We start from the raw sequence: 920,848 nt of genomic DNA, 5'->3' as shown, positions 1-920,848 counted from the left end.
CGATCGCGGGCCCGTGCCGATCGCCGCGCTCCGCGAGAGCATCGACGCGGCGAACGCCGAGATGAGCGGTCGCGGGCTGCGCGTGCTCGCGGTCGCCATCCGCGAGATCCCGGGTCTGGAGACCGAGGCCGCCGCCGATCCGATGTCGATCGCCGAGGACTTCACGTTCGTGGCGCTGATCGGCATCATCGATCCGCTGCGCCCCGAGGCGATCGAAGCCGTGCGCGTGGCGAGCGAGGCCGGCATCGAGGTCCGGATGATCACGGGCGACCACGCCGACACCGCCGCGGCGATCGGCCGGGATCTGGGTCTGAAGCCGGGCGCGATCAGCGGGGCCGAGCTGCGCGCGCTCGACGACGCCGAGCTCAGCGCGCGGCTTCCGGCGCTGCACGTGTTCGGGCGCGTCACGCCCGAGGACAAGCTGCGGGTGACGCGGCTGCTGCAGGAGCGGGGTGACGTGGTGGCGATGACGGGGGACGCCGTCAACGACGCCGCCGCGCTGAAGCAGGCCGACATCGGCGTCGCGATGGGCTCGGGCAGCGAGGTGACCAAGCAGGCCGGGCGCATGATCCTCACCGACGACGACTTCGGCACGCTGGTGGCCGCGGTCGACATCGGCCGCGCGGTCTACGACAAGATCGCCACGTTCCTGCGGTACCAGATGTCGACGATGCTGGCCCTGGTGCTGCTGTTTCTCGTCTCGAGCATCGTCGGGGTCAATGGCGGGGTGCCGCTGACACCCCTCATGGTGCTGTATGTGAGCATGTTCGTGCTCGCGTTCCCCACCGCGGCCCTCACTTTCGATCCGCCGCCCGAGGGGCTGATGTCGCAGCCGCCCCGCGACAAGTCGACGGGCCTGGCGCATCCCGGCGCCGTCATCCAGTGGGCCGTCTACGGCGTCGCGCTGTTCGCCGCGCCCTTCGCGGCGCTGCTGCTCGCTCCGGGCCAGGCCAGCTCGACCGAGCCGAGCGTGCCGATGACCATGACGTTCGCCGTGCTGAGCCTCGGCTCGATCGGCGCGGGCCTCGCGATGCGCCGTGACCCCGATTCGGGACTGTCGCGCCCGGTCGTGCCCGCTCTGAAGTGGCTGTGGGTGCCGGTCGTGGTGACGGTGCTGTCGGTCGAGGTGGACTTCCTCCAGGCGTTCCTCATGACGACGGCGCTGACGGGCCCGCAGTGGTGGGCCGTCCTGGGGCTCGCGCTCGTGCCCGGACTCGTCGTCGAACTCGACAAGCTCATCCGGCGGCGCGCGTCCGTCCGCTGAGTCCGGCGCGTCGGTCCGCTGGGCTCGGCGCCCGGTGCGTCTGCCCGCTGAGCCCGGTGCGTCCGCGCCCGCTGAGGCGCTCGTGCAGCGCGAGGCGGCGGGGCCCGGCCGGTGCCAGGCGGTGCAGCGCTGAACGTCGACCCCCGCAGCGCTGAACGTCGCCGCACCGTTCCGATCTTCGGACATCCGACGCGATCTCGGATGTGTGTGCCACTCGTGTCCGAAGAGGGTGCTTCGGTCCGAACGTCGGACTAACGCTGTTCCGAAACTCGGACCTGTTCGCTCCGAATGTCGGATCCGACCCCACCGACCTGGGAATCCGATTGCGTGCGGGCATCGGGCCTGGTCGCGATCGCACGTCTGATCAGCCGATCAGGTGCGCACCGGCGGCTACCGCGCGGGCAATTGTGCGCTCGACCTCGTCCCAGTGGTGCACCACATGGGCGTAGGTGAAGCGCAGCACCGTGTAGCCGCGCAGGGTGAGTTCGGCGTCGAACGCGACGTCCTTCGTGCGCTGCGCGGATGACGCGTGGAATTCGAATCCGTCGAGCTGCACCACAAGGCGCTCTCCGACGAGGAGGTCCACCGGGCGACCTGCGATCTCCACCTGCCGGCGCACCGGCAGCCCCAGCGATGTGAGCCGCAGGAACGCGATCGTCTCCAGACCCGAATCCGCAAGGTCAGTGGCTCGATGCGCGCAGGTGCGAGCCGGCGACGTGCGCCAGCGCACCCGCCGCAGAGCGCCGAGATCGAGCCTCTCGCGCTTGACCGCAGAGTCCCACACCGTCTGCGCGCCCTCGGCATCCAGGCAGGTCGCGATGTGAGCGAGGGTGTCCTCGATCGACTCCATCAGCCCGAAGCCCGGCGGCGGCGCGAGCCGATGGGTCCAGTGCGCCGTGACGCCGGCGGTCGCCGGAGACGCGCCGTGCGGCGCGATACGCACATGAATGTCGGCGGGAGCGTCATCGGGAACCCACCAGCCGCGGCGACGGGCGGCGGACACGCACGTGAGGCTGCCGCCGTTGAGCGCCGCCGTGCACAGGTCCTCGGGCGCATCGGCGGTGGCGATCCAGTCGCGCCGCAGCTTGCGGAGGGAGCCGCCGCGGACCGCCGCGCGCATCGTGGAAACCGTATGGCCGGCGCGGACCGCCGCGTTCCTGTGGGCGATCCCACCCGAGGCGGTGACCCACGCGACGAGGTCCTGCACTGCAGGCGGGTGAGTGAAGGTCGAGGCGAAGTGCGCTGTCATGCCCGGGAGCCTCCGACATGGAGGGCCCGGCGCGACGGGTGGCGCTGCGACCGGTGGAGAACGCCGCCCGGTGTCGCGCCTGGGAAGGAGACCGCGGAGCGCCGTGCGACTGCGGATCCGAGGTTCGGATCGCGCTGGGAACCGCGGATCCGCCTTTCGGGGGTTGCCGCGCGATTCGGAGAACCTGCGAGTCCGGCTCCGAAGTGCGGGGGTTACTCCGAAATCCGGATGCCGGCGGGCGCGGATGCGCGGGCCGCTGAGCCCGGCGGGCGACCAGGCGGGGCTACAGGCGGATCTCGGCGACGACCTCGCCGTACTCGGTCTCGCCGACGGGCGTGAAGCCGACGCGCTGGAAGAACGCCTCGGGGCCGCCCTCGCCGGCCTCGTAGATCACGCTGACGTGGTCCATGCCGCGCCCGCGGGCCTCGTCGATCAGCTTCTCGACGGCGAAGCGGCCGACGCCGCGGCCCTGCTCGCCGGCGTCGACGTTGATGCGCCACAGCACGGACTGGAAGTGCTCCTGCGGGAAGTCGGGGTCGAAGTTGGCGCTGACGAAGCCCACGACCTCCTCATCGTCGAGCACCACGCGCTGCCACGACGTCTGCGGGTTCACGACGGTCGCTGCGATGCCGTAGCTCACGGGGGAGAGGAACTCTTCCTGCCCGGGCTTGAGGGACATGTTGTTCACCGCCACGATGGTCCCGGCGGAGAGTTCCTCGAGTCGCAGTTCGCCCATACCGGACAGGCTAACGCGTCCGGCGGGTCCCAACACGCGCGCGCGGACATGTTTCACCTGCGCGCCATGCGGGAGATATCTCGACGTCAAGATAGTTGAGGTCCGTGCGATAGGCTGATCGCCGTCCCCGAACGAAAGACGCAGTGGTGACCGATTCGACCATCATCTACACCTACACCGATGAGGCTCCCGCGCTCGCGACGGCCTCATTCCTCCCCATCGTCCAGGCTGTGACGGGTCAGGCGGGCGTCGACATCGAGACGCGCGACATCTCGCTCGCCGGCCGCATCCTCGCGGCCTTCCCGCAGCGGCTGACGGACGACCAGCAGGTGCCCGACGCGCTCGCGCAGCTCGGGGGCCTGGCGACCCTGCCCGAGGCCAACATCATCAAGCTGCCCAACATCTCGGCGTCGATCCCGCAGCTCAAGGCCGCGATCGCCGAGCTGCAGGCGCAGGGCTACGACATCCCCGCGTACCCGGACGAGCCGGCGACCGTCGAGGAGAAGGACGTCCGCGCCCGGTACGACCGCATCAAGGGCTCCGCCGTGAACCCGGTGCTGCGCGAGGGCAACAGCGACCGCCGCGCCCCGCTGTCGGTGAAGAACTACGCGCGCAAGCACCCCCACCGCAACAAGGCCTTCGCCGACGGTTCGAAGACGCGCGTGGCCACCATGGGGCACGACGACTTCAAGAGCAACGAGAAGTCGTGGATCGCCGCTCACGACGACGTGCTGACGATCCAGCACGTCGCCGAGGACGGCACCGTCACGGTCCTCAAGGACAACCTCAAGGTGCTGCCGCGAGAGATCATCGACGCGACGTTCCTGTCGGCCGAGGCGCTCGACGCCTTCCTCGCCGAGACGCTCGAGACGGCCGCGGCCGACGACGTGCTGTACTCGGTGCACCTCAAGGCGACGATGATGAAGGTCAGCGACCCCATCATCTTCGGACACGTCGTCAAGACCTACTTCGCCGACGTCTTCGCGCAGTACGGTGACAAGCTCGCCGCCGCGGGTCTGACGCCGAACAACGGCCTCGGCTCGATTCTGTCGGGCCTGTCGTCGGTCGAGGGCGGCGACGAGATCGCCGCGGCCATCACGGCGAAGCTCGCCGACGGACCGCGTCTGGCGTACGTCAACTCCGACAAGGGCATCACCAACCTGCACGTCCCCTCGGACGTCATCGTGGATGCGTCGATGCCGGCGCTCATCCGCAACGGCGGCAAGATGTGGGGCGTCGACGGCGGCGAGGACGAGACCCTCGCCGTGATCCCCGACTCGTCGTACGCCGGCGTCTACCAGGCCGTCGTCGACGACGTGATCGCCAACGGCCCGCTCGACCCCGCGACGATCGGCACCGTGCCGAACGTCGGCCTCATGGCCCAGGCGGCCGAGGAGTACGGCAGCCACGACAAGACGTTCGAGATCGCCGCGCCCGGCCGCGTCCAGATCGTCGACGGCGAAGGCGACGTGCTCATCGAGCACACCGTCGGCGCCGGGGACATCTGGCGTGCGACGCAGACCAAGCACATCCCCGTCATCGACTGGGTGAAGCTCGCCGTCACCCGCGCCAAGGCGTCCGGGGCGCCGGCGGTGTTCTGGCTCGACGTGAACCGCGCGCACGACGCTCAGCTGATCGCCAAGGTCCACCAGGCCCTCGCGCTGCTGGACACCACCGGGGTCCAGATCACGATCCTCGCCCCGGCCGAGGCCACGCGCTACACGCTGGCGCGCATGCGCCACGGGCTGGACACGATCTCGGTGACCGGCAACGTGCTGCGCGACTACCTGACCGACCTGTTCCCGATCCTCGAGGTCGGCACGAGCGCCAAGATGCTCTCGATCGTGCCGCTGCTGGCCGGCGGCGGCCTGTTCGAGACCGGCGCCGGCGGCTCGGCGCCCAAGCACGTGCAGCAGCTCGTCGCCGAGGACTACCTGCGCTGGGACTCGCTGGGCGAGTTCTTCGCGCTCGCCGCCTCGCTCGAGCACTACGCGACCTTCACCGGCAACGCCAAGGCCCAGGTCCTGGCCGACACGCTCGACGCCGCGACGGGCACGTTCCTCGAGAACGACAAGTCGCCCGGTCGCGCCCTCGGCACGATCGACAACCGGGGCAGCCACTTCTACCTCGGGCTCTACTGGGCGCAGGAGCTGGCGAAGCAGACGGCGGATGCCGAGCTCGCGGCTGCGTTCGCCCCCGTCGCCGAGGCGCTCACGGCCAACGAGGAGAAGATCGTCGCCGAGCTGAACGCGGTGCAGGGCTCGTCGGTCGACATCGGCGGCTACTACCGTCCGGACGGCAAGCTCGTCGACGCGGTCATGCGCCCGTCGGCCACGCTGAACGGGATCATCGACGCCATCGGCGTCTGACGCTCTGAAGCGAGGGAGGGAGCGGATGCCTCACGCGAGGCGTCCGCTCCCTCCCTCGTTGTCGTCGGCCGGTCGCGACCCCCCGCGTCGGATCAGTAGTGGACGGAGACCTCGGTGCCGACCGGCGCCCAGTCGTAGACGAACTTGGCGATCGGGGTGGGCATGTTGACGCAGCCGTGGCTCATCTGGTTGCCGAAGTTGTTGTGCCAGTAGGTGCCGTGGAAGGCGATGTCCGGGGCGAACCACGTCAGCCACGGCACGTCTTCGGTGCAGTAGCTGTCGGTGCGGCTCGGGTCGTAGCAGAGGGCGCCGAGGTCCTGGATGGCGGTGTGGGCGAAGACGCGGAAGTTGCCGGTCGGGGTCGGCGTGGCCGGCAGGCCCGACGAGATCTTGTACGAGCGGTACACCTCGCCGTTCTGGAACAGCGTCGTCGTCTGCGTCGAGAGGTTGACGTCGATGCGGCGTTCGATCGCCGTGGTGGCGAACTCGTCGACCTTCACCGGCAGAGCGAACGCGGGCTCGCCCGCGGCCAGCTGCGCGGCGTAGTCCGCGGCGATGCCGTCGGTGCTGCCGAGCTCGCGGCCGTCGACGCCGGCGGTGACCGTCTGCAGCACGTCGCCGCCCGAGTCGGTGATCACCGTCGCGTCGACGGGGTCCCGGTTGATCTTCTCGGGCAGGCTGTCGACGACCTCCTGGATGGCGGCCTCGTCGGCGGTGATCTCGAACGCGCCGTCCGCCGTCTGCGAGACGGTCAGCCACGATGCGGCGGTGGCGGGGGAGACCTCGACGGCGCGCGAGTCGCCGACGTAGAACCCGGCCTTCTCGAGGATGCCGTTGAGGGTCGCCGCCGTGCCCTCGGCCGCGTCGCTCGTCACGGTCGGCGCGAGGGTGGCGGCGGTCGGCTCGAGCTCGACGCGCGGACTCCCGTCGGCGAGCGCGCCCTCGAGCGCCGCCTGCACGGCGGTCGTGTCGATGCCGGTGCCGTCCTCGGCGGCCGTCCACACGTACCTCACCGCGTCGGCGTCGTAGACGAGCGTCGCGTCGACGGGGTCGGTGTAGAGGTCCGGCACCGCCGCGCGCAGCGCCGCATCGGCGGTCGCCGGGTCGAGCGTGACGGCGGCGTCGGCAGGCTCGGAGTACCACTGCGTGGTGTTCCACATCGGGTGATCGGCGAAAGCCTCTTCGGCGAGTGCGCGCGAATCGACGCTCGCGCCGAGGTCCGCGCCGGTCAGCTCGACATCGCCGCCGTCGCCCGTGAGCACGACGACCGTCCCGGCGAGTCGCTGATCGATGGCGTCGGCGGCCGCTCCGGCGGTCATGCCGCCGATCGAGACGCCGGCCACGGTCGTGCCCGGCGCGATCAGGACCAGCGAGGATCCCACGAGCGCGAGCGCCGCCACTCCCGCCGCGATCGAGACCCACAGCGCGGTGCGTCGACGACGGGGGGCCGGCTCAGCGGGCGCCCAGGCGTACGTGGGAGCATCGGGACCGCCCCCTGCGGGGGTCTCCGCCGTGTGCTGCGCGTCGTCGGCCGCCCCGTCACCTGCTCCCGGCTTGGTCGCCAGATCCGTCACGCCACCACCCCCCGATGCGATACGCGTTGCGTCCATGGTAATGGACGCCCGTGTGCAGGAGGAGATGGGCCGCCTGCGATGGACCGGGATCGGACCGGGCGGCGACCGCACGGGCCGGGCGGCGCCCTGTGCTGACAGCGAGCCTGCGGCCGGAGGCAATGTAACGGTTTTGTAAACGAGCCGTGCAAATTCCCGTCAGGGGTTGCGCGGACTTTGTTCGTAAGGTCTACTAACAAACATGTCTGCATCGGAAGTGCAGCGCGGCTCTTCCACCGAAGTCGAGTCGCCGCACCCTCACCGCCCCAGCGCACCGCGTTCGTTCGGTCGCGTGAAGGCCGTGCGCCACGGCGCCAAGGTCCTTCCCGAGCACGCCCGGGCTCACAACCGCTCGCTCGTGCTGCAGACGCTGTTCCACGAGGGCGCCATGAGCCGCGCGGACCTGTCGCGCGAGACCGGCCTGACCCGCGTGACGATCTCCGACCTCGTCGCCGAGCTCATCGCCGACGGCTTCATCGCCGAGAAGGGCGTGCGCGAGGCATCCGGTCCCGGCAAGCCCGCCATCCTGGTCGACCTCGACCGCGCGGGGCACCGCATCGTCGGTCTGGATCTGTCGGGCAGCGACCGCTTCATCGGCGCTGTGCTCACCCTCGACGGCGACATCGTCGTGCGTCGCGAGGTCGCCGTGCCGGCCTCCGAGGACGTCGTGGCCACCGCCGTCGCCCTCGCCCGCGACCTCGTCGCCGAGTCGCACGCGCCGGTCCTCGGGATCGGCGTCGGCACCCCCGGCGTCGTCGACGACCGCGGCGTCATCCTCACCGCCCCCAACTTCGGCTGGGCCGGGTTCGATCTCGAGAGCGCGCTCGAAGGCGCTCTCGGCCTGCCCGTCCTGGTCGCCAACGACGCCAACGCCGCGGTCCTGGCCGAGTACACCTTCGGCGGCGCCGGCGACGACGTCATCCTGGTCAAGGTCGGCCGCGGTGTCGGCTCGGGCCTGCTCGCCGCCGGTCAGCCGCTTCGCGGCAGCCGCTTCGCGGCCGGCGAGATCGGGCACGTCACCGTCGGCACCGACGGCGGCCCCGTGTGCGTGTGCGGCAAGGTCGGATGCCTCGAGGCCTGGCTCTCGGTGCCCGCGCTCGAAGCCCGCCTCGCCGCCGTCGCCGACGATGCCGGGCGCGAGAGCATCCTGCGCGACGCGGGGGAGCGCCTCGGCATCGCCCTGGCCCCCGTCGTCGGCGCACTGGACCTGTCGGAGGTCGTCCTGTCGGGTCCCGAGGAGCTGCTCGACGGCCCGCTCGCCGAGCAGGCGGTCACGACTCTCCGGGCGCGCACCCTCGCGCAGTTCCACGACGGCGTGCGCGTTCGGATGACGGGGCAGGGGCAGGACATCGTCCTGCGCGGTGCCGCCGTCATGGTCCTGTCAGGACAACTCGGGGTGTCGTAGACGCCCCCTCATTCCCCCCCCGGATGGGTCACCCGGCCCTTCCTCACCAAGAGAAAACACGAAGGAACAACACGATGAACAAGAAGCTCGGCGCCTTCGCGCTCGTGGGTGCTTCGGCCGTCGTCCTCGCGGGCTGCGCTGCCTCTCCCGAGGCCGCACCCGAGCCCGAGACCGGCGACCTGACGGTGTGGCTGGTCGGTGCTGACACGCCTCAGACCGCTCGCGACTACCTGGTCGACACCTTCGAGGCCGAGAACGACGGCTGGACCCTCACGATCGAGGAGAAGACCTGGGCGGACGTCTCCGACACCTACACCGCGGCGCTGTCGTCGAACGACTCGCCCGACGTGGTCGAGGTCGGCAACACCCAGGCGCTCGGCTTCGCCGACGCGGGGCTGTTCCTCGACATCTCGGACATCCAGGAGGACCTCGGCGGCGATGAGCTGCTCGGCGGGCTCGTCGACGCCGGCACCTACGAGGGCTCGCTGTACGCCGCCCCGTACTACGCCGGCGGCCGCGTCGTCTTCTACAGCCCGATGCTCGTGGACGAGGTCCCCGAGACCCTCGACGAGTACGTCGCCCTCGGCAAGGAGCTGACCACCGACAGCGTCTCGGGCATCTACGCCCCGGGCAAGGACTGGTACAACGCCCTTCCCTACATCTGGGCGCACGGCGGCGAGATCGCCGTCCAGGACGGCGACAGCTGGGACGCGCAGTTCTCCAGCGCCGAGAGCCTCGCGGGTCTCGAGCAGCTGCAGGACGTCTACCTCAACGCCACGGTGGCCCCCGCCGACGGCAACGAGCTCATGGGCAACATCGCGTTCTGCGCCGGTGAGGCGGGCTTCCTCTCGAGCCCGGCCTGGGCCGCGGGCAACCTGACCGGTGCATGGCCGTGGGCCGACGAGGCCGCCGGCCAGAACTCCGAGGGCTGCCCCGACACCTACGCCAAGGACCTCGGCGCCATGGCGCTGCCGGGTGTCGACGCCGGCACGACCGCCCCGATCTTCGCGGGCGGCTCGAACATCGCCGTCGCGACCAAGAGCGACGCGCCGAACAAGGCCAAGGCCGCGCTGCAGATCATGCTCAGCGAGGACTACCAGGCGCTCCTGGCGGAGCAGGGCCTGACCCCCGGCATCGTCTCGGCCGCCTCGTACCTGCCCGACACTCCCGTCGCGCAGGCGCAGGCCGCGGCTCTGGCGAACTCGAAGGGCACTCCGGCCAGCCCGAACTGGGCCGAGGTCGAGGCCGCCCAGATCATCCCCGACGCTCTCGTGAAGATCGCCCAGGGCGGCGACGTCGCCGAGATCGCCGCGGAGCTCGACGAGCAGATCGAGGCCATCCTCAACTCCTGACCCGAACAGGACCCGAGCAGGGGGTCCCGTCCCGACGGGACCCCCTGCCCCAGGGCCGCCGCGGCCGCATCCGCGGACCGCTTTCTCGGACAGGCTCAGCCGCAGCGCTGCTGCGCCTGTCCCGGAGATCGGTCCCCCCAAACACCCCAACCCTTCCCCGTCGTGCGGGGCACCTGTCGTGCCCTGCCGCACCCCGGTACTTTCGCAACATCCAGAGAGGAGGCGACATGAGCGAGACCGCAGCCCTCATCACCCCGTCCGATGACAGCCGTTCGCGCCATCGGGCGCCCCTGAACCCGCGCGACAAGTCGCGCCGGCGCCGTGAGGCTCGCGGCGCCTGGACCCTGCTGGGCCCGTCGCTGATCATCCTCGGCGTCATGGTCGGCTATCCGGCCGTCCTCATGGTCATTCAGTCGTTCACCGACTACACCGTCAAGAACAAGGTCCAGGGCACGCTCCCGGCCTTCATCGGACTCGAGAACTACGTCGACCTGTTCACGCAGTCCGACTTCCCGGCCGTCCTCATGCGCAGCCTCGGGCTCATGGTCGTGCTCACCGTGCTGAACCTGACGTTCGGCATCCTCATCGCCGTCCTCATGACGCGGCTGAGCAAGCCGTGGCGCATCCTCGTCTCGGTCGGCCTGCTGCTGGCCTGGGCGATGCCGCCCCTGACCGCCACCGTCGTGTGGGGCTGGATCTTCGACACCCAGTACGGCGTCGTGAACTGGCTCATGAACACCCTCACCGGCACGAGCGACTGGACGAACCACTCGTGGCTGCTGAACCCCTGGTCGTTCTTCCTCGTGCTGACGATCATCATCGTGTGGCAGTCGGTGCCGTTCGTGGCCTTCACCACGTACGCGGGTCTGGGCCAGGTCCCCGGCGAGGTCCTCGAGGCAGCCTCCCTGGACGGCGCGACCGGCTGGCAGCGGTTCCGCCTCATCGTCTTCCCGTACCTGCGCAGCATCCTCACCGTCGTGCTGGTGCTCCAGATCATCTGGAACCTGCGCATCTTCACGCAGGTCTACGCGCTGCAGAGCCGCGGCGGCCTCGCGTCCGAGACGAACGTGCTCGGGACGTACCTGTTCCGTCAGGGCGTCGGCGAGTTCGGCGCGACCGCCGCGATCGGCGTGGTCATGGTCATCCTGCTGCTCGCCCTGTCGTGGGGATACGTGCGCACCACCCTGAAGGAGGAGGAGCTGTGAGCACCCAGGTCAGCGTCCCCACTCAGCTGTCGACCGTCGGCGTCGACGACGTCCTCGGCGAGGTCGGCCAGGCCAAGACGCCGAAGTACCGCTCGATCCGCGCGCGCCGCCCCTCGGCCAAGCGCACCGTGTACCGCACGCTGCTCAACATCGCCGCCGCGATCGTCTTCGGGATGAGCGTGTTCCCCGTCTACTGGATGGTGAACATGTCGCTGACCCCGAACAGCGAGATCGTCAGCCGCGAGCCGAGCTTCTTCCCGTTCCAGCTGACGCTCGACAACTACGTCACGGCGTGGACGCGCGAAGCCGCGCCCGGGCAGACGGACTTCCCGCACGCTCTCATGACGTCGATCACGGTGACGGCGGGCGTGCTCGTCGTGACCCTGCTGTTCGCGTTCCTCGCCTCGATCGCCGTCGCCCGCTTCCACTTCAAGGGACGCCGCGGCTTCATCATCTCGGTGCTGATCGTGCAGATGATCCCGGGCGAGGCGATGATGTTCACGATCTACGGCATGATCGACGACTGGCGCCTGATGAACACGCTGCTGGGCCTCGGCATCGTCTATGTCGCCTCGGTCATCCCCTTCACGATCTGGACCCTGCGCGGGTTCGTCGCCGGGGTCCCCGCCGACCTCGAGGAGGCGGCGATGATCGACGGCTGCACCAAGTCGCAGGCGTTCTGGAAGGTCACCTTCCCGCTGCTCGCGCCCGGTCTCATCTCGACCGGCATCTTCGCCTTCATCCAGTCGTGGAACGAGTTCACGATGGCCCTGCTGCTGATGAAGGGGTACAACCTGCCCCTCATGCCGTGGCTCAACGCCTTCCAGTCCTCCAGCGTCGGCGGCTCCGTCGACTGGGGGGCCGTGATGGCCGGCTCCACGCTCATCGCGATCCCCGTGGTGATCTTCTTCCTCATCGTCCAGGGACGCATGACCGGCGGCCTCGTCGCCGGGGCGGTCAAGGGCTGATGCGCGCGATCGTCGCGGCCGTCCTCCGAGGGGAGCACGGCCGATGAGAGTGGGACTGGACGTCGGAGGCACCAAGACCGATGCGGTCGCGGTGGCGCCCTCCGGCGACATCGTGGCGCGGCTGCGCCGTCCGACCGGGTGGGGTCCGGACGCCGTGTCCCGCACGATCGTCGAGGTCGTGGGCGCCCTCGCCGCCGAGCCCGGCATGGAGTCCGAGCGCATCACGTCCGTGGGCGTCGGCATCCCCGGACAGGTCGAGCCGGGCACGACGCGCGTCGTGCACGCCGTGAACCTCGGCGTCGACGAACTCGACCTCGCCGCCGCCGTCGGCCCGGTGCTCGGTGTGCCGGTGTTCGTCGAGAACGACGTGAAGGCCGCCGCGCTCGGCGCCGATGCGATCCACCGCGCTGCGGGGCGCGAAGTCGCCTCGATGGCGTATCTGAACCTCGGCACGGGCGTCGCGGCGGGCATCGTCGCCGACGGCCTGCTGTGGCGCGGCTCGCGCGGCACGGCGGGCGAGGTCGGGCACGTCCCGGTCGACCTGAACGGCCCCGTGTGCCGCTGCGGTCAGCGCGGATGCGTCGAGGCGTACGCCGGCGGCGGAGCCATCGCGTCCCGGTGGCGCGCCGCGCGCTACCCCGTGCTCGACGTTTTCGACGCCGCCGATGCCGGCGACCCGGCCGCGCGCGAGCTGCGCGGCGGGCTCGCCCGCGGCGTGGCCGCCGCCATCCGCGTGCTCGTGCTGACCGCCGATGTCGATGCGGTCGTGCTCGGCGGCGGGCTCACGGCCCTCGGCGACCGGCTGCTCGCCGACATCCGCGCCGAGCTCGACGCCGCCGCATCGGCGTCGGCGTTCATGCGCTCCCTCCGCCTCGACGAGCGCGTCGAGCTGCTGCCCGTCGGGTCGCCCGCGGCCGCCCTGGGGGCGGCCATCGTGGGAGCGACCCGTGACCCCGAGGAGGTCCTCGCCCATGGCTGAGATCGTGATCGTGAAGGATGCCGCTGCCGCCGGCGCCCTGGTGGCCGACGAGATCGTGCGCCTGATCCGCCGCGAGCCCGAGGCGGTGCTGGGGCTGGCGACCGGCTCGACACCGCTGCCGGTGTACGAGGCGCTGCGCGAGCGGATCGCCGGCGTCGACGTCTCGCGCGTGCGCGGCTTCGCCCTCGACGAGTACGTCGGCATCGACCCCGCCCACCCCGAGTCCTACCGCTCGGTCATCGCGCGCGAAGTCGTCGAGCCGCTGGGGCTGGACCCCGACCGCATCCGCGTGCCGAACGGCTCGCTGCAGGGCATCGAGCACGCAGGCGTCGACTACGAGGCCGCGATCGACGCCGCCGGCGGCGTCGAGCTGCAGATCCTCGGCATCGGCACCGACGGGCACATCGGCTTCAACGAGCCGGGCTCGTCGTTCGCCTCGGTGACCCGCGTCAAGACGCTCACCCGGCAGACCCGCGAGGACAACGCGCGGTTCTTCCCCTCGATCGAGGACGTCCCCCTGCACTGCATCACGCAGGGACTGGGCACGATCCTGCGGGCGCGTCATCTGGTGCTGCTGGCGTTCGGCGAGGGCAAGGCCGCCGCCGTCGCGGGCGCCGTCGAGGGCCCGCTCAGCGCGTCGCTGCCCGGTTCGGCGATCCAGCTGCATCCGCACGCCACCGTCGTGGTCGACGAGGCCGCCGCCTCCCGTCTCGCCCACGCGGACTACTACCGCTACACGTACGCCCACAAGCCCGCCTGGCAGGGCCTGTAGCCCGCGGCATCCGCGCAGCCCGAGCGCCGCGCGCACCGCTCGGCGTCGGTGCGGCGCCAGGAGAGAGGGGGGGTGGGAGCGGAGCATCCCTCCTGCTAGCATCGCGCTTGATCCGAGCAAGGGGTGCGGATGAGCCGACGGCGCTCCAGGGTGTTGCTTCGCGCCGCGATCATCGTCGTTGCGGTGCTGTGCGCGGCCGTGCTGGTGATGCTCGGCGTCGCCGCGCTCCAGCCGGAATCGGTGCCTCCGCCGCCGTGGTCGCAGTTCTGGGAACCCACGTCGTGGGCGGTGATCACCGTCGCCACGGCTCTCGCGTGCCTCCTGGGCTGGCTCGTGTCGCTGCCGGGCGCGCGCCGCTACGGCACGCGGCGGCTGGTCGCGATCGGGATCCTGGGCACCTCCGCCGTGGGGCTGGCGTTCGTGTCGTACGTCGAGTGCGCCGCCGACGCGGTGCCGTTCTGGAGTCCGCTGACGTGGGCGCTGGAGCTGTTCCTCGGCGTCGTGCCGGAGGTCTTCGGCGTCGTCGAGGGGTGCGCCGCCGAGCCGCCGCTGGCGCTGCTGGCCGCGCGCATGCTCGTCATCGCAACGGTGGGCATCGGCTTCGCCGCCGCCGTGGCGGTCCTCTTCCGCTCGCAGCTGGACGTGCTGCGCATGCGTCGCTCGGGCTCGCGCGTGGTGGTCGACGGCCCGCTCGACGTCACGCTGCCCGCCGCGGAGCGCGTGCGCACGCGGCTCGATGAGCGCACGATGGTCGTGGTGCGCGCCGACCCGAACGACCCGCCGCCGCCTCACCCGCGGCACCCGGGAATCGTCGTGCTGCGATGGTCGGAGACGCCCGACGTGGCGCTGCGCATCTTCTCCCTGCGCACGCGCGTGCTGCGGGGGGACCGCATCGCACTGCGCGGTCTGTTCCTGCTGGGCCCCGTCGCCGGCACGAACCTCAGCCGCTTCGAGCACCTGGACTCGCGGCTGCGCGCCGTGCGGGGCGGACGACCGCAGCACATCCGGGCCGTCGTCCGCATCGACGACGTGTGGGTGGCCGAGTTCTGGCGCCGTCGGCAGGTCGACAGGCCCGGCTGGGCGCTGGATGCCGTGGGCGTATACGAGGCGACCGCCGAAGCGCTCGTGTCGCGGTGGATGGACGACGGCTGCGACCGCGTCGCCGTCCACGGCGGATCCGACCTGGTGCTGGCCATCGCGGCCGAGGCGGCCCAGCGCGCCCGCGAGAGGGCCGCGCGGCGCCGGCCCGGCCCGCCGCCGCCGCGCGTCGTGATCGTCGGAGCGGATGCCTCGTCGCTGCTGCGACGGCACACGCTGCATCAGCGGGCATTCGGCAACGCGGGGGCGGATGTCGAGGCGCTGGACGACGCCGACGCCGAGCACGGGCTGGTCACCGCGCTCGCCGGAGCCGCGTCTCCCGCGGTGATGATCGCCCCCGCCGAGGACGCTCCCGTGCTCAGCCCGTCCGAGATCGCGGCCGCGCACCCCGGCTGGCCGGTCTACGCGCAGGTCGCCGAGGGCGGTCCGATCCCGGACGAGCCCGTCATGGAGCGGCTCTACCCGTTCGCCGCGGCGATCGGCGACCTCGGGCGCCCCGACCGCTGGGAGCGGGTGGCGCGCGTCGCACACGAGAACTTCCTGGACGACCACGGCGTCGACCCGGCGAACCCCGGCCGCCGGCCGTGGGATCAGCTGGACGAGTTCTACCGCGACAGCAACATCCGGCTCGTGCGCGAGACGCTGTCGTCCGCGGTCGCCGTCGGCCGCACCTGGGGCCCGGTGCCGCCGGGCGCCGATCCCGACGACACGGATCCGACGGAGGCCCAGCTCGACGAGATGGCGCGGCGTGAGCACGAATCCTGGCGGGCCCGGCACCTCGCGGCCGGATGGCGGCACGGCAGCCGGCGGGACGACGCGCGGCGCACGCATCCGCTGCTGGTGCCGTGGGAGGAGCTCGGCGAGACCGGCCGCGCGAAGACGCGTCGCGCCGTGCTCGACGCACTCGGGCTGCTGCGGGCCATGGGCTACGCATCGCGTCCGGCGATGGGCGACGAGCAGTCGGGGGGCCCGGAGTGGCGCACGTACCGCCGCCGCGGGGAGGTCAGGGCGGAGCGCGTCGACGAGTCGTGGACCTGGACGACGTCGACGGGGAGCGCGATGCAGGCGCTGCCCGGCGACTGGCGCGTGCGCGACGGGGAGCGGGAGTGGTCGGTGCGGCCGCCGGAGTTCGCCGACATGTACGAGAACTCGGGCGAGGGCCGCTTCCGCCGCCGCGGGGCGGTGCGTGCGACGCGCGTCGCCGAGCCGCAGACGGTGCAGACCCTGGAGGGCGCCGCGCACGCGGAGGACGGCGACTGGATCGTCGAGGGCGAGAACGGCGAGCGCTGGGTCGTGCCCGACGAGCACTTCCGCCGCGCGTACGAGTCCGGCTGACCGGCGGGGACAAGGCTCAGCGCCAGGCGAAGCGGATGAGGTGGTTTCGGCTGAGCGGAGCCAGCGGAGCGTCGTCGACGTCGGTCTCGGCCAGCCACCGCAGCTCCTCGATCTCGCCACCGGCGATCGCGGTCCCCGCGCCGACGCGGAGGCGGAACGCGTCGGCGACGACCCGGTGTCCGGGCTCGTTCGCCGCGGCGTCGCTGAAGCGTCCGAGCGGCTCGAACGAGCTCGGCTCGGCGACGATCCCGGTCTCCTCGGCGACTTCGCGCACGACGGCCGCGAGGGCGTCCTCGCCGGGGTCCGGCTTGCCGCCCGGCTGCTGGAACACCTGTGCGCCCCGCTTGCGGACCACGAGCGCCCGGCCGTCGTCGGCGACCACGACCGCCGCGCTGACGTGGACGACGCCGCTCACGGGGCGAACACCTTGCCCGGGTTGAGGATCCCCAGCGGATCGAACGCGCGGGTGATCCGGCGCTGCAGCTCCCACTGGTCGTCGCCGAGTTCGTCGGCCAGCCAGCGGCGCTTGAGCACCCCGATGCCGTGCTCGCCGGTGAGCGTGCCGCCCAGCCGCAGCGCGGCGCGGAAGAGGTCGTCGGCGGCGTCCCAGATGTGCGCCGGGACCGCGGCGATGCCGTCGTCGTCGTCCGCGGGCGGGTCGAAGACGAAGTTCGGATGCAGGTTGCCGTCGCCGGCATGCGCGACCGTCGGGATGACGAGGCCGTGCTCGCGCTCGACGCGGGCGATCTCGTCGAACATCGCCGGCAGCGCGCTGCGGGGCACCGAGACGTCCTCGATGAGCGTCGTGCCCAGACGCTCCATGGCCGCGTGCATCGAGCGCCGCACCGTGAGCAGGCGCTCGCCCTCGTCCGGATCGTGCGACACCGCGACGGTGCCGCCCGCCGCGCGCAGCACCGCGGCGATCGCGTCCGCTTCGCCGGCCGCGGACGGCCCGTCGGTCTGGATCGTGAGCTGCGCCGCACCGGCCGCCGGGGGATCCAGGTGGAGCAGGGCGTGGACGGCCGAGAGCGAGGCGGCGTCCATGAGCTCCATGATCGCCGGCTGCGCGCCCGAGGCCGTCACGGCCGCGGAGGCGACGGCGGCCGCACGCACGTCGGGGAAGGTCGCCGCGAGCGTGCACACCGTGCCCGGGACCCGGCGCCGCAGCTTCAGCGTGGCTCCGACGACGACCCCGAGCGTCCCCTCGGAGCCGATCACGAGCGATGTCAGGTCCAGCCCGGTCACGCCCTTGACGGTGCGGTGGCCGAAGTGCATGAGCCGGCCGTCGGCGAGCACGAGGTCGACGCCGAGGACGGCATCGCGCACGACGCCGTACTTGGCGCACAGCAGCCCTCCCGCGCCGGTGGCGATGTTGCCGCCGACGGTCGAGATGTCGCGGCTGGCGGGATCGGGAGCCCACCAGACGCCCTGCTCCGCGAGCGCGGCGTTCAGATCGGCGTTGACGATGCCCGGCTCGACCACCGCGATCAGGTCGTCGGGCCGCACCTCGAGGATGCGGTCCATGCGACGCACCGACAGCGCGATCTCGCCCGGCCCGGCGATGGCTCCGCCGGCGAGGCCGGTGCCGGCTCCGCGGGTCACGACGGGGGTGCGGGTGTCGGTGGCGATGCGCAGCGTCGCCTGGACGTCCTCGACGCCGGCGGCGTGCACGACGGCGAGCGGACGACCCGCCGCGGCGTGCCCCGACTTGTCGGCGCGCGCGGCGTCGAGCGCCTCGGGCGACGTGTCGACGCGGTCGCCGAGAAGGCGGCGGAGCCGCGCGACGACGTCGACGGTCATCAGGTGAACCGGCGCCGGCCCGCCAGCACGCCGATGACGACGGCGGCGACGCCGTAGCCGAGCCCGAGCCACGTCGCGCCCATGCTCCACCACGCCATGCTCGCGGCGGCGTACACCAGCAGCTCGATCACCGCGCGGACGAACGGGTGCACGGCCAGGACGGCACGGGGGGACACGAAGAGCGCCCACACCAGGACGGCCGCGACCGGCGCGAGGATGCCGACCACGATGTTCCACGGCAGCGGCCACGACGTGAAACCCCAGATGGCGAGCGTCACGAAGGCGAACAGCTCGCTGACGAAGGCGAGGATGTCGATGGCTGCCAGCGGAGCGCGCGTCCCGGCCGGCGGGGCCGCATCGGCCGGGGTGCGAGGGGTGTCGGACATGGCCTCCAGTCTACGGCGGCCGGCCCCGCCGCCTCCGCTCAGAGCAGGTCGGCGAGCTTCGCGCCCAGCGGCTGGCCCTGCAGGTCGCCGGCGACGTAGCGCAGCTCGATCCGCGTGCCCACGAGCAGCTCCCACGGCTCGGCCGAGAGGACGAGCTGCCCGTCCCCGGCGGCGTCGAGGCTCGATCGCGCGGTCTCCTCGCCGCGCGTGCGCGCGCGCACCGTCGCCCCCGGTTCGCCCTGCAGATCGACCGTGACGGTGACGGTGCCGTCGGGCGCGATCGTGGACGAGCTCGACACGATGGTCGGGACGCCGTCCGGCAGACCCACGTCGATCGCGACCTCGTCGGCCGGGCCCGGATCCGCTTCGTCTCCGGGGTGGGCGGGTGGGACGGGCGCCGGTGCGGGTGCCGGAGCGGGCGCAGCGCCGACCGTGTCCGTGGCATCCTCGGGTGCGCTCGGCTCCTGGGGAGCCGGCGGCGCCTCGGGGACGTCGTCCGCCTCGTCGACGATCTCGGGCGCCGTCTCCTCGGCGTCGGCGGGCGGTTCGACGGTCGCGTCGATCGAGAGCTGATCGGCGGGACCCGGCGCGGGAACGGGGGCGGCGTCGTGGGCGGGCCCCAGCATCGCGGCGCCCGCGAACACACCGCCCACGACGACGACCGTGGCGGCGACGAGGCTCACCATCGCGCCCATCCCCATCGAGCTCGACGAACCCGTCGCGGCAGCGGCCGCCGAGGTCTCGGCGCCCGGGGCGACCGGGGGCGCCGCCGCGCCTTCGGTCACGATCGGCGGCATCGCCGCCATGGCCATGGTGGGAACGGCGCCGCCCTGCAGCGACGCCAGATAGCCGGCGGTCCCCGCGATGCCGACGGTGAGCGGGAGCAGCACGAGGGCGAGCCGGTTCGAGACCTCCTCCGCCTCGCCGGCGACGATCGTGCAGCGGGCGCAGTCGGCGAGGTGCTCCTCGATCTTCCGTCGATCGCGCCGCGAGATGTTCGAGCGGGCGTAGGAGCCGAGGCGCTCGATCGTCCATTGGCAGGGCGATCCGTCCTCGACCGACCGCAGATGCGCCTGGACCCACGCCTCGCGCAGACCTTCGCGCGCCCGCAGAGCCAGCTGCGAGACGGCGGACGCCTTCATGCCCAGCAGCGGCGCCACCTCGGCGGGCTTCATCTGCTCGATCTCGGTGTACCAGAGGACCTCCTGCCAGCGCGTCGGGAGGCTCCGGAACGCCTGATTGGTGAGGCTGCGATCGAGGGCCTCGGCGGTGGCCTGGTCGGACGTGGACGGATCCTCCATCGCGTCGATGGCGTCGATCGCCGTCTCCTGGCGGGCGCGCCCCCACGTCGCGGCCGTGTTGCGGATGCTCGTGAACAGGTACGCGCGGAACGACCCGGTGGGGCCTCCGCCGCTCTGGAGCGACTGGTAGATGCGGGTGTAGGACTCCTGCACGAGATCGTCGGGGTCCAGCGACGACGTCACGGAGCGGGCCACGGCGATGCCCGATCGATAGTGTCGGCGCCACAGCTCGGCGAACGCGTCGGCGTCGCCGGAGCGCGTGCGCAGCACCAGGTCGGCGTCGCCGAGCGCGGCGGTGGGGCGCTCGGCGGCCAGTTCCTGGCTCATGGGGGTCTCCGGTCGGCTCGTGGCGGTCGGCGTCGTCGACACCGTCACCCGTGAGACGCGCGATGCGGGGGGATCATCACGCCGTCGGACCATTCTCACGGCTGACACTCAGTTTCGCCAGGCCGAAACAGCGTCGTCGGGCGTGTTGGAGCGCATTCGGCGACCGATTCCGAACAATCTTCCCGAAACCGCGTTGTGAATCGGCCGGTCGTGCATCTCATGGGGTGGAGGAACGTTCCGCCGGCCGGGCCGGGGGGCGCGGCGTCGGGCGGATGACGTCCTGGAGGTCCCGATCCAGGACGCGCGGGGTCGAAGAGGTGTCTCGGGGGAGAAGCCCTTCGGCCCCGCGTTCCTCGGGGGATGGGGGGACGCGGCCGTCGCATCGCGGGGAATGCGGCGGCCGCCTCGCAGCCGGTCACGGCACGGCGGCGCCGTCGACCCACACCGAGCGCACCGCGAGGTCCGCCGTCAGCAGGACCGCGTCGGCTCGCGCGCCGACGGCGAGGCGGCCGATGTCGTCGATCCCCAGCACGCGGGCGGGCGTCCGGGTGAGGGCGCCGACGGCCGTGGCCAGGTCGACGCCGGCGTCGACGACATGACGCAGGGCGACGTCCTGCGTCAGCGTGGATCCGGCGATCGCCCCGCCCTCGGTCAGGCGCGCGGTCCCGTCCTGGACCGTCACGGCCAGGCCGCCGAGCTCGTACGCGCCGTCGGGGGCTCCGGCTGCCGACATGGCGTCGGTGATCAGGGCGATCCGATCCCCGGCGACGCGGAACAGCACCGCGATCAGCCCCGGGTCGACGTGGATGCCGTCGGCGATGATCTCGAGCACGACGCGGTCATCGCCGAGTGCCGCCGCGACGGGGCCGGGTGCGCGGTGGTGGATGCCGTTCATGGCGTTGAAGGCGTGTGTGAGAAGAGTGGCCCCGGCATCGAACGCCGCGCGCGCGTCGGCGGCATCGGCGTCGGTGTGGCCGACGGCGACGACCGTGCCGGCCGCTCGGAAGCGCTCGATCGCCGCGTCTGCACCCGGGAGTTCGGGCGCGAGCGTGACCTGCCGGATGGTGCCGCGGCCCGCGTCCAGCAGGCGCGCGACGTCGGCGGGATGGGGCGAGCGCAGCAGCCCCTCGGTGTGGGCGCCCTTGTGGCCGGGGTCGAGGAACGGGCCCTCGAGATGCGAGCCGAGGATCTCGGGGTCGGATGCCGCGAGCTCGGCGATCATGGTGGTGCGCTCGGCGAGGTCGCCCATCGCGGCGGTCACCAGCGACAGAACCGCCCTCGTCGTGCCGTGGGCGCGGTGGACGGCGCGCGCCGTGCGCACGGCATCCGCGCCCTCGTCGTGATTGCACCCGCCGCCGCCGTGCCCGTGCAGGTCGACGAAGCCGGGGGTCAGCACCGCGTCGGGGCCTGCCGATCCCGAGCCGTCGACGACGGTGTCCGCGGGCTCCCACGTCGATCCGGTGCCGGTGGCGACCACGCGCCCGGCGTCGAAGCGCACCCAGGCGTCGGGCGTCACCGATCCCGCGTCGACGAGGCGCACCGAGTGGATGACGGTGGACATCACCGCACCCACGCGATCTCATCGCCGCCGTCGAAGCCGATGCCGAGGCCCTCCCACAGGCCCGCGAGTCCGGCGACCCGGTCGCGGAAGGACTCCCACGTGCGCAGATCGCTGTCGCCGGTGGCCGGCGACCAGGCGGCCTCGGCGGCGGCCGCGATGCGCGGGAAGGCCAGCGCGTCGATGTCGGCGGGCGTGCGCACCGTCTCGGTCCACAGCGGGGCCTCCACGCCGAGGATGTCGGCCTCGGAGATCCCGTAGATGAGGTCGCGCGGCTCCCACTCGTAGGCGCGGCGGACACTCGTCGCCCCGTTCGCCCACGTCAGGCCGAGCTCCGCGTCGGGCCTCGGCTTCATGTCGAGGTAGACCGCGTCGGCGGGGGAGAGGATCACCTGCCCGCCGCGGCGGACGAAGCCGCGCGTGGTCTCGTCCATGCCCTCGGTGGGTGTGACGTACCCCCAGTACTGGCCGACGGTGTCGGGATGCAGCCCGGCGGCGGCCCCGGCCTCGTGCCACGTCACGGGCGTCTTGCCGAGGTCGGCGACGATGGCGCTCGCCCGCGCGACGAACTCCGCGAACTCCGCCGGATCGGTCCCCAGGCACTCGTCGCCGCCGAGGTGCAGGTACGGGCCCGGCGTGAGGGATGCGAGTTCGCCGAAGACGTCGGCGACGAAGTCGTACGTCGCCTGGTCGCGGATGCGCAGAGACGAGAAGCCGACGGCCAGCCCGTCGTAGGGCACGCCGGGGGCGGGTGGCCGGCCGCCGTAGTCGCGCACGACCTCGAGGATGTGCTCGCTGAGCACCGGGTCCTCGGCCAGTTCGGGGTACGCCAGTCCGACCGCGTGCGTGTGACCGGGCATGTCGATCTCGGGGACGACGATCATGTGGCGCGAGGCCGCGTAGGCCACCAGCTCGCGGTAGTCGTCCTTCGTGTAGAAGCCGCCCGGGTCGCCGCCGACCGAGAGCCCCGCGGCGCGCTCGGTCAGAGCGGGCCGAGCGTCCAGGTGCAGGCGCCATCCCTGGTCGTCGGTGAGGTGCAGGTGCAGCGCGTTGAACTTCAGCGACGACGCCCGGTCGACGAACCCCTTGACGGTCGGCACGTCGAAGAAGTGGCGGGCGACGTCGAGCATGACCCCGCGATAGGCGAAGCGAGGGAGGTCGGCGATCTCGGCGGCCGGGACGATCCACCCCTCGGTGTCGGGCTCGATGAGCTGGGCGAGGGTCTGCACGCCGTAGAAGAGCCCGGCCGCGTCCGCTCCGACGATGCGCGCACCGTCCTCGGCGACGTGAAGACGGTAGCTCTCCGCCGGGCCGCCCGGCTCGACGGAGAGGTCGATCGCCCCGGCTGCGGTCGCCGCGTCGACGTCGTCGGGCTCGCCGAGGCGCAGACCGGTGCGCGCCTCGATCAGCCGGGACAGCTCGGCGGCGGCATCCGCGCCCCCCTCCAGGCGCGTACGCGCGGCGAGGCGGAAGGGGGTGCCGCCGGCTTCGAGCGACGACGGGGCGGGGACCAGCGAGAGGGGCGACACCGAGCCTCCAAGTAAAGAGTCCTAACAAAAGGGATGACGTCAGCCTACCGCCGCCGTCGGCCGGTCGCGAGCGGACCGCATCCGTTATGCTCGTCGTGTCGCGACTGGCGTTGAGGTGGGTGACCACCGGGGAGCGACCGACTACGGCATTCGACCGCACGCCTGGGCCGATACGTCCCCCGCCACGGACCCCCGCATAGCCGCAGTCAAGGAGATCGCCATGACCGATCCGCACTTCAACGCCCCGCTCGCCGAGGTCGACCCCGAGATCGCCGAGGTCCTCGAGCGCGAGCTGACGCGCCAGCGCTCGTTCCTCGAGATGATCGCGTCCGAGAATTTCGTCCCGGTCTCGGTGCTGCAGTCGCAGGGCTCGGTGCTGACGAACAAGTACGCCGAGGGCTATCCGGGTCGCCGCTACTACGGCGGATGCGAAGAGGTCGACGTCGCCGAGGAGCTCGCGATCGCGCGCGCGAAGGCGCTGTTCGGGGCCGAGTTCGCCAACGTCCAGCCCCACTCGGGCGCATCCGCCAACGCGGCCGTCCTGCACGCCATCGCGCGCCCCGGCGACACGATCCTCGGCCTCTCGCTCGATCACGGCGGACACCTCACGCACGGCATGAAGATCAACTTCTCGGGCCGCCTCTACAACGTCGTCGCATACGGCGTGAACCCCGAGACCAGCGTCGTCGACATGGACGAGGTGCGCCGTCTCGCGCTCGAGCACCAGCCGAAGGTGATCATCGCGGGCTGGTCGGCCTACCCTCGGCAGCTCGACTTCGCCGCGTTCCGCGCGATCGCCGATGAGGTGGGCGCGCTGCTGTGGGTCGACATGGCCCACTTCGCCGGGCTCGTGGCCGCGGGCGTCCACCCCTCGCCGGTGCCGCACGCGCACGTGGTGTCCTCGACGGTGCACAAGACCATCGGCGGCCCCCGCTCGGGCTTCATCCTGACCAACGACGCCGACATCGCCAAGAAGATCAACTCCGCGGTGTTCCCGGGCCAGCAGGGCGGGCCCCTCATGCACGTCATCGCGGCCAAGGCCACCGCCTTCAAGCTGGCGGCGACCCCGGAGTTCCGCGAGCGGCAGGAGCGCACCGTGCGCGGCGCGGCGATCCTCGCCGATCGGCTCGCGCAGCCGGACGTCGCGGGCGCCGGCGTCTCGGTGCGTTCCGGCGGCACCGACGTGCACCTGGTGCTGGTGGACCTGCGCGACGCCGAGATCGACGGCAAGCAGGCCGAGGACCTGCTGCACGAGATCCACATCACCGTGAACCGCAACGCCGTGCCCAACGACCCGCGGCCGCCGATGGTCACGTCGGGCCTGCGCATCGGCACACCGGCGCTGGCGACCCGCGGATTCGGCGACGTGGAGTTCACCGAGGTCGCCGACATCATCGCCCTCGCGCTGCAGCCCGGTGCCGACATCGCGGCCCTCCGCGCGCGGGTGGACGCCCTCGCGACGGCGTTCCCGCTGTACCCGGGGCTCACGCAGTAGGCGGGCATCGAGGCTGGCGATTCGCCGCGACCGACCGTAGAATACCTATGAGCATAGGTATTCAGGATGGCGGTTCGACGACGAACGCCGGGCATCGGCATCCGCTCATCGGAAGACGCGACGCCGCCGGCGCCGTGCGACGCCGATGATGGGGTGCGCGCTTCAGGGAGGAAGATCATGACGGCACAGGTTCTGGACGGCAAGGCGGCTTCGGCCGCGATCAGGGAAGAGCTCACGGCGCGCGTCGCGGCGCTGAAGGAGCGCGGCATCACGCCCGGCATCGCGACGGTCCTCGTCGGCGCCGACCCCGCATCGCAGCTGTACGTCGGAATGAAGCACCGTCAGTCCGAGGCCATCGGCATGAACTCCATCCAGAAGGAGCTTCCCGCCGACGCCACGCAGGCCGACGTCGAGGCGCTCATCGACGAGCTCAACGCCGACCCCGCATGCCACGGCTACATCGTGCAGCTTCCGCTGCCCAAGCACCTCGACACCGACGCGATCCTCGAGCGCATCGACCCCGACAAGGACGCAGACGGCCTGCACCCGACCAACCTCGGCCGGCTCGTGCTCAACGTCAACACGCCCATCACGTCGCCGCTGCCGTGCACGCCGCGCGGCGTCATCGAGCTGCTGGTGCGCAACGGCTACGACCTCGCGGGCAAGCACGTCGTCGTGGTCGGCCGCGGTGTCACGATCGGCCGCTCGATCGGACTGCTGCTGACCCGCCGCGAGTACAACGCCACCGTGACCCTCACCCACACCGGCACCGTGGACCTCGGCCACCACCTGCGCCAGGCCGACGTCATCGTGGGCGCGGCGGGCGTGAAGCACATCGTGCGCGCCGAGGACGTCAAGCCCGGCGCGGCCGTGCTGGACGTCGGCGTCACGCGCGAGGACGACCCCGAGACCGGCAAGAGCAAGGTCTACGGCGACATCCACCCCGACGTCGCGGAGGTCGCCGGCTGGCTCTCGCCCAATCCCGGGGGCGTCGGCCCGATGACGGTCGCGCTGCTGATGACGAACGTCGTGGAGGCCGCCGAGCGCGCCGCCGGCTGAGCCGTCCGCGCGACGGGCCGCGCGCAGCATCCGAATTTCGGGGAACACGCCCGGATTCGGAGCGTTCGCGTCGCATGTCCCGAATCTCGCCCGCGGATCCGAATCTCGGAGCCCGTACGGATGCTTCGCGCCACGAATCCGTGCGGCGCCTATGGCTTCGCCGTGAGGGGACTGACGTCCCTGGCGCCGCCGGCGAGCGCGCGTAGCGTGGGGATTAGACGTGGCGACGACGCGCACCACGCCTTCCGGCCTGAGAATCGGAGGACCTGCGCATGACGGACACCGAGCTCGCTCCCGACGACCTCGTACGAATCCCCCTCGGCGACCTGCCGGATCGGCTGGGTTCCGCCCCCGAGGGGCTCACCGCGGCCGAGGCCGCCGACCGGCTCGCCCGCAACGGCCCCAACGCCGTCGAAGAGACCGCCCGCAACCCCGTGCTGGTGTTCCTCGGCTACTTCTGGGCGCCCATCCCGTGGCTCATCGAGATCGCGCTGGTGCTGTCGCTCGTCCTGCGGCACTGGCCGGATGCTGCGATCATCGGGGCGCTGCTGGTCATGAACGGGCTCGTGGCGTTCTACGAGGAGCATCAGGCGGCCGACACGATCGCGGCGCTGAAGAAGACGCTGGCGACGTCGGCGCGCGTGCGCCGCGACGGCGCCTGGACCGACGTGCCCGTCGCCGAGCTCGTCGTCGGCGACGTCGTCCACGTCGCACTCGGCGACATCGTGCCGGCCGACCTTCGCATCCTCGACGGGGAGGACGTCTCGGTCGACCAGTCCGCACTGACCGGGGAATCCCTGCCGGTTGCCCGCGATGACAGCGACGAGCTGTACTCCGGGTCCGTGCTCGTGCACGGCCAGGCCGACGCCATGGTCATCGCGACCGGTGCCGCCAGCTACATCGGCCGCACGACGGCGCTCGTGGCGTCGGCGGGCACCACGAGCCACGTCCAGCGGATCGTGCTGCGCATCGGGCGGCTGCTGATCTACGCAGCGCTCGTGCTCGTCGTGCTCACTACCGCGGTGTCGCTGCTGCGGGGGAGCGGCTGGCTGTCGGCGATCGACTTCGGTCTCGTCGTCATCATCGCGTCGGTGCCGGTCGCCATGCCCGCCGTGCTGTCGGTCACGATGGCCGTCGGCGCGCGGCAGCTTGCGGCGCAGAGCGCCGTCGTGAGCCATCTGCCGGCGGTGGAGGAGCTCGGCAGCATCGACGTGCTGTGCTCTGACAAGACCGGCACGCTGACGCAGAACCGCATCACCGTCGGCGAGCCCTGGCTCGCGCCCGATGTCTCCGCCGAGCGGATCCTGGGCGCGGCGGCTCTCGCGACCCAGCCCGGCAGCAAGGACCCGATCGACGCCGCTGCCGTGGCGGCGGCGCCGGACGGGCTCGACGCGTACCGGCGCACCGCGTTCACGCCCTTCGACCCCGTCACCAAGCGCACCCAGGCCGAGTACGAGACGTCGGGCGGCTCGGTGCTGCGCGTGACGAAGGGCGCGCCGCAGGCGGTCATCTCGCTGTGCGAGACGACGGATGCCGACGTCCGGACGGCCGCCGAAGAGGCCGTGACCGGCTTCGCGGCGCACGGCGACCGGGCGCTGGCCGTCGCCGCGGCCGAAGGACCGGACGCCCCGTGGTCGCTGCTGGGCGTCCTCCCGCTGGCGGATCCGCCGCGCCCCGACTCGGCCGAGACCATCCGCGACGCGCGGGCGCTCGGGGTCGAGGTGAAGATGATCACCGGCGACGCCCTCGCGATCGGGCGCGAGGTCGCCGGACAGGTCGGCATCCCCGGCGACCTGCAGGACGCCCGGCGCCTGCCGGAGTCCGTCGACGCGAAGACCGCCGTGCCCGACGAAACGGCCGACCTCGTCGAGGAGGCCGGCGGCTTCGCCCAGGTGTTCCCCGAGCACAAGTACCTCATCGTGCGCGCCCTGCAGTCGCGGGACCACATCGTCGGCATGACCGGCGACGGCGTCAACGACGCCCCCGCCCTGAAGCAGGCCGACGCCGGCATCGCGGTGTCGGGGGCGACGGATGCGGCGCGGGCCGCCGCCGACGTCGTGCTGCTCAAGCCCGGCCTGTCGGTCATCGTCTCGGCGATCCGGCTGGCCCGCGAGATCTTCGGCCGCATGACCAGCTACACCGTGTACCGCATCGCCGAGACGATCCGCGTGCTCCTGCTCGTCTCGGTGTCGGTCATCGCCCTCGGGGTGCGGCCGGTGTCGGCGATCATGATCGTGATCCTCGCCCTGCTCAACGACGGCGCGCTGCTGTCGATCGCCTACGACCGGGCGAAGGGCGCCGACAAGCCGGTGCGCTGGGACATGCGCAGCGTCCTCACCGTGTCGGGCAGCCTCGGCACCGTCGGCGTCATCGAGACGCTCGGGCTGATGTGGCTCGCGTGGACGGTGTTCGGCCTGTCGGGCGCGGCCGGGCTCCTCGTGATCCAGACGATGGTGTTCCTGAAGCTGTCGGTGTCGGGCCACCTGACGGTCTTCGTCGCGCGCACGCGCGGCCGGTTCTGGACCAGCCCGGGGCCGTCGTGGCTCCTGCTGGGCGCCGTCGTGATCGCCCAGATCATCGCCACGATCATCGCGGCGACCGGATTCCTCATGGCGCCCCTGCCGTGGGCGCTCATCGGGGTGGTGTGGGGCTGGTCGCTGCTGTGGTTCCTCGTCGAGGACCAGGTGAAGCTCGCGGCCTACGCGTGGCTGGACCGTCGGCGTCCGCGGAGTCCGAATCTCGGAGAATCAGCCGCGATTCGGAGCGTCGGGCGCACCTGATCCGAGTTTTGCGTGCGGATCCGAGTTTCGGATGCCGTTCCAGGAGGCTCAGCCGTTGCCGAGGTCGTCGAGCATGCGGCGCTGCTCGTCGGTGAGGCCGTCCTTCAGCTCGCGGCGGCCGGCGGCGGCCTCGGGAGTGACGGATGCCGCGGCGGCGGCATCCGTCCCCTCGCGTCCGAGCGCTCGGTCGTACAGGTCGCCCGCGTGCCCCTCGATGCGGTCGTCGACGGCGTCGTAGATCGCCCAGCCGATGAGGAGGAGGACCGGCGGCAGGATCCAGCCCCAGAACCAGCCCCCGACGCTCACGCCAGACAGGAGCACGGTGGCCACCCACACCAGGAACGCCACCGCCACCGCGAGCATGAACTCGACGAGCTTCTCGCCGGCCTTCGTGCGCTGGTGGGCGGACTTGGCGGCCATCGAGGCGAACCAGCGATGCACGAGCGGCTTGATCCAGATCGCGATCACCGTCAGCACGATGCCCGCCCACAGCGCCGACCAGCCCACGCGGGCCGGCGTGAACCACCCGATGAGCAGCAGCACGACGACGTTGAACACCAGCAGCGACGCGAACCGGACCACCCATTTCCTCATGCGACCACTGTGCCACGTGGGCGGGAGACGGTCACGAGACCGACACGAGACGATCCAGGTCGTCGGTCGGCAGATCGTCGGCGACCGCCGTGACCGTCATGTCGACCAGTTCGGTGCGGCCGGAGAGGATCGTGAGGAACGCCGTGTCGGCGGCATCCCGCCCCGTCGCGATCCGCACCAGCGTCTGGCGGGGCGCGAGTGTCGTGGCATCGACCACGCACCACGCGCCGCCGATCCACGCCTCGGCGACGGCGTGGAAGTCCATGGGGTCCAGCCCGGGCGCGTAGACCGACACGAGCCGTGCAGGCACCCCTGTCGCGCGCAGCAGAGCGACGCACAGGTGCGCGAAGTCGCGGCACACGCCCTTGCGCGCGAGGAGGGTGCGCTGGGCGCCGTCGGTCGGCAGGCTCGAGCCCGGCACGTAGGCCAGGCGCGTGCCGACCCACGACGACACCGCGGTCAGCAGCGTCGCGTTGCCCTCGAGATCAGCGAACTCGGCGGCGGCGGTCGGCGCCAGCGCGTCCGACTCGGCGTATCTGCTCGGCCGACTGTAGACGACCCGATCGACGGGCTCGCCCCCCAGCGGAGCGGCGTGGCCGTCGAGGCGTGCCGCGTACTCGACGATCAGCTCGCCGACCCCCGGCGCGACGCGATGCAGTCGGGTGCCGTGGGCGTCCTCCCATTCCGAGACCTCGAGCGGCTCTCCGCCGAGCGTGACGACGAGCGACTCGTCGGCGGGCGCGTACTGGCGTGCGACGGCGACCGACAGCACCAGCTCGGCCGGTTCGGTGACATTCAGGACGATGCGGCTCGTGACGTCTCTCTGCATTCCGCCAGAGTGGCAGACGCATCCGCCGGCGCGGGGGCGCTTCCCCGGCGGGCGCGGGCGTGATACGACGCTCCCGCCGATGCCGTCACGAGTTCACGCGGATGATCTCCTGCTGGTATGGCGCGATCACGTCGCCCGAGATGCGGCAGTCCAGCACGAGGAAGCGCCGCCTCGCGACCGGCTCGGAGGTCCACGTCGCGAGGCGCTCGAGGTCCTCGATCGTGCTCACCGTGACGCCTTCGGCGCCCACGCCCGCCGCCAGCGCGGCGAAGTCGACCTGCGGGATCAGCATCGGCTCGCGCGCGAGCCCCTTCAGCCCGTAGAGGTTCACCTCGGCCCCGTAGGCGGCGTCGTTCCAGACGACGGCGACACCCCGGCCGCCCGCGACGCGCACCGCCGATTCGAGATCGGCGAGCGCCATGAGGCCGCCGCCGTCGCCGGTCGAGAGCACGATGGTCGCGTCCGGCTGCGCCAGCGCGGCCCCGGGGACCGAGGGCCACCCGAGTCCGATCGACTGGAACGCGGTGCCGACCATCATCATGCGGTCGGGCGACGCGACCGGCCAGTGCATGTTCGCCCAGCCGATGAAGTGCCCGCCGTCCGACACCACGACGCGGTCGTCGGGGAGCAGCTCGCCGATGCGCGTCGCGACGGACCGCGGGTCCAGGCGTCCGTCGGCGGCGACCCCGTCGCCCGGGTGGTAGGCCCGCAGGGGTGCGAGATCGACCGACTCGCGCCAGCCGCTGGGACGGGCGCCGATCCGGTGCAGCTCGTCGCCGATCAGGCGGGCGACGATCCCGGCGTCGCCGCGGACGAAGCCCCCGACGTGCGGGTGGGTCGCCGCGGGCGCCACATCGACCTGGAACACGCGCGTCCCGGGGGCGAACAGCTCGCCGAAGCGCATCGTGAACTGGTTCAGCGACGCCCCGAACACCACCGCGACGTCCGCTTCGCGCACGAGGGCCATCGCCCCCGCCGCGCCGAATCCGCCCGTGACGCCGAGGTCGTACTCGCCGCGTGGGAAGATCCCGCGCCCGAGTGCGGTCGAGGCGGTCACCGCGCCCGTGGCGTCCGCGATGCCGCCCAGCGCGTCGCCGGCGCCGGAGATCCAGGCCCCTCGTCCGGCCAGCAGCAGCGGCCGCTCGGCGGCCGCGAGCGCCTCCGCGATCTCGCGGATCGCGCCAGCGGCGAAGGCTCCGGCGGGGGCGACGGGAGGGGGAAGGCGGGGCTCGGGGACCTCGGGCACGTCGCCCGCGTCGAGGCGGGCCACGTCGTAGGGCACCGCGAGCACCGTGGGGACGCGGTAGGTCAGGGCGTGCTCGATCGCGATCATCGTCGTGGCCGCGGCATCCGTGCGCCCGACCGTGTACGTGCGCGCCCCGACGGCCGAGGCCATGGCGATCTGGTCGACGTCCCACGGACGCGGTCCCGACGTGGGCTCGTCGCCCACGACGAGGACGAGCGGCACGTGCGCCTGCACCGCCTCGGCGAGGGCGGTGAGCGTGTTGGTGAAGCCCGCGCCGTATGTCGCGGTCGCGCCGGCGAGACGCCCGGAGGCGCGGTGGTAGGCGTCGGCGGCCACGACGCCGCCGGCTTCGTGGCGGACGGCGGTGAAGCGCACGCGCGTGGCGCGCTCGAGCGCGTCGAGCACGTAGGCGTTGCCGTTGCCCATGACCCCGAAGACGTGGTCGATGTGGCGGGCGAGGGTCAGCGCGACGTGCGCGGAGACGGTGGGCATGCAGTAGTCCTCCGAGACAGGGACGGATATGAGGCCGTATGTGTCTCGCGCGCGCTGCGATGCGCGGCTGCGTGCCCATTTTTCGAGCACCGGCGCACCCCTGCGCCGGACATGTCGATCTTAGCCGAGCCCGCGCGGGGCAGGATGGGGGTATGAAGACGATCCAGCTGCGCCGTTACACCCTCGTCGACGGGGAGTATGACGCCTTCCTCGCGTGGTACGACAAGTGGATGCCCGATGCCCGGCCCGCGGCCGGCTTCGCGATCGAGTTCGCGTACGGCATCCGCGAGACGAACGAGTTCCTGTGGGCGGTCAGTGCCGAGTGCGACGCCGAGGCGTTCCAGGAGCTCGACGCGGCGTGGAGGGCCTCGGACGCGCGCGCCGCGGCCTTCGCAGGCGAGCCGCAGCGCATCGCCTCCACCGACATCCGCCTCGTCTCGGACATCAAGGACTGACCGATCGGGCGCCCCCGCGCCGTGCTGTCGTGGAGCGGCGTGCGGGCGTGATCTTCGGCGGGAACGGCGAGCGTTCCCGCGAAGTCAAGTGCTGTTCCTCGTAGGACAAGGGGCGGGAGCGCTCTGTTTCTAGCCTGGGCTCAGATCGATGCCGATTCGCCCCCGGGACGCTGCCGTCCCGCGCTCACCTGAGAGGCACACACATGCACATCCCACGGAAAATGCTCGCCGCGGCCGGAGCCGTCGCGGTCGCCGCACTCGCCCTCGCCGGCTGCTCGTCCAGTGACACGGGCGGTGGCTCGGATGCCGCGACCGGCGAGCCCATCACGGTCGCGGCTCTCAGCGGCCTGACGTTCTTCCCCGAGGCGCCGCAGGCGGTGCAGGCGGTCTTCGACGACTACAACGCCGCGGGGGGCCTGGACGGCCGCCCGATCCAGTACGACGTCTTCGACGACAAGACCGACCCGGCAGCCTCGGCGACCGCCGCGCAGGACGCGCTGTCGTCGGGTGCCGTCGCCCTCGTCGGCAGCTCGTCGCTGCTGGACTGCGCCGTCAACCACGCCACGTGGGAGGACAACGGCATCGTGTCCATCCAGGGCACCGGCGTCGACCCGTACTGCTTCGCCACGCCGAACATCGCGCCGACCAACACCGGTCCCTTCTTCGACGCCTTCGCCACACTCACCTACGGGTCCGAGGAGCTCGGCTTCGAGAACATCTGCGCCGTGATCGTCCCCGACGAGGCGGCCGCGAAGTCCGCCTACGAGCAGGCGTTCGCGTCGTGGAGCGCGGCCACCGGCAACGAGCTCGCCTACCTCGACGCATCGCTCGTGCGCGGCCAGGCGAGCTACGCCGGCAACGTCTCGAACCTCAAGGGGCAGACGTGCGACGCCGTCTTCATGAACGAGGTGGGCGACGCCGTGCTCGGGTTCCTGGGCGAGGCGGCCAACCAGGGCATCTCGCTGCCGTTCCTGGTACTGACGTCGGCGTACTCCGACCAGTTCGCAGCATCCGCCGCCTACGGGGGCGACATCTACCTGCCGGCCGAGTGGGCGCCCTACGGCGACATGAGCATCGAGGCCGTCGCCGACTGGTCCGAGACGATGGACGCCCACGGCGTCCCGAAGACCTCCTTCTCGCAGGGCGGCTACCTCGCGGCGAAGTACTTCATCGACATCCTCGAGTCCATCGACGGCGACATCACGCGTGAGAGCTTCACCGCCGCCGCCAAGGGCATGACCGAGCCGATCGACTCGCCGATGGCGCAGGCGCCGTACATCTTCGGCGACGCGGAGTTCCACCAGCCCAACAACGCCGCCTACCCGGTGGTGCTGCGCGCCGGCACCAACGAGTGGGAGTCGCTCGGCCCGCTCCTGGTCGGCGACGAGCTCGGCTGGGAGTACACCACCGTCCCGGCCGGCAGCTGACCGGTCGGCACCCGACCCGGTGCGCCGCGGCATCCCCGCGGCGCACCGGGTCATCCGACACCGCCACAACGAAGGAGTGACGTGGACATCCTCGGTTCTCTCGTCGTCGGCCTGAGCGCGGGCTCCCTCTTCGCCGTCTTCGGCGTGCTGCTCACGCTCATGGCCACGCTCACCCGCGTGATCAACTTCTCGCAGGTCGCCGTCGGCGTCTTCGGCGCCTACCTCTCGCTGCGCTTCGTGCCGCTGGGGCTGCCCGACTGGGCGATCGTGATCATCGCGATGCTCGCCAGCGCCGCGATCTCGTGCCTGCTCGGGTGGGTCATCTCGACGTGGCTCGGCGAGTCGAGCACGACGGCGCGGTCCGCGGTGACCGTCGCGACGCTCCTCGGCCTGATGTCGCTGTCGTTCATCGTCTTCGGCACCCGCCCCCAGGCGAATCCGCCGCTCGTGATCGGTCCGCTGTTCAACGTCGGCACGATCGCGGTCACGAAGGTCGGCGCGCTCATGCTGATGCTCGCCATCGCGGTGGCGGCCCTCGCGACGGTCGTGCTCAAGCTCACGCCGCTCGGGGTGCGCCTGCGCGCGATCTCGGACCGCCAGACCGCCGCGGAGCTGCTCGGCGTGAACGTCAAGGGCCTGCAGCTGATGGTGTGGGCCGCCGCCGGAGCGCTGTCGGGCCTGTTCATCTCGGTCGTCGGCAACGCCCAGGCCGCCAGCGCGACCTCGATGATCGTGCTGCTGATCCCCGCGGCCGCCGCGGCTCTGGTCGGAGCGTTCTCGAACCTCTGGCTCACCATCGTCGGCGGTCTGCTGGTCGGCGCCCTGCAGGGCGTCCTGACCTCGTTCCCCGAGATCACCCTGCTGCGGGACTGGGTGCCGCTGCTGGTGATCGTCCTGTTCCTGCTGTGGAACCAGCGCAAGGAGGTGTGGGATGTCGCCCGTTGAGGTGCACACCACGACAACGACCGCCGTCGGCCCGGGCGCAGTGCGCCCCGCGGAGGGGAGGACGTGGACGCCGTGGGCGATCGCACTCGGCTCCGTCGTCGTCGCGCTCGGACTCGGCTTCGCCCTGCCCGACTACTGGCTGCTGATCGCCACGTCGGTCCTCACCGCCATGGTCTCGCTCATGGGGCTGGGACTCGTGACCGGCACCGCCGGCATGATCGCGCTGTGCCAGCTCTCGTTCGCCGCCGTCGGCGGCTGGGTGCTGGACTTCCTGATGACCCAGACCGGCCTCCCCGACGCTCTCGGCGGGGTCGCCTTCATCGTCGCGATGATCGTCGGCGGCATCGCGGCGGCGGCACTCGGATTCGTCGTGGGGCTTCCGGCGCTGCGCCTGCGCGGCGTCAACCTCGCGGTGGTCACGCTCGGCGTCGCGGCGGCGATGGACATGACGCTCCAGAAGGTGTCGTTCCCCGACCAGTGGACGAACGTCCGCGTCCAGCGTCCGTTCGGCATCCCGGGGGCAGGGGACCTGACGGGCAACCGCGCGTACTTCTTCTTCGTCGTCGCGGTCGTCGTCATCCTCGCGATCGGCGTGTTCTACCTGCAGCGAAGCCGGTGGGGCGCCGCGTGGCGCTCGGTCGCGTTCTCCGAGCGCGGCACCGCCTCGGCGGGCATGAGCGTGACCATGGCCAAGCTCAGCGCGTTCACCGTGAGCGCGTTCCTGGGCGGCATCGCGGGCGGACTCATCGTCGGCCAGATCACGACCGCGAACTACATCACCTTCCAGACCCTGAACTCGCTCGGCCTCTACGTGCTGTCGATCGCAGTCGGGGCGCACCTGCTCGAGATGGCCCTGCTGGGCGGCATCCTGTTCGTGCTCATCCCCGAGATCTTCAAGCAGTTCAGCATCCCCCTGGAGTGGGCGAGCATCGCATATGCTGCGCTCGGCATCCAGGCGCTGACGACGAACTCCAACCTCGGCAACGACATCCGCAACGCCCTCATCCGGCGCCGCCGTCGCCGGGGCGGCGCGGACGGCGACTCGACGCTCGCATCGCTCGAACCCCTCGGGGCCGACCTGCCGCAGGCATCCGATCGCGTGCTGCTCGACGTCGAAGGGCTCACCGTGCGCTTCGGAGCCGTGACCGCGCTGTCGGACGTGCGCATGCAGCTGCACGAAGGCGAGATCCTGGGCCTCATCGGACCCAACGGAGCCGGGAAGTCGACGTTCATCGACGCGCTGACGGGATTCCTGCCCCACCACGAGGGCACCGTGCGGCTCGCCGGGCGCGAGCTCGACGTCCTCGCGCCGCATCAGATCGCCCGCGCGGGGCTGCGCCGCACGTTCCAGCAGGACCGTGTGCCGGCCACGATGACGGTCGGCGCCTACATGCGGTTCGTCGCCGGCGCGGGCGCCGACGCCGAACGCATCGACGAGGTGCTGCGCCTGTTCGGCTGCCCGCACCCGCGAACGCCGCTGCAGGTCGTCGACGTGGGGACACGCCGGCTCATCGAGGTCGCCGCGGGCGTCGCGGCAGGGCCCGAGCTGCTGCTGCTCGACGAGCCCGCCGCCGGACTGTCGCACGAGGAGCACGTGGCCTTCGCCGACCGTCTGCGGGCCGTCCCGAAGCTGTTCGGCGTGACGCTGCTCATCATCGAGCACGATCTCGACCTCGTGCGGAGCGTGTGCTCGAACCTCGTCGTGCTGAACTTCGGCGAAGTCCTCGCCGCGGGACCCCAGGAGGAGGTCCTGTCGGATCCGGAGGTCCTGAAGGCCTACATGGGAGAGACGGAGATGCTGTCATGAGCCTGGTTCTCGAAGGCGTCACGGTGCGCCGAGGCATCGGACCGGTCATCTCGGACGTGTCCGTCGAGGTCGCGCCCGGGGAGATCACCACGCTGGTCGGCCCGAACGGCGCCGGGAAGACGAGCCTGCTCGAGGCGGTCTCGGGAGTCGTGACCACCGTCAGCGGCGACATCACGATGGACGGCCGCGACGTGCGGAAGCTCTCGCGCCGCAAGCGCTCGCTCGCCGGCATCAAGCACGTCGAGCAGGGCCGCATGATCTTCCCCTCGCTCACGGTGCGCGAGAACCTCAAGCTCACGGCCCGCACGCGCGCCGACTTCGACGAGGCGCTGGCGCTGTTCCCCGAGCTGGAGAAGCGCATCGACAACGCCACGGTGCTGCTCTCGGGCGGCGAGCAGCAGATGGTGGTCCTCGCGAGGGCCTTCGCATCGAAGCCGAAGTACCTGCTGCTGGACGAGATGTCACTGGGGCTGGCGCCCGTGGTCTTCCTGCGCCTCATGCCGACGATCGAGCAGATCGCGGCATCCGGTGTCGGCGTCCTCCTGGTCGAGCAGTTCGCCCACCTCGCGCTCGGAGTGGCCAAGAGCGCGCTCGTGGTCACCGGAGGGCACGTGTCCTACCAGGGCTCGCCCGACGAGCTGCTGGCCGACGACGCCATGCTGCGCCAGGCGTACCTGGGCTGACCGGCCTCTGCCGATCGGGGCCCGTCCGCTGTCAGCCGGACGGGTCCCGACTTTTTTCTGGCCCACGGGCACTCGATCGTATATGATGTGGATCACCCGAGCTTGAGGTGATGACGCCCATGACTGCGACGATGACGTCCGAGACCGTTGCGACCAACGTCGCGAGGAACATCAGCGAGTTCCGCGCGGCCGTGAGCGATTCCTTCGTGCCGCTCCAGATCAGCAGCGACCATCCCGACCGCTTCCGCGGACTCATGCGCGCCGCCGGGGCCGACCAGGTGCACATCACCGACATCCGGGCGACCGATCACGTCGTCGAGCGCACTCCTGGCCTCATCGCCCGCGGGGATCAGCCCTACTTCAAGGTGAGCCTCATGCTCGCCGGTCAGTGCCTGCTGGTGCAGGACAAGCGTGAGGCGGCGCTGCGTCCTGGCGATCTCGCGGTCTACGACACGAGCCGTCCCTACACCCTCGCCTTCGAAGAGGACTTCCGCGCCGTCGTCGTGATGTTCCCGCGGCACTTCCTCACGCTTCCGCCCGAGCTCGTCGGCGAGATGACGGCGGTCCGGATCGCCGGTGACGCCGGGCTTGCGCCGGTCGTGACACCCTTCCTCAGCCAGCTGGCCGTCAACCTCGACCAGCTGGCAGGACCCACGGGCACGCGGCTCGTCCACAGCGCGCTCGACCTCGTCACGACCGTGTTCAGTCGCGAACTGGGGTTGGACCGCGCCGCGGCAGCCGATCCGCATCGCGAACTGCTCCACCGCATCCGCGGCTACATCGACCAGAACCTCGGCTCGACCGATCTCAGCCCAGCCTCGATCGCCGCCGCGCACTTCATCTCCACGCGGCACCTGCACGGACTGTTCCAGGAGCAGGGCAAGACCGTGTCGACCTGGATCCGCGAGCGACGCCTCGAGCAGACCCGCCGCGAACTGGTCGATCCGCTCTTCGCCGAGCGCTCGGTCGCCGAGATCGCCGCACGGGCCGGCTTCGTCGACGCCGCCCACTTCAGCCGCGCCTTCAAGACCGCGTTCTCGGTGTCGCCGAGCGTCTACCGCGCCGCCAACTGAGCGGTTGCATCCGGCGGGACACGGCCGGATGATGTCCGTACCTTCCGCGTGATTCCGCGCGATGGCGGGCCAGGCCTGCCCGTCGCGCACGCCTGACCACGGCCCGATCGTGCCGCCTGCGCAGCCGCCCTTGCCGGTGCGGGCAGAGGATTTGACTCTCCCTGCGCGAAGCCGTCGCGGCGATTGAGGGCGGGGCGCGCCTGCGAACAGCATGGATGAGCGCTCCGCATCACAGGCGGCGGATGCGCGTGAGGAGTCCCGCAGACGTGACCGAGTACATCGCACAGAGCAGACAGGTCGTCTTCCCCCGCATCGGGGAGATCACCCTGCAGAGCCAGCCGGTGCCCGCACCGGGCCCGGACGACGTCGTGATCCGCGTCGCCCTGGTGGGCATCTGCGCCACCGACCTCCACCTGCTCGCCGGCCACATCGGCGACCCGTTCCCGCTCGTCCCCGGCCATGAGTTCGTCGGAGAGGTCGCTGCGCTCGGAGACCGTGCGGCCGCGTCGCGCGGGCTGTCGATCGGCCACCACGTCGCCGTCGAGATGCTGCTGCCGTGCCGTGCCTGCGCGCGGTGCCGCGAGGGCCGCTACAACCTGTGCGAGCGCGACGACATGGCCACCGGGCTCGACCGCGGTCGCCAATACGGCGTCAACATCCCGCGCACCGAGGCCCCCGGCCTGTGGGGCGGCTACGCAGAGTACCTGTGGGCGCCCCAGGAGGCCGTCATTCACCGACTCCCGGCGGAGCTGCCGTGGGAGCGCGCGGTGCTGGTGGAGCCGCTGGCGGTCGCGCACCGCGCGATCGCGCGGGGACGGGTGGCCCCGGGCGAGGACGTCGTGGTGATCGGCCCCGGCCCGGTCGGCATCCTCACGGTCGCCGCGGCCCGCGCGGCCGGCGCCGGCCGCGTCGTCGCGATCGGCACCCGCGCCTCGCGCCTCGAGCTGTGCCGCGCGTTCGGCGCCGACGCCGTGGTCAACCTGCGCGAGACCGATGATCTGCTCGGAGCCGTCCGCGAGGCCTTCGCAGGCCGCCTGCCCGATGTCGCGATCGAGATCGCCGGCGTCGCCTCGGCTCAGCAGGACGCCGTCCGCCTCGTGCGTCGCGGCGGGCGCGCCGTGCTCGCCGGCGCCTGCGGGGCGCACGTCGAGATCGGCTTGTTCGCGGACGAGGACCTTCTCACGCGCGAGATCGACGTCCTGCCGAGCTTCCTGTCGGCGGGCGGCTTCGAGCCCGCGATCGCGCTCCTGGCCCGCGACGGGTTCCCGTTCGAGGACCTCGTCACCCACCGCTTCGGCCTCGACGAGGTCGCCACCGCGTTCGATCGCATCGAATCGCGCGCGGACGGCGTCCTCAAGGCCGTCCTGGATCCCCGAATGAACGATGGAGGAAACCGATGACCGACCTGGCAGCAGCCGACCCCGCACTCGACGAATGGCGCACGTACGACGAGTTCGCCGCGGGGATCGACACCTACCGCCTCCCGAACGTCCCGCTGGCGGGACGCGCGATCTCGGTCGCGCTCGAGGACGGGACCGAGATCGACCTGACCTTCGCCGACGACCATGTGACGTGGGAGGCCTCCGGTGCGATCGAGGCCGCAGAGGGCACCGTCGACCCGTATGACGCCGTCGCCGTCCGCGACGACGTCGTGTTCGTCAACCTGCCCCTGACCAGCCGCGAGCGCTCCGCGATCACGCTGATCTACTCCACGACGACCCACCGCGCGATGGTGATCCTCAGCCACATCTCCGACGAGGCCGTCGAGGGCACCCCGCAGGTGACGCAGCGCTTCTGGGCGGGCGTCACCAACGGCGGCGAGCCCACCGGTGAGGTGCCGGGCCCCAGCCGCGACCTGATCGGCAAGCGGAACGTCTACCGCTACAGCCCGCACCACCTGTACGAGCACGTGTACCTGTCGAGCCAGCGCTACAGCTGGCAGTGCATCGAGGGCGTCCAGCGCGGTCACGGCGACACGGACCTGTCGACGGTGTGGAAGTTCGCCGACGGGCTCTACCTGTTCTGCTTCCGCGAGTTCCGCATCGCCGTGGCGAGCGTGTGGCTCCACGACCTCGGCTACCAGCTGCGCACCACCGGCATCTTCCTCGGCCTCAACGGCGAGGGCGAATCCGAGCACTCGCGCGCGGGCGGTCACATCTACCCCCTGGGCGCGGTCGTCTACCCCGACGTCCAGCCCGTCTGACAGGAGAGACATGGGAAACGCAGACATCATCCGCGCGCACTACGCGGCATCCGACCGGGGAGACATCGAGGGGATGCTGGCGCCGCTGGCTTCCGACGTGCGCTGGACCGAGGCGGCGGGATTCCCCTACGCCGGCACGTACATCGGCCCGCAGGCGGTCGCCGAGAACGTCTTCGCCCGCATCCAGGCCGACTGGGAGGGCTTCACGCTCGCGATCGACGAGGTCATCGACGGCGGCTCGACCGTCGTGGGCCTGGGGACCTACTCCGGAACCAACCGCGTCACCGGGCGCCCCTTCACGGCACGCGTGACCCACATCTGGCGCCTCGAGGACGGCGCGGTCACGGGGTTCGAGCAGATCACCGACACCGTCCCGGTCGCCCGGGCACTCGAGGCCTAGGCGTGGGCGGGCGATTCGACGGCCGCGTCGCGGCCGTCACCGGGACGACCAGCGGCATCGGCCGCGGCATCGCGCAGGCCCTCCTCGACGAGGGCGCGCGCGTGTTCGGCCTCGACCTCGAAGCCGGCGGGCCGGGGGAGTTCGTCGAGTGCGACGTCGCGGATGCGCTGTCGGTGACGGCCGCCGCCGCCGAAGTGCTCGCCGCCACCGACGGGCGCATCGACCATGTCGTGGCGAACGCCGGCATCCGCGGCGCCGACGCGCCGGCCGAGACGGTCGCGATCGACGACTTCGATGCGGTGATCGCGGTGAACCTGCGCGGCGTGTTCCTGACGCTCCGGGCGTTCTCGGCGGCCATGCTCACGGCGCGCACGGGCAGCATGGTCGCGATCGCGTCCATGTCGGGCAATCGCGTCGTCAACGTGCCGCAGAAGACCGTCGCCTACAACACCGCCAAGGCGGGCGTGACCGCGATGGCGCGCTCGCTGGCGGTGGAGTGGGGCCCGCGCGGCGTGCGGGTGAACACCGTCTCGCCGGGGTACGTGTCGACCCCGTTCCTCGAGGCCGACACCGCGATGCATCCGCAGTGGCTGCCGGGCACGGTCCCGGGGCGGTTCGCCGCCATCGAGGAGATCGCCGCGGGAACGCTGTACCTGCTGTCGGATGAGGCCGGCTACTGCCACGGCACCGATCTGCTCATCGACGGCGGGTACTCGCTGCGCTGACGCGCACGCGAAGCAGGAGGGTCCGGGGTCGGGGGACGCCGGGCCCTCCTTCGATTTCTTCTCGGTGCGGGCAATCCCCGCAAGCGGCATGCCGCCTACGGGCTCTGGAGCGCATGAGCATCGTGTGATCGTCGACACTCCAGCCGGGGTCGGAGTCTTCGCCTCGACTGGTCGTTTGGACGGGATGCCGCTACGGGTGATCCTGCCTTGCCCGACGGACGAGACCGGTGAGGCGCTCGCCGCCCGCGACGAAGTTGTTCGCACTGCTTTCACCCGATGTGACGCCGACGACGTATGGGCCGTCCGACCAGAAGCCGAACACGGGGCTGCCGGACTGACCGGGCCAATTGTCGAACGTGTCGCTGAGGAGCACTCGCCCTCCGCTGTCGGAGTCGAAGTCGTCCTCGTCAAGCGCGAAGTCGCGCTGGTATGTCGCCAGCTCGCCGGTCCAGCTGAAGTCCTGGGGGTACCCGATGTTGCGCCAGGGGAGCACCTCGTCATCCCACGAGTCCGAGTACGTGCGCGCGCCGAACCACCCGTACGTGTCGCCCAGACGCTGATCGAGGACGATGACCGAGTAGTCGTCGTCCATGTTCGTGGAACTGTAGTTGGCGGCGGTCACCTTCTGGGCGTAGTAGGCGTGTGTTCCGTACGCGGCCGCCAGCGAGCTGCCGTTCGTGTAGAGGACGTCGACGCGGAGCCAGCCGGGCGTCCAGTCGACGCAGTGGCTCGCTGTCAGCACGTGCCGCGGCCCGATGAGCACGCCGCTGCCGCTCCACCCGGATGGACGCGTCATGCGGACCACGCAGCGCCAGGGATAGTGCTCGTCGTAGTAGACCCATCGCCCATCCGGGTTGAAGACGGTCGTCGGCCGGATGTCGCGGTCGTCTCTGAACGCCCGAACGCCCCGCAGCCCCTTCGGCAGCTTCGGAGTGATCGCGACATCGTCGCGGTCCGCGGGAATGGAGGGTGCGAGCTCGTCGGGGTTCATGCGTGACAGACCTGCCGTCAGCTTCCGCTTCGTGACCCGGACGAGTTCCGGCGCCGCGCGCTCGATCAGAGCCGTCCGAGCGCGAGCGACGGACACGTTCACGCGCCATCGACCGTCCGCGGTCTGTTCGACGGCGACCTTCGGCTTGCCGTGGGTATCGGTGGCGATGTCGAAGCTCGCCGTGATCGGCGTCGGAGGCGCGGCCTCGTGGCGCCGGATGCTCAGTTCTGCTTTGCGGAGTGCGCGTTCGGTGAGAGGCGGTTCGACACCGCCGGTGTTCTTGTCCATGCGGAGTAGAGGCGCGAGGAGCCGGCGCTGATACATCCGATCGCTTGGGCATTCGGCGCGGCGACACACGCCGAAGAAGTGCGAACGGCATGAGCACCGACCTCGGCGCGAACCACCGGAGGTCCGACTGGCATAGCGGTGGGTGGGGTGCAGGTGCAGGGCGCGCGAATGAGGTATCGCCACAAGGGCCGGGATCCTCAGGATCCCGGCCCTTGTCGGCGTGCGGCCTCAGGCGGTCGTCGCCGCCGCGGGCACGAGCGCGGCATCCTCGATGAGGAAGCGCGCGCCGAGCTCGCCGATGAGCACAGCCGGCGCGTTCGTGTTGCCCGTCGTCACCTGCGGCATGATCGACGCGTCGATGACGCGCAGCCCGTCGATGCCGCGCACGCGCAGACGCGGGTCGACCACGGCCTCGTCGTCGACGCCCATGCGGCACGTGCCGACCTGGTGGTGATAGGTCACCACGGTGCGGCGGACCCAGTCCTCCAGCTCGTCGTCCGAGACGTCGGTGCCGGGGTACACCTCGACGGCTCCCCATTCGTCGGCGAGCGCCGGCTGACGGCCGATCGAGCGGCACTTGGCCACCGACGCGACCATCGAGCGGACGTCCTCCGGGTCCTCCATCGTGGCGGGGTCGATGAGCAGCTCGTCGTCCAGCCCCGGGCCCGAGAGCGTCACGCTGCCGCGGCTCTTGGGGCTGACGATCCCCGCCATCAGCGAGAACCCGTCGTCGATGATCGGCTCGAGGTAGTCGTTGAACATCGGCACCGAGAAGTGGATCGGCTGGGTGTCGGGCACCTCGAGTTCGGGCAGGCTCTTCCAGAAGTGGTGGCTCTGGGTCACCGAGGTGCCCGGCGCGGGCGGTCCCACCTTCTTCGCGGTCGTGGTGAAGATGACCGGCGACAGGAAGTGGTCGTGCAGGTTCTTGCCGACCGCGGGCGCATCGAGGATCACCGGGATGCCGAGGGCCTCGAGCTCCGCCGCCGGACCGATGCCCGAGCGCAGCAGGATCGCGGGGGAGTCCAGGGCGCCGGCGGCGAGGACGACCTCATCGGCGCGCAGCTCGGTGTCCTCGCCCTGGGCGCGGTAGCGGACGCCGACGGCGGTGCCGTCCTCGACGATGACCGAGTGGACGTGCGCGCCGGTGACGATCGTCAGACGATCGCGGACGGGCTTGAGGTAGGTCGTCCAGGTGTTGGCGCGGACGCCGTCCTTCATGGTCACCTGCTGCTGCGACGCGCCGTCGATGCTCTCGCCGTTGTAGTCAGGGTTGCGTTCGAGGCCCTCCTCGACGCACGCATCGAGGATCGACGCCTGGATCGGCGCGAGCTCGTAGTCGTCGGTGACCGGAAGCGGGCCGCCGACGCCGTGGAGGTCGGACGCGCCGCCCGAAAAGTCCTCGATCGCCTTGTACACCGGTAGCACGTCGTCCCAGGCCCAGCCCTCATTGCCGAGCGCTGCCCAGTTGTCGTAGTCGGCCGGAGGGCACCGCACCCAGATCATGGCGTTGAGCGCGTGGGACCCGCCGAGCACCTTGCCGCGGGGCAGGTGCAGGCGGCGCCCGGCCGCGTGCTCCTGGGGGACCGTGTAGTAGTCCCAGTCATCCGCGCTGTGCCACAGCTCGCCCATGCGGGCGGGGTCGTGGATCGCCGGATTGGTGTCTTCGCCGCCTGCTTCCAGCAGCGTCACCTCGACGCCGGCGTCGATAAGCCTGCGGGCGACGACCGCACCCGCAGAGCCTGCGCCGACGACGATCGCTGTCTTGATGGACATCGTTGTTCCCTTCGTCCTGGAGTGTGTCAGCCGTTGATGATCTGCGGCACGGCCACCGCCTTGAGACCTTCGGCCCCGAACTCCAGGCCGTATCCCGACGACTTCACGCCGCCGAAGGGCACCTGGGGGTGCAGGCCGCCGTGCGAGTTGATCCACACGGTGCCCGACTGGATGCGGGTCGCCAGAGACAGCGCCTCCTCGCGCGTGCCGGCCCACACCGAGGCGCCGAGGCCCACGTCGAGCCGGTTCGCGCTGGCGATGGCGTCCTCGACGTCGGTGTAGCGGACCACGGGCAGGGCCGGACCGAACTGCTCCTCGTCCACGAGGGCGATGCCGTCGGCGACGTCGGCCACGATCGTGATCGGGTAGAAGAGGTCGCCGAGGTCGGCCGCCGGCGCGCCGCCCGTGACGATGCGGCCGCCGTTGGCCTTGGCATCCTCGACCAGGCGGCTGACGATGTCGAACTGCTGCGGATTCTGCAGCGGGCCGAGCACGTTGTCCTCGTCCAGCCCCGGGCCCATCGGCGTCTGCTCCGCGACGGCGGCGAGGGCGGCGATGACGTCCTCGTAGATCGAGTCGTGCACGTAGAGGCGCTTGAGGGCCGCGCACGTCTGGCCGGTGTTGATGAACGCGCCCCAGAAGAGATCCTGTGCGATCGCCTGCGGGTCCGCGCTGGGCAGCACGATGCCGGCGTCGTTGCCGCCGAGCTCGAGCGTGAGGCGGGCGAGGTTGCCGGCGGAGCCCTCGATGATCTTGCGGCCGGTCGCCGTCGAGCCGGTGAACATGACCTTGTCGATGTCGGGGTGCGCCGCCAGCCGCGCGCCGACGTCGCGCCCGCCCGACACGCCGATCAGGACATCCGCGGGGAGCACCTCGTTCATGATCGCGAGCATCGCCAGCACGCTCAGCGGCGTGTTCTCGCTCGGTTTGACCACGACGGTGTCACCCATGCGCAGCGCCGGGCCGATCTGCCAGATGCCGATCATGAGCGGCCAGTTCCACGGGCCGATCGCCGCGACGACGCCGATCGCCTTGTAGATGAGCGTCGCGTGGCCGGACTCGTCGTCGACGAGCACCTCGGGGTCGAGCGGCGTGTTCGCCGCCGAGCGCAGCCATGTCGAGCACGCGCCGACCTCGAAGCGGGCGCCCGGGCCGTTGAGGGGCTTGCCCTGCTCGCGCGAGAGGATGCGCGCGAGGGCCTCGGCGTTCGCGTCGATCGCGTCGGCCGCCTTCAGCAGCAGCTCCTGGCGGGCGGGGTGGCCGAGGGCCTCCCACGCCGGCTGGGCGGCCTTGGCGCGCGCGATGGCGTCGTCGAGGTCCTCCACGGTGTGCACGGGTGCACGCCCGATCACCTCGCGGGTGGCGGCGTCGAGGATCTCGCGGCCTTCTCCGGCGGGGGCCTGGACGCGATCGAGGACCTCGACCTCGTCGAGGACGGAAGGGGAATCGGACATCGGCGTCTCTTTCTGTTCGCAAGCTGTTCCCGGTGCTGCGGATCGTGCCGCAGCGCCGCAGGCGCTCTTATTCTTCGCCGCCGTCCCCGCTCGGGCTTGACGGTGAGCGCGCCGGTGATGACCCAGCGCGAACGACTGCGGCGAGGCGTGAGCATCCGCTCCACCGCCTCGCCGCAACGATCGTCCTGGCGCGTCAGTACCCCGCGCGCCGCGTGGTGTCGGCCTCGGGGATGAAGCGCGCCGCGAGAGCCTCGGAGCCGCGCGCGAGAAGCGCGACATCGGCGCCGACCAGGATGAACGAGACCCCGGCCTCGACGTAGGCGTCTGCGGTCGCCGGGTCGAAGGCGTTGACGCCGACGGGCTTGCCGGCGGCGCGGACGGCGTCGAACGTCGCCCGGACCGCGGCGACGACATCGGGATGCGTCTGCGCGCCGAGCAGCCCCATCGAGGCGGCCAGGTCGCTCGGGCCGACGAACACGCCGTCGACGCCGTCGACCGCCGCGATCTCCGCGGCGGCGGTCACGGCCGCGGCGGTCTCGACCTGCACGAACAGCGACACGTGCGCGTCGGCATCCGCGAGGTAGCCGTCGACACGGTTCCAGCGGGCCGAGCGGCCGAGCGCCGAGCCGACGCCGCGGCGCCCGCGCGGGGGATACCGCACGGCCTGGACGGCGGCCTCGGCATCCTCGGCGCTGTTCACCATCGGCACGAGGATGTTCTGCGCGCCGAGGTCCAGCACCTGCTTGATCAGCACCTGGTCGTTCGAGGGCACGCGGACCAGCGGCGTGATCGGGTACGCGGCGACGGCCTGCAGCTGCGCGAGCACCGATTCCAGGCCGTTGGGGGCGTGCTCCATGTCGATCAGCAGCCAGTCCAGACCCGAGCCGGCGGCGATCTCGGCGACGAGCGGCGAGCCCGTGCACACCCACATGCCCGCGAGGGCCCGGTCTGTGTTCGCGAGATCGTCGCGGAAGGTCGGGGTCAGACGAAGCGGCATGAGATGGTTCCCATCGGTCCGAAGTCGCAGTGCACGGTGTCACCGCGCGAGACCCACATCGGCCTCGTGAACGAGCCTGCCAGGATGATCTCCCCGGCCTCCAGACGCGCGCCGTGCTGGTGGAACTTGTTCGCCAGCCACGCGACCCCCGTCGCGGGGTGCCCGAGCACGCCGGCGGCGACGCCGGTCTCCTCGATCTCGCCGTTGCGCGCGAGCACGCCCGGCACCCACGGCAGGTCGACCTCGTCCGGGCTGCGGTGCACATCGCCGAGGACCATGGCGCCGTATGCGGCGTTGTCGCTGATGGTGTCGACGATCGTGCGACCCTCGAGCTCGATGTGGGAGTTCAGCACCTCGAGCGCGGGCACCGCGTAGTCGATCGCGGCGAGCGCGTCCTCGAGCGTGCAGTCGGGGCCCTCGAGCGGCGTCTTGAGGACGAACGCGAGCTCGACCTCGATGCGCACGTTCGAGAAGTGGTCGACGGGGATCTCGGCGCCCGTCGGGTACACGGTGTCGTCGAACATGACGCCGTAGTCGGGCTCGCTGATGCCTGTCGCCTGCTGCATCGCCTTCGAGGTCAGGCCGATCTTGCGACCCACCAGGCGGCGCCCCGCGGCCAGGTTCTTGTCGCGCCACACGCCCTGGATCGCGTAGGAGTCCTCGACCGTGGCCTCGGGGTACCGGGCGGTGATCCGCGGGATCACGCTGTGGTTCCGGTCCGCTTCGGCCAGCTCGTCGGCGATCTCGGCGATCTGCTCGGGTGTCAGCATCCGTCTTCCTCTTCTCCGGCGGAGCCCCGCCTCATATCTCGTTCCGTGTCCCACTTCTTGTCGCTCCGGCCGCCGCCAGGCGGCCAATAGTGGGACACGGCCCTTCGCCCCTCGGCATCGTGTCCCACTTTTCGCCGCGCGCCCAGGGCGCAGGCGGCGAAAAGTGGGACATGGATGCCGGGGATGCCGGCTACAGCTGGTGGCCGAGCTTGTACTCGCCGAGCTTCCAGTCGGGCATCGACTCGGTGTCGTCGGCGCGCGTGTACGAGAAGCCGTCGGCGCCGATGGTCACCGCCATCTCGGAGTCGTCGGTGCGGGCGACGACCGGCTGCGGGTTGCCGTCGAGGTCGAGCACCAGCGAGGCCTCGGTATACCAGGTCGGGACGACGGGGTTGCCCCACCAGTCGCGGCGCTGGTTGTCGTGGACGTCCCACGTGACGACCGGGTTGTCGGGGTCGCCGGTGTAGTAGTCCTGCGTGTAGATCTCGACGCGGTGGCCGTCGGGGTCGCGCAGGTAGAGGTAGAACGCGTTCGATACGCCGTGGCGGCCGGGGCCGCGCTCGATGCGGTCCGACATGCGGAGGGCACCCAGCTTGTCGCAGATGGCGAGGATGTTGTGCTTCTCGTGCGTGGCGAAAGCGACGTGGTGCATGCGCGGGCCGTCGCCGCCGGTCATCGCCGTGTCGTGCACGGTGGGCTTGCGGCGCATCCACGCGGCGTACACGGTGCCCGCCTCGTCCTGGATGTCCTCGGTGACGCGGAAGCCGAGGTCCTGCATGAACTTCGTCGCGCGCGGGACGTCGGGGGTCACCTGGTTGAAGTGGTCCAGGCGCACCAGCTCGCCGGGCGTGTGCAGGTCGTACCGCCACGACAGGCGCTCGACGTGGTCGGTGGCGTAGAAGAACTCGTACGGGAAGCCCAGCGGGTCGGTGACGCGCACCGAGTCGCCGATGCCCTTGGTGAAGCCGTCGGCCTTGCGCTCCACGCGGCAGCCGAGCTCGGTGTAGAACGCCACCGCCTTGTCGAGGTCTGCCTCGCTGCGCACGCGGTACGAGAACGCCGCGACCGCGGCGACGGGGCCCTGACGCAGCACCAGGTTGTGGTGGATGAACTCCTCGGTCGAGCGGAGGTAGACCGCGGTGTCGTCCTCTTCGGTGACGTAGAGGCCGAGGACGTCGACGTAGAAGTTCCGCGACACCGTCAGGTCGGTCACGACCAGCTCCATGTAGGCGCAGCGCAGGATGTCGGGCGCGGGGGAGGAGGGCGTCGGGATGGGATTGTCGGTGTGGATGGGCGCCTCCTGGCTCACGTAGAAGCCGGAGGAGGTCAGGGTCTTTTCAGTGCGGTCGGTCATGTCAGCGTCCTTGCTTGTCAGTGGTGGATGGTGCGGAGGCGGCGGCGGGATGAGGTCGCCGCCGCCTCCGGGTCAGCGGGGGTCCGGGTCGTCGAGGTCGGTGGCCTCGTGGTGCTCCTGCTTGCCGAAGGTCGGGTTGTGGACCTTGCCCAGCGTGATGTGCACCGACTGCTGGTCGGTGTAGAAGTCGATCGAGCGGTAGCCGCCCTCGTGGCCCAGGCCCGAGGCCTTGACTCCGCCGAACGGCGTGCGCAGGTCGCGCACGTTGTTCGAGTTCAGCCACACCATGCCCGCCTCGACCGACTGCGCGAAGTTGTGGGCGCGCTTGAGGTCGTTGGTCCAGATGTAGGCGGCGAGGCCGTACTTGGTTTTGTTGGCCAGGGCCAGTGCCTCTTCGTCGGTGTCGAACGGCGTGATCGCCACGACCGGGCCGAAGATCTCCTCCTGGAAGATGCGCGCATCCGGCGAGACGTCGGCGAACACCGTCGGGGCGACGAAGTTGCCCTCGTCGAAGCCGGCGGGGCGGCCGCCGCCGGCGACGAGGCGGCCCTCGGTCTTGCCGATCTCGACGTAGCTCATGACCTTCTCGTAGTGCTCGGGATGCACGAGTGCGCCGACCTCGGTGTTCGGGTCGTGCGGATAGCCGACCACGACGCGCTTCGCCTGCGCGGCGTAGCGCTCGACGAACTCGTCGTAGACGTCGCGGTGGACCAGGATGCGGCTGCCGGCGGTGCAGCGCTCGCCGTTCAGCGAGAACACGCCGAAGATGGTGGCATCGATCGCGGCGTCGAGGTCCGCGTCGGCGAACACGACGGCGGGGCTCTTGCCGCCGAGCTCCATCGACAGGCCCTTGAGGTACGGGGCGGCGTTGCCGAAGATGAGCTGGCCGGTGCTGCTCTCGCCCGTGAACGAGATGAGCGGGACGTCCGGGTGCTTCACCAGCGCGTCGCCGGCGTCTTCGCCGAGACCGTTCACGAGGTTGAACACGCCCTTCGGCAGACCCGCCTCTTCGAAGATGCCCGCCCACAGCGAAGCCGACAGCGGCGTGAACTCGGCGGGCTTGAGGACGACGGTGTTGCCGGTGGCCAGCGCCGGGCCCAGCTTCCACGACTCGAGCATGAAGGGCGTGTTCCACGGCGTGATGAGGCCGGCGACGCCGATCGGCTTGCGGTTGACGTAGTTGATCTGGCGGCCGGGCACCTTGTAGGTGTCGTCGGCCTGCGCCACGATCAGGTCCGCGAAGAAGCGGAAGTTCTCGGCGGCGCGGCGCGCCTGGCCGAGCGCCTGCGTGATCGGCAGGCCCGAGTCGAAGGATTCCAGCTCCGCCAGGCGCGCGTCGCGCGACTCGACGATGTCGGCGATGCGGTGGAGGATCCGGCTGCGCTCGCGGGGCAGCATCCGGGGCCACGGCCCCTCGGTGAAGGCGCGCGTGGCGGCGGCGACGGCGAGGTCGATGTCGGCCTTCTTACCGGCCGCGGCCTGCAGGTACGTCTCGTTCGAGACCGGGTCGAGCACGTCGAACGTGTCGCCGTCCACCGAGTCGACGAACTCTCCGTCGATGTAGTGCTGGATGCGGGTGGGCAGGTCGTCGGGGACGTGTCGCTGCGATGCGACCAGGGTGGTGTCGGTCATGGTGTTGCTCCTTCGGAGGATTCAGGCGTGGGTGTCGGGGTGGCGAGAGGCGAGGAAGGCGTCCATGGTGCGCCAGCGGTGGCGGCGGGCGGCCATCTCGATCTCGAGGGGGTCGGCGTGCGAGCGGATGAGGTCGACGATCTCGGCGTGCTCCTCGACCGAGTGGTGCGCGCGTCCGGGGACGAACGCGAACGTCGAGTCGCGGATGCCGGACAGCCGGTTCCAGCCGCGGTGGACGAGGTCGAGGATGTGCGGGTTGGGGCACGGCTCGTACAGCACGGAGTGGAACTGCTGGTTCAGCAGCGTGAAGGTGTGCGCGTCGAAGTCGTCGAGCAGCCGCTCCATGCGGCGATTCACCTCGAGCGCGCGGTCGAGGTCGGCGCCTGTGAGGTTCGGCGCCGACAGCGCCGTGGCCGCGCCCTCGACGACGCCGAGCGTCTGCATCGTGAAGACGTACTCGCTCTCGTCGATCACGGCGACGCGCGCGCCGACGTTGCGCTCGAAGGTCACCAGGCCCTCGGCCTCGAGGCGCCTGACCGCCTCGCGCACCGGGACGACGCTCATGTCGAGCGCGTCGGCGATGGTGCCGAGCACCAGACGGTAGCCCGGTCCGTACTCGCTGCGCCCGATCCGCTCACGGATCCAGGCATATGCGAGCTCGGACTTGCTCGACGCCGTGGTGCCCACGGTCTGCCCGCTCATCGTCCGGTCTCCTCGTCGTAGCGGCGGCGCCATTCGTCGTTCATCGGGAAGAGGCCGCCGACCGGATGCCCCTCCGCAACCTTGGCGGCGATCCAGGCGTCTTCGTCCTCCTGCGCGAGTGCAGCGTCCGCGACCTCCTCGGCGATGGCCGGCGGGATCACGATGACCCCGTCGGCGTCGCCGACGATGACGTCGCCGGGCTGCACGGTGGCGCCGCCGCACGCGATCGTCAGGTCGGTGTCCCACGGCACGTGCTTGCGGCCGAGCACCGCCGGGTGTGCTCCGGCGGAGTAGACGGGGATGCCGACCGCGGCGACGGCGTCGTGATCGCGCACGCCGCCGTCGGTGACGATGCCGGCGGCGCCGCGCGCGTGGGCGCGGATCGCCAGGACGTCGCCGAGCGTGCCCGAGCCGCGCTCGCCGCGGGCCTCGATGACGATGACCTCGCCGGCGTCGACGGCGTCGAACGCGCGCTTCTGCGCGTTGTAGCCGCCGCCGTGCGAGCGGAAGAGGTCCTCGCGGTTCGGCACGAACCGCAGCGTCTTGGCGGTGCCGACGAGCTTGGCGCCCGGATGCATGGGGCGGATGCCGTCGAGCGAGACGTTGTTCAGGCCCCGCTTGCGCAGCTGCTGCGACAGCCCCGCGACGGGGGCCTTCTCGAGCTTCTGACGCAGCTCGGGGGAGATCCCGCGGCGCACAGGGGGGAGCCCTGCGGCCTCGCGCGAACCCCACGCCTCGGCGCGCTGGGTGTCGTCGACGTCCGGGAGCGAGCCGATCTCGGGGTCGAACGAAGCCGGCGTCTCGGCGACGGTCGTGACGAGGCGCCCTGACGTGGGCGAACCGGGTGCCGTGGGCGCGTCGACCTCCACCTCGACGACGTCGCCGGGGACGACGACCGACGAGCCCGCCGGGGTTCCGGTGAGGATGACGTCGCCGGTCTCGAGTGTGAAGTGCTGCGCCAGGTCGGCGATGATCTGCGCGAACGGGAAGATGAGCTCCTCGGTGGTGTCGTCTTGCGCGATCTCGCCGTTGACCCACGTCCGCACGCGCAGCGCGGCGGGGTCGACGATGCTCGCGTCGATCAGGCCGGGGCCCACCGGGGTGTAGCCGTCGCGCCCCTTGGAGCGGACGTTCGAGCCGCGGTCGTTGGCACGCAGGTCGTACAGGCCGAAGTCGTTCGAGGCCGTGACCCACGCGACGTGGGACCAGGCGTCCTCGACGGTGACGTTCCGCGCCGGCTCGCCGATGACCAGGGCGACCTCGCCCTCGAACGCGAGCAGCTCGGTGCCGGCGGGGCGCTCGATGACCTCGCCCGATGCCGCGAGCGAGCTCGACGGCTTGAAGAAGTACGAGGGATCGGCGGGGCGGCGCCCGCGCTGCTCGGCGCGCGAGACGTAGCTGAGGTGCACCGCGATGATCTTGCCGGGGCGGGCGGGCAGTGCGGCGAATCGCTGATCCGAAGCGGTCGCCGGTGTCGTGTCGATGGTCATGAGCTCCCTCGCTCTTGCGTCGTATTCGAAATCGTATATGATCCCGAACATCGAGGCAAGCATCAAGAAACGATCGCTGCCGGACATCGCAGTCACACCCACGGACGAAGGAGTCAAGCGCATGAGCGCACCACAGCACGAGGGATTCACTCCCACCGGAACCATCGCGTCGACGACCGACCGTCGTCGCGTCGTCTTCGCCACGGTCGTCGGCACCACGGTCGAGTGGTACGACTTCTTCATCTACGCCTTCGCGGCCGGCCTGGTCTTCGCCCAGCTCTTCTTCGCCCCCGCGGGCGAGGGCTTCGCGCAGATCCTGTCGTTCATCACGGTGGGCATCAGCTTCCTCTTCCGGCCGCTCGGGGCCTTCCTCGCCGGCCACTACGGCGACAAGTACGGCCGCCGCGTCGTCCTGATGCTGACGCTGATCCTGATGGGCGCCGCCACGACCCTCGTCGGCGTGCTGCCGACGTACGCGGCCATCGGCATGGCCGCACCGATCCTCCTCGTGCTGCTGCGTGTCCTGCAGGGCATCTCGGCGGGCGGCGAGTGGGGCGGCGCCGTCCTCATGGCCGTGGAGCACGCGCCCAAGGCCAAGCGGGGCCTGTTCGGGGCGTCGCCGCAGATCGGTGTGCCGCTGGGTCTGCTGCTGGCCTCCGGGATCATGGGCCTCATGGCGCTCATCGCCCCCGGCGACGCCTTCCTCGAGTGGGGCTGGCGCGTGCCGTTCCTGCTGAGCTTCGTCCTGATCGTGGTGGGCTACTGGGTCCGCCGCCGCGTCGAGGAGAGCCCGGTGTTCGCCGAGATCGCCGAGCGCAAGGAGCAGACGAAGATGCCGATCGTGCAGCTGTTCAAGAAGCACGCGGTGCTCGTCATCGTGGCGGCCCTCGTGTTCGCCGGGAACAACGCCGTCGGCTACATGACGACCGGCGGCTACATCCAGCGCTACGCCACCGACCCCGAGGGCCCCGTCGCCATCACGCGCGATGACATCCTGTGGGCCGTCACGGGCTCCGCCGTCGTCTGGCTCGTCTCGACGTGGTTCGCCGGATTCATCAGCGACCGCATCGGCCGCCGCACGACGTACATCATCGGCTGGGTCCTGCAGCTGATCGGCGTCTTCGCGCTCTTCCCGCTCGTGAACACCGCCAACGTGGGACTGATCTTCCTCGCGCTCGGGTTCCTCGCCATCGGTCTCGGGTTCACCTACGGTCCTCAGGCGGCGCTCTACAGCGAGCTGTTCCCGGCATCCATCCGCTTCTCGGGCGTGTCGATCTCGTACGCGATCGGTGCGATCGTCGGCGGCGCGTTCGCCCCCACCATCGCGCAGGCGATCGTGCAGTCGACCGGCTCGACCACCGGCGTCACGTGGTACCTCGCCGGCGCCACGCTCGTCGGCCTGGTCGCGACGCTGCTGCTGCGCGACCGCACCGGCATCCCGCTCGGCCCCGACCACGAGCAGGAGCAGAGCGTGAGCCCGATCCGCGGTCTCGCGAAGGCCTGACGCGGGTCCTGCCACCGGCCGAGAGCCGTCCCGGGGGCGGGGGTCCACCCCGGGGCGGCTCTCTCTTGCGCGCGTCGGGGTTCAGCCGCCGAGCGCGGCGAGGATCGCGTCGGCGGATCGGCGAAGGCGCGCGGCGATCGCGCCCGGATCGTCGGGGCTCGCGACATGGATCGCGGCGATGGCGGCCGGACGCCGGCCGCGCAGCGGCAGCGGCACCGAGACGGCCTGCACCGTCGGGATCACCTCGTCGTGGCTGGTCGCGTAGCCGCGGGCTGCGGCCTCGGCGACCTCGGTGCGCAGCCGCTCGCCGACGTCGGCGGGCCACTCCTCGGGGGCGAGCAGGCTGAGGATCGCCTTGCCGGGGGCGCCGACGGTGACCGGATGCCGCGAGCCGGGGCGCTGGGCGACCGAGGCGACGGCGTGGCGCGGCTCGACGCTGGCGAGCGTGATGCACTCGTCGCGATCGAGCACGGCGAGGAAGCACGTCATGCCGAGCTCGTTCGCCGCCGCGGTGAGCTCGGGAAGCGCCTCGGCCTGCAGATCGTGCGCGACACCGGCCGCGAGCGCCGCCATGCGCGCGCCCAGCACGACGCGCCCGGCGCTGTCGCGCGTGACGAGGCCGTGGTCCTCGAGGGTGCGCAGCAGGCGGTACGCGACCGAGCGGTGAACGCCGAGCCGACGGGCGATCTCGTCGATCGCGAGGGGTTCGCGCGCCTCGGCGAGGACCTCGAGGATGCGGATGCCGCGGCTCAGCGTCTGCGAGGCGGGGGAGGAGGTCTCGGATGCGGGCACGGGTTCTCCTGCGGTCTGGCATCGTCGCATCGACGCCGGGGTCTTGTGCGAGGCGCTGCGCTTCGTATACGATCTGTTCAGTAGTAGAACGGTATGTTCGAATATAGAACATACCCTGACCGGCCGCAAGCAACGTCGCAGCGTGACCTCGACATCGGCGTCCGAGGAGGAGACAGACCCATGCAGTTCCACCACCACGGCTACGTGTCCGCCGATCCCCGTGTGCAGGACGCCGCGGGCACCGGCATCGACCGCCCCGTCGACCTTCCCGACGAGATGGACGTGCTCATCGTCGGCTCCGGCCCCGCGGGCATGCTCCTGGCGGCCCAGATGTCGCAATTCCCCGACGTGGTGACGCGGGTCATCGAGAAGCGCGACGGCCGGCTCGTCCTCGGCCAGGCGGACGGCATCCAGCCGCGCAGTGTGGAGACGTTCCAGGCGTTCGGCTTCGCCGAGCGCATCGTCGCCGAGGCCTACAACATCGCCTACATGAACTTCTGGGGTCCCGATCCCGAGAACCCGCAGAACATCATCCGCACGGCCCGCACCGAGGACTACGCGCTGAAGATCAGCGAGTTCCCGCACCTCATCGTCAACCAGGCGCGCGTGCTCGACTACTTCGCCGAGGCCGCCGCCAACGGCCCGGGCCGCATCCGCCCCGACTACGGCGTCGAGTTCCTGGGCCTCACCGTCCACGAGTCCGGCGAGCGCCCGGTCGAGGTGCGCGTGCGCCACACCACCGGTGAGCGCGCGGGCCAGGAGCGCACGATCCGCGCCACGTACGTCGTCGGGTCGGACGGCGCGCGCAGCGGCGTTCGCGAGGCGATCGGCCGCAAGCACATCGGCGGGATCTCCGCGCACGCGTGGGGTGTCATGGACGTCCTGGTCAACACCGACTTCCCCGACTGGCGCACGAAGTGCGCGATCAACGCCGAGGCGGGGAACATCCTGCACATCCCCCGCGAGGGCGGGTACCTCAGCCGCATCTACGTCGACCTGGGCGAGGTCGCGGCCGACGACAACCATGCCGTGCGCAAGACCTCGATCGAGCAGATCATCGGCAAGGCGAACGAGATCCTGCACCCCTACACGCTCGACGTGCGCGAGGTCGCGTGGCACAGCGTCTACGAGGTCGGGCACCGCGTCACCGACAAGTTCGACGACGTGCCCGAGGGCGAAGGTCGTGCACCGCACGTCTTCCTCACCGGCGATGCGTGCCACACCCACAGCGCCAAGGCGGGGCAGGGCATGAACGTCTCGATGCAGGACGGCTTCAATCTCGGCTGGAAGCTCGGGCACGTCCTCACCGGCCTCAGCCCGGCCTCCCTGCTGTCGACGTACTCGGCGGAGCGTCAGCCCGTCGCGCAGCAGCTCATCGACTTCGACCGCGAGTGGTCGACGCTCATGGCCCGCAAGCCCGAGGAGATCACGGATCCGAACGAGCTCGCGACGTTCTACCTGGGCACGGCCGAGTTCCCGTCCGGCTTCATGACGCAGTACGGCCCGTCGATGATCGAATCGGCCGGTGAGCACCAGGCCCTCGCCGACGGCTTCCCGATCGGCAAGCGCTTCAAGAGCGTCGAGGTCGTCCGCGTGTGCGACGGCAACGTCGTCCACCTCGGGCACCACGCCAAGGCCGACGGCCGGTGGCGGATCTACGCCTTCGCCGATGCGCCCGCCGCCGGCGAGGCATCGGCTCTCGCCGACTGGGCCGAGTGGCTGGCCTCGCCCGGGTCTCCGCTGGCGCGCTTCACGCCGGACGGCGCCGACGTCGACGCCGTCTTCGATGTGAAGGCGGTCTACCAGCAGCCCTTCGAGGATGTCGACATCACGCGGGTTCCCGCGGTGTTCCTGCCCCGGACCGGTCCGCTGGGGCTGACCGACTGGGAGAAGGTCTACGCGGGCGCGCCCAATGCGTGGACCGACGCCGACATCTTCGCCGAGCGCGGCATCGATCGACGGGGAGCGGTCGTGGTCGTGCGGCCCGACCAGTACGTCGCGACGGTGCTGCCGCTGTCGGCGACCGCCGAGCTCAGCGAGTTCTTCGACCGGTGCATGGTCGCTCAGCGCGCGGACGCGCTCACCGCCTGAGGCCGTACGGAACGTACAGTCGGATGTCCTCTTTCGCCACTCGGGCGAAGGTGTCGATGGCCGTCGCGAGAAACAATGGACCACGAGAGCACCAAATCGTATACGATCTAGGAAAGGATGCCGACGCATCCGATCTGTGACGAGGGAGTCCCCATGACCGACAACCGTGAGAGCGACCTGCTGGCGAGCGTGCCCGACGGGCTGTTCATCGGAGGCGAGTGGCTGGCCGCCGACGGCGGCCGCACGCTCACCGTGCAGGACCCGGCGACCGGCGAGGTCGTCAAGACGATCGCCGACGCGACGCCGGCGGACGGCATGGCCGCGCTGGACGCGGCGGTCGAGGCCTTCCCATCGTGGGCGGCGACCCCTGCGCGCGAGCGCGCCGAGATCCTGCGGCGTGCCTTCGACCTGCTGATGGAGCGCAAGGAGGACTTCGCGCTCCTCATGACGATCGAGATGGGCAAGCCCCTCGCCGAGGCGCGCGGCGAGGTCGCGTACGGCGCCGAGTTCGTCCGCTGGTTCAGCGAGGAGGCGGCCCGCGTCCAGGGCCGCTACGGCCCCAACCCCGAGGGCACCGGCCGCATGATCGTGTCGCAGCACCCCGTCGGACCCTGCTTCCTGGTGACGCCGTGGAACTTCCCACTCGCGATGGCGACCCGCAAGATCGCACCGGCCCTCGCCGCCGGCTGCACCGTCGTGATCAAGCCGGCAGAGCTCACGCCGCTGACGACGCTGTACTTCGCCAAGCTGCTCGAAGACGCCGGGCTCCCCAAGGGCGTCGTGAACGTCTTCACGACGTCGACGTCGGGGGCCGTGTCCGAGCCGATCATCCGCGACCCTCGTCTGCGCAAGCTCTCGTTCACCGGCTCCACCCCGGTCGGCCAGCGTCTGCTCGAGCAGGCCGCCCAGGGGGTGCTGCGCACGTCGATGGAGCTCGGCGGCAACGCGCCGTTCATCGTGTTCGACGACGCCGACCTCGACAAGGCGGTCGACGGCGCGATGGCGGCGAAGTTCCGCAACATCGGGCAGGCCTGCACTGCGGCCAACCGCTTCATCGTGCACCGCGACGTCGTCGACGAGTTCGCCCGCCGCGTCACCGACCGCGTCAAGGGGCTCAAGGTCGGCCGCGGCACCGAGGACGGCGTGACGATCGGCCCGCTCATCGACGACCGCGCGGTGGCGAAGGCCGCCGCCCTCGTCGGCGACGCGGTCGAGCGCGGCGCCCAGGTGACCACGGGCGGCGAGGCCATCGAGGGGGCGGGCACGTTCTACGCTCCGACCGTCGTCGCCGACGTGCGCGAGGGCAGCGACATCCTCCGCGAGGAGATCTTCGGCCCGGTCCTCGCGATCGTCCCGTTCGAGGACGAGGACGACGCGGTGCGGATCGCCAACGACACCGAGTACGGGCTCGTCTCATACGTGTTCACCGAGAACCTCGCACGCGGCCAGCGAATGATCGAGCGGCTCGAGACCGGGATGATGGGGCTCAACGCGGGCGTCGTCTCGAACGCCGCGGCGCCGTTCGGCGGCTGGAAGATGTCGGGCCTCGGCCGCGAAGGCGGCGCCGAGGGCATCCACGAGTACCTCCAGACGAAGTACACCCTCACGCCCAACCCGTTCTGAGCCTCGCTCGCCCGGGACCCCGCCACGGCATCTCCGTGTGGCGGGGTCCTCGCGCGTGCGGGCGGGTGTCGGCGGCGGCGGGCAGGATGGGTGCATGGCGTCCCGCTCCGTCCCCGACGCGCGACTGAGATCGCATCGGCTGACGGCACCCGCGCAGAGCGTGGCCGACGCCGCTCGTCACATGCTCGCCGTCCAGTCGCAGGAGTTCCGCGGGGGGCGGTGGGCGCTCGGCGTCCGCACGCGGGGAGCGCCCACCGTGCGCGATGTCGACGCGGCGTTCGACCGGGGCGAGATCGTCCGCTCGTGGACGATGCGCGGCACCATCCACATCGTGCCCGCGCGCGACCTCGGCTGGATGCTGCCGATCACGGGCGAGCGCCAGTTCCGCGGCCTGGCGTCGGCCCATCGCCGCGAGGGTCTCGCCGGGGACGACTTCGCCCGGGCCGAGAAGATCACGCGGGCGGCGCTGCGCGGCGGCGGCCGGCTCACGCGCGACGAGCTGTTCGCGGTGCTCGACGGCGGGAGAGTGGGGACCGCGGGTCAGCGCGGCTACCACCTGCTCGTGGCGCTGTCGTTGCGCGGCGTCGTGTGCCAGGGACCGGTCGCGCGCCGCGACGACGGCACCGCGCGGGAGCAGCACATCGTGCTCGCCGAGGAGTGGGTGCGGGATGCCGTGACGCCCGCCGACCCGCACGCCGAGCTCTTCGCCCGCTACATCGTCGGCCACGGGCCCGCGGGCGTCGGGGACTTCGCGTGGTGGAGCGGCCTGCCGCTGGGCACTGCGCGCCGGGCGGCCGAGGCCGCCGCGACGCGGCTGACGGTGACGGGCGACGGCGATGACGCTCGGTACACCGCGGCGCCGCCCCGTCCCCGCCGGTCGCCCCGCCCGCCCGGTGTCATCGCCCTCCCTCCGTTCGACGAGTACTACCTCTCGTACGCCGATCGCAGCGCCGTGTGCGCACCGGAACTGCTCGATCGCGTCGGCCCATCGAAGAACGGCATGGTCGCGGCCGTCCTCATCGCGAGCGGTCAGGTGGTCGGCCGCTGGACGCACGCGGTCGCCGTCAGACGCGAGGTCCCCGAGCTGTTCCGCCCGGAGGCGGCCCACGCCGACGACGTCACCGCGGCGCTCGAGCGCTATCGCACGTTCACAGGGGCGTGAGCGCCTGCGCCCTCAGGAATCGAGGTGCGCGATGAGCGCCCGCGTGGCGGGATCGGGGGCGATCGCCAACTCGTCGTCCAGCACGCGCACGCACCGGTCGTAGGCGCGCAGCGCGGCGCCGCGGTCGCCGCGGCCGAGCTCGGCGCGGATCAGCTCGCGGTGAGCCCGCTCGCGCAGCGCGTCCCGAGAGACCGCGTCGGCGGCGATGATCGCGGCGAGATCGTGATTGCCGCGGGCGTTCCATCCGGTCGCGAGGACGAGCAGGCAGCGCTGCAGCGCGTCGTCGTGCTGGGCGCGGCGCGCCTCGATCCAGTCGCCCGAGAGTCCCGGCAGCAGCGGGCGGCGCAGCACGGCCGAGGCGACGGTCGCGTCCGTGGTCGCCGACACCGCGTCGCCGCGGCGCAGCGCCCCTTCGGCGGCGTCGAGCCGGCGGCCCGCCTCTTCGACATCCACCCACGCATCGGCGGGCAGATGGATCGCGCACGTCCCGCCCGCCGAGGCGACCACGGCGCCTCCGTCGAGGCCGGTGCCCGTGACGAGCCGGCGGACCTTCGACAGGATCGAGGTGAGCGCGCCGTTCCACTGCGCCGGCAGGGCCTCGCCCCACACCAGATCGGCCAGAGCATCGCGCGTGAGGGGCCGCCGCTCGAGGACCAGGATGCCGAACGCCGCGCGTCCCTGCGCGCCGGGCAGGTCGGCATCCGCGAACGATCCGTCGGGACCCTCGCACCGCACGCCCCCGGTCACGAAGATGCGTGCCACGATTTCCCCAATGATCCGCCAACGCCTGTCGGACAGGATGCCACAAAGACGAGGAGAGCCCCATGGACGGCCAGACGATCGAATGCCCGTGCGGCGCGGTGCTGCGCGGGGCGGACCTGGCGGCGGTCGTCGCCACTGCCCGCGCGCACGCGAGTTCGGTGCACGACATGGACCTCTCCGAGGACGACGCGCGGTCGATGGCCCGGCCGGTGTCCTGACGACAGGAGCAGAACATGCGCACGTTCGAATGCGACACGGTGGTGCCCGGCTGCGAGGGCGTGGTCTCGGGGGCGACGGACGACGAGGTGCTCGCCGCGGCCGCGACCCACGCAGCCGAGGTGCACGGCATCACCGAGCCGACGCCCGAGCTCGTCGCGGCGATCCGCGGCGGCATCCACGACGCCTGACGCGCCGCCGCGCCTACGCGTGCCGCTCGAGGAACGCGTAGACGTCGTTGTCGTCGACGCCGGGGAACGCGCCGCGGGGGAGCGGCGAGAACATCTGCATGTGCACGCGGGCGCTGGGCCAGGCCTTGCCCTGCCAGCGCTCGATGCTCTGAGAGGGCGCGCGGCGGCAGCAGGCCTCGTCCGGGCACGTCGATACGGCGCGGTTCTGGGTCTCGCGGCCGCGGAACCACCGGGCGTCGTCGAAGGGGACGCCCACCGTGATCGAGAACTCGCCGTCGGCGGTGGTGCCCGTCTGCGTGGAGTCCCAGAACGTGCCGGCGGGGGTGTCGGTGTACTGGTAGTGCTCGGTCGTGCGGTTCTGCTCCGAGAAGGCCGCGCGCGCCGAGAACTTGCGGCACGCGATCTGGCCGTCGATCGCGCCGGTGACGTCCATCGGCAGGGGCAGGTCGTCGTTCTCGTAGACACGATTGATGCCGCCGTTGCCGCCGACACGCATGAAGTGAAGCCGGATGCCGAGATGGCGCGTCGCCAGATTCGTCAGCCGCATGCCGGCCGCCTCATGGGTGACGCCGAACGCATCGCGGAAGTCCTCCACCGCCAGGTCGCGGTCCTTCTTGGCCTGCTGCAGGAACGCCACCGAGGCCGTCTCGGGCATCAGCGCGCACGCGGCGTAGTAGTTGATCTCGAGGCGCTGCTGCAGGAAGTCGGCGTAGTCGGTGGGCCGCTCGTGCCCGAGCAGGCGGTGCGCCATCGCCTGAAGCGCCATCGAGCGCAGTCCGTGCCCGCCCGGAATCGAGGCGGGCGGCAGGTAGATGCGGCCGTGCTCGAGGTCGGTGATCGAGCGCGTCGACCGCGGCAGGTCGTTGACGTAGATGAGCTCGAAGCCCAGCTGCTCGGCCATGATGCTCACGGTGCGATGGGTCAGCGCGCCGGAGGTGTGCCCGGCGGCCTTGAGCTGCTTCTCCGCGAGTTTCTCGATGTCGGGGAGGTAGTTGTCGTGCGCGCGCATCTTCAGGCGCAGCTCGGTGTTGGCTCGCCGCGCCTCTTCGGGGGTCGCGATCGCCTCGCGCTCGCGACGCTGCAGCTCGCGGTGGAGGCCCAGGATCGACTCGATCGTCTCGTCGCTCATGCCCTTGGTGACCTTGACCGGCGCGATGCCGAGCTGCCGGAAGACCGAGCTGGACTGCGCCCGCTCCAGCTCGATCTCCAGCGCCGCACGCCGGTTGGGCGGCTCGGCCGACAGCAGGTCGGCGACGTCGACGCCGGTGGCCTGCGCGATGCTCTGCAGGAGCGACAGCTTCGGCTCGCGCTTGCCGTTCTCGATGAGGCTCAGCTGGGAGCCGGCGACGCCGACGAGCTCGCCCAGCTCGTCGAGCGTGAACCCGTGCGAGACGCGCTCATGACGGATGCGGTGGCCGAGGGTCGACAGTTCCAGCCGGGTGGGAGTCATTCTTTGATCATAGTGAAAGAATCACGACTCTTTACGCGGCTTTGGAGGTCAAGAGAGGGTGTTGCGGCGGGAAAGTTGGTTCAGAACTCGAATCTGAACGCCCCGCAGACAAAGGAGCAAAGCGATGGCCCTCGCCGACATCTTCACCCGGCCCATCCAGACCGCAACGTCCGAGGGAGTCCGTCGCACGTTCGGCGCGGTCCCCGCGGTCGAGGGGGAGGGCATGGCCGCCCTCCGCGAGTGGGTCGATGAGATCGCCGCGCTGACCAAGCCCGACAGCATCCACTGGGTCGACGGCTCGCGCGCCGAGAACGACGCGCTGCTGCGCCAGCAGGTCGACGAGGGCAAGCTCATCAAGCTCAACCCCGAGTGGCGCCCCGGCTCGTACCTCGCCCGCTCCCACCCGAGCGACGTCGCGCGCACCGAGTCGCGCACCTTCATCTCGTCCGAGCGCGAAGAGGACGCCGGCCCCACCAACAACTGGGTCGCCCCCGACGAGATCCGGCAGACGATCACGCCGCTGTTCGAGGGTTCGATGCGCGGCCGCACGATGTACGTCGTGCCGTTCTCGATGGGCGCCGTGGGCGGCCCGCTGTCGCACATCGGCGTCCAGGTCACCGACAGCGCATACGCCGTGACGTCGATCGAGGTCATGACGCGCGTCGGCACCGAGGTGCTGCAGGAGATCGCCGCCGGCGCCCCGTGGGTCAAGACCGTGCACTCGGTGGGCGCGCCGCTGGAGCCCGGCGAGGCCGACGTCGCGTGGCCGTGCAACGACGAGAAGTACATCGTCCACTTCCCCGACACCCTCGAGGTCTGGTCGTTCGGCTCGGGCTACGGCGGCAACGCGATCCTCGCCAAGAAGTGCTTCGCGCTGCGCATCGCGTCGGTCATCGGCCGCGACGAGGGCTGGCTCGCCGAGCACATGCTGCTGATCCGCGTCATCAGCCCCGAAGGCAAGGCATACCACGTCGCAGCGGCGTTCCCCTCGGCGTGCGGCAAGACCAACCTCGCGATGCTGCGCCCGACGATCCCCGGGTGGCGGGTGGAGACGCTTGGCGACGACATCGCCTGGCTGCGGCCCGGCGAGGACGGTCGCCTGTGGGCCATCAACCCCGAGGCCGGCTTCTTCGGCGTCGCTCCCGGCACCGGCGAGTCCACCAACATCACCGCCGTGGAGACCCTGTGGGGCAACACGATCTTCACCAACGTGGCGCTCCGCCCCGACGGGGACGTGTGGTGGGAGGGTCTGACCGACGAGCCGCCGGCAGAGCTCATCGACTGGGAGGGCAACCCCTGGACCCCGGCATCCGACCGGCCCGCAGCCCACCCGAACTCGCGCTTCACCGTCTCGGCCGGCCAGTGCCCGCAGATCGCCGACGACTGGGAGCGTCCCGAGGGCGTGCCGCTGGACGCGATCCTGTTCGGCGGGCGCCGAGCGACCAACGTCCCGCTCGTCGTGGAGGCCACCGACTGGACGCACGGCGTGTTCATGGGCTCGAACATCTCGTCCGAGCGCACCGCGGCCGCCGAGGGCACCGTGGGGGAGTTGCGCCGCGACCCGTTCGCGATGCTGCCGTTCTGCGGCTACAACATGGCCGACTACTTCGGCCACTGGCTCAAGGTCGGCCAGAACCTGCGCTTCGACCGGGCGCCCCGCATCTTCCAGGTCAACTGGTTCCGCAAGGGCGCCGACGGCCGCTTCCTGTGGCCCGGGTTCGGCGACAACGCCCGCGTCATCGACTGGATCATCCGCCGGGTCGAGGGGCAGGTCGACGCGCAGGACAGCCCGATCGGGCGTCTGCCGCAGACCCAGGACCTCAACCTCGACGGCGTCGAGGTGCCGCAGGCCGACCTCGACGAGCTGTTCTCGGTCGATGCTGCGTCGTGGCTGCGCGAGACCGACCTGACCGAGGAGTTCTACGCCACCTTCGACGGCAAGGTCCCTGCTGCTCTGACCGCCGAGCTGGAGTCCCTGCGCTACCGCCTCAAGCGCGCCTGACCCCTCTCGCCCAGCGCCGAACCGCCCCCTTCTCGCCGACCCGCCCCGTGCGGACGCGAGAGAAGGGGGCGGTTCGACGCGAAAGGGCCGGCTCCGCGCATGACCCGGCGATCACACCAGCAGCTGGTGCTTGGCGAGGTCGCGGTAGAGCGGGGTCGAGGCCACCAGGTCGGAGTGCGTGCCCTGGCCGACGACGCGGCCGTTCTCCATGACGACGATCAGGTCGCTGTCCACGACGGTCGAGAGCCGGTGCGCGATGACGATGAGCGTGCGCCCGGCGGCGACGGCGTCGATCGCCTCGCGCATGCGCTGCTCGTTCAGGCCGTCCAGCGACGACGTCGACTCGTCCAGCAGCAGGATCGGGGGCGCAGCCAGCAGTGCGCGCGCGATCGCCAGGCGCTGGCGCTCACCGCCCGAGAGCATGACGCCCGCCTCGCCGACCGGCGCCTGAAGACCGAGCTCGCTGCGGTCGAGGACGTCACCGAGGTTCACCGCCCGCAGCACGCGCTCGCAGTCGGCATCCGTCGCGTCGGGCGAGGCCAGTCGCAGGTTGTCGGCGATCGTGCCGGCGAGGGTCGGCGCATCCTGCTCGACATAGCCGAGCTGCGCGCGCAGCGCGGCGCGATCGAGCGTGCGCACGTCCTGCCCGTCGAGCAGGATGGTGCCGCCGGTGGGGTCGTAGAACCGCTCGATCAGCGCGAGCGTGGTGGACTTGCCGGCGCCCGACGGGCCGACGAGGGCGACGCGGGCGCCGCGCGGCACGTCGAACGAGACCCCGTGCAGCACCTCGCCGCGATCGGGTGCCGCGGCCGCCGCGCCCGGGCCGGCATCGTCCGCGTCCAGCGGCATCGACGACGTGTCGACGTGGGCGTTCTCGAGAACCGCACGCGCCTCCGTCTCGGCGGTGCGGCGCGCGGCGACGACGCTCTCGGGGTAGGCGAAGCGCACGTCGCGGAACGCGATCGCCGCCGGTGCCTCGCCGGCTGCGGCCTCCGGCGACTCGGGCTCGCGATCGACCGCGACGGATGCCGCGATCTCGGCGTCCTTCGACGTCTCGGTCGGCAGGTCGAGCACCTCCTGGATGCGCCCCAGCGCACCGAGGGCCTGGTTGACCGACGTGATCGCGCCGAAGAACGTCCCCAGCGGCGCGATGAGCATGAACAGGAACATCACGAACGTCACCAGGCTCGCGATCGTGATGGCGCCCGACGCCACGCGGAACCCGCCGAACCCGAGGACCACCAGCAGCGACACCTGCAGCGCGATGCCCGCGATCGGCACGACGAGCGCCGACACCTTGGCGATGCGCACGCCGATGCCGTACGCCTCGTGCGCGAGGCCTGTCACGGCGGCCTCCTCGCGCTCGCCGGCGCCCGCGGCGCGCACGGTGCGGATCGAGCCGATCGCCCGCTCGACGCCCGACGCGAGCTCGCCGACCTTCTCCTGCTGCTGCGCGGTGGCGCGGCGGATGCGGCCGCTGAGCAGCACGACGCCCACGACCGACACCCCGATGACGACGACGATCGCCACGAGAAGCACGGGGTCGATGATCGCCATGGCCACGAGCGCGCCGAGAAAGATGAGCGCGTTGCCGACGGCATCCGCCAGTCCCTGCGTCAGGACGGCGTAGAGCAGCGTCGTGTCGGTGCCCACGCGCGAGACGAGGTCGCCGGTGCGGCGCGCGTCGAACTCGCTGATCGGCAGGTGCAGGATGCGGGCGATGAGGCTGCGCCGGCTCGAGTAGACCACGGCGGTGCCGGTGCGCTGGAGCAGATAGTGCTGGAAGCCCGAGATGAGGGATGCCGTCACGACGAGCGCGACGAGCCCCCACACCAGCAGGCCCAGCGTGTCGCCGGCCTGCACGCGCGTGATGACCTGGCCGACGACGAGCGGCTGGGCGAGCGTCAGGACCGCTCCGATGACGCTGAGGACGGCGACGACGACGAGCACGCGGGAGTGCTCGAAGAGGAACGGGAGCAGCTGGCGGAAGCTCGCGCGCGGGCCGTCCGGGGTTCGACGTCCGCGGCGGCGTGCGGCGGTGGAGGTGGACATGGATCGCGTCCTCGATTCGGCTGAGGCGGGCGGTTCGCCCACGTCGATTCTCCCCGACGCGAGGCGCGCCGGCCGCCGCGCGGGGGCCGGTCGGGCGGATGCGGCGATGTCGTCGCCCGCGGATAGAGTGTTCCGGTGCCAGAACCAGTGATCCGAGCCGAGGGCCTCGTCAAGGCCTACACGGCCAAGGGCAAGCCGGACTTCCTCGCCGTCGACGGCCTGTCGTTCGAGGTCGCTCCGGGGGAGTCGTTCGGGCTGCTCGGCCCGAACGGGGCCGGCAAGTCGACGACGATGAAGATGATCGGCGCGGTGTCGAGCCGGACGGGCGGCGACCTGAGCATCCTGGGCCTGGACCCCGACCGTCACGGGCCCGAGATCCGCTCGCGACTGGGGGTCGTGCCGCAGCAGGACAACCTCGACGGCGAGCTCAACGCACGCGAGAACCTCTACATCTACGGTCGCTACTTCGGTCTTCCCGGCCGCGTGTGCGCGCAGAAGGCCGACGAGCTGCTGTCGTTCGCGCAGCTCGAGGACAAGGCGAAGTCCAAGGTCGACCAGCTCTCGGGCGGCATGAAGCGGCGCCTCACGATCGCCCGCGGCCTCATCAACGACCCTCGCATCCTGCTGCTGGACGAGCCGACCACGGGCCTGGACCCCCAGGCCCGTCACGTGCTGTGGGATCGGCTGTTCCGCCTCAAGGAGCGCGGCACGACGCTCGTGCTCACGACCCACTACATGGACGAGGCCGAGCAGCTGTGCGATCGCCTCATCGTGGTCGACAAGGGCCGCATCATGGCCGAGGGGACGCCCGCGTCGCTCATCCGCGAGCACTCCAGCCGCGAGGTGCTCGAGGTGCGGTTCGGCTCGGATCGCAACCAGCAGGTCGCCGCGCAGCTCACGGGCATCGGCGACCGCATCGAGGTGCTGCCCGACCGCATCCTCGTCTACGCGCACAACGGCGAGACGGCGCTCGAGGAGCTCACGGCGCGCGGCCTGCATCCGGTCACGAGCCTCGTGCGGCGATCGAGCCTCGAGGACGTCTTCCTGCGCCTGACCGGACGGTCGCTGATCGAATGAGCGCGAACGATCCTGCGGCACCCGGCGCGGCCGCCGCGACCGCGACCCCGACTCTCGACGAGCTGCGCGCCGAGGCCATGGAGTGGGGGCGCCGCCCGCGCGCCCGCGGCACGTGGTACGTCACCGAGCACATGGTGCGAGCCATGCGCGCGTACGGGTGGACGATCATCGTCGGGGCCTTCGGCCAGCCCGTGCTGTACCTGCTGGGGCTCGCCGTGGGTCTCGCCGCGCTCATCCAGCAGCCCGTCGACGACGGCGGCCAGAGCGTGCCCTACCTGGTGTTCGTCGCCCCCGCGCTGCTCATGACCTCGGCGATCTCGGTCGCCACCGAAGAGTTCACCTACCCGGTCATGGCGGGGTTCAAGTGGCGGCGGTACTTCTTCGGGTTCAGCGCTTCTGCGCTGTCGTCGCGGCAGATCGCCAACGGCGTCATGGTCGGCGCGATGGCCCGCATGGCCGTGACCGTCGTGCTGTACTTCGCCTTCATCATGCTGTTCTTCCTGTGGCTGCAGCCCGGCGCGACCACCCCGGCCACAGCGTGGCTGATGATCGTCATCGGTGTCCTCGGCGGACTCGCATTCGGCGTTCCGCTCATGGCCTACGCCGCCTCGATCGAGGACGACAAGGGGCAGTTCGCTCTCGTGCAGCGATTCGTGTTCATGCCCATGTTCCTGTTCTCGGGCACGTTCTACCCGCTGGCCGTGCTGCCGCTGTGGCTGCAGTGGATCGGCTGGATCTCGCCGCTGTGGCACGCCGCCGAGCTCGGACGCGTCGTCGCGTACGGCAAGGAGGTCGACCCGGCGATGATCGCTGTCCACATCGTCTACCTGCTGGTCCTCACAGCCGTCGGGCTCGTGCTGTCGTGGCGGCTCTTCGGAAAGCGGCTGGCGAAGTGAGCGCGGTCCAGGTTCAGGCGCCGCCCCGCGGCGGCGGCGTCCGCGCGCTGTGGGCGGGCAATCCGCAGGCGGTGATCCAGCGGGGCCTCATCGCCGCCCGCTCGTCGAGCTGGGTGGTCGTGCTGTCGGGCTTCTTCGAGCCTGTGTTCTACCTCGCGTCGATGGGCATCGGCCTGGGCTCCATGATCGGCGACGTCGAGACGTCGCAGGGGATCTCGGTGTCCTACGCCGCCTTCATCGCTCCGGCCCTGCTCGCCGTCGCCGCGATGAACGGCGCGATCTACGACTCGACGTGGAACGTCTTCTTCAAGCTCAACTACGGCAAGCTCTACGAGGGCATGCTGGCGACCTCGCTCGGCCCGCTCGACGTCGCCCTCGGCGAGATCCTGTACGCGCTGCTGCGCGGACTGCTGTACGCGACCGGCTTCATGGTCATCATGCAGGTGCTCGGGCTGAACCTCGCCTGGACCGCGGTGCTGGCGCTGCCGGCCGTGCTGCTCATCGCCTTCGGGTTCGCCAGCGTCGGCATGGCCGTCACGAGCTACATGAAGACGTTCCAGCACATGGACTGGATCAACATCGTGCTGCTGCCGATGTTCCTGTTCTCGGCCACGCTGTACCCCATCGCGATCTACCCCGAATGGGTCCAGAGCGTCATCATGGCCTTCCCGCTGTGGCACGGCGTCGAACTCGTCCGGGGCCTCACCACCGGCATCCTGTCGATCGACCTGCTGTGGCACGTGGCGTACTACCTCGTGATGATCGCCTTCGGCCTGGTGTTCACCACGCGACGCCTGCGTGCGCTGTTCCTGGACTGAGTGAGCCCTTGCGCGAAATGACGGATGCCGCGAGCCCCAGGGCTCGCGGCATCCGGTCGTTTCGGACGGAGGTCAGCGCCACAGCACCGCGATGGCGGCGTTGGCGAAGGTCAGCGTGCCCACCGACCAGAAGAGCACCGGCGGGAGCGCGTCGGTCTTGCGCTGGCGCGCCATGCCGATGCCCAGCAGCGCGCCGATCACCAGCAGGATGACGAGCTTCACCGTCAGCTTGACGTAGTTCAGCTCCCACTCGATGCCGAACGGGGCGGCGAGGATGATGCCGGCGACGCCGGCGATCAGCAGACCCCAGTTCATGAGGCGCGTGAAGCGGACGCGGCGGTGCACCGCCTCATTGACCCAGGCTCCGAACAGAACGGCGAAGCCGACGAGGTGGACCAGCACGACGACGTGGCGAAGGATCTCCATGCGTCGAGACTAGTGGGCCCGGCGCCCACGTCCTGTCGGCGGAAGGGGTGGCGCGGATCCGACAGGCCTCGCGATAATGGCGAGCGTCGGCCCCGTGGGAGTGGCCGACGGGTCGGGGGAGTCGACGATGGACGACGGTGAGCCGGCGGGTGCCTTCTCGGGCGTGTACGAGGGCGTGGTCTCGGGCGCCGCCGCCACCTTGACGCTCGAGCGTCAGGGCGACCGCGCGGAAGGCTCCCTGAACGTCGCCGGCTACGAGTACCGCGTGGTCGGGACCGTCAGCGGCGGGCGGTTCTCCGGCGAGCTCGTGGACCCGACCCTGGGCGGTGCGGTGCCGCTGCTGGGTGCCGCGATCCCCGACGGGGTGGCCCTCGACGCCGGGGGCGGTCCGATGGCCTTCCACCCGGCGGATGCCGACAAGCCGGTGCGCGAGGCGAGCGGAGAGCCGCCGACCGGCCGCATCCCCATCCCTCCTGCCGAGGAGGTCCCCGAGGGCCTCGATCCGGACCTGGTGGGCCAGTGGCGTCGCACCGAGACGATGGCATCGGGGGAATTCACGATGGCGTCGGACTACTTCCTCGCCGTGGCCGGCGACGGCACGTTCCAGTCCGCCAACGGAGGCAGCGCCGGCAGCATGGGCACCGTGTCCAGCGGCGTCGAGGTCACCGCGCGCGGCCGCTGGCGCGTGCGGGGCGACCTCATCCTGCTCGACGAGGGCTGGGGCTATCAGCCGTACGCCCACTATCAGGCGGCCGGGACCAAGCTGATGTTCGTCTTCGGCGACGGAAGCCGTCAGATCTGGGACCGCATCGGCTGAAGGCGACGCGCGCAAGCGAAGGCGCCCCGAAGGCGCTGCGATCGCCGATCCGGTCGCTGTCCACGCCGGCTCGCACTCACCGGCGGCGATGGTCGCCGGTGCTTCGGCTGCGAACGGACCGAGCAGGCTGTCAGGCTGCCGCGCGCAGCTCTCTCAGGATGATCGCCGTCCGCAGGGCGGCGTCGGCGGCCTCCTGTCCCTTGTCCTCCTTCGAGCCCGGAAGACCGGCGCGGTCCAGGCCCTGCTGCTCGTCGTCGAGGGTCAGCACGCCGAAGCCGACCGGCTTGCCGGTGTCCAGCGCGACGCGGGTGAGCCCCTCGGTCGCGGCCGACGACACGAACTCGAAGTGGGGTGTGCCGCCGCGGATGATGACGCCGAGGGCCACCACGGCGTCGGCGCCGGCCTCGAGAGCCGCCTTGCTGACGACCGGAAGCTCGAACGAACCCGGAACGCGCACGAGCCGCCACGACGCCCCGGCGGCCGCGAGCGTGCGCTCGGCGCCGGCGATGAGGCCGTCGGTGATCCCGTCGTGCCAGGTTCCGGCCACGATCACGACATCCAGGCCCGCTCCGTCGACGACCCCCGCGGTCTGCGGCGATCCCTTCCCGCTCATCGGGTCTCTCCTTCGGTGAGGTGGTTCTCGTGCATCTGGGCGATGGCGTCGGCGAAGTCGACGTCGTCGATCACGTGGCCCATGCGGTCGCGCTTGGTCGCGAGGTACTGGTGGTTGTTGGGGCCGACGCCCACCAGGAGCGGGACCTGCTCGACGATGTCGAGTCCGAGCTCGCGCAGCTGGTCCACCTTGTCCGTGTTGTTGGTGAGCAGCCGCACGGCCTCGACGCCGAGGTCGGCCAGGATGCCGGCGGCGGCGGCGTAGTCGCGCGCATCGGCGGGGAGCCCCAGCGCCAGGTTGGCGTCGACGGTGTCGAGCCCGCGCTCCTGCAGGCTGTAGGCGCGCAGCTTGTTGATGAGGCCGATGCCGCGGCCCTCGTGGCCGCGCATGTAGACGACGATCCCGCCGTCCCGGTCGATCGCGTCGAGGGCGGCTCCCAGTTGCGGGCCGCACTCGCACTTGAGCGAGCCGAACGCCTCGCCCGTCAGGCACTCCGAGTGCACGCGGACGAGGGGCGCGGCTTCGTCGAGGTCGCCGGAGACGATGGCGATGTGATCGGTGCCCGTCACCCGGTCCTTGTAGGCGAGGAGCCGGAAGCTGCCGTGCACCGTCGGCACCCGCGACTCGGCGCGCAGGCTCACGCGACGCCGGTGCGAGGCGGGGCGCTCCTCGCCGTCGAGCGGCTCCTGCGCATCGAGGTAGGCGACGAGCTGCTCGATCGTGATGACCGGCACGCCGTACTCGGCGCCCATCTGCTGCAGACCCGGCAGGCGCATCATGCTGCCGTCTTCGGCGACGACCTCGCCGATGACGCCGACGGGAGCGAGACCTGCCAGGCGGGTGAGCTCGACGGCCGCCTCGGTGTGGCCGGCGCGCTCGCGGACGCCGCCGTCGACGGCGCGCAGCGGCAGGACGTGCCCGGGGCGGATGACGCTCGACGGCGTGGATTCGGGATCGGCGAGCACGTTGAGGGTGTGCGCCCGGTCGGCCGCGCTGATGCCCGTCGAGACGCGGTCGGCGGCATCCACGCTCACGGTGTAGGCCGTGCCGCGCGTGTCCTGGTTGTTCTCGACCATCGGGGGCAGGTCGAGCCTGTCCGCCCAGTCCGCCGGCATCGGGGCACACAGGAAGCCGCTCGTCCAGCGGACCGTCCAGGCGACCCATTCCGCAGTGGCGAGCTGGGCCGAGAGGATGACGTCGCCCTCGTTCTCGCGGTTCTCATCGTCGGCGACGATGACGGGGCGCCCCGCGCGCAGCGCGTCGAGCGCCTCGGGGATGGTGGCAAGGCTCATCGCGAGCCTCCTTCGGTCGGGACGGCCGCTGCCGTCGGGCTGAACGCGAGCAGGCGCCGCACGTGGCGTGCCAGGATGTCGGTCTCGAGGTTGACGCGGTCGCCGGGCACGCGGGCGCCGAGCGTGGTGGCGGCGAGGGTCTCGGGGATCAGCGACACCTCGAACCACGCACCGGCGTCCTCCCCGGCGAACGCCTCGGGCGCGGGGGAGACAGCGCTCACGGTGAGCGACACGCCGTCGACGGCGATGGAGCCCTTGTCGACCACGAGCGGCGCGAGGTCGGCGGGAAGGCCCACCCGCACGACGCTCCACTGCTCGCCCGGGCGAACCTCGAGCACCTCGCCCGTCCCGTCGATGTGGCCCTGCACGATGTGGCCGCCCAGGCGGCCCCCGGTCGCGGTCGCCCGTTCGAGGTTGACCGGGCGTCCGGGCTCGACGCCGGCGAGCGTGGACATGTCGAGCGTCTGCCGCATGACGTCTGCGGTGAACCAGTCCTCGCCCTGGTCGACGACCGTGAGGCACACGCCGCTCACGGCGATCGAGTCGCCGTGGGCGGCGTCGGCGACCGCCTTCGGCGCACGCACGGTCACGCGCACCCCGTCGCCGGACTCCGTGACCGCGGTGATCTGTCCGATCTCTTCGACGATGCCGGTGAACATCAGCTGTCTCCTTCCGAGACGGGGCGGGCGACGATCAGCAGATCGTCGCCGAGGGTCTCGACGGCGGCCACGGTGAGCCGGCGCGCCTGGGCGATGGTGGCCACGCCGATGTCGTCGAGGGCGAGGCGGGATCCCCCCAGCAGCACGGGGGCGATGTAGGCGACGACCTCGTCGACGAGACCCTGTCGCAGGAAGGCGCTCGCGACGACGGGCCCGCCTTCGACGAAAACCGTCTGCACGCCGCGGGAGCGCAGGTCCTCGAGGGCGGCCGGCAGGTCGCCGGGGTAGTGGAGCAGGGGCTTCGGATGCCTCCGCACGGCGGCATCCGCGGGAACGTCGCGACGGCCGAGCACCACCGGGATCGGCTGCTCGTCCGCGAGGGCGCCGTCCGGCGTGCGGGCGGTGAGCGCCGGATCGTCCGCGAGGACCGTGCCGATGCCCGCCACGATCGCGTCCGCCGAGGCGCGCCGCCGATGCACGTCGGAGCGCGCGGCGGGGCCGGTGATCCACTGGCTCGTGCCGTCGGCCGCGGCAGCGCGGCCGTCGAGGCTCTGAGCCCACTTGACGGTGACGTGCGGACGCCCGAGGCGCTGCACGGTCAGCCACGAGCCGAGCAGCTCGGTGGCCGCTTCGAGTTCGACGCCCGCCTCCACCTCGACATCCGCCTCGCGCAGGCGTGCAGCGCCGCCCGACGAGTGCGCGCCGGGATCGGCGGTGGCGTACACCACGCGTGCGACGCCGGCGGCGATGAGGGCTTCGGAGCAGGGGCCGGTGAGCCCGGTGTGGTTGCACGGCTCGAGCGTCACCACGGCGGTCGCGCCCTCCGCGGCGCCCGGATCGAGCTTGGACAGGGCGTCGACCTCGGCGTGCGCCGTGCCGGCGCCGCGGTGCCACCCCTCCGCGACGACGTCGCCGGCGGGCGAGAGGATGACGGCGCCGACCTGCGGATTGAGGCCGCGCGGGCCGCGGCGCGCGATGTCGAGGGCGCGGCGCATCGCCTTGCGCTCGATGTGGCTGGCCGCCATGTCCGCTACCTCGTGTCTCCGGTCTGCTCGCGGGCACCGGGCAACGGGAAGCTGCGGCGCCTGGAGCGCCGCGTCGTGCTGCCTCCCATCCGGACTAGCGACGGATGACCGTCGCATCACCGTCGGTCCCGGACTTCCACCGGATCAGCCTCGGCGACGCCTTTCGGATGCGTCGCCTCGGTTCGCGGACTGTCACCGCCGGTTCGGATTCTCACCGACCCCGGAGCACGTTGATGGTCACATCCTACCAACGCTGGAGACGCCGATTCATTCCAGCGGATGCGAACCTGCGCGTTCGCCGTGCGTGTGGCCCGTCGGGGCGCGAGACGGGCCGCGACGTCGTCGGACCGCCGTAGCCTGGACGCGTCGAAGGGGGAGCATGACCGATCCTGCGCATCGACGAGACACGATCGCCGGCAGGCCCTACGCCGAGGTGCTGATCATCGGCGGGGGCATCAACGGCATCGCGACGTTCCGCGATCTCGCGCTGCAGGGCGTGGACGTGGCGCTGGTCGACCGGGGCGACTTCGTCTCGGGAGCCTCGGCCGCGTCGTCGCACATGATCCACGGCGGCATCCGCTACCTCGAGAACGGCGAGTTCCGGCTCGTGCACGAGGCGGTGACCGAGCGCAACGCGCTCCTGCGCACCGCGCCGCACTACGTGCGTCCGCTGCAGACGACCATCCCCATCTTCTCGACGTTCGCCGGGGTCCTCACCGCGCCGCTGCGCTTCCTCCGTCACGGCGGCGGGCGCCGGGTCGAGCGCGGTGCCGTGCTGATCAAGCTCGGGCTGGTGATCTACGACTCGTTCTCCCGCGGCGGCGGCCGCGTGCCGCGGCACTCCTTCCACGGCCGCCGCGCCTCCCTGCGCCTCCTGCCCCGGCTGAACCCGGCTGTGAAGTACACCGCCACCTACTGGGACGCGTCACTCCACGACCCCGAGCGTCTGGCGCTGGACCTGCTCCGCGACGGTCGCGAGGCCGGCGGCGAGCGTGCGCGCGCGGTGAACTACGTGCGGGCGGCGGGGGTCTCTCGCGGCCGGGTCGTCCTCGAGGACGCCGTGACGGGAGAGCGGTACGAGGTCGCGGCCTCGGTCGTGATCAACGCCACAGGTCCCTGGGTCGACGCCACCAACAGCGGGCTCGACGCCCCCACGCGCTACATGGGAGGGACGAAGGGCTCGCACATCGTGCTGAAGCATCCCGAGCTGCTGGCGGCCACCGGCGGACGCGAGCTGTTCTTCGAGCACAAGGACGGGCGCATCGTCCTGATCTACCCGCTGAAGGGCCGCGTACTCGTGGGCACGACCGACCTCGAGCACGATATGGCAGACCCCATCGTGTGCACCGAGGCCGAGGTCGACTACTTCATCGACCTCATCGGGCACGTGCTGCCCGGCATCCCGGTCGATCGCTCCCAGATCGTCCACCGGTTCGCGGGCGTCCGCCCGCTCCCCGGCCACGGCGAGACCGCGCCCGGGTTCGTCTCGCGCGACTACCGCATCGAGTCGGCGCCGCTGGCGGGCGCCGATTCGCGGGTCCTGAGCCTCATCGGCGGCAAGTGGACGACGTTCCGCGCCTCGGCGGAGAGCCTCGCCGACCGGGCTCTCGAGATCCTCGCCCGGCCCCGCCGCACATCGACGCGCGGCCTGCCCATCGGCGGGGGACGTGATCATCCCGCGACCGAGCGCCGTCGCCGCCGGTGGATCGACGCGCACGCGGGCGTCATCGGGACCGAGCGCACCGCGCTGCTGCTGGACCGCTACGGAACGTATGCGTCCGCCGTCATCGACGCCGTCGTCACCGACGACGCCGACGCGCCGCTGCGCACCCTTCCCGGGTACAGCACCGGCGAGCTGCGCCACCTCGCCCGAGCCGAGGACGTCGTCCACCTCGACGACATCCTGCTGCGTCGCACGTCGATCGCCTTCACCGGGTCGGCGAGCCGCGCGTGCGCCCACGAGATCGCCGACGCGATCGCGCCGGTCCTGGGGTGGGACGCCGCGGAGTGCGAGGCCGAGGTCGTCCGGGGACTGGCCCGCGTGCACGCCGCCGATCCGACGTGGGATCCGGCCTCGGTCGCGATAGCCTGACCGCAGCCGCCCGCCCAGCGGGCCACCGACGACGACGTGCGGGGCTCCCGCCGGGAAGGAGGCATCGTGCCCGGGCACGTGCTGGCCATCGATCAGGGGACCACCTCAACGCGCGCCATCGTGTTCGATGAGCACGGCGTGCCGCGCGCGGACGCGCAGCGCGAACACGAGCAGATCCTGCCCCGAGCCGGCTGGGTCGAGCACGATCCCGTGGAGATCTGGACGAACACCGAGTTCGTCGTCTCGGCGGCGCTGTCGCGGGCACATCTGACGGCATCCGACATCGCCGGCATCGGCGTCACCAACCAGCGTGAGACGGTGATCGTGTGGGACCGGCGCACCGGTCGCCCCATCCACAACGCGCTCGTATGGCAGGACACGCGCACGCAGGCCCGCGTCGACGAGATGGCGTCGGGGGAGCTGGGGACCTTCCGCTTCGCGGAGCAGACGGGTCTGCCGCTCGCGACCTACTTCTCGGCGTCGAAGATCGCGTGGCTGCTCGATCGCGTCCCCGGTGCCCGCGAGGCGGCCGAGCGCGGCGATGTGGTCTTCGGCACGCCCGACACGTGGGTCGTGTGGAACCTCACCGGCGGCACGCGCGGCGGCATCCACGTCACCGACGTCACGAACGCCAGCCGCACCCTTCTGATGGACCTCACGACGCTCGACTGGGCGGACGGACTGCTGGAGCTGTGGGGGATCCCGCGGGCGATGCTCCCCGAGATCCGGTCCTCGAGCGAGATCGTCGGCCGCACGCAGCTGCCGTCGGTCGCGAACGACGTCCCGATCGCCGGCATCCTCGGCGATCAGCAGGCGGCCACCTTCGGTCAGGCGCGCTTCGAGGCGGGGGAGTCGAAGAACACGTACGGAACCGGGAACTTCCTGCTGGTGGGAACCGGCGCCGACATCGTGCACTCCGAGCGGGGGCTGATCACCACGGTCGCCTACCGGTGCGGCGACGAGCCTGCCCGCTACGCGCTCGAGGGCTCGATCGCGGTCACCGGGTCGCTGGTGCAGTGGCTGCGGGACAACCTCGGCATCATTCACCGCTCCGAGGACGTCGAGAAGCTCGCCGGCAGCGTCGCCGACAACGGCGGAGCCTACTTCGTCCCGGCGTTCTCGGGGCTGTTCGCCCCGTACTGGCGGCCCGACGCCCGCGGCGCGCTGGTCGGGCTCACGCGCTACGTCAACAAGGCCCACATCGCGCGGGCGGCGCTGGAATCCACGGCGTTCCAGACCCGGGATGTCATCGAGGCCGTGGTCGCCGACACCGGTCGCGAGCTCGACGAGCTGCGCGTGGACGGCGGCATGACGCGCGACGACCTGCTGATGCAGTTCCAAGCCGACATTCTGGGGCTCCCGGTGGTGCGGCCGAAGGTGGTCGAGACGACGGCGCTCGGCGCGGCCTACGCCGCCGGCCTTGCGACGGGGGTGTGGGGCAGCCGCGACGAGCTGCGGGCCCACTGGCAGGAGGACGTGCGGTTCGAGCCGCGCATGGGCGAGGAGGAGCGCGAGCGCCGCTACCGCATGTGGAAGAAGGCGGTGTCGAAGTCGCTGGACTGGGTCGACGACGACGCCCGCGAGCTCATGGGCACGACCGGCCGCTGAGGCTCATTTCAGCAGCCGCGACAGGGGCCGGTCGGCGAGGATCCTGCCGCTGGGGCTCATTCGAGCAGCCGCGACAGGCGCCGGTCGGCGAGGATCCTGCCGCTGGGGCTCATTCGAGCAGCCGCGACAGGCGCCGGTCGGCGAGGATCCTGCCGCTGGGGCTCATTTGAGCAGCCGCGACAGGCGCCGGTCGGCGAGGATCCTGCCGCTGGGGCTCATTTGAGCAGCCGCGACAGGCGCCGGTCGGCGAGGATCTTGCCGCCCGTCTGGCACGTGGCGCAGTACTCGAGGGAGTTGTCGGCGAAGAAGACGCTGCGAACCTCGTCGCCGCACACCGGGCAGGCCTCGCCGCGTCGGCCGTGCACCTGCATCCCGCGCCGCTTGGCGTCCTTGAGGTCGGCGGGCGGCTTGCCCGAGGCGGTGGCGACGGCATCCGTCAGCGTCTCGATCATCGCGTGGAAGAGCCGGTCGATCTCGGCGTCGTCGAGGCTCGCCGCGAGGGCGTACGGCGACATCTTCGCGGCGTGCAGGATCTCGTCGGAGTAGGCGTTGCCGACGCCGGCGATGATCGACTGGTCGCGCAGCACGCCCTTGATCTGGGTGCGGCGGCCGGCGAGCAGCGCCGCGAAGGCGTCGCGCGAGAAGGCCGGATCGAGCGGATCGGGCCCGAGGCGGGCGATGCCGGGGACGTCGGCAACGGAGCGGGCCGCGTAGACAGCGAGCGACTTCTTGGTGCCGGCCTCGGTGAGGTCGAAGCCGGAGCCGTCGTCGAAGCCGACCCGCAGCGCGATCGGCGTGCGGCCCGGCTTGATGAGGGTCTGGGGGAGCTTGTCGTACCAGCGCAGCCAGCCCGCCTTGGCGAGATGGAACACGAGGTGGAGCTCGTCGCCGTCGGCATCCGCTCGCAGGTCGACGAACTTGCCATGGCGCTCCACGCCCGCGATCCGCGCGCCCTGCAGGGCGGTCAGCGGTGGTTCATATGTCTTCAGCGCCGCGATGTTCGCCACGGTCGCGCGGGTGACGACGAGCCCGGTGGCGCGCTCGCGCAGGAACTCGACGAGTCCCTGCACCTCCGGCATCTCGGGCATGCGCCCATCCTGGCACGGCGCGCCGACGCCCGGCGGGCCGTGCCGTCGCTAACGGAACGCCGAGAACATCTGCGGCCCGAGGAACGCGAGCCAGAACAGCGCCGGGAGCGCGGTGACGATCAGCGCCGTCCATGAGAGGCCGCCTCGTGGGCGCCGCGCGACCGCCCAGATCGACACGACGAGCGCCGCCGCCGACAGCGCGAGCGCGATCACCCCCGGGATCACCAGGGCCAGGAGCGCCTCGGCGCCGAACAGCCCGGGCAACACGAAGCCGAGTGCCGTGGTGAGCACGATGCCGCCGGTCAGTGCCAGGGCGGTCCACGGCAGCACGGACGGCTTGCGGGACCAGTCCTTGCGTCCGAGGAGCAACCCCAGCCCCGACCCCAGAGCGACGCCGACCAGAACGGATGTCACGTAGACCGTGGTCATGGTGCTCACCACCCCTGCCGGATCCTGCCCGGCACCATCACGCTATGGCGCAGCCCGCCGGAAGGCAGGTGCCGATGGTCCCGCGGTCCCGCGTGAGCCCGGTACACCGAAGAGACTCAGCCCTCGAGCACGGGCCAGGGCTGGGGCGTGCGGTCGTCGGTGCGCAGGAGTCCCGCGATCCAGCCGTCGTCGCGGCCGTGGCCGTTCACGAGCGACTGCCGCATGGTCCCCTCGTAGCGGAACCCGAGGCCGCGCGCGACGCGCGCCGAGCCGACGTTGCCCGCCACCGCGCGCCACGAGATCCGGACGAGGTCGAGGCCCTCCTTCGCGAAGCCCCAGTCGATCACGGCGGTGGCTGCTTCGCGCAGCCGTCCGCCGCCGCGGAACGACGGGGCCATCCAGTACCCGAGCTCGCCGATGCCGTCGGCGATCCGGTACATCCCGATCGTGCCGATCATCCGTCCGCTCTGGTGGATGCCCCATGTCAGGTTCTCGCCCGCGGCCCAGTCCTTCGGGATCTGCGCGACGTACCCCTCGGCGTGCCGCATCTCGTACGGGGACGGCACGGTCGTGTAGCGCTGGATGTCCTTGGCCTGGCACGCGGCGTAGATCGCGTCGACATCCGCCTCGGTGGGCACCGACAGCTCCAGTCGCGCGGTGCGGAGGATGACGGGATGCACCCCACCACCCTAGGTGCGGCGGATGCCTGATGCGCTCCTCGTCCGCGCGTACACGTTTGCAGGCAGAAACGCGCGACGCGCCGATGGGCTTCGGCGTGTCGGCCGCGTCCAGCCTGCGTTGCAGCACGGAACGATGCGCGTTCGGGTGACGGGCGTGGGTCTTCTCCACAGGACGAGTGTCACGGCCGGTCTTCCACAGGTCGCCCGGTGTGCCGTCGCTCGTCGGCCGCGGGCGCCCACAGTGGCGGCATGGGACAGACCCCGGCAGACGATCTCCTCCGGATCAGATCGCGGGCTGAGATGGAGGCAGAGCTCGGCAGACGCGGCCTCGCGCGGGCCGTAGCCGCCGGCGACGTGCTGCGGGTGCGGCGGGGTGCATACCTCGCCTCCGACGTTCCCGCCGCGTTCGTGCGGGCCGCCCGCATCGGCGGCCGCCTCACGTGCCTGACCCTGCTGCGTCACAACGGGGTCTTCGTGCAGTCCCCGGGCGGACTTCACGTCCACGTCGCGCACTCCATGAGCCGGATGCGGGACCCCGATGACCGCCGCAAGCCATTCCGGCGCCGGGGGGCAGGAGGGCCGGTCCTTCACTGGCGACGACTGATGCGCCCGTCTCATGCGGACGCGCTGTCGGTCGATCCGGTCGACGCCCTCGCGCACGCGGTGCTCTGCCAGAGTCCCCGCGAGGCCGTCGCGTCCATCGACAGCGCGCTGTTCACCGGCTTCATCGCGTCCGGCGACCTCGAGGAACTGTTCGCCGGCCTCCCGCGCAGGTACGGTGCACTGCGCCGACTCATCGACGGCCGAGCGGAGTCCGGCCCCGAGACGCTCATGCGCCTGATGCTCCGCTCCCTCGGCTGCGCCGTCCACCTGCAGGTCGGGATCGTGGGTGTGGGGACCGTGGACCTCGTCGCCGATGGCTGGTTGGTGATCGAGTGCGACAGCAAGGAGTTCCACTCGGACTGGCGCCAGCAGGCGCGCGATCGTGCCCGGGACGCCGAGCTCGTGGCTCAGGGCTTCGTTCCGCTCCGGTTCACCGCCGCGCAGATCATGCACCGACCGGACGAGGTTCTCGGAGTGCTGCGCGCAGCGCTCGCCGCCCACGGCCGGTGAGGCACCGGCCACCGAGTTTCATCCGGCTCGAGCCTTCGGTACGCGGCCGTGCAGCAACTCAGGCAGACTCCCGCGGCGCGCGATGCGTATCGGCGCGCCACCCGGTTCCGCCTGAGCTGTTGCACGCTTCGGTGCGCGGGTGCGCTGCGGCGCCAGCTCAGAGGCGGCGGAGCAGGCCGATCTTCTCGTACACGTCGGCGAGCGTGCGGTTCGCGACCTCGGAGGCCTTGGCCGCGTTGGCCGCCAGCACGCGGTCGAGCTCCGCGGGGTCGTCCAGCAGCGCCAGGGCCCGCTCGCGGACCGGTCCGAACTCCTCGACGACGACCTCGGCGAGCCCCTTCTTGAAGTCGCCATAGCCGCGGCCGGCGTACTCGTCCTCGATAGCGGGGATCTGCCGGCCGGTGAGAGCCGCGTAGATCACGAGCAGGTTCGACACACCGGGCTTGTTCTCGCGGTCGTAGCGCACCGACCCCTCGGAGTCGGTGACGGCGCGCATGATCTTCTTCGCCGACTTCGACGGCTCGTCCAGCAGCCACAGCACGCCCGCGTCCGACTCGGCGGACTTCGACATCTTGGCCGTCGGGTTCTGCAGGTCGTAGATGCGCGCGGTGTCCTGCTGGATCACCGGCATGGGCACGCGGAAGGTGTCGCCGTAGCGCGCGTTGAACCGCTCGGCGAGATCGCGCGTGAGCTCGACATGCTGCTTCTGGTCGTCGCCGACCGGCACGATGTCGGTCTGGTACAGCAGGATGTCGGCGGCCATGAGCACGGGGTAGGTGAACAGGCCCACGCTGGTCGCGTCGGCGCCGTAGCGCTGCGACTTGTCCTTGAACTGCGTCATGCGACCGGCCTCACCGAAGCCCGTGATGGTCGAGAGGATCCAGGCCAGCTCGGCGTGCGCGGGCACGTGCGACTGCACGTACAGCGTCGAGCGGGACGGCTCGATGCCCGCCGCGATGTACTGGGCGGCCGTCCGGCGCGTCTTCTCCCGCAGCTCGGCGGGGTCGTTCGGCTGTGTCAGGGCGTGGAGGTCGACGACCGAGAAGAACGCGTCATAGGAGTCCTGCAGGTCGCGCCACTGCATGAGCGCCCCGATGTAGTTGCCGATCTGGAGCGAGTCGGCCGAGGGCTGCATGCCGGAGTACAGGCGGGGTTTCTGCATCCCTCAATCCTGCCACGCCGGGTCGGGCCCGCCGCGCCGTGCGACGGGCGTCGCCGGGCCGAAGGTCCCTGGCGGATCGCGGTCGGGGGCGACATCCTGGAGGGGCGAGCATGTGCGGCGCCGCACGCGCGAGCGACGGCGGCGCAGATGCCGGATCTTCGCAGAGGGCAAGAACGTGAGAAGTTTCACTCGGATTTGGCCGGAAGGTCCCCGTGAAGGGTGCGTATGGTGAGTTCACCGCAGTTCTTGACTCGTCCCCAGAAGGGAGAGCCGGTGATCGATCCCAACGTCCCCATCGCGACAGGGGCCATCCCCACGGTGGCGGGAACCCGCGCCGCGTACTTCGTCTCCGACAGCACCGGGATCACCGCCGAGACGCTCGGCAGCGCTCTGCTGGTGAACTTCCCGGCGATCCACTTCGAGCACCGGACGATCCCGTTCATCGACACCGAGGCCGGCGCCCGCAACGTCGTCGCCGAGATCGACCGCGCGGCCGACGCCGGTCTCGCGCCGGTGGTCTTCACGACGGTCAAGCAGGCGCAGCTGCGCGCGATCCTCTCCGAGGCGCGCGCGGTCATGATCGATCTGCTGGCCGGCCACCTCACCGAGCTCGAAGAGGCGCTCGGAGCGGATGCCTCGGAGCAGATGGGGCAGTACCACGGCGTCGGCGACATGCAGCGCTACCAGGCGCGCATGCGCGCCGTCGAATACGCCATCGAGCACGACGACGGTCAGAGCATGCGCGCGCTCGACATCGCGGACATCATCATCGTGGCGCCCTCCCGCTGCGGCAAGACCCCGACCACGATGTACCTGGCGCTGCAGTACGGGCTGCTGGTGGCGAACTACCCGCTCACCGACGACGACTTCCCGACGGATTCGCTGCCGAAGATGGTGGCGCCGTACGCCGAGCGCTGCTTCGGCCTCACGACCACGCCGCTGCGGTTGAGCCAGGTGCGCCACGAACGCCGTCCCAGCTCGCGATACTCCAGCCTCGAGCAGTGCACGCTCGAACTGCGGCGTGCCGAAGACCTGTATCGGCGCAACCGCGTGCCGTTCCTGAACTCGTCGACGAAGAGCGTCGAGGAGATGTCCGCGGTCATCATGCAGACCATGAAGCTGCGTGCGTGACCCGAGTCCGAGAGAGGTTCGAACGAATGAGCAACATTCTGTGGTTCCAGGACATCGGCATGGCCGATCTTCCTCAGGTGGGCGGCAAGAACGCGTCGCTCGGCGAGATGGTCTCGCACCTGTCGGAGGCGGGCGTGAAGGTGCCCGGCGGATTCGCGACGACCGCTGACGCATATCGACGATTCCTGTCCCACGACGGCCTCATGCAGCGCATCAAGTCCGCCGTCGAGTCACTGGACATGGACGACGTCACCGAGCTCGCCCGTGTCGGCGCCGACGTGCGCGCGTGGATCGAGGAGCAGCCGTTCCCGCCGGACCTCGAGCAGGACCTGCGTGATGCCTACGCGAAGATCGTGGCGGACGACCCCGACCCCGAGGGCGTGACCTGGGCCGTGCGCTCCAGCGCGACGGCGGAGGACCTCCCCGACGCCTCTTTCGCCGGGCAGCAGGAGACGTTCCTCAACATCGGTGGCATCGACAACATCCTCCACGCCGTGCGGGCGGTGTTCGCGTCGCTCTACAACGACCGCGCGATCGACTACCGCGCCCACCACGGGTTCGAGCATCACGACGTCTTCCTCTCAGCGGGCGTGCAGCGCATGGTGCGCTCCGACGTCGGCGCGTCGGGTGTCATGTTCACCGTCGACACCGAGTCGGGCTTCGACCGGGCCGTCTTCGTGACCGGGTCGTACGGGCTCGGCGAGGCCGTCGTGCAGGGAGCGGTCAACCCGGACGAGTTCTACGTCTACAAGCCCGCGCTGCGCGCCGGGCGCCCGGCCATCCTGAAGCGTCAGGTCGGGGAGAAGGCGGTCGCGATGCGCTACACCGCGGGTGTCAACGTCGGCGGATCGACCGCGTTCGAGGACGTGCCCGAGGAGGATCGGCAGCACTTCTGCATCACCGACGCCGATGTCGAGGAGCTGGCGCGGCAGGCGCTCACCATCGAGGAGCACTACGGTCGCCCGATGGACATCGAGTGGGCCAAGGACGGCGTGACCGGCGAGCTGTTCGTGGTGCAGGCGCGCCCTGAGACGGTGGTCTCCCGCGCGGACGGCAACGTCATGCGTCGCTTCGTCCTGCGTGAGGGGGGCGACGTGCTGGTCGCCGGTCGCGCGATCGGTCAGAAGATCGGGGCCGGGAAGGTGCGCGTGCTGACGAGCCTCGATCAGATGACGCAGTTCCAGACGGGCGACGTGCTGGTGGCAGACATGACCGACCCCGACTGGGAGCCGATCATGAAGAAGGCGGCGGCGATCGTGACCGACCGCGGTGGGCGCACGTGCCACGCCGCGATCATCGCGCGCGAGCTCGGCATTCCCGCAGTGGTCGGCACGGGCAGCGCCACACGTGCCCTGCATGACGGCACCGCGGTCACGGTCTCGTGCGCAGAGGGCGACGACGGCCTGGTCTACGACGGGCTGCTCGACTTCGAGGAGGAGGAGACCCACCTCGACCAGATGCCCGAGATCCCGGTGAAGCTGATGATGAACGTGGGCACGCCCGACCAGGCGTTCTCGTTCTCGAAGCTTCCCAACCGCGGCGTGGGACTGGCGCGGCTGGAGTTCATCATCAACCGACAGATCGGCATCCACCCGCGTGCGCTGCTCGAGCACGACACACTGCCGGCGGACCTGCGCGCCGAGATCGACCAGCGCATCGCCTCCTACCCGTCGCCGCGCGAGTACTTCATCGACCGCGTCGCCGAAGGCGTGTCGATGATCGCGGCGGCCTTCGCCCCCGAGCCCGTGATCGTGCGGATGAGCGACTTCAAGTCGAACGAGTACGCCAACCTGATCGGCGGCAGCCGCTACGAGCCCGAAGAGGAGAACCCGATGCTCGGGTGGCGCGGCGCGTCGCGCTACGTCGCCCCGGACTTCCGGGAGTGCTTCGAGATGGAGTGCGCCGCCATGAAGCGCGTGCGTGACGACATGGGCCTGACGAACGTGAAGATCATGGTGCCGTTCGTGCGGACGGTGGCCGAGGGCGCCGGAGTTGTGGAGCTGCTCGCCGAGAACGGCCTGCGCCGCGGCGAGAACGGGCTCGAAGTCGTGATGATGTGCGAGCTGCCTTCGAACGCCCTGCTGGCGGACGAGTTCCTCGACCACTTCGACGGGTTCTCGATCGGCTCGAACGACATGACCCAGCTCGTGCTGGGGCTCGACCGGGATTCGTCGCTGGTGGCATCGACGTTCGACGAGCGCAATCCGGCGGTCCTGAAGGTCCTCGAGATGGCGATCAGCGCGTGCAAGCGTCGCGGCAAGTACATCGGGATCTGCGGCCAGGGGCCGTCGGATCACCCCGATCTCGCCGAGTGGCTGCTGGACCAGGGCATCGAGTCGATGTCGCTGAACCCCGACACCGTCGTGGAGACGTGGCTCGCGCTCGCCCGCAAGGCGGCGCTTCAGCCGACGGCGTAGTCCGCGACGACGGGGGCGTGATCGCTCCACCGGGTGTCCCACGCGTCCGCGCGGTGCACCCGGTAGTCGGTCACACGCTCGGCGAGCGCGGGCGCCGCGACGTGGTAGTCGATGCGCCAGCCGGTGTCGTTGTCGAACGCACGCCCGCGCATCGACCACCACGTGTACGGACCGTCGACGTCGCCGGCGATCCGGCGACCGACGTCCACCCAACCCAGGCCCGTCCCCGTGGTGCCGTCGACGCACGCGATGTCGGCGCCGGCGTCGCCGAAGAACCGGTCGAAGTAGGCGCGCTCGCGCGGCAGGAAGCCGGACTTCTTGCGGTTGCCCCGCCAGTTGCGGATGTCGAGTTCGCGGTGCCCGACATTGAGATCGCCCATCACGAGCGCGAGCGGCGCGTGCTGCTCGAGTCGGGGGAGTCGTGCCTCCATCGCGTCGAGGAAGGCCCACTTGGGATCCTGCTTGGGAGTGTCTGCCTCGCCGGTGTGGACGTAAGCGCTCACGACGGTGAGCCGTTCGCCCCCGACGGTGAAGTCGGCCTCGATCCAGCGTCCCGCCGTGTCGAGCGGTTCGAGGCCCGCGTCGTCCCCGCGCAGCGTCGTGCGCACGTCGCCCGCCGGCATCCGACTCGCGATCGCCACGCCAGCGCGGCCCTTCGCCGTCGCCTCATGGCTGACGATGTGCCAGCCCGGCAGAGCCTCGGCCAGCTGCTCCTGGGTGGCGCGGACCTCCTGCAGCGCCATGATGTCGAGGTCGGCGTCGTCGAGCCACTCGATCATGCCCTTGCGCACCGCGGCGCGGATGCCGTTGACATTGATGGAGGCGATGCGAAGTCGTGAAGGCACGACCGACAGCCTAACCGCGGCCGCCGACGTCCCCGCTCACTCGAACAGCGATGCCTTCTTCGGCTCCGGCGGCTTCGCCGCCTCGACCTGGTCGAGCTCGGTCTCGGCTTCGCGCACGGCCCTCTTGGCCTGCCAGCGGCGGTACCAGGGGGCGTGCTCAGCGGCCTCCTGCGCGGTGCGCAGGCGGACGCGGGCGGCCACGAGCAGCGCCCGGTGCTCGGTGATGAGGCGATCGGCCTCGGACTGCTTCAGGATGGGCATGTCGGCGTCGCCGGCGGACACCGCCATCCACGACGCCGCCACGAGCAGCACGATCCCGACCAGCCGGAACCACAGCAGCAGTCCGATGAAGACCGCGAACGTGGCCAACAGCACGTTCGTCGGCGTGTAGGCCAGCGCGATGCCCGCGCCGATCTGGAGGAGCGCGGTCGCGAAGCCCCCGAGCATCGCCCCCGGCCAGATCTGGCGCCACCGCAGCGCCGTCCCGGTGAGGAACTTCACGAGGCTCCCGATCACGGCCGTGTTCAGGGCGATCAGCAGCGCGAACGCGATGAGGGCGCCCGCCACGTTGTACCAGATCGAGCTCCTGCTCCAGTCGAACAGGCTGAAGACCCAGTTCAGCGCGAACGTGCCGGCCGAGGTGAGGCCCCAGCCGAGCAGCAGTGCGGTGCCGAACGCGCCCGCGGCGAGGAAGTCGGTCGACTTCAGGAGCAGGTAGTTGCGCCGGTCCGGCGGGATGCCGAAGATGTCGCGAACCGCGCGTCGCGCGAACGTGATCGATCCGATCGCGGTCCAGATCAGGGTGCCGAGGGCGATCACACCGGTGATCCCGAGCACGCCGGTGGTCGAGTCCGCGACCGCCTCCACCTGATCCGGGGTGAAGACGCCGCCCTCGGGGGCGATGAGCCCCGGGATGTAGCTGTTGATGAAGGCGATGAGCCCGTCGATGGCCTCATCGCTGCCGCCCAGCCAGATGCCCGCGATGGCGAAGGCGACGTAGATCGCAGCGAAGGCGGCGAACAGGGCCTGATAGCTCACGCCGGCCGCCAGGAGGAACCCGTTGTGCTGCAGGAAGTGCCGCCACACCCGGACGGGGAACCACCCGAGCGTGACCCGCGTGATCGCCGTGGCGCGCTCGATGGGCTGGTCGAAACGCTCCTTGAGGGACTCCTGCGTCAGCTCCCACCGATGGCGGAGCGTCTGCTCCTCGAGCGCCGCGGCGTCGGCGGCGCCGCGCGCCTGCTTGTGCCGCTCGCGTCCGCCCTTCGCTGCCACCGCGCCAGACTATCGAGGAGCGGATGCCGCGCGCACGGTGCTTTCCACAGCGGCGCGTCGGAAGCGGGGGAGCGAGACCAGCGCGATCAGCAGCACGGCCGCCGGGACCACGAAAGCCGGTCCCAGGCCCGTTCCTTCCGCGAGGACTCCCACGCCGACGGCGCCGAGGATCGCCCCGGCGTAGTTGAAGATGTTGACGCGTGCGATCACCTGGTCGGCGTGGAGCGGAGCGGCGTCCCCGGCCGCGCCGAACGCGACGGGCACGAGGATGCCGGTCGCCAGGCCTGCGAGCGCGAAGCCGGCCACGGCGACGGCGGCGGATGGGACGAGGGCGACCGCACTGCAGCCCACCGCCGACGCCGTCACGGCGACGGCCACCAGGCGAGCCCGTCCGAAGCGGGGAAGAAGCCGGTCGGTGACCAGGCGCGCGACCAGGACGAGCCCTTGATAGGCGGCGTAGCCGAGGGGGGCGAGCCAGGCCGCCGCGGCGAGGCCGTCCTGGAGGTAGACGGCGCTCCACGTGCTCACGGCCGAGTCCACGACGAACGCGGCGAGGATCACGAGGCCGAAGGTCCAGATGGCGCCGCGCGGCAGGATCCCGCGCTCGGCGCGCGGCAGGGCTTCGTCGACGGGCACGTCCCGCGCGAACCCCCGGATGCCGAATCCCGCGATCAGCAGGGCGATCGCGCCCGCGACGACGAGCGCGATGCCGGTGGCGGTGGCCGTGGCGGCCACGGCCGACACCAGGAGCGCGCCGGCGATGGCCGCGGCCGTGAGGGCGGCGAAGAACCCGCCCAGCAGCGGGCGGCCGGCGGCGCGTTGGACGGCGACGCCCTGCATCGCCGATGCGGCGTCGACGCAGCCCAGGCCCGTGCCGAACACGGCGAAGGCCGCGACGAAGACCGGGAACGGCGTGGGCACGGCGATCAGCGGCAGTGCCAGGCCCTGCAGCGCGAGGCCCAGCACGAGAGCGGTCCGGCTGCCGGACCGCACCGCGACGGCGTTGGCGATCACCGATCCAGCCGCGGCGAACAGCGCCACGCCCAGCACGATCGCGGTGACGACGATGTCGTCGACCGATTGGCGCTCCTTGAGCGCCGGCAGCGACGTCACGACCACGGCGTAGCCGAGGCCCTGGGCCGCGTAGGCGGCGGTGACCGCCGCCCGGTTCAGCGTCCGCCGCCCCGGATGACGGCCTGCTTCACCTCGGCGATGGCCTTGGTGACCTCGATGCCGCGGGGGCACGCCTCGGTGCAGTTGAAGGTCGTGCGGCAGCGCCACACGCCCTCCTTGTCATTGAGGATGTCCAGACGAACGTCGCCGGCGTCGTCGCGCGAGTCGAAGATGAACCGGTGGGCGTTGACGATCGCCGCGGGGCCGAAGTACTGCCCGTCGGTCCAGAACACCGGGCACGACGAGGTGCACGCGGCGCACAGGATGCACTTGGTGGTGTCGTCGAAGACCTCACGGTCGACGATCGACTGCACGCGCTCCTTGCCGGGCTCCGGCGTCGAACTCGCGATCAGGAACGGCTGCACCTCGCGGTAGGAGGCGAAGAACGGCTCCATGTCGACGATGAGGTCCTTCTCCAGCGGCAGACCCTTGATCGCCTCGACGTAGATCGGCTTGGAGATGTCGAGGTCCTTGATGAGCGTCTTGCAGGCCAGGCGGTTGCGGCCGTTGATGCGCATCGCGTCCGAGCCGCAGATGCCGTGGGCGCAGGACCGGCGGAAGCTCAGCGACCCGTCGACCTCCCACTTGATCTTGTGCAGCGCGTCGAGCACGCGGTCGGTGGAGTACAGCTCCACGTCGTAGTCGACCCAGCGCGGCTCCTCGTCGACCTCGGGGTCGAAGCGACGCACGATGAAGGTGACCAGGAACGACTGGATGCCGGTGTCGTTGACGGCCTCCGAGTCCGGAGTCTGTGCGGTGTCCGCTGTCTCGACGACGGTCGACATCAGTACTTCCTCTCCAGCGGCGGGTAGCGCAACTCGCCGGCCTCGTTCTTGGTGAAGACGACGGGCTTCCAGTCCAGACGGATGTGGTCGTCCGGGTGCGACGAGTGGGGGTCGCCGCTGAGGTACGCCATGGTGTGCTGCATGTAGTTCTCGTCGTCGCGCTTGGGGAAGTCGTCGCGCATGTGACCGCCGCGGCTCTCCTTGCGGTTGCGGGCGGTGACGACGACCACCTCGGCGATGTCGAGCAGGAAGCCGAGCTCGACGGCCTCGAGCAGGTCGGTGTTGTACCGCTTGCCCTTGTCGTCGACGTGGATGTTCCGGTACCGCGCGCGCAGCTCCTCGATGGTGTCGAGCACCTCGCCGAGCGACTCCTCGGTGCGGAACACCTGGGCCTTGAAGTCCATGTCCTCCTGCAGCTTCTTGCGCAGGACCGCGATGCGCTCGGTGCCCTGGTTCGACCGCAGGCCCTCGATCATGTCGCGGACCTCCTTGGCGGGGTCCTCGGGGAGGGGCATGAGCTCGGCGGTCTTGACGTACTCGACGGCGTTCTGGCCGGCGCGCTTGCCGAAGACGTTGATGTCCAGCAGCGAGTTGGTGCCCAGGCGGTTCGAGCCGTGGACCGAGACGCACGCGCACTCGCCGGCGGCGTAGAGGCCGGGGACGACCGTGTCGTTGTCGGCGAGCACCTCGGACTTGACGTTGGTGGGGATGCCGCCCATCGCGTAGTGCGCCGTCGGCATGACCGGGACGGGCTCGACCACCGGGTCAACGCCCAGGTAGGTGCGGGCGAATTCGGTGATGTCGGGGAGCTTCGTCTCGAGGACCTCGGCGCCCAGGTGCGTGCAGTCCAGCAGCACGTAGTCCTTGTGCGGGCCCGCGCCGCGGCCCTCGGCGACCTCCTGCACCATGCAGCGGCTGACGATGTCGCGAGGCGCGAGGTCCTTGATCGTGGGGGCGTACCGCTCCATGAAGCGCTCGCCCGAGACGTTGCGCAGGATCGCGCCCTCGCCGCGCGCGCCCTCGGTGAGGAGGATGCCCAGGCCCGCGAGACCGGTCGGGTGGAACTGGAAGAACTCCATGTCCTCCAGCGGCAGGCCCTTGCGCCACACGATGCCCACGCCGTCGCCGGTGAGGGTGTGCGCGTTCGAGGTCGTCTTGAAGATCTTGCCGAAGCCGCCGGTGGCGAACACGACCGCCTTGGAGTGGAAGACGTGCAGGTCGCCGGTGGCCAGCTCGTACGCGACGACGCCGGCGACACCGGTCTTGCCCGCCTCGTCCTTCACCGTGATCAGGTCGAGCACGTAGAACTCGTTGAAGAAGTTGATGCCGAGCTTGACGCAGTTCTGGAACAGCGTCTGCAGGATCATGTGGCCGGTGCGGTCGGCCGCGTAGCACGCGCGGCGCACGGGCGACTTGCCGTGGTCGGCGGTGTGGCCCCCGAAGCGGCGCTGGTCGATCTTGCCCTCCGGCGTGCGGTTGAACGGCAGGCCCATGTTCTCGAGGTCGATGACGGCGTCGATGGCCTCCTTGGCGAGGATCTCTGCGGCGTCCTGGTCGACGAGGTAGTCACCGCCCTTGACGGTGTCGAAGGTGTGCCACTCCCACGAGTCCTCCTCGACGTTGGCGAGGGCCGCGGCCATGCCGCCCTGCGCCGCGCCGGTGTGGGACCGCGTGGGGTAGAGCTTCGAGATGACGGCGGTCTTGGCGCCGGGGCCGGCTTCGATGGCCGCGCGCATCCCGGCGCCGCCGGCGCCGACGATCACGACGTCGAACTGGTGGTAGTGGACGCCGTCCTTGACGTAGCTGTCGGTGGTGTCAGTGCTCACTGAAGATGCTCTCCGCTGCGAGGTTCGGTCTGGCGCCTACGCGCACAGTTCGATGATGATGTCGGATGCCGTCGCCGGGTCGAAGCCCAGGCACGGGTCGAAGGTGAAGACGACGAGCGTGCCCAGGACGATGAGGAAGCCTGCGGCCACCCACACCGCGCCCACGAGGACCTTGCGGGTGCCGCTGTGGGTGACGTAGTCGTTCACGATCGTGCGCATGCCGTTGCCGCCGTGGATCAGCGCGAGCCACAGCATCAGCACGTCCCACCACTGCCAGAACGGCGAGGCGAGCTTGCCGGCGACGAAGCCGAAGTCGATGGCCTTGATGCCGTCGCCCACCATCAGGTTGACGAAGAGGTGCCCGAAGATGAGCACGACCAGCAGCACGCCGGACGCGCGCATGTAGATCCAGCCCCACTTCTCGAGGTTCGGGCCCTTGCGTCGCGCGGGGGAGTGAGGTGCGCGGGGTTCGGCGATGGCGGCCATCAGTGCCCCCCTCCGATCTCTGCGAAGACGTTGATGAGATGCCGCGGCGTGAAGCCGGCCATCGTCACGACCCACAGGCCCAGCACGCCCCACCACAGCTGGCGCTGGTGGCGGGTCGCCCACGACCACATGTCCACCAGGATGATGCGCAGCCCGTTGTAGGCGTGGTACGCGATCGCACCCACGAGCGCGACCTCGCCGACGCCCATGATCGGGTTCTTGTAGGTGCCGATCACCGCGTTGTAGGCCTCGGGGGAGACGCGGATGAGTGCCGTGTCGAGCACGTGGACCAGCAGGAAGAAGAAGATCGCGATGCCGGTGATGCGGTGCAGCACCCAGGACCACATGCCCTCGTGTCCGCGGTAGAGCGTTCCGCGCGGCGTCTTGGACGTGGTCTCGGATACCGCCGGTGTGACGCGTGCTGGTGCAGACACGGTCGTCCTCCCTGGGGTCGAACTGGTGGGCGACGCGACGCCTGGTGCGGGTCGTGGACCGAACCGCTCCGTTCGCCGGCGACGCGCGGGCGTTGCGGACATCCTATTCCCGTCCGGCGGCACCGCGCCGATTAGGTTCACCTAACTATCTCGACGTCGAGAGATCGGATGCCGAGACCGGCCCGCCTCGGCGCGTGTGCGGCATCCGGCTAGCCTGTCAGCATGGCCGACCCCATCGAAGACTTCTACGCGATCATCCCCGCCGGCGGGATCGGCAGCCGGCTGTGGCCGCTGTCGCGCGCGGACGCCCCCAAGTTCCTGCACGACCTGACCGGTTCGGGGCAGACGCTGCTGCGCGACACGTGGGATCGCCTGGAGCCCCTGGCCGGCCCCGAGCGCATCGCGGTCGTGACCGGGCGCGCCCACCGGGCCGCCGTCGAGAAGGAGCTGCCCGGCATCCCCGACCACAACGTCTTCCTCGAATCCGAGCCGCGGGACTCGACGGCCGCGATCGGGCTCGCCGCCGCGATCCTCTCCCGGCGCGAGCCGGACGTGATCATCGGCTCGTTCGCCGCCGACCACGTCATCCGCGTGCCCCACCTGTTCGAGTGGGCGGTGCGCCAGGCCGCGGCGGTCGCGCGCGAGGGGTACATCTGCACGATCGGCATCCAGCCGTCCGAGCCGTCGATCGGATTCGGCTACATCAAGAAGAGCGACGGCATGGTGATCGAGGGCGCGCCCGAGGCGGCGCTCGTGGACAGCTTCGTCGAGAAGCCCGACTTCGAGACCGCCAAGGAGTACTTCGCCGACCGGTCCTACCTGTGGAACGCAGGCATGTTCATCGCGCGGGCCGACGTGATCCTCGGCGAGATCGCCGAGCAGGAGCCCCACCTGTACGCAGGTCTGATGGACCTGGCCGAGGCGTGGGACGACCGCGAGGCGCGCGGTCCGGTGGTCGACCGGGTGTGGCCGACGCTGAAGAAGATCGCGATCGACTACTCGGTCGCCGAGCCGGCCGCCGCGAAGGGCCGGCTCGCGGTGATCCCCGGCCACTTCGACTGGGACGACGTGGGCGACTTCGCCAGCCTCGCCAAGCTCAACTCGCACGGGCGCAAGAACGACCTGGCGATCCTGGGCGAGAACGCGCGCATCCTCGCCGACGCCGCCAGCGGCATCGTGGTGAGCCAGACCAACCGCGTCATCAGCCTCGTCGGCGTCAAGGACATCGTCGTGGTCGACACCGCCGACGCGCTGCTGGTCACCACCAGCGAGCACGCGCAGCGTGTCAAGGGCGTCGTGGACGCCCTCAAGCTCACCGGACGCGGCGACGTGCTCTGATCGAGCCGATCGCGCATTCTGTGGCCGCCGTGTGTCGGTTGATTGCGGCTTTGTAACCATTCGCGCGCACAGCGGCTCCGCAACGACAAGCGCGGCGTCACGCGGGGTAACTTCGATGCGCACCCGCGAGGTCCGCGGGTCGCTTGCACGTGGAGGCACAGTGACCACCATTACGACCCGAAAGAGCCTGCTGGCCGGCCTCATCGCCGTGACCACGGCCGTCGCCCTCGCGGGCTGCGCGGCGCCGCCGGAGGAGACCACCGAGACCGAGGCCGCGGGCACCGCGGTCGAAGGCTTCCTGCCCTGCGTCGTCTCGGGCGCGAGCCCCGGCGGCTTCGAGGACAAGTCCTTCAACCAGCTCGCCTACGAGGGCCTCGAGCGCGCCGCCGGCGACCTCGGCGTCGACTTCATCGGCGTGCGCTCGACCACCTCGGCCGACTTCGCCCCGAACATCCAGAGCCTGCTCGACCAGAACTGCTCGCTCATCATCACGGTGGGCTTCGACCTCGCGTCGGCCGCGGCCGAGGCGGCCGCCGCCAACCCCGAGGTGCAGTTCGTCTCGGTCGACGACACGGTCGACCTCGACTTCGACGGCGAGACCGACGAGCCCAACATCAAGCCCGTCATCTTCAACACCGCCGAGGCGGCGTTCCTCGCGGGCTACGCGTCGGCGTCGTACAGCACCAGCGGTGTCGTCGGAACCTTCGGCGGCGGCAACTTCCCGACGGTGTCCATCTTCATGGACGGCTTCGCGCAGGGTGTCGAGTACTGGAACGACCAGATGGGCGACAGCGTGAGCGTCCTCGGCTGGGACCGCGAGGCGCAGGACGGCGTCTTCACGGGCGGCTTCGTCCCGAACCAGGACGCGGTCAACGCGGCCCAGGGTCTGGTCGACCAGCAGGCCGATGTGCTGCTCCCCGTCGGTGGCGAGATCTACCAGAGCGCCGCCGCCGTCATCCGCGACTCGGGCCAGGACATCGCCCTGCTCGGTGTCGACGCGGACGTCTACGAGACCGACCCCAGCGTCGCCGAGCTCCTGCTGACCTCGGTGCTCAAGGCGGTCGACGTCGGTGTCGAGGAGGCCGTGTACAACGCCGGAATGGGCGAGTTCGACACGACCCCGTTCATCGGCACCCTCGAGAACGGCGGCGTCGGCCTGGCGCCGTTCCACGACTTCGAGGACCTGGTCTCGGGCGACCTGCAGGGTGAGCTCGACGCGATCGCCGCCGGCATCATCGACGGCTCCATCACGGTCGAGTCCTACCTGGACTGATCCGACCCAGCAGCGCGATGGGGGGGCCGGCGTTCCGGCCTCCCCATCGCCGTCTCACCCGTGCGGAAGACACGGCGCACGCGCGCCTATCTTCCGCCCAGACCCCTCACTAGGATCGGGAACCATGAAGCTCGAGCTCCGCGGAATAACCAAGCGGTTCGGCAGCCTCGTCGCCAACGACAGCATCGATCTGGTCGTCCAGCCCGGCGAGATCCACTGCCTTCTCGGCGAGAACGGCGCAGGCAAGTCGACCCTCATGAACGTGCTGTACGGGCTGTACCAGGCCGACGAGGGGCAGATCCTGCTCGACGACCACGTGCAGCGCTTCGCGGGCCCCGGCGACGCGATGCGGGCCGGCATCGGCATGGTCCACCAGCACTTCATGCTCGTCCCCGTCTTCACCGTCGCCGAGAACGTCATGCTCGGCCACGAGGAGACGCGCGCCGGCGGTCTGCTCGACCTCGAGAAGGCCCGCGCCCATGTGCGCGAGACGGCGGCGCGGTTCGGCTTCGACATCGACCCCGACGCGCTCGTCGAGGACCTCCCGGTCGGCGTGCAGCAGCGGGTCGAGATCATCAAGGCGCTCTCCCGCGATGCGCGCGTGCTGGTCTTCGACGAGCCCACCGCCGTGCTCACGCCGCAGGAGACCGACGAGCTCATGGAGATCATGCGCCAGCTCAAAGAGACCGGCACCTCGATCGTCTTCATCACCCACAAGCTTCGCGAGGTCCGCGAGGTGGCGGACCGCATCACCGTGATCCGGCTCGGCAAGGTCGTCGGCGAGGCCTCGCCGGGCGCCACCAACGCCGAGCTCGCCGAGCTCATGGTCGGTCGCGCGGTCGAGCTGACCGTCGAGAAGGACGAGCCGAAGCTCGGCGACAAGGCGCTCGTCGTCGAGAACCTCACCGTCGTCGACGCGAACGACCACATCGTCGTCAACGACGTCAGCTTCGACGTGCGGGCGGGCGAGGTCGTCGCGATCGCCGGCGTGCAGGGCAACGGGCAGACCGAGCTCACCGACGCCCTCCTCGGACTCGAGCACCGCGTCACCGGATCGATCACGCTGAACGGGCACGAACTTCTCGGCTCGAGCGTGCGACGCATCCTCGACGCCGGCGTCGGGTTCGTCCCCGAGGACCGCACCGAGGACGGCCTCGTGGGCGCCCTGACGGTCGCCGAGAACCTCATCCTCGACCGCACCGTGGGACCGCCCTTCGCACGCGGCGGCAGCCTGCGTCTGGGGCTCATCCAGGAGTTCGCGCAGGAGAAGTTCGAGGAGTTCGACGTGCGCGCCCCGGGCATCGACGCGCCGGTGCGCACGCTGTCCGGCGGCAACCAGCAGAAGGTCGTGCTCGCGCGAGAGCTGAGCCGCGAGCTGTCGCTCCTGGTGGCTGCCCAGCCCACGCGCGGCGTGGACGTCGGGTCGATCGAGTTCATCCACAAGCGCATCATCGAGACCCGCGACGCCGGGGTGCCGGTCGTCGTGGTCTCCACCGAGCTCGACGAGGTCAGCGCCCTCGCCGACCGCATCATCGTCATGTACCGGGGTCGCATCGTCGGCATCGTTCCCGGCGACACTTCGCGCGCCGACCTCGGACTCATGATGGCGGGCGAGCGCCCGAGCGAAGGAGCGGCCGCGTGACCGACAAGCAGGCGACCGTCCCGACAGCGGACGGCCCCGGATTCGAGGAGTCGGGCGAGCCGTCGCGCTGGCACAAGGCCTTCCTGCAGATCACGCAGGGCAACGCGATCATCTCGGTGCTCGCGGTCGTCCTCGCCCTGCTGGTGGGCGGCATCCTCATCGCCGTCACCGACGAGGACGTCCAGGCGGCGGCCGGATACTTCTTCTCACGACCCGGCGACACCTTCGCGGCGATCTGGAGCTCGGTCGCCGGCGCCTACAGCGCGCTCTTCCAGGGCGCCGTCTACAACTTCGGAGCACCGAGCTTCGCACGCGGCATCCGCCCGCTCACCGAGACCCTGACGTTCGCCACGCCGCTGATCGCGGCGGGCCTCGGCGTCGCGCTGGCGTTCCGCATCGGAATGTTCAACATCGGTGGTCGCGGACAGATGCTCATGGCCTCGGCCGGTGCCGGCTGGGTCGCCTTCTCGTTCGACATGCCGTGGGGCATCCACATGCTGGTTGCCCTCGCCGTCGGCATGCTCGCGGGCGCCCTGTGGGCGGGCATCGCCGGCGCGCTCAAGGCGTGGACCGGGGCGCACGAGGTGATCGTCACGATCATGCTCAACTACGTGGCCTTCTACCTGATCTCGTGGATGCTGCGCACGCCCGGGCTGCTGCAGGCGCCGGGGTCGAACAATCCCAAGACGCCTCCCATGAAGGACACCGCGGTCTTCCCCGAGCTGCTGGGCAACCAGTACAACCTGCACTTCGGGTTCATCCTCGTCATCCTCGCGACGGTCTTCGTGTGGTGGCTGCTCGGCCGCTCGAGTCTCGGCTTCCGCTTCCGGGCGGTGGGGGCGAACCCCCAGGCGGCCCGCGTGGCCGGCATCAACGTGCCGAGGACGTACATCTACGGCATGCTCATCGCCGGCGCACTCGTCGGCCTCGCCGGCGTCGCACAGGTCCTGGGAACCGTCACGACCGGCTTCGGCGCCGACATCGACGCCGGCATCGGCTTCGACGGCATCACCGTCGCCCTCTTGGGACGGTCCACGCCGTGGGGGACCTTCGCCGCGGGCATCCTGTTCGGCGCGTTCAAGGCCGGCGGGTTCTCGATGCAGGCTGCGCAGCAGATCCCCATCGAGATCGTCACGGTGGTCCAGGCGCTGATCGTGCTGTTCATCGCCGCCCCGCCGCTGGTGCGCACGATCTTCTTCCTGCCGTCGCCCGAGCGCGACAAGAGGCGGCGTGAGAAGGCGCGGAAGAAGCAGCTCAAGGCCGAGGCGGAGGCGACGTCATGACCCTGACCCGAACCGACGGGGCTGTCGCCCCGGAGTCCCCCGAGACCTCGGTCGCGCGCTCGTGGAAGGCGCCCATCGCGCTGACCGTGTTCACCGCGCTGTACATCCTGCTGATCACAGCGGCGCCCCGCTCGGGATCGACCGGCTTCCGGCTCTCGTCCGGGTCGGACGCGATCCAGATCCCCACGATCGTCGTGCCCGTGGTGGGCACGACCGTCGTCGTGGCCATCCTGCTCGCCGTCATCACGGCGCTGTCGGCCGTGTGGGTGACGCGCCGCGACAGCACGCCGCTGTGGCTCATCATCGTCTACATCCTGGTCGCCATCATCGGATTCCTGACGTGGGCGGCAGCCGGAGCCGAGCTGCCGATCGTCGGCCTCGTCGCCGGTGCCGTCGGCCTGTCGATCCCGCTGATCTACGGCGCACTCGCCGGCGTCATCGGCGAGCGCGCCGGCGTGGTCAACATCGCCATCGAGGGCCAGCTGCTCTCGGGCGCCTTCAGCGCGGCCGTCGTCGCCAGCATCACCGGCTCGCCGTGGTTCGGTCTGATCGCGGCCATGGTCTCGGGCGCGCTCGTCGCCTTCATCCTGGCGGCATTCTCGATCAAGTACCTGTCCGAGCAGGTGATCGTCGGCGTCGTGCTGAACGTCCTCGTGATCGGCCTGACCAGCTTCCTGTACTCACAGGTGCTGCGGCCCAACGCCCAGCTGCTGAACACGCCGCCGCGCTTCGAGCGCATCAACATCCCGATCCTCAGCGAGATCCCGGTGATCGGGCCGGCGTTCTTCCGCCAGACGATCATCGTCTACCTCGTCTACATCGCCGTCGCCCTGGTGTACGTCGGCATGTTCCACACCAAGTGGGGCCTGCGGCTGCGCGCCGTCGGCGAGCACCCGCAGGCGGCCGACACCGTCGGCATCCGGGTCAATCCGACGCGGTTCTGGAACGTCATCCTCGCCGGCTCGATCGCGGGGCTCGGCGGCACCGTCTACACGATCGGCGCCGGCATCGCCTTCAACAAGGAGATGACCGCGGGCGCCGGCTTCATCGCCCTGGCTGCGGTGATCTTCGGGCAGTGGGATCCCATCCGCGCGACCCTGGCGGCGCTGCTGTTCGGCTTCGCGTCGAGCCTGCAGAACTCGCTCAGCGTCATCGGGTCGCCCGTGCCGAGCGAGTTCATGCTGATGCTGCCGTACCTCGTGACGATCTTCGTCGTGGCCGGTGTCGTCGGGAAGTCGCGGGCCCCCGCCGCCGACGGCAAACCGTACATCAAGGGATGACCATGGCGAAGAACAACAGGAGCGGCAGCGTCGGAACCAGCGACGACATCGACTGGGACGAGCTGCGCGCCGTCGCCGTCGAGTCGATGCACCGTGCTTACGCGCCGTACTCGCGCTACAAGGTCGGCGCGGCCGCGCTCGTCTCCGACGGCCGCATCGTGACCGGCTGCAACGTCGAGAACGCCTCGTACGGCGTGGGGCTGTGCGCGGAGTGCGGCCTGGTCAGCGACCTGCAGATGTCGGGGGGCGGCGAGCTCGTCGCCTTCGTGTGCGTCAACGGCCACGAAGAGACGATCATGCCGTGCGGCCGCTGCCGGCAGCTGCTGTACGAATTCGCGATGCCCGGCATGCTGCTCGAGACCGTGTCCGGCATCCGCACGATCGACGAAGTGCTCCCCGACGCGTTCGGGCCCAAGGACCTCGAGGACGCGGCCCGATGAGCGCGGTCGAGCCGTACGACGCGGTCGACGTCATCCGCACCAAGCGCGATGGGGGAGCGGTCGGCGAGGGGGCCCTGCGCTGGATGGTCGACGCGTACACGCGCGGCTACGTCGCCGACGCGCAGATGTCGGCGTTCGCCATGGCGGTGCTCCTCAACGGCATGGAGCGCGACGAGATCCGCGTGCTCACCGACGCCATGATCGCCTCGGGCGAGCGCATGAGCTTCGCAGGCCTCGGCAAGCCGACGGTCGACAAGCATTCCACCGGCGGCGTGGGGGACAAGATCACGCTGCCCCTCGCGCCGCTGGTCGCATCGTTCGGCGTCGCCGTGCCCCAGCTGTCGGGCCGGGGCCTCGGCCACACCGGCGGAACGCTGGACAAGCTGGAGTCCATACCCGGGTGGCGGGCGGCGCTGTCCAACGAGGAGCTGTTCGCGCAGCTGCGCGATGTCGGCGCCGTGGTGTGCGCGGCGGGGTCCGGCCTCGCCCCGGCCGACAAGAAGCTCTACGCGCTGCGGGACGTCACGGGCACGGTCGAGGCGATCCCGCTCATCGCCTCGAGCATCATGTCGAAGAAGATCGCCGAGGGAACCGACTCGCTCGTCCTCGACGTCAAGTTCGGCTCGGGCGCCTTCATGACGGACGTCGACCGCGCTCGCGAGCTGGCGCGGACGATGGTCGCGCTCGGCACCGATTCGGGCGTTGCGACCACCGCGCTGCTGACCGACATGAACACGCCGCTGGGCCTCGCGATCGGCAACGCCAACGAGGTGCGCGAGTCGGTCGAGGTCCTCGCCGGAGGCGGACCGGCGGACGTCGTCGAGCTCACCGTCGCGCTCGCGCGCGAGATGCTGACGCTCGCCGGTCACCCCGACGCCGACGTCGAGCAGGCCCTCTCGGACGGGCGTGCGATGGACACGTGGCGCGCGATGATCCGCGCCCAGGACGGCGACCCGGACGCGGCGCTGCCCGAGCCGAACGAGTCGCACACGGTCACGGCGGCCGCCGCCGGATATGTCACGCGCATGGAGGCGCTGCCCTTCGGCGTCGCCGCGTGGCGGCTGGGTGCGGGCCGCGCCCGCGCGGAGGATCCCGTGCTGCACGCTGCCGGCATCGACCTGCACGTCAAGCCCGGTGATGAGGTCGCCGCCGGACAGCCGCTGTTCACCCTGGTCGGCGAGGATGCCGCCCGGTTCGATCGTGCGCTCGATGCCCTCGAGGGCGCGTGGGAGGTGGGGGCCGCCGCCCCCGACGCCGCGCCGCTCGTGCTCGAGCGCATCACGGCCTGAGCCGTTCGACGCATCCCACCCGCATCCGCACCCGACCGAGGAGAACGCAACATGGCCATCGACCAGAACGGTGACGCCGTCCTGCAGGGGGTCTCCATCCGGAGCCTTCCCAAAGTCTCCCTCCACGACCACCTCGACGGCGCGGTGCGACCCGCGACGATCATCGACCTCGCCGATGACGCGGGTCTCGACGTCCCCGAGGACGACGCCGACGACCTCGCCGACTGGTTCGCCGAGAAGAGCGACTCGGGCTCGCTCGTGGAATACCTCAAGACGTTCGACCTCACCACGGGCGTCATGCAGACGCGCGAGGGACTCACGCGCATCGCGCGCGAGTTCGTCGAGGACCTCGCCGCCGACGGCGTCATCTACGGCGAGGTCCGCTGGGCTCCCGAGCAGCACCTGAGCGGCGGTCTCACGCTCGAGGAGGCCGTGGACGCCGTGCAGGAGGGGATCGAGGAGGGCGAGGACGCCGCCGCGGACGACGGCGTCGACATCCGCGTGGGTCAGCTGATCACCGCCATGCGCCACACCGACCGATCCCTGGAGATCGCCAAGCTCGCCGTCGACTGGCGGACGCGCGGTGCTGTCGGGTTCGACATCGCCGGGCCCGAGGACGGCTTCCCGCCCTCGCGGCACCGCAAGGCGTTCGACTACCTGGCAGCGCAGTTCTTCCCCGCGACGGTGCACGCCGGGGAGGCGGCCGGGCTCGACTCCATCCGCTCGGCGCTCATCGACGGCCGCGCGCTGCGCCTCGGACACGGGGTCCGGCTCGCGGAGGACCTCGAGATCGTCTCCCGGGAGGGCGAAGAGGTCTTCGTGCAGTTCGGCGACTTGGCCCGCTGGGTGCGCGACCGCGAGATCCCGCTCGAGCTGTCGCCGTCGTCGAACCTGCAGACCGGCGCGATCGCGCGGTGGGGTGAGAACATCGAGGACCATCCGTTCGACCTGCTGTATCAGCTCGGCTTCGCCGTGACCGTCAACGTCGACAATCGCACGATGAGCCGCACGTCGCTCACGCGCGAACTCGCGCTGCTCGCGTCGACCTTCGACTACGACCTCGACGACCTCGAGGTGTTCCAGCTGAACGCCGCCGCCGGAGCGTTCCTGCCGGTCGAGGAGCGCGAGGAGCTCATCGAGCTGATCGGCGAGGGCTTCGCCCGGTAGCCGCGTCTTCGCGCGCAGAACTCCACGGATCACGAGCCGGTAGCGGTCGGTGCCGACCGTGAGCGCCCCGGATCGCACGGATCCGTGGAGTTCCGCACGGCTGGGCGCCGGTGCGAGAGGATCAGCTTCAGGCTCGCCAGGACGGCCTCGCGCCGGTAGAGGATGTCTTCGGCGATCGGACGGATCGGGTGTAGCCGAGTTCGGCGGCGTGGATGTCGCGTCGGCGGTAGCGCTTGTGCGCGTCCCAGCCGTCGTGGTGGGCCTGGCTGTCGCATTCGATGATCAGCCAGCCATCGACGACGACGTCGACGCGGCCGACGCCGGGCACCACCACCTGCAGCTCGACCGAAGCGCCGAGCGACCTCAGCATCAGGCGCATGATCGACTCGGCGCCGGACTCGGAACGCCGGTCGAGCAGCGCGCGCAACGGGTGGTAGCGCCGGGGGAGGCGCGCGAACACCGAGGCGATGCCCGCCTCGTCGACGAGGCCGTGATGCCAGGCGCTGTCGAGTGTCGCAATGGCGTCGCGCGGCTCCTGGCACCGCACGGCTTGGGCGAGTGCCTCGACGAGGTCGGCCGCGAGGGCTGCCGGAGCGGCGCATGACTCGCGCCAGTGGACGACCGCGTCCGCCGGCCGCGCGGGCAGACGGGTCGTGCCCGGAGTGAGCTGCAGGTGCAGTCCGTGGCGGCGGCGCACGAACACCCCGATCGCGGCGAGCAGCGACACGCAGTCGAGCCTCCCGCCGAGCCGTCCGGCGTCGGACAGCGCAGGGTGGATGTCGGCGCGGGCGTACCGGCCCTTCCGCAGGCGCAGCAGCTCGCCGCAGTCGACGAGCCGCGCCGCCTGGCGCCTGTCGATCCCTTCCTCGGCGAGGTCGGACGGCCGCATCGTCGTCGCCGGAAGGATGAGCGGCGCCTGGGTGGAGGGGGCGAACATGTCCCCAGGAAACGTTGTTCTCCGGTGGCGCGGCGCGCGAGCCGCACGTCGGTGGACAGCGGGCCGAGGCGCCCGCCTGTGGAGGAACCGGCAGGATCCGGCCCGGGGTCGCAGAACTCCACGGATCTTCGCGCGCCACGGCCGATCCGGGCCGATCTCTGCGGTTCCGCAGCCGGATCCGTGGAGTTCTGCGCCGCCGACAGCGCGGCGCCGGTCGGCGGCTCAGACGCGGGCGACGCCGGGGTGGGTCTCCAGGTACGCCTCGAAGGCCTCGGCCGACGTCTTGGCGGGTGTGTACCCGAACTGCGACTTGAGCGCGTCGTTGGCGAGCACGGGGCGGTAGCGCAGGAACCCGACCTGCTCGGGTCCGTGCACGGTCAGGCGCAGCGCGCGACCGATGCGCAGCGCCGCGGCCAGCAGCGCCGGCGGCACCGTGATGGTGGGTTTGCCCAGCCGCTCCGACAGCTCGTGCACGGTGACGCGCCCGTCGCCGGCGACGTTGTACACGCCGGCGGGGCCGTCGGTGGCCGCACGGGCCATGGCGCCGGCGACGTCGTCGACCCACACGAACACGAACGGCGAGTCCGAGCCGCGGATGGCCAGGATGCGCGGACCGTCCCACAGCGCCGTGATCTGATTGCGCACGGTCGGGCCGAGGATCGTGCCGATGCGGAACACGACCTGCTCGAGCTCGGGGTGCGCCTCGCGGTAGCCGCCCAGCAGCTGCTCGACGAGCCGCTTGTGCTTGGAATACGGGAACTCGTCGTTGCCGCGCACCGGATCGGACTCCCGCAGCCACTCGGGATTGTCGGGGTGGTAGCCGTACGCGGCGCCGGACGAGGACACCACGATGCGCCGCACGCCGTGCTCGACGCACGCCTCGAGCACGTGGCGCGTGCCCTCGACGTCGACGAGGCGCTCCATATCGTGATCGCGGCCCGGGTTGACGATCGCGGCGAGGTGGACGACCACGTCGATGTCGTGGCGCTCGAGGACCGGGCCCACGCTCTCGGCGAGGGTGACGTCGCACTGGTCGTACACGACGTCCTCGACCGGATGCTCGGGCTCTCGCACGTCGCCGGCGACCACGAGGTCGACGTCGTCGCGCGCGGCCAGCGCGGCCGCGACGTGGCTGCCGAGGAATCCGGCGCCGCCGGTGATGAGGACGCGCGTCATGCTCCTGCCTCCGTGCTCCGACCGCCGCTCAGGGCGTGACGGCTGGCGTCGCCCTTGACCGACCCGGTGCGGCGACGCGTGTGACGCCCCCACAGCGTGGCGACGACGAGACCCGCGATGATGTCCCAGATGCCCCACCAGCCGGCGACGATCGCCATGCCGCCGAGTCCGCCGAAGAAGGCGAACACCAGGCCGAGCCCGAGGCCGGCGTTGCGGATGCCGACCTCGAACGTCATCGCCTTGCGCTCGCGCGTTCCGAGTCCGCCGACCACCGCGGTGCCGTAGCCGATCGCGAGGGCGACGGCGTCGTGGATCGTCACGACGAGCAGGATGATGCCGAGGAACGCGATGAAGTAGCTCCAGTTGCCGACGAGGGCGGCGACGATGAAGCCGAACAAGGCGAGCAGCGAGAACCAGCGGACGAAGGGCTGGGTCTTCTTCGAGAACGCGGGGAAGCGTGCGCGGATCGCCAGCCCCAGCAGGAACGGCAGCCCGATGATGAGGAAGATGTCCAGCAACATCTGCCAGGGGTTGAGCTCGACCGTCTCGAGCAGCGTGCGCGCGGTCGGATGCAGCGATCCCCAGAACGCGATGTTCAGCGGCAGCATCACGATGTACAGCAGGTTGCCCACGGCGGTCATCGACACCGACAGGGCGACGTTGCCGCCCGAGCGGTGGGTGAGCACCTGCGAGATGTTGCCCGGAGGGCAGCTGGCCACCAGGATCATGCCGAGCGCCATCGAGGGGGTGACCGGCAGGATGAGCGTCAGGCCGAAGGTGACCGCCGGCAGCACGACCAGCTGCGCGAGGATCGCGATGAGGAACGGCTTGGGCTTGCGCGCGACGACCTTGAAGTCCTCGATGGTGGTGTCCAGCGCGATGCCGAACATGATCAGCCCGAGGACGACGTTCAGCAGCAGCAACGACCCGGGGTTGAAGTTCAGCAGGACGTCATCGGGATTCATGCCCGTGCCTTCGTCTTCTCCTGCGGATTCACGCGCAGGGTGATCTCGAGGTCGCGGCGTCCGCGCCGCCACGATACGAAGCGACCGCCGTGCGTCGTGCCTGCCTCGGCGTCGCTGTCCCCGTCGCGGCGCAGCTCGTCGGTCGCGTGGCGGACCGCGCGGCGGTAGGCGTCCTTGTTGACGTAGTACGACATGCGCTCGAGCCCGAGGTACTTGTAGCCGCCGGTGAGGTCGGGCCAGTCGCCCTCGGCGACGCGGCGGCGGAATGCCGCCGCGCGCTCGGGGTGGTGCTCGAGGGCCGCGATGTATTCGGCGATGAGCTCGGCCTGCTCGTAGCGGCCCTGCCAGCCGATGCCGGACGCCTCGATCATGCCCATGACGTAGAGCCCGTTGAAGTCGGGCGTGAAGGCGTTGAGGTACAGGTTCGGGCTCATGCCGGTCCAGTTCAGGTGGGCCTTGTCCACGAACGGGTAGTCGAGCTTGTAGCCGGTGGCGAGCAGGATCATGTCGTACTCGCCGGAGGAGCCGTCGCGGAAGTGCACGGTGTTCCCGTCGAACCGGTCGATGTCGGAGCGGATGCCGAGATCGCCCTGTCCCAGGTGGTTCAGGATCAGCGTGTTCACGATCGGGTGGGACTCGTAGATCTTGTAGTCGGGCTTCGGGAACCCGAAGTGCACCGGGTCGCCGGTGAACGCCTGAAGCACGCGCTTGTCGATGAACTGCTTGATCGGGGCGGGCAGCGGCCGGCCCTGGTTGAGCGTGTCCGAGGGCTTGCCGAACAGGTAGCGCGGCACGAAGTAGTAGCCGCGGCGCACGCTCATGTCGACCGACTCGGCGTGGTGGACGGCGTCGACGGCGATGTCGCAGCCGGAGTTGCCCGCGCCGATGATCAGCACGCGCTTGCCGGTGAGCTGCGTGGCGCGCTTGTACCGGCTGGTGTGCATGAGCTCGCCGGCGAACTCGCCGCGGAAGCTCGGCACGTTCGGCTCGGCGAGCGTGCCGTTGGCGAGGATGACGCCGTCGTAGCGCTGCTCGAGCTCGCCGCCCGGGCCCGAGGCCCGCAGCGTCCACCCGCCGTCGGGGCCCGGATCGAGCGCGGTCACCTTCGTGTCGAAGCGGAACCGCCCGGTCAGCCCGAAGTGATCCGCGAAGTCGCGGAAGTACCGGATGAGCGTCCGGTGACTGGGGTAGTCGGCCGTGGTGTCCATGGGGAACTCGGCGAACTCGGTCGTGGTGCGCGACGAGATCAGGTGCGCGGACTCATACATCGTGGACCGCGGGTTGTCGATGTCCCACAGTCCGCCCACGCCCTGCGACGCCTCGAATCCGTCGAAGGCGATCCCGGCCTTCTGCAGCGCGCGCGCCGCAGACAGTCCCGACGGCCCCGCGCCGATGATGGCAAAACGGCTCTCCATACGTCCTCTCCGCACGTCGTCGTGCCGGCGTTCGGTGCCGACCCCAGGGAAGAACCCTAAGCGTTATACGGGATTAACTGAAATCCGTTTGTGGGGTCGCTACATCCACAGTGCCAGGATGCCCCGTACGAGCACCACGGTTGCGCCAGCCCACGCGATGGCGAGCATCGCAACGCGCGCGATGCGCGCGGGCACGAACCGCACCAGGAGCGTGCCGAGCAGGATGCCCAGCACGGTGGCTCCGACCAGCAGCAGGACGTCGGGAGCGGGCGTCACGGGAAGGCCACGCAGTGCGACCGAGATGGCGCTGAGCACCGCGAAGATCACCTGGGCGCTCGCGGCGAACCGCCGCTGATCCCATCTGTCGCCCACGGCGTAGGCGGCCAGCGGCGGACCGGAGAGCCCGCTCGCGACATGCATGAAGCCGGCCGAGGAGCCCGCCACGACCGCGCCCATCCGCCCCTGGAGCGACGCCGACAGCGCCGGGATCCATCCGGCGACGAGGGCGAAGTAGGCCATGGCCGAGATGAGCAGCAGCAAGGCGGCGTCGGGGAGGATGCTCACCAGCAGCGCGCCGAACGGCGCCGCGACCAGTCCGGGCCAGATCAGCCACCAGGCGCGCCGCCAGTCCACGGAACGCCACACCAGCGGAATCGCCGCGAGCGAGGCGACCAGGGCGAGCAGGACGCCGATCGTCACGCCCTCGAACGGGCCGTACAGCAACACGATCGGGCCGACGAGGACGAGCATGAAGCCGAGGCCGGTGATGCGCTGGATGAGCGCGGACACGAACGCGGCGACGGCGGCGAGAGCGAGGGTCACGAGCGTCCACCCTAAGCGACGCCCGTGACCCTCCCCGACTCAGCGGTCGAGCTGCTCCTGCCGTTCGGCGACGACCGCGGTGATGCGGTCGAACAGCGGATGCGACGGCTCGAGCCCGGTCACCTCCGCGGTCAGCGTCGCGGCGTCCTGCTCGCGGAGCATCCGCTGCAGGTCCACCGACTGCGCGTCCTCGGGGTCGTCGAAGGCCAGCGCGGCGCCGATCGCCTCGACCAGCGCGTCGACCCTCAGGCCCCGCTCGGCGGCCTCGGCGGCGGGGCCCACGAACCGCTCGTGGCGAGACAGCTTGCGCAGCGGCTGCCGGCCGACACGCCAGACGGTGTCGGGCAGCGCCGGATTGCGGAAGCGCCCGAGGATCGTCGACCGGTACTCGGCGAGCTCGTCCACGGCCAGGCCGTGTTTGGCGGCCAGCAGAGCCGAGGTCTCCTCGAGCGCCGCGGCGACGTGCGCGGCGATGGCGGGCGCGGCCAGGGCGTCCGAGATGCGGTCGATACCCGCGGCGGCCCCGAAGTACGCCGTCGTGGCGTGGCCGGTGTTGACGGTGAAGAGCTTGCGCTCGATGTACGGGGCGAGGTCGTCGACGAAGTGGGCGCCCGGGATGTGGGGCGGCGCGTCGCCGAAGGGCCCGGATTCGATGGCCCACTCGTAGAAGGGCTCGACGGTGACGTCGATGCCGGCCCCCGGCGGCTGGGCCGGGACGATGCGGTCGACCGCGGTGTTCGCGAACACCGCGCGCCCCGCCAGCGCATCCCACGTCTCGCCGGCCTGCGCCTGCATCTCGTCGCGCAGCGCATCGGTGGCATTGATCGCGTTCTCGCACGCCATCACCTGCAGGGGCGGCGCCGTGGGGGAGCGCAGCGCGAGACCGGCGACGATGTGCGGTGCGACGAACTTCAGGATCGTCGGGCCGACGGCCGTCGTCACCACGTTCGCGGTGGCGATCTCGTCGGCGACCGCCTGCGGGTCCTCGCCGCTGTCGACGGCGCGGAAGCCGGTGACCTCGCGGTCGCTCCCGCCCTCGCCGACCTCGTGCACGGTGTAGGACGATTCCGCGTTGATCGCCTTGACCAGCGGAGAGGCCACATCCGAGAACACCAGGTCGTATCCGCCGTCGTGCAGCAGCAGTCCGACGAAGCCGCGGCCGATGTTGCCGGCGCCGAAGTGGACGGCCTTCATCACACGCCCGCCGCCGAGACGATCTCGTACAGCTCCTCGGGAGTGCCCGCCGCCTTCAGCCGCGCGACGTCGTCCTCCTCCGAGAACAGGATCGCGATCTGCGACAGGATCTCGAGGTGCTCGTCGCCCTTGCCGGCGATGCCGACGACGAACGTGACGTGCTCGCCGTCCCAGTCGACGCCGCCGTCGTAGCGGACGATCGACAGGGCCGACTCGAGGATCTGGTCCTTGGTCTCGTTGGTGCCGTGGGGGATCGCCAGCTCGTTGCCCATGTAGGTCGAGACGGTCTCCTCGCGCTGCATCATCGCGTCGAGGTACGCGCTCGTCACGGCTCCCGCGGACTCGAGGATGCCGGCGGCCTCGGCCATCGCCTCCTCTTTCGACGCCCCGCCGGAGTGGATCCGGACCTGACCGAGCGTCAGAACATCACGTGCCATTTCTCTCGCCTTTCGTCGTTGGGTGGATGAGAGGGCTGCGGAGCCGGGGGCGTCGCGCCGTCCCGGCTCCGCAGCGGCTCGTGCGGCCTACGCGCCGCTGGCGTGCTGCTCGCGCACCAGCTCCACGACCTCGTCGTACTTCGGCGAGTTCATGAAGTTGTCGACCGACACGTGGATCGCGTCGGGCTGCTTCTGGCGTGCCCGGTCGGTGAGCTGGTTCTGCGTGATGATCAGGTCCTCGGACCCGTCGAGGTTCGCGACCGCCTTGTTGACGACGGTGACGTCGTCGATGCCGATCTTCTTGATCTTGTTGCGCAGGACGCTCGCACCCATGGCCGACGATCCCATGCCCGCGTCGCACGCGAACACGATGGACGACACCTTGTGGACCGTGACGGTGCCGCCGCTGAGCTGCCCGCCCGTCTCCGCCTCGGTCTCGAGCTTGGCGACGGCCTCCTCGGCCTCGCGCACCGCTTCGCGGTCCTTGCCGTCCGAGGCGCGGAGCGCGTCCAGGGCGGCCGAGGACTTGCCCTTGTTCGCCTCGGTCTGCGAGATCGCGGCCGAGAACTGATCGCCTTCGGCGAGCAGGTCCCGCTTGCGCGAGGCCCGCAGGATGACCGCCGTGATCAGGAACGTCACGGTCGCGGCGAGGATCACCGACAGGTACACCACCATCAGGTTTCCGACGCCTGGCCCGATGCCGGCGAAGGTCACCGCGATGATGCTTCCCGGTGCGGCCGGGAATGCCAGTCCGCCGCCGAGGAGCATGTTCGTGGTGACGCCGGTCGCGCCGCCCGCGATCAGGGCCAGCAGCGTGTACGGCTTGCTCAGCGCGTACGGGAAGTAGATCTCGTGGATGCCGCCGAAGAACTGGATGATGATCGCGCCGGGGGCCGAGGCCTTCGCAGCGCCGACACCGAAGAAGGTGAAGGCGAGGAGGAGGCCGACACCGGGGCCGGGGTTGGCCTCGATGAGGAACAGGATCGACTTGCCGGTCTCCGCAGCCTGCTCGATGCCCAGCGGTGTGAACACGCCGTGGTTGATCGCGTTGTTGAGGAACAGGACCTTCGCGGGCTCCACGATGACCGACAGCACGGGCAGCAGGTTGTAGTCGACCAGCCAGGCGACGATGACGCCGAGGAAGGCGCTGATGCCGAGCATGATGGGGCCGAACGCGAAGAACCCGACGATGGCGAGGATCATGCCGAGGATTCCGGCCGAGAAGTTGTTGACCAGCATCTCGAAGCCGGGCTTGATCTTGCCGTCCCACAGGCGGTCCATCCACTTGGTGACCAGAGCCGCGAACGGTCCCATGATCATCGCGCCGAGGAACATCGGGATGTCGGTGCCGACGATGACACCCATCACGGCGATCGTCGCCACGACGCCGCCTCGCTCGCCGTAGACCATGCGGCCGCCGGTGTTGGCGATGAGCAGCGGCAGGAGGTAGACGATCATCGGGCCGACGAGACCGACGTAGGCGAAGAAGTTGCCGTTGTCGCCCTCGGCGAGCGCCAGCATGGCGCCGTCCCAGCCGATCTGCGCCGCGTCGCCGCCGCTGCCGAGGATGTCCGACACCGGGTACCAGTGCCAGCCGAACGGGCTGTTCGGCCCGAGGAATCCGGACGGGATGAAGAGCATGGTGATGAAGCCCCATGCGATGAATGCCGCGATGTTCGGCATGATCATGCCCGAGAGGAAGGTACCGAAGCGCTGGATATGGACCTGCGCCTTCTTCCCCGCGGTTGCTGACGACGTTGTCATTGCTGTGTCTCCTTCACTCGGGTCGCGGCCTCTTGTGCCGCGGATCGGGCCGACGCCGCGCCATCGGCGGCGAGGGCTGCTTCGGCGATGCGCTGTGCATCGTCGAGGGTGTGCTCGAGCAGGGTCGCCCGAACGTCTGCGAGGGCCGTGGGGGCCATGGACAGGCTCGTCGCGCCGAGGCCGACGAGGACGACGGCCAGCAGCGGGTCGGCCGCGGCCTCGCCGCAGATGCCGACGGGCTTGCCGTTGAGGCGTCCGGCCGAGCCGGTCGCCTGCACCAGGCGCAGGACGGCGGGATGCCACGGGTCCTGGAACGACGCGACCGAGCCCAGGAGCCGGTCGGCGGCCATCGTGTACTGGGTGAGGTCGTTCGTGCCGATCGAGGCGAAGTCGGCGTGGGCCAGGATGCGGTCGGCCAGCAGCGCCGACGAGGGCACCTCGACCATGACGCCCGCGGTCTTGATGTCGTACTCGCGGGCGAGGGTGACGAAGTACTCCGTCTCCTCGACGGTGGCCACCATCGGCGCCATGACCCACAGGTCCGCCTCGGTGGCGGCATCCGCCTCGGCGAGCGCGGTGAGCTGCTCGCGCAGGATGTCTTCGCTGGCACGCAGCGCCCGCAGGCCCCGCAGGCCCAGGGCCGGGTTCTCCTCGTGGGCGTCGTTGAGGAACGCCAGCGGCTTGTCGGCGCCGGCGTCCAGCGCCCGCACGACGACCTTCTTGCCGGGGAACGCCTGCAGCAGCTTGGTGTACGCCTCGCGCTGCTGCGCGACGGTGGGCGCCTGGTTGGCGCTCAGGAAGAGGAACTCGGTGCGGAAGAGGCCGACGCCCTCGGCGCCCAGCGCCACCGCCTCCGCGGCCCCGTCGGCGTTACCGAGGTTGGCCAGCAGCGGCACGGACGTGCCGTCGGCCAGCGCCCCCGGGGTGAGGGGAGCGGATGCCGCGGCGGCGCGTGCCGCGGCGCGCGTCTGCGCCCGGTCGAGCTCGTCGGCGGTCGGCTCGGTCGTCACGACGCCGGCGGCGGCGTCGACGATCACGGTCTCGCCGTCGGCGAGGCCGGTCGCGGTCGTCGCGCCGACGACGGCGACGATCGCCTTCTCACGGGCGAGGATCGCGGTGTGCGACGTGGGGCCGCCCTCGGTGGTCACCAGCGCCAGGACCATGTCGAGGTCCAGCAGTGCCGTGTCGGCGGGGGCGAGGTCCTTCGCGACGAGCACGAACGGATGTCCGGGCTCCGGAACGCCGGGCGCCGGGACGCCCCGCAGGCGCGCGATCACGCGCTGGGCGACGTCGTCGAGGTCCGCGGCGCGCTCGCCGAGGTATCCGCCGAGCGCCGTGAGCTGGTCGCGGAACGACGCGAACGCGTCGAACACCGCGAACTCGCCGGTCTTGCCCGCGGCGATGCGCGTGCTCACCTCGTCGGCGAGCGTCGGGTCCTCGGCCATCATGGCCTGGGCCTCGAGCACGTCGCGCGCCGCGCCGCCGGCCTGCTCGCCGCGCTGCTCGAGCTCGCGTGCGACGGCGGCGACCGCCTCGGTCACGCGGGCCTTCTCCTCGTCGGCGCTGCGCGTGCTCGGCTCGTCGGCCGGCGCGGGCAGCGGCTCGGCCATGCGGGCGACCGGGCCCTGCGCGACGCCCAGTCCGATTCCGACTCCTCTGATCTCGGCCATGGTCACTCCTCGTCGTGGTCGGTGGACAGCAGTTCTGCGAGCGTGTCGAGCACCGACTCGGCAGCGTCGCCGTCGGCGGTGAGGGTGACGTAGTCGCCCTGCTCCGCGCCGATGGAGATCACGCCGAGGATGCTCGCGGCGTTGACGGGTGCACCGGAGCCCTTGGCCACCGTGACGGGGATGCCGGCATCCCTGGCGGCCTGGGCGAAGAGCTTCGCCGGGCGGGCGTGAAGTCCGTGGGACGATCCGATGCGTACGGTCCGCGAGGCGGGCATGGCATGACCTCTCTGTCTGGGGCGGTTCTGTTCTGTTATGGCCGGCGACGGTGCGCGTCGGGTCTAGGTCATCCCGAGCGCGGCCTGCACCAGCGCGAGGGTCCGGCTGCCGTCGAGATCCTGGAAGACGTCGTCGGGCAGCAGTACCACCGTCGTGCCCCGCTGGGCCGCGTCGTGCCGGATGCGCTCGAGCGCATGCGACATGTGCGGCCCCACGAGGACCACGTCCGCGGCGTCGAGGTCGATGGGAAGCGACTGCTCGGTGCCGGCGAACGCGGAGTAGGCGAGCCCGACGGCGTGCGCGGCATGCCGCACTCGCTGAGCGACGAATGTGCTGGACGCACCGGCGCCGCACACCACCAGGATCCTCATCGACCCGCCTCCTCTTGAACCTCATTCTTGTGAGTTACCTGGGAGGGGACAACCAGGTGTGTTTCCGCGGGGGCGGAAACAGACGCGGCCCCCGGAGACTTTCCGGGGGCCGCGTCGCGAGAGGTGCAGGTCAGCTGAAGAACGCGTTGGCCTTCTTCGTGTAGAGGATGATGAGCCCGATGAGCGGCAGCAGGCTCGCGCCGATCGTCGCCCACAGGCCGAAGCCGTCGACGCTGAACCACGCGACGATCGCGAGGATGATGTCGATCACGAACACGATCGCGAGGATCGTCCGCGAGGTGTTGCTGCCGCGGAAGAGTCCGAGGCTCACCGCGATCGTGATGACACCGAGGATGATGCTCGCCCACCCCGCCCACGAGAAGATGTGGAAGATGCCGCTGATGATCGTGAAGAGCCCATTGAGCCACGCGATGATCGCGACGAGGGTGACGCCGAACGGTCGTTGACCTGCCATGTGTGCTGTCCTCCGGGTGCCGGGAGCGGAATCGCCGGTCGGGACGCCGGCGAGGTTCACGCTAGCGCTCCGGGCATGGGAGTGGTACCGATCCACGCCGTGCGTGGTTGACTTGCCGGGGCGACCATTCGACCGCACCGCCGCGACACCGAGGAGCATCGTGACCCGAGCAAGACAGGACCGCCTGCTCGGCCTGCTCCTGCGCGACGGCGACTGGGTCACTGCCGGTTCGCTCGCCGACACCCTCGGGGTGACGCCGCGCAGCATCCGCTCCTACGTGACGGCGCTCAACGAGCGCGTGCCCGCCGGCGTCGCCGTCGAGTCGGGCCCCCACGGCTACCGCGCCGGAACGGATGCCGGAGCGGCGCTGCGCAGCGGGCAGAGTCCGTCGGGCACGCCGCGCGACCGGCTGCACACGCTCGTGCGCGCGCTCCTGGACGCTCCCGAGGGGATCGACGTCTTCGAGACCGCGGATGCCCTGTTCGTCAGCCCCGCCACCCTCGACGCCGATCTCGCGCGCGTGCGCGCGCTGCTGGGCGGCACCCGGCTCACGCTCGAGCGGTCGGCCTCGACCGCCCGGCTGCGCGGCACCGAGGCCGCGCAGCGGCGGCTGCTGTCCACGCTCGCGCACGACGAGATGGAGGCGGGCTCCTTCGACCTGGCGGCGCTGCGGCGCACCCTCGGCGCGGAGTCCGTCGGCGCCGCCGCGTTCGGCCCGTTCAAGGCGGACCTGGTCGCGCGACTGGGCGAGCTGGGGTACTTCGTCAATGAGTTCGGCATCGCGGACGTGCTGATGCACATCGCGATCGCGATCGACCGCGTCTCGCAGGACCGGCCGCTGGCCGCGACCGAGGAACCCGCATCCGATGCGCAGACCGAGGTCGTCGGCATCCTGGCCGAGCTCGTGACGCGCGACCTGGGCGTGGTCCTGGGCGCCGGCGACCTGCAGCACCTCGCGACGCTCGTGCTCACGCGCGTGGTCGCCCCCGGCGCCGGCGACACGGGCCGGCGCGACTCCACGCGTGCGGCGCTGGACGAGACCGTCGAGCGCGCGGTCCGCAAGACGGTGGAGCGCGCCGCTGCCGAGTTCCTCGTCGACATCGTCCACGAGGACTTCATCCTGCGGCTGGCGCTGCACGTGCAGAATCTGCGCCTGCGGGCGCGCGAGCAGGCGTGGTCGCGGAACCCTCTGACGCGCTCGCTGAAGTCGACGTATCCCATGATCTTCGAGGTGGCCGTCTACATCGCCAGCGAGCTGTCGGAGCGGCTCGACATTCCGCTCCTGGACGATGAGATCGCCTACATCGCGATGCACGTCGGCGGTCGGCTCGAGCGCAGCCGGCGCGGCGACCAGCTGCTGACCGCCACGATCGTGTGCCCCGGCTACTACGAGCTGCATGAGCTGCTGCGATCGAGCGTCGATCGGTCGCTCGGACAGGCGATCGAAGTGGTGGGCGTCGAGACGCGCGTCGACCCCGACTGGGACACGATCGGCACCGACCTGGTCCTGACCACGATCGACCCGGCCGTCTCGGGTGACAGATTCGTGCGGATCCAGCCGTTCCTCACCGACGGCGACGTCGAGCGCGTTCAGTCCGCGGCCGGGCGCATCCGCCGGGCGCGTCGCCTCGCCCGGCTGCGCACCGAGCTCGAGCGGTACTTCGACGCGTCGGCGTTCGTGACCGGACTCGACGCCTCCGGAGGTCCGGGGGCGGTGATCCGGCGCCTGGGCGACCTGCTGATCGCCCAAGGCGTGGTCGACGAGGCCTACGTCGAACGCGCGGTGCAGCGCGAGCAGCTGTCGTCGACCGCGTTCACGGATGCGCTGGCCGTCCCGCACGCGATCGGGATGACCGCCACCCGCACGGCCATCGCGATCGGCATCGCGGACGGGTCGCTCCCGTGGGGCGACGGGCGCGTGCAGGTGGTCGCGCTCGTGGCCTTCTCGGAGAGCGACCGCGAGGCCTTCCAGACGGTGTTCGAGCAGTTCGTCGAGGTCTTCAACGAGCGTGAGAGCGCGCAGCGGATCGTGCGTCGAGCGACGGACTTCCCGGGCTTCCTCGACGAGCTCGTCGCCGTCATCGACGGCTGATCGGCATCACCGTCGCGCGAGGCGCTCCGTGAGGCCCATCCGGACGGCGGGCCACTCGTGCGGGAGGATCGAGTACACGACCGTGTCGCGCAGCGTGCCGTCGGGCCCGAGCCGGTGATTGCGCAGCACGCCGTCCTGACGCGCGCCGAGCCGCTCGATCGCGGTCCGCGACTGGCGGTTGTGCCAGTGCGTGCGGAACTCCACGGCGATCGCATCGCAGCGCTCGAACGCGTGCCCGAGCAGCAGCAGCTTGGCGGCGGTGTTCACCGCCGTGCGCTGGGCGTCGACGCCGATCCAGGTGTGACCGATCTCGACGTGCCGGTTCTCCTGGTCGATGTTGCAGAAGGTGGTCATGCCGACGGCGCGCCCGGTGTCGAGGCGGCGCACCGCCCACGGATTCATGCCGCCGGAGGCATGCTGGCCGAGACGCCACGCGATCTCGTCGGGAACGGCTTCCGGACGGGGGACCGAGGTGTACCACGCGTGATCGAGACCCGCGGCGGCTGTGCCGAGATCCTCGCCGTGGTCGGCGGTGAGGGGCTCGAGCGCGACGACCTCGTTCGCGAGGGTGACCGGTTCGTTCAGCAGCACCCCTCGAGCGTACGGGGCGGGCGGCGCGCCGTCGCGCCGCCCGCGGGAGCGCCGTCAGCCGACGCGGGCCAGCAGCTCGCGGGTCTCCGCGACCAGCGCCTCGAGGCGGGCCCGCGCTTCGTCCGCGGTGTCGGCGCGGACATCGAGGTACGCCTTGAGCTTGGGCTCGGTTCCGCTGGGGCGCACGATGACGCGTGAGCCGTCGGTCAGCCAGTACCGCAGCACGTCACCGGGCGGCAGTCCGTCGACGCCGTCGCGAAGGTCGTCCGCGTGCTGGACCGGGACGTCGCCGATCGATTCGAGCGGCTTCTTGCGCAGCTTCTTCATCATGCGCCGGATCGTGTCGAGCTCCTCGACGCGGATCGAGATCTGGTCGCTGGCGAAGGCTCCGAACGTCGCCTCGAGCTCGTCCAGCAGGTCGCCGATCGACCGCCCGCGGCCGCGCGCCTCGGACGCGAGTCCCAGCATCGCCACCGCGGCGGAGATGCCGTCCTTGTCGCGCACGGTGTCGGGGTTCACGAGGTACCCCAGCGCCTCCTCGAACCCGAACACGATGCCGGGCGCCCGCGAGATCCACTTGAACCCGGTCAGTGTCGCGTAGAAGTCCAGCCCGTAGTGGCGGGCGATGACCTCGAGCCCCGGACTCGAAACGAGCGAACACGCCAGAGACGCCCCTTCGACGGGGCCCGCCTCGGCGGCCGTCCGCGCGGCGTGCCATCCCAGGAGAAGGCCGATCTGGTTGCCGGTGAGCCGCCTCCAACCTCCCTCGGCATCCGGGTCGGGCACCGCGACGGCGAGGCGGTCGGCGTCGGGGTCGTTGGCGATCACCAGCTCCGCCCCGACGTCGCTCGCCGTCTCGAACGCGAGGTCCATCGCGCCCGGCTCCTCGGGGTTGGGGAACGACACCGTCGGGAAGGTGGCGTCGGGCTGCGCCTGCGCTTCCACGAGCGTCGGCTGCGGATACCCGGCGGCCTCGAGCACCTTCGTGAAGGTCTCGAGCCCCACGCCGTGCATGGCGGTGTACACCCACGTCATGCCGGCAGCGCCCGTGGGGGCGGGGGCGACGGCGGCGGTGGCGGCGATGTACGCGTCGACGAGCTCTTCGGGCGCCTGTGAGAACGCGAGCGATCGCGGAAGCTTGGTGACATCGGCCTCGTCGGCCACGCGCTGGATGTGCGCGGCGATCTCGGCGTCGGCCGGCGGCACGATCTGGGCGCCCTCGTCCTCGCCGCCGAGGTAGACCTTGTAGCCGTTGTCGTCGGGCGGATTGTGACTGGCCGTGACCATGACGCCCGCGGCCGCGCCGAGATGACGCACGGCGAACGCCAGGACGGGCGTCGGCAGCAGGCGCGGCAGCAGCACGGCGCGCAGTCCGGCGCCGGCGAAGAGCTCCGCGGAATCCTTTGCGAACACGTCGGAGTTGCGCCGCCCGTCGTAGCCGACGACCACGAGCGGGCCCTCCGCGATCGCGGGTTCGCCGGCGGCGTGCGCCGGCTCCGGGGCGGCTTCGGCTCCGACCGCCGCCGCGGACGCATCGGGCCCCGCGCCGTCCTCGGGCGTCCAGTCCTCGCCGGCCGTGTCGTCGGTCGACCCGGCGTCCTCGGGCGCCGCATCCTCGGTCGCGTGATCCCCGGTCTCGGCGCCCGGCGGCTCGGCGTCCTCGTAGTCCACGTCCTCCGGGCCGGTGCCGGCCGGCGTCTCCTCGTCGGCATCCGCGTCGTCCTCGGGAGCGTCGGATGCCCCGGCGTCGCCGGCCTTCTCGAGCAGGTAGGCCGCCAGCCCCGCCGCGGCCTGAGCCACGAGCACGCGGTTCATGCGATTGCTGCCGGCCCCGAGGGCGCCGCGCAGTCCCGCGGTGCCGAAGGCCAGCCGCGTGCCGAACCGGTCGTCGAGGACCGCCGTCGCGTCGGCGTCGCCGCCCTCGGCGGCCTCGAGGATGGCGCGCAGCTCGGTGCGCGTCTCGCCATCGGGGTCCTGGGCGAGCCACGCCTGCGCACGGGCGATCATCTCGAACGCGTGGGTGCCGGCCTCGATGCTCGTCTGCCCGGTCCGCGGCTCGTCGCCGTCCCAGCCGTCCATCACAGCGCCTCGATCACGCGAGCCAGCAGCGACGAGATCACCGGCTCGGCCTCACGGCCGGCGTCGATGACCTCCTGATGACTCAGCGGGGTGGTCTGGATGCCGGCGGCCATGTTCGTGATGAGCGAGAAGCCCAGGATCTCCATGCCGGCCTGCCGTGCCGCGATCGCCTCCAGCGCGGTCGACATCCCCACGATGTCGCCGCCGATCGTCCCCGCCATCCGCACCTCGGCGGGTGTCTCGTACTGGGGCCCGCGGAACTGGCAGTAGACGCCCTCGTCGAGCGTCGGGTCGATCGTGCGCGCGAGGTCGCGCAGGCGCATCGCGTACAGATCCGTCAGATCGACGAACGTCGCGCCCTCGAGGGGCGAGTCGCCGGTGAGGTTGATGTGGTCGGCGATGAGCACCGGCTGACCCGGGCGCCACGATCGCTTGATGCCGCCGGCGCCGTTGGTGAGCACCATCGTCTTCGCGCCCGTCGCGGCCGCGGTGCGGACGCTGTGGACGACGCGACGGACGCCGTGGCCCTCGTAGTAGTGGGTGCGCGCGCCGATGACCAGCACGTGCTTGCCGCGTGGCGTGGCGATGCTGCGCAGGGTTCCGACGTGACCCTCGAGCGCCGGCTTGCTGAAGCCGGTGATCTCGGTCGCGGGGATCGTCGCGGTGACCTCGCCGAGCAGTTCGGCGGCCTTGCCCCAGCCGCTGCCGAGCGTGAGGGCGATGTCGTGGTGGGCGACGCCGGTGATCCGTGCGATGTCTGCGGCGGCGTCCGCCGCGATCTCGAACGGGTCGGCAGCGGGGTCGTCCAGCGGACTGTCGTGCGTGTCGGACATGCCACCACTCTAGGAATGCGGGCCTCCGATGGCCAGAGACGACACCCCGGGGAGCGCGCGGCGCGTCGAACAGGGAACAATGGGGAGCATGGCCCTGAGCTTCGAGCGCACGCAGTCGGTCGCGATCATCGGCGGCGGTCCCGGTGGATACGAGGCGGCGCTCGCCGCGGCGCAGCTGGGCGCCGAGGTGACCCTCGTCGAACGCGCCGGCGTCGGCGGCTCGGCCGTCATCACCGACGTCGTGCCGTCGAAGTCCCTCATCGCGACGGCGGACGCCGCCGTCGCGATCTCCGGCGCGAGCGACCTCGGGGTGCAGCTCTTCGCGCGCGGCGACACCGGCAGGCCTCTCAAGCCCGAGATCGCGATCAACCTGGGTGCCGTCAACAAGAGACTCCTCTCCCTGGCGCGCCAGCAGTCCGACGACATGCGCGCGTCGCTCGTGGAGGCGGGCGTGCGTCTCATCTCGGGTCAGGGGCGCCTCGACGGGCCGGGCGCCGTCGTCGTCTCGACCGGCCCGGGCGGCACCGACTTCGACCGCATCGAGGCCGACACGCTGGTGGTGTCGGTCGGCGCGTCGCCGCGCGAGCTGCCGAGCGCCAAGCCCGACGGCGAGCGGATCCTCACGTGGACCCAGCTGTACGACATGCCGGCCCTGCCCGAGCATCTCATCGTCGTCGGCTCGGGCGTCACCGGCGCCGAGTTCGCCGGCGCGTATATGAATCTCGGCGCGAAGGTGACGCTCGTCTCCAGCCGCGACCAGGTGCTCCCCGGCGAGGACAAGGACGCCGCAGCCGTGCTCGAGAAGGTCTTCAAGCGCGGCGGCATGACGCTGCTGTCGAAGTCGCGCGCCTCGACCGTCGAGCGCGACGGCGACGGCGTGAAGGTGACCCTCTCGGACGGCCGCGTCGTCGAGGGCAGCCACTGCCTCATGGCGGTCGGCTCGATCCCCAACACCGCAGGCATCGGGCTCGAGGAGGCGGGCGTCCAGATGACCGAGTCGGGCCACATCCAGGTGAACAAGGTCGCTCGCACGTCGGTGCCGAACATCTACGCCGCCGGCGACTGCACCACCTTCTTCCCGCTGGCGTCGGTGGCGTCGATGCAGGGCCGCACCGCGATCTTCCACGCCCTCGGCGACACCGTGATCCCGCTCGAGAAGCGACGCATCACGTCGAACATCTTCACGGCGCCCGAGATCGCCTCGGTCGGCTGGCAGGAGCACCACCTCGAGGCCGGGCACATCAACGGCGTCGTGCACAAGCTGCCGCTGGCCGCCAACGCCCGCGCGAAGATGATGGGCGTCAAGGACGGCTTCGTCAAGCTCATCGCGCGCGAGGGGTCGGGCACCATGATCGGCGGCGTCATCGTCGGTCCCCGTGCCTCGGAGCTCATCTATCCGGTCGCGATCGCCGTCGAGCGGCGCCTGACCGTCGACCAGCTCTCGCGCGTGTTCGCGGTGTACCCGTCGCTGACGGGCGGCATCACCGACGTCGCGCGCGCGATGCATCCGGTCGACCGCGACGAACCCGAGGACTGAACGCGGATGCCGGCGGCCCCGGCATCCGCTCCCGGAAGCGGGGTCAGCTGATCGTCAGCAGTAGGTGCCCGGCCGACACCGTGGTGCCCGCCGCTGCGCCGATCGCGCCGACGACGCCGTCCTTGTGGGCCTGGATGGGCTGCTCCATCTTCATCGCCTCGAGGACCACGACCAGGTCTCCCTTGACGACCTGCTGGCCTTCGTCGACGGCGATCTTGACCACCGTGGCCTGCATGGGGCTCTTGACCGCGTCGCCCGACGCGCCCGCGACGACGGTCGGCGCGTGGGTCCGGCGCGACGGCGGCACCGCCGCGGGGCGCCCCTTGACGCCGGGGGCCGCGACGACGCGGTCGGGAAGGCTCACCTCGAGCCGCTTGCCGGCGACCTCGACGACGACGGTGTGGCGCGCCTCGGCGGGCTTGGGCGCCTCGAGCTCGCCGTCCCACGGCGCGATGTCGTTGACGAACTCGGTCTCGATCCAGCGCGTGAACACGCCGAAGTCGCCGTCCGCCGCCACGTACGCGGGGTCGCGCACGACCTTGCGGTGGAAGGGCAGGACCGTGGGGAGCCCGGCGACCTCGAACTCGTCCAGCGCGCGGCGGGAGCGCTCGAGCGCCTCGGCGCGGTCGCGGCCGGTGACGATGATCTTGCCCAGCAGCGAGTCGAAGGCGCCCGAGACGGCGTCGCCGGCGGTGACGCCGGAGTCCAGACGGATGCCGGGGCCGCCGAACGTCTTGAACACGTGGATCGGGCCGGGCTGGGGGAGGAAGCCCCGCCCGGGGTCCTCGCCGTTGATGCGGAACTCGATCGAGTGCCCCTCGGGCTTCGGGTCCTCGTAGTCGAGGATGCCGCCCTCGGCGAGCCGGAACTGCTCGCGGACGAGGTCGATGCCGGTGACCTCCTCGGACACCGGGTGCTCCACCTGCAGACGCGTGTTGACCTCGAGGAACGAGATGGTGCCGTCGGCCCCGATGAGGAACTCGCACGTGCCCGCGCCGACGTAGCCGACCTCGCGCAGGATCGCCTTGGACGCGGTGTAGAGGATCTCGTTCTGCTCGTCGCTCAGGAACGGCGCGGGGGCCTCCTCGACGAGCTTCTGGTGGCGGCGCTGCAGCGAGCAGTCGCGCGTGGAGACCACGACGACGTTGCCCTCGACGTCGGCGAGGCACTGCGTCTCGACGTGGCGCGGCTTGTCGAGGTACTTCTCGACGAAGCACTCGCCGCGGCCGAAGGCCGTGATCGCCTCGCGCGTGGCCGACTCGAAGAGCTCGGCGACCTCGTCGAACTCGCGGGCCACCTTCAGTCCGCGTCCGCCCCCGCCGTAGGCGGCCTTGATCGCGATGGGGAGGCCGTGCTCCTCGGCGAACGCGACGACCTCGTCGGCGCCCGCGACCGGGCCGGGCGTTCCCGGGGCCAGCGGCGCGCCGACCTTCTCGGCGACGTGACGTGCCGTGACCTTGTCGCCCAGGGCCTCGATGGCCTCGGGGCTCGGGCCGATCCACACGAGCCCGGCGTTCAGAACCGCTCGCGCGAACTCGGCGTTCTCGGCCAGGAAGCCGTAGCCGGGGTGCACGGCATCCGCGCCCGAGCGGCGGGCGACCGAGAGGATCTTGTCGATCGAGAGGTACGTCTCGGCGCTCGTGTCGCCGTCGAGCGCATAGGCCTCGTCGGCGAGACGGGTGTGGAGGGCGTCGCGATCCTGATCGGCGTAGACGGCGACCGAGGCCTTGCCGGCGTCGCGCGCGGCTCGGATGACACGGACGGCGATCTCGCCGCGGTTGGCGATGAGCACCTTGGCGATCTGAGGCATGAATGTCAGCCTACCGACGGGATCGGTCGGTCCTTTGACTGGTTCGTACAAGAACCGGCCAGAAACGTGGGATTCCTACGACAAGGATTCCGGCGCGCTACCGGGACGTCTGGGGGACGGTCTCGTCTGCTTCGTGCGCGAGCGACGGGTCGAGCGAGTTCCACAGCGACGTCCAGTCGACGCCGAGCTCGCGCACGAGCGCGCGCAGCGTCGAGACCGACATGCCCACGACGGTGGAGGGGTCCCCCTCGACGCGCGTGATGAACGCGCCGCCCAGGCTGTCGACCGTGAACGCACCGGCGACGTGGAGCGGCTCGCCGCTGTCGACGTACCGATCGATCTCGGCGTCGGAGATGTCGTCGGCGAACGTCACCGAGGCGGCGGCGACCGCGTGCACCTCGTGCGGCGCGGCGCCGGGCGACACCCGGACGACCGCGTGGCCGGAGTGCAGGACGCCGGTGCGCCCGCGCATGGCGTGCCAGCGCGCGACGGCGTTGTCGGCGGTGAGCGGCTTGCCGAGGACCTGTCCGTCGATCTCGAACATCGAGTCCCCGCCGATGACGATGCCGTCGAAGTCGGGGATGTCGTCGGCGAGCCGCGCGGCGACGTCGGCGGCCTTGCGCCTGGCCAGCAGCAGGACGTGCTCGTCCGGCGCGAGGACGCGGGCCTCGGCCTCTTCGACGGCGGCGATGACGGCCTCCTCGTCGACCGCGGGGGCGACCGTGAGGGGGCGGATGCCGAACTGCCTCAGCAGCATGAGCCGGGCGGGCGACGTGGAGGCGAGGCAGACGCGCATGCATCCCACCGTAGGCTCAACATGTGACCGAATCGACCGCCGGCCCCGGCGACCTCATCGACCTCGACATCACCGATGTCGCCCACGGCGGCGTCTTCGTGGGCCGGCACGAGGGCCGCGTGGTCTTCGTCCCGGACGCGATCCCCGGCGAGCGGGTGCGCGTGCGGCTGACCGACACCGGCAAGAAGTCGTTCTGGCGGGGCGAGACCCTCGAGGTCCTCGATGCCTCGCCCCACCGCCGCCCGCACGTGTGGGCTCCCGCCGACGTGTCCGTGCCCCCCGCCGATCGCCCCGGCGGCGCGGACTTCGGCCACATCGATCTCGCCCATCAGCGAGAGCTGAAGCTCCACGTGCTGCGCGACGCGCTCGAGCGGATCGGTGGACTTCGGGACCTCGAGGCGTCGATCGAGGAGGCGAGCCCGATCCTCGGCGGAGCAGGCGAGGTGATCGCCGCTGAGAGCCCCGACGGCACCGGGTGGCGCACCCGGCTGAGCCTGCACGTCGACGACGACGGCCGCGTCGGTCCGTACGCCGCGCGCAGCCACCGCGTGATCGCCGTCGACGGCATGCCCCTCGCCACGCACGGGATCGAGTCCGCCATGACCGGATTGGGCGCCGGCCGGCCCGGGCGGATCGATCTCGTCCAGCCCGACGACGGCCGCGTCCGCGTCCTGCCCCGGCCACGGCATCTCGGGCGCGGCAGCGGTCCCCGCAGCAAGGCGGTCCGCGAGACGGTGATCGAGCGCGCCGGCGGCCGCGCCTTCCGCGTCGACGCCGGCGGGTTCTGGCAGGTCCACCGCCTCGCCGCCCACAACCTGGTGGAGCGGACCGGCCGGGCGCTGCGCGGCGCCGGCGTCCCCGCCGACCCGGACGCGTGGCACCTCGACCTGTACGGCGGCGTCGGGCTGCTCGCGACGGCGATCGGCGACTGGGCGGGGGAGTCCGTCCGGCTCACCAGCGTGGAGAGCGATGTGCGGGCCACCGAGCACGCGGGCGAGAACCTCGCCGAGTGGATCGGCGCCCGCGCCGAGACCGAGCGCGTCGATCGGTGGCTGGCGCGTCTGGAGCAGACGGCCTCGCCGCGCGACCGCGAGCGCGTGGCCCGCGGCGCTGTCGTACTGGATCCGCCGCGGTCGGGTGCCGGTCGGGATGTCGTGGAGAGCCTCGCGCGGCTGTCTCCCGCCGCGATCGTCTACGTCGCCTGCGATCCGGTCGCCCTCGCCCGGGACCTCGCGACGTTCCGGGACGCGGGGTACGAGACGGATGCCGTGCGCGCGGTGGACCTGTTCCCCCACTCGCACCACCTGGAGGCGATCGCCGTGATCACCCGCACCGGGACGCGAAGCTAGAGTGGCCGCTATGACGCGGGTCGCCCTGATCGACGACCACGAGTCCGTGCGCCTCGGACTCGAGGCCGCGTGCGTGCGCACGCGGGACCAGGAGGTGGTGTTCTCGGGGAGCACGGTGGTCGACTACCTGCGGTGGCGGGCCGACACCGGCGCCCCGCCCGCGGACGTCGTCGTGCTCGACCTGACGCTGGGTGACGGCACGACGGTGACGGGCAACGTCGGCCACCTCGTCCACGACGGATCGAGCGTCATCATCCACAGCGTCGCCGATCGTCCGGCAGCCGTGCGCGAGGCGCTGGCCGCCGGGGCCGCCGGCGTCGTGAGCAAGGCCTCGCCCATCGACGACGTGACTGCCGCCGTGCGCACCGTCGCGCGCGGCGACCTGCTGAACAACGTCGAGTGGGCCAGCGCCGTGGAGGGCGACCGCGAGTTCGCCGACGCCCAGCTGTCCGCGCGCGAGCGCGACGTGCTCCGCCTGTACGCCGCCGGGCTCCCGCTCAAGGTCGTCGCCGATCGGCTCGGGGTGGCGTATTCCACCGCCAAGGAGAACATCACCCGCATCCGCGTGAAGTACGTCGAGGTCGGCCGTCCCGCCCCGACCAAGGTCGACCTGCTGCGCCGCGCCATGGAGGACGGCCTGCTGTCGGAGTCCGGCGGCGATCCGGGGAGCTCACGCGGTGCCCGCTGACGGCTCCGCACCGCTGCTCGACCGCGCGTGGACGCAGATCCCGTCGGCCGGGCGAGACCCGCGCGTCCCCGCCGGCTCGTTCACCCGAGCGCGCGTCGAGCGCATCATCGACGTCGTCGCGGCGTTCGGCTCTGTGGTGCTGGGGACCCAATCGCTGCTGATCGCGATCGGCAGCTCGGTCGACGAGCCCTGGTTCAAGCAGCCGCTGCTGATGACCACGTTCGCGCTGCTGGCGATCATGATCGTGGCCTGCAGCGTGGGTCGCGCCGTCCGGGTGACGGCGGGCGCCTTCGCGGTCGGCTTCGTGCTCGCGCTGACCCTGTGGCCGCTGTCGCCGTCGGCGGCGCTGCCCGAGCCCGAACCGTGGATCTGGTACCTCGTGAACATCGCCACGCTCGCGGCGGTGCTGGCCTTCCCGTTCCCGCTGCAGATCGTCTGGACGGTGCTCACGCCGGTCCTGTACGGCGTCGTGCGGATCATCAGCAGCGACTTCGACGCCGAGCTCGGCTTCATCGTCGCGCTGGACGTGTCGTTCGCCCTCATCCTCGGCGGCGTGCTGCTGGCGCTGGGGTGGCTGTTCCGCGCGGTCGCGGCCAATGTGGATGCGACGCGCGCGCAGGCCGTCGACGTGTACGCGCGCGCGGCGGCGGGCGACGCCGCGGAGCAGGAGCGGGTCGCGATCGCCGCCCTGATGCACGACAGCGTCCTGGCCGCGCTGATCGCCGCCGAACGCGCCGACTCCGAGCGGGCGCGCACACTCGCGGTCGCGATGGCCCGCGAGGCGCTGTCGGGCCTCGCCACCACCGAGCAGACCTCCGGGGAAGGCAGGGACGAGCCGCAGGACGCCGCGCTGATCGCTGAGGACATCGAGGCCGCCGCCGCCGAGATGGGGGTGGATCTGCACGTGGCCCGCTCGGTCTCGTTCGCCACGATGATCCTGCCCGGACACGTCGCCGAGGCGATCACCCTCGCCGCCGCGCAGGCCGTGGCCAACGCCGTCGAGCATGCCGGCGCCGAGGGGCTCCAGGTCAGTCTCGACCCCGTCCGCTCCGGCATCCGGGTCGAGGTGCGCGATCGCGGCACCGGCTTCGACCTCGACACCGTGCCGGACGACCGGCTCGGCATCCGCGGCTCGATCATCGCGCGCATGGCGTCGATCGGCGGCGTCGCGCGCATCAGCAGCGACGCCGACGGGACTCTCGTGCGGCTGGTGTGGCGGGAAGGGGCGGCGTCGTGATCAGCGTCCGCACCATGCTCATCGGCCTCGGCTTCGCCTTCACCGCCTACCTCGCCGCGCGCGGGCTGTGGTGGAGCCGGCCCGTGCCCTACCCGCTGCTGGTCGTCGTGGCCCTCATCGGATACCTCGCCACGACGTGGCTGTGCCTGTTCTGGGAGCCTGTGCGCCGACCGCGCGCGGCCGCGGCGGCGCGCCAGGGCGACGATCTGCCCCTCACGTCGGGGTCTCGCGGACCGGTGATCCTGCCCCGCTCCGCCGCGATCCTGGCGGTGGTGACGGCGGCGCTGATCCCGTCGGCGATCTCGCTCGCCGTGGGCCCGTACGGCCGCGAGGAGTCCTTCGCGACGTGGTACCTCGGTGGGATCGGCGCGCTCATGACGATCGTCATGGTGCGCCGGCGGCCGTGGTTCGCGTGGTCCGGCATCGCGCTGCTGGCCGTGTCGTCGATGGTCCTGATGGGTCCGCTCGAGGCCCTGTCGCTCGGCCTCGTGGGCTCGGTGGTGTGGGTCGCGGCCGCGCAGCTGCTGGTGCGCTCGATGGACCGGGCGGCACGGGACACCGCGCGGCTGGCTCAGCTGCAGCGCGCCGCGTCGGCCTGGCAGGCCTCTCACGTGGTGCGGCAGCGCGAGCGGCGCGTGCAGGTGCAGCGTGCCCTCGCGGTGGCCGGTCCCATCCTCACGCGCGTGATCGCCGCGTCGGGGCGGCTCACCGACGACGAGCGGCTCGAGGCGCGGCTGGCCGAAGGGCGCCTGCGCGACGAGCTGCGCGGCCCCCGGCTGCTCGACGACGGCGTGCGCGCCGAGCTCGATCGCGCCCGCCGCCGGGGCGCCACGGTCACGGTCCTGGACGAGGGCGGCCTCGAGGCCCTGGACGAGGACGAGCTCGTCGACATCCGCGCGCGGCTGGCCGAGACGCTGCGCGCGGCCAGCTCGGACCGGCTGTACATCCGAACATCCCCGCACGCGGACGTCGCGGTCACCGTCGTCGGGCGCTCCGACTCCGAAGAGGGCATGAGCGACGAGGACGCCGTGGACCTGTGGCAGGAGATCCCCCGACCGCCTGCGGCCTGATCGCGCCGCAGCGGGAGGGAAATCGCTCCCCGTCCCGGTGGGGGAGGGGAACCAGGACGGGGAGCGGTGTCGGAAGAGGCGAGGGGCGGCGAAGCCGCCCGCCCCTCGCCTGGCGGAGCGGTTACCCGAAAACCGTCCGCAAAGGGCCGAACCTGTTGCTGTCCGTGCAGCGGAGAGCAGGTCAGCCGAACGCTGATGCGTTCCAGCAATAATCAGTAAACCCCACCGCAGGAGGTTCGTCTGTAGGTATTTCGGGGGACAAATATCCCCCTCCCGGCCCGTGAGCGGGGTTCAGCAGGTCCAGGGACCCCACCCGAGCTCGCGCCGCAGGGGCTCGCGGAGGCTGCGCTGCGACACCGACCACGCACTGCGGCGCGCGGGCTCGTCGGCGACGGCGGTCTCGGCCTCGGTGACGTACGCCTCGCTGACGACGGCCACGAGGGCGGCCAGCTCGTCGTCCGTGGGGCTGCCGCGCCGCACGTCGACGCGCACGCCCGCGCCCTGCTCGAGCTCGTCGGCGCTCACAGCGGGATGTTCCCGTGCTTCTTGGGCGGCAGGCTCGCGCGCTTGCCGCGCAGGGCCCGCAGCGACTTCGCGATCGACACGCGCGTGGCCGCCGGCTCGATGATGCCGTCGAGCTCGCCGCGCTCGGCGGCCAGGAACGGCGAGGCGACGTTGTAGGTGTACTCGTTGGCGAGGCGCGTGCGGACAGCGGCGACGTCCTCGCCGGCCTCCTCGGCGCGCTTGATCTCGCCTCGATAGAGGATGTTGACCGCTCCCTGGCCCCCCATGACGGCGATCTCGGCGGTCGGCCACGCGAGGTTGATGTCGGCGCCCAGCTGCTTCGAGCCCATCACGATGTAGGCGCCGCCGTAGGCCTTGCGCAGGATCACCGTCACCAGCGGCACCGTCGCCTCGGCATACGCGTACAGCAGCTTCGCGCCGCGGCGGATGACGCCGGTCCATTCCTGGTCGGTGCCGGGAAGATAGCCGGGAACGTCGACGAGGGTGACGATCGGCACCGAGAAGGCGTCGCAGAACCGCACGAACCGGCTCGCCTTCTCGCCGGCGTCGATGTTGAGCGTGCCGGCCATCTGCGAGGGCTGGTTGGCGATGATGCCGACCGTGCGGCCCTCGACGCGGCCGAAGCCGATGACGATGTTCGGGGCGAACAGCGGCTGCACCTCGAGGAAGTCCTCGGCGTCGACGACGTGGCGGATGACGTCGTGGATGTCGTAGGGCTGGTTCGGCGAGTCGGGGATGATCGTGTTCAGCACGCGATCGGCATCCGTCGTCTCGAACTCGAACTCCGTCTCGTAGACGGGCAGCTCCGACATGTTGTTGTCGGGGAGGAAGCCCAGCAGGGTGCGGACGTAGTCGATCGCGTCGTCCTCGTCCTCGGCGAGGTAGTGCGCGACGCCCGAGCGCGTGTTGTGCGTGTGCGCGCCGCCGAGCTCCTCCATGCCGACGTCCTCGCCGGTGACGGTCTTGATGACGTCGGGGCCGGTGACGAACATCTGGCTGGTCTTGTCGACCATCACGACGAAGTCGGTGAGCGCGGGCGAGTACACCGCGCCGCCGGCTGCGGGGCCCATGATGATGGAGATCTGCGGGATCACGCCCGAGGCGGCGGTGTTCAGGCGGAAGATCTCACCGTACTTGCCGAGCGCGACGACGCCCTCCTGGATGCGGGCGCCGCCGGAGTCGAGGATGCCGATGCACGGCATGCCGTCGCGCATCGCGAACTCCATGATCTTGATGATCTTCTCGCCGGCGACCTCGCCGAGGGAGCCGCCGAAGGTCGTGAAGTCCTGGGCGTACACCGCGACGGTGCGGCCGTGGATCGTGCCGACGCCCGTGACGACCGAGTCGCCGTAGGGGCGGGTGCGGTCCATGCCGAACGCCGTCGTCCGGTGACGCACGTACTCGTCGAACTCGACGAAGGATCCCTGGTCCACGAGCAGCTCGATGCGCTCGCGGGCGGTGAGCTTGCCCTTGGCGTGCTGCTTGTCCTGCGAGATCTTCTCGGCGTCGACGACGGCTTCCTCGTAACGCTTGCGGAGATCGGCGATCTTGCCGGCGGTCGAGGACAGATCGGGCTCATGGGTCACGCGTTCCACCCTAGCGAGCGCGCCCCCGCAACGGTTGGAGGGTTCGCACAAGGGCTGACGCCATCCGCTGTGGACCGCTGCCGTCCGGCGGTCGTGGTCGTAACGTGGGCGCATGGCCGTCTCCGCCGATTCCCTGCCCCTCACGCGCCGCGTGAGCCCCCGCGTCGAGGTCCTGGCGTCGACCGGCTCGACCAACGCCGACCTGGTCGCCCTCGTCGGCGCCGCCCCGGATGCCTGGCCCCACCTGTCGGTGCTCCTCACCGACGACCAGCGGGCGGGCCGCGGTCGCCTGGACCGGGTGTGGAAGGCTCCGGCCGGAACGGCCCTGGCCGTCTCTGTGCTGCTGCGCGTCGCCGAGCTGCCCGCCGCCGCGCGAGGCTGGCTCCCGCTCGCCGCCGGAGCGGCGATGACGCGCGCGGTCGCCGCGCAGTCGGCGACCGCGCCCGTGCGGGCGCGACTGAAGTGGCCCAACGACGTGCTGCTGTTCGATCATCGGCTCCCCGACGATCCGGGCCGAAAGCTGTGCGGCATCCTCGCGGAGGTCGTCGCCGTGGACCCGGATGCCGTCGTGATCGGTGCGGGCGTGAACACCGCGATGAGCGCCGACCAGCTGCCGGTCGACACCGCCGTGTCGCTCCAGGTGGTCGGCCTCGACGCCGACATCGACCGCCTGCTGGCGGACTACCTGCGCGATCTCGACGAGCAGCTGCGCGCGCTCGTGGCGGCGGGCGGCGATGCCCGCGAGGCCGGCGTGCACGCCGCCGTCACCCGCCTGTGCGTCACGATCGGCGAGCGGGTGAAGGCGAGCCTGCCGGACGGTGAGACGCTCGTCGGCACCGCCGTCGAGCTCGATCCCGACGGACGCCTCGTCGTCGCCGACGATGCCGGGAAGCGCACCGCGGTGGGGGCGGGGGACGTCGTCCACGTGCGGTGACACTCCGTCCGCCGGCGCCCAGTGTGTCGCGATGTGGCGCGTTCGTGGACAGGATGTCTCAACAGCGGACAACAATGGAGGCATGACCCAGCCGACGTCCTACGGCGGGCGCCCGCAGACGCCCGCTCCGGGCGTCGAGGCGCCCGAGAAGCGGGTCGCGCGGTTCCGGCCCCATGCGCGGCGCCTGGTGTGGTCTGCTCTCGTGCTGATCGCGGTCGCGGCCGCGTGCGGCTACCTGCTGGGAAACCTGTCCGAGCCGTACGAGGACTGGATGCTGCTGGCCGCGGCCGGGGCGGTGGTGCTGCTGCTGGTGGTGCTGCCGTATCTGTCCTGGCTCGCCCACGTCTACACGATCACGACGCAGCGCGTCATCGAGCGCCGCGGGCTGTTCGCGCCGCGCGTGCGCGAGCTCGCCCACGTCCGCGGCTACACGGTGCAGCTGCGCCGAAGCATCCTCCAGCGGATGTGGGGCGCGGGGACGCTGACGCTGTCGGGCGGCGTCGAGGAGCCGATGCGGCTCGCGGACGTCCCCAGCGCCGTCCTCGTCCAGGAGGTGCTGGTCGACCAGATCGAGGTCAACCAGATCCTCGCGCACCGCGACGCCCAGCCCCTGCCGACCGGCCCCACCGTCACCTGACGGCGACGGGCCCCCGGGTGGGCCCGTCGTGAGGAAAGATGGAGGGGACGGAAGGAGCGGCATGGCGCTGCGTGTCGGAGTCGTCGGCGGAGGGCAGCTGGCCCGGATGATGATCGCGCCGGCGGTCGAAATGGGGGTCGAGCTGAGCGTGCTCGCCGAGGCCGAAGGGATGTCGGCGGCCCTGGCGGCCACCGCGGTGGGCGACTATCGCGACGCCGCGACGGTGCTCGCGTTCGCCCGCGGCGTCGACGTGCTGACCTTCGACCACGAGCACGTGCCGCAGGACGTGCTCGCCGCCGTGGCCGAGGCCGGCATTCCGGTGCACCCGGGCGGTCCGGCGCTGCGGTTCGCACAGGACAAGATCGAGATGCGCGAGCGCCTCGAGGATCTCGGGATGCCCCAGCCGGAGTGGGCCGCGGTGTCGGGTCCGGCCGAGCTCCAGGACTTCCTGGACGCGCACGGCGGCCGTGCCGTCGTGAAGACCCCGCGCGGCGGATACGACGGCAAGGGCGTGCGCGTCGTGTCGGCGGCGACCGAGGCCGACGACTGGTTCGCAGCGCTCGCCGAGGACGCCCGCGGCGGCTCGCTCCTGGTCGAGGAGCTCGTCGACTTCACGCGCGAGCTCGCACAGCAGGTCGCGCGCCGCCCGTCCGGCGAGATGGCGGTGTACCCCGTCGTGCAGACGCTGCAGCGCGACGGCGTGTGCGCCGAGGTCGTCGCGCCCGCGCCCCACGCGGGCGGACGGCTCGCCGACGTCGCCGCGAAGGTCGGCACCGCGATCGCCGAGGGGCTCGGAGTCACCGGCATGCTGGCGGTGGAGCTGTTCGAGACCACCGACGACCGCATCCTGGTCAACGAGCTCGCGATGCGCCCGCACAACAGCGGGCACTGGACGCAGGACGGCGCCGTCACCGACCAGTTCGAGCAGCACCTGCGCGCGGTGCTCGACCTGCCGCTGGGCGACCCGTCGCCGCGGCATCCGTGGTCGGTCATGGTGAACATCCTCGGCGGCCCGCAGTCGGAGGGGCTGACCGACCGCTTCGGCGTCGCGATGGCCGAGCATCCGGCGGCCAAGATCCACACCTACGGCAAGGCGCCGCGCCCGGGCCGCAAGGTCGGTCACGTCAACTGCTCCGGCGAGGACCTCGATGACGTGGCCTACCAGGCCCGCGCCGCGGCCGCGTTCTTCGACGACTGACGCTTGTTCCCTCCGCTCTGTTCCCCCCGGCTCTCTTGACGTCACGGCGCGGTAGCAGCTTCTCCGCCCGCATGCCGGTGCGATGGCGCCGTGACGGTCATTCTGCAGGGGGAGCAGGGCGGGAATGGGGAGGGGCGGATGCGTGCCGCTGCGGGCAACTTGGCGCAGGGCGATCTAGCCTGGACAGGTGACCACGCCGCTGCATTCCTCCGAGGCGCCGCTGGTCGGCGTCGTCATGGGCTCCGACTCGGACTGGCGCGTCATGAGCGACGCGTCGCAGATCCTCACCGACCTCGGCGTCCCGCACGAGGTCGAGGTGGTGTCGGCCCACCGCACGCCCGACAAGCTCATGCGCTACGCCCGTGAGGCGCGGGGCCGCGGCCTGCGCGTCATCGTCGCCGGCGCGGGGGGCGCCGCGCACCTCCCCGGCATGCTGGCGTCGATGACGGCGCTGCCGGTGGTGGGGGTCCCGGTGCAGCTGGCGACGCTCGACGGCATGGACTCGCTGCTGAGCATCGTGCAGATGCCTGCCGGCATCCCCGTCGCGACGGTCTCGATCAACGGCGCCAAGAACGCCGGCCTCCTCGCCGCGCGGATCATCGGCGCCGCCGACGCCGTGCTCGGCGACCGCATCGAGGAGTACGCCCGCGACCTCGAGGCGCAGGTGGAGGAGAAGAACCGGCGGCTCAAGGAGTCGCTGTGAGCATCGCCCCGCCGCGTCGGCAGGCGCCGCCTGCGCCCGGGCCCGCCCGCAGCCTGGTCGAAGAGCGTCCGCTGCGCCATCCCGACACCGGCTCGCGCGCCATGATGACCCGCCGGGGCTGGTGGCTCGTGGCGCTGGGCTTCCTGATCCCGGGTTCGGCCCAGGCACTGGCCGGCAACCGCCGCCTCGGCCGCATCGGACTGGGCGCGACACTGGGCCTGTGGACGGCGGCCCTCCTCGCCGTGCTCGTGTACGCGCTGTGGCGCACCGTCGCGATCGCGATCGCGACGAACTGGTTCGTCCTCACCGCGGCGCAGATCGTGCTCATCGCCTACGCGGTGCTGTGGGTGGTGCTCGCCGTGGACACGCTGCGCCTGGTCCGCCTGGTGCGCACCGGCCCGGTCGCGCGGTTCGGCATCGCGCTGCTGGCCGTGGTGCTGATGGTCGTGTCGGGCGGTTCGGCGGCGTACGCGGCCCTCTACGCCGGCATCACGCGCGACACGCTGGGCGCGATCTTCGGCGCGAGCGGCCCGAGCGTTCCGCCGTCGGACGGCTACTACAACATCCTGCTGCTCGGCGCCGACAGCGGTGAGGGCCGCGACTCGATGCGCTTCGACAGCATCTCGGTGGTGTCGGTCAACGCCGACACCGGTGCGACGACGATCACCGGCATCCCGCGCGACATGCCCCACTTCCCGTTCGCGGACGGGCCCATGAAGGAGCTGTACCCCGACGTGCACCAGGGCGTCGCCGACCCGAACTGCGGCTGGACCAGCGGCATCAACCAGCTGCGCACCGAGGTCGAGGTCTGCCGCGACGGCGACGCGCTGTACCCCGACGCGCGCGCGAACGGATCAACGCCCGGCGTCGAGGCCACGAAGGATGCCGCCGAGGGGATCCTCGGCATCGAGATCCCCTACTACGTGTTCATCGACATGAACGGATTCGCATCGCTCATCGACGCCCTCGGCGGCGTCGACATCACCGTCGAGGAGCGCCTGCCCAAGGGCGGCGGGCCGACGTACGAGGGCCAGCCCGCTGAGGAGTGGGCCTTCGGCTGGATCGAGCCGGGGCCGCAGCACATGGACGGCGACACCGCGCAGTGGTACGCGCGCTCGAGGTACACCACGAGCGACTTCGACCGCATGAAGCGTCAGCGCCAGCTGCAGGAGGCGATCCTCGCGCAGTTCACGCCGCAGACGGTCCTGACCCGGTTCCAGGAGATCGCCGCCGCCGGCACCGACCTGGTCGAGACCGACCTGCCCCAGTCGCTCATCCCGGCGCTCGCCGACCTGGCGCTCCAGGCGAGGGAGCAGGAGGTCACGACGATCGAGCTCACTCCGGAGGGCGGCATCGACGAGGCCGAGCCCGATTACGCCTACATCCGCGAGCTGGTGCAGCAGACGCTGCATCCGCCGGCCCCGACCGAAGAGCCATGACGGCGATCCTGCGGGTCATGCTCGACCAGGTCACCGCGCCGACCGACGCCGACCTCGCCACCGGGGCGAGGGACCTCGCCCGGGCGCTCATCGCCACCGCGCCGGAGGGCTGCGCCGTCGAGGGCATCGCCCCCGCCGGAGGCGCCGGCGACAAGGCCGCGCTCCCGGGCCTCGTGGACCTCCGCCGCACGGCCCTGGCCCGTCGCGAGCTGGCCGCCGCTCTGCAGATGGGCGTGACCTCGGGCATCGGCGGCGGGATGATCCATGCTCCGACGCTGCTGGCGCCGCTGGTCCGCCACGATCGCGTCCACGACCACGACCAGACGGTCGTGACGGTGTGGGACATGCGCCCCTGGGAGACGCCCGCCGAGCTGCCGAAGTCCGTCGTGGCCTGGCATCGGGCGATGCTCAAGCGCGCGGCGCGGCACGCCGACGCGATCGTCGTCCCGACCCACGCGATCGGGGAGCGTCTGTCGGGCGTGGCCAGACTCGGCAGCCGCGTGCGCGTCATCGCGGGCGCCCCGGCGATCGACCTCGCGGTGCCGCGCGACGAGGTCGGACGGCGCCGCTCGCTGGGACTTCCCGAGGGGTTCGTGCTGCTGTCAGGCACCCCGGCGCCCTCGGATGCGCTGTCGGTAGGGTTCCGCGCGGTCGCCGCTTCCGGCGTGGACGTGCCCCTCGTGGTCGTCGACGTGCCCGAGGGGCTCGAGCCGGCGGTGGCGGAGATCGCCGCGGCGGCCGGCATCCCCGAGCGCCGACTGCACGTGCGCGGCGCGCTCGAGACCTTAGACCGCGGCGCCGTCTACGGCGCGGCGCTGGCGCTGCTGGCGCCCTCGCGGCGAGCCGCGTTCCCGTGGCGCGTGATCGACGCCCTCGCGCTCGGCGTCCCGGTGATCGCGTCGGCCTCGGCCGTCCACCGCGACGTCGTCGTCGACGGCGGCATGCTCGTCGACGCCGCGGACGACGCCGCGCTCGCCGAGGGCATGGGGGAGGGCCTCGCCCAGGCGCTTTCGACCACGCGGGCGGCCGAGCGCTGGGCCGTGCTCGCCGCCGACCGCGGGCGCGCCTTCTCGTGGCACGGCGCGGCGGAGCGGGTGTGGCAGCTGCACGCGGACCTGTGAGCGGGGCGCCGCGGAGCCGCGGCCGTGGGGAATTCGGTGCGCAAGAGTGGTGAACTTCCGTAACATCCGCCACACTGTTCACATGAATCTCGTCCGGACGGTGCTCTGAGGCGCGCATGCGTCGCGTTCTCCCGGTCATCACGAGCGCCCTCGCGCTCGTCGTCTCGCTTCTGGTCGCGTCGCCGGCCGGGGCGTTGACGGGCCCCTCCGGAGGCGGGATCACCGCCGCGAAGGCCGTCGTCAAGACCGCGGACCTGTCGGCGTTCTCTGCTGGGAACATCGTCAGCGACGCGGTCTTCTTCGACTCCGGCACGATGACCGAGGCGCAGATCCAGGCCTTCCTCGAAGAGAGGGTGCCGAACTGCGTGTCCGGCTACACGTGTCTGAAGGACTGGTACGACACTTCGCGCAGCACCACCGCCGACGCGATGTGCGGGGCGTACTCCGGCGGGGTGCGCGAGCGCGCCTCGCGCATCATCTACAAGGTCGCGCGGGCGTGCGGCATCAACCCGCAGGTGATCCTCGTCACGCTCCAGAAGGAGCAGGGTCTCGTCACGCACGTGTGGCCGAGCGACTGGCGCTACACGATCGCGATGGGGCAGGGCTGCCCCGACACCTCTGCCTGCGACGAGCGCTACTACGGATTCTTCAATCAGGTCTACGGCGCCGCGTGGCAGTTCAAGAGGTACGCGAACCCGCCGGGAACCAGCCAGTACTTCACGTGGTACGCGCCCGGCAACACGTGGAACATCCTCTACAACCCCGACCGCTCGTGCGGGTCGTCTCCCGTCGCGGTGAAGAACCAGGCGACGGCGAACCTGTACTACTACACGCCCTACCAGCCCAACAGCGCGGCGCTGCGGGCGGGCTACGGCACCGGCGACGGGTGCTCGGCGTACGGCAACCGCAACTTCTTCAACTACTTCACCGATTGGTTCGGGTCCACGCAGGTGGCGGTCAGCGGAGCGGTGGCGGCGGCGTGGGAAGCTGCCGGCGGCGCGAGCGGGGAGTTGGGGTATCCGACATCGGTGTTGCGGTGTGGCCTGGTCGATGGTGGGTGCTATCAGAACTTCCAGGGTGGGTCGATTCATCTGACGCCGTCGGGTCAGGCGTTTGCGACGTCGGGTGCGGTGCGTTCGGCGTGGCGTGAGCAGGGCTGGGAGAACGGGGAGCTTGGGTATCCGTCGGGGGTGTTGCGGTGTGGCCTGGTCGATGGTGGGTGCTATCAGAACTTCCAGGGTGGGTCGATTCATCTGACGCCGTCGGGTCAGGCGTTTGCGACGTCGGGTGCGGTGCGTTCGGCGTGGCGTGAGCAGGGCTGGGAGAACGGGGAGCTTGGGTATCCGTCGGGGGTGTTGCGGTGTGGCCTGGTCGATGGTGGGTGCTATCAGAACTTCCAGGGTGGGTCGATTCATCTGACGCCGTCGGGTCAGGCGTTTGCGACGTCGGGTGCGGTGCGTTCGGCGTGGCGTGAGCAGGGCTGGGAGAACGGGGAGCTTGGGTATCCGTCGGGGGTGTTGCGGTGTGGCCTGGTCGATGGTGGGTGCTATCAGAACTTCCAGGGTGGGTCGATTCATCTGACGCCGTCGGGTCAGGCGTTTGCGACGTCGGGTGCGGTGCGTTCGGCGTGGCGTGAGCAGGGCTGGGAGAACGGGGAGCTTGGGTATCCGTCGGGGGTGTTGCGGTGTGGCCTGGTCGATGGTGGGTGCTATCAGAACTTCCAGGGTGGGTCGATTCATCTGACGCCGTCGGGTCAGGCGTTTGCGACGTCGGGTGCGGTGCGTTCGGCGTGGCGTGAGCAGGGCTGGGAGAACGGGGAGCTTGGGTATCCGTCGGGGGTGTTGCGGTGTGGCCTGGTCGATGGTGGGTGCTATCAGAACTTCCAGGGTGGGTCGATCCACTGGACCGCGGCCACGGGTGCGTGGGCGACCTTCGGACCGATCCGCGAGTACTGGCGCGCGCAGGGCTGGGAGAACGGCGAGATGGGCTACCCCACGGGTCCGGTGACGTCCACGGACAGTGGTGCGTGGCAGGAGTTCGAGGGAGGGACGGCAACGTGGGACTCGTCGTCGGGAGGAGTGTCGTTCGCCCCGTGAGCCGCACGCCCGGCGTTGCGCCGATCCAGCCGCCGCGCCCGAAGTTTCGGTGTCGTCGCCCGTGGCCGAGGCGTCCGGCCCGCCGATGATGCAGGGCTGACGTCCTCCGGTGCCGGCGGCTGAAAGGCCCAGAGGCAGCAGGGGCTACCCGTTCAGCGGTCCCACGCTCTCGGCGTCACCGGCAGCTGCTTCCGGAGGCGTGACGTCGCGCGCACGTCGGCGCGCGGTGACGGCGATGGCCCATGCGAGGGGGAGAGCGGCGAAGAAGGGCAGCGCATAGCGCATGCTTCCCGAGACCGGGCCCGCGAGCACCGTGAGCAGGAGCATCGCCGGGGCGACGAACCAGACGAGTGTCCGGACATCCCGCTTTCGGATGACGCCGATCGCCGCCACGACCCACAGCCATGTCACCAGGCCGGGAGCGAGTGCGATGCCGAGGATCGGAGTCTGCCGCAGAGTTTCTCCGAGCAGCTCATGGCGTTCGATCGCGCCGCGCACCCCGACGTCGACGGGCCCATAGGGAATGTCGAGGTGGATGCCGCGAACGTCATTCCTGGATGCGATCGTGAGTCCGTGTCCGTACCACGGCTGAGCGCTGGGGGACCAGTAGCCGACGGTGTTGGCGAGAGTCGCGGTCACCGCGGACAGCGGGTACTCGCGCATCAGGCGCAGCCAGTTCGACAGCACATCCGTCGTGCTGTGGGCCTCCCACCATCGGCTCGCCTCGTCCTTGATCGGATCGGAGATCCCCGGCCGGTACTGCTCGCCGATGTCGGCAAGTGTCCAGTTCGGGAACAGCTCGCCGATGAACGCGCGGTCTTCGGCGCTGAGAGAATCGGGGTGATCTTGGGCGATCCGAGCGATCTGCTGAAGCGGGACGGACCACGTCTCGGTCGACCGCGTCGGCAGGGCGTCGACCGCCCACATGAGCGGTCCGGCGTACAGCCCGAAGGCGACTGCGCAGACGGCGACAGCGCCGAGCAGGTGCCTCCACTGGCGTCGGAGCACGATGGCGAGGGCGACGAACGACGCGACGAGGACGATGATCCCGTTGTTGCGCAGTGCGAACATCGCAACACCTGAGGCGGCGAGGCCGATCCACGGCCACAGGCGATTGCCTGCGTCGCGGGACCGGCCGAGGATCAGTTCCCCGAAGCAGGTCAGAAACACCACGAAGGCCGTGGTGAACGGGACGTCCTTGACGACGGTCACCGAGAAGACCCCGAACGTCGGGAGGAGGGCCACCCAGCCCGCCATCACCGCCCAGAGGCGCCCGGGAACGCCCCATGCCGCCACTCGCGTGAGCATGAAGGCGAACGCCGCAGAGTTCGTGGCGAGCTGCACGATCGCGCCGATCGCGACACCCCCGCTGTCCCCCCACCCGAGGCTGTTCGCGAGCCCGTTCGCGCCCACGATGAGGAATGAGTGCCCGATGGGGTCGAGCTGCTCCCAGACCCCCGTCTCTGCGTAGGAGAAAGGCCGGAGGGAATCGAACGGCATGATCCCCGGCCACCACAGGATGAGATATGGAACACGAGCGAGCACGATGGCGGCGAACACCCACGCGAAAGCCCCGATACGACCCTCGCGGAGCCGCAGGAAGAACCGATCGATCGACCCCTGCGTGGACGGCTCCGACGGGGAGTCGGGAGCAGGCGAGGCAGGCGCACGCTGCTCGATGAGCCGTAGTGCGAGCGCGATCAGCCACGTTGCTGCGGTCGCCGTGCCGATGAACTGTGCAGCGGACCACAGTAGCTCGGCAGGCGGCTGACTGGGGGAGAAGAGCGCCAAGTCGGCTTGCGACCGCATCAGCGAGATGCCTGCGACGTGGGAAAGCCCCAGCGTCATGCCCAGCGGAATCGCCCACGCCCATATTGCGCGTGGGGTGGACCACAGAGCGAGCTTGCCCAAGAGCGCGACGCCGACGAAAGCCGCACCCGCCACGACCGCAGATGAGTCGACGCGCTCGAAGATCGAACCGGGTGACGTGCCGGTCGCCAGAGCCAGGACGACGAACCATGCTCCCACCGCAGCGATGACCCACTGCGCGATTCCGGAGGTCCACGAGGTGCGCGCGTCGCCCTCGCCGGCGGTGTGGCCGGTCTGAGGGGAACGGTGCGTCTCGCGGTCCACCGAGTGCGGGCCGACGTGTTCTCCGGGGCTCGGCGAAGCAGCGCTCACCATCAGCTCGGCGCGCTGAGTGCGAGGTACATGAGCCGGCTCATCTCGCGGCGTGCGCGCAGCACGCCGTCGAGCACGAGCCCGATGACGATCGACAGGGCTCCGAACACGCCGATTCCTGTCGCGAGCACGGTGGTCGGCACGCGGGGGACGAGGCCCGTTTCGATGAACTCGGTCACGATGGGGATCCCGAAGAGCACCGCGATGACCAGCAGCAGCGATCCGATGAGTCCGTAGAACAGCAGCGGCCTCTCATGGCGCACGAGCTGCACGACGAGACCCAGGATGCGCAGGCCATCGTGATAGGTGCGCAGCTTGCTCTCGCTGCCCGCGGGTCGGTCCTTGAAGCCGACGGCGACCTCCGTCTGGGGAGCGCGAATGCTCATGACGTGGACCGTGAGCTCGGTCTCGACCTCGAAACCACGTGAGCCCGCCGGAAAGCTCTTGACGAAGCGCCGCGACATCACACGGTAGCCGCTGAGCATGTCGCTCACGGGCGCACCGAAGACGTTGCCCACGAGCCAGTTGAACCCGCGGTTGCCCAGTTCGTGCCCGGGGCGGTAAGCGGTGGAGGTCATCTGGCGACGCACGCCGAGCACATGGTCGTACGGGCCGTCCAGAAGCGTCTGGATCATCTCCGGCAGAGCGGCGGCGTCATATGTGTCATCGCCGTCGATCATGACGTAGATGTCGGCTTCGACGTCGGCGAATGCGCGCCGGATCACGTTCCCCTTGCCCCGTGCATCCTCCGTGCGCACTATTGCGCCTGCGGCCTCGGCGACATCCCGTGTCGCGTCGGTGCTGTTGTTGTCGTAGACGTAGACCACGATCTCCGGCACGGCGTTCTTCAGATCCGCCACCACGGAAGCCACGGAGGACTCTTCGTTGAAGCATGGCACGATCGCGGCGATGACGGGTGACAGAGACAAATGCAGGCCTTCTCGCGCTCAACAGATCCCGGGGCCCCGCGACAATCCGGGCGGCGGCCGCCGACTAAACTAGCACGGTACGTTCGGCGGGCCGGAAGGAGGGCGATGCCCCAGGAGTCGCTCGGTCGCCGCACCAAGGAGGTGGCGGCGTTCCTCGTTGTCGGTCTTGTCGCCTTCTTCGTGGACGCAGCGGTGTACAACATCCTCGTGTTCTGGGTCACGGGTCAAGGTGTCCTGTACGACTACCCATTGACCGCGAAGATCATCTCCATCGCTGTCGCGTCGGTGGCCACGTACATCGGGAACCGGTTCTGGACCTTCGGGTCGCGCCATCTGCCGCATCGCTGGTCTCGCTACGTCCTGTTCGTGGTGTTCAACGTGACCGCCATCCTCCTTCAGCTGGGATGTCTGGCGTTCTCGCGCTACGTGCTGGGTCTCGAGGGCCCTGTGCCCGACAACATCTCCGGGACCTTCATCGGCCAGATCGTCGCGACGGTGTTCCGGTTCGCGACCTACGACCGATTCGTCTTCCGCCCCGAACCCGAACCGGCGCAGGCTGAGCCCGCATAGCGCACGATCGGTGAAGCGGCCGGATCGCCGCCGCACCGCTCGCTCGCGGTGCGGGCTCGACTGCACGCGAGCCCGGTACCCCGCTGCTACGTGCGCTGCCAGAGCACTTCGACCCCTCCCGGGGTTGATCGGATGAATGTGCTCGGGGCATCGGCCAGCAGCGACGTCGTGGCCGCGAACGACCCGACCGATCCGATGACGACCGGGCACAGCGACATCAGGTACGAGTCCCAGATCGAGTCGTAGTTGCTGTTTCCCGCGACGAATACGACGTCTCCGCTGATCTTGTCGAGACCGAACTCCGAGGTGTTGTTTGCGACATGAGCCAGGTCGTCGGAGAACACGGCCACGTTCACGGATTCACTCGTCCCATCCTCATCGGCTTCACGGAGGATCGTGTCGATGGCTGTCGCGTAGTGGCCGGAGGTCCCGTGCCACCCGTCCACGTCGAAGTGGTCATGGAGGAAATCTCCGCGCCGGACGTGTAGCGCGATGTACCGGCTGCTCTGCAGTCGCTCCGCCATCGCCGCAACGCCGGCCGGTGGTGTCTCATGCTCGAGTAGTGTGTCGAAACGGAAGACCGATCGGATCTTGTCTGCGCTCGGCTCATCGATCGGCATGCGATCCTGCGTGGTGAAGATCGTGACCGCGCCTGGCGGCCGCTCGACGAGGTCGTGGAAAGACTCCAGGTCGGAGTAGACATGGAGCGCGAATTCGACAGGCTGTTCGCGCAGACGGCGGGAGTTCGGATCGTCGCGGGCGACGAAGACGGCGTCACGCAGACCGAGTGAGTGCCACGCTCGGGACTGGCTGTAGACCCACGGGAGGTAGGGACGACTGTCCACCTCCGCGCGGAACCGTTCGGTCAAGGACAGTGAGATCCGGCGCGTGATCCGTCGGTCGCCGACCTCCGGTGCGAGGCGATCCGCCTCGAAGCCGTTGTGCGCACGCCACCACGTGTACCGGAAGTCGTCGTAGTAAGCCTGCGCGCCGATGGGCGCGCAGGCTGTCTCGTAGAGGGCGACGTGCGTGATCTGATCCATCAGTCCGCCCCCGACGGTGCCGATGCGCGACTGGGGGTCGAAGAGGAAGCGAAGGTCGGTGCGGGCCGTGACATCCTGCACCCGGTCGGGTTCGGAGGCCGCGCGTCTTCCCACGGCGAACGTCACGTTCTCTTCCTGCAGGATCGTGCGCCATGGAAGCCAGGCGCAGCTGTCCGCCAGCTCAGCGGCACCCGAGACCTCGACGCACACCGCAGCGGTCACCCCACGTCGACCGCGCTCGAGGTAGTACGGCCAAGACCGCAGAACGCCCGGCAGCTCCCGCAGAGAAACGGGAGAATGCGATGCGGCGAGATCGCGCGCGTCCTGCTCGGTCGGCTCCTCTGAACGCAGCACGCGCACGGCACCGTCCGACAGCAGCCGGAGGGTGACTTCGGGGCGGCATGCCAGTGCAATCTGCGGGCGCAACGACCGAGGCCGCGGATCGGCTCCGCCCAGCTGCAGTCGCAAGGCGCCGGCGGATTCGCTCCACTGCGCGCGAGTGCGCTGCACAGCCGGAGACCTCGGGTCTCGGACAGCACGCCTGACGAGCCGCGCGAGCGTCCGGGGGGAGATTTCACCGGCTTGCGCGAGGTAGGCGAGGGCCACGGCATCGTGCGGCGTCGCAGGGTTCGTGCGCAGCCGTGTTCCGATGCGGCGGACCGGCATCGGAACACCGTCGCGTACGGCGTCGGCGATGAGATCGGCGGCGGAGGGTTCCGTTCGCGGTGGCGGGAGATCCCGGGCGGGCGCCTGACCGGCTGGATCCTCGATGATGCGGATGAGGTCGTCTTCGATCGGACGTCGCGCCGCCACGCCGAAGGACTGCCAGGCCGGCCCGGTCGGGAAGACGGTCGTGGCCGCGTCGGACACGCGGCAGCCGACGTGCGAGGCGAACAGATGGTCCAACTCGTCGAGCAGGCGCGCCTCTCTCCACCGGCCTGTCGCGAGACCGATCGTCCCGTCGTCCGCGACGGAGAACCGCGGCACATGGGAGCGCACCAGAACGATCCGGTCCTGGCCGAACTGCTCCACGCACGCGTCCGCAAATGCGAGGTATGCCGCCCGCAGCTCGGGATCGAGTCCCGTCTCGGTCACGCTCACCGAGCGAGTCCTGGCTTCGGCCTCATCGTCGTTCCACAGCATGTCCATCAGGTCGGTCTTCTCGCCCGGGATCAGCGTGTACAGCTGGTCGCCGTGGCGGCGCAACCGCAGGAGCGCCGGGGTGTTGTCGACGACCATGACGTCCGCTCCGCTGTCGGCCAGGGTCTGCGACAGCGACTTGCGCACGTCGAGAGCCGCCCGGGGGCTCGTGCGAGCCGAAGTCGCAAGCGGCGCGAGCGTGGGATCGGCCGCACCGAGCGCGGTGAACGGCGAGATGCCGTCGATGGGCCGCAGCCCCTTGTAGCCCTCGCGTGTGAGGAAGTCCGTCTTGCCCGCGAACTGTCTTCCGAAGGGGAGGATCACCGTTCCTCGCGTCATGAGTCCGTCTCCTTCAGATGCCGACCGAGGCGCTCGGTCATCGGCGTGGGCGTGAATCCGGCGGCGATGATCTTCGTCAGGTCGAGCGTGCTCCGCGCGGGCCGCGGGGCGACCGGCCCGATCGCCCCTGAGGCGTACTCCGCGGTGCTGATCCCGACCACGCGCGCGGGGTCGTGCCCGCTGAGGCGGAAGACCTCACGGGCGACCTGTGCCCACGTGAGCGGATCTCCCGTGCTCGTGAGGTTGTAGGTGCCGTACGGGGCGCCGGTCTCGAGGAGGTGGCGCACGCCGCGGGCGAGGTCATCCGTGAACGACAGGCGCCCGGTCTGGTCGTCGACGACCCGCGGACTCGCACCGCGATCCGCGAGCGCCGCCATCGTGCGCACGAAGTTCCGGCCGTCGCCGATCACCCACGAGGTGCGCACGATGTAGTGCCGCGGGACCGTCGCGACCACGGCGTCCCCGGCGGCCTTGGTCTGGCCGTAGGCCCCGAGCGGGCACACGGGGTCGCCTTCGAGATACGCGGTCGACTTCGTCCCGTCGAAGACGTAGTCGCTGGAGACGTGCACGAGGGTGATGCCGTGCTCGGCGGCGATGCGCGCGAGTGCGGTCACTGCGGTGACATTGACGGCCCATGCGGCCGCGCGGCCCTCGGGGGTCTCGGCGTCGTCGACGGCCGTGTGAGCGGCGGCGTTGATGATGGTGCCGTAGTCGCGCCACCGCCGGGCGCCGGCGAGGTCGCCCGCGGCGAGATCGATGCTCTCTCGCGACGCGTACTCGATCCCCGGACGGTCGCCGTACTCCGCCCGCAGGGCCCGACCCAGTTGGCCGCCCGCTCCCAGCACCAGGAGCTTGCGGGGGCGCATTGGGACGACGTCGGCGAGCCGCGGATGGGCGAGGTCCTTCGCCGAGATCTGGACCTGTTCGAGCGGGATCGGCCACGGGATCGCGGCCGTCTCGTCGGCCAGGTTCAGGAATGTGTACTCGGCATCCGCCGACCAGTGGTCGTTGACGAGATAGGTGTAGGCCGTGTCGGGCTCGAGCGTCTGGTACGCGTTCCCGACGCCGCGCGGCACGAAGATCGCGCGCGACGGGTCGAGTTCCGCCGTGAAGACCGCGCCGAAGGTGGGGCCCTCCCGCAGATCGACCCACGCGCCGAAGATGCGTCCTGTGGCCACGGACACCCACTTGTCCCAGGGCTCCGCGTGGATGCCGCGCGTGGTCCCCAAGGCGTCGTTGAACGAGATGTTGTTCTGCACCGGCCCGAAGTCGGGCAGGCCCGCCGCCGTCATCTTCTCGCGCTGCCAGTTCTCCTTGAACCAGCCGCGGGAATCGCCGTGCACGGGCAGGTCCCACAGGACGAGGCCCGGGATGGGCGTCGTGCGGGGCGCGAGGGATCTGCGGAACATCGCGTCGGCGTCGGACACGGTCACTGTCCCTTCGTGGCGTACCGCGCCTCGGTGGCGTCCTTGGAGGGCGCCCACCACGCCTCGTTCTCGCGATACCAGTCGATCGTCGCCTGCAGGCCCGCGGTGAAGTCGGCGTACTGCGGCCTCCACCCCAGTTCGGTGCGCAGCTTGGCGGAGTCGATCGCGTACCGCAGATCGTGCCCGGCCCGGTCTGCGACGTGGTCGTAGGCGTCGCGGGGGTGTCCCATGAGTTCGAGGATGAGTTCGACGACGTCCCTGTTGCTCTTCTCGCCGTCTGCTCCGATGAGGTACGTCTCGCCGATCTCGCCCCGGTCGAGGATGGTCAGCACCGCTGTGGAGTGATCGTCGGCGTGGATCCAGTCGCGGACGTTCTCGCCGGTGCCGTAGAGCCGGGGCCGGATGCCGCGGATGAGGTTCGTGATCTGGCGAGGGATGAACTTCTCGACGTGCTGGTACGGGCCGTAGTTGTTGGAGCAGTTCGAGATGGTCGCGCGCACGCCGAACGATCGGACCCATGCGCGCACCAGCAGATCCGACGAGGCCTTGGTGGACGAGTACGGGCTGGAGGGGTTGTAAGGCGTCGTCTCGGTGAAGCGGGCGGGATCGTCCAGTGCCAGATCCCCGTACACCTCGTCGGTGGAGATGTGATGGAATCGCGTGCCGTGCCGCCGGGCGGCCTCCAGCAGCGTGTACGTGCCGACGATGTTGGTGTCGAGGAAGGGCCGCGGCTCGTCCAGCGAGTTGTCGTTGTGGGACTCCGCCGCGTAGTGCACCACGGCGTCGGCCTCGGCGAAGAGGCCGTCCACGAGAGCCGCGTCGGCGATGTCGCCCCGGACGAAGCGGAATCGGCTCTCGGGCAGGCCCTGCAGCGAAGCCAGGTTGCCGGCGTATGTGAGCTTGTCGAGCACCGTGACGTGGTGATCCGTGGCGTCCAAGACGTGATGGACGAAGTTGGAGCCGATGAATCCGGCGCCCCCGGTGACCAGCAGCCGCATCACTTCCCCCGCTCGAGCAGCTCGAGGAGGTACCCGCCGTAGCCGGACTTGCGCAGACCCTCGGCGCGCCGACGCAGATCGTCGTCGCTCAGGAAGCCCATGCGCCACGCGACCTCCTCGGGCGCGCCGATCTTCATGCCGGTCCGGCGCTCCATCGTGCGCACGTAGTCCGCAGCATCCGTCATCTGGTCGAACGTCCCGGTGTCGAGCCACGCCGTGCCGCGGGGGAGCACGTCGACACGCAGCGCTCCGCGCTCGAGGTAGGCCCGGTTGACGTCCGTGATCTCGTACTCTCCGCGCGCGGACGGCTCGAGCCCGCGGGCGATCTCCACGACGTCGTTGTCGTAGAAGTACAGCCCGGGGACCGCGTAGTTCGATTTGGGATGACGCGGCTTCTCCTCGAGCGACACCACGCGGCCCTCGGCGTCGAACTCCACGACGCCGTAGGCCGACGGGTCGCCGACCCAGTAGGCGAAGATGGCGCCGCCGGTGAGGTCCGAGAAGCGGTTGAGCCGGCTGCCGAGCCCCGGTCCGTACAGCAGGTTGTCACCGAGCACGAGGGCGACGGAGTCCCCGCCGATGAAGTCGGCGCCGATCGTGAACGCCTGTGCCAGACCGTCGGGCGACGGCTGCTGGGCGAAGGTGAGGCGGATGCCGAACTGAGAGCCGTCGCCGAGGAGCCGCTCGAACGCGGGGGCGTCGTGCGGAGTCGTGATCACCAGGATGTCGCGGATGCCGGCGAGCATCAGCGTCGACAGCGGGTAGTACACCATGGGCTTGTCGTAGACCGGGACGAGCTGCTTGGACACGCCGAGCGTGATGGGGTGCAGCCGGCTTCCGGATCCGCCCGCCAGAACGATGCCCTTCATCGGCTCCTCCCTCCGGTGTCCGCGCCGAGCACCTCCCCATACTGGCATCTCACGCGTGGCATCTCGCACGCGGAGGCGGTATGCGTCCGGCCCCGCGGGCGCGCTCTCGGCGGCAACGGCTTCGCGGGGGACGCTCAGGGCCGCGCCGCTATCATCGTCGTGTGCCGAACGCTGTTGACACTCCCCGGTCCACCGTCCTGTCCGAAGCCGGATCCTCTTCGGTCGTCCGCAAGAACGAATGGAGGGACGTCTTCGACGGCACCGTTCCCGAGGGCTGGGAGCCGACGATGTCGGTGTCGGTCATCATCGCCGCCTACAACAGCAAGACGCTCCCGCTCACGCTGGCGTCGCTCGCCGCTCAGGACTATCCCGAAGACCTGCTCGAAGTCATCGTCGTCGACGACGGCACCGAGCCTCCCGTCGAGCTGGGGGAGCACTGCCACCCCAACACCACGCTCATCCGCGTCGACCCCGAGACCGGGTGGGGGCGCTCGAACGCGACGGCGATCGGCATCGAGGCGTCCACGGGCGACATCATCTACTGGGTCGACTCCGACATGGTGCTCTTCCGCGACAACGTCCGCGAGCACGCGAAGTGGGCGCACTTCATCCCCGAGGCCGCGACGATCGGGCAGAAGGGCTTCGTCGAGTCGTGGGACTTCACCCCGGAATCGGTGGTCGAGCAGGTCCGGGACGGATCCGTCGCAGATCTGTGGGACCCGGCGGCGCTGCACGAGCATTGGTCCGAGGCGATCTTCCGCGACACCGATGACCTCAACACCTCGGCCGGCCGCAACTACTCGACCCACATGGGTGCCTGCGCGTCGGTGACGCGCTCGGTGTACGAGCAGACGAACGGGCAGGACCGGCGTCTGCGCCTCGGCGAGGACACCGAGATCGCCTATCAGCTCTGGCAGGCGGGCGCCGTGTTCATCCCGGCGCGGTCCGCGCGCTCGTGGCACCTCGGCCGGGGCACGGTCCAGGACCACGCCGAGAAGGTCGCCCGCGTCAACAACGTCCACTTCGCGCAGCGGATGCCGATCCCGCGGTACCGGCGCACGAGTCAGAACCGCACGTGGGAGGTTCCCCTCGTGCGCGCCGTCGTCGAGTTCGACATGGACACGGTCGACTACGTGCGCCCGTGCGTCGACCGCATCCTCAATTCGACCGAGACCGACGTCCAGGTGGATCTGGTGGGCCCGTGGCACCTGCTGACCGCGGACCGTCGCAGGGTCCTGGCGGACCCTGCCAGTGAGCTCTACCTCGTGCGCGAGTGGTTCCGCACCGAGGCCCGCGTGCGATTCTGCGACGCCGTCCCCGAGACCGTCTTCCCGAGCCCGTACCGGCTGGATGTGCCGGTGACGGTCGGCATGACCTCCGACAGCGTGCGCGAGATGTACCGCTACGCGGACCAGCGGCGGCTGGGCATGGTGCGGTTCATGGCCCCGGGCCACGCGCCCGAGGAGGCCGTCACGATCTGGGACAACGCGGCTGTGCACCGCGCACGCCCGTACGTCGGCGAGGGCGACAGCATCGAGGACGTCATCGACCGCGTGTGGGGGCTGGAATGGGCGCCCGAGTCGGTGTCGCGCATCGAGGACCTGCGCACCGCCGACCTGAACGCACCGGTCAGGCGGATGGATGCTCGCATCGCTGAGCTGACCGGCAAGCTCGACCGGGCGGAATGGATGCTGGAGAAGGAGCGGCGTGAGAACCCGACGATCCGGCGCGGGATGCGACGCGTCTTCTATGGCGTGGCTCGTCGGACGGTGCCGACGCTGCGCGCGGTCAAGCACCGAGTGAGTCCGTCGACGAGCGCTGCGCGTCCCACCGACCAGCAGAACGGTTGAGGAGTGCTATTGGGTCTTTTCAGCATTCGACTCACCGTCGACGATGTCGCCGACGCGCGGAGCGCGCTCACCGCGCGAGGCGTCCGCGGACGCCCGCTCGAGATCACGGTCGCGGATCCTTCGCTGTTGCGCGCCCTGACGATCAACCGGCGCCCGCCGCGGCGCACCAGGGACCTGACGCTGGTGGTGCACGAGTGGCTGCCGCCAGTGACCGGATGGCGCGGCCAGGCCCGGCTCGCCGACGCGGATTCCTTCGAGATACGCTATGACCGTCCCGGCCGCACGGCGACCGCGCGGATCCGCTTCGACAAGGAGTTCGAGGTGGCCGACATCGTCCGCCGCCTCATCGGCGCGTTCACGCCGACGACCCGCCTGATGGGGGCGGGCTTCCCCCGCATCGCCTTCGACGAGGAGATCGGCGACGACGCGGTGCGCCTGCTCGGTCGGCATGCGGCTGAACACAGCGCAGCTCCCCCCAGAGTGCTGGCCGGTGTGGGGTTGGCCTCGGCAGACGTCGTCGTGGCCGACGGTCACCGGGAGACGGATCCCGACGAGATGCTGTCCGTGATCGGTGTCGCACGCGCGCTCACGCCCAGCCACGAGCGCGCCCGCTCGGTCGCGCGAGACGAGATTCCTCTTGTGGATCTGTCTGTCCACAACCCGATCGGCCGCATCCAGCAGTACGAACCCGAGACGAAGTCCGCGTCCCTCCAATCCGACGGCGGTGAGCTGGTCCTGCGGGTCACCGACGAGCCCGCCGAGCGCGAGGTCCGCATGGCTGTCGGCGCACCCGTGCCGCGCGCGGTGGTCCGCGAGCTGACGGACGTCGAGGCGATCTCGCTCGAGGACCTGGTGATCGATCAGGCCGTCGCCGCCCACATCGACGCCCGCCTCGCCGAGGTCGCCGCCACGGGGACGATCCTGCACGACCTGCCCGAGGTCGCCGCCGCCGAGCTCACGCAGCTGCACCCGCGGCTGGTGGAGCTGATGCGTCTTCCGTACGCCCGCGCCGTCGGACTCGCGCGCGAACAGCGCTCGGTCGCGCAGCGGCGCGTCGCCATGCGCTCCCACGCCGGATACCTGCACCTCGCCGAACAGGTGGCCGCCGGGACGGCCGGCCGATCGCTTCCCCGCGTGAGCGTCGTGCTGTCGACCGTGCGACCGCATCGCGTGAGCGACGTCCTCGCGCTGCTGCTCGCGCAGACGTACCCCGACTTCGAGATCGTGCTCGCGCTGCACGGCTGCGACCCGGAGGTGGCGCGCGACTTCGACCGGTTCGTCGACACCGGACTCGTGCGCGTGCTCGAGCGGCCCGCCTCCCAGCCCTTCGGCAGCGTGCTCGCGGACGCCGTGCGCGCCTCGTCCGGCGATCTCGTCATGAAGGTCGACGACGACGACTGGTACTCGCCGAACGTCCTGTGGGATCTCGTGCTTGCCTACCTCTACTCCGGCGCCGATCTGGTCGGCAAGACGACGGAGTACCTCTACTTCGAGCGGATCCACCAGACCGTGCACCGCACGTTCGCCACGGAGCGCTATCACCGACAGCTCGCGGGCGGGGCCATGATGCTGCCCCGCGCCGTGCTGGACTCGATGGGCGGCTGGCGGCCGACCCGGCACTCCACAGACCGTTCGGTGCTCCTGGACGCGTTCCGCTCCGGCGGAATCGGATACCGCACGCACGGGCTCGGCTACCTGTACATCCGTCACGACGACGGGCACACGTGGGTGCGCTCGGAATCGCTGCTGCTCGAGAACTCGTTCGAGCAGTGGCGCGGCCTCGTCCGGCCGGAGGTGCTCGGCGCCGAGACCGGCCACCGGCCTTGATCAGGAGTCATCGAGTTCGCCTGAATAGAATGGTCCGGTTCACCACCCTCCCGAGAAAGCAGTCCCCTTGTCCGTTGGATCCATGATCGACACGTCTGCATTCGACGTCCCCGGCCGCGGGCGCGGCATCCTCGACGTCGCGCGGTGGACGTATCTCCTGCGCCTGCTGGTGCGCAAGGGAACGGCCACGCGCTACCGCAACTCCGTCCTCGGGTGGGTGTGGTCCTACGTCAAGCCCGGCGCCCAGTTCCTCATCTACTACTTCGTGATGGGCATCGTCCTGCAGTTCCACCGGGACGTGCCGAACTTCGCGATCTACCTGTTCTCGGGCATCGTCATGGTGAATCTCTTCAACGAGGCGTTCGGGAACGCGACCAGCTCGATCGTCGGCAACAAGGCGCTCGTGAAGAAGATCTACCTCCCGCGGGAGCTCTTCCCGATCGCCGCGATCATCGTGGCGATGATCCACTTCCTGCCGCAGCTCGCGATCCTCCTCGTCGTGTGCCTCCTCGTGGGGTGGACGCCATCGCTGCTGGCGCTGCTGGGCGCTCTGGCGGGGATCCTCCTCGTCGTCACGTTCGCGCTCGGGCTCGGGCTGTTCTTCGCCGGTCTCAACGTGCGGTTCCGCGACGCGCAGAACTTCGTCGACCTCATCAAGATGTTCTCCACCTGGACCTCGCCCGTCCTGTACACGTGGGCGCTGATCGACGCCGCCCTGCAGAACCACCAGTGGCTGTTCTTCCTCTACATGAGCAACCCGATCACGGTCGCCGTCGAGCTGGCGCACGCCGGATTCTGGGCGGGCACAACCGGCGAGCCCTACGTCTTCGCCGACATCTTCCCGATGGCGGCCGCGGTCGCGGTGGCCGTCGCCCTGGTGATGCTGGTCATCGGCCAGATCACCTTCAGCCGATTCGAACGAACGTTTGCGCAGGATCTCTGATGTCCCAGGCACTCACCGAAACGGCCGCCAAGCCGTGCATCGTCATCGACCACGTGTCCAAGCGCTTCCTGCGCCGGAACACGCATTCGTTCAAAGAGGCCTTCGTCGGCTGGATCAAGGGCAAGAAGGTCCGCGCCGACGTCTTCAACGCCCTCGACGACGTGTCGTTCCAGGTCGGTGAGGGCGAGTCCGTCGCCGTCCTCGGCCTCAACGGCTCGGGCAAGTCGACCACGCTCAAGCTCATCGCCGGTGTGATGCGGCCCGACAGCGGGCAGGTCCTCACGCGTGGACGCGTCGCCGGTCTCATCGAGGTCGGGGCCGGATTCCACCCCGATCTGTCGGGGCGCGAGAACGTCTACCTCAACGCCGCGATCCTGGGGATGGGCAAGAAGCAGATCGACGAGCGCTTCGACGACATCGTCGCCTTCTCCGAGATCGGCGACTTCATCGACCAGGAGGTCAAGCACTACTCCTCGGGCATGTTCATGCGGCTCGCCTTCGCCGTGGCGATCCACGTCGACCTGGACATCCTGCTGGTGGACGAGGTGCTGTCGGTCGGTGACGCGCCCTTCCGTGCGAAGTGCAACGCGAAGATCAAGGAGCTCACCGCGCAGGGCAAGACCATGCTCGTCGTCAGCCACAACGCGGGCACTGTGCGTGAGCTGTGCTCCCGGGGGATCGTGATCAGCAAGGGCAAGAAGGTCTTCGACGGCGACATCGAGACGGCGGTCGGATACCTTGACAAGCGCTGAGCGCGCCGCCGTCGTCGCCGCGGACCTGTCGCCGGACGGGCCCGACGGCGGCGATCGCCCGCTGCTCTCCGTCGTCGTTCCGACGCACAACGTCGCGCCATGGCTCGATGAGACGCTCTTCTCGATCCTGCGGCAGGATGTCGAGCGGATGGAGATCATCGTCGTCGACGACCACTCCGACGACGGCACGGTCGACATCGTCGCGGCGGCGGCCGCGGCCGACGATCGCATCCGGCTCATCCGCGCGACTGCGCGCGGGGGAGGCAGCGCGCGCAACCTCGGAATCGAGCACGCGCGCGGACGCTATCTGGTCTTCAGCGACGGCGACGACCTGGTGCCCGACGGCGCGTACCGGGCGATGGTCGACAGCCTCGAGGCCAGCGGATCGGACATCGCGATCGGGGACTACTGGAAGTTCTCGTCCGCGCGGGCATGGCATCCGACGGCGAGCATGGCCGGGTTCTCGCGGCACGGCAGCCGCCTGCGCGTCCTCGACGAGCCCACGCTCCTGATGAGCCGGCCGTGCTGGAACAAGACCTTCCGGCGCGAGTTCTGGGACCGCGAGGGGATCACGTTCCCCGATGCGCCCCGCTCCAACGACATCGTGCCGATGGTGCGCTCCTACCTTCGCGCTCCGGCCGTCGACGTCATCCCGGATGTGGTCTACCTCTACCGCGAGCGTCCGGGCGGATCGTCGATGACGTCGCGCGCAGGATCGAGCACGTCGATCCTGAGCTACCTGACGCAGGAGCTCGAGTGCGCGCGCATGGTCGACGAAGCGGACGATCACGCCCTGCGTCGCGTGTACGCCGCACTCATCTACGACCGTGACGGATTCGCCGCGCTGTCGAAGTACCTCGCCGCCCGAGACCGCAGCGAGCCGGCGGACTCCGAGGTGCTCGGCGTGCTGGGCGAGCTCACCGGCCTGACCGGCGCGATGCCCCCGATCGAGTCCCTCAAGCGCATCACCTTCCTGCTGATCGCCCGCGGCGATGTCCGTGGTGCCCGCGGGGCGGCACTGCTCGCGATCGAGGCCGCCGGCTCCGCTCGTGAGGCGGCGGTGCTGTGGACCGACGTGATCGACGGGGTCCTCGACGCCTCGGCGGCGCATGAGCTGGACGACCGGACGCTTCGCGACGGCATCCGCCACGTGCTCGCGAGCCGGGATCCCGGAGACCCCGAGTGGTTCGACGCGTGGGACGCGCTGCGCGAATCGGCGCTGCGCCTGGATCCCCAGCTCGTCGCCGCGAGCGTGCCGGAGCTGATGAGGCACCCGCTCGCGACGCCGGACGCCGTCGAGTCCGGTCGCGACGACGACGCGGCCCGCATCACGCAGATGCGCGGCGGCCGCGTGCTGCACGTGCGGGGATCTTCGGCCGAGCCGTCCCCGGAGACGGCGCCCGTTCTGCTCGTCGCCGATCGTCACGGTCGTCCGCGCCTCGTGCGGCCCCGACGGCTGCGGTGGAACGCCGACGGCGCGGCGTGGCGATGGGAGGCGACGTTCGCCGCCCGGTCGGTGCCGCTGTACGGCCACGCCCATGTCGCCATGCGCCATACCGACGGGTCGACGATCGCGCTCGACTCCGATGCGCCCGTCGCCGATCAAGAGGGATACGACTCGGTCCTGGTGGATCGCTGGGGGGCGACGAGCTGGGCGACGCGTCGCCGGCACTGGCTGCTGCGCGGCGCCCGCATCGTGATCGAGCCCCGCGCCCGCCGCCTACTGGGTCGCCTGCGCGCTCAGTTCCGCAAGAAGCGCTGAATACGCCAGCGAGACCCGCCACGGCGAGATGTCGCCCAGGAACGGCTCGAAGCTCTCGGGGCCGACATCCGCGAACAGGTCGTCGTCCGACAGCAGCTCGGCGATCGATTCGGCCGGGCGCTCGGGATCGAAGAACGCCACCCACGGCTCGCCGCCGAACTGGGCCCGCAGGTGCGGCTCGTCGGGGACCACGACCGGGAGCCGGAACGTGGCGGCGAGGTGGACGCTGCCGGAGTTGAGCACGGCCCGGTAGGGCAGCACCGTGAGGTCGGCCGCGGTGTACCAGCGCGCGATGTCGGCATCCGGGATGAAGTCGAACAGCGTGCGTGCACGCACCGACGCCGGGACCAGCTCGCCGATGCCCTTCTCGCTCCCCTCCTTGGCGACGCCGCCGAGCATGAGCACGAGGTCGTCGCGGTCGCGTCCGGCACGATCCACGGCCTCGACGAGGCTCCCCACGCCCTTGTAGGGGCGGATCTGGCCGAGGAACAGCACGGCGCGATCACCGTCGTTCAGATCGAAGCTCTCGCGGGCCTCCGCGCGCGTGATCCCGGTGTCGTAGATGCCCGAATAGCTGGGGTGGGGGATGATCACGGTCCGCTCGGGGGGCAGCACGCACGTGTCGGCCAGCAGCTCGGGAGTGCTCGGGGCCATGATGTGCACGCGGTCGGCGCACTCGGCGAGCAGCCGATAGAGCGCGATCTCCTCGTCGCGGTACCGCAGCTCGTGGGGGAGCCGGTTGTGGATGGTCCAGATCAGGCTCACGCCGCGCGAGCGGAGGCGACGGAGCTGCGGGGCGAGGCGCGACAGCCGGCGCTTGGCCCGGTTGCGCGTCGGGGCGTTCTGGAGGATCGGGGACGTCCAGTGGATGTGCAGGATGTCCCCGGCGCCCAGCCGCCGCATGGTGCCCGTGAGGTCGTTGTACGACACGGACGGGAGCACCTCGTAGCCGGCGGCGCGCGGCGCGAGGCCCAGCATCACCAGGTACGGGTTGTCGCGCCACGAGGGGAAGATCTGCAGCCGGGGGCCATGTCGCACGGCCGTCTCCTAACGTCGGGCCGTGCCGCGGAGGGCACGGAATCTCAGCACCACGGCCCGTGCGGCCCGGTACAGCAGATGGCGGGATTCGAGGCGCGACACGATCGAGCGCTCGAGCTCGGCGAGGCGCCGCTCGAAGTACAGGGCCATGCCGGAGCCGTCGGCGTCGACCAGGCGCCGGAACGCCTCGTCGCGCAGCAGCGCGTCGAACCGGGCGTGGGCGTCGCTCTCGGCGATGACGCTGTTGCCCGCGGTGCCCTGGGCGGACGGGCGCTGATGCCAGAAGACGAGCGGCTCGTCGTCCAGATACTCGAGGGGCCCGCGCAGGAGCACCTTCGTGTTGAACTGCCAGTCCGCCACCACCGGGTGGCGGTCGTCGTACAGGCCGATCTCGTCATGGAGGCGTCGGCGGTACAGGAAGGCGATGGGGACGAAGTGGTTGAACCGCATCTGGTCCATCAGCAGCGGCGCGACCGACTCCGGGACGAACTGCTCGGTCGCGAACGTCTCGTATCCCTCGCCGGCCGGACGCTCCCAGATGATCGTGGTGCGGGCGACGACGCCGTCGCGCTCCGGATCGGCGTCGAGGTAGGCGACCGCGCGGGAGAGGAACGCCGGGCTCCACCGGTCGTCGTCGTCGTGGAGGATGAGGTACTCGCCGGTCGCCTCCCGCACGCCCTGGTTCGCGGCGGGCCAGCGGCCGGTCGGCGCCGGGTTGTCGAACTGCCGCACGCGGGCGCGCTGCTCGTCGGTGAGCGCGGCGACGCAGCGGGCGACGGCCGCCGGGTCGCCTCCGTCGTTGACGATCAGCACCTCCCAGTCGTCGAAGTCCTGCGCGGCGATGCTCTCGAGCGCTCTCGAGAGCAGCACGGGACGGTCCTTGGTTCGGGTGATGATGCTCACACGGGGCGGCATGGTGGTACTCCGTTCTCGTTCGCGCCGTCAGTCGCCCGTGCCCAGCGCGGCGGTGAGCCCGCCGGACAGCGCCGGCACGAGCGTGCGGCTGAAGGATGCGGTGATGTGGTGGGCGTCGCGATAGACCACGACACCGCCGACGACCATCGGACACGTCTGATCGCGACAGTACTCGGCAGTGAGGTCCACCAGCGCGGCGCCGCTCGCGGCCGCGGCCGCGCGGAGCGGGTCGGCGTCCATGGTCCGGCCGGACCGGACGAAGGCGCACGTGTCGAACGCGAACTCGTCGGTGGTGGCGAGGCATTCGGAGGACGTCGGCGGGACCTCGGGGTTGTCCGCGACGGCGGCGACCACCGTCCCGTTGCGCTGCGCCTGCGCCCACCGCTGGGCGAGGGCGGCGGCCTTGGCGTCCTGGTCCTGGCGGCTGTACTCCGCGGAGTTGCGGCCGGTCTCGATGAGCAGGTCGTAGTCGCCGCTGAGCACGCGCGCGTCGATCGCCTGCTGGCGCGCCGCGCAGTCGGCATCCGGCTCGTCCGCGTACCACCGGCAGCCGCGTCCGACGTACACGTCCACGCTCCAGTCGTCGCGCTCTCCGATCACCTCGAGAGCCGGAATCAGCATGGCGGCGTGGGAATCGCCCACGAGCGCCACGCGCACGGCGTCGGGGCCGGTCGAGCCGATCGTGCAGGTCGTCGGATCCGGCGAGGGCTTCTGGTCGTAGCAGCGGTATGCGCCCCCGGTGTCCTCGTACAGCGTCGCGAGGGCGGGCACGAGATCGGCGGCCGACGTGACCTCGCTCTGTGCGTCGTCGCAGCCGGCCGCGGCCATCGCGTTCGCGCCGAGGCAGTTCGCCGGGTCCGGCAGCGCGGCAACGGTCTGCTCGCTCTGCTGCGACCCCGTCGCCCATGCTGCGGCCAGGGGCATGGATGCGGCGACGACCACGAACGCCATCGCGGCGGCGACCATCGCGCCGACGTGGCGCGGGCGCCATCGACGCGCCGCTGCACCGAACCGCACGGGATCCTCGATCCACTTCTTGGTGGCGGCGGCCGCGACGAGGGACAGCGCGAGGATGGCGACGTTCGAGAGCAGGTCCGTGGGATGCCCGAGCACCCAGGGCGCCATGATCACGAAGGGCCAGTGCCACAGATAGATGCCGTACGAGTGATCGCCCAGCCACTGGACGGGCGGCAGCGCGACGACCCGGTCCAGGGCGGGCACCGGGCCGCGCGGGCCCAGTGCGATGAGCGCCGCGGTCGCAGCGGTCGGGAGCAGGGCGGACGGACCGGGGAACACGGTGTCGGGCCCGAACGCGAACAGTGACACGGCCAGCGCAACCCAGCCGCCGAACCACACGATCGCCCGCGCCGGAGCGCCCGCGCGCCATGCCGGCGCCAGCGAGACGAACGCCCCGAGGGCGAACTCCCACATGCGGCTGTAGGTCGCGAAGTAGCCGATGCCCGGTGTCGTGATGCTGGTCCACGTGCTGAGCGCGAACGAGACGCCCGCCACCGCGAACAGCACGGCGACGAGCACGCGCCGCGGGCGGAGTCCGAGGCGGGCGGCCAGCAGCACCGCCGCGATGATCAGGAGGGGCCAGAGGAGGTAGAACTGCTCCTCGACCGACAGCGACCAGTAGTGCTGGGCGATCGGCGGCTCGTTCTCCTGACCGAGGTAGTCGACCGCATCGAACGCGAGCTGCCAGTTCTCGATGTAGAGCGCGCTGCCGATGACGGACCGCAGGTACTGGCCCTGCAGCGTCGCCGGCGCGAGCGTGACGGTCATCACGACGGAGGCGAGGAGCACGGTCAGCGCCGCAGGGAGCAGCCGGCGCGCCCGCGCCGACCAGAAGCCCGCCAGCGAGATGCGACCCGTGCGCTCCTGACGTCGCATCAGGTGGTCGGTGATGAGGAACCCGCTGATGACGAAGAAGACGTCGACGCCGACGTACCCGCCCGGGAGCGCGCCCGGCCACAGGTGGTAGAGGACGACAGCCATGACCGCCACCGCGCGCAGCGCCTGGATGTCGGCGCGCATGCCGCCCGGGCGCCCGGACTCGCCGGCACGCGCGTCGCCGGGGGCGACCGGCGCGGGGCTCGGGTGCGGCGACCGGCTGGTCGCTGAGCCTGTCATACGGTTGTCTGCCCTCGTCGGTCGGTGGTGGTCGCGCCGACCACGGCAGGCGGGGCGACCAATCAATGTTACGACCCCCGTGCGGAGAGTCCGCATCGTGCCGTCCAGGCGCCTCGTGCCGGTCGCCTAGACTGCTGTGTCGGGCAGGCAGTCGGTGCCCGCGGACGGAGAGCGCATGCACCCTCGAGCCACAGGCCGTGCACGGGCCGCGGCGGGCCTGCTCGGGCGCCGATGAACGGCGCACAGTGGCTCTCGCTCATCCCGGCGACGCTCGTCGCCGTGGCGGCGGTACTCGCTCCGGGACTGATCGCGACGTCCGCTCTGCGCATCCCGGTGGTCGCCCGGACCGCCCTCTCGGGAGCGCTCGGGATCGCGCTCATCGGTGCCGCGGGCGTTCTCGCCTCCCTGGTCGGCATCGCGTTCTCATGGTGGCAGCCCGCTGTGCTCGGCGTCGTCATCGGCATCGCCGTGTGGGCGGCGGACCGGCGGCGGCCGGTCGCGCTCCCGCGCGAGCGCTTGCGCGCGTGGGCGCCCGTGCTGGCGATGGCGGTGTCGACGGCGGTGATCTCGTTCGTGGCCTTCGCGGGCGTGCCCGACCCCGAGAAGGTCAGCCAGACGTACGACAACGTGTTCCACATGTCGGCCATCGCGTCGATCCTCGGCAGCGGCGACGCCTCCAGCCTCACGCTGCGCACCATCATCGAGACCGACCGGACGTTCAGCTTCTACCCCGCGGCATGGCACGCGCTGGCGGCCACGGTTGTCCAGGTCACCGGGGCGAGCCTGCCCGCCGCGGTGAACGCGTCGTGGATCGCGGCAGCCGGCGGCATCTGGGTCCCCGGTGCCATGTGGCTGGCGCAGACGGCGCTGACGCGCTACCGGCCCGGCGTCGTCGGGATGGTCGCGGCGCCGCTCGCGGCGGTCTTCGGCGGGATGCCCTACGTTCTGCTGTCGTGGGGGACCCTCTATCCCAACTTCCTCGCCAACGCGCTGATCCCCGTGGCGGTCGCCGTTCCGTTGGCATGGTGGCGCGCTCGCTCGGCTCGACGGGGACGCGCACGGCGTGCCGCCGACGCCTGGGGCGCCGCGGGGGTCGTGGCGGTGCTCGCCGCCGTCGGCTTCGCTCAGCCGCGCGCGCTCGTGACTTGGGCGGTGATCCTGGCGCCCGTCGTGGTCGCCACGGCCGTCACGCTGTTCCGGCGGGCGCTGGACCGGGGCGGACGAAGTCGCCGGCGTGCGTGGACCGCCCTGTGGACCGTCGTCGGCGCGGTCGTGGTCGTCGCCGCCGTCGGCTTCGCCTACGTCGTGCTCGCCCTCGGGCTGTTCGAGCGTCCGCTCGACGAGCGGCTCGGCGGACCGCAGGCGGCGGCGACCCAGTCCGTCGCGGCCGGCATCGGGCAGGTGCTGACGCTGGCGTGGCCCACGGGCGTCGGGGACGTGGTGGTGTTCCCCTCCCTCGTGCTGGCGGCGTGCGTGGCGATCGGCGCCGTGGTCGCCGTGCGGACGCGCGGGCTGCGATGGGTCGTCGTGGCGTACGGCATCCTCGCGGTGCTGTTCGCGCTCGCCGCGGGATCCGACGACGTGCTCACCAAGCTCGCCACGGCGCTGTGGTACAAGGACCGATATCGGCTGCTGTCCGCGCTCCCGATCCTCGGGGTGGTCCTGGCCACGCTCGGGATCCTGGCCGTCGCCGCCCGGATCCGCGCGCGCCGCAGCCTGCCGCCGAGCAGACTGGCTCCGATCGTGAGCGCATGGGTCGTGGCCGCGGTCACGGCCGCCACACTGACGCTGGGCGGCGTCTCGTCGTCCATCGCCGCGGTGTTCCGCATGCCCGAGACCGCCGCGCAGGACGACCTCGTCTCGGCCGAGCAGGTGCGGTTCCTCGCGTCATTGGACGAACTGGTCCCCGCCGGCCAGCTCATTCTCGGCGACCCCTGGGACGGCTCCGCCTGGACGTGGGTCTTCGGCGAGCACGAGCCCGTGTTCCCACACCTCAACGGCCAGTGGGATGCGAACCGCCGGGCGCTGGCGTTCCGCCTGGATCAGATCGAGGAGAACCCGGAGATCTGCGGCGCTCTGGACGCCCTGCAGGTCCGGTACGTGCTCTACTCGCCGCACGACCTCGATCAGGGCGATCCCGCCGGCGACTTCTTCCCCGGTCCCCATGCCGCGGTCGAGGCGGGGCTGTTCGAGCTGGTGGCCGAAGCCGGCGACACGCAGCTGTACCGCATCGACCAGTGCGGTCCGCTGGACTGACGTCCCACCGGCCCGCGTGCGTGATGCACCGCGTCCCGCTCAGTCCGCGGCGTCGAACTCCCGCTGCCACGCGCCGGGCGAGGTCATCGCCGCGAGGGACCGGCGGTACTCCCGCGCGAGTGCGGGCCAGCGCCGGCTGAGCGCCCGGTGCAGCCGGACGCTCTCCACGAGCATGCTGCGGTAGCGCGCGCGATCACGGACGTACACGTTCTTGCCGGAGCCGTTCGCCGCACTCACGATCGCGCTGTCATAGCGGGGGAGACGCCACCACTGCGCGTCGGTCTTGGACACCTCGACCTCGGGCAGGCTCCCGTCCGCGTGGGCGGGATTGCGGACCCAGTGCCGCACGAGCGAGCTGAGCGTGAACCAGCGCAGCCGCCATCCGCCCGGAAGCGAGGACCGGCCGCGGCGCCCCTCGGAGACCTGACGGCCCAGGCGGGCACGCAGGGGGGTCCCCGCCTCGCGGTGCAGGACGGTCTCGGGGAACTCGGCGGCGAGAGAGCGCGCGTCGGGAAGGACGGTGCGCAGCGTGCGGTGCATGTGGGCGGGCCCGGTGAGGATGTCGCGGATCGCGCGATGACGCAGCGCGACCGGGTAGTACTGCATCGACAGCAGGTGCTTGAGATCCATGCGGCGGCTGTGGCGCAGCAGGGATCCGCCGCGCGGCGCCGACGAGTGCAGGAGGGCGGCGACGATCCGGTTGCGTGCGTGGAAGTACGCCTGCCAGTCGACGAAGTCGTCCTTGCCGAGCCACGAGATGTGCCACAGCGCGACGCCGGGCAGGGTCACCGTCGCAAAGCCCGCCTCGCGCGCCCGCAGACAGTACTCCGCATCGTCCCACTTGATGAAGGCGGGCATCGCGAGCCCCACCGCACGGATCGTCTCGGTGGGGATGAGGCACATCCACCAGCCGTTGTAGTCGGCGTCCATTCGCTGGTGCAGCAGGGGGGACTGGCGGAGGTTCGACACGCTGAAGTCATGGGGCATGCGGTCCTCGTGCACCGGTCGCCACGCGAACGGCAGTTCGTCCACGACCTCGGCGAACGCGTGCAGACGCGGCCGGTCGAGCAGGTCGAACATGTGGCCGCCGACGATCGCGGGCTTGGTCGTGTAGCGGGCGAAGACGATTCCCCGGCGCACCGACTCGGGCTCGATCTCGACGTCGTCGTCCAGCAGCTGGACGAACGCGGTCTCCTCTCGCTCGAGGGACTCGGCCATGGCCCGGGAGAAGCCGCCGGAGCCCCCGAGGTTCGCCTGCACGACCACCTGCAGCGTGTCGCCCAGATCCGCGGCGACGGCGTCGAAGCCCGGCTGCGAGGAGACCGGCCGGTCACCCTGATCGATGAGGAAGATGCGGTCGATCACGTCCCGCACGTCCTCGGACCGCGCCAGTGCCCGCAGCGTCTCGACGCAGTAGTCCGGCTTGTTGAACGTCGTGATGCCGATCGACGCCTTGCCGTCGCGCTCGGGGGCCTGATCGGTCTCCCAGCGGGCGCCCTCGAGGGTGGCCGGCTCCTCGCCCGCGACGACGTCGAACCAGATCCAGCCGCCGTCGCTGTAGCCGTCCAGCTCGAGGCGGAACGTCGAATGCGACTCGCCGCCGACATCGCGCGCTGCGATGCGCTGCGTCGTCCCGTCGCCGTTGGAGCGGTAGACCAGCACCGCGGCGGGGCCGGAGAGCGAGACGGTCAGCGTGACCTGGCGCACACCCGTCCAGTGCTGCCAGTACGACGCGGGGAAGGCGTTGAAGTAGGTGCCGAAGGACGCGCGCGTGCCCGCGGAGACCCGGACCCGCCGACGGTCGAGCACGACGGCCCGGCCCGCACGGTCGGCGACACGGACCTGTTCGTCGCCGATCTTCGACCACGCGTCGGGATCCACGTAGAGCGGAAGCAGGTCGGGGTCCCGCTCCTGGGGGAAGACGACGCTCTGCAGCAGGAAGGGCACGTGAGATCTCCGGGTTCTGGGTCGGTTCCGACGCGTCGGATGCCCGCTCGATCCTACCGCCCGACCCCGGCCGGCCATCTGCGCGCGGGCATCGGCTCGCCGGGATCCCAGACGCCATCCAGTAGGATCGTCGCGGCCACCGCGGGCGATTCGACACCGCCGGCGTCCCTCCGCCCCTCGAGCGCAAAGGCAGCACTGCATGGATCTTCTCATCGTCGGCTCCGGCTTCTTCGGCCTCACCATCGCGGAGCGGGCCGCCGAGGCAGGCCGCAAGGTCACGGTCATCGACCGTCGTCCGCACATCGGCGGCAACGCCTACAGCGAGGACGAGCCGGAGACCGGCATCGAGGTCCACCGCTACGGCGCGCACCTGTTCCACACGTCCAACCCGACGGTGTGGGAGTACGTCAACCGCTTCACGGCGTTCACGAGCTACGTGCACCGCGTGTACACCAACCACAAGGGCGTCGTGTATCCGCTGCCGATCAACCTGGGCACGATCAATCAGTTCTTCCAGTCCGCGTACACGCCCGACGAGGCGCGCGCCCTGGTGCACGACCAGGCCGGCGAGTTCGACGCGAAGACCGCGCAGAACCTCGAGGAGCGGGGGATCGGGCTCATCGGACGGCCGCTGTACGAGGCGTTCATCCGCGACTACACCGCCAAGCAGTGGCAGACGGATCCGAAGGACCTGCCCGCCGAGGTCATCTCGCGCCTGCCGGTGCGCTACACGTACGACAACCGTTACTTCAACGACACGTGGGAGGGGCTTCCGGTCGACGGCTACACGGCCTGGCTCGAGCGCATGGCCGATCACCCCAACATCGACGTGAAGCTGGACACCGACTTCTTCGACGCGTCGCAGCCGCTGAACAAGGCCGCGACGGTCGGTCAGCTGCCGATCGTGTACACCGGTCCGGTGGATCGGTACTTCGACTACGCAGAGGGGGCCCTCGGCTGGCGCACGATCGATCTCGAGCAGGAGGTCCTCCCGGTCGGAGACTTCCAGGGGACGAGCGTGATGAACTACGCCGACGCCGGTGTTCCGTACACGCGCATCCACGAGTTCCGCCACTTCCACCCCGAGCGTGCCGACCGGTACCCGACCGACAAGACGGTCATCATGCGCGAGTACTCGCGCTTCGCCTCGCGTGACGACGAGCCGTACTACCCGGTCAACACCCCCGAGGACCGAGCCGGGCTCCTGTCGTACCGCGAACTCGCCAAGGGCGAGGACGGCGTCCTGTTCGGCGGGCGCCTCGGGACGTACCAGTATCTCGACATGCACATGGCGATCGGCTCCGCCCTGTCCATGTGGAACAACCAGCTGGCCTGACTCCCGTGACCGGACGCCGGGAGAACGCGGGCACCGCCGTCGGGGCGCCGGGCTCGCTCCGCCACTATCTGCACTCCCTGTGGCTGCTGTCGTCGCGCGACCTGAGGGTCCGCTACTCGACGAGCGCCCTGGGCTATCTGTGGTCGGTGCTGGACCCACTGGTGATGGCGGGCATCTACTGGTTCGTCTTCACCCAGGTATTCCAGCGCGGCGGCGTCGGGGAGCAGCCGTACATCGTCTTCCTCATCGCCGGCCTGCTTCCCTGGGTGTGGTTCAACGCGTCCATCACCGACTTCACCCGCGCGTTCAACAAGGACGCGCGCCTGGTGCGTTCCACCGCGATTCCGCGATCGATCTGGGTGAACCGCATCGTGCTCAGCAAGGGCACGGAGTTCCTGTTCTCGCTCCCCGTGCTCGCGCTCTTCGTCATCGCCACCGGCGCACCGGTGGGCTGGGGGCTGCTGTGGCTTCCCGTCGCGATCATGATGCAGACGCTGCTGCTGGTCGGCCTGGGCCTGCTGCTGGCCCCGCTGTGCGTGCTCTGGACGGACCTGGAGCGCACGGCCCGGCTCATCCTCCGCGCGCTCTTCTATGCCTCGCCGGTCATCTACGATGTGTCGGACCTTCCGGGCGTTTTCGCCCAGCTCGCCGTCTTCAACCCGCTGGCCGGGATCTTCACGCTGTACCGGATGCCGTACTTCCCGCAGCAGTGGAACACTCTTTCGGTCGTCGTGGGCGCCGTCGTCACGGTCGCGGTCCTGCTGCTCGGCTGGTACACGTTCCGCGCGCTGGAGCGCGCCGTCCTGAAGGAGCTGTGATGACAAGCGCCGCGATCGACGTGCGCGACCTCGGAATCCTCTTCCGGCGCAACCGGAGGGGTCGACGGAGCGTGAAGGACCTGTTCGGCGGGACCTCGCGGCGTACGCCGCCGGGCGAGTTCTGGGCGCTCCGGGATGTGTCCTTCTCGGTGCAGCCGGGGGAGTCGATCGGGGTCGTCGGGCGCAACGGTCAGGGCAAGTCCACGCTGCTGAAGCTCGTCGCCGGTGTGCTGATCCCGGATGAGGGGTCGGTTACGATCGACGGCGGCGTCGCACCCCTCATCGAGATCACGGGCGGGTTCGTCGGCGATCTGACGGTGCGAGAGAACGTGCGGCTCGCGGCCGGTCTGCGCGGGATGCCCAAGGCCGAGATCGCCCGTCGATTCGACGGGATCATCGACTTCGCCGAACTCGCCGACTTCGTCGACACTCCGTACAAGCACCTCTCCAGCGGAATGAAGGTGCGCCTCGCGTTCGCGGTCGTGTCCCAACTCGACGAGCCGATCCTGCTCGTCGACGAGGTGCTCGCCGTCGGAGACAAGGCCTTCCGCGAGAAGTGCTACTCGCGCATCGATGAACTGCTGACCGAGGGGCGCACGCTGTTCTTCGTCAGCCACAACGAGCGCGACCTGCGTCGCTTCTGCAAGCGCGGGCTCTACCTCCGCGAGCATCGTCTCGTCATGGACGCGCCGCTGGGCGACGTGCTCGAGCGCTACAACGCCGACACCGGGGCGGCCCCGGCGAAGTGACCCGTCAGTTGTCGGTGATGGTGCCGGCGGCGACGGTGTGGTTGGTGGCTTCGTCGATGAGGACGAAGCTGCCGGTGGTGCGGTTGCGTGAGTAGGGGTCTGCGACGAGGGGTGTGGTGGTGCGGAGGGTGACGCGGCCGATCTCGTTCAGGCCCAGGGTGTGTTCGCCTTCTGCGCGGTGGAGGGTGTTGACGTCGAGCTGGTAGTGGATGTTCTTGACGATGGTGCGGGCTGCGCGGGTGGTGTGGAGGATGGAGAGTTTCTGTCCGACCCGGAGGGGGTGTTCGTCCATCCAGCAGATCATCGCGTCGATGTCCTGGGTGATCTCGGGTTTGTTCTGGGGCCGGCAGATCACGTCTCCGCGGGAGATGTCGATCTCGTCGGTGAGGCGGATGGTCACCGACATGGGTGGGAACGCTTCGTCGACGGGTCCGTCGGCGGTGTCGATCGACGCGATCGTGGAGGTGAGGCCGCTGGGGAGGACGAGGACGTCGTCGCCGGGCTTGAGGACCCCGGAGGCGACTTGTCCGGCGTAGCCGCGGTAGTCGCGATGCTTGGATTGCTGGGGGCGGATGACGTACTGCACGGGGAAGCGGACGTCCTGCAGGTTCCGGTCGCTGGCGATGTAGACGTTCTCGAGGTGGTGCAGCAGGTTCCCGCCGTCGTACCAGGGCATGTTCTCGGACCGGGTCACCACGTTGTCGCCCTTCAGCGCGCTGAGGGGGATCGCGGTCATGTCGGTGATGTTGAGTTTCGACGCGAACGCGAAGAACTCGTCCCGGATGTTCTCGAACACGTCCTGGGACCAGTCGACGAGGTCCATCTTGTTGACCGCGAGCACGATATGCGGCACGCGGAGGAGGCTGGCGATGGTCGCGTGCCGGCGGGACTGCTCCAGGATGCCTTTGCGGGCGTCGACGAGGACGATGGCGAGGTCGGCGGTGGACGCGCCGGTGACCATGTTGCGGGTGTACTGGGCGTGGCCGGGGGTGTCCGCGATGATGAACTTGCGGCGCGGGGTCGCGAAGTACCGGTAGGCGACATCGATCGTGATGCCCTGCTCCCGCTCCGCCCGCAGCCCGTCGGTGAGCAGGGCCAGGTCGACGTACTCGTCTCCCCGGTCCCGGCTGGTGGCCTCCACCGATTCGAGCTGGTCTTCGAAGATCGACTTCGAGTCATACAGCAGACGGCCGATGAGGGTGCTCTTGCCGTCGTCGACCGATCCCGCGGTCGCGAAACGCAACATATCCATGAGTGTTTAGAAGTATCCCTGCTTCTTGCGGTCTTCCATCGCCGCTTCGCTGACACGGTCGTCCCCGCGGGTCGCGCCGCGCTCGGTGATCCTGGTCGCCGCGATCTCCTCGATCACCAGCTCGATCGTCGTCGCCTCCGACGCGACCGCCGCGGTGAGGGTCGCATCCCCCACGGTCCGGTACCGGACCATCCGGGTGGTCACGACCTCACCCTCCTTCGGGGTGCAGAACTCGTTCGCGGCGAACAGCATCCCGGCCCGCTCGAACACATCCCGCTCATGCGCGATATAGATCGAGGGGACTTCGACGTCGTAGTTGTGGATGTACTGCCAGATGTCCAGCTCGGTCCAGTTCGACAACGGGAACACCCGGATCGACTCACCCGGGTGGACGCGGCCGTTGTAGAGGGACCACAGCTCGGGACGCTGGTTCTTCGGATCCCACTGCCCGAACTCGTCCCGGAACGAAAACACACGCTCCTTCGCGCGGGCCTTCTCCTCGTCACGGCGGGCGCCGCCCATCATCGCGTCGAACCCATGCCGCTCGACCGTGTCCAAAAGCACCGGCGTCTGGATCCGGTTCCGGGACCCGTTGGGCTCCTCCCGCACCAGCCCGGCATCGATCGCCTCCTGCACCGACCCGACCACCAGCCGCAGCCCATGCTTGTCGACGTGCGCGTCCCGGAACTCGATCACCTCGGGGAAGTTGTGGCCGGTGTCGATGTGCACGATCGGGAACGGCAGAGGCGCCGGGTAGAACGCCTTCATCGCCAGATGAAGCAGAACGATCGAGTCCTTCCCACCCGAGAACAACAGCCCCGGCTTCTCCATCTGCGCCACCACCTCACGGATGATGTGGATCGACTCCGCCTCCAACAACTCCAACTGCGACAAGGCGTACCTGTTCGGTGACGTCACAACACTCCCTCTCCGTCGGGCACGGCAACCCGCGCCCGGTCGATCGCACCCATCACATCTCCGGCCAGCTCGGGCCGGCACACCACCAGGTCCGGCAGGTACGGATCCGCCCGGTTGTACACGAGGTCCGATCCGTCCAGCCGCGACGTGTGAAGACCCGCGGCGCGGGCGACCGCGACCGGCGCGGCCGAATCCCACTCGAACTGTCCGCCGCCGTGGACGTACGCGTCCACCTCGCCGGTGACCACCGCGCAGATCTTGACTCCGGCGGATCCCATCGGCACGAGCTCCGCGCCCAGCTGCTCCGCCACGTGGGCGACGATCGCGGGCGGCCGCGACCGCGACACGGCGATCCGCAGCGGTCCGTCGCCGCGTGCCGGGGGAGGGGAGACGCTCGCACTGTCCAGCACGACGTCCGGACCGCCGAGCGCCACCGCGCCGACGGTCAGGTCGCCCGACTCCCACAGCGCGACGTGCACCGCCCAGTCATCGCGGCCCTCGGAGAACTCCCGTGTGCCGTCCAGAGGATCCACGATCCACACCCGCGAGGCCGAGAGCCGGGCGGGGGAGTCCTTCGCCTCTTCGCTCAGAACGGCATCGTCGGGGCGCTCCGCCGCCAGCCGGGACGCGATATGGGCCTGCGCCCCCGCGTCGCCGGCGGACTTCAGGCCTCGCGCGTCTTCGAGCCCGTGCTCGGCGCGGATGCCGAGCAGCACCGCCGCCGCGGAGCCCGCCACGGAAACCGCCACGCCGGCGTCATCCGGACCTGCGACACTCCCGGGCATGCGTCCTCCGCTGTTGTTCGGGTGGGTCGGCCGCGGGTGTCCGGGCCGACGAGCACCCATGATAGCGGTGGGCCTGCGCCGCGCCGCGCGCGTGCGTCACACAGCGAAAACGACACGTGTGGCTCCGGAGGCCGCCGCGCACGTGCGGGATAATCGCTGGCATGCGAATCTCCGCCCGTGCCGACTATGCGGTGCGGGCGGCCGTGGTGCTCGCCGACCGATTCGAGGCGGGGTTCCTGCCGTCCGAGGCGGTCGCCGCTGCGGAAGGCATCCCGGCGACGTTCCTGGAGGGGATTCTGGTCGATCTCCGCCGCGGGGGGATCGTCGAGAGCCGGCGCGGAGCGGGCGGCGGCTATCGCCTGGCGCGCCACCCGGATCTCGTCAGCGTCGCCGACGTCATCCGCGCCGTCGACGGACCTCTCGTGTACGTCCGTGACGCGCGACCCTCGGAGCTCGATGATCGCGAGCAGGCGCCGTCCCTCGTCCGGCTCTGGGTCGCGCTGCGCGCGAACGTCCGCAAGGTCCTGGACGAGACCTCCATCGCCGATGTCGCCACCGGGAAGCTGCCGCCCCACGTGGCCGAACTCGCCGCCGACGACAGCGCCTGGGCGAACCCGACGTAACGAAAGGTGACGGCCTCTGGCCTCGCCGGACCGCGCCGTGCATAATTGCTGACTAAATCGGTCGGGATTATCGGGAAGGCTCGCGTGGACTGGGGACTGACGATCGCCGCACTGGGCATCGGCGTCGTGGTGGGGCTCACGGGCATGGGCGGCGGTGCGCTGATGACACCCGTCCTGGTGCTCTTCTTCGGCATCCCGCCGCTGACCGCGGTCTCCAGCGACCTCATCACGAGCGCGGCGATGAAGCCGGTCGGCTCGATCGTCCACATGCGACGGGGCACGGTGCACTGGCGGATCGTGCTGTGGCTCGTCGTGGGCTCCGTGCCGGCGGCGTTCTCGGGGGCCCTCATCATCAGCGCGATCGGACCGATCGCCGGCGTGAACGCGTTCGTGAAGACCGCGCTCGGCGTCGTGCTGATCGTCGCCGCCGTCGGCCTGGTCGCGCGCGCGTATCTGCAGCTCGTCGAGCGGCAGCGCATCGCGCGCGGCGAGATCGCGCCGCGCGGCGAGGCGGAGTCCGACGTGCGCGTGCGGGTCGTGCCGACGGTGATCGTGGGAGTCGTCGGGGGACTCATGGTCGGGCTCACGTCGGTCGGCTCGGGGTCTCTCATCATCGTCGCGCTCATGGCGCTGTATCCGGTGCTCTCGGCGAACCGCCTCGTGGGCACGGATCTGGTCCAGGCGGTTCCGCTGGTGATCGCCGCCGCCGCGGGCCATCTCCTCTACGGCGACGTCGACTGGGCGGTCGTGTGGCCTCTCATCATCGGCAGCGTCCCCGGCGCCTTCCTCGGCGCGCAGCTGTCGTCGCGCATCTCCGGGGGGATCGTCCGCCGCGCCCTGGCGATCGTGCTGGTGGTCGCGGGGCTGAAGCTCCTCGGCGTGAGCAACACGTGGACTCTCGTCGCGGCGGTCGCCACGCTCGTCCTCGGCACGGTGGCGTGGGCGTTCGCACGCAGGCGTCACGGGCTCCGCGCGACGCACCGCGCCGAGCTGCGCATGCGCGCGTCGCAGTCCGCGGGGGACTGACAGCCTGCGGTCCCGCGCGCCGGTACCGTGGGTTGACGTGTCCGCGCTGGCAGCGCGCCACGCAGGACCGGCGGGAGACCGAGGCCCGCACCCACGAGTGGAGGATGCATGTCGAGGAGCGTCGTGCTGTCGACGTCCCAGCGCAACGAGTTGGAGCTCGTGCTCGCCGGCGCCTGGGGCGCGGGTCCCCGGTACGAGGGGCCGGACCGGCCGGCCGCCCGTCTGGTCCTCCCGGACGGAGAATCCGCGGAACCGGGGTCCACGATCGATCTCGTGGACGAGGAAGGGACCGCCGTCGCGAGTCTCGAGGTCGAGGGGACGGATGCCGTCGGTCACGCCATCGGAGCGGTGCGGCCGGGTCGGCCGTTCGGTCACCGTGATCAGCGTGAGCTTCGCGCCACGGTCGCGACCGCGCGGCGCGCCCGCGCGGTCGTCGTGACCGGCGAGGTCCCGCCCGTGGACGACGAGCGCTGGCATGACGCGGTCGCCGACGCCGCCGTGGTCGTGGTCGACCGGGGGGACACCGCGGCGCTCGCGCGCGCGGTCTCGTCGGCCCGTCAGACCGGGCGGGATGTCGTCGTGCTGCCCGCGCCCGACGAGACCGCGCGGACGGCGCACGAATGGGTCGATGCGCTGCGGCACGTGGCGCGAACGCTCGTCGCGGACGACGTGACGATCTGGACCACGCCGCGCGCGCAGGGCGACGGCCTGGTCCTGCTGCTGACGGGACTGTCCGGCTCGGGCAAGTCGACGATCGCGAAGCGCCTGTTCGAGCGGCTGCCGGGCGCCGACGCCCGCACGGCCACCCTGCTGGACGGCGACGAGGTGCGGCAGATCCTCTCGTCGGGTCTCGGGTTCTCGCGTGAGGACCGCGAGATGAACGTCCGACGCATCGGCTGGGTGGCGGCCCTCGTCGCCCGGCACGGGGGCATCGCGGTGTGCGCTCCGATCGCGCCGTACGTCGGCATGAGGGCCGAGATGAGGGAGCGCATCGAAGCCGTCGGCCGGTTCGTCCTCGTCCACATCTCCACGCCGCTCGAGGTGTGCGAGCAGCGGGACCGCAAGGGCCTGTATGCCAAGGCGCGCCGCGGCGAGATCCCGCAGTTCACCGGCATCAGCGACCCCTACGAGGAGCCCGAGGACGCGGACCTCACGATCGATGCGAGCGTGGTGCCGCCCGATGAGGCGGTGAACCGCATCCTCGAGGTCATCGCCTCGACGCCGTAGGGATCAGAACACCAGGCCCGGCTCGATGCGATCGAGTGCGGCGAGATCGTCGGCGAGGTAGTCCATGAGCCGACGGTACGCCTGGTCGTCGGGTGAGAGCCTCAGGTCGTCGGCCTTGATGTTCCAGAGGTTGAGACGGTACTCGACGCGCTTGCGGAACCGTGCGGGAACGGCATTGCGCCACACCCACTGCACCCCGGGGATCCCGAAGAGGAATCCCGGCGTGAGAACGCGGACCTTCGGGGCGCTGCCTCCTTCGCGATGGGTCTTGTCCGCGTCCGCCGGCACGAAGTCGTCGTCGACTCCGATGTGGGCGAAGACGGACTGGGAGACGGCGACGGGGTCATCGCGCAGCTGCTTCGTCGTGAGGATCAGAAGCGCTTCGCGCGGATAGTGCCTCAGGAACTCGCCGATGATCCTGCCGTACTCGCTGCCGAACACGTAGCGGTGCTCATCGGCTGCGGCGCCCTCGCGCGGCCCATCGCCCGCCGCGATCGCCTGGTCCACGACGTCGTCGAAGGAGCGCTGCTCGTACCCTCGCTGCACCCGCATCTTGTAGTGCGAGTACGCGCGGTCGACGGGGTTGCGGAGGATGACGACCAGCCGTGCCCCCGGAAGCTGCCGGCTCATGCGCAGCGCCGTCTGACGGACCGCGCCGTCCGAGGTGTCGAGCATGTACTGCGGCGTGACCGTTCCGATCGCCTGACCGTCGGGTACGTCCGAGAAGTACGTGCGCATGTAGGCGTCGAACCCTCGCCGGTACCAGCGGGGGTCGTTGAAGAACGGCACCTCCTTCTCGCTCGGGATGAACAGTCCCGGATGCTGCGAGATCGCGGCGTACAGGCTCGTCGTCCCGGATTTCGCCGCCCCGATCACGACGAAGTCGAGTTCATCTCTCGGCATCCGGTGCCCTCCTCGCGATCATCCCTGTCTAGTCCTTCCGATGGATCATCCTGGGCCCGAAGTATAGGCTCGGCAGGCCCGTCGCGACGATCGTCACGATGCGCATGAGGAGGGCGACCACCACGGTCGGTGCGATCGGCAGGCCCACGATGCCGGCCGAGATCATCATGATGCCCTCCCGCACGCCGATGCCCGCCGGTGTCAGCGACAGCACGACACCCCAGCCGGCGACGATCGCGACGAACACGATGCCGGCGATGTCCTGAGCCTGCCCGAGCGAGGCGTAGAGGCAGATGTAGACGACGCTGCTGGTCGTCACCGCGACGAGAATCCACAGCAGGGACGAGGTGAAGGTCCGCGGCTCTGCGCGTACGACGGCATAGCCGGTCAGCGCGTCGGCCAGCCGGTCCGCCACCCGCCGTCGCAGGCGGCCGCGCGGACGGCTCGCTGCCAGCCGCTCGCCGAGCCGCTTCGCCGGGAAGAACGCCATGACGACGGTGACGACGGCGACCGCGACTCCGGCGACGACGAAGCTCCCCAGCAGGCTGATGTCGCTGCCCATGAGCAGCAGGACGAGCACCGCCAGGACGCCGGTGACCACCAGCTGCAGGATGTTGCTCACCAGGAAGCTGGAGGAGAACTTGGCGTAGGTGACGTCATGGGCCCGCTTGAGGTAGGTGGCCCGGATGGTCGCCCCCACGTAGCTGGGCAGGAACTGATTCGTGAACCGCGTCAGGATCGCCAGGCCGAACAGCTCGCTGCGGGCGAGATCCACGCCGTGCGGCGCGATGGCCGCCTGGGTGACGGATCCGATCGCGTAGGCGTTTGCGAGCACGAACACTCCCGCAACGCCCAGCGCCCACGGCTGCGTCAGGCGGATCTCACTGAACTGGCTCCAGTTCTGCCACACGTACCACGCGATGGCGCCCAGAAGCACGGCGGCCACGACGGCGCTGACGGCGGTCCGGAGACGTCGACTGCGCATGTGGCTTCAGCAGGTCCTCACGGTGCGGAGGGAGCGGGACGGGGCGCAGCGGATAACGCGGCGGGTGGTCACAGTGTACCGACGCGTCCGCCTCGGCCGGTGCGGCAGACTGGGCGGTGGGAAGCGCCAGACGGAGGATGATCGCGATGCAGCCGCCACAGCACGAGGGAGATCCGCGCTGGCCGAACCTGTTCATCCTCGGAGCTCCACGATCCGGCACGACCTCGCTGCACACGTGGCTCCAGGACATGCGCCACCCGGATGTGTTCATGTCCGCCGTCAAGGAGCCGCACTTCTTCTCGGGGTTCGATCTGCCCGACCTCGAGCGCGCGATCCTGCAGACCACGACCGAGCCCGACGACTACCTCGCCCTGTTCACCGACGGTGCACGCGCGCGCTGGCGCGGGGAGGCCAGCTCGTACTATCTCGCCGACCCCGATGTCGCCCCGCGGATCGCCGCGCGGGCTCCGGAGGCGAAGCTGATCGCCATTCTGCGCGACCCGGTCGACCGGGCGTTCTCCCACTATCTGCTGTACGGCAGAAGGGGGGCGCAGAAGAGCTTCGCGGCGACGATCGACGACATCCGCTCCGACGACGTTCCGACCAACCCCGCGTACGACTTCATCGAGCACGGGATGTACGCGGAGCAGCTGTCCGCGTACCTCCGCCACTTCCGGCGGGACCAGATCCTCGTTCTGTACTTCGATGAGCTGCGTGAGCCGACGGCGGTGCTGCGGAAGGTGCTCGACTTCCTCGGCGCCGATCGAGCGCCCCTCGAAGGTTACGAGCCCGCGACCGCGCAGAACGCCTACTCCAAGCCACGCAATCGCCTGGCCGCCGCGGTCCTGTCGAACGATGCGCTGGCGCGCGCCGGGCTGCGGTTCGTGCCGCGCCCGCTCGTGCGGCGCATTCGCGGCGGGCTCTTGAGCGAGGGCGACAAGCCGCGGATCGACCTGCAGACCCGCGCCGAGCTCGAAGCCGTGTTCTCGCCGGGTCTGGCAGCCCTCGAGGAGCTTCTCGGCGAGGACGTCTCCCGCCTTCGCTGACCCGTCGGCGCGGCGCGTGCGTGCGTCGCGCCGTCAGGATCGATGGGGCGCCAGATCTCGGTACGCCGACGCGTAGCGCTCGGCGCATGCCGGCCAGCCGTAGATGCGGCGAAGGTGCGCGGCGTGCGCGGCGATGCGGGCGTCATCGGTGCCGCCGCGGAAGACCTTCGACACGGCGTCCGCCAGCGCCGACGCCGAGCGTTCCTCGACGACGTAGCCGGTCACGCCCTCCTCGATGAAGTCCCGAGCCCCGGTGCTGCGCGTCGTGACGACCGGGACTCCGCAGAAGATCGCCTCGAGGTAGACCACGCCCATGCCTTCTCGCCAGCCGTTGGCCAACGTGATGGACGGCGCCACGAAGACCGTTGCCGAGTGCAGGTGCCGCGCCATCGCATCGTGCGGCACCCAGCCCTCGAAGCTCACGCGGTCCGCGACTCCGGCCTCCGCCGCAAGCCGGACCAGCGCCGCCCGGCGCGGACCGTCCCCGAGGATGGTGAGCGAGGTCTCCGCGTCGAGCGCCCTCAGCGCCTCGATGAGGAACTCCACGCCCTTCTCCGGGCTGAGCCGACCCGCGAAGACGATGTTCCGCGATCGGTCGCCGGTTTGGGCGGGCGCCGAGGCGAAGTCGTCCATGTCGACGCCCATCGGCGCGAACAGATACTCCCGGTCGCACAGAGCGCGGCAGGCCGCCTCGGTGACCGTGCTGTTCACGGCGACGATGTCGGCCTTCGCCAGCACGAAGCGCGCGAGGCGCGCGCTCCACTTCCCGCGGGCGGTGAAGATGTCGCCCCCGTGGACCGTCACGAGAACCTTGCGGCGCAGGAGCCACCCGGCGACCACGGCGACCAGGCCCTGAGGCACGATCCAGTGGGCATGGATGATCCCGATGTCGCGATACCGGAGGATCTTCCACACCGCGCACGCGAACAGGGCGACGATGTACGACGCCGCGCCGATCAGGAAGAGTCCGCCTCGGGACTTGTTGGCCGCGCCTCCGTCGTAGAAGACGTTCTGAGCCGAGGCGGGCACCATGTACTGCACGCGGGTGATCGAGATGTCCCCGTCCTGCTCGGTCCGCGGGGCGCCGGCGCTGTGCGGGGCCAGGACGTACTGATGCCCGGGGTAGCCTCGCCGCTGCACCTGCTCGGTGAGCTCCTTGACGAACGGGCTGGTGGAGTCGCCGCGCCAACGCGGGTACGTCGACGTGAGCACGAGAACGGAGTCGCGCCTGCTCATCTGTCATCCGATCTGCCGGTCGGCGCCCGTCTCGCCATCACGGTCAGGCTACCGGAGTGAACATGGTCCGCGTCCCCGTCGTTGCCGAGGTCCCGGAGGACTGCGTAGCATGCCCTCAACGGCACCCGGGCACGTGAACCTGGCGCTCGGTGCCCGAGGAAGGTTGTGCGTCCGCGGTCCCGAGCGAGAGAGCCCATGCGCCTGTTCATCCAGATCCCCTGCCTGAACGAAGAGCTGACCCTGCCCTCGGTGCTGGCCACGATCCCGACCGAGATCCCCGGCGTCGACGAGATCCACATCCTGGTCGTCGACGACGGCTCATCCGACCGGACGGTCGAGGTCGCGCGGGCGCTCGGTGTGCGCCACTTCGTCTTCCACAATCGGAACATGGGTCTGGCCAGGTCTTTCCGTGACGGCGTCGACTATGCGATGGCCCACGGCGCCGACATCGTCGTCAACACCGACGGCGACAACCAGTACCCGCAGGAGCGCATCGGCGATCTCGTGAGCCCGATCCTGCGCGGCGATGCGGACATCGTCATCGGCGATCGGCAGACGCGCAGCGTCGAGCACTTCTCCCCGTTCAAGCGTCTGATGCAGCGCGTGGGGAGCGCGGTGGTCAACTTCGCCGCCGAGACCAGGCTCCCCGACGCCGCCAGCGGATTCCGCGCCTACTCGCGGGAATCGCTCATCCGCCTCAACATCGTCACGCAGTTCAGCTACTGCATGGAGACGATCATCCAGGCGGGCAACAAGCGTCTGCGCATCGCGAGCATCCCGATCAAGACGAACCCCAAGACGCGCGAGTCGCGGCTGTTCCGCAACATCTTCGAGCACATGGGCCGCTCGAGCCAGGCCATCATGCGCAGCTACATCATGTTCAAGCCGCACGTGGTGTTCCTGACGCTGGCCGCGCTGTTCTTCATCGGCGCCATGATCCCGTTCGGCCGCTTCCTCGTGCTCACGTGGGTGGGTGCGGCGGGGGACCACATCCAGTCCCTGATCCTCGGCAGCGCACTGCTCGTCGGGTCCCTCCTCAGCGTCGCGCTCCTGGTCCTGTCGGACATGCTGCACACGAACCGGACGCTGACCGAGGACGCGCTCGAGCGCCTCAAGCTGCTGCAGTACGCGCCGGAACGCGTCCGCGATCCGAAAGAGGTATCGGAAGCGGACGTCGCGCGGCATCCGTCGCTGTCGATCTCACGTGACGCGACCCCGGCCGCGGAGCTGGACCCCGCGACCGACGAGCCGCCGCACGTGCATCCGCGTTCGAGGTCCGAGGCCGTGTCCGTGCCGGGCGGCGCCCGCGCGCCGTCCTGACCGACCCGGGATCCGCTCGTCACGCACGGCAGGCCATGAGCGGTGCGGCGATGCCCTGTCGCGTGGTCGGCTCCGTCACCGCGGAGGCTACGCTCGAAAGGTGAAGCAGTTCCGGGTCGCCCCGAGCGACCGCACCGTCTCCGACACGCGCATCCCCACGACCCCCTCGCCATCTCACGGCCACGACATCCCCCTGGGCGTGATCGCCCTCACGTCGCGAGGTTCGGGTCCGGCGCGCCATGGCCTCTGAGATCGTGCCGGCCGCAGGCGAGATGCCCGCCGATCCCGCCGGTCCCCGGGTGTGCATCGTGGGACCGGTGCGACCGTACCGCGGCGGGATCGCGCAGCACACCGAGTCGTTGGCGACAGCCATGCGCGACTTCGCCTCGGTCAGAGTGTTCTCGTTCGCCAAGCAGTATCCGCAGAGCCTCTATCCCGGTGAGACGGACATCGATCCCGACCTCGATCCACTGCCCGATGTCGACTACAGCCTGAGCGCCACCCGCCCGCTCTCGTGGCGGAAGACCGTCGACCGCATGATCGCGCTTGCACCGGATGTCGTCGTGTTCGCGTGGTGGACTCTGTTCTGGCAGCCGTGGACGGCGTACATGGCGCGCCGGCTGCGCCGCGCAGGAGTGCGCACGGTCTTCCTCTGCCACAACCTCGGCGATCATGGCGCCGGTCGCGTCCGACGCCGTTTGAGTCGCCTCATGCTGTCCTCCGCGGACGGCTACATCGTCCATGCGGAGGCGCTCCGGAGCGAATTGACACGGATCGTGCCCGACCGCCCGGTGATGGCGCGAGCGCATCCGGTGTACGACCGGTTTCCGGCGCCGGCGCGGATGCGGGAGCCGCGCGGACGGCTGGAGATCCTGTTCTTCGGCTTCATCCGGCCGTACAAGGGGCTCGAGGTCCTGCTCGAGGCGATGGCACTCCTGGACGACGACGAGGTCCACCTCACCATCGTCGGCGAGTGCTGGGACCAACCGGATCGTTGGCGCGAGGGGGCGGCGGCGCTCCGGGCAGAGACGGTGCTCCGGTATGTCTCCGACGCCGAGGCTGCGGAGTACTTCGCTCGTGCCGACCTCGTCGTCCTGCCGTACCGCTCGGCCACGGGGAGCGGAGTCGTGTCGGCCGCGTTCCACTACGGAACACCCGTGCTGGCGACTCGGGTCGGCGGCCTGGTCGACGTGATCGACGAGTCGACGGGGATTCTCGTTCCTCCGGGAGACGCCCGCGCGCTCGCGGACGCGCTGCGGACCGCCACACGCGAGTCGTGTGCGGAACTGGGCCGGGGCGTCCGCGCGTTCGCCGGGCGGAACACCTGGGGCGCGTTCGCCGGAGCCGTCGTCTCGGAGTTCGCGGACCGCCGACCACGCGGAGACCGCGTGGCCTGATCGCGCCGGGCGATCTGCGCCCGGGACACCATCGCCCTACGGGCGTCCCATGCCGTGGTAGGTCCAGCCGGCGGCGCGCCACGCGGCGGGGTCGAGGCAGTTGCGGCCGTCGACGACGATGGTCCCGCTGACGAGGGTCGCGGCGTGGGCGGGGTCGAGCTCGCGGCGGTACTGGTCCCATTCGGTGACGACGATGACGGCGTCGGCTCCCGTGAGGGCTTCGTCGCGGTCCTCGACGTAGGTCAGCTGCGGGTGCACGCGGCGGGCGTTGTGGATCGCCTCGGGGTCGGTGACGGTGACCTTCGCGCCCAGGCCGTGCAGCCGCACGGCGACATCGAGGGCGGGGGAGTCGCGGATGTCGTCCGAGTGGGGCTTGAACGCCGCTCCCAGGACGGTGACGTTCCTGTCGTACACCGACCCGTCGAGGGCGTCGACGACCAGCTGCGCAGCGCGCTCGCGGCGGCGTAGGTTGATCTCGTCGACCTGGCGCAGGAACGCGACGGACTCGCCGCGGCCGAGCTCTTCGGCGCGGGCCGAGAACGCGCGGATGTCCTTGGGCAGGCATCCGCCGCCGAACCCGATCCCCGCGCCGAGGAAGCGGCGGCCGATGCGGGCGTCGTGGCCGATGGCGTCGGCGAGCTGCGTGACGTCGGCGCCGGTGGACTCGGCGATCTCGGCCATCGCGTTGATGAAGCTGATCTTCGTGGCCAGGAACGCGTTCGCGGCGACCTTCACCAGCTCGGCGGTGGCGTAGTCGGTGACGATGAACGGGGTGCCCTTCGCAACCGACGGGTGGTAGACCTCGCGCAGGATCTCGGTCGCGCGGTCGCCCGCTTCGCCTGCGGGGACGCCGGCGACCAGACGGTCGGGGTCGACGGTGTCCTGCACCGCGAAGCCCTCGCGCAGGAACTCCGGGTTCCACACCAGGACCGCCCCGGTCGGGGACACCTTCTCGGCAAGCATCGCCGCGGTGCCCACCGGCACGGTGGACTTGCCCGCGACGATCTCGCCCGCTCCCAGGTGCGGGACCAGGGCGTCCACGGCAGCGTTCACGTACGTCAGGTCGGCGGCGTATCCGTCCTTCTGCTGCGGCGTCCCCACTCCGACGAAATGCACCGCGGAGCCCGCGGCATCGGCGAAGTCCGTCGAGAACCGCAGCCGCCCGGACGCGATCCCCTCGCTCAGGATCTCCTGCAGTCCCGGCTCGAAGAACGGTGCGCGCCCGGCCTGCAGGGAGGCGATCTTGGCCGCGTCGACGTCGATGCCGACGACCTCGTGGCCGATCGAGGCCATCGCCGCCGCGTGCACGGCGCCGAGGTATCCACAGCCGATGACAGAAAGACGCACAGGGAACTCCAGGATGCTCGGTGAGAGGTGTTAGCCGACGGTCTCGGCGAGCGGCGCCATCGGCGCCCATGTCTTGTCGCGCGCGATCGTGTGCCCGGCACGCAGCCCGCGCCACAGGTTGCTCGTGCCGCGCACGGTGCGCTCGACGAACAGCAGGCGGATGAGCTCCTTGCCGAACGTCAGCGTCGTGCCGAGGCCGAACAGCACCGGGTTGTACACGCCCAGCTCACGGTAGTAGCGCTTGATGATCGCGCGATTGCGCATGATGTAGAAGCGGTAGGTGTTGCTGGACGCGTTCATGTGCCGCGTGCCCATGTCCCACTGCTTGATCTCGCGGGTGCGCCGCAGCACGAACTCGTCGACGATCACCGACTGCGTCTTGCGCGAGGCGAGCCACCCGTACAGCTGGTCGTCCCAGTAGATGAAGAACCGGGGGTCGGGAAGGCCGATCTGGGCCACGATGTCGCGGTGGATGAACATGCCCTCGAAGCATCCGGAGTTCATCGGGCGGTACCCCGAATCGTCGAAGTCCGCGGGGGCGAAGGGGATCGGGATCCCCATGCGCTCGGCGACCCGGTACTGCCAGTAGAACTCGCTGCCGTCGAAGTCGTACCGGCGCCCCTGGATGGACCGGAAGCGCGGCGCCCACCTGCCCATCTTCGCCAGACCGTCGGGGAGCACCTCGACGTCGTCGTCCATGAGCCAGATCCACTCCGAGCCGAGCTCGTACGCCACGCGCACGCCCTCGCTGAAGCCGCCCGAGCCGCCGGTGTTCGTCTCCATGCGGCGGTACACCAGCTCGGTGCCGATGCGCTCGCGGAAGGACTCCACGACATCGGTGGTGTCGTCCTGGGAGGCGTTGTCGACGATCACGACGTGACCCGGCTTGGGGTCCATCGTCACGATGCTCTCGAGGAGCCGGGCGAGCAGCCCCGACCTGTTGTAGGTCACGATGGCGATCGTCGCCGAAGAGGGGGCGAACACGGGGTCCGCGGGCAGCGATGGAGGATCGGATGCGACTGGCATGACGCGAGAATCCTACCCTGGTTGGAAGAACGCTCCGGTGCGCGGCATTCAGGAAGCGGACGACGCCGCCTGCTCGACGCGCACGGTCACGACCTGACCGGTCAGATCGCCGCCGGCGACGCGCAGAGTGACCCGGGCGACGTGGTCGGGATCCAGCAGGGAGGACTCGGGCTCGTCGCCGAATGCGGCGGTGCGCATGGGCGTGTGCGTCCGCTGCGGGTTGATGCAGTTGATCTTCACGCCGGTCGCGCCCCACTCCTCGGAGAGCGCCTGGGTCAGGTTCACCACGGCGGCCTTGCTCGCCGAGTACACGCCGTAGTTCGCACGTCCGCGCGTGTACGAGCTCGACGTGAACAGGATCATCTGGCCGCCGGTCTTCTTCAGGTACTTGTGCGCGGCGCGCGAGACGATGACGGGAGCGAGGAAGTTCGTCTCGATCGTCGTCTCGATCTGCCGGACCTTCGTCTTGGCCAGGGGCCCGATCTGGAGGATCCCGGCGGTGAGCACCACGACGTCGATGCGGCCCGTCGCCTCGAAGACCGACTTCAGCGCCCGCTTGACCAGCACGCGCGAGCGTACGTCGGTGCCCGTGGTGGTGCGGCTGAACTCGTGCACGTCCGCCCCGGCGCGGCGCGCGAGCTCGACCGTGCTCGCCCCGATGCCGTAGCTGCCGCCGAAGACGACGACGACCTTGCCGGTCATGTCGGGCAGCTCGTCGGCGTCTGCGGACAGGCTCTCGGACTGCAGCTGGAAGAGCTTGTCGGCGATGTGCACGTCGATCGGCTCGGTGACCTTCATGTTCTGCGCCGTGCCGTCGACGACGTAGATCGGGGTCTCGGGGAGGTACTGGAAGACCACGCCGCAGTCGTCGGTGGCCTGGAAGGACTTGTCCTGGTTCGCCAGCTCGTACGCGCGGCGGAGCGTTCCGAGCCGGAAGGCCTGCGGGGTCTGGCCGCGGCGGAGGCGCGAGCGATCCGGGATGTCGGTGATGTGCGAGGCGGCGTCGACCTGGATGATCGTGTCGGCGGAGGGGATCGCGGTGTCGACGGCGTCGTAGTCGTCGAGCGCGTCGACGCAGTCGCCGATGATGCGGTCGTCGACGAACGGGCGGACGGCGTCGTGGAAGAGCACCTTGACATCGGGGTCGTCGCCGAGGGCTGCCAGCGCCGCCTGGGTGGAGTCGTTCCTCGTCGCCCCGCCGGGGATGATGCGCGAGAGCTTGGGGAAGCGCTCGGGGTCGCGCAGTCCGTCCAGCTCGCGGATCGCGCCGGCGTTCATGACGATCATGATCTCGTCGACGAGGGGGCTGGCGTTGACGGTCTCGAGCGTGTGCTCGACGATCGCCTTGCCCGCGATCTTGATGAGCTGCTTCGGGATGCCGAGCCCGACGCGAACGCCCACCCCTCCGGCCAGAAGGACGACGACGGTTCGGGGCTGAGACATGGCTGCGGTGCTTTCGGTGGGGGAGGGGACGCCTTATCCTACGACGCTGAATTCCGGGTGAACGGCGGGTTAAGATGGCCAGCGGCATCGGCGGCCTACGGAAGGGAGCACCGGGTGAAGCGCGTGGAGCGGCTCGGCGAGTACTCGCGGCGCTGGGCGTGGGACGACCACGGCAGCTCGATCGGGGCCCTCCTGACGGTTCTGGCCTTCGCCGTCGGGTGGTGGCAGCTCGGGCTCGTCCTGATCGCCGTCGTCGCCGCGGTGATGTTCCGCTCGCAGGCACGGGTGCGGCGGTGGGCGGGGCGGTTCGTCGCGCCGCGGCTCATCCTCGTCGCCGCGCTCATCCCGGTGCTGGCGCAGGGAGTGTCGCCCGAGGCGGGCGCTGCGATCACGATCGTCGGATGCGCCGTCGTCGCCGAGCGCCTGCTTCGCGATCCGCTCCTGCGCCTCGGCGCGCGGCGGTTCCTGAACATCCCGGGCGCCGACCCGTCGGCGGACGGCGAGGTGGCCTCGCGCACGGCGTTCTCGGTGAACTCGATCGCGCTGCTGCTGGGCCTCGCGGCGGCGGCGTGGGCGCTGCCGGTGCTCGCCTTCGCGGCGGCGGTCGTCTCGGTGCTCGCCACGCTCGCTCTCGGCATCGCGATCGCGCGGGCCCGGCCCCGGCGGGCCGCATCGCTCGAGCGCGGATTCGCCGGACTGGCCGAGGCGAGGCCGGTCTTCCTGCTGCACTGGGACGGTCCGGCCTCGGCGGCGTACCAGCTGACGATGTGGCTGCCGTACCTCGACCGGCTCGGCCTGCCCTACGCGATCGTCGTGCGGAACCGTGCCGTCGTGGACGACCTGGCGGGCGTCACGGACGCCCCGGTCGTGCACTGCGTGGCGGAGGCGGACGTCGAGCGCGTCGTGGTCGACTCCGTCACGACGGTCTTCTACGTCAACACCGCGCTGAAGAACGCGCACCTGATCCGGTACAACCACCTCACCCACATCCAGCTCAACCACGGCGACAGCGACAAGCCCGCGTCGGCGAGCAAGGCCTTCCGGATGTTCGACGTCAACTTCGTCGCGGGACGGGCGGCGATCGACCGTTTCGCCCACTACGGGGTGCACGTCGAGCCTGGGCAGGCGCAGATCGTCGGGCGGCCGCAGGTGGAGGCCATCGAGAGGGCGGATGCGCGGGCCGAGGGCGCTCCGACCGTGCTGTACGCGCCGACGTGGGGCGGCTACTTCAGCGACTCGGACTTCTGCTCGCTGCCGGTGGGTGCCGCGCTGGTGCAGGATCTGCTCGACCGCGGATGCCGGGTCGTGTTCCGGCCGCACCCCCTCACCGCGCGCAACCCCGAGCACGGCGCGATCGTCGACCGCATCGACGCGATGCTGGCCGCGCACGCGTCCGCGCACGACGTCGACCACGCGTGGGGCGTCCGGGCGACGCAGGAGTGGTCGATCGTGGACTGCATGAACGCGTCCGACGCCATGATCGCGGACGTGTCGAGCACCGTCACGGACTATCTCTTCTCCGAGAAGCCGCTGGCGATGATGTCGCCGTCGACGAGCGCGGACGCGTTCGTCGAGAGCTACGCCGTCGCCGGATACACCTACGTGCTCGAGGGGGAGCCGGCGTCGTGGACCGCGGTGCTGGACGACATGTTCGGCGACGACTCGATGCGCGGGCGGCGACGTGCCGGCCGGGACTACTATCTCGGCGACTTCTCCGCCGCGGCGTACGCCGACGCCTTCGTCGAGGCGGCCCGCGACTGGCTGCGCCGCGCTGCGGAGCCGGCTGCGCGCTGAGCGCGCCGCGACCGCCGGCGCGCCCCGGCGGAGGCGGTCGGCGCGCGCGGTCGTCCGCGAGCCGGTGTCAGGCCGCCCGGTCGGCGGGGTCCGCCACGTCGGCGTACGAGACGACGGCGGCGGCGAGGCGCTCCGTGATCGAGGTCCTTGAGCCGTTCGGCGGAAGCTGGACGAATCGGTCGCGCATGCGGGCCATCGCTTCGGCCGTCGTCGTCCCGGCGGCCACGTGCGAGGCGAGCTCGTCCGCCGTCGCCGCGACGGTCAGGCCCAGCGCCTGCGGGTAGTCGACGTAGAAGTCCCGCGAGTTCGTGTAGCTGTCCAGATCGGGGGCGAGCAGGTAGGAGGGCACTCCCGCCACCGCCGCTTCGAAGACGGCCGACGAGTAGTCGGTGATGAAGACGTCGGCCACCAGCAGGAGCTCCTGCGTGGACATGCCGGGCGCGACCCGCAGATCGGGGCTTCGCAGCGGCCGCAGGATCGGATGCAGCTTGGTGATCGTCGCGTAGCCGATGTCCCTCATGCGGGCGGTGAGCTCGAGCGGATCGATCCCCTGCGACGTGCCGTCGGTGCGGAAGGTGGGTGCGAACAGCGCGATGGGCCGGCCGGACAGATCCGGGTACAGCGTGCGGAAGCGCTCGCGAGCCCGTCGTCTGACCTCGTCGTCCCGCAGGTAGTCGACGCGCGGCAGCGGCGCGATCATGACGCGTTCGGGGTCGACGCCGAACGCCTCGGCGTAGGGCTCTCGACAGATCTCGGCGCTGGCGACGACGACATCGTAGTTCCGGTGCATCCGCATGGCCCGGGCGATCCGCGGGTCTCGGCCTTCGGGCCGGCCGAGGATGCTGAGCCCGAACTTCTTGAGCGAGCCCAGCGCGTGCCACAGCTGGACGACGGTCAGGCCCGAGCCGTGCCTGGCGGCGCTCGCGACGACCGAGTAGCCGTCGATGATCAGCACGCGCGAGGTGGCGACGTGATAGAGCTCGGCCAGCAGATGGAATGCGTAGACGGCCTTGCCCACGATGCCCGGGGGGACCATGCGGGCGATCGTCGTGATCTCGACATCCGCGTCCTCGTGCCGGATGGCGCGCTCGAGAAGCACGAAGTCCAGCGGCGGTTCCTTGTGCTCGCGCGTGATCATCGTGATCTTGCGCCGGCGGGGCAGCACCCGCATCAGCCTGCTCGCCGTCCCGAGGGCGAACCTCGCGGCGTAGGCGGCCGCGAGATCGAGTCGCAGTGCCTGGATCCACGAGCGCTTCGGCGTCTCGGGAGCGCGGCCGTCGGCGATGTCGGCGGCGATCCGTTCGGACGAGTGGCCGTCGAGCATGCCGCAGAACTCGGCCAGGAATCGGTCCAGGGCCTCGTCGTCGACCGTGGCCGTGCCGATGGCCTCGGCGAGGCGGTCGGGGTCGCGCACGACCGGTCCGGTCGCATACGCCTCGAACGGCCGGTAGAAGGCGCGGGAGGACGTGTACTCCTCGAGATCGGGCGCGAACAGCACGATCGGCCGCCGCAGCAGTGCGAACTCGAACACGGCGGACGAGTAGTCGGTCACCAGCACGTCGGCCGCGGCGAGGACGTCGTTCATGTCGAGACCGTCCCCGGCATCGAGAAGGCCCTCGGGGAGCGGGCCGGCGGCCCGCTCGGTGAACGGATGCCGTCGGACGGCGACCCGCCAGCCGGGCCCCAGGTCGCGGGCCACGCCCGCCCAGTCGGCGCTCTCGTCGACGTAGGCGCTGAGCTGCCCGTTCCCGCGGAAGGTGGGCGCGAACACCGCCAGGCGCTCGTCGTCCCGCACCCCGAGCGCGTCGCGCACCCGTGCCCGGGCGGCGGCGAGCGCGTCGTCGTCGAAGAAGAAGTCGGTGCGCGGGACGCCGAGCGCGCGTACGCGAGCGCGGTCGATGCCGTACGCCTCGGCGTAGTCGGAGCGGATGCCCTCGGAACTGACGTACGCGTCGGTGTAGTTGCGGTGGATGCGGCTGCCGGGCGTCGGCCCGCCCGGCAGGCCCGCGCGGCTGTGGCCGACGCGCTTGAACGCGCCGGCCGCGTGCCAGAGCTGGACCAGGCGGGTGCCCCGCCGCAGGGGGAGCTCGTAGATGAGGGGGTAGAAGTCGTCGACGACGATGACGCCGCTCGTGGCCATCAGGTACGGCAGGCGCAGGACGTCACGCAGCGGGCGCCGCGCCCGCAGGCTCGGCTTGAACACCCCCGTGACGCGCGTTCCGGGGCGCTGGCGCGCAAGTTCGCGCCGCACCCATTCCATGTTGCCGGTGAACCCCGCGTGCGAGTCCGACAGGAACAGCACGCGGCTGCGCCGCGGTCGCGTGACGAGCCTCAGCAGCGTGTAGGGCACCGCGTAGGGCAGGAAGCGAAGGGTGCGCAGAGCCGACGATGCTCGCAGGCGTTCACGCAACATTCACTGTTCCTTTGTTGACGTGCGGGGACGCCCCATTGTAGGCAGGCGCGCGAGCGCCTCACGCACGTGTCCACAGGAAGCGGGCGGATCCGTCGCGCCGCCGAGTCAGTTCTCGGCCTCGAGCCCCGGGGGGTCGACCGGCGAGGAGTCGATCCGCCGACGCCACGAGCGCGACTGCCCCGCCCGCACGGCCAGGAGCACCAGCATGAGCCAGCCGAGTCCGGCGAGGGTGAACGACTCGAAGACCGAGTCGACGAGGAGTGCCACCATCATGAGGGGCGTCCATGCGTACAGCACCGACCTGCGGGCCGAGGCGTCCAGCCACGCGCGCACCAGTGCGGTGACGGCGAACGCGATGAAGATGAGCAGGCCGATCCACCCGGTCTGCAGCAGCACGTCGAACCACGCGTTGAGCCCCGTCGCGTGGTCGGCGTCGAGTCGGTAGTTGAGCAGATTGAAGGGGAGCTCCCGCGGGGCCCACGGGCCGTACCAGCCCCAGCCCTGGATGGGCCGCAGGCGGACGAGGTCGACCATGGCGTTCCACAGGTCGACCCGCATCGAGATGTCGCGTCCGGCGTTGATGAACGCGATGATGGCGTGCCTGGTGAGGTATCCGAGCAGGAGCGAGATCACCACGAGGCCGCCGAGCGCCGTCTGCACGGCGGAGCGGCGCCGCTCGGGGGTGTGGCGCACGAGCCACAGCGCCCCCAGCGCCGTGCCGACTCCCACCGCCACCACGAGGACGGTGGGGGAGTCGCTGAGCACGGCGAGGCTGCCGGCGAGCACGACCGACGCCAGCGAGACGCCGGTGCGCACCGACTGCATGCGGTACTCGATGAGGAACGTGATGATGGCCAGCACGGCGACGAACCCGAGCATGTTGCGGGTGCCGAAGATGCCCTGGATCGGGCCGAGGTCGGCGATGTCGCCGCGCACGCCGAGGAACAGCAGCGGCGTGTCCAGCAGGATCCCCGAGAGGATCTCGACGCCGAGCGACACCCCGAGCATCACGCGCAGGACGTCGCTGAGCGCGCGCACCGTCTGCAGCGTGTCCCGCACGTGCCCGATGACGACGGCGAGCAGGGCGATCGCGACGGTCGAGATCCAGCTCGCCGCGGAGAGCCTCGAGTCGGTGCTCCAGAAGATGCTCGCGAACGTCCAGGCGATGAAGATCGCCAGCGACGTCGGCACCAGGCGCAGCAGCGACACCTCGCGGCGCCGGCTGATCAGGACGCCGATGCCGAGCAGGCACAGGCCGGCGATGATCGTGGCGTACGTGACGCGGCTGGTCAGCCGTTCGATCAGATACGAGGCGAACACCGCTCCGAGCACGGTGTAGGTGTACGCGCGGGCGAACGACGGCGAGTCCAGCACCTGCGCCGCCCACGGGCGCGTGCGACCGGTGTCGCTCACGGGCGGTATCTCGACGGCTCGCCGCGCTCGATCGCCGCGCTCTGCTCGGCGGGGCCCACCCCGATCAGCGGCGACTGCTTGATCTTGGCTCCCAGCAGCACCAGCAGCATCCAGCCCCACAGGATGAGGGGCGACGACTCGGCGACGCCCTGCACCAGCAGGATGGCTCCCAGCAGGGTCGGCAGCAGCGTGAGTGGCGAGTAGGGTCGGTCGGCCCGCAGATCCCAGCGGGGTCGGTCGACGGCGAAGAACCACGCGCGCCAGACATACGCGATCATCAGCGCGCCGAACAGCACCAGCCCGACGACGCCCAGCTGCAGATACACGTCCGCCCACACGCTGTGGGCCTGCATGACGGTCTGGTCGTGATCGATGATCCAGCCGTCGAACGACGCCTCCCACGGCATCCAGGGTGAGGCGAACCCCCATCCGGCCACCGGCCGCTCGCCGGCCCGCTCGAGCACGGCGGCCCAGATGTCCTCGCGTCCGGTCAGGTCGGCGCTGCGTCCGAGCGTCGTGAACAGGTCGTCCCGCCAGATCCACAGCGCGGTCCCGCCGCCGAGCCCGATCAGCGCGTAGCCGATGTAGTAGCGCGTGCGTCCGCCCGGGCGCCGCACGGTGCGCATCAGCAGCACCGTGGTCAGCACGATCGCCACGGCCACGGCGGCGACGAAGGCGGTCGCCGAGGCCGCACGGAAGAAGAGGTACCCCGCCAGCGCGATCCAGACCAGCAGCAGGGTGCGGCGCGGCGGCGCAGCGGCGTAGCGGATGCCGAACACCACGATCGCCAGCAGCGCGACCGGCCCGAGCAGGTTCGCGTTGCCCATGATCCCCTGGATGCGGCCGCCGGCGAAGAGGTTGTCGCGCGACCAGTACACGATCGGATCGACCGGCCCGGTCGCGGTGGCGAACCCGGGGAGCACGGGGCCGTGGATGACGAGCGAGACGAACAGCTCGAACAGGATCGACAGCGCCAGGACCCACATCAGCGCGGAGGCGATCGATCGCACCACTTCGCTCCACGTGAGCGCGCTGCCGATGAAGACCGCCTGGAGCGTCGTGATGAGCAGCAGGAGCAGGGTCAGCGCCGTCGTCGCCGGCCACGCCGACCACGTCAGCGACAGCGTCGCCCACGCCACGTACGTGACGACGTACCAGGGCAGGCGTCGCCACGCGAGCGGCGGCCGCAGGCGCAGCCACACCGCGACCGACACGATGCCGCCGCCGATGGCGACGACCGCCGCGCCGTAGGGTCCGAAGGCGTTCACCCACGCGGGGCCCGCGAACGCGCTGAACAGCACGAACACGACCCAGGCCCGCAGCATCAGGTGGCCCGTCTTCTCGCGGGCCGGGGGCGTCGGCGGAAGCGACACCGGGTGCTTCGAGTACTGGGCCATCGTGAGGAAAGGGTACCGCGCGCGGTCCGCCCGGCCGGGGCTGCGCGGACCGTTATCCGCCTGCGACACGCCGTCGGCGCGTCGCGAACGTTAAACGGGGCCTTGAGGCTTTAGTATCCGCGACTTGACCGATGGGAATGACACGGGTGTAATTATCCGTACACGCGGACCGGCGTGGTGGGGGGAAATCCGAGGGGGAGGACGACATGGCGGCTGCACAATACCGTTCCGGCGTTCCCGATAACTGGTTCGTCGATCCCGTCCAGCTGGGCGTGCCGGGGGTACGCCGGCAGCCGCCGGGCGACGAGGAGAACGCCCTGGCGTGGCAGACCGATGCGCTGTGCGCCCAGACCGACCCCGAGGCGTTCTTCCCGGAGAAGGGCGGTTCCACGCGGGATGCCAAGCGCATCTGCGGCTCGTGCGACGTCCGCGGCGAATGCCTCGACTACGCGCTCGAGAACGACGAGCGGTTCGGCATCTGGGGCGGTCTCAGCGAGCGCGAGCGCCGCAAGCTCAAGCGCCACGCCAGCTGAGCGCAGGGTGCCCGGCGGATCCGCCGTGGGCGGCGCGTGCGACCGGCGCTGCCCGGTGTCGCGCCTAGGCTGACCTCGTCATGCCCGCCCGTGTCCATGCTCTTGTCGTCGTGCGCCCCGACGGCCGCACGCCCGCCGCGTTCCACCTGCGGCGGACGCTCGCGGCGCTGGGGACGCAGACCCGCGCCCCCGACGCGCTGACCATCGTGCTGTGCGGCGAGCACGATGGCGTGAGCGAGGTCGTCGCCGGGTCCGGCGCGGACGACGTGATCACCGCTCCCGCCGCCACGTCCTTCGCGGCCGCGACGGCGCAGGCCGCGGCGCGCGCCGAAGGTGCGGATGCCCTGTGGCTCCTCGCCCAGGACACCGCGCCCGAGCCGGAGGCCCTGTCTCATCTGGTCGCTGCCCTGGAGCGCGCGCCATCGGTCGCGTTCGTCGCGCCGAAGCTCGTGCGGTGGGACGACCGCAGTCTGATCGTGTCGCTGGGCGTGACCTTGAGCCGCTTCGGCCGAACGGTGGGGCTGGCCGACGGCGAGTTCGATCAAGGTCAGCACGACGGCCGCGACGACGTCCTCGGCGCCGATGTGCGAGGCCTCCTGGTGCGCGCCGACGCGTGGGAGCGACTGGGCGGACTGGACGCCGCGCTCGCCGGCGCCGACGAAGGGCTCGACCTGGGCGTGCGCGCGCGACTGGCCGGCGCGCGCGTCGTCCTCGTCCCCGCGGCGCTGGTCGCCACATCGGACGACGGGGTCGCGGGCCTGCCGTCGCCGCTGACCCCCGCGCGCCGGCGCCGTGCGGCCTACGCGCGCCGTGCGGCGTGGCTGCACCGGCACCTCGTCTACGTCCCCGCGGCGCTCGCCGTGCTGCTGTGGCTCGGGCTCCTGCCGCTGGCCGCGCTGCGCACGGTGCTGCATCTCGTGCGCAAGCAGCCGGGCCTCATCGCCCCCGAGTGGGCGGCGACGGCCGTCGTCTGGGTGCGCGTGGCGGCGGTTGTCCGTGCGCGTCGGCGCATCGCGGCGACGCGCCGCGCGGCGTGGCCCCAGATCGCGGCGCTGCGGGCCACGCGCGTCCAGGAGCGCGAGCGGGTCGAGGACGAGGACGACGACGACTCGGCCGGGGGCTACCGGCGCCCGGATCTGCGGTTCTTCGCCGGCGGGGGCGCGTGGCTCGTGCTCGCCGCGCTCGTGGTCTCGGTCATCGCCTTCCCCGCGCTGCTGGCCTGGCCGGTCCCCGGCGGCGGCGCGCTGGCGCCGCTGCGCGAGCAGGTCGCTCAGCTGTGGGTCGATGCGGCGTGGGGGCGCCGTGCGCTCGGGCTCGACACCCTCGGCCCGGCCGACCCCTTCGCCGCCGTCGTCGCCGTCCTGGGATCGCTGACGTGGTGGGATCCGTCCCGCGTGCTGTCGCTGCTGTGGGTGCTCGCCCTGCCGCTGGCGGCGCTGGGCGGATGGGTCGCGGCGACGCGCGTCACCGACCGCCCGTTCCTGCGCATCGTCGGCGGTGCGCTGTGGGCACTGGCCCCCGCGTTCCTCGTGGCCCTGGTCGACGGCCGCCCCACCGGGGTCATCGTGCACCTGCTGCTGCCGTGGCTGCTGTACGCCGGCTCCGTCGCGCACCGATCATGGTCGGCTGCGGGCGCCGCCTCGCTGCTGCTGGCCGCCGTGGTCGCCGCTTCGCCGTCGCTCGCGCCCGCCCTCCTGCTGGTGTGGGGTGGTGCCGTGGTGCTGGCCGTCGCCCTCCGTTCGGGGCGCGGCGTCACGCGCCTGCTGTGGACCGTGGTGCCGTCGATCGCGCTGGCCATCCCCCTGGTCTGGCGCGCCGTCGCGACCGGCGACGGGTGGGGACTGCTCGCCGATCCGGGGATGGTGTGGGCCGGTCCCCAGGTCGGCCCCGACCCCGTCGGCCGGTCGCTGCTGGTCGCCGGCATCCCCACGCCCGACGTCGCGGGGTGGCAGACCCTGCTTCCCGACGGCCCCACGTGGTGGGTGCCGCTGCTGTCGGCGCCGCTCGCGCTGCTGGCGCTCCTCGCGCCGCTCACGCAGCGGTGGGCGGTGGGCATCACGCTGCTCGTGATCGCCGCCTCCGGCGTCGCCACGGCGTTCGCCGGCGTGGGCGTCAGCGTTTCGTACACGCAGTCGCAGACCGTCGCCCTGTGGCCGGGCGCGGGGCTCAGCCTCGCGTGGCTCGGGGTCCTGGGGGCCGCGCTGGTCTCGCTGGACGCCGGATTCCCGCCGCGTCTGGCGCTCGCGCGCGCCGGCGCCGGCGTCGTCGTGGTCGCCGCGGTCGCGGTGCTCGCGGCTCCGTCGCTGTCGGCGATGAGCCGCGGGACGTCGGTGCTCACCGACGGACCCGTCAGCACGCTGCCCGCCTACGTCGCGGCCGAGGGGCGCAGCGATCCGGACCTCGGCACGATCGTCCTCACCCCGCAGAACGACGGCGGAGTGTCGGCGCGCGTGATCTGGGGCGGCAGCGAGACGATCGGCGCGCAGGCGACCATCGTGTCCGCGCGCACCGAGCCGACGCCCGAGGACGCTCAGGTCGCGGCGCTCGCGGCGGACCTCATGACGCCCGCAGCTCAGGACGTCGTCGCCGAGGTCGCCGATCGGGGCATCTCGTTCGTGCTCCTGGCGGCGGCCGCGCCGAACGAGTCCGACGCCGCGCGCTCCGCGACGCTGACCGCGCGCAACGCCCTCGATCAGCGCGACGGGCTCGACGCCGTCGGCGACACCGACAAGGGAGCGCTGTGGCGCGTCACCGAGGACGTCGCGCCGCGCGCGCCCGTGCCGCCGGGCACCGAACCGCTGGCCGAGCTCATCGCGGCGGTCCAGCTGGCGACGGTGGCGATCGCGGCGCTGCTGGCGATTCCGACCGCCGCCTCGCGCCGCGCGTCACGGCGGTCACCCCGCATCGTCGGGCCGCACTGGAGGGAATGGCGATGAGCGAACCGCGACGATTCCGCTGGGCCGCCACCAGTGCGCGCATGCTGGCCGGAACGCTCGTGTCGGCGGGAGCCGTCGTGGCGGCGGTCACGGCGGTCACGCTGCCCTGGCCCACTCACGATCGCGAGCCGCTCAGCGTGTCGGCCGTGCCCGCGCCCGAGGCCTCGGTGCTCGCGTGCACCGGTGGGCTCATGGCGATCGGGCGCGACGTGACCGACGTCGGCGCGATCGGCGCCGCCACGCGGCAGGCCGTGACGTGGGCGGTCGCCGAGGGGTCGCCGGAGCCCGAGGAGACGCGCCTCGCGCCGGTGTCGGTGACCGTCGGCGAAGGGCCGATCGCGCTTTTCGCCGCGCCGCAGGGCCGTGAGCGGACCGACATCGCAGCGGCGGGGGCCTCGACGGTGGACGACGAGGACATCGCCGGCTTCGCCGCATCGGCCTGTCGTCCGCCGCTGCTGGAATCCTGGCTGGTCGGCGGCGCCGCGACGACCGGAGCGGCGGACCTGCTCATGCTGGCCAATCCCGGCGTCGTCCCGTCGATCGTGCAGCTGACCGTCTACGGAGCCGCCGGCGCGACGATCCCCGCCGGCGGCGAGCGCATCGTCGTCGCCCCGGGCACGCAGCGCGTCGTGCCCCTCGCGGGGCTCGCCCTGGGCGAGGAGAGCCCGGTCGTGCGGGTGACCTCGTCGGGGGCTCCCGTGCAGGCATCCCTGCAGTCGAGCCTCACGCGCGTGCTCGATCCCGTCGGCGCGGACCAGGTGGGCCCCATCGCCGAGCCCGCCACCGAGCAGACGATCGTCGGCGTGCGCGTGCCCGAGTCGGCCGTCGACGCCCGTGCGGACATCCCGACGCTCGCGCGCCTGCTGTCGCCCTCCGCCGACGGGACCGCCACGATCACCGTCATGGCGCTGGGCGTGCGGGCACCGATCCGGACCCTCACCGACGTCCCGCTCGTGGCCGGCGTGCCCACCGAGGTGGGGCTCGATGAGCTGGATGCGGGCCTGTACACGGTCGACGTCCAGGCGGACGTGCCCGTCGTCGCCGGCCTGTGGCAGACGACCGGGTCCGACGCCGGCGATGATTTCGCGTGGCACGCCTCGTCGCCTCTCGTCGACGCCGCGAGCCTCGTCGCCGTTCCGGTCGGGCCGGCCGCGACGCTGGTCGTGGCCAATCCCGGCGACGAGGCCGTGGAGGTGACCGTGAACGCCGTGACCCGCTCCGGCGAGACGACGCTGTCGGTACCCGCCGGGGGGACGGCGTCGATGTCGCTGAGGTCCCGGACGGTCTACGAAGTGGACCCGGGGTCCGCGGCGGTGCGCGCCGGGATCTCGATGTCCGGCGACGGCGCGCTCGCGGGCTATCCGGTCTGGCCGGCGGACGCCGCGGCACCCGCCATCATCGTGTATCCGTGAGCCGGCCGCTCACAGGAACCGGAAGCGATCCGGGCCGAGGTCCCACGGATCGCGGTCGAGGTACTCGGCCGCCGCGCGGAAGACGCAGCTCTCGACCATCATCCGGCGGTGCAGGTCGTCGTTGCGATGCAGATGGCTCAGCCGCTCGATCGGCACGCGGTAGAGGATGATGCGGCGCGCATCGGCGAGCACCGTCCATCGAGGGATGCCGGTGTCGTCGGTCGCCGGCGGCATGTCGGCGATCTCGAAGCTGACGTCGCGCAGCTCGGGCCATGCGGAGCGCAGGAACTCCGCCGACGTCCCCACCGACAGGTCGAACCGGTCGATCCGCGTCTCCAGCGGCGGCAGCGGCGGGCGCACCACGGCGCTCCTGCCCTCGCGCCCGTGTCGTCCGTGGCGCTGAGGCCGGGCGGCGGAACCCGCGCGGTGGGAGTCCCGGGTGTGTCGCCAAGCCATGCGCCCATCCTAGGCGCCGAGCCTCCCCGGCGCGGCCTGCCGCTCGGGGGGCGGGAGGGCGATAGCGTGGTCCGCGATGCGCGAGAGACTCTGCTCCAAGGTCGGGTGCGCCCGCGAGGCGGTGTCGACCCTCACCTACGACTACGGCGACCAGATGGCGGCGCTCGGGCCGCTGGGAGCCGCCGGCGACCCGCACGCGCACGACCTGTGCGCGATCCACACCGATCGCCTCTCGGTGCCGCGTGGCTGGATCGTCGTGCGGCACGAGACCCTGCGCACCTGACCGACGCGCGCGGCACCCGGCGTGGGACAATGACGGGATGCCGACCGAAACGTCCGTCGCCGCCGTCGAGTACGTCGTCGCCGATCTGGAGCTGGCTGCCGCGGGCCGTCACCAGATCCGCCTCGCCGAGAACGAGATGCCGGGCCTGATGGCCCTGCGCGCGGAGTTCGCCGACGCGCAGCCGCTGGCGGGAGCCCGCATCGCGGGGTCGCTGCACATGACCGTGCAGACCGCGGTGCTCATCGAGACCCTGACGGCCCTGGGCGCCCGGGTGCGGTGGGCCAGCTGCAACATCTTCTCGACCCAGGACGAAGCGGCCGCGGCCGTCGTCGTGGGGCCGCACGGCACCGCGGAGCATCCGGCGGGCGTGCCCGTCTTCGCGTTCAAGGGCGAGACCCTCGAAGAGTACTGGCGGCTCGCGGACCGCATCTTCGACTGGAGCGGCGAGGGGTTCGACGGTCCGAACCTGATCCTCGACGACGGCGGCGACGCCACGCTGCTGGTGCACAAGGGCGTCGAGTTCGAGCGGGCCGGCGCCGTTCCGCCGGCAGCCGAGGACGACTCGGAGGAGTACCGCGTGGTGCTCGACACCCTCCGGGCGAGCCTGGCGCGCGATGCGCAGCGATTCACGCGGATCGCCTCGGGCCTGGTGGGCGTGACCGAGGAGACCACGACGGGGGTCCACCGGCTGTACGAGCTCGCGGCCGCCGGACGGCTGCTGTTTCCGGCGATCAACGTCAACGACTCGGTCACCAAGTCCAAGTTCGACAACAAGTACGGCATCCGCCACTCGCTGCCGGACGGCATCAACCGCGCCACCGACGTTCTGATGGGCGGCAAGGTCGCGTTCGTGTGCGGCTACGGCGACGTCGGCAAGGGAGCCGCCGAGGCGCTGCGCGGTCAGGGCGCCCGGGTCATCGTCAGCGAAGTGGACCCGATCTGCGCCCTCCAGGCGGCCATGGACGGCTACCAGGTCGCGCGGCTCGAGGACGTCGCCGGCGACGTGGACATCCTGATCACGGGCACCGGGAACAAGGACGTGGTGACCGTCGAGCACGTGCTCGCGCTGAAGCATCTGGCGATCGTCGGCAACATCGGCCACTTCGACAACGAGATCGACATGGCCGGGCTCGAGGCGCTGGCGGGGGCCGAGAAGATCGAGATCAAGCCCCAGGTCCACGAGTGGCGCCTGCCGACGGGGCGCAGCGTGCTGGTGCTCAGCGAGGGCCGTCTGCTCAACCTCGGCAACGCGACCGGGCACCCGTCGTTCGTCATGAGCGCGTCCTTCACCAACCAGGTGCTCGCCCAGATCGAGCTGTTCACGCGGACCGCGGACTACCCGACCGGCGTGTACGTGCTGCCCAAACACCTCGACGAGAAGGTCGCCCGGCTGCACCTGGGTGCGCTGGGTGTCGAGCTGACCACGCTCACACCGCAGCAGGCGGCCTACATCGGCGTTGCCGTCGAGGGGCCGTTCAAGCTGGACCACTACCGCTACTGATCCCGGCCGGGCACGCCCGCAGGGTGCACGCCCCGCGCATGCGTCAGCGTCTGGGCAGCCCGCGCCGCTCGTGCGCGCCGACGAGCCCGGCCACGCGCGCGCTCTCCAGTTCGAGGGCCCGGAACTCGCGATCGCGCCGGATCGCCACGACGCCGCGCACGAACGTCTCGGGATCGCTCGCGGGGACCGGGGACACGAACGCCTTCGCCTCGTCCGCGAGAGCCGCGGCGAGCCGGGCGCGTGCCGGCGGATCCAGGCGGTCCGCACCCGCGGTGAACCGCGCCAGCCGGCGGGCGAGCGGATCGGGCAGCCGGGCCACGTCGGCCACGCGCGCCCACGGCGCCAGCGACGGCGGGAGCTGCGACGAGACGTCCGGCAGCCGCGGCGTGCGGGTCCGCTCGGAGTAGGTGCCGGCGACGAGGTCGCCCAGTCGCTGCGCGCGCGGCGTGAAGGCGCCCACGAGCGCGGCCACGGCGCCGACGGTGAACCACAGCTCGAACACCCCGAGCACGGCGCGGATGAAGGCGTGCCGGAATCCCGCGGCGCCGCCGTCCAGGCGCACGATGCGCCCGCCGACGGCGAGCCGACCGAGGCTGCGTCCCCGCGTCGTCGTCTCGACGACCGTCGGCACCACGATCGTCACGATCACCACGACCGCGATCGACAGGATCGGGACGACGTTCGCGTCGAGGGCGCCCGCCGACACCAGCCAGCCGGCGGCGAACCCGAACAGCACGAGGGCCGCCACCCCCACGAGCATGTCGATGACCGTCCCCAGCGCGCGCAGGAAGTAGCCGAGGGGCTGCACGTCGAGCGCGACGGCCTCGCCGGTGAGCACCTCGTCCTGGTGGATCTCGACGACGACCGGCGCTGAGGCGGCCCCACGGTCCGCGGCAGGAGGCATGGGTACAGTAAAGCAAATGGACCTCGACGCCCTCGCGGCAGCCCGCCGCGCCGAGTGGGAACGGCTCGACGAGCTCAGCCGGTCGCGACGCCTGTCGGGCGCCGAGGTCGACGAGCTGGTCGAGCGGTACCGGTCCGCATCGGCGGACCTCGCCGACATCAAGACGTCGGCCGGGCGCAGCGTCCACTCCGACCACGTCTCGACGATGCTCGGTCGGGCGCGCCTGCGCCTGACCGGCGCCCCCGAGAACGCGCTGCGCCAGATCCCGCGGTTCTTCGCGCTGCAGCTGCCCGCAGCGCTGTATCGGCTGCGCTGGACCACACTGGTGATCGCCGCGGCGTTCACGGCGGTCGTGGCCGTCGTGGCGCTGTGGGTCAACTCGGATCCGGCGCTCGTGGCGAGTCTCGGGTCGCGCGCGCAGCTGGAGCAGTACGCGGAGAACGACTTCACGGGGTACTACAGCGAGAACCCGGCGGCGGTGTTCGCCGGGACGGTATGGACGAACAACGCGTGGATCGCGGCCCAGTGCGTCATGTTCGGCATCACCGGATTCTGGCCGCTCATGGTCCTGGTGCAGAACGCCGTCGGCGTGGGCGTCGCCGCCGCCGTCATGTTCGCGTTCGACCGGGGTGACGTGTTCGTTCTGTTCATCCTCCCGCACGGCCTGCTCGAGCTCACGAGTGTCTTCGTCGCCGCGGCGGCGGGGCTCCACATCTTCTGGGCGTGGGTCGCCCCGGGGCCGCGCCCACGGGGCGAGTCGCTCGCGGCCGCGGGGCGGTCGCTGGCGACCGTGGCCGTCGGACTCGTGTTCGCCCTGGCCGTCTCGGGTCTGATCGAGGGATTCGTCACGCGTCAGGCGTGGCCGTGGCCACTCAAGATCGGCATCGGCGCCCTTGCGCTCGCGGCCTTCCTGCTCTACATGCTGTGGGTGGGCGGTCGCGCCCACCGCCGCGGCGAGACCGGCGACCTGACGGAGTACGAGGCGGGCACGCCCACCGTGGTGGCCGGCTGAGCGGATGTCGCTCTTTTGGATGACTCAAAACAACGCTAGGCTGGAGTCGTGCGTCACGGACCTGCTCTGCCGCCCGACGCCTCGGGCCTGATCCGCGGCGCGGGACTGCGGTCGACCGAACCCCGCCGCGCCGTCCTCCAGGCGCTGACCGACCTCCCGCACGCGAGCGCCGACGACATCCATCGCCGCGTCGCGGCCGAGCTTCCCGCGACGAGTCTGCAGTCCGTCTACAACGCGCTGTCGGACTTCACCGCGGCCGGGCTCGTCCGACGCATCGAGCCCGCGGGCCTTCCCGGTCTGTTCGAGCTGCGCGTCGACGACAACCACCACCACCTCATCTGCTCGCGCTGCGGGGCCGTCGAGGACGTCGACTGCGTCGTGGGCGAGGCGCCCTGCCTCACGCCCGGCGACGCTCACGGCTACGCCCTGTCGGTCGCCGAGGTGACCTTCTGGGGCGTATGCCCCGCGTGTGCCGCGCTCGCCGCCACGTCGTGAGCATCCCGTTCGTCCACCGTTCATCCATCGAGGAAGGAAAACCATGACCGACACCAACGCCACCGGCGTGGGCGGAGCCACCGAGCCCGACCAGTCCGTCACCGTCACCGAGACCCCCGAGCAGCCCGGCGGCTGCCCTGTGGTCCACTCGGCGCAGCCGCACCCCACCGCGGGCTCGGCGAACCGCGTGTGGTGGCCCAACCAGCTGAACCTCAAGATCCTCGCCAAGAACCCCGCGGTGGCGAACCCGCTCGGCGACGGCTTCGACTACAAGGCCGCCTTCGAGGCCCTCGACCTCGACGCCGTCAAGGCCGACATCAACGTCGTGCTCACGACGAGCCAGGACTGGTGGCCCGCCGACTTCGGCAACTACGGCCCCCTCATGATCCGCATGGCCTGGCACTCGGCGGGCACCTACCGCATCACCGACGGTCGCGGCGGCGGCGGCGCCGGACAGCAGCGCTTCGCGCCGCTGAACAGCTGGCCGGACAACGTCGGCCTCGACAAGGCCCGACGTCTGCTGTGGCCGGTGAAGAAGAAGTACGGCCAGTCGATCTCGTGGGCCGACCTGATGATCCTCGCCGGCAACGTCGCGCTGGAGAACATGGGCTTCCCGACCTTCGGCTACGCCGGCGGCCGCCCCGACGTGTGGGAGCCGGACGACGACGTGTACTGGGGTCCCGAGACCACGTGGCTCGGCGACGAGCGCTACAAGGGCGACCGTGAGCTGCAGGGCCCGCTCGCCGCGGTGCAGATGGGGCTCATCTACGTCAACCCGGAGGGCCCGAACGGCACTCCCGACCCCGTGCTGGCCGCCCGTGACATCCGCGAGACGTTCGCCCGCATGGCCATGAACGACGAGGAGACCGTCGCCCTGATCGCCGGCGGCCACACCTTCGGCAAGACCCACGGTGCGGCGTCGGACTCGTACCTCGAGGACGACCCCGAGGCCGCGGGCCTGGAGCGCCAGGGACTGGGCTGGAAGAACAACTTCGGCTCGGGCAAGGGCGACGACCAGATCACGTCCGGGCTCGAGGTGACGTGGACCTACCACCCCACGCGCTGGGACAACGAGTTCTTCCACATCCTCTTCGCCTACGAGTGGGAGCTGATGGAGAGCCCGGCGGGCGCCCACCAGTGGCGCCCGAAGAACGGCGGCGGCAGCGACATGGTGCCGATGGCGCACTCCGAGGGCCGTCGCGAGCCGCGCATGCTCACCACCGACCTGTCGCTGCGCTTCGACCCCGAGTACGAGAAGATCTCGCGCCGGTTCGCCGAGGATCAGGAGGCCTTCACCGACGCGTTCGCACGCGCGTGGTACAAGCTCACCCACCGTGACATGGGCCCGATCGCGCGCTACCTGGGCTCCGAAGTGCCGGACGAGGTGCTGATCTGGCAGGACCCGGTGCCCGTCGTCGACCACGAGCTGATCGACGACGCCGACGCCGCTGCGCTCAAGGAGCAGATCCTCGCGACGGGACTGACCGTGTCCGAGCTGGTCTCGACGACATGGGCTGCGGCATCCACCTTCCGCGGCAGCGACAAGCGCGGCGGCGTCAACGGCGCTCGCATCCGCCTCGCCCCGCAGAAGGACTGGGACGTGAACAACCCGGCTCAGCTGGCGAAGGTCCTGGGCGCGCTCGAGGGCGTGCAGGCGGCGTTCAACGACGGCCGCACCGACGGCAAGAGGGTGTCGCTCGCCGACCTCATCGTGCTCGCCGGCAACGCGGCGGTCGAGAAGGCTGCGGCCGACGCCGGCGTCGAGGCCGCGGTGGTCTTCCACCCCGGGCGCACCGACGCCACCGACGAGCAGACCGATGCCGACTCGTTCCAGTACCTCGAGCCCATCGCCGACGGGTTCCGGAACTACTACGGGCCGCTCGCGGAGCTCCCGGCGGAGCACCACCTCGTCGACAAGGCGAACCTGCTCACGCTCAGTGCGCCCGAGATGACCGTCCTGGTCGGCGGCCTGCGTGTGCTCGGCGCCAACTACGACGGCTCCGACCACGGTGTCCTCACGGACCGCGTGGGCACGCTCACGAACGACTTCTTCGTGAACCTGCTCGACCTCGGCACGACGTGGAAGCCGCTGGACCCGGGCTCGCACGCCTTCGTCGGCACCAAGGACGGCTCGGGCGAGAAGGTGGGCGTGGGCACCCGCGCCGACCTGCTGTTCGGCTCGAACTCGGAGCTGCGGGCCGTCGCCGAGGTCTACGCCTCGGACGACGCCCACGAGAAGTTCGTCCGCGATTTCGTCGCCGCGTGGGGCAAGGTCACCGAGCTGGACCGCTTCGACCTCGCCTGATCGCCACCGCACGGCCGGACGGCCCGCTCCCGATTCGATCGGGGGCGGGCCGTCCGTCGTTCGCGCCGCGGGCGCTCAGCGCGTGCGGCCCTCCATCTGAGCGGGTGCGACGCCCTCGCGCTCGAACAGGCCGCGGTGCAGCAGGCCCCCGATGAGTCCGCCCACGAGTGGGAACACGATGAAGACCCAGAGCTGCCCCAGCGCCAGCCCGCCCCCGTAGACGGCCGTCGCGATCGACCGGGCCGGGTTCACGCTGGTGTTGTCGATCGGGATCGAGGCCAGGTGGATGAAGGTGAGCGTGAGCCCGATGGCGAGCCCTGCGAAGCCCGCCGTGCCCCGCTGCGGATGCGTGACGCCCAGGATCACCATCACGAAGATCCCGGTGAAGAGGATCTCGGCCGTGACGGCGGCGCCGAACCCGAATCCGCCCGGAGACAGCTCGCCCCAACCGTTGCTCGCGAAGCCGGCGTTCTGCGCGTCCGGGAGCCAGCCGCCCGGCCCGAACACGCCGATGAGGACGAGGAAGGTCGTGGCCACGAGGCCGCCGACGATCTGCGCGATGACGTAGCCGGTGACGTCCTTCCACGCGAACCGGCCCGCCGCGGCGAGCCCGAACGTCACGGCGGGGTTGAAGTGGCCGCCCGAGATCGGGCCCCACGTGTAGATACCCGCCAGCAGCGTCAGGCCGAACGCCAGGGCGACGCCGATGAATCCGACGCCGAGCGACGTGCCGTTGGCACCCGTTCCGAAGTCGCTGGCGAACAGGGCGGTGCCGATCGATCCGAAGACGAGCAGGAAGGTGCCGAGGGCCTCGGCGACGAGCTTGTTCGCGGTGGTGAATTCGGGGGTATCCGACATGGCGGACTCCTTTCCTCGCCGCGAGAGTACCGTCCCGCATCGCCTGGGCGCCGCAGCGGCGCGGCGGCGGCCCGCGTGTCAGAGCCGGCCGGCCGCCTTGAGGGCGAGGTAGCGGTCGGCGATCCGAGGCGGGAGCGCGTCGGGGCCGCCCGTGATCGACTCGCCGCCAGCGCGCGCGATCGCCCCCGCCACGAGCGCGGCGTCGTGCCCGGCGCGCGCCGATGCCGCGGCGCGGTACACGTCCAGCGCGTCAGGGCGCTCGGGTGCCTCGGGCTCATCCTCGGTCACCGCCCCCACCAGGACGTGCGTGCGCGCGGTCAGCGCCGGCAGCGAGCCGAGGAACCCCCGCGCGGCGTCGGGTGCGTCCTGCGCGGTGAGGATCACGACCAGGGACGGCCTCGAGGTCAGCGACCGTGTCGCGGCGAACGCCGCATCCCAGTCGGTGTCGATCAGCTGCGGCTCGACGGGCGCCATCGCCTCCACGAGCGCCGGCAGCAGCCCGGGGCCGTCCACGCGGGTCACGCGCGCCCGCACGACCCGGTCGAACATCAGCAGATGGACGTGATCCCCGGCCCGCGCGGCGAGGGCGGCCAGCAGCAGCGCCGCCTCCATCGCCGCATCCAGCCGCACGCCGTCGCCCACGCGGGCGGCCGCCGTCCGCCCGGTGTCGATGACGATGACGACATGCCGATCGCGTTCGGGCCGCCACGTGCGCAGCATCGTCGTGCCCGCACGGGCGGTGGCCCGCCAGTCGATGGAGCGCACGTCGTCGCCGCGCACGTACTCGCGCAGGCTGTCGAACTCCGTGCCGCGACCGCGCACCTGGACGCTGGTGTTGCCGTCGAGTTCGCGCAGCCGGGCCAGGCGCGACGGGAGGTGCCGGCGTGCGGTGAACGGCGGCAGCACGCGGATCGCACCGCGCGAGACGAGCGACGCCTGGCGCCCGGCCAGCCCGAGCGGCCCCGCCGAGCGCAGCGTGACGAACTCGCTGGCCAATTCGCCCCGGCGACGGGGGAGCAGCGGCACCTCGACCTCGCGCGACTCGCCCGGCGGCACGACGATGCGGGCCCGCGCGCCGGGGGCGCCCGCCGTCGGCTGCCACGCGTCGCGCACGCGCAGCCGCGCGGTGCGCGCGCCGATGTTGCGCACTCGCAGCGTCGTGCGCACGGGCTCCCCGCGACGGGCCCGGTGCGGGATGTCGCGCTCGAGTCGCACCAGGCGCGGGTCGGGTGCGGCCGCGGCATCCGCGAGCGTGGCGACGCCTGAGACGGCGACCCACCCCGCCATCGCGAGCCACGCGTCGACGCCTGCGACCGACAGCAGCACGACCGGCAGCGCGCCGAGCGCGACGAGCAGGGGGAGGCGGGCGGTGACGTACATCGTCAGATCGGCACGCGCGTCTGCTGCACGACCGAGCCGAGCACCGCGTCCACCGACACCCCTTCGAGCTCGGCGTCGGGCCGCAGCCGGATCCGGTGCCGCCATGTCGGCACGAGCATCGTCTGGACGTGATCCGGCGTGATGGCGGGATAGCCGCCGAGCCACGCCCAGGCTTTGGCCGCGGCCAGCAGGGCGGTCGACGCACGCGGGCTCACGCCCAGCTGCACCGAGGGGCTGCGCCGGGTCGCCTGCGCGAGGTCGACGACGTATCCGAGGACCGCGTCGGAGACCGAGACCGATGCCGCCGCCCGCTGGGCGGCCCGGATCTCGTCGGCCGTGATGACGCGGCCCACGCCGGCTGCGGCCAGGTCGTGCGGATCGAACCCGGCCGCGTGGCGGCGCAGCACCGTGAGCTCGGCGTCCCGCGCCGGCAGATTCACGACGAGCTTGATCAGGAAGCGGTCCAGCTGCGCCTCGGGCAGCGTGTAGGTGCCTTCGTGCTCGATGGGGTTCTGCGTCGCGGCCACCAGGAACGGGTCGGGGAGCGCGCGCGTCACGCCGTCCGTCGAGACCTGGCGCTCCTCCATCGCCTCCAGGAGCGCGGCCTGGGTCTTCGGCGGCGTCCGGTTGATCTCGTCGGCGAGCACGATGTGGGTGAAGACGGGTCCCTCGCGGAACTCGAACTCCCCGCTGCGCGCGTCGTACACGAGCGATCCCGACACATCGCCGGGCATGAGGTCGGGGGTGAACTGGATGCGTCGCGTGTCCAGCCCCAGGGCGCTGGACAGCGCGCGGACGAGCAGCGTCTTCGCGACGCCGGGCACGCCCTCCAGCAGCACGTGGCCGCGCGCGAGCAGCGCGATCAGCAGCCCGGTGACCGTCCCGTCCTGGCCGACGACGGCCTTGCCCACCTCGGTGCGCACACGGTTCATGGCCTCGCGGAGCGCGGCGTCGTCGAGGGCGGGGCCGGCGCTGGTGTCGGTCATTCGGCGTTCCTTTCGCGTGGGGCGTCGGCGCGCACGACGGCGCGCACGGCCTGCTCGAGATGGCGCAGCCGCTCGTCGAGGGCGACGAGCTCGGCGTCGCCGTCGGGGGTCTGCTCGATCAGGATGCCGCGCACCGTGCGCGGATCCCATCCGGACACGGCGGCCGCCGCATCGGCGATCTGGTCGGCGGATGCCGCGGGTCCCAGCCCCAGCATCCCGGCCAGGCGGTCGGCGGTGCCGCGCCGCAGCTGGTCGGCGGCGTGGGCGGCGTCGCCGGAGCGCTCGTACAGCCGCGCGCGCCCCTCGGTCGTCTCCGCCGCGCGCACGGTCACCGGCAGCCGCTCGGACACGAGCGGCCCGAAGCGGCGGCCGCGCCACAGTGCGGCCGCTGCGCCGGCCGCGAGCAGCAGCACGATCACGGGGCTCACCCACGGCGGCGTCAGGTCGCCGAGCGAGGGCGACGTGTCGACGAGGTCGGTGTCGGCGGGGTTCGGGACGTACCACACGACGGTGTCGTGGCGGGCGAGCAGGTTCACCGCCAGAGCGGCGTTGCCGTCCGCGGCCAGGACGTCGTTCGCCAGGATCGCACGGGCGTCGAGCGCGGCGATGCGTCGTCCGTCCTCCTCTGCGACGAGCAGGCCGTACCCGGGGCCGGACGGGTAGCAGGCCGTCGTGTCGGCGCGGGCGACGTAGACGGCGCCGGGGACGACGCCGCCGGCGCGGGAGGCCTCGGGCAGCGCGCATCCCGGCTCGGCGAGGGCGTCATCGCCTTCGCCGGCGAGCGCCGACCCCGTCGCCAGGAGAGCGAGCGTGCGGGCGCGCGGGTCCAGCAGCACGACGTCCGCGGCCGGCTCGGCCAGATCGTCCAGGGCCCGGTCCGACAGTGCCGGGGCGTCGGGCAGGGCGAGCGTCGCGGGGCCTGCGGCCAGTGCGTCGGCGGCCGCCTGCCGGTCGCGGGCGATGGTCACCTCGATGCCGTGATCGCGCAGCACCTCGACGATCGCGCGCGTGCCCGCCGGGCCGGCCGACTCCGGGTCCAGCGCGCCGCGCTGGCTCCACGCGTAGAGGCCCGACAGCCATGCGCCGACACCGCCGACGACCAGCAGGACGGCGCCGATCACGATCCAGGTCGCCACGGCGCGCCGCCGCGGCGGCCGGTGCACGGTCCGCGCGGCGGGTGCGCGCGTCGCGGCCGCGCTCATGCCGGCTCCTCGGCGAGCACGGCGAGCACGGCGGGCCCGGCCGCCACGACCGCGGCGTCGGCGTCTGCCACGACCCGGTAGAGCTGCTCGGTGCCCGGTCGGCGCAGATAGCGGACGTCGTCGAACGCCGTGGCCGCCTGCTCGAGCGCGTCGGCGTGCGCCGGGAAGACCCGACCGGCGGCGCGCGCGAAGGCGTGCACCGTGGCACCGGGCGGCGTGTGCACGACGCCGCGCTCCACGGTGCCACGCGCGAGGGCGCGGAAGCGCAGCACGATCGCCTCGTCCCATCGCGCGAGCCCCGCCGCGCCGGCTGCGTCGGCGCGCAGCCGCGCCGCGGAGCGCGCTTCGTCCTCGCCGAACAGCGGCATCACCGCGTGATGCGCCCGCGGGGTCGCGCGGGGGATCCCCCAGATGAGGAACGCCGCGACGATCACGACGATCACGACGCCGGCGGCGACCAGCGCCAGTGTCGCGCCCAGTTGACCGGGGACCTCCGCCGAGAAGAGATTCGCGAACCATTCGCCGACCGCCTGCGCGAAGCGGTCGAACGCGGTCGGGCGCGCCTGCTCGTACACCGGGTCGGCGAGTTCGCGGTGCGCCCACTCGCGGGCCTCGTCACCGTCGGGGATGAGGGGTGCCGCGGCTGCCGCGAGCGCCCGCAGGCCGGTCAGCGCCACGCGCCGCCCTCGTCGTCGCCCGGCGCCGCCCACCGTGTGGACTCCGGCGCGCTCTCGGCAGCGGGCGCGTCGGCGTCCGCGGACCCTCTCGTGGCGTCGTGTGCGCCGGGCGCGCCCTCCGAGGCAGGGGGCGGGGCGGCCGGCGCGGGCGGTGCCGCCGCGGCGGGGGCGGCCGACGCCCCAGGGTGCGGGTGCGCCGCGGCATGCGGATATGCGGCAGGGTAGGGCGGCGCCGCAGGGTACGGCGGCGCCGAGCCGTATGCCGGCGGCGCCGGGTACGGGACCTGCCCGGTCGGCGACGCGGGCGCGTACGGGCCGGGAGCGAAGGCGCCCGCACCGTACGGTCCCGGCATGGGACGCGCGAAGGCGCGCCCGATCCCCTGCCGGTACGGATCGGGCAGGTCGGCGGCGCCGGCGTCCCGCCGCTCCACGTAGGCCAGCAGGTCCAGATCCAGGCCCTCGCGCCGCATCCGGCAGTCGATGTAGATGATCGCGGTCGCGGTGGACTGCACCACCACGGCGACCGCCTGCACGAGCAGCGTCACCGCCTGCGACAGCAGCAGTGTCACGACCGTGGCGATCAGCGCGCTCGCATCGGCGGAGCCGGTGGGGGCGATGATCGCCGTGAGCCCCGTGGACAGCAGGGCGAAGGGGACGTTGACGACCTGGCCGATGGTGCCGAAGATCACCGCCAGGAGGACGATGATCCCCAGTGCCGGCCAGAAGCGGCCCCGGATCAGCGTCCAGGAGCGTCCGAGGGCCTCGCGGATCGTGGCCCGCTCGAGGATGATCGCGGCGGGGACGAGGAGCAGCTTCGTCGACAGCCACAGCGTCAGCGGGATCGCGGCGAGGCCCAGCAGCACTCCGAGGCCGATCCCGACGGCGGGTGCCGCCACGCCCACGGCGACCACGGCGCCGACGACGATCGCGATCATCACCAGCACGCCCAGACTCAGCAGCAGCGTGTAGCCGATCAGGCGCCACACCGACGGGCGCACCTGCCGCCACAGGCTCCGCAGCGAGAGCTTCTCGGCGACGGCGGCGTGCGCGACCTCGGTCACCACGACCCCCTGGACGATCACGCCGATCGCTCCGGCCGCCAGCCCCAGCACGAAGCCCGCCACGAGGACGAGCGCGATCGACCCCGCCATGATCTGATCGAAGTCCTCGCTGCCGGCCGGCACGGTGTCCAGCCTCGTGAAGGCCAGGACGCCGATGCCCCCCACGGCCGCGATGATCAGCAGATATGCCGCGGTCTGGACCACGAGGGCGAAGCCGAGCAGCACGCGCGGGTTCTGGCGCAGCGCCGCGAACGAGCGGCCGAGGATGGCCCCGAACGACAGCGGATGCAGCGGGATGATGCCGGGGCGGGATGCCGGGGTCCAGGCGGGATAGGCGGTCACGGTCGTCCCTTCCTGCGTCGCATCCGAGGCCACCGGACCCACAGATGCGCGATCGGCGTTCGCGGGCCGGATCCCTATCGTGTCACAGCGCCGACGGGCGCGCCCCGGGCCCACCTCCGGCCGGGGTCGACTACTCTGTGGGAAGCGCACGGGGACGGCGCTGGAGCCGCCGTGCCCTCACCCCACGCAAAGGACGACGCAGGCACATGACATCACGGATCCTGGTGGTCGACGACGACACCGCGCTGGCCGAGATGATCGGCATCGTGCTGCGCACGGAGGGGTTCGAGACGGTGTTCTGCGCCGACGGCGCCCGGGCGGTCGAGGCGTGGCGCACCGAGCGTCCGGATCTGATCCTGCTGGATCTCATGCTCCCCGGCATGGACGGCATCGAGGTCTGCACGCAGGTGCGCGCCGAGTCCGGCATCCCGATCATCATGCTCACCGCCCGCACCGACACCGCCGACGTCGTCAAGGGCCTCGAGTCGGGGGCCGACGACTACATGGTCAAGCCCTTCAACCCCAAGGAGCTCGTCGCCCGCATCCGCACGCGGCTGCGCCCCGTGGGCGCCACGGCGACCGAGGTGCTGCGCATCGGCGACCTCGCCGTGGACGTGTCGGCCCACGAGGTGCGGCGCGGCGACGAGCAGATCGCCCTCACTCCGCTCGAGTTCGACCTGCTCGTGGCCCTCGCGTCGAAGCCGCAGCAGGTCTTCACGCGCGAGATGCTGCTCGAGCAGGTGTGGGGCTACCACTACAAGGCCGACACGCGCCTGGTGAACGTCCATGTGCAGCGCCTGCGCGCCAAGGTCGAGCAGGACCCCGACAACCCCTCGATCGTGACGACGGTGCGCGGCGTCGGCTACCGCGCCGGGGCGATCGTCTGAGGCGGGCGTGACCACCGGCGCGACGGCGACCTCGGCGCCGCTGGACTCCTGGCGGGAGTGGCGCGCATGGCCGCGCCGCATCGCCGGGCTGTGGCGCCGCTCGCTGCGCTTCCGCACGCTCGCGGTGACGCTGGGGCTGACGTCGCTGGCGGTGACCGTCGCGTGCGTCTGGATGGCTCTGGCGATCCAGAACGACCTCTTCGACTCGCGCCTGCGGCAGGTGCTCGGCGATGCGATGCGGGCGCAGTCGGCGGCGCAGGCCACCCTCGACAGCGCCGCGACGCAGGGCGACCAGGTCCAGCTGCAGAACGTCATGACGGCGGTGCGCACCGCGATGCAGCAGCAGACCGCCGCCGACATGATGGCGGCATTCCGCATCGGGCCGGCGACCGGCAACGCCCCGCAGGACTGGGCGACCGCGACGTGGGCCGAGGACGTCATCACCGAGGGCATGCGGGATCGCGTGCAGCTCGGCGAGGGGCAGCAGTGGTGGCAGTCCGTGGCGATCCCGGTCGACGGCGGCGGCGAGTTGCCCGGGATCATGGTCGGCCAGCAGCTGGATGTCCCCGGGGTCGGCCCGTACGAGCTGTATCTCGCCTATGACCTCGCCAGCGCATCGCAGACGCTGGGCTTCGTCCACGCCACGCTGTGGTTCTCGGGCGTGGCGCTCGTCGTCCTCATCGGGGGCATCGCCTGGTTCGTGCTGCGGTCGGTGACGATCCCGATCTCCGAGGCCGCAGAGACGAGCGCCCAGCTGGCGGCCGGCGAACTGGGTGTGCGCCTGCCGGTGCGCGGCGAGGACGAGCTGGCGACCCTGGGCCGGTCGTTCAACGCGATGGCCGACAGCATCGAGTCGCAGATCAAGGAGCTCGCCGACCTCTCGCTCGTGCAGCAGCGGTTCGTCTCGGACGTCTCGCACGAGCTGCGCACGCCGCTGACGACGATCCGTCTCGCCGCCGACATGATCAACGACCACCGCGAGGAGTTCGACCCGGCGACCGCCCGGGCCGCCGAGCTGCTGAACGCCCAGGTGGAGCGGTTCGAGACGCTTCTGACGGACCTGCTCGAGATCAGCCGCTACGACGCCGGGTCGGTGCAGCTCGAACTCGAGCCGACCAGCCTCGCCCACCTCGCGGAGGATGTCATCGGCTCGATGCAGCAGCTCGCCGAGCAGCACGGGGTCGATGTGCGTCTGGTGGCGCCCGGCGGGTACACGCCGGTCGACATGGATCCGCGCCGGGTGCGGCGCATCGTCCGCAACCTGCTCGGCAACGCCATCGAGCACGGCGAGCATCGCCCCGTGGTCGTCACGGTCGACAGCAATCAGCACGCCGTCGCGATCGGCGTCCGCGACTACGGGCTCGGCATGCGTCCGCAGGATGCCGAGCGGGTCTTCGACCGCTTCTGGCGGGCGGATCCGTCGCGCAAGCGCACGATCGGGGGGACGGGCCTGGGCCTGTCGATCGCGCTCGGCGACGCGCGTCTGCACGGCGGCACGCTCGCGGTGTGGAGCGAGCCGGGGATCGGCTCGAACTTCGTCCTGACCATCCCGCGCGACCCCGGCTCCCCGCCCGGCCCTTCGCCGATCGGCGCGCAGCCGACGGAGGACACCGCGAGCGGCATCGACGCGCTCGGGCTCACCCAGCCGATCGACACGATCGGGCTCGACGGCGGCGTCGCACGCAGCGGCGCGGCCGGGGGAGGTGCATCGTGAGGGCGCGGCGGTGGGTGGCGGCCGCGGCGGCCGCAGCGCTGGCGCTGGCGCTGTCGGCGTGCGCGGGCCTGCCGACGAGCGGGCCGGTCTATCCGGGTCAGGAGGCGGACTCGTCGAGTGCGCCCGCGGACACGATCTTCCTCCCCGAGCGACCGCAGCCGGGGGCCACGCCGGACGAGATCGTCGACGGCTTCCTGCTGGCCGGCTCCGGCCCCACCGACGGCTGGTCCCGCGCCCGCGAGTACCTGGCGCCGGACTTCGCCGCCGAGTGGCGCCCGGACGTGGGCGTGACCGTGGTGCTCCCGGGCGATCGGGTCTACGACACCGCGGGCGCGGCCGTCGGCGAGGCGGATGACGAGATCGTGGGCGAGTCGACCGTGTCGGTCTCGGTCGTGGCGATCGCGGGCGTCGACGAGCGCGGGACGTACTCGCCGGTGGACGCGGGCACGACGACGCTGGCGTTCTCGCTCGAGGTGCAGGAGGACGGCGAGTGGCGCATCACGCAGGCGCCCGACGGCATCGTGCTGGATCGCGACGTGTTCCCCAGCGTGTACCGCCAGTACTCCGTGTTCTACTTCGACCCGGACTGGGAGTACCTCGTCCCCGACGTGCGCTGGTTCCCGGCGACGAACGCCCCGACGCGCATCGCCGACGCGCTGGTCAACAAGCCGATGGCCGACTGGCTCGCCGAGGCGGTCGTGACCAGCTTCCCCGAGGGGGTCACGGCGCGTGCCGCGGTCCCGGTGGATTCGGGTGTCGCCCAGGTCGAACTCGACGACACCGCCCTCGCGGTGGATCCGGCGACGCTGGACCGCATGCTCACGCAGCTGCAGGCGAGCCTGGCCACCGCAGGGGTCAGCCGTGTGGAGATGTCGGTCGCCCAGGCCCCGCTGCAGGCCGAGCGCGTCGAGACCCGGTCCACGCGCGTGTCGGGTCCGCCGCTGGTGCTCACCGCGGACGGCTTCGGGCTGCTGGCCGCCGACGAGCTGACCCCCCTCGAAGGACTGAGCGACGTCGTGCCCGGGCTCGAGCCGACGGCCGTCGAGGTCACCGCCGAGCGGGCGGTGGCTGCCGTGAAGGCGGGCGACGGCAGTGTGCACCGCGTCGGCGACACCGGCACGGACGAGGTCGTCGACCGGCGCAGCAGGCTCGTGGACCCCACCGTCGACCCGGCCGGGGCCGTGTGGAGCGTGCCCCGCACCGAACCGGGGGCGCTCGTCGCCGTGACCCGCGACGGCACGCGGATCGAGATCGCCAACGCCCTCACGGGAGCCGCGGGCGTGTCCGCGATCGCCGTCTCCCGCGACGGCACGCGCCTCGCCGCCGCCGTGCTGGTCGGCTCGCGCGTGGAGCTGTGGAGCGCCGGCGTGGTGCGCGACGCCGACGCGGTGCCGCGCTCCCTCGGTGATCCGATCGTGCTCGGCGTCCTGGACGGACCGGTGTCGGACATCGCGTGGCTGGACGACGTCACCGTCGGCGCCGTGACCGCGGGCGAGGACACCGCCGTGGTGTCCGATCAGATCGTCGGCGGGCCGACGTCCTCGGTCGCCGCGCCCGCGGAGGTCGTCGCGCTCGCGGGAGGGCCGACGCCGGCGACCGTGCGACTGCGCACCGAGGACGACACGCTGCTGGTGCGCCGCGGCGCGAACTGGCAGGAGTCCGCGACGGGCGTGCTCGTGCTGGCGACGCAGCAGGGCACTCCCGGGTAGTCCTCCCCAGCCCGCTCGAGCGGCGCATCCGCCCACGGATGCCGGCGCGCCGACGTCCCGGCGCGTCCTGCGCGGGAGGCTGTGCGCATGCGTGACGCGGGCGGGTGGGCGGGGTCGGTGGGCCGGGCCGTGACCGACGCCTTCGCGCTGCTGATCCCCGTCGAGTGCGCCGGCTGCGGCGTCGCCGATGCGGCGGTGTGCGAGGCGTGCCGGGCCCGGATGGTGCCGCGCGTGCGCGGGCTCACGACCCCCGGCGGACTCCGCGTCCGGTCGGGGCTGACCTTCGACGGCGCCGTCGCCCGGGCGATGCGCGTGCTCAAGAGCGACGGCCGCGTGGGGCTGGCGCACTCGTTCGCGCCGGCGCTGCGGGCAGCGGCGTCCGCTCTCGATGCGCCGCGTGACGCCGTGTTCGCCGCGGTCCCCACATCGGCCGAGGCCTATCGGCGGCGCGGCTACCGCGTGCCGGACCTCGTCGCCGCGCGCGCCGGCCTCCCCATGCGCCGCGTCCTGCGCCCCGCGCGCGCCACCGCCGACCAGCGCGGGCTCGACCGCGCGGGCCGTCTCGGCAACGTCCGGGGGAGCGTGCGGGCCCGCCCGGCGGCGGGTCTGCGGGTCGTGATCGTCGATGACGTCATGACGACGGGCGCGACGCTCGACGAGGCGGCGCGCGCGATCCGTGCCGCCGGAGGCGTCGTGCTGGGCGCCGCCGTGATCGCCGACACACCGCGCCGGGCCGCCGCGCGCGGCGCCGGCGGACAAGGGGACGAAGGTCCTGTCACACGGCCGATTCGTGCGTGACACGGCGGCCCCTCAGAGTTACGGTGGGGGGATCAAGGCGACTGAAGGTCCGCCCTTGACCGGGTGGACCGGAACAAGGAGGTCAGGGATGGAAACCAGCATCGTCGGCGTGGGAGTGGGGATTTCGGATCGCTTCCGCTCGGTCGTCGCAGAGAAGGCCACCCGCATCGAGCACCTCGCTCCCCGCGCTCAGCGCGTCGACATCAAGGTCACCCACCGCGCGTACCACAACGGTCGCATGGAGGACGAGACCGTCGAGCTGACCGTCAACGGCAAGGGTCCGATCGTCCGGGCGGAGGCCACGGACGGCGACAAGTTCACCGCGCTGGACCTCGCGGTCGACAAGCTGTGCGAGCAGCTGCGTCGCGCGAAGGACAAGCGCGTCGACGCGCGCAACCACCCGCGCGGGGCGAAGTACCACAAGGACACCGGGTCGCTTCAGGGCATCGACGTCCAGCCGGCGTCCGCGGACGTCCTCCGCGCCGTCTCGACGGGGGAGATCCCCGTCATGGAGGGCGACGAGAGCGAGGAGGAGTACACCCCCGTCGTCATCCGCACGAAGGAGTTCGACGCCGAGTGGATGACCGTCGAAGAGGCGGTCGACCGCATGGAGCTGGTCGGGCACGACTTCTTCCTCTTCGTCGACGCCCGCACCGATCACCCCAGCGTGGTCTACCGCCGCAAGGGGTGGGACTACGGTGTGATCTCGCTGACGACGCAGGCGCCGCCTGAGCAGGAGCTGGCTTCGTAGGCCCACAACCTCCGACGCCCCGGCCCGCAGAGCGGGCCGGGGCGTCGTCGTCAGTCGAAGATGCCGTCGAGGATGCTGCCGATCACGAGGCCGCCGAGGATGCCGCCCATCAGGTCGTTCCCGCCGCGCCGGCCGCCGCCCCACCCCGCCTGCGGTCCTCCCCACTGGTTCGGGTCCTGCGGGCGCGACCGGTCGATGTCGCGCTGAGCCAGCTGCAGCGCCTCGCTCGCGAGGAACGCCGCCCGCCGGGCCTTCTCGAAGGCCTGCTCGCGCAGATCCTCGTCGATCGCCGTCGCGGCGGCGGCCGAGGCGCCCAGGTGCCTGTCCAGATCCACGCGCACCCGTTCGGCCTCGGCCAGGCGCGTGCGAGCATCGGCCCCGATCCAGCCGCGGTGGCCGGCGATCACGTCGCGCGCGACCGCGAGCTGGCGGTCGGCGTCGTCGATGGCGTGCCGGACGTGCTCGAGCGGCGGCACCGGGCGCGCCGCGCGCTCGCGCGCGGCGGAGATGGCGCTGTCGAGGGCGGCGTTCGCCTCGCGCAGACGCGTCAGATGCTCGAACGGATCGGTGTTGACGCCGGCCGGGGGAAGCGCAGCCAGCGCGGCGTGGAGCGCGACGATCGCGTCGGTGACCGCGGGCGACGCGGGCTCCTTGATGGCCTCCGCGAGGTCCTCGCGGGAGTCCTCCACGATCGCGGTCAGGGTCGACTCGGCGCGGAGTGCCTCGATCTCGAAGGACTCGATGGCATCCAGCAGCGTCTCGGCACGGCGCGCCGACTCGGTGGCGGCCTCCAGCGCCGTGTTGGCGTGCTCGCGCGCTCCGGCGTCGCGGCGACGCTCGGCGACTCCCGCGCTGTGCTCCGCGAATCCGAGGAGCTGTTCGGCCTCGGCCGGGTTCGCGGCGATCTTGGCCATGGCGCCCTCGGAGTAGCGCGCCGACAGCCTCTGGACGGTCGCCCGTGCGGCCGGCAGCTGCGCCCGCAGCCGCTCGGCGTCACGGCGCACGCCGTCGATGATCGCGGGCGCGCGGCGAGCCCGTTCGATGGGCTCCTCCAGCGCCGCGGTGCGGTCGTCGAGCAGATCCTCGGCCCATTCGCACAGCTGCACGATGCGGGCGTTGCGGGTGCGCAGCTCCTCGGGGGTGTCGGGGATCTCGTCGTGATTGAGCTGGTGCAGGTGGAAGGCCTCGCCCAGATGCGTGCGGACGGCGTCGAGTGCCTCGCGCAGATCCTTCGTCGCGTTCGGGCCGAGCTCCGCTTCGGCGAAGGCGAGCTCGTCGGTGGTGAGGCGGATGCGCTCGTCCGCGGCGACCAGCACCTTTCCGGCGCGCCGGGCGAGATCGGCGTCCTGCGCCTGCAGCTGTTCGTCCTCGCGCTTGCGTCTGCCCCAGAATCCGGCCATGTCTTCGATCCTACGAAAGCGCGCGAAGCGCTCCGTCCGGGTTCGCTGTGAGCGCGCCGCGAGTCGTCCCGGCTCCGCGCGTCAGCGGTCGTCCCGACGGCGCGGCGGTCGCTCGCCGCGGTCGTACCGGTCGCCGCGCTCGCGACGGTCTCCCTTGTCCGCGTATCCGCGGGACCGCCCCGAGGGGCCGCCGGTATCCAGCCGCATCTCGATGAGGCGCCCGGAGATCCGCGTGTCGGTCAGACGGTCCAGAGTGTCGCGCGGCAGGTCCGCGGGCAGCTCGACCAACGAGAACTCCGGCCGGATCTGGATGCGGCCGAAGTCGTCGCGGCGCAGGCCGCCTTCGTTCGCGAGTGCGCCCACGATCTGGCGCGGCTCGACGCGATGGCGCTTGCCCACGGCGATCCGGTACGTCGCGTAACCCGCCTTCGGCTCGCGCTCGCGCCGCGGCTCGCGCGGGCCGCGGTCGCCGCGGTCGCCCCGGTCGTCGTGGTCGCGCTGCCGACGCGGGCGCTCGGCCGGCTCGGGGTCGGGCTCGAGCAGCAGCGGCGTCTCGCCCTGGGCGACGATCGCGAGTGCGGCCGCGACATCGACCTCGGGCACGTCGTGGTGGCTCACGTAGTGGGCGACGATGTCGCGGAACCGGTCGACGCGCTCGGACTCGGTCAGCGCGGCGCTGATGCGGTCGTCGAAGCGCGACAGGCGGGTCTCGTTCACCTCGTCGACGCTCGGCAGGTTCATCTCGGTGAGCTCCTGCCGCGTCGCCTTCTCGATCGCGCGCACGAGCCAGCGCTCCTTCGGCGTGACGAAGCTGATGGCGTCGCCCGAGCGGCCGGCGCGGCCCGTGCGGCCGATGCGGTGGACGTAGGACTCGGTGTCGGTCGGGATGTCGTAGTTGACCACGTGCGAGATGCGCTCGACATCCAGGCCCCGCGCGGCGACGTCCGTGGCGACCAGGATGTCGAGCTTGCCGGACTTCAGCTGGTTCACGGTCTTCTCGCGCTGGGCCTGCACGATGTCGCCGTTGATGGCGGCGGCGGAATAGCCGCGGGCGCGCAGCTTCTCGGCGATCTCCTCGGTGACGCTGCGGGTTCGTCCGAACACGATCATGCCGTCGAAGTTCTCGACCTCGAGGATGCGGGTGAGCGCGTCCATCTTCTGCTGCCAGGCCGTGATGAGGTACCGCTGCGTGATGCTCGCCGATGTCGTCGTCTTCGTCTTGACGGTGATCTCTTCGGGCTCGTTCAGGTACTGCTTCGACATGCGCCGGATCGTGGCCGGCATGGTCGCCGAGAACAGGGCCACCTGCTTGGTGTCGGGGGTCTCGGCGAGGATCGTCTCGACGTCCTCGGCGAAGCCCATCTTGAGCATCTCGTCGGCCTCGTCCAGCACGAGGTACTGCAGTTCGGAGAGGTCGAGCGTGCCCTTCTCGAGATGATCGATGATGCGGCCCGGCGTGCCGACGACGATGTGAACGCCGCGCCGCAGGGCCGACAGCTGGACGCCGTAGCCCTGTCCGCCGTAGACCGGGAGGACGTGCACGCCCTTGAGGTGCCCGGCGTACTTCTCGAACGCCTCGCACACCTGCAGCGCGAGCTCGCGCGTCGGGGCGAGCACCAGCGCCTGCGGGTTCTTCTGCGACACGTCGAGGCGGTCGACGATCGGAAGCGCGAACGCGGCCGTCTTGCCGGTGCCCGTCTGCGCCATGCCCACGACATCGCGCCCCTCGAGAAGCGTCGGGATCGTCGCGGCCTGGATGGCTGACGGCGTCTCGTACCCGATCCCGCGGAGGGCCTTGAGCACGGGCTCGCTCAGGCCGAGGTCTGCGAATGTCTTCTCGGCGGGCTCGGCGGGAGCCTCGGCCTCGATCGGGGCGTCGGTTTCAGTCACAGTTCAGGGTAGTGCGCCGCGCCTGTGAGGCGCCAGGACGCCCGGGGCCGCCGGCGCGTGCCGTGGACCGGTCGCGCGTGCCGTCAACCGGTCGCGCGTGCCGTCAGCGGACGACGGCGGCGTCATCCGCCTTCGCGGGTCGTCCGCGCCGCGGGCGCTCGGTCGACGGCGCCAGGGCCATCTCGCGCCTCGGGTGCGTCGCGAGGGCCCGCTCGGTGCGCTCCAGCCACCGCACCTCCGCCTCGGCGGCGAAGATCATCGCGTCCGCGACGATCGAGCGCGCCAGCTCCTCCGGGTCCTCGGAGGCGTCCGCACCCGACGTGCGCTGCAGGGCGCGGAGCCGGGCGACGGAGGCGTCGCGCTGCGTCCGGATCAGCTCGCCCACGTCGACGCCCGGCAGCGTCGCGGCGACGGCGAGCTTGATCGCCAGCTCGTCCCGCGTGCCCTGGCCGCGCGGGACGGGGGAGTCCAGCCACCGCCGGTTCTCGGCGCGACCGGCATCCGTGATGGCCCAGAAGACGTGCCCCTGGGCGTCGATCTCGCCCTTGGTGACCAGGCCGTCGCGCTCGAGGCGATCGAGGGTGTTGTAGATCTGCCCGACGTTCAGCGGCCACGTCGACCCGGTGCGGCGATCGAACTCCGCCCGCAGCTGGTACCCGTAGCACGGGCCCTGGTCCAGGATCGCCAGCAGGCTCTGCCGCACCGACATCGTCGTCTCCGTCTCGTCTCGGGTATCTGCTTGCCGAGTATATGCATACCGGGAAATGGGGGATGACCTCGCGCTCACCCGACGCTCAGATCACAGAGAGGTAACATGGGCGGGTATGCCCGTGGGGCGCCCGACGGCGTGCGCGGGATCGGCGGCTCCGTCCGCCCCCACAGCCCGACAGATGGAGAAACTCCGTGGCAAACCCTCTCGAGAAACTGCTCCGCGCCGGCGAGGGCCGCATCCTCCGGCGCCTCCACCACGTGGTGAAGGCCGTGAACGAGCTCGAAGAGGACTACTCGCAGCTCACGGATGAGGAGCTGCGCAACGAGACCGTCGAGCTGCGCGCCCGCTATGAGGCCGGCGAGACGCTCGACCGCCTGATGCCCGAGGCGTTCGCGGCCGTCCGCGAGGCGGGCAAGCGAACGCTCGGCCAGCGCGGCTACGACGTCCAGATCATGGGCGGCGCCGCCCTCCACCTCGGCAACATCGCCGAGATGAAGACCGGTGAGGGCAAGACCCTGACCGCCGCATTCCCGGTCTACCTCAACGCGATCGCGGGCCAGGGCGTGCACGTCGTCACCGTCAACGACTTCCTCGCGAGCTACCAGTCCGAGCTCATGGGCCGCATCTACCGCGCGCTCGGCATGACCACCGGGACGATCGTCGCCGGTCAGACCCCCGACGTGCGGCGCGAGCAGTACAACGCCGACATCACGTACGGCACGAACAACGAGTTCGGCTTCGACTACCTGCGCGACAACATGGCCTGGCGCCGGGAGGACCTCGTCCAGCGCGGTCACTTCTTCGCGATCGTCGACGAGGTCGACTCGATCCTGATCGACGAGGCCCGCACGCCGCTGATCATCTCGGGTCCGTCGTCGGGCGAGGCCAACCGCTGGTTCATGGAGTTCGCCAAGATCGCGCGCACCCTCGAGGCCGGCGTCGACTACGAGGTCGACGAGAAGAAGCGCACCATCGGCGTGCTCGAGCCCGGCATCGAGAAGGTCGAGGACTACCTCGGGATCGACAATCTGTACGAGTCGGCGAACACGCCGCTGATCTCGTTCCTGAACAACTCGATCAAGGCCATCGCGCTGTTCAAGCGAGACACCGACTACGTGGTGATGAACGACGAGGTCATGATCGTCGACGAGCACACCGGCCGCATCCTGGTCGGCCGCCGCTACAACGAGGGCATCCACCAGGCGATCGAGGCCAAGGAGGCCGTTCCGGTCAAGGCCGAGAACCAGACGCTGGCGACCGTGACGCTGCAGAACTACTTCCGTCTCTACGACAAGCTCGCCGGCATGACCGGAACCGCCGAGACCGAGGCGGCAGAGTTCATGTCGACCTACGACCTCGGCGTCGTGCCGATCCCGACGAACAAGCCGATGATCCGCAAGGACCAGGCCGACCTGGTGTACAAGAACGAGCAGGCCAAGTTCGCCCAGGTCGTCGAGGACATCGTCCTGCGCCACCAGGCCGGCCAGCCGGTCCTCGTGGGCACCGTCAGCGTCGAGAAGAGCGAGTACCTGTCGCGACTGCTGGCGAAGAAGGGCATCAAGCACGAGGTGCTCAACGCCAAGAACCACGCTCGCGAGGCCGAGATCGTCGCGCGAGCCGGACGCCTCGGGGCGGTCACGGTCGCGACGAACATGGCCGGTCGAGGCACCGACATCATGCTCGGCGGCAACGCGGAGTTCCTCGCCGTCCAGGAGATGCGGGCCAAGGGGCTGGACACCGTCGAGACCCCCGACGAGTACGAGGCCGCGTGGGACGACGTCTACAACGCCACGCGCGACGTGGTGGCCGCCGAAGCCGAGAAGGTCATCGAGGCGGGCGGCCTGTACGTGCTCGGCACGGAGCGCCACGAGTCGCGCCGCATCGACAACCAGCTGCGCGGTCGCTCGGGACGCCAGGGCGACCCGGGTGAGAGCCGCTTCTACCTCTCGCTGACCGACGACCTGATGCGCCTGTTCCAGTCGGGCGCCGCCGAGGCGATCCTGGCCCGCACGAACTTCCCCGACGACGTCGCGATCGAGTCCGGCATGGTCTCGCGCGCCATCAAGAGCGCACAGGCGCAGGTCGAGTCCCGCAACGCCGAGATCCGCAAGAACGTCCTGAAGTACGACGACGTCCTCAACCGGCAGCGCGAGGCGATCTACTCCGACCGCCGTCACATCCTGCACGGCGACGACATCGCCGACCGCGTGCAGCACTTCGTCGAGGACGCCGTGTACGCCGTCATCGACGACCACACCGGCGCCGGCCACAACGAGAGCTGGGACTTCGACGCGCTGTGGACCGAGCTGAAGACGCTGTATCCGGTCGGCGTCACGATCGACGAGGTCGTCTCGGAAGCGGGCACGAAGGGCCGCATCACCGCCCTCGGGCTCAAGCGCGAGCTGCTCTCGGACGCGCGGATCGCCTACGGCAAGCGCGAGGACACGCTCGGCGAGGAGGCCATGCGCGAGCTCGAGCGCCGCGTCGTGCTGCAGGTCCTCGACCGCCGCTGGCGCGACCACCTCTACGAGATGGACTACCTCAAGGACGGCATCGGCCTGCGGGCGATGGCCCAGCGCGACCCGCTCATCGAGTACCAGCGCGAGGGCTACCAGATGTTCCAGGCCATGATGGGCCAGATCAAGGAGGAGTCGGTCGGCTACCTGTTCAACCTCGAGGTCGAGGTGCGGCGCGAGGGCACCGGCGAGGGCGAGCAGGTCACGCAGGTCGAGGCGAAGGGCCTGACGGCCCCGGCGCCGGACGGTCAGCGGCTGCAGTACTCGGCGGCCAACGACGCCGGCGAGGTCGAGGTCCGCAACGACCGCGGGCAGGTGCAGCAGGCGGCCACGACGCGCATGCGCCAGGCCGCGGCCGCGGCGGCCCAGGCGCCGCAGCAGCAGGCGGCCGCCGAGCCGCAGGCGCGCGGGGCGTTCGGCCAGCGCACGGATGCCCCCGAGGGCGGCCAGGCGCAGCAGCCCCAGAACCGCGCGCAGCGTCGCGCGGCCGAGAAGCGGCGCTGACGCGGCGGCGCCGCGGGCCACGAACCGTCGATTGGCCCCGGCGCCGCGCCGATATCCTGGGGGCATGAGTCCGCTCCGCTCCCTCGACCAGTCCGGCAAGCTCAAGGACGTCCTGTACGAGATCCGCGGGCAGGCGCTCATCGAGGCCGACCGGCTCGAGGCCGAGGGACACACGATCCTGAAGCTCAACACCGGCAACCCCGCCGTGTTCGGCTTCGAGGCGCCGTACCAGATCGTGCGCGACATGATCGATGCCGTCCCGCACGCCCACGGTTACAGCGACAGCCGGGGGATCATGCCGGCCCGCCGCGCGATCGTGTCCCGCTATGAGGAGGAGCCGGGCTTCCCGGCGTTCGACGTCGACGACGTCTTCCTCGGCAATGGCGTGTCGGAGCTCATCACGATGACGATGCAGGCGCTGCTGGACGAGGGCGACGAAGTCCTCATCCCGGCGCCGGACTACCCGCTGTGGACGGCCATGACGAGCCTGGCCGGCGGCACCCCGGTGCACTACCGCTGCGACAACGATGCCGGCTGGCAGCCCGACCTCGACGACATCCGGGCCAAGGTCACGCCGCGCACGAAGGCGATCGTCGTCATCAACCCCAACAATCCCACCGGCGCCGTGTACACGCGCGAGACGCTCGAGGGCATCGTCGAGATCGCTCGCGAGCACTCGCTGCTGCTGCTGTCGGACGAGATCTACGACCGCATCCTGTTCGACGACGCTCAGCACATCCCGCTGGCCACGCTCGCGCCCGACCTGCTGTGCCTGACGTTCAACGGGCTGAGCAAGACCTATCGCGTCGCCGGCTACCGGTCGGGCTGGCTCGTGATCACCGGGCCCAAGAAGCACGCGTCGGGCTTCCTCGAGGGGATCCACCTGCTCGCCTCCACGCGCCTGTGCCCGAACGTCCCGGCGCAGCACGCCGTGCAGGCGGCGCTGTCGGGCGTGCAGTCGATCGACGCGCTCATCGCGCCGTCCGGGCGCCTGCACGAGCAGCGGGACGCCGCGTGGTCGACGCTGGAGAAGATCCCGGGTGTGACGTGCCTGAAGCCGCAGGGCGCGCTGTACGCCTTCCCTCGGCTGGATCCCGAGGTCTACGAGATCCGCGACGACGCCAAGCTCGTCTACGACTTCCTCGTCGCCGAGCACGTGCTGCTGGTGCAGGGGACGGGCTTCAACTGGCCCACGCCCGATCACCTGCGCATCGTCACGCTGCCCGAGGCGCGCGTGCTCACCGAGGCCGTCGAGCGGCTGGGCAACTTCCTCTCGTCGTACCGGCAGTGAGCGGGCGCGCCCGGTGACCGGACGGAAGGGCGACGCCGGGGCCGCCCACGTCGTCGGAGGCGGTCCGGCGCCGGTCTAGAGGAGTCCGAGGGACGTGGCCCGCCAGCGGCCGTCCATGCCCTCCAGTCGCAGGGCGACGGCGCGCGTGCGCGCGGGGCCGCGCACGATGACGACGCCTTCGACGACGCCGTCGGCGGGGGAGGAGTGGCGGATCGACAGGATGCTGTGGACGGGGCGCTTCGCCGGCAGGCCGCGGGCGCTCCGCGCGCGGGCCGACAGATTCGATCGCGTCACGAGCTTGCGGTACGGATCCTCGGTCAGCCAGCGGGCCAGCTGATCGACCTCCCGCACGCCGGCGAGCACCTCGAGCACGCCGACGGTCAGGTTCCGCAGCAGCGGCTCGGGATCGGGGAGCTCGTCCGATGAGGTCCGCTGCGGGGCGAACAGCTCGGCCAGAGCGGTCTGGTCCATCGACGGCCTGTACGCGCGGGGGTCACGTGCGGGCTTCGCTGCCATTGAGATTCCTCCATCGGCTCACGTCCTGCCGTCAGTAGAACACACAGCCAACTCCCAGACAGAGCCAGAATCGGCCTGTGGATAACTTGTAACGCAACCGTCATGTGGGCCCGTATTCTCGCCGGATGCGGTGGGAACGGTTCTTCGACGACCTCGAGGATCAGCTCGCGTCCGAACGGGAGGCCGAGCGCGCGGCGCTCGACACCGAGGCCGAGCGGCTGCGTCTGGCACGCATGCCGCTTCGCGAGAGACTGCTCGCCCTGAGCGACCGCGATGCGCGTGACCGTCCGCCCGTGTTCGAGTTCACCGACGGCGAGAAGGTGACCGCCGACGTCGTCGGCGTCGGCGCCGACTGGGCCGCGTTCCGGCCGCGGCACGGCCGCCGCGGCGTGGTCGTGGCGCGGCTGGCGGCCATCGCGACGATCGGCGTCGACGAGGCCGATCTGCTGCGCAGTGCCCGGCCGCAGGCGCCGGCCACGCGCCTGGGGGAGCGCATCACGTTCGGCTTCGCGCTGCGCGATCTGGTGCGCAGGCGCTCGGCCGTGACGGTGCACCTCGCCACCGGCCGCATGCTCAGCGGCACGCTGGACCGTGGCGGCGCCGATCACCTCGACATCGCGCTGCACGAGCCGGGAGCCGCGCGCCGGACGTCGGCGGTCACGGGGCACTGCATCGTCGGGTTCGGGGCCGTCGCCCGCATCCACGCCGACGGCGAGCCGCGGGTGCTGTGACCCGCGCCGAGTCCCGGGCCGGACGTCAGTCCGGATTGCGGACGACGCCGGTGCCCCACAGCTCGGGGAAGCTGGCCGCGTTCGACTGGCGCCACAGCGCCATGCGCCGCGCCTCCTCGGCCTGATCGTCGAGGTACTCCGAGACGCTCGACTCGTCCACCAGCCATCGCGCGGGCGACCCCACGCGGGCGCCGCGGAGGCGGCGCTCGTCGACCAGCGCCATGATCTCGTCCACGGACACGCCGAGCAGCTCGCCGACCTGGGCGGGCGTCAGCATGCGCGGGGCGCGCGGGCGTTCGGACATGACCCCATTATCGACGCGAACCGGGCACCCGGGGCGGTGACATCACGGCCTGTGGACAGCGCGCGGCCCGCGACGGCGTCCTGCGCCACCATGGGGCCATGACCGCCGCCCCTCCCGCCCGTGCTCCCTCCCGCCCCGCGTGGGCGGACGTCCGCCTCATCCTTGGGCTCGTCCTGATCGCGAGCTCGATCGCCGGGGTGTGGCTCGTGGTGTCGGCGTCGCGGCACACCGAGCCGATGTTCGCGGCGGCCCGCACCCTCGTCCCGGGCGATCCCATCACCCCCGCCGACGTGCGCGCGGTCGAGGTGGGACTCGGGCGCATCGCGGGCGCCTATCTCGGCGCCGACGAGCTGGACGACGGGCTCATCGCCACGCGCACGGTCGCGGAGGGAGAGCTCATCGCCCGCGCCGCGACCGGTGATTCATCGGCGACGCGGACGACGAACGTCGTCCTGCGCAGCGCCGTCGACGTCCCGGCGGCCGTCGGCGCGGGCTCGGTCGTCGAGGTGTGGTCCGCGCCGCTGGTCGAACCGGGGCGCTACGACGTGCCGCGCATCCTGCTCGCCGATGCGACCGTGGTCCGGGTCGAGCACGACGACGGCTCCCTCGGCGGAGGGGGTGCGGTGCTCGAGGTCGTGATCGCGCGATCGGACGTCGCCACGGCCCTCGCCGCCGTCACCGACGGGGCGGCGATCTCGGTCGTCCCCGCCGCGGGGGCGTCCCGATGAACGTCGTGGTGGCGGTCGACGCGCCCGACGGCGCGCGCCTGGCCGCGGGGCTCGAGCGCGAGGGCATCGCGGTGACCGCCGTCGTGGCGGCCGCGGCCGTCTCACTCACGGCGGAGGACCGCATGCCAGGCGACGAGGCGGATGCCGTCGTGCGCGCGCTCGCGGCAGCGGAGGCCGTGGTGATCGCGGCCTCGCGGGCGGCGATCACCGCCGCGGCCGTGGCGCTGTGCGATCGCGCCGGGGTCCGCATCCTCCCCTGGGGCGACGCGCCCGAGCAGCGGCGGCTGTGCGATACCTTCGGCGTGGAGCCGCCCGTCTCGGACCAGACCTCGCCCTGGCGGATCGCCGAGGTGCTGAGCGTCGCGCCGGCACCCGTCGAGCCGCGTGAGGAGACGACGTCCGCACCCCGCACCATCACCGTGTGGGGCGCCGGCGGTGCGCCGGGGCGGACGACGGTGGCCATCGAGCTGGCCGCCGAGCTCGCGCGCGGCGGTCGTCACGTGGGACTGGTCGACGCCGATACGCACGGGGCGTCCATCGCCCTGGCGCTCGGGCTGGCCGACGAGGGTCCCGGCTTCGCGGCGGCGTGCCGCCAGGCGCAGCTGGGCGGGCTCGACGCGCGCGAACTCGCGCGCATCAGCCAGCCGCTCGGGCGCTCGGGCGTCGATGTGCTCGCGGGCCTGAACCGGCCGTCCCGCTGGCCCGAGCTGAGCGCGGGCCGGGTGACGACGGCGCTGGCCGCGTGCCGGGACTGGGCCGACTACACCGTCGTCGACGTCGCGTCCTCGCTCGAGCGCGACGAGGAGATCGTCAGCGACCTCGAGGGCCCCCGCCGCAACGCGGCGACGCTGGCCGCGCTGGACGCTTCCGACCTCGTCGTCGCGGTCGTCGGCGCCGACCCCGTGGGGGTGTCGAGGTTCCTGCGCGCGCATCCGGATCTGCGCGCGGCTGCGGGCGGCGCGCGCATCGCGGTCCTGGCCAACCGCCTCCGCCCGGGTCCGCTGGGCGTGGACGCGCGAGGCCAAGTCCGGCGGACGCTCGAGCGGTTCGCCGGGATCGACGAGGTCTGGTTCGTGCCCGCCGACGCGCGCGCGGCCGATGCGGCGCTGCTGGCCGCGCGGCCGATCGCCGACGCGGCGCCGCGGTCGGGCCTGACCACGGCGATCCGGCGATTCGTCGGCGAGGCGGTCGTGCCGCCCCCGTCGGCCGCGGCCCGCCGCAGCCGACGTGCCCGCGGTGACCGCACGGCGGCGTGACGCGGGACGCGCCGCCGGCGACGCGCCGCCGGCGTCACGCCGCGCGTACCAGGCACCGCGCACCGCTAGCCTGTTGAGGTGTCGACGCTCAGCGATCTCGTCTACGCCCAGGGCCGCGCCACCGAGGACGACGTCGAGTGGCTCCATCGCCTCGCGGGCGACGGTCAGCTCCTCGCCGACCTCGCGTTCGCGGACATCGTGATCTGGGTTCCCACCGATGACGACTCCTTCATCGCGGTCGCGCACACGCGGCCGAGCGGCGCCGCGACGCTGTTCTACCGCGACATCGTCGCCGACCGCGTGCGTCCGCAGTGGCGCACGCAGGTGCGCGAGGCGTTCCACAGCGGGCGGATCATCGACTCGGCGTCGCCGGACTGGTTCGAGGAGACGCCGACGCGCGTGCGTGCCGTGCCGATCGCCCGCAGCCAGGGCCCCGGGGCGCCGGCGGTCATCGCCGTGCTCACGCGGCACACCAACCTCGGCGAGGCGCGCACGCCCTCACGGCAGCAGATCACGTTCAACGACTGTGCCGACGACCTGTTCGGCATGATGTCGACCGGCCACTTCCCGGATCTGTCGGCTCCGACCTCGCCGCGCCGCGGCGCGCCCCGCGCCTCGGACGGCCTCGTTCGCCTGGACGTGGACGGCATGGCCACGTTCGCCAGTCCCAACGCCTTGTCGGCGTTCAACCGCCTCGGATTCCAGGACGAGCTCGAAGGGGAGTCGCTGGTCGAGGTCGTCACCGGCATCCTCCCCGAGAAGCGGCAGTTCGACGAGTCGCTGCCCGTCGTCGTCACGGGACGCGCGCCGTGGCGCGCCGACATCGAGGCGCGAGGGGTGACGGTGTCGCTGCGGACGATCCCGCTGCGCGATCGCGGCACGCGGATCGGCGCCCTCGTGCTGTGCCGCGACGTGACCGAGATCCGCCACCAGGAGCAGGAGCTCATCACCAAGGACGCCACGATCCGCGAGATCCACCACCGCGTCAAGAACAACCTGCAGACGGTGGCGTCGCTGCTGCGCATCCAGGCCCGCCGCTCGCACACCGAGGAGGCGCGCGAGGCACTCACGCAGGCCATGCGCCGCGTGTCGGCGATCGCCGTCGTCCACGACACCCTCTCGGAGGGGCTGACGCAGAGCGTGGACTTCGACGACGTCTTCGCCCGCGTCCTCAAGCTCGTGGCCGAAGTCGCGTCCGCGCCCAGCACGCGTGCCCGGACGCACTCGATCGGGAAGTTCGGCACGCTGCCGAGCGAGTTCGCGACTCCTCTCGCGCTCGCGCTGACCGAGCTGGTGACCAACGCGGTCGAGCACGGCCTGGCCGGGCAGGAGGGCGACGTCGAGATCGTCGCGGATCGCTCGGGCGACAAGCTCGAGGTGCGCGTGCGCGACACCGGGTCGGGGCTCCCCGAGGGTCAGGTGGGCCGGGGCCTGGGCACCCAGATCATCCGCACCCTCATCCAGGGCGAGCTCGGCGGCACCATCGACTGGCACACGATCATGGGCAGCGGGACCGAGGTGACCATCGAGATCCCGCTGCGCTACATCGAGCGGCCGAAGGGCTGAGCGCCCGAGGACTCAGGAGATCAGGACGCGCGGCGGGCGCGCGCGGCGCGGCGCTTGAGCGCGCGGCGCTCGTCCTCCGACAGGCCGCCCCACACGCCCGAGTCCTGGCCGGTCTCGAGGGCGTACTGCAGGCAGACCTCCGTCACGGTGCAGGTGGCGCACACGGCCTTCGCCTTCTCGATCTGATCGACGGCCGGACCGGTGTTCCCGACGGGGAAGAACAGCTCGGGGTCGACAGTCAGGCAGGCGGCCTTGTCGCGCCAATCCATAGTGATGCTCCTTGTGACGATGCTTATCGAAGTGATGAGGGTCGGTTCGGGTCCGATACCCTGTGGGAAGTGCGAGCGTTGCTCGCCCCACGGCACTGTGGGAGCACACGGCTTCATCTATCGTCCCATAGCCGTTCACCCCGATCAAGAGTCAATCTTCACTTCTGTGTGCAGATTGCTGAGCATTCGCTCCGAGAGGTGGAGACATCGCACAAAGAAGCGGACGCTCCGGAAGGAATCAGGCGGTCATGTCCACATCAGTCGTCGATCGGATCGCGGGTGCGCTGCTGCTGGCCGAGGGGCTGGGGATCCTGTTCCTCGCCGGCTGGGAGCTGGTCGCGCTGGCCGGCGGCGACACGGTTTCGATCGACAGCTCGGTCGCGCTGCTGGTCCTCACCGCCGTGGGCGCCGCCGGGGTCATCGGGTTCGGCGTCGCCGTGTGGCGCGGACGCTCGTGGGGCCGCTCGGGGGGCATCGTCACCCAGCTGCTGATCGGCTCGATCGCGCTGGGGGCCGCGACGGGGGCGTTCGCCGACCCCGGCATCGCGATCGCCCTCGCCGTACCCGCGGTCGTGGTCTTCGCGCTGCTGGTGATCGGCGCTCGCGGCGCCGCGGTCGATGCGCGGCGAGACGCCGCGGGCGACGATTGAGCCGGATTCAGCCGGCGAGGCCGACGAGCGCCCGCACGCGCGCGACGTGGCCGGTGGCCTTGACGTTGTAGAGGGCGTGCTCGATGCGGCCCTCGGCGTCGATCACGAACGTCGAGCGGATGACGCCCTCGACGACCTTGCCGTAGTTCGTCTTCTCGCCCCATGCGCCGTACGCGGCGTGGACGGAGTGGTCGGGGTCGCTCAGCAGGTCATAGGTCAGCGCGTCCCGCTCGCGGAACCGGCGCAGCTTGTCGGTGGCGTCGCGGGAGATGCCGACGACCTCGAAGCCGGCCGCCTGCAGCGGGGCGAGGCTGTCGCGGAAGTCGCACGCCTCGGTCGTGCAGCCGGGGGTCATCGCGGCGGGGTAGAAGAACGCGATCACGCGGCGTCCGCGGAGGCCCGCGAGCGACACGGGCTGGTCGTCCTGGTTCACCAGGGAGAAGTCGGGTGCGGTGTCGCCGGGGCTGAGTCGATCCTGTGTCACGACCCCAGCCTAGGACGTCCGGTCACGAGGCGCGGTCGCCGAACGTCTCCAGAAGCCGCTGCAGCGAGTCCAGGCGCTCCGCGCCGCGGGGTCCCAGCCGTCCCTCGTCGAGCGCCTCGTTGAGGGCGCAGTCGGGCGCGTCCGGCAGGTGGGTGCAGCCCCGCGGGCACTCCTGGGCGACGTCGTCGAGATCCGTGAAGGCGCGCAGGATGTTCGCCGGATCCACGTGGCCGAGCCCGAACGAGCGCACTCCCGGCGTGTCGATGACCCATCCCGCCCCCTCCGGGCCGCGGTAGCGCAGCGACACCGTCGAGCTCGACGTGTGCCGTCCCCGCCCCGTCACGACGTTCACGTGACCCGTGGCGCGCTGCGCCGACGGCACGAGGGCGTTGACGAGAGTGGACTTGCCCACGCCGGAGTGACCGACGAACACCGTCGAGTGGCCCACGAGGGCGGCGCCGATCCGGTCGACGGGCATGTCGCCGCGCGCGCTCGTGAAGACCGTCAGGTCGATGCCCTCGAAGTGCCCGAGGAACGCCGTGGGGTCGGCGAGATCGGTCTTGGTGACGACCAGCAGCGGGCGGATGCCGGCGTCCAGCGCCGCGATGAGGTAGCGGTCGACGAGCCGCTCGCGGGGCTCGGGATCGGCCGCGGCCACGACGATGAGCATCTGGTCGGCATTCGCCACGACGATGCGCTCGACCTGGTCGGTGTCGTCGGCGCTGCGTCGCAGCAACGACGACCGCTCCTCGATGCCGACGATGCGCGCGAGCGTCCCCTCGTCTCCCGACGTGTCGCCGACGACGCGGGCGAGGTCGCCGGTGACGATGGGGGTCTTCCGCAGCTCCCGGGCGCGAGCGGCGAGCGTGGGGTGCTCATCGTCGGCGTCTTCGTCGATCAGCACCGTGTACCGACCGCGGTCGACGCCCAGCACCCGCGCGATGCGGGCGTCCGCATGGGCGGGGCGGCGTTTGGAGCGGGGGCGGTTGGCCTTGGGGTTGGGCCGGACGCGCACGTCGGCTTCGTCGAACTCCGGTTCGTCGTCGTCGTCGAAGTCGTCGAGCCAGCTCACGATGCCCGCGCGGCCTCCGCCCGGAGAGGATCGTCGACGTCGCCGTCGATCATCGCCTGCCACAGGTCGGGGAACTCCGGCATGGTCTTGGCGGTCGTGCCGATGTCATCGACCTCGACGCCCGGGACGGCGAGTCCGATGAGCGCTCCGGTCGTCGCCATGCGGTGGTCGTGGTAAGCGCGCCACAGGCCGCCGTGGAGGTCGCGGGGGATGATGCGGATGCCGTCGGGCAGCTCCTGCGCCTCACCGCCGAGCCGCCGCAGCTCGGTGGCGAGCGCGGCGATGCGGTCGGTCTCGTGCCCGCGGATGTGGCCGATGCCGTGCAGCGTCGAGGGGCCGTCGGCGAACGCCGCGAGCGCGAAGATCGTCGGCGTGAGCTCTCCGGCGGCCGACAGGTCGAGGTCGAGGCCGTGGATGCCGGCGCCGGCCGCCACCGTCAGCGCGCCGCCACGGCGGGACACGCGCGCTCCCATCGCCGAGAGGATCTCGGAGAGCATCGCGCCGGGCTGGGTCGATCGCGCGGGCCAGCCCGTGACGGTGACCGAGCCGCCGGTGATCATGGCGGCGGCCAGGAAGGGCGCCGCGTTGGACAGATCGGGCTCGATCGCGATGTCCTTGCCGCGCAGCGCGCCGGCCGGAACGATCCACTCGCCCAGCGACGGGCGCTCGACGTGCACGCCGCGATGCGCGAGCGCCTCGATCGTCATGTCGATGTGCGGCATGCTCGGCAGCCGCTCTCCTTGATGGATCAGGTGCAGTCCGACGTCGAAGTGGGGGGCGGCCAGGAGCAGCCCCGAAACGAACTGACTGGACGCGCTGGCGTCGATCGTGATCTCTCCGCCGCGGACGTGTCCCCGCCCGCGGATCGTGAACGGCAGCGCCCAGTGCCCGCCGTCGTCGATGTCGACGCCGACGTCGCGCAGCGCCGAGATCATGGCGCCCATCGGACGGTGCAGGGCGCTCTCGTGCGCCGTCAGGGTGACATCGCCCTCGGCGAAACCGCCGAGGGCTGCGACGAAGCGCATGACGGTGCCGGCCTGCCCGCAGTCGACGACGGAGTCGCCGCGCAGGGGGAGCTGGGGCGTGACGACGATGTCGTCGCCGAACGGACCCTCGCCCGGTTCGAAGGCGATGTCGACGCCCAGGGAGCGCAGCGCCTCGACCATGCGCGCGGCGTCGTCGGAGTGCAGCGGTGCGATCAGGCGGCTCGGCCCATCGGCGAGCGACGCGAGGATCAGCTCGCGATTGGTCAGGGACTTCGATCCGGGCACCGTCACGGTCGCGTGGACCGGGCGGGTCACAGTGGGCGCGCTCCACGCGGGGCGCGAGCCGGGTGCGTCGGCGGGGGAATACGCGTCGGGGGTCATCGGTTCCTACCCTACTGAACGCGATACGCCTCGCCGCGAAACGAAAGGCCGCATGATCCTCGCACTCGAGCGCACCGGACGACCGGAGCTGTCGGCCGCCTCCCAGGCGGATACCGACCCGGCCGCCGTAGACTGGCGCCTGATGTCCGATCCCACCGAGTCCGCGCCCGACCCTCGCGCCCAGTTCGAAGAGCAGGCGCTGCCGTTCATGGACCAGCTCTACGCTGCCGCGATGCGCATGACGCGCAATCCGGCCGATGCCGCCGACCTCGTCCAGGAGACGTACGTGAAGGCGTTTGCATCGTGGAGCTCGTTCACGCAGGGCACGAACCTGAAGGCGTGGCTGTACCGCATCCTCACCAACACGTACATCAACACGTATCGCAAGAAGCAGCGCGAGCCCTTCCAGGGCACCATCGACGAGCTCGAGGACTGGCAGCTCGGCGGCGCCGAGTCGACCACCGCGACCACGAGCCGCTCGGCCGAGGCCGAAGCGATCGACCACATGCCGGCCTCCGCCGTCAAGGAGGCGCTGCAGGCGATCCCCGAGGACTTCCGGCTGGCGGTCTACCTCGCGGACGTCGAGGGCTTCGCCTACCAGGAGATCGCCGACATCATGAAGACCCCCATCGGCACCGTGATGAGCCGTCTGCACCGCGGCAGGCGTCTGCTTCGCGACCTGCTGGCCGATTACGCACAGGAGCGCGGCATCACCGCCGCCGCAAGGAGCGCACGATGACCGATTGCGGATGCGACAAAGCACGTCGCGACCTCGAGGAGTACCTGCGCGACGAGGTCTGCAAGACCCGCCACTCCGACATCGCCGAGCACCTGGAGCACTGCCCAGGGTGCCGCGACGAGGCTCTCGTGGCCCGCACGCTGACCGACGTCGTGGCGCGGGCGTGCAAGGAGACGGCGCCCGAGGAGCTGCGCGCACGCGTGCTCGACAAGCTGCGCGCGGCCCACACCTCGCACTGAGACGACGACGGCGGGACCCGAAGGCCCCGCCGTCGACGTGATTCGCGCCGTCCTCAGACGGTGAGCGACTTCTTCAGGATCTCCGCCTGCTCGAACGCGTGCACCTTGGGGGACCCGGTGGCCGTCGAGGCGGCAGCGGCGCGCGAGACGCGGCGGATCGTCCGGCCGTGCAGATGCTTGACGACCTCCAGGGCGATGAACGGCCACGCGCCCTGGTTCTCGGGCTCGTCCTGCACCCACACCAGCTCGGCGTTGGGGTAGCGATCCAGGACCGTGTTCAGCTCGTCGACCGGCGTGGGGTAGAACTGCTCCATCCGCACGAGGGCGATCGCGTCGTTGGGCTTCTTGTCGAGCTCGGACTTGAGGTCCCAGTGGATCTTGCCCGAGTGCAGCAGCACGCGCTTGACGGACGGGCCGTCGAGCTGACGCGCGTCGTCGATCACGGGCTGGAAGCCGCCCGTGGTGAAGTCCTCGACCGCGCTGGTGGCGCCGCGCAGGCGCAGCATCGCCTTGGGGGTGAACACGATAAGCGGACGGCGCGGGCGCTGGTAGGCCTGGCGCCGCAGCAGGTGGAAGTACGAAGCCGGCGTCGACGGACGCGCGACGGTCATGTTGTCCTGCGCGCACATCTGCAGGTAGCGCTCGATCCGGGCCGACGAGTGGTCGGGGCCCTGCCCCTCGTAGCCGTGGGGGAGCAGCAGCGTGACGCCGGACTCCTGGCCCCACTTCTGCTCGGCGGACGAGATGAACTCGTCGACGACCGACTGCGCGCCGTTGGCGAAGTCGCCGAACTGCGCCTCCCACAGCACCAGCGCGTCGGGGCGCTCGACCGAGTAACCGTACTCGAACGCCATGGCGGCGTATTCGCTGAGCAGCGAGTCGTACACCCACAGGCGGCCCTGGTCCTCGCTGAGGTTGGCCAGCGGGATCCACTCCTGGCCGTTCGCACGGTCGTGGAAGACCGCGTGGCGCTGCACGAAGGTGCCTCGGCGCGAGTCCTGGCCGGCGAGCCGCACGTTGACCTTCTCGGCCAGCAGCGAGCCGAAGGCCATCAGCTCCGCGAACGCCCAGTCGATGTTGCCGTTGCGGCTCATGTCGAGACGCTTGTCGAGCAGCTGCTGGAGCTTGGCGTGCACCGTGAAGCCGTCCGGCTTGTTCACGAACGCCTCGCCGATGGCCTCCACCATCTCGCGCGAGACGGCGGTGACCGTGGGTACGACGGCCTCGGGCTCGGCGGGCTCATCGGGCTCGGCATCCGCCTCGACGGTCTGCGAAGCGCCGGTCTCTGCCGCATGCGTCTCGGCGAAGGCGACCTCGAGGCGATCCTGGAAGTCGCGCTTGGCCTGCTCGAACTCCTCCTGCGTGATGTCGCCGCGACCGACCAGGGCCTCGGTGTAGAGGCGGCGGACCGAGCGCTTGGCCTCGATCAGGTTGGTCATGAGCGGCTGCGTCATCGAGGGGTCGTCGCCCTCATTGTGACCGCGCCGGCGGTAGCACACGAGGTCGATGACGACGTCGCGGTGGAAGCGCTCGCGGTACGCGAAGGCGACCTGCGCGGCGCGGACGACCGCTTCGGGGTCGTCGCCGTTGACGTGGAAGATCGGCGCCTGAATGGTCTTGGCGACGTCGGTGGCGTACACCGACGACCGGCCGTCCTGCGGCAGCGTGGTGAAGCCGACCTGGTTGTTGACCACGACGTGGACCGTGCCGCCGGTGCGGAAGCCGCGCAGGCGCGACATCTGCAGCGTCTCGACCACGACGCCCTGACCGGCGAACGCCGCGTCGCCGTGCACGAGCACCGGGAGCCACGAGTAGCTGCCTGCGGGCTTGCGGTCCTGCTTGGCGCGGACGATCCCCTCGAGGACGCCGTCCACCGTCTCGAGGTGCGACGGGTTGGCGGCGAGGTAGACCGGCAGCTCGCTGGCGTCGTCGGCGACGAATGTGCCCTCGGTGCCGAGGTGGTACTTCACGTCGCCCGAGCCGCTCTTGGAGCCGACGGCGACCGCGCCCTCGAACTCGCGGAACACCTGGCCGTAGGTCTTGCCGGCGATGTTGGTCAGCACGTTGAGCCGGCCGCGGTGCGCCATGCCGATGGCGGCGCCGTCGAGGCCCGCCTGCGCCGCGCCCTGCAGCACCTCGTCCAGCAGCGGGATGAGCGACTCGCCGCCTTCGAGGCTGAACCGCTTCTGCCCGACGTACTTCGTCTGCAGGAACGTCTCGAACGCCTCGGCCTGGTTGAGCTTGTCGAGGATCCGCATCTGCTCGTCGTGACCGGGCTTCTCGTACTTCAGCTCGAGGTTCTCCTGGAACCAGCGGCGCTGCTCGGGATCCTGGATGTGCATGTACTCGATGCCGGTCGTGCGGCAGTACGAGTCGCGCAGGACGCCGAGGATGTCGCGCAGCTTCATGAGGCGCTTGCCGCCGAAGCCGCCGGTGACGAACTCGCGGTCGAGGTCCCAGAACGTCAGCCCGTGGTTCTCGATCTCGAGGTCGGGGTGCGTGCGCTGGACGTACTCGAGCGGGTCGATGTCGGCCATGAGGTGGCCGCGGACGCGGAAGGCGTTGATGAGCTCCTGCACGCGCGCGGTCTTGTCGACGCGCTCGGCGACGTCGACGTTGATGTCGTTGGCCCAGTGGATCGGGGCGTAGGGGATGCGAAGCGCAGCGAAGATGTCGTCGTAGAAGCCGCGCTGGCCGATGAGCAGCTCGTGCACGCGCTTGAGGAACTCGCCCGACCCGGCACCCTGGATGACGCGGTGGTCGTACGTGCTGGTCAGTGTGATCGTCTTGCCGATGCCCAGCTCGTTGAGCGTCTTGTCGCTCGAGCCCTGGAACTCGGCGGGGTACTCCAGCGCGCCGGCGCCGACGATGCACCCCTGCCCCTTCATCAGGCGCGGCACGGAGTGCACGGTCCCGATGCCGCCGGGGTTGGTGAGCGAGATCGTGGTGCCCTGGAAGTCGGCGGCGGTGAGCTTGCCGCCGCGGGCGCGTGTGACGAGGTCCTCGTACGTGGCGAGGTACTCGCCGAAGGTGAGGGTGTCGGCGCGCTTGATGCTCGGCACCATCAGGGCGCGCGTGCCGTCGGGCTTGGGCAGGTCGATCGCGATGCCGAGGTTGATGTGCGCGGGGGCCACGACCGACGGCTTGCCGTCCATCTCGGCGTAGAAGACGTTCTGGCTCGGGAACTCCTTCAGGGCGCGGATGATCGCCCAGCCGATCAGGTGCGTGAAGCTGACCTTGCCGCCGCGCGTGCGGGACATGTGGTTGTTGACCACGATCCGGTTGTCGATCATGAGCTTGGCCGGGACCGTGCGAACGCTCGTGGCGGTCGGGACGGTGAGCGACTCGTCCATGTTCGCCGCGAGCGCCTTGGTCATCCCCTTGAGGACCGTGACCTGGTCCTCGGCGCCCTCGTCGGCCGACGAGGGCGTGACGGTCGGGGCCTGGGCGGGGATCGGCTGCGCGGCGGCGGGCCGTGCGGTCGTGCGCGCCACGGGGTGCTGCGCCGAGCCGTTGGCGGGCGGAGCGGAGGGCTCCGGCGCGGGCGGCGCAGGAGGCGCGGTCTTCGCGGCGGGCTGCTCAGGGGCCGCAGGCTTCGCAGCGGGCTGCTCAGAGGCCGCAGGCTTGGCGGCGGGGGCGCCCGTTGCGGCGGGTGCCGGCTGCGTCGGCGCGGAGGGCACGCGGGCCCCCTCGGTGCCGGCGGGCTTGTAGGACTCGAGGATCGGCCACCAGGCCTTGTCGACGGAATTCGGATCCTTCGTGAACTGCTCGTACAGTTCCTCGACAAGCCACTCGTTGGCTCCGAACTCGCTCTCGTTCGTCACCCCGATGCCGGTCACCTGGCTCGACACGCTCGATCGCCTGCTTTCATCGGTGAAGTTCTGTGGGATTGCGGGGGATTCTCCCGCGGTCACGAGGCTTAAGCGTATCCCAGTCGGAACACACCCGAGCCGCGTCGGAGGAGCCCCGCGCGAACGATCGTGCATCGTTATGCCCGATGGCTCGGATCACTACTGTGGAGGGCGTGGAGTTCTACGGTGAGCGGCCGGCGGTCGACCTGACGTATTCGGATGTCTTCCTGGTCCCGCGGCGATCGGCCGTGGCCAGCCGGCTGGATGCGGACCTGGCTCCGCGGGACGGTACGACGGCGACCGTCCCGCTGGTCTCCGCGAACATGAACTCGGTCACCGGCGCACGCCTGGCGGCCACCCTGGCGCGCCGCGGGGGCCTCGGCGTGCTGCCGCAGGACATGCCGCTGCAGGAGCTCGACGCGGCGATCCGCTGGGTCAAGGCGCAGCCGGTGATGTTCGACACCGCGCTCGTGCTGCCGCCGGACGCGACGGTCGCGGACGCGGCGCGCCTGCTGCCCGCCACCGAAGGGCACGGGATCGTGGTGGCCGAGGCATCCGAGCACGGCATCGTCGCCTCGGACGACATCCTGGGCGTCGTGCCCGCGACGCGCCTGGGCACGGCTCTGCCGGATGCGCGCCTGGGCGATCTCGCCCGCGGCCGGGCGGCGTCCATCGACGCCGACGACGTCGAGAGCGCCCGGCACGCGTTCGACCTCATCACCGCCGCCGAGGCCGACACCGTGTGCGTGCTGCAGCACGGCCATCTCGTGGGGACGCTGTCCGCGCGCAGCGCGCTGCGCGCATCCCTGTATCCGCCCGCGGTCGACGCCTCGGGTCGCCTCATCGTCGCCGCGGCGGTCGGGATCAACGGTGACGTGGCGGCGAAGGCGAAGGCGCTCGCGGCCGCCGACGTCGACGTCCTCGTCATCGACACCGCCCACGGACACCAGGAGGGAATGCTCCGCTCGCTGCAGACCGTGGCCGACCTCGACCTCGGGATCCCGCTCGTCGCGGGCAACGTCGTCACGGCCGAGGGCGTCCACGACCTGGTGATGTCGGGGGCGAACATCGTCAAGGTCGGCGTCGGGCCGGGCGCGATGTGCACGACCCGGATGATGACGGCGGTGGGGCGGCCCCAGTTCTCGGCGGTGCTCGACGCCGCCGAGGCGGCGCGCATGATGGGCGCGCACGTGTGGGCGGACGGTGGCGTGCGCTACCCGCGCGACGTCGCGCTCGCCCTGGCCGCGGGCGCGTCGTCGGTCATGATCGGCTCGTGGTTCGCCGGCACCATCGAGGCACCCGGCGAGCTGCTGATCGACGCCGACGGCCGGGCGTACAAGGAGTCGTGGGGGATGGCCTCGACCAAGGCCGTGCACGCGCGCTTCGGCCGCCTGGATCCGTACGAGCTGGCCCGCAGGGAGCTGTTCGCCGAGGGCATCTCGTCCTCGCGCATCTACCTCGACCCGCTGCGTCCCAGCCTCGAAGACCTCGTCGACATGATCACCTCGGGCGTTCGGTCGTCGTTCACGTACGCCGGGGCGGCTACGGTGCGCGAGTTCCATGAGCGCGCGCGTGTCGGACTGCAGTCGGCCGCCGGCTACGAGGAGGGCAAGGCCCTCCCGGTCTCCTGGTGACGCGCCACACCGCGAGGTCCCTGAGAAAGCGTTATCCGACCTAGGGGATCGCTCGATTCCTGCCGTAGACTTCTGTGCACGATGGACGACCCTCCCAGTTGCAGACGATCGCCCCACCGACCCGCCTCCCGTGCGAACGGGGGTGATGCGTGATGGAGTACGTCATGTTGGGCGTGGGGCTCCTGCTGACCATCGGAACAGGCCTGTTCGTCGCGAGTGAGTTCGCGCTGGTGAACCTGGACCGCGCCGACCTCGAAGCGCGGCAGGCCGCGGGCGAGACGCGACTGTCGCTGACGATCAGCGCCCTGCGCATCACCTCGACGCATCTGTCGAGCGCGCAGCTGGGCATCACGCTCACCACGCTGCTGACCGGCTATGCGATGGAGCCCGCGATCTCGAGTCTGCTCGGGCCCGTCTTCATCGCGTGGGGGATGCCCGAGGGGCTCGTGACGCCGCTGGCGGCGTTCCTCGGAATCGCGATCGCCACGATCCTCTCGATGGTGCTGGGCGAGCTCGTTCCCAAGAACTTCGCGCTGGCGGTGCCGCGCCAGACCGCCAAGCTCGTCATCCCCTTCCAGGTCGCGTTCACGACCGTGTTCCGCCCGGCGATCGTCGCTCTCAACGGCAGCGCCAACGGCGTGCTGCGAGCCATGGGCGTCGAGCCCAAGGAGGAGCTGTCGGGCGCCCGCACCGCCGAGGAGCTGTCGAGTCTGGTGCGTCGCTCGGCGAGTGCCGGCGTGCTCGAGAAGGACACCGCCTCGCTGCTGGACCGCAGCCTGACGTTCTCGCGCCTGACAGCCGCCGACATCATGACGCCGCGCCCCAGCATCCACGCCATCTCGGCCGACGACACCGCGCAGGACGTCGTCCAGCTCGCGCGCCGGACCGGCCACAGCCGATTCCCCGTGTACGACGAGTCGATGGACGACATCACCGGCATCGTGCATCTCAAGGCCGCCGTCAGCGTGCCGCGCGACCGCCGCGACGACGTGCCCGCCGGTGCGCTGGCCACCGAGCCGCTGCGCTTCCCCGAGGCGGTCCACCTGGACGCGCTCATGGCCGAGCTGCGCTCACGCGGATACCAGATGGCGATCGTCGTCGACGAGTACGGCGGCACCGCCGGCGTCGTGACGCTCGAGGACCTGGTCGAGGAGATCGTCGGCGAGGTGCTCGACGAGCACGACCGTCGCCAGGCCGGCATCGTCCGCGCCCGCAACGGCGTCATCGTCCCCGGCGAGCTGCGTCCGGACGAGGTGCTCGACCGCACCGGCATCCGCATCCCCGAGAGCGAGGTCTACGACACGGTGGGCGGCTTCGTCATGAGCGTGCTCGAGCGCATTCCCGTCGTCGGCGACGTCGTCGAGATCGAGGACGGCACCCTCGAGGTCGTGCGGATGGAGGCGCGCCGGGTCGACCGCGTGCGCTTCGTCCCGGCGACGGTCCCGGCGGAGGCGGATGCCGACGCCCGCAGTGACGCCGAGGGGGGTGCGCGATGAGCGATTGGGCGGGCCTGGCCTGGCTGTTCGTGCTGCTGCTCGCGAACGCCTTCTTCGTGGGCGCCGAGTTCGCGGTGATCTCGGCGCGCCGATCGCAGATCGAGCCGCTGGCCGAGCGTGGATCGCGGGCGGCCAAGACCGCGCTGTACGCGATGGAGCACGCGACGCTCATGCTCGCGACCTCGCAGCTGGGCATCACGATCTGCTCGCTGCTGATCCTGAACGTCTCGGAGCCGGCGATCCACCACCTGCTCGCCGAGCCGCTGGGGCTGACCGGCATCCCCGAGGGCGTGGTGGACACCGTCGCGTTCATCATCGCGCTGCTCGTGGTGTCCTACCTCCACGTCGTGTTCGGCGAGATGGTGCCGAAGAACCTCGCGTTCTCGCTCCCCGACCGGGCCGTGCTGATGCTCGCGACGCCGCTGGTGTGGGTCTCCAAGGTCTTCCACCCGGTCATCGTCTCGCTCAACTGGATCGCGAACCACGTCGTGCGGCTGTTCCGCGTGGAGCCCAAGGACGAGGCGGCGTCGACGTTCACGCTGGACGAGGTCGCGACCATCGTGAACCAGTCGCGCATCGAGGGCGTGCTCGACGACTCGTCGGGCACGGTCGCGGCCGTGATGGAGTTCACCGACAAGAAGGCCGCCGATGTCGCGGTGCCGCTGGCCGATCTGGTGACGCTCCCCGAGAGCACGACGCCCGAGGCCATCGAGCGCGCGGTGGCCAAGCGCGGGTTCTCCCGCTACGTGATCGTCGACGACGCCGGTGCGCCCGTCGGCTATGTGCACCTGAAGGATGTGCTGCGCGGGGCCGAAGGACCGGATGCCGCCACGGACGTCGTGCGGCCGATCCCTGCCAAGCGCATCCATCACATGGTCCCCGTGCAGGAGACGACCGACCTCGAGGACGCGCTGGCGCTCATGCGCAACACCGGCCGTCACCTCGCGCAGGTGCGCGATCAGACCGGGGCCGTGACGTCGGTGCTGTTCCTCGAGGACATCCTGGAGGAGCTCGTGGGCGAGGTGCAGGACGCGACGCGACGCGGTCTGCGCTGAGCGCGGCTGCGCCGGATCGCCGCGCGGGACCCGTCAGGCGCTGAGGCGTCGGCGGGCCCGCGCGTACTGCGGGGGCCAATAGTCGATGTCCGCGCCGAGCTCCGACGCGGCGCGCAGGGCGTAGTGCGGGTCGCGCAGCCACTCGCGTCCGGCCATGACGGCGTCAGCCGAGCCCTCCGCGAGCACGCGCTCGGCGTGCTCGGCGTCGTCGATCATGCCGACGGCGCTGACGGGCAGCCCCGTGGCCCGGCGCACCAGTGCGGCGAGGTGCACCTGGTAGCCGGGTCCCACCGGGATCCGCTGGTGCGCGACCAGGCCGCCGCTCGAGATGTCGAAGAAGTCCGCACCGCGCTCCGCGGCCCATGTCGCGACGGTGGCGACGTCGTCCGCGTCGAGGCCGCCGTCGGCCCAGTCGGTCGCCGAGAAGCGCACGAAGACGGGGAGGTCGCCGGCCGCCGCCCGGACGGCCTCGACGACGCGCAACAGCAGCAGGGCCCGGCCGGCGAGCGTGCCGCCGTAGGCGTCGTCGCGTCGGTTGGACAGCGGCGAGAGGAACTCGTGGATGAGGTAGCCGTGGGCGGCGTGGATCTCGATCACCTCGAAGCCGGCCGCGACCGCCCGCCGCGTCGCGGCGCCGAAGGCGGCGACGACCTCGTCGATGCCCGCGGCGTCGAGCGCACGGGGTTGGTCGAGACCGTCGAAGGCGACGGCCGAGGGCGCCACGGTGGCCCACCCGCCGTCGGCGGGCGTGATCGTCCCCCGGTGCTGCGAGAACGGCGACCAGGTCGAGGCCTTGCGTCCGGCGTGGGCGAGCTGGATGCCGGTGCGTGCGCCGCGAGCACGGACGGCGTCGACGATCGGGCGCCACGCGTCGGCCTGTGCGTCGCTCCACAGCCCGGTGTCCTCGGGGCTGATGCGCCCCTCGGGGAGGACGGCCGTCGCTTCGGCGATCACGAGGCCCGCACCGCCGGACGCGAGTGATGCCAGATGCGTCAGATGCCACTGGCCGGGCATGCCCTCTGCGGCGCTGTACTGGCACATCGGCGCCACCCACAGGCGGTTGCGCATCGTGGTGCCGCGGACGGTGAGGGGCTCGAACAGGTGGGTCATGCGCGTGATCGCTCCGAGGGATAGTGTGGCGCCATGTCGACGACGTGGACGGCGGCGGACACCGCGCGGGTCCTTCGTGTGCCAACGGCGACGGACGACAAGTATTCCCGCGGCGTGCTCGGCGTGCGCACCGGATCGGAGCGGTACCCCGGCGCCGCGGTGCTCGGTGTCGAGGCGGCTCACCGCACGGGCATCGGCATGGTGCGCTATCTGGGCGACGAGCGGCCGACCGCTCTCGTCCTGGCCGCGCGGCCCGAGACGGTCACGAGCGCCGGTCGCGTGCAGGCGTGGCTGATCGGGTCCGGGACCGACCCCTCTGACCGGTCGCCCGGGGACGAGGAGGCGCTGCGCGACATCCTCGCCGAGGGCGTGCCGGTCGTCGCCGACGCCGGGGCGCTGGATCTGGCCGCCCACGGGCAGGCGCCGGTCATCGTCACGCCGCACCAGCGCGAGCATGCGGCGCTGCGCCGCATGCTCGGACTCGAGCCCGTCGACGACGGCTCCGGGGCCGATGACCGGGAAGACGCGGCGCGCCGTCACGCCGCGGCCGAGACGGCCCGGGCGCTCGACGGCATCGTCGTGCTGAAGGGGGCGCGCACGGTGGTCGCCACGCCCGACGGCTGGACGACCGTGATCGCGGCGGCGACGCCGTGGCTGGCGACGGCGGGCACCGGCGACGTCCTCGCCGGCGCCATCGGCGCGGTCGTCGCGACGACCGCCGAGCACGCCGTCGCCCCCGCGCTCGCCGCGGCCGCGGCGGTGTGGCTGCACGGCCGCGCAGCGACGCTCGCGGCCGCGGCCCTCGGTGGGCACGGCGGCCCTCTCACGGCGCTCGACGTCGCGGCACGCCTTCCCCACGCGGTCGGTGAGGCGCTGGAGGCGCGGGGCTGAGCGTGCGGGAGCGCCCGCGGGTGTTCCGTAGCATGGAGGGGTGTCGAGGCGGGCGGCGTTGTGGATCGGGTTCGCCCTCGTCCATGTCGCGATCGTCTCGATCGAGCTTCTGACGGGACGTTCGGCCGCGTGGGACGTCGATCAGCTGTATCGCTGGTGGGCCGACGGCGTCGCGGCGGGGGTCCGGGTGCCCGGCCTCACCGAGGCATGGGTGTATCCGGCTTTCGCGCTCGCTCCGATCATGCTCGCGCGCGGCCTCGCGGTCGTCATGGACTTCACGCTCGCGTGGGCGGTCCTCGTCACGGCCGCGGACGCCCTCGCCTTCGCGCTCCTGATCGGGAACGGAGCATCGCGGGGCCGGCGGACGGCGGGCTGGTTCTGGCTGCTCGCGATGGCGGCGCTCGGCGCGGTCGGAGTGTTCCGTCTCGACGCCCTGACCGTGCCGCTCGCGATCGCGGGCGGACTGTGGCTCATCGGCCGGCCGTGGCTCGGATCGGCGCTGCTGGCCACGGCGACGTGGCTGAAGGTGTGGCCCGCGGCGATGCTCGCCGCAGCCTTCCTCGCCGTGCGCCGCCGCTGGGCGGTCGTCGGCGGTGCCGCCGCGGTGTCGGCGGTGATCGTGCTGGCGGTGATCACCGCGGGCGGTGCGCCGTACCTGCTGAGCTTCGTGGGTGACCAGACCTCGCGGGGCCTGCAGATCGAGGCTCCCGTGAGCACGTTCTACCTGTGGCTCGCGGTCCTCGGCGACCCCGGTGCGTGGATCTACTACGACGCCGACATGATCACCTTCCAGATCACGGGCCCGAACGTCGACCCGGTCATCGCGGCGATGACGCCGCTCATGGCCATGGCGATGCTCGCCGTCGCCGCCGTCGGCGCCACCGCCGCGTGGCGCGGCGCCCGCTTCGCGGCGCTCTTCCCTTCGCTGGCGCTGGCGCTGGTGCTGGCCTTCATCGTCTTCAACAAGGTCGGGTCGCCCCAGTACATGACGTGGCTCATCCCGCCGCTGGTGGTCGGCCTCGTGCTCGACCGCCACCACTGGCGCCGCCCCGCGCTCGCGACCCTCGCCGCCCTCGCGCTCACGCAGCTGATCTTCCCGTGGTTCTACGACGCGCTGCTGGCGGTGTCGCCGATCATGGTCGTCGTGATCACCGTGCGCAATGCGCTGCTGGTGGGCCTGTTCGCCTGGACCGTCGTCCGCCTCGCGCGCGTCGCCGTGGCCGGCGCCGTCCGCCGCGACCGCGTGCCCTGACCCCACCCGCGACCTGCGATCCTCGACCTACGACCCACCCAAGCCTCCAGGAGGAACCCATGCTCGTCGCCTTCTCCGTCGCCCCCAGCGGAACCGGCCGTGCCGACGGCTCGGTCCACGATGCCGTCGCCGCGGCCGTCCGCATCGTCCGCGACAGCGGACTGCCGAACCGCACGACGTCGATGTTCACCGAGATCGAGGGCGAGTGGGACGAGGTGTTCGACGTCGTCCGCCGCGCGACCGAGGCCGTGCTGCCGTTCGGCTCGCGGGTCTCGCTCGTGCTCAAGGCCGACATCCGGCCCGGGTACACCGGCGAGCTCGACGCCAAGATCGACCGCCTCGAAGCCGCCGTCGACGAGGAGTGACGCCGCTGCGGATGCCGGCCGCCCACGGGTCGGCATCCGCGGTTCGTCATCCGCGGTTCGGGGCATGCGGCCGGGGACGGCACGAAGTGCCGCAGCCGGCGTCAGGACTCGAGCAGGCGGCGGATGTGGGCGCCGACGGCGGGCGTCTCGATGAGGAACCCGTCGTGTCCGAAGTCGCTGGTGAGCACGACCGCGCGGTCTCCGTCGAGCGATGTCCGGATGCCTCGCGCGATGCGGTGCTGGCCGTCGATGGGGAACAGCCGGTCGCTGTCGATGCCGAGGACGAGGGCGGTCGCCGTCACGCGTGCGAGAGCATCCTCGATACCGCCGCGGTCGCGTCCCACGTCGTGCGAGTTCATCGCCTCGACGAGCGTGACATAGCTGTTGGCGTCGAACCGGCGCGTGAACTTGTTGCCGTGGAAGTCCAGGTACGACTCCACCGCGAACCGTCCGCCGTGGCCGAGGGGGCTGCGGCCCGACTGCCACGAGCGCTGGAAGCGCTGGTTCAGCTCGGTGGGGGAGCGGTAGTTCAGCAGCGCCATGCGGCGCGCGAGGGCGAGTCCGCGGTTCGGACCGTCGCCGTCGCCGGAGTCGTAGTACTCGCCGCCGGCGAAGCGCGGGTCGATGCGGATCGCCTCGAGCTGCACCGAGTTCAGCGCGATCTGGTCGGCGGTGTTGGTGGGCGGCGACGACAGGACCCCCACGCGCGCGACGCGATCGGGCAGGCCCACGGCCCACTCGAGTGCGTGCATGCCGCCCATCGATCCTCCGAGCACCCCCGCCCACGTGTCGATGCCGAGGGCGTCGGCGAGCCGCACCTGCGCGGCGACCTGGTCGCGGATGGTCAGGTAGGGGAAGCGCGAAGCCCACTCGTAGCCGTCGGGGGCGATGCTCGCCGGCCCCGTCGAGCCCTGGCATCCGCCCAGCATGTTCGGCGCCACGACGAACCACCGGTCGGTGTCGATGGGGCCGCCGGGCCCGACGATGTCGTCCCACCAGCCCGACGTCGCGTGCCCGGGTCCGGCCGGTCCCCGCACGTGGCTGTCGCCGGTGAGCGCGTGGAGGACGAGCACGGCGTTGTCGCGGGCGGCGTTGAGCTCACCCCACGTCTCGTAGGCGAGGCGGTACGCGGGCAGCTCGCGGCCGCCCTCGGTGCGGAACGCCCCGAACGCCGCGAACCGGCGGTCGCCGACGGGATCGCCGTCGCGCCACGCGCCCGTGGCGGGCGGCCGGCCCAGCAGCAGGCGCGCGTCGGCCTCCGTCACCGGTGCCGACGGCACGGTGTCTTCGGAGGTCTGCCAGTCCATGTGTGGGCCTTTCTCGCGAGCTTCCAGAGTATGCGGTGGGATGGATCGCCCGCTGACTGTTACCGCGTGAAGCCGAGGTCGGCAGCCGCTGTCCGGCCGCGCCGGTCCCGGACGCGAAGACGCGGATGCCCCGACCGTGCGGCCGGGGCATCCGTCGTCTCAGGCGCTTCGCGTCAGGCGCGCGCGGCCTCGGCGACCTTGCGGGCTGCCGCGAGCGCCTGCTCGAGGTCGGCCTTGAGGTCGTCGATGTTCTCGATGCCGACCGACAGGCGCACCAGGCCCGGCGTGACGCCGGTGGTGAGCTGCTGCTCGGGGGTCAGCTGCGAGTGCGTCGTCGACGCGGGGTGGATGACGAGCGAGCGCACGTCGCCGATGTTGGCGAGGTGGCTGAAGAGGGTCAGCGAGTTGACGAACTCGCGGCCCGCCTCGACACCGCCCTTGAGCTCGAACGACAGCACGGCGCCGACGCCCTTGGGGGCGTACGTGTTGGCCGCCGCGTACCAGGGCGACGTGGGGAGGCCGGAGTAGTTGACCGACGCGACGTCATCCTGGTTCTCGAGCCACTCGGCGATCTCCTGCGCGTTCTGCACGTGCCGCTCGATGCGCAGCGACAGCGTCTCGATGCCCTGGATCAGCAGCCACGCGCTGTTGGGCGAGATGGCCGAGCCGAGGTCGCGCAGCAGCTGCACGCGGGCCTTGATGATGTAGGCGAGGGCGTCGCCGACCGCGGTCGTGTACGACGCGCCGTGGTACGAGGGGTCGGGCTCGGTGAGGCCGGGGAACTTGTCGACGTTCTTCGACCACTCGAACTTGCCGCCGTCGACGATGACGCCGCCGATGGTGGTGCCGTGGCCGCCGAGGAACTTCGTGGCCGAGTGGATGACGATGTCGGCGCCGTGCTCGAACGGCTTGATGAGGTACGGCGTCGCGATCGTGTTGTCGACGATCAGCGGCACGCGCGCCTCATGGGCGACGTCGGCGACGGAGCGGATGTCGAGCACGTTGATCTTCGGGTTGCCGATCGTCTCGGCGAAGAAGAGCTTGGTGTTCGGGCGGACGGCGGCGCGCCACTCCTCGGGGTCGTCCTGGTTCTCGACGAACGTCGTCTCGATGCCGAGCTTGGCGAGGGTGTACTTGAACAGGTTGTACGTTCCGCCGTAGATCGAGCTCGACGAGACGATGTGGTCGCCGGCCTCGGCGATGTTCAGCACCGCGAACGTCTCGGCCGCCTGGCCGCTGGAGACCAGGAGGGCGCCGGTGCCCCCCTCGAGCGCGGCGACGCGCTGCTCCACGACGTCCTGCGTCGGGTTCTGGATGCGGGTGTAGATGTTGCCGAACTCCGCCAGCGCGAACAGGTTCGCGGCGTGGTCGGTGTTGTCGAACACGTAGGACGTGGTCTGGTAGATGGGCGTGGCGCGAGCCTTCGTCACCGGGTCGGGCTGCGCGCCCGAGTGGATCTGCTTGGTCTCGAAACGCCAGTTCTCGAGTGCGGACATGGCTGCTCCTGCGGGTCTGGATGCCGGGGCAGACGCCGCCGACCGGATCCGACTGTACGGATGCCGCGGATGGCGCTCAACGATCCGGAAACGTTGCGTAACGTGCGGGCCTGCCGTGACGGCGCGACAGGCCCGCTTTGGTGTGCTTCCGGGTGGTGTTGAGTCGTGACGGCTCGACAGCACCGCCAGCAGGTGCTGCCGGGTGCTGTTGCGCCGTGACGGACCGGTAGTTTGGGGGCATGGTGAGCAGACGTGCAGTGGTGACCGGAGCAAGCTCGGGAATCGGCGAGGCGGCGGCCCGCGCCCTGCGGGCCGGCGGCTGGCATGTCGTCGCCGTCGCGCGCCGCGCCGAGCGCCTGGCCGAGCTCGAAGCCGACACCGGAGCTGTGGCGTTCGCCGCCGACCTCACCGTCGAAGCCGATGTCGACGCCCTCGCGGCGTGGCTGGCCGACTCCGGTCCCGTGCACGCGCTCGTCCACGTCGCCGGCGGCGCCCGCGGCACCGATCGCGTCGAGGACGGCGATCCGACGGACTGGCAGTGGATGTTCGACGTCAACGTGCTCTCGAGCCAGCGTCTCGTCGCGGCGCTGCTGCCCCAGCTGCGCCAGGCCGCGGCCTCCGACGGGCATGCCGACACGCTGTTCGTGACGTCGACCGCGGCGCGCACGCCCTACCAGGGCGGCGCCGGCTACAACGCGGCCAAGGCGGCGGAATCGATGATCCCGCAGGTGCTGCGGCTCGAGCTGAACGGCGAGCCGATCCGCGTGACCGAGATCGCCCCGGGCATGGTCCACACCGAGGAGTTCACCCTCAACCGCCTGGGCGGGGATGCGGATGCCGCGGCCCGCGTGTACGACGGCGTCGAGGCGCCGCTCGTCGCGGGCGACGTCGCCGACGTGATCGCATACGCGCTGAATGCGCCGGGCCACGTCAACCTCGACCTGGTGACGATGCGCCCCGTCGCGCAGTCGGCCCAGCACCTGCTGGCCCGCGGCCCGCTGCGCGTGCGCGAAGACCCGCGCTGACGCCGGGGCTTCTCGGCGTCGAGACGCCGATCCGCCGCTGCACGACCGGCTCCTACATCACCTGCGATTCGCCGGCGACGGCCTCGGTCTCTTCGGCCATGGTGTCGGCGAACGCGACCTTCGGGACGAGGAACAGCAGCGTCGCGGCGAGGAAGCCGCCGGCGGCGCAGATCGCCCACACCGCCATGTAGCCGCCCAGCGACGCCGCGGTCTCGCTGGCGATGGCGCCGACGCCGGCGGCGAGGACGACGCCGAACACCGCCGACGCGAACGTGCCGCCGATGGTCTTGGTGGTGTTGGTCAGCGCCGACGCGATGCCGGTCTGGCCGCGGGGCGCGGCCGCCGCCGCGGCGGCGGGCATCGCGCCGACGAGCGCACCGGATCCGATGCCGGCGATCGACAGGTTCAGCAGCACCTGCCACAGCTCCTGGTGGAAAGGCAGGAACAGCAGGTAGCCGATGCCGACGAGGGCCGCGGCGCCGATGAGGATCACACGAGGGCTGGCCCGGCGGGAGGTCACGGCGAAGAGGATCGCGCCGACGATGAGCGACACGAGGTAGATGCCGATGATGTTCGATCGCCCCGTGGCATCCAGTCCCAGACCGTAGCCGAGCGACGAGTCGGTGCCCGCGTACGTCGACAGCGGGCCCTGGGCGCCGAGCAGGCTGATGCCGATCAGGAAGGCCGTCGCCTGCACCGGCCACATCTCGGGGCGGCGCAGCACGCGGATGTCGATCGCCGGGTCGTCCTGGCGCAGCTCGAACTTCACGAACCACACGCCCACGCCGATGCCGGCGACGAGGAGCGCGGCGACCCAAACCCACGAGACGGCGGGCAGCGCATGCAGCCCGATCATGCGCATGTAGACGAGCGCGCCGGTGACCAGCAGCAGCGCGCCGGTGAGGATCGCGAACCCGCCGGAGTCCAGGCGCCTGCCCGGAAGCGGCTCGGATTCGGGCACGCCCAGCCAGATGACGAAAGCGATGAGCGTGACGACGATCGCGGGCATGATGAGCGTGATCGCGAGGTCGCCGCCGGTCGCCGCGAAGACGCGGCCGGCAGCCAGCGCGCCGATGATGGCGCCCGCCTCGAGGCCGACGACGAGCAGACCGGCCGCGCGGCGCGTCAGCGAGACGCCGTGGTCGCCGCGGCGCCCGCGCTCGAAGATCAGCGCGATCTCGAGCGGCAGCCACACGACGTAGAAGCCCTGCAGCGCCCACGCCAGCAGGAACGTCCAGAAGGTCCCGGTGAACGCCAGCCACCACGTCGCGCCCGCCGTGACGATCGTCGCGAACAGGAGCACCTTCTTGTGCCCGTACATGTCGCCGAGCTTGGCCATGATCGGCACGACGATCGACGACAGCAGCAGCTGCGCGGCCTCGAACCAGTTGACGTCGCCGTCGCGGATGCCGAGGTGGATGACGATGTCGCTGAAGAGGGGAACGTAGTACCCCTGCAGGATGCCGCTGGTGATCTCGACGAGGATCAGCCAGCTGATCAGGCCGGCGGTGATCCCGAGGGCGGAGCCGCGCAGGCGAGAGGCGGCAGTGGAGGCGCGTGACACCCAGTGACGATAACACCGCGACCGGCTCCCGCCGATGCCGGGCGGAACGCTGGGGTACAGCGGTCCCCTTCGCGCGGCGATCCCCTTTCGCCGGGCGGTCCCCTTCGCGTGCGCTGGGGACAGACGCGCCCGCCGTCAGGTGCGCCCGCTGTGAGGTGCGCCCGCCGTGAGGTGCGCCCGCCGTGAGGTGCGCCCGCTAGAAGGGCGCGGGGTCGCATTCCGGCTCGACGGAGAAGGCGACGCCGCTGCCCGGGTGGTCGGTGTACACCCGCCCCGTCGGGCTCGTCCACACCAGGACGCCGCCGGCTCTCTGCCTCACGCGCCACGGCGAGTGATGCTTGAGCGGCTGACGTCATGCGTCCAGCCTGGCATGACCTTCGGACATTGGTTCGAAGGGGGAACGGCCCCGATCGCCGTAGTGTTGAGGCACGCGAACGAGGAGGCATGCGGTGACGGAAGCGGCGGTGGAGCGCGAGACGCTCACGTGGGACGGATTCGGCGAGGCGTGCCGGGACATCGCCCGGGCGATCGTGGCGGACGGGTTCGTCCCCGAGGTGGTCGTGGCGATCGCACGCGGCGGCCTGCTGCCCGCCGGTGCCATCGCGTACGGCCTCGGCGTGAAGAACTGCGGCGCCATCAACGTCGAGTTCTACACCGGCATCGGCACCGTCCTCGACGCCCCCGAGGTGCTGCCGCCCGAGCTGGACATGACCTACCTCGACGGCAAGCGCGTTCTGCTGGTCGACGACGTCGCCGACAGCGGGCGCACCCTCGCCCTCGCCGTGCAGCTGCTGCGCGATCGGGGCGCGGACGTGCGCTCGGCGACGATCTACACCAAGCCGACCACGATCATCCAGCCCGACTACGCCTTCAAGGACACCGCGCTGTGGATCGATTTCCCCTGGTCGTACCAGGGGTCTGTCGTCGAGGAGGACGCCGACCTCGAGCGGAGCGCGTGACGTGGCGATGACGTTGCCCGAGCTCGCCGACGCGGGTCTGCTGGACTCCGGCTGGGCCGACGCGCTCACGCCGGTGGCCGGCGACATCGCGGCGCTCGGCGAACGGCTGCGCGGCGAGACCGCGGCGGGCCGCCACTACCTGCCCGCGGGCGACCGCGTGCTGCGCGCGTTCGGGCGGCCCCTCGACGACGTCAAGGTGCTCATCGTCGGCCAGGACCCGTACCCGACGCCGGGGCATCCGATCGGCCTGTCGTTCGCGGTCGACGCGCACGTGCGTCCGCTGCCGCGGAGCCTGGCGAACATCTACCGCGAGCTCGAGACCGACCTCGGGATCCCGGCCGCCCAGCACGGCGACCTTTCGGCGTGGAGCGACCAGGGGGTCATGCTGCTCAACCGCGTGCTGACCGTCGCCCCGGGCGCCCCCGCCTCGCACCGCGGCTGGGGCTGGGAGAAGGTCACCGAGCACGCGATCCGATCGCTCGTCGCCCGCGACCGGCCGCTCGTGGCGATCCTGTGGGGGCGGGATGCCGCCAATCTGCGGCCGCTGCTGGGCGACACCCCGATCATCGAGTCGCCGCATCCGTCACCGCTGTCGGCCAGCCGCGGGTTCTTCGGATCGCGGCCCTTCTCTCGCGCCAACGAACTGCTCGAGCGCCAGGGCGCCGCGCCCGTGGACTGGCGCATCCCCGACGCCGCACCCGCGACCGCTCAGTAGGCTGGGCGGATGCTGGAGGAGGAGTACAACAAGGACCGGCGCCGGCTGCCGCGCCATCTGCGGCGCGCGCCCGAGCCCGAGCGTCCCTTCTCGTACACGATCCGCACCGTGGAGGACGGCGACGTCCCCGAGATCCGCGAGATCTACAACTACTACGTCACCAACTCGGTCGTGACCTTCGACGAGAAGAAGTGGACGATCGCGCAGTGGCGCGACAAGATCGCGCACATCCGCAAGCTCGACCTGCCGTTCCTGGTGGCCGAGTCGCCGACCGGCCAGGTGCTCGGCTACGCGTACGTGTCGCCGTGGTCGGGGAAGTCCAGCTACCGGTACACCGTCGAGAACTCCGTCTACCTCGGTCACGCCGCGGCCGGCAAGGGCCTCGGCCGTGCCCTCATGGAGGCGCTCATCGACGCGTGCGAGGAGCAGGGCATCCGCGAGATGGTCGCCGTGATCAGCGACAAAGGGGCCGACGCCTCGATCGCCCTGCACAAGAAGCTCGGCTTCACCGAGGTCGGCCGCATGGGCAAGGTCGGGTTCAAGTTCGGCCGCTGGCTCGGAACCGTCTACCTGCAGAAGTCCCTCGAGCCCCGCAAGAGGCAGAAGCGCCGGCTGTTCAGCCGCTGACGCGCTCGCCGCTCACGCTTCGGCGCTCGGGTCGATCGTCGGGATCGCCGCGAGCAGGCGGCGCGTGTAGGCGACCTGCGGCTGGAGCAGCACCTTCTCGGTGGGCCCCTCCTCCACGATCCGGCCGTCCTTCATGACGACGACCTCGTCGCACAGGCTCTGCACGACGCCGATGTCGTGCGAGACCATGACGACCGCCATGGATTCGCTGCGGCGCAGCCGGACGAGCAGCTCCAGGATCTGCGCCCGCACGGTCACGTCGAGGGCCGACAGCGGCTCGTCGCCGACCAGCAGGCGCGGGCGGTGCACGATGGCGCGGGCGATGGCGATCCGCTGGCGCTGACCGCCCGAGAACTCGTGGGGGAAGCGCGCGGCCATGTCGGGATCGAGCCCGACGGCGGTGAGCACCTCGTGGACGCGAGCGGGGCGGTCGCCGTCGATCCCCAGGGCCCACAGCGGCTCGGCGATGATGCGCCCGACGCTCATGCGGGGATCGAGCGAGGAGTACGGGTCCTGGAAGACGATGCCGGTGGAGCGGCGCAGCCAGTGCAGCTTCCGCGCGGAGGCGCGCGCGTCCACGCGGCGGCCGTCGAATTCGACGGTGCCCGACGTGGGGGCGTCCAGCGCCAGCAGCAGACGCACGAGAGTGGACTTGCCCGAGCCGGACTCGCCGATGATCCCGAGGCTGCTGCCCTCGCGCACGTCGATGTCGGCGTCGTCGAGCGCCGTCGTGTAGGTGGTGCGCTCGAAGGGCACGCGCTTGGGGACGGGGAACCGGCGGGTCAGCCCGCGGCCGCTCAGGAGTGCGTCGGTCATTCCGCTCCTCCCGGTCGCCACAGGGTCGCGCACGCGTCGCGCAGCAGTCCCTGCGTGACGGCGGATGCGGGCTCGCGCAGCAGCGTCGACGTCGGCGCCTGCTCGACGACGCGGCCGTTCTCGAGAACGACGCCGTGCGTCGCGATCTGCGACAGCACCGCGAGGTCGTGCGTGATGAATACGAGCCCCATGCCTGTGTCCTCGGCAAGCGACAGCAGCAGCGAGAGGATCTCGGCCTGGATCGTCACGTCGAGCGCCGTGGTCGGCTCGTCGGCGATGAGCAGCCGCGGATCGCAGGCCAGCGCCATCGCGATCGCGACGCGCTGGCGCTGCCCGCCCGAGAGCTGGTGCGGGTACCGGTGCACGATGCCCTCGGGGTCGGGCAGGGCGACCCGCCGCGCCTCCTCGACCGCGCGGGCGGCGGCCCCGCGCCGCGACAGCCCGCGATGGATGCGGATCGACTCCGAGATCTGCCGGCCGACGGTCCGGATGGGGTTCAGTGCCGTGCGCGGCTCCTGGAAGACGATGCCGATCTCGTCGCCGCGCAGGCGGGCGAGCTCTCGGTCGGGCAGGCCGATCAGCTCGCGGTCGTCCCACCGGATCGAGCCGGCGGCCTCGGCGCCGTCGGGCAGCAGCCCCAGGATCGCCAGGGCCGTGAGCGACTTGCCCGAGCCGGACTCGCCGATCAGGCCGACGCGCGCGCCGTCGGGGACCGCGAACGACACCCCGTCGACGACGCGCCGCTCGCCGATCGTCACGACGAGGTCCTCCACGACCAGGCTCATGCCGTCACCTCCGGCACGTGCAGGCGCGCGGCGGGGTCGCGCCGGCTCAGCGTCGGGTCGGTCGCCTCGCGCAGCCCGTCGCCGAGCAGGTTCAGGCCCAGCACCGTCACGGTGATCGCGAGCCCCGGGGGCAGGACGGCGAGCGGGTAGACGGTGAGGTACTGCTGCAGCTGGGCCAGCAGCAGGCCCCACGACGGCTCGGTCACCGGCGCGCCGAACCCGAGATAGGACAGCCCGGCCTCGGCCAGCACGGCGATGGCCATGCCCCACGACAGCTGCACGATGAACACCGGCGCCACGTTGGGCAGAAGGTGCCGCAGCAGGTTCTGCGCCGGAGTGAGGCCGGCGGCGCGGCCGGCGAGCACGAAGTCGCTGTGCAGAACGCGGCGGAGCTCCGGCCGCGTGACGCGGGCGATGTTGACGCCGAAGCCGATCCCGACCGACCACACCACCACCCACAGCGAGCCGCCCCACACGGCCGAGATCATCATCGCGATGATCAGGACGGGGAAGGCGATGAGGATGTCGACGAGCACGGCCACCGATTCGCGCAGCCATCGCGCGGTCAGGGCGCCGAGCGCGGCCAGCGCGATCCCGAGCGCGGTCGCGACGGCGCCCGCGCCGGCGGCGACGACGACCGTGGTGCGCGAGCCGGCCATGATCAGGCTCAGGATGTCGCGGCCCGAGCTGTCGGTCCCGAGCACGTGCGGCCAGCCGGGCGGCATCCAGCGGTCGGAGATCTCGACCTGTTGCGGGTCGAACGGCGTCCACACCAGCGAGACCGCGGCGGTCGCACCGATCGCGAGCACGACGATGAGTCCGAAGCGCCCCGTCGGCACGCCCCACAGCCGAGCCAGCCACGCCCAGCGCCCGGTCATGCCGCCTCCCGCTGCCTCGGGTCGATCAGCCGATGGGCGAGGTCCACGACGAAGCCCACGATCAGGACGAAGCCGGTGAGCACGAGGAGCTCGCCCTGCACCTTCGGCAGGTCGCGCGCGCCGACGTCGGCCACCAGCATCCGTCCGATGCCGGGAAGGGAGAACAGCTGCTCGATGACGACGGCGCCGACGATGATGCCGGCCACCTGGAGCCCCAGGACGGTGATCACCGACAGCCCGACGTTCGGAAGACCGTGGCGGATGAGCGCCGTGGTGCGGGTCAGTCCCTTGGCTGCCGCGGCGCGGACGTAGTCCTGGCCCATGGCCTGCAGCGTCGCGGAGCGCACGAACCGCATCAGCATCGCGCCCTCGACGACGCCGATCGTGAGCGCCGGCAGGATCAGGGCGCGCAGGGCCGCCCCGGGGTCGGCCCACCCGTCGCGCGGGAAGCCCTGCGCCGGCAGCCAGCCGAGCCAGACGGCGAAGACGACGACGAGCATCATGCCCGCCCACACCACGGGTACCGCGGCGACGGTCTGCGCCGTGACGCTCATCGCGGTGCCGTCGGCGCGGCCGCGCCGCAGCGCCGACAGCACGCCGAGCGGAACGCTGAACGCGATCGCGATCAGCAGCGACAGGATCCCCAGCGGGAAGGTCACCTCGGCCTTCTGGGCGATCTCGTCGGCGACCGATGAGCCGGTGAGCAGGCTCGTCCCGAGGTCGCCGCGCAGGACGCCCCCGATCCACTCGAGGTACTGCTCCGGAAGCGACCGGTTCAGCCCCATGCTCTCGCGGATCGCCGCGACCTGGTCGGGCGAGCTGTTCACGCCCGCGACGAGCAGGGCCACGTCGCCGGGCAGCACGCGCAGCGTGAGGAAGATCAGCGCGCTGGCGACGACGAGACCCAGCACCAGCAGGGTCAGCCGTGTCAGCGCGTATCTGATCACCCGTCGCTCTTGGTCAGCTCAGCCAGATTCAGGCGCTCGTTGACGTTCACCGACGGCATGCCCGCGACGTCGAAGCCGACCGCGACGACGGATGCGCCGTTGAACAGCCAGTCCGCGGCGGCGTCCTCCGAGACGATGCGCGCGGCGCGCTCGAGCAGCGTCGAAGCCTGGCTCTCGCTGGTCGAGGCGACCGCCTGCGCGTACAGATCCTGGACCTCGGCGTTGTCGTAGGTGAAGTAGTAGTCCGGGTTCGCCCAGTTCTCGAAGTCGCGCGCCTCGGTGTGCAGGACGAAGCTCAGGTCGTAGTCGCGATTGGTGTAGACGTCGGTGAGCCACGTGGAGAAGTCGACCGACTCCACGGTCAGCGTGATCCCGACCTCGTTGAGATCGGACACGAGGATCGTCGGAATCGTCGTGGCGTAGAAGTTCGGGATCGTCAGCGTCAGCTCGAGATCCTCGGCCCCGGCCTCGGCGAGGAGTGTGCGGGCGGCATCCGGGTCGTACGGCGCGACCTCGGACAGGTCCTCGTAGCCGGGGTCCAGCGAGGGGATCGGACCGTACAGGGTCTGGCCCGACGCGAGCGCCTCGACGAAGCCCTGATGATCGATGGCCTGACGGATCGCCTGGCGCACGCGCTGGTCGGCGAGGGGGCTGCCCTCGGACTGGTTGAACGCCAATACGCCCTTGTCGGTGGATTCGCCGAGCACGAGCGCGAAGTCGCCGGTGGCCTCGATCTGCTCCTGGAGGTTCGCGTCGAATCCGGTGACGACGTCGACCTCGCCGGCCAGCGCGGCGTTGAGCGCCGCCTGGTTGTCCGGGATGTAGTCGAAGACGACCTCGGCGACCTGCGCGGCGTCACCCCAGTACTCCTCGTTGCGGACGAAGGTGATGCTGTCGCCCTGGCGCCAGCTGTCGAGGACGAACGGACCGGTGCCGTTCTCCGCGGTGTTGTAGTCGACGTCGTCGTCGCGCTTGAGAATGATCCCCGCCCGGCCGGTGAGGTTCCACAGGAGGGTCGAGTCGGGCTCGCTCAGCGTGAGGGTGATGGTCTGCCCGTCGGCGTCGATGGAGTCCACGTTGGCCAGGCGCGCCGCGTCCCGCCAGTCGTCGGAGTCGCGGCGGGTCTCGAGCGACCACACGACGTCGGCCGGAGTCAGCTCGCTGCCGTCGTGGAAGGTCACGCCCTCGCGCAGCGTGAAGGTGTACGTCAGCCCGTCCGGCGAGACCGAGAAGTCGCTGGCCAGCGCCGGCACGATGTCCTGCTCGGGCGTGCGCGAGACGAGCCCCTGGTAGATGTTGTCGACCAGGATCTGGTCGAGGGCCGCTCCCGCGGTCCTGCGGATGTCGAGGTTGCCGGGCTCGAGGACGAGCCGGATCGCCACAGACGCGTCGGGGTCGGGGGCGCCGGTGGCGGTGGGAGCGGGTGCGCTCTCGCCCGAGCAGGCGGTGAGCGCGAGCGCGGTCGCGGCGACCAGAGCGGTCGCGGCGAGGGCTGTGCGGCGGAGCATGGACGTCCTTTCGGGGGCCTCCCGCGCCCGATGCGCGGAGTGCCGGCTTTCGGGGAAGCGGCGTGGCCGGTGCGCAGACCACTCTAGAGAAGCGCGGGCCCTGGTGCAGAACCGGCGGCGGTGCGGCGCGTCAGTCCGGACGCGCGCGTGTGCGCACGAGGGCGCCGAGGGCGACCGGCTGCTCCTCCTGCACGTTGTGACCGGCGGCGAGGGCGACGACGGATGCGGCGGGGACGCGGCGCGAGAACTCGGCCTCGTCGGCATCCGTCACGTAGCCGCGCTCGCCCCGCACGAGGGTGATGGGAGCCCGCACGCCCGCGAGGTCCTCCCAGCCCGTCTCGCCCAGGACGGCCGCGATGGCGCCCTGGCGCGCGGACATGCGCGCGGCGGCGTCGGGGTCGGCGGCGGCAGCGGCCGCGAGGTGGGCGAAGTGGTGCTTCCACTCCACGCGCCCGTCGTCGCGGATGCGGGAGTTGAGGTAGACGCCGCGTTCGGCCGCGCTGCGCGCGCCGCCGAGCCCGAACGCGAGCGCCCGCTCGACGAGCTCGTCGCGCGTGGCCCAGTCGGTGGGTCCGGCGAAGAAGGCGCGCAGCTGGCTCGGACCCGCGCTCGGGTCTACGCCCGGCGTGATGTCGACGATGACGAGGTCGCGCACGAGGTCGGGCCGCGCCGCCGCCACCGCGGCGGCCGTCAGCCCGCCCAGCGACTGGCCGACGAGCACCTGCGGCGTCGAGGTCCAGGCGTCCAGGGCCGCGTGGACGTCGGGCGCGAGCACGCGGGCGACGTAGGCCGCGTCGTCGCGCCACGACGAGTCGCCGTGGCCGGGCAGATCGATCGACAGGGCGGGGAGCCCGAGGGCGAGGATCGTGGTGTCCCACGTGTGGGCGTTCAGCCCCGCACCGTGCAGGAAGGTCACGACGGGCGCGTCGTCGCCGTAGCGCAGTGCGCTGACGGTACGCCCGTCGGGCAGGGTGAGCGACACGCGCTCGCCACGGGGCACCGGGCCCGGGATGCCGGCGTCGGCGGCCTGCGCGGGCAGGAAGGAGAACTCGTCGAAGGGTTCGCTCACGCGCCCATTCTCACCCATGCGCGCGGGGCGAAGCCGGGTTCGACCTCGGCACCCGCCGCAGTGGGTACGCTGACACCCATGAGCGATCAGCCCCGCGTGCATCTGTCCCGGGCCGCGCGACCGGCCTACCAGGCGCTGTCGGAGTTCTCCCGCACGGTCGGGGGCATCGCCGCCGAGTCGGGCGTCGACGACCGTCTCAAGGAGCTGGTGCAGATCCACGCGTCCCAGCTGAACGGATGCTCCTACTGCGTGCGGCAGCATGTCACGCGCGCGGTCGCGCTGGGCGTCGACGCCGACACCATCGCGCAGATCGCGGCGTGGCGCGACTCGGGGGTCTTCACCGAACGCGAGCGGGCCGGACTGGAGCTGGCCGAGGCGTACACGTTCATCCACGTCGACGGCATCCCCGACGGCGTGTACGACCGTGTCGGCGCCGTGCTGACCGAGGCGGAGTACGTCGCGCTCAGCTGGATCATCGTGTCGATCAACGCCTTCAACCGACTCGCGATCGCGGGTCGCTACCTGGTTCCTCCCCAGCAGCCCAAGGCGCCGGAGGAGGGATGACCCTCGCCACGCTCGTCCCCGGCGCCGTGAACTTCCGCGACGTCGGGGGTCTCCCCGCGGCGAGCGGCATCACTCGCGAGGGCGTGCTGTTCCGGTCGGGCAATCTCGCCCGGCTCGAGGACGCCGGTGTGGCCGCACTGGGAGAGCTGGGCATCCGGCGCATCATCGACCTGCGCGCCGAGGACGAGGTGCAGCACGCGCCCAGTCGCGTCGCAGGCCTGCCGCTGGTGACCCAGCGCGTTCCGCTGTTCCTCGGATCCGTCGCGTCGTTCTTCTCCGCGGACGTCAGTCTCGACGAGATGTACCGGCGTCTGATCACCGACTCCGCCGCCGGCGTGGTCGACGTGGTGCGGGGCGTCGTCGCCGAGCAGCCGGTGCTGGTGCACTGCACGGTGGGCAAGGACCGCACGGGGGTGACGATCGCGATGGCCCTGGCGGCGTCCGGCGTCGAGCGCGAAGCGGTGATCGCCGACTATGCGCGCACCGAGGGGCTGCTGCCGGAGTGGCGCAATCGACGCGTCATCGAGCGGCTCCGTGCGCAGCACCCCGAGGCGCGGCATCTCGAGGACCTCGCGACGCGCTCGCCCGCGCCGGTGATGAGGGCGCTGCTGCAGACCGTCGCCGACGAGTACGGGTCGGCGGCCGACTACCTGCGGGCGCACGGCATGGCCGACGACGAGATCGTCGAACTGCGTCGCGTGCTGGTGGCCTGACGCGCGTCAGGCGGCGCGCGCTCGCTGCCGGGGCACGTAGTTGCCGTCTTCGAGTCCGGCCTCGATCTCGAACCGGTTGCGCAGCGGGTTCCGTCCGGCGGCGAAGTACAGCAGCGGCATCAGCAGCCCGAAGCGCCGCCACTGGCGCCGGTGCACCGTCTCGTGGCGCAGCAGCCGCTCGCCGACGGCCCCGTCCCCGGTGAGGAAGCACGAGCCGACGCACACGCCCCCGCGCGGGAAGGCCCACGCGGGCAGCCCGCGGAACACCCACAGCTCGCCCCGGCGCTCGATGCGTCCCGTGCTCCACAGCGTCCCCCAGATCCAGCCCACGGTGCATCCGTAGAGGTAGCCGACATAACTGACGGGGGAGTCCAGCAGCACGGCGGGGATGAAGCGGTCGATGCGACGACCGCGCTCCAGCGCGCGCTCGGCAGCTGCCTCCCAGCCGGCCGGCGGTCGGGCGATCACGCCAGCGCCCCCACGATGCGAAGGATCGCGCCCATGTCTTCGACGGCGGCGGCGGGGGAGGAGGGGGCGAAGCCGGCGATGCTCGACCCGGCGAGCCGGGTCGAGGCGCGCACCGCGCCGATGGCGGCGACGAGGTCGGCCACGGTCACGCCAAAGGGCTCGGCCGACGTGACGCCGGCCATCGCCGACGGGTCGAGCACGTCGAGGTCGACGTGGATGTGCACGGCCGAGGCGCCGGTCGCCGAGACCGCGTCGGCGAGTCGCGCGGGGTCGGCGAGGTCCGACACCGCGAGCATCGTCAATGCCAGCTCGCGGGCGGCGGCGTCCTCTGCGGCGTCGAACGACCGGGCGCCGGCGAGCACCACGCGCTCGGACGGCACCGTGCCGGCCTCGAGCGCGAGACCGGGCGCGCCCTCGCCGATCACGGCGCGCAGCGCCATCCCGGCGAACGCGCCGGACTCGCTGGTGGCGGGGGTGTGCAGATCGGGGTGCGCGTCCAGCCACACCACGGCGAGATCGGGATCGGCGGCCGCCGACCGCGCGACCGCGGAAACGGCGACTCCGCAGTCGCCGCCGACCACCATGGCCGGGCCACCCCCGGCCTGAACGGAGCTCGCGACGAGGTCGCGGATGCGATGGAGCGAGCTGTAGCGCTGCACGCCGGTGTCGACCGCCTCACCGGCCTCGAGGGGAACCTCGACACGCGTGCAGGACACGCGCGGCAGATCGCCCGCGATCGCCTCCGCTCCATCGATCAGCTGCATCGCGCGAGACGACGGCGAGCCCTGCCATTGGGGAACGACGATGAACCGGGTCATTCCTTCATCTTCCACCCTCGGACGCCGCGCGGCCCGCAGACCGGGCTGATCGCCTCGGGCTGCGGGCCGCGCGTGAGAGGGTCGCGGTCAGGAGCCGATCGCCCCGGCGCTGCCGCCGGCCTTGAGGGCGGCCAGGCGCGCCTCGACCTCGGTGAGTTCGCCCATGTCCTCGAGCTGGTTGAACTGCTGGTCCAGCGACGACGCGGCGAGCTCCTGCTTGCCCTGCGCGAGCGCCTCCTGGCGCCGCACCTTGTCCTCGAAGCGGCCGATCTCGCTCGTGGGATCGAGCACGTCGATCGACTTGACCGCGTCGGCGACCTTGTTCTGCGCCTCGGCGGTCTTCGAGCGCGCCAGCAGCTCGGCCCGCTTGGACTTCAGCTGGTCGAGCTTGACCTTCATGCCGTTGAGGCCGTCCTTGAGCTTGTCGACGACCTCGTTCTGCTGAGCGATGGTCGGCGCGATCGCCTTCGCCTCGTTCTCTTCACTGATCTGGCGCTGCAGCGCGATCTTCGCGAGGTTGTCGAACTTGTCGGCGTCGGCGGTGTTGCCGGCTGTGCGCAGCTCATCGGCCTTGCGGCTCGCCGCCAGCGCCTTGTTGCCCCACTCGGCGGCCGCCTGGACGTCCTCCTGGTGGTCGCGCTCGAGCAGGCGCAGGTTGCCGATCGTCTCGGCGATCGCCGCCTCCGCGTCGGCGATCGAGTTGGTGTAGTCGCGGACCAGCTGGTCCAGCATCTTCTGCGGGTCCTCGGCCGAATCGATCAAGGCGTTGACGTTCGCCTTGATCAGGGTGGAGATGCGGCCGAAGATGGACTGCTTCGCCATCGGTTTTCCTTTCCTTGAAGAACGGTCTTTCACGAGTCGAGTACGAAGATCGGATGCGGCGTGCCGCGGGTCAGAAGCGTCCTCCGCCGCGGCGGGCACGCGTGCCCCCGCCGCCGAAGGACCCGGAGCTCATGCGCGGGCGGCTGCGGCCGGCGCTCGACGCGCCCGGGAAGCCGCCGAAACCGCCGCGCGACGCCGACGAGCGTCCACCGCCCATCGCCGCGTTGATCACGATGCCGCCGAGGACCGCGCCCAGCATCCCGCCACCGGGCATTCCGGGCTGGGTGCCCGCGCCCATGCCACCGAAGCCCGACACGTCGCTCTGCGCCGACTGGATCGCCTGCGCGGCGAGCTGGTCGGCGCGCTGGGCCTGGGCGAGCGCCTGCGCCGGATCGCTGCTCTGCAGCTGCCGGGCGCGCACGAGCGACGCGCCCGCCTCGGCGAGCCGCGTGCGCGCCGGCGCCCCCACGGCGCCGCGGCGGGCCGTGATGTAGTCCTCGGCCGTCGACACGCGCGCCTGCGCCTGCGTCATGGTCTGCGCGAGCATCTGCTGGGCGCGCCGGGCGCGGGCCTGTTCGTCGCGGGCGCGGGCGATGACGGCGTCGATCTGGTCGTCGGCCGCCTCCAGACCCGCGATCGCGGCGAGCGGGTCCTTCGCACCGGCGAGCTCGGCGCGCGCGGCCTCGAGCTGCTGGCTGGCCGCGGTCACGGCGGCGGCCACGCGCCCGTCGGCATCGGGGAGGGCTCCGGCGGCGGCGACGTCCTGCTCGATGTCGGCGATGAGGGCGGCGGCGTTCTTCTCGGCCGCGCTCAGATCGTCGCCGAGCCTGCCGATCGCGTCGGCGAGCATCGTCGCCTGGCCGATGGCCTCCTCGGCGGCGCGGATGCTCACCGCCGCCTCGCCGCCGTCGCCGCGGGCGATCGCCTGCTGCGCCGCGGCGAGCTGCTCGTCGGCGAACTCCAGACGCGTCTCGGCCTGGGCCGGATTGTCGGCGATGGTCGCGAGCGCCTCGGGCGCATAGGAGGCGCGCAGCGCCGCCAGCCGGTCGGCCGCGGGGCGCGTGGCGGTCGTGGCGGCGATGCGCTCGGCCTGCAGGCGTGCGAGCGCTTCGGGGGCGTCCTGCTCGAGCTTGCGCAGCTCGTCGAACTCGGCGGCGCGCTCGTCCAGGCGCGTGCCCGCCTGGTCGCACAGCTCGATGATGCGCGCGTTCCACGCGCGGACCTGATCTTCGGTGTCGGGCTCGGCGTCGTCGAGCTTCTGCTGCAGCGAGAACGCCTCGGTCAGCTCGGCCCGGGCGGCTGCCAGTGCCTCGACGAACGGTCCGGTGGCCGCCTCGCCGAACTGCGCGGCGGCGAACCCCAGCTCCTGCTCGCTGGTCTTGATGGCGTCGTCGGTCTCGATGAGGGCGGATGCCGCCTGTGCGCGCAGCTCGGCGGTGCTGAGCCGATCGAGCGGGTCTCCGCCGTCGGCGGCGACCACCGACCGCTTCCTGCGTCGGGAGCGGATGACCAGCCACACGACCACGGCGATCGCCGCGGCCACGACCACGATGAGAATCACGGTGCCGAAGCCACCGCCCGAGGCGCCTCCGCCGAGCGCGCCCCGCATCGTGTCCGCCGCCGTGACCACCGCGCCGGCGTAGTCGCCGTCGCGCAGCTGCGGCAGGATGTCGGCCTCGACCTGAGCGATCTGCTCCTGTGACAGCGGCCCGGAGCTGTCGGCGGAGAGATAGTACTGGCGCGACTCCGTCGCGACAGCGAGCAGGTACTGGCTGGGGCCGAGCCCGTTCTGCGCCGCGACGGCGTTCGCCCAGGACTCGCTGTCGTCGGGGTTCGTGAAGGTGTCGACGAACGCCACGTAGAGGTCGGCTCCGGTGTCGGCGTACAGCTGCTCGAGACTCGACTGCACATTCCCGGCATCCCCCGGGGCGATGGCTCCGACATCGTCGAGCACGTATTCCGACCCCAGCTGCACCGGATCGGTCGCGGCGGCCGATGCCGCTCCGGCGAGCATGAGCGCCGTCATCCCGGCCGACAAGAGGGCCGTGGCCCAGCGCCGTCGCATCGGTTCCCCCTCCTCGGGACGCACCGCCCCTCCGCGAGTCTATTCAGGCGCGGGCGCGAGGCGGTAGATGCGGCGGGTCTGCACCGCGCCGCACACGGGAACCGGTACTGTTTCGCCCTCGGAGGAGGCACATGGACGATCGCTACGGAACCGACGTGCTCGCGACGGGCTGGCGCGACCGCATGGCCAAGGAGGTGCCGCGCGTCGCGGCCGCTCCCGACCTCGTCGTCGAGGTGGCCGACGACGGCTACTGCGGCGCCGTCGTCGGGCTCCAGTCCGGCCTGGTCGAACTCGAGGACCGCACCGGTCGCCGCCGGCTCTTCCCGCTGGGACCGGGGTTCCTCATCGACGGGCGGGACGTCGTGCTGACCGCCCCCGAGCGGCGCCCGGCCTCCGCGGGGCCGGCACGGACCGCATCCGGATCCTTCGCCGCCGCCGATGCTCGGGCGCGCGTCGCACGTGCGAGCCGGATCTTCGTCGAGGGCCGCCACGACGCCGAACTGGTCGAGAAGGTGTGGGGTGACGACCTGCGCGCCGAGGGTGTGGTCGTGGAGTATCTGCAGGGCATCGATCTGCTCGAGGCCGCGCTGGACGACGAGCCTCCGACGGCGCAGCGCCGGTACGGCGTGCTCGTGGACCATCTGGTCCCCGGATCCAAGGAGTCCCGCATCGCCGCCGGGATCCAGCGCGGCCGGCACGGCGCGCACGTGCTCATCGTCGGGCACCCGTGGGTGGACGTATGGCAGTGCGTCACGCCGCGCGCGATGGGCATACCGCGATGGCCGGACGTGCCGCGGGGCATCGAGTACAAGGTCGGCGTGTGCCGGGCGCTCGGCTGGCCCGCGCGCGATCAGGCCGACCTGGCCCGCGCGTGGCAGCGGATCCTCGGCCGGGTGCGCAGCTTCCGCGACCTCGAGCCGGCGTTCCTCGGTCGGGTCGAGGAGCTCATCGACTTCGTGACGGTCGACTGACAGAGCGTCGTCGCCTGCCCCGAGCCGCATCGTGCACGAATGCAGGAGACCCCCGCGTCGCGGGGCTCCCGCACGGCGCGTCGCGCGGTTCTTCCTGAGTTCGTGCACCGGACGAGGGCCGGAACGGACGCGGCGTCGAGGGCTGGGTAGCCTGGGGGAGTGACCGACGCCCCCGAAGCACCCCGCCGCTTCCGTGACCGGCCCGTGTCCTTCGTGCGCCGCAGCGGGCGCATGTCCGAGGCGCAGGAGCGCGCATGGAGCGAGCTGGCGCCGCGGTTCGTGATCGAGGTGGAGCGCGACGCCGCGTCCACCAGCATCCTGCCGGGGACGCAGATCGTCCCCGCCGAGGTCTGGGGGCGCGATGCGCCGCTCGTCGCGGAGATCGGCTCGGGGCAGGGGCACGCGATCGTCCACGCCGCCTCGACCGCTCCCGACACCGACTTCCTCGCGATCGAGGTGTTCCGCGCGGGACTGGCGCGCACGATGCTCGATGCCGACCGTGCCGGCGCGACGAACCTGCGCCTGGTCGAGGCCAACGCGCCCGAGGTGCTGCAGCACCTGCTGCCGCCGGCATCCCTCGCCGAGTTGTGGGTGTTCTTCCCCGATCCGTGGCACAAGAAGAAGCACACCAAGCGTCGGCTGGTCGCGCCGGAGTTCCCGCCGATCGCGGCCGCCGCGCTCCGCCCAGGCGGCGTGCTGCGCCTGGCGACGGACTGGGAGGACTACGCGCTGCAGATGCGGGAGGTCATGGACGCCGCGCCGGGCTTCGAGCGCGCGTTCTCCGGGGACTGGGCGCCGCGCTTCGACGGGCGCGTCCTGACCGCGTTCGAGCGCAAGGGCTCGCGGGCGGGGCGCGACATCCGCGATCTCACCTATCGGCGGACGGTCTGAGCCGCCGTGCCCGCGCATCCGGCCTCGGTCTCGGCGGCTCTCGAGCGTCCCGTGTGGACGTGGAGCCTCGTCCCGGCGCTCCTGGCGTGCTTGGCCGCGCCGGCGTTCTTCGTCCTGATGATCCCGTGGCTCGGATGGCTGCTGCTGGCGCTCGCGCTCGCCGGGGCATGGCTCGTCGAGCGTGTCCGCGGTCCCGTTCCCGCGGGCGACACCGCCGCCCGTGACGGCTCGGCGGGGCGTCCCGAGCGCGGGCCCTCGCTCGTGCGCGACCTGTCGCTCATCGCGGTCGGGATGCTGATCGTCAGCGCCATCCCGCTCAAGGCCGAGCTGGACGACCTCGCCATCCTGCGGTTCGCGCTCGCCCTCGGGGGTGCCGTCGTGGTGCCGTACGCGCTGTCGCGGTGGGTGTACCGCGATCGGGCCATCGGGTTCCCGTGGCGCGGAGGAGGGCGCTGGACGGCGTTCCAGTGGACATGGCTGGCGAGCGTGCTCGTCCTCGGGTGGCTGATCCTGCCGTTCTACTTCATCACGTCCGGCGTCTATGAGAACTGGCCGGTCGTGGACACCCCCGACCTCATCGCGCGGCTGTTCGTCGGCGTCGGCGCGGTCGGCATCTGGGACGAGCTGTTCTTCATCTGCACCGTCTTCGTGCTGCTGCGACGGCACTTCCGGATGTGGCAGGCGAACATCCTGCAGGCGATCGTCTTCGTCGCGTTCCTGTGGGAGCTCGGCTACCAGGCCTGGGGTCCGCTGCTGACGATCCCGTTCGCGCTGCTGCAGGGCTTCATCTTCGGGCGCACGCGGTCGCTGGCGTACGTCGTGACGGTGCACCTGCTCTTCGACGCCGTCGTCTTCCTCGTGCTCGTCCACGCCCACAATCCCGGTGCCCTCGACCGGGTGTTCCTGGTCTGACCCGGTCGGAGGCGGCCCCTGGCGACCCGCCGGGCGTCGTTCTACAGTGGCGGCAGAGCGAGGGAGCGGCATGGAGATCATCGACGAGGGCGACTTCGCGGGGGCGCCCGGCACCGAGGCGTGGCGCGTCCTCGACGGCATGGCCGCGGCGTACTTCGACTCGCGGGACTTCGCCGCCGGCGCCGCGCTCGTCGCGCGCATCGCCGAGCTCGCCGACGCGGCCGACCACCATCCCGACGTCGATCTGCGCTACCGGGGTGTGACGGTGCGGACGGTCACGCATTCCGCGGGGGGTCTCACCGCGCGCGACGCCGACCTCGCCCGGGCGATCTCGCAGGCGGCCGCCGAACTGGGCGTGGCCGCCGACCCGGACCGGCTGCGGCCGCGCGGCGAGGTCTGACACCGCGGTGGGGCGCGTCCGCTACGGCATGCTGCAGTCGCTCGACGGCTACGTCGCCGACGCCGACGGTGCGCTGGTGCTGCCGCCGCCCGGACCCGCCCTCCACCGGCACTTCAACGACGAGCTGCGCGAGACCTCGCTCCTGGTCTACGGACGGCGCATGTGGGAGGTCATGCGGTACTGGGCCGGCCTCGACGCCGATCGCGACGAGGCCGCCGCGGAGTTCGCCGCGCTGTGGCAGTCCGTCCCCAAGGTCGTGGTGTCGACGACGCTGGACGACGCCGGGGACGGTGTGCGGATCATCCGCGAGAACGTCGTCGAGGCGGTCGGCGACCTGCTCGCCGGCGTCCCGGGGGACGTCGAGGTCGCCGGTCCCACGCTCGCGGCCGCGCTCGGGGCCGCCGGCCTCATCGACGAATACCGGCTGTACCTGCAGCCGGTCGTCCTGGGCGGCGGGCTGCCGATGTTCGCCGACGGCTTCCGGCCGACGCTGGACTTCGCCGGCGCCGAGACGCTGCCGGACGGCGTGGTGATGCTGCGCTACGTCCGCTGAGGCGGGCTCAGCCGTCGCTCTCGGCGGAGGCCTCGTCCGCCGGTGCCGTGACCGGGATCACGATCGACGCGACGCCCCCATCGACGGCGGGCGGCAGGCCGAGGTCGACCGGCGGGGCGTCGTCGAGACGCTCGGCGGCGTTCTGGGGTCGGGCCGGCTCCGAGGGGAGACCGGCCCACTCGGTGGGCTCCTCCGGGCGCTGCATGAACATTCCCATGCACCCATTGTCACCCCGCGGGCTCGCGAGGATGCGCCGTCAGCCGGCGCAGCCCAGGCCTGCCTGCATGGACTGCATCGCGTCGATCTCGGCGGACTGCCCCGCGATCATGCTCTGGGCGACGACGATCACGCGGGGTTCGCTGCCGAGGTCGACGACGGCCTGCGCCATCGGGATCGCGCCCTCGTGGTGCCGGATCATCAGTTCGAGGAACAGGCAGTCGGCCGCGGTGCCCTCGGCCTCGCGCAGCGCGAGCAGCTCGGCACCCGTCGCCATGCCCATGGCGGCATTGGCCTCGTCGTTCGACATCGGCTCGTCGGGAACGCCATGGTCGTGCCCGGCGTCGCTCTCGGCCATCCACAGCATCATCGGACCGCCCGACTGCGGCAGGCCCCACTGCACGAGCCAGTCGTACATCTCGCCGCGCTGGCCGGCCTGCCCCGTCGCGATGTCGTAGGCGAGCGCCCGCAGCTCGTCGTCCTCGGTCTTGCGATGGATCTCCATCGCCATCTCGATCGCCTGCGCGTGATGGGCCTGCATGTCGCGCGAGAAGCCCGCCTCGGGAGACGTGTCGCTCGGCGGCAGCGCGTCGGCCGGTCCGAAGGTGGAGAACCGGCCGATCGCGAAGGCCAGCGCTGCGACGAGCAGCGCGGCCAGGGCGATGGCCCACCATCGCGGACCGGACCGGCCGCGCGTGACGGCGTCGTCGGTCACGGCCGGGTCACGAGACCTTGCCGGGCGCGTCGAACGCGCCGCTGCAGACCGCGTTCGGCTCGGGAGCGTTCTGGCTGCGCCAGAACTCCTCGAAGAACGCCGGGATGCGCTCGTCCTCGGCCGAGTCGAGCGTGAGCTGAGCGTCCCACGCGCTGAGGGTGATGGGGGACTCCAGGCCCTCGTACGGCGAGAGGATGACGTAGCTGGACGGCAGGTGGCTGCGCAGCGTGTCGAGCTCGTCACCGGTCACGGCGGCGGCGTCGTAGGTGACCCACACGGCGCCGTGCTCGAGCGAGTGCACGGCGTTCTCGTTCGGGACCGGCTGGCTGTACTCGCCGCAGTTGAGCCACATCGCGTTGTGCGGCCCTCCCGCCGGCGGCGACTGCGGATAGTCGACGACGCCCTCGACGTGGTCGGCGACGTTGTCGAACGTCTCGACTCCCGTGATCTCGGCGCCGGTGCTGTTGCCGGCGGTGTAGCTGGGGGCGGGCTCGGGCGCGAAGATGACGGATGCCGCCACGAGGGCGACCACGGCCACCGCGGCCGTCGCGCCCACCGTCCACCACACGATCTTGCTGCGGCGGCGCCGCGCCATCTGCCGGTGGTACTCGGCGAGCTTCTCCTGGCGCTTCTTCTCGCGCTGCTGCTTGACGGTCAGATTGATCTCGGCCTGCTTGGCGGGGTTTCCGCTCTGCCGCTTCTCGGTCGGGGTCACCCCTCGATTTTATGCGACTGAATGGGAGGCGGCTGAATGTGTGCCCGTGTTACCGCGGGTCGATCTCGGCCGGGCGATGCCCGTCGATCGTCCGGCTCTTCGCCTGATCCTTGAAATCGTTGGGGTACTGACGATATGATGTCCTCGCGCCGATGATGCGCGGATCGAGGGAGATCGGAATGCAGTTCTATCGAGACGGCTACCGTCCGGGCGACCCGGACGTCCGCCCGGCGTCGCCCGAGGCGCTCGCCCGCCCGGCGGGGGTCCCCGACGAGCTCGACGTCCTCATCGTCGGCACGGGACCGGCAGGAACCGTGCTCGCCGCCCAGTTGGCGGCGTTCCCCGGCATACGCACGGCCATCGTCGAGCGACGCGAGACGCCGCTCGAACTCGGCCATGCCGACGGCGTCGCGTGCCGCACCGTCGAGATGTTCCAGGCGTTCGGACTCGCCGACGCGCTGGTGCGCGAGGCGTACTGGGTGAACGAGGTGCGGTTCTGGGGCCCCTCCGAGCAGGACCGCTCGCAGATCGTGCGCACCGGGTGGGTGCAGGACACTCCCGACGGCCTGAGCGAGTTCCCCCACGTCATCGTCAACCAGGCCCGCATGCAGCAGTTCCTGCTCGACCACGCCGCCACCTCGGCGAGCCGGCTCACCGCCGACTACGGAATCGAGTTCGTCACGCTGACGGTGGGGGAAGGCGATCATCCCGTCGACGTGGTGCTGCGCCACGTCGCCGGCGATCGCGCGGGCGAGGAGTTCACGGTGCGCGCACGCTACGTCGTCGGGTGCGACGGCGCGCGCAGCGGGGTGCGGCGGGCCATCGGCCGCGAGCTGACCGGCGATGCGGCGAACCATGCGTGGGGCGTCATGGACGTGCTCGCCGTCACGGATTTCCCGGACTGGCGAACCAAGAACGTCGTCCAGTCGGCGGGCAAGGGGTCGCTGCTGATGATCCCGCGCGAGGGCGGATCGATGGTGCGGTGCTACGTCGACCTCGGCGAGGTGCTGGCCGGCGACACCTCGATCCGCGCGACGACGGCCGAGCAGCTCACGGAGGTCGCCAACCGGATCCTGCATCCGTACTCGATCGACGTGCGGTCGGTCGCGTGGTCGTCGGTGTACGAGGTCGGCCAGCGCGTCACCGACCGCTTCGACGACGTTCCGGACGACCTCGTGGGGATGCGGCATCCGCGGGTCTTCATCGCCGGCGACGCCTGCCACACCCACTCCGCGAAGGCGGGGCAGGGCATGAACGTGTCGATGCAGGACGCGTTCAACCTCGGATGGAAGCTGGCTGCCGTGCTCGAGGAGCGCTCGGAGGCCTCGCTGCTGGACACCTACTCGGTCGAACGGCAGTCGGTGGCGCAGGACCTCATCGACTTCGACCGCTTCTGGTCGGCGTTCATCGCGCAGCCCACGCTCGACCCAGACCACCCCGAGGCCGGGGGAGTGACCGCGGAGCAGATGCGGTCGGAGTTCGCACGCCAGGGCCGCTACACGGCGGGCCTGGCGACGCGGTATCGGCCGTCGGCTCTCACCGGCCCCGCCACGCACCAGGACCTCGCGAAGGGGTTCGAGATCGGCACCCGCTTCCACTCGGCGCCGGTCGTGCGGGTCGCCGATGCTCGCCGGATGCAGCTGGGTCACGCCCATGCGGCCGACGGGCGGTGGCGCGTCTACGGGTTCGGCGACCGCGACGGCAGGGCGCTGCGCGACCTCGCCGCGTGGCTGACCGATGCCCCGGAGTCGCCGGTGCAGCGCTCGCGCGCCGACGGCGAGGACATCGATGGCGTCATCGACGTGCACGCGGTGTTCCGCTCGGGGCACCACGACATCGACATCACGGGCCTTCCCGAGATCCTGCTGCCGCATTCGGGACCGCTCGGTCTCCAGGACTGGGAGAAGGTGTGGGCGGCCGATCCGGCGGACGACGTGTTCCTGGCGCGCGGCATCGGGGACGCCGGCGCGATCGTCGTCGTGCGTCCCGACCAGTACGTCGCCCACGTGCTGCCGCTGTCGGCGCGCGACGAGCTCGGCGACTTCTTCGCGGGGTTCCTGACCGAGCGCCGCGCCGCTGCTCTGCGATGATCGAGACGTGTCGGACCCCGAGCAGGAACCGCAGCGCCACACCGGCTACCTGATCCGGCGCGCGCAGCAGGCGCACGTCGCGACGTGGACGCGCATGGTGTCCACCGAGATCTCGAGCGTGCAGTACTCGATCCTCGTGGTGCTCGACCGCATGGGCGAGGCGAGCCAGCGGCAGCTGTGCGACGAGGTCGACCTCGACCGGTCGACGATCGCCGATCTCGTGCGGCGGATGGAGCGACGCGGCCTGGTCGCCCGCCGGCGCGACCCGCTCGATGCGCGCCGCAACACCGTCACGCTCACCGACGCCGGCCTCGCCGAGCGCCGCCGGCTGCGTCCGCTCGTCCACGCGGCCGACCGCGAGCTGACCGCCGCGCTGACGTCGGAGGAGCGGGATGCCGTGCGGGAGGGGCTGCGGACGCTTCTGGGCCGGGGGAACCCGAGCGGGAACGGGACCGTCTAGCGTCGCGGGCGCGACCGGGGCTGTTGCCGCCGCCTCGGGTCGCGGCGCGGTGAAACGCCCGGCGTCGTCTTCTGCGGGTACCTCGTCGCGATCCGTGCGTCAATCCCCTTGGCAGGGAGCCTGACGCGACCGAGGGTGAGTGCCTGAGCCCTTCCCTCGCACGCACCAGAGAGGAGTGGTCCATGCACGAGACCGCCCACACGCCTGCCGGCCTCGGATCGGGCGGGAGCGTCAGCGCGCCCCCGATCCGCCGGGGATGGATGCGGCTGTCCGCAGCCGCGCGCGAGATCCTGTCGACCCACCCCCACGCGCTCCTGGACGACGGCGTCCTGCGCCGAGAGCTCGCATGGATCGCGGATGCGGAGATACCGCGTGATGCGCGCCTGTGCGCCGAGGACATCGCGTTCATCGAGGCGATCGACCTCGCGGGAGGGCCCCACCGGGACGCGTATGCCGACGTCGCGCTCGAGCCGCTCGGGCCCTCGGCGTGGCGGGCATGCGACCGGCGTGTTGCGCGCGACGACGCAGCGTCGCTCCTCGGATACGTGGAGTACGCGGGACGGCGCTACCAGGTGATGTGGGTGAGGGGCAGGGTGCGCGCCGCCCGCTACGACTGTCTCGACGATGTCCTCTCCGACGCCGCGATCGTCCGGCTCGCCGGCGGCACGCGCGGCTCCCAGCGCCCGCATCGGATTCCCTCGCGACCGCCCCGCTCGACGCCCCGAGACATGTGAGCCCGGACCGCCTGCGCCCTCGCAGGGCGCACCGGCCGGGCGTCCCGGATGCCGTCAGCGGTCGCGGATCATGGCGATGAGCTCGGCCTTGCGGGCGTGCGAGTATCCGGAGAGATCGAGTTCTCTGGCGCGGTCGCGCAGCTCCTCGACGGTCCACTCCTCGTACGGCGCGGACCGGCCGCCTCGCCGGCCGACCGACGAGCGGCCCTCGCGTGCCGCGGCGTTCGCGATGCGCGCCGCCTTCTCCTTCGACGCGCCTTCGTCCCGGAGCGTCTCGTAGAGCTCGGGATCCTTCACCGAGGGTGCGGTGGTCCGGTTCGGCATGAGAGTCCTCCTTCGTCGTTCCGTCTCACCGGGTGGTGTCTCCGGCGGTGACGATAGACGGATGCGCAGTGCCTGTCGACGGGATTGACATCCGGCGAATCCGTGATCCGCCGGGGCCGCACCGTCGGCTCAGCCGCCCTTCGAGGCCCGCTGGTGCCGGACGGCCGCCCACTGGGCGACGAAGATGGTCGCGGCGATGGCAGCCGCGACGGCGACGGTGAGCAGGTCGGTCCGGACCTTGCTGATCGTGAAGGCGGCGAGGATGACGGCGTCGAGGAGGATCGTCGCGATCGGCAGCCAGCGGCGTGCGTCGATCTTGTCGCGGAGTCGGCGGAGCACGCCCCATTGCACGGCGATGTCCATGGTGAGGTTGAGGAAGACACCGAGCGCCGCGATGCGGCTGAGGTCGAAAAGTGCGGTCAGGACGATCGCGGCCGCCGCGGTGATCAGCAGGGGCTGGTGCGGAACTCGCGCGGGGAGCGACGGCGCCTGGCGCATGTCCTGCAGCATCGCGTACAGGCGCGAGACCGAGAACAGGCTCGCGAGCAGACCCGACAGCGTCGCGATCACCGCCACGGCCACCGTGATGCGGACGCCCCACGCGCCGAACAGCGGATCCGCGGCTTCGGCGAGGGCGTAGTCGCGGGCGTCGACGGCGCCGGACGCGCCGATGCTCGCGCCCACCGACAGGGTGATCAGCAGATACAGCACGGCGCAGATCACGATCGAGATCACGATCGATCGCGCGATGTTCCGCTCGGCGTCCTTGAGGTCCTCGCCCTGGTTGGTGATCGTCGTGAAGCCCTTGTACGCCAGGACGCACAGCGCGACCGCCGCGACGGCACCGAGCGTGTCGGTCCCGCCGTCCGAGGCGCGCGAGAAGAACCCGGCTCCGCTCGCCGCCGCGCCGATGAGGCCGGCGGCGGCGAGCACAGCGATGCCGACGATCTTCAGGACGGCGGTGACGAGGGCGGAGCGCTCGACCAGACGGTTCCCGACGAGGTTCACGACGGCTGCCGCCGCGATCGCCACGATGCCGAGCAGCGGCACCAGGACGAGCGAGTCCTGGAGCCCGAAAGGGCGAAGCAGGTAGGTGCCGAACGTGCGCGCGAGCAGACTCTCGGCCACGACCATCGACACGTACATGAAGAGCGAGAACGATCCTGCGACCAATCCCGGACCGTACGCGTCCTTGAGCAGCATCGCGATGCCGCCCGCCGAAGGGTTCACGCTCGAATAGCGGGCGTACCCGTACGAGCTGACGCCGGCGACCAGGGCTCCGGCGAGGAACGCCAGCGGGAACCAGTCGCCGGCGAGCCCCGCGACCTGACCGACGAGCGCGAAGATGCCCGCGCCGATCATGACGCCCGTGCCCAGGGCGACGGACCCCGCCAGGGTGATCTTCGTCTGCGTCACGCTCGGCCTCCCGCGTCGTGTTCGGGCCAACGGGGCGTGCGCGGGGCGCGGCAGGCTGCGGGATGAGGCGCACTCTGGTGAACCCGGGATTCTCGGTGCCCCCGACAGTAGCCCAACGAGCAGCCTGATCCTCGGCGGCATTCGGCCCCCAGCGTGAGGTCTGAGCGATCACGGCGACGGTCGCTGCGCCTGCGCAACGTCAGGCGGGCGAACGTCTCGCCGCTCGGCCCCCGCGCACGCGGCCCTCGATCGCGGCGGCGGCGGCGAGGGCGGCGAAGACGACCACCAGGATCCACGTGTGGGCGATGGCGGCGTCCTCGAGCCCGGCGAGCGGGTTGGCGAGGACCCCGGTGCGGTCGAGGATCCACAGCACGGCCGCGGTGAACGCCAGTGCGGAGATCCCGACGCGCACGGGTGTGTACCAGCGGGTGCGAGACAGCACGAACAGCGCAGGGAAGACGAGGGCGACGGCGGCGAGTTGGGCGAGCTCGACGCCGAGGTTGAACGCGAGCAGGGTGAGGACCGAGAGCGAGCCGTCGAGCCCGAGCGTGCCGAGGATCCCGGCGAAGGCCAGCCCGTGCACGAGGCCGAAGCCGCCGGCGATCACGAGCTCGCCGCGCGGGACGAGGGGGCGGACGGCGTGGACGGCCGCGACGGCCACGGAGGCGGCGACGAGCGTCTCGATCAGGGCGGTCGGCAGCGATATCCATCCGAGCGCCGATGCGATGAGGGTCAGCGAGTGCCCGACGGTGAACGCGGTGACGACCCCGATGACTCCGCGCACGGAGCGTCGGAGGTCCTCGCGCGGTCGCCATCGGCGGGCGGCCGCCGTGAGGGGCGCGACCAGCAGCAGACTGAGCAGGAACAGCAGGTGGTCGGCTCCGGCGAGCACGTGCTCGAAGCCGTATCCGATCATGTCCCACAGTCCCGTCTGCAGGGTGTCGCCGATCTGCAGCGTCGGGTTGGACGCGTCGATCACGCCCGCGGTGGAGATCTGGCCGTCGAGGTCCTTCAGCACGACCACCGCCTCGTGGCCGGCATCGGCCTCGATGATCGCGTCGTACTCGATCGTGAACGCGGTGGTGTCGGCCCCGTCGGCGTCGAGGGCGACGTCGACGGTGAACGAGGTGATGCCATCGACGACCTCGACGTCCGCGCCGGAGTAGGTTTCCGCCCATTCCTGCCCGTCGGCGCCGAGCACCGCGAAGTGGTCGGCGATGTACGCCGTGAGCGCAGCCGTATCCGCGTCGGAGAGTGTCACCGCGGTGGCGTAGTCCGTGCCGAGGGTGTCGTCCAGGGTCTCGAGCGCGATCGAGATCGTCGCGTCGAGTCCGTCCTCCTGTTCGACGACGTACACGGTGCTGCTTTCGAGGCTGTGCGCGGAGGCGGCCGGCGCCGCAAGCACCGTGAGGATCGCGCCGGTGACGGCGACGGATGCGGCCAGGCTGAGGCGTCGGAGTCTTCCCATGGCCAAGACGGTGGTGGCCGTGACTATGCGCCGGCTATGTGCGCGCTATGAAACCCGCGGATCCCCGCGCATCTCCAGCCACCCTTGGATTGCGGCATAGCAGACGCATAGGAATCATCCGAAGCATGAGGGACATCAACGCTGGACGGCTCGCTCCGGCCCCCACAGACAAGGGAACGAACCATGAAGAAGCGCTACACCCTCACCGCCCTCGCCATCGCCGCGGGACTCACCCTGACCGGCTGCGCGGCCGCGGCCACCACTGCTGCCGAAGACACAAGCAGCGGTACCACGACGTCGCAGACCGACACGTCGACGACCGACGGCACGACGGACGAGACGACCGAGACCACCGCCGACACGATGCCCGGGAACGGCGCAGGCCCCGGGATGAACGTGTCGGTCGCGGACGTGTCGACCGTGGCCGACCTCGAGGCGCTGATCGAGGAGGCCTACGGCGACGGCAGCCTGGGCCTGCACCGCGGGCATCAGCCCATCGAGGACATCCTCGACGAGGTCCTCGGCATCAGCCACGACGAGCTCCACGTCCGCATGGAGCAGGAGGGCCAGAACCTCGCCGCCGTCGCCGACGACCTCGGCGTCGGCTCCGAGACGCTCCTCCAGGCGCTCGTCGACGCCTGGAGCCCCGCCATCGACAACCTCGTGGAGTCGGGCGTGATCACCCAGGACGAGGCCGACGACTACGACGACCAGCTGGTCCAGGCGTTCACGTACCGCGTGTACTGGGACGGCACCGAGTAACCCTCGCCGAGGCCTCGCAGACGAACGGCCCCCGAGGACATCCGTCCTCGGGGGCCGTCGGTGCGCCGGAGCAGGGTGCGCTCACCGCGCGGACTGAGCCTTCCAGAACGAGATCGCGCGCTCGACCCAGCCGTCGGCTTCAAGACCGTTCGCCACACCGTAGCCGTGCCCGCCGGTCGCGACGCGGTCGTACTCGACCGGGACCCCCGCGCTGTCGACATCGGCGACGAGCTGGTCCGTCGTCGAGATCGCGAGGAGCTCGTCGTCCTCGGCCGCGGTGACGAACAGCGGCGGGTAGGACTCGGACGCGCCGGGCCAGCCCAGGACGGCGGGGTACGCCGTCACGATCGCTGACGGCTGCGGGAAGCCGTTGGCCGATGCGCCCAGCTCCGAGTCGGTGCCCCACAGCAGGGCGAGGGTCCCGCCCGCAGAGCTTCCCCACACCGAGTGGTCCTCCGGCGACAGACCCCATTCCGGGTTCTCCGCGATCGCGGTCATCGCCGCGAGCAGGTCTTCCTGGGCGCGTTCGGCGCGCACCGCCACATCGCCCTCGGCGTCGCCGTCCTGGACGCCGACACGGTAGTGCAGGACGACGACGTTGTAGCCCTGTTCGTGAAGCTTCTCGGCGTAGGGGAAGCCCTCGACGGTGGTCGCGAGGCTGAGGAAGGCGCCGCCGGGCATCACCACGGCGACAGGCGCCCCCGGGTCCCCGGGGAAGAAGAAGAGGCCGGCGGCGGCCTTCGACGGATCGGCGTCGATGGCCGCCTCGCCGTAGAGCGGCCGATAGACCTCGATGCCGGCGTTGACCTCGTCGATGACGAAGTTCGCCCCGTCCGCGTACGCCTGCGCATCGGAGCGGATGCTGTCGATCGCCATGGGGGCGGTGATCGTCCCCAGGAACGATGATGAGAACAGCCTCATGGTGTCGGTGAAGCCGTCGAACGCGGGATGCCCCACGACATGGCTGATCGACGACTCCGCCGTCACGTGCGTGAAATCGCCGTCGCCGTCGACGTAGTCCCCGCCGGTGCCGAGCTGTGCGGCGTAGTACACACCACCCGCCAGAACCGGGGTCAGCACGATCGCGCCGACGATGTACGGCCACCGTCTGCGACGCTTGCGGGGTGTCTCGGAGGTGACCTCGAGGGCGGGCTGCGGAGCGTGCGCGGTGGGGGAGGGGCTCATGGTTTCCTTTCGGAGCGGCGGCGGTCCTTGCAGGGGAGAGAGAAGGGGTGGTCGGCCGTCGCGACGGCCGACCACCCCTTCACATTGCGGGTCAGGAGATGTCGTGCGGGGGCGATGCCTGCTCCCCCGGAATCGCCGCCGTCGCCGTCAGCGGCACGGACGCGTCCTCCTCCTCGCGGGTGAGTGCGTCTGCGTCGGCCTGGGCCCGGCGTGCGTCGAGGTCGGCGTTCACCTGCGGCAGGATCTTCAGGTCGAAGTGCAGGTAGAAGAACATCAGGATGATGATGCCGAGGAACACGAAGGCCGGGACGCCTGCGAAGAGGCCGACGATGGCGCTGTTGGCGGTGTCGGTCTGCACGTCGACGGTGCCGTCGTAGCCCGAGGCGGTGAGGATCAGGCCGACGACCAGGCCGGCGACACCGATTCCGATGCGGCCGATGACACCGGTGACAGCGCCCATCGTGCTCTCGAGGCGACGCTTGCCCTTCCACTCGTTGAACGCGCAGACGTCCAGGATCATGACGCCGCCGAGGTAGGAGAGGGGGAGTGAGGCGAGTCCGCCGAGGATGCCGCCGACCATGAGCAGCGGGATGCTGCCATTGGCGAAGTAGTAGAAGCCGGTTCCGACGAGGCCGAGTGAGCAGCCCACGATGATGATCTGCGAGATGCCGAAGCGCTTCATCAGCTTCGGGAAGAACAGGATCAGCGGGAGGATCAGAACACCGGCGCCCGCGACGACTCCCTGGAGGGCGAGGTCGCCGACGACGTAGCGGAAGTAGTACGAGATCATGTTCGCGCCGTTGATCGCGCTGTTGAGGAAGAACAGGCCGGCGATGAGCCAGATCCACTTGCCGGCGGCGAGCGTCGCGAACAGGTCGCGCACCTTCACCGGCGGCGCGCCGGTGTCGGCCGTCTGGAACTCCTCCTTGACGAAGAGGAATCGGGTCATGCCGAGGATGGCGAGGGGGATCGAGACGGCGCCCATCACGATCGACCACTGCCCCGGGTCCTTGCCGGCCCAGGAGATGGCCACCGGCAGTCCGACGGTCATGATGATGCCCATGATCGTGGTGAAGATGCCTGCGCGGGTGTAGACCTTGGCGTACACGCGGCGGTTGCGGAATGCGCGCGCCATGTAGAGGGTGTCGTTCGAGCGGAGCAGCGGGTCGAACAGGACGTTGATCGCGAGGAACATCGCGAACACCCAGACCACGCGACCGACATCGCCGAGCCCTGCGGGCGTCGAGAACAGCATCCACGTGGCCAGCCACACGCCGATGACGGCGAATTCATACGGGCGGGCCTTGCCCCACTTGGTCTCGGGGCTGCGGTCCACGATCCACGAGGCGACCAGGCCGCCGACGACACTGGCGATGCTGCCGACCAGGATCATGACGCCGACCATCGCGGCGCTGATGCCGAGGGTGTCGGTCGCGTAGATCGAGAGGTAGCCGAGCACGATGAAGTTGGCGGCCGCGGACATCCCCGCACCCGCCCAGGCCAGCAGCTTCCCGGCTGGCAGCCGATCGGGATCCGTGCTCTTGGCGGCTCGGGTCTTCGCCATCATCCAACTCCTTCGTCAGTACGACATGCAAGCGGTCGTGCGTGCTGTCCTCGTTCGCGCAATCGGTGCGCAGAACCAGTAAACCTCGCGCGAGTGAAATTTGCAAGCGATTGCCAAATTCACTCGAACCACGTGGCTCGCGAACAGTGCAACCGATTGCGAGATCGCTATCGTGCCGGAGGAGATCGCCGCTACGGCACCAGCAGGAGCTTCCCGCTGGTGCGCCGCGCCTCGAGATCGGCGTGCGCGCGTGCGGCGTCCGCCAGGTCGTAGCGGCCGCCGATCCGGACCGTCAGCGACCCGTTCGCCGCCGACGCGAGCACCTCGGATCCGCGCTCGACGAGCTCCTGCCGTGTGCCGGCGTAGTGCGCCAGGGTCGGGCGGGTGATGAAGGCGGATGTCGCGGCCAGTCGCTGGAGGTCGAACGGAGGCACCGGACCGCTCGACGTGCCGAACAGCACCAGCGTTCCGCGTGGGGCGAGGCTCGCCAGACTCTGGTCGAAGGTGACACGCCCGACGCTGTCGTACACGACGTCCGCGCCGCGGTCGCGTGTCTCGCGGCGGACCACCGAGGAGAAGTCGTCGTATCCCGCGGTCGCGACGGCCCCCGCGGCGCGGGCGAGGTCGGACTTCTCCGGTGCCGACGTTGTGGCGATCACGACGCCGCCGCGGTTCGTGATCATCTGCGTGAGCAGCAGCCCGACGCCTCCTGCGGCGGCGTGGACGACGGCGACGTCGCCCGGCTTCACCGCATAGGCGCTCGCCGAGAGATACTGCGCCGTCGTGCCCTGCAGCAGGACCGCGGCCGCGGTCTCCAGCTCGAGGTCGGCGGGCACCGGCAGCGCTCGCGCCGCCGGAACGACGGCGGTCGTGGCGTAGCCGCCCAGGGCGCCCGTCCACGCCACGCGTTCGCCGGGGAGGAAGCCGGCGACGTCGGCGCTCACCTCCCGCACGATGCCCGCGCCCTCGTTGCCGGCGATGAACGGAAGCGGCGGCCGGAAGGGGCTCAGTCCCTGACGCTGGTACACGTCCATGTAGTTGACGCCGGCTGCGACGACGTCGACGGTGATCTCGCCCGGTCCGGGCGAGGGATCGGGGCGCTCGACGGCCGTCAGGACCTCGGTTCCGCCGTATCCGTGGACTTCGATCGCGTGCATGTGTCCTCCTCGGGTGCGGCTCGGTGGGGCGGCGGAGATCCGCCGCCCCACCGAGCGGGTATGGGTGCTGGAGCCTCGTCAGCGCACGCCGCGCACGCGCATCACGACGAATCCGCCGGCTACCACGATCACCGCGGCCACCGGGAAGAGCGGCGCGAACGAGCCGGTGATGATGACGATCACGCCCGCCATGGCGGGTGCCAGGATCTGGGGCGCGATGGCCGCGACGTTCGTCACGCCGAGGTCCTGTGCGAAAGACGTGGACCGCGGCAGGACCTGGGTCACCAGTGCCGTGTCCACCGCTTCGAACGTGCCGAAGGCGAGGGCGACGACGACCATCATCGTGAGATATCCGGTGATCGTGGGGACGGCGAGGGGGATGAGCAGTCCTGCCGCCATCACGAGGCTCGCGATGGTGACGAAGCTCTTCCGTCGACCGAGCCGATCGGAGAGCAGTCCGGCCGGCACGGCCGTGAGGCTGATGCACACGGCGGCGATCGCCGCCGCGATGCCGACGTAGTCGACGGCTTCGTCTCCGGCGCCGATGTAGTCGCTCAGGATGTAGAGCCCGTAGCCCTGGATGATGAAGAACCCGGTGTAGACGAGCGTGCGGCTGCCCACCGCCCACCAGAAGTCGGGGTGGACCTTCGGGTTGACGAAGAACGTGCGCCACCACCGCGCGGCCTCGGAGCGCGGCATCCGCTCGACCTCGCGGTTGTCGGCGTCTCTGGCCAGATACAGACGCGTCGCGGTGAACGCGAGCGGGAGCACACTGAGGACGAGATAGGCGATCATCAGGTCGTCGGCCAGCACGGAGCCGAGGATCGTCCCGCCGACGGAGCCGAGCATGATCCCGAGCCCCAGGCCGGCGCTGAACCGGCCGCGCCGGTTCTCGGGGACGCGATCGGGCAGGATGGCCGACAGGGGTCCCTGCGAGGCGCTGAGCACGAACTCGGAGGTGACGTAGAGGATCCCGAGGATGACGAGGGACTCGATGAAGCCCATCGCCGCCAGCACCGGCGCGACGAGGATCGTCCCGCCGAGCACATAGGGCGTGCGGCTGCCCCAGCGCGTCCGCGTGCGGTCGGAGAGCATGCCGGCCAGCGGCTGTGCGAGCAGCGCGGCGATGGCGCCGAGGAACGTGAAGATGCTGAGGACCGCGACCTTGTCGTCGCCGGCGAGATCCTCGATCTGCAGAGCCAGCAGGACACCGGGAACCGCGCCGTAGACCAGGGAGATGCCGAACTGCGCACTCCAGATCGAGACGAGCAGGGAGCCCGGGGCCGTGGTTTCCGAGGTCTCGGGTGATGTCTGCGGAGCGGACATGCTCATACCTCCTCCCGGGTCTCGGTGGTGGCTGTCGTCGTGGGACCGGTCCGCGGGGCATGGGATGGCATCGCAACTCCTTCGTCGCTGGAATTTCGGTTATTCCGTAGCCACTTCTACCATGAATATGGCTACAGTGTCTCTATAACGTTCGTCGCGATGAAGCGACCGGACGACACGGAATCCCGAGGTGGTCGATGATGACAAGCGATGAGGTCGACGTTCTGATCGTCGGCGCCGGCGCGACGGGGCTGACCCTCGCGTGCGATCTGCAGCGGCGAGGGGTGGCCTTCCGCTTGATCGACGCTGCGGCACACGGATTCGAGGGCTCGCGGGCGAAAGGCGTGCAGCCCCGGTCGGCCGAGGTGTTCGACGACCTGGGTGTGCTCGAGCGGCTCGAGTCGAGATCGTCGCTGTATCCCCCGCTGGGCATCCACCTCGGCCCGATCACCCTCAAGCGCACGATGATCGCGCTGCACGAGGCGACGCCGGACGTGCCGCACGCGAACACGCTGCTGGCGCCCCAGTACGCCACCGACACCAGCCTGCGGGAGCGGCTCGAGGAGCTGGGCGGCAGGGTCGAGTACTCGACGTCGCTGACCGGGGTCGAGCAGGACGATTCCGGTGTCTCCGCCACGATCGCCTCTCCCGCAGGCCCCGAGACGGTCCGTGCGCGATACCTGGTCGGCGCGGACGGCGGCGGCAGCGCGGTGCGACGCTCGCTCGGCATCGCGTTCCAGGGGACGACCGACGAGAGCGATCGCATGATCGTGGCCGACGTGTCCGTGTCGGGACTCACGCGCGACCGCTGGCACATCTGGCCGCGCGCCAAGGGTCGCTTCGTCGCGCTGTGCCCGCTGCCCGGCGACACGTTCCAGCTGATGCTGAAGCTCCGCCCCAAGGACCCCGCCGACCTGGACACCGCCGCCGTCGACAGCCTGGTGCGCGAGGTGGTCGGCTCGAAGGTGCGCGTCCACGACATCCATTGGTCGTCGGTGTGGCGGCCGAACATCCGGCTGGCCGAGCACTACCGCGCGGGTCGCGTCTTCCTCGCCGGCGATGCCGCGCACGTGCACCCGCCCACCGGTGCCCAAGGCCTGAACACCGGCGTCCAGGACGCCTACAACCTGGGATGGAAGCTGGGGCAGGTCCTCGCCGGAGCCCCCGATGCGCTGCTGGACACCTATGAGGCCGAACGTCAGCCGGTTGCGGCGCGCGTCCTCGGCCTGGCGAGCGGTCTGTACGCGCACCTGGCCGACCGCCCCCTCGCCGCGACCAGGCGCGGTGACGAGGAGCGCCAGCTGTCCCTGTCGTATCGCGAGGGTCCCCTCGCCGCAGCTCCGGCTTCCTCCGCGTCGGTCGAAGCGGGCGACCGGGCCCCGGATGCGCCGATCACCGTCTCCTCGGGCGAGCGGTCGACGCTCTTCGATCAGTTCCGCGGGCCCTGGTTCGGGCTGGTGGCGATCGGATCCCGCGCGGTCGAGGCGAGCGCGGCCATCGCGTGGCCCTCCGCCGGAGCCGGGGTGGCGGCGATCAACCTGGATGAGGCGGCCAACGCCGAGTTCCGGCGCATCTACGGCATCGACGGCGACGCCCTCGTCCTCGTCCGTCCCGACGGGTACATCGCCGCGATCGCGACGGACGCGTTCGGGGGCGTCGGAGCGTGGCCGCAACTGCCCGTCTTCCCGTCCGCCTGACTCCGAATCCACGATCGCGAACCGTCGAACACGAAGGTGTGAACTCCATGGTCTCTCCTGCATCCGCCCCGCCCGCGTCAGCCGACATCCGGGTGATCTCGTTCCAGGAGCGCGTGCCCGTCCCCGACCCGCGCGCCGACAGCATCGCGCCGGAGGCGCAGGCCGCCCTGCGCCAGTTCTCGGAGGACCGCCTCATCGGCTACGGAGTGGATCGCAGCGACGCGATCCAGCTCCATCAGCGCGTGCTCGGCGGGCAGCCCTGGCTCGACGCGGCGACCCAGCTCGCCGAGGGATGCCTCCAGGCGCTGGACGCGCAGCCGGATCGCGCGAGCGCGCTGACGAGGGTCTCGTACCTGCGGCGCGCGTCGGCGCTTCTGCGCATGAGTCAGGTCATGATGCTGACCGACACTACCGAGCGCAGCGCCATCTACGGGCGCGCGGCGCTGCTGTACCGCGAGGCGGCCGATGTCGCCGGCGACCGCTCGCGCGTCGCGCTCGAGACCCCCGACGGCACGGTGATCGGCTGGCACGTGCGAGCGACGGCGCCCGTGGTGGGGGCCGCGATCGTGATCGGCGGCATCGAGGGCTATGCGATGGACTTCGACTGCGTCGGCGAGGCTCTCGCCCAGCGCGGCGTCGAGACGCTGCTGCTCGACGCGCCCGGCCAGGGCGAGACCCGGTTCACGCACGGGAACTACCTCACCGCCACCTGGCGACAGGCCTTCGATGCGGCCATCGACCATCTCGAGACCGCCGCGCCGGGGCAGCCGATCGCGCTGATCGGCAACAGCATGGGAGGGAGCGTGGCCATGGCGGTCGCTGCCTCCGACAGCCGGGTGCGGGCGTGCGTCGACAACGGCGGCATCCCCGCCCCGTGGATGGTCCCGCCGAGCATCGGGACGTTCTTCACGAAGATGGTGGCGTACTGCGGCGTCGAGGACCCCGACGATGCGATCGACGTCTGGACCACGGTGACACCGCTCGTGCCCGGAGCGAACGCGGACTACGACCTGCTGGTGATCCACGGCGGCGCCGACCCGATGGTCTCCGAGGACATGGCCAAGACGGTCTTCGCGAAGGCCCCGGCGGGGGAGAGGGAGATGGTCGTCTTCTCGGACGGCGTGCACTGCATCTACAACCACAAGACGGACCGCGATGCGCTCATCGCGGACTGGGTGCGAGACCGTCTCGGCGCCGAGGCCGCAGGACGCTGAGAGAGGACGCGACATGCAGATCACCGACGCGCAGATCCACCTGTGGACCGTCCCCGCCGCACCGCCCCACCACCACCGGACTCCGTACCCGATCGAGCGCGCCCTCGCCGAGATGGACGAGGCCGGCGTCGACCGGGCGGTGAACTGCCCGGCGCTGTGGGATCCGGGCGCGAACGAGTACGGCGCACGGGCGGCCGCCGCCCACCCCGACCGCTTCGCGACGATGGTGTGGTTCCCCGTGGACGGCACCGTCGCGCCGGCGGCGATCGACGAGATGCTCGCCAGACCCGGTGTGCGCGGGCTGCGACTTGTCCTCTACGCGCCGCAGGCCGGGGGGCTCCTGGCGTCGGGCTCGCTGGACTGGCTGTGGAGGCGCGCCCAGAGGCGCGACACCCCCGTCGCGCTCATGGTCATGCCCGATCACCTCCCGCTGGTCGGCGGCATCGCCCAGAGGTTCCCGGGCCTGCGTCTGGCGCTGGACCACCTGGCGATCGGCCCGTTCGAGAAGCTGCCGGAGGCGGCCGCCCACCTCGATGCGCTCCTCTCGCTGTCTGCGCACCCCAACATCTCCGTCAAGGCGACGGGCATCGTGGGCGCCGCCGTCGACGAGTATCCCTTCCCGAGCACGCATGAGATCCTGCGCCGCACCTTCGATGCCTACGGACCCGCTCGGACGTTCTGGGGCACAGACATCACGCGGCAGTCGGCTTCGTGGAGCGAGCTCGTGACGATGTTCATCGACCATCTGCCGTGGCTGCGCGGCCAGGATCTCGAACTCGTGATGGGCCGGGGGATCTCGGACTGGATCGGGTGGGAGTAGACGTGTGCGCGCCGGGGTCGAAGGGCTGAGCCGGTACCGTGGGTGGGACCATGACCACTCCCTCGCCCGCCGATCCCCCGAGCGCCACGGCGAAGCGCGGACCCGGTCGCCCGCGGATCCCGCGAGAGCGGATCGTCGACACCGCGCTGCAGATCGTCGACGAGGAGGGCGCGGATGCGCTGAGCCTGCGCGCACTCGCGGAGAGGCTCTCGTCGGGCACGGCGACCCTCTACCGGCACGTGAGCGGCCGGGCCGAGCTGATCGGCCTGGTCATCGACCGGATGCTCGCCGACGTCGAGCTGCCGCCCGTCGAACAGGATGACGAAGAGCCCTGGGACGTCGTCTGCCATCGAACGGCCACCGCGATCTTCGAGACCATCGCACAGCACCGGAGCGTCGCGATCCTCCTCATCGAGCGGATCCCGACAGGCCCGCACGCGCTCGCCCTCCGCGAACGGATCACGCGGGCTCTGCTGCGCACGGGCATGCCGCCCGAGAAGGCCGCCACCGCGGTCGCGACGCTGGCGCGTTACACCCTCGGCTTCGCGATGCAGTCGGCCGGGCGGGACGATCCACCGCCGCCGTCGTACCCCATCGAGCCCGGCGTGTACCCTCACCTGACCCGGATCGCGCCGTACCTGCCCCGGCCGCTCGCCGAGGAGTTCGATTTCGGTCTGAGCCATCTGCTGCGCGGCATGAGGGCGGACCTGGGGGTCGCGGAAGAGGCGCCGGTCAGCCGTGCGCCAGCACCTGGATCCCGATGACGGCCGCGGCGACAGCCGCCAAGCCGACGGCCAGCACGGCACGACGGAGAGTCGTCGCCGTGATCCCGCGGACCGCCAGCCAGCCGACGGAACACAGCCCCACGGCCACGCTCAGGATCGCCAGGGTCAGCGCCGTCTGCTCCGACCAGACGCCGGCTTCGCTGATCAGCAGGACCGCGACGGGAACGACGATCAGCACAAGCGGTCCGAAGGAGGCGCGCGCGGCGTGGCGCCACTCCGCAGACGTCATGGCTCTGTCGTGCGCGACGATGTGCGATACGGCGTCGGCAGCGAACATCGTCACGGCAAGCGCGCCGCCGGTCAGGGCGAGCGTCCCCGCGACGGCGGCGGGATGCTCGGCGCCGTGCGACAGGTTCACCACAAGCACCGCCAGGAGCGTGAATGCGACGTAGATCGCTTCGCGGATCGAGTCGGCTCGCTCACCCGCCGACGCGCGGCCCGAGAACCGGGAGACGCGCCCTCGCCGACTGCGGCCGCTCATGCCGGCACCGGCACTGTCGTGTCACGGCTGGCGATCACGTCGCGGAACCAGCACGCGCTGTCCTTCGCCACCCGGCGCAGCGACTGCGGCTCGACACGGTACAGCCCGAAGCGCTTCGCGAAGCCGAGACTCCACTCGAAGTTGTCGATGAGCGTCCAGACGAGGAACGCGCGCACGTCCACTCCGGCTTCGATCGCCGTCACCGTCGCTTCGAGGTGACTGCGCAGATAGCCGATGCGGTCCGCGTCTCGAACCCGACCGTTCCCATCCACCGAGTCAGGGAACGCCGCTCCGTTCTCGGTGATCATCAGAGGCAGGCCCGGGGCCCGCTTGTGCAGCGACAGCAGGAGCTCCGTGAGCCCCGCGGGGTCGATGTTCCAGCCCATCTCGGTGAGCGGCGGAGCCTTCGAGAGGATCTCGATGCCTTCGGCACCGGGCCACTGGGCGCCCGGTGACACGGCCGCGCCGTCGGGACGCATCCGCACGGAGTTCGTGTAGTAGTAGTTGATCCCGAGCGCGTCCATCGGGGTGCTGATCACGCTCAGGTCCTCGTCCCGGACGAAGCCCCAGTCGGTGATGCGCTGCGTCAGTCCGACGAGGCGCTCGCTCAGCCGTCCGTCGAGAAGCGGCGCGAGGAATGCCTCGTTCGCGATCGCATCCAGCCGTCCCTGTGCCTCTTCGCCGGTCGGTCCCGACGGCCGGAAGGTGTGCAGGTTGAGGGTGGTGGAGAGGACGGCGTCAGGAGATACGACGTCGCGAAGCGCCTGAAGGCCGAGGCCGTGCGCGAGGTTGAGGTGGTGGACGGCGCGGAACGCTGCTGCGGCGTCTTCTCGGCCCGGCGCATGCGCACCCGAGGCGTAGCCCAGGTACGCCGATCCCCATGGCTCGTTGAACGTGGTCCACGTATCGACGCGATCCCCCAGGGCCGCGCCGACCACGCCCGCGTACTCGGCGAACGCGTCGGCCGTGGCGCGCTCGGGCCATCCGCCGCGGTCTTCCAAGGTCTGCGGGAGGTCCCAGTGGTACAGCGTCGCCATGGGGCGTATGCCGCGCGCGAGGAGACCGTCGACCAAGCGGGCGTAGAAGTCGATTCCGGCCGGGTTCACCGTCCCCGTGCCAGCGGGGATGATGCGGGGCCACGCGATGGAGAACCGGTAGGCCTCGAGGCCGAGGCCGGCGATGAGATCAAGGTCGTCCTCGAGTCGGTGGTAGTGATCGAGCGCGACATCTGCGTTCGTGGCGTCCTTGATGCGCCCGGGTGTGTGCGCATATGTGTCCCAGATGGACCTGCCGCGGCCATCCGCGTCGACGGCGCCCTCGATCTGGTAGGCGGCGGTGGCTGCACCCAGGATGAGGCGGTTGGGGAGGTGCATGGGTGTCCTTCCGGCAGTGGTGTGCGGCGTTGCATGCAACCGGTTGCCGGTTCAGCATAGCCTGGCACGCGCAGAGCCGCGGGCCGGCAGCGATACATCTATGGTTAGAGGCTCTAATTAGATACTCTAAGGAAATGGAGATGCGATCGACATCAGCAGCCCCCGCCTCCGGACTCGGATTCGACCTTCGGATGGCTGCATTCCGGCTCTCACGGCGCCTTCGCGCGGAGCGCGCGGTCGACACCATGAGCGACGCGCACTTCGCTGTGCTCTCGGCGATCAGCAGTCATGGTCCTCACACGCTCGGTGAACTGGCCGACCGCGAGCGGGTCACGGCTCCATCCATGAACTATGCGGTCAATGCCCTCGAGGCCGCCGGATACGTCGTGCGAACGACCGACGCCGTCGACCGGAGGAAGGTCCGGATCGGCCTGACCGAACTCGGCGCCGAGGTCGTTCGCGACACCATCCGGCGACGTGACTCATGGATGGACGAAGCGCTCTCCGAACTGCCCGAAGCGGACCGCGAGCTTCTGGCACGCGCGACGGCTCTCATGCACGCGATCGCCGACCGATGATCGGGGTCGTGCGATCCCTGCGCTCGCGCCGATTCCGGGTCTGGTTCATCGGGGGAGCCGTCTCCAACGTCGGCACCTGGATGCAGGCGACGGCGATGAACTGGGTCGTGCTCACGGTGCTGACGGACCACGACGCGACCGCCATGGGATTCACCATGGCTCTCCAGTTCGCTCCGCCCCTGCTCCTGGTGAGCGTGGCCGGCTGGGTCGCCGACGCTGTCGATCGTCGGCTGCTTCTGATGATGACCCAGGCGGCATCCATGATGCTCGCCGTCTCGATCGGCGCGATGATCCTGGCCGACGTGTTGACGCAGCCGATGATGTACGGGTTCGCGCTCGTGCTCGGCATCGTGATCGCGTTCGACGGCCCGGCGCGTCAGGCGTTCGTGTCCGACCTGGTGTCGTGGGAGGACGCTTCCAATGCGATCGCTCTGAATGCGGCCTCCTTCAACGGCGCGCGGATGATCGGTCCCGCCATCGCCGGCGTCCTGATCGTCGCGGTGGGCACCGGGTGGGTGTTCGTGATCAACGGAGTGACCTTCGTCGCCATGCTCACCGCACTCGGCGTGATGGGACCCGGAGGGCCTCAGAGAGCCGGATCCGCCCGCCCTCAGCAGGGGTTCACGGCCGGTGTACGGTATCTCGCGGTCCGCCGTGACTTCGTCGCGCTCACCGTCATGGCGGCGCTGATCGGCGCATTCGGGATGAACTTCGCGATCATGGCGTCGACCATGGCGCTCGAGTTCGAGCGCGACGCAGACGGCTTCGGCCTGCTGACCTCGTTCGTGGCGGTCGGCGCGTTCGTGGGTGCGCTGGTCGCCGCCCAGCGCACGAGCGCGCGATTCCACGCCGTCGTGACGGCGACCGGGGTGATGGCAGTCGTGGCGACCATCGGTGCGTTCATGCCGACGTACCTGGGCTATGCGCTCACGCTCGTCGTCTTCGGGCTCGCGCTCGAGACGATGATGACCACGGCGAACGGGTATGTGCAGACGAGGACGCCCCCCGAGCTGCGGGGACGGGTCCTCGCTCTGTATATGGCGATCCTGGTCGGCGCGACGCCGATCGGGGCGCCGATCGTGGGCTGGGTGGCGGCGAACCTCGGCGCGCGCACAGCGGTCCTGCTCAGCGCGTGCGCAGCGCTCGCCGCCTTCGCGGTGGGCGTCGCCTGGATGGTGGCGTCACAGAGCATCCGTCGGCACCCGTCGAGCCGAGTCCGATTCGTCATCCATGAGCCCGGCATCAACCAGCAGTTTGAGGGCCGAGACGCCGCCGCCTAGCATCGTGACCGTTCACGCTCCCGGCGTGGCCGCCCCGAAAGGAACGAGGATGATCTCCACGGCAGTGCGCATCGAGCAGCCGTCCGGCGACGGATTCGTGCCGACGCCCACCCCGCCGCTCACCTGGATCACGACGACGGAGCAGCGCGACTGGCTGCAAGCGTCGGCGGAGGTCGAACGCGACGGTACCACTCGCATCGCACTGGCGGGCGCGGACTCCGTCCTCGTGCCGTGGCCGTTCGCCCCTCTCGCTCCGCGCGAAGTCGCCACCGTACGCGTGCGCGTGACCGGTGCAGACGGCGATCGCGGCGAATGGAGCGAGCCGGTCGAGGTCATCGGCGGATTCCTCGCAGACGGCGACTGGCAGGCGAGCGCGATCGCGCTCCCCTCGCCGAGCGACATCGCGCAGCCCGGGCTCGCGCGTACCGAGTTCCATGTCGAGGGCCCGGTGCGCCGCGCCACTCTGTACGCCACGGCGCTCGGCGCCTATCAGGTCGCGATAAACGGGACCGACGTCGACGACCAGGTGCTCAAGCCAGGCTGGACGGCCTACCAGCACCGCGTGGTGCACGAGACCACCGATGTCACTCGACTGATCGAGCAGGGTGCCAACGCAATCGGCATCCGCTTCGCCGGCGGATGGGCGACCGAGTCCTACGGCCCCTCCAGTCGCCAGCGGCGCGTCTATCGTGACCAGCCGTGCGTCGCGGTCAACGTGGTGATCGAATTCGCAGACGGAACAGAGCTCACGGTCGTCACCGATCCCACCTGGCGCACAGCGACGGGCCCCGCCGGTGCGAGCGGGATCTACCAGGGCGAACAGCATGACGGGAGGCGGGCGCTTCCCGGGTTCTCACGTCCGGGATTCGATGACTCGCAGTGGGTGCCCGCGGCGGTCGTCGACGATCTGCCGACACCCGAGGCGCGCAGATCGCCGGCCGTTCGCCGGACTCAGGAGATCGCCGTTCAGGATGTCCTCCGGTCGGAAGAGGGGCGCACGATCGTCGACTTCGGACAGAACCTCGTCGGTCGCCTCCGCATTCGCGTCAGCGGCGCGCGGGGCACGACGGTGACTCTGCGGCACGCGGAGGTCCTCGAGGACGGCGAACTCGCGCTGCGCCCGTTGCGGAACGCGGCTGCGACCGACTCGTATGTCCTCCACGGCGGCGGTGAAGAGGTCTGGGAACCGGAGTTCACCTTCCATGGCTTCCGCTACGCCGAGATCTCGGGCTGGCCCGGCGAATTCGACCCCGATGCCGTGACCGCTGTTGTCATCCACAGTGACATGGAGCGAACCGGGTGGTTCGGATGCTCGGATCCCCTCGTCACGAGACTGCACGAGAACGTCGTGTGGAGCATGCGCGGCAACTTCCTGTCGATACCCACGGACTGCCCGCAGCGCGACGAGCGCCTGGGATGGACGGGCGACGCTCAGGTCTTCGCGCCGGCGGCCGCATTCCTCTACGACGTCCGCGGCTTTCTCTCCTCCTGGCTGCGCGACCTCGCTCTGGAGCAGCGGGAACTGGATGGTGTGGTGCCGTTCGTCGTGCCGAACGTCCTCGCCGCCCCCGTTCCCGCAGCCGCGTGGGGCGACGCCGCTGCTGTCGTGCCCTGGGTGCTGCACGAGCGGTACGGAGACCGCGACATCCTCGCGGATCAGTACGCGAGCGTCGTGGCCTGGCTCGACGTGATGGCCGACAGCGCCGGGGCGGACAGTCTGTGGTCAGGCGACTTCCAGTTCGGTGACTGGCTCGACCCGACCGCTCCGCCCGACAACGCGGGGGAGGGCGCCACCCAGCCCGACATCGTCGCGACGGCGTATCTGTTCCGTTCCGCGCAGATCGCGGCGCGGATGGCCGCGATCCTCGGCAGGAAAGAGGACGCCGGGCGTTTCGCCGCGATGGAGGAATCCGTGCGACGCGCGTTCGCGGAGGAATTCATCACGCCCTCCGGACGGATGATGTCCGACTCGCAGACGGCGTACGCCCTGGCGCTCGTGTTCGGATTGGCGCCCGAGGAAGCCCGAACGCGGATGGCCGCCCGACTCGCGGAGCTCGTCCGGGAACGTGGGTATCGAATCGGCACCGGGTTCGTGGGAACCCCGCTGATTCAGGATGCGCTCACACAGGCGGGGAAGCATCGCGAGGCGTCGCGCCTCTTGATGCAGACAGAGAACCCCTCCTGGCTCTACGCCGTCGCCATGGGAGCCACCACGATCTGGGAGCGGTGGGACTCCCTTCTGCCGGACGGCGCGGTGAACCCCGGCGGAATGACGTCCTTCAATCACTACGCGTTCGGGGCCGTCGCCGACTGGCTTCACCGCTCGGTCGCCGGCCTCGCCCCTGCAGAACCCGGGTACCGCGTGATGCGCATCGCGCCGGTCCCCCTCCCGGGCATCGACGACGCATACGCCGAGCACGTCACCCCGTACGGGCGCGCCCGCGTCGATTGGCGCCGGCAGGGCCACACGATCGTCGTGAATGCGGTCGTGCCTCCCAACACGACCGCGCTCGTCGAACTCCCCGACGGTCTGCGAGCGTCCGTGGGCTCCGGCATTCACCACTGGGAGGCGGAGATCGAGTCGCCGCCCGCGACTGCTCCCGTCTCGCTCGCGAGTTCGCTGGCCGAACTGATCGACGACCCCCGCGCCTATCGAGCGCTGCGCGAGTCGCTCGCCGAGGTCGATCCGGCGCTCGCCGACGATATCTGCGCACACACCCGGTGGCTGCCGGGGCGGACGGTGGCTGACCTCGTCGCCGACGGCCGACGGGCGTCGGCTCGTGAGAGCCTCGTGCGCCGTTTGGATGCCCTCGTTCGGGCACCGGTTGCATAGAGTGATCGGGTGAGCGAGGTTACGACGACGGGTCAGCCCGAGCGGGCGAGCATCCGCGATGTCGCGGTGAAGGCGGGCGTGTCTCGCCAGACCGTGGTTCGCGCCATGAACGACATGTCGGGCATCAGCGCTGCCACCAAGGCGCACGTGCTGAGCGTCGCGCGGGAGCTTCGGTATCGGCCGAGCCGGTTCGGTCGCGGTCTCGCCAAGCAGGACTCCATGACCGTCGGGCTCGTGGTGTCCGACCTCACGAACGCCTACTTCGCAGAGCTCGCGTCGGAGTTCATCGCCGTCGCAGGCGAGTCGGGCTGGACCGTTCTCGTTCAGGAGATCGAACGAGACAAGCAGCACGAGAAGCGCGTGCTGTCGAGCTTCGCCACGCAGGTCGAGGCGATCGTGGGTTACCTCCTCATCGAAGATTCCGAGCTCGACGTCCTCGTCGGCGACCTCCCCGTCGTGCGATTCGCCGACCTCGATCGCCGCGGCCATCGACCGATGATCGGGATCGACTACGAGCCCGGCATCGCGGCGGCGCTCGACCACCTCATCGACGGCGGAAGAAGTCACATCCTCATGGTGGACGTGCCGACCGAGACAGGTCCGTCCCCTCGCGCGAACGTTTTCCGCCGACTGTGCGAAGCGCGCGGGCTGGCCCCGACGATCGTTGAACTCCCCGACGAGCACCTGCCGCGAACAGGCGCCGTCATGCGCTTCGTCGCCGACGCGGTCGCGGACCATCCGGATACCGACGCCATCCTGGGCTTCAACGACATGATCGCCGTCGGGGCACTCAAGCAACTCGCCTCCGCCGGAGTGGCCGTGCCGGCCGAGTGCGCTGTGGTGGGCATCGATGGGCTTCCCGTCGGCGAACTCGTCACGCCGACGCTCACCACGCTCGAGTTCGACATGGCGATGGCTGCACGCAAGCTGTTCGACGCGATGCTCGTCGCGCTCAACGACGCGAGCCCGGCCAGCGTCGCGGGGCCCGTCGCCGTCGTCACTCATTCGCTGACCGTCCGCGAGTCGACCGCAACCGCCTGAGCGCCGCGCATTCCTCCGGCTGAGCCGGATCGCGAACCACAGGGTGCCGCCGCACCCCGAGATCTCGTTTGGATAAAGTTCGTGACCGGTCACGACTTTGTTGCTACCATCGGTTTTGGCATCCGATTGCCAAACGGAGATCTCCGCTACACAGCAGTGGGGGGAGGCTCGTCCGTCAGTCATTCAAAGGTGAGGACCATGCGAACAAACCAACTCTCAAACCGGGCAGCAACGGCGGGGCGCCGCGGCAAGCTCGTCGCGGCTGGATCGCTCTTCGCGGCGGCGGCACTCGTTCTCGCGGGCTGCTCGTCGTCCGGGGACTCGAGCAGCTCCGACTCGGCCGACGGGACCGTCGAGCTGACGATGATGAACCACTCCCGTGGCCAGGAAGCGGCTCTGGGCATGCTGGCCGAGCAGTACCAGGAGGAGACCGGTGTCGTCGTCACGGTCGACACTCCCGGACCCGCAGACTACGTCGCCAAGCTGCAGGCCGCCGCGCAGGCGAATGACATGCCCGATCTCTACACCGCTGTCGGTGCGACCGACATGGCGCCGTTCTACAAAGCCGGCTGGGCGCTCCAGCTGGATGACGAGCTGGCGGCCGGCTGGTCGGACAGCTTCACGCCCGCCGTGCTCGAGCTGACCGCCTTCCCCGAAGGCAACCCGCTCGAGGTGCCCGCCGGATCGTACGCGGCGTACTGGGAGCTCGCGACATTCGGTCTGCTGGTGCAGCCCGAGACCGCCGGCATCGACGCGGACAACCCACCGACGACCATCGGCGAGATGATCGACCAGTTCAACGACGGCACGTTCTCCGTCGCCGCCAGCCTGACTCCCGCGCTGCTCCAGTCGTACGCGTCGAACTACATGACGGACGATGAGATCAACGCGACGTTCACGGGCGACGCGCCCTGGACGACCGACGCGTGGGAGAAGACCTTCCAGCTCCTGGTCGACCTCACCGAGGGCGGGGTCGTCGCCAACAACGCGCTCCCCGGCGGCGCGGATGACAACCCGACCGTGGAGAAGTCGTTCTTCAACATCCAGGACACCGGCGCGATCTTCGACGGTTCGTGGGCGGTCGCGGTCGCCAAGACCACGGCGCCGGACTTCACCGACTACATCTCGATGGTGCTGCCCGCCGCCGATGACGGGGACCACGACCCCCGTTCTCCGGGCGTGACCGGGCGCGGTGCGGCGGTCAACGCCAAGGGTGAGCACGTCGAGGAGGCCCTCGCCTTCGTGAAGTGGCTGACCGAGCCCGAGCAGCAGAAGGTGTTCGTCGATGAGGCGGGCATGATCCCCACCAACCCCGAACTGCTCGAAACCCTCGCGGTGCCGGAGCAGATCGCGGGCATGGCCTCGGCGATCGGCAACATCCAGATCGTCCCGGTTCAGATCACGACGGACGTCAACGACGCGATCATCCGCGGCTCGCAGAGCCTCGTGCTCGGCGAGAAGACGGTCGAGCAGGTCCTCGAAGAGGTTCAGACCGCTCAGGACCAGTCAAGCTGATCGACATGGCCACCCCGACCGCAGTGGCCGCTGCGCGGCGCCAGGACCTGGCGCCGCGCACGCGGCGGCCCTATCGCAAGCACGTGGTGGGGCTGCTCTTCCTGCTCCCAGCCACGGCACTGATCTGCCTCTTCACCCTCGTCCCCTTCGCGCAGGCGATCCTCTTGAGCTTCCAGGAGTGGGACGGCATCAGCCCTGACACCCCGTGGGTGGGGCTGGAGAACTACGAGCGCGTGTTCGGTGACCAGGTCTTCTGGGAGTCGATGAAGAACGTTCTCGTCTTCGGGCTCATCGGATTCTTCATCGGCAACGCGATCTCGCTCGGAATGGCGATGGCCGTCCACAAGGCGCGACGCGCACGCTCCTTCTTCCGCACCGCGTACTACATCCCGGGCGTCTTCTCGGTCGTCGTGATCGGTCTGATGTGGGGATGGCTGTACGAGCCGAGCGTCGGAATCATCAACCGGCTGCTCGTGTCGATCGGGCTCGAGGGCCTCCAGCAGAACTGGCTCGGAGACCCCGCGCTCGCCCTCGGCTCGGTCGCCGTCACATTCGTCTGGTACCACTGGGGCTTCGGCTTCATCCTGTTCCTCGCCGGGCTGCAGGACATTCCGGCCGAACAGTACGAGGCCGCCAGTCTGGATGGCGCGCGGGCCTGGGCCAAGTTCCGCTATGTCACGTGGCCCCATTTGGTCCCGGTCACGACCATCGTCGGACTGCTCAGCCTCCTGGGCGCCCTCCAGATCTTCGGAACCGTCCAGGTGCTCACCAACGGTGGCCCCGGCTATCACACGATGGTGCCGACGCTCGTCATCTACACCGAGGCCTTCACGAGCCACCGCTACGGAGTCGCGGCCGCGATGTCCGTCATCTTCGGCGGCGCCCTCGTCCTGCTGGCACTGATCCAGCTGGGCCTGACACAGAGACGGTCGCGCTCGTGAGCGGCCGCAACAAGGAGGGCCGACATGGCGACCTCGACTGACTCGACGTCCACGCGCGTCGTCGTGACCGGGCGCTCGCGCCCCAATCGCCCGGAGCAGGCGGGACGCCGCCGGCGCAAGCTCAGCATCGAGCAGGTGCTCCTGTACGCCCTGCTCATCTTCGCAGCGCTGACCGCGCTGTTCCCGATCTTCTTCCTGCTCACCGGGTCGCTGATGTCCCTGCAGGAGCTGTATCGAGGCGCGAGCCTGCTGCCCACAGAACTGCTCTGGGGCAACTACGCGACCGCCTGGGTCGAAGGCAACCTCGCCGTCTACCTCACGAACAGCCTCATCTACACGCTCACATCCGTCGTCGGGATCCTCATCGTGTCGAGCCTCGCCGGCTATGCGCTCGCTCGGCTGGAGTTCTGGGGCAAGAACGTGTTCATGTTCGTGATCCTCGCGGTGCTGATCATTCCGGCCCCCGCGATGTTCATCGCCCAGTACAAGCTGCTCATCGCCTTCGGGCTCACCAACAACCCGGTCGGCTACGTGCTCGTGATGATCACCGCGGGCATCCCCGTGGGGACGCTGATCATGCGCAGCTTCTTCGTGAACCAGCCCAAGGATCTCGAGGAGGCGGCCGCCCTCGACGGTGCATCCTCATTCACGATCTTCGCCCGTGTCATCCTGCCGCTGGCGCGCCCAGGACTGGCCGCCGTCGCGGTGATCCAGGGACTCGGCGTGTGGAACGAGTACCTCATGGCTCTGGTGCTCTTCCGCGACGACAGCCTGATGCCCGTGCAGCGAGGTCTGACGAGCTTCGTGAACTCGGAGACCCCGCAGGAGCAGATCCTGCTCGCCGCCACGGCGATCTCGGTGATCCCGGTGATCATCCTGTATCTCCTGGCGCAGAAGCAGATCGTCCAGGGACTGGGTGCCGGAGCCCTCAAGTAGGTCAAGCCCGAGTCCACGTCGGAACGACGAAGAAGGCGCTCCCCGGGTCGGGGGGCGCCTTCTTCGTCGTTCGTCGCACGCTTCGTGCCGAAGCCGCGACAGCCTAGGAGGTCCGAGCGTCCGAGACGAACCCCGCGATGCGGGCGAGGGTCCGCTCGCCCGCCGGATCGCCGACCGTGTTGAGGAACCCGTGGATCGCACCGCGTTCGCACACGACCGACACGTCCACCCCCGAGCGGGCCAGGTCGGCCGCGAAGGCTTCGCCGGACGACCGCAGGCGATCGCGCTCCGCGTTGACGATCAGCGTGCGCGGCATTCCCCGCATGTCGTGTCCGCCGGGGAACGCGTACACCTCGTCCGGCGAGGCGCCGGCGAGGTAGGTGTCGGAGATCGCGGCGACGTGGTCGGGTGCGAAGTCGAGGCCGGGGCCGAGACCCTCGAGGAAGGCCGCGAGCTCGGGGTCGGGCTCGGGCAGGCGTGCGTGCAGGGTCGGATAGACGAGGATCAGCCCCCGGGGTGCCGCTCCGCCCGCGTCGCGCAGCCGGACCGCCGCTCCCGCCGAGAGATTGCCCCCGGCGCTCGCCCCGCCCAGGCAGATGCGGGCCGGGTCCGTGCCCCACTCGCGCGCCATGCGCCGGGTCCACGTGAACGCTTCGACCGTCTGCAGCGATGCTGTCGGATAGGGCGAGCGCGGGCGCCGCGATGCGATGGCGGCCGCGCGCATCTCGTCGGTCGCGTCCGGGCCGCCGTCCTGGGGCAGGGGAGGGCCGGCCAGCGGGTGCCGGAGAGACAGCGTGTACTCGACCGAGACCACGGTGGTCCCCAGCGCGCTGAGGCGTGCGCCGACCTGGTCGGCCTCCGGCATGTGCACCGTGCCGCCCATGAACGCGCCGCCGTGCAGCCACACCAGGGCGGCGCCGGTCGGCGACTCGGCAGGGTAGACCCGCACCGAGAAGTCGAATCCGTCCGCGTGGAGCGGATGATCCTCGGTGTGCGTCATCGATCTACTCCGCCCCGTCGGGCGTCGGCAGGAGCGTGAGCTGCCATCGCCACCGGTAGCGGGTCTGCGTCAGCCGGTGGGCGATGCCGGTGTCGGGGCCCAGCCGACCCGTGCCCATCCCGCGGTGGGCGACATCGACATGGACGACGGTGGTCTCGCGGTGCGGGAGCTCCCACCAGTGGTCGACGGATTCGAGATCCGCCACAGAGTGGCGCGACACGTTGACGTGAACGGGTCGGTCGCACGCGACGACCGCCCGACCCGCGGCGCCGGTCAGCTCGAGTCTGGTGACGCCGCTGCGCGTGCCGTTCTCCTGCGGTCGCAGGTAGGGCACGGCGAGGTCGTCGATCGGCAGGTCCCACCGGCCGAGCATGGCCGCGGTGCGGCGATCGGTGTAGTTCTCCCACGGCCCGTAGCCGACCCATGCGGCCCTTTCGAACCCGGCGGCCAGCTCGAACGCCATGCCGACCCGCAGGTGGTCGTTCGAATCCTCGGGCAGCGTGACCTCCTCGTCGAAGAGGTAGCCGCCGTCGGGAGCGATCGACAGGATTCGCGTGTGCTCGACGGTGTCGCCGAACGCGGCCCGGTAGAGCGTGCGGATCGTCCGTCCCGCATCGGAGTCCACCGTCTGGGTCTCGACGGGGGTGAGCTGGAAGAACCCCGATCGTACGAACCTCTGGTCCAGCGCCGCCGACATGTCGTTGTCGGTGAGCGCCCGCCACAGCTCGAGCCGCGGCGGCGCGACCAGCAGCGGATCGACGATCGTCCCGTCGCCGGCTCCGGCCGGCGCCGTTCCCGCAGGCAGGGGGGTGCGGAAGGTGTCGTCGAGCTCGACCTGCTCGAATGCGATGTCGGTCGCCGCCGGTGCCCAGACCGCATCCTCCGCCGTGCGCACGATCAATGTCAGCGCCAACGCGGTGTCGGCCCGCAGCTCGTCCACCACGCGGTCGGGGAGTGTCACGGCCACCTCGCGTCCGGGCGCCACGTCGGGCGCCGGGAGGGTCACCTCGAGCCCCGACCCCTCGACATGCTCGACGCGGAGATGAAGGGTGAGCCCGTCGAGGCCCGCGAAGGTCTGCCGGTTGCGCACGCGGATGCGGCCGGCATGCAGCTCTTCGGGCGTCGCCGCGACGCGGACCGGTGAGAACACGCCACGCACTTCGAGCATCGCCGGCTTCGGGGTCGCGTCGGCGAAGGCGATGCCGTTGAGCAGGGTCACACCGTTGTTCGGCTCATCGCCGAAGTCGCCGCCGAACCGGCCCCTGCCGCTGCGGTCGGGATCGAGGGCGTGGTCGAGGTACTCCCAGATGAATCCCCCTTGAAGCCCCGGGAGCGACTCGAACAGCTCCCAGTACTGGGCGAAGCCGCCCGTGGAGTTCCCCTGCGAATAGGCGTACTCGCACGTGATGAGCGGACGGTCCGCGCGGGGATCCGACGCGTAGGCGCGCAGGCTGGCGAACGACGGATACATCGGGCACACGATGTCGCTCGCCGCGTGGCCGGAATACCAGGCCGACGCGACGGCGCCCTCGTACTGCACCGGGCGGGTGGGATCCACGCGCCGCACCCACGCCGCTGCGGCGTCGTGTGGCGGGCCGTATCCCGACTCGTTCCCGAGCGACCACGTGATCACGCAGGGATGGTTGCGGTCCCGCAGCACCATGCGCGACACGCGCTCGACGATCTCGGGCAGATACAGCGGATCGTCGATCAGCGCCGAGGCGAAGGCGTGCGACTCGACATCGGCTTCGTCGACCACATAGAAGCCGATCTCGTCGCAGAGGTCGAGGAACTGCGGGTCGTTGGGGTAGTGGGAGGTGCGGATGGCGTTGACATTGCAGCGCTTGAGCAGTGACAGCTCGGCCAGCATCCGCTGGCGGGTGATCACACGGCCGCGGTGCGGGTCGGCGTCGTGGCGGTTGACGCCCTGGATCAGGATGCGGCGCCCGTTGACCAGCAGGTCCTTCCCGACGATGCGAACCCGTCGGAAGCCGACGCGGAGCTCGGTGCGATCGACCACGGCTCCCTGGTCGTCGAGGAGTTCGATCACCACCGTCTCGAGATGCGGCCTCTCGGCCGACCAGGGTGGGACATCGAGCTCGGCGAGCTCGAGCTCGGCGTCTCCGGGCGGGGCGGCGTCGGGCGCCAGCCACCACATCGCGTCGGGATTGGCGCGCCACTCCGGCGGGAGGGGGGCGTCAGCGGCCGCCATGCTGATCGCGTCCATGTAGTCGTCGGGCAGCAGCTGGGGAGGCCGCACGCTGCGGTCGCGCGAGGGCTTGGGCATCGTGGGGGAGGCGAAGCGGGGCGAGACGGGCACCACATGCTCCTCGTCGAGAAGCGTCACGCGCACGCGATGACTCCGCTCGTAGCTGCCGCGCAGTCCCGACGTCTGGGCCACCAGGCGCAGAGTCCCGAGTCCGGTGTCGGCATCGAAGTCGGCGTCCACCCGCACGTCGTGCAGGCGCACCGAGGGGACGGTGAACAGAGACACCGAGCGTGAGATGCCGGCGTGCCACCACTGATCCTGATCCTCGATGTAGGTCGCCGCCGACCACTTGGACACTGCGAGTTCGATCGTGTTCGCGCCGGGGGTCGCGAAGTCGGTGATGTCGAACTCCGCCGCCAGGTGCGAGTCGCCGCTGGTTCCCACCGGGTGGCCGTTGACGGCGACGCGGAGGTAGCCTTCCGCGGCGCCGACGTGGAGGATCAGCCTCCGATCGGACAGCGCATCGAGGTGGACGTCTCTGCGATAGACGCCGACCGGATTGCGAGACGGGATGTCGGGGAACGCCTCCGGGAACGGCATCGGCACGTTGGTGTAGTGCGGGATGTCGCCGCCGGCCGACCGCATCGTCCAGAGCTCGGGCAGATCCACGGTCTCCCACGGGGTGCCGTCGGTCGCCGTATCGGAGTCGCGGAACTGGAATCGCCACGGACCGTCGAGCGAGATCTCAGGATCTCGGCGCAGGGACGTCATCGGCAAGCGATTGACGGAATGCAGGCCCGATCGATCGAAAGGGCCGACAGGGTGTGGCGACATCGTTGGTGCTCCCGGTTTCGCTGCGACGAACTCCACGCGGCCTCAGTGACCAACGCGGTAGGTGATATCCTAGCCGTGACCGGTCACGATCACTCAATCCGCATTCTCAGCCGCGGCTTCCGACTGCGGATTCGCCGTGGTGTCGTGGCGCATGGCAATCGGATACCAAAGGCGGCTCACGATGGTGACTTCGACGGACTCCCCGCGCGCAGCCGGGCTCTCCGAGTGGACCGCGCGGATGATCGCGCCCGATCGCGACCGGGACACGGCGCCTCGTCTGCGCCGGTCGTTCCGCTGCGACGAGGGTCACGGCGCCGTGCAGTCGGCCGAGATCCTGGCCACGGCGGAAGGCGTATGCGAGGTCACGCTCGACGGCCGACCCGTCTCCGCCGACGTGCTGACCCCGGGGTGGTCCAGCTACGAGTGGCGGCTGCGGTATGCGCGGTGGGACGTGACGGCCCTCATCCGGCCGGAGTCGGTCATCGGCATCACGCTGGGCGCGGGGTGGTTCTCCGGCCGTCTGGGGTTCGCCGAGGAGCGCGCGCTGTACGGCCGGTCGCGGGCTGCGTTCCTCGAGCTGCGCATCCGGTTCGAGGACGGCCACACCCAGACGATCGCGACCGACGAATCGTGGGAGTCCGGTCCGAGCGAGGTCCTCGCCGACGACCTCTACGACGGTCAGACGATCGACGCGCGCCTGCGCGATGACCGGTGGCTGCGTCCGGGTCCCGCCCCGGACGGCTGGTCGGGCGTGGCGCTCGTCGAGTTCGACCGCGGACGCCTCACCCCCTACATCGGTCCGCCGATCCGGCGGCAGGAGGAGTTCGCCCCGCAGCGTGTGTGGCGCTCTCCGAGCGGCGCCACGCTGATCGACTTCGGTCAGAACATCGTCGGATGGACGCGTCTCGAGGTCGAGGGCCCGGCCGGGCACACGGTGACCCTGCGGCACGCGGAGGTGCTCGAGCACGGGGAGATCGGGTTGCGCCCGCTGCGCACGGCGAAAGTCACAGACCGCTACCTGCTCAGCGGTGGGCGCGACGTGTTCGAGCCGACGCTCACCTTCCACGGCTTCCGCTATGTCGAGGTGGACGGGTGGCCCGGCTCGGACGACGACCTGGCCGCGGCGATCCGGGCCGTGGTCATCGGCTCGGATCTGGCGCGGATCGGTCGCTTCGCCTGTTCCGACCCGATGCTGAACCAGCTGCATTCCAACATCGTGTGGGGAATGCGCGGGAACTTCGTCGATGTTCCGACCGACTGCCCGCAGCGCGATGAGCGCCTCGGCTGGACGGGAGATCTCTCCGCGTTCGTCAGCACGGCGGTCTTCCTCTACGACGTCCAGGCCTTCCTCCACGACTGGCTCCGCGACCTCGCGGTCGAACAGGAGCACGCGGGGGGCACCATTCCGCTGATCGTGCCGGACAGCTTCAAGCTCGAGCAGAGGCAGGGGATGTCGTGGCGTCTCGCGCGCGCCGACCACCCGGTGGTCGCTCTGTGGCACGACGCCGCGTGCTGGGTGCCGTGGGCGGCGTGGGAGGCCTACGGCGACATCGAGGTGCTCCGGGACGAGTACCCCTCGATGGCCGCCTACGCTCGGGAGATCGCGCTCGCCGTCTCTGCCGACGGCCTTCTCCGGGGCGAGCAGTTCGGAGATTGGCTCGATCCCGACGCGCCTCCCGGTGAGCCGGGGAACGGCAAGACCGATCCCGTGGTGGTGGCCACCGCGTGCGTGTACCGGTCGGCGCGCATGGCCGAGGGCGCCGCCATGGCGCTCGGCGAGGCCGAGGACGCCGCCGAGTTCGGTCGAACGGCGCAGTCGCTGCGCGATGCCTTCACCGCGGCTTTCGTCGCCGACGGTCGGGTGGTGAGCGACTCGCCGACGGCGTACGCGCTCGCCATCGTGTTCGGCCTGCTCGACGAGGAGGACCGACGGGCGGCGGGCGACCGTCTCGCCCACCTCGTTCGCGAGGCGGGCCATCTGGTGTCCACCGGATTCGCCGGCACTCCGTTCATCCTCCCCGCGCTCTCGGAGACCGGGCACATCGACACCGCCTACCGGCTGCTGATGCAGACCGACTGCCCGTCGTGGCTGTATCCGGTGACCATGGGCGCCACCACCGTGTGGGAGCGGTGGGACTCGATGCTGCCGGACGGATCGATCAACCCGGGAGAGATGACGAGCTTCAACCACTACGCGTTCGGCGCGGTCGGCGACTGGATGCATCGCGTCGTCGCCGGCATCGCACCCGCCGAGCCGGGGTACCGCGTGATCCGCATCGCGCCGCGCCCGGGTGGCGGCCTGACCTGGGCGCGAGCCGACCTCGACACCCCTCGAGGCCGAGCGTCGGTCGACTGGGCCGTCGACGACGCTCGGTTGACGGTCGCCGTGGTCATCCCCGACGGCAGCACGGGTGTGGTCTCGCTTCCCGGCATGCCCGAGTCGGCGGTGGGTCCGGGCCGGAGCGAGTTCGTCGTCGCCGTCGACGGCTGATGAGGGTCGCCGGCGGCGGGTGCCCCTCGCCGCGTGCTACGTCTCCGGCCGGAAGGCCGGCAGGCCCGAGAGGAAGGCGAAGGACACCAGCTGCGCGCGGTCCCGTGCGCCGACCTTCAGCATCGCCCGGCTGGCATGTGTCTTGACCGTGTAGGGAGAGACGAACATCTCCGCCGCGATCTCGTCGTTGCTCCGTCCGCGCGCGATCGCGGCGACGACATCGCGTTCCCGGGCCGTCAGCGCGTCGAACCGTGCAGCGAGTTCGACGACGACGCCTGGGGAGTGCTGATCGTTGACGTGCTCGATGAGGGCTCGTGCGGCTGCGGGAGAGAGCGCCCCGCCGCCTGCGACGACGTCTCGGACGGCGCCGAGCAACTCGGCCGGAGTCACCCCTTTGCTGAGGAAGCCGTTGGCGCCGGCGCGCAGGGCTGCCAGCACGTTCTCGTCCTGGTCGAAAGTTGTGAGGATGACGATCCGGACGCTCTCACCGACCGCCGACTCCCGGATTCGGCTGGTGGTCTGCACTCCGTCTATCCCGGGCATGCGCAGGTCCAAGAGGACGACGTCCACCTGCTCGGTCGACAGCAGGTCCAGTGCCCGGAGGCCGTCGGAGACATCCGCAACGACCTCCATGTCGGACTGGGACTCCAAGATCGTTCGCAGGCCGACCCGGATCATCTCCTGGTCGTCGACGATGAGGATCCGGATCATCGGACGGACCCCCCATCGGTCCTCAGCGTCGCCGTGACGCGAAAGATCTCTTCGTCGGAGTGGATGTCGAGGAGCCCGCCCGCGGCCTCCACCCGTTCACGCATGCCGATCAGACCGTAGCCACGACCACCGACCGCGCGGCGGGAATCGGCGGCGACTCTGTTCTCCACGTCGATGATCAGCTTCTTGCCGGAAACGTGGATGCCCACGTCCACGGGACCTGATCCGTGCCGATGCGCATTGGTCAGAGCCTCTTGCGTGATTCGGAACGCGGCGACGCTCACGGACGGATCGATCGACATCTCTTGATCGGGCATGGTGAGCCGGACCTCGCCGCCGGATGCTTCGAGATTCTTGACGAGCTCTGGAATTCGTTCGATCGTCGGCAGCATGAGCGTGCCGCCGCTCGTCTTGTCGCCGCGACGAAGAACACCGAGAATGCGCTGCGTCTCCTGCAGAACCCGCCGTACCCCGCTCTGCGCATTCGCCAGCGCTGCGCGCTCGGTTGATGCGCCTGGCGGGAGCTGCACGTCGATGACTCCGAGGTTCGTGCCGATGACGGCGATCTCGTGACCGACCACGTCGTGCAGGTCCTGCGCGATGCGCAGACGCTCCTCGGCCACTCGACGAGTCACCTCCAGATCTCTCGAAGAGATCACATCCTGGGCGCGCTGATGGAGCGTCAGCAGATAGATCTCGTGCGCCCGGATCGCGTACCCGGTCGCCGCGGCGGCGACTGTGGTGCTCAGCGCCACGTACGCCAGAGGATCGTCGAACCCGGATGCTTCGACGCCCACGGTGGCGAAATAGAGCGCCAGCCCGGCCAGGGTGCCGCCGATGAACACGGCCGGCCCGCGCAGCCCGGCGGAGAAGATGATCGACAGAACGACGATCCACCCAGCTGTGTAGCCGTCGGACAACGTGATCCCCAGAACTGCGCCCAGAACGGCCGGGATGAGTCCCCACACTCCGAACCAGCGGCTCAGCGCGAATCCAGCGATCAGCAATGCCAGTGCGCCATACCCTGCCGGTCCGGCGCCGGTCCAGATCAGGACGACGACCTGCGCAACGCATGCGATTGCTCCCCCGGCGACGGACACTCGGTCCAGCATTCGGCTGCTCAGGTACCACGGGGGAAGCTCGACGCGCTCGGGCTCCGGGATCGACATGACTCCCATTGTTGCGGTCCGGGCCACTCGGATGGGGCCGCGCGGGCACGTCGATCAACCGGCGATGCGGACAGATCAGGCAGACTTCGCGGCCCTACTTCACATGGAGTACATCGGTCGATCTCATCGGACGACGACAAGCAAGCGTCGCCGCGGAAGTCTTGAGGAACGGCGGTGCGCACCGTGCTGCCGACGGAAGAGGAGTTGAACGGCATGTCTGAACTGCTGCAGGGCAAGGTTGCGATCGTCACCGGATCGGGTCAGGGGATCGGGCGCGACGTCGCCCTGTGCCTCGCCGAGCACGGCGCGAAGGTCATCACGAACAACCGCAAGCCCGGCTCCTCCCTCGACGCGTTCGAGAAGACCGAGATTCCGTTCACCGATGAAGAGCGCGCCGCGCTCGAGAGCGTGAAGGGCGACGCGAAGACGACGGCGGACCGGATCGTGGCCGCAGGCGGAGGGGCCGTGCCGTTCTTCGGCGATGTCGGCGACTTCGCGACCGCCGGCCGGATGGTCCAGACCGCGATCGACAGCTTCGGCCGCATCGACATCATCGTCAACAACGCCTCGTCGAACTGGGTCGGGAACATCGCCGACATGGACGAGGACCTCTGGGACATCAGCGTCGTGTCGAAGCTGAAGGGCGCGTTCAACCTGATTCACCACGCCCTCCCGCACATGAAGGCGCAGGGCTACGGACGCATCCTGAACTCGTCATCCGACGCGTTCCTCGGGCTCCAGGGCTACGCGGCCTACGGTGCCGCGAACGCCGGCATTGTGGCCCTGACGAAGGCCGCCGCCGGCGACCTCCGCGGCACCGGCATCACCGTGAACGCATACACGCCGCTCGCGAAGACGCGTGCCTGGTACAACGCCGCCGCGACGTACCGGATGCAGGGTGTTCCCGCGGAGATGATCGAGGCGGGTGCTCCGGAAGCGATGAAGCGCACGGCGGAGGGCATGGTCCCGTTCCTGGCCTATCTCGCCTCGGAGGACGCCGCGGCGATCTCGGGCAACCTGTTCAAGCTCGCCGCGGACGGTGAGATCGGCCTGTGGTCGCAGCCCGAGGTCGTGCGCCAGATCACGACCGATGCCGACGCCTGGGCCATCGACGTCCTGCGGGAGCGCGTGCCGGGCGAACTCATGGCCGGCCTCTCCAACGACGAGGGCATCCTTCCGGTCCGCTGATCGCCGCGCACCGACAAGACAACACAGACAGGAAAAGAACATGGGAAAGCTCGACGGCAAGGTCGTCCTCATCACCGGCTGCTCCAGCGGCCTCGGCAAGCAGCAGGCGATCCGCATGGCCGCAGAGGGTGCCTCGCTGGCCATCTGCGCGCGCAACGCGGAGAAGCTCGCAGAGACCACGCGACTGTGCGAAGAGCAGGGCGCGGAGGTGCTCGCGATGACCGTGGACATCATGGAGTACGACAGCCTGGTCGCCTTCATCGATGCGACGGTCGACCGGTTCGGAACGATCGACGTCCTGGTGAACAACGCCCACACGATCACCATCCCAGCGCCGTTCCTCGAGAAGACGATCGACGACCTCGACCTCGAGATGCGCAGCTCCGTCTACGCGTACTGGCACCTGATGAAGCTGTGCTTCCCGCACCTGCGGGACAAGGAGGGCGCGGGCGCCTCGATCATCAACTTCGCCTCCGAGGCGGCCATCGCCGGCGACGAATTCTATGCCCCCTATGCCGCGTCGAAGGAAGCCGTGCGTGGACTCTCGCGGGTGGTCGCCCGTGAGTGGGGCCAGTACAACATCCGCGTCAACACGCTCTGCCCCAACGGCCTGACCGAGAACGCGTCGGGCGGCCTCACCTCGCTCAGCCCCGAAGCGCGCGCACACGTGCAGAAGGCGTTCGTGGCGAACCCATTCCGGCGCGCCGGCAACCCCTATGACGATGTCGCCCCCGTCGTCGTCTTCCTCGCCTCGGACGACAGCCACTGGATCACGGGCCAGAACATCCACGCCGACGGCGGCGCCCTGATCAACGCCTAGGAGAACTCATGCGGATCGCAGACAAGACCTTCGTCGTCACCGGCGGAGGCAACGGAATCGGCCGCGCACTCACGCTGGAGCTCCTCGCGCGCGGCGCGCGGGTCGCGGCGCTCGACCTCAATGAGGCGGGCCTGGAGGAGACCGCGCGGCGGGCTGATGTGGGGGAGCGGCTTTCGCTGCACCCGGTGAACATCACCGATCGAGCAGCAGTGGCAGCGCTTCCCGACGCCATCGCGGCGCTCCACCCGGCCATCGACGGACTGGTCAACGTCGCCGGCATCATCCAGCCGTTCGTGACGATCGATGAGCTCGGGTTCGATGTGATCGAGCGGGTGATGAACGTCAACTTCTGGGGCGTCGTCAACACCACCAAGACGTTCCTCCCCGTGATCCGGCAACGGCCCGAGGGCGCGATCGTCAACATCTCCAGCATGGGTGCGCTGACTCCGGTGCCCGGGCAGGCCGCCTACGGTGCGTCGAAAGCCGCGGTGAAGCTGTTCACCGAAGCGCTGTTCGCCGAATTGCAGGGCACGAACGTCACCGCCACCGTGGTGTTCCCGGGCGCGATCGCGACGGACATCACCGCCAACTCCGGCGTCACGATGCCGACGATGGGCAGTGCGGGACGCAAGGCACCCGAGCCGACACGTCCCGAGGAGGCGGCGCGCCAGATCGTCGCCGCGATCGAGAAGGGCAGCTACCGCGTGACGATCGGCAAGGACGTCACCATGCTCGACCGGCTCTCCCGACTGTCGCCGCGCCGCGCCACGCTGATCCTCGCCGGCCAGATGAAGGAGCTGCTCACCTCTGTGAGCTGACCGGCCGCGCCCTCGGCATCCGGCCGCGCTGTCGGGCCCATAGGCGTTGCATATGGGCCCGACAGTCGATTCGTCTTGGCGCGGGCTGCGCCCGGTGCGGTTGTATGAGTGCGAAGCAAGCCCTGGTCACCGCTGACGCAGGACTCGACAAGGCGTCACCGGCTCCTGTCGATCCGCGCCCGAGCACGGACGCGGTGACACAGGAGCAGGAGGGATGTTCCGGACGTGAGTGAGACAGTCGCAACCCGAGGCCGCGAAGCAGTGGCGCAGCGCATGGCGTCCGCGGCGGCCGAATGGCTGGCGTCGCTCAGCGCCGGGCAACGTGCTCTCGCCGTCGCCGATGGCCCCGGTGCAGCGTCACCCTCGGAGGACGATCGCCTCACATGGTTCTTCACGCCCACCGATCACGGGGGACTGACGCTGCATGAACAGTCTCCGCAGCAGCAGTCCCTCGCCATGCAGCTCGTGTCGTCGGGTCTCTCCATGGAGGGCTATGTCACCGCCTGCGTGATCATGGGCACCGAGAACATCCTCGATCGTCTCGAGTCGTGGCGGATCGACTGGGGCATGGAACGGGGACGCGACCCGCAGCGCTATTACCTGCGCGTGTTCGGCACGCCGGGCAGCGGAACATGGGCCTGGCGCTTCGGAGGGCACCACATCTCCATGAACAACCTCGTGGTCGACGGTCGCCTCGTCTCGGCGACGCCGAGCTTCTTCGGCAGCGACCCGGCTGAGGCCGGGTTCGTCGGCGGCGGTCACGTGCGGCCGCTCGGGGCGGGAGAAGACCACGCCCGCGCGCTCCTCCACGCGCTCGGCCCGGTTCAGCGCGATCTGGCGACGTTGCTCGACCGCGCTCCCGCGGACATCGTGGGAGGCAACAGGACGCTGATCGGCGACGACGCTCGGATGCCGCGGATGGATGACGTCTGGCGGGGCAGGTTCCGTGAGCCGCGCCTCGCCGACTACATCTCCACGATCCATGATCGCGAGGAGCAGAGATCGGGCTTCGACGATGCGGCCTACGCCGTGCTGAGCCTGACCCGCGAGCCCAAAGGGATCGCGGGGTCCGCGCTGAGCCCCGACCAGCGTGCCCTCCTGCTGCGGACGATCACCGCGTACACGGGTCGGGCACCCGACGAGATCGCGGCAGAGGAGTCGGCGTTCTACTCCGTCGCCGCGAACCTCGATCCCGTGCACTTCGCCTGGGCGGGAAGCGCTGACCGCGGGCGGCCGCACTACTACCGCATCCAGGGTCCGCGGATACTCATCGAGTACGACAACACCCAGCGGCTGGGGAACCACTGCCATGCGGCCTGGCGCGACCCTGTCGCGGACTTCGGACTCGACGTCCTCTACGAGCACCTCGACGTCTTCCATCGGGACGACGAGGTCATCCGCTGGCCGGCGGACGAGGCCGGCGGAAGAGCATGACGAGCGCGGTCGCGCGAGAAGGGCGGAGACGTGGATCTGGGCATTGACGGCAGGGTCGCATTGGTGATGGGAGCCGGCGGGGGCTTGGGCGGCGCGATCGCCGAGGCGCTTGCGGCCGAGGGCGTTCGTGTCGCGGCCGTCGGCCGTACGCTCGAGAACCTCGAGGCGACGACGGCGCGGATCGGTCGTGACGGTGGGACCGCGATCCCCGTCGCATGGGACCTGGCTGACGTCGCCGCGGCCGATTCCCGCGTGAGCCGCATCGAGGACGAGCTCGGTCCCGTCGACATCATCGTCAACAACACCGGCGGACCGCGACCGGGCGGCGCCCTGGGCGTGAGCTCCGACCAATGGCGCGCGTGGTTCGACTCGATGATCCTGTCGGTGTTCGCGACAGCCGACCGTGTGGTCCCGGGAATGCAGAGCCGCGGATGGGGGCGTGTGATCACGTGCACCAGTTCCGGCGTGATCGCACCGATCCCGAACCTCGCCGTGTCCAACTCGCTGCGCTCCGCCCTGGTGGGCTGGTCGAAGACGCTCGCGAAGGAGGTGGCCGCGTCTGGCGTCACGTGCAATGTCCTGGTGCCCGGCCGGATCGCCACCGCGCGCACCCGCGCGATCGACGAGGCGCGGGCAGCCCGCGAGGCGATGCCGATCGGCGAGGTCGAGCGGGAGAGCGCCGCGACGATCCCCGTGGGGCGATACGGCCGGCCCGACGAATTCGGAGCCGCCGCGGCGTTCTTGGCCAGCGAGCGCGCCTCGTTCATCACCGGCTCGGTCCTCCGGGTCGACGGCGGAATGATCGGGAGCGTCTGACATGGCGATCGACGCGGACTCGCGGGGCGTCTTCGCCATCGCTCCGACGCCGTTCCGCCCGGATGGGGCGGTCGACTCCGCTTCGCTGCACCGGCTCATCGACTTCTACGGCTCAGCGGGCGTCACCGGCCTGACCGTGCTCGGCCAGATGGGGGAAGCACCCAAGCTCACAGCGGAGGAGTCGCTCGCGATCGTCCGCACGGTGCTGGAGCGCACGGCCGTTCCGGTCGTGGTCGGGGTCACCGCTGCGGGGTTCGGCACGATGCGCACGCTGGCCCACGAGGCGATGGCCATGGGCGCGGCCGGGGTGATGATCGCGCCGCCGAACACGCTGCGCACCGACGACCAGATCATCGCGTACTACACCCAGGCTGCGGAGTCGCTCGGGTCCGATGTGCCGATCTGTCTGCAGGACTATCCGCTGTCGTTCTCCGTGCAGATCTCGCCCGGCGTCATCTCGCGGATCGTGGAGGCGGTCCCGTCGGTCGTCATGCTGAAGCACGAGGACTGGCCGGGCCTGGAGAAGATCTCCGCCATCCGGGCACGCGAACAGGCGGGGCAGCGGCGGCTCTCCATCCTGTGCGGGAACGGCGGCCTGTTCCTGGACTTCGAAGTGGAGCGGGGCGCCGACGGCGCCATGACCGGCTACTGCTTCCCCGAGCTGCTCGTCGATGTCGTGCGCCTGACCGGATCGGGCAGACGCGACGAGGCGCACGACCTGTTCGACGCGCACCTGCCGCTGATCAGGTACGAGCAGCAGCCCGGCACGGGGCTGGCCGTGCGCAAGTACGTCATGCAGCGCCGAGGCATCCTCGACTCGGCGGCGCAGCGACGGCCCGGACGCGAGCTGTCGACGGGGGAACGCGAGGAGGTCGACTTCCTTCTCGCGCGCCTCGCCCGGCACGACTCGCGCGCCCGCGTGCCGAACCCGTAACTGCGCGACTCCGGTCGGCGGGGGACGCGCTACAGCGTGAGCGAACCGAGCGGCAGCTCGGCGGATGCCGCGATCGGCAGATCCACCGATGTCATCGTCTCGATGAAGCTGCGGGCGGGAGCGGACGCCGCGCCACGCGTGTACGCCACCAGCTCCCGGTAGAGGCGCGGCTGGGCGGAGCGGACGTTCTCGCTCCAGCCGAGGGGAACGGCGTTGGCAGGAACGATCGTCAGCCCGACACCTTCGATGGCCAGCCCCAGAGCCGCCGCCACCTGACCCACACGCACGACGACACGGGGAGTGATGCCGAGCGACCACGCGGCCCAGTCGACCACATCGCCCATTCCCTGCTCCGCTTCGAAGTGGACCCAGTCGGCCGCCTCGAGAGTGCGCCCGTCGACGGCGTCGCGGTCGAAGGGTCCCTTGCCGACGACGACGAGCTCCTCGAATCCGAGTGAGACGACATCGCCGTCCCACTCGGCGGGTCGCGGGCCCACCGCCACATCGCCGCGGCCCCCGCGCATGGCTGCTTCGAGATCCCGCCGGTGGGTGAAATCATGCAGACGCAGGACGGTGCACGGTGACTGTTCGCGCCACCGGGCGAGGCCCGAAGGAAGGACGTTCGCAGCGACCGAGCCGACGGTCAGCACCGTGATCTCGCCGACCACGCCCTCGATGACGCGCGAGACCGCTCGCCGCCCCGCCTCGGCGGCCTCCACGGCGGCGCGAGCGTGCGGCAGGAACTCACGCCCCGCGGGTGTGAGCCAGACGCCATGGTGGCTTCGCTCGAGCAGCGGCGTGCCGAGCTCGCGCTCGAGCTCGCGGATCTGCTGCGACAGAGACGGCTGGGCGACGAACAGTGCCTGCGCCGCACCGGTGAACGATCCCTGGTCGCATATCGCCGCGAAGTACTCCAGCTGACGCAACCTCATCGGCACAGCCTATGCGACCGGGCAGAGCGCCGATCGAGAGGACATGCCAGGCAGGTTCGCGCGCATGCCGACGCGCCCATAGATGGCGACTATGGGCGGCGCACGATCTGCATCTTGGACGTCGGGATCGGCCTCGTGGTTCTGTGTACGGGTTCGCAAGGGTGCGCGTGACGGAGGATGCCTTGGCTTCGACGATGATGACGGCAGCGGTGCTGGGAGACCCCGGCGAGATCGAAGTGCGCGCGGTCCCGCGACCGGTGCCGGGTCCCGAAGAGGTCCTCGTCGAGGTCCGGCGGGCGTCCCTGTGCGGCACCGATGTGAAGATCCGAAGCCATGCGTTCTTCGAGGGTGGGCGACCTCCGAGCGCCGATTTCATTCCCGGGCACGAGTACGCCGGCGTCGTCGCCGAGGTCGGGAGCGCCGTCGACGAGTTCGCGCCCGGAGATCGAGTGGTCACCGAAGCGCATCGTGGCTGTATGCGGTGCGCGAACTGCCTGCGCGGCGCGTACACGGACTGCCTCAACTACGGCGCCCGATCCAAAGGGCACCGGGCTCAGGGGATGACGGTGAACGGTGGATTCGCCCAATACGCCCTCAACCATGTCTCCACGCTGACCCGGCTTCCCGACGCGGTGAGCTTCGACGAGGCGGTGCTGCTCACGACGGCCGGCACGGTGATGCACGCCTTCGACGTCCTGCCGCGCATGCTCGTCGGGGCGACCGTCGTGGTGATCGGGCCCGGGCCGGTCGGACTGATCGCCGTGAAGATCGCCCGGGAGCTCGGAGCCGCGAAGGTCGTCCTCGTCGGAACGCGCGAAGAGCGTCTGCTGATCGGGGCAGAGCTGGGGGCCGACATGGTCGTGGACGGTCGCCGTCCGGATGCGGTGGGGCAGGTGCGCGCGAGCCTGGACGGCATCGGGGCCGACGTCGTCCTCGAGTGCTCCGGGTCCGCCGCGGCGGTCGACCCCGCGCTGCTCATGTGCAAGCGCGGCGGCGACGTCGTCCTCGTCGGCTTCTTCGGCGTGCCGGTCACGGCTGATCTGAATCGCGCGGTCACCTCGGGGATCACGCTGCGCACGGTCCGAGGGGAAGGAAGCGGGTCGGTGGCTCGCGCCGTCGCCCTCGCGGGGCGGGGTCGGCTGCCGCTGGGCAGGCTGATCACCCATCGCTTCCCGCTGGAGCGGATCGATGAGGCCTTCGCGACGTTCATCGAACGGCGCGGCGGAGCGATCAAGGTGATGCTCGACCTGCCGGAGCCCTCGTCGGCGGATGGACGCCCCGCGTGACCGGTGCAGACGTCGTCGTGGTCGGCGGCGGCACCGCCGGCTGTCTCATCGCGCGACGCTTCATCGATGAGGGCGCGCGCGTGGTCCTCCTGGAAGCCGGGTCCTCGTTCGACCCTGATGCCGTGCCCGACGGCATCCGCGACATCTATCCGCGCTCGTCCTGCAACCCCGATCTTCCGGGTCGCCACACGGATGTCACGCGGTGCGACCGGGGAGCCCGAACCGCAGTCGGGGGGAGCGCCAGTCGAAGATCTCGCGCTGGATGCGGCTGCGCGGAACGCCGGCTGCACGAAGCCGGCGAGCCACCACCGACGTCAGCCCGCTGGGACCGCACATGAACCACTCGGTCCCCGCGGGCTGGCGCCGGATCGCGGCGTCGATCGTCGGCACGTCCAGGCGCATCCCGTCCGCACTGAACGCGGTGGTGAGCGTGACCCACGGCAGTCTCTGCGCAGCGGCTTCGACGTCGTCCCAGCACGGGACATCGGCGGCGTCCCGCGCCGCGACGATCATCTCGACGTGAGCGTGGTCCACGGCTGCGGGGTCCGAACCCTCCGCGGACGATTCGGATGCCGCGGTCCGCAGCGCAGAGGCGAACGGCGTCACTCCGGCGCCGGCGGCCAGCCACACCTGCGGGCCCGTGCGGCCGGGATCGGTGCTGGGGGCGAACGCTCCGAACGGTCCGTCCACCCGCACGCGGTCACCGACGGCGAGCCCATCCCGCACGCGTCCGGTCCAGTCGCCCAGAGCGCGGATCGCGAAGGAGAGCTCGCGGCCCCCGGCCGCGCTGCTGAGCGTGAACGGGTGCGTCTCGCGCGTTCCGCCTGGGCTGGCCGTGAGGAACGCGAACTGGCCGGCCGTCGGCGGCAGGATGGTCCGGCGTCCCGCGGGGGAGAGGGAGATCTCCACCTCGCGCGCCGTCCGTGTGGTCGCGATGACCTCGTACTCGACGCCGCCGCGCGCCTTGTCGACGAGTCTGACCGCCATGCTCAGGGTTCCGAGGGCGGCGAAGATCCCTGCCGAGATCGCGAACGCCGGGGTCGCCCCCAATCCCTTCGAGGCGAGAAGCGCATGCACGGTCAGCAGCGAGAACACCACCATGGTGACGATGTGCACCGGCTGCCAGCGGTGGTACGGGATCCTGACCACGAGCGCGAGGACGACCGAGATGACGAGGAGGATCGCCCCGGCCACACCCAGCGGTCGGAACGCCACCACCGTGCCGAGGTCGATCGCCTGCGAGACCTCGGGGTCGTTGCGCAGCAGGAGGTGGATGCCCAGTCCCGCCGCGGTGGCGGCGCCCAGCAGGCGATGCGCGCGATAGACGCGGTCGAGTGGCCCGAAGAGGCGCTCCAGCACGGGGCGGCGTATGGCGAGCAGCAGGGTGATCGCCATGAAGGCGTAGCTGAGCGTGCCGGCGAGGAGCCCGAAGCCTGCGCTCCACCCGCGAGCGGGGACCTCCATCGCCAGCGTGCTCGCGGCGAGAGCCAGCAGCACCGCCGCCGCTGCCCATGTGCCCGGCCGGATGCGACCCATGCCGCGTCCTCGTCGCGGGAGCGCGGGCGTCCCCGTGCTCCGTTCCGCCGTCGCGGACATGATCGCCTCCGGCCGTCGACGTCCGGCGGGACCGACCGGTCGCCGTCGGCGCGACTAAATATGGATACATAGTACCCGATATTGCGGAGCAGGCGCGGTCCTTCGTCGCCGTCCGCAGTGGGGGCGGGGACGCGCCCTTGCGGTCGTCCGGGGAGATCGGAGCGCGCGCTCGTCACACGTCGAAACGGAGTCCGATCAGCTCGAGGCCCTGGGGGCCACGTGCCCGGACCGTGATCTCATGGCGGCCCGGCGCGAGGTCGATCGGAGTCGAGGCCGCGCCCGCGTCGACCTCGGCGAGCGGCGTCCCGTCTGCGAGGACGAGCATCCGGCCCGCACCGCGCAGGTCGACGTGGACGGTGCGCATGGCGACCTCGCTCTCGACGTAGCGGAAGATCGCCGTGTCGCCGTCGGCGAACCCGACGACGGCTTCGCCCTCCGCGACGGGGGCGATCCGGGCGGTTCCCGTGACCGAGCACGCCGACGAGCCGGGGATCGTCTCGCCGGGTCCATAGGGGGCGCCGGCGCCCTGCGAGGTCATCGGGACCTCCGGGATGCTCCCATCGGGGAGGAACCGTATGGGCTCGATGCACACGCGTCGCATGCTCGAGGACCCGCGCGAGGAGCGGTGGTAGAAGACGTACCACTGGCCGTCGACGCACTCGATCGAGCCGTGGTTGTTCCAGCTCTCCGGATCGCAGTCGGCGTTGTCGATGATGACGCCGCGGTACTCGAACGGGCCGAGCGGGCTCGTGCTGGTGGCGTAGCCGAGACAGGTGGGTTTGCCGCGGGAGGTGTCGGCGAACACGAGGTAGTAGACGCCGTCGCGCTTGCGCATCGAGCAGCCCTCGTGGAAGTGGTGTTCGGCTTCGGTGATCAGACCATTGACGATCGAGGACTCATCGATCGACATCATGTCGCGGTTCAGGCGCGCAACGTTCGCCGAGAATTGTCCCCAGTACAGATAGGCATGGCCGTCGTCATCGACGAATACCGCCGGGTCGATCTGCGAGATCGGCAGGCGTGTGGCATCGGCGAACGGCCCAGCGGGGTCATCGGCGACCGCGACGCCCTCGCTGTCGTCCGACATGCAGAAGTACAGGTAGTACCGGCCGTCGCGCTCGATCGCGTCGGGCGCGTAGAGCAGGGGCTCGGTCGGCTGGCGCTGGGCCGTCGCCGCGCGCACACCCGCGGCGAACTCCTCGAACGGGACGTCCATCGCTCCGGGTGGGAGCATCGCGCGCGCGTACTCAGGAAGCTCGTCGTACGACGTCACCCCGTCGAGGAACGACCGGCCGGACGGCGGGACGACACCCGCCCACGGCACGTCGTCGGTGGTGAACGACGTGGGATGCATCGTCCACTCGCGCAGATCGGCGGTCGAGGCCACGCGGTACCGACCGCTGCAGTAGCGGTCCTCGCGCTCGTCGAGGCTGCCGTACAGGTACAGCCGTCCGTCCGGCATGACACGCGCCTCGGCGTCCGGGATGTGGACGTCCAGCGGGAGAACGGGATTGCGCCCGTGAGCCGAGCCGACGTGCGGTGCGAGGTCGACCATTCCTCGTTCTCCGATCAGACGAGGGCGCCGGGCAGCGAGCGGGCCCGGGCGTCCTGCAGGGCACGGTACACGTCCGCCTCGACGGTCGGGCCCGATCCGGGGATCTGGCTCAGCATGAATCGCAGCGACATCTGTCCCTCCGGCGTCCCCGCGGGCGGCGGCTCGGGCATGTAGTCCTTCAGGAACGGGTGGTGCTGCAGGATCGCGCCGAATGCCGCGTCCCAGGCGTCGGGGAACGCGACGATCTCGCTGATGGGGGTATCCAGGTCGAACTCCGGCATCTCGGCCACGGTGAGCTCGTAGGTCCACGTGTGGCTGCCGGCCGTCACCTCCTGGGTGAGCGCATCGGGGTGCAGCGGCGGCGAGACCAGGGCGGTGACGCCGTCGGGGATGGTCGCCGTGAGGGTCGCGGCCGTCCCGTCGATGCGCCACGCCGCCTCGATGCGCCCGAAGCGCGTGTCGTGCGAGACGGATGCCGAGGTGAGCCCGCCGCCCGGGAGGGGAGCGATCTCGACGCGCCGGTAGCCGGGCTCCAGAGCCGTGAGCCCGCCGATGCGGCGGCGCATCCAGTCGGCGACCGCGCCGAGGGCGTAGTGGTTGAGCGATGTCATGGCGGACGGGTGAAGGGTGCCGTCGGGGCGCACCGCGTCCCAGCGCTCCCAGATCGTGGTGGCGCCCATCGTGACCGGATACAGGAACGACGGGCTCTCCTGCTGCATGAGGAGCCGGTAGGCGACGTCGGCGTGCCCCGTCTCGACGAGGGCGTCGAGGACATGGGGCGTGCCGGCGAAGCCGGTCGAGATGCGGAAGCCGCTCTCGGCGATCTTGGCGGCGAGGCGCTCTCCTGCGCGGGCCTTGCGGTCGCCCTCCAGAAGGCCGAAGCGGATGGCCAGGGCGTAGGCGGTGGGGGACTCGTCGACGATGCGGCCCGAGGGCGCGACGTACTCGTGGAGGAACGCGTTCCGCACCCGACCGGCGAGACGGCGGTAGCGCTCGGCATCGCCCGTGCGGCCGAGGGCCCCGGCGATGTCGGCGATCTCGCGCGAGACCCGCGCGAAGTACGCCGTCGCGACCAGGAACCGGTCGGCCTTCGCCAGGTCGGGCCGCTCGCCGGGCGCGTCGGGGTCGAGCCAGTCGCCGAACTGGTAGCCGTTGGACCACAGGCCCTTCTCGTCGAGGAGCTCTTCGACCTGCTCCACGAATGCGACGGCCGACGGATAGCTCCGGGCGAGCAGCTCGACGTCGCCGTACTCCTGGTACATCGCCCAGGGCAGGCTGACGACGACGTCGCCCCACAGGGCCGTCGGCGCCTGCGTGCGACCGGTGATCTGCGGAACGTACCACGGGACGTACCCGAGCTCGGTCTGCTCGGCGGCGACGTCCGCGAGCCATGAGGAGAGAACCCCGCGCACGTCGTAGAGGAACGCGGCGGTCGGGCCGAAGGCGTTGACGTCGCCCGTCCAGCCCAGTCGCTCGTCGCGCTGCGGGCAGTCGGTGGGAAGGCCCACGAAGTTGCCGCGCATGCCCCAGACCGTGTTGGCGTGCAGCTTGTTCAGCAGCTCGTCGGAGGTCTCGAGCCACCCGGTGCGGGTCATGTCGGTGTGGATGACGACGGCCTCGAGGTCGTCGGCGGACAGCGTTCCCGGCCAGCCGTCGATCTCGGCGTACCGGAAGCCGTGGAAGGTGAAGCGCGGCTCCCACTGCTCGATGCCGGTTCCCGCGAGGATGTAGCGGTCGATGGCCTTGGCGCTGCGGAGGTTCACGGTCTCGAGCTCACCGTCGGGCGTCAGCAGCTCTCCGTGGCGCAGGGTGAGCTCGGTGCCGGCGGGACCGGAGACCCGCAGGCGCACCCATCCCGAGACGTTCTGCCCGAAGTCGACGATGTGCGCTCCGCTCCGGCTCGTCGTGATCTCGACGGGGCGCAGGAAGTCGGTCGCGCGGATCGGCTCGGCGATCCGAGGCTCGAGGGTCGCCGGATCCCAGTCCCGCGCCTCGGCGGCATGCCAGGCCGAGTCGTCGAACCCGGGCGCGCTCCAGCCCGTCGGCTCGAGCCGGGCGTCATAGGTCTCGCCGTCGTACAGGTCGTCGGCGAGGACGGCACCGGTGGCCACGCGGAACTCCTCGGAGCTGCCGATCGTGCGGCGCGAGCCGTCGGCGAACTCGAGGACGAGTTCGAGCCACGCGGCGGGGCGCTCCGTGTAGTACTGCGCGGCGCCGTCCCAGCCGAGTCGGCCGGCGGCCCAGCCGCGGCCGACGATGGCGCCCAGGACGTTCTCGCCCTCGCGCAGGGCGCCGGTGACGTCGTGGTCGGAGACGATCACCCGGTGGCGGTACGAGGTCCACCCGGGCGCGAGGACCTCATCGCCGACGCGGTCGCCGTTCAGCCATGGCTCGACGATTCCCAGAGCCGTGGCGCGCAGAGTGGCGGCGACGGGCAGCTCCTCCAGATCGAAGGAGAGGCGCAGGTACGGCGCGGCGTCGCCCAGGGCTGCGGGAGCGCCGATGAATCGAGCCGCTGTCGGCAGAGGGTGATCGGGGTGCGTCATCGTCGGGTCTCCATCCGCGCCATCGTGGGGGGGTTCTGTCACCGTCGCGTGCAGGCGAGCAGCGCGATTCCCGTCACCAGTGAAGCACCGAAGCGCGAATTTCGCAACTGGTTACGAATTTCAGGAACCGCTCAGGACGATTCGCCCTTCACGACCAGGTCGAAGAAGAGGTCCATGGAAGCGGCGACATCGACGCCGTCCTTGTCGAACAGCCACTGCTGCCGCAGGCCCTCGGCGAGGGCGAGGAGCATCGTCGCCAGCATGTCCGGGTCGCTCCCGGTGATGAGCAGGCGGTCCTGGTCGCTCAGCTGACCCAGAAGGCGTGCGTAGAAGTGGCGGATGCCTTCGTAGCGCTCCGCGATCGCGGCATGCGCCGGATGCTCGGCCACCGAGGCCTCTCCCGAGAGGACGGCATCCAGTTCGAGGTCGGCGACGGACGACGTCTCGGGCGCCGTCGCGCGGATCGAGCTGGCGAGGATCTCCCGGGGATCGCCCTCGGCGTCGGGTGCGTCGGCGCCCGCCAGCGTCGCCGCCACCTGGGCGTCGCGACGCTCGATGACAGCGAGGAGCAGGTCCTCCTTCGTCGGGAAGTGGTGGAGCAGCCCGTTGTGGCTGATGCCGGCCCGGCGTGCGACCTCGGCCATCGTCGTGGCCTGGAAGCCGGCGGCCGCGAACGCCTCCATGCACGCCTCGACGATCTTCCGCCGCACGTCCGCCGTCTTGGCGTACGGACCGCGCTCGGTGCCTCGCTTCATGAATGCCGCTCCTTTTGAAAACTGCAATGGATTGCGAAATTGGTGTTAGGCTCGTGCTCGTTCAGCACACGGATGGATCGACGATGACCAATTTCCCCGACGGCTTCCTCTGGGGAGCGTCCACTGCCCCGCACCAGACCGAGGGTAACAACACGGCCAGCGACTTCTGGGCGAACGAGGGTCGCATGCCCGGGATGGAATTCAGCGGTGATGCGTGCGACAGCTACCACCGCTACGCCGAGGATGTCGCCCTTCTCGCCGACGCCGGCTACACCGCGTACCGGTTCGGAATCGAGTGGGCGCGGATCGAGCCGCGGCCGGGAATGATCTCACGGGCCGAACTCGCCCACTACCGCCGCATGATCGAGACCGTCCAGCGTGCGGGCCTGACCCCTGTCGTCACCCTGCACCACTTCACGAGCCCTCAGTGGCTCGCGCAGGAGGGCGGCTGGCTCGTCGACTCCGCCGTGGACCGCTACCGCTCGTACGTCGAGGCCGTCGTCGACATCCTCGACGGCGTGGAATGGGTGGCGACGATCAACGAGCCCAACATGCTCGCCATGATGACGGGGATGGCCAGACTCGCGGCCGATCCCGAGGCGGCGAAGGAGTGGACGAGTCCCACGATCGAGGGCGACGCCGAGGCCGAGCGGCCGCGCCCGCAGCTCCCGCCGCCCGACCCCGAGATCGGGCGACGGTTCATCGCCGCGCATCACGCCGCGCGCGATGTGCTCCGCGCGCGCACCGACGTCAAGGTCGGGTGGACCGTCGCCAATCGTGCGTACGAAGTCCTTCCCGGCGGCGAGGACACCGCACGCGAACTGAGCCGGGTGTGGGAGGACATGTATCTGGAGGCGGCCCGCGGCGATGACTTCATCGGCGTGCAGTCGTACTCCACGATCGCCGTCGGCCCCGACGGCCCGGTTGCGCACACGCCGCGGCCGGACGACACCCTCGTCGGCACGCCGTATCGACCGGACGCGGTCGGGATCGCGGTGCGCCACACGTGGGAGGTCACGGGCGGCGTCCCGATCATCATCACCGAGAACGGCATCGCCACGAAGGACGACGACCAGCGCATCGCCTACACGCGCGGCGCGCTCGGCGCCGTCTCCGATGCGATCGGCGACGGCATCGACATCCGCGGCTACCTGCACTGGAGCCTGCTCGACAACTACGAGTGGGGTCACTGGGATCCCACCTTCGGACTGATCGCGGTGGATCGCGAGACGTTCGCCCGCACGCCCAAGCCGAGCTTCGCCTGGCTCGGCGACGTCGCCCGCACCGGCGGCGACAGCCTGAACGGAGGCGCCCGATGAAGCGCGAGACCATGCACGCCGTCCGTCGACCCGCGGACATCACGCTCGACGGCACGTGGGACTTCCAGCTGCTTCCGACGCCCGACGCGCCTCGTTCCGAGTCGTGGCAGACCGCCGAGGTGCCCTCGCTGTGGACGATGACCTCACCCGAGGACCGGCCGTTCTACACGAACGTGCCGATGCCGTTCGACGAGGTTCCTCCCGCGGTCCCGGCCGCCAACCCCACCGGCGTCTACCGTCGCCGCGTCGTGCTCCGGCCCGAGGACGGAAGCCGGCTCATCCTGCACGTCGGCGCGGCCGAGGGCGAGCTGACCGTCATCGTCAACGGCCGGGCCTTCGCCCCGAGCACCGACTCCCACCTCGAGGCCGAGTTCGACATCACCGACCTCGCCGTCGACGGTGACAACGACATCGAGCTCGTGGTCGCCAAGTGGTCGGCGGAGAGCTATCTCGAAGACCAGGACCAGTGGTGGCAGTCGGGCATCTCTCGGTCGGTGTGGATCTCGGTGGTCCCCGCGATCCGCATCGCCGACGTCGTCGCGCATGCGGACTGGGACGACGAGTCCTCGTCCGGCTCGCTCCGTCTGGAGGTGGAGACCGCCGGGCTCGGGCAGCGCCGCGAGGCCGGGTACCGCGTGCGCGTGGAGGCGGTCGGGCGCACAGTCGAGGCCGAGGTCGCCGCACGCGTCGCGGCCCCCACACTGCCGAAGCCCGCGAAGGAGCGCGACAGCCGTCCCGCGCCGATGCTGCCCGATGACGTGATGGACCTGCTCAGCATCAAGGCGGCGAGTGCGCCCATCCCGACCGAGTTCCGTGCGATCCCCAATCTCGGCTCCATGGCGATGCCCACCTTCGGCATCGCCGGGACGGCGACGGTGGAGGTGCCCGAGGTCGAGGTGCAGCCGTGGTCGCCGGAGCGGCCGCATCTCTACGACGTGCGTGTCACGCTCATCGATCCCGACGGCGCCGAGATCGACGTGGTGTCGGTGCGCACGGGGTTCCGCACCGTCCGCATCGTCGGCAGCGACCTCCTGGTCAATGGCCGACGCGTCCTCATCCAGGGCGTGAACCGCCACGACATCGACGAGCGCACGGGTCGCGTCGTGAGCCGGGAGCGGATGCTGAAGGAGCTGTCCCTCCTCAAGCGCTTCAACGTCAACGCGATCCGCACCGCGCACTACCCGAACGATCCCGAGTTCCTCGATCTGTGCGACGAGATCGGCTTCCTCGTGGTCGACGAGGCCGATGTCGAAGCGCATGCGTTCGCGTCGCGCATCCCCGACGACCCCGACTACCTGCTGCCGATCGTCGAGCGCGTGCAGCGCATGGTGCTCCGCGATCGTAACCACCCGAGCGTGATCGCCTGGTCGCTCGGCAACGAGTCGGGGCACGGTGCCGCTCAGGACGCCGCGGCCGCCTGGGTGCGACGCGTCGACCCCTCTCGGCCGGTGCACTACGAGGGCGCGATCGCCACGGATTGGCACGGCGGCCGCAGCGCGACCGACATCGTCGCGCCGATGTACCCGTCGTTCGCGGCGCTCGAGGGCTACGCGGCCGACGAGCGCACGGACCGCCCGTTGATCCTGTGCGAGTACGCGTATTCGCAGGGCAACGCCACCGGCGGCCTCGCCGAGTACTGGCGCCTGTTCGAGACCCTTCCCGCGCTCCAGGGCGGGTTCATCTGGGAGTTCACCGATCACGCGCTCGACATCCAGGGCGACGGCACCTTCCGCTACGGCGGCGACTTCGACGACGCCGCTCACGACGGCGCCACGATGCTCAACGGGATCGCCTTCTCGGACGCCACCCCCAAACCCGCGATGTACGAGATGCGCGGCATCTTCAGCCCGGTGCGGATCATCTCGGATGCCGACGAGGCGCTCGCCGGGACCGTCCGCGTCCGCAGCCGGCGCCACTTCGCGGGTCTCGAGGATCTGGCCTTCGAGATCCGCGTCGAGACGCGCGCGGGATCATCCGCCGCGGTGCCCGTATCGCTCAACCTCGAGCCGGGACAGGAGGCGGTGATCTCCCTGCCGGCCGAGATCGTGCAGCAGCTCACGGCGGACGACGCGCTCGCGCTGTCGCTGCGGGTTCTCACCGCGCACGACACCGTCTGGGCGCAGGCGGGCACGGAACTGGCGGTGGAGCAGGTGGCGCTGCCGCGCACGCCGCTCATCCTCCGCGGCGAAGGGTCGGGCGTCGAGGTGACGGGTGCCGGCGACATCGCGCATCCGCTGCTGGCGGCCGCTCCGCAGCTGTGCCTGTGGCGCGCGATGATCGACAACGACAACTCGTTCGCGCTCGACAAGCGCTTCGTGCGCTCCGGGTTCTTCTCGCTGACCCCGAGGTCCGTCGACGTCGCCCGGGCCGACGACGCCACGGTCGTCACCATCCGCTACGCCACGGCGTGGGATGACGAGGTCGTTCATCGACGCCGGATCTCGGGCGGCGACGGCGTGTACCGGATCGACGAAGAGGTTTCGCTTCCCGAGGGGACGCGGGACGGGCTCCGCGTCGGCATCCGGTTCGAGCTGGAGGGACGATTCGACGACGCGGAGTGGGTCGGGCTCGGCCCGTGGGAGAACTACCCGGACCGCAGTCGGTCCGCTCTGCTCGGACGCTGGAGCAGCTCGATCGACGCGCTCGCGACGCCGTACCTGATCCCCCAGGAGAACGGCACCCGAGGCGGCGTGGATGAGCTCCAGCTCTCGGGGCCGGCGGGGCGGGTCGGCGCGCGTTCGGCGACGCCCCTCCACGCCAGCGTGTCTCGCCACACCATCGACGAGCTCGAGGACGCGACCCACTGGTGGCGACTCCCCGAGAGCTCGCGAACGATCGTGCACCTCGACATCGCGCACCGCGGTGTCGGGACCGCGCTGCTCGGCCCCGACACCCTGAAGCAGCACCGGCTCATCGGCGATCAGTACGCGTGGAGCTGGGAGCTCACCCTCACGCCGCGCTTGTCATGACCGAGCAACCGGGGGAGCAGTCCGGCGGGCATCGCGCGCCGACGCCCGCCGCCGGCCCGGTCACGACGGCCGCCGCGGGGGCGTCGGCGGCGTCGTCGGCGCCCTCGCCCCCGGAACAGCCGCCGGTGCCGCGAGCGACGATCGCGCTGATCTTCGTCGGCGCCTTCGGCGCGGGTCTCGCGCTCGTGGTGCCCATGGCGTTCTCGCTGGCACTGCGACTGTCCGACCTGGCGCCCGGACGCGAGAGCACGCTGGGGTACATCCTGGGCATCGGCGCCGTCTGCTCGCTGGTCGCGGCGCCGTTGACGGGGATCATCAGCGATCGCACCCGTTCGCGCTGGGGGAGACGGCGTCCCTTCACAGTGCTCGGAGTCGTGATCGGGCTCGCGGCCGTGCCGGTGCTCGCCTTCGCTCCCGACATCCCGGTGCTCACGGCGGGCTGGCTGCTGACCTCGATCGGATGGGGCACCGCCGGCGGGTCCATCGGCAACCTGCTCGCGGACATCCTGCCCGAACGGCAGCGCGGCGGTGTTTCGGGGCTCGTGAATCTCGCCGGTCAGGTGTCGCCCGTGTTCGGCATCCTGCTCGCGGGCCTGGTCACCGAGGACTCGCTGCTGCTGTTCCTCGTGCCCGCCCTGGTCGGGGCGGTCCTCGTGCTCGCCTTCGCGCTGCTGGTCGACGAGGCGGACTCGCGTCACATGCGATTCGCCGATGCGCTGACCATCACCCGGTTCCTGAAGAGCCTCGCGTTCGACCCGAGGCGGCATCCCGCCTTCGCCTGGGCGTGGGTGGGACGATTCCTGTTCTTCTTCGGACTCTCCCTCACGATCGCCTACGGCACCTACTTCTATTCCCAACGGCTCGGGGTGCCCGTCGAAGACGTGGCCGCGGTCATGGCGGGGATCTCGGCGGTGGGCATCGCCGCCGCGTCGGCGGGTGCGCTGGGTGCCGGGTGGATCTCGGACCGATGGGGTTCGCGTCGCGCATGGGTGGCCGTGGCGGCGGCGCTGTTCGCCCTCGGATGCGTCGTCTCGGCGTTCGCGTGGACACTGCCCCTGCTGATCGCCGGGGCGCTGATCGCCAACATCGGAATCGCGGCGTTCGGGTCCGTCGGTCATGCCCTCGTGCTCGATGTCATGCCGCATCGAGAGACCCAGGCGGGGCGCTTCTCGGCGATCACCGGCTTCTCGCAGCGCATCCCGAGCGCCGTCGCCCCGCTCGCCGCACCGCTCCTGCTCGGATTGGCGGCGACGACGCACGCGCAGTACACCGTGCTCTACCTCGCGTCGGGGGCGTTGGCGCTGCTGGGCGGGCTCGTCACCGTCGTTCTGGTGCGTCCACGGACCGCCTAGGTGGCAATCGGGTGACAGATGTTGCCTCACACGGACCACGACGTCACGCGCATGCTGCACGCGGCGGGTGTCGAGCTCGATCACCTGTCCATCGTCGGTTTGGCTGACAGGGTCTCGGATCCGCTAGTCGCGCGGTCCTGCCGCGCGTGCATCCTGAGCAAGACATGCGGCACCGATGAGAGGTGCATCGCCGCCCAGGCCTGCCCGCAGCACCCGAACCTCGTGCCCGCGCGGAAGCACCGCCGCAGCGTGTGCGGCTGCTTCGACGAGCGCGACATAGTCGGGTGCGACGAATGAGAAGCCGCCGCCGATGACGAATCGCGGGATGTCGAGCAGAGCGAGCATGCCCGCGACGGCCTGTCCGACAGCCTCGGCAGACCGCTCGATGGCAGCCCGGGCGACAGGGTGCCCCGCAGCTGCGTCTCGGGCGAGGTCCTCGCCCGACGTCCCGGCCCAGCCCTGATCGCGGGCCCAGGCCACCGATGCCGGTCCCGACGCGATCTCCTCGAGCGTTCCGTCGCGGGCCCCGCCGCGCGGTGCGCGCGACGACAGGCGCAGCTGTCCGACATGACCTGCGTTTCCCGAGCCTCCCTGGACGGATCTGCCGTCCAGGATGATGCCACCCCCGACGCCCGTGGACACGACCATGGACACGCTGTCCGCGGTGTCCTTCGCCGCGCCGAAGCGAGCCTCGGCGAGTGCGATGCATGTGCCGTCGAGGGCCAGGCGCACGGGCACGTCGTCTCTCAGGGCTGCGCGCACGGAATCGACCAAGGGGAATCCGTCGAGGGGGAGATTCAGCGGCGAGACCGTGCCGGCGTGCCGGTCGATCGGGCCGGCGCTGCCGATGCCCACCGCCGCGATGCTCGCACCGGAGGCGGCCGCCGCGAGGGCCGCCTCGACGACCTCGCGCACGGCGGCATCGACGATGTCGGCGCCTGCCGACGGTCCCGTCGGAGCGCGATGGCGCGATTGCGCGACGATGGTGCCATCGTCGGCGACCAGCGCCGCCTCGACCTTGGTGCCGCCGAGGTCTACGGCGAGCGAGAGCGTCTCCATTGAGCTTCCTGCCTGCGTGAACCGGATCGATCCGGAACGCTAGTACATGTATGTTCCGGATGCTGCACCGGCGCAACGCGGCAACCGCGCTCCTGCGAGATTCATGTCTCGGCGCCGGACCCGCCGCTCGTCGTCCTCCATGTCGCCCGTCCCTGCTTCGGCGGCGGGTGTGGGTGCCGGCGTCGCGGAGCAGCGCCCGTCGGGGAGAGGTCGATCAAAAGCTCTGGGAACATCCCCGATCAGAAGGGATTCATACTTGTGCCCCCGACAGGAATCGAACCTGCGACCTTTGGTACCGGAAACCTCGTCCGGGCCCGGTTGGGGAGCGGGGGAGTCGAGGAACCCGCGGAATTCCGGTGTTTCTCGTTCCGCTGGTCGTGCCCCGATCTGGCTCATTCCGGCCCAGATGTTGCCATTTTGTTGCCACGCTCGAGCCGCCTCTCGTGCGGCTGCCCGTGGCGGCTGCCGTCACCATGTATTGTCCGAACTCGCCGGCGTCGGCGTCGGATGCCGGCGTTCATCGATGGAGGCCGACTCGAGAGCCAGGACCTACAGGTAGTCGACGACATTGGTGCTCGAGCGGACTCGCAGGTGACGTTCCTACTCACGAAGGTGGCGAAGCGACGGGTCCCATGCCGGCGCTCGGTGCGCGTGCAAAGGCGCGCGCGGGGAATGCAAGCCATGCAGGGTCGGCCTTCGTTGACGGTTCTGCGACGGACCTCAATCCGGCGCGACCCTATGGTGCTGTGGTTGTCATTCCGGTTGCTCGCGGGTCGGATGCCGACTGGCGGGCGTTCCCGCTCATGCGGACCCGAGGAGAACTGGAAGTTGTGTTTGCCGTCGTGCCGAGTCGATCGTCGCGACGAGCGTATGAGCTGCGATCCGCGGCGCGCACGACCAACCCCGAGCGTTCGCATCCACGCGCGGGTCAATCGACTCAAGTCCGCGGATAGCGAGGCGTGCTGACTCCAGCGAGTCGGGTCCGTCCGGTAGCCGACCCCGGTCCAACGCCTCCGCCGGATCGAGGTAGCCGCGGGAGTTGGGTGTGCCGCGCGCGTGGGGTTGGATTGGTTGGCGCGCTATCAGAAGGTGGGAATCCGGATGGCGGATTGGTTGATCATCGTCCTCGGGATTGTCGGGGGGATTGTTCTGCTCTGGGTCGCGCTGCTGGTCGTGCTGTGGATACAGCAACGACGGGCCGGCTCCGACGTCGACTGGCGATCGATCCTGCGACTGGTACCCGACGTCATCCGTCTGGTGAAGCGCCTGGCCAGCGACCCGACAGTTCCGCGCGCGACCCGTTGGTGGCTGATCGGTCTGCTTGGTTATCTGCTGATGCCGATCGATCTCGTGCCCGACTTCATTCCAGTGCTCGGCTACGCCGATGACGCGATCATCGTCGCGATCGTTCTGCGATTCGCGATCCGGCATGCCGGTATGGATGCCATCGAACGGCATTGGCCTGGCACACCCGCGGGACTCCGCAGCGTTCTCACTCTCGCTGGCTACGGTACAGATCGGGGTGAGTCGCACAGCGCTCGGGGCGGCCGTTAGGCGACCGGCTTCCGGACGATCAGCTCGCGCGAAGTCGATCGGCGAGCTTAGCTGGCTCGGTTTCCGTTGCTCCAACTTGCAGCGTCGCATCCAGCCAGTCGAGTTCGAGTCGGACTCCGGGCTGCAGCGCATCCTCTCCGAGAGGGCGAAAGGCCGTCGAATTGGCGTCGTACTCGGCCAGCCCGAAGGCGGAGTCGATCAGGCGGGACACCGACCACCATGCGTGCTCAAGCGAGCCGTTTAGCGCGCGTACGGCGTAGGCCGCGGCGGCAATGACGTTGTCATCGGCGTCGGGACGCCGCTCGAGATCGTCGGCGTGTGAGCGCAACTCCGAAACACTTGTGGTTCTGTTCCAGCCGGCCGCGAGTGCCGCAGTGACCATCCGATCGTATGTGTGCGTCGTGTTGGCCAGCCGCTGGGCGCACGCGAGGGCGACGATCGCTGCTCGCCCCGCTCCCAAGTCGAGCACGCGACCACGGATCGATTCGAGATAGGCGGGGGCATCCACGAGTGCATTATCTAGGCGTCCCTCGGTGCGCGTCCAACCACCCGGCTTCGGTCGGCCGTAGACCGGTCTTCAATTTCGTAATACGATGCCGCCATGGGTGGTGACGAGACGATCAACGGCGTTCCGGTGACGGAGGAGCAGATCGCGGCGTGGGCGGAGGAGGCCGAGGCCGGCATCGACGTAGCGACCCTCAAGCGGCGTGGACGGGGACGTCCCGGGCGCGGGGCTGAGCCCGCGCAGGTGGTCGCGCTCCGGCTCACGTCCGAGGAACTGGCCGCTCTCGACGCTCGCGCTGCGCGCGAGCACAAGACCCGCTCGGAGCTCATTCGCGAAGCGATCGCTGCGTACGCGGCGTGAAGGTCCACGACTCTGCGCTCAAGCACGGCATCGCGCCCGAAGACATCATCCAGGCTGCGTCATGGTCGCTGTGGGTCGACGATCTCGATGGCGACTCGCCAGCGCGCCAGCTTCGGCTCGGGTTCGACAGGCAAGGACGGCTGCTTGAGCTGGTGGTGCTGGTCTTCGACAGCGGCAACGAGCTGGTGATCCACGCCATGAAGGCCAGGCCGCAGATGCTCGACCTGCTGCCGTAGATCGGACTGAGCCAGGCGAACGCTCGCGGGATGCCATGCGCGCGGGCGGGTCTCGACGCCGCAGGATGACGCGAGTGCAGGCGAACGCACGCGGTTCCACTCCCTGATGCGTTCGCTCGCCGACCGGGCACCGGTCGCTCAAGCTCGGCGTCGCGCCGGCGTCGAGCCGCTGATCCAGTGCTCCCTGGCCGAGTCCGGGTCTGGCGTCGTACGGTGAAGTCGTCAAGGCAGAGGAACGGAGCCACCGGTGACCGAACGAACTCTCGCGCTGCCCGGGGTCGATCTCGTCTATGACGTGCATGGACCGTTGCCCACCGCGGACGGCCGACCGCCGCTGATGATGATCGGCCAGCCGATGGATGCCAGCGGATTCCAGGCCCAGGTGCCGCTGTTCGCGGATCGCACGGTCGTGACCTACGACCCGCGCGGCCTGGGCAGAAGCACGCGGAGAGACGGCGCGGTCACGAATGAGCCCGATGTTCAGGCTGAGGATGTCCACGCGATCATCCAGGCTCTGGGCGCCGGCCCCGTGGACATGCTCGCAAGTAGCGGCGGTGCGGTGACCGCCCTCGCCTTGGTCGTCGCCCACCCGCACGACGTGGCGACTCTCGTAGCGCACGAGCCGCCCATCGACTGCGTGCTGCCGGATGCGGCAGCGGTGCAGCGGGCCCGGGAGGCATACACCAGGGTCTACCAGGACAAGGGGTGGGGCGCGGGAATGGCGGGCTTCATCGCGTTGACCTCGTGGGAGGGAGAGATCACCGACGAGTACCTCGCCCAGCCGGCGCCCGACCCGGCTGCGTTCGGCCTGCCCGCGGAGGACGACGGTACGCGGGACGACCCGCTGTTGTCCGATCGGTCGTGGGCCGTCACCCACTACCGGCCCGACCTCGACGGCCTGCGGTCGGCGCCGACGCGGATCGTGGTCGCGGTCGGCGAGGAATCCGTGAAGGTCTACACAGGGAGAACCGCGATCGCCCTCGCTGAACAACTCGGCCAGGAAGCGACCATATTCCCCAGCCACCACGGTGGCTTCATGGGTGGCGAGTTCGGTTACGCGGGCAAACCCGAAGCCTTCGCCGCCCGACTCCGCGAGGTCCTGGACGACAATCCGAAGCCCCGCGCGTAGGGCGACCGTCCGTCGCGCAGTCAGCGGTGGACGATTCGCATGATCTGAGACGGTCGCACCGTGCGGCAATAATCGGATGCATGAACTGGATGGTGTTCGGCACGGTGCTCGCCGGAGTCGCCGCCCTAGCCACTGTAGCCATCACGATCACCAACCAGCTCAGCGCGTCGGTTCGCTACGACCTCTGGGTGAAGGTGCTCAACAACGCGCGCAACCAACATCAAGCGGAGACCGCCGCGGACCGGGTGGACCACTACTTCGTCGAACTGGCTGTCGCCGAGTTGACGCGAAGACGACGCGCTCAGCTCGCGATCATCGGATTCGGCATAGCCGCAGTCGGATTCGTCGCAGTCACAGTCGGTATGGCGGTGGCGCGAATCGGCGACGACGTGGCGCTCTGGATTGGCTGGATCGTGTCTGGCATCGGTGGCGTCGCGTACGTGGCAGGTCTCGCAGTTGCGGCGATTGGCCCCGATCGCGTTCGCGACCAGCAACGGAAGAAGACCACCGAGGCGTCCGCCGCTGCCGCTCTCAGGGAGCTCCGACCCGTTCCCTGGTGGCGCCCCCGGCGGAAGGTCAGCTAGTCGGGCCGACCAATGCTCGTCCAGGCGGGTCGGCTAACGACGCGCTACCGCGCGGGTCACGCCGATGCCGGACGACCTGGGCATCCGAGCCTGCGTGACCAATGGCCAACAGGCGCGCGTAGCACTAGATCTGCCTCTACGCCGACTCGATCGCGTCGCGGTAGGCCTCAACCATTGCCTCGAGTTGAGGCTCCTCGCTCGTGGCGGTGCGGTCGAGAATCGCGTTGATGACCCCTGACCTCGTTTCAGGGGCGAAGCTCACCGTGAGTCGCGTAGCGGGTCCTTCCGCCGCGGTCTCGAAGGTCCACGTCATGCCCGTCGATGCATGATCGACGATTCGGTTGTTCCGCTGGAACTCCCGACGCGTCCATCGGGCGTGCACAGGCATGCCCGCAACCCGGAAGGACGTCTCCCAGGTTGAGCCGCTGCCTTCGGCCTTCATCTCGACATTCTTCAGCTCAACGTTCGCCGGATCGGCGGCGACGAAGTTGCGAGGTTCAGAAATGTGATCAAACACCTCTGCCACAGGTGCGCTGACCAGGATGCTCCGTACATGTCGGTGCTCTGAAGCGCGCCCTGCTCCCATGTCCCCACTCTCGCACGCGGGCAATGTCGAGACCAGCACCGGGGTCGGCGCTGGCACCGAGTGCCCGAACACGCCCGCTTTGCGTGCGGCCACTCCAGCGTCAGCGCCGCCTCCCTTCCTGCGTCAGCGGGCGAAACCGTGCGACCGGATTGGCGAGGAGTCTCGGCGGTGTGCGCTTGACCACCCTCGTTCGCGCTCGCCCGACCACGCCTGACAGAGTGGTGCCATGGCAGAGCCGATCTCGGACAACCTGCGGGCCGGTTCGCGCGTGCGCCGCAGGCATGCCCGAGTCGGGTGGATCCTGCTGCTGACGGGCGCGTTCACCGCTGTTGGGATTGTTGCCCTGAGCATCGTGGCCAACCGGCTGGTCTGCCAGAACCCGCCCTATGCGTGGGGCGCCAACCGGACCGCGGTCTGCGCCGGCGATACCGGGGGCATGCTGCTGACGGTCGGGCAGGTGTCCGTCACGATTCTCGTCGTCGCGGCTGTGGTGGGCGGGGTCGTGTTCGGCGTGCTCGAGTCCCGCTCTACCGGGTTCAGAGCCTCGGTGTGGCTCCTGCTGTCGACATCGATCTATGGCTCGATGGTGCTCTGGGACGTGGCGCGGGCGTCGTCGATCCTGGATCTCGGAATCGTTCAGTCGATGGCGTTCGCGTCGCTCAGCTCAGCGGCGGTCCTCGCCGTGTGGCTGGTCCTCTCGGGTGTCGCCGTGGCACTGAGTCGAGTGCTTCGGCGACCCGCTCGCAGCTGACCGGTCTATCGGCGATCGGCTCGGCGACGTCGCACCGCGAGCACCGTTGTGAGCGTGACCGCACCTGACAGTGCCAGCCACAGCCATATCGACGTGTCGATGCCGAGGACCGATCGCTCGAAGGTGCCGCACACCGATGTTCCGCCGACGGGTGCGTCTGCGCACCAGCCGCCGGTGACCACCGGCGCGAACAACACCGTGACCGCGACCAGACCGGCCACACCTAGCCATACGACTGGGGCGACGCGTGCGCGACCGATGCCCATGGGCCCAGTGAAGCAGAAGTCTCGCGGCGGCCGGCTGGGATTCGCGAGCCGGAGCCCGTTTCGTACGCGCGCCGCCATGTACTCGAGGCACCGCATCCGCGCAGAGCCCGCCGCACGACCGGCTTGCGCGCGCAGCCGCCGGGGCAACACGTCGGACTGGACCGGCGGATACTCGCCGGACATTCCGCGCTCACGGCTCCGCGATACTTGCGCGGATGAGCTCACCCGGACCGACCGCGCTGCACAGACTAACTGGACGCGAGTTGCTCCCGGACCGCGCGGATCAAGCGTCGGAAGATCTGCCGCTCGTCACCTAGCCACGGCCAGTCCCACATCTCCCCCGCATATTGCACCGGGGAGAACATGCTCGCTGCGGGCGTGACCCCCTCCTGCGCGAATGGTGCATCCCACCCGTCGAACTGGTGCAGGGTCGCATCTATGGAGAAGATCACCTCACCGTCCTCATTGCGCCATTCGAGCCACGCGTGATTGACCTCGCCCGATAGGCCAGCAGACACGAAGGTCCAACGACCAAGACCGCGATCCTCTAGAACTGCCGCAATCGCTACTGTGGTGAACTCACAGCCACCGTGGGGCCAGTCGCCTCTTGGGAATCGCCCGACCCCGGGATCCGTAGCAAACATCGCCGCAATAACGTCATCGACGGTCGCGCGCACCGCATCAACGTCCACGCCCTTGACGCTACCGCTGAGACTGCCGGATCGACCCCCTTGGCCGGTGTGGGCAACGCGTCCCATGCCTGGGGCACTATGGGGAGGTGGACCTACTCAAAGGGATCGCCTTCGCGGGGTACCGAAGCTTCGCATCCAGCCAGCTCGCAGTGCTTGCACCGCTTTCGAAGGTCAACCTGATCGCGGGCCAAAACAACACCGGGAAGTCAAATGTGCTCCGGGTGATCGCCGACGCGGTCAATGGCTCCACGAAGGCAGCCACGTGGGATCGGCCCTTCAGCGATGCGGAGCACAGGCCCATCAGGCTTTTCGCTCACAACCTGGACGAAGTGGTCTCGTGGGTCACGGATCCAGGTCGAGTACAAGATTTTCGCCGCAAGCTGCGCGAGTTTGCCTCTGCTCTGTCAGAGCTGACTCTCGATAGCCAATCGGACTTCGTGTGGCTGGCGGCACCGTCTGACCCATCGGCTGCCTGGCTATACCCGGAATGGGCTCGGACTATCGGCGCAGACCACTTTGCACGCGAGCTCTCTAGCGGATTGACAAACACGTCGGGTGGGAGTCTCGGCGATGACGCGCTTCGTGTGATTGAGAGAATTGCCGGCAGCCAGCCAAAGCTGGCTGCCGCCTACCGTGTTGAAGGTGTCCGGGAGATCTCGACCGACAGCGATGACGAGCCAGATCTGAATGGTCGAAGCATCAAGCGGAGGTTGCTCGAGCTTCAGGCGCCCAGCTCCCAGAAGTTGGCCGACAAGGAGAAGTTCCAGCAGATTCAGGACTTCGTGCGAGCCGTGATGGATGACGACACCGTCACGATCGACGTTCCTCACGACCTCTCGACGATTCACGTGACCCAGGGCGGGCGGACATTGCCGATCGAGTACGTCGGCACCGGCGTGCACGAGGTCGTGATTCTTGCGGCGGCAGCGACAATCGTTCAAGACTCTGTGGTCTGTATTGAGGAGCCGGAGGTTCATCTCCACCCCGTTCTCCAGCGCAAGCTACTTCGCTATCTCGCCGAGAGCACATCGAATCAGTACTTCATCGCCACACATTCGGCTCACATGCTCGACTCGGAGCTTGGCTCGATATTCCATGTGACGCGGCGCGACGGACAGTCAACCGTTCGCTACGCTGGCTCGGCTCGGGAGAGAGCGGCGGTGTGCGCGGACCTGGGGTACCGCCCATCCGACCTCGTACAAACAAACGCAATTGTCTGGGTTGAGGGACCCTCCGACCGCACCTACCTGAAGCATCTGATCGACAAGCTGCAGCCCGGTGCCTTCATCGAAGGCACGCACTACTCGGTGATGTTCTACGGCGGGTCGCTTCTGAGCGAGCTGTCACCGTTGGATCGCGAGGAAGTCGATGAGTTCATCTCACTCCGTGCCCTCAATCGCTACATGGCGATCGTTATCGACTCTGACAAGAAGCGCGCCAGCGCGAAGCTGAATGCGAGCAAGACCCGAGTGATCGAGTCGCTCGGTGAGGGCGAGGAGTCGGGACTCGCGTGGGTCACCGCGGGATACACGATCGAGAACTACGTTCCCGAGCAGACTCTCTCCGAAGCCATCAAGCAAGCGCACCCCAGCACGGCAAACACCACATTTTCCGATCAAGCGCGGTGGCAGAACCCGCTCGACCCTGATCGGATCGGCATTCGACAACCGAGCAAGACCGCGATCGCGAGAGAGGCAGTTCGGCGATGGGGGGACGAGTGGCCTCTCGATCTCAAGAAGCGGGTTGGCGCGCTCATCGCCCTCATCGAGCGAGCGAATGCGAATGCATAGGGTCGGAGCCTAAGCCGAGTGCCCGGCGTTGCGGGTGGGCTGGTCTAGATTCCGGCGGCATCAGCTTCGGATCACGCTCGTCGTCCGTCATTCATTCGATAGAGCTGCTCAGCACGTCCGCCGGCACGACGCGCCATCCGCTCGCCATGAATCATTGCGATCAGGTGCAATGCCTCACCTTCGTGGGCAGCTGCCTCGATCATCGCCCGCACTTCGGAGAGATCACGGATCGGGCGCGGAGACTTCCGTCCATCGCTGGAGTCCCGCGTGCGTTGGGAACACGCACAGTTGCCTCAAGGTAGTGACTACCAGCAAGCGCCAACGGCAAACTTCTGCATCACGCCGTGGCGGAGCGGGGGTGGGGATGCCCGGGTCTCGCTGTCTCCAGACACCCCACCGGTCGACTAGCCAGGTGGCTAGTTGTTCATGTCGAGCCAGATCATGATGATGCGGACGACGACGCCCAGCGTGCGTCCGACGATGCGCAACCAGAAGCGCACCGGGACACGCTTGCGCGCGTGATGACCGTCACCTGTCATCGACTCCTCCTTCCGAGGGTCTCAAGAACCACCCGGAAGGACGCCGCGTCAGGCGAGAGGCGCGCTAGCCCGCGGGCCGCAATTCGCCTAGACTGTCTGGTAACCACACCGTGTCAGTCTCTGATGCGACACTCTTTCGAGTGGCGATCGGCCCGCCTTGTGCGGGCCTTTCTGCTGTGCTCCCAATTTTAGTGGAGGGGGACACCGGTTCACCGGCGATCTGCAGATCGGCCAACCCAGACACGAAGCCCAGGGTGCGATGGCCGCGGCATGAAACGCCAAGTCGATCCCCAGTCGCCAAGCCGCCCCTCGTGACCTCGCATGGACGTTGCACTCGAACTTCCAGGTATCTCGCATGACCTTTCATAGTCAGTCCTGAGTCGCCAACACGAATCTGCGTGTCATGGTTGCTGCACCCCTGCCGAGGAGACAGCATATGACTCATGAACTCAGCATCACGGGACTCATCGGAAGGCGGCGATCACGATGCCGGCTTGCCTGATCGACACGAGGTTCTGCAGACTTTGCTGTCTACAACTGCCCGCGGCGGGGTCCCAGTTCGTGGGGACTTCGTGCAGCTCAAGCAGCCCAATGCTGCCGGCTCGCGGATAGGTCCACTCGCGTCCCTGACCAGCGATGAGCCAGCGCTAGACGCCTACCTCCTGATCCACGCGCTCGCGAGTGCAAGCAGCCCCTACGAGTCGACCTACCCCGCCATGACGTGGGCTCATGCCGCCGACATGACCCGGTACGCGTCTCCGAAGTCGGCGCGTCAGCGCTGGTCGAAGGCTGTGCAGAAGCTGAAGAAGCTCAGCCTCATTCAGAGCGAACGAGACGGACAGCAGTCGAAGTACACGCTCCTCCACGAGTCCGGGAACCGCGCCCCCTACGAGCGTCCAAGGCAGATCAGTCAAGGCGGGTGGATCACCATTCCGCACGCGTACTGGCTGGACGGCTTCGACCGAGCGCTGCCCCTCGTGCAGAAACTCATGCTTCTCGTCGCGCTCGACCAGAAACCGAGTTTCGAACTGCCTGCGGCCCGAATCCCACAGTGGTACGGGATACCCGAGTCGACCGCGAAGCGGGGACTCCGTGGCCTCGAGGAACGCGGGATCCTGACGGTGGGGAAGAACTCAACACTCAACCTGAAGTCTCCCACCCTGCGGCGAACCGTGAATGTCTACTCCACCACCGGGATCTGGACCCACGCGGAGCGCAAGAAGGCCATGACAATCAAGCGCGGAGCGAGTGGAAGAGTCGCGTTCGCGGGACACGGTGGCAGCACCGAGTCTGTCGCCGAACGTAGGGAAGCCGCGACCGACGCCGTCTGACCTGTCCTGGAGCACCGCTCGGACTGGCCAGCCGAGGAGGACTGCTGAAGCGGTTTGTCACGCATGACGTGCGGTGCCCTTCGCGCGCCCGACCAAGGACACATTGCGATGGGATCTGAGCAGGGTCATGCGGCCATGCTCGTGAGGTGGTAGCCGTGGCAGGCGTCGCACTCGTAGGTGCGAACCTCGCGCCGCCGCGACGGAACCATGTCTTCTTCGGCGCGCTTGCGGAGGGTCGTGACGTTGTGGAGTGCGGAGACGGCCTCGCGGTGGTCGCGGAAGCGAACCTTGCCGCAGCTGTGGGACTTGTGCAGAGACATGTACATCACATCCTTCGAACTGGTTCTGGCTGATTGGTCGGCTTCGGGAGTTTGGCCAAGCTCCCGATGTGGCAGCGGGGCCGAGCCGCGGTATCGCGACTCGGCCCCCCAGCCGATGGATCACTCGATGACGAGCGTCCAGTTGCCATCGGCGGTCACGGTGACGACCGACGGTCCGGCCGAGAGTGGGACGGTGCCCGAGTAGGTGCCGATCTCGTTCACCAGGAGCCCCATGTTGAACGCTTCCGAGGTCTCTTCGAGGATCGCGAAGTTGCGCTCGCCGTCATGGGTGGCGGTCAGGGCCGCGGCGCCTCCGTCGTAGAGGAACACGGCGTCGCCGGTTCCCGACTCTGCGGCGGTCGGGGCCGACCCCATCGGGCTGATGGTGATCGTCCATGCCCCGTCGGCGGTCACCTGCAGGCGCGCGCCCTCGCCGAAGGCGTTGATGCCCCACGCGGTCGTGCCCGAGTAGGAGCCGATGGTGTTGACGAGGAGTTCGCCGGTCGTCTCGTTCGAGGCGTCGAGGACCGAGATCGCGAAGTTACGCTCGCCGTTGTGGGTCGCGGTCACGATCCCGCCGGTCGCTCCATCGGGGAGGGTGATGAGGGTGTCACCCGTGCCGGACTGCTCGACGGGCGCGAACTCGCCCCACTCCTCGTTCGCCCAGCTCGCCGCCGTGACCGCGGGTTCCTCGGCGGGTGCCTCCTCTGTCGGCTCAGCGGGCTGCTTCGATTCATCGGTGGTGGCGTCGCTCTGTTCCACGGCGGGTACGTCGGCGGCGTCGTTCCCACCGCTTCCGCCGCTGACTGCGCCCACCGCGATGCCGAGGATGATCACGACGCCGGTGACGATCCACGCGATGACGCGGTGCTTGTCGTAGCCCTCGAGGGGGCGGCCGAGCTTGTCGCGGGTGGCGCCGACGAGCACCATGATCAGGTCGACGAGGATCCAGATGCCGAGGCCGCCGAAGGTGACGAGCTTGAGGATGCCGGTGCCGACCTTGCCGAGGTAGAACCGGTCGACGCCGAAGACGCCGAGCAGCCAGGCGAACAGCCAGGTCGCGATGAACGACTTCGCGGGCGGCTGCGGGAACTGCGCGCCGGGCACGGGTGCTGCGGGCATGGCCGGCGGTGCCGGGGTTGAGGGATTGCTCACTGTGATTTCTCCTTTGTGATTGAGGTGACGTCGGGACGGGCTCAGTACGCCCACTCCCAGCCGTTGGCGGCGCCCATCGTGAGCACGACGACACCGTGGTCGGTGGGCAGGTCGAGGACGATCCATCCGGAAACGCTCTGGCCGGGGCCGATGTCAGATGGCAGCTGGTCGCCGGCGTCCATGCACCAGAGGGCGTTCCCGACGGGGTCGTTCACGCGCTTGTCGTCGGCGTCGAACGCCTGCCACGCCCACTGCGAGAACGACACAGTGCCGATCTCGTCCTGAGCGAGTTTCGGGGTGGTCTCGACGTTGAGATGGATGCCGACGAAGTGGCCGTTCTTCGACTCGTCCGCGTATTCGTCAGTGCAGTCGACGTCGGTCACGATGTCGGTGACGACGAACTGGGCAGCAGTGATGTCTGCGTCGTCGCCGATGGAGATCCCGGCGAGCTGCCCGACCTCCTTCACGAGGTTGCCGCGGTCGTTGATGACCCGCTCCCCGTAGGTGGCCGTCTTGCCGGGGTCATCGGTCGGCGTGGGCGTCGGTGTCGCGGTCGCGACCGGCGCCGTGTCGGGCACGTGATCCGCATCGGGCGCCGATGTCGACGTGCATCCGGCCAACAGCAGCGGCGCCGCAACCGCGAGAGTGAGAGTCAAAGTGAGCGAGCGTCGCATGGTCAGTCCCTTCGTGGCGGAAGCGAGCGGACGGGCCGGCCCCCCAGCAGGGCCCGTCCGCTCCGGCGGTACGTGTTGTCCGCCGTCACTGAAGCTACGAAGGCCACTCGGTGAATTGGCTCAGCGGCGTGATAATCCCCCTTATCAACAAGCGCAGGCCTCCAGAACTCCTAGTGCAGTACCGTTTGGCTCGTGACCACCGCGACTTCCGCCCAGCGAGCAGCCGAGGGCCCTGTGCCTCTTCGGCTCTCGCTGTCGGATGTGGCCGAGCTCGCGAGAGTGCGGCGCCCGGTCGCGTCGATGTGGCGTTCACGGTTTGCGACAGGGGATGATGCGTTTCCCGCGCCGATCGCGCGCAAGTCGGGGTCGCCACTCTTCGATGCCGGCGCGGTGGCCGAGTGGCTCGTGCGGACCGGCCATGGCAACAATCCCGAGGCGGTGGCGGATGCCGCGGCAGCCGCCGCGCCGGCCGATCTCGACTGGGCGAACGCCTCGCACGTCGCCGAGCTCAACGCGCTCATCGTCCTGGCCGCGCTCGTTGGCGGACTCACCGACGAGACGCCCGACGCTCTGCGTCAGGCTGCGGGCGAAGTGGACCCGTCTGACGCGTTCCTTCGCAGTGAGGTGTCCCGACACCTCGACCGCGGAGCAGACTGGGCGCCGTTCACCGATCAGCTCATCGATGCGGCCTACTCGCCTGCGCAGGCGCTTGAGGTCTCGCGCGCTCGTCACACAGCTACGACTGCAGCGGATGGCTCGGCCGCTCCGCTCGCCGGCACTGCGCTCGACCTCATCCTTGAAGTCACGACGGCGCTCGCCCAGCGGGATGGCGTCGATCGGGTGGTGATCGACCGCGGAATCGACGAACTGACCGCGCTCCGCACCGCGAGCGACATCAGCGATGACATCGCGCTCTCGGTCGCGGCATCTCCCCGCGAGCGGAGCGTCCGTCGGCACCTCCAGGTCGCCGACATCTGGATCGAGGACGATGTCGACAGCACGGCGACCGTCTACCTCGCGCGCGTGCCCGCGACGCCCGGCGACAACGTCGAGCGGATGCTGGCGGACGCCGACGATGTGGCGTTGTCGCTTCGCGACAAGGACGTCGCCGTCGTGGTGGGCCCAGCGCGCGCCCTCATTGACGCGCTGCCCGCGCCCGCCCGAGCGGCCCGCGACGACGTGCTGCGGTCCGGTCGCCTTCGTGCCGCGGTCCGCTTGCCGCACGGTCTCGTGGCCGCCGCCACGCGCGAACCGCTCGCACTGTGGGTGCTCGGCCCACCGACCGGTGACGTCCCTCGTGGTGAGAGGTTCACGGCTGTCGCCGATCTCATCGATGGCGAACTGACTCCCGCCACGCGTGCGGACATCGTCAGCGACGTCCTCGCCGGCATGGGAAGCCGCGCCGACGTATTGGCGCGAACCTTCCGGTTCGCGCGCCTCGTGCGCACGTCATCGTTCCTCGCACGCTCCGGCGCACTCCTCGCCCCACGCACCCCCCACACGACGTCGCCCTCGCACACCGCGGCACTCGCCGCGAACCTGGACGCCGCGGCGGTCACCGCCGCCATCGACCTCCCAGAGCGCATCAGGGCAATCGGTGACCCATCGACAGCGGTCCCGCCAGCCCCGCTCGGGGACCTCATCGGCAACGGACACGCACGGATCATCCCCGGCACGAGACTCGCCGTCGAGGACGCCGGAACGACCGGCCTCGGCGTCGTCACCGCCGAAGACCTCAGCACGCCGACCCGGATCGGCAACCGCCGCATCGACCCGATGACCTTCGCGCACCAGCATCCGTCCGCGCAGCTCACCCGCCCCGGCGACATCGTCTTCCGCACCAGCCCCACACCCGCCGCCTGGGTCGACCACGACGGATCCAAGATCGTCGCCTACCCCGCCCGTGTGCTGCGGATCACCGCGTCCGACCCCGGCGGACTCGTCCCCGAGCTGGTCGCCGCCGACATCCCGACCCAGTCCGCCGGGCCGGGCGCGTGGAAGCGGTGGATGATGCGCCGCGTCGCCCCGGCATCCATCGCCCCGCTCCGCCGCGCACTCGCTGACCTCGCCGCGGCTCGTGCCGAACTCGAGAGCCGCGTCGCGAATCTCGACCACTACATCGATACGCTGACAGCCGCTGTGGCCGCCGGCGCCGTCACTCTGACCGACATGGACGCCGCGCCCGCGGCATCCGACCCGCAGTAAGGAAGCTCCATGCCCCGCACACCGAAAGCCGCCCCGCAGGCGCCGTCGACCATGAAGGAGCTGAAGGACACGCTCTGGAAGGCCGCCGACAAGCTGCGCGGATCGATGGACGCCTCGCAGTACAAGGACGTCATCCTCGGGCTCGTCTTCCTCAAGTACGTGTCGGATGCCTTCGACGAGCGCCGCGCGGGCATCCGCGCCGAGCTCACCGCCGACGGGTACGACGACGACCAAATCGCCGACCTCATCGACGACACCGACGAGTACACCGGCCGCGGAGTGTTCTGGGTGCCCGCGAACGCGCGGTGGGGCTTTCTCGCCGAGAATGCGAAGGGCGCGCAGGTCGACGGCGTCGAGAAGTCGATCGGCCTGCTGATCGACGAGGCGATGGATGCCGTCATGCAGGCCAACCCGCAGCTCTCGGGCACGCTCCCGCGGATCTTCAACCGCGACAACGTCGACCAGCGGCGCCTTGGCGAACTCATGGACCTGCTCAACTCGGCACGGTTCGCCGCCCAGGGGCAGGGCGGATCGGACGGACGCCGCGCGCGGGATCTGCTCGGTGAGGTGTACGAGTACTTCCTCGAGAAGTTCGCCGCCGCCGAAGGCAAGCGGGGCGGCGAGTTCTACACGCCCGCCGGCGTCGTGCGGGTGCTCGTCGAACTGCTGCAGCCTACCCACGGGCGCGTCTACGACCCCTGCTGCGGATCGGGCGGAATGTTCGTCCAGGCCGAGAAGTTCATCGACGCCCACCACGGCGAGGGCAGCGACATCTCGGTGTACGGGCAGGAACTCAACGAGCGCACCTGGCGCATGGCAAAGATGAACCTCGCCATCCACGGACTCTCGGGCAACCTCGGACCGCGCTGGGGCGACACCTTCGCACGCGACCTTCACCCCGACCTGCAGGCCGACTTCGTCATGGCCAACCCGCCCTTCAACATCAAGGACTGGGCCCGCACCGAAGACGACCCGCGCTGGCGATTCGGCGTCCCGCCCACCGGCAACGCGAACTACGCCTGGATCCAGCACATCCTCTCCAAGCTCGCCCCCGGCGGGCAGGCCGGCGTCGTCATGGCCAACGGCTCGATGTCATCGAACTCCGGCGGGGAGGGGCAGATCCGCGCCGAGATCGTGGAAGCCGACCTCGTGTCGTGCATGGTCGCCCTGCCGACCCAGCTGTTCCGCTCGACCGGCATCCCGGTGTGCGTGTGGTTCTTCGCGAAGGACAAGGGGAAGCGTGCGGGCGAGGTGCTGTTCATCGACGCCCGCGGACTCGGGCACATGGTTGACCGCGCCGAGCGCGCGCTGAGCGATGAGGACATCGCGAAGATCGCGGGCACGTTCCACGCGTGGCGAGGAGTTGAGTCGGATGCTGCGTCCGACGGGTACGCCGATGTTCCGGGGTTCTGCTACTCGGCGATGCACGCCGAGATCAAGGCTGCGGACTACGCGCTGACGCCTGGGCGGTACGTCGGCGCCGCCGAAGCGGAGGACGACGGCGAGCCGATCGAAGAGAAGCTCGCGCGGTTGCGGGCCGACCTCGAGGCGCAGTTGTCCGAGTCGGCACGCCTAGCCGATGTCGTTCGCAACCAGCTCGCGAGAGTCTCATGATCCCGTGGAGCGCCAGCACACTTGGTGACATAGCGGCGGAGACCGCCACCGGCCCTTTTGGATCGGCCGTGTCATCAAAGCACTTCGTGAACGATGGGGTGCCGATGCTGCGCGGATCGAATCTCAGCGACGATATCGGCAAGCGGATCGACACTGCGGATCTCGTCTTTCTGCCTGAGTCGATCGTCGAGCAGTTTCCGCGTGCTGTTGCACGCGCGGGAGACCTCGTGTTCACCTGCTGGGGAACGATCGGTCAAATTGGCCTGCTCGACGGGCGCGAGGCCTATGATCGATTCCTCGTTTCCAACAAGCAGATGCGGCTACGTCCTGACCCGCAACAGGTCGATCCCACGTTCCTGTACTACTACCTCTCACAGCCGTGGATGGTTGATCTTGTTCGCGGCCAGGCGATCGGTAGCTCTGTTCCCGGCTTCAATCTCGGCCAGCTGCGTTCCTTGCCGATCCGATTCCCGGCACTTCCCGCGCAGCAGGCGATCGCCGAGGTGCTGGGCGCCCTCGACGACAAGATCGCCGCCAACACTGCCCTCGCTGCAACCATCGATTCGTACCTCGCGGGTCTCCTCGATGAACTGGCGAGCGGCAACGGGACAACGAAGCTCGGCTCGATCGCGGACGTCAATAAGCGCTCAGTCAAGCCAATCGCAGACGGGAGCCTGCGATACGTCGACATCGCGTCGGTCACGGTGGGCTCCTTTGACTATCCCGAGCGCAGTGAATGGGCGGATGCTCCGGGAAGGGCCCGGCGCGGACTGTCCCTGGGCGACACGATGTGGTCGACCGTCCGGCCCAACCGGCGGTCCCACGCCCTGAACCTTGAGGACGACCCAATGCTCGTTGCTTCGACCGGCCTCGCGATTCTGTCGCCACGCGACGTCGGATTTGCCTTCCTCTACGAGGCAACGAAGCGCCCTGAGTTCGCCGCCTACCTGGAGAACGTTGCCGAGGGAAGCGCCTACCCTGCGGTTCGCGCGGACCGGTTCCTCGACGCACCGGTTCCCGACATTCCGGCTGAGGGGCTCGCCTCCTTTGAGGCTCAGGCAGCCCCTCTCCGCGAGCTTGTCGCTTCGCAGGCCCGGGAGAACCGCGCCCTGGCCGCAACCCGGGATGCGCTCCTCCCGCAGCTGATGTCTGGCAGGATCCGCGTGCGCGAGGCGCATCGCATCGCGTCGGAGGTGAACAGTTGACCCAGCAGCACCAGTCAAACTCGAATCATGAGGCGCTGGAGGACCTCGGGGCGGGCTCGTCGTTCAGACGGAAGGACTCCAACGGACTTGGCCTCGCGGACCTCGAGGACATCCGATTCAGAGTTCGGGCAGCTCGGAGAGATGCGCTCGACTTGCGGCAGGCGATCCACGATTGGCGCCACCGCTCCGACGTCAAGGTGGAAGTCTCCCTGCGTAGCGGATCACCAGATATCGTCGACTTCACCCTTACTGCAGGCTCCGCCTTCCCCCATCAGGACTGGGCACTGCGCGTCGGCCGTATCCTTCACGACTGTCGAAGCGCCCTCGACAACTTGAACACGCTGATGATCGAGCGGTACTCCGTCGGAGAGCTTCCTCGACGCCCCTACTTCCCGATCACGGAGCCAGGAAGACAATGGCGAGAGTGGGCGAAGGTTCATGCCGGTCTTCCCTCTTGGGCAATTGCGCGCTACGAGGCCGTTCAACCGTGGGCGAGCCCGTACCACGGGCTGCATGGGCTCCAACAACTGAACAACGGCGACAAGCACCGGCAGATGATTCCTGTCCAGGTCGCACTCGTAGGGAAGATCGCGGCTTTCTCAACTGTGGTCGAGGGTCTTGTCCAAGACGGAGAGGAGCTTCTTGAGTCGGTCGAGACAGGCGCCCCAGTACTCTGCGCTGGCCAGCGAGCCGTTCGTGTCGCGTCGTTGGTGGTCAACCGTGAGGTGGTCTCGCTCGACCACGATGACGTCACTCCGGACTGTGAGATTGACCCCGACTTCCAATACACAGGAGGAAGCTATCGGCTCGCTGAAGTAGTCGAGCTTCCGCGCCGTGTCGGGCTCGCTGTGGACTACGTTGCGACCGGCGATCCCGCGACGTTGGATGAGTTCTCCGCGCGGCCGGCGTACGTGGCTGCGGACTCCGATGGTGATGTCGGAGGCGACCCGGCGGCAAGCGAATGACATGCACTTCTGCTTGAGACTCTAGATTTCATATACGAGTGCACTGCACCAACCACCTGGGGAGATTCGCCAAATGACCACGACAGCCACGCCTGCGCCGCCCACCACGTCCGCTCCCAAGCCGGTGAAGAAGACCCCGCTGTGGGCGAAGCTCCTGCTGTGGCTATTCGTCTTCGCGCTCATCGGCGGGGCTGCCTTCGCGGGGCTCACGGTGGGGAAGTTCCTCGGCGCCGCGGAGTCGCGTGACGTTCAGGTCATCCGGTCGCTCAAGGGCGAAGAGCAGGTGATCCTCGTCACCGCCGGCGTGACCGACGTGCAGGAGGAGCGCGGCGATGGCCTGAAGCTCGCGATCGGCGATTGGAGTCTCTTCACTCTGCCCGGCACCGAGCGGTCGTTGCTCGTTCGCTATGACTACGACGCGAAGTTCGGCATCGAGGGCAAGGACGTCGAAATCACCCAGACGGGTGACAACTCGTACCTCGTGACCATTCCGAAGTTCATCTACCTGGGTTATGAGAACCCCGACCTGAGCGTGGCCAGCGAGGATAACGGCATTCTCAGCTGGACGACCCCCGAGATCGACACGACGGCGGTGTTCGAGGAGCTACTGTCTGCGGCGGCCGTAGACGAGCACATCAAGGGATTCCGGCCGGTGCTCGAGGAGCAGGCGAAGGTATTCTACACCCGCATCGTGGAGGCGATCGACCCCACGATCACGCTTGAGTTCGAGTTCGCAGTATGAGTGCCGACGAGCAGCTGCAGGAGGACGAGTCCATGGTGTCAAACGAGGCCGAAGCTCGAGCCGAAGGCGAATCCGCGAAGGACATCCCCGAGTCCACCGCAGCCGCGCCGGAGTTCGACGAGCGCCCATTCCTCGAGGCGAGCTCCGAGGCCAAGTCCCGCTACGGCCGGTTCAACCTCGCAGTCATCGGTGGTTCGGGCGTGGGAAAGTCGTCCCTCGTCAACGCCGTGTTCGGGCGTGACTGGGCGAAGGTCGGCAAAGGCCTGCCAGTGACCCGCGGCGTCCAGTACTTCAACGACGACTCCCTTGGTATCTGGGACGTGGAGGGATTCGAGATCGGGTCGAAGCTTGCGCCGCGTGAGCAGCTGAGGGCTCACCTCAAGACGATCTCAGAACACCCCGCTGATCGACAGATCGCGGTCGTCTGGTATTGCGTGAAGTCCAACGACGACCGGCTCACCCCGGCGGACATCGAGATGATCCGCGAACTCGACGCCGAGGGTCTACCCGTCATCCTGGTCCTGACCAAGGTCGACACCGGAATCAGCGTCATCCCCGGCAAGCGCTCGATCCCGAAGGGGGTCCAGGAGTTCGTCGACTGGCTCGAGAACCCTGTCGACGAGACCGACCAGCCGATCGACATCCCGTACCAGCGAGTGATCCTGACGGCGGCCCGCGACAAGCACGGAAAGGACTCGGGATATGGGCTCGGTGAGCTCGTCACCGAGACTCTCTCGCTCGCGCCCGAAGACGAGAAGGATGCGTTTCGCATCGCCCAGCGACTCAACCTCCCCTGGAAGCGCGAAATGGCTCGCACGGTTGTCGGAGCAGCTTCGGCTGCAGCTGCCGGAGCAGCCGCGGTTCCCGTTCCCGTCGCAGATGCCGCAATTCTGGCGCCGATCCAACTCGGAATGATGGGTCGCATCGCGATCATCTACGACCTCGAGATCAAGAGCATGCTCTCGGCCGGCGCCCTCGCGCAGGTCGGCGTGCAACTCGCGGGCAGGGCGCTCGCCAGCAGTTTGCTCAAGCTGATTCCCGGCGCAGGGAGCGTCATCAACGCCGGCGTTGCGGCAGCGCTCACCGGCGCGACGGGTGAGGGTTGGACGCGCCTGTGCGAGCAGGTGCACACGGGCAAGCTCGACCTCGATGCAGTGAACGATTCGTGGGGTGACTTCGTCCCTGGGTTCCTCGACGTCATCCGCAAGATGGCAGAGCAGAAGATCGCGAAGGGTTGAGCTGACCCATGACAGGGCTGTCCGAGGCCGACTGGGAGCATGATGCTCTCGAAACGCTCGCCGAGCCGCTCGGCTGGCAGCCGTCCAGGGGCGAGGACATCGCACCCGGGAGTGGACAGCGCGACACGTGGGATGACCTGCTCATTCGTCCCCGGCTCCTTGACGCGCTGCGTCGCCTGAACCCTGGCGTCCCGGGCGAGTATCTGCAGCAGGTCGTCGCTCAGATCGCTTCGCCGACCTCGCAGGATGCGATCACCGAGAACCACCGCGTCCATCAGTACCTGGTCGGTGGGTATCCGCTGAGCTACATCGACTCCGACGGGGTTGAGCAGAACCCGCGGCTGCGCCTGCTCGGAACGCAGCCGCACGAGAACGATTGGCTCGCCGTTAACCAGCTGACGCTGCGCCAGGGCGACCTGCATCGCCGGTTCGACGTCGTGCTGTTCGTCAACGGGATGCCTCTGGTCGTCGTCGAGCTGAAGCGTGCCGGCTCGGCATCGGCCGGCGTTGCTGAAGCGCATCGGCAGTTGCAGACGTATCTGCGCGAGTTCCCGATGGTGTTCCGGTTCTGTGTGCTGACCCTCGCCAGCGATGGGATCGCAGCCAAGTACGGCACCCCATTCACCCCGCTGAATCACTTCGCGCCCTGGAACGTCGACGACGACGGTGCACCGCTGAATCAGCCGCGGCTCGAGAACGGGATGTCGGTCGAGCCGCTCGATGACGCGCTCAATGGCCTGTTCAACCAGGAGCGGTTCCTGCAGCTCGTGCGCAGCTTCACGGCGTTCGACGGGAACTCCGACGGGCTGACCAAGCGCATCGCGAAGCCGCACCAGTACTTCGCGGTGACGAAGGCGGTCGGCTCGACGGTGCAGGCGGTCGAGACGAACGGCAAGGCCGGCGTGGTGTGGCACACGCAAGGGTCGGGCAAGTCGATGGAGATGGAGCTGTACGCGAACCTCGTGTCGCGGCATCCGAAACTCAAGAATCCGACCGTGATTGTCGTCACCGACCGCACCGAGCTCGACGGGCAGCTGTTCCAGACGTTCGATCAGAGCCTGCTGCTGGCCGAGAGGCCGGTGCAGGTGCGCGAGCGCGCGCAGCTGCGTGACGAGCTGAGCAACCGGGTCACGGGCGGGATCTACTTCACGACGTTGCAGAAGTTCGGGCTGACGGATGCTGAGAAGCAGTCGGGCACGCAGCATCCGCTCCTCACCGACCGGCGCAACGTGATCGTCGTCGTCGACGAAGCGCACCGCAGCCACTACGACGACCTCGACGGGTACGCCCGGCACCTGCGGGACGCGTTGCCGAACGCGACGCTCATCGCGTTCACCGGCACCCCGATCTCGTTCGCCGAGCGCGACACCCGTGCGGTGTTCGGCGACTACATCGACATCTACGACCTCACCCGTGCTGTGGATGACGGGGCGACGGTCCCGGTGTACTTCGAGCCGCGGCTCATCAAGGTGTCGTTCGCCGACGGTGCGAGCGAAGAGGACATCGACCGCGCCGCCGACGAGTACACGCTCGGGCTCGATGACACCGAGCGGGCGAGGCTCGAGGCATCCGTTGCCGTCGTCAACGCCGTGTACGGGGCGCCGGAGCGCATTGAGACGCTCGCCGAGGACCTGGTGCGGCACTGGGAGGAGCGGCGTGAGCGGATGAAGCCGTTCCTCGAGTCGCCCGGCAAGGCGCTCATCGTGGGCGGCACGCGCGAGATCTGCGCACGGCTCTACACCGCGATCGTCGCGCTGCGACCGCACTGGCACTCGGATGCCCTGGACTCGGGTCGCATCAAGGTCGTGTACTCGGGGTCTGCGTCGGATCAGCCGCCGGTGAGCGACCACGTGCGGCGCGACTCCGAGAACAAGGCGATCAAGGCGCGCCTGAAGGATGCTTCGGACGAACTCGAACTGGTCATCGTGAAGGACATGATGCTCACGGGGTTCGACGCCCCGCCGCTGCATACTCTCTACCTCGACCGACCACTCAAGGGTGCGTTGCTGATGCAGACCCTCGCCCGCGTGAACCGCACGTTCCGCGGCAAGAAGGACGGCCTGCTCGTCGCATACGCCCCGCTGGCCGACAACCTCGCCAAGGCACTATCGGAGTACACGGTCTCGGATCAGGAGCACAAGCCGATCGGACGCGACGTCGACGAGGCGGTGGCGATCGCGACCGAGCTGGTGGCGCAGATCCGGGATCTGCTCGCCGAGTGCGACTGGCGTGCCGTCGCGCGCGAGGGCGGCTCGCGCGCATGGCGAACCGCGGCGACCATGGCGACGAACTACCTGCGCGACCCGCAGAACCCGCTCAACGCCGAGGACCTCGGCTCGGAGCGGCTGTCGGCCCAGTATCGACTCGCGACCGGGCAGCTGGCGCGTGCGTGGGCGCTCGCATCCGGACGCGAAGGGCTCGCCGAACTGCACGACGAGATCGCCTTCTACGAAGAGGTCCGCGTGTGGATGGCGAAGTTCGACGCCGCCGAGCGGCAGTCGCGCGACGAACCGATCCCGGAGGAGATCTCGCGCCTGCTCGGAACACTCGTGGCCGACTCGATCGCACCAGGAGACGTCGTCGACATCTACGACGCCGCCGGCCTGCCCCGACTCGCTCTCGACGACCTCGGGCCCGAGTTCCTCGCGAAGGCCCAGGCAGCGCCGAACGCTCACCTCGCGATCGAGGCGCTGCGCAAGTCACTGACGGATGCCGGCGCGGCCGCGACCCGCGGCAACCTCGTCCGCCAGCGCGCGTTCTCGGAACGGATCGCCGAGATCATGAACCGCTACACGAACCAGCAGCTCACCTCCGCCGAGGTCATCGCCGAGCTTGTGGAGTTGGCGAAGGATGTCGCGGCCGAGGCCAACCGAGGGGCGACGTTCACGCCCCCGCTCTCCAGCGACGAACTCGCGTTCTACGACGCCGTCGCCACCAACGAATCCGCGATCGACGTGCAGGGTGAGGACGTTCTCGCGCAGATCGCGCGGGAACTCGTCGCCGTCATGCGCCGCGACGTGCGCACCGACTGGACCGTGCGCGACGACGTCCGCGCGAAGCTGCGGTCATCGATCAAGCGACTCCTGGTGAAGTACAAGTACCCACCGGACAAGCAACTCGACGCGATCAAGCTCGTCATGGACCAGATGGAGTCGATGGCTCCGCGGTATGCGGACGATCGGAGAGTCTGACAGGCGACAGAAGCGATCTGTCCCTCGACTTGGCGAGCCACGATCAGGCCGATGAATCATTCGGCGTCCCCTCATCGCGCGCACTACAGCCCGTCCGCGACCAGCCTGCTTCGGGCATTGCACGTATGGGGATGGGTGCTGTGTGGCGCTCGACTCAACTCAACATCACGGCCACAGGCGGCCGTTCAAGCTCGCGCCTCGTTGTCACGGGCGTCCGTGCGCCCGGATACAGTGACCGCCATGAGAGTCCTGCAATCACTCACCATTGCCAGCACGTGCGCCGTGCTCGCGCTGACGGGCTGCACCGCATCCGCAACGTCCGAGGCCGTGCCGACGCTCGTCACTCCGAGTTCCGCGCCAAAACCGACCCCGACGATCCCTGTCGGCCCAGTCGAGCTTACGGATGACGAAGCAGCAGACCTGTATCTCGCGATCGTCTGCCAGCGCAACATCGCGATGGAAGCTCTCAGCGATGCGGTCTTCGCGAAGGAGGACGAGTTCCTCAATGGCGGAACACCAGCCATGACGGAGATCCAGGCGGCCGCCGCCGAGGGACTTCGCATCGCACGCGCTTCAGTCGAGCTCGCAGACGACGACTACTACACCTGGCCGAGTGACGTTGCCGAGCATCTCAAGGTAGTCCGCGATGCAAACCTCGCCGCAAGTAGCAACCTCAGCGAGATCGCCAACGCGGACCGATTCGAAGACGCCTACTACTCCACGTGGCCGAACCAGGACACGGCTGCGGCTGCGGCGCAGGAGATTCGCTACCAACTCGGTCTGGACGCCGATACAACTGCCTCCTGTGAGGGCCACGAGACGGCGACTGATGATGCTCACAAGGAGATGACCGAACGTCGTGAGTACCTGGCGTCCTTCGAGGACGAGGACGCTGACTGACTACGCTCGGGATTGCAGCAATAGCGCACACCACGGAAGCCCCAGCTCCATCTGACTCTGCGCTCACCGGCGCGGCTTCACTGCGACAATGACCTGCCGGAGCTGAACAAGCAGGAACGTCGAACGAACGCCGTCAGACCCGCTCGGACCGTTCCCGTTCCGTGCAATGCTCGTTTGTCGATCGTCAGAGTGTGATGATCGCTGCTACTCGGCTTGGCGTCCGACGAGGTAGCTCATGCCTTCGAGCCGGCCGGCGTCGCGGGCTTTCTTGATCCAGTCGGAGGCGGTGCGGTGGGGGACGTTGAGTTCGACCTGCACGGCTTTGACGGGTGGGAGGCCGGCGAGGGCGGCTGTGCCGTAGAGGATCTCGATGGCGTCCATGCGTTCGTGTTTGGCGGTGCGTTTGACGACGGCGGCGGCCATCCATTCGGGGATGATGCGGCCTTCGGTGGCGGTGAGGTCGGCGACGGTGATCCAGGCGGCGTCGGGGTCGTCTTCGAGTTGCAGGGCGATGCAGTGGGGGATCGCTGATTGCAGGATCGTCTGTGGTGCGGTGCGGCGGAGGGCTGCCTGGTCGAAGTCGTCTCGGGTTGCGCGGTTGATGATCGTGGTGACGATGTAGCGGCCTTCGTTGGCGCTGTAGCGGGCTTCGATGGTGGTTTCGATGCCGGTGTCGTCGTCGGTGGCGGTCGCGATGAACGCGGGCGCGATGCGCAGCGCGGAGCCCACGGGCTGGCTGGCGGCGTCGGCGGACATGGGGGAGCCGTCGGGGGTGGTCACGTCGAGCTTCACCTCCTCAGTTTGCCTTACGGGGCGAGGAATTCGCAGATCTCTCTTGACTAAGTGTACTGATAACCCGTCTACTAGTGTCAATTCCGATTTGGGATGCGCAAAGGAGAGGTGTTATGACGACCGTGACGAACCGGGCATCCTCCCGGTTGAGCCAAGATTTCCTGAGTCCTGACGAGGTGGTGGCGCTGCTGCCGGGGTTGAAGAAGAAGACCCTGGCGCAGTGGCGGTACGAGAAGAAGGGTCCGCCGTACTACAAGCTCGGTCGCGTCATCCTGTACGCGATCGACGAGCTGGAGGAGTGGATTCGTCACTCGTCCGGTGAGGGGGATCTCCGATGAGCGGCGCGATGAGGATCGTCGCGGTCGCGAATCAGAAGGGCGGGGTTGGGAAGACCACGGTCACGATGCAGCTGGCCGCGGCGTTGTCGCGCCGGTTCCGGGTGCTGGTGGTGGATGTGGATCCGCAGCAGTCGACGGTGTGGTGGGCCGACAATGCGGGCGGCAACCTCCCGTTCGACTTCGCCGGCAACCAGCAGCCGCAGGTGCTGTCGCGGCTGCGTGATCTGGGCGGCGACTACGACTTCGTGCTCGTCGACACTCCCGGGTCGCTGGAGGACACGCGGACGCTGGAGACGGTGCTGGATGCGGCCGGTGAGGTGATCGTGCCGCTGGTCCCGGAGCCGCTGGCGGTGGAGCCGACGATGCGGACGATCACGCGACTGATCGATCCGAGGGATGTGTCGTACCGGGTGCTATTGAACCGGATCGACGCGCGCATCCCGTTGCAGCTGCCGCAGTGGCGTCATCTGCTGGACACCACCCTGGGGGTGCCGAGGTTCGACGCGTACCTGCGGCAGTACAAGGCTCACGCGGATGCCCCGATCGCGGGGCAGCTCGTGACGGATCTGCGCGACACGCGCCGCACCGCGGGGTCGATCTTCGACGTCACCCAGGTCGGGTTCGAGATGAGCACGGCCGGGGTGCCGGTGCTCGCCGGGAGGTGGTGAGCATGGCGAAGATCGACCTCGCCGGCCGCCTCGGCGATGCCCGCAACAGGGTCGCCGCCGAGACGACGCCCGCGCCAGGCTCGGGGCCCGGGCCGATGTTCGCGCGGCTGACACGCAAGGACGCGCGCGTGCGGGAGGACCAGTACGCGGCCCTCGGCACGCTCGCACGAGCACTGATGCGCCGCCGGACCGTGAAGACGGAACGGATCACCGAGAACACCCTCATCCGCGTCGCGATCGACGTGCTGCTCGCGAACCAGCACCTGCTGGCCGGGTCCACCGAGACCGCACTCCGTGACTCCGTGACCACGGCACTCACCGCATCCGACACTCCCGGACGTCCTGACTCCCGAACACCGGAAGGCTCGCAGTCGCACAGCCCTGGACCCCCGGAGTCCCGGCCTGCGGAAGTCTCGACCTCACGCAGTGCGGGAGTCGCGGACTCAGGAACTCACTCAGTGGCGGAGCAGCCGACCACCGAACCCCGGCAGTCGGCGAGTCCCGGACTTCCGCACTCGCGGACTTCGGGAGTCGCGGACGTCGGGACGCCGGATGCCGCGGACTCCCGGACTTCGGATGTTGCCGACTCCGAAACACCGGGTGTCGCGAACTCCCCGAGGTCGGATGCCGCGGACTCCCGGACTTCGGATGCCACGGACTCCGGAACGCCCGGCGTCACGACCTCGCCGAGGTCGGATCCCGCAGACTCGGGCATCGCGGGAGTGGCGGGGTCTGGCAGGACGGATCTCCGCGACGGCGGGAGTACGGGTGTTCCGGAGTCGCGGAGTGTGGGAGTGCCGCAGTTCCGGAGTCCGGTTCCCGGGTCGTCCGCCGCGGCCCCCGCCCGGCAGCGCGTGGCGGGGGTGGGGCGGTGATCCCGGTGACGCTGTACACGACGGGTCCGGTGTGTGATCGGTGCCGGGCGACGCGGGCGCTGCTGGACGGGCTCGGCATCCCGTACCGCGAGGTCGATCTGAGCGATCCCGACAATCGGGCCCTGCGCGTGGTCGTCGTCGACGTGCTCGGCTACACCCGGGTGCCGGTCGTGGTCCCCACCGGCGACAGCACCCCGTGGGCGGGTTTCCGCCCCGACCTGCTGACGCAGCTGATCGGCCGCCTCCACGAGGAGGAGAGCCGGCCATGACCGAGGACACCACCCTCGCCGGCGCCTCGCAGCCCGTCGGAGGGAACGACACCGGGGGGACGCCGCGGGCCTCCAACGCGCGGTGGCGGGACGCGAATGCCGAGAAGCGGCGCGAGTACGGGCGGCGGTGGCGGGAGGCGAATCCGGAGAAGGTGGCCGCGTCGAAGGAGAAGTACCGCGCCGCGAACCGGGAGCGGATCAACCGCCGCGAGGTCGCTGCCTCCCGCCGCCGGAAAGACCGCGCCCGCAAGCACGCCGCGGCCCTCCAGAAGCGCCGCGAGTACGACCGCCGGTACGCGCGGGAACACGCCGAAGAGCACCGCCAGCGGTCGAGGGCATGGCTGGCGCGCCGGTACCGGGAAGACCCCGCCGGGTTCCGCCGGCACCGCAACCAGCTGCAGCGCGACTACTACGCCCGCAACCGCGACAGGCTGCAGCAGAAGGCCCGCGACCGGTACCGCGACGACCCGACGGCGGGGAAGGCGAAGGCGCGCCGCTACTACGACCGCCACAAGGACGAGATCACCGCCCGACGCCGCGAGCAGTACCGGCAGGACCCGGAGAAGCGCCTCGCGTACAACCGGGAATGGCGCGCCCGCGATCGCGCCCGCAAGAAGGCCGGTCTCCCGCCCTGGCGGATCCGCCGCACCACGACCGCGGCCAGGGGGGAGAACCAGACCGCCGCCGACGCGTTCTTCGCACGCCCCGCCACCCCCGAGCTGATCGCGCGGGTGATGGCAGAGGACGCCACCCCGCCGCACCTGCTGGAGGCGTTCCGCGAGGAGAGTGAACGCATCCGCAACGCCTCGTTCGCCGCCGACAACCCGGCGGTCGCAGAACGCTGCCGCCGCGAGGCCGCGCGCGCTGCCGCCCGGGAAGCCGAAGAGGAGCGGATGGATCAGATCGCGAAACAGATCAATCAGCGCCTGCGCACCCAGCCTCGCCGCGGCCCGCGCCCGGATCCGGCCGCGCCTCACGGGCCCGGCGCCGGTGCCGGCGCCGGGTTCTCCACCGGAGGCCTGTCCCGATGACCACCCGCCGTCCGGGTGGGGAAGACTCGTCCCGAAAGGACACCACCATGCTCGACCGCAACACCGCCGAAAACGTCCTGAACCGTGCCGCGATCGCCGCGCTCGGCTACCACCCCGACAAGTCCGCCGACCAGCCGGGCTACACCATCGACGAAGACATTGACTGGGTCCTCGAACCCCTCCGCGGCCTGCCCGACGCCTACCGGCAGTCCATGCGGCAGAGGATCCGCGAAGTCATCACCGACCCCACCGGCCACCGCCACGCCTTCACCCGCGACATCACCGCACTCATCACCACCCCCTGATCGGGCGCACTCGCGGATGGGAGCGCGGGAGCGGGTTCCTGGCGGGGGAGTGTAGCGCCCTGCGGGCTGCTCCGTTCCGGCGGGCGGGGCATGTGCTCCGTCGCTCCGCTCCGTCCGCGCACACCCCGCCCGTCGGCACTGCGCACCCCTCCGGTCGCAGGGTCCGCTGAGAGCAGGAACACCCGCAGACCAGTCACAGGGTGGGATGTCCGGACCCCGGAGCACACTGAGATCAGCCGACAGGACCACGGAAGGAGGAAGGCGATGGATGGCGTTGCCGCCGGCGCGATGATCGCCACCGGGGCGCTCGGCGTCGCGCTCGTCGTGTTCCTGCCGTTCCTCGTCCTGACGCTGTTTCGCCGCGGCCTTGCCGGCGTGGTCCGCGCAGCCGTCACCGTCACCATGCTCGTGGCGGCTCTGATCGTGACCGCGAGCATGCTCGCCGGCCGCATCCCGGGGGATCTGGGCGGGGTCCTGGGAGCCTAGCTAGCGTGACGTCGCGGGGCGGGTGAGCGCGCGCTGCACGGTGCTCGTACTGACCCCGAGCACCCGGGCGATCTGCGCCAGCGACAGATCCTGATCCCGCAGCTCACGGGCGACCGAGACCCGGTCGGCCGTCATCACCAGCGGGCGTCCCGCACGCCTGCCCGCCGACGCGGCGACCGTCATCCCGGCGCGGGTCCGCAACCCCACCAGCTCACGCCGCAACCCGTCCAACGCGGCCAACACGTCGCCTGCCGGCACCTTCACGCCCGTCGACAGCGCCGGCTGCGCTACGCACTGCACCGCGACGCCACGGGCGGTCAGGCCCGCGCACGTGGACAGGAAGTGCCCGATCGCGTGCGACAGCCGCGGTGCGCTGGTCACCACCAGCACGTCACCCGCCGACAGCGACGCCAGACACCGCACCAGCTCCGGACGACGCCGCGGATCCCCGGTGCCGGCATCGGCGAAGATCACCTCGGCACCCGCACTGCGCAGCGCGTCACTGTCCCCGGCGGGATCGGTGTCGGTGACCAACGTGCGGGTGTACCCGACGATGCGGGTCACCGCGACACGCCTCCACGCTCAGGACCGGCGACCGCCACCACCGGCGCGGCACGGTCCACGGCCTCGCGCGGTGCCAGCAGCCGCCGCAGCCCGACGACCTGCTCCGCGTGACGGCCGAGCTGCACTGTGGCGACGTCGGAGTCGCGGGGGAGCGGCAGTTCCGGAACGATCTCCCGGATCGCCGCCTGGTGCAGCTCGAGCAGAGACTCCATCACCTCGCGGGGCGGATTCCGCAGCCCGCGCGCGAACTCGGTCACCCGGCGCAGTTCCCCCAGCCACGCCGCCGACTGCAGCACCGTCAACGGTCGCTGCTCCGCCGCCACCAACCCCGCCCGCGCCCCGAGCCGGTCTCCCTCACCGTCGAACACCACCACGCCGGACCGGTCCAGCACGCTCACCCGCCCCACCCCGGTCGAGGTCTCCGCGTCACCCGCGAGAGCGAGCGTCGCCTCCCACGCCCGCTCATGCGCCCCACGGTCCACCGGCGTCGCAGGCACACCCTCGCGCACGTTCCGCAGGTACCCCGAGGTGAGGGTCAGCAGGCTCTCCGCCCGCCGCGCACCCACCAGCACCAGACGGGTGCGGAACCCCTCCTTCGCGAACCGGTCCGCCACCGCAAGAACCGTGCCCGGGTTCGGGAACGACCCCTCCAGCAGCATCGACCGGCGCTCCGCCCGCGCATGGCCCAGGCAGCCCTGCAACCACGCGGCGGATGCCGTCGAGACCGCCTCCTCACGCGCCCCGTCATACCGGCGAGGGTCTGCCGCGGGAGGGTAGAACGCGCGCAGGTCACCCGCCCGCACCACCGCCATCCCGCCCTCGTACTCCGAGGCGACCCGGCCGATCGCCCGCGCCTGCCCTGCCCCCGGCTGACCGGCGACCACCACCAGCGTGGGATGCTCCTCGGCGGCTCCCGGCGGGAACACCACGGGAAGCACCTGGGTCTCGAGCACCGCGCGCACCGCAGCCTCGTCGAGCACACCACCCGCACCCGCAACCGCGTCCGCCACCGGCGGGCCGGCAAAGGCTCGCGCGGCGGCCTCGACCTCACGACGATCGAACCCATCCACCGCCACCAGATCGCGATACGCCGACGCCACGTCGGCGGTCGCCGTAGCGAGGTCGGCGTCGTTCTCGCGGGCGCGTTCGATCAGGCGTGCCAACTCTGCGGCTGCCGCCTCCCGCATCGCGGTGTCCGCGCCGGCATCCCCCAGACGCCACGCAGAGCCAGAAACGCTCATTCCACCCCCGTCGCGTCACAGCATACCGAAAAGGGTCTCACCACCGTTATGGGTCACGCTCCCACCCGGTGGAACAGACGGATACTCGCGCCAGCAGCATGAACCACGCAATCCACGGCCTACCGGCACAGCGCCACACACCTCGCCCAGACGACATCCCGAGCCCCGGCGACCACCCAGTGATCATCGAACACCTCCCGGAGAAGGAAAGACCGGAATGCACGCAGGCACTTTCTGTGAATCACCACGCGGGTTAAGCAAAACAAGGGTAGTGTGTGGGTGTGCGCGGGGGTCTGCAGCGGTGGAAGCGAGGGGTCGAGTCCCAGGGGGTTCGGCAGGCGATGGCCTACGCGTTCCAGGGCTCGTGCGACTCCCACCTGCGCTCCAGCGCCACGACCGGGGTTGAGACCCTCGCCGGGTACAGCCAGGTCGACGAGGCCGGGGTCGCGAGGTTCACTGTCGCTGCGGGGGAGGTCGCGGTCGATCGCCTGGACGCCGACCAGTTGCGGGTGTGGGTGGACGGGCGTGACCCGGCGACGGACGAGCGGCGCGGGCGCGAGCTTCTGTCCGCTGATGCGGACCTGATCCTGGACGGCACGATCAACGCGCCCAAGTCGTACAGCATCGCCGCGCTCCTCAACCCCGAGCTCGCGGCCGAGTTCGAGGCCCTGCAGGACCGGTTGCGGGACCGGATCATCCGCACCTGGCAGGCCGAGCTCAACGCGCGCCGCGGCGCCGGCGGACGCCTGCGCGAACCCCTCCACCGCATCGAGGTCGTCGAGCTCCGGCACCGCCGGTCGCGGGCACTGGACCCGCACATCCACCGGCACCTGTGGCTGAGCGTGAAGGTCCAGGGCGAAGACGGCAGGTGGTCCAACGTGGACACCCGGGTCGCGATGAAGCTCCACACCCTCATCAACGCCGAAGGCGAACTCGCCGCCCGCACCGACCCCGAATGGATCACCGCCCTCGCCCGCCACGGCTACACCCTCGACGCCGACGGCGAGATCACCGAACTCGCGCACGCCGTCCGGCCGCTGTCGCGCCGGTCCACCCAGATCGAAGCGAACCGGGCGCTCCTGCTCGCCGACTGGCACACAGGCCACCCGGGCCAGACCGCCGGCCCGGACGTGCTAAAGCAAGTCGACCGGCTCGCCTGGGCGAAAGCCCGACCCGACAAGCCCGACGCGCTCGACGAGACCGCCTGGGAGACCCTGATCCGAGACGAACTGACAGACATCGACCCGGCCATCGTCGCGACCCGCCCGCCCACCGCAATGGCACCCGTGCCGGTGGGGGCGGTCGATCGGGACCTGCTCGCCGCACGGGCGATCGTCGACGCCGACCAGCGGGCGACCTCCACCGGGGCCCGTTTCAGCATGTTCGACATCCGCGCCGGCGCGACCCGGGCGGTCGCCGCCTCCGGTGTCGTCGCACCCCGGCAGGTCCTCCAAGAGCTGATCGACGACATCACCGCCCGCGCCGCCACCGACACCGTCGACCTCCTCGGCGACGAGCCCGACCGGCCAGGGCACGTGAAGGCGTTCATGGCTGCCGCGACCGCAGCGCTCAAGGTCGACCTCGCTGCCAGACTCGACGCCCTCACCACTCCCGGTGCCACCGTCGACCCCGACACCGTCGACCACGCCGCCCAGCAGGTGCTCCCCGCCGACGCGGCACCGGATCCTGGACAGCGCGACGCCGCCGCCGCGATCGCCGGCACGGACCGGCTCGTATCGGTCACCGGGCCCGCCGGTGCCGGCAAGACCACCATGCTCCGCATCACCCGCGTCCTGCTGGCACGGCAGGGCCGCCGCATGGTCGTCGTCGCCCCGACCCGGAAAGCGGCGACCGTCGCCGCCCGCGAGATCGGCGCGACCACGTCCAGCCTGCACGCCCTCCTCGCCGACCACGGCTGGCGGTGGGGCCACGACGACGCCGACGCACCCACCTGGACCCGCCTGAGCCCCGGAACCATCGACCCCACCACCGGTCACATCTACGACGGGCCCAGACGCTTCCCGCTGCAACCGGGGGACCGGGTCGTCGTCGACGAAGCCGGCATGGTCGACCTGCACACCGCCCACGCCCTCACCCTCGTCTGCGCCGACACCGGCGCGGGGATCGCGATGGTCGGCGACCACCTCCAAGCCATGCCCGTCGGCCACTCAGGCGCCATGACCGCCCTCACCCGCCGCGCCACCGCCGTCGTCGAACTCACCAACGTGCACCGCTTCCGCGACCCCGACTACGCCGCACTCACCCTGCAGCTGCGCGACCCCAACACCCGCGACACCGCCCTGGCTGTCGCCGCCGAACTGCAGGGCCGCGGCCTCGTCCGCCACGTCCCCGACGCCGGCGCCGCACGGCAAGCGATGGTCGACGCCTACTTCCGCGAAGCCACCGGCCACAGAAGGGTCGCCCTCGTCACCGGCACGAACGACGAAGCCGACGCGATCAACGAAGCCATCCAGCAACGACGCCTCGAGGGCGGCGACCTCCACCAACGCCGCATCGCCGTCGGCCAGGGCGAACAGCGACTCCTCGAAGGCGACACCGTCCAAACCCGCCGCAACGACACCCACGCAGCCGTCGAGAACCGCGCCGTCTGGACCATCCGGCACATCACACCCGACACCCTCGAACTCGCAAGCCCCACCGACCCCGCCGACACCCGCACCGTCACCCGCGACTACGCAACCGAGCACATCCACCTCGCCTACGCCTCCACCGTCCACGGCATCCAAGGCGAAACCACCGACGTGTCCGTCGTCGGCCCCGGCGTCGACGCAGCTGGCCTCTACGTCGGAATGACTCGAGGCCGGGAACGCAACGAAGCCATCACCATCGCCCGTACTCCGGCTGCCGCTCGCGACGCACTCGCCGACAGCATGATGCGCGGCACACCAGAAGTCAGCATCGACGACTCCATCCGCGCAGCCCGCACCGAACTGAACCGCGCCGCCCGCACCCCCGACACCGCACCCACCTGGAACGATCGCGCACGACGCCCCTACGGCCACATCGAGAACATCCACCGTCTCATCGCGACCACCGAAGCCGCCGCCGCCGACGCGCGCGCCGCCGTCCACCGATCCGCCGACTGGATCGACAACGCCCAGCGACTGCTCCACGCCATGAACGCAACCGCCTCGTCAGGGAACGCACGCTCCCACGCAACCCCGGACACGGTCGAACCAGACCCCCGCGCGCGCACGCTGTCCGCCCGACTGGCCGACCAACGCGACGCTCATGAAGACCTGCTCACCGTGCTCGACGACGCAACCTCACGCATGAACGCCGCACACCTCGAGCACGCCCTACGCCGAAACCTCAGCCCGGCACAGCACCTCGCCGAAACCCGAGCCCGACAGACCGCCACAGTCCAGCCGCACACCACATCCTCGGGGCCCAGCCTCGGACTGTAAACGGGCGTCGTCCGCGCGGGAGAAGCTCACCCGGGATCGCATCCTCATCCCCAGATCTCCGCACTGGGGCACGTTTTCCACACCCCCTCCGCGTGCGCCACCACGGCGATAGCGTGGCGCCATGGGGGACGAGGAAGCGGGCGCGCAGCCCCGATGCCTGGAATGCAGCACGGTCCTGCGAGACATACCCGGAGGCTACGAATGCCGCACCTGCGCCATGACATACCTCCGGAGCATCAGCGCTCACCACGCGTTCACGTGAGCCGACGCGAGCTCACACGGCCTCTCCGGACCGGCTCCCCGACTCGCGGAAAGCGACTCTAGTCACCGGGCCTGCCCCAGTTCGCGACCGCCCCGCCTTGCGGGCCGTGCGACCGGATGAACGCCATATGGACGCGTTCGCAGGCCTCCCGGAGCGTTGTCGCCCACCCGAGCACGTCACCGCGCCAGATGGCCTTGTACCGCACATCCGTGCCGTTCATCACGCGCCGAATCTCCACGCGCCCGTACTCGTGCCCCTGAGGGTCGACCATCCGCCACACTCCCGGCGGCCCCTCGACGGCTGCAAGGATCGGATGCCACTCACGCTTGCTCTCCACGACCAGGATCCCTCTCTCCGGCCGTAGTCACACCGTATCGGTCCTGGGGGGACTGCAATGCAACCTCGATCCCCGCAAGCGGGCACCGCCCGGGAGGCGGAGCGGGCGTGCGTTTGCTGGCGCGTTCGATTGCCCTTCGGAGAGCCCGCACGGGGAGGAACAGGCTGCTACGCGGCCACGTGCCAGGTCGACTGGACCTTCACCCGGTGCAGATGCGGTTGCTCCTCCAGCACCGTCGTAGAGTCGTCGTCGCTCCACTCCAGGTCTCCGTCGGCGTTCGTCGTCGGATCCTGACCGTACTCCTCGGAGTAGTACCTCTCGAGGGTTTCGGTGTACTCGGACCCGTAGGCGTACTCCTCGAGCGCATCCCTCGAACCGTCGGCCTGATCCACGTACGACATGAACGGGTCCTCTTCGAGCGGGTCGATGTCGTCGGGGGGTTCCGGGTAGCTCGCCTCTTCGCGGGCCTTCGACATCTCCTGCTGGAATTCCGACGGGTTGTCCGGATCGGTCTCGGCCAGATCGTCGATGGCTTCTTGTACCTGGTCAATCGTGTCCTGCAGGTCGCTCAGGTCATCCATGCCGTCGCACCCGGTGAGCAGCAGCGATCCCGCGATCAGCACGGCGCCCATCATCGGTCGACGCCGGCCAACGGTCGTCGCAGATCGTCCGGTCATTGCGTCCCCCTCGCTGGCCGATGCGGGCACGCTAGCAGTCGGCGGGAGCGTGGACAAGGCAACCGACACAGCCAGTGCCGCCCACCGAACCCCCGCGTCACACGAGGGCTCCACTCGATCCCGCACCGGTCAGTGCGCGAGCGCCGCGGTCTGTGCGAGCGTTCCTCGGACGCCTGGGGCGGGACGCGACGTCCGTCTTTGCGTCGCGTTTCGCGATCATCGCCGAGACGTGCGGTCGCGCGTACACTGGCGGCGCGCGGCACCCGAGCCCCCGGCGTCCCCCCTTGCCTGGGGCCCGTGCACCTGTACTTCTGGTGTGATGTTGCGCGGTGGTCCCCTCGCCGACCCGGGTCCTGTGACACGCGGGGCGAGGGGACCGCCTCACCCCGCCAACACCCTCGGGATGCGAACGCCGGACGGGTTCTCGCCGCGATCCGTATCCGTGCAATGCGCGAAGTAGGGACGAAGCGTACGGGCCTGAGACCGTTCGATTGAGGTTCCCTCGCGCTGAATAGATCGGCGTGCAGGATCTGATTTCTCGTTCGGCGTGGGAGCGGGTACCTCGAGTTGAACGCTCCGCTCCCGGGGCGCCGCGGTCAGAGCACGACGAGGAAGCCGAGCACCGCGCTGATGGCCGAGAGTGCGCCGAGCACGATGGAGGGCGTCGCGTTCTCCTTGCGGCGGACGTGCACGGTGATGGCGCCGATCATGACGGCGGTCAGTGCGGTGGCCGCGATCGGAGTGAGCACGGGGGCGATGCCCGTCAGCAGCGGGAGGATCAGGCCGATGCCGCCGATCAGTTCGGCCGCGCCGATGAGCTTGACGGTCGGGTCGGCGAAGTCGTCAGCCCAGGCGAGGCCGCTCGCGACGAGCGCGGGCTTGGGCCGCAGGACCTTCATGGTGCCGGCGGCGATGAAGGCGAGGGCGAGCAGGGCGTTGACGATCCACAGGGCGACGATCATGGGAACTCCAGGGAAGAAAGATGGGGCCTGTTACTGTTTGTAAGCAACCCCATCATGTGTGATCTTCGAAGGGCATGCAAAAGGCACATGGATGTAAGCAGGTGACATGCGATGACGATCGCGCTTCCCGGTGAGCCGGCGCCGACCGGCTACGAGCGCTCGTGCGCAGGCGGCCCCGCCGGCAGCGAGCATGGTCGCGCGATTCGTGACGTCCTGGACAGGGTCGGCGACAAGTGGTCGCTCCTGGTCATCGGCACGCTTGGGCAGGAGAGGCGCCGGTTCACTGAGCTGCAGCGGCACATTCCCGGAATCTCGCAGCGAATGCTGACCCTCACTCTCCGGCAGCTCGAACGGGATGGGCTGATCACTCGAACCGTCCACGCCGAGGTGCCTCCGCGGGTCGAATACGAACTCACGGCACTCGGCGGCACATTGATCGCGCTCGCGATGGAGCTCGCGGACTGGGCGATCCAGAACCACCCACGCATCGAGACAGCCCGCGCGGCCTACGACGAAGCTCACCCGCGCTGAGGCAACGCCCGAGCACCTGCTTCGCTCGAACCGGCCAACCGGACGCCGCGTCCGGACCGGACCATCCTCAAACGGGCGCTGCGCGAGAGCGGAAGGTTGCGGGCGGGCTGGGAGGCGCCCGGTTGAGGTGCCTGGCAGAGTCGGCCAAGTCCGTCGCGTGTCCCCCGACGTCGCGCTGACTTGGGCGCAGCCTCCAGCCATCGCGCCAAGAGGAGCATCTTCGGCTGGGCAGAATGCGCTCCGGATGGCCCAGTACATCGGTCACGCTGCGCGCTGACTATCGGCTCGCTACTGCGACGTGGGTGAGTGCGGCCCATCCGGATCCGGGGCCGCGGCCGCGGGCGAGGACTCGTTCGTTGCCGCCGTTCGCGAATGTCGCATCACCGGTTTGCCATCCCTCGTGTCGATACCAGACGAGTGACCCGTCGGGCTTCACGCCGTAGAGGACGCCGTCGCCGCCAGAGATAACGTGGGTGAGTGCGGCCCATCCGGATCCGGGGCCGCGGCCGCGGGCGAGGACTCGTTCGTTGCCGCCGTTCGCGAATGTCGCATCACCGGTTTGCCATCCCTCGTGTCGATACCAGACGAGTGACCCGTCGGGCTTCACGCCGTAGAGGACGCCGTCGCCGCCAGAGATAACGTGGGTGAGTGCGGCCCATCCGGATCCGGGGCCGCGGCCGCGGGCGAGGACTCGTTCGTTGCCGCCGTTCGCGAATGTCGCATCACCGGTTTGCCATCCCTCGTGTCGATACCAGACGAGTGACCCGTCGGGCTTCACGCCGTAGAGGACGCCGTCGCCGCCAGAGATAACGTGGGTGAGTGCGGCCCATCCGGATCCGGGGCCGTGGCCGCGGGCGAGGACTCGTTCGTTGCCGCCGTTCGCGAATGTCGCATCACCGGTTTGCCATCCCTCGTGTCGATACCAGACGAGTGACCCGTCGGGCTTCACGCCGTAGAGGACGCCGTCGCCGCCAGAGATAACGTGGGTGAGTTCGGCCCATCCGGATCCGGGGCCGTGGCCGCGGGCGAGGACTCGTTCGTTGCCGCCGTTCGCGAATGTCGCATCACCCGACAACCTGGCCAGGTGCCGGTACCACCCCAGACTCCCCGCGCTGTCGGCGGCGTAGAGGATCGCATCCTGGGCGCCAACGGACGTGTCAAGTCTCTGACCCGATACGGATTCTCGGCACTGCAGCAGCGCGAAGTCCTCCGCGAGCGTCAGTGGCGTGTTTCGTCGGTCGATGGCGACGCGAAGTGAGGGCGAGTCTGGTGCCACATCCTCGACCTGAATCTCGATGCCGACGTCGGTCTGGTCAATCCACCTGAGCCCGAACCGACCGTGCTCAGACCGCCATAGGCCGCTCGCTGTCCCAATCTCCCCGTTTGGGGACGCGTAGAGGTTGATCGGCGGTCCGCTCGCCGTCACGTTCGTTCCGAGCGGAGCGGTCTCGAGCACGCCATTCGGCCCCCAGTCGATGTGACGGCCGACTAGTCGGTCGTCGCCCGATGGAGGCTGGGGTTGGAAAGTGGCTCCCTGCGTTTGGGGAGCGGCGATGTAGCCCGGTCTGCGCGCCAAGCTCCCACCTGCAAGATTCCCGTGCCAGATCGCGACACCGTGCTGTGAGATCGTCTTGTCGAATCGGCCCGCGGCCGTCGGAATGGCGGGTGAGCGATACTCGAGCATGAAGAATTCGTCCCCACCTCGCGAGCTGTCGTACAGCAGGACCGGGTCCGGGGCGTCTTCGGAAGGGTCCACGGCACTTGGGGCCGTTAGGTTCACGCAGAGGTGATCAGCGGAGGAGATGTCGTAGCTCTTCGGGCGGCACCAGCCGTAGATGGTCTTGTAGACGGCGTCCAGGTGGGTCAGCCCGGCGATCTTCCCTGCGAGTGACTCTGGGGTGTTCCACGCCCCGTCCTGCCAGGGCCCGTAGAGGTCTGTCATCGACGCGATGACGTGGAGTACTTCGTGGCCGACGAGCGCGGTCATCTTCTCGCCCGCTGTCCCTGCGGCATCGAGGCTTTCGGAGACCGCGACGCTCTGCAGCTTGAGGTCTGGGTTGTCGGTCAGAACGATGCTTGCTGGATCGGAGGGTCGTACGATCGCTTTCGAATAGGCGCCGGCGGCCACGAGAACCACGACGAGTTCCCCGTTCGTCAAGAGCCCGGTCTGGTCGTCGTCGAAGATGGAGAAGTCGATGTCCTCGGCAGCGGCCGTCAGGAGTTCCGTGCGGATCTGTTCCGACGAGCGCGGTTTGCCGGCTGCATCGAACCGCTGCGCGGAATAGATTTTCGGCGCTACAAGCGGCCCTCTACGTGAGAACCGGACCGCACCGTGCGAGACGTGTTCAATGAATGCCGCGACGCTGTCCGCCCGTTCGAAGAAGAAGTCGCGAAAGTACGCCTCGTCGTGCTCTGGTCGAAACTGTGGCCCGTATCCGCCGGAGCCAGAAGGCGTGCCGATGTAGCGGATCACCAGCATGTGCTGGTTTTCCCACGACTTCCGTGTTGCTGACGCGTACAGGCGGTCCTCAGGTCCCGGCATTTCTCTACTCCCTAGTCGTCTTGCAGCGCTTGTTCCAAGCGACGAGCCGGATCCCGGCAACTCGACCGTGGTACCGAATCACCGTTAGCGGCGCGCTGATATCAAAGTGACCCCGAGCGGTATCCGTTCGATATCCGTGTCGCGGAATCCGCCCGATGTCGAAGCAGCGCGCCTCATCGCCGCGCGATGACATTCGCTCGGTGATCGAGCGTCATCCCGCTCGTTGCATGAGTCCGGGCCGGGCTGTCGGTACTTGAGGTTCGTCTCTCTAGCGACGGACCCGAGTGTTAGCGCCGCGGCCATAGCGGACAGCTAACGCAAAGTCCCAGCCCGCCGGCACAGGGAGCGTGGAGACGCCGGCCACGCAGTCTTTTGGCTCGCTACGCGCTATTGGAGCATGGGCAGATGATCGATTGGGTTCGAGAGTGGCTCGGCGGCGGAGGCCCCTTGCTGATCCACGATCTTGGAGACCTGGGCGTCGTCATGTTCTTCGGGACGGTGTTCGGGGTGTTGCTATGCGTTGGGAGCGTCCTGGGAACGCTCCGTAGCTTTCGCGAGGATGGCGATCTGACTCCGGCGGCGGCCGGTGTTGTCGGATCAGTGGTCGGGCTGCCGTGGCTTTTCCGCGTCTTCGGGGATGAAGGCGCTGCCCTCGGTGATTTCGGAGGCTTTGTGACTACCTATCTGCCGATCTTCCCGTTGGGCGTTGCTGCGTTCAAGAGGTTCTTCGGGCGCCCCGGTAGCCGGACGGACATCACGTTCCATTGGATACGGGTAGTCGTCTTCGCCTTCCTCTCTGTACTTGATCGATTTGGCTTGGTGGGCTGCGAACCCGGAACTGACCTGGCCGGTTCCGTTTGCCAGCGGGGCCGAACTGACGGCAACGATCGAGCTCGTCTACTTCGTTGCCGCTCTCCTCTCCCTCGTCGCCGCGTATGTGGTGCGACTAACAAGTCGCCCACATACTCCGAAGACCCCCGAGGAAGCTTGATCCGTCGGGCGGATCCTCAAACCGGCATCGCGCGTTGCGGCGACCCGCTCGGGCGGGCGATCGAGAGGTCTGTCAGTTCCCGCCAGTGTCCTTCTCAGGGAGCGCGAGCCGCGTTGGTCATTCCGCCTCGCTATGCGAGCTCCTGCGCTCGCGTGATACAGGCTTGGATCGGGAACCTCGCGGGGTGGGGCCGAGTACCACCATGATGAGGCGCTGTTCGTCTTCTGGAAGTGGTTGGTGTCGGCTCGGTTGAGGCGTATTGGATCAGCGACCCCCGCTTGCCACCCAGGCCGCCACGGCTGCTCGGTTCGGGAGGCCGAGCTTTCGGAGGATCGAGCGGACATGCTGCTCGACTGTCCGTTCCGAAAGGAACAGCTTCGAAGCGATGGTGCGGTTGGTTTCGCCTCGGGCGAGCAGAGTCGCGACCTCGGTCTCTCTCGGTGATAGTGACGCGGCTGGTGCGGTGAGGGCGGATGTGGCGGCTCGTGCCCGCTCGGCGTGCCATCGTGCTCCCATAGCGGTGGCGCGCCGTTCCGCGTCGGTGTACCAGTCGGCGGCCGCGGCTCGGTCGCCGAGATGGGCGGTGAGCATCCCGAGTAGGTGGGCGACCGGTCCACCGTATGGAGTTGTCGCGCCGGCGGACACGTGCAGGTGGCTGATCGGGGTGAGGGTGTCGCGCAGCTGTGCGATCGCGGCGTGGTCGTCGGCGAGGATGGCTAGGCGAGTGAAAGTGGCGCTTGCGATGAGCCACTCGACGGCGTGTTCGGGCAGTGCGTCCAATCGGGGCGCGATGGTCTTCCAGATGGCGACCGCCTCGTCTGTTCGCCCGGCTCGCGCGAGTAGGTCCGCTCGCCATGCCTGCATCGGGTGGGGTGCGCCGGTTAGTGCAACCGTGACGTCTCGTTCGAGCGCGGCCGTGTCGCGGCCTGTTCGCTCATCGAGCGGATCTCGGAAGAACAGGTAGATCTCGTCGGCGTCGCGAGCGCCCGCCTGCCGTCCCATCTCACGTGCCCGATGTGCGAGGGTCGCGGCGTCGTCGCGGCGGTCTTCGATGAGCGCGGTGTTCGCGGCGATAAGTTCCAGTCGCCATTGCCAGACGGGCGCATCGGTTCGTGCGATAACGGCGGTGAGCGCTGAGACGGCATGTGCGAACTCGACGCGGAGCCCGAGCTGTATGAGCGCGTCCGCCTTCCAAAGCAGCCCCCAGCTCAGGATCTCGTCGTCGGCAGCTGCATGGCCAAGTGTTGAGAGGTTCGCGGCGAGTTCGAGTCGCTGCGAAACGCCAGTTGGGCCGAGCGCCCTAGCGTGGGCGGCTTGCAGCTCGACGAACCGCAGCTCGGCCTGCTCTGGGGGAATGATCGACGCGGGTGGCAGATTGGGTTCAGACCACGCGGTCGTGATCGCCGCGAGTTGCGCGGTCACGAGCGCGCGTAAGTCAGACGGGTCGGGTCCAAGCATCCCGAGCGCTTCGAGGCAAAGTGCCTGACGCGCCGCGGTCACAGTGCGGGACGTCAGCTGTGGTCCGCGCAGCGCGGCCGCCGCGCGTCCGACGATCTCCGCGTCGCCGAGTTCACGACCGATCTGCGCGGCCTCCGTGCTCAGCACCCACGCTCGTGCCTCGGATCCTCGCTGCGACTGACTCCGTGCTTCTGAGAGGAGCTGTTCGGCGCGTCGCCTCGACTGCCCCGCCTCGGACGCTCCCTGACCAGTACGCATTCTCTGCCTTTGCGTGTTCTCACGGATACCGCAGGTGTAACGCCGAGCCTAGCCTCGCGTGTGAGGGCGAAACAGCACGCGCGCAGCAGACGAAGGGTGCGCGGGAGACGAAGGGTCAGTGTGTCATGAGCAGATCAACGGCGCGGCTTCTCGGCGTGATCGCGCTGATCGGCGCGATTTGCCAGATCGGGTACGGCCTGCTGGCGGTGATGCAACCCTGGCCCGCCATCCTGAACCCGGGCGCGGAGGGCCTATGGATCGTCGTGAACATCGGCATGATCGCGGGCCTCGTCGGTTGGGCTGGGGTGGTCGCCCCCGGACGAACAGTGACCGTGGGCGCCGTTACGGCATCCGCGGGGTTCCTGCTGCGCATCGTCGCGGCACTCATCTCCGTCGTCGAGCCCTCGGCGGAGGTGCTTGCGCTGGTGCTGGGCAGCATCGGGCTGACCCTCGCCGGAATCGCAGTCGTGGCGGTGGGATCATTCCTCGTGCGGTCCCCACGTTCGGGGGTGGCGTGGGTGCCTGCGCTGGGGTTCGCGGTCGAGTTGGGCCTCGCGTCGATGTACTCGGCCGCCACCGAACTGCACTTCATGCTGCTCGGGCTTCTGTGGGGCCTCGTCTCCCTCTCGATCGCCGTGCTCGTGCTCACTTGCAGCCGGTCAACCGCGGACGCCGTGATTGTCGGGAACCGTGCGACAGCAGCGCACCGGGAGGAGAGGAACGCGCGGGCATGAGACACATCGGATGGGTCCTAGTAGCGGTGGTCGCGACTTTGCAGGTGATCGTGGGAACCTCGATGCTCCTGGGAGACCGCCACGCAACTTTCGGATCCGACACGGGAGTCCCGTGGGTGGTCCTCACCAGCACCTACCCCACGGTGGCAGACCAGGTGGACACGATGAGTGTCGCGACGCTCACCGGGACAGTCGTCATCGGGTCGCTCGCGCTGTTCATCGCGGTCTTCGCTCTCCGCACCCGACAGCGGTGGGCTTGGTTCGCGCTCTGGCTGTTGCCCCTATGGATGCTGCCCGGGATCGTCAGCCTGCTCGCCGTCGAGCGGTTCGCGGTCTTCGGCTACTTCGGTCTCACGCTGGTGGGAGTGACCTCCCTCGGCCTCCTCCTCTCGGCGCCCCACGTGTTCGACCGTCGCCGCGCACATACCTCGCAAGCGACCACGGCAGCCTGAGCGAAGTCATCGGCCACTTCGGGCTGCTTGACACCCGCCGAAGGCGATCCCCAAATGGGCGGTGCGCGGAGATGGCCGATTGTGGGCGGGGTCTCGGACGTGCGATATACGCTCCGATGCGTGCGCTCGATCGCTTCAGCTAGCGTGCCGCGGTCGCGACGGGCTCAAGGATTAGCAGACACGTGTCTCCGGAGCGCCCACTCCGGGGGCGATCTGGCGTCCATCCTGACCGCGCACGACACCTCATGCGCGGGGCACTCTGTCGCCGGACCGTGTGCGCACAACGGGCCCGGCTACACGCGAACCTCGACGCATTGAAAGGGTGCCTGCCCGAGGCGACCTGCGGAGGACGGCTCCCTCGCTGATCGTTCGGGGGGCGGCGAGGGAGCCGTCGCGCGGCGAACGCCAGAGACGTCAGACGCGTGATCCCGCGCAGGGGGGGTGCGGGGATCGGGTGCCGCGCAGGGTCAGTGTACGCGCGTCCAACCGGAACGCGTCGTCGCAGGTGGTGCGGAACAGATCCGCTCGCCGCGCGTCAAATTCGTCGGCGGCGATCACGCCGGCGTCGTAGAGCTGGGCAAGCTTGGCGAACTCGCAAACCGGGGTGCGCTCTGCCGGTGGCGGCCGGAAGATGCGGGTGGCATCCTGCATGGGGATCCTTCGTCTCCGGCAGACGCAAGTGAGCCTACTGCGCAATGAACCTCACCCGGACCGTCCGAAGGTGCTTCGCCCCCTACCGGCGGGATCCTCTTGCGGGCACTGCGCGATAGCGGAGGGTCGCGTGCGGGCCAACGACGGTGCGATTGGGATTCCTTGCGAGCCGGTCGAGCCAGTTCGTCCGGCCTATCCGTCGGCGCGGGTTCCGCGCTCCGCTCTCACGTCGTAACGTTGCCGCCAGCGTGTGCGGGGGTATGACCGCGAGAAGAGTCTGCAAAGAGGAGGCTTCGACATGAATGAGTCGACGAGCGGTTCGGGTTGGATGTCCGCGGCCGAGTTCCATCGGGCGCCGGGGGTTGCCGACTGGCGCGTCCCGGCCACGGGCCCACAGGCCGTGTTCGCAGCCACCTCTCTCGCTCACGCGGCCGATCTGGTGAAGCCCGTGGTCGACGCCGCCGAGCGAGCCGGCATCACGCCGGACATCGATGTACGTCCCGAGGGCGTCGTGGTCCGAGTCCCAACGAGAGACACAGCTGACATACCGGCGGGTGCGGCGGAGTTCGCTGCGGCGGTCTCTCGCGCAGCCACGGAACTCGAGCTGGTACCCGACCCGTCTCGCATCCAGTCGGTGGCGATCTACGTGGCCCAGCACTCGCAGGCTGACAGCCGCCCGTTCTTCACCGCGGCGCTCGGCTACGAAGAGCTGGGCGACACGGATGCCATCGATCCGCTGCGCTGCGGACCGCAGCTGGCGTTCAATCCGATCGCGGGCGACGCGCCGAACAGGGGACGTACTCACCTCGACGTCTATGTCCCTGCCGACCAGGCCAAGGCGCGGGTGGATGCCGCAGTGGCGGCCGGCGGCAGGATCGTGAACGACACCAACGCTCCGGCGTTCTGGACTCTCGCGTCGCCCGAGAACCACGGCATCGATATCGTGCCGTGGACGGACACTCGCGATTGATGTACGCGCCCCGTCCGCGACCGCGCCGATCCTCGATCCGTAGCAGCGGGCGTGTTCGAGTTCATCGTCGGGCCGTTGGCCGGCAACCCGAGGAGACTGGGCAACCCGTTGCGCGAGCCGCTCGCGCCTTTTCGCCCAGCGCGTCGCGGCGAGTATCGAGTGCTCTATCGCATCGAGGACGACCGACTGGTCATCGAGATCGTCACCATCGAGCATCGTCGGGACGCGTATCACCGCCGCTGAGCGCCTGTCGGTCGAGATCGGCACCGCGGGGGGATGGGCGGAGCCAAGGAGTGTCAGAAGATGTGTGCTTCGAAGCTGGCGCGGAGCGGGCGCCGTCACCGCTTGGTGAACGTCACCTTGACCACGTCACCGATGTCTTTCGCGAGCTGGCTGGAATGCGGGCGTTGGCGGGGTCAGTCGATCAGCCAGTTAAATGCCCTGGCGACGAATTCTTTGGCCTTCTCGGTGACGATCGGGCCATGGGCGAGGACGACGGTGTCGAAATCCCAATCGAGCATGTGGAGTACAGATTCTCGCGCTGTCGTCCGCGGTCGGAAGGTGAGGCGGAGGTCGCGCGAAACGCCGCCGTCAGGACCCATGACTCCGCCGAGACGGAACACGGTATTGCTGATCGGATGTCGGGGTCGAGGGTTGTGAACCTGGATCGCGTCCTCGATGAGGAGTGTGCCGCTCGGCGCGTGGAGGAAAGCGGATTCTTGCAGCACCGAGCTGCCGAGCACGACGTGGTCGAGTTCGGGTGCCCATGATCTCGGGAGTCCGGCGCCCAGCACGCCCGTGAGTGGGAGGTCGCCACGCTTCAGGGTGAAGGGTGTCATCGGACTCGACCAGAGTTCGGCGTCGGGAAACAGCATGTGCCATCGGGCGAGCCGCCAGAAGTGCCGCGGAGTCGGGCTTACGAGGTAGCGCACGGGCCCGAGCGATGTCACTTCCGTGCGCGCCTCGTAGGGCAGCGGGACCGGTGACGAAACCCATACCGAGCCGTCACGGAGCTGCACCACCGACATCCGCGTCGTGAACGGCATGCCCATGTCCCGTGTCGCGGGTCCGTCGACGACGAACAGGCCGTCACCGAGAGAAGTCAACAAGCCCATGCGGCGAGCGTACGCCCGGGGCGATCCCCAGCCGCCACGATCCCGTTCCGGGCACTGCGCGAAGCAGGGGCGAGGCATACGGGCTCGGAGCTGTCCGAGTGAGGTTCCCCTGCGCGCCGGTTGCTCGAACGTACTCCAAGACGCGCGACCCCCTCTCGTGAGGGGCGAGCCGATACGGCCCTGACCGCTGTCAGCACCGTTGCTCCGGACACGCTCCCTTCCCCTACGGTCCTGCCGCGGAACGCACCCGCGCATGCGGGATGCTGGCGGGTGCGTGTTGACAGGCGTGCCATGGGAGAGGATCGTGAACCGCGTCAGCCACGGCGACGTTGACGACCCGGATGTGCAATGTAGCCGTCTCGGCGGGATCACCGATGACGAATCGGCCCCCGCGCACTCCGCGCCCTCGGGCGCTTCTCTGAATGTGGCAGCGATCCCGCGACACGCTGATCGTGACTCTCCTTCCCGGTGCTGGGCCGAGGCGGAGGCGGGGAGGCTGCGAGCAAGTCGAAGCGAGGAAGCTGAGATGAGTTGGATGAAGTCCCGTGCCATGCTGCTGGCGATCGCGGGGATCGCGGCCGTCGTGCTGATCGGAGGGCCCGCGTCTGCCGCGCCGGGCGGAGCAGGGTGGAATTCCGCCGGCGGTGACCGGTCGAACACCCGTCATGCCGCAAGCGAGTCCAAGATCTCTCCAGCCACCGTCGCGGACCTTTCGTTGAAGTGGGTGCTCAACACGGGTGGCGACGTCTCGGCGACGCCTGCGGTGGACGGCGACCGGGTCTACGTCCCGGACTGGGCGGGTAACTTGTACGCGGTGGACCGGTCGACCGGTGCGGTGGTGTGGCAGAGGCAGATCGAGGACTACACGGGCGTCCCGCGCGATGCGTCCCGGACCAGCCCCGCGTTCACCGACACCACCCTCGTCATCGGCGACAAGGGCGCGACCTCGAACGCGGATGGAAGCCCGTCGCTGGGCAACGGCGGCCGGGTGATCGCCGTCGACAAGCAGACCGGTGACGTGCGATGGGTGACCCAGGTCGAGACACACTTCGCGGCGGTGATCACGCAGTCGCCGACGATCTTCGACGGTGTCGTCTATGTGGGCGTGTCCTCGGTCGAAGAGGGTCTGGCGGGCCTCATCCCCGGCTACGAGTGCTGCACCTTCCGAGGCAGCCTCGCGGCTCTCGATCTCGAGACGGGAGCGATCCTCTGGAAGACCTACATGGCGCCGGAGGGCTACCCGGGCGCCTCGGTGTGGGGAAGCTCGCCCGCAGTGGATCCCAAGCGCGGGAGCGTCTACGTCGCGACGGGGAACAACTACGCCATCCCGGCCGACGCCCTGGCGTGCGTCGAAGCGGCGGGCGACGACCCCGATGCCCAGCAGGCGTGCCTGCCCCCTGACGACTACTTCGACGCCATCGTCGCGCTCGACATGACGACGGGAGCGGTGAAGTGGGTCACGCGGGCGCTTCCGTATGACACCTGGACGTGGGCCTGCCTCTTCGGTGCGCCATCGTGCCCCACGCCGACAGGCCCCGACTACGACTTCGGCCAGGCGCCGGCGCTCTTCAAGGTCAAGAACGCCGGCGGCGGCCCGCGCGAACTGCTCGGCGCGGGGCAGAAGAGCGGACAGTACTGGGCGCTCGACCCGGCCACCGGCGCAGTCGTCTGGGTCACCGACACCGGCCCCGGCGGCATCAACGGAGGGCTGCAGTGGGGGTCGGCCGTCGACGGCAAGCGGGTCTACACAGCGAACGCCAACAGCGACCAGGTGCCCTACCCCACCGCATCCGACCCCACGACCGGGATCTGGAGCGCCCTCGACGCAGCGACCGGCGAGATCCTCTGGCAGACCCGACCGCCGAACGGCGGCGGCGCATCAGGGCCGGCGACCACCGCCAACGGCGTCGTCTTCGGCTGCACGAACGACGCGGACGGCTGGATGTACGCGCTCGACGCGGCGACCGGAGAGGTCCTATGGTCGTTCGAGAGCGGTGGATCGTGCGTCTCGGGCGCCGCGATCTCCAACGGGATGGTCTTCTGGGGATCCGGGTACGGGTTCTATGGCGGAGCCTTCGGAACCCCCAGCAACAAGCTCTACGCGTTCGACCTTGGGTGACCGAGCGCACACGAGGAGAGTCGATGATGCAGATCCCGAAGCCGAGTTCGGAGGTTGCGGAGCTCTTCCGTCGTCTCGTGCCCGACGCGCCCAACGTGGCGGTCAAACCGATGTTCGGGAACCTCGGCGCCTTCGTGAATGGCAACATGTTCGCGGGCCTGTTCGGTGACGACATCGGAGTTCGCCTCATCGACCAGGCGACAGCAGAGCAGTTCCGAACGATCCCAGGGAGCAGGCCGTTCGGCCCGGCGGAGCGTCCCATGCGCGGCTACCTCGCCACGCCCGCGGCCTGGAGGGACGAACCCGAGCTGCTCACCGAATGGATCGGCCTCGCCCTGGCGCAGGTGAGCGCGCTACCGCCGAAGCAGCCGAAGGCCCGCAAGAAAGGATCCTGATACGCAGTTCTGCGCAAGGGCAATGTCGATACGCGACGATCCTCAAACGGGCACCGCGCGCAAGCGGGAGGTGCAGTCGCTGCGGGGTGCAATAGCGGCACCCTCCGGGCGTGTACGACAAAGTGGGTGTTGCGCGCGTGAGCTTCCTACCGAGGCGACTGCACGCCTGGTCGCACGCTACCTCGCAGCCTGCAGTGCTTTGGCAACGGTGTTCTGGAGGTCGTGCCAGGAGGCGATGAACTTGTCGACGCCTTCGTCCTCGAGCACCTGGGTGACGTCGGCGAAGTCGACGCCGATGCTCGCGAGGGCGTCGAAGTGGGCGTGGTCATGGGCTAGCGCTCCTCGTCGGTCTGCGTGGCGAGGTCAGCGGGTCGCTGTCGCGGCGTGGGGGAGGTCGTCCCTACTCGGGTGGGGGTCCGTGGGCGTGTTGAGCCGGCGGTCGTGGCGTAGCTTGACGATGTAGTAGACGTCGATGATGGCGACGGCGACGTTCATTCCGACCATCGGCCAGGTCTCGACCGCGGCGTTGTAGCCGACGAGGATGAGCGCGGCGATCAGGTTGAGGACGCGGAGCTTCATCATCTTTCCCTGAAGGAGGGAGACGATGAGCAGCGCTGATCCGAGCCAGCCGATGAGTTCGGTCATGCAGTGGTTCCGTTCGTGTGGTTGCCGCAGGATTCGCGGAGGACTAGTTCGAAGTCGGCGATCTCGCGCAATGGTTCGGCCGGGATCGTCCCTGTCAGGATCGCGATGGCACGTTCAGCCATGTGCGGGATGGGCTGACGGATCGTGGTGAGCGGCGGAATCGAGTAGGCGGAGTGCTCGGTGCCGTCGAAGCCGGTCACGGCGACGTCGTCGGGGACGGATAGGCCCAGCCGATGGCAGGCGAACAGCACCCCATAGGCCTGTTCGTCGGTCGAGCAGTACACGGCTCGTGGACGGTCCGGTCGAGCCAGCGCGTCCATCGCGACCTGCGCTGCGTGGGAGCGGGAGATCTCGCTCCGCAGTTCCACGACCCTCGTCCCCGGTGCCGAGGCGACCGCCTGATGGAATCCATCGCGGTGCTGTTGCCCGCCGGTGGATTCGGCTTGGGTGTTGAACAGGGCGATGGACGCGTAGCCGTGGTCGATCAGGTGGGATGTGGCAGCGCGCGCGGCAGCCGCATAGTCGATGGAGATGGTGGAGACCCCGGCGTCGGTGGGCACAGGATGCAGGGCGACCACTGGGATGCCGGCTCGGACGAGCGGCGACAGGTCGGGGGAGTCTTGGAGCGACACCATGACGACGGAGTCGACTCGCCGGTCGACGAACGCGGAGATGTGCGACGCCTCGCGCTTGGGGTCGAGACCGGAGTCCCCGATGAGGAGCAGGTTTCCACGGGCGGAGGCGGAGTCCTCCAGCGCGCGGGCGAGCTCGCCGAAGAACCGGTTCGCGATATCGGGGACGATGAGTCCGATCGACGAGGTGCGGCCGAAACTCAGGGCCCGCGCCAGTGCGTTCGGGCGGTAGTTCAGTTCCTCTGCCGCCCTGAGGACGCGCTCACGTGTCTCTGGCGCGACGCTGCGCGGCCCGTTGTTGAAGACATAGCTCACGACCGCTGTCGATGTGCCTGCGCGTTCCGCGACATCCTTGCCCGTGACCATGCTCACCTCTCTAATCGATTAGATGCCACTACGTTACCAGCAGGTTTCATCGCTAGAGAAGTCTTGATTTCTGAGGATATGTGTGTGTACAGTCCATCTAACCGCTTAGTCTAACCGCGTAGATCGCGGACCCAGCAAAGGAGACAGGGATATGAAACGACCGATTGCACTGGTGGTCGGAACCGCGGCCGCTGCAGTCGTCCTGGCGGGCTGTTCAGCTTCCGGAGGGAGCGCGACGGACTCGACCGGGGACGCAACCGGAACGGTCCAGTTCGTTGGGCCCGAGGATCCCGCGGTGTTCGAGCCGGTGATCGCGTCGTTCGAGGCCGAGTACCCGGACATCACTGTGGAGTACAACCAGGTGCCGTTCGATACGTATGCGACGACCATGCAGCAGCGCCTCTCGGCAGGCGACGACACGATCGACGTGTTCGCCGTCGACCAGCCCAACCTCGCGCAGATCGCCGCGCAGGGCTTCCTCGAAGACCTCAGCGACCTGAAGGACGCCGCGCAGGACGCGACTTCCGAGGCTCAGTACGAGATCAACATCTACGACGACAAGATGTACGCGCTGTCGATCTGGAACTCCACGCAGATGCTCTTCTACAACAAGGACATCCTGGATGCCGCTGGCGTCGAGTACCCGTCGGCTGACCCCGCCGACCGGTGGACGTGGGAGCAGGTCGAAGAGGCCGGCGTGAAGGCGCAGGAAGCCGGCATGGAGTCGGGCCTGCTGCTGGAGCAGGTCGAGGCGTACTACCAGCTGCAGCCGCTCGTCGAGTCGCTCGGCGGCGGTTCGGGTATCACCGGTGACGACATGCTCACCGTCGATGTCACCACCGATGGGTGGGTCGAGGCGATGGACTGGTACGCCCAGACGTTCGAGTCCGGATTCTCGCCTCGCGGTGTCGGAGGCTTCCAGACCAGCGCGGTGTTCACCGATCAGAAGACGGCGTTCTTCGTCGGCGGACCGTGGGACGTGGGCGGATTCGCAGCGAACGCGGACTTCAACTGGGGCATCGCACCGCATCCCTACTTCGACGGCGGCGATGCGGTCACCCCGACCGGCTCCTGGTCGTGGGGCATCAATGCCGCTTCGAACAACAAGGCCGCCGCACGAGCGTTCCTCGAATACGTCGCGCTGAACCCTGAGGGCAACCTCACGTCGACCGAGACGCAGACGATCATCCCCGCCAACTCGGAGGCCGCGGCCGAGTACCTCCCGACGCTCGAGGCGATGGGCGGAGACAACAGTGCCGGCGCGGCCGACCTGATCGCGTACGAGATCGACAACACCGCCGTCGCGCGTCCGGTGTCGGTCGGATACGTCCAGTTCGAAGCGCTGATCAACCAGGCCTTCGCCGACATCCGAAACGGATCCGACGCTGCCGACCGGCTCGAGCAGGCGCAGCAGCAGATCGAAGACGCCTGGAGCCAGTTGCGATGAGCACCAAAACCCGGAGGGTGGTGACCGCTTCACGCGGTCGCCCCCGCGGGGGTGGGGCCCGGCGGGTCCTGACCGGACCCGCCGGCATCGCCTTGCTGTTCCTCCTCCCCGCACTCGTCTCGCTGGTCGTGCTGCGGCTCGCGCCTGCCGCCGTCGCACTCGTCGACAGCTTCTTCCGGACCACGCTGCTCGGCGGCACCAGCTTCGTCGGCCTCGGGAACTACGCCGAGCTGTTCGGCAACCCTGACTTCCAGAACTCCATCGCCGTGACGCTGCTGTTCACGGTGCTCATCAACCCGCTGCAGATCGCCGCCGCGTTCCTCCTCGCGGTGCTGTTCACTCGTCGCGCCGCCGGCTCTCGCTTCTGGCGATCGATGGTGATCCTGCCGATCGCTGTGCCCCCAGCCGTGTCCGCGGTGATCTGGAGCGTCATCTACCGGCCCGACGGCCTCGCGAACGGGTTCCTCGCCGTCATCGGCATCCCACCCCAGCCGTTCCTCACCTCGCAGTACCAGGCGCTGCTGTCGATCATGATCCTGCTGTCCTGGATCGGTGTCGGCTACTGGATGATGTTCCTCATCGCCGGGATCAACGACATCCCCGCCTCCTACTACGAAGCGGCATCCCTCGACGGAGCATCATCGTGGCGGCAGCTGTGGGCGATCACGCTCCCGCTGGTCCGACGCCCGCTCGCATTCGTGCTCGTCGCCGACACCGTCTCGAACTTCCTGGTGTTCGCCCCCGTGCAGATCCTCACCAAGGGCGGGCCGAACGGCTCCACGAACCTGCTCATGTACGACATCTACACGCGCGCCTTCACGTTCGGCGACATCAACCGGGCTCAGGCCGAAGTCGTGATCCTCGTGCTCATCACCGTCGTGATCGTCGCGCTCCAGTTCCGGCTCCTGAAGACGGAGGACTGACATGACCGACACCGTTGTCCGCTCACGTCGCGGCATGTCCCGGCGCACAGTGCTGTTCGTCTGGAACACCCTGCTCGCGATCACCGTCGGCCTCGCGTTCCTCATTCCGCTGTGGTGGTCCTTCATCAACTCGCTGCGCCCCGGCGCGGAGACCTTCAGCTACCTCAACCCGCTGCAGTGGCAGACCTTCTTCACCGCCACGCCCACGCTCGAGAACTATCTGGCGCTCCTCGACAGCGACCTCGGCCGAGCCATCCTGAACTCGCTGTTCGTGAGTGTGGTGACCGTCATCGTCGGACTCGGAGTGTGTGCCACCGCCGCGTACGGTCTGTCCGCGTTCAAGTTCCGCGGCCAGGGTGTGCTGTTCTCCGTCGTGATCTTGTCGTTCCTGATTCCGTTCGACGCGATCGCGATCCCCCTCGCGGACATGTTCCGAGACTGGAACCTGCAGAACACGTTCATCGGCCTGATCCTGCCCGGCATCGGCAACGGGATGGCGATCTTCCTGCTCCGCACGTTCTTCCTCGCGATCCCGGAGGAGCTCGTCGAAGCGGCGCGCCTGGATGGGCTCGGATGGTGGGGTGTCTTCACCCGCATCTACCTCCCGCTGTCCCGCCCCGCGCTGATCGGCGCCGGCCTGATGCTGTTCCTGTTCCAGTGGCAGGCCTACGTGTGGCCGCTGCTGATGGGAACCGACGACGAGCACATCCTCGGCCCCGTCGCGCTGTCGAACCTGCAGGGACAGTTCCAGGTCGACTACGGCGTGCTCTTCGCCGCATCGATGGTCCTCGTCCTCATCCCGCTGGCGATCATCCTCGGATTCCAGCGCTACTTCATCCAGTCCGTCAGCACCACCGGTCTCAAGTAGCCATGGCTGAGACCTCGAAAGGGGGCACACCCGTGCCCAGAACACACCGCGTCATCCTCGATACCGACATCGGCAGCGACGTCGACGACCTGATGGCCCTCGCCCTCATCCTCGGCACACCGACCATCGATCTGCTCGGCGTCACCACGGTGTACGGCGACACCGCGCTCCGCGCCCGCATCGCACGCCGGGTCCTGTCGCTCGCCGGACGCGAGATCCCCGTCCACGCCGGGGAGTCCACCCCGCTGTCGGGCCGCGAGGTCTGGTGGGCGGGCCACGAAGGCGCCCTCTACCCCGACCTCGACGCCGAGCACTACGACTCCGACGCAGCCGCGCAGTACCTCGTCGACACCGTGCTTGCCGCTCCGGGCGAGATCGACATCATCGCAATCGGACCCCTCACCAATATCGCGAAGGCCATCACCGCAGACCCGCGATTCGCCAACGCGGTGCGGCACCTGTGGGTCATGGGCGGCGCGTTCGCAGACCGCGAGCCGGAGCACAACTTCCGCAGCGACGACACCGCCGCCCGGCAGGTTTTCGGATCCGGGATCCCCACGACGATCACCGGACTGGAGATCACCCGCAAGATCCACATCGACCACTCCGACCTGGAACGCATCGCTGCCAGCGGCGAGCTCGGCCGACTGATCAACGACGAAATCCGACAGTGGTGGCAGTTCTGGAACACGGAGTGGAACGTTCCCCACGACCCGGTCACGGTCCTGACCATGACCGACCCGAGCCTGTTCCAGCTCGGCGCACCCGGCACCGTCCACATCCACGCCGGCGACGACGAGGGCGTCAGCGACCGGCCCGCCGGCGACGGCAACACCCGAATCGTTGTGAACCTCGACGTCGCCGCGGTCTCCAAGGCGATCGTCGACGGCATCGTCCACGCCACGCGCCCCACCACCGCGGCCGGGAAAGCGACGTGAGCACGCCCAGGCTGACGGTGGTCGGTGCGATCAACATCGACATCACCGCGCACGTCTCCCGCGCCCCGCACCGCGGCGAGACCGTCGCCGACGGAACCCTCACCCGCCACCCGGGCGGAAAGGGCGCGAACCAGGCGGTCGCGGCCGCCCGGCTCGGCGCCGACGTCCAACTGATCGGTGCCGTCGGCGACGACCCCGACGGGCGGATGCTCCGCCAGGGCCTCGAGAAGACCGGAGTCGACGCGACCGGAGTCCAGACCGTTGACCAGCCGACAGGGACCGCGCTGATCGTCGTCGACGGGGACGGGGAGAACTCGATCGTCGTCTGCCCCGGCGCCAACAGCCACATCGACGCCGCCCGTATCGCGCTCGCCGACGACGCAGCCGTGCTCGCCCAACTCGAGGTGCCCCTCGCCATCATCCAGCACGTCGTTGAATCCACCACCGGGTTCGTCGCACTCAACGCCTCACCGATCACCGAACTCCCCGCGGCGCTGCGGGAACGGGTCGACCTGTTCATCGTGAACGAGACCGAATACGCCGCGCAGCCGTGGCTGAGCGATGCCCGGCTGGTGGCGCTCACTCTCGGGTCCCGAGGCGCGATTCTGTACCGCGACGGCGAAGAGATCGCGCGCGCGTCCGCCGCCGCCACACGCGTCGTCAATACCGTTGGGGCCGGGGACGCCTTCGCCGCGGCACTCACCGTCGGGCTTCTGCGCGAGGATCCTCCCGCCGCGGCGCTGGCGCGGGCGTGCGCCGTCGGTGCGGCCGCCGTCGCCGACCCCGCCTCACAGCCCAGTCTCCGATCGCTGCCCACGTACGACGGGCTCGCATGAGTGCGGACCCGATCCTGGAGTTCCCGAAGATGAACGCACCCAACGACTCCCCGGCGTCACCGCGATCGCTCGCACGCCTCGCCGCGCACGCCATCAGAGAAGGATCCGGCATCGATAAGGTCGACCTGGCCGTGACCCTCGGCAGCGGATGGAAGCAGGCAGCGGGCCGTCTCGGCACCCCCATCGCGCGGATTCCGGCAACCGAGATCCCCGGATTCCACGCGGCGGCGGTCGCCGGTCACGCGGGTGAACTGACGATCATCCGCACTGCGCGCGGTGCATGCGTTCTCGTGATCGGCGCGAGAACCCACCTGTACGAGGGACACGGCACCGAGGCCGTCGTGCACGGCGTTCGCGTCGCCGCCGCACTCGGCGCGAAGATCCTGGTCCTGACGAACGGCGCGGGAGGTGTCACCGCCGACCTCGCACCCGGGCAGCCCGTCCTGATCAGCGACCACGTCAACCTCACCGTTCGCTCGCCCATCGTCGGTGCGAACTTCGTCGACCTCACCGACCTCTACGCGACGAGGCTCCGGGACCTCGCCCGGTCCGTCGCCCCCTCACTCGCCGAGGGCACCTACGCGCAGTTGCCCGGGCCCCACTATGAGACACCCGCAGAAGTTCGCATGCTCCGAACCCTGGGAGTCGATCTCGTCGGCATGTCCACAGTGCTCGAAGCCATCGCCGCGCGCGAGGCAGGGATCGAGGTCGTCGGGCTATCACTCGTCACCAACCTCGCAGCGGGTATCCAAGACACCCCCCTCAACCACGCCGAGGTCCTCGAATCCGGCGCTGTCGCGGAAGCGCAGCTCGGCTCGCTTCTCGCCAACCTGATCGACCGATTCCTCACGGCTGCGGAGTAGCGGGCACGCGAGACGACGCGGTGGATCCTCACGCGGGCATCGCACCGAGATGGTGCGTCGCGTGCGGGCTCACGGGGGCGCGGTTGGTGTTCGGGTTCCGATCGCGCGGCCGCGCTTCAGCTGTCGCTGGTGCGCGCGAGCAGTTCGTCGAGGATCTCGTCTTCGTGCTGATACGCGTACATGTGCCCGGCGCCGGCCGGCCAGGTGACAAGGCGTGCGTTCGGGAGCCTTCGGACCAGACGCTTCGCCGCCGCGTACGGGGTGTTCTTGTCATCGGCCCCATGCCACCAGGTCACGGAGGTGCGCACCATCGACGAGTCGATGTCCGGCCAGGTGCCGAAGGCGGCGAGAGACTCGTCAGTCCACCCTTCGACGCCCTGCCGGAAGGCCTCGCGGATGCTGCGGGCGAAGACCTCCCGCCACGCTTCGTCGCGGATGACCGCCTGATCCGCGGCGGGTGCGGTTGACATGATGTCCTCGAACGAGCCGAGCGGGTCGGCGCGCATCCGCTGCATCAACGGTTCATGGATGTCCCGGATGCCGTCCCAGTCGCTGCGTGACGCACACGCCCACACAGCTCGGTTGAGTCCGATCATGCCGTGCGCCTCCGCGGGCTCCAACGGCGAGATGCCGGCGAGCACGGTCGCGGCGACCACCCGGTCGGGGTGACGAGCGCACAACGCGAGGATGTGCGGTGCCGCTCCGCTCCCACCCGACACATAGGCCCGCGCGATGCCGAGGTGATCCAGGATCGCGGCGACGTCGTCCGCATGTTCCGCGAACCCGCGCCCCGGGAGCCGCGTGGAACGGCCGAACCCAGGACGCTCCGTCGTGACGACGAACAAGCTGCGCTCGTCCCACGGATCCGTGTCCGAGCGGATCGCCCACCGTGAGCTCGGAGTACCCGGAAACCGGACCAGCGGGACGCCACCGAGCGGACCGTACTCCGTCCACGCGACCGTCCGCCCATCGGGCAGGACAAGCTCTTCGTCACGGAACTCCATACCCATGCCCCCAACGCAGCGGACCAGTCCGGCCAGCCTACGATCCCCCTGCGGGCATCGCACGACAGCGGGCGCCGCGTGCAGTCGGGAGTGTGCACGAAAGACGGACGGGAGTGTGCGTTCAGTCACTCGGTCATTCGGGCAGGGATGTCGCGGCTGGAGTGGAGCACGTGCCGGACGTCGACGAACTCGGCGGTATCGAAGTAGATGATGACGTAGGGGTAGGTTCGCAGGGCGAAGACTCGGACGCCGGGGATGCCGAGTTCGACCTCGAGGCGCGGGGATCCGATGGCCGGGTGGTTGCCGACTGCTTCCAGTGCGGCTTCGAACTCGTCCAGCAGGCCGAGCGCGGCATCCAGCGCACCGTCGTCCAGGTAGTAGGCGATCGCGGATTGCAGTTCGGCCTCCGCGCTGGTGCGTGTGCGCACCCGCTTCCCGGTCACCGGGCGGCAGTGCCGTCGCCGGCGGCGCGGATCTTGCCGCGCAGCCGTTCGAAGTATGCCCCGTCCATCGGCTCGGAGAACTCCGCATCCGCTGAGGCCAGGATGCGCTCACGGAGAAGAGACCGATCCCGGTCATATCGAATCAGTTCGCGGACATACTCGCTGGTGGTGCCGAAGCCTCGTTCGGACACCTGCTCATCGACGAACTGCTTCAGCGAATCGGGAAGCGAGACATTCATCGTGACCATGCCGCCAGCATACGAGCGTTGGCAAGAATTGCCAAGACTTTGGGTGGTCGACTCCGCGGGGGGATGGGCGGAGCCGTGGGTGGTCAGAAGATGTGTGCCTCGCAGGTGGCGAGGAACGCCACCCGGCGGCGCTGGAGTTCGCGGTAGACGGTGGCGCGTGAGACGTTGAACAGCTCGGCGATCTCCGTCTGGGTGTACTCACCCCGGTCCTGCACGTCGAACAGGAGCTTGCGCTGCGTCATCGACAGCTTCGGCTGCTTGCCCTTCAAGTGACCCTTCGCGCGGGCCACCGCCATCCCTTCTTTCGTGCGCATGCTGATCAAGTCGCGTTCGAACTCGGCGACCATGGCGAGCACGTTGAACAGCAGCCGACCCACCGGGTCGGTGGGGTCGTATCTGCTCCCGCCGAGACTGAGCGCGACGCCCTTCGTGGTCAGCTCGTCGGCGATGTCCCTCGCGTCACGCACCGACCGGGCGAGCCGGTCGAGCTTCGTGACCACGAGGGTGTCGCCTTCCCGGACGGCGGCGAGCGCTTCGCGCAGTCCGGGCCTGGCCCGGTTGGTGCCGGTCAGTCCGTGGTCGACGTAGATGTCCGAATCGAGGACTCCGAGTCGCAGCAGGGCGTCCCGCTGCGAGGTGAGATCCTGATCGGCGGTGGAGACTCTGGCATAGCCAATCTGTATTCCATTCATGCCGCGAGCGTCCCACCGGGAGCGCCCACGCGCACCCGGCTTGGATCGTCTTGCGGGCGTTGCGCGATAGCGGCGGGTCGTGGGCGGGCTCTCCGGCGTCCGATTGGGGGCATTGGTCGAGCATGCCTGAGCGTAGTTGGCGGCCGCGCCCGATTCGGTCGCGGGCACAGCGGTCACACGTTTCCGGGGTCAGCCGATCGCACCGGATAGAGTGAGCGCATCGCCCACACGTCGAGGGATCGCGTCGCGGACATCGGGGAGGCCCGGAGTCTGTTCCCGGCGACGCAGGAGTCGGTGTATCTGAACACCGCGGCGGTCGGTCTCGCGAGTCTGCGGCTCTCCGCGGCGCTGCGGCGATACGTCGATGAGTGGACCTCGTCGGGCCTCGACTTCGTGAGGGGTGAGGCGGCGGCCGAGGCGTCGCGGTCGATCGTCGCGGGCCTGATCGGCGCCGACCGATCCGACGTCGCGCTGATCCCCTCGGTGTCCGCCGCTGCCGGCCTGGTCGCCGCGCAACTCGCGTCCGAGAAGCCGGCCGGCGGCAACGTCGTGATCGGCGAGCGGGAGTACAGCTCGAACCACTTCCCGTGGCGGATGCTCGCCGAGCGCGGTTGCGAGGTCCGGCAGGTGCCGTTCCGCAACGGCGGGCTCGAACCCGACGACATCGCCGCCTTCGTCGACGGCGGCACTCGACTGGTCGCCGTCAGCGGCGTGCAGACGGCGACGGGTCATCGCACCGACATCCCCGCGGTCGGTCAGATCGCTCGTGCCGTCGGCGCGCTGCTGTTCGTCGACGGGTCGCAGCTGGTCGGTGCGGCATCCGTGGCCGATGACCTGCACTGGATCGACGTCCTCGCGGCATCCGACCACAAATTCCTCCTCAACGCGGGCCGCGGTGTCGGCTACTGCTATCTGTCGCCGCAGGCGCAGACCCGGCTCACCCCCGTCAACGCCGGCTGGAAGGCAGGAGCCGAGCCCTTCGCGAGCTTCTTCGGACCCCACATGCAGCTCTCGACGACGGCATCCCGGTTCGACAACTCGATCAGCTGGCTCGCCGCAATCGGCGACGAAGCCGCCCTATCGGTCTTCGACACCTTCGGCGCCGAGAACATCTACCGCCGCAACGCGCAACTCGCCGACCACCTCCGGTCCTCACTCACCGATGCCGGATGGGCCCCCGCCGATCTGCCCAAACCCAACCGGAGCACGATCGTCTCCGCGCCCCTCGGCGACCGCGACGCGGGAAAGCTCCTCGCTCACCTCCGGGAGCAGAGGATCATCGCCGCGGCCCGCGACCGCCATCTTCGGCTGTCGGTCCACTTCTACAACCACGAAGACGACATCGCGAGGGTCACCGCGGCTTTGAGCACGCTTTGACCGGCATCGATGCGCGCGACGGTGTGATGCGCGCGGAACGCGGGCCTTTCGCCCCTGCTGCTCGCGGCGGGCCACGCCTATCGTGCATCGTGAGGGGCTGAACGCACGACCCTGGTCATCGATCGACGTGACGGGCCGTGCCTATGGGGCCTCGAGAAGCGAGGAGGCTGTCATGAGTCACAAGGCGGGCGAACTGGAGCGGATCGCGGTCGAGGGTTACCACTACTTCTACCCGCTGATCCTGATGGATGCCACGCAGAGGGTCGCGACGGGCGGCGGGAGTGGCGGCACTGTGAACAGCTTCGTGCACAAACGCGCGTTTCCGCCGGGTGACTTCCGGGATGTCGTGCGGCCGAACTTCGACACTCTGTATTCCACGGCGTGGCTCGATCTGCGCGATGGCCCGCAGGTGCTCACTGTCGGCGAGCCGGTGCGCAGGTTCTTCATGCTCCCGCTGCTGGACATGTGGACGGATGTGTTCGCCGTGATCGGCACCCGCACGACCGGTGACGACGCGGGCGAGTATGCGATCGTCCCACCGGGATGGTCGGGCGCGCTGCCGCACGGGATGGCTCGGATCGACGCCCCCACCTCGCGTGTGTGGGTTCTTGGCCGCACGCAGACGAACGGGGTCGCCGACTACCCCGCGGTGCACGCCGTCCAGGACTGCTTCGATGTGCGACCACTCGCCGGCCGGCAGCACCCCGCGGAGCCGGAGGCTTCGCACGACGCGGTCGCGCCTGTGGATCACGTAGCGGCGCTGTCCGGTGTGGAGTTCTTCGCCCGCGCTGCGGAGCTGCTGACAGTGGATCCTCCTCACCTCACCGACCAGCCGATCCTGAGCAGGCTGCGCAGGCTCGGCATCGAACCAGGCCGCCCGTTCGACGCTGGCGGCTCCTCACCCGAGGTGCTCGCAGCGATGAGCGCGGCGCCGAAAGAGGCCGTGGCGCGCATGGCGGTGGCCATCGGGAGCGCGACCCCCACCGTCAACGGCTGGTCGACGCGCCGCGCCGGCATCGGGGTCTACGGAACGGACTACCTGATCCGAGCGGCGGTCGCGATGATCGGGCTCGGCGCGAACCTTCCCGAGGATGCCCTGTACCCGCTTCTCGCCACCGACGAGGACGGTCACGAACCCGTGGGCGAGAAGGACTACGTGCTGCACTTCGACGCCGACGAACTGCCGCCGGTGGATGCGTTCTGGTCACTGACCATGTACGACGGCGAGGGGTTCACCGTCCCGAACCGGCTGGATCGATACGCGCTCGGCGACCGCGACCCGCTCGTCTACGCCGACGACGGAGCCCTCGACCTGCTGATCAGCCGCACCAGCCCCGGCGGACCCGCCGAAGCCAACTGGCTCCCCTCACCCCCCGGACCCCTGGGGCTCACCCTGCGACTCTACGGTCCGCGCCCCGAAGCGCTCGACGGTCGCTGGAATCCACCCACTCTGCGGCGAGCGTGACGCACCCGAACCGCAAACGCCACGATCCTCATACGGGCACTGCGCGGAGCAGGAGCGAGGCGTGCGAGTCTGACGCCGTGCGTTTGAGGTTCCGCCGCGCGCGACGTGGAACCGGCTGCCGGATTGGCGTTCGGGTATGGCGGGCGCGAGCGTCCTGTCTCCGGCACCTCGTCGAGTTGGGCTACCGGAGCGTTCCCGTCAGACCACTGTGGCCTGCGGGCGGAGGCCGGTGAGCGCTATGTCGGTATAGAAGTCGCGGTCGTCTGGTGATCCGACGCGGACTGCGTGTTCGACTCCGCACAGGAGGTGCTGCACGCGGGTCGGCGTCAGGTCAGGACGCACGACGCCGGCTGCGACAGCGCGATCAAGGACGCCCGCGAGCCGGGCATGTACGTCGCGCCGGAGCGCGCGGGTTTCGGGCGCGACGTCCGCGGCGAGCAGTACGCGTTGGAGCCCGCCGTCTTCGAGTTGAAGGGCGACGGTGGCGCGGATCAGGTCCTCCAGAGCCTTGCCGGGGTCGGTCTCCGCTTCGGCCATCCGCGCGAGTTCGTGCAGCCGCACGAGTGTGTCGGTCGCGAGAGCCTCGACCAGCGCCTGAACGGTCGGGAAGTGGCGGTAGACCGTGCCGACTCCGACGCCGGCCGCGCGCGCGATGTCGTTGAGGCGGATCGCCTGCACGTCGAGGCCGCGGGCGGCGTCGAGCACGCGGGCCCGGCTCCGGGCGGCGTCGGAACGGAGTGAAGTCACAGCGCAAGTCTCCCACAGAAACGGATAGAGCATCCGTATCAGTGTATGTTGATACGGATAGTTCATCCGATTCGCGTTTGGAGAATGACATGACCTGGGACCCCACCCGCCTCCCCGACCAGTCCGGTCACACGTTCGTGGTCACTGGCGCGACCGCCGGGATCGGCTACTTCGCCGCCGAGCAGCTCGCCGCCACAGGCGCGCATGTCGTGCTCGCGGGCCGCTCTGCGTCGAAGCTCGAGACCGCGCGTGCCTCGATTCGAGAGCAGGTCCCCGACGCATCGACTTCTGCCGTCATTGTGGATCTCGCCTCGCTCTCATCGGTGTCGCGCGCCGCGGGCGCGCTGGCGGATCTCCCGCGCATCGACGGGCTCCTCCTCAACGGGGGTGCAATGGCCCTCCGGCGAGGAGCGACGACCGCCGACGGCCTCCCCGAACTGCTCGGCACTCACGTCGTCGCGAACTTCGCATTGCTCGCCGAGGTGTTGCCCACGCTTGTCGCCTCCGGGCGAACGGGCGGCCCGTCGCGAGTCGTCCACACGTCCACCGGCTTCGTGAACAGATTCCCGGTGTCGATCGAGGATGTTTCAGCGCCTGAGCGCAACGGGGTCCGCGAATACACGAAGGCAAAGGCGATCACCGAAGTACTCGCCTTCGAGCTGGATCGTCGGCTGCGAGCGGGCAAAGCACCCGTTGCGTCGCTCGTGGCCCGACCGGGGGTCGGAGTCGACGCGCGAACACCCGCCCGACCCGGCATCCGGGATGAGAACACGCCCTACCGCCGCAACCCCTTCACGCCTTTCGCGCAGGGCAAGGACACAGCCGCATGGTCCGCCGTGCGTGCGCTGACCGACCCCACCGCCGCGGGCGGCGACTACTACGGCCCGACCGGGTCTATGCGAGGCCTCCCCATTCAGGTGACCCCAACCGCCGCCACGAGATCGCCCAGACCAGACCTCGCCGCCGACATCTGGAGCCAAGTCGAGGCCCTCGCGCGGATCACAATGCCAGTCCCCACAGGTGCCACTCGCTGACGAAACGACATCGGCAATCGATCCGAACTGACGCGTACACGCCGCACCAGAGCTGAGGATCCGTCAGCCTTCGGGCGCCCGATTCGGCAGGTCCCCGGGTGAGTCATGCGGCGACCGCGCGCATCATTGCGCCGCGACGTGCTGAATGATGGCCACCGCAACCTGGCCCGCCACCTCTGGCAGGATGACCTCAACCAGCCGATCCTGTCGTCCTTCGCCGCCGCCTCGGGCGAGCGTCGGGATGGAGCCCCTGCTGTCCAGCCCCGGGGGACGCCGGGTGGCGAGCGACGCCGGCAGGCCAACGGCGGATCTCAGCCGCACACCGATAGAACTGAAACGGATACGCCGATGAAGAGGACCCTGGTTTCGAACGGCAACCCGATGGAAATGGTGGTCGGCTTCAGCCGGGCCGTGCGTGTCGGGCCATACGTCTGCGTGGGTGGCACCGCGCCAGTAGGGCAGGACGGGCGGACCGTGGGTGTGGGCGACGCAGCGGCACAGGCCCGGCGCTGCCTCGAGATCATCCAGACCGCGCTCGAAGACGCAGGCGCGCGGCTCGAAGACGTCGTCCGGACCCGGGTGCTGCTGACCCGCATCGAAGACTGGAAGGCGGTCATCGACGCACGCGCAGCGTTTTTTGCGCACATCCGGCCCGTCGACACCATCATGCAGGTGCAGCGGTTCGTGAACCCGGAATGGCTTGTCGAGTTCGAAGTGGACGCCGTCATCTCCGACGGCACGCCGCCCGACGAAGTGGGGCCGCGCTAGAACCGCGCCCGTGGGGGGTCTGGGCCGGCCCGAAGTCAGCGGGGTGACTCCCGCGGGCCGCCTCGAGGAGAGCGCGACGAAAAGCAGCAGTACGTCGACGGGCTGCGCCGCCCGTGAAAGCAATCCTGTGGATCGATGCGATGGGGCCGCTGGTTATCCGCCCGCCGGGGGACGAGGATCCTCATCCGGGCAATGCGCGGTTGGGGTGCCCGTGTGGCACTTGGCGATCAGACCGCTGAATCTGAGTCGAACCGATTGGGTCGCCCTCGCCCAGTTCGCCGGCCGGCAAGGAAGGCGACCGCGACGAGACCGATCGTCAGGATGACCCATCCGACGATCGTGATGCGCGACAGGAACAGACCGTCGGCGCCGGGAACGAACGTTGCGTCGGCGAGAGGTTGATACGCGAACCAGCCGAACGTTACCGGAGTCAGCAAGCCGACGATCAGCACGACGGCACCTGCCGCGACTACTGCGCCGGCCATCGCCCACGCCACGATCGTTCTCTTTCGTTCGCCCACGCGACGACCCTATCGAGGAGTCGGTCCGCTGGATCCCCGACCGGACGCCGGCCGCTTCGGTGGCGGCCGGTACGGTCAGAGTATGGAAACCGGGGCTGTGGCATCGAGTCTCCCCGACACGTCCAGGTCGGTGCTGTGGCGGCTGATTACCGCCGCGACCCTCCTCCTGCTCGCAACCATCGCGCTCATCTGGCTCGTCGCCGTCCCGATCGGAACCGGGGTCTGCCCCACGGTCGATCCGCCGCCGACGAACTGCCAATCGTCCTACCGGGCCGGAAGCGGCCTGGTCGCGACGCTCGTCGCTGTCGGAATATGGGTCGCCACGATCGCCGTCGCGTTGGTGTGGCGCCGCGCAGCACGCTCGTTCGTCGTGGCGGGAGTGGTGATCCTCGCGCTCGCTCCCGTCGTCACCTACCTCGCGGTGGCGTGGAGTCCCGGGTTCACCCTCGCCGCTGCCGCACCCGCGCCACCGACCGATGACCCGGTGGGTCAATGGGGGGAGATCAGTGAGAGATCGGCCTACCTGACGATCCTCGAGGATGGGACCGTCGCAGGCAGCGACGGATGCAATGGCTTCGGCGGAACCTGGTACCTCACCGGCGGGGTCGTCGAGTTCTCCGACATGATCACGACCCTGATGATGTGTCCTCCCCGACACACGGACCTGCGCGGGCCCGCCGTCACCGGGATCGCGAAGGGCGACCTGCTGTACGTGCTCGACGCAGATGGGCACGTGAGCGGCATACTCCCGCGCGCGGTAGACGACTAGCGCCTCGACCAGCCCCGCATTGCGCACGGCCGATCCATCTCCGGGCGGGTAGCACGTACGGATCGCGCTCTAACTCAGTCCAGCGCGATAGTGTAGACCTCGGGCCACTCCTCGAAGTGGATCTCCACACTGATCGCGTCACCGGAGACACCTGCGGGGAGATCGAATGTGTGGGTCGTGGGCGCCATGTCTGCGGTGCACGTGGTGCTCGGTGAGGGTCCGAATGTGACGGACACGCGGTCGTCTCTCGAGGCGCTCACCTCGGTCGCCATCGCCGGACAACTCGAACTGCCCAAGGTCACGACCGCAAACGACTCGCCGCGGTCGATCCACACCGCAGCCGGTCCCTCGCTGAATGGGTCGAGCGTGACACCGTCCGGCACGCCGCGGCTGACCGATCCGACCCCAGGGTTCGCCGCGCAACCGGCGAGCACGATCACGGCGAGGCAAGCTGCAACCGCCGACGCCGCGCGCGCGAATGAGCTCATGCAGTCCATTTTGGCGCAGGCGACGCGCCCGCCGCACACTCGGTCGTCCTGCGGGCCGGATGCTGTCTCGCAGTGTTCGGGTTAGGTCATGGCGAGAGTTGTCAGTTCGAGCCGGACGAACCGGAACTCGTCGCGGGTGAGGACGACAGTGACGAGGGTGGCCGCGTCGAGTTCGGTTCCGATGCCGACGACATGCGGATCTGTGTCCAGGAGGACCGCTGGGCGGTCGATTCCATCGACTCGCAGGACCGCGTTGTGCTGCACGCTGGCGATGGTGATGTCCGGTGCTGGAGGGAGCCCGCCCATCGCGCCTTCGAGTCCCCGTTCTCGACGGAAACTGTTGTTGAGTACCTCGGTGGTGTGATCCACGAGGGCCTCGGCGAGCGACGGCCGCCTCGCGGTGTCGCGATACCAGCTGCTCCGCACGGCCTCCCAGAGCATCGGGTATCGCTGCCGGTCGGTCTGCTCGATGAGCCACTTCGGTCGCGGCCATGGCGGGACCTCGTCTAGCGCAAGCTGCACGTCTTCGTCGAGTTCCGCGAGGTTGGCAGGGTCTGCCCGATCCGCAGGGTTACGGATCACGACGTACGACACCCCGACATGCGCGCGGCGCAAGCCGGAGCCGTCCGATCCGCCACCGAATGACGATAGGCCAAACATCTCGATCGTCGGCTGAGGAGCCAAGCCGAACACCAGGACAGGCCACCGGGCGATGCGCTCCCACTGGGCGTCCATCGGATCCGGCGCGTCGACGCCCATCACTCCCTCGAACTCCATGCGACCGAGTCTCCTCCACGGCCGCGACCACACACCAGGGTGAGGAATCGACGCGCGTGGGCGCCGTTCGGCGATCACTCATCAGGTTCTGCGAACCCCGGCGCTGGAGCGTGCACCCAGCGGCCGGCGCACGACAGGGAGACAACCGAACGGCACGCAGCCCGGTCGGTAGGAAGGATCTCAAACGATCTATTGACTATCGATGGATATCTATCGATACTCGATGCATGAATCTCGATCTTCCGCGTCCACCACTCGCTTTGGTCGTCACCACCGAGGCACTCCTGGGTGCACTGTTCCTCGTCGGCCTCGGCGCGATCGCGCTTCTTCCCAGCTTCTCCACGAACGTCGCCACGAGCCTTCCCGAGTATGCCGACCTCCGGGATCCGCTCCTCGCGGTTGCGATGACCTTGACGATTCTGGGTCTCATCGCCCTCGCGATGGTGATGCTACTCGTGCACCGCATCTACCGCGGAACCGTACTCACGCGCCCGTCTCTCATTTGGGTCGATGTACTTGTGGCCACCTTCGGGTGTGCCGTCCTGTTGATCATCATTGGATTTGTCGTGATCAGCAACGGCCAGGCGGGCAGCCCGTTCCTCGCACTCATTCAGGCGATGGGCTGCCTCACCCTCGTCGCAGTCGCCTGTATCACCCTCGTTCTGCGGTCGCTCCTGCGAAACGCCATCGTGATGCGCGCCGAGCTGGACGAGGTCGTGTGATGACGATCCGCATCACCATCGATCGCATGCTGGCCGAACGCGGAATGAGCGTAGGCGACTTCGCGGACGCGATCGGCATCACCCCGGCAAACGTCGCAGTGCTCAAGAACGGACGCGCGAAGGCCGTGAGGTTCTCGACACTGGATGCGATCTGCCGAGTCCTCGACTGCCAACCCGGCGACCTGCTTCGCTACGAAGCCCAATAGCCAGCCTTGCCCACAGCCCACCGAACAGTCAGACGCACCACTGGCGCCATGCCGGTCGTCCTGCGGGCGCCTGTGCGTGAGGCGGGTGTCAGCGGGGGCGCTGCACGAACGCAAGCATGAGATACGGCAGGTGATCTCGCGGGACGACGGCGGTAAGGGTGCCGCCGCTGGGGAGCTTTGCACCTACTGCGTAGACGAATGGGTCGGTGTCGATCTCTGAACCCGAGACGACAGCCCCATCGATCGACACGTCGACGCCGCCACGCACAACACGCTCTGAGGTCAGGGCGGGCGACGACCAATCGTGCACACCAAGCCCAAGCTGATCGCGGAACTGGTTCATGAGGACGTAGTTCGTGTGCTGCACCAGCAACGCCTCGAGGGTGCTGTACTCAGTCTCCTCACGATGCCAGGTCGTCTGCACAGCCTCCCAGAGCATTGGGAACCGCATCCGCTCGACGGACTCGACCAACCAGGCCGGCCGCGGCCAGGGCGGCACCTCGTCGATCGCACGGCGCGTGTCCTCGTCGAGGTCCGCGAGGTTCACCGGGTCGGACTTGTCGACCGGGTCCCGCCACAGCGTCGCCGACATGCTGACAGTCATCGCATCGATGCCGCTACCGCTACCGGTGGTGGAGACAGCGAAATCCACGAACTCTACCGACGGCTGCGGGACGAGCACGACGATCGGGACCGGCATGTCCTTCAGCCGTTCCTCACGTTCGAGCCGCGGGTCAGGCGCATCCTCGGGGAGAACTCCAGCGAACTGCATGAGGCCATCCTCACCGAACACCCACGCAATGCGCCAGAGTTCAATCGCTGCCGGGCCTCGTACCTCGCTCTCGAGCGTTCGCGAGCCGGTCCTTGAGAGTGCAGCGTCGCGGCGCAAGCGGGCCTGGCGCAGTGCTGGGCCGGGACCTGTTCGTTTGACCGGTGCGCTGACGTGCTCGTCGGTCGGAGGTCGATTGGTGCGTGGCGTGAGCGCTGTTGTCGACGTGGTGGGGCGGCGGGAGTACGCTGACTCCCGCCGCCCCGTGTGCTCTTGGTTGGGTCTGGTCAGCGGCTGATTCCTGCGCCGGTGTGCGAAACCGGTGTGGCTGCTGGCCCCGTAGCGTTCGCTGCGGGGCCGTCAGCTTTTGGGGTGCGCTCGACGCTGACGTTGGTGTACTTGAGTGAGGCGGCGACGTTGTCGGCGACGATGTCGCGGGTTTCGCGGGCCTGTCCGGTGGTCTGGTCGGTGTAGGACCCGAATCGGAGGTCGCCCGCGACGAGCACGGAGTCGCCCTTGTGGAGTGAGGTGGCGACGTTGCGGGCCTGCTGGCTGAACACGACGACGCGGTGGTAGACCGTGCCGGCGTCCTCCCATCGGCCGGTGTTCTCGTTGAGGCGGCGGTCGTTGACGGCGACGGTGAAGCGTGCGTAGTCGTTGCCGCTGTCGCCGGTGCCGTGGTCGGGGTCGCCGGTGAGGTTGCCCTCGATGGTGACCGGGATTCTGGTGGTCATGGTGTGTCCTTTCTGGTGGGGCCGTCGCCCGCGGGGCGGGTGGCGGGGTGCGCGTGGGACCGGGTGGTCCACGCGTCCCATTCCTGTTCGTCGGTGACGGTGTTCCAGGAGCGGGGTCTGTGGGGACGGTGGCCGTTGCTGCATCCGCCGGCGTAGTGGTTGCGCAATCTCGGGAGGGCGAGGGCGAGGCGTTCGTGCCAGCCGATGGGGCCGTAGCCGGTGTCGCTGTCGTCGAAGGAGGCGACGAACGCGGTGTGGAGGGCGGCGAGTTCGTCGACGAGTCCGGGGTGTTTCCACCAGCAGTCCGGGACGATCATGAGTGAGATGTCGTATCGGGTGGTGAACCATTCGACCCAGGGGCGCAGGGCGCCCCACGCGTCCGCAGCGTCGTCGTCGTCGAGGGTGTACCAGTTCACGGGACGCCCGCCGGGCATGGGGTCGCCGCCGGCGCGCGTCGTGGGGTCTACGCCGCCGGTGATGCTGCGGCCGGTGGGGCGTGTGGTGGGTGTGGTGAGCTCGGCGGCGAGGGCGCCGTCGACGTCGGCGTCGGTGTAGTCGGGTTCGGTCATGGGGCTGCTCCTTCGGCGGGGGCGATCGCGGCGTGGAGTCTTGGGCGGAGTCGCTGGAGGGCTTGGTGGGTGGCGTCGCGGCGGGTGCGGTGGCGGGCGAGGACCTCGTCGCGGTCGATCATCCGGTGGAGTGCTTCGTGGCAGTAGGGGTGCAGCGGCAGCAGGTCGGTGTGCTTCTCGAAGGCTTTGAACTCGCCGGCTTGCACGGTGACTCCGGCGTAGGAGAGGTGGTGCAGTTCGAGCCTGTCGGGGGTGGCGCGGTGGCCGCATCCGGCGCATTCGAGGGGGGTGTGGGTGCGGGCGTGGTCGCGGAACCAGCGGGCGCGGCGGGCGTGCCAGGCGGGGGAGGCGAGGAACCCGTCCCGGTACAGCGGCTTGAGTCCGCCGCGGCGACGGTTGCTCATGACCACTCGCCTTCGGGCTGCTCGGTGCTCGGCGCCGGTTGGAACGGGCGGGTGCGGGCGGCGGTATCGAAGACGGCGCGCTGTTCGGTTTCGAGGTGCTGCTTGCCGGCGCGGATGTCGGCGGCGTCGGCGCGCTGGTCCCAGCCGGTGAGGTCGAGCAGCACGTTGCGTTGGTTGCGGTAGGCGAGGAGCCCGGCGGTCTGGGGGAGGCGTCGGATCTCGTCGACGGACATCAGCGGGCGGCGTTCGTGGTGCTCGCTGGTGTTGTGTCCGTGGTGCTCGCTCGACCAGGAGCGTTGGGTGCGGCGGGTGTCGCGGTAGCCGAGGAGGGTTTCGACGTCGCGGAGGTGGTTGACGTGGCTGGCGCCGCCGAGGAGAAGTTTCGCGGTCGCTGCCGCCCAGATGGTGTCCGCTTCGGCTTTCGACCAGGATGTTTCGGCTTGGGAGAGGGCTTGGAGGACGACGAAGGTGCAGATGCCGCGGCCGCCGCCGTCGGCCATGGTGCGGGGCAGGCTCTGCCACCGGAACATGTTCACGATCTCGTCGAGGATCAGCCCGAGCGGATGCTGCAGCCGGGCGCCCGGGGAGGCGAGCGCTCTCTTGCGGGCGACTTCGACGATGTCGTCCATCAGCGCGCCGAGCCAGCCGCCCATCGCCGCCGCGCCCGACGCGGATCCGATCAGGTACAGCGTGTTGGCGGCGTCGAGGAACTCGTGCGGGTCGAAGACGGGGTCGCCGGGGCGGGGCATGAGGGCGTCGCGAATCTGGGGGACGGCGAGCGGGGTGACGGCGCTGTGCACCCCGAACCAGACGGATGAGACCAGCTTCTCGTCGCCGCTGAGGGTTGCTTCGAGGCTTTCGGCCCACCCGGGGGTGCCGTCGGTGCGGAGCACGCGGACGGCTTCGCGGGCGAGGGTGGGGGAGGACCCCCACTCGTACAGTTCGCTGATGTCGGCGCCGGAGACGGCGGCGGCGTGCAGCAGCCGGCCGAGGACGACGCCGGATGCCTGCGCCCACTCCTGGTTCGTGTGCGACGCGCCGAGGGCGGTGCCGGTGATGATGGCGTTGCCGCGCTGCATCGCGACGAGGGGGTCTTCGCAGCCGGCGATGGGGTTGATGCGCAGCGGGTGGCGGATGCCGGAGAGCCCCTGCGGGTCGAACACGTTCACGTCGCCGCGTCGCTGCCGCATGCGGAGGGTGGCGGTGAGGTTGTCGTTGGTGGTCGAGGTGGTGATCAGCGGCCCTGACCAGTCGAGGATCGCGGAGATCAACACCCGGTACCCCTTCCCGGAGCGGGGCGGGCCTTCGAGGGCGACGGAGTCCTCGATGGACACGTATACGTCGTGGCCGCGGGAGGCGCCGACACGCCAGCCGACGTCGGTGGGGGTGGGGCGGGTCAGGTCGGGTCGCAGCTGCGCGGCACGGCGCAGGACCGCTTTCCCGGAGAGGTGCTCGCGGATGTCGGTGCTGGTCGCGAACCCGGGGCGGGAGCGCAGCTCGGTCAGAAACGCCCGGTCGGACTGCCGGTAGCGGCGCACCCACCGCAGCAGCATCACGGTCAGGACCAGGACGGTCAGGATGGCGGCGAGGTCGGCGACACGGACCTGCCAGACGGGGAGCGTGCACGAGGCGGGGAGGGTGTAGCCGTCGGGGTCCCCGGTCACGGCGAGCCAGAGGCCGGCGAACAGGTGGTCGGGTTCGGGGCGGGTGCCGCAGACCAGCTGGGTGATCGCTTCGGTGAGGAACCCGAACGCGACGGCGAGGACGACCGCTGCGGCGATCATCACGGCGATGGCTCTTCCGAGGATCGGGTTCATGGCTGTCTCCTGAGTCCGGTGTCAGTAGAGGTGGGTGGTGGCGGATGCGGCGGCTTCGGTCCAGGCGTCGCGGGTGCCGGGCTTGAGGGTGTCGTGGCGGAGGGGTCCTGCCTTGAGGGCGGGGTCGAACGGGATGGGGTGGACGGCGCGGACGTGACCGGTGAACCCGTCGGCGATGTCGAACACGTCTCGCATCGACGCGCGTTCGGCCTGGGTGACGATGACCACGGCGTTGTCGGCGAGGCGCGCGGACCGGGCGTCGCGGCCGCGGAGCGCTTCGAGGAGCAGTCGGGCGGATTCGGCGGATTCGCGGTTGGCGAGGGTGGGGATCACCAGCTGGTGGGACGAGTCGATCATCCGCAGCCACCGGTCGGCGGATTCGTCGTTGCCGGAGTCGAACACCACCAGACGGTAGAACTTCGCGGCGACCTGCATCAGCTGGTCGAACTGGGCGGTGGTGATGCGCTGGTCGGTGGCGAGGAGTTCGGGGTTGGAGCGCAGCACGTCATACCGGTCGCCTGACTGGTGGTGCACGAACCGGGTCATCGACGACACGGTCGCATCCGCGTCGAGAAGCACGCCGGCTGCGGGGATGAGGTCGCGGATGGTGCTGTCGTACACGCCTTGCTCGGTGCGCCAGCCGAGGGTGCCGCGGGTGTCGTTGTTGTCCCAGGCGAGCACGTTGCCGCCGCCGTGGCGGGCGTAGACGGCGGCGAGCATGGCGGTGGTCATCGTCTTTCCGACGCCGCCCTTGCCGTTGACGACGGCGATGCTGCGGCAGCCGGCCCATTGCCGGGACACGGCCTGGATGGCGTGCTGCCGGCGGATCTGCATTGGCGACGGCCCGAACCCGAGCCGCACCCGGATGCCACGCCACCCGGCCGGCGTCGGCAGGTCACCGGCCGGGGAGATGAAGGAGGGCCGGGGGGATGATTCGACGTGCACGGTGGAGGAACCGGTGGCGCCGGAGTCGATGTCCGCGGGGATGTCGGCGGGCTGCTGCGGCTCCGGCGCCGGTTCGGTGGGGATCTCGTCGGCGGGGTCGGGGAGTGTGGGGAGCGGGGTGAGGGTGCCGTCGGGGTCGATGAGGAGGCGGTGGTCGCCGCGGTCGCCGCTGGTGATCAGCTCGATGGGTTCGCCGGTCCGGTCCGCTTCGGTCACGGCGGTGCGGATGATCTCGTGTCTGATGTCGCTGCCGTCGGGGACGGCGACGGTCAGGGTGCGGCCGCCGGGGAAAGTGAGGGTTGCGGCCCTGCCGACCACGGCGGCGTACGCCCGGTGCGTGCCGGGGGCGACGAGGGTCATGATGGCTCCTTCACGGTTCCGGCGGCGAGCCACCCCGACAGGCCCGTCGGGTCTTCGGGCTCGACGGGTGCAGGCGGGTCGGGCCACAGCTGGTCCAGGTCGACCGGCGGCTCGTGGATGGTGTGGTCGTCGTGGAGGGTGACGGCGTCGTCGGTGGCGAACAGGTCGCGTTCCCAGTCGGTGGAGGTGGCGAAGCAGTCCACCAGGTACGCGTACTGGCCGACGTACGCGAGGAACTCGCCTTTGCGCAGCACCCGGGCGGTCTCGACGTGCGGGGCGGGGAGGTTCAGCCGCTGCCGCAGCGCGGTCTGCTCCTGGTGGTTGACGCGGAAGATGAACTTGTTCTCGATGTCTCCGACGATCGAGTACGCCAGGGACCGTTCCAGGGAGGCGGCGTCGCCGACGGCGTCGAGGTCGCCCATCTTGTGGAGGATGACGATGTTGCTGATGCCGTAGTGGCGGGACAGCTTCAGCCACTGCTGGAACATCTGCAGCGACGCGAGCGACGTCATATCGCGCCACCCTTCCTCCCGGACCACGTACCGGGAGCGCTTGGCGGCGCGGTCGCTGATGACGGCTTGGATCCAGGCGGTGGAGCACACCTGGGTGAGCTGCGCGGCGAGGTCGCCGCGGGCGAACAGCTCGCTGGTGTCGGTGACGACGATCGGGGCGTCCTGGTCGAACGTGACGGTGGATTCGTCCTCGAACAGCCCCGACAGGTCGCCTTCCACGAACCGGCGCAGCACGAACCGCGGCTGCACGGCACCGGCGGCGGCGCCGAGTTCGGCATCCGTGGTGGTCGCGAGCCGGCCGAGCTCGGTGTAGACGCCGCGGAGGGTGGGGCGGTCGCCAGTCGCGGTGATGCACGCCTCGAGGGCGTCGAGGATCGCGGCGTGCTCGATGGCGGTGAGCCTGGCGTGCAGGGCCATTTCGATGATCGCGATCAGCGTGGTGATGCGCCGCTGCCGGACCATCTGCTCGTCCTGCTCGTCGGTCGCGTCGGTGCGGCGCGGACCCCGGTCCAGGGGGTTCAGGCGGGCGCCGGTGCCGCCGCCGAGCCGGATCACCTTCCCACCGGGGATCGCTTCGGCCACCTGCACCCATTCGCCCTTCGGGTCCGAGGGGACGACGACCTGGTGGCCGAACGCGATCGACCGGGTGGTGAGGGTCTTGATGGTCGCGGACTTCCCCGACCGGTACGCGCCGAGCACGAGGATGTTGGTGGACAGGGTGGAGCGTTCGGTCTTGTCGCTGTACGCCTCCCACGGCGAGAAGTGCCACAGCGCGTCCGCGTTGAGGTCGACGCCGACGATCGGGCCGCGGTGGCCGAGGCCGGCGTCGGCGACGAACGGGTAGATCCCGGCGATGTGCTGCGACGTCGCCTGGTGTGCGGGAATGTCGGGGCGGGCGAGGTTCCAGTACCCGCCGCGGATGATCCCGGGACCGAAGGGACCTGCGACGGCGGGCTCGGGCAGGTTCTGTCCGGTGCGGCTGCTGCCGGCGGTGGGGGTGTCGCGGGTCTCCGCGTGGATCTGGCGTGCCTGCTCCCGCCGCTGCCGGCGGGTCGCCGTGGCGGGGGTGAAGGTGTATGCGCGGCGGGCCATCAGCGCATCCCCATTCCCAGCGGGAGCGCGTTCACCATGAGCGCTTCGGCCTGCTGGCCGTACAGCACCTGTGCTTCCATGCCCGCCGTCGCCAGGGCGTTGCGCATCCCGGCGACGGCCTGGTCGAGGAGGACGTCGGTGCGGGCGGTGACGGTCAGGTAGGCGCCGTACCGGAACTCGCCGTGACCGGCGACGATCTCCTGCTCCTGCTTCTCCAGCGCCTCCCAGTCGGCCGCGTCGGCTGCGGACCCGTCGGCGCCGCGCTTCGCGCGCAGCTGCTCGTTGCCGCGCCACACCTTCTTCTCGTCCCGGATCCGTTTCAGCGCCTTCGACACCGGCACCGGGGTCAGCACGAGGGTGAGGATGTGGGTGACCGCTTCACCGGTGTGCGGGTGGCGGGCGAACACCAGCGGCGACACAAACCCGACCGGGGCATCCGACCGCGGCCACTCATGGATCCACATCGTGGTGTGCACACCGCTGTCGGTGTACACGACCCCGTTGCGGCCTTTCGGCTCCTCGAGATACATGGGGCCGATCGCGGCCGGGTCCACTCCGTGCTCCCCGTCGGGGCGGTTCTGCAGGTGGGTGGCGGACTCCGGGTCCACCGCCACGCGTGCCAGCTGGGCGACCTCGCGGGGGGACAGCCACCGTCGCACGGTGATCTTCGCGGACTGGAGGGCATCGGCGAGGTTGCGGGTCTCCAGTACCGCGAGCGCGCTGATCGCTTCCTTTCCGCCGCCGAGTGCTCGCACCTGTCCGCCGAGCGCGACGAGGTCGAGGGTGAAGGTGAGGTAGTTGCGGTGCGCGACGGCGAACCGTTCCCCGGCGTCCATCACCTCCCGGTAGTTCGCCGTGACGGGGGAGTGCGGGTCGAGCCTGCGGTCGTGCTGCACTTTGTCGAAGTGGTCGCGGGCGGGGCGGATCGTGGTCGGCAGGGTCCTCTCCTGCAGCGTGACCCGTTTGATTCCCGGCCGCTGGGTGAACGCGGCCAGCACGGTCGACCACTGCCGGGACAGGTCGTACCGCTCCGGGGTGTCGTGCATCAGGAATCCCTGCACCTCGAGCTCGGCGGTTACCGACACGGTCCGGTCGTGCGGGTCGTAGACGGTGGCGATGCCGTCGACCTCCCACAGCTGGATCGATGCGCGCACCCCCGGCAGGTTCAGTGTCCCGGCGAGCTCGGTGCGCTCGGGACGGAACTTCTCGGTCGTCGCCCCGGCGCTGTGTCGCAGCTGCTTCATGAGCCACAGTCCCGCCATCCGCGGGGTGGAGACCCCGTGGATGCTGGTCAGCGCGGTCACCCCGAACAGCAGGTACAGCGGTGCGGCGTAGAGCAGCCCGGGCGGGCCGAACTGGTTCACGCCGACCAGCACGATGATGCCGGCGACGGTGAGGAACCCGAGCTGCCAGCCGTCCATGCCCATCACGACGCCTTGCCGGGAACGGCGCGGCAGCCGCACCGGGCGCACGAGATCAGGAGTAGCGGTCATCATCTGCCCCTTCCAGTGGGAGAACTATTCGGTGACGGCGGCGGCGGCGCGCCACCACCGGGTGCCGGCCGTGCCGGCGTCGGACGCGACCCCGCACCCGTGGAGCCTGCTGCCGGGGCAGTGGTCGGCGGTGCGCCAGCACTGCCCCCGTGGGGCGTCCCGGACCCGCCACGTGGCGTTCCGCTGCCGGCCGTGCTGGGCGTCGCGGCGCCGGCGGGTCCGCCTGTGCCGGTGCCGCCGGGCGGGCGTGAGGGTGCGGGTGCTCCCGGGCTGCCGCCGCTGCGTCCGGTGGGGCCGGTGCCGCGCCCGCCTGCCGATGCGGCGGATGCGCCGCGGGGGATGCCGGCGGGGGAGGAGCCGACCCGGGTGGGGATGCTGACGACGCTGCGCGCGGCGGCCCCGCCCATGCGGCCGGTTCGCGATCCGACGGCGGAGCCGACGCTGTCGGCGGCGGCCGCGCCGACGAAGCTGAACAGCCCGAACACGGCGAACGGGGCGAACGCGACCAGCACGAGGCCGACCAGCAGCGGCCATGACTGCGGATCCCAGATCGTGGTCACCGTCGACAGGCCGTTGATGATCAGCGTCACGAACCCGATGGTCAGCGGGCCCGTCAGCAGCAGCACGACGACGGCCGACACGTACCGGACGACCCACTGCGGTCCGATGCCGCGGACGGGGAAGATCATCCAGGCGACGGGGCCGACGGCGATGAGGGCGGCGAGGACGATGTTGCGGAAGGTGAACACCAGCATGAGCAGCAGCATCCCGAGCCAGAGCATCCCGTGGATGATGAACGCGAAGAAGTAGTTCGCCTGCCCGCCCGCCCACATCACCGACTGCAGCGTCGAGAACAGGGATGCCGGGCCGTCGCGGTTGAGGATGTACCAGGTCATGTCGTCGACGGTGTTGAGCAGGTGACCGGTCAGCCACAGGCTGATCGGGACGGCCGGGACCGCGATGAACGATCGCACTAGGGCGCCGACGAGCTCGTCGCGGTCACCGGAGACGATGGCAGCCGCTACGGCCCACACCATTGACCCGAACAGCACCATCAGGATCGCCCACTGCCAGAACGACCACTCCGTGACCGCCGCGTCCCACAGCAGACTTCCTGTGTCGAACCGCATGTTGTCGGCGACGGCGAACATCATCGCGGTCGTCGCGAACGCCATCCCGCGCCCGGCGTTCTCGAACGTCACGCACACGACATCCCCGAGACTGCACCCGTACTCCACGATCACGGGTGTGCCGCCATCGCCCTGGATCGTCGCTTCGTGGTCTTCGAAGGTCGTGCAGACCGTGGACCGCTCCCCGTTCACCAGGACATTGAGGAAGCACGTTTGCGCCGTGATGTCGGATGCCGCGGTGGGCGTGCAGGTGATCTGCCCGCCCGCGGAACGGCAGTCCACCGGATACGCCGGCGCCGACCACGGCTCACCCGTCACCGCAGCTGCCGCCGCTCGCGGCGCCGCCGTGCCAGCGGCCGCCTGCACCGCGGCCGATGCGGATGGCGCCCATCCTGATTCCGCAGCAGTCGCGGGGAACTGCACGGCGAACCCCAGCGCCACCCCGAGGAGGGTGCCGACGAGAATGCTGCGCAGACGGCGGGAACGCATCAGAATCCGAAGTCGAAGTTCACGAACCAGGCGAACAGACCGGACGCGGCGCCGAGGACAGCGGCGGCGATGAAGATCCACAGGATGTTCTCGCCCGCCCAGGTCCGCACCCGGTCGGACGCGAGTCCTCGGAAGGCGAGGGCCGCTCCGGCGATGATCAGCATGATCAGCACTACGAGCATCGCCCCGGCGAGGATGTAGGACGCGACGACTTGGAAGCCGGCGAAGAACGGGGCGGTGAAGTCCGGCTGGATGTCGGGGATGTCCACGTCAGCGGGACGGGAGATCGATGGCATGTTCGCTCCTTGCATCGGGGGTCGGTTCGGAATCACTTCAGCGGCAGGCCGCGCGCGGCCATGAACGGTTGCGGATCGATCGGCAACCCGTCGACCTGGACTTCGTAGTGCAGGTGGCAGCCGAACGAGTTGCCGGTATTGCCCTCCGCGCCCAGCGGAGTTCCCACATCCACCTCCTGCCCCACGGAGACCCGCAGCGAACCCCACTGCATGTGCCCGTAGAGACTGACGAGCCCCTCGCCGTGGTCGATGCGAACGGTGTTGCCCCACCCGAAGAACGCCCCGGCGGTGACCACCCGGCCGCCACCGGCGGCGTAGATAGTCGCGCCGCAGCCCTGCGCCATGTCGTAGCCCTTGTGGTCGGTGGAGCAGAACGCGCACCCGGCAACCGGGTTGTATCCGAACCCGCGGCCCTTCGAATACGCCCCCGCCAACGGGTACCCCCAGTCGCCCGACACGGCAGGAACCGGGCCGTCCGTGTCCGGGGCAGTGGTGTCGGCGGTGGACTGCGCGGCGATCGCCAACGGCACCGCCGCGAGCAGGCTGACGTTGACCGTCGCGATGAGCACGACGCTCAGCACGATCCCGATCACCAGGCGTCGTCCCGTCCTCGTCCTCGCGAGGGCGGCAGCGGCGGCGACCGGGACACCCATTACGGCTCCAACGGCTCCGTGAAGTACCGGACCACCTTGCAGTCGCCCACCGACTGACCAGAATCCGGCGTCGGCACCGAACCCGGCCCGCACAGCACCTGCACGCTCACCCGCGCGACCTCGTCGTACGACACATCGCCGCCAGAACCATCCGACCGGACGAAGGTGAGCACGACATCCGCGGTCCCGATCGACATATCGCCGGACGCGTCATCCGACACCGGCTGGAATGCCACGTCACCGGTCACCGCAGCGATCACCCGACCGTCCTCCCCGGCAAGCGAATCCCACTGCTCATCAGGAAGCACGACACCCTGCCGCATCTCGAGCTTGGCGGCATCCATCACATCCGCCTGATCCTCGGCGGTCGTGTAGCGGGTATCAGCTGTGAACCACGTGTCCAGGTACGCCAGCCACTCCCGCCGCGTGCTCAGCTGCGTGTCGAACGTCGACGCGGCTGCCAGCGCAGCCCGCACGTAGAGGTCGCGGTCCGTCGTGATCGGCTCGGGCACCCAGCCTCGATCCGACGCGGACGCGTCCACCACCTCGCCATCGTCTCCCGGAGCGCTCGACGTCGGAGCCGGCGTGCCGGCGGTCGAGCCCGACGGTGACGGTGCCGGCTCATCGGGCTGCGAGAGGATCGCCGCGACGATGATCGCCACGATCCCGGCCAGCAGGACCCCTGCGCCGAGGATCGCCCATGCCCTGCCGCGGCCGCGCGTGCTGCCCGTTGCCATCATTGCCAGCCCTCCCGAGAATCCAGGACGGCCGCCACAGACGAAACCGAAGCCACACGCAGTAGATGCCGCACCGGAATCCTACGCAGACGGCGAACGTTCCGAAATGGAAAACCCGGGGAATAACAGGCTAGAAACATTCCCGAAATCGGGCCCGGCGCACCTCGCGGGGGAACAGACGTGGATCCCGACGGTACAGGCAGAAGCGCGAGCTTGTCTGTAGGAACTTTGGGGGACAAGACCACTATCCGGCACGCGAGCCGGTGCGGAGCGAGGGGTCGAGTCGAGGTCATGCCTGGACTGTACAGCAGTTCACACCAGAAGTGAACGGATAAAACGCTTACTGTGGAAAGTGGTCCTCACTCCAAGGACTAGGGGAGAATCGGCACCATGCCCAAGTACGCCCGGCCCGCAGACGGCGAAGACGCCGAGAACGCCATCGCGATCCTGGGGAATATGGTCAAAGCCGGCATCATCCGCTACCTCCGCACGAACCCCGGCGTCACCAGGAAGACCATCGCCGACGCCCTCCAAGTCCCCCCGACGACCGTCGTCCCCTACCTCCGCGAACTCGAAGAAGCCGGGCTCCTCATCGCCAACCCGCCCCGCACCGAACGCCGCCGCGGCGAATGGCCCACCTACAGTGCGAACAACGAACGGGTCGCGGACCTCTACCTGCGACTCGGACAGGCGATCGGGGAGCTGTAGCCGGCGGTGCCGCTCCGACTCCCCGTCGCGTGGGTGCCGCACGCAACGGTGCAATTCGCGTATTCTGATTCTCAATACGCGAAACACGCGTCAGACTCCGGAGCGCGCATGGGCAGCATCCACCCGTATACGAACGCAGCGGGCAAGAAGCTCTACCGCATCGTGTACCGGCGCCCCGATCACTCCCAGACGCAGGAGCGTGGCTTTGCGAGGAAGCTCGATGCTGAGCGACGCCTGCGGGAGCTCGAGTTCGCGAAGGATCGTGGCGAGTACATCGATCCGTCGTCGGCGCACGCGACTATTGACGCTCTCGGAGTCGAGTGGCTGGCCCAGCGTGAGGGTGTCCTGAAGGCCTCATCGTTCCGCCCGCTGCGGTCGGCGTGGGAAGTCCACGTGCAGCCGAAGTGGGGCAGCCGAGGTGTTGGAAGCATTCGTCACTCGGAGGTCCAGTCCTGGGCGTCAAGCATCAAGGGAGGATCGACGACGGTGCGGCGCGCGCACGGCATCCTCGCCGGCGTGCTCGAGGGCGCCGTCCGCGACCGCCGCATAGCGAGCAATCCTGCTCGGGACATCGTGCTTCCTGCGAAGTCGAAGGCTGCCCGTCGCAACTACCTCACCCACGAGCAGGTGCAGGTCCTCGCGGACCGCTCGGCTCACCCCGAACTTGTGCTGTTCCTCGCCTATACCGGCCTCAGGTGGGGGGAGGCGACCGCCCTGCGCGTGCGCCACATCGACGCCCGGCGGCGACGTGTCACCGTGCAGGAGAACGCGGTCCTCGTGTCGACCGAGGTGCACGTCGGAACCCCGAAAACCCACCGATCACGCTCCGTGCCGTACCCGGCGTTCCTTGCGGAGATGCTGGAAGCGGCAGCGAGCGGCAAGTCGCGCGATCAGCTTCTGTTTGGCGACGGCCACAACCACGTGCGCCTGCCGGCGAGTCGCAACGGATGGTTCACACGCTCCGTCCGCGCCGCCCAATCGGCCGACGCGACCTTCCCGCGGATCACTCCCCACGACCTCCGGCACACGGCCGCCAGCCTTGCTGTGCAGGCCGGAGCACACGTGAAGGCGGTGCAGCGGATGCTCGGCCACGCATCCGCCGCGATGACTCTCGATGTGTACGCGGACCTCTTCGACGACGACCTCGACGCCGTCGCCGTCGCGCTCGACGCGGCGAAGCGCTCGCGAAGTGTTGCCAATCTGTTGCCAGAAGACTGATCGTGGCGCCTCAACGGCTAGTCCCAGAAAGCAAAAATCCCAGGATCACCTGGGATTTTTTCTGTGCCCCCGACAGGAATCGAACCTGCGACCTTTGGTACCGGAAACCAACGCTCTATCCCCTGAGCTACGGAGGCGCACCGGTCGAGATTACCACCCCCGAGAGGGCTCCCCGTGCCTCTCAGCCCGGTGTACCGGCGCGGTCGTGCTCGTCGGCGTCCGCCGACACCCCGCCCGCGCCCTGCAGCGCGACGATCGCCGCGGCGAGCCTCTCGGCGAGATACGCGTGCCCCTCGGTGGAGGGATGGTCGCGGCCGGCGCCGGTGTCGATGACATCGAGGTAGTTCGACGCCACGATCCAGTCCCGCGAGAGCGGGGAGATGTACCACCAGCCGCGCTGGGCGGCGAGGTCGGCGAGATCGGCGTCGATGCGAGCCGTGGCCTTCTCGACCGGGAGCACCTGCGGGGCGGGCCCGAGGATCACGAACGAGGCGTCGGGATAGATCGCCGCCAGATCGTCCCAGGCGGCGTTCACGGCGTCCCGGTATCCGTCGGCGGGGAGCGCGCGGTCGTTGATGGTGCCCTCGACGATGACGAGGTCGTACGACGCCGACGCATCCAGCGCCGCGATGCGCTCGCCGTAGGGCGGCCCGTCGATCCCGGGCCTGAGGTAGCCGCTGCCGCGGACGCCGTCCACCGTGGTCCGCCATCCCAGCAGGTCGTCCATGAGGTAGGCGAAGCCGAGTTCGGGGACCCGCGCCGCCGACCCGTACACCCACGAATCGCCGAAGAGCAGCACCTCGGGGGAGTCGGGCAGCACCAGCGGGGCGACGGCCGCCCCAGGCGGCTCGGCGGGCACGGCGGCGGGGGTCGTGGGGGCCGCCCAGGGCCGTGACACGGCCACCGCGCACACGGCGGCGACGGCGATCGCGAGGAACCCGAGGGCCGCCCACGAGCGCTGGGGACGACGCCGTCCGGATGCGGGCATGCAAAGAGCGTAGGCGACCGGGGTCGCCGGGGCGAAACGCGTGCGAGGATGGCCGGATGCAACGTGTCGTGACCGCCGAACTCGACCTCGACGTCGTGGCCTCCGTCGACCTCATCTGCCAGGTCGCGGCGGCCACTCAGGTGCCCCTCCTCGACGAGCAGCTGACGTTCACCCAGGGCGATCGCGTGTACACGCCGACCGAGATCATCGACCAGTCCGGCAGCCGCCTGCACCGTCTCCAGGCCGAGCCCGGACGCCTCGAAGTGCGCTACGAGGCGACCGTCGACGGGCGCACCCCGCACGCGCGCACGAGCGACCTCGAGGCGATCTCGTACCTGCGTCCGAGCCGCTACTGCCAGTCCGACGAGGTCTTCCAGCAGGCGCGTCGCCAGTTCAAAGGCATGCAGGGTCACGAGCTCATCGGCGCGGTGTCGGACTTCGTCGCCACGAGCACCACGTACACCCCCGGACTCAGCCACGGCACCGACAGCGCCGTGACGACGCTCATGACCGGTCAGGGCGTCTGCCGCGACTACGCCCACGTGGTCATCGCGCTGCTGCGCGCCATGGACATGCCCGCGCGGTACGCGGCGTGCTACGCGCCGGGACTGCAGCCGATGGACTTCCACGCCGTCGCGGAGGCCTACCACGACGGCGCCTGGTACGTCATCGACGCCACGCGGCTGGCGAACCGGCACTCGCTGGTGCGCATCGCGACCGGACGCGACGCCGCCGACTGCGCCTTCCTCAGCTATCACGGCGGGGCGGTGAGCCTGCAGCGCATGCTCGTGGACGCCTGGGTCATGCCCGAGGCCGAGGACTTCGAGGCCGACGAGGACCCGCTGGCCGCGGTCGAGCGAGACGCGGCATCCGACCCGGCCGGCGACGACTACACCGAGCTGGTCCAGATCGCCTGACACGCAGCGGCGAGCCGGCGCCCGGCAACTAGAATCGACGGGTTATGAATCCTGATGCGCTCTCCGCCGCCCTGCTCGACGTCATCGCCCCGCTCGCCGAGGCGCGACGCCCCGGTGCGGCCGAGGGGCTGACGGCGGCCGACCTGCCGCTGGAGCGCCCGAAGAACCGCGACCACGGCGACTGGGCGTCCAACGCCGCGCTGAAGCTGGCCAAGAAGGTCGGCGCGAACCCGCGCGAGTTCGCCGCCGACATCGCGGCGGGGCTCACCGCCGTCGACGGGATCGCGAGCGTCGAGGTCGCCGGCCCCGGCTTCATCAACATCCGCCTCGACGCCGCAGCCGCCGGCGCCCTCGCGAAGACGATCGTCGACGCCGGCGCCGCGTTCGGCACCAACGACAGCCAGCGCGGCAACACCATCAACCTCGAATTCGTCAGCGCCAACCCCACCGGGCCCATGCACATCGGCCACACGCGGTGGGCCGCCCTCGGCGACTCGATGGCGCGCCTGCTGCTGGCCAGCGGTGCGACGCTGGTGCGCGAGTTCTACGTCAACGACGCCGGCGCCCAGATGGACCGGTTCGGGCGCTCGGTGCTCGCGCGCGCCAAGGGCGAGCCGATCCCCGAGGACGGCTACCCCGGCTCGTACATCGACGTGCTCGCCCAGCGCGTGCTGGCGGCCGTGCCCGACCTGCCGTCGCTCCCCGACGACGAGCAGCTGGTCATCGCCCGCGACCGCGCCTACGAGTTCCAGCTCGGCGACCTGCAGGTGTCGCTGGAGAAGTTCAACGTCCACTTCGACGTGTTCTTCAGCGAGCGGGTCCTGCATGCGAAGGGCTCGGCCGGCGAGCCGAGTCTCGTCGACGAGGCCGTCGACCGCCTGCGCGAGCAGGGGCACGTGTTCGACGCCGATGATGCCGTGTGGGTGCGCACCACCGACTTCGGCGACGACAAGGACCGCGTCATCCGCCGCTCCAACGGCGAGTACACCTACTTCGCCGCGGATGCCGCCTACTACCTCAACAAGGGCGACCGGGGCTTCGCGCACAAGATCTACCTGCTCGGCGCCGACCACCACGGCTACGTGCACCGGCTGAAGGCCCTCGCGGGGGCTGCGGGCGACGACCCCGACACCGACATCGAGGTGCTCATCGGCCAGCTCGTGTCCGTCAACGGCGCGCGCCTGTCCAAGCGCGCCGGCAACATCATCGAGCTCGACGACCTGCGCGACTGGCTCGGCACCGACGCGCTGCGCTACTCGCTGGCGCGCTACCCGGCGGACTCGCCGCTGACCCTGGACCCCGAGATCCTCAGGCGGCGCACCAACGACAACCCCGTCTTCTACGTCCAGTACGCCCACGCCCGCACGCACAACGTCGGCCGCAACGCCGCCGAGTCCGGCGTCGACCGGTCGGAGTTCGCCCCCGAGCTGCTCGACCACGAGACCGAGTCGGCGCTGCTGGGCGCGCTGCAGGAGTTCCCGCGCACGGTCGCCTTCGCGGCCGAGGTGCGCGAGCCCCACCGGGTCGCCCGCTACCTCGAGGAGCTCGCCGGGCTCTACCACAAGTGGTACGACAACTGCCGCGTCATCCCGCTCGGCGACGACCCCGTCACGGCGCTGCACCGCACGCGCCTGTGGCTGAACGACGCCACCGGCCAGGTGCTGCGCAACGGCCTGGACCTGCTCGGCGTGAGCGCTCCGGAGCGGATGTAGCCGGTGGCGGGCGAAGACGACAACCCCACGGTTCCGCTCGGCGAACGGGGCGCGAACCAGACCGCGCCTCTGCCGGACGCGTCGGCGCAGTGGGTGCTCGCGACGCCGCAGAGCACGGCGAAGCCCCGGCGCCGGCGCCGCGTGTGGCCGTGGTTCGTCATCGGAGCCGCGGCGCTGGTCGTCGTCGCGGCGGCGATCATCGCCGAGCCGATCGCCCGCGGCATCGTCCAGGGCGGCGTCCGCGATCGCGTCATCACCGAGCTCGACCTGCCCGCCGACCAGCCGATCGACGTCCAGATCACCGGACCCGTGCTGCCGCAGCTGATCCTCGGCACGTTCGCCGAGATCTCCATCTCGTCCCAGGACGTCTCGTTCGACGCCTTCACCGGCGACGTCTCGGTGGTGGCGCAGGGCGTTCCGGTGCGCGGCGGCGACATGGCGGCGGGCTCGGCCGAGATCCGCATGGACGAGCAGCAGCTCCGCTCGCTGCTGTCGACCGTCGATGGATTTCCCGCCGAGCAGCTCGAGCTCGACGCGCCCGACGTGACGATGTCGATCGAGCTGTCCGTCTTCGGCTTCACGACGCTCCCGATCGGCGTCGCGCTGACGCCCTCGGCCGCGGACGGCGAGCTCGTGCTGACGCCGGCGTCGATCGAGGTGGGCGGCATCGAGGTCTCGGCCGACCAGCTGCGGGACCAGCTCGGCGGCGTCGTCGACACCGTCGCCCGCGACTGGCCGGTGTGCGTGGCGCAGTACCTTCCGGCGGGCGTCGAGCTGACGGCCGCCGCCGTCGTGGGCGTCCAGTTCGTGGCCGGATTCGACATCGACGGCGGCATCGTGTCCGACCCCGCGCTGCTCGAGAACGGCACGTGCGGCTGAACCGCGGCGCGCGCCGAGACATCGCATGACACACGGCACGGGCACCACCCCCGGCGTGTCATAGACTTCAAGCACTGCTCGGCGCGTGAGTCATCCGGCCGTGGCACCCGCCGTCCGGCGACAACCCGATGGCGACACCGACCTTCACCGATTGGCTTCACCCGTGTCCGCCGCACCGCACTCCGACACCCCGGCCCCGGCATGGCTGACCCGTCCGGACGACCCGAACGGCCTCGCCGCGGGCGTCTGGCCTGCCGACGCCGTGCGCGACGACGCCGGCGCGATCGTGCTCGGCGGCGTGAGCGCGGTCGCGCTGCGCGAGCGCTACGGCACGCCGCTGTACGTGCTCGACGAGGCCGAGGTCCGCTCGCGCGCACGGCGCGCCCTCGACGCCTTCCGCGCGGCTGCCGCCCTCCACGGCGTGCAGGCGCGCGTCTACTACGCCGGCAAGGCGTTCCTGAGCACCGAGGTGGTGCGCTGGGTGACCGAGGAGGGCCTCGCCGTCGACGTCGCCAGCGGCGGCGAGATGGCCGTCGCGCTCGCCGCAGGGGCCGATCCCGCGCGGCTGGGCTTCCACGGCAACAACAAGAGCCTCGCCGAACTCGAGCGCGCCGTGGCCGCGGGCGTCGGGTCGATCGTCGTGGACTCGCCCATCGAGATCGAGCGTCTCGCCGCGATCGTCGAGCGCACGGGAGCGACCCAGCCGGTGCTCGTGCGCGTCAACAGCGGCGTCCACGCCGAGACCCACGACTTCCTGGCCACGGCGCACGAGGACCAGAAGTTCGGCTTCGCCCTCGAGGACGCGCCGGCGGCCGTCGCCCGCATCCGCGAGGTGCCGGGGCTGACCTTCGTGGGTCTGCACTGCCACATCGGCTCGCAGATCTTCGGCACCGCCGGATTCCGCGAGTCCGCCGCGCGCGTGCTCGAACTCCACGCCCAGCTGCTCGCAGGTGGCGAGATCCCCGTGCTGAACCTCGGCGGCGGCTTCGGCATCGCCTACACCTCCGCCGACGACCCCACCCCGATCGAGGAGCTCGCGGTCGGCATCGTCGGCGCCGTCGCGCAGGAGTGCGAGGCGCGGGGGATCCGGATGCCGAACCTCGCGTTCGAGCCCGGGCGCGCCATCGTGGGCACCGCCGGCGTGACGCTGTACGAGGTCGGCACGACCAAGCCGGTGCGCCTGACCGCCGACGCGACGCGACTGTACGTGAGCGTGGACGGCGGCATGAGCGACAACGCCCGCCCGGCCCTGTACGGTGCGGACTACTCCGCCCGCATCGCCTCGCGCCGGTCCGGCGCGGATGCGGCGCTGGTGCGCGTCGTCGGCAAGCACTGCGAGTCGGGCGACATCGTCGTGGACGCCGAGTACCTGCCCGGCGACGTCGCGCCCGGCGACGTGCTCGCCGTGCCCGCCACCGGTGCTTACTGCTTCTCGCTCGCGAGCAACTACAACTTCATCCCGCGCCCGCCGGTCGTCGCCGTGTGCGCGGGAACGTCGCGTGTCATCGTGCACGGCGAGACGATCGACGACCTGCTCGCGCGCGACGCGGGGTGGGAATCCGACCCGACGGAAGGGAACGCATGACCGACTACCGCCGATTGAGGGTCGCCCTGCTGGGAGCCGGAGCCGTCGGCTCGCAGGTCGCATCGCTGCTGCGCAAGCACGGCGACGAGCTCGCCGACCGTGCCGGCGCGACGCTGGAGGTCGTGGGGATCGCGGTGCGCGACCTCGACGCCCCCCGCGACGTCGAGCTGCCGCGCGAGCTGCTGACCACCGACGCCGAGACGCTCATCGTCGGCGCCGACATCGTCATCGAGCTGATGGGCGGCATCGAGCCCGCGCGCACGTACCTGCTGCAGGCGATCAACTCGGGCGCCGACGTCGTCACCGCCAACAAGGCGCTGCTGGCCACCCACGGCCCCGAGATCTTCGAAGCCGCCGACCAGGTGGGCGCACAGGTCTACTACGAAGCCGCCGCCGCCGGCGCGATCCCGATCATCCGCCCGCTGCGCGACTCGCTCGCCGGTGACCGCGTGCAGCGGATCATGGGCATCGTGAACGGCACGACGAACTACATCCTCGACCGCATGGACAAGGAGGGCGCGGAGTTCGCCGACGTCCTCGCCGATGCGCAGGCGCTCGGCTATGCCGAGGCCGACCCCACCGCCGACGTCGAGGGCTTCGACGCCGCGCAGAAGGCCGCGATCCTCGCGAGCCTCGCCTTCCACACGTCGGTGCCGCTGGACGCCGTCCACCGCGAGGGCATCACCGCGATCGACAAGGGCATGATGGACGCCGCCCGCAACGCCGGGTACGTCATCAAGCTGCTGGCGGTGTGCGAGCGCATGGCGACGGCGGATGCCGAAGGAACGCCCGGCGAGTCCATCTCGGTGCGCGTCTATCCGGCTCTGGTCGACCGCGAGCACCCGCTGGCGAGCGTCCACGGCGCCAACAACGCCGTGTTCGTGCAGGCCGAGGCCGCCGGCAACCTCATGTTCTACGGCGCGGGCGCCGGGGGAGTGCAGACCGCGTCGGCCGTCCTCGGCGACGTCGTGTCGGCTGCCCGTCGTCACATCGCCGGCGGCGTCGGCGTCGGGGAGTCCACCCGCGCGAACCTGCCGGTGGTCGACATCGGCCAGGTGACCACGCGATACCAGATCACGCTCGAGGTCGTCGACCAGCCCGGCGTGCTCGCCGCGGTGGCCGGCGTCCTCAGCGACGGCCGCGTCTCGATCGCGACCGTCGAGCAGACCGTCGCCGGAGAGGACGCCGAGACCGCTCGGCTCGTCATCGGCACCCACAAGGCCCAGGAGCAGGACCTCAGCGACACCGTCGACAAGCTCGCCGCGAGCGGCGTCGTCGAGCGCGTCGTGTCGGTCCTGCGCGTGGAAGGAGACTGAAATGGCACACGTCTGGCGCGGAGTCCTCCGCGAGTACGCCGACCGGCTGGGCGTCACCGACGCCTCGACGGTCGTCACCCTGGGCGAGGGCGGCACGCCGCTGCTGCCCGCGCCCGCGCTGTCGCGCATGACCGGCGCGGATGTCTGGGTGAAGTTCGAGGGCATGAACCCGACCGGGTCGTTCAAGGACCGCGGCATGACCGTCGCGCTCTCGCGCGCCGTGGAGCACGGCGCCGAGGCCGTCATCTGCGCCTCGACCGGCAACACGTCGGCGTCGGCCGCAGCCTATGCCGCGCACGCCGGCATCACCGCGGCGGTGCTCGTGCCCGAGGGCAAGATCGCGATGGGCAAGCTCAGCCAAGCCGTCGCCCACAACGGCCGGCTCATCCAGATCCGCGGCAACTTCGACGACTGCCTCGAGATCGCGCGCGAGCTCGCCGACAACTACCCGGTGCACCTGGTGAACTCGGTCAACCCCGACCGCATCGAGGGCCAGAAGACCGCCGCGTACGAGATCGTCGAGGTGCTCGGCGACGCTCCCGATTTCCACTTCATCCCGGTCGGCAACGCCGGCAACTACACCGCCTACTCGCGCGGATACCGCGAGGAGGCCGAGCGCGGCGTCTCCACCCGCGTGCCGCGCATGTTCGGCTTCCAGGCCGAGGGCTCGGCGCCGCTGGTGCGCGGTGAAGTGGTGAAGAACCCCGAGACCGTCGCCAGTGCCATCCGCATCGGCAATCCGGCCTCGTGGGAGCTCGCGCTCGAGGCGCGCGCGGCGACGGACGGCTACTTCGGGGCCATCGACGACGAGCGCATCCTCGCGGCGCAGAAGCTCCTGGCCGGAAGCGTCGGCATCTTCGTGGAGCCGGCCTCGGCCATCAGCGTCGCCGGTCTGCTCGACCGCGCCGAGGCGGGGGTCGTCCCGGCAGGCGCCCGTGTCGTGCTCACCGTCACCGGCCACGGCCTGAAGGACCCGCAGTGGGCGCTTCGCAACGCCGACGGCTCGCAGGTCGAGCCCACCGTGGTCGACGCCAGCACGTCCGACGTCGCCGCGGTGCTCGACCTGGCACCCGTGGAGGCCTCGGCGTGACCACAGCCCCTGTGCCCGCAGCCGGCCGCACCGTCGTGGTGCGCGTGCCGGCGACGAGCGCGAACCTCGGCCCGGGGTTCGACACGCTCGGGCTCGCGCTGAGCGTCTACGACGAGCTGACGGTCACGGCTCTGCCCGCGGGCGAGCTCGAGATCGACGTCGTCGGCGAGGGCATGGGGGACGTTCCCCGTGACGCGTCGAACCTGGTCGTGCGATCGATCGCGTACGCGTTCGAGTCGGTGGGGCGGCGGATGCCGGGTCTGCGGCTGCAGGCCCACAACGTCATCCCGCACGGGCGCGGCATGGGCTCGTCGGGCGCCGCCGTGGTCTCGGGGCTGCTCGCGGCCAAGGGGCTCCTGGAAGGCGATGTCGAACTCGGCCCCGAGACGCTCCTGCGCCTGGCCACCGAGCTCGAAGGCCACCCGGACAACGTAGCCCCCGCGCTGTTCGGCGGTCTCACGATCGCGTGGATGGACGACGACGGGCCGCAGCACAAGCAGCTGATCGTCCACCGCGGTGTGTCGCCGCTGGTGTTCGTGCCCGAGTCGACGATGTCGACGAGCGTCGCCCGCAGCCTGCAGCCGCTGCAGGTGCCGCGCGAGGACGCGGTGTTCAACGTGTCCCGGTCGGCGCTGCTGATCGCGGCGCTGACGCAGAGCCCCGAGCTGCTGCTGGCGGCGACCGAGGACAAGCTCCACCAGAGCTACCGCGCGCAGGCCATGCCCGAGACCGACAAGCTCGTGCGGACGCTGCGCGCCGCGGGCTTCGCCGCCGTCGTGTCGGGCGCGGGGCCGAGCGTCCTCGTGCTCGCCGACGGCCCGGGGCGCCGGCTCCAGGCGGCGGCCCTCGCCCAGAAGACGGTCGAGGGCGCGTGGGAGGCGCTCATGCTCGCCGTCGATGTCAAGGGTGGTACAGTGAGGGAGTACGCGGAGGGTTCCACGTAACCCGTGAATCTGGCCTCCGTCGCAAATCTGCGAAACCACCGCACAGCCTCTTTCTGCTGTGGGATTTCGAGCATCCGGGCGGTCTTCGAGCCGCCGAACAGCTCCTGAACCGGCAGAAGGCCGGTCGGCGACTGCCTGCAGCGTCGTGCGGTTCTGCATATCCGATCGTTTTTCACAAGGGAGAACTCGTGGAGTCCATCTCCGAGATCCACACCGACGCCCAGGGCGACGAGCGCGCGGACGCGCCCGAGCAGCCGCAGGACGCCGCCGCCGAGCAGGCCGCCGAGGCCCCCGTCGAGCAGGCCCCCGCCGCCGCCGAGCCCGAGCCCGAGGCCGCCGTCGAGCAGGCGCCCGCCGAAGAGCCGGCCGAGGCTCCTGCCGACGAGGCACCCGCCGAGCAGGCGCCCGAGACCCCCGCCGAGCAGGCTGCTGCCGAGCAGGGCCCCGAGGCTCCTGCCGAGCAGGCGCCGGCCGACGCATCCGCGTCCCCCGACGCCCAGGCCGCCGACGAGCAGCCGGCAGCCGAGGAGAAGCCCGCGCGGGCCCCGCGCAAGCGCGCGCCGCGGCGCGCCAAGAGCTCGGACGTGACGGCCGAGACGCCCGCGGCCGATGCCGAGACCGAGAAGCCCTCCGAGGGCGCCCCGGCCGCCGAGACCGCCGAGGCGGAGGTGGGCGACAAGCCGCAGAAGTCCCAGAAGTCCCAGAGGTCCCAGAAGTCGCAGAAGTCCCCGAAGGCCGAGAAGCCGGCCGAGGGCGCCGAGGCCCCGGACACGGCCGACGGATCCGGCAAGGGCGGGACCGCCACGAAGGACGAGGGCGCCGAGGCGTCCGAGGACTCGGGCAAGGCCGCGGAGCCTTCCGCGGAGGGCGACGGCGGCGCCGGTGACGGCGAGCAGGCCTCGTCGGGCCGCAGCCGCAGCCGCAGCCGCAGCCGGAACCGCAACCGCAACCAGAACCAGAACCAGAACGGCCAGGGCGGCGGCTCGTCGCAGAGCGGACCCTCGCAGGGATCGCAGAACGGCGGCAGCCAGTCCGGCGATGACGAGGAGACCGGCGGCGGCCGGGGCCGCAGCCGCAACAAGCGCCGCGGCCAGGGCAGCGCCGACGAGTTCGAGACCGAGATCGGCGAGGACGACGTCCTGATCCCGATCGCCGGCATCCTCGACGTGCTCGACAACTACGCGTTCGTTCGCACGACCGGCTACCTCCCCGGCCAGAGCGACGTCTACGTGTCGCTCGGTCAGGTCAAGAAGTACAACCTGCGCAAGGGCGACGCCGTCGTCGGCGCGATCAAGCAGCCCCGCGAGGGCGAGCAGTCGAGCCGTCAGAAGTACAACGCCCTCGTGAAGGTCGACGCGATCAACGGCCTGTCGGTCGACGACGCGGCCACGCGTGTGGAGTTCGGCAAGCTCACGCCGCTGTACCCGCAGGAGCGCCTGCGCCTCGAGACGGCACCCGAGAAGCTCACGCAGCGCATCATCGACCTCGTCGCCCCGATCGGCAAGGGCCAGCGCGGCCTCATCGTCGCGCCGCCGAAGGCCGGCAAGACGATCGTGCTGCAGCAGATCGCGAACGCCATCTCGCACAACAACCCCGAGGTCCACCTCATGGTCGTGCTGGTCGACGAGCGTCCCGAAGAGGTCACCGACATGCAGCGCACGGTCAAGGGCGAGGTCATCGCCTCGACCTTCGACCGCCCCGCCGAGGACCACACCACCGTCGCCGAGCTCGCCATCGAGCGTGCCAAGCGCCTCGTGGAGCTCGGCCGCGACGTCGTCGTGCTGCTGGACTCGATCACGCGCCTCGGACGTGCGTACAACGTCTCGGCGCCGACGTCCGGTCGCGTGCTGTCCGGCGGCGTCGACGCCTCGGCGCTGTATCCGCCCAAGCGCTTCTTCGGCGCTGCGCGCAACATCGAGAACGGCGGATCGCTCACGATCCTGGCCACGGCGCTCGTGGAGACCGGCTCCAAGATGGACGACGTCATCTTCGAGGAGTTCAAGGGCACCGGCAACAGCGAGCTGCGACTGTCGCGCCAGCTGGCGGACAAGCGGATCTTCCCGGCCGTCGACGTGAACGCCTCGAGCACGCGTCGCGAGGAGATGCTGCTGTCGGGCGACGAGGTCAAGATCACGTGGAAGCTGCGTCGCGCCCTCGCCGGGCTCGACCCGCAGCAGGCGCTCGAGGTGGTGCTGGGCAAGCTCAAGGAGACGCAGTCGAACGTCGAGTTCCTCGTGCAGATGCAGAAGTCGATCCCGGCTCCCGCGCGCGACGGCCACGGCGGCGGGCACAGCCACTCGCACGACAACAGCATCCGCTGACCGGCGGCAGCGCCACGTGTTCGAGTCCGTCAAGGGCCTGATCGACGAGCACCACGCCGTCGAGCAGCAGCTGTCCGACCCCGCGGTGCACGCGGATGCCGCGCTTGCCAAGCGCGTCAACCGGCGCTACGCCGAGCTGTCGCGGATCGTGAAGGCCCACGAGGACTGGCTCGCGGCATCCGACGACCTCGAAGCCGCTCGCGAGCTCGCCCGTGAGGACGAGGCGTTCGCCGAAGAGGTGCCCGGCCTCCAGGAGCGCCTGGCGCACAGCCAGGAGCGCCTGCGGCGCCTGCTGATCCCGCGCGATCCCGACGACGCGCGCGACGTGATCATGGAGATCAAGCAGGGCGAGGGCGGCGCCGAATCGGCGCTGTTCGCGGCCGACCTGCTGCGCATGTATCTGCAGTACGCCGCCTCGAAGGGGTGGAAGACCGAGCTGCTCGAGCGCAACGAGTCGGACCTCGGCGGCTACAAGGACGTCCAGGTCGCCATCAAGGGGTCCTCGAACGATCCGTCGCAGGGCGTGTGGGCCCACCTGAAGTACGAGGGCGGCGTCCACCGCGTCCAGCGCGTGCCGGCGACCGAGTCGCAGGGACGCATCCACACCTCCACGACCGGCGTCCTCGTCTTCCCCGAGGTGGACGAGCCGGAAGAGATCCACATCGACCCGAACGACCTGAAGATCGACGTCTTCCGCTCGTCGGGGCCTGGCGGCCAGTCGGTGAACACGACGGACTCGGCGGTGCGCATCACCCACGTGCCGAGCGGGATCGTGGTGTCGATGCAGAACGAGAAGTCGCAGCTGCAGAACCGCGAGGCCGGCATGCGCGTGCTGCGTGCGCGCCTGCTGGCCAAGCAGCAGGAGGAGCTCGATGCGCAGGCGGCCGACGCCCGCAAGTCGCAGATCCGCGGCATGGACCGCTCCGAGCGCATCCGCACGTACAACTTCCCCGAGAACCGCATCGCCGACCATCGCACCGGCTACAAGGCGTACAACCTCGATCAGGTCATGGACGGCGCGCTCGAGCCGATCATCCAGTCGTGCGTCACCGCCGACGAGGAGGAGCGCCTCGCGGCGATCGGCGCCTGAGAGGCCTCAGTGCCGGAACGACTCCGTGTGATCGGGGTCGTCGGGCAGCGGGGTCGACAGGCTCTCGAAGAAGTCGGTCGCGTGTCGAAGGTCGGCCAGGAACAGGTCGGCGAGGTCGCGTCCGAAGCCGTTGCGGATCACCACGCGCAGTCCCGACACGTCCGTCAGGTCGGCCGGCAGCGAGTACGCGGGGACCTGCCAGCCGCGCTCGCGCAGCTTGGCCGAGACGTCGTACACGGTGAACCGCGATTCCCCGGCGCGGATGCGGAAGAGGAACACCGGCAGCTGCGAGCCGTCGGAGAGCAGTTCGTACGGCCCCATCTTCGCGATCTCCGCCGCCGTGTACATGGCCGCGTCGCGGCACGCCTGCTGGATCTCGCGGTAGCCCTCGAACCCGAGCCGGATGAAGTTGTAGTACTGCGCGATGACCTGGTACCCCGGCCGCGAGAAGTTCAGCGCGAACGTCGGCATGTCGCCGCCGAGGTAGTTGACGTGGAAGACGAGGTCCTCCGGAAGATCCGCGGCCGTGCGCCACACCACCCAGCCGACACCCGGGTACACGAGCCCGTACTTGTGGCCCGATGCGTTGATCGATCGCACGCGCGGCACACGGAAATCCCACTCGAGGTCGGGATCGATGAAGGGCGCGACGAAGCCGCCGGATGCCGCGTCGACGTGCAGGGGGATGTCGGGGCCTCCCGAGGCGTGCAGCTCGTCGAGGGCGTTCGCGATGTCCAGCACCGGCTCGTAGGATCCGTCGAACGTCGAGCCGAGGATGGCCACGACGCCGATCGTGTTCTCGTCGCACAGCTTCAGCGCCTCCTCGGCGTTGAGCTGGAGCCGCCCCTCCTCGATGGGTGCGTAGCGGGGCTCGACGTCCCAGTAGCGGCAGAACTTCTCCCACACCACCTGGACGTTGATGCCCATCACGAGGTTGGGCCGCTCGACGGGCAGCCCGGCCGCCTCGCGTCGCTGCCGCCAGCGCCACTTGAGCGCGAGGCCGGCGAGCATGACGGCCTCGCTCGAGCCCGTCGTCGACGTGCCCGTCGGGCTCTCCGCGTCGGGCGCGTGCCACAGCTTCGAGACGATGCTGACGCAGCGTCCCTCGATGGCCGCCGTCTGCGGATACTCGTCCTTGTCGATCATGTTCTTGTCGAGGGACTCCATCGCGAGCGCCGTCGCCTCGTCCTCCATGAACGTCGTCACGAACGTCGCGAGATTCTGGCGCGCATTGCCGTCCAGCATCAGCTCGTCATGGAGCAGCCGGTACGCCACGCGCGGATCCATGCCGTCGGCGGGCAGAGCGTCCTTGGGGATGCCGTGGCGCATGCCCGGCCGCGCGTAGACGGGGGCGATGGCGAGTCGTTCGAGTTCGAGGGCGTCGAGGGAGTGGAGGGCCATGGCCCGACCCTGCGCCTGATCGTGTCGCCCCGCGTCATGCGGCCTGCATGAAATCCGGGAGAGGCCACACGCGACCCGCGTGTCGCGCCGGCACGATGGCCGCGCGGCATCCGCGGGTCTAGCCTGGCGGCATGATCATGTTCCTCATCCGCACACTCGTGTTCCTGGCCTCGGCGGCCATCGGACTCATCGTGGCGGACCTGCTGCTCGACGGCTTCACGATCGACTGGTCCGACTGGTGGGGCTTCGTCCTCGTCGTCGTGATCTTCGCCATCCTGCAGAGCGTCCTGTCGCCCTGGACCGCGCGCTTCGCCAAGCGCAACGCACCCGCGCTGCTCGGCGGCGTCGGCATCGTCTCGACACTGATCGCCCTGCTGGTGGTCGTGCTGCTGCCGATCGGCGGCCTGAGCATCACCGACCTGCTCTCGTGGATCCTCGGGCCGGTCATCGTGTGGCTCGTCACGGCGCTGGCGACGATGCTGCTGCCCATGATCTTCGTCAAGAACAAGGTCGAGGAGCGCCGCGACGACAAGAAGTGACCGGCGTCCCCGCTCAGATCATGTATTCGGGGGTGGTCAGCAGCTTGCGCTTGTCGAGGTTGTCGTTGCGCGCGCGTGCCTTGGCGGGGATGCCCACCAGGATGCTGTCGGCCGGGGCGTCACGCGTCACGACCGCGTTGGCCCCGACGGCGGACCCGGCGCCGATCGTGATGGGGCCGAGCACCTTGGCGCCCGCGCCGACGGCGACGCCGTCGCCGATGGTGGGGTGACGCTTGCCGCCGTTGCGGGTGCGGCCGCCGAGGGTCACGCCGTGGTAGAGCATGACGTCGTCGCCGATCTCGGCGGTCTCTCCGACGACGACGCCCATGCCGTGGTCGATGAAGAAGCGACGGCCGACGGTGGCCCCGGGATGGATCTCGATGCCGGTGAGCCATCGCGTGACCTGCGAGCCGGCCCGCGCGGGGAAGCGGAAGCCGCGCACCCACAGCGCGTGCCACAGGCGGTGCGCCCAGATCGCGTGCAGGCCCGGGTAGAGCAGGGCGATCTCGAGCGACGAGCGCGCGGCGGGGTCGCACAGCTTCGCCGTCGCCAGGTCCTCGCGGAGCCTCTCGATGGGATGCAGGCTGGTGCTCATGCGCTCTTCTCCTCTGTGTCGCGCAGGTGGGCGTAAAGCGCGGTGCTGAGATAGCGCTCACCCGCGTCGGGGATCACTACGACGATACGCTTTCCGGCGGCCTCGGGGCGCCCCGCGATCTCGAGGGCGGCCCACACCGCGGCGCCGGCCGACATGCCCGCGAGGATCCCCTCATCGGTCGCCAGCGCGCGCGCGATGCGGATCGCGTCGTCGAACTCGACGTCGATCACCTCGTCGAGGACCGAGCGGTCCAGGACGTCGGGGACGAAGTTCGGGCCGATGCCCTGGATGCGGTGGCCGCCGGCGCGCCCCTCGGTCAGCAACGGCGAGTCCTTCGGCTCGACCAGCACGACCTTCGCATCGGGCTTGCGCTCCTTGAGCACCTGGCCGACGCCGGTGACGGTGCCGCCGGTGCCGGATCCGGCGACGAACCAGTCGATGTCGCCGTCGGTGTCGGCCCAGATCTCCTCGGCCGTGGTCCGGCGGTGCATGGCCGCGTTGGCGGCGTGCTCGAACTGTCGGGCGAGGATGGCGCCCTCGGTCTCCGCGGCGATGCGCTCGGCGGTGGCGACCGCCTCGGTCATGCCCTTGTACGGGTCCGTCAGGACCAGCTCGGCGCCGTAGGCCTTCAGCAGCGTGCGGCGCTCCTTCGACATCGACGCGGGCATCGTCAGGATGACGCGGTAGCCGCGGGCGGCGCCGACGAGCGCCAGGGCGATGCCCGTGTTGCCGCTGGTGGATTCCACGATCGTGCCGCCGGGCTTCAGGTCGCCCGCCTCCTCCGCGGCGTCGACGAGCGCGACGCCGAGGCGGTCCTTCACGCTCGAGCCCGGGTTGAAGAATTCGAGCTTGGCCACCACCTCCGCATCCAGATCGCGCGTCAGCGCGTTCAGGCGCACGAGCGGCGTGCCCCCGAACGCGGAGGTGATGTCGGCGTGGATTCCGGGCAACGTCGGCCTTTCGATCGGAGCCGGCGGCGGGGGAGCGACCCCGCCGCCGGGTGTGTCAGTTGTCGCGCAGGTCTTCGAACAGCGGCGTCGAGAGGTACCGCTCGCCGAACGAGGGGATGATCACGACGATGTTCTTGCCGGCGGCCTCGGGGCGCGCCGCGACCTGGAGAGCCGCCCAGATGGCGGCTCCCGACGAGATGCCGACCAGGATGCCGTCCTTCGTGGCGACCTCGCGGGCCGTCGCGATGGAGTCGGCGAACTCGACGTCGATGACCTCGTCGATGACGCCCTGGTCGAGGATCGCGGGGATGAAGTTCGGGCCGATGCCCTGGATCTTGTGGGGACCTGGCGTGCCCTTGGTCAGCAGCGGGGAGTCGGCGGGCTCGACGGCGACGACCTTGGCATCGGGAACGCGCTCCTTGAGGACCTGGCCGACGCCGGTGATGGTGCCGCCGGTGCCGATGCCGGCGACGAAGTAGTCGACCTTGCCGTCGGTGTCGCGCAGGATCTCCTCGGCCGTGGTCTTGCGGTGGATCGCCGGGTTCGCCTCGTTCTCGAACTGACGGGCCAGGACCGCGCCGGGGGTCTCGGCGACGATCTCCTCCGCCTTGGCGACGGCGCCCTTCATTCCGCCCGCGGGATCGGTCAGCACGAGCTCGGCACCGTATGCCTTCAGCAGCAGACGCCGCTCGATCGACATCGACGAGGGCATGGCGAGGATCACCTTGTAGCCGCGCGCGGCGCCGACCATCGCCAGGGCGATGCCGGTGTTGCCGCTGGTCGCCTCGACGATCGTCCCGCCCGGCTGGAGGGCGCCGGATGCCTCGGCGGCGTCGACGATGGCGATGCCGAGACGGTCCTTGACGCTGGAGGCGGGGTTGTAGAACTCGAGCTTGGCGAGGATGTTCCCCTCGACGCCTTCGGCGATGCGGTTGAGTCGGACGAGCGGCGTGTTGCCGAACGCGGAGGTGATGTCGGAGTGGATACCGGTCATGTCGGGGCCTTTCCGGAGCGGTTCTGCTGACGGCCAACCAGCCTAGGCGCGGGTCTATTCCGACGGGCCTTTGTGACGCTGTGAGGCAACGGTGTCGCTCGCGGGAGCGCTTATGGTGGAAGGCGCCCATGGCATCACCCGACCCCTCCCTCGCGCTCGGCGCGCTGCTCCGCAGTGCCGTCGAGCGGCTGTCGCGCGCCGGAATCGCCGACGCCGCCGTCGACGCCGAGCTCCTCGCCGCCCACGTGCTCGGCAGCGGCCGCGGCGGCGTCCAGGCCGCATCGATCCGCGGCGACGCCGTCACGTCCGATCAGGCAGGCGCGCTCGAGGAGCTCGTCGAGCGCCGCGCCACGCGCGAGCCGCTGCAGCACATCACGGGCACGGCCCCGTTCCGCCATCTGGAGCTCCGGGTGGGGCCGGGCGTCTTCGTCCCGCGCCCCGAGACGGAGCTGCTGGCGCAGGTGGCCATCGACGCGCTCCGCGCCGCGGCATCCGCCTCGCCCATCGCCGTCGATCTCGGAACCGGCAGCGGCGCCGTGGCGCTCGCCATGGCCACCGAGGTGCCGCACGCGCGCGTCGTCGCCGCCGAGAACTCCGTGGACGCCTTCATCTGGGCGCGCGAGAACTTCGCGCGGTACGGCGGCGAGAACGCCCGCGTCGCGTTCGTCGACCTCGCCACGGCGTTCGGCGAACTCGACGGAACCGTCTCGGTCGTCGCCTCGAACCCGCCGTACGTGCCCGACGCCGCGATCCCGCGCGATCCGGAGGTGCGGTTCTTCGATCCGCCGGCCGCCCTGTACGGGGGCGAGGACGGACTCGACGTCGTGCGCGTGCTCAGCGGCGTCGGCATGCGTCTGGCGCACCCCGGCGGAACCCTGGCGATCGAGCACGGCGAGTGGCAGGGCGGCCCCATCCGCGAGCTGCTGACCGCGGACGGCTGGCTGGCCGCCGCCACCCATGCCGATCTGACGACGCGCGACCGCGTCACGACGGCGATCCGGCCGCCCGGCCCGTCGGCACCCGCGCCCGCCCGCGACTAGACTGTCGGCGACATGTGCCCCCTCTTCGACACCCGTGACGAGGCCAATCTCCTCGCGGGCATGCGCCAGGCGCGCCAGGCCATCGCCCGCGGCGAGCTGGTCGTCGTGCCCACCGACACCGTCTACGGCCTCGCCGCCGACGCCTTCTCGCCGACCGCCGTCCAGCGACTGCTGGACGCGAAGGGGCGCGGCCGTCAGTCGCCCCCGCCCGTGCTCGTCGCCGGCGTCACCACGCTGCGCGCGCTGGTGGCCGAGGTGCCGGAGCCCGTCGAGCGCCTGGTGGAGGAGTTCTGGCCCGGCGGTCTCACGATCGTCCTGCCCGCGATGCCGTCGCTGTCGTGGGACCTGGGCGAGACCCGCGGCACCGTCGCGGTGCGCATGCCCGCCCACCACATCGCCCTCGAACTGCTCGAGGAGACGGGCCCGCTCGCGGTCTCGAGCGCCAACCTCACCGGCAAGTCCCCCGGCGTCACGGCGGCCGAAGCCGAGGTGATGCTGGGCGAGTTCGTCTCGATCTACCTCGAGGCGGGCCCCACCGAGACGGGGATCTCGTCGACGATCATCGACGCCACCGGGCTCATGCCGGGAGGCTCGGGGACCGTCCGCGTCCTGCGCGAGGGCGCGATCGACCGCGAGGCGCTCGGCCGCGTGCTGGGCGACCTGCTCGAGCCCGAGGAGGGCGCCGACGCGGACGAGCCCGCGGCGACGGAGGGCGACGCCGACGCCGAGGCGGACGAGCACTCCCATGAGGGCGACGGGGCCGGCGCCGATGCGACGACCGAGGACGCCCCCGACGCCGCGCCCGCAGATGCGGGCGACCGGGCCACGACGCCGACCGAGGAGGGCTCGGCGACGGACGACGCCTCTGCGCAGTCGCCGTCGCCCAGCGCCGGCGCGTGAAGCAGTACGTCTTCATCGCGCTCTTCACCGCGACGATCACCCTCGTCCTGGCGTGGGCGATCTGGCGGATCAGCCTGAAGTACAAGCTCTACCCGGGCATCCGCGAGCGCGACGTCCACAAGACCCCGACGCCGCGGCTCGGCGGCATCGCGATGTATCTGGGCGTCGTGGCGGCCTTCGCGGTCTCCGCGGCGCATCCGTTCTTCTCGATCATCTGGACCAATCCGCAGCAGCCGATCGCGCTTCTGGCCGCGACGTCGCTGATCGTCGTCGTCGGCGTCGCCGATGACCTGCTCGACCTCGACTGGATGATCAAGCTCGGCGCCCAGTTCGTGGCCGCGGGGATCATCGCGTGGTTCGGGGAGCTGCAGATCTATGCGCTGCCGATCGGCGGCATGACGGTGTGGTCGGGCTGGGTCAGCTTCCTGCTGACGGTCTTCTCGATCGTCATCGTCATGAACGCGGTCAACTTCATCGACGGGCTCGACGGGCTCGTCGGGGGAGTGGCGCTGATCGCGAACGCGATCTTCTTCGCCTACTCGTACCTGCTGGTGCGCGACACCGGCGCGAGCACCTACTTCACGCTGGCGAGTTTCATCGCCGCCGTCCTGATCGGGGCGTGCATCGGGTTCCTCCCGCTGAACTGGAGTCCGGCGAAGCTGTTCATGGGCGACGGCGGCGCGCTCATGCTCGGGCTGCTGATGGCCTGCTCGGCCATCGCGATCACCGGCCAGCTGGACCCCGCGATCATCGGCGACAACGACGCCTTCGGCCGCTCGCAGCTGCTCGGTGCGTTCATCCCGATCCTGCTGCCCATCGTCATCGTCTTCCTGCCGCTGCTGGACTTCGGCCTGGCCGTCATCCGGCGCATGCGCGCGGGCAAGTCGCCGTTCGCCCCCGACCGCAAGCACCTGCACCACCGCATGCTCGACCTCGGTCACAGCGACCGCGACGCCGTGCTGATCTTCTACGCGTGGACCGCCGTGGTCGGCCTCTCGGTGCTGCTGATGTACATCGGCACCGGGCAGGACTGGCCGGGCGAGTACCTTCCCGGCGTCGCCTTCGGCGTCGTCGGAATCGCGGCCTGCCTCGTCGTCACGCTGCTGCCCCCCACCCGGCGCCGCCGGGAACCGTCCACCCCCGAGCCAGCCACCCAGGAGACCCGATGAGCCGCCCACCCGTCTCGAGCACGCCCATCCTGCGCACGACGCTGCTGTGGTCCGCCGGCGTCACCGCGCTGCTGGCCGTCGCCGGCGCGATCATCGGGTATGCCGTCGCCGGCATGCCGGGGCTGTGGAGCGCGCTCGTCGGCGTCCTCGTCGCCGCCCTCTTCCTCGGGATCACCGGCGCCAGCATCCTGGTGGCCAACCGCTGGTACGGCGACGACCTGTACGTGCCGCTGTTCTTCGGCATCGTGCTGGGCGGCTGGCTGCTGAAGTTCATCGTCTTCCTGGTCGCTCTCGTCGTGCTGCGCGACCAGGAGTGGGTCGAGCCCACCGTCTTCTTCTTCGCCCTCGTGGCGAGCGTCCTGGCCTCCCTCGCGATCGACGTCGTGGTGATGCTGCGGATGCGCGTCCCGCACGCCAGCGACGTGGAACTGCCCACCGAAATCAGCGAGGACTAGGCGCGCACTCGGGTGGCTCTCAGATTTGATAGGCTTATCCGGCGCCCGCCCGCTCGCCTCGCGAGCGCCTGCGGAGCGCGACTCACCGACCATCGTCGCAACGGTCCCGCACCGATGCCCCGAAGCTGGAGTCAGCGCTGTTCACTCAAGCTGCGACCCTGATCGCCCCCTTTGCCGCTGAAGAAGGTCCCGTCTTCCACGGGCCATCGATCGAGGAGTTCTTTCCGGCCCCGATCATCCAGCTCTTCGGCATCGAAGCCCTGTCGATCACTCGAATCAACCTGATCCAGTTCCTCGCGACGATCGCGGTCGTGCTGATCTTCTGGCTCGGCACGCGCCGTATGAAGGTCGTCCCCGGGCGCTTCCAGAGCGTCGTCGAGATGGGCCTGGACTTCGTGCGCGTCAACATCGCCCACGATCTGCTCGGCAAGAAGGACGGCGACCGCTTCCTGCCGATCCTCACGACGATGTTCTTCATGATCCTGTTCATGAACATCACGGGAATCATCCCGTTCCTGAACATCGCCGGCACCGCGGTCATCGCCGTCCCGCTGGTCCTCGCGATCATCTCGTACGTGACCTTCATCTACGCCGGCATCAAGAAGAGCCCGAAGAACTTCTTCAAGAACTCGCTCTTCCCCTCGGGCGTGCCGTGGCCGATCTACATCATCGTCACGCCGATCGAGCTCATCTCGACCTTCATCATCCGCCCCGTCACCCTGACGCTGCGACTGCTGATGAACATGATGGTCGGCCACCTGCTGCTGGTCCTCTTCTTCGCCGCGACGCAGTTCTTCCTCCTGGACCTCGGCGGCTGGTGGTCGGCGCTGGCCGCCGGCAGCCTCGCGTTCGGCTTCGTCTTCACCCTGTTCGAGATCCTGGTGGCCGTCCTCCAGGCCTACGTCTTCGCTCTTCTCACCGCGGTCTACATCCAGCTCGCGGTCGCCGAGGAGCACTGAGCGGGTCGGCTCGCTGCCGCGCCCAACAACCAACCGAAAGGAAACACCCGTGGACGCAACTACGGTTCTGGCCGCCGTCACCGGCAACGTCGCGACGATGGGCTACGGCCTCGCCGCCATCGGCCCCGCCATCGGCGTGGGCATCGTCGTCGGCAAGACCATCGAGGGCGTCGCCCGCCAGCCCGAGCTCGCAGGCCGCCTGCAGGTGCTCATGTGGATCGGTATCGCCTTCACCGAGGCGCTCGCCTTCATCGGCATCGCTGCCGGCTTCATCTTCGTCTGATCGCTGACACCAGTCCAAAGGAGACAGGATGCTGAACGCTCTTGTCGCGTACGCCGCGGAAGAGGGGGAGACCCACAACCCCCTCATCCCCGCGTGGTACGACATCATCTGGTCGGCGGTCTGCTTCGTCGTCATCCTCTTCATCTTCTGGAAGGTCGCCCTTCCCCGGATGAAGAAGCTGCTCGACGAGCGCTCGGCGGCCATCGAGGGCAACATCGCCAAAGCCGACGAGGCTCAGCGCAAGGCCGAGGCCGCGCTCGAGGAGTACACGTCGCAGCTGGCCGAGGCCCGCAAGGAGGCCGGTGAGATCCGCGACGCCGCCCGCGAGGACGGCAAGAAGATCGTCGCCGAAGCCAAGGAGAACGCCTCGGCCGAGGCCGCCCGCCTGACCTCCGCCGCGCACTCGCAGATCGAGGCCGAGCGCCAGTCGGCGTTCGTGTCGCTGCGCAGCGAGGTGGGCACGCTCGCCCTCGACCTCGCCGGCGGCGTCATCGGCGAGACCCTGTCGGACGACAAGAAGGCCCAGGCCGTCGTCGACCGGTTCCTCGCGGAGCTCGAGGCCACCGAGGCGGCGAAGTAATGGGCAGCGCGACCACTCAGGCGCTCGCGAAGACCACGTCGGCGCTGACCACGGCGTCCGGCGTGGACCTCGCGGTCGCGAGCGAGCTGTTCGCCGCGGCTCGGGCTGTCGACTCCTCGTCGCACCTGAGCGGCGCGCTCGCCGACTCCGCGGCTTCCGTCGAGGCCCGTCGCCGGGTCGTGTCGGACGTGTTCGCCGCAGCGGTGTCGTCGACGACCCTCGCCCTGCTGACCACCGCGGTCGAGCAGCGCTGGTCGTCGACGGCCGACCTCGTCGACGCGATCGAGGAGCTCGCGGTGCGCGCGGCCGCAAAGGCCGAGCCGAACGCCGACGTCGAGGGAGATCTCTTCGGGTTCTCGCGCACCGTCGCCCAGAACCCCGAGCTCGAGCTGGCGCTCGGCAGCCGGCTGGGCGAGGCGTCCGCGAAGGGCACGCTCGTCGAGTCGCTGCTGGCCGGGCGCGCGAGCGCGGCGGCGACGCTCATCGCGGCATCCGTCGTGCAGCACCCCCGCGAGCGGCGGGTGCGGCAGCTGCTGAGCCGTGCGATGAACATCGTGTCGGACCAGCGGGGCCGCACGGTGGCCACCGTCTACGCCGCCGCGCCTCTCAGCGCAGCGCAGACCGACCGCCTGGCCGGTGCGCTCGCCAAGCGCTACGGCACCGGCGTGTCGCTGAACACCGTGATCGACCCCACCGTCGTGGGCGGCCTGCGCGTGCAGGTCGCGGACGACGTCATCGACGCGAGCGTGTCGGCTCGACTGGCGGACCTGCGCCAGCGGCTGGCGGGCTAACAGACTTCCCGCCGCAGGCGGAGACTTCGGGGCCGAGGCCCCACCGAACGAAGGAAGACAATGGCAGAACTCTCTATCAGCCCCGACGTCATCCGTGACGCGCTGAAGGACTTCGTCGCCGCCTACGAGCCCACCGGCGCGGCGGCCACCGAGACCGGCACGGTCATCGACGCGGCGGACGGCATCGCACACGTCGAGGGACTGCCCGGCGTCATGGCGAACGAGCTCGTGCGCTTCGAGGACGGCACCGAGGGCCTCGCGCTGAACCTCGACGAGCACGAGATCGGCGTGGTCGTCCTGGGCGACTTCTCCGGCGTCGAGGCCGGACAGTCCGTCACGCGCACCGGCGAGGTCCTCTCGGTCCCCGTCGGCGACGGCTACCTGGGCCGTGTGGTCGACCCGCTCGGCAACGCGATCGACGGTCTCGGCGAGATCGCGACCGAGGGTCGTCGCGCCCTCGAGCTGCAGGCGCCCGGCGTCATGCAGCGCAAGAGCGTCCACGAGCCGATGCAGACCGGCATCAAGGCGATCGACGCGATGATCCCCGTCGGCCGCGGTCAGCGTCAGCTGATCATCGGCGACCGCCAGACCGGCAAGACCGCGATCGCGATCGACACGATCATCAACCAGAAGGACAACTGGGCCTCGGGCGACCCGACCAAGCAGGTGCGCTGCATCTACGTCGCGATCGGCCAGAAGGGCTCGACGATCGCGTCGGTCAAGGGCGCGCTCGAAGAGGCCGGCGCCATGGAGTACACCACCATCGTGGCCGCTCCCGCCTCGGACCCGGCGGGCTTCAAGTACCTCGCCCCCTACACCGGCTCGGCCATCGGCCAGCACTGGATGTACGGCGGCAAGCACGTCCTCATCATCTTCGACGACCTGTCGAAGCAGGCCGAGGCCTACCGCGCCGTGTCGCTGCTGCTGCGCCGCCCGCCGGGCCGCGAGGCGTACCCCGGCGACGTGTTCTACCTGCACTCGCGTCTGCTCGAGCGCTGCGCGAAGCTGTCCGACGAGCTGGGCGCGGGATCGATGACGGGTCTGCCGATCATCGAGACGAAGGCCAACGACGTCTCGGCGTACATCCCGACCAACGTCATCTCGATCACCGACGGTCAGATCTTCCTGCAGTCCGACCTCTTCAACGCCAACCAGCGTCCTGCGGTCGACGTCGGCATCTCGGTGTCGCGCGTCGGCGGCGACGCCCAGGTGAAGTCGATCAAGAAGGTCTCGGGAACGCTCAAGCTCGAGCTCGCGCAGTACCGCTCGCTCGAGGCGTTCGCGATGTTCGCCTCCGACCTCGATGCCGCCTCGCGTCGTCAGCTCGCCCGCGGTGCGCGTCTGACCGAGCTGCTCAAGCAGCCGCAGTACTCGCCGTACCCGGTCGAGGAGCAGGTCGTGGCGATCTGGGCCGGCACCAACGGCAAGCTCGACTCCATCGAGGTGGAGGACGTGCTGGCCTTCGAGCGCGAGCTGCTGGACTACCTGCGTCGCAACACGTCGATCCTCGACACGCTGCGCTCGACCAACGTCCTCGACGACGACACCGTCGCCGAGCTCGACAAGGTGACCGACGAGTTCATCCTCGAGTTCCGCTCCGGCAAGGGTCAGGCCATCGCCAAGCCCGGCCACGAAGAGGTCGCGGCCGCCGGCGCCGAGGGGACGCAGGAGCAGATCGTCAAGGGCCGCCGCTAAGGCGCGCGCGGACAGGGATCATGGGCGCACAACTCCGGGTCTACAAGCAGAAGATCTCCTCTGCTCAGACGACCAAGAAGATCACGAAGGCGATGGAGCTCATCGCGGCTTCGCGCATTCAGAAGGCGATGGCGCGCGTTCGCGCGTCGGCACCCTTCGCGCGAGCCGTGACGCGCGCCGTCTCCGCCGTGGCGACGCACTCCAATGTCGATCACCCGCTGACCACCGAACGCGAGACCATCAGCCGCTCCGCCGTCGTGATCTTCACGTCGGACCGTGGCCTGGCGGGCGCGTTCAACTCGCAGATCCTCCGAGAGGGTCTCGAGCTGGGCGAGCTGCTGCGTCAGCAGGGCAAGGAGCCGGTGTACTACCTCGTGGGTCGCAAGGCCGTGGGGTACTTCCAGTTCCGCAAGATGGCGAGCGCGGCCGAGTGGACGGGTGACACCGACACGCCGCACTTCCACACGGCCGAGGAGATCGCCGCGGCGCTGCTCGACGCGTACGACCGCGGCGGCGCCGACGGCGGCGTGGACGAGATCACCCTCGTCTACAACCGCTTCGTCAGCATGATGACCCAGCTCCCCGAGCGCGTCCGTCTGCTGCCGCTCGAGGTCGTGGAGGCCGAGGAGGGCACCGGTCAGGTGTACCCGCTCTACGAGTTCGAGCCGGACCCCGAGACGGTGCTGGACGCCATCCTGCCGGTGTACATCCAGAGCCGGGTGTTCAACGCCCTCCTGCAGTCCTCGGCGGCCAAGCACGCCGCGACGCAGAAGGCGATGAAGTCCGCCAGCGACAACGCCGACAAGCTCATCACCGACTACACCCGCCTGCGCAACAACGCGCGTCAGGCCGAGATCACGCAGCAGATCGCCGAGATCGTCGGCGGTGCCGACGCGCTGGCGTCGGGCAAGTAGACCACACGAAAGAGAAGAAGCCATGAGCCTCACCGCTGAGAAGACCGAGACCGCGGTCGCCGGGCGCGTCGCCCGCGTCACCGGCCCGGTCGTCGACATCGAGTTCCCGCACGACTCGATCCCCGACATCTACAACGCGCTGAAGACGACGATCACGATCGGCGAGGAGTCGACCGAGATCACCCTCGAGGTCGCTCAGCACCTCGGCGACGACCTCGTCCGCGCGATCGCCCTCAAGCCCACGGACGGCATCGTCCGCGGCCAGGAGGTGCGCGACACCGGCGCCCAGATCTCGGTCCCGGTCGGCGACGTGACCAAGGGTCGCGTGTTCGACGTGACCGGCGAGGTGCTGAACGCCGAGCCTGGAGAGACCATCGAGGTCACCGAGCGCTGGGGCATCCACCGCCAGGCACCGAGCTTCGACCAGCTCGAGTCGAAGACCCAGATGTTCGAGACCGGCATCAAGGTCATCGACCTGCTCACCCCGTACGTGCAGGGTGGAAAGATCGGCCTCTTCGGCGGTGCGGGTGTCGGCAAGACCGTCCTCATCCAGGAGATGATCCAGCGCGTCGCGCAGGACCACGGCGGCGTGTCGGTGTTCGCGGGCGTCGGCGAGCGCACGCGTGAGGGCAACGACCTCATCCACGAGATGGACGAGGCCGGCGTCTTCGACAAGACCGCCCTGGTGTTCGGTCAGATGGACGAGCCGCCGGGGACGCGTCTTCGCGTCGCCCTGTCGGCGCTGACGATGGCGGAGTACTTCCGCGACGTCCAGAAGCAGGACGTGCTGCTGTTCATCGACAACATCTTCCGCTTCACGCAGGCAGGCTCCGAGGTCTCGACGCTGCTGGGCCGCATGCCCTCCGCCGTGGGCTATCAGCCGAACCTCGCCGACGAGATGGGCGTGCTTCAGGAGCGCATCACGTCGACCCGCGGTCACTCGATCACCTCGCTGCAGGCGATCTACGTGCCCGCCGACGACTACACCGACCCGGCTCCGGCGACCACGTTCGCCCACCTCGACGCCACCACCGAGCTCTCGCGTGAGATCGCATCGAAGGGTCTGTACCCGGCCGTGGACCCGCTCGCCTCGACGAGCCGCATCCTCGACCCGCGCTACATCGGCGCCGACCACTACCGCGTGGCCACCGCCGTGAAGCAGATCCTGCAGAAGAACAAGGAGCTGCAGGAGATCATCGCGATCCTCGGTGTCGACGAGCTCTCCGAAGAGGACAAGGTCGTCGTGTCGCGCGCGCGCCGCATCCAGCAGTTCCTGTCGCAGAACACCTACATGGCGAAGAAGTTCACCGGTGTCGAGGGCTCGACCGTCCCGATCAAGGAGACGATCGAGTCGTTCGACGCCATCGTCAAGGGCGATTTCGACCACGTCGCCGAGCAGGCGTTCTTCAACGTCGGAGGCATCTCGGACGTCGAGGAGAACTGGGCCAAGATCCAGAAGGAGAACGGCTGATCATGCCGCTCATGGTGAGTCTGGTCTCCGCCGACGCGGAGGTCTGGTCGGGCGAGGCCTCGCTCGTGGTCGCGAAGACCGTCGAGGGCGAGATCGGGTTCATGCCCGGTCACGAGCCGGTGCTGGCGATCCTCGCCGAGGGTCAGGTGCGCATCACCGAGACCTCGGGGTCGAAGGTCATCGCCAACGCACAGGACGGCTTCCTCTCGATGGAGGGCGACGAACTGACGATCGTGGCCGGCAACGCGGCGCTGATCTCCTGACGAGCATATGAGAGTGCGCCGTCCGGTTCGCCGGGCGGCGCACTCCCATGCCCGGTGACGATGCTGATCCTCCTTCCCCCCTCCGAGACGAAGCGCCCCGGCGGGGCCGGAGCCCCGCTGGCGTTCGACACGCTGGCGCTGGCGGCGCTCGCGCCGCAGCGAGCCGCCGTCGCCGATGCCCTCGTCGCGCTGAGCGCCGACGAGGACGCCGCCGCGCGCGTGCTCAAGCTCAGCGCGAAGCAGCGACCGGACGTCGCCGCCAACGCAGCACTGCGCACGGCGCCGACGATGGCCGCGGTCGACCGATACACGGGCGTTCTCTACGACGCGCTGGACGCCGCCGGGCTGGGCGCCGCGGCGCGTCGATGGCTCGGCCGTCACGTGCTCATCCACTCGGCGCCGTTCGGTCCCGTCGGCGCTCTCGATCCCATCCCGGGCTACCGGCTCGCGGCCGGCACGTCTCTGCCCGGCATCCCGCCCCTGAAGAGGGTGTGGGCGGATGCCGTCTCGGCTGCCCTCGCCGCCGATGCGCCTGCGTTCGTGCTCGATCTGCGCTCCGAGGCGTATCGGGCGCTCGGTCCGGTCCCGTCCGTCCTCCGCAGCGCCTATGTGCGCGTCGTCACGGACGACGGCGGGGGAGCGGTCCGCGCGCTGAACCACTTCAACAAGCACGCGAAAGGCGAGCTCGTGCGGATGCTCGCCGAGCAGCGGCCACGAATCCGATCACGCTCCGGGTTCGCAGCGTGGGCGGGCGACGCGGGCGTGCGCATCGGGGACGGTGCGGACGGCGAGCTGCTGCTCTTCGCCTGACGGCGGCGGGAAGAACACCGCGCGAACAATCTCCGCCAATCCTGGGAGATCGCTGACAAAGGGACCGCGCCGTCGCTAGCATGAGCGGACGGGCCCGCGGTACTGGGGCGAGGCCCGTCTCGACGTTCCCCAGAAACCCGGAAGGTTGCTACGTGTACGACGATTACGGTTACGGCGCTTGGGTCGCCGTCTGGCTCGTGCTTCTGCCCATCCTGTTCATCCTCGCGATCGCCGGATACGTCATCGGCGCTTGGTTCCTGATGAAGGTCTTCGACAAGGCCGGCGTCCAGGGCAAGTGGCGGGCGTGGATCCCGATCTACAACTCCATGGTCATGGCCAAGCTCGGCGACCTGTCCCCGTGGGTCATGCTGGGCGCCCTCGCCGCATCGGCGATCCTCGGCAACATCCCCGTCATCGGCTGGATCCTGGGGCTCCTCGGAATCGCGGCCTGGGTCCTGTCGGGCTGGCGTGTGGGGCTGAAGCTCGGCAAGGACTGGCCCTACCTGCTCATCTGGCTCATCCCCGGTGTGGGCACCCTGATCTGGCTGGGCATCCTCGCCTTCGGCAAGGACACGTGGAACCCGGCCGTCGCGCCGTCGCCGTGGCGCAACAGCTTCCTGAAGGACACCACGGTGTGGGACGGCGTGCCGGTCCAGCCGGATGCCGCCGCCGCCGGCCAGACGGCCGCGCAGCCGCCCGCCGGGTACCCGGCGCCGCCGGCAGGCTCCACGCCGCCGCCCCCGCCCGCCGGCTACACACCGCCCCCCGCTCCTCCGGCGGCCCCGCCGGCTCCTCCGGCGGCCGCCCCGGCTCCGCCGACGACTCCGCCGCCCGCGGCCCCGCAGCCGCCCGCTGCCGAGCCGCCCGCGCAGGAGCCGCCCGCCGCGCCCGAGCCGCCCAAGCAGTAGGACACCGACGACGGCCCTCTCCGCAAGGAGGGGGCCGTCGTCGCGCTCGGCGGGATAGCGTGAAGGGATGACCGCCTCCGTTCCCCTCCGCCGCGCCGGCTCGTCCGGCCTCCTCGTCTCGGCCGTCGGCCTCGGCTGCAACAACTTCGGGCGGCCCGGAACCCGCACCGAGACCCTCGACGGCACCCGGGACGTGCTCGCCGCAGCCATCGACGCGGGCGTGACCTTCCTCGACACGGCCGACATGTACGGCGGCGAGCCCGGTCAGTCCGAGACCCTCATGGGACAGGCGCTCGAGGGGCGTCGCGACGAGGTCATCCTGGCGACGAAGTTCGGGCATCCCGGGCGCGACATGGGCTATCCGGCGTCGGGCGCGAAGGCCTCGCGGTCCTACATCCGTCGCGCGGTCGAGGGCTCTCTGCGACGCCTGCGCACGGACTGGATCGACCTGTACCAGCTGCACGTGCCCGACCCGGACACGCCGATCGAGGAGACGCTCGACGCGCTCGGAGATCTCGTCCGAGAGGGCAAGGTCCGCTACATCGGACATTCGAACCTCAGCGGCTGGCAGATCGCCGAAGCGCACTTCGCGGCCGCCGCGCGGGACGGCATCCCGTTCGTGACCGCTCAGAACCACTACAGCCTCCTGGCGCGTGCCGCAGAGCGCGAGGTGCTGCCGGCGGCCCGGAGGTTCGGGCTCGGGTTCCTGCCGTTCTTCCCGCTGCACAACGGGCTGCTCACCGGCAAGTTCACCCGGGACGAGGCCCCCGCCGACACGCGCATCATGCGCCAGCGGGAGCACATCTGGCGCGACGCTCCGTGGGACGCGCTCGACGAGTACCGGGCGTTCTGCGATGAGCGCGGCATCACGATGCTCGAGGCGACGTTCGGCTGGCTGCTGGCGCGCCCCGAGCTGACGAGCGTGATCGCCGGCGCGACCACCCCGTCTCAGGTGCAGGCGAACGCCGCGGCGGCGACGGCGTGGACGCCCACCGCCGCCGACGTCGCGGCCATCGACGCGATCCTTCCGCTGCCGGCGGACCCGGCCGCCGGCACGTGACGCCCGGTTCGCGTCAGGCGTAACAGGACCGTTTGTCGCGGAGCGGTCCACGGGCGTAGCGTTTCACCGCGTGCACGGTGCGCCCAGGCGCCGATCCCGGGCACGGGAAGGACGTCCGTGCTCGGCAAGCTCCTGGTCCGCTATCTGTCTCCCGCGTGGCCCCTCATCGTGGCCGTCGTCGTCTTCCAGCTCGCACAGTCGATCGCGTCGCTGTGGCTTCCGACGCTCAACGCGGACATCATCGACGAGGGCGTGGTCAAGGGCGACATCCCCTACATCTGGTCGACCGGCGGCGTCATGCTGCTGGTGAGCCTGGTCCAGATCGTGTGCGCGATCATCGCCGTGTACTTCGGGTCCCGGCTGGCGATGGGCCTGGGGCGCGACGTGCGCTCGGACCTGTTCCACCGCGTCGTCGCGTTCTCGCAGCGCGAGGTGGGCCAGTTCGGCCCCGCGTCGCTCATCACGCGCAACACGAACGACGTGCAGCAGGTGCAGATGCTCGTGCAGGTTTCGGCGACGCTGATGATCTCCGCGCCGATCCTCGCGATCGGCGGCGTCATCATGGCCGTCAGGCAGGATGCCGGGCTGTCGTGGCTGATGGCCGTCGCGATTCCCGTGCTGCTGATCGTCGTGGGCCTCATCGTCTCGCGCATGGTGCCGGCGTTCACCCAGATGCAGAGGCGCATCGACCGCGTGAACCAGATCATGCGGGAGCAGCTGACCGGCATCCGCGTCGTCCGCGCATTCGTCCGCGAACGCGAGGAGCACGCCCGCTTCGACCGCGCCAGCGACGACGTCATGGACACCGCGCTGCGCGCCGGCAACCTCATGGCGATGATGTTCCCCGCCGTCATGCTCGTGCTGAACCTGTCCAGCGTCGCGGTCATCTGGTTCGGGGCGTTCCAGGTGCAGGACAACGGCGTCGAGATCGGCACGCTCTTCGCGTTCCTCACCTACCTCATGCAGATCCTCATGGGCGTGATGATGGCGACGTTCATGTTCGTGATGATCCCGCGCGCTGCGGTGTGCGCAGATCGCATCGGCGAGGTGCTCGGCACCGAGCCCTCGGTCGCGCCGCCCGCGGAGGCGGCCGAGGCCCCCGAGCCGCTCGGGCGGATCGAGTTCGACCACGTCGACTTCGCGTACCCGGGCGCCGACGAGGCGGTGCTCCACGACCTCACCTTCACGGTCGAGCCAGGCACCACGACGGCCGTGATCGGATCGACCGGCGCAGGAAAGAGCACGATGATCGGGCTCGTGCCCCGGCTGTTCGACGCGACCGCGGGAGCCGTGCGCGTCGACGGCGTGGATGTGCGGGACTACGACCCCGACCGTCTGTGGGGACGGATCGGACTGGTGCAGCAGAAGGCCTTCCTGTTCTCGGGGACGATCGCCTCGAATCTCCGCTACGGCGGAGCGGATGCGACCGACGAGGAGCTGTGGGAAGCGCTCGAGATCGCGCAGGGGGCGGACTTCGTCCGTTCGATGCCCGAAGGCCTGGGCGCCGCCATCGCGCAGGGGGGAACGAACGTCTCGGGCGGCCAGCGTCAGCGGCTCGCGATCGCACGGGCGCTCGTGAAGAGACCGCCGGTGTACATCTTCGACGACTCGTTCTCGGCGCTCGACCTCAGCACGGATGCCGCGCTCCGCCGTGCGCTGGACCGCCGCCTTCCCGGTGCCACGCGCCTCGTGGTCGCCCAGCGGGTCTCCACGATCCAGGGCGCGGATCAGATCATCGTGCTCGACAACGGACGCATCGTCGGCATCGGCCGGCACGACGACCTCGTGGACACGTGCGAGACCTACCGCGAAATCGTCGAATCCCAGCTCGCGGCGGAGGAGGCGGCATGAGCCACGGGCGCCCGATGGGCGGGCCCATGGGCCGAGGCGGCGCGCAGGCACCCGCGCAGAAGGCGCAGAACTTCGGCCCGAGCGCCAGGCGGCTGCTGGGAACGCTGCGCACCGATCTGCCGCGCCTGGTCATGGTCCTCGTGTTCGGCGTGCTGTCGGTGGCACTGACGGTGACCGGCCCCAAGGTGCTCGGCGAGGGCACGAACATCATCTTCGCCGGGTTCATCTCGATGCAGGTGCCCGCCGACGCCACCAAGGAGCAGGTCGTCGACGGTCTCATCGCGTCCGGCAATCAGGAGCAGGCCGACATGCTCGGGGCGATGGACTTCACGCCCGGCGCCGGCATCGATTTCGAGGCGCTGTCGCGGATCGTCCTGGCGGTGTTGGCGATCTACATCTTCGGCAGCGTGTTCGGCTGGCTGCAGGCCCGCATCCTCAACGGCATCGTGCAGCGGGCGATGCACCGCCTTCGCATGCAGGTCGAGGAGAAGATCCACCGGCTGCCGCTGTCGTACTTCGATCGCGTGCAGCGCGGCGAGCTGCTCAGTCGCGTCACGAACGACGTCGACAACATCGGGCAGACGATGCAGCAGACGCTCTCGCAGGTGGTGGTGTCGCTGCTCACGGTGATCGGCGTGCTGACGATGATGTTCATCATCTCGCCGCTGCTGGCCCTCATCGCGCTGGGGACGATACCGCTGACCGTCGTCATCACGGTGCTCGTCGCACGGCGTTCGCAGAAGCTGTTCGTCCAGCAGTGGAAGACGACCGGAATCGTGAACGCCCGCGTCGAGGAGACCTTCTCGGGGCACTCGATCGTGAAGACGTTCGGGCATCAGGCAGACGCCGAGGCCGCATTCCGCGTGGAGAACGAACAGCTCTACCGGGCGAGTTTCGGCGCGCAGTTCGTCTCGGGCATCATCATGCCCTCCATGATGTTCATCGGGAACCTCGTCTACGTCGCCATCGCCGTCATCGGGGGCCTGCAGGTGGCGGGCGGCCTCATGTCGATCGGCGACGTCCAGGCGTTCATCCAGTACTCGCGCCAGTTCACGCAGCCGCTGAGCCAGCTGGGATCCATGGCCAATCTGCTGCAGTCCGGCGTCGCCAGCGCCGAGCGCGTGTTCGAGCTGCTCGACGAGGCCGAGCAGGAGCGCGACGACGACCCCGCCCTCTCGGCTCCGGACGATGCCGGGCACCTGGCGTTCACGGACGTGTCGTTCCGCTACGCGCCCGACAAGCCGCTCATCGAGAGCCTGTCGCTCGCGGCGACACCCGGCAGCACGGTGGCGATCGTGGGACCGACCGGCGCCGGGAAGACGACGCTGGTGAACCTCATCATGCGCTTCTACGACGTCGACGCGGGGGCGATCACCCTCGACGGGGTCGACACGCGACGCATGACCCGCGACGACGTGCGCTCGCGCACGGGCATGGTGCTGCAGGACACGTGGCTGTTCGCCGGGACGATCCGCGAGAACATCGCCTACGGCCGGCCGGAGGCGAGCGAGGATGAGATCCTCGAGGCGGCGACCGCCGCGTACGTCGATCGCTTCGTCCACGCGCTCCCGGACGGCTACGACACGGTGCTCGACGACGACGCCGCCAATCTCAGCGTGGGGGAGCGGCAGCTGGTGACGATCGCGCGCGCGTTCCTCGCCGATCCGCGCATCCTCATCCTCGACGAGGCGACGAGCTCGGTCGACACGCGCACCGAGCTGCTCATCCAGCGCGCCATGTCGAGACTGCGCGAGGACCGCACGGCGTTCGTGATCGCGCACCGCCTGTCGACGATCCGCGATGCCGATCTCATCCTGGTGATGGAGGACGGCGCGATCGTCGAGCAGGGCGACCACGCCGAGCTCCTCGCCCGCCGCGGGGCGTACTGGCGGCTCTACAACGCGCAGTTCGAGGCGCCGCTCGACGATGAGGATCTGACACCGGCATCCGCCGTCGGCCCGGTGGCGCCGGACGGGTCGTGATCACCCACTAGGATGTGAAGACGTCGGCCGGTCCGGGTCGGCGGCCCGTCGTCGGCCCAGGGGAGGACAAGGGCGTGCCCGAGGTATCCACCGAGACGTACGCGGTGAACGCTCCCGGGCGCCCGCTGACGCTCGCCTGGGCGGCTGCGACCGACACGGGACGTCGTCGCGAGGTCAATCAGGACGCCGTCTTCGCCGGCTTCCCGCTGTTCGTCGTCGCCGACGGCATGGGCGGGCACCTGGGCGGCGAGATCGCCAGTGCCAGCACCATCGCGCGGCTGAAGGCCGTCGCCGAGAGCGGCACGGTGTCGTCGCAGACCATCGAGAAGGCTCTCGAACGCGCCGTCCGCGACATCGCCTCGCACCCCGAGACGACGGACGAGGGCACCGGGACGACCGTGACGGGCGTCTTCCTCGACTCGTCGGCCGACGAGCCGCACTGGGTCACGATGAACATCGGGGACTCGCGCGTCTACCTCGTGCGCGACGACGCCATCGTGCAGATCACCACCGACCACTCCGTCGTCCAGGAGCTCGTGGCCGCGGGCCGCCTGAGCCCCGAAGAGGCCGAGAACCATCCGTACGGCAACGTCATCACGCGGGCGGTCGGCCCCACCGAGAGCGTCACGCCCGACTACGTCCGCCTCGACGTCGTCGAGGGAGACCGCTTCGTCATCTGCTCGGACGGTCTCACGAAGGAGCTCACCGACTTCGGCATCAAGCACTTCCTCGCCGAGCACGCCGATCCGGGAGAGGCGGTCGCGGCGATGCTGGACGCGGCGCTCGAGAACGGCGGCCGTGACAACATCACGATCATCGTGCTCAACGTCGGCGAGCACGACGGCGGCGCGGGCGGTTCCGATGACGCATCCGTCACGCGCACGGGCGACACGGCAGCCGTCGAGGGGGACCTCGAGGACGGCGAAGGCGCATCTCCCGACACCGGCTCCTCCCCAGCCGAGGACTGAGGGCTCTTCTCCACACCCCGTCGCCGAGCGCGGCGGTGCGGTCCGCGGACGGCGTTCACTGGACCCGTGCCCGATCACTCCTCCCGCCCCGATGGTCTCGTCCGCACCGCGCCTCTCGCCCCGGATGAGCCGCTGACCCTCCCCGACGCGTGGACGCCGCCGTCCCGGCCCGGCATCCCCGTCGTCGTCGCGGTCGTTCCCGTCGTCGGCGGCGTGGCGATGTGGCTCGTGACCGGATCGACCCTGGCGCTGTGGCTCGCGGGCCTCGGGCCGCTGATGGCGGCAGGTACGATGCTCGACGCCGTGCGGACCGCGCGCCGCGATCGGCGACGCGCCCGCCTCGAGGCGGCCGATGCGCGCGCGGCCGTCGTCGACGAGATCCGGCGCCGCCACGCGCGCGAGCGCGCGGAGCGATGGCGCGAGCATCCCGACGTCGCGCGCATGCTCGACGGCGACGCCGATGTGTGGCGCGCCGGCGCGGGGCGGGCCGACACCCTGGTCATCGGGACGGGATTCGCGCCGAGCGATGTGCGCGTGTCGGGTGGTCGCGGCGACCCCGAGGCAGCGGTCGTCCGCTCCGACGCGGCGCGCCTGGCCGCCGCGCCGGTCGTCGTCGCCTCTCACGCGGGCATCGCGGTCATCGGCGAGGCCTTCGCCGCGCTCGCGGTCGTCCGCGGGCTGGCCGTGCAGCTGTGCCTCGCAGCCCCGCCGGGGGATGTGCGCATCATGGGTGCGCCGGCGGAGCACGCGTGGACCGAGCAGCTGCCGCATCGGCGCGCTGTGGGCGGCCGGGTGCTGGCCATCGTGGGACCGGGGGAGCCCGTGCCCGCAGACGCCGACATCGTGCTCGCTCGTGTCGCACCCGGTGCGCCGCCCCCGCCGACGTGCGGCGTCCTGCTGCGCGTGAGCGGACTGGTGGCCGGCTCGCTGGATCACGCCGGACACGTCGAGGCGGTCGCGCTCGAGGCGGTCGGCTCGGCGCAGGCCGGTGCGATCGCGGCCCGGCTCGGTGCGCGCGCCGGCGCTGTGCTCGGCGCCGGCGCCGCGTCCCATCCGGTCGCCTTCCACGCACTCGAGCGAACGCCGGCATCCGGCACGCTGTCCGCCACGATCGGCGTCGGGGACGCCGGTCCCGCGACGGTGGACCTCGTCGAGGACGGCCCGCACGCGATCGTCGCGGGCGTGACCGGCTCGGGCAAGAGCGAGCTTCTGATCACGTGGATCCTGGCGCTGGGCGCAGCCCACGGCACCGACGAGGTCAGCTTCCTGCTGGCCGACTTCAAGGGCGGGACGGCTTTCGACGCCCTGCGCGGGCTGCCGCACGTGACGGGCGTCATCACGGACCTCGACCCCGCCGGGGCCCGACGGGCGATCGAGAGCATGCGCGCAGAGATCCGCCGGCGCGAGGCCGCTCTCGCGGCGGCGGGAGCCCGGGACGTGTCGGACCCGCGTGTGACCCTGCCGCGGCTCGTGATCGTCGTCGACGAGTTCGCGGCGCTGCTCACCGCGCAGCCGGAGCTGCACGCCGTGTTCACCGACATCGCAGCCCGGGGCCGGGCACTCGGGATGCACCTGATCCTCGGGACCCAGCGCGCCGCCGGCGTGGTCCGCGACGCGCTGCTGACCAACTGCCCCCTCCGCGTGTCGCTCCGGGTGACCGACCGGACCGACAGCCGGGCGGTCGTGGGCTGCGACGACGCCGCCGAGATCCCCGGCGGTGCCGAGGGTCGCGGCGTCGCTCTCGTCCGCCGCGCGGCGGATCCCGTCGCCCACCGCGTGCGCATCGCGCTCTCGGCGCCCGACGACATCACCGCGGTGGCGGCGGCCCGAGCGGCGGGCCCCGCGCCGCGACGACCCTGGCTCCCGCCCCTGCCCGACGCCATCCGCCTCGACGACCTCGTCGCCGACCGTCCCGCGGCGGGCGGGCTCGTGCTGGGACTGTGCGACGAACCGGACCGCCAGCGCCAGAGGCCCGCGCTCGTCACGATCGCGGACCGTGGTCTGCTCGTGATCGGCGGGCCGGGGGCGGGCCGCACCACCGCGGTCGAGACGCTTGCCGCACAGGTCGAGAGGATCGTGCAGCTCGGCCCGTCCGCCGAGCTCGCGTGGGATGCGCTCGTCCGGCTCGAAGAGGACGGTCCGGGCCCGGGCACGCTCGTGGTGGCCGACGACCTCGACGCCCTGATCGCCCGCTATCCGCCCGAGTACGCGCAGGAGTTCGCCGAGCGGTTCGAGCGCCTCGCCCGCGAGGCGGGCCGCGACGGCCACCTCGTCGTCGCCGCCGTCCAGCGGCTCGCGGGCGCGGTCGCGCGCCTCGCCGATCTGTTCCCGCGGCGGCTGCTGCTCGCGACCGCGACGCGCGCCGATCACTTCGCCGCGGGGGGCGATCCGGCGCGGTTCGCCGCCGGGGCGCCGCGCGGGCGGGGCGTGCTCGACGGCGTCGACATCCAGGTCGCCGTCTCCGCCGGGACGACGCCCTCGCCCGCCGTACCGCCGTCGTCCTGGGAGCCGAGCGCCACGCTGACGGGGTTCGTGTCCCGGCGATCGCCGGCGGCGCGGGCCGCGCTGCACACGTGGGAGCAGACGGGCCGCGTCGTCGTCGCCGTCGACGACTTCGTCGCGCACGGTCACCCGGCGGCGTCTGTCGTGGTGACGGGCGATCCCGACCAGTGGCAGCGCCATTGGCGTGTGCTCGGCGAGATCCGCGCCGACCATGATCTCGTCGTGGATGCGTCCTGCGTCGGCGAGATGCGCCTGCTGACCGGATCGCGACGGCTCCCGCCCTACGCCGAGCCCGGACGCGGGCGAGCGTGGGTGCTGAGCGCGGGCGCCGACCCGGTGCGGATCATGCTCTCGGCCGGGGACGCCTCATCGCGATGAGTGCGGTCGTGAACGTCCCGGGGCCCCTGTCAGCTCCAGGCGCCGAGCGGCATCCCATGCGCCGCCGCGACGCCCGCGCTGACGACGGCCCCGTCGACGGTGTTCAGACCCGCCGCGAGAGCCGGATCCGACCGCAGCGCCTCCTGCCACCCCATCCGCGCGATCCGGCGGACATAGGGGATCGTGGCGTTGGTCAGTGCCGACGTCGAGGTGTTCGGCACGGCGCCGGGCATGTTCGCGACGCAGTAGAAGACGCTGCCGTGGACGGCGAAGGTCGGATCGGCGTGCGTGGTCGGGAGCGTGTCCTCGAAGCATCCGCCCTGGTCGACCGCGATGTCCACCAGCACCGACCCCGGCCGCATCCGGCTCACCGTCTCGTTCGTGACGAGCTTGGGCGCCCTCGCACCAGGTATCAGGACCGATCCGATGACGAGGTCGGAATCCACGACCGCGCGCTCCAGGTCGAGGGGGTTCGACGCCGCCGTCTTCACCCGCCCCTGGAAGTGGTCGTCGAGATAGCGCAGGCGCTGCACATTGGTGTCGAAGACGGTCACATCCGCGCCGAGCCCGACGGCGATCACCGCGGCGTTGGCTCCCGCGACGCCGCCGCCGATGACACTCACGCGCGCGGGCCGGGTGCCGGGCACGCCGGACATGAGCAGGCCCAGGCCTCCCGCCGAGCGCATGAGCGTCGTGGCGCCGACCATCGGCGCGAGCCGGCCGGCGACCTCGCTCATGGGCGCGAGCAGCGGCAGTCCGCCCCCCGGCAGCTGCACCGTCTCGTATGCGATCGCGGTCACCCGGTCGGCCACGAGCCGCTCGGTCAGCGCCCGGTCCGCGGCCAGGTGCAAGTAGGTGAACAGCACCAGGTCATCGCGGAAGTGGCCGTACTCGCTGGCGACCGGCTCCTTGACCTTGAGCAGCAGCTCGGAACGAGACCACACGTCGGCGGCGTCGTCGCACAGCGTCGCACCCGCCGCGTCGTACTCTGCGTCGGGCATCGACGAGCCGGCGCCCGCGCCGCGCTGCACGAGCACGTCGTGGCCGGTGACGACGAGGTCGTGGACCCCCGCGGGGGTGAGCGCCACGCGGAACTCGTTGTTCTTCACCTCGGTGGGGACGCCGATCCTCATCGCGTTTCCTTTCCGCCCCCGGGCGGGGGCCTAGAAGACGGGGCGGATGGCCCCGACGACGTCCTCGCCGCCCATCACCGACGTCGACAGGCCGGTCACCGCCTCGGCGACGCTCCGGGCGGTGAGCGCTCCGGCGCGCTCGAGGAGGCGCAGCGCGACGACGTGGGCCGCCCGCACGCCACCGTCGAGGATCTTCAGCGCGACGGTGGTGCCATTCGGCGCGACGGCCACCAGAACGCCTTCGGCGCCGTGCTTGGCGAACAGCCCCAGCCGCTCGATGACGATCGTGTCGGCGCGCCCGGGTCCGTCGATCGTCCACGGGTGCTCGCGCACGGTCTGGACGAGGGCTCCCGCGTTGCGGTGGAGCGCGAACGGCGAGGTGGTCGACGACGTCCCGATGCGGTGGACCGCCTTGGCCAGACCGAACAGGCTCATGGCGTACACGGGCGCACCGCACCCGTCCACCGCGGTCGCCGCGACCTTCTCGCCCACGAGCCGCTCGACGACGTCCCGGATGTGCACCTGCAGCGGATGCTCCGGGTCGAGGTAGTCCGCCGTGCTCCACCCCGCGGTCGTGCACGTCAGGAGCATCGCGGCGTGCTTGCCCGAGCAGTTCATGCGCACGCGGGCGGGAGCCGCCAGGTCGCGTACGAGCTCGTCGCGGGTCGCCCGATCGCCCGGCCAGGCCGGCGGGCAGCCGAGATCGTCCTCGCCGACACCCGCGGCGCTCAGGATGTCGCGGACGACGCCGACGTGGCGGTCGGTGCCGGAATGGCTCGCCGTGGCCAGGCCCAGCGCCTCGCCCGACAGCGGTGCTCCCGCCGACAGCATCGCGAGGGCCTGCAGGGGTTTGAGCGTCGAGCGCGGCAGGATCAGCGCCGACGGATCGCCGAGGGATTCCGCGATCGTGCCGTCGGGGGAGATCACGACCGCCGTGCCCGCGTGACGCGACTCGACGAAGCCGCTGCGTTCGACCATGGCCAGCTCGACGGCTTGGGAGACGGCGAACGTGTGCGGCACCACGTCAGCCTACCGCCGCCGTGGGCCCGCCGACGCGTGACAGACTGTCGCCATGTTCGGCGAGCATCGATACCGTGTCCGGACCGAGTGGACCGGCGACCGCGGCACCGGAACGAGCGGCTATCGCGACTACGATCGCGCCACGCGCATCTCGGTCGACGGAAAGCCCGAACTGCTGGCGTCGGCCGACAAGCCGTTCCGCGGCGACCCGTCGCGCTGGAACCCCGAGGACATGCTGCTGGCGGCCCTGAGCCAGTGCCACCTGCTGTCGTACCTGCACGCGTGCGTGCAGGCGGGCGTCGTCGTCGTCGCGTACGAGGACGACGCCTCCGGGCTGATGACCGAGGACGGTCGCGGCGCGGGCCGGTTCCAGGAGGTCGTGCTGCGGCCGCGCGTGACGATCGCCGACGAGTCGATGCGCACCGCGGCGCTGGCCGCGCACGAGACGGCGAACGGGTGGTGCTTCATCGCGAACTCGGTGAACTTCCCTGTGACGCACGAGCCGCGGATCGACGTCGCCGACGCGGGGTGACGGCGTCCGGCCGTGACGGCGCCCACCGGGGCGCCGTGCGACGGAGCCTCAGCGCCGTTCGTGGGGCAGGGCCTGCTTGATGCGGTCGATGGCGCCGTGGGCCGGCACCTCGTTGTAGGTCCCGGCGAGCTCCTGCTCCGAGAGGGCGTGGATCGCCGACATGATGTCGTCCGTCGCGAGGCGCCGCGCGCGGCCCGAGTTCGCGGGCCCGTGGTGCGACAGATCGAGCGGCTCGCCGAAGCGCACCGTCGCGCGGTGCCGGAGCGACGGCATCCGGCTTCCCACCGGCATGACCTTGTCGGTGCCGATCAGCCCGACCGGCACGACGGGGGCGCCGGTCTGCAGCGCCAGGAACGCCACGCCCGTGCGGCCCTTGTAGAGCCGCCCGTCGAGCGAACGCGTGCCTTCGGGGTAGAGCGCCACGGCGCTTCCCTCGTCGAGGAGCCGCCGCTGCTGATCCAGGGCGTCGAGCGCCGCCTGGCCGGCGCCGCGCTGGACGGGGATCGCCCCGATCGCGGCGAAGAACTCCCGCTGCACCCAGCCCGAGAAGCCGTGGCCCTCGAAATAGCTCGCCTTGGCGAGGAAGTGCACCGGCCGCGGAGCGGCGACGGGGATGGCGATGGAGTCGATGAACGACAGATGGTTGCTCGCGAAGATCACGGGGCCGTGCTTCGGGACGTTCGCGCGTCCCTCGATGTGCGGCCGGTAGACCAGGCGCGCGAGCGGGGTGATCACCATGCGACCCAGGGCGTACGTGAGGCCCATGTCGGCAAGAGCGGGCTCGGGCTCGGGGGTCGGGTTCTCGTCTTCGCGGGGTTCGGGCGTCTCCTCGGAAGTCACTCGTCGAGGCTACTCCCGATTCGATGCCGCTGACGGCATGGCCGACTCTCAGCCGACGGCGGCGAACATGAGGGAGGATGGAGTGTCCCCGCCCCGAACATCGAGGTCTCATCGTGCGTATTCGCCTGCTCTCCGCCGTTTCCTTCGCCGCGCTCGCCGCGCTCGCCCTGGCGGGATGCACCGCCGCCGCGCCCGAGCCGACGCCGACGGCGACCGCATCGGCGTCCGCCGACCTGTGCGCGGTCGCCGCACCCGCGGGCGAGATCGCCGATTCGGTCTCGGTCAGCGGAGAGGTCGGCGAGGTCCCGACGGTCGAGTTCGACGCGCCGCTGGAGATCACCAGCGCCGAGCGGGCCGTGGCGGTCACCGGCGACGGCGCCCAGCTCGCCGACGGCGACTACGTCTCGTACGCCCTCGCGATCTTCGACGCGTCCACCGGCGAGAGTCTGCAGGAGGCCGGCTTCGGCGGCGCGGCGCTGCCCGCCATGCAGATCACCGTCGGCGCGGGCCCCGACGCCTTCTTCGGATGCGCCACCGCGGGGTCGCGCATCGTCATGACCCTCCCGGATGCCGGCAGCGGCGCGCAGGTCTACGTCATCGACGTCCTGGACGTCACGGCGTCCGACGCGTGGTGCGCCGTGTCCGAGCCCGGCGACGCCTTCCCGACGGTGGAGTTCGACGCCGACGGCAACCCCACCGTGACGGTGCCCGACGCCGACGCGCCGGCCGACGTGGAGCTCGAGGTGCTGGAGGCCGGAGACGGCGAGGTCGTCCAGTCCGGTGACAACGTGACCGTGGATTACCAGGGCGTGCGCTGGAGCGACGGAACGGTGTTCGACTCCAGCTACGAGCGCGGCGAACCGGCCACCTTCCCGACGACCGGCGTCGTCTCGGGCTTCCAGCGGGCGCTCGAGGGTCAGACCGTCGGCTCGACGGTCCTGGTGTCGATGCCGCCGTCGTGCGCCTATGGCGAGGCCGGAGCGAGCGCGCACGAACTCGCCGGCGAGACGCTGGTGTTCGTGATCGAGATCGTCGACACGGCGCGCGCCGGTCAGTGACGCGGCGCTCTGCGGCGCACGCGCCGGTCGGTAGGCTGGCGTGATGCGCCGCATCCTCATCCTCGGCTCCACCGGATCGATCGGCACCCAGGCGCTGGACGTCATCCGGGCCAACACCGACCGGTTCGAGGTCGTCGGCCTGGCGGCCGGTCGGGACCGTGCCGGCGTGGCGGCCCAGGCGGCCGAGTTCGGCGTCGAGCACACCGCGCTCGGCGCGGACGAAGCCGAGCAGCTGGTGCGGGACGTCGAGGCGGATGTCGTCCTCAACGGCATCACCGGATCGGTGGGCCTCGGGCCCACGCTCGCGGCGCTCGAAGCGGGACGCACGCTGGCGCTCGCCAACAAGGAGTCGCTCATCGTCGGCGGCGACCTCGTGACGCGGATCGCGGGTCCCGGCCAGATCGTGCCCGTCGATTCCGAGCACTCCGCCATCGCCCAGGCGCTGCGGTCGGGCTCCGCCGCCGAGGTCGGCCGTCTCGTGCTGACGGCATCCGGCGGCCCGTTCCGCGGGCGCTCCCGCGCCGACCTGCAGGCGGTCACCCCCGCCGAGGCGCTCGCGCATCCCACGTGGGACATGGGTCGCGTCGTGACGACGAACTCGGCGACGCTCGTGAACAAGGGGCTCGAGGTCATCGAGGCGCACCTGCTGTTCGACGTGCCCTACGATCGCATCGACGTCGTCGTCCACCCGCAGTCGATCGTCCACTCCATGGTGGAGTTCGTCGACGGCTCGACGATCGCGCAGGCGTCGCCCCCCGACATGCGGCTGCCCATCTCGCTGGGCCTGGACTGGCCGCATCGCGTGGCGGGTGTGGGGCGGCCCCTGGACTGGACGACCGCGTCCGCGTGGACCTTCGAGCCGCTCGACGACGACGCCTTCCCCGCCGTGCACCTGGCCAAGCAGGTCGGGCGCGCCGGCGGGACGTACCCGGCGGTCTTCAACGCCGCCAACGAGCAGGCGGTCGACGCCTTCCACGAGGGGCGGCTGTCGTTCCCGGGCATCCTCGACACCGTCGCGGCGACCGTCGACGCCCACGAGCCCCCGCCCGCGCTCACGCGGGAGTCGCTGGGAGCGGCCGAGACCTGGGCGCGCGAGGCCGCCGACCGGGCGATCGCGGCCCGCTGATCCGCTTCGGTGGGCACCGCGATCCCGCGTCGGTCAGTAGACGGTGAGGCCGTGCGCGCGGAAGCGCGCGCGGACGCTCTCGACGAGTTCGGGAGCAGGAGGCTCGACGTCCTCGAGCTCGTACTCCAGCCCGGCCGCGTGCCACTTGTCGCGCCCCATCTGGTGGAACGGCAGCACTTCGACGCGGGCGACGGTGCCGGGGCGGATGTCGTTGAGCGACGCGGCGTACGCGGCGACGCGCTCGACGTTCTCGGCGTCGTCGGTGAGACCGGGGACCAGGACGAAGCGGATCCACACGGCTGGACCGTTTCCGTCCAGCCCGCGCTCGGCGAGGCGGCGACCGAACGCGAGGGTCGGCTCGAGCTCGCGGCCCGTGACCTTCGCGTACGTCTCGGGAACGCCGGACTTGACGTCCAGCAGCACCAGGTCGGTGTCGTCGAGCATGGCGTCGGTGGCGTTGGCGCCCAGATAGCCCGACGTGTCGAGCGTGGTGTGCACGCCCATCTCCTTCGCGCCGCGCAGGATCCGCGCCGCGAAGGCGGGCTGCATGAGCACTTCGCCGCCCGACAGGGTGAGGCCTCCGCCGGTGGCGGTGAAGACGCCGAGGTAGCGGCGGACCCGCGCCAGCAGCTCGTCGGCCGTGACCGGCTCGCCGTCCTTCATCTTCATGGTGTCGGGGTTGTGGCAGTACAGGCACCGCAGCGGGCAGCCGCTGAGGAAGACCGTGAGGCGCGTGCCGGGACCGTCGACCGCCGTGACCAGTTCCCACGAGTGAACTGATCCGAGCAGGCCCTCGCGCATCGCGGCGAGGCGCTCGGCGCGGTCGACGTCCCGGACGGCCAGACCGTCCAGTCCCGCGCCGGCGCGGCGGGGCGGGCGGATCGACGGAGCATCGAGTCGCACGTCCTCGCCCGGCCGAACCGGTGCGGTGATCTGGCAGGTCATCCGGATCACATCGATCCGTGGAAGGTGCGAGACAGCACGTCGAGCTGCTGCTCACGGGTGAGCCGGACGAAGTTGACGGCGTAGCCCGACACGCGGATCGTCAGCTGGGGGTAGTTCTCGGGGTGCTCCATGGCGTCCTCGAGCGTCTCGCGGTTCAGCACGTTGACGTTCATGTGGTACCCGTTGGCGCCGATGTAGGCGTCGAGCAGACCACTGAGGTTGCGCACCTGCTCGTCCTTCGTGCGCCCCAGTCCCGAGGGGACGACGGTGTTGGTCAGCGAGATGCCGTCCTCGGCCTCGCTGTACGGCAGCTTCGCCACCGACAGCGCCGAGGCGAGCATGCCGTGCGTGTCGCGTCCGTTCATGGGGTTCGCGCCCGGTGCGAACGGCTCGCCGGCGCGGCGGCCGTCGGGCGTCGAGCCCGTCGCCTTGCCGTACACGACGTTCGAGGTGATCGTCAGCACCGACTGCGTCGGCACAGCGTCGCGGTAGGTCGGGTGCGTGCGGACCTTGGCCATGAACCGCTCCACGAGGTCCACCGCGATGTCGTCGGCGCGGTCGTCGTCGTTGCCGAAGGTCGGGAACTCACCCTCGGTCCGGTAGTCGACCACGACGCCGCGCTCGTCGAACACGGGCGTGACGGTGGCGTACTTGATCGCCGAGAGCGAGTCGGCCGCGACCGAGAGGCCGGCGATGCCGCAGGCCATCGTGCGCATCACGTTCTTGTCGTGCAGCGCCATCTCGATGCGCTCGTAGGCGTACTTGTCGTGCGACCAGTGGATGCAGTTGAGCGCCTCGACATAGGTGTCGGCGAGCCAATCCATGGTCTGGTCGAAGCGGGCCATGACGTCGTCGTAGTCGAGCACGGCCTCGGCGACCGGCGCGGCGGCGGGGGAGACCTGCTTGCCGCTGACTTCGTCGCGACCGCCGTTGATGGCGTAGAGCAGGGCCTTGGCGAGGTTCACCCGGGCGCCGAAGAACTGCATCTGCTTGCCGACGCGCATCGGCGACACGCAGCACGCGATCGCCGCGTCGTCGCCCCACCGGCAGCGGATCAGGTCGTCGGACTCGTACTGCACCGCGGACGTGTCGATCGACACCTGCGCGCAGAAGTCCTTGAACCCCTGCGGCAGCTTGCTCGACCAGAACACCGTCATGTTGGGCTCGGGAGCCGGGCCCAGGTTGTACAGCGTCTGCAGGAACCGGAACGAGTTCTTGGTGACCATCGACCGGCCGTCCTCGCCGATGCCGCCGATCGTCTCGGTTACCCAGGTCGGGTCGCCCGAGAAGAGGGCGTCGTACTCGGGCGTGCGCAGGAAGCGGACGATGCGCAGCTTGATGACGAAGTCGTCGATGATCTCCTGGGCCTGCTCCTCGGTGATGAGACCGGCGGCGAGATCGCGCTCGATGTAGACGTCGAGGAAGGTCGACGTGCGGCCGAGCGACATCGCCGCGCCGTTCTGCTCCTTGACCGAGGCGAGGTAGCCGAAGTAGAGCCACTGCACGGCCTCGGCCGCGGTGGTGGCGGGGCTCGAGATGTCGACGCCGTAGCTCGCCGCCATCTGCTTCAACTCGACCAGGGCGCGCAGCTGCTCGGCGTGCTCCTCGCGCTCGCGGGCGACGGTGTCGCTGAAGGGACGCGTGTCGAGGTCCAGCTTGTCGAGCTTCTTCGCGGCGATGAGGCCGTCGACGCCGTAGAGGGCGACGCGGCGGTAGTCGCCGATGATGCGGCCGCGGCCGTAGGCGTCCGGCAGGCCCGTGACGATGTGGGCGCTGCGGGCCGCGCGGACCTTGGGCGGGTACACGTCGAAGACGCCCTGGTTGTGGGTCTTGCGGTACTCGGTGAAGACGGTCTTGAGGGTCTGGTCGACCTCGTAGCCGTAGGTCTCGAGCGCCGTCTCCACCATGCGCCAGCCGCCGTTGGGCATGATGGCGCGCTTGAGCGGCGCGTCGGTCTGCAGGCCGACGATCACGTGGTCGTCGTCGCTGATGTACCCGGGGCCGTGGGCGGTGATGCCGGCGGGGGTGTGCGGGTCGACGTCGTAGACGCCCTTCTCGCGCTCCTCGGGGAACATGCTGCTGAGCGTGTCCCACACGCGGGTGGTGCGCTCGGTGGGCCCGGTGAGGAACGCCGCGTCGCCGTCGTACGGCGTGAGGTTGCGCTGGATGAAGTCGCGCACGTCGATGCCGTCCTGCCAGGGACCGGGAACGAATCCCGTCCATGCGGCGGGGGCCTGGTCGTGCTCCGACCCGGGGGTGGCGGGTGCTGTCTCTGCGATGCTCATGACACGAATCCTTCTTCGTCGACTGGTCGGTCGCGTCGGATCGCGGGCCCTCGTGGGAGCCGTCCGGCGTGCCGTGATCCCAGGCTACTCCTTGTGGTCAGACCACAGGTCAAGATGCACGGAATCCACAACGACACCGCGGGATCCAGGCGCCCGATTGTGGTCAGACCACAAAGCCGGACGCGTCGCCATAGAAGAGGTGCGAGCCGCTCAGGACGTCGGGAAGTCGAACGGTCGCAGCGGGTCCGAGATCACCACGTGATCCTCGGGGTAGGGCACCGGCCAGTGCGGCTCGGGGACCGGCCAGCCGGCCGCGCGCAGCGCCCGGCGGGCGAGCTCGCGCGCCGAGTACGGCGCGCGCATGCCCCGGATGTCGCGGTAGTCCTGGTGGCCGGGGCCGGCCCACAGCACCGCGTCGCCGTCGCCGACCAGCGCCACCGTCTCGACGATGGCCCGCTCGGGCGGGGAGAACTCGTGGATCTCGGCATCCGGTCTCGCTCGCCGCGCGCCCTCGATGAGGGTCGCGCGGATCGAGTCCGGGTCCTCGAAGCGCGGATGGTGATCGGTGATCACCAGGATGTCGCTGCCCTCGACGCCGGTGCGCCCCATGTCGTGGCGCTTCGTGGCGTCGCGATCGCCGTCGGCGCCGAAGAGCATGACGACCTTGCCGGGCGTCACGCGCCGGATCGCGCCGAGCGTCTTCTCGAACGCGTCGGGGGAGTGGCCGAAATCGACGTAGATCGCCGGTCCCCGATCGCCCGAGACCAGCTGCGTCCGTCCGGGCAGATACGCCTCGATGCGGCCGCCGTCGAGCGCCGCCACCAGACGCTCCCACGCGTACCCGCCCTCGAGGAGCATCACGATCGCCAGTCCCGCGTTCGCGGCCATGTGGCGCCCGATCACCGGGACCACCGTGGTCAGGGAGCGTCCGTCGGGGCCGGTCAGCGAGAACTCCGTGCCGTCCTGGCGCTCGTCGATGATCTCCACCACCCAGTCCGCGGCGGCGGCGGCATCCGCATCGAAGGCGATCGCGGGCGTCGCGATCGTCACCTTCGGCACCTCGCAGCGGGCGGCGACCTCGGAGCCGTACTCCGAGTCGAGGCAGATCACCGCGCGCTTGGAGCGATCGGGACGGAACAGGGGGGTCTTTGCCTCGAAGTACTCGCGCATGTCGGCGTAGTCGTCGAGGTGGTCGTGACTGAGGTTGGTGAAGCCCGCGACGTCGAAGACCAGGCCGTCGACGCGGTGGCGGCTCAGCGCCTGCGCGCTCACCTCGACCGCGACGGCCTCGACGCCGCGCTCGCGCATCAGCGCGAGGAGGGCGTGGAACTCGGACGCCTCGGGCGTGGTGAGCCGCGACACGATCACCTCGCCGGCGATGTGGCGCTCGGCCGTCGAGGACAGGCCGGTCACGACGCCGAGCTGCTCGAGGATGCCCTCCAGCAGGTGCGACACGCTCGTCTTGCCGTTGGTGCCGGTCGTGCCGAACAGCAGCGGGATGTCGTCATCGGGGCCGGTGCCGTACACCCACGCCGACAGGTCGCCGAGCAGCACGCGGGGGTTGTCGACGACGACGATCGGCAGACCCGCGGGTTCTGCGAGGTCGGCGCCGGCGGCGTCCGTGATCACGGCGACCGCGCCCTTCTCGGCTGCGGCGGCGGCGAATTCGGCGCCGTGGCGGGCGGCGCCGCGGATCGCCACGAACGCCTCGCCGGGGCGCAGATCGGCTGTGGCCAGCGTGATGCCCGTCAGCTCCACACCCGACGCGTCGCCGCGCACCTCGGCCTGGAACCGGGCCGCGAGATCGCTCAGCGCGTGGACGGGCGGGTGCTCCGGGCGGAGGACGGGGGGCAGGTTCGTGGGGGCGTCTGTCGGCATGTCGGAACCATCTTCTCACCCGCGGGCGTCACGCCGATGACGTGTCCGCACCGATCTTCGCGGCGAACTCAAAGGGCGCCGCGGGTAGCGTGGTCGTGTGGAAACGATCGCGTTCGTCATCGGCTTCGTCGTGCTCTTCGTCGGCCTGGCCGTCTCGATCGCCCTGCACGAGATCGGCCACCTCGTGCCCGCGAAGAAGTTCGGCGTGCGCGTCGGCCAGTACATGGTGGGCTTCGGGCCGACCCTGTGGTCGCGCCGCCGCGGCGAGACCGAGTACGGCGTGAAGGCCATCCCGCTCGGCGGCTACATCTCGATGGCCGGCATGTACCCTCCCTCGCCGAAGCAGGCCGCCGGGAGCGCCTCGGGCCGCGCCGGCGGCGGCTTCTTCGCCACCATGGTGCAGGACGCGCGCGCGGCCAACGACGAGACCCTCGACGGCGACGACGACGCCCGCGTGTTCTACCGGCTGCCGGTGTACAAGCGCGTGATCATCATGCTCGGCGGTCCGTTCATGAACCTGCTGCTGGCGATCGTGCTGTTCGCGATCCTCCTCAGCGGCATCGGGCTCCAGACCGCCACCACGACGGTGCAGAGCGTGAGCGAGTGCGTGATCCCCGCCGACACGGGACGCACCGAGTGCACCGCGGACGACCCGATCGCCCCCGCGGCGGCCGCCGGCATCGAGCCGGGGGATGTCCTCGTCGCCGTCGACGGCCGGCAGGTCGAGACGTTCGCCGAAGCATCCGCGATCATCCAGGACTCGCCCGATCAGCCGATCCCCGTCGTCGTCGAGCGCGACGGCGCCGAGCAGACGCTCACACTCACCCCGACGTCCGTCACGCGCGCCGTCACCGACGAACGAGGGCAGGCCGTCGTCGACGCGAACGGCGATCCCGTCACCGAGGAGGTCGGCTTCGTCGGCATCCGCCAGGAGCTCGACTACGTGCGCGCGCCGATCTGGGAGGCCCCCGTGGTCGCCGCGCAGAACGTCGGCGCGGTGGCGAACCTCATCTGGCAGCTGCCGGTGAAGGTGTGGGAGACCGGCGTCGACACGCTCACCGGTCAGGAGCGGGACCCCAACGGTCCGCTCAGCGTCGTGGGCGCGGGCGTCATCGCCGGCGAGGTCGCGGCGGCGGACGCGCCGATCCTCAACCGCGTCGCCGGATTCCTGTCGGTGCTGGCGTCGCTGAACATCGCGCTGTTCGTGTTCAACCTGGTGCCGCTGCTGCCGCTGGACGGCGGACACGTCGCCGTCGCACTGTGGGACGGCATCCGCCGGTGGTGGGCGAAGATCACCGGACGCCCCGCGCCGAAGCCCGTCGACGCCACCAAGCTCGTCCCGGTGACGTTCGTCGTCGTCGTCGCTCTCATCGCCATGGGCGCCGTGCTGATCGTCGCGGACCTCGTGAACCCGATCTCTCTGCTGGGGTGACCGATTCCGCCGCGGGTGTCGATCCGAGGCTTGTCCGTTCGCTGTGGGGATGAAACGGTTCCCCTGACGAAAGGAACGTCACCGTGAAGTACGTCCTCATGTTCACCTCGACCCCCGAACTCGACGAGGCGGCCGATCCCGCTCGCGCGGAGGAGGTCTACGGCCGCATCTACGAATGGTTCGGCGCCAACGCCGACAAGTTCGACGACAACAGCGCCGAGCTGCAGCCCGTCACCACCGCCACGACGATCCGGCACGGCGAGTCCGGCCCCGTGGTCGTGGACGGCCCCTTCTCGGAGGCGAAGGAGGTCGTGGGCGGGTTCGCCGTCATCGACGTGCCCGATCTCGACGCCGCGATCGCGCTGACCCGCACGTGGCCGGCGCTGGAGACCCCGGGCGTCTCGGTCGAGATCCGTCCCATGGTGGTCGACTACAGCCAGTTCGAGCAGTGACGGGTGCGGATGCCGTGGCCGGCGGTTCCGGCGAGCTGCCGGATCGCGCGGCCCCGGCATCCGACGCCCTGCTCGCCGAGACCGTCCGCGCCGAGTCGGGGCGCATCGTCGCGGCGCTCACGGCGCGCCTGGGCAGCTTCGACGTGGCCGAGGAGGCCGTCTCCGACGCGGTGGAGGAGGCGGTGCGCGAGTGGCGCGTGCGCGGCATCCCGCCGCGGCCGGGAGCGTGGCTGACCGAGGCGGCGCGTCACAACGCGCTGGACCGCCTGCGGCGCGACCGCGTCTACCGCGACAAGCTCGCGCTGCTCGCCGACCCGACGCAAGCCCCGGCGCGCACCGACCGGGCCGCGGGCGAGGCGGAGCCCGACGAGCGACTCCCGCTGCTGTTCGGCTGCTGCCACCCGGCGCTCGCCGCCGATGCCCAGCTCGCCCTGACGCTGAGGACGATCGTCGGACTCACGACGGCTCAGATCGCGCGGGCGACGCTCCAGCCCGTCGCCACGGTGCAGCAGCGGATCGTGCGGGCCAAGCGCAAGATCGCCGCCGCCGGCATCCCGCTCCAGATCCCCCAGGGCGACAGCCGCCGCGAACGACTCGATCTCGTCCTCACCGTGGTGTCGGTCATGTACAGCGAGGCGCACCTCATGGACGGGAAGGACGCCGCGGCCGACCGCGACCTCGCCGACGACGCGATCTGGCTGGCGCGCGTGGTCGCCGCGGCACTGCCCGACGAGGCCGAGGCGCACGGCCTGCTGGCGCTGCTGCTGTTCCACCGGGCCCGCGAGGACGCGCGTGCCGTCGACGGCGACCTGGTGCTGCTGGGCGACCAGGACCGCTCGCGCTGGGACCGTCCGCTCATGATCGCCGCCCATGCGCAGCTGCGGCGCGCGGCCGCGCTGCGGCGACCGGGTCGCTGGCAGCTGCACGCGGCGATCGCGGCGTGCCATGCCGACGCCGCGGACGCCGACGGAACCGACTGGCTGCAGGTGCTGACGCTCTACGACATGCTGCTGGTGTTCGACCGCTCGCCGCTCGTGCGGCTGAACCGCGCCGTGGCGCTCGCCCGCGCCGACGGTGCGGGGGTGGCGCTGCGCGAGGTCGACGACCTCGAGCCGGCCCTCGCCGGCGCGCATCTGTGGCACGCGGTGCGCGCGTCGCTGCTGCGCGAGGTGGGTCGGGAAGAGGAAGCGCTCGCCGCGGATCTGCGAGCGCTCGAGCTGACCGCCAACGCCGCCGAGCGCCGCCTCATCGAGCGGCGCCTCGGCCGGCCCGGATCCTGATCCGCCGGTTGCCCGGCGACGTCCTCGCTTGGCCCTCGATGTCGTTCAGCGGTCCGAACGCGGCGATCCGCGCCAAGTGAACTGCTGCAGTCAGCCTTTCGGTTGGCGCCGCATGCCGCACGCGCCTGGTCGGCCGGCATCGAGCGCCCACCGAAGGTCGATGGCGCGGCCCGACGTCGGTGACGGCGTGGGCCGGGATGCCGTCGGGGCCGCTATGCGCCGACCGGCGTCAGGGCGTGGGCGATGAGCCGCTGGAGCGTCGTCATGCCGTCGCGCGACAGGATCGACTCGAGGTGGCCCTGGACCGACGCGAAGCCCGCGCCGCGCAGCGCGTACACGTCGCCGTCGGCATCCGTCGACAGCTCCGCCCCGTCCACGCGCGTGGTGCCGGGCGCGACGCGAGCCGTGAACGTGTTGTAGAAGCCGATGGAGGCGGGCAGTCCGAACACGTCCACGGTCTTCTGCAGACCCTGATGCGGCGCCGCGAGCGGACCCAGGCCGATGCCCAGGATGTCGGCGAGGATCTGGTGGCTCAGGCATACCGCGAGGAGCGGTCTGCCCGATGCGTGCCGACGCGCGACGATCTCGCGCATGCGGCGGATCCGCGGGTTCGCGCTGTCGCGCGGGTCGCCGGGGCCGGGGCCGGCCACGACGAGCTCGGCCGCGTCGACATCGGCATCGGATGCCTCATCCCACGGCACGATGCGGGCGTCCAGCCCCAGATGCCGCAGCTGGTGGGCGAGCATGGTGGTGAACCGGTCCTCGGCGTCGACGACGAGCGCCGAACGGCCCGCGAAAGGACCCGATTCGCCGGGATCCTGCGGGTTGAGCCAGAAGTCCGCGAGCCGCGCATTGCGCGAGGTCAGCAGGGCGGCGATCCCGGGGTCGTCCGCGAGCCGTCGCGCGACCGGCGCGGGCGCGTCCTCGTCGATCTCGTGCGCGGCCTCCGCGGCCGCATCGCGCGGTATCGCACCGATCGCACCGAGGACGCCGGCCGCCTTGCCGTGGGTCTCGCCGACCTCGCCGTACGGGTCGGAGTGGCGCACGAGCGTCGCTCCCACCGGCACGCGCAGACGGCCGTCGACCACATAGGCGGTCCGGATGAGGATGGGGGCATCGAGATCGTGCGTCGCCTCGCCGTCGCCGACGGCGTCTGTGCGCGGCGTGAACAGCGCCGCCACGCCCGAGTAGTATCCGCGCGGCTCGCGCTCGTGGCGCGCGATCACGGTGCACGCGTTCTGCATGGGGGAGCCGGTCACGGTGGGCGCGAACATCGTCTCGCGCAGGATGTCGCGCGGGTCCAGGCGGCTCGTGCCGCGCAGCATGTACTCGGTGTGGGTCAGCCGCGACATCTCCTTGAGGTGCGGGCCCGTGATGCGGCCGCCGTCCGAGCAGACGGCGCTCATCATCTTCAGTTCCTCGTCGACGACCATGAAGAGCTCCTCGGTCTCCTTCGTCGACTCGAGGAACTCGCTCAGGGTGGCCACGGTCGCGCCGCCGGCGGGATGACGGAACGTCCCCGAGATCGGGTTCATCGTGACCACGCCGTCGCGGGCGCTGACGTGGGCCTCGGGGCTCGCGCCGACCGCGATGTGCCCGGGTGTGACGACGAGGAACGTCCAGTACGCGCCGCGCTCGTGCTCGAGCAGTGCGCGGAACCACGTGAAGGCTGCGGTGACCGGGTCGGCGTCGACGCCGGCGACGAAGTCGCGGCGGATGACGAAGTTGGCGCCTTCGCCGCGGCCGATCTCGTCGGTGATGACGTCGCGGACGATGTCGGCGTACTCGTCGTCGGACAGATCGAAGCCGGCATCCGTCAGCGGGATCGGCGTCGTCGGCAGCTGCGCGAGGGCGGCGTCGCGCGCGACGGCGGTGTGCTCCGAGACGACCAGGCAGCGCAGCGGCGCGCCGTCGTCGTGACACGCGAACCCGCGTTCGCGAACCTGCCGGTACGGCACCAGGGCGAGCACCTCGCGCGGGACGCCGGCGGCGTCGACGAGGGGGATGTCGGCGAGCAGGTCGACGTCGACGACGTCGCCCGTGAGGACCTCGACGGTTTCGGCGTCTCGCGCGATGAGCGCGAACGGGACGCCCCGCGCGGCGAGGTCGGAGAAGGAGTCAGCGGGCCCGGTCATCTCGGTCTTTCGTCATGGGGCGGCCACCCAAACGAAGAAGACCGCCCGCAGGCGGTCATGGTCACGCGTGCCCACCGCCTATGCGGTGAGCCACCAGGTGGGGTGCGCGGACATGCGCCGAAACTACCACACGCCCGGCGGCCGCATCGTCCCGCTGCCGCCGGGCCGCCGGCTCGCGCCTCTGGGGGATCGGAGAGCGATCTCCCCGGCGACCGCGGCGCTCTTCGCGCTGAGCCGCGTGGGGCGGCGTAGGCTGGAGGGCGTGCCTGCTGTGAACATCGGAATGCCGTCGGTCCCCGAAACCCTCGCTCCGCGCCGGAAGTCGCGTCAGATCAAGGTCGGCAAGGTCCTCGTCGGCGGAAACGCGCCGGTCAGCGTGCAGTCGATGACGACGACCCCGACCACGAACATCAACGCCACGCTCCAGCAGATCGCCGAGCTGACCGCATCCGGCTGCGAGATCGTACGCGTCGCGGTGCCGAGTCAGGACGACGCCGATGTGCTGCACATCATCGCCAAGAAGAGCCAGATCCCGGTGATCGCCGACATCCACTTCCAGCCGAAGTACGTCTTCCAGGCGATCGACGCCGGCTGCGCCGCCGTCCGCGTGAACCCCGGAAACATCCGCAAGTTCGACGACCAGGTCGGCGCCATCGCCAAGGCCGCCCAGGCGGCGGGGGTGTCGCTGCGCATCGGCGTGAACGCCGGCTCGCTCGACAAGCGCCTGCTCGAGAAGTACGGCAAGGCCACGCCCGAGGCGCTCGTCGAGTCGGCGGTATGGGAGGCGTCGCTGTTCGAGGAGCACGACTTCCACGACTTCAAGATCTCGGTCAAGCACAACGACCCGATCGTGATGGTCAAGGCCTACCGCCAGCTCGCCGAGCGCGGCGACTGGCCGCTGCACCTGGGCGTCACCGAAGCCGGCCCCGCCTTCCAGGGCACCATCAAGAGCGCGACGGCCTTCGGCATCCTGCTCGCCGAGGGCATCGGCGACACGATCCGCGTGTCGCTGTCTGCGCCGCCGGCCGAAGAGGTCAAGGTCGGCCACCAGATCCTGCAGTCTCTGAACCTGCGCGAGCGCAAGCTCGAGATCGTCTCGTGCCCCTCGTGCGGACGAGCCCAGGTCGACGTCTACTCGCTCGCCGACAACGTCACCGAGGGCCTGAAGGACATGACCGTCCCGCTGCGCGTCGCCGTCATGGGCTGCGTCGTCAACGGTCCCGGTGAGGCGCGCGACGCCGACCTGGGCGTGGCCAGCGGCAACGGCAAGGGCCAGATCTTCGTGAAGGGGCAGGTCATCAAGACGGTCCCCGAGGAGGAGATCGTGCAGACCCTCATCGACGAGGCCAACCGCATCGCGGACGAGATGGGCCCCGACGCCGCGGTGGGCACGGCGCAGGTCGTCACCAGCTGACGCGCCGGTTCCGGATCTCGGAGACCGTGCCGAGAATCGGATGCGTGCGCGACGCGAGTCCGAGATCCCAGCGGACCTCCGAGCTTCCGATCGATCGTGTGCGCCCGCGAGACAGCGTGACCCCGAAGGCGCCGCTCTGCGGCACGACGAAAGGGGCCGCTGCCGGAGCAGCGACCCCACATCGGGCGTTCGGTGGACTCAGCTGAACTGGTTCATCGTGTTGTCCTTGCCGCCGGCCTTGAGGGCGGCGTCGCCGGCGAAGTACTCCTTGTGGTTGTCACCGATGTCGGACCCGGCCATGTTCTGGTGCTTCACGGTCGCGATGCCCTCGCGGATCTCGCGGCGCTGCACGCCCTTGACGTAGGCGAGCATGCCCTCGTCGGCGAAGTAGCCCTTCGCGAGATCGTCGGTCGACAGGGCGGCCGTGTGGTACGTCGGCAGCGTGATGAGGTGGTGGAAGATGCCTGCGCGTGCCGAGCCGTCCTTCTGGAACGAGCGGATCTTCTCGTCCGCGAGCCGGCCGAGCTCGGTGTCGTCGTACTCGGCGCTCATGAGCTCGTCGCGCTTGTAAGCCGACACGTCCGCCCCCTGCTCCACGAGCAGGTCGTAGGCCTGCTGGCGGAAGTTCAGGGTCCAGTTGAACGACGGGCTGTTGTTGTAGACGAGCTTGGCGTTCGGGATCTCCTTGCGGATCTCGTCGACCATGCCGGCGATCTGCGCCACGTGGGGCTTCTCGGTCTCGATCCACAGCAGGTCCGCGCCGTTGCGCAGCGACGTGATGCAGTCGAGCACGCAGCGCGCCTCGCCGGTGCCGGGGCGGAACCGGTAGAGGTTGCTGGCCAGACGCTTCGGGCGCATCAGCTTGCCGTCGCGCTTGATGACGACATCGCCGTTGCCGAGGTCGTCGTCCGAGATCTCCTCGACGTCGAGGAACGCGTTGTACTGGTCGCCCAGGTCGCCCGGCGTGCTCGTGACGGCGATCTTCTGCGTCAGGCCGGCGCCGAGCGAGTCGGTGCGCGCCACGATGATGCCGTTGTCGATGCCGAGCTCGAGGAACGCATAGCGGACGGCGGCGATCTTCGCGAGGAAGTCCTCGTGCGGCACCGTCACCTTGCCGTCCTGGTGACCGCACTGCTTCTCGTCCGACACCTGGTTCTCGATCTGGATGGCGCACGCGCCCGCCTCGATCATCTTCTTGGCGAGGAGGTACGTCGCCTCGGGGTTGCCGAAGCCCGCGTCGATGTCGGCGATGATCGGGACGACGTGCGTCTCGTAGGTGTCGATCTGCGACTGGATGAACTCCACCGCCGTCTCGTCGCCGGCCAGGCGCGCGTTGTCGAGCTGCGTGAACAGCAGGTCGAGCTCACGGGCGTCCGCCTGGCGAAGGAACGTGTAGAGCTCCTCGATCAGGGCCGGGACGGCCGTCTTCTCGTGCATCGACTGGTCGGGGAGCGGCCCGAACTCGGAGCGGAGAGCGGCGACCATCCACCCGGAGAGGTACAGGTAGCGCTTGTTCGTCGACTTCAGGTGCTTCTTGATCGAGATCATCTTCTGCTGGCCGATGAAGCCGTGCCACACGCCCAGCGACTGCGTGTAGACGGACGAGTCGGCGTCGTACTCGTCCATGTCGCGGCGCATGATGTCGGCCGTGTACTGGGCGATCTCGAGTCCCGTCTTGAAGCGGTTCTGCGCGCGCATGCGGGCGACGGACTCGGGGTCGACGGCATCCCAGGTCGAGCCGTGCTGCTCCTTGAGCGCCTGGATGGCGTCGATGTCGTCTTGGTACGCAGTCATGGTGATTCCTTCGTCGTGGGGGTCCTTCGGGGGCCCCGTGGCGGTCGCTTGACTCCACTGTGTGCCAAGGAATCACCGTCTTCTGTCCATATCCGGCCGGAAGATCGACAGAATTTCTGCGCAAAGGAAGGATGCCGTGCCGCTCGAGCCTCCGACGGCCGCCGCATCCCTCGCCGGAGGAGCCCTCTTTCCGTGAGCCATCCCCATCCGAAGCGCGGTGAAAGGGGCGGCTCGCGCCCGACGTGGTTCGGCGGCAGGCGCCGCGTGTCAGCTGATCGCGCCGTCGGCAGGCGCCGCGTCTCAGCTGATCGCGCCGCCGGCGGTGCGCACGTCGACGCGCGTGTCCAGCGACGTGCGCACGGCGATGTGCAGCGCGCGGGCGATGTCTGCGAGAGGCAGCTCGGGCTCGCCGCCGGGTGCCTGACCTGCCGCCCACGGGACGTGGATGAAACCGGCGCGCATGTCGCGGCGCGTCGCGGCCTCGTGGGCGGCGACGTAGAAGACGTGGTTGCAGACGAACGTGCCGGCGCTGTGCGAGACAGATGCCGGGATCCCGGTGGCCGTGATCGCGGCCGTGATCGCCTTCACCGGCAGTCCCGCGAAGTGCGCGGCCGGGCCGCCGGGAACACTCGCCTCGTCGACGGGTCGCATGCCGTCATTGTCGGGGATCCGCGCGTCGGCGAGGTTGATCGCGACCCGCTCGGGCGTGATGGCCGCCCGCCCTCCGGCGAGCCCCGCCATCACGACGACCTCGGGCTCGTGCTCGGCGATGAGCGCGCGCACGCGTGCGGCCGCGCCGGCGAAGGTGACCGGCAGGATCTCGGTCATGAGCACCTCCGGCCCCTCCCATCCGGAGGCGGCGACCCGCACCGCCTCGCCGGAAGGGTTCACGGCGTCGCCGCCGAAGGGCTCGAATCCGGTCAGCAGGGCGGTGCGCATCCGTCCAGCGTAGGCGGACCGTCCGCGCTGCGGCGGCCCTGGACTCGCGCCATGGGCGGCACCTTCGACGCGATCGACGACCGCCTGGCGCGCTGGATCGGACGCCAGCCCATGTTCGTCGTCGCAACGGCGCCCCTGGTCATGGCGACTGTGAATCGTTCCAATCCCCGGCGGCGTCGAAGTGCTTCGCTTCGTATGACCCCGACAAAGTTCCCCATGTGGTCTGACCACAGGCGTATGCTGGCGTCATGGTCAACCGCATGATTTGGAATCAAACGGCCTACTTCGGCGCAGGCGCCATCTCGGTCATCCCGGACGAACTCGCCCGGCGCGGCTTCGAGAAGGCGTTCGTCGTCACCGACCCGGGCCTGCTCTCCACCGGCACCGTCGACAAGGTCACGGCGCTGCTCGACGAGGCCGAGTTCGCCTACGAGGTGTACTCCGACGTCGTGCCCAACCCCACCATCGAGAACGTCCAGGCCGGTGTCGCGGCGTTCGCGGCATCCGGCTCGGACGTCCTCATCGCGATCGGCGGCGGGTCGCCGCAGGACACGTGCAAGGCGATCGGCATCATCACCGCCAATCCGGAGTTCGCCGACGTGCGCTCGCTCGAGGGCGTCGCGCCGACCAAGAACCCGTCGGTGCCGATCATCGCGGTGCCGACGACGGCGGGGACGGCATCCGAGACCACCATCAACTACGTCATCACGGATGCCGAGCACCACCGCAAGTTCGTGTGCGTGGACGCGCACGACATTCCGGTGCTCGCCGTGGTCGACCCCGACATGATGGCGGGCGCCCCGACGGCACTGAAGGCCGCGACGGGTCTCGACGCCCTCACTCACGCGATCGAGGGATACACGACCGCCGCCGCGTGGCAGATGTCGGACATGTTCCACCTCACGGCGATCCAGATGATCGCGCGCTCGCTGCGCAAGGCGGTCGCCGGAGACGCCGCGGCGATGGAGGAGATGTCGATCGCGCAGTACATCGCGGGCATGGGCTACTCGAATGTCGGCCTCGGCCTCGTGCACGCCATGGCGCACCCGCTGGGCGGCTTCTACTCGGCCCCGCACGGTGTGGCCAACGGCATCCTGCTCGCCCCGGTGATGGCGTTCAACGCCGAGGCGACGGGGGAGAAGTTCCGCAACATCGCCGAGGCCTTCGGCGTCGAGGGCGCCCAGGCGCTGTCGCTCGAGGAGGCGCGCGCGGCCGCCGTGGATTCGGTGGCGCAGCTGGTGGACGACCTGCACAGCCCGACGAGCCTGCGCGCCGTCGGCGCGAAGGAGGAGGATCTGCCGGCGCTCGCACAGGCCGCCTTCGACGACGTGTGCTGCGGGGGCAATCCCCGCGACGTCACCGTCGCTCAGATCCAGGAGCTGTACGCGTCGGTGTACTGACGAGCTCGGCGGCATCCGCTCGTCGTTCTGGACGGCGGATGCCGCCCTCGTCCGTCGGAGAAGCCGTGTATCCGTCGGGCGATCCTGACCGAATCGTCCGGCGGATACGGGCTTCTCCGACGTTCGGCGACCGCGCCCGCCCGGACGGTCAGGCGTCGACCGGGGCGAACGCGACCTCGCCGGTCGACACGTCCGCGGACGTGAGCCGCACCCTCACCGGCGAGCCGGCGGGCGCGTCGAGCCCCGGGACCTTGATCGCCGACGGCGGGCGCGACAGCTGCACGCGCGCCCCGTCGTCGCGGGCGCCGAGCACGGTGCCCCGGAAGATCTCGCCCTCGTGGCCCTTGAGCACGGCGGCCTCGACGCGGTCGACCGAGGCGTTCTCGAGCCGGTTCGCGCGCTCGATCGCGCGCCCCATCAGCTTCGGCAGCTGCGGCAGGCTCTCGCGGGCCCAGCCGGGAACCTCGCGTCCGTTGGCGAGCGCTTCGCAGATGACGAGCGACCAGCGGTCGATGAGGCGCCGGATGGGGGCGGTGGTGTGCGCGTACGGCGCCCCGACCGCGGCCTGCACCGGATCGGCCGGTGGTTCGCCGTCGAACGCGACGTAACCGGCGCCGCGGAAGAGCGCACCCGCCGCGTCCTTGATCGCGAGGGCCGAGGCATCCGCGCCGGGGAGCGAGCCGAGGTAGTCGCCGTAGGGGGTGCCGAAGCGCCACGGGATGCCGATGGCGACGGTCTTCGCACGGAACGCGGCCATGTCGTCGGGCTCGGCGGCGGGCATGGTGCGCAGGATCCCCACGCCACCGTCGAGCATGATGCGCGCCGCCGCCATGCCGGTCAGCAGCGACACCTGCGCATTCCACGCCTCGACCGGCCGGATGGCGCGGTGCCGCAGGCGGTAGCCGCCGTCTTCGACCTCGATCTCGACTTCGGGGATGTTCAGGCTCGCGCCCCCGCGCTCGCTCTCGCGATCCCGGCGAGCGTGCCCGAACCACGACAGCTCGGCGATGCTGGGCGGCGCCGAGCCGTCGTCGAACGCCGCCTGCGCTTCGGCGTAGCTCCACTGCCGCCGGGAGCGGATGACCGCTCGTGTCAGCGTGGTCGCGAGCGGGCGTGCACCGTCGTCGAGCTCGAACCGCCAGACGTACGCCCGTCGGTCGCGTCCGGCCAGCAGCGACGCGGCGTCCTGGCCGATGGCGTGCGGATGCAGCGGGATGCTGCCGTCGGCGGCGTAGAGCGTCTGGCCGCGCCGGCGCGTCTCGGCGTCCAGGTCGCCGCCGGGTTCGACGAAGGCGGGGATGTCCGCGATGGCGTAGTGCAGCACGCCGCCGCCGGACGGCGTCCTCTCCAGATGCAGCGCCTGGTCGAGGTCCGTGGACCCGTCGGGGTCGATCGTGAGGAACTCGATGTCGCGCAGATCGGCCAGGCCCGACGCCGCCGGGTCGACCGGCACCGTGCGCGCGGCGCGCTCGGCCTCCGCCACCGCCTCGGCCGGATACTCCCCGGGCAGCGACAGCGTCCGCCGGATCTCGGCGAACGCGTGCTCGAGTTCCTCACTCGCAACGGAGACGAGTCGTGGACGACGGGCGGGCACGTGGTCAGTGTAGGGGGTGCGCCGATGCCGTCCGCGGCGCCGGGCGGCCGGCCGCCGACGGTTCGGGGCGGGTGGTCAGCACCTCAGTCAGCGCCGATCCGCTCGAGCGTGGCCAGCGGGATCCCCGTCCACGTCGGGCGGTTGCGCTTCTCGTACACGACCTCGTACACGGCCTTGTCGGCCACGTACGCGTCCAGCAGCACGCGCTGCTCGCGCGCGAAGACGTCTTCCTCGTCTTCGGCGGCGCTCAACGCCGCGACGTACGCGTCGAGGAAGGCGGTGCGGGCGCTCTGCGACCACTCCTGAGAGCGCTCCGCGCGCTGGCTCTCCTCGTCGCCCGCGGCGTCCTCGCCCGGCGCCGCCATCGACATCTCGATGACGCCGGGTGCGTAGTCGAACGAGCGCAGCAGGCCCGCGACGTCGCGCCATGGCGAATCGGGCAGGGCCCGCTCGTCGAACGGCCGTCCCGGCTCGCCCTCGAAGTCGACGATCCGCCAGCCGTGAGCGGTCCGCAGCGTCTGCCCGAGGTGCAGGTCGCCGTGGACGCGCTGCACGTCCAGTCCGTCGAGCGCCGCGACCTCCGCGTACACGGCGCGGAGCCGCTCGGCGTATGGCTCGAGCTCGGGGGCCGTGCGGATCGCACGATCGAGGCGCCGCGACATCGCCTCCGCGAGCTCGGCGGCGGCCTCGGCCCCGCGCCGCTCCGCGGGGAAGCGCGCGCGCAGCAGGGCGTGGACCTCGGCGAGCGCCTCGCCCAGGCGCGCCGCCTCTCCGGCGAAGTCGCCGCCGGAGCCGGCGAGGCTCTGGGTCGGGTCGACGAGCACCGTGCGCACGCTCCCGACCGCCAGCTCGAACCCGTCGGTCGCCGTGCGCAGGAACTCCTGCAGCATGGCCAGGTGGAGCACTTCGCCGTCGAGGTCCGCCTCGATCCAGCCGAACAGCTCGGCGATGTGCGGCGAGCCGCCGCGCGTAAGCTCCTCATGGATCTCGATGTCGGGGTTGATCCCCGGGCTCACCTTGCGGAAGACCTTCATGATGGCGGTGTCGTCGAAGCGTGCGGACGAGTTCGACTGCTCGCCGGTCATCGCCGAGGACCGGAGCGTGGGGTCCAGTGCCTGGCCGCCGGAGACCCGGCGGAAGCGCAGGCCGCCGACGTCTGCGGACCCGTCGCGCTCGGCCGCGATGAAGCCTTCGAGCCACAGCGCCATGGCGTCCCGGTCGTGGACGGCGTCGTAGAGGTGGCGCACCCCGGTGTCGGTCTCGAGGGGGCCGACATAGGCGTGCCCGACCCGCTCCTCGATGTCGCCGTAGACGGCGAGAGGTACCTGGTAGAGCTCCCTTCCGCCCTCCTCATCGGAGTAGTCGACCGTGATGAGGTACACGGTGACGTCCGGGCCCGCCGCGCCGGCGGAGAGCTCGGCGAGGGTGCGAACGTGCGATACCTCGAACGGTCGGCCCTTGCCGCCGAACCAGCGGGTGCGCAGCAGGTAGCCCTCCAGGAGAGCAGGATCGATCGCGGTCACAGCAGCCCCATCTCTTCTGAATCCTCGGCCGGTTCGTGCAGCTGGAACCAGAGGAATCCGTGCCCGCCGAGTGTCAGCAGGTACGGCAGCTCGCCGATGCGGGGGAACGGGACCCCGCCGATGAGTTCGACGGGCACGAGCCCCTCGAATCGCCGCAGGTCCAGCTCGACGGGCTGGGGGAACTGCGAGAGATTGTTGACGCACACGATGACGTCGACGGTGCCGTCCTCGTTCGTGTGCTCGCGCGAGTACGTCAGCACCGATGGATTCGACCCGCCGAGGTCGTTGAAGCTGCCCAGCCCGAACGCCGGGTGCCGCTTGCGCGCGTGGATCATCTGGCGGGTCCACTGCAGCAGCGACGACCGGTTCTCCATCTGCGCCTCGACGTTGACGGCGAGATACCCGTGCACGGGATCCTGCACGATGGGCAGCGCGAGCCTGCCGGGGTTGGCGGTCGAGAACCCGGCATTGCGGTCCGAGGTCCACTGCATGGGCGTGCGCACGCCGTCGCGGTCGCCGAGCCAGATGTTGTCGCCCATGCCGATCTCATCGCCGTAGTAGAGGACGGGTGAGCCGGGCAGCGACAGCAGCAGCGCGGTGAACAGCTCGATGCGGTCGATGTCGTTGTCCAGGAGCGGGGCGAGGCGCCGCCGGATGCCGATGTTCGCCTTCATGCGCGGATCGTGCGCGTACTCGTTCCACATGTAGTCCCGATCCTCATCGGTGACCATCTCGAGGGTGAGCTCGTCGTGGTTGCGCAGGAAGATGCCCCACTGGCATCCCGCGGGGATCGACGGCGTGTCGGCGAGGATCTCGCTGATCGGGTAGCGCGATTCCCGCCGGACCGCCATGAAGATGCGCGGCATCACCGGGAAGTGGAAGCACATGTGGCATTCGTCGCCGCCCACCTCGGGGTCGCCGAAGTAGTCGACGACGTCGGCCGGCCACTGGTTCGCCTCGGCCAGCAGTACGCGACCCGGGTACTCCTCGTCGACGATGCGTCGCACCTTCCTGAGGAACTCGTGGGTCTCGGGCAGGTTCTCGCCGTTGGTGCCGGGGCGCTCGTACAGGTACGGCACGGCGTCCAGGCGGAATCCGTCCAGTCCCATGTCGAGCCAGAACCGCATGGCGTCGAGCATCGCGTCGTGCACCTTCGGATTGTCGAAGTTCAGATCCGGCTGGTGCGAGAAGAACCGGTGCCAGAAGTACTGCTGCCTGACCGGATCCCAGGTCCAGTTGCTCGGCTCGGTGTCGACGAAGATGATGCGGGCGTCCTCGTACAGCTCGTCGGTGTCGCTCCACACGTAGAAGTCGCCGTACGGACCCTCCGGGTCGCTGCGGCTGGCCTGGAACCACGGATGCGCGTCGCTGGTGTGGTTCATGACGAAGTCGATGATCACGCGGATGCCGCGAACGTGCGCCTGGTCGAGGAACTCCTGGAAGTCGTCGGTCGTGCCGAGCTCCGGCAGGATCCCGGTGTAGTCGGACACGTCGTACCCGCCGTCCCGCAGCGGCGACGGGAAGAACGGCGGGAGCCACAGGCAGTCGACCCCGAGCCACTCCAGGTAGTCGAGCTTGTCGATCAGACCCCGCAGGTCGCCGGTGCCGTCGCCGTCGTGGTCCTTGAACGAGCGCACGAGCACCTCGTAGAACACCGCGGTCTTGAACCACTCCGGCGCCGGCCTGCCGGGGGTGTCGGGAAACGGCTGCTGGGTCAGGATCGGGATCGACGACGTGTACGGTGCCGGCTCGGCGGAGGCGGTCATGCGGGCTCCCTCACATTCAGGCGTGCGGCGGCGAGACTGGTGTCGTGGGTCCGGGTACGTCCCCAACTTGCCACATGGCCGTGGCGGGCACCAACGCCTTGACGGGTCGGGCGTCCCGTGCAGGGCGCCCGACCCGCTGTCCTACGACCAGAGCGAGTGGTACGCGTTGATCGCGGGCTGGCCGCCCAGGTGGGCGTAGAGCACGTTCGAGTCCGCGGGGATGTCGCGGCTCTTCACGAGGTCGATGAGGCCGGCGAGGGACTTGCCCTCATACACCGGGTCGGTGATCATCGCCTCCAGCTGCGCGCCGAGGGCCATGGCGTCCATGGTGGATTCGACCGGGATACCGTAGAGGTCGCCCGCCCAGCCCTCGAGCACCTGGATCTCGTCGTCGCGCAGGTCGCGGCCGAGCTCGATCAGCGAGGCGGTGTTCCGGGCGATGCGCGCCACCTGGTCGCGGGTCTTCTCCAGCGTCGCCGACGCGTCGATGCCGATCACGCGGCGCTTGACGCCGGTGAGGTCCTCGAGGGCGGCGAAGCCGGCGATCATCCCGGCGTGGGTGGAGCCGGTCACGGTGCACACCACGATGGTGTCGAAGGTGATCCCGAGGGCGGTCTCCTGCTCGGCGACCTCGAACGCCCAGTTCGCGAACCCGAGGCCGCCCAGCGGGTGCTCCGAGGCGCCGGCGGGGATCGGATACGGCGTGCCGCCGGCCTCCTCGACCTCGCGCAGCGCGTCCTTCCACGAGTCGCGGATGCCGATGTCGAATCCGTGGTCGTCCAGGCGCGAGTCCGCGCCCATCATGCGCGAGAGCAGGATGTTGCCGACCTTGTCGTTGGTGGGGTCATCCCACGGCACCCACTTCTCCTGCACCAGGCGCGCCTTCAGACCCAGGTGGGCGGCGACCGCGGCGACCTGGCGGGTGTGGTTGGACTGGTAGCCGCCGATCGAGACGAGGGTGTCGGCGCCCGAGGCGAGGACATCCGGCACGATGTACTCGAGCTTGCGCACCTTGTTGCCGCCGTACGCCAGTCCGCTCGAGACGTCCTCGCGCTTGGCCCAGATCTGGGCGCCACCCAGGTGCTGGGTGAGGCGCTTGAGGTGCTGCAGGGGGCTGGGCCCGAAGGTCAGCGGGTGGCGGGGGAACTCTTCGAGCTTCACGGGGTCTCCTCGGGTCGGGGCTCGGTGTCTTCTGTTCCGGGCGCCTCGACGGTGAGGGACTGCCAGGTCTGCTCGGCGACGGACGCCGCCCCGTCGGCGTCGCCGGCGGCGCACAGGTCGATCAGCCGCGCATGCCGCGCGATGGAGTCGCGGCCTTCGACCGACGCGAAGCGCAGCCGCTCGGCGCGGTGCAGGACCGGCTCGTACTGCGCGATGACGGCGCGCGCCGCGGCATTGCCGCACGCATCGAGGGCGACGGCGTGGAAGTCCTCGTCGGCCGCGAGGGCCGCGTCGGCGTCGCCGGCCTCCTGCGCGGCGGCGAAGCGCGCGTTCGCCTCGCGCATGCGCTCGAGATCGGCGGCCGTCATCAGCGGCACCGCCTGCTGGACGGCGAGGCGGTGCATCGCCGCGACCACGGCCTGGGCGTCGCGCAGACTCCGCTCCTCGAGGGGCGCCACCACCGTCGATCGGCCGGGGAGCGCCCGCACGAGCCCCGCGCGGCCCAGTTCGAGCAGCGCCTCGCGGACCGGAGTGCGGCTGACGCCGAGCCAGACCGCGACGTCACCGTCGCGCAGCTGCTCGCCGGGGGCGAGTGTGCCGTCGACGATCGCGTCGCGCAGGCGTGCGAACACCTCGTCGCGCAGCAGCGGGCGCGGCGCGAGCATCTCGGGCGGAATCGGCATGCAATATATTGCACACGCAAGAGAGCGACGCGTCAAGTCGGCTGTCCACAGGATGCGCGGGGTGCTGGGGCGCGTGCTCTAGGGTCAAGCCCATGCGCCGTCGTTTCCGTGTCCCCTTCGCCCTCGCCGTCGCCGTCATGCTGCTGGGGGGATGGGCCTCCGCCGAGGCGAGCCCTGCGGCCGCCTCGGCCGCGGCGGTCGAGCAGGCGACGGGAGCGCCGTCGGTGCCGATGCTGATCGGCGACTGAGACGACGCGGCAGACCCGATGAGGATGCCCGCGATCGACTGATCGCCGGTCGCCCGGCATCCGCGCGCCTAGACTTGTCCCTCGTGGTCACCCGTCTTTCGCACTACTTCGTCCGCACGCTCCGTGAAGACCCCGCCGACGCCGAGGTCACGAGCCACCGGCTGCTCGTGCGCGCCGGCTACATCCGGCGTCAGGCGCCGGGAATCTTCGCGTGGCTGCCGCTGGGCCTGAAGGTCAAGGGCAAGGTCGAGCAGATCATCCGCGAGGAGATGAGCGCGGCCGGCGCCTACGAGGTGCACTTCCCGGCCCTCCTGCCGCGCGAGCCCTACGAGGCGACCGGCCGGTGGGAGGAGTACGGCGACGGCATCTTCCGCCTGCACGACCGCAAGGGCGCCGACTACCTGCTCGCGCCCACGCACGAGGAGGTCTTCACGCTGCTGGTGAAGGATCTGTACTCGTCGTACAAGGACCTGCCGCTGTCGATCTACCAGATCCAGGACAAGTACCGCGACGAGGCGCGTCCCCGCGCAGGCCTGCTGCGCGGCCGCGAGTTCACGATGAAGGACGCCTACTCGTTCGACTACACCGATGCGGGGCTCGACGAGAGCTACATGGCGCAGCGCGACGCGTACGAGCGCATCTTCCAGCGCCTGGGCCTGGAGTACGTCATCGTGCAGGCGGATGCCGGAGCCATGGGCGGCTCGCGCAGCGAGGAGTTCCTGCACCCGACCGCCGTCGGCGAGGACACCTTCGTGCGATCCGAGGGCGGCTACGCCGCGAACGTCGAGGCGTACGAGACGACGGTCCCCGCGCCGATCGTCCTGGACGGCCTGCCGGCGCCGGTGATCTTCGATTCGCCGAACACGCCGACGATCCAGACGCTCGTCGACCACTGCAATGCGCACCTCGACGCCCCGGCACCCGGAATCGCGGGCCCGGCGACCGACGGCGCGACGGAGTGGAACGCCGCGCACACGCTCAAGAACGTCGTGCTGGCCCTCACCCACCTCGACGGCACGCGCGAGCTCGTCATCGTCGGCGTCCCCGGCGACCGCGACGTCGACGACAAGCGCGCCGAGGTCGCCTTCGCCCCGGCGACCGTCGAGGCGGCGACGCCCGAGGACTTCGAGAAGCACCCGCTGCTGGTCAAGGGCTACATCGGCCCGTGGTCCGAGCAGGGCGCGATCCTCGGCGAGGAGTCGGCCACCGGCATCCGCTATCTGCTCGACCCCCGAGTCGTCGAGGGGACCGCGTGGGTGACCGGCGCCAACATCGACCAGAAGCACGTGCACTCGCTGGTCGCCGGCCGCGACTTCGCCGCCGACGGCTTCGTCGAGGTCGCGAACGTCGCCGAGGGCGACCCGGCACCCGACGGCTCGGGTCCGGTGCACCTCGCGCGCGGCATGGAGATCGGCCACGTCTTCCAGCTCGGCCGCAAGTACGCCGAGGCGCTGGGGCTGAAGGTCCTCGATGAGAACGGCAAGCTCGTCACCGTCACGATGGGCTCGTACGGCATCGGGGTCACCCGCATCCTCGCGATCATCGCCGAGCTCAACAACGACGCCAAGGGCCTGGTGTGGCCGGCATCCGTCGCGCCGTTCGACGTGCACATCGTCGCGACGGGCAAGGACGCGGTCGCGTTCGAGCTCGCCGAGAAGCTGTCGGCCGACCTCGAGGCGGCGGGCATGGACGTCATGTTCGACGACCGGCCGAAGGTGTCGCCCGGCGTGAAGTTCGGCGACGCAGAGCTCATCGGCGTTCCCAGGATCCTCATCGTCGGCCGCGGCGCCGCCGACGGCCAGGTCGAGGTGTGGGACCGCCGCACGGGCGACCGCCAGACGGTCGCCGCCGGCGAGGCCGTCGCGGTGCTCACGGCATAGCGGCGCCCCGCCGAAACAGGAGATCCCGTGGAATCAGGACGATTCCGCGGGATCTTTCCTGTCCGCGCGAGAACTCCTGTTCCCGCCGGTCGCGGCGAGGGCGCCGCCGGCTGCGTCAGAGCTTCGCGTATCGGGCGCGCGCGAACTGGTAGACGCCGTAGGCGATGAGCCCGGCGCCGATGATCGCCACCAGCCACGGGCCGAACGGCAGGCCGAGAAGCGTCTTGAGAGCGCCGTCGAAGCCGGCGGCCTTCTCGGGGTCGAGCTGGACGGCGGCGACGATCAGGAGCACGCCGATGACGCCCAGCGCGATGCCCTTCGCGACGTACCCGACCGTGCCGAGTGCGCGCACGCCGGTGCTGATGGTTCCGCCGGGCATCGAGATCTGCTCCTCGAACTTGCGGGTCACGCCCTTGAAGACGAAGTACCCGGCGATCGCGAGAACCCCGACCCCCGCGGCGCCGACGATGAACGGGCCACCGGGCAGCTGCAGAATGCCCGAGGTCGTGCTCTCGGTGCTCTCCTCGCTGTCGCTCGACCCGCCCAGCGCGAAGGTCAGCGCGACGATGCCCAGGGAGAGATAGGCGATCGCGCGTCCCCACGAGGCCAGCCGCTCGCCCCACTTCGACGTCCCGTCACCGCGGGCGAGGACTCCTTCGACGATGTACCACACCGTGAGGGCGAGCAGCCCGATCGTGAGCACCCACAGCAGGACGAATCCGAGCGGGGCCTGCGCGATGGCCGTCATCGCGCCGGACTGGTCGCTCTCGCCGCCGCCGCCGAAGGCGACGGCGAACGCGATCGCGCCGATCAGGATGTGGACGACGCCGTTGGCGGCGAAGCCGACACGGGCGAGGGCGCGGAAGGCGGGTGTGGACTCGGCCTTTCGCGCGACGTGCTTGTGCGTCGATGTCATGCGCTCACGATAGAGTCCGCCCGGATGCGGCGACCGAGGGCTTGACGGCGCGAATGCGGTCAGCTAGCCGCGGCCACGCGGTCATGCCGAGGTGCCTCGGTCGTCCCGACGCTCGCACGCTGGGCGCCTGGTCAAGACGAGCATCCGCAGCCGGTGCCTTGCGGCAAGTCCTGTCCCGCGATCGCCACGAGCTGATAGTCGGTGGTTCCCTCCCGATAGATGCGCGCGATCAGGCTGGTGGTGCATTCCGGCGTGTCGCAGATGATGACCGGTCCCACCGGCAGCCCGCCCACCTCACCGCAGAACTGTCCTACCCAGACGATCGGATTGTTGTTCGTGTCCAGCTGGATCTGGTCGACGCACCATCGGGAGCCGGGCACGACCGTGCCTGTGGAAGGATTCGTGAACTGCAGAACGAGCTGCATGTCCATGGGTGTGCCGCTGCAGCACGTGAAGCTGGCTTCGGGGACGATCTGGAGGTCCGGGATGACCGGGCCTGTCGGGCTGGCCGCCATGGCGGGAGCGGAGACGCCGACCGCGATGGCGGGCACGACCCACGCTCCGCCTCTCACGACGGTCCGTCGAGTGACTCCGGTCATCGGTGACGATCCTCCCGCTCCACGAGAATCTGCGCCTGCCGTCGGTCGGGCACCGAGCGGCGGTGAGCCATCGACGATGATGGCTGTCGCTCACGCTAGCGCAGGAGCGCCGTGCGCAGTGGGCCCCCGGCGTGTCAGCTGTCCACGCGGGCCGGATTCACTCCTCGCTGTGCGGGGCGTGGTGCAGGTGGTCGCGGTGCTTGTCGGCCTGGTGGCGCTTGGTCGGCAGGTCCAGAGGACCGGTGACGGACAGCTCGTCCTCCCACACCTCGATGCGCGCCACGCCGGGGAGCCGGTCGCGGGTGAACACGGGGTCGCGGCCCTCGCGCCGCTGCTGCGTGTAGTCCCTGAGCAGCCGGAACGCGATCCCGGACAGCAGGCCGATCGCCACAGGTTCACGAGCGCCATGAAGCCCATGGCCCCGTCCGCGAAGTTCCACACGACATCCGCCGAGACCACAGCGCCCGCGAGCACGGCCAGGACCGCGACGATCCGGAAGCCGGTCAGGACGCCGCGTCGGGGAGTGATGAACTCGATGTTCGACTCGCCGTAGTAGTAGTTCCCGAGGATCGAGCTGAAGGCCAGCAGGAAGATCACGATGCTCAGCAGAATGTTCGACCACTCGCCGAGCGTGCTCGAGATCGCGCCCTGGGTGAGGCTGATTCCTCGCTCGGCGTTCGCCAGATCCGGCACCGAGACCAGCACGATGAACGCCGTGATCGTGCAGACCAGGAACGTGTCGAAGTAGACCCCGAGCGTCTGCACGAGACCCTGCTTGACGGGATGGGTGACCGCCGCGCTCGCTCCCGCGTTGGGGGCCGAGCCCAGTCCTGCCTCATTGGAGAACATGCCGCGCTTGACGCCCGTGAGGATGATGTAGCCGAGGGTCGCGCCGACGACCTCGTTCGGGCCGAACGCCTGCGTGAAGATCGTCGCGAACACCTCGGGCAGCCGGTCGATGTGCATCGCGACGATGACGAGTCCGAGAAGCAGATACAGCAGGGCCATCGCCGGAACGAGCGCCTGCGTCACGTGCGCGATGCGCCGCACGCCCCCGAAGATCACGAGGGCCATCAGCACCGCGAGCGAGACGCCGATCGCCCACGGAAGCCACGCGGCGGCATCGTCGCCGAAGCTCCCCGAGATCGTCGCCTGGATGGTGTTGGCCTGCAGCGAGCTGAAGGCGATGGGGAAGCAGATGATGAGGATCACCGCGAACAGGATGCCCATCCACCGCGCGCCCAGGCCGCGCTCCATGTAGTACGCCGGGCCGCCGCGGAAGCCGTCGGCGTCGCGCGTCTTGAACAGCTGCGCGAGCGAGGACTCGATGAACGCCGACGCGCCGCCGACGAAGGCCATCAGCCACATCCAGAAGACCGCGCCCGGCCCGCCGATCGCGATCGCGGTGCCCACGCCGGCGATGTTGCCGACGCCGACGCGCGAGGCCGCCGAGATCGTGAACGCCTGGAACGCCGACACCGACTGCGGCTCCCCGCTTTCGTCGCGCGGGGTCTTGTCGGTGAGTGTGCGGAACATCTCGGGGATGAGCCGGACCTGCACGACGCCCGACCGGATCGTGAAGTACAGCCCGAGCAGGACCACCACGGGGAGCACGGCCCAGGTCCACAGATGATCGCCCCACGTCAGGAGCCAGTCGTTCACCGCTTCCACGGCGCCAGTATGGCGGCAGTGCGGGGCCGATGACCAGACCCGGATCGGTGGGGACCGGCGTGCTTCCGCGGCCCTACGATGGCCGCATGGCACGCCCGTCGACCGGCAGCCGCCTGCGCTGGAGTGCGCTTCCGTGGCTTCTGCGTCGGGCGCACCCTCGCGTCGTGCTGCTCGTCGGCTTCGTCATGACGTGTGTCGGCCTTCTCATCGTCGCGCGGCCCCTCACGTCGCTGTATCTGCTGGCGCTCTACATCGGTGTGAGCGCCGTGGTGTCGGGGATCTTCGAGTTCACCGTCGCGCACTCGGGCACGTGGTGGGGGCGCGCGATGGGCCTGGGCTGGATCGCGCTGGGGCTGGCGATCCTGTTCGGGTTCGGCCGGAGCCTCGACCTGATGCCGGGCGCGATCGCCGTGCTGCTTCTGCTCGGCGGTCTGGCGTCGTTCGGCGACGCGGTCCGCAGCGTGCGGCTGAGCGAGCGGGTGCTCGCCGTCGCCTGGGGGGTCGCGCAGATCGTGTTCGGATACGTGGCCCTCGCGTGGCCGGATGCCACCATCCTGGTGGCGGCGGTCGTGTTCGGCATCCGCACGCTCGTGCTCGGCGTCTCGTTCACGGTTCGCGGCGCCCGGGGCGTCGCCAGCGGCGCACCGACGGCGTTCCCCGACGCGGCGGAGCGGGAGACGTCGTCGCGCACGGCGCGCAGATGGGCGGATGCCGGGCGCATCGCCCTGGCGATCGTCGTGGCCACCGCGGCGGGCGGTGCATGGTGGATCAACGACTGGCTGGCCGAGGGCGCACCCGTCATCGACGCCTTCTACGATCCGCCCGCCGACGTCCCCGGGGGGCACGGCCAGCTGATCCGCACGGACGACTACATCGGCCGCGCACCCGAGGGTGCCACGGTGCGCCGCATCCTCTACACGACGCAGGACGCGAACGGCGCGCCGGCCGTCGCGAGCGGGCTGGTGATCTCGCCGGAGGAGGTCACCTGGACGCCTCGGCCGGTCGTGCTGTGGAACCACGGAACCACCGGCGTCGCGCAGGGCTGCGCTCCGAGCCTCCGGGACGACTCGGCGACGAAATGGGCCATTCCCGCCCTCGAGGACGCGCTCGACCGGGGATGGGTCGTGGTCGCGCCCGACTACACCGGCCAGGGCGCCCCGGGCGTGTACCCCTACCTGATCGGGCTCGGCGAGGCGCGGTCGGCGCTGGATGCCGTGCTCGCCGCCGACCAGGTGCAGGGCGTCTGGCTGCGCGACGAGGTCGTCGTCTGGGGGCATTCGCAGGGCGGCCACGCCGCACTGTGGTCGTCGCAGATCGCCGCGGAGTACGCGCCGCAGCTCGACGTGGTGGGCACGGCCGCCCTCGCTCCCGCCGCGGACCCGCACCGACTCGCCTCCGAGCTGACGGTGGCGGATTCCGACCCCACGCTGGCGATCCTGATCTCGTGGGTGCTCGGTCCGTACGCGCAGACCTACGCCGATGTCGAGCTGGGCGACTACGTCGTGCCGGGCGCGAGCACGATCGTCGATGAGATGACGCGACGCTGCCCCAGCGAACCCGGGGCGGTGGTGAGCCTGCTGGCCGCGCTGGGGGTGTCGGAGGAGACCTCGCTGTACGTCGGCGATCTGACCACCGGTCCGCTCGGGCGACGGCTCGCCGAGAACGCCGCCACCGGGCCATGGGAGCAGCCCCTCCTGGTGGCGTGGGGGACCGACGACGAGGTGATCCCGGCGTCCATCCAGCGCGCGTTCGTCGAGGACGCGTGCGCCGACGGCGCACGCGTGCGCTGGGTCGTCGAGCGGGGGAGCGACCATCGCGGGGTCATGATGCCGGGATCGCGCGTGCTCCCGACCCTGATCGACTTCAGCGCCGATCTGCTCGCCGGCGGACCCGCCCCCGCCGACGGCTGCGCCTTCTTCGCCGCCTCACCGTGAGCACCCAGGCGCCATCGGGTAACTTTGTAGGGTTCCGGCGTGCACGGCACGCTGGTGAGAGCTGAATACGGAGGCAAGCGTGGACATCGATCTCGGACTTCTCAAGACGATCGAGCGTGAGAAGGAGATCCCGCTCGACGAACTCGTGCGCATCATCGAGCAGGCGATCCTCACCGCCTACGCCAAGCACAGTTCGCCCCAGGGGGATCTGCCCGATGGTGCGCGTGCCGCCGTCGACCGCAAGACCGGTCACGTCGCGATCTTCGTGCCGCTGCTCGACGAGGACGGCGCGGTCATCGGCGAAGAGGAGACCACGCCCGACGACTTCGGCCGGATCGCCGCGTTCGCCGCGAAGCAGGTCATCAGCCAGCGTCTGCGCGACATCGCCGACGACGCCGTGCTCGGTGAGTTCCGCGGCAAGGAGGGCGACATCGTCGCCGGCGTGATCCAGCAGGGACCGAACCCGCGCATGGTCCACGTCGACCTGGGAACGGTCGAGGCCATCCTTCCTCCCGAGGAGCAGGTGCCGGGCGAGGACTATGCGCACGGGTCGCGCGTGCGCGTCTACGTCACGAGCGTGTCGAAGGGCGCCAAGGGCCCCTCCATCACCGTCTCGCGCACGCACCCCGGCCTGGTGCGCAAGCTCTTCGCGCTGGAGGTCCCCGAGATCCCCGCCGGACTGGTCGAGATCGTCTCGCTCGCGCGCGAGGCCGGTCACCGCACCAAGATCGCCGTCAAGGCGACCGACCCCACGATCAACGCCAAGGGCGCGTGCATCGGCGAACTCGGCCGGCGCGTCCGCGCCGTCACCGAGGAGCTCGGCGGCGAGAAGATCGACATCGTCGACTACGACCCCGAGCTGGCGAAGTTCGTCGCCAACGCGCTGTCGCCCGCCAAGGTCACCTCCAGCTTCGTGCTCGATCAGGCCACCAAGGCCGTGCGGGCGCTCGTGCCCGACTACCAGCTGTCGCTGGCCATCGGCAAGGAGGGCCAGAACGCCCGCCTCGCCGCCAAGCTGACCGGCGCCAAGATCGACATCCAGCCCGACAGCATCCTGGAGTCCTGACAGGCCCGGCGTGGACCGGATGCCCAGGCCCGAGGTGTAGCATGGAACCCGTACGAACGTGCGTCGGATGCCGCGCGCGTGCCCCCCGCTCAGACCTCCTCAGGGTGGTCTGCGTCGATTCCGCTCTCGTCCCCGACGATCGGGCGACGTTGCCGGGACGGGGCGCGTGGGTGCACGAGACACACGAGTGCGTGGACACCGCTCTGCGGCGCCGCGCGTTCGTGCGGGCATTGCGTGTGTCAGGGCCACTTGACACGCAGACCATCGAGAAACGGCTGAACGGCTATGGACACAAAGTGAACGGCTCGAAATGAGACCCGTCCGCGACTAACGGTCTGCCCTGTCCTGGGGTAGGCCCCCAAGACAGGAGAATTGTGGCAAAACCACGCGTACACGAGATCGCCTCTGAGCTCGGCGTCGACAGCAAGGTGGCTCTGGCGAAGCTGAAGGAGCTCGGCGAGTTCGTCAAGAGCCCCTCGTCGACCATCGAGCCCCCGGTCGCCCGCAAGCTGCGCGCCGCCCTGCAGTCCGACGGCTCGGGCGCCGCTGCGCCCGCCGCGGGCGGAGCCAAGCCCGCGCCGCGCCCCGGCGCACGCCCCGGACCGGCTCGTCCCGGCGCCGGTGCTCCCAAGCCGGGAGCAGCCGCCAAGCCCGGCGCTGCCGCGTCGACCCCGGCACCCGCACCCGCCCCGCGCGAGGCGGCCGCCGACACCTCGGCGCCCGCGCCCCGCAGCGCGGCGGCCTCGGCGCCCGCTGCTCCGGAAGCCAAGGCCGCTCCCAAGCCCTCGACCGGCAAGCCCGGCTCGTCGGCACCGAAGCCCGGCCAGGCCGCTCCCAAGCCCGGCGGGTCGGCGCCCAAGCCCGGTCAGTCCGGCCCCAAGCCCGGTGCCGGCGCTCCGACGCCGCAGCCGCCCCGTCCGGGTGGCGCCCCGCGTCCGGGCAACAACCCCTTCGCCTCCTCGCAGGGCATGGGCCAGCGCCCCTCGGGCCCGCGTCCGGGCAACAACCCGTTCGCGTCCTCGCAGGGCATGGGCCAGCGCCCCAACCCCGGCAACATCCCCCGTCCGCAGGCGCCCCGTCCGGGCGCCCCGCGTCCGGGTGCTCCCCGCCCCGGTGGCGGCGGTCGTCCCGGTGGCGGCGGTCGTCCCGGCGCGCCGTTCCAGCAGCGTCCCGGCGGCGCCGGTCGTCCCGGTGGCGGCGGTGGCGGCTTCCAGCGTCCGGGCGGTCCCGGCGGCGGGTTCGCCGGTCGTCCCGGTGGCGGCGGTCGCGGTCGCGGCCCCGGCGGCGGTACCGCAGGTGCGTTCGGAAAGGGGGGCGGCAAGTCCAAGCAGCGCAAGTCGCGTCGGGCGAAGCGCCAAGAGTTCGAGATGCGGGATGCCCCGCAGGTCGGCGGCGTCAACGTCCAGAAGGGCAACGGCGAGACGATCCGCCTGCGCCGCGGCGCGTCGATCTCGGACTTCGCCGACAAGCTCGAGGCGCTGAGGGGCTACAACGTCCAGCCCGGCACGCTCGTGACCATCCTGTTCAACCTGGGCGAGATGGCGACGGCCACCGAGTCGCTCGACGAGGCCACCTTCGAGGTCCTCGGCGACGAGCTCGGCTACAAGATCCAGATGGTCTCGCCCGAGGACGAGGACAAGGAGCTCCTCGAGGGCTTCGGTCTCGACCTCGAGAAGGAGGCCGAGGAGGAGAACGAGGAAGACCTCGAGATCCGTCCTCCGGTGGTCACCGTCATGGGTCACGTCGACCACGGTAAGACGCGCCTGCTCGACGCCATCCGCCAGTCGAACGTCATCGAGGGCGAGGCCGGCGGCATCACCCAGCACATCGGTGCGTACCAGGTGTGGACCGAGCACGAGGACATCGACCGCGCGATCACCTTCATCGACACTCCCGGTCACGAGGCGTTCACCGCCATGCGTGCCCGTGGTGCGCAGGTCACCGACATCGCGATCCTCGTGGTCGCGGCCGACGACGGCATCATGCCGCAGACGGTGGAGGCCCTGAACCACGCCCAGGCGGCGAACGTGCCGATCGTGGTCGCGGTCAACAAGGTCGACAAGCCCGAGGCCAACCCGGGCAAGGTGCGTCAGCAGCTGACCGAGTACGGCCTGGTCGCCGAGGAGTACGGCGGCGACGTCATGTTCGTCGACGTGTCGGCCCGTCAGGGCACCGGCATCCAGGACCTGCTCGACGCGGTGCTGCTCACCGCCGACGCGGGCCTGGACCTCACGGCGAACCCGAACAAGGCCGCGCGCGGTGTCGCGATCGAAGCCAAGCTCGACAAGGGCCGCGGTTCGGTCGCCACGGTGCTCATCCAGTCCGGAACGCTCCGCGTCGGCGACGCGATCGTCGCCGGCACGGCGTACGGCCGTGTCCGCGCGATGATCGACGAGAACGGCGAGGCGGTCGACGAGGCCGCTCCGTCGCGCCCCGTGCAGGTGCAGGGTCTGAACTCGGTGCCCCGCGCCGGTGACGTCTTCATCGTCACCGAAGAGGACCGCACCGCGCGTCAGATCGCCGAGAAGCGCGAGGCCGCAGAGCGCAACGCGCAGCTGGCGAAGGCCCGCAAGCGCATCTCGCTCGAGGACTTCACCCGGGCTCTCGAAGAGGGCAAGGTCGAGTCGCTCAACCTCATCATCAAGGGTGACGTCTCGGGTGCCGTCGAGGCCCTCGAGGAGTCGCTGCTCAAGATCGAGGTCGACGAGTCGGTCCAGCTGCGGATCATCCACCGCGGCGTGGGTGCGATCACGGAGTCCGACATCAACCTGGCGACGATCGACAACGCGATCGTGATCGGCTTCAACGTCCGCCCCGACACGAAGGCGCGCGAGCGCGCCTCGCGCGAGGGCGTGGACGTCCGGTTCTACTCGGTCATCTACAACGCGATCGACGACGTCGAGCAGTCCCTCACGGGCATGCTCAAGCCGGAATTCGAAGAGGTCCAGTCGGGTGTCGCCGAGATCCGCGAGGTGTTCCGCTCCTCGAAGTTCGGCAACATCGCCGGTGTCATCGTCCGTTCGGGAACGATCACGCGCAACGCCAAGGCGCGCGTCATCCGCGACGGCGTCGTCATCGCCGATGGCCTCGCCATCGAGTCGCTGCGTCGCTTCAAGGACGACGTCACCGAGGTCAAGACCGACTTCGAGTGCGGTATCGGCCTCGGCAAGTACAACGACATCCAGGTCGGCGACGAGATCGAGACGACCGAGATGGTGGAGAAGCCGCGCGGCTGACCGCTCAGCCGCTTCGGCGACGGATGGCTCCCCGATAACGGGACCCCCAAGACCCCGACTATCGGGGAGCCATCCGTCGCCTCCGCTCCGCGCTCAGCCGGGCGGTGGTGAGGGCAAGGAGAAGAACACATGGCCAGTGAACGACAGGCACGGCTTGCCGACCGCATCCGCGTGCTCATCGCGGAGCGTCTCGAGAAGGGCCTGCGCGACCCGCGCCTCGGCTTCGTCACGATCACCGACGTCCGCGTCACGGGCGACCTGCAGCACGCATCGGTGTTCTACACCGTCCTCGGCACGGAGGAGGAGCGCACGGCATCCGGCGAGGCCCTGAAGGCGGCGACCGGCATGCTGCGCAGCGAGGTCGGGCGCAAGCTCGGCGTCCGCCTCACGCCGACGCTCGAGTTCATCCCCGACGGGGTGCCCGAGAACGCCGGCCATATCGAAGACCTGCTTCGCGAAGCACGCGAGCGCGACGCCGCCGTGGCGGGCATCGCCGCGGCCGCGGCATACGCCGGCGAAGCCGATCCGTATGTCAAGCCCCACGACGCCGACGACGAGGACTGACTCCGCTCAGCCGGTCACGAGATCGGCCAGGTGACGGCCCCAGGCCTGCGCCCGGTCGATCTCGCCGTCCAGCAGGGGGCCCTCGTAGCCGTGGACGTAGAAGCTCTCGCGGGCTATGACGCTCAGGTGATGGTGTCTCGCCTCCGACGCGGCGGCCTTGGCCGCCGACCCGGGAACCCACTTCTGCTCGACGTGCGTGTCGAACGTCGCGATGCGGGCCTTCCCGCCGTCTGCCGGCAGGTGCTCCAGCCAGTCGCGCAGGCCGTGCGAGGACGGATGCTCCGCCCCACGGTTCGCGGCATCGCTGCGCGTGCTCTCGCGTGACATCGAGAATCCGTGCGTCGGACCGCCCGCGACGACCAGATCGACGTCGTCGGCGATCGTGCCGGGGGCGTCGTCGATGCGTGCTGTGTCGACCTCCATGCGCTCCGCGAGACCTGCGGCGATCGCATCGGCGACCTGATGGGTGTTGCCCCACATCGATTCCGAGATGACCAGAGCCTTCATGCCCGCCACGCTCGTCCTCGATGGCCTGCGACGCCAGGGTCGAAGGTCACAGCGGCACGTCCTCAGCGGGGGAGTCGCAGCATCCCGTCGATGGCCTCGACGAGTCCGTCGGCGATGAGCGAGTCGATCGCGCGGTCGCGCTGGCGTGGATCCGGCCAGTCGGCGACGACGGCTTCGAGCGGCGCCTCGTGGCCGTCGGCCTCGCGCAGCACCTTCAGCACCGCCCCGCGCGCCTGCCGGTCGCTGCCCTCGTACCGGGCCTGCCGCGGGCGCGTGTCGCCGGTGTCGGGAAAGCCCGCGGCGCGCCACGCGCACAGCTCCGACAGCGGGCACCGCTCGCACCGCGGGGCGCGTGCCGTGCACACCACCGCCCCCAGCTCCATGGCTGCGGCGTTGAAGATCGCCGACGAGGCGATGTCCTCGGGCAGCAGCTCACTCATCGCGACGAGATCGCGGCGCGAGGCGGGGCCGGGCTGGCTGCGCCCGTCGACGGCGCGAGCGAGGACTCGGCGCGTGTTGGTGTCGACGACCGGATGCCTGTCTCCGTACGCGAACACCGCCACGGCGCGGGCCGTGTAGTCCCCGACGCCGGTGAGCGCCAGCAGCGCATCGACGTCGCGCGGGACGACCCCGTCATGCCGGTCTCGGATCTCGACGGCGGCGCGGTGCAGCCACAGCGCCCGCCGCGGATAGCCCAGGTTCGCCCACCGGCGCACGGCGTCGGCCGGTGCGGCCGACGCCAGAGCCGACGGCGTCGGCCACAGCGCGAGCCACGCCTCGAGGTGAGGGATGACGCGCGTGACCGGCGTCTGCTGCAGCATGAACTCGCTGACCAGCACACCCCACGCGCCGAAGTCCGGATGCCGCCAGGGCAGGTCGCGCGCGTTCTCGCGGTACCACGTCAGCAGCGGCGAGGCGAGATCGGGCATCCGTTCAGCGTAGGGGAGAACGCCTAGGCTGGAGTCCATGCGCCTGCCGATCACGCCGACCACGACGCTGTGGCGCGAGTTGCGCGACGACCTGCGCCGGCGGCGCAGTGTCGGCCGCGTCGTCGTGGCGATCGACGGCCTCGACGGCGCCGGCAAGAGCGTGTTCGCCGACGGTTTCGCCCAGATCCTGGCCGAGGACGGCTCGGCCGTGCTGCGCGCCTCGATCGACGACTTCCACCGCCCCCGCGCCGAACGCCACGCGCGCGGTCGACGCAGTCCCGAAGGCTTCTACCGCGACTCGTACGACTACGCCACGTTCCGTCGCGTGCTGCTGGATCCGTTCCTCGAGGGAGCGCAGACATCCGGGTCGACGGGGTTCCAGCTGCGCGCCTTCGACGTCGACCGCGACACGCCGGTCGAATCGGAGTGGGTCTCCGCAGACGTGGATGCCGTCCTCGTCGTGGACGGGATCTTCCTGCACCGCCCCGAGCTGCTCGACCTGTGGGACTGGTCGGTGTGGCTCGACGCTCCGTTCGAGGTGACCTTCGCGCGCATGGCCGAGCGGGACGGAACGGATCCGGATCCGTCTGCGCCGTCGAACGCCCGCTATCTCGAGGGCCAGCGGATCTATCTGCGTGAGGCGGACCCCCGCGCGGCCGCGACCGTGATCGTGGACAACAGCGACGTGCATCATCCGCACCGCGTGCCCGCAGGAGCGCGCTGATGGCCGCCCGCTCCGCCTCGGGCGTCGCGCCCGGCATCCTGCTGGTGGACAAGCCGCAGGGCCTGACGAGCCACGACGTCGTCGCCCGCGCCCGGCGGGCGCTCGGCACACGAAAGATCGGGCACGCCGGAACGCTCGATCCGATGGCCACGGGACTGCTGATCCTCGGCGTCGAAGGGGCCACGCGCCTGCTGACGTTCATCGTCGGGCTCGACAAGACCTACGAGGCGACCATCCGCCTCGGGGTGTCGACCGACTCCGACGACGCCGACGGCGAGGTCACCTCCACGGCGGATGCCTCCGGCGTGGGCGCCGACGACATCCGCGACGCGATCGCGCCGCTGACCGGCCGCATCTCGCAGGTGCCGAGCACGGTCTCGGCGATCAAGGTCGGCGGCAAGCGCGCGTATGCGCTCGCTCGCGCGGGCGAGGATGTGGAGCTGGCCGCGCGCGAGGTCACCGTCTCGCGGTTCGACGTGCTCCGAGAGCGACGGGGCGACGGCACGATCGATCTGGACGTCGTCGTCGACTGCTCCAGCGGCACGTACATCCGCGCGCTCGCCCGCGACCTCGGCGCCGCGCTCGGCGTCGGCGGGCACCTCACGGCCCTGCGCCGCACGCGCATCGGGCCGTTCGCGGTGGACGGCGCTCCGGGCCCCGACGACCTCGCCGGCACGCCGCTCCGCTCGCCCGCCGAGGTCGCCGCAGCCGTCCTCGGGCGCCTGGTCGTCACCGCCGATGAAGCGCGAGACCTCCGGCACGGCAAGCGGCTGCCCGGAGCCGCGGCGCGCATCGCGCCTTCGCGCGGACCGGTCGCGGCCATCGACCCCCACGGTGCGCTCATCGGCGTCGTCGAGACGCGCGGGGCAGATCTGAAGAGCGCCATGAACATGCCCGAGGAGACTTCCCGATGATCTTATGGTTCACCATCGTCCAGGTGGTCGTCGCCGTCGTCGCCGGCGTGCTCGGCCTGCTGCTCGGGCTCGCCGGCCGTCGCCCGAGCGACCTCAGCGTCGGCGGGCTCGCGCTGCTGGAGCTGCTGCTGATCGTGCAGGTGGTCATCGCCATCGTCGCGCCGCTGGCCGGCAACCCGCCGACCGGCAGCCTCCTGGAGTACTGGGTGTACCTCGTCTCGGCCGTCCTCATCCCGCCGGCCGCGGTGATCTGGGCCCTGCTCGAGCGCAGCCGCTGGAGCACCGTCATCATGGGCGTGGGCGCCCTCGCCGTCGCGGTGATGGTGTGGCGCATGCAGGTGATCTGGACGATCCAGGTCGCCTGATCGCGGCGCGCACCCGCGTTCGCGCGAACTAGAATTGTGTCGCCATGTCGACGTCACCCCGCCCCCGCATGAGCGGCATCGGCCGAGTGCTCGTGATCGTGTACGCGATCATGGCGCTGGCCGCCACCGGCCGCTCCGCCGTCCAGATCATCGAGCGATTCGACGAGGCGCCGCTGGCGTACTCGCTGTCCGCGGTCGCCGCGGTCGTCTACATCCTCGCCACGGCGGCCCTGGTCTTCGCGGGATCCCGCGCGTGGTACCGGGTGGCTTGGGTGGCCATCGTCTTCGAGCTCGCGGGCGTCCTCGTCGTCGGCACACTGAGCTACCTGGTCCCGGACGTGTTCGGCCACCCCTCGGTGTGGTCGTACTTCGGCGGCATCGGCCCCGGCGGCTACCTGGGCTACCTGTTCATCCCTCTCGTGCTGCCGTTCTTCGGCCTGTGGTGGCTCGCGACCCACCGGCCGGCCGACGCGGCGCGCGCGCCCGAGGTCGACGCCGCGGTGGTCCGGTGATCGTCTTCCGCGACCCGGCCGAGGTCCCCGCGGACTTCGGCCCCTCGGTCGTCGCCATCGGCAAGTTCGACGGCGTGCACACCGGGCACCGGGCCGTCATCGACCGCGCTCGCGTGGACGCGGCCACCGGCGGGGCGCAGGTCGTCGCCGTCACGTTCGATCGCAACCCGCTCGCCCTGCTGCGGCCGGAGATCTGCCCCGACAGCCTCATCGGCGTGCACCAGAAGCTGACCCTGCTGGCCCATGCCGGGGTCGACGCGACGCTCGTGCTGCGCTTCGACGAGGAGCTCGCGGCTCTGTCGCCGCGCGCATTCGTCGAGCACGTGCTCGCCGACCGGCTCGGCACGCGCGTCGTGCTCGTGGGGGAGGACTTCCGATTCGGTCACCGCGGCGCGGGCGACCCCGCGACGCTCGCCGCGCTCGGCGACGAGTTCGGGTTCGCCGTCGAGGTCGTGGGCGACGTCCGCGCGATCGACGGCGACCGGCGCGTGTCGTCGACCTGGATCCGCGAAGCGCTGTCGGACGGCGACGTCGACACGGCCGCGAAGCTGCTCGGCCGGTATCCGTCGGTATGGGGCGAAGTCGTGCACGGGCTCAAGCGCGGTCGCGCGCTCGGGTTCCCCACGGCGAACCTGAGCCCCGATCTGGAGGGGTTCGTCCCGGCCGAGGGCGTGTACGCGGGCTGGCTGATCGACGAGGGCCCCCTGGACGCCGACCGGCCGGCGGCGTCGCAGCGCAGCATCCGCTATCCCGCCGCGATCAGCATCGGCACCAACCCGACCTTCGACGACGTCACCGCGCGGCAGGTCGAGGCATACGTCCTCGACGAGACCGATCTCGACCTGTACGGCCACCGGGTCGAGGTGCGGTTCTCGTCGCGCATCCGCGGCATGGTCGCCTTCTCGGGCATCGAGGCCCTCATCGAGCAGATCGCCGACGACGTCGTGAGAGTCCGCGAACACCTGGCCTGACCTCGTCGCGACGGCGCTCCACGGTCAGGGCATGGACCGGACGCCCCCGCGAGCCTACGATGGCGGCGTGGACGCACTGCCCCTCTTCGCCGCGGCCGTCGACGGTGTACCCGAGCACTCGGTGAACCTGTGGGGGAGCCTCGGATGCGCCGTCGCCTACTCGGCGTCACTGCTGACGACCCTCGACGCGTTCGCGGACTTCGTGTCGGCGAAGGGCGATTCCATGGGGGGCGCGCTCGCGCCGGGGATGGGATTGCGGTTCTGGTCGAAGATCGCGGGGGCCACGATCGCCGTGATCGCGGCCGCGATCGTGCTGGCACTCGATCTGAACTGGTTCGCGTTCTGGAGCCTCAGCGCCGCCTATGTCGTCGTCATCGGCATCGGGCTCGCCGTCGTCTACCGGCAGACGCGCGGCGACGCGTTCCGACGATTCGGCTGATCCGAGGGCGCGCCGCGCCTCCGTGGCGGATGCCGGCGTGCACCGGCACCGGAAGCGGATCGCCGGACACGGCGTGAGCTGCGCCTCGCAGACAGGCGTCTCCGCTAGCTTCGAGATGACCGAATCGAGGGTTCATGGCCGTTGTGCTCCGACGTCTCGCGATCACCGTCGCGAGCGGTGCCGTGCTGTGCCTGACCGCGACCGGATGTCAGCCCGAGCCTTCGCCCACCGCCTCCGCAGTGCCCACGCCGAGCCCCACGACCCGCGTCAGCTCGGCCTCGCCGTCGCCCACCCCGATCGCGACCGACAAGCCTGTGGCCGAGAAGCTCCCCGCCTCCTGCGAGGATGCGTACTCGACGACCATGCTCGCCTCCCTGGAGCAGCAGATCCCGCCGCTGAACGACCCGGGTGTGACGATGCTGTCGACGCAGAACGTCGATCTGATCGAGCTCATCGACGGCGGCATCCCGACCCTGCGGTGCTCGTGGGGCGGGCCGAGCGAGTACGGCATGGCCACCAACATCTCCCTCATCGACGCCGACCAGAGCGCGGCGGTGCTCGCGACGCTGGGCTCGAGCGGATTCGCGTGCGAGGTTCATGCCGACGGGCAGCTGTGCAGCATCGAGGGGGGCGGCGTCGACTTCGACGACCAGGTGTACGAGTTCGGTGAGATCCACTACGTGACAGACGCCGTCTGGGTCGCGACGTCGTGGCTGAACTTCCGTCCCGACGGCTACACCGAGGACATCGTCGAGCACATGTGGGGTTGAGGCCCCCGGCACGCTAGACTGGTGTGCGGAGGCGTCGTCTTGCGCCGCGGCTCGCAGAAGCGAGTGCCAGCGACCGAGGGCGGCGGCATCCGATCCCGCGCCTGATGCGGCGCGCGCCGCCCGCGGGAACCGCAGCACAGAACGTCGCACCCGGCTACCCGGCCGGGCGTTTCGGCACACAGGCTCAGGAGGAGCATGCCGACCACGGCAACCGCCGTCCAGAACGGCAAGACCCAGCGTCGCCGCAAGTCCACGTCCACGCGACGTGACGACGACGCCCCGATCATCCCGATCCTCGCTCGCAAGGTGCGCGAGGTCGAGGCCAAGGCCCAGCGCGGCAAGCTCGGGCCCACCAACCGCGTCAAGTTCCAGGTGATCGCCTTCCTCGTCCGCGAGGAGCGTGCGCGCGTCAAGGCCGACGACGCGATCGCCGACGGCGTGCGCGCCGAACTGCTCAAGCGCCTCGACGGCGTCGCGACGATCCTCGCCAAGACGGCGGCGCGCGACACCTCGCTCATCCAGCTGCTCGAGGTCGACCAGGCCACGTCACCGGTCGCGCGCCGCATGCGACGCGACTGGCTGCTCGAGTCCGGCGCCGAGCTGGCACCCGACGAGCTGATCATCACCGATGCGGCACCGGCGCCTGCCACCGTCGTGCCGCCCGCACTCGCCGAGCGGCAGGTCGTCCCCAGCCGCATCGAGGCGCGCAAGGACGCGAACCCCTTCCTCGCCCCCGACCTCACGATGCGCCCGCCGAAGGAGACGCCCCGGCGCCGGCTCGACGGCTGGGAGCTCATGGGCCCGCTGTACAAGGCCTTCGAGACCGGGGCCGGCGGCGGCTCCGCGACGATGGACCTCCCCGGCATCCCCGAGTTCGACCGCGTGTCGCCCCGGGGTCTCGAGATCATGCCGCACCAGTCGCGGTTCCTCGAGTCCGTGCGCGAAGGGCACCGCACCTTCCTCCTCGCCGACGAACCGGGCCTCGGCAAGACCGCCGAGTCGGTGCTGGCGGCATCCGTCGCGGGCGCGTACCCGCTGCTGGCCGTCGTCCCGAACGTCGTCAAGATGAACTGGGCGCGCGAGGTCGAGCGGTGGACGCCGCAGCGGCGCGCGACGGTCATCTCGGGCGACGGCGAGGACATCGACGCGTTCGCGGACGTCTTCATCGTCAACTACGAGATCCTCGACCGGCACCTGTCGTGGCTGAGCTCACTGGGGCTGAAGGGCATCGTCGTCGACGAGGCCCACTTCATCAAGAACCTCACGTCGCAGCGCTCGCAGAACGTGCTGGCCCTGGCCGGCCGCATCCGCGAGCAGGTGCGCGATCCGCTCCTGCTGGCCCTCACCGGCACGCCGCTGATCAACGACGTCGAGGACTTCGACGCCATCTGGCGCTTCCTCGGCTGGACCAACGGCGAGAAGCCGGGCCCCGAGCTCATGGAGAAGCTCGACGCGACCGGTCTCACCCCTGCCGACAAGGCGTTCTATCCCGAGGCGCGCGAGGCCGTCATCTCGCTCGGCATCGTCCGGCGCAAGAAGAAGGACGTCGCCGCGGACCTGCCCGACAAGCTGATCGCCGACCTTCCCGTCGAGCTCGACGACGAGTACGGCCGGTCCATCCGCCAGGCCGAGAAGGAGCTGGGGGAGCGGCTCGCCGCGAAGTACCGCCGCATCATCGAGGCGCGCGGCGACCGTGGGCTCGCCCCCGGCGAGATCGACGACGACATCGTGCGTCTGGTCGCCCACAACGAGCTCGAGGAGTCCAAGGCCGCCGGCACCGGCTCGGACAACGTCTTCACGATGGTGCGCCGCATCGGCCAGGCCAAGGCCCTGCTCGCAGCGGACTACGCGCTGCAGCTGCAGCGCTCGGTCGACAAGGTCGTGTTCTTCGCCAAGCACATCGACGTCATGGACGCCGCCGAGGCGCACTTCGCCGCCGCGGGACTGCGCACGGTCTCGATCCGCGGTGATCAGTCCACGCCCGCGCGGCAGCAGGCGATCGACGCGTTCAACGCCGACCCCGACGTCGGGATCGCGGTGTGCTCGCTGACGGCCGCCGGTGTCGGCCTGAACATGCAGGCGGCCTCGAACGTCGTGCTGGCCGAGCTCAGCTGGACCGCGGCCGAGCAGACGCAGGCGATCGACCGCGTCCACCGCATCGGGCAGGACGAGCCGGTGACGGCGTGGCGCATCATCGCCGCGCACACGATCGACACGAAGATCGCCGAGCTCATCGACTCCAAGCAGGGCCTGGCCCAGCGCGCGCTCGACGGCGACGCCGTCGACCCGCAGTCCAGCGACTCCGTGCAGCTGTCGGCCCTCATGCACCTGCTCCGGCAGGCCCTCGGAGGCGAGTAGGACCTTCGTCCCGCCGGTCCGGATGCCGTCGCCTGGTTTGTGGCCAGGCGGCGGCATCCGGCATTAGGGTCGTGAGTGGCAGTGTCGCCGCCTCGTAGCACCCCGACAGCAAGGACCACACATGAAGATCGGCATCCTGACCAGCGGAGGCGACTGCCCCGGCCTGAACGCCGTGATCCGCGGCGTTGTGCTCAAGGGCACGACGACCTACGATCTGGAGTTCGTCGGGATCCGCGACGGCTGGCGAGGCGTGGTCGACGGCGACTTCTTCCCGCTGACCCGTCACGAGGTCAAGGGCCTGTCCAAGGTCGGCGGCACGATCCTGGGCACGAGCCGCACCAACCCGTACGAGGGACCGCGCGGCGGCGCCGAGAACATCTCCAAGACGATGTACGGGCACCGCCTCGACGGCATCATCGCCATCGGCGGAGAGGGTACGCTCGCCGCCGCGAACCGCCTGGCCAATGACGGCATCAATGTGCTCGGCGTCCCGAAGACGATCGACAACGACCTGCGCGCGACCGACTACTCGTTCGGCTTCGACACCGCCGTCAACATCGCCACGGACGCGATGGACCGCCTCCGCACGACCGGCGACTCGCACCAGCGGTGCATGGTCGCCGAGGTGATGGGCCGCCACGTCGGCTGGATCGCACTGCACGCGGGTGTCGCCTCGGGCGCGCACGTCATCTGCATCCCGGAGGTCCCGATGTCGATCGACGAGATCGCCGCTCAGGTGACGTCGGCCCATGACCGCGGCCGTGCGCCGCTCGTGGTCGTATCGGAGGGCTTCACGATCACCGGCATGGACGAGGCCTACAGCGACAAGGGCCTCGACGCCTTCAACCGTCCGCGCCTCGGCGGCATCGGAGAGATCCTCGCCCCCGAGATCGAGCGCATGACGGGCATCGAGACCCGCGCCACCGTGCTGGGCCACATCCAGCGCGGCGGTTCGCCCTCGGGCTTCGACCGGGTCCTCGCGACCCGCCTCGGCCTGCACGCGGCGGATGCCGTCGTGGACGGCGCGTGGGGCCAGATGGTGGCCCTCCGCGGCACGGACATCGTGCGCGTGCCGTTCGCCGACGCCCTCGGCGAGCTGAACACCGTCCCGCGCTACCGCTACGACGAGGCCGCCGCGCTCTTCGGCTGATCCCGCCGCGCCTCTCACGTTCATCCGTGTCCCACTTCTTGCCGCTCCCGCGCCTCGCGGGCGGCTAGAAGTGGGACACGGTTGTTCTGGGGCGCCGGGAGAGGGCGGGGCGTCCTCCACAGGGTGGCGCTGAGGCGCCGTTCGGCCATGCGGCTGTGGAGGGCCGCGTCCGGATCCCGGCGGACGCGAGAGTGGGCGGATGCCTCGACCCGCGCCGCTTCCCGATGATCTGCCGGCTGACTTCGCTGTGCGGGATGCGATGGCGCAGGGTCTCTCGCGGGCCCGTCTTCGGCGGACGGATCTGCGCGCGCCTTTCCCCGGGGTGAGGAGCACAGGAGTCCAGCCGGAGGGTGATTATCCGCTGCTGCGATTGTGTCGGCACTACGGGCCGCGCGTTCGCGACGGGCAGTTCTACAGCCACGAGACCGCCCTCTTCCTGCACGGGGCGCCGATGCCGGAGTGGCCCTACCGCCCCCGGTTGCACGTCTCGGCGCACCGACCGCAGCGCGAACCCCGCGTGGCGGGTGTGGTCGGGCATCGGCTGCAGCGCCGCAACAACCTCGCCGTCCCCGGACCGCAGGGCTTCGCGGTCGAGAGTCCGGCCCGTGCATGGCGTCAGACCGGGACGCTGTGGGCACTGGACGATCTCATCGCCGCCGCCGACTTCCTCGTCACCGGTGACACACCGCTGGCGACGACGGAAGAGCTGCGCGACGAGGTCGAGATCATGGGAGACGTGCGCGGCGGCATCCTCAAGCGCGCTCTCGCCGACGTGCGCATCGGCGTGCGGTCAGCCCGCGAGACGCGGCTGCGGCTGCTGCTCGTTCGGTCCGGACTGCCGGAGCCGCACATCAACTGGATCCTTCGCGACGTGTCGGGCCGGTTCGTCGCGGAGCTGGATCTGGCATACCCCCGGTGGAAGGTGACGCCGGAGTACGACGGGCGTGTGCATGCAGACGATCCGGAGCAGTTCGCGAAGGACGGCGACCGATGGGACCGCATCCGAGAGCAGGGGTGGGACCACGTGCGCATCATGAAACACCACATGAGGGGAAGCGGGGCCGTCGCCGTCCACAAAGTCCGCGACGCGCTCCTGCGAGCCGGGTGGACTCCAGGCCGCTGAGCCCGCGCCAACCCGCGTTCCATGTCCCACTTCTGGCCGCAACGACCGCGTTCAGGCGGCCGAAAGTGGGACACGGCGCCCTGCGCGCGGCATCCGTTGTGATCATGTCCCACTTCTGGCCGCAACGACCGCGTTCAGGCGGCCGAAAGTGGGACACGGCGCCCTGCGTGTCGGCATCCGTTGTGATCATGTCCCACTTCTGGCCGCAACGACCGCGTTCAGGTGGTCGAAAGTGGGACACGGCGCCCTGCGTGTCGGCATCCGTTGTGATCATGTCCCACTTCTGGCCGCAACTGCGCGGCTCAGGCGACTAGAAGTGGGACACGGGTGCTGCGAGGACTGCAGGGGCTGCCGGCGCTGCTTGGCTACGCGTCGGCGACGCCGAGCACGTCGAGCAGCCAGGCCAGCTCGAACGCGCGCTCGCGCCAGGCGTTGTAGCGGCCCGAGACGCCGCCGTGTCCGGCGACCATCTCGCACTTGAGCAGGGCGTCGGCGCCGACTTCGCGCAGCCGCGCGACCCACTTCGCCGGCTCGACGTAGAGCACGCGCGTGTCGTTGAGCGACGTGACAGCGAGGATGCGCGGATACGCGACGTCGGTCCGCACGTTCTCGTACGGCGAGTAGGACTTCATGTACGCGTAGACGTCGGGGTCATGGAGCGGATCGCCCCACTCGTCCCATTCGATGACGGTCAGCGGCAGCGACGGGTCGAGGATGGTCGTCAGCGCGTCGACGAACGGCACGTCGGCCAGGATGCCGGCGAACAGCTCGGGCGCGAGGTTGGCGACGGCCCCCATCAGCAGGCCACCGGCCGAGCCGCCTTCGGCGACCATACGGTCGGCGGTGGTGTAGCCGTTGTCGATGAGGTGCAGGGCGCAGTCGACGAAGTCGGTGAAGGTGTTGCGCTTGTTCAGCAGCTTGCCGTCCTCGTACCACTGGCGGCCCATCTCGCCGCCGCCGCGGACGTGGGCAACCGCGAACACGACGCCGCGGTCGAGCTCCGACAGGCGCGCGACCGAGAACGCCGGCTCGATGGAGTGCTCGTACGAGCCGTAGCCGTACAGGTGCAGCGGGCGCGGCGCGGCGCCGGCTTCGCCGAACGAGCGCTTCCACACCAGCGAGATCGGGATCTGCGTGCCGTCCTGCGCGCGCGCCCACACGCGCTGCTGCGCGTAGAGCTCGGGGTCGTACCCGCCGAGCACCGGCTGACGCTTGCGCAGCGTGAGCTCGCGCGTGGCGAGGTCGAGGTCGTACACCGTCGCCGGCGTCACAAACGATCCGTAGCCCAGGCGCAGCACCGGCGGCGCCCACTCGGGGTTCCCGCCGCCGCCGACGGCGTACAGCGGCTCGTCGAACTCGAGCTCGTCGACGTCGCCGGTGGCGTAGTCGAGCAGTCCGAGGCGCGCGAGGCCCGACCGGCGGTACGCGAGCACCGCCCAGTCGCGGAACGTGGAGATGCCGAGCAGCCGCCGGCCGGGCCGGTGGGGGATGACCGTGGTGCGCTGGCCGGAGGGATCGGATGCCGCGACCCGCACGAGCTCGAAGTCGAGCGCGCCGTCGTTGTGGAGGACGAACAGCACGTCCTCGCCGTCCACGACTGCGTGCTCGGCCTCGTACTCGACGCCCTCTCGGCGGGGCCACACCACGCGGGGCTCGCCGCGGAGGTCGTCGGCGTCGAGGATCCACTCCTCGGACGTGATGGAGGAGCCGAGCCCGATGACGAGGTAGCGGTCGCTGCGGGTGAAGCCCGCGCCGACCCAGTAGCGCTCGTCCGGCTCGTGGAACAGGCGCGCGTCGTCGGCCACGGGGGTGCCGAGCTCGTGCAGCCACACCGTGTCGGGGCGCCACGCGTCGTCGACGGTCGTGTAGACGATGAAGCGGCCGTCGGGGGAGAACCCGGCTCCGGCGAACGTGTCGGGGATCTCGTCGGGCAGCTGCTCGCCGGTGGTGAGATCGCGGACGCGGATGAGGTACCGTTCGTCGCCGGCCACGTCGACGCCGTAGAGCATGCGCGTGCCGTCGTTCGAGACCTCGAAGCTGCCCAGCGAGAAGAACTCGTGTCCGTCGGCCTCGACGTTGCCGTCCAGAAGCACCTGCTCGCCGGGGACCGGCACGTCGGGCGAGAGCTCCGGCGGGGTCCAGTCGTCGGGCGAGGAGAGCGGTGCGCGACACTGGATGCCGTACTGGTTGCCTGCGACGGTGCGACCGTAGTACCACCACTGCCCGCGGCGCACCGGCACCGAGAGATCGGTCTCGAGCGTGCGTCCCTTGATTTCGTCGAAGATACGGCCGCGCAGTCCGTCCAGGTGGGCGGTGCGCCGGTCGGTGTAGGCGTTCTCCGCCTCGAGATGGGAGGTGACCGCCGCGTCCTCCTTGGCCCGGAACCACTCGTAGCGGTCCTCGATGTCGTCGCCGTGGTGGCTGCGGACGGACGGATGCGCCGGCGCGACGGGCGGCACGGGGCGGGCGGACTCGGCGGGGGCGTCTGCGGGACTCACGAGCCCACGTTAGCCGAGCACCGGGTCACCGGCCCGATCTAGGCTGAGGGGCATGACGGCGGCTCCTGTGCAGTTCGGTCAGCATCCTCCGGCCCGGCGCACGATCGTGCATCTGAGCGACACGCATCTGCTCGCCGGCGCCAAGCGCCTGGGCGACGTGTACGACACGGCGGCGAACTTCGCGCGGGCCCTCGAAGCCGTCGAGGCGCTGCGCATCCGCCCCGACGCGATCGTGTTCACCGGTGACCTGACCGATCTCGGCGAGCCCGAGGCCTACCGCGCCCTGCGCAACGCGGCCGAGCCGGTCGCGCAGCGGCTGGACGCGCCGCTGGTGTGGGTCGCCGGCAATCACGACGAGCGGCCGGCCATGCGATCGGCGCTGCTGGACCTGGATGCATCCGAGCAGCCGATCACGCGCGTCATCGACCTCGGCGGCCTGCGACTGATCGCGCTCGACACCACCGTCCCCGGATGGCACCACGGCGACATCGATCCTGCGCAGCTCGCCTGGCTCGCCGAGACGCTCGCGGCGCCTGCGCCGCTGGGGACGCTGCTGGCGATGCACCATCCGCCGCTGCCCAGCCACATCCCGGTCTTCGAGATCCTCGAGCTCCACAACCAGAAGCGCCTCGCCGATGTCATCGCGGGTACCGACGTGCGCGGCATCCTCGCCGGTCATCTGCACTTCTCGACTTCGGGGACCTTCGCGGGCGTGCCGGTCAGCGTCGCATCGGCGACGTGCTACACCATGAACCTCGCCCGCCCCGGGGCGGAGGTCAACGGCATGGATGCGGCGCAGTCGTTCCATCTCGTCCACGTCTACGACGACACGATCACGCACGCGGTGGTGCCGGTCGTCCAGGCGCCGACGGGGGAGTTCTTCACTGAGGAGTGGGCGGCGCAGATGGCCGCGCTCACGCCCGAGGAGCGGCTCGAGGCGTTCTCGCGCAAGCGCTGACGTTGCCGAACCGTCCATCGTGTCCATTCAGGCGGACGCGGATCGCCGTGGTGTACAGCGGTGTCGTGCCGTGCCGGGGTTAGTCTCGGGACAACCCTCATCGCCGCGACCCACAAGGACTTCGCACATGGCTCTGGACGCAATGACGCGCACCCGCACCGAGACCGACTCCCTGGGATCCCTCGAGATCCCCGCCGACGCCTACTGGGGCATCCATACCGCTCGCGCGCTGGAGAACTTCCCCGTCTCGCGACGCCCGATCTCGGTCTACAGCGACCTGGTGCGGGGACTCGCGATGGTCAAGCAGGCGGCGTCCCGCGCCAACAAGGAGATCGGCGTCCTCGACGCTGAGCGCGCCGACCTCATCGACCGGGCCGCCCAGCTCGTGATCGACGGCGAGCACCACGACCAGTTCGTCGTCGGTGTCGTGCAGGGCGGGGCGGGCACCTCGACGAACATGAACGCCAACGAGGTCATCACCAACATCGCCCTCGAGCTCGCCGGCCGCGAGAAGGCCGACTACGCGTACCTCTCGCCGATCGACCACACCAACCGCAGCCAGTCCACCAACGACGTGTACCCCACGGCGATCAAGGTGGGGCTGAGCCTGGACCTCCAGTCGCTCCTGGACGAGCTCGACCTGCTGCGACAGTCGTTCCTGGCCAAGGCCCGCGAGTTCCACGACGTGCTGAAGGTCGGCCGCACCCAGCTGCAGGATGCCGTGCCGATGACGCTCGGCCAGGAGTTCAACGGCTTCGCCTCGACGCTCGGCTACGACCACCAGCGCCTGACCGAGAACGCGTATCTGCTGTTCGAGGTCAACATGGGCGCCACCGCGATCGGCACCGGGATCACGACCCACCGGGGCTACGCGAGTGCCGTCGTACGGCACCTGCGTGCCATCACCGGGCTCGATCTCGTGCTCGCCAGCGACCTGGTCGAGTCCACGAGCGACACGGGGTCGTTCATGTCGTTCTCGGCTTCGCTCAAGCGAAACGCGATCAAGCTGTCGAAGATCAGCAACGACCTGCGCCTGCTCTCGTCGGGTCCGCAGGCGGGCTTCGGCGAGATCAACCTCCCCGCCCGCCAGGCGGGGTCGAGCATCATGCCCGGCAAGGTCAACCCTGTCATCCCCGAGGTCGTGAACCAGGTCGCCTTCGCCGTGGCCGGTGCCGACACGACGGTGACGATGGCCTCGGAGGGCGGTCAGCTGCAGCTGAACGCGTTCGAGCCGATCATCGCGCACTCGATCTTCCAGTCGATCACGTGGATGCGGCGGGCCATGCGCACGCTCCGCGTCAACTGCGTCGACGGCATCACCGCCAACCGCGAGCGCCTGGGCGCCATGGTCGGCTCGTCCGTGGGTGTGGTGACGGCGCTGACTCCGTTCATCGGGTACGCGGCGGCGGCCGCGCTGGCCAAGACGGCGCTGCTGACCGGGCGCAATATCGCCGACCTCGTCGTGGAGGCCGGGCTCATGTCGCGCGAGGAGGTCACCAAGCAGCTGTCGCCGGCGCGCCTGTCGGGCCTCGAGGCGATCACGGCGGTCATTCCCGTGCAGGCCGTGGAGGATCTCGTCGCCGGTCCGGAGGAGTGAGCGCGGAGCGGATGCCGATGCCGCGCGTTCCCGGCACGGAACTCTTGCCCGCGTCGCCGCCGCATCGATAGGTTCGACACGTCCGACGACTTCGAGAGGCCGCCATGACCGACCCGCAGAACCCCGCACAGCAGCCTGCAGGCGCACCGACCCCGCCCCCGGCGTACGCCTCCGCGCCCCCGCCCGCACCCGGGGCTCCGGCGCCCGGCGCCCCCGTCCCCGGCCGGACGATGGGCATCGTGGCGTTCGTCCTGTCGTTCTTCTTCGCCCTCATCGCGCTGATCCTCGGCATCATCGCGCTCGTGCAGAGCAAGAAGGCGGGCGCCTCGAACGGATGGGCGGTCGCGGCCATCGTCATCAGCTCGGTGGCGATCGTGCTGGGCATCATCATCGGCATCGTGTTCCTGTCGCTCGGCGCTGCGGGCCTGGCGATCTTCGGCGGCGTGTGCGCGGAGCTCGGCTCGGGCACGCACATCCTCAGCGACGGCACCACCATCACCTGCCCCTGACGGCATCCGGTCGAAGCGAAGGCGCCCCGCGGGGCGCCTTCGTCGTTCCGGAGGAGGTCAGCGAAGCATGCGGCAGTGCGTCGTCAGCTCGCCGATGCCGTCGATGCCGACGGTGACCGTGGAGCGGTCGCGGAGGAATACCTGCGGGTCGCGCGAATATCCCGCCCCACCGGGGCTTCCCGTCGAGATGAGGGTGCCGGGCAGCAGCGTCGCGGCCTGCGAGAGCTGCGAGACGAGGGTCGCCACCGACCGCACCATCTGGCCCGTCGAGGCATCCTGCATCCTGTGCCCGTCCAGTTCGGTCCAGATGTGCAGATCCTGCGGGTCGGGCACCTCGTCGGCGGTCACGACGAACGGGCCGGTCGGCGTGAATCCGTCGAACGACTTGCAGCGCGACCACTGCGCCTCGGAGTACTGGATGTCGCGCGCGGTGATGTCGTTGACGACCGTGTAGCCCCACACGTGGTCGAGGGCGTCCTCGACGGCGACGTCCTTCGCGGGCGTGCCGATGACGACGCCGAGCTCGGCTTCGTAGTCGATCGACTCGCTGAGCGCGGCCGGCCACGTCGTGGTCTGCTCGTGACCCGACAGTGAGTTCGGCCACAGCACGAACACCGTCGGGGTGTTGTCGGTCTTCAGCCCCAGCTCGCTCGAATGGGCGGCGTAGTTCAGACCGACCGCGAGGACGACCGGCGGCGCCAGGACGGCGGAGGCGTAGGCGACGCCCTCGAGCGGATGCCGGTCGCCCGCCGCCGCGACCGCGTCGCGCACGCGCTCGAGCAGCGGATCGCCGCCGGCGATGAGCGCCTCGAGCGTCGCAGGGGCGCCGTCGAAGAGAGCACCGACGTCGACGGCCGTCTCGCCGTCGACGGCCACCAGGCGGGCATGGTCGTGTCCGGAGCGGATGACATGGGCGAAGCGCATCCGTCAACGCTACCGGCGCGCAGGTCCGTGGTTCGGCGCATGTCGGGGTACGCCCGGCGAGGGCCCCTAGGCTGACCCCATGACGCTCCCCGAACCGTCGAGCCGGCCTCGACCGTCCCTGGTGCCGCCCTCCTTCCCGTCGCCGCTCGCTCAGCCCAGCCACGCCGCGCCGGCGCACATCGCCCCGCCCGCGGCGGGCGCGCCCCACGTGGCGGCCGCCGCGCCGCGGGCGTCGCGCGCCGGCCGCTCGGCGCCGATCTGGCTGTTCGGCATCCTGCTGATCGTCCTGGTGATCCTCATCGCCTACTTCCTCAGCGCACTCGGCCCCGCCGCGTCGGTCATCGGCATGGTGCTGGCACTGCTGCCGCTGGCGGGTGTGCTGTTCGCGGTGCGGATCGTCGACCGCTGGGAGCCCGAGCCGCGCGGTCTGCTCGTCCTGGCCGTCGCGTGGGGTGCGGTGGCGGCGGTCGGCATCGCGCTGGGCGTCGACCTGCTGCTCGTGATCGCCTTCGGGCAGAGCTCGTCGCCGGCGGCCGACGTCCTCTCCGCCGTCGTCCAGGCGCCGGTCGTCGAGGAGATCGGCAAGGGGCTGGGACTGCTCGTGATCCTGGCGGTGGGCCGCCGCGCGTTCGACGGACCGGTCGACGGGATCGTCTACGGCGCGCTCATCGGCGCCGGCTTCGCGTTCACCGAGAACATCCAGTACTTCGCCGTCAGCCTCATCGACGGCGGTGTCGCCGACGTGTCGGCGACCTTCTTCATGCGCGGGATCCTGTCGCCGTTCGCCCACGTCATGTTCACGAGCGTGACCGGCTTCGCCGTCGGGCTGGCGGTGCGCCGCGGCGCGTCGGTGGGCACGGCGCTCGGACCGTGGGCGGTGGGGCTCGCCGGAGCCATCGCCCTGCACGCGCTGTGGAACGGCTCGGCCGTCCTCGGCGACTTCTTCGCCCTCTACCTGATGCTGCAGGTGCCGCTGTTCGTGCTGTTCATCCTCGGCATCGTCTTCCTGCGCCTCGAGGAGTCGCGCCTGACGCGCACGCGGCTGTCGGACTACGCCGCGGCCGGATGGTTCACGCCGCAGGAGGTCGACATGCTCACGACGAGCCGGGGGCGCCGCGCCGCGATGGAGTGGGCGGCGACGCTGCGCGGCGACCGGCGCGGTCTCATGCGCGGCTTCATCGCCGACGCGACGGCGCTCGCCGCCGCCCGCCAGCGGGCGCTCACGGGCCGCGATCCGCATGCGGCGGCCGATGAGCGGATGCTGCTCGAGCGCGCCGCCGCCGCGCGGGCGGCGCTGTTCGCGCCGTGATCGCTGCTCTTGACACCGTGATCGCCCGACGGGAATGATGGTGCCAGATCAACTCAGCGCTCGGGAGTCACGCAGGCATCGCCGCGGCACCGGGCGCTGAGTCTTGTCGCGGGCGGGTGCGGCGGGCCCGCCGAGAGCGAACACGACCCGCGCGGCGACCGCTGTCGTGCTTGGATGGATGCATGAGCGACAACCGCACGAAGCCCGAGATCGACGCGCCCGAGGGCCCGGCTCCCAGCGACCTCGTCATCCGCGACATCATCGTCGGCGAGGGCGCCGAGGCCAAGGCCGGCGACACCGTCACCGTCCACTACGTCGGCGTCGCGTACGACTCCGGCGAGGAGTTCGACTCGTCGTGGAACCGCGGCGAGACGATCCAGTTCCCGCTGCGCGGCCTGATCCAGGGCTGGCAGGACGGCATCCCCGGCATGAAGGTCGGCGGGCGCCGCGAGCTGGTGATCCCGCCGCACCTGGCCTACGGTCCCGCCGGCGGCCACTTCCTCGGCGGCAAGACCCTCATCTTCGTCATCGACCTCGTCGCCGTCGGCTGACGCCGCAGCGACCGAATGGATGCCGTCCCCATGGGGGGCGGCATCTTTTTTCGCATTCTCGGGAATAGATTCAGATGAATGGTGTTTTCCTGCTGTGATCCCGGTCGTCCCACGCGGCCGCCGAACACGTAAAGGAAACCCATGACCGACACCGCAACGATCTCCGTCCCCGGCTACAAGGCGGGCACCTGGGTGCTCGACCCCTCGCACAGCGAGGTCACCTTCAGCGTCCGTCACATGATGATCTCGAAGGTGCGCGGCACCTTCGGCGTCAAGAGCGCCACGATCGTCGCCCCCGAGAACCCCCTCGAGGCCAAGGTCGAGGCGACCGTCGACGTCGCCTCCATCGACACGAAGGACGAGGGCCGCGACAACCACCTGCGTTCGGGCGACTTCTTCGACGTCGAGACCCACCCGTCGATGACCTTCGTCTCGACCGGCACCCGCTACGAGGACGGCGAGTTCCTCGTCGACGGCGACCTCACCATCCGCGGCGTCTCGAAGCCCGCGACCTTCACGCTCGAGTTCGGCGGCTTCGGCACCGACCCCTGGGGCAACTACAAGGCCGGCGCGACGGCCACGACGGTGATCGACCGCGAGGAGTTCGGCCTGACCTGGAACGCCGCGCTCGAGACCGGCGGCGTGCTCGTCGGCAAGGACGTCACCATCAGCCTGGACCTGCAGGGCGCTCTGCAGCAGGACTGAGCGCGGTCGCGGGGGCGGATGCCGGCATCCGTCCCCGCGGGCCGTCGCGGCGCCCGAGCCGCAGGCGGTTCTGGGCGAGCATGATGCCGAGGAAGACCACGAGCGCTCCCAGCGGCTCGTTCCAGCTCAGCTGCTCGCCCAGGACCGCCACTCCGAGCCCGACCCCCACGAGGGGCGTCACATAGGTCACCGTGGACGCGCGCGTGGGTCCCCACGCGCGGACGGTGTTCTGATTCCAGATGTAGACGAACCCCGTGCCCAGGACCCCCAGCAGCGCGACGCTCCCGACGATCCACGGATCCAGCCGCACGGGCTGCAGCGCGATCGCCGGTGCCAGCGCCGTCATGATCACGGCGCCGATCCCGATGTTCAGGAACGAGAACACCGCCGCCGTCGTGCCGGTGTTCGCGGCGAACCGCCGCATGTAGGCCAGGCTGAAGCCGTAGCAGGCCGTCGCCCCGAGGATCGCCAGCTGCGCGATGAGGCTCTGGGAGAAGTCGAGGCCCTGCCACGGTGCGATGATGACCGCGACCCCGAGGATGCCGAGGGTGATGCCCGCGATCTGCACCGGCTTGAGCTTCTCGGCGCGCAGCACGAGGCCCGCCATGATGGCCGTCATGATGGGCGTCGTGGCGTTGTAGATGCTCGCGAGACCGCTCGTGACGTGCTGCTGGGCCCACGAGAACAGCAGGTACGGCACGACGCAGAACGTGACCGCGAGGACGGTCAGGTGCCCCCACACGCGCGGCGAGCGGGGGAGCGGCTCGCGCCGGACGGCGACGTACAGCCCCAGCGCCAGCGCGCCCAGTGCCAGGCGCGACCAGACGACCTGCGTGGGTGCGATCCCGGTGAGCGCGACCTTCATGAACAGGAAGCTCGATCCCCACACGAGTCCTGCCAGGACGAACTGCGCGGCGACCGACGCGCCGCGCAGGGGAGCGGTCGCGGAGGCGGCGGGAGCGGCGGTCACGAGGGGACTCTAGCCCCGCGCGCGGACGCCGTCGCGGTCGTCCGGCTGCGACGTCCGAAATCCGCCGACGTGTGCCCGTCCGGCTACGGCTCGGGGTGCTGTGCGTCGTACGCGCGGAAGCGCGGGTTCAGTCGCACGAGCACGCCGACCAGGGCGATGATGACGAGTCCTCCCAGCAGCGGCGGGAACCACAGCGCCGTGAGGGTGGCGAGGGTCCCGGCGTAGAGCGCGCCGAGCCGCGGCCCGCCGGCGACCACGACGATGAACACGCCCTGCAGGCGTCCGCGGATGGCATCGGGGACGGCCGCCTGCACCATCGTGTTGCGGAAGATCGAGCTGACGTTGTCGGCCGCGCCCGCGATGGCCAGCGCGGCGCACGCCGCCGCGATGAGGGGGACGTTCGGGTGGTCGGCGTCGACCGGCACGGGCGCGAACCAGCCCAGCGCCGCCGCCCCCAGCACCAGGCCGAGCGTGCCGATCGCGACTCCGTAGACCCGGATCGCCCGCTCGATGCCCACGCCGTGGTGCCGCACGCGTCCGACGGGACCCGAGAGCAGGCTCGACACGAACGCGCCGGCGGCGACCGACGCCGTCAGGATGCCCGTCGTGATCGGGCCGCCGCCCAGCAGAACCGCGCCGATCGCCGGGAACAGCGCCAGCGGCTGCCCGAACGTCATCGCGACGACGTCGAGCACGAACTGCAGGCGGATGTTCGCCGCCCGGCGCAGGAACCGCCAGCCGTCGCGCAGCGACTCCAGGCCCGGCCGGACGGTGACGCCCTCCGGTCGCAGCGCCGGGAGCGTCCACAGCCCGAGGAACATCGCGAGCATGAGCACGACGTCGATCGTGTAGGTCCACGCGTAGCCGGTGATTGCCACGAGGACGCCGGCCAGGGCGGGACCGGCCATCACCATGATGCCGACCGTGATGCCGTGGAGGGCGGATGCCGCCGGCAGCAGGTCGCGGGGGATCAGGCGCGGCACGATCGCCTGCCGCGCGGCCATCACGACGGAGTTGGCGGCGGAGTTGACGACGCTCAGCGCGTACAGCCACCAGACGGTCTCGAGTTGGGCCCAGGCGAGCACGGCGAGCAGCAGCGTCGAGCCGAACGTGATCGTCGCGGTGATCAGGGCGACCCGCCTGCGGTCGAACGCGTCGGCGAGCATGCCGCCGTACACGCCGGCGAACACCATGGGGACCAGGCCCGCCACGGCGATCATCGACACCGCGAACGTCGACCCGGTGAGGTCGAACATGTGCAGCATTACCGCGACGATCGTCAGCTGGCCGCCGAGGCCGGCGAGCGTCGAGCCGATCCACATGCGCGCGAAGGCGGGGCTGGCGCGGAACGGGCGCAGGTCGATGAAGTGGTCGCGGCGCAGGCGGGTGCGTGCGGCGACGCGGCGCAGCATCACCGCCGGGCCCGCGCGCCGCTGAAGGAGGATGGCACCTCTCGAGGGTAGTCGCACGGACGCGGGATGCCGTGCCGGGGGATTCGCCCCGGCATCCGCTGACTGGTAGACTCTTCAGGTTGCCGTTAGATCGGCCGCGGATAAAGAGAGCTCACGCACAAGGCGTCGGGCACCGCGCAACGACGAGGAAGGGGATCACCTATGGCACTGGATGCAGCCGTCAAGAAGGCGATCATCGAAGAGTACGCGACGCACCCCGGTGACACCGGATCCCCCGAGGTGCAGGTCGCGATGCTGACGCAGCGCATCAAGGACCTCACCGAGCACCTCAAGGAGCACAAGCACGACCACCACTCGCGTCGTGGCCTGTTCCTGCTCGTCGGTCAGCGCCGCCGTCTGCTCGGCTACCTCCAGGACATCGACATCGAGCGCTACCGCTCGCTGATCGAGCGCCTGGGGCTCCGCCGCTAAGGCACGCGACCCAGCGTTCAATCGCGCAGAACATTCTTCCGAAGGCCGTCCCACGGTGTGGGGCGGCCTTCGTCGTGCCCGTCGTGTGATGCTGGGGACAACGCGACGAGGGAGCGGCGAATGGCTTACACGCGGGACTCCGTACCCGACCTGACCGGCCTCACGGCGGTGATCACGGGCGCCAACGGCGGCCTCGGACTGGTCACGGCCGACGTGCTGGCCGCACGCGGCGCGCATGTCGTCATGGCGGTGCGCGATCGGGCCAAGGCCGACCGCGCGGTGACCGAGATCACCGCGCGCACGCCGGCGGCGTCGCTCGAACTCGTCGCGCTGGACCTGTCGGATCAGGCATCCGTGGTCCGCGCGGCGGACGAGATGCTCGCGGCGCACGATCGCATCGACATCCTCGTCAACAACGCGGGCGTCATGGCGATCCCCGAACGGCGTTCCGTCGACGGTTTCGAAATGCAGCTGGCCGTCAACCATCTCGGTCACTGGACGCTCACGGCGCTGCTGATGCCGGCGCTCATCGCCGCGCCCGCGGCACGGGTGGTCTCGGTCACCAGCACGGCGCATCACTTCGGCCGGGCGATCGACGTCGGCAACCCGCACCTGCACGGTCGCTACGAGCCGTGGCGGGGCTACGGGCAGTCGAAGCTCGCGAACTACCACTTCGGGCTGGGACTGCAGGAGCTCTTCGAGCGGGAAGGCGTCCGGGCGCAGAGCCTCATCGCCCACCCGGGCCTGTCGCACAGCGAGCTGCAGGTCGTGACGGTCGCGGAGGGCGGCGTCGGAGGATCGGGCCGGTTCTTCGCGTGGCTGGCGGCCAACACCGGCATGGACGTCGCCGACGGCGCAATGCCCCAGCTCCGCGCGGCGACCGACCCGTACGCCCGGGGCGGGGAGTTCTACGGCCCGCGGTACATGAACAACGGGCCCGCCGTCCGGCTGCCGGTGCTGCGCCCGGGGCGCGCGCATGCCGTCGAGGCGCTCTGGACCGTCTCGCAGCGCGAGACGGGCGTGCCGATGCTGGTCGGGTGATGTCGCGCCGGGTCAGCCCGCCGCGGCCACCGCGCGAGCGGCGACCAGGTCGCCGTGCCAGCGCTCGGCGACGTCGGGGTGGGCCCGGAGTCGGGACTTCAGCGCGTTCTCGCCGTGCAGGTCATGGATGGGGTTCTCCGGGTCGCGCGTCACGCCACGGGCGCGGGCGGCGAGCTCGGGCGGCAGCTCGATGACCGGGAACCGCGCGTCGAGCGACGGGTTGAAGAAGAACGGGATCGAGATGCGGTCGTCGGGATACGCAGGCGAGACGACGCGGTGGTTCGTGGCGGTGAGGTAGCCCCCGGTGGCGTACTCGAGCATCTCCCCGATGTTCACCACGAACGCCCCCGGCACAGCCGGAGCATCAACCCACGCGCCGTCGCGCTCGACCTGCAGGCCGCCCTTGCCGGGCTCGACCCACAGCAGCGTCAGGACGCCCGAGTCCTTGTGCGCGCCCACGCCCTGGCGCGGCGTCGGGTCGTCGACGCCCGGGTAGCGCACGACCTTGAGCAGCGTCTGGGGTTCGCCGAAGTGGCGGTCGAAGTAGTCCTCCTCGGCACCGAGCGCGAGCGCCCATGCGCGCAGCAGCCGGCGCGAGACGCCCGACAGGTGCTCGACCCACTCCTCGGTGACCCCGCGCAGGTGCGGCAGCGCCGACGGCCACAGGTTCGGACCGATCAGGCGCGCGTAGTCCGGTGCATCCGGGTCGGTGACGGCTGCCCGCTCGGGGCCGATGTCGATCTGCTCCCGCCAGTCCACGCGGCCCTGCGTGCGCTCGCCGCCGATGCGCGTGTACCCGCGGAAGTGCGGGCTCGTGACGTTCTCGATCTCGAGCTTGTCGGACTCGGGCAGGGCGAAGAACTCGCGCGTCGCGCGGTGCAGCCGCTCCTCGAGCTCCGGCGGCACCCCGGTGCCGGTCAGGTAGAAGAAGCCGACCTCGTGGGTGGCCCGGCGCAGCGCGTCGCGGAACGCGGCGGCGGCGTCCGGCCCCCGGTCGAGGTCGGACAGGTCCAGGATCGGAAGCTTCGGCTCTGCCATGCGCCGAGGCTACGTCGCCCGCGCCCGTCTCGCGGGCCGTGTTGCCGTGTATGACCGCGGCGTGACGCCGTATGACGGCGCTCCCATGCAGTGGGAGGCCCGGGACTCGACGCGTGGACTCGAAGCAGGTACTCTCGATCCCGGTAAGGTGAGGCTTACCTGATCCCGAACCATCCCTGGAGAGAAGCACCGTGCTCGCCACATTCCTGATCGGACTCCGCGAAGGCCTCGAGGCCGCGCTCGTGGTCGGCATCCTCGTCGCCTATCTCACGCGCCTCGGCCGCCGTGACGTCCTGCCCCGGCTGTGGGCCGGTGTGGGCCTCGCCGTCGGTCTCGCGCTGGCGATCGGCGCGGTGCTGACCTTCGGCAGCTACACGCTCACCTTCCAGGCCCAGGAGATCCTCGGCGGCACGCTGTCGCTGGTCGCGGTCGGCATGGTGACGTGGATGATCTTCTGGATGCAGCGCACGGCGCGCACCATGAAGCGCACGCTCGAGGGCGGCGTCGACCGCGCACTCGCGCAGGGCGGCATGTGGGCCCTGGTCGCGATCGGCTTCGTCTCGGTCGCGCGCGAGGGGGTCGAGTCCGCGCTGCTGCTGTGGTCGATGGTGCAGTCCTTCGGCGACGCGCCCACGGCCCTCCTCGGCGCCGTGCTCGGCATCGCCGTCTCGGTGGTCGCGGGCGTGTTCATCGCGAAGGGCGCGCTGCGGCTGAACCTGCGCACGTTCTTCACGTGGACCGGAGCCTTCCTCGTCGTCGTCGCCGCCGGGGTCCTCGCCTACGCGATCCACGACCTGCAGGAGGCCGCCGTCCTTCCCGGGCCCTTCACCGCAGCGGCGCCGATCGACCCCGTCACGGGTGCGGTCGCGATCGGCTGGGCCGGATTCCCGTTCGGATGGGCCTTCGACGTCAGCGCCGTCCTCGCGCCCGGGAGCGCGATCGCCGTGATCCTGCAGGCGATCATCGGCTTCATGCCGCACATGACGTGGCTCCAGGTGATCGCCTGGGTGCTCTACGTCGCCGTCGTCGGCACTCTGTACATCCGCGGCACCCGACCCACCTCTCCGCAGACCCCCACCCCCCAGACCGATCGCGCACCGACCGAGCCGGGCCGCACGCCCGCGCTCGCAACGAGCCCGCGACCAGGAGCAGAATGACCGCACCACGCGCCCTCGGCGCTCTGGCGGCCGTCGGCGTGAGCGCCTTCGTGCTGTCCGGATGCGTCGCCACCACCGATGTCCCCGCGTCGGCGACCCTGACCGTCACGTCGTCCGCCGATGCGTGCGCGGTGTCGTCCGACACCGCCGTCAGCGGAACGCTCGCCTTCGAGATCGAGAACACCGGCGACGAGATCACCGAGTTCTACCTCCTCGCCGAGGACGGCGTGCAGATCGTGGCCGAGGCCGAGAACATCGCGCCGGGCACGACGCGCACCCTGACGCTCGTGGCGCAGCCGGGTGAGTATGTCACGCTCTGCAAACCCGGCATGACCGGCGACGGCGTCGGCCGCGCCGCGTTCACCGTGACCGGCGAGCGGGTCGAGGGCGGCGGAGCCGACGCGCAGCTGCGCGACCAGGCCGTGGCGCAGTACGCCGACTATGTGCGTGACGAGGTCGACGACCTCGTTCCCGCCGTGGCGACGCTCGCCGACGCCTACGCCTCGGGCGACGACGAGGCCGCCCGGTCTGCCTGGACCGCCGCCCGCGTCCATTACGAGCGGATCGAGCCGGTCGCCGAGGCGCTGGGCGACCTCGACCCGAAGATCGACTACCGCGAACTCGACGCCGCGGCCGAGGGCCTCGAGTGGACCGGCTTCCACCGCATGGAGAAGGACCTGTGGATCCCGGGCGAGGACGCGGTCAACTCCGACGGCGTCACGCCCGCATGGCAGGACTGGGAGCCGTCGACCGGCGCCGAACGCCAGGCCTATGCCGACGCCCTCGTCGCCGACGTCCAGGCGCTGTGGGACTACGTCCACGGCGAAGACTTCTCGCAGACGCTCGAGGATCAGGGCGTCGCCAGCCTCAGCAACGGCGCCATCGCCCTGCTCGACGAGGTCGCGCACGGCAAGATCACCGGCGAGGAGGACTGGTGGTCGCGCACCGACCTCTACGACTTCGCCGCCAACGTCGAGGGGTCGCAGATGGCGTTCACCCTCGTCCACGACGTCGCCGCGGCGACACCGTCGGGCGCCGAGCTCGCCGAGCAGATCGAGGACGGCTACGCCGACCTCGAGGCGGCGCTGGCCGAGTACGGCTCGCTCGAGGACGGCTACGTCGGCTACGACACCGTCACCGAGTCCGAGCGCGCCGACCTCACCGCCCTCATCAACGCCCTCGCCGAGCCGCTGTCGCAGCTGACGGCCACCGTCCTGTCATGACCGCCGGCGGCGGCACGCCCGAGGAAGCGGCGCCTGACGGCGCCCTGCCCGAGGGGACGCTGCCCGCGGAGCGGGTCACGGATGCCTCGGCGACGCTCGGCACGCCCCGGACCGGGCTCAGCCGGCGCGGGCTGCTCGGCCTGCTCGGGGCCGGAGCCGGCGGCTTCGTCGTCGGCGGTGCCGCCGGGGCCGCCGTCGCGACCACGGCTGCGGCGTCGACGACGGCGGAGGTCGGCGGATCCGCCGTCCACGCGTTCTTCGGCGAGCACCAGGCCGGCATCACCACGCCGGTGCAGGACCACCTGCACTTCGCGGCCTTCGACATGGCCGACGGCACCACGCGCGAGGACCTCGTCACGCTTCTCGAGGACTGGTCGTACGCGGCGTCGCGCATGACGCAGGGACTCGACGTCAGCGCGTCCGGCGCCGTGGGCGGATCGCCCGAGGCGCCGCCCGATGACACCGGCGAAGCACTGGGGCTCCCCGCGAGCGCGCTGACGATCACGTTCGGCTTCGGCCCCGGCCTGTTCCTCAAGGACGGCGTCGACCGGTACGGGATCGCCGACCGTCGCCCCGACGAGCTCGACGAGCTGCCGCGGTTCTTCGGCGACCGGCTCGACGCGCAGAAGTCCTCCGGTGACCTGTGCATCCAGGCCTGCGCGGACGATCCTCAAGTCGCCGTCCACGCGGTGCGCAACCTCAGCCGCATCGCGTTCGGCCGCGCCCGCATCCGCTGGTCTCAGCTGGGCTTCGGCCGCACGTCGAAGACCACCAGCGCGCAGCAGACGCCGCGCAACCTGTTCGGGTTCAAGGACGGCACCGCCAACATCCTCGCCGACGACGCCGAGGCCCTGCGCGAGCACGTGTGGGTGGCCGGCCAGGATGCGCCGGCGTGGCTGGCGGGAGGGTCGTACCTCGTCGCGAGGAAGATCGCGATGACGATCGAGATCTGGGACCGGCTGCGGCTGTCCGAGCAGGAGCGCACCATCGGCCGGGACAAGCGCGCCGGCGCGCCTCTGTCGGGCGGCGGCGAGTTCGACGCTCCCGACTTCTCGTCGACGGATGCCTCCGGCGCACCGGCGATCGACGCCGCCTCGCACGTGCGCCTGGCGCATCCGGAGTCCAACGGCGGCGTGAGGATCCTGCGGCGCGGGTACAACTTCGTCGACGGCAACGATCCGCTCGGCGCGCTCGACGCCGGCCTGTTCTTCCTGTCGTACCAGCGCTCGCCCGAGCAGTTCGTGACACTGCAGCGGGCGCTGGCGTCGCAGGACATCCTGAGCGAGTACATCTCGCACGTCGGCTCGGCGCTGTTCGCGGTTCCCCCGGGCGCGAGCGACGGGTCATTCGTCGGCGCGAACCTCTTCCGCTAGCCCCGCGGGGCGGGTGCCCATCACCCGCTCTGCTCGCCCGGCGGCCGTCGTGAGCCCGTCGGGTCGCTGCGGTGCCCCTCGCGGCCCGCCAGTGTCCGGTCGGCGAAGAGCCACGACGGCCGAGGCTCGATGAGGGGACGGAACACCGTGCGAACCGGGCGCGTGGCGAGCCCGAGGGCGATGAGCACCGACAGGACCACGACGATCGGCAGCCACAGCCATGTCGGGTCGAGGCCGCGCAGCACCCCGGACTCCCGGAACGGGTAGAGCACGAACGAGTGCAGCAGATAGACGTACATCGTGTACCGGCCGAAGTGCGTCCACCACTGCCGTCGCCGGGGAAGCAGCGTGAAGAACGCCGCCGTGAGCACCACGGCGAGCGCCATCAGCACGAGGCGCACGGCCCCTGCCCACCACTGCGGGCCCACGAGTTCCGCGTATGCGTCGTCGTAGAAGAGCCAGTGGGTGAGGTCGACCTCGCCCCAGAGCCCGACGAAGCGCCACGCCGCCCATGCGGCCGCGACCATGATCGCCGCGGCCGCGGCGCGGATCCACCACGGCCGCCGATCCAGCAGTCGCAGGCGCGCGACGATGTCGTGCTCGCGCAGCCACCACCCCAGTGCGAACAGCGGGAGCAGCCCCAGCGTCCGGTTGAGTGAGAATGTCGAGCCGATGTTCGGAAGGTAGCCCGCGCCGATCGAGATCGCGATCGTCCAGACGAGCGGCCAGCGGAGGAGTGCGAGGTACGGGAGGACGAGACGGAAGATCCCCAGCGCGAGCAGGAACCACAGCGTCCATGCCGGTGTGGTCAGGTTCGGGTTCGCCTCGCCTTCGACCAGCAGCTTCGTGATGGTCCACAGCGTCTCGAAGATGAGGTACGGGAGCAGGATGTCGGTGATGACGCGTGCCATCTGACGTCGCGACGGCGGGTCGGACTTGGAGAAGTACCCCGCGATGATCGCGAACGCGGGCATGTGGAAGGCATAGATCAGGTAGTAGAGGGCCTGGGCGATGTCGGAGTCGTAGGTGAGCCGCTGCACCGCGTGGCCGAGCACCACCAGCACGATGCACGCGAAGCGCGCGTTGTCCCAGAACGGCGTGCGTCCGCCGTGCCCGGCCGAGCCGTGGCGGGGGAGTTGAGGCGACCCCGGATCGCCGGGCGCGCGGACGTCCTTCATGGCGCGATCAGACTATCGCCGCTGAACCTGGACGGGCACTGTGGAGTCTCCGCGCCGAATCCCGGCCCCGCGGATCAGGCCCGGTCGGCGCGCGGGACGCCGGACTGTTCCGCTGTGCCGGAGGCGTTGCGCCGCGCGCGTCGGCCCGGTACAGGTGTCGTATGCGTCCCGCCTCTCGTGCCGTGCTCGTGACCGGCTGTTCCAGAGGCATCGGCCGCGCCACCGCACTCGCCCTGCTCGAGCGCGGGTGGCGCGTGTACGCGACGGCGCGAAACCCCGACGATCTGCACGACCTCGAGCGGGCGGGGTGCCGCATCCTCGCCCTCGACGTCACGGATGCCGCGTCGCGGGATGCGGCCGTCGAGGCCGTGACCGGGCGCGAGGGGGCGGTCGGCGTGCTCGTGAACAACGCCGGCATCAGCGAGCTGGGCGCGCTCGAGACGTTCCCCGCGGATCACGTGCGACGGCTGTTCGAGACGAACGTGTTCGGGATGCTCGCCCTCACCCAGCTCGTGCTGCCGGGCATGCGCGCCCAGCGGTGGGGGCGCGTGGTGAACATCGGCTCGATGAACGGCCGGTTCATCTGGCCCGGGATGGGAGCGTACGCGGCCACGAAGCATGCGATCGAGGCCTTCAGTGATGCGCTGCGGTACGAACTGCGTCCGCTCGGCGTGGAGGTCTCGCTCATCGCTCCCGGCATGGTCACGACCGGCCTCGCCATCGCTGCGGCCGATCGCGCGCGTGCGGCGGAGGACGTTCCGGTGTGGGCGCGCTTCGACGCTCGCGTCGTCGAGCTGTCGCGCACGTGGGATTCGGGGGCTCGACGGCGCTTCGCGTGCGCGCCCGAGGACGTCGCGGATCGCGTCGTGCGCGCACTGGAGGCGCGGCGACCGCGGGCGCGCTATCGCGTCGCCCCTTCGGCCCATCTCATGCTGTCGCTGAGGCGCATGCTGTCCGAGCGCGCCTTCGAGAGGTTCCTGAGAACGCAGTTCCCCTCGCCCCGCCGGGAATAGGAGCGTGCGCCCGGCGTTGCATGAGGTATATTCAAATGCATGAATTCGCCCGGATCGGGCGGAAGGAGAGCGATCGTGAGCGACAGCACCACGTGGCCGGGGATGCAGTTCGGCATCTTCACCGTCAGCGACATCACGCAGGACCCGACGAACGGCACGACCCCCAGCGAGGCTGAGCGGATCCGCGGCACCCTGACCATCGCCAAGCACGCCGAAGAGGTGGGCCTGGACGTCTTCGCGCTCGGCGAGCACCACAATCCGCCGTTCTGGTCGTCTTCGCCGACGACCACACTCGCGTACATCGCGGCGCAGACCGAGCGCCTCGTGCTGTCCACCGCGACCACGCTCATCACGACGAACGACCCGGTGAAGCTCGCCGAGGACTACGCGATGCTGCAGCACGTCTCGGAGGGTCGCGCCGACCTCATGATCGGCCGCGGCAACACCGGTCCCGTCTACCCGTGGTTCGGCAAGGACATCCGCCAGGGGCTTCCGATCGCGATCGAGAGCTACAACCTGCTGCACCGCCTGTGGCGCGAGGACGTCGTGGACTGGGAGGGCAAGTTCCGCACGCCGCTGCAGGGATTCACCTCGACGCCGCGACCCCTCGACGGCGTGCCGCCGTTCGTGTGGCACGGCAGCATCCGCACTCCCGAGATCGCCGAGCAGGCCGCGTACTACGGCGACGGCTTCTTCGCCAACAACATCTTCTGGCCCAAGGAGCACTACCAGCGGCTCATCACGCTCTACCGCCAGCGATACGCCCACTACGGCCACGGCACGCCCGAGCAGGCGATCGTGGGTCTGGGCGGCCAGGTCTTCATGCGCGCGAACTCGCAGGACGCCGTGCGTGAGTTCCGCCCCTACTTCGACAACGCGCCGGTGTACGGCCACGGCCCCAGCCTCGAGGACTTCAGCGACATGACGCCGCTCACGGTCGGCTCGCCCCAGCAGGTGATCGACCGCTACGCGGGCATGCGCGAGACGTTCGGCGACTACCAGCGTCAGCTGTTCCTCATCGACCACGCCGGCCTTCCGCTGAAGACCGTGCTCGAGCAGCTCGACATCCTCGGCGGCGAGGTCGTCCCGGTGCTGCGTCGCGAACTGGCGAAGAACCGGCCGGCCGAGGTGCCGGATGCCCCGACCCACGCGAACCGCGTCGCGGCCGCGTACGGCGACGGGCCGGCGCGACAGGCGGTGCCCGGCGCGAACCGCGGCGACAACCTCACGGCGGGCTCGCCGTACCAGGACAGCCGGCCCGCCGCGGGCTCGGCGTTCGGCCAGGCGGCGACGAAGGCGGGCGTGCGATGACCGCGGCGCGTCGGATCGCCGTCGTGTCGGCGGGGCTGTCGAACCCCTCGTCGACCCGCATGCTCGCCGACCGCATGACGGCCGCCGTCGTCGCGGAGCTCTCGGCCCGGGGCTTCCAGGTCGACGTCGACGTGGTCGAGCTGCGCGATCACGCGCACGCCATCACCGACAACCTGCTGACGGGCTTCGCGCCCCCGGCGCTGGAGTCCGTGGTCAACACCGTCGTGTCGGCCGACGCGATCATCGCGGTGACGCCGATCTTCTCGACGAGCTACTCGGGGCTGTTCAAGTCCTTCATCGACGTGATCGACCCGGATGCGCTGCGCGGCACCCCGGTCCTGATCGGCGCAAACGCGGGCACGGCGCGCCACTCGCTGGCGATCGACTACGCCATCCGGCCGCTGTTCACGTACCTGCACGCCGACCCGGTTCCGACCGGCGTCTTCGCGGCCTCGAGCGACTGGGGCGGCTCCGCCGACGACGTGGCGCCGCTGAGCGCCCGCATCGACCGCGGTGCGCGCGAGTTCGCCGAGGCGATCGAGCGCCGCCCGGCCGCCGTGACGTCGGATCCGTTCGACCCGGCGGGCTATCTGGGTGAAGGGCGCTCCTTCGGGCATCTCCTCGGCGGTCTCGCGGGCGAATAGAGGACTCTTCGTTAACATCGGCGAACGCCGAGGGTGACCCGACCGCACGGCCCGGGCCACCCTCGGCATTCGGCTCAGTAGGGGCGGTTCATGTCCGGGACCGTGATGGCCGTCGTCGTCGGCGACGAGAACCTGTTCAGGAACAGCATCGCCAGCGCCTTGATGAACTGATCGAACAGCAGGAAGTTCACCGGCTCGACGGGCATGATGCCCTCGCGGAACTTGATGTACAGCGGCCAGCCGGTGTCGATGATCTCGCGCGACACCGGGTCGCGGAACAGGCCCAGCCAGTCGCCGATCTCGTCGCCGAGCTGATAGCGCACGAACTCGTTGAGGAACCCGCGCGTGACGCCGAGGTCGATCTGCGCGGTGAGCCCGAGCAGCACCTCGGCGAGCGCCTGGCCCTCCTCGGTCCACGACAGGATCGGGTCGAGGTTCTGCGCGGCCTGGGCGTGGGCCTCGTCCCACGTCGCCGGGATGTACTCGTCCTTGACGCCCAGGTAGTGAAGCGCCACCTGCCACGAGTGGAGGAACGCATCCTCGTCCTCGGGCGACATCACGACGCCCCACTCCTTCATCTTCTTGTGCGCGAAGGTGCCGGTGCTGTGGAACGTGACGAGGATGTCGCCGTTGCTGATCGGGATCGACTCGTCGGCGACGGCCTTCCAGTGGGGCGACTGGGGCAGCAGATGGCGCACGGCGGCGTGGACCATGCGCGTCTTGTTCGACGTGACGATGAACTCGCCCGTGCCCTCGTAGGCGTCGATGTCGCTGAGGTCGTAGCCGAAGGTGAAGGTCTTCGCGGCGCGGTCCTGCATGTCGGCGCCGCCCTTGGACCAGTACACCGACTTCGCCTCGCGGGGGATGACCGTGCTCATGATGCCGCCGCCGAGCCCGTAGATGAAGAACAGGTAGATGTCCTTGCGGCGGTTGAAGTCGGCCGCGCGGCGGAGCTTGCCCCGGTCGGCCCAGTCGGGCAGCTTGGTCGACTCCTTCAGATAGCCGCGCAGCTCGCTCGGCAGACCCCACGGCACCGACTGCCAATTGTGGACCCAGTTGCCCATCGCCCAATTGACCTGGGGGACCTGGCCCTTGTCGATGACCCTCGCCATGATCTGGTCGATGCCGTCGTCCCACACCCACTGCGGGTCCACACCGGATCCGTAGCCGGCCACGGATCCGGTGGGGGACCAGGACCACGCGGCGCTCGGCGCGGCGACGCCGGTGAAGCCGAGCGCGGCCCCCAGCGTCAGGACGGTTCGTCTGTTCAACTCAGGCACGCGTGCCACCTCTTCCCGAAGGGGGATGGACCGCGCCCCGGCCACGTCCATGTGGCCGACCGGCATCAGCAGCCCATCCAGGACTGATGTGATTGGCGATTAACATAGAGCCGGATGCGCGCGCGCACAAGACCCGGAGCCGCGTGTTCGGATACCGCGGCGTCAGGCACGCGGGCGCGTCGCGCGGGAGAGCACCGCATCCAGGGCCACCCCGAGGGCCACGGCGACGCCGATCGACACGAGCACCGCGACGATCGGCCCGCCGGGGACGATGCGTGCCACGAGAGCGCCGATGAGCGCCTGGTAGACCGCCCACGCGCACGCCGCCAGGCCGGTGATGACGAGGTGGCGCGGCGCGGGCAGGCGCGTGGCGCCCGCGGTGATGTTGACCGCGAGGCGGGCGAACGGGATGAACCGCGCTGTGAAGAGCACGGCGCCGAGCCGCCTGTCCATGCGGGCGCTCGCCCACGCGAACGCGGTCTGAACGCGGCGCGTGCGCATCCACCGCCAGCGGTGCAGGCCCACGGCGCGCCCGATCGCATAGCAGGCGGCGTCGCCGGTGAAGGCGGCGAGGGCCGCGACGGCGATGACCGCGGGCAAGGGCGGTCGGCCGATCATGACGGCGAGGGCGCCGAAGGCCGTGACGGCGGCTTCGCCGGGAACGACCACGAGGAATGCGTCGCCGAGCACGAGCGCGTAAAGCACCGGCAGCGCCCACGGTCCGCTCGCCAGCTGGGCCAGCGCCTCGTCGATCACGTCCGAACGTGTACCAGCCGTGGATGAACGGCGACGGAACGGCGCCCGACCGGTGACCGGTGCGGGTGCATCCGGTGAACTCTCGGCGACGGCGGCGCGATCGTGTCTTCCGGGGTCCGTCGGGCCGTCACGCTGGTGGCGTGAGAGTCGCGGTCCTGGCCGAATCCTTCCTTCCGCACATGAACGGCGTCACCGGTTCGGTGCTGCACATCCTGCGCCACCTCGCGGACGCCGGTCACGAGACCCTCGTGATCGCCCCGCGCGCCGGCGACATCGACGCCGACCTGCACGGAGCGCGCACGGCGCTGCTGCGCTCGGTGCCGTTGCCCAGCTATCCCGAGGTGCGCGTCGTCTTCGCGCGCGCCGCGCGCCTCACCGAGATCCTGCGGTCGTTCGCCCCCGACGTCGTGCACCTCGCCTCGCCGTTCGTGCTGGGCTGGCAGGGCCTCGCCGCGGCCGAGGCGCTCAGGATCCCGACCGTCGCGGTCTACCAGACCGACGTCATCGCGTACGCGCGCAAGTACGGCATGCCCCGCGCGACCGCGCTGGTGTCTTCGCACATCGCACGCCTGCATCGCCGCGCGACGGTGACGCTCGCCCCGAGCGCGGCCTCGATGCGGCAGCTGGCCGACCTCGACGTGGACCGCCTGCGCCTGTGGGGGCGCGGCGTGGACGCCGAGCGGTTCTCACCGCGACGACGCAGCGAAGCGTGGCGCGCGCGGATCGCGGGCGGGCGCACCGTGATCGGCTACGTCGGCCGTCTCGCCCCCGAGAAGCAGGTGGCCGACCTCGCTGCGCTCTCGGGCATCCCCGGCACGCGCCTGGTGATCGTCGGCGACGGGCCGTCGCGGCCCTCCCTGGAGGGGATGCTGCCCGACGCGGTGTTCCTCGGACACCAGACGGGCGACGCGCTCGCCGAGGCGATGGCCGGCTTCGATGTCTTCGTCCACCCGGGCGAGAGCGAGACGTTCGGGCAGACGATCCAGGAGGCGCTGGCCAGCGGCGTGCCCGTCGTCGCCACCGGCGTCGGCGGACCCGTGGACCTGGTGCGCTCGAGCATCGACGGGTGGCTGTACCGCCCCGGCGACCTCGCCGACATGCGCCGCCGCGTCGAGGACCTCACGGGCGACCCGGCCAAGCGCGCGGCGTTCGCCGCCGCCGCCCGTGCGGCGATGTCGGATCGCTCGTGGGCGCGCACGGTCGAGCGGCTCACCGGGCACTACCGGCAGGCGATCGAGCTGCGCGCGATGGACGACAGCCTGCTCGTGCGCGGCACGCGGCGTCCCGATCCGGTCGACGACATCGCGCCCGCGCGGCCGTGGCGTCGCTTCGTCGCGCTGGGCGACTCGCTCACCGAGGGGCTGTGCGACTCCTCCCGCATGAACGCGGGGGAGTACCGCGGCTGGGCCGACCGCCTGGCCCAGCTGCTCGCTCACGGCCAGGACGGCCCCTTCCGCTACGCCAACCTCGCGGTGCGCAGCCGCCGGGTCGCCGACCTCGTCGACGAGCAGCTGCCGGTGGCGCTCGCGCTGCGGCCCGACCTCGTCTCGATCCTGATCGGCGCCAACGATCTGGTCGGCCCATCGGCCGACCCCGAAGCGCTCGCCGCGCGCGTGGAGGGCGCCGTGCGCCGACTGCGCGCCGCGGGGGCCGACGTGCTGCTGGTCACCACCTTCCTTCCGCCGCGACGCGCGGCGCGGCTCTTCGCGAGGCGCTTCGGCGCGTACAACGTGCACCTGCGCCGCATCGCCGAGGAGACCGGCGCCCGGCTGGTCGACATCGAGCCGCAGCCGGCGATGCGCGATTCGGCGATGTGGGCCGACGATCGCGTCCACCTGCGCTCGGGGGGCCACCGGTTCCTGGCCTATCGCGCGGCCGCGGCCCTCGGCGTGCCCGATGCCGCCGAGCTCGCCGATCTCGACGCGATCCTCCACTCGGAGGAGGACGAGCCGGCCCATCCCGCCGGATGGCTGACGCGCGACGCGCTGCCATGGGTGTGGCGGCGGATGCGCGGCCGCACCGCAGGCGACGGCGTCTCGGCCAAGCACGACGACTACGTGGTGATCGGCCGCGGCGAGACGCGGACGCGCTCCCGCGCTCGCTGACCTCGGCGCCGCGTGCTCCGCCCGACTCAGTGTCGTCACGGCGCAATAGCACCTCCGGGGCCCCGGTTTGCGTGCTGTCGCGCGGTGACGTCTCGAGTGAGGGAGCGCTTCGGCGGCTCAGCTCGAGGGGTCGAGGTCGCCGGACTCGATCGCCGACTCGCGCTCTTCGCTCTCGACGTCGTCCTCGTCCTCCTCGACGCGCTCGCCGGCGTCGAGGGTCGGCGGAGGCAGCTCCAGTTCGACGTCGTCGTCCAGCGGCACCTCTCGCTCGTCGTCGGGGATCCGCTCGCGGAAGTCGCTCATGACTATCCGCTCTTCCGCCGGAACTCGCGTCTGGTCATGGCCTCGTGGGTGTGGTGGATGGCCGATTCGCCATCCAGGTGGGCCTCGCCTTCGCGGTGGTGGGCGTTCTTGCTGTCGAGCGCCTCTCGGAACTTGCGCTTGACGTCCTCGGATGCCGCCCCGGGGGGCTTGCCGTCGGTGCTCATGTCGCCACGATAGGCGCGCAGCGGCCACGCCGCCAGGGAGGCGTCGCGACCGGGGTCGGCAGAAGATGGGCTGATCAGGGCCCCGCTGATAGGATCGGTGAGGTTGCCCACGGGCATCCGCTCAATTCAACATGAGCTCACGGAGCAGGCCGGCAGGAAGCTGGTCCCCTGTGGTGGGTTCCCGGGCGCCCTTTCGGCCGCGCGGTGATCGTCCACTGGTGGCCAGCGATGGCGGTACTACGCGGCCTCGCCGCGCGCTGAGATCTGCCTGTTCCTGCTCCTTCACGAAAAGCTCGTGCGTCACACGGACGCGCGAGCCTAAACAAAGAAGGAGGGACCTCTTGGAAGGTCCGGAAATCACCGCAGCCGAAGCCGTCCTCGACAACGGACGCTTCGGCACCCGCACGATCCGCTTCGAAACGGGTCGTCTGGCGCAGCAGGCGCAGGGCGCCGTCGCCGCCTACCTCGACGAGGAGACCATGCTCCTGTCGGCCACCAGTGCCGGCAAGCACCCTCGTGAGGGCTTCGACTTCTTCCCGCTGACCGTCGACGTCGAGGAGCGCTCGTACGCCGCCGGCAAGATCCCCGGCTCGTTCTTCCGTCGCGAGGGCCGCCCCTCGACGGAGGCGATCCTGGTGTGCCGTCTGATCGACCGTCCGCTGCGTCCGTCGTTCGTCGACGGCCTGCGCAACGAGGTCCAGATCGTCGTGACGGTCCTCTCGATCGCTCCGGGCGAGTTCTACGACGCGCTGGCGATCAACGCCGCGTCGGCGTCGACCCAGATCTCGGGTCTGCCGTTCTCGGGTCCGATCGCAGGCGTCCGCCTCGCGCTCGTGCCTGGCCACGGCGACCACGAGGACCAGTGGGTCGCGTTCCCGAACACCAAGGTGCTCGAGGAGTCCGTGTTCGACCTGATGGTCGCCGGACGCGTGCTGCCCGACGGCGACGTCGCGATCATGATGGTCGAGGCCGAGGCCACCGAGCACAGCTGGAACCTCATCAAGGGCGGCGCCACCAAGCCGAGCGAAGAGGTCGTGGCCTCCGGCCTCGAGGCCGCCAAGCCCTTCCTCAAGCAGCTCGTCGAGGCGCAGGCCCAGATGGCCGCGACGTCGTCGAAGGAGCCGGGCGTGTACCCGGTCTTCCCGCCGTACTCGTCCGAGACGTACGACTTCGTCGCCGAGCGCGCGTACGGCGAGCTCTCGGGCGTCTACCAGATCGCCGACAAGGTCGAGCGTCAGAACGCGGACGATGCCATCAAGGAGCGCGTGAAGGCGGAGCTCACGGCCGCAGTCGCCGAGGGTCGGCTGCCCGAGTCGGCGCTGGGCGAGTTCGGCGGTGCGTACAAGTCGGTCACGAAGAAGATCGTGCGCGGCCGCATCCTCAGCGAGGGTGTGCGCATCGACGGTCGCGGGCTGGCGGACATCCGCCCGCTCGACGCCGAGGTGCAGGTCATCCCGCGGGTCCACGGCTCGGCCATCTTCCAGCGCGGCGAGACCCAGATCATGGGTGTCACCACGCTGAACATGCTCAAGATGGAGCAGCAGATCGACTCGCTGTCGCCCACGACCAGCAAGCGCTACATGCACCACTACAACTTCCCGCCGTACTCGACCGGTGAGACCGGCCGTGTGGGAAGCCCGAAGCGTCGCGAGATCGGGCACGGCTTCCTCGCCGAGCGCGCCCTCGTGCCGGTGCTGCCCAGCCGCGAGGAGTTCCCGTACGCGATCCGTCAGGTCTCCGAGGCGCTGGGCTCCAACGGCTCGACGTCGATGGGCTCGGTGTGCGCCTCGACCCTGTCGCTGCTGAACGCGGGTGTGCCGCTGCGCGCCCCCGTCGCCGGCATCGCGATGGGTCTGGTCTCGGACGAGGTCGACGGCCAGACGCGCTACGCCGCGCTGACCGACATCCTCGGCGCCGAGGACGCGCTGGGCGACATGGACTTCAAGGTCGCCGGCACGAGCGAGTTCGTCACGGCGATCCAGCTCGACACGAAGCTCGACGGCATCCCGTCGTCGGTGCTCTCGGCCGCGCTGACGCAGGCCAAGGAGGCCCGCCTGACGATCCTCGGCGTCCTGAACGCCGCGATCGACTCGCCGGACGAGATGGCGCCGACCGCGCCGCGCGTCATCAGCGTGCAGATCCCGGTCGACAAGATCGGCGAGCTCATCGGCCCCAAGGGCAAGACGATCAATGGCATCCAGGACGAGACCGGCGCCGACATCTCCATCGAGGAGGACGGCACCGTCTACATCGGAGCGACCGACGGCCCGTCGGCCGAGGCCGCCCGCGCCCAGGTCAACGCGATCGCCAACCCCACCAACCCGGAGGTCGGCGAGCAGTTCCTCGGCACGGTCGTGAAGATCGCGACGTTCGGCGCGTTCATCTCGCTCCTGCCCGGCAAGGACGGACTGCTGCACATCAGCGAGGTCCGCAAGCTCGCCGGCGGCAAGCGCGTCGAGAACGTCGACGACGTCGTGTCGGTCGGTCAGAAGCTGCTCGTGCGCATCACCAAGGTCGACGACCGCGGCAAGCTGTCGCTCGAGCCGGTCATCGAGGAGGCCGCCTCGGCCGAGGCCGAGGCTCCCGCGCAGGCCTGATCCCATCGGGAAGACCATGCCCGCCCCTCGCGCACAGCGAGGGGCGGGCATCGCCGTCTCGGGGCGATTCGTCCACCGAACGGGGGACAAATCCGTGCACATCGAGCGTGTCGTGACCAAAGCGTTACAGGGATTTCACCGAACCGTCGTCTCAATCGCCGAGCCGCGCTCGGCGCTGTCCTAACCTCGTAGTACGTGCCGGGGGGCGCGGGTACGAAGGAACGCGAATCGGCCGCAGGGCCGGAGCGCGGGGGGTGAACATGAGACCCATAGGGATCGGAGCAGAGGCGGAGCCGCAGTCGGCGACGCCTCAGGCCGGCGCGGTGCATCCGTCCGCGCCCATCCCCGTCCAGGGTGCGCCGCTGGGCAGCGCCCTGCGGGTGGCCCTCGGCGACTCGGGCGCGGACATCTTCCCCCTCATCCTCGGGGGCGCCGAGTTCGGCTGGAACGTCGACCTGGAGTCCAGCCACGCCATCCTCGACACGTACGCCGAGCTGGGCGGCAACGCCGTCCACACCGCCGACAGCTTCTCGGGCGGCCGCAGCGAGCACATCATCGGCCAGTGGCTGCGCTCCCGCGGGCTGCGCGACGAGATGGTGCTTCTCGACCGCATCGGCGGCAACCCCGACCACCCGGGCCTCGGCCCGGTCAACCTGGTGCGCGCCGTCGAGGCCTCCCTCACGCGCCTGGGCACGGACCGCATCGACGTGCTGTACCTCGACGCGACCGCCGACGACGTCACGGCGATCGAGGACACTCTCGCGACCGCCGAATGGCTGGTCGAGGCCGGCAAGGTGCGTTCGGTCGGCGCCGTCGGCTACACGGCTGCGCAGCTGGTCGAGGCGCGCATCCTCGTGTCGGCGGGCCTGCCGCGCTTGAACGTGCTCGACGTCCCCTTCAACGTGCTGCGGCGCCACGAGTTCGACGCCGACCTGCGTCTGGTCGCCGAGGCGCAGGGCATCGCGGTGACGCCCTCGCACGCGCTCGAGCACGGCTTCCTCGCCGGGCGCTATCGCTCGCGGGCGCGCGGACCGCTGTCGTACCGCGCCGCGCAGCTGGCGGCCAACCTCAACCGGCGCGGCAGCCGCACGCTGCGCGCGCTCGACGCGATCGGCACGCAGCTCGGGGTCCCCGACGCCGCGGTCGCCGTCGCGTGGCTGCTCGCTCAGAAGGCCGTCGCCGCGCCGATCGTCAACGCGTTCGCCCCGGAGCACGTCGAAGAGCTCGTGCAGGGCGTCGGCGTGCGGCTCAGCCGGTCCCAGCTCGCCGACATCGCCCGGGTCGCCGAGTAACCTGTCCACACCTCCGCGGACGGCTCGGTCTCGTCACGTAGGGTGGGAGATGCGCCCCCGCGCCGAATCTCCCCCGAAGAAGTGAGCTCAAGTCCGTGACGCACTACATCTACCTCGTGCGGCATGGCGAGCATCAGGATGCCGAGCACGGCCTCACGGACGGCCCCCTGTCCGCCCGCGGTCGACGCCAGGCCCAACTGCTCGCCGGCCGCCTGTCGTCGGTGGCCTTCGACAGCGTCCGTCATTCGCCCCTCGAGCGCGCCGCCCAGACCGCACAGGCCGTCGCAGAGCGGATGCCTGCGGTGACGCCGTCCCCGTCGGCGCTCCTGTTCGACTGCATCCCGACAGGGATCACGCCCGACACGCCGACGGTGTTCGAGCCGTTCTTCGGCGGCGTCACCGAGGCCGAGATCGACGCGGGCCGCGCCCAGATGTCGGACGCCGTGAGCGAGTTCCTCGTGCGTCAGGCAGGCGACGTCCACGACCTCATCATCACGCACAACTTCGTCATCGCGTGGTTCATCCGCGAGGTGCTCCAGGCGCCCGAGTGGCGCTGGATGACGCTCAACCAGGCGCACTGCGGGCTGTCGGTGATCGCCCAGAAGCCGGGACGGCCGTGGACCCTGGTGTCGCACAACGACATGGCGCACCTGCCGCCCGAGCTGCGCACCGGGCTCCCCGACGACTATCCGGTCTGAGCGTCGGCGTCGTCGTCCGACGAGGCGGGGATCGGCTCCTTCGGGAGCTTGCGCACCTTGGCGCGGCGCCGCCTGCGCTCGGGGATCATCGAGCGCATCTCCTCGAGCTTGCCGAAGCACAGCAGGCGGTCCTCGGCCTCGAGGACGGTGCTGCGCCGCGGGTTGGGGACCACCGTCGTGCCGCGGTGGAGGGTCAGCACCGTGATGTCTCGCTCGCCGAGACCGGACTCGCCGAGCTTCTTGCCCACGATGTCCGCCGCGCCGTGCACGAGCAGCTCGGCCACGCCGTAGCCGGTGGACACGCTGAGCCGCTGGCGCACGTCGATCTCGGGGAATGCGACCTGATTGGCGATGTGGTCGATGATGGCGCCGGCGACGTCCAGGCGCGTGGCCGTCTCGATGCCCTCGAGTCCGGGGGAGGAGTTGACCTCCATCACGAGCGGACCGTCGTTGCCGACGAGCATGTCGACGCCGGCGACCTTGAGTCCCATGATCTGCGCCGACCGCACGGCGGCCTGCTCGTATTCCGCCGTCAGCTCGACGGGCTCGACGGTGCCGCCGCGGTGCACGTTCGAGCGGAACTCGTCACCCGAGGCGCTGCGCCGCATGGCGGCGACGACCCGATCGCCGACGACGAGCGCGCGGATGTCGCGTCCGCGGCTCTCCTGGACGAACCTCTGGATCAGCACGTTCTGCTTCGTGGACTGCAGAGTCTCGATGATCGCCTCGGCGACCTTGACCTCGGGCGCGAGGATCACGCCGATGCCCTGCGTGCCTTCGAGCAGCTTGATCACGACCGGAGCTCCGCCCACGCGCTCGATGGCGGGGCGCACGTCGGCGCGATTGCGCACGAACGCCGTCGCGGGCATCCCGATGCCGTGACGCGACAGGATCTGGGTCGCCCGGAGCTTGTCGCGGGAGTTCGTGATTCCGTTCGCGGTATTGGGCGTGTACACGTCCATCTGCTCGAACTGGCGGACCACGGCGGTGCCGAAGTAGGTGATCGAGTTGCCGATGCGGGGGAGGATCGCGTCGTAGTCGCTGAGGGGCCGCCCGCGGTACTGCAGGTCGGGTTCGTCGCCCGACAGATCGATGCCGAACCGCAGGGTGTCGAGCACCTTGACGTTGTGGCCGCGCTGCAGCGCGGCGGTCTTGAGCCGCTGGGTCGAGTACGCCTTGGGCGCGCGCGAGAGGATCGCGAGCTTCATGGGTGGTTCCTGAGATGATGGGGGAGTGAGGCAGCCCGTCCATTCAAACATCATCGCGGGGTGGCGGGAGTGGGTCGCGCTGCCCCAGGCCGAGGTCGGCTGGATCAAGGCCAAGCTCGACACCGGCGCCCGTTCGTCGGCGCTGCACGCTTTCGACGTGCACGAGTTCGAGCGCGACGGCGCCGCGTGGGTGCGCTTCGGCATCCACCCGTGGCAGCGCACCGCCGACGACGAGGTCGTGATGGAGCTTCCCGTCCACGACCGGCGGTCCATCCGCAGCTCCAGCGGCCATACGCAGCGGCGCTACGTCGTGCTGATGACGATCCGGATGCTGGACCGCGACGTCACCGCCGAGGTGACGCTCACCAACCGCGACGAGATGGGCTTCCGCATGCTCATCGGCCGGCAGGCCCTGCGTCAGGGCTTCATCGTGGACTCGGGGCGCTCCTTCGTCGGGGGACGCGCGCCGAAGACGGTGCGGCGCCGCAACCGCGGCCGCCCCGTCGAGGCCTGAGGCCGGTCAGCCGGTCGCGAGCGGCTTGCCGTACCAGCGCGTCGCGTTGGGGTTGTCGTTGTACGGCTCGATGGCGGTGAAGCCCGAGCGTGCGTAGAGCGCCGCGGCGGCCTCGAGGGAATGGTGGGTGTCGAGGACGAGTTCGGCGGCGCCGAAGGCGCGCGCCCGGCGCTCGAGCTCGTCCATCAGCAGCACGCCCCAGCCGCGGCCGCGCGTCTCGGGCCGCAGGAACAGATGCTTCACCTCGTAGCGCGCGCCCAGCGGGCCTGCGGGGATGCTGCGGATGCCGCCGCATCCGACCGCGGAGCCCGCGTCGTCGTCGACGATCACGAAGACGCCGCGGGGAGGCGTGAACGCGGCGACGTCCGGAAACGTCGTCGTATAGGTGATGGACTGGTCCGCGAAGCCGGCCGCGCGCGCCCGGAAGTACTCGGCGAGCAGCGCCTGTGCGTCGGGGGCGTCGGCGGGGGATTCGCGCAGCTGGACCACCCTTCCAGCGTAGGCGCGGGCGGGACCGGAGCGAGCGAAGGCCGCCGCCTAGGATGGAGGCCATGACAACGCGCGTGGCCATCGTCGGCGGAACCGGCAAGCTCGGGAGCGTCATCCGTGACGTCGTGGAGTCCCACGAGGACTACGAGGTGGTCGCGGTGCTGGGCTCCGATTCGTCGCTGGACGAGCTCGGCGGCGCCGACCTCGTCGTCGACGCCACGACGCCCGCCGTGTCGGGCGACGTCGTGCAGGCCGCGATCGACCGGGGACTGAATGTCCTCGTCGGCACGAGCGGCTGGTCGGCCGAGCGCATCGCGCTCGTGAAGCCGCGCATCGCAGAGGCCGAGATCGGTGCGGTGTTCATCCCCAACTTCTCGCTCGGATCGGTCGTCGCCTCTGCCCTGGCCGCGGCGGCATCCGTCCTGTTCCCCTCGGTCGAGATCGTCGAGGCCCATCGCGACACCAAGATCGATTCGCCCAGTGGCACCGCCGTGCGCACGGCCGAGCTCATCGCTGCCGCGCGCGGCGACATCGGGCCGGTAGCGGCCCCCCACGTCGACCAGCGGGCGCGCGGTCAGCAGGTCGCGAGCGTGCCGATCCACTCGCTGCGGCGCCCGGGTGTCGTCGCTCGGCAGGAGACGATCCTGTCGGGGCCCGGCGAGGCGCTGTCGATCGTGCACGACACCGTGGAGCCCGCGCAGGCCTACGCCCCCGGCATCCGCCTCGCCCTCGACGCCGCCCGCGATGCGACGGGGATCGTCATCGGGCTCGACAGCCTCATCGACGTCGGCGTCCACCCGCGTCACACCCACGCCGGACCCAAGACCAGCCCGCAGGGCGGCTCGGGTCAGGTCGCCCGCACGACCCCCGCATGAGCGCGCGCATCGGCGTCGCCGTCATGGCGGCGCTCCTTCTGCTGTACATCGTCCTGGTCGGCCAGCGCGCGTGGGCGCTGCTGAACTCGGGCGACGGGGTCGGGATCGCGATGGGCGCAGCGCTCGTCGTGCTGCCGGCCATCGCCGTGTGGGGGCTCGGCCGCGAGCTGTGGTTCGGCGTGCGCGCCGACCAGCTGGGACGCCGCCTCGAGGCGGAGGGCGGGTTGCCCGAGGAGGTCGTGGCGCTGCGTCCGAGCGGTCGCGTGGTGCGCGACGACGCCGACGCGCTGTTCGCGACGTACCGCGACGCCGCCGAGGCGCACCCCGACGACTGGGCCGCGTGGTACCGGCTCGGGCTCGTCTACGACGCCGCCGGCGACCGCCGTCGAGCCCGCCACGCGGTGCGGACGGCGATCCGTCTGGAGTCCGCCTCGCGCTGATTCGCCGTGCGCGCCGAAGCGCTGTGCCGCGAGCGCGCAGGGACCCGAGCGGGCAGTCCGCGACCGACGACCCGGTCACGCTGAGATTCGGGATGCCGAAGATGGTGCTTCCCGAGCGTGGGGTCGCGTCGTACACTCTCCGCAGCGATCGAAACGTTCAAACCCGGAACGAGGCACGCCCATGACCGCTGTGAGCTGCACCTGGTGCAATGACGTCGTGACCCGCGACGTCCACCGCGAGGGTGATCTCGCGCTTCTGCTGACGGCGCACGACGCCGCGTGCGCCGGTCACGCCGCGAGCGGCCCCTGCGACCACACCGGACCCTGCTACTCGCGCACCTGACGGGAAGGACGACCGCCGATCAGCGGTCCTCTGAGAAGCGGACGGCCGCGCGGAACTGGGCGGCCACCGTCGACCCCACGCCGAGCGGCCACGGTGAACGTCACCCGACGAGTGTGGCACGGCGGTCGCACCCGTTCGGCCGCCCCCTGCGCGCTACGGTGACTCTGTGGATCCCCTCGACACCGTCCCGTGGCCGCTGCGCACCGAGCGCCTGCTGATCCGCCGAGCGACCGCAGCCGATGTCGCAGACACGTGGGTCTGGCGGCCGCTTCCCGAGGTGGGCGAGTGGATCACGCGTGCGCCCGAGGACTATGAGACGTATCGGGCGCAGTTCACGGATCCGGAACGGCTGGCGATGATGCTCGTCGTCGAGCTCGATGACGATGCCGACGATGCCCACCGCGGCCTGCTGATCGGCGACGTGATGCTGCGCGTCGAGGACGGGTGGGCGCAGGCCGAAGTGCGGGCCGATGCGCTCGCCGTCCAGGCCGAACTGGCCTGGACGCTCGACCCTGCGCATCACGGGCGCGGGTACGGGACCGAGGCGGTGCGCGCGGTGATCGAGGTGTGCTTCGGGCCGCTCGGCCTGCGCCGTGTGCATGCCGGATGCTTCGCCGCCAACGAGCCCTCGTGGCGGATGATGGAGCGCCTGGGCATGCGCCGCGAGGAGTACAGCCGGGCTACGGGCCTGCACCGATCGGGCGTGTGGCTCGACGGGATGGACTACGGGCTGCTCGCCGAAGAGTGGCAGGGCGTGGGCGACACGCGCCACTGAGCGGGCGCTGAGACCGTTCGCGCGGTGGAAGAGCGCAAGAGCCGCGGGAGAATGCCCTCGTGTCGCGACGAAGCGCCGGAGTGTCCCGCGGCGCCGATGCCGCCCTCTCCCTGTCCTCGGAGGGCGGCCGCGCCTAACGTGAGTTGCGTGACGTGAACAGCGTGCGCGCAGCTGCGCAGTGGGAGGCGATCATGCGACAGGTCGGATGGGTGCTCGTGCTGGTGGTCGCGGCGATCCAGCTGGTGTCGGGCGCCGCGCTGCTGCTGGGGGACACCGCGGCGACGTTCGAACAAGACACCGGCGTGTCGTGGGCGGTGCTGGACGACGTGTACCCGACGGTCACGCAGCAGTGGGAGATCGGTCAGGCGTCGAACCTGTCGGGCACGGTCGCCGTGGGCGCGTTCGCGGTGCTCGTGTGCGTGTTCGGGCTGCGCACGGGGCAGCGGTGGGCCTGGTTCGCGATGTGGATTCTGCCCCTCTACATGCTGCCCGGGGTGGTGGGGCTGCTGTCGACGGACAACCAGCAGGCCTTCGGCTACTTCGGGCTGGCGCTCATCGCCGTGACCGCAGCAGGCCTCGCCTTGTCGTTCCGCGGCGTGGTCGTGGGGCGATCGACCACGCCGACGGACTGACGCCGATCGCCTCGAGTGGACGCGGGACGGCCGTGCGCCCATGTGACGAGCGCGCGAGGCAGGTCTGGGCCGGCTCAGGACTCGAACATCACCTCACCGCCGACGACCGTGGTGGCGGTGCGCACGGTGTGGATGGACTCGGCGGGTTCGTCGAAAGGGTCGACGCTCGCCACGGCGAGGTCGGCGCGCTCGCCCACCCTGATTCGCCCGGGTCGGCCGAGGACGAGCTGTGCGGACCCGCTCGTGTAGGCGGCGAGCGACTGCTCCAGCGTGAGCGACTGGTGCTCGGCGTCGAGCGTCGGCGGCTGAGCACCGGGGGCGGGCGGCGTCGAAGGCGCTCCCGGGGGGAGCGGCGCCCAGCGGTTGACCGTGACGTGGATCGCGAGCCACGGGTCGGCGGGCGACACCGGCCAGTCCGAGCCCATGGCGAGATCGGCGCCGCCGTCGGCCATGGTGCGGAACGGGTAGCCGTGCCGCATCCGCTCCTCGCCGATGAGGTCGACCACGAACGGATCCGGTGCCGCCCACAGGCCCTGGATGTTCGCGGTGATCCCGAGCGGCCCGAAGCGGCGCGCGTCGTCGGGCTGGACTATCGAGAGGTGGGCGATGTGGTGACGAGGGCCGGAGCCGTTCACGGCGCGCGCGGTCTCGATCGCGTCGAGCGCGACGCGGATGCCGCGATCGCCCATGATGTGCAGGTGCAAGGAGAACCCCGCGGCGTCGAGCTGCGTCACGAACGCGCGGATGGTGTCCTCGTCGAAGTGCAGTTCGCCCGCGAAGCCGTCGTCGCTGTGGTTGCAGTACGGCTCGAGGAGCGCGGCGGTCTCGCCGTGCGGGACGCCGTCGATCATGGCCTTCGCCGTCGACGTGTCGAACCCGAGCGTCCTGTTGTCTTCTCGCAGCTCGATGAAGCGCGTCACGAGCGCCGGCACGTCCTCGAGGGCGAGGCCGCGCGGGACCCACAGCGCGCCGGAGGTGGTGCTCGTGAGGCTTCCGTCGGCGATCGCGCGCAGGTAGGCGGGTGTGCAGTCGGCCTTGCCGTTGAACTCACCGAGGATCGCCTCGTGCCATCCGGTGACGCCCAGCGACCAGAGGTACTCCTGTGCGTTGAGCAGCCCGGCGTGCATCTCGTCGTCGGTCGCGGGCGGGATGATGCGGCCGACCAGCTCGGCGGCGGTCTCATTGAGGTATCCCGTGGGCTCTCCGTCGGCATCCACGTGGATGTGCCCGTTGGCGGGAACCGGGGTGTCGCGGTCCACCCCCGCGAGCTCGAGCGCCTTCGAGTTGACCCACAGCGTGTGGTGTCCGGCGTCGCTGAGCGCGACGGGCCGGTCGGGGACGATGGCGTCGAGCATCTCGCGTGTGGGAGCGGGGAAGAGTTCGTGACTCCACCCGCCACCCGTCAGCCAGTCGGTGGCGGTGCGCTGGGCACCGGCGCGGACGAGGTCGAGGGTCTCCTCGACGCTCTGCGCGGGGGTCAGATCGAGGCTCAGCCGCTCGACGCCCGCGAACACCGCGTGCACGTGGGCGTCGACGAAGCCGGGGTGGATGAGGCCTCCCGCGGCATCGATCACGCGCGTGCGGTCGGTCATCAGTTCGCGGACCTGCTCATCGGACCCGACCCGGACGATGCGCTCGCCGGTCGAGGCGACGGCGGTGTGGTGTGTGCGGACTCTGCCGTCGAAGACCCGTCCGTTCACGATGACGAGATCTGCCGGTTCGGTCATGGATGTGTCAACTCTCTCTGCGATGAAGATGCGGTGCGCCCTGACTCAGATCAGGCGGAACACCCGGATGACGACGAGCCGCGGTTCCGGGCGCGCGTATCCGACGAAGACCGATTCCGTGAGCCACTGCAGGTCGGGGTGATCGGTGCGGAATTCGAACGCGGTTCGGTAGTAGAGGTCCCGTTCGGACACGTGGTCACCGGCGCGCATGCGCGCGAAGGTCTCGTCGTCGGTGCGCCAGATGCCGCGGTTGACGACCTCGACGCCGACCGGACCGCCCGGCAGATCGGCCTGGATGACGTAGCGGGCGTCCAGGGCGACGGTGAGTCCCCGCGCGTTCCACCAGTCGCCTCCGCTGTCGAGGATCGTTCCGCTGAGCCGGGGCCCGCCGAAGCTGCCGCCGGACACGCGGGCGAAGTGACGCCCTTCGCCGGGGACGGCGCCGCCGAGGGGGATCGGGGCGTCGACGCGGCATCGGAGTTCGAAGCAGTACTCGAATCCCGGCTCCATCAGGGTGTCCTCGGTCATGGTCGCGGCTCCGGGTGTTCGGTGATCAACGTGCTGCGGGTGACGGTGGGGAGCGCCTGGGTGCGGCCGAGACGCCTGCGGCGCGGCTTCCACCCTTCCCGCGGGATCGAATCCAGCAGCAGCCGGGTGTAGTCGGCCTTCGGCTCGTCGATGATCCCGGCGGCGCTGCCGTACTCCTCGATTCTGCCGTGCCGCATGACCACCACCTGATCGCAGAGCCGGCGGATGACGGTGAGGTCGTGCGTGATCATCAGCAAGGTGACGCCGGTGTCTCGGCGGATGCCGTCGAGCAGGGTGAGGATCTCGACCTGCGTTGTGACGTCGAGTGCCGAGACCGCTTCGTCGAGGACGAGCAGCGCCGGGTCCGCGGCGAGGGCCCGGGCGATCGCGACACGCTGACGCTGGCCGCCCGACAGCGCCCGCGGGCGTGCGTCGAGCAGGGCGGGGTCGAGCCGGACCTGACCGAGGAGCTCCGTGACGCGCGCGTCGATCGCGGACCTGTCCTCGCGGCGCCGGTGGACGCGGATCGCTTCGACGAGGCACTGCCGCACGGTCTGCCGTCTGTCCAGCGACTGGTAGGGGTCCTGGAAGACCATCTGGGCGATCTTCGCTCGTCGTCGCCGTTCCGCGCCGGTGCGTGCGGGACCGCTCCAGTCGCGTCCGTCGACCGTGATCGTGCCGGCGTCGGGATGCTCGAGGCCGAGCAGCATCCGCGCGGTGGTGGACTTGCCCGAACCGGACTCGCCGACGATTCCCACCGCCCCGCCTGCGGGTACCTCGAAGGACACATCGTCGACCGCGACGAGCGTGTCCTTTCCCCGGGACGCACCGCGCACGCGGTACGTCTTCTGCAGGTTCTCGATCGCGACCAGCGGCGGTGTCTCCGAATCCGCGACGTCGTGGGGCGCCGCCTCGTCGAGGGCGGCGGACATGAGCACGCGCGTGTACTCCTGCGTCGCGTCCTGGCGCATCGTCGCCGCGTTCAGCGTCTCGACGATGCGCCCGTGCTGCATGACGTTGACCTGGTCGCATACGGCGCCGGCGAGGGCGAGGTCGTGGGTGATGAACAGCAGCGAGAGGTCGCGGTGGGCGCGGAGGTCGGCGATCACCGCCATGACCTCCTCCTGCGTCGTCACGTCCAGCGCGGTGGTGATCTCGTCGGCGAGGAGGATCTCGGGGTCCATCGCGAGCGTCGCGGCGATCATCACCCGCTGCAGCAGGCCGCCGGACAGCTCCGCCGGATGCTGGTGCATGCGACGGCCGGGATCGGTGATGCCGACCTCGTCGAGCAGGTCCATGGCCCGTCCGCGTGCGGCATCCGGCTTCACGCGCGCCACGTGGATCAGCGCTTCGGTCATGAAGTCGCCGATGGTGCGCAGCGGATTGAGGTGCGCTCGCGGGGTCTGGAAGATCATCCCGACGCGGTGGGCGCGCAGGTCCGTCACCGCGCGCGGCGCCAGAGCGGAAAGATCCTGACCATCGATGCGGATGGCGCCGCGCGTGGTGAACCCGTCGGGCAGGAGCCCCGCGATCGCCCGCACGGTGAGGGTCTTCCCCGAGCCGGATTCGCCGACCAGTGCGACCGCTTCGCCGCGCTCGACGGTCAGGCTGCTCCCGAAGACCAGCTGGCGCGGTTCCGGTTCGCCGGGTGCGAAGATGTCGAGGCCGTCGACTTCGAGGATCGGGGTGGTCATCGTTCCTTCCCTTCGGCCCACACGGTCACGCGGGCGCCGATGATGCCGACGGCGAGCACCGTCACGACGACGAGGACCGCCGGGAACACGGACTGCTCGGGCGCCCCGGCGAGGATGCCGGCCTGCCCGCTGGCGATCATCGAGCCCCAGTCGGGGGCGGGCGGCTGCTGCCCCAGGCCGAGGAAGGAGATCGCGGCGAGATCGAGCATCGCGTAGCCGAATCCGATCGCCATCTGTGCGGCCACGAGAGGCATCATCGCCGGCACCAGATGCCGGAAGCAGATGGCCGGGCTCGACACGCCCTGCACCCGCAGCGCCGCGATGTACGGCAGGCCGAGCTCTCGCGATGCCGCCGTCTGGGACAGCCGTGCGACGACGGGGATGTAGGCGATCGCGAGGGCGACGACGGGTGCGACGAGGCCCTTGCCGAACATCGCGACCGCGAGGACCGCGATCACAAGTCCCGGGATCGCGAAGATCACGTCGATGATGCGCGCGATGCCGCCGCTGACCCACCCGCCGAACCAGGCGGCGGCGACCGCGGCGGTGAGCCCCATGAGTGTCGACAGCACCACCACGACGATCGGTGCGAAGACGCTCGCGCCGGCGCCGACGAGCGTGCGCGAGAGGATGTCGCGGCCCAGGTCGTCGGTGCCGAACGGGTGCGCGAGGCTGGGCGCGCCGTTCACGGGGCCGGCGTACAGCTGGTTGGCGTCGTAGGGAGCGAGCCACGGTCCGAGGACGGCTGCGACGACGACCAGTCCGAAGACGACGAGGGCGGCGAGGAACATCCAGTCCTTCGCCGCGGCGCGGCGCGCGGCGCCGGGGACCCGCCCGCGGGCGATCTGTGCGACGCTCATGCGCTGCTCCCTCCGGCGACGCTGGACGGATCGATGAGCAGGCTGATCGCGTCGGCGATCGCGTTCAGGACGACGAAGATGGTGACGAGGATCAGCGAGACGATCTGGACCACCGGCAGGTCTGCGCGTGCCGCCGCCTGGACGAGCAGCGATCCGATGCCGCCGATCCCGAACGCCACCTCGGCGATCGCCGACGCGGCGAAGAGCCCCGCGATCGTGGTGCCGGCGATGGCGAGGATCTGCGGAGACGCATTGCGGAAGACATGCGCGCCGAAGATGCGCGCGCGGGGGACGCCGCGCACGCGGGCGGTGTCGACGTGCTCGGAGTGCAGCTGGGCGACGAGCGAACTGCGCGTCACGCGGCTGATGTAGGCGTTGAACAGCACCGCCAGCGAGACGGCGGGCAGGATGAGGTGCCACAGGCGATCCCAGAATCCCTCTCCCTCGCCGTACACGGGGAACCAGCCGAGTGTCTTGGCGAAGATCCAGATCAGCAGGATGGCGACCACGAACGTCGGCAGCGCCATCCCGAGCGCGGTGAGGACGGTGACCGTGCGGTCGACCGCGCCGCCGCGGATCGCCGCGAGAACGCCCGAACCGACGCCGAAGATCAGGATGATCGCGACGGTGAGCAGCACGAGCTGCAGGGTGACGGCGAAGCGGGGCGCGACGAGCGTCATGACGTCGGTCTTGTAGACGAAGGAGCGTCCGAAGTCGCCCTGGACGGCCCCGGTGAGCCATTGCCAGTAGCGCGACCACACGGGGTCGTCGAGGTTGTACTCGGCGCGGATCTGGGCGATGAGCTCGGGGTTCGGCTTCGCGCCGCCGGCCAGCGCCGCGATCGGGTCGCCGGTGAGCAGCAGCGCCGAGAAGATCACGATGCTCGCCAGGAGCAGTGTGAGCAGCAGGCCGCCGAGCTTGCCCAGCAGTGTTCTGGTCGTCGCGTTCACAGCGTGTGCACCCCGCTTTCGCCGGTCGAAGGTGTTCTGGGTGTCATGTGCGCACCCACCGGCGGAGTCGCGGATCCTGCGCGGATGCGGCTCCGCGACTCCGGTCCGGTGAGTGGTGTCATGACGTCGTCGGGACCGGCTCGGTCACTCGCCGCCGAGGTGCAGAGCCCAGGGGCTGCTGTACGCGGCGATCGAGGTGGTCACTCCGGTCAGGTCACTGTTCAGGTAGGTGAGCTGATAGGTGCCGGCCAGGGTCACCTGGAGCATGTCGGGCGCGAAGATCTCCTGCGCGGCGACGAATTCGGCCGCGGCGGTCTCGGCGTCGGTCGCGGTGCGCGCTGCCTGCATGTGCGCGGTCACGTCCGGGTTGTCGTATCCGCTCCAGTTGAACACGCCGCCGAGCTCGGCCGGCATCAGGAACAGCGACGGGTAGCCGAGCACGCCGGGCGTCTCGAGGTACCCCTGTGTGGCGACGAAGTCGACTCCCTCGCGGTAGCTCGGATCGTAGAACAGGGCGCCGAAGTCGGATGCCTGCATCGCGTCGATCTCGATGTCGAGGCCGATCTGCGCGCCGGCGCTCTGGATGATGGCCGCCGTCTGCTGGAACTCCGTCGCCCCGGCGGGGACGGCGATGACCAGCGGTGCGCTGAGGTCTTCGCCGCTCTCCTCGACGAGCCGGCGGGCTGCGTCGAGGTCGACCTCGGGAGCGGCCAGCGCGTCGTAGCCGGCCTGGTAGATGCTCGCTTCATCCATCGACTGGAACGAGAACTCCGGCACGATCGTCTTCTGCACGTACCCGAGACCGTTCACCACCGTGTCCAGGTACTGCTGACGGTCGATCGCGAGGCTCAGCGCCCGACGGATGCTCGGGTTGGCGGCGGCGCTGGTCGCCGACACGGGGCCGAAGCTGTAGGAGGCCGTCGAGGGTCCGACGACGAGGGTTCCGGCGCCGTCCCCTTCGAACACGGCCCGCGATGCCGGCGAGACGTTGATCGCGCCGTCGATCTCGCCCTGGGTGAGCGCGGTGGCGAGCGTCGAGCCGTCGGAGACGAACGTGTAGGTCAGGGTGTCGACCAGGGGAGCGCCGCCCCAGTAGTCCTCGTTCGCGGTCGTGCTGATCTCGCTGCCCGGGACCCAGCCGCCCTCTTCGAGCTCGTACGGCCCGGTGCACATCAGCCCGCCGTCGGGGGTGCCGACGGCCTCGCCGACCGATTCACCGAAGGCCTTCTGCATCACGGCGGCTCCCTGGCCGGCCAGTGCGTCGCGGAAGGTCGAGTCGGGCGCGACGAAGTTGACCGTGACTTCGTGGGGGCCGGTGGCGACGATGCCCGCTTCAGGGTCGGGGACGACGAGCGCGAAGGCGCCGTACCACTGCGACATGGGGTTCATGCTCTGGCGAAGGCTGAAGACCACGTCGTCTGCGGTCACCGGTGCGCCGTCCCAGAACGTGACGTCGTCGCGCAGCGTGATCACGAAGGTGACCGGGTCGACGAAGTCGGCGCTGGTGGCGATGCCGGGCTCGATCGAGAAGTCCGGCTGCAGCGTCAGCAGGTTGTCGCACAGGTTGGGGATGATCAGGTTCGCCGACGATGCGGGGTTGAGCGTCGCGGGCTCGCCTTCGACGATGGCCCACGTGACCTCGTCGACGGGCTGCGTGGCCGCGGGGAGCGCGTCGACGAGCGTGACGTCTCCGAAGCCGCCGTCTGCGGTGGCGCCCTCGCCCTCGGCGGTGCAGCCGGTGAGGACGAGGAGCGTCGCGCAGGCGACGGAGCCGGCGAGGAGTCCGATTCTCTTCATGATCGTTGTTCCATTCTTCTGGTGCGGTGCGAGATGGATCGCCCTAGATCTCTCGGCCCGCGAGGGTTGCTGTTCGTGTGCTTCGTGTTCGGTGTCGGGGCGTCGGTCAGGTGACGAGGTAGACGCGGATGCACACCTCCCCGTCCTCGTCGCGGGCGACGCCGATGAACTGGTTCTCGGTCAGCCAGCGGTACGGGGGTGCATCGGTCTGGAAGACGGGGGCGGTGCGGAAGTACAGGCCGGGCTCGTCGGCGGGCACGTTCTCTCCGCGCTCCATGCGGGCGAGCACGTCGGCGCTCGCCCGGAAGTACCCGCGGTTGAGCACGTCGATGACGGCGCCGTCCGCGGTGCGGATCATGTACCTCGCCTCGAGTTGCGCGGTCCCGGAGCGCTCGACGGCCCAGTCGCCGCCGCCGGCGAGCACCTCGCCGGTGAGGCGGGGGCCCGCGACGCTCCCGCCCGTGACGGGTGTGAACGTGAGTTTCTCGTCCGGTCCGCGGCCGATGTGGAGCTCGGGAGCGATCGCGGCGCGGATCTCGAAGACGTACTCGAGCTGGGGTGCGGTCACGGCAGGTCTCCTTCGAGGACGGTGACGGTCAGTGAGAACCCGTCGGTGCCGCCGACGAGCATCGATTGGGTGTTCGCGCGCGTCTCGCCCCAGGTCCACGGGTCGGCTCCGGTGCCGGTCTGCGGGAGGAACTCGGGATAGTCGCTGCTGCTCACGTGCACGCGCAGGCGATGGCCGGCTCGCACCCGGTATCCGATGTGACCCAGGCCGATCGTCACCGTGGCCGGCTCGGTCGCATCCAGCAGCTGCTGCTGACCGCGGGCGATGCGCAGCGCGGTGCCGTCGGGCGCGACGTCGAGCAGCCGCACGAAGACGTCCATGACCGGCCCGTCGGAACAGACGCGCACCCGTGCCGAGACGGGGCCGGCCAGATCGACATCGGCCGCAGCGGGGGCGGTGTCGAAACGCATGACGTCGGGGCGCTCGCCGAGCGGCGCCTCGTCCGGCTTGGTCAGCAGGAAGGAGAACGCGTCGGGAGCGCTCGAGGGAACCAGGTCGGCGGGATCGTGAACCCACGCCAGTGCTGATTCGGTCGTCGGAGGCGTGACGGCGAGCGCACCGTCATCGGTCGCCCATCGGGTGACGGCATCCGCTCCGCAAGGCGGCCACGTCTCGCTCTCGCGCATCCCCGCCGTGCCGGCGAGGTTCCAGGCGACACGAGGCAGGTCCGTCGCGGAACCGTTGCCGCGCACGAACACCTCGAAGAACGCCAGTGCCGGGTCGAGCGTGCGGGGGAGGAGGGCTCGGATCTGCTCGTCGGTGCGGTCCTCGACCCGGTCCTCGTCCGCTTCGAGCAGTTGGAAGCTCTCGTGGTCGATCGGCTCGATGCGCAGGTAGTGATGGGCGTCCCAGTTGGGGTGGCGCCGGATCCGCTCCACGTCCGCCCAGGACAGCGGGGCGCAGTTGTCCCACCAGCCGATCGTGTGGAGCGCCGGCACCGAGCGTCCGGCGAACGGGTCGCCGTTCGGGAAGCGGGGGAGCAGCACCGGATGCGGGTACCACTGGTCATAGGACAGGCCTCGCGTGCCGACCTGGGCCATGAACTCCTCGGCCTGCGCGGCGAAATCCCGCCGGTCCCAGTCGGGCTCCCAGTGCAGCATGTCGCGGTCGAAGAACTGGGTGAGGGGGTACAGGTAGGTCACGGCCCACTCGACGTCTCGCGTGCGGCCCGCCTGATCGCGGCGCACCGGTTCGCCGAGGTCGGTGCCGGTCACTCGTGGCGAGATGGCCTTGAGGGCGGGGTGACCACTGGCCGCTGCGGCCCACTGCGTGTAGCCGTAGTAGCTGTCGCCCCACATCGCGACGCGGCCGTTGGACCAGGACTGCTGCGTGATCCACTCGATCGTGTCGTACCCGTCATCGACCTCGTTGACGAACAGCAGGGCGTCTCCCTGTGAACGGAACTTGCCCCGCACATCCTGCGCGACCACCCGATAGCCGTGCTGCACGAGGTACTCGGCGACGAGCGGGATGAAGCAGTAGACCCCCGACTTGTCGTAGGGCAGACGGATCAGGACGGTGTCGCCCGGAGTCGTGTCGGCATTCGCGGGAGCGCCCGGCAGATACACGTCCCCGGCGAGCAGCACGCCGTCGCGCATGCGGATCCGGACCGGGAACGCGAGGTCGCTCTCGGGTGCCGGAGGCGTGCGCAGAAGGTCGGGCATGGTGCTCCTCTGTCGTGGATGCCGCGGGTCCGCGGCGGATTGAAGGTCACGCTACGGAGCCGAACGTTTCTAGTCAAGTCCGACTAGACTAGAATTTACGGAGCCGTTACACTCGGCGCTGATGGAGGGCTGGCTCACGTCCGCCGCCTACCCAGGAGAGGAGACGCGAGCATGGCACGCCCATCCGTTGCGGCCGAGCGTCGAGAGCAGATCATCGAGGCGACGATGGCCACCATGGCCGAGCACGGCGTCAGCGGTACGACGCTCGACCGGATCGCGGATGCCGTCGGCATGTCACGCGGTCACGTCCGGCACTTCGTCGGCAACCGCGACCAGCTGCTGCTCGACACCGCGATCGCCGTGTTCGCCGATGCCGGCGGCACGGTCGGCTCTATCCTGCCCACCGCAACAGCCGACCTGACGGCCGCCCTCGACTATCTCTTCGGCCCGGAGTTCGGCTCACCGGATGCCGAGAATGCGGTGGTGCTGGGGCTGGTCGAACTCTCGCGCACGACGCCCTCGATCGCCGAGGTGCTCACCGCCGCGTACACGGCGACCCGCATTGAGCTGGCAGAACTCGTGGGCCGGGCGCACCCGGATGCCACCGAAGAGGCCTGCGTCACCGCCTCCTGGGGTGTGCTCACGTGTGCCCTCGGCTCGGTCTTCCTGGGCGATTTCGACCGTGACCCCACCCGGCTCGCGCACTCGCGGGCGGCGGCAGAGGCGCTCCTCTCGGCGATCTGACCCGGCTTCGCTCGTCGAACACGGCGGCGTCCCGCGCGACCAGCGGGGAAGCATCTCAGGGAAGGGCGCTGTCAGGCATCCGCATCGTCTCTGGCCGACTACGGAAGTGAGGCGACGAAGTCGGCAACCAGGTTGAGGTTCGCCTTCTCGATCTTCCACGGTCCGTCTCCGTGCTGGAGGTGGAGCGGGTCGGCGAGAAAGACGATCATCATGTCGAGCGGCTCGATCAGCGCGATCTGCTGGCCGCCGTGACCCCATGCGAGGTTGTAGCGGTGGTTCCCGGCCTGAATCGACCACCACTGATAGCCGTACGCGTTGTCGCCCCAGTTGCTTCCGACGCGTACCGTCCAGGTTCCCTCCGAGTAGATATCGAGGGACTCCTCGACCCATTCCGAGGGGACGACCTGGACTCCCTCGTAGCTTCCGTCGTCGAGGTACATGAGGCCGAAGGCGGCCAGGTCCGTCGACGACAGGTCGATGTCGGAGAAGCCCAGGTAGTTGCCGTCCCAGTCGGTCTGCCAGAAGCCGGGCGTGATCCCGAGGGGATCGAACAGGTGCTCCTGGGCGAATGTCTTGAGGTCGGTACCGCAGGCCCGGGACACGATGATGCCGAGCAGATGCGCCGTGAAGTTGCTGTACGTCGAGTCGGTGCCGGGGTCGTAGGCGAGCGGCACCCCGACCAGATCGGACTCATGGAACCCGGTGAAGAGCCACTCCGTTCCCTCGGCGCTGGACTCCTCCCACGGGAAGCCGGCCCGCATCTGCAGCATCTGCCGGATGGTGATGTCGTTCTTCCTGTTGTCGGTGATCCGATTCTCGAACTCCGGGAAGAACTCCATCAGCTTCTGATCGAGACTCGTCAGGCATCCTTCCTCGAGGGCGAGTCCCACCAGCGCCGAGTTGATGCTCTTGGTCACGGAGTGGACGTTGACCTGCAGATCCGGACGGCCGATGCCGAAGTAGTCCTCCGCGACGAGGTAGCCGTTCTTGAACACCAGCAGGCTGTACGCCGTCTCCAGTCGCGCGGCGTCGTAGTACAGCTCGGCCACGAGGTCCGGATCGAGACCCTGCGCTTCCGGGGTCGACACGGGCCATTCGTCTTGGGTGACCGGGGCGTAGTCGACGGCCTCCAGGTCCTCTGCCGACGGCCCGCAGGCCGTGAGCACCAAGCCGAGCGCTACGAGCACCGCAGCGAGCCGCGCGACTGACATGCTCCCGTTCTCCCGCATCCTGGTGCCGAACGCCAGGGTCGAAGGTCACGGCGGGGCGGTCTACGATGTGGCGGTGTCCATGTCGCGCGGTTCGAGGGGTGTCGCCGCGGTCGCCGTCGGCGTCGGATGCTGGCTGCTCGCGGGAGTGTTCGTGCGGGTGAGTCTGGACTGGTCGGACAGCCAGCCCTACGCCGGGGGCGTGACCGAGGCCCGGTACATCCTGTTCGCGTGCATCGCGGTGGCGATCGCGGCCTTCGGCACGATCGCGGGAGTCGTCCTGTGGCGTCGTCGCGGCCGACGCTGAGCTTCCCCGCGTCGTAGTACAGCTCCGCCACCGCTGTCGGATCCAGTCCCGCATCGGGCGGGGTCGACACCTGCCAGTCGTCACCCGCGACCGGGGTGTAGTCGACGGCCGCCAGTTCCTCGGGCGACGGGCCGCCGCTGCATCCGGTCCCGAGGGCGAGCGTCGCCGCCACGACGGCGACGGCGCCGACCGCTCTGCCGAAGCCACGGGACTGCGTGCGCATGCCCCTCATTCGGACACGGGTCCGCCATGACGAACCAGGGCCGAAGGTCACCCACCGTCCAATCACCGCACGCCAACCGGTACGCGCCGTTCCCGAGGCTGCGAAGGAGTTCTGCTTCGCTGTGCGCCGCCTATGGGCAGGTGATGCTGATCACCGCGTCGCCGGCGTTCACCGGGTCCGGGTTGGAGCCGTCATTCGCCGGCTGCTTCATCATCGGGCCGGAGTAGGAGAAGCTGGCACCGTCGATGCCGACGTCGCCGTCGACCAGCCCGCCGGTCATCGCGGGGAAGTAGGTGATCGGCCCGGGCTCGGACTCCGGGTCTGCGATCCGGAAATCGACCGATCCCATCCAGCCGCCGTCCGTCGCGTTCATGCCCCCGCCGAGGGTGATCGCGTTGTCCCCCTCTCGGAACGCGAAGGTGACCGACTCGGTCGAGACGGAGCACTGGAGGCCGCCGGCGTCGCTCAGGGTGATCTCGAGGCCCTCGACCTGCACGTACGCGGTCCCCGCCGGTTGCGCATTCACCACCTGCCCACTCGTACCGTCCCCGGCGTCGCCGGAACCTGTCGAGGAGTCGCCGCCGCCTGCGGAAGAGTCGTTGGATCCGCTCGAATCCGGGGGTCCGAGGCCGCACGAAGTGAGCAGTGCGAGGGCGGTGATCCCGAGCGCGGCGACGAGGGTGGTTCGACGCGCGGTTCGTGTTGAGTGACGGAGCATGTGCGATCCTCCCCAGGGAGTTGGCGTCTGCGATCCGCTCCCGAACCTACGCTTCCCTCGCCACGGGAACAACAGGACCGTCCCCGCCCGACGGGCGGGGCTTCCCGCCCGTCTATGGCAGGATCAGCTCCCGCCGCACCACAGTGGCGCTCCACCGTCCCAGCATCGCGCCCGCGACGGTGTCCGAGATGTGGTGCTGGCCGCGGTAGACCCGCGAGAACGCGATCGCGCCGGGCATCCCGTATCGAAGAAGGGGGCCGAGGAACCGCGCGCCACGGGCGCCGTGGCGGTCGAGCAGGTCGGCGAGCGTGCCGTGGAGCGCGAAGGCTGCGGCCGTGTGCCCCGAGGGGAACGACGACGTCGCGTGCGGCTGCTCCGGGCGCCACACCCCCTGGGGTCGTGGCCGTCTCACGAGCGCCGCGGATGCGACGAAGCACGCGGTCTCGAGGGCGAGCGCCGCCGCCGGGGCGACCGCGGAGCGCCGGTTGCGCGTCGACAGCCAGATGACGCCGCACCAGATCGCCCCGTTCGCGATGGTCTGGGGCACGCCGGAGTACCACGAGAGCGGCTGGGTGACCTGGTCGATCGGCCCGCGCGGCCAGGTCGGTTCGGCGGGGTCGGTCGCGCCCGCGGCATCGCCGTCGTCCGGCCGGTGGCCGAACGCGTCCTGGAGCGCACGCAGGGCCCGGTCTTCGCGTGGGTCGTCGCCGCCGAGGAGCCGGATCACCCGCCCGGCCGCGGCGAGAACGGCGATCGCGCCGAGCCCCGGCAGGACGACGGCTCGGAGCAACGACATGCCGGAATCCTAGTGGCGCTGCGGTCGGGCACGCGCTGGTCGCGGGATGACATCGTCGCCGCGCTCCGGGCCGAACAAGATCGCGGGCCGGCGGTCACGGCTGAATGGGAACTGCGCGAACTGGCTCAGGACGTCGCGCTCGTGACCTACCTGATCCACGGTTCGACTCAGGACAGCCGACACTCGTCGATCTGGACGTCGGTCGACGGAGCACCGCGGATGCTGTTCCACCAAGGAACCTTCGTCACCGCCGGCTAGCCATGCCGCTGCCGGTCGAGGTCCCACGGGAGGTCGCTGCGCCGCGTCAGAGCTTGTAGCCGATGGCGCGCAGGAGATCCTTGCGGTCCGTGACATCCTGCTCGGTCTCGACGCCCACCGGCGGCTCGCCGTCGATGACGCCGGTCACGCCGCGGCCGGCATCGGTGACGGCGACGAGGATCTGCACCCGGTTCGCCGTGGCGCAGAAGATGCTGCATACCTCGTGCACCGCCTTGACCTGGTTCAGCACGCTCACCGGGAAGCCGTCGCGCAGCATGATCACGAACGAGTGCCCGGCCCCGATGGCCGACGCGGCGGCGACGGCGAGGTCGACCAGCGCGTCGTCGTTGCCGGTCCGTCTGACGAGCCGTGGACCGGATGCCTCGCAGAACGCCACTCCGAATCTCAGTCCGCCGCCGACTCCGGCCAGCGCCTCATGCAGATCCTCGACGGTCTTGATGAAGTGCGATTGACCGACGATGACGTTCACGTCGTCCGGCTTCTCGAGCGGGACGACCTCGATGTCGACAGCCACGGTGCTCCTCCTTCGACGCCGTCAGCATAGACCCGGATGCTGTTCGACTCACCGGGGCGACCGTTCGCGTATGGTCGGTCGGCGGGCGCCGCCATGTCGACGCCCAGACGTCGGCACGGCTGGGCATTCCGTTCGGCCGGCCGCTCGAATCCACGGCGCGCAGCGCAGAGGACTCGAGCAGGTCACGCCGCGGGTTCGTGGTGACTGCTCACCCATTCGATGAGCGTGGTTGCGCCCTACTGCTCGAGGTTCTCGCGCATCTCCTGGTACGAGCCGGTGTTGAGCACCTCACCGGTCGCGTCGTCGACGAACTCGACGATCACATCGATGTCGTCCGTCGCCACGCCATCGAACTGCTGGAACAGCGCGCCTTGGATGTAGAAGCCGAGGGCCATCAGACTCTCGAGTTGGGTGTACCGATCGGCGTCGACGGAGACCGTGAACGAGGTCATCGAGTCGTTGAACTCCACGCCGGTCACGGAGTTCGTGTCGTCCGCGACCAACTCATCAGCGGCCTCCTGCGCGGACGAACGCATCTGGTCGAGCATCTCGTCCCGCTGAGGCTTCGTCATCGTGTAGATGACGGTGTCGCCATCGACAACCGCGACGATCCCGTTCTCGGCCGCGCCGGCGACGATCTCGTCATCGGTGAGCGAGCCGTCCGGGTCGAACAGTGAGCGTGCGATCCGCACGTCGACGGTGACCAGCTGCTCTTCGACCTCGATCGCTGCGGGTGAGGAAGAGGTGCTGCTTGCACCATCTCCTCCAGCGGAGCACCCACCGAGCACAAGCGCGGTGCAGACGACGAGTGGCACGACCGCTTTGCGAATCTTCATTGGAGTCCTCCCGAGGCTCGTTGTGGGTACTTGTCCCGCGTGTGAATCCGCGTGTGCCAGGATCCACTGCGCGGGCGGACACGTTCAGAGGCCTTGGTCACATCTTGTGAACAGCCGCCTCACCCCGCGGTGCCAGATCCCTATGCGGGCAGTGCACGGAGCAGGAGTGAGGCGTGCGGGCCTGAAGCCGTGCGTTGGACGTTCGCTTGAGCGCCGGCCCGAGGGCGCATCACAGCCAGCGAGAGCACGACGATGCGAGCTCGCTGTGCGGACACGCTTGAATTGACACCAACAAAGTAGTTTTGTTGGAGTCATGTCAGAGACGTCCAGCATCCCACCTGCGGCAGTGCGTCTGGTGCGCGACTTCGTCAACACCGTTGAGTGGCAAGTCGACGAGGACGCCTGGCAGACGCCGAGCGACCTGGCAGATTGGTTCGCCGAGAACACCGACCGAACGAGACACGCTCTCAACCGCGCGGATCTCGACTTCGCTCGTAGAACCCGGGAAGGTTTGCGCGAGGTGCTCTTGTCCCATGCCGGCCACGAGCCGCTCCAGGCCGCGGTCGACGACCTCAATCAGTTGCTGAGCGCTGTGCCCCTGCGGATGGACTTCGACTCGGCGGGCTCGGTCCGCCTATCCGCGAACAGCGCGGCGGGCTTCGCCACCTGGCTCGGCCCGATCCTGGAAGCGATCACGACATCAGCCGCCGATGGCAGTTGGTGCAGGTTGAAGGCGTGCTCGCGTGATTCATGTCGTTGGGCGTACTGGGATAGCAGCCGCAACCAGTCCGGGCGGTGGTGCTCGATGGCCGGGTGCGGGAACTACATCAAGATGCGCCGACGAAACAGCGCCGTCCGGTCCCCGGGAGAAGTGATCCCCACTGCGTTCGACGGCAGTCGTGTGCCGCGACTGATCGATGTGGCCGCACGCGCAGGTGTGTCGATCAAGACCGTCTCCAACGTGGCGAACGGCTACGGCAATGTGGCGGAGGAGACCCGGCGCCGCGTACAGGCGGTAATCGATGAACTCGGCTACCGGCCCAATCTCGTAGCACGAGAACTCAGATCCACCCACCCCACCCGCCCACCGGCAACGGCACCCGACGGCGAATAGCTGCCATTGGCCGGACGATCCCTCCACGCCACGCGGTCTGGCGTACTCGACATCCGGTAGCGCCCAGGACTGAGTCCGCCTGTGGTGAGGCCGATCGGCGCGATCACTGAGCTGAGTCGGGGCGGGGAAGTCCGCGGAGCTGTCCGATCGCATGGTCGAGCTCGCCGGGATCTTGGCCGAGCGATCCGAGCAGACGCGTCGCGGACGTCGTGAACCCGTTCGTCTCGATGCCCAGCCGTTCCACATCGAGGACCAGCCCCTTCTCATTGGTCGCCCATTCGCCGGCAGCGGCATGCCATGCGTGCGCCACGAGCAGCACAGCGTGCGCCGCGCACAGCGCAACGTAGGAGGTGTCCCCCCTCTTCGCGCCTTTCGCTGCACCATCCAGCAGGAAGTCCACCTGCCAGAGGTTGCGGAGCATCGCATCCCGCAGGGCCGGTGGGTACGGAGTGATGGAACCCCTCAGCCCGGCCAAGACTGCCGTCGGGTCTCGGAGCAGCAACGCGGTCGCCACCTCGCCGGCGTAGGCGACGTCCAAGAACCCCAACGGGTGACCGGGCTGGTTGAAGAACGCGAACTCTCCCCGGGTCGCCCGCTCGCACTGCTCCCGGACGCGATCCAGATCACGCAGTATCCAGTCCACCGGAGTACCGTCGACGGTCAGCCACGCGCCGCCATCGACCCACGGACCCCAGCTCCCGGGGCGCGCAACCTGCGCCGGCGCGCCGACCCACCGCTCCGCGAGCACCTCGAGCGCCCGAACATCCAACCGTCCGCGCTCGTAGTAGACACCCAGATCGACGTCGGAGTCGGGGCGATGGGTGCCGCGGGCGCGGCTTCCACCCAACACCACAGCCGCAACTCCATCGACCCCGATGAGGTCGGCCGCCATCTGATGCAGGCGAGCTTCGGTGATCACTCGCACACAATACTTCGGGTGTCCGAGCTCGCCGCAAACCGGAAACCATCAACGTCCGCCCGCCCTATCCCTTGCAGCAAACGCGCCGCCTCGACTGGCGGCCCAACCGATCCCCATGCGGGCGGTGCACGAAAGCGGCGGGTGTAGTACCGGCCGGAGAACGGCGGCAAACGTCGCGCCTAGTCATTGAGGAAGCGGATCGACTCGACTATCTCGTGAATCTCGGCGATCTGGTCCTCGGTCGCGTCGGGCATCGAGAATGCTTCGATGACCAGCCGCTCGCCGTCCGCGTCGATGATCCAGACGCGGTCGATCTGGCCGGGGCCCTGGTGGTACCGGGTCGAGGGTTGGCCGATTCCCGTCCAGCTGACGAAGTCGTGGTGATCGCCGGGTTTGGCGTCGCAGTCGGGGAAGTCCTCGCCGTCGTAGGTGATGTCGGCCGGCACGCTCCATTCGAAGTACATGCCGGTGCGACCATCGATCTCGACCGGCTCAGGTGTCGTGGGTTTCCGCAGCGGAACGGCGACGAGCGCTGCCACCAGGTCGTCGACCGAGTCCCCGGGGGTGCTGGCGGTGCCCTCCCATTGGCAGGGATGGCCGAACACCTGGTTCACATTCCACAGCAGCACTGCCACCGGTCCCTGGCTGAGGACCCATCCGTCTACCGATGTCCACCCCTCCGGTACGGTCACGGGGAAGTCTGGATACGGTGCGCCGCCGAGTACCCCTGAGGGCTCCATGAGGTACGTGCCCGGTTCCAGGAGTTGCTCTCCCGCGCCGAGTACGGGCGCGGCGGATGAGGGTTCGACCGGGGCACTGTCCGTCTCCGTCGATGACGGCGACAGAGACGGAGAACACCCAGTCAGAAGAACGGCGCAAAGAAGGACGGATGCGACGCGTGTATGCCTGATCATGGAGCCCGCTCCATTCACTCCGCGCGGACCATCTCAAGGAGAGGGCGGCGGTGAGGGCAGGCTAGCCCCAGCGGCAGGTTCCGCACCAGTGCTGCGGCGACCGCGCTGGCGATGGCAACGATCCCCATGCGGGTATTGCACGGGAGACGAAGGTCGCGTACGGGCCACACTGCACGCGATTCGGGTTCGTCGGCGGGCATTGCTGCGCGGGGGTAAGGGTCGCGGCCGATGTTGTCGCTCTGATCGGATCGGTCCGCGATCATCGGGTGACGGCACACGGATGCGAGAAGGCTGGAGGGCGAAGGAGGAACCGTGATCGCGATACTCAACCAGGTCGTCGAGTACGTAGAGCAGAACCTCGACGGTGAGATCGACATCGACGCGCTGGCGTCGAGTCTGGGCACGACGGAGTATCACGTGCGCCGGATGTTCTCGTCACTGGCCGGGATGCCGCTGTCGGTGTACATCCGGCGGCGGCGGATGACCGTCGCCGCCGCGGACCTGCGCACAGACGCGAGCCTGCTCGACATCGGGACCCGACACGGGTACGGCTCGGCCGAAGCGTTCGGTCGCGCATTCCGTGCCGTGCATGGCGTCGGCCCTGGCGATGTGCGCCGCAATGGCGGTCCCCTTCGATCACAACCGCAGCTCAGGTTCCGCCTGACCGTCGAAGGGAACACCCCTATGGACACCCGCATCACCGACCGCTCCGCCTTCCGGCTCATCGGGCACGCCGCCCGCGTGCCCCTCATCCACCGCGGCCCGAACCCGCGAATCCAGGCCCACATCGCCTCCCTGCCTGTCACGGAGCACGAACGACTGAAAGGCCTCAGCAGCACCGAGCCCGCCGGGCTGCTGCAGGTCTCCGCCGACGTCGACCCGGACTACGCGGAGGGAAGCGAACTCACCTACCTCCACGGCGTCGCGGTCGACGGCGACGCCTCCGTCCCGGCCGATCTCGACGTGATCGACGTGTCGGCGGGAACGTGGGTTGTGTTCCAGGTGACCGGCGACTACCCGGCCGCGCTCCAGGAGACCTGGGCTGCGACCGCCACCGACTGGTTCCCTTCGAACCCCTGGCGACTGCGTCCCGGCCCCTCGATCGTCGCCGTGCTCGACCGCGCGTCCGACTTCAGCACCGCCACCTGCGAACTCTGGCTCCCCATCGAACACGCCTGACCGCGAACCTCGCGCGTCCCCAGCGCCCCGGACCAGGCGACGGGTTCCTCGCTGCCGGGCCGGCCCGGGCCAAAGCGAAGCCGAAGACCAGGTCGAACAACAGCTCCACGAACGATACGCGATCCTTCCGCGCGGTCGGGTCCGGGCGACGGGTCGAGCACGACGGGCCGATGGTCCTGTTGCGATGAGCGTACGGCGGGGCATCCTGGGGGTGTCCGGAGCAACGACGACGACGGCGTTCGGCGGCGTGCCGGCTTCCCGATCGAGGGAGGGTCACCATGAAGACCGACACGCCACAGGCCGCTGGGCAGGACCTGCAGCGGCTGCGTGGGGCGGACGAGGTCATCGGGTTGCTGGACGGGCCGGCGGGGGCGTATCTGCACGTTCCGTTCTGCTCCTGGATCTGCCCGTTCTGCCCGTACAACAAGGTTCGGGCGGACGAGGATCTCGCCAGCCGCTACTTCCGCGCCCTGGAACGCGAGGTCGTCGCGTTGCGTGACGCCCATCAGGCGCGTTTCGGCGTCCCGTTCACGTCGGTCTACGTAGGCGGGGGCACCCCAACCCTGTACCTGGATCGCCTGCAGGACGTGCTCGCACTGGTGCCCACCACGGGCGCCGTCGCGATCGAGGTGCTGCCGACGCACGGAACGCCGCGGGTCTTCGATCGGCTGGCTGGCATGGGGGTGACGGCGGTGAGCATCGGCGCCCAGTCTTTCCATGACCCGGTCCTGCGGCGCCTGGGCCGACCTCACGACGCGGCCGCGGCGCGGTCCGCGGTCGCGGCAGCGGTCGGCCGGTTCGACACCGTCGACGTGGACCTGATCGTCGACGTCGCCTTCGAAGGGGCCGAGTCCGGCACACCGGCAGGCAGCTTTCTCGCAGACGTCGAGGCGTGCTTCGACGCCGGAGTCGACCAGGTCTCCACCTACCCGCTGATGCGCTTCGGCTACGCGCCCTTCGGTCGCGCCGCCCACCAGCGGCGGCGTGAGCACGCGGTGCTGGCCGAGGTCGGCGAGCTTGCGGAGAGGATGGGGTACGAGCGGGCGTCGGTGTGGTCGTTCGCGCGTAGCGGGGCGCCGCCGTACACCTCGATCACCCGCCGTCGCTTCATCGGAATGGGAGCAGGGGCCTCGTCGGTGCTGGGCGAGGACTTCCTCGTCGATCACTTCGGGGTCGCGACGTACTCGACCGCGGTCGAGCAGGGTCAGGTGCCCGTCGCGCGGCGGCTGCATCTGGGCAGATGGGCAGGCGCCGCATACGACGCGTTCTGGCAGGCCTACGCCGGAGGGGTGAACCTGGATCGGCTCGGCGAGGACCACGGGCGGGTCGTCCGGACGGCGGCGAGAACGATGCTCGAGCCAGCGCGCTGGGTCGGCCTCATGCGCCGAGAGGGCGCGAGCCTGCGACTGACGCCGCGCGGGTTCAACGCGTACCACGACCTCGAGCGCGCCGTCACCTACGCGCTGATCGAGCCGCTGTGGGGCGAGATGCTCCGAGAGCACCTCGACGAGGCTGCCGACCTGACCCCGGACGTGCCCTCGGACGACGACTTCTGGGCGCGCACCGAAAGCGCGCGCAGCGGACCGGTGTGGCGCATGTCGCGCCGGGCGTTCGAACGTCCGGTCGGCAGCGTCGTCCCGGAACCGGCCGCGAGATGAGGAGGGGCAGGATGCATCCGTTCTACGACCCGTCCGCGAGGATGCTCGCCGAGCACCGCACCGTCCGCGCGGGCATGTGGTCGATGGCCGCGTACCTGCTGTTCTGGGCGGCGGCGATCCCGTTCGCACTCCTCGTGCTCAAACGCATGATCGGTGGACGCGCGTCGACGGAGCCGGACCCAGCGGCGCAGCTGCTCCGTGAACGCCTCGCGAGAGGTGAGATCGACGTCGAGGAATTCGAACGGCTCCGCCACGTACTCACCGACAGGTGACAGCTTTCAACCGGCTGGACGTCCTGGGCACGCCGGGAGCATCTCGAGCAAGCGCCACGACCGATACGCAAGCTTCTCGGGCGACGGCCATCGAGGACAACGCAGCACGCGCTTGTCCACCCGGTTGGATGGCCAACGACACACCCTGACCTGCCCTGGTGGCAGGGCGCTCTCCCGAGCGGGCGGACGAGGGCCGGCTGCGCGTCTTCGCGCGACCGTTCCGTGGAGTCGCCGAATGACATGATCCGACTCCTTCGTCGCAAACCCTTCCGTCTACGCGGCCAGCGACATGAAGACCAGCCAGAAGACTGCGATCAGCCCCCCGACTCCGAAGATCAGGACCAGTGGGGCGGCGAGGAATGCCGGGATGCTCGCCGCGACCGGGTAGGTGTGGCGCGCGATGATGCCGAAGACCATCGCCATCGTGGCCACCGCGCCGATCAGCAGCGACTGCAGTATCGACACGTTGGGGAGGCCGGTGCCGAAGAGGCTGGAGAAGCCCACTGCCATCGACATCAGCGCGAGAGCACCCCATGCGACGGCGACGAGCACCCAGGCCGCGATGATGCCCTCGCGTGACCGCATCCGCTCCTTCATTGTGCGGGACATGATGAGCCTGCCCTCCCATCTACGGTGCGTAGATGTCATATCCGATCAAGAGCATCGCCCCGCCTCCGGCGATCAAGGCCACCGGACCGGCGAGGACCACCGGCACGACCGCCGCGATCATATTGGGGTAGGAGCGGCGTGCCCTGAGCGCGAACACGACCGCCGCCGCGGCCACCACCCCGATCAGCAGCCAGGCCAGGATCGGGGTGGACTCCAACGGGTCCAAGCCGCGAGCGTTGGCGATCACGTTCACCGCCACAGCGCCGCCCCAGGCCAGGGCGGTGCATACCCAGGCCGCGATGAGTCCGTCGCGCGACCCTATCCGTTCCTTCAACGTGCGGGACATGATCCGCCTCCATGATCATGATGGCGTTTGAAGCGATGGCGGATCAGGGACGTTGGTCCCAACGCGCCGAGGCTACTGCGGGAGCACGATCCACAAACGGGCACCGCGCGGAAGTGGCAGGTTGAGTACGCGGCTCTGGCCGCGCGATGAGGGTTCCCTCCATAGCGAACGGCCCTGGCGGACCGGCCGAGATCGAGGCCGCGCTCCGGGCTAGCTGGCGGGTTCCGCGGATAGCACCTTGAGCCAGCCGGATCCGGTGTCGCCGCTCACCTCCAGCTCAAGGTTCTCCACGACGAACGTCATGACTGAACCCGGAACCCAGTCCGCTGCCTGCGACGCGTCATCGAGGAGAACGAAGTAGTCCTGGTTGTCGGCGAAGGTGCTGCCAGGGACCTTGACTGTCACGCTGTAGTGTCCCGTCGCTCCCTCAAACCACTCCGATCGATCCATGAGCTCCGCGTCGAATCGATACACCTCACCCGCGGGCAGATCGTTGACGTTGATCCGGTCGAGGACCTCCGCGAGCGTCGTGTCGATGGGGTCCACCGAAGGTGACGGCGTAGCGGGCGCCGGCGACGCTGTCTGTTCCGACGTAGCTCCGCCCCCAGCGCCGCATTCGCGATCGACCACAAGACGCGGGCTGGAGATCTCCGCCCCTGCGGCGGGGGTCTGCTCGCAGACCATCCAGTTCGACTCGTTCACCACCCCGAACAGTCCACCGCCGACAACCTCGATGTCGCCGCCGTGGCCAGCCCGTTCAACGTCGCTCTTTGCGACGTCGAGTTGCTTTCCGGTCACGTCGGGCATTATCGACGGCTCGCTCGCCCCGCAGCCGCTGAGCGCGAGCGCGAGAACCGCGCCGGCTACGAAACCAAAGAGATGCCTTGCGGCCATATGAATATCCTTCGCAAGTTGGTGCGTTCAGCACCGAAGATCGACGAGGCCCCAGCCCTGTGTTGATCAGTATCCTGCGACGCGGGCTTTCGCGCGTAATCGACAGCACACAAGCCAGATCTCGGCAGCGGCGATCCGCAGACGAGCGTTGTGCGAGTCCGCTCCGCGCGGCGCGGCGCACCTCGCGCTACGGCTTTCTCGGTGAGACTCCGGAGTCGACCACCCGTGAGGTGCGGCGTTCCACGTTCTCACCATGACCGCTGCAGAAGAGACGCACGGGTAGCGCGGCGAGCATCTCGCGGGTCCGGTCCCCTTCCGCCGGGTCTGTCATCAGCGCACGATCGAACGGAACTAGTTCACCGTCCGAGTCGGTGTTCGCAGCGTCACCGATGAACGCGACGTCCTGCCAGACGAACGCATAGTGACCGGGGGTGTGTCCTGGGCTGGGCAACGCGGTCAGCGTGGGCGTGATCGTGACTTTCCCGCGCAACTCGACCGTACTCTCCGGAAGCTCGGCCAACCCCAACAACCGCATCATGAAGCGGCGTTGCCAACTCCCGGGCACCGTCCTGCTGCGCAGGATCTCCGCGTCAGCCGCTCCCAGATACACCGCGGCGCCCGTCCGACGCCGGAACTTCGCCGCCGAGCGGCTGTGGTCCTGGTCGTAGTGTGTCAACAGCACGTCGGTGACTTCGTCGACGGAGCGTCCCGCCGCCTCGAGTTCACGAACGATGCGCTTGAGCTGGAACCCGTCGCCGGGGTCGATCAGGAACAGGCGATCATCTTCCTCGATCAGATAGCTGTTGCAGCCCCACGAACTCGAGGACTCCATCTTCCACATGCCAGGTCGCAACTGGATCATGTCCACCTCCTAACCTTGTTGCCCACACTGCTTGTGTCGGCCGCGACCGGGCAGGGCCATTCGTCCTGACGGGTAGACCGCGACTACGGGCCCGAACCAATCGGCGCGCACGCCGGCAGCTTCACCCATAGGCATCGAACCGGCCCGCCGGAGGCGCGAGCAGGCCGATCCGTATCTGGGCGGTGCGCTCTGGTGGGACGTGGCGGGCGGTGCACTTCGTTGACCGATTGAGGTCAATCGACGCGAGTACGCATCCACGTCTGGACCCGCCAGACCAGGTTGTACAAGTTCCGGGGTGCGACATCGATGGGCTGCCACGGCTGGCCGACGTGCGCAGTCCATTCGGGGATGCGTCCGCAGCAGATTCGATGCCCGAACATGCGAAAGAGGGTATTGCAGAGCAGGCGACCCATGATGGTCCCTTCGATCGGCGCGGCCCCGGGATGGGGCTAGCGTTGCCGACTGCTCATGCCGCCATCGTAGCCGTGCTCGCACTCTTCGAACCGCGACGCCGCGGGCTCGGCCGGATCCTCTTGCGGGCGATGCGCGAGAAGCGAGGGTTGCGGGCGGGTCACGCGCCGTCCGGTAGGGGTTCCCCACTGTGCGCCCGGCACTCCGCATTGGGCCCCCGCGCCGCCTGTGAGAGTCGAGATTGGCGCTAGTTGCTCCGCTACTCACACGCCAGGAAACCCTCGAGTGCCCTGAGCGACGTAGTTGACACCCCGCGATGTCGGTTGCACCTGATCCAATGAGAGGTGACGTAGAGCAGAAGGGCGCGGTGAATGGGCACGATTGTGGTCGAAGAAGTCCCGGACGACGAGCCGTCGGGGAGCGGCCTCGCCGAGACGTACGTTGCGCTGACGCGCGCGGCCGCCTTCAACCAGAAGGCGCTTGAGCCGATGCTGAACGCGATTTCGGAGTCTGCGCGCTTGCAGAACGCAGCCTGGATCAAGCAGTTGGCCTCCATCAACGTGACACCGATCATCGCCCAGGAACAGGTGGCGGCGTTGTCGGCGACTGTTGCGGCTGCGACTTTCCCGCGCTTCGTGATGCCCGAGATTCCGCGGCTCCAGTCAGCCGTGCAGTCCTTGTCAGCGTCGATCGCTGCAGCGCAAGCGGATACTTTCGCGGAGCTTGCGGCCACCCTGGCGGCGACGATCCCGATGCCGGATCTGAGCGGGATCCAGTCGCTGATTGATTCCCTGCAGACCGAGAAGTGGCAGGAGTGGCTGCGCCACCTTCACCGGCCCGCCAACTGGACCGACGCCATAGAAGATCGCATCACCGAGGTCATCGGGGTCGTGGATGGTGAGGGCATCCCGGTCGCGTGGGTACCCAGGGCTGAGATTCTTGAGGCACTCCTCGATGCGCCGTCGCCCGATGAGCGTTCGCTGATTCTGATCGAGCGTCGCCACGAGATCCTCGACGACTGTGAGGCGGTGCTCGCCCGCGTAAAAGAGGGCGCGGACGCGCCGACACTACCCATCGCCCGGAAGGTGCTGATGGGGTGCCGTGAAGGTCATTGGGAAATCGCTGCGATAAGCGCAGTTGCCGTCGTGCATGGTGTCGTCGAGGCGCTGCGCTGGGCTTCCGACCAGCAGAAGGCCGCGCGCCACCACTCGCTGAAGGCGACGGACGGGCCGGGACGACTCATGGAGCAGGCGACCCGGGCGCCCCTCGTGCGCTTCTACGACGATTGGAACGAAAAGTCCGGCAAACCCCGGCCGACGCACATCACGCGGCACGTCGTGTCCCACAAGCTAGGCCCAGACCAGGTGAGCGCACGCAACTGCGTCGTCACTATCATGCTGATGAGCTCGCTGCTGCGTACGGTCTACGAGCTGGAACTCGGGGGAGAACCGTCGGCGGCGTGATAGGTCGGGTCCCTGGGCTCGTCCACGGCCGTGGACATCCAAGCCCCTTCGTCGTCGGCGATACGCATTTGGTTGGCTTCGAACTGCTGTTGCACGGTCCACAGCTCCGAGCCCGCCCGATACCTGGCGAGGAGCTCGTCAGCCGAGCCTGTCAGGTTGGCGGCGATGAGCCGCACCACGAGTTCATTGACGACGCCGACGAGATAGGTCTCAACGTGATCCGGGAACGCGCCGTTGTCAGCGTGCTTGACCCGTTTGTAGTTGTTTGAGATGGCGCGAGCAAGTCCCACCTGACTGTGGATGTACTCGCCCCACTGCACGCCGAGTAGGTCGAGAGAGCGGTACACGTAGGTTGCCATCGTTGCGCGCCTCCGTCCACGGTCATAGGTGGCCTCCTCGCCCGGACGCTGGCCGATCAGCTGGCCTGCCGCCTCGAGTGCCATCGAGGTCGACATGACAACGTCCTCCGTGAAACGCTGACGCCGTCCGACCACCGCGACGGCCGGCAGGATGAAGCGACCCCACTGGTCGTACCCCTCGGCCCATCGCGTGAGCCCCTCAGCGCCGACCTCTTGCAGCACTAGCAGTGGTCGTCCGAGCTTCGCGTCGGTCGGGATCGCTTGCGCTCTTTCGCGCACGGTGCGGGCGCTAATCAACTCGACGAACGGATAGTCATAGACCTCGCCACCCATCAGGCGTGCCGGAATCGACTCGTCCTGCACCCGATGCTCGCGAACCGATAGCGCCGTCCCAAACAAGAAGACCAGAAGGTGCGCGACCTTTCGCTGCTCGACGAGGTGGTCGAAGAATGGACGAGCCTCTGACCACTCGGACTCGACCACGACGTTGTTCGCGACGACATGGGATCGCTCGTAGCCATCGCCGGTTTCGCTTGACGTCCACGTCGTGCGAATACGCATCCTCGCCTCCCCTTGAGCCCACTCGACGGGCGCGGGACTCGCAACGGTGATCTCGACGCCGGTGGAGCGCCCGGTGTCGTCCCGACGCGACTCGGACTCGACCGCACTGAGCCTCGACCACCGATTCAGGCCATCCATCCGACTCCGGCAAGTCTTGACCCTCAGCGGATCGGACAGAGAACCATCGCGTTCGAAGAGGAGAGTCTCCTGCGGCGCGATCCGTCCACTGCCAATCCGCGAGCCCGCCGCCGCCGAATGCCCCGACCAGCGGCACCCGTAGAGCATGACGTTGCCCTCTCGGGTACGCAATAGCAGGTTCTCCTGGGGTCTCATCCGCCGAAACCAGTCATCGACGTGCGCGAACTGATCGACCGCGAATCCGGGGAGGTAGGGAACTTCCACCTCGACGCCGGTGTCGCTGAGGCGAAGTGTCGCTCCGACATAGGGGGTAGCTTCGACGCCGTCAACGAGGAGGCCTGCGAGGCTGTCACCGAAGTCGAGTTGTACCGCGCTCACGTGGAGCTCCGTTCTGGTCGCATTTCGCTGAGGCCGGCCCGCAGCGGCAGAGCTGGCCTTGCCGGCAGCAACGACAGTACCGAGCTCTCCCGACGCCACCGCACGCCCGGTGCGTGGGATCCTGCTACCGGGGGGCGAGTTGCCCAAGCCCGGACGCGAAGGTCGCTGTGTCCGCAAGCGGGCACTGAACGGGAATGGAGAGTCGCTTGCGGCTCCCGCGAAATCGTCTGGAGTTCGTGCACGCGCGGTGGACGAGGTCGACGTTGCCCAAGAGGGCGGCTTCCTGCTGCGCGCTAGAGTTCCCTGCATGACGCCGACTCCGATTCCGTTCCCGGTGCCGGTCATCGTCTTAGGGGATGCTTCGAGTTGGTGGATGGTGTGGCTGACAGCTGCGGGCATTGTCGTGACTGCGACAATCGCAGTGCTGACACTCATCGCTAACCGTAGGGCTGATGCCAGTCGTGCCGTCGCAGACAAGGCTCAGACCACGGCGCTGCAAGCGTACGTGCAAGCGCTGAACCTCTCACAGGCCGCTTCAGATCGCCAGGTTGAGGTTCTTGAGGCCCTCGTCGACCGGGTCAACCAGCAAGCAGGACCGATGCCGGCTGAGGGGCAACCGGTCTCGCCGGAGGCGAAGAGCGGTGTTTCCTGGCTCCTCATGCATGACCTGACCGGAAAGCACCGCTGGAATCTGCAGAACGCGGGCGATCGGACTGCATACCAGGTGAGCCTCGCAGGGGAGACCGAACAAGACTCGCGAGATCTCATGATCATGGTCAAAGACCCGATTGATCTTGATCCGTACCAGAGCGTTCCGTTCGCGATTTGGCGCTCGTTGGCGAGCCCTCCTGCAACCATCATTGTGGTCAAGTGGAGGGACGAGAACGGGTCGGAGTATTCCACTCGAATCGTCGTCGCGTAGTTGACCGGCTTTTCGCTCGACGACTCACGTCACACACGGTCGGACAGACGCCCATGGTTCGCGAGTTCGGTGGCAAGCGACTGACTGTCGAGCATTCCGATCGACCGGGCCGGGCTAGACCGAGGAATCCGTGAAGGCTCCCAGCAGGCTGCGAAGTCGTTGCGGGAGGAGCGATCGGTCGCTTCCCTCAAAGGGCGATACAAAGATGTCTCGGAGCGCCCCCACGTCTGCGGCCCCCACCGTGAGTGTCGCCACGGCGCCCCTGCGAGGTACCAACCGTTCGAGGCCGTTCTCGGCGGCGGCAGCGTCTACACGATCCAGATGATTCGGCCCGGATGACTCGGTCGGTGGCAGAACCAGGAACCCCATAGAACCGATCCCGATGGTTAGCGCGGACTGCACGGCCGCCCCGGACCGACCGGTGAACCCAATCGCATGTCCGGCGGCGCTGGTGACGCCCATGTTGCCGAAGGCCGTGAGGACTTCGTAGCTCTCCTGCACGGCCGTGCCCTGATGCTCGAGCGTGGCAACGCGCGCCGCGTAGACACGCCACCCAGGCGGGATTCCGGTTGCTGTGTGCGTCACGAAACGACTGTGGAGCAGTCGGCGTGCCACGTCGGCGGGGACGATGGAGTCGCCTCGTTCGAGGGCGAGGAGGAGCAGGATCCAGAACACCCAGTCGGCCATCTGGCCGATCGCCATGTCGGTAGCGGGGGTGCCCTTCTCGATGAGCTCCATCATCTCGGTTCGCGAGTGCAGTCGTGACGTCGCATCGTTGCAGCGTTTGCAGAGTGTCGTGTGGGTCTTCCGAACGTCACCCTCCTGGTTCGGGTCTACGCCAAATCTTCTCCACAGTGTCTGCGGGATGATGTGCTCGAGGGTCAGCTCGGGTCTGTTCGTCTCGCCACAGATCAGGCAGTCCGAGCGGTTGAGTGATGGTCGACCGGTTGTCATCGCTTCGTTCACCGCCCTTCGCGACGCAGGCTGGGGTGGATCTGCGAATCGGCGAGCCGCTGGAGTTCGTCCAGGCTCAGGTAGTAGGCGTCCAGGTCGTATCCGCGCCGACCTCGACCCTCCATGATGCGGCGATACTCCCCGAGCATGCGCAGGTATAGGTCCAGGACAGGCATGTGTGAGTTGCCTCGATCATGGCGGTCCATCTGCCCCTGGAGTTCGGCCCACCGGTCGTCATCCATCAGGAAACGCACGTATCGCGCCATGTGACCTTCGAGAGAATTGTTGTGGTCGAATCCGCGGAACTCGAGCGAGGCCTCCAGATCGTCGCCAACGCTCTCGCCGTCACGCTTCAGCTTCCCAATGCTGAAGGTGATGTACCGGAACATCTCCAGGATGTCGAGCACCCGGTTGGAGTCTCGCCGAGAGAGTTCGGGGCTGAGATCGGCGACAAGGCGGTAGTACTCCCCCGTATATCCTTCCTGGATCACCTCCGCCAGTTCGAGCTGGCCTTCGAGGTCGCCGCCCCCGTCCTCCAGCAGGACGCGAGCGAGAATCCGATGAAGCAGCGCGAGCATCTGCCGATCGACCTGCCGGAGGCTCTCTGGTACCTCGAGGTCGCCATGGTCCTCCGGGTGCTCATAGACGGGAACGGTCGATGCTGACACGAGATCGCGGACGAACTCGCTAAGAGTCACCCCCTGGTCATCCGCCATTTCCTTGAGCTGGTCGCGGACCGAGTCGTCGACTCTCACGTTCAGGACTGCCATGTTGAACCTTTCATTTGTGTATGACGCTAAGTGTCATTACGTCATACAGTATACCAGGCTTGGATTCGGTGTGTTCTGACGACGACCGTCGATGTCGCCTCACCCGCGCTGGCGCGGGCGCCAAGAACTCCAGACCATCCCGCGCGCAACACGGTCCTCGTGCGTACGCGAACCGTGCGAGAAGCCCTCGAAGCGTTCCGGTTGCGTCGATAGCGTGAGGGCCGTGACCAGCAAGTACCGCACTGAACCCCAGGTCAAGTTCAAAGCGTTCCGTGATCTCGAGAAGCGGCGAGCTGAAGCGAGTGACACTGTCTGGGCTCTACTCGTAGGCTCCAAGCTCGCCGTCCAGACGTTGGCCGACGTTCCGAACCAGAAAGTACTGCTCGCAGACCAGTACCCCGACCTCGCGCACGTCCAGCGCATGAACCAGCGGCTGGACCGCGCCGGTCAACTTCTGAGCGAGGCGGAACGTGAAGCGTGCACGATGGCGCTGAACTTCACGTTTGGACTCCACGAAGACTTCGTGAAGTCCTGCATCAGGCTTCTTGTGCCGCTGGGCAAGGCAAGCAATCGCGTTGCGAACTCGAACTCGAACATCATTCATGAGGAGTTTGCGACCGCGACATCACACCCCATGGACACCGACGCCCTTGCACTGTTTCATCTGACGCGGAAGATTCGGAACGCCTACACCCACGCTGCCGGGTTGGTGCGTGAGGGCCTCGTTGAGCACTATGAATCGCTCACGACGACTCAACGTGAGACATGGTCGGCGCTAACATGTGAGCCGTTCCGCGTTCCATCGTTGGGGGAGTCGGCTTCTTTGGGAGTCCCCGGGTTGACTGGCGCACTCGCTGTCCAGAAGAGACTCGCGTACGACGTGAACCTGGGACTTCAGAACGTGATCCCGCGCGATGCATGGGCGGACATCGCTGTGGGTGACTACATCGAAGAGAACGGCAAGTTGCCAAGAGACACAAGTGCGCTTCGCAAAGTTCGCGGCTACCTGCGCGGGGGATATCAAGCGCTCAAGCTCACGAACGCGGAGCTTGTCGCCGCCATCGAGCGGCGGAAGTAAAAGTGGGATGCTCTGCCTATTGAGCTACAGCACCACGTAAAGATGCCGTCAGGATTCGAACCTGAGTCTCCCAACTCTGTGAGCAACCGGGGCGTGAACCCGACGGACCCGTGTAGTCAATCGCTCGTGGGATCAGACTAGCAGCGAGTCCCCAGCCGTTGAAGTGGCCGCTCGTCGATGCGATCGGAAACCGGTTGAACAAGAGTTGATCGGTCTCAGGTCCCCGAGAGTGCCTGTCGGCTGACTGGTCCTCGACCGCGCGATCCCCGTGCCCTTACGTGGTCGGCCAGAGGCCTTTCCCCGGCTCATGGCGTCCCGTGCGGGCAAGCCACTTTCCGAAGTCGATCAGCTCCGTGTTCTGTGAGCGTCGGGTACTCGACTCTTCTCCCCATCGGCCTATGACCGGAATCACATAGTCCAGATAGTCCGCTGCGAACATGAGCCAGATCTTGTCCTGATGGAAGTGTGACTCACAGTCCTGCGCAGGCTCACGATCCGCGAGACCCAATCCCACTGCACAGGCGACGGCCTCACGAACGCTTTGTTCGAGATGGCCCCAACCCGAAGGCGTACGAGACCGCTCGCCCTGGAGCGCGTGGATAGCGACCGTGAAGGTGGCCTTCCACTCCGAGACATCGCCGCTGAAGCTTAGTTGTGCCATGAGGCGCCGCAGGGGCAAGAGAGCGCCTTGCAGCAGACTCGCGCTCGCACGCCGATTGGCCCAGCGAGTCTGGCCTTCTGTCATCCGGCCACTGATGATCGCTCCTGAGATCGAGCCGGCCGCTGAAAGGGCATCAGTCATGGATCCTCCTCGACGAAATCATCGCGCCAACCCACGACATCGCGCCACGGACCGACGGGCTGTCTTCAGACGATCGCCCCGCATGCCCGCAGCCGGTCCTCGCTCGAGCTCGCCTCGAGCTGGGAGGGATTTGGCATGATCGTGCATCATGACTCCGAGTAGCTCGCGGCCGATCCTGTACCCCCACGGCCAGGAGCCCACGATGTGGGATCCAGCCCCGGCAAGGGCGAACCATCGATTCGCCCTCGGGCGACCAGCCAACGCCGGCCAATCCCCTGGCACGCTCTTCGTCGTTGGCATGAATCCTTCGCATGCGAACGAGGTAACCTCCGACACCACCGTCAACTTGGCAATCGAGGCAAGTGTCGAACTCAAGTGCTCGGGGTGGGTGATGCTCAACCTGTACCCAGAGCGGGCGAGCTCGCCGTCGAACATCGGTGCCTTCGATCAGACGCTGTCGGATCAGAACTGCGCCGTGATCGAACGTGTCCTTCGCCAGCACGGCGCGACCGAAGTATTCGCGGCGTGGGGTGATCTCAAGAGCGCAGCCGTTCGCAAGGCCAAGCCGCATGTGCTCGGTGTGTTCGCGAAGCTTGGCGTTCGCCCCTTCTACTTCGACCGTCTGACTGTGGCTCGCCAGCCGCGGCACCTCCACAGCCGAGGACCCAAGCTGGATCTTCAAGCTCCCAGGCACTACCTCTGAGCACGCACGCCGGTCGCCCATCGCTCGCGCGTGGCGGCCGGGGCCGCGGAACCGGACGCCTGAACACGGGTGCGTTTCGAGCGGCAGTCGATGTCCGCATGACCGGTGCGGTGACGTGCGCGATCATGGCCGGCCGTGCGAACCGCGTGCCGCGGAGTCAACGGTGCAAGGTCAGCGCGCCGGCACGGCAGCCGCGACGGCGTCCTCGACCGTGCGGTGCGTGAACGTGAACCCGGATGCCTCGAGCGCGGCCGGGACGATGTGCGCGTCGGCGGTCAGCAGCGACTCGGTGGCGTCCTTGCCGAGCCCGAGCTTGAGGCCCCACTCGGGTGCCCGCAGCAGATAAGGGCGGTTCATGCGCCGTGCCAGGGCGAAGCCCAGGTCGTTCGCGGTCGCACGCTCGGGCCCGCTGAGGTTCACGGGACCGTCGATGTCGGCGCCGAGGACGTGGTGGATCGCCCGCACCTCGTCTTCGAGCGAGATCCAGCCCCACGCCTGCGTGCCGCGCCCCACCGGGCCGCTCACGCCCAGCGCCGTGAGGAGCAGCAGCGGCTTGAGCACCCCCTCGGGGTGGATCAGCGGCGCCGTGCGCAGGTGCACGACGCGCGCGTCGCCCGCGTGCCGCGCGGCGGCCTCCCACTCCTCGCAGATGTCGGCGAGGAACGTCTCACCCCGCGGCGCGGACTCGTCGAGCGGCACTCCCGGCGCCGACCCGTAGTAGCCGACCGCGGATGCCGAGGCGAACGCCGGCGCATCCGTCCCGAGCTCGCGCAGAGCGCTCGCGATGGCCTGCGTCGGGATGACGCGGGACCACAGCAGCGTGCGCCGATACGAGGACGTCCAGGGGAACCGGCCGATCGACGCGCCGTTGAGCCCCACCACGGCATCCGCCCCCTCGAGCACCGCCGGATCGAGTCGCTCGTTCTCTGTCAGCCACTCGACTTCGTCGGGCGCCGCGGCCGGGCGCCGCACGAGGCGTGTGACCTCGACGCCGTCGGCGCGCAGCCGCTCGATCAGCGCACCGCCGATGAGACCCGAGGCGCCGGCGACGACGACGCGGCGCAGGGCCGGATGGGCGTCAGGCAAGCGTCGCCTCGAGCGTGATCTCCACGCCGGCGAGCGCCTGCGACACGGGGCAGCCGGCCTTGGCTGCCTGCGCGATGCTCTCGAAGTCCTCCGGAGAGATGCCCGGCACCACCGCGTTCACATTCAGGTGGCTGCCGGTGATGCCCGTGCCGGGGACGAACGTCACCGATGCGGTCGTGTCGATCGACTCCGGCGGCGTGCCGTTCTCGGCCAGCATGTTCGAGAACGCCATGCAGAAGCACGAGGAGTGCGCGGCCGCGATCAGCTCTTCGGGCGTCGTGACGGACGTCGAGCCCTCGCTGCGTGCCTTCCAGTTCACCGCGAAGGTGCCCGATCCCGACGACACCAGCGTGACCTCGCCGGATCCCTCGAACAGGTTGCCCTTCCAGGCGGTGGTGGCTTCGCTGGTGACGGACATCGGTACCTCCTGGATCGCGGCTCCCGCGGCGCGGACGCTCGCGGTCAGCCTAACGACGCCCGTCGCCGCGCGCGACGGTCGAACCGGGGTGCGTCGCGAAAATCAGGCCGCGGCGGGGCGCTCGCGCCCGACGATCCCGGCGCGCTGCAGCAGGAGGTACAGCTGGCAGCCCAGGCACAGCCCGAAGGCGGCGTTGAGGAACGACGCGATGAACGCCATCGCGGCCGCGATCGGCAACGCCCACGGCACGCCGACGAGCTGCAGCACCAGACCGATCGCCGTGACGAAGAGGCCGACGCCCTGCGCGAAGCGCGGCGGACGCGGGTCCTCGAACTCCGTCGGCGGGGTCAGTCGCGGCTGCACGGCGGCGCGGTACAGGGCCCCCCACGGCGCGGTGCGCGGCGAGGCGACGCCCCACACGAACAGCAGCACGAGCACGAGCAGCAGCAGGAACGCGGGATCCAGCACGCGCTCGGCCAGCGAAGCCGCCGGCAGCGCCCACGCGCCGTCGGCCGATCGGCTCGTGGCGAGCCCGGTGAGGCCCAGGAAGACGTCGACCAGAAGGAGGACGGAGGTGATCGCCGCGGTGAAGCGCGGGCCGCGGGGGTCGATGCCGCGGTGGGCGCCGGTGGCCTCAGGCATGCGCGTCGACTCCCGTCAGGCGGGTGAGCTCGAGCTCGAGCACGTCGCGCGAGGGCGCGCCGCCGATGCGGGTCTGCACGGCGCCGTCCCGGTCGAGCACGAGTGTCGTCGGGGTCTGCAGGATGTGGAAGTGCTTGGCGATGTCGGGACGGTGCGTCACATCGATGTCGAGGTGGCGCACGCCGTCACGGTCGCGGGCGACGTCCGAGAGCAGACGGTGGACTCCGGGGCACTTCGCGCACATCTCGGTGCTGAACTGCAGCAGCGTCGCCGTCTCGCCGAGCGTGTCGGCCCCCAGACGCTGAGGCTGGATGACCTCGTGGGGGATATCGCGCTGGGGACGGCCCTGACGCAGCTTCATGACGACGCCGACGACGACCGTCGCCGCCAGCAGAGCGACGAGGCCGATGAGTGCACTCAACAGATCCACGTCTTCAACCGTAGATGCATTCGCCTGAACGGATCCCGGATGGCCTCACTGTGACGGCATGTGACACGCCTGCGAACCCCTGCCCGTGCTCATCGTCGCGCGAGTATCGTGTCAGCCGTGACCGCAGCCATCCCGACCCCGTACGAGGACCTTCTGCGCGACGTCCTGGAGCACGGCACGCACAAGGACGACCGCACCGGAACGGGCACCACGAGCGTGTTCGGCCGGCAGATCCGCTTCGATCTGTCGCAGGGCTTCCCGCTCATCACCACCAAGCGCGTCCACTTCAAGTCGATCGCGTACGAGCTGCTGTGGTTCCTGCGCGGCGAATCGAACGTGAGGTGGCTGCAGGAGCACGGCGTGACGATCTGGGACGAGTGGGCGGATGCCGCCGGCGAGCTGGGTCCGGTCTACGGCGTCCAGTGGCGCTCGTGGCCGACGCCGTCCGGCGGCCACATCGACCAGGTCGCCCAGGTGATCGAGCAGATCCGTTCGAACCCCGACTCGCGCCGCATCATCGTCTCGGCGTGGAACCCGGCCGACATCCCTGACATGGCGCTCGCGCCGTGCCACGCGTTCTTCCAGTTCTACGTCGCCGACGGCAGGCTGTCGTGCCAGCTGTACCAGCGCAGCGCCGACATGTTCCTGGGCGTGCCGTTCAACATCGCCTCGTACGCGCTGCTGACCCTCATGATCGCGCAGCAGACCGGTCTCGAGCCCGGCGACTTCGTGTGGACCGGCGGCGACTGCCACATCTACGACAACCACCGCGAGCAGGTCGCCGAGCAGCTCACGCGCGATCCCTACCCGTATCCGACCCTCACGATCCGCCGCACGCCGCCGTCGATCTTCGACTACGAGTACGAGGACTTCGCCGTCGAGGACTACCAGCACCACCCCGCCATCCGCGGCGCGGTCGCGGTATGACGCGGATCGGCCTGATCTGGGCCGAGGCCGCCGGGGGAGTGATCGGCGCGGACGGCGCCATGCCGTGGCACGTGCCCGAGGACCTCGCGCACTTCCGCGCCGTCACCGGCGAGGATCCGGTCGTCATGGGGCGGCGGACGTGGGAGTCGCTCCCGCCGCGATTCCGCCCGCTGCCGAACCGGCGGAACATCGTCGTGACGCGTCAGGACGAGTGGGCGGATGCCGGTGCCGAGCGCGCCGCATCGCTGGAGTCCGCTCTCGCGCTCGCCGCGGAGGGCTCCCCGGAGTGGGTGTGGGTGATCGGCGGGGGACAGCTCTACCGCGAGGCCATCGGTCGCGCCGACCGCCTCGAGGTGACCGAACTCGACCTCGCCGTCGACGGCGACACCACAGCCCCCGATCGCGAGGGGTGGGAAACGGTGCGGGTCGATCCGCCGACCGGCCGGCACACGTCGCGCACGGGGGTCCGCTACCGGTTCGTCAGTCAGGAGCCCGCGTCGTAGGTCCAGCACCTAGGCTGGCGCGCATGGCGAAGACGGCACTCATCACGGGAGCGAGCTCGGGCATCGGCGCGGAGTACGCGCGGCAGCTGGCGGCACGCGGAGCAGACCTCGTGCTGGTCGCGCGCGACCGGACCGCGCTGGAGGCGCTCGCCGCGCGTCTCGGCGACGAGCACGGCGTCCACGCCGAGGTGCTCGTGGCCGATCTGCTGGCGCCGGACGACCTCGCCGTCGTCGAGGAGCGGCTCGCCGACCCGGACCGCCCGATCGAGATCCTCGTCAACAACGCCGGGTTCGCGCTGGGGTTCGCGTTCGAACGCAACGACATCGACGACGAGGTGCGCCACCTGAGGCTGCACGTCGAAGCGCCCATGCGCCTCATGCACGCCGTCATCGGGCCGATGCTCGAGCGCGGACACGGGCGCATCCTCAACGTCGCGTCGGTCTCGGGCTGGATGCCGCGCTCGACCTACGGCGCCGCGAAGGGGTGGCTGATCAGCTTCAGCCGCTGGGCCAACGGCGCCTATGCCGCACGCGGCATCGTCGTCACGGCCGTCGCCCCTGGTTTCACGCACACGAACTTCCATGAGCGCGCCGGCCTGCCCAAGGGCGAGGAGGGCATCGCCGACTGGATGTGGCTGGATGCCTCGACCGTCGTCGCGACATCGCTGCGCGACTCCGCTCGCGGCAAGGCGGTGTCGATCCCGTCGCTGAAGTACAAGGTGCTCGTCGCGGCGGCCCGCCTCTCGCCCCCGCGGCTCGTGGCGCGCGCCGCGACCCGTGGACGCTGACCCGGATCATCGTGTCGGCATCCGTCGTGTCGGCATCCGCCCAACCGATAGCCTGAGAGCATGACGCACACGGGCAACCCCTTCGGACAGGTGCTCGTCGCGCTGGTCACTCCGATGACCGCCGACGGCGAGGTCGACTGGCCCGCCGTCGAGAAGCACATCGACGATGTCATCACCGCGGGAGCGGACGGCATCGTCGTCACGGGCACGACCGGCGAGACCTCGACGCTGACGGACGCCGAGAAGCTCAAGCTCGTCGAGGTCGGCAAGGACGTCTCGGCCGGGCGGGCGAAGATCATCACGGGCGGCGGCTCCAACGAGACCGCCCACGCGATCGAGCTCTACAAGGCCAGCGAGAAGGCGGGCGCCGACGGCATCATGATCGTCACGCCCTACTACAACAAGCCGACGCAGGCGGGCATCCTGACCCACTTCCGGCTCGTGGCCGACGCGACCGACCTGCCGGTGATCCTCTACGACATCCCCGGACGCACCGGCGTGCCCATCAAGTACGAGACGATCCTGCGCCTGGCCAAGCACCCGAACATCCTGGCCGTCAAGGACGCCAAGGGCGACTTCAGCGAGGTCAGCCGGGTGCTGAACCAGACCGACCTGATGTACTTCTCGGGCGACGACGCCAACGTGCTGCCGCACCTGTCGATCGGCGCGACCGGGCTCATCGGCGTGACGGCGAACATCGCCGCCCAGCCGTACCGCGACATCGTCGACGCCGTCAACGCCGGCGACCTGCGCTCGGCCACCGCGGCGCACAGGAAGCTCGAGCCGCTCGTGCGCGCCGTCATGACGCACGTGCCCGGAACCGTCGCGGCGAAGTACATCCTGCACGGGCTCGGGCGCATCTCGAGCCCGCGCGTGCGGCTGCCGCTCGTCGGGCCCGAGGAGTGGGAGGCCGCGGCCATCGAGGACGAGCTCGCGCTCGTGACCGACGTGCCCGGCGTCGACTTCTCGAACTTCCGCCCCGACCGCAACGCGGCGGCCGGCGGCGCCCTGCCGAAGGTGTCGGGCACGACGAGATGACCTGCCCGGGAGCCGAATCTCCCGGACGAATGAAGCGATCGGATGCCGCGGGCATCCCCAGGAGGCTGACATGCCCATGAATCCGTACGACCCGCCCGCCCTCGGATCCGGGACGCTCCGGGTGACGCCGCTCGGCGGGCTCGGCGAGGTCGGCCGCAACATGACCGTCTTCGAGTACGACGGCAAGCTGCTCATCGTCGACTGCGGCGTGCTGTTCCCCGAGGAGCACCAGCCCGGCGTCGACCTGATCCTGCCGGACTTCGAGCCCATCAAGGATCGCCTCGACGACATCGTCGGCGTCGTGCTCACGCACGGCCACGAGGACCACATCGGCGCCGTGCCGTACCTGCTGCGCATGAAGCGCGACATCCCTCTGCTCGGCTCGGGGCTGACGCTGGCGCTGACCGAGGCGAAGCTCAAAGAGCACCGCATCAAGCCCTACACGCTCACCGTCGCCGAAGGTCAGCGCGAGCAGCTCGGAGACTTCGACCTCGAGTTCGTCGCCGTCAACCACTCGATTCCCGACGCTCTCGCGGTCGCGATCCGCACTCCCGCCGGCACGGTGCTGGCCACCGGCGACTTCAAGATGGACCAGCTGCCCCTCGACGGGCGGCTGACCGACCTGCGGTCCTTCGCGCGCCTCGGCGAGGAGGGGGTGGACCTGTTCCTCGTCGACTCCACCAACGCCGACGTCCCCGGCTTCACGCCCACCGAGCGCTCCATCGGACCGGTCCTGGACCAGGTGATCGCCAAGGCGCCGCGCCGCGTCATCGTCGCGAGCTTCTCGAGCCACGTCCATCGCGTACAGCAGGTGATCGACGCCGCGGCCGCCCACGGACGCCGCGTGGCTTTCCTCGGCCGCAGCATGGTGCGCAACATGACGATCGCCGAGGACCTCGGCTACCTGACCGTCCCCGACGGCCTGCTGATCGACTACAAGAAGGCGCGCGACCTTCCCGAGGACCGGATCGTCTACATGTCGACCGGCTCGCAGGGCGAGCCCATGGCCGTGCTCAGCCGCATGGCCAACCTCGACCACGAGATCGAGCCCGGCGAGGGCGACACCGTGATCCTCGCCTCGAGCCTCATCCCGGGCAACGAGAACGCCGTCTACCGCGTCATCGACGGGTTGACCAAGCTCGGCGCGAACGTCGTGCACAAGGCCAACGCGCGCGTGCACGTGTCGGGTCACGCCGCCGCGGGCGAGCTGCTCTACTGCTACAACATCCTCGGCCCCAAGAACGTGCTGCCGGTGCACGGCGAGTTCCGCCACCTCATGGCAAACGCCAAGCTCGCGCAGGACACCGGCATCCCCGCCGAGCGCACCATCCTCGGCGAGAACGGCACCGTGGTCGACCTCAAGGACGGCCTCGCCCAGGTCGTCGGCCAGCTCGACCTCGGCTTCGTCTACGTCGACGGCTCGACCGTCGGCGAGATCACGGATGCCGACCTGAAGGACCGTCGCATCCTCGGCGAAGAGGGCTTCGTGTCGGTCATCGTCGTCGTGGACGCCGCGACGGGTCGCATCATCAACGGGCCCGACATCCACGCACGCGGCGTGGCCGAGGACGACGCGGTGTTCGAGGACGTCAAGCCGAAGATCGCCGCAGCCCTCACCGAGGCCGCCCACTCGGGTGTGCGCGACCAGTACGCGCTGTCGCAGGTCGTCCGCCGCACGATCGGCCGCTGGGTCAACCAGAAGCTCCGGCGGCGGCCGATGATCGTGCCGGTGGTCATCGAGGCGTAGCCATCCGGGGACGGGCGCGGCGCGACAGTATGATCGCGTCATGCCCGCTTCTTTCCGCATCCGCCCCGCGGCGCAGCCCGACGGCGCGTTCCTGGGCGAGATGGTCGTCGAGGCGGCGAACTGGCAGCCGGGCACCGACCGGCTCAAGCACGAGGTGCTCGACGACCCCGAGTACAAGCGGTACATCTCGGGCTGGATGCGGCCCGGCGACGCCGGCTTCGTCGCGCTCGCGGGCAGCGGCGAGCCGATCGGCGCCGCGTGGTACCGCATGTTCCCGCGCTCGGATCCGGGGTTCGGCTACGTCGCGACGGGCGTCCCCGAGATGATCATCGGCGTGCGGCCGATCTGGCGCGCGCACGGCGTCGGGCGCGCGCTCGTGCAGCACCTGTGCGAGCACGCCAAGGCGAATGGCTTCGGCCGGCTGAGTCTGAGCGTCGAGCGCGGCAATTTCGCCACGACGCTCTACCGCAGCGAGGGCTTCGCCGTCACCACCGCCGGCCACGGCCGCAGCACGATGGTCAAGCGGCTCGGCTGACGACACGCCGGCGAGAGTGCGGCCAACCCCGCGTGGGGGACCGCGAATGTCGACGGATCCGCCTACCGTGGGACCCATGCCACGCAGTTCCAGCGCGCCCGCGAAGGGCAAGACGCCCGCGAAGGGGGCGCCCTCGCGCGCCCGCAAGCCCGCGCCGGCGCCGAAGTCGTACGTCGGCGAGCCGGATCGGCCGCCCGTCGTCGTGCGCGCGTGGCTGGGTCTCGCACACGCGACCGGCGCACTGTTCCGCGCCTTCGGGCCCGAGACGCTCGAGAAGGATCAGCGTCGCGACGGCTTCCCGTTCCTGCTCGTGCTGCTGGCCGTCGCCGGCGCCGTCGTCGAGTGGTTCTTCATCGGCAACGACACCGCCGCGCTCATCAGCGCGTACTCGGTCGGCGGGCTGCTCGGCCGCGAGGCGTTCATCCTGCCGGTCCTGCTGACGGTGCTCGCCGGCTGGATGTTCCGGCACCCGTCCTCGGTCCACGACAACGGGCGCATCGGCATCGGGTTCGGCATGCTCGCGCTCATGATCGCCGGCTTCTGCCATGTCGCCGGCGGCCGCCCGCAGCCCGTCGAGGGGCTGCCCGCGCTCAGCGAGGCGGGCGGACTGTTCGGGTGGATGGTCGGCGAGCCGCTCGCGCTCGTGCTGACCGACATCGGCGCCTACATCGTGCTCGGCGTCTTCACCGTGCTCAGCGTCCTCATCCTGACCAAGACGCCGCCCAACCGCATCGGCCGCCGCCTCGGCGAGCTGTACGACTGGATGTTCGGCGCCGAGCCGCGCCCCGAGAAGCCCGAAGCGGATGCCGCGGTCGAGTCCGACGCCGACGACTCGCTGCCCTGGTGGCGACGCAACAAGTCGCGCCGAGAGACCGAGTCCGGCGACGGCCTGGGGTCGTCGGACCTCACGGAGCTGCTGCCCCCGGGGACCTCGCAGGGCGGCTTCGACAAGGCGGTCGTCCCCGCTGCGGCGCCGGCTCCGGCACCGCCTGCGCCGGACGCGGACGCGGACGCGGTCACCGAAGTCATCGATCCCGCGCTCCTGGCGGGCGGCGCGAAGGCGGCCGCCAAGGGCGGCACCGGCCTGCGCGACGACTCCGCGCAGGAGGTCGCCGACGACGGCATGCTCCCGGGGCTCTCGGGGCTGGGCTCCGACGGGCCGCACGACCAGCCGCCGGCACCGTATCGCCTGCCGTCGGCGTCCTCACTCGCCTCGGGGCCGCCGCACAAGGCCCGCTCGCAGGCCAACGACGACACCGTCCGCGCGATCACCGGCGTGCTCGAGCAGTTCTCGGTCGACGCCCGCGTCACCGGCTTCTCGCGGGGTCCCACCGTCACGCAGTACGAGATCGCCCTCGGGCCCGGCGTCAAGGTGGAGCGGATCACGGCGCTCACCAACAACATCGCCTACGCCGTCGCGTCGAACGAGGTGCGCATCCTCGCGCCGATCCCGGGCAAGAGCGCCATCGGCGTGGAGATCCCGAACTCCGATCGCGAGATCGTCACGCTCGGCGACGTGCTGCGCTCCGACACCGCCGAGCACTCGAAGCACCCGATGACGATCGGCGTCGGCAAGGACGTCGGGGGCGGGTTCGTGGTCGCGAACCTCGCCAAGATGCCGCACCTGCTCGTCGCCGGCTCGACCGGCTCGGGCAAGTCGAGCTTCGTGAACTCGATGATCACGAGCCTGCTGATGCGGGCCAAGCCGGCAGACGTCCGCATGGTGCTGATCGACCCCAAGCGCGTCGAGCTCACCAGCTACGCCGGCGTCCCGCACCTGATCACCCCCATCATCACGAACCCCAAGAAGGCCGCCGAGGCGCTTCAGTGGGTCGTGAAGGAGATGGACATGCGGTACGACGACCTGGCGTCGTTCGGCTTCCGTCACATCGACGACTTCAACAAGGCCGTCGTCGCCGGTGAGGTGAAGCTCCCCGAGGGGAGCGAGCGCGTCCTCAAGCCGTACCCGTACCTGCTGGTCGTCGTCGACGAGCTCGCCGATCTCATGATGGTCGCCCCGCGCGACGTCGAGGACTCCATCGTGCGCATCACGCAGCTCGCCCGCGCGTCGGGCATCCACCTCGTGCTCGCGACCCAGCGTCCGAGCGTCGACGTGGTCACGGGCCTCATCAAGGCGAACGTGCCGTCGCGCCTGGCCTTCGCCGTGACGAGCGTGACCGACTCGCGCGTCATCCTCGACCAGCCCGGCGCGGACCGGCTCATCGGCCAGGGTGACGGACTGTTCCTGCCGATGGGCGCATCCAAGCCTCTGCGCGTGCAGGGCGCCTGGGTCAGCGAACCCGAGATCGAGAAGGTCGTTGCGCACGTCACCGCTCAGGCGCGCCCCGACTACCGTGACGACGTCGCGGCGGTGGCCGAGAAGAAGGAGATCGACGCCGACATCGGCGACGACCTCGAACTGCTGCTGGCGGCCGCCGAGCTCATCGTCTCGACGCAGTTCGGCTCGACGTCGATGCTGCAGCGCAAGCTGCGCGTCGGCTTCGCCAAGGCCGGGCGCCTCATGGACCTGCTCGAATCGCGCGAGATCGTCGGTCCGTCCGAGGGGTCCAAGGCGCGCGACGTGCTCGTCACCCCCGAGCAGCTGCCGGGCGTCCTGGCGCGCCTGCGGGGCGACGACGTGCCCGAGAGCGCGCCCGCGGCGTCGGCGAATCCGGCCGACCCGTATGCGGCGGATCCCGTGGAGCAGCAGTTCGAGGGCCGCGAGGTCGTCGACGCCGACGGCGACGAGGATGCCTGGGGGCTCACGGGCCGCGACTGACGCGGGTCGCGCCCGATCCCGGGCGATCCTGCGGATAGGCTCGGACCATGGCGATCCCGAGGCAGCTGCCCAACGCGATCACGATCGTCCGGATCCTCTTCGCGCCGGTCTTCCTGTGGATGCTGCTGGCCGACGCCGGCGCCGACGGTCCGCTGCGGTGGTGGGCGGCGGTGCTGTTCATCGTCGCGATCGCGACCGACTGGGTCGACGGCTATCTCGCCCGCAGATACGAGATCGTCACCGATCTCGGCAAGCTCCTCGACCCGATCGCCGACAAGGCGCTCACGGGCATCGCATTCGTCGGACTGTCTATCCTGGGCGAGCTGCCGTGGTGGATCACCATCGTCGTCCTCGTGCGCGAGATCGGCATCACCGTCTATCGCCTCGTGGTCGTGAGCGACCACGTGCTGGCGGCGGCGTGGATGGGCAAGCTCAAGACCTTCGCGCAGGCGATCGCGCTGTCGCTCGCGCTGCTGCCGCTGTGGACGCTCGTGGGCGAGTGGATCTGGTGGGTCAACGGCGTCACGATGGCGGTCGCGGTCGCGCTCACCATCGCCAGCGGAATCGACTACATCGTCGCCGAGGTGCGCGGAGCCCGGGCGAAGAAGGACCGGGCGTGACGGATGCCGCGGCGGCGCTGCTGGCGCGCCTCGCCGAACGCGGCTGGTCGATCGGCACGGCGGAGTCCCTGACGGGCGGACTCGTCGCGGGGCGCATCACGAGCGTTCCGGGGGCCTCGGCGAGCATGCGCGGGGGAGTGGTCGCGTACGCCACCGACGTCAAGAGCACGGTGCTGGGGGTGTCGGCCGCGCTGCTGGCCGAACGCGGCGCCGTCGACGCGGATGTCGCGCAGTCGATGGCCCACGGCATCCGCCGGCTCCTGGGCGCCGACGTGGGGGTGGCGACGACCGGCGTCGCCGGTCCCGACCCGCAGGACGGCAAGCCCGTCGGCACGGTGTTCATCGCGGTGTCCACGCCGGCCGTGACCCGCGTCCAGCAGCTGTCGACGGCGGGGTCGAGGGAGCAGATCCGCGAGGCGACCGTCGACGCCGCCGTGGAGCTGTGTGCGGCGGTCCTCGACGCCTCCTAGACGTCACGCGGAAATAGATCGTGTTTCGGTGTGGTTAAGTTCCGCGATTCCCACCCATTGCCCAGCGCACGGGATTAGATTGACATCACGTGGTGTTATACCGTTGTCCACCCGGACGGCGTAGGGAATCGGCAGTGAGGAGGGGACCCATGATCCTGGTACGGCAAGAGATCGGTGAGGTGCTTCGTGACTTCCGCCAGCAGAAGGGTCGCACCCTCCGTCAGGTCGCGGGCCGCGCGAGTGTCGCTCTCGGCTACCTGAGCGAAGTCGAGCGGGGCCAGAAAGAGGCGTCGAGCGAGATCCTCGCATCGGTCGCCGAGGCCCTCGACGTCCCCATCTCCACGATCATGCGCGAGGTCGGCGACCGGCTGTCGGTGCTCGAGGGTCTGCAGACCTTCCCCGACGTGGTTCCCGACGAACTGGTGGCCTCGGTCGACGCCGAGCTGTCGCTGCGCTGAGACCGCGCGATCGGGCGGCTCATGCGGCGCAGTGAGTTCGAGCGCGCCGTGGCCGACGAGTTCGGCGCGAGCGGACCGTCCCTCGTCGCCGATCTGGTGCTTCCCGGCATCGGGAGCATGACGGCTGCGGAGGCTCTGTCGGCGGGCGTTCCGCCGCGCGAGATCTGGCTCGCGCTCTGCTCCGAGACCGACGTGCCGGACTCTCGCCGCTACGGCGTGGGCCGTCTCGAACCTCGTCGCTGATTCCGCCTGTTCGCACCGGCGTGTCGTCGAAGATCCGTTCGATCTTCGCCCTAGGCTCCTGCACAGCGGATGTCCCCGCACGGTTCGTCCACAGATCGACGGGCTCCCCGACCGATGTCGGAGGCCCTTCGTACTGTGAACCTCGTCGGAAGACATCCCACGCCTTGTCGCAGTACCCTCTCCATCCCGGATCGGGGCGCGACAGCCTACAGGCGACGGACTCGATGAAGTGCAGGAGGAGCACAAATGCCATCACCCGCTGACCGCGACAAAGCCCTCGATTCGGCTCTCGCGCAGATCGATCGTCAGTTCGGCAAGGGAACGGTCATGCGACTGGGCAGCGACGAGCGTGCTCCGGTCGAGGTCATCCCCACCGGCTCGATCGCCCTCGACGTCGCCCTCGGCGTCGGCGGCATCCCCCGCGGCCGCATCATCGAGATCTACGGCCCGGAATCCTCGGGTAAGACGACGCTGACGCTGCACGCGATCGCCAATGTGCAGAAGGCCGGCGGCATCGCGGCGTTCATCGACGCCGAGCACGCCCTCGACCCCGACTACGCGCAGAAGCTCGGCGTCGACATCGACGCCCTGCTCGTGTCGCAGCCCGACACCGGCGAGCAGGCGCTCGAGATCGCCGACATGCTGATCCGCTCCGGTGCGATCGACCTGGTCGTCATCGACTCGGTCGCGGCCCTCGTTCCCAAGGCCGAGATCGACGGCGAGATGGGCGACTCCCACGTCGGACTGCAGGCCCGACTGATGTCGCAGGCGCTGCGCAAGCTCACCGGTGGTTTGAACCAGACCAAGACGACCGCGATCTTCATCAACCAGCTGCGCGAGAAGATCGGTGTTTTCTTCGGTTCGCCCGAGACGACCGCGGGCGGCAAGGCGCTGAAGTTCTACGCGTCGGTGCGCATGGACATCCGTCGCATCGAGACGCTCAAGGACGGCTCCGAGGCGGTGGGCAACCGCACGCGCGTCAAGGTCGTCAAGAACAAGATGGCTCCGCCGTTCAAGCAGGCGGAGTTCGACATCCTCTACGGCGTCGGCATCTCGCGCGAGGGCAGCCTCATCGACTTCGGCGTCGAGCACGCGATCGTGAAGAAGTCCGGCGCGTGGTACACCTACGACGGCGAGCAGCTGGGGCAGGGCAAGGAGAACGCGCGCAACTTCCTGCTGAAGAACACCGACGTCGCCGCCGAGATCGAATCGAAGATCAAAGCGAAGCTCGGCATCGGCCAGCCCAAGTCCGAAGAGGCCTCCGCCAAGGACGAGCTGGCGGCGCGCCGCCCGGCCTGATGGTCCACTTCGTCGAGGAAGGGGGCGAGGACGACCGCCTCGCCCCCATCACCCCCATGTTCGAGCGTCGGTCGCCGTTGCGCGCGCCAGGCGCCGGATACGACGACGACCGCGTGATCGCCGCGGCGTCCGCATCGGAGGGCGACGCGGCGGCTCCCGCGGGCGAGGACGCCGCGCGCGCCGAGAAGGCGCTCGTGCGCCGACTGGCGAACCGGCAGCTGTCGGTCTCCGAGGCCCGCGCGTTCCTCGCGGGGCGCGACATCGGTGAGGAGGACGTCGAGGCGATCATCGAGGACTTCCTCGCGCGGCGCTATCTCGACGATGCGCGCCTCGCCGAGCAGCTCGTCTACCAGGGCGCGGAGCGCAAAGGGCGCGGACGCCAGGCGATCGCGCAGACGATGGCGGCTCGCGGCATCCCGCGCGACGACGCCGAGGCGGCGCTCCTGCCGCTCGCGGACGACGAGGGAGAGCGTGCCCTCGACGTGGCGCGCGGGCGCGCCCGCCTCCTCGACGGCGTCGACGAGCAGGCGGCCCTGCGCCGGCTGCACGGCCAGCTGATGCGCCGCGGGTACTCGGGCTCCGCGGCGATGGAGGCCGCCCGCACGGCACTCGCTGAGCGTCGCGCCGAGTCCAGCGGGGTGCGGTTCCGATAGATCCGGCCCGCCGTATCCGTGCCAGACTGGCTCGGCGACATCCGCGCCCGTACCCGACGACGCCGAGGGGATGCCATGGCCATCGAGGTCGACGGTCTCACCAAGCGCTATCGGCATGTCACGGCCGTGAACGACATCAGCTTCTCGGTGGCCGACGGTACCGCGTTCGCGTTCCTCGGCTCGAACGGCGCCGGCAAATCCACGACGATCGGCTGTCTGACCACGGCCCTCGCCTTCGACGGCGGAACCGTGCAGGTCGCAGGGCACGACGTCGCGCGGGACGGTGAGCGCGTCCGCGAGCGGATCGGGGTGGTCTTCCAGGACTCCGTCCTCGATCCGGCGCTCACGACGCGCGAGAACCTGCGCTTCCGCGCCGTCCTCGCCCGCGTGGACCGTCCGCTGATCGATCGGCGGATCTCTCTGCTCGCCGACATCATCGCCCTCGGATCGTTCCTCGATCAGCCGTACGGCCGGCTCTCGGGCGGTCAGCGCCGCCGCGTCGACATCGCGCGGGCGCTGCTGCACGAGCCGGCGATCCTCTTCCTCGACGAGCCGACGGCTGGGCTCGACCCGCACAGCCGCGCACTCGTATGGCGCACGATCCACCACCTGCGCGAGCAGACGGGACTGACGGTCTTCCTCACGACCCACTACATGGAGGAGACCGAAGAGGCGGACCGCGTCTGCGTCATCGACCGCGGCTCGATCATCGCCGACGGCTCTCCGGCGGGCCTGCGCGCGCGCTACAGCCACAGCATCCTCTCGGTGGCCTCCGCCGATCCCGCCGCGCTGGTGGGGATCGCCGAGGCCGCCGGGGCCGAGGCCCGCACGGACGGACACGATGTGTCGATCGCCGTCGACGGCGCCGAGACCGCCCGCAGGATCCTCGCGGCGCACGGGGACGCGGTGCGCGACTTCGAGTTCCGGCACGGCCGGATGGACGACGTCTTCCTCGCTCTCACGGGGCGCGCCGCAGACGACGCCGACGGAACCGAGGAGGAGGCGGGCTGATGGGCATCGTCGGAGCGATCGTGCGGCGGAACCTGCGTCTGTTCTTCCGCGACCGCATGAACGTGTTCTTCTCGCTGCTGGGCGCTCTCATCCTGTTCGTGCTGTACACGCTCTTCCTCGCCCGCCTGCAGCTCGACGCCCTCGGCGATGCCTTCCCCGACGCCTCCGAGGAGGAGATCCGGGCCTTCGTCGACACGTGGATGTTCGCGGGCATCGTCATGCTCTCCACGATCACGACCGGGCTCGGCGGGCTCGCGACACTGGTCGACGACGGCGAGACGGGACGCTTCCGCGACTACCTCGTCTCGCCGGTGCGCCGCTGGCAGCTCGTCCTCGGCTACCTGCTTGCGGCGGTGACCGTCGCCATCGTGATGTCGATGGTGGTGCTCGCCATCAGTGTCCTCTACCTCGGGATAGTCGATCAGACGTGGCTGCCGATCGACGCGGTCGTGCGCATCGCCGGCATCACGATCCTGTGCTGTGCGGGGTTCACCGCGCTGTCGGCGCTCATCGTGTCGTTCATCCGCACCGGTGCGGCATTCTCGGGTCTGGCGACCGTCATCGGCACGGCGCTGGGCTTCGTCGCCGGCGCCTACATCCCGGTCGGCTCGCTTCCCGAGGGCGTCGCGGGGACGATCAACGCCCTGCCCTTCGCGCAGGGGGCGATGCTCCTGCGCCGCGAGTTCACCGAGGACACGCTGACGGTGATGTCCGGCGGCAACGCCGACGCCGCCGAGACCTTCCGGGAGTTCTACGGCATCGACGCGTACGTCGGGGACCTGCTCGTGCCCGCCGGGCTCGCCTTCGCGGTCCTGCTCGCGATGGCGCTCGGGTTCACGGCGCTGTCCGCGGGCCGGATCCGCGCCCGCATCCGCTGAACACCGGGCCGCGCGGCGCTCGGGGGCGGCGGCGTCGTCGCCCTGTCAGGCGCCCTCACGGCATCCGCTCGTAGAATGGCATCCATCATGTCGACCCCATCCAGCTCCCCGACGCTCATCGCGCCCTCCGAGGCGGCGACGGGCGCCGACGGCCGCGCGCGCACGTACGAGGTGCGCACGTTCGGCTGCCAGATGAACGTCCACGACTCCGAGCGCCTGTCGGGCTCGCTCGAGAGCGCCGGCTATCTCCGCGCCGAGGCGGGCGAAGAGGCCGATGTCGTCGTCATCAACACGTGCGCGGTGCGCGACAACGCCGCCGGCAAGCTCTACGGCACCCTCGGACACCTGAAGTCGCGCAAGGACAAGCGCGAGGGCATGCAGATCGCCGTCGGCGGCTGCCTCGCGCAGATGGACAAGGAGGTCGTCCAGCAGAAGGCGCCGTGGGTCGACGTCGTCTTCGGCACCCACAACATGGGGTCGCTGCCGAGCCTGCTCGAGCGCGCGCGCCACAACGACGAGGCCGAGCTCGAGATCCTCGAGTCGCTCGAGATCTTCCCCTCGACCCTGCCGACCAAGCGGGACAGCGTCTACAGCGGCTGGGTCTCCATCTCGGTCGGCTGCAACAACACGTGCACGTTCTGCATCGTGCCGAGCCTGCGCGGCAAGGAGAAGGACCGTCGTCCCGGCGACATCCTGAACGAGATCCGGCTGCTCGTCGACGACGGCGCGATGGAGGTCACCCTCCTCGGCCAGAACGTCAACTCGTACGGCGTCGAGTTCGGCGACCGCCAGGCGTTCGGCAAGCTGCTGCGCGCGGCCGGCGAGATCGACGGCCTCGAGCGCATCCGCTTCACGAGCCCGCACCCCGCCGCGTTCACCGACGACGTCATCGATGCGATGGCCGAGACCCCGGCGGTCATGCCGCAGCTGCACATGCCGCTGCAGTCGGGCAGCGACCGCATCCTCAAGGCGATGCGCCGCTCGTACCGCAGCGAGCGGTTCCTGGGCATCCTCGACCGCGTGCGCGCGCGGATCCCGCACGCCGCGATCTCGACCGACATCATCGTCGGGTTCCCGGGTGAAACCGACGAGGACTTCGAAGACACCATGCGCGTGGTCGAGCAGGCCCGCTTCGCCAGCGCCTTCACCTTCCAGTACTCGATCCGCGAGGGTACGCCCGCCGCGACGATGCCCGACCAGGTGCCGAAGGTCGTCGTGCAGGAGCGGTACGAGCGCCTCGTCGCGCTGCAGGAGCGCATCTCGCTCGAGGAGAACCAGAAGCAGCTCGGCCGAGAGCTGCAGGTGCTGGTCTCGACCGGCGAGGGAAAGAAGGACGCCGAGACGCACCGGCTCACCGGCCGCGCCGAGGACAACCGCCTCGTCCACTTCGAGGTGCCGTCGGGCTCGGACGTCCCGCGCCCCGGCGACATCGTCTCGGTCGTCGTGACCCACGCGGCGCCCTTCCACCTGCTCGCCGACGCTCCCGACGGCGCGCCGCTGCGCATCCGCCGCACGCGTTCGGGCGAAGCGTGGGATCGCTCGCAGGCCGAGTCGTGCGCCGTGCCGGCGCCGGCACCCGTGGGCGATGACGGTCGCCGCATGGTGGGCCTGGGCATCCCCACGCTGCGCATCGGTTCGTGACGTCGCGGGGCGCGTCGTGAGCGCGACTCCCCGGCTGTGGGCGGTGGTCGGTGCGACCGGGACCGGCAAGACGTCTCTGTCCCTGGACCTCGCCGAAGCGCTGATCTCGCGCGGGCGACCGGCCGAGATCGTCAACGCCGACGCCATGCAGCTGTACCGCGGCATGGACATCGGCACGGCGAAGCTGCCGGTCGCAGAGCGACGCGGCATCCCGCACCACCTGTTCGACGTGCTCGATGTCACCGAGGACGCCGCCGTCGCGTGGTACCAGGGCGCCGCCCGCGACACGATCGAGCAGATCCACGCCCGCGGCGCCGACGCGATCCTCGTCGGCGGGTCCGGCCTCTACGTCTCGAGCGTGCTGTTCGACTTCCGATTCCCGCCGCGCGACGCCGAGCTGCGCGCGCGCCTCGAGGCCGAGCTCGAGGCCGACGGCCCGGGTGCGCTGTTCGCGCGGCTGCGCGAACAGGACCCCGCCACCGCCGAGCGCATCGACCCGCGCAACGGCCGGCGCATCGTTCGCGCCCTCGAGGTGCTCGAACTCGGTGAGCGCACGCACGGCGCCGCGCTGCCCGATGAGCCCGTGCTGTGGCGCGAGGCGACGAGGATCATCGGCGTCGCCGTCCCGCGCGACGAGCTCGTCGCGCGGCTCGACGAGCGGGTCGAGAGGATGTGGCGAGACGGCCTCCTCGACGAGGTCGCGCGCCTGCGCACGCAGGGGCTGGAGGACGGCGTGACAGCGCGCCGGGCCATCGGGTACGCCCAGGCTCTCGCGGAGCTGAACGGCGAGCAGAGCGAGGCCGAGGCGATCGCCGAAACGCAGGCGCTGACGCGCCGCTACGCGCGCCGGCAGGTGTCCTGGTTCAAGCGATATCCCGAGATCATGTGGACGGGCCCTGGGGCGGATGCCGCCGCCCTGGCAGACTCGGCGGCATGACCGTCGACATCCGCACCTTCCAGATCGCCGATACCGAGGCCGTCATCGCCCTCTGGCAGGCCACGGGCCTGACCCGTCCATGGAACAACCCGCACCAGGACATCCGCCGCAAGCTCGAGGTGCATCCCGACCTCTTCCTCGTCGCCGAGGACGCCGGCGAGGTCGTGGGCTCGGTCATGGCCGGCTACGACGGGCACCGGGGGTGGATCTACTACCTCGCCAGCGACCCCGCCCGCCGCGGGCAGGGCATCGCCCGCGCCCTCGTCGAGGAGGCCGAGGAGCGACTGCTCGAGCTGGGCTGCCCGAAGGTGAACCTCATGGTGCGTCCCGAGAACGGGGTCGCGCAGGGGTTCTACGAGTCGCTCGGCTACGAGCACTTCGACACGTGGGCGACGGGCAAGCGTCTCATCGCCGACTGAAGCGGGATGCCCGGAATTCGGATGGACCGGCATCCGAACTTCGGATCCACGCGCGATACTCGGACCTTCCGGGCCCGAGAGCCCGAACCCGGTGCACCGATCCGGATTTCGGATGCCGTGCGCGGCCGGTGGGCGGTGGCGGCGGCGTTCGCGGCCGTCGGCGCACCGTAGGCTGGAGCGCATGGCTCGCACCGTCCCGTTCACCAAAGGCCACGGCACCGGCAATGACTTCGTGATCGTTCCGGACACGGAGGGCGAGCTCGACCTGACGGCCGATCACGTCGCGATCCTGTGCGATCGCCGATTCGGCATCGGCGGAGACGGAATCCTGCGCGTCGTCCGCTCGAGCGCGATCGACGTCGGCGGGTCGGCGGCGTCCGCCGGTGCGGAGTGGTTCATGGACTACCGCAACGCCGACGGCTCGATCGCCGAGATGTGCGGCAACGGCGTGCGCGTCTTCGCGCGGTACCTCGTCGACGCGGGCCTGGCGTCGTTCGGCGACGAGCCGCTGAAGATCGGCACGCGGGCCGGCGTCAAGACCGTCACGCCCAGCGACCTCGGGTACGAGGTCGACCTCGGCCCGTGGCGCATCGAGCCCGGCGACGTCCTCGTGCGCGCCCGTGGCATCGGCGCGCCGCGCCCGGGCATGTCGATAGACCTCGGCAACCCCCACGTGGTCGTCGCGCTCCCCGACGAGCGTGAGCTCGACACCGTCGACCTCACGGTGCTGCCGCAGCTGCATCCCGAGCCGCCGCACGGCGCGAACGTCGAGTTCGTCGTCCCCGCAGACCCGCTCGTGCGCGACGGCGTCGGCTCGATCCGCATGCGCGTCTTCGAGCGCGGCGTCGGCGAGACGCTGTCGTGCGGCACGGGCGTTGCGGCATCCGCTCTCGCCGTGCGCGAGTGGGCCGGTGCGGCCGCGCCGGTGCGGTGGAGGGTGGACGTCCCCGGAGGCACCCTCGGTGTGCGCATGGTCGAGGTGGACGGTGAGCAGCACGTGCTGCTGTCGGGCCCGGCGACGCTGGTCTACTCCGGCCAGGTCACGCTCGCATGAGCGGTCGCACCAGGCTCGCCTGAGCAGGCCGTCAGGGCAGATCGATCGGCGTCGTCTGCGGCGTGCCGTGGCGACGGATCCTCAGCACGCGGAATCCGCGGGCGGTCGAGGCCCGGTAGACGCTGAATCCGTCGTCGAACGTCGCCGCCAGCCAGCGCTGCAGCGAATCCGAGCCGAGGTTGCGCGACACCACGAGCCATGCGTCGGAGCGCTCGTCGAGGCGGGGGATCCACTGCTCGAGCAGCCCGTGCAGCATGTCCTTGCCCACGCGGATGGGCGGGTTCGACCGGATCGTGCGGAACGACACGTGCTCGGGGACCTCGTCGGGGGTGACGGCGTTGACGTTGTCGAGGCCCAGGTCGGCGGCGTTGCGGCGAACCAGGTCCAGCGCGCGCTCATTGACGTCGACCGCCCACACCGTCGCGTGTGGCGAGTCCATCGCGAGGCTCAGTGTGATCGGGCCCCATCCGCACCCCAGATCGAGGAAGTGGCCGCCGGCCGGCGGGGGAGGCGTGTGCGCGAGCAGCACGGCGGTGCCGGTGTCGAGATGATCCGGGCTGAACACGCCGCCGGCGGTCGTGACCTCGACGTCGCGGCCGGCGAGCGACACGCGGATGCGACGGAGGTTCTCTGCGCTGGCGGGCGACGCGCTGAAGTAGTGGTCGCTCCCCATGGCTGACGAGCGTAGCGGAGGTCACCCCGCGTGCGGGAGCGTAGAATCGACGGATGCCTGCGAGCACGGCATCCGAGCCGTGCACGAGCCGCCGAAGGGACTTCATGACCGATACCACCTCCACTCCCGGCACCGACGAGACGCCGGTCGACCCGGTGGATCCGGTGGACCGCGTGCTGTCGCACGCGGATGCGCGGTCGGGTGTGCGTGTGTTCGGCTCGGCCCAGGCGCTGCAGGATGCGACCACGGCCTACGGCGGCGACGCCGACGGCGATCAGTGGGACCGCGAGGAGCGCGCCGCTCTCCGGCGCGTCCCGGGACTGTCGACCGAGCTCGAGGACGTCACCGAGGTCGAGTACCGCCAGCTGCGGCTCGAGAACGTCGTGCTCGCGGGCGTCCACCCGCAGGGCGAGCAGGAGGACGCCGAGAACTCGCTGCGCGAGCTGGCGGCCCTCGCCGAGACCGCGGGTGCGATCGTGCTCGACGGCGTGCTGCAGCGGCGTCCGCACCCGGACCCTGCCACGTTCGTCGGGCGCGGCAAGGCCGAGGAGCTGCGCGATATCGTCGCCTCCGTCGGCGCCGACACCGTCATCGCCGACGCCGAGCTCGCGCCCAGCCAGCGGCGCGCGCTCGAGGACGTCGTCAAGGTCAAGGTCATCGACCGCACCACGGTCATCCTCGACATCTTCAGCCAGCACGCCAAGAGCCGCGAGGGCAAGGCACAGGTCGAGCTCGCGCAGCTCGAATACCTGCTTCCGCGCCTGCGCGGCTGGGGTGACTCGATGTCACGCCAGGCCGGTGGCCAGGTCGGCGCCGGCGGCGCGGGCATGGGCTCGCGCGGTCCCGGTGAGACCAAGATCGAGCTCGACCGCCGCCGCATCCGCACACGCATGGCGCAGCTGCGTCGGCAGATCAAGGACTTCGCGCCGGCGCGCGACGCCAAGCGCGCCGAGCGCAAGCGCAACACGATCCCGTCGGTCGCGATCGCCGGCTACACCAACGCCGGCAAGTCGAGCCTGCTCAACCGTCTCACCAGCGCCGGCGTGCTGGTCGAGAACGCGCTGTTCGCGACGCTCGACGCGACAGTCCGCCGCAGCCAGACCGAGGACGGCCGCGTCTTCACGCTCACCGACACCGTCGGCTTCGTCCGCAACCTTCCGCACCAGCTCGTCGAGGCGTTCCGCTCCACGCTGGAGGAGGTGGCGGATGCCGACGTGATCGTGCACGTCGTCGACGGCTCGCACCCGGACCCCGCCGCGCAGCTGTCGACGGTGCGTGACGTGATCGGCGACGTCGGCGCGCGCGACATCCCCGAGATCGTCGTGTTCAACAAGGCCGACCTCATCGACCCCGACACGCGCCTGGTGCTGCGGGGGCTCGAGCCCGACGCGGTGTTCGTCTCGTCGCGCACGGGGGAGGGCGTCGCCCGGCTGCGTGCGATCGTCGAGGAGCGGCTGCCGCTGCCCGCCGTCGAGCTGCACGCGCTGATCCCGTACCACCGCGGCGATCTGGTCTCGGCGATCCACGAGCAGGGCATCATCGTGTCGCAGGAGCACGAAGAGGGCGGCACGGCCGTGCACGCCCATGTGTCGGCGTACCTGGCGTCCAAGCTCGCCGACTACGTCGTCTGAACCGGCTCAGTCCAGCGTCAGCGCCGGGACCTCGGCCGGCTCGAACCCGAGGATCTGCCCGAAGAACGACAGCTCGGCCTCGAGTGTGCGCACGACCGTCTCGGCGCGGCGGAACCCGTGCCCCTCGCCCTCGAACGCGAGGTAGGCGTGCGGGATCCCGGCGGCCGCGAGCGCATCGCGCACGCGCTCGGACTGCGACGGCGGCACGATGGCATCCTCGAGCCCCTGTTCGATCAGCAGAGGAGTGGACAGCTGCTTGAGGCGATTCAGCGGCGACCGCTCGATGTAGATGTGGGCGGACGCCGGCATCGGCCCGACCATGCTGTCGAGGTAGCGCGACTCGAAGTCGTGGGTGTCCTCGAGGAGCGAGCGCAGATCGGCGACGCCGTACCGGCTCACGCCGGCGGCGAACACATCCGAGGCGACCAGCGAGCACAGCACGGTCCAGCCGCCCGCGGAGCCGCCGGCGATGGCGATGCGCTCCGGGTCGGCGTCGCCGGCCTCGGCGAGGCCCCGCGCCGCGGCGATGACGTCCTCGACGTCGACCACTCCCCACTCGCCGAGCAGACGCTCTCGGTACTCCCGCCCATAGCCGGTCGAGCCGCCGTAGTTGACGTCGAGGACGCCGATGCCCCGGCTCGTGAGGTAGGCGATCTTCGCGCTCGCGGCGCCGCCGACGTGCGTCGTCGGCCCGCCGTGGACGAAGACGACGTACGGGGGCAGGTCGCCGTCGGGCGCGTGCGCGTCGGGGCTCGTGGGCGGGTACCGGAACGCGTGCACGGGGCCGCGCGGGCCGTCGTAGGTGACCGCGTGCGGCCGCGGCATGTACGCCGCACCCCACGGGCTCTCGCCCCCGCGCACCGGGGTCGCGGCCGGTTCGGCGTCGGCGTCGACGAGCCACAGCCCGCCGGGGCGGTCGGGCCCGGCGCCGGTGACGAGCGCGCGCGAGCCGCGGACGTCCTCGATGTTCAGCCCCGAGGTCAGGGGTGTGTCGAGGTCGCGCTCGGCGCCGTCGGCGGGGTCGATGACCACCAGCCGGTCGTCGCCGTTCGTGCGGATCGCGAGGATGCGCCCGTCGGCGAGGCGTCCGTACCAGCGCAGCCCGAGCACCCACAGCGGCCCGCCCGTGTCGGCGTCGTCAGCCGCGACAGGATGCCGGTCGAGGCCCGCCGACAGGCGCACGCGCCACAGGTTCCACCGGCCGGTCGGGTCGTCGGCGTACACGAGTTCGTCGTCGCTGGTCCACTCGGGCTGCAGCGGCGCCGTGGAGCCGCCCGCGACCGTCGTCCACTGTGTGACGGCGCCGTCGGCGAGGCGGCCCACGCGCAGCTCGGTGCGATCCCACGGCATCGCCGGGTGGTCCCACGCGATCCACGCGATGTGATGTCCCGACGGCGACAGTGCCGGCTGAGCGAGGAAGTCGCTGTCCGAGACCACGTGCTCGGGCCCCGTGCCGTCGAGCGGGATGCTGACGATGTCGCGCGCCGGGACGCCCGCGCCGCCGTGCCGCTCGCGCACGGCCAGCACCGCGCCGTCCCGGGGGACGAGCCCGCCGTAGCGGGCGTCGTCGTCGTCCGGGGTGAGGGCGCGGGGCTCGCCGCCGGGCTCGAGAGCCCATACACGCTGGTCGGTCTTCTCGACGAAGACCAAGGTGCCCTCGGTCGTGGCGGTCCAGGCGCCGCCGCCGTACTCGTGGACGCGGGAACGCGCGTTCCACGGTGAGGGGAGGACGTCCTCGACGTCGCCGGATGCCGAATTCCGACGCACCGCCGTGCGCCCGCCCTCGGCGGGAACCGTCTCGCCCCACCACACGTCGTCCCCGACGAAGCGGGCCCCCTCGATCCGGCCCGACGCGACGGCCACGTCGGCGGCGGACAGGGGTGACGGCCAGGATCCGTACGGCAGCACCTGAGACATGCCTCCACGCTACGCCCCGACGCGGGCCCGGGCTGACGAGGGACGCGTGCGACGCGGCATCATGCGCGTCGACGCGCCCGGCACCCGCCCTGTGGCGTTCAACGGCCGCGGCACGTGCTCGACGTGCCGCGGGGCGTGGCTCGGTGCTGGCCGCGCGCGTCGCGGCCTAGCCGGCGTCGACCGGCTCAGGCTCCCGCTCGCCTGCGGGAGCCGGGGCGGCGGCGTCGCCGTCGTCGATCCCGTCGTCCGGGTGCCGCTGAAGCAGGACGGCGACGAGCCATACGATCAGCGCGAGCACGACCGTCAGCACGATGTCGCCGATGGAGAGCGGGCGCAGCGCGAAGAGCAGCACGATCGCGAGGGCGAGGATCAGGACCCGCACCAGCACGCGCTGCGCGTAGAGCCAGTCGCCGAAGCGACCCGTGTGCATGCCGCGCGTGCGCAGCGACCGGCGCGCCCCCGTCGACAGCGAGTCGGACAGTCCCCGTACACGCGCGGCCGACGACGAGCGGCCGCCGAGCCACGCGGCGACGATGACGACGATGCCGAGGAACATGAACACCACGGCGGTGTCGCGCATCGCTCCGACGACGGTGTAGTAGATGCCGTCGAGCGTGCGGGCGGGGACGCCCAGCGCGGGCGCGTTGAGCCCGAGCACCGCGCCCGCGGCCGTGAGCGCGATCGCGAGGGTGGCCGAGCCCGCGGTCAGGGCGATCCCCACCCCGAGCGTCGCGGTGGCGCGGCGCCGCGCGATGAGGATGCCGAGCGCGATGAGCCCGAGCGCGACGAAGGGCAGCCACCAGCCGACGGTGTCGGCGATGCCGTAGACCGCTCCGACCAGCAGCAGGGCATCGGACTGCACGATCACGATCGTCTTGTCGATCGTCGGGATCATGCTCGCGATGCCGATGCCCTGATCCACGAGGCGCGTCTTGAGCTCGTCGATGATGGGGCCGAGCTGGATGCCGAGCGTGCCGGTGTCGTCGATGGTGACGGCGCCGGTGTCGTCGGCCGTCGCGGTGGCGACCAGCGCGCGGTGGCTCGCCACGAGAGCCGTCCGCCACACGGCGGGGAACACGTCCGATTCGACGATGCGGGTGACGCCGGCATCGATGAGGCTCTCGACACCCGCCGCGGCCGGTGCGCGCAGCAGGTCGAGGGCCGTGACGGCCGCCGGCGGCAGGTCGAGGCTCTCGAGGCCGTCGAACAGGTCGTTCGTGACGCCTTGGATGTCCAGTGAGGCGTTGATGGCCGTCGTGGACTGATCGATCACGAGCGCCTGGACATCGGGGTCTTCGGCCAGCGGCGCGAAGGTCGCGACGAACGCGTCCTCGCTCACCAGCTGTGCGCGCGCCCACGTGCCCACGATCGAGACGGGGACGAGGATGCCGACGAGCACGATGCAGATCGCCGACAGCATCGCGCGCCACCAGCCGCGGTGTCGGGCGGCCGGTGCGGCCGGCGCCGGCTCCGGCGGTGGGGTGCTGTCCCGCAGCCGGGCATTCTCGGCGCGCAGCGCCTCCAGTTCGGCGCGCAGCTCGTCGACCTCGGACGCCATCGGTCTCCCCTTCCGATCGTTGAGGTCAGACTAGCGGCGGCGGCGCGCAGCCCGCGGGCCCAACGTCCCGAAGGCGGGATCGCGTGTCAGACGGCGCGAAGGAGGGCGACGACCTTGCCCAGCACGACGGCCTCGTCGCCGAGGATGGGCTCGAAGGCGGAGTTGCGCGGCAGCAGCCACGTGTGGCCGTCGCGCTGACGGAACGTCTTGACCGTGGCCTCGCCCTCGAGCATCGCGGCGACGATGTCGCCGTTCTCGGCGGTCGGCTGCGACCTCACGACGACCCAGTCGCCGTCGCAGATGGCCGCGTCGATCATGGACTCGCCCGAGACCTTGAGCATGAACAGCTCGCCCTTGCCCACCAGCTGGCGGGGGAGCGGGAAGATCTCCTCGACCTGCTGGTCGGCGGTGATCGGAACGCCCGCCGCGATGCGGCCGACCAGTGGGACGAGCGCGGCGTCGCCGAGGGCGGGAGCGGTGTCGGCGGGATTCTCGGCAGCCGCGCCGGGCAGATCGATCAGGACCTCCATCGCGCGCGTCTTGCCGGGGTCTCGCCGCAGGTAGCCGCTCAGCTCGAGCTGGTTCAGCTGATGCGTCACGCTCGAGAGGGACTTGAGTCCGACGGCGTCGCCGATCTCGCGCATGCTCGGCGGGTAGCCGTGATGGGCGATCGAGCGCTGGATGACCTCGAGGATCGCCAGCTGCTTGTCGCTCAAGCTCTTGCGTCGCCGCGTCTGCGGCTTCTCGACGGTGGGCTTGTCGCGTCCGCTCGCCTCGCTCATGTCGGCTCCTGTCTCGCGCCGTCCTCGGCAGCGGTCTTCGAATGTCGGAGGCCCGTGGTGGGCTGTCGCTATCGAAACCGTATCCGGTTCCCGGGGTCTCGCAGGGCATCGTCCTCCGCGTGTCGCTTCGAGAGAAATGGATCGGGGCGACCGCTTGACACCCATGAATGTCGAAGATAACTTCGGAAGAGAGGTTCGCATCCGCCGCTCCCGGCCGATCGGCGGATGCGAACTCTTCCCCACCTGCACAGGAGGAGAAATGACCGCGATCAGCTTCAGCCCATCCGTCGCACCCCGTTCGACGTCCTTCGGCGCATCGCCGCGCACGCGGCTGCGGCTGACGGCGCGCGGGCGCCGTGTGCTGGCCGCCGTCGCCGCCCTCCCGGCCGTCGTGGCGCTCTCGCTCGCCGTGATCGGCGGCGGCGCTGCGATCGCCAATCGCGACGCCGGGGCTCCCGCGGGCAGCTTCCAGACCGTCACGGTCGACCCGGGCGACTCGCTGTGGTCGATCGCGCAGGAGATCGCGCCGGCGGCGGATCCCCGCGATGTCGTCGACGCCATCACGCGTCTCAACGCCCTCGACGGCGCCGTGCTGCGGGCCGGCCAGAGCCTCGCGATCCCGGGCGAGTACTCCTCCGACCGCTGACCGGGCTTCGTCGTCACGTGGCGGTCCGCCGAGCCGCTTCGGTCGTACGATGACGTGATGACCGTTCGACTCGACGATCTTCCCCTTCGCGATGATCTGCGGGGACGCAGGCCCTACGGGGCACCCCAGGCGCCCCTTCCCGTCGCACTCAACGTCAACGAGAACACCCATCCGGTCCCCGAAGAGGTCGCCGACGACATCCTCGACGCGATCGCGCTGGCGCTGCGTGAGGTGAACCGGTATCCGGACCGCGAGTTCACGGCCCTTCGCGAGGCATTCGCCGGGTACCTCGGCCATGGCCTCACGGCCGATCAGATCTGGGCGGCCAATGGGTCGAACGAAGTGCTCCAGCACATCCTGCAGGCCTTCGCCGGCCCCGGGCGCACGGCTTTCGGCTACTCGCCGACGTACTCGATGTACCCGCTGCTCACGCGGGGGACCGGCGCGGAGTGGCGCGAGGGCCACCGTGCGCCCGACTTCTCGGTGAGCGCCGCGAGCGCCGCCGAGCAGGTCGACGAGGCACGGCCCGACGTCGTCTTCCTGTGCTCGCCGAACAACCCCACGGGCACCCCCATGGGACTGGACGTCATCGAGGCCGTCTACGAGGCCACGGACGGCATCGTCATCGTCGACGAGGCGTACCACGAATTCGCGCCGCACGACGTCCCGTCCGCGCTGACACTCCTCCCCGGGCGCGAGCGTCTGGTGGTGTCGCGCACCATGAGCAAGGCATTCGCCTTCGCCGGTGCGCGCGTGGGCTACCTCGCTGCCGACCCTGCGCTCATCGACGCGCTGCGTCTGGTGCGCCTGCCCTATCACCTGAGCGCCCTCACGCAGGCCGCCGCGACCGCCGCCCTCGGGCACGCCGACAGGATGCTGGCGATGGTGGACGAGATCGTCGAGCAGCGCGATCGGATCTCCGCGACGCTCGAGGCGCTCGGCTACGCGCCGTACGAGTCGTGGGCGAACTTCGTGCTGTTCGGCGACGTCGACGACCCGGCGCGCGTGTGGGAGCGCCTGTACGAGCGCGGCGTGCTCATCCGCGACGTCGGCATCCCGCACCACCTTCGCGTCTCGGCGGGCACCGAGGAGGAGACCACGGCGTTCCTCGACGCGCTCGCCTCGATAGACTCGGGCTCATGAGCGCAGGGTCACGCACCGCCTCCATCCGGCGTGCGACGAGCGAGTCCACGGTCGAGCTCGAGCTCGACCTCGACGGCACGGGTCGCAGCCGCATCGACACCACGGTGCCGTTCTTCGACCACATGCTGACGGCGTTCGCGAAGCACTCGCTCACCGATCTGACCGTGCGCGCCTCGGGCGACACCGACATCGACGCGCACCACACCGTCGAGGACATCTCGATCGTGCTGGGGCAGGCGATCCGGCAGGCGCTCGGCGACAAGGCCGGGATCTCGCGCTACGGAGACGCCCTCGTGCCCCTCGACGAGGCGCTCGCCCAGGCCGTCGTGGACATCAGCGGACGCCCGTACCTCGTGCACGAAGGCGAGCCCGCCGGGTTCGAGCACCACCTCATCGGCGGGCACTTCACGGGCAGCCTGGTGCGTCACACGTTCGAGGCGATCTCGTTCAACGCCGCTCTGACGGTGCACGTGCGCGTGCTGTCGGGCCGCGATCCCCACCACATCGCCGAGGCCGAGTACAAGGCGTTCGCGCGCGCGTTCCGTCAGGCGAAGGCGCTCGATCCCCTCGTCGAGGGCATCCCCAGCACGAAGGGCGCTCTGTGAGCTCGAAGCCCGTCGTCGCCGTCCTCGACTACGGCAGCGGCAATGTGCACTCGGCCGTCAAGGCCCTCGCCGCTGCGGGCGCCGACGCGCGCCTGACCCGCGATCGCGACCTCGTCATGAACGCCGACGGCCTCGTCGTCCCGGGGGTCGGGGCGTTCCGGGCCGTCATGGAGGCGCTCCAGGCCAGCCGGGGCCACGAGCTGATCGATCGCCGCCTCGCCGGCGGTCGCCCGGTGCTCGGCATCTGCGTCGGCATGCAGATCCTGTTCGAGCACGGCGTCGAGCGCGGCGTCGACACCGAGGGGCTCGGGGAGTGGCCCGGTGCCGTCACCGAACTGGACGCGCCGGTCCTGCCGCACATGGGCTGGAACACCGTCGACGCCGGAGCAGGATCCCGGCTGTTCGCCGGCATCGAGGACGAGCGCTTCTACTTCGTCCACTCGTACGGCGCCCAGCACTGGTCGCTGGATGTCATCCGCCCGTTCGCCGAGCCGGTCCTCACGTGGTGCACGTACGGTGCGCCGTTCCTCGCCGCCGTCGAGAACGGCCCCCTCAGCGCGACGCAGTTCCACCCCGAGAAATCGGGGGAGGCGGGCATCCGCCTGCTGGCCAATTGGATCGACGGGCTCGGCGGGGCTACCCTCTGAGTTCGTGCCCACCGCGGAGCCGCCCGAGCCCGCGATCTTCCTGCACGAGGAGCCATGAACGATTTCGCGTCAACGCCCATGCTGACCCTGCTTCCGGCGGTCGATGTCGCCGACGGCAAGGCCGTCCGTCTCACCCAGGGGGCCGCCGGCACCGAGACCAACTACGGTGACCCGGTCGATGCCGCCCTGGAGTTCGCCCGTCAGGGCGCGGACTGGATCCACCTGGTCGACCTCGACGCCGCGTTCGGTCGCGGCAGCAACGCATCCCTGATGCGCAAGGTCATCAAGCAGGTCAAGGGCGTCCAGGTCGAGCTGTCGGGCGGCATCCGCGACGATGCCACCCTCGAGGCGGCGCTCGAGTCCGGCGCCGCCCGCATCAACCTCGGCACCGCGGCGCTGGAGAACCCCGAATGGGCGGCGGATGTCATCGGACGCTACGGCGACGTCATCGCCGTCGGCCTCGACGTGCGCGGCACGACGCTCGCCGCGCGCGGCTGGACGCGCGAAGGCGGCGACCTGTGGACCGTGCTCGGCCGCCTCGAGGCCGCCGGCTGCAGCCGCTACGTCGTCACCGACGTGACCAAGGACGGCACGCTGCGCGGCCCCAACCTCGACCTGCTGCGCGAGATCACGTCGCGCACGCCGAAGCCCGTCGTCGCCTCCGGCGGCATCTCGAGCCTCGACGACGTCGCGGCTCTGCGCGACCTCGTCCCGCTCGGCGTCGAGGGCGCCATCATGGGGAAGGCGCTGTACGCGGGCAAGTTCACGCTCGCCGAGGCCCTGGATGTCGCCGGATACTGACGGCTGCGACCACTCGGCCGACTCGGCCGGTGTGCCGTGGGAGGGGCGGAGCTTCCGCGCCAACCCGCACTCCGGTGACGACGGGTCGGCCGACCCGGCGCTGCTGGCGGCGCTGACCGCGTTCCGCGCGGGCGAGGGCGGCCAGGAGGCGGTCGTCGAGGCCTATCGCACCGCGCGCCTGCTGATCCCGCTCGTCGCCGAGAAGGGCGACGAGGGCGTCGGCCCCACGGGGCTGGCCGTCGACAAGACGCAGGAGCTGTCGATCGTGACCGTCGCCGCGCCCGACGGCCGCAAGGTGCTGCCGGTCTTCAGCTCGGTCGAGGCGATGGCCGTCTGGGATCCGCAGGCCCGGCCGATCCCCGCCGACGGCGTGCGCACGGCGGTCGCCGCAGCATCCGACGACACCGACCTGATCGTCCTCGATCCCGGCAGCGAGACGGAGTTCGTCATCCGGCGCCCGGCGGTGTGGGCGATCGCCCGCGGCGAGGCCTGGGAGCCGAGCTTCGTGTCGCCCGCGGTCTACTCGGGGCTGCAGGAGAGCATCGGCGGCGAGCTGGCGGTGCTGGACCTGTCGGTGGAGCCGGGCGACCCGGCCGCACGCCTGCGGGGCCCGGAGCTCGTCGTGCGCCTGCGTCTGATGGAGGGTCTCGACAAGGACGAGCTCGACGCCGTCCTGGCGCGCCTCGCCCGGCGGTGGTCCGCCGACGACCGCGTCGCGGTGCTCGTCGACTCGCTGAGCGTCAAGCTGGTGCGCGCGGGCTGACAGCCGGGCCACACGGGGCGCTGCGGCCCTTGCGGACCATCCGCGCGGAGGCGGAGGATCTGCGTCGGAGGTGCCCGATGACCGCTGACGACCCCTATCGACGTGCGCTCGACGCCGCGCACGCGCACGCGCTGCGCTGGCTCCGGACGCTGCCGGACCGGCCGATCCGTCCCGAGACCGATGTCGACGGCGTGCTCGCCCGCCTCGATCCCGAGTTGCCCGAGGCGGGGCGGGACGCGGCCGCCGTCATCGACGAGATGGCGGATGCCGCCGAGCCGGGGCTGCTGGCGATGGGCTCGCCGCGGTTCTACGGGTTCGTCATCGGCGGCACCTACCCGTCGGCCCTCGCCGCGGACTGGCTGGTCTCGGCGTGGGATCAGATGACCGGGTCGCGCGTGCCGACGCCGGCCACGGCTGCGTTCGAGGAGACCGCCGCCCGCTGGCTGCTGGATCTCCTGCAGCTGCCCGCGGACAGCGGGCTGGGCTTCGCCACGGGTGCGACGAGCGCGAACCTCGCGTGCTTGGTGGCCGCGCGGGATGCCGTCATCCGGCGCGACGGCGGTGATCCGACGTCGGGCCTCGCCGCCGCCCGCCCGGTGCGGTTCCTCGCCGGCGGCGCCGTGCACGTGTCGGCGGCACTCGCCGGCCGCATGGCGGGCCTGGGTGCCCCGATCACGGTCGGCAGCGACGACCAGGGGAGGATCGACGTCGCGGGTCTCCGTCGCGCGCTGGCGGACGGCGACGGGCCCGCGGTGGTGTCGCTGCAGGCGGGGGATGTGCACTCGGGCGCCTTCGACGACTTCCCCGCGGCGATCGACGCCGCGCACGAGGCGGGCGCGTGGGTCCACGTCGACGGCGCGTTCGGGCTGTGGGCGTGCGCCGTTCCCCGTCTGCGCGACCTGGTCGCGGGGATCGAGCGTGCCGACTCGTGGGCGACGGATGCCCACAAGACCCTCAACGTGCCCTACGACTGCGGGCTGTCGATCGTGCGCGACACCGCCGCCATGACGGCCGCGCTCGGGCCCACCGCCGCCTACCTGCCCGATGCCGGCGGGGTCGCCGACCCGTGGGATCGCGTCGTGGAGCTCTCGCGCCGCGCGCGCGGCGTGCCGGTGTGGGCGACGCTGCGCGAACTGGGCCGTGCGGGCGTGGTCGACCTGGTCGACGGCCTCGCGCGCTCCGCCGCCGCGCTCGCGGAGGGGTTCGCCGGCATCGCCGGTCTCGAGATCCTCAACGACGTCGTCTTCACGCAGGTGTGCGTGGCCGCCGGCGACGACGCGGCGACCGAGGCTCTGGGGGAGTGGCTGCGCGAGGAGGGCACGGTGTGGGCGTCGTCGTCGCGCTGGCAGGGGCGTGCGGTGGTCCGCTTCTCGGTGTCGAACCGAGGCACGGACGCCGCGGCGGTGGAGCGCACGATCGACGCCGTTCGCCGGGGAGGGGCGGCGATCGGCATCCGCTGAGCGGCGGGCGACCGGCCACCGGGGCGATGACGGGGTCAGTCGAGGGCGGCGAGAAGGCCCTGCTCCACGCCCGCGTACACCCGCCCCTTGACGGCCGACACACCCGCCACGGCGCTTCCGCCGCCGACGTCGGTGACCCATGCCACCGCGGCGCTGTTCGGGTCCAGCGAGATGACCGTGCCCGCGGAGGTGCCCGCAACGAGGTCCTTGTCGGCGGCGAGGCCGGTGATCGCGAGGGTGGGGCCACCGGGGATGGTGGTGACCCACTCGACCTGGCCGGTGTCGGCGTCGAGGGCGACGAGGTGTCCGTCCGAGGTGCCGGCGTAGGCGTGCTGGTTGTCGGCGATGGTCGCGGTGACGGCGGCGGGCGTGCCGAGGACCCCGGCGACGTCGGTGATCCAGAGGATGGCACCGGTGGAAGCGTCGAGCGTGAAGAGGTGCCCGTCGGAGGTGCCGGCGATCAGGCGGTCCTTGCCGGTGGCGAGGGCGGTGACGCCGAGGGCGCCGGGGGTGGTGACCCACCGGACCTCGCCGCTGTCGGCGTCGAGGGCGACGAGGTGTCCGTCGGAGGTTCCGGCGTAGGCATGTTCCTTGTCGGCCGCGGTGGCGGTGACGGTGCTGGGGGCGCCGAGGACCCCGGCGACGTCGGTGATCCAGAGGATGACACCGGTGGCGGCGTCCAGGGTGGCGAGGTGTCCGTCCGTGGAGCCGGCGACGAGGCGGTTCCTGGCGGTGGCGAGGCCGGTGATCTCGAGGGTCGGGCCGCCGAGGGCCGTGAGCCATATCGGCGTGCCGCCGGCGGGCTCCACGGCCACGACCTGTCCGCTGCTCGTGCCGGCGTATGCGGCGTCCTTGTCGGCGCCCACCGAGGTGACGTCCGTGTCGGATGCCGTCACCGAATCGACATCGGTGACCCAGGTGATCTGCCCGGTGGACGGCGCCGCGATGGCCGGTGGGCTCATCGCCGCGGACAGCACGAGCGCTGTGGCGAACACGAGCGGAAGCGAGCGAACAGCAGGCATGGCCGACCTCCCGGCTGCAGGAGCGCAGAGGTCATCGGGTGGTCGACCTCCGTCGACGCGAACGCTACTCCCGGGCCCTCCGGCTTTCAATGCCCGCAGCGGGCGCCGGCATCACGTGACCGGACCCGTCCACTTCTCGCCGGGGCCCTTGCCGATCGGGTCGGGAATGACGGATGCCTCGCGGAAGGCGAGCTGCAGCGAGCGCAGGCCGTCGCGGAGCGACCGGGCGTGCATGTCGCTGATCTCGGGCGCGCCGGCGGTGATGAGGCCCGCGAGGGCGTTGATGAGCTTGCGCGCCTCGTCCAGGTCGAGCTGGTTCTCGGGGTCGTCGGCGAGGCCGGTCTTGACCGCCGCCGCGCTCATGAGGTGCACCGCGGTGGTCGTGATCACCTCGACCGCGGGGACATCGGCGATGTCGCGCGTCGCCGAGGCGGCCGCCTGCTCCTGCTCCTCCCAGCGCGCCTCGCGCTGCGGATCGCGGTGGCCTGCTGCGTCGCCGGCGAGGTCGCCGGCATCCCGAATCGTCTCCACGTGTCACTCTCTGCTAGACTTGTGCGGGCTCCGGCGCGTTCTGCTCCGGACCGAAAGAGGATTTATCCCACCCGCGCTTGCCGCTCCAGGCTACCGGGTCCACGCACTCCGCCCCGACGCACAGTCGCCGGGGTAGCGAGGGTGCAACCGGCGCTGTGCGTCCTGCCGGGTGGAATGACTCCTCTTCCGCCCGTGGCACAACCGTGTCGCGGTGGCCATCACCCGCACGAAGAGGAGTTCCGCATCAGCGATCCCCGCACCAACGAGCGCATCCGCGTCCCGGAGGTCCGCCTTGTCGGACCCAACGGCGAGCAGGTCGGCGTCGTCCGCATCGAGGTTGCGCAGCGTCTGGCACAGGAGGCGGACCTCGACCTGGTCGAGGTCGCGCCCAACTCGAAGCCTCCCGTCGTCAAGATCATGGACTACGGGAAGTTCAAGTACGAGGCCGCGCAGAAGGCCAAGGAAGCCCGCCGCAACCAGGCGAACACGGTCCTCAAGGAGGTCCGCTTCCGGCTGAAGATCGAGGCGCACGACTACATCACCAAGCTCAAGCGCGCCGAGGGCTTCCTCAAGGCCGGCGACAAGGTCAAGGCGATGATCCTGTTCCGCGGTCGTGAGCAGTCGCGTCCCGAGCAGGGCGTGCGGCTCCTGCGCAAGTTCGCCGAGGATGTCGCCGAGCTGGGCGTCGTGGAGTCGAACCCCACGATCGACGGCCGCAACATGACCATGGTGATCGCGCCGATCAAGAACAAGTCCGAGGCGAAGGCCGAGCAGAACGCCCAGCGCGCCGCCAACAAGGAGGCAGCGCGCTCCGCGCGCACCGGATCGGACTCCGAGGGCGAGCCGGCGGACGCCGAGTAACCCTCCCCACAGACTCCCGCCGAGGCGGGACCCCATTCCCGCCCGAGCGGGAAATGAAACGAAGGAAGAAACATGCCGAAGCAGAAGACCCACTCGGGCTCCAAGAAGCGCTTCAAGGTCACCGGAAGCGGCAAGCTCAAGAAGCAGCAGGCCGGTATGCGCCACAACCTCGAGGGCAAGTCGAGCCGCCGCACGCGCCGCCTGAACCAGGACCAGGTGCTGTCGAAGGCCGACACCAAGGCCGCCAAGAAGCTCCTCGGCCGCTGACGCGCGCCGAAGCACGAATAGGAACGAAACGAAATGGCTAGAGTCAAGCGGGCCGTCAACGCCCACAAGAAGCGTCGCGTCATCCTCGAGCGCGCCTCCGGTTACCGGGGTCAGCGTTCGCGCCTGTACCGCAAGGCGAAGGAGCAGGTCACCCACTCGCTCGTCTACGCGTACCGCGACCGCCGCAAGCGCAAGGGCGACTTCCGCCGCCTGTGGATCCAGCGCATCAACGCCGCCAGCCGCCAGAACGGCCTCACCTACAACCGCTTCATGCAGGGCCTGGGCCTTGCGGGCGTGCAGGTCGACCGCCGCATGCTGGCCGAGCTCGCCGTGAACGAGCCGAAGGCCTTCGCCTCGCTCGTCGAGACGGCCAAGAAGGCGCTGCCCGAGAACGTCAACGCTCCCAAGAGCGCCTGAGTTCCGGCATCCCGATCTGTCGAAGGGCGTCCTCCGTTCGGAGGGCGCCCTTCGTCGTTCCCTAGACTGGTCGCGTGCTCGAGAACCCCCGCTCGCCGCGCGTGCGCGCCGTCGCGAAACTGACCAAGCGCCCCGCCCGCCAGGAGACCGGACTGTTCCTCCTCGAGGGGCCCCAGGCCGCTCGCGAGGCGCTGAGGTTCCGCCCCGACAGCGTCGTGGAGATGTTCGCCACACCCTCCGCGCTCGAGCGGCACCACGACGTCCGCTCCGCGGCGGCGGATGCGGCAATCGAGGTCCAGTACGCGTCGGAGTCGGTGATCGACGCGATGGCCGACACCGTCACCCCGCAGGGGATCATCGCGGTGGCCCGGCAGACCCCCACGTCGGTGCGCGACGTCTTCGCCGCGAGCCCCCGCCTCGTCGCCATCTGCGAGGAGGTGCGCGACCCCGGCAACCTCGGCACGATCATCCGCGCGGCCGACGCCGCCGGCGCCGACGCGGTCGTGCTGACCGGCCGCACCGTCGACCCGTACAACCCGAAGGTGGTGCGCGCCACGACCGGGTCCCTGTTCCACGTGCCCGTGGCGCTCGGCATCGACCTGGCCACGGCCGTCGAGCGCGCGCACAGCGCCGGCGTGCGCGTGATCGCCGCGGACGTGGGCGGCGGCGACTTCCTCGCCGGGCGTCACCTGCTGGCCGAGCCCACGGCGTGGCTGTTCGGCAACGAGGCCCGGGGGCTCGCCGAGCCCGCCCTCGAGCTCGCCGATACGGCGCTGCGCCTGCCGATCTACGGCGAGGCTGAGTCCCTGAACCTCGCGACCGCCGCGAGCGTCTGCCTGTACGAGACGGCGTTCGCGCAGCGCGCCGCCGCCGACGCGTGACGTATTCCCCTCCTGTTACAGATCGGTAAAGAGGCGCGTCACCCCCTGCCGCGATCCACATCCCCCTCATAGGGTGAGCGCATGGCGACACCTGAAGCCCCCGCGCCGCAGCCGCGGACGTCGAACATCAACGTGCGTCGCGGCGAGCCGCTCGTCGTGGTCGAGCACGTCGACAAGCACTTCGGCGACCTGCACGTCCTCCGTGACATCAACACCTCGGTCAGCCGCGGCGAGGTGGTCGTCGTGATCGGGCCCTCGGGCTCGGGCAAGTCGACGCTGTGCCGCGCGATCAACCGGCTCGAGACGATCGACTCCGGCACCATCACCATCGACGGCGTGCCGCTGCCCGAAGAAGGGCGGGGCCTTGCCAAGCTGCGGGCCGACGTCGGCATGGTCTTCCAGGCGTTCAACCTCTTCGCCCACAAGACGGTGCTCGAGAACGTCACCCTCGGGCCCATCCGCGTGCGGGGCATGAAGAAGAAGGACGCCGAAGATCAGGCCATGAAGCTGCTCGACCGCGTCGGCGTGGCCAATCAGGCCAAGAAGATGCCCAGTCAGCTCTCAGGCGGACAGCAGCAGCGCGTCGCCATCGCGCGGTCTCTCGCGATGAACCCCAAGCTGATCCTCATGGACGAGCCCACCAGCGCGCTCGACCCCGAGATGATCAACGAGGTCCTCGACGTCATGATCGGCCTGGCGGGCGAGGGCATGACCATGATCGTGGTCACCCACGAGATGGGGTTCGCGCGCAAGGCGGCCGATCGCGTCCTGTTCATGGCCGACGGGGCGATCGTCGAAGAGGCGACGCCCGAGGAGTTCTTCACGAACCCGCAGAGCGAGCGGGCGAAGGACTTCCTGTCCAAGATCCTCGAGCACTGACACAGACGCCCGCCTCGTGGCGGGGACCCAGCGCGGTCGTCACGAGCGACCGCCACGCACAGCAAAGGACGAAGAGATGAAGCGAGCGAGAATTCCCCTGATCGCACTGGCCGCGGCGGGCGCCCTTGCCCTGTCGGCGTGCGCCGCCTCGACCGAATCCGGTGACTCCGGCGACTCCGGCGACGCCGGCGGCGAGGAGATGATGTTCGACGAGGGCACCACGATGGCCGCCCTCAACGAGGCCGGCACCATCACGATCGGCACCAAGTTCGACCAGCCGCTGTTCGGTCTCGTCGGTCCGTCCGGCGACCCCGAGGGCTTCGACGTCGAGATCGGCAAGATCATCGCCGGCAAGCTCGGCATCGACGAAGGCAGCATCGAGTGGGTCGAGACCGTCTCGGCCAACCGCGAGCCGTTCATCGAGAACGGGCAGGTCGACATCGTGGTCGCGACGTACACGATCAACGACGCGCGCAAGGAGGTCGTGTCGTTCGCCGGGCCGTACTACATGGCCGGTCAGTCGATCCTCGTCCTCGCCGACAACGAGGACATCACGAGCGAGGACGACCTCGTCGGGCAGCCCGTCTGCTCGGTGACGGGATCGACCCCCGCCGCGATGCTCGAGGAGATCGGGGCCGACCCCGTGCTCACCGACACGTACTCGAACTGCCTCGAGCCGCTGCGCAGCGGCGCGGTCGTCGCCGTCTCCACCGACAACGTCATCCTCGCCGGCCTCGCGGCCCAGAACGAGGGCGAGTTCAAGGTCGTGGGCGAGCCGTTCACGGACGAGCCGTACGGCATCGGCCTGGCGCTGGACGACACCGACTTCCGCATGTGGATCAACGACGTGCTCGAGGAGAGCTACGCGGACGGCAGCTACGAGGCGGCGTGGAACGCGACCGCCGGCACGATCCTGCCGTACGTCGAGCCCCCGACACCCGACCGTTACTGAGCGACGGATGCCCCGGCCCGGTCGATCCGGGCCGGGGCATCCCGAGCCGCAACCGCACATCCGCGTCGAAAGGAGAAGGCATGGCGCAGCTCTGGTCGCTGATGCCGCAGTTCTGGGAGGGCTTCCGGGTCACACTGCTGCTGCTGGTGGTCTCGGGCGTGCTGGCGCTGATCCTCGGGACGCTCATCGCGGCGATGCGCATCTCACCGGTTCCCGTGCTGCGCACCTTCGCAGCCGTGTGGACCGAGGTCGCGCGCAACACACCGCTGACGCTGGTGTTCTTCTTCACGATGTTCGTCATGCCCATGCTGGGCGTCCGGATGCCGTTCATCCTGCTGGCGTTCATCGCACTCACCTACTACACGTCGCCGTTCGTCGCCGAGGCGCTGCGCTCGGGCATCAACGGCGTGCCCGTCGGCCAGGCGGAGGCCGCCCGCAGCGTCGGGCTCGGATTCGGGCAGACGGTCTCGCTCGTCGTGCTGCCGCAGGCGTTCCGCATGACCGTGCCGCCGCTGATCAACGTGTTCATCGCGCTGACGAAGAACACATCCGTCGCGGGCGGCTTCTTCGTGGTGGAGCTGTTCGCCGAGACGCGCCAGCTCGCCAACGACAACGGGAACATCGTCATCCCGATCCTCCTGGTCGCCGCGGCCCTCTACCTGGTGATCACGGTGCCGCTCGGCTTCGCCGCCGGTCAACTCGAGAAGCGATGGGTGGTGGCCCGATGAGCACGAGCGTCCTCTTCGACGCACCGGGGCCGCGCGCCCGGCGGGCGTCGCTGATCGGTTCGATCCTCTCGATCGCCGTGATCATCGCCGGCGCCGTGTGGATCTACCTGCTCCTGGCCGCCCCGCGCGAATCCGGCGGCATCACCCTTCCCGGCATGTTCGACGTGTCGCGATGGGACATCTTCGCCGATCCCGAGGTGTGGACCTTCATCGGCCAGGGTGTCGTCGCGACGCTGCAGGCCGCCGCGGTCGCGGCGGTGGGCGCGATCGTCCTCGGCATCGTCTTCTCGCTCATGCGCAGCTCGCTCATTCCATGGGTGCGCATCCCCACGGCATGGCTGCTGGAGTTCTTCCGCGGCATGCCGGTTCTGCTGATGATGCTGTTCATCCTGCTCGTGGCTTCGACCGGGGCGTTCTGGGCGGTCGTCATCGCGCTCATCATCTACAACGGCACCCTCATCGGCGAGGCGCTGCGCGCGGGTCTCGCGGCGCTGCCGCGCGGTCAGCGCGAGGCGGCGCTGAGCGTCGGCATGCGCGAGTTCCAGTCCAAGATGCTCGTGGAGTTCCCGCAGGCGTTCCGGCAGATGCTGCCGATCATCGTCGCGCAGCTGGTCGTGCTGCTGAAGGACACCTCGCTCGGCTACATCGTCGGCTACAGCGAGATCATCCGCACCAACATGAACAACCTGGGCGCCTTCTTCGGCAACCGGTACCTGTTCTCGCTCTTCGTCGTCACGCTGGTGATCTACCTGACGATCAACCTGTCGCTGTCGTGGTTCGCGCGCTGGCTCTCGAAGCGCACGGCGAGCGGCGGACGCAAGGCGAAGGCGGATGCCGCGACGCCGGGAACCGCGGACCCCACGTCCGCGATCCGGCTCGCGCAGGCCAGCGCGTCGGCGCGTCAATCCGAGATGTAGGGCGCCGCCGAGCGCTCACCGGCCGGAATAGGCAAGCGCGCTCCCGTCGATGTCGATGCGCACGCGTGCGCCCACCGGGGTGAGCGTCGGCGATGCGACGCGCGCGCGCACGACGGTCCCGGACTCCAGTCCCGCCTCGACCAGCGCGCTGTGGCCGGTGAACCGCACGCGGCGGACGGTTGCGACGCCGCGGTCGTCGGCCGTGAGCGCCACCTGCTCGGGGCGCACCATGGCGACGACCCGCTCGCCGACGGCGGGGGCGGGGTCTCCGTCGACCGGCGACCGCTCCGCCCACTGAGCGGGGATGCGGCCGACGGCCGTCTCCACCTCGGATTCGTGCCACGTGCCGTCGAGGAAGACCGCGTCGCCGACGAAGCCGGCGACCCACGCGGTCGCAGGTCGGCCGAACACGACCTCGGGGGCGTCCTGCTGCAGCACCCGCCCGTCGCGGAGGACGGCGACGCGGTCGGCGAGCGACAGCGCCTCCTCCTGGTCGTGGGTGACGAGCACGGCCGTGGCGCCCTCGGCGCGCAGCCACCGCGGCACCGCCTCGCGCAGTTCGTGCCGCAGCAGCGGGTCCAGGGCCGCGAACGGCTCGTCGAGCAGCACGAGGGCCGGCCGGGCCGCCAGCGCGCGCGCGAGCGAGACCCGCTGCGCCTGACCGCCCGAGAGCTGGCTCGGCAGCCGATCGGCGAGCCCGTCGAGTCCGACCAGGGCCAGCAGCCGGGCGATCTCGGCATCGTCCGCAGGTCGACGGCGACCCGGGCGGGCACCCCGACTCCGCGGCGCCCCGAAGGCGACGTTCTGGGCCACGGTCAGGTGGGGGAAGAGCGTGGCGTCCTGCGGAACCCACCCGACGCCCCGGCGCTCGGGGCGCAGATGCAGACCGTGGGTGGCGACCATGCGCGTCCCCAAGCGGATCTCGCCCGACTGCGCACGCACGAGGCCGGCGATCGTGCGCAGCAGCGTGGTCTTGCCGCATCCGCTGGGACCGACGACGGCGAGCAGCTCGCCCTCGGCAGCGTCGACGTCGACGCCGTGCAGCACGTCGCGTCCGCCGAGGCTGACGGTGAGGTCGTTCACCTGAAGAGACGTCATGTCACACATCCTCCGGGTCGCGATGGCGTGAGAGCAGGAACGCGGGGATCGTGGCGACGACGAGGAGCGCGAGCGCGTACGGCGCCGCGGCGCCGTAGGCCGCGACGTCGGTGCGCGACCACAGCTCGGTCGCCAGCGTGTCGGTGCCGGTCGGACGCAGCAGCAGCGTGGCCGGCAGCTCCTTCATCGCGGTGACGGCGACCAGCAGCGCCGCCGCGAGGATCCCCGGCCGGGCGAGGCGCGCGGTGACCTGCCACCAGGTCTGGAGGCCCGTGCGTCCCAGGGTGCGCGAGACGTCCTCGAGCGCCGGCGGCACGAGGCCGATCGAGCTGCGCACGCCGCCGACCGCCTTCGGCAGGAACATCACGCCGTAGGCGAAGGCCAGGACGAGAGCGGTCTGATACCACCAGGGGACGACCGTGAGGGAGAAGGCGACGAGCGACAGACCGATCACGATGCCGGGCAGGCCCAGGGGGATCACGGCGGCGGTCTCGACGATCCGCACGCGGCGCCCGCGATAGCGGGCGGCCAGGGCGCCGATCGGCAGCGCCAGCACGATGGCGATGACTGCTCCCGCCGCCGCGAACGCGAGCGTTCCCGCGAGCGCCTCGGCGAACTCCGACGCATCGAACGATCGCAGCGCGGCCGCGTCCAGGGCGCGCCCGACGAGGATCGCGGTGGGCACGACGGCCGACAGGAGCGACGGCACCGCCAGCAGGACGAGCGCCGCCGGAAGCGCTGCCCCCAGGCGCAGGGGCGCGGCGCGCGGCCCGTGCGGCGCACGCGCGGGGCTGCGCCGACGCAGCAGCTGCTCGGCGAGGACGACGGCCAGGGCGATGAGCACGAGCACACCGGACAGGATCAGCGCGTAGTCGCGATCGAAGCTCGCGCCGAACGCCTGGTGCACGGCCGTGGTCAGCACCGGCAGCCGGAACAGGGCCACGCCCCCGAAATCGCTCAGCGTGTAGAGGAACGCCAGCAGGGCGCCCGCCGAGACGGCCGGTGCGATCTGCGGCCACGTGCCGCTGAAGAAGGCCGAGACCGGTCCTCGTCCGAGCGTGCGGGCGAGGTCGTCGAACCCCGTGGTGGACAGGCGCAGGGCCGCGGCCGTCGGCAGCGTCACGTACGGCAGGCAGACGCTCGTGAGCACGAACCACGCCGCCCAGAAGCCCTGCATGCCCGGCACCGCGGCCAGCCAGCCGTAGGCGGCGAGGTATGACGGCACCGCGAGCGGCAGCGCGGCCAGCGCCGCCCACAGTCCGCGGGCGGGCAGTGCGGCGCGCGCGAGGAGGAAGGCCGAGGGCACGCCGATCGCGACGGTCGCGACGGTCACCGAGGCTGACAGCAGCAGAGAGGTGCCGATCAGCTCCGGAACGCGCGGGCGCGACAGGGCTACGGCGATCTGCTCGGCGCCGGCGCCCGCGACGCGCGCCACGAGATAGACCAGCGGGATGCTCGCGAGCGCGCACGCCACCAGCCCCGCGACCCAGAGGGCGCGGGGCGGGCGTCGCGACGAGCGCATCGGTCGGGGGATCGGGGTCGGCCGGGGCCGGCTCTCAGAGGAGCCCGACGCGCACGAGCATCTCCTGGGTCTCGGCCACCGAGTCGAGGTCGCTCAGGTCGAGTCCGGGGTTGACGAGCGTCTCGAGCGCCGGCAGGCCCGCCGGCGCGTCGACGCCCGGCAGCAGCGGGTACTCGAAGGTCTCCTCGACGAAGTACTGCTGTGCGGCCGGCGAGACGAGGTACTCGACGAGCGCGAGCGCATCGGGGTCGTCGACGCCCGCCGTGAGGATCGCGGCACCCGTGACATTGACGATGCCCCCCGGATCGCCGGGCAGGAAGGCCAGCTGCGCACGCATGGCGTCCTCGCCGAGCTCGGCGGCGCGCTGGTACCAGTAGTAGTGGTTGATGAGCGCCAGATCGAGCTCGCCGGCATTGACGAGGTCGAGCGTCGCGCCGTTGCTCTCGGTGAGCACGGGGTCGTTCGCCGCCATGCCGGCCGCCCAGTCCTCGGCAGGCTGCTCGCCCTCCAGGACGCGCAGGGCGGTCACGAAGGACTGGAAGCTGGCGTTGCCGGGAGGGAAGCCCACGCGGCCGGCCCACTCGGGCTCGACCAGCTCGAGCACCGACGTCGGCACCTGCGCGGCGTCGAGGACGTCGCCGTCATATGCGATGACGCGCGCGCGGCCGGTCACGCCGATCCAGCTGTCGTCCTGCGACGTGAATCCGTCGGGGATGGTCTCGGCGAGCTCCGCGGGGATCGGCGTGGTCAGCCCGGCGTCGGCCAGCGCGCCGAGCGCTCCGGCGTCCTGCGAGAGGAAGACGTCGGCGGGGGAGCGCTCGCCCTCTTCGAGGACGAGGGCCGTCAGCTCGCTCGTCCCCGCGTAGCGGACGTCGACGGCGATGCCGGTCTCGTCGGTGAACCGGGCGATCAGCGGCGCGATGAGCGCCTCATCCCTACCGGCGTACAGGGTGACCTCGCCGTCGGATTCCGGGGCATCCGAGGCATCGGTCGTGGTCGGGTCTCCGGCGCAGCCGGACAGCAGCAGGCCGCTCGCGAGGGCGGCGGGAACCAGGATGCGGAGTGCGCGCATGATGGTGTCTCCGTTGGATGTGGGGGACTCAGCCGGACAGGAACTGAGGTGAGGCGAACCTAACCCGACGCGCGGGTGAATGCAAAGGCGACGCAACGGGGCGTCACCGCACGGGACGCGGCGCCGATGCGCCCCCACGCACGCCGGTAGACTCGTCTCTCGTGTCTGAAGCGCACGAGAACACCGAACCCACCGACGCCGGCATCACGCCCGAAGCGGTCGAGACCGCGGTCGCGGACGCCCTCGCGGCGATCGCCGCCGCGGGCGACACCGCAGAGCTGAAGGCCGCCCGCTCCGCCCACTCCGCCGAGGCCTCGCCGCTGGCGAAGCTGAACGCGCGCATGCGCGAGGTGCCCAAGGACAAGAAGGCCGAGTTCGGCAAGCTGGTCGGGCAGGCGCGCGCGAGCGTGAACCAGGCGCTCGCCGCCCGCGAGGTCGAACTCGCCGAGGCCGAGCTGGCCGCCAAGCTCGAGGCCGAGCGTGTGGACATGACGGCGCTCGCGCAGCGGGCGCGCGTGGGCGCGCGGCATCCGATCTCGCTCCTGCAGGAGGAGATCAGCGACATCTTCGTCGGCATGGGGTGGGAGATCGCCGAAGGACCCGAGCTCGAGCACGAGTGGTACAACTTCGACGCCCTCAACTTCGACGCAGATCACCCGGCCCGTCAGATGCAGGACACCTTCTTCGTGGACCCGGTGGAACGGCACCTGGTGATGCGCACGCACACGAGCCCCGTCCAGGTGCGCTCGATGCTCGAGCGCGACCTGCCGATCTACGTGCTGTGTCCCGGCCGCGTGTACCGCACCGACGAGTTCGACGCGACGCACCTGCCGGTGTTCACGCAGTTCGAGGGTCTCGTCATCGACAAGGGCATCACGATGGCCCATCTCAAGGGCACCCTCGACCACGCCGCCAAGGTGCTGTTCGGGCCCGAGGCCAAGACGCGCTTCCGCGCGAACTACTTCCCGTTCACCGAGCCGAGCGCCGAGCTCGACCTGTGGCACCCCACCTTCAAGGGCGGCGCGCGCTGGATCGAGTGGGGCGGATGCGGCATGGTCAACCCCAACGTGCTGCGCGCCGCCGGCATCGACCCCGAGGAGTACTCGGGCTTCGCGTTCGGGATGGGGATCGAGCGGACCCTGATGTTCCGCTCCGACGTGCAGGACATGCGCGACATGGCCGAGGGCGATGTCCGCTTCAGCGAGCAGTTCGGAATGGTGGTCTGATGCGCGTCCCGCTGTCATGGCTTCGTGAGTACGTCGACGTCCCGGCAGGCGCCTCGCCCGAGGACGTCCTCGCGGCGCTGGTCTCGGTCGGCTTCGAAGAGGAGGACGTGCACGGCTTCGAGCTGACCGGCCCCATCGTCGTCGGCGAGGTCGTCGAGTTCGTCGAGGAGCCGCAGTCCAACGGCAAGACCATCCGCTGGTGCCAGGTCGACGTCGGCGAGGAGCAGGGCGGAGTCCGCGGCATCGTGTGCGGCGCGCGCAACTTCTTCGCCGGCGACAAGGTCGTCGTGACGCTGCCGGGGGCCGTGCTGCCGGGGCCCTTCCCGATAGCGGCGCGCAAGACCTACGGGCACGTGTCCGACGGCATGATCGCGTCGGCCAAGGAGCTCGGGCTCGGCGACGAGCACAGCGGCATCCTGCGTCTGGTCGAGCTCGGCATCGACGCGCCGGCCGGTGCCGACGCCATCGCGCTGCTGGGCCTGGACGATGTCGCCGTCGACATCAACGTCACGCCCGACCGGGGCTACGCGCTGTCGATCCGCGGCGTCGCCCGCGAGTACTCGCACGCCACCGGCGCGGCCTTCCGGGACCCGGGCGTGCGCCATGCCGACGAGATCGCGCCCGGCGTGGGCTTCTCGGTCGCCGTCGAGGACGCCGCCCCGATCCGCGGGCGCGTGGGTGCGACGGAGTTCGTCGCGCGCGTCGTGCGCGACGTCGATCCCACCAAGCCGACGCCGGCGTGGATGGTCGCGCGCCTGACGCTGGCGGGCATCCGGTCGCTGGGCATCCTCATCGACATCACCAACTACGTCATGGTCGAGCTCGGCCAGCCGATCCACGGCTACGACCTCGACAAGCTCACCGGCGGCATCACGGTGCGCCGCGCGCAGGCGGGCGAGAAGCTCGAGACGCTCGACGGCCAGGTGCGCACGCTCGACACCGAGGATCTGCTGATCACCGACGACTCCGGCCCCATCGGCCTGGCCGGCGTCATGGGCGGCGGCACGACCGAGATGAGCGGCACCACGCGGAACGTCCTCATCGAGGCCGCGACCTTCGACACCGTCTCGATCGCGCGCACCGCGCGTCGGCACAAGCTGCCGAGCGAGGCGTCGCGCCGCTTCGAGCGCGGCGTCGACCCGGCGATCCCGCTGGTGGCCGCGCGGCGCGTGGCCGACCTGATGGTCGAATTCGCCGGCGGCACCATCGACCCCGACTACGGCACGGCGCTGTTCGCCGAGGTCTCGGCGGTCGAGATCCCGCTCCCGCTCGGCTTCGTCGCCGGGCTCATCGGGGTGGACTACACGCCCGAGCAGATCGTGGCGGCGCTCGAGCTGATCGGCTGCGCCGTGACGCCCGGGGAGGACGGCTGGACGGTCACGCCCCCGTCGTGGCGCTCGGACCTCACCGACAAGTGGACGCTCGCCGAAGAGGTCGCGCGCATCGAAGGGTACGACCGCATCCCGTCGGTCCTGCCGCTGCCGCCGTCGGGACGAGGACTGACCCCCGCCCAGCGCGGCCGGCGCCGCGTCGCCAACGCGCTCGCCGCGGCGGGCTTGGTCGAGACGCCGTCGTTCCCCTTCACGACCGAGGAGCAGAACGACCTGCACGGCTCGCCCAGCGGCGAGCACCTGCCGAGCGTGAAGATCGCCAACCCGCTCGACGGCCAGGCGGCGTTCCTGCGCCGCTCGCTGCTGCCGGGCCTGCTGCAGGTCGCGCACCGGAACCTCTCGCGCGGCTTCACCGACATCGCCCTGTTCGAGACCGGCACGGTGTTCCTCCCCAAGCCGGGCGTGGACTACGGCACCGCATACGTGCCGCCGCTGGCCGTGCGTCCGTCGGCGGCCGCGCTCGCCGAGCTCGACGCGTCGATCCCGCCCCAGCAGCGCTTCGTGTCGCTGCTGCTGGCGGGCAACCGCATCGCGAAGCAGCCGGGCCAGGCGCCCGTCCCGGTCGACATCGCCGACGGCCTGGACGCCGTGCGCGTCATCGCCGCGGCGGCCGGCGTCTCGATCGACCTGGTGCAGGCCGCCGGTGCGGCCCTCCACCCGGGCCGCACGGCGGCGCTGTTCGTCGGCGAGACCGAGGTCGGGTACCTCGGCGAGCTGCACCCGGACGTCGTGGCGGATGCCGATCTGACCGGTCGCGTCGTGGTCGCCGAGCTGTTCCTCGATCGCCTGCTCGAGACCGCCGGCGACCGCGTCGTCGCCGCGTCCCTGTCGGGCTTCCCGGCCGCGACGCAGGACGTGTCGCTGGTCGTCCCCGTCGACGTCGCCGCCGGCGCCGTGCGCGCCGCGCTCCAGGACGGCGCGGGCGAGCTGCTGGAGTCGCTGCGCCTCGTGGACGAGTACCGCGGCCCGGGCGTTGCGGAGGGCTCGAAGAGCCTGACGTTCGCGCTGCGGTTCCGCGCTCCCGACCGCACGCTGACGGCGGCCGAGGCGACCGAGGCCAAGCTCGCCGGGGTCGCCGCGGCGGCCGAGCGCTTCGGCGCCGCCATCCGCGACTGACTTTGGTCCCTGGCCGGCACGCCCCCGCTCGTTAGGGTGGAGGCACCGGCCAGGGAGGCGTGAGATGGTGCCCGATCGCGCGGCGGTGCCCGCGTCGGGGTGGTGCGCGCGCGACGTGGCGACGGTGTGTGCCGAACTGGGCGCCGATCTCGGCGGACTCGCCCCCGAGGACGCCGCCGAGCGGCTGGAGCGACTCGGCCCGAATGCGCTGCCTGCACCGCCGCCGACACCGTGGTGGGTGGTGCTCGCGCGCCAGTTCGTCAGCCCGCTCATCGCGATCCTCGTGGTCGCCGGCATCGTCGTGTCGATCCAGCGGCACTGGGTCGACGCCGGGGCCATCTTCCTGGTGCTCGTGCTGAACGCGGCCCTCGGGTTCTGGCAGGAGCGCAAAGCGGCACGGGATGTCCGTGCGCTGCAGTCTCTGGCCACCACGACCGCGCGCGTCCGGCGCGGCGGCGTCGTCGAGGTCATCCCCTCCGAGGAGGTCGTGCCGGGCGATCTCGTCCTCGTCGAGAGCGGCGACCGTGTGCCCGCCGACGCCCGGCTGGTGGAGGCCAACGCCCTGCTGTCGGACGAATCGATGCTCACCGGCGAATCGCTCGCGGTCTCGAAGGACCCGGCGGCGGTCGCCGCCGACGCCCCGGTCGCGGATCAGACCGACATGCTGTTCACCGGCACGCTCATCTCGAGCGGGCGCGGCGCCGGCATCGTCGTCGCCACCGGGGCGCGCACGCAGCTGGGCGAGATCAGCGCGCTGGTCCGGCGCCGGCCCCCGCGCACGCCCCTGCAGAAGCTCACCCACAGCCTCGAGCGCCGCATCGGCGTGGTCGTGCTGGTCTCGGTCGTCTTCGTCTTCGCGGCGGGCCTGGTCGGCGGCTATGCCGTTTCGGACATGTTCCGCGTGGCCGTCGCGCTCGCCGTCGCCGCGATCCCCGAGTCGCTGCCGATCATCTTCACGGTCGCGATGAGCGTCGGCGTGTCGCGCATGGCGCGCCGCGGCGCGATCGTGCGGACGCTCCCGGCCGTCGAGACGCTGGGCTCGACGACCGTGATCGCCTCGGACAAGACCGGAACCCTCACCGAGAACCGCCTCACCGTCGAACGCCTCTGGACGATGGACGGGGACGTCACGCCCGAGGAGGCGGCCGACCACCTCACGCGGGCGCTGCTGCGGGCCGGAGCGCTCACCAACGAGGCGGGCGCCTCGTCGCAGGGAGGCCTTGCCGGCGACGCCGTCGACGTCGCGATGGCGACCGCCGCCCTCCAGGTCGGCGCCGTCTCGCCGCGCGAGCGCGCGCGGACCCCCGAGCACCACGTGCCCTACGAGCCGTCGCGCCGCTTCTCGCAGACCGTCCTCGCCGAGCCCGACGGAGCGCGGATGCAGTACGTCAAGGGCGCGCCCGAAGTCGTCGCGGAGCTGTGCGCGCACCTGGCGGTGCCCGGCGGCACGATCCCGATCGACCGCGAGCTGGTGATGGTCGAGAACGCGCGCCTGTCGCGCGACGGGCTTCGCGTCATCGCCGTCGCCCAGCGGGAGCTCCCCGAGGACGCCGCCGCCGACGCGGCGCCGGCGGGTATGACGCTGCTCGGCCTGGAGGGGATGGCCGACCCGCCGCGCCCCGGCGTGGCCGACGCCGTGGCGGAGTGCCGCAGCGCCGGGATCGCGGTGAAGATGATCACCGGAGACCACCCCGAGACCGCCCAGGCGATCGCCCGCCGACTCGGGATCGCCACCGACCGCCCGCCGGTCACCGGCGCCGAGATGGCCGAGCTCGACGACCGCGTCCTGGCCGCGCGCCTCGAGGAGTCGGGCGTGGCCGCGCGCGTCGCCCCCGGAGACAAGCTGCGCATCGTCGAGGTGCTGCAGCGCTCGGGAGAGACGGTGGCCGCGACCGGAGACGGCGTCAACGACGCCCCGGCCCTGCGTGCGGCCTCGGTGGGGGTGGCGATGGGCCGCGCCGGAACCGACGTCGCGCGCGACGCCGCCGACCTGGTGCTCACCGACGACGACTTCACCACGATCGTCGAGGCCGTCGAGCAGGGGCGCGTGACGTTCGGCGCGATCCGCAAGGCGACGTTCTTCCTGCTGTCGACGGCGCTCGCCGCGGTGTTCGCGCTGTCGGCGAACGTGCTGATCGATCAGCCGCTGCTGTTCCTGCCGGTGCAGATGATCTGGATCAACCTCGTCACCACGGGCATCCAGGACATCGCGCTCGCGCTCGAGCCCGGCGAGGGCGACGAGCTCTCGCGCGCCCCGCGCCGACGCGGCGAGGGCGTGCTGTCGCGCACCCTGTGGGCGCGCACCGTCGTCACCGGCGTCTGGATGGGGCTGGTCGTGCTCGGGGTGTTCGGCTGGGCGCTGAACTCGGGCGCCGACGTCGAGCACGCCCGCACGCTGGCGCTCGCGACGTTCGTGCTGCTGAACTTCTACCAGGTCGGCAACGCGCGCGCGGAGCGCACGTCGCTGCTGCGGCTGAGTCCGCTGCGCAACAAGGCGCTGGTGTTCACAGCCGCGCTCGCGGTCGGCGTCATGTGGGCGGTGACGGTGTGGGAGCCCGCCGCCGTCCTGCTCGAGGTCACGCCGCTCAGCCTCGTCGAGTGGGTCGCGTGCGCGGTGGTCGCGGCATCCGTGTTCGTGATCGTCGAGGCCGAGAAGCTGGTGCTGCGCCTCGTCGTGCGCCGGCGCCGCCGCGTCGGCGACCTGCAAGACTGAACGCACCCGCGCGACAGGAGGTCCCATGTCCGGCACGATCACCCTGACCGCCGAGGGCGTCGCGTTCGACGTGCACCTCGCCCGTCCGTCCGGCCCGGTGCGGGGCGGCCTCGTGGTGATCCACGAGATCTGGGGCCTCGTGCCGCACATCGCCGCGGTCGCCGATCGCCTCGCCGCCGAGGGGTACGTCGTCGCGGCGCCGGACATCCTGTCGCACGCGGGCGTTGCGCCCGCGCTCGGCGAGGAGCTGTTCGAGATCATGACCGGCGGCGACCAGGAGCGCCGGGTGGCGGCCCAGCCCCGCATGCGCGAGGCGATGTCGGGCATGCGCGCCCCCGACTACGCCGCATGGGCCGTCGCGGCGCTGCGCGCCACCGTGGATCTCGTCGCCGCCGAGCCCGGTGTCGACGGCCGCATCGGCGTGACGGGATTCTGCTTCGGCGGCACGTACACGTTCCTCCTCGCCGCCTACGACGACCGCATCCGGGCGGCAGCACCCTTCTACGGCACGGCGCCGTCGCCGGAGCGGATGCGGACCATCTCGGCGCCGGTCCTGGCCCTCTACGGTGCGCATGACCCGGCGCTCATCGACGTGCTGCCGCAGGTGCGCGCCGACATGGCCGACGCCGGCGTCGACTTCGAAGCGGTGGTCTATCCCGACTCCGCTCACGCCTTCTTCAACGACACCGGGCCGCGCTACGACCCCGACGCCGGCGCCGACGCGTGGCGGCGGGTCACCGCCTTCTTCGGGGAGCGCCTGACGTGACCGACGTGCTCATCCTCGGCGGCACGGGGTGGCTGAGCGGCCGGATCGCGCGCGGCTGGCTCGAGCGCCGCGCGCGCGTGACATGCCTGGCCCGAGGAGGCCGTCCTGCGCCGGAGGGAGCGGTGCTCGCCGTCGCCGACCGAGAGGGCCCCGATGCGTACGCGCGCGTCGCCGAGCACGACTGGGACGAGGTCGTGGACGTGTCGTCGATCCCGTCGCACGTGGCGCAGGCGGCCGAGGCGCTCGCCCGGTGCGCGCGGCACGCGACGTACGTGTCGTCACTGTCGGTGTACGCCGCCGACGATGTCCCCGGTGCCGACGAGACGGCGGCCGTGGCCGAGCCCGCGGACCCCGGCGACGCGTACGACTACGCGCGGGCGAAGTCGGCGGCCGAGGCGTCCGTGCGCGCCGTGTTCGGCGACCGGGCCGCGATCGTGCGGCCCGGGCTCATCGTGGGCGACGGCGACCCGACCGACCGCTTCGGCTACTGGGTGGGACGCTTCGCGCTCGCAGCCGACGGACCCGTGCTCGTCCCCGGCGACGAGCGACGCTCGCAGGTGATCGACGTGGACGATCTGGCGCGCTTCATCGTCGACGTCGGCGAGCGCGGCTGGTCCGGCGTGGCGAACGCCACCGGACCGTCGGTGCCGCTGGGCGACGTGCTGCGCACGGCGCGGGCCGTGGCGGCGCACACCGGAGCCGTCGTCGCGGCCTCGGACGCCGAACTGCGGGGCGCCGACGTCGCGTACTGGATGGGTCCGCGCTCGCTGCCGCTGTGGCTGCCCGCGGACATGCCCGGCTTCGCGACGCGATCGATCGAGGTCTACCTGCGCGAGGGGGGACGGCATGCGCCGCTGACCGAGACGCTGGAGCGCGCCCTGGCGCACGAGCGCTCGCTCGGCCTCGAGCGCGACCGGCGGGCGGGTCTGACCCGCTCCGACGAGCTGGAGATCGCCCGGGCCCTCGGGGCCTGAGTTGCGGGAGCCGGGCGGCGGCGGCTATCGTCGGCGCATGCCTTCGGCGGTCCCCGGTCTCGCAGCGCTCGCTCAGAGCGCCGCTCCGGCGCGCCGACGCCTGGGCGGACGCCGACTGTAGGCGACCCCGCGCGCTCCCCATGCCGATGGGTGGAGCCGCCCGGAGTCGCCGCCGCCGATGCTCCCGCCCCTGTCGCGCAACGCGGAAGGGGCCTGCCCAGACTCTAAGGTGGAACCCATGACCTATTCGGTCGCCGTCTCCGGCGCCTCCGGCTATGCGGGGGGCGAGATCCTCCGCATCCTCGCCTCCCACCCCGACGTCGAGATCCGCACCGTCACCGCGCACTCGAACGCGGGCCAGCCGCTCATCCAGCACCAGCCGCACCTGCGGTCGCTGTCGCATCTGACGCTGCAGGAGACAACCCCCGAGATCCTCGCCGGGCACGACATCGTCTTCCTCGCGCTGCCGCACGGCCAGTCGGGCCAGTACACCGATGCGCTGGGCGATGCACCGCTCGTCATCGACGCCGGCGCCGACCACCGCCTGGAGTCGCAGGACGCGTGGGACGCCTTCTACGGCGGTGCGTTCCACGAGCCTTGGACGTACGGCGTCCCCGAGCTCCCCGTCGGGGACGCGAAGCAGCGGGAGCGGCTGGCGGGCGCGACGCGCATCGCCGCGCCGGGCTGCAACGCCTCGACGGTGAGCCTGAGCCTCGCGCCGGGCGTCGCCGCGGGCGTCATCGACGCCTCCGACATCGTCACGGTCCTCGCGGTCGGCCCGTCGGGCGCGGGCAAGAGCCTCAAGCCCAATCTGCTCGCGAGCGAGATCCTCGGCACCGCCAACCCCTACGCGGTCGGCGGCACGCATCGCCACATCCCCGAGATCCGCCAGGCGCTGGTGGGGGCCGGCGCCGTCGGCGACGTCCGCATCTCGTTCACGCCGGTCCTCGTGCCGATGGCACGCGGCATCCTCGCCACCTCGACCGCGCCGATCGCGCCGGGAGCGACGGATGCCGATATCCGCGGCGCATGGGAGGCGGCGTACGGCGACGAGACGTTCGTGCAGCTGCTGCCCGAGGGACAGTTCCCGCGCACCGCCGACGTCGTCGGCGCGAACACCGCGCTGGTGGGGCTCGCGGTCGACCGGGCCGCGAACCGCGTCGTCGTGGTCACGGCGGTCGACAACCTCGTCAAGGGCACCGCGGGCGCGGCCGTCCAGTCCATGAACATCGCGCTGGGCCTTCCCGAGGGCACCGGCCTGACCGTGAACGGAGTCGCGCCGTGACCGTGACCGCACCCCAGGGATTCGAGGCGGCGGGAGTCGTCGCGCACCTGAAGTCCACCGGCAAGCCGGACGTCGCGGTCGTCGTCAACCGCGGTCCGCTGCACTCCGGCGCCGCGGTGTTCACGAGCAACCGGGCCAAGGCGAACCCGATCCTGTGGTCCGAGCAGGCCGTGCAGGACGGCGTCGTCGAGGCCGTCGTGCTGAACTCGGGCGGCGCGAACTGCTTCACCGGAGCCTTCGGGTTCCAGACCACGCACGCCACGGCCGAGAAGGCCGCCGAGCTGCTGGGCATCAGCCCCGGCGACGTGCTGGTGTGCTCGACGGGGCTCATCGGCACCGGCGACGAGGTGTTCCGGCAGAAGGTGCTCACCGGCACCGCGGACGCCATCGCGAACCTATCGCCCGAGGGCGGCCAGGTCGCCGCCGAGGCGATCATGACCACCGACTCGGTGCCGAAGACGAGCGTGTACCGCGGCGACGGCTGGACGATCGGCGGCATGGCGAAGGGCGCCGGCATGCTCGCGCCGGGCCTTGCGACGATGCTCGTGGTCATCACGACGGATGCCGAGCTGACCGCGGCCGAGACGGACGCGCACCTGCGCGCGGCGACGCGCGTGAGCTTCGACCGGCTCGATTCCGACGGCTGCATGTCGACGAACGACCAGGTCACGCTCATGGCCAGCGGCGCGTCGGGCGTGGCCCCCGACCCGGAGGAGTTCCGCGCGGGACTGACCGCACTGTGCACCGAGCTCGCCGTCAAGCTGCAGGGCGATGCCGAGGGCGCCAGCCACGACATCACCATCGGCGTCGTGGGCGCCGCGAGCGAGGACGACGCCGTCGAGGTCGGCCGCTCGGTGGCGCGAAACAACCTCTTCAAGGCCGCGATCTTCGGCAACGACCCGAACTGGGGCCGCGTGCTCGCCGCCATCGGCACGACGCAGGCGGTGTTCGACCCCTACGCGGTCGACGTCCACATCAACGGCGTGCGCGTGTGCTCCGCGGGCGGTCCCGACCGCCCGCGCGAGGAGGTCGACCTGACGCCCCGCGCGGTCTCGCTCGAGATCGACCTGAAGGCCGGAACCGCGTCGGCCGTCATCCTCACGAACGACCTCACCCACGACTACGTCCACGAGAACAGCGCGTACTCCTCATGACAGATCTCCAAGACACCGACCCGGCCCAGGCCAGCGAGAAGGCCGCCACCCTCATCGAGTCCCTGCCGTGGCTGCGCCGCTTCCGCGACCAGGTGATCGTGGTGAAGTACGGCGGCAACGCCATGGTCAGCGAAGAGCTGCAGGACGCGTTCGCCGCCGACATGGCCTACCTCCGCTACGTGGGCGTCAAGCCCGTCGTGGTCCACGGCGGCGGGCCGCAGATCTCGTCGATGCTCGACCGGCTCGCCATCCCGAGCGAGTTCAAGGGCGGCTACCGCGTCACCTCCACCGAGGCGATCTCGGTGGTGCGCATGGTGCTGACGGGCCAGATCAACCCGCAGCTGGTCGCCAAGATCAACACGCACGGTCCGCTCGCGACCGGCCTGAGCGGCGAGGACGCCGGCCTGTTCGGCGGCCGCCGCCGCGGCGTCACCGTCGACGGCATCGAGCACGACCTCGGCCGCGTCGGCCATGTCGTCGAGGTGGATCCGCAGCCGGTGCTGGACCAGCTCGCCGCCGGCCGCATCCCGGTGGTGTCGTCGATCGCCCCCGACCTCGACCACCCGGGCAACTCGCTGAACGTCAACGCGGATGCCGCGGCCGCCGCCCTCGCGGTGGCTCTCAAGGCGTCGAAGCTCGTCGTGCTCACCGACGTGCCGGGGCTCTACGCCGACTGGCCGAACCGGGACTCGCTGGTCTCTCACCTGACCTCCGGCGAGCTGAGCGAGATGCTGCCGTCGCTGGAGTCGGGGATGATCCCGAAGATGACCGCGTGTCTGGATGCGGTCGAGGGCGGCGTCGACACGGCGGCCATCATCGACGGACGGGTGCCGCACTCGGTGCTGGTCGAGATCTTCACGAGCAAGGGAATCGGAACAGAGGTGGTGCAGGGATGACGACTTGGCTGGATGACGCGCGGCGCGATCTCGTGCGCAGCTTCGGCGACCGGATGGCGATGTTCGTCCGCGGCGAGGGCGCGTACCTGTGGGATGCCGACGGCAAGCGCTACCTGGACTTCCTCGCGGGCATCGCGGTGAACTCGCTCGGGCACGCGCACCCGGTCTTCGTCGACGCGATCTCGCGTCAGGCAGCGACCCTCGCGCACGTGTCGAACTACTTCGCCACCCCGCCGCAGCTGGCGCTCGCCGCGCGCCTCAAGCGCATCGCGGGCACCGGCGAGGAGGGACGGGTGTACTTCGGCAACTCCGGCGCCGAGGCCAACGAGGCGGCGTTCAAGCTCGCGCGTCTGCACGGCGGCGCCGACCGGCCGCGCATCCTGTCGCTGAAGGACGCCTTCCACGGGCGCACCATGGGCACGCTCGCCCTCACCGGCAAGCCGTGGATGCAGGAGCCGTTCCTCCCCATGATCGGGGGCGTCGAGTTCATCGACTCGACGATGGAGGCGCTCGAAGCGGCGCTCGACGACCGTGTCGCGGCCCTGTTCGTCGAACCCATCAAGGGCGAGGCGGGCGTCATCGATCTGCCCGACGGGTACCTGCAGGCGGCGCGCGAGCTCACCGAGAAGCACGGGGCGCTCCTGATCATCGATGAGATCCAGACCGGCGCAGGCCGCACGGGCGAGTGGTTCGCCTTCCAGCACGCCGGCGTCACCCCCGACGCGATCACCGTCGCGAAGGGCATCGGCGGCGGCTTCCCGATCGGTGCTCTCATCACCTACGGCGCCGCGAGCGATCTGTTCTACCCCGGCACACACGGTTCCACGTTCGGCGGCAACGCCCTCGGGACGGCCGTCGCCGACGCCGTCCTCGACGAGATCGAGACCGCGGGGCTGGTGGCCAACGCCTCCGAGCAGGGCGACCGGCTCCGCGAGGCGATCGTCGGCATCGGCTCGCCGCTGGTCGCCGGATGCCGCGGCCGCGGCCTCCTCGTGGGGATCGCCCTGACGCATCCGGTCGCCAAGGCCGTCGTCGCCGCCGCGCAGGAGCACGGCCTCGTCATCAATGCGGCGAACGACGAGACCGTCCGCCTCGCGCCGGCGCTGACCATCGGCGACGTCGAGGTCGACGAGTTCATCGAGCTGTTCACCGCCGCCCTGCGCACCGTCTCGGACGCGCTCATGCTGGGCTCGAGCCAGGAGGCCTCCGCATGACCCGCCATCTGCTGCGCGACGACGATCTGACCGCCGCCGAGCAGGCCGAGATCCTCGATCTCGCCGTCGAGCTCAAGCAGGACCGCTGGAAGCTCAAGCCCCTCGCGGGCCCCCAGACCGTCGCGGTCATCTTCGACAAGTCCTCGACGCGCACGCGGGTGTCGTTCGCGGTCGGCATCGCCGACCTGGGCGGGTCGCCGCTGATCATCTCGACGGCCAACAGCCAGCTCGGCGGCAAGGAGACCCCCTCCGACACCGCGCGCGTGCTCGAGCGGCAGGTCGCGGCCATCGTGTGGCGCACGTATGCGCAGGCGGGGCTCGAGGAGATGGCCCGCGACACGCGTGTTCCCGTCGTGAACGCGCTGAGCGACGACTTCCACCCGTGCCAGCTCCTGGCCGACCTCCTGACCATCAAGGAGCACAAGGGCGAGCTGGCAGGGCTCACGCTCGCCTTCTTCGGCGACGGCATGTCGAACATGGCCCACTCGTACGTGCTGGCCGGCGTCACCGCCGGCATGCACGTGCGCGTCGCGTCGCCCGAAGACTACGCGCCGCGCGAGGACGTCATCGCCGACGCGGATGCCCGTGCGGCCGAGACGGGCGGGTCGGTGACGCTGTACACCGACCCGAATGAGGCCGCCGCCGGCGCCGACATCGTCGTCACCGATACGTGGGTGTCGATGGGCAAGGAGGAGGAGAAGCTCGCGCGCCTGCGCGACCTCGGGTCGTACAAGGTGACGCAGGAGCTCATGAGCCTCGCGAAGGACGACGCGATCTTCATCCACTGCCTGCCCGCCGACCGCGGCTACGAGGTCGACGCCGAGGTGATCGACGGCCCGCAGAGCGTCGTGTGGGACGAGGCGGAGAACCGCCTGCACGCCCAGAAGGCTCTGCTGGTGTGGCTGCTGCGTCAGGAGTGACCCTCCCCACCGGCAGCGGTCGCTCCCGGCTGCGGGCCCACTGGCGCCACCTGAACGGTCCCGGTCGCATCGCGGGCGTCGACCTCGCCCGCGGTCTCGCGCTCGTCGGCATGGTCGCCGCTCACGTGACGTGGATCGACGAGCAGGTGGCGTGGGCTGAGCCGGCGACGTGGCTGGGGCTGGTCCACGGCAACTCCTCGATCCTGTTCGCCACGCTCGCGGGCCTGTCGGTGGGCATCGTCACGGGCGGCTCGCAGCCGGTGACGGGGGCGGAGCGCACGACGCGGCAGGCCCGGCTGCTCGTGCGGGCGGCCGCCCTGTGGGTGATCGGGATCGTCCTGATCGAGACGACCGTGCCGGTCTACGTGGTGCTCCCCGCCTACGCGATCCTGTTCGCCGTCGCCGCGGCGCTGGTGTCACTGTCTGTGCGTGCGCTCATCGTGACGGCCGCCGCGATCACGGTCGTCGCCCCGTTCGTCCACGCCCTGGCCGCATCCCTGCCGGTGTGGCGCACGCCGGGGGGTGCCACGCTCGCGCTGATGCTCGGCTTGACGTATCCGTTCGTCGTGTGGGCGGCCTTCGTCATCGCAGGGCTCGCGCTCGCGCGCGCCGGTGTCACGCGTCTGCGTGTGCAGCTGACGACCATCGCCGTCGGGGGCGCGCTGGCCGTCGTCGGGTTCGCCCTGGACGCGACGGACGGCGTCCGCAGCCCGCGGCTCGGCAACCCGGCGACGACCGACGTTCCCGTTCTCGAGCGGGTGTGGAGCGCCGCTCCGCACTCGAGCGGCATCCTCGAGGTCATCGCGTCGGGCGGGCTCGCCCTGGCGATCATCGCCGCGTGCGCGCTGCTGTGCCGTCCGTGGCGGGGCTCCGACGGCTGGGGGACCGGCTGGGTCGGCTACGCGACGCTGCCCCTGCGGGCTGTCGGCGCGATGCCGCTCACGGCCTACACGGCGCACCTGCTGGCGTGGTTCGCCGTGGCTCTGTACGCCCTCGACGACGTGCCCGACCTCTCGGGCTTCCGCGCCCTGGAGCCCTTCTGGCCGATGACGATCGGACTCGTCGTCGGGTGCACGCTGTGGGCGCTGCTGCTGGGGCGTGGCCCGCTCGAAGAGGGCATCGCGCGCCTCGCGCGGCGCGTCGTGCCCGGTCCGCGCTGACTCGCGTCGCGTCACCGCCCGCACCGCCTCGGTAGGCTGGTGCGGTGAGTGATTCCAAGCACGACGGCACCAACGAGGGCGCGCTGTGGGGCGCCCGGTTCGCGACGGGACCGTCGCCGGAGCTGGCGGAGCTGAGCCGCTCGACGCACTTCGACTGGGATCTGGCGCTGTACGACCTCGCCGGCTCCCACGCCCACGCGAAGGCGCTCGCCGCCGCGGGATATCTCAGCGAAGACGAAGCGGCGGCCATGCACGCCGGGCTCGACGCGCTCGCCGACGGCATCCGCGACGGCTCGCTGCGCCCGTCGCCGGCCGACGAGGACGTCCACGGCGCTCTCGAGCAGGCGCTCATCGCCGAGGTCGGCCCCGAGCTCGGCGGCAAGCTGCGCGCCGGCCGCAGCCGCAACGATCAGATCGCGACGCTCGTGCGCATGTACATGCTCGACCATGCGCGGACGATCGCACGCGAGATCCTGCGGCTGGTGGACGCCCTCGTCGCGCAGGCCGAAGCGCATCCCGACGCGATCATGCCGGGGCGGACCCACCTGCAGCATGCGCAGCCGGTGCTGCTGGCGCACCACCTCCAGGCCCACGCGTGGCCGCTCGTGCGCGATCTCGAGCGCCTGAGGGACTGGTCCGCGCGCGCGTCCGTCTCGCCGTACGGCGGGGGAGCGCTGGCCGGATCGACGCTGGGGCTTGACCCCCAGCTCGTGGCCGACAGCCTCGGCCTCGCACGACCCGCCGAGAACTCGCTGGACGGCACGGCGGCCCGCGACGTCGTCGCCGAGTTCGCGTTCATCGCGGCGATGATCGGCGTCGACCTGTCGCGCCTTTCCGAGGAGATCATCCTCTGGAACACGCGCGAGTTCGGCTTCGTCACCCTCGACGACGGCTACTCGACGGGGTCGAGCATCATGCCGCAGAAGAAGAACCCCGACATCGCCGAGCTCGCGCGGGGCAAGTCGGGTCGCCTCATCGGCAACCTGACCGGACTGCTCGCCACGCTCAAGGCGCTGCCGCTGGCCTACAACCGCGACCTGCAGGAGGACAAGGAGCCCGTGTTCGACTCGGTGCGCACGCTCGAGGTCGTCCTCCCCGCGTTCGCCGGCATGGTCGCGACGCTGCGCTTCCACACCGACCGCATGGCGGAGCTGGCCCCGCAGGGCTTCTCGCTGGCCACCGACGTGGCCGAGTGGCTCGTCAAGCGGGGGGTGCCGTTCCGTGACGCGCACGAGATCTCCGGTCACATGGTGCGCGTGTGCGAAGGGCGGGGGATCGATCTGCACGAGCTCGATGACGCCGCGCTCGCCGAGATCTCGCCGCATCTGTCGCCCGACGTGCGCGACGTGCTGACGATCGAGGGCTCTGTCGCATCCCGGACCGGCGCGGGCGGGACGGCGGCGGTGCGCGTCGAGGAGCAGCGTTCCGAGCTGATCGCGCGTGTTCAGCACGCCGCTCACGCTCTCGGACTCTGATCTTCGCCGAAGATAAGCGATTGGCTTATCTTGTTGCGATATAAGCGCTACGATGATGGCATGACCGTCGCGGTGATCGCCGACATCGTCGGCTCCCGGCGCTTGGCCGACCGCGCCGGCGCGCAAGCGGAGATCGATGCCGCGATCGAGCGCGTCGAGACCGATCGGCCGGGAGCCGTCGAACGGCTGCGCGCGACAGCCGGCGACGAGTTCCAGGGCGTGTACCCCGATCTCGCATCCGCGCTGGGCGCGACGCTGCTGCTGCAGCTCGCGCTTCCCGACGGCATCGAGCTGAGGTTCGGCCTGGGCCTCGGGCCGATCCAGACGATCTCGTCCGCGGCGGGGGCGATCCCCGAGGGGCCGGGATGGTGGGTCGCCCGCGACGCGATCGAGACCGTCGAGGCCAAGCAGCGTCGCGCCGCGCCGAGCGCCCGCACGTGGATCAGGCGCTCCGACGAGGAGGATGCCGGTATGCAGCCCACGATCGACATGGCCAACGCGTACGTGCTCGTGCGCGACGAGCTGGTCGGCGCCATGAGCGAGCGTGCGCGCCGGCTCACCTACGGCCGGTGCCTGGGCCGGACCCAGTCCGACCTCGCCCACGACGAGGGGATCACCCAGCCGGCGGTGTCGCAGACGCTCGCCGGTGCGGGCGCGTCCGCGGTCGTCGAGGGATTCCTCGCGCTGGAAGCGGGGGTGACGGTGTGATCCTCGCCGGTCTCCTCCTCCTCGCCATCGGCGGCGCCGACCTCGTGCGCGCCTTCGTGCCGCGCCGCTGGGCGGGCTATCTCGTGGTCGCCGTGGCGGCGCTCGCGATCGGCGTCGTCGCCGCCGCGCTGCTCGAGGCCCTCGTGGCCGTCGTGGTCGCGGCGGTCTGGGTGTGGGCCGTGCCCACCCACCGGCCGGTGCGCGCCGCGTTCTGGCCCGCGCTGGCGGTGGGTGTGCTGTGCGCGCTCGCGGTGATGAGCATCCCGCCGCGTGCATCCGCGGGCGTGATGTCGGACGTGTGGCAGTTCCCGACCCCGGGCGGCGAGCTGTCGTTCGACGCGGCGGTCCTCGTCGTCGGCGCCGTGGTCTTCCTGTTCGAGTCGGCGAACGTCGTCGTGCGCCTCGCCCTGAACTCCGTCGGCGTCGGCGGCGGCCCCCGCGCGGCGACAACCGCGCCCGGGCGGGACGAGCGACCCGCGGACGACCTCCGCGGCGCCGAGACGCTCGCCGAGGAGGTCGCCGTCGAGGCGGTCGAGCCCGCCGCCCCGCAGCCGCTCGAGCACGAGCCGCGCCTGAAGGGCGGGCGACTGATCGGCCCCCTCGAGCGCATCCTGGTGTTCTCCCTCACGCTGCTGGGCGCGTACACGCTCGTCGCCGCATTCGTCGCGGCCAAGGGGATCGTGCGCTTCCCCGAGATCTCGCGCGACTCCGACCGCGGCAACAGCGCGGAGTACTTCCTGATCGGAAGCATGGTCAGCTGGGTGGTGGCGCTGTCGGCGGCGGCGCTGGTGTGGTGGTCGCTGTCGATCGCGTGACGGCGGCGGAGCGGCGCCGCGGCCGCTGATAGCCTGAAGCGCGTGTCTGAAACCGTCGTGAGCGCGACCGCGCCCGCCAACGACCCGACGTTCGAGAACGTCTGGGACGAGATCGTGTGGCGCGGACTCGTGCATGTGTCCACCGACCAGGAGGCGTTGCGCGCCCTGCTCTCGGGGGACCCGATCACGTATTACTGCGGCTTCGATCCGACCGCGCCGAGTCTGCATCTCGGCAACCTCGTCCAGCTGCTCCTCATGCGCCGGCTCCAGCTGGCCGGCCACAGGCCCCTCGGGCTCGTCGGCGGCTCGACCGGCCTCATCGGCGACCCTCGTCCGTCGGCCGAGCGGACGCTGAACACCAAGGACACCGTCGCGGAGTGGGTCGGGTACCTGCGCTCGCAGGTCGAGCGCTTCCTGAGCTTCGAGGGCGACAACGCCGCGCGCGTCGTCAACAACCTCGACTGGACCGCACCGATGAGCGCGATCGACTTCCTGCGCGAGATCGGCAAGCACTACCGCGTGGGGACGATGCTGAAGAAGGACGCCGTCGCGGCGCGTCTGAACTCCGAGGCGGGCATCAGCTACACCGAGTTCAGCTACCAGATCCTGCAGGGGATGGACTTCCTGCAGCTCTACCGCGAGTACGGCTGCGTGCTGCAGAGCGGCGGCAGCGACCAGTGGGGCAACCTCACCAGCGGCACCGACCTCATCCACCGGGTGGAGGGGCGCTCGGTGCACGCCATCGGCACGCCGCTGATCACCAACAGCGACGGCACCAAGTTCGGCAAGAGCGAGGGCAACGCCATCTGGCTCGATGCCCACATGTGCAGCCCGTACCGCATGTACCAGTTCTGGCTCAACACCGACGACGCCGACGTGATCTCGCGGCTGAAGATCTTCACGTTCCTCACGCGCGCCGAGATCGAGGAGTACGAGCGCCTGGTCGAGGCCGAGCCCTTCCGGCGCGCGGCGCAGAAGCGCCTCGCGCTCGAGGTGACGACGTTCGTGCACGGCACCGCGGCGACGGAAGCCGTCATCGCGGCATCCGAAGCGCTGTTCGGCAAGGGCGACCTCACGGCGCTCGACGCGCCGACGCTGCGTCATGCGCTCGAGGAGCTGCCGAACGCCGAGCTCCCCGCGGGCACGCCGGTGACCCACGCGCTCGTGGAGACGGGCCTGGTGGCCAGCCTCTCGGAGGCCCGGCGCGCCATCGCGCAGGGCGGCGTCTCGCTGGACGGCGCGAAGGTCGCCGACGACACCGTGACCGTCGACGGCGCGCTGCCGGGCGGCGTGTCGGTGCTGCGCCGCGGCAAGAAGACGCTTGCCGGGGTGATCGTCACCCACGCCGGCGCGTGAGCGCCTCGCCCGGTCGGTCCGTCGCCCCACTCGGGCGCTGCGCGCGCGAAGGGAGCCCCCGGACATGCCGTTCACCCCGAGTCACGCCGTCGTGGCTCTGCCGTTCGTGCGCACGCCGTTGATCCCGGCCGCGATCGCGGTGGGCGCGATGGCGCCGGACCTCCCGCTGTTCACGCGGAACCTGCCGGTGCCCTACTTCCGCACCCACGACCTCGTCTGGCTCCCGGTCACGCTGCTCCTGGCGCTCGGCCTGCTGCTGGTGTGGCGCAGCGTCGTGCGTCCGGCGGCGCGCGAGCTGGCCCCGACCTGGCTCGCCGCCCGGCTGCCCGCCGCGTGGGATGCCCCGGCGTCGGCGTCCGCGCGCGAGACGCTCGGTCTCGTGGCGTCGGACCGCCGGCGGTGGCGCGTGTCGGGGGGCGGCGCGGCAGTGCTCGCGCTGTCGCTCGCGCTCGGCATCGTGAGCCACGTGCTGTGGGACCAGTTCACGCACGAGGGCCGGGCCGGCGTCGAAGCCGTGCCCGTCCTGGGGGAGACGTGGGGTCCGCTGCTGGGCTACAAATGGCTCCAGCACGGCTCGAGCGCGGTCGGGCTCGCGGTCGTCGGGATCTTCCTGCTCGTGTGGCTGTCACGCCGCGACGCCGCGGCATCCGTACCCCGCGTGCTTCCGACATGGATGCGCTGGGCGTGGTGGCTGTCGCTGCCGGTCGTGCTGGCGACGGCGTGGGTCACGGGGCTGGCCGCCTACGGGCCGCTCGATGCGGAGTTCACCGTCGCCCATCTCGCGTACCGTGTGCTCCCGCGCGCGTCCGGTCTGTGGGGCGCCGCGACGCTCGCACTGTGCGTCGGCGTTCAGGTCGCCCGGGCGCGCGATGCGCGACGTGCGAACGCATCCGGCCACACCGCAGCGTCCTGACCCACGGCCGCCGCGGGCCGAGCGCGGGGGAGTGTCAGGACTCGGGGTCGGCACCCATCGGGATCCAGGGCGGCCCCAGCGGCAGGACGCGCCTGCCCATCGTGCGCCAGTAGAACTTCTCGGCGAGCATGTAGGCCGCCAGGGTCGCTGCGAGCAGCAGCACGATCGCGCCCACGGACTCGAGCGCGGGGAGGTCGGCGAGATACGACACCGACTGCAGTCCGAGACCGGCCGAGACGGACAGGAGCGTCACGGGCAGGACGGAGTTGTGGACGGCGGCCGCGGGCACGAACATCAGCGCGACCGCGGCGAAGGCGGCCACGAAGAACCCGGTCGCCACGTCGCTGACGTCGACGCCCAGCTGTTCGCTGAGCAGGAAGCCGGGCACCACGATCCAGTACCAGCCGAAGGCGTTGTACACCACGAAGTGGAAGTCGTCCCGGGCGAAGTACGACAGCATGCCGGCGGTGACCTGCACGACACCGCCGAACACGGCGCCGACCCAGAAGACGGGGCTCTCCTCCTGGACGCCGAGGTGCGCGAGCTGTGCGGTCACGGTCGCCAGGACGAAGCCCAGCAGTCCGATGAGACCGGGGTCCGCTGTGGCGTTGCGGCGCAGGCGGACGGGGATCGTGGATGTGGCCGGGGACGGTGAAGAGACCATGCGAAACCTCCTGGCGGATGGGCCCAGGATGGCAGTCGCGGGTGCGACACGCCCGGGATGCGGGGTGGATTCGCCAGAGGGGCCCACGGCACGTAAAGTATTTCTTGTTCGCCCCAAAGGGAAGAGCGGAGCGGCCGGAAGGCCCCGCCCCCTCAAGCAGCGAACGAATCCCTTCCAAGAGACTGGCGGACTCACGTCTTCCTGATCTAAGATGGGATGTCCTCTCCGAAGACCGCGGTCATCGGCCGGAGCAGGGATCTGAAGATCCACGCTCGCCGGTTTGACAGACGGAACGGATGGGATAAGATAGTGAAGTTGCCCCGCGGGGCTGGTCTCCTCCTGGTGAGGGGGTCAGTGGTGGGAGCATCCGATCCTTGAGAACTCAACAGCGTGCACTTGTCAAATGCCAAATAATCCTCGTCCAGCTTCGGCTGGTTGAGAATTCCTTTTGGATCAAAGACCAACTCCCTTTGTGGGGTTGGCAACGGATAGTCAGCAATGACATCTCTTTGGTCAGATCAAACTCGCTGCGGCACTGTTTTTCCCGGTGTTGTATGCAATTTTTCTTTACGGAGAGTTTGATCCTGGCTCAGGATGAACGCTGGCGGCGTGCTTAACACATGCAAGTCGAACGGTGAAGCAGAGCTTGCTCTGTGGATCAGTGGCGAACGGGTGAGTAACACGTGAGCAACCTGCCCCGGACTCTGGGATAAGCGCTGGAAACGGCGTCTAATACTGGATACGAGACGCAACCGCATGGTTAGTGTCTGGAAAGATTTTTCGGTCTGGGATGGGCTCGCGGCCTATCAGCTTGTTGGTGAGGTAATGGCTCACCAAGGCGTCGACGGGTAGCCGGCCTGAGAGGGTGACCGGCCACACTGGGACTGAGACACGGCCCAGACTCCTACGGGAGGCAGCAGTGGGGAATATTGCACAATGGGCGGAAGCCTGATGCAGCAACGCCGCGTGAGGGACGACGGCCTTCGGGTTGTAAACCTCTTTTAGCAGGGAAGAAGCGAAAGTGACGGTACCTGCAGAAAAAGCGCCGGCTAACTACGTGCCAGCAGCCGCGGTAATACGTAGGGCGCAAGCGTTATCCGGAATTATTGGGCGTAAAGAGCTCGTAGGCGGTCTGTCGCGTCTGCTGTGAAAACCCGAGGCTCAACCTCGGGCCTGCAGTGGGTACGGGCAGACTAGAGTGCGGTAGGGGAGATTGGAATTCCTGGTGTAGCGGTGGAATGCGCAGATATCAGGAGGAACACCGATGGCGAAGGCAGATCTCTGGGCCGTAACTGACGCTGAGGAGCGAAAGGGTGGGGAGCAAACAGGCTTAGATACCCTGGTAGTCCACCCCGTAAACGTTGGGAACTAGTTGTGGGGTCCTTTCCACGGATTCCGTGACGCAGCTAACGCATTAAGTTCCCCGCCTGGGGAGTACGGCCGCAAGGCTAAAACTCAAAGGAATTGACGGGGACCCGCACAAGCGGCGGAGCATGCGGATTAATTCGATGCAACGCGAAGAACCTTACCAAGGCTTGACATACACGAGAACGCTGCAGAAATGTAGAACTCTTTGGACACTCGTGAACAGGTGGTGCATGGTTGTCGTCAGCTCGTGTCGTGAGATGTTGGGTTAAGTCCCGCAACGAGCGCAACCCTCGTTCTATGTTGCCAGCACGTAATGGTGGGAACTCATGGGATACTGCCGGGGTCAACTCGGAGGAAGGTGGGGATGACGTCAAATCATCATGCCCCTTATGTCTTGGGCTTCACGCATGCTACAATGGCCGGTACAAAGGGCTGCAATACCGCGAGGTGGAGCGAATCCCAAAAAGCCGGTCCCAGTTCGGATTGAGGTCTGCAACTCGACCTCATGAAGTCGGAGTCGCTAGTAATCGCAGATCAGCAACGCTGCGGTGAATACGTTCCCGGGTCTTGTACACACCGCCCGTCAAGTCATGAAAGTCGGTAACACCTGAAGCCGGTGGCCTAACCCTTGTGGAGGGAGCCGTCGAAGGTGGGATCGGTAATTAGGACTAAGTCGTAACAAGGTAGCCGTACCGGAAGGTGCGGCTGGATCACCTCCTTTCTAAGGAGCACTGCACTCTTCGGAGTGACAGAGCCGGATTCGAGACGAATGTTCTCGACCGGGGCTCATGGGTGGAACATTTGACAAGGCCCTCATCGTGAGGGGTTTGGAGCTAGTACGTCACTTCGGTGGCTGGAACGGTCTGGGCCCGTCGGGTGGGGGCATGCACGCTGTTGGGTCCTGAGGGACCGGGTGCGCTGCGATCCTTCGGGGTTGTGGCGTGACTGAATCCTCAGGGCCCATCTTTGGTGCCGGCGGGTTTGTCGGCAGCGGGGTGGGTACCGCCCGTACTTTGAGAACTACACAGTGGACGCGAGCATCTTCGAACCGGCTTTTCGGCTGGTTCGTTATAGATGATCTTAAAGATCATTAGTCAATTTCTGACCTGGGCCTTTCGGGGTCTGGGTTCGATTCTTGATGAAACTCATGTGATTTCAAGTCTTTAAGAGCAAACGGTGGATGCCTTGGCATCTGGAGCCGAAGAAGGACGTAGCAATCTGCGATAAGCCTCGGGGAACTGATAAGCAAGTTTTGATCCGAGGATGTCCGAATGGGGAAACCCCGCCAGGCGGCGTGCCGACCTGGTGACTCCCGCCTGAATATATAGGGCGGGTAGAGGGAACGCGGGGAAGTGAAACATCTCAGTACCCGCAGGAAGAGAAAACAACAGTGATTCCGTCAGTAGTGGCGAGCGAACGCGGATCAGGCTAAACCTCATGCGTGTGATACCCGGCAGGGGTTGCGTGTGGGGGGTTGTGGGACGTTCCTGGTTGTTCTGCCGAGCAGCCGGCGTGACAGAAGCGTGTAGACGAACCGTCTTGAAAGGCGGGCCATAGTGGGTGCCAGCCCCGTAGTCGAAATGCGTGTTCTGGCGTGGAGCGTATCCCAAGTAGCACGGGGCCCGAGAAATCCCGTGTGAATCTGTCAGGACCACCTGATAAGCCTAAATACTCCCAGATGACCGATAGCGGACAAGTACCGTGAGGGAAAGGTGAAAAGTACCCCGGGAGGGGAGTGAAATAGTACCTGAAACCGTTTGCTTACAAACCGTTGGAGCACCCCTGGTAGGTGTGACAGCGTGCCTTTTGAAGAATGAGCCTGCGAGTTAGCGATACGTGGCGAGGTTAACCCGTGTGGGGTAGCCGTAGCGAAAGCGAGTCTGAATAGGGCGATTCAGTCGCGTGTCCTAGACCCGAAGCGAAGTGATCTATCCATGGCCAGGCTGAAGCGACGGTAAGACGTCGTGGAGGGCCGAACCCACTTAGGTTGAAAACTGAGGGGATGAGCTGTGGATAGGGGTGAAAGGCCAATCAAACTTCGTGATAGCTGGTTCTCTCCGAAATGCATTTAGGTGCAGCGTTGCGTGTTTCTTGCCGGAGGTAGAGCTACTGGATGGCCGATGGGCCCCACCAGGTTACTGACGTCAGCCAAACTCCGAATGCCGGTAAGTGAGAGCGCAGCAGTGAGACTGTGGGGGATAAGCTTCATAGTCGAGAGGGAAACAACCCAGACCACCATCTAAGGTCCCTAAGCGCGTGCTAAGTGGGAAAGGATGTGGAGTTGCTTAGACAACCAGGAGGTTGGCTTAGAAGCAGCCACCCTTGAAAGAGTGCGTAATAGCTCACTGGTCAAGTGATTCCGCGCCGACAATGTAACGGGGCTCAAGCACGCCACCGAAGTTGTGGCATTGACATTATTGGTAGGCCTTCGTGGTCCAGCCGTGTTGATGGGTAGGAGAGCGTCGTGTGGGCAGTGAAGCGGCGGTGTGAACCAGCCGTGGAGCCTACACGAGTGAGAATGCAGGCATGAGTAGCGAAAGACGTGTGAGAAACACGTCCTCCGAAAGACCAAGGGTTCCAGGGTCAAGCTAATCTTCCCTGGGTAAGTCGGGACCTAAGGCGAGGCCGACAGGCGTAGTCGATGGACAACGGGTTGATATTCCCGTACCGGCGAAGAACCGCCCAAGCTAATCCAGTGGTGCTAAGAGTCCTAACTCAGGATGTACGGATCCCTTCGGGGTGAAGACGCTTGAGCGAACGCTCGACCCCATGCTGGTGCGGCTAGCGTATTAACAGGTGTGACGCAGGAAGGTAGCCCATCCCGGGCGATGGTTGTCCCGGGGCAAGTGCGTAGGCCGAGTCATAGGCAAATCCGTGACTCATACAGGCTGAGACACGATGCGGATGAAAAGTGGGTGATCCTATGCTGCCGAGAAAAGCATCGACGCGAGGTTCTAGCCGCCCGTACCCCAAACCGACTCAGGTGGTCAGGTAGAGAATACCAAGGAGATCGAGAGAATCGTGGTTAAGGAACTCGGCAAAATGCCCCCGTAACTTCGGGAGAAGGGGGGCCTTCGACGTATTAGGACTTGCTCCGAAAGCGTTTGGAGGCCGCAGAGACTAGTGGGTAGCGACTGTTTACTAAAAACACAGGTCCGTGCCAAGTCGCAAGACGATGTATACGGACTGACGCCTGCCCGGTGCTGGAAGGTTAAGAGGACCGGTTAGCCGCAAGGCGAAGCTGAGAATTTAAGCCCCAGTAAACGGCGGTGGTAACTATAACCATCCTAAGGTAGCGAAATTCCTTGTCGGGTAAGTTCCGACCTGCACGAATGGCGTAACGACTTCCCAACTGTCTCAACCGCGAACTCGGCGAAATTGCATTACGAGTAAAGATGCTCGTTACGCGCAGCAGGACGGAAAGACCCCGTGACCTTTACTACAGCTTGGTATTGGTGTTCGGTGTGGCTTGTGTAGGATAGGTGGGAGACTTTGAAGCGGACACGCCAGTGTTCGTGGAGTCGTTGTTGAAATACCACTCTGGTCACTCTGGATGTCTAACTTCGAACCGTGATCCGGTTCAGGGACAGTGCCTGGTGGGTAGTTTAACTGGGGCGGTTGCCTCCCAAAAAGTAACGGAGGCGCCCAAAGGTTCCCTCAACCTGGTTGGCAATCAGGTGGCGAGTGTAAGTGCACAAGGGAGCTTGACTGTGAGACTGACAGGTCGAGCAGGGACGAAAGTCGGGACTAGTGATCCGGCAGTGGCTTGTGGAAGCGCTGTCGCTCAACGGATAAAAGGTACCTCGGGGATAACAGGCTGATCTTGCCCAAGAGTCCATATCGACGGCATGGTTTGGCACCTCGATGTCGGCTCGTCGCATCCTGGGGCTGGAGTAGGTCCCAAGGGTTGGGCTGTTCGCCCATTAAAGCGGTACGCGAGCTGGGTTTAGAACGTCGTGAGACAGTTCGGTCCCTATCCGCTGCGCGCGTAGGAAGTTTGAGAGGATCTGACCCTAGTACGAGAGGACCGGGTTGGACGAACCTCTGGTGTGTCAGTTGTTCCGCCAGGAGCACCGCTGATTAGCTACGTTCGGGATGGATAACCGCTGAAAGCATCTAAGCGGGAAGCCGGCCTCAAGATGAGACTTCCATACCTTCGGGTGAGAGGCTCCCAGCCAGATTACTGGGTTGATAGGCCAGATGTGGAAGCGTGGCAACACGTGCAGCTGACTGGTACTAATAAGCCGATGACTTGATAACACACCGTTTCTGGTGCTTGCGTCCACTGAGTGGTTCCCGATGTACGGTCGGGGATCAGCAATCAACGAACCATGTTCGCTATTGCGACTGATTGAAACATCAATAGTGTTTCGGCGGCCATAGCGAGAGGGAAACGCCCGGTCACATTCCGAACCCGGAAGCTAAGCCTCTCAGCGCCGATGGTACTGCAGGGGGGACCCTGTGGGAGAGTAGGACACCGCCGGACTTCCATTAACCGAATGGCCACCCAACGCAGGGTGGCCATTCGGCGTTAACACGACGGTTGTCGCCGAGCGTGTATCCGGGGAGGATCGAAGTCATGTCAGAGCAGCAGCCTCGAGACGAGGATGCTTCCGCGCGCTCTCCTCGCCGGGACACCCGCACCAACGCCCCGCGCCGGGACGGCGACAAGAAGCCGTACGGCAAGCGTGATGGTGACCGGAAGCCGTATGAGAAGCGTGACGGTGACCGGAAGCCGTACGGCGACAAGAAGCCGTATGAGAAGCGTGACGGTGACCGGAAGCCGTACGGCGACAAGAAGCCGTATGAGAAGCGTGACGGTGACCGGAAGCCGTACGGCGACAAGAAGCCCTATGGCAAGCGTGATGGCGACCGGAAGCCGTATGAGAAGCGTGACGGTGACCGGAAGCCGTACGGCGACAAGAAGCCGTATGAGAAGCGTGACGGTGACCGGAAGCCGTACGGCGACAAGAAGCCCTATGGCAAGCGTGATGGCGACCGGAAGCCGTATGAGAAGCGTGACGGTGACCGGAAGCCGTACGGCGACAAGAAGCCGTATGAGAAGCGTGACGGTGACCGGAAGCCGTACGGCGACAAGAAGCCCTATGGCAAGCGTGATGGCGACCGGAAGCCGTATGAGAAGCGTGACGGTGACCGGAAGCCGTATGGCGACTGGAAGCCGTACGAGAAGCGCGATGGCGACCGCAAGCCCTATGCACGCGACGCGGCGGGCGGGTCCCGCGGCGGACGCCCCACGCGCGGCGGCGCCGGCCGGCCGGATCGCGCTGCTCTGCCCGGGCAGGCGCGCCCCGAGCGCGCTCGTCATCAGGATCCGCTCGTGCCCGAGGAGATCACCGCGAAGGATCTGCACCCGAGCGCGCGGAACGAACTGAAGACCCTCAGCAAGGAGAACGCCGACCACGTCGCGCGTCATCTCGCCATGGCGTCGCGTCTCATCGACGACGACCCCGCGCTTGCGCACGAGCATGCGCTGGCCGCGTCGCGTCGGGCCGGCCGCATCGCGGTGGTCCGCGAGACGCTCGCGATCACGGCGTACGCGACAGGCGACTTCGCACTCGCACTGCGCGAACTGCGCACGTACCGGCGGATCTCGGGCAACGACGATCAGATCGCGCTCATGGTGGACAGCGAGCGCGGTGTCGGCCGCCCCGAGCGCGCTCTCGAGCTCGGACGCTCCGTCGACCGTACGAAGCTGCCGACCGCCGTGCGCGTCGAGCTGGCGATCGCGATGTCGGGGGCTCGCCTCGACATGGGTGAGCCCGAGCGTGCGCTGACCGAGCTCGACATCCCCGAGCTCGACCCCGATCGGGCGTTCGAGTGGAGTCCCGCCCTCTTCGCCGCCCGTGCCACAGTGCTCGACGAGCTCGGCCGCGCCGACGAGAGCGCCCTGTGGCAGAAGCGCGCAGAGGTGGCAGCCGACGCGATCGACGAGGCGACGGGCCGTGGCGATCACGAGACGATCACCGTGGACGAGGTCGAGGAGATCGTGGAACTCGACGACATCGAGGTCGACGAGGCCCTGTCTCCGCAGGACGAGGCCCTGTCTCCGCAGGACGAGGCCCTGTCTCCGCAGGACGAGGCCCTGTCCCCGCAGGACGAGGCCGCGCCCGAGGCCGACGCCTGATGGGGCTGTTCTCCCGCCGCGCGCCCGAGCCGTCGCCCCTCGACGGCATCGACGTCGTGCTGGCCGACCTCGACGGCGTCGTCTACGCCGGTGCAGGCGCCATTCCGCACGCGGTCGAGAGTCTCACCGCCGCGCGAGCGGCCGATCGCCGCCTGGGCTACATCACCAACAACGCATCGCGCACGGACGCCTCGGTGGCGGCGCATCTGTCGGGCCTCGGGCTCGACACCGCGCCGGACGAGGTGGTCACGAGCCCGCAGGCCGCGATGCGTCTGCTGGCGGATGGCGTCCCCGCCGGTTCGACCATCCTCGTCGTGGGCGGCGAAGGCCTCGTCGTCGAGGTGGAGAAGGCCGGCTTCCGCGTGACGCGCAGTGCCGACGACGCCCCGGCAGCCGTCGTCCAGGGCTTCGCGCCCGACGTCGGCTGGTCGCAGCTCGCCGAAGCCGCGTTCGCGCTGGCGACTCCCGAGGACGAGGGCGGCATCCCCTGGATCGCCACGAACACCGACTGGACGATTCCCCAGGCCCGCGGCATCGCGCCGGGCAACGGCACGCTCGTCTCAGCCGTGCACACCGCCGTCGGGCGCCTCGCGACGGTGGCGGGGAAGCCCGAAGTGCCCATCTTCGAAGAGGCCGTCGCCCGCTTCGGAGCGGCCGCGCCGCTCTTCCTCGGCGACCGCCTCGACACCGACATCCTCGGTGCGAACCGCGCGGGCATTCCGTCGGCCCTGATCCTCACCGGAGTCGATCGACCCAAGCACGTGCTGGCGGCGCCCGCGGGATCGCAGCCGACGTACATCCTGAGCGACCTGCGCGAGATGCACGAGCCGTATCCCGAGACGGTCGTGAAGGATGGCGTCGTGTCGGTGCGGGCAGCATCCGTCCGCATCGACGGTCCCGACATCGTCATCGTGTCCGAGGGGGAGCGGCAGATCGACCTGCTCCGTGCCGCCGCCGCGGCGATCTGGCAGACCGGCCGCGCGATCTTCGGCTTCCGCGTGCCCGAGAAGCTGTACGCCGACCCGTTCCACCGTCCCTGACGGACCGCGTCAGGGCGTCGCAGCGGGGGCCTGCGCCGCAGCGTGCCCGGCGATCAGCTCGGCGATCCGACCGCGGCACCCGCCGCACCCCGTACCCGCGCGCGTCTTGCGACCGACGTCGTCGACGCCCCGACATCCGCCGGCCGCGGCATCGGTGACGCCCTGCACGGTGACGCCGTTGCACCAGCACACCGTGGACTCGGGCGAAAGCGGGTCGGAGGCGGTCGAGGTGGCATCCGCAGCGTCCAATCGCAGCAGGAGCGACGGATCCGCGGGTAGCTCGCTGCCGCGCTCGAAGTGCAGCGTCAGCTCGGCGCCGGTGCGCGGCATCCCGACCGACGCGAATCCCTCGAGCACGCCGCCGCGGGTCACCATCTTGACGTAGGACCCCGCGGCGCCGTCGACCCACATCGCCACGTGGCGCGCCGGCTGCTCCTCGGGATCGGCGTCCCACGGCTCGGCGGCCACATCGCCGCCGGCGACGACGTCGATGCCCTCGGCCTTCAGCATGACCACCGCCGGACGAGCCGCCGGCGGGGGCGTTCGCGGGACCCCGCCGGCGGCCTCGATCGCGAGCCGATCGGACAGCCAGTCCGCCTGGCGCCACCCGGGCGCGATCAAGCCCGCCGGCGCCCCGGGCACGCGCTGCCCGATCGTCTTCGCGGCACGCTCGGCGATCTGAGCGCAGTCGCCGATGGCGAAGACCGCGGGATCGCTCCACGACGCGAGCGACTCGTCCACGACGATTCCGGCCGAGACCTCGATGCCCGCGGCGACGGCCAGCTCGGTGCGGGCGCTCGCTCCGACCGAGATGAGCAGGAGATCGGCGGGAAGCACCTTGCCGTCCGCAGTCACCAGCGCATCGAAGCGGGGCTCGGCGGTGTCGGTGCTGAGGATCACCGATTCGGCGCGGGAGTGGGGGAGCAGCCGCACACCGATGCGGCGGCAGGCCTGCGCCAGCGAACGACCCGCACCGCGGTCGAGATTGCGGTCCATGGGCGCTTCGCCGTGGTGGACCACCGTCACCTCGGCGCCCTGCTCGGCGGCGGCGAGGGCGACCTCCATCCCCAGCACGCCCGCGCCGAGGACGATGATGCGTCCGCGCCCGCGGACCACCGGCAGAACCCGCTCGGCGTCCTCGATCGATCGCAAGGTCGCGACCCCGGGCGGAAGCGGTGCCGAGCCCGCATCCAGCTCCGCGGCGGAGCTCGGAGACGTCCTGCGGTCGCGCACGCACCTTTCCAGTCCGGCGAGCGTCGGTAGGTTCGCGCGCGCCCCGGTCGCCAGCACGAGACGGTCGTAGGACACCTCGGCGCCCGCATCGGTGCGCACCACGCGGCGGTCGCGGTCGATCGCGACCGCGGTCTCGGCGAGGCGGATCGCCGCGCCCGCGTCGACCGCGGCGGCGGTCTCGGCGATCTCGAGCCGCTCGCGGGTGGCACGGCCGACGGCGTACTCGCCGACGAGCACCCGATTGTAGGCGTCGTGGCGCTCGGCGCCCAGGACGGTCAGCGCGGCGACGCCGGCGCGCACCGGGTCGATCATGCCCTCGACGAAGCGTGCGCCGACGGGACCGTATCCGATCAGGACGATGCGGGGGATCATGCGGGGACCTCCTCGGAGACCGGGCGGCGCGCGGCGGGCGAGACCGTCACCAGCGTGTGCTTGAACTCGGGCATGGCCGAAACGGGATCGACCGCGGCCTCGGTGAGCAGGTTCGCCGTCCCGTCGCCGGGATAGTGGAACGGCAGGAAGACGGTGTCATGGCGGATGCCGGTCGTGAGCTCGGCCCGCGCGTGAACCGAGCCGCGCGTGTTCGCGATCGCGACGCGGTCGCCGTCGGTGATGCCGAGACGCGTGGCGGTCACCGGATGCAGCTGGGCGGTCACCTCGGGGCGCGCGTTCCTCAGCTCGGCGACACGACGCGTCTGCGCGCCGGATTGGTAGTGCTCGAGCAGGCGGCCGGTGACCAGCGTCAGCTCGCCGCCGCGCTGGGGACCCGTCGCGCGCGGGCGGAACCGCACCGGGACGATGCGGGCGCGTCCGTCGGGCGTGCCGAAGCGCTCCGCGAAGAGTCGCGGCGTGCCCGCGGAGCCCGCCGGGAACGGCCAGTGCGCCTCGATGCCGGTGTCCAGAAGCTCGTGGCTCAATCCTGAGTAGTCGGCCACACCGCCCTCGGATGCGCGCGCGAGTTCGTCGAACACCTCGGACGGATCGGTCGACCACATGCCGGGGGCGTCCAGCCGCGCGGCCAGCTCCCGCATGATCCAGAGCTCGCTGCGGGCCGCGGGCGGTGGCTCCACCGCCTTGCGCCGCCGGATGACACGGCCCTCGAGAGACGTCATGGTCCCCTCTTCCTCCGCCCACTGCAGCACGGGCAGCACGACGTCGGCGCGAGCCGCCGTCTCGGACAGGAAGAAGTCGCACACCACGAGCAGATCGAGGGCGTCCAGCCCGCGGCGCACGGCCGCGGCATCCGGGGCCGACACCACGACGTTCGAGCCGTGCACGAGCAGGCAGCGCACGCCGCCGGGGCGGCCGAGCATGCCGAGGAGCGCGACGGCGGGCACGCCGGGTCCGGGGATGATCGACGGGTCGACGCCCCACACGGCGGCGACGTGCGCGCGGGCGGCGGGGTCGTCGATCTTGCGGTAGCCGGGCAGCTGATCGGACTTCTGGCCGTGCTCGCGCCCGCCCTGCCCGTTGCCCTGGCCGGTGAGGGTGCCATAGCCGGATCCGGGGCGGCCGGGCAGGCCCAGAGCGAGGGCCAGGTTGATGGCGGCCGTTGCGGTGTCGGTGCCGTCGACGTGCTGCTCGACCCCGCGGCCGGTGAGGATGTAGACGTCGCCGCCCGCGGCGAGCCGGCGGGCCACCGTGCGCAGGACCTCGACGGGGACGCCCGTGACGGACTGCACCCGCTCGGGCCACCACGCGTTGACGGAACGGCGGAGCGCATCGGGGTCGCTCGTGCGCCGCGCGAGGTAGTCGTGATCGGCCAGACCCTCGTCGAAGACGATGTGCGTGAGGCCCAGGAGCACCGCCATGTCGGTCGCAGCCGCGGGCTGGATGTGGATGCCGGCGCCCTCGGCCGTGAGCTTCGCGGTCTCGGAGCGGCGTGGGTCGACGACGATCAGCCCGCCGCGCTCGCGGGCGCCCCTCAGGTGTCCGATGAACGGCGGCATGGTGGCGGCGACGTTCGAGCCGAGCATGAGGATCGTGTCGGCGCCGTCGAGATCCGTCACGGGGAAGGGGAGGCCCCGATCGATGCCGAAGGCGCGGTTCGCCGCCGCCGCCGCCGAAGACATGCAGAACCGGCCGTTGTAGTCGATGCGCGAGGTGCCGAGGGCGATGCGGGCGAACTTGCCGAGCTGGTACGCCTTCTCATTGGTCAGCCCGCCGCCGCCGAAGACGCCGACCGCGTCCGCCCCCCACGTCTCGCGCGTGCTGCGCAGCCGGTCGGCGACGAGGTCGAGGACGTCGTCCCACGCGGCCGGCACCAGGGCGCCGTCGGCGCCTCGCACGAGCGGCGTGGTGATCCGGTCGGGGGCGTCCAGCAGTTCGGCCGAGGTCCAGCCCTTCTTGCACAGGCCGCCGCGGTTGGTCGGGAAGTCGCGTCCGGAGACCGTGGCCGTCTCACGTCCGGCGAGGCCCGAGGCGGCGGGAGTGAGCGTCATGGCGCACTGCAGTGCGCAATAGGGGCAATGACTGGCGGCGGTTCCCATGGCGTCCTCCTCACGTGGTGTCCGGGACCGGGCGGCGTGCGCCGCCCGGTCCCGGAATCCTGTCAGATGCGGTGGCCCGACTTCTTCGCGAGCGTGAGGTAGACCGCCGCGGTGAGGATCATCATCCCCGCGTAGGCCCACACGAACCAGCCGAGGCCGGTGGTGTACTCGCCGAAGTTGACCTTCGATGCGCCCAGCAGCTGCGGGATGATGAACCCGCCGTACGCGCCGACCGAGGAGATGATGCCGAGCGCCGCCGCGGACTTCCGCAGCGAGCTGATGTCACCGGCCGACTCGTGGGCGTTCTTCGCTCCCGCGCGCAGCGCGAAGATCGTCGGGATCATGCGGTACGTCGACCCGTTGCCGACGCCCGACGCCGTGAAGAGCACCAGGAAGAGCCCGAGGAAGAGCCAGAAGCTTCCGAGCGGAAGCGTCCAGATCACCGCGAGCGCTCCCAGGGCCATGACCGCGAAGGACGCGATGGTGATCTGGGTGCCGCCGAAGCGGTCGGCAAGCCTGCCGCCGTACGGACGGGCGAGCGATCCGACGAGGGCGCCCATGAAGGCCAGCGAGACACTCGCGGAGCCGACCGCGAACGTCGAGAACTCGGGGAACTGGTCGGCGATGAGCTTCGGGAACACGCCCGCGAAGCCGATGAAGGAGCCGAAGGTGCCGATGTAGAGCACCGACATGATCCACAGGTGCGGCTCCTTGAGGGCCGCCAGCGAGGCGGTGATGTCGGCCTTCGCGTTGGACAGGTTGTCCATGCGCAGGTAGGCGCCCGCGATCGCGACGAGGATGAGCGGGATCCAGATCCAGCCGGCCAGCGGCAGGTTCAGGGCGACCCCCGCACCGATGGTGATGACGATCGGAACCGCGAACTGGGCGACCGAGGCGCCCAGGTTGCCGCCGGCGGCGTTCAGGCCCAGCGCCCAGCCCTTCTCGCGCTGCGGGTAGAAGAACGTGATGTTCGCCATGGAGCTGGCGAAGTTGCCGCCGCCGAAGCCCGCGAGGGCGGCGATGGCGAGCATGACGCCGAAGGGCGTGTCGGGGTTCGACACGGCGAAGCCGAGAAGGGTCGCCGGGATCAGCAGCAGGGCCGCCGACGCGATCGTCCAGTTGCGGCCGCCGAAGCGCGGCACCATGAAGGTGTACGGGATGCGCAGCGTCGCGCCGACGAGGGCCGGGATCGAGATCAGCCAGAAGATCTGACCGGTCTCGAACGCGAAGCCGGCCGCCGGCAGCGACACGACGACGATCGACCACAGCTGCCAGACGACGAAGCCGAGGAACTCGGCGAAGATCGACCAGCGGAGGTTCCGGGCCGCGATCGCGCGCCCGGCGCCTTCCCACTGCGTACGGTCCTCGGGGTTCCAGCCGTCGATCCAGCGGCCGGGGCGGAAGGTGAGTCCGTAGCGGCCGTCGGATGCGGGCGGCGCGGAGACGGCGTCATCGGCGACGGGAACGGTCGCCTGGTCGGTCGGGGCGAGGACCCCGGGGGCAGGTGCGTTCATGAGTGTTCTCCTGAGCGGTGTCGGCGCGGTGCGCCGGGGTTGAGGTGGGAGGTGGTGGTGCGGTGGAGCGTGTTCACAGCGGCGGCGCGACGAGGACGACGTCGTCGTCCACGCGGATGCGCCAGATCGGGAGGTCGAGGTCGGCCTTGGTGAGGCAGTGGCCGGTCTCGAGCTCGTAGACGTCCTTCAGCAGCGGTGAGGCGATCGTCGGCCGATCGCCCTTCGAGCCAACGATTCCGCGGGACATCACGGCTGCCCGCGTCGCGGGGTCGATGTTCGACACCGCGAAGAGCCGGTCGTCGGCGAGACGGAACAGAGCGATCTGCTCTGCGCCGACCAGCGCGGCCTCTCCCCACAGCGGCTCGAGATCGCTCACGCGGCACACCGGCGTCCAGCCGGTCGGCTCGGCCTCGGCCGAGCCGGCGGGGCCGGTCACGCGGTCCATGCTCATGGTCATGTCGCTCCTCTCGTCGTGCGGGGCTTGTCGGTCCGATTCGCCGAACGTGAGGACGACGCTACGGACGGGATGTTTCCCCCGTTCGCCCGGCGACGTGACATGACTGTGAAGAACCTCTCACCGCGCCGATCGCGCACTGTGAGGAAGCCGTCACACGCCGTTACGGAGCGGCAACGGCCGGGTGACGGCCCACGCGTAGCTTCTGAGTACGCACCGGGTGGCGCCGCCGCCCGCAGACCGCACCCGAGCACCACGACGAGAGGAATCCCGGCCATGGACACCACCGACCGCCCGGCCCGCCGGGTCGTCGTCGTGGGCGGAGGGCCCGCCGCCCACCGATTCACGGAGTCGCTCGCGTCGCGGCTGGACCCGCACGCTCCGGAGCTCGAGATCGTCGTGCTCGCCGACGAGCCTCACCTTCCCTACGACCGCGTCGCGCTGTCCCAGCGCATCGACGCGCCCGTCGCGCTGACGCTCGGCGACGGATCGCTGTGGAGAGCCGCCGGCGTGACGCTGCGCACCGGAACGCGCGCCGACTCCATCGACCCCGCCGCACGCACGGTCCGCACGTCGGCCGGCGAGCTGATCGCGTACGACGAACTGGTCCTCGCGACCGGGTCGAGCGCGAGCGTCCCGCCGATCGAGAACGCCGACGCCGGGCGCGTCTACCGCACGATCGAGGACGTCGACGGGCTCGTGGCCGAGATCGGCGCGTTCGCCGAGCGTCACAGCCGGCCCGCGAACGTCGTGGTCGTCGGCGGCGGCCTGCTCGGCCTCGAAGCCGCCGGCGGCGCCGTCGCGCTGGGTGCGCGCGCCGCGCTGGTGCACTCGGGCGGCTGGCTGATGTCCAGTCAGCTCGACGAGGGCGCCGGCCAGGCGCTCGGCCGGATCATCTCGGGCAAGGGCACCGAGCTGCACCTCGGCACGCGGCCCTCGGGCATCATCACGGGGCCCAGCGGCCGTGTGACGGGCGTGACCCTGCGCGACGGGTCGTCGATCCACGCCGACATCGTCGTGTTCTCGATCGGCATCACGCCGCGCGACGAGCTCGCGCGGGCCGCCGGCCTCGCACTGGGCGCCCGCGGCGGCGTCCTGGTCGGCACCGCGTGCGAGACGTCAGCGCCGGGTGTGTGGGCCATCGGCGAAGTCGCCGACACGGGCGCGGGGTGCGTGGGCCTCGTGGCGCCCGCGAACGCGATGGCCGAGGTCGCCGCCGACCGCATCTGGGGCGGCGCAGCCGAGTTCCCCGGCATCGACGATGCGACCAAGCTCAAGCTCGCCGGCGTCGACGTCGCGAGCTTCGGCGACGCCAAGGGCGTCTCGGACGGCGCGCTCGAGGTCGTGTTCGCCGACCCGGCCCGCGGCCTCTATCAGAAGATCGTCCTCAGCGACGACGGCAAGACGCTGCTCGGCGGCATCTTCGTCGGCGACGCATCGCCCTACGCCGGCCTGCGCCCGCTCCTCGGCCGCGAGCTGGGCGCCGAGCCGGCCGCCTTCCTCTCGGCGGCCGGTGCCGAAGCGCCGGCGTCCGCCGAGCTTCCCGACGACGCCCAGGTGTGCTCGTGCAACGGCGTCTCCGCCGGATCCATCCGCGGATGGGTGAACGGCCGGCACGGCGATGCCTGCACCGATCTGGCCGAGCTGAAGTCCTGCTCGCGCGCCGGCACCCAATGCGGGTCGTGCGTGCCGCTGGTCAAGAAGATCCTCGAGACCGAGCTGGTCAAGTCCGGTCACGAGGTCTCGCGGGCCCTGTGCGAGCACTTCGCGCTGAGCCGCGCCGAGCTGTTCGAGTCGGTGCGCGTGCTGGGCCTCCACAGCGCCGAGGAGATCATGGCGCGGTTCGGCACGGGCCTCGGCTGCGACGTCTGCAAGCCCGTCATCGCGTCGATCCTGGCGACCCAGACGAATGCGTACATCCTCGACGGCGCCACCGCGCCGATGCAGGACACCAACGACCGCGCTCTGGCGAACATGCAGAAGGACGGCACGTACTCGGTCGTGCCCCGCATCCCCGGCGGAGAGATCACACCCGACAGGCTCGCCGTCATCGCCGATGTCGCCAAGCGCTACGACCTCTACACGAAGATCACCGGGGGTCAGCGCATCGATCTCTTCGGTGCGCGCCTCGAGCAGCTGCCCGACATCTGGCGCGAGCTCGTGGACGCCGGCATGGAGTCCGGCCAGGCCTACGGCAAGTCGGTGCGCACCGTGAAGTCGTGCGTCGGCTCCACGTGGTGCCGCTACGGCGTGCAGGACTCGGTCGGCATGGCGATCTTCCTCGAGGAGCGGTACCGCGGACTGCGCTCGCCGCACAAGCTGAAGTTCGCGGTGTCGGGCTGCGCACGCGAGTGCGCGGAGGCGCGTGGCAAGGACGTCGGCGTCATCGCGACCGAGAACGGCTGGAACCTGTATGTCGGCGGCAACGGCGGCTATCAGCCGGCCCACGCGGTGCTGCTGGCGGGCGACCTCGACGACGAGACCCTCATCCGGTTCATCGACCGCTACGTCATGTACTACATCCGGACCGCCGACCGGCTGCAGCGCACCGCGCGCTGGCAGGAGGAGCTGCCGGGCGGTCTCGACCACGTGCGCGAGGTCGTGTGCGAGGACTCCCTCGGCATCGCGGCAGAACTCGAGCAGGCCGTCGAGCGCCACGTCGGGTCGTATGAGGACGAGTGGGCCGCGACGCTCCGCGATCCCGAGCGACTGCGCCGCTTCCGCTCGTTCGTCAACGCCCCCGATGTCGCCGATCCCTCGTTGGCGCGCGTGCGCGAACGAGACCAGCCCCGCCCGGCGACGCCTGCGGAGCGCGCGGCGGCGACGGTGATCTCAGGCCCCACCATCCCCGTGAGAGGCGGAGAGCGATGAACCTCGACCTCGACCTGACCGATGTGCGCGTGCTCGTCGTCGGCGACATCGACGGTGTGCGCCCCGTGCAGCGGCGGTACGCCGCGGCCGGCGCGCGCACGAGCTTCCGCGACCCCGACGGAGCGCTCTCGCTGCTGGGCTCGCAGCACGCACCGGACGTCGTGGTGTGGGTGGGAGAGCGCGACGCCGCGCACCGTGCTCTGGCCGCCCGGGCGCGCTCGCGCGGCATCCTCGTCGTCGTCGAGCCGCGCCCGCTTCCCGGCGGCCGCGTGACGCTGATCGGCGGCGGCCCGGGACGCGCCGATCTGATCACGGTCGCCGGGCGCGATGCCCTTCGCCAGGCCGACGTCGTGCTCTACGACCGGCTCGGTCCCGGCGACGACCTCGACCTCCTCGCTCCCGGCGCGCAGCTCGTCGACGTCGGAAAGACGCCCGGCCACCACGCCGTGCCGCAGCACGAGATCAACCGGATGCTGGTGACCCACGCCCGCGCCGGCCGCCGCGTCGTGCGGCTCAAGGGCGGCGACCCGTTCGTCTTCGGCCGCGGCGGCGAAGAGGTCATGGCCTGCCGTGACGCGTCCGTGCCGGTCACGGTCGTCCCGGGCATCTCGAGCGCCATCGCCGTGCCCGCCGTCGCCGGCATCCCGGTGACCCATCGCGAGGTCAGCCGCACGTTCACCGTGATCTCGGGGCACGTGCCCTTCGGCGAGGACGAGCTGGCGCACCTGGTCGGCCTCGGCGGCACGATCGTGGTGCTCATGGGCGTTGCGAACCTTCCTGCGATGGCGGCAGGGCTCCTGCGCCACGGCATGTCGCCGGCCATGCCCCTCGGCATCGTCGAGAGCGGGTTCCGCGACGCCCAGCGCACGACGGTCGCCGACCTCGGCGCGGTGACGGAGGTCCTCACGCGGGTGCGCCCGCGGTCGCCTGCCGTGATCGTGATCGGCGAGGTCGTGCGTGCGCTGGGGCCGGAGACGTGGAAGGATGTCGCTTCCAGCTACATGGAAGCAGACTCGGCAGCGTCGCCACGGTCGTGAGACGACGGAGGTGCCTCACGTGACGATGGCTCACCAGGACAGGCCCTTCAACGCCGCGGACGCCATCCCCACCGTCGGCTTCCGCCCCGACCAGCTCGCAGGCTTCCGCATCGGCGTGACGAGCGACCGCCGGTCCGAAGAGCTGATCGCCGCGCTCGAGCGCCGCGGCGCCGAGGTCTTCCACGCGCCGACGATCCGCATGGCCGGCGCGACCGACGATTCCACCGTGGTCGACCAGACGCGGGCGATCATCGACGCCGCACCCGACATCCTGCTCGCGACGACCTCCTACGGCATCCGACGGTGGATCGAGGCGGCGGATGCGGCGGGACTCGGCGACGAGGTGCTGGACGCCATCGGCTCGTCGCGGATCCTCGTGCGCGGCCCGAAGGCCCGCGGCGCCATCCGCACGCTCGGCCTGGAGGACCACGGCATGAGCGAGCGCGAGACGACGCCGTCACTGGTCGACCTCGTTCTGCGCCACGACGTGCGGGGCAAGGTGATCGCGGTGCAGCTGCACGGGTACACCAATCCCTGGCAGCTCGACCGGCTGACCAAGGCGGGCGCGACGGTGCTGACGGTGGCTCCGTACCGCTGGGTTGCGAACGAGGACGAGCCCCGTGTGTCGCGCCTGGTCGATCTGATCGCGACCGAGTCGCTGGACGCGGTCACGTTCACGAGCGCGCCGGCGGTCGAGGCCCTGTTCGACTTCGCCGCCGCGCGGGGGCGGGAGCAGGACGTCCAGGCCGCGTTCCGCGGCAACGTGGTCGCCGCCGCCGTCGGGCCGGTCACGGCCGCCCCGCTGATCGAGGCGGACATCCTGCCGATCTTCCCCGATCGCTTCCGCATGGGCGCCCTCATCCGGCTCGTGTGCGAGCACCTCGAATCGATCGGCATGCGCAGCCTCGACACGGTGGCCGGTCCCGTCGAGCTGCGCGGCAAGATCGTGCGCTCGGGCGACGAGCAGATGGCACTGAGCCCCGTCGCCCTCGCGCTGTTCCGTGCGCTGTTCGCCGCGCAGGGCGCGACGATCTCCCGGATCGCGCTCGCGCAGTCGGTGCCGGACCCGCTCGACGACCACGCCGTCGATGTCGCGATCAGCCGTCTGCGTCAGTCGCTGCCCGACCCGCGCATCGTCCAGACGGTCATCAAGCGGGGATACCGCATCGCCCTCGCCGACGACTGATCGGTCTCGCGGGACGGGGAGGACGAGCGAGAACGTCCTCCATCCGGTTGTCAACCCCCCGCCTCGTCCCAGCGACGGTTCGTACCATTCGCGTCATGGACGATCAGGCATCCGACCAGACCGACCGCACACCCTTCGTGCCCACCACGACCCACGCCGAGTGGGGTGCGGGCAACCCCCGACTGCGCATCAGCGACGGCGATGAACGGGCCACCCATGATCTCGTCGACGACGTCACGCACATCGGCGGCGCCGAAGGCGGCGAGATCGTGCTGGCGGGCATCGCCCCGCTGCACGCGACGATCGAGCACGACGATCGCGACGAGTACGTCCTCACGATGCACGGCGACGGCGAACTCAGCGCGAACCCCGATTCGGAGGCGACGCACGCGGGGGAGCGGACGCTGACGCTCCGCAGCGGTGCGCGGTTCACCGCCGGCCCGTGGACGCTGGTGTACCTGCGCGACGAGTACGCCGACCACGGCCGCCCGTTCGGCGGGCGCCAGGGCGGCGAGGGCGAGCACCAGCGGCGTCAGCCCGATCGCCCCGCGTACGGGGCGTCGGATGCCGCCGCCTCATCGACCCGGGACTGAGGCGTCCGGCACCGCGCCCTACTCGTAGCGGAGGGAGTCCACCGGATCCTGCCGCGCGGCGCGCCAGGCCGGGATCGTCCCGGCGAGGAAGGCGATCGCCATCACCGCCAGGATGATCGACGCGATCGAGGCGAGATCGAACGCGATCAGCTGGAGCCCGGGCAGGTCCGCGAGGAGCGAGTCGCCCAGCGCGCGACTGAGGACGCCTCCCGCGGCCATCGCGAGTCCCGCTCCGATCGCGCTGCCGAGGAACCCGATGAAGGTCGCCTCGAGGCTGAACAGCGCGAAGACGCGACCCGAGCCCATGCCCATCGCCTTCATGAGGCCGATCTCGCGGGTGCGCTCCTGCACGGACATCAGCAGCGTGTTCACGATCCCGAAGCCCGCGGCCACGAGCGCGATGATCGCGAATCCGTTGAGCACCAGCACGATGCCGTCGATGACCGCGGTGAAGGCGCCCAGCTGCTGGGCGATCGTGACGGAGTCGTACCCGGCGTCCGCCAGCCGATCCTGCAGCGCCGCGACCTCGTCCTCGGTGACGCCGGCGTCGAACCGCACGAGGACTCGGGCGTACTCGCCGAGCTGGTCATCGGGGACGCCGACCGACTGCGCGGCGTAGAGGGCCTCGGTCAGCGCGGCGTTCGGAACGACATCCGCCGTGCCGGTCACGCTGAACGTGTCCTCCGACACGCCCACGACCGTCGCCGCGACCGTGCGCTGCTCGCCGTCGCCGTCGGTCACGGCGATGACGACGCTCTCGCCGATCGCGGCATCGGCGCCGCCCAGGCCCAGAACGGACAGGAACTCCGTCGGTATCGCGACCTGCGCCTCCTCCGATTCCGGATCGGGCTGGTCGCCGGCGGCGAGCTGCAGGGTCTGGCCCTCCACGAGCGTGCTCACCCCGACGACGTACTTCGTGCCGTCGCCGTACTGGATGTAGTCGGCCGAGATGGGCAGCACCGGATCCGCCGACGCGACGCCGCGGATGCCCGACAGTGCGTCGAGGTCGTCCTGGGTCATGAGCTCGACCGTCGCGGGCGGGCCGCCGCCGAATGTCGTGACGGTGTCGGGATCGTACTCCCGCGGCCCGTCTCCGAACGCCGCGTCCTCGGCGGGCTTGGTGACGGTCAGGACGTCGCTCGAGCCGAGGCTCGCCACGGTGTCGTCGATGTAGGAGTTGATGCCGGTGCCGAGCCCGTTGGTGAGGGTCAGGGTGAACGCGCCGACGAAGATCGCGAGCACCGTGAGGACGGTCCTCACCTTCGAGCGGAAGGTGTTGGCGACGGCGGACGCGATCAGATCGGAGGTCCTCATGCCGCGCGTCCCTCCGCGGCGACGATGACACCGTCGCGCAGGTGGATGCTGCGATCGCATCGCGCGGCCAGATCCTCGTCGTGGGTCACGACCACGAGCGTGATGCCGTGGTCGCGCTGGAGGCCGAACAGGATGTCCTCCACGATCCGCCCCGTGACGGTGTCGAGGTTGCCCGTGGGCTCGTCGGCCATGATGATGGCCGGCTCGTTGACCAGCGCCCGCGCGATCACGGCGCGCTGCTTCTGTCCGCCCGACAGGTCGACCGCGCGATTGGCGGCCTTGTCGGCCATGTCGAGCCGCTCCAGGGCCTCCATTCCCCGTCGCCGCCGCTCGCGCCTGCCCACGCCGGCGATCTTCAGCGGCAGCACGACGTTCTCGAGCACCGTCTGCCCCGGGATGAGGAAGAACTGCTGGAAGACGAACCCGAACGTCCGGTTGCGCGTCTGATTGAGCGCGCGACCGGTCAGCCGCGCCGTGTTCTGCCCGGACAGGGCGATGGATCCGTCCGTCGGCGCGTCCAGCAGCGCGAGCAGGTGCATGAGCGTGGACTTGCCCGAGCCCGACTTGCCGACGATCGCGATCGCCTCGCCGGGCGCGATGTCGAGGGTGACGCCGCGGAGGGCCTCGAAGCGCGCGGCGCCGCGTCCGTACGTCTTGCGCAGATCGCGTGCGGCGAGGACCGGTTCGGCCATGTGCGTCCTCCTGTTTCGATCCCGTCGCGCGCCCCTGCTCCGGCGATGTCTCCAGCCTGCCCCCTGTCGGCGCGCGTCGGGTCATTGGCCGACGCCGACCTTCCGGCGCGTCGGGAGTCGCGAGGCGACTGCTCGATACGATGGAGCCATGTCCGAGCAGGAGCGAGACGACCAGGCGGATGCCCCGGCAGCGCCGTCGGCCGCCGAGACCGAGCGCGCCGACCTGCTGAGCGACCTCGAGGTCATCGAGTCCCAGCCGCTGGCCCGGCGCGCCGAGGCCTATGAGGCCCTGCACGACTCTCTCGCGCGACGGCTCGAGTCGGGGCCGACGAACGCCGGACGTCCGTGAGTGAGCGCCTCGACGCGGCGATGGCCGGGCGCGGGCTGGCCCGCTCACGCACGAATGCGGCGACGATGATCGCCGCCGGCCGGGTGAGTGTCGACGGGCGCATCGTGGTGAAGCCCGCGACGCGCATCGACCCCGCTGCGGTCATCGACATCGCCGGCGACGACCATTACGTCAGCCGCGCCGCCCACAAGCTGATCGCCGGCCTCGACGCGTTCGGCGTCGACGTGCGCGGTCGCGTCGCCCTGGACATGGGCGCGTCCACGGGCGGCTTCACGCAGGTGCTGCGCGAGCGCGGAGCCCGGACGGTCGTCGCCGCGGACGTCGGGCACGGCCAGCTCGCGCCCGATATCGCGGCCGACCCCGCGGTGATCCCGATCGAGGGCTTCAACGTCCGCTACATGACGCCCGAGTCCCTCGCGGAGCGCAGCGGCGTGACGGAGCGTCCCTCGATCGTGACGGGCGATCTGTCCTTCATCTCGCTGACCCACGTGCTGCCGGCGGCGCGGTCGGTCGCGACGGCCGACGCCGACCTCGTGCTGCTGGTCAAGCCGCAGTTCGAAGTCGGCCGCACCGCCGTGAAGGGCGGACTGGTGACCGACCCCGCGCTGCGCTCGGATGCCGTCATGGGCGTGCTGTGGGCGGCGTGGGACAGCGGGCTGGGAACGTGCGGCGTGGTCTCCTCCCCGCTGGTGGGCACGCACGGCAACGCCGAGTACATCGCGCATCTCGCGCCGGGGCGGGGGAGCAATCCGACAGAATGGTCGGGCACCGTGAACGAACTGACGGGGAGCACATGACCCACGACGAGCGCAGCATCCTCGTCGTCGCCCATGCCGGGCGCGACGAGACCGTGGGCGCGGCGCAGCGCGTGATCTCGCTGCTGCGCGACGCCGGCGCGCGGCCGGTCCTGGCGCCGGACGATCACCGCGAGCTCTCCGCCCACATCCCGGGCGCCGACCGGATCGCGGTGCTGGGCATCCAGGTCGCGGTTGAGGACGTGGAGCTCGCGATCGTCCTGGGCGGCGACGGCACGATCCTGCGCGCCGCCGAACTGGTGCGCGAGGGCACCGCACCGGTGCTCGGCATCAACATGGGCCACGTCGGCTTCCTCGCCGAGATCGAGCGCGACGACATGGACGCCGCGGTGGCGCGCGTCATCGACCGCGACTACGTCGTCGAGGAGCGTCTCGCCCTCAACGTTCGTGTGAAGGACTCCGCGGATGCCGTGGTGTACGAGACGTGGGCGCTCAACGAGGCCGCCGTCGAGAAGGCGAGCCGCGAGCGGATGCTCGAGGTCGTCATCGAGGTGGACGGCAGGCCCCTGTCGTCCTTCGGCTGCGACGGTGTCGTCGTGTCGTCGCCGACGGGATCGACCGCCTACAACTTCTCGGCCGGCGGTCCGGTGATCTGGCCGACGGTCGAGGCCATCTCGGTGGTGCCGATGGCGGCCCACGCGCTGTTCGCGCGGCCGCTGGTGGTCGGTCCCGAGCACGCCGTCGCCATCGAGCTGCTCGACCGCAACCCCGGGTACGGCGTGCTGTGGTGCGACGGGCGTCGCTCGCACGACCTGCCTCCCGGCGCGCGCATGCTCGTGAAGCGGTCGTCCCGTCCGGTGCGGCTCGCGCGCCTGCATCCGTCCGAGTTCACCGACCGCCTGGTGCGCAAGTTCCGCCTTCCCGTCGAGGGGTGGCGCGGACCGAGCTCGGGCAGCGGATCCCGGGACGGGGAGGCGCAGTGATCGAGGAGATGCGCCTGCGCGATCTCGGAGTCATCGCGGAGGCGACGCTGCCGATCGGCCCGGGGTTCACCGCGATCACCGGCGAGACCGGTGCGGGCAAGACCATGGTCGTCACCGGGCTCGGTCTGCTGCTGGGTCAGCGCGCCGACTCGAGCGCGGTCCGCGCGGGGGCGCGGCAGGCCTCGGTCGACGGCGTGTGGAACGTGCCCGAGTCCGGCGTCGTCGCCGAGCGCGTGCGCGATGCCGGGGGCGATGTCGAGAGCCTGGGCGACGGGCGGGCGGAGCTGCTCGTCGGGCGCTCCATCGCACGCGAGGGGCGCGGCCGCGCGTCGGTCGGCGGGCGTCCGGCGCCGGCGGCGGTGCTGGCGGACCTCGCTGACGCGCTCGTCGTCGTCCACGGCCAGTCGGACCAGCTGCGGCTGCGTTCCGGCGCCGCTCAGCGCGACGCCCTCGACCGGTTCGGGGGCGACGCCCTGGCCGCAGACCTGACGGCCTACCGCGACGCCTACGATCGCTTCCGCACCGTCGACCGCGAGTTCGCCGAGCTCACCCGCGACCGTGACGCGCGGGCGGGCGAGGCGGCGGAGCTGCGCGCCCAGATCGCCGAGATCGAAGCCGCCGACCCGCAGCCGGGCGAGGACGCCGACCTCGCGGTGCGCGCCGACAGACTCGCCGATGTCGAGGGTCTGCGCGCGGCGGCGGCCGCCGCCCACGACGCCATCTCGGGCGAGTCCGAGGCCCCGGACGCGGTGTCGCTCATCGCCGACGCGCGGCGCGAACTCGAACGCGCCGGCCACGATCCGGCGCTCGAGGAGTTCGCCGGACAGGCGGCCGACCTCGGCTACCGCGCGATGGACCTGGCCGCGGGGCTCGCGGGCTACCTCGCCGATCTCGACGACGCCGGCCCGCAGGAGCTCGCCGCCGTCGAGGAGCGACGGGCCGTGCTGTCGTCGCTGATCCGCGCACACGGGTCGCTGCAGGCGGCGATCGACGTCCTGGCGTCCGGATCGGCTCGTCTGGTCGAACTCGACGACGACGACGACCGCATCGGGCGCCTCGCCGAGGCGCGCGACGCCGCGGCATCCGACCTCGACGCCGCGGCGGAGCGCCTGAGCGCCGCGCGCCGCGGCGCCGCCGTGGAGCTCGGACGCCTCGTGACCGCCGAGCTCACGCAGCTGGCGATGCCCGACGCCCATCTCGAGGTCGCCGTCACGCCGGGGACGCCGTCGACCTCGGGCCGCGACGATGTCGCGTTCCTCCTCGCGCCACACCCCGGCGCGCAGCCGCGTCCCGTCGCCAAGAGCGCGTCGGGCGGCGAGCTCAGCCGCGTGATGCTGGCGATCGAGGTGGTCATCGCCGGGGTCGACCCGGTTCCCACGTTCGTGTTCGACGAGGTGGACGCCGGCATCGGCGGTGCCGTGGCGATCGAGGTGGGCCGGCGCCTGGCGCGGCTGGCCGAGTCCTCGCAGGTGATCGCGGTCACCCACCTCGCGCAGGTGGCGGCGTTCGCGGGCAACCACCTGACGGTCGTGAAGGCCAGCGACGGATCCGTCACGGCGTCGGACGTCCGGCGCCTGGACGGCTCGGAGCGCGAGGCCGAGATGGCGCGGCTGCTCTCGGGGATGCCCGACTCCGACGTCGCGATCAGCCATGCGCGAGAACTGCTGGCCCTCGCGAAGTGATCGCGCGGGGCGGCATGATGTCAGCAACACGCGCACATCAGCTCCCCAGCTTGGGGTCCGCCCGACTGATAGGATAAAAGCCCGTGATGCAGACTTCTCGAACTGACGCGGGACCTTCGAACGACACCACCAGACACATCTTCGTGACGGGCGGTGTCGTTTCCTCGTTGGGCAAGGGTCTGACCGCCGCGAGCCTGGGGAATCTGCTCACCGCACGCGGTCTGCGCGTGGTCATGCAGAAGCTCGATCCGTACCTCAACGTCGATCCGGGCACCATGAACCCGTTCCAGCACGGCGAGGTGTTCGTCACCGACGACGGCGCCGAGACCGACCTCGACATCGGCCACTACGAGCGCTTCCTCGACATCGAGCTGAGCCAGGCCGCGAACGTCACCACCGGCCAGATCTACTCGCAGGTGATCGCCAAGGAGCGTCGCGGCGAGTACCTCGGCGACACCGTGCAGGTCATCCCGCACATCACCGACGAGATCAAGCGCCGCATGCGCCTGCAGGCCGACGAGACGCCGAAGCCGGATGTCATCATCACGGAGATCGGCGGCACGGTCGGCGACATCGAGTCGCAGCCGTTCATCGAGTCGGCCCGCCAGATCCGCCACGAACTCGGTCGCGGGAACGTGTTCTTCGTCCACGTCTCGCTCGTGCCGTTCATGGGCGCGTCCGGAGAGCAGAAGACCAAGCCCACGCAGCACTCCGTCGCGGCGCTGCGCTCGATCGGCATCCAGCCCGACGCTCTGGTGCTGCGCAGCGACCGGCCGGTGACCGACGCCAACAAGCGCAAGATCGCGCTGATGTGCGACGTCGACGAGGATGCGGTCGTCAACGCGGTGGACGTGCCCAGCATCTACGACATCCCGACGATGATCCACGACCAGGGCCTGGACTCCTACATCGTGCGGGCGCTGGGACTGACCCAGGCGGCCGACGTCGACTGGACGCGCTGGCAGAAGGTGCTCGGGGCCGTCCACAACCCCAAGCACGACGTCACCATCGGCCTGGTCGGCAAGTACATCGACCTGCCCGACGCGTACCTGTCGGTGACCGAGGCGGTCAAGGCCGGCGGCTTCGCACACGAGACGCACGTCAGCATCCGGTGGATCCCCTCCGACGAGTGCGAGACGCCCGAGGGTGCGGCGAAGGCGCTGTCGGACCTCGACGGCATCGTCGTGCCCGGCGGCTTCGGCATCCGCGGCATCGAGGGCAAGCTCGGTGCGCTGCGGTTCGCGCGCGAGCAGGGCATCCCGACGCTGGGCCTGTGCCTCGGGCTCCAGTGCATGGTGATCGAGTTCGCCCGCGCCGAGGCCGGGCTCGAAGGCGCGTCCTCTAGCGAGTTCGATCCCGACACCGAGTTCCCGGTGATCGCGACCATGGCCGAGCAGGTCGACATCCTCGACCACGGCGACCTCGGCGGCACGATGCGGCTCGGAATGTACCCGGCGAAGCTCGCCGAGGGCTCGCTCGCCGCCGAGGCGTACGGCGCGACGATGATCCAGGAGCGGCACCGCCACCGCTACGAGGTGAACAACCGCTACCGCGCGCAGATCGCCGACGCCGGCCTGGTGTTCTCGGGCCTGAACCCCGAGCTCGACCTCGTGGAGTTCGTCGAGCTGCCCCACGACGTGCACCCGTACTACATCGCCACGCAGGCGCACCCCGAACTGCGTTCGCGTCCGACCGAGCCCCACCCGCTGTTCCGCGGCCTCGTGGGCGCGGCCCTCGAGCGCCACCGCGCCAGCGAGCTGTTCGACGTCGAGAATGGCTGAGCCGCGCGTGCTGAGAGACGAGCAGGTCGACGCCGAGGTCCTCGACAGCGAGGTGGTGTACACCGGCCGCGTGTGGGACGTCCGCAGCGACACCGTGCGCTACGGCCAGGGCGAGATCGTGCGCCAGTACGTCGATCACCCGGGCGCCGCTGCCGTCGTCGCGATCGACGAGGACGACCGTGTGCTGCTCATCCAGCAGTACCGGCATCCGATCCGTCATCGCGACTGGGAGATCCCAGCGGGTCTCCTCGACGTCGACGGCGAGGCGCCGAGAGAGACGGCGATCCGCGAGCTCGCGGAAGAGGCCGACCTCGTCGCACAGACGTGCGAGCCGCTCCTGAGCATCTTCACGACACCCGGCGGCAACGACGAGGTCGTGCACATCTTCCTGGCGCGCGGGCTCGCCGCGACCGGGCGCGTGCACGATCGCGAGGACGAAGAGGCCGACATCCGCATCGAGTGGGTGCCGCTGGCCGACGCCGTGGACGGCGTGCTGTCGGGACGCCTGCGCAACGGCATCCTCGCCGCCGGTGTGCTCGCCGCCTCCGAGCGGCTGCGGCGCGCCCCGTCGGCGGGGGAGTGAATGCGGCTCGATCGGGCGCTGGACCGCTACCTGCGGCACGTCTCGGTCGAGCGGGGGCTGTCCGAGCACACCGTCGCGGCCTACCGCCGCGACCTCTCGGGCTACGTCGAGTGGCTGGGGGAGCGCGGCGTCGTGGAGTCGGGGGAGGTCACCGCGGCGCTCGTCGAGGGCTTCATCGCCGAGCGGGCGGGGGCCGAGCCGGCGCCGGCGGCCTCCAGCCTCGCCCGGCTGCAGTCGTCGGTGCGCGGCTGGCATCGCTTCCTCGTCCGGGAGGGCATCGACGACGCCGACCCGGCGGGCCGACTGCGGCCGCCGAAGCAGCCGCGGCGGCTGCCGAAGGCCCTCACGGTCGATCAGGTCGAGCAGCTGCTCGACGCGGCCGGGCCCGCACCGGCCGTCGGCGATGACGCCGCCGCGGCGGCCGCCGCGGGGGAGGAGGGCCTCGTCCCGCTGCGCGATCGCGCCCTGCTCGAGCTGCTGTACGCGACGGGAGCGCGGGTGTCGGAGGCCGTGTCCCTCAACGTCGACGACGTCTCCCGCGGCGACCTGGTCCGCGTGCGGGGCAAGGGCGGCAAGGAGCGCATCGTGCCGGTCGGATCGTACGCGCGGGCGGCGCTCGAGGCATACCTCACGCGGTCGCGGCCCGAGCTGTCGCGACGGGGGAGGTCGACTCCCCGGCTGTTCCTCGGCGCGCGCGGCGCCCCGCTGTCGCGGCAGAGCGCCTGGACGGTGATCCAGCACGCGGCCGACCGCGCGAAGCTGACCGCGCACGTGTCCCCGCACACGCTGCGCCACTCGTTCGCGACGCATCTGCTGCAGGGCGGCGCCGACGTGCGCGTGGTGCAGGAGCTGCTCGGGCACGCGTCGGTGGCCACGACGCAGATCTACACGCACGTGAGCGTCGACGCCCTCCGGGACGTGTACGCCACGTCGCATCCGCGCGCCCGCTGATGCCGGGAGCTGCCGACTGGACACCCCGGGCGGCCGGCGGCATACTGACTCCGCCGACGTCGGCATCGCCGTCGAGGCGCCCGATCCGAGGCACCCGACTCCACTCGAGGGGAACGCATGAACCCGAGCGCACGCCGCGCCGCCGCCCTGCTGGCCGTCGCGGGAACGCTGTCGCTGGCCGGGTGCTCGTTCGCCGTCGGCACCGACCCGGTCCGCGACGGAGAGACCGGCGAGATCGTCGAGACCAACGCGGCGGCCGACGTCTTCTCGCTCCAGGTCGGCGACTGCCTGGCGTTCATGGAGTCCGACGGCGAGCTCAGCTCGGTTCCCGTCGTGCCCTGCAGCGACCCGCACGCCGATGAGGTCTACTACGCCCACGACTTCGCGGACGGTGAGTACCCCGGCGACGACGCCGTCTTCGAGGAGGCGGCCGGTGTGTGCGTCGACGAGTTCGAGGCGTTCGTCGGCGTCGCCTACGACGACTCGGCGCTGGACGTCTACCCGATCTACCCCACGGCGGACTCGTGGGCGCAGGGCGACCGCGAGGCGCTGTGCCTGGTCTACGACCCCGCCGGCGATGTCACAGGGACCCTCGCGGGCGCCGCCCGATAGAGTAGCCTGTGTGGTATGACCACAGTTGAGCGCTCCGTGACGAGCACGCTCCGGCCCCCGGCCGCCCTCGCCATCTTCTGGATCGTGGGCGCCGCCGTCGCGTGGGTCGTCTCGTTCCTGCTGTACATCGAGTACATCGGACAGCTGACGGACCAGGAGCCGCTGATCACGTGCGCCTTCAGCGTCGTGGTCACGTGCGGGCCCAACCTGCTCTCGCCCGCGGGGAACCTGCTGGGCTTCACCAACGCCATCATCGGACTCACGCTCTTCCTCGGGCCGGTGTTCGCGGGGGTCAGCGCGCTGGCGGCGCCCGGCGGCCTGCGGCGCTGGTACTGGCGGGTGTTCGGACTGTTCCTGCTCGGCGGCTTCCTGCTGGTGCACGTGTTCGCGTGGCGGAGCGTGTTCGAGTTCGGCTCGCTGTGCCCGTGGTGCATGGTCGTGTGGCTCATGACCATCCCGCTGTTCTGGTTCACGGCCGGCTGGATGCTCCGCGACGGCGTATGGGGGCCGCCCTCGAAGCTCGGCGCGGTGGTCCTGTCGTGGGCGCCGCTGATCACCGTCGTGGACTACGCGATCATCGCGATCGCCGCTCAGGTGCGGCTGGACGTGCTCGGCACGCTGTTCTGACCCGCGCGCGGGTGTGCGGCGATTCGCTGTGCCTTCGTCGCCATCGGCACCGCGGCCACTACAATCGAGCGAACGCAGGCGAAGTCAGGAGAGTCGGTGGCGGGCAGCAAGCGGGGCGCGACGGCGGTGAACGAGGAAGAGACGCTGATCGGTCCGACCGGTCGTCCGTACCACGGCTTCCCCACGCCGGCGAAGCTCGACAGCCACGGTCCCGCGCGGATCATCGCGCTGTGCAACCAGAAGGGCGGGGTCGGCAAGACCACGACCACGATCAACCTGGCGGCGGCCCTGGCCGACTACGGGCGCAAGGTGCTCGCCGTCGACTTCGACCCGCAGGGGGCGCTGTCGGCGGGCCTGGGGATCCCCACGCACGAGATCCCGACGGTGTACGACCTGCTGCTGGACGGCAAGCGCGATCCGCACGAGATCGTCGTTCCCACCGCCGTCGAGAACCTCGACCTGATCCCGGCGAACATCGACCTGTCGGCCGCAGAGGTCCACCTCGTCAACGAGGTGGCGCGCGAGCAGACGCTCTCGCGGGCGCTGCGCCGTCTCTCCGGCGACTACGACGTCATCCTCATCGACTGCCAGCCCTCGCTCGGGCTGCTCACGGTCAACGCGCTGACGGCGAGCCACGGTGTCGTCATCCCGCTCGAGTGCGAGTACTTCGCGCTGCGCGGCGTGGCCCTCCTCATCGAGACGATCGAGAAGGTGCGCGACCGCCTCAACCCGTCGATCACGCTCGACGGGGTGCTGGCGACGATGTACGACCCGCGCACGCTGCACTCGCGCGAGGTCCTCGAGCGCGTCGTCGAAGCCTTCGGCGACGATGTGCTCGAGACCGTCATCGGCCGGACCGTGAAGTTCCCCGACGCCTCGGTGTCGGGCATGCCCATCACCGAGTTCGCGCCGGAGCACGCGGCCGCCCAGGCCTACCTGCGCCTCGCGCGGGAGCTGGTCGCCCGTGGCGCCGTCGCCTGAGCCCGGTCCCGGGTCCCCGAGCGAGCCCGACGGCCCGGACGACGCGCGCGCCCCGGACGGCGAAGCCCGCGAGGATGTCTTCCGGGTCTCGCTGGCGAACTTCGACGGCCCCTTCGACCTGCTGCTGAACCTCATCTCGAAGCACGAGATGGACATCACCGAGATCGCGCTGTCGAAGGTGACGGACGAGTTCATCGCGTATCTGCGGGGCCTCAGCGCCGAGGAGCTGGACGAGGCGTCGGAGTTCCTCGTCGTCGCCGCGACGCTGCTGGACATGAAGGTCGCGGGGCTGCTGCCCCAGGGCGAGCTGGTGGATGCCGAGTCGGTGGCCCTGCTGGAGGCCCGTGACCTGCTGTTCGCGCGGCTGCTGCAGTATCGCGCGTTCAAGGAGGTCTCGGCGTGGTTCTCGCGGTGCCTGCAGCGCGAGGAGCACCGGCACGTGCGGCAGGTGCGGCTCGAGCAGAAGTACCGCGACGCGGTGCCCGAGCTGAAGTGGACGCTCAGTGCGGACGACTTCGCCGCGCTCGCCGTCCTGGCCTTCGCGCCCAAGGAGATCCCGCACGTGGGGCTCGACCACCTGCACGCGCCGCTGATCAGCATCCGCGAGCAGGCGGCCGTCGTGGTCACGCTGCTGCGGGAGGCCGGGACGATGTCGTTCCGCGAGCTGGTGTCGGGTGTGGCGCAGCCCGGTGTGATCGTCGCGCGGTTCCTGTCGGTGCTCGAGCTGTACCGCCACGCCGCGCTGGGCTTCGAGCAGCTGGAGCCGCTGGGGGAGCTGACGCTGCGCTGGACCGCCGAACGCTGGTCCGATGAGAACCTCGCCACGTTGGGAGCCGACTATGACCGATGACGACATTCTCAGCGACGTCGCGCGGCGGCTGGAGGCGATCCTGCTGGTGGTCGACGAGCCGCAGAGCCTGGTGAGCCTGGCCACCGCCGTCAGCGCTCCCGTCGCCGCCGTGCGCCAGGCGATCGAGTCGCTCGTGACCGACTACGACGGTCTCGCCGGCGGCCCGCGGCGCGGCTTCGAGCTGCGCGAGGTCGGCGGCGGCTGGCGGCTCTACGTCCGCGAAGAGCTCGACGGCGTCGTGAAGGACTTCGTCGGTGCGCAGGCGCCCTCCCGCCTGTCCCAGGCCGCGCTCGAGACCCTCGCGGTGATCGCCTACAAGCAGCCCGTGACGCGCGGTCAGGTCGCCGCGATCAGGGCGGTCAACGTCGACTCGGTGGTGCGCACCCTGATGTCGCGTGGGCTCATCGAGGAGAAGTTCGCCGACCCCGAGACCGGTGCGATCAACTACGGCACCTCCGACGCGCTCCTGGTGCATCTGGGCATCAACTCCCTCGACGAGCTGCCCCACATCTCGCCGCTGCTGGACGACGGCACCCGCGGCTTCGACGAGGAGGTGCCGCGATGAGCGATGACGGCGTTCGCCTGCAGAAGGTCCTGGCCAACGCCGGCGTGGCCTCGCGCCGGGTCGCCGAGCAGCTGATCGTCGAGGGGCGCGTCCGCGTCGACGGTGTCGTGGTCACCGAGCTCGGCACGCGCATCGACCCCGAGACCGCGAGCGTCGACGTCGACGGCACCGCGATCCAGCTCGACCAGACCAAGCGCTACCTCATGCTCAACAAGCCCACCGGCGTCGTGAGCTCGATGAAGGACGACCGCGGGCGCCCCGATCTGCGGCGCTTCACGAAGGAGTGGGCCGAGCGCCTCTACAACGTCGGGCGACTGGATGCCGACACCAGCGGACTGCTCGTCCTCACCAACGACGGCGAGCTCGCCCACATCCTGGCCCACCCCTCGTTCGGCGTCACCAAGGTGTACATCGCCAAGGTCGACGGACGCGTGACCCCGCAGACGATCGCGCGTCTGACCAAGGGCGTCGAGCTCGAGGACGGGCCGATCGCGGCCGACAAGGCGCGGCTGCTCACGGCGTCGGCCGAAGGCGGCGGGTCGCTCGTCGAGCTGACGCTGCATTCCGGACGCAACCGCATCGTGCGGCGCATGATGGCCGCCGTCGGCCACCCCGTGGTCGAACTCGTGCGGCGGCAGTTCGGGCCCCTCCACCTGGGAACTCTTCCAGCCGGGCGCACCCGCGAGTTGACTAAAGTGGAGCGGGGCGCGCTGCTGACGCTGGCGCGCCAGGCGACGAACGACGTCACGCCCGGTTCGGCGGACGCGGACCCCCGGTCGCCCCGCGATCAGGAGACCACGTGACCGACACCACGGCAGCACACGCGCGCGCGGCCGCGCGCGTGCGCGGCACCGTGCGCATCGTCGGCGCGGGGCTGCTCGGATCGAGCATCGGCCACGCCCTGTCGGGCCTCGGCGTCGACGTGGCGCTGGCCGATTCGTCGCCGGCGCAGCTGCGGCTGGCCATCGACTACGGGGCCGGGCGCGCCGCACGCGACGACGACCGCCCCGCGCTGGTCGTGGTCGCCGTGCCGCCCGACGTCACCGCCGACGTCATCGAGCGCGAGCTGCGCGCGCACCCCGACGCCGTCGTCACCGACGTCGCAAGCGTCAAGCTCGAGCCGCTGCGCACGCTGCGCGAGCGCGGTGTCGACATCGCCCGCTACATCGGCTCGCACCCGCTCGCCGGACGCGAGCGCGGCGGAGCGATCGCCGCGCGCGCCGACATCTTCGTCGGCCGCCCGTGGGTGGTGTGCCGCGACGAGGAGACCGCGGCGCCCGACCTCGCCCTCGTCGAAGCGCTCGCGCTCGACCTCGGCGCCATGCCCGTCGAGATGAGCCCCGAGGACCACGACCGCTCGGTCGCGCTGGTCTCACACGTTCCCCAGCTGGTGTCGAGCCTGCTCGCCGGACGGTTCGTCGACGCCCCCGACGGCTCGCTGAGCCTCGCCGGCCAGGGCGTGCGCGACACGACGCGCATCGCGGCATCCGCCCCCGAGCTGTGGGTGCAGATCCTCGGCGCCAACGCCGCTCCCGTCGTCGACGTGCTCGACGCCCTCGCCGGCGACCTCGCGTCGGTGGCCGATGCGCTGCGCGAGCCCGACGCACCGGGGGCCCGACGTGCTGTCGCCGACACGATCCGCCGCGGCAACCAGGGTGTGGATCGGCTGCCCGGCAAGCACGGGCAGAACAGACGTTTCGAGCCGGTCGTCGTCATGGTCGACGACCGTCCCGGCCAGCTGGGGCGCCTGTTCGGCGACCTCGGCGCACTCGACGTCAACGTCGAGGATTTCCGCATGGAGCACTCGCCCGGAGCGCTGTTCGGCCTCGCCGAGATCAGCGTCGTCCCGACGGCGGTGCAGCGTGCGATCGACGGGCTCACCGCCCGCGGATGGAAGATTGCGAGTACCAATGACTGACAGCGACCCGATGATCGTCGCGATCGACGGCCCCGCCGGCAGCGGCAAGTCCAGTGTGTCCAAGGAGGTGGCCCGCCGTCTCGGCTTCGGCTACCTCGACACCGGCGCCGCCTACCGCGCCTTCGCGTGGCACGCCCTCGAGCACGGCATCGACACGTCGGACGCCACGAGCGTCCTCGAGGTGACCGGGGACTTCGAATTCGGCATCGCGCTGGACCCCGACGCCTACCGTGTCCAGGTCGGCGACACCGACGTGACCGAGGCGATCCGCGAGCCCCGCGTGAGCGACGCCGTCAGCGGTGTCGCGCGCGTGCCCGCGGTGCGCCAGTCCGCCAACGGGCTGTTCCGCTCGCTCGTGGCGGCGTCCGGGCGGGACGGTGTCGTCGTCGAGGGGCGCGACATCACGACCGTGGTCGCCCCCGACGCACCCGTGCGCATCCTGCTCACGGCCTCGCCCGAGGTGCGCGCGGCCCGCCGCTCCGCCGAGCTGACCAGCCACGACGCCGTCGAGGTCGCCAGCGCCATGGCGCAGCGCGACGCCGCCGACTCCAAGGTCGTCGACTTCCTCACCGCCGCCCCCGGCGTCACCGTGGTCGACTCCACCGACCTCGATTTCGAGCAGACCGTGTCCGCGGTGCTCGACGTCGTGGCATCCGCACTCGCGCCGAAGACGGGAACCGACGATGGCCGCTGACGACACCGACTTCGACGACTACGACGGCGAGGACCACCTCGCTGAGACGCTGGCGGGCCTGGACGACGAGCTCGCCGAGCAGCGCGCCGCGTCGCTGCGCGCCGGACTCGAGGACTACGACCTCGACGACGAGGACGCCGCGATCCTCGCGGGCGTCGCCGCCGGCGAGGACGGCATCGAGATGCTGCCCGCGCTGCCCGTCGTCGCGATCGTGGGGCGCCCGAACGTGGGCAAGTCCGCCCTGGTCAACCGCATCCTCGGCCGCCGCGAGGCCGTCGTCGAGGACACCCCGGGCGTCACGCGCGACCGCGTCTCGTACAAGGCGGAGTGGCTCGACCGCCGGTTCACCCTCGTGGACACCGGCGGCTGGGAACCCGACGCGCGCGGCATCGACCGTTCCGTCGCCGCGCAGGCCGAGGTCGCGATCGACCTCTCGGATGTCGTGCTGTTCGTCGTGGACGCCATGGTCGGGGCCACGAGCACCGACGAGCACGTCGTGAAGCTGCTGCGCCGCAGCGGCAAGCCCGTCTTCCTCGTCGCCAACAAGATCGACGACGGCCGGCAGGAGCCCGAGGCCGCCGCGCTGTGGAACCTGGGCCTCGGCGAGCCGCACCCCGTCTCGGCGATCCACGGCCGCGGCGTCGCCGACCTGCTCGACGAGATCATGAAGGTGCTGCCGGACGTCTCGGCGGTCGCCAAGCACGAGATCGGCGGCCCCCGACGCGTCGCGATCCTGGGACGCCCCAACGTCGGCAAGTCGTCGCTGCTGAACAAGGCCGCGGGCGAGGAGCGCGTCGTCGTCAACGAGCTCGCCGGCACGACGCGCGACCCGGTCGACGAGGTCGTCGAGCTCGGCGGCAAGATGTGGCGGTTCGTCGACACCGCCGGCATCCGCCGTCGCGTGCACCTGCAGCAGGGCGCCGACTTCTACGCGTCGCTGCGCACATCGGCCGCGCTCGAGAAGGCCGAGGTCGCGGTCGTCGTCCTCGACGTGTCGCAGTCGATCAGCGTGCAGGACCTCAACATCATCGACCTCGTGCTCGAGTCGGGCCGGGCGCTCGTGCTGGCGTTCAACAAGTGGGACCGCCTGAACGACGACGACATGGAGAACGCCGATCGCCGCCGCTACCTCGAGCGCGAGATCGAGCAGGACCTCGCGCACGTCGCGTGGGCGCCGCGCGTGAACATCTCGGCGCGCACCGGCCGGCACCTCGACAAGCTCGTCCCGGCGCTCGAGACCGCCCTGCAGTCGTGGGATCAGCGCATCCCGACCGGCAAGTTCAACGCGTTCCTCTCCGAGCTCGTCGCCGAGCACCCGCACCCGCTGCGCGGCGGCAAGCAGCCGCGCATCCTGTTCGGGACGCAGGCGGGCACGCGCCCGCCGACCTTCGTGCTGTTCACGACCGGCTTCCTCGACCCCGGCTACCGCCGCTTCATCCAGCGTCGCCTGCGCGAGCTGTACGGCTTCGAGGGCACCCCGATCGTGACGAACATGCGGGTGCGCGAGCGCCGCAAGCGCTGAGACCCGCGCTTTCCGCTCGGTCGACCGACGTGACCTCGCAACAGCACCGATTCCTGCCGGAATCAGGTGCTGTTGCGGGCTTACGGCGCTTGAGCCTTCAGCGCATGTGCGGGGCGGCGGGGCGGACCATCGCGGTGGCGTCGGGGGCGGTGAAGCCGAAGCCGGCGTAGAGGTCGTGGGCGTCGCCGGTGAACAGCGTCCAGCGGAAGTCCCGGCCCGGGCCCTCGTCGATCATGCGCGCGACGATGCGGCGACCGAGGCCCTGATCGCGGTGCTCCTCGGCGACGAAGACGTCCGCGAGGTAGGCGAAGGCGACCCCGTCCGAGATCGCGCGGGCGAAGCCGACGAGGTCGCCCGTGTCCGCGCGGTAGGCGCCGACGACCCGCCACGCGCTGTCGAGCTGCGCATCGAGGTCGGCGCGGCAGCGCCAGCGCCCCCAATACGCCTGCGTGGACAGGAACTCCCACACCGCATCGCGCTGCACGCGCTCGCGCGCATCATCCAGCTCATAGTCCATTCCGGCATTCTGTCGCAGCGCAGTCGGCCGGTGCGGCCCCGGGGTCGGTCCGCCCTGCCCCTCCTGGCATCCGCTCTCCCGCCTGCTCGCCCGCCGAGACGGCGCGACAGCACCTTCCCGGGCCGTCGGTGCTATCGCGCAGTGACGTCAGGAGAGCGAGGGGTCAGGAGAGCGAGGGGTCAGCGGATGGTGAGGTGCGCGAAGCGCTCGGCGGGGAGGGCGTCCAGGGTCAGGCGTGCGCCGGCGGGGGCGGGGTCCACGTGCGGGAGCGGGGAGCGGGCGCCCGTGCTGCGCGCGCGCTGCACGGCCCACGTCCTCACGCCCCGGTCGGCGATCGCATCGCCGAGGCGGCACAGCGCGTCGTCGTCCGTCGCGGCCGGATGCGCGGTCGTGCGTACCTCGTACTCGAGCGGATGCCGGCTCCCGCGCCGCAGGTCGGCGCTGGCCAGCACCAGCTCGAGCGAGCGCCACGCGAGTTCGCCGCTGCGCGCGCGTCCGGTCACGGTCGCGTACTCGTCCGCCGTCGCCTTGATGTCCAGCCCCACCCAGTCCACGAAGGGCAGGATGCGCGCCAGCAGCAGGGGGAAGGCGCCCGCGGTGTGCAGGCCGACGGCGAATCCGCGGCGGCGCAGCTCCTGGACGGCCGGCAGGGTCGCGCGCTGCATCGTCGGCTCGCCGCCGGACAGCACGACGCCGTCGATCAGACCGCGGCGCGACTCCAGATCGGCGAGGGCGTCGTCCCACGAGACGCCGCCCGCACGCCGCGGGTCGATGAGGGCGGGGTTGTGGCAGTAGAAGCAGTCCCACGGGCACCCCTGCAGGAAGAGGGTCGCGGCCAGGCGATCGGGCCAGTCCACCGTCGAGAACAGCGTGATCCCGGCGATGCGCAGCTCTTCGGGGCGGGCGGGCGCGCGGCCCGCGGCATCCGCTCCCTCACGCATCGACCGGCTCCGGCTCGCGATCCAGCAGCTTCTCGGCCGCGAAGTACACGCGCTCGGCGGCCTCGCCGCGCTTGCCGATGTTGAACGACGACACGGGGCGGAAGTACCCCATGACCCGCGTCCACACCTCGCACTCCCGGCCGCACGACGGACAGCTCGCGTGATCGCCCGACATGTACCCGTGCACGGGGCAGATCGAGAAGGTCGGGGTGATCGTGAGGTACGGGATGCGGAACCGCTCGAGCGACCGGCGCACGAGCGCCTTGCACGCCGCCGCCGAGGGCGCCGCCTCGCCGAGGTACAGGTGCATGACGGTGCCGCCGGTGTACTTCTGCTGCAGCGACTCCTGCAGCGTGAGGGCCTCGAACGGGTCGTCGGTGTGGTCCACGGGCAGCTGCGACGAATTCGTGTAGTAGGGGTTCTCGGCGGTTCCGGCGTGCAGGACGGCGTCGCCGAACCGCGCGATGTCGGTCTTGGCGAAGCGGTACGTCGCGCTCTCGGCGGGCGTGGCCTCGAGGTTGTACATGTGGCCGGAGTGCTCCTGGTACTCCACGAGCAGCTCGCGCAGCCGGTCGAGGAGCCGCGTGGCGAGCGCGATGCCCTCGGGCTTCGACACGTCGGAGCGGTCGCCGGTGAAGTTGCGGACGAACTCGTTGATGCCGTTGACCCCGATCGTCGAGAAGTGGTTCTCGAGGGTGCCCAGGTAGCGACGGGTGTACGGGAACAGGCCGCCCTCCATGTGGTGCGAGATGATCGCGCGCTTGGCCTCGAGGGTGTCGCGGGCGAGGTCGGCGAGCTCCTCGAGCCGTGCGAGCGCGCCGTCGAGGTCGCCCGCGTGCACGTGCCCGAGGCGGGCGCAGTTGATCGTGACGACGCCGACCGAACCGGTCTGCTCGGCCGACCCGAACAGGCCGTTGCCGCGCTTGAGCAGCTCGGTCAGGTCCAGCTGCAGCCGGCAGCACATCGACCGGATCATGTGCGGGTCGAGTTCGGAGTTGAGGAAGTTCTGGAAGTACGGCAGACCGTACTTCGCCGTCATGGCGAACAGCGCGTCGGTCTCGGGGGAGTCCCAGTCGAAGTCCTTCGTGATGTTGTACGTCGGGATCGGGAACGTGAACGCCCGGCCGTCCGCGTCCCCGGCGCTCATGACGTCGATGAACGCGAGGTTCAGCATCCGCATCTCCTCGGCGAGGTCGCCGTAGGTGAAGTCGCACACCTCTCCGCCGACGAGCGGATGCTGGTCGGCGAGGTCGTCGGGGCAGGTCCAGTCGAACGTGAGGTTCGTGAACGGCGTCTGCGTGCCCCAGCGCGAGGGGACGTTCAGGTCGAACACGAACTGCTGCATGATCTGGCGCACCTGGTGGTACTCCAGTCCGTCGCGGCGGACGTAGGGCGCGAGATAGGTGTCGACCGAGCTGAACGCCTGGGCACCGGCCCACTCGTTCTGCAACGTGCCGAGGAAGTTGACCATCTGCCCCGTCGCGGTCGACAGATGCCGCGGCGGCGCGGACGAGATCCGGCCCGGGATGCCGTTGAACCCCTGCTCGAGGAGCGCCCGCAGCGACCACCCCGCGCAGTAGCCGGCGAACACGTCGAGGTCGTGGATGTGCAGGTCGCCGTCGCGGTGGGCCGGCCCCGCCGCGGGCGGGTAGATCTCGTCGAGCCAGTAGTTGGCGACGAGCTTGCCGGCGGTGTTCAGGATCATCCCGCCCAGCGAGTAGCCCTGGTTCGCGTTGGCGTTGACGCGCCAGTCGCTCTGCGCGAGGTACTCGTCGATGGTCGCGGCGACCGCGACGGTTCCGTGGTCGGTCGCGGTGGGGACGGTCTGTGCCATGGGGCGCTCCTGTTCGACGGACATCGGGACTCCGCACCATCGCGAAGCGCCAGCACACGCTACGCCCGACGGGGCGCGGAGCGCTGGAACTCTGTGGTCAGGCCACATAGAGATCATGGCACGACGCGGCGTGATTGTGGGTGTCGACAGCCCTCAGCGTGGCGCCTGCGGCTGCGGACGACGCGGGTGTAATCGCTCGGGTGCCGAGCCGCTATCGGTGTGGTCATACCACAGTCGGCCTGGGACCAATGGCCTTCCCACGCGATACCCCGCACCGTATGTTCGACACGTGACCTGTGGTCCGGCCACCGCGGCCGGCGCCCGAGAAGGAGGCAAGCATGAAGCTCGTCGTCGTCGGCGGAGTCGCCGGAGGCGCATCCGTCGCCGCCCGTGCGCGGCGCCTGGATGAGACTGCCGAGATCATCGTCTTCGAGCGGGGCGGCTACGTCTCGTTCGCCAACTGCGGTCTGCCGTATCACATCGGCGGGGTGATCACCGATCGCAGCCGACTGCTCCTGCAGACGCCCGAGAGCCTGAACGAGTCCCTCGGAATCGACGTTCGCGTCTCCACCGAGGTGATCGCGCTCGACCCGAAGAAGAAGACCGTGACGGTGCGCGAGGTCGCGACCGGCCGCGAGTACACCGAGACGTACGACAAGCTGGCTCTCTGCCAGGGCGCCGACCCGCTGCACCTGCCGCTGCCGGGAATCGACCTGCCCGGCATCCATGTCCTGCGCAACATCACCGACATGGACGAGATCAAGCAGCACCTGGATGCCGCCCTCGCCGCCGCCCAGGGCACGAACAAGCCCGTGCGCACCGTCGTCATCGGCGCCGGCTACATCGGCCTCGAGATGGCCGAGAACCTGCGCCACCGGGGCGCCGAGGTCACCGTCGTCGAGCTCAGCGACCAGATCATGCCGCCGCTGGACAAGGAGGTCTCGATCCCGGTCGAGCAGCACATCCGTGGGCGCGGGGTCGAGCTGATCCTCAGCACGGCGGCCGCGGCGTTCCAGAAGCGCCCCGACGGGAGCCTCCGCGTCGAGCTGAACAACGGCAAGACCCTCGACGCCGACATGGTCATCATGTCTGCGGGTGTGCGCCCGAACACGGGACTCGCCGCCGACGCGGGCCTGGCGATGGGGGAGCGCGGCGGCATCGTCGTCGACACCCACATGAAGACCTCCGACCCGAACATCTGGGCCGCCGGCGACGCCGTCGAGACCGCCCACACGGTGCTGCCGGGCAAATGGATCACGCCGCTGGCGGGACCGGCCAACCGCGAGGCGCGCGTCGCCGCCGAGAACATCTGCGGTCGCGACACCGAGTACCTCTCGACGCAGGGCACGTCGATCGTCAAGGTCTTCGAAATGACCGCCGGCGGAACCGGTGCGACCGAGCGCCAGCTCGAGCGCGCGGGGGTCGCGTACCGCACGGTGCACGTGCACCCGTCCGGTCACGCCGGGTACTACCCGGGCACCGCCATGATGCACATCAAGCTGCTGTTCTCGCCCGAGGACGGCAAGGTGCTGGGCGCCCAGATCGCCGGCTTCGACGGCGTCGACAAGCGCCTCGACGTGTTCGCGACCGCCATCCGGCTCGGCGCGAAGGTGCACGACCTCGAGACGCTCGAGCTCGCCTACGCCCCGCCCTTCGGCTCGGCGAAGGACCCCGTCAACATGGCGGGCTTCGTCGCCACGAACGTCCTCAAGGGCGACCTGAAGCTCTGGTACGCCAAGGACTTCCCCGAAGCGGTCGAGGGCGCGCGCATCATCGACGTGCGCACACCCGAGGAGTACGACATCTGGCACATCCCCGGCGCCGAGAGCGTGCCGCTGGGCACGATGCGCGACGTGTGCGAATCGTGGGACAAGAGCGTGCCGATCCGGCTGTACTGCGCGGTCGGCTTCCGCAGCTACCTCGCCTACCGCCTGCTGGTGCAGCGCGGCTTCGAGGACGTCAAGACGCTGTCGGGCGGCTCCCACACCTTCCGGTTCTGGCACGACCTCGAGCCGGTGGGCGAGGCCGTCAAGGCCCCTGAGATCGCCTACGCCGAGGCGGTGGATCTCATCAAGTCCGCGCAGGGCACCGGCGCGATCGTCGAGCTGGACTGCACGGGCCTGGCCTGCCCCGGCCCGATCATGAAGCTCGCGAAGAAGATGGACGAGGTCCAGCCCGGCGACGACGTCGTGGTGCACGTCTCGGACCCGGGCTTCGCCGCCGACGGACCCGCGTGGGCGTCCACGAAGGGGCACGAGCTCCTGTCCATGACCCCCGAAGGTCCCGGCTACGTCGCGACCTTCCGCAAGGGCGGCGCCGCACCGGCGGGCGGGGTGGCGCGGCAGAACCTCGACCAGGTGTCGTTCGTGGTGTTCTCGGGCGACATGGACAAGGTCCTCGCGGCGTTCATCATCGCCAACGGCGCCCTCGCGATGGGCCAGAAGGTGTCGATGTTCTTCACCTTCTGGGGTCTGAACGCGCTTCGCCGTCAGGATCCGCCCAAGCGGGACCGCCGGATGCTCGACAAGATGTTCGGCATGATGATGCCCTCCGGGCCCGACAAGCTGCCGCTGTCGACCATGAACATGGCGGGCATGGGGCCGGCGATGATCAAGAAGGTCATGGAGGACCACTCGGTGCAGACGCTGCCCGAGCTCATGGAGTCGGCTCGCGCCGACGGCGCCCGCCTCATCGGCTGCACCATGACGATGGACCTGCTCGGCATCGCCGAGTCGGACCTGCTGGAGGGCATCGAGCTGGGCGGCGTGGCGACCTTCCTCGGCGAGGCGCAGAAGTCGGGCACGACGCTGTTCATCTGAGCCCTCCCTCCATCCCTCCTCCCCGTTCCGTCCCGTCCCGTCCCACCGGGTGCTGTCGCGTGGTCACGACGCGACTGCACCGAATCGGGTTGATGCCGGTGATTTCTCGCCGTCACGGCGCGACTGCGCCCCGATGCGGTCGGTTCCGGTGCATTCCGCCGTGACGGCGCGGGAGCTTGCCGTGACGGGGCAGCCCCCGGTCCACCCCGGCGCACCTGCCCGGGGCGGGCCGGGGGCGCGCGGGGTGTGAAAAGCTGGCTGGGTGACCATCCAGCAGCCGACATCGGGAGAGCCTCGCCGCCCGCACGGGCCCCGCAATCCCGGTGACGCGTGGGTCGTCGCGCCGACCGGGGAGCGCTACTGGGGCCGCTTCGGCGCGGCGGGTCTGCTCGCCGTCGACCCCGCGCGCGGCGTGCTGCTGCAGCATCGCGTCTCGTGGAGCCACTTCGGCGGCACATGGGGCCTTCCCGGCGGCGCCCGTCACGAGGGCGAGTCGGCCCGCGACGGCGCGATGCGCGAAGCCACCGAAGAGGCCGGCGTACCCGCCGGCGCCGTGACCGCACGTCTGATGAGCGTGTTCGACCTCGGCTACTGGAGCTACGCGACGCTGGTCGCCGACGTCACCCGCCCGTTCGAGCCGGTCATCAGCGACCCCGAGAGCGTGGAGCTGTCGTGGGTGCCCGTCGACGAGGTGGCCGACTATCCGCTGCATCCGGGTTTCGGCGCGTCGTGGGATCGCCTGAAGGCGCTCGTCGAGGTGCGCCCCGCCGTCGTCGTCGACGTCGCCAACGTCGTCGGCTCCGTGCCCGACGGCTGGTGGCGCGATCGCGCCGGCGCCGCGACGCATCTGATCGACCGCCTGTCGGGGCTGGACGGCCGCGGCGTCGCGGGGGAGCTGCTCGATCTTCCCGAGCGGACGTGGTACCCGTCGTGGACGGCGGTCGTCGAAGGGCAGGGACGCTCGGCCCTGTCCTCGCCGGGGGTGGACGTCGTCCGCGCCGAGGGTTCGGGGGACGACGCGATCGTCGCGCGGACGCGCGAGCTCGCCGACCGCGGATCCCGGGTCACGGTGGTCACGAGCGATCGCGAGCTCGCCGACCGTGTGACGGGCGTGGGCGCGACCGTGCGCGGCGCGCGCTGGCTCCGCGATCTCGTCGACCCCGTGTGAGCCTCCGACCCCTGGTTCGGCGAGGCGGACGGTGGTAGCTTGGCGCCCACATTCACGCTCTGGGGGCTGCGATGAAGACGTCGACGAAGACACTGCTGGCCGCGATCGTCGTGTCCGGGTTCGGACTCACCGGTTGCGCCGCCACCTCGTCCACGATCTCGCAGGAGGAGTTCCTCGCGAGCGCCAACGCGATCTGCGCCGAGGCGGCGGCCGAGATCGAGGCGATGGAGTGGCCCGATGACGGCACGGAGGTCTTCTTCATCGAAGAGGTCGTCCCGAACATCCGGCAGCAGGTCGCCGACATCCGGGAACTGGGCTATCCGACCGGTGACGAGGAGGTGCTGGCGGCGATCCTCGACGACACGGAGGCGGTCCTCGACGAGATCGTCGCAGCGGGCCCCGGCGAGGTCGGCAATCAGGCGAATCCCTTCGCCGATGTGAACCAGCGGATGTTCGCGTACGGCCTCGACAGCTGCGCCGGCTGATCGGTCGCGCGGTCGCCGTTCGCGCGGAGGCCGCTCGTGCAAGGTCCGGACCGTCCCCTCCACGGTCCGCCGCTCCCGCTCGGTGGGACTCCAGCGCGTCCATGGGACTTAAGTCCCTATGTGGTCTGACCACACGGAGGATGATGGGCATCAGGCAAGGGCGCGGGTGAGGTGCCCGGGCCGCCGGTTGGAGGAGACATGTCCACCGAGATCGACGGACTCGTCGCACGTGCCCAGGAGGCGCTCGCCGAGTACGCATTCTTCACGCAGGAGCAGGTCGACCACATCGTCCGCAAGGCGTCGGTCGCCGCGCTCCACAATCACGGCGACCTCGCCGTCCAGGCGGTCGCCGAGACCGGCCGCGGGCTGTTCGAGGACAAGGCCGTGAAGAACATGTTCGCGTGCGAGCACGTCACGCACTCGATCATCAAGCAGCGAACGGTCGGCGTGATCTCCACCGACGAGATCACCGGCATCACCGAGATCGCCGATCCCGTGGGCGTCGTCGCCGGCATCACGCCGGTCACGAACCCCACATCGACCGCGATCTTCAAGTCGCTCATCGCGCTGAAGACCCGAAACCCCATCGTCTTCGCCTTCCACCCGTCGGCCCAGAACTGCTCGGTCGCGGCCGCGAAGATCGTGCGCGATGCGGCCGTCGCCGCGGGCGCCCCGGCGAACTGCATCCAGTGGATCGAGCACCCGTCGCTCGAGGCATCCGGCGAGCTCATGAACCACCCGGGCGTGGCCCTCATCCTCGCCACCGGCGGCAACGCCATGGTGCGCGCGGCGTACTCGTGCGGCAAGCCCGCCCTGGGCGTCGGCGCCGGAAACGTGCCCGCCTTCATCGAGCGCACCGCCAAGGTCGGCCGCGCCGTCAACGACATCGTGCTGTCGAAGTCCTTCGACAACGGCATGGTGTGCGCGTCCGAGCAGGCCGTCATCCTCGACGAGCCGATCGCCGAGGAGGCCCTCGCCGAGTTCGACCGGCTGCACGCCTACCTGGTGGACGCGGACGAGAAGCGGATGCTGGAGGAGTTCATCTTCGGCGTCGCGGCCGAAGACGCGAACTGCGCCGAGGCGAAGCTCAATGCGAAGGTCGTCGGCCAGTCGGCCGTCTGGATCGCCGAGCAGGCCGGCTTCACGGTTCCCGAGGACACCTCGATCCTGCTCGCCCAGGTCGACGGCGTGGGTCCGCACGAGCCGCTCACGCGCGAGAAGCTCGCCCCCGTCCTCGCGGTGCTGCGTGCCGCGAACGCCGAGGAGGGCATCCACCTGTCGGAGCAGATGGTGAACTTCGACGGCCTCGGTCACTCCGGCGCAGTCCACAGCAACGACCCCGCGGTCGTCGCCGACTTCGCCGCGCGTGTCAAGGCCGTCCGCATCATCGAGAACGCCCCGTCCGCTCTCGGCGGCATCGGCGACATCTACAACGCCTTCATGCCGTCGCTGACCCTCGGCTGCGGCTCCTACGGTCACAACTCGGTCTCCAACAACGTCTCGGCGGTGAACCTCTTGAACATCAAGCGCGTGGGTCGGCGCAACAACAACCTGCAGTGGTTCAAGGTGCCGGCCAAGACCTACTTCGAGCCCAACGCCATCCGCTACCTCATCGACATGAAGGGTGTCGAGCGCGTCACCATCGTCACCGACGGCGGCATGACCAAGCTCGGCTTCGTCGACAAGGTCATCGACGTGCTGAACCGCCGCCCCGGTCGTGTGCACCTGCAGATCATCGACACCGTCCAGCCCGAGCCGAAGCTGTCGGCCGTGCAGGAGGGCGCCAAGCAGATGCGCGAGTTCAAGCCCGACACGATCATCGCGCTCGGCGGCGGTTCGCCGATGGATGCCGCGAAGGTCATGTGGCTGCTGTACGAGAACCCCGACGTGCAGTTCAGCGACATGCGCGAGAAGTTCTTCGACGTGCGCAAGCGCGCGTTCAAGTTCCCGGACCTCGGCAAGATGGCCAAGCTCGTGTGCATCCCGACCACATCGGGCACCGGCAGCGAGATGACGCCGTTCGCGGTCATCACCGACGACGAGACGGGCATGAAGTACCCGCTCGCCGACTACGCGCTGACCCCGTCGGTCGCGATCGTCGACCCGCTGCTGACCTCGGCCCTGCCGGCCTTCCTGGTGGCGGATGCCGGATTCGACGCGCTGACGCACTCCACCGAGGCGTACGTGTCGGTCTACGCGAACGACTACACCGACGGCCTGGCCCTGCACGCCATCAAGCTGATCTTCGAGAACATCGAGCGCAGCGCGAAGGCGGTGCCGGGCTCCACCGACCCGGCGGACGTCCGCGCTCGCGAGAAGATGCACAACGCGGCATCGCTGTCGGGCATGGCCTTCGGCAACGCGTTCCTCGGGATCGTGCACGCGATGGCCCACGTCACCGGCTCGAAGTTCCACCTCGTGCACGGCCGCACCAACGCGGTCTACCTGCCGCACGTGATCCGCTACAACGGCCGCGTGCCGTCGAAGCTCACGAGCTGGCCGAAGTACGAGCGGTACATCGCTCCGGAGCGATTCCAGGAGATCGCTGCGCACCTCGGCCTGCCGGCATCCACCCCCGAAGAGGGCGTGGAGAGCTACGCCCGGGCCGTCGAGGAGCTGCGCGACGCCGTCGGCATCGAGCGGTCGTTCCAGGCGCAGGGGGTCGCCGAGGACGCCTTCATCGGCCGCCTCGACGAGCTGGCCATGGCGGCGTACGAGGACCAGTGCGCACCCGCGAACCCGCGGATGCCGATGCTGGCCGACATGAAGACCCTCATGGAGGCGGCGTACTACGGCACGTCGTTCGACGAGGTCCGGTCGCACCGCGGTGAGGTGGCCGCGGCACTCGATGCGTCAGGGGAGGTCCGCGCCTCGGATTCGGCCGAACAGCGCGCCTGACGGCACGAGCGACGCCCCGCCCAGGATGCTCCGGGCGGGGCGTCGGCGTGCGCGCTCAGTGCGCCGCGATGGGAAGGGCGTCGCCCTCGACCGGCTCGGCAGGACGCCGCACGAGCAGGGCGACGAGCACGGCGGCCGACGTGATGATCGCGCCGATGACGAAGGCGTGGTGGACGCCGTCGGCCGTGGCCGTCACCGCGCCGGCGCCGGATGCGAGGGAGTCGGCGGCCTGCACGGACATCAGCGTGACGAACAGGGCGGTTCCTGCGGCGCCGGCCAGCTGCTGGATCGTGCCGACGGTGGCGCTGCCGTGCGGGTAGAGGCGACGGGGGAGGGAGCCCAGCGCCGAGGTCATCAGCGGCGTGAACACGAAGCCGAGGCCGAGGTTCAGGGCCAGATGCGCGCCCACCACCCAGGCCAAAGGCGTCGTCTCGCCGAGCGCCGACATGATCCACAGCGAGCCGGCGGTCACGGTCATGCCGGGGATGACGAGGGGCGTCGGGCCGAACCGGTCGAACAGCGAACCGACGATGGGGCCGAGCACCCCCATGAGGACGCCGCCGGGGAGCAGCATCAGACCCACCGCGAGCGTGTCGAGGCCCCGCACCTGCTGCAGGTAGATGGGCAGCATCACGAGCGTGCCGAACAGGGCGCCGAACACCACGGCGACGAGCACGGTGGCCAGGGCGAACGTGCGCGACCGAAAGGTGCGCAGATCCAGCAGCGCGGCATCCCGCTTCTGCAGGCGCAGCTGGCGCAGCACGAACGCGAGCAGGCTCACGCCGCCGACGACGAGCGGGATCCACACCGGCACGGGCGCGTGCCCCGATGCCGACTCGCCGATCGAGCTGAGTCCGAAGATCAGCGCGCCGAAGCCGAGGGCCGACAGCACCACCGACGGCACGTCCAGCTTCGCCGGACGCGTCTCTGTGACGTTGCGCACCCAGATCGCGCCGAGGGCAAGCGCGGTCAGGGCGATCGGCAGCACGAGCCAGAACATGAAGCGCCAGTCCAGCGTCGACAGGATGAGGCCCGAGACGGTCGGTCCGATCGCGGGGGCGACGGCGATGACGATCGTGATGACCCCCATCATGCGGCCGCGGTGCGCGGCGGGCACGAGCGTGAGCACCGTCGTGAACAGCAGCGGCATCATCATGGCCGTGCCCGAGGCCTGCACGACGCGGCCGGCCAGCAGCATCGCGAAACCGGGCGAGAGCGCGGCGATGAGCGTGCCGGCGGCGAAGAGCGTCATCGCGGTGAAGTACACGTTCCGCAGCGGGAACCGGGCCAGCAGGAATCCGGTCAGCGGGATGACGACGGCCATCGTGAGCATGAACCCCGTCGTGAGCCACTGCGCGGTGTTGGCCGTGATGTCGAGGTCGTCCATGAGGCTCGGCAGCGCGACGCTCATGATCGTCTCGTTCAGGATGACGACGAACGCCGAGGCCACCAGCAGAGCGATCACACTCCCCGTGCGCGGGGCGGCGGGGGCGGGGGCGGACGGCGCGTCCGTGCGATGTTCAGTCTGCTCCAAGGTCACAGTGTGCAATTATGGCACACTCTGCCATATCGGCGGATCGTGTAACGTGGAAGCATGGATGCCGTGACGACGGAGCACGCCGAGCCCGAGCCCGTGGGCCTGCGCGAGCGGCGTCGGCTCGAGACACAGCGCGAGGTCTCCGATGCGGCGCTCGCCCTGTTCGAGCGCAAGGGCGTCGGCGCGACGACCGTCGACGACATCGCGCACGCCGCCGGCATCTCGCCCCGGACGTTCTTCCGCTACTTCCCGGCGAAGGAGCACGCGGTCTTCCTCGACGATCCCGAAGGCGATCTCCTCGTCCGAGCTGCACTCGCCGCCCTGCGGGGCGGAGCAACCCCCGCCGCCGCGGTCGAGGAGGGATGGCGCGCGATCTTCGCCGCGTTCGAAGCCGACCCCGAGGGTCGGCGCCGTGCTCGCCGCGTGCGGCACGTGATCTTCACCGAGCCCGCGATCCTCGCCGTGGCGCTCCGGCGCGATGCCGACCAGGCATCCGAACTGGCCGAGGCGCTGTCGGCCGAAGCGCAGACGGACCCGGTGCGCATGCGGGTGCTGGTCGAGGTGTTCGGAGCGGCGGCGCGCCAGGCGTTCAACGAATGGGCGCGTCGTCAGGACGCCGGCGAGCCCGCACCGGTCGACGACATCTGGCTCGATCTGCGCCGCGGACTCGTCGACTTCGCCCAGCACATCGAGAATCCCGCCCTGCCGGCGTCGTGACGTGACCGGCGGCGCGTCGCGGGCGGTGTCGCCGGAGCGTCGGATTCAGTCCCGGCCGCGCAGCCGATCGATCTCCCGGCGCTCGCGCTTGGTCGGTCGGCCGGCACCGCGATCGCGGATGGGGACGAAGGGCGTCTCCTCGCGCGGCGGCGGCGGAGGAGTGCGATCGTCGACGGCGTCCGCCGCCAGCGCGGCGCCGACGCGCTTGGAGATCGGTGCCTTGACGACGAGGATGCGGTCGAAGCCGTTGATGCGCACGCGCAGCTCGTCGCCGGGCTTCACCTTCTGCGCGGCCTTCGCGCGTTCGCCGTTGACCCGCACATGCCCCGCACGGCATGCGGTCGTCGCGAGCGAGCGGGTCTTGTAGACGCGGACGGCCCACAGCCACGCGTCGACGCGGGTGGAGGCATCCGTCATCAGGCCATGATCTCAGACGGCCGCGGGCGCGTTCCCTCGCCGCCGGCCGCTCAGCCCGTTGCGCAGGAGCCCCGCAGCGATGAGGCCCTGCCCGGCGCAGTACGTGAGCATGACGAGCCCATCGGCGACGGCCGGCATGAGGTCGGGCATGAACAGCAGGAACGCCAGGATCGTGTCGGACGCGAGGAACAGCGCGCCGCCGACGGCCGCGAGCACGCCGGCGCGCGCCGAGGTCACCGCGGTTCCGGCGAGCACGATGCCGTACGCGGCGACGGCGACGGCGAGGCCGCCGAGGCTCGGCCACAGCACCGCGACGAGGACGATCCACCACGCGGCGTACACGGCCGTCCACGCCGGGGTGGGCCGCACGGCCGCGTGGCGGACGAACAGCCAGATGTAGGCGAGGTGGGCGAGCCCGAAGCACAGCAGCATCACGGGCAGCGTCGGCGCGAACGGAAAGAACGCCCCGGCGCCGTCGCCCAGCCACGACAGGCCGATCGCGGTGACCAGCAGGGCCTGAGGCAGGCCCCATCGGATCTCGCGCTGGGCCCACACGACCGCGGCGATGAGCGCGGGCATCAGCAGCAGCTTCGACGGGTCGGCCATGCTGTCGTCGCCGATGAGACGCGCGATGACGTGAACGAGCGAGATGAACGCGTACGGGACGAAGCCCCACCACCAGCCGGCGGCCATCGTCGCGGCGGGCGGCTCGGTGCGCGTGGGTGAGGTCGGCAGGGCGTGCACGGCACTCCTTCGTGTCGGGCGGGGAGGATCGTCGGCGGATCGGGTGCTCCGCAGCTCCATCGTACGGTCGCGCCGCAGGACTCCCGTCAGCGCAGCGCGAGTGCCATGACCGCGCGATGGGGTCTGTCGCGCCCGACCTCCGTGAAGCCGGCGTCGGCGAAGGCGGATACGACGCCCGTGAACAGCTGGTTGGAGCCGAGGGCGCGGCCGGCCTTCGGATCGAGCGGGTAGCCCTCGACCACGCGTGCACCGCCGGCGCGGGCGAAGGCGACAGCCGCCTCGAGCATCCGTCCCATCAGCTGCGACCCCCGGTGCTCGCGGCGGACCACGAAGCACGTGATCGCCCACACATCCGCGTCGTCCCACGGCTCGTCCGACACCGACGCGAACGCCCGGGTGCGCGCCAGCCGAGGCTGCGATGTGCGGGGCCCGACCCGCACCCAGCCCGCGGCTTCGCCGTCGACGTAGGCGATCAGTCCCGGCGGTGGGCCGGCGTCGATCTCGTCGTGCAGGAGAGCGCGGCGCTGCTCGGCGCTCGAGGCGTTGAACCGCGCGTTCGTGAGCGTCCACCACTGGCACTGGCAGCTGCGTCCGTCGCCGCCGCCCGTGAGCGCGTGCTGGGCGTCGTCCCACCGGTCGGCGGTGGCCGGCTCGATCGTGACGGTCGTCATGCCGCGACCGTAGCGGCGGCATCCGACACCCGGCAAGGACAGGGCGTCGTGGACGCGCCGGGGGTTCGTGACACGGAGGCGCGCCCGGGGCGGCCGTGGTTCGCGACCATGCTCCGGACCGGGTAGGATAGGGGAGTTGTCTTCGCCCCGGCGGGGACATCGGGATGTGGCGCAGCTTGGTAGCGCACTTGACTGGGGGTCAAGGGGTCGCAGGTTCAAATCCTGTCATCCCGACACAACGAAGAGAGGGTCGGCCGGAAGGCCGGCCCTCTCGTCATTTCCCGCGACGATGACACGGGACCGTGCCGCCGGAGGCTCCGCTCGCCGCGGAGGGCGCGTAGCAGGCCGCCAGGAGAATCCCGACGGTTCCCGGGGTCACACCTCGAGGATGAGGTCGGTCAGCGCCGACTCCATCCGCTCGGCCATGCGAGCGCCCGCGGCGCCGATCGCCCCGGTCCACAGCACGCACACCCGAAGGGTCCCCGCGTACGACACGACCGCCACTCCCACGCGAACGGTTCCGGCAAGCACGGGCAGAGCCCACACCGCGTCGATCGGTGCTCCGCACAGCCGCCGGCGGCGTGCCGGGCCGCGCACGTTCGTCGACAGTACGGCGATGACGCGCTGCCGCGCGACGTAGTTCCGCATGATCCACGCGCCCGCCGCGGTCCGAAGGAACCACGGCAGCGGGCGGTCGCGCACCTCCGAGGCCCACGCCTTCGTCCGGGGGCCGAGCATGCGGGCCCGCTCGGCGGTTCCGATGTCGTCCAGCGGGATCCGCGCCGTGAACGCGGCGACCTGGTTCGTCCGGTCGTCGTCGCCCGGAAGCAGCACCGGGACCGAGACGGGGAGCACGTCGGGCACACCCTCTCCGAGCGCGGCGAACGCCTCGCGCGCCCCTTCACCCACGGCGGCGAGGATCACGTCGTTCACCGACGCCCCCAGGGCTCGCGAGGCGCGCGACGCGTCGGCGAGTGGCAGGACGATGACGCGCAGCTCGCGCCCGGGGCCGCTCGGCCCCACGAAGTCCGTGCGCGGCATCATGCGGACCAGCGTGCTCAGCTGACGCAAGGCCGGCCCGCGACGGGTCGGCGGGTGGGCGGCCCGGTGCGAGGCCGTGCGGGGAGCGGATGCCGCGGCATCCGGCTCCTCGTCGAAGAGCGTGTCCATCAGACGCGCGGCCATGCGCCCGTCGGCGATCGCGTGGTGGACGCGGAACACCCACGCGACGCCGGTGGGATTCGCCCCGAGGACGATCCGCAGCTCCCACAGGGGGCGGCCCGAGGGAAGGGGTTCGGTCGACAGCCGGGAGCACAGGCTGTGGAGACCGGCCAAGCCGTCGACCGGACCCTCGACGCGGACGTGGTCCGCGATGCGCAGACCACGATCGACGAGGCGATGCCGTCCCGACGTGCCCGTGAGGGTGCCGCGCAGACGCGGCAGCCGGGCGGTCCGGTCCGCCACGTGCCGTCGCAGTGCATCGAGATCAACATCGTCCGGGCCGCGGACGAAGCCCCCGATCCCGGCGCATCCCACCACGGTCAGCACGTACACGCCGATGCCGTCGAGCATCAGGTTCACCTCGTCGGCGGGCGACAGGGCGTCGCCATCGGTGCGTGACACGCCCGCAGTCTACGCACGCGGCTCTCGGGGAGGGCACCGCATCGGCTGCGATCGCCGTAGGATCGCGTCACCGACGCGAGGAGGAGACGATGACGTTCGATCAGGTCGTTCACGGTGCGCAGGAGGACTTCGAAGCGCGGGGCGTCGAGCGGGGCGGGTTCGTGTTCGCCAAGCACGAGGTGACGCCGAAGGCGGGGTCGCAGCTTCACGTGTCGTTCATGGAGATCGCGCCCGGCAAATCGGCGTTCCCGTACCACTGGCACGCAGGCATCACCGAGGCCTACGTGATCCTCGCCGGAACGGGACGTGTGCGCACGCCGGCGGGGGAGTTCGACGTCGGTCCCGGCGAGGTCGTGGTCTTCCCGCCCGGGCCCGCCGGCTCTCATCGCATGACCAACACCGGCTCCGAGCCGCTGCGGTACGTCGATCTCGACACGACGGCCGACCCGGATGTGCTCGGGTACCCCGACAGTGGCAAGACGATGGCCTACACGTCGACCCGCGAGACCACGATCTTCCGCGACACCGATCGCGTGGACTACTACGACGGCGAGCCCGACGCGGGGTAGCCGATCCCGGAGGCCCGCACGCCTCCGCTCACGACGCCTTGGCCGCGAGGGCGGCGTCGAGGTCGGCGAGGATGCGGGCGCACTGCTCGACGTCCTCGGGCGTGCCCGACAGCTCGAATTCGAAGAGGATCGGACGACCGGATGCCGCGGCGAGCTCGCGCGCGGCGGCCTGGTAGAAGACGCCGAAGTTGCGGTTCCCCGACCCGATCACGCCGATCATGTGGCGGCGGTTCGCCCGCGAGCGCAGGAACACCCTCACCGCGGCGGGCAGCGTCGCCTGCTTGTCGTTGCCTGCCTTGTACGACGGCGTCAGCAGCACCCACGGTCCATCGACCTCGGCGCGGCGCACATCCGCATCGGCGAGGTTGAACACCGCCCGGCCATCGCGCTCGGCCAGATGCTCCGCGAAGCGTCGCGTCAGACCGGAGCTGGATGAGTAGTAGTAGACGGGGACGCCGGGCACGGCACCAGTCTCGTCGTCGGCGGCGACCCGTGCGCGGGCCCTTCGTCCCACGGGCCGATCACCGTGCCGCTCGGCGAACAGCCCGTGCGATCAGACCGGATGCTCCTTCAGCCACGCGATGACATCCCGCGGCACGCGGGGGCTCATTCCCGCGCCGAGATGGCGCTGTCCCTCGTAGACGACGACCGTGCAGTCGGGGATGAGCTCGGCGGTCTCCTCGACGATCTCGGGCGGGAAGAACTCGTCCTGATCGCCGCACACGATGAGCACGGGTGCTTGGATCGAGGGCAGCACGGCCCGCGCGTCGAAGCCCGCCTCGGCTTCGGCTTCGACGAGCAGGTCGCCCTTCGGTACGGGCGACTTCGCGAACATCCGTCCGGCCAGTGGTCCGAGCCCCTGACGGAGCTCGGCACGCTCGGGACCGGGCATCACCAGTTCGAGGAAGATCGCACCGGCGTCGTCGAACCTGCCGTCGGCGCGCGCGGCCGCCCAGCGGCGGTCGAACTCCACCGAGCCGGGTCGCAGCGCGCCCGCCGCGGGGGCGAGGGCGACACGTCGCACCGATCCCGGATGCCGCGCGGCGAGGTGCTGCGCGATCATGCCCCCGAGCGACACACCGATCACCAGGTCGACGCCGTTCGGCAGTTCGTCGGAGATGAAGGCGGCGTAGTCGTCGGCCATATCGGCGATCGTGTGGCCGACGGGCATGTTCCGCCTGCGGGAGACATTCCAGACGGTGTACCCCTCTTCGATGTACGGGGCGCAGCGGGCGAGCGCCAGCCGCTTGGAAGGCCCGGTGGGCAGTTCGCTGCCCGGGCCGCCCTGGATGATCAGCGCCGTCTTCGGGCCGTCGCCGACGACCAGGTACTCCATGCCGTCGCGCCCGACCCCGGTGCGTTCGGGGAAGGACGGCCTGCGGGCCCGTGCGCGGACCGCGCGCAGGGCGAGCGCGACCGCGACCGCCGCGGCGGCGATCACGATCACCGCTCGGACACGTCGACCGATTCGCCGTGACCGCTTCGGTTCACCCTCGCTGCGCTGCGCCATGGCGCCAGTCTGTCCCCGCCGAGCGAGGGGGGCGAGGGCCGTTCGTCCTGTGATGCCCCGGTCAGATCCGCTCGACGATGCCCCAGGTGTCGACGCCTGCGGGGAGCGCTCCGAACAGCGCCCCGCCGAACGGCTCGTCGCCCAGGCGCGACGCGACGAAGGCGTCGGCCACGGCGGGTGGGGCGGTTCGCAGCAGCAGCGATGCCTGCAGCAGCACCGCGAGGGCCGACACGAGGCCTCGGGCGCGGCGCTCGGGCGCGGCATCCGTCCCCAGCGCGCCGACCTGTCGGCGGACCTCGGCCAGGCGCGCATCGAATCTTGCGTCGACCCCGGCGGCCGCGGCCACTTCGGCGTCGAACGCCTCCCACGTCTCGGGTTCGCGTGACAGCGCCCGCAGGACGTCGAGCGCGATGACGTTGCCCGACCCCTCCCACACCGCCAGAACGGGCTGCTCGCGGTAGCGCATCGCGAGCGGGAAGTCCTCGGTGTAGCCGTTGCCGCCCAGGCACTCCAGCGCTTCGTACGCGTGACCGGGACCGCGCTTGCAGACCCAGTACTTGGTCACGGCGGTCGCCAGGCGGCGGAACGCCACCTCGCCGGCATCCGCATCGTCGTCGTGCGCGCGCGCCAGGCGGAGCGCTGCGGCGGTGGCCGCCTCGGTCTCGAGCTGCAGATCGGCGAGCACCTCCTGCATCGCCGGCTGCTCGGCGAGCAGCGACCCGAAGGCGCTGCGGTGGCGCGTGTGCCATGCCGCTTCGGCCGTGGCCTGCCGCATGCCCGCGGCAGAGCCCAGGATGCAGTCCAGGCGCGTGCGGGCGACCATCTCGATGATGGTGCGCACGCCCCGGCCCTCCTCGCCCACAAGGGTGCCGACGGCGCCGTCGTATTCCACCTCGCTGGACGCGTTCGCGCGATTGCCGAGCTTGTCCTTCAGTCGCATGATGCGGATGCGGTTGCGCTCGCCGTCTGCGAGCAGCCGCGGGACGAGGAAGCAGCTGAGGCCGCCCGGCGCCTGGGCGAGCACGAGGAAGGCATCCGACATCGGAGCGCTGCAGAACCATTTGTGCCCGTCGAGCACGTACAGGCCGCCTCCGATCGAGCGCGCGGCGGTGGTGTTCGCGCGCACGTCCGAGCCGCCCTGCTTCTCGGTCATCGCCATGCCGAAGATCGCGCCGGGCTTGCCGGGCACGAGCCTGCCGTCGTAGCTGCGGCTGAACACGCGCTCGAGCCACGGTGCGCCGACGTCGTCGTGCGCCTGCAGCACCGGGACGACCGCGTGCGTCATCGAGACCGGGCAGGCATGGCCCGGCTCCACCTGTGCGTAGAGCATGAAGGTCGCCGCGCGTGCGACGTTGGCGCCGGGTCGCGGATCGGCGAAGGCCGCCGTGTGGGCGCCGTCGCTGAGGGCCGCCGCGATGATCCGGTGGTAGCTCTCGTCGTAGTCGACCTCGTCGATGCGGTGGCCGTAGCGGTCGTGGGTGCGCAGGACCGGTTCGCGCCGGTTGGCCCGGGCGGCATCCGCGATGAAGGATGCCGAGCCCACGCGCTGACCGGTGAGATGGAGATGATGATGCGCCCACGCGGCGTCGTACTGCGCGACGCCGTCGACGAGGGCCGGGTTCGTGCCGTACTCGTCGACGTCGACGCGGGGCGGCGGCTGGTTCACAACGGTGTGAGTGTCCACCGGCCGATTGAATCAGCCCGATGCGGGCGTGGCAACGGGGTGCGCGAGCCCGCCGAGGGTCCTTCGACCCGGGCGTCGCGACCGCGCAGCGCCTAGGATGGCGCCGATCGAGGAGGTCCGTGTGAGCGCCGATGCTGCCGTCGTGGCCTGCCCCAGCTGCGGGGCCAAGAACCGTGTGCCCGCCGCCCGCGCCGGCAAGGTGCGGTGCGCCAAGTGCCATGCCGACCTTCCCTGGCTCGTGACGGCAGACGACGCGTCGTTCGACGACGTCGTGGGTCGGGCGACGCTGCCCGTGCTCATCGACGTGTGGGCGCCGTGGTGCGGCCCATGCCGCATGATCTCGCCGGTGGTCGAGCAGCTCTCGCGCGATTTCGCGGGCCGGCTGAAGGTGGTCAAGGTCAACTCCGACGAGTCGCCGGGCGTCTCGCGCCGGCACGGGATCACCGGCATCCCGACCCTGCTGATGTACCGCGACGGCGCCGAGGCCGATCGCGTCGTGGGCGCGGTGCCGGCAGCCCAGCTTCGGCAATGGGCCGCGCGGTTCGCCACCGGCTGAGCCTCTCCGAGCCCGCCTTCGCGGCGCTTCCGACCCCGACGGGCGGAGGCGCCGTCCGCCGTTCGCGCGTATCCGGGCTCCCGCCTCCCTCCACCATGACGTGAACTATCATTAACAAGAACCGTGACAGACCCTCTCTGATCTGGGATACTCGAACCGTTTTCGCGACGATGGAGCGTGAACGAGAGTTCACTCTGAAGGAGCGGCCCGTGTCGCGGCGGCGTGAGCACGCCGCGATCGGCGGGGCCGCGCAACCCCTCACAGGAAAGAGACGATGATGTCCGACACCACCCTCCTCACCGAAGAGAGCGCACTCCTCGAGCGCGTCCAGGCTCCCGAAGGCACCGGGCGCGAGATCCCGGATGCCGCGACGCGTGAGATCATCGGCCGCGCGCCGGAGGAGACCGCGGCGGATGCCCAAGCGGCCATCGCGCGCGCGAAGGCCGCACAGCCGGGCTGGGACGCTCTCGGCGAGGCCAAGCGCGTCGAGCTGCTGCTGAAGGCGGCCGATGCGATCGACGCGAACGCCGAGGCGCTCGCACGTCTGCTCTCGCGCGAGCAGGGCAAGCCGTTGAACGGTCCGGGGGCGCGCTTCGAGGTCGGCGCGTGCTCCGCGTGGCTGCGCGCGACGGCCATGGCGCCCTTCGAACCCGAGGTGATCGTCGACGACGGGACGACGAAGGCCGTCCTGCACTACCGTCCCGTCGGCGTCGTTGCCGCGATCGGCCCGTGGAACTGGCCGCTCGTGATCGGCGTGTGGCAGTTCGCGCCCGCGCTGCGGGTCGGCGACACGGTCGTGGTCAAGCCCAGCGAGTACACGCCGCTGAGCGTCCTCGCACTGCTCTCGGTCATCAACGAGGTGCTCCCGCCGGACGTGCTGATCGGCGTGTCGGGCGGGCGCGACGTCGGCGCCGTCCTGGCCTCTCACCCCGACGTCGACAAGGTCATGTTCACCGGCTCGACCGCGACGGGACGCAAGATCATCGAGAGCTCGGCGGGCAACCTGGCGCGCCTGACGCTCGAGCTCGGCGGCAACGACCCCGCGATCGTGCTGCCGGGCTCCGACCCGGCGGCGATCGCCGAGGGCATCTTCTTCGGCGCATTCGGCAACAGCGGTCAGACGTGCACCGCCATCAAGCGCCTGTATGTCCACGACTCGATCTACGAGGACGTCGTGCAGGCGCTCGCCGGCTACGCCGCGGCCGTGCCGATGGGCGTGGGGCTGGAAGAGGAGAGCATCCTCGGACCCGTCCAGAACAAGGCGCAGTTCGACATCGTCTCGGGCATGGTCGAGGACGCCAAGGCGCGCGGCGGCCGCGTCGTCGCCGGGGGCTCCCCCGCCACCGACCTCGGCGAGCTGTTCTACCCCGTCACGCTCGTCGCGGACGTGACCGACGGGATCCCGCTCGTCGACGAGGAGCAGTTCGGGCCCGCTCTGCCGGTCATCCGCTACTCCGACGTCGAGGATGTCATCGCCCGCGCCAACGCGCTCGAGACGGGTCTGGCGGCATCGGTGTGGGGGCCGGACCGCGACGAGGCCGCCGTGATCGCATCGCGCATCGAGGCCGGCACCGTCTGGATCAACGGTCACGGCGGCGTGCACCCGCTGGTGCCCTTCGGCGGCGTCAAGGGCTCGGGCTACGGTCTGGAGTTCGGTGTCGAGGGCCTCAAGTCGGTGTCGGTGCCGCAGGTCATCTACGGCTGAGCCCACAGCCGGCGCACGAACGCCGCTGCCCCGCCCGTGAGCACCCGGGCGGGGCAGCGGTCTGCGCGCCTGGGCGACCGGATCGCGGGCTCAGCCGACGAGGCTGTCGAGCGCGGTGGGCTCGCGTTCGAGGAACTCCACGATCTCGTCGCGCCATGAGGCGAGGAACTCGGTGTACTCGTCCGCGAACCGCTCGAGCCGGCGTGCGCCCTCGGCGTTCGTGGCGGTCAGATCGTAGGTGACGGTGACGGTGCACCCGGTCGCCCGCTCGGTGAGGGTCACGTGGACGGTGCCGCTGGAGAGCCCGTCGGCGACGCGCGCGTAGCGGACCTCGAGCGGCGGATGGGCGTCGACGACCACCCATGTCGTCGTGCGGCGGGCGGCATCCCGTGTCTGGAACACCGTCCCCACGGCGGTGTCGTCGGCATCGTCGACGAAGAAGCGCGGCTCCCAGCCGGTCACCCACAGCCGCTCGCCGCGCGCGGTGAACAGCCGGAAGGCCCGCCCGCACCCCAGCGGCAGGTCGAAGGCGTCGGTCAGGACCTCGCGGTAGCCGATGGCATCGTCCATGGCACCACCTCCTCGCGAGCACGCTACTGGCACGGCGGCGGCGCTCACAATGCCCGATCGTAGGGTCGGCCGATCATCTGGTCGCGGCGACCGCCCGGGGCTATCGTGAAAACGGAGGCGCCCGACATGACTGTGCGACTTTCTTTCCACGGTGCCGTGGACACCGTCACCGGATCCCGCTACCTCATCGAGGCGGCGGGACGCCGCATCCTCGTCGATTGCGGGCTGTTCCAGGGCTACAAGTCCCTGCGCCGCCGCAACCGCGAGCCGTTCCCCGTCGACCCGGCCTCGATCGACGCCGTCGTGGTCACCCACGCCCACCTCGACCACACCGGATACCTGCCGGCGCTGGTCAAGAACGGCTACGAGGGCAAGATCCACGCGACGCTCGGGACGGCCGAGCTGAGCGGACTGATCCTGCCCGACAGCGGCTACCTCATGGAGGAGGAGGCGAGCTTCCACCGCAAGCGCGGCAGCTCGAAGCACGCCGACCCGCAGCCGCTGTACACGCGCGACGACGCCGAAGCGGCCGTAGGCCGGTTCGACCCCCACGGCTTCGACGAGACGATCGACCTCGACGGGGTGCGGGTGACGTTCGTGCCCGCCGGTCACATCCTGGGGGCGGCGCAGCTGCAGATCGAGGCCGAGGGCCGCCGCCTGCACTTCACCGGCGACCTCGGTCGCGCCGACGATCCGCTCATGCAGGCGCCGCGCCCGCTCGAGGAGACCGACGTCCTCGTGTGCGAGTCGACCTACGGCGACCGCGACCACTCCCACGACGACCCCGCCGAGGAACTCGCCGCGGTCATCCACCGGATCTGCACGCACGGCGGCGTCGTGATCATCCCCGCGTTCGCGGTGGGGCGCGCCGAGTCGCTGCTGCTGCAGCTGTCGCGGCTGCGCGCGGCCGACCGCATCCCCGACGTCCCGGTCTTCCTCAACAGCCCCATGGCCGTCAACGCCGCGGAGATCTACGAGCGCCACCGCGACGAGCACCGCATCGGCGACGAGGACTTCCGGCGCATGTACGCGCTGCCCACGCTCGTGCGCACCGTCGACGAATCCAAGCTGCTGAACCTGCGGGGCGGGCCGATGATCATCATCTCGGCCAGCGGCATGCTCGAGGGCGGTCGCGTGCTGCACCACCTCATGGCGTACGGCGAAGACCGCCACAACGCGATCATCCTGACCGGGTTCCAGGCGGGCGGCACGCGCGGCGCCGCGCTGCAGCGGGGCGAGCGCGTGCTGCGCATGTTCGGGCAGAACGTCCCGATCCGCGCCGAGGTGCACGACATCGGCTCGCTGTCGGCCCATGCCGACCGGCGCCAGATCCTGGCGTGGATGCAGACGGCCCCGCAGGCGCCCGGCCGCGTGTACCTCACGCACGGCGAGCCCGCCGCCGCCGACGCCCTTCGCCAGCAGGTCTCGTGGCAGCTCGGGTGGGACGCGAACGTGCCGACGCTGGGCGAGACGGTCGACGTGTGACGGGTCGTGACGACGTGCCGCGTGCCCCGGCCGTCGTTCGCGGGTAACCGGGCGGTAACAGCCGGGTGTTAGCGTCCGGCTGTGCGCCCGATCCCGAGGGCGCAGGCGGGAGGCGCGAATGTCCGCATCCGAGAAGTACACCGTGACCGTGTTCTGCGGCTCGGCCCCGGGGTTCGACGCCGTGTACGTCGAGCAGGCGGCGGCCATCGGCACCGCGATCGGCGAGCGCGGCATCCATCTGGTCTACGGCGGCGGTCACGTCGGGCTCATGGGCACGACGGCCAACGCGGCCCTGACGGCCGGCGGCACCGTGACGGGGGTCATCCCGCACGCGCTCCAGCAGCGCGAGGCGATGCACCACCACCTGACCGAGCTGATCGTGGTCGACACGATGCACGAGCGCAAGACGATCATGTCCGAGCGGGCCGACGCCTTCATCGCGCTGCCCGGAGGACCCGGCACGCTCGAGGAGCTCACCGAGCAGTGGACGTGGGCGCAGTTGGGCATCCACGAGAAGCCGTGCGGCATCCTCAACATCGACGGGTACTACGACCCGTTCATCGCGTTCGTCTCGAACATGCGGGACCGGGGCTTCACCCACCGCCGCTACACCGACATGCTCGTCGTCTCGGACGACATCGACGAGCTGATCGAGCGCCTGCAGGCCTACGTGCCGCCGGCGCGCGTGCACCAGTCGCCCGGGGCTGAGATGTCGGGCACGGAGCTGCCGGTGATCCTGCCCTGACCGCGGGCGATCCTGATTGTCGTCACGGCCGTCGGCGTGCGACGCGCGTCGACGGGATCATCAGGGACGACACCACCGCCAGGCCCGTGAGGACCGCGATCAGCAGGAAGGCGGCGCCGAAGGCCTCGGCATCCGGAGCGCGGTTGTCGGCGCTGAGGACGGCCGCGACGCTCGCCGCCCCGACGGCACCGCCCAGCTGACGCGCCACGACGTTGAAGGCGATGGCGCTGGCGACATGCTCGTCGTCGGCGACGTCGACCAGGACGTTCGACAGGCCCGCGGTGCCGATCGCGATGCCGGCGCCGAGCAGGATCGTGCCGGCCACCACCGCCGCCATGCCCCGAGCGGTCAGCACGAGGACGAGCGCGCCGGCCGTCGCGATGACGGCGCCGATCACGACCGGGGCGCGGGTTCCGAGCCACCGTCGCACGACGCCCGCGAGCGGTCCGACCGCGAGCATCGCCAGCGTCGCCGGCAGCAGCAGCAGACCCGCCGCCGTCACCGTGACCGACAGTCCTTCGTGCCACCACGGCGCCTCGGCGAACACCGGGACGAGGACGAAGACGCCGAGCAGTGCGCCGCCGAACAGCGCGGCCGTCACGTGCGACGTCCACACCGCCGGGCGCCCCAGCGCGTGAGCGCCCACGAGCGGGTCGGGGCTGCGCCGCTCGCGCCGAACCCAGAAGACGGCGCTCGCGACGGTCGCCGCCGCGCACAGCGCGATCCACAGCGGCGCGATCGGCCAGCGCGGCGCCTCGGTGAGCGCGATGAGGATCGCGACCACGCCGACCGACAGCGCGAGCGCGGCGGGGACGTCGATGTGGACGCCCGACCGACGCGGGATGTGGGGGAGGGCCGCGGCGACGATGACGCCGCCGGCGGCGACGAGCGCGAACGGTACCCATGACAGCGCGCGGATGCCGATGGAGTCGACGAGCAGACCCGACACGAGCACACCGAAGCCGATCGCGGTGGCCAGCATCGTCGTGAGCAGGCCCACCACGGCGGCCCGCCGCCGCTCGGCCACGACGTGCGGGACGATCGCGACGGCCAGGGGGAACACCCCGCCCCCGAGCCCCTGCAGCACACGTCCGGCGATGAGCCAGCCGATGGTCGGCGAGAACGCGGCGATGACGAGACCGAGTCCCACGATCGGCAGCAGCATCAGCAGCACGCGACGGGCCCCGAACCGGTCGCCGAGCCGGCCGATGACGGGCGTGGTCGCCACCGCGATGACGAGGACGACGGTGAGCGCCCAACTCGCCTCGGCGGCTGTCGTGTCGAACGCATCGGCGGTGAGGCTGATGACGGGCGCGGTCATCGACTGGGGGAGTGTCGCCCCGAGCGTCGCCAGCACGAGACCGCTGACGACCGCGACTCCGCGCGCGCCGGTGCGCTCGAGCTGCGGAGATGCGGCCATGCGTCCACGGTACCCAGGCCCCGCGGGCGGATGCAGCGCAGCGCGGTTGCCGCGGCGCCGTCGCCGTCGGTCAGGCGATCATCGCGCCGGCCGCTCCCGCGGCGTACGGGATCAGCCACACGATCCACACGAGCACGCTCCAGCGGCGGAAGCAGCTCTTCTCCTTCTCGCGCCCGCGGATCAGCACGACGACCGCCCACACCAGGTGGATCGCCATCAGCAGGATCGCGAGCGTGCCGCTGACGTTCATGAACGCGTTCAGCCACGTCACGTCGTCGCCGTTCGCGCGGCGCTCGGCCGCGATCTGCGTCATCAGGTAGGTCCCGATCATGTCCGCAGCCAGGCCGAGCGCGAAGAAGGCCACGTGCCACCAGTGCAGCGCGTGCTGCACGCGGACACCCCACACGCCGATCGAGTACAAGACGAGCGCGAGCGTGATGATGACGATGGCGGCGATGAGCATCGGCGTCGGTCCTTCTTGTCGGGTGGGAGACCAGTCAACCACCGCCGGGACCTTCGTCGGACCATCTTGGGACTCCCCGTGCAATCCTGGAGGGCAGACCACTCGAGGAGCATCAATGCAACAGCGCCCCCTCGGCCGCACCGGCCGCACCGTCTCGTCCATCGGCTTGGGCACCTGGCAGCTCGGCGCCGATTGGGGGTCCGTCAGCGAGACGGACGCCGAAGCCGTGCTCGCGGCATCCGCCGATGCGGGAGTCACCCTCTTCGACACGGCCGACGTCTACGGGGACGGACGCAGCGAGGCGCTCATCGGACGGTTCCTCGCGGCCCGGCCCGGACACGGCATCACCGTCGCGACGAAGATGGGCAGGCGTCTCGCACAGGAGCACGAGAACTACACACTCGAGAACTTCCGCGCGTGGACCGACCGCTCGCGGGCCAACCTGGGGGTCGACACGCTCGACCTCGTGCAGCTGCACTGTCCGCCCTCGGACGTCATCGAGGCCGACGCCACGTACGACGCTCTGGACGCGCTGGTCGCGGGCGGCACGATCGCCGCGTACGGGGTCTCGGTCGAGACGACCCGCCAGGCGCTCGACGCGATCGCCCGCCCGAACGTCACCAACGTGCAGATCATCGTCAACCCGTTCCGGCTCAAGCCCCTCGACGAGGTGCTTCCGGCGGCCGACGCAGCCGGCGTGGCCGTCTTCGCGCGGGTGCCGCTGGCGTCCGGACTGCTGTCGGGGAAGTACACCGCGTCGACGACGTTCGCCGCCGACGACCACCGCACCTACAACCGGCACGGCGAGGCGTTCGACCGTGGTGAGACGTTCTCGGGCGTCGACTTCGACGAGGGCCTGGCCGCCGTCGCCGAGCTGTCGGCCGCCCTGCCCGCCACGGTGAGCCTGCCGGCGGCGACCCTCGCCTGGATCGCGACGCGGCGGGGGATCACGAGCGTCATCCCGGGCGCGCGAAACGTCGTCCAGGCGCTCGCGAACGCCGAGGCCGGCGCGCTCGCCGAATCGGGCTTCGACGTCGAGGCGTTCGACGCCGTCGTACGCGATGTCTACGATCGTCGTCTGAAAGCAGTCATCCACCCCCAGTGGTGACGCCGGCGCGGCGCGCCGCGTTCAGCGGCTCTCGGGCCGTGACACGGGTGCGAAACCCTTCGTGTCCAGCGACAGCACGGGTCTGAGCAGCCGCGCGAGCATCGGCAGATCCGCCATCCTCATCGAGAGGTTGCGAAGGGCGAGGCGGGCGGGTGTGGTCGGCACGAACCACTTCGCCGTGCGGCGACCGCCCGCCTGCTTCTCCTCCACGACCGGCCGGACGCGCTTCTCGAAGGCGGCCAGTGCGGCATCGAGCGCCTGCGGGTCGTCGGCGAGGGTATACGCATCGAGCGCCTCGCCGAGCGCCACGCCGCCCGCCAGCGCGAGCGACGCGCCCTGCCCAGCCACGAGTGAGACGGCGTAGGCGGCATCGCCGACCAGGATGACGCGCCCCGATCGCCACGTGGGCATCTCGATCTGCGCGACGACGTCGTAGTACACCTCGTCGACCGGGTCGGCGGCGAGCACGGGCCGGACGACGCCGCTCAGGTCCCAATACCGCGCGCGCAGCGCGGTCAATGGATCCTCCGGCATCCGCGCCGCGCTCTCGGTGAACGTCAGGAAGGTCGCCACGCGGTCGCCGCCCACGCCGTAGACGCCGGCCATCTTGCCCGGTGCGCTCTCGATGACGAAGCGTCCCGCGAGCGCCGTGGCGGCGGGCGGGCTGTCGGCGAACCAGGCCGCCGTGTGCAGGCCCAGCGGTCGCAGGTAGCGCTCCTCGGGCCCGAAGACCTGGGCGCGGATGCCCGAGTGGATGCCGTCGGCGCCCACGAGCAGGTCGGCTTCGATCCTGTCGCCGCCCACGTCGACGGCGACACCTCCCGCGTGGCTTCGTGCACCCGTGACCGTCGTGGAGAACCGCACGTCGACGCCGCCGGGAAGCGCCTCGAACAGCGTGCGCTCGACGTCGCCGCGCAGCAGCGGGAAGAGCTTGCCGTCCGCGGCATCGCGCATGCGGTCGTAGTGGAGCCGTGCGCGCGTGTGACCGTCCGGGTCGGCCCAGTCGATCACGTCGACGCGGTGCGCGCGCTCGCGCAGGGTCTCGAGGATGCCGATGCGCTCGGCGGCGTCGAAGCCCGGACCGAAGAAGTCGATCATGTACCCGCCGTCGCGCAGCCGGGGCGCGTGCTCCAGGACCGTGACCTGCCAGCCCGAGCGGTGCAGGGAGATGGCACTCGCGAGCCCGGCGATGCCGGCCCCGCAGATCACGGCGTGCATTCCCGTCCCTCTCGACGCGCCCAGTCAAGCACCGGCTGTGCGCGCCGTGAAGGGGCGGGGCGGTTCAGGTCAGGGGCAGGATGCCGGCGGCGACGATCGTGGCGAACGCCCCGAGCGCGACGACGTTGAGGACGACAGTGCCCCAGAACGGGCGGCGGAAGGCGCGCTTGCGCGTCTTGTGTCGGAAGAGCTGCTGCGCGATGAGCGCGCCCGGCCACCCGCACAGCAGGCCGAGGGCCAGCAGTGTGCTCTCCGAAACCCGGTTCCAGCCCTTGCGGGCGGCGAGCTTGTCGAGTCCGTACGCCGCGAACGCGATGACGCTCATCGCCCCGTACGCGGCGGGCACCCACCAGGGGAGGGGCACGAGCGTCCACGCGAGGACGAGGGCGGGGGTGAACAGGGCGAGGGTCGTCCAGCTGAGGCCGGCCGGCAGCGGGCGCGACAGGTCGCGCTCCTTCGCGGTGGTCGCGGGACGACGGGCGGGGGCTGCGGGCATGAGCCCGATCCTAGGGGGACTCAGCGGTGCGCCACGGCGACGGCCTCGGGGGAGGCGAGCGCCGCCGCCTCGGCCGCGGCGGTCACCGTCGGGCGGCCGCCCGCGATCCAGTACGCGAGGCCCACGAGGAGTCCGCCGCCGACGAGGTTGCCCAGGCCCACCCACAGCATGTTCGTGCCGAACGCGATCGCGGTCGCGCCCTCGGCGCCGGTGAAGAAGCCGATCGCGAACGTCGTCATGTTCGCCACGACGTGCTCGAAACCCGACGTGATGAAGGCCAGGATCGCCGCGAAGATGAGGGCGATCTTGACGCCGTCGTTCGTGACGCGCGCGCACATCCAGATCGCCAGGCACACCAGGAAGTTGCACAGGATGCCGCGTACGAACAGTTCGGCGGGACTCTCGGCGGCCTTGGCCAGCAGCATCCCGTCGAGCATCTCGCCGCCCGCCGCGTTCGCATGGAGCACTCCCGACAGGGCGACGAGCCCGCCGAAGACGAACGCGCCGACCATGTTCGCGGCGAACGAGAAGAGCATCGTGCCTGCACCCTGCCACCAGCGGATGCTGCGCATCGCGACGCCCTGCGTCAGGGTCATCATGTTCGAGGTGACGAGCTCGCCGCCGCCGAAGACGACGAAGGTCAGCGCGACGCCGAACACCAGTCCCGCGACGAGCTTGTCGAGGCCGCCGCCGGCCGAGACGAGGGGCCCGGCGGCGCTGACCATCAGCACGACGCCGACGCCGATGTAGGCGCCGGCGAGCATGGCCTGGACGGCGTAGCGCACGGGATGGCGCGCGCCGTCGACTTTGTGCTCGGCAGCGTCGGCCTGATAGGTCAGGGTGTCCTCGATGGTCCTCACGGGCACAGGGTATCAATGTGGTCTGACCACATGCTGGGACCAAGGTCCTATTCCGGCTTGTTGCCGTGCTCCCCTCCGAGCTCGAACGGGCTCGTGACCCCGCGGTACGCCAGCGACATCAGCATGCCGTTCGCGGCATGGTCGAGGTTGTGGCAGTGGTCCATCCACACGCCCGGATTGTCGGCGATGAGCTCGACCACCCAGATCTCACCCGGCTGCACATCGAACGTGTCGAGCATGAGGACGGATGCCGCAGCGACGCCGTCCCGGCTGATGACGCGCACATGATGGCCGTGGATGTGCATCGGGTGCGTCTCCCAGCTGCGATTGGCCACCGTCAGCCTGAGCGTCGTCCCCTCGTCCACGATGATGCTCGGGATATGGGGAGCGACGGCGCCGTTGACGGTGTAGCCGTACGCGGGCAGGCCGTGCAGAATGCGCGGCGAGCGATCGAGCACCATCTCGGCCTCGAGATGCCGTCCGGACCCCGCAGCCGGCGCGGTCGCCGTCGCGCCGTACGCGAGCAGGTCGAGGACGGGCCATGTCCCGGCGCCGTCCGCGACGGCATCCGAACCGTCGGGCGAGAGCGTCAGCGAGACCGCGTCCCCGCCGTCGCGGCGCAACGTCACCGGAGCGTCGGGCATCGTGAACGCGACGTCGATGCGGCCGCCGGCGGGCAGGCGCAGGCTCACGCCCTCCACCTCAGGGCCCCCGGCCACCTCGCGCGCGTCCACGGCGACGACGCGGAACGCGACGCCCGCCAGCTGCGCGAACAGCGGCAGCTGGTCGGTGTCGACCAGGCGCAGTCGCACGCGGGTCCCGGGCTCCACCGTGATCGCGTGCGGCACGTCGCTGTCGCCCATGAGCGACGCGCGGCCCTGCAGGTGGAACGGCACCGTGAGGTCGAGGTCCTCCGGGACCCCGCCGCGCGGCTCGACGACGAGCGTCCCGTACAGTCCGCGCTGCACGCCGGCGGCCGAGGACTGGTGGGTGTGGTACCAGTACGTCCCGGGGGTGGCGGCGACGAAACGGTAGGTGAAGGATTCGCCGGGGGCGAGCGCGTCTTGAGTCACGCCCGCCACACCGTCCTCGCCGTTGGGCAGGTCGATGCCGTGCCAGTGGATCGTCACGCCGTCCTCGACGTCGTCGTTGACGAGGGTGGCTTCGATGAGATCGCCCTCGGTCACGCGCAGCGGGGTCCCGGGAAGCGCTCCGTCATACGTCCACGCGGCGGCCGGTCGACCGGAGGGCAGGGTGATCTCGGCGGTGCGCGCATGGATCTCGAACGCGCGCACCGGTGCCTCGACATCCGCGGGTGTGCGCAGATCGGCGACCGACACATCGTCCGGGTCGGCCGCGGCCGCCGCGGCCGGGAGCGCCACCGCACCGTGGGCGTGGGCGCCCGACAGCTCTCCGGGCGCGGCGATCTCGGTGAGCCAGTACACCCCGACCGCGGACACGAGCACAACGGCGCCCAGGCCCGCGAAGCCGGCGACCACACGACGCCGGGACCGTGTGAGCAGAGCATGTGAGAGGCCCGTGGCGAGGACGACCATCGCCAGGAGCACCGCGCCGGCGATCACCGTCAGCGGATACCCGACCACGACGCGGGCCACGAGGGCCGCCCCGGCGGTCAGCGCAGCGAAGACCAGAGCCGTGATCGCGCGAGCGGGAAGCCCGTCGCTCCCGCCCGCCGCAGACCCGCCTCCCGCGTCCGCGGCGGGATGCCCGGCTCCGTCCGTCGACCGGGCGCAGCGGAGGAGCGGCGGCACGGCGAGCGCGCTCGCCGTGAGCGCGCCGACGACGGCGAGCGGCGCTCCGAAGGCGAGCTGCTCCTGGACGAACCACCAGCCCCGCACCGCGAGGGCGGTGACGATTGCGACGTGGGCCAGCGTCGCGAGGACCGCCGCACCGCTCAGCGCGAGCGCGAGTCCGGCCGCCGAGCGTCGGGATGAGCGAAGAAGCGGCCAGGCGACCGCGCCGGCTCCGCCCCACGATCCTGCCGCCGCCGCCAGGGCGATCAGGTCGAGGAGCAGGAGCGCCGCGGTGCTCATGACGTGCGGGCGGGCTCCTGCGCGGGAGCGGCGGGGATCTGGGACGCGCCCGGCTCACGCGCGGCATCCGCCGTCCTCGCCGCCGCGCGTCGGCCACGCGGAATCTCGTCGCGGTACGCCAGCAGCCATGCGCGGCGCACCAGGATCGAGGAGACCCAGATGATGGCCAGCCCGTTGAGCGCGTGCAGGCTCACCGTCATCGTCGCGGCGAGCGGAATCGTGGCAGCGTCGGGCCCGACGCCGGGGAACATCGCCCCGACGAGGATGAAGATCACCGTCTGGAACGCCAGCATCGGGATCAGCAGCACGCTCAGCCAGATGCTCTTCTTCCCGGAGCGGGCGAGCGCCGCGAAGAGAACGGTGAGCAGCACGAGCACCGGCAGCACCATGCGGCCGTTCGAGCCGTGGATGCCGAAGAGCTCGTCCTCGGGAACGCTGAACACGCCCATGGCGGCGAAGTAGATCTGCAGCGCCGTCGAGGCCAGCAGCAGGATCGTCACCACCGAGAAGGTGACGCGCAGTGCCTTTCGCATGACTATCTCCTTGCAGTCGTCGCCGCCCGCCCCATGCGCGGCGGCTTGGGTTCGGGTGCGGAGGCGGTGTCATCCCAGCCCAGCCGCCGCCTCCGCTCTCGTCCCCGCTTCGAACGCTACGAACCGCCGGCACCCGCCCGGTATCCCGCAGTCCCCACACCTGATTGCGGAAGTCCGCAACGCGCGATTGCGGCCGATCCGCGGGTCTTGCGGATTTCCGCACCGCGATCGGGTGATTACCCCCGGACAGCGGGCCGGGTTCGGGGTCATCATGGAGGTGTCATGGATGCGCACGTGTCGGACGGAGCGGTGCCGGCGCCCGGTGGGGACGGTCGCCGGGGAGGCGGCGTGCGGCTCGGCGTGCTGTGGAGCCTGCTGGCGCTCGCCGCCGCGGCCTGGGCGGCGGTGGTCTTCTCGTCGGTCGTGATCGAGCCGCGGCCCGAGCGACTGACGTGGTCGGTGATCGCCGTGTCGTCGCTCCTGGCCGCGGTGATCATCCTCGCGCGGCTGCCGCGGCATCCGCTCGCGCCGTGGCTGGTCGGGTCGGCGATGTACAACTTCTACGACCTCGCGCTGGACGGGCTGGACGTCGCCGCGGCCGTCCCCGGAAACGAGACGGCGGTCGCCCTGTGGAACCTGCTCGTCCAGGAGAGCGGGATCGTGCCGCCGGTGTGCCTCGCGGTCGTCATCGCGCTGTTCCCCGACGGCCGGATCCGGCATCGGTACGAGCGTCGCGTCTTGCGCCTGATCTGGCTGTCGGTGCTCGTGCCGCCGGCGCTGCTGCTCCTGTGCTCCGAGATCCCCCTGCCGACGTACAAGGACTACGGCGGGCCGATCGCGAATCCCTTCGCGCTGGGCGGCGGCGTCCTGGACGGCTGGACCGGGTCGGTGCTCGCCGACGTCTTCACGACGGTGGCGGTGATCGCGGGGACCGTGCTGCTGATCATCCGGTACGCGAAGGCGGATGCCGTCGAGCGGCGGCCGATGCGGTGGCTGTTCGTGCCGATCTCGTTCATCCCGGTCGCCGCGGTGAGCCTGATCGTGTCGCTGTCCACCGGCGACTTCCTGTTGGTCACCATCAGCTACCTGCTGGTGACCGTGAGCTTTTTCGCGGCGATCGTGATCGGCATCCTTCAGCCGCGAGGGCTGAGCGCGGACCGCGCGATCCGGCGGTCGCTGCTGTACGGGGTGATGTGGGCCGCGATCGCGGCTGCCTTCGTCGCCGTGGGCGCCGTCATCGGCGTCGCCGCGGGCACGCTGCTGCCGCTGGATTGGGCGATCGTGCTCGCAATGGTCGCCGCGCTGGCGTTCCAGCCGGTGCGTGCACGGTTGCAGGCGCTGGCGGATCGGTGGATCTTCGGTCGTCGCGCCGACCCACGCGAGCTGGTGGAGCGCCTCGGAGAGGCGCTCGCCGGCACCGATGACCTCGATGCGCTGCTGCCGCGCATGACGGCGACGCTCGAGCAGGGCCTCGGGCTGGAGTGGGCGCGCATCGACCTCGAGCCGCTCATGGGGGACGTTCTGCCCGGAGAGCCCTCGCTGCGGGTGCCGATCGAGGTCGAGGGGGAGCACATCGGCGAGATGGTGTGCGGGCCGAAGCGGCAGGGTGAGCTGCGGGCCGAGGACCGTACGCTCGTCGAGACGTTCGCGCGGCAGGCAGGCATGGCGGTGCGAAATGTGCGCCTCAAGGACGCGCTGGCCGCCCAGGCGGGGCTGCTGCGCGAGTCGCAGAGCCGGCTCGTGAAGGCGCAGGAGGCCGAGCGCCGACGCATCGAGCGCAACATCCACGACGGCGTACAGCAGGACCTCACGGCACTCATCGGGATCGCCGGGCACGCCCGCGAGGAGTATGACCGCAGTCCCGGCGAGACGGGCGATGATCTCGCGATGCTCCAGGATGGTCTGCGGCGTGTGCTGGCGGATGTGCGGGCGCTGGCGCAGGGCATCCACCCGTCGGTGCTGACAGATCGCGGGCTGCTCGCCGCTGTCGAGGCGCTCGCCGCGCGGCATCCCGTGCCGGTGTCGGTGCGCGCCGGCCGTGATCTCCTCCGTCTGCGGCTGCCTGAGGAGCTCGAGGGGGCGGCGTACTTCACCGTCGCCGAAGCCCTGGCGAATTCACTCAAGCACGCGCACGCGTCGCACATAGAGGTGGAGCTCGCTCGGGAGGACGGTGTGCTGCGGGTGCGGGCCAGCGACGACGGCGTGGGGCTGGCGCCGGCGTCGCCGAACGGCGGGAACGGGCTGGCGCACCTGGCGGCGCGCGTCGCCGCGGTGGGTGGGCGGCTCGAGGTCACCGGGTCGGCCGGCGAGGGGACGATCGTCGCGGCCGAGTTCGCACTGGAGGGGGTTCCGGCATGATCGAGAAGCTGCGCGTGGTCGTGGCCGACGACCACTACCTGGTGCGCGAGGGCGTGCGCCGGGCTCTCGCCACCGACGACCGTGTCGACGTGATCGCGGCCGTCGGCACGGCGGACGAGCTCGAGCTCGTCGTGGATCGCGAGCAGCCGGACGCCGTCGTCACCGACATCCGCATGCCGCCGGGACACAGCACCGAGGGGATCGATGCCGCGTTGAGGATTCGCGAGAGGCACCCGTCGATCGGGATCGTGGTTCTCTCGCAGTACAACGACCCGGGATACGCGATGGATCTGCTGCGCGACGGCACGGACGGGATGGCGTACCTGCTGAAGGAGCGGATCGGCGACCCCGGCGCGATCGTCGGCGCCGTGGAAGCTGTGGCAGCCGGCGGATCGCGCATCGACCCCGACGTCGTGTCGGCGCTCGTCAGCGCGGGGAGGGTATCGTCGCCTTTGGCGGCGCTGAGCGACCGGGAGCGCGAGGTGCTCGAGCAGATGGCGCAGGGCAGGACGAACGCCGGCATCGCCGAGCAGCTTCACCTGTCGGAGTCGTCGATCGAGAAGTACGCCGGATCGCTGTTCACCAAGCTCGGACTCGGCGATGAGCCGCACGTGCACCGTCGCGTGGCGGCTGTGCTGGCGTACCTGCAGGAGCAGGGGCGCGCCGAGCTGCTCGGCGGGCCGGGCGCGCCCGGGTAGACCGACGCGCGCTTCGCTGCGTCGTACGCCGCGCGCTACGCCGTACGCGGCAGGCCATGCCGGAACTCGGCACCGGGCGGACACGCCGAGCGCCACACCAGACCGCGCCCCTCTATGCCGCGAGGAAGTCGAAGCGGCGTCTGCCGCCGAGCCTCGGTTTTCGGTCGGGATCGACGTGGCGCGGCGGGATGAACCACACCGAGCCGGCGATTCGGCCGCCGAGGATGCGGATGTCCCACCCGTTGTCGTGGATGTGATGGTGGCACGACTCGCACAGCAGGACGGCGTTCGACAGATCCGTGGGGCCGGCATCCCGACTCCACCAGCGGATGTGGTGGGCCCGTGTCAGTCCCGGGGGAGCGCCGCACTTGGCGCAGCCCCCATCGCGCTCGACGAGGGCGAGCCGCTGGGCCTTGGTGAAGAGGCGCTTCTCGCGTCCCCAGTCGAGGATCTCGCCGCTGCCGTCGAGGACGCACGGGATCACGCGTCCGCCCGCGGCGAGCCGGCGAGCGGTAGCGATGCTCACGGGGGTGTCGATGCCGTCGATGAGCGCGTGTCCGGTGCCGTTCTCGAGGTCGTCGACGTTCATGCGCACGACGACCGTGGCGCCGGCGATCGGCTGGTCGTTGTGCTCGCATCCCAGCATGTGCCGCGCGAGCTGCGTCAGCGCGTCGGCCTGGCGCTGGGGGAGCGAGCGCAGGTCTTCGTCCCGCGTCGCCTGGCCCCGCTCGAGGACGGTCGGGCGCCGCTCGCCGCGGCGGAAGTCGGCCGTCACGAGCGTCTCGATCGCGGTCTTGACGACGGCGCCGTCGGCGATGTCGAACTGCCCGGTGAGGTGGACCATGCCGTCACGCTCGAACATGCGCAGAGCGCGCTCGCCGCGTGTGTCGCGCTCGCGCGGCTCGATGCCGTCGGGGTCGAGATGTGCCTCGGCGCGCGCGATGAGCTTCGAGAGCTGGTCGAGCGAGAGGTTCTCGGCCTGCGCGACCAGGATCCGCTCGGCGTCGTCGAGATCGGCCGGGTCGGCCCGCAGCGCCGCGCGATCGAGCATCGCGACGATCATCGCCGCCGCACGCGTGCCGAGCACGCCCCCGTTCGTCCCCTCGGCGACGTGCGGATGCTTCGCCGGCGCGGTCTCGCCCGTCAGCGTCGTGCGCGGCGCGGTCGCCTCGCCGACCCTCACGAACTGGACGGCTTCGCCCGCCGTCGTGCCCAGGGTCGTTGCGATGAGGGTCGTCGGGTTGCGGAAGCCCTGCTTGCGCGCGAGCCCCTCGGGCCCGAGCTCGGGTCGAGACTCGCGCGCGATCTCGGCCGCCACGGCCGACTGCACGCCGTCCGTCGCACGGCGGACATCGGCGAGCGCGTTGTTCACCTCGATCAGACGATCCCCGAGTGCGGACACCGGCGCGCGGCCGGCATCCGTTTCGGACCAAGCCTCGCGCAGGCGCGCGTACGCCTGATCGAGTGCGTGCAGAGGATCGTTCATATGTTCGATGGTAGGGAGGGGTTCCGACATCGCCCCGGCCGCGGTTCACTCGCTCCCGCGTTCGGTCGTCTGGGTTCCGCGCCCGACGCGGACTGCCCGCTCCCCGCTTCCGGGTCTCGGGCTTTCAGTGCCCGCCCGCGGCTGCGTGCGCCGCCTCGATGAGTACGGAATCGAGCGCCGGGCCGGAGGCGTCGTGACCGACATCCGCGAGCTCGACGAGCCGTGCGTTCGGCATCCGCTCCACGATCGCTACCGACGCGTCGCGCGGGCTGCGCGCGTCCTCGGCGCCGCGCACGACCGCGGTCGGCGTCTCGATCGACGCGAGCGCGTCGCTGAGGTCGAGCGTCATGACGTCCAGCAGGGCCGTCGTCGTGCTCTTGCGCCAGTAATTCACCAGTTCGCGGGCCAGGTTGCGGCGCTTCGGCGGGGTGTCGGCGGTGTAGACGGAGGTGAGGAAGTCGTCGGCCCACTCCTCGACGGGGTGATCCAGGGTGTACTGCACGGATTCCACACGGCGCTCGTACTCATCGTCGTCGAGGGATCCCCGCCACCCCGCGTAGGCGCCGACCAGGACGAGCCCTCCCACGGATGCAGGGTGATCGCGTGCCAGCAGCAGCGCCAGCACCGAGCCCCACGAGAATCCCACCACCGCCGGATGCTCGAGCCCGAGCGCGTCGATGAACGCGGCCGTCGTGCGCGACCAGTCTGCAGCGCGCCAGCCCACCGGGACATCGTCGGAGGCCCCGCACCCGGGCGCATCCCATGCGATCACGTCGACGTAATCGGCGAGGCGCGCCATGTCGTCCATCCACAGCCTCGAGTCCTCGAAGCCGCCGTGCATCAGGAGGAGCGGGTCGCCCGCCCCCGCTCGGCGGTAGGCGATCCGGAGGCCGTCGACCTCGACCGCATCCATGTCTTCGACGCTACGCCGGTGGAGCGGATGCCGCTATGGGCGCGGTCGCTCGCTTGCGGTCTCCTCGGCAATCGCCACCGGTCGCTGAGCGAGGGGAGCGAGACGAAGCGCCCGCCGTCTACCCCGTGTCGGCGTGCGCGAGTACCGTTGCGCCCATGTTCGAGCTCACGCACGAAGTCGAGGTCGCCGCGCCGCTCGACGTCGTCTGGCACGACTGGACGAACGCCGCCTCGCTCGAAGAGTGGTTCTGGCCGGCATCACTCGAAGCCGCCGCCCACATCATGCCCGAGCCGACGGGCGCGTGGCTGATTCGCTCGGTGCCGGCCTCGATGGCGGTCGTGGCGACGATCGTGTCGCTCGATGCTCCGCACGTGATGCGCCTGCAGTGGAGCTGGGAGGGCGAGGAGGGCCACGTGACCGAGGTCGAGGTGTCGCTCGATGCGGTCGAGGGCGGCGAGACGCGTGTGCGGGTCGTGCACGCCGGGCTGCTGTCGGACGACGAGGTCGACAGCCACCGGCAGGGATGGGCGGACTGCCTCGATCGGCTGGTGCAGCGGCACCAATGACCGCTGTCGATCCTGCATGAAACCGCAGATCATGTCGCGGAGAACATGAAGAAACCCTGAGACAACGTGCTGGCTGATCACGCTAGCCTGGCCATCGGTCCATGTGTCGCTGGGGGGATGATGCCTGATAGTCCGCTGTCCGCGTCTCCGGGACCGGGGTGGTACGCGGAGTCGCAGACCAGCTCGCGCCTTCGATGGTGGAATGGCGTCGCTTGGACGGACCACTACCGCGTGCCCGATGCCGACGCGCCACCGCCGGACGGCGAGCCGAAGGGCGGTGTCGTGCCTTCCGAGCCAACGTCTCGGGCGGCGCGGCGTGCGGCTGAGAGAGACGCCGGAACGGGTGCATCGTCTGCAACGTCCGTCGGCTCGTCCGAGGCCCGAACCGACGCTGCCATGACTTGGCGCACGGTGGTCGACCCGTCCGGGGCCGATCCGAGTGCGGATCAACCCGCTGAGACGTCGGTCGTATCGCCGAACGGGAACCGCCCTGCGTCCTCGACGCAGCATGACGTGGCGTCTTCCTCAGACCCCAACGGCACCGGTCCGGGCATCGCCTCGCTCGATGAATCCGCCACCGTCTCGACCGCCGCGCCGATTCCCGACAACGTCGTGCCACGAAACGCTCATACGACCGACCGCATTCCGCCGCCCGTCGTGATGTATCAGCCGCGCCAGGCGAGCGGCCCTTCACCGGGTGAACGGCTGCCGATCTCGGTGGTCCCTTCGCGGCGGAACGGACTGGCCCGCGCTTCTCTGCTCATTTCCCTCATCGCCGTCGTGGGTGGCGCGGTGGCGATCTGGTGGCTCCGCGTCGAAGACCGGGCCTTGGCCGGGATGATCAGCGCCCTCGTCGTTGCCCTGCTTCTGTTGTCGACGGCCCTCGCCATCGGAGGGATCGCGTCTGCGCTGCGACGTTCGATTCAGTGGGCAACCCCCGTCATCGCGCTCGTCTTCGCGCTGGCTGCGCTCGTCTGCGCCGGGACTGTCGCAGCCGCATTGGTGATCGGATTCGAGCTGCCTGCTCTCTTTTCCGGAGTGGTGGACTGGGTCGAGCGTACGCTCGGGTCATGATCATCGAGTTCACCGCCGAGGTGTTTCTTTGGGACGCCCGCGACGACGCGTCGTGGTACTTCATCTCGGTCCCGCCCGAGCTGAGTGAGGACATCCGCGAGATTCCGCGCCCGCAGCGGGGATTCGGATCGGTGAAGGTTCGAGCGATGATCGGCGGCTCGGCATGGGCGACGTCCATCTTCCCGGACAAGACCTCGGGGTCCTACGTGTTGCCCTTGAAGAAGGCTGTGCGGGACGCCGAGGGGCTCGAAGCGGGTTCGAACGCCACAGTGAGGATTGACGTGATCGACGGCTGAGTGCCGTTGGGACCGTTCGTTTCAATTGTGTGAACGAGACTTCGCCGCGACTCGTGATGCCCTAGGATCGCCGGCAGGGGTTTCTTGAGGAAGTCTTTACCGGAGCGAAAGCCACCAGCGTTGACTCGGTAACAAGCGGCGTCAAGGATCGTCTGTGGGGAGATGGCACGTACCCGTGCGAGCCGGATCCTGCTCTGGGAACGCTGGGGATTATGGGAACTCGGGTCATGAGGACTCACCCAGACCTGCGGGGGTCAGAGCCGACACATCCATCTAGTAGGGGAGTACTCCGCACATGCGTGCATTCATCAAGAACTACCTCGAGGCGGAGAAGGCCCGCCGTGAGGAGGACGGCGAGGCCGGCTTCTCGCTCATCGAGCTCATCGTCGTCGTCGTCATCCTCGGCATCCTGGTCGCGATCGCGATTCCGGTGTTCGGCGCGATTCAGGCTCAGGCGCAGCAGAACGCGGTCGACGCTGCGGCCGCGAACGGCGCCGCAGCAGTTGCGGCGGCTATCGCCGACAACGACGCGACCAGCACCGTCGCGAACGCGATCGCCACGGCCAACAACCAGAGCGATGAGATCACGATCGCTACCACCAACACCGATGCGAGCCTTATTGACACGGTTTGTGTGAGTGCTGCGCTCGATGACGACGCTACTGTCGTCGCTGCGGCGGGACCGGGTGTCACCGCTGCTGGCGTCTGCCCATAGTCGACAGACGGGGGCCGTTGGCGCTCAGTGCGTCAACGGCCCCCGATTTGACGCCAAGTGTAGGGAGGAGAGCCGAGTTGTCTCGCGAGCAAGATGACGGTCTTGGGCTGGTTGAGGTCGTCATCGCGATGCTCCTGCTGGGTGTGATCGCGGTTGCTATCCTCCCGGCCCTTTGGCAGGGAATTGTGTTGTCATCCCAGCAGTCCTCGACTGCAACCGCCACGAGGTTCCTAAACTCCCTCGTCGAAGAAGCACGTGAATTGCAGAACTGCACCACGATCCCAGGCGTGATCGGGCGGACGGAGACCGATGGAGCGGGAAACACGCTCGTCAGTTCCGGATCGTTGTCCGGGTGTACGTCTGGCAGCACTGCAACTCTGTCCATTGAGGTGACCGGCGGTGGCCACGTTCTTGCGTCTACGTCGGCACTCATCTACATCCCATGAAGAACGACAAGGCGAACGAACGCGGCCTCGGGCTCATCGAGCTCATCGTTGCAGTGGTCGTTGCGGGAATCGTGGTCGCCGCGATGGCCACGATCCTTGTCAACTCCTGGAGGACGCAAGAAGACGTTACGAGCGTCACCCAGGCCACCAATCGAGGTCAGGTCGTCAGTTCTGCCATCGAGCGCGCAGTTCGGAACGCGTTGTTCTATCAGGTATCGGATGGAGGAACGGTGCTTCGAGTAAGCACATCGCTTGAGGGCTCACTAAAGTGTCAAGGCTTTCGCTTGATCGCTGATGGCGCAGCACATTTCACGACATCGGCAACTGCGCTGAACGCGACACTGTCGACGTGGCCCGACTGGCAGGATGGCATCAGGCCGCAGGGGACGATGCCGTTCTTCGACGACTCCGCGCCGGGGACCGTCAGCTACGCATTCGAGATCGAGACTGACTCCGCTCCGGTTCGCTTCAGCGGCGAGGTCGGGCCGAGATCTGTCCAGGAGGGGAACCCGGATTCATGCTGGTGATCGACAAGCTCCGCCGAAGGTTGCCGCGTGATGAGGGTGGAGTCGCGCTCGTGACGGTGATTGTGATCATGTTCGTGGGCTTTGTGATCACGAGTATCATCGCGGCGAGCGTTCTGTTCACGATTCAGGCGAATGCATCGAACAAGGACCGGACTCAAGCCTTCATCGCCGCGGAGTCGGGACGAGACGTCGCTGTCGCGTCTCTCCGCGCGGGCATTGCGTCAGACGCGTCCTTCACCTGCCCAGGCCTTACGGCTGCGTCTGCATCGGGTGCATCGCCGCGATACAACTACAGCATCCGCACCTCTGGGGATCCCACGCAGCCGACATCGTGGGATGGTCTGGCCGACGCTTGCCCGGTCAATGGGGCCACACAGTGGGTCGTTATCCGGTCGACGGGTCAGGGGCCAGACGACGCCCCTGTCACCATCGATTCGGTCTACAGGTGGTATCACGGTCCTGCAACTACGCCGTCCGGCACGGTCGCCTTCTTCGAGGGTGAGTTCACGGCGACCAAGTCGACCTATTCGGGCGACCTCGTCATTCGCGAGGGTGACTACGAATGCAATAACGGCGAGACGGGTGCCATCAATGGCGACCTCTGGGTCCTGCGGGGCGGCTTGACGATCACCGACGACTGCACGGTGACGGGTAGCGTCTACATCCGGGACACGATTGACATCAAGAACAAGCTGTTCACCGTGGGCGAGGACGTCATTTCGGTCGAAGGGAGCATATTCTTCGGCGTGAACGGCGTAAACATCGGCGGAGACGTTCACGCGGCGGGGAGCATCGACACAAAAAACGCTGATGGAGTAGTTGACGGCTCATTCATCACCACACAGCCTGCGCTCGCGAATCATGTACCTGCGGACTGGACACGGGTTGACGGTTCCTCTGTTCCTGAGGTGACAGGCGCGGCGCCTCCCGAGATCCTCCCGACCCTCGAGCAAGTGTACGAGGCGACGAATTGGATCGAACTCAACGCGGGGACGTCATGGTCATCGGTGGCGGATCCGGTCGACGCGGTGCCGGCCGGCACCGTGTGCACAGCCTCCGAGCTACAGGCGGTGATGAGTGCGGCGGGCACCCGTGCAGTCGTCGACATGACCGGCTGCCCCGCTGGCGGTAGTGGGATCAAGGTTGCACCGGGGAACGTCACGCTCGCTCGGGACGTGCTTATCCTCGTTCCGCCGGGCGAGAAGATGGATCTTGAGCTCAGTGGGACGATCAGCCTCCCGACCGGTATGACCGTCGACGACGGTCCTCAGTTGGTCATCGCTCATCTCGACCCGGACGGTGCTGACGTTAGGCCGCCGTCATGCTCGTCCTCCCAGCTCGACAAGTTCACGGCGAGTGGCGTGAACAACGTGCGCACGCTCGTATATAGCCCGTGCGGAGTGAACAGCACTATGTCCCTCACGATGTATGGGCAGCTATACATGGGCAGTGACGGCCTTCACCTGAACGGTGGCACGTTCAGCTGCAAGCCCATGTCTTGGCCTCCGACTCTCCCCACGATCAGCTGCGGCGTCAAGGGGGAGGACGGTATCTTCGATCCGACGAAGAACGTTACTCGCCTCGAAGACCTCGTCTTCCAGACTGAGTAATCGCCCGTGCCGCCTTTGACCGCCTACATCATTGTCATCGCTGGCCTATTCGGGCTTCTCATCGGGTCGTTTCTCAACGTGGTCGTCTATCGCGTACCGGCGGGGATCTCGCTGATGCGCGAGAGTCGGTGCCCGCATTGCGATGCGCGAGTGCGTCCTTGGGAGAACATACCGGTGCTCTCGTGGGTCTTCCTGCGCGGCCACTGTGCTTCTTGCGCGGCATCTATCTCGGTGCGGTATCCGCTGGTGGAGGCTCTTACTGGAGGAGTCTTCGCCGCCATCGCTTGGTGGTGGTCTGCGGGCCCAGGCTCGGTTGCCGTCCTGGCCGGACGATCAGGGCTTGATGGGTGGAGCGCTGTGGTGCTGGCGGTGGCGTTCCTCTACCTCGCGTCGGTGAGCATCGTTCTCACCCTGATCGATCTCGATACGCATCGACTTCCGAACGCCATTGTTCTACCCAGCTACGTTGTGGCTGCTGTGCTACTCGCGTTGGCTGCATTGCTGTCGGCAGACCCTGGAGCCCTCCTGCGTGCGGCGATTGGGATGGCGGCCCTCTATGTCTTCTACTACGTATTGAGGCTCATCCGGCCTGACGGCATGGGCGGTGGCGACGTGAAGCTCGCGGGAGTGCTCGGGCTCTACCTCGGCTACGTCGGCTGGGGTGCACTTGCGGTCGGCGCATTCGCCGCATTCGCAATCGGTGGTGTGGTCGGGGTGGCGCTCATGATTCTGCGTCGTGCGGATCGCAAGACGGCGATTCCATTCGGGCCGTGGATGATTCTCGGTGCATGGGTTGGACTTGCTTCGGGCGAGGCGATCGCACGGTGGTACGTAGGGATGTTTGTAGCCCCATAGGGGTGCCTGCGTTTGACGTAGATGACAGGACACTGGGGAAGGAAAGGAAGAGACCATGGCGAAGACGTTCGTGGCGCTGGAGATCTCAGAGGAGAGCGTCCGCGCGGTGGAGCTGACCGCCGGTCGCTCCCCGTCGCTGGTGGCACTTGGAGAAGTGCCACTTCCGCGCGAAGCCGCTCGAGACTCGGAAGTGCTTGACCAGGACGCGGTCGCGGTCGCGCTGCGGCAGCTCTGGATGGGGGCCGCAATCAAGGCACGCCACGTCACCCTCGGAGTCGGTAGTCGGCGGATTCTCGTCCGTGAGTACACGACGCAAGCCATGGCACCCGCCATGCTCAAGCAGGCACTGCCGTACCAGGTGCAGGACCTGTTGCCGGTTCCGGTATCCCAGGCAGTGCTCGACTTCTATCCTCAGGCGCAGCACGGCGACCAGGTTACCGGCCTGCTCGTTGCGGCTGTTTCCGAGAATATCGAGCAGATGATCACCACCCTCGCGAAGGCGAAACTTCGCGTGGAGAACGTCGACCTCGTGCCATTCGGTCTCGCTCGTCTGAGCAAGCGCGTGGCCGAGCCTGGAGAAACGGTCGCGATGATTCACCTCGGCGATCACACAACGCATGTGACAGTCGCCACGGATGGTGTGCCGCACTTCGTGCGCATCATCCCCGTCGATATCGCTACGGCGGCCACCGTTCGCCGAGACGCTGCCATGCCCCCTGCAGATGCACAGGTCATGGAGATGCTCGAGCCGGTAGGCGCGAGCGGAATCATGCCCCGCCGCAATGACGGCACGCGTGCCTCGATGCGAAGCGGCGGAGCGTCGGGTTCGCAGGCAGTGAGCGACCTGGTGGCACGACTGCGCAGCACGATCTCCTTCTTCCAGAGTCGCGAAGGCGCGCCGCCCATCAAACGCGTTATGGTGAGCGGCGCCGGATACACAGCGCCGGGAGTCGCTGATGCGCTCGAACGATCCTTCGATCTGGCGGTTGTGCCGGTGAGACTGGAGAACATCGTCAACACGCGCAATCGCACACTGAACGATGATCTTTCGTTGAACGCGGTTGCCACGGCAGGCGTGTTGTTCGGGGAGGGGGCCAAATGAGCACTGGCACATCAGCCGTCACGTTCGGCGGCGTGCCGCGCGTCAATCTCATCCCGCGTTCGGAGCTCGAGCGTCGTGAACGGGCTGCCACGGCGCGTGGCTGGGCGTGGGGGATTCTCGGTGCGGTGCTCGCCGCGGCGGCGATTGTCGCAGGGGCAATGCTTCTCAGCTGGATCGCAGATCAGCGCCTCGCAATAGAGCAGTCGCGCACAAACGATCTGCTCCTGGAACTCGACGGCCTGTCAGATGTGAGTGTCGCACTCGCTACCGAGTCACAACTCGAAGGCTTCCTCGCCGAGTCGATGGGGTCGGACTTCGCCTGGCAACCAGTGATCTCCGCGGTTGTCGGAGCACTTCCCGGTGAAGTACAGCTGAGCGGCTTCGCCCTCACTGCTGGGGGCTTGGCTCAAGGCGAAGACCCATCAGCGGAGGCGGGACTGGTTGGGACTCTGACGCTCGCGAGCCCGAACGTAATTGATATCGCACGGACGGTTCGTGAGCTGCGGGCAGTGTCGGGAGTCAGCTTCGCAGATGGTCGCCTGGTGTCCTCGACCCAGCAAGCCTCCGCCCAATACACATACGAGCTCACGGTGACGTTCGACCAATCGATCTACTCGGGGCTGTTCCTCGAAGGTCAAGGAGGCGAATGATGCCGAAGCAACTAATCAACCTTCTGGGGATCCTCGTGACGGTGGGGATCCTCGCCGTCGTCATCGCGCTGATTGCGCTTCCGATCTACTTCCAGTCGCTTCAGACGAGTGCGCAGACCGCCCAGGTCGCTCAGACGAACGACGTCTACCAGGCACAGGTTGACACGCTTCGTGCCGAGTCCGAACGAATGGGCGAGATTCAGGCTTCTGTTGACGCGCTGCGGACTCAGATCCCGGAAGCGAACGACCTTGACGATGTCTTCGAGGTGGTTGCGCGGGCGGCAGGCTCATCTGGCGTCACCGTGGAATCGATTACGGCGGGTGAGAACGTGGCGTTCGTGCCTCGTACGGAGGCACTGGCGATCGGGGAAGCAACAGCGGCCACACAGCCTGACGCGTCCACCGAAGCCTCTACGGACGGGGAGACGGCCGCGCCCGAGGCCGGAGTGTCGGCCAGCCCTGACGACGGCCGGCAGCAGGTTGACTTCGTCATCGTGGCAAGCGCGACCGAGCTATCGGAGGTTGTCCGGTTCCTCGATGAACTGCGTCGTGGTCCGCGAGCACTCAGCAACATCGAGACGACCGTGACATCGGGCGACGCCGATTTCAGCGTGTCTGTGGCGGCACTGACCTTTGTCCTCCCGGAGGCTTGAGCATGAGCACGATGATTCTCGACAGCATGCTCTCCGCTGCTGCGCACTTGCGTGCATCTGACGTGCACCTCACCGCCAACGCGCGACCCCTTATGCGTGTAGACGGCGACCTGGTTCCGATTCCTGGCTACGACGACCCAATCGCGGCGTCTTGGCTTGAGGCGGCGGCGTACGAACTCATGGCACCGGGACAGCGCGAGGAGTTCCACACGCACCACGAGGTCGACCTCGCACATGCGTCAGATGGACTTGGCCGGTTCCGCGTAAACGTCTATCGCCAGCTCGGTGCGATCGCCGTTGCGCTGCGCTTCGTTCCGAATCGTGTCTTCACACTCGAGCAGCTGGGAGCGCCTGAGATCTGCCGCGAGCTCGCGCTCAAGCCGCGCGGTCTGGTGTTGCTCACGGGCCCGACGGGATCGGGCAAGTCCACGACACTGACGGCGATGGTGGACATTATCAACCACATCGTGCCCGCTCACGTGATCACGATCGAGGACCCGATCGAGTTCCATCACGAGAGCAAGAAGGCGCTTATCCACCAACGTGAGATCGGGGCCGATACGGGTTCGTTCGCGGAAGCCCTACGTCGCGTCCTTCGCCAGGACCCAGATGTGATCCTCATCGGTGAGCTGCGAGACCCCGAATCGATCCGCGCGGCACTTTCGGCGGCGGAGACGGGACATCTCGTGCTCTCGACCCTGCACACCCAGGGCGCCGCGAAGAGCATCAACCGAATCATTGATGTGTTCCCGGCGGACCAGCAGCATCAGATCCGCGCACAGCTCGGCGATACGCTCCAGGGTGTGATCAGCCAGACACTCATGCCGCTGTCGCAGACCGAGGGGCGGACGATCGCAACCGAGGTCCTGATCAACACGCCCGCTGTCGCGAACATGATTCGTGAGGGCCAGGTGGCGCAACTCCAATCGGCAATGCAGGCCGGTCAGGCCGTAGGCATGCACACGCTCGATCAGGACCTCAAACGCCTCGTCGGCGAGGGAGTCATCTCTCGGAACGTCGCAAAGTCCTACGCGGTCGACCCGACGTCTCTCGACGACGTCTACGTGCGCTCGAGTGATCTCGATGCTGAGGAGTGGAGCTACCGCGCGGGCGAGTGGCACCATGAGGACACGGAGGTTTGACGTGGCACTCGTTCAGGAGTTTCGCTACAGAGCCGTCGACCCCACCGGGGGTGGCGTCGTCAAGGGCACGATTGAAGGATCCAGCGAGGCAGTTGTCACGGGCAAATTGAGGGCGCAGGGGTTGACGCCTCTGGACGTTCTTCCTGTGTCCAAGACAGGCCTGAACATGGAGATCAGGCTCCCGGGACTGACGCGGCACGTCTCAGCGAAGAACCTCGCGATCTTCGCGAAGCAGATGTCAGGGCTCATCAACGCGGGGCTACCGCTCATGCGGACTCTCGGCATCTTGATTGAGCAAACCGAAGATCGGAAGCTCCAACCTGCCCTGGTTTCGGTCCATGCGGACGTCGAGGCCGGAAACTCGCTCTCTGGCGCGATGGCCCGTCACCCCGACGTGTTTCCGCCGTTGATGCTGAGCATTGTGCGCGTCGGAGAGGCCGGTGGATTCCTCGGTGCGGCACTGGCATCGATTGCGGAGAACTACCGCAAAGAGGCTGAGTTGCAGAACAAGGTCCGCGCGGCGATGACCTATCCTGCCATCGTTCTCTTCGTTGCGATTCTCGGCATGCTCGCGATGATCACGTTCATTGTGCCGATCTTTGAAGGCATGTTTTCTAGCCTCGGCTCGGAACTCCCCTTGCCCACTCGGATCCTCGTCGTCCTGTCGGACAACATGATCTGGATCCTGCCCTTGCTGCTTGTCCTGGTCATCGTTCTGTGGAGCGTCTGGATGCGAAACAGGCACACGGAACGGGTACGCAAGGTCCTCGACCCGATCAAGCTCAAGCTCCCGATTTTCGGAAAGCTAACGACCAAGATGGCTGTTGCCCGCTTCAGCCGCAATCTCTCCATGATGCTCAGCGCGGGTGTGCCCATCATCCAGGCGCTGTCCATCGTCGGTCAGGCGTCGAATAACTGGAAGGTCGAGCAGGCGATTCATGAAGTGCAGGAGTCGATACGCGCCGGCAAGTCGTTCGCCGCGCCACTCGCGCGAGCTGAGGTGTTTCCGAGTATGGTGCCGCAGATGGTCGCTGTCGGCGAAGAGTCGGGAACTCTCGTCGAGATGCTCGCGAGCATAGCCGAGTTCTATGAGGATGAGGTTGAGACCGCGACGTCTCAACTCTCGTCCACGATCGAGCCGATTCTGATCGTCGTCATCGGCGTCGTGATCGGCGGAATGGTCATCTCGCTGTACCTGCCGATTTTCACACTCTATGGGGACCTTGCAGCCCAGTAACGCCACCGGGGGCATGCTCGTCGGCGTGGGTTCGATCCCACGCCAGCCTCGAGATCGCCGAACTCCATACGCTGCCGGCGCGGCGCGAAGTTCGCATCAAGACAAGACCAGGATGCGGGCTGGGCGGTATGGCTATCGACAGTCCGTGGTGCCGGGTGGGTCGGTGTTGCAGCCGAGCGCCACTAGACCTCAGATCGAGACGCGAAGAACCTCTTCGATTGTCGTGAGGCCTAGTGCGACCTTGCCCCAACCATCGTCGCGGAGCGAGACCATGCCCTGATCGAGAGCGATCTGGCGCATCTCGCTGCCGGTGGCGCGGGTGACGACGAGCTGCTCGAGCTCGTCTGTCATGGTCATGACCTCGTGCAGCCCGATTCGGCCGCGGTAGCCGGTGCCGGCACAGGTGTCGCAACCGACGGCTTTGAACAGCTCGGGCACGTCCTCGGGGTCGTGAGGGAAGCCGAGCGACGAGAGCACCTCGGTTGTCTCGGTGAACGGCGCGCGGCATCGCACGCACAGCTTCCGGGCGAGACGTTGGGCGACTACGGCCGACAATGCAGTCGCGACCAGGAACGGCTCTGTGCCGATCTCAGTGAGGCGGGTCAGCGCTGAGGGTGCATCGTTGGTGTGCAGCGTCGAAAGCACGAGATGGCCGGTGAGGGCGGCTTCGACTGAGATAACGGCTGTTTCCTTGTCGCGGATCTCGCCAACGAGCACGACGTCGGGGTCCGAGCGCAGAATCGAACGCAGTGCCGACGCGAACGTTAGCCCGGCCTTGTTGTTCACCTGGACTTGGTTGATGCCCGCGATGCGGTACTCGACGGGGTCCTCGACGGTGATGACGTTGATCTTGGGGTTTGCGACCTCGCGCAGCGCCGTGTAGAGGGTCGTCGACTTTCCGGAGCCTGTGGGGCCGGTGACAAGGACCATCCCGTGCGGACGCGAGATTGCATCGCGGAAGCGCTGCTCGTTGATGCTCGAGAACAGGAGATCACGCATGCCCATCGTCTGGCCGGTGTTGTCGAGGATGCGCATGACGATCTTCTCGCCCCACACCGTGGGGAGCGTGGCTACGCGAAGGTCCACCGTGCGGCCGTCGTGAGACACCGACAGGCGGCCGTCCTGCGGACGCCGCTTCTCGGCGATGTCGATCGAGGACATGATCTTCAGGCGGGAGATGATGCCGTCCTGAATATTGCGATCGGCCTTCTGCATCTCGTGCAGCACGCCGTCGATGCGGAACCGCACAGTCAGCTGCTTCTCACCAGGCTCGACATGGATGTCGCTGGCGCGGTCGTTGATGGCCTGGGCGATCAGCAGGTTCACGAAGCGCACGACCGGTGCGTCGTTGTCCTGCTCCTGCAATTCCTCGGTGAACGCGGAGCCGCTGGTCGACGACGTCTCTTCGATCGATGCCTGAAGCTCGCTCAGCTCTTCGTCCGAGCGCAGGAACCGCTCGAACATCTGCCCCAGCGCGTCCTTCGCGACGACAACCGGCTCGACGAAGAGGTCGGTGACGCTCGCGACGTCGTCGAGCGCGACGATGTCAGTGGGATCCAGAATCCCCACGATCAGCCGATCGCCGCGCCGATCGATCGGGATCAGCGCGTACTTTCGGCACACGGCACTCGGGACCAGGCCGATGACGTTCGGGTCGAGCGCCATGCTCGACAGATCCACGTACCGATGCCCCGAGTTCAGCGCGATCGCCTCGGCGATCTGGCCGTGTGTGATGAGTTGCTGCCCCGCGAGGAACTCGACCATCTCATCGGTGTCGCCGAACTGCGCCAGCGCCGCCGACATGTCCGCAGCGCGCACCGCCCCGGTGAGTACGAGCGTCTGTGCGAGTCCCCTCACGGCATTCCCCAATCCCAGCCCCTCGTCACATCCTAGGGGTGTCTTGTCAACGCTCGGACGGGGTTGTCCAGCCCCGGATGCCGGAAACTCCGGATCGGTATGGTGGGGCGCATGCGAGGCGTGATCGAGTGGGCGAAGGGCGTCTACGACGCGGTGATGCGCCTGGTGAAGAAGGTCATCGCGTGGGTGCTGACGCTCAAGATCGTGCGCGCCTTCCTGCTGTACGTCGAGAAGCGCGGGCCGATGCTGTCGGACGGCATCACGTACCGTGCGCTGTTCAGCATCTTCGCCGGCGTGCTGCTCACGTTCTCGTTCGCGGCGCTGTGGCTGTCGGGCAACCCCGACGTCATCCAGGCGCTCATCGGATCGCTGGATGCCGTGATCCCCGGTCTCGTGGGGCCGGACGGCATCATCGACCCCGAGAACATCGCCCCACCGGCGGGGCTGACCCTCACCGGGATCATCTCGGCCATCGGTCTGGTCATGGCGGCGATCGGAGCGATCACGTCGCTCCGGATCGCGATGCGCACGATCGCGTCGACCAACTACGACGACATCGCGTACGTCTGGAAGCTCATGCGCAACCTGCTGCTCGCCATCGGCACGGCGCTGGCTCTGGTCGCATCGGCCGTCGTCACCTTCCTCGGCACCTACAGCGTCGACCTCGTGCTCGGCTGGCTGGATCGTCCCGATGGGGGACCGGCAGACAACATCCTCACGACGGTCGTCACCGTCGGCGTGGTGTACCTGCTGGACGTCGGCGCCATCATCGCGCTGTTCCTCATGCTGTCGGGCGTGAAGCCGCCGGCGCGTGCGCTGTGGGCCGGGGCGCTGCTGGGCGGGTTCGGACTGACCGTGCTGCAGCAGCTCTCCGGTCTGTTCGTCGGCGGCGCGACCTCGAATCCGCTGCTGGCCTCGTTCGCGTCCTTGATCGCGCTGCTGCTATGGGTGAACCTGTCGGTGCAGGTCGTCCTGATCGCCGCGGCCTACATCGTCGTCGGCGTCCGCGAGGCCGAGGACCGCGTGCGCTTCAAGTACGGCGCCGCGACGTTCGCACAGCGCAAGGTGAGGCAGGCCGAAGTCGACGTCCAGACCGCCGCCGATGCCCTTCGCGCAGCCCGAGAAGCCGAAGAGAAGGAGCGAACCGGCTCATGACCGAAACCCCCGCCTACACGGCCGCTCAGGTGCGCGCCGCCGAGCAGCCGCTTCTCGAAGCCGGCGAGCCGCTCATGGCGCGTGCGTCCTCGGCCCTGGCCCAGATCGCACGAGAAGAAGCGGATGCCGCCACCGCCCGCATCCTCGTCCTCGCCGGATCCGGCAACAACGGCGGCGATGCCCTGTTCGCGGCGGCACAGCTGGCCGAGGAGCACTCCGTCGACGTGCTCGTCATCGGGACCCGCGCCCACGAGCACGGGGTCGCGGCGGCCGTCGCGGCCGGCGCCCGCTGGGTCGACCTGGCCGCCGTGCGGGACGGCGTCGGCGACTATGACCTCGTGCTCGACGGCATCCTCGGCATCGGCTCGACCGGCAGCACCGCGCTGCGCGGGGTCGCGCGCGAAGCCGTCAAGACACTGCTCCCCGCGGTCGGCGCGGGCCGTCCGCGCGTCATCGCGGTCGACCTGCCGAGCGGCCTGCATCCCGACACCGGGGAATGCGACCACGCCGTGCTCCCGGCATCCGTCACCGTCACGTTCGGCGCCGTGAAGACCGGGCTCGTGCGGGGGAGAGGTGCCGAGCTCGCCGGTGACATCGTGCTGGTCGACATCGGGCTGACCCCGCAGCTGGAGTCGGTCGAACCCGAGCTGACGGCGACCATCGCGCGGATCGTCGAGCCGCCCGCCTGACCGGCGGCGCGCGTCGGCGCCGTCGGCGGCTCAGCGCGGTTCAGTCATCGCCGTGCGGGTTGCCGACGCCCTTATCGTGACCGTAGGCATTGCCGCGGTTCCCGGGCGCGCCGGATGCCGACTCGGCGCGATGGGCGGCGCCGTTCTGCCGCGCCACCTCGGACACGCGCTGACCATGATTCGTGACATCGCCGCTCTTATCGCGCGCGACCTCCGAGACGCGGGCGCCGTGCGACGAGGCGTCAGGGCCCGCGTCGCGACCCTCGTCAGGCGCATCGTCGGGTGGCCCCGGCGCGTCCTGGACGACCTCGGTGGCCGGCGACGGCAGACCCGCGGCGATGCCCGGCACCGCGACCCCGGCCGCGAGGGCCGCCCCCGCCACTGCGCCGACGATCAGCGTCCTGCGTCTCAGAGCCACGTCGGTCCTCCATCCGGTCACGGCCGCGTTCGGATGCGGCGAGCGTAGCACCGGCATCCCCGCGGCGGGGGCGCGAGGAGCGGGGCCGGTCAGTGCCGCGCGTAGCGCTCCACGAACGTGCGCAGGATGCGGGAGGGATGCGACACCGCGATGCGCCGCACCGCCGACAGCGTGAGCTCGAGCTCGTGCGACGCGAAGTACCCGTAGTCGGCGTACGCGTGGATGCGCGTCGTGATGCCCTCGACGTCGAGTTCGGGGTGGAACTGCGTCGCGTACACGTTCTGTCCGACCCGGAACATCTGCACGGGGCACGTCGGCGACGACGCCAGCAGCGTCGCCTGCGGCGGCAGCGCCGTGATCGCCTCCTTGTGGCCGACGAACGCGCCGAACGTCGGCGGCATGCCGGCCAGCAGCGGATCGGCGGCGCCGGCATCCGTCATCGACACCTCCACGACGCTCACCGGCTCGGCGTAGGTCCTGTCGATCCTCGCGCCCAGATACGCGCCGACCGTTCCGACGCCGTAGCAGGCGCCGAGGAACGGGAAGTCGCGTGCGACCACGCGCGTGAGGAGCGCCTGGAACTCCGCTTCCACGCGCCGCTGCACGGACGACTTCTTCTCGAGCGGGTCCGAGGCGTTGAACGGTCCGCCGCCGACGATGAAGCCCGACAGCTCGTCGAGGTCGAAGTCGGGCATGGGCCCTGCCTCGAGGCGCACGCGGATGAGATCGCGCTCGGCGAGGCCGCCGTAGCGGAGGAACAGCTCGTACTCCTCGTCGGCCGGCAGGTCTTCGGCGCGCGTCGCGAGCAGGACGAACGGTTTCATGGCCACACCAGCGTACGGCCTCGGGGAGGGGACCTTCGTCCCGCCGGTCCTGCGGAGACACGGGGGTGTCGGGGGCATGCGAAACGCGGCGGGACTATGCTCGGCACATGGCAATCGCTCGACTGCACGGAGGCCCGCTCGACGGGCAGGTGCTGCCCCTGTCATCGCCCGAACTCGACGAGATGATCGTCCCCTACGGAGAGGGCCAGATCGTCTACGAGCGACGTGGCGCGCTCGAGCACACGGGTGACGACGACGGCCCCACCGAGGCGGAGTTCTGGTTCGTCGAGGCCACCGAAGAGATCGGACCGTCCGACGACTGAGCAGGCACCGGGCGCGGACGGACAGCCGACGCGCTCGGTGGAGATCGAGTTCAAGTTCGAGGTCGACGACTTCACCCGCCTGCCCGACTGGACGACCGTCCCGGGCGTCGTCGAGGTCGGCGACGCCGAGGTGCGCGATCTGGACGCGCAGTACCTCGACACCGACGACTGGACGCTCGCCCACGCCGGCTACGCGCTGCGGCGGCGCACGGGCGGCCCCGACGCCGGCTGGCATCTCAAGGGCCCGCGCGAGGGTCACGGCCGCAGCGAAGAGCAGTGGCCGCTCACCGACGGCATGGAGATCCCGCCCGCCGTGCGGGCGCGCATCGACGAGATCACCGACGGCGAGCTGAAGCCCCTCGCGCGCATCCGCAACACCCGCACCGCCTACGCCCTGCGCACGGCGACGGGGGAGCTGCTGGCCGAGTTCGCCGACGACCACGTCACCACGCGCGACGAGCGGCTCGGCACCGAGCGCTCGTGGCGCGAGTGGGAGGTCGAGCTCGGCCCCGGCACGCCGACCGGGCCGCGCGACCTGCAGACGTTCGCCGCGATCGTCGCCGGCATCCAGGCGGCGGTCCGCACGGTGGGCGGCAAGCCCTCGACGGCGAACTCGAAGCTGGCGCGCGCCCTCGGCTTCTGAACACCCGCTGACGCGAAGAGCCCCGGGACTTCCGAAGTCCCGGGGCTCTGTCGCTCGAACGCGTCGCGTCAGAGGTTGATCATGTGGCCGGCGAGGCCGTGGAAGGCCTCCTGCACGGCCTCCGACAGCGTCGGGTGCGTGTGCACGTTGCGCGCAGCCTCGAGAGCGGTGAGATCCCACTTCTGCGCGAGCGTGAGCTCGGGCAGAAGCTCCGAGACGTCCGGGCCGACCATGTGGCCGCCCAGGAGCTCGAGGTGCTCGCCGTCGGCGACCAGCTTGACGAAGCCGACGGCCTCGCCGAGGCCGTTCGCCTTGCCGTTGGCCGAGAACGGGAACTTCGCGACCTTGACGTCGTAGCCGGCGTCGCGCGCCTGCTGCTCGGTGAGGCCGAACGAGGCGACCTGCGGCGAGCAGAAGGTCGCCCGCGGCATCATCCGGTAGTCGCCCAGCGCCATCGTCTCGGCGCCCGCGATCGTCTCGGCGGCCACGACGCCCTGCGCCTCGGCCACGTGCGCGAGCTGCAGCTTCGCGGTGACGTCGCCGATCGCGTAGATGTGCGGCACCGACGTGTGCATGAAGTCGTCGATCTCGATGGCGCCGCGCTCGGTGAGCTTGACGCCGGTCGCCTCCAGGCCGAAGCCCTCGATGTTCGGCGCGAAGCCGATCGACATCAGGACCTTGTCGGCCTCGAGCGAGCTCTGCGCGCCGGTCTTGTTGTCGCTGTAGGTGACGGTGACCTTGTCGCCGGAGTCGACGACGGTCTCGACCTTGGTCGCGGTGAGGATGTCGACGCCGAGCTTCTTGTAGTGGCGCGTGATCTCCTTCGAGACCTCTTCGTCCTCGTTGGGGAGGGCGCGGTCGAGGAACTCGATGATCGTGACCTTCACGCCGTAGTTCGACATGACGAAGGCGAACTCCATGCCGATGGCGCCGGCGCCGACGATCGCGATCGAGCTGGGGAGCTCGCGCGTCATGATCTGCTCTTCGTACGTCACGACGTTCTCGCTGAGCGTGACGCCCGGCAGCAGCCGCACCTTCGAGCCGGTCGCGATGATGCAGTTGTCGAAGGTCACGCGCTCGGTAGAGCCGTCGGACTTCGCGACGTCGATGGTGTTCGCGTCGGCGAACGTGCCGCGGCCCTCGTACTCGGTGACCTTGTTCTTCTTCATCAGGTAGTGGATGCCGCCGACGTGCGTGTTCGACACCTTGCGGCTGCGGTCCCACGCGGTGCCGAAGTCGAACGAGACATCGCCCGAGATTCCGAACAGGTCGGCCTTGTGGTTGAACGTGTGCGCGAGGTCGGCGTTCTTCAGCAGAGCCTTGGAGGGGATGCAGCCGACGTTGAGGCACACACCGCCCCAGTACTTCTCTTCGATGATCGCGACCGAGAGGCCGAGCTGTGCGGCGCGGACGGCCGCGACGTACCCGCCGGGCCCGGCGCCGAGGATGGCGACGTCGTAGTGAGGCATGGTCCCCAGCCTATCGCTCGCCGGCGCCGTCAGATGCGCCGCCCGACGCGTCCTGGCCCGGTGTCGCGCGCCGCGGGCGGGCGACGATCAGGTAGACGATGCCGGCGACCAGGCCCGCGGCGATCACGATCCCGATGATCCACGGCCACGGGCTCGACCCCGAGGCGGCGACGGGCTCTGGTGTCGCGGTCGCGGTGGGGGAGGCGGATGCCGTGGGCTCGGCGGTGGGCGTGATCGTCACGGTGACGGTGGGGACGGGCGTCGGCTGCGCCTGCTCGACCGTGAACGAGAACTCGCCCGAGATCGGATGACCGTCGCTCGAGACGACCTTCCACAGCACCGTCACGGCACCCGTCGCAGGCCCCGTCAGCGGCTGGGTCAGGATGTTGTCGCGCACGCTCAGCGCGCCGTCCGTCAGATCGGCGCCGGTCTCATCGGTCACCTCGACGACGTTCGCGCCCTCGTCGTCGGCGATCTCCGAGCTGAACGTGAGGGTGAGCTCGGCCGGCAGCTCCGCGACCGTCGAGTCGGCGGCAGGGTCCGTCGAGACCAGTTCGTCGTGCGCGAGCGCGGGCGGTGCCGCGGCGAGGACGCCGATGAGAGCGAAGGCCGCGGCGACGGCGGCGACGAGGAGAGCACGGAGCCGGGTGGGGATTTCATCGGTCAGCACCCGATCGAGGCTACTCGGGTCTTCCGCATGGCGGGTCGCGGGCCTACCCTGGCCGCAGGCGGGTGCCCCTGCCCGCCGATGAGACGGAAGCGAGGCGGGCGGATGGACGCCACGATGATGGACGCCATGTCGAAGGACATGATGTCGATGCCCGGCATGGACACGATGGACATGATGGTGATGCAGGCGTGTATGGACGCCTGCTCGGCCTGCGAGCAGGCGTGCACCGTGTGCTCGACGCAGATGATGTCGTGCGCGCCGGCGTGCATGAACTGCGCCGACATGTGCAACACCATGATGCGGTCGATGATGCGGATGCAGGGCATGACCCCGGCATCCATGATGTCGATGCTCGACGCGTGCATGGCCATGTGCCAGACGTGCATGGACGAGTGCATGGAGCACGCCGACCACAGCGACGTATGCCGCATGTGCGCTCAGTCGTGCCAGGCGTGCATGGACAGCTGCATGGCCGTGAAGGACATGATGATGGCGGCCGCCTGAGACACCGCCCCTCGCCCGGTCGTTCCGAGAGGCGGGACGGACCGCGTCAGTCCAGCGGCGCGACGTTGAAGCGGGCCGAGCCGACCGCGAGCACGTCGTAGCGCGCGTGCAGCGCGACCGGCGTGCCGGCGGCGACGGCCGATACCGCGCCCGCGCCGTTCCAGACCGACACCGTCCGCCCGTCGAGCAGACCCGCCACCACGATCACGCCGGCGTCGGCGTCGACCGACTCCACGATCGCGTCCACCCACTCGGTGGGCGTGGCCGCGGCCAGTCGCGCCTGGATCAGGTGCAGCGCGTGCCCGGGCCGGTACGAGGAGCAGCGGAGGCCGTCCACGCACATGCACGCCGTACGCTCCCGCGCCGGAAAGGGCGGAATGTGCTGGCGTGGACTGGACACGATGGGCTCCTCGTGGGGTAGGTTCGTTGTCCAGTCAGGTTAGGACGCGCGACTCCCCGCAGGCCACCCGAGCGACACGGGGCGAAACATACAGATCCGCGCGTCGCAGGCGTTGCCGGGGAACGTCTGGGGAGCCTGATCGGATAGGCTTGCACAGCAAGAGGAGGTCCACCGTGGAGGACAATCGCCGACCCGGAGCGGATGACATCCGCCGGGGCAGTGGCACGGGGGACGGAGTCCGCGACTCCGACACCACGCAGACCTTCGGCCATGAGTCGGATCTGTCGTTCGTGCCGTTCGGCAGCGATCTCGCCGATGCCGAGCTGGATGCCATCGAGGCGCTCCCGTCCGGAGCGGCGCTCCTGCTGGTGCGCTCGGGCCCCACGGCGGGCGCCCGCTACCTGCTGGACGCCGACGTCACGACCGTCGGCCGGCATCCCGAGGCCGACATCTTCTTCGACGACGTCACCGTTTCGCGACGTCACGCCGAGATCACCCGCACCGGCACGGCGTTCGAACTCGTCGACCAGCGCTCCCTCAACGGGACGTACGTCAACGGCGAGCGGGTCGACCGCGCCGCGCTCAGCAACGGCTCCGAGGTGCGGATCGGCAAGTTCCGGCTGAACTTCTTCGTCTCGCCCGCCGACCTTCTGCAGGCCACGGCCGAGTGATGTCCTCCGCCTCCGCCCGCGAACGGTCCTCGTCCGCGGGTCTGCTGAGCATCGGCCAGGTCCTCGCTCGGCTGACCCCCGAGTTCCCGACGCTGACCAGCAGCAAGCTGCGCTTCCTCGAGGTGCAGGGCATCGTGTCGCCGGTGCGCACCGAGTCGGGCTACCGCAAGTTCTCGCAGGCCGACCTCGATCGCCTGCGCCTGGCGCTGACGCTCCAGCGAGATCACTACCTGCCGCTGAACGTCATCCGCGAGTACCTCGAAGACGTCGACGCCGGCCGCGACCCGGTGCCGCCGGCATCCGTCCCGCCGCCCTCGATCGTGCCCGCGCCGCGCCGCTATCAGCGGGCGGAACTGCTGAGCGCCTCGGGCGCGGCCCCGCAGCTGCTCAACGACGCCATCAGCACCGGCATCCTGGTGGGGGCCGAGTCGTACACCGAGCAGCACGTGACACTGCTGCGCGCGCTCGTGGCGCTCGACCGCCACGGCATCGAGCCGCGCCACATCCGCACCATGCGCCAGAACGCCGAACGGGACGTGGCGCTGATCGAATCGGCGATCGCCCCCATGCTGCGCCGCACCGACGCGAACTCGCGCGGACGCGCCGGCGAGGTCGGCGGCGAGCTGGCCAAGCGCCTCGACGACGTGCGGGCGATCTTCGTGCGGACGGCCCTCGACCGGCTGCTTTCGTGAGTCGCGATCGCGACACGCCGAGGGCCGACGAGCGGATGTCGTTGCCCGAGGCCCCGTGCTCATCTAGCGTTGGAATGTCCGCACTCGGAGGGGGGAGCGTATGACAGCTCACGAAGCGGCGGAGGGTCATCCGTTCGCCGACGACCTCCTCTTCACCGACGGTCTGCCGCAGATGGATGACGAGGTCGGCTACCGCGGTGCCCAGGCGGCCCGCGCCGCCGGCATCACCTACCGCCAGCTGGATTACTGGGCGCGCACCGAGCTCGTCGAGCCCACCGTCCGCGGCGCCAGCGGCTCCGGGTCGCAGCGCCTCTACGGCTTCCGCGACATCCTGGTGCTCAAGCTCGTCAAGCGTCTGCTCGACACCGGCATCTCGCTGCAGCAGATCCGCATCGCCGTCGAGCAGCTGCGGGCATCCGGCATCCGCGACCTCGCCGGCACGACGCTCATGAGCGACGGCGCGTCGGTCTATCTGTGCACGTCGAACGACGAGGTCATCGACCTCGTCTCGCGCGGGCAGGGCGTCTTCGGCATCGCGGTCGGCAAGGTGCTGCACGAGGTCGAGTCGACCCTCGTGGACTTCACGGCAGAGTCGCCCGAGGCGGTCGACGAGCTCGCCGCCCGGCGCGCGCGCCGCACGGCGTAAGGCGGCGACCGGCCCGGCGACGTTCCCCGTCGCCGTCCACAGCCGTTCCCGGCGCCGTGGCGCGCGTCGCTATGCTGGTCGCGCCGAACGGCGCGTGGTCGCCGCATGCCGAGCGCTGGGGGCTGGATGCCGGAGACACCCGATCGACCGATCACCGCGTCGCGCACGTGGCTGAGGGTCCTCGAACACGTCGCCCTCGTCCTGGTCGCGATCGGGGGTCCGCTCGCCATGGCGCTGGGCTCGGCGCCCTATCTGAGCTACGACGAAGCCGCCCACGTCGACCATGCCCTGCGGATCTGGCAGGGGGAGCTCCCGGTCAGGGGGGATCCGCTGGTGCTGGGCAACGAGGTCGGGTTCAGCGCGCCCATTCAGTGGACGTGGATGCATCCGCCGTACTTCTACATCGTCCTCGCGCCGATCGTCGGGCCTCTCGTCGACGCGGGGATGGTCGTCGAAGCGGACTTCGCCGCCCGTCTGTCGATGCTTCCGCTGTCGGTGGCGATGGTCTACACGGTGCGTGCGATCGGCCGCCGGATGTTCCCGTCCGTGCCCGCCGTCGGACTCGCATCCGCCGTCGTCGTGGCGCTCGCGACGCACTTCGTCGGGATCGGCGGGGCGGTCTACAACGACAAGCCCGCCGTGCTGTTCGCGGCGCTTGCCTTCCTGTTCCTGCTGCGCTTCCTGCGTGTGCCGTCCTGGGGCAACGGCATCGGGATCGCGCTGTCGGCCGCGGCCGCCGTCGGGTCGCGCTTCGGCGTCCTGCCGATGATGCTGCTGTTCCTCGGCGTACCCGTCGTGGCGGCCCTGTTCAAGCTCCTGCCGCTCGTGCGTGCCCTGGCCGTCGCGGGCGTGGGGGTCGCGGCGATCGCGGCGCTGAACGGATGGTTCTACCTGCGCAACATCTCGATCACCGGGAACATCAGCGGCCGCCGCGGCGACGACTGGGTGATCGAGAACCTCGGCCGTGTGCGGCGGCCGCCGCTCGAGGTCGCGCTGGACCGGGGCTTCTGGTCGAAGATGCTCCAGCAGTACTCGATCGACTCCTACGCCGACCTGCCCTTCCTGCGCGACGGGACGTGGTGGACGCTCCTGCTGTTCGTGGTGCCGCTGGCAGCCGGGATAGCGCTGTGCGTCGTGGGTCTGGTCCGTCGTCCCGAGCACCGGATCGAGCGCATCCTCGTCCTCGGGACGATCCTCGCGGTCTTCGCGGGCATGGGACTCACGGTGGTGCTGTACGTCGCGGGCGGCGGCGGGTGGAACTCGCGGTACCTGTTCACGATCACGCCCTTCGCGGCGCCCCTGATGGCGCTCGCCCTGCTGCGGCCGCGGCGCGCGCCCTGGCTGTTCGCGATATGGGCCGCGATCCGGACGGTGCTCGTGGCGCTGCAGCTGCGGGCGGCCGAGCTGCGGGCCGACGGCGCCGCCGCGCCCCAGGGGGACGCGTTCCCGGTCCTCGGCTGGGGCAGCATCGGACTGCTCGGGGTCGGTGTGGTCCTGGCGCTGGTCGTCGCGTTCGCGATGACGCGCGCCGCCGAGCGTGAGACCGCCGTCGGCGAGTCGCCGGGCCAGGCTGCCGCTGGATCCCGTCCTGACGCCGCCGACGAAGCGGCCGCGCGGGAGCGCTAGGCGCGGGCCTCGCCCGGCTGGGGGATGCGGCCGGTGCGCATGACGCGGTCCAGCAGCGAATCGAAGTCGGCGGCGAGCTCCTGCGCGGAGTCGCCGGGCCAGATGTGCAGGGGCTTGGCGGCGCCCTGCGCCTGCTGCAGCGACGTGCGCTCGGGCAGCTGCGGCGACAGCACGAGCGGACCGAACATGTCGCGCAGCTCCTTGATGCGGAACTGGTGCTCGATCGACTGCGGGCGCACACGGTTGACCACGATGCCCAGCGGCTGGAGGCGGGGGGAGAGTCCGCGGCGGATCTCCTCGATGGCGCGCAGCGCCCGGTCGGCGGCGGCGACGGAGAAGAGCCCGGGCTCGGTCACGACGATGACGCGGTCCGAGGCCGCCCACGCGGTGCGCGTGAGCGCATTCAGCGACGGGGCGCAGTCGATCAGCACGAGGTCGTACTCGGGCTCGATGGTCGCGAGCGCCTCCTCGAGCTTCCACACGTCGCGCACGCTCGGGTGCGGTCCGTCGAAGTTGATGGCCGACGGGCTGCCGATCATGAGGTCGATCGTGCCGGGATGCACCTTCGTCCAGCCGGACGTCGTGATGGCCTGGCGGACGGTCTTCTCCTTGGGATTCTCCAGGACGTCCGCGACGTTCAGGCGTCCGGCGACGCCGACGTCCATTCCGGTCGAGACATCTGACTGCGGGTCGAGATCGACGACGAGAGTCCTGACGCCTCGGGCGAACGCCGCGGAGGCGAGGCCCAGCGTCACGGTCGTCTTGCCGACGCCGCCCTTGAGGGAGCTGACCGAGAGCACGTGCACAAGCCACCACGTTACCGTCCCCTAGGCTGAGAGCACACTCAGCCCGCCCCCAACGCCGTCCGCGAGGTGAGCATGTTCCGAAAGATCCTTGTTGCCAACCGTGGTGAGATCGCGATCCGCGCCTTCCGAGCCGCCTACGAGCTCGGTGCGCGCACCGTCGCCGTCTACCCCTACGAAGACCGATACTCGCTCCACCGCCTGAAAGCGGACGAGGCGTACCAGATCGGCGAGGAGGGGCATCCGGTCCGCGCCTACCTCGACGTGGACGAGATCATCCGCGTCGCGCTCGAGAGCGGCGCCGACGCGATCTACCCCGGGTACGGATTCCTGTCGGAGAATCCCGACCTCGCCGCGAAGGCCGCTGCGCACGGCATCGCCTTCATCGGCCCGGCATCGAGCGTGCTCGAGATGGCCGGCAACAAGGTCACCGCCAAGCAGCACGCGATCGCCGCGGGCGTTCCGGTGCTGCGCTCGACCGAGGCCTCCGACGACGTCGACGCGCTGGTGGCGCAGGCCGACGACATCGGGTTCCCGATCTTCGTCAAGGCCGTCGCCGGCGGCGGCGGGCGCGGCATGCGCCGCGTCGAGCTGAAGGCAGAGCTGCCCCCGGCCCTGGCCGAGGCGATGCGAGAGGCCGACAGCGCCTTCGGCGACCCGCGCGTGTTCCTCGAGCAGGCCGTGCAGCGTCCCCGACACGTCGAGGTGCAGGTGCTCGCCGACAAGGCCGGCGAGACCATCCACCTCTTCGAGCGCGACTGCTCGGTGCAGCGGCGCCACCAGAAGGTCATCGAGATCGCGCCGGCGCAGAACCTGTCCGACGACATCCGCGAGGACCTGCACCGCTACGCCATCGCGTTCGCGAAGTCGATCGGCTACGAGAACGCCGGGACGGTGGAGTTCCTGCTCGAGACGGCGGGGCCGCGCACCGGCGAGGTCGTCTTCATCGAGATGAACCCGCGCATCCAGGTCGAGCACACCGTGACCGAGGAGGTCACCGACGTCGACCTCGTGCAGTCGCAGATGCGCATCGCCGCCGGCCAGACCCTCGCCGAGCTCGGGCTCGCGCAGGAGAACATCCGCCTCCGCGGTGCCGCCCTGCAGTGCCGCATCACCACCGAGGACCCGACGCAGGGCTTCCGCCCCGACACCGGCAAGATCACGACCTACCGGTCGCCGGGCGGGGCGGGCATCCGCCTGGACGGCGGCACGACGGCCGCAGGTTCGCAGATCAGCCCGCACTTCGACTCGATGCTCGCGAAGCTCACGTGCCGCGGGCGCGACTTCCACGCCGCCGTGCTGCGCGCCCGACGCGCGCTGGCGGAGTTCCGCATCCGCGGTGTGTCCACCAACATCCCGTTCCTGCAGGCCGTCCTCGACGACGACGCCTTCGTCGCGGGCGACATCTCCACGTCCTTCATCGACGAGCGCCCCGAGCTGCTCGCCGGACGCGAGTCCAAGGACCGCGGCACGAAGATCCTCAACTGGCTCGTGGACGCGACCGTCAACAAGCCGCACGGCGAGAACCCGGTCACGATCGACCCGCGCGAGAAGCTGCCGAAGATCGACCTGCTGAGCGAGCCCCCGGCCGGCTCGCGCCAGAAGCTCCTCGAGCTGGGACCCGCCGGCTTCGCCAAGAGCCTGCGCGAGCAGACCGCCCTCGCCGTCACCGAGACGACGTTCCGCGACGCGCACCAGTCGCTGCTGGCGACGCGCGTGCGCACGAAGGACCTCGTCGCCGTCGCGCCGTACGTCGCCCGCATGACGCCCCAGCTGCTGTCGGTCGAGGCCTGGGGCGGGGCGACGTACGACGTCGCGCTGCGCTTCCTCGGCGAGGACCCGTGGGAGCGCCTCGACAAGCTGCGCGAGGCGCTGCCGAATGTCGCGATCCAGATGCTGCTGCGCGGACGCAACACGGTCGGCTACACGCCGTACCCGACCGAGGTCACGGATGCCTTCGTGCACGAGGCCGCCGCGAGCGGCGTCGACATCTTCCGCATCTTCGACGCGCTCAACGATGTGTCGCAGATGCGGCCGGCGATCGACGCGGTGCTGAAGACCGGCACCGCCGTCGCCGAGGTCGCCGTCTGCTACACCGGCGACCTGCTGAGCCCCGACGAGGACCTCTACACGCTGGATTACTACCTGCGCCTGGCCGACCAGATCGTCGAGGCGGGGGCCCACGTGCTGGCGATCAAGGACATGGCGGGCCTGCTGCGCCCGGCCGCCGCGGCGAAGCTCGTCGCGGCGCTGCGCGAGCGGTTCGACCTGCCGGTGCACGTCCACACGCACGACACCGCCGGCGGGCAGCTCGCGACGCTGCTGGCCGCCTCGGCCGCAGGCGCCGACGCCGTGGACGCGGCATCCGCCCCCATGTCGGGCACCACGAGCCAGCCGTCGCTGTCGTCGCTGGTGGCGGCGCTGTCGAACACCGAGCGCGACACCGGACTCGACCTGGGCGCCGTGTCGGACCTCGAGCCGTACTGGGAGGCCGTGCGCCACATGTACCGGCCGTTCGAATCGGGTCTTCCCGGACCCACCGGACGCGTGTACCACCACGAGATCCCCGGCGGCCAGCTGTCGAACCTGCGCCAGCAGGCGATCGCGCTGGGCCTCGCCGAGGACTTCGAGCTCATCGAGGACATGTACGCCGCGGCGAACCGCATCCTCGGCCGTGTGCCGAAGGTCACCCCCTCGTCGAAGGTCGTGGGCGACCTCGCTCTGCACCTCGCGGCCGTCAAGGCCGACCCCGCCGACTTCGAGGAGAACCCCCACAAGTACGACGTGCCCGACTCGGTCGTCGGCTTCATGGCCGGCGAGCTCGGGGACCTCCCCGGCGGCTGGCCCGAGCCCTTCCGCTCGAAGGTGCTCGAGGGTCGCACGGTCGACATCGCGGTCACCCCGATCACCGAGGACGAGAGCACTGCGCTCTCGGGAGACGCCGCGTCGCGCCGCGACATGCTCAACCGGCTGCTCTTCCCGGCGCCCACGCGGTCGTTCCACGAGGCCCGCGAGGCATTCGGGGACCTGAGCGTCCTCGACACCGTCGACTACCTGTACGGACTGGGCGTCGGCTCAGAGCACGTCGTCGAGATCGAGCGCGGCGTGCAGCTGTTCGTGGGTCTCGAGGCCATCGGCGAAGCCGACGACAAGGGCATGCGCACCGTCATGACGACCCTCAACGGGCAGCTTCGCCCGGTGTTCGTGCGCGACCGCAGCATCACGGTCGAGTCGCACCACGCCGAGAAGGCGGACACGACGATCCCGGGCCAGGTCCCCGCGCCGTTCTCGGGCGTCGTGACGCTCAAGTCCGCGGTCGGCGACACGGTCACGGCCGGCCAGCCGATCGCGTCGATCGAGGCCATGAAGATGGAGGCGGCCATCACCGCACCCGTCGACGGCGTCATCGAGCGCGTCGCGATCGCCGGCACGCAGCAGGTGGAGGCGGGCGATCTTTTGGTCGTGATACGTCCCGCACAGTAGCCTGTACGGCGGCCTTCACCTCGTGATGCGCGCCCGTCGAACATTTGGAGACTCCCGCTTTGACGCCTGACCACCCCGACAACCGCCCCGACGACGAGATCGAGAACGGCGTGCTCGCCGACACCGCGGGCGTCGACACCACCTCGATCGGGTTCCTCGGCGGCGGCGCCGGTCTCAGCGTCTCGATCCCGGGCGAGGCCGACCACGACCTCGATGACGACGACGACGTGATCGGCGACGAGATGCCCTACGCCGACGACGGGTCGACGCCGGCGGTGGACGAGCCCGCCGTCGAGGCGTCGATCGAACCCGACGACGACGGTGCCGACGACGCCGCGTCCGTGTGGACCCCCGGGGAGGATGCCCCCGCGCCGGACGCGTACGACGAGTCTGTCCCCGCGCCGGACGCGTACGACGAGGCCGCGATGGGGGAGCACCAGCCGGAGCCGGCGGTGGCCGAGGCCCCCGCGGACGCCGACGGCCTCGACGGCACCTTCGCGGACGCCGGCGAGCCCGACGACGCCTCTCTCGGCGTCGCCGACGAGCCCGAGCCCTCGGCCTCCGCTCCCGAGCAGTCCGAGCCGGAGCCGGCGGGCGAGGAGCCGCTGGACGTCCACGTGCTCGCTCAGCGGTGGCTGCAGGGCGGTTCGACGTGGGCCGAGGCCGAGATCGTCGAGACCACGGGCGAAGTGCCGGTGGCAGCGGATGCTCCGGCGCCGTACGCTGACGAAGACATCACGGATGCGGTCGAGGTCGTCGACACGGGGGAGCACGACGCGATGCCCGAGGTCGCCGAGCCGGCCGACTCCGCCGATACGATCGCGCACGCCGCGCCGATCGAGGCCGAGGAGACCGAAGTGACCGAAGAGCCGACGCCCACGGCGCCCGAGCCCGACGAGACCGCCGCACCCCGGGCGACCACGCGCCGCGAGGCGCACACCGGCGCCATCGCGCCGCAGCCCGCGCGCTCGGTCGAGCGCGTCGTGACGCCGCGCCCGGAGGTCGCGCTGACCTCGAAGCGCCTGGGGGAGTTCGAGGCCGACCGTGAGACCGCGGACCTGCTGACGGCCGATCGTCTGCTCGACCCGGCGCACGCTGCGCGGCCCGAGCCCGAGGGTGCATGGCAGCACTTCGTGTACCGCCTGAGCGGCCACCGCATCAACCTCGGCGACAGCAAGCGCGCCCGCGCCCGCAAGGAGCTCGACCGCCGCATCGCCGGCCCGCTGACCGGCGGCGCCCGGTTCGTCCCGGTGCTCTCGCGCAAGGGCGGCGTCGGCAAGACCACCGTCACCACGCTGCTGGGCATGGCCCTCGCCGACGCCCGCGACGACCGCGTCATCGCCATCGACGCCAACCCCGACCGCGGCACGCTGTCGGAGCGCATCACGCGCGCGAGCGGCAAGACGGTCCGCGACCTGGCGAAGGTGCGCGGCGAGGTCGTCGGCTACAACGACCTGTCGTCGATCGTGGCGCGCGACGAGACCCGCCTGGACGTCATCGCCTCGGATTCCGACCCGCGGGTCGCCGAGGCGTTCAGCGACGACGACTACGACGGCGTCGCCTCGCTCGCGGCGCACTACTACTCGCTCGTGCTCACCGACACCGGAACCGGCATCGTCCACTCCGTCATGGAGGCGACGCTCGCACGCGCCGATCAGCTCGTCATCGTCGCCGGACTCAGCGTCGACGAGGCGCGTCTGGCGTCCGAGACGCTGACGTGGCTCGAGACGAACGGCTACGGCGAGTTGGCCCGTCGCTCGGTCGTCGTGCTCAACAACTCCCGGCCCGGTCAGACGCTGGTGCGGCTCGACGAGCTCGAGGGGCACTTCCGCAGCCGCGTGCGCGCGGTGGTGCGGATGCCGTACGACGCGCACATCGCCGCCGGCAGCGCGATCACGTTCCGCGACCTCTCGCCGGCGACACGCGAGGCCGCCCGCGAGATGGCCGCCGTCGTGGTCGAGGGTCTGCGACTCATGGCCACGGCCGCGTAGGCCCCGCCATGGCAGTACGCTCCATCCGCCTCTTCGGCGACCCCGTCCTGCGCGCCCCGAGCGCGCCCATCGACGACATCGACGATGGGGTCCGCGCGCTCGTACAGGATCTCCTCGACACCGTCGAGCTGCCCGGGCGCGCCGGTGTCGCGGCGCCGCAGATCGGGGTGAACCTGCGCGCGTTCAGCTACAACATCGACGGCGACATCGGCTACGTCCTCAACCCCGTCGTCACCGAGGTCCGCGGCGAGCCGACCCCCACCGGCGAGGGGTGCCTGTCGGTCCCCGGACTGTGGCACGACGCGCTGCGGTATCCGTGGGCGAAGGTCGTCGGAATCGACGTCGACGGGAACGAGGTCGTGCTCGAGGGGGAGGGTCTCATGGCCCAGGCGCTCCAGCACGAGACCGACCACCTCGACGGCATGCTGTACCTGAGCCGTCTCAGCCCCGAGGACCGCCGTGCGGCGATGAAAGAGGTCCGCGAGTCGGACTGGTTCTGACACCGGCACCGCGACGACGAAGCCCCGGACCCTCACGGGCCCGGGGCTTGCGGCATCCGCTCCCTTACGGGATCGAGACGTTGGTCGTGCTCACCGGAGCGTTGTAGATCTCGTCGATCTCGGCGGCGAAATCGGTCAGGATCACGTTGCGCTTGATGCTCATCTTCGGCGTCAGGTGGCCGCTGGCCTCGGTCCACTCGGTGGGGAGGATCGTGAACTTGCGGACCGACTCGGCTCGCGAGACGTGCTTGTTCGCCCGGTCGACGGCGCGCTGCACCTCGGCGATCACCGCGGGGTGCTTCGCCGCCTCGGCGAGCGGCATGTCGGCCGACAGGTGCTGGTTCGCCAGCCACGTCGGCAGCATCTCGGAGTCGAGCGTGATGAGGGCCGAGATGAACGGCTTCTGGTCGCCCACGACGACCACCTGGCTGATGATGGGATCGGCGCGCATCGGGTCCTCGAGCGCGGCCGGCGCGACGTTCTTGCCGCCCGCGGTGACGATGATCTCCTTCTTGCGTCCGGTGATGCGCAGGAAGCCGTCGTCGTCGAACGCGCCGACGTCGCCGGTCTTGAACCAGCCGTCGTCGAAGGCCTCAGCCGTCGCCTCGGGGTTGCGCCAGTACTCGCGGAAGACGTTGATGCCGCGCACCTGGATCTCGCCGTCCTCGTCCAGACGGATGCCGACGCCCGGCAGCGCCGGTCCGACCGTGCCGATCTTCGACTTGTGCGCGAGGTTCACCGTCGCCGGCGCCGTCGTCTCGGTCAGCCCGTAGCCTTCGAGGATCGTGATGCCGAGGCTGTGGAAGAAGTGGCCGAGGCGCTCGCCGAGCGGCGCCGAGCCCGAGACCGCGTACTTCACGCGGCCGCCCATCGCCTCGCGCAGCTTGCTGAAGACGAGCTTGTCGAACAGCGCGAACTTGATCTTGGTGAAGAAGGGGACCTTCTTGCCGGCCTCCTGCAGCGCCGAGACCTCGATCGCGGTGTGCGCGGCGGCGCGGAAGATCTTGCCCTTGCCGCCGGCCTCGGCCTTCTGCTCGGCCGAGTTGTACACCTTCTCGAACACGCGGGGCACGGCCAGGAGGAACGTGGGCTTGAACGACCCGAGTGCCGGCAGCAGCTGCTTCGTGTCGGGCTGGTGCCCCGTCTTGACACCGGAGTGGATCGAGAGGATCGAGATGAAGCGCGCGAAGATGTGCGCCGTCGTGATGAACAGCAGCGTCGACGCACCCGGCATCCCCACGACCTCGGCGAGGGCCTTCGCGGAGTTGCGCGACAGCTCGACGAAGTTGCCGTGCGTCAGCACGCAGCCCTTGGGGCGTCCGGTCGAACCCGACGTGTAGATGAGGGTCGCGATGTCGGCCCCGTTCGCCAGCTGGCGGCGGCGCTCGATCTCGGCGTCCTCGACGTCGGCGCCCTTGGTCTTGAGCTCGTCGAGATCGCCGGCGTGCATCTCCCACACGCTGCCGACGAGGGGCAGCTCGTCACGGACGGCGGCGAGACGCTCGGAGTGGTCGTGCGTCTCGGTGATGCACGCCACGGCGCCGGAGTCCGACAGGATCCACTGGATCTGCGCGGAGGAGCTGGTCTCGTAGATGGGCACCATCACGGCGCCGGCATAGAACAGCGCGAAGTCCACGAGCGTCCAGTCGTAGGTGGTGCGGGCGATGAAGCCGACCTTGTCGCCGGGCGTCAGGCCGCCCGCGACGAAGCCCTTGGCCAGGGCGATCACCTGCCGCTGGAACTCGGCTGCGCTGACGTCGCGCCAGCCCGCTCCGTCGGGAACGGCGAACAAGGCCAGATCCGGGGTGATGCGGACCCGCTCGACGAGCAGGTCGGCGACATTCGCCTCCGCATCCGCGGGGACGATGGCAGGGACTTCGAATTGGATCACGGCAACTCCTTCGGTACCGGTCAAGGCGGGGGTGCGACTCGGTACATTCTAGTCCAGCACGGGCGGAACCGCCGCGGAGCATCGCGAGATGCAGTATCAGATGTTCTGAGAGCGAGTCTCATCCGTGCGCAGCGCGCGCACGGATGCTACAGCGGCACCCCTCGGCGCGGACCCGTCCGCCACTAGACTTCATGGCGGCCACCGCACTTGCGGTGGCGGGAAGGAGCGCCGTGCTGAAGGTCGGCATCGACATCGGCGGAACCAAGATCGCCGGCGGCGTCGTCGACGACGCCGGCCGCATCATCGAGAAGCTGCGGGTCGACACTCCCGCCGACACCGGTGCGCTGGCCAATGCCGTCGTGGACATGATCCGCCACCTGCGCGATCGCCACCGCATCGTGGCCGCCGGAGTCGCGGCGGCCGGCTTCATCGACCAGGATCGCGCGGTGGTCATCCACGCTCCGAACATCGCGTGGCGCAACGAACCCCTCAAGCAGACCTTCGAAGACGCGCTCGAGATGCCCGTCGCGATCGAGAACGACGCCAACGCCGCCGGCTGGGCGGAGTTCCGGTTCGGCGCCGGCCGCGACGTCGACCACATGATCATGCTCACGATGGGCACCGGCGTCGGCGGCGCGGTCGTGCTCGACGGCAAGCTGTACCGCGGCGGGCACGGGATCGCCGGCGAACTCGGTCACGTGCGCTTCGAGCGCGGCGGTCGCCTGTGCGGCTGCGGTCAGAACGGATGCCTCGAGCAGTATGCATCCGGCCGCGCGCTCCAGCGCGAAGCGAACGCCATCGCCGACGGCGGCGGCATCGGCGAGGGGCTGGCGCAGCTGCGCGCCGAGAAGGGGTCGATCTCCGGCCCGGCCGTGTCCCGGCTGGTGCTGGCGGGCGACGAGGGGGCCATCGAGGCTCTGCGGCGCGTGGCGACGGCTCTCGGCGAGGCGTGCGGCGGGTTCCAGGCGGCGTTCGACCCCGAGCTCTTCGTCATCGGCGGGGGAGTCGCACAACTCGGGGAGGATCTGCTGTCGCCGATGCGGCTCGCCTACGAGACGTCGCTCCCCGGGTACGGGGACCGCCCCGTGGCCGACTTCGCGATCGCGCGGCTCGGCAACGATGCGGGGCTGATCGGTGCCGCGGACCTGGCGGCCTCGGAGGCCTGACGATGTTCTACTGGCTGATGAAGTACATCGTCATCGGACCGCTGGTGAAGGCGATCTTCCGTCCCTGGATCGTGGGTCGTCGCAACGTCCCGATGAACGGGGGAGCGATCCTCGCGAGCAACCACCTGTCGTTCGTGGACTCCATCATCCTGCCGCTCCTGATCGACCGGCCGATGTCGTTCCTCGCCAAGAGCGACTACTTCACCGGTCGCGGCCTCAAGGGCTGGGCGACCCGCATGTTCTTCAAGGGCACCGGGCAGATCCCCATCGACCGCTCCGGCGGCAAGGCTTCCGAGGCCTCGCTCAACACCGGTCTGCAGGTCCTCGGCCGCGGCGATCTGCTCGGGATCTACCCCGAGGGGACGCGGAGCCCCGACGGCAAGCTCTACCGCGGCCGCACCGGCATCGCGCGCATGGCGCTCGAAGCGCACGTGCCGGTCGTGCCGGTCGTCATGGTCGACACCGACACGATGATGCCGATCGGACGGCGCGTTCCCAGCATCGTGCGCGTCGGGGTCGTGATCGGCGAGCCTCTGGACTTCTCCCGGTTCGCCGGCATGGAGTCCGACCGCTACATCCTGCGGTCGATCACCGACGAGATCATGGTCGCCCTGCAGCGCCTCGGGGAGCAGGACTACGAGGACGTCTACGCCTCGACGGTGAAGGACCGACTCAAGACGAAGACCGCGGCGTAGCGGGGGCCGTCATGCGGCGTCGGGAGCGTGTCCGGCGCGGATAGACTGATCGGATGCAACAGCTGCTCGACGCGCTCGACCACTGGCGGACACTGCCCATCAAGCAGCAGCCCGAGTGGCCCGACCCGGAGGCCGTGGCCGCGGCATCCGCAGAGATCGCCACCCTCCCGCCCCTCGTCTTCGCCGGTGAAGTCGACAACCTGCGCGATCGCCTGGCGCGGGCCGCCTCCGGGCGAGCCTTCCTGCTCCAGGGCGGCGACTGCGCCGAGACCTTCGCCGGCGCCACCGCCGAGAAGATCCGCAACCGGATCAAGACGGTCCTGCAGATGGCCGTCGTGCTCACGTACGGCGCCTCGATGCCTGTGGTGAAGATGGGCCGTATGGCCGGCCAGTTCGCCAAGCCCCGTTCGAGCAACACCGAGACGCGCGGCGACGTGACGCTCCCGGCATACCGGGGCGACATCGTCAACGGCTACGACTTCACCGAGGGCTCCCGTGCCGCCGATCCGAACCGCCTGCTGAAGGCGTACCACACGTCGGCGTCGACCCTGAACCTCATCCGCGCCTTCACGCAGGGCGGATTCGCCGACCTGCGCGAGGTGCACTCGTGGAACAAGGGCTTCGCGCAGAACCCGGCCAACCAGCGGTACGAGCGTCTCGCGGGCGAGATCGACCGCGCCATCAAGTTCATGGAGGCGGCCGGCGCCGACTTCGACGAGCTGCGCGGCGTGGAGTTCTACACCGGTCACGAGGGCCTGCTGATGGACTACGAGGGACCCATGACGCGCATCGACTCGCGCACCGGGACGCCCTACAACACGTCCGGCCACTTCCTGTGGATCGGCGAGCGCACGCGCGACCTCGACGGCGCGCACGTGGACTACTTCTCGAAGATCCGCAACCCCATCGGTGTCAAGCTCGGGCCCACCACGACGCCCGAGACGGCGCTGGCGCTGATCGACAAGCTCGACCCGGAGCGCGAGCCCGGTCGCCTGACGTTCATCACGCGCATGGGCTCGTCGAAGATCCGCGACGCCCTGCCCCCGCTCCTCGAGGCCGTGAAGGACTCGGGCGCGACGCCGCTGTGGGTCACCGACCCGATGCACGGCAACGGCATCACGTCGCAGACCGGCTACAAGACGCGCCGCTTCGACGACGTGATCGACGAGGTCCGTGGGTTCTTCGAGGCGCACCGCGCGGTCGGCACGTTCCCCGGCGGCATCCACGTCGAGCTGACCGGCGACGACGTCACGGAGTGCCTGGGCGGTTCCGAGATGATCGACGAAGCGGGCCTCGCCACGCGCTACGAGTCGCTGTGCGACCCGCGCCTGAACCACATGCAGTCGCTGGAGCTGGCCTTCCTGGTCGCCGAGGAGCTCGAGAAGCGCTGACGCCGGGCCGGTGCGGTCGCGGCCGCGCCGGCGTCAGGAGAGCTCGAAGCCGGTGATCGCGACCTGGGAGCCGGGGGTCAGGAACGCGCCGGGTGCGGGGTCGGTCGCGGTGACGTCGTAGAGGCCCCAGAAGATCTGCAGGGGGAGCGCGTCGGTGCTGACGGTGAATCCGGCGTCGCGCAGCTCGTTGACCGCGTCGACGATGCTGTCGCCGACGACATCCGGCACCTCGATGGGCGCGGGTCCGCTCGAGACCACGAGCGTCACGGTGTCTCCCGGCTCCCACCAGCCCGACTCGGTCCGGTCGTTCATGCGGATAACCGATCCGGCGTCGACGGTGCTGCTGTACTCCTGGGGAAGATCGCCGGCGACGCTCAGCCCCACGCCCTCGAGCGTCGCGGTGGCGTCGTCGAGCGTCTGACCGGCCACGTCGGGAACCTCGCCGAGCGAGAGCCACAGCGTCGCGGTGTCGCCCTCGTAGGCGTTGCAGCCGTCGCCGCACCCGTACTCCTCGCCGCCGTCGCGCGGATGGATCAGCACGCCCGCGACCCGGCCCTCGGCGTACCCCGTGAAGAAGTCGCGCGTGCCCTCGACCGTGACGCCCAGGTCGGCGAGCATGGCGGTGACATCGTCCTCGGGCTCGCCGCGCGACGCCGCGATCGTGACCTGTGCGGGGCCGAGCGACACGAACACCGTGATGGTCGCGTCCCGCTCGACACGGTCTCCCGCACCGGGCTGGGTCTCGATCGCGATCCCGGACTCCACGTCGACGCTGTTGCGTCCCGCCTGCACGGCGACCAGGCCCTCGTCCGCGAGTGCCGTCTCGGCCTCCTCGAACGTCATCCCGTCGACGGCGGGGACGGCTACGAGCGACCCGGGTCCCGAACCGAACCACCAGCCGACGCCCGCCGCGGCGGCTGCGAGCACCAGCACCAGGGCGATGATCCACCCGCCTCGCCCCGACCTGCGGCGCGTGGCGCGACGCAGGCGCCCGGCGTTGTCGCTCTCCTGGTCGGTGACGATGGGGCCGGTGGGGGTCAGCGGCATGACTGCGGTGAGCTCGTCGGTGGCGCTGCCCTCGGTCACCACGCCGATCGGCCCGGTGCGGGCGACCTGGGGCGAGATCCCGAGCTCGCTCTCGATCTCGCGCAGGCGGCGCAGCATCTCGCGCGCGTCGGACGGGCGATCCTCGGGCTGCTTCTCCGTCGCCCACAGCACCAGCTCGTCGACCTGCTCGGGCACCGCCGGGTTCTTCACGCTCGGGCGCGGAACCGAGTCGGTGGCGTGCTGATAGGCGATCTGCATCGGCTGCTCGCCCTTGTACGGCTGCTCGCCGACGAGCATCTCGTACAGCATGATGCCGAGCGCGTAGATGTCGCTGCGCGCGTCGGCGGTGCCGCGTGTGACGAGCTCCGGTGCGAGGTAGGCGATGGTGCCGAGCAGCTGCGCGCCGGTCGCGGTGTTCGCGCTCGTGGCGCGGGCGAGGCCGAAGTCACCGATCTTCACGCGGCCGTCCTCGGCCAGCAGCACGTTCTCGGGCTTGACGTCGCGATGGACGATGCCCGACCGGTGGGCTGCGGCGAGGCCGGAGACGACGGCGTCCATGATCGAGATCGCCTGCGGGACGGTCAGCCGCTTCTGCTCGCGCAGCAGCTCGCGCAGCGTGATGCCGGGGAGGTACTCCATCACGAGGTAGGCGACCTCGCCGTCCTGGCCCTGGTCGAACACGTTCACCACATGCGGGTCGGCCAGGCGGGCTGCGGCGCGGGCCTCCTGGATGAACCGGCTCTGGAACACGCTGTCGTCGCTGAGGTGGCCGTGCATGACCTTGAGCGCGATGCGACGCTCGAGCCGCAGGTCCGTCGCGACGTATACCGTCGCCATGCCTCCACGGGCGATGCGGGCACGCACCCGGTACCGGCCGTCGACCAGACGGCCGATCAGCGGGTCGGTCTGCTGGCTCGTGCTCACGCTCCGAGTTTACGGACGTCGGGCCCCGTGCCCGTCCAACGCCTCACCGGGCGGCCCCGATCAGTCCAGGGCGGCGAGCCACGCGTAGGCCGGCTTCTCCCAGCGCGCGTAGCGGTCGGGGTAGGCGGAGATCTGCACGGCCTGGGCCGCGTCGGCGAAGCTCATGCCCTGCCAGCCCGCCACGTCGAGCAGTCCGCGCGTGCGCGATCCGTTGGGATCGCCCGCGCCGCCGTAGAAGGCGCGGATCGCGCGATCGCGGTTGCGGACCTGCTCGGCGGTGCCCCAGCCGGTGCTCGGTCGCTGCTGGAACAGCCCGAGCGAATCGCGGTCGCCCCAATCGAGGTTGCGGATCCAGGACTCCTGCATCGCTGTGCCGAGCGCGATCGCGATGCCCTTGTCGGGCACGCCGAGTTCGCGGCCGATCCGCACGATGAGGCGCGCATTGTCGATCTGCTCGGCATCGAGCCCGTCCAGCCCGGCGCGCGGGATCGTGATCTTCTGCCCGGCGTAGATGATCGACGACCAGCCGAGGCCGTTGGCGCTCAGAACGCCGGCGACCGAGACACCGTGCCGTGCGGCGATCGCGCTGATCGTGTCGCCGGCCCGGACGGTGTAGCTGCTGCCGCCGGATGACGCCGGAGCGGCCGAACCGCCCGACGAGGGCTGGGCGGCCGAGCTCGAACCCGACGACGAGGATGCCGGGCTGCTCGTCGATCCCGGAATGGTGAGCTTCTGGCCGGGGTAGATGATCGAGGACCACGACAGCCTGTTGGCCTTCAGGACGGCCGACGTCGACAGCTTGTGCCGCGAGGCGATCGCGCTGACGGTGTCGCCGGCGCGCACCGTGTAGGTCGTGGACGAAGGAGTCGACGACGGCTTGCCGGCCGCGGCCGGCGCCGAACCGCCGGAGGCGGTGAGCTTGAGGACCTGGCCCGGGTAGATGATCGAACGCCACGAGAGGCCGTTCAGGGCGAGCACGTCCGTGGTGCGCAGCCCGAAGCGCGAGGCGATGGCGCTGACGGTGTCGCCGGCGCGCACGGTGTAGCTCGCCGGAACGGCCGCGGCCGTGGGCGCGACCGGGGTCGTCGTCTGCGGAGCGCGGTCCGGGAGAGCTCTGAGCGTGCGGGGCGCGCTCGCGCCGCTGTCGGCGTGCGCCGCCGGTGCCGAGGCGAGGGTGAGGGCGATCGACCCCACGACGGCGGGCACGCCCATCATCACCGGCGCGGTGCGGAGTCGAGTGTCGCGGCTGTCGCGTCGCAAGAGATCCCCCCTCTATGGACTGCCAGTACCGTGTCACGGAAGTCATCTCGTGTCAACCCGTGATATTGGTGCGACGGATGTTACGCGTGTGACGAATGTGAATAGCCGGGGTCGCGGACGAGGGCGGCGTATGTCGTGCGGCGGTGAAGAAGTGCGATAGTGGCATGGTGACCGCTGACTCCGCGCCGCGCACCGAGACCGAATGGCTGACCCTCCCCGAACTCGCCGAGATCCTCGGCGAAACGCTGGGAAGGGTCCGCAGACTGATCGACGAGAACCAGCTGGTGGCGTCGCGACGCGACGGCGTGTCCAAGGTTCCCGCGCTGTTCCTCAAGGACGACCGTCCGCTGTCATCGCTGCGGGGCACCGTGATCGTGCTCCACGACGCCGGCTTCAGCGACGATGAGGCGATCGACTGGCTGCTCGCGCCCGAGGACACCATCGGCGTGGCGCCGATCGAGGCGCTCCGCGCCGGCCACAAGAGCGAGGTGCGGCGCGTCGCGCGGACCCTCGCCTGAGGCCGCGGGCGGGCTCAGGTGACCCGCTCCGTCGCCGCCCGCAGCAGGTCGCGCAGTTCGCCCACCGACGCGTTGTCCAGGCGTGCGCCGATCAGAGCGCGGTCGGCGTCCCGCGCGTAGTCCGAGATGAGGGCCTCGAGGCGATCGAGGGCCCCGGTTTCGACGATCGTGCGCTGCAGCGAGGCCACCTGGTCCGCCCCGAGCCCCGGGTCGCCGAGCAACTCGTCGAGGATCCGCCGCGCCGGAACGCTCAGCGCCTCTCTCGTATAGGCGACCAGGACCGTGCGCTTCCCCTCGCGCAGGTCGTCTCCCGCCGGCTTGCCGGTGCGCTCGGCGTCCCCGAACACGCCGAGCACGTCGTCCCGCAGCTGGAAGGCCATGCCGAGGGGGTGTCCGAAGCGGGCCAGCGCCGCGGCCTGCGCGGCGTCGGCCCCGGCCAGGGCCGCGCCGACGGCGAGCGGCTGCTGCACGCTGTACCGCGCCGACTTGAACGACGCCACGCGCAGCGCGCGCTCGGCGTGCCGCTCGTCGGGCTCGGTGGCGTACGCGGACTCCTCGGCGATGTCGAGGAACTGTCCGACGGTGACCTCGCGGCGCATCGTCGCGTACTCCCGACGAGCGGCGCCGGCCGCGTCGGCGGGAGCCGCGGCCAGGCCCTCCTCGAACAGGTCGTCGCTCCAGGCGACGAGGAGGTCGCCGAGGAGGATCGCGGCGGAGCGCCCGAAGGCGGCCGCGTCGCCGGTCCATCCCGCGTCGCGGTGCGCGGCCTCGAGAGCGCGATGCGCGGCGGGACGCCCGCGCCGCGTGTCGGAGTTGTCGATGAGATCGTCATGGACGAGCGCGGCGGCGTGGAAGATCTCGAGCGCGGCGGCGGCGGAGACGACCTCGTCGGGCAGGTCGCGCGAGCCGGTGACGGCGCGCCATCCGGTCATGCAGAATCGGCCGCGAAGCCGCTTGCCGCCGCTGACGGCGGTCGATGCCGCGTCGAGGATGAGGTCGGCTTCGGGGCCCATTTCGGCCGTCGAGCGGCGCTGATCCCGAAGGAACGTGTCTACTCGCTGGGAAATCGCCTCGATCGGGTCTGGAGAGAACGCCACGGGCCTAGCCTAGTAATGAAGCGCACGCGTAGAATCGTGCGGTATCCGAGCCACAGAGGGGGACGCATGCCACTCTCCGAACAGGAGCAGCGCTTGCTCGACGAGATGGAACGCCATCTCATGCGCAACGACGCAGATGTCGTCAGTGCGCCCCGAGACGGTCGCAGTCTCAGCTACCGGAACATCGTCTACGGCACGCTCCTGGTTCTCCTCGGCCTCGGCGGTCTGCTCGTCGGCGTGTCGATTCCGCTCGTCATCGTCGGGGTGATCGGGTTCGTCGTCATGCTCGGCGGCGTGATCCTCGCCGTGACCCCCGCACGCGGTGGTCTGCGCGCGGTTCCCAGCGACCGTCCGAGCGCCGCGAAGCCGGCCGCCCGCTCGTCGTTCATGGATCGCATGAACGATCGATGGGACAAGCGGCAGGAAGAGCGCTGACCGCCTGACCGGCTGACGCCACCACAAGCACCGACCTTCGGGTCGGTGCTTTTTTTGTGCCTGCGCACCGCCGCTGCCGCACCGCTCGAAGCCCGAAAGGGAGCGCCGGGGGAGCGGATGTCGGATCAGGGGTGACGAAGTGGAGGAAAGTGGAGTAAAGTGGCGCTTGTCCATCGGGGGGTGGGCTGGAGGGGGTGATCGCACCGATGCTTCTCGGTACGCACACTCCCAAGCTCGACGACAAGGGCCGGGTCATCCTCCCCGCGAAATTCCGCGACGACCTCGGCGACGGGGTCGTCATCACCCGCGGTCAAGACCGCTGCCTTTACGTCTTCAGCACCGAGGAGTTCGAGCGCGTGCACGACCGGATCCGCGAGGCGCCGCTGGCCAACAAGCAGGCCCGCGACTTCCTGCGCATGTTCCTGTCGGGTGCGAGCGCCGAGAAGCCCGACAGCCAGAACCGCATCACCATCCCGCCGCCGCTGCGCGCGTACGCCGGGCTCGAGAAGGAGCTCGTCGTCACCGGTGTCGGCGCCCACGCCGAGATCTGGAACGCCGGAGCCTGGGCCGACTACGCAGAAGCCAACGAAGAGAGCTACGCCGAGCTGGAGCAGGAGGTGATCCCGGGACTCTTCTGAGTCCCTCGGCCCTGACTCCCAGCCGCTCCCGCCCTGACGCACTTCCCCGGCGCCAGGTCAGAGCGGATGGGGATCAGGGCCGAGGGACCCGGCACCCGCAGACGATGGACATCCGCGACATCCACACCCCGGTCATGCTCGAGCGCTGCATCGAGCTGCTCGCCCCCGCCCTCGAGGACGAGGGCGCCGTCTTCGTCGACGCCACGCTCGGCATGGGCGGCCACTCGGAGGCCTTCCTCACCCGCTTCCCCGGTCTGCACCTGATCGGGCTCGACCGCGACCAGGACGCCCTGCGCATCGCCGGCGAGCGGCTCGCGCCGTTCGGGGACCGCGTGACGCTCGTGCACACCGTCTACGACGGCATCGCCGAGGCCGTGCGCAGTGCCGGCGTCGACCGCGTCGACGGCATCCTGTTCGACCTCGGCGTGTCCTCGCTGCAGCTCGACGTCGCCGACCGCGGCTTCGCGTACGCCCAGGACGCGCCGCTGGACATGCGGATGGACCAGTCCGAGGGCCCGACCGCGGCCGACGTGCTGGCGACGTACGGCGAGGGCGACCTGCGACGCATCTTCGAGCGCTACGGCGAGGAGAAGCTCGCCGGCCGTTACGCACGCGCGATCATCGCCGCGCGCGCCGAGGCGCCGATCGACCGGTCGGGCCGTCTCGTGGAGATCCTCATCGCGGCGACCCCGTACAGCGCGCAGCGCAGCGGGCACCCCGCCAAGCGCGTCTTCCAGGCGCTGCGCATCGAGGTCAACCGCGAGCTGTCCGTCCTCGAGCACGCGATCCCCGCGGCGCTGGGGACCCTGCGCGTGGGCGGGCGCATCGTCGTGCTGGCCTACCAGTCGCTCGAGGACCGCCTCGTCAAGCGCGAGTTCGCGCAGGCGTCCGCATCGACGGCGCCGAAGGGACTCCCCGTGGAGCTCCCCGAGCACGCGCCGCGCTTCCGTCTGCTCGTCAAGGGCGCGGAGATGGCGACCGAGGCCGAGCGCGAGCGCAACCCCCGCGCGACTCCGGTGCGGCTGCGCGCCGCCGAGAGACTGCGGGAGGAGAACGCATGAGCTCGCCTCTCGCACGGGCGCTGACCCCGTCGCGCCGCAGCCGGCCGGAGCGGACCGAGCGGCGCCTGCGCGCCGTCGACGCCCCGGGACGCCGCCGCCGCCCGAAACTCCTCTACGGCATCGTGGCCCTGCTGGGTGCCGCGGCGATCGCCGCGGCTCAGATGTCGCTGTCGATCCTCACGACCCAGACGTCCTACGAGATGTCCCGCCTGACCCAGCAGCAGCGGGAGCTCGACTGGCAGGCCCAGATCCTCTACGACGACATCGCCGGCCTCAGCTCGCCGCAGTACCTCGCGGCGAACGCCTCGGCGCTGGGGATGGTGATCGAGGAGTCGCCCAGCTACCTGCGGCTGAGCGACGGCGAGGTCCTGGGGACGAGCGGCATCGCGCTCGGCTCGTCCGCCATCGACGCGCTCGGCCGCGGCTCGGTCGCCAACGCCCTCATCACGGACACTCCGCTGGTCACCGAACCCGACGCAACGATCGCCGGGCTGCCCGCCGAGACCGTCACGGGTGAGGGCGGTGTCGTCGACACACCGCCCGCGCTGACCGACGGGCTCCCCACTCCCAGCACACACTGATCACATGACCGCCCGCAGCGCCCGCAGTCCTCGTCGCCGCACCATGGTGGCGCTGGCCGTCGTGCTCGCGGTACTCGCGGGCTTCATCGTGCGGCTCGTCGACATCCAGGTGGTCAACGCCGACGACCACGTCGCCGACTCGGTCGCGAACGCGCTGGGCTCCTCGCGGACCCTGTACGGAACGCGCGGCGCGATCGTCGACGAGGAGGGCCAGACACTGGCGGGCAGCATCCTGCTGTACGACGGCGTGCTCGATCCGCTCAACATCTCGGGCTACGAAGAGGACGGCGGGTTCCTGCGCGACGACGGCGGCGACGAGCCGGTGCGGGTGTCATGGGCGCAGGCGGCGTCCGAGATGGCCGCGATCACCGGGCAGGATTCGGCGGAGATCCAGCAGACCGTCGCCGACGCCCTCGCCGGCGACCCCGAGTCGCAGTTCGCGTATCTGAAGCGCCGGCTGACGACCGAGCAGTATCGCGAACTCGTCGCCATCGGCGCTCCCTATCTGACGTTCGACCAGCATCCGGCCCGCACGTACCCCGACGGCGCCGTGGGCGGCAATCTCGTCGGGTTCATGGGGTCCGAGGGCGCGCAGGCGGGCCTCGAGCTCACCGAGGACGCGTGCCTGGCGTCGACCGACGGCCGGGTGACGTATCAGCGCGGCAAGGACGGCGTCGTCATCCCCGGCACGGAGATCTCGGAGCCGGCCCAGGACGGCGGGACGCTGCAGCTGACGATCAACCGGGACCTGCAGTGGTACATGCAGCAGCTGATCGCCGAGCAGACCCAGGCGATGCGCGCCGACAGCGGCGCGATCCTGGTCGTCGAGACCGACACCGGCAAGATCCGCGCCGCAGCCGAGTACCCCACGGTCGATCCCAACGACGTCGGCGCCGCGGATTCCGCGGACCGGGGCAGCCGCATCTTCACCAACTGGTTCGAGCCCGGATCGACGTTCAAGCCGCTCACCGCCGCGACGCTCATCGACGCGGGCGGTCAGACCCCCGAATCGACCGTGACGGTCTCGAGCAGCGAGACCTTCGCCAACGGCGCCCGCGTGCGCGACGCCTTCGTCCACCCGGCGTTCGACTACACGCTCACGGGGGTCCTGATCGACTCCTCGAACGCCGGCATCTCGAAGTTCAGCGAGCGCGTCAGCGCGCAGACGCGCTACGAGTACCTCGAGAAGTTCGGCATCGGCGACGGCAGCGCCGTCGGATTCCTCGGCGAGCAGTCGGGCCTGATCTACCCCGCGGACCAGTGGGATGCGCAGACGGTGTACAACACGGCCTTCGGTCAGGGCCTGACCACGACCATGCCCGAGCTCGCCGGCGCGTACACGGCCATCGCCAACGACGGCATCCGCGTGCCGCTGTCGCTCGTCGAGAGCTGCACGACGCCGGACGGGACCGTGGTCACGCCCGACGCGCCCGAGCCCACGCGCGTGATCAGCGAGAAGACGTCGGCCGACGTGCGCGAGATGCTCGAGAACGTGTTCCTGCAGGCCAATTACGCCAACGACGTCGAGATCCCCGGGTACCGCGTGGCCGGCAAGACCGGAACCGGTGAGAAGTCCGACGGCAACGGCAGCTACAAGGTGGGCGCCTACTACACGACCATGATCGGGTTCGCGCCCGCCGACGACCCCGAGTACCTGGTGGTCGTCACGCTCGACGAGCCCACGAAGGTAAAGTCGTCTGCGGCCAATGCGACCGCGTTCCAGCGGGCCATGACGCAGGTGCTCAAGACCTACCGCGTGATGCCCGCGACGACGGCGCCGGAGATGCTCCCCAAGTTCGGGTGAGGACTCCGATCCGGCCGGAGAGAACATGATCCCCGTCACCATCGCTGACCTCGCCGCCGCCGTCTCCGGCGTTGTGCGGCTCGCCGCCGCCGACACGCCCGAGACGATCGTCTCGGGCGCCGTCGACACCGATTCCCGGCTCATCGGGCCCGGTGACGTGTTCGTCGCCAAGCCCGGCGAGACGACGGACGGCCATGTGTTCGTCGGCGCCGCCGTCGACGCGGGTGCGGCCCTGGCCATCGTCGAGCGGCCCGTCGACGCCGACGTGACGCAGATCGTCGTCGCGGATGCCGTCGCCGCCCTCGCCGACCTCGCCCGCGAGGTCGTGCGGCGCGTCCGCGAGCGCGGAGACCTGCGCGTGGTGGGCATCACGGGCTCCAACGGCAAGACCACCACGAAGAACCTGCTCGCCCGAATCCTCGAGGGGGAGGGCGAGACCGTCGCGCCGCGCGCCTCGTTCAACAACGAGGTGGGCGCTCCGCTGACGATGCTGCGCGTGACCGAGGACACGCGGTTCCTCGTCAGCGAGTTCGGCGCGAGCGCGCCGGGGGAGATCGCGCGCCTCGCGGGCCTGGTCGAACCCGATGTCGGCGTCGTCCTCATGGTGGGGATGGCCCACGCGGGCGGCTTCGGCGGGATCGAGGCGACGTTCGCGGCCAAGTCCGAGCTCGTGCGCGCCGTCCGGCCCGGCGGCCTCGCGGTCCTCAACGCCGATGACGGGCGCGTGTCGGCGATGGCCCCCATCGCCGAGGAGCGCGGGATCGCGGTGCGCTGGTTCGGCCGGGGAGCCGGGGCCGACGTGCGCGCCGACGACGTCGCGGTGACCGCCGACGGCACGACCTGCACGATCGTCGCCGACGGCCAGTCCCACCCGCTGCGCCTGCGCGTGCTCGGCGAGCACCACGTCATGAACGCGCTGGCGGCCATCGCCGCAGCCACGGCGCTGGGCGTGCCCCTCGCGGCGTGCATCGAGCGGCTCGAGTCGGTCGAGATCGCCGAGCGCTGGCGCATGCAGCCGCTCGGCTCCGAGAGCGTCCGCATCATCAACGACGCCTACAACGCCAGCCCCGACTCCATGTCCGCGGCGCTGCGCACGCTCGCGCAGATCACCGCGCCGGCGCAGCGCACCGTCGCGGTGCTGGGCGCCATGAGCGAATTGGGGGAGTACGCCGAGGAGGAGCACGACCGCGTGGGGCTGCTCGCCGTGCGCCTGGGCATCCAGCGCATCGTCGTGGTCGGCGCGGACGCGCGCCGCATGTTCCTCGAGGCGGTCGCGCAGGGCTCGTGGGACGGCGAGGCCGTGTGGTTCGCGACCGCGGACGAGGCGTACGACTACCTCGTCGGCGAGCTGCGCGAGGGCGATCGCGTTCTTGTGAAGTCGTCCAACTCCGCCGGGCTCCGGTTCCTCGGCGATCGTCTGGGAGAATCCTTCTCGTGAGATCACTACTGACGGCAGCGGCGATCTCGATGGCCTTCACGCTGTTCCTGACGCCCGCCTTCCTGCGCCTGTTCCATCGCTGGGGCTGGGGGCAGGTGATCCGCACTCCGGAGCACGGCAACAACCCCAGGCACGGCGCCAAGCGCGGCACGCCCACGATGGGCGGCACGATCTTCATCGCCGGAACGATCATCGGCTACCTCACCGGCGCGTTCACCGGCAACAACCCGCCGACGGTCTCCGGATACCTCGTGCTGTGGATGATGGTGGGCTTCGGCGCCGTCGGATTCATCGACGACATGATGAAGGTGCGCTCGCAGCGCAGCCTCGGCCTGTCGGGGTGGCGCAAGGTGGCCGGGCAGGTCATCGTCGCGATCCCGTTCGCCGTCGTCGCGCTGAACTTCCCCAACGCGTTCGATCAGACTCCCGCGTCGCCCTACATCTCGATCTTCCGCGACGTCCCGATGCTGTCCTTCATGGCCCTCGGGCCGATCATCGGCTGGATCCTCTACATGACGTGGATCTCGTTCGTCGGGGTCGCCTCGTCGAACTCGGTCAACGTCAGCGACGGCCTCGACGGCCTGGCCGCCGGATCGGGCATCTTCGTCATCGGCGCCTACAGCCTCATCGCGTTCTGGCAGTTCAACCAGGCCTGCACGGGGGCCGAGCTGCTGCCCGCGGCGACGCAGAGCGCGTGCTACCAGGTGCGCGACCCGTTCGATCTGGCCATCGTCTCGGCGGCGTTCGTCGGGGCCCTCGTGGGCTTCCTGTGGTGGAATGCGCCCAAGGCCAAGGTCTTCATGGGCGACGTCGGCTCGATGGCGATCGGCGGCGTGCTCGCCTCGATGGCCATCCTGACCCGCACCGAGCTGCTCATGATCCTCGTGGCCGGCGTCTACGTCATCGCGTCGGGCTCGGTCATCCTGCAGCGTCTGTACTTCAAGCTCACGCGCGGCAGGCGGCTGTTCCTCATGAGCCCGCTGCATCACCACCTCGAGATGCGCGGGTGGCCCGAGATCACGATCGTCGTGCGCATGTGGATCATCGCGGGCCTGCTCGCCGTGTCGGGCGTCGGGTTCTTCTACGTCGAGTGGCTGATCGCCACATGAGCGGGGCGCGACTGGATTCGCTCACGAGCTGGCATGCGGACTGGAAGGGCCTGCGTGTCGCCGTGCTCGGTCTGTCGGTGACCGGCTTCTCGGTCGCCGACACGCTGACCGAGCTGGGCGCCGACGTGCTCGCGGTGACCGAGACGGCCGATGAGGAGTACGAGCGACTCCTCCCGGTGATCGGCGCGCGCCTGTGGACCGGCCCGCTCTCGGCCGTTCCCGACGAGCTCGTGGCGTTCGATCCCGAGGTGGTCGTCGCCTCACCCGGCTTCGCGCCCGCGCACCCCGTGGTCCGATGGGCGCAGGACGCCGGCATCGCGCTGTGGGGCGACGTCGAGCTGGCGTGGCGCGTGCGCGACAAGGTGCTGCGTCCCGACGGCGAGCCGGCTGCGTGGGTCCTCATCACCGGCACGAACGGCAAGACCACGACGACGCGCCTGACGGCGACGATGCTCGTCGCCGGCGGCCTGCGGGCCGCGCCCGTCGGCAACATCGGCACGCCCGTGCTGGACGCCGTCCGCGACCCCGAGGGCTTCGACGCGCTCGTCGTCGAGCTCTCGAGCCATCAGCTGTGGTACCTCGGCCTGCAGTCGGGACCCGAGCCGGTCTCGCCCCACGCGGCCGTGTGCCTCAACCTCGCCGACGACCACCTCGAGTGGCACGGCTCGTTCGAGGGCTACCGCGACGCCAAGGCGCACGTGTACGACAACACGCGCGTCGCGTGCGTGTACAACAAGGCGGATGAGGCCACGCGCGCGATGGTGGAGGACGCCGACGTCGTCGAGGGTGCGCGCGCGATCGGCTTCGACCTGGGCGTCCCCGGGCCCAGCGATCTCGGTGTCGTCGACGGCATCCTCGTCGACCGCGCCTTCCTCGCCGAGCGCCGGACCAGCGCGCTGGAGCTGACGACGCTGGACGCGCTGGCCGACGTCGATCTGGCAGCTCCCCACATCGTGTCGAACATCCTCGCCGCGGCCGCGCTCGCGCGCAGCCTCGACGTGCCGCCCGCCGCCATCCGCGACGCCCTCGCGGGCTTCCGCCTCGACCCGCATCGCAACCAGGTCATCGCCCGCCACGGCGGCGTGACGTGGATCGACGACTCGAAGGCCACCAACCCGCACGCCGCGGCATCCTCGCTGACCGCCCACCCCGGCGCGGTGTGGATCGTCGGCGGCCTGCTCAAGGGCGTCGACATCTCGGACCTCGTGCGCTCGCGCGGTACGGGGGCCAAGGCGGCCGTCGTGATCGGGACCGACCGCACCGCCGTGCTCGCCGCGTTCGCGCGACACGCGCCCGCGGTGCCGGTGATCGAGGTCGACGCCGCAGAGACTGAGGATGTCATGGCGCGGGTGGTGGAGATCGCGGCCGGGATCGCCGATGACGGGGACGTGGTTCTCCTCGCTCCCGCCTCGGCCTCGTTCGACCAGTTCTCGTCCTACGCCGACCGGGGGAGGCGCTTCGCCGCCGCCGTGGAGCAGTTGATCGGACGGGGGCCCGGTGGCACGCACGACGCAGACGCCGACCCGGCCGACGGCGCAGACCGCTGACGCCGGCGCCCGCCGGGGACTGGCCGCCCGCATATCGCTGGGCCGCGTCTTCGCGCCGGTGCCGAGCGAGTTCCTGCTGATCGTCTCGACCGCGCTGCTGCTGACCGTCTTCGGTCTCGTGATGGTGCTGTCGGCCACGAGCGCCGTCGCGACGGCGGCCGGCGAGCCGGCGTGGGACGCCATGCTCCGGCAGGGGATCTTCGCGGCGATCGGCATCCCGCTCATGCTGATCACCAGCCGCCTGCCGGTGCTGTTCTTCAAGCGCATCGCGTGGGCGGCGCTCATCCTCGCCACGATGTTCCAGATGCTGGTGTTCACGCCGCTCGGGTACGAGATCGCCGGAAACCGCAACTGGATCGAGATCGGCGGGCTCACCGCCCAGCCCTCGGAGTTCCTCAAGCTCGCGCTGGCGCTGTGGCTCGGCTACGTGCTCTACCGCAAGCAGTCGCTGCTGACGAAGTGGCAGCACGTCTTCATCCCCGTGGTGCCCGTCGCGGGTCTCGTGATCGCCACGGTGCTGGCCGGCCACGACCTCGGCACGGCGATGATCCTGTTCCTGCTGGTCCTGGGCGCGCTGTTCTTCTCGGGCGTGCGGCTGCGGCTCTTCGTGCTCCCCGCGCTGCTCGCGGTCGGCTCGGTGGCGATCCTCGCCGTCACCAGCCCGAACCGCATGAACCGCATCCTGAGCTTCCTCGACGAGGACTGTCTGGCCGACTACTACAACACCTGCTATCAGCCCCTGCACGGCATCTGGGGGCTCGCCAACGGTGGCATCTTCGGCCTGGGCCTGGGCAACTCCAAAGAGAAGTACGACTGGCTCCCCGCGGCCGCCAACGACTACATCTTCGCCATCGTCGGCGAGGAGCTGGGCCTGATCGGATGCATCGTCGTGCTGGCGCTGTTCGCGCTGTTCGCCGTCGGCGCGTTCCACATCATCCGCCGCACGGACGATCCGTTCGTGCGCATCGTGTCGGGCGCGATCACGGTCTGGATCGTCGGGCAGGCGCTGATCAACATCGGCGTCGTGCTGCGGGTGTTCCCGGTGCTGGGCGTGCCGCTGCCGTTCATGTCGCAGGGCGGCACGTCGCTGCTGTCGGTGCTGCTGGCCAGCGGCGTGCTGCTCGCCTTCGCCCGCACGCTTCCCGAGCGCCGCGCCTCGGCGCCCGCGCGGCCGCGGAGTGCCCGGACGGCCCGTGCGAGCCGGTAGTCTCGCCTGAGTGACGACGTACCTGCTGGCCGGAGGCGGCACCGCCGGACATGTGAACCCGCTGCTGGCCGTGGCCGATGCCCTGCGGGCGCGCGATCCCGAGGCGGACGTGCTCGTGCTCGGCACGGCCGAGGGCCTCGAGGCCCGGCTGGTGCCGGCACGCGGCTACGAGCTGCTGATCGTCGACAAGGTGCCGTTCCCGCGACGACCCGATCGTGCGGCCGCCGCCTTCCCCGGACGCTTCCGTCGCGCGGTGGGCCAGGTGCGCGCCCACCTGGCCGAGCGCGGCGTGGACGTCGTGGTCGGCTTCGGCGGCTATGCCTCCGCGCCCGCCTACGTGGCCGCGCGCCGCGCCCGGGTCCCGATCGTCGTGCACGAGGCCAACGCACGCCCGGGGCTCGCCAACGTCCTGGGCGCGCGCGTGGCGGCGGGCGTCGGCGTCGCCTTCCCCGGCACGCCCCTCAAGCGGTCGCACGTGGTCGGCATGCCGCTGCGCCGCGAGATCGTCGACCTGGATCGCGCCGGGCTGCGTGCGGAGGCGGCGGAGCACTTCGGCCTCGAGCCGGACCGTCCGACGCTGCTGGTGTTCGGCGGGTCCCTCGGCGCGAAGCGGCTCAACGAGGCGTTCGGCGAGGGGCACGATGCGGCGTGGCGCGATGTGCTGGCCGCGGGGTGGCAGCTGCTGCACGTCACGGGCGAGCGCTCCGAGCTCGAGGATCCGCAGGTGCCCGGCTACGCCGTGCGCCGCTACATCGACCGCATGGATCTGGCGTTCTCGCTCGCGGACTTCATCGTGTCGCGCTCCGGCGCGGCGACGGTGTCGGAGATCAGCGCACTGGGGATCCCCGCCGTCTACGTCCCGTACGCCGTCGGGAACGGCGAGCAGGCGCTCAACGCGGCGTCGGCGGTCGAGGCGGGCGCGGCGATCCTGATCCCGGACGCCGAGTTCACCGGCGACCGCGTGCGCGCCGGGATCGTCCCCCTGCTGGCCGACACGGCGCGGCGCGATGCGATGCGCGACGCCGCGGCGCACGTGGGGACGCGGTCGGGGTCGGAGAACCTGATCGCGATGATCGACCACGTCGTCGCCGAGCACGGGTGAGCGCACGCCGCTCCCAGCGCGCCGGGAGCCTGGCGCGCACGCGCCGATCTAGGATTGTCGGGCAATGATCAGACCCGACCTCTCGCTCCCCATCCCCGACGACATCCGGGCCGCGCACTTCATCGGCATCGGCGGCTCGGGGATGTCGGGACTGGCCCGCATGTTCCTCGACCGCGGCATCCGCGTCTCGGGCTCGGACCGCGCCGACAGCGCGGCCCTGCGCGATCTCGCCGCCCGCGGAGCGACCGTCTCGGTCGGCCACGACGCCGCGAACCTCCCCGACGACGTCGACACCGTCGTGCACACCGGCGCGATCTGGCCCGGGAACCCCGAGTTCGTCCTCGCCAAGGAGCGCGGCCTGCACGTCATCCACCGCTCGCAGGCCCTCCACTGGCTGATCGGGGGCCGGCGACTCGTGTCGGTCGCGGGCGCCCACGGCAAGACGACGTCGACGGGCATGATCGTGACCGCTCTGCGCGGGCTCGACGTGGACCCCACGTTCGTCAACGGCGGAGTGATCGCCCAGCTGGGCGCCTCCAGCGGCACCGGCTCCGACGACCTCGTCGTGATCGAGGCCGACGAGTCCGACGGCACCTTCCTCCTGTACGACACCGCCATCGCCCTCATCACCAACGTCGACCCCGACCACCTCGACCACTGGGGGACGCGCGAGGCGTTCTACGAGGCGTTCGTGCGCTTCGGCGACGAGGCCTCCGAGGCCGTCGTCATCTCGGCCGACGATCCGGGCGCGCAGCGCGTGACCGCCATGCTCAGCCACCGACGCGTCGTGACGTTCGGCGAGGCAGGCGGCGCCGACGTGCGCGTCGGGGACATCCGCACCGACGGTCCGGTGTCGTTCACCGTCGCGCACGGCGGCCGGACGGTCACCGCTCGGCTGCCGATCCCGGGGCGCCACAACGCCGTGAACGCCACCGGCGCGGTCGCGGTGCTCCTCACCCTCGGATTCGCGCTCGAGCCCGCGGTGCGCGCCGTGGAGGAGTTCACCGGCACGATCCGCCGCTTCGAGCTGCACGGCGTGGAGCGGGGCGTGAGCGTCTACGACGACTACGCCCACCACCCGACCGAGGTCGCCGCGGCGCTCTCGGCCGCCCGCACCGTCGTCGGCGAGGGCCGTATCATCGCGATCCAGCAGCCGCACACGTACTCGCGCACGCAGGAGATGTACCGCGAGTTCGCCGACGTGCTCGAGCAGCACGCCGACCACACGGTGATGCTCGACGTGTACGGGGCGCGCGAGGACCCCGTGCCCGGCGTGACCGGCGAACTGGTCAGCGGCGCGTTCGCCGACCCGTCCCACGTGCACTTCGTCGCCGATTGGCAGCAGGCCGCGGACTACACCGCCTCGGTCGCTCGGGCCGGCGACTACGTCATCACGCTCGGCTGCGGGAACGTCTACCAGATCATCCCGCAGGTGCTCGAGGCGCTCGCGCGCCCGGACGCGGGGGAGTAGCACCGCATGCGACGGCCCGCGCCGCTGCCCCCGCCCGGCGGCAGGCCGCGTGCGTCGGCGGGCGACGGATCGACGCCGAGGCCGGACGGCGATGCCGCGGAGCAGCCGTCCGCCGATCGGCGGCCGGCGGCCGAGGCCGACCTCGCGCCGGTCATCCCGATGACGGCACCGACCCCGCTGCCGCGCGAGAGGACCGCATCCGGCGACGGTGCGTCCTCCGACGCTGCGGGGGGCGAGAGCATCGGGTGGCGCGACGTGTGGCGCGCGGCCCGCGCCCGTCGTCGCGCGCTGCGCGGCGAGGTCCGGCGGTTCACGGTGCGGCAGCGCCGGCGGCGGATGCTGTGGATCGGCGCGGCGGCGTCCGTCGTCCTCGTCGCCGCCGGGACGACCGGGGCCGCCTACAGCCCGCTGTTCGCCGTCGAGGCGATCACGGTCGTGGGGACGGATGCCCTCGACGCGGGCGACGTCGAGGCTGCGCTCGGCAGCCAGCTGGGCACGCCCCTGCCGCTCGTCGACGAGAGCGCGGTCAAGGCCGCCCTCGTGACGTTCCCGCTGGTGGAGTCGTATGCGCTCGAGGCGCGGCCGCCGCACGAGCTCGTGGTCCGCATCGTCGAGCGCACCCCGGTCGGCCTGATCCGCTCGGCGGCCGGCTACACGCTCGTGGACGCCGCGGGCGTGGCGCTTTCGACGACCGAGCAGCCGACGGCGGGCGTGCCGGTGATCACCGTCACCGGCGGCACCGCGTCGACGGCGTTCGAGGCGATCGGCCAGGTGATGCGCTCGCTGCCCGACGGCATCCGCGACCGCGTCACGGCCGTCGCGGCCTCGACCCCCGACGACGTCACGCTGACCCTGGGCGGAACGAACACCGCGGTCGTGTGGGGCAGCGCCGAGCAGTCCGCGATGAAGGCCCTCGTGCTCGAGACGGCCATGCAGGCGCGGCCTGCGGCGGAGGTCAGCGTCTACGACGTGTCCTCGCCGGACGCCATCGTGATCCGGTGACGCGCGGCAGTTTGTCGCGACACGCCCACGACGCTCCGGTGTGCGAGGACGCGGCCACGTACCTTCGACTCAGGAATTGCATACCGAGCAATTCTTTATACCTCTACTAGAGGTTTAAGGTTTCGGGTTCGGGAGACGGAGGCCGGCATGAGCCAGAATCAGAACTACCTCGCCGTGATCAAGGTGGTCGGCGTGGGTGGTGGCGGAGTCAACGCCGTCAATCGCATGATCGAGCTCGGCCTTCGCGGCGTCGAGTTCATCGCGATCAACACCGACGCGCAGGCGCTGCTCATGAGCGACGCCGACGTCAAGCTGGACGTCGGGCGCGAACTCACGCGCGGACTCGGCGCGGGAGCCGACCCCGAGGTGGGTCGACGCGCCGCCGAGGACCACGCCGAGGAGATCGAGGAGGCCCTGCGCGGGGCCGACATGGTCTTCGTCACGGCGGGCGAGGGCGGCGGCACCGGCACCGGCGGGGCGCCCGTGGTCGCGAAGATCGCGAAGTCGATCGGCGCCCTGACGATCGGCGTGGTCACCAAGCCGTTCTCGTTCGAGGGCCGGCGCCGTCAGAGCCAGGCCGAGGCGGGCGTGTCCCGTCTGAAGGAAGAGGTCGACACCCTCATCGTCGTGCCGAACGACCGGCTGCTGGAGATCAGCGACCGCGGCATCTCGATGATCGAGGCGTTCGCCACCGCCGACCAGGTGCTCCTCGCCGGTGTGCAGGGCATCACCGACCTCATCACGACGCCAGGGCTCATCAACCTCGACTTCGCCGACGTGAAGTCCGTGATGCAGGGGGCGGGCTCCGCCCTGATGGGCATAGGGTCCGCCCGCGGGGCGGACCGGGCGATCAAGGCCGCCGAACTCGCGGTCGAATCGCCCCTGCTGGAAGCGTCGATCGAAGGCGCGCACGGCGTCCTGCTGTCGATCCAGGGCGGCTCGAACCTCGGCATCTTCGAGATCAACGACGCCGCGCAGCTGGTCAAGGAGGCCGCGCACCCCGAGGCGAACATCATCTTCGGGACCGTCATCGACGACACCCTCGGTGACGAGGTGCGCGTCACGGTCATCGCCGCGGGCTTCGACGGCGGCGAGCCGCAGACGCGCATCGAGCCGATGGCCGCCGCGCGCGTGGTCACCCCGCCGGCGGTGCCGGACGCATCGGCCGACGAGGCCGCGGCGACCGGCGGCACCTCCGCGAAGGAGATCGCCGCGGACGCCGAGCCGGTGTCGGTGAGCGTCGGCGCGGGGTCGGACTCCGCCTACGACTCGGCATTCGGCGACGACGACCTCGACATCCCCGACTTCCTCAAGTAAGCACGAAAGCGCACCGCCCGCGTGGACACCGATCTCGCCACCCGTCTCCTCGAGGTCGACACGTCCATCGCGGGCGCGGCGCGGTCTGCGGGACGCGATCCCGAGACGATCACGCGCATCGTCATCACGAAGTTCCACCCACCGAGCCTCGTGGAGGAGCTGTACCGGCTCGGGGTGCGCGATGCGGGGGAGAACCGCCAGCAGGAGCTGACCGAGAAGGCGGCGCTGCTGGGCGGGCTCACCGAGCTGCGCTGGCACTTCGTCGGGCAGCTGCAGACCAAGAAGGCGCGGGCGGTGCGCCAGGCGGCATCCGTCGTCCACTCGGTGGACCGCGACCGTGTCGCCGATGCGCTGGATCGGGTCGCCACGGACGGCGAGCCGCCGCTGGACGTCCTCATCCAGGTCAACCTGACCGACGACCCCGGCCGGGGCGGCGTCGCGCCCGAGGGGATCGAGGGCCTCGCAGAGCACGTCGCCGGGTGCGGCACGCTGCGCCTGCGGGGGATCATGTCGGTCGCGCCGCTGGGCGAGCCCGCCGCGCCGGCTTTCGAGCGCCTGGCGGGCTACGCGCAGCGGCTGCGGCGCGTCGTCCCGGATGCGGACTGGATGTCGGCGGGCATGTCCGCCGACTTCCGCGAGGCCATCGCCGCCGGCGCGACACACCTGCGGATCGGGTCCGCAATCACCGGCCCGCGGCCCGAGCGCCGTTAGCCTCGGAACAGATGAGCACGACGGAGGATGCCATGTCCAACCCTTTGAAGAAGACCATGGTCTACCTGGGTCTCGCCGACGAAGAGGAGATCTACGACGAGCCTGCGGCGCAGCCGGCCGCACGGAAGGAGAAGTCCATGGACAAGCCCGCGCCCGTGACGCCGATCCACCGGCCCGCCGTCGTCCGTCAGCCGGCGCCCTCGGCGATCAGCGAGATCCTGACGGTCCACCCCAAGCAGTACCGGGACGCCCAGGTCATCGCCGAGAACTTCCGCGACGGCATCCCCGTGATCATCAACCTGTCGCAGATGAGCGACGCCGACGCGCGCCGCCTGATCGACTTCGCGAGCGGTCTGTCGCTCGGTCTGTACGGCCGCATCGAGCGCGTCACGAGCAAGGTCTTCCTGCTCTCTCCTGAGAATGTGGCCGTCTCCGGCGACGGCGCAGTGGCCCAGGCCGACCCGGAAGCTGTTCCTTTCCCTCAGACTTGATACGTGGACGTCCTCCGGCTGATCGCGGCGATCCTGAATTTCGCCCTCCTCATCTATGTGTTCGTGCTGTTCGCCAGACTGGTGCTCGAATGGGTGCCCTTCTTCAATCGCGAATGGCGCCCGCGCGGCGCGGGACTGGTCGCCGCTGAGATCGTGTACACGGTCACCGATCCTCCGATCAAGCTGTTCCGGCGCTTCATCCCGCCGCTGCGGGTCGGTCCGATCGCGATCGACTTCGGTTTCGCGCTGACCATGCTGGCGGTGTTCATCCTGCTCAGCATCACGCGCTCCCTGGCGTCATGACGCCGTGCCCGCGGCGAGGTGCGACGCACACGCGGCTCATCCTTCGACACTCCCCGGAGCCGCGGCTATGATTTCTAGGAACGACCCGGCGCATCGAGCGCACGGGACCCGACATCGGCCCAGCGACCTGAGCGCTCGAAAGAGGTATGACCATGGCTTTGACCCCCGATGACGTCGTCACCAAGCAGTTCCAGCACGTCCGCTTCAAGGAGGGCTTCGACCCCGATGAGGTCGACGACTTCCTGGACGAGATCGTCGTCGAGTGGCGCAAGGCCCTCGCCGAGAACGAGGAGCTCAAGTCCAAGCTCGCCGCGTACGAGTCCGGCGGCGCGCCCGCCGCGGCCGCTCCGGAGCCGGCTCCGGCGCCCGCACCCGCGGCCGCTCCGGCGATGACCGGCGACGGACCGGTGGCCAGCGCCGGCATCATCGAGCTGGCCCAGCGCCTCCACGACGAGCATGTCGCCGAGGGACGCGCCAAGCACGACCAGCTGATCAGCGAGGCCCAGACGCAGGCCGCCGCGATCATCTCCGACGCCGAGACGCGGCACCGCGAAGAGGTCGCCAAGCTCGAGCGGGAGCGCTCGGGCCTCGAGTCGCGCATCACCGAGCTGCGCAACTTCGAGCGCGACTACCGGTCGCAGCTGCGCAGCTACATCGAGGGCAAGCTCCGCGACCTCGAGACCACGGGCACGACGTCGGGCGCCACGCCGGTCTCGGCCATCGGTCTGTAGGACGGGTTCTTGCCAGGCCGGACCCCCCTGAGTCGGGCGGCGGCCAGCATCATCATCGCGGTCCTCGCGGTGACGGTGCTGGCCGCCGACCAGTTCACGAAGTACCTCGCCCTCGAGAACCTTCCGCTGGAGCAGCAGGTTCCCGTGCTGGGCGACTTCCTCGTCTTCTACCTCGTCAAGAACCCCGGCGCGGCCTTCTCGCTCGGCGAGAGCGTCACGTGGCTGTTCACGCTGGCGCTGGCCGCCGTTGCCGTGCTGATCGTCGTGCTCGCCATCACGCGCGTGCGATCGCGGCTGTGGTCGGTCGCCCTGGGGCTGCTGCTGGGCGGCGTTCTGGGCAACCTCACCGACCGCGTCTTCCGTGAGCCCGGCTTCCCCGTGGGGCACGTCGTCGACTTCATCCACACGCCGTGGATGATGCCGGCGATCTACAACGTCGCCGACATCTTCATCGTGTCGATGATGGTCGGTGTCGCCGTGCTCGTGCTGGTCGGCATCGGCTTCGACGGATCGCGCGAGCAGCGCGAGGCCGCCGACGCCGACGTCGTGGACGAGAACGCCGACGGCTCCGCGCCCGGCGACGACGGCGAGAGCGCGCCGGCGGACGCCGCGGACGGCGACACGCCTGCCGGGCGGGACTGACGCCGTGGAGTCACGCAGCCTTCCCGTCCCCGACGGGCTCGACGGAGCGCGCGTGGATGCGGCGCTGGCGAAGATGCTCGGCTTCTCGCGCACCTTCGCCGCCGACGTGGCCGATGCCGGCGGCATCCGCATGGACGGCCGTGAGCTCGGCAAGTCCGACCGCCTGCGCAGCGGTGCGTGGCTCGAGGTGCAGTGGCGGCCCAAGGAGGAGCCCACGGTCGTCCCCGTCGCAGTTCCCGACCTCGGGATCGTCCACGACGACGACGACATCGTCGTGGTGGACAAGCCGTCGGGCGTCGCGGCGCATCCCTCGATCGGCTGGGAGGGCCCGACGGTGCTCGGTGCCCTCGCGGCGGCGGGGTACCGCATCGCCACCAGCGGGGCCGCCGAGCGCCAGGGCGTCGTGCACCGGCTCGACGTGGGCACGAGCGGGCTCATGGTCGTGGCGAAGTCCGAGCGCGCCTACGTCGCGCTCAAGCGCGCGTTCAAGGAGCGCGAGGTCGACAAGATCTACCACGCCGTCGTGCAGGGACACCCCGACCCGCTGGCCGGCACGATCGACGCGCCGATCGGCCGGCATCCGTCCCACCCGTGGAAGTTCGCCGTCACGCCCTCCGGCAAGGACTCCGTGACCCACTACGAGACGCTCGAGGCGTTCCCGGGCGCCTCGCTGCTCGAGATCCACCTCGAGACCGGCCGCACGCACCAGATCCGCGTGCACATGGCCGCGCATCGCCACCCGTGCGTCGGCGACCCGCTCTACGGCGCCGACCCCACGATGTCGGCGAAGCTGGGCCTGACGCGGCAATGGCTCCACGCGCACGAGCTGGCGTTCGCGCACCCGGCGACGGGCGAGTGGGTCACCTTCACGTCCGACTATCCGGACGACCTCGCCCACGCCCTCGCGGTGCTGCGCGGCGAGGCCTGAATCACGCCGGCGCCGCGCCGCCCTCGAAGCGCGCGGCCTCGCCGGGTACGAGCGCCGCACCGATGCGCGCGCGCATCTCGTCGCCGACGCCGCTGAGATCGGCGAGCGGATACCAGCCGACCTCGGTCATCTCGCCGTCGGCGGGATACGGGTCGCCGTCGACCCACGTGCACCGGAAGGTGAGATCGAGGTAGTCGCTCTGGTCGCCGTTGTCATAGGTCACGCGCGGGATCTGGTGGACCCAGCAGAGCCGATCGGCGCGGATGCGGACTCCCGCCTCTTCGAGCGCCTCGCGCACCGCCGCGTCGGCGGGCTCCTCGCCCGGATCCACGATCCCGGTGATCGGCGTGAGCGCGCCGTTGTCGGAGCGGCGTCCGAGCAGCACCTCGTCGCCGCGCACCACGACCGCCGTCACGCCCGCCAGCGGCAGGGGCATGGTTCCGATGTGGCGGCGCAGTTCGAGCACGAAGTCGGGTGTCGGCACGGGTCCAACTCTAGAGCCGAGGCGAGCGATCCCGCCCCGAGGGGCAATACGGTGGGGCCGTGAACGACATCCTGCGGCGCCGCTTCGCGCGCGCGAACGAGCTGTACCTCGACCTCGTCGACGCGCTCGGCCCCGACGGGCTCGCCTCGCGCCTGCCCGGACTGCCCTCCGACACCGCCGGACACCAGCTGTGGTGCGTGCTGGGCGCGCGCGAGAGCTACGTGCGCGCGGCGCGGGCCGGACGGTGGGAGGGCTTCACGAGTCCCGTCACGGCGGCCGAGACGACGGATGCCGGCGCGCTGCGCGCGGCGTTCGAGGCGACGGCGTCCGACGTCGACGCGTGGGTGGCCGGACTCCCCGCCGACGACGAGGAGTCGCTGACGTACGCCCTCGCACTGCTCGAGCACGAGACGCAGCACCACGGCCAGCTGATCCGCTACCTCTACGCGCTCGGTGTCGACCGGCCGGCGTCGTGGCAGCGGCAGTACGCGCTCGACGAGGACTTCTGAGCGCGTCCGAGATCCGGCCACCTTCACCGTGAACTCGAACGTGAGGTGAATCGGCATCCGGTCCGCCGAACCGCGGCGATGCCGGTCGCGGTGTCGGTGCGCGTTCGTAGACTCGTTGCGTGGCATCCGACTCCTTCGTTCACCTGCACGTGCACAGCGAGTACTCGATGCTCGACGGAGCCGCCAAGATCGGCGCGATGACCCAGGCGGCGGCCGACTACGGCATGCCTGCGATCGCCGTCACCGACCACGGCAACACCTTCGCGGCATTCGAGTTCTACAACGCGGCCCGCTCCGCCGGCGTCAAGCCCATCATCGGGCTCGAGTCGTACGTCACGCCCGGCACGCACCGCAGCGACAAGTCGCGCGTCTCGTGGGGCACGCCCGAGCAGAAGAGCGACGACGTGTCGGGCGCGGGCGCGTACACCCACATGACGATGTGGAGCCAGAGCACCGAGGGAATGCACAACCTCTTCCGGCTCAGCTCGCTCTCGAGCATCGAGGGCTACTACTTCAAGCCCCGCATGGACCGCGAGCTGCTCGAGACCTACGGCAAGGGGCTCATCGCCACGACCGGCTGCCCGTCGGGCGAGGTGCAGACGCGACTGCGCCTGGGCCAGTACGACGCCGCGCGCGCGGCGGCGGCCGAGTTCCAGGACATCTTCGGCAAGGAGAACTACTTCGCCGAGATCATGGACCACGGCCTCTCGATCGAGCGCCGCGTCATGACCGACCTGCTGCGCCTGGCGAAGGACCTCGACATCCCGCTCGTCGCCACGAACGACTCGCACTACACCCACCAGCACGAGGCCGACGCGCACGCGGCCCTGCTCTGCGTCCAGTCCGGGTCCACTCTCGACGACCCGAACCGCTTCAAGTTCGACGGCGACGGCTACTACATCAAGACCGCGCAGGAGATGCGGCAGATCTTCCGCGAGCACCCCGAGGCGTGCGACAACACGCTGCTGATCGCCGAGCGCTGCGAGGTCGAGTTCGACACCGCCGCGAACTACATGCCGCGCTTCCCGGTGCCCGACGGCGAGACCGAGGACAGCTGGCTGATCAAAGAGGTCGAGAAGGGGCTGCACTACCGGTACCCGGGCGGCATCCCCGACAAGGTCCGCAAGCAGGCCGAGTACGAGACCGGGATCATCCTGCAGATGGGGTTCCCCGGCTACTTCCTCGTCGTCGCCGACTTCATCAACTGGGCCAAGGACAACGGCATCCGCGTGGGTCCTGGCCGAGGCTCGGGCGCGGGATCGATGGTCGCGTACGCGATGCGCATCACCGACCTCGACCCGCTCGAGCACGGGCTGATCTTCGAGCGGTTCCTCAACCCCGATCGCGTGTCGATGCCCGACTTCGACGTCGACTTCGACGACCGCCGCCGCAGCGAGGTGATCGACTACGTCACCGGCAAGTACGGCTCCGAGCGCGTGGCGCAGATCGTCACCTACGGCACGATCAAGTCCAAGCAGGCGCTCAAGGACGCCGGACGCGTGCTCGGATTCCCGTTCAGCATGGGCGAGAAGCTCACCAAGGCGATGCCGCCGGCGGTGATGGGCAAGGACATGCCGCTGAGCGGCATGTACGACAAGGAGCACCCCCGGTTCAAGGAGGCCAGCGAGTTCCGCGCGCTCATCGACACCGACGCCGAGGCCAAGACCGTCTTCGACCGTGCGCTCGGGCTCGAGGGGCTCAAGCGCCAGTGGGGCGTGCATGCGGCCGGCGTCATCATGTCCAGCGAGCCGCTGCTGGATGTCATCCCGATCATGCGCCGCGAGCAGGACGGCCAGATCGTCACCCAGTTCGACTACCCGTCGTGCGAGGCGCTCGGCCTCATCAAGATGGACTTCCTGGGGCTGCGCAACCTCACGATCATCTCGGACGCGCTCGACAACATCCGCATGAACCGGGGGGAGGAGCTCGACCTCGAGCATCTCGAACTCGACGATCGCGGCGCGTACGAGCTGCTGACCCGCGGCGACACGCTCGGCGTCTTCCAGCTCGACGGCGGACCGATGCGGTCGCTGCTGCGCCTCATGAAGCCCGACAACTTCGAGGACGTCTCGGCCGTCATCGCGCTGTACCGCCCCGGACCCATGGGCGCGAACTCGCACATCAACTACGCGCTGCGCAAGAACGGCCAGCAGGACGTCACGCCGATCCATCCCGAGCTCGCGGAGCCCCTCAAGGACATCCTCGACATCAGCTACGGCCTGATCATCTATCAGGAGCAGGTGATGGCGATCGCGCAGAAGGTCGCGGGCTTCTCGCTCGGTCAAGCCGACATCCTCCGCCGCGCGATGGGCAAGAAGAAGAAGTCCGAGCTGGACAAGCAGTACGAGGGCTTCGCCGGCGGCATGAAGGAGCGCGGGTACGGCGACGGCGCGATCAAGGCGCTGTGGGACATCCTGCTGCCGTTCTCGGACTACGCGTTCAACAAGGCGCACTCGGCCGCGTACGGACTGGTGTCGTACTGGACGGCGTACCTCAAGGCCCACTATCCCGCCGAGTACATGGCGGCGCTGCTCACGAGCGTCGGCGACTCGAAGGACAAGATGGCGGTCTACCTCAACGAGTGCCGCCGCATGGGCATCAAGGTGCTCCCGCCCGACGTGGGGGAGTCCATCCGCTACTTCGCGGCCGTCGGCGACGACATCCGCTTCGGGCTGGGCGCCGTGCGCAACGTCGGCGCCAACGTGGTCGACGGGATCGTCCGCTCGCGCGAGAAGGAGCCCTTCACCGCCTTCCACGACTTCCTGGCCAAGGTGCCGCTGCACGTGGCGAACAAGCGCACCGTGGAGTCCCTCATCAAGGCGGGGGCGTTCGACTCCATGGGCAGCACGCGGCGCGCCCTGCTCGAGATCCACGAGGACGCCGTCGAAGCGGCCGTCGACATCAAGCGGAACGAGGCCACGGGCGCGATCGGCTTCGACTTCGACAGCCTGTACGAAGCCGACGAGGTCCAGCCGCCGCAGGTTCCCGAGCGTCCCGAGTGGACGAAGAAGGACAAGCTCGCGTTCGAGCGCGAGATGCTCGGGCTCTACGTGTCGGACCACCCGCTCGCGGGCTTGGAGATCCCACTCGCCAAGCACGCGTCGACGAGCATCCATGATCTGCTCGCGTCGGAGGACATCGAGGACGGCGCCCAGGTGACCATCGCGGGCCTGGTCACGAGCGTGCAGCATCGCGTCGCGAAGTCCAGCGGCAACCCGTACGGCATGATCACCGTCGAGGACTTCGACGGCGAGATCACCGTGATGTTCATGGGCAAGACGTATACGGAGTTCGCGTCGATGCTGCAGGCCGACTCGATCCTCGTCGTCCGCGGCCGCGTGTCGCGCCGCGACGACGGCATGAACCTGCACGCGCAGTCGGCGTTCTCGCCCGACCTCGGCACGCTCGAGACGTCCGGGCCGCTGTCGCTGACGGTTCCCGAGAGCCGCGCGACCGAGCGCGTCATCACCGAACTGGCCCACGTGCTCACCCGTCACAGCGGCGACACCGAGGTCACGCTGCGGCTCCACCGCGGCGCGTCGGCGAAGATCTTCGAAGTCCCCCTGCCCGTGAACGTCACCGCCGATCTGTACGGCGAGCTGAAGGGGCTGCTGGGGCCGCAATGCCTCGGCTGATCTCATCTGCGTCTCATCACGCGTGGGTATCATCGTCCAGCGGGCCGCGAGCGTGCGGCCGGGAAGGAAAACTGTGAGCGACGACCAGCTTGACAAGACCCCCGAGACCGTAGACGACCCGGTCGCGCCCCCCGCGTCGCAGACCGCCGAGGAGCCCGCCGTCGCCGGCGACCCCGAAGAGGCTCCGCAGTACGGCGTGGGGCCGTTCTCTATCCGCGAGGTCGCGCTCGGCGGCATCTGGCTCGCCGCGTTCGTCGTCTCCTTCTTCCCCGTGATCGGCGCGATCGGCGCAGGCCCGTCGGTGTGGGGCAACGGCATCGACTGGGTGCTGACGATCGGCGTGCCCACCGCGGCCGTCTTCCTCATCGGCCTGCGGCGGCTCTCGCCCGACGGCATCCGCCGAGTGGGTTCGCTGGGCATCGACCAGTTCGCCTCGGTGGCGTTCTCGGTCTCCACCGTCGTGTGGCTCTCGACAATCTGGAGCTCGTTCATCACGCTCGCCTCGAGCCGCGTGTTCCTGGCGACCTGGGTCGTATGGGTCGAGTTCTTCCTCATGCTCGCCGGCACGCTCCTGACCGTGTTCGCGCCGTACATCGCCCCGTTCGACCAGGACTTCCTGGGGCGGCCGGCGACGACCGCGCACCGCAACGCGCGTCCCGTCCGTGCCATCACGGCCCGTCCCGCGCCGGTCGCGGCGCCCGTGGCCGCACCGGCCGCCGAGCCCGCCGACGACGACACGGCGGTCGACATCGCGCCGACCGCCGCGCCGCCGGCGGCCGAGACCCCGGCCGACACCGAGGCGGATGCCGATGCACTGACGCCGGAGCAGTCGCGCGACACGTTCGAGCCGGTCGAGCAGCCGCAGCCGACGCGTCATCAGGCCTTCTGGGCCCTCGTCCCCGAAGAGCGCGAGATCGTCGACGAGGTCGGCATCACGCTGTTCCGCATCGGGCCAACGGCCTGGGCGCTGGTGATCGAGGACCGCGGCGAGTCGTTCGTCGTGCGTCACGAGGACGGTCGCATCGGCTACCTGCACGACGTCTCGGACGTCACACGCGGCTGACTCCGAGCCGCGCCGCGATACCGTAGTCGGATGCTTCGCACCATCGATCTGCGCGGACGCACGCTGTCGCCGGCGGAACTGCTCGCGACCGTGCCGCGAGCGACCGCGGCGCGCGCCGACGCCCTCGCGACCGCTGCCGCGATCGTCGCCGATGTCGCCGCTCGCGGCGAGACCGCCCTGCGCGAGCAGGCCGAGCGCTTCGACGGTGTGAGCGGCCACGCCGTGCGCGTGCCGGCGCAGCACCTCGACGAGGCCCTGGCCGCGCTCGAGCCGGACGTGCGTGCCGCCCTCGAGGAGGCCATCGTCCGCGTGCGCGCCGCATCCGCCGCCCAGGTCCCGCCGCCCGCGGAGACCGTGCTGGGTCCCGGCGCGCGCGTCGTCCAGCGCTGGCAGCCGGTGCGTCGCGTGGGACTCTACGTGCCCGGCGGCAAGGCGGTCTATCCCTCGAGCGTCGTGATGAACGTCGTCCCTGCGCAGGTCGCGGGGGTGAGCGAGGTGTCGCTGGCGTCGCCGCCCCAGCGCGAGCACGACGGGCGCGTCCACCCCGTGATCCTCGCGGCCGCGCGCCTGCTCGGTGTCGATGAGGTCTACGCCATGGGCGGTGCGGGCGCGATCGGCGCCTTCGCCCACGGCGTCGCGTCGCTCGGGCTGGACCCCGTCGACGTCGTGACCGGCCCCGGCAACAACTTCGTCGCGGCCGCCAAGCGCGCCGTCGCCGGGCTCGTGGGCACCGACGCCGAGGCGGGGGCGACGGAGATCCTCATCGTCGCCGACGACAGCGCCGATGCGAGGCTCGTCGCCGCCGACCTCATCAGCCAGGCCGAGCACGACGAGCAGGCCTCGTCGGTGCTCGTGACCGATTCCACGGAGCTCGCCGACGACGTCGCGCGCGAGCTCGAGGTGCGCGCCCCCCTGACGCGCCACGCGCAGCGCGTGGCGACGGCACTGTCGGGTCCGCAGTCGGCGACCGTGCTGGTGGACGACCTCGACGCCGCGACCGCCTTCAGCAACGCCTACGCGCCCGAGCACCTCGAGCTGCACCTGGCCGACGCGCGTCCCGAGGACTTCGTCCACGCGGGCGCCGTCTTCGTCGGAGCCGACTCGCCGGTGAGTCTCGGCGACTACCTGGCCGGCAGCAATCACGTGCTGCCCACCGGCGGTCAGGCCCGCTACGCGGCCGGGCTGTCGGCCTCGACGTTCCTGCGTCCGCAGCAGGTCATCGAGTACGACCACGCGGCACTGGCCGACGTGCGGGACGCGATCGTCACGCTCGCGCGGGCCGAGGAGCTGCCGGCGCACGGCGAGGCCGTCGAGGCCCGCTTCGACGTGTAGTCTGTCGGTCCCATGCACTGCCCGTTCTGCCGTCACCCCGATTCCCGGGTCATCGACTCCCGCACCAGCGACGACGGGCTCAGCATCCGTCGCCGTCGCCAGTGCCCGGAGTGCGGCGGCCGGTTCTCGACGATCGAGACCGCCAGCCTCAACGTCACCAAGCGCTCGGGCGTCGTCGAGCCGTTCAGCCGCGACAAGGTCATGGCGGGGGTGCGCAAGGCCTGCCAGGGGCGCCCGGTGACCGACGCCGACCTCGCGATGCTCGCCCAGACGGTCGAGGAGGTCGTGCGTCAGACCGGCGTCTCGCAGATCGACACCAACGAGATCGGGCTGGCGATCCTCGGCCCGCTGCGCGAACTGGACGAGGTCGCCTACCTGCGCTTCGCGAGCGTGTATCAGGCGTTCGACTCGCTCGAGGATTTCGAGGCGTCGATCGCCCAGCTCCGCGTCGACCACGCCGATCGCGCGTCTCAGAGCGAGCGCGTCGACGACTAGCCTGGAAGGGATGTATCCCTTCCTGTTCCGGAATGTGCTCTCGCACATGGATCCCGAGGTCGCCCATCACGCGGCCATGATCGTCATCCGCCTGCTGGGCATCCCGCCCTTCTCGTTCGCCGCCCGGGCGCTCACCAAGCCCGACCCGTCGCTGCGCACGCGCGCGCTGGGCCTGGAATTCGACTCGCCCTTCGGCGTCGCAGCCGGTTTCGACAAGGACGCCGTGGGCGTCGCGGGACTCTACGCCCTGGGCTTCGGCCACGTCGAGGTGGGGACCCTCACGGCCATCCCGCAGGAGGGGAACCCCAAGCCGCGCCTGTTCCGGCTGATCCCCGATCGCGCCGTGGTCAACCGCATGGGCTTCAACAACCGCGGGGCCGCGGCCGCCGCCGAACGCCTGACGAAGCTGCGGCGGCGCTCCCGCCGCACCGTCATCGGGGTGAACATCGGCAAGAGCCGCGTGGTGGACGTCTCCGAGGCGACCGCCGACTACGTCGGCAGCGCGAGCCTGCTGGCCCCTCTGGCGGACTACCTGGTCGTCAACGTGTCATCGCCCAACACCCCCGGACTGCGCGGGCTGCAGGCCGTCGAGACGCTCCGCCCGCTGCTGGAGGCGGTGCGCGACGCCGCGGGATCGACGCCGCTGCTGGTGAAGATCGCGCCGGACCTCTCCGACGACGAGGTCCAGGCGATCGCGCGCCTCGCCGTCGATCTGGGGCTGGCCGGCCTCGTCGCCACCAACACCACGATCGCGCGCGACGGGCTGAGCACCGACCCCGCGGTCGTCGACGCGGCCGGCGCGGGCGGTCTGTCCGGCGCTCCGCTGAAGGCGCGCTCGATCGAGGTGCTCAAGCTCGTGCGCGCCGTCGTTCCGGAGGGCTTCTGCATCATCTCGGCCGGGGGCGTCGAGACCGCCGACGATGTTCGCGAGCGCCTGGCGGCGGGGGCCGACCTGACACAGGGGTACACCGGGTTCCTGTACCGCGGCCCGCTGTGGGCGCGTCAGATCAGCCGGGGCCTCACGCGGGGCGCTGGCCGCGCTTGACCTGAGGCTTCGGCAGGCGCAGGAAGCGCATCTGGATCGTGCGCATCGCGGCGTACCAGCCGAGGCCCTTCTCGACGCGCTCGGCGCCGAACTTCGCCTTGGCGGCGCGCTTGACGCTGATCGAGGTGACGATCATGTCTCCGATGACGAAGAAGATGAACGCCCACAGCGCGACGAACGAGTAGAACTGCACTTCGGGGACCGGGACGAACGTCGCCAGGATCACCAGGATCATCGCGGGCATCACGGCCTCGCCCAGGTGCCAGCCGGAGTCGACCCAGTCGCGGACGAACTTGCGCTGCGGTCCCTGGTCGCGGGCAGGAAGGTAGCGCTGGTCGCCCTCGGCCATGCCGACGCGGGCCTTCTCGCGCTTGGCGGCCATCTCGGCCTTGGCGCGGGCCTTGGCCTCCTTCGTATCGGCCACGAGGGGGCGCTTGCGCGCGGCCTCCTGCTCGGCACGGGAGGGGGTCGGACGTCCCTTGCCCGACGGGTTCTGAACGGCGTCGGCGTCGTTCGGCGCGGGGGTGGAAGGGGTCTTGGACACGGGAGAACCTCGCAGAGTGCGGAAATTTCGGAGCACTTAAGATTACCCGCATGACATCTGAGCACTCCCGACAGTCCGCTGTGCGTGCAGCGGCGGCTGCCGGCATCCCCGCTGCACTGTCCGATCTGGGTTCGCTGGTGCGCATCCCGTCCGTGGCCTTCCCCGGGTTCGACCCGGGCGAGGTGGAGCGCAGTGCCGAGGCGGTGGCCGAGCTCGTGCGCGGCACGGAGCTGTTCGAGACGGTCGAGATCCGCCGCGCCGGAATCCCCGGAACCGACGAGATCGGGATGCCGGCCGTCGTCGCCCGCCGCGCGCCGCGCAACGGGCGCCCGACGATCCTGCTGTACGCGCATCACGATGTTCAGCCGATCGGGGGCGAGGGCGTGTGGGAATCCGCGCCGTGGGAGCCCACGGTCCGCGACGGCCGCCTGTACGGGCGTGGCGCCGCCGACGACAAGGCGGGCGTCATGGTGCACATCGGCGCGCTGCGCGCTCTCGCCGAGGCCCTCGGGCGCGACTTCGATCTCGGCGTGGCTCTGTTCATCGAGGGGGAGGAGGAGGCCGGTTCGCGCTCGTTCGGGCAGTTCCTCGCCGAGAACGCCGAGCTCCTGGCCGCCGACGTCATCGTCGTCGCCGACTCGGGCAACTGGGACTCGCGCACGCCGGCCCTCACCGTGTCGCTGCGCGGCAACACGCGCTTCACGATGCGCGTGCGCACGCTCGAGCACGCGTCGCACTCGGGCATGTTCGGCGGCGCCGTGCCGGACGCGATGATGGCGACGGTCACGATGCTCGCGACCCTGTGGGACGAGGAGGGAGCGGTCGCGGTCGCCGGGATGACCGAGCGGGATGCCGCCACTCCGGAGTACACCGAGGCGACGCTGCGCGACGAGGCCGGTCTTCCGGACGGTGTGAGCCCCATCGGCACCGGGACGATCCTCAGCCGGGTGTGGAACAAGCCGACGGTCACGGTCACCGGCATCGACGCGCCGAGCGTCGCGAACGCGTCGAACACGCTGTCCCCCGAAGTGACGGTGGTCATCAGCGCCCGTGTCGCTCCGGGCCAGGACGCCCGTGACGCCTATGCGGCGCTGGAGGCGCACCTGCGCGCGAACGCGCCGTTCGGGGCGGAGGTGGAGTTCTTCGACCAGGACTTCGGCAACCCGTTCCTCGTGGACACCAGCGGGTGGGCGGTGTCGGACGCGCGCGACGCGCTCTCGACGGCGTACGGCGTCGATCCGGTGGACATGGGCGTGGGCGGCTCGATCCCGTTCATCGCTGATCTGGTGCGCGAGTTCCCCGGCGCTCAGATCCTCGTCACCGGGGTCGAGGACCCGCACGCGCGGGCCCACAGCCCCAACGAGTCGCTCCACCTGGAGACGTTCCGCAACGCCCTCGCCGCGGAGGCGCTGCTGCTGGAGAAGCTCGACGCGCGCGTTCTCGGAGACTGATCCGCCCATCGGAGCCTTCCCGGATGCCGCGGGCGTAGAATCGAGCGCAACCGCCGCGCCCGCGGCCCATCCGGAGGAGTGCCATGACCGACACCGCCACGACGACCGACACGTCCGTCCGCGAGCACGGCGTCGTCCTGACCGACGCCGCAGCGCTCAAGGTCAAGAACCTGCTCGAGCAGGAGGGACGCGACGACCTGCGCCTGCGGGTCGCCGTTCAGCCGGGAGGCTGCAGCGGCCTGATCTACCAGCTCTACTTCGACGAGCGGTACCTCGACGGCGACAAGACCGCCGACTTCGAGGGCGTCGAGGTCATCGTCGACGACATGAGCGTTCCGTACCTCGACGGCGCGACGATCGACTTCAAGGACACGATCTCGGAGCAGGGTTTCACGATCGACAACCCCAACGCGGCCGGAAGCTGCGCCTGCGGCGACAGCTTCCACTGAGACGATTCGTCTTCAACGGCCCGGACTGCGCAAAGTGCGCGGTCCGGGCCGTTTTCTCGTGCAACTCGGCGCGACTCAACCTGGGCAGTTGGCCTGAATAGCGTGGGAGGTTGCCCTAGACTGACGGAAGTCACATTTCGAAACTGGAAAGGTGCGCCCGTGCCCTCGAAACGCCTTGTCCGCTGGGGCTTCGTCCCTGTCGGGATCTCCGCGGCTCTCGTCCTCGCCGGCTGCACGCCGACGGAGCTGAACGGGTACCTGCCCGGCTTCGAAGAGGGCGCCGCGCCGACGACCAACCGCACCGAGATGGTGTCGGGTCTGTGGACGAACTCCTGGATCGTGCTGCTCGTCGTGGGCGTGGTCACGTGGGGCCTCATGGGCTGGGCGGCGATCGCCTATCGTCGTCGCCGCGGGCAGTCCGGCCTGCCGGTGCAGCTGCGCTACAACATGCCGATCGAGATCTTCTACACGATCGTGCCCCTGATCCTCGTGGTCGGTTTCTTCGCCTTCACGGCGCGCGACCAGGTGATCCTCGAGACGCAGTACGACGACCCGGATGTGTCGATCACGGCGATCGGCAAGCAGTGGTCGTGGGACTTCCAGTACAACGGCGATAGCGACGCCGACACGGTCTACGACATGGGCGTCCAGGCCCAGACCGACGCCGAGGGCAACATCATCTCGGACCTGCCGACCCTGTACCTGCCGGTCGACAAGACGGTGCAGATCAAGCTGCAGTCGCGTGACGTGATCCACTCCTTCTGGATCGTGGACTTCCTCTACAAGAAGGACATGTACATCGGCAAGGACAACTACTGGTCCTTCACGCCCACCCGCGAGGGCGAGTACGCCGGCAAGTGCGCCGAGCTGTGCGGCCAGTACCACTCGATGATGCTCTTCGACGTGAAGGTCGTGAGCGAGGCGGAGTACGAGGCTCACCTCGCCGACCTCGCCGCCGCCGGCCAGACCGGAACGGTCGACGCCGAGTACGACCGTCTTCAGAACCTGCCCGGTACGGGTGCAACCTCCGAAGGAGACGAGTGATCATGGCGACGACGCTTCCGCTCGAGGAGAAGTCCTCCGGTCGGCCGACGACGCTCCCGCCGCGTCAGGCCGCGCTGCTCAGCTCTTCGCGTGTCGAGCAGAAGGGCAACATCATCGTCAAGTGGATCACCTCCACTGACCACAAGACGATCGGGTACATGTACCTCATCGCCTCGGTGCTGTTCTTCATGATCGGCGGCGTCATGGCGCTGATCATCCGGGCCGAGCTGTTCGAGCCGGGCATGCAGGTCATCCCGACCAAGGAGCAGTACAACCAGCTGTTCACGATGCACGGCACGATCATGCTGCTGATGTTCGCGACGCCGCTGTTCGCGGGCTTCGCCAACGCGATCCTGCCCCTGCAGATCGGTGCGCCCGATGTGGCCTTCCCGCGTCTGAACGCCTTCGCCTTCTGGCTCTTCCTCTTCGGCTCGACCATCGCCGTCGCCGGCTTCCTCACCCCGCAGGGTGCGGCGGCGTTCGGCTGGTTCGCGTATCAGCCACTCGCGAATGCGTCGTTCTCACCAGGAGTCGGCGGCAATCTGTGGATGCTCGGCCTCGGTATGAGCGGTTTCGGCACGATCCTCGGTGCCGTGAACTTCATCACGACCATCATCACGATGCGTGCTCCCGGCATGACGATGTGGCGGATGCCGATCTTCTCGTGGAACACGCTCGTCACCAGCATCCTGATCCTGATGGCGTTCCCCGTGCTCGCCGCCGCGATCCTCGCCGCCGCCGCCGACCGCGTGCTCGGCGCCCACATCTACGACCCGGCCAACGGCGGAGTCCTGCTGTGGCAGCACCTCTTCTGGTTCTTCGGACACCCCGAGGTCTACATCATCGCGCTGCCGTTCTTCGGCATCATCTCGGAGGTCATGCCGGTCTTCAGCCGCAAGCCGATCTTCGGCTACAAGACCCTGGTGTACGCGACGATCGCGATCGCGGCCCTGTCTGTCGCGGTGTGGGCGCACCACATGTACGTCACCGGCGCGGTGCTGCTGCCGTACTTCGCGCTCATGACGATGCTCATCGCGGTGCCCACGGGTGTGAAGATCTTCAACTGGATCGGCACCATGTGGCGAGGTTCGGTGACGTTCGAGACGCCGATGGTCTTCTCGCTCGGCTTCCTCGTGTCGTTCGTCTTCGGTGGTCTGACCGGCGTCATCCTCGCGTCGCCGCCCCTGACGTTCCACACGTCGGACTCCTACTTCGTCGTGGCGCACTTCCACTACGTCATCTTCGGGACCGTGGTGTTCGCGATGTTCGCGGGCTTCTACTTCTGGTGGCCGAAGTGGACGGGGCGCATGCTCAACGAGCGCCTCGGGTACGTCCACTTCTGGATGCTGTTCATCGGCTTCCATATGACGTTCCTCATCCAGCACTGGCTCGGCGTGGACGGCATGGTCCGCCGGTACGCGGACTACTCCGCGGCCGACGGCTGGACGTGGCAGAACCAGCTGTCGACGGTGGGTGCCATCATCCTGGGCGCTTCGATGATCCCGTTCCTGTTCAACGTCTGGATCACGTCGCGCAAGGGCGCCAAGGTCACCGTCAACGACCCGTGGGGCTACGGCGCGTCGCTCGAGTGGGCGACGTCCTGCCCGCCGCCGCGTCACAACTTCACGTCGATCCCGCGCATCCGCAGCGAGCGCCCCGCGTTCGACCTCAACCACCCGGAGGCGGCTCCCGAGCCCGTGCATGCGATGGCCGCCGCGGACGGAAAGGACAAGTAAGTGCGCACCAACACCGGTCTCTGGTGGCTCCTGACGGGGTTCTTCTTCGTCGTCTTCGTCATCTACACCGTCTGGAACCTCGTGACCCACTGGGGCACCGTGGCCGAGCCGGGCATGGGCTGGTGGGAGACCTTCACCCTCTCGATCGAGTGGGTCGGCTCCATCGCGTTGCTCTTCACGGCTCTCATGGGCGCTCTGATCGCGTTCTACGTGGGTCGTGTGCACGGTGCTCAGGGCGGCGAGCTGCCCGAGGACGTGCTGACCGCCGACATCGATGACGGCGACCCCGAGCTGGGCGAGTTCAGCCCGTGGTCGTGGTGGCCGCTCGTGCTCGCCTTCGCGGCGGCACTCGGCATCATCGGCCTTGCGGTCGGCGTGTGGATGTTCCCGATCGGTCTCGCCGTCTTCGTCGTCGCCATCGTCGGCTGGGTGTACGAGTACTACCGCGGATACTTCGCGCGCTGATCCGACTCGATCCGCGCAGAGCGCCGGCACGGCCTTGAAGGCCGTGCCGGCGCTCTTTCGTGGTGCGGGGGCGCGCTGACTGCTGGGTGTGGGCACGCCGTGACTGCTGGGCGTGGGCGCGCGGTGACTGCTGGGCGGGGACGAACGCGGATTGCTGGGCTCGTACGCGTCTACGCTCGTCTGCGGGCGGGGGTGTCCGTGCCGGTGAAGCAAACCGCCTTCAGGGGCCTCCGGGTCGCTCAGAGGGCTCTCCGGAGCGCTGAGCGCGGCTCCTGACCAGTTGGGGGAGCTCTGGGCTGCTGCTGGCGCGCTCACGACGGCGCGGGGGGCACTCCCGACCATGGGGGCACTCCGGACCCTGCGAGCACTTCCGAACCTGCGGGCACTCCCGAACCTGCGGGCACTCTGAACCTGCGGGGCGCACTTGCGGGCGGCGGGGCACTCCCGACCGATCAGTGGGATCACTCCGGTCGGCACCGTGGCCGCTTCGGTCAGCAGCGCGGCTGCGGGTGCGCGTCCTGCACCCCGTACCTCAGTTGGCGCGTCTGGTCGCTCAGCGCCCCGTCAGCGGCAATGAGCGCCACGTGAGGCATGGCGACGAGGGCATCCTGGGCGCTGCTTGTCGCGTCCGGCACGTGTTGCGGCGCGGAGCGCCACCCGACCGGCTCGCGGTGGAGCCGGGCGTTCTGCGGGCGGTGTCATGTAGGCGACGCTCGAAAGTGAGGCCATAGCGACGGGGTGGTTTCCAGTGACGGTCGCAACGAGGGCCGCGAGGAAGGGGTTCTCACATGTCATCTCGTCGGGTGCCGAAGGGTCCGGGTCGGCGGCCGCTGTCGTTGGCGCGGCGCAGGTTCATGGAGTTGCTCGCGCAGGGCTGGTCGGTCAGGGCCGCGGCGATCGAGCTTGGCGTGAGTCGTTCGTCCGCGCAACGCTGGAAGAACGGCGCGACGGTCCGCCTGAAGGATGGCACGGTGAAGGTCGTGCTACCTCTCGAGCCGCTTGCGCTGCGCCCTATCTCACCCAGGTTCCTTTCAGAGGATGAACGGGTTCAGATCGCCGATCTCGCCAGCACGGGGATGGGCCCGACGGCCATCGGTGCGCGTTTGGGACGTTCGGCGTCAACGATCAGCAGGGAACTGCGCCGAAACGCGCACCACACCGGCCAGTACCGGCCGTTCCACGCGCAGAGCCTTGCCGCCGCGCGGCGGCGTCGGACACGGCCGCTGAAGCTCGCGACGACGCCGGCGTTGCAGGTGTTCGTGAAGAAGAAGCTGAAGGCGCGGTGGAGTCCGCAGCAGATCAGCCGCGCGCTGAGGACGTCGTTCCCACATGATCCGACGATGCGCTTGGCGACGGAGTCGATCTATCTCGCGATCTACCGCCCTGGGTCCGGGCTGGTACGGAAACCGGGGCCGTCGCCACTGCGGACCGGGCGAGATCATCGGCGGGGACACACCCGGCAGATCCGAGCGGGACGCCGGTTCGCGCAGCCGATGCTGTCGATTCACGAACGCGGGTTCGACCCAACCGACCGGACCACGCCGGGACATTGGGAGGGGGACCTCATCGTCGGACCCCACAACCGGTCCGCGATCGGGACACTCGTGGAACGACGGACACGGTTCGTCAAGCTGCTCCACCTGCCCGGCCACGACTCGACTGCGTTGCATCGCGCGCTCGTGACCGCACTCAACGAGCTCCCGCCGCCGCTACGCCGCACCCTCACCTGGGATCAGGGCACCGAAATGGCCAGGCACCTCGATGTGACCGCCGACACCGGGACCCGGATCTTCTTCTGCGACGCCGCGAGCCCCTGGCAACGCGGCAGCAACGAGAACATGAATGGGCTGCTTCGACAGTACTTTCCGAAGTCGACGAACCTCGCCGTCCACACACCACGCGACCTCGCGCGCGTCGAGAACGAACTCCCCGACCGCCCTCGAATCACCCTCCACGACCGTGCCCCTGCAGACCTCTTCGCAACGCTGCTAGCCTCCGAGAATCACCCTCGGTTGCGATGACCACTGGAAACCAAGCCGTCACATCGGCCCCAGATTCGAGCGTCGTCGACAGTGTCAGGCCGAAGCTCCCGGGCCCGCACGACCATCACCTGCGGGTCGAACACGCGGGGGAGCGGACCTTCGTCGTTCTCGGTCGGCTGCCCTTCGCGCACCCAGTACTCGTACCCGCCGATCATGAGCTTGACGGCATAGCCGAGCTTGGCGAACTCGACGGCGCCCTTGTCGCCGGCGTTGCAGCCGGGGCTCCAGCAGTAGACGACGACCGGCACGGCGGGGTCGAGCTCACGGGGAGCACGCTCTGCGATGTCGCGGTACGGCATGTGCACAGCGCCCACGATGCGCCCCTGAGCCCAGGCGTCGGCGCTGCGCGTGTCGATGAGGACGAAGGCGTCGCCGGCCTTCTGAGCGGCATACACGTCCGAGGCGTCGGTCTCGTGCTCGAGCTTGGCGGAGAAGTGCGCGAGGGCGTCTGTCATGCTCGCCACCGTACGGCAAAGCGCCTGGCGTCCTCGTGTCGAGGAGCGCCAGGCGCCGTGCGATTACTGCCGTTTCGCGGGGGAGCGGACTACTGGTCCTTGTCCTTCTCGCGGTTCTTGGGCGCGCCGGGCTCCGGCTCGGGGACGATCACGTTCGAGGGGCGGTTCGCCGTCTCGCCGTGGTGGCCGTCGTCGATCGGCACGTGAGGTGCGTCGGGAACACCGGCGCGCTCGTGGGCGGCCTGGATCTCGGCGTCCTCCTCAGCGGCCATATGCTCGAGGGCGTGGGCCTGGTGGGCGCGCGCTTCTTCGATCTCGGCCTGCGTGACCGGCGACAAGCGGTCCTCGAAGAACCAGCGCGAGATCGACGCCCGCAGGTTCTGGTGCCAGGCGATGCGGCCGCGTGCATTCGGGCGCACGACGAGCGGCGCGTAGGTCTCCACGTCGACGAGCTTGTAGAGCTCGTACTCGTCGACCGGCTGGTGCACCTCGATGAACTCGCCGCCGGGCAGGCGGACGATGCGGCCGGACTCGTAGCCGTGCAGCGCGATCTCGCGATCCTTGCGCTGGAGCGCGATGCTGATCCGCTTCGTGACGAAGTAGGCGATGATCGGCCCCAGGAACAGCAGCGCCTGGAGCGTATGGATGACGCCCTCCATCGTGAGCCAGAAGTGGGTCGCGATGATGTCGGAGGATGCCGCCGCCCACAGGACCGCGTAGAAGGTGACGCCGGCGGCGCCGATGGCGGTGCGGGTCGCCGCGTTGCGGGGACGCTGGGCGATGTGGTGCTCGCGCTTGTCACCGGTGATCCACGCCTCGATGAAGGGATACAGCAGCACCAGGATGATGAAGATCCCGATCACGGCGAGAGGCACCAGGATGTTGAACGACCACGTGCGGTCGAGGAACACGAACTCCCAGTGGGGCGGCACGAGACGCAGGGCGCCGTCGGCGAATCCGATGTACCAGTCCGGCTGCGTTCCCGCGGACACCGGCGAGGGGTCGTACGGGCCGTAGTTCCAGATCGGGTTGATCGTGAACAGCGAGGCGATCAGGACGATCACGCCGAAGGTGATGAAGAAGAAGCCACCCATCTTCGACATGTAGACCGGCATCATCGGGTAGCCGACGACGTTGCTGTTCGTGCGCGCGGGGCCGGCGAACTGCGTGTGCTTGTTGATCACCATCAGCATGAGGTGAAGCAGCAGCAGGCCGACGAGGATCGCCGGGAGCAGCAGGATGTGGAGCGCGTACAGGCGTCCCACGATCTCGGTGCCGGGGAACTCGCCGCCGAACAGCAGGAACGAGGTCCACGTTCCGATGAGCGGGATGCCCTTGATCATGCCGTCGATGATGCGCAGGCCGTTGCCCGAGAGGACGTCGTCCGGAAGCGAGTACCCGGTGAAGCCCTCGCCCATCGCCAGGATGAACAGGACGAAGCCGATGACCCAGTTCAGCTCGCGCGGCTTGCGGAAAGCGCCGGTGAAGAAGACGCGCAGCATGTGCACGCCGATGCCGGCGACGAAGACGAGCGCGGCCCAGTGGTGCATCTGGCGAACCAGCAGGCCGCCGCGGATGTCGAACGAGATCTCGAGCGTCGAGGCCATCGCGGCCGACATCTCGATGCCTCGCATCGGCAGGTAGGCGCCCTCGTAGTGCGTCTCGGTCATCGACGCATCGAAGAAGAACGTCAGGAAGGTTCCCGACAGCAGAACGACGACGAAGCTCCACAGAGCGATCTCGCCGAGCATGAACGACCAGTGGTCGGGGAAGATCTTGCGACCGAGCTCCTTGACCATGCCCGACAGGCTGGTGCGCTCGTCGATGTAGTTCGACGCCCAGCCGACGAACCGGCCGCCCAGGGGCTTGTCGCGGTCAGCCGACGTGGTCGTCGGCCCCTCGGGGACAGTGGCGGTACTCAATGACGCTCCCAGAAGCTCGGGCCGACGGGTTCTTGGAAGTCGCTGCGGGCGACCAGGTAGCCCTCGTCGTCGACGGTGATGGGCAGCTGCGGCAGCGGACGGGCAGCCGGGCCGAAGATGACCTTGGCCTGGTCGGTGACGTCGAACTGCGACTGGTGGCACGGGCACAGCAGGTGGTGCGTCTGCTGCTCGTACAGGGCGACCGGGCAGCCGACGTGGGTGCAGACCTTCGAATACGCCACGATGCCGTTGTACGACCAGTCGGCGCGGTCCTCGGGCTCGATGAGCTGCTCGGGGAGCAGGCGGACGAGGAGCACGAGCGCCTTGGCCTTCTCCTCGAGGTAGCCCTCGCTGTGCGAGACCTCGGCGAGGGGCTCGGGGATGACGTGCACGGCCGAGCCCAGCGTCAGGTCTGCGGCGCGGATGCGCTCACCCGACGGGTCGTGGGCGAGGTGCATGCCCTCCTCCCACATCGTGTGGCTCAGGAGCGCGACGGGGTCGCCGGCGATGGGGTTCTCGGCGCTGTTGAAGGGCGCCAGGCCGCGGAACAGCACGATGCCCGGGGCCACCGAGGCGACGACGGCCGCGATGAGGGAGTTGCGCACCATGGCGCGGCGCCCGAAGCCCGACTCCTCGTTCGCCTCGGCGAACGCCTGGATGGCGGCTTCGCGCGTGGTGTCCCGGCCGCGCGTCGCGTGGCGGGGCTCGACGAACTCCTTGTCGGACATGATCGCCTTCGACCAGTGGATCGCGCCGATGCCGATCGCCAGCAGCGCCAGAGCGATGCCGAGGCCGATGAACAGGTTGTTGTAGCGGATGTCGACGATCGCGCCGCTCTCGATCGGGAACAGCATGTAGGCCGCGATGGCCCAGATGCTCGCCGCGACCGAGACGTAGAACAGGGTGTAGACCGTGCGGACGGCGCGCTTCATCGCGGCGGGGTCCTGGTCGGTCATCCGCTCGCGGTGAGGCGGAAGTCCCGGGTTCTGCACGGGGTCGGTGACCGCTACCGCGAGCCCGGCGGAAGGCTTCCACGAAGCCCTCTCGTGCTCGAGCGGATCTTCCTCGTGTGACATTCTGCTCCTCGTCAGTTCTTCTGCTGCGTGTGTGGTACGTCGATCAGTTGGATTTCGCCGTGATCCACACGGTGATGGCGATCAGCGAGCCGATGCCGAAGATCCAGATGAACAGGCCCTCGGAGACGGGGCCCAGCGAGCCGAGGCTGAAGCCGCCGGCGGACTCGTTCTCCTGCAGGAACAGCAGGTACGAGATGATGTCGCGCTTCTCCTCGGTCGTCAGCGTCATGTCGTTGAAGACCGGCATGTTCTGCGGACCGGTGACCATCGCGGCATACATGTTCAGCGGCGTGGTGGTGTGGAGGGCCGGGGCGTACTTGCCCTCGGTCAGGGCACCGCCGGCGCCGGCGACGTTGTGGCACATGGCGCAGTTGATGCGGAAGAGCTCGCCGCCCTCGGCGACGTCGCCTTCGCCGTCGAGGATCTCCTCGGACGGGTAGCTCGGGCCCGGTGCGACCTCCTGCACGTAGGCGCCCATCGCGGCGATCTGCTCTTCGGTGAACTGCACCGGCTTCTGCGGAGCCTGCGGCGCCTGCGCCTGGAGCGGCATGCGTCCGGTGCTCACCTGGAAGTGCACCGCCAGCTCGCCCACGCCGTACAGCGAGGGACCGTCGGGCGTGCCCTCGAGGTCGAGCCCGTGGCAGGTGGCGCAGTTGGCCTGGAACAGCTTCTCGCCGTCTTCGGCCGTCAGCGCGGTGCTCACCGCCGTGGGCTCGCTCGTCGCGGCCATCGCGGCGGACGCGCCGGCGTAGGCGCCTCCGGTGATCAGCAGTCCGACGCCGATCAGGGCCGCGGCGGCCCAGGGGCTGCGGCGGCCGTGGGAGCGGCGCTTCGTTGCTCGTGCCATGTGGTGGTTCAGCTCCGCTCTCACTTGAGGAAGTAGATGACGAGGAACAGGGCGATCCAGACGACGTCGACGAAGTGCCAGTAGTAGGACACCACGATCGAGGACGTCATCTCCTTGCGCCCGAAGTTCTTGACGGCGTATGCGCGGCCGATCACGAGGAGGAAGGCGATCAGGCCGCCGGTGACGTGGAGGGCGTGGAAGCCGGTCGTGAGGTAGAACGCCGAGGCGTACGAGTCCGCCGTGATCGGCATGCCCTCGGCGACGAGCTGGGCGTACTCCCACACCTGACCCGACACGAAGATCGCGCCGAGGGCGAAGGTCAGCCAGAACCACTCGACCATGCCCCAGCCGAGCCACCCGCGCTTGCGCGTCGAGTACGGCTGGAACCGCTCGGCCGCGAAGACGCCCATCTGGCATGTCACCGAGGACAGCACCAGGATGATCGTGTTCACGGTGGCGTACGGGATGTTGAGCAGCGCCGTGCGCTCCGCCCACAGTTCGGGGGAAGTGCTGCGGAGGGTGAAGTAGATCGCGAAGAGACCCGCGAAGAACATCACCTCGCTGCCGAGCCAGACGATGGTCCCGACGGCGACCGGATCGGGTCGCTTGACGGACCGCATCGCCTGTGAATAGGTCGCAGTGGAGGTCGTCACGTCCCCCATTATGGCCGAACTCGGCGGGTGATTCTCGCATCGGCGATCACGGTTCTGCCTCGGAACGGTCTGAGCACGGCCTCGGAGTACTCTGCGAGCCCGCTGAGAAGGCCCCGCGACCAGCCTGAATGCGTCCACGGCGTCATGCGGGAAGTCCGCGACGCGGACCGCGGCTAGGCTCTAGATCCATGGCGGAGCAGTACACCTGGCCCAATCTCCTGACGGCACTCCTGGACCGGCGCGATCTGAGCGTGTCGGAGTCCACGTGGGCCATGCGCGAAGTGATGGCCGGTCGCGCGACGTCGGCGCAGCTCGCCGCGTTCCTGATCGCCCTTCGCGCCAAGGGCGAGACGATCGACGAGGTCGTCGGGTTCCGCGACGCGATCCTCGAGGCGGCGCTGCCGCTGCCGGTGGACGCCGGCGTGCTCGACATCGTCGGCACCGGCGGGGATCGCGTGGGCACGGTCAACATCTCGACCATGTCGGCGGTCGTGGCCGCGGCATCCGGCGTCCCGGTCGTCAAGCACGGCAATCGCGCGGCGAGCTCGAAGTCCGGTTCGTCGGACGTGCTGGCGGCGCTCGGCATCGACCTGTCGCTGTCGCCGGATGCTGTCGCCGAGACGCTCGCGCGCACGGGCATCACGTTCGCCTTCGCCGCGGCGTTCCACCCCGGCTTCCGCCATGCCGCACCCGTGCGCGCCGAGCTCGGCGTGCCGACGGTGTTCAACTTCCTGGGCCCGCTGTGCAACCCCGCGCGCGCCGAGGCCAACGCCGTCGGCGTGGCCCAGCTCGCGCGCGTGCCGCTCATCACGGGCGTGTTCCGTACCCGAGGTGCGACCGCCCTGGTGTTCCGCGGCGACGACGGGCTGGACGAGCTGACGACCACCGGGCACAGCCGGATGTGGGAGGTCAGCCGCGGCGACGTCCACGAGCACGACCTCGACCCTCGCGACCTCGGCATCCCGCCGGCGAGCCTGGACGACCTCCTCGGCGGAGATCCGCAGCACAACGCCGCGATCGTCCATCGCGTCTTCGCGGCCGAGCCCGGACCGGTCCGTGACATCGTGACGCTCAACGCCGCCGCGGGCATCGTCGCGTACCGGCTGTCGCAGGATGCCGGCCAGTCCCAGCGACCCATCGTCGAGCGTCTGGCGGAGGCGCGGGACGCCGCCGCGGCGGCGATCGACAGCGGTGCCGCGGCCGCGAAGCTCGCGGCCTGGGCGCAGGCCACGCAGGAGCTCGCCTCGTAGCACGCGGCCCGCGGGACCAAAGGCCCCATGAGGGGTGTCGTGGCCCGGGGCGATCCCGCTAGTTTGTGGTCTGCACACACGCTCACCGATGCGAGGAGTAGCTCATGACCGACAGCAACACCCCGGAAAGCACCGGATCCGACGGGACCGCCGCCGTCGAAGCGCCGTCGCGCAGCCTTGGCGGAGTGAAGGTGATCGGCATCCTGGGGATGATCGCCGGTGTCGTCCTCATCGTGGCGGGCATCGCCGTGTGGATCGTGGTGTCGTCGCAGCTTCGCGCCGAGAACATCACGATCCCCGAGGACGCGATCGCCTTCCAGGGACAGACGGTCGCGGGCCCCTTCACGGCCTACGTCCAGGCCGACATCATCCAGACCCACGCTCTCGGGATCTCGGAGGGCGCGACCTACGCCGAGCTCGACCGCGAGGACCCCGTGCGGGCGACCATGATGAACGCGTCCTTCCTGCGGGCGTCGCTGTTCACATCGGTCGTGTCGTTCGGCATCGCGGCCTTCGCGATGGGGATCGGCATCCTGTCGATCATGTTCGGATGGGCCATGCACCGTCTGGCGAGCGCGCCGGTCGTGGTCAAGCGCGCAGGCGTGGCGTGATCCCTCTCGGCGAGCGCGTCGTGCGGCCATGAGACCGCATGACGCGCTCGTCGAGATCGCGACGCTGCTCGAACGGGAGCGGTCGTCGCGGTACCGGTCGAAGGCGTTCCGCGCCGCCGCCGACGCCATCGCGGGGCTGAGCGACGAGGAACTGCGGGATGCCGCGGGCCTTCGGCGCCGCAAGGGCATCGGGGACTCGTCCTTCGCCGTCATCCAGGAGTCGCTCCGCGGCGAGGTCCCGGCGTACCTCGCCGACCTGCGCGAGCGCGCGGGCGTTCAGATCGCCTCAGGGCTGCGCGCCCGCCTGCGCGGCGACCTGCACAGCCACAGCGACTGGTCGGACGGGCTCACCTCGATCGACCTGATGGCCGAGGCGGCGCGCGCACTGGGCCACGAGTACCTCGCACTCACCGACCATTCCCCGCGGCTGCGTGTGGCGAACGGGCTGTCCGCCGAGCGGCTGCGCCGGCAGCTGGAGGTCCTGCCCGCATTCACCGGTGGGGGATTCACGCTGCTGTCGGGGATCGAGGTCGACATCCTCGACGATGGCGCCCTCGATCAGGAGGACGCGCTGCTGGACGACCTGGACATCGTGGTGGCGTCGGCCCACTCGAAGCTGCGGATGGACCGCGCCCCGATGACGCGCCGCCTCGTCGCCGCAGCCTCGAATCCGCGCGTCGACGTCCTGGGGCATGTCACCGGGCGTCTCGTGCAGGGCGAGCGCGGCACGCGGCCGCCCTCGGCGTTCGACGCCCGCGCCGTCTTCGATGCGTGCGCGGCGAACGGGGTAGCCGTCGAGATCAACGCGCGTCCCGAGCGGCAGGATCCGCCCGACGAGCTCATCGCGCTGGCGATCGAGGCGGGGTGCCTCTTCTCGATCGACTCGGATGCGCACGCACCCGGTCAGCTGTCGCTGCTGGATCACGGCGCCGCTCGTGCCGAGGCGGCCGGCGTGCCGGCGGAGCGGATCGTGACGACGTGGGATCTCGCGGCGCTGCGTTCGTGGACGGGTCGGCCGCGCTGACGCGATAGTTTCGAGGGATGCAGGACCCCCGCGCCGAAACCGCGTCCCGGCGTCCGCCGAGGCGGCCCGTCGAGGTCACCGGCCGCGGGACGCTCCGGTGACGCGCGCATCTCGACGCGCGGCGCTGCCGTGGCTGGTCGTGGCCGGCGTGCTGCTGGCGGCGCTGAGCCTGCGTGGGCCGATCCTGGCGATCACGCCCGTCCTGCGCGACGTCGAGGCCGATCTCGGCATCGGCTCCGCGGCCGCGGGGCTGGTGACGACCGCGCCCGTGCTGATGTTCGCGGTCCTCACGCCGCTCGCGGCCCTGGTGATCCGCCGGGCCGGGGCCGAGGCCGCACTCATGGCGTCGCTGACGGGTGTCCTGCTGGGGACAATGATCCGCGGGCTCCCGGGTTTCGGCTGGATGCTGGCCGGCATGCTCGTGATCGGCGCCGCCGTGACGATCGGCAACGTCGTGATCCCCGTGATCATCCGCCGTGACGTCCCGCGCGCCCACGTGGCCCTCGTCACCGCCGGGTACGCCGCAACGCTGAACGTCGGGTCGCTTCTGACGGCTCTTCTGACGGCTCCGCTCGCAGAGGTGATCGGGTGGTCATGGGCGCTGCTGGCGTGGTCGGCGATCACCGTCGCCGGGATTCTGCTGTGGTCCGCGCACATGCGACGGTCGGGAGCGGCCGATCGGTTCTCGGGCGAGGTCGCGCCGCGCGATGCGTCCGCGCTCGATGGGATGGACATCGACCCGCAGACGATCACCGGGCCGGTCCCGACCGTCACCGCGCGGCATCCGTCGTGGCTGCGGCGTCCCGTGACGTGGCTGCTGGTCGGGGCGTTCGCCGGACAGACGACGATCTACTACGGACTGTCGACGTGGCTGCCGACTCTCGCGTCCGAGGAGCTCGGGCTGGCACCGGCGGCGGCGGGGGCTGTCGCCTCGGTGTACCAGGGGGTCGGCATCGCCGGGGCCTTCGTGGTGCCGATGCTGACGCGGTTCGCGCCGCGCGGCGTGGCGCCCGCGGCCATCTGCGCCTCGTGGCTCGTGCTGGCCGTCGGGCTTCTCGTGGCGCCGCAGCTGCTGTGGCTGTGGCTGGCCGTCGGCGCCATCGGCCATTCCGGGGGCTTCGTGGTGATCTTCGCCGCGCTCGTGGGCGTCGCGCGCAGCGACGGCGAGGCCGCCGGCATGTCAGCGCTCGTGCAGGGCGGCGGCTACGCGATGGCCGCTCTGGCGGGCCCGGCGTTCGGGGCGATGTCCGAGGCCACCGGGGGCTGGACGGTGCCGCTGGTCATCGTCCTCATCGTGGCGGTGGGCTACTGCATCATGCTCACGCTCGCGTTCGTCGCCGCGGTCCGGGCGGCTCCCGGCGGCTGATCGGTCAGAGCGGCGCGTTCCAGGGCAGCCGGGCCTTCACGACCGTTCCCGTCAGCCGGGCGGGAGAGATGTCGAGCGTGCCGCCGAGCGCCTCGGTGCGCAGCCGCATGCCGCGCACGCCGCCGCGCTCGGGCAGCCCGGCGGGGACCCCCACCCCGTCGTCCGCGATCGTGACGACCAGATCGCCGTGATCTCCGGGGTCCCGAGCCAGCGTGACGGTCGCGGTGGCCGCGGCGGAGTGGCGCACGATGTTGGCGAGCGCCTCCTGCACGATGCGGTATGCCGAGGTCTGCACGGCTCCGGCCGGCAGCTGGCCGCGCAGCTCGTCGTCAAGGGTGATCTCGAGCCCGAGGGTGCTCCGGCCGGTGATGAGCGCGGGAAGGTGCGACAGCTGCGGCAGGGGCGTCAGCGGCGCCGTCGCCGGCGCGCCGGCCTCCTCGCCGCGAAGGAAGGACAGGACGCCGCGCACTTCGTCGAGACCGGTCGCGCCGAGGGTGCGGATGCGGGCGAGTGCGTCGCGGGCGCGCTCGGGGTCGCGGTCGAATCCGGCCAGCCCCAGACGTGATTCGGCGGAGATGCGGCTGAGGGTGTTGGCCAGCGCGTCGTGCATGTCGCGCGCCATGCGCTCCTGCTCGTCGAGTTCGATCGCGCGCCGACGCTCAGCCAGCCGCGCGAGCCGTTCGTCGTCGATCCGGCGCCGCGTGCGCAGGCCCTCGCCGATCGCGAAGCACGCGCCCAGGACGACGGTCGTCCCGGCGACCGCGATCGGGGGCCATTCGACGCCGGCGACCTGACCGCCGATGAGGACGAGCACCCATCCCGCGCCCACCGAGATCCAGGCCCACAGCCGTGCGCCGCCCGCGAGCGCCGCCACGATCGCGAACCCCAGCGCGACGAAGGGAGCCGGACCGATCGGCGGCACGAGGAGCGCGGACACGGCGAGGGCGGTGATGACCGCCACCGTCGGCCCGGGCAGTCGCCGTGCGGCGAGGAGCGCCAGCGCGGATGCCGCGGCGAGCGCGATCGAGGCCAGCACGTATCGCGGCCCGGTCGTCCACAGCGCAAGGGCGGTCGCGGCAGCAAGCTGCACCACCAGCGATATGACGACGGGCAGAAGGACGGCGACGGCAGGCCGCGCACCGGAGCGCGACCCGGGCTCGTCCCAAGGGGAACCCGGCATGGGACGATGCTAGGTCGCCGTTCGCTGGGAGACGTCTGATGGCGCATCCGCACTCCCGCCGTGTGGGAGTCGGGGCGGTTCAGCGGCCGGAGAGAGCGGCGAGGGCGCGTTCGAGCGATCCGCCGAGGTTCCACGTCTCGGCGAGGGCCCTCGCGTGAGCCAGGGCCTCGTCGTCGAGCGGCGCGAGCGGAGCGTCCGCCGGGGGGAGGTCGAGGTCGCGCACGACACGCACCACCGTCGGTGCGACCTCGAGGTAGGGCAGGGCGGCGAGGATCTTGTTCCGCACGCCCGCCGTCATCCCCGTGCCGGCCTCCGCCGCCGCGATCACGCCCGCCAGGTCGCCGTGCTCGGCGAGCAGCTTCGCCGCCGTCTTCTCGCCGACCCCGGCGACTCCGGGCAGGCCGTCCGAGGGGTCGCCGCGCAGGGTCGCGAAGTCGGCGTACTGTGACGGTCGCACGCCGTACTTGGCCAGCACGGCGTCGTCGGTGAGCACGTCGAGATTGCTCATGCCCCGCCCGGTGTAGATCACGCGGACGTTCCTGGCGTCCTCGACGAGCTGGAAGAGATCGCGGTCGCCGGTCACCACGTCGACGGGCATGTCGGCGATCGTCGCGAGCGTCCCGATGACGTCGTCGGCCTCGTGCTCGGGCGCGCCGACGACCGGGATGCCGAGAGCGTCGAGCACCTCGCGGATCACCGGGACCTGGGCCTGCAGCGGGTCGGGCACCTCTTCGACATCCGGGCCGGACTCGACCTCCTCGACCACCCGGTGGGTCTTGTAGGTGGGGATGAGATCGACGCGCCACTGCGGTCGCCAGTCGTCGTCCCAGCACGCGACGAGCCGGGTGGGCGAGTAGGTTCCGACGAGCTTGGCGATGATGTCGAGGAAGCCGCGCACCGCGTTGACGGACGTGCCGTCCGCGGCGCGCACCGAGTCGGGTACGCCGAAGAAGGCGCGGAAGTACAGCGAGGCGCTGTCGAGGAGCATGAGGCGGTCGGTCACGACGACAGTCTCTCAGGGCCGCCGGGATCCGCAGGGCGGCTCCCCGCGCGTCTGCATCCCGCAGGAAAGGCATCCGTTCACCGGAGCGTCGCCTCCCGGACGTCAGTGCTTTGGCGTCGCGTTCACGGTGATCCGTGATCGTGATCGGACACGCGCATCCGGCCGCGGCACACGCGGCCGGCGCGAACGATACGGAGGCGCCGTGCATCGCGACGAGGTGATCGCCTGGGTGGAGTCGCCGCTGCAGCTCGTCGGTGCCGCCGAGTGGGCGCACCGCGCCGGCCGGGCCGTGCCGATCGCGGGCCGGCTGACCGCGCAGATGGGGCCCACCGGCGACGAGCTCCTTCGCCGAGGCGTGCTGTTCGGCGAGTGCACGCCGTTCGTCGGCATCCCGTGGAGTCTGCTCGCGGGTCATCGGCACTGGCTGGTCGGCGACGGATTCTCGGGGCAGTTCCGTCTGGCCGCGGCCGTGCTGCGGCCGCGGCGCATCACGTTCCTCGACGACGGCGCGAACGTCGTGCCGTTCGCCGACACGCTGCTCGGCGACCGCGGCTACCACCGCCCGGGGATCGCCGAGGGTCGTGCGGCATCTGTCGCGGCGCTGTTCGCGCTCGAGCGGGTCTCGCGCCTGGCCGCGCGGGGCGGCGTCGACTTCTTCACCGCATTCGACTTCGGGGACGTGCGGCGCGCGCGCCTGCACGACCGCGGCATCGCCGTCGCCGAGCACGCGTTCGCGTGGACGCGTGACACGGCGCCCGGTGCCGCGGTGACGACCCCGCGCGTCATCCTGGGATCGTCCCGGCCGGTCGACGGTCGGATGTCGTCGGACGAGTACGTGGCATGGGTGCGCCGGATCGCCGACGGCGGATCGGCGTCGTATCTGCCCCATCGCCGCGAGCCCGCGGCGCAGCGACGGGCGGTCGGCGCGATCGCCGGCGTGGAGGTCGTGGACACCGGGCTTCCCGCCGAGCTCGTGCTGGCGGGGACCGCTCGGGCACTGGAGCTGCACACTCAGCCCTCCAGCACGACGACGACGCTGCGGCACGTGCTCGCCGGCACGGGGTCGACGATCCACGAGGGGGCGCCCGTCGCGCGAGTATCCCGGCGTGCGAGGGCGGGAGGGGCATGAGCGAGAACGTCGCGATCATCCCGGCGCGAGGCGGCTCGAAGGGCGTCCCGCGCAAGAACCTCCGCCGCGTCGGAGGCATCCCGCTCATCGCCCGTGCCGTCGTCGCCGCGGCGAGCGCCCGGTGCATCGACCGCGTGGTGGTGTCCACGGACGACCCCGACATCGCCGCCGTCGCCGCCGAGTGGGGCGCCGAGATCGTGGAGCGTCCGGGCGAGCTCTCCGGCGACACCGCATCGAGCGAGAGCGCGCTCCTGCACGCCCTCGATGTGCTCGACGACCGCGGTGTGCCGGTGCGCGTCGTGGCGTTCCTGCAGGCGACGTCCCCCTTCATCGACACTGAGGCGCTGGACGAGGCGGTGCAGCTCGTGCGCTCGCGCCGGCGCGACAGCGTCTTCTCCGCCGTCGAGACCTACGGGTTCCTCTGGGCGCGGGGAGCGGGGGATGCCGCCGAGGCGGTCAACCACGATGCCTCGCACCGGCCGCGTCGCCAGGACCGCGAACCGCACTTCCTCGAGACCGGCGCGTTCTACGTCATGCGCGCGAAGGGTTTCCGCGCCAGCGCGCACCGGTTCTTCGGAAGCATCGGCATCGTCGAGGTGCCCGAGCGCACGGCGCTCGAGATCGACACCGAGAGCGAACTCGAACGAGCCCGCACGCTCGCCCCGCTGTTCGACAGGCCCGGGCCGGTCGACGTCGACGCCGTCGTCACGGACTTCGACGGTGTGCACACCGACGACACCGCCGCGGTCGACCAGGACGGCCGCGAGACGGTCGTCGTGAGCCGATCGGACGGGTGGGGCGTGGCCGCGCTGCGGCGGGCGGGCGTTCCCGTCGCCATCCTCTCGAGCGAGACCAACCCCGTCGTCTCCGCCCGCGCGGCCAAGCTCGGCGTCGACGCGCGGCAGGGTCTCGGCGACAAGCTCGCCGCACTGCGCGAGTGGGCCCATGAGCGGGGCATCCCGCTCTCGCGCATCGCCTACCTCGGCAACGACGTCAACGATCTGGCGTGCCTCGAGGCCGTCGGCTGGCCCATCGCTGTGGCGGACGCGCATCCGGAGGTCCTCGCCGCGGCGCGCCTCGTCCTGGATCGCGCCGGTGGCGACGGCGCGGTGCGCGAACTCGCCGACCGCGTCCTCGCGGCGCGGCACAGGAAGACCCCGTCGTCCCCCTCACCGACCGCTCAGGAGCGACCATGACCGTCACCATCGGAACCCATGTGATCGGCGGCGGCCGCCCCGCGTACGTGATCGCCGAGATCGGCTTGAACCACAACGGCGATGTCGAGATCGCCAAGCGCCTCATCGACGTCGCCGCCGATGCCGGCGCTCAGGCGGTGAAGTTCCAGAAGCGCACCCCCGACATCTGCACGCCGGAGCACATGCGCGACGTTCCCCGCGAGACGCCGTGGGGCACGATGACGTACCTCGAGTACCGGCATCGCGTCGAGTTCGACCACGCCCAGTACATCGAGGTCGGCGATCACGCCACGATGCGGGGCCTGGACTGGTTCGCGTCGCCGTGGGACGTCCCGAGCGTGGCGTTCCTCGAACGCCTCGGCGTCGTCGCGCACAAGGTGGCATCCGCGTCGCTCACCGATCTGGACCTCCTCGACGCGCTGCGCCAGACCGGCAAGCCGGTCATCCTCTCCACCGGCATGTCGACGATCGAGCAGATCGATCGCGCGCTCGACGTCGTCGGCACCGACCGCGTCGTGCTCATGCACGCGACCTCGACCTACCCGATGGAGCCCGACGAGGCGAACCTGCGTGTGATCCCGGTGCTGCGCGACCGGTATCCCGGCGTGCCCGTGGGGTATTCGGGGCATGAGCGAGGACTCCAGATCTCGCTGGCCGCCGTCGCCCTGGGCGCGGTCGCGGTCGAGCGTCACATCACACTGGATCGCACGATGTGGGGTTCCGACCACGCCGCGTCCCTCGAACCCGGCGGGTTCAGCCACCTCGTGCGCGACATCCGGATCATCGAGACCGCGATCGGCGACGGCGTGAAGCGCGTCTTCCCGGGCGAGTTCGCCCCGATGGCGAAGCTCCGCCGGGTGCCGGCATGAGGGTGGCGGACGACCGGCACGACGGCATCCGGGTGGACGCGGCGCGGCTGCGGATCGTCGCGGTGGCCGACAGCGACTCGTATGTGAAGTGGGCCGCGGCACTGCTCGGCGCGGCTGCGGATGCCGAGGTGGCGCTGGTGCTGGTGACCACGCCGCTCACCGTCAGCATCGCCCAGGAACGTGCGGCGCTGGCGGGAAGCGGCCTCGATCCCTCGCGTGTGCATCGCGTCGCATACGGCGAACTGGAGGGATGGCTTGCCGATTTCGCCCCCGACGCCGTCGTGATCGGCGGGCGCGGGCCGCTCGTGCGCATCCTGGCGAAGGTCGTCGCGGGGCTCGCGTCGGTGCCGGTGATCGTCACGGGGCTGCCGGGCATCGCGATTCCGGCGCGCCGTGCCGCGGTGCTGTACCGAGCGCAGTGCGATCTGTTCATCCTGCATTCGCAGCGCGAGATCGACGCGTTCGGCGAACTCTCGGAGCGCGTGGACGTGCCGCAGCGCTTCGCCCTCACGCGCCTGCCGTTCGCCGAGGATGGGGTCGGCACGGCGACGACCGCGGGCTCCGATCTGGTCTTCGCGGCGCAGGCGATCGTCCCGCGCGAGAAGGACGAGCGCCTCGTCGTGGCACGACTGCTGATCGACGCCGCCGAGTCCGACCCGCGCCGGCGCGTCGTGGTCAAGCTGCGGTCTGCGGGCGGCGAGCGCGAGACGCATCAGGAGCGTTACGGCTACCCCGAGCTCATCGAGCAGCTCGGCGGCGCTCCCGACAATCTCGTCGTGTCGTACGGGCCGATGGCGCGTGCGCTGGACACCGCCGAGGGCCTGGTCACCGTGAGCTCGACGTCGGCGATCGAGGCGATCGCGCGAGGCATTCCGGTGATCGCCCTCGACGTCTTCGGCGTCGGGGACGAGCTGCTGAACCCGGTCTTCGAGGGCAGCGGGCTGTTCGCCGGTGCCGAGGACGTCATCGCGCGCTGGTTCCGGCATCCGGACCCGGTGTGGCTGCGCGAGAACTACTTCCACGAAGAGGTCTTCGACGACTGGATGCCGGTGCTCGCCGAGCTCGTGGACCAGCGGCGTCGCGGCGAGCTCCCGCCGAAGCCGCCTCGGCGCGCCACGGGTGGCGCGCTGCGGGAGGCGTGGGACCGCAAGCGGGTGCTCGGGGCCGAGGATCGCTCGGTCGCCGGAACTCTCGCCCTCGTGATCGGCGTGCCGCTGCGGCAGGCCGTGATCTGGTCGCGCCGCCTGCGACGGACCGAGCGTGAGCGCGCCGCCGTGCCGGCCGCCGGCGCACGCGATCAGCAGCCGGGGCCTGTCGGATCCTCGACGCAGGTCTGATCGACGAGCGCCGTGCGCACGTCGACGACCCGCAGGGCGTAGGGAGCACCCGAGGCCGTGACGTAGCCGGGGACGTCGCGCCATGTACCGGTGCCGAAGTCGACCGCCGCGGCGTACTGGACGTCCACGTGGACCGCATAGGCGCCGCGCTCCCGGTAGATATGCGAGGTGGAGGTGGCGGTGAACTGCGGCAGGCCGAGCGAGTCCCACGTGGCGCCGCCGGACGCGGTTCTGACCTCGGATCCGTCGCCGTGGTCGAACACGTAGCCGGCCGGCGTGAAGCGGACCGTCACGTCCCAGTCGAACAGCGTGCCCGCGATGTGCTGCGTCGACGCGGTCGCCACGAGATTCGTCGGCATGCCCACGACGCCGAATCCCTCGGGTTCGCCATCGAGTGACGGCGCCGATGGGCGGAACGACGCGAGGTCTTCGATCGTCACGTCCGGGAGCGTGCCGACCCCGTACAGCGGCCGGCAGCCGAGCGGTCCGCACAGCTCACCAGGGGTGACGGTCTCCTCGGGCTCGAGCGCGGGGTTGGGAGGTGTGGGAGAAGCGCGTGCAGACGGAGGTTCAGTCTCACCGCGGGTAGCGGTGATATCGATCTGAGTACCGCTATTTATGGTCTTGCATGTGCCGAGAAGCGTGTCGGTCGAATCGCACGGAGTCGCGGGTGCAGCCAGGAGAATCCCAGCGGACAGAATGATCGCTAGCACCTGATCGCGTCCTCGCCCGGTTCAATGGACGAAAGAGCCAATGATGTTGGCGTTGAGTCGCTGACGTCCAGGCGAACTGTGAGCGGCTGGACGTCCTCTCGGTCAACTGAAACCAGCGAGTTCCCCTGGTCGTCTATCACGGCCACATCGCTAACGTCGTAGCAGACCACGAGAGAAACCTCGCTACCGTCTGACGTCATCGACAGGCCGCGAACGACCGCGACTCGCGCTGTGCCGGACATGGCGAACGCCCTAGCGTGCCATTCTGAGAAGCTCTTTCGATCCTGCGCGTTGAGGTCACCGGTGGTCCATGCGTACAGCTCCTCGAACGTCGCCGGGTCGCTCAGATCGACGTTGTTGAGCGCGTCCACGTACGCGCGATACGTCGCCTCTGCGGCTTCGAACGCCTGCTCCTCCGTGGCGAACAGCGGAGTGGGCTCGGGTGCTTCGGGGGCGGTGTCGCACGCGGTCAGCACGCCCGCCAGCAGGCCCAGCATCAGGGCGGTGGTGGAGGTGCGAGCGATCACGGGCCCACGCTAGCGAGGCTCTCGGGACCCGCTTCGGAGTTATCCACAGCCCGACCGGGGCCATCCGAAACGCCGTGGGGGTTGCCGCCGCCCCCGGGGGCGGCGCCTACTCTCAGAGCACGGAGGGCGCGCATGGCGGGATTCGCACGGGTCGGTGTCGACGACCTCTGCCCGTGCGGCAGTGGCGCGACGTTCGGCGACTGCTGCGCTCCGATCCTCGCGGGTGCTCTGGCTCCGACGGCGCTCGCGCTGATGCGCTCCCGCTACACCGCCTTCGTCGTCGGCGACGCCGCGCACCTCCAGCGCACGTGGCACCCCGGCACCGCTCCCGAGGACGTCCACCTCGATCCGGCCACACGCTGGGATGGGCTCGAGATCGTCGAAGCCGTCGACGGTGAACCGGGGGACAAGCGCGGCATCGTTGAGTTCCGCGCACGCTGGCGCGAGCGCGGTCAGACCGGAGAACTGCACGAGCGCAGCCGTTTCGTCTGGCAGAGCGCTCGCTGGTGGTACCTCGACGGCCGCGTGTCGTGACGACCGGCGCCGATCAGGTGTCGTGCTCGATCGGCGCGTTGTCCTCGCGGTGGTCGTCGGTGGCGCCCGGCGGATACTGCTTCGGCTCCGGGTGGCGTCGAAGATACATCGCGCTGGCGACGAGTCCTCCCCAGACGACGCCGATGGCGAGGATCAGGAACACGATGGCGACGCCGCTCATGGCGAGCCCTCCTTCCCGCTGACCGCGTCGGGTCTGCGCCCGGCTCCCGCGGTGAAGTCGGGCCAGGCCGTGAAGTCGTCAGGTGGTCGGCGCCACGCGATGAGGGACATCGCGATCGCCGCGACTATGAGGAACGCGATCGTCCCCCATCCGAACACGAGCAGATACCACGGGGGCATGCCGCCGTAGCCCTCGGTCAGCAGGGTGGCGACGCGCAGGACCAGCATGTAGCCGAGCACGATCGGTGCAAGGATGCCGACCAGCACCACCCAGATCCGGCCGACCTGGAAGGTCGAGACCGCGTTCAGATGCGACCGCAGTTCGCGGCCCTTGCCGAAGACCCAGATCACCAGAACCGTCATCAGGACCGCCGACAGCACGATGCCGATGTTGTTCGCCCAGTTGTCGGTGACGTCGAGGGCGAGGATGCCGGTGGTGGTGGAGAACAGGAGGATCGACAGCACCGCCGAGATCACGCCCAGCCCCGTCGCGGCCGCGCGTCGCGAGATCGAGAACTTCTCCTGGATCGCGGCCGACACGACCTGGAGCACAGAGATGAGCGAGGTGAACCCCGCCATCGTCAGCGAGCCGAAGAACAGCACGCCGAAGACGGGGCCGCCGGGCATCTGGGCGACGATCGCCGGGAACGTCACGAACGACAGCCCCACGCCGGCGATCCCCTCGAGTTCGCCCACGAGCACGCCCTGCTGGAAGGCGAGGAAACCCAGCGTCGCGAACACGCCGATGCCGGCCAGGATCTCGAACGACGAGTTCGCGAAGGCCACGACCAGGCCGGGACCGGTGAGGTTCGACCGGCGCCGTCGATACGACGCGTACGTCACCATGATCCCGAACGCGATCGACAGTGAGAAGAAGATCTGGCTGTAGGCGGCGATCCACACGTTCGGGTCGGCGAGGGCGGCCCAGTTCGGGGTGAACAGCGCGTTGAGACCGTCCGCCGCACCGTCGAGGAACAGCGCCCGCACCACCAGAATCAGGAAGGCCACCACCAGCAGCGGCAGGAACACGACGTTCACGCGCTGCAGACCGCGGGCCACACCCAGGGCGAGCACCACGATCGCCGCGAGCCACACGATGGCGAGCGGGATCAGCACGCTGGGCACGAAGTCGAAGCTGATCCCCGGGTCGCCGACGCGCAGGTAGTCGCCGAAGAAGAAGCCCGCGGGGTCGTCGCCCCAGCGCAGGTCGAACGAGAACACGAAGAAGCTCAGGGCCCACGCGACGACCGCGGTGTAGTACAGGCCGATGACGAAAGCGATCGTGACCTGGAACCACCCGAGCGACTCCAGCCAACGGCCGCCCCTTCCTCCGAGGCGCCGGAACGCGGTGGGTGCAGCGCCGCGGAAGCGATGGCCGATCGCGTAGTCGAGGAAGAGGATCGGGATGCCCGCGGTCACCAGCGCGATCAGATAGGGGACCAGGAACGCCCCGCCGCCGTTCTCGTAGGCCACACCCGGGAAGCGCCAGATGTTGCCGAGTCCGACCGCCGATCCGACGGCCGCCAGAATGAAGCCGACCTGTCCGGTCCACTCCTCTCGGCGGGTGTGCACCGCTGCGCCCGTGTCGCTCATGCCCGGTCCTCCGTCCCCCCGGTCGGTGCTCGGAACGCTACCAGCGGGGGAGGACGCCGACCAGGGTCAGGGCGCGATCGGCCCGGGCTCGTCGGAATCGTCCGCAGCCGGGCCGTCCGCGGGGCCGTCGTCCCCGGCATCCAGCAGCCGCTCGAGCTCCGCGTCGAGCGCGCTCTCGCCGCCCGCCGCCGTCAGCGTCGGCTCGGCCGCTTCGGTCAGCTCGATGAGGGTCGTCAGCAGCTCGCGCGTCGATTCCGATCGCAGCAGGCGCAGCTGGTCGATCGGTCCCAGCGGGGCGATGCCGGCCAGCTGCCAGCTCGCCTCGACGGGGTCGTCCGACAGCGCGATGTCCGGGTCCCACGACGTGTCGGCGAACTCCGCCGACACCGACAGCACCCGGCGCACGATCTTCTCCGCGTGCTCGCGGAGATCCTCGAGGTCGTCGCTCCACGTGAGCTCGGGGAGGAAGCGGATCTCGCCCGCCGGGTGCGGGTCGTCCTCGAGCCAGCGGGTGACCTCGAACCGGCGACCGCCCACGGCGATGAGCTGGACGTCGTCCGACCGCGGGATCACGCGGGTGATACGGGCCAGCGTGCCGACTCCGAAGCGGTGGTCGTTGCCGCCCGCCTCACCGCCGCGCTCGATGAGCACCACGCCGAACTCGGGCTGCTCGTCATCCAGCAGCCGGCCGAGCATCACCAGGTAGCGCGACTCGAGGATGCGCAGCGGCAGGGGCATGTGCGGCAGCAGCACCGTTCCGAGCGGGAACATCGCGATCGCCGTCATGCGCCCAGTCAAGCAGGGCAGCCGGGGATGCGACACCGGTCCGCGTCCCGGCGGCCCTCGCCGGTCGCGGGCGGCCGTATCGTGAAGGGATGCGGCATCCGACCCCCGATCCGACGCGTCCCGGCCAGGAGTCCGTCTGGGACTATCCGCGCCCGCCCCGGGCTGAGCGCGTCGATGAGCGCGTGACGATCGAGTTCGGCGGCGTCGGCATCGTGGACACCGACGATGTCGTGCGCGTGCTGGAGACGAGCCACCCTCCCACCTACTACGTCCCGATGGCGGCGTTCGCTCCCGGCGCGCTTCGCCCGGCGCGGGGGAGGTCGTTCTGCGAGTACAAGGGGGCTGCACGCTACTTCGACGTGGTCGTCGGCGACGCCGTCGCCGAGGGGGCGGCGTGGACGTATCCCGAGCCCACCGGGGGGTTCGCGGTTCTCGCCGACCGTGTCGCGGTGTATCCGGGGCGAATGGATCGGTGCACGGTGGACGGCGAGACCGTCATCCCGCAGCCGGGCGGCTTCTACGGCGGCTGGGTGACCTCGCGCGTCTCCGGGCCGTTCAAGGGCGTGCCCGGGTCGATGGGCTGGTGAACCCGAGGGCCCACCAGCCCGCCGATCACGCCGCGGAGGCGGACTCCGGCGCCGCGGTCTCCTCGGCGGCCGACGCGGCGGGGACGGAGCCCAGCCGGGCCGCGAGCTTGCGCGCGTTCAGATAGGCGATCGACTCGATCGTGATCATCGGGTTGACGCCGCAGCTGGTCGGGAAGGTCGATGCGTCGGCGACGACGATGTTCGGCACCTCCCACGTGACGCCTTCGGGGTCGACGGCGCTCATGTCGGGCGAGCCGCCCATGCGCGCAGACCCCATGATGTGCAGGGCGGCGATGGCGCACTGGCCCGGCCCGTAACCGGCGGCGTGTGCGCGCTCGACGAACGAGTCGAGGGACTCGCCACTGGCACGCTCCCACACCACGCCGGCCTGGTGACCGGAGAAGATCGTCTTCGCGCCGGCGGCCTCGAGGATCCGCGCCGCTCCGGCGACGCCCTGCTCCATGCGCGAGCGGTCGCGGTCCGAGAGCGTGTAGTGGAGGACGGGCTCGCCGTCCTTCGCGACCTCGACCTCACCGGAGTCCTGGTCGCGCGTGATCACGCCGACGTGGCCGAGCCGGCCGAGCTTGCGCATGGTGGCGGCGTGCGCGTCCGCTCCGCGCCAGGACAGGAACGGGACCGAGCCGGCGGGGTTCGCGGCCGCCGTCTCGTAGACGACGCCGTAGCCCGATCCGTCGATGTCGGAGTGCTCATCCGAGTAGCGGGTCTGGATCGCGCCCTCCCACGGGCGGACCTGCTCGTCGAACTCCGCCCAGACCGCGGTCGCGGGATGCAGACGCAGGTGCTTGCCGATGTTCGGGTTCGTCAGGCCCGACCGCTTCAGCAGGGCGGGAGTCTGGATGCTTCCGCCGGCGGCGACGACCGCCTTCGCGCGGACCGTGACCGTGTGGCCGTCGGCCGTGGTTCCCGTGACGCCGGTGGCGCGACCGTTCGCGACGTCGATCGTGCGCACGTTGACGCCGGTGAAGATCCGCGCGCCGGCCTCCTCGGCGTCGGCGAGCCAGGTCTTGGCGGTGGACTTCTTCGCGCCGAGCCGGCATCCGAAGCCGCAGCGTCCGCAGTCGAGGCCGGCATCATCGCATCCGTGGACGTTGCGCGAGAGCGTTCCGACCTGCCAGCCGAGCCGGTTCAGTCCCCGCTCGAGGATCGCGTCGCGCGCGCTGGGGGTGCTGTGGTCGGTGTTGACGCCCAGTCGCTCCCACACGGCGTCCATGGCCGCGTCGTACTCGGCGTCGGTGAAGCCGGTCACGCCCAGCTTCGCCCACTCGGCACGCACGTGGTCGGGCGTGCGGAACGACGTGGTGTAGTTCACGACGGTGCCGCCGCCGAGGCACTCTGCCGAGAGCACGCTCAGCTGACCCTCGGCGGTGCCCTGCGGGCCGGGCGCGTAGAGCTTGGTGAGGCCGTTGATCTCGCCGCCGTCGAAGTCGCGGTCGTCGTAGTACCGGCCCTTCTCCACGACGACGACGTCCAGGCCCGCCGAGGTCAGGACGGCGGCGGCGGTTCCGCCGCCGGCGCCGGATCCGACGACGACGACATCGCACGTGACGTCCACGTCGGCGGTGGGGACCTGCGGATGCAGCGGCGGCTGCGGCGCGTCGGCGCGGAAGCCGCGCGGGCCCGGATACCCCATCGCCGTCCACAGGGGAGAGGTCCCGGTCGGGCCGGGCGTGGCGTAGTAGGACACCGTCGCGGCGGCTTTGAGGTTCGCGAACAGCACCTTCTTGAGCGGCATCTTCGCGTCCGACAGGGCGATGAGTGCGGCTTCGCGCTTCTCCTGCGAGAGGTCGGCGAACCTGCGGGGCCCGATGCCGAGGAACAGCCCCCACAGCCGGGTGTTCCACAGGCCGAGGATGGTCGCGAGCTGCTTCTTCTCGGCCTCGCGGGGGTTGGCGCCGGCCATTCCCTCGGCGACGGCGACGGCGCCGAGGGCGCTCGCCGACGGGATGTCGGCTCCGTCGCCGGGCGCGAAGGTATCGCAGATGGATGTGAGGGCGGCACGCTGCTTTGCGTTCAGTTCCACGGAAGTTCTCCCCGGTTCGCGTCGTTGCTGTGGCAAGCATGCCGCGGAAAACTGAGCATGGCAAGACGCTAAGTTAATTGCGGATCACTCATCCCGGCGAGGCGCATCGGCGATCGGAGCACACGCGCGGACGGTTCGCGACCGCGTGCCTGCACGATCCCGGCACGAGAGTGCGGTAGAACAGCAGTGGCTCTGCTCCGGGGGGAATGGCTGGCCGAATCCGACCTGAAGGGACCCCGCACGCCATGAAGCTCGTCAAACGCATCATCATCGGTCTCGTCATCGCCTTCGCCGTGTTCTACCTCGTGACGCGTCCCGAAGACGCCGCCAACGCCGTCCAGGGTGCCGTGGGCGCCGTGTGGGGGGCAGGTGTGGCCGTCACCGAGTTCTTCGTCGCGCTCGCGAACTGATGGGCATGCTCGATCCGCGGATCGACAAGCACCTCATCGCCGACCAGGGCGAGAAGGTGGTCGACGAGGTGCGCAAGCACTGGGCCGCGATCGCGTGGGCTGTGCTCGAGCTGATCGGCGGCGTCATCGTGCTGGCGATCGCGGCCGTCGTGCCGCCGCAGGCGTGGTGGGTGCCGGCCGTGATCGGGCTGCTGATCATCCTCCACGCGTCCGTGCGGATTCTCGAGCAGCGGGTGGACCGCTTCGTCATCACCAACATGCGCGTCTTCCGCGTGCACGGCATCCTCGCGCAGAACATCGCGACGATGCCGTTGGCCCGGATCCTCGACATCTCGGTCCACAAGCCGATCATCGGCCGCGTCTTCGGCTACGGGCACTTCGTCTTCGAGTCCGCCGCGCAGGAGCAGGGGCTGCGCGAGATCCGGTTCGTCGGCCGGCCCGACGAGCGCGGACTGACCATCCAGCGCGTCATCGCGCAGGCGGGTCTGCGCGGGCTCGCCGCGCGCCAGGCCATGGGAGAGGCGCCGATCACGCCGCCCGAACAGGAGCGGAGCGCGCCGCCGGCCCCCGCCACTCCCGCACGCGAGGCCGCCGCGTACTTCGAGCAGTCGCAGCCTCGAGGCTGGGACTGGCTGGCCCACGCCCAGCAGCGCGAGGAGGAGCGGCTGGCGGAGCTCCGCGGCGATCACGTGACGGGCGTGATCGTCGAGGCCGACCCCGATCGCACCACCACCGCGCCCATCGAGCTTCCCCGAAGCGGCGGCGACCGCGCCGACGAGCGCGAGCGCTGACGCCCGGGCTCACCCGCCGGCGCGGCTGTGCCCGCTCTCGCGTTCGAGCGCCCCGTCGCGGGCGAGCATGTCGCGGAGCATCTCCTGGAGCTCGTCGACCTTCGCCTCGAGCTGGTGGATGTGGCCCGCGGTCGCCGCTGCCTGCTCGGCGTCGGCATCCGACACCTTCTCGACGATCCACGACGCGATGGAGCCCGTGACGACACCGAGGAGGGCGATGCCGCCGAGCATGAGCACGACGGCGATGATCTGCCCGGTCGCCGTCACGGGGGAGTAGTCGCCGTACCCGACGGTCGTCATCGTCACGAACGCCCACCACAGCGCCTCCCCGAAGGACTGGATGCTCGCCGCCGGATCGCTGCGCTCGGCATCGAGCACGGCCAGCGCGCCGACCACGATCAACAGGACCGACGCCCCGCCGACGTAGATGGCGAGGCTTCCGCGCACGGCGCGGCCCGCCACGCGGTCGAGCACGCGAAGCAGCGTGAGGAGTCTGAGCAGGCGCAGCGCCCGGAACATCGGGAGGACCACGACGGCGAGATCGATCAGGTTCCTCGAGAACCAGTGCCACCGGCGGTCGGATTCGACCAGGATCAGGTTCGCCGCGTAGTCGACGACGAACAGCGCCCACGTCGCCCAAAGCACGATGTCGGCGAGCGATTCGGCCGCGCCGGCGGGCTGTTCGATGACGTCCCACGCGTACGCCGCGAGGAAGAGCAGCGACGCGATGAAGAGCGGCCAGTCGGCGAGGTTCTGCCAGCGTTCCTGTCGGGTCATCCCTCGACCCTAGGGAACTCCCCGCGGTCGGCCGGAATCGAGGCGGGGATCAGTCCGGGCGACTGCGCGTGGATGCCACGTGGACGGCGGCGGCCTCGGTCCGGTTCGCGACCCCGAGCTTGGCGAGGATCGCCGACACGTGCACGGACGCCGTCTTCGGCGAGATGAAGAGACGTTCGGCGATCTGGCCGTTGCTGAGCCCCTGCGCGACGAGGTCGAGCACCTGCAGCTCGCGGCGCGTGAGGGTCGCATGGGTCTCGCTCGCATCGTGGGTGCGAGCGCCGACGCCAACGCGCGCGAGGAGCGTGGCCGCCCACTGTCCGACCACGGCGCTGGTGTCCTCGGAGGCGGCTTCGAGCATGCCGATCGCCTCGTCGCGCTTGCCTGCGCGGGCGAGTGCCTGCCCGAGTCGGTACCGGGCATACGCGCGGAGTGCCGCAGGACATGACTCGCCCTCGCAGGCTGTGACGGCCTCGCGCCAGCGCGCAGCCGAGGCATCCCGCTCCCCGCGAGTCGCGAGCTCGGCGAGTACGACCGGTGCGTACGCGGGCGGCATCGTGTCGACGCGTGAACGAGCGTCGTCGTCCACGCAGCGCCGAAGCGGCTCGACGAGGCTCGGCTCCAGGTCCTCCTGAATGGCAGCGCGAACCGTCCACGCCGTGACGGGCGCGACGAGGACGCGCAGGCCGTGCACCTCCTGCATCCTGCGGTCCATCACGATCTGCATCCGCTCGATGGCGCGCGCTACCAGGATCCGTCGCTCGTCGCCCGTCGACTCCTCGGCGGCGATGAGCGCGGCGGTCGCGTGATACGCGGCCCAGCCGAGGAGCTCCTCCCGCTCCTGCGAATCGGCGCGTTCGGCGTCGGGCTCGGACTCAAGCAGTCGATCGGCGTCTGACGCGCGTCCCGCCCATTGATGCGCGAGGGCGATCATGCGCACGACGCGCGAGTGCGCAGGCGAGCCCCGGGGGACCAGAGCGAACGCGCGGTCCCACTGCGCGAGCGCGGGGCCTTCCTCGCCGAGCGCGAGGAGGACGTCGCCCAGAATGATCCGGAACAGGGAGCCGACGCCCCGCTCGATCCCCAGTCTCGCTCCTTCTTCGATCCCCGCGGTCGCCAGCGCCTGGGCGCCGCGGAAGTCGCCGACTCGGCGGAGCACGTTTGCGAGGGCCCTCTGCGCCTCGACGCGCACGATACCCGGTGGTGCGATCACGTAGGCCTCTTCGAACGTCGCCCGCGCCTTCTGCATCTGCCCGGACACCATTGCCAGGAACCCTTTGCCCCAGAGAACCGAGGCGTGAACGCGCGCGTCGCCCGAGCGCTCGGCGATCTCCAGCGCGAGTCGGGTCCGAGGCGGCCGCGTGGACGGATCCAGCAACGGTGAGTTCGCGTGGATCGACACCGCGTGCGCCAGCACGGCGAGCGCCTCCGGGTCCGACGCGCCCTCGAGCAGCTCCTGGACGGCCTGAGCATGATGCAACTGATCCGCGTACGCATTCGTCGCGTACTCCATCTTGGCGAGCGCGAGATGCAGTCTGGCCCGTTGCATCCGTGTGGCGCCCGGATCGTCGACGACGGACTGCAGGACGTCGGGTTCCTCGATCAGACTCGAGTCCGCGAGCAGCTCGCCGAACTCGACGCAGAGCGCGATCCGCGTGGTGCCCGACCTGGTCTCCGGGTCTCGGACGTCCGGCCAGAGATCAAGCAACCGCTGCGCGAAGCGGGCGGCCGTGTCCGGGCCGTCGCGCGTGATCGCATGTCTGTAGGCGGTGAGCGTGGCGTCGAAGGCGCGATCGAGGTCGCGTCCGGCGAGCCAGTGCTCGGCTGCCTCCGCTGCCGCCGGCGCGTCGCCTTCGTCGGCACGTTCCTGAAGGGCCCTCGCAAAGCGGAGGTGGCCGTCGAGGCGCTCCATGACGAGCAGCTCGCCGTAAAGCGCCTCCCTGATCAGTGCGTGACGGAAGGCATAGCCTTCGGCGTCGACGCGCAGCACCGCGTGCTCAACCGCGTCACGCAGGGCCGCTCGACGCTCATCGTCGGGTCCTCCGTGGGCCGCCGCGAGAAGGTCGTCTTTGACCCGTGTGCCGCCCACGGCGAGCAGTCGGACGATCTGCCGGGCCTCTGGGCCGAGCCGGTCGAACCGCCCCAGGACGAGGTCGCGCAAAGTCTCGGGCATCGGATGGTCGCCGACCGCGAGAACCTCTTCGACCAGGAACGGCACGCCGTCGCTGCGCTCGTAAACCCGGTCGATGTCGTCCGCTCTCACCGGCGTGCGCATGATCCCGCGCACCTGTTCGCTCACCTGCCCGAGCGTCAGGCGCGCCAGTTCGATGCCGGTCACGCGACTGCGCTCGAGCTCCGCGAGCAGTGCGCGCAGGGGATCGGCGGGCCCCACGTCGTCGGAGCGATAAGTCATCACCAGCGTCAGATGCCGACCCCGAAGCGTCGACGCGAGGATCCTGAGTAGCCCGAGTGTGGCGGGATCGGCCCAATGCAGGTCCTCGATCACCAGCAGAAGGTGCCTCTCGGCCGACAGGGTCTCGAGTACTCGCTCGACCGCCTCCGCGATCCGATCGGCGTCGATGGGCACCGCCTCCGGCGCCGGATGAGGATCGATCTCGGGGACGAGCGCCGCGAGCGCCGCCACTGCGGCCGGGAAGCGCGCCGCCTGCGCGAGGCGCTCGACGCCGACATCCGCGGCAAGGTCGGACATGAGCCGGCGAAGCGGCAGGAAGGGCGCCCCGATCGGGCCGAGGTCCACGCATTGGCCCACCGCCATCGTGACGGGAACCGCGTGCGGGTCGCCCTCGCGGACCCGCGCCAGGAACTCCTCGACCAGCCGGGACTTGCCGATGCCCGCCTCGCCGCGCACGATCACGGCGCCGGGGTGGCCGTCCTGGCCGGTGGAGAACGCCCCCAGCAGCGTCTCGAGTTCTGCCCGCCTCCCCACCATGACGGGCGCAGCAGCCGCCGCGGGCATGGGCCCATGATGGCAGAGTCCTCCCCGCGCCACAGGCCTGGATCTCCTGGAATTCGGGAGCCGCTCCGTGGTAGCCTTGAATGTCACTCGTGTGGCTGTTCAGTCACGCCTGCGTTCGGATCACCGTCCGGATCTTCGGTGACATCGCAAGAAAAATCCGCTTCGCCCCGGGTCGGGACGCATTCGCGCGTCCCGGGACCAGGGCCCGACACAACCAACCAACAAGGACAACCCACTACATGACTACCGCAACGACCGCCACGGCCACCAAGCAGGTCGCGATCAACGACATCGGATCTGCTGAGGACTTCCTGGCCGCGGTCGAGAAGACCCTGAAGTTCTTCAACGACGGCGACCTGATCGAGGGCACCGTGGTGAAGATCGACCGCGACGAGGTCCTCCTCGACGTCGGGTACAAGACCGAGGGTGTCATCCCCTCCCGCGAACTTTCCATCAAGCACGACGTCGACCCCAACGAGGTCGTCAAGGTCGGCGACGACGTCGAGGCCCTCGTTCTCCAGAAGGAGGACAAGGAAGGCCGTCTGATCCTCTCCAAGAAGCGCGCCCAGTACGAGCGCGCCTGGGGCGACGTCGAGAAGATCAAGGAGAACGACGGTGTCGTCACCGGTCAGGTGATCGAGGTCGTCAAGGGCGGCCTGATCGTCGACATCGGCCTCCGCGGCTTCCTTCCCGCTTCGCTCATCGAGCTGCGCCGCGTCCGCGACCTCACGCCGTACCTCGGCCAGGAGATCGAGGCGAAGATCCTCGAACTCGACAAGAACCGCAACAACGTGGTCCTCTCGCGCCGCGCCCTGCTCGAGCAGACGCAGTCGGAGTCGCGTTCGAACTTCCTCAACAACCTGCACAAGGGCCAGGTCCGCAAGGGCACGGTCTCGTCGCTGGTCAACTTCGGTGCGTTCGTCGACCTCGGCGGCGTGGACGGTCTGGTCCACGTCTCGGAGCTGTCGTGGAAGCACATCGAGCACGCGTCCGAGGTCGTCGAGGTCGGCCAGGAGGTCACCGTCGAGATCCTCGAGGTGGACCTCGACCGCGAGCGCGTCTCGCTGTCGCTGAAGGCGACCCAGGAGGACCCGTGGCAGGTCTTCGCCCGCACCCACGCGATCGGTCAGATCGCCCCGGGCAAGGTCACCAAGCTGGTTCCGTTCGGTGCGTTCGTCCGCGTCGCCGACGGCATCGAGGGCCTCGTGCACATCTCGGAGCTGTCGGGCAAGCACGTCGAGCTCGCCGAGCAGGTCGTGTCGGTCGGCGAAGAGGTCTTCGTCAAGATCATCGACATCGACCTCGAGCGTCGCCGCATCTCGCTCTCGCTCAAGCAGGCGAACGAGTCGGTCGACCCCTACGGCGCCGAGTTCGACCCGGCCCTCTACGGCATGGTCACCGAGTACGACGAGCACGGGGAGTACAAGTACCCCGAGGGCTTCGACCCGGAGACCAACCAGTGGAAGGAAGGCTTCGACGAGCAGCGCGAGAAGTGGGAGCAGGAGTACGCCGCTGCCCAGGCTCGCTGGGAGGCCCACAAGGCCGCCGTGCTCAAGGCCATGGAGGCCGAGGCCGAGGCGGGCGAGACCGCTTCGCCGTCGTCGTCCTTCGTCTCCGACAGCGGCTCCGGCGGAACGCTGGCCGACGACGAGGCGCTCGCGGCTCTGCGCGAGAAGCTCTCGGGTCGCTGATCGCAGCATCCTCCGTCGAGAGGGCCGTCACCTTCGGGTGGCGGCCCTCTCGCCGTTCCCGGGGACGTGTCGCACCCCGCGCGTAGATTCCGGCGCGTGAAGGAAACGCTCCGCTGCCTGGTCGACGATGACGGATGCCGCGGTCAGGTGCCGCGGGATGCTCCGCTCCCGCTGTGCACCGGGCATTTCGCGGCGGCCGCGGAGTGGAGCGTCGGCGAGCACGGCGTCGCGGACGTCCTGCCCGGACCGTGCCTGCTGTGCGGATCCCGGTGGGGCGTGCGCTTTCCCTCCGGCTGGACGTGCGGAGTGTGCGAATGGCGCGTCGGCGATGTCGTCGACGATGAACTGCCCCCGCCCCGCGTCGAGGTCGTGTACTACCTCCGCTACGCCGAACGCGTGAAGATCGGGACCACTGCGCGCCCGCGCGCACGACTTGCGGCGATCCGCCACGACGAGCTGCTGGGGTTCGAGCGCGGCGGTCGCACGCTCGAACAGCGCCGGCACGCGCAGTTCGCAGCGGCGCGCTTCGCCCGCACCGAGTGGTTCTCGCTGACCGACGAGCTGCGTGCCCATATCGCCGCCGTCGCCGCCGGAGCGGTCGATCCATGGGACCGTCATGCGCGATGGGTGAGCGAGGCGATCGCGCTGCGCGGGTGAGCCCCGGGCGTCGGCGAAAGGAGCGCCGTGCGGCACAGGGACTCCCTCGGAAGGCCGGCGTGGCGTCGCCGGGTGCCCACAGCTGTGCCGGCAGCGGTGGCGCGGCTGGAGTCCCGGTGGCGCGGCGGCGGGCAGCGCGTCGAGGCGTTCGCCCTCCCGCCCCGCGGTCGACCTCTGCCGGCGGTGCGCGCGCACGCGCGGCATCCATTAGCGTCGCACTATGGCTCTGCTGACGCGCGAGGATCCGGGCGGCCGCGCGGACGAGCGTGCCGCGCGGGTCCGCGCGGCACGCGCGGCGTGGCTGCGCGAAGACATCGAGGACCGCACGCGCGGACGAGCGGCAACGCTCAACCAGCTGCTGCTCATGACGGTCGTGTTCGTCCTGGGGGTCTTCGTGGTGCTCGGGCCGTTCACCGGAGACGTCGTGGCCTTCTTCGCCGGCGTCGTGGCGATCTTCGCGATCACCGGCGCGACCTTCGTGATCCCCTGGGGTCGCATCGCCTTCGGGTGGGTGGCGATCGTCCCGGTGCTCGACGGGCTTTCGATCCTTCTCATCGTCGAGTCCGGCGGCTCGCCCGAACTCGGCCTGCTCTGGATCTTCCCGACGATCTGGCTGTCCACCGGTTTCGGGCTCCTCGGGGTGTACGGACTGATCACGTCTATCGCCGTGCTCGCTCCGCTCATGGCCTTCACGCGCGACCAGTCTGCGAGCTATGCCACCATCCTCATTCCCGTCGTGCTGGTGGCGCTCGCGATCACCAGCCACCTGACCGCCCGCCGGTACGACGCCCAGCAGGTGCTGCTGGGGAAGCAGGGCGAGCTCCTGCGCACCGTGCTGGAGCGCACCCGTCGCCAGGAGCAGGAGGTCACCGAGGTCCTCGACGCGGTCGACTTCGGCGTGATCCGCATCGCGGCGGACGGCGGAGTGTCGGTGTCCAACGATGCCCACGCCAGGCTCCAGCGCGCCGTCGCGACGTCGCCCGAGGACGATCCGCCCGCGTTTCGCGACGACGGGGTCACACCGCTGCCCCGCCGCGAGCTGCCCTTCGAGCGCGCGCGCCGCGGTGAGGCGTTCTCGAGCCAGATCGTCTGGTTCGGCGACGCGGACGGCCCCCGTCAGGCGCTGAGCGTCACGGCGCGTCGGCTGGCCGACACCGAGGGCCGTGACGCGGGGGCCGTGGTGATCTCGCGCGACGTCACCGCCGAGCTGAACGCGCTGCGCGCCCGCGACGAGCTCGTCGCCAGCGTCTCGCACGAGCTGCGCACGCCCTTGACGTCGATCCTGGGCTTCCTCGATCTGGCGATCGAGGACGACGGGGTGCCCGACGGCGTGCGCAGCAACCTCGAGGTCGCGGGACGCAACGCGGAGCGGCTGCTCGGGATCGTGGGTGACATCCTCGCCGCGTCGAGCTCGTCGTCGGCGGCGGTCGAGTCGTCCCTCGAGCCGCGCGAACTCGATGCGGCCGAGACCGTGCGCGCCTCCGCGGAGGCCCTGGGCCCGCGTGCGGCCGAACGCGCCGTCACGATCGATCTCGAAGGGCTCGAGACGGCGATGGTGTGGGCGGACCCGCTCAGGCTGAGGCAGGTGGTCGACAACCTCCTCTCGAACGGCATCGCCTACAACCGCGACGGCGGAACCGTGTACCTGGGCACGACGACCGACGGCGAGCACTCCTGGATCCTCGTGCGCGACACGGGCCGGGGCGTCACCGAGGCCGACCGTGCGCGGCTGTTCCAGCGGTACTTCCGCGCGGGCACGGACCGACCGGGCGGCACGGGGCTCGGACTCGCGATCACGCGCGACATCGTGCGGGCCCACGGTGGCGAGATCGCGCTGCGCAGCACGGTCGGGGTGGGATCGACGTTCATCGTGAAGCTTCCCGTCCGCGATCGGTCGACAGCGCACGAGGAGAGGACCACCGGATGACCTTCGACGTCGCGAGCGTGCTGGCCGTCAGCGCGCTCGTCGTGAACCTGGCCGGCGCCCTGTTCATCCTCGAGACGCTGCTGCGTCGCGACGAAGGCGCCGGGCGCGTGTGGGCGCTGGGCTTCCTCGCGGCCATGCTCATGTCGCTCTCGTACGTCCTGTGGACACAGACCCACGGCACGTGGTGGGCGATCGCGGTGGGCAATTCGGCGCTCGTCGCGTTCGTGGGCTGCCTGTGGCTGGGGATGCTCATGTTCAACGGGCATCCGCTGCTCGTCCCCACCATCATCACCGCGGTCGCCACCGGTGCCACGGGCATCGCGGTGATGGTGCAGGGACCCGGCGGCGGCGATTGGGTGGCCGCCGAATGGATGTTCGTCTCGATCATCGGCCTCGCCGGCGCCGGCGCGGTCGAGTGCCTGCGCGGCGAACTCATGGAGTCGCGGTCCGCGTGGGTGCTGGCGCTGGCCAGCGGCGTCCTGGCGCTGTACTACGTGTCGCGCACGACCGCCTTCGCGACCGCGGGGCCCGACAGCACGCTGTTCCAGGCCGGGTTCGGCGCGGTCCCCACGTCGCTGATCACGATCGCGTACGTTCTCGTCGCCGTCGTGGTCCTCTCGGTGCTGCGCGCGACCCGGGCGCCGATGCGCGGAGCGCTCCGCTCCGCCGCCGACGGGGGAGACCCCGACGAGATCATGGTGGCCGAGGACTTCGCCCGCTCCCTGGGTGGGCTCTGCGGCCGCGCTCAGCGGCGCGGAGAGCTCGTCGGCGTCATCTCGGTGCGCATCGACGACCTCGAGCAGATCTCGACGGCGTTCGGCAGCGAGTCGGCGCGGGCTGTCGGTGCGGCGTGGCGTCACGGTGTGAGACGCCATGCTCCCTCGAGCGCCTTCGTCGGCGAGGACGGACCCGGGGGACTGGTGGTCGGCGTGCTCATCTCCTCGCCCGCCGACGCGCGCCGGCAGGCGGCGGTGATCTATCGCGGAGTCTTCGACGATCTGGGTGCGGTCGGCCACGGCGTGATCCCGGTGCTCGGCGTCGGTGTCGGCCTGAGCGATTCCGCCGGCTACGACGCAGACGGACTCGTCGAGGTGGCGCGCGAGGCCGCGACGCGCGCCTCGCTCAGCATCGAGACCTCGGTGCTGATCGGCGGCGAGGGCGCGGTCTCGGTCAGGGAGCCGTGAGGCGGTAACCCACGCCGCGTACGGTCTCGATCCACCGCGGCTGGGTGGGGGACTCGCCGAGCTTCCGCCTGAGGTTCGCGATGTGCACCTCGATGGCGCGAGCGTCGCTGTCGCTGACGAACTCCGCCCCGGTGTACTGCTCGCCGCGCAGCATGAGCGCGAGATCGGCCTTGGTGCGGACGCGTCGTCCGGCCGCCATGAGGTCGGCGAGGATGTCGAACTCGCTGCGCGTCAGCTCGAGGTCCTCACCGTCGAGCGTGGCGATCCGCATGTCGCGATTGAGCCGCACCCCGTTGTGGTCGATCCAGTCCGCGCCGGGCGCGGCAGGCTGGGACGGTGCCGGGGGAGCGAGGTCCTGACCGTCCGACAGATGGCGGGGGCGGCGCAGCATCGCATCGATCCGCGCGCGCAGCTCGCGCGGGCGGAACGGCTTCGCGACGTAGTCGTCGGCGCCGGCCTCGAGGCCCTGGAGGGCGTCGATCTCCTCGGTGCGCGCACTGAGCATCACGATGTAGGTCGAACTGACCGCTCGGATGCGCTTGGCGGTCTCGAAGCCGTCCATGCCCGGCATGTTGATGTCGAGCGTCGTCACGAGCGGCCCGTGCTCGCGCACGAGTGCGAGGCCTTCCGTACCGTCCGCGGCCGGGTGGACCGTGAAGCCGGCCTGCTCGAGGACCGTCGCGAGCAGGGCTCTGATGTCGGCCTCATCCTCGATGACGACGGCGATCCGATCCTGCGACACGTGCTCACTCCCGGGAGTCCGTGCGGCAGGGCTCTCCGGCGGCCGGACCTCGGTCAGGATATCCGAGAAGCGGTCACGGAATGTCTGGTGCACCGGTCACCGGCTCGCCGTGGCGGCGGGGACCGACGGGGCGGCGGTGCGAACGCCCCCACGTTCGCCTCCGCGCGCCCCGCCTTCGCAGACAGCGGGGCGATCGTGCGAGCCGCGTGTGCGGTTGGCCATCGCCCCTCCCCCCAATGACTGCCTGCGTGGTGTGTTCTCCCCTTGCCGATCCTCGAAGCATCGAGGACTGGCTCGACGCTATCGCCGCCGCCTCAGGGCGGGCTCAGGTCCGCCCCAGGACGTGCTGAAGGTTGGCCGCGGCCGCGCGGCCGCGCGGCCCCGCCGCGGTGCGAGACTGGGGGACATGCCCCTCATCGCCCTCACCGGAGGCATCGCCTCCGGCAAATCGACGATCGCGCGACGGCTCGCCGAGCACGGCGCCGTGATCGTGGATGCGGATCAGATCGTCCGCGACGTCCAGCAGCCCGGATCGCCGGTGCTGGAGGCGATCGCCGAGACTTTCGGCCGCGCGATGCTGCATCGGGACGGCTCGCTCGACCGCGCCGCATTGGGTGGCGCGGTCTTCGGCGACGCCGAGGCCGTCGCGCGCCTGAACGCCATCGTGCATCCCGCCGTGCGGGCCGAATCGGCCCGGCGGTTCGCGGAGGCGTTCGGGGCGGATCCGGATGCCGTCGTCGTGTACGACGTCCCGCTGCTCGTCGAGGCGCGCGTCGACGATCCGTGGGATCTGATCGTGGTGGCGCACGCCCCCGCCGAGGAACGTGCGCGCCGCCTGGTGGAGCTGCGCGGCCTCAGCGCGGACGACGCATCCGCTCGACTCGCCTCGCAGGTGTCCGATGACGCCAGGCTGGCGGTGGCCGATGTCGTGATCGACACCGCGGCGACCCTCGACGACACCCGCCGTCAGGTCGACGAGCTGTGGCAGCGGCTTCCCGCGCTCATCGCGGACCGCGGCTGACCCATCACGCGGCCGATCGGGCCCTCTGGCCGGATCGTCGTCGTCGCCGGCGCCGGAGCACGACGGCGACCGCGATGGCCGCAGCGACGATCAGCGCAACAGCCAGCACGGGCAGGACGATCGCGAGCACGGCGAGGACGAAGGACGACACGTCCTCGACGGCGCTGAGGACCGGTGCCGCCAGGCCCCCCGTCGCAACGTTGGCGGCGGGACGCACGGTGGCCTTGACGCCGTGCACCGCGAGCGCGATCACGATGCCGGTGACGATCGGCGCCCACGCCGTCTCGGTGAAGAAGGCCGCCGGATCTTCCACGCGCAACGTCTCGGCGCTCGCGCCTGCACCGAACACGATGCCTCCCGACGCGGGACGGATGAAGGTCTGTATCGCGTCGTTGACGGAGTCGACGGCGGGGATCTTGTCGGCGACGATCTCGACGACCAGCAGTGCGCCCATGATCCACAGGGCGATGTCGCTCGAGAGCCACGCCCAGGGCTCCGGCACCGTCACCGCGGGCAGAAGCCGGTCGGCCAGCCCCAGCACGAGCAGCGGCATCCAGGCGTTGAGCCCGGCCGCCGTCGCCAGACCCGTGCCGACGAGGAACTCCACCACGCATCCAGCGTAGACGGGGCCGATGTCGCAGGCCCCGCATAACCTGGAGGGGTGCAGACCACACGCTCCGTCCGACCGTTCGAGGTCGTCAGCGAGTACGAGCCCAGCGGCGATCAGCCGCAGGCCATCGCCGAGCTCGCCGGCCGCATCAACGCCGGCGAGACCGACGTCGTGCTGCTGGGTGCCACCGGCACCGGCAAGTCCGCGACGACGGCATGGCTCATCGAGGCCGTCCAGCGGCCGACGCTCGTGCTCGCCCACAACAAGACGCTGGCGGCTCAGCTGGCCAACGAGTTCCGCGAGCTGATGCCGCACAACGCGGTCGAGTACTTCGTGTCGTACTACGACTACTACCAGCCCGAAGCATACGTCCCGCAGACCGATACGTTCATCGAGAAGGACTCCTCGATCAACGCCGAGGTCGAGCGTCTGCGGCACTCCACGACGAACTCCCTTCTGTCCCGTCGCGACGTCGTCGTGGTCTCGACGGTGTCGTGCATCTACGGCCTGGGCGCTCCCGAGGAGTACCTGCGGGCGATGGTGGCGCTCCAGGTCGGCGAGATCTACGACCGCGACGCCCTCATCCGCAAGTTCATCGCGATGCAGTACAACCGCAACGACGTCGACTTCTCGCGCGGCAACTTCCGCGTGCGCGGCGACACGATCGAGATCATCCCGGTGTACGAGGAGTACGCCATCCGCATCGAGCTGTTCGGCGACGAGATCGAAGCGCTGTACATGCTCCATCCGCTCACCGGCGATGTGGTGCAGAAGCTCGATGCCGTGCCCATCTTCCCCGCCTCGCACTATGTGGCCGGGACCGAGACCGTCCAGCGCGCCATCGGCACGATCGAGGACGAGCTGGGGGAGCGGCTGCGCGAGCTGGAGTCCCAGAACAAGCTGCTCGAGGCACAGCGTCTGCGCATGCGCACGACGTTCGATCTCGAGATGCTGCAGCAGCTCGGCTTCTGCTCGGGCATCGAGAACTACTCGCGTCACCTCGACGGCCGCTCGCCCGGCGAGCCGCCCCACACCCTGCTGGACTTCTTCCCCGACGACTTCCTCATGGTGATCGACGAGTCGCACGTCACGGTGCCGCAGATCGGCGCCATGTACGAGGGGGATGCGTCGCGCAAGCGCACACTCGTGGAACACGGCTTCCGCCTGCCGAGCGCTCTGGACAACCGTCCGCTGCGGTGGGACGAGTTCAAGGACCGGGTCGGGCAGACCGTCTACCTGTCCGCGACCCCGGGGCGCTACGAGATGGGCGTCGCCGACGGCGTCGTCGAGCAGATCATCCGCCCCACCGGGCTGGTCGATCCCGAGATCGTCGTGAAGCCGTCCAAGGGGCAGATCGATGACCTGCTCGAGGAGATCCGGGTCCGGGTCGACCGCGACGAGCGCGTGCTCGTGACGACGCTGACGAAGAAGATGGCCGAAGAGCTCACCGACTTCCTCGGCGAGCACGGCGTGCGGGTGAGGTATCTCCACTCGGACGTCGACACGCTGCGCCGCGTCGAGCTGCTGACCGAGCTCCGCGCCGGCGTGTACGACGTCCTCGTGGGCATCAACCTGCTGCGCGAGGGGCTCGACCTGCCCGAGGTGTCGCTGGTGTCGATCCTCGACGCCGACAAGGAAGGGTTCCTGAGGTCGGGGACGTCGCTGATCCAGACGATCGGACGCGCCGCGCGCAACGTGTCGGGCCAGGTGCACATGTACGCCGACACGATCACCGATTCGATGCGGAACGCGATCGACGAGACCGAGCGGCGACGCGAGAAGCAGATCGCCTACAACACCGAGCACGGCATCGACCCGCAGCCGCTGCGCAAGCGCATCGCCGACATCACCGAGGTGCTCGCACGCGAGGCGTCGGACACCGAGGCGATGATGTCCAAGAAGAGCGCGGCGAAGACCAAGAGCGGCAAGGGCAAGTCGCCGACCCCTCGGCTGCGCGAGGGCATCGCGGCCGAAGGCGCCAACCAGCTCGAGGCCACGATCGCCGACCTGTCGCAGCAGATGCTCGCGGCGGCGGACGAGCTGAAGTTCGAGCTCGCGGCCCGCCTGCGCGACGAGGTGCAGGACCTCAAGCGCGAACTCCGGGCGATGGAGAAGGCCGGACACGCCTGAGGGGCGTGGCGCACAGCTGAATTCTCGGAACGGCCGGCGGCCTGCGAGGATCCAGGCGCTCGGCGCCGGTGTGCCCGAGCGGACGCCGCGAGACGGCGATGCCGCACCTGCCGGACAGGGAGCCGACCGCTCATTTCGCGTTCGCCCGGCTCCATCCGCAGGGGCGACGGCCGCGCCGGGCGAGCTCCACCACCGGGCTGTGCAACCGTGCCGCGCCCTGCGACCACCGCTCGTCGCAGGGCCCGGTGGCGGGGCGGTCGCGGCGTCCGGTTCGTCACCCCGGTGAATGTCGGAGGTATGTTCTACTGTCGCGGTATGGACATGGACGACACCTCGCGACCGGTGCCCGGAGCCGGTGGGGACGCCGAGCGTGATCGGTCGCCCATCGACCCCGCCGGTGCCGATCCGTTCTGGTCAGATGAGGGCGATGCGTTCGAGGAGGATGCCGTCCCGGAGTGGTCGCCCGAACCGCCGGATGCGGTCGGCCGGGTCGTCGAAGCGGCGACCGTGATGGCGAGCTTCGCAGTCGACCGGCTGATGGGTGTCGACCGGATGCGGCAAGAGGCGTTCGAGCTCGCCGCGCAGCGCGGCGGACGCTTCACCTCCGAGATCGTCCTGCGCTCGGTGCGGCTCGAACTCGCTGCGGCGCTGCGGATCTCCGAGTATGCCGCCGGGCGGATGATCGGGCTCGCCGAGGCGCTCGTCCACCGATACCGGTCTGCGCTGACAGCCCTCATGCGGGCCGAGATCACCGAGACCCACGCCGAGATCCTCGTCGACGCGATCGACGCCGTGGAGCCCGAACATCGCAACACGATCCTTCCGCGAGCGGTCGAACTCGCCAGGGTCGAGCCGGTGGGCGTGTTCCGGCGCGCGCTGCGCGCGCTCATCGACGATGCGAGAGGCGCGACCCTCGCCGAGCGCCACGATGTCGCGCTGCGGCGGCGGCGCGTGGTGGTCGAGCCCGCGGACGACGGCATGGCCTGGCTCATGACGCTGATGCCCGCCGTCGAGGCGCACGCGGTGCAGGACCGATTGACGCGCATGGCCAAGGCGATCAGGCGTGTCGACGGCGAGGACCGGTCACTCGACCAGATCCGAGCGGATGCCGTCGGCGATCTGCTCATCGAGGGAGACACTTCGGCGCTCCCCGAACGCGCTCGCGGCATCCGGGCGAGTGTCGTCGTCACGGTGCCGGCCCTCAGCCTCCTCGGCGCGGCAGCCGGTTCCGGCATGCCCGTCGTCGAAGGGGTCGGTCCCATTCCGGTCGAGCGTGCACGTGAGCTCTGCGGCGGCGATGGCGCGTGGCTGCGCGTGCTCACGCACCCCGAGACCGGCGCGGTCCTGTCGGTCGGGCGCGAACGATACGATCCGCCGCCGACGCTCCGGAAGCTGACGAGATGGCGTGCCGACCGGTGCATGGCACCGGGATGCGGTGTGCCGGCGTCCCGATGCGAGCTCGACCACACCTTGGCATGGGAGCACGGCGGCGCGACGGCGCTCGAGAACCTCGCGCCCGTGTGCAAGGGCCACCACACCCTCAAGCACCATGGCGGATGGCGGGTCGAACAGGTCGGCGGCGGGGGAGCACTCCGATGGACGTCGCCGGCGGGGCGCAGGTACCGGGTCGAACCGGAAAGACGGGTGCCGGTCTTCCGCTCCGCCGACGCTTCCGACGCACCGTTCTGAGACGTGATCCTGACGCACGGTGCTGGCGCGCCTTCCGGGTTCGCTGTGCTCGGCTCGGGGTGTGCTCGGCTGGGGTGCTTGTGCTCGGCTGGGGGTGTGCCCGTCTGGGGATGTGCTCGGGGGCCGCAGCCGCCGCCGGCCGAGCCCATGTCGGAGGCCGCGCCTAAACTTGTCGGGTGCCCATCGTTCCCGTCTCCGCGCATGCCCACAACAGCGGAAAGCTGAGCGTCCAAGGCGCGCGCGTCCACAATCTGAAGAACGTCGACCTCGAGATCCCGCGTGATTCGCTGGTCGTCTTCACCGGCCTCTCGGGCTCGGGAAAGTCGAGCCTGGCGTTCGACACGATCTTCGCCGAGGGGCAGCGCCGCTACGTCGAATCGCTCAGTGCGTACGCCCGGCAGTTCCTCGGGCAGGTCGACCGGCCCGACGTCGATTTCATCGAGGGCCTGAGCCCGGCGGTCTCGATCGATCAGAAGTCGACGAACCGCAACCCGCGCTCGACGGTCGGCACGATCACCGAGATCCACGACTACATGCGCCTGCTGTGGGCGCGCATCGGCGTTCCGCACTGCCCGGAGTGCGATGCGGTGATCCAGCGGCAGACCGTGCAGCAGATCGCCGATCAGCTCATGGAGCTGCCCGAGCGCACGCGGTATCAGATCGTCGCGCCGATCGTCACGCAGAAGAAGGGCGAGTTCGTCGACCTCTTCAAGGAGCTCGGCGCGAAGGGCTACGCGCGGGCCGTGGTCGACGGCGAGCTCATCCAACTCGCCGAGCCGCCGACGCTCAAGAAGAGCTACAAGCACGACATCGCGGTGGTCGTCGATCGCCTGGTCGCCGCACCCGGCATCCTCGGTCGCATCACCGACTCGGTCGAGACGGCGCTCGGGCTCGCGGGCGGTGTCATGCAGGTCAACTTCGTCGACGAAGAGGGCGACGACGCGTGGCAGTCGTTCTCCGAGAAGCTCGCGTGCCCCAACGGGCATCCGCTGCAGCTCACCGAGATCGAGCCCCGCACCTTCTCGTTCAACGCTCCCTTCGGCGCCTGCCCGGCCTGCTCGGGCCTGGGAACCCGCATGTCGGTGGACGTCGACCTGATGCTCGGCGACGAGGAGCTCTCGATCCGCGAGGGCGTGCTGATCCCGTGGACGACACAAGGCAAGGGCCTGTTCCAGTACTACGAGCGCCTCCTCGAAGGACTCGCCGCCGACCTCGACTTCTCGTTGGACACGCCGTGGAGCCAGCTCCACTCCGATGTGCGCGAGGCGGTGCTGCGCGGCGACAACTACAAGGTCACCGTCAAGTGGAAGAACCGGTACGGACGCGAGATGCGCTATTCGTCCGGGTTCGAGGGCGTCGTGCCCTACATCGAGCGGCAGTACATGCAGGCGGAGTCCGACACGCAGCGCCAGCGCTGGTCCGAGTACCTGCGTGAGGTGCCGTGCCCGGTGTGCGACGGCGCGCGCCTCAAGCCCGAGGTGCTCGCGGTCAAGGTGCACGGTCACTCGATCGCCGACGCGTCGCGACTGAGCCTCGCCGACGCGCAGCAATACTTCGCCGCGCTCGAACTGACCGAGCGCGAGGCGAAGATCGCCGCGCAGGTCCTGCGCGAGATCCGCGTGCGCCTGGACTTCCTGATCCAGGTCGGTCTCACCTACCTCAACCTCAGCCGCTCCGCGGGCTCGCTGTCGGGCGGCGAAGCGCAGCGCATCCGCCTCGCGACGCAGATCGGATCGGGGCTGACCGGCGTGCTGTACGTGCTCGACGAGCCCTCGATCGGCCTGCACCAGCGCGACAACCGGCGCCTCATCGAGACGCTCCTGACGCTGCGCGACCTCGGCAACACCCTCATCGTCGTCGAGCACGACGAAGAGACCATCCACGCCGCCGACTGGATCGTCGACATCGGTCCGCGAGCCGGGGTCGACGGGGGAGAGGTCGTGCACTCCGGGCCGCTCGACCAGCTGCTCGCCGACCGCACGTCGGTCACCGGCGATTTCCTTTCGGGTCGCCGCGAGATCGAGATCCCGCGGCAGCGACGCGAGATCGACCGTCAGCGCTGCATCTCGGTCGTCGGCGCCCGCGAGAACAACCTGAAGAACGTCACCGCCGAGTTCCCCCTCGGCGTGCTGACCGCCGTCACCGGAGTCAGCGGATCGGGCAAGTCGACGCTCGTGAACGACATCCTGTACCAGGTGCTCGCCTCACGGCTGAACGGCGCCCGCACGGTGCCGGGCAAGCACACGCGCGTGACGGGCCTGGACAACCTCGACAAGGTCGTCCACGTCGACCAGGCGCCGATCGGCCGCACGCCGCGCTCGAACCCCGCCACCTACACGGGCGTGTTCGACCGCATCCGCACGCTGTTCAGCGAGACGCCCGAGGCCAAGGCGCGCGGCTACCAGCCGGGCCGCTTCAGCTTCAACGTCAAGGGCGGTCGCTGCGAGGCGTGTTCGGGCGACGGCACGATCAAGATCGAGATGAACTTCCTCCCCGACGTCTACGTCGACTGCGAGGTGTGCCACGGCAAGCGCTACAACCGCGACACGCTCAGCGTGCACTACAAGGGCAAGAACATCGCCGAGGTCCTCGAGATGCCCATCGCCGAGGCCGCCGACTTCTTCGAGCCGATCCAGGCGATCCACCGCTACCTCAAGACGCTCGTCGACGTGGGTCTGGGCTACGTGCGCCTGGGGCAGTCGGCCACGACGCTCTCCGGGGGCGAGGCGCAGCGCGTCAAACTGGCCACCGAGCTGCAGCGGCGCTCGAACGGTCGCAGCATCTATGTGCTGGACGAGCCCACGACGGGACTGCACTTCGAGGACGTGCAGCGGCTCCTGCAGGTGCTCGGCGGCCTCGTCGACAAGGGGAACACGGTCATCGTCATCGAGCACAACCTCGATGTCATCAAGTCCGCCGACTGGATCGTCGACCTCGGGCCCGAGGGCGGCGCGGGCGGCGGCACGATCGTGGCGACCGGGACGCCCGAGCAGGTCTCGCGCAAGAAGGGGAGCCACACCGGAGCCTTCCTCGCCGAGATCTTCGGGTCGCACGCCCCGCGCCGCAAGGCCGGCTGAGCGGCGATGGCGGACCAGCTTCCGTACAAGCCGAAGCCGGGCGAGATCCCCACGGACCCGGGTGTGTACCGCTTCCACGACGCCCAGGGCCGTGTCCTGTACGTCGGGAAGGCGAAGAACCTCCGAGCGCGCCTGTCGAACTACTTCGCGCCGCTGCGCACGCTGCACGAGCGCACGCGACGCATGGTCCTGACCGCGACGGGCGTGGAATGGACCGTCGTCGCCACCGACGTCGACTCGCTGCAGCTCGAGTACCAGTGGATCAAGGAGTTCGACCCGCCCTTCAACGTCCGCTATCGCGATGACAAGTCGTACCCCTTCATGGCGATAACGCTCGCCGACGAAGCGCCTCGCGTCATGGTCACGCGCAACCACCGCATCCGCGGAGCGAAGTACTTCGGGCCGTACCCGAAGGTGTGGGCGGTGCACGACACGATCGACCTGATGATCAAGGTCTTCCCGATCCGCACGTGCAGCGACTCGTCGTACAAGAAGGCCATGGCCACCGGCCGGCCCTGCTTTCCCGGGCAGATCGGTCGCTGCGGCGGGCCGTGCTCGATGAAGGTCTCGATCGAGGAGCACCGCGCGATCGTCGACGACTTCGTCGCCTTCATGTCCGGCGGGGACCAGCGCTTCACCAAGCAGCTCACCGCGCGAATGCGCGAAGCATCCGCGGCCATGGACTACGAGGCCGCCGCCCGCTACCGCGACAAGCTCCAGGCGATCGACGCGGTGCTCAACAAGAGCGCGCTTGTGCTCGCGTCGGACACCGACGCCGACCTGTTCGGCATCGCCGAGGACGAGCTCGCCGCGGCCGTCCAGCACTTCGTCGTGCGCGGCGGACGCGTGCGCGGCGTGCGCGCGACCACGATCGAGAAGGAGCTCGACATCTCCGGCTCCGAGCTGGTCGCGCAGGTCCTCGAGCGCACCTACGGCGACGCCGCCCCGGCGGACATCCCCAAGCAGGTGCTCGTGCCGCAGCGTCCCGACGACGCCGATGAGCTCGAAGAGTGGCTCGCCGACCGCCGGGGCCGGCGCGTCACGGTCCAGGTCGCCCAGCGCGGCCCCAAGGCCGAGCTGATGAAGACCGCGACGCTCAACGCCCAGCAGGCGCTCATGCTGCACAAGACCCGGCGCACGAGCGACTACGTCGCCCGCACACAGGCGCTCACCGATCTGCAGGAGGCCCTCGATCTCGACGAGGCGCCGCTGCGCATCGAGTGCTACGACGTGTCGCACCTGAGCGGGACGAACGTGGTGGCCTCGATGGTGGTTTTCGAGGACGGACTGGCCCGCAAGGACCAGTACCGGTCGTTCGGCGTGGCCGAGACGACCGACGACACCGACTCGCTCTATCAGGTGCTCACGCGCCGCCTCGCATACCTCGACGAGCCGGATGCCGAGGACCGCCCCGCCGACGAGGCGATCGTCGACCCGGACGCCGAGGTGGTCACCGAGCGCCGCCGCCCGAGGTTCGCGTACCGACCCCAGCTGCTGGTCGTGGACGGCGGCCGGCCGCAGGTCGAGGCGGCCGCGCGAGCCCTGCGCGACAGCGGCCACGAGGAGATCGCGCTGTGCGGCATCGCGAAGCGGCTCGAAGAGGTGTGGCTGCCGGGGGAGGACTACCCGGTGATCCTGCCGCGCACCTCCGAGGCGCTGTATCTGCTGCAGCGGCTGCGCGACGAGGCGCACCGCTTCGCCATCACCCATCAGCGCCGCCGCCGCAAGCGCGACATCCAGACCGTTCTGGCCGAGGTGCCGGGTCTGGGCGAGGCGCGGATCAAGGCTCTGCTGCGGCATTTCGGCTCCGTCGCGGCGCTGCGAGGCGCCACCCCGGCCGAGATCGAGCAGCTTCCGGGCGTCGGTCCCAAGCTCGCCGCGGCCGTCCATGCCCACCTCGCGAACGGCTAGGCTGGGTCCGACGACGGGGGTGGTCATGGCGGGCGCGCAGCCGCGGGATCCGGGAGAGATCCTGATCGTGACAGGAATGTCCGGCGCGGGGCGGTCGACCGCCGCGAACGCGCTCGAGGACCTCGACTGGTACGTCGTGGACAATCTGCCGCCGCAGATGCTCCGGCCGCTGCTCGACCTGAGCGAGATGGCCGGAGACACGCTGCCGCGCATCGCCGTCGTTGTCGACGTGCGCGGCCGCGATCTGTTCAGCGACCTGCCCGAGGCCGTGCAGGCGCTGCGCGAGCGCTCACGCCTGCGCGTGCTTTTCCTCGACGCCGCCGACGACGTCCTCGTGCGTCGCTTCGAGGCCGTGCGGCGCCCGCACCCGCTGCAGGACGAGGGGACCGTCATCGACGGCATCCAGCGCGAGAGAGCGCGCCTGGCCGTCGTGCGCGAGGACGCCGACGTCATCGTCGACACGTCGCAGTTCAACGTCCACCAGCTCGCCAACCGCATCGTCGAGCTCTTCTCCGACGAGACTTCGGCGCGGCATACGCTCACGGTCGTGAGCTTCGGCTTCAAGTACGGACTGCCGCCGGACGCCGACCTCGTCGCCGACATGCGGTTCCTGCCCAACCCCTTCTGGAACGACGATCTCCGCTCGCTCACCGGCGAGGACGAACGGGTGCGGGACTTCGTGCTGTCGCAGCCGGGGGCCACCGAGTTCCTGGACTCCTACACTCGCGCGCTCGGTCCCGTGCTCGAGGGGTACCAGCGCGAGAACAAGCGCCACTCGGTGGTCGCCGTGGGCTGCACCGGCGGAAAGCACCGCTCGGTGGCGATGGCGATTCAGCTCGCCGAGCGGCTCGGTGATCTCCCCGGCGTCGCCGTGCGCGTCAAGCACCGCGACCTCGGGCGGGAATGACCGCGCGCAGGTAGGCTGGACGATCGTTCCTGAACCCTGAGGAGAACCGTTGTCGCTGACCGCCGACGTCAAGACCGAGCTCATCGCGGTGCGTGACCCGCGCCCGTCCGCTCGAGTCGCCGAGCTCACCGCGCTGCTGCGCTTCTCCGGCGGCCTGCACTCGATCGCCAACCGCGTCGCGGTCGAGGCCGAGCTCGACTCCGACCTGCTCGCCCGCCGCGTGGCGCGCGAGCTCATGGAGATCTACGGCGTCCGGCCCGAGCTCGTCCATGTGCAGGCGTCCAGCGCCCGCACCAGCGGGCACTATGCGGTGCGCGTCATCGAGGGCGGTGAGACCCTCGCGAGGCAGACGGGCCTGCTCGACCAGCGTCGGCGTCCCGTCCGCGGCCTGCCCAACAAGCTCACCACCGGGGCCCGCCCCGACCTCGCCGCGGTGTGGCGCGGCGCGTTCCTCGCCGCCGGGACGCTGAGCGAGCCCGGCCGCTCGGCCGCTCTCGAGATCAGCTGCCCCTCGGGCGAGGCGGCGATGGCGCTCGTCGGAGCCGCGCATCGCGCCGGCATCGCGGCGAAGGCGCGCGAGGTGCGCGGCGTCCCTCGCGTCGTGGTGCGCGAAGGCGACGCCATCCGCACGGCGCTGGCGACGATGGGCGCCGTGCGCGCGGCGTCGGACTGGGAGCAGATGCGCCAGCGTCGCGAGGTGCGCGCCGGCGTGAACCGCCTCGTCAACTTCGACGACGCGAACCTGCGCCGCTCCGCGCAGGCGGCCGTCGCCGCGTGCGCGCGCGTCGAGCGGGCGCTGGAGATCCTCGGCGACACGGTGCCGGATCACCTGCGCGAGGCCGGCGAGCTGCGACTCGCCCACCGCGACGCGAGCCTGGACGAGCTGGGTCAGCACGCCGACCCGCCGCTGACGAAGGACGCCGTGGCGGGCCGCATCCGGCGCCTGCTGGCGATGGCCGACAAGAAGGCGGAAGCCGACGGCGTCGCCGGCACCGAGTCGGCGGTTCCGGCCGGCGAGGACGTCGCGGGCTGAACCCGGATTCCGTACGTCATTCGGGAAGCAACCCCGGCCGCGGTGCGTTGGGCGTCAGTAGGATGACAGTCGTCCCCTCGCTGCGCCGAGGCTTTCGGTGCGGCGCCGACAGGAAGAAGAGAACATGGCGAAGTACACGCTGCCCGACCTCCCTTACGACTACGCCGCGCTCGAGCCGCACATCAGCGGCAAGATCATGCAGCTGCACCACGACAAGCACCACCAGGCGTATGTGACGGCCGCGAACACCGCACTGGACCAGCTCGCCGAGGCCCGTGAGACGGGCAACCTCGCGAACGTGAACAAGCTCGAGAAGGACCTCGCGTTCAACCTCGGCGGTCACGTGAACCACTCGATCTTCTGGACCAACCTCTCGCCGGACGGGGGCGGGCAGCCCGAGGGCGAGCTCGCGGCCGCGATCACCGAGTTCTTCGGCTCGTTCGAGAAGTTCCAGGCGCACTTCACCGCCGCCGCGACCGGCATCCAGGGCTCGGGCTGGGCCGTCCTCAGCTGGGACCCGGTGGGCGAGCAGCTCATCATCCAGCAGCTGTTCGACCAGCAGGCCAACACCGCGATGGGCACGGTCCCGGTCTTCCAGCTCGACATGTGGGAGCACGCCTTCTACCTCGACTACCTCAACGTCAAGGCCGACTACGTCAAGGCCGTGTGGAACATCGCCAACTGGGAGAATGTGGCGCAGCGTTTCACCACCGCCCGTGAGAAGGCCGTCGGGCTGGTCTAGTCTGCGGTAGTGTCGGACACAGGTGAGGATGCCTCGAATCCTCCCGGCTTCGGGCGGATTCCAGGCATCCTCTCTGTATCAAGAGATCGCGTGACAAGGAACGCCGATCGGGCGTGGCCGGCGCGACGAGAAACGGGAGACCGGGAGACAACGTGTCTGTCAAGATCGGCATCAACGGCTTCGGCCGCATCGGACGCAACTACCTGCGCGCAGCACTCGCTCAGGGCGCGGACCTCGACATCGTGGCGGTGAACGACCTCACCGACAACAAGACCCTCGCCCACCTGCTCAAGTACGACTCGATCCTCGGTCGTCTCGACGCCGACGTGTCGTACACCGAGGACTCCATCACGGTCGGCGACAAGACCATCAAGGTCTTCGAGGAGCGCGACCCCGCCAACCTCCCGTGGGGCGAGCTCGGCGTCGACATCGTGATCGAGTCGACCGGTCGCTTCACCAAGGCCGCCGACGCCGGCAAGCACATCGCGGGCGGCGCGAAGAAGGTCCTGATCTCGGCTCCCGCCTCGGGCGAGGACGCGACCTTCGTCATCGGCGCCAACGAGGACCTGTACGACCCCGAGAAGCACCACATCATCTCGAACGCCTCGTGCACGACCAACTGCCTCGCGCCGCTGGCGAAGGTCCTCAACGACGAGTTCGGCATCGTGAAGGGCCTCATGACGACGGTCCACGCCTACACGGCCGACCAGAACCTGCAGGACGGCCCGCACAGCGACCTGCGCCGCGCGCGCGCCGCCGCCCTCAACATCGTCCCCACCTCGACCGGTGCCGCCAAGGCCATCGGCCTGGTCCTGCCCGAGCTCAAGGGCAAGCTGGACGGCTTCGCGCTGCGCGTCCCGGTTCCCACCGGCTCGGCCACCGACCTCACGGTCGAGGTGGCCAAGGAGGCGACCGTCGACGAGATCAAGGCCGCCTACAAGGCTGCGGCCGAGGGACCGCTCAAGGGCATCCTCAAGTACACCGAGGACCCGATCGTCTCCAGCGACATCGTCACCGACCCGCACTCGTCGATCTTCGACGCCGGCCTCATCCGCGTCATCGGCAACCAGGTCAAGGTCGTGTCGTGGTACGACAACGAGTGGGGCTACTCGAACCGCCTCGTCGACCTCACCGAGATCGTGGCCGGCAAGCTCTGACGATCATGGCTCTGCGCACCCTCGATTCGCTGGGTTCGCTCGCAGGCAAGCGCGTCATCGTCCGTGTCGACTTCAACGTCCCCCTCAAGGACGGCGTCATCACGGACGATGGCCGCGTGCGTGCGGCTCTCCCCACGCTGAACCACCTCATCAACCAGGGCGCGCGCGTCGTCGCGTGCTCGCACCTGGGGCGCCCCGACGGGGCGCCGGACCCGAAGTACAGCCTCGCGCCGGTCGCGCAGCGCCTGTCCGAGCTGCTCGGCAAGCCCGTCGCGTTCGCGCGCGACACCGTGGGCGAGTCGGCTCACGAGGCGGTCGCCGCCCTCGAGGACGGCGACATCGCGGTCATCGAGAACCTGCGGTTCAACCCCGGCGAGACCTCGAAGGACGAGGCGGCGCGCCGCGCGTTCGCCGAGCAGCTCGCCGACCTCGGCGACGCGCTCGTGTCCGACGGATTCGGCGTCGTCCATCGCAAGCAGGCTTCGGTCTACGATCTCGCCGAGATCCTGCCGTCCGCCGCCGGCTACCTCATCGAGAAGGAGGTCGACGTCCTCGACCGCCTCACCGAGAACCCCGAGCGCCCCTATACGGTCGTTCTCGGTGGCTCGAAGGTGTCGGACAAGCTGGGCGTCATCGCGCACCTGCTCCCGCGCGTCGAGAAGCTGTGCGTCGGCGGCGGCATGATGTTCACCTTCCTCAAGGCCCAGGGCTACGAGGTCGGCAAGAGCCTCCTCGAAGCCGACCAGCTCGAGACGGTCAAGGGCTACATGGCCACGGCCGCCGAGAAGGGCGTCGAGCTCGTGCTCCCGGTCGACGCGGTGGTCGCGGCGTCGTTCGCCGCAGACGCCGAGCACGTCACCGCGGATGCCGACAAGCTCGAGGACACCGCCTTCGGCGCGGACGGCCTGGGTCTGGACATCGGCCCCAAGACGGCGGAGCTCTTCGCCGACGCGATCCGCGGTTCGAAGACGGTCTTCTGGAACGGTCCCATGGGCGTGTTCGAGATGGAGGCCTTCGCAGCCGGCACCAAGACGGTCGCGCAGGCGCTCACCGAGGTCGACGGCCTCAGCGTCGTCGGCGGCGGCGACTCCGCCGCGGCGGTGCGCCAGCTCGGGTTCCCGGACGACGCGTTCGGTCACATCTCGACGGGCGGCGGCGCGAGCCTGGAGTTCCTCGAAGGAAAGAAGCTCCCCGGACTGGAGGTCCTCGGATGGCAGTGAGCCGCACCCCGCTCATCGCGGGCAACTGGAAGATGAACCTGGACCACCTGCAGGCGGTCGCGTTCGTGCAGAAGCTGCACTGGACGCTCAAGGATGCCAAGCACGAGGACGGCTCGGTCGAGGTCGCGGTGTTCCCGCCCTTCACCGACATCCGCACCGTGCAGACGCTCATCGACGCCGACAAGATCCCGTTCTCGCTCGGGGCCCAGGACCTGTCCACGCAGGACTCGGGCGCGTACACGGGCGAGATCTCGGGGGCGTTCCTGTCGAAGCTCGACTGCGGCTACGTCATCATCGGCCACAGCGAGCGCCGGCAGTACCACGCCGAGACCGATGAGGTCGTGGCGGCCAAGGTGAAGGCCGCGCTCAAGCACGGCCTCGTGCCGGTCATCTGCGTCGGCGAGACGCTCGAGCAGCGCGAGGAGTCCGGCCCCACCGCGGTGTCGGTCGCACAGCTCGAGGTGGCGCTGGCTTCCGTGCCCGCCGATGCGGACATCGTCGTCGCCTACGAGCCGGTCTGGGCGATCGGCACCGGCCAGGTCGCCTCGCCCGAGCAGGCGCAGGAAGTGTGTGCGGCGCTGCGCGAGGTGATCGCGTCGAAGCTCGGTGACGATGCGGCGGCCCGCACGCGCGTGCTGTACGGCGGCTCGGTGAAGGCGGCGAACATCGCCAGCTTCATGCGCGAGCCCGACGTGGACGGCGCTCTCGTGGGCGGCGCCAGTCTCGTCGTCGACGAGTTCGCGGCCATCGTCCGGTACCAGAAGCACGTCGGCGTCTGACGTCGGCGGGTATACTCGACCATCGGTGCCCTGAACCGGGCGCCGACGAAAGGCTTCAACGACTGTGCAGATCCTCGAGTTCGTCCTGCAGGTGCTCCTGGGCATCACGAGCCTCCTGCTGACCCTCCTCATCCTCCTTCACAAGGGACGCGGTGGCGGCCTGTCCGACATGTTCGGCGGCGGCATGACCTCGTCCCTCGGTTCGTCGGGTCTCGCCGAGCGCAACCTGAACCGCTTCACCATCGTCCTCGCGCTGGTGTGGTTCGTCGCGATCGTCGCACTCGGCCTGATCACGAAGTTCCAGGGGCTCTGATGGCAACAGGAGGCAACGCGATCCGCGGCACCCGCGTCGGTGCCGGACCCATGGGCGAGCAGGATCACGGCTACCACGCCGATCGCATCGCCGTGTCGTACTGGGACGCGATGGGCAACGAGACCGTGCGGTACTTCGCCGCGGGCATCCCCGAGGAGGAGATCCCCGACGTCATCGACTCGCCGCACACCGGCCTCCCCGCCGGGCGCGACAAGGAGAACCCGCCGGCCGTGGCCAAGACCGAGCCGTACAAGACGCACCTCGCCTACGTGAAGGAGCGTCGTACCGACGAAGAGGCCGAGGAGCTTCTCGACGACGCGCTCAAGCAGCTGCGCGAGCGTCGCGGTCAGGCGTAGACCCGAGAACGCGAAAAGGAGAGCGGATGCCGGACGGGCATCCGCTCTCCTTTTCGCAGGTGTGTCAGTACTCCTGGTCGATGAGCTCCGGCGGGACCCTGGCGGCGGCCGCATCGTCGACGAAGAACACGGTGCGCCGACGGCCCTTGGCGCCGCCCGCGGGAACGTTGACGTAGTTCGCGCCCGCGAGGGCGAGTCCGAGCGCGGCAGCCTTGTCCTCGCCGGCGAGCACCATCCACACGCGCAGCGAAGAGTTGATCACCGGTCTGGTCACGGTGATGCGCTCGGGAGGCGGTTTGGGGGAGTCGCGCACGGGGACGACCGCGCGATCGACGATCTGGATCTCGGGACGGTCCGGGAACAGCGATGCGATGTGCGCGTCGGAGCCGACGCCGAGGAAGCAGACGCAGAACTTGGGCCACGGGTTGCCGCCGCTGCCGAACGAGGCGAGCTCGGCGGCATAGCGGTCGGCGGCCTCGTCGAGACCGATGCCGTCGTCGCTCGCCGGGACGGTGTGGATGTTCTCTTCGGGGATGTCGATGCGATCGAGGAGCGCGGCACGCGCCATGACCTCGTTGCGGTCGGCATCGCCACGTGGGACGAAGCGCTCGTCGCTCCACCAGAAGTGGACGCGCGACCAGTCGATCTGCTGGGCGCGGGGGTCGCGCCCGGCAGCGGCGAGCACGGCCTCCGCCATGGTCCCGCCGGTGAGCGAGACATGGGCGGCACGGCCGTTCGCCGCGCGCTTTCTCACGCGGGTGAGGAAACGCGCCGCGACGGATTCGGCGAGAGAGTCCGGGTCGGACGCGATGACGACCCGCTTCTCAGCCCACACCTCCACCATGCCGCTCTTCCTATGCCTCCCGGGTCTTCGGCGGGTCCAGCAGGTCCCAGCCGTCCGTGATGACTCGACCATACAGGAGGTCGGGATCCAGACGCCGCAGCTCCTCCGCGAGGCACTCGCGCAACGTCCGCCGCGGGAAGGTCAGCTCGTGGCTGGGCTGTCCGGGCTGCGTCAGGATCGCCACGCCCGGGCTCGGCCGCTCGAGCAGCACCTCTCCGCTCGCGCGGGTGAGCGCGACCGACTTGATGCCGTGCGGCCACTCGTCGGCGTCGAGGTACTCCCACTCCACCGGAACGTCGAGGGCGACGCGCAGCCAGGCGGCGAGGAGCGCCGTCGACGGCGAGTCCGCGGCGCCACGCACGCGCACCGCCGTGACCTGCTCATACGGCGGCTGGTCGAGGATCGCGGCGAGCTGCTCGCGCCATCGGGTCAGGCGGGTCCACGCCAGGTCGGTGTCGCCCGGTGCGTAGCATTCGCCGAGCTGGCCGACCCACGCCGCCGGATCGGGCTTGGTCGCCGCGTCGGTGATGCGGCGCTGCGCGATCCGACCGATGCTGGTCTGCGAGGGCTCGGGGGGCGTCTCGTTGGGCCACCACACCACGACCGGTGCGTCCGGCAGCAGCAGGCCGGTCACGAGCGACTCCAGGTTCGAGCGGCCGGCCTCGCCGCGTGCCTTCAGCGTCACCACCTCGCTGGCCCCGGCGTCGCCGCCGACGCGGATCTGCGCGTCCAGGCGAGGGTCCGGGTCGTCGGGGTCGGTGATCATGAGCGAGATGACGCGCATCGGGTGCTCGCGCGAGGCGTCGTTGGCGGCCTCGATGGCCTCCTCCATCGCCCCGGCGCGCGTGATGATGATGAGCGTGAGCACACGGCCGAGCGCGACCGCACCGCCCTCTTCACGGACGCTGACGAGCGCCCGCGAGATCTTGCTGACGTTGGTGTCGGGAAGGTCGACGATCACGGGCGCCTCCAAGCGCGTCCGTCGCGGGTGAGCATCTCGTGAGCGGATGCCGGGCCCCACGAGCCGGGTGAGTACTGTTCGAGCGGGCCGCCCTGGGACTCCCAGAACCGTTCGATCGGGTCGAGGATCTTCCACGACAGCTCGACCTCTTCGTGCCGCGGGAACAGCGGCGGGTCGCCGAGCAGAACGTCGAGGATGAGACGCTCGTAGGCCTCGGGGCTCGCCTCGGTGAAGGCGTGGCCGTACCCGAAGTCCATCGTGACGTCGCGGACCTGTGCGCTGGCTCCGGGCACCTTGGATCCGAAGCGGATGGTGACGCCCTCGTCGGGCTGCACGCGGATCACGAGCGCGTTCTGGCCCTGGCCAGAGCGGTCGCTGCGCGAGAACAGCATCTCGGGGGCGCTCTTGAAGACGACGGCGACCTCGGTCACGCGTCGCCCGAGCCGCTTGCCCGTGCGCAGGTAGAAGGGGACGCCCGCCCAGCGGCGCGTGTTGACCTCGAGGGTGATGGCGGCATACGTCTCGGTCGTGGACTGCGGGTCCATGCCTTCCTCGTCGAGGAAGCCGCGCACCTTCTCGCCGCCCTGCCAGCCGCCGGCGTACTGCCCACGGGAGGTCGAGCGCGACAGGTCGTCGGGCAGCGTCACCGCGGCGAGCACCTTCTCCTTCTCCGCCCGCAGATGCGCGGCGTCGAACGAGATCGGCTCCTCCATGGCGGTCAGCGCCATGAGCTGCAGCAGGTGGTTCTGGATGACGTCGCGCGCGGCGCCGATGCCGTCGTAGTAGCCCGCGCGCCCGCCCACGCCGATGTCCTCGGCCATCGTGATCTGGACGTGATCGACGTAGTTGCGGTTCCAGATCGGCTCGTACAGCTCGTTGGCGAAGCGCAGGGCCAGGATGTTCTGGACCGTCTCCTTGCCGAGGTAGTGGTCGATGCGGAAGATCGAGTCCGCCGGGAACGCCGAACGCAGCGCGTCGTTGAGCGAGCGCGCCGTCTCGAGGTCGCTGCCGAACGGCTTCTCGATGACGACACGGCGCCAGCGCTCTGGCTGGTCGGCCGTGTCGTCGACGAGTCCGGAGTCCTTCAGCTGCTCGGCGACCAGCGGGAAGTCCTTCGGCGGGATGGAGAGATAGAACGCGTGGTTGCCCATCGTGCCCCGCTCGCTGTCGAGCCTCTCGACGGTCTCGCGCAGGCGGCGGAACGAAGCCGGGTCGTCGAACTCGCCCGACACGAAGCGGATGCCCTGGAGAAGCTGCTTCCAGGTCTCCTCGCGGAACTCGGTGCGCGCGTTCTGCTTGACCGCGTCGTGCACGACCTTCGCGAAGTCCTGGTCGTCCCAGTCGCGGCGCGCGAACCCGACCAGGGCGAAGCCGGGCGGAAGCAGGCCGCGGTTGGCCAGGTCGTACACGGCGGGCATCAGCTTCTTGCGCGACAGGTCGCCGGTGACGCCGAAGATCACGAGCGCGCTGGGACCCGCGATGCGGTTCAGGCGCCGGTCTTCGGGGTCACGCAGCGGATTGCGTCCGCGCGAGATCTCGACGGTCATCGGGGGAGGGACTCCTATTGGGCGGCTTCGAAGAGCGAGAGCACTTCGATCTGAGGGTCGGTCAGGGTGAGAGTCACGACCGGGCGTCCATGGCCGTTCGCGAGGACGTCGGCGTCGCCGGCGGCCTGGGCTTCGATGAGCTGGCTGAAGGTGAACGGACGGCCGGGGATCTCGAGATCCACGTCGGTCCGCTCGAGGATCTGCACGAATACGCCGTTCGCGGGCCCGCCCTTGTGGTACTGGCCCGTCGAGTGGAGGAACCGAGGTCCCCACCCGAACGTCGTCGGCTTGCCCGAGTCGGCGGCGATCATCTCGCGCAGACCCTGCAGCTGCGGCAGCTCGAGGCGGTTGACGTACGCCTGCACGGCGACGTAGCCGCCGTCGGGCACGACGGCCCACAGGGCGTCGAGGACGCCCGCGACGGTGCCGGATGCCGCCAGTGCCGGATCCGAGACCCGCACCTCGACGCCGTCGGCGGTGAAGGCCGGCGCCTGCGGCGTCGGCCGTGCCTCGAGCAGACCGCGCGCGGCGGCCTTGGCCGACTCGACGTCGGGCTGGTCGAACGGATTGATGCCGAGCATGCGCCCCGCGATCGCCGTGGCGTACTCCCACACCACGAATTGCGCGGCGAGCGAGCCGCTGACGAGGATCTCGCCGACGTGACGCTCGAAGAGGTGGAACTCGTCGGCTTCGTCGACGAGGCGCAGCAGCTGCACGTCGTCCCCGGGTTCGTCGACCTCCGGCGAGACGGGGAGCAGGACGACCGGCAGGATGCCCGTGCCGTCCTTGCCCGTCGACTCGGCGACGAGCTGCTCGATCCAGTCGGGCAGGCCCACGATGTGGGTGCCGTCGGTGATCAGACCCAGCTTGTCGCGTCGGGGCGAGCCGCCGGCGATCGCCGCGGCGAGCACCAGCGCGGGGTTGTCGGGGCTGTCGATCGCGACCTCGAGCAGTGTCGCGTCGGCCTCGTCGAGCAGCTCGCCGATGTCGGCGCCGGCCAACCCCGCCGGCACGAGGCCGAAGGCGGTGAGCGCCGAGTACCGGCCGCCGACGCTCGGGTCCGCGTTGAAGACGCGGTAGCCGTCGGCGCGGGCGGACTGGTCCAGCGGAGAACCGGGATCGGTCACGACCACGATGCGCTCGGAGGGGTCGATGCCGAGATCGCGGAACGCGGCCTCGAAGGCGCGCTTCGCCGAGTCGGTCTCGACGGTCGAGCCCGACTTGGACGACACCACGAGCAGCGTCTGCGTGAGCCCGCCCGACTCGGGGTCGCCGTCGAGCGCGGCGAGCACCTGACCGGGCGAGGTGGAGTCGAGGATCACCAGCGGGATCCCCGCCGTGCGTGCGATGACCTCGGGAGCGAGCGATGAGCCTCCCATTCCGGCCAGCACGACCCGGGTGACCCCGCGCGCGACGAGGTCGGCGCGCAGCGCCTCGATCTCGGCCACCAGCGGGCGTGAGACGCTGACCGCCTGGACCCAGCCGAGACGCTGCGACGCCTCGGACTCGGCGTCCGCGCCCCACAGCGACGCATCGCCGGCCGTGATGCCCGACGCGATCAGATCCGCGACGAGGCCCGGCAGGGTCTCGTCCACCACCGACTTCACGTGGCCGGTGACGTGGATCTCGAAGCTCATCGCGTCGACTCCAGCGCGTCTTCCAGCGCGGTCTTCACGGTGTTCTGGAGGTCGTGCCACGAGGCGATGAACTTGTCGACGCCTTCGTCCTCGAGGACCTGGGTGACGTCGGCGAAGTCGACGCCGATGCTCGCGAGGGCGTCGAAGTGGGCGTGCGCGTCGCCGTAGTTCGCCGTGACGGTGTCGCCCTCGACCACGCCGTGGTCGAAGGTGGCCTCGAGGGTCTTCTCGGGCATCGTGTTCACCGTGCCGGCGGCGACGAGCTCGGTGACGTAGAGGGTGTCGGGCAGCGCCGGGTCCTTCACGCCGGTCGAGGCCCACAGCGGACGCTGCACCTTGGCGCCGGCGGCGACGAGCGCCGTGGCCTTCTCCTCGGCGAACTTCTGCTCGAACAGCTCGTACGCCAGGCGCGCGTTGGCCACGCCCGCCTTGCTCTTGAGGGCCTCGGCGGCGTCGGTGCCGATCGCGGTGAGGCGCTTGTCGACCTCGGTGTCCACGCGCGAGACGAAGAACGACGCGACCGACTCGATCGTGGCCAGGTCGATGCCCGCCGCCTGGGCCTTGGCGAGCCCCGCGAGGTAGGCGTCGATGACCTCGGCGTACCGCTCCAGCGAGAAGATCAGCGTGACGTTGACGCTGATGCCCGAGCCGATGACCTCGGTGATCGCGGGGAGCCCGGCCTTGGTCGCGGGGATCTTGATCAGCGCGTTGGGACGGTCCACCCGCTCCCACAGCGCCTTGGCCTGCGCGATCGTCTCGTCGGTGTCGTGGGCGAGGTCGGGGGAGACCTCGATCGACACGCGTCCGTCGACGCCGCCGGAGGCGTCGAACACGGGACGGAGGATGTCGCACGCGTCGCGCACATCGTCGGTGGTCGCGGCGAAGATCGCCTCGTCGACCGACGCGCCGGCCTTGGCGAGCTCGGTGATCTGTCCGGCGTACGCGGCGGCCCCGGAGCCGATCGCGCCCTGGAAGATCGTCGGGTTCGTGGTGACGCCGGAGATGTTGCGGGAGGTGATGAGGCCGGCGAGGTTGCCGGTCACGATCCGGTCGCGCGAGAGATCGTCGAGCCAGATGCTGACGCCTTCGGCGACGAGCTGTTCGGTGGGAGTGCTCATGGGTTGTCTCTCCTCGTACTCACTGTGCCGCCGCGACGGCGGCGAGGGATTCGCGTGCCGCCTCGACGACCGCTTCGGCGGTGAAGCCGAACTTCTGGAACAGGGTCTTGTAGTCGGCCGACGCGCCGAAGTGGTCGATCGCGACCGAGCGCCCGGCGTCGCCGACGATGCCCCGCCACGACAGGGCCGAACCCGCCTCGACCGACACGCGCGCCTTGACCGACGCCGGAAGCACGCTCTCGCGGTACGCCTCGTCCTGCTCGGCGAACCACTCCAGCGAGGGCGCCGACACGACGCGGGCGTTCACGCCGTCGGCGGCGAGGGTCTCGCGCGCCGCGACGGCGAGCTGGACCTCGGAGCCGGTGGCGATGAGGATCACGTCGGGCGTGCCGCCGGGTGCCTCGGCCAGGACGTAGGCGCCCTTCGCCGCTCCGGCGGCGGAGGCGAACACGTCGCCGTCGGCGTCGCCCTCGCCGCGCTCGAACACCGGGATGTTCTGACGGGTCAGCGCGATTCCGGCCGGACCCTCGCTTCGGCGGAGCATCTCGAGCCAGGCGGCGGCGGTCTCGTTGGCGTCCGCGGGACGCACGACCGTGAAGTTCGGGATCGCGCGCAGCGACGCGAGCTGCTCGATCGGCTGGTGTGTCGGCCCGTCCTCGCCGAGCGCGACCGAGTCGTGCGTCCACACGTAGATCGAGGGCACGTTCATCAGCGCCGCCAGACGCACGGCCGGACGCATGTAGTCGCTGAAGATCAGGAACGTGCCGCCGAAGGCGCGAGTCTTGCCGTGCAGCACGATGCCGTTCACGATCGCACCCATCGCGTGCTCGCGGATGCCGAAGTGCATCACGCGGCCGTACGGGTCGCCCGACCACTCGTCGGTCGACCACTCGGCCGGGACGAAGGACTTCGCCGACTTGATCGTCGTCAGGTTCGACTCGGCCAGGTCGGCCGAGCCGCCCCACAGCTCGGGCAGCACCGATGCGAGGCCGTTGATGACCTGTCCCGACGCGGCGCGCGTCGACACGTCCTTGCCGGCCTCGAACGTCGGCAGCGCGGCCTCGAGGTCCGCGGGCAGCTCTCCGGCCTCCAGACGGTCGAACAGCGCCTTGCGCTCGGGGTTGGCCGCAGCCCACGCGTCGAACTTCTCCTGCCACGTCGCACGGATCCCGGCGGCGCGGTCCGCGAGCCCGCGGGTGCGGTCGATGACGTCGTCGGCGACGACGAAGCTCTGCTCCGGGTCGAAGCCGAGGACGTCCTTGGTGGCGGCGAGCTCGTCGGCGCCGAGCGCCGAGCCGTGGATCTTGCCGGTGTTCTGCTTGCCGGGCGCCGGCCAGCCGATGATCGTCTTCAGCACGATCAGCGACGGCTTGTCGGTCGCGGCCTTGGCCGCCTCGATGGCGGCGTACAGCTCGGCGACGTCCTCGACGTACTCGCCGGTCTTCTTCCAGTCGACGGTCTGCACCTGCCAGCCGTAGGCCTCGTAGCGCTTCACGACGTCCTCGGTGAAGGCGATGTCGGTGTCGTCCTCGATCGAGATCTGGTTCGAGTCGTAGATGGCGATGAGGTTGCCGAGCTGCTGGTGACCGGCCAGGCTCGAGGCCTCGCTCGTGACGCCCTCCTGCAGGTCGCCGTCCGAGGCGATCACGTAGACGTAGTGGTCGAAGGGGCTCTCGCCGGCCGGGGCCTCGGGGTCGAACAGACCCCGCTCGTAGCGGGCGGCATAGGCGAAGCCGACAGACGACGCCAGGCCCTGACCGAGCGGGCCGGTGGTGATCTCGACGCCGTCGGTGTGGCCGTACTCGGGGTGGCCCGGGGTGAGCGACCCCCACGTGCGCAGCGACTTCAGGTCGTCCAGCTCGAGGCCGAAGCCGCCGAGGTACAGCTGCACGTACTGCGTGAGCGAGGAGTGGCCCGCGGAGAGGATGAACCGGTCGCGGCCCACCCAATGCGTGTCGGCGGGGTCGTGGTTCATGACGCGCTGGTAGAGCAGGTAGGCCGCCGGCGCCAGGCTCATCGCCGTGCCGGGGTGGCCGTTGCCCACCTTCTCGACCGCGTCCGCGGCCAGGATGCGGGCCGTGTCCACGGCGCGCGCGTCGATCTCATCCCATAGCAAATCCGGCACTCGGTGACCTTTCCTGAGGGTGCACCCGCGGGAAGATCTCTCCGCGGACGCCCGTGACATGGGGGTCGGATCAGGAGGAGCTGCGCGAGCGCGAATGTGTGGTTCAGCTTAGCGAAGCGGCACGCCGCACGGGCGATGCGTCTCGTTGTGTGACATGCCGGGGTGACATGCCATCACGCTGATGTTACCGGTAACACTCTGCGTTCGGAAGTTCCGATCCTCACCGCCGGCGGAGGGTGGCCGCCGGCACGCGAGCAAGTATTGCGGGACGGGATGCCCCCGAGGTGTCGTCGGCGTGACGTCGCGATGTCGGTCTTCTCACGTCGCCCCGGCCCCGGCGAGAGGTCGATCGCACAGCGTGGCGGTCGGGATCGACCGCGACCCGGACGCTGCGGCGGACGTGGGGCCGGGGGGCGATCCGGTGGGGTGCGGGCCATGCCATAGAATGGGGTGGTTTCCTAGGCGGCGATTGCGGGGGCGATGGACATCACGACGACGGCGGGCGCGCGAACGCCCGTTCCGGCACCGCGAGACGTCCGCCCCTCCCTCGGCCGCACGATCCGCGCGTACATCGCGCTGACCAAGCCGCGCGTGCTCGAGCTGCTGCTGGTGACCACCGTTCCGGTGATGATCCTCGCCGAGGGCGGGTTCCCGTCGCTCTGGCTCGTCGTCGCGACCGTCATCGGCGGGTCGATGAGTGCGGGGTCGGCCGCGGCTTTCAACATGTACCTCGATCGGGACATCGACGCGCACATGCAGCGCACGGTGAACCGCCCGCTCGTGACCGGCGAGGTGTCGCCGCGGGGAGCGCTCGTGTTCGCGTGGGCGCTCGCGGTCGCGTCCACCGTATGGCTGTGGGCGACCACGAACCTCCTGGCGGCGGCGCTTTCGGCCGGCGCGATCTTCTTCTACGTCGTGATCTACACGATGATCCTCAAGCGCCGCACCGAGCAGAACATCGTGTGGGGCGGCATTGCCGGCTGCTTCCCGGTGCTGATCGGCTGGAGCGCGGTCACCGGCTCGCTCGCATGGCCGCCGGTGATCCTGTTCGTGCTCGTCTTCCTGTGGACCCCGCCGCACTACTGGCCGCTGTCGATGAAGTACAGCGACCAGTACGACTCCGTCGACGTCCCGATGCTCGGGGCGACCCGCCACGGGTCGCAGGTCGGTCTCCACGTCATCCTCTACACGTGGGCGACGGTGGTCAGCTCGCTCCTGCTGATCCCGGTGGCGGGCATGGGGCTGGTGTACACGGCATCCGCTCTCGTCTTCGGCGGATGGTTCATCTACGAATCGCACCGGCTGTACAACCGGGCGATCCGGGGCACCGAGCCGCGCCCGATGCGCGTCTTCCACGCATCGATCACGTATCTGACGCTGATCTTCGTGGCGATCGCGGTCGACCCGCTGCTGCCGTTCTGAGCCTGCGGCTCAGCGGATGCTGAGGCCGGCGTCCGGCGTGTAGCCCAGGGCGGGGTCGTAGCCCAGGTCCTCGAGGCCGCCGGTCAGCACCGTGAACTGGCCGGTCGGGGTGGCGGTGTATGCGAAGTCCTTCATGTCGGTTCCTTTCGATCCGGTGGTCTGACCACAAGGATGGCAGGATGGGCGTGAAGCGGCCTGTGGCTTTGCTATGCGAGGGCTGTGAGGGGCGTCGTGCCGCGGGGATGCTCAGGCGCGGGCGGCGGCGATGGCCGCGGCCGCCAGCCCCAGAAGCACCGCGGCCGTCGCGACCGACGCCGTCGTCATGACGGCAGGCTGGCGCGCGACGGCCGCGGCGGGCAGGGGGTCAGCGGGAGGCTACGGCGGGCGTCGCGTCGGCGTCCGCGTCGGCGTCCACCGCCTCGAACTGCGACGTGTAGCCGAGACCGCGCTCGTAGCCGTGCTCGCCGGCTGCGGTGCTCTCGTCGATCTCGTCCGCGGCATCGGCCGGCTCGACGACCTCGACGGGGGCCGCCGGGCGCAGCGACGCGAGCGATGCGATCGCGAGAGCGAGGAGGATGCCGACGACGCCCGCGCCGAGCAGCACGGCGCCGACGACCGCGAGCGACTGCCCGACATAGACCTCGACGCCGGTCGCGGTGCCGTCGGTGAGCGTCGTCGTCATGACGCCGAGTCGCTCGACGAGGATCACAGCGCCCGCCGCGGCGCTGCCGAGCGAGGCGATGACGAGGCCCCAGAAGGGGATGCGGGTGGCGAGACGGGGGCGGGTGGTCATGGGGTCTCCCAGGGTCGGGTCGGCTGGTGTGCGCGCCGACCGTGTCGCCGACGCGGTCCTCACCGTGCCAGGCGCGCTCGTGCGGTTCCCCGGAGCCGCCTATGCGTCGGCTGTGTGTGCGGGCACCGCGCGCAGGCGCAGCAGGAGCCCCGTCATCGTCGCGACCAGCAGCGCCGCGAGCACCATGTGGATGCCGACGGCCAGCTCGGGCAGTCCGTTGCGGGCCTGGTACAGGCCGATTCCGATCTGGACGAGCTCGACGACCAGCAGGGCGGCGGTCCAGGCGAGCACGCGCGGAGCGGTGCGGCGGATCCGCCACGCGAAGACCAGCAGAGCGAGCGTCAGGGCGAACAGCGCGTAGGCGGGCCACGCGTGAAGGTGCTCGAGCACCTCGACATCGAAGCCGTTGCGTCCGGCGTCCGCGTCGCCGGAGTGGGGGCCGGCGCCCGTGGTGAGCACGCCCACGACGACGGTGACGAGCAGGACGGCGGAGGCCGCGTGCGCGAGGATGCGGTGTGCGCGCGAGACCACGGGCTCGCGCGGACCGGCCGGCTCGCCCATGCGTGCCAGGAACGCGGCGGTCACCGCCACGAGCGTCAGCGAGGCGACGTAGTGGAAGCCCACGATGAACGGGTTCAGGCCGGTCAGGACCGTGATGCCGCCCACGATCGCCTGCGCGACCACGCCGGCGAGCACGATGACGGCGAGCGTGAACAGGTCCCGGCGCTCACGGCGGATGCGCAGCAGCAGCACGATCACGATGACCGCGAGGATGCCGACGAGGCCCGTGAGCGTCCGGTTGCCGAACTCGATGACGCCGTGGATCCCCATCTCGGGCGTCGGGACGAGCGATTCGGGGGTGCACGTCGGCCAGGTCGGGCAGCCGAGCCCCGAGCCGGTCAGCCGCACGGCTCCGCCGGTGCCGATGATGGTCACCTCGGCGAGGAACGACAGCCACGCGAAAACGCGCACGCGCGCGTCGACGCGGTCGGGCAGCCACCTCCAGAACGCGTTCCCCGAGGGGGAGGTGGTGCGGGAAGCGGTGTCTGCGGACATGCGGCGGGTTCTCCTGGGCCGTGGCGTGCACGGGCCGCGTCGGGCCCGTGCGGTTCTCGGTTCGTCCGGGGTGGGGGTGGAACCTGTAGAATCTGAGGGTCGGCTGCGGGCGTGGAATCGCGCCGCGCACCACTGACAGTCTAGGCGCGAGGTCAGCGCCGAAAAGTGAGGGCCCACCAGCGGCATCCCCTCCCGGTAACTCCACCGGGAGAGCAGGAATGCCGGGGCGGATGACACCGTTTGGACCCGGAGGAGAAAATCGACCATGTCTGATGTGCTGATCGACCGGCCGGAGCTCGAGGGCCTCGGCGTATACGAGTTCGGATGGCACGACCCGGACGCCGCGGGCGCCAGCGCCAGGCGCGGCATCTCCGAGGCGGTCGTGCGTGACATCTCGGCTCTCAAGAGCGAACCCGAATGGATGCTGAAGACCCGGCTGAAGGGCCTGCAGCTGTTCGGACGGAAGCCGATGCCGACCTGGGGTGCCGACCTCAGCGCCATCGACTTCGACAACATCAAGTACTTCGTGCGGTCCACCGAGAAGCAGGCCCAGACCTGGGAGGACCTGCCCGAGGACATCCGCAACACGTACGAGCGCCTCGGCATCCCCGAGGCCGAGCGCGCCCGGCTCGTCGCCGGCGTCGCCGCCCAGTACGAGTCCGAGGTGGTGTACCACCAGATCCGCGAGGACCTCGAAGCCCAGGGCGTGATCTTCATGGACACCGACACGGCGCTGCGCGAGCACCCCGAGTTCTTCGAGGAGTACTTCGGCACGGTGATCCCCGCCGGCGACAACAAGTTCGCCGCGCTGAACACCGCGGTGTGGTCGGGCGGATCGTTCGTTTACGTCCCCAAGGGCGTGCACGTGGAGATCCCCCTGCAGGCGTACTTCCGCATCAACACCGAGAACATGGGTCAGTTCGAGCGGACGCTGATCATCGCCGACGAGGACTCCTACGTCCACTACATCGAGGGCTGCACGGCGCCGATCTACAAGAGCGACTCGCTGCACTCCGCCGTCGTGGAGATCATCGTCAAGAAGAACGCCCGCGTGCGCTACACGACCATCCAGAACTGGTCGAACAACGTCTACAACCTCGTGACCAAGCGCGCCGTGGCCCACGAGGGCGCGACCATGGAGTGGGTCGACGGCAACATCGGCTCGAAGGTCACGATGAAGTACCCGTCGATCTTCCTCATGGGCGAGCACGCCAAGGGCGAGACCCTGTCGGTGGCCTTCGCCGGTCCCGGGCAGCACCAGGACGCCGGCGCGAAGATGATCCACATGGCGCCGTACACGCAGTCGTCGATCGTGTCGAAGTCCATCGCGCGCGGCGGAGGGCGCGCCGGCTACCGCGGCGAGGTCCGCGTCGACGAGAACGCCCACCACTCCGCCAACACCGTGCGATGCGATGCGCTGCTGGTCGACACGATCTCGCGTTCGGACACCTACCCGGCGATCGACATCCGCGTCGACGACGTGCAGCTCGGTCATGAGGCGACGGTGTCGAAGGTCAGCGAGGAGCAGCTGTTCTATCTGCAGTCGCGCGGCCTCCCCGAAGACGAGGCGATGGCCATGATCGTGCGCGGCTTCATCGAGCCGATCGCGCGCGAGCTGCCGATGGAGTACGCCATGGAACTGAACAAGCTCATCGAGATGGGCATGGAAGGATCGGTCGGCTAGATGACGACCACGACGCAGGCACCCGCGACGGTGCCGGGATCTCGGCCGCATTCGGACGGGGCCGGAGCGTTCGTTCCGGTGCAGACGCGATCGGAGCGCCCCCGCTCGTACGAGCCCGCCGACTTCGCCGCGCCCACCGGCCGCGAGGTGAATTGGAAGCATTCCCCCGTGGCACGGCTCGCGCCGCTCTTCGAGGACGTCGCCACAGACGACCGTCCCGGAGACGCCGCGGTGGACTACGCGGTGGAGGCCCCCGAGACGGCGGTCATCGGCGTCCTGCGGCCGGGCGAGGCGCCGCGCGGCGACGCCTTCGAGCCCGAGGACCTGCCGGCCGCGATCGCCTGGGCCCGCACCGACGAGGCGCTGCACGTGCGCATCCCGGCGGGCGTCGAACTCGACACCCCCGTGGTGATCGCCGCCACCGGCCGCGGCGCCGACCGTCGCGCGAACGCGCACATCGTCATCGAGGCGCAGGCCAACGCGCGCGGCACGGTGCTGCTGCGCCACGGCGGCAGCGCGCAGTACGCGCAGAACGTCGAGATCATCGCGGGAGACGGCTCGCACCTCGAGGTCGTCTCGGTGCAGGAGTGGGACGACGACACCGTGCACGCAGCCTCGCACCAGGCGCGCGTCGACCGCGACGCGACCCTGCGCCACATCGTCGTCAGCTTCGGCGGCGGCGTGGTGCGCGTCAACCCCAGCGTCGAGCTGACCGGCACGGGGTCCCGCGGCGAGCTGTTCGGGCTCAGCTACTCGGACGCCGGGCAGCACCTCGAGAGCCAGGTGTTCCTGCACCACAAGGGCGCGTCGACCTCGGGTGATGTGCTGTACAAGGGCGCCCTGCAGGGCGAGAGCGCCCGGAGCGTCTGGATCGGAGACGTCCTCATCGGACCGGATGCCGTCGGCACCGACTCGTACGAGGCGAACCGGAACCTCGTCCTCACCGACGGCGCCCGCGCCGACTCGATCCCGAACCTCGAGATCGAGACCGGGGACATCCGGGGCGCCGGCCATGCCAGCGCCACGGGACGCTTCGACGACGAGCAGCTGTTCTACCTGCAGTCGCGCGGCATCGCCGAGGACGAGGCGCGACGCCTGGTCGTGCTCGGCTTCCTCGCCGAGATCGTCCAGAAGATCGGGGTCGAGGACCTCGAGGCCGAGCTGTTCGCCTTGATCGAGACCGAACTCGCCCAGGAGGTTTCCCGATGACCGCACAGCGTGCCTGCGCCCTGAGCGACCTCGAGCAGGACAGCGCGCTGCGCGTCGAGATGGACGGCGTGGCCATCGCCGTCGTCCTCGACTCCAACGGCGAGGTGCACGCCATCGGCGACACCTGCACACACGGCGACATCTCGCTCGCCGAGGGCTTCGTCGACGGCGAGACGCTGGAGTGCTGGGCCCATGGCTCGGCCTTCTCGCTGCGCACCGGCAAGCCCCTGAACCTCCCCGCTTATGAGCCCGTCCCCGTATTCGAGGTCACCATCGACGGCGACGACGTGCTCATCGACACGAACGTGAAGAAGGAAGTCTGAACTCTATGTCTGTCCTCGAGATCCGCGACCTGCATGTGACGGTCGAGACCGAAGCCGGCACGACCCCGATCCTCAACGGCGTCACGCTGACCATCCGCACCGGCGAAACCCACGCCATCATGGGCCCCAACGGCTCGGGCAAGTCGACGCTGGCGTACACCATCGCCGGCCACCCCAAGTACACCGTCACCAGCGGCACGATCACCTTCGACGGTGAGGACGTGCTCGAGATGTCCGTCGACGAGCGCGCCCGCGCCGGCCTCTTCCTGGCGATGCAGTACCCCGTCGAGATCCCCGGCGTGACGGTCACGAACTTCCTGCGCACCGCCAAGACCGCGCTCGACGGCGAGGCCCCGTCGATCCGCACGTGGACGAAGGACGTCAAGGAGTCCATGAAGAACCTGCGCATGGACGCCAAGTTCGCCCAGCGCAACGTCAACGAGGGATTCTCGGGCGGTGAGAAGAAGCGCCACGAGATCCTGCAGCTCGAGGTGCTCAAGCCCAAGATGGCCGTCCTCGACGAGACCGACTCCGGTCTGGACGTCGACGCTCTGAAGATCGTGTCGGAAGGCGTGAACCGCGCCAAGGAGGCGACCGACCTCGGTGTGCTCCTCATCACGCACTACACGCGCATCCTGCGGTACATCCACCCCGACTTCGTGCACGTCATGGTGGGCGGCCGGATCGTCGAGGAGGGCGGCCCCGAGCTCGCCACGCGCCTCGAGGATGAGGGATACGACCGCTTCCTCGCGCCGCTCGCGGCCGATACCGACGCCTGAGACCCTAGAATCGTTACATGACCGCAATACTCGCGACCGAGAAGTACGACGAGGTCATCGAAGCGCTCAAGGACGTCATGGACCCCGAGCTGGGGATCAACGTCGTCGATCTGGGCCTGATCTACGATCTCGCGTGGGACGACGAGAACGACGCGCTGGTCATCCACATGACGCTCACGTCGGCCGGATGCCCGTTGACCGATGTGCTCGAGGAGCAGACGGCCCAGGCGCTGGACCAGGTGGTCGAGCGCTTCCGGATCAACTGGGTCTGGATGCCGCCGTGGGGTCCCGAGCGGATCACCGATGACGGGCGCGACATGATGCGCGCGCTCGGTTTCGCCATCTGACGAGCCCGGCCCCAGGCCGCGGCCCGAGAACGAGGACTGTGCCGTGAGTGTCGCGCCCCTCGAGGCCCTGCCCATCGACCAGCTGCGGCTGCGTTCGAGCACGAAGTGGCGGCGGTACCCCGAAGACGTGCTGCCGCTGTTCGTCGCCGAGACCGATTTCCCGCTCGCGCCGGGGGTCACGGCCGCGCTCGCGCGTGCCGTCGGACTCGGCGACACCGGGTACACGCCTCCCGACCCGGGCATCCGCGACGCGTTCGCGGCGTTCGCATCCCGGCGGTTCGGCTGGGCCGTGGACCCCGCGCGCGTGCGGACGACGTGCGACGTGATGATGGGCGTCGTCGAGATCCTGCGATCGGTGATCGAACCGGGCGACCGCGTCGTGGTGACGCCCCCGGTGTACCCGCCGTTCTACGACACGATCCCCGAAGCCGGCGGCGTCGTCGAACGCGTGCCGCTCGCCGAGACGGACGCCGGGTGGGAGCTGGATCTGGCGGGCGTCGAGGCTGCGCTGGCCGACGGTGCCCGCGCCGTTCTGCTGTGCAATCCCCACAATCCGACCGGCACCGCGCACGCTCGCGAGACTCTGGCCGCTCTCGCCGACATGGCCGCACAGCACGGCGCCGTGGTCGTCAGCGACGAGATCCACGCCCCTCTGGTCCAGCCCGGTGCCGCGTTCACGCCGTTCCTGACCGCATCGTCCGCCGCCGCGCGCATCGGCTATGCCGTCACCAGCGCGTCGAAGGCGTTCAACCTGGCCGGGCTCAAGTGCGCGCTCATGGTGACCGCCGACGATGCGACCACGCGCGTCGTGAACGCGATGCCGGCCGAGGTCGAGTGGCGCACCGGGCTGTTCGGCGCGATCGCCGGTGTCGCGGCGTTCTCGGAGGAGAGCGATGCGTGGCTGGACTCGCTGCTGGCCCGGCTGGACGAGAACCGCAGGCTGCTGGCGGATCTTCTCGCCGAGTACGTTCCGGGCGCCCGCTATCGCATCCCCGACGCGGGGTTCCTGGCGTGGGTCGACCTCACGGAGCTCGGGTGGGGGGACAACCCGGCGGTGAGGATCCGCCGCGAGGCCCGCGTGGCCCTTCATCTCGGGCCCCACTTCGGCGAGCAGGGACGCGGCCACGTGCGCATCAACTTCGGCTGCTCGCCCGACGTGCTGCGCGAGGCCGTCGAGCGCATCGGCGCGCTGCGGCACACGTGAGCGCCTCGCCCGCGGGCATCTGGCAGTCCCGCAACGTCTGGGTGACCGGCGGCGCCGTCGCCCTCATCTTCCTCGGGGCGCTCGAGTCCCTCGCCGTGACGACCGTCATGCCGGTCGTCGCGGAAGACCTCGGTGGCACCGCGCTGTACGCCGTGGCGTTCTCGGGCACCTTCGCCGCGAGCGTCATCGGCATGGTGGCCGCGGGCGCCTGGTGCGACCGCAGGAGCCCGCTGGGCGCGCTGGCGACGGCCGTCGGGCTGTTCGTGCTGGGCCTGCTGGTGGCCGGGCTCGCCGGCGACATGGCGGTGCTCGTGGTGGGTCGCCTGCTGCAGGGGCTCGGGGCGGGCGGGCAGACCGTCGCGCTGTACGTCGTCATCGCGCGTGTGTACCCCGCATCGCAGCACGGCCGCGTCTTCGCGGCCTTCGCCGCGGCGTGGGTGATCCCGTCCCTCATCGGCCCCGTGCTCGCGGGCGCCGTGGCCGAGTTCCTGCACTGGCGGTGGGTGTTCCTGGGCGTGGCGGTGCTCACCGTCATCGCCTTCGCCCTCGTGTGGATGCGGATCCGCACGATGGCGCTGGCGACCGAGCACCCCGAGCGCTCCGCCGTCGGATCGCGCCTGGGCTGGGCCGTGCTGGTCGCCGTCGCGGCCCTCGCGCTGAGTCTCGCACCCGAGGCGGGGGCGTGGATGCCGGTCATCGTGATCGCCGCCATCGCGGTGATCGCGGTGGGGATCCGTCCGCTCGTGCCCCGCGGGACGCTGCGGGCGGAGCGGGGCCTGCCGAGCGTCGTGCTCATGCGGGGCATGATCGCGGGATCGCTCTTCGGCGCCGAAGTGTACCTGCCGTACCTGCTCATCGCCGAGTACGGGCTCTCGCCGGTGTGGGCGGGCGCGGGGCTCACGGCGGCCGCGGTGCTGTGGGCGACCGGCTCCGCCGTCCAGGGGCGATGGGGGGACGCCCTGGGCAGCACGCGGATCGCGGTCGTGGGCGTCTCGCTGCTCGCGATCGCCACCGCGATCGCGACGGCCACGGCCGCGTGGCATCTCGCGCCCGCGGTGGTGGTCGTCGGGTGGGCGCTGGCCGGCGCCGGGATGGGGCTGATGTATCCGCGCCTCGCGGTGCTCACGCTGTCGTATTCGACGGCCCAGAACCAGGGCTTCAACTCCTCGGCGCTGTCGATCTCGGATTCCGTGGGCGCGGCGACGGTGACCGCACTGCTCGGCGTGGCCTTCTCGGCCGTCGGGGGAGGGGTCGCAGCGTTCACGACGGTGTTCGCCCTCGCGACCGTGGTCGGCGTGGCGGCCCTCGTGCCCGGGCTGCGGCTGGACCGCGGCGCGCGAAGCGACGTCGGATTTGAGGTCGACAGTAGGTAAGGCTAGCCTTACTGCCATGACGACTCCGACAGCGGTGCTGGCGCGGCCGGCATACCGGCCGTACATCGCCCGCGTGTCCGGGGCGCGTCGTCTGTCGCCCCACTTCGTCCGCGTGACCCTGACCGGCGACGACTTCGACGTGTTCGGGACGGCAGGGCTGGACCAGCGCGTGAAGCTGCTCGTGCCCCACGCCGACGGATCGGTGTCGGACGTCGGCCAGCGTGAGCAGGCGGTGATCGATGACGGCTCCTGGTACGACCGGTGGCGCGACCTGCCCGACGCGGCCCGCAATCCGCTGCGCACCTACACGATCCGGCGGATCGACCCCGCCGCGCGCGAACTCGACATCGACATCGTCCTGCACCACGACGCGGGCCCCGCGGGGTCGTGGGCGCAGCAGGCTCGTCCGGGCCAGGAGATCGTGGTCGTGGGCCCCGACGAACGCAGCGACATGCGCCGCATCGGCCTCGACTGGCACCCGGGCACGGCCCGCCGCGTGCTCCTGGCCGGCGACGAGACCGCCGCGCCCGCGATCTGCGCGATCCTCGAGTCGCTCGACGCGTCGTGGGACGCGGATGCGTTCATCGAGGTGCCCACCGCCGCGGATCGCCTGGACATCGCGGCCGCGCCCTCGACGCGGGTGACGTGGGCCGTGCGCGGCCGGCGCCCGCACGGCACCGCCCTCACGGACGCCGTCACCGCGTGGAGCGCACGGCACACGGAACTGCTCGCCGAGGCCGCCGCGCCGCGCCGGCAGGAGCTCGCCGACATCGATGTCGACCGCGAGCTGCTGTGGGACAGCCCCGGCGACGGCGAGGGCGACTTCTACGCGTGGATCGCGGGGGAGGCCGGCACCGTCAAGACGCTTCGCCGGCATCTCGTGCAGGGATGCGGCGTCGACCGTCGCCGCGTCGCGTTCATGGGGTACTGGCGGCTCGGTCAGTCCGAGCGGCAAGGGTGAGTGCGGCCCTGACCGCGACGCCACCGCGCATCACCCGCGGCGTCGCGGTGCTCATCGTGGGCGTCGTCGTGCTCGCCGCTGCGGTGCTGACGAGCCTCATGGTCGGCGCGCGCCCCGTCGCGCCCGGCGTGGTGATCCAGGCCCTCGTGAACCCCGATCTCGGCCTGGGAGATCACATCGTCGTCGTCACGCAGCGTCTTCCCCGCACCGTGATCGGCCTGCTCGCGGGCGCCGCCCTCGCCGTGGCCGGCGGGCTCATGCAGGGACTGACCCGCAACCCCCTCGCCGACCCCGGACTGCTCGGGGTCAACGCCGGCGCGTCGGTCGCGGTGCTCATCGCGATCACGGCGCTCGGGATCGTCCATCCCGCCGGATTCGTGTGGTTCGCCTTCGGCGGCGCCGCGCTGGCGGCCGTCCTGGTCTCCGCCATCGGCTCCGCCGGACGCGACGGCGCGAGCCCCGCGAAGCTCGCGCTGACCGGCGCCGCCCTCACCGCGGGGCTGACGTCGGTCGCCATGTTCGTGCTCACCACGAACCAGGCCGCCCTCAACACGTACCGATTCTGGTCGGTGGGATCACTCACGGGCCGCGGACTCGACACGGCCCTGGCTCTCGCGCCCGTCATCCTCGTCGGAATCGTGCTGGCCCTCGTCAGCGGCGTCGGGCTGAATCTGCTCGCCCTCGGCGACGACACGGCGCGGGGCCTCGGGCACAGCGTCGGACGGACGCGCGTGCTGGGCATCGCGACGGTCGTGATGCTGTGCGGCTCCGCCACGGCCATCGCCGGTCCGCTGGTGTTCGTCGGGCTCGTCGTCCCGCACGTCGTCCGCGCGCTCGTCGGGACGGACTATCGATGGATCCTCGCGGCGAGCGCCCCCCTGGGCGGTGCGCTGCTGCTGTTCGCGGACGTGATCGGCCGCGTCATCGCCGAGCCGTCCGAGGTCGAGGCGGGTCTCGTCGTCGCCTTCATCGGCGCGCCGGTGCTCATGGCGCTCGTGCTTCGGCGCAAGGCGGTGGCGCTGTGAGCACCGCCGGACCCACCACGACCGCGCGTGGCGCGACCGACGCGGTGCGTGCGCACACGCGCCGCCGCACCGCCGGCGTGGGGGCGTCGATCGGCGCCGTCCTGGCGCTCGCGATCGTCGTGTCGATGCTCGTCGGCGACTACGACCTCTCGCCCGCCGGGGTGGCGCGGGCGCTGTTCGGCTCGGGATCGAACATCGACGTCTACATCGTCACGCAGGTGCGTCTGCCGCGCACGCTGATCGCCGTGCTGTGCGGCGCGGCGCTGGGGATCGCGGGCGCCCTGTTCCAGACGCTGCTGCGGAACCCGCTCGCCAGCCCCGATCTGCTGGGCGTGAGCGGCGGTGCCGGCGTGGCGGCCGTCTGGGCGACCCTGATCCTGGGCCTGTCGGGCGCGGCGGTCGCGGCATCCGCCTTCGCGGGAGGTCTCGTGGTCGCCATGGTGCTGCTGGTGGCGGCGCGCCGGCTCTCCGACGGCGGCTATCGGCTCGTGCTCGCCGGCGTCGGCATCGCATTCCTGTGCGCGGCCGTCATCGGCTACCTGCTCAAGCGTGCGCAGATCACGCAGGCGCAGTCGGCGCTCGTGTGGATCACCGGGAGCATCGGCGCCACCGGGTGGTCCGACGTCCTGGTCGTCGGAGCCGTGCTGCTGGTCGCGGCGCCGATGATCGTCGCGGCCTCCCGGATGCTGACGGTGCTCGAGCTCGGCGACCACCTCGCCGCCGGTCTCGGCGTCCGCCCCGTCCTCGCGCGCATCGGCATCGTCGCGGCCGCCGTGCTCCTGGCCGCCGCGTCCACCGCCTTCATCGGCCCCGTCGCCTTCGTGGCGCTGTGCGCGCCGCCCATCGCGCGCGCCCTGCTCGGGCGCGGCACCGTCGGCATCGCCACGAGCGGCGCGATCGGCGCCCTGATCCTGCTCGCCGCCGACCTCGTGGCGCAGCACGCCTTTCCGGGGCTGACCGTCCCCGTCGGCGTGATCACGGGGGCCGTCGGCGCACCGTACCTGCTGTGGCTGCTGGCCACCTCGAGAGGAGGACGCCTGTGAGCGCTCCACGCCTGCGTGCGCACACGCTCGCCGCGGGGTATCCCGACCGGCGCGTCATCGACGGGCTCGACGTCGACGTCACGCCCGGGGTGATCACCGCGATCATCGGCGCGAACGCCAGCGGCAAGTCGACGCTGCTGTCGACCCTCGCGAGGCTGCTCCCGCCGCTGGCCGGCGCGGTCACCCTCGACGGGATCGATCTGCGCGGCATACCGCGCCGCGAACTCGCCCGCACCCTCGGGATCCTGCCGCAGCAGCCCACCGCGCCCGACGGCCTCACCGTCGCCGAGCTCGTCGGCCGCGGGCGCTATCCCCACCGGGGCCTGCTGGGACGGTGGGGGAGGGATGACTCGCGGGCGGTCGACGACGCACTGGCCGCGACCGGCATGACCGAGCTCGCCGACCGCCCGATCGGCGAGCTGTCGGGCGGACAGCGGCAGCGGGCGTGGATCGCGATGGCGCTGGCGCAGGATCCCCGGATCCTGTTGCTCGACGAGCCGACGACGTTCCTCGACCTCAGCCACCAGCTGGACGTGCTCGATCTGCTCGTCCGGCTCAATCGCGATCGCGGCACGACCGTCGTGGTCGTCCTGCACGACCTCAATCTCGCCGCCCGCTACGCCGACAACCTCATCGTCATGTCCGACGGCGGCATCCTCGCGCACGGCGCCCCGCGCGACGTGCTCACCGCAGACGTCGTCGCGTCGGCCTTCGGGCTCGAAGCCCTCGTGATCCCCGATCCACTGACCCACACCCCCCTCGTCATCCCCGTTCCGGGCGGTTCCCGCACCGCCGCGGACGGGGAGTGACCGCACCGAAAGGAACATCCATGACCCGTGTTCGCACACGAATCGGCATCGCCGCGACGACCGTCGCCGTCGCAGCCCTCGCTCTGACCGCCTGCTCCGGTGCCGGCGAGGAGACGCCGGCCGACGACGCGTCATCCGGGGCGTCCTCCGATGCGTTCCCGGTGACGATCGCCGACGCGTTCGGCGAGACCACCATCGAGGCCGAGCCCGAGCGGGTCGTCGCGTGGGGCTGGAGCGCCGCCGACGCCGTGCTCGCACTCGGCGTGGTGCCCGCGGCGATCCCCGCGCAGCCGTACGGCGGCGACGCGGACGGCGTGCTGCCCTGGATCCAGGAGGCTCTGGACGACATGGGCGCCGACGTCCCGGTCATCCTGGACTCCTCGACCAATGAGGTGCCGATCGAGGCGGTGGCCGCCGTCGACCCCGACCTCGTCCTCGCCCCGTACTCGGGCCTGACGCAGGAGGAGTACGACCAGCTCACGGGCCTCGGCATCCCCGTCGTGGCGTATCCCGATCAGCCCTGGGCGACGCCGTGGCGCGACGTCATCTCGATCACCGGCGAGGCGCTCGGGAAGTCCGCCGAGGCCGCTCAGCTGCTCGACGACATCGATGCCGAGATCTCGGCGCAGGCAGGCGCCCACCCGGAGTTCGCCGACGTGAGCGTCGCGCAGGTGTGGGACGTCGCGGGGACGTTCTACCTCTACCTCCCCGCCGACCCGCGCGTGGAGTTCACCGAGGATCTCGGCTTCACCACGGACGCGAGCGTCGCCGGTCTCGACACGGGCGAGTCGACGTTCTACACGACCGTCGGCTACGAGAGCCTCGACCGGATCACCAGCGACATCCTCGTGGCCTACGCCGACACGCAGGAGCAGCTCGACGCATTCCTCGCGTCCGACCAGGCGCGTCTGCTGCCGCAGGTCGAGGCCGGGACCGTCGCCGGTGTCGTGGGGCCCGCGCAGATCGCCGCGGTGTCGCCACCGACCGCGCTTTCGCTCACGTGGGGCGTGGACTCCTACGTGGACGCGCTGACGGACGCCGTCGCGGCGCTTCCGTAGCCGCGCGGACGACGCGAAAGCCCCGGCCGCCGGCCGGGGCTTTCGTCATGACGGGCGGATGCCGCGCGAGCGGGTCCGCTCGTCACGTCACTTCTTGGCGGCGTCCGCGCGGCGCACGAGCGCCCACGCGCCCGGGATGACGGCGGCGGCGATCGCCGCCTTGATGAGACCGCCGACGATGAACGGGAACAGTCCCGCCTCGAGCAGCTGCCAGAACGACAGCTCCAGCCCCATGACGCCGTTGAGGATGAGCGCCATGTACGGGATGCCGAAGAGGAAGGGCACGGCGCTCGCGGCTGCGAACCCGACGAACGCCAGCCACGGCTTGCGGTCCCACGCGCGCTCGGCGAACCAGCCGGCGACGAACGCCGAGAAGACGAATCCGACGATGAAGCCGAAGCTGGGGGTCGCGACGGCCGCGATCGAACCCGCGAAGCCGGCGAAGACGGGCAGGCCCGCGAGGCCGGCCAGCATGTAGACGGCGAGCGAGGTCGCACCGCGGCGGGCGCCGAGGGCCGCGCCGACGATGATGACGCCGAGCGTCTGGCCCGTGATCGGGACCGGCCACAGCGGGATGCTCACCTGGGCCAGGACGGCGACGAGGGCGGCACCGGCGACGACGAGGGTCGCATCCACGGCGAACGCGCGGGCGCGCGACGAGGGGCGCGCGATGACGTCCGCCAGGACGCGGCGACGGGACGGGGTGGGGGCGGCGAGAGTCATTCTTGGCTCCTTCGGCGTCGGGCGCGCGGCGGCGCCTCGGGTATTGCGACTTATACTAGGGGGCTGGCCGTCGGCCCACCCTTGTACCCCTTCACCGAACGAAACGGACATTCGCTGTGCTCGCCGTGCACGACCTCGAGATCCGCGTGGGAGCCCGCGTCCTCATGTCCGATGTCTCCTTCCGAGTTTCGGACGGCGACAAGATCGGCCTCGTCGGGCGAAACGGCGCCGGCAAGACGACGCTGACCAAGGTGCTCGCCGGCGATGTGCTGCCGTCGGACGGCCGCGTGGACCGCTCCGGCGAGCTCGGCTACCTTCCCCAGGACCCCCGCTCGGGAGACCCCGAGATGCTCGCCCGCACCCGCATCCTCGACGCGCGCGGCCTCGGCAGCCTGGCGATCGGCATGCGCGACGCGTCGCTGGCGATGGGTGACGACGATCCGGACGTCGCCGCCCGGGCGATGCGCAAGTACGCGAACCTCACCGAGCGGTTCGAATCCCTCGGCGGGTACGCGGCCGAGGCGGAGGCGGCGTCGATCGCCCACAACCTCTCGCTGCCCGATCGCATCCTCGACCAGCCGCTGAAGACCCTGTCGGGCGGACAGCGCCGTCGCATCGAGCTGGCGCGCATCCTGTTCTCGGACGCCCAGACGATGATCCTCGACGAGCCGACGAACCACCTCGACGCCGACAGCGTCGTGTGGCTGCGCGAGTTCCTCAAGGGCTACAAGGGCGGGCTCATCGTCATCAGCCACGACGTGGAGCTGGTCGGCGAGACGGTCAACCGCGTGTTCTATCTGGACGCCAACCGCCAGGTCATCGACGTGTACAACATGAACTGGAAGAACTACCTGCGCCAGCGGGTGGCCGATGAGGAGCGCCGCAAGAAGGAGCGCGCCAACATCGAGAAGAAGGCGACCGCGCTCCAGCAGCAGGCCGCGCGCTTCGGCGCGAAGGCGTCGAAGGCCGCGGCCGCCCATCAGATGGTCGCCCGTGCCGAGAAGATGCTGTCGGGTCTCGAGGACGTGCGCCAGGAGGACCGCGTCGCCAAGCTGCGCTTCCCCAAGCCCGCGCCCTGCGGCAAGACGCCGATCACGGCATCCGCCCTGTCGAAGTCGTACGGCTCGCTCGAGATTTTCACCGACGTCGACCTCGCTATCGATCGCGGCTCGAAGGTCGTCGTGCTGGGCCTCAACGGCGCCGGCAAGACGACGCTGCTGCGGATCCTCGCCGGCGTCGACCGCGCCGACACCGGCACCGTCGATGCCGGCCACGGCCTGAAGATCGGCTACTACGCGCAGGAGCACGAGAACCTCGATGTCGGCCGCTCGGTCCTCGACAACATGATGTCTGCGGCTCCGAACCTGAACGCGACCGAGGCCCGCAAGGTGCTCGGATCGTTCCTGTTCACGGGCGATGACGTCCTCAAGCCCGCCGGCGTCCTCTCGGGCGGCGAGAAGACCCGGCTGTCCCTGGCCACGCTGGTGGTCTCGAGCGCGAACGTGCTGCTGCTGGACGAGCCCACGAACAACCTCGACCCCGCCTCGCGCGAGGAGATCCTCGGCGCGCTCGCGCACTACGAGGGTGCCGTCATCCTCGTCTCGCACGACGAGGGCGCGGTCGAGGCCCTCAATCCCGAGCGCGTGCTCATCCTGCCCGACGGCGTGGAAGACATCTGGGGCCGGGACTACATCGACCTCATCACGCTCGCCTGAGCCCCCCGGCGCTCGTCGGCGGACCGACGCCTCAGCGCCGTCCGGCGGCGTCGAGCAGCGCGTCCTCGTCGTCGGCGTCGCGGTCGCGCCGTCGGCGCGGCTTGGCCACGGGGACCTCGGCGCGGGCGGGTGCCGGCTCGACGGTCCGCTCGGCGTCCTCAGCGGCATCCTCGCGGCGGTGCTGGATCTCGGTGCGGATGACGTAGCCGATGAACACGAAGCCCATGATGGCGAACAGGATCCACTGGATCGCGTACGACAGATGCGGGCCCGGGTCCTGCGACGGGTCCTCGATCGCGTTGGGCGCAGACGCCGGGGAGGGATCCTCGCTGAGCAGGATGCCGTAGGCGTCGACGATCATCGCGTCTCCGGCCTCGGCACCGAGCTCTTCGGCCACGAGCGGGAGGTTGATGGTGGGCACCTGGCCCTCGGGCGCCGAGCGTCCCGAGCGGGGGAGCGGCTCGCCCGGCTGGAGACGGGCGATGACCGTCACGTCGCCGGAGGGCGGCGCGGGGATGTCGTCGGGCAGCGGGCTCTGCGACCCGGGCAGAAGCCATCCGCGGTCGACGAGGAAGACACGGCCGTCGTCGAGGGCGAAGGGCACCAGCACCTCGAAGGCGGACGTGCCGCTGTGCGCACGGTTGCGGGCGAGCAGCTGCTCGTCGGCGAGGTAGCGCCCCGTGAGCACGACCGGCTGCCACTGGTCGGCGGGGTCGAAGGCGCTGCCGGCGGGGATCGCTTCAGCGAGCGGCAGGGGGTCGGCGTCGAAGTTGGCCTCGACGAGGTCGATCTGGCCGGTGCGCTCCTCGTTGCGGGCGAACTGCCAGTTGGCGAGGAACGCGCACGCGATCGCGAAGACGACGGCGAGGGCGATGTAGATCGCCCACCGGCCCGCCTTGGGCAGGTTCTGCATGCTCATGCCGCCGCTCATCGCGCCACCGGAGTGTCCGTCTCGAGCGGTCCGACCGACACGGGGAAGTCGCGCGCGGCGAGGAACTCGCGCAGATAGTCGCGATGCTCCGCGCAGGCGACCCACGTCTTCACGCGGTCGGCGGTGTGGATGCGCGGGTTGCGCCAGTCGATGCGCCAGGTCGCTGCGGCGCGGCAGCCGGCGCGGGAGCACACCGGCGCGTCGAGATCCGGGATCATGCCGGGGCGTCCCGATCGTCGACGTCCTGAGCCCGACCTGACCGCGGCGTCTCCTCGATGCGGATCACGCGGTCGCCGACGTCCGCCGGAGGAGCCGTCGGGGCGGTCGGCAGCGCGCGGGCCTCGGGAGCCTCCGGCTCGGTCGACCTCACGTCCGAGGCGACGTTCGCGGTGACCACGGCCACGTAGGGCAGGAACACCGCCGCGAGGCCGAAGACCCACGTGTACCAGCCGTACGGCGTGATGACGACCATCAGGATGAAGCAGACGACGCGGATCGCCATCATGATGAGGTACTTGCGGGAGCGCGCGGACGCCTCGTCGCGCGGTGCGCGCGGCAGTGACGTGGCCGACTGCGGCCGGTGCGAACTCTTCACGATCCCTCAAGCCTACGCCGCGACGGCGCAGCGGGATGCGTCGCGCTCGATCGGGTCAGCTGTAGGTGTAGGGGATGGTCGCGAACAGCGGTATGAGGATCGCGAAGACGAGGATGAAGCCGAGCACGCTGAGTCCGAGTCCGACCCAGCCGATGATCGTTCCCGCCAGGGCGAGGCCGTGCCCGTCCTCGCCGGTGCGCTTGATCTGCGACAGCGCCATGTGGCCGGTGATGACGCCCACGATCGAGCCGATGAACGGCACGATCACGAACGACGCGATCGAGGCGATGAGCGACACGATCGCGAGCGTGTTGGTCTTGTTCGCGGTGCCGTAGCCGGCGCTGCCGTACGTCGGCGCCGAGCCGTACGCGGGTGCCGCGCCGTACGCCGGCGGCGCCCCGTAGGCGGGCGGCGCCGCCTCGGTCTGGGCGGGCGGCGGCGGGGGATAGGCCGAGGGCGGAGGGTAGGCCGAGGGCGACGCGCCGCCGCTGGAGTCGGGGGGCTGGGGAGACGGTGCGCCGGACGTGTTGTCGCTCATGAGACGACCCTTTCTCGCTGTGCCCTCAGCGTCCCAGCGAACGAGCCCGGGTGTCAAACCCCCGCGCCGGTAGGCTGGGGCGGTCCTCGTCACACATCCCCGGGAGCAACACCATGTCCAGTGACCGCGTCGTCCTCGTCACCGGCGGCAACCGCGGCATCGGCCGCGCCATCGCAGAGCGCTTCGTCGCCGACGGCTTCACAGTGGCCGTCACCGCGCGTTCGGGCGAAGGGCCCGAAGGCACCCTCACGGTCCGGGCCGACGTCACCGACGCGGCCGCCGTCGACGCCGCCTTCGCCGAAGTCGAGAAGGAGCTCGGCCCTGTCGGGATCGTCGTCGCCAACGCCGGCATCACCAAGGACACCCTGCTCATGCGCATGACCGAGGAGGACTTCGACACCGTCGTCGCCACGAACCTCGGCGGCGCGTTCCGCGTCGTCAAGCGCGCCAGCAAGGGAATGCTGCGCGCGCGGTGGGGCCGCGTGATCCTGATCTCGAGCGTCGTGGGCCTCTACGGCTCGGCGGGTCAGGTGAACTACTCGGCCTCGAAGTCGGGTCTGGTCGGCTTCGCCCGCTCGCTCACGCGCGAGCTCGGCGGCCGAGGCATCACCGCCAACGTCGTCGCCCCGGGCTTCATCGAGACCGACATGACGGCCGAGCTGCCCGAGGACACGCAGGCCGAGTACAAGAAGAACATCCCGGCCGGGCGCTTCGCCACGCCCGATGAAGTCGCGGGCGTCGTGACGTGGCTGGCGTCCGACGACGCCGCCTACATCTCCGGCGCCGTGATCCCCGTCGACGGCGGACTCGGCATGGGCCACTGAGCCCGGTTCACGGCAGCAGCGGCAGGACCTCGCGCAGGTCGACGCGGCCGACCACGAGGTCGGCCCGCGAGCGCACCGCGGGCTTGGCGTTGAACGCGACGCCCAGGCCCGCGGTCGCCATCATGAGCAGGTCGTTCGCGCCGTCGCCGATCGCGAGCGTCTGAGACAGCGGCACGGCGTGCGCGGCCGCCCATTCGCGCAGCGATGCGGCCTTGGTCTCGGCGTCGACGATCGCGCCCTCCACGGTGCCCGTGAGCGCCCCGGCGTCGACGGTCAGCCGGTTGGCCCGCCACATGTCGACGCCGAGCGACGGTGCGACGACGTCGAGGATCTCGTGGAAACCGCCCGAGACCACACCGACCAGTCCGCCGCGCTCGTGCACGCCGTCGATGAGCTCGACGACTCCGGGCGTGGGCTCGATCCGCTCCAGGACGCGCGCGAACCGCTCGACGCGGACGCCTGCCAGCGCCGAAACGCGCGAGCGCAGGCTCGTGGCGAAGTCGACCTCGCCGCGCATCGCGGCCTCGGTCGCGGCGGCGACCTCGGGACCGCGCCCGGCCTCGTCGGCGATGAGCTCGATGACCTCGTTGCGGATCAGTGTGGAGTCTGCGTCGAGCACGACGAGGAAGCGTGCGGGGGTCGAAGGCATGCACTCCACGCTAGCGGCGCTCGGCGCGGCATCCGCACCGTCGCGCCGGCGGATGTCAGCGCTGGATGTGCATGCCCTTGCCGACGATCGTGATGCCGGAGTCGGTCACGGTGAAGCCGCGCGCCAGATCGCGCTCCCGGTCGACGCCGACGGTCGCCCCGTCGTCGAGGATGACGTCCTTGTCGAGGATCGCACGGTGGATGCGGGCGCCGGCGCCGATCGTGACCCGATCGAACAGGACCGAATCGGTGATCGTCGATCCGCCGCCGGCGAGCGTCCACGGTCCGACGACGCTGCGCTCGAGGTGCGTTCCCGACAGGACCGACCCGAGCGAGACGATCGAGTCGATCGCGTTGCCGATGCGTCCGACCGAGTCGCGCACGAACTTCGCCGGCGGCGAGTTGACCGCCTGCGAGTGGATCGGCCAGTCCATGTTGTACAGGTTGAACACCGGCAGCGTCGAGATCAGGTCGCGGTGCGCGTCGAAGAACGAGTCGATCGTCCCGACGTCGCGCCAGTACGCGCGGTCGCGGTCGGTCGACCCGGGAACGTCGTTGCGCTTCATGTCGTACACGGCCGCCTCGCCGCGCTCGACGAAATAGGGCACGATGTCGCCGCCCATGTCGTGGTTCGACGTGGGGAGCTCGCCGTCGGACTCGACGGCCTCGATCAGCGCATCCGTGTCGAAGATGTAGTTGCCCATCGATGCGAGGATCTCGTGGGGCGAGTCGGGGAGACCCGCGACCTCCTGAGGCTTCTCGAGGAATCGGTTGATCTTGACCGGATCGGCGGCGTCGAGGTCGATGACCCCGAACTGGTTGGCCATCGAGATCGGCTGGCGGATGCCGGCGACGGTCGCCCGGGCGCCCGACTCGATGTGCGCGTCGAGCATCTGCTGGAAGTCCATGCGGTATACGTGGTCGGCGCCGATGACGACGACGATGTCGGGCTTCTCGTCGTTGATGAGGTTCATCGACTGCAGGATCGCGTCCGCGGAGCCGGTGAACCACCGCTTGCCCAGGCGCTGCTGCGCCGGCACCGAGGCGACGTACGAGCCCAGAAGAGGCGACATGCGCCAGTTCGTCGAGACGTGCCGGTCGAGGCTGTGGGACTTGTACTGAGTCAGGACCACGATCTGACGCAATCCCGAATTGATGAGGTTCGAGATCGCGAAGTCGATCAGGCGGTACTGCCCGCCGAAGGGGACGGCGGGCTTGGCCCGATCCGCCGTGAGCGGCATCAGGCGCTTGCCCTCGCCCCCGGCGAGGATGATTCCGAAGACCTTGGGCAGTGCTGGCATGACCCCACACTATGACCAGGCAAGGGGTGAACGCACGGGGTTGTGTGCGCGTGTTCACGGGACATGTCCGGTTGTGCTCCCGAAGCGCCCGGACCGGTGTGCGGAAGTCCGGTCTGTACTAGCGTTCGAGACATGCGCGTCGACATCGTCACCAAGGAGTACCCGCCCGAGATCTACGGCGGCGCCGGAGTCCACGTCACCGAGCTGGTGAAGGCTCTGCGGGCGTCGATCGAGGTGCAGGTCCGCGCCTTCGGCGGACCGCGGGATGAGGACGACACCGCCAACTACGGCGTGCCCGGCGAGCTCGCCGCAGCGAACGGCGCGATCCAGACGCTCGGGACCGATCTGGAGATCGTCGGCGACGTCGCCGGAGCCGATGTCGTGCATAGCCACACGTGGTACGCGAACTTCGCCGGTCACCTGTCCTCGCTGCTCCACGGCATCCCGCACGTCGTGACGGCTCACAGCCTCGAGCCGCTGCGCCCGTGGAAGGCCGAGCAGCTCGGCGGCGGGTACGCCGTGTCGAGCTACATCGAGAAGACGGCGTACGAGGGTGCCGCGGCCATCGTGGCCGTGAGCAACGGAATGCGCGACGATATCCTGCGCAGCTACCCGGCCCTCGACCCCGCCAAGGTCCGCGTCATCTACAACGGCATCGACACGCAGGCCTGGCACCCCGTCGAGGACGACGAGCTGCTCGCCGGTCTCGGCATCGATCCGACGCGGCCCTCTGTGGTGTTCGTCGGCCGCATCACGCGTCAGAAGGGGCTGCCGTATCTTCTGCGGGCGGCAGAGCGCCTTCCCGACGACGTCCAGCTCGTGCTGTGCGCCGGTGCGCCGGACACGCCGCAGATCCTCGCCGAGGTCGAGGAGCTCGTGAAGGGCCTGCAGGCCACGCGCGAAGGCGTCGTGTGGATCGACCGGCTGCTGCCGCGGCATGAGCTGTGCGCGATCCTCACCGCCGCGACGACGTTCGTCTGCCCCTCGGTCTACGAGCCCCTCGGAATCGTGAACCTCGAGGCGATGGCGTGCGGCGCGGCCGTCGTCGGCACCGGCACGGGCGGCATCCCCGAGGTCGTGGTCGACGGCGAGACCGGGCGCATCGTCCCGATCGACCAGGTGCAGGACGGCACGGGCACGCCGACCGACCCCGAGGCCTTCGTCGCCGATCTCGCGGCGGTGCTCACCGAGGTCGTCTCGGACCCCGAGCGCGCTCGCGCGTACGGCGAAGCGGGTCGGCGCCGCGCGATCGAGGACTTCAGCTGGGGGCGGATCGCCGAGCAGACCGCCGCGCTGTACGCCGAGCTGGCCGCGGGCGGCCGGTAGGCTGGTCGCATGCCCCAGGTGCTCGAATTCTCCGACGTCGTCGTCCGCCGAAACGCCCGAGACATCATCGATCACCTGGACTGGCGCGTCGCCGACGACGAGCGCTGGGTGATCCTCGGCCCGAACGGCGCAGGAAAGACCACGCTGCTCCAGCTGGCCGCGACGACGATCCACCCCACCGCGGGCACGGTCGACGTGCTCGGCGAGCGACTGGGCCGCTCGGACGTTTTCGAGCTGCGGCCCCGCATCGGCTTCGCCTCGACGGCGATGGCGCGTCGCATCCCGGCCGACGAGACCGTGCTGAACGTCGTGCTGACCGCGGCGTACTCGGTGCTCGGGCGCTGGCACGAGGACTACGAGGACATCGACGAGCGCCGCGCGCTGCGCGTGCTCGCCGAGTGGCACCTCGACCAGCTCGCCGACCGCACCTTCGGCACGCTCAGCGACGGCGAGCAGAAGCGCGTTCAGATCGCACGGGCCGTCATGACCGACCCCGAGCTGCTGCTGCTGGACGAGCCCGCGGCGAGCCTGGATCTCGGCGCACGGGAAGAGCTGGTCGAGCTGCTCAGCGGCTACGCCCAGGCGCCCACGACACCGGCGATGATCATGGTCACCCATCACGTCGAGGAGATCCCCGCCGGCTTCACCCACGTGCTGCTGATCGACGAGGGGCGCGTCGTGGCGGCGGGCCCGATCGCCGAGACGCTGACCGCCGAGGCCCTCACCGAGACCTTCGGGATGCCGATCCGGCTCGACCAGGACGGCGGTCGGTACGCCGCTCGCGCGGCGCGCTGAATGCGCCGGCCCCGGGATTCCGCGTTCCCGGGCTTCGACTGGTAGAATCTCCCTTTGGTGCACTCGCACCGCCAGACTTTGTCCGTCCTGGCAAAATCCAGGGCACCACTTCCAAAGGACTCCCATGAAGACTGACATCCACCCCGAGTACCGCGCCGTCGTGTTCCGCGACCTCGGCTCGGGCGACACGTTCCTCACCCGCTCGACGGTGACCAGCGACAAGACGATCGAGCTCGACGGTGTCGAGTACCCCGTCATCGACGTCGAGATCTCGTCGGCGTCGCACCCGTTCTACACGGGCAAGCAGCGCATCCTCGACTCGGCGGGTCGGGTCGAGAAGTTCAACCAGCGCTTCAAGAACTTCGGCTCCAAGTAAGCCGCTTCACGAAGGGCCCCGCTTCGGCGGGGCCCTTCGTCGTCCCCGCGGGACACCGCGCGGCGCACCGACCGTCAGCGGATCGGCCAGCGCCCGTCGACGTGGTCTTCGGGGTCGAGGCGCCCGATGCGGATGAAGTACTCCGTGAGGCTCTCGGCCTGCGCGCGGGCCCACGAGACCTGCTGGGTGTGGAGCTCGGTGGCCGTCGCGGGCAGCGCGTCGGCGTAGCGCTCCGCGATCGCCTGCGCGACACGGCCCGCGGCCACGGCATCCGCCGAGGCGTCGTGAGCCCCGTCGAGACGGACGCAATAGTGGGCGGCGACGACCTCGAGCGTGCGCTTGCCGCGGCGGTAGCGGTCGTACGCCTTGTCGACGATGAGCGGGTCGATGACCGGGGACGGATCGATGATCGGCGCGACGCCGTGACGGACGGCCTCGTGCTTGAGGAGTGAGAAGTCGTAGGGGGCGTTGTACGCGACCACCGGCACCCCGGCGTCGAGCAGTGACCGGAGAGCCGCAACGACCTCCGTCACCACGTCCGCTGCCGGGCGGCCTTCCGTCCGTGCTCGCTCGGTCGTGATGCCGTGGACGGCGGTCGCACCCGCGGGGATCTCGATCGCGGGGTCGGCGAGCCAGTTCTGCGCACTGGTCACGTGGCCCGAGGCGTCGAGCATCCCGACATGCGCGGTCACGACGCGGTCGTGGGCGACGTCGATGCCCGTCGTCTCGAGGTCGAACACGCCGACGGCGCTCGTCCACTCGGGAACGTCGAACAGGGGGAGCGGCTCGGGCTGCCACGATTCCATGCCGCCCACGGTATGCCCCGTCGCCGACATCGCCGGTGAGGCTCACGGCGCGCCCTCAGCGTGACGCCTCCTAGACTCGACGGGTGCCGAGCGAGAACCCCTATGCCCCGCTCCTGGCGGACATCCCGGTGAGCCGCGCCGAGGTGGACGTGCTGGACGGGACGACGGCCTACTGGACGTACGGTCCCGACGACGCCGAGGTCACGATCCTCGCGGTCCACGGATTCCGCGGCGAGCATCACGGTCTCGAGCCGGTCGTCGCGCACCTGCCCGGTATCCGTGTCGTCATGCCGGATCTGCCCGGTTTCGGTGAGACGGCCCCGCTGCCGGACCGCGCGCATGACATCGCCGCCTACGCCGACTGGCTCACCGCGTTCCATGCGGCGGCGGCGCCGGACTCGATCGTCCTGGGGCACTCGTTCGGGTCGATCGTGTCCGCGGCCGCGGTCGCGCGGGGGCTCGACACGCGCGCGCTGATCCTGGTGAACCCCATCGGCGCGCCGGCGCTCGAGGGGCCGCGCGGCATCATGACGCGCCTCGCGATCTTCTACTACGCGCTCGGCGCGCGACTGCCCGAGAGCCTCGGGGACGCCCTGTTGCGCAACGGCCTCATCGTGCGCGTCATGAGCGAGACGATGGCGAAGACGCGGGACAAGGACATCCGCGCGTTCGTCCACGACCAGCACGACACGTACTTCTCGCGCTTCAGCGACCGCGAGGTGCTCCGCGAGGCGTTCGTGACGAGCGTGTCCCACGACGTGCGGGAGTTCGCGGGCGGCATCGACGTCCCCACGCTCCTCGTGGCCGCCCAGCGCGACGACATCACGCCGATCGAGAAGCAGCGCGAGCTTCACGCGCTGCTCGCCGACTCCCGGCTGGTCGAGATCCCCGACGTCGGGCACCTCATCCACTACGAGACGCCGGCGCAGGCGGCATCCGCCATCGAGGCCTTCCTCGGCGAGCTCAGCCCTCGCTGACGGCTTCGCGGGCCTTGCGTCGGCGGTAGGCGTTGACGTTCATGCGGTTGCCGCAGTTGCCGGTGTCGCAGTAGCGCTTCGAGCGGTTCTTCGAGTAATCGATGTAGACGCTCAGGCAGTCGTCCGCGGCGCACACCCGGACGCGCTCGTACTCGTCGGCGCGGATGATGTCGACGAACGCCATGGCCGCCTCGACCAGGATGCGCGTCGCCAGCGGCGCATCGGAGTCGGTGGCGTGGATGTGCCAGTCGTAGTCGTCGTGGATCACCAGCTGGGGGAGGGCGCGGCCGTCGCGGAGCATGGCGTTCACGATCGGCACGGCGCCGACGCGGTCGACGAGCCACAGCTCGCGCAGACGCGCCCGGATGCCGCGCACGGATGCCAGTTCGTCGGCGTCGCGCGTGATCGTCCCCGAGTAGGGGTGCCGACGCAGGTACGCGTCGAGCTCGGGCCACGACGACAGCGTGTCGAGGCGTTCGGTGTCCGTCGCGGGAAGCGTGTTGACCAGGTCGACGGCGGCCGCGAGGGCGGCGGTCGTGTCACGACCGAAAATCACATTGACTCCTGACATTGTCGGGCAGTACTGTCACCAGTGTAATCACGCTTCACTCATGACACTCAGGACGGCCCATGAGCACGTCGACCGCGCCGATCGCGATCGTCCCCACCCTCTCCGCCTCGCGCGGTGTCACCTCCGGTCTCGCCATGGCGGTCGGCTCGGCGCTGGCGTTCTCGTCCAGCGGCCCCCTCGTGAAGCCCCTGTTCGAAGCCGGCTGGTCGCTCACGTCGGTGCTCGCCGTCCGGATGGGGCTGGCGGGGCTCGTGCTCGCGCCGGCGCTCGTGCGCGCGCTCATCCGCGACCCCGGCCTCGTGCGACGACACGGGCTGCTCATCGTCGGCTTCGCGCTGACGGGCGTCATGGGCTGCCAGCTGTTCTTCTTCTCTGCGATGCAGCGCATGCCGGTCGCCGTCGCGCTGCTCATCCAGTACATCGCCCCCGTGCTCGTGGTCGTCTGGGCGTGGCTGCGGACCCGCCGCCGTCCGTCGAACCTGGTGATCGGCGGTTCGGTCATCGCCATGGCGGGGCTGGTGCTCGTGATCGACCTCGCGGGCGCGCGCTTCGACGCGCTCGGCACCGTGTTCGCGCTGGGAGCGGCGGTGTGCGCAGCGGCGTACTTCGTCATCTCGGAGCGCACCGGGGACGATCTGCCCCCGCTCGCGCTGGCCGCCGGGGGACTGCTCGTCGGGGCGGCCGTGATGATCCTGCTCGGCGTCACCGGCATCCTGCCCTTCCACGCGCCCGCCGTGAGCGTGGTCGTCGCGGGGATCGAGGTGCCGTGGTTCCTGCCGCTGCTGTGGGTCGCGACGGCGTCGACAGCTGTGGGCTACGGACTCGGCGTCATGGCCGTGCCGCGCGTCGGCTCGCGACTGGCATCGTTCGTCGGACTCAGCGAAGTGCTGTTCGCGCTCGGGTTCGCGTGGCTGCTGCTGGGCGAGACGCCCGCGCCGATCCAGTTCCTCGGCGGGGCGCTCGTGCTGCTCGGCGTCATCGCGGTGCGGATGGACGCCGACAGCGCGGGCACCCCGCACGGACCCGCGGCGGTGGTTCCGGCGCCGTAGGGGCTTATTCGGTCGGGAACGTGCAGGTCTCGCGGTAGGCACCGACGTGGGACAGGTACGTGTCCCACTCGGGGGCGGTGAGGTTGCGCCCGGCGATGCGGCAGACCTGATCGAACCAGACGTCCGGGTCCAGGCTCCAGCGGACGACTCCCGACGGCATACTGACGAGCATGGAGTCCCCCGACGGGTCGAGGTCGACCACCACGCCGGTCAGCGGATGCTCGGCCGGGATCGGGTCGCCGAGCATCCGACCCGCCTCGAGGTCGTAGACGGCGACGGCCGGGTCGCGCGTTCCCGCCACGAGGATCGAATCGTCCTCCGTCAATGCGAACTGATACAGCTCGCCGGGCGGCGCGGGCAGAACCGTCTGGGGCTCGAGCTGTTCATCCATCACGAGAAGCGATCCGTTTCCTCCGGTGATCACCCGCCCGTCTGCGGTCATGATGACGGCCGCGATGTCGGGTGAGGACCGTTCGGCCAGCATCTGGCCGTCCGTCGCATCGAAGACGCCGACCCAGAGAGCACCCTGCGCGTCCGGCCGGTCATCGGCAGCGAGGAACGCGACGAGGGACGCGTCGGCGTCGGAGGAGGCGTCGTAGCCCGGACCCGGGATCTCGAAGGTGGTGCCCGTCGGCTCGTGCGTCACCGGGTCGACGGCTGAGACGGCCCCTGAGCAGCACTCCATGTCGAAGAACACGCTGCCGTCGCGGCTGGTGCGTGGCTCCGCCCACGTGTTGCCGACGGACCTATCGCGGTCGTGGGGGTCGGCCGGAGTCTCCGTCCCAGCGGCGACGTCGATGTAGTAGTTCTCCCGCTCGCCGGTCACGGTGCGCAGGATTCCCGGCCCGACCCAATAGGCGACCATGGCGAGGAATCGATGCACGGTCTCACCGCTCGCGGCGTCCACGACCTCGTAGGGGACATCGGGCCACGGTGCGCCCTGCGGCTCGATGAGGAGGAACTCACCGCCGGGATCGAAGCCCGCGAGCGAATAGCCGGGCGCGACGACGTCCGTCACGTTGCGGGGCGTCCCGGTCAGCTGCCATCGGCCGATGCTCGGAGAGACGGCGCTCATGATGAGGAGTTGGCCATCGTCCGTGACAGTGAGCTCTCCGGTCCCGCCCAGCTGATAGTCAAGGCTGCGCCCGGTCCGCTCGCCGGTGGCGAGGCTTCGCTCCTCGATGAGTCCGTCCACGTCGCCGCAGTAGGCCAGCTCCTGCTCCTCCCACACCGCCGGAAAGATGCACGGGATTCCGTACTGCTCCTCCTGCGTCCACATCACCTCGCCGTCTTCGTCGAGCCTGGCGATGCCGCTGTGCCCGGCGGTGAGGTAGCCGCCATCGGCGAGAAGGACCATTCTCGTGTTCGCATACGATCGCGGAACCGCGGTCGTCGACACCACCTCGAGCGTGCGGGGATCGACCGTCAAGAGCCGTCCGTCGATCATGCCCACGTGGAGCAGACCGTCCTCGGTGAACGCGACGGTCCCCTGCCAGTCGCCACTTCCGTCCCAGCCGGTTCCGACCGACTCGCGCACGTGCAGTTCGCCGGTGCGCAAGTCGATGAGCACGAGGTCGCCGTGGACGTCGTCGACGTAAGCGGCATGGTCGCCCTCCGGGCTCAATGCGTATGTGGTCACGGCCCGCTCGAGATCGAGCCGGGGGATCGGCATCGTGCCGTCTTCCAGGTCGAGGACGCTCAGCACGCTCCCGTACTCTCCCGTCTGACTGATCTCGCCGTCGTCGACGAGGACGGCGATCCGTCCGTCCTCGGAGACGGTGACGAATGGACGCCTCGGGCTTCCCGTGGACGGCAGGTCCACGTCGAACGAGCGGATCACCTGACCGGTGTCCACGTCGCGGATCTCGGCGTACTTCTCTTCGCGGATAATCAGCGCCGTCTCCTCGCCGGGCAGAATGGCGCCCCCGACGCGCTGCTGCGTGTCGGGGATGTAGACGCTCTCAACGGCCCCGGCGTCCGACCCGAGCAACCCGAGCATCATGCCGCGTGCCCGGGCGTCGTCCGGCCATCGTCGGTAGGACTCCGCTGCCAGCAGCGCTGCCACCGTCCGGTCGGTGCCACGCAGCGCGCGGACTTCGTTCGCGAGCGCGTCGATCCGTGCGCTCTGGGCGGCCGCGGCTTCGCCCACCGCGCTGCGCACGGCCAGGCCGCCCGCGGCAACGGCGATGACCGCGATCACCGCGACCCCGGCGACGGCCAGTCGCAGTCGTCGATTCTGGCGTCGCTCGGCGGCGGCGGCCGCGGCGAGCGTGCGCTTCTCGTCTTCTTCGCGGGCGGCCGACGCCTCGACGAAGGCGATCTCAGAAGGTGTCAGGCTCGGGTCGACTCGCTCGCGGAGGTCGAGCATCGCCTGGAGGCGCACGCCGCGGGCCAGGTCATCGTGGCTGCGCCCTCCGGCCTCCCACGCGGCCGCCCCCGCCTCGAGGTGGCCCAGGACGGTGAGATCCTCGGCGCCGTCCTGCACCCACGCGCGGAAGCGCGGCCAGGCGCGCGTGAGCGATTCGTGCGCGAGGACGACCGAGTCGTCTTCGATGCTCACGAGGCGGGCGTGGGCGAGCTGTCCGAAGAGCCGGGAGTGGGCGGGGTCGTCGCGCAGCGGCGCGGCGAGCAGCCGCCGTCGCACCGGAAGACCGTCGGGGGCGAGGGCCACGAGCCGCAGGAGCGTCGTGCGGCACAGCTCCTGGTCTCCGCTGTCGAGGCCGCTGTACAGACGGTCGGCGGACTGAGCGATGGCGCCGCTGATGCCACCGGTCGCCTCGTAGCCGGCGACCGTGAGCACGGGACCCTCCCGGCGCACCCACGTCTCGGCGAGCGCGTGAGACAGGTGGGGGAGCACACCGGCCTCGCCCGCCGCGTCGCGGAGCATCAGCTCGACCAGCCCGGGCTCGAGGCGAAGCCCGGCACGCGCGGCTGGTTCCTCGATCACCGCGCGCAGGTCGTCGTCGCCCATCGGTGAGACGACGACGACGCTCTCGGACATCAGCGGTCCGAGTGACGGATCGGCGGCGCACCGGTCGAGGAAGTCCGACCGCACCGTGATGATGACCTTGCCGCCGTCGCGGATGAACGCGGCGAGAGTGGCAGCGACGTCGGCGCCGACCTCCGCGCCTGACTCGAGGACCTCCTCGAACTGGTCGACCACGATGGCGTCGGTGCGGCGCCCCGCACTCACCGCGTCGCGGAGCGTCTCGGTGATGGCGGGTCCCGGCCCGAGCACGAGCACACGCCGGCCGCGACGCCGCAGCGACGGCACGACCCCGGCGCGTACGAGGGAGGACTTGCCCGACCCCGAGGCGCCGGTCACGATCACGAGCCCCGTCGCTTCGAGACGGCGCGTGGCCGTCGCGATCTCGTCCTCGCGCCCGAAGAAGTCGCCGGCATCGCCCTCCTGGTAGGTCCCGAGGCCGCGGTACGGGCAGTCCGTGCGGGTCTGCATCGTGCTGGGGTTCGTCTCGAGCGCCTCGTCGTGCTGAAGGATCGCGGTCTCGAGGTCGGTGATCTCCCTGCCGGCGTCGACCCCGAGTTCGTCCGCGAGGCGTTCTCGCGCGGCCCGCAGCACCGCCAGAGCATCCGCCTGGCGCCCGGCTCGGTAGAGGGCGAGCGCCAGCAGGGCCCAGCGCGACTCCCGGAGCGGCTCTTGGCGGACGAGGCGCTCGGCGTCGGGGACCACGGCATCCGCGTCGCCGACGTCGAGCCGTGCGCGCAGCAGCGCCTCGGATGCCTGCACCCGCAGGTGCTCGAGGTCGGATGCGGCCGCCTCGGCTTCGGGCCACTCGCCGATGTCGTCGTACGGGCGACCTCGCCAGAGGTCGAGAGCGCGTCGGTAGCCGTCGATGGCGCGGCCGGGTTCGCCGTCGCGCTGATGCTCACGCGCGGTGGCGACGAGGGACTCGAAGCGTCGGGCGTCGACCTCGTCGGGATCGACGTCGAGGTGATAGCCCGACACCGTCGTCACGATCCGATCCGCGCCGAGCGCCTTTCGCAGCCGCGAGATCGACTGCGGGATCTGCTTGGTCCAGGTGGCGGGGCGCTCGGCATCCGGCCATATCGCCTCTGCGAGCTCTTCGGACGCGATCGGCACGCCGTCGCGAACGACGAGCGCCGCCAGCACGGCACGTTCACGCGGATAGAGCGTCGAGTCTTCGACCAGCACCGGCCCCAGTACGTCGATGGTCATGTGCGCCATGTTGGACCCGGTCCAATACCGGGTCAACAGCCTTGGTCGTGGACGAATATCGGGCGAATACCGTGCGCGCGAAGCCGATGACGTGCGGTATGCGGCTCGGCGGCGCGCGTGCCGTGTCGCCACGGACGGACCGCACGGCGCTTACTCGTCGGGGACGTCGCAGGTCTCGCGATATTCTCCGAGGCCGGACATGTGCGTGTCCCACTCGAGCTCGGTGAAGTTCCGGCCGGCCACCTTGCACACCTGGTCGAGCCACGTCGCGGGATCCAGAGACCAGCGCACCACGCCCGTGCTCGTACTGGCGAGCATCCAGTCGCCCGATGGGTCGAGGGTGGCGGCGAAGACCCGGTTGCGCGCGGTCGGCAGCGGCTCACCGAGCATGACGCCCGCGTCGAGGTCGTAGACTGCGACGCCGCCGCCGTCCATCGTGGCCAGGAGCGTCCCGTCGTCGGCGGACACCTCGAGGTCGCGGATCCCCGCGGAGGACGGGGCGCGGAGCTCTGCCAACGGCTCCAGATCGAGGTCGAGCACGATCAGCCGGCTGCTGGATCCGGTGATGATCAGGTCGCCGCCCGTCACGACGCTCGCGAAGTAGTCGGCGCCGTACGTGTCGGCGAGAAGCTCGCCGGTGCTCGTATCGTGCACGGACAGTTGCCAGCCGCCGTTCTCGTCGTCATAGCCCGAGAACACCACCGTCCCGCCGTCCTCGGTGGTGTCGGCGAAGAGCGCCGGACCGCGGCGTGCGAACTCGACTCCCGAGGACTCGCCGGTTCGCGGGTCGAGTGCCGTGACGACGCCGACGCAGCAGTCCATGTCGTACGTGACATCACCCGCGCGGCTCGTGTCGACCTCGGCCGTCGTGAACGGCTCCGCGGTGCGCTCGTAGTCGTGGACGGGCGCCGGCCACGACTGACCGGTCGTGACGTCGTAGTAGAAGTTCTCGCGTTCCGCGGTCACGGTGCGGATGATCCCGCTTCCCGCCCAATACGCGTTGGTCCCCGGCAGACTCAGGACGGCTTCCTCTTCAGCGACATTCCAGACGGTGTAATCGCGGGTCTCGGCGAAGGGGGCCTCCGGTTCCTCCAGGAGCACCCACTCTCCGCTGGGGTCGAAGCCGGCGCTCACCGCGAGTCCCGGCGCGACGAGCTCGCCCGATGCGAGCGCGCCATCGAGGCGCCAGCGGCCGATGCTCGGCGACATCGCGCTGAAGAAGAGGACCTCGTCCCCGCCCTCTCGGACCCACATCTCGCCGGGGTCTCCGATCTGGTAGTCGAGTGTCCGGCCGGTCGGCGCCCCGGTGTCCATGCGGCGCTCGGTGATCCCGGTCGCGAAGTCGTGCAGGAAGACGGTGTCCGTGGTGGGCGAGGGGGCGATCCGACGGCAGCCCTCGGGGAACTCCTGTCGCCACACGAGCTCACCGTCCGCGTCCAGCCGAACCGCCCCGAGCGCGCCGCACGTGATCGTTCCTCCATCGTCGGCCGCGACGATCTCGAGATCCGCCGTGCCCTCGGGAATGGTGACGGCACGAGTGACCTCGAACGTGTCGGGGTCGACCGACAGCAGCTCGCCCGAGGCCGTCCCGACGAGCAGGGTGTCGTCAGCCGCAAACCCGACGGCCCCGGCGAAGTTGCGAGCCGGCTCCGCCTCGACGGCAAGTTCCGACTCGAACCGCACGCGGGCATCCGGAACATCCACGACCACGATTCCGCCATCCGCAGGGACGTAGGCCGCATAGCGACCGGAAGGGCTGAGTGCGTAGGTATTCACCCACCGCTCGAGGAGTGTGGGCTCGCCGCCGACCACCCGCCCGGACGACAGATCGATGACCGTGAACCACGATCCGAACGCCTCCAGCGCCGAAGGGTCTTCGGCATCCGGGTCCAGATAGTCGGTCGCGACGGTGGCGATCGACCCGTCGGCGCTGACCATGACGAACGGACGACGCGTGCTGAACGGCTTCGGAAGCTCGAGGTCGAGCGTGCGGTCGAGCTCACCGGTGTCGACGTTCCGGATCTCGGGATACTGCCGATCGCGGAGCACCAGCGCCGTGTCGGTGCCGGGGATCATCGCGGACCCGATCCGGTCTTCTGTACCCGGCACGAACATGTTCTCGACGCCGTCCGCCGACGCGAGCACGGCGAGCAGCTGGCCGCGGGTGCGTGGATCCTCGGGCCATCGCCGGTACGACTCGGCGGCGATCAGGGCGGACACGATCCGGTTCGAGTCCTGCAGCGCCGCGGAGGAATTCGTCAGCGAGTCGATCCTCGCGTCCTGGGCCACGGCGGCTTCGCTCGAAGCGCTGCGCAGCGCGAGGCCGCCGGCGACGAGCGCGACGACGAGCATGCCGACCACTCCGGCGATCGCGAACCGAAGGCGACGGTTCTGTCGCCGCTCGGCTGCGGCGGCCGCCTCGAGCGCGCGCTTCTCGTCCTGCTCGTGAGCGAGGGATGCATCGAGGTAGGCGACCTCGACGGGACTGAGGCTCGGGCCGAGGCGCTCGCGGAGTTCGATGATCGTCTGCAGGCGTCCGCCGCGAGCGAGGTCGTCGTCGGACCGGCCGCCGTCCTCCCACGCCTGCGCGCCCGTCTCGAGGTGGCCGAGCACCATGAGATCCTCCGCACCCTCCTGCACCCACGCGCGGAAGCGCGGCCAGGCGCGTGTGAGCGATTCGTGGGCGAGGACGACCGAATCGCCCTCGACGCTCACGAGCCGGGCGTGCGCGAGTTGCCCGAACAGGCGTGCGTGGGCGGGGTCGTCCCGCAACGACGCTGCGAACAGACGCCGGCGGACGGGCAGTCCGTCCGGTGCGAGCGCGACCAGCTGGAGCATTGTGGAGCGGCACAGGGCCTGGTCGTCGCTGTCGAGACCGGAGTAGAGCCGGTCGGCGGATTGAGCGATGGCGCCGCCGATGCCACCTGTGGCCTCGTACCCGGCGACCGTCAGGACCGGACCCTCGCGGCGTACCCACGTCTCAGCGAGGGCATGGGAGAGGTGGGGGAGAACTCCCGGCGCGCCCGCGGCATCGCGGAGGATGAGTTCGACCAGCCCGGGCTCGAGGCGGAGCCCCGCACGCGCTGCGGGCTCCTCGATCACGCGTCTCAGATCGTCGTCGCCCATCGGCGAGACGACGAGCACGCTCTCGGACAGCATCGGGCCGAGCGACGGGTCCGCGGCGCAGCGGTCGAGGAAGTCCGAGCGCACGGTGATGATCGCCCTGCCGCCGTCGCGCACGAAGGCAGCGAGGAGTGCCGCGACGTCGCCTGCAATGCCGTCACCGGATTGGAGGACCTCTTCGAACTGGTCGACGACGACGGCATCGGTAGAGGTTCGCCCGCTCGTCGCGCTGCGCAGCGAGTCGGCGATGGCGGGGTCGGGCCCGAGCACGAGTACCCGTCGACCCCGCCGTCGCAGCGACGGGACGACGCCCGCCCGGACGAGCGAGGACTTTCCGGACCCGGAGGCGCCGGTGACGACGAGGAGTCCGATCGCGTCCAGGCGCCGGGTGGCGGTCGCGATCTCGTCCTCGCGGCCGAAGAAGTCGTCGGCGTCGCGCTCCTGGTATGTCCCGAGGCCGCGATATGGGCAGTCGGTGCGCATCGGCGCCGCCGGTAGTCCGGAGCTCAGAGCCTCGTCCTGCCGGAGGATCGCGGCTTCCAGCTGCTGGATCTCCTGCCCGGCGTCGACGCCGAGTTCGTCGGCGAGGCGTTCACGCGCCGACCGCAGCACGGCCAGCGCGTCCGCTTGGCGCCCGGCGCGGTAGCAGGCCAGCGCGAGCAGCGTCCAGCGCGACTCTCGCAGCGGCTCGTCGCGGACGAGCCTCTCGGCCTCGGGGATGACGCCGACGGCGTCGCCGGCATCCAGTCGCGCGCGCAGCATCCCCTCACCGGCCTCGACCCGCAGATGCTCCAGATCGGATGCCGCGGCTGTCGCCTCGGGCCAACCCGAGATCTCCTCGTACGGCCGGCCTCGCCACAGGTCGAGGCCTCTGCGGTATGCGGCGCCCGCACGGTCCGGCTCGCCCGCGCGGTGCAGGTCGCGCGCGCGCGACACGAGCGCTTCGAATCGTCGAGCGTCGATCTCGTCCGGGTCGATGTCGAGGTGATACCCCACCGCGGTCGTGACGATGCGTGCGGCGCCCAGAGTCTTGCGCAATCGGGCTATCGCGGCCTGGATCTGCTTGTTCCACGTCGCGGGCGGATCCGTACCGGACCAGACGACCTCCGCCAGCTCCTGCGCAGTGATGGGCTGCCCGTCGCGGACGACGAGCGCGGCGAGGACGGCCAGCTCCCTCGGATAGAGCGAAGCCGACTCGACGCGTACGGGCCCCAGGACGTCGATAGCCATGGCGCCATGGTCGTCCCGGTATCTGTCGCGGTCAACGGCCCTCCTTCAGAGCACATACCCGACGCATACCGCTCAGGACCGGCCGGATACCTCCGGGCGGGAGCGTGGAGCGCAGGACGTCGCACTGATCCGCAGTCGACGGCAGGTGAAACAGGAGCGAATCATGGACTACACCACATCGGTGGGAGACGGACTGTCGCAGCACCGCGCGGCGGATCTGACCAGCGAGAACGAGCGTCGTCGGAGCATCGCCGAGCGGCTCGAGCGGCGCACCCCTCAGGCGACGAAGGCGCGGCGCCCGGCATGGGTCCCGACGGGCAGGCAGCTGCGGTCGCCGCGCTTCGTGCTGCCCACGGTCGCCATCGCCCTGATGGGCAGCATCCTCGGCTTCGCGGCCATCCCGCAGGACGGCGCGCCGGTGGTTCCGGCGACCGTCGTTCCCGCGGTCGTCGATCCGCCGGGGCCCGGCTTCTCCGGCGCACGGTTCTCCCTGCGGTGATGTGCGCGTTGCAGTATCCGGCGGAAGGAACGTGCGCTGTGGAATGGGCCGATCTGCGCACCGAGCGGGTCGTCACTCCGTCGCGAACTCGCACGTCTCACGCCACGTGCCGACCTCGGACAGGTAGGTGTCCCATTCGACCTCCGTGAGGTTGCGCCCCGCGACGCGGCACGCCTGCTCGTACCAGGGCCCCGGATCGAGATTCCAGCGGGTGACGCCGGCGGAGGAGTTGACGAGCATGAAATCACCCGACGGGTGGAGCGCCGCCACCCGGGGGGTCATGCCGGGGTCCGCCGTGAGAGCATCGCCCATCATGTGGCCCGCATCGAGATCGTACAAGGCCACCCGGGGTTCGGAGGTGGTGAGAAGGAGGAGGGCGTCGTCGTCGCTCAGGTCGAGGGCCGTGGCGCTTCCGATAGGTGCAGGGAGCACGCTGATCGGTGCGAGCTCGAGAGAGGAGATCAGCAGCGATTGCTCCGAGCCGGTGATGATGCGGTCATCCGCCGTGACCGCAAGAGCTTCGTAGTCAGCCCCGTTCGCCTCCGCGAGCTTCTCGCCCGTCTTTGCGTCGAAGACCGCTATCTGCCAGTTGCCCGAGTTGAAATCGAGCGCGGTCGCGATCAGCTTGCTACCGTCGGCCGTGGTCTTCGCGGATCTGCCCGCATCGTTGAGGGCGAACTGGATGCCCAGCTTCTCTCCGGTGCGCGCGTCGAGCGCCTCGATCGCTCCGGTGCAGCAGTCCATCTCGTAGATGATCGTGCCATCGCGGCTCGGGCGGGGTTCTGACCAGACCCAGGGGTCATCGGGATACTTCTCGAAGTCCTGAACAGGAGCCGCCCATTCGTCTCCGGTCTCGACGTCGATGTAGCGGTTCTTGCCCCCGGGATCGAACGTGCGGATGAGACCGTTGCCGACCCAATACGGAAGGAGCGTCGAGATGTTCAGGGCGATTCGACCGGTCTCGGCATCCCAGACGGAGTACTCGGCGGGTTCGTTGAGGAAGTCGTAGGACTGCGGCCCCATCAGCAGATACCGCCCGCTGGGGTCGAACCCCTCCAGGATCGCCGTATCTTCGGCGATCAGCTGGGTGATGTTCGGAATGGCGCCGAGGTGCCAGCGACCGACACTCGAGCCGACGCCGATGTTGAGTACCGTGTCTGCTCCCACAAGGTAGAGCTCGCCGGTGGCCTCGACCTCGGTATTCACGCTACGACCGGTGCTCTCGCCCGTAGCCAGGGATCGCTCCTCGATGACGTTGTCCCTGCCACCGCAATAGAGGAGGTCGCGCTCGAGCGCGACCGTCATGAAGCTGCAGGGACGGCCGAGGTCCGCCTCCTGATCCCACAGGATGGTGCCATCGCGCGAAACGAGCATGAATCCGCTGTGGCCGGCGGAGAAGACGCGACCGTCGTCGAGCACGCGCATGGTGGTGTTCGCCCGGTCCTCAGGCACCGGCACGCGGCTTCGGACGTCCAGCGTCACCGGATCGACCGTCGTGTGCTCACCGTGATAGCTGCCGACAAGCATGGTGTCATCGGGGTGGAAGGCGACGGTGCCCAGCTGGCGGTAGGCGAACGGGGGTTCGCCGGCGAAGCCGGCTACCGTCCGGACGCTGCCATCGGGGGTGTCGACGACGATCAGGTCTCCGGTGGTGTCCGACACAGCGGCGACGTATCGTCCCGACGGGCTGAGTGCGTAGCCGAAGATCGACTGCTCGATCACGATCGGCTCACCGATCATGGTGCCGTCGGCGACGTCCATCACTGTGAGTACCGATCCCCAGTTGTCGCCGTCGCCGGGGAACTCACGGTCTGTGACGATGGTCGCGATGGAGCCGTCATCACTGAGCTGTACGTGGGGGCGCCGCTGACTGTCTCCGGCGGGGATCTCCTCCTCGAACTCGCGGATGAGAGCGCCTGTGCTCAAGTCGCGGATCTGCGGATGCTCGCCCATGACGACGAGCGCCGTCTCGGTGCCGGGGAGTGCGGCGGCGCCGATCCGAACGCCGGCCCCCGGCCAGTACATGCGCTCGGTCGTGCCCGCAGCGGACCCCAGCAGGCTGAGGAGCATGCCACGCGCACGGGCATCGTCGGGCCATCGCCGATACGCCTCCGCAGCGAGCAGTGCGGCGAGCGTGCGGTTCTCTCCTCGCAACGCCGCGGAGGCGCTTGCGAGCGCGTCGATGCGCGCGCTCTCGGCGGCCTGAGCCTCGCTCGACGCACTCCGCAGTGCGAGAGTGCCGGCGGTGAGTGCCACGACCAGCATCGCCGCGATACCCGCAACCGCCCATCGCAGTCGGCGATTCTGACGTCGCTCGGCGGCGGCAGACTCCTCGAGCGCGCGCTTCTCATCCTGCTCGTGAGCGGCGGACGCGTCGACGAACTCGCCCTCGATGGAGGTCAGGTTCGGATCGATCCGCTCACGCAGCTCGACCATCGCCTGCAGGCGCGCGCCTCGCGCGAGGTCCTCGACGGCGCGACCGTCGGCGTCCCACGTCTCGGCCCCCGACTGGATGTTCCCGAGGACGGTGAGGTCCTCCGCGCCCTCGCGCACCCAGCCGCGGAAGCGCGGCCACGCGCGCGTGAGGGATTCATGGGCGAGCGCGACCGAGTCGCCCTCGACGCTGACCAGGCGCGCCTGCGTGAGCTGATCGAACAGCCGCGCGCGGGAGGCGTCCTCCCGCAACGGGGCTGCGGTTATGCGGCGCCTGACCGGCAGTCCGTCGGGGGCGAGGGCGACCAGGCGGAGCAGCGTCGAGCGGCACAGTTCCTGATCATCGGCGTCGAGCGCCGTGAAGAGGCGGTCGGCCGACTGCGCGATGGCGCCGCCGATGCCGCCGGTGGCCTCGTAGCCCGCGACGGTGAGCACGGGACCCTCGCGCCGCACCCAGGTCTCGGCGAGCGCGTGCGACAGATGCGGCAGGACGCCGGGGGAGTCAGCGGCATCCCGGAGCATGAGCTCGACCAGGCCGGACTCGAGCTTCAGCCCCGCGCGTGCCGCCGGCTCCTCGATCACCCGGCGAAGATCGTCCTCGCTCATCGGCGAGACCACGACCACGCTCTCGGACACGAGCGGTCCGAGCGACGGGTCGGCCGCCGTGCGATCGAGGAAGTCCGAACGCACCGTGATGATCGCCTTGCCGCCCTCGTCGACGAAGTCGGCGAGCAGCCGAGCGACCTCACCGCCGATGGCGTCACCGGACTCGAGCACTTCCTCGAACTGATCGACCACCACGACATCTGTGCGCATGCGCGGTCCCATCGCGTCGCGCAGCGTCTCCACGAGGGCGGGCCCCGGGCCGACGACCAGGATGCGACGACCGCGGCGGCGGAGCGAGGGCACGAGTCCGGCCCGAACCAGCGACGACTTGCCGGAGCCCGATGCGCCGGTGACCACGAGGAACCCCGCATCGTCGAGGCGCCGGGCGGCCGCGGCGATCTCGTCGTCACGGCCGAAGAAGTCGCCGGCATCGCTCTCCTCATACGTTCCGAGGCCGCGGTAGGGGCAGTCCACGCGCGTCTGCGTGACCGAGAGGGTGTCGTCGAGGGCATCATCGTGCTGCAGGATCGCCGTCTCGAGGTCGGTGATCTCCTTGCTCGCGTCGACGCCCAGCTCGTCGGCCAGCCGCTCCCGCGCCGAGCGCAGCACGGCGAGCGCGTCGGCCTGGCGTCCGGCCCGGTAGAGCGCGAGAGCGAGCAGCGCCCAGCGGGACTCGCGCAGCGGCTCGTCGCGCACGAGCCGCTCGGCCTCGGGGACGACCCCGACGGCGTCCCCGACGTCGAGTCGGGCGCGCAGCAGACCTTCGGCGGCCTCGATCCGCAGCTGCGCGAGGTCGGATGCGGCCGCTGCCGCCTCGGGCCACGAACTCAACTCGTCGAACGGGGTTCCGCGCCAGAGGGCCAGCGCACGACGGTATCCGTCCACAGCGCGTCCGGGCTCGCCCTCGACGTGGTGCTCGCGCGCGAGGACCACGAGGTCCTCGAAGCGCTTGGCATCGATCTCGTCGGGGTCGACGTCGAGGTGATAGCCCGCCGGCGTCGTCACGATCCGGTCGGCGCCGAGCGCCTTGCGCAGGAGCGCGACCGCCTGCTGGATCTGCTTGTTCCAGGTCGCGGGCCGCTCGGCGTCCGCCCAGATCGCCTCGGCGAGATCCTCGGCGGCGATCGGGTTCCCGTCGCGCACGACGAGCGCGGCGAGGACCGACCGCTCCCGCGGGTGCAGCGAGACGGCTCCGACGTTCACGGGCCCCAGCACGTCGATGGCCATGGCCGCCATGTTCCTCGCGGATCATGGCGCGGTCAACGATGCCGGTGCCGGATGAATACCGGACGAATACCGTTCGGGACCGGCCGAATACCCCGCGGTACCAGCGTGGGCACCAGGACGCCGCACTGATCCGCAGTCGGCGCCGGGTGAAGGGAACGGATCATGGACTACACGACTTCGGTGGGATTCGGACTGTCGCAGCACCAGGCAGCCGACCTCGCACGAGAGACCGAGCAGCGACGCAGCATCGGCGAGCGGCTCGACCGCGGCGCCGGCGCCGCGAACGGCGGACGGGTGCGGCGCGCGCGGATGCGTGCGCCGCGCATCGTGATCCCCGTCGTAGGGGTCGCGCTGATGGGCGGACTGCTCGGGTTCGCGGCGCTGCCGTCGCTGGGGCCGGCGGCTCCGGTGTACCCCGCCACGGTGGTGGTGGACTCGGGCAGCGGCGGCGGATCGGCGATGCCCTTCACGGCGAACTGACCACGCCGCGACGGCACGGGGGAGCCGAGCCTCGGGGGAGGGCTCGGCTCCCCCTTTGTGTCGGCTACTGGTCCTCGTCGGCGAGCGCGAGCAGAGGACGCACGCGGTAGGGGATGACCTCGCCCATCACCAGCGATGTCTCGGTGCGCTCGACGCCTTCGATCGCGAGGATGCGCGCGTCGGTGTCGAACAGGTGCTGCGTGTCGCGGCACGCGACATGCACGAGCAGATCGATCTGACCGCTCAGGCCGTACGCCTGCACGATCTCGGGCACCCGCTCGAGCGCCTCGGCGATGCGGGGGAGATCGGCCTGACGGACGGTGACGCTGAGCACCGCCTCGAGGGGGAAGCCGAGCGCGCTGGACGAGATGGCGCGCTCGTAGGACATGAAGACGCCGGCCTTGTCGAGCCGGGTCATTCGGGCCTGGACGGTGTTGCGCGAGAGCCCGAGCCTGTCGGCGAGCGCCACCACGGTGGCGCGGGGGTCGTCTGCGAGAGCAGCCAGCAGCTCCAGATCGACGTGATCGAGTGCGCTCATAGTGCGCAACGATAGCACGGTCAATCGTCACTTATCTTGTCAACATGCTCAAGGGCATCCGGGATGCTTGAGCCAGATGCGTCTCGGACGTATCGTCAACCTTGTCGGCGACGTTGCCGGCGATCCGCGACGGTCTCCCTCACGAGGGGAGGACCGAGACGAGGAGTGATGACGATGACGCACACCCTGACCCCGACGGCCGAACCGGCCACCGATATCGATGACGTCGCCCGCCTGGTGACCGCCGACGGCGAGCGTGTCGCCGACCCCGAACTCGACCGGTGGGTCGAAGACGTCGGCCCCGAGCAGCTGCGGGCGATGTACCGCGACATGATGATCGCGCGACGCATCGACACCGAGGGCGTCGCCCTGCAGCGGCAGGGCCAGGTGGCCCTGTGGGCCCCGTACCAGGGGCAGGAGGCCGTGCAGATCGGCACCTGCCATGCCCTGCGCGAGGACGACTTCGTCTTCCCCAGCTACCGCGAACTGGGCCTCGTCCACGCACGTGGTGCCGCACCCGCCGACCTCGTGCGCCCGTGGCGCGGTGAGGAACACGCCAGCTACAACCCGTACGACATCGGCGTGGCGAACCCGCAGATCATCATCGGCGCGCAGGCCCTGCATGCCGTCGGCTACGCCATGGGCGTCCAGCGCGACGGCACCGATCAGGTCTCGGCGGCCTACTTCGGCGATGGCGCGTCGAGCCAGGGCGATGTGAACGAGGCGATGGTCTTCGCGTCGTCGTACCGGGCGCCGGTCGTGTTCGTGTGCACCAACAACCAGTGGGCGATCTCGGAGCCCGTCGCCGTCCAGGCGAAGTTCCCCATCGCCGGGCGCGCTCCCGGATTCGGCATCCCGAGCCTGCGCGTCGACGGGAACGACGTCCTCGCGTGCCTCGCGGCGATGCGCTGGGCGCTCGATCACGCGCGACGCGGCGAGGGGCCGGCCTACATCGAGGCGGTGACCTATCGCATGGGCCCGCACACGACGTCGGACGACCCGACGCGCTATCGCGACGAGCAGGAGCTCGAGCGCTGGCGCGAGCGCGACCCGATCGCGCGCATCGAGGCGCTCATGCGCGCCGAAGGCGCCTTCGACGCCGGATTCGCCGGCGAGGTCGCCGCCGAGGCGGACCGCGTCGCCGCCGGGATGCGCCAGGCGGCGATCGGCGCGGTGTCCCGTCCGCCCCTCTCCGTCTTCGACGACGTCTTCGCCGAGCCCCACGCGGGCCTCGACGAGGAGCGCCGCTGGTACGCCGCATATCTCGAGGGCTTCGCCGACGAGACCGCCGCCGGGGAGGTGTCGCGATGACCCAGCTCACCATGGCGAAGGCCATCAACGCGGGGCTCCACCGGGCGATGTCCGACGATCCGAAGGTGCTCGTGATGGGCGAGGACATCGGCAGGCTCGGCGGCGTGTTCCGCGTCACCGACGGGCTGCTCGACGAGTTCGGCGCGGCGCGCGTGGTCGACACGCCGCTGGCCGAGTCGGGCATCATGGGCACCGCGGTGGGGCTGGCGTTCCGCGGCTACCGCCCCGTCGTCGAGATCCAGTTCGACGGCTTCGTCTACCCCGCGTTCGACCAGATCGTCAGCCAGGTCGCGAAGCTCCACTACCGCACCAGCGGGAACGTGCGGATGCCGATCACGATCCGCATCCCGTGGGCCGGCGGCGTGGGCGCGGTCGAGCACCACTCGGAGTCCCCCGAGGCCTACTTCGTGCACACCGCGGGCCTGCGCGTCGTCGCGGTGTCGAATCCGCAGGATGCGTACGTGTGCCTGCGCCAGGCGATCGCTTCCGATGATCCCGTGCTGTTCTTCGAGCCGAAGCGGCTCTATCACACCAAGGGCGACGTCGACCTGGATCTCGACCTCGCCGATGCGCCGCCGATGGGTCTCGCGCGCGTGGCGCGGCCGGGCACCGACGTGACGCTGCTGACGTACGGCGCGCAGGTGTCCACAGCTCTCGACGCCGCCGTAGCCGCCGAGGACGAGGGGATCTCCATCGAGGTGATCGATCTGCGCTCGCTGTCGCCCGTGGATTACCGCACCGTGACGGCCTCGGTCCGCCGGACCGGTCGCGTCGTCGTGACCCATGAGGCCGCGCGCGAGGCCGGGGTCGCGGCCGAGGTGATCGCGAGTGTGACCGAACGCTGCTTCAACCACCTCGAGTCCGCACCGGTGCGCGTCACCGGCCATGACATCCCGTATCCGCCCTCGAAGTTCGAGAAGCACCATCTGCCCGACCTCGACCGGATCCTCGACGCGGTGGATCGCGTGCTGGACCGGCCGAACAGCCTGACGGGGGTGGACCTGTGATCGAGGACTTCCGCCTGCCCGACCTCGGCGAGGGGCTCCCCGAAGCGGAGCTCGTGCAGTGGCTCGTCGCCGAGGGCGACACCGTGGCGCTCAACCAGACCATCGCCGAGGTGGAGACCGCCAAGGCGGTCGTCGAGCTGCCGTCGCCGTACTCCGGCACCGTGACCGGGCTGCATGCGGCCGCGGGAGACGTCATCGAGGTCGGGTCGGTGCTGATCTCGTTCGACGTCGGGGGAGCGGATGCCGTCGAGCCCGACGCGGCGGACGAGGCGGCCGCGGCCGCTCCGGCGGCGGCGACGCCGAAGAAGCGCGCAGACGACGACGCCGAGACGCGGGACGTTCGCGACGACGCGCCCGTCGACGAGGAGCCTGCGACGCCGAACCTCGTGGGCTACGGCGCCGCGCCGCGCAGCTCAGCGCGTCCGCGCCGGCGCGCGCGGGTGCTCCCGGGAGCCGCCGCCCCGACCGATACGGCGGTGCTCGAAGCCGCGCCGCACGACGCCGTCGCCCTGAGCGAGCCCGATGACGTCACGCTCGAGCGGCCCCGTTCCACGCCGCCGGTGCGGGCTCTCGCGAAGAAGCTCGGCGTCGACATCGCGCTCGTGTCGGGAACCGGCCACACGGGGCTCATCACGCGCGACGACGTCGAGGCCTACGCCGCGCACGTCGACGCTCCCGCGCCGGCCGAGCGGTCGGCCCCCGCGCCCGCCGCAGCGCCGTCTCACACGGACGAGCGGGTCGTCCGCACCCCCATCCGGGGTGTGCGCCGTCACACGGCCGAGGCGATGGTGCGGAGCGCCTTCACGGCGCCGCACGCGACGACGTTCCTCACGGTGGACGTGACCGAGACGAACGCTCTCATCGCCTCGCTGCGGGCCGATCGCGAGCTCGCGGACCACCGGATCGGCATCCTCGCCGTCGCCGCGCGGGCGGTGTGCATCGCGCTCGCGCGCATCCCATCACTGAACTCGCGATGGGACGAGGCCGCGGGCGAGATCATCGAGCACCGGTACGTGAACCTCGGCATCGCCGCCGCGACGTCCCGCGGGCTCGTCGTGCCCAACATCAAGGACGCCCAGGAGCTCGGCCTCGTCGATCTCGCCGATGCCGTGCGCGAGCTCGCCGACACCGCTCGGGCCGGACGGACCGCTCCGGCCGACATGACCGGCGGCACGTTCTCGATCACGAACGTCGGCGTCTTCGGTGTCGACACGGGCACCCCGATCCTGAACCCGGGCGAAGCAGGCATCCTCGCTCTGGGCGCCGTCCGACGGCAGCCGTGGGAGCACGAGGGTGGGATCGCGCTGCGAGACATCATGACTCTGGCGCTGTCGTTCGATCATCGCCTGGTCGACGGTGAGCAGGCCGCTCGGTTCCTCGCGGAGGTCGGCGGAATCCTGCGTGAGCCGGGGAGGGGAATGCTCCACCGGTGACGGGACTGAGCGGGGGCCCAGGGGGCGCCTCCGCTCAGCGCCCGCGCGGCGATCAGGCCCGGAGCGCGGCGAGCGCCATCGATTCCAGGATGCGCCTGGCGGCGGCCGGGCCGGCGCCCCGCCCGCTGTGCGGCGTCGAGTTCATCAGCCCGAAGCACGCGTGGGCGCGCACTCGCAGGTCCTCGGCCGTCCGCCCGGGATGCAGGTCGGCGAGCACGCCGATCCAGATCTCGACGTACTCGCGCTGCAGCCGGCGCACGGCACGCAGATCGTCCTCGCCGAGGCTCGCCAGATCGCGATCCTGCACGCGGATGATGTCGGCGTCGGCGAGGGCGAAGTCGACGTGGAAGGCGATCAGTCCCTGCAGGCGCGTGAGCGGGTCGGTCTCGACCTCGACGACCGTCCGCCCGCCGTCCCGCAGGCGTTCGCTGACGCCGACTAGGAGGGCGCCCAGGAGCGCCTGCTTGCCGCTGAAGTGGCGGTAGAGGGCCGGCCCGCTGATGCCCACGGCCGCCCCGAGCTCTTCGAGGCTCACCCCGCTGAAGCCGCGCTCGGCGAACAGACGCGACGCTTCGCGCAGGATCGCAGCGTACCGATCGGCTTTCGCCCGATCACGGTCGGTCGTCCCGCTTGCCATTTCAGTTAATCCTCGCTAACCTGACTAATCCAGTTAGTGAACACTAACCGATCCGCGTGCGGAGCGACAAGCATCCGCGGGCGATGTGACGTCGATGGAGATGACATGAGCGCGCTGCGCACCGCCGTCGTGACGGGCGACGCCCACGCGAGCACGAGCGAGGCCCAGCGCACGCTCGCCGCCGACCTGCACCGCCGCCTCGAACGTGCGTCGCAGGGCGGACCCGCCGCCGCGCGGGAGCGGCACACGGCGCGGGGCAAGATGCTGCCGCGCGAGCGCGTCGACCGCCTGCTGGACGAGGGGAGCCCGTTCCTCGAGGTGGCCCCGCTGGCCGCCGAAGGCCTGTACGACGACCAGGCGCCGGCGGCCGGGGTCATCGCCGGCATCGGCCTCGTGCACGGTCGCCACGTGATGGTGATCTGCAACGACGCGACGGTCAAGGGCGGCACGTACTTCCCGCTCACGGTCAAGAAGCACCTGCGCGCGCAGGAGATCGCGCTCGAGAACCGCCTGCCGTGCATCAGCCTCGTCGACTCGGGAGGGGCGTACCTGCCGATGCAGGATGAGGTCTTCCCCGATCGCGACCACTTCGGCCGCATCTTCTACAACCAGGCGCGCATGTCCGCCGCGGGCATCCCGCAGATCGCGGCGGTCCTGGGATCGTGCACGGCGGGCGGCGCGTACGTGCCGGCCATGAGCGACGAGACGGTGATCGTCCGCGACCAGGGCACGATCTTCCTCGGCGGACCGCCGCTGGTCAAGGCCGCGATCGGCGAGGTCGTCACGGCCGAGGAGCTCGGCGGCGGCGATCTGCACGCGCGCAGGTCCGGCGTCGTCGACCACCTCGCCGACGACGACGAGCACGCGCTCGAGATCGTCCGCGACATCGTCGCCACTCTGCCGGCGCCCGCCCCGCCGGCGTGGGACGTGTCTGCCGCCGTCCCGCCCGCGGTCGACCCCTCGCAGCTGTACGGCGTGGTCCCGGTCGACGTCAACCAGCCGTACGACGTGCGCGAGGTGATCGCGCGACTGGTCGACGGCAGCGAGCTGCACGAGTTCAAGAAGGAGTACGCCGACACCCTCGTCACCGGCTTCGCCCGTATCCACGGGCATCCCGTCGGCATCGTCGCCAACAACGGCGTCCTGTTCGGCGAATCGGCCCTCAAGGGCGCGCACTTCATCGAGTTGTGCGATCAGCGTGGCATCCCGCTGCTGTTCCTGCAGAACATCTCGGGGTTCATGGTCGGCCGCGACGCCGAGGCGGGTGGCATCGCGAAGGACGGCGCGAAGATGGTGACCGCCGTCGCGACGACGCGCGTTCCCAAGCTGACCGTCGTGATCGGCGGCTCGTTCGGCGCGGGGAACTACTCCATGTGCGGCCGCGCCTACTCACCGAGATTCCTGTGGAGCTGGCCCGCGAGCCGCATCTCGGTCATGGGCGGCACGCAGGCGGCATCGGTCCTCTCGACCGTCAAGCGCGACCAGCTCGAGGCGCGGGGAGAGTCATGGGATGCCGCCGAGCAGGCGGCGTTCGAGGCGCCGATCCGCGAGCGGTACGAAGAGCAGGGCAGCCCGTACTACGCCACCGCGCGCCTGTGGGACGACGGTGTGATCGACCCGATAAGCACGCGCGACGTCGTGGGCCTGGCCCTGGACGTCATCTCGCGCTCTCCGCTTCCCGAGCCGCGCTTCGGCCTGTTCCGGATGTGATCGCGTGACCGACTCTTCGATCCTCGACCGATTCGACACCGTGCTGGTCGCCAACCGCGGCGAGATCGCCCGGCGCGTCATCCGCACGCTCCGACGCCTGGGCATCCGCTCGGTCGCGGTCTACAGCGACGCCGACGCCGGCGCACCCCACGTGCGCGAGGCCGATGCCGCCGTGCGTCTCGGGCCGGCACCCGCCGCGGATTCCTATCTCTGCATCGACCGCGTCGTGGACGCCGCGGTGTCCGCGGGAGCGCAGGCGGTGCACCCGGGGTACGGGTTCCTCTCCGAGAACGCCGCCTTCGCCCGCGCGTGCGAGGAGGCCGGGATCGTCTTCATCGGCCCGGGCGTCGGCGCACTCGAGGTGATGGGCGACAAGGTCCGCGCCAAGGAGCACGTCGCCGCTCACGGAGTGCCCACGGTGCCCGGCTTCAGCGCTGCCGGGATGACGGATGCCGAGATCGGCCGCGCCGCGCATGAGGCGGGGTTCCCGCTGCTGGTCAAGCCGTCGGCGGGCGGCGGCGGCAAGGGCATGCAGGTCGTGCGCGACGCCGACGGCCTCGCCGAGGCGCTGAGCGCCGCGCGACGCATCGCCGCCGCCTCGTTCGGCGACGACACGCTGCTGCTCGAGCGCCTCATCGAGCGGCCGCGGCACATCGAGGTGCAGGTGCTCGCCGATGCCCACGGCGGGGTCGTCCACCTCGGCGAGCGCGAGTGCACGCTGCAGCGGCGGCATCAGAAGGTCATCGAGGAAGCGCCGTCGCCCGTCGTCGACGCAGACACGCGCGAGCGGCTCGGCGCGGCGGCGTGCGCGGCGGCCGTCAGCGTCGACTACCGGGGCGCCGGCACCGTGGAGTTCCTCGTCTCGGCCGACCGCCCCGACGAGTTCTACTTCATCGAGATGAACACGCGGCTGCAGGTGGAGCACCCGGTCACCGAGGAGGTCACCGGCATCGACCTGGTCGAGCAGCAGCTGCGGGCCGCGGCCGGAGAACGGCTCGCCCTCGCGCAGGCCGACATCGCGCTGACCGGTCATGCCATCGAGGCCCGCGTGTACGCCGAGAGCCCCGAGCGGGGCTTCCTGCCGGCGACCGGAGATGTGCTCCTGTTCCGGCCGGCGCCGGGCGTCCGCACCGACGCGGCGATCGAGACCGGCAGCGTCGTCACCGCCGACTACGACCCGATGATCGCGAAGGTCATCGCGGTCGGACCCGACCGCGCAGCCGCCCTCGCCTCTCTCGGCCGCGCCCTCGCCGGCACCGTCGTGCTCGGCGTCGACACCAACATCGCGTTCCTGCGCGAGCTCGCGGTCGTACCCGAGGTCGTCTCGGGCGACATGGACACGGGGCTCATCGATCGAATGCCGGCCATGAGCGCCGAGCCGCCCACGGACGAAGCGCTGCAGGCGGCGGCTGCGATCGACGCATCGCCCGGCGATGACCGCTCGAGCGATCCGCCCGGACGGGCGGATCGCTCCGGCGCCGTCTGGCGCCACCTGGCAGGCTGGCGCATCGGCGCGGCCGCGCCCCGAGCCGTCGCGCGGTTCCTCGACGACGCCGACGGGATGCACGAGGTGCCGCTCGGCGACGCGGGCGCGCTCGGCGCCGGCGCGATGACCGCGCGGGACGCCGACGGCGCGCTGTGGGTCCACGCCGACGGCGCCGCGTGGCGACTGCGACCGCTCTCCCGCCGTGCGGCGATGACCCACCGCCGAGCCGCCGCCGAGCGTGCTCAGCACGCCGCCGACCCCGAGCTGCGGGCTCCGATGCCCGGCGCCGTCGTGGCCGTGCACGCGAGCACCGGAGCGCGCGTGGCGGCCGGCGACCGCATCGCGACGATCGAGGCCATGAAGATGGAGCACCCCGTCGTCGCACCCCACGCCGGCACCGTGACCGTCGAGGTCGCGGTGGGCGATCAGGTGCGCCGGGACCAGGTCGTCGCACGCGTCGTCGTCGACGAACAGCCCGCCGATGCACCCCGCGGCGAAGCATCCGCCGGGGCCGAACGATGACACCCCGAGGAGCAGACATGTACCCCTACGACATCAGCGACGACGAGCGCGAGCTGGCCGGGCTCGTCCGCTCCTTCTCGGAGGAGGTCGTCGCCCCCCGCTCGTACGAAGCCGACCGGTCGCACGCGCTGCCGATGGACGTCGTGGCGCAGATGGGCGAGATGGGGCTCTTCGGCCTGCCCTTCCCCGAGGAGCACGGGGGTCAGGGCGGCGACTACTTCGCGCTGTGCCTGGCCATCGAGGCGCTGGCGCGGGTGGACCAGTCGATCGCGATCACCCTCGAAGCAGGCGTCAGCCTCGGCGCCATGCCGGTGTTCCGGTTCGGAAGCGACGAGCAGAAGCAGCAGCTGCTCCCGGACCTGCTCTCCGGCACGGCCCTCGCAGGCTTCGGCCTCACCGAGCCCGAAGCGGGGTCCGATGCCGGCGCCACCCGCACCACCGCCCGCCTCGAGGACGGCGAATGGGTCATCGACGGGACGAAGCAGTTCATCACGAACTCGGGAACGGACATCACGCGATTCGTCACCGTGACCGCCGTCACCGGCGAGCACGACGGGCGCAAGGAGATCTCGACGATCATCGTGCCCAACGGCACTCCGGGCTTCACCGTCGAGCCGGCGTACGACAAGGTCGGCTGGCACGCGTCCGACACGCATCCGCTCACGTTCCAGGGCGCCCGCGTCCCGGCGGAGAATCTGCTCGGCGAGCGAGGACGAGGGTTCGCGAACTTCCTGCACATCCTCGACGAGGGGCGCATCGCCATCGCGGCGCTGGCCACCGGGGCCGCGGAAGGCTGTCTCGAGGCCGCCGTCGATTACGCCGGAACGCGCATCGTGTTCGGCGACCGGCTGTCCGCGCGCCAGGGCATCCAGTTCACGCTGGCCCGCATGCAGGCCCGCGTGCACACGGCGCGCCTCGCCTGGCACCACGCGGCACGGCTGCGGGATGCCGGGCGGCCGTTCAAGACCGAGGCGGCGATCGCGAAGCTCACCGCGAGCGACGCCGCCATGGACAATGCCCGCGACGCGACGCAGATCTTCGGCGGCAACGGGTTCATGAACGAGTACCCCGTCGCACGCCACTACCGGGACTCGAAGATCCTCGAAGTGGGGGAGGGCACCAGCGAAGTGCAGCTGCTCGTGATCGCGCGCAGCCTCGGGGTAGCGTGACTGTCAGAGGCGAAGGGGGAGCGGTGACCGACATCGTCCAGCGCGGGCTCTACTACGACGAGATCGAGGTGGGCGCCCGCTATCTCCACCGCCCGGGACGCACAGCGACCGAGGCCGACAACGTGCTGTTCTCGTCGCTGACGATGAACACGCAGGCGCTCCACCTCGACGCCGCCTTCTCGAAGGCTCAGCCGTTCGGGCAGCGCCTGATGAACAGCATGTGGACGCTGTCGACGATGGTGGGCGCATCGGTCGCGCAGCTCACGCAGGGCACGCTCGTCGCGCAGCTCGGCCTGACCGACGTCTCGTTCCCCGCCCCGCTCTTCCACGGCGACACGCTGTACACCGAGACCGAGATCCTCGACAAGCGCGCATCGGCCTCGCGCGACGGCCAGGGGATCATCACGATGCGCCACACGGGCCGCAATCAGGACGGTGCCGTCGTCGCCCTCGCCACGCGGGTCGCCCTGATGTGGTTCCGCGATGCCGCCGAGGAGGAACGATGAGCTTCGACATGGGACCCGCACTGCTGTTCTGCCCCGCGGATCGGCCCGAGCGGTTCGCGAAGGCGGCCGCCGCCGCGGACGCCGTGATCCTGGACCTCGAGGATGCCGTCTCGCCGGACGCGAAGGTGGCCGCACGCGGGGCGCTCATCGAGTCGGAGCTGGACCCCGACCGCACGATCGTGCGGGTCAACGGGGTCGACTCCGACCAGTTCGAGTCCGACATGTCGACGCTGTCACAGACGGACTACCGCACGATCATGGTCGCCAAGGCCGAGTCCGCCAAGCGCATCGGCCGCATCGACGCGCGATTCGAGGTCATCGCGCTGTGCGAGACGGCCCGCGGGGTGGCCCACGCGGAGCGCATCGCCGAGCAGCGCAACGTCGTGGCGCTGATGTGGGGAGCCGAGGACCTCGTCGCGTCGCTCGGAGGCACGTCCAGCCGCAGGCCGAACGGGCGCTACCGCGACATCGCGCGCCACGCCCGCTCCCAGGTGCTGCTGTCAGCCGGGGCCCGGGGCAAGGCGGCGATCGACGCCGTCCATCTCGACATCGCCGATGCGAAGGGGCTCGGCCGCGAAGCGCGGGATGCCGCCGCCTCCGGATTCGCCGCGACCGCGTGCATCCATCCGCAGCAGGTCGCCGTGATCAGGGATGCGTACCGTCCCGATGCCGACGCCGTGACGTGGGCCCGACGCGTGCTCGCGGCAGCCGACGGCGAGCGGGGCGTCTTCTCGTTCGACGGGCGCATGGTCGACGAGCCGGTGCTGCGCCACGCGCGCATGCTGCTGAGCCGGGCCGGCGCGCCGGCGGCCTGACGCCGGGCTCGCGGGTCAGGCCGCGATCGGGTCGTACGAGAGCAGCCGCACCCGATCGCGCTCGTACAGCAGCTCATGGATGGAGCCGTTGGCGAGGCGCTCGCCCTCGAGGGGCAGCTCGCCGCCGGAGGCATGGCCGATGAGCTCGCGGATGAGGGCACCGTGCGACACGACCACCAGCGTCGCAGGGCCCGGTGAGGTCGCACGGCGCAGATCCGCCACGACGGCGTCGAGCGCGCCGAGCGCGCGCACGCGCAGATCCGCGGGCTCCTCGGCGCCGGGCACGCCACCGCGGTGGCTGGCGCCGAAGCGGTGATGGAACTCCTCGATCTGCATCCCCTCGGCCTCGCCGTAGCTGCGCTCGCGGAGCGCGGGGTAGGCGGCCGGGGCCGGGAGCGCGAGGCGCTCGGCGATGATGCCCGCGGTCTCGCGGGCGCGGGACAGGTCGCTGGAGACCACGCCCACCGGATGCCGTCGGTCCAAGCGCTCCTCGAGCTCGGCGGCGGCGAGGCGGGCCTGATCGCGTCCGGTGTCGTTGAGCGGGATGTCGGTCGCGCCCTGAATTCGGCGGTCTCGGTTCCAGTCGGTCTCGCCGTGGCGGATGAGGAAGAGGGACGTCACTCGTCGAGCCTAGACTGCGCGCGCATCGCCACCCTGGACGATCACCGAGCGGGCAGCGCGTCGGCGATCATGCCGAGCACCTCGCTGGTGCCGGCGTCGATCTTGACCGTCGCCCGGGCGTCGGCGCGGGTGTCGCCGCGGTTGATGATGACCACCGGCATGCGCCGCCGCCTCGCGCGCTCGAGCAGCCGGATGCCGGAGTTCACCACGAGCGACGAGCCCGCCACGATCAGCGCCTCGCTGGAGTGCACCAGCTGCTCCGCCTCGCGGAACTTCTCGACAGGGATGTACTCGCCGAAGAACACCACATCGGGCTTGAGCATCCCCGTGCACACACTGCAGTCCGGCACGCGGAAGCCCTCGGTGCTCTCGGGCAGCACGTCGCCGTCGGGACCGAGCTTGATGTTCTCGGGAGCGGTCATCCACGGGTTGTCGGCCTCGACGCGCAGCGCGAGGTCGCGGCGGTCGAACACCTGCCCGCATCGCGTGCAGAACACCCGGCGCATCGTGCCGTGCAACTCCACGACGCGGCGGTTCCCGGCCTTCACGTGGAGCCCGTCGACGTTCTGGGTGATGATGCCCGACGCGACGCCGCGGTCCTCGAGCGTCGCCAGCGCGACGTGTCCGGCATTGGGCGCGGCCGCGGCGAACGCGTTCCAGCCGAGGTGGCTTCCGACCCAGTAGCGCCGGCGGGCCTGGTCGCTGCCGAGGAACTGGTCGACCGTCATGGGCTTTCGCACCGGGGTCCCCTGGCCGCGGTAGTCCGGGATGCCGGAGTCGGTGGACACGCCCGCTCCCGTGAGCACGGCGATGCGGCGGCCGGCGAGGGCGTCCACCGCGCGCGCGACAGACTCCATCAGCGTCTCGTCCCGATCCGTCACCATGGTCACCCGAAGGCCCCCTCCCGACGCTTCGAGTCTAGGACGCCGCGTTTTCCGGGATGTTACGGCGAGATGGGGGACCTGTGAGACTTGGTGCGGAGGTGGCGATGACGATCTGGCGCATCGACGACGCGGCGGACCCGCGGCTGGCGGACTACCGCGACCTGACGGACGTCGCGCTGCGCCGGGTCCACGAGCCCGCCGGCGGACTCTACATCGCCGAGTCGGCGAAGGTCCTGGACCGGGCGCTGGCGGCCGGACACCGCCCCCGATCGGTGCTCGTGCAGCAGAAGTGGCTCGATGACACGCTCGCCCTTCTCGCGGGACGAGACGACGACGTCCCGGTGTACGTCGTGCCGCCCGAGATCGCCGAGAACGTGACGGGCTACGCCGTGCACCGGGGGCTGCTCGCGGCGATGCACCGGCCGGCGCTCCCCGAACCCGCCGACATCCTGCGGCATGCGCGCCTCGTGCTCGTCCTGGAGGACATCGTCGACCACACCAACGTGGGTGCGGCGTTCCGGGGCGCCGCGGCGCTCGGCGCCGACGCCGTGCTGGTCAGCCCCCGCTGCGCGGATCCGCTGTACCGCCGCAGCGTCCGTGTCAGCATGGGCACGGTGTTCCAGGTGCCGTGGACGCGGCTGCCGGAGTGGACCGACGCGCGCGAGGTGCTGCACGCGGCGGGCTTCGACATCGCCGCCCTCGCCCTGGCGGACGACGCGGTCACCCTCGACGCGTACTCCGCGCGACGGCCCGAGCGCGTCGCGCTCGTGCTGGGCGCCGAGGGGCACGGCCTGTCGCGGGCCGCGCTCGGTGCAGCCGACACCGTCGTGACCATCCCGATGGCAGGCGGTGTCGATTCGCTCAACGTCGCCGCCGCGAGCGCGGTGGCGCTGTGGGAGCTGCGACCGGGACGGTGAGTCAGGCCTCGGGATCCGTCGGCGTGGCCACCGGGGGAGCGGCCGCCGGGATCGTGACCGGCAGCGGCTCGGGACGCTTGGCGGTGACGGTGTCGCCCGAGGACTGATGGCGCAGCCGCCGCAGCACCCACGGGACCAGGTGGGTGCGCGCCCACACCAGGTCGCTGCCGCGAGCCGCGCGCCACGTTCGGGCGGGCAGTGGCTCGGGCTGCATGGGCTGGAGGTCGTTGGGCACGTTCAGCACCCGCAGCGCCATGCGGGCGACCTCGTGGTGGCCGAGCGCGTTCAGGTGCAGGCGGTCGTCGTCGAAGAACCGCATGTCCTGGATCTCCTTGAGCGCCCACTGATCGGCCACGATCGCGTCGTAGCGGTCGGCGATGGCCCGGATGTTCTCGTTGTAGATCGCGACCTTTCCGCGGATGCCCCGGAATACGGGGGTGAAGTTGGTGTCGATCCCCGTGAACACCAAGACGGCGGCGCCGCCGCTGGACAGCCGCACGACGGCGTCCTCGAAGATCTCGGCGACCTTGTCGGGGTCGCTGCCGGGGCGGATGACGTCGTTCCCGCCGGCCGAGAAGGTCACGAGGTCGGGGTTGAGCGCCAGCGCGGGCTCGACCTGCTCGTCGACGATCTGCTGGATCAGGCGGCCGCGGATGGCGAGGTTGCCGTACGCGAAGTCCTCGACCTGGCTGCCGAGCACCTCGGCGACCCGGTCGGCCCAGCCGCGCAGCCCGTTGGGCAGCGACGGCTCCGGATCGCCGACGCCTTCGGTGAACGAGTCGCCGATCGCCACGTAGCGGTGCCAGGGGTGCGGCGTCGCGTTGGGGACGTAGGGTGTGCGATTCGGCTCCGGTGCGGGATCGTTGCGCGCCATGGTGCCTCCTGACCTGGTTCGTGACCGGAATCAGACTATCCGCCGCCGACCTCCCGTCGACGCCGCGCATCGGCCCGCCGTGACGACGATGTCGTCGTCGTCGCCTATGGTGGAGTCTCGCTGTCGGGAGCGAGGGGAGGATGCCGGTGCACGAAGAGTCGACGATCACAACCGACGCCGACACCTCCGCGACCGCACACATCGGGTCCTTCGCCGCCGAGCACCTGTCACCGACGTGGCCGCAGCGTGCGCCGTGGGGCACCGCACAGCGCCTGCGCGCGTGGCAGGCCGAGGCGCTCGACCTCTACTTCGGCATGGACGGGCCCGATGGGCCGGGCTCGGGCCCTCGCGACTTCCTCGCCGCCGCGACCCCCGGCGCCGGGAAGACGACGTTCGCGCTGCGCCTGGCCAGCGAGCTGCTGCGCCGTCGGGTCGTCGACCGCATCGTGGTGGTGGCGCCCACCGAGCACCTGAAGAGCCAGTGGGCCGACGCCGCCGCGCGCGTGTCCATCCGCCTCGACCCCGGCTTCTCCAACCGGCACTCCGCACCCGCACGGCACTACCACGGCGTGGCCGTGACGTACGCGCAGGTGGCGGTCAAGGCCTCGGTCCACCAGCGCCTGACCATGGACGCCCGCACCCTCGTGATCCTCGACGAGGTGCATCACGGCGGCGACGCGCTGAGCTGGGGAGACGCCCTGCGTGAGGCCTACAGCCGCGCGACGCGGCGCCTGCTGCTGTCGGGGACGCCGTTCCGCAGCGACACCGCCCCGATCCCGTTCGTGGAGTACCACCCCGATGCGAACGGCATCCGCCTCTCGCGCACCGACTACGCGTACGGCTACCGCCGTGCGCTCGAGGACGGCGTCGTCCGCCCGGTCATCTTCCTCGTCTACGCCGGTCACATGCGCTGGCGCACCAAGACCGGGGACGAGATGGAGGCGCACCTCGGCCAGGACAACACCAAGGACATCACCGCCCAGGCGTGGCGCACGGCGCTCGACCCCGAGGGCGACTGGATCCCGGCGGTGCTGCGGTCGGCGGACCGGCGGCTGAGCGAGGTGCGCGAGTCGGTGCCCGACGCCGGGGGCCTGGTCATCGCGACCGACCAGACGGCGGCGCGCGCGTACGCGGCCATCCTGGAGCAGGTCTCGGGCGAGAAGGCGACGATCGTCCTGTCAGACGAGGCCGAGGCTTCGGGCCGCATCGAGGAGTTCTCGCAGGGCACGAGCCGCTGGATGGTCGCGGTTCGCATGGTGTCCGAGGGCGTCGACGTGCCGCGCCTGGCTGTCGGCGTCTACGCCACGAGCGCATCGACCCCGCTGTTCTTCGCCCAGGCCATCGGCCGCTTCGTGCGTGCGCGCCGTCGCGGCGAGACGGCGAGCGTGTTCCTCCCCAACGTGCCGCAGCTGCTCGCCCTCGCCGGCGAGCTCGAACGCCAGCGCGACCACGCGCTGGACCGCGACGGCGACGGCGACGACTGGAACGCCGAAGAGGACCTCATGGAGGCCGCCGAGCGCGAGGACAAGGCCTCCGACGCGCTCACCGAGGAGTTCTCGTACCAGGCTCTCGGGTCGCTCGCGCATTTCGATCGCGTGATGTTCGACGGGCGCGAGTTCGGGCAGCTCGCGGTGCCCGGCACGCCCGAGGAGGAGGAGTTCCTGGGGATTCCCGGCCTCCTCGAACCCGAGCACGTGCACGACCTGCTGATGCAGCGGCAGGTCAGGCAGGGCCGTCATCGGCACGCGCGCGAGGCCCGCGAGGCGGAATCCGGCCCGACCGAGGCCGCCGTGCCGCAGGCGCTGCATCGGACGCTGAAGGAGCAGCGGCAGCTGCTCAACAGCCTCGTGGGGCTCTACGCGCGCCAGTCGGGCGAGCCGCACGGCGCGGTCCACGCCGAGCTGCGCCGCGTGTGCGGTGGGCCGGCCGTCTCCCACGCCACCGTCGCACAGCTGCAGGCGCGCATCGACGTGCTGCGCCGCCGCGTGCGCTCCTGATCCCCGGCGCTCTGTTCGGAATCCCGAAATGCTGGCAATCCCGCCGTTGGGTGCCGGACGCCGCCGTCGGCGCGGCTAATCTCGTGCAGTCCCGACGACCACAGGAGACCCCATGAACGAACCCGCTGCGCCGACCGACCGCGATCGCCGCCGCTGGGCCCAGTACCTCGTGAACGAACGAGCCGAGGCGCGCGTGTACCGTGAGCTCGCCGCCCGCCGCGATGGCGAGGAGCGCGAGATCCTGACGGCCCTCGCCGACGCCGAAGGCCGCCACGAGGCGCACTGGCTGACGCTGCTCGGCGGCGAGCCGCCGCGTCTGCCCCGGGCGTCCGCGCAGACCCGGACGCTCGGGTGGATGGCGCGCCGATTCGGCTCGATCTTCGTCCTGGCGCTCGCGCAGAACGCCGAGGCGCGCTCTCCGTACGACGGGGATCCGCACGCCACTCCGGCGATGCGCGCCGACGAGAAGATCCACCACGAGGTCGTGCGCGGTCTCGCCGCGCGCGGCCGTCGCCGGCTGTCCGGCACCTTCCGCGCGGCGGTCTTCGGCGCCAACGACGGCCTCGTGTCGAACCTGGCACTCGTGATGGGCATCGGCGCGACCGGCGTCTCGTCGACGTTCGTGCTGTTCAGCGGCGTGGCCGGGCTTCTCGCGGGAGCGCTGTCGATGGGCGCCGGCGAGTTCGTCTCGGTGCGGTCCCAGCGCGAGCTGCTGGATGCGACGGAGCCCAACGGATACGCCGACGACGTGCTGCCGGATCTCGATCTCGACGCGAACGAGCTGGCGCTGGTCTACCGCACCCGAGGACTTCCCGCCGATGAAGCGCTGGCGCGTGCGCGCCAGGTCGTCGAGGCGGCGCGCACCTCGGATCGCGGCCAGCTGTACGCCCGTCCCGCCGAGGCTGCCGCGGACCACGAGGTCGTCGGCGGAGCATGGGGCGCGGCGCTGTCGAGCTTCCTCTTCTTCGCGTCGGGCGCCATCATCCCGGTCCTGCCCTGGATCATCGGCCTGTCGGGCCTGGCAGCGGTGATCACGGCGCTCGTCCTCGTCGGCATCGCGCTGATGTCGACGGGTGCCATGGTCGGGCTGCTGTCGGGCGGCCCGCCGCTGCGACGGGCGCTGCGTCAGCTCGCGATCGGCTTCGGCGCTGCGGCGGTCACGTACGTGCTGGGGCTCGTCTTCGGCGTCAGCCTCGCTTAGTCGACCGGCCGGCGCGCCCACGGCGTCATCGCGCGACGCCGGCGCCCCGCACGGCGGGGAGACGAAACGGCCCCCGCCTGGGATTCCCAGGTCGGGGGCCGTTTCTCATGTGTGCGCGAGGGGGGACTTGAACCCCCACGCCCTAATACGGGCACTAGCACCTCAAGCTAGCGCGTCTACCTATTCCGCCACCCGCGCAGGTGGTTTCCGGTTTCGCAACCGAGGAACGACACTACCACGGTCCGAGCCATCCGACGAATCCGCGCGTCCCGGGCGCGTCGGCCCGAGGGTGGCGCGAGGAGCCTCGTGCGGCGGGGTAGGTTTGTCGGCATGCCCACGCCCGATGCGTCCCTGCCCGAGGTCGCCCGGATCGCCCGCGACCTCATCCGGTTCGACACCACGAACCACGGCGGCGGACGCGCCAAGGGCGAGCGCGAGGCCGCCGAGTACGTGGGGGAGTACCTGCGCGCGCTCGGACTCGAGCCGGAGTACTACGAGCCGATCCCGCGCCGGACGAACGTGTCGGTGCGCGTGCCCGGTCGCGATCGCGACAAGCCCGCGCTCGTGCTGCACGGCCACCTCGACGTCGTCCCGGCTGTGGCCGAGGACTGGAGCGTCGACCCCTTCGCGGGAGAGATCCGCGACGGCATGCTGTGGGGGCGCGGCGCCGTCGACATGAAGGACATGGACGCCATGATCCTGACGTCGGTCGCCGATATCCTCCGTGCCGGCGCACAGCCCGAGCGCGACCTGGTGGTGACCTTCTTCGCGGACGAGGAGAACGGCGGGGTCGAGGGTTCGGCGCTCGTCGTCGAGAACCGTCCGGAATGGTTCGCCGGGGCGACCGAGGCGATCAGCGAGGTGGGAGGCTACTCGATCGCGGCGGGTTCGGACCGCGCGTACCTGCTCCAGGTGGGGGAGAAGGCGCTGCTGTGGATCCGCCTCGTGGCGCGCGGCCGCGCGGCGCACGGATCGAGCTTCCACCACGACAACGCCGTCACGGCGGTGGCCGAAGCGGTGGCCCGGCTCGGGCGCACCGCGTGGCCGGTCGAGCTGACCGACACCACCGGCTCGATGGTGGAGGGACTCGCGCGTCTGACGGGCACCGATCCCGCGGACCCCGACGCGGTCGCGGCCTCGGTCGGTGCGGCGGCGGGCTTCGTCCGCTCGACGCTGCGGACCACGACCAACCCCACCGGGCTCACCGCGGGGTACAAGCACAACGTCATCCCCGACCGTGCCGAGGCCCTCATCGACGTGCGGGTGCTCCCGGGCACCGAGGAGCAGGCCCTCGCCGACATCCGCCGCATCGTCGGGCCCGACATCGACGTCGAGCTGGTCCACGGCGACATCGGCCTCGAGGTCCCCTTCTCGGGCGACCTGGTCGACGCGATGGTCGACGCACTGGGCCGCCACGATCCGGGCGTCCCGGTGATCCCGTACCTCATGGGCGGCGGCACCGACAACAAGGCACTGGCCGCCCTGGGCATCCGCGGCTACGGCTTCGCACCGCTGCGGCTGCCGGCGGACCTCGACTTCACCGGCATGTTCCACGGTGTGGACGAGCGCGTCCCGATCGACGCGCTCGTGTTCGGCCAGGCCGTGCTGACCGACCTCCTCCGCTCCTACTGACGACCCGGACGCCCTGCCGGGCGTCCTGCATCGAAAGGCGCTCCGCCCATGCTGCTCGAGGCGATCATCCTCGGCCTGGTCCAAGGTCTCACCGAGTTCCTTCCCGTGTCCTCCTCGGCGCATCTGCGGATCCTGGGGGAGTTCCTCCCGACGGCGCAGGACCCGGGTGCAGCGTTCACAGCGATCACCCAGATCGGCACCGAGGCGGCCGTCGTGGTCTTCTTCTGGCGCGACATCGTGCGCATCGTGTCGCACTGGTTCCAGGCGCTTCTGGGACGAATCCCGCGGGGCGACCCCGACGCCCGCATGGGGTGGCTGATCATCATCGGGTCGATCCCGATCGTCGTTCTCGGTCTGCTCTTCCAGGACCAGATCGAGACCACCCTGCGCTCACTGTGGCTCGTGGCGGGGATGCTGATCTTCTTCGGCGTGCTGCTGGGCATCGCCGACCTGGTGGGCGCCAAGCGGCGCAGGCTGAACGACCTGACGGTCGGGCACGGCGTCGTCTACGGGTTCGCGCAATCGCTCGCGCTCATCCCGGGCGTCTCGCGCTCGGGCGGCACCATCACCGCGGGGCTCTTCATGGGTTACGAGCGCGCCGCCGCCGCCCGCTACGCGTTCCTGCTGGCGATCCCGGCGGTGTTCGGGTCGGGCTTCTACCAGCTCATCAAGAGCTGGGACGAGCCGGGTGTCTTCACGCTCGGCGAGACCGCCGTGGCGACCGGCGTGGCGTTCGTCGTGGCGCTCGGCGTGATCGCGTTCTTCATGAGCTGGATCTCCAAGCGCAGCTTCCTGCCGTTCGTCGTCTACCGCGTGGCGCTCGGATCGACCCTGCTGGTGCTCCTGGCGATGGGCGTCATCGAGGCCTACTGATCCGCCGCCGGCGCGGGCTGCGCCGGTCAGCGCGCGGGGTCGTCGCGCCCCGGCTTGTGGGGCCCTTCGCCGCCGCCGCGACGCAGATACCGTTCGAACTCCTGCGCGATGGCGTCCCCCGAGGCCTCGGGGGAGTCCCACGTGTCGCGGGTGTGCTCGAGCTGGCGGATGTACTCCGTCATCTCCTCGTCATCGGCGGCGGCCGCATCGATCGAGGCCTCCCAGGCGGCAGCCTCGGTCGCGAGGCTCCCGCGCGGCACCGACGCCCCGGTGATGTCCTCGAGCCGATCCAGCAGCGCGAGCGTCGCCTTCGGCGACGGTGTGTGGCCGGCGACGTAGTGCGGCACGCTCGCCCACAGCCCGGCCGTGGCGATGCCGGCCGTGTCGGCCGCGTGCGTGAGCACGCTGAGGATCCCGACGGGACCCTCGTAGGTGCTGCGCTCGAGGCCGAGAGTCGCGCGGACCTGCTCGCTCTCACTGCCTGCGAAGACCGAGATGGGGCGCGTGTGGGGCACATCCGACATCATCGATCCCATCGAGACGAAGCCGGTGATGTCCTCGCGCAGCGCCACGTCGATGAACTCGGCTGAGAACGCCTGCCAGGCCCGAGCGGGCTCGACGCCCGTGAGCAGCCACAGCTGCGTGCCGCGGGTCGGGCGCGTGGGCTTGAGGATCGTGGCCTCGGGCCACTTGAGGATCCGCTGACCCGTGGTGCCGTCGGTCGCGATGTGCGGCCGCGTGTACTGGTAGTCGAAGTACAGCTCTGGGTCCACGGAGAACACCGGTTCGTACGCGCCGGACTCCCGCAGCTGCGTGATGGCTGACGACGCGGCTTCTCCCGCGTCGTTCCATCCGTCGAATGCGGCGACCAGCACCCGTCGACCCAGTGCGTTCACGCGACCTCCTCTGCCCGACGGCGGTATCAACCCAGGATAGGCGTCGCGGGCCGGCGGTGGGCCGGTCGCCCGGCGAGTCCGGGATCGGGCGCGCGCCCCGTTCCCAGCGGCCGCGGAAGAGGGCATCGGTAGCATGGTGCGGTGAACTCGCCAGCTGCGCCCTCTGCCGTCCTGTGGGACATGGACGGCACCCTCGTCGACACCGAGCCCTACTGGATGGAGAGCGAGAAGCCGCTCGTCGAGAGCTTCGGCGGAACGTGGACCCACGAGCAGGCGCTCGCCCTCGTCGGGCTCGGGCTCGAGGACGCCGCGCGGATCCTGCAGTCCGCCGGTGTGCGGATGAGCGAGCACGACATCGTCGACCACCTGACCGCCGAGGTCATGCGACGTCTGCGCGAGGACGGCGTGCCGTTCCGCCCGGGCGCCCGCGAGCTGCTGCTGGCGCTGCGCGAGGCCGGCATCCCCACCGCACTGGTCACGATGTCGATGCGCCGCATGGCCGAGTCCGTGGTCGACCTGATCGACTTCGACGCGTTCGACCTCATCGTCGCCGGCGACGACGCCACGCGACCCAAGCCCTACCCCGACCCGTACCTGCAGGCGTGCGAGGCCCTCGGGGTCGCGCCGGAGTCCGCGGTCGCGCTCGAGGACTCGCCCAACGGCATCCGCTCGGCCGTCGCCTCGGGCGCCGCCGTCGTCGGCATCCCGCTCATGGTCTCCGTCGCCGGGGCCGGTGCGCACGCCACGTGGCCGACGCTGGAAGGGCGGACGGTCGAGGACATCTCGGCCTTCCACGCCGCACACCGCACCACGACGGGGGACGCACGATGACCGAGCGACCCAGCGGACCGTTCCGCGTCGGAGACCGCGTGCAGCTGACCGGCCCCAAGGGGCGCCTGCACACCATCACACTGCGCGAGGACGGCGAGCTGCACACGCACCACGGCGTGCTGCGGCACACGTCGCTGATCGGGCAGCCGGACGGATCGGTCGTCGCGAACAGCGGCGGGCACGAGTACCTGGCGCTGCGACCGCTGCTGCGCGACTTCGTCATGTCGATGCCCCGCGGTGCGGCGATCGTCTACCCGAAGGACGCCGCGCAGATCCTCGCCGAGGCGGACGTCTTCCCCGGGGCGACGGTCGTGGAGGCCGGAGTCGGCTCGGGTGCGCTCTCGCTGTGGCTGCTGCGCGCGATCGGCGCCGAGGGGCGTCTGGTGTCGTTCGAGCGTCGCGAGGAGTTCGCCGAGGTCGCCAAGGCGAACGTCGAGACCTTCATCGGAACCGTGCCGGCGAACTGGGACGTCGTCCTCGGGGACCTCGGCGAGGCCCTTCCCGCCGCCGTCCAGCCCGGCAGCGTCGACCGCGTGGTCCTGGACATGCTCGCGCCGTGGGAGTGCATCGACGTCGTCGCCGACGCTCTCACGCCGGGCGGCGTCGTGGTCTGCTACGTCGCCACCGCGACCCAGCTCAGCCGTGTGGCGGAGTACATGCGCGGGACCGGCCTGTTCACCGAGCCGGACGCCAACGAGACGATGGTGCGCGGCTGGCACGTCGAGGGGCTCGCGGTCCGGCCCGACCACCGCATGGTCGCCCACACCGGCTTCCTGGTGTGGGCGCGCCGGCTCGCGCCGGGCGCGATCCCGCCCGAGGTCAAGCGCCGCGCGTCGAAGTCCTCCTACGGCGACGAGGACGTCGAGCTGTGGACCCCCGGGGCCGTCGGAGACCGCGAGATCACCGACAAGAACCTGCGCAAGCGGGTGCGCGAGGCGCAGCGCGCGGCGGACGGCGTCCGCGGGGCGGGATCCGCGGGCGACGAATCCGACTGACGGTCGCCTCTAGACTGTTGCGGTGCGCAAGTTCCCCGCTGCCCTCGCCCTGACCGCTCTGACCGCCGTCGGTCTGACCGGCTGCTCGCTGCCCGCCGGCACGTCGGCCTGTCCGCGCCCGGCCGTCTCCGACGCGGACGTGATGGATCTCATCTCGGTGTCGGGATCGCCGGACTCCATGCCCGACGTCGAGGTCTACGCACCCTTCAGCACGACGTCCGTGCAGTATGAGGACGTGTCCACGGGCACGGGACCGGCGCTGACGACGGACGCCCAGATCGCGGTCATCGACGTCACCCTCCTGGCTGGAGACAGCGGCGAGATCGTCGGCACCACCGCGTACAGCGGCGACCTGAGCTCGACGCTCTCGATGTCGCAGGTGTACGCGGCCTACCCGGGCCTCGAGGAGGGACTGCAGTGCGCGACCGAGGGGTCGCGGGTCGCCGTCGCCCTCTCGCCCGACGGGCTCGAGCCCACCAACGCCGCTCGCCTGGGACTGGGCGCGGAAGAGTCCGCGATCGCGATCGTGGACCTGCGCAAGGTCTACCTACCGCACGCCGAGGGCACGCTGCAGTTCAACTCGGGCTTCGGCCTGCCGTCGGTCGTGCGCGCCGAGGACGGTCGCCCGGGCATCATCGTGCCGGACAGCGCCGCACCCGACGAGCTCGTCATCCAGACGCTCATCGCCGGTGACGGCGAGGTCGTCGCCGGCGACCGGCCGGTCCGCGTGCACTACACGGGTGTGACATGGGACGGCAAGGACGTGTTCGACTCGTCGTGGGACAGCGAGCCCCGCTCGATGTCGCTGGACTCGGTGGTGCCGGGGTTCGCCCAGGCTCTCGAGGGCCAGACGGTCGGCTCGCAGGTCATGGTCGTCATCCCGCCCGAGCTCGGCTACGGGGACGTCGCGCAGGGATCGATCCCCGCGGGCTCGACGCTGGTGTTCGTCATCGACATCCTGGGGCTCGACCAGCCCGCGTCCTGACCGGCGAGCGCCCCGGCCGTCGCCGGCGGCGATCCTATGATGAGGGAGTGCCCGACCACGTGTCTGCGAAGATCCCGCCCGAGGAGCGCCTGGTCAATCTCGTCGTCGCCCTCATGGCGACCGAGCAGGGCCTGACCAAGGACACCATCCTCGCGTCGGTCTCGGGCTACCGGGAGCAGGCTTCGTCCGGGGCGTCCAAGGATGCTCTCGAGAAGATGTTCGAGCGCGACAAGGAGAGTCTCCGGGCCCTCGGCGTCCCCATCGAGACGATCGGCGACCGCGCCGACCCCGACGATCTGCGCGAGGCGCGCTATCGCGTTCCCACCGCCGAGTACGAGCTTCCCGGGGACATCGAGTTCAGCCCCGCCGAGCTCGCCCTGCTCAATCTCGCGGGGGGCGTGTGGAGCGAGAGCTCGCTGTCGTCCGAGGCGCGCACGGGGCTGCGCAAGATCCGCGCGCTCGGCATCCCGGTCGAGGACCCCATCATCGGCTTCTCGCCGCGCATCAGCGTGCGCGAGCCGTCGTTCGCGCCGCTGCAGCAGGCGATCGAGCAGTCGCGGGTCGTGACGTTCCCCTACGTCCGGCCCGGCAGCGGCCACGCGCGCGTGCGCCGCATCCAGCCTCTGGCGCTGGTGGAGTACGAGGCGCGCTGGCACGTGTTCGGCAACGACCTCGGCGTCGGGGCCGAGCGGACCTTCCTGCTGTCGCGCATCGTCGGGGGTGTCGAGCTGTCCCGCACGCGGTTCGATCCGGCGCTGCGCGACGGCGCCGGCGAGCGCGCCCTCACCGGCCTGGCCGAGGTCGCCGCCCGCAACGTGGCCCTGCTCGAGGTCAATCCGGGCACCGAGGCCGCGCTGCGGCTGGCCCGCCGCGCCATGTCCGCGCCGCAGGGCATCCGCGTCCCCTACGTGGACCTGCAGATCTTCGCCGGTGAACTGGCGTCCTACGGACCCGAGGTCCGGGTCGTCGAGCCGGCCGCGCTGCGCGACGCCGTCGTCGAGCGCCTGCGCGCGACGGTTGCGGCGAACGGGGGCGCGTCGTGAGCGCGCGGCGACCGCTGGTGGCCGCGGACCGGGCCGCCCTCATGCTTCAGCTCGTGCCCTACCTGATCGGCAAGGGCGAGGTCTCGCTGGTCGAAGCGGCCGACGAGTTCGACGTCGACGTCGACCAGATGCGCGAGATGGTCGAGAAGCTCACCGTCATCGGCCTCCCCGGCGAAGCGGGCTACTGGCAGATGGCCAACGATCTGTTCGACATCGACTGGGAGCTGCTGGACCGCGACGATCTGATCGTCATCACCAACTCGGTCGGTCTCGAGCGCTCTCCCCGCCTGACCGCGCGCGAGGCCGCCGCGCTCCTGGCCGGTCTGCAGCTGGCGAGCTCGATCCCGGGGGTGGGTGACACACAGCTGTTCGCGGGACTGCTGGCCAAGCTCTCCCGCGGGGCCTCCAGCGTCCCCGCCGACGTCATCGTCGCGCCCGGTCCGGTGGACGCCGTGCGCACGGCCGTCGCCGAGGCCCTGAGGCGGGGTGTCGCGGTCTCGTTCGCGTACAAGGCGCCGGATGCCGCGACGACCACCCGCACCGTCGACCCGATCAAGGTCCAGATCGCCGACGGCCAGTGGTATCTGCAGGGCTGGTGCCACCTCCGCCGCGCGATGCGGACGTTCCATCTCGACCGCGTCAGCGACCTGGCGCTCACCGACATCCCGATCGCGCATGCCGAAGAGCCGGTGCCCGCATGGTTCGAATCGAGCGAGGACGACATCGTCGCCCGCATCCGGTTCCGCACCGATCTGGCGCCTCTGCTGGGCGAGTACCTCGACCGTGCCGTCGTGGAGTCCGACGGGGAGCACTCGATCGCGACGATGCGCGTGGCCGACGAGGCCAGCCTCCGGCGGCTGGCGGCGCAGCGCGGCGGCGGCGTCGAGATCCTCGAGCCCGAGGGCGCGCGCCGCGCCGCGGCGGCATGGGCGGCCGACGGGCTGGCCCAGTACGGCTGACGTCCCCCCATCGTTCCCGATCGCTCCCGAGGCCGGGTGCACCGGGGTTACACTGGGGCGGAACCCTTCGAAAGGAACTCCATGGGTATTCAAGGCTGGCAGTGGCTTCTCATCCTGGCCGTCATCCTGCTCCTGTTCGGCGCGGCGAAGCTGCCCGCGCTCGCGAAGAGCATGGGCCAGTCCGCCCGCGTCTTCAAGGGCGAGATGAAGGCCATGAAGGACGAAGACGCCGCTGCCAAGGACGACGCCGGCGACCAGACGAAGGTCGCCACGTCGGAGGCGGCGGAGCCTGCGCGACCTGACGCAGGCGGCGCAAGCGGCTCCAGCAGCAGCAGCTGAGCCGCGTGGTGACGGCGGGACCGCCGCGGGTGGAGGACGATCCCGACGCGCCGCGGCGCGACAAGCGCATGTCGCTCGGGGCTCACCTCGTCGAGCTCAAGAAGCGGCTGATCATCTCCGCGATCGCCCTCGTCGTGGGGATGGTCGTGGCATTCATCATCACCGACCCGGTTCTGGCGCTGATCACAGAGCCCATCCGCCAGGTGGCGGAGGTGCGCGGCGACGAGTCGCGCGTCGAGCTCATGTTCAGCACGGTGGCGTCGGGCTTCGACCTGCGTCTGCGCATGTCGATCGCGATCGGACTCCTGCTGTCCGCGCCGGTGTGGATCTGGCAGGCGTGGGCGTTCGTGGTCCCCGGGCTCACGCGCAAGGAGATCAAGTACACGATCGGCTTCGTCGGAGCAGCGGTGCCGCTGTTCTTCCTCGGAGCCGCGACCGGCCTGTGGGTCATGCCGAACATCGTGCGGCTCATGGCGCAGTTCGTCCCCGAGGGTGCGGCGGCGTTCTACGACGCCTCGTACTACTACGACTTCGTGTTCAAGCTCCTGCTGTTCGTCGGCGTCGCCTACGTGCTGCCGGTGTTCCTCGTCGCGCTCAACTTCGCCGGGATCGTGTCGGGCCGCGCGATCCTCAAGGGCTGGCGGGTCGCGGTCATCGTCTCGATCGTGTTCGCGGCGCTCGCGACACCTCCCGCCGACGTCGCCACGACGTTCCTGCTGGCGGGCATCATGATGGTGCTGTTCTTCGCCGCAGCGGGCATCTCGCTGCTCTTCGACCGCCGGCGACGCAAGCGCGACGCGACGCTGCTCCCGCCCGAGTCCGGCGCATGAGCGAGCCCGGCCCGGGCGAGCGCTACGCTCGGGCCCGGGCGAAAGCCGTCGCCGATCGCGAGCATCCCGTCACGGCCGACTTCGCGGCCTCCCAGCGGTTCGAGCTGGACGAGTTCCAGCTCGCCGGATGCCGTGCTCTGGAGTCCGGCCACGGCGTGCTGGTCGCCGCGCCGACCGGCGCGGGCAAGACGATCGTCGGCGAGTTCGCGATCCACCTCGCGATGCGCGAGCCGGGGGACAAGGCGTTCTACACGACGCCGATGAAGGCGCTGTCCAACCAGAAGTTCCGCGAGCTCCAGGCCGTGTACGGTGCGGACGAGGTGGGCCTGCTCACGGGCGACACCAACATCAACGCGTCGGCGCGCATCGTCGTGATGACCACCGAGGTCCTGCGCAACATGCTGTACGCCGACTCGCCGGCCCTGCGGGGGCTGCGCTACGTCGTGATGGACGAGGTGCACTACCTCGCCGACCGCTTCCGCGGCGCGGTGTGGGAGGAGGTCATCATCCACCTGCCGCGCGCGGTGCGGCTCATCGCGCTGTCGGCGACCGTCTCGAACGCCGAGGAGTTCGGCGACTGGCTCGACACGGTGCGCGGCGACACCGAGGTGATCGTGTCGGAGATCCGTCCCGTCCCGCTCGAGCAGCACGTGCTGGTGCGCGACGACCTGCTGCCGCTGTTCGACGACCGCGCCGGCGTCGCGACGGCGCAGGTGAACCAGGAGCTGATGCGCATCCGCTCCTTCAAAGGAGCGAACTTCGAGCGAAACCGCGGAGCGCAGTCGGCGCGCAGCGGCGGTCATCGCGACGGATACGGGTCGCGCCGGCCGAACCGGGGCGGACGCCGCCCGGTGCGGGCCGCGAACGTCCAGCGCATCGAGCGCATCGACCGGCCCGACGTCATCCGGCTGCTCGGCCGCGCCAATCTGCTCCCCGCGATCTTCTTCATCTTCAGCCGGGCCGGCTGCGACGCCGCCGTCCAGCAGGTGCGCCGGGGCGGAGTGCGGCTGACGTCGGCCGAGGAGCGTCGCGAGATCCGCGAGACCGCCGAGCTGCGGATGCGGACGCTCCCCGACGAAGACCTCGCCGTGCTCGGCTACTGGGAGTGGCTCGACAACCTCGAGCGGGGCGTCGCGGCCCACCACGCGGGACTCCTCCCGGCCTTCAAGGAGGTCGTGGAGGAGCTCTTCCAGCGCAAGCTCCTCAAGGCCGTCTTCGCCACCGAGACACTGGCGCTGGGCATCAACATGCCAGCGCGGACGGTCGTGCTCGAGAAGCTCGAGAAGTTCAACGGCGAAGCCCGCGTGGCCATCACGTCGGGGGAGTACACCCAGCTGACCGGTCGCGCCGGCCGCCGCGGCATCGACGTGGAGGGCCACGCCGTCATCCAGTGGACCGAGGGGCTGGATCCGCAGGCGGTCGCCGCGCTGGCGTCCCGGCGCACGTATCCGCTCAACTCCAGCTTCCGGCCCACGTACAACATGGCCGTCAATCTCATCGACCAATTCGGGCGCCCCCGCGCGCGCGAGGTGCTGGAGTCATCGTTCGCGCAGTTCCAGGCCGATCGGTCGGTGGTCGGGCTCGCCCGCGAGGTGAAGGAGAAGGAGGAGTCGCTCGCCGGGTACCAGGACGCGATGTCCTGCGACCGCGGGGACTTCGCCGCGTACTCCTCGATCCGCCGCGAGCTGAGCGACCTGGAGAAGGTCAACCGCAAGGACGCCGGCGCGTCGCGCGCGACCCGAGATCAGCGCCAGAAGCAGATCGCGAGTCTGCGGAAGCGCATGCAGCGGCATCCGTGCCATCAGTGCCCCGATCGCGAGCACCACGCGCGGTGGGCCGAGCGCTACTGGCGGCTGCGCCGCGACGTGGAGCGCACGCGGCGGCAGATCCAGAACCGCACCGGAACCGTCGCGCGCGTGTTCGACCGCGTCGTCGACGTGCTGACCGAGGTCGACTACGTGGCGGTCGACGACGAGGGCAGGACCGTCCTCACCGACGCCGGCCGCACGATGCGCCGGATCTACGGCGAGCGCGACCTGCTCGTGGCCGAGAGCCTGCGCCAGGGGCTGTGGCGGACGCTGGACGCGCCGTCGCTGGCCGCCCTGGCGTGCTGCCTCGTGTACGAACCGCGCCGAGACGAGACCGGCGAGCGATCGCTGCCGCGGGGTGCGTTCCGCCTCGCGCTCACCGCGACGCAGGAGCTGTGGGCGCGGCTGGACGACCTCGAGCGCGATCATCACCTTCCCGGCTCCGAGCCGGTCGCTGCGGGGCTCGCGCAGGCGATGCACTCGTGGGCGCGCGGTGCTGCGCTCGACCGCGTCCTCATCGAGGCCGACATGGCAGCGGGCGACTTCGTGCGGTGGGCGAAGCAGACGATCGATCTGCTGGATCAGCTCTCGCTCGTGGCAGCCCCCGAGGTCGCGACGACGGCCCGGCGCGCGCTGGACCAGGTCCGGCGCGGCATCGTGGCCTACACGTCGGTGTAGCGGCGACCTGCGGGCCCTTCACGGGCACGTAGGCTCGAAGGCATGCCCCCCTCGCCGAGTCGGCGCCCGCGCCCGGTCCTGCCCCTGTGGTTCGCCGTCATGGCCGCGGTCGTCGGCGGCCTTCTGCTGGATCTGTCGTTCCCCGACGTCGGATGGTGGCCGCTCGCGGTCGTGGGCGTGGGACTGTCGCTCGTGGGGCTGATCGGTCGCAGTCTGTGGGGATCGGTCCTTGTCGGCTTCGTCTTCGGCGCCACGTTCTACTTCACGCACATCGTGTGGATCACCCGTTACCTCGGGCTGATCCCGTGGTTCGCCCTGGCCGGCATCGAGACGGTCTTCCTGGCCGTGGGATCCATCCTCCTCACGCTGGCGTACCGGTGGATGCCGCAGTTCTCCACGTCGCTGTGGACGCGTCTCCTCCTGCTGCCGGCGCTCGTGGCGGGGCTGTGGACGGCGCGTGAGCAGTTCATGGGCTCGTGGCCCTACACCGGCTTCCCGTGGGGACGGATCGGCATGAGCCAGTCCGAGAGCCCGCTCGCCCACATCGCGTCGTGGCTCGGCGTATCGGGCCTGACCTTCCTGATGGTCTTCTTCGCCGCGGCGGTCATCGAGTGGCTGCGCGTCGGGCGGCTGCGAGATGTGCGGACGGCGGTGCCGGCCGCCGGTCTCGCCGTGCTGCTGCTGGCGGTGCCGGCGTTCCCCACGAGCCCCGCCGGCACGCTGCGGGTCGGCGCGGTCCAGGGCAACGGCCCGAGCGGCTACTTCGACGAGCGCGCGCGCAACGCGGTGCTCGACGCCCAGCTCGAGGCGACGGTGCCGCTCATCGGCGAGGACGTCGACGTGCTGCTGTGGCCCGAAGGCGGCATCGATTCCGACCCGCTGTCGAATGACGCCACCGCGTCGGTCCTGGACGCCGTCTCCGAGCGGCTGGACGCGCCGCTGGTCGTCAACGCCGCCACGACACGCGGCGACGACACGTTCAACACCTCGATCCACTGGATCGCGGGCGAGGGTGCGGTGCAGATCCACGACAAGCGCAATCCTGTGCCGATGGGGGAGTACGTCCCCGATCGCTGGTTCTACGAGATGATCGTGCCCGACCTCATCGGACTCATCCAGCGCGAGTACACGCCGGGGACGAATCCGCCGTTCTTCGACGTGGACGGCGTGGGCGTGGGCCTGGCGATCTGCTTCGACGTCATCTACGACGACGTCATCTGGGAGGGCGCCGCAGACGGTGCCCAGGTGTACATGTTCCAGACGAACAACGCCGACTTCCGCGACACCGACGAGAACCTGCAGCAGCTCGCCTTCGCCCGCATGCGCGCGATCGAGACGGGGCGGTCGGTCGTGAACATCTCGACGGTCGGCACCAGCCAGGTCATCGCCCCCGACGGGTCGACGCTGGAGTCGCTGGGCGCGGGCGAGGCGGGGCACATGCTGACCGACGTCCCGCTGCGGACGGGGCTGACCCCCGCTGTGCTGATCGGCCCGGGCGTGCAGGCCGTCCTCGGGTGGGGCAGCGTGATCTGGCTGGCCGCGCTCGGATTCGTGCTGCGATTCCGCCGCTGGAACAAGAAGACGCCGGCCCCCGAGGGGACCGGCGCTGCGCAGGAGGGCTGAGCCTCAGGCGCTGATCTTGTCGGCTTCGGCCGCCTTGCCGCCGCGACGCTCGCGCAGCAGCGCGAGCCGCTCCTCGAGAAGCTCTTCGAGCTCGGGGATCGTGCGGCGCTCGAGCAGCATGTCCCAGTGACTGCGGGGAGTCTTGTCGCCCGAGTGGTCGACCGTGGCGGTGCTGTCGCCGATGCGAAGCAGCGCCTCGGCGCCGCACGTGCGGCACTCCCAGGCCTCAGGGACCTCTGCGTCTGCCGCGAAGGTCAGGGTCGTGTCTCGTCCGCAGGACGAGCACGAGTAGATGTGCTGTGCGCGCTCATGGAAAACGACGCCCTCTTCGCTCTGTAGGCTCGAGGCGCCGAGTCGGATGCCGCGCAGACTGCGGTCTGCCATTGTGTGGTCCTCTCGTCGCTGTACAGGTATAACGGAGCGACCTGTGCGGATCATCCGAACGACGCCGTTCGCCGACGGTTTCACAGCCGATCCCCAGCGGTTCACGCACCCGGGCTAGCGCGGCGCGGAATCGGGACGCGCGACGACCTCGAGCGCGACGTCGGCGCGGTCGGTCACGATGCCGTCGACGCCGGCGGCGAGCAGCCGCTCCATGTCCTCTGCGGCGTTGACGGTCCACACGTGGACCTCGACGCCGGACGCGTGCGCCATGTCGATCAGACGCGGGCTCACCACGCGGATGCGTCCCTGCCGCTCGGGGATCTGAAGGGCGTCGACGCCGCGCAGCACACGCGTCGCGAGCGCGCGCGATCGCAGGGACACGGCCGCGAGCAGGCGGGCGATCGTGGCAGACCCCGGCGACGTCGCCGGAAGGACGCCCCCGCGCACGCCGGCGTCCGCGGCCGCGGCGAGGGCGGCGCGTCGTCGCGTGTCGGAGAAGCTCGTCAGCAGCACGCGCTCGGCGTGTCGAGCGACGATGCGGCCGACGCTCTCCGCGGCGGCCGGTGCCTTCACGTCGAGGTTGAAGCGCGATTCCGGAAAGGACTCCAAGGCCTGCGTGAGCGTGATCAGACCGCCGCGGTCTGCCATGAGGTCGGCGAGCTCGCGCGCCGTGACGTCCGCGACGCGACGCGGATCGTCGGCGACGCGGGCGAGGTCGTCGTCGTGGAAGAGCACGACCTCGCCGTCGAAGGTGACGTGGCAGTCCGATTCGATGTACTGCACGCCGGCGGCGTGTGCGGCGGCGACGGCGAGGAAGGAGTTCTCGGCCACGCCGCCCGCGGCGTCCTCGTCCGTCACGAGGCCTCGATGGGCGAGCACGCGGGGGCGGTCTCCGGCGAAGTACGGGTGCGGTGCCGTGCCGCGCCCGTCAGCCTCGCGCATCGGGCGGTGCCGCGGCCCCGGGGGTCGCCTTGCGGGCCTCCGTGGCGATGTCGTCGGCGGCCGAGGCCGCCTGCATCGCCGCCGCCACCGCCTCCTCGGCACCGGCGGAGGAGACCGGTGCGCTTGCGCGCTCCGGTCGCGGGGCCGTCGGCTTCGCCTGTCCGGCGAACGCCTCGCCGATGCCCTTGAGCGCCTCGGTGAACTCGCTCGGGATGATCCACATCTTGCTCGAGGCGCTGTCGGCGATCTTGGGGAGCGTCTGCAGGTACTGGTAGGCCAGCAGCTTGTCGTCGGGGTCGCCGGCGTGGATGGCGTTGAAGACCATCTGGATCGCCTCGGACTCGCCGGCGGCGCGCAGCACGGCGGCCTGCTTGTCACCCTCGGCACGCAGGATCTCGGCCTGCCGGCGTCCTTCCGCCTCGAGGATCTGGGACTGCTTGGATCCTTCGGCGGTGAGGATCGCGGCGCGACGATCGCGCTCCGCGCGCATCTGCTTCTCCATCGAGTCCTGGATCGACAGCGGCGGATCGATCGCCTTCAGCTCGACGCGCGAGACGCGCAGACCCCACTTGCCGGTCGCCTCGTCGAGGACGAGACGGAGCTGGCCGTTGATGTTGTCGCGGCTGGTGAGGGCCTCTTCCAGGTTGAGCCCGCCGACGACGTTGCGCAGCGTCGTCGTGGTCAGCTGCTCGACGGCGCTGAGGTAGTTGGCGATCTCGTACGTCGCGGCGCGCGCGTCGGTCACCTGGAAGTACACGACGGTGTCGATCGACACCACCAGGTTGTCCTCGGTGATGACCGGCTGCGGGGGGAAGGACACGACCTGCTCGCGCATGTCGACGAGGGGGCGGAGCCGGTCGATGAACGGCACCAGGAGATTCAGCCCCGGTCGCAGCGTGCGCTGGTACCGCCCGAGCCGCTCGACGACTCCGGCATAGGCCTGCGGGATGATGCGGATCGAGCGGAAGATCACCACCACGACGAAGATCGCGATGACGATCAGCAGGATGATGATGAAGATCTGGCCGATGAAGCCCCCGATGTCAACCATCGTCGTCCGTCCTTTCGTAGGCGGCGGGCCGGGCACCCGCCGGTGAGACCTCCACGGTCGCTCCGTGGACGGCCACGACGACGGCACGGTCGCCGACGCCGAGGGCGGCATCCGGAGTCCCGTGCGCCAGCCTGGCGGTCCAGGTCTCGCCGTTGTCGAGCTTGACCGACCCTGCGCCGTCCGAGAAGGGTGCGATCACGCGCGCGCCCATGCCGAAGATCGCGTCGACGTTGGTGGCGACCGGCTTCGAGCTGCGGCGCAGCGCGCGCAGCAGCAGGGGCCGGATCGTGAAGAGCAGCAGCCCCGAGATCGCCGCCGCCATCCCGACCTGGAGCCACCACGGACCGCCGAGCAGGTTGACGCCGAGCCCCCCGACGAGGCTGCCGACGGCCAGCATGAGGAAGGTGAATTCGAGGGTGACCAGTTCGATGATGACGAAGAGGAACGCCAGGGCGAGCCAGAGGATCCACATCCACTGCGTCAGATCCGGAAGCATCGCGGTCCTTTCCGAGGCCCTTGCGATGACACTACCAACCGCAGCACCCGGAGGGCCGGTTGATAGTGTCGTTTCGGCCCGCCGTGCACGCGCGGGCGACGCACCCACCCAGGAGCACCTCATGACCCAGCCTCTCGCCCCGGCGTCCCTCGCCGGCCGCACCGCACTCGTGACCGGATCGTCGCGCGGCATCGGCGCCGACACCGCTCGCTACCTCGCCCAGGCGGGGGCGAACGTCGTCATCAACTACCGCAACAAGGCGCCGCGCGCCGAGAAGCTCGCGACCGAGCTGCGCGGCCTCGGCGTCGAGGCGCTCGTCGTCGGCGCCGACCTCACCGACCCCGCGTCGGTCCAGGCGATGTTCGACGCCGTGCGCGAGACGTTCGGCACCCTCGACATCCTCGTCCTCAACGCCTCGGGCGGCATGGAGTCCGGGATGGCCGAGGACTACGCCCTCGCCCTCAACCGCGACGCGCAGGTGAGCGTGCTGGAGACCGCGCTGCCGCTCATGGGCGCCGGATCGCGTGTCGTGTTCGTCACCAGCCACCAGGCTCACTTCATCCGCACCACCCCGACGATGCCCGAGTACGAGCCCGTGGCGCTGTCCAAGCGCGCGGGCGAGGACGCGCTGCGCGAGCGGATCCCGGCGCTGACCGAGAAGGGCGTCGAGTTCGTCGTCGTCTCCGGAGACATGATCGAGGGCACGATCACCGCGACCCTGCTCGAGCGGGCGAACCCCGGCGCGATCGCGTCGCGTCGGGAGTCCGCCGGCAAGCTCTACAACGTCTCGGAGTTCGCCGCCGAGGTCGCGCAGGCCGCGGTCGACCCGATTCCCGACGACAACACGCGTCTGGTCGGCGACACCGCCTCCTTCTCCGGCGAGTGACGATGCAGGCGACGGACATCGAGTCCCTCGTCGGCGTCGGACGCCCCGTCATCGCGGCGGACGGCTCGTTCGCGGTCTTCGCGACCTCGCGACCCGACATCGCCGCCAACAGCGCGGTGGGGCAGCTGTGGCGCATCGAGCTGCCCGAAGGCACCGCGCGGCGTCTGACCCGCGGCACGAAGGACTCCGCGCCCCGGCTCTCACCGGACGGCACGCGCATCGCGTTCCTGCGCGGCGATGCCAAGGGCCGTCCGCAGGTGTTCGCCGTCGATGCCGGGGGAGGGGAGCCCGTCCAGGCCACCGATTCCCCGCTCGGCGCCGGCGCGCCGACATGGTCGCCTGACGGGACGCTGATCGCGTTCACCGCGCGCATCCCCGAGGAGGGTCGCTACGGAGACGTCGAGGGCATGGAGCCCGACGCCGAGGCGCCACGGCGCATCACCGGCATCCGGTGGCATGCCAACGGCCTGGGGTACATCGCCGACCGTCCCGCGCACGTCTTCGTGGTCGATGCGCCCGACCCCGGCGCCGAGCCGGCGTACGAGCCGGCGCCGGCCGTCGTGCCGGCGGGGCAGACCGCCCCGGCGCGGCCCGTCGTGCCGACCGAGCCGCGGCAGCTCACCCAAGGCGACGCGTCGCACAGCGGCGCGGTGTTCATCGCCGACGGCACGGAGGTCCTGACGCTGGTGGACGAGATCGAGGACCGCACGCGCGATCTGCGATCTCGCGTGATCGCGGTGAGCGCCGACGGGTCCTCGCGGCGCACGGTGCTCGACCGCGACGCGAATCTGTCGGTCTCGGCGCTGGAGGTCGCGCCGGACGGCGCCGTCGCGGTCATCGCGGGCGACGTCGGCCCGTCGGGCGTGGACTTCGTCGCGGGCGCGGAGTCGCTGTACCTGATCGAGGATGGCCGGCCGCGGCTGATCGTCGACGGCGCATCGGTCGATCTCGGCGAGAGCGACGTCGTCGCGTCCGAGGACGGGTTCCTGGTGCGCGAGCGCTCGCGCGGGCGCGTGCGTCTGCTGCGGGCCTCGCGCGACGGCTCGGTCGCCGAGGTGCTCGGCGGCGACGTGGAGGTCTCGGGGCAGGACGCGGCCGGACCGCGCGTGGTCGCATCCGTCGCCTCCCCGACATCCTTCGGTGAGCTCGTGCTCGTCGAGTCCGGCTCCGCTCGCGTGCTCACCGACTTCGGCGCCGCCGCGCGCCGCGCCGGGACCGTCGTCCCGGGCGAGCTGACCATCACGGGCCGCGACGGCCATCCGGTGCACGGCTGGGTCGCCAAGCCGGCCGGCGACGGCCCGTTCCCCGTCGTGCTGCAGATCCACGGCGGACCGTACGCCGCATTCGGCGTGCACCTCTTCGACGAGACGCAGGTGCTCGTCGACGCCGGCTACGCCGTGGTGTACTGCAACCCCCGCGGCTCCGCGGGCTACGGCATCGAGCACGGTCGATGGATCCGTCAGGCGATGGGGACGGTCGACTTCGCCGACGTCATCGACTTCCTCGAGGGGGCGATCGGCGCCGACGATGCGCTCGACGGCGACCGCGTCGGGGTGATGGGGGGCTCATACGGCGGCTACCTCACCGCCTGGATCATCGCCCACGACCACCGCTTCGCGGGGGCGATCGTCGAGCGCGGCTTCCTCGACCCCGCGAGCTTCCAGGGCACCGCCGACATCGGGTCGTTCTTCGGCGACGAGTACGTCGGCGTGGATCCGGCCGCGATCGCCGCTCAGAGCCCGATGGCGGTCGTCGGGAACGTCCGGACGCCGACGCTCGTGCTCCACTCCGAACTCGACTTCCGCTGCCCGCTCGAGCAGGCCACGCGCTACTACTCGGCGCTCAAGCGCGGGGGAGTGGACGCCGAGATGCTGGTCTTCCCCGGAGAGGACCACGAACTGACCCGGGCGGGCCAGCCGCGGCATCGACTGCAGCGGTTCGACGCCGTGCTGGAGTGGTGGAGCAGACACCTGCCGGTCGTGCCGCCGGCGTGAACGAGCGAAGGGCCCCGGGGCGGATCCCCGGGGCCCTTCGCCGTGTCGACCGTGTCAGACGTTCTTGCCGAACGTGAACGCGCGCACGATCTGGATGATGCCGAGCACGACGAGCGAGATGCCCAGCAGCCACCAGAGCACGACGGCGCCCCAGATCGGCGAGAACAGCAGCACGATGCCGGCGATGATGCTGAGGATCGCGAAGAAGATCGTCCAGCCCTTCGACGACACATCGCCGAGCGTCGAGAGCGCCACGACGCCCTCGATGATCCACATGATGCCGACGAGGATGCCGAGGAAGATCGCGAGCCACGCGGTCGTCTGGCTGAGGTTCAGGAAGGCCACGACACCCGCGATGATGAACAGGATGCCGAGCGCGATGTGGCCGACGCGCGACCATCCGCCCTTCGTCTTCGAGAAGATGCC

The 920,848-nt window shown here is 70.3% G+C and carries 833 protein-coding genes, 3 tRNA genes, 3 rRNA genes, 2 pseudogenes and 1 riboswitch (2 of these 842 cut by a window edge); of the genes and pseudogenes, 499 read left to right on the top strand and 342 right to left on the bottom strand.

Features of this window, described 5'->3' with window-relative positions; genetic code table 11:
• Nucleotides 1-1,264: the 3' end of a cation-translocating P-type ATPase gene (locus P0L94_09645; GenBank protein ID WES62723.1), read on the top strand. 1,454 nt of this gene lie to the left of the window's left edge; the window shows 1,264 of its 2,718 coding nt (coding positions 1,455-2,718); its start codon lies off the left edge, out of view; the stop codon is at nt 1,262-1,264.
• A gap of 364 nt (nt 1,265-1,628) precedes the next feature.
• Here P0L94_09645 and P0L94_09640 read toward each other — a convergent pair whose 3' ends face one another.
• Nucleotides 1,629-2,513, bottom strand: a complete 885-nt coding sequence (locus P0L94_09640; protein ID WES62722.1) for a DUF559 domain-containing protein — start codon at nt 2,511-2,513, stop codon at nt 1,629-1,631.
• A 283-nt stretch (nt 2,514-2,796) separates the two neighbouring features.
• Nucleotides 2,797-3,249 carry a GNAT family N-acetyltransferase gene (locus P0L94_09635; GenBank protein WES62721.1) on the bottom strand — a complete coding sequence of 151 codons (453 nt, stop codon included), beginning with the start codon at nt 3,247-3,249 and terminating at the stop codon, nt 2,797-2,799.
• 146 nt (nt 3,250-3,395) lie between these two features.
• On the opposite strand from P0L94_09635, the gene P0L94_09630 reads away from it, so the two are divergent.
• Nucleotides 3,396-5,618 carry an NADP-dependent isocitrate dehydrogenase gene (locus tag P0L94_09630; protein ID WES62720.1) on the top strand — a complete coding sequence of 741 codons (2,223 nt, stop codon included), beginning with the start codon at nt 3,396-3,398 and terminating at the stop codon, nt 5,616-5,618.
• Nucleotides 5,619-5,710: 92 nt separating this feature from the next.
• Here P0L94_09630 and P0L94_09625 read toward each other — a convergent pair whose 3' ends face one another.
• A complete protein-coding gene (locus P0L94_09625) occupies nt 5,711-7,192 on the bottom strand; it encodes a L,D-transpeptidase family protein (GenBank protein ID WES62719.1) in 1,482 nt (493 codons plus the stop codon).
• Between the two features lie 238 nt (nt 7,193-7,430).
• On the opposite strand from P0L94_09625, the gene P0L94_09620 reads away from it, so the two are divergent.
• The 7 genes from P0L94_09620 to P0L94_09590 all read left to right on the top strand — a co-directional run bounded on the left by P0L94_09620 (nt 7,431) and on the right by P0L94_09590 (nt 16,342).
• A complete protein-coding gene (locus P0L94_09620; GenBank protein ID WES62718.1) occupies nt 7,431-8,633 on the top strand; it encodes an ROK family transcriptional regulator in 1,203 nt (400 codons plus the stop codon).
• A 74-nt stretch (nt 8,634-8,707) separates the two neighbouring features.
• Nucleotides 8,708-9,985 (top strand): extracellular solute-binding protein, encoded by a 1,278-nt coding sequence (locus P0L94_09615; GenBank protein ID WES62717.1) that lies wholly within the window; start codon nt 8,708-8,710, stop codon nt 9,983-9,985.
• A 227-nt stretch (nt 9,986-10,212) separates the two neighbouring features.
• A complete protein-coding gene (locus P0L94_09610; protein WES62716.1) occupies nt 10,213-11,190 on the top strand; it encodes a sugar ABC transporter permease in 978 nt (325 codons plus the stop codon).
• Nucleotides 11,187-12,158 carry a carbohydrate ABC transporter permease gene (locus P0L94_09605; protein WES62715.1) on the top strand — a complete coding sequence of 324 codons (972 nt, stop codon included), beginning with the start codon at nt 11,187-11,189 and terminating at the stop codon, nt 12,156-12,158. The genes P0L94_09610 and P0L94_09605 overlap by 4 nt, the downstream gene beginning before the upstream one ends.
• Nucleotides 12,159-12,201: 43 nt before the next feature.
• On the top strand, nt 12,202-13,137 hold the full coding sequence (locus tag P0L94_09600) for an ROK family protein (GenBank protein WES62714.1): 936 nt from the start codon (nt 12,202-12,204) through the stop codon (nt 13,135-13,137).
• Nucleotides 13,130-13,909 (top strand): glucosamine-6-phosphate deaminase, encoded by a 780-nt coding sequence (locus P0L94_09595; protein WES62713.1) that lies wholly within the window; start codon nt 13,130-13,132, stop codon nt 13,907-13,909. The genes P0L94_09600 and P0L94_09595 overlap by 8 nt, the downstream gene beginning before the upstream one ends.
• Nucleotides 13,910-14,038: 129 nt before the next feature.
• On the top strand, nt 14,039-16,342 hold the full coding sequence (locus tag P0L94_09590) for a RyR domain-containing protein (GenBank protein WES62712.1): 2,304 nt from the start codon (nt 14,039-14,041) through the stop codon (nt 16,340-16,342).
• 16 nt (nt 16,343-16,358) lie between these two features.
• Here the strand turns inward: P0L94_09590 and P0L94_09585 are convergent, their stop codons facing one another.
• The 6 genes from P0L94_09585 to P0L94_09560 form a co-directional block, all read right to left on the bottom strand.
• Nucleotides 16,359-16,757, bottom strand: a complete 399-nt coding sequence (locus P0L94_09585; protein ID WES62711.1) for an NUDIX domain-containing protein — start codon at nt 16,755-16,757, stop codon at nt 16,359-16,361.
• Nucleotides 16,754-18,142, bottom strand: a complete 1,389-nt coding sequence (locus P0L94_09580; protein ID WES62710.1) for an FAD-linked oxidase C-terminal domain-containing protein — start codon at nt 18,140-18,142, stop codon at nt 16,754-16,756. Before P0L94_09580 ends, P0L94_09585 begins: the two co-directional genes overlap by 4 nt.
• Complete coding sequence (locus P0L94_09575; GenBank protein WES62709.1) at nt 18,142-18,528, bottom strand: YrdB family protein; 387 nt, start codon at nt 18,526-18,528, stop codon at nt 18,142-18,144. Before P0L94_09575 ends, P0L94_09580 begins: the two co-directional genes overlap by 1 nt.
• 38 nt (nt 18,529-18,566) lie before the next feature.
• Entirely contained in the window at nt 18,567-20,156 is a 1,590-nt protein-coding gene (locus P0L94_09570) for a sigma-70 family RNA polymerase sigma factor (protein ID WES62708.1), read from the bottom strand.
• A 415-nt stretch (nt 20,157-20,571) separates the two neighbouring features.
• Nucleotides 20,572-21,717 (bottom strand): N-acetylglucosamine-6-phosphate deacetylase, encoded by a 1,146-nt coding sequence (gene nagA, locus P0L94_09565; GenBank protein WES62707.1) that lies wholly within the window; start codon nt 21,715-21,717, stop codon nt 20,572-20,574.
• On the bottom strand, nt 21,717-23,243 hold the full coding sequence (locus tag P0L94_09560) for a beta-N-acetylhexosaminidase (protein ID WES62706.1): 1,527 nt from the start codon (nt 23,241-23,243) through the stop codon (nt 21,717-21,719). The genes nagA and P0L94_09560 overlap by 1 nt, the downstream gene beginning before the upstream one ends.
• 90 nt (nt 23,244-23,333) lie before the next feature.
• Nucleotides 23,334-23,418: riboswitch (ZMP/ZTP riboswitch) on the top strand.
• Nucleotides 23,419-23,463: 45 nt separating this feature from the next.
• On the opposite strand from P0L94_09560, the gene P0L94_09555 reads away from it, so the two are divergent.
• The 3 genes from P0L94_09555 (at nt 23,464) to P0L94_09545 (ending at nt 28,577) form a co-directional block, all read left to right on the top strand.
• Nucleotides 23,464-24,738: a serine hydroxymethyltransferase gene (locus tag P0L94_09555; protein WES62705.1), complete on the top strand. Its 1,275-nt coding sequence runs from the start codon at nt 23,464-23,466 to the stop codon at nt 24,736-24,738.
• Between the two features lie 177 nt (nt 24,739-24,915).
• Nucleotides 24,916-25,797 carry a bifunctional methylenetetrahydrofolate dehydrogenase/methenyltetrahydrofolate cyclohydrolase gene (locus P0L94_09550; GenBank protein ID WES62704.1) on the top strand — a complete coding sequence of 294 codons (882 nt, stop codon included), beginning with the start codon at nt 24,916-24,918 and terminating at the stop codon, nt 25,795-25,797.
• Nucleotides 25,798-26,069: 272 nt separating this feature from the next.
• The gene (locus tag P0L94_09545; protein ID WES62703.1) at nt 26,070-28,577 is read left to right on the top strand and encodes a plasma-membrane proton-efflux P-type ATPase; all 2,508 of its coding nucleotides are present in this window, start codon (nt 26,070-26,072) and stop codon (nt 28,575-28,577) included.
• Between the two features lie 48 nt (nt 28,578-28,625).
• Here P0L94_09545 and P0L94_09540 read toward each other — a convergent pair whose 3' ends face one another.
• The 3 genes from P0L94_09540 to P0L94_09530 all read right to left on the bottom strand — a co-directional run bounded on the left by P0L94_09540 (nt 28,626) and on the right by P0L94_09530 (nt 31,738).
• A complete protein-coding gene (locus P0L94_09540; protein WES62702.1) occupies nt 28,626-29,171 on the bottom strand; it encodes a hypothetical protein in 546 nt (181 codons plus the stop codon).
• 31 nt (nt 29,172-29,202) lie between these two features.
• Entirely contained in the window at nt 29,203-30,000 is a 798-nt protein-coding gene (locus P0L94_09535) for a transglutaminase family protein (GenBank protein WES62701.1), read from the bottom strand.
• An 85-nt stretch (nt 30,001-30,085) separates the two neighbouring features.
• Nucleotides 30,086-31,738, bottom strand: a complete 1,653-nt coding sequence (locus P0L94_09530; protein WES62700.1) for a thiamine pyrophosphate-binding protein — start codon at nt 31,736-31,738, stop codon at nt 30,086-30,088.
• Between the two features lie 152 nt (nt 31,739-31,890).
• On the opposite strand from P0L94_09530, the gene P0L94_09525 reads away from it, so the two are divergent.
• The 10 genes from P0L94_09525 to P0L94_09480 all read left to right on the top strand — a co-directional run bounded on the left by P0L94_09525 (nt 31,891) and on the right by P0L94_09480 (nt 41,456).
• Entirely contained in the window at nt 31,891-32,193 is a 303-nt protein-coding gene (locus tag P0L94_09525; protein ID WES62699.1) for a hypothetical protein, read from the top strand.
• 203 nt (nt 32,194-32,396) lie between these two features.
• Complete coding sequence (locus P0L94_09520; GenBank protein WES62698.1) at nt 32,397-33,620, top strand: ABC transporter substrate-binding protein; 1,224 nt, start codon at nt 32,397-32,399, stop codon at nt 33,618-33,620.
• A gap of 81 nt (nt 33,621-33,701) precedes the next feature.
• Nucleotides 33,702-34,565, top strand: coding sequence for a branched-chain amino acid ABC transporter permease (locus P0L94_09515; GenBank protein WES62697.1), 864 nt, complete (start codon nt 33,702-33,704; stop codon nt 34,563-34,565).
• A complete protein-coding gene (locus P0L94_09510; GenBank protein ID WES62696.1) occupies nt 34,552-36,372 on the top strand; it encodes an ATP-binding cassette domain-containing protein in 1,821 nt (606 codons plus the stop codon). Before P0L94_09515 ends, P0L94_09510 begins: the two co-directional genes overlap by 14 nt.
• Nucleotides 36,369-37,055: an ATP-binding cassette domain-containing protein gene (locus P0L94_09505; GenBank protein WES62695.1), complete on the top strand. Its 687-nt coding sequence runs from the start codon at nt 36,369-36,371 to the stop codon at nt 37,053-37,055. The genes P0L94_09510 and P0L94_09505 overlap by 4 nt, the downstream gene beginning before the upstream one ends.
• A 110-nt stretch (nt 37,056-37,165) precedes the next feature.
• On the top strand, nt 37,166-38,128 hold the full coding sequence (locus tag P0L94_09500; GenBank protein ID WES62694.1) for a helix-turn-helix domain-containing protein: 963 nt from the start codon (nt 37,166-37,168) through the stop codon (nt 38,126-38,128).
• 266 nt (nt 38,129-38,394) lie between these two features.
• Nucleotides 38,395-39,528, top strand: a complete 1,134-nt coding sequence (locus P0L94_09495; GenBank protein ID WES62693.1) for an alcohol dehydrogenase catalytic domain-containing protein — start codon at nt 38,395-38,397, stop codon at nt 39,526-39,528.
• Complete coding sequence (locus P0L94_09490) at nt 39,525-40,331, top strand: MoaF C-terminal domain-containing protein (GenBank protein WES62692.1); 807 nt, start codon at nt 39,525-39,527, stop codon at nt 40,329-40,331. The genes P0L94_09495 and P0L94_09490 overlap by 4 nt, the downstream gene beginning before the upstream one ends.
• A gap of 10 nt (nt 40,332-40,341) precedes the next feature.
• Complete coding sequence (locus P0L94_09485) at nt 40,342-40,731, top strand: nuclear transport factor 2 family protein (GenBank protein WES62691.1); 390 nt, start codon at nt 40,342-40,344, stop codon at nt 40,729-40,731.
• A 2-nt stretch (nt 40,732-40,733) separates the two neighbouring features.
• Entirely contained in the window at nt 40,734-41,456 is a 723-nt protein-coding gene (locus P0L94_09480; GenBank protein WES62690.1) for an SDR family oxidoreductase, read from the top strand.
• Nucleotides 41,457-41,646: 190 nt separating this feature from the next.
• On the opposite strand, the gene P0L94_09475 is transcribed toward P0L94_09480, so the two are convergent.
• From P0L94_09475 to P0L94_09435, 9 genes are all read right to left on the bottom strand, one after another.
• Complete coding sequence (locus P0L94_09475; GenBank protein WES62689.1) at nt 41,647-42,735, bottom strand: trypsin-like serine protease; 1,089 nt, start codon at nt 42,733-42,735, stop codon at nt 41,647-41,649.
• A gap of 228 nt (nt 42,736-42,963) precedes the next feature.
• Nucleotides 42,964-44,508, bottom strand: coding sequence for a GMC family oxidoreductase N-terminal domain-containing protein (locus P0L94_09470; protein ID WES62688.1), 1,545 nt, complete (start codon nt 44,506-44,508; stop codon nt 42,964-42,966).
• A 26-nt stretch (nt 44,509-44,534) separates the two neighbouring features.
• Nucleotides 44,535-45,962: an aldehyde dehydrogenase family protein gene (locus P0L94_09465; protein ID WES62687.1), complete on the bottom strand. Its 1,428-nt coding sequence runs from the start codon at nt 45,960-45,962 to the stop codon at nt 44,535-44,537.
• Between the two features lie 193 nt (nt 45,963-46,155).
• Nucleotides 46,156-46,959: an HpcH/HpaI aldolase/citrate lyase family protein gene (locus tag P0L94_09460; protein ID WES62686.1), complete on the bottom strand. Its 804-nt coding sequence runs from the start codon at nt 46,957-46,959 to the stop codon at nt 46,156-46,158.
• Nucleotides 46,944-47,729, bottom strand: a complete 786-nt coding sequence (locus P0L94_09455) for a fumarylacetoacetate hydrolase family protein (protein WES62685.1) — start codon at nt 47,727-47,729, stop codon at nt 46,944-46,946. Before P0L94_09455 ends, P0L94_09460 begins: the two co-directional genes overlap by 16 nt.
• Before the next feature lie 190 nt (nt 47,730-47,919).
• Nucleotides 47,920-49,083, bottom strand: coding sequence for a 3,4-dihydroxyphenylacetate 2,3-dioxygenase (gene hpaD / locus P0L94_09450; protein WES62684.1), 1,164 nt, complete (start codon nt 49,081-49,083; stop codon nt 47,920-47,922).
• Nucleotides 49,084-49,155: 72 nt separating this feature from the next.
• Entirely contained in the window at nt 49,156-50,715 is a 1,560-nt protein-coding gene (hpaE, locus tag P0L94_09445; GenBank protein ID WES62683.1) for a 5-carboxymethyl-2-hydroxymuconate semialdehyde dehydrogenase, read from the bottom strand.
• 21 nt (nt 50,716-50,736) lie between these two features.
• Entirely contained in the window at nt 50,737-51,417 is a 681-nt protein-coding gene (locus P0L94_09440; GenBank protein ID WES66287.1) for a GntR family transcriptional regulator, read from the bottom strand.
• Nucleotides 51,414-52,907 carry a fumarylacetoacetate hydrolase family protein gene (locus P0L94_09435; protein WES66286.1) on the bottom strand — a complete coding sequence of 498 codons (1,494 nt, stop codon included), beginning with the start codon at nt 52,905-52,907 and terminating at the stop codon, nt 51,414-51,416. Before P0L94_09435 ends, P0L94_09440 begins: the two co-directional genes overlap by 4 nt.
• A 121-nt stretch (nt 52,908-53,028) precedes the next feature.
• On the opposite strand from P0L94_09435, the gene P0L94_09430 reads away from it, so the two are divergent.
• Complete coding sequence (locus P0L94_09430; protein ID WES66285.1) at nt 53,029-54,411, top strand: MFS transporter; 1,383 nt, start codon at nt 53,029-53,031, stop codon at nt 54,409-54,411.
• 81 nt (nt 54,412-54,492) lie between these two features.
• On the opposite strand, the gene P0L94_09425 is transcribed toward P0L94_09430, so the two are convergent.
• Nucleotides 54,493-55,203: an IclR family transcriptional regulator gene (locus tag P0L94_09425; GenBank protein WES66284.1), complete on the bottom strand. Its 711-nt coding sequence runs from the start codon at nt 55,201-55,203 to the stop codon at nt 54,493-54,495.
• Between the two features lie 180 nt (nt 55,204-55,383).
• Between P0L94_09425 and P0L94_09420 the strand changes: the two genes are divergently transcribed.
• From P0L94_09420 to P0L94_09410, 3 genes are all read left to right on the top strand, one after another.
• On the top strand, nt 55,384-57,294 hold the full coding sequence (locus P0L94_09420; protein WES66283.1) for an FAD-binding monooxygenase: 1,911 nt from the start codon (nt 55,384-55,386) through the stop codon (nt 57,292-57,294).
• 153 nt (nt 57,295-57,447) lie between these two features.
• Nucleotides 57,448-58,917, top strand: coding sequence for an NAD-dependent succinate-semialdehyde dehydrogenase (locus tag P0L94_09415; protein WES66282.1), 1,470 nt, complete (start codon nt 57,448-57,450; stop codon nt 58,915-58,917).
• Nucleotides 58,918-59,011: 94 nt separating this feature from the next.
• Nucleotides 59,012-60,079, top strand: coding sequence for a winged helix DNA-binding domain-containing protein (locus tag P0L94_09410; GenBank protein ID WES66281.1), 1,068 nt, complete (start codon nt 59,012-59,014; stop codon nt 60,077-60,079).
• Between the two features lie 12 nt (nt 60,080-60,091).
• Here P0L94_09410 and P0L94_09405 read toward each other — a convergent pair whose 3' ends face one another.
• Entirely contained in the window at nt 60,092-60,841 is a 750-nt protein-coding gene (locus tag P0L94_09405; GenBank protein ID WES66280.1) for a bacterial transcriptional activator domain-containing protein, read from the bottom strand.
• 62 nt (nt 60,842-60,903) lie between these two features.
• Between P0L94_09405 and P0L94_09400 the strand changes: the two genes are divergently transcribed.
• Together P0L94_09400 and P0L94_09395 are read left to right on the top strand one after the other, a co-directional pair.
• A complete protein-coding gene (locus P0L94_09400) occupies nt 60,904-61,059 on the top strand; it encodes a hypothetical protein (GenBank protein ID WES66279.1) in 156 nt (51 codons plus the stop codon).
• A 15-nt stretch (nt 61,060-61,074) separates the two neighbouring features.
• Nucleotides 61,075-61,248 carry a DUF1059 domain-containing protein gene (locus tag P0L94_09395; protein WES66278.1) on the top strand — a complete coding sequence of 58 codons (174 nt, stop codon included), beginning with the start codon at nt 61,075-61,077 and terminating at the stop codon, nt 61,246-61,248.
• A gap of 13 nt (nt 61,249-61,261) precedes the next feature.
• Here the strand turns inward: P0L94_09395 and P0L94_09390 are convergent, their stop codons facing one another.
• Entirely contained in the window at nt 61,262-62,698 is a 1,437-nt protein-coding gene (locus P0L94_09390; GenBank protein ID WES66277.1) for a helix-turn-helix domain-containing protein, read from the bottom strand.
• A gap of 124 nt (nt 62,699-62,822) precedes the next feature.
• Between P0L94_09390 and P0L94_09385 the strand changes: the two genes are divergently transcribed.
• Entirely contained in the window at nt 62,823-64,700 is a 1,878-nt protein-coding gene (locus tag P0L94_09385) for a phosphoenolpyruvate carboxykinase (GTP) (GenBank protein WES66276.1), read from the top strand.
• Nucleotides 64,701-64,811: 111 nt separating this feature from the next.
• Here P0L94_09385 and P0L94_09380 read toward each other — a convergent pair whose 3' ends face one another.
• Nucleotides 64,812-66,752, bottom strand: coding sequence for an ABC transporter ATP-binding protein (locus P0L94_09380; protein ID WES66275.1), 1,941 nt, complete (start codon nt 66,750-66,752; stop codon nt 64,812-64,814).
• A gap of 135 nt (nt 66,753-66,887) precedes the next feature.
• Here P0L94_09380 and P0L94_09375 point away from each other — a divergent pair, with 135 nt between their 5' ends.
• From P0L94_09375 to P0L94_09365, 3 genes are read left to right on the top strand one after another with little or no spacing between them, the layout of a single operon-like run.
• On the top strand, nt 66,888-67,829 hold the full coding sequence (locus P0L94_09375) for an ABC transporter ATP-binding protein (protein ID WES66274.1): 942 nt from the start codon (nt 66,888-66,890) through the stop codon (nt 67,827-67,829).
• Nucleotides 67,826-68,725, top strand: coding sequence for an ABC transporter permease (locus P0L94_09370; GenBank protein WES66273.1), 900 nt, complete (start codon nt 67,826-67,828; stop codon nt 68,723-68,725). Before P0L94_09375 ends, P0L94_09370 begins: the two co-directional genes overlap by 4 nt.
• Nucleotides 68,722-69,543, top strand: coding sequence for an ABC transporter permease (locus P0L94_09365; protein WES66272.1), 822 nt, complete (start codon nt 68,722-68,724; stop codon nt 69,541-69,543). Before P0L94_09370 ends, P0L94_09365 begins: the two co-directional genes overlap by 4 nt.
• 72 nt (nt 69,544-69,615) lie before the next feature.
• Here the strand turns inward: P0L94_09365 and P0L94_09360 are convergent, their stop codons facing one another.
• A complete protein-coding gene (locus tag P0L94_09360) occupies nt 69,616-69,969 on the bottom strand; it encodes a hypothetical protein (GenBank protein WES66271.1) in 354 nt (117 codons plus the stop codon).
• Between the two features lie 94 nt (nt 69,970-70,063).
• Between P0L94_09360 and P0L94_09355 the strand changes: the two genes are divergently transcribed.
• Complete coding sequence (locus P0L94_09355) at nt 70,064-70,786, top strand: hypothetical protein (protein ID WES66270.1); 723 nt, start codon at nt 70,064-70,066, stop codon at nt 70,784-70,786.
• A 130-nt stretch (nt 70,787-70,916) separates the two neighbouring features.
• Here P0L94_09355 and ribH read toward each other — a convergent pair whose 3' ends face one another.
• The 4 genes from ribH to ribD are packed head-to-tail and all read right to left on the bottom strand — an operon-like array spanning nt 70,917 to nt 74,375.
• Nucleotides 70,917-71,399: a 6,7-dimethyl-8-ribityllumazine synthase gene (gene ribH / locus P0L94_09350; protein WES66269.1), complete on the bottom strand. Its 483-nt coding sequence runs from the start codon at nt 71,397-71,399 to the stop codon at nt 70,917-70,919.
• Nucleotides 71,396-72,691: a GTP cyclohydrolase II gene (gene ribA, locus P0L94_09345; GenBank protein WES66268.1), complete on the bottom strand. Its 1,296-nt coding sequence runs from the start codon at nt 72,689-72,691 to the stop codon at nt 71,396-71,398. The genes ribH and ribA overlap by 4 nt, the downstream gene beginning before the upstream one ends.
• Complete coding sequence (locus P0L94_09340) at nt 72,688-73,350, bottom strand: riboflavin synthase (protein ID WES66267.1); 663 nt, start codon at nt 73,348-73,350, stop codon at nt 72,688-72,690. The genes ribA and P0L94_09340 overlap by 4 nt, the downstream gene beginning before the upstream one ends.
• Nucleotides 73,350-74,375 (bottom strand): bifunctional diaminohydroxyphosphoribosylaminopyrimidine deaminase/5-amino-6-(5-phosphoribosylamino)uracil reductase RibD, encoded by a 1,026-nt coding sequence (ribD, locus tag P0L94_09335; GenBank protein ID WES66266.1) that lies wholly within the window; start codon nt 74,373-74,375, stop codon nt 73,350-73,352. Before ribD ends, P0L94_09340 begins: the two co-directional genes overlap by 1 nt.
• A gap of 379 nt (nt 74,376-74,754) precedes the next feature.
• Here ribD and P0L94_09330 point away from each other — a divergent pair, with 379 nt between their 5' ends.
• Both P0L94_09330 and glpK read left to right on the top strand, forming a co-directional pair.
• Nucleotides 74,755-76,467, top strand: a complete 1,713-nt coding sequence (locus P0L94_09330) for a glycerol-3-phosphate dehydrogenase/oxidase (protein ID WES66265.1) — start codon at nt 74,755-74,757, stop codon at nt 76,465-76,467.
• A 66-nt stretch (nt 76,468-76,533) separates the two neighbouring features.
• Nucleotides 76,534-78,075 (top strand): glycerol kinase GlpK, encoded by a 1,542-nt coding sequence (gene glpK / locus P0L94_09325; GenBank protein ID WES66264.1) that lies wholly within the window; start codon nt 76,534-76,536, stop codon nt 78,073-78,075.
• A 215-nt stretch (nt 78,076-78,290) separates the two neighbouring features.
• On the opposite strand, the gene P0L94_09320 is transcribed toward glpK, so the two are convergent.
• The 3 genes from P0L94_09320 to P0L94_09310 all read right to left on the bottom strand — a co-directional run bounded on the left by P0L94_09320 (nt 78,291) and on the right by P0L94_09310 (nt 80,272).
• Nucleotides 78,291-79,163: a DNA-formamidopyrimidine glycosylase family protein gene (locus P0L94_09320; protein WES66263.1), complete on the bottom strand. Its 873-nt coding sequence runs from the start codon at nt 79,161-79,163 to the stop codon at nt 78,291-78,293.
• 48 nt (nt 79,164-79,211) lie between these two features.
• The gene (locus tag P0L94_09315; protein ID WES66262.1) at nt 79,212-79,592 is read right to left on the bottom strand and encodes a hypothetical protein; all 381 of its coding nucleotides are present in this window, start codon (nt 79,590-79,592) and stop codon (nt 79,212-79,214) included.
• Between the two features lie 116 nt (nt 79,593-79,708).
• Complete coding sequence (locus P0L94_09310; GenBank protein WES66261.1) at nt 79,709-80,272, bottom strand: GNAT family N-acetyltransferase; 564 nt, start codon at nt 80,270-80,272, stop codon at nt 79,709-79,711.
• Between the two features lie 249 nt (nt 80,273-80,521).
• Here P0L94_09310 and P0L94_09305 point away from each other — a divergent pair, with 249 nt between their 5' ends.
• Entirely contained in the window at nt 80,522-81,385 is an 864-nt protein-coding gene (locus P0L94_09305) for a DUF559 domain-containing protein (protein WES66260.1), read from the top strand.
• Nucleotides 81,386-81,542: 157 nt separating this feature from the next.
• Here P0L94_09305 and trpS read toward each other — a convergent pair whose 3' ends face one another.
• A complete protein-coding gene (trpS, locus tag P0L94_09300; protein WES66259.1) occupies nt 81,543-82,547 on the bottom strand; it encodes a tryptophan--tRNA ligase in 1,005 nt (334 codons plus the stop codon).
• A gap of 273 nt (nt 82,548-82,820) precedes the next feature.
• On the opposite strand from trpS, the gene P0L94_09295 reads away from it, so the two are divergent.
• Together P0L94_09295 and ppsA are read left to right on the top strand one after the other, a co-directional pair.
• Nucleotides 82,821-83,678 carry a kinase/pyrophosphorylase gene (locus tag P0L94_09295; GenBank protein ID WES66258.1) on the top strand — a complete coding sequence of 286 codons (858 nt, stop codon included), beginning with the start codon at nt 82,821-82,823 and terminating at the stop codon, nt 83,676-83,678.
• 26 nt (nt 83,679-83,704) lie between these two features.
• Nucleotides 83,705-86,095, top strand: a complete 2,391-nt coding sequence (ppsA, locus tag P0L94_09290) for a phosphoenolpyruvate synthase (GenBank protein WES66257.1) — start codon at nt 83,705-83,707, stop codon at nt 86,093-86,095.
• Here the strand turns inward: ppsA and P0L94_09285 are convergent.
• The 7 genes from P0L94_09285 to sdhC are packed head-to-tail and all read right to left on the bottom strand — an operon-like array spanning nt 86,080 to nt 92,919.
• The gene (locus P0L94_09285; protein WES66256.1) at nt 86,080-86,940 is read right to left on the bottom strand and encodes an exodeoxyribonuclease III; all 861 of its coding nucleotides are present in this window, start codon (nt 86,938-86,940) and stop codon (nt 86,080-86,082) included. The genes ppsA and P0L94_09285 overlap by 16 nt on opposite strands.
• 36 nt (nt 86,941-86,976) lie before the next feature.
• A complete protein-coding gene (locus tag P0L94_09280) occupies nt 86,977-88,215 on the bottom strand; it encodes a YihY/virulence factor BrkB family protein (GenBank protein WES66255.1) in 1,239 nt (412 codons plus the stop codon).
• A gap of 9 nt (nt 88,216-88,224) precedes the next feature.
• Nucleotides 88,225-89,460, bottom strand: coding sequence for an MFS transporter (locus P0L94_09275; protein ID WES66309.1), 1,236 nt, complete (start codon nt 89,458-89,460; stop codon nt 88,225-88,227).
• Complete coding sequence (locus P0L94_09270) at nt 89,385-90,173, bottom strand: succinate dehydrogenase iron-sulfur subunit (GenBank protein WES66254.1); 789 nt, start codon at nt 90,171-90,173, stop codon at nt 89,385-89,387. The genes P0L94_09275 and P0L94_09270 overlap by 76 nt, the downstream gene beginning before the upstream one ends.
• Nucleotides 90,173-91,999 (bottom strand): succinate dehydrogenase flavoprotein subunit, encoded by a 1,827-nt coding sequence (gene sdhA, locus P0L94_09265; protein ID WES66253.1) that lies wholly within the window; start codon nt 91,997-91,999, stop codon nt 90,173-90,175. Before sdhA ends, P0L94_09270 begins: the two co-directional genes overlap by 1 nt.
• A 36-nt stretch (nt 92,000-92,035) precedes the next feature.
• A complete protein-coding gene (locus P0L94_09260) occupies nt 92,036-92,485 on the bottom strand; it encodes a succinate dehydrogenase hydrophobic membrane anchor subunit (GenBank protein ID WES66252.1) in 450 nt (149 codons plus the stop codon).
• Nucleotides 92,485-92,919, bottom strand: a complete 435-nt coding sequence (gene sdhC / locus P0L94_09255; protein WES66251.1) for a succinate dehydrogenase, cytochrome b556 subunit — start codon at nt 92,917-92,919, stop codon at nt 92,485-92,487. Before sdhC ends, P0L94_09260 begins: the two co-directional genes overlap by 1 nt.
• Nucleotides 92,920-93,141: 222 nt before the next feature.
• On the opposite strand from sdhC, the gene P0L94_09250 reads away from it, so the two are divergent.
• The 8 genes from P0L94_09250 to P0L94_09215 all read left to right on the top strand — a co-directional run bounded on the left by P0L94_09250 (nt 93,142) and on the right by P0L94_09215 (nt 102,631).
• Entirely contained in the window at nt 93,142-94,257 is a 1,116-nt protein-coding gene (locus P0L94_09250; GenBank protein ID WES66250.1) for a sugar phosphate nucleotidyltransferase, read from the top strand.
• A 160-nt stretch (nt 94,258-94,417) separates the two neighbouring features.
• Nucleotides 94,418-95,530 (top strand): BMP family ABC transporter substrate-binding protein, encoded by a 1,113-nt coding sequence (locus P0L94_09245; GenBank protein ID WES66249.1) that lies wholly within the window; start codon nt 94,418-94,420, stop codon nt 95,528-95,530.
• Between the two features lie 124 nt (nt 95,531-95,654).
• Nucleotides 95,655-97,172, top strand: a complete 1,518-nt coding sequence (locus P0L94_09240; protein ID WES66248.1) for an ABC transporter ATP-binding protein — start codon at nt 95,655-95,657, stop codon at nt 97,170-97,172.
• Nucleotides 97,169-98,455: an ABC transporter permease gene (locus tag P0L94_09235; protein ID WES66247.1), complete on the top strand. Its 1,287-nt coding sequence runs from the start codon at nt 97,169-97,171 to the stop codon at nt 98,453-98,455. Before P0L94_09240 ends, P0L94_09235 begins: the two co-directional genes overlap by 4 nt.
• Nucleotides 98,452-99,735, top strand: a complete 1,284-nt coding sequence (locus tag P0L94_09230; protein ID WES66246.1) for an ABC transporter permease — start codon at nt 98,452-98,454, stop codon at nt 99,733-99,735. Before P0L94_09235 ends, P0L94_09230 begins: the two co-directional genes overlap by 4 nt.
• 2 nt (nt 99,736-99,737) lie before the next feature.
• Complete coding sequence (locus P0L94_09225) at nt 99,738-100,175, top strand: cytidine deaminase (GenBank protein ID WES66245.1); 438 nt, start codon at nt 99,738-99,740, stop codon at nt 100,173-100,175.
• A complete protein-coding gene (locus P0L94_09220; protein ID WES66244.1) occupies nt 100,172-101,464 on the top strand; it encodes a thymidine phosphorylase in 1,293 nt (430 codons plus the stop codon). Before P0L94_09225 ends, P0L94_09220 begins: the two co-directional genes overlap by 4 nt.
• A gap of 51 nt (nt 101,465-101,515) precedes the next feature.
• Nucleotides 101,516-102,631, top strand: coding sequence for an adenosine deaminase (locus P0L94_09215; GenBank protein ID WES66243.1), 1,116 nt, complete (start codon nt 101,516-101,518; stop codon nt 102,629-102,631).
• 127 nt (nt 102,632-102,758) lie between these two features.
• Here the strand turns inward: P0L94_09215 and P0L94_09210 are convergent, their stop codons facing one another.
• The 12 genes from P0L94_09210 to P0L94_09155 all read right to left on the bottom strand — a co-directional run bounded on the left by P0L94_09210 (nt 102,759) and on the right by P0L94_09155 (nt 114,133).
• Nucleotides 102,759-103,568: a type IV toxin-antitoxin system AbiEi family antitoxin domain-containing protein gene (locus tag P0L94_09210; protein ID WES66242.1), complete on the bottom strand. Its 810-nt coding sequence runs from the start codon at nt 103,566-103,568 to the stop codon at nt 102,759-102,761.
• A gap of 222 nt (nt 103,569-103,790) precedes the next feature.
• Nucleotides 103,791-104,744: an SDR family oxidoreductase gene (locus tag P0L94_09205; protein ID WES66241.1), complete on the bottom strand. Its 954-nt coding sequence runs from the start codon at nt 104,742-104,744 to the stop codon at nt 103,791-103,793.
• Entirely contained in the window at nt 104,741-105,709 is a 969-nt protein-coding gene (locus P0L94_09200; GenBank protein ID WES66240.1) for a bile acid:sodium symporter family protein, read from the bottom strand. Before P0L94_09200 ends, P0L94_09205 begins: the two co-directional genes overlap by 4 nt.
• On the bottom strand, nt 105,706-107,124 hold the full coding sequence (locus P0L94_09195) for an NAD(P)/FAD-dependent oxidoreductase (protein ID WES66239.1): 1,419 nt from the start codon (nt 107,122-107,124) through the stop codon (nt 105,706-105,708). Before P0L94_09195 ends, P0L94_09200 begins: the two co-directional genes overlap by 4 nt.
• Before the next feature lie 99 nt (nt 107,125-107,223).
• Complete coding sequence (locus P0L94_09190; protein WES66238.1) at nt 107,224-107,946, bottom strand: TSUP family transporter; 723 nt, start codon at nt 107,944-107,946, stop codon at nt 107,224-107,226.
• Between the two features lie 39 nt (nt 107,947-107,985).
• Nucleotides 107,986-109,140 carry a mannitol-1-phosphate 5-dehydrogenase gene (locus P0L94_09185; GenBank protein WES66237.1) on the bottom strand — a complete coding sequence of 385 codons (1,155 nt, stop codon included), beginning with the start codon at nt 109,138-109,140 and terminating at the stop codon, nt 107,986-107,988.
• A complete protein-coding gene (locus tag P0L94_09180) occupies nt 109,140-109,577 on the bottom strand; it encodes a PTS sugar transporter subunit IIA (protein WES66236.1) in 438 nt (145 codons plus the stop codon). Before P0L94_09180 ends, P0L94_09185 begins: the two co-directional genes overlap by 1 nt.
• 87 nt (nt 109,578-109,664) lie before the next feature.
• Nucleotides 109,665-111,341, bottom strand: coding sequence for a PTS mannitol transporter subunit IICB (locus P0L94_09175; protein ID WES66235.1), 1,677 nt, complete (start codon nt 111,339-111,341; stop codon nt 109,665-109,667).
• Complete coding sequence (gene ptsP / locus P0L94_09170) at nt 111,338-113,011, bottom strand: phosphoenolpyruvate--protein phosphotransferase (GenBank protein WES66234.1); 1,674 nt, start codon at nt 113,009-113,011, stop codon at nt 111,338-111,340. The genes P0L94_09175 and ptsP overlap by 4 nt, the downstream gene beginning before the upstream one ends.
• 2 nt (nt 113,012-113,013) lie before the next feature.
• A complete protein-coding gene (locus P0L94_09165) occupies nt 113,014-113,286 on the bottom strand; it encodes an HPr family phosphocarrier protein (GenBank protein ID WES66233.1) in 273 nt (90 codons plus the stop codon).
• A gap of 63 nt (nt 113,287-113,349) precedes the next feature.
• Complete coding sequence (locus tag P0L94_09160) at nt 113,350-113,658, bottom strand: hypothetical protein (protein WES66232.1); 309 nt, start codon at nt 113,656-113,658, stop codon at nt 113,350-113,352.
• Nucleotides 113,659-113,788: 130 nt separating this feature from the next.
• Nucleotides 113,789-114,133: a hypothetical protein gene (locus P0L94_09155; protein ID WES66231.1), complete on the bottom strand. Its 345-nt coding sequence runs from the start codon at nt 114,131-114,133 to the stop codon at nt 113,789-113,791.
• A 160-nt stretch (nt 114,134-114,293) separates the two neighbouring features.
• Between P0L94_09155 and P0L94_09150 the strand changes: the two genes are divergently transcribed.
• Nucleotides 114,294-116,225 carry a PTS sugar transporter subunit IIA gene (locus tag P0L94_09150; GenBank protein WES66230.1) on the top strand — a complete coding sequence of 644 codons (1,932 nt, stop codon included), beginning with the start codon at nt 114,294-114,296 and terminating at the stop codon, nt 116,223-116,225.
• A gap of 6 nt (nt 116,226-116,231) precedes the next feature.
• Here the strand turns inward: P0L94_09150 and P0L94_09145 are convergent, their stop codons facing one another.
• From P0L94_09145 to P0L94_09135, 3 genes are read right to left on the bottom strand one after another with little or no spacing between them, the layout of a single operon-like run.
• A complete protein-coding gene (locus P0L94_09145) occupies nt 116,232-116,816 on the bottom strand; it encodes a GNAT family protein (GenBank protein WES66229.1) in 585 nt (194 codons plus the stop codon).
• A 54-nt stretch (nt 116,817-116,870) separates the two neighbouring features.
• Nucleotides 116,871-118,895 (bottom strand): phospho-sugar mutase, encoded by a 2,025-nt coding sequence (locus P0L94_09140; GenBank protein ID WES66228.1) that lies wholly within the window; start codon nt 118,893-118,895, stop codon nt 116,871-116,873.
• Complete coding sequence (locus P0L94_09135; GenBank protein WES66227.1) at nt 118,895-119,728, bottom strand: purine-nucleoside phosphorylase; 834 nt, start codon at nt 119,726-119,728, stop codon at nt 118,895-118,897. The genes P0L94_09140 and P0L94_09135 overlap by 1 nt, the downstream gene beginning before the upstream one ends.
• A gap of 88 nt (nt 119,729-119,816) precedes the next feature.
• Here P0L94_09135 and P0L94_09130 point away from each other — a divergent pair, with 88 nt between their 5' ends.
• A complete protein-coding gene (locus P0L94_09130) occupies nt 119,817-121,265 on the top strand; it encodes an NAD(P)H-quinone dehydrogenase (protein ID WES66226.1) in 1,449 nt (482 codons plus the stop codon).
• A gap of 43 nt (nt 121,266-121,308) precedes the next feature.
• Here P0L94_09130 and P0L94_09125 read toward each other — a convergent pair whose 3' ends face one another.
• Together P0L94_09125 and P0L94_09120 are read right to left on the bottom strand one after the other, a co-directional pair.
• Nucleotides 121,309-123,075 carry a biotin carboxylase N-terminal domain-containing protein gene (locus P0L94_09125; protein ID WES66225.1) on the bottom strand — a complete coding sequence of 589 codons (1,767 nt, stop codon included), beginning with the start codon at nt 123,073-123,075 and terminating at the stop codon, nt 121,309-121,311.
• A gap of 97 nt (nt 123,076-123,172) precedes the next feature.
• Complete coding sequence (locus P0L94_09120) at nt 123,173-123,871, bottom strand: Maf family protein (protein WES66224.1); 699 nt, start codon at nt 123,869-123,871, stop codon at nt 123,173-123,175.
• A gap of 23 nt (nt 123,872-123,894) precedes the next feature.
• Between P0L94_09120 and P0L94_09115 the strand changes: the two genes are divergently transcribed.
• The 4 genes from P0L94_09115 to P0L94_09100 are packed head-to-tail and all read left to right on the top strand — an operon-like array spanning nt 123,895 to nt 128,215.
• Nucleotides 123,895-125,220: a hypothetical protein gene (locus P0L94_09115; protein ID WES66223.1), complete on the top strand. Its 1,326-nt coding sequence runs from the start codon at nt 123,895-123,897 to the stop codon at nt 125,218-125,220.
• A gap of 10 nt (nt 125,221-125,230) precedes the next feature.
• The gene (locus P0L94_09110; protein WES66222.1) at nt 125,231-125,908 is read left to right on the top strand and encodes a response regulator; all 678 of its coding nucleotides are present in this window, start codon (nt 125,231-125,233) and stop codon (nt 125,906-125,908) included.
• Nucleotides 125,898-127,145: an ATP-binding protein gene (locus P0L94_09105; GenBank protein ID WES66221.1), complete on the top strand. Its 1,248-nt coding sequence runs from the start codon at nt 125,898-125,900 to the stop codon at nt 127,143-127,145. The genes P0L94_09110 and P0L94_09105 overlap by 11 nt, the downstream gene beginning before the upstream one ends.
• The gene (locus tag P0L94_09100; protein WES66220.1) at nt 127,142-128,215 is read left to right on the top strand and encodes a hypothetical protein; all 1,074 of its coding nucleotides are present in this window, start codon (nt 127,142-127,144) and stop codon (nt 128,213-128,215) included. Before P0L94_09105 ends, P0L94_09100 begins: the two co-directional genes overlap by 4 nt.
• Before the next feature lie 291 nt (nt 128,216-128,506).
• Here the strand turns inward: P0L94_09100 and P0L94_09095 are convergent, their stop codons facing one another.
• Both P0L94_09095 and P0L94_09090 read right to left on the bottom strand, forming a co-directional pair.
• A complete protein-coding gene (locus P0L94_09095; protein WES66219.1) occupies nt 128,507-128,740 on the bottom strand; it encodes an acyl-CoA carboxylase subunit epsilon in 234 nt (77 codons plus the stop codon).
• Entirely contained in the window at nt 128,737-130,326 is a 1,590-nt protein-coding gene (locus P0L94_09090; protein ID WES66218.1) for an acyl-CoA carboxylase subunit beta, read from the bottom strand. The genes P0L94_09095 and P0L94_09090 overlap by 4 nt, the downstream gene beginning before the upstream one ends.
• Before the next feature lie 112 nt (nt 130,327-130,438).
• Here P0L94_09090 and P0L94_09085 point away from each other — a divergent pair, with 112 nt between their 5' ends.
• The 7 genes from P0L94_09085 to P0L94_09055 all read left to right on the top strand — a co-directional run bounded on the left by P0L94_09085 (nt 130,439) and on the right by P0L94_09055 (nt 138,454).
• Complete coding sequence (locus tag P0L94_09085; GenBank protein ID WES66217.1) at nt 130,439-131,260, top strand: biotin--[acetyl-CoA-carboxylase] ligase; 822 nt, start codon at nt 130,439-130,441, stop codon at nt 131,258-131,260.
• An 82-nt stretch (nt 131,261-131,342) separates the two neighbouring features.
• Nucleotides 131,343-131,897 carry a PH domain-containing protein gene (locus P0L94_09080; GenBank protein ID WES66216.1) on the top strand — a complete coding sequence of 185 codons (555 nt, stop codon included), beginning with the start codon at nt 131,343-131,345 and terminating at the stop codon, nt 131,895-131,897.
• A gap of 61 nt (nt 131,898-131,958) precedes the next feature.
• The gene (locus tag P0L94_09075) at nt 131,959-133,095 is read left to right on the top strand and encodes a 5-(carboxyamino)imidazole ribonucleotide synthase (protein ID WES66215.1); all 1,137 of its coding nucleotides are present in this window, start codon (nt 131,959-131,961) and stop codon (nt 133,093-133,095) included.
• Nucleotides 133,096-133,330: 235 nt separating this feature from the next.
• A complete protein-coding gene (purE, locus tag P0L94_09070) occupies nt 133,331-133,798 on the top strand; it encodes a 5-(carboxyamino)imidazole ribonucleotide mutase (protein WES66308.1) in 468 nt (155 codons plus the stop codon).
• On the top strand, nt 133,795-135,237 hold the full coding sequence (locus tag P0L94_09065; protein ID WES66214.1) for an LCP family protein: 1,443 nt from the start codon (nt 133,795-133,797) through the stop codon (nt 135,235-135,237). Before purE ends, P0L94_09065 begins: the two co-directional genes overlap by 4 nt.
• Nucleotides 135,234-136,358, top strand: a complete 1,125-nt coding sequence (locus tag P0L94_09060) for a glycosyltransferase (GenBank protein WES66213.1) — start codon at nt 135,234-135,236, stop codon at nt 136,356-136,358. Before P0L94_09065 ends, P0L94_09060 begins: the two co-directional genes overlap by 4 nt.
• 116 nt (nt 136,359-136,474) lie before the next feature.
• Nucleotides 136,475-138,454: a hypothetical protein gene (locus P0L94_09055; GenBank protein ID WES66212.1), complete on the top strand. Its 1,980-nt coding sequence runs from the start codon at nt 136,475-136,477 to the stop codon at nt 138,452-138,454.
• Nucleotides 138,455-138,598: 144 nt separating this feature from the next.
• Here P0L94_09055 and P0L94_09050 read toward each other — a convergent pair whose 3' ends face one another.
• Complete coding sequence (locus P0L94_09050; GenBank protein ID WES66211.1) at nt 138,599-140,635, bottom strand: DUF6020 family protein; 2,037 nt, start codon at nt 140,633-140,635, stop codon at nt 138,599-138,601.
• A 2-nt stretch (nt 140,636-140,637) separates the two neighbouring features.
• Nucleotides 140,638-141,534, bottom strand: coding sequence for a glycosyltransferase (locus tag P0L94_09045; GenBank protein WES66307.1), 897 nt, complete (start codon nt 141,532-141,534; stop codon nt 140,638-140,640).
• A gap of 135 nt (nt 141,535-141,669) precedes the next feature.
• Between P0L94_09045 and P0L94_09040 the strand changes: the two genes are divergently transcribed.
• Nucleotides 141,670-142,134 (top strand): GtrA family protein, encoded by a 465-nt coding sequence (locus P0L94_09040; protein ID WES66210.1) that lies wholly within the window; start codon nt 141,670-141,672, stop codon nt 142,132-142,134.
• Between the two features lie 86 nt (nt 142,135-142,220).
• Here the strand turns inward: P0L94_09040 and P0L94_09035 are convergent, their stop codons facing one another.
• Genes P0L94_09035 through rfbA form a run of 4 tightly spaced genes read right to left on the bottom strand, consistent with a single transcriptional unit; the run spans nt 142,221 to nt 147,950 of the window.
• Nucleotides 142,221-144,656 carry an alpha-1,2-fucosyltransferase gene (locus P0L94_09035; GenBank protein WES66209.1) on the bottom strand — a complete coding sequence of 812 codons (2,436 nt, stop codon included), beginning with the start codon at nt 144,654-144,656 and terminating at the stop codon, nt 142,221-142,223.
• Nucleotides 144,653-146,083, bottom strand: coding sequence for a bifunctional dTDP-4-dehydrorhamnose 3,5-epimerase family protein/NAD(P)-dependent oxidoreductase (locus P0L94_09030; GenBank protein WES66208.1), 1,431 nt, complete (start codon nt 146,081-146,083; stop codon nt 144,653-144,655). Before P0L94_09030 ends, P0L94_09035 begins: the two co-directional genes overlap by 4 nt.
• A gap of 2 nt (nt 146,084-146,085) precedes the next feature.
• The gene (gene rfbB / locus P0L94_09025; protein ID WES66207.1) at nt 146,086-147,081 is read right to left on the bottom strand and encodes a dTDP-glucose 4,6-dehydratase; all 996 of its coding nucleotides are present in this window, start codon (nt 147,079-147,081) and stop codon (nt 146,086-146,088) included.
• Complete coding sequence (rfbA, locus tag P0L94_09020; GenBank protein WES66206.1) at nt 147,081-147,950, bottom strand: glucose-1-phosphate thymidylyltransferase RfbA; 870 nt, start codon at nt 147,948-147,950, stop codon at nt 147,081-147,083. Before rfbA ends, rfbB begins: the two co-directional genes overlap by 1 nt.
• A 161-nt stretch (nt 147,951-148,111) precedes the next feature.
• On the opposite strand from rfbA, the gene P0L94_09015 reads away from it, so the two are divergent.
• From P0L94_09015 to P0L94_08995, 5 genes are all read left to right on the top strand, one after another.
• Nucleotides 148,112-149,800, top strand: a complete 1,689-nt coding sequence (locus P0L94_09015) for a glycosyltransferase family 2 protein (protein WES66205.1) — start codon at nt 148,112-148,114, stop codon at nt 149,798-149,800.
• 3 nt (nt 149,801-149,803) lie between these two features.
• A complete protein-coding gene (locus tag P0L94_09010; protein ID WES66204.1) occupies nt 149,804-151,627 on the top strand; it encodes a glycosyltransferase in 1,824 nt (607 codons plus the stop codon).
• 82 nt (nt 151,628-151,709) lie between these two features.
• Complete coding sequence (locus tag P0L94_09005) at nt 151,710-152,570, top strand: ABC transporter permease (protein ID WES66203.1); 861 nt, start codon at nt 151,710-151,712, stop codon at nt 152,568-152,570.
• Nucleotides 152,570-153,322, top strand: a complete 753-nt coding sequence (locus P0L94_09000) for an ABC transporter ATP-binding protein (protein ID WES66202.1) — start codon at nt 152,570-152,572, stop codon at nt 153,320-153,322. The genes P0L94_09005 and P0L94_09000 overlap by 1 nt, the downstream gene beginning before the upstream one ends.
• A complete protein-coding gene (locus P0L94_08995; protein WES66201.1) occupies nt 153,309-155,084 on the top strand; it encodes a glycosyltransferase family 2 protein in 1,776 nt (591 codons plus the stop codon). The genes P0L94_09000 and P0L94_08995 overlap by 14 nt, the downstream gene beginning before the upstream one ends.
• Here the strand turns inward: P0L94_08995 and P0L94_08990 are convergent.
• The 3 genes from P0L94_08990 to P0L94_08980 are packed head-to-tail and all read right to left on the bottom strand — an operon-like array spanning nt 155,043 to nt 159,170.
• Entirely contained in the window at nt 155,043-156,122 is a 1,080-nt protein-coding gene (locus P0L94_08990) for a glycosyltransferase (GenBank protein WES66200.1), read from the bottom strand. The genes P0L94_08995 and P0L94_08990 overlap by 42 nt on opposite strands.
• A 9-nt stretch (nt 156,123-156,131) precedes the next feature.
• Entirely contained in the window at nt 156,132-157,025 is an 894-nt protein-coding gene (locus P0L94_08985; GenBank protein ID WES66199.1) for a glycosyltransferase family A protein, read from the bottom strand.
• Between the two features lie 39 nt (nt 157,026-157,064).
• A complete protein-coding gene (locus P0L94_08980; GenBank protein ID WES66198.1) occupies nt 157,065-159,170 on the bottom strand; it encodes an acyltransferase family protein in 2,106 nt (701 codons plus the stop codon).
• 231 nt (nt 159,171-159,401) lie between these two features.
• On the opposite strand from P0L94_08980, the gene P0L94_08975 reads away from it, so the two are divergent.
• Nucleotides 159,402-161,426, top strand: a complete 2,025-nt coding sequence (locus P0L94_08975) for a hypothetical protein (protein WES66197.1) — start codon at nt 159,402-159,404, stop codon at nt 161,424-161,426.
• A gap of 39 nt (nt 161,427-161,465) precedes the next feature.
• Here P0L94_08975 and P0L94_08970 read toward each other — a convergent pair whose 3' ends face one another.
• Complete coding sequence (locus P0L94_08970) at nt 161,466-163,373, bottom strand: glycosyltransferase (GenBank protein WES66196.1); 1,908 nt, start codon at nt 163,371-163,373, stop codon at nt 161,466-161,468.
• A gap of 199 nt (nt 163,374-163,572) precedes the next feature.
• On the opposite strand from P0L94_08970, the gene glf reads away from it, so the two are divergent.
• Genes glf through P0L94_08955 form a run of 3 tightly spaced genes read left to right on the top strand, consistent with a single transcriptional unit; the run spans nt 163,573 to nt 166,276 of the window.
• Nucleotides 163,573-164,709, top strand: a complete 1,137-nt coding sequence (gene glf / locus P0L94_08965) for a UDP-galactopyranose mutase (GenBank protein WES66195.1) — start codon at nt 163,573-163,575, stop codon at nt 164,707-164,709.
• Between the two features lie 5 nt (nt 164,710-164,714).
• Complete coding sequence (locus P0L94_08960; GenBank protein ID WES66194.1) at nt 164,715-165,527, top strand: ABC transporter permease; 813 nt, start codon at nt 164,715-164,717, stop codon at nt 165,525-165,527.
• Nucleotides 165,527-166,276 (top strand): ABC transporter ATP-binding protein, encoded by a 750-nt coding sequence (locus P0L94_08955; GenBank protein WES66193.1) that lies wholly within the window; start codon nt 165,527-165,529, stop codon nt 166,274-166,276. The genes P0L94_08960 and P0L94_08955 overlap by 1 nt, the downstream gene beginning before the upstream one ends.
• Nucleotides 166,277-166,280: 4 nt before the next feature.
• Here the strand turns inward: P0L94_08955 and cysN are convergent, their stop codons facing one another.
• The 3 genes from cysN to P0L94_08940 are packed head-to-tail and all read right to left on the bottom strand — an operon-like array spanning nt 166,281 to nt 169,195.
• Nucleotides 166,281-167,522 (bottom strand): sulfate adenylyltransferase subunit CysN, encoded by a 1,242-nt coding sequence (cysN, locus tag P0L94_08950; protein ID WES66192.1) that lies wholly within the window; start codon nt 167,520-167,522, stop codon nt 166,281-166,283.
• 12 nt (nt 167,523-167,534) lie between these two features.
• A complete protein-coding gene (cysD, locus tag P0L94_08945) occupies nt 167,535-168,446 on the bottom strand; it encodes a sulfate adenylyltransferase subunit CysD (protein WES66191.1) in 912 nt (303 codons plus the stop codon).
• The gene (locus P0L94_08940; GenBank protein ID WES66190.1) at nt 168,443-169,195 is read right to left on the bottom strand and encodes a 3'(2'),5'-bisphosphate nucleotidase CysQ; all 753 of its coding nucleotides are present in this window, start codon (nt 169,193-169,195) and stop codon (nt 168,443-168,445) included. The genes cysD and P0L94_08940 overlap by 4 nt, the downstream gene beginning before the upstream one ends.
• Before the next feature lie 197 nt (nt 169,196-169,392).
• Between P0L94_08940 and P0L94_08935 the strand changes: the two genes are divergently transcribed.
• The 3 genes from P0L94_08935 to cysC all read left to right on the top strand — a co-directional run bounded on the left by P0L94_08935 (nt 169,393) and on the right by cysC (nt 172,107).
• The gene (locus P0L94_08935; GenBank protein WES66189.1) at nt 169,393-169,854 is read left to right on the top strand and encodes an Rrf2 family transcriptional regulator; all 462 of its coding nucleotides are present in this window, start codon (nt 169,393-169,395) and stop codon (nt 169,852-169,854) included.
• Between the two features lie 84 nt (nt 169,855-169,938).
• Entirely contained in the window at nt 169,939-170,880 is a 942-nt protein-coding gene (locus P0L94_08930; GenBank protein WES66188.1) for a sulfite exporter TauE/SafE family protein, read from the top strand.
• A 108-nt stretch (nt 170,881-170,988) separates the two neighbouring features.
• Complete coding sequence (cysC, locus tag P0L94_08925) at nt 170,989-172,107, top strand: adenylyl-sulfate kinase (protein WES66187.1); 1,119 nt, start codon at nt 170,989-170,991, stop codon at nt 172,105-172,107.
• A 3-nt stretch (nt 172,108-172,110) separates the two neighbouring features.
• On the opposite strand, the gene P0L94_08920 is transcribed toward cysC, so the two are convergent.
• Nucleotides 172,111-173,010 (bottom strand): sulfotransferase domain-containing protein, encoded by a 900-nt coding sequence (locus tag P0L94_08920; protein ID WES66186.1) that lies wholly within the window; start codon nt 173,008-173,010, stop codon nt 172,111-172,113.
• A gap of 28 nt (nt 173,011-173,038) precedes the next feature.
• Complete coding sequence (locus tag P0L94_08915; protein ID WES66185.1) at nt 173,039-173,995, bottom strand: lysylphosphatidylglycerol synthase transmembrane domain-containing protein; 957 nt, start codon at nt 173,993-173,995, stop codon at nt 173,039-173,041.
• A 146-nt stretch (nt 173,996-174,141) separates the two neighbouring features.
• Here P0L94_08915 and P0L94_08910 point away from each other — a divergent pair, with 146 nt between their 5' ends.
• A complete protein-coding gene (locus tag P0L94_08910) occupies nt 174,142-175,041 on the top strand; it encodes a sulfotransferase (protein ID WES66184.1) in 900 nt (299 codons plus the stop codon).
• A gap of 33 nt (nt 175,042-175,074) precedes the next feature.
• Here the strand turns inward: P0L94_08910 and P0L94_08905 are convergent, their stop codons facing one another.
• A complete protein-coding gene (locus P0L94_08905; protein WES66183.1) occupies nt 175,075-176,277 on the bottom strand; it encodes a glycosyltransferase in 1,203 nt (400 codons plus the stop codon).
• Nucleotides 176,278-176,472: 195 nt separating this feature from the next.
• Here P0L94_08905 and P0L94_08900 point away from each other — a divergent pair, with 195 nt between their 5' ends.
• The 3 genes from P0L94_08900 to P0L94_08890 all read left to right on the top strand — a co-directional run bounded on the left by P0L94_08900 (nt 176,473) and on the right by P0L94_08890 (nt 178,994).
• Nucleotides 176,473-177,597, top strand: coding sequence for a glycosyltransferase family 2 protein (locus P0L94_08900; protein WES66182.1), 1,125 nt, complete (start codon nt 176,473-176,475; stop codon nt 177,595-177,597).
• Between the two features lie 100 nt (nt 177,598-177,697).
• Nucleotides 177,698-177,847, top strand: a complete 150-nt coding sequence (locus tag P0L94_08895) for a hypothetical protein (protein ID WES66181.1) — start codon at nt 177,698-177,700, stop codon at nt 177,845-177,847.
• Nucleotides 177,837-178,994 (top strand): glycosyltransferase, encoded by a 1,158-nt coding sequence (locus P0L94_08890; protein ID WES66180.1) that lies wholly within the window; start codon nt 177,837-177,839, stop codon nt 178,992-178,994. The genes P0L94_08895 and P0L94_08890 overlap by 11 nt, the downstream gene beginning before the upstream one ends.
• Before the next feature lie 36 nt (nt 178,995-179,030).
• Here the strand turns inward: P0L94_08890 and P0L94_08885 are convergent, their stop codons facing one another.
• Genes P0L94_08885 through P0L94_08875 form a run of 3 tightly spaced genes read right to left on the bottom strand, consistent with a single transcriptional unit; the run spans nt 179,031 to nt 182,810 of the window.
• Nucleotides 179,031-180,341 (bottom strand): UDP-glucose/GDP-mannose dehydrogenase family protein, encoded by a 1,311-nt coding sequence (locus P0L94_08885; GenBank protein WES66179.1) that lies wholly within the window; start codon nt 180,339-180,341, stop codon nt 179,031-179,033.
• A 30-nt stretch (nt 180,342-180,371) separates the two neighbouring features.
• Nucleotides 180,372-181,367: a glycosyltransferase gene (locus tag P0L94_08880; GenBank protein WES66178.1), complete on the bottom strand. Its 996-nt coding sequence runs from the start codon at nt 181,365-181,367 to the stop codon at nt 180,372-180,374.
• 48 nt (nt 181,368-181,415) lie between these two features.
• Nucleotides 181,416-182,810, bottom strand: coding sequence for a bifunctional cytidylyltransferase/SDR family oxidoreductase (locus P0L94_08875; GenBank protein ID WES66177.1), 1,395 nt, complete (start codon nt 182,808-182,810; stop codon nt 181,416-181,418).
• 114 nt (nt 182,811-182,924) lie between these two features.
• On the opposite strand from P0L94_08875, the gene P0L94_08870 reads away from it, so the two are divergent.
• On the top strand, nt 182,925-184,604 hold the full coding sequence (locus tag P0L94_08870; protein WES66176.1) for a CDP-glycerol glycerophosphotransferase family protein: 1,680 nt from the start codon (nt 182,925-182,927) through the stop codon (nt 184,602-184,604).
• A gap of 67 nt (nt 184,605-184,671) precedes the next feature.
• Here the strand turns inward: P0L94_08870 and P0L94_08865 are convergent, their stop codons facing one another.
• From P0L94_08865 to P0L94_08855, 3 genes are all read right to left on the bottom strand, one after another.
• Entirely contained in the window at nt 184,672-187,017 is a 2,346-nt protein-coding gene (locus tag P0L94_08865) for a CDP-glycerol glycerophosphotransferase family protein (GenBank protein ID WES66175.1), read from the bottom strand.
• A 105-nt stretch (nt 187,018-187,122) separates the two neighbouring features.
• Nucleotides 187,123-188,430: an O-antigen ligase family protein gene (locus P0L94_08860; protein ID WES66174.1), complete on the bottom strand. Its 1,308-nt coding sequence runs from the start codon at nt 188,428-188,430 to the stop codon at nt 187,123-187,125.
• On the bottom strand, nt 188,427-189,827 hold the full coding sequence (locus P0L94_08855) for an O-antigen ligase family protein (protein WES66173.1): 1,401 nt from the start codon (nt 189,825-189,827) through the stop codon (nt 188,427-188,429). Before P0L94_08855 ends, P0L94_08860 begins: the two co-directional genes overlap by 4 nt.
• A gap of 206 nt (nt 189,828-190,033) precedes the next feature.
• Here P0L94_08855 and P0L94_08850 point away from each other — a divergent pair, with 206 nt between their 5' ends.
• From P0L94_08850 to P0L94_08840, 3 genes are all read left to right on the top strand, one after another.
• Nucleotides 190,034-190,360 (top strand): WhiB family transcriptional regulator, encoded by a 327-nt coding sequence (locus tag P0L94_08850; protein WES66172.1) that lies wholly within the window; start codon nt 190,034-190,036, stop codon nt 190,358-190,360.
• An 80-nt stretch (nt 190,361-190,440) separates the two neighbouring features.
• On the top strand, nt 190,441-193,296 hold the full coding sequence (locus P0L94_08845) for a glycosyltransferase (GenBank protein ID WES66171.1): 2,856 nt from the start codon (nt 190,441-190,443) through the stop codon (nt 193,294-193,296).
• Nucleotides 193,293-194,708, top strand: a complete 1,416-nt coding sequence (locus P0L94_08840; protein ID WES66170.1) for a DUF5719 family protein — start codon at nt 193,293-193,295, stop codon at nt 194,706-194,708. Before P0L94_08845 ends, P0L94_08840 begins: the two co-directional genes overlap by 4 nt.
• A gap of 9 nt (nt 194,709-194,717) precedes the next feature.
• Here P0L94_08840 and P0L94_08835 read toward each other — a convergent pair whose 3' ends face one another.
• Nucleotides 194,718-195,164 carry a metallopeptidase family protein gene (locus tag P0L94_08835; GenBank protein ID WES66169.1) on the bottom strand — a complete coding sequence of 149 codons (447 nt, stop codon included), beginning with the start codon at nt 195,162-195,164 and terminating at the stop codon, nt 194,718-194,720.
• Nucleotides 195,165-195,240: 76 nt separating this feature from the next.
• Here P0L94_08835 and P0L94_08830 point away from each other — a divergent pair, with 76 nt between their 5' ends.
• Entirely contained in the window at nt 195,241-195,447 is a 207-nt protein-coding gene (locus P0L94_08830; GenBank protein WES66168.1) for a DUF3499 family protein, read from the top strand.
• A 37-nt stretch (nt 195,448-195,484) separates the two neighbouring features.
• On the top strand, nt 195,485-196,948 hold the full coding sequence (ahcY, locus tag P0L94_08825; protein WES66167.1) for an adenosylhomocysteinase: 1,464 nt from the start codon (nt 195,485-195,487) through the stop codon (nt 196,946-196,948).
• Nucleotides 196,949-196,991: 43 nt separating this feature from the next.
• Here ahcY and P0L94_08820 read toward each other — a convergent pair whose 3' ends face one another.
• Complete coding sequence (locus tag P0L94_08820) at nt 196,992-197,852, bottom strand: RDD family protein (GenBank protein ID WES66166.1); 861 nt, start codon at nt 197,850-197,852, stop codon at nt 196,992-196,994.
• A 16-nt stretch (nt 197,853-197,868) separates the two neighbouring features.
• Between P0L94_08820 and P0L94_08815 the strand changes: the two genes are divergently transcribed.
• From P0L94_08815 to katG, 3 genes are read left to right on the top strand one after another with little or no spacing between them, the layout of a single operon-like run.
• Entirely contained in the window at nt 197,869-198,864 is a 996-nt protein-coding gene (locus P0L94_08815; protein ID WES66165.1) for a stage II sporulation protein M, read from the top strand.
• Nucleotides 198,865-198,912: 48 nt separating this feature from the next.
• On the top strand, nt 198,913-199,359 hold the full coding sequence (locus tag P0L94_08810; GenBank protein ID WES66164.1) for a Fur family transcriptional regulator: 447 nt from the start codon (nt 198,913-198,915) through the stop codon (nt 199,357-199,359).
• Between the two features lie 43 nt (nt 199,360-199,402).
• Nucleotides 199,403-201,664, top strand: coding sequence for a catalase/peroxidase HPI (gene katG, locus P0L94_08805; protein WES66163.1), 2,262 nt, complete (start codon nt 199,403-199,405; stop codon nt 201,662-201,664).
• A 75-nt stretch (nt 201,665-201,739) separates the two neighbouring features.
• Here katG and aqpZ read toward each other — a convergent pair whose 3' ends face one another.
• From aqpZ to P0L94_08775, 6 genes are all read right to left on the bottom strand, one after another.
• A complete protein-coding gene (gene aqpZ, locus P0L94_08800; GenBank protein ID WES66162.1) occupies nt 201,740-202,522 on the bottom strand; it encodes an aquaporin Z in 783 nt (260 codons plus the stop codon).
• A 78-nt stretch (nt 202,523-202,600) separates the two neighbouring features.
• A complete protein-coding gene (locus tag P0L94_08795; GenBank protein ID WES66161.1) occupies nt 202,601-203,902 on the bottom strand; it encodes a DUF58 domain-containing protein in 1,302 nt (433 codons plus the stop codon).
• A 2-nt stretch (nt 203,903-203,904) separates the two neighbouring features.
• Complete coding sequence (locus P0L94_08790; protein WES66160.1) at nt 203,905-204,888, bottom strand: MoxR family ATPase; 984 nt, start codon at nt 204,886-204,888, stop codon at nt 203,905-203,907.
• Nucleotides 204,885-206,090 carry a DUF4350 domain-containing protein gene (locus P0L94_08785; GenBank protein ID WES66159.1) on the bottom strand — a complete coding sequence of 402 codons (1,206 nt, stop codon included), beginning with the start codon at nt 206,088-206,090 and terminating at the stop codon, nt 204,885-204,887. The genes P0L94_08790 and P0L94_08785 overlap by 4 nt, the downstream gene beginning before the upstream one ends.
• Entirely contained in the window at nt 206,087-206,767 is a 681-nt protein-coding gene (locus tag P0L94_08780) for a DUF4129 domain-containing protein (GenBank protein ID WES66158.1), read from the bottom strand. The genes P0L94_08785 and P0L94_08780 overlap by 4 nt, the downstream gene beginning before the upstream one ends.
• Nucleotides 206,758-208,170: a glycerophosphoryl diester phosphodiesterase membrane domain-containing protein gene (locus P0L94_08775; protein WES66157.1), complete on the bottom strand. Its 1,413-nt coding sequence runs from the start codon at nt 208,168-208,170 to the stop codon at nt 206,758-206,760. Before P0L94_08775 ends, P0L94_08780 begins: the two co-directional genes overlap by 10 nt.
• Before the next feature lie 206 nt (nt 208,171-208,376).
• Here P0L94_08775 and mtrA point away from each other — a divergent pair, with 206 nt between their 5' ends.
• The 5 genes from mtrA to raiA all read left to right on the top strand — a co-directional run bounded on the left by mtrA (nt 208,377) and on the right by raiA (nt 214,029).
• Nucleotides 208,377-209,057 carry an MtrAB system response regulator MtrA gene (gene mtrA / locus P0L94_08770; GenBank protein WES66156.1) on the top strand — a complete coding sequence of 227 codons (681 nt, stop codon included), beginning with the start codon at nt 208,377-208,379 and terminating at the stop codon, nt 209,055-209,057.
• 7 nt (nt 209,058-209,064) lie between these two features.
• Entirely contained in the window at nt 209,065-210,771 is a 1,707-nt protein-coding gene (mtrB, locus tag P0L94_08765) for an MtrAB system histidine kinase MtrB (GenBank protein WES66155.1), read from the top strand.
• Nucleotides 210,768-212,480 carry an LpqB family beta-propeller domain-containing protein gene (locus P0L94_08760; GenBank protein ID WES66154.1) on the top strand — a complete coding sequence of 571 codons (1,713 nt, stop codon included), beginning with the start codon at nt 210,768-210,770 and terminating at the stop codon, nt 212,478-212,480. The genes mtrB and P0L94_08760 overlap by 4 nt, the downstream gene beginning before the upstream one ends.
• An 87-nt stretch (nt 212,481-212,567) precedes the next feature.
• Nucleotides 212,568-213,278, top strand: coding sequence for a phosphoribosyltransferase family protein (locus P0L94_08755; GenBank protein ID WES66153.1), 711 nt, complete (start codon nt 212,568-212,570; stop codon nt 213,276-213,278).
• A gap of 88 nt (nt 213,279-213,366) precedes the next feature.
• Entirely contained in the window at nt 213,367-214,029 is a 663-nt protein-coding gene (raiA, locus tag P0L94_08750) for a ribosome-associated translation inhibitor RaiA (GenBank protein ID WES66152.1), read from the top strand.
• Nucleotides 214,030-214,079: 50 nt separating this feature from the next.
• On the opposite strand, the gene P0L94_08745 is transcribed toward raiA, so the two are convergent.
• The 3 genes from P0L94_08745 to P0L94_08735 all read right to left on the bottom strand — a co-directional run bounded on the left by P0L94_08745 (nt 214,080) and on the right by P0L94_08735 (nt 218,028).
• A complete protein-coding gene (locus P0L94_08745; protein ID WES66151.1) occupies nt 214,080-215,429 on the bottom strand; it encodes a hypothetical protein in 1,350 nt (449 codons plus the stop codon).
• An 81-nt stretch (nt 215,430-215,510) separates the two neighbouring features.
• Nucleotides 215,511-217,319: a DEAD/DEAH box helicase gene (locus tag P0L94_08740; GenBank protein WES66150.1), complete on the bottom strand. Its 1,809-nt coding sequence runs from the start codon at nt 217,317-217,319 to the stop codon at nt 215,511-215,513.
• Nucleotides 217,320-217,422: 103 nt separating this feature from the next.
• Entirely contained in the window at nt 217,423-218,028 is a 606-nt protein-coding gene (locus P0L94_08735) for a PadR family transcriptional regulator (protein ID WES66149.1), read from the bottom strand.
• Between the two features lie 194 nt (nt 218,029-218,222).
• On the opposite strand from P0L94_08735, the gene secA reads away from it, so the two are divergent.
• Together secA and P0L94_08725 are read left to right on the top strand one after the other, a co-directional pair.
• Entirely contained in the window at nt 218,223-221,051 is a 2,829-nt protein-coding gene (gene secA / locus P0L94_08730; GenBank protein ID WES66148.1) for a preprotein translocase subunit SecA, read from the top strand.
• 64 nt (nt 221,052-221,115) lie between these two features.
• Nucleotides 221,116-222,342 (top strand): pyridoxal phosphate-dependent aminotransferase, encoded by a 1,227-nt coding sequence (locus P0L94_08725; protein WES66147.1) that lies wholly within the window; start codon nt 221,116-221,118, stop codon nt 222,340-222,342.
• Between the two features lie 75 nt (nt 222,343-222,417).
• On the opposite strand, the gene P0L94_08720 is transcribed toward P0L94_08725, so the two are convergent.
• A complete protein-coding gene (locus P0L94_08720) occupies nt 222,418-222,813 on the bottom strand; it encodes an Rv3235 family protein (protein ID WES66146.1) in 396 nt (131 codons plus the stop codon).
• 170 nt (nt 222,814-222,983) lie between these two features.
• On the opposite strand from P0L94_08720, the gene P0L94_08715 reads away from it, so the two are divergent.
• Complete coding sequence (locus tag P0L94_08715; protein WES66145.1) at nt 222,984-223,589, top strand: hypothetical protein; 606 nt, start codon at nt 222,984-222,986, stop codon at nt 223,587-223,589.
• 25 nt (nt 223,590-223,614) lie between these two features.
• Here P0L94_08715 and P0L94_08710 read toward each other — a convergent pair whose 3' ends face one another.
• On the bottom strand, nt 223,615-223,893 hold the full coding sequence (locus P0L94_08710) for a helix-turn-helix domain-containing protein (GenBank protein ID WES66144.1): 279 nt from the start codon (nt 223,891-223,893) through the stop codon (nt 223,615-223,617).
• Between the two features lie 98 nt (nt 223,894-223,991).
• Between P0L94_08710 and P0L94_08705 the strand changes: the two genes are divergently transcribed.
• From P0L94_08705 to P0L94_08695, 3 genes are all read left to right on the top strand, one after another.
• On the top strand, nt 223,992-224,621 hold the full coding sequence (locus P0L94_08705) for a hypothetical protein (GenBank protein WES66143.1): 630 nt from the start codon (nt 223,992-223,994) through the stop codon (nt 224,619-224,621).
• Nucleotides 224,618-225,877 (top strand): P-loop NTPase, encoded by a 1,260-nt coding sequence (locus tag P0L94_08700; protein WES66142.1) that lies wholly within the window; start codon nt 224,618-224,620, stop codon nt 225,875-225,877. The genes P0L94_08705 and P0L94_08700 overlap by 4 nt, the downstream gene beginning before the upstream one ends.
• Nucleotides 225,878-225,955: 78 nt before the next feature.
• Nucleotides 225,956-227,443 carry a histidine kinase N-terminal domain-containing protein gene (locus P0L94_08695; GenBank protein WES66141.1) on the top strand — a complete coding sequence of 496 codons (1,488 nt, stop codon included), beginning with the start codon at nt 225,956-225,958 and terminating at the stop codon, nt 227,441-227,443.
• 20 nt (nt 227,444-227,463) lie between these two features.
• Here the strand turns inward: P0L94_08695 and P0L94_08690 are convergent, their stop codons facing one another.
• Nucleotides 227,464-227,712 (bottom strand): WhiB family transcriptional regulator, encoded by a 249-nt coding sequence (locus tag P0L94_08690; GenBank protein ID WES66140.1) that lies wholly within the window; start codon nt 227,710-227,712, stop codon nt 227,464-227,466.
• A 248-nt stretch (nt 227,713-227,960) separates the two neighbouring features.
• Here P0L94_08690 and P0L94_08685 point away from each other — a divergent pair, with 248 nt between their 5' ends.
• Nucleotides 227,961-228,362 carry a hypothetical protein gene (locus tag P0L94_08685; GenBank protein WES66139.1) on the top strand — a complete coding sequence of 134 codons (402 nt, stop codon included), beginning with the start codon at nt 227,961-227,963 and terminating at the stop codon, nt 228,360-228,362.
• A gap of 7 nt (nt 228,363-228,369) precedes the next feature.
• Here the strand turns inward: P0L94_08685 and bcp are convergent, their stop codons facing one another.
• From bcp to aroA, 3 genes are read right to left on the bottom strand one after another with little or no spacing between them, the layout of a single operon-like run.
• Nucleotides 228,370-228,846, bottom strand: a complete 477-nt coding sequence (bcp, locus tag P0L94_08680) for a thioredoxin-dependent thiol peroxidase (GenBank protein ID WES66138.1) — start codon at nt 228,844-228,846, stop codon at nt 228,370-228,372.
• Between the two features lie 22 nt (nt 228,847-228,868).
• Complete coding sequence (rsgA, locus tag P0L94_08675; protein ID WES66137.1) at nt 228,869-229,918, bottom strand: ribosome small subunit-dependent GTPase A; 1,050 nt, start codon at nt 229,916-229,918, stop codon at nt 228,869-228,871.
• Entirely contained in the window at nt 229,915-231,285 is a 1,371-nt protein-coding gene (gene aroA, locus P0L94_08670; protein WES66136.1) for a 3-phosphoshikimate 1-carboxyvinyltransferase, read from the bottom strand. The genes rsgA and aroA overlap by 4 nt, the downstream gene beginning before the upstream one ends.
• A gap of 52 nt (nt 231,286-231,337) precedes the next feature.
• On the opposite strand from aroA, the gene P0L94_08665 reads away from it, so the two are divergent.
• The gene (locus tag P0L94_08665; protein ID WES66135.1) at nt 231,338-232,024 is read left to right on the top strand and encodes a sigma-70 family RNA polymerase sigma factor; all 687 of its coding nucleotides are present in this window, start codon (nt 231,338-231,340) and stop codon (nt 232,022-232,024) included.
• Complete coding sequence (locus tag P0L94_08660) at nt 232,021-232,263, top strand: hypothetical protein (GenBank protein ID WES66134.1); 243 nt, start codon at nt 232,021-232,023, stop codon at nt 232,261-232,263. Before P0L94_08665 ends, P0L94_08660 begins: the two co-directional genes overlap by 4 nt.
• 53 nt (nt 232,264-232,316) lie before the next feature.
• Here P0L94_08660 and P0L94_08655 read toward each other — a convergent pair whose 3' ends face one another.
• Nucleotides 232,317-236,114, bottom strand: a complete 3,798-nt coding sequence (locus tag P0L94_08655; protein ID WES66133.1) for a multifunctional oxoglutarate decarboxylase/oxoglutarate dehydrogenase thiamine pyrophosphate-binding subunit/dihydrolipoyllysine-residue succinyltransferase subunit — start codon at nt 236,112-236,114, stop codon at nt 232,317-232,319.
• A gap of 173 nt (nt 236,115-236,287) precedes the next feature.
• Between P0L94_08655 and P0L94_08650 the strand changes: the two genes are divergently transcribed.
• From P0L94_08650 to P0L94_08640, 3 genes are all read left to right on the top strand, one after another.
• Nucleotides 236,288-237,748, top strand: a complete 1,461-nt coding sequence (locus tag P0L94_08650; GenBank protein WES66132.1) for a GuaB1 family IMP dehydrogenase-related protein — start codon at nt 236,288-236,290, stop codon at nt 237,746-237,748.
• Between the two features lie 152 nt (nt 237,749-237,900).
• The gene (locus P0L94_08645) at nt 237,901-239,244 is read left to right on the top strand and encodes a hemolysin family protein (protein ID WES66131.1); all 1,344 of its coding nucleotides are present in this window, start codon (nt 237,901-237,903) and stop codon (nt 239,242-239,244) included.
• Nucleotides 239,241-240,299, top strand: a complete 1,059-nt coding sequence (locus P0L94_08640; protein ID WES66130.1) for a hemolysin family protein — start codon at nt 239,241-239,243, stop codon at nt 240,297-240,299. Before P0L94_08645 ends, P0L94_08640 begins: the two co-directional genes overlap by 4 nt.
• A 33-nt stretch (nt 240,300-240,332) precedes the next feature.
• On the opposite strand, the gene P0L94_08635 is transcribed toward P0L94_08640, so the two are convergent.
• Complete coding sequence (locus tag P0L94_08635) at nt 240,333-241,409, bottom strand: NADH:flavin oxidoreductase/NADH oxidase (protein WES66129.1); 1,077 nt, start codon at nt 241,407-241,409, stop codon at nt 240,333-240,335.
• Between the two features lie 33 nt (nt 241,410-241,442).
• Between P0L94_08635 and P0L94_08630 the strand changes: the two genes are divergently transcribed.
• The 3 genes from P0L94_08630 to P0L94_08620 are packed head-to-tail and all read left to right on the top strand — an operon-like array spanning nt 241,443 to nt 243,917.
• A complete protein-coding gene (locus P0L94_08630; GenBank protein WES66128.1) occupies nt 241,443-242,300 on the top strand; it encodes an NAD(P)H-hydrate dehydratase in 858 nt (285 codons plus the stop codon).
• Nucleotides 242,301-242,340: 40 nt separating this feature from the next.
• Entirely contained in the window at nt 242,341-243,552 is a 1,212-nt protein-coding gene (locus P0L94_08625; protein ID WES66127.1) for a hypothetical protein, read from the top strand.
• 59 nt (nt 243,553-243,611) lie between these two features.
• A complete protein-coding gene (locus P0L94_08620; protein ID WES66126.1) occupies nt 243,612-243,917 on the top strand; it encodes a thiamine-binding protein in 306 nt (101 codons plus the stop codon).
• Between the two features lie 101 nt (nt 243,918-244,018).
• Here P0L94_08620 and P0L94_08615 read toward each other — a convergent pair whose 3' ends face one another.
• Nucleotides 244,019-245,224 (bottom strand): homoserine O-acetyltransferase, encoded by a 1,206-nt coding sequence (locus P0L94_08615; protein WES66125.1) that lies wholly within the window; start codon nt 245,222-245,224, stop codon nt 244,019-244,021.
• 173 nt (nt 245,225-245,397) lie between these two features.
• Entirely contained in the window at nt 245,398-246,720 is a 1,323-nt protein-coding gene (locus tag P0L94_08610; protein WES66124.1) for a bifunctional o-acetylhomoserine/o-acetylserine sulfhydrylase, read from the bottom strand.
• 260 nt (nt 246,721-246,980) lie between these two features.
• On the opposite strand from P0L94_08610, the gene P0L94_08605 reads away from it, so the two are divergent.
• A complete protein-coding gene (locus tag P0L94_08605; GenBank protein ID WES66123.1) occupies nt 246,981-247,745 on the top strand; it encodes an SDR family oxidoreductase in 765 nt (254 codons plus the stop codon).
• Between the two features lie 52 nt (nt 247,746-247,797).
• On the opposite strand, the gene P0L94_08600 is transcribed toward P0L94_08605, so the two are convergent.
• Nucleotides 247,798-249,309 (bottom strand): MFS transporter, encoded by a 1,512-nt coding sequence (locus P0L94_08600; GenBank protein WES66122.1) that lies wholly within the window; start codon nt 249,307-249,309, stop codon nt 247,798-247,800.
• 449 nt (nt 249,310-249,758) lie between these two features.
• Between P0L94_08600 and P0L94_08595 the strand changes: the two genes are divergently transcribed.
• From P0L94_08595 to P0L94_08585, 3 genes are read left to right on the top strand one after another with little or no spacing between them, the layout of a single operon-like run.
• Nucleotides 249,759-250,268, top strand: coding sequence for a phosphoribosyltransferase (locus P0L94_08595; GenBank protein WES66121.1), 510 nt, complete (start codon nt 249,759-249,761; stop codon nt 250,266-250,268).
• Between the two features lie 7 nt (nt 250,269-250,275).
• The gene (locus P0L94_08590) at nt 250,276-250,983 is read left to right on the top strand and encodes a uracil-DNA glycosylase (GenBank protein ID WES66306.1); all 708 of its coding nucleotides are present in this window, start codon (nt 250,276-250,278) and stop codon (nt 250,981-250,983) included.
• A gap of 9 nt (nt 250,984-250,992) precedes the next feature.
• Nucleotides 250,993-251,610, top strand: a complete 618-nt coding sequence (locus P0L94_08585; GenBank protein WES66120.1) for a GNAT family N-acetyltransferase — start codon at nt 250,993-250,995, stop codon at nt 251,608-251,610.
• Nucleotides 251,611-251,622: 12 nt separating this feature from the next.
• Here P0L94_08585 and P0L94_08580 read toward each other — a convergent pair whose 3' ends face one another.
• From P0L94_08580 to P0L94_08555, 6 genes are all read right to left on the bottom strand, one after another.
• Nucleotides 251,623-252,426 carry an ATP-binding cassette domain-containing protein gene (locus P0L94_08580; protein WES66119.1) on the bottom strand — a complete coding sequence of 268 codons (804 nt, stop codon included), beginning with the start codon at nt 252,424-252,426 and terminating at the stop codon, nt 251,623-251,625.
• Entirely contained in the window at nt 252,423-253,211 is a 789-nt protein-coding gene (locus tag P0L94_08575; protein ID WES66118.1) for an ABC transporter ATP-binding protein, read from the bottom strand. The genes P0L94_08580 and P0L94_08575 overlap by 4 nt, the downstream gene beginning before the upstream one ends.
• The gene (locus tag P0L94_08570; protein WES66117.1) at nt 253,208-254,089 is read right to left on the bottom strand and encodes an ABC transporter permease; all 882 of its coding nucleotides are present in this window, start codon (nt 254,087-254,089) and stop codon (nt 253,208-253,210) included. The genes P0L94_08575 and P0L94_08570 overlap by 4 nt, the downstream gene beginning before the upstream one ends.
• Nucleotides 254,086-255,036 carry an ABC transporter permease gene (locus P0L94_08565; GenBank protein WES66116.1) on the bottom strand — a complete coding sequence of 317 codons (951 nt, stop codon included), beginning with the start codon at nt 255,034-255,036 and terminating at the stop codon, nt 254,086-254,088. Before P0L94_08565 ends, P0L94_08570 begins: the two co-directional genes overlap by 4 nt.
• On the bottom strand, nt 255,033-256,544 hold the full coding sequence (locus tag P0L94_08560) for an ABC transporter substrate-binding protein (GenBank protein WES66115.1): 1,512 nt from the start codon (nt 256,542-256,544) through the stop codon (nt 255,033-255,035). Before P0L94_08560 ends, P0L94_08565 begins: the two co-directional genes overlap by 4 nt.
• Before the next feature lie 130 nt (nt 256,545-256,674).
• Entirely contained in the window at nt 256,675-257,613 is a 939-nt protein-coding gene (locus tag P0L94_08555; protein WES66114.1) for an alpha/beta hydrolase, read from the bottom strand.
• A 78-nt stretch (nt 257,614-257,691) separates the two neighbouring features.
• On the opposite strand from P0L94_08555, the gene P0L94_08550 reads away from it, so the two are divergent.
• Complete coding sequence (locus P0L94_08550; protein ID WES66113.1) at nt 257,692-258,177, top strand: carboxymuconolactone decarboxylase family protein; 486 nt, start codon at nt 257,692-257,694, stop codon at nt 258,175-258,177.
• Entirely contained in the window at nt 258,174-258,890 is a 717-nt protein-coding gene (locus tag P0L94_08545; GenBank protein ID WES66112.1) for a tyrosine-protein phosphatase, read from the top strand. Before P0L94_08550 ends, P0L94_08545 begins: the two co-directional genes overlap by 4 nt.
• Before the next feature lie 6 nt (nt 258,891-258,896).
• Here P0L94_08545 and P0L94_08540 read toward each other — a convergent pair whose 3' ends face one another.
• From P0L94_08540 to P0L94_08525, 4 genes are all read right to left on the bottom strand, one after another.
• Entirely contained in the window at nt 258,897-259,358 is a 462-nt protein-coding gene (locus P0L94_08540; protein WES66111.1) for a hypothetical protein, read from the bottom strand.
• Nucleotides 259,355-260,176, bottom strand: coding sequence for an arginase family protein (locus tag P0L94_08535; protein ID WES66110.1), 822 nt, complete (start codon nt 260,174-260,176; stop codon nt 259,355-259,357). Before P0L94_08535 ends, P0L94_08540 begins: the two co-directional genes overlap by 4 nt.
• A gap of 87 nt (nt 260,177-260,263) precedes the next feature.
• Nucleotides 260,264-260,998 carry a PspA/IM30 family protein gene (locus P0L94_08530; GenBank protein ID WES66109.1) on the bottom strand — a complete coding sequence of 245 codons (735 nt, stop codon included), beginning with the start codon at nt 260,996-260,998 and terminating at the stop codon, nt 260,264-260,266.
• A 70-nt stretch (nt 260,999-261,068) separates the two neighbouring features.
• The gene (locus P0L94_08525; GenBank protein ID WES66108.1) at nt 261,069-263,063 is read right to left on the bottom strand and encodes a TPM domain-containing protein; all 1,995 of its coding nucleotides are present in this window, start codon (nt 263,061-263,063) and stop codon (nt 261,069-261,071) included.
• Nucleotides 263,064-263,194: 131 nt separating this feature from the next.
• Between P0L94_08525 and P0L94_08520 the strand changes: the two genes are divergently transcribed.
• The 5 genes from P0L94_08520 to P0L94_08500 all read left to right on the top strand — a co-directional run bounded on the left by P0L94_08520 (nt 263,195) and on the right by P0L94_08500 (nt 266,790).
• Complete coding sequence (locus P0L94_08520; GenBank protein ID WES66107.1) at nt 263,195-264,034, top strand: DUF3097 family protein; 840 nt, start codon at nt 263,195-263,197, stop codon at nt 264,032-264,034.
• A gap of 159 nt (nt 264,035-264,193) precedes the next feature.
• Nucleotides 264,194-264,925 carry a tRNA (guanosine(46)-N7)-methyltransferase TrmB gene (trmB, locus tag P0L94_08515; GenBank protein ID WES66106.1) on the top strand — a complete coding sequence of 244 codons (732 nt, stop codon included), beginning with the start codon at nt 264,194-264,196 and terminating at the stop codon, nt 264,923-264,925.
• Between the two features lie 6 nt (nt 264,926-264,931).
• Nucleotides 264,932-265,837, top strand: coding sequence for a CPBP family intramembrane metalloprotease (locus tag P0L94_08510; protein WES66105.1), 906 nt, complete (start codon nt 264,932-264,934; stop codon nt 265,835-265,837).
• 70 nt (nt 265,838-265,907) lie between these two features.
• Nucleotides 265,908-266,237 (top strand): 4a-hydroxytetrahydrobiopterin dehydratase, encoded by a 330-nt coding sequence (locus P0L94_08505; GenBank protein WES66104.1) that lies wholly within the window; start codon nt 265,908-265,910, stop codon nt 266,235-266,237.
• 28 nt (nt 266,238-266,265) lie between these two features.
• Complete coding sequence (locus tag P0L94_08500; protein ID WES66103.1) at nt 266,266-266,790, top strand: dihydrofolate reductase family protein; 525 nt, start codon at nt 266,266-266,268, stop codon at nt 266,788-266,790.
• Between the two features lie 7 nt (nt 266,791-266,797).
• Here P0L94_08500 and P0L94_08495 read toward each other — a convergent pair whose 3' ends face one another.
• Genes P0L94_08495 through P0L94_08485 form a run of 3 tightly spaced genes read right to left on the bottom strand, consistent with a single transcriptional unit; the run spans nt 266,798 to nt 268,436 of the window.
• On the bottom strand, nt 266,798-267,007 hold the full coding sequence (locus tag P0L94_08495; protein ID WES66102.1) for a hypothetical protein: 210 nt from the start codon (nt 267,005-267,007) through the stop codon (nt 266,798-266,800).
• Between the two features lie 39 nt (nt 267,008-267,046).
• Nucleotides 267,047-267,721, bottom strand: coding sequence for a DUF305 domain-containing protein (locus tag P0L94_08490; protein WES66101.1), 675 nt, complete (start codon nt 267,719-267,721; stop codon nt 267,047-267,049).
• 7 nt (nt 267,722-267,728) lie between these two features.
• Entirely contained in the window at nt 267,729-268,436 is a 708-nt protein-coding gene (locus tag P0L94_08485) for a DUF3105 domain-containing protein (GenBank protein ID WES66100.1), read from the bottom strand.
• Nucleotides 268,437-268,615: 179 nt separating this feature from the next.
• Here P0L94_08485 and P0L94_08480 point away from each other — a divergent pair, with 179 nt between their 5' ends.
• The 3 genes from P0L94_08480 (at nt 268,616) to P0L94_08470 (ending at nt 271,720) form a co-directional block, all read left to right on the top strand.
• Complete coding sequence (locus tag P0L94_08480; protein WES66099.1) at nt 268,616-270,526, top strand: FAD-dependent monooxygenase; 1,911 nt, start codon at nt 268,616-268,618, stop codon at nt 270,524-270,526.
• Between the two features lie 7 nt (nt 270,527-270,533).
• Nucleotides 270,534-270,986: a MarR family winged helix-turn-helix transcriptional regulator gene (locus P0L94_08475; protein WES66098.1), complete on the top strand. Its 453-nt coding sequence runs from the start codon at nt 270,534-270,536 to the stop codon at nt 270,984-270,986.
• 182 nt (nt 270,987-271,168) lie between these two features.
• The gene (locus P0L94_08470) at nt 271,169-271,720 is read left to right on the top strand and encodes a hypothetical protein (GenBank protein ID WES66097.1); all 552 of its coding nucleotides are present in this window, start codon (nt 271,169-271,171) and stop codon (nt 271,718-271,720) included.
• Nucleotides 271,721-271,774: 54 nt separating this feature from the next.
• Here P0L94_08470 and P0L94_08465 read toward each other — a convergent pair whose 3' ends face one another.
• The 3 genes from P0L94_08465 to P0L94_08455 form a co-directional block, all read right to left on the bottom strand.
• Nucleotides 271,775-272,044, bottom strand: coding sequence for a Rho termination factor N-terminal domain-containing protein (locus P0L94_08465; GenBank protein WES66096.1), 270 nt, complete (start codon nt 272,042-272,044; stop codon nt 271,775-271,777).
• 129 nt (nt 272,045-272,173) lie between these two features.
• Nucleotides 272,174-273,460, bottom strand: a complete 1,287-nt coding sequence (locus P0L94_08460; GenBank protein ID WES66095.1) for an APC family permease — start codon at nt 273,458-273,460, stop codon at nt 272,174-272,176.
• Nucleotides 273,461-273,659: 199 nt separating this feature from the next.
• Nucleotides 273,660-274,928 (bottom strand): HupE/UreJ family protein, encoded by a 1,269-nt coding sequence (locus tag P0L94_08455; protein WES66094.1) that lies wholly within the window; start codon nt 274,926-274,928, stop codon nt 273,660-273,662.
• Between the two features lie 183 nt (nt 274,929-275,111).
• Here P0L94_08455 and P0L94_08450 point away from each other — a divergent pair, with 183 nt between their 5' ends.
• Nucleotides 275,112-275,690, top strand: coding sequence for a hypothetical protein (locus P0L94_08450; protein WES66093.1), 579 nt, complete (start codon nt 275,112-275,114; stop codon nt 275,688-275,690).
• A gap of 81 nt (nt 275,691-275,771) precedes the next feature.
• On the opposite strand, the gene P0L94_08445 is transcribed toward P0L94_08450, so the two are convergent.
• The 4 genes from P0L94_08445 to P0L94_08430 all read right to left on the bottom strand — a co-directional run bounded on the left by P0L94_08445 (nt 275,772) and on the right by P0L94_08430 (nt 280,922).
• Nucleotides 275,772-276,875, bottom strand: a complete 1,104-nt coding sequence (locus P0L94_08445; protein ID WES66092.1) for an alpha/beta hydrolase — start codon at nt 276,873-276,875, stop codon at nt 275,772-275,774.
• 91 nt (nt 276,876-276,966) lie between these two features.
• Complete coding sequence (locus P0L94_08440) at nt 276,967-278,439, bottom strand: MFS transporter (protein ID WES66091.1); 1,473 nt, start codon at nt 278,437-278,439, stop codon at nt 276,967-276,969.
• Between the two features lie 191 nt (nt 278,440-278,630).
• Nucleotides 278,631-279,596 (bottom strand): quinone oxidoreductase, encoded by a 966-nt coding sequence (locus P0L94_08435; GenBank protein ID WES66090.1) that lies wholly within the window; start codon nt 279,594-279,596, stop codon nt 278,631-278,633.
• Nucleotides 279,597-279,674: 78 nt separating this feature from the next.
• Complete coding sequence (locus tag P0L94_08430) at nt 279,675-280,922, bottom strand: MFS transporter (protein ID WES66089.1); 1,248 nt, start codon at nt 280,920-280,922, stop codon at nt 279,675-279,677.
• Between the two features lie 197 nt (nt 280,923-281,119).
• On the opposite strand from P0L94_08430, the gene P0L94_08425 reads away from it, so the two are divergent.
• Genes P0L94_08425 through P0L94_08410 form a run of 4 tightly spaced genes read left to right on the top strand, consistent with a single transcriptional unit; the run spans nt 281,120 to nt 285,417 of the window.
• On the top strand, nt 281,120-282,619 hold the full coding sequence (locus P0L94_08425; protein WES66088.1) for an FAD-dependent monooxygenase: 1,500 nt from the start codon (nt 281,120-281,122) through the stop codon (nt 282,617-282,619).
• A gap of 47 nt (nt 282,620-282,666) precedes the next feature.
• Nucleotides 282,667-283,833: an alpha/beta fold hydrolase gene (locus P0L94_08420; GenBank protein WES66087.1), complete on the top strand. Its 1,167-nt coding sequence runs from the start codon at nt 282,667-282,669 to the stop codon at nt 283,831-283,833.
• 13 nt (nt 283,834-283,846) lie between these two features.
• Nucleotides 283,847-284,653, top strand: a complete 807-nt coding sequence (locus P0L94_08415) for an amidohydrolase family protein (protein ID WES66086.1) — start codon at nt 283,847-283,849, stop codon at nt 284,651-284,653.
• A gap of 50 nt (nt 284,654-284,703) precedes the next feature.
• On the top strand, nt 284,704-285,417 hold the full coding sequence (locus P0L94_08410) for a TetR/AcrR family transcriptional regulator C-terminal domain-containing protein (GenBank protein ID WES66085.1): 714 nt from the start codon (nt 284,704-284,706) through the stop codon (nt 285,415-285,417).
• Here the strand turns inward: P0L94_08410 and P0L94_08405 are convergent.
• A complete protein-coding gene (locus tag P0L94_08405) occupies nt 285,386-285,919 on the bottom strand; it encodes a hypothetical protein (protein WES66084.1) in 534 nt (177 codons plus the stop codon). The genes P0L94_08410 and P0L94_08405 overlap by 32 nt on opposite strands.
• Nucleotides 285,916-287,292 carry a GH1 family beta-glucosidase gene (locus tag P0L94_08400; protein WES66083.1) on the bottom strand — a complete coding sequence of 459 codons (1,377 nt, stop codon included), beginning with the start codon at nt 287,290-287,292 and terminating at the stop codon, nt 285,916-285,918. The genes P0L94_08405 and P0L94_08400 overlap by 4 nt, the downstream gene beginning before the upstream one ends.
• Nucleotides 287,293-287,294: 2 nt before the next feature.
• On the opposite strand from P0L94_08400, the gene P0L94_08395 reads away from it, so the two are divergent.
• The 7 genes from P0L94_08395 to P0L94_08365 all read left to right on the top strand — a co-directional run bounded on the left by P0L94_08395 (nt 287,295) and on the right by P0L94_08365 (nt 296,416).
• The gene (locus P0L94_08395) at nt 287,295-287,870 is read left to right on the top strand and encodes a MarR family transcriptional regulator (GenBank protein WES66082.1); all 576 of its coding nucleotides are present in this window, start codon (nt 287,295-287,297) and stop codon (nt 287,868-287,870) included.
• An 8-nt stretch (nt 287,871-287,878) separates the two neighbouring features.
• Nucleotides 287,879-289,150, top strand: a complete 1,272-nt coding sequence (locus tag P0L94_08390) for an MFS transporter (GenBank protein ID WES66081.1) — start codon at nt 287,879-287,881, stop codon at nt 289,148-289,150.
• The gene (locus P0L94_08385) at nt 289,101-291,983 is read left to right on the top strand and encodes a family 78 glycoside hydrolase catalytic domain (protein ID WES66080.1); all 2,883 of its coding nucleotides are present in this window, start codon (nt 289,101-289,103) and stop codon (nt 291,981-291,983) included. Before P0L94_08390 ends, P0L94_08385 begins: the two co-directional genes overlap by 50 nt.
• Before the next feature lie 9 nt (nt 291,984-291,992).
• On the top strand, nt 291,993-293,024 hold the full coding sequence (locus P0L94_08380; GenBank protein WES66079.1) for a LacI family DNA-binding transcriptional regulator: 1,032 nt from the start codon (nt 291,993-291,995) through the stop codon (nt 293,022-293,024).
• 198 nt (nt 293,025-293,222) lie between these two features.
• A complete protein-coding gene (locus P0L94_08375; protein ID WES66078.1) occupies nt 293,223-294,539 on the top strand; it encodes an extracellular solute-binding protein in 1,317 nt (438 codons plus the stop codon).
• A gap of 5 nt (nt 294,540-294,544) precedes the next feature.
• Nucleotides 294,545-295,480: a sugar ABC transporter permease gene (locus P0L94_08370; protein WES66077.1), complete on the top strand. Its 936-nt coding sequence runs from the start codon at nt 294,545-294,547 to the stop codon at nt 295,478-295,480.
• A gap of 24 nt (nt 295,481-295,504) precedes the next feature.
• A complete protein-coding gene (locus tag P0L94_08365) occupies nt 295,505-296,416 on the top strand; it encodes a carbohydrate ABC transporter permease (protein ID WES66076.1) in 912 nt (303 codons plus the stop codon).
• A gap of 103 nt (nt 296,417-296,519) precedes the next feature.
• Here the strand turns inward: P0L94_08365 and P0L94_08360 are convergent, their stop codons facing one another.
• Nucleotides 296,520-297,416, bottom strand: a complete 897-nt coding sequence (locus P0L94_08360) for an alpha/beta hydrolase fold domain-containing protein (GenBank protein ID WES66075.1) — start codon at nt 297,414-297,416, stop codon at nt 296,520-296,522.
• A gap of 4 nt (nt 297,417-297,420) precedes the next feature.
• Nucleotides 297,421-300,396 carry a glycoside hydrolase family 2 TIM barrel-domain containing protein gene (locus P0L94_08355; GenBank protein WES66305.1) on the bottom strand — a complete coding sequence of 992 codons (2,976 nt, stop codon included), beginning with the start codon at nt 300,394-300,396 and terminating at the stop codon, nt 297,421-297,423.
• A 244-nt stretch (nt 300,397-300,640) separates the two neighbouring features.
• Here P0L94_08355 and P0L94_08350 point away from each other — a divergent pair, with 244 nt between their 5' ends.
• The gene (locus P0L94_08350) at nt 300,641-302,950 is read left to right on the top strand and encodes a family 78 glycoside hydrolase catalytic domain (GenBank protein WES66074.1); all 2,310 of its coding nucleotides are present in this window, start codon (nt 300,641-300,643) and stop codon (nt 302,948-302,950) included.
• Between the two features lie 36 nt (nt 302,951-302,986).
• On the opposite strand, the gene P0L94_08345 is transcribed toward P0L94_08350, so the two are convergent.
• Both P0L94_08345 and P0L94_08340 read right to left on the bottom strand, forming a co-directional pair.
• Nucleotides 302,987-303,661, bottom strand: coding sequence for a response regulator transcription factor (locus P0L94_08345; GenBank protein ID WES66073.1), 675 nt, complete (start codon nt 303,659-303,661; stop codon nt 302,987-302,989).
• A complete protein-coding gene (locus P0L94_08340; GenBank protein WES66072.1) occupies nt 303,658-304,830 on the bottom strand; it encodes a histidine kinase in 1,173 nt (390 codons plus the stop codon). The genes P0L94_08345 and P0L94_08340 overlap by 4 nt, the downstream gene beginning before the upstream one ends.
• 213 nt (nt 304,831-305,043) lie before the next feature.
• Here P0L94_08340 and P0L94_08335 point away from each other — a divergent pair, with 213 nt between their 5' ends.
• From P0L94_08335 to P0L94_08310, 6 genes are all read left to right on the top strand, one after another.
• Nucleotides 305,044-306,018 (top strand): SDR family NAD(P)-dependent oxidoreductase, encoded by a 975-nt coding sequence (locus tag P0L94_08335; protein WES66071.1) that lies wholly within the window; start codon nt 305,044-305,046, stop codon nt 306,016-306,018.
• 40 nt (nt 306,019-306,058) lie between these two features.
• Nucleotides 306,059-306,838: an SDR family NAD(P)-dependent oxidoreductase gene (locus P0L94_08330; protein ID WES66070.1), complete on the top strand. Its 780-nt coding sequence runs from the start codon at nt 306,059-306,061 to the stop codon at nt 306,836-306,838.
• Between the two features lie 8 nt (nt 306,839-306,846).
• The gene (locus P0L94_08325) at nt 306,847-307,656 is read left to right on the top strand and encodes an SDR family NAD(P)-dependent oxidoreductase (protein WES66069.1); all 810 of its coding nucleotides are present in this window, start codon (nt 306,847-306,849) and stop codon (nt 307,654-307,656) included.
• 225 nt (nt 307,657-307,881) lie between these two features.
• Nucleotides 307,882-309,090, top strand: coding sequence for a DUF3500 domain-containing protein (locus tag P0L94_08320; GenBank protein ID WES66068.1), 1,209 nt, complete (start codon nt 307,882-307,884; stop codon nt 309,088-309,090).
• A gap of 30 nt (nt 309,091-309,120) precedes the next feature.
• Entirely contained in the window at nt 309,121-309,906 is a 786-nt protein-coding gene (locus P0L94_08315; GenBank protein ID WES66067.1) for an SDR family oxidoreductase, read from the top strand.
• Between the two features lies 1 nt (nt 309,907).
• Complete coding sequence (locus P0L94_08310; protein ID WES66066.1) at nt 309,908-310,840, top strand: dihydrodipicolinate synthase family protein; 933 nt, start codon at nt 309,908-309,910, stop codon at nt 310,838-310,840.
• Between the two features lie 29 nt (nt 310,841-310,869).
• Here P0L94_08310 and P0L94_08305 read toward each other — a convergent pair whose 3' ends face one another.
• A complete protein-coding gene (locus P0L94_08305; GenBank protein ID WES66065.1) occupies nt 310,870-311,772 on the bottom strand; it encodes a LysR family transcriptional regulator in 903 nt (300 codons plus the stop codon).
• Between the two features lie 167 nt (nt 311,773-311,939).
• Here P0L94_08305 and P0L94_08300 point away from each other — a divergent pair, with 167 nt between their 5' ends.
• On the top strand, nt 311,940-313,058 hold the full coding sequence (locus P0L94_08300; protein ID WES66064.1) for an alcohol dehydrogenase catalytic domain-containing protein: 1,119 nt from the start codon (nt 311,940-311,942) through the stop codon (nt 313,056-313,058).
• 195 nt (nt 313,059-313,253) lie between these two features.
• Here P0L94_08300 and P0L94_08295 read toward each other — a convergent pair whose 3' ends face one another.
• From P0L94_08295 to P0L94_08280, 4 genes are all read right to left on the bottom strand, one after another.
• Nucleotides 313,254-314,594 carry a ferric reductase-like transmembrane domain-containing protein gene (locus P0L94_08295; GenBank protein ID WES66063.1) on the bottom strand — a complete coding sequence of 447 codons (1,341 nt, stop codon included), beginning with the start codon at nt 314,592-314,594 and terminating at the stop codon, nt 313,254-313,256.
• Between the two features lie 232 nt (nt 314,595-314,826).
• The gene (locus P0L94_08290; protein ID WES66062.1) at nt 314,827-316,209 is read right to left on the bottom strand and encodes a family 43 glycosylhydrolase; all 1,383 of its coding nucleotides are present in this window, start codon (nt 316,207-316,209) and stop codon (nt 314,827-314,829) included.
• Nucleotides 316,210-316,223: 14 nt separating this feature from the next.
• The gene (locus tag P0L94_08285) at nt 316,224-318,755 is read right to left on the bottom strand and encodes a family 78 glycoside hydrolase catalytic domain (GenBank protein WES66061.1); all 2,532 of its coding nucleotides are present in this window, start codon (nt 318,753-318,755) and stop codon (nt 316,224-316,226) included.
• 131 nt (nt 318,756-318,886) lie between these two features.
• Complete coding sequence (locus P0L94_08280) at nt 318,887-319,510, bottom strand: TetR/AcrR family transcriptional regulator (protein WES66060.1); 624 nt, start codon at nt 319,508-319,510, stop codon at nt 318,887-318,889.
• Nucleotides 319,511-319,593: 83 nt separating this feature from the next.
• Here P0L94_08280 and P0L94_08275 point away from each other — a divergent pair, with 83 nt between their 5' ends.
• From P0L94_08275 to P0L94_08265, 3 genes are read left to right on the top strand one after another with little or no spacing between them, the layout of a single operon-like run.
• Nucleotides 319,594-320,829: a family 1 glycosylhydrolase gene (locus P0L94_08275; protein WES66059.1), complete on the top strand. Its 1,236-nt coding sequence runs from the start codon at nt 319,594-319,596 to the stop codon at nt 320,827-320,829.
• A complete protein-coding gene (locus tag P0L94_08270; GenBank protein WES66058.1) occupies nt 320,826-323,798 on the top strand; it encodes a glycoside hydrolase family 2 TIM barrel-domain containing protein in 2,973 nt (990 codons plus the stop codon). Before P0L94_08275 ends, P0L94_08270 begins: the two co-directional genes overlap by 4 nt.
• Nucleotides 323,795-325,150, top strand: a complete 1,356-nt coding sequence (locus P0L94_08265; GenBank protein ID WES66057.1) for an MFS transporter — start codon at nt 323,795-323,797, stop codon at nt 325,148-325,150. Before P0L94_08270 ends, P0L94_08265 begins: the two co-directional genes overlap by 4 nt.
• Nucleotides 325,151-325,273: 123 nt before the next feature.
• On the opposite strand, the gene P0L94_08260 is transcribed toward P0L94_08265, so the two are convergent.
• A complete protein-coding gene (locus P0L94_08260; GenBank protein ID WES66056.1) occupies nt 325,274-326,209 on the bottom strand; it encodes an ROK family protein in 936 nt (311 codons plus the stop codon).
• Between the two features lie 1,071 nt (nt 326,210-327,280).
• Here P0L94_08260 and P0L94_08255 point away from each other — a divergent pair.
• Nucleotides 327,281-327,763 (top strand): YkvA family protein, encoded by a 483-nt coding sequence (locus P0L94_08255; GenBank protein WES66055.1) that lies wholly within the window; start codon nt 327,281-327,283, stop codon nt 327,761-327,763.
• Between the two features lie 19 nt (nt 327,764-327,782).
• On the opposite strand, the gene P0L94_08250 is transcribed toward P0L94_08255, so the two are convergent.
• Nucleotides 327,783-328,271, bottom strand: coding sequence for a hypothetical protein (locus P0L94_08250; GenBank protein WES66054.1), 489 nt, complete (start codon nt 328,269-328,271; stop codon nt 327,783-327,785).
• A gap of 93 nt (nt 328,272-328,364) precedes the next feature.
• Between P0L94_08250 and P0L94_08245 the strand changes: the two genes are divergently transcribed.
• The 4 genes from P0L94_08245 (at nt 328,365) to P0L94_08230 (ending at nt 330,577) form a co-directional block, all read left to right on the top strand.
• A complete protein-coding gene (locus P0L94_08245; protein WES66053.1) occupies nt 328,365-328,628 on the top strand; it encodes a ribbon-helix-helix protein, CopG family in 264 nt (87 codons plus the stop codon).
• Nucleotides 328,625-328,864 carry a hypothetical protein gene (locus P0L94_08240; GenBank protein WES66052.1) on the top strand — a complete coding sequence of 80 codons (240 nt, stop codon included), beginning with the start codon at nt 328,625-328,627 and terminating at the stop codon, nt 328,862-328,864. The genes P0L94_08245 and P0L94_08240 overlap by 4 nt, the downstream gene beginning before the upstream one ends.
• Before the next feature lie 247 nt (nt 328,865-329,111).
• Nucleotides 329,112-329,993 (top strand): alpha/beta hydrolase, encoded by an 882-nt coding sequence (locus P0L94_08235; protein ID WES66051.1) that lies wholly within the window; start codon nt 329,112-329,114, stop codon nt 329,991-329,993.
• Between the two features lie 80 nt (nt 329,994-330,073).
• Nucleotides 330,074-330,577 (top strand): hypothetical protein, encoded by a 504-nt coding sequence (locus P0L94_08230; GenBank protein WES66050.1) that lies wholly within the window; start codon nt 330,074-330,076, stop codon nt 330,575-330,577.
• 136 nt (nt 330,578-330,713) lie between these two features.
• Here P0L94_08230 and P0L94_08225 read toward each other — a convergent pair whose 3' ends face one another.
• The gene (locus P0L94_08225; GenBank protein ID WES66049.1) at nt 330,714-331,163 is read right to left on the bottom strand and encodes an SRPBCC family protein; all 450 of its coding nucleotides are present in this window, start codon (nt 331,161-331,163) and stop codon (nt 330,714-330,716) included.
• A gap of 226 nt (nt 331,164-331,389) precedes the next feature.
• Here P0L94_08225 and P0L94_08220 point away from each other — a divergent pair, with 226 nt between their 5' ends.
• Entirely contained in the window at nt 331,390-331,914 is a 525-nt protein-coding gene (locus tag P0L94_08220) for a hypothetical protein (GenBank protein ID WES66048.1), read from the top strand.
• Nucleotides 331,915-331,919: 5 nt separating this feature from the next.
• Here the strand turns inward: P0L94_08220 and P0L94_08215 are convergent, their stop codons facing one another.
• Nucleotides 331,920-332,180, bottom strand: a complete 261-nt coding sequence (locus tag P0L94_08215) for a hypothetical protein (protein ID WES66047.1) — start codon at nt 332,178-332,180, stop codon at nt 331,920-331,922.
• A gap of 248 nt (nt 332,181-332,428) precedes the next feature.
• Nucleotides 332,429-332,872, bottom strand: coding sequence for a hypothetical protein (locus P0L94_08210; GenBank protein ID WES66046.1), 444 nt, complete (start codon nt 332,870-332,872; stop codon nt 332,429-332,431).
• Between the two features lie 86 nt (nt 332,873-332,958).
• Here P0L94_08210 and P0L94_08205 point away from each other — a divergent pair, with 86 nt between their 5' ends.
• Nucleotides 332,959-334,662, top strand: a complete 1,704-nt coding sequence (locus tag P0L94_08205; protein ID WES66045.1) for an AAA family ATPase — start codon at nt 332,959-332,961, stop codon at nt 334,660-334,662.
• 416 nt (nt 334,663-335,078) lie between these two features.
• On the opposite strand, the gene P0L94_08200 is transcribed toward P0L94_08205, so the two are convergent.
• The gene (locus P0L94_08200; GenBank protein WES66044.1) at nt 335,079-335,201 is read right to left on the bottom strand and encodes a hypothetical protein; all 123 of its coding nucleotides are present in this window, start codon (nt 335,199-335,201) and stop codon (nt 335,079-335,081) included.
• A gap of 443 nt (nt 335,202-335,644) precedes the next feature.
• On the opposite strand from P0L94_08200, the gene P0L94_08195 reads away from it, so the two are divergent.
• Nucleotides 335,645-336,532, top strand: coding sequence for a hypothetical protein (locus tag P0L94_08195; GenBank protein WES66043.1), 888 nt, complete (start codon nt 335,645-335,647; stop codon nt 336,530-336,532).
• 125 nt (nt 336,533-336,657) lie between these two features.
• Here the strand turns inward: P0L94_08195 and P0L94_08190 are convergent, their stop codons facing one another.
• From P0L94_08190 to P0L94_08180, 3 genes are all read right to left on the bottom strand, one after another.
• Nucleotides 336,658-336,852, bottom strand: coding sequence for a hypothetical protein (locus tag P0L94_08190; GenBank protein ID WES66042.1), 195 nt, complete (start codon nt 336,850-336,852; stop codon nt 336,658-336,660).
• Between the two features lie 120 nt (nt 336,853-336,972).
• Nucleotides 336,973-338,007 carry an NINE protein gene (locus tag P0L94_08185; GenBank protein WES66041.1) on the bottom strand — a complete coding sequence of 345 codons (1,035 nt, stop codon included), beginning with the start codon at nt 338,005-338,007 and terminating at the stop codon, nt 336,973-336,975.
• A gap of 41 nt (nt 338,008-338,048) precedes the next feature.
• On the bottom strand, nt 338,049-338,681 hold the full coding sequence (locus P0L94_08180; protein ID WES66040.1) for a hypothetical protein: 633 nt from the start codon (nt 338,679-338,681) through the stop codon (nt 338,049-338,051).
• 192 nt (nt 338,682-338,873) lie between these two features.
• Here P0L94_08180 and P0L94_08175 point away from each other — a divergent pair, with 192 nt between their 5' ends.
• The 8 genes from P0L94_08175 (at nt 338,874) to P0L94_08140 (ending at nt 350,741) form a co-directional block, all read left to right on the top strand.
• Nucleotides 338,874-340,886, top strand: a complete 2,013-nt coding sequence (locus P0L94_08175) for a hypothetical protein (GenBank protein WES66039.1) — start codon at nt 338,874-338,876, stop codon at nt 340,884-340,886.
• A 9-nt stretch (nt 340,887-340,895) separates the two neighbouring features.
• Complete coding sequence (locus P0L94_08170) at nt 340,896-342,500, top strand: class I SAM-dependent DNA methyltransferase (GenBank protein ID WES66038.1); 1,605 nt, start codon at nt 340,896-340,898, stop codon at nt 342,498-342,500.
• Nucleotides 342,497-343,705, top strand: coding sequence for a restriction endonuclease subunit S (locus tag P0L94_08165; GenBank protein WES66037.1), 1,209 nt, complete (start codon nt 342,497-342,499; stop codon nt 343,703-343,705). Before P0L94_08170 ends, P0L94_08165 begins: the two co-directional genes overlap by 4 nt.
• Entirely contained in the window at nt 343,702-344,670 is a 969-nt protein-coding gene (locus P0L94_08160) for a hypothetical protein (protein WES66036.1), read from the top strand. Before P0L94_08165 ends, P0L94_08160 begins: the two co-directional genes overlap by 4 nt.
• Nucleotides 344,671-344,743: 73 nt before the next feature.
• On the top strand, nt 344,744-345,412 hold the full coding sequence (locus P0L94_08155; GenBank protein ID WES66035.1) for a hypothetical protein: 669 nt from the start codon (nt 344,744-344,746) through the stop codon (nt 345,410-345,412).
• A gap of 32 nt (nt 345,413-345,444) precedes the next feature.
• The gene (locus tag P0L94_08150; GenBank protein ID WES66304.1) at nt 345,445-346,650 is read left to right on the top strand and encodes a 50S ribosome-binding GTPase; all 1,206 of its coding nucleotides are present in this window, start codon (nt 345,445-345,447) and stop codon (nt 346,648-346,650) included.
• An 8-nt stretch (nt 346,651-346,658) separates the two neighbouring features.
• Nucleotides 346,659-349,841 carry a type I restriction endonuclease subunit R gene (locus P0L94_08145; GenBank protein WES66034.1) on the top strand — a complete coding sequence of 1,061 codons (3,183 nt, stop codon included), beginning with the start codon at nt 346,659-346,661 and terminating at the stop codon, nt 349,839-349,841.
• A 240-nt stretch (nt 349,842-350,081) separates the two neighbouring features.
• The gene (locus P0L94_08140; GenBank protein WES66033.1) at nt 350,082-350,741 is read left to right on the top strand and encodes a hypothetical protein; all 660 of its coding nucleotides are present in this window, start codon (nt 350,082-350,084) and stop codon (nt 350,739-350,741) included.
• A gap of 204 nt (nt 350,742-350,945) precedes the next feature.
• Here P0L94_08140 and P0L94_08135 read toward each other — a convergent pair whose 3' ends face one another.
• Entirely contained in the window at nt 350,946-351,533 is a 588-nt protein-coding gene (locus P0L94_08135; protein WES66032.1) for a hypothetical protein, read from the bottom strand.
• A gap of 146 nt (nt 351,534-351,679) precedes the next feature.
• On the opposite strand from P0L94_08135, the gene P0L94_08130 reads away from it, so the two are divergent.
• The 6 genes from P0L94_08130 to P0L94_08105 all read left to right on the top strand — a co-directional run bounded on the left by P0L94_08130 (nt 351,680) and on the right by P0L94_08105 (nt 355,505).
• Nucleotides 351,680-351,871, top strand: coding sequence for a helix-turn-helix domain-containing protein (locus P0L94_08130; protein WES66031.1), 192 nt, complete (start codon nt 351,680-351,682; stop codon nt 351,869-351,871).
• An 8-nt stretch (nt 351,872-351,879) separates the two neighbouring features.
• Entirely contained in the window at nt 351,880-352,539 is a 660-nt protein-coding gene (locus P0L94_08125) for a ParA family protein (protein ID WES66030.1), read from the top strand.
• Nucleotides 352,540-353,419: 880 nt separating this feature from the next.
• Complete coding sequence (locus P0L94_08120; GenBank protein WES66029.1) at nt 353,420-353,683, top strand: glutaredoxin family protein; 264 nt, start codon at nt 353,420-353,422, stop codon at nt 353,681-353,683.
• A complete protein-coding gene (locus P0L94_08115) occupies nt 353,680-354,714 on the top strand; it encodes a hypothetical protein (GenBank protein ID WES66028.1) in 1,035 nt (344 codons plus the stop codon). The genes P0L94_08120 and P0L94_08115 overlap by 4 nt, the downstream gene beginning before the upstream one ends.
• Nucleotides 354,715-354,761: 47 nt before the next feature.
• Nucleotides 354,762-355,019, top strand: coding sequence for a hypothetical protein (locus P0L94_08110; protein ID WES66027.1), 258 nt, complete (start codon nt 354,762-354,764; stop codon nt 355,017-355,019).
• Between the two features lie 264 nt (nt 355,020-355,283).
• A complete protein-coding gene (locus tag P0L94_08105) occupies nt 355,284-355,505 on the top strand; it encodes a hypothetical protein (protein WES66026.1) in 222 nt (73 codons plus the stop codon).
• Here the strand turns inward: P0L94_08105 and P0L94_08100 are convergent, their stop codons facing one another.
• Nucleotides 355,506-356,069 (bottom strand): recombinase family protein, encoded by a 564-nt coding sequence (locus P0L94_08100; protein WES66025.1) that lies wholly within the window; start codon nt 356,067-356,069, stop codon nt 355,506-355,508.
• A complete protein-coding gene (locus P0L94_08095) occupies nt 356,066-357,310 on the bottom strand; it encodes a zeta toxin family protein (GenBank protein WES66024.1) in 1,245 nt (414 codons plus the stop codon). The genes P0L94_08100 and P0L94_08095 overlap by 4 nt, the downstream gene beginning before the upstream one ends.
• Before the next feature lie 281 nt (nt 357,311-357,591).
• On the opposite strand from P0L94_08095, the gene P0L94_08090 reads away from it, so the two are divergent.
• Complete coding sequence (locus P0L94_08090; GenBank protein ID WES66023.1) at nt 357,592-360,738, top strand: AAA family ATPase; 3,147 nt, start codon at nt 357,592-357,594, stop codon at nt 360,736-360,738.
• A 320-nt stretch (nt 360,739-361,058) separates the two neighbouring features.
• On the opposite strand, the gene P0L94_08085 is transcribed toward P0L94_08090, so the two are convergent.
• From P0L94_08085 to P0L94_08075, 3 genes are all read right to left on the bottom strand, one after another.
• Nucleotides 361,059-361,337, bottom strand: coding sequence for a hypothetical protein (locus tag P0L94_08085; GenBank protein ID WES66022.1), 279 nt, complete (start codon nt 361,335-361,337; stop codon nt 361,059-361,061).
• A gap of 167 nt (nt 361,338-361,504) precedes the next feature.
• A complete protein-coding gene (locus tag P0L94_08080; protein WES66021.1) occupies nt 361,505-362,014 on the bottom strand; it encodes a hypothetical protein in 510 nt (169 codons plus the stop codon).
• Between the two features lie 596 nt (nt 362,015-362,610).
• Complete coding sequence (locus P0L94_08075; protein WES66020.1) at nt 362,611-362,976, bottom strand: DoxX family protein; 366 nt, start codon at nt 362,974-362,976, stop codon at nt 362,611-362,613.
• Between the two features lie 111 nt (nt 362,977-363,087).
• Between P0L94_08075 and P0L94_08070 the strand changes: the two genes are divergently transcribed.
• Entirely contained in the window at nt 363,088-363,507 is a 420-nt protein-coding gene (locus P0L94_08070; protein ID WES66019.1) for a helix-turn-helix domain-containing protein, read from the top strand.
• A gap of 277 nt (nt 363,508-363,784) precedes the next feature.
• Here the strand turns inward: P0L94_08070 and P0L94_08065 are convergent, their stop codons facing one another.
• Together P0L94_08065 and P0L94_08060 are read right to left on the bottom strand one after the other, a co-directional pair.
• Nucleotides 363,785-365,986 carry a tachylectin-related carbohydrate-binding protein gene (locus tag P0L94_08065; protein ID WES66018.1) on the bottom strand — a complete coding sequence of 734 codons (2,202 nt, stop codon included), beginning with the start codon at nt 365,984-365,986 and terminating at the stop codon, nt 363,785-363,787.
• Nucleotides 365,987-367,304: 1,318 nt separating this feature from the next.
• Nucleotides 367,305-368,645: a helix-turn-helix transcriptional regulator gene (locus P0L94_08060; GenBank protein ID WES66017.1), complete on the bottom strand. Its 1,341-nt coding sequence runs from the start codon at nt 368,643-368,645 to the stop codon at nt 367,305-367,307.
• 266 nt (nt 368,646-368,911) lie between these two features.
• On the opposite strand from P0L94_08060, the gene P0L94_08055 reads away from it, so the two are divergent.
• Both P0L94_08055 and P0L94_08050 read left to right on the top strand, forming a co-directional pair.
• Nucleotides 368,912-369,490, top strand: coding sequence for a hypothetical protein (locus P0L94_08055; protein ID WES66016.1), 579 nt, complete (start codon nt 368,912-368,914; stop codon nt 369,488-369,490).
• Nucleotides 369,487-369,942 (top strand): hypothetical protein, encoded by a 456-nt coding sequence (locus tag P0L94_08050; GenBank protein WES66015.1) that lies wholly within the window; start codon nt 369,487-369,489, stop codon nt 369,940-369,942. Before P0L94_08055 ends, P0L94_08050 begins: the two co-directional genes overlap by 4 nt.
• 414 nt (nt 369,943-370,356) lie before the next feature.
• Here the strand turns inward: P0L94_08050 and P0L94_08045 are convergent, their stop codons facing one another.
• Entirely contained in the window at nt 370,357-370,593 is a 237-nt protein-coding gene (locus P0L94_08045) for an SHOCT domain-containing protein (GenBank protein WES66014.1), read from the bottom strand.
• A gap of 448 nt (nt 370,594-371,041) precedes the next feature.
• On the opposite strand from P0L94_08045, the gene P0L94_08040 reads away from it, so the two are divergent.
• Nucleotides 371,042-371,563, top strand: coding sequence for a VOC family protein (locus P0L94_08040; protein ID WES66013.1), 522 nt, complete (start codon nt 371,042-371,044; stop codon nt 371,561-371,563).
• A gap of 51 nt (nt 371,564-371,614) precedes the next feature.
• Nucleotides 371,615-371,806, top strand: a complete 192-nt coding sequence (locus P0L94_08035; GenBank protein WES66012.1) for a type II toxin-antitoxin system RelE/ParE family toxin — start codon at nt 371,615-371,617, stop codon at nt 371,804-371,806.
• A 173-nt stretch (nt 371,807-371,979) separates the two neighbouring features.
• Here P0L94_08035 and P0L94_08030 read toward each other — a convergent pair whose 3' ends face one another.
• Nucleotides 371,980-372,615 (bottom strand): DUF4336 domain-containing protein, encoded by a 636-nt coding sequence (locus P0L94_08030; GenBank protein WES66011.1) that lies wholly within the window; start codon nt 372,613-372,615, stop codon nt 371,980-371,982.
• Between the two features lie 589 nt (nt 372,616-373,204).
• Here P0L94_08030 and P0L94_08025 point away from each other — a divergent pair.
• On the top strand, nt 373,205-374,797 hold the full coding sequence (locus P0L94_08025) for a PQQ-binding-like beta-propeller repeat protein (protein WES66010.1): 1,593 nt from the start codon (nt 373,205-373,207) through the stop codon (nt 374,795-374,797).
• Nucleotides 374,798-374,820: 23 nt separating this feature from the next.
• The gene (locus P0L94_08020; GenBank protein WES66009.1) at nt 374,821-375,192 is read left to right on the top strand and encodes a TfoX/Sxy family protein; all 372 of its coding nucleotides are present in this window, start codon (nt 374,821-374,823) and stop codon (nt 375,190-375,192) included.
• A gap of 363 nt (nt 375,193-375,555) precedes the next feature.
• Here the strand turns inward: P0L94_08020 and P0L94_08015 are convergent, their stop codons facing one another.
• A complete protein-coding gene (locus tag P0L94_08015) occupies nt 375,556-375,837 on the bottom strand; it encodes a YgjV family protein (GenBank protein WES66008.1) in 282 nt (93 codons plus the stop codon).
• Nucleotides 375,834-376,835 carry a LacI family DNA-binding transcriptional regulator gene (locus tag P0L94_08010; protein ID WES66007.1) on the bottom strand — a complete coding sequence of 334 codons (1,002 nt, stop codon included), beginning with the start codon at nt 376,833-376,835 and terminating at the stop codon, nt 375,834-375,836. The genes P0L94_08015 and P0L94_08010 overlap by 4 nt, the downstream gene beginning before the upstream one ends.
• A gap of 295 nt (nt 376,836-377,130) precedes the next feature.
• Here P0L94_08010 and P0L94_08005 point away from each other — a divergent pair, with 295 nt between their 5' ends.
• The 6 genes from P0L94_08005 to P0L94_07980 are packed head-to-tail and all read left to right on the top strand — an operon-like array spanning nt 377,131 to nt 382,710.
• A complete protein-coding gene (locus P0L94_08005; GenBank protein WES66006.1) occupies nt 377,131-378,282 on the top strand; it encodes a sugar ABC transporter substrate-binding protein in 1,152 nt (383 codons plus the stop codon).
• 20 nt (nt 378,283-378,302) lie between these two features.
• Entirely contained in the window at nt 378,303-379,205 is a 903-nt protein-coding gene (locus P0L94_08000; protein ID WES66005.1) for a sugar ABC transporter permease, read from the top strand.
• A 1-nt stretch (nt 379,206) separates the two neighbouring features.
• A complete protein-coding gene (locus P0L94_07995) occupies nt 379,207-380,073 on the top strand; it encodes a carbohydrate ABC transporter permease (GenBank protein ID WES66004.1) in 867 nt (288 codons plus the stop codon).
• Nucleotides 380,074-380,105: 32 nt separating this feature from the next.
• Nucleotides 380,106-381,011 carry a nucleoside hydrolase gene (locus P0L94_07990; GenBank protein ID WES66003.1) on the top strand — a complete coding sequence of 302 codons (906 nt, stop codon included), beginning with the start codon at nt 380,106-380,108 and terminating at the stop codon, nt 381,009-381,011.
• Nucleotides 381,008-381,847, top strand: a complete 840-nt coding sequence (locus P0L94_07985) for a ribokinase (GenBank protein WES66002.1) — start codon at nt 381,008-381,010, stop codon at nt 381,845-381,847. Before P0L94_07990 ends, P0L94_07985 begins: the two co-directional genes overlap by 4 nt.
• Nucleotides 381,844-382,710, top strand: coding sequence for a purine-nucleoside phosphorylase (locus P0L94_07980; protein ID WES66001.1), 867 nt, complete (start codon nt 381,844-381,846; stop codon nt 382,708-382,710). Before P0L94_07985 ends, P0L94_07980 begins: the two co-directional genes overlap by 4 nt.
• 116 nt (nt 382,711-382,826) lie before the next feature.
• Here the strand turns inward: P0L94_07980 and P0L94_07975 are convergent, their stop codons facing one another.
• From P0L94_07975 to P0L94_07960, 4 genes are all read right to left on the bottom strand, one after another.
• Nucleotides 382,827-383,714: an alpha/beta hydrolase gene (locus P0L94_07975; protein ID WES66000.1), complete on the bottom strand. Its 888-nt coding sequence runs from the start codon at nt 383,712-383,714 to the stop codon at nt 382,827-382,829.
• Nucleotides 383,715-383,839: 125 nt separating this feature from the next.
• Nucleotides 383,840-384,142 (bottom strand): type II toxin-antitoxin system RelE/ParE family toxin, encoded by a 303-nt coding sequence (locus tag P0L94_07970; protein WES65999.1) that lies wholly within the window; start codon nt 384,140-384,142, stop codon nt 383,840-383,842.
• 11 nt (nt 384,143-384,153) lie between these two features.
• On the bottom strand, nt 384,154-384,405 hold the full coding sequence (locus P0L94_07965; GenBank protein WES65998.1) for a ribbon-helix-helix domain-containing protein: 252 nt from the start codon (nt 384,403-384,405) through the stop codon (nt 384,154-384,156).
• 83 nt (nt 384,406-384,488) lie between these two features.
• Nucleotides 384,489-385,265 (bottom strand): recombinase family protein, encoded by a 777-nt coding sequence (locus P0L94_07960; protein WES65997.1) that lies wholly within the window; start codon nt 385,263-385,265, stop codon nt 384,489-384,491.
• 126 nt (nt 385,266-385,391) lie between these two features.
• Here P0L94_07960 and P0L94_07955 point away from each other — a divergent pair, with 126 nt between their 5' ends.
• Both P0L94_07955 and P0L94_07950 read left to right on the top strand, forming a co-directional pair.
• A complete protein-coding gene (locus P0L94_07955; GenBank protein ID WES65996.1) occupies nt 385,392-386,474 on the top strand; it encodes an aminotransferase class V-fold PLP-dependent enzyme in 1,083 nt (360 codons plus the stop codon).
• A 172-nt stretch (nt 386,475-386,646) separates the two neighbouring features.
• Entirely contained in the window at nt 386,647-387,939 is a 1,293-nt protein-coding gene (locus tag P0L94_07950; GenBank protein WES65995.1) for a DUF1254 domain-containing protein, read from the top strand.
• Between the two features lie 198 nt (nt 387,940-388,137).
• Here P0L94_07950 and P0L94_07945 read toward each other — a convergent pair whose 3' ends face one another.
• Nucleotides 388,138-388,644, bottom strand: a complete 507-nt coding sequence (locus P0L94_07945) for a TetR/AcrR family transcriptional regulator (GenBank protein ID WES65994.1) — start codon at nt 388,642-388,644, stop codon at nt 388,138-388,140.
• A 131-nt stretch (nt 388,645-388,775) separates the two neighbouring features.
• Between P0L94_07945 and P0L94_07940 the strand changes: the two genes are divergently transcribed.
• Nucleotides 388,776-389,720, top strand: a complete 945-nt coding sequence (locus P0L94_07940; protein ID WES65993.1) for an SDR family NAD(P)-dependent oxidoreductase — start codon at nt 388,776-388,778, stop codon at nt 389,718-389,720.
• Between the two features lie 138 nt (nt 389,721-389,858).
• Nucleotides 389,859-390,488 carry a Rid family hydrolase gene (locus P0L94_07935; GenBank protein ID WES65992.1) on the top strand — a complete coding sequence of 210 codons (630 nt, stop codon included), beginning with the start codon at nt 389,859-389,861 and terminating at the stop codon, nt 390,486-390,488.
• Nucleotides 390,489-390,715: 227 nt separating this feature from the next.
• Here the strand turns inward: P0L94_07935 and P0L94_07930 are convergent, their stop codons facing one another.
• Complete coding sequence (locus tag P0L94_07930; protein WES65991.1) at nt 390,716-391,009, bottom strand: hypothetical protein; 294 nt, start codon at nt 391,007-391,009, stop codon at nt 390,716-390,718.
• Between the two features lie 82 nt (nt 391,010-391,091).
• On the opposite strand from P0L94_07930, the gene P0L94_07925 reads away from it, so the two are divergent.
• A complete protein-coding gene (locus P0L94_07925; protein ID WES65990.1) occupies nt 391,092-391,778 on the top strand; it encodes an META domain-containing protein in 687 nt (228 codons plus the stop codon).
• A 74-nt stretch (nt 391,779-391,852) separates the two neighbouring features.
• On the opposite strand, the gene P0L94_07920 is transcribed toward P0L94_07925, so the two are convergent.
• A complete protein-coding gene (locus P0L94_07920; GenBank protein WES65989.1) occupies nt 391,853-392,266 on the bottom strand; it encodes a hypothetical protein in 414 nt (137 codons plus the stop codon).
• A gap of 81 nt (nt 392,267-392,347) precedes the next feature.
• Nucleotides 392,348-393,043, bottom strand: a complete 696-nt coding sequence (locus P0L94_07915) for a hypothetical protein (GenBank protein ID WES65988.1) — start codon at nt 393,041-393,043, stop codon at nt 392,348-392,350.
• A gap of 227 nt (nt 393,044-393,270) precedes the next feature.
• Here P0L94_07915 and P0L94_07910 point away from each other — a divergent pair, with 227 nt between their 5' ends.
• Together P0L94_07910 and P0L94_07905 are read left to right on the top strand one after the other, a co-directional pair.
• Nucleotides 393,271-393,765: a DUF2975 domain-containing protein gene (locus tag P0L94_07910; protein ID WES65987.1), complete on the top strand. Its 495-nt coding sequence runs from the start codon at nt 393,271-393,273 to the stop codon at nt 393,763-393,765.
• On the top strand, nt 393,765-393,971 hold the full coding sequence (locus P0L94_07905; GenBank protein WES65986.1) for a helix-turn-helix transcriptional regulator: 207 nt from the start codon (nt 393,765-393,767) through the stop codon (nt 393,969-393,971). Before P0L94_07910 ends, P0L94_07905 begins: the two co-directional genes overlap by 1 nt.
• An 88-nt stretch (nt 393,972-394,059) precedes the next feature.
• On the opposite strand, the gene P0L94_07900 is transcribed toward P0L94_07905, so the two are convergent.
• The 12 genes from P0L94_07900 to P0L94_07845 form a co-directional block, all read right to left on the bottom strand.
• A complete protein-coding gene (locus tag P0L94_07900) occupies nt 394,060-394,743 on the bottom strand; it encodes a hypothetical protein (protein WES65985.1) in 684 nt (227 codons plus the stop codon).
• A gap of 284 nt (nt 394,744-395,027) precedes the next feature.
• The gene (locus P0L94_07895) at nt 395,028-395,474 is read right to left on the bottom strand and encodes a single-stranded DNA-binding protein (GenBank protein WES65984.1); all 447 of its coding nucleotides are present in this window, start codon (nt 395,472-395,474) and stop codon (nt 395,028-395,030) included.
• Complete coding sequence (locus tag P0L94_07890; protein WES65983.1) at nt 395,471-396,043, bottom strand: hypothetical protein; 573 nt, start codon at nt 396,041-396,043, stop codon at nt 395,471-395,473. Before P0L94_07890 ends, P0L94_07895 begins: the two co-directional genes overlap by 4 nt.
• Nucleotides 396,040-396,447 (bottom strand): hypothetical protein, encoded by a 408-nt coding sequence (locus tag P0L94_07885; protein WES65982.1) that lies wholly within the window; start codon nt 396,445-396,447, stop codon nt 396,040-396,042. Before P0L94_07885 ends, P0L94_07890 begins: the two co-directional genes overlap by 4 nt.
• On the bottom strand, nt 396,444-398,264 hold the full coding sequence (locus tag P0L94_07880) for a TraM recognition domain-containing protein (GenBank protein ID WES65981.1): 1,821 nt from the start codon (nt 398,262-398,264) through the stop codon (nt 396,444-396,446). The genes P0L94_07885 and P0L94_07880 overlap by 4 nt, the downstream gene beginning before the upstream one ends.
• Nucleotides 398,265-398,285: 21 nt before the next feature.
• Complete coding sequence (locus tag P0L94_07875) at nt 398,286-399,569, bottom strand: AAA family ATPase (protein ID WES65980.1); 1,284 nt, start codon at nt 399,567-399,569, stop codon at nt 398,286-398,288.
• On the bottom strand, nt 399,566-401,173 hold the full coding sequence (locus P0L94_07870) for a hypothetical protein (GenBank protein WES65979.1): 1,608 nt from the start codon (nt 401,171-401,173) through the stop codon (nt 399,566-399,568). The genes P0L94_07875 and P0L94_07870 overlap by 4 nt, the downstream gene beginning before the upstream one ends.
• The gene (locus P0L94_07865) at nt 401,173-402,666 is read right to left on the bottom strand and encodes a hypothetical protein (protein ID WES65978.1); all 1,494 of its coding nucleotides are present in this window, start codon (nt 402,664-402,666) and stop codon (nt 401,173-401,175) included. Before P0L94_07865 ends, P0L94_07870 begins: the two co-directional genes overlap by 1 nt.
• The gene (locus tag P0L94_07860; GenBank protein WES65977.1) at nt 402,666-404,285 is read right to left on the bottom strand and encodes a hypothetical protein; all 1,620 of its coding nucleotides are present in this window, start codon (nt 404,283-404,285) and stop codon (nt 402,666-402,668) included. Before P0L94_07860 ends, P0L94_07865 begins: the two co-directional genes overlap by 1 nt.
• On the bottom strand, nt 404,285-404,581 hold the full coding sequence (locus P0L94_07855; GenBank protein WES65976.1) for a hypothetical protein: 297 nt from the start codon (nt 404,579-404,581) through the stop codon (nt 404,285-404,287). The genes P0L94_07860 and P0L94_07855 overlap by 1 nt, the downstream gene beginning before the upstream one ends.
• Before the next feature lie 32 nt (nt 404,582-404,613).
• Nucleotides 404,614-405,174: a M23 family metallopeptidase gene (locus P0L94_07850; GenBank protein WES65975.1), complete on the bottom strand. Its 561-nt coding sequence runs from the start codon at nt 405,172-405,174 to the stop codon at nt 404,614-404,616.
• 59 nt (nt 405,175-405,233) lie between these two features.
• On the bottom strand, nt 405,234-405,971 hold the full coding sequence (locus tag P0L94_07845) for a hypothetical protein (protein ID WES65974.1): 738 nt from the start codon (nt 405,969-405,971) through the stop codon (nt 405,234-405,236).
• Between the two features lie 390 nt (nt 405,972-406,361).
• Between P0L94_07845 and P0L94_07840 the strand changes: the two genes are divergently transcribed.
• Together P0L94_07840 and P0L94_07835 are read left to right on the top strand one after the other, a co-directional pair.
• Nucleotides 406,362-406,679: a helix-turn-helix domain-containing protein gene (locus tag P0L94_07840; GenBank protein WES65973.1), complete on the top strand. Its 318-nt coding sequence runs from the start codon at nt 406,362-406,364 to the stop codon at nt 406,677-406,679.
• Nucleotides 406,680-406,712: 33 nt separating this feature from the next.
• A complete protein-coding gene (locus P0L94_07835) occupies nt 406,713-407,897 on the top strand; it encodes a site-specific integrase (protein WES65972.1) in 1,185 nt (394 codons plus the stop codon).
• 64 nt (nt 407,898-407,961) lie between these two features.
• On the opposite strand, the gene P0L94_07830 is transcribed toward P0L94_07835, so the two are convergent.
• Both P0L94_07830 and P0L94_07825 read right to left on the bottom strand, forming a co-directional pair.
• Nucleotides 407,962-408,034: transfer RNA gene (locus P0L94_07830), tRNA-Arg, on the bottom strand.
• A 44-nt stretch (nt 408,035-408,078) separates the two neighbouring features.
• Complete coding sequence (locus P0L94_07825) at nt 408,079-408,885, bottom strand: SGNH/GDSL hydrolase family protein (protein ID WES65971.1); 807 nt, start codon at nt 408,883-408,885, stop codon at nt 408,079-408,081.
• 56 nt (nt 408,886-408,941) lie between these two features.
• Between P0L94_07825 and P0L94_07820 the strand changes: the two genes are divergently transcribed.
• The 9 genes from P0L94_07820 (at nt 408,942) to prfA (ending at nt 420,739) form a co-directional block, all read left to right on the top strand.
• The gene (locus P0L94_07820; protein WES65970.1) at nt 408,942-409,802 is read left to right on the top strand and encodes a transglutaminase family protein; all 861 of its coding nucleotides are present in this window, start codon (nt 408,942-408,944) and stop codon (nt 409,800-409,802) included.
• A gap of 44 nt (nt 409,803-409,846) precedes the next feature.
• Nucleotides 409,847-411,514 (top strand): arginine--tRNA ligase, encoded by a 1,668-nt coding sequence (gene argS, locus P0L94_07815; protein ID WES65969.1) that lies wholly within the window; start codon nt 409,847-409,849, stop codon nt 411,512-411,514.
• 3 nt (nt 411,515-411,517) lie between these two features.
• The gene (locus tag P0L94_07810) at nt 411,518-412,393 is read left to right on the top strand and encodes an LmeA family phospholipid-binding protein (protein ID WES65968.1); all 876 of its coding nucleotides are present in this window, start codon (nt 411,518-411,520) and stop codon (nt 412,391-412,393) included.
• 163 nt (nt 412,394-412,556) lie between these two features.
• Entirely contained in the window at nt 412,557-413,978 is a 1,422-nt protein-coding gene (gene lysA, locus P0L94_07805) for a diaminopimelate decarboxylase (GenBank protein ID WES65967.1), read from the top strand.
• Nucleotides 413,975-415,294 carry a homoserine dehydrogenase gene (locus P0L94_07800; protein ID WES65966.1) on the top strand — a complete coding sequence of 440 codons (1,320 nt, stop codon included), beginning with the start codon at nt 413,975-413,977 and terminating at the stop codon, nt 415,292-415,294. The genes lysA and P0L94_07800 overlap by 4 nt, the downstream gene beginning before the upstream one ends.
• Nucleotide 415,295: 1 nt before the next feature.
• On the top strand, nt 415,296-416,384 hold the full coding sequence (thrC, locus tag P0L94_07795; GenBank protein WES65965.1) for a threonine synthase: 1,089 nt from the start codon (nt 415,296-415,298) through the stop codon (nt 416,382-416,384).
• Entirely contained in the window at nt 416,381-417,328 is a 948-nt protein-coding gene (gene thrB, locus P0L94_07790) for a homoserine kinase (GenBank protein ID WES65964.1), read from the top strand. Before thrC ends, thrB begins: the two co-directional genes overlap by 4 nt.
• 188 nt (nt 417,329-417,516) lie before the next feature.
• On the top strand, nt 417,517-419,649 hold the full coding sequence (rho, locus tag P0L94_07785) for a transcription termination factor Rho (protein ID WES65963.1): 2,133 nt from the start codon (nt 417,517-417,519) through the stop codon (nt 419,647-419,649).
• A gap of 16 nt (nt 419,650-419,665) precedes the next feature.
• Nucleotides 419,666-420,739, top strand: coding sequence for a peptide chain release factor 1 (gene prfA / locus P0L94_07780; GenBank protein ID WES65962.1), 1,074 nt, complete (start codon nt 419,666-419,668; stop codon nt 420,737-420,739).
• 6 nt (nt 420,740-420,745) lie between these two features.
• Here the strand turns inward: prfA and P0L94_07775 are convergent, their stop codons facing one another.
• Entirely contained in the window at nt 420,746-422,140 is a 1,395-nt protein-coding gene (locus P0L94_07775) for a glutamate decarboxylase (protein ID WES65961.1), read from the bottom strand.
• Between the two features lie 131 nt (nt 422,141-422,271).
• Between P0L94_07775 and P0L94_07770 the strand changes: the two genes are divergently transcribed.
• Entirely contained in the window at nt 422,272-422,679 is a 408-nt protein-coding gene (locus P0L94_07770; protein ID WES65960.1) for a phage holin family protein, read from the top strand.
• 13 nt (nt 422,680-422,692) lie between these two features.
• Here P0L94_07770 and cysE read toward each other — a convergent pair whose 3' ends face one another.
• From cysE to cysK (P0L94_07755), 3 genes are read right to left on the bottom strand one after another with little or no spacing between them, the layout of a single operon-like run.
• Nucleotides 422,693-423,274 carry a serine O-acetyltransferase gene (gene cysE / locus P0L94_07765; protein WES65959.1) on the bottom strand — a complete coding sequence of 194 codons (582 nt, stop codon included), beginning with the start codon at nt 423,272-423,274 and terminating at the stop codon, nt 422,693-422,695.
• Nucleotides 423,271-424,224 carry a cysteine synthase A gene (gene cysK, locus P0L94_07760; GenBank protein ID WES65958.1) on the bottom strand — a complete coding sequence of 318 codons (954 nt, stop codon included), beginning with the start codon at nt 424,222-424,224 and terminating at the stop codon, nt 423,271-423,273. The genes cysE and cysK (P0L94_07760) overlap by 4 nt, the downstream gene beginning before the upstream one ends.
• 55 nt (nt 424,225-424,279) lie before the next feature.
• Nucleotides 424,280-425,218: a cysteine synthase A gene (gene cysK, locus P0L94_07755; GenBank protein WES65957.1), complete on the bottom strand. Its 939-nt coding sequence runs from the start codon at nt 425,216-425,218 to the stop codon at nt 424,280-424,282.
• A gap of 128 nt (nt 425,219-425,346) precedes the next feature.
• On the opposite strand from cysK (P0L94_07755), the gene prmC reads away from it, so the two are divergent.
• The 19 genes from prmC to P0L94_07660 all read left to right on the top strand — a co-directional run bounded on the left by prmC (nt 425,347) and on the right by P0L94_07660 (nt 446,197).
• On the top strand, nt 425,347-426,258 hold the full coding sequence (gene prmC / locus P0L94_07750; protein ID WES65956.1) for a peptide chain release factor N(5)-glutamine methyltransferase: 912 nt from the start codon (nt 425,347-425,349) through the stop codon (nt 426,256-426,258).
• A 12-nt stretch (nt 426,259-426,270) separates the two neighbouring features.
• Nucleotides 426,271-427,158: an L-threonylcarbamoyladenylate synthase gene (locus P0L94_07745; protein WES65955.1), complete on the top strand. Its 888-nt coding sequence runs from the start codon at nt 426,271-426,273 to the stop codon at nt 427,156-427,158.
• Entirely contained in the window at nt 427,155-428,327 is a 1,173-nt protein-coding gene (locus P0L94_07740) for an MraY family glycosyltransferase (GenBank protein WES65954.1), read from the top strand. The genes P0L94_07745 and P0L94_07740 overlap by 4 nt, the downstream gene beginning before the upstream one ends.
• Nucleotides 428,324-428,782, top strand: a complete 459-nt coding sequence (locus P0L94_07735; protein ID WES65953.1) for a hypothetical protein — start codon at nt 428,324-428,326, stop codon at nt 428,780-428,782. The genes P0L94_07740 and P0L94_07735 overlap by 4 nt, the downstream gene beginning before the upstream one ends.
• Before the next feature lie 251 nt (nt 428,783-429,033).
• Nucleotides 429,034-429,741: a F0F1 ATP synthase subunit A gene (atpB, locus tag P0L94_07730; protein ID WES66303.1), complete on the top strand. Its 708-nt coding sequence runs from the start codon at nt 429,034-429,036 to the stop codon at nt 429,739-429,741.
• Nucleotides 429,742-429,838: 97 nt separating this feature from the next.
• Entirely contained in the window at nt 429,839-430,024 is a 186-nt protein-coding gene (atpE, locus tag P0L94_07725) for an ATP synthase F0 subunit C (GenBank protein WES66302.1), read from the top strand.
• Between the two features lie 28 nt (nt 430,025-430,052).
• Nucleotides 430,053-430,604, top strand: a complete 552-nt coding sequence (locus P0L94_07720; GenBank protein WES65952.1) for a F0F1 ATP synthase subunit B — start codon at nt 430,053-430,055, stop codon at nt 430,602-430,604.
• A complete protein-coding gene (locus P0L94_07715; GenBank protein ID WES65951.1) occupies nt 430,604-431,395 on the top strand; it encodes a F0F1 ATP synthase subunit delta in 792 nt (263 codons plus the stop codon). Before P0L94_07720 ends, P0L94_07715 begins: the two co-directional genes overlap by 1 nt.
• A gap of 60 nt (nt 431,396-431,455) precedes the next feature.
• Nucleotides 431,456-433,090, top strand: a complete 1,635-nt coding sequence (gene atpA, locus P0L94_07710) for a F0F1 ATP synthase subunit alpha (GenBank protein ID WES65950.1) — start codon at nt 431,456-431,458, stop codon at nt 433,088-433,090.
• Nucleotides 433,091-433,110: 20 nt separating this feature from the next.
• Nucleotides 433,111-434,004 (top strand): F0F1 ATP synthase subunit gamma, encoded by an 894-nt coding sequence (locus P0L94_07705; GenBank protein WES65949.1) that lies wholly within the window; start codon nt 433,111-433,113, stop codon nt 434,002-434,004.
• A 22-nt stretch (nt 434,005-434,026) separates the two neighbouring features.
• A complete protein-coding gene (atpD, locus tag P0L94_07700; protein WES65948.1) occupies nt 434,027-435,475 on the top strand; it encodes a F0F1 ATP synthase subunit beta in 1,449 nt (482 codons plus the stop codon).
• Between the two features lie 11 nt (nt 435,476-435,486).
• The gene (locus P0L94_07695; GenBank protein WES65947.1) at nt 435,487-435,738 is read left to right on the top strand and encodes a F0F1 ATP synthase subunit epsilon; all 252 of its coding nucleotides are present in this window, start codon (nt 435,487-435,489) and stop codon (nt 435,736-435,738) included.
• Between the two features lie 60 nt (nt 435,739-435,798).
• Nucleotides 435,799-436,548: a peroxide stress protein YaaA gene (yaaA, locus tag P0L94_07690; protein WES66301.1), complete on the top strand. Its 750-nt coding sequence runs from the start codon at nt 435,799-435,801 to the stop codon at nt 436,546-436,548.
• 152 nt (nt 436,549-436,700) lie between these two features.
• A complete protein-coding gene (locus P0L94_07685; protein ID WES65946.1) occupies nt 436,701-437,456 on the top strand; it encodes a hypothetical protein in 756 nt (251 codons plus the stop codon).
• A gap of 67 nt (nt 437,457-437,523) precedes the next feature.
• A complete protein-coding gene (locus P0L94_07680; GenBank protein WES65945.1) occupies nt 437,524-438,516 on the top strand; it encodes an aldo/keto reductase in 993 nt (330 codons plus the stop codon).
• Nucleotides 438,517-438,633: 117 nt separating this feature from the next.
• Nucleotides 438,634-440,367 (top strand): ABC transporter ATP-binding protein, encoded by a 1,734-nt coding sequence (locus P0L94_07675; protein ID WES65944.1) that lies wholly within the window; start codon nt 438,634-438,636, stop codon nt 440,365-440,367.
• Nucleotides 440,364-442,349, top strand: coding sequence for an ABC transporter ATP-binding protein (locus P0L94_07670; protein WES65943.1), 1,986 nt, complete (start codon nt 440,364-440,366; stop codon nt 442,347-442,349). The genes P0L94_07675 and P0L94_07670 overlap by 4 nt, the downstream gene beginning before the upstream one ends.
• Nucleotides 442,350-442,423: 74 nt before the next feature.
• A complete protein-coding gene (locus P0L94_07665) occupies nt 442,424-443,317 on the top strand; it encodes a protein phosphatase 2C domain-containing protein (protein ID WES65942.1) in 894 nt (297 codons plus the stop codon).
• 66 nt (nt 443,318-443,383) lie between these two features.
• Nucleotides 443,384-446,197 (top strand): FtsK/SpoIIIE domain-containing protein, encoded by a 2,814-nt coding sequence (locus P0L94_07660; GenBank protein WES65941.1) that lies wholly within the window; start codon nt 443,384-443,386, stop codon nt 446,195-446,197.
• 29 nt (nt 446,198-446,226) lie between these two features.
• Here P0L94_07660 and ald read toward each other — a convergent pair whose 3' ends face one another.
• Together ald and P0L94_07650 are read right to left on the bottom strand one after the other, a co-directional pair.
• Nucleotides 446,227-447,330, bottom strand: a complete 1,104-nt coding sequence (gene ald / locus P0L94_07655; GenBank protein ID WES65940.1) for an alanine dehydrogenase — start codon at nt 447,328-447,330, stop codon at nt 446,227-446,229.
• 30 nt (nt 447,331-447,360) lie between these two features.
• Nucleotides 447,361-448,350: an asparaginase gene (locus P0L94_07650; protein WES65939.1), complete on the bottom strand. Its 990-nt coding sequence runs from the start codon at nt 448,348-448,350 to the stop codon at nt 447,361-447,363.
• 52 nt (nt 448,351-448,402) lie between these two features.
• Here P0L94_07650 and P0L94_07645 point away from each other — a divergent pair, with 52 nt between their 5' ends.
• A complete protein-coding gene (locus P0L94_07645) occupies nt 448,403-448,882 on the top strand; it encodes an OsmC family protein (protein ID WES65938.1) in 480 nt (159 codons plus the stop codon).
• Between the two features lie 48 nt (nt 448,883-448,930).
• Here the strand turns inward: P0L94_07645 and P0L94_07640 are convergent, their stop codons facing one another.
• A complete protein-coding gene (locus tag P0L94_07640) occupies nt 448,931-449,722 on the bottom strand; it encodes a lysophospholipid acyltransferase family protein (protein WES65937.1) in 792 nt (263 codons plus the stop codon).
• A gap of 113 nt (nt 449,723-449,835) precedes the next feature.
• On the opposite strand from P0L94_07640, the gene P0L94_07635 reads away from it, so the two are divergent.
• Nucleotides 449,836-450,780 carry an FKBP-type peptidyl-prolyl cis-trans isomerase gene (locus tag P0L94_07635; GenBank protein WES65936.1) on the top strand — a complete coding sequence of 315 codons (945 nt, stop codon included), beginning with the start codon at nt 449,836-449,838 and terminating at the stop codon, nt 450,778-450,780.
• 43 nt (nt 450,781-450,823) lie between these two features.
• The gene (gene dxr, locus P0L94_07630) at nt 450,824-451,906 is read left to right on the top strand and encodes a 1-deoxy-D-xylulose-5-phosphate reductoisomerase (protein ID WES65935.1); all 1,083 of its coding nucleotides are present in this window, start codon (nt 450,824-450,826) and stop codon (nt 451,904-451,906) included.
• 33 nt (nt 451,907-451,939) lie between these two features.
• On the opposite strand, the gene pflA is transcribed toward dxr, so the two are convergent.
• The 3 genes from pflA to P0L94_07615 form a co-directional block, all read right to left on the bottom strand.
• Nucleotides 451,940-452,851: a pyruvate formate-lyase-activating protein gene (gene pflA, locus P0L94_07625; protein ID WES65934.1), complete on the bottom strand. Its 912-nt coding sequence runs from the start codon at nt 452,849-452,851 to the stop codon at nt 451,940-451,942.
• A 5-nt stretch (nt 452,852-452,856) separates the two neighbouring features.
• Nucleotides 452,857-455,136, bottom strand: coding sequence for a formate C-acetyltransferase (gene pflB, locus P0L94_07620; GenBank protein WES65933.1), 2,280 nt, complete (start codon nt 455,134-455,136; stop codon nt 452,857-452,859).
• A gap of 210 nt (nt 455,137-455,346) precedes the next feature.
• A complete protein-coding gene (locus P0L94_07615) occupies nt 455,347-457,014 on the bottom strand; it encodes a UDP-N-acetylmuramoyl-L-alanyl-D-glutamate--2,6-diaminopimelate ligase (GenBank protein WES65932.1) in 1,668 nt (555 codons plus the stop codon).
• Between the two features lie 97 nt (nt 457,015-457,111).
• Here P0L94_07615 and P0L94_07610 point away from each other — a divergent pair, with 97 nt between their 5' ends.
• From P0L94_07610 to P0L94_07600, 3 genes are all read left to right on the top strand, one after another.
• Nucleotides 457,112-458,446, top strand: coding sequence for a site-2 protease family protein (locus P0L94_07610; GenBank protein WES65931.1), 1,335 nt, complete (start codon nt 457,112-457,114; stop codon nt 458,444-458,446).
• An 83-nt stretch (nt 458,447-458,529) separates the two neighbouring features.
• Nucleotides 458,530-458,898 carry a YciI family protein gene (locus P0L94_07605; GenBank protein ID WES65930.1) on the top strand — a complete coding sequence of 123 codons (369 nt, stop codon included), beginning with the start codon at nt 458,530-458,532 and terminating at the stop codon, nt 458,896-458,898.
• Nucleotides 458,895-460,178, top strand: coding sequence for a sigma factor-like helix-turn-helix DNA-binding protein (locus tag P0L94_07600; protein ID WES65929.1), 1,284 nt, complete (start codon nt 458,895-458,897; stop codon nt 460,176-460,178). Before P0L94_07605 ends, P0L94_07600 begins: the two co-directional genes overlap by 4 nt.
• Nucleotides 460,179-460,390: 212 nt before the next feature.
• Here the strand turns inward: P0L94_07600 and P0L94_07595 are convergent, their stop codons facing one another.
• Nucleotides 460,391-462,313, bottom strand: a complete 1,923-nt coding sequence (locus P0L94_07595; protein ID WES65928.1) for a chorismate-binding protein — start codon at nt 462,311-462,313, stop codon at nt 460,391-460,393.
• A 262-nt stretch (nt 462,314-462,575) separates the two neighbouring features.
• On the opposite strand from P0L94_07595, the gene ispG reads away from it, so the two are divergent.
• Nucleotides 462,576-463,727 carry a flavodoxin-dependent (E)-4-hydroxy-3-methylbut-2-enyl-diphosphate synthase gene (gene ispG, locus P0L94_07590; GenBank protein WES65927.1) on the top strand — a complete coding sequence of 384 codons (1,152 nt, stop codon included), beginning with the start codon at nt 462,576-462,578 and terminating at the stop codon, nt 463,725-463,727.
• Nucleotides 463,728-463,925: 198 nt separating this feature from the next.
• Here the strand turns inward: ispG and P0L94_07585 are convergent, their stop codons facing one another.
• Complete coding sequence (locus P0L94_07585; protein WES65926.1) at nt 463,926-465,521, bottom strand: isocitrate lyase; 1,596 nt, start codon at nt 465,519-465,521, stop codon at nt 463,926-463,928.
• 300 nt (nt 465,522-465,821) lie between these two features.
• On the bottom strand, nt 465,822-466,460 hold the full coding sequence (gene pcp, locus P0L94_07580) for a pyroglutamyl-peptidase I (protein ID WES65925.1): 639 nt from the start codon (nt 466,458-466,460) through the stop codon (nt 465,822-465,824).
• Between the two features lie 260 nt (nt 466,461-466,720).
• On the opposite strand from pcp, the gene fucO reads away from it, so the two are divergent.
• Nucleotides 466,721-467,860, top strand: coding sequence for a lactaldehyde reductase (gene fucO, locus P0L94_07575; GenBank protein WES65924.1), 1,140 nt, complete (start codon nt 466,721-466,723; stop codon nt 467,858-467,860).
• A 148-nt stretch (nt 467,861-468,008) separates the two neighbouring features.
• Here the strand turns inward: fucO and P0L94_07570 are convergent, their stop codons facing one another.
• From P0L94_07570 to P0L94_07550, 5 genes are all read right to left on the bottom strand, one after another.
• Entirely contained in the window at nt 468,009-469,454 is a 1,446-nt protein-coding gene (locus P0L94_07570) for an RNB domain-containing ribonuclease (GenBank protein ID WES65923.1), read from the bottom strand.
• Nucleotides 469,455-469,537: 83 nt separating this feature from the next.
• On the bottom strand, nt 469,538-470,977 hold the full coding sequence (locus P0L94_07565; protein WES65922.1) for a phosphotransferase: 1,440 nt from the start codon (nt 470,975-470,977) through the stop codon (nt 469,538-469,540).
• Nucleotides 470,974-472,743, bottom strand: coding sequence for a maltose alpha-D-glucosyltransferase (gene treS, locus P0L94_07560; protein ID WES65921.1), 1,770 nt, complete (start codon nt 472,741-472,743; stop codon nt 470,974-470,976). Before treS ends, P0L94_07565 begins: the two co-directional genes overlap by 4 nt.
• Nucleotides 472,744-472,884: 141 nt before the next feature.
• Entirely contained in the window at nt 472,885-473,904 is a 1,020-nt protein-coding gene (locus tag P0L94_07555) for a 1-aminocyclopropane-1-carboxylate deaminase (GenBank protein ID WES65920.1), read from the bottom strand.
• Nucleotides 473,901-474,587 (bottom strand): GntR family transcriptional regulator, encoded by a 687-nt coding sequence (locus P0L94_07550; protein WES65919.1) that lies wholly within the window; start codon nt 474,585-474,587, stop codon nt 473,901-473,903. Before P0L94_07550 ends, P0L94_07555 begins: the two co-directional genes overlap by 4 nt.
• 92 nt (nt 474,588-474,679) lie before the next feature.
• Between P0L94_07550 and P0L94_07545 the strand changes: the two genes are divergently transcribed.
• Nucleotides 474,680-474,835 (top strand): hypothetical protein, encoded by a 156-nt coding sequence (locus tag P0L94_07545; GenBank protein WES65918.1) that lies wholly within the window; start codon nt 474,680-474,682, stop codon nt 474,833-474,835.
• Nucleotides 474,836-474,918: 83 nt separating this feature from the next.
• Nucleotides 474,919-476,715: a proline--tRNA ligase gene (locus tag P0L94_07540; protein ID WES65917.1), complete on the top strand. Its 1,797-nt coding sequence runs from the start codon at nt 474,919-474,921 to the stop codon at nt 476,713-476,715.
• A 115-nt stretch (nt 476,716-476,830) separates the two neighbouring features.
• On the opposite strand, the gene P0L94_07535 is transcribed toward P0L94_07540, so the two are convergent.
• The 3 genes and pseudogenes from P0L94_07535 to P0L94_07525 form a co-directional block, all read right to left on the bottom strand.
• Nucleotides 476,831-477,631, bottom strand: coding sequence for a DUF1206 domain-containing protein (locus P0L94_07535; protein WES65916.1), 801 nt, complete (start codon nt 477,629-477,631; stop codon nt 476,831-476,833).
• A gap of 131 nt (nt 477,632-477,762) precedes the next feature.
• Nucleotides 477,763-478,182, bottom strand: coding sequence for a hypothetical protein (locus tag P0L94_07530; GenBank protein WES65915.1), 420 nt, complete (start codon nt 478,180-478,182; stop codon nt 477,763-477,765).
• A 340-nt stretch (nt 478,183-478,522) separates the two neighbouring features.
• Nucleotides 478,523-479,901, bottom strand: a pseudogene (locus P0L94_07525) (alanine/glycine:cation symporter family protein).
• Nucleotides 479,902-479,987: 86 nt separating this feature from the next.
• Between P0L94_07525 and P0L94_07520 the strand changes: the two are divergent.
• The 4 genes from P0L94_07520 to rbfA all read left to right on the top strand — a co-directional run bounded on the left by P0L94_07520 (nt 479,988) and on the right by rbfA (nt 486,701).
• The gene (locus tag P0L94_07520; protein ID WES65914.1) at nt 479,988-481,835 is read left to right on the top strand and encodes an alpha/beta fold hydrolase; all 1,848 of its coding nucleotides are present in this window, start codon (nt 479,988-479,990) and stop codon (nt 481,833-481,835) included.
• 79 nt (nt 481,836-481,914) lie between these two features.
• On the top strand, nt 481,915-482,901 hold the full coding sequence (gene nusA, locus P0L94_07515; protein ID WES65913.1) for a transcription termination factor NusA: 987 nt from the start codon (nt 481,915-481,917) through the stop codon (nt 482,899-482,901).
• Nucleotides 482,902-483,275: 374 nt separating this feature from the next.
• Nucleotides 483,276-486,137: a translation initiation factor IF-2 gene (gene infB, locus P0L94_07510; GenBank protein ID WES65912.1), complete on the top strand. Its 2,862-nt coding sequence runs from the start codon at nt 483,276-483,278 to the stop codon at nt 486,135-486,137.
• A gap of 129 nt (nt 486,138-486,266) precedes the next feature.
• Nucleotides 486,267-486,701: a 30S ribosome-binding factor RbfA gene (gene rbfA, locus P0L94_07505; protein WES65911.1), complete on the top strand. Its 435-nt coding sequence runs from the start codon at nt 486,267-486,269 to the stop codon at nt 486,699-486,701.
• A 6-nt stretch (nt 486,702-486,707) separates the two neighbouring features.
• Here the strand turns inward: rbfA and P0L94_07500 are convergent, their stop codons facing one another.
• Both P0L94_07500 and P0L94_07495 read right to left on the bottom strand, forming a co-directional pair.
• Complete coding sequence (locus P0L94_07500; GenBank protein WES65910.1) at nt 486,708-487,208, bottom strand: hypothetical protein; 501 nt, start codon at nt 487,206-487,208, stop codon at nt 486,708-486,710.
• A gap of 62 nt (nt 487,209-487,270) precedes the next feature.
• The gene (locus P0L94_07495) at nt 487,271-488,137 is read right to left on the bottom strand and encodes an A/G-specific adenine glycosylase (GenBank protein ID WES65909.1); all 867 of its coding nucleotides are present in this window, start codon (nt 488,135-488,137) and stop codon (nt 487,271-487,273) included.
• Nucleotides 488,138-488,174: 37 nt separating this feature from the next.
• On the opposite strand from P0L94_07495, the gene P0L94_07490 reads away from it, so the two are divergent.
• From P0L94_07490 to P0L94_07465, 6 genes are all read left to right on the top strand, one after another.
• Nucleotides 488,175-488,861: a hypothetical protein gene (locus P0L94_07490; protein WES65908.1), complete on the top strand. Its 687-nt coding sequence runs from the start codon at nt 488,175-488,177 to the stop codon at nt 488,859-488,861.
• Entirely contained in the window at nt 488,861-489,775 is a 915-nt protein-coding gene (truB, locus tag P0L94_07485; protein WES65907.1) for a tRNA pseudouridine(55) synthase TruB, read from the top strand. The genes P0L94_07490 and truB overlap by 1 nt, the downstream gene beginning before the upstream one ends.
• Nucleotides 489,772-490,140 (top strand): hypothetical protein, encoded by a 369-nt coding sequence (locus tag P0L94_07480; GenBank protein ID WES65906.1) that lies wholly within the window; start codon nt 489,772-489,774, stop codon nt 490,138-490,140. Before truB ends, P0L94_07480 begins: the two co-directional genes overlap by 4 nt.
• Nucleotides 490,141-490,184: 44 nt before the next feature.
• Nucleotides 490,185-490,652: a hypothetical protein gene (locus P0L94_07475; GenBank protein ID WES65905.1), complete on the top strand. Its 468-nt coding sequence runs from the start codon at nt 490,185-490,187 to the stop codon at nt 490,650-490,652.
• The gene (locus P0L94_07470) at nt 490,649-491,623 is read left to right on the top strand and encodes a bifunctional riboflavin kinase/FAD synthetase (protein WES65904.1); all 975 of its coding nucleotides are present in this window, start codon (nt 490,649-490,651) and stop codon (nt 491,621-491,623) included. Before P0L94_07475 ends, P0L94_07470 begins: the two co-directional genes overlap by 4 nt.
• A gap of 67 nt (nt 491,624-491,690) precedes the next feature.
• Nucleotides 491,691-492,062, top strand: coding sequence for a hypothetical protein (locus P0L94_07465; GenBank protein WES65903.1), 372 nt, complete (start codon nt 491,691-491,693; stop codon nt 492,060-492,062).
• Between the two features lie 208 nt (nt 492,063-492,270).
• On the opposite strand, the gene P0L94_07460 is transcribed toward P0L94_07465, so the two are convergent.
• A complete protein-coding gene (locus P0L94_07460) occupies nt 492,271-492,426 on the bottom strand; it encodes a hypothetical protein (GenBank protein ID WES65902.1) in 156 nt (51 codons plus the stop codon).
• Between P0L94_07460 and P0L94_07455 the strand changes: the two genes are divergently transcribed.
• From P0L94_07455 to P0L94_07440, 4 genes are all read left to right on the top strand, one after another.
• Complete coding sequence (locus P0L94_07455) at nt 492,425-492,832, top strand: hypothetical protein (protein WES65901.1); 408 nt, start codon at nt 492,425-492,427, stop codon at nt 492,830-492,832. The two genes, P0L94_07460 and P0L94_07455, sit on opposite strands and share 2 nt — an antisense overlap.
• Nucleotides 492,833-493,027: 195 nt before the next feature.
• Nucleotides 493,028-495,190 (top strand): DEAD/DEAH box helicase, encoded by a 2,163-nt coding sequence (locus tag P0L94_07450; GenBank protein ID WES65900.1) that lies wholly within the window; start codon nt 493,028-493,030, stop codon nt 495,188-495,190.
• 121 nt (nt 495,191-495,311) lie between these two features.
• Nucleotides 495,312-496,340: a 6-phosphofructokinase gene (locus P0L94_07445; protein ID WES65899.1), complete on the top strand. Its 1,029-nt coding sequence runs from the start codon at nt 495,312-495,314 to the stop codon at nt 496,338-496,340.
• 322 nt (nt 496,341-496,662) lie between these two features.
• Nucleotides 496,663-497,463, top strand: a complete 801-nt coding sequence (locus P0L94_07440; GenBank protein ID WES65898.1) for a hypothetical protein — start codon at nt 496,663-496,665, stop codon at nt 497,461-497,463.
• A 365-nt stretch (nt 497,464-497,828) separates the two neighbouring features.
• Here P0L94_07440 and P0L94_07435 read toward each other — a convergent pair whose 3' ends face one another.
• Nucleotides 497,829-499,961, bottom strand: coding sequence for a S9 family peptidase (locus P0L94_07435; protein WES65897.1), 2,133 nt, complete (start codon nt 499,959-499,961; stop codon nt 497,829-497,831).
• 52 nt (nt 499,962-500,013) lie between these two features.
• On the opposite strand from P0L94_07435, the gene P0L94_07430 reads away from it, so the two are divergent.
• The 3 genes from P0L94_07430 (at nt 500,014) to P0L94_07420 (ending at nt 503,025) form a co-directional block, all read left to right on the top strand.
• Nucleotides 500,014-500,919, top strand: a complete 906-nt coding sequence (locus P0L94_07430) for a phosphodiesterase (GenBank protein WES65896.1) — start codon at nt 500,014-500,016, stop codon at nt 500,917-500,919.
• 127 nt (nt 500,920-501,046) lie between these two features.
• Complete coding sequence (locus P0L94_07425) at nt 501,047-502,516, top strand: aspartate ammonia-lyase (protein WES65895.1); 1,470 nt, start codon at nt 501,047-501,049, stop codon at nt 502,514-502,516.
• A 104-nt stretch (nt 502,517-502,620) separates the two neighbouring features.
• On the top strand, nt 502,621-503,025 hold the full coding sequence (locus P0L94_07420; protein ID WES65894.1) for a hypothetical protein: 405 nt from the start codon (nt 502,621-502,623) through the stop codon (nt 503,023-503,025).
• 57 nt (nt 503,026-503,082) lie between these two features.
• Here P0L94_07420 and P0L94_07415 read toward each other — a convergent pair whose 3' ends face one another.
• The gene (locus P0L94_07415) at nt 503,083-503,949 is read right to left on the bottom strand and encodes a fumarylacetoacetate hydrolase family protein (protein WES65893.1); all 867 of its coding nucleotides are present in this window, start codon (nt 503,947-503,949) and stop codon (nt 503,083-503,085) included.
• 79 nt (nt 503,950-504,028) lie between these two features.
• Here P0L94_07415 and P0L94_07410 point away from each other — a divergent pair, with 79 nt between their 5' ends.
• The 3 genes from P0L94_07410 to P0L94_07400 all read left to right on the top strand — a co-directional run bounded on the left by P0L94_07410 (nt 504,029) and on the right by P0L94_07400 (nt 506,514).
• On the top strand, nt 504,029-505,258 hold the full coding sequence (locus P0L94_07410) for a PrsW family intramembrane metalloprotease (protein WES65892.1): 1,230 nt from the start codon (nt 504,029-504,031) through the stop codon (nt 505,256-505,258).
• A 182-nt stretch (nt 505,259-505,440) separates the two neighbouring features.
• Nucleotides 505,441-505,809, top strand: a complete 369-nt coding sequence (locus P0L94_07405) for an FKBP-type peptidyl-prolyl cis-trans isomerase (protein WES65891.1) — start codon at nt 505,441-505,443, stop codon at nt 505,807-505,809.
• 141 nt (nt 505,810-505,950) lie between these two features.
• A complete protein-coding gene (locus P0L94_07400; GenBank protein ID WES65890.1) occupies nt 505,951-506,514 on the top strand; it encodes a YceI family protein in 564 nt (187 codons plus the stop codon).
• On the opposite strand, the gene P0L94_07395 is transcribed toward P0L94_07400, so the two are convergent.
• Both P0L94_07395 and P0L94_07390 read right to left on the bottom strand, forming a co-directional pair.
• On the bottom strand, nt 506,477-507,484 hold the full coding sequence (locus P0L94_07395) for a DMT family transporter (GenBank protein ID WES65889.1): 1,008 nt from the start codon (nt 507,482-507,484) through the stop codon (nt 506,477-506,479). The two genes, P0L94_07400 and P0L94_07395, sit on opposite strands and share 38 nt — an antisense overlap.
• A gap of 83 nt (nt 507,485-507,567) precedes the next feature.
• The gene (locus tag P0L94_07390; protein ID WES66300.1) at nt 507,568-508,896 is read right to left on the bottom strand and encodes an MFS transporter; all 1,329 of its coding nucleotides are present in this window, start codon (nt 508,894-508,896) and stop codon (nt 507,568-507,570) included.
• Between the two features lie 201 nt (nt 508,897-509,097).
• On the opposite strand from P0L94_07390, the gene rpsO reads away from it, so the two are divergent.
• Together rpsO and P0L94_07380 are read left to right on the top strand one after the other, a co-directional pair.
• Nucleotides 509,098-509,367, top strand: coding sequence for a 30S ribosomal protein S15 (gene rpsO, locus P0L94_07385; GenBank protein ID WES65888.1), 270 nt, complete (start codon nt 509,098-509,100; stop codon nt 509,365-509,367).
• Nucleotides 509,368-509,487: 120 nt separating this feature from the next.
• Nucleotides 509,488-510,408, top strand: coding sequence for an SDR family NAD(P)-dependent oxidoreductase (locus P0L94_07380; GenBank protein WES65887.1), 921 nt, complete (start codon nt 509,488-509,490; stop codon nt 510,406-510,408).
• 12 nt (nt 510,409-510,420) lie between these two features.
• On the opposite strand, the gene P0L94_07375 is transcribed toward P0L94_07380, so the two are convergent.
• Nucleotides 510,421-511,446: a 2-oxoglutarate and iron-dependent oxygenase domain-containing protein gene (locus tag P0L94_07375; GenBank protein WES65886.1), complete on the bottom strand. Its 1,026-nt coding sequence runs from the start codon at nt 511,444-511,446 to the stop codon at nt 510,421-510,423.
• Nucleotides 511,447-511,637: 191 nt separating this feature from the next.
• Between P0L94_07375 and P0L94_07370 the strand changes: the two genes are divergently transcribed.
• Genes P0L94_07370 through efeB form a run of 3 tightly spaced genes read left to right on the top strand, consistent with a single transcriptional unit; the run spans nt 511,638 to nt 515,199 of the window.
• Nucleotides 511,638-512,603: an FTR1 family protein gene (locus tag P0L94_07370; GenBank protein ID WES65885.1), complete on the top strand. Its 966-nt coding sequence runs from the start codon at nt 511,638-511,640 to the stop codon at nt 512,601-512,603.
• Nucleotides 512,600-513,826 (top strand): EfeM/EfeO family lipoprotein, encoded by a 1,227-nt coding sequence (locus P0L94_07365; GenBank protein WES65884.1) that lies wholly within the window; start codon nt 512,600-512,602, stop codon nt 513,824-513,826. The genes P0L94_07370 and P0L94_07365 overlap by 4 nt, the downstream gene beginning before the upstream one ends.
• Nucleotides 513,823-515,199 carry an iron uptake transporter deferrochelatase/peroxidase subunit gene (gene efeB, locus P0L94_07360; GenBank protein ID WES65883.1) on the top strand — a complete coding sequence of 459 codons (1,377 nt, stop codon included), beginning with the start codon at nt 513,823-513,825 and terminating at the stop codon, nt 515,197-515,199. Before P0L94_07365 ends, efeB begins: the two co-directional genes overlap by 4 nt.
• Before the next feature lie 20 nt (nt 515,200-515,219).
• Here efeB and P0L94_07355 read toward each other — a convergent pair whose 3' ends face one another.
• Nucleotides 515,220-516,377 carry an acyltransferase family protein gene (locus P0L94_07355; protein WES65882.1) on the bottom strand — a complete coding sequence of 386 codons (1,158 nt, stop codon included), beginning with the start codon at nt 516,375-516,377 and terminating at the stop codon, nt 515,220-515,222.
• Between the two features lie 161 nt (nt 516,378-516,538).
• Here P0L94_07355 and P0L94_07350 point away from each other — a divergent pair, with 161 nt between their 5' ends.
• From P0L94_07350 to P0L94_07340, 3 genes are all read left to right on the top strand, one after another.
• Nucleotides 516,539-517,390 (top strand): SDR family oxidoreductase, encoded by an 852-nt coding sequence (locus tag P0L94_07350; protein WES65881.1) that lies wholly within the window; start codon nt 516,539-516,541, stop codon nt 517,388-517,390.
• A 75-nt stretch (nt 517,391-517,465) separates the two neighbouring features.
• Nucleotides 517,466-518,701, top strand: a complete 1,236-nt coding sequence (locus P0L94_07345) for an LLM class flavin-dependent oxidoreductase (GenBank protein ID WES65880.1) — start codon at nt 517,466-517,468, stop codon at nt 518,699-518,701.
• Nucleotides 518,698-519,345: an FMN reductase gene (locus tag P0L94_07340; GenBank protein WES65879.1), complete on the top strand. Its 648-nt coding sequence runs from the start codon at nt 518,698-518,700 to the stop codon at nt 519,343-519,345. Before P0L94_07345 ends, P0L94_07340 begins: the two co-directional genes overlap by 4 nt.
• Before the next feature lie 74 nt (nt 519,346-519,419).
• Here the strand turns inward: P0L94_07340 and P0L94_07335 are convergent, their stop codons facing one another.
• Together P0L94_07335 and P0L94_07330 are read right to left on the bottom strand one after the other, a co-directional pair.
• Nucleotides 519,420-520,625, bottom strand: coding sequence for an oxygenase MpaB family protein (locus tag P0L94_07335; GenBank protein ID WES65878.1), 1,206 nt, complete (start codon nt 520,623-520,625; stop codon nt 519,420-519,422).
• Between the two features lie 162 nt (nt 520,626-520,787).
• A complete protein-coding gene (locus P0L94_07330) occupies nt 520,788-521,381 on the bottom strand; it encodes a VTT domain-containing protein (protein WES65877.1) in 594 nt (197 codons plus the stop codon).
• A gap of 140 nt (nt 521,382-521,521) precedes the next feature.
• Between P0L94_07330 and P0L94_07325 the strand changes: the two genes are divergently transcribed.
• Nucleotides 521,522-523,486 carry a GDSL-type esterase/lipase family protein gene (locus P0L94_07325; protein WES65876.1) on the top strand — a complete coding sequence of 655 codons (1,965 nt, stop codon included), beginning with the start codon at nt 521,522-521,524 and terminating at the stop codon, nt 523,484-523,486.
• 117 nt (nt 523,487-523,603) lie between these two features.
• Here the strand turns inward: P0L94_07325 and P0L94_07320 are convergent, their stop codons facing one another.
• Together P0L94_07320 and P0L94_07315 are read right to left on the bottom strand one after the other, a co-directional pair.
• A complete protein-coding gene (locus tag P0L94_07320) occupies nt 523,604-523,789 on the bottom strand; it encodes a hypothetical protein (protein ID WES65875.1) in 186 nt (61 codons plus the stop codon).
• Nucleotides 523,790-523,791: 2 nt separating this feature from the next.
• Complete coding sequence (locus P0L94_07315) at nt 523,792-524,091, bottom strand: DUF5302 domain-containing protein (protein WES65874.1); 300 nt, start codon at nt 524,089-524,091, stop codon at nt 523,792-523,794.
• Between the two features lie 224 nt (nt 524,092-524,315).
• Here P0L94_07315 and P0L94_07310 point away from each other — a divergent pair, with 224 nt between their 5' ends.
• The 3 genes from P0L94_07310 (at nt 524,316) to P0L94_07300 (ending at nt 528,561) form a co-directional block, all read left to right on the top strand.
• Entirely contained in the window at nt 524,316-526,571 is a 2,256-nt protein-coding gene (locus tag P0L94_07310; GenBank protein WES65873.1) for a polyribonucleotide nucleotidyltransferase, read from the top strand.
• A gap of 260 nt (nt 526,572-526,831) precedes the next feature.
• The gene (locus tag P0L94_07305; GenBank protein WES65872.1) at nt 526,832-527,863 is read left to right on the top strand and encodes an aldo/keto reductase; all 1,032 of its coding nucleotides are present in this window, start codon (nt 526,832-526,834) and stop codon (nt 527,861-527,863) included.
• Nucleotides 527,864-527,958: 95 nt separating this feature from the next.
• Nucleotides 527,959-528,561: a histidine phosphatase family protein gene (locus P0L94_07300; protein WES65871.1), complete on the top strand. Its 603-nt coding sequence runs from the start codon at nt 527,959-527,961 to the stop codon at nt 528,559-528,561.
• Here P0L94_07300 and P0L94_07295 read toward each other — a convergent pair.
• Nucleotides 528,549-529,769, bottom strand: coding sequence for a RimK family alpha-L-glutamate ligase (locus tag P0L94_07295; GenBank protein WES65870.1), 1,221 nt, complete (start codon nt 529,767-529,769; stop codon nt 528,549-528,551). The two genes, P0L94_07300 and P0L94_07295, sit on opposite strands and share 13 nt — an antisense overlap.
• A 25-nt stretch (nt 529,770-529,794) precedes the next feature.
• On the opposite strand from P0L94_07295, the gene P0L94_07290 reads away from it, so the two are divergent.
• Entirely contained in the window at nt 529,795-530,283 is a 489-nt protein-coding gene (locus tag P0L94_07290) for a RimK/LysX family protein (GenBank protein ID WES65869.1), read from the top strand.
• Between the two features lie 6 nt (nt 530,284-530,289).
• Here the strand turns inward: P0L94_07290 and P0L94_07285 are convergent, their stop codons facing one another.
• A complete protein-coding gene (locus P0L94_07285) occupies nt 530,290-530,772 on the bottom strand; it encodes a GNAT family N-acetyltransferase (protein WES65868.1) in 483 nt (160 codons plus the stop codon).
• Between the two features lie 62 nt (nt 530,773-530,834).
• Between P0L94_07285 and dapB the strand changes: the two genes are divergently transcribed.
• From dapB to P0L94_07260, 5 genes are all read left to right on the top strand, one after another.
• Nucleotides 530,835-531,647 (top strand): 4-hydroxy-tetrahydrodipicolinate reductase, encoded by an 813-nt coding sequence (gene dapB, locus P0L94_07280; protein ID WES65867.1) that lies wholly within the window; start codon nt 530,835-530,837, stop codon nt 531,645-531,647.
• Nucleotides 531,644-532,087, top strand: coding sequence for a tetratricopeptide repeat protein (locus P0L94_07275; protein ID WES65866.1), 444 nt, complete (start codon nt 531,644-531,646; stop codon nt 532,085-532,087). The genes dapB and P0L94_07275 overlap by 4 nt, the downstream gene beginning before the upstream one ends.
• A 181-nt stretch (nt 532,088-532,268) precedes the next feature.
• Complete coding sequence (locus tag P0L94_07270) at nt 532,269-532,430, top strand: hypothetical protein (protein WES65865.1); 162 nt, start codon at nt 532,269-532,271, stop codon at nt 532,428-532,430.
• 166 nt (nt 532,431-532,596) lie between these two features.
• Nucleotides 532,597-533,205 carry a GNAT family N-acetyltransferase gene (locus tag P0L94_07265; protein WES65864.1) on the top strand — a complete coding sequence of 203 codons (609 nt, stop codon included), beginning with the start codon at nt 532,597-532,599 and terminating at the stop codon, nt 533,203-533,205.
• 191 nt (nt 533,206-533,396) lie between these two features.
• A complete protein-coding gene (locus P0L94_07260; GenBank protein WES65863.1) occupies nt 533,397-533,837 on the top strand; it encodes a hypothetical protein in 441 nt (146 codons plus the stop codon).
• 74 nt (nt 533,838-533,911) lie between these two features.
• Here the strand turns inward: P0L94_07260 and P0L94_07255 are convergent, their stop codons facing one another.
• The 8 genes from P0L94_07255 to P0L94_07220 all read right to left on the bottom strand — a co-directional run bounded on the left by P0L94_07255 (nt 533,912) and on the right by P0L94_07220 (nt 543,625).
• Nucleotides 533,912-535,564: an amidohydrolase gene (locus tag P0L94_07255; GenBank protein WES65862.1), complete on the bottom strand. Its 1,653-nt coding sequence runs from the start codon at nt 535,562-535,564 to the stop codon at nt 533,912-533,914.
• A 45-nt stretch (nt 535,565-535,609) separates the two neighbouring features.
• Nucleotides 535,610-536,092 carry a DUF3237 domain-containing protein gene (locus tag P0L94_07250; GenBank protein ID WES65861.1) on the bottom strand — a complete coding sequence of 161 codons (483 nt, stop codon included), beginning with the start codon at nt 536,090-536,092 and terminating at the stop codon, nt 535,610-535,612.
• A complete protein-coding gene (locus tag P0L94_07245) occupies nt 536,089-537,786 on the bottom strand; it encodes an ABC transporter ATP-binding protein (GenBank protein WES65860.1) in 1,698 nt (565 codons plus the stop codon). The genes P0L94_07250 and P0L94_07245 overlap by 4 nt, the downstream gene beginning before the upstream one ends.
• Complete coding sequence (locus P0L94_07240) at nt 537,783-538,646, bottom strand: ABC transporter permease (protein WES65859.1); 864 nt, start codon at nt 538,644-538,646, stop codon at nt 537,783-537,785. The genes P0L94_07245 and P0L94_07240 overlap by 4 nt, the downstream gene beginning before the upstream one ends.
• A complete protein-coding gene (locus P0L94_07235; protein ID WES65858.1) occupies nt 538,643-539,596 on the bottom strand; it encodes an ABC transporter permease in 954 nt (317 codons plus the stop codon). The genes P0L94_07240 and P0L94_07235 overlap by 4 nt, the downstream gene beginning before the upstream one ends.
• A 144-nt stretch (nt 539,597-539,740) precedes the next feature.
• Nucleotides 539,741-541,393, bottom strand: a complete 1,653-nt coding sequence (locus tag P0L94_07230; GenBank protein ID WES65857.1) for an ABC transporter substrate-binding protein — start codon at nt 541,391-541,393, stop codon at nt 539,741-539,743.
• A gap of 106 nt (nt 541,394-541,499) precedes the next feature.
• Nucleotides 541,500-541,961 (bottom strand): DUF3237 domain-containing protein, encoded by a 462-nt coding sequence (locus P0L94_07225; GenBank protein ID WES65856.1) that lies wholly within the window; start codon nt 541,959-541,961, stop codon nt 541,500-541,502.
• Complete coding sequence (locus tag P0L94_07220) at nt 541,958-543,625, bottom strand: CocE/NonD family hydrolase (protein WES65855.1); 1,668 nt, start codon at nt 543,623-543,625, stop codon at nt 541,958-541,960. The genes P0L94_07225 and P0L94_07220 overlap by 4 nt, the downstream gene beginning before the upstream one ends.
• Nucleotides 543,626-543,796: 171 nt before the next feature.
• Here P0L94_07220 and P0L94_07215 point away from each other — a divergent pair, with 171 nt between their 5' ends.
• Nucleotides 543,797-544,369, top strand: coding sequence for a TetR family transcriptional regulator (locus P0L94_07215; protein WES65854.1), 573 nt, complete (start codon nt 543,797-543,799; stop codon nt 544,367-544,369).
• A gap of 98 nt (nt 544,370-544,467) precedes the next feature.
• On the opposite strand, the gene P0L94_07210 is transcribed toward P0L94_07215, so the two are convergent.
• Nucleotides 544,468-545,580, bottom strand: coding sequence for a serine hydrolase (locus P0L94_07210; protein ID WES65853.1), 1,113 nt, complete (start codon nt 545,578-545,580; stop codon nt 544,468-544,470).
• 73 nt (nt 545,581-545,653) lie between these two features.
• On the opposite strand from P0L94_07210, the gene P0L94_07205 reads away from it, so the two are divergent.
• On the top strand, nt 545,654-545,884 hold the full coding sequence (locus tag P0L94_07205; protein WES65852.1) for a hypothetical protein: 231 nt from the start codon (nt 545,654-545,656) through the stop codon (nt 545,882-545,884).
• 353 nt (nt 545,885-546,237) lie between these two features.
• Here the strand turns inward: P0L94_07205 and P0L94_07200 are convergent, their stop codons facing one another.
• Entirely contained in the window at nt 546,238-546,636 is a 399-nt protein-coding gene (locus tag P0L94_07200) for a hypothetical protein (protein WES65851.1), read from the bottom strand.
• Between the two features lie 301 nt (nt 546,637-546,937).
• Nucleotides 546,938-547,621 carry a phosphatase PAP2 family protein gene (locus tag P0L94_07195; protein WES65850.1) on the bottom strand — a complete coding sequence of 228 codons (684 nt, stop codon included), beginning with the start codon at nt 547,619-547,621 and terminating at the stop codon, nt 546,938-546,940.
• Nucleotides 547,622-547,633: 12 nt separating this feature from the next.
• Here P0L94_07195 and P0L94_07190 point away from each other — a divergent pair, with 12 nt between their 5' ends.
• Nucleotides 547,634-547,879 (top strand): hypothetical protein, encoded by a 246-nt coding sequence (locus P0L94_07190; GenBank protein ID WES65849.1) that lies wholly within the window; start codon nt 547,634-547,636, stop codon nt 547,877-547,879.
• Nucleotides 547,880-547,925: 46 nt separating this feature from the next.
• Here P0L94_07190 and P0L94_07185 read toward each other — a convergent pair whose 3' ends face one another.
• Nucleotides 547,926-548,414 (bottom strand): adenosine-specific kinase, encoded by a 489-nt coding sequence (locus tag P0L94_07185; GenBank protein ID WES65848.1) that lies wholly within the window; start codon nt 548,412-548,414, stop codon nt 547,926-547,928.
• Nucleotides 548,415-548,650: 236 nt separating this feature from the next.
• Nucleotides 548,651-549,250 carry a hypothetical protein gene (locus P0L94_07180; GenBank protein ID WES65847.1) on the bottom strand — a complete coding sequence of 200 codons (600 nt, stop codon included), beginning with the start codon at nt 549,248-549,250 and terminating at the stop codon, nt 548,651-548,653.
• 313 nt (nt 549,251-549,563) lie between these two features.
• Here P0L94_07180 and P0L94_07175 point away from each other — a divergent pair, with 313 nt between their 5' ends.
• A complete protein-coding gene (locus P0L94_07175; GenBank protein WES65846.1) occupies nt 549,564-550,364 on the top strand; it encodes a LacI family DNA-binding transcriptional regulator in 801 nt (266 codons plus the stop codon).
• Nucleotides 550,365-550,467: 103 nt separating this feature from the next.
• On the opposite strand, the gene P0L94_07170 is transcribed toward P0L94_07175, so the two are convergent.
• A complete protein-coding gene (locus tag P0L94_07170; GenBank protein WES65845.1) occupies nt 550,468-551,283 on the bottom strand; it encodes a nucleotidyltransferase domain-containing protein in 816 nt (271 codons plus the stop codon).
• 179 nt (nt 551,284-551,462) lie between these two features.
• Entirely contained in the window at nt 551,463-551,975 is a 513-nt protein-coding gene (locus P0L94_07165) for a hypothetical protein (protein ID WES65844.1), read from the bottom strand.
• A 534-nt stretch (nt 551,976-552,509) separates the two neighbouring features.
• On the opposite strand from P0L94_07165, the gene P0L94_07160 reads away from it, so the two are divergent.
• From P0L94_07160 to P0L94_07150, 3 genes are all read left to right on the top strand, one after another.
• Entirely contained in the window at nt 552,510-553,376 is an 867-nt protein-coding gene (locus P0L94_07160; protein ID WES65843.1) for an AraC family transcriptional regulator, read from the top strand.
• A 278-nt stretch (nt 553,377-553,654) separates the two neighbouring features.
• Nucleotides 553,655-555,034, top strand: coding sequence for a radical SAM protein (locus tag P0L94_07155; protein WES65842.1), 1,380 nt, complete (start codon nt 553,655-553,657; stop codon nt 555,032-555,034).
• Nucleotides 555,035-555,045: 11 nt separating this feature from the next.
• Entirely contained in the window at nt 555,046-555,306 is a 261-nt protein-coding gene (locus tag P0L94_07150) for an SHOCT domain-containing protein (GenBank protein WES65841.1), read from the top strand.
• A 273-nt stretch (nt 555,307-555,579) separates the two neighbouring features.
• Here P0L94_07150 and P0L94_07145 read toward each other — a convergent pair whose 3' ends face one another.
• The 4 genes from P0L94_07145 to P0L94_07130 all read right to left on the bottom strand — a co-directional run bounded on the left by P0L94_07145 (nt 555,580) and on the right by P0L94_07130 (nt 558,017).
• Entirely contained in the window at nt 555,580-555,915 is a 336-nt protein-coding gene (locus P0L94_07145) for a hypothetical protein (protein WES65840.1), read from the bottom strand.
• 19 nt (nt 555,916-555,934) lie between these two features.
• Nucleotides 555,935-556,261 carry a hypothetical protein gene (locus tag P0L94_07140; GenBank protein WES65839.1) on the bottom strand — a complete coding sequence of 109 codons (327 nt, stop codon included), beginning with the start codon at nt 556,259-556,261 and terminating at the stop codon, nt 555,935-555,937.
• 210 nt (nt 556,262-556,471) lie between these two features.
• Nucleotides 556,472-557,155: a PASTA domain-containing protein gene (locus P0L94_07135; GenBank protein WES65838.1), complete on the bottom strand. Its 684-nt coding sequence runs from the start codon at nt 557,153-557,155 to the stop codon at nt 556,472-556,474.
• Nucleotides 557,156-557,342: 187 nt separating this feature from the next.
• Nucleotides 557,343-558,017: an MBL fold metallo-hydrolase gene (locus P0L94_07130; GenBank protein WES65837.1), complete on the bottom strand. Its 675-nt coding sequence runs from the start codon at nt 558,015-558,017 to the stop codon at nt 557,343-557,345.
• A gap of 782 nt (nt 558,018-558,799) precedes the next feature.
• On the opposite strand from P0L94_07130, the gene P0L94_07125 reads away from it, so the two are divergent.
• A complete protein-coding gene (locus P0L94_07125) occupies nt 558,800-559,891 on the top strand; it encodes a hypothetical protein (protein ID WES65836.1) in 1,092 nt (363 codons plus the stop codon).
• Here P0L94_07125 and P0L94_07120 read toward each other — a convergent pair.
• Nucleotides 559,852-561,327, bottom strand: coding sequence for a hypothetical protein (locus P0L94_07120; GenBank protein ID WES65835.1), 1,476 nt, complete (start codon nt 561,325-561,327; stop codon nt 559,852-559,854). The genes P0L94_07125 and P0L94_07120 overlap by 40 nt on opposite strands.
• Nucleotides 561,328-561,634: 307 nt before the next feature.
• Here P0L94_07120 and P0L94_07115 point away from each other — a divergent pair, with 307 nt between their 5' ends.
• Nucleotides 561,635-562,249: a hypothetical protein gene (locus P0L94_07115; protein WES65834.1), complete on the top strand. Its 615-nt coding sequence runs from the start codon at nt 561,635-561,637 to the stop codon at nt 562,247-562,249.
• 114 nt (nt 562,250-562,363) lie between these two features.
• On the opposite strand, the gene P0L94_07110 is transcribed toward P0L94_07115, so the two are convergent.
• Entirely contained in the window at nt 562,364-563,215 is an 852-nt protein-coding gene (locus P0L94_07110; protein WES65833.1) for a hypothetical protein, read from the bottom strand.
• Complete coding sequence (locus tag P0L94_07105) at nt 563,212-563,973, bottom strand: YfbU family protein (GenBank protein WES65832.1); 762 nt, start codon at nt 563,971-563,973, stop codon at nt 563,212-563,214. Before P0L94_07105 ends, P0L94_07110 begins: the two co-directional genes overlap by 4 nt.
• 223 nt (nt 563,974-564,196) lie before the next feature.
• Here P0L94_07105 and P0L94_07100 point away from each other — a divergent pair, with 223 nt between their 5' ends.
• Nucleotides 564,197-565,051: a hypothetical protein gene (locus P0L94_07100; protein ID WES65831.1), complete on the top strand. Its 855-nt coding sequence runs from the start codon at nt 564,197-564,199 to the stop codon at nt 565,049-565,051.
• Between the two features lie 274 nt (nt 565,052-565,325).
• Here P0L94_07100 and P0L94_07095 read toward each other — a convergent pair whose 3' ends face one another.
• On the bottom strand, nt 565,326-565,853 hold the full coding sequence (locus P0L94_07095) for a hypothetical protein (GenBank protein WES65830.1): 528 nt from the start codon (nt 565,851-565,853) through the stop codon (nt 565,326-565,328).
• 202 nt (nt 565,854-566,055) lie between these two features.
• Between P0L94_07095 and P0L94_07090 the strand changes: the two genes are divergently transcribed.
• Nucleotides 566,056-566,556 carry a DUF1643 domain-containing protein gene (locus P0L94_07090; protein WES65829.1) on the top strand — a complete coding sequence of 167 codons (501 nt, stop codon included), beginning with the start codon at nt 566,056-566,058 and terminating at the stop codon, nt 566,554-566,556.
• Nucleotides 566,557-566,727: 171 nt separating this feature from the next.
• Here the strand turns inward: P0L94_07090 and P0L94_07085 are convergent, their stop codons facing one another.
• The 4 genes from P0L94_07085 to P0L94_07070 form a co-directional block, all read right to left on the bottom strand.
• The gene (locus tag P0L94_07085) at nt 566,728-567,642 is read right to left on the bottom strand and encodes a TIGR01777 family oxidoreductase (protein ID WES65828.1); all 915 of its coding nucleotides are present in this window, start codon (nt 567,640-567,642) and stop codon (nt 566,728-566,730) included.
• Nucleotides 567,635-568,060 carry an OsmC family peroxiredoxin gene (locus P0L94_07080; protein ID WES65827.1) on the bottom strand — a complete coding sequence of 142 codons (426 nt, stop codon included), beginning with the start codon at nt 568,058-568,060 and terminating at the stop codon, nt 567,635-567,637. The genes P0L94_07085 and P0L94_07080 overlap by 8 nt, the downstream gene beginning before the upstream one ends.
• Nucleotides 568,061-568,162: 102 nt before the next feature.
• The gene (locus P0L94_07075) at nt 568,163-568,702 is read right to left on the bottom strand and encodes a DUF4395 domain-containing protein (GenBank protein ID WES65826.1); all 540 of its coding nucleotides are present in this window, start codon (nt 568,700-568,702) and stop codon (nt 568,163-568,165) included.
• Nucleotides 568,695-569,132 carry a thioredoxin family protein gene (locus tag P0L94_07070; protein ID WES65825.1) on the bottom strand — a complete coding sequence of 146 codons (438 nt, stop codon included), beginning with the start codon at nt 569,130-569,132 and terminating at the stop codon, nt 568,695-568,697. The genes P0L94_07075 and P0L94_07070 overlap by 8 nt, the downstream gene beginning before the upstream one ends.
• Before the next feature lie 129 nt (nt 569,133-569,261).
• Between P0L94_07070 and P0L94_07065 the strand changes: the two genes are divergently transcribed.
• The 19 genes from P0L94_07065 (at nt 569,262) to dapF (ending at nt 587,132) form a co-directional block, all read left to right on the top strand.
• Complete coding sequence (locus P0L94_07065) at nt 569,262-570,059, top strand: thymidylate synthase (protein ID WES66299.1); 798 nt, start codon at nt 569,262-569,264, stop codon at nt 570,057-570,059.
• Nucleotides 570,056-570,562, top strand: coding sequence for a dihydrofolate reductase (locus P0L94_07060; protein ID WES65824.1), 507 nt, complete (start codon nt 570,056-570,058; stop codon nt 570,560-570,562). The genes P0L94_07065 and P0L94_07060 overlap by 4 nt, the downstream gene beginning before the upstream one ends.
• 23 nt (nt 570,563-570,585) lie before the next feature.
• Nucleotides 570,586-571,350 (top strand): SDR family oxidoreductase, encoded by a 765-nt coding sequence (locus tag P0L94_07055; protein WES65823.1) that lies wholly within the window; start codon nt 570,586-570,588, stop codon nt 571,348-571,350.
• A gap of 60 nt (nt 571,351-571,410) precedes the next feature.
• Nucleotides 571,411-572,388, top strand: a complete 978-nt coding sequence (gene dapA / locus P0L94_07050) for a 4-hydroxy-tetrahydrodipicolinate synthase (GenBank protein ID WES65822.1) — start codon at nt 571,411-571,413, stop codon at nt 572,386-572,388.
• A gap of 70 nt (nt 572,389-572,458) precedes the next feature.
• Nucleotides 572,459-574,135: a ribonuclease J gene (locus P0L94_07045; GenBank protein WES65821.1), complete on the top strand. Its 1,677-nt coding sequence runs from the start codon at nt 572,459-572,461 to the stop codon at nt 574,133-574,135.
• 40 nt (nt 574,136-574,175) lie between these two features.
• The gene (locus tag P0L94_07040) at nt 574,176-574,670 is read left to right on the top strand and encodes a GNAT family N-acetyltransferase (GenBank protein WES65820.1); all 495 of its coding nucleotides are present in this window, start codon (nt 574,176-574,178) and stop codon (nt 574,668-574,670) included.
• 76 nt (nt 574,671-574,746) lie between these two features.
• Nucleotides 574,747-577,449, top strand: a complete 2,703-nt coding sequence (locus tag P0L94_07035) for a DNA translocase FtsK 4TM domain-containing protein (GenBank protein WES65819.1) — start codon at nt 574,747-574,749, stop codon at nt 577,447-577,449.
• 47 nt (nt 577,450-577,496) lie between these two features.
• Nucleotides 577,497-578,069: a CDP-diacylglycerol--glycerol-3-phosphate 3-phosphatidyltransferase gene (gene pgsA / locus P0L94_07030; GenBank protein ID WES65818.1), complete on the top strand. Its 573-nt coding sequence runs from the start codon at nt 577,497-577,499 to the stop codon at nt 578,067-578,069.
• Nucleotides 578,066-578,539 carry a nicotinamide-nucleotide amidohydrolase family protein gene (locus P0L94_07025; protein ID WES65817.1) on the top strand — a complete coding sequence of 158 codons (474 nt, stop codon included), beginning with the start codon at nt 578,066-578,068 and terminating at the stop codon, nt 578,537-578,539. The genes pgsA and P0L94_07025 overlap by 4 nt, the downstream gene beginning before the upstream one ends.
• Before the next feature lie 149 nt (nt 578,540-578,688).
• Nucleotides 578,689-578,997 carry a helix-turn-helix transcriptional regulator gene (locus P0L94_07020; GenBank protein ID WES65816.1) on the top strand — a complete coding sequence of 103 codons (309 nt, stop codon included), beginning with the start codon at nt 578,689-578,691 and terminating at the stop codon, nt 578,995-578,997.
• 21 nt (nt 578,998-579,018) lie between these two features.
• Nucleotides 579,019-579,240, top strand: a complete 222-nt coding sequence (locus tag P0L94_07015; protein ID WES65815.1) for a DUF3046 domain-containing protein — start codon at nt 579,019-579,021, stop codon at nt 579,238-579,240.
• 246 nt (nt 579,241-579,486) lie between these two features.
• Nucleotides 579,487-580,539: a recombinase RecA gene (gene recA / locus P0L94_07010; protein WES65814.1), complete on the top strand. Its 1,053-nt coding sequence runs from the start codon at nt 579,487-579,489 to the stop codon at nt 580,537-580,539.
• Nucleotides 580,539-581,192 (top strand): regulatory protein RecX, encoded by a 654-nt coding sequence (locus tag P0L94_07005; GenBank protein WES65813.1) that lies wholly within the window; start codon nt 580,539-580,541, stop codon nt 581,190-581,192. Before recA ends, P0L94_07005 begins: the two co-directional genes overlap by 1 nt.
• A 75-nt stretch (nt 581,193-581,267) precedes the next feature.
• Nucleotides 581,268-582,203, top strand: coding sequence for an ABC transporter ATP-binding protein (locus P0L94_07000; GenBank protein WES65812.1), 936 nt, complete (start codon nt 581,268-581,270; stop codon nt 582,201-582,203).
• Complete coding sequence (locus tag P0L94_06995) at nt 582,203-583,081, top strand: ABC transporter permease (protein WES65811.1); 879 nt, start codon at nt 582,203-582,205, stop codon at nt 583,079-583,081. The genes P0L94_07000 and P0L94_06995 overlap by 1 nt, the downstream gene beginning before the upstream one ends.
• Before the next feature lie 87 nt (nt 583,082-583,168).
• Nucleotides 583,169-584,722, top strand: coding sequence for a tRNA (N6-isopentenyl adenosine(37)-C2)-methylthiotransferase MiaB (gene miaB / locus P0L94_06990; GenBank protein ID WES65810.1), 1,554 nt, complete (start codon nt 583,169-583,171; stop codon nt 584,720-584,722).
• A gap of 16 nt (nt 584,723-584,738) precedes the next feature.
• Entirely contained in the window at nt 584,739-585,659 is a 921-nt protein-coding gene (miaA, locus tag P0L94_06985) for a tRNA (adenosine(37)-N6)-dimethylallyltransferase MiaA (protein WES65809.1), read from the top strand.
• Nucleotides 585,656-586,078, top strand: a complete 423-nt coding sequence (locus P0L94_06980) for a GNAT family acetyltransferase (protein WES65808.1) — start codon at nt 585,656-585,658, stop codon at nt 586,076-586,078. The genes miaA and P0L94_06980 overlap by 4 nt, the downstream gene beginning before the upstream one ends.
• A gap of 181 nt (nt 586,079-586,259) precedes the next feature.
• Nucleotides 586,260-587,132: a diaminopimelate epimerase gene (dapF, locus tag P0L94_06975; protein WES65807.1), complete on the top strand. Its 873-nt coding sequence runs from the start codon at nt 586,260-586,262 to the stop codon at nt 587,130-587,132.
• Between the two features lie 31 nt (nt 587,133-587,163).
• On the opposite strand, the gene P0L94_06970 is transcribed toward dapF, so the two are convergent.
• Nucleotides 587,164-587,805 carry a methyltransferase gene (locus P0L94_06970; GenBank protein WES65806.1) on the bottom strand — a complete coding sequence of 214 codons (642 nt, stop codon included), beginning with the start codon at nt 587,803-587,805 and terminating at the stop codon, nt 587,164-587,166.
• A gap of 104 nt (nt 587,806-587,909) precedes the next feature.
• On the opposite strand from P0L94_06970, the gene hflX reads away from it, so the two are divergent.
• On the top strand, nt 587,910-589,436 hold the full coding sequence (hflX, locus tag P0L94_06965) for a GTPase HflX (protein WES65805.1): 1,527 nt from the start codon (nt 587,910-587,912) through the stop codon (nt 589,434-589,436).
• A gap of 6 nt (nt 589,437-589,442) precedes the next feature.
• Here hflX and P0L94_06960 read toward each other — a convergent pair whose 3' ends face one another.
• From P0L94_06960 to lexA, 3 genes are all read right to left on the bottom strand, one after another.
• Nucleotides 589,443-591,353: a prolyl oligopeptidase family serine peptidase gene (locus P0L94_06960; protein WES65804.1), complete on the bottom strand. Its 1,911-nt coding sequence runs from the start codon at nt 591,351-591,353 to the stop codon at nt 589,443-589,445.
• 166 nt (nt 591,354-591,519) lie between these two features.
• Nucleotides 591,520-592,911, bottom strand: a complete 1,392-nt coding sequence (locus P0L94_06955; protein ID WES65803.1) for a hypothetical protein — start codon at nt 592,909-592,911, stop codon at nt 591,520-591,522.
• 86 nt (nt 592,912-592,997) lie between these two features.
• Nucleotides 592,998-593,693: a transcriptional repressor LexA gene (gene lexA, locus P0L94_06950; protein WES65802.1), complete on the bottom strand. Its 696-nt coding sequence runs from the start codon at nt 593,691-593,693 to the stop codon at nt 592,998-593,000.
• A 259-nt stretch (nt 593,694-593,952) separates the two neighbouring features.
• Between lexA and P0L94_06945 the strand changes: the two genes are divergently transcribed.
• From P0L94_06945 to P0L94_06915, 7 genes are all read left to right on the top strand, one after another.
• A complete protein-coding gene (locus tag P0L94_06945; protein ID WES65801.1) occupies nt 593,953-594,339 on the top strand; it encodes a LysM peptidoglycan-binding domain-containing protein in 387 nt (128 codons plus the stop codon).
• Nucleotides 594,340-594,396: 57 nt separating this feature from the next.
• Nucleotides 594,397-595,482, top strand: coding sequence for a histidinol-phosphate transaminase (locus P0L94_06940; GenBank protein ID WES65800.1), 1,086 nt, complete (start codon nt 594,397-594,399; stop codon nt 595,480-595,482).
• Nucleotides 595,479-596,087, top strand: coding sequence for an imidazoleglycerol-phosphate dehydratase HisB (gene hisB / locus P0L94_06935; GenBank protein WES65799.1), 609 nt, complete (start codon nt 595,479-595,481; stop codon nt 596,085-596,087). The genes P0L94_06940 and hisB overlap by 4 nt, the downstream gene beginning before the upstream one ends.
• On the top strand, nt 596,084-596,734 hold the full coding sequence (hisH, locus tag P0L94_06930; protein ID WES65798.1) for an imidazole glycerol phosphate synthase subunit HisH: 651 nt from the start codon (nt 596,084-596,086) through the stop codon (nt 596,732-596,734). The genes hisB and hisH overlap by 4 nt, the downstream gene beginning before the upstream one ends.
• Nucleotides 596,735-596,788: 54 nt before the next feature.
• Nucleotides 596,789-597,535: a bifunctional 1-(5-phosphoribosyl)-5-((5-phosphoribosylamino)methylideneamino)imidazole-4-carboxamide isomerase/phosphoribosylanthranilate isomerase PriA gene (gene priA / locus P0L94_06925; protein WES65797.1), complete on the top strand. Its 747-nt coding sequence runs from the start codon at nt 596,789-596,791 to the stop codon at nt 597,533-597,535.
• Entirely contained in the window at nt 597,519-598,298 is a 780-nt protein-coding gene (locus tag P0L94_06920) for an SseB family protein (protein WES65796.1), read from the top strand. Before priA ends, P0L94_06920 begins: the two co-directional genes overlap by 17 nt.
• Before the next feature lie 77 nt (nt 598,299-598,375).
• Nucleotides 598,376-599,758, top strand: coding sequence for an aminotransferase class V-fold PLP-dependent enzyme (locus P0L94_06915; GenBank protein WES65795.1), 1,383 nt, complete (start codon nt 598,376-598,378; stop codon nt 599,756-599,758).
• A gap of 35 nt (nt 599,759-599,793) precedes the next feature.
• On the opposite strand, the gene P0L94_06910 is transcribed toward P0L94_06915, so the two are convergent.
• Together P0L94_06910 and P0L94_06905 are read right to left on the bottom strand one after the other, a co-directional pair.
• Complete coding sequence (locus P0L94_06910; protein ID WES65794.1) at nt 599,794-600,780, bottom strand: PQQ-binding-like beta-propeller repeat protein; 987 nt, start codon at nt 600,778-600,780, stop codon at nt 599,794-599,796.
• Between the two features lie 111 nt (nt 600,781-600,891).
• Nucleotides 600,892-601,311 (bottom strand): DUF1844 domain-containing protein, encoded by a 420-nt coding sequence (locus tag P0L94_06905; protein ID WES65793.1) that lies wholly within the window; start codon nt 601,309-601,311, stop codon nt 600,892-600,894.
• Between the two features lie 243 nt (nt 601,312-601,554).
• Here P0L94_06905 and infC point away from each other — a divergent pair.
• The 8 genes and pseudogenes from infC (at nt 601,555) to P0L94_06865 (ending at nt 607,213) form a co-directional block, all read left to right on the top strand.
• Nucleotides 601,555-602,064, top strand: a pseudogene (infC, locus tag P0L94_06900) (translation initiation factor IF-3).
• Nucleotides 602,065-602,244: 180 nt separating this feature from the next.
• Nucleotides 602,245-602,439 (top strand): 50S ribosomal protein L35, encoded by a 195-nt coding sequence (rpmI, locus tag P0L94_06895; protein WES65792.1) that lies wholly within the window; start codon nt 602,245-602,247, stop codon nt 602,437-602,439.
• Between the two features lie 33 nt (nt 602,440-602,472).
• The gene (gene rplT, locus P0L94_06890) at nt 602,473-602,856 is read left to right on the top strand and encodes a 50S ribosomal protein L20 (protein ID WES65791.1); all 384 of its coding nucleotides are present in this window, start codon (nt 602,473-602,475) and stop codon (nt 602,854-602,856) included.
• Between the two features lie 74 nt (nt 602,857-602,930).
• Nucleotides 602,931-603,737 (top strand): RNA methyltransferase, encoded by an 807-nt coding sequence (locus P0L94_06885; GenBank protein ID WES65790.1) that lies wholly within the window; start codon nt 602,931-602,933, stop codon nt 603,735-603,737.
• An 81-nt stretch (nt 603,738-603,818) separates the two neighbouring features.
• On the top strand, nt 603,819-604,616 hold the full coding sequence (locus tag P0L94_06880) for an amino acid ABC transporter ATP-binding protein (GenBank protein WES65789.1): 798 nt from the start codon (nt 603,819-603,821) through the stop codon (nt 604,614-604,616).
• Between the two features lie 76 nt (nt 604,617-604,692).
• On the top strand, nt 604,693-605,568 hold the full coding sequence (locus P0L94_06875; GenBank protein ID WES65788.1) for a glutamate ABC transporter substrate-binding protein: 876 nt from the start codon (nt 604,693-604,695) through the stop codon (nt 605,566-605,568).
• A gap of 80 nt (nt 605,569-605,648) precedes the next feature.
• A complete protein-coding gene (locus P0L94_06870; protein WES65787.1) occupies nt 605,649-606,296 on the top strand; it encodes an amino acid ABC transporter permease in 648 nt (215 codons plus the stop codon).
• Nucleotides 606,293-607,213: an ABC transporter permease subunit gene (locus P0L94_06865; protein ID WES65786.1), complete on the top strand. Its 921-nt coding sequence runs from the start codon at nt 606,293-606,295 to the stop codon at nt 607,211-607,213. The genes P0L94_06870 and P0L94_06865 overlap by 4 nt, the downstream gene beginning before the upstream one ends.
• Nucleotides 607,214-607,228: 15 nt before the next feature.
• Here P0L94_06865 and P0L94_06860 read toward each other — a convergent pair whose 3' ends face one another.
• The 3 genes from P0L94_06860 to P0L94_06850 are packed head-to-tail and all read right to left on the bottom strand — an operon-like array spanning nt 607,229 to nt 610,905.
• Nucleotides 607,229-608,311, bottom strand: coding sequence for an ABC transporter ATP-binding protein (locus tag P0L94_06860; protein ID WES65785.1), 1,083 nt, complete (start codon nt 608,309-608,311; stop codon nt 607,229-607,231).
• A 1-nt stretch (nt 608,312) separates the two neighbouring features.
• A complete protein-coding gene (locus tag P0L94_06855) occupies nt 608,313-609,833 on the bottom strand; it encodes an iron ABC transporter permease (protein ID WES65784.1) in 1,521 nt (506 codons plus the stop codon).
• Nucleotides 609,834-609,867: 34 nt separating this feature from the next.
• On the bottom strand, nt 609,868-610,905 hold the full coding sequence (locus P0L94_06850) for an extracellular solute-binding protein (protein ID WES65783.1): 1,038 nt from the start codon (nt 610,903-610,905) through the stop codon (nt 609,868-609,870).
• Between the two features lie 161 nt (nt 610,906-611,066).
• On the opposite strand from P0L94_06850, the gene pheS reads away from it, so the two are divergent.
• The 16 genes from pheS (at nt 611,067) to P0L94_06770 (ending at nt 630,987) form a co-directional block, all read left to right on the top strand.
• Nucleotides 611,067-612,131 carry a phenylalanine--tRNA ligase subunit alpha gene (gene pheS, locus P0L94_06845; GenBank protein ID WES65782.1) on the top strand — a complete coding sequence of 355 codons (1,065 nt, stop codon included), beginning with the start codon at nt 611,067-611,069 and terminating at the stop codon, nt 612,129-612,131.
• Nucleotides 612,131-614,638 carry a phenylalanine--tRNA ligase subunit beta gene (gene pheT, locus P0L94_06840; protein ID WES65781.1) on the top strand — a complete coding sequence of 836 codons (2,508 nt, stop codon included), beginning with the start codon at nt 612,131-612,133 and terminating at the stop codon, nt 614,636-614,638. The genes pheS and pheT overlap by 1 nt, the downstream gene beginning before the upstream one ends.
• Nucleotides 614,639-614,702: 64 nt before the next feature.
• Nucleotides 614,703-617,351: an HAD-IC family P-type ATPase gene (locus P0L94_06835; protein ID WES65780.1), complete on the top strand. Its 2,649-nt coding sequence runs from the start codon at nt 614,703-614,705 to the stop codon at nt 617,349-617,351.
• Nucleotides 617,352-617,376: 25 nt separating this feature from the next.
• On the top strand, nt 617,377-618,117 hold the full coding sequence (locus P0L94_06830; protein WES65779.1) for a dienelactone hydrolase family protein: 741 nt from the start codon (nt 617,377-617,379) through the stop codon (nt 618,115-618,117).
• A complete protein-coding gene (locus P0L94_06825; protein ID WES65778.1) occupies nt 618,114-619,091 on the top strand; it encodes an NAD-dependent epimerase/dehydratase family protein in 978 nt (325 codons plus the stop codon). Before P0L94_06830 ends, P0L94_06825 begins: the two co-directional genes overlap by 4 nt.
• Before the next feature lie 238 nt (nt 619,092-619,329).
• Entirely contained in the window at nt 619,330-620,376 is a 1,047-nt protein-coding gene (gene argC, locus P0L94_06820) for an N-acetyl-gamma-glutamyl-phosphate reductase (GenBank protein ID WES65777.1), read from the top strand.
• Nucleotides 620,373-621,530, top strand: a complete 1,158-nt coding sequence (gene argJ / locus P0L94_06815) for a bifunctional glutamate N-acetyltransferase/amino-acid acetyltransferase ArgJ (GenBank protein WES65776.1) — start codon at nt 620,373-620,375, stop codon at nt 621,528-621,530. The genes argC and argJ overlap by 4 nt, the downstream gene beginning before the upstream one ends.
• Nucleotides 621,527-622,426, top strand: coding sequence for an acetylglutamate kinase (argB, locus tag P0L94_06810; protein ID WES65775.1), 900 nt, complete (start codon nt 621,527-621,529; stop codon nt 622,424-622,426). Before argJ ends, argB begins: the two co-directional genes overlap by 4 nt.
• Nucleotides 622,423-623,640 (top strand): acetylornithine transaminase, encoded by a 1,218-nt coding sequence (locus P0L94_06805; protein WES65774.1) that lies wholly within the window; start codon nt 622,423-622,425, stop codon nt 623,638-623,640. The genes argB and P0L94_06805 overlap by 4 nt, the downstream gene beginning before the upstream one ends.
• Nucleotides 623,637-624,560, top strand: coding sequence for an ornithine carbamoyltransferase (gene argF / locus P0L94_06800; protein WES65773.1), 924 nt, complete (start codon nt 623,637-623,639; stop codon nt 624,558-624,560). The genes P0L94_06805 and argF overlap by 4 nt, the downstream gene beginning before the upstream one ends.
• On the top strand, nt 624,539-625,720 hold the full coding sequence (locus P0L94_06795) for a heparan-alpha-glucosaminide N-acetyltransferase domain-containing protein (GenBank protein ID WES65772.1): 1,182 nt from the start codon (nt 624,539-624,541) through the stop codon (nt 625,718-625,720). Before argF ends, P0L94_06795 begins: the two co-directional genes overlap by 22 nt.
• A 44-nt stretch (nt 625,721-625,764) precedes the next feature.
• The gene (argH, locus tag P0L94_06790; GenBank protein ID WES65771.1) at nt 625,765-627,195 is read left to right on the top strand and encodes an argininosuccinate lyase; all 1,431 of its coding nucleotides are present in this window, start codon (nt 625,765-625,767) and stop codon (nt 627,193-627,195) included.
• A 60-nt stretch (nt 627,196-627,255) separates the two neighbouring features.
• Nucleotides 627,256-627,903, top strand: coding sequence for a SatD family protein (locus P0L94_06785; protein WES65770.1), 648 nt, complete (start codon nt 627,256-627,258; stop codon nt 627,901-627,903).
• Nucleotides 627,900-628,718, top strand: coding sequence for a hypothetical protein (locus P0L94_06780; GenBank protein WES65769.1), 819 nt, complete (start codon nt 627,900-627,902; stop codon nt 628,716-628,718). Before P0L94_06785 ends, P0L94_06780 begins: the two co-directional genes overlap by 4 nt.
• Nucleotides 628,719-628,760: 42 nt before the next feature.
• Nucleotides 628,761-630,074: a tyrosine--tRNA ligase gene (gene tyrS / locus P0L94_06775; GenBank protein WES65768.1), complete on the top strand. Its 1,314-nt coding sequence runs from the start codon at nt 628,761-628,763 to the stop codon at nt 630,072-630,074.
• Between the two features lie 64 nt (nt 630,075-630,138).
• Nucleotides 630,139-630,987 (top strand): DUF4184 family protein, encoded by an 849-nt coding sequence (locus P0L94_06770; protein WES65767.1) that lies wholly within the window; start codon nt 630,139-630,141, stop codon nt 630,985-630,987.
• A gap of 34 nt (nt 630,988-631,021) precedes the next feature.
• Here P0L94_06770 and P0L94_06765 read toward each other — a convergent pair whose 3' ends face one another.
• Nucleotides 631,022-631,651 carry a GPR1/FUN34/YaaH family transporter gene (locus P0L94_06765; protein WES65766.1) on the bottom strand — a complete coding sequence of 210 codons (630 nt, stop codon included), beginning with the start codon at nt 631,649-631,651 and terminating at the stop codon, nt 631,022-631,024.
• Nucleotides 631,652-632,217: 566 nt separating this feature from the next.
• Between P0L94_06765 and P0L94_06760 the strand changes: the two genes are divergently transcribed.
• From P0L94_06760 to rrf, 3 genes are all read left to right on the top strand, one after another.
• Nucleotides 632,218-633,740: ribosomal RNA gene (locus tag P0L94_06760) — 16S ribosomal RNA — on the top strand.
• Between the two features lie 432 nt (nt 633,741-634,172).
• Nucleotides 634,173-637,279, top strand: a 23S ribosomal RNA gene (locus P0L94_06755).
• Between the two features lie 109 nt (nt 637,280-637,388).
• Nucleotides 637,389-637,505: ribosomal RNA gene (gene rrf / locus P0L94_06750) — 5S ribosomal RNA — on the top strand.
• The 16S, 23S and 5S rRNA genes sit together here, the layout of an rRNA operon.
• 96 nt (nt 637,506-637,601) lie before the next feature.
• Here rrf and P0L94_06745 read toward each other — a convergent pair.
• Entirely contained in the window at nt 637,602-638,345 is a 744-nt protein-coding gene (locus P0L94_06745; protein WES65765.1) for a hypothetical protein, read from the bottom strand.
• 12 nt (nt 638,346-638,357) lie between these two features.
• Between P0L94_06745 and P0L94_06740 the strand changes: the two genes are divergently transcribed.
• Nucleotides 638,358-639,164 carry a hypothetical protein gene (locus P0L94_06740; protein WES65764.1) on the top strand — a complete coding sequence of 269 codons (807 nt, stop codon included), beginning with the start codon at nt 638,358-638,360 and terminating at the stop codon, nt 639,162-639,164.
• Entirely contained in the window at nt 639,164-640,204 is a 1,041-nt protein-coding gene (locus P0L94_06735) for an HAD-IIA family hydrolase (GenBank protein WES65763.1), read from the top strand. The genes P0L94_06740 and P0L94_06735 overlap by 1 nt, the downstream gene beginning before the upstream one ends.
• Before the next feature lie 9 nt (nt 640,205-640,213).
• Here the strand turns inward: P0L94_06735 and P0L94_06730 are convergent, their stop codons facing one another.
• The 4 genes from P0L94_06730 to nirD all read right to left on the bottom strand — a co-directional run bounded on the left by P0L94_06730 (nt 640,214) and on the right by nirD (nt 645,897).
• Nucleotides 640,214-641,809 carry an FAD-dependent oxidoreductase gene (locus P0L94_06730; GenBank protein WES65762.1) on the bottom strand — a complete coding sequence of 532 codons (1,596 nt, stop codon included), beginning with the start codon at nt 641,807-641,809 and terminating at the stop codon, nt 640,214-640,216.
• Entirely contained in the window at nt 641,806-643,926 is a 2,121-nt protein-coding gene (locus tag P0L94_06725; protein ID WES65761.1) for a molybdopterin oxidoreductase family protein, read from the bottom strand. Before P0L94_06725 ends, P0L94_06730 begins: the two co-directional genes overlap by 4 nt.
• A gap of 62 nt (nt 643,927-643,988) precedes the next feature.
• A complete protein-coding gene (locus tag P0L94_06720; protein ID WES65760.1) occupies nt 643,989-645,440 on the bottom strand; it encodes an MFS transporter in 1,452 nt (483 codons plus the stop codon).
• Nucleotides 645,441-645,513: 73 nt separating this feature from the next.
• On the bottom strand, nt 645,514-645,897 hold the full coding sequence (nirD, locus tag P0L94_06715) for a nitrite reductase small subunit NirD (protein ID WES65759.1): 384 nt from the start codon (nt 645,895-645,897) through the stop codon (nt 645,514-645,516).
• A 273-nt stretch (nt 645,898-646,170) separates the two neighbouring features.
• On the opposite strand from nirD, the gene nirB reads away from it, so the two are divergent.
• From nirB to P0L94_06695, 4 genes are all read left to right on the top strand, one after another.
• Complete coding sequence (gene nirB, locus P0L94_06710) at nt 646,171-648,765, top strand: nitrite reductase large subunit NirB (protein WES65758.1); 2,595 nt, start codon at nt 646,171-646,173, stop codon at nt 648,763-648,765.
• Nucleotides 648,762-649,802, top strand: coding sequence for a uroporphyrinogen-III C-methyltransferase (cobA, locus tag P0L94_06705; GenBank protein ID WES65757.1), 1,041 nt, complete (start codon nt 648,762-648,764; stop codon nt 649,800-649,802). The genes nirB and cobA overlap by 4 nt, the downstream gene beginning before the upstream one ends.
• Before the next feature lie 25 nt (nt 649,803-649,827).
• Nucleotides 649,828-650,988, top strand: a complete 1,161-nt coding sequence (locus P0L94_06700; protein ID WES66298.1) for a uroporphyrinogen-III synthase — start codon at nt 649,828-649,830, stop codon at nt 650,986-650,988.
• A 95-nt stretch (nt 650,989-651,083) separates the two neighbouring features.
• Entirely contained in the window at nt 651,084-651,581 is a 498-nt protein-coding gene (locus tag P0L94_06695; protein WES65756.1) for a hypothetical protein, read from the top strand.
• Nucleotides 651,582-651,599: 18 nt separating this feature from the next.
• Here the strand turns inward: P0L94_06695 and P0L94_06690 are convergent, their stop codons facing one another.
• Nucleotides 651,600-652,895, bottom strand: a complete 1,296-nt coding sequence (locus tag P0L94_06690) for an ABC transporter permease (GenBank protein WES65755.1) — start codon at nt 652,893-652,895, stop codon at nt 651,600-651,602.
• Entirely contained in the window at nt 652,892-653,587 is a 696-nt protein-coding gene (locus tag P0L94_06685) for an ABC transporter ATP-binding protein (protein WES65754.1), read from the bottom strand. The genes P0L94_06690 and P0L94_06685 overlap by 4 nt, the downstream gene beginning before the upstream one ends.
• A gap of 148 nt (nt 653,588-653,735) precedes the next feature.
• Between P0L94_06685 and P0L94_06680 the strand changes: the two genes are divergently transcribed.
• The 16 genes from P0L94_06680 to der all read left to right on the top strand — a co-directional run bounded on the left by P0L94_06680 (nt 653,736) and on the right by der (nt 668,440).
• Nucleotides 653,736-653,936 (top strand): hypothetical protein, encoded by a 201-nt coding sequence (locus P0L94_06680; protein WES65753.1) that lies wholly within the window; start codon nt 653,736-653,738, stop codon nt 653,934-653,936.
• Nucleotides 653,933-654,733 (top strand): TlyA family RNA methyltransferase, encoded by an 801-nt coding sequence (locus P0L94_06675; protein WES65752.1) that lies wholly within the window; start codon nt 653,933-653,935, stop codon nt 654,731-654,733. The genes P0L94_06680 and P0L94_06675 overlap by 4 nt, the downstream gene beginning before the upstream one ends.
• Complete coding sequence (locus tag P0L94_06670; GenBank protein ID WES65751.1) at nt 654,730-655,674, top strand: NAD kinase; 945 nt, start codon at nt 654,730-654,732, stop codon at nt 655,672-655,674. Before P0L94_06675 ends, P0L94_06670 begins: the two co-directional genes overlap by 4 nt.
• On the top strand, nt 655,671-657,356 hold the full coding sequence (recN, locus tag P0L94_06665) for a DNA repair protein RecN (protein WES65750.1): 1,686 nt from the start codon (nt 655,671-655,673) through the stop codon (nt 657,354-657,356). The genes P0L94_06670 and recN overlap by 4 nt, the downstream gene beginning before the upstream one ends.
• Before the next feature lie 86 nt (nt 657,357-657,442).
• Nucleotides 657,443-659,137, top strand: coding sequence for a CTP synthase (locus P0L94_06660; protein ID WES65749.1), 1,695 nt, complete (start codon nt 657,443-657,445; stop codon nt 659,135-659,137).
• Complete coding sequence (locus P0L94_06655) at nt 659,130-659,720, top strand: NUDIX hydrolase (GenBank protein WES65748.1); 591 nt, start codon at nt 659,130-659,132, stop codon at nt 659,718-659,720. The genes P0L94_06660 and P0L94_06655 overlap by 8 nt, the downstream gene beginning before the upstream one ends.
• Nucleotides 659,721-660,671: a site-specific tyrosine recombinase XerD gene (xerD, locus tag P0L94_06650; protein WES65747.1), complete on the top strand. Its 951-nt coding sequence runs from the start codon at nt 659,721-659,723 to the stop codon at nt 660,669-660,671.
• A 117-nt stretch (nt 660,672-660,788) separates the two neighbouring features.
• A complete protein-coding gene (locus tag P0L94_06645; GenBank protein ID WES65746.1) occupies nt 660,789-661,283 on the top strand; it encodes a septum formation family protein in 495 nt (164 codons plus the stop codon).
• Nucleotides 661,284-661,298: 15 nt separating this feature from the next.
• On the top strand, nt 661,299-661,910 hold the full coding sequence (locus P0L94_06640) for a vitamin K epoxide reductase family protein (protein WES65745.1): 612 nt from the start codon (nt 661,299-661,301) through the stop codon (nt 661,908-661,910).
• A 96-nt stretch (nt 661,911-662,006) separates the two neighbouring features.
• Nucleotides 662,007-662,891 (top strand): ParA family protein, encoded by an 885-nt coding sequence (locus tag P0L94_06635; GenBank protein WES65744.1) that lies wholly within the window; start codon nt 662,007-662,009, stop codon nt 662,889-662,891.
• The gene (locus P0L94_06630; GenBank protein WES65743.1) at nt 662,875-663,741 is read left to right on the top strand and encodes a ScpA family protein; all 867 of its coding nucleotides are present in this window, start codon (nt 662,875-662,877) and stop codon (nt 663,739-663,741) included. Before P0L94_06635 ends, P0L94_06630 begins: the two co-directional genes overlap by 17 nt.
• Nucleotides 663,731-664,306 carry an SMC-Scp complex subunit ScpB gene (scpB, locus tag P0L94_06625; GenBank protein WES65742.1) on the top strand — a complete coding sequence of 192 codons (576 nt, stop codon included), beginning with the start codon at nt 663,731-663,733 and terminating at the stop codon, nt 664,304-664,306. The genes P0L94_06630 and scpB overlap by 11 nt, the downstream gene beginning before the upstream one ends.
• Complete coding sequence (locus P0L94_06620) at nt 664,303-665,109, top strand: pseudouridine synthase (GenBank protein WES65741.1); 807 nt, start codon at nt 664,303-664,305, stop codon at nt 665,107-665,109. The genes scpB and P0L94_06620 overlap by 4 nt, the downstream gene beginning before the upstream one ends.
• On the top strand, nt 665,106-666,224 hold the full coding sequence (locus tag P0L94_06615; GenBank protein WES65740.1) for a prephenate dehydrogenase: 1,119 nt from the start codon (nt 665,106-665,108) through the stop codon (nt 666,222-666,224). The genes P0L94_06620 and P0L94_06615 overlap by 4 nt, the downstream gene beginning before the upstream one ends.
• Nucleotides 666,217-666,918, top strand: coding sequence for a (d)CMP kinase (gene cmk / locus P0L94_06610; GenBank protein ID WES65739.1), 702 nt, complete (start codon nt 666,217-666,219; stop codon nt 666,916-666,918). Before P0L94_06615 ends, cmk begins: the two co-directional genes overlap by 8 nt.
• Nucleotides 666,908-668,440, top strand: a complete 1,533-nt coding sequence (gene der, locus P0L94_06605; protein WES65738.1) for a ribosome biogenesis GTPase Der — start codon at nt 666,908-666,910, stop codon at nt 668,438-668,440. Before cmk ends, der begins: the two co-directional genes overlap by 11 nt.
• A gap of 97 nt (nt 668,441-668,537) precedes the next feature.
• On the opposite strand, the gene P0L94_06600 is transcribed toward der, so the two are convergent.
• The 3 genes from P0L94_06600 to P0L94_06590 all read right to left on the bottom strand — a co-directional run bounded on the left by P0L94_06600 (nt 668,538) and on the right by P0L94_06590 (nt 671,732).
• Nucleotides 668,538-668,957 carry a GNAT family N-acetyltransferase gene (locus P0L94_06600; GenBank protein ID WES65737.1) on the bottom strand — a complete coding sequence of 140 codons (420 nt, stop codon included), beginning with the start codon at nt 668,955-668,957 and terminating at the stop codon, nt 668,538-668,540.
• A 179-nt stretch (nt 668,958-669,136) separates the two neighbouring features.
• Nucleotides 669,137-669,898: an anaerobic ribonucleoside-triphosphate reductase activating protein gene (locus P0L94_06595; GenBank protein ID WES65736.1), complete on the bottom strand. Its 762-nt coding sequence runs from the start codon at nt 669,896-669,898 to the stop codon at nt 669,137-669,139.
• A complete protein-coding gene (locus tag P0L94_06590) occupies nt 669,891-671,732 on the bottom strand; it encodes a ribonucleoside triphosphate reductase (protein WES65735.1) in 1,842 nt (613 codons plus the stop codon). The genes P0L94_06595 and P0L94_06590 overlap by 8 nt, the downstream gene beginning before the upstream one ends.
• A gap of 338 nt (nt 671,733-672,070) precedes the next feature.
• On the opposite strand from P0L94_06590, the gene P0L94_06585 reads away from it, so the two are divergent.
• The 4 genes from P0L94_06585 (at nt 672,071) to adhE (ending at nt 679,102) form a co-directional block, all read left to right on the top strand.
• Nucleotides 672,071-674,551 carry an FAD-dependent oxidoreductase gene (locus tag P0L94_06585; GenBank protein WES65734.1) on the top strand — a complete coding sequence of 827 codons (2,481 nt, stop codon included), beginning with the start codon at nt 672,071-672,073 and terminating at the stop codon, nt 674,549-674,551.
• Nucleotides 674,552-674,813: 262 nt separating this feature from the next.
• The gene (locus tag P0L94_06580; GenBank protein WES65733.1) at nt 674,814-675,719 is read left to right on the top strand and encodes an NYN domain-containing protein; all 906 of its coding nucleotides are present in this window, start codon (nt 674,814-674,816) and stop codon (nt 675,717-675,719) included.
• A 71-nt stretch (nt 675,720-675,790) separates the two neighbouring features.
• Nucleotides 675,791-676,204 carry a hypothetical protein gene (locus P0L94_06575; protein WES65732.1) on the top strand — a complete coding sequence of 138 codons (414 nt, stop codon included), beginning with the start codon at nt 675,791-675,793 and terminating at the stop codon, nt 676,202-676,204.
• Between the two features lie 198 nt (nt 676,205-676,402).
• On the top strand, nt 676,403-679,102 hold the full coding sequence (gene adhE / locus P0L94_06570; GenBank protein ID WES65731.1) for a bifunctional acetaldehyde-CoA/alcohol dehydrogenase: 2,700 nt from the start codon (nt 676,403-676,405) through the stop codon (nt 679,100-679,102).
• 55 nt (nt 679,103-679,157) lie between these two features.
• Here adhE and P0L94_06565 read toward each other — a convergent pair whose 3' ends face one another.
• Entirely contained in the window at nt 679,158-680,636 is a 1,479-nt protein-coding gene (locus tag P0L94_06565; GenBank protein ID WES65730.1) for an MDR family MFS transporter, read from the bottom strand.
• A gap of 60 nt (nt 680,637-680,696) precedes the next feature.
• Here P0L94_06565 and P0L94_06560 point away from each other — a divergent pair, with 60 nt between their 5' ends.
• Nucleotides 680,697-681,356, top strand: coding sequence for a TetR family transcriptional regulator (locus P0L94_06560; protein WES65729.1), 660 nt, complete (start codon nt 680,697-680,699; stop codon nt 681,354-681,356).
• 45 nt (nt 681,357-681,401) lie between these two features.
• On the opposite strand, the gene P0L94_06555 is transcribed toward P0L94_06560, so the two are convergent.
• The 3 genes from P0L94_06555 to P0L94_06545 form a co-directional block, all read right to left on the bottom strand.
• Nucleotides 681,402-681,773, bottom strand: coding sequence for a S4 domain-containing protein (locus P0L94_06555; GenBank protein ID WES65728.1), 372 nt, complete (start codon nt 681,771-681,773; stop codon nt 681,402-681,404).
• A 12-nt stretch (nt 681,774-681,785) separates the two neighbouring features.
• Nucleotides 681,786-682,517, bottom strand: a complete 732-nt coding sequence (locus P0L94_06550) for a lysoplasmalogenase (protein ID WES65727.1) — start codon at nt 682,515-682,517, stop codon at nt 681,786-681,788.
• 86 nt (nt 682,518-682,603) lie between these two features.
• On the bottom strand, nt 682,604-683,188 hold the full coding sequence (locus P0L94_06545) for a GNAT family N-acetyltransferase (GenBank protein WES65726.1): 585 nt from the start codon (nt 683,186-683,188) through the stop codon (nt 682,604-682,606).
• Between the two features lie 160 nt (nt 683,189-683,348).
• Between P0L94_06545 and P0L94_06540 the strand changes: the two genes are divergently transcribed.
• Nucleotides 683,349-683,422, top strand: a tRNA-Pro gene (locus P0L94_06540).
• A gap of 141 nt (nt 683,423-683,563) precedes the next feature.
• On the opposite strand, the gene P0L94_06535 is transcribed toward P0L94_06540, so the two are convergent.
• Nucleotides 683,564-684,811, bottom strand: coding sequence for a wax ester/triacylglycerol synthase family O-acyltransferase (locus P0L94_06535; protein WES65725.1), 1,248 nt, complete (start codon nt 684,809-684,811; stop codon nt 683,564-683,566).
• Between the two features lie 89 nt (nt 684,812-684,900).
• Here P0L94_06535 and P0L94_06530 point away from each other — a divergent pair, with 89 nt between their 5' ends.
• Entirely contained in the window at nt 684,901-685,380 is a 480-nt protein-coding gene (locus tag P0L94_06530; protein ID WES65724.1) for a cupin domain-containing protein, read from the top strand.
• A gap of 28 nt (nt 685,381-685,408) precedes the next feature.
• Here P0L94_06530 and nrdI read toward each other — a convergent pair whose 3' ends face one another.
• From nrdI to P0L94_06515, 3 genes are all read right to left on the bottom strand, one after another.
• Nucleotides 685,409-685,843: a class Ib ribonucleoside-diphosphate reductase assembly flavoprotein NrdI gene (nrdI, locus tag P0L94_06525; protein WES65723.1), complete on the bottom strand. Its 435-nt coding sequence runs from the start codon at nt 685,841-685,843 to the stop codon at nt 685,409-685,411.
• 90 nt (nt 685,844-685,933) lie between these two features.
• Nucleotides 685,934-686,890, bottom strand: coding sequence for an alpha/beta hydrolase (locus P0L94_06520; protein WES65722.1), 957 nt, complete (start codon nt 686,888-686,890; stop codon nt 685,934-685,936).
• 61 nt (nt 686,891-686,951) lie between these two features.
• Entirely contained in the window at nt 686,952-688,574 is a 1,623-nt protein-coding gene (locus P0L94_06515; GenBank protein WES65721.1) for an acyl-CoA dehydrogenase family protein, read from the bottom strand.
• Between the two features lie 121 nt (nt 688,575-688,695).
• On the opposite strand from P0L94_06515, the gene trxA reads away from it, so the two are divergent.
• Together trxA and P0L94_06505 are read left to right on the top strand one after the other, a co-directional pair.
• A complete protein-coding gene (trxA, locus tag P0L94_06510; GenBank protein WES65720.1) occupies nt 688,696-689,130 on the top strand; it encodes a thioredoxin in 435 nt (144 codons plus the stop codon).
• A 277-nt stretch (nt 689,131-689,407) separates the two neighbouring features.
• The gene (locus P0L94_06505) at nt 689,408-690,835 is read left to right on the top strand and encodes an aldehyde dehydrogenase family protein (GenBank protein WES65719.1); all 1,428 of its coding nucleotides are present in this window, start codon (nt 689,408-689,410) and stop codon (nt 690,833-690,835) included.
• 90 nt (nt 690,836-690,925) lie between these two features.
• Here P0L94_06505 and P0L94_06500 read toward each other — a convergent pair whose 3' ends face one another.
• Nucleotides 690,926-691,405 (bottom strand): hypothetical protein, encoded by a 480-nt coding sequence (locus P0L94_06500; GenBank protein WES65718.1) that lies wholly within the window; start codon nt 691,403-691,405, stop codon nt 690,926-690,928.
• A 126-nt stretch (nt 691,406-691,531) separates the two neighbouring features.
• Here P0L94_06500 and P0L94_06495 point away from each other — a divergent pair, with 126 nt between their 5' ends.
• Together P0L94_06495 and P0L94_06490 are read left to right on the top strand one after the other, a co-directional pair.
• Complete coding sequence (locus P0L94_06495; protein ID WES65717.1) at nt 691,532-692,890, top strand: MBL fold metallo-hydrolase; 1,359 nt, start codon at nt 691,532-691,534, stop codon at nt 692,888-692,890.
• 118 nt (nt 692,891-693,008) lie between these two features.
• On the top strand, nt 693,009-693,635 hold the full coding sequence (locus tag P0L94_06490) for a TIGR00730 family Rossman fold protein (GenBank protein ID WES65716.1): 627 nt from the start codon (nt 693,009-693,011) through the stop codon (nt 693,633-693,635).
• A gap of 22 nt (nt 693,636-693,657) precedes the next feature.
• Here the strand turns inward: P0L94_06490 and P0L94_06485 are convergent, their stop codons facing one another.
• Both P0L94_06485 and P0L94_06480 read right to left on the bottom strand, forming a co-directional pair.
• Nucleotides 693,658-695,055, bottom strand: a complete 1,398-nt coding sequence (locus tag P0L94_06485; GenBank protein ID WES65715.1) for an MFS transporter — start codon at nt 695,053-695,055, stop codon at nt 693,658-693,660.
• 70 nt (nt 695,056-695,125) lie between these two features.
• On the bottom strand, nt 695,126-695,518 hold the full coding sequence (locus P0L94_06480) for an HsmA family protein (GenBank protein ID WES65714.1): 393 nt from the start codon (nt 695,516-695,518) through the stop codon (nt 695,126-695,128).
• A gap of 115 nt (nt 695,519-695,633) precedes the next feature.
• Between P0L94_06480 and P0L94_06475 the strand changes: the two genes are divergently transcribed.
• A complete protein-coding gene (locus P0L94_06475; protein WES65713.1) occupies nt 695,634-696,626 on the top strand; it encodes an aldo/keto reductase in 993 nt (330 codons plus the stop codon).
• Between the two features lie 21 nt (nt 696,627-696,647).
• On the opposite strand, the gene P0L94_06470 is transcribed toward P0L94_06475, so the two are convergent.
• From P0L94_06470 to P0L94_06450, 5 genes are all read right to left on the bottom strand, one after another.
• On the bottom strand, nt 696,648-697,844 hold the full coding sequence (locus P0L94_06470; protein ID WES65712.1) for an FAD-dependent monooxygenase: 1,197 nt from the start codon (nt 697,842-697,844) through the stop codon (nt 696,648-696,650).
• Nucleotides 697,845-697,908: 64 nt separating this feature from the next.
• A complete protein-coding gene (locus P0L94_06465) occupies nt 697,909-698,340 on the bottom strand; it encodes a DUF1294 domain-containing protein (protein WES65711.1) in 432 nt (143 codons plus the stop codon).
• Nucleotides 698,341-698,360: 20 nt separating this feature from the next.
• On the bottom strand, nt 698,361-699,200 hold the full coding sequence (locus tag P0L94_06460) for a formate/nitrite transporter family protein (protein WES65710.1): 840 nt from the start codon (nt 699,198-699,200) through the stop codon (nt 698,361-698,363).
• A gap of 47 nt (nt 699,201-699,247) precedes the next feature.
• The gene (locus P0L94_06455) at nt 699,248-701,254 is read right to left on the bottom strand and encodes a multicopper oxidase family protein (GenBank protein WES65709.1); all 2,007 of its coding nucleotides are present in this window, start codon (nt 701,252-701,254) and stop codon (nt 699,248-699,250) included.
• The gene (locus tag P0L94_06450; GenBank protein ID WES65708.1) at nt 701,251-701,787 is read right to left on the bottom strand and encodes a DUF6220 domain-containing protein; all 537 of its coding nucleotides are present in this window, start codon (nt 701,785-701,787) and stop codon (nt 701,251-701,253) included. The genes P0L94_06455 and P0L94_06450 overlap by 4 nt, the downstream gene beginning before the upstream one ends.
• A 282-nt stretch (nt 701,788-702,069) precedes the next feature.
• On the opposite strand from P0L94_06450, the gene P0L94_06445 reads away from it, so the two are divergent.
• Together P0L94_06445 and P0L94_06440 are read left to right on the top strand one after the other, a co-directional pair.
• The gene (locus P0L94_06445; protein WES65707.1) at nt 702,070-704,145 is read left to right on the top strand and encodes a histidine kinase; all 2,076 of its coding nucleotides are present in this window, start codon (nt 702,070-702,072) and stop codon (nt 704,143-704,145) included.
• Nucleotides 704,142-704,843 (top strand): response regulator transcription factor, encoded by a 702-nt coding sequence (locus P0L94_06440; GenBank protein WES65706.1) that lies wholly within the window; start codon nt 704,142-704,144, stop codon nt 704,841-704,843. Before P0L94_06445 ends, P0L94_06440 begins: the two co-directional genes overlap by 4 nt.
• 112 nt (nt 704,844-704,955) lie before the next feature.
• On the opposite strand, the gene P0L94_06435 is transcribed toward P0L94_06440, so the two are convergent.
• Both P0L94_06435 and P0L94_06430 read right to left on the bottom strand, forming a co-directional pair.
• On the bottom strand, nt 704,956-706,329 hold the full coding sequence (locus P0L94_06435) for a DUF222 domain-containing protein (GenBank protein WES65705.1): 1,374 nt from the start codon (nt 706,327-706,329) through the stop codon (nt 704,956-704,958).
• Nucleotides 706,330-706,453: 124 nt separating this feature from the next.
• The gene (locus P0L94_06430; GenBank protein ID WES65704.1) at nt 706,454-707,242 is read right to left on the bottom strand and encodes an alpha/beta hydrolase; all 789 of its coding nucleotides are present in this window, start codon (nt 707,240-707,242) and stop codon (nt 706,454-706,456) included.
• 155 nt (nt 707,243-707,397) lie between these two features.
• On the opposite strand from P0L94_06430, the gene P0L94_06425 reads away from it, so the two are divergent.
• The 12 genes from P0L94_06425 (at nt 707,398) to P0L94_06370 (ending at nt 718,115) form a co-directional block, all read left to right on the top strand.
• Nucleotides 707,398-707,808 carry an SRPBCC domain-containing protein gene (locus P0L94_06425; GenBank protein WES65703.1) on the top strand — a complete coding sequence of 137 codons (411 nt, stop codon included), beginning with the start codon at nt 707,398-707,400 and terminating at the stop codon, nt 707,806-707,808.
• A gap of 396 nt (nt 707,809-708,204) precedes the next feature.
• Nucleotides 708,205-708,882: a hypothetical protein gene (locus P0L94_06420; protein WES65702.1), complete on the top strand. Its 678-nt coding sequence runs from the start codon at nt 708,205-708,207 to the stop codon at nt 708,880-708,882.
• Complete coding sequence (locus tag P0L94_06415; GenBank protein ID WES65701.1) at nt 708,879-709,178, top strand: DUF1905 domain-containing protein; 300 nt, start codon at nt 708,879-708,881, stop codon at nt 709,176-709,178. Before P0L94_06420 ends, P0L94_06415 begins: the two co-directional genes overlap by 4 nt.
• Nucleotides 709,179-709,473: 295 nt before the next feature.
• Nucleotides 709,474-709,893: a prepilin-type N-terminal cleavage/methylation domain-containing protein gene (locus tag P0L94_06410; protein WES65700.1), complete on the top strand. Its 420-nt coding sequence runs from the start codon at nt 709,474-709,476 to the stop codon at nt 709,891-709,893.
• A 442-nt stretch (nt 709,894-710,335) separates the two neighbouring features.
• Nucleotides 710,336-710,866, top strand: coding sequence for a prepilin-type N-terminal cleavage/methylation domain-containing protein (locus P0L94_06405; GenBank protein ID WES65699.1), 531 nt, complete (start codon nt 710,336-710,338; stop codon nt 710,864-710,866).
• Nucleotides 710,857-712,476, top strand: a complete 1,620-nt coding sequence (locus P0L94_06400) for a hypothetical protein (protein ID WES65698.1) — start codon at nt 710,857-710,859, stop codon at nt 712,474-712,476. The genes P0L94_06405 and P0L94_06400 overlap by 10 nt, the downstream gene beginning before the upstream one ends.
• Before the next feature lie 15 nt (nt 712,477-712,491).
• Nucleotides 712,492-713,331 (top strand): prepilin peptidase, encoded by an 840-nt coding sequence (locus P0L94_06395; protein WES65697.1) that lies wholly within the window; start codon nt 712,492-712,494, stop codon nt 713,329-713,331.
• 55 nt (nt 713,332-713,386) lie between these two features.
• Nucleotides 713,387-714,433 (top strand): pilus assembly protein PilM, encoded by a 1,047-nt coding sequence (gene pilM / locus P0L94_06390; protein ID WES65696.1) that lies wholly within the window; start codon nt 713,387-713,389, stop codon nt 714,431-714,433.
• Nucleotides 714,430-715,083 carry a hypothetical protein gene (locus P0L94_06385; GenBank protein ID WES65695.1) on the top strand — a complete coding sequence of 218 codons (654 nt, stop codon included), beginning with the start codon at nt 714,430-714,432 and terminating at the stop codon, nt 715,081-715,083. Before pilM ends, P0L94_06385 begins: the two co-directional genes overlap by 4 nt.
• On the top strand, nt 715,080-715,736 hold the full coding sequence (pilO, locus tag P0L94_06380; GenBank protein ID WES65694.1) for a type 4a pilus biogenesis protein PilO: 657 nt from the start codon (nt 715,080-715,082) through the stop codon (nt 715,734-715,736). Before P0L94_06385 ends, pilO begins: the two co-directional genes overlap by 4 nt.
• 2 nt (nt 715,737-715,738) lie before the next feature.
• Nucleotides 715,739-716,878 carry a type IV pilus twitching motility protein PilT gene (locus P0L94_06375; protein WES65693.1) on the top strand — a complete coding sequence of 380 codons (1,140 nt, stop codon included), beginning with the start codon at nt 715,739-715,741 and terminating at the stop codon, nt 716,876-716,878.
• A gap of 1 nt (nt 716,879) precedes the next feature.
• Nucleotides 716,880-718,115: a type II secretion system F family protein gene (locus tag P0L94_06370; protein WES65692.1), complete on the top strand. Its 1,236-nt coding sequence runs from the start codon at nt 716,880-716,882 to the stop codon at nt 718,113-718,115.
• A 189-nt stretch (nt 718,116-718,304) separates the two neighbouring features.
• On the opposite strand, the gene P0L94_06365 is transcribed toward P0L94_06370, so the two are convergent.
• Nucleotides 718,305-719,879: an ATPase, T2SS/T4P/T4SS family gene (locus P0L94_06365; protein WES66297.1), complete on the bottom strand. Its 1,575-nt coding sequence runs from the start codon at nt 719,877-719,879 to the stop codon at nt 718,305-718,307.
• 204 nt (nt 719,880-720,083) lie between these two features.
• Here P0L94_06365 and P0L94_06360 point away from each other — a divergent pair, with 204 nt between their 5' ends.
• A complete protein-coding gene (locus tag P0L94_06360; protein WES65691.1) occupies nt 720,084-721,127 on the top strand; it encodes a YihY/virulence factor BrkB family protein in 1,044 nt (347 codons plus the stop codon).
• Complete coding sequence (locus P0L94_06355) at nt 721,124-721,816, top strand: NAD(P)H-hydrate epimerase (protein WES65690.1); 693 nt, start codon at nt 721,124-721,126, stop codon at nt 721,814-721,816. The genes P0L94_06360 and P0L94_06355 overlap by 4 nt, the downstream gene beginning before the upstream one ends.
• 40 nt (nt 721,817-721,856) lie before the next feature.
• Here the strand turns inward: P0L94_06355 and P0L94_06350 are convergent, their stop codons facing one another.
• Nucleotides 721,857-722,234, bottom strand: a complete 378-nt coding sequence (locus tag P0L94_06350) for a hypothetical protein (protein WES65689.1) — start codon at nt 722,232-722,234, stop codon at nt 721,857-721,859.
• Nucleotides 722,235-722,323: 89 nt separating this feature from the next.
• Entirely contained in the window at nt 722,324-723,058 is a 735-nt protein-coding gene (locus P0L94_06345; protein ID WES65688.1) for a glutamine amidotransferase, read from the bottom strand.
• Between the two features lie 107 nt (nt 723,059-723,165).
• Here P0L94_06345 and P0L94_06340 point away from each other — a divergent pair, with 107 nt between their 5' ends.
• A complete protein-coding gene (locus P0L94_06340; GenBank protein ID WES65687.1) occupies nt 723,166-723,381 on the top strand; it encodes a hypothetical protein in 216 nt (71 codons plus the stop codon).
• Nucleotides 723,382-723,418: 37 nt separating this feature from the next.
• Complete coding sequence (locus P0L94_06335; protein WES65686.1) at nt 723,419-724,024, top strand: CYTH domain-containing protein; 606 nt, start codon at nt 723,419-723,421, stop codon at nt 724,022-724,024.
• 68 nt (nt 724,025-724,092) lie between these two features.
• On the opposite strand, the gene lpdA is transcribed toward P0L94_06335, so the two are convergent.
• Nucleotides 724,093-725,493 (bottom strand): dihydrolipoyl dehydrogenase, encoded by a 1,401-nt coding sequence (lpdA, locus tag P0L94_06330; protein ID WES65685.1) that lies wholly within the window; start codon nt 725,491-725,493, stop codon nt 724,093-724,095.
• A 10-nt stretch (nt 725,494-725,503) separates the two neighbouring features.
• On the bottom strand, nt 725,504-726,163 hold the full coding sequence (locus P0L94_06325; protein ID WES65684.1) for a copper resistance protein CopC: 660 nt from the start codon (nt 726,161-726,163) through the stop codon (nt 725,504-725,506).
• 102 nt (nt 726,164-726,265) lie between these two features.
• On the opposite strand from P0L94_06325, the gene P0L94_06320 reads away from it, so the two are divergent.
• Nucleotides 726,266-726,667, top strand: coding sequence for a hypothetical protein (locus P0L94_06320; GenBank protein WES65683.1), 402 nt, complete (start codon nt 726,266-726,268; stop codon nt 726,665-726,667).
• 46 nt (nt 726,668-726,713) lie between these two features.
• Here the strand turns inward: P0L94_06320 and P0L94_06315 are convergent, their stop codons facing one another.
• A complete protein-coding gene (locus P0L94_06315) occupies nt 726,714-727,067 on the bottom strand; it encodes a hypothetical protein (GenBank protein WES65682.1) in 354 nt (117 codons plus the stop codon).
• Nucleotides 727,068-727,240: 173 nt separating this feature from the next.
• On the opposite strand from P0L94_06315, the gene P0L94_06310 reads away from it, so the two are divergent.
• The 4 genes from P0L94_06310 (at nt 727,241) to P0L94_06295 (ending at nt 730,702) form a co-directional block, all read left to right on the top strand.
• Entirely contained in the window at nt 727,241-727,738 is a 498-nt protein-coding gene (locus P0L94_06310) for an FHA domain-containing protein (GenBank protein ID WES65681.1), read from the top strand.
• Nucleotides 727,738-728,430: a MerR family transcriptional regulator gene (locus P0L94_06305; GenBank protein ID WES65680.1), complete on the top strand. Its 693-nt coding sequence runs from the start codon at nt 727,738-727,740 to the stop codon at nt 728,428-728,430. The genes P0L94_06310 and P0L94_06305 overlap by 1 nt, the downstream gene beginning before the upstream one ends.
• 100 nt (nt 728,431-728,530) lie before the next feature.
• Nucleotides 728,531-729,076, top strand: a complete 546-nt coding sequence (locus tag P0L94_06300) for a MerR family transcriptional regulator (GenBank protein ID WES65679.1) — start codon at nt 728,531-728,533, stop codon at nt 729,074-729,076.
• Between the two features lie 126 nt (nt 729,077-729,202).
• Nucleotides 729,203-730,702 (top strand): hypothetical protein, encoded by a 1,500-nt coding sequence (locus P0L94_06295; protein ID WES65678.1) that lies wholly within the window; start codon nt 729,203-729,205, stop codon nt 730,700-730,702.
• Here the strand turns inward: P0L94_06295 and P0L94_06290 are convergent.
• Complete coding sequence (locus P0L94_06290; GenBank protein WES65677.1) at nt 730,699-731,502, bottom strand: ParA family protein; 804 nt, start codon at nt 731,500-731,502, stop codon at nt 730,699-730,701. The two genes, P0L94_06295 and P0L94_06290, sit on opposite strands and share 4 nt — an antisense overlap.
• A 78-nt stretch (nt 731,503-731,580) precedes the next feature.
• Here P0L94_06290 and P0L94_06285 point away from each other — a divergent pair, with 78 nt between their 5' ends.
• Genes P0L94_06285 through P0L94_06275 form a run of 3 tightly spaced genes read left to right on the top strand, consistent with a single transcriptional unit; the run spans nt 731,581 to nt 737,479 of the window.
• A complete protein-coding gene (locus P0L94_06285) occupies nt 731,581-734,988 on the top strand; it encodes a pyruvate carboxylase (protein ID WES65676.1) in 3,408 nt (1,135 codons plus the stop codon).
• Nucleotides 734,989-735,047: 59 nt separating this feature from the next.
• The gene (locus tag P0L94_06280; protein ID WES65675.1) at nt 735,048-736,979 is read left to right on the top strand and encodes an AAA family ATPase; all 1,932 of its coding nucleotides are present in this window, start codon (nt 735,048-735,050) and stop codon (nt 736,977-736,979) included.
• Between the two features lie 8 nt (nt 736,980-736,987).
• Complete coding sequence (locus P0L94_06275) at nt 736,988-737,479, top strand: peptide deformylase (protein ID WES65674.1); 492 nt, start codon at nt 736,988-736,990, stop codon at nt 737,477-737,479.
• 64 nt (nt 737,480-737,543) lie between these two features.
• Here P0L94_06275 and P0L94_06270 read toward each other — a convergent pair whose 3' ends face one another.
• Nucleotides 737,544-739,370 (bottom strand): AMP-dependent synthetase/ligase, encoded by a 1,827-nt coding sequence (locus P0L94_06270; protein ID WES65673.1) that lies wholly within the window; start codon nt 739,368-739,370, stop codon nt 737,544-737,546.
• Nucleotides 739,371-739,561: 191 nt separating this feature from the next.
• Here P0L94_06270 and P0L94_06265 point away from each other — a divergent pair, with 191 nt between their 5' ends.
• Genes P0L94_06265 through P0L94_06255 form a run of 3 tightly spaced genes read left to right on the top strand, consistent with a single transcriptional unit; the run spans nt 739,562 to nt 742,622 of the window.
• Complete coding sequence (locus P0L94_06265) at nt 739,562-740,536, top strand: ROK family glucokinase (protein ID WES65672.1); 975 nt, start codon at nt 739,562-739,564, stop codon at nt 740,534-740,536.
• 2 nt (nt 740,537-740,538) lie between these two features.
• Entirely contained in the window at nt 740,539-741,231 is a 693-nt protein-coding gene (locus P0L94_06260) for a lysophospholipid acyltransferase family protein (GenBank protein ID WES65671.1), read from the top strand.
• A gap of 53 nt (nt 741,232-741,284) precedes the next feature.
• Nucleotides 741,285-742,622, top strand: coding sequence for a 3-deoxy-7-phosphoheptulonate synthase class II (locus tag P0L94_06255; GenBank protein ID WES65670.1), 1,338 nt, complete (start codon nt 741,285-741,287; stop codon nt 742,620-742,622).
• A 33-nt stretch (nt 742,623-742,655) separates the two neighbouring features.
• Here the strand turns inward: P0L94_06255 and pknB are convergent, their stop codons facing one another.
• Together pknB and P0L94_06245 are read right to left on the bottom strand one after the other, a co-directional pair.
• Nucleotides 742,656-744,593 carry a Stk1 family PASTA domain-containing Ser/Thr kinase gene (gene pknB, locus P0L94_06250; protein ID WES65669.1) on the bottom strand — a complete coding sequence of 646 codons (1,938 nt, stop codon included), beginning with the start codon at nt 744,591-744,593 and terminating at the stop codon, nt 742,656-742,658.
• A gap of 60 nt (nt 744,594-744,653) precedes the next feature.
• Nucleotides 744,654-745,853, bottom strand: a complete 1,200-nt coding sequence (locus P0L94_06245; protein WES65668.1) for a LysM peptidoglycan-binding domain-containing protein — start codon at nt 745,851-745,853, stop codon at nt 744,654-744,656.
• A gap of 167 nt (nt 745,854-746,020) precedes the next feature.
• On the opposite strand from P0L94_06245, the gene P0L94_06240 reads away from it, so the two are divergent.
• Nucleotides 746,021-746,371, top strand: coding sequence for an Rv2175c family DNA-binding protein (locus P0L94_06240; GenBank protein ID WES65667.1), 351 nt, complete (start codon nt 746,021-746,023; stop codon nt 746,369-746,371).
• 14 nt (nt 746,372-746,385) lie between these two features.
• Here the strand turns inward: P0L94_06240 and P0L94_06235 are convergent, their stop codons facing one another.
• Nucleotides 746,386-747,384: a polyprenyl synthetase family protein gene (locus P0L94_06235; protein ID WES65666.1), complete on the bottom strand. Its 999-nt coding sequence runs from the start codon at nt 747,382-747,384 to the stop codon at nt 746,386-746,388.
• Between the two features lie 150 nt (nt 747,385-747,534).
• On the opposite strand from P0L94_06235, the gene P0L94_06230 reads away from it, so the two are divergent.
• From P0L94_06230 to P0L94_06140, 19 genes are all read left to right on the top strand, one after another.
• Nucleotides 747,535-747,903 carry a DUF3040 domain-containing protein gene (locus P0L94_06230; GenBank protein ID WES65665.1) on the top strand — a complete coding sequence of 123 codons (369 nt, stop codon included), beginning with the start codon at nt 747,535-747,537 and terminating at the stop codon, nt 747,901-747,903.
• 206 nt (nt 747,904-748,109) lie between these two features.
• A complete protein-coding gene (gene mraZ / locus P0L94_06225; GenBank protein WES65664.1) occupies nt 748,110-748,541 on the top strand; it encodes a division/cell wall cluster transcriptional repressor MraZ in 432 nt (143 codons plus the stop codon).
• A gap of 104 nt (nt 748,542-748,645) precedes the next feature.
• Nucleotides 748,646-749,602, top strand: coding sequence for a 16S rRNA (cytosine(1402)-N(4))-methyltransferase RsmH (rsmH, locus tag P0L94_06220; GenBank protein WES65663.1), 957 nt, complete (start codon nt 748,646-748,648; stop codon nt 749,600-749,602).
• Nucleotides 749,599-750,183, top strand: a complete 585-nt coding sequence (locus P0L94_06215; protein ID WES65662.1) for a hypothetical protein — start codon at nt 749,599-749,601, stop codon at nt 750,181-750,183. The genes rsmH and P0L94_06215 overlap by 4 nt, the downstream gene beginning before the upstream one ends.
• A gap of 4 nt (nt 750,184-750,187) precedes the next feature.
• Nucleotides 750,188-751,987 carry a penicillin-binding protein 2 gene (locus tag P0L94_06210; protein WES65661.1) on the top strand — a complete coding sequence of 600 codons (1,800 nt, stop codon included), beginning with the start codon at nt 750,188-750,190 and terminating at the stop codon, nt 751,985-751,987.
• A gap of 25 nt (nt 751,988-752,012) precedes the next feature.
• Nucleotides 752,013-753,425, top strand: a complete 1,413-nt coding sequence (locus tag P0L94_06205) for a UDP-N-acetylmuramoyl-tripeptide--D-alanyl-D-alanine ligase (GenBank protein ID WES65660.1) — start codon at nt 752,013-752,015, stop codon at nt 753,423-753,425.
• The gene (gene mraY, locus P0L94_06200) at nt 753,422-754,534 is read left to right on the top strand and encodes a phospho-N-acetylmuramoyl-pentapeptide-transferase (protein ID WES65659.1); all 1,113 of its coding nucleotides are present in this window, start codon (nt 753,422-753,424) and stop codon (nt 754,532-754,534) included. Before P0L94_06205 ends, mraY begins: the two co-directional genes overlap by 4 nt.
• The gene (gene murD / locus P0L94_06195; GenBank protein WES65658.1) at nt 754,531-756,081 is read left to right on the top strand and encodes a UDP-N-acetylmuramoyl-L-alanine--D-glutamate ligase; all 1,551 of its coding nucleotides are present in this window, start codon (nt 754,531-754,533) and stop codon (nt 756,079-756,081) included. Before mraY ends, murD begins: the two co-directional genes overlap by 4 nt.
• Nucleotides 756,032-757,288, top strand: a complete 1,257-nt coding sequence (gene ftsW, locus P0L94_06190) for a putative lipid II flippase FtsW (protein ID WES65657.1) — start codon at nt 756,032-756,034, stop codon at nt 757,286-757,288. The genes murD and ftsW overlap by 50 nt, the downstream gene beginning before the upstream one ends.
• A gap of 10 nt (nt 757,289-757,298) precedes the next feature.
• The gene (locus P0L94_06185) at nt 757,299-758,390 is read left to right on the top strand and encodes a UDP-N-acetylglucosamine--N-acetylmuramyl-(pentapeptide) pyrophosphoryl-undecaprenol N-acetylglucosamine transferase (GenBank protein ID WES65656.1); all 1,092 of its coding nucleotides are present in this window, start codon (nt 757,299-757,301) and stop codon (nt 758,388-758,390) included.
• A gap of 64 nt (nt 758,391-758,454) precedes the next feature.
• Nucleotides 758,455-759,861, top strand: coding sequence for a UDP-N-acetylmuramate--L-alanine ligase (gene murC / locus P0L94_06180; GenBank protein ID WES65655.1), 1,407 nt, complete (start codon nt 758,455-758,457; stop codon nt 759,859-759,861).
• A gap of 6 nt (nt 759,862-759,867) precedes the next feature.
• Nucleotides 759,868-760,863 (top strand): FtsQ-type POTRA domain-containing protein, encoded by a 996-nt coding sequence (locus P0L94_06175; GenBank protein WES65654.1) that lies wholly within the window; start codon nt 759,868-759,870, stop codon nt 760,861-760,863.
• 147 nt (nt 760,864-761,010) lie between these two features.
• The gene (gene ftsZ, locus P0L94_06170; protein ID WES65653.1) at nt 761,011-762,180 is read left to right on the top strand and encodes a cell division protein FtsZ; all 1,170 of its coding nucleotides are present in this window, start codon (nt 761,011-761,013) and stop codon (nt 762,178-762,180) included.
• A 21-nt stretch (nt 762,181-762,201) separates the two neighbouring features.
• Nucleotides 762,202-762,891: a YggS family pyridoxal phosphate-dependent enzyme gene (locus tag P0L94_06165; protein ID WES65652.1), complete on the top strand. Its 690-nt coding sequence runs from the start codon at nt 762,202-762,204 to the stop codon at nt 762,889-762,891.
• 11 nt (nt 762,892-762,902) lie between these two features.
• Nucleotides 762,903-763,382: a cell division protein SepF gene (gene sepF, locus P0L94_06160; protein ID WES65651.1), complete on the top strand. Its 480-nt coding sequence runs from the start codon at nt 762,903-762,905 to the stop codon at nt 763,380-763,382.
• Nucleotides 763,383-763,385: 3 nt separating this feature from the next.
• The gene (locus tag P0L94_06155; GenBank protein ID WES65650.1) at nt 763,386-763,685 is read left to right on the top strand and encodes a YggT family protein; all 300 of its coding nucleotides are present in this window, start codon (nt 763,386-763,388) and stop codon (nt 763,683-763,685) included.
• A gap of 152 nt (nt 763,686-763,837) precedes the next feature.
• Nucleotides 763,838-764,416 (top strand): DivIVA domain-containing protein, encoded by a 579-nt coding sequence (locus P0L94_06150; GenBank protein WES65649.1) that lies wholly within the window; start codon nt 763,838-763,840, stop codon nt 764,414-764,416.
• Nucleotides 764,417-764,425: 9 nt separating this feature from the next.
• Complete coding sequence (gene lspA / locus P0L94_06145) at nt 764,426-765,058, top strand: signal peptidase II (GenBank protein ID WES65648.1); 633 nt, start codon at nt 764,426-764,428, stop codon at nt 765,056-765,058.
• 4 nt (nt 765,059-765,062) lie between these two features.
• On the top strand, nt 765,063-765,986 hold the full coding sequence (locus P0L94_06140; GenBank protein WES65647.1) for an RluA family pseudouridine synthase: 924 nt from the start codon (nt 765,063-765,065) through the stop codon (nt 765,984-765,986).
• 1 nt (nt 765,987) lies between these two features.
• Here P0L94_06140 and P0L94_06135 read toward each other — a convergent pair whose 3' ends face one another.
• Nucleotides 765,988-766,470 carry an NUDIX domain-containing protein gene (locus tag P0L94_06135; GenBank protein WES65646.1) on the bottom strand — a complete coding sequence of 161 codons (483 nt, stop codon included), beginning with the start codon at nt 766,468-766,470 and terminating at the stop codon, nt 765,988-765,990.
• A 59-nt stretch (nt 766,471-766,529) separates the two neighbouring features.
• Between P0L94_06135 and P0L94_06130 the strand changes: the two genes are divergently transcribed.
• The 6 genes from P0L94_06130 to P0L94_06105 all read left to right on the top strand — a co-directional run bounded on the left by P0L94_06130 (nt 766,530) and on the right by P0L94_06105 (nt 774,549).
• Nucleotides 766,530-766,979 (top strand): hypothetical protein, encoded by a 450-nt coding sequence (locus P0L94_06130; protein WES65645.1) that lies wholly within the window; start codon nt 766,530-766,532, stop codon nt 766,977-766,979.
• A 119-nt stretch (nt 766,980-767,098) separates the two neighbouring features.
• Nucleotides 767,099-770,614: a DNA polymerase III subunit alpha gene (gene dnaE / locus P0L94_06125; protein ID WES65644.1), complete on the top strand. Its 3,516-nt coding sequence runs from the start codon at nt 767,099-767,101 to the stop codon at nt 770,612-770,614.
• A gap of 73 nt (nt 770,615-770,687) precedes the next feature.
• Nucleotides 770,688-771,677: a hypothetical protein gene (locus tag P0L94_06120; GenBank protein WES65643.1), complete on the top strand. Its 990-nt coding sequence runs from the start codon at nt 770,688-770,690 to the stop codon at nt 771,675-771,677.
• Nucleotides 771,678-771,707: 30 nt separating this feature from the next.
• On the top strand, nt 771,708-773,009 hold the full coding sequence (gene hisD / locus P0L94_06115) for a histidinol dehydrogenase (protein WES65642.1): 1,302 nt from the start codon (nt 771,708-771,710) through the stop codon (nt 773,007-773,009).
• 12 nt (nt 773,010-773,021) lie between these two features.
• Nucleotides 773,022-773,504, top strand: coding sequence for a transcriptional regulator NrdR (gene nrdR / locus P0L94_06110; GenBank protein WES65641.1), 483 nt, complete (start codon nt 773,022-773,024; stop codon nt 773,502-773,504).
• A gap of 10 nt (nt 773,505-773,514) precedes the next feature.
• Nucleotides 773,515-774,549: a quinone-dependent dihydroorotate dehydrogenase gene (locus tag P0L94_06105; protein WES65640.1), complete on the top strand. Its 1,035-nt coding sequence runs from the start codon at nt 773,515-773,517 to the stop codon at nt 774,547-774,549.
• Here P0L94_06105 and P0L94_06100 read toward each other — a convergent pair.
• On the bottom strand, nt 774,524-775,093 hold the full coding sequence (locus P0L94_06100) for a DUF3043 domain-containing protein (protein ID WES65639.1): 570 nt from the start codon (nt 775,091-775,093) through the stop codon (nt 774,524-774,526). The genes P0L94_06105 and P0L94_06100 overlap by 26 nt on opposite strands.
• Before the next feature lie 50 nt (nt 775,094-775,143).
• Between P0L94_06100 and P0L94_06095 the strand changes: the two genes are divergently transcribed.
• The 6 genes from P0L94_06095 to P0L94_06070 all read left to right on the top strand — a co-directional run bounded on the left by P0L94_06095 (nt 775,144) and on the right by P0L94_06070 (nt 782,259).
• Nucleotides 775,144-776,544, top strand: coding sequence for a dipeptidase (locus P0L94_06095; protein WES65638.1), 1,401 nt, complete (start codon nt 775,144-775,146; stop codon nt 776,542-776,544).
• A gap of 83 nt (nt 776,545-776,627) precedes the next feature.
• A complete protein-coding gene (locus tag P0L94_06090; GenBank protein WES65637.1) occupies nt 776,628-776,993 on the top strand; it encodes an iron-sulfur cluster assembly accessory protein in 366 nt (121 codons plus the stop codon).
• A gap of 159 nt (nt 776,994-777,152) precedes the next feature.
• Complete coding sequence (gene coxB / locus P0L94_06085) at nt 777,153-778,037, top strand: cytochrome c oxidase subunit II (GenBank protein WES65636.1); 885 nt, start codon at nt 777,153-777,155, stop codon at nt 778,035-778,037.
• A 2-nt stretch (nt 778,038-778,039) separates the two neighbouring features.
• Nucleotides 778,040-779,773, top strand: a complete 1,734-nt coding sequence (gene ctaD, locus P0L94_06080; protein ID WES65635.1) for a cytochrome c oxidase subunit I — start codon at nt 778,040-778,042, stop codon at nt 779,771-779,773.
• Nucleotides 779,774-780,238: a cytochrome c oxidase subunit 4 gene (locus P0L94_06075; protein WES65634.1), complete on the top strand. Its 465-nt coding sequence runs from the start codon at nt 779,774-779,776 to the stop codon at nt 780,236-780,238.
• Between the two features lie 854 nt (nt 780,239-781,092).
• On the top strand, nt 781,093-782,259 hold the full coding sequence (locus tag P0L94_06070; GenBank protein ID WES65633.1) for an IS30 family transposase: 1,167 nt from the start codon (nt 781,093-781,095) through the stop codon (nt 782,257-782,259).
• Here P0L94_06070 and P0L94_06065 read toward each other — a convergent pair.
• The 5 genes from P0L94_06065 to P0L94_06045 form a co-directional block, all read right to left on the bottom strand.
• Entirely contained in the window at nt 782,241-782,735 is a 495-nt protein-coding gene (locus P0L94_06065) for a rhodanese-like domain-containing protein (protein ID WES65632.1), read from the bottom strand. The genes P0L94_06070 and P0L94_06065 overlap by 19 nt on opposite strands.
• An 89-nt stretch (nt 782,736-782,824) precedes the next feature.
• The gene (locus P0L94_06060; protein ID WES65631.1) at nt 782,825-784,657 is read right to left on the bottom strand and encodes a ubiquinol-cytochrome c reductase cytochrome b subunit; all 1,833 of its coding nucleotides are present in this window, start codon (nt 784,655-784,657) and stop codon (nt 782,825-782,827) included.
• Complete coding sequence (locus P0L94_06055) at nt 784,654-785,733, bottom strand: Rieske 2Fe-2S domain-containing protein (protein ID WES65630.1); 1,080 nt, start codon at nt 785,731-785,733, stop codon at nt 784,654-784,656. Before P0L94_06055 ends, P0L94_06060 begins: the two co-directional genes overlap by 4 nt.
• Before the next feature lie 43 nt (nt 785,734-785,776).
• Complete coding sequence (locus P0L94_06050) at nt 785,777-786,580, bottom strand: cytochrome c (protein WES65629.1); 804 nt, start codon at nt 786,578-786,580, stop codon at nt 785,777-785,779.
• A gap of 20 nt (nt 786,581-786,600) precedes the next feature.
• A complete protein-coding gene (locus P0L94_06045; GenBank protein ID WES65628.1) occupies nt 786,601-787,233 on the bottom strand; it encodes a heme-copper oxidase subunit III in 633 nt (210 codons plus the stop codon).
• 188 nt (nt 787,234-787,421) lie between these two features.
• On the opposite strand from P0L94_06045, the gene trpD reads away from it, so the two are divergent.
• The 4 genes from trpD (at nt 787,422) to P0L94_06025 (ending at nt 791,484) form a co-directional block, all read left to right on the top strand.
• Nucleotides 787,422-788,483 (top strand): anthranilate phosphoribosyltransferase, encoded by a 1,062-nt coding sequence (trpD, locus tag P0L94_06040; protein WES65627.1) that lies wholly within the window; start codon nt 787,422-787,424, stop codon nt 788,481-788,483.
• Between the two features lie 104 nt (nt 788,484-788,587).
• Nucleotides 788,588-789,094 carry a hypothetical protein gene (locus P0L94_06035; protein ID WES65626.1) on the top strand — a complete coding sequence of 169 codons (507 nt, stop codon included), beginning with the start codon at nt 788,588-788,590 and terminating at the stop codon, nt 789,092-789,094.
• 28 nt (nt 789,095-789,122) lie between these two features.
• A complete protein-coding gene (locus P0L94_06030) occupies nt 789,123-790,118 on the top strand; it encodes a PHP domain-containing protein (GenBank protein ID WES65625.1) in 996 nt (331 codons plus the stop codon).
• Nucleotides 790,119-790,215: 97 nt separating this feature from the next.
• Nucleotides 790,216-791,484 (top strand): MFS transporter, encoded by a 1,269-nt coding sequence (locus tag P0L94_06025; protein WES65624.1) that lies wholly within the window; start codon nt 790,216-790,218, stop codon nt 791,482-791,484.
• A gap of 4 nt (nt 791,485-791,488) precedes the next feature.
• Here the strand turns inward: P0L94_06025 and P0L94_06020 are convergent, their stop codons facing one another.
• A complete protein-coding gene (locus P0L94_06020; GenBank protein WES65623.1) occupies nt 791,489-792,664 on the bottom strand; it encodes a histidine kinase in 1,176 nt (391 codons plus the stop codon).
• 79 nt (nt 792,665-792,743) lie between these two features.
• Nucleotides 792,744-793,667, bottom strand: coding sequence for a 5'-3' exonuclease (locus P0L94_06015; GenBank protein WES65622.1), 924 nt, complete (start codon nt 793,665-793,667; stop codon nt 792,744-792,746).
• A 202-nt stretch (nt 793,668-793,869) separates the two neighbouring features.
• Between P0L94_06015 and P0L94_06010 the strand changes: the two genes are divergently transcribed.
• Genes P0L94_06010 through P0L94_05995 form a run of 4 tightly spaced genes read left to right on the top strand, consistent with a single transcriptional unit; the run spans nt 793,870 to nt 798,198 of the window.
• Entirely contained in the window at nt 793,870-794,796 is a 927-nt protein-coding gene (locus tag P0L94_06010) for a hypothetical protein (protein ID WES65621.1), read from the top strand.
• Entirely contained in the window at nt 794,793-795,992 is a 1,200-nt protein-coding gene (locus P0L94_06005; protein WES65620.1) for an acylneuraminate cytidylyltransferase, read from the top strand. The genes P0L94_06010 and P0L94_06005 overlap by 4 nt, the downstream gene beginning before the upstream one ends.
• A complete protein-coding gene (locus P0L94_06000) occupies nt 795,989-796,861 on the top strand; it encodes an N-acetylneuraminate synthase family protein (protein WES65619.1) in 873 nt (290 codons plus the stop codon). Before P0L94_06005 ends, P0L94_06000 begins: the two co-directional genes overlap by 4 nt.
• On the top strand, nt 796,858-798,198 hold the full coding sequence (locus P0L94_05995; GenBank protein ID WES65618.1) for a hypothetical protein: 1,341 nt from the start codon (nt 796,858-796,860) through the stop codon (nt 798,196-798,198). Before P0L94_06000 ends, P0L94_05995 begins: the two co-directional genes overlap by 4 nt.
• Here P0L94_05995 and P0L94_05990 read toward each other — a convergent pair.
• Nucleotides 798,159-798,638, bottom strand: a complete 480-nt coding sequence (locus P0L94_05990) for a hypothetical protein (GenBank protein WES65617.1) — start codon at nt 798,636-798,638, stop codon at nt 798,159-798,161. The two genes, P0L94_05995 and P0L94_05990, sit on opposite strands and share 40 nt — an antisense overlap.
• A gap of 266 nt (nt 798,639-798,904) precedes the next feature.
• A complete protein-coding gene (locus P0L94_05985; GenBank protein ID WES65616.1) occupies nt 798,905-799,438 on the bottom strand; it encodes a hypothetical protein in 534 nt (177 codons plus the stop codon).
• A 132-nt stretch (nt 799,439-799,570) separates the two neighbouring features.
• Between P0L94_05985 and P0L94_05980 the strand changes: the two genes are divergently transcribed.
• A complete protein-coding gene (locus P0L94_05980) occupies nt 799,571-799,972 on the top strand; it encodes a YchJ family metal-binding protein (protein WES65615.1) in 402 nt (133 codons plus the stop codon).
• Between the two features lie 13 nt (nt 799,973-799,985).
• On the opposite strand, the gene P0L94_05975 is transcribed toward P0L94_05980, so the two are convergent.
• The 3 genes from P0L94_05975 to P0L94_05965 form a co-directional block, all read right to left on the bottom strand.
• A complete protein-coding gene (locus tag P0L94_05975) occupies nt 799,986-800,153 on the bottom strand; it encodes a methionine/alanine import family NSS transporter small subunit (GenBank protein WES65614.1) in 168 nt (55 codons plus the stop codon).
• A complete protein-coding gene (locus tag P0L94_05970; GenBank protein WES65613.1) occupies nt 800,150-801,745 on the bottom strand; it encodes a sodium-dependent transporter in 1,596 nt (531 codons plus the stop codon). The genes P0L94_05975 and P0L94_05970 overlap by 4 nt, the downstream gene beginning before the upstream one ends.
• Before the next feature lie 66 nt (nt 801,746-801,811).
• Nucleotides 801,812-802,531 carry an LON peptidase substrate-binding domain-containing protein gene (locus tag P0L94_05965; protein WES65612.1) on the bottom strand — a complete coding sequence of 240 codons (720 nt, stop codon included), beginning with the start codon at nt 802,529-802,531 and terminating at the stop codon, nt 801,812-801,814.
• Between the two features lie 89 nt (nt 802,532-802,620).
• On the opposite strand from P0L94_05965, the gene P0L94_05960 reads away from it, so the two are divergent.
• Entirely contained in the window at nt 802,621-803,118 is a 498-nt protein-coding gene (locus P0L94_05960) for a DUF427 domain-containing protein (GenBank protein WES65611.1), read from the top strand.
• Between the two features lie 25 nt (nt 803,119-803,143).
• On the opposite strand, the gene P0L94_05955 is transcribed toward P0L94_05960, so the two are convergent.
• The gene (locus P0L94_05955) at nt 803,144-805,159 is read right to left on the bottom strand and encodes an FAD-dependent oxidoreductase (GenBank protein ID WES65610.1); all 2,016 of its coding nucleotides are present in this window, start codon (nt 805,157-805,159) and stop codon (nt 803,144-803,146) included.
• 245 nt (nt 805,160-805,404) lie between these two features.
• Between P0L94_05955 and P0L94_05950 the strand changes: the two genes are divergently transcribed.
• Nucleotides 805,405-805,569 carry a hypothetical protein gene (locus P0L94_05950; GenBank protein WES65609.1) on the top strand — a complete coding sequence of 55 codons (165 nt, stop codon included), beginning with the start codon at nt 805,405-805,407 and terminating at the stop codon, nt 805,567-805,569.
• Between the two features lie 5 nt (nt 805,570-805,574).
• Nucleotides 805,575-806,360, top strand: coding sequence for a PH domain-containing protein (locus P0L94_05945; GenBank protein ID WES65608.1), 786 nt, complete (start codon nt 805,575-805,577; stop codon nt 806,358-806,360).
• A gap of 9 nt (nt 806,361-806,369) precedes the next feature.
• On the opposite strand, the gene P0L94_05940 is transcribed toward P0L94_05945, so the two are convergent.
• Nucleotides 806,370-807,137 (bottom strand): potassium channel family protein, encoded by a 768-nt coding sequence (locus P0L94_05940; GenBank protein WES65607.1) that lies wholly within the window; start codon nt 807,135-807,137, stop codon nt 806,370-806,372.
• 49 nt (nt 807,138-807,186) lie between these two features.
• Entirely contained in the window at nt 807,187-810,114 is a 2,928-nt protein-coding gene (locus tag P0L94_05935; protein WES65606.1) for an AAA family ATPase, read from the bottom strand.
• 239 nt (nt 810,115-810,353) lie between these two features.
• On the opposite strand from P0L94_05935, the gene rpsA reads away from it, so the two are divergent.
• From rpsA to P0L94_05915, 4 genes are all read left to right on the top strand, one after another.
• On the top strand, nt 810,354-811,805 hold the full coding sequence (gene rpsA / locus P0L94_05930; GenBank protein ID WES65605.1) for a 30S ribosomal protein S1: 1,452 nt from the start codon (nt 810,354-810,356) through the stop codon (nt 811,803-811,805).
• 96 nt (nt 811,806-811,901) lie between these two features.
• A complete protein-coding gene (locus P0L94_05925; GenBank protein ID WES65604.1) occupies nt 811,902-812,462 on the top strand; it encodes a hypothetical protein in 561 nt (186 codons plus the stop codon).
• 220 nt (nt 812,463-812,682) lie between these two features.
• Nucleotides 812,683-814,389, top strand: a complete 1,707-nt coding sequence (locus P0L94_05920) for a HAMP domain-containing sensor histidine kinase (protein WES65603.1) — start codon at nt 812,683-812,685, stop codon at nt 814,387-814,389.
• Nucleotides 814,386-815,573: a hypothetical protein gene (locus tag P0L94_05915; protein WES65602.1), complete on the top strand. Its 1,188-nt coding sequence runs from the start codon at nt 814,386-814,388 to the stop codon at nt 815,571-815,573. The genes P0L94_05920 and P0L94_05915 overlap by 4 nt, the downstream gene beginning before the upstream one ends.
• Here the strand turns inward: P0L94_05915 and P0L94_05910 are convergent.
• On the bottom strand, nt 815,560-816,315 hold the full coding sequence (locus P0L94_05910) for a response regulator transcription factor (GenBank protein ID WES65601.1): 756 nt from the start codon (nt 816,313-816,315) through the stop codon (nt 815,560-815,562). The genes P0L94_05915 and P0L94_05910 overlap by 14 nt on opposite strands.
• A 406-nt stretch (nt 816,316-816,721) precedes the next feature.
• On the opposite strand from P0L94_05910, the gene coaE reads away from it, so the two are divergent.
• Complete coding sequence (gene coaE / locus P0L94_05905) at nt 816,722-817,336, top strand: dephospho-CoA kinase (GenBank protein ID WES65600.1); 615 nt, start codon at nt 816,722-816,724, stop codon at nt 817,334-817,336.
• Between the two features lie 4 nt (nt 817,337-817,340).
• Here coaE and P0L94_05900 read toward each other — a convergent pair whose 3' ends face one another.
• Complete coding sequence (locus P0L94_05900) at nt 817,341-817,946, bottom strand: DUF4126 domain-containing protein (protein ID WES65599.1); 606 nt, start codon at nt 817,944-817,946, stop codon at nt 817,341-817,343.
• 51 nt (nt 817,947-817,997) lie between these two features.
• On the opposite strand from P0L94_05900, the gene uvrB reads away from it, so the two are divergent.
• The 12 genes from uvrB (at nt 817,998) to P0L94_05840 (ending at nt 833,260) form a co-directional block, all read left to right on the top strand.
• On the top strand, nt 817,998-820,076 hold the full coding sequence (gene uvrB / locus P0L94_05895) for an excinuclease ABC subunit UvrB (protein ID WES65598.1): 2,079 nt from the start codon (nt 817,998-818,000) through the stop codon (nt 820,074-820,076).
• A 315-nt stretch (nt 820,077-820,391) separates the two neighbouring features.
• A complete protein-coding gene (locus P0L94_05890; protein WES65597.1) occupies nt 820,392-821,765 on the top strand; it encodes a DUF222 domain-containing protein in 1,374 nt (457 codons plus the stop codon).
• A 176-nt stretch (nt 821,766-821,941) separates the two neighbouring features.
• A complete protein-coding gene (uvrA, locus tag P0L94_05885; protein ID WES65596.1) occupies nt 821,942-824,842 on the top strand; it encodes an excinuclease ABC subunit UvrA in 2,901 nt (966 codons plus the stop codon).
• A gap of 6 nt (nt 824,843-824,848) precedes the next feature.
• A complete protein-coding gene (gene uvrC / locus P0L94_05880) occupies nt 824,849-826,753 on the top strand; it encodes an excinuclease ABC subunit UvrC (protein WES65595.1) in 1,905 nt (634 codons plus the stop codon).
• Between the two features lie 67 nt (nt 826,754-826,820).
• Nucleotides 826,821-827,660: an RNase adapter RapZ gene (gene rapZ / locus P0L94_05875; GenBank protein WES65594.1), complete on the top strand. Its 840-nt coding sequence runs from the start codon at nt 826,821-826,823 to the stop codon at nt 827,658-827,660.
• Between the two features lie 49 nt (nt 827,661-827,709).
• Nucleotides 827,710-828,693: a DNA-binding protein WhiA gene (gene whiA / locus P0L94_05870; protein WES65593.1), complete on the top strand. Its 984-nt coding sequence runs from the start codon at nt 827,710-827,712 to the stop codon at nt 828,691-828,693.
• 124 nt (nt 828,694-828,817) lie between these two features.
• Nucleotides 828,818-829,435: a superoxide dismutase gene (locus P0L94_05865; GenBank protein ID WES65592.1), complete on the top strand. Its 618-nt coding sequence runs from the start codon at nt 828,818-828,820 to the stop codon at nt 829,433-829,435.
• A gap of 152 nt (nt 829,436-829,587) precedes the next feature.
• A complete protein-coding gene (gene gap, locus P0L94_05860) occupies nt 829,588-830,592 on the top strand; it encodes a type I glyceraldehyde-3-phosphate dehydrogenase (protein WES65591.1) in 1,005 nt (334 codons plus the stop codon).
• A gap of 5 nt (nt 830,593-830,597) precedes the next feature.
• Nucleotides 830,598-831,812: a phosphoglycerate kinase gene (locus P0L94_05855; protein ID WES65590.1), complete on the top strand. Its 1,215-nt coding sequence runs from the start codon at nt 830,598-830,600 to the stop codon at nt 831,810-831,812.
• A complete protein-coding gene (tpiA, locus tag P0L94_05850) occupies nt 831,809-832,591 on the top strand; it encodes a triose-phosphate isomerase (protein ID WES65589.1) in 783 nt (260 codons plus the stop codon). The genes P0L94_05855 and tpiA overlap by 4 nt, the downstream gene beginning before the upstream one ends.
• Nucleotides 832,592-832,655: 64 nt before the next feature.
• Entirely contained in the window at nt 832,656-832,904 is a 249-nt protein-coding gene (secG, locus tag P0L94_05845) for a preprotein translocase subunit SecG (GenBank protein ID WES65588.1), read from the top strand.
• Nucleotides 832,904-833,260, top strand: a complete 357-nt coding sequence (locus P0L94_05840; protein ID WES65587.1) for an RNA polymerase-binding protein RbpA — start codon at nt 832,904-832,906, stop codon at nt 833,258-833,260. The genes secG and P0L94_05840 overlap by 1 nt, the downstream gene beginning before the upstream one ends.
• Before the next feature lie 64 nt (nt 833,261-833,324).
• On the opposite strand, the gene pgl is transcribed toward P0L94_05840, so the two are convergent.
• From pgl to tkt, 6 genes are read right to left on the bottom strand one after another with little or no spacing between them, the layout of a single operon-like run.
• Nucleotides 833,325-834,104, bottom strand: coding sequence for a 6-phosphogluconolactonase (gene pgl / locus P0L94_05835; GenBank protein ID WES65586.1), 780 nt, complete (start codon nt 834,102-834,104; stop codon nt 833,325-833,327).
• Between the two features lie 10 nt (nt 834,105-834,114).
• Nucleotides 834,115-835,065 (bottom strand): glucose-6-phosphate dehydrogenase assembly protein OpcA, encoded by a 951-nt coding sequence (locus P0L94_05830; protein ID WES65585.1) that lies wholly within the window; start codon nt 835,063-835,065, stop codon nt 834,115-834,117.
• On the bottom strand, nt 835,062-836,612 hold the full coding sequence (gene zwf / locus P0L94_05825) for a glucose-6-phosphate dehydrogenase (GenBank protein ID WES65584.1): 1,551 nt from the start codon (nt 836,610-836,612) through the stop codon (nt 835,062-835,064). The genes P0L94_05830 and zwf overlap by 4 nt, the downstream gene beginning before the upstream one ends.
• Before the next feature lie 14 nt (nt 836,613-836,626).
• The gene (locus tag P0L94_05820; protein WES65583.1) at nt 836,627-838,249 is read right to left on the bottom strand and encodes a hypothetical protein; all 1,623 of its coding nucleotides are present in this window, start codon (nt 838,247-838,249) and stop codon (nt 836,627-836,629) included.
• The gene (gene tal / locus P0L94_05815; GenBank protein WES65582.1) at nt 838,246-839,367 is read right to left on the bottom strand and encodes a transaldolase; all 1,122 of its coding nucleotides are present in this window, start codon (nt 839,365-839,367) and stop codon (nt 838,246-838,248) included. Before tal ends, P0L94_05820 begins: the two co-directional genes overlap by 4 nt.
• Nucleotides 839,368-839,386: 19 nt before the next feature.
• A complete protein-coding gene (tkt, locus tag P0L94_05810) occupies nt 839,387-841,453 on the bottom strand; it encodes a transketolase (GenBank protein WES65581.1) in 2,067 nt (688 codons plus the stop codon).
• Nucleotides 841,454-841,972: 519 nt separating this feature from the next.
• Here tkt and P0L94_05805 point away from each other — a divergent pair.
• Nucleotides 841,973-842,914: a heme o synthase gene (locus tag P0L94_05805; protein WES65580.1), complete on the top strand. Its 942-nt coding sequence runs from the start codon at nt 841,973-841,975 to the stop codon at nt 842,912-842,914.
• A gap of 9 nt (nt 842,915-842,923) precedes the next feature.
• Here the strand turns inward: P0L94_05805 and P0L94_05800 are convergent, their stop codons facing one another.
• The 3 genes from P0L94_05800 to P0L94_05790 form a co-directional block, all read right to left on the bottom strand.
• On the bottom strand, nt 842,924-843,049 hold the full coding sequence (locus P0L94_05800; protein ID WES65579.1) for a hypothetical protein: 126 nt from the start codon (nt 843,047-843,049) through the stop codon (nt 842,924-842,926).
• Nucleotides 843,050-843,278: 229 nt separating this feature from the next.
• Nucleotides 843,279-843,707, bottom strand: a complete 429-nt coding sequence (locus tag P0L94_05795; GenBank protein WES65578.1) for a hypothetical protein — start codon at nt 843,705-843,707, stop codon at nt 843,279-843,281.
• Nucleotides 843,708-843,806: 99 nt separating this feature from the next.
• Nucleotides 843,807-844,763, bottom strand: a complete 957-nt coding sequence (locus P0L94_05790; protein ID WES65577.1) for a COX15/CtaA family protein — start codon at nt 844,761-844,763, stop codon at nt 843,807-843,809.
• A gap of 280 nt (nt 844,764-845,043) precedes the next feature.
• Here P0L94_05790 and sufB point away from each other — a divergent pair, with 280 nt between their 5' ends.
• From sufB to P0L94_05730, 12 genes are read left to right on the top strand one after another with little or no spacing between them, the layout of a single operon-like run.
• Complete coding sequence (sufB, locus tag P0L94_05785) at nt 845,044-846,447, top strand: Fe-S cluster assembly protein SufB (GenBank protein WES66296.1); 1,404 nt, start codon at nt 845,044-845,046, stop codon at nt 846,445-846,447.
• Nucleotides 846,448-847,656: a Fe-S cluster assembly protein SufD gene (gene sufD / locus P0L94_05780; protein WES65576.1), complete on the top strand. Its 1,209-nt coding sequence runs from the start codon at nt 846,448-846,450 to the stop codon at nt 847,654-847,656.
• Nucleotides 847,653-847,979: a non-heme iron oxygenase ferredoxin subunit gene (locus P0L94_05775; GenBank protein ID WES65575.1), complete on the top strand. Its 327-nt coding sequence runs from the start codon at nt 847,653-847,655 to the stop codon at nt 847,977-847,979. The genes sufD and P0L94_05775 overlap by 4 nt, the downstream gene beginning before the upstream one ends.
• 5 nt (nt 847,980-847,984) lie before the next feature.
• Complete coding sequence (sufC, locus tag P0L94_05770; GenBank protein ID WES65574.1) at nt 847,985-848,758, top strand: Fe-S cluster assembly ATPase SufC; 774 nt, start codon at nt 847,985-847,987, stop codon at nt 848,756-848,758.
• 17 nt (nt 848,759-848,775) lie between these two features.
• Entirely contained in the window at nt 848,776-849,105 is a 330-nt protein-coding gene (locus P0L94_05765; protein ID WES65573.1) for a metal-sulfur cluster assembly factor, read from the top strand.
• Between the two features lie 43 nt (nt 849,106-849,148).
• On the top strand, nt 849,149-850,309 hold the full coding sequence (locus P0L94_05760; GenBank protein WES65572.1) for an aminotransferase class I/II-fold pyridoxal phosphate-dependent enzyme: 1,161 nt from the start codon (nt 849,149-849,151) through the stop codon (nt 850,307-850,309).
• On the top strand, nt 850,306-851,682 hold the full coding sequence (locus P0L94_05755; GenBank protein WES65571.1) for an MFS transporter: 1,377 nt from the start codon (nt 850,306-850,308) through the stop codon (nt 851,680-851,682). Before P0L94_05760 ends, P0L94_05755 begins: the two co-directional genes overlap by 4 nt.
• 16 nt (nt 851,683-851,698) lie before the next feature.
• A complete protein-coding gene (locus P0L94_05750) occupies nt 851,699-852,643 on the top strand; it encodes a siderophore-interacting protein (protein WES65570.1) in 945 nt (314 codons plus the stop codon).
• Nucleotides 852,640-853,668: an iron chelate uptake ABC transporter family permease subunit gene (locus P0L94_05745; protein ID WES65569.1), complete on the top strand. Its 1,029-nt coding sequence runs from the start codon at nt 852,640-852,642 to the stop codon at nt 853,666-853,668. The genes P0L94_05750 and P0L94_05745 overlap by 4 nt, the downstream gene beginning before the upstream one ends.
• Nucleotides 853,665-854,711 (top strand): iron ABC transporter permease, encoded by a 1,047-nt coding sequence (locus P0L94_05740; protein ID WES65568.1) that lies wholly within the window; start codon nt 853,665-853,667, stop codon nt 854,709-854,711. The genes P0L94_05745 and P0L94_05740 overlap by 4 nt, the downstream gene beginning before the upstream one ends.
• A complete protein-coding gene (locus P0L94_05735) occupies nt 854,708-855,520 on the top strand; it encodes an ABC transporter ATP-binding protein (GenBank protein WES65567.1) in 813 nt (270 codons plus the stop codon). The genes P0L94_05740 and P0L94_05735 overlap by 4 nt, the downstream gene beginning before the upstream one ends.
• Nucleotides 855,521-855,540: 20 nt before the next feature.
• Nucleotides 855,541-856,578 carry an ABC transporter substrate-binding protein gene (locus tag P0L94_05730; GenBank protein WES65566.1) on the top strand — a complete coding sequence of 346 codons (1,038 nt, stop codon included), beginning with the start codon at nt 855,541-855,543 and terminating at the stop codon, nt 856,576-856,578.
• Between the two features lie 87 nt (nt 856,579-856,665).
• Here the strand turns inward: P0L94_05730 and P0L94_05725 are convergent, their stop codons facing one another.
• Nucleotides 856,666-857,301: a biotin transporter BioY gene (locus tag P0L94_05725; protein WES65565.1), complete on the bottom strand. Its 636-nt coding sequence runs from the start codon at nt 857,299-857,301 to the stop codon at nt 856,666-856,668.
• Nucleotides 857,302-857,417: 116 nt separating this feature from the next.
• Here P0L94_05725 and P0L94_05720 point away from each other — a divergent pair, with 116 nt between their 5' ends.
• Nucleotides 857,418-859,016 carry an ABC-F family ATP-binding cassette domain-containing protein gene (locus tag P0L94_05720; GenBank protein ID WES65564.1) on the top strand — a complete coding sequence of 533 codons (1,599 nt, stop codon included), beginning with the start codon at nt 857,418-857,420 and terminating at the stop codon, nt 859,014-859,016.
• Between the two features lie 31 nt (nt 859,017-859,047).
• Here the strand turns inward: P0L94_05720 and P0L94_05715 are convergent, their stop codons facing one another.
• Genes P0L94_05715 through P0L94_05700 form a run of 4 tightly spaced genes read right to left on the bottom strand, consistent with a single transcriptional unit; the run spans nt 859,048 to nt 861,080 of the window.
• Nucleotides 859,048-859,935, bottom strand: coding sequence for an SURF1 family protein (locus P0L94_05715; protein ID WES65563.1), 888 nt, complete (start codon nt 859,933-859,935; stop codon nt 859,048-859,050).
• A gap of 8 nt (nt 859,936-859,943) precedes the next feature.
• Nucleotides 859,944-860,165: a hypothetical protein gene (locus P0L94_05710; protein ID WES65562.1), complete on the bottom strand. Its 222-nt coding sequence runs from the start codon at nt 860,163-860,165 to the stop codon at nt 859,944-859,946.
• Entirely contained in the window at nt 860,162-860,542 is a 381-nt protein-coding gene (locus tag P0L94_05705; GenBank protein ID WES65561.1) for a DUF3099 domain-containing protein, read from the bottom strand. The genes P0L94_05710 and P0L94_05705 overlap by 4 nt, the downstream gene beginning before the upstream one ends.
• A 55-nt stretch (nt 860,543-860,597) precedes the next feature.
• The gene (locus P0L94_05700; protein ID WES65560.1) at nt 860,598-861,080 is read right to left on the bottom strand and encodes a DUF4190 domain-containing protein; all 483 of its coding nucleotides are present in this window, start codon (nt 861,078-861,080) and stop codon (nt 860,598-860,600) included.
• A 113-nt stretch (nt 861,081-861,193) separates the two neighbouring features.
• On the opposite strand from P0L94_05700, the gene fabG reads away from it, so the two are divergent.
• Nucleotides 861,194-861,904, top strand: a complete 711-nt coding sequence (gene fabG / locus P0L94_05695) for a 3-oxoacyl-ACP reductase FabG (protein WES65559.1) — start codon at nt 861,194-861,196, stop codon at nt 861,902-861,904.
• 7 nt (nt 861,905-861,911) lie between these two features.
• Here fabG and serB read toward each other — a convergent pair whose 3' ends face one another.
• Both serB and P0L94_05685 read right to left on the bottom strand, forming a co-directional pair.
• Nucleotides 861,912-862,553, bottom strand: a complete 642-nt coding sequence (gene serB / locus P0L94_05690) for a phosphoserine phosphatase SerB (GenBank protein ID WES65558.1) — start codon at nt 862,551-862,553, stop codon at nt 861,912-861,914.
• 55 nt (nt 862,554-862,608) lie between these two features.
• Nucleotides 862,609-863,853, bottom strand: a complete 1,245-nt coding sequence (locus tag P0L94_05685) for a glucose-1-phosphate adenylyltransferase (protein WES65557.1) — start codon at nt 863,851-863,853, stop codon at nt 862,609-862,611.
• A 132-nt stretch (nt 863,854-863,985) separates the two neighbouring features.
• Here P0L94_05685 and glgA point away from each other — a divergent pair, with 132 nt between their 5' ends.
• The 3 genes from glgA (at nt 863,986) to P0L94_05670 (ending at nt 866,350) form a co-directional block, all read left to right on the top strand.
• Nucleotides 863,986-865,179 (top strand): glycogen synthase, encoded by a 1,194-nt coding sequence (gene glgA, locus P0L94_05680; protein WES65556.1) that lies wholly within the window; start codon nt 863,986-863,988, stop codon nt 865,177-865,179.
• Nucleotides 865,180-865,188: 9 nt separating this feature from the next.
• Complete coding sequence (locus P0L94_05675) at nt 865,189-865,974, top strand: ABC transporter ATP-binding protein (GenBank protein WES65555.1); 786 nt, start codon at nt 865,189-865,191, stop codon at nt 865,972-865,974.
• Between the two features lie 124 nt (nt 865,975-866,098).
• Nucleotides 866,099-866,350 (top strand): type B 50S ribosomal protein L31, encoded by a 252-nt coding sequence (locus P0L94_05670; protein ID WES65554.1) that lies wholly within the window; start codon nt 866,099-866,101, stop codon nt 866,348-866,350.
• A gap of 74 nt (nt 866,351-866,424) precedes the next feature.
• Here P0L94_05670 and P0L94_05665 read toward each other — a convergent pair whose 3' ends face one another.
• Nucleotides 866,425-867,156: an exonuclease domain-containing protein gene (locus P0L94_05665; protein WES65553.1), complete on the bottom strand. Its 732-nt coding sequence runs from the start codon at nt 867,154-867,156 to the stop codon at nt 866,425-866,427.
• 83 nt (nt 867,157-867,239) lie between these two features.
• Between P0L94_05665 and P0L94_05660 the strand changes: the two genes are divergently transcribed.
• The gene (locus P0L94_05660; GenBank protein WES65552.1) at nt 867,240-868,133 is read left to right on the top strand and encodes an alpha/beta hydrolase; all 894 of its coding nucleotides are present in this window, start codon (nt 867,240-867,242) and stop codon (nt 868,131-868,133) included.
• On the opposite strand, the gene P0L94_05655 is transcribed toward P0L94_05660, so the two are convergent.
• Nucleotides 868,120-868,689: a CGNR zinc finger domain-containing protein gene (locus tag P0L94_05655; protein WES65551.1), complete on the bottom strand. Its 570-nt coding sequence runs from the start codon at nt 868,687-868,689 to the stop codon at nt 868,120-868,122. The two genes, P0L94_05660 and P0L94_05655, sit on opposite strands and share 14 nt — an antisense overlap.
• Before the next feature lie 74 nt (nt 868,690-868,763).
• Between P0L94_05655 and P0L94_05650 the strand changes: the two genes are divergently transcribed.
• Nucleotides 868,764-869,753 (top strand): DMT family transporter, encoded by a 990-nt coding sequence (locus tag P0L94_05650; GenBank protein WES65550.1) that lies wholly within the window; start codon nt 868,764-868,766, stop codon nt 869,751-869,753.
• A gap of 4 nt (nt 869,754-869,757) precedes the next feature.
• On the opposite strand, the gene P0L94_05645 is transcribed toward P0L94_05650, so the two are convergent.
• Both P0L94_05645 and P0L94_05640 read right to left on the bottom strand, forming a co-directional pair.
• Complete coding sequence (locus P0L94_05645) at nt 869,758-873,951, bottom strand: BTAD domain-containing putative transcriptional regulator (protein WES65549.1); 4,194 nt, start codon at nt 873,949-873,951, stop codon at nt 869,758-869,760.
• 150 nt (nt 873,952-874,101) lie between these two features.
• Nucleotides 874,102-878,304, bottom strand: coding sequence for a BTAD domain-containing putative transcriptional regulator (locus tag P0L94_05640; GenBank protein ID WES65548.1), 4,203 nt, complete (start codon nt 878,302-878,304; stop codon nt 874,102-874,104).
• Between the two features lie 163 nt (nt 878,305-878,467).
• On the opposite strand from P0L94_05640, the gene P0L94_05635 reads away from it, so the two are divergent.
• Nucleotides 878,468-878,803, top strand: a complete 336-nt coding sequence (locus P0L94_05635; protein WES65547.1) for a hypothetical protein — start codon at nt 878,468-878,470, stop codon at nt 878,801-878,803.
• A 72-nt stretch (nt 878,804-878,875) separates the two neighbouring features.
• Here the strand turns inward: P0L94_05635 and P0L94_05630 are convergent, their stop codons facing one another.
• A complete protein-coding gene (locus P0L94_05630; protein WES65546.1) occupies nt 878,876-883,069 on the bottom strand; it encodes a BTAD domain-containing putative transcriptional regulator in 4,194 nt (1,397 codons plus the stop codon).
• Nucleotides 883,070-883,231: 162 nt separating this feature from the next.
• Between P0L94_05630 and P0L94_05625 the strand changes: the two genes are divergently transcribed.
• A complete protein-coding gene (locus tag P0L94_05625) occupies nt 883,232-883,549 on the top strand; it encodes a hypothetical protein (protein ID WES65545.1) in 318 nt (105 codons plus the stop codon).
• 64 nt (nt 883,550-883,613) lie between these two features.
• On the opposite strand, the gene P0L94_05620 is transcribed toward P0L94_05625, so the two are convergent.
• Nucleotides 883,614-884,087, bottom strand: a complete 474-nt coding sequence (locus P0L94_05620) for an Lrp/AsnC family transcriptional regulator (protein WES65544.1) — start codon at nt 884,085-884,087, stop codon at nt 883,614-883,616.
• Nucleotides 884,088-884,261: 174 nt separating this feature from the next.
• Between P0L94_05620 and pdhA the strand changes: the two genes are divergently transcribed.
• The 3 genes from pdhA to P0L94_05605 are packed head-to-tail and all read left to right on the top strand — an operon-like array spanning nt 884,262 to nt 887,838.
• Nucleotides 884,262-885,398, top strand: coding sequence for a pyruvate dehydrogenase (acetyl-transferring) E1 component subunit alpha (gene pdhA, locus P0L94_05615; protein ID WES65543.1), 1,137 nt, complete (start codon nt 884,262-884,264; stop codon nt 885,396-885,398).
• Nucleotides 885,395-886,405: an alpha-ketoacid dehydrogenase subunit beta gene (locus tag P0L94_05610; GenBank protein ID WES65542.1), complete on the top strand. Its 1,011-nt coding sequence runs from the start codon at nt 885,395-885,397 to the stop codon at nt 886,403-886,405. Before pdhA ends, P0L94_05610 begins: the two co-directional genes overlap by 4 nt.
• A complete protein-coding gene (locus P0L94_05605; protein ID WES65541.1) occupies nt 886,402-887,838 on the top strand; it encodes a dihydrolipoamide acetyltransferase family protein in 1,437 nt (478 codons plus the stop codon). The genes P0L94_05610 and P0L94_05605 overlap by 4 nt, the downstream gene beginning before the upstream one ends.
• Nucleotides 887,839-887,890: 52 nt before the next feature.
• Here P0L94_05605 and P0L94_05600 read toward each other — a convergent pair whose 3' ends face one another.
• Nucleotides 887,891-888,475: a TetR/AcrR family transcriptional regulator gene (locus P0L94_05600; GenBank protein ID WES65540.1), complete on the bottom strand. Its 585-nt coding sequence runs from the start codon at nt 888,473-888,475 to the stop codon at nt 887,891-887,893.
• Between the two features lie 105 nt (nt 888,476-888,580).
• Here P0L94_05600 and P0L94_05595 point away from each other — a divergent pair, with 105 nt between their 5' ends.
• Genes P0L94_05595 through P0L94_05575 form a run of 5 tightly spaced genes read left to right on the top strand, consistent with a single transcriptional unit; the run spans nt 888,581 to nt 894,683 of the window.
• Entirely contained in the window at nt 888,581-890,185 is a 1,605-nt protein-coding gene (locus tag P0L94_05595; GenBank protein ID WES65539.1) for a carboxyl transferase domain-containing protein, read from the top strand.
• Between the two features lie 4 nt (nt 890,186-890,189).
• On the top strand, nt 890,190-892,193 hold the full coding sequence (locus tag P0L94_05590; GenBank protein WES65538.1) for a biotin carboxylase N-terminal domain-containing protein: 2,004 nt from the start codon (nt 890,190-890,192) through the stop codon (nt 892,191-892,193).
• A 17-nt stretch (nt 892,194-892,210) separates the two neighbouring features.
• Nucleotides 892,211-893,362, top strand: a complete 1,152-nt coding sequence (locus P0L94_05585) for an acyl-CoA dehydrogenase family protein (GenBank protein ID WES65537.1) — start codon at nt 892,211-892,213, stop codon at nt 893,360-893,362.
• A 23-nt stretch (nt 893,363-893,385) separates the two neighbouring features.
• Nucleotides 893,386-893,868, top strand: coding sequence for a MaoC family dehydratase (locus P0L94_05580; GenBank protein ID WES65536.1), 483 nt, complete (start codon nt 893,386-893,388; stop codon nt 893,866-893,868).
• Complete coding sequence (locus tag P0L94_05575; GenBank protein WES65535.1) at nt 893,865-894,683, top strand: CoA ester lyase; 819 nt, start codon at nt 893,865-893,867, stop codon at nt 894,681-894,683. The genes P0L94_05580 and P0L94_05575 overlap by 4 nt, the downstream gene beginning before the upstream one ends.
• A gap of 15 nt (nt 894,684-894,698) precedes the next feature.
• Here P0L94_05575 and P0L94_05570 read toward each other — a convergent pair whose 3' ends face one another.
• On the bottom strand, nt 894,699-895,304 hold the full coding sequence (locus P0L94_05570; GenBank protein WES65534.1) for a histidine phosphatase family protein: 606 nt from the start codon (nt 895,302-895,304) through the stop codon (nt 894,699-894,701).
• Between the two features lie 41 nt (nt 895,305-895,345).
• Entirely contained in the window at nt 895,346-896,188 is an 843-nt protein-coding gene (locus tag P0L94_05565; GenBank protein ID WES66295.1) for a Sir2 family NAD-dependent protein deacetylase, read from the bottom strand.
• A gap of 104 nt (nt 896,189-896,292) precedes the next feature.
• On the opposite strand from P0L94_05565, the gene P0L94_05560 reads away from it, so the two are divergent.
• Entirely contained in the window at nt 896,293-897,105 is an 813-nt protein-coding gene (locus tag P0L94_05560; protein ID WES65533.1) for an RNA methyltransferase, read from the top strand.
• Nucleotide 897,106: 1 nt separating this feature from the next.
• Here P0L94_05560 and P0L94_05555 read toward each other — a convergent pair whose 3' ends face one another.
• Complete coding sequence (locus P0L94_05555) at nt 897,107-897,979, bottom strand: SGNH/GDSL hydrolase family protein (protein ID WES65532.1); 873 nt, start codon at nt 897,977-897,979, stop codon at nt 897,107-897,109.
• A 146-nt stretch (nt 897,980-898,125) separates the two neighbouring features.
• On the opposite strand from P0L94_05555, the gene P0L94_05550 reads away from it, so the two are divergent.
• Both P0L94_05550 and P0L94_05545 read left to right on the top strand, forming a co-directional pair.
• Nucleotides 898,126-899,976: a DEAD/DEAH box helicase gene (locus tag P0L94_05550; GenBank protein ID WES65531.1), complete on the top strand. Its 1,851-nt coding sequence runs from the start codon at nt 898,126-898,128 to the stop codon at nt 899,974-899,976.
• A 112-nt stretch (nt 899,977-900,088) separates the two neighbouring features.
• Entirely contained in the window at nt 900,089-901,177 is a 1,089-nt protein-coding gene (locus P0L94_05545; protein WES65530.1) for a VIT1/CCC1 family protein, read from the top strand.
• Nucleotides 901,178-901,289: 112 nt separating this feature from the next.
• Here P0L94_05545 and P0L94_05540 read toward each other — a convergent pair.
• A tRNA-Leu gene (locus P0L94_05540) sits at nt 901,290-901,375 on the bottom strand.
• Between the two features lie 132 nt (nt 901,376-901,507).
• Here P0L94_05540 and P0L94_05535 point away from each other — a divergent pair.
• Together P0L94_05535 and P0L94_05530 are read left to right on the top strand one after the other, a co-directional pair.
• Complete coding sequence (locus P0L94_05535; GenBank protein WES65529.1) at nt 901,508-902,809, top strand: M20/M25/M40 family metallo-hydrolase; 1,302 nt, start codon at nt 901,508-901,510, stop codon at nt 902,807-902,809.
• Nucleotides 902,810-902,857: 48 nt separating this feature from the next.
• Nucleotides 902,858-903,682: an undecaprenyl-diphosphate phosphatase gene (locus tag P0L94_05530; protein WES65528.1), complete on the top strand. Its 825-nt coding sequence runs from the start codon at nt 902,858-902,860 to the stop codon at nt 903,680-903,682.
• 26 nt (nt 903,683-903,708) lie between these two features.
• On the opposite strand, the gene P0L94_05525 is transcribed toward P0L94_05530, so the two are convergent.
• Nucleotides 903,709-904,578 (bottom strand): PAC2 family protein, encoded by an 870-nt coding sequence (locus P0L94_05525; GenBank protein ID WES65527.1) that lies wholly within the window; start codon nt 904,576-904,578, stop codon nt 903,709-903,711.
• 141 nt (nt 904,579-904,719) lie between these two features.
• Here P0L94_05525 and P0L94_05520 point away from each other — a divergent pair, with 141 nt between their 5' ends.
• From P0L94_05520 to lnt, 9 genes are all read left to right on the top strand, one after another.
• Complete coding sequence (locus P0L94_05520) at nt 904,720-905,409, top strand: HAD family phosphatase (GenBank protein ID WES65526.1); 690 nt, start codon at nt 904,720-904,722, stop codon at nt 905,407-905,409.
• Nucleotides 905,406-906,404: a tRNA (adenine-N1)-methyltransferase gene (locus tag P0L94_05515; GenBank protein ID WES65525.1), complete on the top strand. Its 999-nt coding sequence runs from the start codon at nt 905,406-905,408 to the stop codon at nt 906,402-906,404. Before P0L94_05520 ends, P0L94_05515 begins: the two co-directional genes overlap by 4 nt.
• Before the next feature lie 22 nt (nt 906,405-906,426).
• Entirely contained in the window at nt 906,427-907,389 is a 963-nt protein-coding gene (locus tag P0L94_05510) for an FKBP-type peptidyl-prolyl cis-trans isomerase (protein ID WES65524.1), read from the top strand.
• 47 nt (nt 907,390-907,436) lie between these two features.
• A complete protein-coding gene (locus tag P0L94_05505; GenBank protein WES65523.1) occupies nt 907,437-908,432 on the top strand; it encodes a WYL domain-containing protein in 996 nt (331 codons plus the stop codon).
• Nucleotides 908,429-909,391 (top strand): WYL domain-containing protein, encoded by a 963-nt coding sequence (locus P0L94_05500; GenBank protein ID WES65522.1) that lies wholly within the window; start codon nt 908,429-908,431, stop codon nt 909,389-909,391. Before P0L94_05505 ends, P0L94_05500 begins: the two co-directional genes overlap by 4 nt.
• A gap of 81 nt (nt 909,392-909,472) precedes the next feature.
• Complete coding sequence (gene tatA / locus P0L94_05495; protein WES65521.1) at nt 909,473-909,730, top strand: Sec-independent protein translocase subunit TatA; 258 nt, start codon at nt 909,473-909,475, stop codon at nt 909,728-909,730.
• A gap of 8 nt (nt 909,731-909,738) precedes the next feature.
• Nucleotides 909,739-910,560 (top strand): twin-arginine translocase subunit TatC, encoded by an 822-nt coding sequence (gene tatC, locus P0L94_05490; GenBank protein WES65520.1) that lies wholly within the window; start codon nt 909,739-909,741, stop codon nt 910,558-910,560.
• Nucleotides 910,557-913,046 carry a DEAD/DEAH box helicase gene (locus tag P0L94_05485; protein ID WES65519.1) on the top strand — a complete coding sequence of 830 codons (2,490 nt, stop codon included), beginning with the start codon at nt 910,557-910,559 and terminating at the stop codon, nt 913,044-913,046. Before tatC ends, P0L94_05485 begins: the two co-directional genes overlap by 4 nt.
• A 42-nt stretch (nt 913,047-913,088) precedes the next feature.
• Complete coding sequence (lnt, locus tag P0L94_05480) at nt 913,089-914,669, top strand: apolipoprotein N-acyltransferase (GenBank protein WES65518.1); 1,581 nt, start codon at nt 913,089-913,091, stop codon at nt 914,667-914,669.
• A gap of 3 nt (nt 914,670-914,672) precedes the next feature.
• Here lnt and P0L94_05475 read toward each other — a convergent pair whose 3' ends face one another.
• From P0L94_05475 to P0L94_05460, 4 genes are all read right to left on the bottom strand, one after another.
• Nucleotides 914,673-915,053 (bottom strand): RNA polymerase-binding protein RbpA, encoded by a 381-nt coding sequence (locus tag P0L94_05475; protein WES65517.1) that lies wholly within the window; start codon nt 915,051-915,053, stop codon nt 914,673-914,675.
• A 114-nt stretch (nt 915,054-915,167) separates the two neighbouring features.
• Nucleotides 915,168-915,995: a glycerophosphodiester phosphodiesterase family protein gene (locus P0L94_05470; GenBank protein WES65516.1), complete on the bottom strand. Its 828-nt coding sequence runs from the start codon at nt 915,993-915,995 to the stop codon at nt 915,168-915,170.
• Nucleotides 915,982-917,046: an SPFH/Band 7/PHB domain protein gene (locus tag P0L94_05465; GenBank protein ID WES65515.1), complete on the bottom strand. Its 1,065-nt coding sequence runs from the start codon at nt 917,044-917,046 to the stop codon at nt 915,982-915,984. Before P0L94_05465 ends, P0L94_05470 begins: the two co-directional genes overlap by 14 nt.
• Entirely contained in the window at nt 917,039-917,542 is a 504-nt protein-coding gene (locus P0L94_05460) for an NfeD family protein (GenBank protein WES65514.1), read from the bottom strand. The genes P0L94_05465 and P0L94_05460 overlap by 8 nt, the downstream gene beginning before the upstream one ends.
• Nucleotides 917,543-917,663: 121 nt before the next feature.
• Here P0L94_05460 and P0L94_05455 point away from each other — a divergent pair, with 121 nt between their 5' ends.
• Together P0L94_05455 and P0L94_05450 are read left to right on the top strand one after the other, a co-directional pair.
• Nucleotides 917,664-918,428, top strand: a complete 765-nt coding sequence (locus P0L94_05455; GenBank protein ID WES65513.1) for an SDR family oxidoreductase — start codon at nt 917,664-917,666, stop codon at nt 918,426-918,428.
• A gap of 2 nt (nt 918,429-918,430) precedes the next feature.
• Nucleotides 918,431-920,422 (top strand): S9 family peptidase, encoded by a 1,992-nt coding sequence (locus tag P0L94_05450; protein ID WES65512.1) that lies wholly within the window; start codon nt 918,431-918,433, stop codon nt 920,420-920,422.
• A gap of 54 nt (nt 920,423-920,476) precedes the next feature.
• On the opposite strand, the gene P0L94_05445 is transcribed toward P0L94_05450, so the two are convergent.
• A protein-coding gene (locus P0L94_05445) for a DUF308 domain-containing protein (GenBank protein WES65511.1) crosses the window boundary here: on the bottom strand, nt 920,477-920,848 show its 3' portion. It continues 186 nt past the right edge of the window; the window shows 372 of its 558 coding nt (coding positions 187-558); the start codon falls outside the window, past its right edge — the gene reads right to left on this strand; it ends in the stop codon at nt 920,477-920,479.

Source organism: Microbacter sp. GSS18, assembly GCA_029319145.1.
Lineage (GTDB): Bacteria > Actinomycetota > Actinomycetes > Actinomycetales > Microbacteriaceae > Microbacterium.
This window is presented reverse-complemented; position numbering and strand designations above follow the sequence as displayed.

What these genes read in the sequence shown, in the direction of transcription:
- P0L94_09260 (WES66252.1), bottom strand. Translation starts at nt 92,485, where the DNA reads ATGGCCGCCATCGCCGAACCCCGCGCACCTCACTCCCCCGCGCGACGC.
- P0L94_09220 (WES66244.1), top strand. Translation starts at nt 100,172, where the DNA reads ATGAGCGCGGTCGAGCCGTACGACGCGGTCGACGTCATCCGCACCAAG.
- P0L94_07860 (WES65977.1), bottom strand. Translation starts at nt 404,285, where the DNA reads ATGCGTTCCCGCCGTCTGCGCAGCATTCTCGTCGGCACCCTCCTCGGG.
- P0L94_07865 (WES65978.1), bottom strand. Translation starts at nt 402,666, where the DNA reads ATGACCGCTACTCCTGATCTCGTGCGCCCGGTGCGGCTGCCGCGCCGT.
- P0L94_09120 (WES66224.1), bottom strand. Translation starts at nt 123,871, where the DNA reads ATGCGCGTCTGCCTCGCCTCCACGTCGCCCGCCCGGCTCATGCTGCTG.
- P0L94_08330 (WES66070.1), top strand. Translation starts at nt 306,059, where the DNA reads ATGGGAAAGCTCGACGGCAAGGTCGTCCTCATCACCGGCTGCTCCAGC.
- P0L94_05980 (WES65615.1), top strand. Translation starts at nt 799,571, where the DNA reads ATGGCGGGATTCGCACGGGTCGGTGTCGACGACCTCTGCCCGTGCGGC.
- P0L94_06385 (WES65695.1), top strand. Translation starts at nt 714,430, where the DNA reads ATGAGCACTGGCACATCAGCCGTCACGTTCGGCGGCGTGCCGCGCGTC.
- dapA (WES65822.1), top strand. Translation starts at nt 571,411, where the DNA reads ATGACGCACACGGGCAACCCCTTCGGACAGGTGCTCGTCGCGCTGGTC.
- P0L94_08690 (WES66140.1), bottom strand. Translation starts at nt 227,712, where the DNA reads ATGGATTGGCGCGACAAGGCCGCCTGCCTGACTGTCGACCCCGAGCTG.
- P0L94_06000 (WES65619.1), top strand. Translation starts at nt 795,989, where the DNA reads ATGACCGTCACCATCGGAACCCATGTGATCGGCGGCGGCCGCCCCGCG.
- P0L94_07775 (WES65961.1), bottom strand. Translation starts at nt 422,140, where the DNA reads ATGGCCCTCCACTCCCTCGACGCCCTCGAACTCGAACGACTCGCCATC.
- pcp (WES65925.1), bottom strand. Translation starts at nt 466,460, where the DNA reads ATGCGCACCGCCCTGCTGACCGGATTCGAGCCCTTCGGCGGCGACGCC.
- P0L94_07885 (WES65982.1), bottom strand. Translation starts at nt 396,447, where the DNA reads ATGAGCAACCGTCGCCGCGGCGGACTCAAGCCGCTGTACCGGGACGGG.
- P0L94_07135 (WES65838.1), bottom strand. Translation starts at nt 557,155, where the DNA reads ATGGCCGCAAGGCATCTCTTTGGTTTCGTAGCCGGCGCGGTTCTCGCG.
- P0L94_07670 (WES65943.1), top strand. Translation starts at nt 440,364, where the DNA reads ATGAGCCACGGGCGCCCGATGGGCGGGCCCATGGGCCGAGGCGGCGCG.
- cmk (WES65739.1), top strand. Translation starts at nt 666,217, where the DNA reads ATGACTGACAGCGACCCGATGATCGTCGCGATCGACGGCCCCGCCGGC.
- P0L94_07355 (WES65882.1), bottom strand. Translation starts at nt 516,377, where the DNA reads ATGAAGGACGTCCGCGCGCCCGGCGATCCGGGGTCGCCTCAACTCCCC.
- P0L94_07320 (WES65875.1), bottom strand. Translation starts at nt 523,789, where the DNA reads ATGAGCGACTTCCGCGAGCGGATCCCCGACGACGAGCGAGAGGTGCCG.
- P0L94_06850 (WES65783.1), bottom strand. Translation starts at nt 610,905, where the DNA reads ATGCGCGCACTCCGCATCCTGGTTCCCGCCGCCCTCGCGAGCGGCCTG.
- P0L94_05945 (WES65608.1), top strand. Translation starts at nt 805,575, where the DNA reads ATGCTCGATCCGCGGATCGACAAGCACCTCATCGCCGACCAGGGCGAG.
- P0L94_09340 (WES66267.1), bottom strand. Translation starts at nt 73,350, where the DNA reads ATGTTCACCGGCATCGTCGAAGAGATCGGACAGATCACCGCGGTCACG.
- P0L94_08535 (WES66110.1), bottom strand. Translation starts at nt 260,176, where the DNA reads ATGACCCGGTTCATCGTCGTTCCCCAATGGCAGGGCTCGCCGTCGTCT.
- P0L94_05620 (WES65544.1), bottom strand. Translation starts at nt 884,087, where the DNA reads ATGAGCGCACTCGATCACGTCGATCTGGAGCTGCTGGCTGCTCTCGCA.
- P0L94_07455 (WES65901.1), top strand. Translation starts at nt 492,425, where the DNA reads ATGCTCGCCTCCCTGGAGCAGCAGATCCCGCCGCTGAACGACCCGGGT.
- P0L94_07995 (WES66004.1), top strand. Translation starts at nt 379,207, where the DNA reads ATGACCGACACCGTTGTCCGCTCACGTCGCGGCATGTCCCGGCGCACA.
- P0L94_06210 (WES65661.1), top strand. Translation starts at nt 750,188, where the DNA reads ATGACCGCCCGCAGCGCCCGCAGTCCTCGTCGCCGCACCATGGTGGCG.
- mtrA (WES66156.1), top strand. Translation starts at nt 208,377, where the DNA reads ATGACATCACGGATCCTGGTGGTCGACGACGACACCGCGCTGGCCGAG.
- P0L94_05960 (WES65611.1), top strand. Translation starts at nt 802,621, where the DNA reads ATGCGGCATCCGACCCCCGATCCGACGCGTCCCGGCCAGGAGTCCGTC.
- P0L94_07520 (WES65914.1), top strand. Translation starts at nt 479,988, where the DNA reads ATGGCACGCCCGTCGACCGGCAGCCGCCTGCGCTGGAGTGCGCTTCCG.
- P0L94_09635 (WES62721.1), bottom strand. Translation starts at nt 3,249, where the DNA reads ATGGGCGAACTGCGACTCGAGGAACTCTCCGCCGGGACCATCGTGGCG.
- sepF (WES65651.1), top strand. Translation starts at nt 762,903, where the DNA reads ATGAGCACGACGGAGGATGCCATGTCCAACCCTTTGAAGAAGACCATG.
- P0L94_07545 (WES65918.1), top strand. Translation starts at nt 474,680, where the DNA reads ATGCGCCGTCGTTTCCGTGTCCCCTTCGCCCTCGCCGTCGCCGTCATG.
- argF (WES65773.1), top strand. Translation starts at nt 623,637, where the DNA reads ATGACCCGCCATCTGCTGCGCGACGACGATCTGACCGCCGCCGAGCAG.
- P0L94_07390 (WES66300.1), bottom strand. Translation starts at nt 508,896, where the DNA reads ATGCTGCGCCGCGTCGCCGCACGCACCCGCCTGCGCCGCGACCACTTC.
- P0L94_08095 (WES66024.1), bottom strand. Translation starts at nt 357,310, where the DNA reads ATGAGCGTTTCTGGCTCTGCGTGGCGTCTGGGGGATGCCGGCGCGGAC.
- P0L94_08570 (WES66117.1), bottom strand. Translation starts at nt 254,089, where the DNA reads ATGACCGGGCGCTGGGCGTGGCTGGCTCGGCTGTGGGGCGTGCCGACG.
- P0L94_06255 (WES65670.1), top strand. Translation starts at nt 741,285, where the DNA reads ATGCAACAGCTGCTCGACGCGCTCGACCACTGGCGGACACTGCCCATC.
- P0L94_09500 (WES62694.1), top strand. Translation starts at nt 37,166, where the DNA reads ATGACGCCCATGACTGCGACGATGACGTCCGAGACCGTTGCGACCAAC.
- P0L94_07855 (WES65976.1), bottom strand. Translation starts at nt 404,581, where the DNA reads ATGCCATCGATCTCCCGTCCCGCTGACGTGGACATCCCCGACATCCAG.
- ribA (WES66268.1), bottom strand. Translation starts at nt 72,691, where the DNA reads ATGAGCCTTGCCACCATCCCCGAGGCGCTCGACGCGCTGCGCGCGGGG.
- P0L94_05650 (WES65550.1), top strand. Translation starts at nt 868,764, where the DNA reads ATGAGCACGTCGACCGCGCCGATCGCGATCGTCCCCACCCTCTCCGCC.
- P0L94_05915 (WES65602.1), top strand. Translation starts at nt 814,386, where the DNA reads ATGACCTTCGACGTCGCGAGCGTGCTGGCCGTCAGCGCGCTCGTCGTG.
- P0L94_07975 (WES66000.1), bottom strand. Translation starts at nt 383,714, where the DNA reads ATGGAGTTCCGTGACGAAGAGCTTGTCCTGCCCGATGGGCGGACGGTC.
- nirB (WES65758.1), top strand. Translation starts at nt 646,171, where the DNA reads ATGGACACCACCGACCGCCCGGCCCGCCGGGTCGTCGTCGTGGGCGGA.
- P0L94_06910 (WES65794.1), bottom strand. Translation starts at nt 600,780, where the DNA reads ATGCCTGCTGTTCGCTCGCTTCCGCTCGTGTTCGCCACAGCGCTCGTG.
- P0L94_05800 (WES65579.1), bottom strand. Translation starts at nt 843,049, where the DNA reads ATGAAGGACTTCGCATACACCGCCACCCCGACCGGCCAGTTCACGGTG.
- dapF (WES65807.1), top strand. Translation starts at nt 586,260, where the DNA reads ATGGCTCGCACCGTCCCGTTCACCAAAGGCCACGGCACCGGCAATGAC.
- P0L94_08520 (WES66107.1), top strand. Translation starts at nt 263,195, where the DNA reads ATGGACGATCGCTACGGAACCGACGTGCTCGCGACGGGCTGGCGCGAC.
- P0L94_08710 (WES66144.1), bottom strand. Translation starts at nt 223,893, where the DNA reads ATGTCCGAACGCCCGCGCGCCCCGCGCATGCTGACGCCCGCCCAGGTC.
- P0L94_07150 (WES65841.1), top strand. Translation starts at nt 555,046, where the DNA reads ATGCATCCGTTCTACGACCCGTCCGCGAGGATGCTCGCCGAGCACCGC.
- P0L94_07060 (WES65824.1), top strand. Translation starts at nt 570,056, where the DNA reads ATGACGCGGATCGGCCTGATCTGGGCCGAGGCCGCCGGGGGAGTGATC.
- trpD (WES65627.1), top strand. Translation starts at nt 787,422, where the DNA reads ATGGCGGAGCAGTACACCTGGCCCAATCTCCTGACGGCACTCCTGGAC.
- P0L94_07550 (WES65919.1), bottom strand. Translation starts at nt 474,587, where the DNA reads ATGCCGATTCCGCCCGAGATGCTCGCGCCGCGCCCGCTGCTGCGCGAC.
- P0L94_08590 (WES66306.1), top strand. Translation starts at nt 250,276, where the DNA reads ATGACGTTGCCCGAGCTCGCCGACGCGGGTCTGCTGGACTCCGGCTGG.
- P0L94_06745 (WES65765.1), bottom strand. Translation starts at nt 638,345, where the DNA reads ATGACGAGCGCGCTCGGGGCGCGCCTGCCCGGGCAGAGCAGCGCGATC.
- P0L94_05595 (WES65539.1), top strand. Translation starts at nt 888,581, where the DNA reads ATGAGCGCGCTGCGCACCGCCGTCGTGACGGGCGACGCCCACGCGAGC.
- P0L94_07680 (WES65945.1), top strand. Translation starts at nt 437,524, where the DNA reads ATGACCGCCTCCGTTCCCCTCCGCCGCGCCGGCTCGTCCGGCCTCCTC.
- P0L94_07305 (WES65872.1), top strand. Translation starts at nt 526,832, where the DNA reads ATGAGACCCATAGGGATCGGAGCAGAGGCGGAGCCGCAGTCGGCGACG.
- P0L94_08275 (WES66059.1), top strand. Translation starts at nt 319,594, where the DNA reads ATGACCAATTTCCCCGACGGCTTCCTCTGGGGAGCGTCCACTGCCCCG.
- P0L94_09225 (WES66245.1), top strand. Translation starts at nt 99,738, where the DNA reads ATGGCGAAGAACAACAGGAGCGGCAGCGTCGGAACCAGCGACGACATC.
- P0L94_08360 (WES66075.1), bottom strand. Translation starts at nt 297,416, where the DNA reads ATGACGCACACCGAGGATCATCCGCTCCACGCGGACGGATTCGACTTC.
- P0L94_09570 (WES62708.1), bottom strand. Translation starts at nt 20,156, where the DNA reads ATGAGCCAGGAACTGGCCGCCGAGCGCCCCACCGCCGCGCTCGGCGAC.
- P0L94_08920 (WES66186.1), bottom strand. Translation starts at nt 173,010, where the DNA reads ATGCCGAGAGATGAACTCGACTTCGTCGTGATCGGGGCGGCGAAATCC.
- P0L94_08465 (WES66096.1), bottom strand. Translation starts at nt 272,044, where the DNA reads ATGCCGAACCGGACCACCGCACCCTCGGTGAAGGATCCCGAGCTCTAC.
- P0L94_09410 (WES66281.1), top strand. Translation starts at nt 59,012, where the DNA reads ATGGCGTCCCGCTCCGTCCCCGACGCGCGACTGAGATCGCATCGGCTG.
- nrdR (WES65641.1), top strand. Translation starts at nt 773,022, where the DNA reads ATGCACTGCCCGTTCTGCCGTCACCCCGATTCCCGGGTCATCGACTCC.
- P0L94_08495 (WES66102.1), bottom strand. Translation starts at nt 267,007, where the DNA reads ATGGGAATGTTCATGCAGCGCCCGGAGGAGCCCACCGAGTGGGCCGGT.
- murD (WES65658.1), top strand. Translation starts at nt 754,531, where the DNA reads ATGAGCGGGGCGCGACTGGATTCGCTCACGAGCTGGCATGCGGACTGG.
- P0L94_06150 (WES65649.1), top strand. Translation starts at nt 763,838, where the DNA reads ATGGCTTTGACCCCCGATGACGTCGTCACCAAGCAGTTCCAGCACGTC.
- nagA (WES62707.1), bottom strand. Translation starts at nt 21,717, where the DNA reads ATGTCCACCGTCATCCACTCGGTGCGCCTCGTCGACGCGGGATCGGTG.
- P0L94_06595 (WES65736.1), bottom strand. Translation starts at nt 669,898, where the DNA reads ATGCGTGAGGGAGCGGATGCCGCGGGCCGCGCGCCCGCCCGCCCCGAA.
- P0L94_08105 (WES66026.1), top strand. Translation starts at nt 355,284, where the DNA reads ATGGATGGCGTTGCCGCCGGCGCGATGATCGCCACCGGGGCGCTCGGC.
- P0L94_07180 (WES65847.1), bottom strand. Translation starts at nt 549,250, where the DNA reads ATGAAGATTCGCAAAGCGGTCGTGCCACTCGTCGTCTGCACCGCGCTT.
- hpaD (WES62684.1), bottom strand. Translation starts at nt 49,083, where the DNA reads ATGACCGACCGCACTGAAAAGACCCTGACCTCCTCCGGCTTCTACGTG.
- P0L94_06495 (WES65717.1), top strand. Translation starts at nt 691,532, where the DNA reads ATGACTGTGCGACTTTCTTTCCACGGTGCCGTGGACACCGTCACCGGA.
- P0L94_05765 (WES65573.1), top strand. Translation starts at nt 848,776, where the DNA reads ATGACCGCAATACTCGCGACCGAGAAGTACGACGAGGTCATCGAAGCG.
- ribD (WES66266.1), bottom strand. Translation starts at nt 74,375, where the DNA reads ATGGCGGCCAGCCACATCGAGCGCAAGGCGATGCGCCGCGCCCTCGAC.
- P0L94_08530 (WES66109.1), bottom strand. Translation starts at nt 260,998, where the DNA reads ATGGCGAAGCAGTCCATCTTCGGCCGCATCTCCACCCTGATCAAGGCG.
- coaE (WES65600.1), top strand. Translation starts at nt 816,722, where the DNA reads ATGCCCCTCATCGCCCTCACCGGAGGCATCGCCTCCGGCAAATCGACG.
- P0L94_05555 (WES65532.1), bottom strand. Translation starts at nt 897,979, where the DNA reads ATGGCGCGCAACGATCCCGCACCGGAGCCGAATCGCACACCCTACGTC.
- P0L94_06305 (WES65680.1), top strand. Translation starts at nt 727,738, where the DNA reads ATGTCCTCCGCCTCCGCCCGCGAACGGTCCTCGTCCGCGGGTCTGCTG.
- P0L94_09130 (WES66226.1), top strand. Translation starts at nt 119,817, where the DNA reads ATGGCCCTGAGCTTCGAGCGCACGCAGTCGGTCGCGATCATCGGCGGC.
- atpA (WES65950.1), top strand. Translation starts at nt 431,456, where the DNA reads ATGGCAGAACTCTCTATCAGCCCCGACGTCATCCGTGACGCGCTGAAG.
- fucO (WES65924.1), top strand. Translation starts at nt 466,721, where the DNA reads ATGATTTGGAATCAAACGGCCTACTTCGGCGCAGGCGCCATCTCGGTC.
- P0L94_09330 (WES66265.1), top strand. Translation starts at nt 74,755, where the DNA reads ATGACCGATCCTGCGCATCGACGAGACACGATCGCCGGCAGGCCCTAC.
- P0L94_05665 (WES65553.1), bottom strand. Translation starts at nt 867,156, where the DNA reads ATGGAATCGTGGCAGCCCGAGCCGCTCCCCCTGTTCGACGTTCCCGAG.
- P0L94_08955 (WES66193.1), top strand. Translation starts at nt 165,527, where the DNA reads ATGACAAGCGCCGCGATCGACGTGCGCGACCTCGGAATCCTCTTCCGG.
- P0L94_05995 (WES65618.1), top strand. Translation starts at nt 796,858, where the DNA reads ATGAGGGTGGCGGACGACCGGCACGACGGCATCCGGGTGGACGCGGCG.
- P0L94_06695 (WES65756.1), top strand. Translation starts at nt 651,084, where the DNA reads ATGGACGATCAGGCATCCGACCAGACCGACCGCACACCCTTCGTGCCC.
- P0L94_06205 (WES65660.1), top strand. Translation starts at nt 752,013, where the DNA reads ATGATCCCCGTCACCATCGCTGACCTCGCCGCCGCCGTCTCCGGCGTT.
- hflX (WES65805.1), top strand. Translation starts at nt 587,910, where the DNA reads ATGACCGATACCACCTCCACTCCCGGCACCGACGAGACGCCGGTCGAC.
- P0L94_08525 (WES66108.1), bottom strand. Translation starts at nt 263,063, where the DNA reads ATGCGACGGCGCTGGGCCACGGCCCTCTTGTCGGCCGGGATGACGGCG.
- ald (WES65940.1), bottom strand. Translation starts at nt 447,330, where the DNA reads ATGAGGATCGGCGTCCCCACCGAGGTGAAGAACAACGAGTTCCGCGTG.
- P0L94_06230 (WES65665.1), top strand. Translation starts at nt 747,535, where the DNA reads ATGCCACTCTCCGAACAGGAGCAGCGCTTGCTCGACGAGATGGAACGC.
- P0L94_07405 (WES65891.1), top strand. Translation starts at nt 505,441, where the DNA reads ATGAGCGACAACCGCACGAAGCCCGAGATCGACGCGCCCGAGGGCCCG.
- P0L94_06995 (WES65811.1), top strand. Translation starts at nt 582,203, where the DNA reads ATGGGCATCGTCGGAGCGATCGTGCGGCGGAACCTGCGTCTGTTCTTC.
- rsmH (WES65663.1), top strand. Translation starts at nt 748,646, where the DNA reads ATGGACATCCGCGACATCCACACCCCGGTCATGCTCGAGCGCTGCATC.
- rpsA (WES65605.1), top strand. Translation starts at nt 810,354, where the DNA reads ATGACTACCGCAACGACCGCCACGGCCACCAAGCAGGTCGCGATCAAC.
- P0L94_06215 (WES65662.1), top strand. Translation starts at nt 749,599, where the DNA reads ATGAGCTCGCCTCTCGCACGGGCGCTGACCCCGTCGCGCCGCAGCCGG.
- P0L94_06105 (WES65640.1), top strand. Translation starts at nt 773,515, where the DNA reads ATGTATCCCTTCCTGTTCCGGAATGTGCTCTCGCACATGGATCCCGAG.
- P0L94_05965 (WES65612.1), bottom strand. Translation starts at nt 802,531, where the DNA reads ATGACGGCGATCGCGATGTTCCCGCTCGGAACGGTGCTGCTGCCGCAC.
- P0L94_09610 (WES62716.1), top strand. Translation starts at nt 10,213, where the DNA reads ATGAGCGAGACCGCAGCCCTCATCACCCCGTCCGATGACAGCCGTTCG.
- P0L94_07705 (WES65949.1), top strand. Translation starts at nt 433,111, where the DNA reads ATGGGCGCACAACTCCGGGTCTACAAGCAGAAGATCTCCTCTGCTCAG.
- P0L94_08470 (WES66097.1), top strand. Translation starts at nt 271,169, where the DNA reads ATGCACGAGACCGCCCACACGCCTGCCGGCCTCGGATCGGGCGGGAGC.
- P0L94_09085 (WES66217.1), top strand. Translation starts at nt 130,439, where the DNA reads ATGGCCGTCTCCGCCGATTCCCTGCCCCTCACGCGCCGCGTGAGCCCC.
- P0L94_05465 (WES65515.1), bottom strand. Translation starts at nt 917,046, where the DNA reads ATGGTTGACATCGGGGGCTTCATCGGCCAGATCTTCATCATCATCCTG.
- P0L94_07445 (WES65899.1), top strand. Translation starts at nt 495,312, where the DNA reads ATGAAGATCGGCATCCTGACCAGCGGAGGCGACTGCCCCGGCCTGAAC.
- P0L94_08340 (WES66072.1), bottom strand. Translation starts at nt 304,830, where the DNA reads ATGTCGATCCCGGAGCCCGAGCGCGTCGAGCTTCCCCCGTGGTACCTG.
- P0L94_06440 (WES65706.1), top strand. Translation starts at nt 704,142, where the DNA reads ATGATCGAGAAGCTGCGCGTGGTCGTGGCCGACGACCACTACCTGGTG.
- P0L94_07450 (WES65900.1), top strand. Translation starts at nt 493,028, where the DNA reads ATGCCGACCACGGCAACCGCCGTCCAGAACGGCAAGACCCAGCGTCGC.
- P0L94_06765 (WES65766.1), bottom strand. Translation starts at nt 631,651, where the DNA reads ATGGTCTCTTCACCGTCCCCGGCCACATCCACGATCCCCGTCCGCCTG.
- P0L94_08155 (WES66035.1), top strand. Translation starts at nt 344,744, where the DNA reads ATGACCACGACAGCCACGCCTGCGCCGCCCACCACGTCCGCTCCCAAG.
- murC (WES65655.1), top strand. Translation starts at nt 758,455, where the DNA reads ATGATCAGACCCGACCTCTCGCTCCCCATCCCCGACGACATCCGGGCC.
- atpE (WES66302.1), top strand. Translation starts at nt 429,839, where the DNA reads ATGGGCTACGGCCTCGCCGCCATCGGCCCCGCCATCGGCGTGGGCATC.
- P0L94_05455 (WES65513.1), top strand. Translation starts at nt 917,664, where the DNA reads ATGACCCAGCCTCTCGCCCCGGCGTCCCTCGCCGGCCGCACCGCACTC.
- P0L94_08700 (WES66142.1), top strand. Translation starts at nt 224,618, where the DNA reads ATGAACGTCGTGGTGGCGGTCGACGCGCCCGACGGCGCGCGCCTGGCC.
- P0L94_08170 (WES66038.1), top strand. Translation starts at nt 340,896, where the DNA reads ATGCCCCGCACACCGAAAGCCGCCCCGCAGGCGCCGTCGACCATGAAG.
- P0L94_08190 (WES66042.1), bottom strand. Translation starts at nt 336,852, where the DNA reads ATGTCTCTGCACAAGTCCCACAGCTGCGGCAAGGTTCGCTTCCGCGAC.
- P0L94_07255 (WES65862.1), bottom strand. Translation starts at nt 535,564, where the DNA reads ATGACCGAACCGGCAGATCTCGTCATCGTGAACGGACGGGTCTTCGAC.
- P0L94_06735 (WES65763.1), top strand. Translation starts at nt 639,164, where the DNA reads ATGGGGCTGTTCTCCCGCCGCGCGCCCGAGCCGTCGCCCCTCGACGGC.
- tal (WES65582.1), bottom strand. Translation starts at nt 839,367, where the DNA reads ATGAGCACTCCCACCGAACAGCTCGTCGCCGAAGGCGTCAGCATCTGG.
- P0L94_07075 (WES65826.1), bottom strand. Translation starts at nt 568,702, where the DNA reads ATGCCTGAGGCCACCGGCGCCCACCGCGGCATCGACCCCCGCGGCCCG.
- P0L94_08025 (WES66010.1), top strand. Translation starts at nt 373,205, where the DNA reads ATGAGTTGGATGAAGTCCCGTGCCATGCTGCTGGCGATCGCGGGGATC.
- P0L94_09135 (WES66227.1), bottom strand. Translation starts at nt 119,728, where the DNA reads ATGTCCGACACGCACGACAGTCCGCTGGACGACCCCGCTGCCGACCCG.
- P0L94_07825 (WES65971.1), bottom strand. Translation starts at nt 408,885, where the DNA reads ATGCCCGCATCCGGACGGCGTCGTCCCCAGCGCTCGTGGGCGGCCCTC.
- P0L94_09390 (WES66277.1), bottom strand. Translation starts at nt 62,698, where the DNA reads ATGACTCCCACCCGGCTGGAACTGTCGACCCTCGGCCACCGCATCCGT.
- P0L94_09000 (WES66202.1), top strand. Translation starts at nt 152,570, where the DNA reads ATGTCCCAGGCACTCACCGAAACGGCCGCCAAGCCGTGCATCGTCATC.
- P0L94_07840 (WES65973.1), top strand. Translation starts at nt 406,362, where the DNA reads ATGCCCAAGTACGCCCGGCCCGCAGACGGCGAAGACGCCGAGAACGCC.
- P0L94_09415 (WES66282.1), top strand. Translation starts at nt 57,448, where the DNA reads ATGACCGACAACCGTGAGAGCGACCTGCTGGCGAGCGTGCCCGACGGG.
- P0L94_06505 (WES65719.1), top strand. Translation starts at nt 689,408, where the DNA reads ATGTCCGACACCACCCTCCTCACCGAAGAGAGCGCACTCCTCGAGCGC.
- P0L94_07905 (WES65986.1), top strand. Translation starts at nt 393,765, where the DNA reads ATGACGATCCGCATCACCATCGATCGCATGCTGGCCGAACGCGGAATG.
- trpS (WES66259.1), bottom strand. Translation starts at nt 82,547, where the DNA reads ATGCAGAAACCCCGCCTGTACTCCGGCATGCAGCCCTCGGCCGACTCG.
- P0L94_09525 (WES62699.1), top strand. Translation starts at nt 31,891, where the DNA reads ATGAAGACGATCCAGCTGCGCCGTTACACCCTCGTCGACGGGGAGTAT.
- prmC (WES65956.1), top strand. Translation starts at nt 425,347, where the DNA reads ATGGCATCACCCGACCCCTCCCTCGCGCTCGGCGCGCTGCTCCGCAGT.
- P0L94_07365 (WES65884.1), top strand. Translation starts at nt 512,600, where the DNA reads ATGACCGCACCACGCGCCCTCGGCGCTCTGGCGGCCGTCGGCGTGAGC.
- P0L94_08900 (WES66182.1), top strand. Translation starts at nt 176,473, where the DNA reads ATGCGCCTGTTCATCCAGATCCCCTGCCTGAACGAAGAGCTGACCCTG.
- P0L94_06265 (WES65672.1), top strand. Translation starts at nt 739,562, where the DNA reads ATGGCGGCCACCGCACTTGCGGTGGCGGGAAGGAGCGCCGTGCTGAAG.
- P0L94_06955 (WES65803.1), bottom strand. Translation starts at nt 592,911, where the DNA reads ATGGCGTCCGAGGTCGACGAGCTGCGCGCCGAACTGGAGGCGCTGCGC.
- P0L94_08045 (WES66014.1), bottom strand. Translation starts at nt 370,593, where the DNA reads ATGCAGGATGCCACCCGCATCTTCCGGCCGCCACCGGCAGAGCGCACC.
- P0L94_06835 (WES65780.1), top strand. Translation starts at nt 614,703, where the DNA reads ATGGTGCCCGATCGCGCGGCGGTGCCCGCGTCGGGGTGGTGCGCGCGC.
- P0L94_09160 (WES66232.1), bottom strand. Translation starts at nt 113,658, where the DNA reads ATGAGGATCCTGGTGGTGTGCGGCGCCGGTGCGTCCAGCACATTCGTC.
- P0L94_09465 (WES62687.1), bottom strand. Translation starts at nt 45,962, where the DNA reads ATGTCCGATTCCCCTTCCGTCCTCGACGAGGTCGAGGTCCTCGATCGC.
- P0L94_05545 (WES65530.1), top strand. Translation starts at nt 900,089, where the DNA reads ATGAACGAACCCGCTGCGCCGACCGACCGCGATCGCCGCCGCTGGGCC.
- P0L94_08075 (WES66020.1), bottom strand. Translation starts at nt 362,976, where the DNA reads ATGATCGTCGCCCTGTGGATCGTCAACGCCCTGCTCGCCCTCGCCTTC.
- P0L94_09530 (WES62700.1), bottom strand. Translation starts at nt 31,738, where the DNA reads ATGCCCACCGTCTCCGCGCACGTCGCGCTGACCCTCGCCCGCCACATC.
- P0L94_06590 (WES65735.1), bottom strand. Translation starts at nt 671,732, where the DNA reads ATGGCACAGACCGTCCCCACCGCGACCGACCACGGAACCGTCGCGGTC.
- P0L94_09540 (WES62702.1), bottom strand. Translation starts at nt 29,171, where the DNA reads ATGAGGAAATGGGTGGTCCGGTTCGCGTCGCTGCTGGTGTTCAACGTC.
- rfbA (WES66206.1), bottom strand. Translation starts at nt 147,950, where the DNA reads ATGAAGGGCATCGTTCTGGCGGGCGGATCCGGAAGCCGGCTGCACCCC.
- P0L94_07900 (WES65985.1), bottom strand. Translation starts at nt 394,743, where the DNA reads ATGCAGTTCGCTGGAGTTCTCCCCGAGGATGCGCCTGACCCGCGGCTC.
- P0L94_05515 (WES65525.1), top strand. Translation starts at nt 905,406, where the DNA reads ATGACCGAGCGACCCAGCGGACCGTTCCGCGTCGGAGACCGCGTGCAG.
- pgsA (WES65818.1), top strand. Translation starts at nt 577,497, where the DNA reads ATGGCGATCCCGAGGCAGCTGCCCAACGCGATCACGATCGTCCGGATC.
- P0L94_06660 (WES65749.1), top strand. Translation starts at nt 657,443, where the DNA reads ATGCAGACTTCTCGAACTGACGCGGGACCTTCGAACGACACCACCAGA.
- P0L94_09420 (WES66283.1), top strand. Translation starts at nt 55,384, where the DNA reads ATGCAGTTCCACCACCACGGCTACGTGTCCGCCGATCCCCGTGTGCAG.
- truB (WES65907.1), top strand. Translation starts at nt 488,861, where the DNA reads ATGGCCGCCCGCTCCGCCTCGGGCGTCGCGCCCGGCATCCTGCTGGTG.
- P0L94_06065 (WES65632.1), bottom strand. Translation starts at nt 782,735, where the DNA reads ATGACAGACGCCCTCGCGCACTTCTCCGCCAAGCTCGAGCACGAGACC.
- P0L94_08975 (WES66197.1), top strand. Translation starts at nt 159,402, where the DNA reads ATGAACGGCGCACAGTGGCTCTCGCTCATCCCGGCGACGCTCGTCGCC.
- P0L94_07230 (WES65857.1), bottom strand. Translation starts at nt 541,393, where the DNA reads ATGAAGAGAATCGGACTCCTCGCCGGCTCCGTCGCCTGCGCGACGCTC.
- P0L94_07870 (WES65979.1), bottom strand. Translation starts at nt 401,173, where the DNA reads ATGGCCCGCCGCGCATACACCTTCACCCCCGCCACGGCGACCCGCCGG.
- P0L94_07130 (WES65837.1), bottom strand. Translation starts at nt 558,017, where the DNA reads ATGATCCAGTTGCGACCTGGCATGTGGAAGATGGAGTCCTCGAGTTCG.
- P0L94_05460 (WES65514.1), bottom strand. Translation starts at nt 917,542, where the DNA reads ATGCTTCCGGATCTGACGCAGTGGATGTGGATCCTCTGGCTCGCCCTG.
- P0L94_07585 (WES65926.1), bottom strand. Translation starts at nt 465,521, where the DNA reads ATGACTGCGTACCAAGACGACATCGACGCCATCCAGGCGCTCAAGGAG.
- P0L94_08865 (WES66175.1), bottom strand. Translation starts at nt 187,017, where the DNA reads ATGTTGCGTGAACGCCTGCGAGCATCGTCGGCTCTGCGCACCCTTCGC.
- P0L94_05485 (WES65519.1), top strand. Translation starts at nt 910,557, where the DNA reads ATGAGCGAGCCCGGCCCGGGCGAGCGCTACGCTCGGGCCCGGGCGAAA.
- P0L94_08230 (WES66050.1), top strand. Translation starts at nt 330,074, where the DNA reads ATGAACTGGATGGTGTTCGGCACGGTGCTCGCCGGAGTCGCCGCCCTA.
- P0L94_06175 (WES65654.1), top strand. Translation starts at nt 759,868, where the DNA reads ATGCGACGGCCCGCGCCGCTGCCCCCGCCCGGCGGCAGGCCGCGTGCG.
- P0L94_09185 (WES66237.1), bottom strand. Translation starts at nt 109,140, where the DNA reads ATGAAGGCCGTCCACTTCGGCGCCGGCAACATCGGCCGCGGCTTCGTC.
- P0L94_08285 (WES66061.1), bottom strand. Translation starts at nt 318,755, where the DNA reads ATGACGCACCCCGATCACCCTCTGCCGACAGCGGCTCGATTCATCGGC.
- hisD (WES65642.1), top strand. Translation starts at nt 771,708, where the DNA reads ATGCTTCGCACCATCGATCTGCGCGGACGCACGCTGTCGCCGGCGGAA.
- P0L94_05610 (WES65542.1), top strand. Translation starts at nt 885,395, where the DNA reads ATGACCCAGCTCACCATGGCGAAGGCCATCAACGCGGGGCTCCACCGG.
- P0L94_08425 (WES66088.1), top strand. Translation starts at nt 281,120, where the DNA reads ATGATGACAAGCGATGAGGTCGACGTTCTGATCGTCGGCGCCGGCGCG.
- P0L94_06530 (WES65724.1), top strand. Translation starts at nt 684,901, where the DNA reads ATGACGTTCGATCAGGTCGTTCACGGTGCGCAGGAGGACTTCGAAGCG.
- P0L94_09620 (WES62718.1), top strand. Translation starts at nt 7,431, where the DNA reads ATGTCTGCATCGGAAGTGCAGCGCGGCTCTTCCACCGAAGTCGAGTCG.
- argC (WES65777.1), top strand. Translation starts at nt 619,330, where the DNA reads ATGACCTATTCGGTCGCCGTCTCCGGCGCCTCCGGCTATGCGGGGGGC.
- dapB (WES65867.1), top strand. Translation starts at nt 530,835, where the DNA reads ATGACAACGCGCGTGGCCATCGTCGGCGGAACCGGCAAGCTCGGGAGC.
- P0L94_06005 (WES65620.1), top strand. Translation starts at nt 794,793, where the DNA reads ATGAGCGAGAACGTCGCGATCATCCCGGCGCGAGGCGGCTCGAAGGGC.
- P0L94_09140 (WES66228.1), bottom strand. Translation starts at nt 118,895, where the DNA reads ATGGACGGCTGGGACGGCGACGAGCCGCGGACCGGGCAGACGAGCATC.
- P0L94_08660 (WES66134.1), top strand. Translation starts at nt 232,021, where the DNA reads ATGACCGATTGCGGATGCGACAAAGCACGTCGCGACCTCGAGGAGTAC.
- P0L94_06055 (WES65630.1), bottom strand. Translation starts at nt 785,733, where the DNA reads ATGTCACACGAGGAAGATCCGCTCGAGCACGAGAGGGCTTCGTGGAAG.
- P0L94_08850 (WES66172.1), top strand. Translation starts at nt 190,034, where the DNA reads ATGGCGGCTGCACAATACCGTTCCGGCGTTCCCGATAACTGGTTCGTC.
- P0L94_06870 (WES65787.1), top strand. Translation starts at nt 605,649, where the DNA reads ATGGCGCAGCTCTGGTCGCTGATGCCGCAGTTCTGGGAGGGCTTCCGG.
- P0L94_05640 (WES65548.1), bottom strand. Translation starts at nt 878,304, where the DNA reads ATGGCTATCGACGTCCTGGGGCCCGTACGCGTCGAGTCGGCTTCGCTC.
- P0L94_06035 (WES65626.1), top strand. Translation starts at nt 788,588, where the DNA reads ATGACCGACAGCAACACCCCGGAAAGCACCGGATCCGACGGGACCGCC.
- ppsA (WES66257.1), top strand. Translation starts at nt 83,705, where the DNA reads ATGAGCAACATTCTGTGGTTCCAGGACATCGGCATGGCCGATCTTCCT.
- P0L94_09430 (WES66285.1), top strand. Translation starts at nt 53,029, where the DNA reads ATGAGCGCACCACAGCACGAGGGATTCACTCCCACCGGAACCATCGCG.
- P0L94_09590 (WES62712.1), top strand. Translation starts at nt 14,039, where the DNA reads ATGAGCCGACGGCGCTCCAGGGTGTTGCTTCGCGCCGCGATCATCGTC.
- P0L94_08665 (WES66135.1), top strand. Translation starts at nt 231,338, where the DNA reads ATGATCCTCGCACTCGAGCGCACCGGACGACCGGAGCTGTCGGCCGCC.
- P0L94_08755 (WES66153.1), top strand. Translation starts at nt 212,568, where the DNA reads ATGCGTGACGCGGGCGGGTGGGCGGGGTCGGTGGGCCGGGCCGTGACC.
- P0L94_08365 (WES66076.1), top strand. Translation starts at nt 295,505, where the DNA reads ATGGCGACCTCGACTGACTCGACGTCCACGCGCGTCGTCGTGACCGGG.
- P0L94_05970 (WES65613.1), bottom strand. Translation starts at nt 801,745, where the DNA reads ATGAGCGACACGGGCGCAGCGGTGCACACCCGCCGAGAGGAGTGGACC.
- P0L94_08215 (WES66047.1), bottom strand. Translation starts at nt 332,180, where the DNA reads ATGGGCATCGGTCGCGCACGCGTCGCCCCAGTCGTATGGCTAGGTGTG.
- P0L94_05600 (WES65540.1), bottom strand. Translation starts at nt 888,475, where the DNA reads ATGGCAAGCGGGACGACCGACCGTGATCGGGCGAAAGCCGATCGGTAC.
- P0L94_08560 (WES66115.1), bottom strand. Translation starts at nt 256,544, where the DNA reads ATGCTCCGCCGCACAGCCCTCGCCGCGACCGCTCTGGTCGCCGCGACC.
- P0L94_07800 (WES65966.1), top strand. Translation starts at nt 413,975, where the DNA reads ATGACCGACTACCGCCGATTGAGGGTCGCCCTGCTGGGAGCCGGAGCC.
- P0L94_09250 (WES66250.1), top strand. Translation starts at nt 93,142, where the DNA reads ATGGCCGACCCCATCGAAGACTTCTACGCGATCATCCCCGCCGGCGGG.
- P0L94_05560 (WES65533.1), top strand. Translation starts at nt 896,293, where the DNA reads ATGACGATCTGGCGCATCGACGACGCGGCGGACCCGCGGCTGGCGGAC.
- P0L94_09075 (WES66215.1), top strand. Translation starts at nt 131,959, where the DNA reads ATGGCGCTGCGTGTCGGAGTCGTCGGCGGAGGGCAGCTGGCCCGGATG.
- P0L94_06295 (WES65678.1), top strand. Translation starts at nt 729,203, where the DNA reads ATGCCGGAGACACCCGATCGACCGATCACCGCGTCGCGCACGTGGCTG.
- P0L94_09395 (WES66278.1), top strand. Translation starts at nt 61,075, where the DNA reads ATGCGCACGTTCGAATGCGACACGGTGGTGCCCGGCTGCGAGGGCGTG.
- miaB (WES65810.1), top strand. Translation starts at nt 583,169, where the DNA reads ATGTCGACCCCATCCAGCTCCCCGACGCTCATCGCGCCCTCCGAGGCG.
- P0L94_07380 (WES65887.1), top strand. Translation starts at nt 509,488, where the DNA reads ATGGCTTACACGCGGGACTCCGTACCCGACCTGACCGGCCTCACGGCG.
- P0L94_08195 (WES66043.1), top strand. Translation starts at nt 335,645, where the DNA reads ATGAACTCAGCATCACGGGACTCATCGGAAGGCGGCGATCACGATGCC.
- P0L94_09060 (WES66213.1), top strand. Translation starts at nt 135,234, where the DNA reads ATGACGGCGATCCTGCGGGTCATGCTCGACCAGGTCACCGCGCCGACC.
- P0L94_08265 (WES66057.1), top strand. Translation starts at nt 323,795, where the DNA reads ATGACCGAGCAACCGGGGGAGCAGTCCGGCGGGCATCGCGCGCCGACG.
- P0L94_06435 (WES65705.1), bottom strand. Translation starts at nt 706,329, where the DNA reads ATGAACGATCCTCTGCACGCACTCGATCAGGCGTACGCGCGCCTGCGC.
- P0L94_08630 (WES66128.1), top strand. Translation starts at nt 241,443, where the DNA reads ATGTCGACGACGTGGACGGCGGCGGACACCGCGCGGGTCCTTCGTGTG.
- P0L94_07965 (WES65998.1), bottom strand. Translation starts at nt 384,405, where the DNA reads ATGGTCACGATGAATGTCTCGCTTCCCGATTCGCTGAAGCAGTTCGTC.
- P0L94_08635 (WES66129.1), bottom strand. Translation starts at nt 241,409, where the DNA reads ATGACCCACCTGTTCGAGCCCCTCACCGTCCGCGGCACCACGATGCGC.
- fabG (WES65559.1), top strand. Translation starts at nt 861,194, where the DNA reads ATGTCCAGTGACCGCGTCGTCCTCGTCACCGGCGGCAACCGCGGCATC.
- P0L94_08260 (WES66056.1), bottom strand. Translation starts at nt 326,209, where the DNA reads ATGGAGACGCTCTCGCTCGCCGTAGACCTCGGCGGCACCAAGGTCGAG.
- P0L94_05700 (WES65560.1), bottom strand. Translation starts at nt 861,080, where the DNA reads ATGAGCGACAACACGTCCGGCGCACCGTCTCCCCAGCCCCCCGACTCC.
- P0L94_06430 (WES65704.1), bottom strand. Translation starts at nt 707,242, where the DNA reads ATGGATGCGGTCGAGGTCGACGGCCTCCGGATCGCCTACCGCCGAGCG.
- P0L94_06700 (WES66298.1), top strand. Translation starts at nt 649,828, where the DNA reads ATGGCTCACCAGGACAGGCCCTTCAACGCCGCGGACGCCATCCCCACC.
- ftsZ (WES65653.1), top strand. Translation starts at nt 761,011, where the DNA reads ATGAGCCAGAATCAGAACTACCTCGCCGTGATCAAGGTGGTCGGCGTG.
- scpB (WES65742.1), top strand. Translation starts at nt 663,731, where the DNA reads ATGACCGATGACGACATTCTCAGCGACGTCGCGCGGCGGCTGGAGGCG.
- P0L94_07920 (WES65989.1), bottom strand. Translation starts at nt 392,266, where the DNA reads ATGAGCTCATTCGCGCGCGCGGCGTCGGCGGTTGCAGCTTGCCTCGCC.
- P0L94_05675 (WES65555.1), top strand. Translation starts at nt 865,189, where the DNA reads ATGCCCCAGGTGCTCGAATTCTCCGACGTCGTCGTCCGCCGAAACGCC.
- P0L94_09035 (WES66209.1), bottom strand. Translation starts at nt 144,656, where the DNA reads ATGACGCGAGGAACGGTGATCCTCCCCTTCGGAAGACAGTTCGCGGGC.
- ribH (WES66269.1), bottom strand. Translation starts at nt 71,399, where the DNA reads ATGAGCGGGAAGGGATCGCCGCAGACCGCGGGGGTCGTCGACGGAGCG.
- glgA (WES65556.1), top strand. Translation starts at nt 863,986, where the DNA reads ATGCGCGTCGACATCGTCACCAAGGAGTACCCGCCCGAGATCTACGGC.
- P0L94_09270 (WES66254.1), bottom strand. Translation starts at nt 90,173, where the DNA reads ATGTCGACCGTCGTCGAGACAGCGGACACCGCACAGACTCCGGACTCG.
- P0L94_08220 (WES66048.1), top strand. Translation starts at nt 331,390, where the DNA reads ATGGCAGAGCCGATCTCGGACAACCTGCGGGCCGGTTCGCGCGTGCGC.
- P0L94_07915 (WES65988.1), bottom strand. Translation starts at nt 393,043, where the DNA reads ATGGAGTTCGAGGGAGTGATGGGCGTCGACGCGCCGGATCCGATGGAC.
- P0L94_09470 (WES62688.1), bottom strand. Translation starts at nt 44,508, where the DNA reads ATGTCCATCAAGACAGCGATCGTCGTCGGCGCAGGCTCTGCGGGTGCG.
- P0L94_05575 (WES65535.1), top strand. Translation starts at nt 893,865, where the DNA reads ATGAGCTTCGACATGGGACCCGCACTGCTGTTCTGCCCCGCGGATCGG.
- P0L94_08550 (WES66113.1), top strand. Translation starts at nt 257,692, where the DNA reads ATGAGCGATCAGCCCCGCGTGCATCTGTCCCGGGCCGCGCGACCGGCC.
- P0L94_06475 (WES65713.1), top strand. Translation starts at nt 695,634, where the DNA reads ATGCAACAGCGCCCCCTCGGCCGCACCGGCCGCACCGTCTCGTCCATC.
- P0L94_07845 (WES65974.1), bottom strand. Translation starts at nt 405,971, where the DNA reads ATGGCAACGGGCAGCACGCGCGGCCGCGGCAGGGCATGGGCGATCCTC.
- P0L94_05685 (WES65557.1), bottom strand. Translation starts at nt 863,853, where the DNA reads ATGCCAGCACTGCCCAAGGTCTTCGGAATCATCCTCGCCGGGGGCGAG.
- pheT (WES65781.1), top strand. Translation starts at nt 612,131, where the DNA reads ATGCGCGTCCCGCTGTCATGGCTTCGTGAGTACGTCGACGTCCCGGCA.
- P0L94_08505 (WES66104.1), top strand. Translation starts at nt 265,908, where the DNA reads ATGGAGATCATCGACGAGGGCGACTTCGCGGGGGCGCCCGGCACCGAG.
- P0L94_09595 (WES62713.1), top strand. Translation starts at nt 13,130, where the DNA reads ATGGCTGAGATCGTGATCGTGAAGGATGCCGCTGCCGCCGGCGCCCTG.
- P0L94_08815 (WES66165.1), top strand. Translation starts at nt 197,869, where the DNA reads ATGGACCTCGACGCCCTCGCGGCAGCCCGCCGCGCCGAGTGGGAACGG.
- P0L94_08165 (WES66037.1), top strand. Translation starts at nt 342,497, where the DNA reads ATGATCCCGTGGAGCGCCAGCACACTTGGTGACATAGCGGCGGAGACC.
- P0L94_08575 (WES66118.1), bottom strand. Translation starts at nt 253,211, where the DNA reads ATGAGCCTGGTCGTGGAGGACCTCGTCGTGACGATCGGCGAGCGGCGC.
- P0L94_05470 (WES65516.1), bottom strand. Translation starts at nt 915,995, where the DNA reads ATGCGCGAGGCTGACGGGCGCGGCACGGCACCGCACCCGTACTTCGCC.
- P0L94_08845 (WES66171.1), top strand. Translation starts at nt 190,441, where the DNA reads ATGCCCGCCCGTGTCCATGCTCTTGTCGTCGTGCGCCCCGACGGCCGC.
- P0L94_09230 (WES66246.1), top strand. Translation starts at nt 98,452, where the DNA reads ATGACCCTGACCCGAACCGACGGGGCTGTCGCCCCGGAGTCCCCCGAG.
- treS (WES65921.1), bottom strand. Translation starts at nt 472,743, where the DNA reads ATGACCGCCTCCGCCGAGCCGGCACCGTACACGTCGTCGATCCCGATC.
- P0L94_08795 (WES66161.1), bottom strand. Translation starts at nt 203,902, where the DNA reads ATGTACGTCACCGCCCGCCTCCCCCTGCTCGTCGCGCTCGGCGCGCTG.
- P0L94_08030 (WES66011.1), bottom strand. Translation starts at nt 372,615, where the DNA reads ATGGGCATGCCGTTCACGACGCGGATGTCGGTGGTGCAGCTCCGTGAC.
- P0L94_05775 (WES65575.1), top strand. Translation starts at nt 847,653, where the DNA reads ATGACCGCACAGCGTGCCTGCGCCCTGAGCGACCTCGAGCAGGACAGC.
- serB (WES65558.1), bottom strand. Translation starts at nt 862,553, where the DNA reads ATGCCTTCGACCCCCGCACGCTTCCTCGTCGTGCTCGACGCAGACTCC.
- P0L94_05645 (WES65549.1), bottom strand. Translation starts at nt 873,951, where the DNA reads ATGACCATCGACGTACTGGGGCCGGTGCTGGTCGAAGACTCGACGCTC.
- P0L94_06360 (WES65691.1), top strand. Translation starts at nt 720,084, where the DNA reads ATGCGAGGCGTGATCGAGTGGGCGAAGGGCGTCTACGACGCGGTGATG.
- P0L94_06020 (WES65623.1), bottom strand. Translation starts at nt 792,664, where the DNA reads ATGCCGGGTTCCCCTTGGGACGAGCCCGGGTCGCGCTCCGGTGCGCGG.
- P0L94_07695 (WES65947.1), top strand. Translation starts at nt 435,487, where the DNA reads ATGGTGAGTCTGGTCTCCGCCGACGCGGAGGTCTGGTCGGGCGAGGCC.
- P0L94_08855 (WES66173.1), bottom strand. Translation starts at nt 189,827, where the DNA reads ATGGCCCAGTACTCGAAGCACCCGGTGTCGCTTCCGCCGACGCCCCCG.
- P0L94_08080 (WES66021.1), bottom strand. Translation starts at nt 362,014, where the DNA reads ATGACCGGACGATCTGCGACGACCGTTGGCCGGCGTCGACCGATGATG.
- P0L94_05975 (WES65614.1), bottom strand. Translation starts at nt 800,153, where the DNA reads ATGAGCGGCGTCGCCATCGTGTTCCTGATCCTCGCCATCGGCGTCGTC.
- zwf (WES65584.1), bottom strand. Translation starts at nt 836,612, where the DNA reads ATGACCGTCGAGATCTCGCGCGGACGCAATCCGCTGCGTGACCCCGAA.
- P0L94_09055 (WES66212.1), top strand. Translation starts at nt 136,475, where the DNA reads ATGCGTCGCGTTCTCCCGGTCATCACGAGCGCCCTCGCGCTCGTCGTC.
- P0L94_06375 (WES65693.1), top strand. Translation starts at nt 715,739, where the DNA reads ATGAGCACGATGATTCTCGACAGCATGCTCTCCGCTGCTGCGCACTTG.
- P0L94_08270 (WES66058.1), top strand. Translation starts at nt 320,826, where the DNA reads ATGAAGCGCGAGACCATGCACGCCGTCCGTCGACCCGCGGACATCACG.
- P0L94_07040 (WES65820.1), top strand. Translation starts at nt 574,176, where the DNA reads ATGCCCGCTTCTTTCCGCATCCGCCCCGCGGCGCAGCCCGACGGCGCG.
- katG (WES66163.1), top strand. Translation starts at nt 199,403, where the DNA reads ATGACCGACACCAACGCCACCGGCGTGGGCGGAGCCACCGAGCCCGAC.
- sufD (WES65576.1), top strand. Translation starts at nt 846,448, where the DNA reads ATGACGACCACGACGCAGGCACCCGCGACGGTGCCGGGATCTCGGCCG.
- P0L94_09240 (WES66248.1), top strand. Translation starts at nt 95,655, where the DNA reads ATGAAGCTCGAGCTCCGCGGAATAACCAAGCGGTTCGGCAGCCTCGTC.
- P0L94_09210 (WES66242.1), bottom strand. Translation starts at nt 103,568, where the DNA reads ATGTTCGCCCCCTCCACCCAGGCGCCGCTCATCCTTCCGGCGACGACG.
- P0L94_07260 (WES65863.1), top strand. Translation starts at nt 533,397, where the DNA reads ATGCGACAGGTCGGATGGGTGCTCGTGCTGGTGGTCGCGGCGATCCAG.
- P0L94_05805 (WES65580.1), top strand. Translation starts at nt 841,973, where the DNA reads ATGGACATCACGACGACGGCGGGCGCGCGAACGCCCGTTCCGGCACCG.
- P0L94_09505 (WES62695.1), top strand. Translation starts at nt 36,369, where the DNA reads ATGAGCCTGGTTCTCGAAGGCGTCACGGTGCGCCGAGGCATCGGACCG.
- P0L94_09080 (WES66216.1), top strand. Translation starts at nt 131,343, where the DNA reads ATGACCCAGCCGACGTCCTACGGCGGGCGCCCGCAGACGCCCGCTCCG.
- argS (WES65969.1), top strand. Translation starts at nt 409,847, where the DNA reads ATGAATCCTGATGCGCTCTCCGCCGCCCTGCTCGACGTCATCGCCCCG.
- P0L94_07430 (WES65896.1), top strand. Translation starts at nt 500,014, where the DNA reads ATGACGGCGGCTCCTGTGCAGTTCGGTCAGCATCCTCCGGCCCGGCGC.
- P0L94_06425 (WES65703.1), top strand. Translation starts at nt 707,398, where the DNA reads ATGTTCGAGCTCACGCACGAAGTCGAGGTCGCCGCGCCGCTCGACGTC.
- aroA (WES66136.1), bottom strand. Translation starts at nt 231,285, where the DNA reads ATGACCCCCGACGCGTATTCCCCCGCCGACGCACCCGGCTCGCGCCCC.
- P0L94_05790 (WES65577.1), bottom strand. Translation starts at nt 844,763, where the DNA reads ATGTCCGCAGACACCGCTTCCCGCACCACCTCCCCCTCGGGGAACGCG.
- P0L94_06090 (WES65637.1), top strand. Translation starts at nt 776,628, where the DNA reads ATGACCGACACCGCCACGACGACCGACACGTCCGTCCGCGAGCACGGC.
- P0L94_07090 (WES65829.1), top strand. Translation starts at nt 566,056, where the DNA reads ATGTGGGATCCAGCCCCGGCAAGGGCGAACCATCGATTCGCCCTCGGG.
- P0L94_09615 (WES62717.1), top strand. Translation starts at nt 8,708, where the DNA reads ATGAACAAGAAGCTCGGCGCCTTCGCGCTCGTGGGTGCTTCGGCCGTC.
- P0L94_08880 (WES66178.1), bottom strand. Translation starts at nt 181,367, where the DNA reads ATGCCAGTCGCATCCGATCCTCCATCGCTGCCCGCGGACCCCGTGTTC.
- adhE (WES65731.1), top strand. Translation starts at nt 676,403, where the DNA reads ATGTCCACCGAGATCGACGGACTCGTCGCACGTGCCCAGGAGGCGCTC.
- P0L94_07890 (WES65983.1), bottom strand. Translation starts at nt 396,043, where the DNA reads ATGACCGAACCCGACTACACCGACGCCGACGTCGACGGCGCCCTCGCC.
- P0L94_07615 (WES65932.1), bottom strand. Translation starts at nt 457,014, where the DNA reads ATGCCGACAGACGCCCCCACGAACCTGCCCCCCGTCCTCCGCCCGGAG.
- P0L94_08905 (WES66183.1), bottom strand. Translation starts at nt 176,277, where the DNA reads ATGAGCAGGCGCGACTCCGTTCTCGTGCTCACGTCGACGTACCCGCGT.
- P0L94_06420 (WES65702.1), top strand. Translation starts at nt 708,205, where the DNA reads ATGACTTGGCGCACGGTGGTCGACCCGTCCGGGGCCGATCCGAGTGCG.
- aqpZ (WES66162.1), bottom strand. Translation starts at nt 202,522, where the DNA reads ATGTCGGATACCCCCGAATTCACCACCGCGAACAAGCTCGTCGCCGAG.
- P0L94_08545 (WES66112.1), top strand. Translation starts at nt 258,174, where the DNA reads ATGACCCTCGCCACGCTCGTCCCCGGCGCCGTGAACTTCCGCGACGTC.
- P0L94_09215 (WES66243.1), top strand. Translation starts at nt 101,516, where the DNA reads ATGGCCATCGACCAGAACGGTGACGCCGTCCTGCAGGGGGTCTCCATC.
- cysN (WES66192.1), bottom strand. Translation starts at nt 167,522, where the DNA reads ATGTTGCGTTTCGCGACCGCGGGATCGGTCGACGACGGCAAGAGCACC.
- P0L94_07940 (WES65993.1), top strand. Translation starts at nt 388,776, where the DNA reads ATGACCTGGGACCCCACCCGCCTCCCCGACCAGTCCGGTCACACGTTC.
- P0L94_06560 (WES65729.1), top strand. Translation starts at nt 680,697, where the DNA reads ATGGATGCCGTGACGACGGAGCACGCCGAGCCCGAGCCCGTGGGCCTG.
- P0L94_09360 (WES66271.1), bottom strand. Translation starts at nt 69,969, where the DNA reads ATGGAGATCCTTCGCCACGTCGTCGTGCTGGTCCACCTCGTCGGCTTC.
- P0L94_05585 (WES65537.1), top strand. Translation starts at nt 892,211, where the DNA reads ATGTACCCCTACGACATCAGCGACGACGAGCGCGAGCTGGCCGGGCTC.
- P0L94_06685 (WES65754.1), bottom strand. Translation starts at nt 653,587, where the DNA reads ATGGCCGAACCGGTCCTCGCCGCACGCGATCTGCGCAAGACGTACGGA.
- rplT (WES65791.1), top strand. Translation starts at nt 602,473, where the DNA reads ATGGCTAGAGTCAAGCGGGCCGTCAACGCCCACAAGAAGCGTCGCGTC.
- P0L94_08150 (WES66304.1), top strand. Translation starts at nt 345,445, where the DNA reads ATGGTGTCAAACGAGGCCGAAGCTCGAGCCGAAGGCGAATCCGCGAAG.
- P0L94_08295 (WES66063.1), bottom strand. Translation starts at nt 314,594, where the DNA reads ATGGGTCGCATCCGGCCGGGCACATGGGCAGCGGCGGCGGTGCTGCTG.
- P0L94_06465 (WES65711.1), bottom strand. Translation starts at nt 698,340, where the DNA reads ATGCCCGCAGCCCCCGCCCGTCGTCCCGCGACCACCGCGAAGGAGCGC.
- P0L94_07145 (WES65840.1), bottom strand. Translation starts at nt 555,915, where the DNA reads ATGTCCCGCACAATGAAGGAGCGGATGCGGTCACGCGAGGGCATCATC.
- P0L94_09550 (WES62704.1), top strand. Translation starts at nt 24,916, where the DNA reads ATGACGGCACAGGTTCTGGACGGCAAGGCGGCTTCGGCCGCGATCAGG.
- P0L94_08370 (WES66077.1), top strand. Translation starts at nt 294,545, where the DNA reads ATGGCCACCCCGACCGCAGTGGCCGCTGCGCGGCGCCAGGACCTGGCG.
- P0L94_07210 (WES65853.1), bottom strand. Translation starts at nt 545,580, where the DNA reads ATGTCAGTCGCGCGGCTCGCTGCGGTGCTCGTAGCGCTCGGCTTGGTG.
- P0L94_05450 (WES65512.1), top strand. Translation starts at nt 918,431, where the DNA reads ATGCAGGCGACGGACATCGAGTCCCTCGTCGGCGTCGGACGCCCCGTC.
- P0L94_09545 (WES62703.1), top strand. Translation starts at nt 26,070, where the DNA reads ATGACGGACACCGAGCTCGCTCCCGACGACCTCGTACGAATCCCCCTC.
- P0L94_05530 (WES65528.1), top strand. Translation starts at nt 902,858, where the DNA reads ATGCTGCTCGAGGCGATCATCCTCGGCCTGGTCCAAGGTCTCACCGAG.
- P0L94_08455 (WES66094.1), bottom strand. Translation starts at nt 274,928, where the DNA reads ATGGGAAGACTCCGACGCCTCAGCCTGGCCGCATCCGTCGCCGTCACC.
- P0L94_08305 (WES66065.1), bottom strand. Translation starts at nt 311,772, where the DNA reads ATGAGGTTGCGTCAGCTGGAGTACTTCGCGGCGATATGCGACCAGGGA.
- P0L94_08385 (WES66080.1), top strand. Translation starts at nt 289,101, where the DNA reads ATGAGCCCGGCATCAACCAGCAGTTTGAGGGCCGAGACGCCGCCGCCT.
- P0L94_07270 (WES65865.1), top strand. Translation starts at nt 532,269, where the DNA reads ATGACCGCTGTGAGCTGCACCTGGTGCAATGACGTCGTGACCCGCGAC.
- P0L94_09435 (WES66286.1), bottom strand. Translation starts at nt 52,907, where the DNA reads ATGACCATCGACACGACACCGGCGACCGCTTCGGATCAGCGATTCGCC.
- P0L94_08420 (WES66087.1), top strand. Translation starts at nt 282,667, where the DNA reads ATGGTCTCTCCTGCATCCGCCCCGCCCGCGTCAGCCGACATCCGGGTG.
- P0L94_07020 (WES65816.1), top strand. Translation starts at nt 578,689, where the DNA reads ATGATCCTGGTACGGCAAGAGATCGGTGAGGTGCTTCGTGACTTCCGC.
- P0L94_07115 (WES65834.1), top strand. Translation starts at nt 561,635, where the DNA reads ATGACGCCGACTCCGATTCCGTTCCCGGTGCCGGTCATCGTCTTAGGG.
- P0L94_07220 (WES65855.1), bottom strand. Translation starts at nt 543,625, where the DNA reads ATGCCCGACCTTCTGCGCACGCCTCCGGCACCCGAGAGCGACCTCGCG.
- P0L94_09580 (WES62710.1), bottom strand. Translation starts at nt 18,142, where the DNA reads ATGACCGTCGACGTCGTCGCGCGGCTCCGCCGCCTTCTCGGCGACCGC.
- rpsO (WES65888.1), top strand. Translation starts at nt 509,098, where the DNA reads ATGGCACTGGATGCAGCCGTCAAGAAGGCGATCATCGAAGAGTACGCG.
- P0L94_07045 (WES65821.1), top strand. Translation starts at nt 572,459, where the DNA reads ATGCCCATGAATCCGTACGACCCGCCCGCCCTCGGATCCGGGACGCTC.
- P0L94_06365 (WES66297.1), bottom strand. Translation starts at nt 719,879, where the DNA reads ATGGTCGAGTTCCTCGCGGGGCAGCAACTCATCACACACGGCCAGATC.
- P0L94_09205 (WES66241.1), bottom strand. Translation starts at nt 104,744, where the DNA reads ATGACGCGCGTCCTCATCACCGGCGGCGCCGGATTCCTCGGCAGCCAC.
- P0L94_07195 (WES65850.1), bottom strand. Translation starts at nt 547,621, where the DNA reads ATGTCGTTGCTCCGAGCCGTCGTCCTGCCGGGGCTCGGCGCGATCGCC.
- P0L94_08720 (WES66146.1), bottom strand. Translation starts at nt 222,813, where the DNA reads ATGGACCAGACCGCTCTGGCCGAGCTGTTCGCCCCGCAGCGGACCTCA.
- P0L94_09315 (WES66262.1), bottom strand. Translation starts at nt 79,592, where the DNA reads ATGACCACGGTCTACGTGACATCCGTTCTGGTCGGCGTCGCTCTGGGG.
- P0L94_06620 (WES65741.1), top strand. Translation starts at nt 664,303, where the DNA reads ATGAGCGATGACGGCGTTCGCCTGCAGAAGGTCCTGGCCAACGCCGGC.
- efeB (WES65883.1), top strand. Translation starts at nt 513,823, where the DNA reads ATGACCGCCGGCGGCGGCACGCCCGAGGAAGCGGCGCCTGACGGCGCC.
- P0L94_06405 (WES65699.1), top strand. Translation starts at nt 710,336, where the DNA reads ATGAAGAACGACAAGGCGAACGAACGCGGCCTCGGGCTCATCGAGCTC.
- P0L94_08405 (WES66084.1), bottom strand. Translation starts at nt 285,919, where the DNA reads ATGAGCGGCCGCAGTCGGCGAGGGCGCGTCTCCCGGTTCTCGGGCCGC.
- cysE (WES65959.1), bottom strand. Translation starts at nt 423,274, where the DNA reads ATGAGCACCAGCCTGCATCCCATCGAGAGGCTCCGCGAGGACCTGGCG.
- P0L94_08350 (WES66074.1), top strand. Translation starts at nt 300,641, where the DNA reads ATGGTGACTTCGACGGACTCCCCGCGCGCAGCCGGGCTCTCCGAGTGG.
- P0L94_08375 (WES66078.1), top strand. Translation starts at nt 293,223, where the DNA reads ATGCGAACAAACCAACTCTCAAACCGGGCAGCAACGGCGGGGCGCCGC.
- P0L94_08010 (WES66007.1), bottom strand. Translation starts at nt 376,835, where the DNA reads ATGGTCACGGGCAAGGATGTCGCGGAACGCGCAGGCACATCGACAGCG.
- P0L94_08430 (WES66089.1), bottom strand. Translation starts at nt 280,922, where the DNA reads ATGTCCGCTCCGCAGACATCACCCGAGACCTCGGAAACCACGGCCCCG.
- P0L94_08180 (WES66040.1), bottom strand. Translation starts at nt 338,681, where the DNA reads ATGCGACGCTCGCTCACTTTGACTCTCACTCTCGCGGTTGCGGCGCCG.
- P0L94_05475 (WES65517.1), bottom strand. Translation starts at nt 915,053, where the DNA reads ATGGCAGACCGCAGTCTGCGCGGCATCCGACTCGGCGCCTCGAGCCTA.
- P0L94_08790 (WES66160.1), bottom strand. Translation starts at nt 204,888, where the DNA reads ATGACCGACACCAGCGCCGGCCCCGCCCTCGACGACGCCGCGCTCCGC.
- P0L94_08310 (WES66066.1), top strand. Translation starts at nt 309,908, where the DNA reads ATGGCGATCGACGCGGACTCGCGGGGCGTCTTCGCCATCGCTCCGACG.
- P0L94_08015 (WES66008.1), bottom strand. Translation starts at nt 375,837, where the DNA reads ATGACCGAACTCATCGGCTGGCTCGGATCAGCGCTGCTCATCGTCTCC.
- P0L94_09195 (WES66239.1), bottom strand. Translation starts at nt 107,124, where the DNA reads ATGGAGAGCCGTTTTGCCATCATCGGCGCGGGGCCGTCGGGACTGTCT.
- P0L94_09110 (WES66222.1), top strand. Translation starts at nt 125,231, where the DNA reads ATGACGCGGGTCGCCCTGATCGACGACCACGAGTCCGTGCGCCTCGGA.
- P0L94_06485 (WES65715.1), bottom strand. Translation starts at nt 695,055, where the DNA reads ATGGCCGCATCTCCGCAGCTCGAGCGCACCGGCGCGCGCGGAGTCGCG.
- P0L94_06260 (WES65671.1), top strand. Translation starts at nt 740,539, where the DNA reads ATGTTCTACTGGCTGATGAAGTACATCGTCATCGGACCGCTGGTGAAG.
- P0L94_08480 (WES66099.1), top strand. Translation starts at nt 268,616, where the DNA reads ATGCAGTTCTATCGAGACGGCTACCGTCCGGGCGACCCGGACGTCCGC.
- P0L94_06455 (WES65709.1), bottom strand. Translation starts at nt 701,254, where the DNA reads ATGAGCACCGCGGCGCTCCTGCTCCTCGACCTGATCGCCCTGGCGGCG.
- P0L94_07140 (WES65839.1), bottom strand. Translation starts at nt 556,261, where the DNA reads ATGTCCCGCACGTTGAAGGAACGGATAGGGTCGCGCGACGGACTCATC.
- P0L94_06355 (WES65690.1), top strand. Translation starts at nt 721,124, where the DNA reads ATGACCGAAACCCCCGCCTACACGGCCGCTCAGGTGCGCGCCGCCGAG.
- P0L94_07820 (WES65970.1), top strand. Translation starts at nt 408,942, where the DNA reads ATGCAACGTGTCGTGACCGCCGAACTCGACCTCGACGTCGTGGCCTCC.
- P0L94_08400 (WES66083.1), bottom strand. Translation starts at nt 287,292, where the DNA reads ATGCACCTCCCCAACCGCCTCATCCTGGGTGCAGCCACCGCCGCCTAC.
- P0L94_08580 (WES66119.1), bottom strand. Translation starts at nt 252,426, where the DNA reads ATGACCGACGCACTCCTGAGCGGCCGCGGGCTGACCCGCCGGTTCCCC.
- P0L94_07340 (WES65879.1), top strand. Translation starts at nt 518,698, where the DNA reads ATGACCGCGGCGCGTCGGATCGCCGTCGTGTCGGCGGGGCTGTCGAAC.
- P0L94_06490 (WES65716.1), top strand. Translation starts at nt 693,009, where the DNA reads ATGTCCGCATCCGAGAAGTACACCGTGACCGTGTTCTGCGGCTCGGCC.
- P0L94_06400 (WES65698.1), top strand. Translation starts at nt 710,857, where the DNA reads ATGCTGGTGATCGACAAGCTCCGCCGAAGGTTGCCGCGTGATGAGGGT.
- P0L94_06415 (WES65701.1), top strand. Translation starts at nt 708,879, where the DNA reads ATGATCATCGAGTTCACCGCCGAGGTGTTTCTTTGGGACGCCCGCGAC.
- P0L94_08890 (WES66180.1), top strand. Translation starts at nt 177,837, where the DNA reads ATGGCCTCTGAGATCGTGCCGGCCGCAGGCGAGATGCCCGCCGATCCC.
- P0L94_08725 (WES66147.1), top strand. Translation starts at nt 221,116, where the DNA reads ATGAGTCCGCTCCGCTCCCTCGACCAGTCCGGCAAGCTCAAGGACGTC.
- P0L94_09370 (WES66273.1), top strand. Translation starts at nt 67,826, where the DNA reads ATGAGCGCGAACGATCCTGCGGCACCCGGCGCGGCCGCCGCGACCGCG.
- P0L94_07015 (WES65815.1), top strand. Translation starts at nt 579,019, where the DNA reads ATGCGGCGCAGTGAGTTCGAGCGCGCCGTGGCCGACGAGTTCGGCGCG.
- P0L94_05670 (WES65554.1), top strand. Translation starts at nt 866,099, where the DNA reads ATGAAGACTGACATCCACCCCGAGTACCGCGCCGTCGTGTTCCGCGAC.
- P0L94_09155 (WES66231.1), bottom strand. Translation starts at nt 114,133, where the DNA reads ATGGCAGGTCAACGACCGTTCGGCGTCACCCTCGTCGCGATCATCGCG.
- P0L94_08620 (WES66126.1), top strand. Translation starts at nt 243,612, where the DNA reads ATGCTCGTCGCCTTCTCCGTCGCCCCCAGCGGAACCGGCCGTGCCGAC.
- P0L94_05565 (WES66295.1), bottom strand. Translation starts at nt 896,188, where the DNA reads ATGGTGACGGATCGGGACGAGACGCTGATGGAGTCTGTCGCGCGCGCG.
- ahcY (WES66167.1), top strand. Translation starts at nt 195,485, where the DNA reads ATGCCGACCGAAACGTCCGTCGCCGCCGTCGAGTACGTCGTCGCCGAT.
- P0L94_08615 (WES66125.1), bottom strand. Translation starts at nt 245,224, where the DNA reads ATGGACTGGCAGACCTCCGAAGACACCGTGCCGTCGGCACCGGTGACG.
- P0L94_09510 (WES62696.1), top strand. Translation starts at nt 34,552, where the DNA reads ATGTCGCCCGTTGAGGTGCACACCACGACAACGACCGCCGTCGGCCCG.
- P0L94_08840 (WES66170.1), top strand. Translation starts at nt 193,293, where the DNA reads ATGAGCGAACCGCGACGATTCCGCTGGGCCGCCACCAGTGCGCGCATG.
- pilM (WES65696.1), top strand. Translation starts at nt 713,387, where the DNA reads ATGGCGAAGACGTTCGTGGCGCTGGAGATCTCAGAGGAGAGCGTCCGC.
- P0L94_06805 (WES65774.1), top strand. Translation starts at nt 622,423, where the DNA reads ATGACGACTTGGCTGGATGACGCGCGGCGCGATCTCGTGCGCAGCTTC.
- P0L94_08245 (WES66053.1), top strand. Translation starts at nt 328,365, where the DNA reads ATGGGTGGTGACGAGACGATCAACGGCGTTCCGGTGACGGAGGAGCAG.
- P0L94_09385 (WES66276.1), top strand. Translation starts at nt 62,823, where the DNA reads ATGGCCCTCGCCGACATCTTCACCCGGCCCATCCAGACCGCAACGTCC.
- nirD (WES65759.1), bottom strand. Translation starts at nt 645,897, where the DNA reads ATGACCATGAGCATGGACCGCGTGACCGGCCCCGCCGGCTCGGCCGAG.
- P0L94_06945 (WES65801.1), top strand. Translation starts at nt 593,953, where the DNA reads ATGACCGCGATCAGCTTCAGCCCATCCGTCGCACCCCGTTCGACGTCC.
- pdhA (WES65543.1), top strand. Translation starts at nt 884,262, where the DNA reads ATGACGCACACCCTGACCCCGACGGCCGAACCGGCCACCGATATCGAT.
- P0L94_06645 (WES65746.1), top strand. Translation starts at nt 660,789, where the DNA reads ATGAACCCGAGCGCACGCCGCGCCGCCGCCCTGCTGGCCGTCGCGGGA.
- P0L94_07895 (WES65984.1), bottom strand. Translation starts at nt 395,474, where the DNA reads ATGACCACCAGAATCCCGGTCACCATCGAGGGCAACCTCACCGGCGAC.
- rbfA (WES65911.1), top strand. Translation starts at nt 486,267, where the DNA reads ATGGCCAGTGAACGACAGGCACGGCTTGCCGACCGCATCCGCGTGCTC.
- P0L94_07375 (WES65886.1), bottom strand. Translation starts at nt 511,446, where the DNA reads ATGGCAGAGCCGAAGCTTCCGATCCTGGACCTGTCCGACCTCGACCGG.
- P0L94_05820 (WES65583.1), bottom strand. Translation starts at nt 838,249, where the DNA reads ATGAGCTTCGAGATCCACGTCACCGGCCACGTGAAGTCGGTGGTGGAC.
- P0L94_08705 (WES66143.1), top strand. Translation starts at nt 223,992, where the DNA reads ATGACCGCCGCCCCTCCCGCCCGTGCTCCCTCCCGCCCCGCGTGGGCG.
- P0L94_08610 (WES66124.1), bottom strand. Translation starts at nt 246,720, where the DNA reads ATGTCCGCACTCGAGAACTGGCGTTTCGAGACCAAGCAGATCCACTCG.
- P0L94_06300 (WES65679.1), top strand. Translation starts at nt 728,531, where the DNA reads ATGACAGCTCACGAAGCGGCGGAGGGTCATCCGTTCGCCGACGACCTC.
- P0L94_06030 (WES65625.1), top strand. Translation starts at nt 789,123, where the DNA reads ATGAGACCGCATGACGCGCTCGTCGAGATCGCGACGCTGCTCGAACGG.
- P0L94_06285 (WES65676.1), top strand. Translation starts at nt 731,581, where the DNA reads ATGTTCCGAAAGATCCTTGTTGCCAACCGTGGTGAGATCGCGATCCGC.
- P0L94_07490 (WES65908.1), top strand. Translation starts at nt 488,175, where the DNA reads ATGCGCCTGCCGATCACGCCGACCACGACGCTGTGGCGCGAGTTGCGC.
- P0L94_08645 (WES66131.1), top strand. Translation starts at nt 237,901, where the DNA reads ATGGAGTACGTCATGTTGGGCGTGGGGCTCCTGCTGACCATCGGAACA.
- P0L94_09460 (WES62686.1), bottom strand. Translation starts at nt 46,959, where the DNA reads ATGCCGCTTCGTCTGACCCCGACCTTCCGCGACGATCTCGCGAACACA.
- P0L94_05750 (WES65570.1), top strand. Translation starts at nt 851,699, where the DNA reads ATGACGACTCCGACAGCGGTGCTGGCGCGGCCGGCATACCGGCCGTAC.
- P0L94_09475 (WES62689.1), bottom strand. Translation starts at nt 42,735, where the DNA reads ATGGACAAGAACACCGGCGGTGTCGAACCGCCTCTCACCGAACGCGCA.
- P0L94_07950 (WES65995.1), top strand. Translation starts at nt 386,647, where the DNA reads ATGAGTCACAAGGCGGGCGAACTGGAGCGGATCGCGGTCGAGGGTTAC.
- P0L94_06940 (WES65800.1), top strand. Translation starts at nt 594,397, where the DNA reads ATGACCGTTCGACTCGACGATCTTCCCCTTCGCGATGATCTGCGGGGA.
- P0L94_06880 (WES65789.1), top strand. Translation starts at nt 603,819, where the DNA reads ATGGCGACACCTGAAGCCCCCGCGCCGCAGCCGCGGACGTCGAACATC.
- P0L94_09040 (WES66210.1), top strand. Translation starts at nt 141,670, where the DNA reads ATGCCCCAGGAGTCGCTCGGTCGCCGCACCAAGGAGGTGGCGGCGTTC.
- P0L94_07720 (WES65952.1), top strand. Translation starts at nt 430,053, where the DNA reads ATGCTGAACGCTCTTGTCGCGTACGCCGCGGAAGAGGGGGAGACCCAC.
- P0L94_07250 (WES65861.1), bottom strand. Translation starts at nt 536,092, where the DNA reads ATGACCGAGGACACCCTGATGGAGCCGGGATTCGAGTACTGCTTCGAA.
- raiA (WES66152.1), top strand. Translation starts at nt 213,367, where the DNA reads ATGGAAACCAGCATCGTCGGCGTGGGAGTGGGGATTTCGGATCGCTTC.
- P0L94_08685 (WES66139.1), top strand. Translation starts at nt 227,961, where the DNA reads ATGTCCACATCAGTCGTCGATCGGATCGCGGGTGCGCTGCTGCTGGCC.
- P0L94_08115 (WES66028.1), top strand. Translation starts at nt 353,680, where the DNA reads ATGACCGAGGACACCACCCTCGCCGGCGCCTCGCAGCCCGTCGGAGGG.
- P0L94_07420 (WES65894.1), top strand. Translation starts at nt 502,621, where the DNA reads ATGACCGACCCGCAGAACCCCGCACAGCAGCCTGCAGGCGCACCGACC.
- P0L94_08020 (WES66009.1), top strand. Translation starts at nt 374,821, where the DNA reads ATGATGCAGATCCCGAAGCCGAGTTCGGAGGTTGCGGAGCTCTTCCGT.
- P0L94_06545 (WES65726.1), bottom strand. Translation starts at nt 683,188, where the DNA reads ATGACGACCGTCACGATCGAGCCGGCCACCGCCGACCGGTGGGACGAC.
- P0L94_06720 (WES65760.1), bottom strand. Translation starts at nt 645,440, where the DNA reads ATGAACGCACCTGCCCCCGGGGTCCTCGCCCCGACCGACCAGGCGACC.
- P0L94_06770 (WES65767.1), top strand. Translation starts at nt 630,139, where the DNA reads ATGCCGTTCACCCCGAGTCACGCCGTCGTGGCTCTGCCGTTCGTGCGC.
- P0L94_06690 (WES65755.1), bottom strand. Translation starts at nt 652,895, where the DNA reads ATGAGGACCTCCGATCTGATCGCGTCCGCCGTCGCCAACACCTTCCGC.
- priA (WES65797.1), top strand. Translation starts at nt 596,789, where the DNA reads ATGAACGATTTCGCGTCAACGCCCATGCTGACCCTGCTTCCGGCGGTC.
- P0L94_08280 (WES66060.1), bottom strand. Translation starts at nt 319,510, where the DNA reads ATGAAGCGAGGCACCGAGCGCGGTCCGTACGCCAAGACGGCGGACGTG.
- P0L94_07910 (WES65987.1), top strand. Translation starts at nt 393,271, where the DNA reads ATGAATCTCGATCTTCCGCGTCCACCACTCGCTTTGGTCGTCACCACC.
- dxr (WES65935.1), top strand. Translation starts at nt 450,824, where the DNA reads ATGCGCCGCATCCTCATCCTCGGCTCCACCGGATCGATCGGCACCCAG.
- P0L94_06070 (WES65633.1), top strand. Translation starts at nt 781,093, where the DNA reads ATGGAGTTGCTCGCGCAGGGCTGGTCGGTCAGGGCCGCGGCGATCGAG.
- hpaE (WES62683.1), bottom strand. Translation starts at nt 50,715, where the DNA reads ATGACCGACACCACCCTGGTCGCATCGCAGCGACACGTCCCCGACGAC.
- P0L94_06830 (WES65779.1), top strand. Translation starts at nt 617,377, where the DNA reads ATGTCCGGCACGATCACCCTGACCGCCGAGGGCGTCGCGTTCGACGTG.
- P0L94_07400 (WES65890.1), top strand. Translation starts at nt 505,951, where the DNA reads ATGACCGACACCGCAACGATCTCCGTCCCCGGCTACAAGGCGGGCACC.
- P0L94_07035 (WES65819.1), top strand. Translation starts at nt 574,747, where the DNA reads ATGCCACGCAGTTCCAGCGCGCCCGCGAAGGGCAAGACGCCCGCGAAG.
- P0L94_07295 (WES65870.1), bottom strand. Translation starts at nt 529,769, where the DNA reads ATGAAGCTCGCGATCCTCTCGCGCGCGCCCAAGGCGTACTCGACCCAG.
- P0L94_06275 (WES65674.1), top strand. Translation starts at nt 736,988, where the DNA reads ATGGCAGTACGCTCCATCCGCCTCTTCGGCGACCCCGTCCTGCGCGCC.
- purE (WES66308.1), top strand. Translation starts at nt 133,331, where the DNA reads ATGGGCTCCGACTCGGACTGGCGCGTCATGAGCGACGCGTCGCAGATC.
- P0L94_07715 (WES65951.1), top strand. Translation starts at nt 430,604, where the DNA reads ATGGGCAGCGCGACCACTCAGGCGCTCGCGAAGACCACGTCGGCGCTG.
- P0L94_07215 (WES65854.1), top strand. Translation starts at nt 543,797, where the DNA reads ATGGCACGCCCATCCGTTGCGGCCGAGCGTCGAGAGCAGATCATCGAG.
- P0L94_05625 (WES65545.1), top strand. Translation starts at nt 883,232, where the DNA reads ATGGACTACACGACTTCGGTGGGATTCGGACTGTCGCAGCACCAGGCA.
- P0L94_05935 (WES65606.1), bottom strand. Translation starts at nt 810,114, where the DNA reads ATGCCCGCGGCGGCTGCTGCGCCCGTCATGGTGGGGAGGCGGGCAGAA.
- P0L94_06050 (WES65629.1), bottom strand. Translation starts at nt 786,580, where the DNA reads ATGGCACGAGCAACGAAGCGCCGCTCCCACGGCCGCCGCAGCCCCTGG.
- P0L94_05730 (WES65566.1), top strand. Translation starts at nt 855,541, where the DNA reads ATGACCCGTGTTCGCACACGAATCGGCATCGCCGCGACGACCGTCGCC.
- lnt (WES65518.1), top strand. Translation starts at nt 913,089, where the DNA reads ATGCCCCCCTCGCCGAGTCGGCGCCCGCGCCCGGTCCTGCCCCTGTGG.
- P0L94_07425 (WES65895.1), top strand. Translation starts at nt 501,047, where the DNA reads ATGGCTCTGGACGCAATGACGCGCACCCGCACCGAGACCGACTCCCTG.
- P0L94_07005 (WES65813.1), top strand. Translation starts at nt 580,539, where the DNA reads ATGGTCCACTTCGTCGAGGAAGGGGGCGAGGACGACCGCCTCGCCCCC.
- P0L94_08835 (WES66169.1), bottom strand. Translation starts at nt 195,164, where the DNA reads ATGGCTTGGCGACACACCCGGGACTCCCACCGCGCGGGTTCCGCCGCC.
- P0L94_07125 (WES65836.1), top strand. Translation starts at nt 558,800, where the DNA reads ATGGGCACGATTGTGGTCGAAGAAGTCCCGGACGACGAGCCGTCGGGG.
- P0L94_07095 (WES65830.1), bottom strand. Translation starts at nt 565,853, where the DNA reads ATGACTGATGCCCTTTCAGCGGCCGGCTCGATCTCAGGAGCGATCATC.
- P0L94_07500 (WES65910.1), bottom strand. Translation starts at nt 487,208, where the DNA reads ATGAAGGCTCTGGTCATCTCGGAATCGATGTGGGGCAACACCCATCAG.
- P0L94_06450 (WES65708.1), bottom strand. Translation starts at nt 701,787, where the DNA reads ATGCGAAAGGCACTGCGCGTCACCTTCTCGGTGGTGACGATCCTGCTG.
- P0L94_08345 (WES66073.1), bottom strand. Translation starts at nt 303,661, where the DNA reads ATGATCCGGATCCTCATCGTCGACGACCAGGAGATGATCCGGGTCGGC.
- P0L94_09640 (WES62722.1), bottom strand. Translation starts at nt 2,513, where the DNA reads ATGACAGCGCACTTCGCCTCGACCTTCACTCACCCGCCTGCAGTGCAG.
- P0L94_07245 (WES65860.1), bottom strand. Translation starts at nt 537,786, where the DNA reads ATGACCACCCCGATCCTCGAAGTCGACGGCCTCGACATCTTCGCACCC.
- P0L94_06860 (WES65785.1), bottom strand. Translation starts at nt 608,311, where the DNA reads ATGACGTCTCTTCAGGTGAACGACCTCACCGTCAGCCTCGGCGGACGC.
- P0L94_06520 (WES65722.1), bottom strand. Translation starts at nt 686,890, where the DNA reads ATGGCGCAGCGCAGCGAGGGTGAACCGAAGCGGTCACGGCGAATCGGT.
- pflA (WES65934.1), bottom strand. Translation starts at nt 452,851, where the DNA reads ATGACCTGCCAGATCACCGCACCGGTTCGGCCGGGCGAGGACGTGCGA.
- P0L94_06960 (WES65804.1), bottom strand. Translation starts at nt 591,353, where the DNA reads ATGTCTCAGGTGCTGCCGTACGGATCCTGGCCGTCACCCCTGTCCGCC.
- P0L94_06340 (WES65687.1), top strand. Translation starts at nt 723,166, where the DNA reads ATGGCAATCGCTCGACTGCACGGAGGCCCGCTCGACGGGCAGGTGCTG.
- lpdA (WES65685.1), bottom strand. Translation starts at nt 725,493, where the DNA reads ATGCCTCACTACGACGTCGCCATCCTCGGCGCCGGGCCCGGCGGGTAC.
- P0L94_09600 (WES62714.1), top strand. Translation starts at nt 12,202, where the DNA reads ATGAGAGTGGGACTGGACGTCGGAGGCACCAAGACCGATGCGGTCGCG.
- P0L94_07080 (WES65827.1), bottom strand. Translation starts at nt 568,060, where the DNA reads ATGTCCGTCACCAGCGAAGCCACCACCGCCTGGAAGGGCAACCTGTTC.
- P0L94_08125 (WES66030.1), top strand. Translation starts at nt 351,880, where the DNA reads ATGAGGATCGTCGCGGTCGCGAATCAGAAGGGCGGGGTTGGGAAGACC.
- P0L94_05950 (WES65609.1), top strand. Translation starts at nt 805,405, where the DNA reads ATGAAGCTCGTCAAACGCATCATCATCGGTCTCGTCATCGCCTTCGCC.
- P0L94_08735 (WES66149.1), bottom strand. Translation starts at nt 218,028, where the DNA reads ATGTCGGTGCGGCAGAGCCTGCTGGCGATCCTGGACCAGGGCCCGTGC.
- P0L94_07480 (WES65906.1), top strand. Translation starts at nt 489,772, where the DNA reads ATGATCTTATGGTTCACCATCGTCCAGGTGGTCGTCGCCGTCGTCGCC.
- P0L94_06865 (WES65786.1), top strand. Translation starts at nt 606,293, where the DNA reads ATGAGCACGAGCGTCCTCTTCGACGCACCGGGGCCGCGCGCCCGGCGG.
- P0L94_06730 (WES65762.1), bottom strand. Translation starts at nt 641,809, where the DNA reads ATGATCCCCCGCATCGTCCTGATCGGATACGGTCCCGTCGGCGCACGC.
- P0L94_05725 (WES65565.1), bottom strand. Translation starts at nt 857,301, where the DNA reads ATGACTCTCGCCGCCCCCACCCCGTCCCGTCGCCGCGTCCTGGCGGAC.
- P0L94_07980 (WES66001.1), top strand. Translation starts at nt 381,844, where the DNA reads ATGAGTGCGGACCCGATCCTGGAGTTCCCGAAGATGAACGCACCCAAC.
- P0L94_08435 (WES66090.1), bottom strand. Translation starts at nt 279,596, where the DNA reads ATGCACGCGATCGAAGTCCACGGATACGGCGGAACCGAGGTCCTGACG.
- thrC (WES65965.1), top strand. Translation starts at nt 415,296, where the DNA reads ATGGCACACGTCTGGCGCGGAGTCCTCCGCGAGTACGCCGACCGGCTG.
- P0L94_06980 (WES65808.1), top strand. Translation starts at nt 585,656, where the DNA reads ATGACCGTCGACATCCGCACCTTCCAGATCGCCGATACCGAGGCCGTC.
- P0L94_05710 (WES65562.1), bottom strand. Translation starts at nt 860,165, where the DNA reads ATGATCCCGGATCTCGACGCGCCGGTGTGCTCCCGCGCCGGCTGCCGC.
- xerD (WES65747.1), top strand. Translation starts at nt 659,721, where the DNA reads ATGCGGCTCGATCGGGCGCTGGACCGCTACCTGCGGCACGTCTCGGTC.
- P0L94_06235 (WES65666.1), bottom strand. Translation starts at nt 747,384, where the DNA reads ATGGGCCCCGAAGCCGACCTCATCCTCGACGCGGCATCGACCGCCGTC.
- P0L94_08140 (WES66033.1), top strand. Translation starts at nt 350,082, where the DNA reads ATGAGAGTCCTGCAATCACTCACCATTGCCAGCACGTGCGCCGTGCTC.
- P0L94_06095 (WES65638.1), top strand. Translation starts at nt 775,144, where the DNA reads ATGACATCTGAGCACTCCCGACAGTCCGCTGTGCGTGCAGCGGCGGCT.
- P0L94_08450 (WES66093.1), top strand. Translation starts at nt 275,112, where the DNA reads ATGAAGAAGCGCTACACCCTCACCGCCCTCGCCATCGCCGCGGGACTC.
- P0L94_06640 (WES65745.1), top strand. Translation starts at nt 661,299, where the DNA reads ATGACCACAGTTGAGCGCTCCGTGACGAGCACGCTCCGGCCCCCGGCC.
- P0L94_05890 (WES65597.1), top strand. Translation starts at nt 820,392, where the DNA reads ATGGACATGGACGACACCTCGCGACCGGTGCCCGGAGCCGGTGGGGAC.
- P0L94_07350 (WES65881.1), top strand. Translation starts at nt 516,539, where the DNA reads ATGCGTCCCGCCTCTCGTGCCGTGCTCGTGACCGGCTGTTCCAGAGGC.
- P0L94_08065 (WES66018.1), bottom strand. Translation starts at nt 365,986, where the DNA reads ATGCTGGTGATCCGCTACATCGGCACGCCTTCTGGCTCCGGCGGATAC.
- P0L94_06500 (WES65718.1), bottom strand. Translation starts at nt 691,405, where the DNA reads ATGGACGATGCCATCGGCTACCGCGAGGTCCTGACCGACGCCTTCGAC.
- P0L94_07925 (WES65990.1), top strand. Translation starts at nt 391,092, where the DNA reads ATGGAAACCGGGGCTGTGGCATCGAGTCTCCCCGACACGTCCAGGTCG.
- P0L94_06680 (WES65753.1), top strand. Translation starts at nt 653,736, where the DNA reads ATGTCCGAGCAGGAGCGAGACGACCAGGCGGATGCCCCGGCAGCGCCG.
- atpD (WES65948.1), top strand. Translation starts at nt 434,027, where the DNA reads ATGAGCCTCACCGCTGAGAAGACCGAGACCGCGGTCGCCGGGCGCGTC.
- P0L94_06915 (WES65795.1), top strand. Translation starts at nt 598,376, where the DNA reads ATGACCGCTGACGACCCCTATCGACGTGCGCTCGACGCCGCGCACGCG.
- P0L94_07875 (WES65980.1), bottom strand. Translation starts at nt 399,569, where the DNA reads ATGACCCTCGTCGCCCCCGGCACGCACCGGGCGTACGCCGCCGTGGTC.
- P0L94_09125 (WES66225.1), bottom strand. Translation starts at nt 123,075, where the DNA reads ATGCCTCAGATCGCCAAGGTGCTCATCGCCAACCGCGGCGAGATCGCC.
- P0L94_09165 (WES66233.1), bottom strand. Translation starts at nt 113,286, where the DNA reads ATGCCCGCCTCGCGGACCGTACGCATCGGATCGTCCCACGGACTTCAC.
- P0L94_08290 (WES66062.1), bottom strand. Translation starts at nt 316,209, where the DNA reads ATGGTCGACCTCGCACCGCACGTCGGCTCGGCTCACGGGCGCAATCCC.
- P0L94_08585 (WES66120.1), top strand. Translation starts at nt 250,993, where the DNA reads ATGCTGGAGGAGGAGTACAACAAGGACCGGCGCCGGCTGCCGCGCCAT.
- mraZ (WES65664.1), top strand. Translation starts at nt 748,110, where the DNA reads ATGCTTCTCGGTACGCACACTCCCAAGCTCGACGACAAGGGCCGGGTC.
- P0L94_08325 (WES66069.1), top strand. Translation starts at nt 306,847, where the DNA reads ATGCGGATCGCAGACAAGACCTTCGTCGTCACCGGCGGAGGCAACGGA.
- P0L94_06445 (WES65707.1), top strand. Translation starts at nt 702,070, where the DNA reads ATGGATGCGCACGTGTCGGACGGAGCGGTGCCGGCGCCCGGTGGGGAC.
- P0L94_05940 (WES65607.1), bottom strand. Translation starts at nt 807,137, where the DNA reads ATGACCCGACAGGAACGCTGGCAGAACCTCGCCGACTGGCCGCTCTTC.
- P0L94_08715 (WES66145.1), top strand. Translation starts at nt 222,984, where the DNA reads ATGCGGTGGGAACGGTTCTTCGACGACCTCGAGGATCAGCTCGCGTCC.
- P0L94_09400 (WES66279.1), top strand. Translation starts at nt 60,904, where the DNA reads ATGGACGGCCAGACGATCGAATGCCCGTGCGGCGCGGTGCTGCGCGGG.
- P0L94_07275 (WES65866.1), top strand. Translation starts at nt 531,644, where the DNA reads ATGAGCGCGCGCATCGGCGTCGCCGTCATGGCGGCGCTCCTTCTGCTG.
- argB (WES65775.1), top strand. Translation starts at nt 621,527, where the DNA reads ATGACAGATCTCCAAGACACCGACCCGGCCCAGGCCAGCGAGAAGGCC.
- P0L94_05795 (WES65578.1), bottom strand. Translation starts at nt 843,707, where the DNA reads ATGACCACCCGCCCCCGTCTCGCCACCCGCATCCCCTTCTGGGGCCTC.
- P0L94_08915 (WES66185.1), bottom strand. Translation starts at nt 173,995, where the DNA reads ATGCGCAGTCGACGTCTCCGGACCGCCGTCAGCGCCGTCGTGGCCGCC.
- P0L94_05535 (WES65529.1), top strand. Translation starts at nt 901,508, where the DNA reads ATGCCCACGCCCGATGCGTCCCTGCCCGAGGTCGCCCGGATCGCCCGC.
- P0L94_07595 (WES65928.1), bottom strand. Translation starts at nt 462,313, where the DNA reads ATGACCGGGCCCGCTGACTCCTTCTCCGACCTCGCCGCGCGGGGCGTC.
- cobA (WES65757.1), top strand. Translation starts at nt 648,762, where the DNA reads ATGAACCTCGACCTCGACCTGACCGATGTGCGCGTGCTCGTCGTCGGC.
- P0L94_07175 (WES65846.1), top strand. Translation starts at nt 549,564, where the DNA reads ATGTCAGAGACGTCCAGCATCCCACCTGCGGCAGTGCGTCTGGTGCGC.
- P0L94_08070 (WES66019.1), top strand. Translation starts at nt 363,088, where the DNA reads ATGACGATCGCGCTTCCCGGTGAGCCGGCGCCGACCGGCTACGAGCGC.
- P0L94_05855 (WES65590.1), top strand. Translation starts at nt 830,598, where the DNA reads ATGGCTCTGCGCACCCTCGATTCGCTGGGTTCGCTCGCAGGCAAGCGC.
- P0L94_09520 (WES62698.1), top strand. Translation starts at nt 32,397, where the DNA reads ATGCACATCCCACGGAAAATGCTCGCCGCGGCCGGAGCCGTCGCGGTC.
- P0L94_05635 (WES65547.1), top strand. Translation starts at nt 878,468, where the DNA reads ATGGACTACACCACATCGGTGGGAGACGGACTGTCGCAGCACCGCGCG.
- P0L94_07460 (WES65902.1), bottom strand. Translation starts at nt 492,426, where the DNA reads ATGGTCGTCGAGTACGCATCCTCGCAGGAGGCGGGGAGCTTCTCGGCC.
- P0L94_08785 (WES66159.1), bottom strand. Translation starts at nt 206,090, where the DNA reads ATGAGCGCGGCCGCGACGCGCGCACCCGCCGCGCGGACCGTGCACCGG.
- P0L94_09575 (WES62709.1), bottom strand. Translation starts at nt 18,528, where the DNA reads ATGTCCGACACCCCTCGCACCCCGGCCGATGCGGCCCCGCCGGCCGGG.
- P0L94_09535 (WES62701.1), bottom strand. Translation starts at nt 30,000, where the DNA reads ATGCAGAGAGACGTCACGAGCCGCATCGTCCTGAATGTCACCGAACCG.
- P0L94_08875 (WES66177.1), bottom strand. Translation starts at nt 182,810, where the DNA reads ATGTCTCAGCCCCGAACCGTCGTCGTCCTTCTGGCCGGAGGGGTGGGC.
- P0L94_08820 (WES66166.1), bottom strand. Translation starts at nt 197,852, where the DNA reads ATGCCTCCTGCCGCGGACCGTGGGGCCGCCTCAGCGCCGGTCGTCGTC.
- P0L94_06785 (WES65770.1), top strand. Translation starts at nt 627,256, where the DNA reads ATGACCGTCGCGGTGATCGCCGACATCGTCGGCTCCCGGCGCTTGGCC.
- P0L94_05865 (WES65592.1), top strand. Translation starts at nt 828,818, where the DNA reads ATGGCGAAGTACACGCTGCCCGACCTCCCTTACGACTACGCCGCGCTC.
- P0L94_07105 (WES65832.1), bottom strand. Translation starts at nt 563,973, where the DNA reads ATGGCAGTCCTGAACGTGAGAGTCGACGACTCGGTCCGCGACCAGCTC.
- P0L94_08500 (WES66103.1), top strand. Translation starts at nt 266,266, where the DNA reads ATGCTGCAGTCGCTCGACGGCTACGTCGCCGACGCCGACGGTGCGCTG.
- P0L94_06480 (WES65714.1), bottom strand. Translation starts at nt 695,518, where the DNA reads ATGCTCATCGCCGCCATCGTCATCATCACGCTCGCGCTCGTCTTGTAC.
- glf (WES66195.1), top strand. Translation starts at nt 163,573, where the DNA reads ATGGATCTTCTCATCGTCGGCTCCGGCTTCTTCGGCCTCACCATCGCG.
- uvrC (WES65595.1), top strand. Translation starts at nt 824,849, where the DNA reads ATGGCGGACCAGCTTCCGTACAAGCCGAAGCCGGGCGAGATCCCCACG.
- recA (WES65814.1), top strand. Translation starts at nt 579,487, where the DNA reads ATGCCATCACCCGCTGACCGCGACAAAGCCCTCGATTCGGCTCTCGCG.
- P0L94_07055 (WES65823.1), top strand. Translation starts at nt 570,586, where the DNA reads ATGGCGAAGACGGCACTCATCACGGGAGCGAGCTCGGGCATCGGCGCG.
- P0L94_06855 (WES65784.1), bottom strand. Translation starts at nt 609,833, where the DNA reads ATGCGCTCGTCGCGACGCCCGCCCCGCGCCCTCTGGGTCGCGGGGCTG.
- lexA (WES65802.1), bottom strand. Translation starts at nt 593,693, where the DNA reads ATGAGCGAGGCGAGCGGACGCGACAAGCCCACCGTCGAGAAGCCGCAG.
- P0L94_08415 (WES66086.1), top strand. Translation starts at nt 283,847, where the DNA reads ATGCAGATCACCGACGCGCAGATCCACCTGTGGACCGTCCCCGCCGCA.
- P0L94_06670 (WES65751.1), top strand. Translation starts at nt 654,730, where the DNA reads ATGACCCACGACGAGCGCAGCATCCTCGTCGTCGCCCATGCCGGGCGC.
- P0L94_05630 (WES65546.1), bottom strand. Translation starts at nt 883,069, where the DNA reads ATGGCCATCGACGTGCTGGGGCCCGTGAACGTCGGAGCCGTCTCGCTG.
- P0L94_06875 (WES65788.1), top strand. Translation starts at nt 604,693, where the DNA reads ATGAAGCGAGCGAGAATTCCCCTGATCGCACTGGCCGCGGCGGGCGCC.
- P0L94_06585 (WES65734.1), top strand. Translation starts at nt 672,071, where the DNA reads ATGAAGCTCGTCGTCGTCGGCGGAGTCGCCGGAGGCGCATCCGTCGCC.
- P0L94_08910 (WES66184.1), top strand. Translation starts at nt 174,142, where the DNA reads ATGCAGCCGCCACAGCACGAGGGAGATCCGCGCTGGCCGAACCTGTTC.
- P0L94_06655 (WES65748.1), top strand. Translation starts at nt 659,130, where the DNA reads ATGGCTGAGCCGCGCGTGCTGAGAGACGAGCAGGTCGACGCCGAGGTC.
- P0L94_07155 (WES65842.1), top strand. Translation starts at nt 553,655, where the DNA reads ATGAAGACCGACACGCCACAGGCCGCTGGGCAGGACCTGCAGCGGCTG.
- P0L94_08445 (WES66092.1), bottom strand. Translation starts at nt 276,875, where the DNA reads ATGAGCCCCTCCCCCACCGCGCACGCTCCGCAGCCCGCCCTCGAGGTC.
- P0L94_06555 (WES65728.1), bottom strand. Translation starts at nt 681,773, where the DNA reads ATGACGGATGCCTCCACCCGCGTCGACGCGTGGCTGTGGGCCGTCCGC.
- P0L94_09440 (WES66287.1), bottom strand. Translation starts at nt 51,417, where the DNA reads ATGAGCGGGCAGACCGTGGGCACCACGGCGTCGAGCAAGTCCGAGCTC.
- P0L94_09305 (WES66260.1), top strand. Translation starts at nt 80,522, where the DNA reads ATGGGACAGACCCCGGCAGACGATCTCCTCCGGATCAGATCGCGGGCT.
- ctaD (WES65635.1), top strand. Translation starts at nt 778,040, where the DNA reads ATGGCGACGACGCTTCCGCTCGAGGAGAAGTCCTCCGGTCGGCCGACG.
- P0L94_06470 (WES65712.1), bottom strand. Translation starts at nt 697,844, where the DNA reads ATGCACGCCGTGATCTGCGGGGCCGGCATCGCCGGGCTCGCGAGTGCC.
- P0L94_08640 (WES66130.1), top strand. Translation starts at nt 239,241, where the DNA reads ATGAGCGATTGGGCGGGCCTGGCCTGGCTGTTCGTGCTGCTGCTCGCG.
- P0L94_06920 (WES65796.1), top strand. Translation starts at nt 597,519, where the DNA reads ATGTCGCCGGATACTGACGGCTGCGACCACTCGGCCGACTCGGCCGGT.
- P0L94_07000 (WES65812.1), top strand. Translation starts at nt 581,268, where the DNA reads ATGGCCATCGAGGTCGACGGTCTCACCAAGCGCTATCGGCATGTCACG.
- der (WES65738.1), top strand. Translation starts at nt 666,908, where the DNA reads ATGGCCGCTGACGACACCGACTTCGACGACTACGACGGCGAGGACCAC.
- P0L94_05715 (WES65563.1), bottom strand. Translation starts at nt 859,935, where the DNA reads ATGAGCATGCAGAACCTGCCCAAGGCGGGCCGGTGGGCGATCTACATC.
- P0L94_07735 (WES65953.1), top strand. Translation starts at nt 428,324, where the DNA reads ATGAGCCGCCCACCCGTCTCGAGCACGCCCATCCTGCGCACGACGCTG.
- P0L94_07240 (WES65859.1), bottom strand. Translation starts at nt 538,646, where the DNA reads ATGAGCGTCGCACAGATCGCCCGCGGGCGGGTCCCCGGCGCCGCGCGC.
- pflB (WES65933.1), bottom strand. Translation starts at nt 455,136, where the DNA reads ATGAGCATCGCAGAGACAGCACCCGCCACCCCCGGGTCGGAGCACGAC.
- tatA (WES65521.1), top strand. Translation starts at nt 909,473, where the DNA reads ATGGGTATTCAAGGCTGGCAGTGGCTTCTCATCCTGGCCGTCATCCTG.
- hisB (WES65799.1), top strand. Translation starts at nt 595,479, where the DNA reads ATGAGCGCAGGGTCACGCACCGCCTCCATCCGGCGTGCGACGAGCGAG.
- P0L94_09380 (WES66275.1), bottom strand. Translation starts at nt 66,752, where the DNA reads ATGTCCACCTCCACCGCCGCACGCCGCCGCGGACGTCGAACCCCGGAC.
- P0L94_09180 (WES66236.1), bottom strand. Translation starts at nt 109,577, where the DNA reads ATGGCACGTGATGTTCTGACGCTCGGTCAGGTCCGGATCCACTCCGGC.
- P0L94_06575 (WES65732.1), top strand. Translation starts at nt 675,791, where the DNA reads ATGAAGACGTCGACGAAGACACTGCTGGCCGCGATCGTCGTGTCCGGG.
- P0L94_08225 (WES66049.1), bottom strand. Translation starts at nt 331,163, where the DNA reads ATGGGAGCAGGGCGCGCTTCAGAGCACCGACATGTACGGAGCATCCTG.
- P0L94_06345 (WES65688.1), bottom strand. Translation starts at nt 723,058, where the DNA reads ATGAAACCGTTCGTCCTGCTCGCGACGCGCGCCGAAGACCTGCCGGCC.
- rpmI (WES65792.1), top strand. Translation starts at nt 602,245, where the DNA reads ATGCCGAAGCAGAAGACCCACTCGGGCTCCAAGAAGCGCTTCAAGGTC.
- P0L94_07475 (WES65905.1), top strand. Translation starts at nt 490,185, where the DNA reads ATGTCGACGTCACCCCGCCCCCGCATGAGCGGCATCGGCCGAGTGCTC.
- P0L94_08745 (WES66151.1), bottom strand. Translation starts at nt 215,429, where the DNA reads ATGGCCGGATTCTGGGGCAGACGCAAGCGCGAGGACGAACAGCTGCAG.
- P0L94_07315 (WES65874.1), bottom strand. Translation starts at nt 524,091, where the DNA reads ATGCCCGTGGGCAACCTCACCGATCCTATCAGCGGGGCCCTGATCAGC.
- P0L94_05840 (WES65587.1), top strand. Translation starts at nt 832,904, where the DNA reads ATGGCAACAGGAGGCAACGCGATCCGCGGCACCCGCGTCGGTGCCGGA.
- P0L94_07770 (WES65960.1), top strand. Translation starts at nt 422,272, where the DNA reads ATGATCATGTTCCTCATCCGCACACTCGTGTTCCTGGCCTCGGCGGCC.
- P0L94_07645 (WES65938.1), top strand. Translation starts at nt 448,403, where the DNA reads ATGTTCGGCGAGCATCGATACCGTGTCCGGACCGAGTGGACCGGCGAC.
- yaaA (WES66301.1), top strand. Translation starts at nt 435,799, where the DNA reads ATGCTGATCCTCCTTCCCCCCTCCGAGACGAAGCGCCCCGGCGGGGCC.
- sufC (WES65574.1), top strand. Translation starts at nt 847,985, where the DNA reads ATGTCTGTCCTCGAGATCCGCGACCTGCATGTGACGGTCGAGACCGAA.
- P0L94_07880 (WES65981.1), bottom strand. Translation starts at nt 398,264, where the DNA reads ATGAACCCGATCCTCGGAAGAGCCATCGCCGTGATGATCGCCGCAGCG.
- P0L94_07495 (WES65909.1), bottom strand. Translation starts at nt 488,137, where the DNA reads ATGCCCGATCTCGCCTCGCCGCTGCTGACGTGGTACCGCGAGAACGCG.
- P0L94_07745 (WES65955.1), top strand. Translation starts at nt 426,271, where the DNA reads ATGTGCCCCCTCTTCGACACCCGTGACGAGGCCAATCTCCTCGCGGGC.
- P0L94_07415 (WES65893.1), bottom strand. Translation starts at nt 503,949, where the DNA reads ATGCGCTTCGCCCATGTCATCCGCTCCGGACACGACCATGCCCGCCTG.
- P0L94_09200 (WES66240.1), bottom strand. Translation starts at nt 105,709, where the DNA reads ATGAATCCCGATGACGTCCTGCTGAACTTCAACCCCGGGTCGTTGCTG.
- P0L94_09485 (WES62691.1), top strand. Translation starts at nt 40,342, where the DNA reads ATGGGAAACGCAGACATCATCCGCGCGCACTACGCGGCATCCGACCGG.
- ptsP (WES66234.1), bottom strand. Translation starts at nt 113,011, where the DNA reads ATGGCCGAGATCAGAGGAGTCGGAATCGGACTGGGCGTCGCGCAGGGC.
- P0L94_08110 (WES66027.1), top strand. Translation starts at nt 354,762, where the DNA reads ATGCTCGACCGCAACACCGCCGAAAACGTCCTGAACCGTGCCGCGATC.
- P0L94_09320 (WES66263.1), bottom strand. Translation starts at nt 79,163, where the DNA reads ATGCCCGAGATGCCGGAGGTGCAGGGACTCGTCGAGTTCCTGCGCGAG.
- P0L94_08145 (WES66034.1), top strand. Translation starts at nt 346,659, where the DNA reads ATGACAGGGCTGTCCGAGGCCGACTGGGAGCATGATGCTCTCGAAACG.
- P0L94_09490 (WES62692.1), top strand. Translation starts at nt 39,525, where the DNA reads ATGACCGACCTGGCAGCAGCCGACCCCGCACTCGACGAATGGCGCACG.
- P0L94_08830 (WES66168.1), top strand. Translation starts at nt 195,241, where the DNA reads ATGCGCGAGAGACTCTGCTCCAAGGTCGGGTGCGCCCGCGAGGCGGTG.
- P0L94_06970 (WES65806.1), bottom strand. Translation starts at nt 587,805, where the DNA reads ATGGGGAGCGACCACTACTTCAGCGCGTCGCCCGCCAGCGCAGAGAAC.
- cysC (WES66187.1), top strand. Translation starts at nt 170,989, where the DNA reads ATGTCGAGGAGCGTCGTGCTGTCGACGTCCCAGCGCAACGAGTTGGAG.
- P0L94_08980 (WES66198.1), bottom strand. Translation starts at nt 159,170, where the DNA reads ATGACAGGCTCAGCGACCAGCCGGTCGCCGCACCCGAGCCCCGCGCCG.
- P0L94_08935 (WES66189.1), top strand. Translation starts at nt 169,393, where the DNA reads ATGCGAATCTCCGCCCGTGCCGACTATGCGGTGCGGGCGGCCGTGGTG.
- P0L94_09175 (WES66235.1), bottom strand. Translation starts at nt 111,341, where the DNA reads ATGACAACGTCGTCAGCAACCGCGGGGAAGAAGGCGCAGGTCCATATC.
- P0L94_06320 (WES65683.1), top strand. Translation starts at nt 726,266, where the DNA reads ATGGACGCCACGATGATGGACGCCATGTCGAAGGACATGATGTCGATG.
- P0L94_09005 (WES66203.1), top strand. Translation starts at nt 151,710, where the DNA reads ATGATCGACACGTCTGCATTCGACGTCCCCGGCCGCGGGCGCGGCATC.
- P0L94_07535 (WES65916.1), bottom strand. Translation starts at nt 477,631, where the DNA reads ATGACATCGACGCACAAGCACGTCGCGCGAAAGGCCGAGTCCACACCC.
- P0L94_08410 (WES66085.1), top strand. Translation starts at nt 284,704, where the DNA reads ATGACCACTCCCTCGCCCGCCGATCCCCCGAGCGCCACGGCGAAGCGC.
- P0L94_08050 (WES66015.1), top strand. Translation starts at nt 369,487, where the DNA reads ATGAGACACATCGGATGGGTCCTAGTAGCGGTGGTCGCGACTTTGCAG.
- P0L94_09455 (WES62685.1), bottom strand. Translation starts at nt 47,729, where the DNA reads ATGCTGACACCCGAGCAGATCGCCGAGATCGCCGACGAGCTGGCCGAA.
- P0L94_06725 (WES65761.1), bottom strand. Translation starts at nt 643,926, where the DNA reads ATGGGAACCGCCGCCAGTCATTGCCCCTATTGCGCACTGCAGTGCGCC.
- P0L94_09555 (WES62705.1), top strand. Translation starts at nt 23,464, where the DNA reads ATGACCGATCCGCACTTCAACGCCCCGCTCGCCGAGGTCGACCCCGAG.
- pgl (WES65586.1), bottom strand. Translation starts at nt 834,104, where the DNA reads ATGGTGGAGGTGTGGGCTGAGAAGCGGGTCGTCATCGCGTCCGACCCG.
- P0L94_08355 (WES66305.1), bottom strand. Translation starts at nt 300,396, where the DNA reads ATGACGTCCCTGCGCCGAGATCCTGAGATCTCGCTCGACGGTCCGTGG.
- P0L94_08440 (WES66091.1), bottom strand. Translation starts at nt 278,439, where the DNA reads ATGGCGAAGACCCGAGCCGCCAAGAGCACGGATCCCGATCGGCTGCCA.
- pilO (WES65694.1), top strand. Translation starts at nt 715,080, where the DNA reads ATGATGCCGAAGCAACTAATCAACCTTCTGGGGATCCTCGTGACGGTG.
- P0L94_08200 (WES66044.1), bottom strand. Translation starts at nt 335,201, where the DNA reads ATGACAGGTGACGGTCATCACGCGCGCAAGCGTGTCCCGGTGCGCTTC.
- rfbB (WES66207.1), bottom strand. Translation starts at nt 147,081, where the DNA reads ATGCGGCTGCTGGTCACCGGGGGCGCCGGATTCATCGGCTCCAACTTC.
- P0L94_05920 (WES65603.1), top strand. Translation starts at nt 812,683, where the DNA reads ATGGCTCTGCTGACGCGCGAGGATCCGGGCGGCCGCGCGGACGAGCGT.
- P0L94_06600 (WES65737.1), bottom strand. Translation starts at nt 668,957, where the DNA reads ATGGACTATGAGCTGGATGATGCGCGCGAGCGCGTGCAGCGCGATGCG.
- P0L94_08335 (WES66071.1), top strand. Translation starts at nt 305,044, where the DNA reads ATGTCTGAACTGCTGCAGGGCAAGGTTGCGATCGTCACCGGATCGGGT.
- P0L94_06410 (WES65700.1), top strand. Translation starts at nt 709,474, where the DNA reads ATGCGTGCATTCATCAAGAACTACCTCGAGGCGGAGAAGGCCCGCCGT.
- P0L94_07410 (WES65892.1), top strand. Translation starts at nt 504,029, where the DNA reads ATGACGCTCCCCGAACCGTCGAGCCGGCCTCGACCGTCCCTGGTGCCG.
- cysK (WES65957.1), bottom strand. Translation starts at nt 425,218, where the DNA reads ATGACCGGTATCCACTCCGACATCACCTCCGCGTTCGGCAACACGCCG.